The following is a 917425-nucleotide window of genomic DNA, read 5'->3' on the forward strand; positions in this document are numbered from 1 at the left end:
CGCGTACTGGCCGCCCGGCAGGTCAGTCAGGATCACGCCGACGCTGTTCTCCGGCAGGGTGAAATCCGCCGGCACCTCAACGACCGTATCGGCGCGCAGCTTCTCCGGGGCGACCTGCTGCGGATTATCGTAATAAACCGCCAGCCAGGCCTGCGGCTGGATATGAAAGTTATCCACCCACAGAGAGAGCTGCTCAAACCCCTGGGGCACCGTTTTCTCCCACGGGCCGACCAGATGAAAACCGGCGATTTTACGCGTTAAGACATGCTCGATGGTGTAATCCATGTTCACTCCTCGCTGTTCAAAATAGCGAGTATAGTGTGCGGCGCTCATCCGGGCGTCTGTGAGCGCCCTCGCGTTCGCAAAAAACGGTTACAGCGTCAGGTGCAGCCAGTCGCCAAAGCGCGAGAAGACGCCGCCCTTTTTCACGTTCTCAAGCGTCACCAGCGGCATACGCGCAATAATCGTATCGCCGTTATAGAGCTCTATCTCACCCACTCTTTCATTCGCGTCCAGCGGCGCGTCGAGGCGCTCGCGATCGAGCAGATATTTCGCCTTCACATTCGCGAGCTGCGTCTTCGGCAGCGTCAGCCAGAAATCGCGATCGGTGCCGACCGCCACCTGTTCGTTTTTACCGTACCAGACGCGCTCGGTGCCCACTTTCTTGCCCTTTTGCAGGATCTCCACGGTATCGAAAGTCTGCTGGCCCCAGTGCAGCAGTTTACGCGCCTGGTCTTCGCGCCCTTTCGGGCTGTCGGCGCCCATAATCACCGCGATCAGGCGGCGCTTGCCGTCGACGCTGGAGGCGATCAGGTTAAAACCCGCGCCTGAGGTGTGCCCGGTTTTCAGCCCGTCGACATTGAGCGTCTTATCCCACAGCAGGCCGTTGCGGTTCTGCTGGGTGATGCCGTTCCAGGTGAGGCTCTTTTCGCTGTACATATGATAAAACGCGGGCTCGCCGTGAATGATGGCGCGCGACAGTACCGCCAGATCGTAAGCGGAGCTGTGCTGCCCCGGCGCGTCCAGACCATGCACCGTTTCAAAATGGGTGTCTTTCAGGCCGAGCTTTTGGACGTAATCATTCATCATCGCGACGAACTGCGGCTGGCCGCCCGCCACGTAATCGGCCAGCGCCACGCAGGCGTCATTGCCGGAATCGACAATCAGGCCGCGGCTGAGGTCGCGCACCGTGACGCGATCGCCCGCCTTCAGAAACATCAGCGACGAGCCCTCAAACACCGGGTTATCTTTCGCCCAGGCGTCTTTCCCGACGGTCACCACGTCATCCGGCGTGATGCGATGGCTGTCGATGGCGCGGTCCACCACATAGCCGGTCATTAATTTGGTGAGACTTGCCGGGTTACGCTGTTGATGCTCGTTATTCGCCGCCAGTATTTGTCCGGTCGTGTAATCCATCAACACATAGCTGCCCGCCATAATGGCTGGCGGCTGCGGCATGGAAAGCGCGGCGGCGTGCGCCTGCGCGGTAATACCGGCCAGCATGATGCAGGAAACGGCAATCATTGGTCTAAATTTCAACAGCATATCCTCTGTAACTTCGCGATGGGGCGCCTTTTTTACGGCAGTTTGTATTTCCTTGCTCCGATAAATTGCAAGGAAATATGAATAAGATGTGCCTTAACATAAATTTCCGCCGTGTCGTTTACCTGCCGATAACAGGCTGCGGAAAATCTGATAATAAACATTTCACGTACTCTTCCGATTGTTATAAAGGCCGACTCTTTTTAGCCTGGTGACTTTTAAAAGGCTGAGGAGAAGGGTATGGCGCAGGGTAAAAGCTGGTCGCCGGAGCTGGAGGGGTTACGCGGTCTCGCGTCGCTGTGGGTGCTGCTGGGGCATATTTGTCTGCTGGTGCAGTGCCGCATTCCCCTGTTATACGATCCGGGAATGGGCGTCGATCTGTTTATTTTGCTGTCGGGTTTTCTGATGGCGAAGAATTATATGGAGCGTCGGGACATTGAGCCGTGGACCAGTGGCCATACTATGCGTAATTTCTGGCTACGCCGCTTTTTCCGGATCGCGCCGCTCTATTACTTCCTGCTGCTGTTAGCGCTTATTTTCGGCGCGGCGTTCGGCGAATGGCGCGATATCATCGCTCAGGCCTGGCCATCGACGCTAACCGAAAGCCAGCGCTATGCCGATACCTCCGCGGGGAATATTCTCGCGCATATTTCGTTTGTCTTCGGCGCTATCCCTTATTATTCGTTCCGCACGGTATTGCCGGACTGGAGTATCGGGCTGGAAATGCAGTTCTACGTGCTGTTCCCGTTCATTATGCTGCTGGTGATGCGCTGGGGCTTTTTCGCCGCCGCCTTCGCGGTAATGGTGGCCTGCTTCGCGGCGCGCTGGGCGTTGCCGGGCTATTTCGAGGCGTTCCCGATGCCCTCGATGATCCTGATTAAGCTGCCGCTGTTTGTCGCGGGCATGTTGATAGCCGCCGCCGTGCGCGAGAGCCGCCGCCTGTTGCTGCTGCTGGCGTTCCTGGCCCCGGTGCTGGCCTGGCAGATGCATATCGCGGTGACGCCGGTTCGTCTTATCGCCCAGTGCGTGATGATTGCCGGCCTCGGCGCGCTGCTGTGGCAGGCGCGGGCGGGCTCGCTGCTGCATCAGGCGATGCGTCTGCCGCGCTGGCTGCTGACGCGCCGTATCAGCCAGTTTCTGGGCGATGTCTCCTATTCGGTCTATCTGCTGCACCTGATGATTGTTATTCCGGTTATCGGGCTGCTGGTGGAGCACAGCGCGTTTGAACAGCACGCCTCGCCGGTGCGCCTGCTCATCGCCGCCGCCATCAGCCTGCCGGTGACGTACGCGCTGGCGACGGTGCTCTTCCACCGCGTGGAGAAACCGGGCATTGCGCTTGGCAAACGGCTGATTACCCGCAAACCGGTGCAGCCGGAGCAGGTCATGCCTTAAGACCGCTGCCACTTCTTCCTGAGAGGGCTATGGTTTACCATAGCCCTGTTTTTTTACTTACTCTGGATGGTGACCTGGTGTCTGATTCTGCCGCGCAACCGACTTTTCTGTTCCACGATTACGAAACCTTCGGCAAAAGCCCCTCGCTGGACCGCCCGGCGCAGTTCGCCGCCCTGCGCACCGATGAGAATTTCACGGTTATCGGCGAGCCGGACGTCTTTTACTGCAAGCCCGCCGACGATTATCTCCCTCAACCAGAAGCGGTGCTGATAACCGGCATTACGCCGCAGGTGGCCCGCGCGCGCGGCGAAAACGAAGCCGAATTCGCAAGACGCATCCACGCGCTGTTCACCGTGCCGAAAACCTGCGTGGTCGGCTATAACAACGTGCGCTTCGATGACGAAGTGACGCGCAATATTTTCTATCGCAACTTCTACGATCCCTACGCCTGGAGCTGGCAGAACGATAACTCGCGCTGGGATCTGCTGGATGTGATGCGCGCCTGTTACGCGCTGCGCCCGGAAGGCATCGTCTGGCCGGAGAACAGCGACGGGCTGCCAAGCTTTCGTCTTGAGCATTTAACCGTCGCCAACGGGATTGAACACGCCAACGCGCACGACGCGATGGCGGATGTGTATGCGACCATCGCCATGGCGCAGCTGGTGAAAACCCGCCAGCCGCGGATGTTCGACTATCTCTACACCTACCGCAGTAAGCAAAAGCTGGCGACTCTGGTGGATATCGTCCAGATGAAACCGCTGGTGCACGTTTCCGGCATGTTCGGCGCGTGGCGCGGCAATACCAGCTGGATAGCGCCCGTCGCCTGGCACCCGGAAAACCGTAACGCGGTGATTGTGGTGGATCTGGCGGGCGATATCAGCCCGCTGCTGGAGCTGAACGCCGACGACCTGCGCGAGCGGCTCTATACGCCGAAAGCCGCGCTCGGCGACGCGAGCGCGGTGCCGGTGAAGCTGGTGCATCTCAATAAATGTCCGGTACTGGCGCAGGCTAATACGCTGCGCCCGGAGGACGCCGAGCGTCTCGGCATCGACCGCCAGCACTGTCTGAATAATCTCAAGGTGCTTCGCGATTCGCCGCAGGTGCGCGAAAAACTGGTGACGCTGTTTGCCGAAGCCCCGTCGTTCCCGCCTACCGATAACGTGGATGCGCAGCTCTACGACGGTTTTTTCAGCGACGCCGATCGCGCCGCGATGCGTATCGTGCTGGAGACGCCGCCGCAGAACCTGCCGGCGCTCGATATTACGTTCGTGGATAAGCGTATTGAAAAGCTGCTGTTTAACTACCGGGCGCGCAATTTCCCCGGCACGCTCAGCGAGCAGGAACAGGAGCGCTGGCTTGCGCATCGCCGCGACGTCTTTACGCCGGAATTCCTCCAGGCTTACGCCCAGGAATTAGAGATGCTTTATAACCAGTACGAGAGCGACAAAGAGAAAACGGCGCTGCTGAAAGCGTTGTATCAGTACGCGCAGGAGATGGTCGGGTAAGCGCGGGCGATACCGGTGTGATGGGATATGGCGGGTGCGCTGCGCTTACCCGCCCTACCTACGGGAAATGGTGTTGGTTTTAACAATGGCGGGTGCGCTGCGCTTACCCGCCCTACATATTGCCAACCGAAACGCTCAATCGTAGGGCGGGTAAGCCACGCGCACCCGCCGTCCCATCGACATCCCAATCCATTGCCCCGACCCATCGACATCCCAACACGCCGCCCCAAAACCATCGCCAACAAAAAAGGCTCCCTCAGGAGCCTTTTTGCTGTGCGTATCGCGGTAATTACGCGATATCTTCACGGTACTGCGGTACCGGGTTACGGAAGCTGCGGGTTACGCACGCCAGGTAAACCACACCGATACCGGCCCAGATCAGGCCCAGCACCATGGAGCTTTCTTCCAGGTTCAGCCACAGGGCGCCTACGGTCAGCGCGCCGCATACCGGCAGCAGCAGGTAGGTGAAGTGGTCTTTCAGCGTCTTGTTGCGGCCTTCGCGGATCCAGAACTGCGAAATCACAGACAGGTTCACGAAGGTAAACGCCACCAGCGCACCAAAGTTAATCAGCGCGGTCGCCATCACCAGGTCGAAGTTAATCGCCATCAGCGCGATCGCGCCCACCAGCACCACGTTCAGCGCCGGGGTGCGCCATTTCGGATGCACGTAACCGAAGAAGCGGTTCGGGAACACGCCGTCACGGCCCATCACGTACATCAGACGCGCAACGCCTGCGTGCGCCGCCATACCGGACGCCAGTACGGTCACGGTGGAGAAAATCAGCGCGCCGACCTGGAAGGCTTTGCCTGCCACGTAGAGCATGATTTCCGGCTGGGACGCATCCGGATCTTTAAAGCGCGAGATATCCGGGAAGTAGAGCTGGATAAAATAGGTCGCGAAAATAAAGATCAGGCCGCCGATCAGCGCGGTCAGGAAGATAGCGCGCGGAATAACACGTTCAGCGTCTTTAGTCTCTTCCGACAGGTTGCTGATGCCGTCAAAGCCGGTGAACGAGAAGCACAGAATGGTCGCCCCGGTGATCATCGGGATGACGTGCGCATTCTCAGACCAGAACGGCCGTGAGCTGGTCAGCGTGCCCGCGCCTTCGCCGTGCGCCACGCCATAAATCACCATGCCCAGAATCACGGCGATCAGCACCACCTGCAGCACCACGATAATGGTGTTGAAGTTCGCCACGCCTTTCAGGGTACGCATGTTGAAAACGGTCATGAACGCGACCAGCAGCACCACGAAAATCCACGACGGAATTTCCGGCACCAGCGCTTCAAAGTAAATTTTCGCGAGCAGGATGTTGATCATCGGCGCGAAGAGGTAATCGAGCAGCGACGACCAGCCCACCATGAAGCCCACGGTCGGGTTAATCGCTTTCTGCGCGTAGGTGTACGCCGAGCCCGCAGACGGGAAGCGTTTGACCAGTTTGCCGTAGCTCAGCGCGGTAAAGAGGATCGCGACCAGCGCGAAGGCGTAGGCAGTCGGCACGTGACCGTCCGTCAGGCCAGATACAATACCGAACGTATCGAACAGCGTCATAGGTTGCATATAGGCGAGGCCCATCATAACAACCGGAATCAACGTAAGCGTTTTACGTAATTCCACGCGAGAGGTTTTTGGAGTTGCATTAAGCGACATAATTATTCTCCTTTACGGTGAACATCGCCGCATAAGCGAAAAATTGCCCCATTTTCTGTATTCCTCAGCGACAACAACTGTCGGATTTTAAGTAAGTATCTATCCGGTACGAAGCCCGGCCTCTTGAATTTAATTACGATGCTCTTGACTGCAAAAAAATAACCGACGCGTTGACGTCGGTTAATATCTTATTTTGCAGGGCGCGTATTTTGCACCACTTTGAGGCAGGATGACAAGACGTTGAGACCTTCTGTCACAATTTCTTTCTCTGCGGTGAGCGGAATAAGAAAACGGATGACGTTCGCACGCACGCCGCAGGTCAGTAAAATCAGCCCCTGACGCCCTGCCTCCTGCACCAGTTGCTGGGTCAATTCTTTATCCGGGCGATGGCTGTCGCGCTCATGCACCAGCTCCATCGCCACCATCGCGCCGACGCCGCGCACATCGCCGATAAAGTCATACTCCTGCGCCAGTTCGCGCAGGCGGCTCATCAGCAGTTCGCCCTGGGCGACGGCGCGCTCGTTCAGGCGCTCCTCTTCGATGAGGTCGGTCACCGCCAGCGCCGCCGCGATGCTCACCGGCGAGCCGGCGTAAGTGCCGCCCAGGCCGCCAGGCAGGGCTTTGTCGAACAGCGCCTTTTTACCCACCAGCGCCGAGAGCGGGAAGCCGCCGGCCAGGCTTTTGGCCATGGTAATGAGATCCGGTTCGACGCCTGAATGCTCAATGGCGAAAGTTTTGCCGGTGCGGCAGAAGCCGCTCTGGATCTCATCGACAATCAGCACGATGCCGTGTTTATCGCACAGGGCGCGCAGCTGCTGCATAAACTCGGCAGACGCGGCGTAAAACCCGCCTTCGCCCTGTACCGGCTCGATAATAATCGCCGCCACTTCATCCGGCGCCACGTCCGCGGCGAAAATCCCCGCCAGCGACGCCAGCGCCTGGGTGTCGCTTACGCCCAGATACGCCGCCGGGTATGGCGCGTGATAAATCCCCGCCGGGAAGGGACCATAGCCTTTTTTATAGGGCTGCACTTTGCCGGTAAGCGCCATGCCAAGGAGCGTGCGCCCATGAAACGCGCCGCGAAACGCAATCACCGCCGAGCGCCCCGTGGCGATACGCGCCACTTTAATGGCGTTTTCTACGGCCTCGGCGCCGGTTGAGAGAAACAGCGTCTGGCAGGGTTCGCTGATGGGAGCCAGCCGGTTCAGGCGTTCCGCGAGCTCAATGTAATTGCCGTAAGGCGTGACCTGAAAACAGGGGTGCGTAAAATTATCGAGCTGCGCCTTCACCGCCGCGATAACCGCCGGGTGATTGTGTCCGGTATTCAGCACCGCAATGCCGGAGGCGAAATCGATATAGCGCCGCCCCTCCACATCCCAGATTTCCGCGTTCTTAGCCCGCGCCACAAATACCGGCAACGCGTTACCCACGCCCTGCGGCACCGCCTGCTCGCGTCTCTCCTGCCACTGCTGATTGCTTTGCATCATTGACTCCTGTGCGCAAAAAGCCTCCGCCCAAACAGACGGAGGCAACATTATTCTCATTGGTATATCGGGGGGCGTTAACGTTCGGAAAGAAGCGGTACGGCAGTTTTACATCGCGAAAAAGGGTGGCGAAACCGCTCAAATAGCGCCCGTGATCAAAACATAGCTCAAGGCGAAAGTTCCGCCAGAGCGGGCGCGTGGAAAGTTGACCCGCTGCGAATGCTCAACTACAGGATCTGTATCCCAGCGAAACAGGCGAGCCAGCATGACCGTAAACACACCGCCGCTCATCGGCGTATTGATGTGTCAGAGTAATCAGGACGAGCAGTTAATCTTAACGGTGGAAAATCTTTATCTGGCGCCGCTTTATCACTCCGGCGCGGTGGCCATTCCCCTGCCCCACCATCTGGCGGACGATCCGCTCTACCTGGCGGCAGCGCTGAAATCGCTGAGCGGGATTTTTCTCCCCGGCAGCCCGTGCAACATTGAGCCGCACCACTACGGCGAAGAGGCGCAGGAGGCCAGTAACGATCCGGGGCGCGACAAACTGGCGCTGATGCTGGTGCGCCACGCGCTCAATACCGGCCTGCCGCTGCTTGGTTCATGCCGCGGCGTGCATGAGATGGCCGTCGCCACCGGCGGCAAGCTCTGGCGCCAACTGCATAACGTCGAAGGGCTGCGCGAGCATGAGGTCAACCCGAACGGCAGCCCGGAGGCGAAATTCGCGCCGGTGCACGGGCTTGAGATTACGCCCGGCGGCTGGCTCGACAGCTGGGTCGCGCCCGGTGAAACCGTGCGGGTGAATACGCTGCATCAGCAGGGGATCCGCGAGGTGGGGCCCGGCGTGTTTATCGAAGCCCGCGCTGACGACGGGCTGATTGAGGCTATCAGTATCCCGGAGCACCCGTTCGCCTTCGGCGTACAGTGGCACCCGGAATGGGGCGCGCTGCACGACGAGCCGCTCTCAAAACAGATTTTCGACGCCTTTGTGGCCGCCTGCCGCGTCTGGCAGGCTGACCATCAGGCGCTTACTCCATTGGCATAACCAGCGGGTTCGGGTAGAGATACTCAAACCCCAGTTCATGGCAAATCCGGTTGCCGTCAATCAGCTTGCCTTTGGTGCCTGCCGGGCTATCGCTAAAGCGCGGCGGCGCAAGGCCAAGCTGGCGCGCCATTACCGGGTAAAACTCCGCACGCGTCGGGTGCTGCGGGGCGCAGAGGTTATAAATATGCCCGCCTTTCGGCGACTGCAACAGGAGGGTAATGGCGCCGATCACATCTTCAAGATGCACAAGATTGACGCCATGTCCGCCGTTCGGGCCCGTTTTGCCTGCAAAGAAACGCCCCGGATGACGCCCTGGCCCCACCAGCCCCGCGAGGCGCAGAATATCAACGGACGTACCTGGCAAATTGTGCAGCCACTGTTCAAGCTCTCTTAACACGCGCCCGCTTTCAGTCACCGGATTCGCCGGCGTCGTTTCTTTGCAAATCCCTTCAACCTCACCATACACCGACGTGGAGCTGGTAAAGATAATCCGCGGGATCTGATGCGCCAGCGCGCTGTCCACCACCTGCTGCACCGCCTGCAAATAATAGTCGCCGTTGCCGCCGGTACGCCGCGCGGGCAGCGTCACCACCAGCGCGTCGGCGTTAAACAGCGCCTCCAGATCGTCGCTGTCGCACACCATTTCCGGCAACAGCTCCAGCTGATAGCTTTCGATACCGCACATGCGCGCGGCTTCCACGCCGTCGGCCGTGGTTTTGCTGCCGGCGACCTGCCAGCCCCGGGCGTTAAGCGCGAGCGCCAGCGGCATGCCCAACCACCCTAATCCGACAATCGCGACCTTTTTCATTGCTTTCTCCTGCTCCGTCTTTGCGCCTGCGTCTTTTCAGGCTACGCCAGCCGCCGCGGGCTGACAATTGGTGTAGTGAATATGAAAGGTTTTAATGATGAAAAAAAGCCCTTGCCTTCTCTGCCCGGTATGGTTTACGGTTAAGACAGATTTGAATAAGCATTCAACAAGAGAATTTTATGACACGCGTTCAGTTTAACAACCACCACCATCACCATCATCCTGACTAGTCTTTCAGGCGATGTGTGCTGGAAGACGATCGGATCTTCCAGTGGTGCATGAACGCTAAGAGAGCCCCCGGAAGATCATCTTCCGGGGGCTTTTTTATTGGGCGTTGGCAGACGAATTTAACGAGATCAACAAGGATAAGGCGAGATGACAGACAACAACCGTTTACGCATAGCTATTCAGAAATCCGGCCGTTTAAGCGATGATTCGCGCGAACTGCTGGCCCGCTGCGGCATAAAAATTAATCTGCACACCCAGCGTCTGATCGCGCTGGCGGAGAATATGCCGATCGACATCCTGCGCGTGCGCGATGACGATATTCCGGGCCTGGTGATGGATGGCGTGGTCGATCTCGGCATTATCGGCGAAAACGTGCTGGAAGAAGAGTTGCTGACCCGCCGCGCCCAGGGCGACGACCCGCGCTACTACACGCTGCGTCGCCTCGATTTCGGCGGCTGCCGCCTCTCGCTCGCCACACCCGTTGACGACGCCTGGGAAGGCCCGGAAAGCCTGAATAACAAACGTATCGCCACCTCCTACCCGCACCTGCTCAAACGTTATCTCGATCAAAAAGGCGTGCAGTTTAAATCCTGCCTGCTGAACGGCTCGGTGGAAGTCGCGCCACGCGCCGGACTGGCCGACGCCATCTGCGATTTAGTTTCCACCGGCGCGACGCTTGAGGCCAACGGCCTGCGCGAAGTGGAAGTGATTTACCGCTCGAAAGCCTGCCTTATCCAGCGCGACGGCGAAATGCCTGCCGTGAAGCAGCAGCTTATCGACAAACTGCTGACCCGCATCCAGGGCGTTATCCAGGCGCGCGAATCGAAATACATCATGCTGCACGCGCCGACCGAGCGCCTCGATGAAGTGATTGCCCTGCTGCCGGGCGCCGAGCGTCCGACCATTCTGCCGCTGGCAGGCGATCAGCAACGCGTGGCGATGCACATGGTGAGCAGCGAAACCCTGTTCTGGGAAACCATGGAAAAACTGAAAGCGCTGGGCGCCAGCTCCATTCTGGTGCTGCCGATTGAGAAGATGATGGAGTGACCGCCATGACCTTTACGACGATCGTTGACTGGAATGCCTGTAGCGCGCAGCAGCAGCGTGAACTGCTGATGCGCCCGGCTATCTCAGCCTCAGAGAGCATTACCCGCACCGTGGCGGAGATCCTTGATAACGTCAAAGCCCGCGGCGACGCGGCGCTGCGTGAATACAGCGCGAAGTTTGATAAAACCGACGTGGCGGCGCTGAGCGTCGCCCCGGAAGAAATTGACGCCGCCGCCGCGCGCCTTGACGACAAGGTGAAACAGGCGATGGCGGTCGCGGTCGCGAATATCGAGAAATTCCACCGCGCGCAACAGCTCGCGCCTGTGGATATCGAAACGCTGCCCGGCGTGCGCTGCCAGCAGGTGACGCGCCCGGTGGCGTCGGTCGGGCTGTATATTCCGGGCGGCTCCGCGCCGCTCTTCTCGACGGTGCTGATGCTGGCGACGCCCGCGCGCATCGCAGGCTGCAAACGCGTGGTGCTCTGCTCTCCGCCGCCCATCGCCGATGAAATTCTCTATGCCGCGAAGCTCTGCGGCGTACAGGAAGTCTTTCAGGCGGGCGGCGCGCAGGCGATTGCCGCGCTCGCCTTCGGTACGGAAAGCGTGCCGAAAGTGGATAAAATTTTCGGGCCGGGTAACGCCTTTGTGACCGAAGCCAAACGCCAGGTCAGCCAGCGTCTCGACGGCGCGGCGATCGATATGCCTGCCGGGCCGTCTGAAGTGCTGGTGATTGCCGACAGCGGCGCGACGCCGGATTTCGTCGCCTCCGATTTACTCTCCCAGGCCGAGCACGGCCCGGACTCGCAGGTCATTCTGCTCACGCCGGACGCCGCCATGGCGCAGGCCGTGGCCGACGCCACCGCCCGCCAGCTTGAGGCGCTGCCGCGCGCGGAAACCGCCCGCCAGGCGCTCTCGGCAAGCCGCATCATCGTGGCGCGCGATCTCGCGCAGTGCGTGGCGATTTCCAACCAGTACGGCCCGGAGCACTTAATCATCCAGACCCGCAACGCGCGCGATCTGGTCGATGACATCACCAGCGCAGGCTCAGTCTTTTTAGGCGACTGGTCACCGGAATCGGCCGGCGATTACGCCTCCGGCACCAACCATGTGCTGCCGACGTACGGCTACACCGCCACCAGCTCCAGCCTCGGCCTGGCGGATTTCCAGAAGCGCATGACGGTGCAGGAGTTAACGCCCGCGGGCTTTTCCGCGCTCGCTGAAACCATCGAAACCCTGGCGGTGGCCGAACAGCTTACCGCCCACAAAAACGCCGTGACGCTGCGTGTGGCAGCCCTGAAGGAGCAAGCATGAGCATTGAAGAACTCGCGCGCGAGAACGTGCGCACTCTGACGCCCTATCAGTCTGCGCGCCGTCTCGGCGGCAACGGCGATGTGTGGCTGAACGCCAATGAATACCCGCAAGCCGTGGAGTTTCAGTTGACCGCGCAGACGCTCAACCGCTACCCGGAGTGCCAGCCGAAACTCGTCATTGAGCGTTACGCGCAGTACGCGGGCGTGAAACCTGAGCAGGTGCTGGTCAGCCGCGGCGCGGATGAAGGTATTGAGCTGCTGATCCGCGCCTTCTGCGAGCCGGGCCGCGACGCGGTGCTCTACTGCCCGCCGACCTATGGCATGTACAGCGTCAGCGCCGAAACCATTGGCGTGGAGTGCCGCACCGTACAGGCAACGGACGGCTGGCAGCTCGATCTGCCGGCGATTGCCGGACAGCTTGACGGCGTTAAAGTCATTTTCGTTTGCAGCCCCAATAACCCGACCGGCCAGCTGATTAACCCGCAGGATCTGCGCACGCTGCTGGAGATGGCGCGCGGCAAAGCCATCGTGGTGGCGGATGAAGCCTATATTGAGTTCTGCCCGCAGGCGACGCTCGCCGGCTGGCTTGGCGAATACCCGCATCTCGTCGTGCTGCGCACGCTCTCTAAAGCTTTCGCGCTCGCCGGGCTGCGCTGCGGCTTTACGCTCGCGAATGAAGAGGTCATTAACCTGCTGCTGAAGGTCATTGCGCCCTACCCGCTTTCGACGCCGGTCGCGGATATCGCCGCCCAGGCGTTAAACCCGCAAGGCATCGCCGCGATGCGCGAGCGCGTGGCGCAGGTGCTGGCTAACCGCGATGTCCTGATAGCGGGCCTGCGCGAGACGCCGTGCGTCGAGGCGATTTTCGACAGCGAAACCAACTATGTGCTGGCGCGCATCACGGCCTCCAGCGCGGTATTTAAATCGCTGTGGGATCAGGGCATTATCTTAAGAGACCAGAACAGACAACCGACACTCAGCGGCTGCCTGCGCATTACCGTCGGCACCCGCGAAGAGTGCCAGCGCGTGATTGACGCCCTGCGTGACCAACCCGGCCTTGCGGCCACGGAGCGAGTATGAGCCAGAAGTATCTCTTTATTGACCGCGACGGCACCCTGATTGCCGAGCCGCCGGAAGATTTCCAGGTCGATCGTTTTGACAAGCTGGCCTTTGAGCCGGATGCGATCCCGGTACTGCTGCAACTGCAAAAAGCGGGCTTTAAGCTGGTGATGATCACTAATCAGGACGGCCTTGGCACCGCCAGCCTGCCGCAGGCGGATTTCGACGGCCCGCATAACCTGATGATGCAGATTTTTACCTCTCAGGGCGTGCTGTTTGAAGATGTGCTGATCTGCCCGCACTTCCCGACGGACAACTGCGACTGCCGCAAGCCTAAAACAAAGCTGGTCGGGCGTTATCTCGAACCGGGCGTGATGGACGCGGCGAACAGCTATGTGATTGGCGATCGCGCGACCGACGTGGAGCTTGCGGAAAACATGGGCATTACGGGCCTGCGCTACAACCGCGCCGACCTGAACTGGGCCGCCATTGCCGAGCACCTGACAAAGCGCGATCGCTACGCGCACGTTGAGCGCAGCACCCGCGAAACCCAGATTGACGTCAAAGTGTGGCTGGACCGCGAAGGCGGCAGCAAAATCAACACCGGCGTGGGTTTCTTCGACCACATGCTGGACCAGATCGCCACCCACGGCGGCTTTCGCATGGAAATCGGCGTCAAAGGCGATCTCTATATCGACGATCACCACACCGTGGAAGATACCGGTCTGGCGCTGGGCGAAGCCCTGAAGCTGGCGCTCGGCGACAAGCGCGGCATTAACCGCTTCGGCTTTGTGCTGCCGATGGATGAGTGTCTCGCGCGCTGCGCGCTCGATATCTCCGGGCGTCCGCACCTCGAATATAAAGCCGAGTTTAATTACCAGCGCGTGGGCGATCTCAGCACCGAAATGGTGGAACACTTCTTCCGCTCGCTCTCTTACACCATGGGCGTCACGCTGCACCTGAAAACCAAAGGCAAAAACGATCATCACCGCGTCGAAAGCCTGTTTAAAGCGTTTGGCCGCACGCTGCGCCAGGCGATCCGCGTCGAAGGCGAAACCCTGCCCTCTTCAAAAGGAGTGCTGTGATGAACGTGGTGATTCTGGATACCGGCTGCGCCAACCTGCACTCGGTACAGTCGGCGGTGCGCCGCCACGGCTATGAGCCGGTCGTGAGCCGCGACCCGGATGTGGTGCTGCGCGCCGATAAACTCTTTCTGCCCGGCGTCGGCACCGCTGAGGCGGCGATGCAGCAGATCATCGAGCGCGATCTGATCGATTTAATCAAAGCCTGTACCCAGCCGGTGCTGGGGATCTGTCTCGGAATGCAGCTGCTCGGCAGCCGCAGCGAAGAGAGCAACGGGGTCGATCTGCTGGGCATCATTGATGAGCCGGTACCGAAGATGACCGACCACGGCCTGCCGCTGCCGCATATGGGCTGGAACCGCGTGTATGCCAAAGCGGGCGACCGGCTGTTTCGCGGTATCGAAGATGGCGCCTGGTTTTACTTCGTGCACAGCTACGCGATGCCGGTAAACGCCAGTACGATCGCACAGTGCACCTATGGCGAGGCGTTTACCGCCGCGGTGCAGAAAGATAACTTCTGGGGGGTGCAGTTCCACCCGGAACGCTCAGGAGCCGCGGGCGCGCAGCTGCTGAAAAACTTCCTGGAGATGTAAATGATTATTCCGGCTCTGGATTTAATTGACGGCACGGTGGTGCGCCTGCATCAGGGCGATTATGGCCAGCAGCGCGATTATGGCCGCGATCCGCTGCCGCGCCTGCAGGATTACGAAGCGCAGGGCGCGCAGCTGCTGCATCTGGTGGATTTAACCGGCGCGAAAGATCCGGCGCAGCGCCAGATCGCGCTGATTAAAAAGCTGGTGGCGGGTGTGAACGTGCCGGTGCAGGTTGGCGGCGGCGTGCGTAGCGAAGATGACGTGGCGGCGTTGCTGGATGCAGGCGTGGCGCGCGTGGTGGTCGGCTCGACGGCGGTAAAAGCGCCGCAGGACGTGCAGCGCTGGTTTAAGCGCTTCGGCGCCGACGCGCTGGTGCTGGCGCTCGACGTGCGTATCGACGACGCGGGCAATAAGCAGGTCGCCGTGAGCGGCTGGCAGGAGAACTCCGGCGTGACGCTGGAAACGCTGGTGGAGAGCTATCTCGCCGCAGGGCTCAAACATGTGCTGTGCACGGATATCTCCCGCGACGGGACGCTGTCCGGCTCGAACGTGGCGCTGTATGACGAAGTCTGCGCGCGCTATCCGCAGGTGGCGTTTCAGTCCTCCGGCGGCATCGGCGATCTTGCGGATATTCGCGCGCTGCGCGGTAGCGGTGTCGGCGGCGTGATCGTCGGCCGCGCGCTGCTGGAAGGCAAATTTAACGTAACGGAGGCGATCCAATGCTGGCAAAACGGATAATCCCCTGCCTTGACGTACGCGACGGGCAAGTCGTCAAAGGCGTGCAGTTTCGCAACCATGAAATCATCGGCGATATCGTGCCGCTCGCGAAACGCTACGCCGAAGAAGGCGCCGATGAGCTGGTATTTTATGATATCACCGCTTCAAGCGATGGCCGCGTGGTGGATAAAAGCTGGGTGACTCGCGTGGCGGAAGTCATCGATATCCCCTTCTGCGTGGCGGGCGGGATCAAAACGCTGGAAGACGCGGCGCAAATTCTCTCCTTCGGCGCGGACAAAATCTCCGTCAACTCCCCCGCCCTGGCGGACCAGACGCTGATCACCCGGCTTGCGGATCGCTTCGGCGTACAGTGCATCGTCGTGGGCATCGATACCTGGTTTGATGAGCAGACCGGTAAATATCATGTTAACCAGTATACCGGCGATGAAAGCCGCACCCGCGTGACTCAGTGGGAAACGCTGGAGTGGGTGCGCGAAGTGCAGCAGCGCGGCGCGGGAGAGATCGTGCTGAATATGATGAACCAGGACGGCGTGCGTAACGGCTATGATCTGGTGCAGCTGAAAAAAGTGCGCGAGGCGTGCCGCGTGCCGCTTATCGCCTCCGGCGGCGCCGGAACGATGGAGCACTTTCTGGACGCGTTTCGCGAGGCGAACGTCGACGGCGCGCTGGCGGCGTCAGTGTTTCACAAACAGATCATTAATATTGGCGAGCTGAAAGCGTTTCTGGCTCAGCAAGGCGTGGAGATACGGGTGTGTTAACAGAACAACAGCGGGCCCAACTGGACTGGGCAAAAACCGACGGGCTGCTGCCGGTCGTGGTGCAGCATGCGGTTTCCGGCGAGGTGCTGATGCTGGGGTATATGAATCAGGACGCGCTGCGCGAAACCGAGCAGAGCGGCAAAGTGACGTTTTTCTCGCGCACCAAAGGACGCCTGTGGACCAAAGGCGAGACGTCGGGTCACTTTCTGAATGTGGTGAGCATTACGCCGGACTGCGATAACGACACGCTGCTGGTGCTGGCTAACCCGATTGGCCCAACGTGCCATCTCGGCACCTCCAGCTGCTTTGGCGAGGCGCATCACCAGTGGCACTTCCTTTATCAGCTTGAAGAGCTGCTGGCGTCACGTAAAACCGCGTCGCCGGAAAGCTCTTATACGGCGAAGCTTTACGCCAGCGGCACCAAGCGTATTGCGCAAAAAGTGGGTGAAGAAGGCGTGGAGACGGCGCTGGCCGCGACGGTACACGACCGCGACGAGCTGGTGAACGAAGCTTCCGACCTGATGTATCACCTGCTGGTCCTGCTTCAGGATCAGGAGCTCGATCTCAGCGCGGTGATTGAAAACCTGCGCGCAAGACACAAATAGCCCTTCGGGAAACCCCCATAAAAAAAGGCCGCGCGATGCGGCCTTTTTGCTGACTGGCAGATTAACGCAGCTGGCGGGCACTGTGTTCGCGGATCGCGTTACGAACAAGCACAATCCCCGAGCCAATTAACCCGCCCAACAGTACGGCGAGGACCAGCACCAGCGCGCGCTTCGGGCTATCGCGACGCAGCGGTTCGGTCGGCTTCATCACGTAGCGATACGCATGCAGCGAAGATTCGTCGATTTTAAGCTTCGAGATATCCAGCAGATTCTGCTTGGTCTGGTAATACGCATCCGTAAAGACCAGCGGGCGCGTCGCTTCGTTTTTGATCATCGACGAGAGCGCCTCGCTGCCTAACAGGAACAGCGTATCTTGTGTGACCTCCTGCGCCTGCGGCATCTGCGGCGAGGTGACATTTGATTCCTGGGCGAATTTCAGCGCTTCAGCGATTTGTTTAATGCGCAGATCTTTCTGCTCCTGCGCCACTTTCTCCTGCGTGGAGAGCGACTCCTGCAGCTCTTTCGCACGGGCCGCCACGTTATCGGTGATGTCTTTGTTCAGCTCTTTGGCAATTTGCTCATCAACCAGCTGAATGTATTCCGCCAGCTTTTTCTGCGCCGCCTGCGCGGTTGCCCCCTGATAAGTGACTTTCAGCGGCAGCGGCTGGCCTTTTACCGCCGTATCGATAGTCAGCTGTTCAGGCTCCTGCTGGTTTTGCAGCGTTTCCGACAGGGCGGAAAACGCAGAGCTGAAGCGCCCTACCACGCGCTGCTGCACGTCGGTGACGTTCGGCGCGTTAGTGCCATACAGGATATTCATGGCGTTGTTGTAACCGGCAATCTGGCCGGCGTCCGGCATCGTCACGATAGCGGTCGACGTCCATTTTTCTTTCGCGACGAAAAGATAAAGCACGGCCAGAACAATCATCACGATAATCGTCGCGATGATGGTGACTTTTCCCCTCCAGAGTTGCATCAGAAGGTCGATCAGATCGATTTGTTCCGGGTTCCCATTGCTGTGCTGTAAAACGTCACCCTGAAATTCTTTGCTCATAGAGTCCTTGTTTGTCATCTAATTATTATGAGAAAGCCACACCAGCCATGAGTGTAGATGCAAGCCATAATGATTGCATAGCGAAGCGCAAAAGAGAGCTGGGAAAAGACTGAAAAACAATGCGCTTACTGGCTACAGTTAAGGCGGCGGATAGCGCCTGGTGCTGACATCAGACGTAAAAAAAGCCCGGCGAAAACACCGGGCTTATCTTACAAATCAGTAAACGATTATTCCATCCACTCGGTGTGGAATACGCCTTCTTTATCGGTGCGCTTATAGGTGTGCGCGCCGAAGTAATCGCGCTGCGCCTGAATCAGGTTTGCCGGCAGCACCGCAGAGCGGTAGCTGTCGTAGTACGCGATGGCAGCGGAGAAGGTCGGGGTCGGAATACCGTTCTGAACGGCGTAGGCCACCACATCGCGCAGCGCCTGCTGGTAATCATCAGCCGCTTTCTTGAAGTACGGCGCCAGCAGCAGGTTCGCGATGGACGGGTTCTCAGCGTACGCGTCCGTGATTTTCTGCAGGAACTGAGCGCGGATAATGCAGCCCGCACGGAAAATCTTCGCGATTTCGCCGTAGTTCAGATCCCAGTTGTGCTCTTCAGACGCGGCACGCAGCTGAGAGAAGCCCTGCGCGTAGGAAACGATTTTACCGAGGTACAGCGCGCGGCGGACTTTCTCGATGAACTCGCCTTTATCGCCTGCGAACGGTTTCGCCTGCGGGCCGCTCAGCACTTTGGAGGCTGCGACACGCTGCTCTTTCAGGGAGGAGATGTAACGCGCGAAGACCGATTCAGTGATAAGAGACAGCGGTTCGCCGAGATCCAGCGAGCTCTGGCTGGTCCATTTACCGGTGCCTTTGTTCGCCGCTTCGTCGAGAATCACGTCAACCAGGTATTTACCGTCTTCGTCTTTTTTGGTGAAGATGTCTTTAGTGATATCGATAAGGTAGCTGCTGAGCTCGCCTTCGTTCCACTCGGCGAAGGTTTTCGCCAACTCTTCGTTAGACAGGTTCAGACCATGTTTCAGCAGTGAGTACGCTTCAGCAATCAGCTGCATATCGCCGTATTCAATGCCGTTATGCACCATCTTCACATAGTGACCCGCGCCATCCGGACCGATATAGGTTACACACGGCTCGCCTTCCGCTACGGCCGCGATCTCTTTAAGGATCGGCGCAACCAGCTCATACGCTTCTTTCTGACCGCCAGGCATGATGGACGGGCCTTTCAGGGCGCCCTCTTCGCCACCGGAGACGCCAGTGCCGATAAAGTTGAAGCCTTCAGCCGACAGTTCGCGGTTACGACGGATAGTGTCCTGGAAGAACGTGTTGCCGCCATCGATGATGATGTCGCCTTTTTCCAGATACGGCTTGAGGGAATCGATGGCCGCATCAGTACCCGCGCCTGCTTTCACCATCAGCAGGATACGGCGCGGGGTTTCCAGCGACTCGACAAATTCCTGAACGGTATAATAAGGAACCAGTTTTTTGCCTGGATTTTCGGCAATCACTTCTTCGGTTTTGTCACGGGAGCGGTTGAATACGGAGACGGTATAACCACGGCTTTCAATGTTGAGCGCCAGGTTGCGCCCCATGACTGCCATACCGACGACGCCGATCTGTTGCTTGGACATTACATACTCCTGTCAGGTGTGGTCACCGCGACTTGTGCGCGGCTTGAAAATGTATTGAAAATGTTAACTCATGATGCACACATGTAGATAGCGGAAGATGCGTTTCAGCTCTCACCAGTGCGGGAAGGCTTTCGCGTAAGCGGGATCGAATGGACCTTCTTTAACCTCCATCATTATGGCCTTCTCACTGACGCACTCGACACTGTGTATGTCGCCTGGAGAAAGTTCAACGATGCTCACCCCAGTACCTTCACCTGCAAGAAATCGAGTGAGTATTTCCCCTTCACTATTGAAAAGAGTTACTTGTATCTGGCCCTGTAAGATCGTGAACATTTCCCATTGCTGAGGAAGCTCATGGTAGTGAGGTTCGACATAACTTCCTCTGACCATCGCTATCAGCAAGCGCTGTACTTTGTCCTGATGGGAATGATGGAGCAACAAATGCGATCGCAAACGTTCAGAACTTTTTGCTTGTTCAAAAAGCACATCTAATTGCGAAGTTTCAATCAGGCGCATTGCGAAGCCTCCAGACGCATAACAATAGCCTGAGCAGCAGAATGCACTGAAAACTGTTCTTTTAACAAGGTATGCGCTCCTGCTCCCATTTGCTGGCGTAATGTGGCATCCATGAGTAACAACTTAGCGGAGTGATAAAGTTTGTCATCTTCACCATTCACATGGATAAAACCAGCGTTGTTATCATTGACAGTATCAAGCAAATCATTGCCAACATTAACACTACCTAATATCGGGAGTGACTCAACCATATATCCCAAGAGTTTCCCTGGAAAATTATGCGCTGAGTGTCTTGCTGAAAGAGAAAACAGACCGATATCCATTTCCGACAAAATAAATTTAAAAGCGTCTTGTTTAACGGAAGGCAAATAAGTGAAATTTTTTAAATTCCACTTTTTTGCTAAATTATTAATCAACTCGACTTCATCGCCCTGCCCGATAAAAAGAAAATGAGCTTGCGGATGAATACTCATCTTACGTGCAAGCCGCAAAAGATTAGACATATCTTGTGCATGCCCAATATTTCCACCATAAAAAAAGATAACTTTATCTTCAAGTCCTAGTCTTTGGCGGAGAGAAACATAATTTTCCGGTAATGTTACAGGTTCAAGTGAAGCCCAGTTCCTTAATACTTCACACGGATAGCCTTTATTGAGATTGCGGAAAAGCTCAAGATTCTTTTCAGACATGAGCCCTATTCGATCTGCATGTGCATAAGTTTTCTTTTCGAATAAACGAAAATATTGCGCTATCACAGAGTCGTTTTTTATCATGCCCGCATCGATGACCCATTGAGGGAACAAATCACGTAAGATGAGATAAGCCGGACACTGACAGTGAGCCTTGATTTTTTTTACAAGCCCCCCCCAAAAAATAGAGGGGGAGTAATAAACAATCCCATCAAAAGTATCGTGTTGCACACGATTTTTAATTGAACGCCATGCTCGCCATGAGAGCAACGTTTCATTGATTGCGCGCAGAATTTTATTCACATCTTTAAGAGCGCCACTTTTAAAACGCCACGTTGTCACACCATCTACGTTATCTACTGAAAGCGCTTTATTGATAGTTGTATCTGGTGTAATTACGGTTACGTCATGTCCGTTTCTTAAAAACTCCTGTGCTAGCTCATGAAACATTTTAGCGCCAACGCGTGTACTATTGGGCAAATAATCGTCTATGATTAACGCAAGCTTCATTAATATTCTTTCCAGACCACTCTTTTAACGTAATCAGTATAGGACTGAATAATCCTGACAACTTTGTCGGATACATTTGGCATAGAATAATCACTTACCTGTCTTAATAAGCGTTCTTCACCGCGTGGCTGGGCAGATAAGATTTCCAGAGCCTGTAATACACGATTGCATTCAAGTCCAACCATCATCACCGAGGCTTCTTCGAAGCCTTCCGGGCGTTCGTGAGCTTCGCGAATATTTAATGCTGGAAAATTCATAATAGACGACTCTTCCGTAATCGTTCCGCTATCAGACAGGACAGCTCTGGAATTTTTTTGCAAATGATTATAGTCGTGAAAACCCAGAGGTTTTAGCAATTGAATATTGGGGTGGAATTCAATACCTTGCTCGTTAATGCGTTTACGAGTCCGTGGGTGGGTCGATACAATGACGGGCAAATCATATTTTTCAGCGATGGTATTAAGAATGGTGGCTAATTTAACCAACTGCTTAGGTGAGTCGACATTTTCTTCGCGATGTGCACTGATAACAAAAAATTCTCCCACACGTAAGTTCAGGCGAGACAGCACATCAGAGTTGTCGATTTGTGGCATATAGTAGGAAAGTACTTCAAACATGGGGCTGCCGGTTTTAATGATTCTGTCCGGAGGCAGACCTTCAGCAAGGAGGTACTCACGCGCAATATCACTATAGGTCATATTAATATCGGCAGTGTGATCGACAATACGACGGTTAGTTTCTTCAGGAACGCGCTGATCGAAACAACGATTACCCGCTTCCATATGAAAAATTGGGATCTTACGGCGCTTAGCGGGAATGGCAGAAATACAGGAATTAGTATCACCCAAAACAAGCATTGCTTCAGGCATTTCTTTTTCAAGTACTTCGTCAACCTTTATGATGACTTGTCCAATTGTTTCCGCCGCATTTTTACCAGCAGCATTTAAAAAATAATCTGGCTTACGTACACCTAAATCGTTGAAGAAAACTTCATTTAATTCATAATCATAATTCTGGCCAGTATGAACAATGATATGTTCACAATATTGATCCAGCTTTGCTAAAACGCGTGATAACCGAATGATTTCTGGTCGGGTACCAACAACTGACATTACTTTCATTTTAATCATTATAAAGCTCTCGCTATCGTATCGGGCTGTTCACGGTTAAATATTTCATTAGCCCAAAGCATCACAATAAGCTCATCAGAGCCAATATTCGTTATATCGTGCGTCCATCCGGGTACTGTTTCGACAATCCTGTACTCCTCAGACGATACGTAGAGTTCATGACGCTCGCCCGTAATAACGTGTTGAAACTTGAATAGCGCGCTACCACGAATGACAAGGAACTTTTCATTTTTAGAATGATGATAGTGTCCACCGCGGGTGATACCTGGATGTGCCGTGAAAAAAGAGAATTGGCCTGTGGAAGGCGTCTTTAGCATTTCGCAGAAAACACCACGCGTATCTTCATACGATGGGATCGTATAAGAAAAATGCTCAACCGGTAAATAACTGAGCCATGTTGAATAGAGTGCGCGGACAAAGCCTGTCCCGACTTCCTCAGTTATGAGAGTATTTCGACTTTCCTTGAACCGATAAAGTAAATCAGCGACATCACCAACCGTTGTTGAATACACTGGTTTCACTTCCTGATAGCCACTCTCGATATCATCGGTAAGAAGCTTAATGGCATCAGTGCATACATCATCTATATAAACGAGATTAACAACGGCTGCAGGATTATTAATTTTAATATCAATATCGTGAGCCAGATTATAGCAAAAGGTTGCTACAAAAGAATTGTAGTTAGGTTTACACCATTTACCAAAAACATTTGGATAGCGATAAATAAAATAACTAGCTCCGCTGACCGCGGCATATCTAATAATATGTTTTTCCGCAGCCGCTTTGCTTTCTCCATATGGATTGTCCAGCTCGGCCTGTATGGATGAACTCACCATTACAGGGATGCTTCGCTCGTTAGCCAGCAAGATATCAACTATTTGACCAGTTAAATTACTATTCCCTTCAGCAAACTCGTCAACGCATTGAGGTCTGTTTATACCTGCCAGATGATAGACAAAATCAACTTCTTTGAGACCGTTTTCGAGTTCTTGATAAGAGCTATTACGATCAATCTTGATAAGGTCAATGTAACCTGATTCTTGCAAGCGTAAACACAAGTTACGGCCAATGAAACCATCAGCTCCAGTTACAAGTATTTTCATTTTATGAGTCCAATTCGTATTGCTCGCCAGCGCGTAAAGCTCGAATGAATGAAAGTTTAAGCAGCAGCTTTTTCATACCTTCAACATCAAGGCGAGTAGTATTGTGAGAATTGTAATCTTCAACCTCAGATATGCGTCGATCGCCCTGTTCAACATATTTACCATAGTTAAGGTCACGTAAATCAGGTGGCACGCGATAGTAATCTCCCATATCAACCGCAGCGATCATCTCTTCACGGCTCAACAAAGCTTCGTATAGTTTTTCACCGTGTCGAGTGCCGATAATATTAATGGGGTGATGCTCTTTATTGAGAAGCTCTTTTAAGGCGATAGCTAAGGTTTCAATGGTTGCTGCGGGAGCTTTCTGGACGAATATGTCACCGTTATTACCGTGTTCAAACGCATAGAGCACAAGATCCACAGCGTCTTCAAGTGTCATCATGAAGCGTGTCATATTGGGATCGGTAATAGTTAGGGGCTGGTCAGCTTTGATCAGGTCGACGAACAGAGGAATAACAGAACCGCGCGAAGCCATTACGTTGCCATAACGAGTACCACAAATGACAGTCTTGTTCGTATCCACATTACGTGATTTCGCAACCATCACTTTTTCCATCATAGCCTTGGAGATACCCATAGCATTGATTGGATAAACAGCTTTATCTGTACTTAGACATACCACACGTTTAACTTCGTTAGCAATTGCCGCCTCGAGGACATTTTCGGTACCAAGAACGTTCGTTTTAACCGCTTCCATGGGGTGAAATTCGCAGGAAGGCACTTGCTTGAGCGCAGCCGCATGATAAATAAAATCTACACCTCGTGTCGCGTTTAGGATGCTTCCATAGTCACGCACGTCACCAATATAAAATTTAAGCTTATTGTTATTATATTTTTTTCGCATGTCATCTTGTTTTTTCTCGTCGCGAGAAAAAATGCGTATTTCTTTTATATCGGTGTTCAGGAAACGATTTAACACTGCGTTTCCGAAAGAACCGGTACCACCAGTTATTAAAAGGACTTTATTTTTGAACATGCTGCCTCTCATTATTAACAAGATACTCTTTGATTAATGCCACTATTTTATTTACACGGTGTTCTTGCGAACCATATTTTCTAACAATCTGGACTGCTTTATGATATCTTTCTCCAAGATTCATATCATGAATAGCGTTATATAATGCCTCGACGTAGGAATTAATATCATTGGCACTATAATAATAAGCATAATTACCGCATATAGACTTCGCAAAATCAAAGTCTGGGACGACCAGCGGCCTTAGCATTGACATTGCTTCGATATAGCTTGTCGAAAAGACTTCAAGCGCACTAGGCTGAAGAACCACATCATATTTTGAATATATACTTAATGCTTGAGAATGCGAATAAGCACCGATGTTATCTATAAGATCTTCAACGCCGTGGTTTTTGGCAATTTCTACAATATTATGGTAGTCTGTATCAGAACCCACTGTAAATGTTATTTTGAATTTTCCTGAATACCGTTTTCTTAATAGAGCGGCTGCAACAGGTACCCTTTCCAGATCTTTATGCTTATAATATGCGGTAGGCACTAATATTTTGCAAACAGGTTCACTGCTTAAATTCTCAACGTAATCAGTTGCAATATTTCTTTGGTTCAGAAAATTCAAGAAATCCTCTGATACGGAATTATAAACTATATGGATCTCTGATTTTTTTCCTACTATATTCTGCAGTTGAACTTTTGATGATTCTGTTTGAACAATCCATACATTAGCTTTCTTAATATTAATCCTTTGATAAGCGGTTTTCAACTTTCTTTTTATCTGCTCTTTTTTATTTCCGCATAAGTTATAAGCATATTGTGATGCACCTAAAATATATGGATTACTACAACCCATAATATGTGGGACGCTAAATTTTATATATGCTGGCCCAGCAGATGTATATACTAGTTTAGGACTAACCGAATCAACTATTTTCTTTATTTTATTTCTTGCAAGTAATGAAGATGCGGGGGAGTCATAAGCAATAAAGAAAGACCCCTGGGGAAGAATTTCTTTTATTTGCTCATATACCTGTGGGCTCAGTAAAAAAAACCATTTTAATCCGTAACCTTTATTTTTTAATACTTGAGATATGAAATTTACGCTATTCTGGATCCCACCGCCAATTACATTTGTGGAACAGTTAAAAACTACATCTGATTTGTTCATTATTTAATTCGCTTGATAAACTCTTTAAATTTTCTCAAATTAGCTCGTGTAGAATAATTTTTTTCAAAAATATTCTTTAACATTGGAGTATATTGATCCTTTTTTTCCACGGCTAATTCGATTAAATTATTAATATCATCCTCTTTTGGCTGATAGCTTATACCTGTAAATTGTAACTCTGAACCAATGTCACCGACAGGATTAGTAATTACTGGCACGCCAAAAGAGATAGCTTCAACATATTTTGAGGGGAAGCCAGCAATAGCATATCTCTTGTTTTCTCGGAAAAAAACACAATAATCTGTTTTTTTGTACAACGAAAAGATCTCAGTCATTTTTAGACGCCCAAGGAAAATACAGATTTTGTCCAGTGCGTATTGGTTCTGATAGTATGCAGGATAGAGTTCTAAAAAACTTTCTTTAGTAATTCCAGCTATATAGAATTTTACAATATTCATTGCTTTTTCGCTTTTGAGCAATTCTTCTATGAAAAAGTCAAGCCTATCTTTTTTTCCGGGAACACCTGCATATAGTAAAACCAAACTTTCAGACGATTGTTCCTTAATATAAGTTTCTTGAAAATCATTACCCAGAGGAGGGACTTTGATAATATTTTTTCCCTTATGACTATAGAACTTCTCTAAGAACGAGGATATAGCTATGACATTTTTAAACATAGGGTAAGCTAAATGCATGCGACACCAATTTTCTAATGAAGCCACACCATACTTCCCACCGATTAAATGTTCGCTCTCATACCATTCAGTTGAATCAAGGATAACTTTCTTATTAAAGATCTTAGATAAAATTAAAACAGTTATAGAAAAAAGAAATGGAGTATTATAAATGAATATATGACTATATTTTTCTTTATTTGCGATCATCCATGGTATAATCTGCATGCCCATAAATAGAAAATTGATTAATTTTCCTATTTTAGATTTCTTTTTCTTGTCAAGAATAGAGAAAGATCGATAACTAGTTTTATCATTTATTTTTATTTCAGCTTCGCTTCCTTGTTCCCATCCGCCTATTAAGATGCTTTCACATTCGTCTATATGATTTAACATATCAACAATTTTATGGACTCGCTTTCCAGCAGCATCTATATCGGGAAACCTGAACATACCGGTATAAAAGACTTTGAACCCATCCATTTAATTGAGCACCTTACCTTGTTTTTTAAAATTAGCGTACATACTTAGACCCAGAATCTGCAATACAGGGAAGAATAATATAAAGTATCTCAAGTTTATTGTAGGATTAAAAAGCCAAATGCCAAAGAAAGCATTGATCATGGCTAATAGATATTTTTCTTTTTGATTCATATAAAATTCGTAATTAAGTATAGAATTTAATATAAAGGGGCTTAAAAATATTAGAAAAGTAACCTGTGGTATATTTTTAAAGCGACCAACATCAATTCCATCACCGTCGATAAAATCGAATGAGATGATTGCATCATGAATATATTGAACTGCTCTGACCGGGTTTAAAAGCAAAGAACCTACATAAACGCTTCTATTTAAACTATACACTAAATAGCTCATACCATCTGATAGCGTAGATTCATCAAAAAATTCAGTCTGATATTTAGCCAGCACTCCATTAGCTAAAGAAAGAAAAACATATGCCACGATAAACCTTACAATATGTTTTTTATTACCAAGAATGAAAAATAAGTAAAGCATAAGTAATGCAGGTAACTGGAAACGAATTAATGCAGATATTAGCATTAATACTAAAAATGACTTCCAGTGCTGCTCTAGTGAAAACTTTATCGCTAGTAAAATTATCAATATTGTGAAAGAGTCTTTATTGATCAGTTGCGCAAAATATACCAAAGGCGTCATTAAAAAAAATGTAAATGCAAATGTTATATCTAAATTTAGCTTATAAATTATTGACGCGTATGTTTTTAAAGAGAATAACAAAACTACTAAATTAACGATCAGCGAAAGACTTTCATACGATATATTTATATCAAGAGAATCTAAAATGTGATGAAAAAAGAAATATAACAATGAAATACCAAAGTTATTATTTAAACCTGAAAGGGTTATCCAATCTCCTGAAGACTCTATATCTTCAATATAACTCAAATAAACATAGTGATCGTGTATATTTACCGGATTAAGCCATCCTTTAATTGGTTCATATGTAAAGCCTTTATCATAGACAAAAAACAAGAAATATATGAAGCAACCCAAACAAAAAAATAAAAAAATATAATATAAGAAAATGGCTGTGAACTTAGAATTCTGATGATATCTTTCCATATTCTTAATTGACCCACCAATAAGTTGATATAATAACTGCAAAGCAGAAAGCAATATAAAAATGACAATAATGCATATCAAAACCCATTGGGTTAAGTCGTTCTGAAACAAACCATGTGGTATAAGTAAGTAGCATATTTGAGAGAAATATTGCTAAAGCCACACCGGTTAATCCCCATATTGAACCGCAAAATATAATTAGTAAAAACAAAACAAACGTATTAGAAATATATACATATGAGATATATTTAGTTTTCTCGCTTAATTTTATACCAGCATCAACCATTTCTTTTATGACTAACAGTGACATAGCAATAATCATTATATATGTTGCATGTTCTGATTCTGAATAAGACTCAGGTATAAAGAAATGAAAAATGAACCAGGTCATAAAAAAAAGTATTGCAACGATAAATGGCAATGAAATTATTACTAATCTAAATACTTTCCTTGTACTTTCTATGGCGCTTTTATTATTTTCATTATAAAGTAACGGATACCACACCATACAAAACGCGCTCACCCCAACCATCATTAGGGCCGAGATTTTATTCGCAAGAGCGAATAATCCAATAGTAGATTGCGTAAATATCGCATATAAAATAAACCGGTTGCCATACTGTGCTATAACACTAGCGATCCTGCCCGGCAACTGCGGAAGCGAGAATGCCATAATTTTTTTAAAATCATCATGCGATTTTTTAACCAAAAATTCTTTTTTGAGTATAGCTAAGGATATTATTACAGATACTACATAAGAAATTAGCAAAGCGCAGAAATAACCTTTTATGCCACTTTTTAGCCCAATAACAGCATAGCATGCCAACCCGGCGAATGTGCTTGTTTGCAATATATTAATAAAAATTACATATTTTATTGTTCGAGCATATCGTATAGTTAAACTATTAACTATATACAAATTTGCAAATAACACACTAAAACCAGACAAAGTCAATTCGATGTATGCTGTAGATCCTAGCGATAACAATGGAATCATCAGAGGCATTGAAATTAAATATATAACTAAAGCCCCTACCGAAAATCGTAATACGCTAAAAAACACAGTTTTAGGAATGCTTTTACTTTGATAATAATATCTTTGTAAGGCAGTGTCTAATTGACACATGCCGAACACCATAAAAATGTTATATAGTGAAAGGATAAGTTCCAGTCGTCCCATCTCTTGTGGGACGAGATAGTGGGTAAAAATGGGCGTTAATAAGAAAGGTAATAATCTGGAGATGCCTGAAACAAAAATAAAAACTATAATTTCACGTATAAACTTAGCAATCATTTTTTTCTAAGGTTGTTATTTGTAATTGATCAAAAAGCATGCTACCGCCCCTGGCTCGACAGCTACCAGACAACTGATGTTAACAGCTTATACTTTTTGGCATCTGAGTATTAATCAGATTTTTTAACATTAAGTTATATAAAACTAAACACAAAAAAAACAAAACGGCAGCGAGTCCGTCGAGTATAAATGCTTATCAACCCGAATGCTCAACTGCCGTTTTATCAAAGGCTATCCTGCCTGTATAGCGTTCTGCGCAACGCGGCTGGCTTACGCCAGCAGCTTCTTGATGCTTTCGCGGAACTTCTGCCCTTCTTTCAGATTACGCAGGCCGTAGTTGACGAACGCCTTCATGTAACCCATTTTTTTGCCGCAATCATAGCTTTCGCCGGTCATCAGCATCGCTTCAACAGGCTGATTCTCGTTAAGGCGCGCGATGGCGTCAGTCAGCTGAATACGTCCCCAGGCGCCCGGCTCGGTTTTCGCGAGCTCTTCCCAGACATCCGCGGACAGCACATAACGCCCGACCGCCATCAGATCGGAATTCAGCGTCTGCGGCTGATCCGGTTTCTCAATGAAGTCGACGATGCGGCTGATTTTACCTTCGGTATCCAACGGATCCTGAGTGGTGATCACGGAGTATTCAGAGAGATCGCCTGCCATACGTTTCGCCAGTACCTGGCTGCGGCCATTTTCCTGGAAGCGGGCAATCATAGCGGCCAGGTTATAACGCAGCGGGTCAGCAGAGGCGGCGTCAATAATAACATCCGGCAGTACGACCACAAACGGGTTATCGCCAATAATCGGGCGGGCACACAGGATCGAGTGACCAAGGCCCAGCGGCTGCGCCTGGCGCACGTTCATGATGGTCACGCCCGGCGGGCAGATGGACTGCACTTCCGCAAGCAACTGGCGCTTCACACGCTGTTCGAGCAGCGCTTCGAGTTCGTAAGAGGTGTCGAAGTGGTTCTCAACCGCGTTCTTGGAGGAGTGGGTAACCAGCACAATTTCCTTGATTCCCGCCGCTACGATTTCGTCGACAATATACTGAATCATTGGCTTATCGACGATAGGTAGCATTTCCTTCGGAATAGCCTTAGTGGCTGGCAGCATATGCATGCCGAGCCCGGCTACCGGGATGACTGCTTTTAAATTAATCATTTTCTCTCCCACCTCAAAAGGTTGATGAATTATAGTCGTTTACCGGACATAAGCCAGTATGAATTTCTCCATGGCGTAAGCGCCATAGCCCTGCGACTCTCAGGGAAAGTGGTTATACCTTCTATGAATTCATACCGTTAATCGCCAGGATAATTCGTAAAGTCCGGGCAATCATTTTGTGATCCGCGTCGGCAGCGCAAAATTCAGCATTTCCGTGTTCACGTGCTGATGATCCACCCGGTCAATGTCGACTGAACTCTGCCCTTTCTCGTTCACCGCCTGGATGTTCGCGAGCGACAGCAGCGTATCGTCTTTGGCCATAAAGCGGCCGCGCACATCTTTGCGCAGATCAAAGCGCATCTTCAGCGCCGGGCCGACGGACGACTCCTGCATCACTTTCACGTTACGCACAAACAGGTGCTGCGGCTTGTTGTTCAGCTCAAGCGTGGCGCGCTTCATATCTAAGTTGGTGATAGAGACGAACGAGGTGGCGTTACCGGAGGAGATCTGGATCCCGCGCAGCTTATAAGGCAGGGTGCGGTTATCCATGAAGATGTTGTTCAGCTTGAAGTTCTGCGGAATCGACAGGTAATTGCCTTTGATAACGCCGTAGCCGATCAGCATTCCGGCGCTGTTCACCATATTGATGTTATCGATGAGAAAGTTATCGCAGCCGTAAATCGCGACCGTCGCGTTATCGATGCCCGCGGTCTTACTGAAGTCTGGCGTGATGTTTTTCGCTTTCACATTACGGATGACGAAATGTTTGCCGTTCTCCACATGCACCAGCTGGCGGCAGTTGCTGCCAGTGATGTTCGCCACCACGAAGTTCTTCACCGCCTGGCTTTCCGGGTAGGCGTTATCGTAGGTGCTGCCCGCAAGACCGATGCCGATACCCCAGTTGATTTTGCCGTTGGTGCAGTTGATCTGGTCAAGGACATGGTCGGAGATGAGAAGCTCTGAATCATTAATCGCCACGTTCCATTCAATGGCGTCGCCCTGGAGCCGTTCAAAGCGTCCGTTAGTGATCCGCACATTGCGCAGTTCGTTATGAAAGCCCTGGCGCAGAATGCCGTAATTGGCGTCGTGGATGTAGATATCGTCGATCACGAGATCCTGCATCTTCTGCGGCTTTTTGCCGCCGATGTAAATCTGCATCACCGGGCCGAAGCCGCTCATCTCGATGCCTTTAATCGCCACCTGCGAGCCGCGCACGTCGAGGATGATGTTATGCAGGCGCCCTTTTTTCTCGCCCAGGATCTGGCAGCCGTCCTGGAGAATAAAGCGCCCTTTGCCGTTGCCCTTAAGCGCGCCGAGCACCCGCAGGGTTTTCCCGGCCGGCATAAACACCGGGCTGTTAATGTTGTCGCAGGTGAGGCTTTCGGGCACTTCCACTGTCTGCGCTTCATTAAAAGCCAGCTTAAACGCCTGCGGCCAGTTGTCCTTGTAGAAGTCAGCGACATTCACGGTCTTGCCGCCGGTAACGGCACGGGCGGCGCGGCTGTGCAGCAGCGGCATCAGCGCCGCAGCGGCGCCGGCCTGCACGAAAGTCCGGCGGGAAAGACGCCCGGACGACATGATTTTACGCATAAAACCTCGGGTTACAGGGTTTGCAGCAGGCCCGCGAGTTCACGGTAGATGCGCTGCTGGTTAAACTCGGTTTCCACTTTTTCACGGGCGCGGGTCAGCATCGGGCGCAGCGTCTGCTCGTCGATTTGCGCAAAGGCCTGAAGCTTGTCCGCCAGCGCGTGCGCGTCGTTTTCCGGCACCAGCCAGCCCGATTTTTCGGCATCGATAAGCTCCGGAATGCCGCTGTGCAGCGTGGAGATAACCGGAATGCCCACGGCCATCGCCTCCATCAGCGCGACCGGGATGCCTTCCATATCGCCATCCACGCCGGTGACGGAAGGCAGCAGGAACAGATCGGCTTCGTCGAGCATCGCTTTCACTTCATGGCTGGGCTTAAAGCCCGGCATAAAGACGCAGTCCTCAAGACCATATTGCTCAATCAGCGTATGCAGACGGCGCTCCCACGGCCCGGTGCCCAGGATGTTGTAACGAAAGTCCACGCCGCGGCCCTTCAGCAGACGGCAGGCCTCGATCGCCACATGCAGCCCTTTTTTCTCGGTCAGACGCGCCACGGAGATAATCTCCAGCGGCGTGCCCGGCTGCTTGAGCGGGCGCAGCGAGAATTTCTCCATGTCCACGCCCATGCGCGAGACGGCGATTTTCTCCTGCGGGCAGCCCATCGCCTTCAGGCGTGCGGCCCACAGTTCGCTAATCGGCAGCATCAAATCGCCGCGGCGAAACAGCTGCTGATACTCCGGCGTGTAGCGCGTCAGCACTTCACGGTGCGACACATCGATGCCGTGGAACACGGTGGCGATTTTGCCGTCCAGCACGCCCAGTTCGCGAAGCTTGGCGGCGGTCACGCCCGCCGGGCCAAAATGCGCGATAAACACATCGGCCTTCAGCGTGCCAGGCACGCGTCCGCAAATGGCAGAGAGGATCAGGTTGCGCGCCTCGTCGCCGTAGCGCGCCATGTTGAGCGCCCGCCAGGTGCGGGCGTTAAACAGCCCGCGGGCGGTATGGCTGGCGCGATATTTAAGTTTCGCGGCTTTGCCTTCCGGTTCTTCCAGCAGAAAACGGGTTTTCTGCGCCAGGTTGTACTCGGTGTACGCGGCATGGGTGTTTTTCAGATCGCCCTTCTGCAGCGAGACGATCTCCACCTCATACCCCATGTTGATAAAGCCGACTATCTGGTTCAGGACGAACGTTTCGGAAGCGACCGGGAATTTCAGCAGAAAGAAGCTGACTTTCATCGGGCTCCTCCCGCGCGCATCAGCACGGATTTCACCATCTGATGGCCTTTTTCGCGCTCGGCGGCGACCGCCGTAGCGAGGCGTTCGTTAATCGCCGGCAGCTGACCGAGCGTGTCGCCCACCATCGACTGCAACGAGCCGTCCAGCAGGTGGCGGATCTCAATCGCCATCTCCGGCATGCCGAGCTGCTGCATGATGCCCGCGGATTTGTGTTCGTAGTTAATGGCAATCGCCGGCGTCCCGAAGTTCATTGAGATAATCGCCGAGTGCAGACGGGTGCCGACGGTCAGTTCGCACGCGCCGAGGATTTTGCCCATTTCGAGATCGTTCAGTTCATCCATCACCACATGGAAGCGCGACGGATCTTTCACCAGCTTGCTGAGATTCAGCGCCACCATGCGGTCATCTTTGTTGTAGCTGTCGATGCCGGTGCAGGTGGAGAGCGCCAGCACCTGATAGCCTTCGTCGATAATGCGGTTCACCACATTCGCGAAAGCCTGCTCGTAGGCCTGCTGGGTAGTGCCGAGACGTTTGTCGAACGGCGCCAGCTCGCGCAGCGTAATCGCCACGGTCTTATCGCGCGCCGCCACATCCAGCCAGTGCTGCACGGCGTAGCTTGCGACGAAATCGTCATTGTGATGCTCAACCAGCCAGGCGGTATCGACGCCCAGCTCCACTTTCGAAGTGTCAATCTGGCCTTTTTTCATGAGATCCAGGCTCACGGTTTCGCGCAGGATCAGCGCGTCGCAGTGGCCGAACACATAGTTGGCGAGCTGGTTAAACTGCGGCTCCTGGAACGGCCCGACGCTGTGGCCCACCATAAACAGCGGCTTTTTCGCCATAAAGGCGCAGAGCGCGTGTTCGAACTGCGGGGTGCCGTAGAGATCGACGAAGAACGAGCCGCCAACCTGGATAATCGCGTCGTAACCGCTAAGCAGGCCGACGAAATCGGTAAAGCCCTGCGGCAGGGAGATATTGCGCAGCTTGCCGTTGCCGGTCACTTTGGCGAGCAGCACCTGGTGCTGGTAGCGGCGGCGCAGCACTTTCTTGACGCGACCCATCACGCCCGCCGCGTTGTTAAACTGCTTCATCTGTTTGTAGAGCGGGTCAGGCATGACCTCTCTGTCCAGCAGCCAGGCGGAGCTCACCGGGTAGCGGCTCATCACGTCCACTTCCGCTGAAGGATCCTGAAGCGCTATCGCATCGATAAGACCGCGCAGGATGGCGCTGTCGCCACGGTTTCCGCAGGTGTGGTTGCCAAGAATGAGTAACTTCATGTTGACCTCTGAAATATGCGCTCGCCCTGTTCGCCGCACGCTGTCAGCGGGGCTCGCGCATCAATAATTTTTAACGGGATCAGCCTGCACGGAGCAGCATTTTCATTTTATCGTTGCGGCAAAACTGGCGTTTCAGCTCCACCACCAGCGCATTGCGCGACAGTACAATCGTCACGCCAAAGGCCAGTACGCCTGCGGCAATCTGCACCGCCAGCAGCGGCGCGAGCGCCAGATGCCCCTTGAGCGCCACGCCGAGCGCGTAGCTGACCACAAGCGTAGGCAGCGAGAGCCAGAATGGCAGCAGAATGCTCTGGATATACTCGCGGTAGCTGGAGCCCAGCACCGGTTTAATCATGATGAAATAGCTCAGCACGGTGTTGATTATCTGCACCAGCAGGAAGCCGAGCGTCACGCCGAGCGCGCCGCCAAGATGCCCGCCCGCGACAATCGCCGGAATAAACAGGAAGGTTTTAAACACGTTGAATTTAAAGCTGATATCCACGCGCGCTTTCGCCATCAGCAGCGAGCCGATCGGGTTGCCAATGGAGCGCAGGAGACCGACAACGCACAGCAGTTGCAGAATCGGCACAATGCTCACCCACTTCTCGCCAAACACCAGCGGCACGAAGTTATTCGAGACCACCATCAAGCCGAGCAGCGCCGGGAAGTTAATGATCCCAACAACGGACAGCAGCTTGTAGAAATTCACGCGCAGCTTGTCGATGTCATCCTGAATTTTGGCGAACGCCGGAAACAGCACGCGGGTGATAATCGGGTTGAGCTTCATTGGCGGCACTACCGCCACGTTGTACGCGAGGTTATACCCGCCCGCGACCGCCGCGCCGAGAATGCGCGCCAGCACCAGCGTCGAGAGGTTGGTATTGACGTAGTTCACCAGGCTGTCGGCCGTCAGCCACGCGCCAAACTTCAGGTTCGAGGAGACCGACGAGAGCGAGAAATGCAGGCCCGGACGGTAAATCTTACGCCCGAAGAACCCGAACAGCGCGGTGCGCACCGCCGTGTTGACCAGATAACCGAGGATCGCGGTCATCGCCACCGGCCAGTACTGGGCGGACACCACCGTAAAGGTGAAGCCCGCCAGCACCGAGAAGGTTTCGATGGCGCCAATCTTGTTAAACTCCAGCTCTTTTTGCATCAGCGCGCGAAACTGCTGGCCGTGCGGAATAACGACGAAGGCGAACGCCAGGGTTCTGATAAGCGGCGCCAGATCGGGGTTGTGCAGCACGCCCGCGATAAGATCGCTTAACAGAAACACCACGACGCAGACCACAATCCCCAGGCCCACGTTCAGCCAGTAGAGCGTGGTGAGCTCCAGGTTGCTGATGGTTTTGCGCTGGATAATCGAGTTCGCAATCCCGAAATCGGAAAGCGTATCGGCCAGCGCAATAATCACCAGGCTAATGGTCAGCAGACCAAACTGATGGCCATCCATCAGCCGCGCCAGGATGGTCATCTGCACCAGCCCCAGGCTGATGATAATCACCGTCGAAATGGCGGACCACTTGGCGCCGCTAATGGTTTTGTCGCGAAGGCTCATGACCCACTACCCTTAATAAGCCGCTTTGTTAACAAAGCCTTTGAACACGGTCAGGAAGACGATTTTGATATCGAGCCACACGCTCCATTCGCGGATGTACTCCAGATCGAACTCGATGCGTTTTTCCATCTTCTCCAGGGTATCGGTCTCGCCGCGCCAGCCGTTGATCTGCGCCCAGCCGGTAATGCCCGGTTTGACTTTATGGCGCAGCATGTAGCCCTGAATCAGCGCGCGATACTGCTCGTTATGCGCCACCGCGTGCGGACGCGGGCCGACAATCGACATCTCGCCGGTCAGCACGTTGATAAACTGCGGCAGTTCATCAAGCGAGGTGCGGCGCAGGAAGTTGCCCACTTTGGTGACGCGCGGGTCGTTCTGGGTCGCCTGCTTCACCACTTTGTCGTTTTCCATCACGCGCATGGAGCGGAACTTCCACACCATAATCGGCTTGCCGTCCATGCCGTAGCGGGTCTGGCGGAAGATAATCGGGCCTGGCGAGCTGAGCTTCACGGCAACCGCGATACAGCACAGCACCGGCGAAATCAGCAGCAGGATCATGGACGCCAGCACGATATCTTCCAGGCGTTTCAGCACGCGGTTGATGCCGGAGAGCGGCGTATCGTACAGCGGCACCACCGGCACGCCATTCACGTCGTCGAGACGCGAGTGCAGAATGTTGAACGTAAACACATCCGGGATCAGCATCACCGAGCAGGTGGTATCGGAAAGCTCGCGTACGAGTTTCTTCATCTGCGCCTCTTCGCTCATGGACATCGCGATATAGACGTTATGGATTTTGCCCGCGCGGGCGTCTTCCACCAGCTGCTCAAGGTTGCCCGCCCAGCCGGTCGGCACGCCGCCCGGTTCCGGATCGTGGTAAATGCCGACAACCTCAAACCCCAGCCAGGGTTCGTTACGAAAGCTCTCGGCAAGCTGCTGGCCTACCGGCTGCGCGCCCGCAATCGCCACGCGGCGGGTGTTATAACCGCGATTACGCAGCCAGCCTGCGCCGAAGCGAATCGCCGAACGGCACATCACCATGCCAGCGCCGGTCAGCAGATACCAGGCGAAGAACACGCGCACCGGGCTGTCGAAATCGGGGTTAAAGGCCATCAGACCGGCGCTGAACACCAGGCTCATGGTCCAGTTCTGCAACAGCAGCAGCAGTTCGGTAGAGATTTTGACGCCGCGCCAGGAGCGGTAAAAATCGGTGATCCCGCCAATCATCTGGAACACAACGAGGGTGGTCAGGGCCATCAGCAGATGCATGTAGAAAAACGGCAGCTCATTGATCCTGCACACCACCCACAGTCCGACGAACATAATGGTTATGTCGGAGAATCGTTGCACCAGAGAGATTAACGATGCATTCGTTTTGGCTCGTTCGCGCTTTTTTAGATTTGTCATCGTCGTACCTTCAGGCGCCGTAAGGCGCAGTTAAGCGGCTGCCCTGCCCGGCAGGCCGAAGCCTGCGGGGCGTAAGCGTCGCGGTGTGCGGCGACGCCGGGCGGCCGCGCCGTTTTACTGATTCAGCAACGCAAGGATTTCCTGGGTTTTCGCCTGCATCAGTTCCGTATCCGCGCGCGATTCCACATTCAGGCGCACGACCGGCTCGGTGTTGGACGAGCGCAGGTTAAAGCGCCACTCGCCGAAATCCATGCTGATACCGTCGGTGCGGTCGATCCCTTTCGCCTGCGGCGCGAAGTGATCTTCCACACGTTTAATGGCGACAGCCGGCTGCGCCAGTTTGCTGTTGATTTCGCCGCTCGCCGGGAACGCCGCCATACGGTCGCGCACCAGCTCGCCCAGGGACTGGCCTTTCAGGCACAGCAGCTCGGCCACCAGCAGCCACGGGATCATGCCGCTGTCGCAGTAGGCGAAATCGCGGAAGTAGTGATGCGCGCTCATTTCGCCGCCGTAGATGGCGTCTTCCTGGCGCATACGCTCTTTGATAAACGCATGACCGGTTTTCGACATGACCGGCGTGCCGCCCGCGCCCTGCACCACGTCAACGGTGTTCCAGGACAGACGCGGATCGTGAATGATCTTCGCGCCGGGGTGTTTTTCGAGGAACGCTTCGGCCAGCAGACCGACAATGTAGTAGCCCTCGATAAACTGCCCGGTTTCGTCGAACAGGAAGCAGCGGTCGAAATCGCCGTCAAAGGCGATGCCCATATCCGCGCCATGTTCGATAACCGCGTTGCGGGTGTCGTCGCGGCACTCCGGCAGCAGCGGGTTAGGAATACCGTTCGGGAAGTTGCCGTCCGGGGTGTTGTGAACCTTAATGAACTGCACCGGCACGTTCAGCGCCTTAAAGCGCGCTTCGATGGCGTCCACCACCGGGCCGGCTGCGCCGTTGCCGGAGTTAATCACAAGCTTCAGCGGCGTGAGGTTTTTCACGTCGATGTAACCGAGCAGGTGATCGATATAGGCGTCGCGCAGGTCGATTTTTTTGTAGCTGCCGCGGGCGGCTTCATTCACCGGCGGGAAGTCGTTCGCTTCGGCAAGACGCTGCACGTCGCGCAGGCCGGTATCGCCGCTAATCGGGCGCGCGCCTTCGCGAACCAGCTTCATGCCGTTGTAGTCCATCGGGTTGTGGCTCGCGGTCACTTCAATGCCGCCGTCCACGCCCAGATGGAACGTCGCGAAGTAAATTTCTTCGGTGCCGGACAGGCCGATATCCAGCACGTCGACGCCCGCGTCCTGCAACCCTTTCGCCAGCGCCAGCTTCAGCGCTTCGCTGGTCAGACGCACATCGCCGCCGAGCACAATGGTTTTCGGTTTCAGGAACTCGCCATAGGCGCGGCCGATACGCCACGCGATATCTTCATTTAACTCTTCGCCCAGACGCCCACGAATGTCGTAGGCTTTGAAACAGGTTAACTTTTCCATTTTTTATCTCTTGGGTTCTCTTTTTTGTCGGAAAAATGCGCAGGATGCCTGCGCCTCACACCCGGCCGTAACGGTCGGCGAAGCGGATCACATCGTCTTCTTCCAGATAGGTGCCGGAGCGCACTTCAATCAGGTCGAGCGGGATCTTGCCGGGGTTTTCCAGGCAGTGCGTCGCGCCCAGCGGGATGTAGACCGATTCGTTCTCACCCACCAGTTTCACCTCGTCGTTAATGGTCACCTTCGCGGTGCCCGCCACCACAATCCAGTGCTCGGCGCGGTGGTGATGCATCTGCAACGACAGCCCTTCGCCCGGCTTCACGGTGATGCGTTTCACCTGGTAGCGTTCGCCCTGATCGATGGAGTCATATTTGCCCCACGGACGGTACACTTCGCGGTGAATGTGGTGTTCGTGACGGCCGTCGGCTTTGATTTTCTCGACCACTTTTTTCACGTCCTGGACGTGGTTACGGTCGGCGATCAGCACGGCGTCTTTGGTCTGCACCACCACGAGATCTTTCACGCCAACGGTGGTCACAAGACCAGACTCGGCATAGACGTAGCTGTTTTCGGTGTTGTGCGAAATCACGTCGCCGTGATGCACGTTGCCTTCCGGCGAATGGTTAGAGATTTCCCAGAGCGACGACCACGAGCCGACATCGCTCCAGCCCGCGTCCATCGGCACCACCACCGCGTCGGCGGTTTTTTCCATCACCGCGTAGTCGATGGACTCTTCCGGGCAGGCCAGGAACGCTTCTTCATCGACGCGGATAAAATCGAGATCCGGGTCAACGGTGCTCATGGCTTTTTCGCAGGCGTCCAGGATATCCGGGCGGTATTTCGCGAGCTCTTCCAGGTAACGACCAGCGCGGAACAGGAACATGCCGCTGTTCCAGTAATATTCGCCGCTGTTGACGTAGGACTGCGCGGTCTCCTGATTCGGTTTTTCGACGAACTGGGCGACGCTGAAGGCGACGGCGTCCACCGCCACGTCCGGGTTGGAGACTTCGCCGCGGCGGATGTAGCCGTAGCCGGTTTCCGGCAGGTTCGGTACGATGCCGAAGGTGACCAGCTTGCCGCTCTCGGCGAACGGCATCGCGGCGCGCACGGCATTGCGAAACGCGTCTTCGTCCTGAATCACATGGTCAGCCGCCAGCACCAGCATTAGCGGATCGGTCTCCGGGCTGTTGCGTTTCGCCGCCAGCGCCGCCAGCGCGATAGCCGGCGCGGTGTTGCGACCGGCAGGCTCCAGGATGATGTTTTCGGTCAGCTTGTTGAGCTGGCGCAGCTGCTCGGCGACGATAAAGCGATGCTGTTCGTTACAGATAACCACCGGGCTTTCGCACTGCACGCCGTTTAAGCGGCAGACGGTGGTCTGAAGCATTGTCAGATCCCCTTTCAGGCAGAGGAACTGTTTTGGGTAAAGCACGCGGGAAAGCGGCCACAGACGGCTGCCGGAGCCGCCTGCCATAATTACCGGAAAGAGTTTTGACTGACTCATGGCTTAACCCCGAATATCAGCGATAAATTGGCTTAACACGTTCTCTTTTTCGAGCGTGCGTTCGGCATATTCACGTGCCACCGTGTTGTCTTTGGGAAGCGCCAGTGCGCTGACGATCCCTTCTGCCAGCGCGTCAACCGACTCTGGCTCTACGCAGACGGCGATGCCCGGCTCTTCAATACAGAGCTGTCCAAGCTCGGTGTCGGCCTCGGCGGTGATCACCGCGTTGCCGCCCACCGCCAGAATATTGGTGAGCTTCGACGGCAGGACCGCGTCGGCCGCGCCGCGCTTCTGGATCACCAGATGGCAATCCGCCATCTTCAGCAGCGCCGGGAGCGCTTCATAAGGTTGCAGCGGGAAGAACTTCACGTTCGCAAGCCCCCGCTCTGCGACCATCTTCTCAAGGCGCGCTTTACCGCCGCCCTGGCCGACAATCGCGAAAATCCACGGCTGGTCGGTAAACCTAGCCGCCACGTCAATGGCGCTCTCCAGCCCCTGTTTCTCCCCGATGTTGCCGGAGTAGAGGATGATTTTTTTATCCGCAGGCAGGCCAAGCTGGCTGCGCAGCGCCTCAACCTCTTCGGCTTTCACCTCCCGAAACCGCGCCACTTCGGACCAGTTCGGGAAAAAGATCACGCGCTCAGGGGGAACCCCTTTTTCTTTGGCTTTGTTCATCATCGAGCGCGAAATGGTCGAGACGTTATCGACGTTATGCAGACCGCTGCGTTCAAAGCGGCTGGCGAGACGGGCGATTTTGCCCCCCTTGCCGCGGCCCGCCATGCCAAGGCCGAGCATGGCGTCCACTTCGTAATCCTGAATGTGCAACACGGTTTTGGCGCCGGAGAGCTTCGCCAGCAGGCGCATGCCCGGCGTGCAGAACAGCGTTGGCACGACACCGATGATGCGATCCGGCTTCCAGCGACGCTGGGCCAGCAGCGGAAAGAACGAACTCGCCGCAAAGCTGCCGAGATGGATCAGGCGTTTTAACGTAGAAGGCTGTTTCGGGACATAAAGCGGGCAGCGCCACACCGTGGCGGCGCCCTGCTCTTTGCGCCAGCGCCAGGAGGAGTAGTTCTCCCCCACTTTCCAGGCCGGGTAGTAAGGCGGTGCGGTAATGACCCGCACCTCATGGCCCTGACGGGCCATCCATTCCACCATCTCGCCGGTGTACTTACCGATACCGGTCAGCTCCGGCGAGTAGTTGATGCCGTAAACCAGGATTTTCATAAGCCCGGCACTCCGGCAAAACGTTCAGCCATGAAATAGGCGCGGCTGTTGTCGTGCACATCTTCACTCGCCACAATCGAGGCGGGCGACTGCCAGCGGTAAGCTTCGTGCTGCTCTTTGGGCAGGTTGAGCTCATCCGCGTTTACGCGCAGTCGAAAACCCAGCACGATGTAATGCGTGGTGAAGTCGGTCCCGGAGAAGTTGTCGTCATAGAAGTGCTGCCAGACGCCGTAAAACTCTCCCTCCGGCATCGAAAAGCGTTTGCCAAGCTCCGCCTGCGTCAGGCGTTCAAACGCCTGCGCCAGCGGCTCATCTTTCTGAACCCGACCGCCTGGCACGAACCAGAAGCCCTGCGCCGGACGGTTGGTGCGATGACCGAGCAGGAACTCCCCCTGCTCGTTCTCGACAATCAGATCGATGGAGATAAGCGGCGTGGAGCGCACCACGGTGGCAAAATCTTCCTGACTTAAAAACATCCTTACCCCCGGAAACGATGCTGGTTTTCAAGGAACCACTGGTAAGTGCTGGCAAGGCCCGCCTCCAGTGAAATCTCGTGATACCAGCCCAGTGAGTGCAGACGGGTGACGTCGAGCAGCTTGCGCGGCGTACCGTCCGGTTTAGAGGCGTCAAACACCACGCGGCCTTTGTAGCCCACCACTTTGGCGATGGTCTGCGCCAGCTCGCGGATAGTGCAATCCACCCCGGTGCCCACGTTGATGTGCGACAGCATCGGCTCGGTGTTCTCCTGCCACACCTCGCGATCCAGCTCCATCACATGAATGCTGGCGGCGGCCATGTCATCCACATGCAGGAATTCACGCATCGGCGTGCCGCTGCCCCACACCACCACGTCCGCGGCGTTTTCCTGAGTCGCTTCGTGGAAGCGGCGCAGCAATGCCGGGATAACGTGCGAGTTGCTCGGGTGGAAGTTATCGTGCGGCCCGTACAGGTTGGTCGGCATCACCGAGCGGTAATCGCGGTTATGCTGGCGGTTGTAGGACTCGCACAGCTTGATGCCCGCGATTTTGGCGATGGCGTACGGCTCGTTGGTGGGCTCCAGCGTGCCCTGCAACAGTTCGCTTTCCGCAATCGGCTGATTCGCCAGTTTCGGATAGATGCACGACGATCCGAGGAACAACAGCTTGTTCACGTTGTGCAGATGCGCCGCGTGAATGATGTTGCTCTCAATCATCATATTTTCGTAGATGAAGTCCGCCGGGTAGGTGTTGTTGGCGACAATGCCGCCCACCTTCGCCGCCGCCAGGTAAACCTGATCCAGCGCGGCGTCCGCAAAGAACGCGTTCACCGCCGCGCTTTCCAGCAGGTTCAGCTCGTCGCGTCCTTTGAGCACCAGCTCGACATCGTCGCGCTGCTCAAGCTGGCGAACGATGGCCGACCCCACCATCCCGCGATGGCCGGCCACAAAAATACGTTGCTTTTTCATGCTCAGGACTCCAGCGCGATGGCAACCTCGTAGCCGTGAGATTTCAGCAGCGAGTGTTTCTTCGCGGCTTCGAGATCTTTCGCGACCATTTCAGAGACCATTTCCTGCAGGGTGATTTCCGGTTTCCAGCCCAGTTTTTCGTGCGCTTTGGTCGGGTCGCCCAGCAGGGTTTCCACTTCAGCAGGACGGAAGTAACGCGGATCAACCTGAACGATCACGTCGCCCGGTTTCACGCCCGGTGCGTCATGGCCGGTTACGGAAACCACGATGCCTTTCTCTTCCACGCCTTTGCCTTCAAAGCGCAGTTTGATACCCAGCTGTGCGGCCGCCATTTCGACGAACTGACGTACGGAGTACTGCACGCCGGTCGCGATAACGAAATCTTCCGGCTGTTCCTGCTGCAGCATCATCCACTGCATTTTCACGTAGTCTTTGGCATGGCCCCAGTCACGCAGGGAGTCCATGTTGCCCAGATGCAGGCAGGATTCCAGACCCTGTGCGATGTTGGCGATAGCGCGGGTGATTTTGCGGGTGACGAAGGTTTCGCCGCGGCGCGGGGATTCGTGGTTGAACAGAATGCCGTTGCACGCGTACATGCCGTAGGATTCACGGTAGTTTACGGTGATCCAGTAAGCGTAAAGTTTCGCGACCGCATACGGAGAGCGCGGGTAGAACGGGGTGGTTTCTTTCTGCGGGATTTCCTGCACCAGGCCATACAGCTCAGAGGTGGACGCCTGATAGAAACGGGTTTTCTTCTCCAGACCCAGGAAGCGGATCGCTTCCAGCAGGCGCAGGGTGCCCATGGCGTCTACGTCTGCGGTATATTCCGGGGATTCGAAGGAGACCGCTACGTGGCTCATCGCGCCCAGGTTGTACACTTCGTCCGGCTGCACTTCCTGCAGGATACGGGTCAGGTTGGAGGTATCGGTCAGGTCGCCATAGTGCAGGTGGAATTTCGGGTTGCTGCTGTGCGGATCCTGGTAGATATGGTCAACACGCTCGGTATTGAAGGAAGACGCGCGGCGTTTGATGCCGTGGACTTCATAACCTTTCTCAAGCAGAAACTCAGCCAGATAGGAGCCATCTTGTCCGGTTACGCCGGTAATGAGAGCAACTTTACTCATAATTTGTTTTTCCTCTGTTTAAATCGGACTTTGCCTGGCTCACCAGGCCGTTTGTTAATTCAGGGATCAGTGTCCTGCTCCCCTTTCCCAAACCCTCTCGGCTTGAGAGGGGAAATCGGTGTGGCGTGAAGCGTTACTCCCCTTCCACCCGGTCGCGAACGATCTGCGCCGGATTGCCACGACAAATCTTGTTCGGCGGCAGCGTCTTAAACACGCTGCTGCGCGCGCCGACCACCGTGCCTGCGCCGATGGTGACGCCCGGCGCGACAAACACATCCGTCGCAAGCCAGGCTTTCTCGCCAATCACAATCGGCTCGGCGGTAATATCAAAATGCGGGCTCATGTAGTCGTGGCTGCCGGTGCACAGGTAGCATTTCTGCGACACCACGGCGTTGGCGCCGATGGTGATATCCCCGAGCGTGTACAGCACCGCGTCATCCCCGACCCAGGCGTAATCGCCGATGGTTAATTTCCACGGGTAGGTAATTTGCACCGAAGGGCGAATCACCACGCCTTTGCCAATTCGCGCGCCAAATAACCGTAATAAAAAGGCGCGCCAGCGATATAATATTTGCGGAGACCAGGCAAACAGCGTCGCCTGAACCGCCCACCACAGTTGAACCTTAATAGGGTGCCCGCCCCGGAAGCCTTTCGGCACCGAGAATCCGCTTAAATCTTGCATATGCTTTCCTTATGGCCAGGCTTTATGCTTTGTTATACAGCGCCTTAGCTTTTCCGGTCGTACGCATGCGTAATAAATAAGAAAGTTCTGTTAATATTCCAGGAACCCGTAATATGTTGCGCTGAACTTTTTTAGCGTCCTGACATAATTCCAGATTATTCGAGGTTGACACGCCGCCCATTGAGAATTCTGACACCAGCCCTTTCAGCTTTTTAAAGCCGTAGCCGGATTTATACATTTTGGCGGTTAACGCGTAATCGGATGAGACTTTATATTGCAGATCGTAGGGGTACTTTTTAAGCCCGGAAACCGGGAAGAAAATGGCCTGATGGCTGGCCGGCAGGCTATGGTAAATATACCAGCCGCTTTTCGCGCTGCGGCGAATTTTATTGCCGTCGCCGAAATCGAGCAGCGCGTCGCCAATATACATCGCATTGTCATTTGCCGGCGCGGCGGCCAGCTGACGTGCGACATCAGCGACGGACGGGTGAAATACGTCGCCGGAATTCAGAAAAATCGCAAAGCGACCGTTGGCCATTTCAATGCCTTTATTCATCGCATCGTAAATGCCGTTGTCTTTTTCGCTGACGAAACGCAGGTTGTACTGACCGTTGAGATCTTCCAGGAACTGCGCGGTGCCGTCGTTAGAGCCGCCGTCCACCACAATCCATTCGAACTCGATCTCAGGGGCCTGCGCCAGGTGGGCCAGGGACTGCCAGGTCTTCACCACCCCTTCGTAATTGCGCCAGGCGACAGTAATTACACTTAAAAGCATCCGGGCCTACCTCATCAGGAATCAGTAATGTTTAACGCTTTACGCAGAATAAACGGACAAACAATTAAGAACGCATATTCCGGGCTAAAAATCGAACCGGTAAAAAACAGGGATACAGGTGTAAATAACCACAGCTGTACACGAAAATTCTGATTATTACCAAATGCGTTAATCATCATTTTCCCGACCCTGAACATATACCAGCCGGTGAGTAACACTGCGAACCATGAAAAATAAATGATTAGCAGGTAGAGCCCATTGTCTATTGTTTTTCCGACGTCCGCACCGTTAAAAATTCCGAATGATGCGACATATTCGTAAAGCGAACCAAAACGCACTACACCATCGATATTCGTCAGCGAATATCCCACCATCACCAGCGGGCCGATGATGCGATAATAGGATGACGAACCCTCTGTGCCTAAATCACCGATACGCTCTGCGATATACGGGAAGGCGAACACCACGCCCACGATAAAGACAGCCAGGGAAACAATTGCCAGCGGCAACTTTTTACGAATCGCGTTTTTATTAAGATACTGAAACGCCCACTCAAGCAAATAAAACAGGATAAATGTCATCACGCCCGAAAACGAACCGGATAAGACTATCCCTAAAAGAATCATACCATCGGTTTTTGGGGTTTTGATACCAAACTGTTTGATGCTGAGCCAAATTGAGATTAATGCCAGAGCGAAGAACGCCGGCTCGAAATACATCGCAGTGGTGCGCCTGCCGCCAAACTTAATGAAATTGAGCACATAGCTGTTACTGTAGATGAGGAACTTCGAGATAGTCTCCATCAGACTGCTGCCGCCAGAGAGAATAATCTGCATCATCTCCAGGGCCGCCAGCGTGACGATAAAGCCCACCACCAGGTAGAACAGCCGCAGAATTTTGCGGTAGTTACGCGGCGAGATGGTCTTGAAACGTATGCTCCACGTCATCCCGATGATGATAACCGTATACAGAAACAGCATCGTCGAGGTGACATATTTACTGGCGTCGAGCGATTTACCAAACAGATAGTTGAAGAGCGTCAGACCGGCGCCGATCCCCAGCGCGATCATCAGCTTCTTCAGGTTAATTTTATCGACGAACAGCAGCAGCAGCACCGGCAGGAAGGTCACAATCGTAATCGGGAAACTCTCGCCGAGCTGCGCCAGCTTAACGTTCACCACCAGATAGATGAACGGCAGCAGCAGATAGCTACAGATTCTGATAGAACGAGACATACTCCTCCAGCATCTGTTGGCCGCTGTACGCTTCCCGGCTGCGCGCCCGGAAGGCCTCAAGCGTGGTGTTGAAAACCGCTTCGGCGATCTGCGCCTTACCGCGCTGCGCCAGCAGCAACGCTTCACTCTCATCGACCGTTTTACCGCCCGATTTATTGAGCACTTCCTGCGCCGCCTCGCTGTGCGTGGCGATGACCGGCACGCCGATGGAGAGCGCTTCGCACAGAATCAGCGGGTAGTTATCGACGCGCGAGGTAAAGAGCAGCGCGTCCATCTGATTCAGCTCGTTCATCAGCTTACGTTTGTCGGTCAGAAAGCCGTGGTTGACCACGTTCGCGCCTTCAAACGGCGAAAACTTGCCGAAGGTGTGCACTTCCACTTTATCGCCGAGCGCCACCAGATCGCGCACCAGACGCTGATTGGTTTTGCCGTCGTAACGCAGATCGTGCGCCACCACCGCGATTTTCGGCGCGCCGGAGCCCGGCGGCATCAGCGGCAGTTCGGCGAGAATGGCTTCCGTCGCCACGTCGATGCCGTTGTTGATAATCTTGCAGCGCCCTGCCCCGTAGAGGCTGTTAAAGGCGTCGGCTACGTGCTGGCTTGGCGAAATAAAGTGGCAGCCGAGCGCCAGCATGTCGCGAAAGCGCTGGCGTTTGTTGTCGACCAGGCTGTGCGCGCGGTCGACTTTGACCGGCGGATAGTTATCCAGCGTCGGGCACTTCTGGCAGCCGGTTTTCCAGCCTTCGCAGCCGTCAAGAAAGGCGCAGCGACCGGTGACGCTCCAGTGATCGTGCAGCGTCCAGACGAAAGTGACGTCGCGCTTGTGCGCTTTCAGCTTCTGGCAGAACGCCACCACTTTATCGAGATTCAGCCAGTAGCTGTGCAGTACGTGAAAATGCAGCACCACCGGCCCGTCGGTGCGGGTCACGCGGCGGTAGAGGCTGTCGAGCGAGCCGAAGAGATCCTGGTTGACGAAACGGAACAGCGCGATATTGGCGATCGAGGTCAGTCGCGGCGTATGTTTTTCCACTTCCGGGAAATTGTCGTGACTGACGCTTTTTTTGCCGCCCTTGCCGTAGCCGTAAATAAAACGGGAGCGCATCCCTTTTTGCAGGGCGCGCTGGTGAAGATCCAGCGCCACGCCTGCCGCGCCGCCTTCTGCGAGGCGGACATTAAATTGTAATATGTTCATTTAATTACCTTCACCCGCGCTTTTTCGCCGACCACCAGCGCATTGTCCGGAATGCTGTCCAGCACCACGCTGCCTGCGCCTACCGTGACGTTATTGCCGATAGTGATATCCCCAATCATCACCACGTTCGCGCCGAGCTCCACGCCGTTGCCGATAACCGGACAGGCGAGATTGTCCGCGCCGCGGTTGCCGATGGTGACGCCGTGGCGAATGGTGAAATCATCGCCGGCCACCACGTTTTTATTAATAACGACGGCGTAGCCGTGGTGAATGGTGAAACGGCGGCCAATGGTGGCGGCGGCCTGAATTTCATACCCGAACACACATTCGGTAAAAAAGCGGTAGAGCAGCAGCACCGGCGCCGCCCACAGGTTGTTAAGCACGTTTTTTTTGCGCCACACCGAGCAGAAGTGCGCGATGCGATAGGCGACCACCATGCAGCAGGGGCGCAGGTTCCATGAATTCGCGCGCAGATCCTCAAGCAGCATTATTTCCCCCGCAGGCTGTCAGCCAGACGTTTGGTATTACGCACCGACAAAAGCGTCAGCAGCGTGCGCCAGTTCATGCGCTTATTACGGATCTGATAGAGCGTAAACAGCTGATACTTTTTGCTGGCGCGGTCGAATTTATCTTTGTGTTTACGGTAGAAGTGGAAATAACCGGCAAACTTTTTCGCCGATTTGGTTATCTGCATTTCGCCGTGGTTGATATGCAGAATTTGCGTCGCGTCTTCCACTTTCCACGGCTCGCCGTAGGTCACGACCATACGCAGGAACATGTCGTAGTCCTGCGCGGCGGCAAGTTCGTTATCAAACAGCGACTCTTTGAAGCGCCACGCCCAGGTGAACACCTGGTTGCCGACGATGTTGCGCTTAAAGAACAGCTTCAGCGACCACGGCGATTTCGGGTAGAGCGGCAGGCTGGTCGGCTGCGAGTAGACCTGGCCTTCGCACAGATAGTCGTTAGCGTAGAGAAACGCGTGCTGATTGAGCTTCTCTTTATGCGCCAGGAAGACCGACAGACGGTTCGGCATCCACTCGTCATCGTCGTCGATGCCGGTGATGAAATCGCCCTTCGCCTGCAGAATGGCCTGGTTGCGCACCGCGCACGCGCCGGAGTTAAAGTCGTTGCGCGTGTAGCTGACGCGCGGATCGTTAAGCGCCAGAACGAAGTTTTGCAGCTGCTCCCAGTTGCTGGAGCAGTCGTCGACAATGATAAGTTCCCAGTTGTCGTAGTCCTGGCGCAGCACGGAATTGATCGCCCGGATAGCCAGTTGCTGGCGGTTCCACGTCGGCATGTAAACAGACACTAAGGGGCGCGCGGTGCTGGTCATTGTGGTTTCTCCGAATGCTTAATGGATGTTATGCACGTTGCCGCAAGGGCGTAGCCGCGTAAGGCTGCGCCGTGTTCGTTGCCCTCACCCCCGCCCTCCTCCTCTGCCAAGAGGAAGAAAATAAGCCTGCCGTTGGGGGTTGCTTACCCTCCCGCAGGAAGCGGGAGGGCGGGGTGAGGAGAGACGCCGCTACTTGTGGTCCGATTTGTACTCGTACTCGTAGTAGCCGTAGTCCTGGTAGCCGGAAGCGCGACGGAAGATGGAGTTGAGGATAACGCCCTTCACCTGGATACCGTTCTGCTCGAAGCGGCTCAGACTGGTCTGCACTTCTTTGAGCGTGTTGACCGCATAGCGCGCGACCATCAGCGTGGTGCCGGCGTGGCGGCCGACGACGGCGGCATCGGTGACGGCCAGAATCGGCGGCGTATCGATAAGCACCATGTCGTAGTTCGCGCTCGCCCATTTCACCAGCTCCGAGAAGCGCTCGCTCATCAGCAGCTCTGACGGGTTCGGCGGCACCTGGCCGCGCGGCACGAGGTCGAAGCCCGGCACAGAGGTTTTCTGCGCGCAGCGGCTGATATCGCCCTGGCCTGCCAGCACATCGGAGAGCCCGTTAACGTTGGTGGTGCCGAGCAGCTCGTGGGTATAGCCCTTACGCATATCGCAGTCGATCAGCAGCACGCGTTTGTGGGTCTGACTGATGACCGCCGCCAGGTTGGCGCAGACAAACGTTTTACCGATAGACGGGCTCACACCGGTCAGCATCAGGACGTTGTTCGGCGCCTGCATCATGGCGAAGTGCAGACTGGTGCGCAGGCTGCGGATCGCCTCGATGGCGAGATCCGTCGGGTTGCCCACCGCCAGCAGCTGGCTCTGTTTAAAGCGTTTCACCCCTTTGACGGTCTTCACGCTGTCGCGCGATTTCTGCCACTCAGAGAGCGGGATGCTGGCGTAGACGTTGATACCCGCCTCTTCCAGCGCCAGCGGACTTTCGATACCGCGGTTAAACAGCGAACGCAGCAGCACAATCACGATAGAGAGCAGCAGGCCGAGAATAATGCTGCCGAGTACGATCAGCGCTTTTTTCGGCTTCACGACGCCCGGTTGCGTAATCGCCGGGTCGACGATGCGCACATCGCCCACCGTGCTCGCTTCGGTGATTTTCAGCTCCTGCTGTTTGTTCAGCAGTTGCATGTATACCTGCTGGCCCGATTCCACATCACGGGTCAGACGCACGATCTCCTGCTGGGTTTTCGGCATCGCGGTGACGCGGTTATTGAGCTTCGCCTTTTCATCTTCCAGCGCCTGGCGTTTTTCAAGCAGCGTGCGGTACGCCGGGTGCGCTTTGGTGTAGAGCTTGGAGATTTCCGCCTCTTTGAACGTCAGCTCATTAAGCTGAGCGTCAATGTTTACCATAGAGTCCAGCACCGCTTTGGCCTCCAGCGGCAGGTCGACAGAATCCTGCTGCTGGCGATACGCGTTGAGTTTGTTCTCAGCGACATCCAGATTCGCGCGTACTTCCGGAAGCTGTTTGGCGAGGAACGCCAGGCTTTTGGCCGCTTCTTCCGATTTACGCTCGATGTTCTGCTCAAGGTAGTTGCGGGTGATGCTGTTGAGAATATCGCGGATCTGATCGCGATCTTCGCCCATGTACGTGAGGCTCAGCACGCCGGTGTCTTTCCCCGTTTCGGTGACCGTCAGGTTATTTTGCAACTGATTGATCATGCCGAGCGTGGAGTATTTGGTGACGGTAAACTCGCTGCCTTCCTGCGCGTGAATTTCATTAACCATCATCTTCACGCCGCCTTTGCTCAGCGGTTGCCCCACTTCGCCGCGGGCGCTAAAACCGCCGCTGCTGGTGAGCTGATACTGTTTCGGGCCCAGCACCGTGACCGTAAACTCCTCTTCCGCCATGCCTTTCGGCAGGTCGAAGGTAGTGACTTTAATGGTCTCGTCGGCACGGCCCATCAGGCGCTCCCAGCCTGAACCAAACAGCGGGAACGTCTTTTTCTGCACGGCGATGTCGAGATCAAGATCGTCGACGGTTTTGCCAAGCACCAGACGGGACTGGATCAGCTGAATTTCCGCGTCCGACGCGGGCGGCTTGTTTTGCAGCGCCGTGCTGATGTCCTGCACCAGGGAGTTGCCCTGATTCTGCTCGATCTGCACCAGCGCGTCGGCGCTGTAGATGGGAGTGGCGAACATGACATAAATCAGCGCGCCCAGCGCGAACAGCGCCGTAATGCCAAGCACCCACCAGCGCGCTTCCACTACGGTGCCGACCAGGCGTCCGATATCTATCTCGTCGCCGCCCTCCACCGGGGCGGCAGAATGTCTCACTTTTTCAGTCATCGTTATCCCTGCTGCGTTTTCAGTGCCTGCGCCCACTGGCGGGCAGAGTGATCCAGAAGTCCATAAACCGCTTCAAAAGCGTCCCGGCTCTTGCGATACGGGTCGGGAATATCGCGCTGGTCGTCCCAGTGACCAAACAGCATCACTTTGCCGCGCATCTCCGGCGCCATATCGCAAATCGAGGCGACATGGCGCTTTTCCATGGCGAGGATTAAGTCATAGTCGCGGCACATGGCGCTGGTTATCTGGCGGGCCTCATGGCCCTCCAGAGAGAGGTCGTGTGCGGCCGCCACGCTCACGGCGCTGGCGTCCGCGCCCTTCCCGACCAGCGCGCCAAGCCCTGCGGACGCGACCGTCACATCCGGCAGGTATCGCTTAAGCAGCCGCTCCGCCGTGGGGGAACGGCAGATGTTCCCCACGCAAACCACAAGAATTTTGTTAAACATAGGCATTACCAGTTGTGTACGTCGCTTGCCGTATCCGTCATATAACGGACGCCACTGATGGTCGGCAGCAACTGGTTGATAAGACGGTTCCAGCGCGCCACCGGTGCGGTGGTGACATAGACCACGTCATACGGTTGCAGACGGAATTCCGTCGCCATAATGAGCGACGTCGCATCAGACATATCAAGCTGGTAAATGTTGGCGATCTTGCCGCCGCGCTGGTTGTCGCCGCGCAGAGGACGAATAACGAAGATGCCGCTCGCGTTGGAGGTCGTCAGATCGATGCCTTCGGCCTGGCCGAGCGCTTCGGTCAGCGTCATGCCGCTGAAGTCCATTTTGAGCGTGCTCTGTTTCTTCACTTCGCCCATCACGAAGACTTTCAGATCGTCATTACGTGGAACGAATAAGATGTCGCCCGGATAGAGCAGATGGTTCTGGCTCAAATCGCCATTTTGCATCAGCGCCTGTAGGGAGATGCGGCGCTCCTGGCCGTTATGGGTCAGTACGACGTTGCGCCAGTCGGCGGCGTCCGTCAGGCCGCCCGCGGCGTTGATGGCGTCCAGCACCGTCAGCGGCACGTTGGTGATGGCCTGCTGGCCGGATTTCGCCACCTGGCCTGAGATATAGGCTTTCTGCGAGCGGAATGCGGCGATATTAACGTCCACCTGCGGGTCAGCGATGTACTGCGCTAAACGGCCGGTAATATCACTGCGGATTTCGCCGAGCGTTTTGCCTGCGACATGGACCTTACCGATGTAGGGATAGAACATGCTGCCGTCCGGCTGCACCCAGTTGCCGGTGTCGCTGGAGCTGCGGTACTGGCCCGCAGGCGTGGTGAGTTCCGGGTGATCCCAGACGGTGACGTTCAGTACGTCGCCCGGCCCTACGCGATACTGGTAGTTGGCAATCTCCTGGTCGAGAGACATATTCGGCTGAGCCACATTCGGGCGAGGACGTAATTGTTCTACCAGTCGCGGCGTCAGCGGATATACGTTCACCATCCGGTCAAGATCAAAGTCTGCATCCTGTTGCTTGATCACATCCTTTCCCATCGTAGACATATTGCTGCCGGGAAAAACAGTGCAACCGCTCATCAAGGTTACAGACACCAATAAAGGCATCAATTTCAGTCTGGATTTCATCATTGAATTTTTATCACTTTGGCAGAGTAATTATTCTGACCCTTTAAATAAGCCACCGTACCGCTTGTTCCTGCATCAAGAATGCGGCGTCAGGCGCCAGAATATAACTGGAATCATTCCTAAAAGTCGCTTATTTACCCATATACTATTGACAGAATAATTGAGGCTAATTGACAGACTTCAGGCACGCTACCGCCCTTGGCTTTCAGTTACCAATCTACTGCAAAAACAGACGGTTATATTGACACACCCCTGTGAAGCCTCTTCCAATTGGATTTATCTTATTGCAAGAGACGGTTCATTACGCTGGCGCACTGCTCATCCAGAACGCACAAAGAAAAATCCTTGTGTGCCGGTGGGAATAAGAAATGCTGAGTGGATTGTTGCAGCTAAACTTTTGGCAGGCAAGTTAACGCACCGTTGCAAGGCTGTTTTTAAGAATAATATGAACAGCCCATTTTATTGCTTTTAGGATTTTCTTCATGTTGACAGGCAGGAGTGAATAAACTACGCGGACACTTTATTTAAGATATATCCGGGTAATATTATTATTTCATTCTTTTTCATTATGACCAGAATATGGCATCTGGCTATTTATTAGCATTAATTTGCCACTTTTGGTTAATTTCCAGCCACAGCTCATCGTTAAGATAATTCTGCCTCGCGTTGCAATTTAAGCGCGGTTTATCCAGGATCATCAGACTACTATTTATCTTAAAAGGTAACTGACCTCATATGGAATGGATTGCCGACCCCTCTATCTGGGCAGGTCTGGCCACGCTTATCGTGCTGGAGCTGGTGCTCGGAATCGACAACCTGGTGTTTATCGCCATCCTGGCTGAAAAACTCCCTCCCGCCCAGCGCGACCGCGCGCGCGTCACCGGCCTGATACTGGCGATGATCATGCGCCTCGGCCTGCTGGCGTCCGTCTCGTGGCTGGTGACCCTCACCACGCCGCTGTTAACCATTAAAAGCTTCAGCTTCAGCGCCCGCGATTTAATCATGCTGCTGGGCGGCCTGTTCCTGCTGTTTAAAGCCACGGTGGAGCTTAACGAGCGACTCGAAGGCAAAGACACGGAAAACCCGACGCAGCGGCGCGGCGCCCGTTTCTGGGCGGTAGTGGCGCAGATTGTCATCCTCGATGCGGTGTTTTCGCTCGATTCGGTGATCACCGCGGTGGGCATGGTGGATCACCTGGCGGTCATGATGGCCGCGGTGATTATCGCCGTCTCTCTGATGCTGCTGGCGAGCAAGGCGCTGACGCGCTTTGTGAATAATCACCCGACAATCGTCATTCTCTGCCTCAGCTTCCTGCTGATGATTGGCTTTAGCCTGATTGCCGACGGCTTCGGCTTCCATATTCCGAAAGGCTATCTCTACGCGGCGATTGGCTTTTCCATTATTATCGAGGCGCTCAACCAGCTCGCGATTTTCAACCGCCGCCGTTTTCTCTCCACCGCCAACCAGACGCTGCGCCAGCGCACCACCGAGGCCGTAATGCGGCTTATCAGCGGCAAGAAAGAAGACGCCGATCTCGACCCGCAGACGGCGTCGCTTATTGCCGATTACAACAACCATCCGCTGTTTAACCGTCAGGAGCAGCTGATGATTGAACGCGTGCTGAACCTTAACCAGCGTACCGTCAGCAGCATCATGACCTCCCGTCACGACGTCGAGCATATCGACATCAACGCCCCCGAGGCGCAGGTGCGCGCGCTGCTGGAGCGCAATCAGCACACCCGCGTGGTGATCCGCAGCGACGAGGAAGAGGACGATCTGCTCGGCGTGGTGCACATTATCGATCTGCTGCAACAGTCGCTGCGCGGCGAACCGCTCGACCTGCGCGCGCTGGTGCGCCAGCCGCTGGTGTTCCCGGAAGGGCTGCCGCTGCTGAAAGCGCTGGAGCAGTTCCGCAACGCCCGCACCCACTTCGCGTTTGTGGTCGATGAATTCGGTTCGGTGGAGGGCGTGGTGACGCTGAGCGACGTGATGGAAACCATCGCCGGTAATCTGCCGAACGAAGTGGAAGAGATTGACGCGCGCCACGATATCCAGAAAAACGCCGACGGCAGCTGGACCGCCAACGGCCATATGCCGCTGGAAGATTTGGTGCAATATGTGCCGCTGCCGCTCGATGACAAACGCGAATATCACACGCTCGCCGGGCTGATGATGGAGTATCTGCAACACATTCCGGGCGTGGGCGAAACGCTCCAGGTGGGGCATTACCAGCTTAAAACGCTGGAGGTGGAACACCATCGCATCCAGAAGGTGCAGATAACCTCCCAGGCCGTGACTCAGGAAACGCCGACCGACGCGGCGTAGCGACATAAAAAAAGCGGCCGCCAGGGCCGCTTTTTTGTGCGCGATCGCTTAAAGCTTATCGAGCAGTTTTTTTACGTCCTTCGCGTCACTGCTGTCTTTGTGGCGCTCGCTCCAGTCGCTCAGCCGGCGCTTCGCTTCATCCTGTAAATGCTTACGCAGCAGCTGATCGACCTGCAGATTGTAGTTAAGCGCGTTCCACGGGCCATAAACCCGCAGCGGCACCGGCGTTGCCTGCAGCCACTGCACCAGTTTGTCGTCGCCTTTCCAGCCGTTGGTGACCTGCACCTTAAAGCGGGTATCACACTGTTCGCGCACCAGATCGAGCGTCCCTTCGCCGCGTAAGACCAGCAGTGAAGACTGCCCCTGCATCTCGTCAAGCGCCAGCTCGCCGTGATCCAGCGTCGCGTGCGTGGTGAAACTGTCGAGCGTGGTGGCGTTGTCGAAATCTTCACGCGCGCTCACGCCGCCGCCGCTGCGCTCCACGGCCTGCTGGATCAGCTGCTGGAAGTTCAGCCCTTCCATACGGCTGCCTTTAAGGGCGAGCGCCGCTTCGCCCTCCCAGTTTTCACGGAACGCCCGGGCGTCGATGCGATCGCCCTGGAACGTACCGTTAACGCTCATTTTACCGGTCAGCGCGATAGGGTAATTAAAGGCGCGCAGGATGTCGCCCACTTCAATCTCTTTCGCGTTAACCGTAAAGCGTGCTTCCGGCACATCATCGCGCGCATCAAGCGTTCCCGGCAGCGACAGCTCCCCCGCGCCGAGTTTGCCGTTAAGCGCGGTCAGCGTCAGCAGCCCCGCCTGATTGCGCATCTGCGCGTTGACGTCGCTGAAGGTCAACCCGCGCCAGCGCACGCTGTCGGCCTGAATACGGGCGCTGGCGTTAAAACCGCGTAGCCCCATGTAGGGCGCCTCGTCAACTTCAGCGGCGATCACCGGGCGCGGCAGCGCGCTCTGCTGGCCCTGCTGGGCGACGGCGGTGGTGGTCGCCGGATCCGGCGCGAGCAGTTTTTCGAGATCCAGCGCGCTGAAATGCAGATCGAGATCCCAGGCGGGTCTGTCGCCGAGCGTCACGCTTCCCTGCCCGGCAAGCTGGCTGTCGTTGGCTTTAAGGTTGAGCGCGCTGAACGCCAGCCGCTTGTCGCCCTCAAACCAGCGGGCCTGGAACGTGCCCTCGCCTGTGATGCCGTCGCGGGGAAGATCGGCGCCGTGCAGTTGCCAGGAGAGCTGCGACACCGTGGCGCTCAGGGTTTGCGGATAGTCGGCGGCGTTCAGCGCGGCGGTGAGCGAGAGGGTGAGATCGCGCTGATCGCGGCTCACTTTGCCGCTCAGCTCAAGCTGCGCGTCGTGGCGCTCGTTCTGCTCCATTTGCAGATTGATGTTGCGAACGGTGACCTGTTCATCATCTTTATGCTGGAACACCAGCACGCTGTCGGCCACTTTAAGACGGGCGATATCAAACGACCAGCCGCGCGAATCTTCCACCGGCGGCGCGCTGTTTTTCGGCCCGACCGGCGCGCCCGGTTCGTGGCGCGCTTCGCTCTGCGGCGTAAGCTGCACCACCGCGCCTTTCAGCATCACCTGACGCACAGAGAGCTGGTGCGAGAGCAGCGGAAACAGCGCCACGTCGAGACGCATGTTATCGGCGCTCACCAGCGGCTGGCTGGCGCCGGGCGCGGTGAGGCTCATCCGGCCCGAGAGAATGCTGAGCTGCGGCCAGACGTGCCAGCGCAGCGGGCCATCCAGCTTCAGCTGATACCCGCTGCGCCGCTCGACCTGGCTTATCATGTAACTGCGAAAATCGTTGGGATTTACCAGCATCACCAGCGCGGAGAGACCGGCGAAAAACACCACCAGTAAGATCATCAGCGTGGTCAGAACTCGTCTCATGGCATCCTCTGCAGACCGGCCCGCAGGCGCTTAGTCTTTGTCTATACGGCTGGCGACAGCGCCCTGCTGATCGCGGTATTTCGCATCCTGACGGCGGTTGTATGGTCGCTCCGCCGGGCCGGAAAGCGGCTCGAAGCTCAGCGCGCCAATCAACATGCCAGGGCGCAACGCCAGGGGCAACTTACCTGAATTATAGAACTCCAGCACAATACAGCCCTGCCAGCCCGGATCGATACGGTGCGCGGTGACGTGCACCATCAGCCCGAGCCGCGCCAGCGACGAACGGCCGTCGAGCCAGCCCACCAGATCCGCCGGCAGCGTGACGGACTCATAGGTCACCGCCAGCGCCAGCTCGCCAGGATGGAGATAAAACGCTTCGCCGTCGTTCAGCACGATTTCATCGCTCATGACGCGATCGAGCGCCGCGCTCACTTCATCTTTCGGGCCGCTTAAATCGATAAACGCGGCGGTATGGCCGCGGAAGGTGCGGAATTTATTGCCAAGACGCACATCCACCGTGGCGCCGTTAATGCGCTCCACCGGCGGACGCGGGGTAATCGCCAGTCGGCCTTCATCCAGCCAGGCTTCAATATCTCGGTCACAAAGACGCATTACACTCTCCTGATGTGTTCAGGCTTCCGGCAAACGCCGAAAGCCTGAGGGTAACTTCCGGAACGGTACACGCAAAACGCAGCTTATTCAAAGAACTGGCTGATTTTCGCCTTGAGAATATCGATAGCGATGCGGTTCTTGCCTCCGCGCGGCACGATGATGTCGGCGTACTGCTTGGAAGGATCGATAAATTGCAGGAACATCGGGCGCACCGTTTTCTGGTACTGCGTCATCACAGAATCCATAGAGCGGCCGCGCTCGTTGACGTCACGCTTAATGCGGCGCATCAGGCAGATATCCAGCGGGGTATCGACGAAAATTGAGAAATTCATCTCTTCGCGCAAACGCGCGTCGGTGAGCAGCAGGATCCCTTCCAGAATAATCACCTTTTTCGGTTCGATATGTACCGTCTGCGCGGTACGGGTATGCTCCACGTAGCTGTAAACCGGCAGCTCGATGGGTTTACCTGCTTTCAGCATTTGCAGGTGTTGAAACAGCAGGTTGTGATCCATCGCGTTCGGATGGTCATAGTTGGTTTTAACCCGCTCCTCCATGGACAGATGACTTTGATCCTTGTAATAGCTGTCTTCCGGAATAACACCAATGTGTTCATCACCGACCTGCTCACGCAGCTCCCGATAGAGGGTACTTGCGATAAGGCTTTTACCTGAAGCCGATGCGCCGGCGATGCCGATGATGACGCATTGATGGGACTTGTCAGTCATAAATTAGCGACCTGGTTTACATAATAAAGAGAAAAGGAAGGGTGACGCCGTCGCGCCAGACGCGGCAATTATAGGGATTTCACGAAATTGATACCAGTCGATGCTGCAATCGTGAGAATAAGTGCGCAAATTCTGTCGCGCATGGCAGCCGAAAAGCGGTGTTTTTCGCCGTGGAAACAGGCAGTAAGCGAGGCCCAGGCGCTCCGGCGCGCTTTTTATTATTCACCGCAGTTAATTTATGAGCAGACGCCATAGGAATTGTAAATTGTTTGTACTAGCATAACCGAAACATTTTTCCTGATGCGTCCGGGTATTGCACCTGACGGCAATGCCTATGCGGATTATGTGGTAATGATTAAAAAAAAGAACAAGCAGGAGCTGGCGGCCACGCCGCATCCTCTGCTGCGCTTAGTAAGCCTTGGCTTACTGACCTACATTTTTACGCTCTTTTCGCTTGAGCTGACGCTATTCGACACGCTGCTGGCCCCGCTGTGGTTCCCGACCTCCATTATGATGGTGGCGTTCTTTCGCCACGCCCTGCGCCTGTGGGTGCCGATTGCGCTGGTCTGCGGCGCGGGCACGGTGCTCGCTACCCTGACGCTGTTCCCGCCCGCGCATCTTGAGCTCTCTTATACCGCGATAAACATTATCGAAGCGCTGGTAGGCGCCATACTGCTGCGCAAACTGCTGCCCTGGTACAACCCGCTTAAAAACCTCAATAACTGGATGCGGCTGGCGTTCGCCAGCGCCGTGGTGCCGCCGCTGGTGGGCGGTTTTTTACTGGTGGCCATCAGCGATGGTCACGTCACGCTGCGCCTGGCGCTGGTGTGGATCTTATCGGAAACCATCGGCGCGCTGGCGCTGGTGCCGCTCGGGCTGCTGTTTAAAGCGCGCTACCTGCTGCGTCACCGCAGCCCGCGCCTGCTGGCCGAAAGCCTGGCGACGCTCTGCGTCACGCTGCTGTGCAGCTGGCTGGCGCTGCATTATATGCCGTGGCCGTTCACGTTCGTGATTGTGCTGCTGATGTGGAGCGCCATCCGCCTGCCGCGGCTGGAGGCGTTCACGGTCTTTCTCGCCACCGTCATGATGGTCTCTTTCGTTATCGCCACTAACCCGACGCTGCTCGATTTGCCGCACGAAGGCGTGGTGGTCAATGCGCCCTGGCTGCCCTTTTTGATGATTCTGCTGCCCGCTAACGTCATGACGATGGTGATGTACGCCTCCAGGGAAGAGCGCAAGCTCATCACCGAGAGCGAAACGCGTTTTCGCAACGCGATGGAATATTCCGCCATCGGCATGGCGCTGGTTTCGACAGAAGGCGGCTTTTTGCAGGTTAACAAAGCGCTCTGTACGTTTCTCGGGTATACGCCCGAGCAGCTCGCGAATATGAGCTTCCAGCAATTGACCTACCCGGAAGATCTGCATGCCGATATGGCGCAGGTCGAGAAGCTGTTGAACGGCGAGATGAATAACTACTCGATGGAGAAGCGCTACTACACCCGCGCGGGCGACGTGGTATGGGCGCTGCTGGCGGTTTCTATCGTGCGCCAGCGCGACGGCTCGCCGCTCTATTTTATCGCCCAGGTGGAAGATATTACCGAACTCAAGCGCACCGAGTGGGTGAACAAACGCCTGATGGAGCGTATTACGCTCGCCAACGAAGCGGGCGGCATCGGCATCTGGGAGTGGGAGCTCGGCACCGACGTGCTCGCCTGGGATCAGCGCATGTTTGAGCTTTATGAAGTGCCGCCGCACACGCGCCCGACCTACCAGCTCTGGAAATCGCGGCTGCTGAAAGAAGATGTCGCCCAGGCGGAAGCCACCATCCAGGAGGCGCTGCGCGCGCGCGTGCCGTTTAAGATGGAGTATCGCATTCAGGTGAAAAACGGCGTGCGCCACATCCGCGCGCTGGCCAACCGCGTGCTGAATAAACAGGGCGAAGTGGAGCGACTGCTCGGCGTGAATATGGACATGACCGAGGTGAAACAGCTCAACGAGGCGCTGTTCCAGGAGAAAGAGCGGCTGCATATCACGCTCGATTCCATCGGCGAGGCGGTGATCTGTACCGATATCGATATGAACGTCACCTTTATGAACCCGGTCGCCGAGAAGATGAGCGGCTGGCGCCAGGAAGAGGCGATCGGCCAGCCGGTACTGGGCATTTTACGTATCACGTTCGGCGATAACGGCCCTTTGCTCGACAATATTCACAGCGGCGAAGCCACACACCCCGGCACCGGAATTGAACAGGACGTGGTGCTGCACTGCCGCAACGGCGGCAATTACGACATTCATTACACCATTACGCCGCTCAGTACGCTGGAAGGGGAAAATATCGGCTCCGTGCTGGTTATCCATGACGTTACCGAATCACGTAAAATGCTGCGCCAGCTGAGCTACAGCGCCTCGCATGACGCGCTTACCCATCTCGCCAACCGCGTGAGCTTCGAAACGCACCTTAAGCGTCTGCTGCAAAGCGTCAGCGAAACCCATCAGCGTCACGCGCTGGTCTATATCGATCTCGACCGTTTTAAAGCGGTAAACGATACCGCCGGGCATGCGGCGGGCGACGCGCTGCTGCGCGAACTCGCCTCGCTGATGCTCGGTATGCTGCGCACCACCGACGTGCTGGCGCGTCTCGGCGGCGATGAGTTCGGCCTGCTGCTGCCGGATTGCAGCCTGGAGAACGCCCGCACCATCTGCGAGCGCATCGTGGCGGCCATCAACGAATATCCGTTTGTCTGGGAGAGCCGCCTGCACCGCATCGGCGCCAGCGCGGGGATTACGATAATCGAAGCGTCCAATAACCAGGCGCAGGAAGTGATGTCGCAGGCGGATATCGCCTGTTACACCTCGAAGAACGCCGGACGCGGCGTGGTGACGGTCTACGAGCCGCACCAGCAGCAGCTCCATCACGGCCGCGGCACGCTGACCGCCCAGGAGCAGCAGCGCATGATAAGCGAACACCATCATGTTCTGATGGTGCGTCCGGTCGCCTCGCCGCGCGTGCCGGAAAGCGCCAGCTTCTGGCTGCTGTCGCTGCGTCTGTGGACCAGCGAAGGCGAGATGATAGAAGAGCACAGCTTCCGCGCGGGGCTTAACGATCCTGAGCTGATGCAGGCGCTGGACACCCGCATGCTGACCGATTTCTTCCGGGATCACGCCGCGAATGTAGCGCGCAAAGGCGTCGGCGTGGCGTTAACCCTCTCCGGCGCGACACTGTTAAACGCGCAGCGCCTCGACGCGCTGCTGGCGCAGCTCGCCGAAAGCCCGCTGCCGCCGCGCCTGCTGCATCTGATGATTAACAGCGAGGTGCTGATGCAGGATGCCGCGACGGCGCGCCGCCATCTGGCGCGCCTGCGTGAAGCGGGCTGCCGGGTCGTGCTGAGCCATATCGGCCGCGAGCTGGAAGTGTTTGAGCACATCTCTGCCGCCTGCGCCGATTACATTATGGTGGCAAGCGATCTGGTGACCGACGCCCATGCGAGCCTGATGGACGAAATGCTGCTGACGATTGTGATGGGCAACGCGCGCCGCCTCGGCCTGCAAACCATCGCCGGCCCTGCCGACCAGCAGTCGTTGCTGGAAACGCTCGCCAGCGTCGGCATCGATCTGATTTACGGCGAAACCGTATCCCAGACCCAGGCGCTCACCGCCCGCCTGGCCACCAGCTACTTCGCTATTCACTAAGCGGCGTCTGCCAGTCCTGGGCATACCAGACGTGCAGGAGCGCGTAGGTGCGCCACGGCTGCCAGCGCGCGGCATAGCGGCGGATTTGCGCGGGCGTCATCGGCGCGAAACGCTGCTTAATCAGATAGTCGTCAGGCAGAAAGATATCCGGCGCCTGCCAGCCGCGCATCGCGAAATAGTTCGCCGTCCAGGGGCCGATGCCAGGCAGTTGCGTCAGCGCTTTCACGCCCGCCGCCACATCCTCCGGGCAGGTGAGCGGAAAGCGCCCGGCCAGATGTTCACGGGCGAGCTGAATAAGCGCCCCGGCGCGCATCAGCGGCATCCCGAGCGCTTTCAGCGTCGCAGGATCGGCGCGCGCCATCTCCTCAGGCGTCGGGAAGCGCCAGCCCGTTCCATCCTCAAGCGGCGCGCCCACCGCCTGCACCACTTTGCCGGTCAGCTTCGCCGCCATCGCCACGCTCACCAGCTGCCCGAGAATCGCGCGCACGCCCTGCTCAAATACGTCTACCGAACCCGGCAGCCGCAATCCTGGTCTGTCGGCGGCAAGCGGCCCGAGCGTCTCCAGCATCGGCGTCGGGTCGAAATCCAGATCGAACAGCCGCGCCACGCGCGCCTGCACCGCTTCCGCCACTGGCAGCAGGCCATCGCTCATCTCAAGCGTCACCGTTGCGCGCTCCGGGTGCGGCGTAACGCAAAACCAGCCCTGATGCTCGCCTATAGCCAGCGTGCGCCGGTAGCGGCTTTCGCTCACCTCTTCAATGCCCGTTACGGCGCGGTCGCTGAGAAAACGTAACATCCACGGCCAGTCGTAAGGCGGCTGATAGCGAAGCGTAAACATGGCGTCTCCTTTGTTGATGATTTCTAAAGCTTAATCGCTACGCCCTTTTTTTGCCTTGCGCGGTTATTCCATTTGCCGCCGACGCGACATTTCGCTAAAGTCGCCCCCCTTCTTCACGGCATGGGGAATATGTGAATGTTTATCGGTTTTGACTACGGCACCGCTAACTGCTCTGTGGCAGTCATGCGCGACGGCGCGCCGCAGATGCTGCCGCTTGAGCAGGGCTCGACGCTGCTGCCGTCTATGATTGGCGCGCCGGTGCGCGAGGCGATAAGCGAATGGCTGTATCGCCATCAGAATGTCGAGGCGAGCGGCGCGGAAACGCAGGCGCTGTTGCGCCGGGCGGTGAGCTATAACCGCGAAGAGAGTATCGACGTCACGCCCGGCAGCGTACAGTTCGGGCTCAGCGCGCTGCGCCAGTATATGGACGACCCGGAAGAGGTCTGGTTCGTGAAGTCGCCGAAGTCGTTTCTCGGCGCCAGCGGGCTGAAGCCGCAGCAGGTCGCGCTGTTTGAAGATCTGGTCTGCGCGATGATGGTGCATATTCGTCAGACGGCGCAGCAGCAGGTCAACGCGGAGATAGACCAGGCGGTCATTGGCCGTCCGATCAACTTCCAGGGGCTCGGCGGCGATGAGGCCAACCGTCAGGCGCAGGGGATCCTCGAGCGCGCGGCGCACCGCGCCGGTTTTCGCGACGTGGTGTTCCAGTATGAGCCAGTCGCGGCCGGTCTCGACTTTGAAGCGACGCTTCGCGAAGAACAGCGCGTGCTGGTGGTGGATATCGGCGGCGGCACCACCGACTGTTCGCTGCTGCTGATGGGCCCGCAGTGGCGCGCCCGTCGCGACCGCGATCAAAGCCTTCTCGGCCACAGCGGCTGTCGTGTGGGCGGTAACGATCTGGATATCGCGCTGGCGTTTAAACAGCTGATGCCCCTGCTCGGCATGGGCGGCGAAACCGAAAAAGGCACCGCGCTGCCGGTGCTGCCGTGGTGGAACGCCTGCGCGATTAACGACGTGCCGGCGCAGAGCGATTTCTACAGCGCCGCCTGCGGACGCCTGCTGGCGGATTTAGCGCGCGACGCCCGCGAGCCGCAAAAAGTAGCGCTGCTGCAAAAAGTGTGGCGGCAGCGCCTGAGCTACCGTCTGGTGCGCGCGGCGGAAGAGAGCAAAATCGCGCTTTCGCAGGCGCCGCTCTGCCAGACCGCGCTGCCGTTTATCGAGGCGCAACTGAGCCAGACGATCACGCAGCAGGCGCTCGCGCTGGCGCTTAACCCGCCGCTACAGCGTATTCTTGAGCAGGTGACGCTGGCGCTTGAGGCAAGCAACGAACGCCCCGATGTCATTTACCTCACCGGCGGCAGCGCGCGTTCACCGCTCATCCGCGAGGCGCTGCAAACGCAACTGCCGGGCATTCCGGTGCAGGGCGGCGACGATTTCGGCTCCGTCACCGCCGGTCTTGCACGCTGGGCGCAGGTGGTGTTTCAGTAACCGGCGCAGTCAGACCGGGATCACTTTGCTGCCTTCGGGCAGCTCTATCAGCAAAGAGAGCTTGCCGCCCAGCGCTTCGACATAGCGCTTGAGCGTCAGCAGTTTGATCTCCTTGCCGCGCTGCTCAATGGCGGCGATAGCGGGCTGTGTTACGCCCATTATCTCCGCCAGCTGCTGCTGCGAAAACGCCCGCGCTTCGCGAATGCGCGGCAGGCCGTGTTCCAGCGCGATTTCGTCAGCCATGCGTAATACTTCGGCGTACTCTTCTGCGGAATAGCCTGCCAGCACGTCATCCAGTGTTTTCATCTCTCACTCCTTAACGCCAGCAGGTGCCTGTAAAAACGCGCTTCCGCCAGCCTGATATAAATCGAATAAAAACGTTTATTCCCGGTTTTATCGCCGCCGCACAGTAAAATTGCGCGGCGACAGGGATCAAAGGCGAACAAGATGCGCCACGGCTTTCCCTGACACTGGGCGCGCAGCTCCTTGAGTTGACCATAGCGCGACGTTTTTAACGTATCGACCAGCGGGCGCCCAAGTGCAGGCCCGAGCTGACTTAAATGCATCAGATACGCTGAAAGCCGTTTTTGCACCGCACGGTCTTGCTTCTCATACCATGTGGCGAATTCCGGACACATGATCACCGTCCATGTCATACCCATCCCTCATAAACTATAGTTTATATCCACCGATAAAACCATACTTTAAAAGCGGTTTTATGAGCCCGCCAGAGAGGGATACAAGCGCTGCGAGGCGTCTCGTAAAACATGCGCGATTCAGACACTTCTAAACGGTGTTTCATATTTCCTCCATCTTTCCGCGGTGAAGGCTTACTAAACTTGTATCATTACGCCTAATCGTTTCAGGAAAAGAAGACGTACTGCTTATGAAAAGCACGGTTAAAAAGCGCGGGTGGGTCATCGCCGGTATTGTTGTCGTGGTGGTTGCCGCTCTCCTCTACTGGCGTAACGCCGCAACGAATGCTCCTTCTGGCAAAGCGCAGCACGCAGGCGGCCGCGCCGCGATGCGCATGGGCGGCGCCCCTGCCCCGGTGCAGGCCGCCACGGCGCGCAGCGAGGCGGTGCCGCGCTATCTCACAGGACTTGGGACTATCACCGCCGCGAATACCGTGACGGTGCGCAGCCGCGTGGACGGTCAGCTGATGGCGATTCACTTTAAAGAAGGCCAGCAGGTGAAAGCGGGCGATCTGCTGGCGGAAATCGATCCGAGCCAGTTCAAAGTCGCACTCGCGCAGGCGCAAGGGCAGCTTGCCAAAGATCGCGCCACGCTCGCCAACGCCCGGCGCGATCTGGCGCGCTATCAGCAGCTCGGCAAAACGAACCTGGTTTCACGCCAGGAGCTTGACGCCCAGCAGGCGCTGGTCAGTGAAAGCGAAGGCACGCTGAAAGCCGACGAAGCCGCCGTCGCCAGCGCGCAGTTGCAGCTCGACTGGAGCCGCATCACCGCGCCGATTGACGGGCGCGTCGGCTTAAAACAGGTGGATATCGGCAACCAGATTTCGAGCGGCGACACCACCGGCATTGTGGTGCTGACCCAGACGCACCCTATCGATCTTCTCTTTACCCTGCCGGAGAGCGATATCGCCGCGGTAATGCAGGCGCAAAAGGCGGGGAAAACCCTGACGGTGGAAGCCTGGGATCGCACCAACAGTACGAAGCTCAGCACCGGTGAACTTCTAAGCCTTGATAACCAGATAGACGCCACGACAGGCACCATCAAGCTCAAGGCGCGCTTCGCCAATGAGGATGACGCGCTGTTCCCGAACCAGTTCGTTAACGCCCGCATGCTCATCGATACCCAGCAGAACGCGGTCGTTATCCCGACCGCCGCGTTGCAGATGGGCAACGAGGGCCACTTTGTGTGGGTGCTGAACGACGACAATAAAGTGAGCAAACACACCGTCACGACTGGTATTCAGAACAGCGAAACCGTGGTGATCACCGCGGGTCTTTCCGCAGGCGATCGCGTGGTGACGGACGGCATCGACCGCCTGACCGAAGGCGCGAAGGTGGATGTAGTGGAAGCGCAAACGGCCACGGATAACGCGAAGCCTGAACGCGGCGAGCGCAGCCCGACCGACAGCGCCCGCGCGACCAAAGGAGCGCGTTCCTGATGCAGGTGTTACCTCCGAGCGCCACCGGCGGGCCGTCCCGCCTGTTTATTCTGCGCCCCGTCGCCACCACGTTGCTGATGGTGGCTATCCTGCTTGCAGGCATCATCGGCTATCGGTTTCTGCCGGTTTCCGCCCTGCCGGAAGTAGACTACCCGACGATTCAGGTGGTGACGCTCTACCCTGGCGCCAGCCCGGATGTGGTGACGTCTGCTATCACCGCGCCGCTTGAGCGCCAGTTCGGCCAGATGTCGGGCTTAAAGCAGATGGCCTCGCAAAGCGCGGGCGGCGCGTCGGTGGTGACGTTACAGTTCCAGCTCACGCTGCCGCTGGATGTCGCCGAGCAGGAGGTGCAGGCCGCCATTAACGCCGCCACCAACCTGCTGCCGGACGATCTCCCTAACCCGCCGGTCTACAGCAAAGTGAACCCGGCGGACCCGCCAATCATGACGCTTGCGGTCACGTCATCGGCGCTGCCGATGACCCAGGTGGAAGATATGGTGGAAACCCGCGTCGCGCAGCGTATCTCGCAGGTGACCGGCGTGGGCCTCGTGACGCTCTCCGGCGGCCAGCGTCCGGCGGTGCGGGTGAAACTGAATGCGCAGGCGCTGGCGTCGCTGGGCATTGACAGCGAAACCGTGCGTACCGCCATCACCAGCGCGAACGTCAACTCGGCTAAGGGCAGTTTCGACGGGCCGGAGCGCGCGGTGACGCTCTCCGCCAACGATCAGATGAAATCCGCCGACGAGTACCGCAACCTGGTCATCGCCTATAAAAACGGCGCGCCGGTGCGGCTTGGCGACGTGGCGACGGTCGAACAAGGCGCGGAGAACGCCTGGCTTGGCGCGTGGGCCAATAAACAGCCCGCGATTGTGATGAACGTCCAGCGCCAGCCGGGCGCCAACATCATCACCACCGCCGAAACCATTCAGAAACTGCTGCCGCAGCTCACGGAAAGCCTGCCGAAATCGGTGCAGGTGAAAGTGCTGACCGACCGCACCACCAATATCAGCGCCTCGGTCAACGACACGCAGTTTGAACTGATGCTGGCGATAGCGCTGGTGGTGATGATTATCTACCTGTTCCTGCGCAATATTCCGGCGACCATTATCCCGGCGGTGGCGGTGCCGCTGTCGCTGGTGGGCACCTTCGCGCTTATGGTGTTTCTCGATTTCTCCATCAATAACCTGACGCTGATGGCGCTGACCATCGCCACCGGGTTTGTGGTGGATGACGCCATCGTGGTGATTGAAAACATCTCGCGCTATATCGAAAAAGGCGAAAAGCCGCTGGCCGCCGCGCTCAAGGGCGCAGGCGAAATCGGCTTTACCATTATCTCGCTGACGTTCTCGCTGATAGCCGTACTGATCCCGCTGCTGTTTATGGGCGATATCGTGGGCCGTCTGTTCCGCGAATTCGCGGTGACGCTGGCGGTAGCGATTTTGATCTCCGCTGTCGTCTCGCTGACGCTGACGCCGATGATGTGCGCGCGCATGTTAAGCCATGAATCGCTGCGCAAGCAGAACCGCTTCTCGCGCGCCTCGGAGCGCGTCATTAACCGTGTCATTGCCCGCTACGGCCAGTTGCTTAAGCGCGTGCTGAACCACCCGTGGCTGACGCTCGGCGTCGCGCTTGGTACGCTGGCGCTGACGGTGCTGCTGTGGATTGTCATCCCTAAAGGCTTTTTCCCGGTGCAGGACAACGGCATCATCCAGGGCACGTTACAGGCGCCGCAGTCGGTGTCGTTCGCCAGCATGGCCGAGCGCCAGCGCGCGGTGGCGGATATTATCCTGAAAGATCCGGCCGTGGAGAGCCTCACCTCGTTTGTCGGCGTCGACGGCACTAACCCGTCGCTGAACAGCGCGCGGCTGCAAATCAACTTAAAGCCGCTCGATGACCGTGACGACCGCGTGCAGACGGTGATTGCGCGCCTCCAGCAGGCCGCGAGCCGCGTGCCGGGCGCCACGCTCTACCTGCAACCGATACAGGATCTCACCATCGACACCCAGGTGAGCCGCACGCAGTACCAGTTCACGCTCCAGGCCAATTCGCTGGAGGCGCTCAGCACCTGGGTGCCGAAGCTGGTGGCGCGCCTGCAAACGCTGCCGCAGCTGGCGGATGTCAGCAGCGACTGGCAGGACAAGGGCCTCGTCGCTTATGTGAATGTGGATCGCGCCAGCGCCAGCCGTCTTGGCATCAGCATGAGCGATGTCGATAACGCGCTCTATAACGCCTTCGGCCAGCGGCTTATCTCCACCATTTACACCCAGGCCAACCAGTACCGCGTGGTGCTGGAGCATAACACCGCCGCCACGCCGGGCCTGGCGGCGCTTGACGGCATCCGACTGACCAGCACTGACGGCGGCGCGGTGCCGCTCAGCGCCATTGCGAAAGTTGAGCAGCGCTTCGGACCGCTCACGATTAACCATCTCGATCAGTTCCCGTCGACGACCATCTCGTTTAACGTGCCGGACGACTATTCGCTTGGCGACGCGGTAGAGGCCATCACCCAGGCGGAGGCCGATCTGGCGTTCCCGGCCGAGATAACCACCCAGTTCCAGGGCAGCACCCTCGCCTTCCAGGCGGCGCTCGGCAGCACGCTCTGGCTGATTCTGGCGTCGGTGGTGGCGATGTATATCGTGCTCGGCGTGCTGTATGAGAGCTTCATCCACCCGATTACTATTCTCTCGACGCTGCCCACCGCGGGCGTCGGCGCGCTGCTGGCGCTGCTTATCGCCGGTGCCGAGCTGGACGTTATCGCCATCATCGGCATTATTCTGCTGATAGGCATCGTCAAGAAAAACGCCATCATGATGATCGACTTCGCGCTGGCCGCCGAGCGCGAACAGGGCATGACGCCGCGCGAGGCTATTTACCAGGCGTGTCTGCTGCGTTTCCGGCCCATACTGATGACCACGCTCGCCGCGCTCCTCGGCGCGCTGCCGCTGATGCTCAGCACCGGCGTCGGCGCGGAGCTGCGCCGTCCGCTCGGCATCGGCATGGTCGGCGGCCTGCTGGTAAGCCAGGTGCTGACGCTCTTTACCACGCCGGTGATTTATCTGCTGTTCGACCGCCTCGGCCACGCCGTGCGCCGCCGCCTGCCCGTGCGTGAAGAGGAGGCGTAAGTGAAGTTTTACGCGCTCTTTATCTACCGTCCGGTGGCGACGATCCTGCTCTCCATCGCCGTGACGCTCTGCGGCGTGCTGGGCTTCCGGCTGCTGCCGGTGGCCCCGCTGCCGCAGGTCGATTTCCCGGTCATTATGGTCAGCGCATCGCTGCCGGGCGCGTCGCCGGAGACAATGGCCTCGTCGGTCGCGACACCGCTTGAACGCTCGCTCGGGCGCATTGCTGGCGTCAACGAAATGACCTCCACCAGCTCGCTTGGCAGCACGCGCATTATTCTGGAGTTTAATTTCGATCGCGATATCAACGGCGCGGCGCGCGACGTGCAGGCGGCGATCAACGCCGCGCAAAGCCTGTTGCCGAGCGGAATGCCTTCGCGCCCGACGTACCGCAAAGCGAACCCGTCTGACGCGCCGATCATGATCCTCACGCTCACCTCGGACACCTTCTCCCAGGGCGAGCTTTATGATTACGCCTCGACGCAGCTCGCCCAGACCATCGCCCAGATTGACGGCGTGGGGGATGTCGACGTGGGCGGCAGCTCGCTGCCCGCCGTCAGGGTGGCGCTCAATCCGCAGGCGCTCTTTAACCAGGGCGTCTCGCTGGATACGGTGCGCAGCGCCATCAGCAACGCCAACGTGCGCCGTCCGCAGGGCGCGATAGAAGACGACGAGCGCCGCTGGCAGTTGCAGACCAATGATGAACTCAAAACCGCCGCGGAATATGAGCCGCTGATCGTTCACTACAATAACGGCGCGGCGGTGCATCTGCGCGACGTGGCGACGGTGACCGATTCGGTGCAGGACGTGCGCAACGCGGGCATGACCAACGCCAGACCGGCCATTTTGCTGATGATCCGCAAACTCCCGGAAGCCAATATCATCGAGACGGTAGACCGCATCCGCGCCGCGCTGCCGGAGCTGCGCGACACCATCCCCGCCGCCATCGATATGCAAATCGCGCAGGATCGCTCGCCGACCATTCGCGCGTCGCTGGCCGAAGTGGAACAGTCGCTGGCGATTTCGGTCGGCCTGGTGATTCTGGTGGTGTTCCTGTTTCTGCGCTCCGGGCGCGCGACGCTGATTCCTGCCGTCGCGGTGCCGGTATCGCTTATCGGCACCTTCGCCGCCATGTATCTGTGCGGTTTCAGCCTCAATAACCTCTCGTTGATGGCGCTGACTATCGCCACCGGTTTTGTGGTGGATGACGCCATCGTGGTGCTGGAAAATATCTCGCGCCACCTTGAAGCGGGCGTCAAACCGCTCCAGGCGGCGCTTCAGGGCGTGCGTGAGGTGGGCTTTACGGTGCTCTCCATGAGCCTGTCGCTGGTGGCGGTCTTTCTGCCGCTGCTGCTGATGGGCGGGCTGCCGGGGCGGCTGTTCCGGGAGTTTGCCGTCACGCTCTCGGTCGCCATCGGGATTTCGCTGGTGGTGTCGCTGACGCTCACCCCGATGATGTGCGGCTGGCTGCTGAAGGCCAAACCGCGTGAAGAGACCCGCAGTCGCGTCGGCGTCAATCGCCTGTTGCTTGCGCTGCAGGGCGGATACGCCCGCTCGCTCGGCTGGGTGCTGAACCACGCCCGGCTGGTCGGGCTGGTGCTGCTCGCCACCATCGCGCTGAATATCTGGCTCTATGTTTCCATTCCCAAAACCTTTTTCCCGGAGCAGGACACCGGGCGGCTGATGGGCGGCATTCAGGCCGACCAGAGTATCTCGTTCCAGGCGATGCGCGGCAAATTACAGGATTTCATGAAAATCATCCGCGAAGATCCGGCGGTGGATAACGTCACCGGCTTTACCGGCGGCTCGCGGGTGAACAGCGGCATGATGTTTATCTCGCTCAAACCGCTCGGCGAGCGTACCGAAAGCGCCCAGCAGGTGATTGACCGGCTGCGTAAAAAGCTCGCGCGCGAGCCGGGCGCGAGCCTCTTTTTAATGGCGGTGCAGGATATCCGCGTCGGCGGGCGGCAGTCGAACGCCAGTTATCAGTACACGCTGCTGTCAGACGATCTGGCGGCGCTGCGCGAATGGGAGCCGAAAATCCGCCAGGCGCTCGCTAAACTGCCGCAGCTTGCGGATGTGAACTCCGATCAGCAGGACAACGGCGCGGAGATGAGCCTGGTGTATGACCGCGAATCGATGGCGCGGCTTGGCATCAGCGTGCAGGACGCCAACAGCCTGCTGAATAACGCCTTCGGCCAGCGCCAGATTTCGACCATCTATCAGCCGCTTAACCAGTACAAAGTGGTGATGGAAGTTGACCCGCGTTACACCCAGGATATCAGCGCGCTCGATCAGATGTTCGTGATGAACAGCGAAGGCAAGCCGATCCCGCTCTCGTGGTTTGCGAAATGGCTGCCCGCCAACGCGCCGCTGTCGGTTAACCATCAGGGGCTGTCGGCGGCGTCGACCATCGCGTTTAACCTGCCGACCGGCGTGTCGCTCTCGGAAGCCAGCGACGCCATCACCCGCACCATGACCTCGCTTGGCGTGCCGTCGTCGGTGCGCGGCAGCTTCGCCGGTACGGCGCAGGTTTTCCAGGAGACGATGAATTCGCAGGTGATCTTAATCCTCGCGGCCATCGCTACGGTCTATATCGTGCTCGGGATGCTGTATGAGAGTTATGTGCATCCGCTTACTATTCTCTCCACGCTGCCGTCGGCGGGCGTCGGCGCGCTGCTGGCGCTGGAGGCGTTCGATGCCCCGTTTAGCCTTATCGCGCTTATCGGTATTATGCTATTGATTGGTATCGTGAAGAAGAACGCGATAATGATGGTGGACTTCGCGCTGGAAGCCCAGCGCAACGGCCAGCTCAGCGCCCGCGACGCCATTTTCCAGGCCTGCCTGCTGCGTTTTCGCCCGATCATGATGACGACGCTGGCGGCGCTGTTCGGCGCGCTGCCGCTGATGATTGCAAGCGGCGACGGCGCGGAGCTGCGCCAGCCGCTCGGCATTACGATTGTCGGCGGGCTGGTGATGAGCCAGTTGCTGACGCTCTATACCACGCCGGTGGTCTATCTCTTCTTCGACCGACTGCGCCTGCGTTTTTCGCGCCGGGCGAAACCTGAGGACACCCTGACCGCGAGCGAATAATTTATGACCGACCTGCCCCAGAACGTACGCTGGCAATTGTGGATCGTCGCATTCGGCTTTTTTATGCAGGCGCTGGATACCACTATCGTCAATACCGCCCTCCCCTCGATGGCCTCGAGCCTCGGGGAGAGCCCGCTGCGGATGCACATGGTCATCGTCTCGTATGTGCTGACGGTGGCGGTGATGCTGCCCGCGAGCGGCTGGCTGGCGGACCGCGTCGGGGTGCGCAATATCTTCTTCACCGCCATTGTGCTGTTCACGCTCGGCTCGCTGTTTTGCGCGCAGTCGTCGACGCTCAATGAGCTGGTGGCGGCGCGCGTGTTGCAGGGCATCGGCGGCGCGATGATGGTGCCGGTCGGCAGGCTGACGGTGATGAAAATCGTCCCGCGCGATCAGTACATGGCGGCGATGACGTTTGTGACGCTCCCCGGCCAGGTGGGGCCGCTGCTCGGCCCGGCGCTCGGCGGGCTGCTGGTGGAGTACGCCTCCTGGCACTGGATCTTTTTCATCAACCTGCCGGTAGGCATTGCCGGTGCCGCCGCGACGCTCTGGCTGATGCCGAACTACACCATGCAGACGCGGCGTTTCGATTTCTCGGGCTTTCTGCTGCTCGCCTTCGGCATGGCGGCGCTGACGATTGCGCTCGACGGCTACCGCAGCACTGGTCTTTCCCCTGCCGGGCTTGGCGCGCTGGTGGCGGGCGGCAGCGCGGCCACGCTGTTCTACCTCTTGCACGCGCGCGGCAACGAGCGGGCGCTGTTCAGCCTGCGGCTTTTCCATACCCGCACCTTTTCATTGGGGCTGTTCGGCAGCTTATGCGGGCGCATCGGCAGCGGGATGCTGCCGTTTATGACGCCGGTCTTTTTACAGATTGGCCTCGGCTTCTCCCCTTTTCACGCCGGGCTGATGATGATGCCGATGGTGCTTGGCAGCATGGGGATCAAACGCATTGTGGTACAGGTGGTGAACCGCTTTGGCTACCGCCGTGTGCTGGTGGCCTCTACGCTTTCGCTCGCGCTTGTGACCCTGCTGTTTATGGGCGTGGCGCTGGCGGGCTGGTACTGGCTGCTGCCGGTGGTCATGCTCTTTCAGGGGATGGTGAACTCGGTGCGTTTCTCGACGATGAACACGCTGACGCTGCGCGATCTGCCCGATGAGATGGCGAGTAGCGGCAACAGCCTGCTGTCGATGGTGATGCAGCTCTCCATGAGCCTTGGGGTCAGCATCGCGGGCCTGCTGCTTGGCGCGTTTGGCCATAATCAGCTCGCCGCCGACAGCGGCGACGCCCACGGCATCTTTTTCTGGACCTATTTGTGCATGGCGCTAATCATCGCCCTGCCAGCGCTGGTCTTCGCCCGCGTCCCTGACGATATCAGTAAAAACGCCGTCATCGCGCGGCGCAAAAGGAGTGCTTCATGAGGTTCTGGCGGCCCGGCATTACGGGCAAGCTGTTTTTAGCCATTTTCGCCACCTGTATTCTGCTGTTAATAACGATGCACTGGGCGGTGCGCTTTAGCTTTGAGCGCGGTTTTATCGACTATATCAAGCATGGCAACGAACAGCGGCTGGCGCTGTTAAGCGACGCGCTGAGCGATCAGTACCAGCAGCACGGCGACTGGGGGTTCCTGCGCCATAACGATCGCGTGGTGTTCCAGATTTTGCGCTCGTTCGAGCGGGAGAACGCCCACGACGGCCCGCCGCCGCCCGACAGAGGGCCGCCGCCCCACATGCCGCCGCACGGCTGGCGCACGCAGTTCTGGGTGGTGGACGCCGAACAGAATGTGCTGGTCGGCCCGCGATCGCCGGTGCCGCAGGATGGGGCGCGGCGCGCGATCATCGCCGACGGCAAACGCGTCGGCTGGGTGATCGCCTCGCCGGTGGAGCGGCTGACGCGCAGCACCGACATTAACTTTGATAAACAGCAGCGGCGCACCAGCTGGCTTATCGTCGCGCTCTCGACGCTACTGGCGGCAGCGGCCACGTTGCTGCTCGCGCGCGGGCTGCTTGCCCCGGTAAAACGGCTGGTGGAAGGCACTCATCGTCTGGCGGCGGGCGATTTTACTACCCGCGTCGTCGCCACCGGGCAGGATGAGCTGGGCCGACTGGCGCAGGATTTCAACCAGCTCGCCAGCACGCTTGAGAAAAACCAGCAGATGCGCCAGGCGTTTATGGCGGATATATCCCATGAGTTGCGCACGCCGCTGGCGGTGCTGCGCGGCGAGCTGGAGGCGATTCAGGACGGCGTGCGCCAGTTTACGCCGGAATCGGTCGCCTCGTTGCAGGCGGAAGTGGGCACGCTGACCAAACTGGTGGACGACCTGCACCAGCTGTCGCTCTCTGACGAAGGCGCGCTCGCCTACCAGAAAAAACCGCTGGAGATCGTGGCGTTGATTGAAGTGGCCGCGGGCGCGTTCCGCGAGCGCTTTGCCGCGCGCGGGCTGACGCTGAATCTGTCGATGCCGGAAAACGTGACGCTCTTCGGCGACCGCGACCGTCTGATGCAGCTTTTTAATAATCTGCTGGAAAACAGCCTGCGCTACACCGACGCGGGCGGCGGGCTGCTGATTCAGGGCGAGCGTCAGGCGCAGCGTTTCGTGCTGCGGTTTAGCGACAGCGCGCCGGGCGTAAGCGATGAACAGCTCGCGAAACTGTTTGAGCGCTTCTACCGCGCGGAAGGCTCTCGCAACCGCGCCAGCGGCGGCTCGGGCCTCGGCCTTGCCATCTGCGCCAATATCGTGGCGGCGCATGGCGGGACGATTAATGCCGATCATTCACCCTCAGGCGGTGTTAGCATTACCGTATCCTTACCGCTTGATGCCGTACTTCCGGGAGACGTATGACAGAGTTACCGATTAACGACAAAACCCCGCGCATTCTGGTTGTCGAGGATGAACCTAAACTCGGCGCGCTGCTGGTGGATTACCTGCGGGCGGCCAGTTACGCGCCCACGCTGATTAACCACGGCGATCAGGTGCTGCCCTATGTGCGCCAGACGCCGCCGGATTTGATTCTGCTGGATCTGATGCTGCCCGGCACCGACGGGCTGACGCTGTGCCGGGAAATCCGCCGCTTCTCGGAAGTGCCGATTGTAATGGTGACCGCCAGAATCGAAGAGATCGACCGCCTGCTGGGTCTTGAGATCGGCGCCGATGATTATATCTGCAAGCCATTTAGCCCGCGCGAGGTGGTGGCGCGCGTGAAAACCATTTTGCGCCGCTGCAAACCGCAGCGCGATCTGCAGGCGCAGGATGCCCAAAGCCCGCTGGTTATCGACGAAGGACGTTTCCAGGCGAGCTGGCGGCAGAAACCGCTCGACCTGACGCCAGCCGAATTTCGGCTGCTGAAGACGTTGTCCGGCGAGCCGGGCAAGGTGTTTTCGCGCGAGCAGTTGCTGAATCATCTGTATGACGACTACCGCGTGGTAACCGATCGCACGATCGACAGCCATATTAAAAACCTGCGCCGCAAGCTGGAAGCGCTGGACGACGAGCAGCCGTTTATCCGCGCCGTGTACGGCGTGGGCTACCGCTGGGAGGCGGACGCCGGCCGGGTGGTGTAGAGATTACCGCTGGCAGGTGCGCTGCGCATGACCGGTTTTTCGTAGGGCGGGTAAGCGTAGCGCACCCGCCGTCACGCCTTACGTGTCCGGGTTTTCGCAGAGTGGGTAAGCGCAGCGCACCCGCCTCACGTCCATAAGCCCCCATAACGGTTTGCACGCTCGGGCGGCGGGCGCTACAATTCCCGCCCTTAACGTGGGGGTAAACGCGCTCCCGACCGCTTCACCGCTGAAGCGGGTCTGACCTGTCATCAGAACGAGTTCATCATGTTTAAACCAGAATTACTGTCGCCTGCGGGAACGCTGAAAAATATGCGTTACGCCTTCGCCTATGGCGCCGACGCCGTTTACGCCGGCCAGCCGCGCTACTCGCTACGCGTGCGCAACAACGAATTCAACCACGAGAATTTGCAGCTCGGCATTAATGAAGCCCATGCGCTGGGCAAAAAATTCTACGTCGTGGTTAACATCGCGCCGCACAACGCCAAGCTGAAAACCTTCATTCGCGATCTCAAACCTGTTGTGGATATGGGGCCGGATGCGCTGATTATGTCCGATCCGGGGCTTATCATGCTGGTGCGCGAGCACTTCCCGCAGATGGATATCCACCTTTCGGTGCAGGCCAACGCGGTGAACTGGGCGACGGTAAAATTCTGGCAGCAGATGGGGCTGACGCGCGTCATTCTCTCCCGCGAACTGTCGCTGGAAGAGATTGCGGAAATCCGCGAGCAGGTGCCGGAAATGGAGCTTGAGATCTTCGTTCACGGCGCGCTCTGCATGGCCTACTCCGGCCGCTGCCTGCTTTCCGGCTACATCAATAAACGCGATCCGAACCAGGGCACCTGCACCAACGCCTGCCGCTGGGAATATAACGTTCAGGAAGGCAAAGAGGACAGCATCGGCAATATCGTGCATATCCACGAGCCGATCCCGGTGCAGAATGTCGAGCCGACGCTCGGCATCGGCGCGCCGACCGACAAAGTCTTTATGATTGAAGAGGCGCAGCGCCCCGGCGAATACATGACCGCGTTTGAAGATGAACACGGCACCTACATCATGAACTCCAAAGATCTGCGCGCCATTCAGCACGTCGAGCGCCTCACGAAGATGGGCGTTCATTCGCTGAAAATCGAAGGCCGCACCAAATCGTTTTACTATTGCGCCCGTACCGCCCAGGTCTATCGCCGCGCGATTGACGACGCCGCCGCCGGCAAGCCGTTCGACCCGAGCCTGCTGGAGACGCTCGAAGGGCTGGCGCACCGCGGTTATACCGAAGGTTTTCTGCGCCGTCACACCCACGATGACTATCAGAACTATGACTATGGCTACTCGGTATCGGACCGCCAGCAGTTTGTCGGCGAGTTTACCGGCGAGCGCCACGGCGCGCTGGCCGCGGTGGCGGTGAAAAACAAATTTTCCATCGGCGACAGCCTGGAGCTGATGACCCCGCAGGGCAACGTCAGCTTTACGCTTGAGCATATGGAAAACGCGAAAGGTGAGAAAATGGACGTGGCGCCGGGAGACGGATATACCATCTGGATGCCGGTTCCTGAGGATTTAGCACTGGAATATGCGCTGTTAATGCGTAATTTCTCTGGCCAGACCACCAGAAATCCACACGGTAAATAATTTATAAGGGTTATTCTTAACGCGCGAATGTTTCTTCGAATGGGATCACAAACCGTTATCTTTAAAGCGGTTATTATCCCCGGCGCTGAAAAACATAATCCATAAATGCCCGTTGTACCAGGAACCACCTCCTTCAGCCTGCGTAATCTCCCTTACGCAGGCTTATTTTTTTGTCCTTTCAGCCAGTTCTTAAGCGACTCGCCAGACTCTGCGATAAACTCTGTGAATCGGTATTCACTGGAGTGCATTCATGTCCCTTTCCCCTGCTTCGTTTCTGATTTTAAATGGTAAAAGCGCTGACAATGAGATTCTGCGCGGCAGCGTCAAGCTGCTGCGCGATCAGGGCCACCCGATAGAGGTGCGTGTGACCTGGGAAAAGGGCGATGCGGCGCGCTATGTCAGTGAGGCGGCGGATCGGGGCGCGGAAACGGTGATCGCCGCAGGCGGCGACGGCACCATTAATGAAGTGGCGGCGGCGCTGGCGGGTGTCACGCAGGAAAAACGTCCGGCGCTCGGCCTGCTGCCGCTCGGCACCGCGAACGATTTCGCGACCAGCGCGGCCGTGCCGGACGATATTGAACTGGCGCTGAAACTGGCCATTGAAGGCCGCGCCGTGCCGATTGATATCGCGCACGTCAATGATAAAACCTGGTTTATCAATATGGCGACCGGCGGTTTCGGTACGCGTATCACCACCGAAACGCCGGAACGATTAAAAGCGGCGCTCGGCGGCGTCTCCTATCTGATCCACGGTCTGATGCGGATGGACGCCCTGAAAGCGGATCGCTGCGAAATTCGCGGCGAGAATTTTCACTGGCAGGGCGACGCGCTGGTAATCGGCATCGGCAACGGGCGTCAGGCGGGCGGCGGTCAGGAGCTGTGCCCGGCGGCGCTGATTAACGACGGGCTGCTGCATTTGCGGATTTTTACCGGCGAAGAGTTATTACCTGCGCTGTTTACCACGCTGACGCAGCCGGAAGAGAGCCCGAATATTATCGATGGCGCGTCGGCCTGGTTTGAGATAACCGCGCCGCATGAGATTACCTTTAACCTCGACGGCGAGCCGCTGAGCGGACAGCATTTCCGTATCGTGGTTGAGCCCGGCGCGCTGCATTGCCGCCTGCCGCCGGATTGTCCGCTGCTTAAATAAATGGATGTATGGCATCGCGGTTTGCGAGACGGCGGGTGCGCTGCGCTTACCCGCCCTACCAGAGATGCAAAGATATGAAACGTTCCAGGGTGGGTAAGCGCAGCGCATCCACCGTTGCATAACCCCGTGCCTGCGAACCGTAGGGTGGGTAAGCGCAGCGCACCCACCGTTTACCCCGCCTACAAAAAACGCGCCCGCAGGCGCGTTTTTAATGCGTAACCACAACCGCCGTCAGGCAATTGTCACGCGCTTGTCCAGGTATACGTCCTGCACCGCGTTAATCAGCTTCACGCCGTCGGCCATGGTTTTCTTAAACGCCTTGCGTCCCAGAATCAGCCCCATACCGCCTGCGCGCTTGTTAATCACCGCCGTGCGCACCGCATCGGTGAGATCCGCCTCGCCGCCGGACGCGCCGCCGGAGTTAATCAGCCCCGCGCGGCCCATATAGCAGTTGGCGAGCTGATAGCGCACCAGATCGATCGGGTTATCGCTCGTCAGCGTGCTGTACACGCGCTCGTCGGTATAGCCGAATTTCAGCGCGGTATAGCCGCCGTTATTCTCGGCCATCTTCTGCTTCACGATATCCGCGCCAATGGTGGCGGCCAGATGGTTAGCCTGGCCGGTCAAATCGGCGCTGGAGTGGTAATCCACGCCATCTTTTTTGAAATTACTGTTACGCAGATACGCCCACAGCACCGTCACCATGCCAAGCTCGTGCGCGCGCTCAAACGCGGCGGAGATCTCCTCAATCTGGCGGCGCGACTCTTCAGAGCCGAAATAGATAGTCGCCCCAACCGCCACCGCGCCCATATTGAACGCCTGCTCGACGCTCGCATACAGCGTCTGGTCATATTGCGTGGGGTAGCTGAGCGTTTCGTTGTGGTTGAGTTTCACCAGGAACGGAATGCGGTGCGCGTAGCGGCGCGAAACCGACGCCAGCACGCCATAGGTCGAGGCCACGCAGTTACAGCCCGCCTCAATCGCCAGCTCGACGATATTTTTCGGGTCGAAATACATTGGATTGGCGGCGAAGGACGCGCCCGCCGAATGCTCGACGCCCTGGTCTACCGGCAGAATAGACAGGTAGCCGGTGCCGGCGAGGCGTCCGGTGTTGTAGAGGGTCTGCATATTTCGCAGCACCGCGGGCGGACGGTTGTTATCAATCATCACGCGATCGACATAATCCGGCCCTGGCAGATAGAGCTGGTCGGAGGAAATGGTCGTACAGCGGTGCTGTAACAGGCTATCGGCATCGTTGCCGAGCAACTGCGCAATATCAGTCATCATACGCTCCCGTTATGGTCGGCAGGCGGAGGCCTGCCGGACGATAAAATTCCTTACCCATGCCTTAGCCGGGCCCTCTTAGCCTGGACTTGATTAGCACAGATTGCCAGACCTGAGCGCATTTTCAGCTTATTCTGCTGGCACGGTTCACCACCATGCATGAAAATGATGGACTGGCCCGATCCCCTCACCCACTTCCAGACTGTCCGCCTGTTGCAGCGCTTTGGTCAGCCACGCTTTCGCCGCCGTCACCGTCTCAACCCAGTCAGCATACTGCGGACGCAGCGCCGCAAGCGCGCTGGAGAGGGTGCAGCCGGTGCCGTGGGTATTTTTCGTCGCCACACGCGGCGCGGTAAAGCGCGTCGACCCGGCGCGGGTAAAGAGCCAGTCCGGGCTTTCGGCGTCGTCCAGATGCCCGCCTTTCATCAGCACCGCGCCGCAGCCGAGCGCCAGCAGCGCCTCGCCCTGCTGGCGCATCTCCGCTTCGCTGCGGGCGTGCGTGGTTTCCAGCAGCGCCGCCGCCTCCGGCAAATTCGGCGTAATGATCGCCACCTGCGGCAATAACCGTTCGCGCAGCGTGCGCACGGCCGACGGACTCAGCAGCGGATCGCCGCTTTTCGCGAGCATGACCGTATCCAGCACGATATTGCGCACCCGGTAACGCAAGAGCCGCTCCGCTACGGCCTCAACGATATCCGTTTCCGCCAGCATGCCGATTTTCGTCGTGTCGATACGCACATCGCTTAAGACCGAATCAAGCTGGGCGGCGACGAACGACGGCTCGATGCGGTAGACCGACTGCACGCCGCGGGTGTTCTGCGCCACCAGCGCCGTGATCACTGACGTGCCGTAGGCGCCGAGCGCCGAGAAGGTTTTGAGATCGGCCTGAATGCCCGCGCCGCCGCTCGGATCGGTGCCGGCGATGGTGAGCGCGTTAATGCGTTTCATGAACACCTCCGAAGGCCTGCGCATGCAGATTATCCAGCAATGCGCTGGCGAAACTGCCGGGGCCACGGGAGACGGCCAGCGCCTGTTCGCCCGCCCGCTTCATGAGCCAGCAGGCCGTCGCGACATTTTCCAGCCGATCGCCCGGCAACGCGCAGCAGGCGGCGACAACCGCCGAGAGCGCGCAGCCGGTGCCCACCACACGGGTGAGCATCGCGGTGCCGCCCTCAACCGCGACCGTGCGTTCGCCATCGGTGATGTAATCAACCTCGCCGGTGACCGCGACGACTGCGCCGCTACGACGCGCCAGTAAGCAGGCCGCCTTGCGCGCCTGATGCGCGCTTTCAGTGGCGTCAACGCCGCGCCCGCCGCCGCTCTCGCCTGCCAGCGCGCGAATTTCCGAGGCGTTGCCGCGGATGGCGGCGGGACGACGCGCCAGGATCTCCCGCGCAAATTCCGTGCGCAGCGTGAGCGCGCCGACGGCGACCGGGTCGAGCGTCCACGGCTTGCCCGCCGCGCTGGCGCTGTCGATGGCTGCCCGCATCGCCTGCTGCTGCGGGCGCGTCAGCGTACCGAGGTTTATGAGTAAGGCATCGGCGATGGCCGCGAACTGCGCGGCCTCTTCGGCATCCACCACCATCGCGGGCGAGGCGCCAAGCGCGAGCAGGACATTGGCAGTGAAATTTTGCACCACATCGTTGGTGATGCAGTGCACCAGCGGGGCATGACGACGAAGTTGGGTGACAACAGGCGCGGCGTGCGAGCCGCAAAGCAGGTCAGAAGACATGGTTTTCTCCCGCCAGGCGCGAAGACGGGATACCGGACAGGCATCTGACTTCCCTACGCTGGCATTATCCAGATCAGGTAATACGGGTATTTCTCAGCCTTCAACGAAGAAGGGCACCCCGAGTCATTTACTACAAAATCAAAAACTTGCGATTAACTTTACGTTAATCTCTGTGGTGGATCATGCCAGCGGGAAGCCAAAGACTCAACCCTAAAAAATAGGCTGATTCTCAGCTTGAGGATCATATAAAAGCTTTAAGTATGATAAATACAGACTGCCCGGCTTTATTTGCTGGTGATTTCATTGTCCCTGATGAATTGATGCGGTGCTGGAGCGTAAGTGACGTAGTAAGAGGCATTACCATGGGTTTCAGGATTATCAAAGAAATAAGCATCAGAGAATCATAAAAAATTACTCCTGCCCTTACGGCTTAGACGCCTGTCAGTTGGTAGTGCCCTGACTAACAATAACCCCTTGAACCTTATCGTCTTTCAGATAGTACATAATGCTGTTACTCTGAGTGTATTTATCTGATTTCTTGATATCCTTGTAATACATAACGATATCTTTCTTAAGTTTATTATTAAAATAATTCGCTACTTCTTCTTTCGTCGTCAACACCGGCGCCTTAACAGATACTTTTAATACGCCCTTGTAGAGGGGACAAGGCGATCCATCTTTCGCTATAGCGACTGCGGTTAAATTCCCCGCCCCCATCTCATTATCTGAAATAAACCAATAATTGATATCTCCTGATTTAAGGCAAATCCAGGAAGCCAGATTATCTTTATTTACCTTCACACCGGCATTCTTAGCGATAGATTCAAGCGTGTTAATCTCAAACTTATACTCGGTGGCTCCTGCGACAATGACAGGCACCAGATCTTTATCTGTCTCATGATTATCTGAATAGACTTCAGTAATATCATCGTAATACCTTGCCCCAAACCCCGTCATTTGGGTTGCCCCGCACGTACCCGCAATCAGACACAATAATATAAAATTATATTTCATCTCAGTCTTCCACTACCAGGATCTTGTCGCTGCTATCATTAATAGCCATACGTCCTTGCAGGTTTAAAATAATACAACCATCAGATGCCTGTGTTGGGTGCGCTCCGCTGTTACCATGTATCATAAAACCATCACGCCCGCACATCTGGTTTTCAATATAAGGTGTAAGCCGCATTGTATATGCTCTTGTCCGTGGATGATTGAATGCGGGGCCTATAGTGTAAGTGCCTCTCGGCAATGGTCCCCTGTTACTGATACATTCGTTTGCAGAATCATTCCAGTATTCCGGCCTGCCTGAGTACTCAGCATCGAATTGATAAGTACCGTCCAGGTAGAGCTTATGCACGCTGACTTTATATACCCAGGGCATTATGCGGCCTCCTTGCTGTTCCATTAATCTGAATAAAGAATATTTCCATCGAGGTAGTGCCACGTAATCTTTTCGTAGGCTAAGTAGAACGCTTCAAGGTGGTTGAGTTTCTCGTAACGTGAACCCTTTATATCCATCATAAGGGGTTCAACTTCGTTTACCCTTACGTTCTCCATTGTCACCCTAAAGTACTCTTCTTCTTGCCCATTGTGATTGATTCGATAGAACTTTAAGACAGCTTCTTTGAACTTCCTGCCCGATGATACGCCCTGATACAGATAAGGTGATGAGCTATCCAGCTCTTTAATTAAGAAATAATCACCATGCAGACGTTTACTGACAACCTTACCTGTACGATCATCTACAGGTAGCTCTACTGTGTGCATAAATTCCTGGATTTCTATAGCGCCTTCGCGACCTTTTACATCCACGGAACCCTTAACAAGACTGCCACTGTCATCCTTTAGCCATAAATAAACCGGAGTTGCCATCTTTTTTCCTTGTCAAAATCAATCCATAAAGAAAGAGTTAACTGTTTGCAGCACCACAGCTTGAAAAAAATAATTTCCATGAATTCTGCAAACTATCTAAGTTCGAGTTTATGCTCAACTTTTTCATTATCCATTTCCATTGTGTAACCTCTCTTGTTTTTTTGTGTATGTATGCTTCACAACATGGTTAATTACATGTTTGATAGATAGCATATAATTCGCCAGGTGATATCTATTTATATTCACAAAAAAAATGAGTCATCATAAATTTATAAGATGCTTCAGTGCCATTTAAAAAAGCTTCCAATAATGCCCTCACACCACCAGGCGTCAAACGCATTAATCTTCAATCCAGCGCCCCGCCTTTGCTGAGGCAATCAACATTTGCACCGTCAGCGGCGAAGGTTGATGTTTATCGCTTTTTAAATAACCCGGAAGAATCGCATTAGGCAGAAAAAATATCCCTTCTTGCGGAAAATATTTACGGAAGTCAAAAGAGGAATAATTCACATTGAACACGGTAAAGTATTCCTCGAAGAAGGCTTGCGCATCCTCTGGCAGGACGCAATATTGACCGGTGCTTAACGAATCTTCATCCGCCATATCCCAGAAATGCTTTTTTATTAACGCCCGAACGCCGTCTTCTGTACTCATCATAAATAGTCCGATGGATGACAATCTCATTATCCCTGCAATCATGACATAAGTATAACCCACCACTTCTGGCGACCCATAAGCACGCCCCACCAAATCAGCCCTGCACCGATTGCTATCCGCTTCATTTTTTTATACATAATTAGCCTTGCCCGGCCGGGAATGGCGCAGGAAGATAGCGCCCTGACGGTAACAAAATCAACGGGGCGCAGCGCCCTGACATGTGGAGAAGGTATGTTGAAAACCAGAATGATCGTAGCGGGAGTGCTGTTGATGTCGGTGGCCTCTGCATTCGCCGCGGATGTCGTAAAACCCAAATCCATCGATAGCTATGAAGTGAAAGAGTTTCACTCCGATTCCAAAAAATACACCATCGGCGACATCGTGCCAGACCTCTACCGCACCGAGCAGTACAACATCAAACAGTGGCAGATCCGTAACCTGCCTGCCCCGGAAGCGGGCACGCACTGGACTTACATGGGCGGCTACTACGTGCTTATCACCGATGCCGATGGCAAAGTCGTGCGCGCCATGAACGGCGACATTTTCTACCACCGTTAATTCTTCTGCGCCTGAAACGCCGCCCGGCGATCAGGCGCGTCTTTCCTGTCGTTATCTCAAAACGCTTTTTTGCTCACACCCCTTAATACGCGTAGTGGTGCAAAAAGGCACCGCCCGCTACACTCGCCATACCCATCAACCTGATGAATATAAAAGGAGGACTCTTATGCTGTGCTGTGAATTGTTTGACTATTCACATCATTTTGGCGATCGCCAGAGCTCAGGCATTACCGGTATCGTGCTGCGATAACTGGCCCCTGAGCGAAGATCCCATCACATAACCCTTCTCCAGGGCTTACCAGATTATCGTCAGCGATGTTTGACGAGGCATAGCTATGCCTGAAAATTCTGAGTAAGCGATGAGCACATTACTGACGGCGCACTCTCTGCGCATTGATTCCCCGTTTGGCCCGGTGCTGAACGCCCTTTCCTTTACCCTGAAAAAAGGCGACCGCATTGGCCTCATCGGTCATAACGGCTGCGGCAAAAGCACGCTTCTGAAAGCGCTGGACGGCACGCTTGCGCCTGCCGAAGGCGTTGTGACGCGCGCGGCGCGCTGTCTGCTGGCGCGCGTGGAGCAGCATCTGCCGGACGAACTGCATCAGCAGACGCTACTGGAAGCGCTGCTGGCCCGGCTGCCTGAGGCCGAGCGTGAAAGCAGCGTCTGGCGGGCGCAGGCGTTGCTGGCGAATATGGGCTTTGCCGAGGCGGCCTGGTCGCTCACGGCCGGCTCGCTCAGCGGCGGCCAGCACACCCGCCTGCTGCTGGCGCGGGCGTTGATCGTCTCGCCCGATCTGTTGTTGCTTGATGAGCCAGGCAACCATCTCGATCTTCCCACCCTACTGTGGCTGGAGCGGTTTCTGGCCCGCTGGAACGGCAGCTTTATTCTGGTCTCCCACGACAGCGCGCTGCTGGACAGCGTAACCAACCGTACCTGGATCCTGCGCGACGGTCAGCTTCAGTCGTTCGATCTCCCCTGTACGCAGGCGCGCGCGGCGCTGGCGGCGCGTGATGAGAGCGATGCCCTGCGCCATAAAGCGGAGCAAAAAGAGATAGATCGCGTGACGGCGAGCGCGAAACGGCTCGCGACGTGGGGACAGGTCTATGACAACGAAGATCTCGCGCGCAAAGCCAAACAGATGGAAAAACAGGTGGCGCGGCTTAAAGAGGAGCAAACCGAACTGGCGCAGGGCAGCCGCTGGCGGCTGACGCTCTCCGGCGACGCGCTGGCGGCGGATCGCCTGCTTGAGCTGGAGAACCTGGCCGTCAGCGCGGCGCCTGATGCGCCGACGCTGTTTACTCTGCCCCTGGCGCGGCTCAAAAGCGGGGATCGCGTGGCGCTGCTCGGCCACAACGGCTGCGGCAAATCGTCGCTGCTGCGCCTGCTGTGGCGGCAGTGGCAGGCGGCGGAAACGGTTCCCGGCGTCACCTTTCATCCGCGCGTGTCGCTCGGGTATTACGATCAGTCGCTGCATCAGTTACCGGATAACGCCACGCTGCTGGAGGCGCTGGAGCCGTTCGCCCCTGAGTTGCAACAGCGTAAGCTCGCGCTTATCAGCGCCGGTTTTCCGTGGGCGCGGCACGGGCAGCGGGTCGACACGCTCAGCGGCGGCGAGCGCTCGCGCCTGCTGTTTGTCGGCCTGTCGCTTGCGCGCTATTCGCTGCTGATGCTGGATGAGCCGACCAACCATCTCGATATGGAAGGCAAAGAGGCGCTGGCGCAAACCCTGCAAACGTTTGAATGCGGGCTGTTGCTGGTGACGCACGACAGAACGCTGATGGAGGCGAGCTGTAACCGCTTCTGGCTCGTGGAGGATGGCGGTTTGAGCGAATGGCACAACATGGACGCGCTGATGACGCGCCTGCGCGCAGCGCCGATGCAGGAGGCGATGGATGTGGCCGATGCAGTCACCGGGCCGTCTGAGACGAACAGCGACGCGCATCTGCTGGAGCGGCTGATTGAGCTGGAGGCGCGGCTGAATGCCGACCTCGAACGCAAACCGCGCCACCAGAAGCCCGCGCTGCAGGCCGAGTGGCGTAAGGAGATAGCGCACCTCAGCGCCGCGCTGGGGCTGGAGTAAACCAAAAAGCCGCCCTCACAGGCGGCTTTTTTAATACAGCGACGACGAATATCAGGCCGAGAGGCGGAACTTCTGCACGGTGCTTTGCAGCTCTTCGGTCTGACGCTCCAGCGCGGCGGCGGCGGCGGACACCTGCTCTACCAGCGAGGCGTTCTGCTGGGTAACGGTATCCATCTGAGTGATGGCGACGCCCACCTGCGAGATGCCCTTGCTCTGCTCTTCTGACGCCGAGGCGATCTGCTTGATGATGGTGCTGACGTTGGAGACGCCGCGGTAGATTTCCGCCATCGAATCGCCCGCCGCGTTGACCAGCTCCGAACCTTTCTCGATACGCTCGACCGATTCGGTGATGAGCGTTTCGATTTCACGGGCAGCTTCGGCGCTGCGGCTCGCGAGGTTGCGCACCTCGCCCGCGACCACGGCAAAACCGCGGCCCTGTTCGCCTGCGCGCGCCGCTTCTACGGCGGCGTTGAGCGCCAGGATATTGGTCTGGAACGCAATGCTGTTAATCACGCTGGTAATATCGGCGATTTTCTTCGAACTGCCGGAAATCCCCTGCATGGTTTCGATAACATTCTGCGCCAGCTGGCCGCCTTTACCGGCGTTTTCCGAGGCGGCATGCGCCAGTTCGCTCGCCTGACGGGCGTTTTCGGCGTTAAGACGCACGGTAGAGGTTAACTCCTCCATACTGGCAGCGGTCTGCTCCAGCGCGGCGGCCTGCTCTTCGGTACGTGACGAAAGGTCGTTATTGCCCGCGGAAATTTCCGATGCGCCGCGCCAGATATTTTCGCTGCCGTGGCGAATCGCGCTCACGGCCTCGCGCAGCTGATCCTGCATCGCGGTCAGCAGCGGCACCAGTTTACCAACGCAGTTACGGCCAAACGGCTCCACCGGCTGGCTGAGATCGCCGCTGGCGATAAGCGTAAAGTGGTTGCGGATTTTCTCCAGCGGTTTCACCAGCAGCGCCACCAGATAGCGGTCGGTCAGCAGCAGCAGGAGCAGCCCAATGATCACCGCGATAATAATCACCGTTTTGGTGGTGATGGTCATGCTGTCGACACGTTCGCGGGTGGCGTCAAGCTTGGCGCCCGCCGCCGCGTTGAATTTCTCGGCGCTGGCACCAAAGGCGCGGCTGAAAACCGGCGTCACTTTGCCGGCATGCGCACGGTACGCGTCCGGCGCGCCTTCACGCGCCAGTTTCATCTGCGGGATCACGCCTTCATTCAACAGCTTCTGCCAGTCGGCGATCACCTTTTGCGACACCGCCGGATCGAGCGGGCCAGGGGAGAGCTGTTTAAACGCGTCGAGCTGGCGCGACATGTTGTCGAGCGCCTGCTGCACAGATTCGAGCGATTTGGCGTCCGGCGTGCCGTTTTCCATGGCGCGGGTAAGACGGGTGACGAAGCGGAAATACTGGTCGTTGCCTTTGCTGAGCACGGTCATCTGCGACACCAGCTGGCGGTCCACGCGGTTGCCGTCGGCCATCGCCGAAAGCGAATAGACGCTGTAGACGCCCACGGCCGCCCATAACACGCAGAGTATGCCGAGCACCGTCAGCATCACTGCGCGGATGGAAAAGTCTTTAAGCAGGCCCATCAAGAAGTCCTCATTTTTGCCTGATACGGATATATCCTCCCGTTATCGGCAAACGAGGAAAAAGATGTACGGGGCGGTAACATTTATTTTACCGCCGCGATAATTGCGGATTATCCGCGCAGCCCGAGCGCCTCTTTCAGGGTTTTAAGATAGCGACGGCTGACCGGCACCGTCTGACCGTGGCGCAGCAGCAGCTCCGCCTGGCCGTTCTCCTCCAGCCGGATCTCTTTCAGATGCGCCATGTTGACCAGATACTGCCGGTGGCAGCGCATCAGCGGCGTGCGGCTCTCCAGCGTGCGCAGGGTCAGCTCGGTGAAGCCCTCCTGCCCCTGGCCGCTCGTGACATAGACGCCGCTCATGCGGCTGGCGACAAACGCCACGTCTTCCATTTGCAGCAGGTAAATACGGCTGTGGCCGGTGCAGGGAATAAATTTCAGCGCCTCCTGGCGCTCGGTGAGCGGCGACATATCCTGCTCGCGCCGCTCGTTGCGCATCCGCGTCAGCGTCTTTTGCAGGCGCTCGGTCTCAATAGGTTTGAGCAGATAATCAAACGCGTGCTCTTCAAACGCCTGCACGGCGTATTCGTCAAACGCGGTCAGAAAGACAATCCACGGGCGGGTGTCGGGATCGAGCATGCCGACCATTTCAAGGCCGGAGATGCGCGGCATCTGGATATCGAGAAAGACCACGTCCGGGCGCAGGCGGTGTACCGCGCCGATAGCCTCCACGGCGTTGGCGCATTCGCCCACCACCTCGATATCCGCTTCCTCTTTCAGCAGCAGACGCAGATTCTCCCGCGCCAGCGGCTCGTCATCGACAATCAGCACGCTAATCATGTCGTTCCCTCCAGCGGTAAACGTAAGGTAATCCGGGTAAAGCGGTCCTGCTCGCAGGCGACCGAAATGCCGCACTCGTCGCCGAAGCGCGCGCGCAGTCGTTTATCCACCAGGCTCATGCCAAGGCCGTTGCTTGCGGCGTTGGGCTGATAGAGCCCGGCGTTATCTTCAATTTCCAGCACCAGATGCTCGTCGTCGCGGCTGGCGCGCAGGGCGATTTCGCCGGGGCCTAAGAGCTGCGAGGTGCCGTGCTTGATAGCGTTCTCGACAATCGGCTGCAACGTAAACGCGGGCAGCCGGATATGGCGCAGCTCATCGGGCAGGTTCATGCTCACCTGCAAATGGGACTGAAACCGCGCCTGTTCAATTTGCAGGTACGCGTTCACATGGTCGATTTCATCGGCGAGCGACACCACATCTGTCGGACGCTTGAGATTTTTGCGAAAAAAAGTCGAGAGATACTGCACCAGCTGGCAGGCCTGATCGCTGTCGCGGCGGATCACCGCCATCAGCGTGTTCAGCGCGTTAAACAGAAAATGCGGGTTCACCTGAGCGTGCAGCAGCTTGATCTCCGACTGCGTGAGCAACTGCTTCTGGCGCTCATACTGGCCCGCCAGGATCTGCGCGGAAAGCAGCTGCGCGATCCCTTCTCCCAGCGTGCGGTTAATCGAGCTGAACAGACGATGCTTCGGCTCATACAGCTTGATGGTGCCGACCACTTTGCGGTTCTCGCCGCGCAGCGGAATAACGAGCGTCGAGCCGAGCTTACAGTTCGGGTGCAGCGAACAGCGGTACGGCACTTCGTTACCGTCGGCGTAGACCACTTCGCCGGACTCAATCGCCCGCAGCGTCCAGGGCGACGAAATGGGGCTGCCGGGCAGATGGTGATCCATACCGATGCCGGTAAACGCCAGCAGCTGTTCGCGATCGGTGATGGCGACCGCGCCTATCTCCAGCTCCTGGCGAATCACCTGCGCCACCTTCATGCTGTTTTCGACGTTAAACCCCTGGCGCAGAATGCCTTCTGTCGCGGAGGCGACCTTCAGCGCGGTGGCGGAAAACGCCGTGGTGTATTTCTCAAACATGGCGCGCTTGTCGAGCAGAATACGCATGAACATCGCGGCCCCGATGGTATTGGTAACGACCATGGGCGCGGCGATGTTTTGCACCAGATGCAGCGCGTCGTCAAACGGGCGGGCGATCAGCAGAATAATGCCCATCTGGACCATCTCCGCCACCAGCGTAATCGCGCCCGCGGTAAAAGGGTTGAAGATTTTATCGGTGCGCCCGCGGCGAATCAGCCAGCTGTGGACAATCCCGCCGAGCAACCCTTCGACAATCGTTGACACCATGCAGCTTAGCGCGGTCATGCCGCCGAGCGAATAGCGATGCAGGCCTCCGGTAAGCCCCACCAGCCCGCCCACCAGCGGCCCGCCGAGCAGCCCGCCCATGACGGCGCCGATGGCGCGGGTATTGGCGATGGAATCCTGAATATGCAGCCCGAAATACGTGCCCATAATGCAAAAACAGGAGAACGTCAGGTAGCACAACAGCTTATGCGGCAGGCGAATCGACACCTGAATCAGCGGGATAAACAACCGCGTTTTGCTCATCAGCCAGGCGATCACCAGAAACACGCACATCTGCTGGAGCAGTAATAACACCAGATTGAACTCGTACACGCCCACGCTCCGCGCTGATAATTAAGAGCGCGTAAAATACGCTGCTGTGCCATAACTTTCTATGAAGAAGACCAAAAAAACGGTGTGTAAGGATGGTTTATGAAGAAGAACGCAGTGGAGATTAGACCCTGGGAAGAGAGCGATCGCCCGTTTTTACGCACGATCTACTTACATGCGCGGCGCGAAGGCTGGCCGTGGCTTGACGGCAGCGAATGGCGGCTGGAGGATTTCGACGCCGACACGCTTGGCGAAACGATTCTGGTGGCGCAGGCGGACGGCCACCGGCTGGGGTTCGCATCCATAGCGCAGAGCGATAACTTTTTGCATCACCTTTTTGTGTCGCCCGACGCCCAGGGGCGCGGCGTCGGCGCGGCGCTGCTGGAGGCGGTACAGGCGAAGTTTACCAGCACCGGCGCGCTGAAATGCATGCAGAAAAACGAGCGCGCGCTGCGCTTTTACGCCCGTCACGGCTGGGTGCAGGAGGCGAGCGGCGAAGCGCCGGAAGGGCCTTATTATCTCCTGCATTTTCGCCAGGCCTGAGCCATAAAAAACGCCTCCCGAAGGAGGCGTCTGTCATGGCGCGAAACGCACCCGGCATTATACCGCGCGAAACGCGATATCGCCCGGGATCACTTCGCCTTCCCAGTAGAGCTGCGCCGCCACACGGCCCGCCAGCTGGCGGTAAATGGTGGTGAACTCGCTCTCCGGGCGTGAGACCACGGTCGGCTGGCCGCGGTCGAGATCTTCACGCAGCGTGATATGCAGCGGCATCTGGCCCAGCAACTGGGTGCGGTAGGTTTCCGCCAGCTTCTGCGCGCCGCCGGTGCCGAAAATCGGCTCGTGGTGACCGCAGTTGCTGCAAATGTGCATACTCATGTTCTCAACGATGCCGAGCACCGGCACTTCCACTTTCTCGAACATCACGATGCCTTTTTTGGCGTCGATAAGCGCGATGTCCTGCGGCGTGGTGACCACCACCGCGCCGGTCACCGGGATGTTCTGGGCGAGCGTCAGCTGAATGTCGCCGGTGCCCGGCGGCATATCCAGCACCAGATAGTCGAGATCCGGCCACATGGTCTCCTGCAGCAGTTGCAGCAGCGCTTTGCTCGCCATCGGGCCGCGCCACACCATGGCGTTATCGTCGGTCACCAGGTAACCGATGGAGTTGGTGGCAAGGCCGTGAGACATAATCGGCGCCATGTGCGTGCCGTCCGGCGAGGTCGGGCGTTCGCCTTCCGCGCCCAGCATCGTCGGCACCGACGGGCCGTAGATATCGGCGTCGAGAATGCCCACTTTCGCGCCTTCCGCCGCAAGCGCCAGCGCCAGGTTGACGGCGGTAGAGGATTTCCCTACCCCGCCTTTGCCGGAACTTATCGCGATGATGTTTTTCACACCGTTCACGCCCGGCTGGTTTTTCACGCGTTTTAAGGTGGCGATGCTGTGCGACAGCTTCCAGTCGATCGCGCTGGCGCCGGTTAAACGCAGCAGCTCGGCGCTCACCTGCTCTTTGAGCTCCTCGAAACCGCTGCGCCAGGCGAACGGCATCAGCAGTTCGACATGGATGGTGTCATCAAGCCAGGCGACGTGATGCAGTGCTTTCAGCGCCGTGAGGTTGTGCTTCAGGGTGGGGTGCTGGAAATTGGCTAACGTCCCGGCGACCAGCGCACGCAGCGCCTCGGGGGATTTGGCCTGGGATTGCGAATTCATCCCGACTCCTTTGTTGTTCTGATGTTAATAAATTGCAGTCATAGAATCATAACAGAGTCGCGGGGAGTAAGACGATATTAAACGCCCAGCGGGGTTAGCCTGATGTGCGCTAAAGCAGGCATACAGGCGTCTGGCTTCAGGGGGCGATAAATACTGACGCGAATTTTGCGTCTCACCGCAAGGCTGGAGCGGCATATCAGTGATATAAGCCCAACGCTGTCGCTTCAACCTGAAGCAGCGTGACGCCTGCGATAGTGGTCGAGGCGCGTATGTAACGAATACCCTTGAGCCAACCCTTACAGGGCCATTACTGATAACAGGTGCCTTTTGCTAAAAGGCACCTGTTTTTTCAGGTTAATTTGTCGCGTCAACCTTTTGCGAGCGACTCTTCAGTTTTTGCGCGTAAAGCGCCTTATCAGCTTTGTATAAAGCCGTGTGCAGATCGTCAGTAAATTCAGCCACGCCAAAAGAGATCGATAGCGGCAGAGTAAGATCGCCACAAACTAAAGGGTTAACTTTAAGTTTTGAACATATCCTTTCCGCCATTTTCCGCGCATGTATTTTCTCATTGGTGCACAGCACAATAAATTCATCGCCGCCGTAGCGAACGACCACATCCTCATTTCTGACGTTATCTGAAATTATACTGGCGATATGGGTTAAAGCCGCATCGCCAACCAGATGTCCGTGAGTGTCATTGATCACCTTGAATTCATCACAATCAAAAATAACGAGGCTATTATAATCCTTGCCAGACAGATGAGAGATAATCTGGCGGTTATAGACCTGCGTCAGTGAATCAATAACAGCATGTTTCTGCGTCTTCAGGAAAAGATTGATTGCTTTTATAGCCGCGGTAACAATAACGATAAAAGCGATCAAAACCGCCAGAAAGATTTTTATATTTTCTTTAATAAAAGCGTAGAGGTCTACCTTTGCTTCCAGAATGAAAATTTCCGCCAGCGGCTGGCTAAGAATCTTGAAGGATAATGCATGCGTATCACAATGTTGTGTGGCGCACAGGCTGCCAGGCCTATCGTATGAGATATTATTAGCAGTAACGCTAACCCATTTCGGGGCTGGACTTCGGCTAAATACATGCTGCTGCAGTTCATCTTCACTAATATCCGTGTACATGACGCCAATGACTTCTCGGGTATAGGAGTTAGTGACCGGCGTTGCAATAGTCATCACCAGATTTTTACTGACCGAGTCACGATAAATCTCGTTAAATTCAAGGTGATTATCCCAAAAATCTAAAATGTCTCTTTTCCTTTTCTCATACGAAAGGAATCTTGCAAAATTACCAGTAAGACTGATAACCTGACTATACATTCCAGGTTGGAATTTTTTATATTTTTTACCATTGAAAAAATAAACAAAGCCATATTCCGGCGACGAATAATATCTGTTTTGCAGCGTTTTTTTAGACAGATAATTTTCAACGAAAATCACAGCGTTTATTTTACTACAAGATTGCGTATCAAAGTTACGGTTAGTATAAAGCGCACCTAAAAGCTCTTTCGATTCACATTTCGTATTCATATGCGACATCGTTGATGTTGAAATCATCGACGCAATGCTGTCATTGACTGCCTGCTCACGTAATAAAATTTCCGTGACGGATTCAATGGCATTGTTACATACTTCGCGCATATGGTTGAACGTAAGCACCACAAGAATCATTAATGAAATACAGGCAAAAACGAGAGTGCCGATAATATATCGTCTATTTTTTCTTTTATTAACAAGCATTGAAATTTTCATACAACCAATTTTTATTTAGCGATTTCGTAGCACTCTTGAGCATTTTCTTCGAAAACACTAAAGGTACGCGAGCATATTTTCCCATTTGCGCATTCTGTCCGTATAATTGATAAGACTTTATCAAGAGGAAGCGCTTCCCGATAAGTTCTTTTCTGGCATAGCGCCTGAAATATATCTGCTATCGCCATGATCCTGCTCGGCAATGAGAGTTGCTCCCCTGTCTTTTTCATGGGGTACCCTGAGCCGTCAATACGCTCATGATGTTCAGCCGCCCAGTCAACCACACTTTCATCAATGATGATACTGCGAAGGATGCCACGGGTGTCCGTAACGTGACGCTGAATAGTTCGGTATTCGCCTGGCGTGAGTTTCCCTCGTTTATTCAATATGCCATCGGCAGTATTGATTTTACCGAGATCGTGCAGTAAGCCAGCAAGATATAGTCGATTGCAGGTTCTTTCATCAAGGTACATCTTCTTACCAATAAAACTTGCTAACTCGCCTACTTTGAGTGAGTGATGATAGGTAAGAGGATTTTTCATATCCACAATGGTGGATAGCAGACGCGCTAAACTTAGCGTATGTTCATCATTCATTACCGGCAATGATTTATCAAAATTAATTGTTCTGTTCATGCCTTCGATATAATCAGCACGCAGATAAAACCAAAAATCATCCAGTTCAGTTAATTTCCTTAGTTCATCCATTAAGCCCGGATAGAATTTTTCTGAGCGCGTGGTTATTGCGAATTCATCAAATGATGAACTTGCCTGCAATGCAGAGCCTCGCTCGCTTTCTAATCTTTCATACAAGCGAGCTTTATGCAAAAACAGGTCAAAATCATTACTTATCTTCAAAACAGAAGAAATTAAAACATCCTCCTGCGAAATATCTAACGCTGTCAAATTTTCATAATCATAAAACCGATAACGCGTCGGGGTCAAAAAACTCTCGAAAACCGAGCAATCGCTCAGCTCCACGCGTTGCGCAATATTGAGCGGCGTACTTTTCTCTTCGCCGTGAGCTTTTTCATTGTCCTTTGCAGGTGTGGTGTAACCTTGTAACAAACCACAGATTAGAGCCCGCAGACAGAAAGCATTGCTTTGCATCATCATTAGTGACAGACGATAAGCAATATATGACGCGTAGACTCCATTAAAAATTAAATTATTTCTAAACCTCTCCTTAGTTCTACATAGAAATATCAATGTATTACCAATGTTAAAAACCATTCTCTCTCCTCAATATGGGCCAATCATAAATGATACCTCCTGTTCAAATTCCAAAAACCGAACCAAATCAAAGAAATTCCGAATGTATAAAAAGATAAACGTTATCAATGATGCATAATTATTTAGATATATGAGTGACGTGTAATACAGCTGTGTAAAAATAAACTTGATATTAGTCTGGTGTTGACAGTTTTATAAATAAATGTGGCACAAGACCATCGTACTCTATTTAACATTATAAATAATTTCTGGTGCTTATTATTTCATTTTTTCTTCGTCGTGAAAATAGGCCAGCACGTTTTCTGTTCGGCCATACGAATATTCGCACGGTAATAAACAGCGCCAGGCGGGGCAGCGCATTTTCCGCTCGCGCTGAGCGACGCCCATTCATTCAACGGCCTGAAGATCGTCTCCGGCGCGCTGAAGACGCCCATCGCCCGCTGCAAGCCCTGAATTCATAACCGTACCCGGCCTCGTCGTATGCCGCTATTTCGTCTGCTTTTTTGCGCGCTTTTACCGACGCGCGGTACTCAACGCGGGTGGATTCGGGTACTATGACTGCCCCATTTGCCACAGAAGACGTAATACTCACTATGACTCAAGTCGCGAAGAAAATTCTGGTAACGTGCGCGCTGCCGTACGCCAACGGCTCCATCCACCTCGGCCATATGCTGGAGCACATCCAGGCTGATGTCTGGGTCCGTTACCAGCGAATGCGCGGCCACGAGGTTAATTTCATCTGCGCCGACGACGCCCACGGCACGCCCATCATGCTCAAGGCCCAGCAGCTTGGCATTACGCCGGAGCAGATGATTGCCGAGATGAGCAAAGAGCATCAGACCGATTTTGCGGGCTTTAACATCAGCTATGACAACTATCACTCTACGCACAGCGACGAAAACCGCGTGCTGTCGGAGCTGATTTATACCCGCCTTAAAGAAAACGGCTTCATTAAAAACCGTACCATTTCGCAGCTCTACGACCCGGAAAAAGGCATGTTCCTGCCGGACCGTTTCGTGAAAGGCACCTGCCCGAAATGTAAATCTGCGGATCAGTACGGCGATAACTGCGAAGTCTGCGGCGCGACCTACAGCCCGACGGAGCTTATCGAGCCGAAATCGGTGGTCTCCGGCGCGACGCCGGTGATGCGTGATTCTGAACACTTCTTCTTCGATCTGCCGTCGTTCAGCGAAATGCTGCAGGCGTGGACCCGCTCCGGCGCGCTCCAGGAGCAGGTGGCGAACAAAATGCAGGAGTGGTTTGAATCCGGCCTGCAGCAGTGGGATATCTCCCGCGACGCGCCTTACTTCGGCTTTGAAATCCCGAACGCGCCGGGCAAATATTTTTACGTCTGGCTGGACGCGCCTATCGGCTACATGGGTTCGTTCAAAAACCTGTGCGACAAGCGCGGCGATACCGTGAGCTTTGACGAATACTGGAAAAAGGATTCTGACGCCGAGCTGTATCACTTCATCGGTAAAGATATCGTCTACTTCCACAGCCTGTTCTGGCCAGCGATGCTCGAAGGCAGCGGTTTCCGCAAACCGACCAACCTGTTTGTCCACGGCTATGTGACGGTCAACGGCGCGAAGATGTCCAAATCGCGCGGCACGTTCATCAAGGCCAGCACCTGGCTGAACCATTTTGACGCCGACAGCCTGCGCTACTACTACGCGGCGAAGCTCTCCTCCCGCATCGACGATATCGACCTGAACCTGGAAGATTTCGTGCAGCGCGTGAACGCGGATATCGTCAACAAAGTGGTCAACCTGGCGTCGCGCAACGCGGGCTTTATCGCCAAACGTTTTGACGGCGAATTAGCCGCTGAACTGGCTGACCCGGCGCTCTACAAGACTTTCACCGACGCGGCTGCCGCGATCGGCGAGGCGTGGGAGAGCCGTGAATTCGGTAAAGCTATCCGCGAAATCATGGCGCTTTCCGATCTGGCGAACCGCTACGTTGACGAGCAGGCGCCGTGGGTGGTTGCCAAACAGGAAGGCCGCGACGCCGATCTGCAGGCGATTTGCTCTATGGGCATCAACCTCTTCCGCGTGTTGATGACGTACCTGAAGCCGGTACTGCCGGAGCTGTGCGCTCGCGCCGAAGCGTTCCTGAATGTTGAGCTGACCTGGGATGGCGTTAACGCCCCGCTGCTCGGCCATAAAGTGAACAGCTTTAAAGCGCTCTATAACCGTATTGAGATGAAACAGGTGGAGGCGTTAGTGGAAGCGTCCAAAGAAGAAGTGAAAGCGGCGGCGGCGCCTGCGACCGGCGAACTGGCGGACAACCCGATTCAGGAAACCATTACGTTTGACGATTTCGCGAAAATCGACCTGCGCGTGGCGCTGATTGAAAACGCGGAATTCGTTGAGGGCTCCGACAAACTGCTGCGCCTGACGCTGGATCTGGACGGCGAAAAACGCAACGTCTTCTCCGGCATCCGCTCCGCTTATCCGGACCCGCAGGCGCTGATTGGCCGCCTGACCGTGATGGTGGCGAACCTCGCGCCGCGCAAAATGCGTTTCGGTATCTCAGAAGGCATGGTGATGGCCGCAGGCCCTGGCGGGAAAGATATCTTCCTGTTAAGCCCGGACAGCGGCGCGAAGCCGGGCCAGCAGGTGAAATAACCTGACGCCCAACGCGCCAGACGCGCCATAAACCGAAGGGGAGATGCTTATCTCCCCTTTTTTCGTCCTGCGCCGTGGTTTTCGCCTTTTGCCGCCAGGATACAGGATACAAACTCTTTTTCCCGGTTCGTGCATCACCTACTACATTTAACGGGTACCATTCCCCGAAGAGAACCAGTATGGCGTTATATACGATTGGCGAAGTGGCCGATCTCTGCGAAGTCAACCCCGTGACGCTGCGCGCCTGGCAGCGCCGTTACGGACTGCTTAAACCCGTGCGCACCGACGGCGGCCACCGCCTGTTCAGCGAGGCGGATATCGACCGCATCCGCGAAATCAAACACTGGATTGAGCAAGGCGTTCAGGTCAGTAAAGTCAAAACGCTGCTAAGCCAGGACAGCGCCGATGAACCTGAAGGCTGGCGCGAGCGTCAGGAGACGCTGCTCGCCAAACTGCGCGGCGGCAATCCAGGCCAGGTGCGGCACTGGGTGAGCGAGCTCGGTCGCGACTATCCGGCAGAGATGCTGGTGCGCCATCTCTACACCCCGCTGCGCCGCCGGATGCAGCTTCAGCACGCCACGCTGCATGCGCTCTTAAGCCTGCTGGACGGGATTTTGATTAACTACATCGCGCTTTGTCTGCAATCCGCATGGAAAAAGCCGGGCAACGACGCGCTGGTGGTCGGCTGGAATCATCAGGATGCCACGCAGGTCTGGCTCGCGGCCTGGGTGGCGGTGCAAAAAGGCTGGCGGGTGGATGTGCTGGCGCAACCGCTGGCGCAGCTGCGCCCGGAGCTGTTTCCTGGCAAAACGCTGCTGGTGTGGTGCGGCGAACCGCCCGCCACGCGCCAGCTTGAGCAGATCGCCGCCTGGCACCAGCAGGGCCACGCCATCTTTTCGCTCCATGAGCCTGAAACCATTTAAAGGTTCATTAACAGGCGCGTTTCACCGTATAATTACGCGGTTAATATAAGGAGTGACGCATGAAATTAGTCAGAATCGGGCTTATTACCGGCATGGTCCTGATGGCCATCGGCGGTATCGGCGGCGTTATGCTGGCCGGCTACACCGTTATCCTGCATTCCGGTTCATAATCCGCGCCAGGCGCTCAAAGATGCGGTCCACCAGGATCGCCGCCAGCGCCACCAGCACCGCACCCTGAATCACATACGCCGTGTTAAACCCACTCAGGCCGATGATAATCGGGGTGCCGAGCGTGCTGGCTCCCACGGTGGAGGCGATAGTGGCGGTGCCAATATTAATTATCACCGACGTGCGGATCCCGGCGAGCATCACCCCAAACGCCAGCGGCAATTCCACTTTGCGTAAGATTTGAGCGCGGCTCATGCCGACGCCCCGCGCCACCTCTTTTACGTCCTCCGGCACCGCGCTTAAGCCCGCGAGCGTGCCCTGCAACACCGGCAGCAGGCCGTAAAGAATAAGCGCGACAATCGCGGGCTCGCGCCCGAAGCCCATTACCGGCACCGCAATCGCCAGCACCGCTACCGGCGGAAAGGTCTGTCCGGCGGCGGCGAGCGTTTCGGCAAGCGAGCGAAACTCTCGCCCCCACGGGCGCGTCACCGCAATCCCCACCGCGACGCCGCAGGCGACCGACACCGCGCCTGCCGCCGCCACTAGCCCGAGATGCGAGAGCGTGAGCGCGACAAAGCTCTCCTGGAGATAGACCGGGCGCGCCAGCCCCGGAAACAGCCAGTGGAACAGCCCTTCGCTGTGCGGCATCGCCAGCAGCAGTGCGACAAACAGCAGCGCCAGCCAGAGCAGCGGATCGCGCAGTCTACTCACCCCGCGCCTCCCGCTGATTCACCAGATGGCGAAAGCGCAGCACGCCGCGGTGCGCGCCGTTTGCATCCACCACCGACAGCGCCTCGCACTGGCGCTCGACAAACACCGACATCGCCTCGCGCAGCGTTAAGGTGTCCGCCACCGGCGCGCCGTCGGCCATGCCCGGCTCGATAAAGTCCGCCACCTGTTTGAGCGACAACAGCCGCACGCCAAGCTCGCTGCGCCCGAAAAAGTCACGCACGAAATCATTGCGCGGCGCGGTGAGCAGCGTCAGCGGCGCGCCCTGCTGCACCACTTCGCCGTTATCCATCAGCACCAGATGCTCAGCCAGCCCCAGCGCCTCGTCGATGTCATGCGTCACCAGCACAATCGTGCGTCCGAGCAACTGATGTATGCGGCGCATCTCCTGTTGCAGCGCGCTGCGCGTGACCGGGTCGAGCGCGCCGAACGGCTCGTCCATCAACAACACTTCCGGGTCGGCCGCCAGCGCGCGCGCCACGCCGACGCGCTGCTGCTGCCCCCCGGAGAGCTGATGCGGGTAGCGGTCGCGAAATGCGTCAGGCGCGAGCCCAAGCAGCGCGAGCAGTTCATCCACCCGCGCCTGAATGCGCGCCTTCGGCCACTTCAGCAGCTGCGGCACCGTGGCGACGTTCTGCGCCACCGTCCAGTGCGGAAACAGCCCGACCGACTGAATCGCATACCCCATACGCCTGCGCAGCGCTTCGGGCGAAAACTGGCGGATCTCCTCGCCCGCGAAGCGAATTTCGCCCGCGTCGTGCTCCACCAGACGGTTAATCATCTTGAGCGTAGTGGACTTGCCGGAGCCGGACGTGCCAATCAGCACCGAGAATGCGCCTTCGGCGAATCTCAGATTTAACGCTTTCACCGCCGCGCCGCCGTTGTAAAACTTACTGACCTGCTGAAATTCAATCATCTCGTTTCGTCTCCAGCGCGCCGATGGCGAGCGTAAACAGCGCGTCCAGCACCACCGCCAGCGCCACAACCGGGATAACCCCAAGCAGCACCAGATCGAGCGCGCTGCTGAGTAACCCCTGAAACACCAGCGCCCCGAAGCCGCCTGCGCCAATCAGCGCGGCCACCACCGCCATACCGACCGTCTGCACCGCCACCACCCGCAGGCTGCGCAGCCAGACGGGCAGCGCCAGCGGCACATCGACATGCCAGAAGCGCTGCCAGGCGGACATGCCCATCCCGCGGGCGCTCTCCCGCACCGCGTCGGGCACCTGTCCGAGCCCCGCCACCACGCCGCGCACCAGCGGCAGCAGCGCATAGAGCGTGAGCGCGATCAGCGCGGGCGCAAGCCCGGTGCCGGAGACGCCCAGCGCGCCGAGCGCCGGGAACGTCTGCGCCAGCCCGGCGAGCGGGGCCATCAGCAGACCGAACAGCGCCACCGAGGGCACCGTCTGAATAATATTGAGCGCGGCGAACAAGCCCGGCTGCCAGCGCGGCCGTCGGTGACACAAAATGCCAAGCGGCAGACCGATAACTATCGCGGGCGCGAGCGTGCCGAAAAGCAGCGTCAGGTGGCGCGCGGTGGCGTCATCAAACACCGTCTGGCGGTTGGCGTATTCTTTAAGCAGCGACAGCGCATCGAAGTGACCGCTCAGCAGAAGCCAGAGCGGCGCTATCCAGATCTGCGCCTGCAACAGCCAGCGCCAGAGCGGCTGGCGCGTCAGCCTGCCGATGGCGTCGCTGGCGGCAAGCAAGGAGACCGCGAGCATCAGCCACAGCCCGCTGCCAGGCGAGGTGCGCGCCAGACGACTGCCGGTTTCGGCCAGCCGCGCCGCCTCTGCGCCGGTCACCACCAGCAGCGTGATAAAAAGCGCCTGCGCGGCAACCAGAACCAGCAGCGCGCCCGGTTTTCCGGGGACAAAAGCGAGCAGACAGAGCAAGGCCGGCAGCGCCCATAACGCGGGCGCGACGCCAGGGAAGAGCCCGGCAAGATCGAGCGGCGCGCCGGACACCAGCCGGTTCGGCGCGTAATTTAAAAAGGGCAACAGGGCGGCGGCGGCCAGCAGGACCGCCAGCAGCGCCAGCACCCGGTTATGACATGTAATCGACAAAACGTGTCCCGAGGCAAACGCCGGAGGCGCTATTTCACCAGTCCTTTCTCTTTAAGCCACTGCGACGCCACTTTACCGGCATCCAGCCCTTCTACCGCGATCTGCGCGTTCAGCTCCTGAAGCGTTTTCTCATCAAGCGCCTTAAAGACCGGCTCAAACCACTGTGGCATGTCCGGGTACGCTTTCAGCACCGCTTCGCGCACGACCGGCGCGGGCGCGTAAACCGGCTGCACGCCTTTCGGATCGGTGAGCGTTTGCAGGCCGAGCGCCGCCACCGGGCCATCAGTGCCATAGGCCATCGCGGCGTTAACGCCGGATGTCTGCTGGGCCGCCGCTTTGATAGTCACCGCGGTGTCGCCGCCCGCGAGCGACAGCATCTGGTCCTGGTTAAGTTTAAACTGATAGGCTTTTTCAAAGGCCGGCAGCGCGTCCGGGCGCTCGATAAACTCCGCCGACGCGGCGAGTTTGAACGTCCCGCCCTCTTTCAGATAGCGGCTGAGGTCGGCAAGCGAGGTCAGCTTGTTCTTCTGCGCCAGATCCTGACGTACCGCGATAGTCCAGGTATTGTTCGCCGCCGCTGGCGTCAGCCAGACCAGCTTGTTCTGTTCGGCGTCGAGCTTTTTGACTTTCTCATAGCCCTGCTGCGCGTTTTTCCACGCCGGATCGTTCTCCTGCTTAAAGAAAAACGCCCCGTTGCCGGTGTATTCCGGGTAGATATCCAGCTCACCGGAGGTGATCGCCCCGCGCACGACCGGCGTGGTGCCCAGCTGGATTTTGTTGACCGTTTTCACGCCGTGGCTTTCCAGCACCTGCAAAATCACGTTGCCGAGCAGCGCGCCTTCGGTGTCGATTTTCGAGCCCACTTTCACCGGCTCGGCCGCCTGCGCGCCTGCCGCCAGCAGTACCAGGCCTGCCGCGCTCCAGAGTTTTAGCCTCATGATTTTCCTCTTTTATCCGCTTCGCTAAGGGCTTAAGAGAAAAGCGTAGTTGATAAATCTCAGGGGGAAAGGGAAAAGACGGGAAATGGCATTTTTTAACGGGCGATGGCCATAAAAAAGGGCCGGTTTCCCGGCCCTCTGGTAATCAACAACCGCTTACAGCAGTTCGAATTCGCCCTGCTTCACGCGGGCGGAATCCAGCCCGATGAAGACGTTGAATTTGCCAGGCTCCGCGTCATATTTCATGCGCTGGTTCCAGAATTTCAGCGCGTCGATATCGATCGGGAAGCTGACGGTCTGGCTTTCGCCCGGCTTCAGCGTGATTTTCTCAAAGCCGCGCAGCTGTTTCACCGGACGGCTCATGGAGGCCGTGACGTCCTGGAGATACATCTGCACTGCGGTAGCACCTTCGCGCTTGCCGGTGTTGGTCACCGTCACGCTGGCGGTCACTTTGCCGTCGCGCTTCATGGTCGGCGCGGAGAGCTTCACGTCGGAAACGCTGAACGTGGTATAGCTCAGGCCGTAGCCGAACGGATAGAGCGGGCCGTTGGCTTCGTCAAAGTAGCGCGAGGTGTATTTGTTCGGTTTTTCCGGATTGTACGGACGGCCCGTGTTGAGGTGGCTGTAGTACACCGGGATCTGCCCCACCGAGCGCGGGAAAGAGATAGGCAGCTTGCCTGACGGGTTGTAGTCGCCAAACAGCACGTCGGCGATGGCGTTACCGCCTTCGGTTCCGGCAAACCAGGTTTCCAGAATCGCGTCGGCCTGCTGGTCTTCTTTCACCAGCGCCAGCGGACGGCCGTTCATCAGCACCAGCACCAGCGGTTTGCCGGTCGCTTTCAAGGCGCTGATAAGGTCGCGCTGGCTCTGCGGAATGGTGAGATCGGTGCGGCTGGACGCCTCATGCGCCATGCCCTGCGCCTCGCCCACGACCGCCACCACCACGTCAGACTGTTTCGCGACGTTTACCGCCTCGTCGATCATCTCCTTCGGCGTGCGTTTATCCACCACCACCGCCGGCTCGTAGAGATTCAGGAAGTCAACGATGCCCTTATCGTCGGTGACGTTAGCGCCCTTGGCGTAGAGGATTTTGGCCTTATCGCCCGCCACGTTTTTCATGCCCTGGAGCAGCGTCACTGACTGATCGGCCACGCCTGCGGCAGACCAGCTGCCCATCATGTCGCGCTTGCTGTCAGCGAGCGGCCCCACCACCGCGATGGTGCCGGATTTTTTCAGCGGCAGCGTTTCCAGGCGGTTTTTCAGCAGCACCAGGCTTTCGCGCGCCACGTTACGCGCGTCGTCGCGGTGCAGGCGGCTTTCGGCGTTGGTGTCTTTCGGGTCAGAGTCTTTCGGCCCCAGATGGCTGTACGGATCGTTAAACAGCCCCATGTCATATTTGACGTTCAGCACATGACGGGTGGCGTCGTCGAGCTCTTCCATGGAGACTTTGCCGCTCTTGATAAGATCCGGCAGGTATTTGCTGTAGTACTCATCCGCCATACTCATATCGACGCCGGATTTGATCGCCACGCGCACCGCGTCTTCCGGGTCGGACGCCGTACCGTGTTTAATCAGCTCTTTAATCGCGCCGTGGTCAGAAATGGTGATGCCTTTAAAGCCCCAGTCGCCGCGCAGCAGATCTTTCAGCAGCCAGCCGTCGGACGCCGCCGGCGTGCCGTTCAGGGAGTTGAGCGCAATCATCACGCCGCCGCTGCCCGCGTCGAGCGCCTCTTTGTAGGGCGGCATATAGTCGTTGAACAGGCGCTGGGAGCTCATATCGACGGTGTTGTACTCTTTGCCGCCCTCCACCGCGCCGTAAGCGGCGAAGTGTTTCACGCTGGTCATCACCGAGTAGCGATCCGCCGGGCTTTTGCCCTGCATCGACTCGACCATCGTTTTGCCCATCATGCTGGTGAGATAAGTATCTTCGCCGAACCCTTCCGAGCCGCGGCCCCAGCGTGGGTCGCGCGTGACGTCGACCATCGGCGCCCAGGTCATGTTCAGGCCGTCGTCGGCCGCTTCATACGCCGACACGCGGCCCACGGTTTTTACCGCGTCGAGGTTAAATGAGGAGGCAAGCCCGAGGCTGTTCGGAAAAATGGTGCGCTGGCCATGCAGCACGTCGTAGGCGAAAAACAGCGGAATTTTCAGGCGGCTTAACTGCATCACCTGATCCTGCATCGCGCGGATATCCGGGCGGGTCACGGTGTTGAAAATCGCGCCGACCTGACCTTCTTTGATCATGTCCCGAATCGCTTCTTTCGGATTATCCGGCCCGACGCTTATCAGACGCAGCTGGCCGATTTTCTCATCGACCGTCATTTTTTTGAGTAAATCGGTGACAAACGCATCCCGCGCTTCGGGCGTCAGCGGATGCTCGCCGAAAGGTTCAGACGCCAGGGCCGGTTGCAGCGCAAGGCTCACGGCCATACCCACAGAACAAAGCCATTTCATAGGATTAACTCTCTTTTAGACGCAGCCGCAACGTTGCCGCCACAAAGAATAAGGTGTGCAGTGTGCCATAAGCCTTAGCAGGGAAGAAGCCAAACGCAAGTTTATACGCTGATTTTTCAACCTTTTCGGACTTGTTGAGAAATTCGCGGCTATGCTTAGAGACGTGCGTTTTCTCTGCCACAAGGAGTGGAACATGACCCTGACACCAACCTCCGGTAACCATGAGGTTATCGCGGAGCTGACCCGCATTACCGGCGCCAGCCATCTTCTCACCGACCCGGCCAAAACCGCCCGTTACCGCAAAGGCTTTCGCTCAGGCCAGGGCGAGGCGCTGGCCGTCGTTTTTCCCGGTACGCTGCTGGAATTATGGCGCGTTCTGGAAGTTTGTGTCGCCGCCGACAAAATCATTCTGATGCAGGCGGCCAACACCGGCCTGACGGAAGGCTCGACGCCGAACGGCAACGACTACGATCGCGACATTATTATTATCAGCACGCTGCGCCTCGATAAGCTGCATCTGCTGGATAACGGCGAGCAGATCCTCGCTTACCCCGGCACCACGCTCTGGCAGCTGGAGCGCGCGCTGAAGCCGCTTGGGCGCGAGCCGCACTCGGTGATTGGCTCCTCCTGCATCGGCGCGTCGGTGATGGGCGGCATCTGTAATAACTCCGGCGGCGCGCTGGTGCACCGCGGCCCCGCCTATACCGAAATGGCGCTGTTCGCGCAGATAGACGACACCGGGCGGCTGCGTCTGGTAAACCATCTGGGCATCGATCTCGGCCAGACGCCGGAGCAGATCCTGGGCCGCCTTGACGATGACCGCATTGATCCGACCGCCGTGCGCCACGACGAACGCCAGGCCTCCGACCGTCATTATATTGAGCGCGTGCGCGATATCGAGGCCGACAGCCCGGCGCGCTACAACGCCAACCCGGAGCGGCTCTTTGAAGCCTCCGGCTGCGCCGGTAAGCTCGCCGTGTTCGCGGTGCGTCTTGATACTTTCGAAGCCGAAAAACGCCAGGAGGTGTTTTATATCGGCACCAATCAGCCGGACGTGCTGACCCACATTCGCCGCCATATTCTCGCCAGTTTCCAGAGCCTGCCGGTCGCGGGTGAATATATGCACCGCGATATCTACGACATCGCCGAGCGCTACGGAAAAGACACATTCCTGATGATCAACAAGCTCGGCACCGACAAAATGCCGTTCTTCTTTACCACCAAAGGCCGCACCGACGCCTGGCTTGAGAAAGTGCCGTTCATCAAACCGCACTTTACCGACCGCGTGATGCAAAAACTGAGCGGATTATTCCCCGGTCACCTGCCGCCGCGCATGAAAAGCTGGCGCGATAAATATGAGCATCATCTGCTGCTGAAAATGGCGGGCGACGGCATTGAAGAAGCGCGCAGCTGGCTGACGAGCTTCTTTAAAGAGGCCGAAGGGGATTTCTTCGCCTGTACGGCAGAAGAAGGCAGCAAAGCGTTTCTGCACCGCTTTGCGGCGGCGGGCGCGGCGGTGCGTTATCACGCGGTGCACGCCGACGAGGTGGAAGATATTCTGGCGCTGGATATCGCGCTGCGGCGCAACGACACCGAGTGGTTCGAGCATCTGCCGCCGGAAATTGACAGCAAGCTGGTGCACAAGCTCTATTACGGCCACTTCTTCTGCCATGTGTTCCATCAGGATTACATCGTCAAAAAAGGCGTGGATGTGCACGCGCTGAAAGAAGAGATGCTGGCGCTGCTGCGCGAGCGCGGCGCGCAATACCCGGCGGAGCATAACGTCGGCCACCTTTACGAAGCGCCGGAGAGCTTAAAACAGTTTTATAAGGCCAATGACCCGACGAACAGCATGAACCCCGGCATCGGCAAGACCTCAAAGCAGAAATACTGGGGTGAGCCGGACGGGATCGCACAAACGCCAGGGGAGCAGACCGCCCGCTGATTCTGGCAGGCTGTTTTCTTTTTAAGCGCAGGCATAATATATCCTCCATGCCGCCGGAGCCCTCCGGCGGCATGTCTTTTGAGGATACAGGTATGGCTGTTGTGGAAAATCTCACGGCGTCAAAAGCCGCGATTCGTGACGTTACGCCGGGGGATATCGACGCCATTCGCGCCATTTATGGCTGGCATGTCGAACATGGCCGCGCCTCCTTTGAAGAAACGCCCCCCACGCTTGACGAGATGACCGCGCGCGTCAACGCCGTCACGCAGCAGGGCTTGCCCTGGCTTGTGGCAGAGATGGACGGCATTGTGGTCGGCTACAGCTACGCCTCGCCCTGGCGTGCGCGCCCTGCGTATCGCTATACCCTCGAAGAATCGATTTATATCGACGCCAGCATGGTCGGGCGCGGCATCGGCAGCCGTCTGTTACACGCTCTTATTGAGCGCTGCGAGCAAGGCCCGTGGCGTCAGCTGATGGCGGTGATCGGCGATGGCGAGAATAATCGCGGCTCGACGCGTCTGCACCGGCTGCTGGGGTTTGAAGTGGTGGGGAGTTTGCGCAGCGTCGGGTTTAAATTCGGCGGCTGGCGCGACACGCTGATTATGCAGCGTCCGCTCAACCAGGGAGACTGGACGCTGCCGGAATAGCTTATTCGACGCTGTTGTTCGCCATCTGCGCCGCTTTCTGGCGTTTATAGCTCAGCGCCGCTTCAGGCACCGGTTGCGCCTTGCCGGTTTCAAGCCAGGTGCGCAGGCGGCTGGCGTCGGCAAAGTGGGTGTATTTGCCGAAGGCGTCCATCACCACCAGCGTGACCGGACGGTTTTTAATCAGCGTGCGCATCATCAGGCAGTGCCCCGCCGCGTTGGTAAAGCCGGTTTTGGTGAGCTGAATATTCCAGTTATCGCGGTAAACCAGATGGTTGGTGTTACGGAACGGCAGCGTATACGCCGGGTTCGAAAACGTCGCCATCTCTTCGCGCGTGGTGCTGAGCTGCCCAATCAGCGGATACTGTTTGGTCGCGATTAACAGCTTCGTAAGATCGCGCGCGGTCGAGACGTTGTGGATGGAGAGCCCCGTCGGCTCCACAAAGTGCGTGTTGCGCATGCCGAGCGCTTTCGCTTTGGCGTTCATGGCGCGGATAAACGCGTCGTAACCCCCTGGATAGTGGTGCGCAAGGCTTGCGGCCGCGCGGTTTTCCGAGGACATCAGCGCCAGCAGCAGCATATTTTTACGGCTGATCTGGCTGTTTAAGCGTACCCGCGAATAGATCCCTTTCATTTCCGGCGTGTGGCTGATATCCACCGTCAGCATCTCATCCAGCGGCAGGCTGGCGTCGAGCACCACCATCGCGGTCATCACTTTGGTAATCGACGCTATCGGGCGCACCAGATCCGGGTGGCTTGAGAACAGCACTTCATTGGTGCGCAGATCGACGATCATGGCGCTGCCGGAAGCAATTTGCGGCTCGGCGGCGGACACGGACGACGCGGCGGCTTTCGCGGCGGCCAGCGCCGGAGCGGAAAGCGGCGCGGCCAGCAGCAGCGCGAGACTTAACAGGGAGAGACGAATTTTTGTCGACATGGCGAAAGTTCGGAAAATAATTCACGCGCGTAATTAAACGCACCGCCACCAACGGAAAAAGCTATTGATGGCTGGCGCGGGCATCATACTCCGGCCTTCGCATTTCCCGCTACAGAAGATTCAGCGCCAGGCGCGGCGCCGCTGGTTTTTACGCCAGCGGCTCACGTCAGAAGAGACGATAACCGTAGCCCCACAGCAGCACGGTCAGCGCCAGCAGCACCTCCAGCAGCAGCACGCCGATGGCGAGCGTCGAGCCGGAAAAGCGCAGCCCCTCTTCCTGGTTAATATTGAGAAACGCCGGAATGCCGATATAGAGCAGGTAGCCGGTATAGAGCAGCGCCAGCGTGCCCGCCAGCGCGCAGAGCCACACCAGCGGATAGAGCGCCACCACGCCGCTTAAAAAGAGCGGCGTCGCCACATAACCCGCGAACACCATACAACCGGCAAGCGACGGACGGTGCGGATAGTCGCGCGCCATCCACCAGATGACCCGCCCCATCACCGCCACGCCTGCCAGCATCAGCGCGTAGAACAGCACGGCCAGATAGAAACCGGTAAAGAGCGACAGCTTCACGACGTTGCCGTCGCCGAAATCCCAGCCAATCTGGGTGGTGCCGATAAACGCGCACAGCACGGGAATGGCCGCCATGATGAGTACGTGGTGGGTATAGTGATGCGACACGGTTTCGTTTTCGCGGCGAATCACCTGCATTTCACGAAAAGGATGGGCCAGAAGCCCCCAGACATGGTTCATAACGCCCCCTGACACAAACCGCCCGGAACGGGTGCTTTAAGTATAATTCAGCCTGCGTGATTAAAAAGTAAACAGCACAAAAACACGCGGACCGATGCGCGCGCAGGGTGTCGCGGGCGCGTTATACTTTCGGTTTCGCGCGTGGCGCGAAGAAAGCCTGACAAACGGGAGTAAGTGGAATTCATGGATATCAATAACCTGATTGAGCAGTACGGTTATGTGACGTTGTTACTGGGCAGTCTTGCCGAAGGGGAAACCGTCACGCTGCTGGGCGGCGTGGCGGCGCATGAAGGGCTGCTGCGCTTTCCGCTGGTGGTGCTGGTGGTGGCGCTCGGCGGCATGATTGGCGACCAGGCGCTTTATCTGGTGGGCCGCCGGTTCGGCACCCGGGCGCTGGCGCGCTTTTCCGGCAAGCAAAAGCAAATCGCCCGCGCCCAGACGCTTATCCGGCGCCATCCGGCGTGGTTTGTCATCGGCACTCGCTTTATGTACGGTTTTCGTATTATCGGCCCGCTGCTCATCGGCGCGAGCCGCGTCCCGCCGAAGCTCTTTGTGCCGCTGAACATCCTCGGAGCGTTGGTCTGGGCGACGCTCTTTACCACGCTCGGTTACGTGGGCGGCCAGGTGATAGAACCGTGGCTGCATCGCCTCGATCATCATCTCAAACAGCTGGTGTGGGTGGCGCTGGCGGTGGGCATTGTGCTGCTGCTGCGCTGGTTGTGGCGCAAGCGCAGCAGCAGAGAGGATTAAGCCTTCGGCTTAAACTGCGGGTTGGCGAGCGTAAAGCCGCCGTCGATGATAAACGACTGGCCGGTGGTGTAGGTGGCGCCCTCCGAGCAGAGCCACGCGACAATGCTGGCAATCTCATCGGTTTCGCCGGGGCGCGCCATCGGGATATTCGGCATTGAGCCGGGTTTCGCGTCGCCCTCTTCCATGTCGTTCATCGGCGTGGCGATAGCGCCAGGCGCGACGGCGTTCACCAGAATATTATGCTCTACGAGTTCCAGCGCCATCGATTTGGTCAGGCCGCCGAGCGCATGTTTGGCGGCGGTGTAGGCGCTCGCTTCCGGCAGCGGCGTATGTTCATGCACCGAGGTGATATTTACAATACGTCCGCCCTGCCCCTGTTTCACCATCGCTTTGGCGGCGATTTGCGAGCACAGGAACGCGCCGTCCACATCCACCGTCTGGATGCTGCGCCACTCATCGAACGTCATCTCCAGAAACGGCTTTTTGATCATCGCGCCTGCGTTATTCACCAGCGCGTCGATACGGCCGAAGCGATCGATAAGCGCCTGGATGGCGTTCGCGCCTTCCGGCAGATGGCTGAGGTTGAGCTGGATAAGCTCGGCGCGCCGCCCCAGGCTTTCGACTTCCTGCGCGGTCTCTTTCGCGCCTTTATCATCGCTGTGCCAGGTAATGCCGATATCAAACCCCTGCTTTGCGAGAAAAACCGCACACTTCTTGCCGATGCCTGAATCTGACGCGGTGACGATCGCCACTTTGGTTGCAGAACTCATGGTGCCTCCGGGAGTTGCGTTAAAGCGTTAAGTATAGCGAGGCCTGAAAATTCAGCGCCCGGCGGGCGAAAACGCGTCCCTCACTTTTTTCTGCCGCCTTTGCAGGAGCTTCTATACTGATAATTACCTTCATGGATCAACGAGATCCCGCAAAGACAATAAGGAGTCAGTGATGAAAATCATTCTGTGGGCGGTACTGATTATTTTTCTGATTGGGCTGTTGGTGGTAACGGGCGTATTTAAAATGATCTTCTGATGTGCCGGGCGCCGCCTGTCCGCGGCGCCCTTTACGTTACTTCGCGCCGTGGCTGCTGTAGTTGACCGGCACCCAGCGATACCCGTCTCCCTGCGCTTTTATCTTCCCGATCCCCGGAAACGCGATATGCGCCGACGCCACCCAGGCGTTGCTCTGCGCCGCCATTTTCAGCGTGTTCTCCCGCATGGCTACCGCCTGGTCCTGATTGACGTCAAAATGAATCGCCACCTTCGGCTGCGGCATCTGCACCGCTTTCACATGGATGATATCGCCCCACAGCAACAGCGTTTCGCCGCCGCGGGTCACTTTGTAGATAACGCTGCCGGGCGTGTGGCCGGGCGCGGGCAGCGCTTCAATGCCAGGCATTATTTGCGCGGGCGCGCGGAATGCTTTCATCTTTCCGGCGCTGATGACCGGGCGCAGCGACCGTTCCGATTCCGCAAACGTGTGGCGCTGGCTGGCTTCCACTTCCTTTTCCCGCGCCGGGTTCAGCCAGAGATCCAGATCGCGCTGATCCACCCGCACGGTGGCGTTCGGGAAGACCGGTTTACCGTCGCGCTGTACGCCGCCGGAGTGATCGGCGTGAACGTGCGTGAGCAATACCGTGTCGATTTGCGACGGATCGATACCGGCGGCGCGCAGGTTTTCCGGCAGATGACCGCCGTTATTGCCCAGCAGCGCGCCCGCGCCGCTGTCCACCAGGATGAGTTTATCGCCGGTGTTAATGACATAGGCGTTAATGGAGGTTTCGACCTGCGGCGTCAGCGCGTCATCGGCGAGGCGCGCGTTGAGCGTGTCAGGCGCGATGCGGGTCAGGAGTTTGTCGGCGGGAATGGTCACGGTGCCGTCAGAAACCGCCGTTATCTGCCAGTCGCCGAGCATCATGCGGTAATAACCCGGCGCCTGGGCGCTGTTGACGGCCATCGGGGCCGCGCCGAGCGGCGCGGCCAGCGCGACAGTGAAAAGCGTCAGTAAAGTCGCAGCAGTTTTCATGGTATTTCTCCAGGTGATTTATCTTGCTGAAGTATCCACGCCGCACTAGTATCACTCCAATTGATTGGAGCCATAATGACTATCAAAGAAAACGATTTCCGCAAAATCGACCTCAATCTCCTCATCGCTTTCGCCGTGCTGTTTCGTGAGCAGAGCGTGTCGCTCGCGGCCGATAAACTGCATCTCGGGCAGCCGGCGGTCAGCGGCGCGCTCGCGCGCCTGCGCGATATGTTCGACGATCCGCTGTTTATCCGCAGCGGCCACCGGATGCAGCCGACCGCGCGCGCCGTCGCCCTGCATGGCGAGCTGATGCCGCTGCTGGAGCAGCTTCAGTCGGCGCTGTTCCAGCAGGCCGAATTTCATCCGCAGCAGGCGAGCGCCACCATTACGCTTGGCATGACCGACTGGGTGGAGATGTGGCTGATGCCGCAGCTGATCCCGGCGCTGCGCGAGGCCGCGCCCGGCGTGCGGCTCAACGTGGTGGCGAGCTCGCCGTTTAGCGATCCGCGCCGTCTGGAGGAAGGCGAGCTGGATATGGCGATAAGCGTGGCGCAGGCTGGGCCGCGCTGGCAGGAGCGCGAGGTGTTAGTGAGCATGCCGTTTGTGACGCTCTGGCATCCGTCGCAGCTCAGCCTCGCCGCCCCGCTGACGCTTGACGATTACGTGCGCGAACCGCACCTGATGGTGACGTATCGCGAAGCGACCAGCAGCCTTATCGATACGCTGCTGGCGCGCCAGGGAGCGCGCCGCAGCATTTGTTACACCACGCCGCACTTCGCGGGCCTGCCTGGCCTTCTGATGCAGATGCCCGCGCTCGCGACCGTGCCCGCGGGGCTCTGTGATATGTGGCAGACGGTCTGGGGGCTTTCGGCAAGCCCGGTGCCGCTCGACGTGCCGCCGTTTGAGGTGGCGCTGCTCTGGCATCAGCGCCATAACAGCGATCCGGCGTTGATGTGGTTACGCGGGTTTATTCAACGGCTGGTGGCGAACGGCGAATAACGTCAGTGGCGGTTGATGGCTTCAGCGATGGCCGCCGAGGTGGTTAACGCGCGGATTTCGCTGAAAAGTTCGGACGCCTCGGCGTACTCTTTGCGCAGATAGCCGAGCCACTGCTTAATGCGCGCCACATGGTACATACCCGTATCGCCCTGTTTCTCCAGCCGGGTGTACTGTTGTAACAGTTGCACCACGTCGGGCCAGGGCATACGCGGCTCGTTATATTTAATCACGCGGCTTAAATTCGGCACGTTAAGCGCGCCGCGGCCAATCATGACGGCGTCGCAGCCCGTCTCTGCCATGCAGGCCTGCGCGCTCGCGTAATCCCAGATTTCGCCGTTGGCGATAACCGGGATCGTCAACCGCTCGCGGATTTCGCCAATCGCCGCCCAGTTAATGCGCTCCGCTTTATAGCCATCTTCTTTGGTGCGCCCGTGCACCACCAGCTCCGTCGCGCCCGCCTGCTGGACGGCATCGGCGATTTCAAAACGGCGCGCGCCGCTGTCCCAGCCGAGACGGATTTTCACCGTGACCGGCAGGTGCGCAGGTACGGCCTCGCGCATCGCTTTCGCGCCGCGATAGATAAGATCCGGGTCTTTCAGCAGCGTGGCGCCGCCGCCGCTGCCGTTCACAAGCTTTGACGGGCAGCCGCAGTTAAGATCAACGCCCCAGGAGCCAAGCTCCACCGCGCGGGCGGCGTTTTCGGCAAGCCACTGCGGATGCTGGCCGAGCAGTTGCACACGCACCCGCGTGCCGGACGGCGTGCGGCTCTCGTTGCGGAGTTCCGGGCAGAGTTTATAAAACGATTTCACCGGCAGGAGGCTGTCCACCACGCGCAGAAACTCGGTGATGCAGAGATCGTAATCGTTGACGCTGGTGAGCAGTTCACGCACCAGAGAATCAAGCACGCCTTCCATCGGCGCCAGTAAAACACGCATAACGCTACCCGCTAAAAAAAGAGGCGCTATGGTAGCGCCTCGCCGCCCGGAAAGGAATGCGCGAGCGTGGGCTCAGAGCGTAAAACCGAAACGCTGGCCGTCCGGCAGCTCGACATCCAGCCGCACCGTGCCGCCGAGGGCGTCGACATAGCGTTTGAGCGTGGAGATTTTCATGTCGTTGCCGCGCTGTTCGATAGCCGCGACCGACGGCTGCGCAATGCCCATCTGGCGCGCCATCTCGGTTTGCGACACGCTGAGGGCCTCGCGCAGCGCACAGAGGTGGGTTTCCAGCAGCAGCTGCGCCGTTTTCTCTTCAATGCGCGCGCGGGCCTCCGGGGTCTGGGCCGCCAGCACTTCATCAAACGTCTTCATCTATACCTCCCGGTGGTTCAGATAGTGGCTAAACAGTTTGTCAGCGACGCGCAGCATGACCCGGTAAAACCGCTTTTCATCGCCCTTTTTCTCCGCTGCGCACAGCACAATGGCGTAACGGCGCGGATCAAAAGCGTAAAAGGCGCGCAGGGGCCGCCCGGCGTGCTGAACCCGTAATTCCTTCATGCCCGCGTGGCGCGAGCCTTTAAGCGTATCGGCATAGGGACGCCCCAGGTGCGGGCCTTTGATTTTCAGAAGCCCCAGCGCCGCCAGCACATCCTCCTGCAACGGCTGCGGCTGCCTCGCGAGCCAGCACTCAAACTCATGAGTGAGATAAATAGTCCACATGGCGCTCCTCCCTGTTCGTTAGCGACTACCGTGAACGGCGCGGAGCGTTTTATAGATTGTAATCTATAGCTTCAAGGGAATCATTAGCGGTTTGCTTAACGCCGCGCAAAAAAGTTATGCGGCCCGGAAAGGTTTACTGCGAACCTGAGCGGCGGCTCGAAAGTTTAGGTATGCTGGGATGGCTCCTGTGATCGGTAGCACAGTTTTCATTTTAATTGTATGATGAATGCGTTCGGTTTAAAGGTGACCTCCCTATGAGCACAATGCTGACTTCTCTCTGGCAACTGGTACGCGCGTTTATTTTGATTTACGCCTGCCTCTACGCAGGCATCGCGATTGCCGCGCTGCTGCCGATTACCATCCCCGGCAGCATCATCGGCATGCTGATTCTTTTTGTCCTGCTGGCGTTTCAGATCCTGCCCGCGAAGTGGGTACAGCCCGCGTGTAATCTGCTGATCCGCTATATGGCGCTGCTGTTTGTGCCGGTGGGTATTGGCGTGATGCAATATTTCGACGTGTTGCAGGCGCAGTTCGGGCCGGTGGTGGTCTCCTGTTTTATCAGTACGCTGGTGGTGTTTATGGTGGTGAGCTGGAGCGCGCACCTGGCGCATGGCGAGCGCAAAGTGGTGGGCCAGGAAAGGAGCCGTGAGAAATGATCCAGAATATCTGGTGGTCGCTGCCGCTGACGCTGCTGGTCTTTTTCGCCGCCCGTAAACTCGCGGCGCGGCTCAAAAGCCCGTTGCTCAATCCGCTGCTGGTCTGCATGGTGGTGCTGATCCCGTTTCTGATGCTGACCCACATTCCTTATGAGCGCTATTTTCAGGGCAGCCGCATTCTCAATGATTTACTGCAACCCGCCGTGGTGGCGCTGGCGTTCCCGCTGTATGAACAATTGCACCAGATCCGCGCCCGCTGGAAGTCGATTATCACGATTTGCTTTGCAGGCAGCGTGGTGGCGATGGTCACCGGCACCTCTGTTGCGCTGCTGATGGGCGCCAGTCCGGAAATCGCGGCGTCCGTCCTGCCGAAATCCGTCACCACGCCGATCGCGATGGCCGTGGGCGGAAGCCTCGGCGGCATTCCCGCCATCAGCGCCGTCTGCGTCATTTTCGTGGGTATACTCGGCGCCGTGTTCGGCCATGCTCTGCTGAATGTCATGAGGATAAAAACCAAATCCGCACGCGGCCTGGCGATGGGCACCGCCTCGCACGCCCTGGGTACGGCGCGCTGCGCGGAGCTGGATTACCAGGAGGGCGCGTTCAGTTCACTGGCGCTGGTGATCTGCGGCATTATCACGTCGCTGCTGGCGCCCTTTTTGTTCTCGATTATTCTGGCGATATGGCGCTAAAACTTGCGATACGTCGCGCATTTTCATTTTAAATTTCATTTGTTGCATAGCCAGTGAGAGTTAAATCACATATAAAGCCTCAGGAGCGCCGTAAACTATTTTTCCTGTTATCTCTTTTGAGGCTTTGCCATGCACCCACGTTTTGAAACTGCCTTCGCACAGCTGCCGGCGGCACTGCAAGCCGCTCTGGCTCCTCTGATTGCCGATATTCATTTTCCGGCGATGCTGAACGCTGAACAGGTCGCTGACATTCGCCGCCAGAGCGGGCTGGATGACGACGCGCTGGCCTTTGCGCTGCTGCCGTTAGCCGCCGCCTGCGCGCAGACCGGGATTTCGCACTTTAACGTGGGCGCCATCGCCCGCGGCCTGAGCGGCAACCTCTATTTCGGCGCCAATATGGAGTTTCGCGGCGCGGCGATGCAGCAGACGATTCACGCCGAGCAGAGCGCCATCACCCACGCCTGGATGCGCGGCGAAACCGGCCTTGCGGCGATTACGGTTAACTACACGCCGTGCGGCCACTGCCGTCAGTTTATGAACGAGCTGAACAGCGGGCTAACCCTTCGCATCAACCTGCCGGGGCGCGCGCCTTCACAGCTTGGCGATTACCTGCCGGACGCCTTCGGCCCGCGCGATCTTGATATTAAGACGCTGATTTTCGATACGGAAAATCATGGCTATGCGCTTAAGGGCGACGCGCTGACGCAGGCCGCGATCGCGGCGGCCAACCGCAGCCATGCGCCTTACAGCCAGTCGCCGTCCGGGCTTGCCATTGAAACCCACGACGGCACGGTCTTTACCGGCAGCTATGCCGAGAACGCGGCGTTCAACCCTTCCCTGCCGCCGTTACAGGCCGCGCTGAACCTGCTGAGCCTGAACGGCTACGTGTGGGCGGATATCCATCGCGTCGCGCTTGCCGAACTGAACGATGCGACCATCGTTCAGCGCGACGCCACCGCCGCGACGCTGAACGCGCTGGGCTTTACCGGCCTTGAGCGGGTTACACTCGCCTGAACCACCACAGCGGGCGCTCTGCCCGCTGTGACGAAAAATGCTCCAACCAGACGTTCGATTCTTGCTCTTGCCCGGCGGGTAAAGTAGCCTTGACTCTCTTTCCTTTTTGCTTCGAGCTGCCTGAATGTTAAAGCGTTTGTTATACAGCCTGCTGGCCCTGATTGGCGTACTGCTGTTAACGGCGCTGCTGCTCGACCGCTGGATCAGCTGGAAAACCGCGCCTTACGTCTATGATGAGCTGCAGGATTTGCCGTGGCGTCAGGTGGGCGTAGTGCTCGGCACCGCCAAATATTATCGCACCGGCGTGGTTAATCAGTATTACCGCTACCGCATTCAGGGCGCGCTGAACGCCTATAACAGCGGCAAGGTGAATTACCTGCTGTTGAGCGGCGATAATGCCCAGCAGAGCTATAACGAGCCGATGACGATGCGCAAGGATTTAATAGCCGCAGGCGTCGATCCGGCGGATATCGTGCTGGATTACGCGGGCTTCCGCACGCTCGATTCTATCGTCCGCACCCGTCGGGTGTTTGATACCAACGATTTCATCATTATTACCCAGCGTTTCCATTGCGAGCGCGCGCTGTTTATCGCGCTGCATATGGGTATTCAGGCGCAGTGTTACGCCGTGCCGTCGCCGAAAAATATGCTGTCGGTGCGCGTGCGTGAGTTCGGCGCGCGGTTAGGGGCGCTGGCGGATCTGTATATTTTTAAACGTGAACCGCGTTTTCTCGGCCCGCTGGTGCCGATCCCCGCCCTTAGCGAAGTGCCTGACGATGCGCAGGGTTACCCTGCCGTGACGCCCGAGCAGATGCTGGAATTGCAGAAGAAGAAATAAGCGTCGCGGTAGCAGGTGTGGTGGGTGCGCTGGCGCTTACCCACCCTGTAAATTCCTTTTCATTTTTATACGCGGTGGGTGCGCTGCGCTTACCCACCCTACAAATACCTTTTTCTTCACCGTAGGGCGGGTAAGCGAAGCGCACCCGCCATCCAGTTTTTAATATATCAGGTCGGTGAGTTCGTTACGTTCGCCACAATGTCATCCTGATATGTGCGCTTCCCTCACGCGAACGTGCAAAAGGGGGCTCAACGCCCACTCTGAGTGTAGGGCGGGTAAGCGAAGCGCACCCGCCATTCGCCCTTTCCCCGCCCTATAAAAAAAGCCCCCGCAGGCGGAGGCTTTTCTTGCGTAACCGCGCTTATTTCTTACGCGCGTATTTCAGAGAATCCAGGGCGACCGCGAAGATAATAATCGCGCCCTTGATAATGTACTGCCAGTACGGGTTGATGCCGATATAGGTCAGGCCGTAGTTGATGACGGTAAAGATAATCACACCGGTCACCACGCCAAGCACCGTACCCACGCCGCCGCTAAAGGAAACGCCGCCTACCACGCACGCCGCGATGGCGTCGAGCTCATACATAAAGCCCAGGTTGTTGGTGGCAGAGCCGATACGGCCCGCTTCCAGCATCCCGCCGAAGGCGTAGAACACACCGGAGAGCGCATAAATCATCAGCAGGTTCAGCGCCACGTTCACGCCGGAGACTTTCGCCGCTTCCGGGTTGCCTCCGATGGCGAAAATGTTTTTACCGAAGCGGGTTTTGTTCCACAGGATCCAGACGAACGCCACGGCGATTAGCGCGTAGAACGTAATGTAGGAGAGCCTGAAACTGCCGAGCGCCACAAAGCCCTGCGTAAAGGTCGAGAAGCCGGAATCGAAGCCTGAAATCGGCGACGCGCCCACGAAGTCGTAATACAGGGAGTTAATACCGTAAACGATGATCATGGTGCCAAGCGTGGTAATAAATGGCGTCACGTTGAGGTACGCGATGATAACGCCGTTCACCAGGCCAATGACGGCGCCGATAGCGCAGACAATCAGGATCACCAGCGGAATCGGCATGGTCGCCATTTCCGGGAACACCTTGTTGGCGTTTTCCATCGATTGCAGCAGCGTCGCCGCCACCACCGCCGCAAGCCCCACCTGGCGCCCTGCGGAAAGGTCAGTCCCCTGGGTGACGATCAGCCCCGCCACGCCGAGCGCGATAATAATACGCACTGATGACTGGGTCAGAATATTACTTAAGTTCAGGAGGCTTAAAAACGTCGGATCCTGGAAAATAATAATGGCCAGCAACACTAAAAGGACGACGTAAATACCGCCCTCTTTCAGATAAGTGAGAAAACTCTTCTTATTTAACGCACTCATGAGGAGCCCCTGATATTAAAGGTGCAAAGACGCAAGACGCAGAATTTCATTTTGCGTCGTCGTTTTGGTGTCAACAATTCCGGAGACGAGGCCATTGCTCATTACCAGAATACGGTCAGTTATCCCTAACAGCTCAGGCATTTCTGAGGAGATAATAATGATCCCCTTGCCCTTTTTCGCCAGTTCAGCAATAAGCTGGTAGATTTCGAATTTCGCGCCTACGTCGATCCCGCGCGTCGGCTCATCGAGCATTAAAATCTCCGGCTGGGTAAGCAGCCAGCGCCCGATAATGACCTTTTGCTGGTTACCGCCGGAAAGCGAACCAATTTGCGTGCGATGACCCGGCGTTTTAACACGCATTGAGTCAATCACCCACTGGGTATCGCTTTTCATGCGGGAATTATCCAGCAAGCCGATTTTGCTTTTGTAGTTGCGAATATTGGAAATCAGGGAGTTGAAACCGATATCCAGATAAGCGTAGATCCCCGTTGAGCGGCGCTCCTCGGTCACCAGCGCAAAGCCGTTATTAATGGCTTCATTCGCGCTATGGTTATTGATCTTTTTGCCGTGCAGACTAATGGTACCGCCGGATTTCTCGCGAATACCAAATAAGGTTTCCACAATATCGGTGCGTTTCGCGCCGACCAGGCCCGCAATCCCAAGAATTTCGCCTTTATGAAGATCAAAGGAGATATCACGAATCGACGGCTGGCGCAGCGAGGTCAGGTTGCGCACTTCAAGGATCACTTCGCCGGGTTTGTTTTCACGATCCGGGAAGCGCTGGTTAAGCGAACGCCCCACCATCATGGCGATGATCTTATCCATGTCCAGACCGTCGAGCGGCTGGGTGGCGATCCACTGGCCGTCGCGCAGGATAGTGATTTCATCGCACAGCTGGAAGATCTCTTCCATTTTGTGGGAAATATAGACGATACCGCAGCCGCGATCTTTCAGCTTACGGATAATCTTAAAGAGATGGTTAACTTCTTTCTCAGTCAGAGAAGACGTCGGTTCATCCATGATGACGATTTTCGCGTCATAGGAGAACGCTTTGGCGATTTCAATCATCTGCATCTGCGATACGGAAAGCGTACCCACGCGAGCTTTAGGGTCGATATCAATATCGAGCTCGTCGAAAATCGCTTTGGTATCAAGATACATTTTTTCCTGGTCTACAAACATGCCTTTGGTCGGATAACGACCGAGCCACATGTTGTCCATGACGGAGCGTTGTAATACCAGGTTTAATTCCTGATGCACCATTGATATGCCATTCTCAAGCGCCTCTTTGGCAGAATGGAAATCGATTTCTTTCCCCTGGAAAAGAATACTGCCGGAATCTTTTTGATAGATCCCGAAAAGACATTTTAATAACGTTGATTTGCCCGCGCCATTCTCACCCATCAGAGCATGAATAGAATGAGGACGAACTTTTAAATTAACGTTATCGAGTGCCTTAACGCCCGGGAAACTCTTGTTGATATTCGTCATTTCCAACAAGTATTCGCCTGACGACTGCGTATTATTGCTGACCATATTTATACCTGGCTGCGAGAGTGTTGTCTGAGCATGGCACGCTAAAGGGGGCGCAAAATGCGCCCCGTAAATACATTGCAATTATTTTTTGCTGGTGATTTCCGCCAGGTTGTCTTTATCAACGCCGACGTAAGGAATACGCACCACTTTGTTTTCAATTTTCCAGTTAGTGCCGTCCGCCGCGCCTTTGCCTGCCGCCAGGTTTTTGGCAAGGTCAAAGGTCGCTTTCGCCTGGTTGTTGGCATCGTTCAGCACGGTACCAGCCAGCGCGCCGGATTTCACCAGCGCCAGCGCTTCCGGCAGCGCATCCACGCCGAAGACCGGCACGGAGGATTTGTTGTGCGCTTTCAGCGCTTCTACCGCGCCCATCGCCATGGCGTCGTTGTTGGCGATAACCACTTCGATTTTGTTAGCGTTCGGGCCGGAGAGCCAGGCGTCCATTTTATCTTTCGCCTGAGCGGTGTCCCACATGGCGGTATCCAGCTGCAGCTGCTGGGTTTTGATGCCCTTGTCGTTCAGCTCTTTGATAACGTAAGTGGTGCGCGCTTCAGCATCCGGGTGGCCCGGTTCGCCTTTCAGCAGCACATACTGGATCTGACCGTCTTTGTTCAGGTCCCAGCCCGCGTTGGCTTTCCAGTGCTTGGCAATCAGATCGCCCTGGATAATGCCGGATTCTTTAGAGTCGGTGCCTACGTAATACGCTTTGTCATAGCTGTCCAGCGCCTTGCGGGACGGCTCTTTGTTGAAGAACACGATAGGGATGTTCTGGCCGCGCGCTTTTTCGATAACGGTGCCTGCGGCAGCCGGGTCCACCAGGTTAATCGCCAGAGACTTGACGCCTTTCGCCAGCAGCACGTCAATCTGATCGTTCTGCTTGGACTGGTCGTTCTGGGAGTCGTTCATCAGCAGCTGAACGTCAGACGACGCAGAAGCCTCTTTTTCAATCGCCTTGCGCACGACGGACATAAAGTTGTCGTCATATTTATAAATAGTTACGCCAATACGGTCGGCTGCCTGAGCCGCAGTGCCGAAAAGCATGCAGGACATAACGGCAGAGAGGGTCAACACCTTCTTATTCATGGTATCTCCGGTTTTTATGCAGGGTAGCAATCGTGAAAAACGGGCGGCAGGACGGTAAGGAAAAAAACCTTACTGAATGCCGAAGTTCACTAATAAAAAACACTTCCTTGCTCGGTAATGCTTCCAGTAACGCTTTTTTATCGTTCAGGGGCGGCAGATAACGTCAGTGTTAAATCGCCGTTACATAAAGTTTCAGGCCCATGAGACGCCGTCATCATAGTCAGCGCAATGTTAATATACTGTGAATTTACTCACAGATTGAAAGCGGTTACATCACCCTCGTTTATAAACTAGTGATCGGGGCCACACTTTGCCGCGCCGCCACGGAATGGCGACGCACCAGCGTCGGCATAAAACAGTGCGTGGCTGTCGGATCCAGCTCCCCTGCGGCGCCCTGTAGCGCCAGCTCAGTGGCAAGACGTGCCATAGAGACCACCGGATAACGCACGGTCGTCAGTTGCGGGTCGGTGTAACGGGCAATTGGAATATCATCGAAACCAATAACTGAGAGGTGCTGCGGCACCAGAATGCCGTTATCTTTCAGCGCCGTCAGGGCGCCTGCCGCCATGCTGTCGTTATACGCAAATACGGCGGTCAGATGCAGGTTGCGGCCCAGCAGCTCTACCATGGCCGCCTCCCCGCCCTGCATGTCCGGGCTGCCGGTGCCGACCCAGCTTTCCGACGGCTGAATGCCCTCATCGGCCAGCGCCCGCTGCCACCCTTCGCGGCGTTTGTCGTTATCATCAATCTGGTGACTGGAGGCGAGATAGCCAATGCGCTGATGGCCGCTGCTTTGCAGCATTCGCGTCGCCATCATCGCGCCGGTGACGTTATCAAGACCGACGCAGCGATGCGCGTAACCCGGCACGATGCGGTTAATCAGCACCATTCCCGGCACCTGTTCGAGAAAGGTCGACAGCTCGTCGTCGCTGAGCGATTTGGCATGCACGATAAGCGCGCTGCAACGCTGGCGGATCAGCACTTCGATGGCGTGACGCTCTTTTTCCGCCTCATGATAGCTGTTGCCGATAAGCACATATTTGCCGTGCTGCTGCGCCACGACATCCACAGCCTTTACCAGCGCGCCAAAGAACGGATCGGATACGTCCATCACCACGACGCCTATCGTATCGCTGACCTGGGTGGCCAGCGCCTGGGCGTTCGCGTTTGGGCGATAGCCAAGCTGCGTGACCGCCTGCATGACGGTTTCGCGCGTTTCCGGGCTGACCAGCGCGCTGTTATTGAGAACGCGGGAGACCGTCGCGACAGAAACGCCTGCCAGACGGGCAACGTCACGAATGGTGATCATGGCGACCACCCTGAAGAGCTGAAATGCGTCTCACAGAAACCCCCTGTGTTAAGTCAGGTGGCTATTCTGGCAGTGCGCCTGAATGAGCTGCGTGAAGCGCATCACAGCGCTGGAAACGGTTACATACGATTTGTTAACGAATGTGATCCAGATCGTTATCTGGATGATACGGATTGCGGTGCGCCCGCGGCGAGGCGCGTCAGACGGCGCCATAACCACTCCAGCGGCCCCTGGCGGAAATAACGCAGCCACAGCACCGAGAAGGCGAGGTTTACAGCCCAGACCGCCGGGACAAACGCCAGCAACGACAGCCGGTCGAATTTCATAAACAGGCCGAAGCGGTTAAACAGCGTAGTGCAGATAAGGCTTTGCAGCAGATAGTTAGTGAGCGCCATGCGTCCGACGCAGGCTACGGCGGTCATTAGTTTCAGGCCAGCCAGCTGTGGCCAGTAGCCGAAAACCAGCGCCGTATAGCCGAGCGCCTGCAGCGGCGCGCCAAGCTCGCGCGGCGCCTGAAGAAGAAACGCGCACCAGCGGTAGTCCCAGCCAAGCCGCCACTGAACGACTATCGCCGGCAGATTAATCAACACGCCCAGCGCCACCAGCCCGAAACCGGCGCGCCGGTAATGGCGCAGGCTGAATTCGCCGCGCAGCCAGCCGCTGCGCATCAGCGCGGCGCCGGTCAGCATCATGCCCGCGAGCTGCCAGCCATACTGCGCGCCGAGCGCCAGCAGCATGGAGGAGAGCAGATCGAGTCGGCTGCGCACGGCCTCCATGCCCCCTTCCAGACGCCAGAATTTCTCGTAAAAGAGATCGGCCGCCTGCGGCGTCCAGGAGCGGCTCATCTGCTCGCCGGATATCATGCCGAGCAGCAGCAGCACCGCAATCCCGATGAGATAAAGCACCACGCCGGTTTTAAACAGCGATTTAACGCTCCGGGCGTCGCGCACCATGCGCCAGCAGACCAGCCCTACCAGCCCGTAAGCCAGCAGGATATCGCCATCCCAGATGAAAATAGCATGCAGGAAACCGAGCAGGGCAAGGAGCGTCAGGCGCGCCTGGATCCAGCGTTTGCCGCGCGGCAACAGCATTTGCAGACCGGCGCCGAAGAGCAGCGCGAACAGCGTAAGGAATTTGACCTGGGCGAAGAGATCGAGCAGCGCCCATGTCCAGGCGTCCCGGGAGGTGATATCGCCATACCAGGCGGGGTTCAGATAGGCCGCCTTCGGGAGCCCAAAGGCGGTAATATTAAGCAGAAGGATGCCGAGGATCGCCAGACCGCGTACCGCGTCGAGAGTGATGTTCCTCGTCATCCTGGGTTTAGCCGTTGTGGTGACGCACGGCGCGCAGAAACTCCTGGCGCGTGTTCTGGCTGGACTTAAACAGCCCGCCGAGCGACGTCGTGGTGGTCGCGCTGGTGGCGTCGCGAATGCCGCGCGCTTTCACGCAGTAGTGCACCGCGTCTATCGATACCGCCACGTTGTTGGTGCCAAGCAGCGTTTGCAGCGCCACCAGCACCTGCTGCGTCAGTCGCTCCTGCACCTGCGGGCGCTGGGCGAAGAACTGCACGATGCGGTTGATTTTCGAAAGGCCAATCACCGCGTCTTTCGGGATATACGCGACGGTCGCTTTACCGTCGATGGTCACAAAGTGATGTTCGCAGGTGCTGGTCAGGGTGATATCGCGCACCGTAACCATTTCATCCACCTTCATTTTGTTCTCAATGACGGTGATCTTCGGGAAATTGGCGTAATCGAGGCCGGAGAAAATCTCATCCACATACATCTTGGCGATGCGGTGCGGGGTTTCCATCAGGCTGTCATCGCTCAGATCCAGATTAAGCAGCTGCATGATTTCGGTCATATGACCGGCGATAAGGCGCTTGCGGGTTTCGTTATCCAGCTCGTTGACCGGCGGACGCAACGGCGTCTCCAGACCGCGCGCGACCAGCGCTTCATGAACCAGGGCCGCTTCTTTACTGAGTGATGGCATCGTTATTTTCTCCTGCAGGTGTAACCAGACTCTGCCCGGCCGGGGCTGAGCGTGGGCTCATTGTGCGTGAGCTAACGCACATAATCCAGTGGCTGGGGTGAAATTGTTGAAATCGTCGCGGCCTTTCAGGCGCGCCGGAAGACCAGCGCGCCGCCGATGAAGAGCGCCACGCCCGCCAGCCACAACGCCGGCTCGAGCTGGCCGGTGAAGTGGCTGGAAAGCGCCGATGTCACCGGCCCCACGAGCTGCCCTACCGCATAACCGGTAGTCAGCAGGCCCGCGAGATAGCGGGTGTGCTGCGGCGCCAGCTCGCGTCCGCACTGCAAGGAGAGCTGCACCGCGCACAGAAACCCGCCGCCCACGAGAAGTGAACCGATCACCAGCCCGGAGAGCCCTGGCAGCAGCGCCGCCGCCAGTACGCCGAGCCCCTGGAGCCAGAGGACAATCGCAAGCCGCTGCGAGGCCGTGCCGCGCGTGCGCCAGAGAATACTGAGCGCAATCCCCACAACCGACGCCGCGCCGAAAACGGGCCAGACAAACTGCGCGAACAGGCTGCCGGGAAAGCGCGCCGCCGCCATCTGCGATAAAAAGGTGGCGGGCAGGATATAGCCATAGCCCGCCAGGCTGTAGCTCCAGACCAGCCTTTTCAGCGCGGGCGTGAGTTCCAGCGGCGCGGGCGGCGTATCCGCCCGGTGCAGCTCGCCTTTGCGGGGTAAATAACGGGCGATAAGCGCAATCAGCGCGAACGCCAGCGTGCCGTAAATCACCCAGCCCTGCGCCGCGCTGAGCGCCGCGCCGTGGATCCAGACCGCCAGCAGGCCGCTGAGAGTGATACCAACGCCGGGCCCGGCGAAAACCGCCGCGCTTAAGCCGGGCCTGCCGTGGTGGGCCAGCTGTTCGTTAGTCCAGCCCGCCGCCATCACCAGCGCCCAGCCGCTCATGCAGCCAATCACGAAGCGCACCACCCCATGCGACCACGGGCCGTCCGCCAGCGCGGAAATCAGCGTCAGCAGCACCGCGCCCCAGACGCCCATATGCAGCCGGTATTCGACATGGCGGCGAGCGCGCATGGCGTCCCAGGCGCCGAGCAGATAGCCAAGATAGTTGGCGGCGGCCACCAGACCCGCGCTGGTCAGCGTCAGCTCGCCCTCGCCCACCATAAGCGGCACCTGGGGCGTAAATGCGAACCGCCCGATCCCCATCGCCACCACCAGCGCCAGAAAGCCGGTTAATGCAATACGCAGCGCCACGCCGCCTCCATTTGTTAAAATAAAGTTATCAATATGATGCGCTATGATTCCGGGCCGGTGAAGTGAAACTTGCTCACCTGACGGTTAGACTGCACTATCCGGGTTTGAAAAAAAGGAGCCACTATGGAACTGCTCGAAGAACACCGCTGTTTTGGCGGTTTACAACAGCGCTGGCGTCACGACTCCCGCGTGCTTAACTGCCCGATGACGTTCAGCATCTATCTCCCGCCCGACGCGCAGACCCCGCCGCCGGTGGTGTGGTGGCTGTCCGGGCTGACCTGTAGCGATGAGAATTTCACCACCAAAGCGGGCGCGCAGCGGGTCGCCGCTGAGCTGGGACTGGCGCTGGTGATGCCGGATACCAGCCCGCGCGGCGACGCGGTGGCGGATGACGCCGGTTACGATCTCGGCAAAGGCGCGGGCTTCTACCTGAACGCCACCGAAGCGCCGTGGGCCGCGCATTACCGGATGTTTGATTATCTGAGCAATGAGCTGCCGCAGGTGCTGGCGGAAAACTTTACGCTGGCGCCGAAGGCGGCGATTAGCGGGCATTCGATGGGCGGCCACGGGGCGCTTGTCATGGCGCTGAAAAATCCGGGGCGTTTTTGCTCGGTGTCGGCGTTCGCGCCGATTGTGAACCCGGCCGGGGTGCCGTGGGGTAAAAAAGCGTTCGCGGCGTATCTTGGGGATGACGAGAGTCAGTGGCGCGAGTGGGACAGCTGCGCGCTGATGGAGCAGGCGTCCGCGGAAAACGCGATCCCGACGCTTATCGATCAGGGCGACAATGATCCGTTTTTCGGCGAGCAGCTACAGCCGGAGCGGCTTGACGAAGCGGCGCGCGAGGCGGGCTGGCCGTTAACGTTGCGTATGCAGCCGGGTTACGACCACAGCTATTATTTTATCGCCACGTTTATTGAAGAGCATTTGCGTTTTCACGCGCAGCATTTGCGTTAACAGGGCGTGACGGGTGTGATTGGAAGGTCGTAATACGGTACGCGGTGGGTGCGCTACGCTTATCCACCCTACGATAAAGGTGCGACAGGTGTGTAGGGCGGGTAAGCGCAGCGCACCCGCCGTCCCGCTGAAACACCCCATAAAAAAGGGCGCTTTACGCGCCCTTCTCTTTATTTCTTCAGATGCTCGGGGAATTCCATATCGCGGTAACGCACGAAACGGGAACCCTTCGTCAGCTTATAGCCGAACCAGATAATCAGGAACAGCGGAATGCCGATATAGGTCGCCGCGACGGCGGCCCAGTCGATGGTGTCCGCAAGGAACGCCTGATAGTTCTGGCCAAGCGTAATGATCAGGCACAGCACGAAGGCGAAAATCGGGCCCAGCGGGAAGAAACCGGAACGATACGGCAGATCGTTGATATCGTTGCCCTGCAGCACATAGCCGCGACGGAAACGGTAATGACTGATGGCGATGCCAAGCCAGGCGATAAAGCCCGTCATCCCGGAGGTGTTCAGCAGCCACAGATAGACCGTCTGGTTGCCGAACATCGACGTCAGGAAGCACAGACCGGCGATAATAGTGGTCGCGTACAGCGCGTTGCGCGGCACGCCGCCTTTCGACAGCTTCGAGAAAATGCGCGGCGCTTTGCCGTCGCAGGCAAGCGTATAGAGCATACGGGTGGAGGCATACATCCCGGAGTTACCCGCGGACAGCACCGCCGTCAGGATCACCGCGTTCATGATTGCCGCCGCCCCCAGCAGACCGGCGTGCTCGAACACCAGCGTGAACGGACTGACGCTGATATCTTTCACATCGTTGCGCAAAAGGCTAGGGTCGGTGTAAGGAATAATCAGGCTGATAATCAGGATCGCGAACACATAGAACAGCAGGATACGCCAGAACACCTGACGCACCGCGCGCGGAATGTTTTTCTCCGGCTCTTCGGATTCACCCGCCGCGATGCCGATAAGCTCGGTGCCCTGGAAGGAGAAGCCGACGATCATCGCCACGCCTATCATCGCCGAGAAACCGCCCGCGAACGGCGCATCGCCAATTTTCCAGTTGCTCCAGCCCGCCGGTTCTGAGCCTTTGAAAATACCCACGATCATCGCGATCCCCACCAGGATAAAGATAATCACGGTGGCGACTTTGATTAACGAGAACCAGTACTCCGCTTCGCCGAAGCCTTTCACGGAGATGACGTTCAGCAGGAACATGATGCCGAGGAACAGCGCGCTCCAGATCCAGCCGGGCGTATCCGGGAACCAGTAGCTCATCACCAGCTGTGAGGCCACCAGGTCAACCGCGATGGTTACCGCCCAGTTGTACCAGTAGTTCCAGCCGAGCGCGAAGCCGAAGCCTTCTTCGACATATTTCTGGCCGTAGGTGGAAAACGAACCCGATACCGGCATATAGGCTGCCAGCTCGCCAAGGCTCGTCATCAGGAAATAGACCATCAGACCGATGAGAATATAGGAAAACAGCGCGCCGCCAGGGCCCGCCTGAGAAATGGTCGCACCTGAAGCGACAAAAAGCCCTGTGCCGATGGAGCCGCCAATGGCGATCATGGTCAGGTGGCGCGCCTTCAGTTCGCGTCGCAGCCCAGGCGCTTGTGTGGTTTTAGATTCGGAAACCATATAAAAATAATGCCCATCCATCAAAAGAGGCGCGATTGTAGCAGAGTTGCCGCTAAGCGCCTGGTGGAAATACGCGGTTATAAGAGAGCTTCATGATCGCTCGAGGATTATAAGTAAAGCAGCGAATCGGGGCGTTGAGAGGAAAAAAACTGATGATGAGCGCGCCGTGTGACGCGCTCCGCGAAATCAAAGTTCGCAATAGCGCAAAAAACGCGCCAGCGCGCTGGAGAGGTGTTTCTGGCGGTGGTGAATGCGATAAAGCCGGCGGACCAGCGGCGGCAGCGGCAGTTTCACCTCCACCAGCGAGCCGGTTTCCAGCTGTTCAGCGATGACCCGACGCGACAGGCAGCTGACGCCAAGCCCGTGGCGCACCGCGTGTTTAATGGCTTCCGAGTTGCCAAGCTCCATGCTGAGACGAAACTCCGGCAAATGCGACAGCAGCAGATAATCGACGATTTCACGCGTGCCGGAGCCTTTTTCGCGCAAGATCCACGGCATCGCGGCAAGGCGCTCCAGCGTCACCTCGCCCTCAAGCAGCGGGCTCGCAGGCGAGGCGAACACCACCAGTTCATCCTCAAGCCACGGCTGCGCCACAATTTCCGCCATGTGGCACGGCCCTTCGATAAGGCCGATATCCACGCGGAAATCGCAGACCGCCTGCACCGCGTCGAGGCTGTTGCCAACGCTCATCTCCAGGGGAAGATCCGGGAAGTCGCGACGGTAGCGGGCGATTATCTCCGGCAGGATATAGTTGCCGATCGTGCTGCTGGCGTAAACGCGGATAGCGCCGTTGTCGTTGCGAAAGAGCCGTTCGATTTCGCCCGCCTGCTCCAGCAGCGCCACGGTGCGCGGATATAACAGCCGCCCGTGTTCATTGACGACCAGACGCTTGCCGACGCGGTCGAACAGCTGCACGCCGAGCTGGCCTTCCAGATCGGTGAGCGCCGCGCTGACGGCGGACTGGGAGAGGGACAACATCTGAGAAGCCTGGGTCGTCGAGCCGCTTTTCAGCACTTCGGCGAACACTTCCAGCTGGCGTAAGGTGATGTGCATGATGACCTCGTGCGAACGCAACGGTGCTTACCACTTATTGAGATTAATTATAAATATATAATCAATTTTAATTTTATACCAGAACGGCATAAGCTTATTCCATAACAGGAGGACGCTATGACCACACTGACTTTATCTCACCGACATCATGGGCTTATGCACTTTTTGCCTGGCCTGGCGCTGACCGGGCTGCTGACCGCGGCCGCCCTCTGGACAGGCGCTATCCCCGCCGTCGGTAACGCGGGCTTCAGCGCGCTGACGGTCGCCATTCTTGGCGGGATGATTATCGGCAATACGCTGTACCCGAAAATACACGCCCACTGCGACGGCGGCGTGCTGTTCGCTAAACAACATCTGCTGCGCCTGGGCATTATTCTGTACGGGTTTCGCCTAACCTTCTGGCAGATAGCCGATGTGGGCGCCAGCGGCATTCTGGTGGACATCCTCACGCTCGCCAGCACGTTTATCCTCGCCTGCTGGCTCGGGCAGAAAGTCTTTAAGCTTGACCGTGAAACCAGCTGGCTGATTGGCGCGGGCAGCAGCATCTGCGGCGCCGCGGCGGTGCTGGCGACCGAACCGGTGGTGAAAGCGCAGGCGAGCAAAGTCACCGTGGCGGTGGCGACGGTGGTGATTTTCGGTACGCTGGCGATTTTTGTGTACCCGCTGCTGTGGCCGTGGCTTGCGCCGTGGTTTAGCGAACAGACCTTCGGCGTCTATATCGGCTCAACGGTGCATGAAGTGGCGCAGGTCGTCGCGGCAGGCCATGCGGTCAGCCCGGAGACGGAAAACGCGGCGGTGATCGCCAAAATGCTGCGCGTCATGATGCTGGCCCCGTTCCTTCTTCTGCTGGCGGGCCGGGTAAAACAGCTCGCGCCGCGCGACGGCGAGAAAGCGGGCAAGATTACCATTCCGTGGTTCGCCCTGCTGTTTATCGTGGTGGCGGCGTTTAACTCGCTCCATCTGCTGCCGCCAGCCGTGGTGCAGACGCTGGTGACGCTCGACACCATTCTGCTGGCGATGGCGATGGCGGCGCTCGGCCTTACGACCCACGTCAGCGCGCTGAAAAACGCAGGCGTCCGTCCGCTGCTGATGGCGCTGGCGCTCTTCGCCTGGCTGATTGTGGGCGGCGGCGCGATTAATCTCGCGGTCACGCATCTGCTGGCATAAACCGGCGCGCCTTTCCCTGCTCTGTCCGCTATGATAAAACGTTCCCCCTTTTGCGGGTATGACAGGAGAAAACGATGAAGTTTACAGGCGCGCACGTCAGCGCATCGGGCGGGGTGGCGAACGCTCCGGCCCGCGCGGCGGAAATTGGCGCGACAGCCTTTGCGCTGTTTACCAAAAACCAGCGCCAGTGGCGCGCGGCGGCGCTGACGCCTGCCGTCATCGACGAGTTCAAAGCCGCCTGCCGCCAGCATGGCTACGGCCCCGGTCAGATCCTGCCGCACGACAGCTTTCTGATTAACTTAGGACACCCGGAGCCGGAAGCGCTGGAGAAATCCCGCGCGGCGTTTATCGATGAGCTGGAGCGCTGCGCGCAGCTCGGCCTGACGCTGCTGAACTTTCACCCCGGCAGCCACCTTCAGCAGTTAAGCGAAGAGGCGTGTCTGTCGCGCATCGCCGAGTCGGTGAATATCGCGCTTGATAAAACCGCAGGCGTCACGGCGGTGATTGAAAACACCGCAGGCCAGGGCAGCAATCTCGGTTTTCGCTTTGAGCATCTGGCGGCGATTATCGACCAGGTGGAAGATAAATCCCGCGTCGGCGTCTGCATTGATACCTGCCACGCCTTCGCAGCGGGTTACGATCTGCGTACCGAAGAAGATTGCGAGAAAACCTTCGCCGAGTTTGACCGCATCGTCGGCTTTCAGTACCTGCGCGGTATGCACCTGAACGACGCCAAAAGCGCCTTCGCAAGCCGGGTCGACCGGCACCACAGCTTAGGCGAAGGCAATATCGGCTTTACGCCGTTTCGCTGGATCATGCAGCAGCCGCATTTCGACAACATTCCGCTGATTCTGGAAACCATTAACCCGGATATCTGGAAGGAAGAGATCGCCTGGCTGAACGCCCAGCAGATCGGCGGCGCGCAGGCGTAATTACGCCTCCTCCTCACGGCGCGGCGCGTCAGACTGCGCCGCAAGCCAGTTCAGCGAAGCCAACCCGGCGCGGGCGCTCTCTTCGGCGCCCGCCTGCTGCCAGGCATCGCTGAACACCTCCAGCGACCACGGTCCCTGATATCCGCTTTTCATTAATGCGCGCGCGAAATCCACCACGGGCAGGCTGCCTTCGCCCGGATAAGCGCGAAAATGGCGGCTCCAGGCCTCCAGCGGTAGATCCTTATGCGGCGCATCGGCGAACTGCGTAAAGAAGATTTTCTCCGGCGGGATGGTGTCAGGCGCCAGCGTATCCCCGCGCGCCAGCACATGAAAGCTGTCCAGCACCAGCCCGAGCGCCGGATGATCCACGGTTTTCACCCGCTCCCAGGCCTGCGTATAGCGGTTCACATGGCGGCCCCAGGCGAGCGCTTCATACCCCACCCGGGCGTCAAACCCGGCCGCGATCTCCGCGAGGCGCGCTAAATCCTCCGTCTGCCGCGCCGGATCGGCGCTGCTGTTCGCCTCCAGATTGCTGCAGGCCAGCAGACAGCGACAGCCTATCTCACGCATCGTCTCAAACGTGCGATACGCGCGCTCGCGCGTTTGCGGCCACTGCGCCGGCGGTACGCCGTCGGCATTACGCAGCGGCTGATAAAGGAAAATGGTTAAGCCCAGCTCCCGGCACAGCGCGGCCAGCCGCGCCGGGCTTTCGCCCCATTCCATGAAATCGGGTTCAAATATTTCGACGCCGTCGAAACCGGCCTGCGCGATGGCGCGCAGCTTTTCCGGCAGGGTTCCGGCGACACACAGCGTGGCGATTGAGCGCAGCACAGCGTCCTCCTTTAAGCGATACAAAGACTTAAGTGTTGACGCAAACGGCGCAGAGGGCAAAAAAGGGGTGTAACGGAGAGTGACAGAAGGGATAAAAAAACTCCCTGCCGGAGCAGGGAGTTATCAGCATCAGGCCGCTTTCGCCGCCAGTTCGCTTTCAGGACGCTTCAGGAAGGCGTAAACCAGACCCGCCAGCAGCGAACCTGCCACGATGGCGAGCAGGTAGCCCAGCACCGGGCTGATAGCGCCTGGGATGAGCAGGACGAACAGACCGCCGTGCGGCGCCATCAGTTTCGCGCCAATCGCCATGGAGATAGCGCCGGTCAGCGCGCCGCCCGCGATACAGCACGGGATCACACGCATCGGGTCACGCGCCGCGAACGGGATAGCGCCTTCGGAGATAAAGCACAGGCCCAGCACCAGCGCCGCTTTGCCCCCTTCCTGCTGGCCTTTGTCGAATTTACGACGCGCCACCAGGGTGGCGATCCCCATCGCCAGCGGCGGAACCATACCGGCCGCCATAATCGCCGCCATCGGCGCGTACACCTGAGAACTCAGCAGCCCCACGCCAAAGGCATACGCCGCCTTGTTCACCGGGCCGCCCATATCGGTACACATCATCGCGCCGAGGATAGCGCCCAGCAGGACGGCGTTCGCCGTACCCATGCTCTGCAGCCACGCGGTCAGGCCCGCCAGGATTTTGGCCACCGGCGTACCGATCACGTAAATCATCGCCAGACCGACAATCAGGCTGGAGAACAGCGGAATGATAAGGATGGGCTTCAGCGCTTCCATGCTCTGCGGCAGCTTCACTTTACCGCTGATGGCTTTCGCCACGTAACCCGCCAGGAAACCGGCGATGATGCCGCCGATAAAGCCGGAACCGGTGCTGACCGCCAGCATACCGCCGATGAGGCCCGGCGTGAGGCCCGGACGGTCGGCGATGGAGAACGCGATATAACCGGCCAGTACCGGCACCATCAGGGCGAACGCAGAGCCGCCGCCGATTTTCATCAGCGCCGCCGCCAGCGTTCCTTCCTGTTTAAAGGCTTCGATACCGAACACAAACGAGAGCGCGATGAGCAGACCGCCCGCCACCACCATCGGCAGCATATAGGAGACGCCCGTCAGCAGATGACGGTACGGACCCGCGCCGCCCTGCTCTTTTTTATCGGTCGCCGCGGCCCCTGCGCCTGCGGGCTGATACGGTTTCGCTTCCGCCACCGCTTTGTCGAACTCCTGCGCGGTTTTCTTCAGCGCGAGGCCGGTCGAGGTGCGATACATCGGTTTACCGGCGAATTTCGCCAGATCCACTTCGATATCCGCCGCCACGATGACCAGATCCGCCTGCGCCACTTCTTCCGGCGTAATCGCGTTACCCGCGCCAACAGAGCCGCGCGTTTCCACTTTCACCCACCAGCCGCGTTTTTTGGCTTCGGTTTCAATCGCTTCCGCCGCCATAAAGGTGTGCGCCACGCCGGTCGGGCAGGCCGTGACCGCCACGATGCGTTTCGGACCGCTGGCGTTTGCGCTTGCCGCAGGCGCGGCGGCGGCAGGCGCGCTGTAGGCCGCCGCGTGGGATTTCGCTTCGCTTAAAAACAGCTCCGGGTGCGCCACGGCGCGATTAATGTCGCCGAGGTAAACCTTTTTGCCGTTCAGGGATGCGTCCGCCGGTACGGCACTGCCGATAACAATCGCCAGCTCCGCATCGTTCGGGTTATCGGTTAATTCCAGCTGTGCTTTTTGCGCGGCGGCGCCAAGCAGCGTTTTCGCCATATAAGCGCGGGCCTGTCCACACCCGGGCTCGATAATCAGCAGCGTTTTCATTATGCCTCTCCTGCTGTTAGTGGAAGGGTTTTAAGTCGACACGCGCCATCATTGCGGCCAACTGTGTCCTGTCGGTGATGCCGACGTTGCTCTGGCTGACCGCCAGCGCCGCCACCGCCGTTGCAAGACGTAGGGTATGTTCACTGGATTCACGCATCAGCAGCCCGTAAATCAGGCCGCCAACCATAGAATCCCCTGCCCCGACCGTACTGACGACGTCGCAGGACGGCGGTTTGGCGATCCATTCACCCGACGCGTTCACCCACAGCGCCCCTTCCGCGCCCAGGGAGATCACCACATGGGCGATACCCTGTTCGCGAAGCGCGTGAGCCGCCTCGATAACATCTTTCAGTTCCGGCAGTTTGCGGCCGGCCCAGATCTCCAGCTCGCGGCGGTTCGGTTTCACCAGCCACGGCGCGGCTTTCAGCCCCGCCACCAGCGCCTCGCGGCTGCTGTCGAAGATAATGCACGGACACTGGCTGCGCAGGCGGGTCATCCAGTCGGTGAACGCTTCCGGAGAAACGCCCGACGGCAGGCTGCCGCTGACGCAGACCATATCGAACTGGCCAAGCCAGGTTAAGGAGTCATTAACGAAACGCTCCCAGTCGGCAGGCGTCACTTCAAAACCGGAGAAGTTAAGGTCGGTCACTTCACCGTCTTTTTCCGTCAGTTTGACGTTAATGCGGGTACGGCCCTGCACCACCTGGAAGCGATTGGCGATGCCGAGTTCGCTAAACAGCTGCTGAAAGCCGTCCTGGTTGTCTTTACCGAGAAAACCGCCCACGGTGACGTCGATACCTAAATCTTTGAGCACTTTGGCGACGTTAATGCCTTTACCCGCAGCGTGCAGGCCGGTGGTCCGCACGAGGTTAACTTCGCCGCGCTCAATCTCTGCGCAGTAACCTACCAGGTCATATGCCGGGTTGAGAGTAATAGTGGCGACACGTCTGCTCATGCTGCGCCCTCCCCAAGACCCGCGCTGATGGCTTCGCCGATGGCGTCCAGCGCCGCCTGCGCATCGTCGCCCTGCGCGGTAAAGCGCAGGCGATGGCCTTTCTTAACGCCCAGCGCCACGACTTTCATCAGGCTGCGGCCGTTCGCCGGTTTACCGGTGCCGTCGAGGTTGGTGACGGTGACATCGCTGCTGAACTGTTTGATGGTGTTCACCAGCACGGTGCCCGGACGCGCGTGCAGACCGTGCTCGTTACGCACGGTGAATTCCGCGCTCAGCACATCTTCGCCCGGCGCGTCGTCGCTGGTCAGCAGCGTCAGCAGCGTGGCGGCGTCGGCGTTCAGCAGGCGGTCAGCTTTGTTCGCGATCAGCAGTTCGCTGACGCGGCCCAGCACCTGTAGCGGCTGATCGTCAGCGACTGCGACGGTCAGCAGCAGGCCGACGTTCTCGCCATCGTGCGTGAACGACTGCGCCGGACGGCTTACCGCGACCGCGCTTGCCAGGTTGCCCTGCGCGCTGTCAGCAAGCCAGACGCCCTGGCCGAGGTTCAGCGGTTTAGCGTTAATGACGTGGCTCACGAACTCCGCATCCACCGCGCCCGCTTCGCTGAGACAACCGGCGTTCAGCGCCTGCAAGGTCACGAGGCTCGTGGCCGCAACGTCTAGCGTGAGGGTGTCGTTATCCAGTTTCATGCCCGCGCTTTGCTTCTCGCCCATCAGCAGAGCGCGCAGCTCTTCGGCGGTGGTCGCGGTTTTCAGCTGTTCAGCAATCGCGTCGTCGCTCAGCACATGGGTGAGCTGACGCAGCAGGCCTAAGTGTTCATCGGAGCTGGCGGCGATACCAATGGCGACATAGGCGACCTGATCGTCGCCCCAGGCGACGCCCTGCGGGAACTGAAACACCTGCACGCCAGTCTTCAGCACCTGGTCGCGCGTGTCAGTAGTGCCGTGGGGAATAGCGATGCCGTTGCCTAAAAAGGTGGAGGTTTGCTTTTCGCGGGCCAGCATGCCGTCAACATAACCGGCGCTGACGTTGCCCGCTTTCACCAGCGCGTCAGCTACCTGACGAATCGCTGCTTCTTTATCACCGGCGTGGGCGCCGGGATGGATATCCTGAACAGATAACTGGAACATGGTCTCCTCGCTTGCCGAACCCGAATCGTTTCAGCCGTTGTGAGAAAAAGAGCGCTGTCCCGCCAAATGAGCAAAAACGAGACAACGCTGAAACGTTTCAAGAAAGTCTGCATTTTCCGAGCGCTGCGCGCAAGAAAAGCCGTTATTGACGTGTTGAATATTAGAGATCCCGCACATTTCACCCCTTAGTCAAACGCAACGGGTACCAGGCTCAGCGGTTTTAATGGGGTGTTCAGCTCGCTTCAGCAAAGCGGCAGGGTCATTCTGAAATGCTATTTTGATTTTTTGTGGCGTCGCGGTGCCGGTTCACTGTTCAAATAATGACAAGGGGCGTAAACTCCGCCCCTTCTTTATCGACACTGCTCAGCTTATGCAAAACGACTCCCTCGCGGCACCGCGCCGACCGCTCGATTTCACGTCAGCCTCGTTTCTGATCGTTGCTTTTCTCACCGGTATCGCGGGCGCGCTGCAAACCCCGACGCTAAGCCTGTTCCTGACGGAAGAGGTCCACGCTCGTCCGGCGATGGTCGGGTTCTTTTTTACCGGCAGCGCGATTATCGGCATTTTCGTCAGCCAGTTTCTGGCCGGGCGTTCAGATCGCAAAGGCGATCGCAAAGCTCTGATTTTCGCCTGCTGCCTGCTGGGCGCGCTGGCGTGCCTGTTGTTTGCCTGGAATCGCAACTATTTCATTTTGCTGTTTGTCGGTGTGTTTCTGAGCAGTTTTGGCTCGACCGCCAACCCGCAGATGTTCGCGCTGGCGCGCGAGCATGCCGATCGCACCGGGCGCGAGGCGGTGATGTTCAGCTCGGTGCTACGCGCGCAGGTGTCGCTCGCCTGGGTGGTCGGGCCGCCGCTGGCGTACGCGCTGGCGATGGGGTTCGGCTTTCAGGCGATGTATATCAGCGCCGCAGCGGCGTTTGTGCTCTGCGCGCTGATGGTCTGGTGCTTTTTACCGTCGATGCGTAAAGAGCCGCTCGCCACCGCAGCGCCGCTGGAAGCCCCGCGCCGCAACCGCCGCGACGCGCTGCTGCTGTTTTCGGTATGCACGCTGATGTGGGGCACCAACAGCCTCTACATTATTAATATGCCGCTGTATCTGATTAACGAACTGCGCCTGCCGGAAAAGCTGGCGGGCGTGATGATGGGCGCGGCGGCCGGGCTTGAGATCCCGGTGATGCTGATTGCAGGCTTCTACGCCCGTAAATTCGGCAAACGCTTTCTGATGCGGGTGGCGGTGGCGGCAGGCGTGCTGTTTTATCTCGGGATGCTGACGCTGCACAGCCCGGCGCTGCTGCTGGCTTTACAACTGCTGAACGCCGTTTATATCGGTATTCTGGCCGGTATCGGCATGCTCTATTTTCAGGATCTGATGCCAGGCCAGGCGGGTGCTGCGACCACGCTGTACACCAACACCACGCGCGTGGGCTGGATCATCGCCGGATCGCTTGCGGGCGTGATTGCGGAAATCCTCAATTACCACGCGGTGTTTTACGTGGCGCTGGCGATGACCGCAGGCGCGGTCTGGTGTTTGTGGCGCATTAAGGACGTTTAAGGCGCGGTCAGCGCCTCCAGTTCAATAAGAAAGGTCATCGCGTCGTGGCGGCTTTTGCCGCACATCTCTTTCGAAGGCTGCAGGCCGCCGCAGACTTTCGGGCGCAGCGGCGAGCCGAACAGCTTACAGCGCAGGCGTTCGTCAAGCTGGACGCAGGGCGTATTGGCCGGTTTGCCGTCGGGCATGCCCGGGATCGGGCTTGAGATCGACGGTGCGGTGCAGCAGGCGCCGCAGTCGGGGCGACATTCCATACATTCTCCGTGACGACGCTCAGGCGTCGGTCAGTTTTTTTTCAGGCAGCAGCCGGTAGTCTGCCGCCTCGCCCTTATTTTCCAGCCCGATGACCAGGTAACCGTTGCGGACAAGCAGCATCAGCATGGCGCGAAACTGATTACGCGTTTTCACGTAAAGCCGCTGGTAGCCATTTTTCTGCGCCCAGCATTCCTGTGTTTCCAGCAGTCGCTGCGCCACGCCGTCGCGTCGGTACGCTGGCCGATAGTCTGCGCATCATGTAGCCCGGCGAACTCCGGGATCAGACGATAAACGGCAACCGTTTCTTCAGGCAGGACGTGACGGATGGAAATCGGCATGGCGGCTCCTCGCGTGAAAGCCGGGCATTGTAGCCTTTTGCCTCGCCAGGTACAGCCCTGCGGCTTAAAAAACCGCCGCGTGCCGCTTTTTCGGCATGCCTCGCAATGTGCGTAATTCCGCTTGCCTGGCGCGTGTCTCGCGAGTAACTTGTCGCGATATTTTGCATATTCCAGCTTAACAGGACACGTCGATGCCAAGAGCGAATGAAATTAAAAAAGGTATGGTGCTGAATTACAACGGCAAACTGCTGATTGTGAAAGATATCGATATTCAGTCGCCGAGCGCGCGCGGCGCGGCCACGCTGTACAAAATGCGTTTTTCCGATGTCCGCACCGGGCAGAAAGTGGAAGAGCGTTTTAAAGGCGACGATATCCTGGACACCATTACGCTGACCCGTCGCTTTGTCGATTTCTCCTATGTCGACGGCAACGAGTATGTCTTTATGGATAAAGAAGACTATACGCCATATACCTTTACCAAAGATCAGATTGAAGAAGAGCTGCTGTTTATGCCGGAAGGCGGCATGCCGGATATGCAGGTGCTGACCTGGGACGGCCAGCTGCTGGCGCTCGAACTGCCGCAGACGGTGGATCTGGAAATTGTGGAAACCGCGCCGGGCATCAAAGGCGCCTCCGCCAGTGCCCGCTCTAAACCGGCCACGCTCTCTTCCGGCGTTGTGATTCAGGTGCCGGAGTACCTGAGCGCCGGTGAGAAAATCCGCGTACATATCGCAGAACGCCGCTATATGGGCCGCGCCGAGTAGTTAGCATCCTGTAAAAATAAAAAGCCCCGCCAGTGCGGGGCTTTTTATGGCGGTGCTGACGGCTTACAGCAAATCCGGGAACAGCACTTTTTTCAGCGCCAGCTCCACGCCGCGCACTTCCGCCAGCCCTTTCAGGCGGCCAATCGCCGAATAGCCGGGGTTGGTTTTCTTGCGCAGATCGTCAAGCATCTGGTGGCCATGATCCGGGCGGAACGGGATCGGGCGCAGATCGCCTGCTTTTTTACGGCGCTGCTCTTCGGTCAGGATCGCTTTCACCACCGCCACCATATCGACGTCGCCATACAGATGCGCCGCCTCGTGGAAGGTTTTCGGGTTCGCCTCTCGGCAGGTGGAGCGCAGATGCGTGAAGTGAATGCGATCGGCAAAGGTTTCGACCATCCGCACCAGGTCGTTATCCGCACGCACGCCGTATGAGCCGGTACACATGGTGAAACCGTTATAGATGCTGTCGACAGTCTCTTTCAGCCACTGCATATCTTCAATGGTGGAAACAATGCGCGGCAGGCCGAGGATCGGGCGCGGCGGATCGTCCGGGTGGACCGCCAGGCGCACGCCCGCTTCTTCCGCCACCGGGACAATCGCTTTCAGGAAATACGCCATGTTGTCGCGCAGCGCGGCTTTATCGATATGGTCGTACTCGCTCAGGCGCGCGCGGAACTGATCCAGCGTATAGCCCTCTTCCGCGCCCGGCAGACCGGCGATGATATTGCGCGTCAGCGTCTCAATTTGCGCCTCGCTCATCGCGCTGAAATAGTCCTGCGCCTGGCGCTGCTCATCGTCGGTGTAATCATGACGCGCGCCGTCGCGTTTTAAGATATGCAGTTCAAATGCCGCGAAGGCGATGTGATCGAAACGCAGCGCTTTTGAGCCGTCCGGCAGCGTGTATTCCAGATCGGTGCGCGTCCAGTCAAGAATGGGCATGAAGTTATAGCAGACGGTGTCGATGCCGCAGGCCGCCAGATTGCGGATGCTCTGCTGATAGCTTGCGATGTAGCGATCGTATTGCCCGGTATGGGTTTTAATATCTTCATGCACCGGAATACTTTCGACCACCGACCAGGTCAGGCCTTTTTGCGCCAGCTCCGCCTGACGTTTTTTGATCTCCTCCACCGGCCAGACCTCGCCGTTAGGAATGTGATGCAGCGCGGTGACGATGCCGGTCGCCCCGGCCTGTCTGATGTCATCCAGCGATACCGGATCGTTCGGCCCATACCAACGCCAGGTTTGTTCCATCGCCCTCTCCTTAAAAAGTTGTTATACCAATACTGCTAACCTCTATGATGACTACCATACATGTTTAACCAGAACCGTCAAACCGCACGCGAGCCGCTATTGATCCAGCTCACATTCCCCGGATATTTACGGCACACCAATTCAATTTGCTGTCATATAACTTTACACTGGTTTTGTTAAATAATGGTTATCAGGATATGTGAGAAATGAATAATATCGCTTCCGCCACGCTGCCCGCGTCGGTTCAACGCCCGACTTACGACCGCCGCGCCCTGCAAACCCGCATCGTGCATTTCGGCTTCGGCGCGTTTCACCGCGCGCATCAGGCGCTGCTGACCGACAGGGTGCTAAACCTGAACGGCGGCGACTGGGGCATCTGCGAGATAAGTCTTTTCAGCGGCGATGAACTGATGAGCGCGCTACGCGCCCAGGATCATCTCTATACGGTGCTGGAAAAAGGCGCTGACGGTAATCAGGCTATTATTATTGGCGCTGTAAATGAATGCCTCAACGCGAAGCTCGACGGGATGGACGCGATTATCGAGAAATTCTGCGAGCCGCAGGTCGCTATCGTCTCATTAACCATTACGGAAAAAGGCTACTGCATCGATCCCGCGACCGGCCATCTCGATACCCAAAACAGCCGTATCGCGCACGATCTTGAAAACCCGCACCAGCCGCACTCCGCGCCCGGCCTGCTCGTCGAAGCGCTGCACCGCCGCCGCGAACGCGGGCACGCGCCGTTTACCGTGCTTTCCTGCGATAACATTCCTGATAACGGCCATGTGGTGCGCGAAGCGGTGCTCGGCATGGCGCACAAGCGCGATCCGTCGCTGGCGCAATGGATTGCTGAAAACGTCACCTTCCCCGGTACGATGGTTGACCGTATCGTGCCGGCGGCGACACCGGAATCCTTACAGGAGATAGCCGATACGCTAGGCGTCGCTGACCCGTGCGCCATCAGCTGCGAGCCTTTTATTCAGTGGGTGATAGAGGATAACTTCGTCGCGGGCCGTCCCGCCTGGGAAGACGCGGGCGTGCAGATGGTGGATGACGTGCTGCCGTGGGAGCAGATGAAGTTAAGAATGCTGAACGGCAGCCACTCTTTTCTCGCGTATCTCGGTTATCTGGCGGGCTATGCGCATATTAGCGACTGTATGAACGACGCGCATTTTCGCGACGCGGCGCGCCAGCTGATGCTGCGCGAACAGGCGCCGACGCTACGGATCACCGGTGTCGATCTCACCGGCTATGCCGACAGCCTGATCGCCCGCTTCGCCAATCCGGCGCTCAAACACCGCACCTGGCAGATTGCCATGGACGGCAGTCAGAAACTGCCGCAGCGAATGCTGGATTCGGTACGCTGGCATTTGCAGCACGGCGGCGAGTGGTCGCTGCTGGCGCTGGGCGTGGCGGGCTGGATGCGCTACGTCAGCGGCGTGGATGATAACGGAGCGTCCATCGACGTACGCGATCCGCTCGCTGAAAAAATTGCGGCGCTGGCGCGCTCAGGCAGCGAAGAAGAGCGCGTCGGCGCGCTGCTGACGCTCAAGGAGGTGTTCGGCGAGGATCTGCCGCAGCATCCGCTGTTTATCCATACGCTGAACGCCGCCTGGCAGTCGCTGTGCCGCCTGGGCGCGAAAGAGGCGGTCGCACGGCTCGCGCGTCGCTGATTTTTAACCCTGAATGCTTTTAACGCGGATGCGGCCCCTGCCCGTCCGCGTTGCCTCTTCTCATGCCTGCTATTTTTATCCAGAATGACGCCTGATGATTTATTCCCGTCAGATATTTATCAGGAGCGCATGTGACCCGTACCAATCTCATTACCGGCTTTCTTGGCAGCGGCAAAACCACCACGATCCGTCATCTGCTGGCGCATAAAGATCCGGCGGAAAAATGGGCCGTCCTGGTCAATGAATTTGGCGAGGTGGGCATCGACGGCGCGCTGATGGCCGACAGCGGCGCGCTGTTAAAAGAGATCCCCGGCGGCTGCATGTGCTGCGTCAACGGCCTGCCGATGCAGGTCGGGCTCAATACCCTGCTGCGTCAGGGCAAACCCGATCGCCTGCTGATTGAGCCGACCGGGCTTGGGCACCCGAAGCAGATTCTGGATATGCTGACCTCAGAGGTTTACGAGCCTTACATTGACCTGCGCGCCACCCTGTGCCTGCTCGACCCGCGCCAGTTGCGAGATGAAAAATATGTCGCCAATGAGAATTTCCGCGACCAGCTGGCTGCGGCGGATATCATTATCGCCAATAAACAGGATCGCAGCGACGAAGCCAGTCTCGCGGCGCTGAACGCCTGGCGCGACGAACACGCCGCCGACCGTGAGCTGGTGTTCGCGACCCAGGGTGAAATCGACCCGGCGTTGCTTGATAAGCCGCGCCTGAACCTGCGTGAACTGCCCGCCAGCGCGCATCATAGCCATTCACACGCCGCGCGCAGCGGCCTTGCGGCGCTGAGCCTGCCGGGCAATCAGCGCTGGCGTCGTAGTCTGAACAGCGGACAGGGGCATCACGCCTGCGGCTGGATTTTTGATGCCGATACCGTGTTCGATACCATCGGCATACTGGAATGGGCGCGGCTGGCGCCTGCTGAGCGCGTAAAAGGCGTACTGCGTATTCCCGAAGGGCTGGTGCGTATTAATCGCCAGGGACAGGATTTTCATATTGAAACCCAGAGCGCCCCGCCGCCGGACAGCCGGATTGAGCTGATTACCGCCGCGGAAACCGACTGGAACGCCCTTCAGTCCGCCTTGTTGAAGCTTCGTTTAGACACGTCGCTTTAACGTTACCCTTTTGTGAAAATTCAGACTGCCATGACCAATACCCGTTTCCCCGCGATCCTGCTGCTTAACCTCGCAGGCGCCGTCCTTTTTCTTTCCTGGTATCCGCCGGCGCAGACCGGTTTCTGGTTTACCCTCGATGCCGGGATTTTCCACTTTTTTAATCACCTGGCCGCCGCCAGCCATGGTTTTTTATGGTTCCTTGCGATCACGAATAATCGCGCCTTTGACGGCTGCTCGCTGCTGGCGATGGGTCTGCTGCTGCTCTGGTACTGGCGTCAGGCCACGGCGTCGGGCCGCCGTCACATCATTATTATGGGTGTCGTCATGTTGCTTTCTGCGGTCGTTCTCAATCAACTGGGGCACCTGCTGCCGGTATCGCGCCCGAGCCCAACCCTGACGTTTGAAGACAGCCTGCGCGTGGGTAAAATCACAGGGATTTCCACCAAAGACGCCTCGACCGACAGTTTTCCCGGCGACCACGGCATGATGCTGCTTATATTTGCGGGATTTATGTGGCGCTATTTCGGCGGTAAAGCTTTCGCGCTGGGCCTGCTGATATTCTGTGTTTTCGCGCTACCGCGTATGATGATTGGCGCGCACTGGTTTACGGATATCGCCGTTGGCTCTTTGTCAATCATTTTTATTGGTCTTCCGTGGATTTTATTGACGCCGCTTAGCGATAAAATAATTACCTGGCTTAATAATCATCTGCCCGGTCAAAAAACAACAAATTAATAACAATTAATTAATAAATTAAAACTATTACCAACAGGGATCGTTAAGGGTCCCTGTTTATTTTATAGACACAACCTTCGCGACGCTTTTCTCAGGACTTTCATATATTCGTCATAAAAATGAATAAGTTGTCTATTTTTGCGACAAATCGTGAGTCCTTATCCTTTCTCTGCAAATGCTATACCGGGCATTACAATTTCTTATAAAAAAATAACTAAAACCACTCGCCATATGGGGTTTGTTAGGGTAATCTCGGGAGCGTTTTGCGGTTTAAGGGCATTTATTGGTAATGCAAATAAAAAGTGTGGACTGACACACAATTTAGCTCACCAGGAATTGTCTTACCCCCCAGAGCTCATTAGTCTCGGCACGTTTAGCATTTTTTATAACGATTTTTATCGTTAAGGACTTCAAGGGAAAACAAACATAATGGTCAAATCTCAACCAATCCTGAGATATATCATGCGGGCTATCCCCGCAGTCGCTGTGGCAGTTTTGCTTTCAGCATGTAGCTCTACCAATACCGCAAAAAACATGCATTCTGAGACGCATGCAGTAGGTGAAAACGACGGGCTGTTACTGCAAGCCTCTCAGGATGAATTTGAACAGATGGTTCGTACGCTGGATGTAAAATCCCGCATTATGGATCAATACGCTGACTGGAAAGGCGTGCGCTATCGCCTCGGCGGCAGCACCAAAACGGGCATCGATTGTTCGGGTTTTGTGCAGCGCACCTTCCGTGAACAGTTTGGTTTAGAACTGCCGCGCTCCACGTATGAGCAGCAGGAAATGGGCAAACCGGTCGATCGTACCCGGTTGCGCTCCGGCGATCTGGTGCTGTTCCGCGCCGGCTCTACCGGCCGTCATGTAGGCATTTACATCGGCAACAATCAGTTTGTACATGCGTCAACACGCAGCGGCGTGATGATTTCCAACATGGACGAACCGTACTGGAAGAAGCGCTATAACGAAGCGCGCCGCGTACTGAGCCGCAGTTAATTCCGGCATGACGATTTCCCTTGATCGTCCTCGCTGAACGATAAAAAACGCTGCTGATGCAGCGTTTTTTTCGTCTGTGCGCCCGCCTCGCCCTTTCCCCTCACCTGGCGCGGGATTTCTGTTAAGCTGGGTTCACACTCGTTGCTCGCACAGGAACTAAAAAGGATGTTATCCAGTCCGCCTTTTGCATCAACGCTGTCCACGCCCCGTAAAATTATTCTGGTCGGCCTTGCGACAGGCCTGGCCTTAACGTTGATTATCACGCTTGCCGCCCGCGGCTGGCTGCATCAGCAGCGGGAAAACCAGTACGACATGCTGGCGCGGGATATTCATCATTATCTGAACACCTATTTTGCGCAGCTGAAAGCGTCCGCCGACGCGCTGCAGCCGCTGACGCTTGCCGAGTGCGGCACCGTGTCGTCTGAACTCACCTCGCGCGCGGCATTTAACCTTAACGTGCGCGCCTTTTTGCTGATAAGAGACGGCGCGGCCTACTGCTCTTCGGCGACCGGCAAACTTCATCTGCCCCTTCGCGATCTCGCGCCGGATATCGATACCCGCAAAACGGTGGATATCAGCATTATCTCCGGCACGCCGATGATGCCGGATAAACCGTCCATGGTGATGTGGTTCGGCAATCCGCTCATGGAAGGCCGCGGGATCGTCACCACGCTTAACGTTAATCTCACGCCCTATCTGGTCTATACCGCGCGCCAGAACGATCTCAACGGCCTCGCGCTGGTAGCGAAAGATCGGGCGCTGACGACGTTTTCCGGCAGGGTGATGACGCCCGATGAGCTGCCCGCCAGACCGCTGCGTAGCGAGAGCGTGCATGGCTATCCGCTGAAGCTCTATCTGTATGGCGATACAATGCCCGCCGAAGACCGCCATCTGGCGCTCCTGCTGGGCTTATTAATTGGCGTGCTCGGCGGCGTGCTGACGGTCATTTTACTGGCGCTACGCGCGCGATCCGGGCGCGAGATTGTCAGCGCCATCAAGCGTAACCAGTTTTTTGTGGTCTACCAGCCGGTGGTGGACGCCGCCACGCGTCAGACCTGCGGCGTGGAAGCGCTGATGCGCTGGGAGCATCCGACTGCCGGCCTGATCCCGCCTGATGCTTTTATCAGCTTCGCCGAGGCGCAGGGGCTTATCGTCCCTTTAACCCGCCACTTATTTAAACTGATCGCGCAGGATGTGCCGCGCCTGCAGCAGTCGCTGCCGCCCGGCGCCAAGCTCGGCATTAATATTGCGCCCGGTCATCTTCATTCCGAACAATTCAAAGCGGATATCCAGAAACTGCACGCCTCGCTGCCGCCGGATTACTTTCATCTGGTGTTTGAGATAACCGAGCGCGATATGATTCGCGAAGAAGAAGCGCTGGATCTTTTTCAGTGGCTTCATCAACAGGGCCATGAGATCGCGGTGGATGACTTTGGCACCGGCCACAGCGCGCTTATCTACCTTGAGCGCTTCACGCTGGATTATCTGAAAATCGATCGCGGTTTTGTGAATGCGATCGGCACCGAAACGATCACCTCGCCGGTGCTGGATGCCGTAATTAGCCTTGCGAAACGCCTGAGTATGGCGACGGTGGCCGAGGGTGTGGAGACCCAGGAGCAGGCGAAGTGGCTGACCGCGCGCGGCGTGAACTTTTTACAGGGTTACTATTTCAGCCGTCCGGTGCGTGCCGCTGATTTGCCGGCCAGCATGAAAGAAGCCGACGCATAACGCGGGGCTATTTCACAATCGCGCGCGGCTCCCTTATTATGCTGCCATGCGGTTACCGCGCCCGTTCTGGCCCCGGAGAAGGACACATCACCTCAATGATTGCACGCGCGTTCGTTTTGCTCTTTCTGGTGTTCAGCGCTGTTTGCCAGGCGCAGACCATCCATGAAAGTTACTCCCTGGCGGTGCTCGGGGAGCCAAAATATGTCGTCAACTTCACCCACTTCGATTACGTCAATCCGGCCGCCCCGAAAGGCGGCAACATCACGCTTGCCGCCATCGGCACATTTGATAACTTCAACCGCTACGCGCTGCGCGGCAACCCTGGCGTGCGCACCGAAGCGCTTTACGACGCGCTCTTTACCAGTTCCGACGACGAGCCGGGCAGTTACTATCCGCTGATTGCCGAGATGATCCGCTACCCGGACGACTTTTCGTGGGCGGAGGTGACGATAAACCCGCAGGCGCGCAACCACGACGGCTCCCCTATTACCGCGAAAGATGTGGCGTTCACCTTTCATAAATTTATGACCGAAGGCGTGCCGCAGTTCCGGCTCTACTACAAAGGCACGACTATCAAGGCCATCGCGCCGCTGACCGTGCGCATTGAACTCGGACAGCCCGGCAAAGAAAATATGCTGGGCCTGCTGACGCTGCCGGTGATGCCGGAGAAATTCTGGCGCGACCATAAGCTTAGCGATCCGCTCGCCACGCCGCCGCTGGCGAACGGCCCTTACCGCGCCACCCAGTGGCGTCTGGGGCAGTACATTGTCTATTCCCGCGTGAAGGATTACTGGGCCGCCAACCTGCCCGTAAACCGCGGCCGCTGGAATTTCGACACCATTCGCTACGACTACTATCTGGATGACAACGTCGCTTTCGAGGCGTTTAAAGCGGGCGCGTATGACTTCCGCCCGGAAACCAGCCCGAAAAACTGGGCGACGCGCTATACCGGCAGTAATTTTGACCGCGGCTATATCGTCAAAGACGAGTTTGAGAAAACCACCGCCCAGGACGCGCGCTGGCTGGCGTTTAATATTCAGCGGCCTTTCTTCGCCGACCGGCGCGTGCGCGAGGCGATTTCGCTCGCCTTTGATTTCGAATGGATGAATAAGGTGTTGTTCTATAAAGCCTGGCGACGCCCGAACAGCTATTTCCTGAATACCGACTACGCGGCGCGCCACTATCCTGACGCCGACGAGCTCACGTTGCTCGCGCCGCTCAAAAAAGAGGTGCCGCCGGACGTCTTTACCCGCATCTACGAGCCGCCGGTGTCGCGCGGCGACGGCTTTGACAGAGAGAATCTCATCAAAGCGCTGGCGCTGCTGAAAGAAGCGGGTTGGGAGCTTAAAAATAACAAGCTGGTGAACCGCGAAACCGGCAAGCCGTTTACGTTTGAACTGCTGCTGGGTTCAGAAGGCAATAACCAGTGGGTGTTACCCTTCCAGCACAGCCTGGCGCGGCTGGGCATCACGATGAACATCCGCCAGGTGGATAACTCACAGCTCACCAACCGGCTGCGCAAACGCGATTTCGATATGATGCCGACGCTCTATCGCGCCGCGCCCTGGCCCGATACCGGCTTGCAGATAAGCTGGGCCTCAGACTATATCGATTCTTCATGGAATACCCCCGGCGTGCAGAACCCGGCGGTGGATAAACTGATAGCGCAGATCATCGCAAACCAGGGCAATCAGCAGAAGCTGCTGCCGCTCGGCCGTGCGCTTGACCGCGTGCTGACCTGGAACTACTACATGATCCCGATGTGGTACGCCGCGGCGGATCGCGTGGCGATGTGGAACAAATTCTCGCGCCCCGCCACCAGCCCTCTCTACACGATTGGCTTTGATACGTGGTGGTATGACGTCAATAAAGCCGCCACGCTGCCAGAAGCGCGGCGCTGAGGAAAATTATGGGCGCTTACCTGCTTCGCCGCTTACTGCTGCTGATCCCGACACTCTGGGCCATCATCACGCTTAACTTTTTCATCGTCCAGATAGCGCCCGGCGGCCCGGTGGATCAGGCCCTCGCCGCTATCCAGTTTGGCAGCGCCAGCGGCATCCCCGGCGTTCAGAACGGCGGGATGCAGAGCAGCCGCCCGCAAAACGGCGTGCTGAACGTTAACGAGAGCCACTACCGCGGCGCTCGCGGGCTCGACCCGGAAGTGGTCGCCGAAATCACCCACCGTTACGGGTTCGACAAACCGCTGCATGAGCGATACCTGAAAATGCTGTGGGATTACGCGCGTTTCGATTTTGGCAACAGCCTGTTTCGCAGCGCGTCGGTCATCGATTTGATTAAAAACAGCCTGCCGGTCTCGGTCACGCTTGGCCTGTGGAGCACGCTGATAATCTATCTGGTGTCGATTCCGCTCGGTATCCGCAAGGCGGTTAACAGCGGCAGCCGCTTCGACGTCTGGAGCAGCGTGGCGATTATCACGGGTTACGCCGTTCCCGCGTTTTTGTTCGCCATTTTATTAATTGTCGTTTTCGCCGGCGGCACCTGGTTCGATCTCTTCCCGCTGCGCGGGCTGGTCTCGGCCAACTTCGACACGCTGCCCTGGTATCAGAAAATCACCGATTATCTCTGGCACATTACGCTGCCGGTGCTGGCGACGGTGATTGGCGGCTTCGCGACGCTCACTATTCTTACCCGCAACGCGTTTCTCGATGAGATCCGCAAGCAGTATGTGGTGACGGCCCGCGCCAAAGGCCTGGGCGAGCAGCAGATCCTCTGGCGTCATGTGTTTCGCAACGCCATGCTGCTGGTGATCGCGGGCTTCCCGGCGACGTTTATCAGCATGTTTTTCACCGGTTCGGTGCTGATTGAGGTGATTTTCTCGCTTCAGGGCCTCGGGCTGCTGGGCTATGAAGCCACCGTGTCGCGCGATTATCCGGTGATGTTTGGCACGCTCTATATTTTCACCCTGGTCGGCCTGCTGCTGAATATCCTGAGCGATATCACTTACACGCTTGTCGACCCACGCATTGATTTCGAGAGGCGCGGATGAGAAGACTCAATCCGGTCAACGAGGCGCGCTGGGCGCGATTTCGCCATAACCGGCGCGGCTACTGGTCGCTATGGATTTTCGCGGTCATTTTTGCGTTAAGCCTCTGCGCCGAACTTATCGCCAACGATAAACCCCTGGCGGTGCATTACCAGGATCGCTGGTATTTCCCGCTTATCCATAACTACAGCGAAAGCGATTTTGGCGGCCCGCTCGCCACGCCTGCCGATTATCAGGACCCGTGGCTGCAACACCGGCTTAAGAAAAACGGCTGGGTGCTGTGGGCGCCGGTGCGTTTTAGCGGCACCGCGATTAATTTCGCGTCTGATCACCCCTTCCCTGCCCCGCCGTCGGCGCAAAACTGGCTTGGCACCGATGCCAACGGCGGCGATGTGCTGGCGCGCATTCTGTATGGCACGCGTATTTCACTGCTGTTCGGTCTGATGCTGACGCTCTGCGCCAGCGCCATCGGCATTACCGTTGGCGCAATTCAGGGCTACTACGGCGGCAAAATCGATCTGTTCGGCCAGCGCTTTATCGAGATCTGGTCCGGCATGCCGACGCTGTTTCTGATCATTATCCTCTCAAGCGTGGTGCAGCCGGGCTTCTGGTGGCTGCTTTTGATAACCGTGCTGTTCGGCTGGATGACGCTGGTGGGCGTGGTGCGCGCCGAGTTTCTGCGTACCCGCAATTTTGACTATATCCGCGCCGCCCAGGCGCTTGGCGTCAGCGACCGCGCGATTATCTGGCGTCATATGCTGCCGAACGCGATGGTGGCGACGCTCACATTTCTGCCGTTTATTCTCTGCGGTTCGATTACCGTGCTGACGGAGCTTGATTTCCTGGGCTTCGGGCTGCCGCTCGGCTCGCCGTCGCTTGGCGAACTGCTTTTGCAGGGCAAGAATAACCTCGAAGCGCCCTGGCTTGGCCTCACCGCCTTTTTCTCGCTGGCGATTTTACTGTCGTTACTCATTTTTATCGGCGAAGCGGTTCGCGACGCCTTCGATCCCGGTAAGGCGGTCTGATATGGCGCACCCTCTGCTTTCCATCGACAATCTTTCCATCGCGTTTCGCCAGCAGGGCGTTGAGCGCCAGGTGGTGGATTCGCTGTCGCTGGCTATTGAGCCGGGCGAAACCCTGGCGCTGGTGGGCGAATCGGGCTCCGGCAAAAGCGTCACGGCGCTTTCCGTACTGCGCCTGCTGCCATCGCCGCCGGTGGTCTATCCGCAGGGCGACATCCGCTTTCAGGGCCAGTCGCTGCTGAACGCCAGCGAGCGCGAACTGCGCGCGGTGCGCGGCAACCAGATAGCCATGATTTTCCAGGAGCCGATGGTCTCCTTAAACCCGCTGCATAGCGTAGAAAAACAGCTCTATGAAGTGCTCTCGCTGCACCGCGGCATGCGCCGCGAGCCCGCGCGCGCTGAGATCATTACCTGCCTTGAGCGCGTCGGCATCCGCAACGCCTCTCAGCGGCTGAACGATTTTCCGCACCAGCTTTCGGGCGGCGAGCGTCAGCGCGTAATGATCGCCATGGCGCTGCTGACCCGCCCGGCCCTGCTCATCGCCGATGAACCGACCACCGCGCTGGACGTCACGGTGCAGGCGCAGATCCTGCAACTGCTGGCGGAGCTTAAGCGCGAACTCAATATGGGGCTGCTGTTCATCACCCATAACCTGAATATCGTCAAACGGCTGGCGGATAACGTGGCGGTGATGCAGAACGGACGCTGCGTGGAGCAAAACCGCGCCGCGGCGCTGTTCGCAGCGCCCGCGCATGACTATACCCGTCGCCTGATTAACGCCGAGCCGGACGGCTCTCCGGTGCCTCTTCCTGAGCCCGCCGTGCCTTTACTGACTGTGCGAGGATTGAGCGTGGCGTTTGAAAAGCGTCGCGGGCTGTTCAGGCGCATCGCGGGCTTTCATCATGCGCTTAACAACTTAAGCTTTACGCTGCATACAGGGGAAAGCCTGGGACTGGTGGGCGAATCGGGATCGGGCAAGAGTACGTCAGGGCTCGCGCTGCTGCGCCTTATCGCCTCACAAGGCGAGATTGTCTTCGACGGGCATCCGCTGCATCAGCTTAACCGCCGCGCGCTGCTGCCGCTGCGCCGCCGCATTCAGGTGGTGTTCCAGGATCCGAACTCATCGCTCAACCCGCGTCTTGATGTGCAAAGCATTATCGCCGAAGGGCTGCGCGTGCATCAGCCGGCCCTCACCCCGGCCCAGCGTGAAGCGCAGGTGATTGACGTGATGCGTGAAGTGGGTCTCGATCCCGAAACGCGCCATCGCTACCCGAGCGAATTTTCCGGCGGCCAGCGCCAGCGCATCGCCATCGCGCGGGCGCTGATCCTCAAACCAGAGCTGCTGATCCTGGATGAACCGACGTCGTCGCTCGATCGCACCGTGCAGGCGCAGATCCTGGCGCTGCTGAAAAAGCTACAGCGCGAGCATCAGCTCGCTTACCTGTTTATCAGTCACGATCTCCAGGTGGTGCGTTCGCTGTGTCATCAGGTAGTGGTGTTACGTCAGGGCGAGGTGATTGAGCAGGGCGACTGTCAGACTATTTTCGCCGCCCCGCGTGAGGCTTATACACGCGAGCTGTTAACGCTGCGCTGACGCTCAGAAAGGATTCTGACCGGAAAACGGCTCGGCAATGGCCACGCCGAAATTCTTGAGGCGGCAGGTGGCCGCGAATTCATCCTGATGGTTTACGAACAGACACGGCTCGCCTTCGCACTCCAGCACAGAACAATCGACCGAAATATCGCTCAGCGCCTGGCTGAGTTTATGCATCACCGGCCAGGCTTTTTCGCCATCCGGGCTTAACAGGCGCAGGCCGACCAGACAGTTGTCGCAGTCCGGGCCCTGATGCGGAATCGGTTCAACTTTTGAACCGGCGAAACCCGCCCGCCACCGATAGCTCTGCGGCAAGCGATGTACGATAGAGAGTTGTAGCGTATTCAAGATAGCGTCCCCGGAAACATAAATTTTACAAGTCATTCACATAAAGATTAACACATGTTGACAAAAAGTGATCGCGTCAACAAAGAAAACGGTTTCATTGCAAGCGTTCGCAGGTTATTTCATCACCAGCGAGGCGGTTATTTTGTGCGGTGGCTCGCATTTTGGCGCTATATGTACCCCGTTACGCGCCACGACACAACCTTTTTTAATACAAGGCTGTGACTTTTTACACGATATATTTTTACATTCAGGAAACGAAAATGGCTTACAGAAGGGCGTCAGAGGGGATCATTAAGAGAGGTAGAGGCGGGAGAAAAACTCCCGCGAGAGATCAGGCAGCGCGTCGGCGAGGACGGCTTGCGTAGAGGTAGAAAAGAATCGAGCAGGTGGCGCAGAAGAAGATAGAGAGCAGCATCGGCCAGGCGGAATTGAACGTCGCCGTGGAAAGCAGCGCGCCCATAATCGCCCCAATCCCGAAGCGGAACGTGCCCGCCAGCGACGACGCCGTGCCCGCCATATGCGGGAATTCATCCAGGATCACCGCCATCGCGTTGGACGCCACCAGCGACACGCAGCCGACAAACGCCGCCACGCCCAGCACCAGCGACCAGAAACCGACATCGAACTGCGCGCTAATCACCAGCCACACCGCCATCGCGAACTGAATAAACAGCCCGGCGCGGAACATTTTCAGCGCGCCCACGCGGCGCACAAAGCGGCTGTTGATGATGGTCATGACGAACAGAAACACGATATTCAGCGCGAAGTAATAACCAAAATGCTGCGGCGAAACGTGGTTCAGTTCGATATAGACAAACGGCCCGGCGCTTAAAAACGAGAACATACCCGCAAAGCTGAAGCCGCTCGCCAGCATATAGCTCAGGACGCGCTTATGGCGAAACAGCGTAGCGAAGTTGCCAAGCGTGGTGCGGAAGTGAAACTTCTGGCGGCGCTCCACCGGCAGCGTTTCGCGGATAAGAAAGAAAATCATGGCGCAGGCCAGCAGCGCCAGCACCGCGAGGATCCAGAAAATAACGTGCCAGTTAAACCAGACCAGCACCGCCCCGCCCGCCATCGGCGCCAGCAGCGGCGCGATGGTGGTCACCAGCATCACGAACGACATCATGCGCGAGAACTCTTCCTTCGGGTAGATATCGCGCATCAGGGCGTTGATCACCACGCTTGCCGCCGCGGCGGAGAGCCCGTGCAGGAAACGCATATAGATGAGCTGATCGATAGTCTGCGCCAGCGCACACGCGATGGCAGCCGCCGCGAAGATCAGCGTGCCACCGAGGATCACCGGCTTGCGTCCCAGGCTGTCGGCCATCGGGCCATAAAAAAGCTGGCCGATGGCGAAGCCCAGAATATAGGTGCTGAGCGTCATCTGGGCGCTGCCCGCCTCGACGCCAAACTCGCTGGCGATAACCGGCAGCGCCGGGAGATACATATCGATAGAGAGCGGCATCAGCATGGCCAGCAGGCCAAGAATAAACACAATACCCAGCGACGAATTCTGCCTGGTGGTCACAGTCGACTCCTGAAATTAGCGTGACGGCATGCCAACGCTGGCAATTTCGTCTTCGGTTAACGGGCGGTATTCGCCAGGCGCAAGCTCAGGATCGAGTTCAATCGCCCCAATGCGCTCGCGATGCAGACCGACAACATGGTTACCCACCGCCGCAAACATACGCTTCACCTGATGATAGCGGCCTTCGCTGATGGTAAGACGCACTTCGGTCGGCGTGATCACTTCAAGCTGCGCCGGTTTGGTGAGATCTTTTTCGTTATTCAGCTGCACGCCTTTGGCGAACAGCGCCGCGGTATCATCCGCCACCGGCGATTCCAGCGTCACCAGATAGGTTTTCTCGCAGTGGTGGCGCGGCGAGGTGATGCGGTGCGACCACTGGCCGTCGTCAGTCATCAGCACAAGACCGGTGGTGTCGATATCCAGCCGTCCGGCGGCGTGCAGCTTATGCGCGACCGGCTCGTCCAGGAAATAGAGCACCGTCGGATGATCCGGATCGTCGGTGGAGCAGACGTAGCCCTGCGGTTTATTCAGCATAAAATAGCGCGGGCCATTCTGCTGGGTCAGCGGATTGCCGTCATACTCAATTCCGTGGTCCGGCAGCAGTTTAAAAGCGGTGTCTTTTACAATGTCGCCATTCACCGTGACCCGGCTGGCGCGAATTTCGCGGCCAGCAATAGCGCGGCTGACGCCAAGCTGCTGGGCGATAAATTTATCAAGTCGCATTACGTTTATAAGCCTGTTGTTGATGCAGTTCCGACGCGGGGGCGGGCAAAGCGCCCGTCAATGTTCTTGAAGCGGAATCAGAGCCGTCAGTATAACGGGCAATGGCCCGCTCACAAGATGAAAATGATTCGTGGCATAATATTAGCGTGATCCCTATTTCTGCAGGCCCCATGTCTTTTACTTTACGTCCCTACCAGCGCGAAGCGGTGGATGCCACCCTGAATCATTTTCGCCGCCACGACGCGCCAGCGGCGATCGTTCTGCCGACCGGCGCAGGCAAAAGCCTGGTGATCGCCGAACTGGCGCGGCTCGCGCGCGGCCGCGTGCTGGTGCTCGCCCATGTGAAAGAGCTGGTGGCGCAAAACCATGCGAAATATCTGGCGCTCGGGCTTGAGGCGGATATTTACGCGGCCGGTCTCGCGCGCAAAGAGAGCCACGGCAAGGTCGTGTTCGGCAGCGTGCAGTCGGTGGCGCGCAACCTCGACCATTTTCAGGGAGAATTCTCGCTGGTGATTGTCGATGAGTGCCATCGCATCAGCGATGACGACGACAGCCAGTATCAGCAAATTCTCACGCACCTGCGTAAGCAGAACCCGCGCCTGCGGCTGCTGGGGCTGACCGCCACGCCGTTTCGCCTCGGCAAAGGCTGGATTTACCAGTTCCATTATCACGGTATGGTGCGCGGCGATGAAAAAGCGCTGTTTCGCGATTGCATCTATGAACTGCCGCTGCGCTATATGATTAAGCACGGCTACCTGACGCCGCCGGAGCGCCTTGATATGCCCGTGGTGCAATATGATTTCAGCCGCCTGCAGGCCCAGAGCAACGGGCTCTTCAGCGAGGCCGATCTCAACCGCGAGCTGAAACAGCAGCAGCGCATCACGCCGCATATCGTGAGCCAGATTGTCGAATTCGCCGCCGACCGCCGCGGCGCGATGATTTTCGCCGCGACCGTTGAGCACGCGCGCGAAATCACCGGCCTGCTGCCGGCGGGCGAAGCGGCGTTGATTACCGGCGAAACGCCGGGTCGCGAGCGCGACGCGATTATCGAGGCGTTCAAAGCCCAGCAACTGCGTTTTCTCGTCAACGTGGCGGTACTCACCACCGGCTTTGACGCGCCGCATGTCGATCTCATCGCTATTCTGCGCCCGACCGAATCGGTCAGCCTCTATCAGCAGATTGTCGGACGCGGGCTGCGATTGTCGCCGGGCAAAAAAGATTGCCTGATCCTCGATTACGCGGGCAACCCGCACGATCTCTACGCGCCGGAAGTGGGCGCGCCGAAGGGCAAAAGCGACAACGTACCGGTGCAGGTCTTCTGCCCCGCCTGCGGTTTCGCCAACACCTTCTGGGGCAAAACCACGGCGGACGGCACGCTGATTGAGCATTTCGGCCGCCGCTGCCAGGGCTGGTTTGAAGATGACGAGGGCCACCGGGAGCAGTGCGACTACCGCTTCCGCTTTAAAAACTGCCCGCACTGCAACGCGGAAAACGATATCGCCGCGCGGCGCTGTCGCGAATGCAACGAGGTGCTGGTAGACCCGGACGATATGCTGAAAGCGGCGCTGAAGCTAAAAGACGCGCTGGTGCTGCGCTGCGGCGGGATGCAACTTCAGCCGGGCGCCGACGAGAAAGGCGAATGGCTGAAAGTGACCTATTACGATGAGGACGGTGCGGACGTCAGCGAACGTTTTCGCCTGCAGACGCCCGCGCAGCGCACCGCCTTCGAACAGCTTTTTATTCGCCCGCACACCCGCACGCCGGGCGTGCCGCTGCGCTGGATAACCGTCAACGATATCGTCGCCCAGCAGGCGCTGCTGCGTCACCCCGATTTCGTGGTGGCAAGGCTCAAAGGCCAGTACTGGCAGGTGCGTGAAAAGGTGTTCGATTATAACGGCCGGTTCCGCCGCGCCAATGAATTACGCGGTTAGCGGCGGTTTTCATTGCCCCTGCGCGCTCGAATAGCTATAATGCCGCCCGCTTTTGCATCCGCAAAGCCAGTCATTTGCCTGTTGCTGGGTCGCCTGTAACAGGTTTCTTTATTAAGAGAGATGTCAATGTTTACTATCAACGCTGAAGTACGTAAAGAGCAGGGTAAGGGTGCGAGCCGCCGCCTGCGTCACGCCAACAAGTTCCCGGCTATCGTTTACGGTGGCACCGAGGCTCCGGTTGCAATCGAACTGGACCACGACAAAGTGATGAACATGCAGGCTAAACCGGAGTTCTACAGCGAAGTGCTGACTCTGGCTATCGATGGCAAAGAAGTTAAAGTAAAAGTTCAGGCTGTACAGCGTCACCCGTACAAACCGAAACTGCACCACATCGACTTCGTTCGCGCGTAAGTGCAATGAAGAAAAAACGCCGCGCTATGCGGCGTTTTTTTTGCCTGTAATTCAGGCGCAAAAATTAAGGGCGGAGATTCCGCCCTTTTTCATTTCATGTTTATTTGCCTGACGTGCGGCGCTGTAGCTGATCGCGCAGGTTCGGCGGCGTGCCTTTGATGGTCAGCGTGTCGGTCGCCGGGTCCCAGAAAATACGCTCGCCAAGCAGCATGGCGTCGAAGTTAATCGTCAGCCCGCCGCCGCTGCCGGCGTATTTGGTCAGCTGGCGCAGCGTGCTGCGGTCCGCCGGGAACGTCTCTTCCAGCTCGTAGCCCTGCTCCGCCGTAAACTCCTGGAAGCTTTTCTCGCCAAAATTCGGCAGCTCTCTGGAAAGCTCAGACAGCGCAATCTCTTCGCCCGCCTGCAACTGCTCGTTGCAGTAGCTGTAGACCTGCGCACGCACGTTCTGGCGCTCGGCTTTATCGAGCTGCGCCTCGGCGGTGAAATCATCCAGCGCCTGCAACAGCCCGCGGTTCTGCGCTTTGGTATCGAGCCCGACGCTCGCGCCCAGGAAATCCATAAAGAAATCGGCGACCTTGCGCCCTACCCGGCCTTTCAGGAAGGTTAAGTAGCGGGTCGATTCCGGGTTGGTTTCCCATTCGGTCAGATCGATGCGCGCGACGATATCGGCGTGGTTGATATCCAGATAGTGCGTGGTGCTGATGTCCAGCTGTTCGTTAACGCGCATGCTGCTTAAGTTGTTCAGCACCGCCACCAGCAGGTATTCGACCGCCAGGTAACGATAGTGACAAAACAGCACGATACCGCCATCGGCAAACGGGTATTTCGCAAGCTCGTCACGCAGACGGCCGGTGGCCGCCCGGCTGAACGCCAGGAAATCCTCATCGCCGCGACGACACTGGCGCAGCGCCTCGGCAAGCTCGCTCTCTTCGTTAAAAAGGCCGTAGGCTTTGCTTTTCGCGCTGTAGACGCGATGTAGCTCGGCCATCATTTCCGTGACCGTATTGCCTGGTTCAAGCAGCGAGTCGCGCAGGATAAGCTCCAGATTCTGCTCATCGCGCTTAATTAACTGATGTAAGGCAATCTGGTCGATATCCAGACTCATGATAAACTCTCCTGTTGGGCAGGGGCGTATTCAACCACTGCCCGCCGTCCTGCGCAACCGCTGATAAAAAAGCGGAAATAAAGCCACTGCTACGGTAAGATATTGGACTTTCCTGAACAAACTGATGTTGATTTATGCCACAACTATCCCGCTATAGTGATGAACGCGTTGAAGAATTACTGACTGAACTGGCGAGCGTGCTGTCAAAGCACAAAGCGCCGACCGACCTTTCCCTGATGGTGCTTGGGAATATGGTCACCAATGTTATCAATAACAGCGTGGCCCCCGCGCAGCGCAAGACGCTGGCGCGCTCCTTCGCGGAGGCGTTGCAGTCCTCCATTCGCGACGATAACGCGCACTAAGGAAGAACGTTAAAAAGCTATGGTGACTAACCGTCAGCGCTACCGCGAAAAAGTCTCCCAGATGATCAGCTGGGGGCACTGGTTCGCCCTGTTCAATATTCTGCTCTCCATTGTCCTCGGTAGCCGCTATCTGTTTATCGCCGACTGGCCCACGACCCTGACGGGCCGGATTTACTCCTACGTGAGTCTGGTGGGCCACTTTAGCTTTCTGGTTTTTGCCGCGTATCTGTTAATCCTTTTCCCGCTCACGTTTATCGTGATGTCGCAGCGGCTGATGCGGTTCCTGTCGGCGATCCTCGCGACCGTCGGCATGACGCTGCTGCTGGTCGACAGCGAAGTCTTTACCCGCTTCCACCTGCACATCAACCCTGTGGTCTGGCAGGTGGTGATTAACCCCGATCAAAGCGAGATGGCCCGCGACTGGCAGCTGATGTTTATCGCGGTGCCGGTGATTTTGCTTATCGAGATGCTGTTCGCCACCTGGAGCTGGCAGAAGCTGCGCAGCCTGACGCGCCGCCGTCGGTACGCGCGCCCCGTGGCGGCGCTCTTTTTCGCCTCGTTCGTGACCACGCATGTGATGTACATCTGGGCCGACGCCAATTTCTACCGCCCGGTCACGATGCAGCGCGCGAACCTGCCGCTCTCCTACCCGATGACGGCGCGCCGTTTTCTGGAAAAACATGGTCTGCTGGACGCGCAGGAGTATCAGCGTCGACTGGTGGAACAAGGCGATCCGGAAGCGGTGAGCGTGCAGTATCCGCTGAGCGATCTGCGGTACGGCGATATGGGCTCCGGCCATAACGTGCTGTTTATTACGGTCGACGGCCTGAACTATTCGCGCTTTGAAAAACAGATGCCGTCGCTGGCGCAGTTTGCGCACGACAACATTAACTTTACCCAGCATTTCAGTTCCGGGAACCTGTCGGACAACGGCATCTTCGGCCTGTTCTACGGCATTTCGCCGGGCTATATGGATGGCGTGCTGGCCGCGCGCATTCCGGCGGCGCTGATCACCGCGCTCAATCAGCAGGGCTATCAGCTGGGCCTGTTCGCGTCCGACGGTTTCAGCAGTTCGCTGTACCGCCAGGCGCTGCTGTCGGATTTCTCGCTTCCTACGGCGCAGCCGCAGAGCGACGATCAAACCGCCTCGCAGTGGATTAGCTGGCTGAATAAATACGCCTCGGAAGATAACCGCTGGTTCTCATGGGTCTCGTTCAACGGCACCAGTATTGATGAAGATACCCGGCAGGCGGCCTTCACGCGCCGCTACGCCCGCGCGGCGGGGAATGTGGATACGCAGATTGACCGCGTGCTCGCGGCGCTGAAAGCGAGCGGCAAGCTGGAAAATACCGTTGTGATTATTACGGCGGGCCGCGGCGTGCCGCTCGGCAAACAGCAGGAGAGCTTCGGCTGGGATCGCTCGCGCATTCAGGTGCCGCTGGTTATTCACTGGCCGGGCACGCCTGCGCAGCGCGTGACGAAACTGACCGATCACCAGGACGTGATGACGACGCTGATGCAGCGCCTGTTACATGTGCGCACGCCAGCCTATGAATATTCGCAGGGCGAAGATCTCTTCTCCCCTTCCCGCCGCAACAACTGGGTGGTGAGCGCGGATAACAACACGCTGGCGGTGACGACACCGCAGATGACGCTGGTGCTGGATAACAACGGCAACTACCGGATGTACGACCTGCGCGGCGAGCGGATGAACGACGATAAACCGCAGCTCAGCCTGCTGTTGCAGGTGCTGACGGATGAAAAACGGTTCATTGCTAACTGATTGATTATTTATAAATCACTCAGCCTGCGGCGGCTTGCAATCAGCATAAAAACGGGTAGTATAAGCCTCCACGTCGGCACGTAGCGCAGCCTGGTAGCGCACTGTCATGGGGTGTCAGGGGTCGGAGGTTCAAATCCTCTCGTGCCGACCAAAAAATCCCAAGAAAACCAACCCGTTGCGGTTGGTTTTTTTATGCCTGCGATTTGGCGATGGTGAAATAATGATGCATCTCTGTCATTTCCCCCTGTAAAACGCCGCACGATTGACCCGCCGCGTAACAAAACGCTGTACGCATCCCCTTCTGAAAAGATTCAGGAGAAACGCTGTCTGATTGTTTTAAAAATGCATCCCATGCGTTTATGGTAAGGATCCATTTTCAGATAAGAAAAGGTGACGCATGCCTGGCGAACAACAGAATAAAGACTGGGTCAAATTCGCACAAACGCCGGGAAAAATAGAGCGCATCGAGGCCTATTTCAGTGGGCATGGTTATGAACCACATCGGCATGATATCTGGGCCATCGGCAGGACGTTATCCGGTGTGCAACGCTTTCATTACCGGGGTAGTAAACAACATAGCTTACCGGGCGGGACCATGGTCTTGCATCCGGACGAAGTTCATGATGGCGAAGCGGGGACGACAGACGGATTTCAGTACCGGATGTTGTATATCGATCCTGCCTTAATACAGAAAATCCTGGGCGGTAAACCCTTGCCCTTTATTCCTGGAGGGATCTCATCCGATCCCCGGCTTTATGCGGCGACGGAGCCGCTGCTGAAAGCGCCGGAAGCTTCTATTGACGCGCTGGAAGAAGAAGATGCGCTCTATGATCTGGCTCAGACGCTCGCGACCATTGGGGGGCGACGTTTTCGCCGATGCCTGGTGGATTATCGCTCTGCCGAGCGCGCGCGCGAATATATACAAGCCGAATTTAGTCAGAACATTACTCTGGATACCTTATCCGCGATAAGCGGCAGAGATCGCTGGAGCCTGAGCCGGGATTTTTGTGCGCTCTACGGAACGAGCCCTTATCGATATGTGACGATGCGCCGGCTTGAATATTGCCGACGTCAGATTCAGGCAGGCCTGACGCTGGCTGAGGCCGCTGCTGAAGCCGGTTTTGCAGATCAAAGCCACATGACTCGCCAGTTCATTAAAACGTTTGGCATCTCGCCGGGACGCTGGCAGAAATTTATACACAACAGTCATACCTGAGCTGCACGATCGTTCAAGACCAGCACCGCGGGCTTGTTTTATCCTGGATGCTTCTCAACCATAGGGAGCGTCACCATGTATTTTCCTGTTAATCTGGAACAGAAATTTTCCCTCTTCGATGCGCGCTGGCAGCCGAAAGTTATCGCCCAAATGAATGACTATCAATTCAAGATAGTTAAAATTGAAGGGGATTTTATATGGCACTCGCATCCTGAAACCGACGAAGCATTCCTTGTTGTTGAGGGCGTGTTACGCATTGATTTTCGTGACGGACATGTGCTCGTTGGCGCGGGTGAGATGTACGTTGTGCCAAAAGGCGTTGAGCATAAAACTTCTGCGCAGACGACGGTGAAAATGATGATGATAGAACCCTGTGGCGTCCTGAACACCGGGCACGAAGGTGGAGACCGCACCGCCGAGAGCGATGTCTGGATCTAACACAGGAGGATTTTAAACCCGCCAGACGGAAGACCCCGGTATTACGCGCTCGCGGCGCTTCTCGCCTGCCGCCACAGGCAGGGTAACGTCCCTGTCATCTTTACCTGTGATAACGCCACGCATCGCGGCGTTATTCACTATCCTGAATGCCGTACCCCACATCCCGGCCCTGTACGCATTAATTGAGCCGATTATTTCCCTGAATGCTTCGACATCTCCTCCGCGGACTTCAGGTGCTCCTCCACGACCGGCGTGTGCGCATCGGCCAGCGCTTTCACATCAGGATCTTTGATATTTTTGGCGTCACTTTGCAGCTTCGATAGCACCATTTTGTGGTCTTTGGTGCCGGCGTTTTCCATATACATTTTGTCAAAGGCGTCGCCGCTCTCTTTTTCGAGCTTAGCGGCCATGGCCTTATGTTTGGCGTCCGGCTCCGTCGGCAGAGTCACGCCCTTCTGCTGGGCGACCGTCTGAACTTTGGTCAGGGCAGCGCTATGGTCGTCGACCATCTTCTGCGCAAAAGCTTTGACGTCGCTGTTCTGCGCTTTCTCCAGCGCAATCTTCGCGGCGGCGACTTCATTAATATTGGCCTGCGCCATGTCCTTTAACGCTTTTTCGTCGCCGGCGCTGAGTTTGGCATCCGATGAGGTCTGGCTTGCGGCGCCAGTCTGCGCGGTACTCGCTGGCGTCTGGGCTTGCACGCTGAGAGTGCTGAACATCGCTGCGACTGCTGATACCACCAGCAATCCTTTCACGGTTTTGCTCTTCTGCATTTTGTTCTCCTGAAGGCCATGAGTAAGGCTGATGCAAGGTGATTAACCATGCTCAGCCTCAGAGGTAAATGACAATTGCACAGGTCAGTATAGGACAACAATCTGAGATAGCCGTTTGCGTCAGTGTTTTCACGGCCAGACGAAGCGAATAGCAGCAGAGAAACGGAAATAGTCCGTGGAAGCGATGTAAACCGTGATGGCATTTTCTGGCGTGACGCGTTAAAGGGACATTCTCTTTACGGTAAAGGGCAAAAACCTTTTATTCTGACATGACGCATCCATTCTTTTTAACGTGTGGCGAGGGAGGTCTCGTCTGGCTGAAACTGAGAAATTAACGCGCTTTACCCGGCCCTATATCACCCTATTCTCTGCCGGAATACTGTATTGCTCATTTTACAATCCGCCTTGTTTACTTTTCAGTAATTAATAATTTCATGTGGGTATCACTATTACTGCGCGTGCGAAGATTGATTTCTCAGGCGGCTTATTATCATGCCCGCGCTTTTACGCTTTTTTTGATAAAATATATCCTTTTTTATGTGACTTGCGTCACAAATCTGAAGATAGCAATAACCGCACAATTAGCGCGTCTAAAACAAGGAATTTACCATGTTTAATCTTCAGAGAATTGAACCCGCCTTTACGGATGATAGTTATGGTTTTACTCAGAGCCTGCTCGCCTGGCTTAATGGCGACAGCGATAATTCCCCCGCGCTTAACACGCTCCACGAAATAGTCCGGCGCGCCTGGCATGAGAACTCGGCGGTCGATGAGAAAATAGCTCAGCACGCGTTATTTATTATTTACCAGAGCGTACTGGCCCATCCTTTATCAGCGCCCGCCGCACGACAATACGATCCTGCCGCCCTGGAAATAAAAAATATTATCGAACAGCAGTGGATGGCGCATGAATTCGCCGGGCTGGCGATTCCTGATGAAGTGAATACCTCAAAGCATTACGGCGATTATTTAAAAACGGTCTGGCACGCGCATAAGGCGTCGCATCACCCTCTTTTTGAGTTTCTTGAAAAAGATGCCTCCACCCGACAGCTCTATTATTTTTTTAAAAGCGACAGCGCCCTTAATTTAATTTTCTTTGATCTGGTCGCTTACACCCTGATTGGCTCACAGCCGGAAACGCGCGGCACCATCAGCGAAAACCTGTGGGATGAGATAGGCCACGGCGATAACGTCTTCACGCACGTCAATCTCTATAAAGACGTTCTGGCGCGCCAGGACATCACCCTGCCCGCCAATCACTACATCGATATGTACGGCACGGAAGCGCTGGCCGGTCATAACGCGTTTATGCTGGGCTCGGTTAACCGCAAACACTACTACAAATTGCTCGGCGTAATGGCGATGACAGAAGTGTTAGACCCGCCACAATATACAAAACTGGTTAACGGCTGTCTGCGGCTGGGGCTTATCAGTCGCGATGTGAAGTACTATACCGAGCACATCACTATCGACATCAAACACGGCGATGACTGGCTTTATAACGTGATTGATGTCATCGCCGAACGCGACCCGGCGACCCGCAAAGAATTTTATCTGGGCAGTTTATTACGGCTGCGCACCGCCGGGCGTTACTACGATCAACTGATGCAAAAATTGCTCGCGCTGTGATGACGATATGAGCCCGGAGAAACACTCCGGGTTTATTCTGTATGCTGAACGAGAGGTAATCTGTGGCCTATTTACTGCTCGCTCTCGCCGCGATTTTCTGGGGCGGAAATTATGTGGTGGGACATATCCTGGTCCAGTATGTGGACCCGTACGGGTTAAGCCTTATTCGCTGGGGATTTACCACCGCGCTGATGCTGGCGCTTTACTGGCGTCAGTGCTCTGTTGATTTCGCCGTGCTGAGAAAACATCTCGGCATTAATACTCTGCTCTCATTTCTGGGCCAGGTCAGTTTCCCGCTGAGCTTATATATCGGGCTGCAGTACACCACGTCCCTGAACGCCGCGATTTATATCTCCAGTACGCCGTGTCTGGTTCTGCTGATTAACCATTTTGTGTTTCACGAGCGCATTTCGGCCCGCAATATTATCGGCGTGATCGCCAGTACGGGCGGGGTACTATATCTCGCATTTTCCAGCGCTGGCGGCAGCGGCAATATAAAAACCTTCGGCTTGGGCGATGTATTGACCATTATCTCCGCGCTGAGCTGGGCCTTTTACTGCGCGTTTTTACGCCTTAAAGATAAGACGGTGAAAAACACCTCTTTTGTCGCGTTTAGCTCGCTCATCGGTACGATAATTCTGGTGCCGATGTTTATGCTGCATGCGGCGCTGGCGCCGGATTACCGGGGCGTGATTTACACGCTTTCGCCCGCCGTTATCGCAGGCATTCTCTACCTGATTATTTTTCCGTCCTGGTTGTCCTATGTTTTCTGGAATAAAGGCGTTTCGCTGATAGGCACGACCCGCAGTGAAATTTACACCCATCTTATTCCTGTCTCAGGCGGTATCATGGGCATTGTGTTTTTAGGCAACGAACTCAGAAGCTATCACATCATCACGATGGTGCTGATTGTCTTTGGCATCATCTGTTGTTCCTACAGAAATGAGCCCAAAGCCAGCCCTGGCGTGATGGAGCGCTAATCAACAGCGGCGGCGAGGCCGAATCCGCGCCGTTGGGCGCTATACTTAACGTAACTTCCCCATCTGCCGCGAGGGCGACATGCAACGAGAAAATGTCATCTCCCGCAGCCTGGCGTCAGTCGGCTACGACTGGGACAGCCGGGTGCTGGAGATAGCCTTTCATAACGGCGCGGTCTATCACTATCTGAACGTGCCGGAGCAGGTGTATCTCGCGCTGGGCAACGCCCTCTCAAAAGGGCGTTATTTTCGTAAATCCATCAAAGACCGCTTTCCTTACCAGCGCGTGGAATAATCCTCAGGCGTTCGACGCGTTCAGGGCTTTGAGCAGGCCAAACGCCTGCTTCATCTGATCCTCACTCACCACAAAGCCGCGCAACACGCCCTGTCCGTCCATGCCCCGCGCGATAATGCCGCCAGGGCTGATGCTCATCTCCCACATCAGCGCCCGGTTGCCGGTATCGCCCGCCAGATGCAGCGGCATCAGCGGCGTTTTCACTTTAACGAGTATCGCAGGCAGCGTCAGGTTTTGCGCGTTACCGGTGAGGTTTCTGGCGAGCGTCATGGCGCACAGCTGCGCCGGTTGCAGGAACGGCAGCAGTTGCCCGCGGATCTCCGCGCAGTCGCCGAGCGCGTAAATATCCGGGTGGCTGGTGGCAAGCCGGTCATCCACGACAATTCCCCGGCGCGTCACCAGCCCGGCGCGCCGAGCGAGCGTTAAATCGGGCCGCAGGCCAATGGCGCAGACCACCGCGTCTACGCTTTGCTGATGCCCGTCGGTGAGCGTCGCCACCAGCGAATCGTGATGGCGCGCGAGCGACGACAGGCCGGTGCTGAGCCGCAGCGTTACGCCGTGTTGCATCAGCACCGTTTGCAGGCGCGCGCTGATTTCCGGTATCAGTATTGATGAGAGCAGGCTCGTGCTGGTATCCGCCAGCGTCACCTGTTTCCCGGCGCGGTTAAGATCCATCGCAAGCTCGGCGCCAATCAGCCCGCCGCCCAGCACCAGCACGCGTCTGGCGTCGCGCAGCGCCGCCTCGCAGCGGCGATACTCCTGCTGGCTGTTGAGCGTAAACATCAGCTCGCTGCCGCTCACCGGCGGCACCATCGCCTGCGCGCCGGTGGCCAGCACCAGTTGCTGCCAGGGAAAGGTGCCGGCGCTGGTTTCCACAGTGCGCGCGGCGGTGTCGATAGCCGTCACCTGCGTCAACGGATGCAACGCAATGTCGTTCTGTTCCGCCCACTCGCCTGCGCGCTGGCGGGTGAGATCGTCCGCGCGCTGCCCGTTAGTAAACACATGGCTGAGGTCGGGTTTGTTATAGTCATCGCCGCTGTCCGCCGTGATAAGCCGGATCGGACGCGTCCTGTCCTGCTGGCGCAGGTGGCGCACCAGCTGGCGGGCGGCAAAGCCCGCGCCGATAATAATCAGTTCCTCGCGCATGGTTCAGCCCTCGTAAACGTCAAAGACCGATTTGCCGATGCCGCATTCCGGGCAGAGGAACGTCTCCGGCACCTCGTCCCACGGCGTGCCGGGCGCGACGTCCTGATTCGGCTCGCCCTTCGCCGGATCGTAAACCCACTGGCAGACGGTACAGATCATGCACTGCCCCACCGGTTCGTCCGGCTCCTGAATGCCCACGCCGGACGCTTCCGCCACCGCTGGCGCGGTCACAGGCAGCGGCGATAAGGCCCAGGCGCGCGCGATTTCGCGGCCATGCTCGCGGCAGATCTCCAGCGCGTCGAGATCCGGGCGCCACTTGGCCTTCAGGCTGAGCGACATCTCAAACCCGGCGTCCTGCAGGCGGGTGGAAAGCCGGTCGACCGCGCCGCCGCTCCAGCCGTGCGAGCCAAACGCGCTGGCGCGCTTGTTGCGAAAACGCAGACCGGTCATCTCTTCTACCAGCCCGGCGATTTTCGGCATCATCACGTTGTTCATGGTGGAGGTGCCGACCAGCACGCCTTTAGAGCGGAAAACATGCGTGAGGATTTCGTTTTTATCGCTGCGGGCGACGTTGAAAATTTTGACGGCCACGCGCGGGTCCACCTCGTTGATGCCCTGAGCAATCGCATCCGCCATCAGGCGGGTATTACCGGACATGGTGTCGTAGAAAATCGTAATGCGATCTTCCTGGTAATCCGCCGCCCATTTCAGGTACAGCTCCACTATCTGCGTCGGATTCTCACGCCAGACCACGCCGTGAGAGGTGGCAATCATCGCCACCGGCAGGTTGAAGCCGAGGATTTCGGTGATTTTCGGCGTCACCAGGCGGCTGAAGGGCGTGAGGATGTTGGCGTAGTAGCGCTGGCACTGCTCAAACAGCTCAGCCTGATCCACTTCATCGTTGAACAGATGTTCATCGCAGTAGTGCTGGCCGAAGGCGTCGTTGCTGAACAGCACCGCGTCGCCGGTCAGGTATGTCATCATGCTGTCGGGCCAGTGAAGCATCGGCGTTTCAACAAAGATAAGCTTTTTGCCGTTGCCGATGTCCAGGGTGTCGCCGGTTTTCACCACGTTGAAGTTCCACTCCGGGTGGTGGTGATGGCCGTTAATGGAATCGATGCCGTTGGCGGTGCAGTAAATGGGCGTATCCGGAATGCAGTTCATCAGCTCGGTGAGCGCGCCGGCGTGATCTTCCTCGGCGTGGTTGATAATGATGTAGTCGATATCCGCCAGATCGATTTCGCTGCGCAGGTTGTTGACGAAATCCCGGCTGAATTTATGGTCAACGGTATCGATCAGAACGTTTTTCTCTTCGCGAATGAGGTAGCTGTTGTAGCTGCTGCCTTTTAAGGTTTTGTACTCGGTGCCATGAAAATCGCGCACTTCCCAGTCGCGCTGGCCAACCCAAAAAATGTTGTTTTTGACATGAATGTTCATTGCAAGGTTCCTCTGAAATAATCCGGTATGCATCGGGTATTGCAGAGACCGTGCCAGTTTTTAATTATCTGATTTAATAGAATTTATAAATGCATGATTGTCAAAATGACCATCACAGAGTATGGTGTTTTTGACACTCTATTGTGGAATTGACACGATGCCGCTCTCTGCCCAGTCTCTCGCCGCGCTGGCGGTCGATATGCAAAACGGCCTGCCGGGGCGCGACCGTTTTAACCGCATGATCGCCAGCATTCACCGCCTGCTTCACTGCGACGCCACCGCGCTTTTGCGCTATGAAGACCGCCAGTTCCGCCCGCTGGCGACGGCGGGCCTCGCCCCGGATGTGATGGGCCGCCGCTTCAGCCTGGCGGCGCATCCGCGCCTCGAAGCTATCGCGCGGGCAGGCGACGTGGTGCGCTTTCCCGCCGACAGCTTTCTGCCTGACCCTTACGACGGGCTGATCCCGGAGCGCCAGGAGCTGCATGTGCACGCCTGCGTCGGAATGCCGCTGTTCTCCGGGCAGACGCTTATCGGCGCGCTGACGCTGGACGGCATGAGCGCCACGCAGTTTGATGCTTACAGCGACGACGAACTGCGCGGCGTGGCGAGCCTTGCGGGCAGCGCGCTGCACAACGCGCTGCTGGTGGAACAGCTTGAGAAAACCGCCGCCCCCTTCAGCCGTGCGCTGGAGAGCGTTCAGCCGGATGAGCGGCTGGAGATGATTGGCGAGTCGGCCCCGATGCAGCAGCTGAAAAAAGAGATATCGCTGGTGGCGCCGTCGGATCTCAACGTGCTGGTGCTTGGCGAAACCGGCGTCGGTAAAGAACTGGTGGCGCGGGAGTTACACGCGCAATCCGCCAGAGCCGCGAATCCGCTGGTTTACGTCAACTGCGCCGCGCTGCCGGAAAGCGTGGCGGAGAGCGAGCTATTCGGGCATATCAAAGGCGCGTTCACCGGCGCAATCCACGACAGGCGCGGCAAATTTGAACTGGCCGATAACGGCACGCTGTTTCTCGATGAGGTGGGCGAGCTGCCGCTGACGCTACAGGCGAAGCTACTGCGGGCGTTGCAATATGGCGATGTGCAGCGCGTCGGCGAAGATAAACTGCTGCGGGTGGACGTGCGCATTGTCGCCGCCACCAACCGCGACCTGCGGGACGCCGTGGCGCAGGGCGGCTTTCGCGCCGATCTCTACCATCGCCTGAGCGTCTTTCCGCTCCACGTACCGGCGCTTCGCGAGCGCGGTGACGATATCCTGCTGCTGGCGGGCTATTTCTGCGAGAAATGCCGGGTGAAGTTCGGCCTGAACCGCGTGGCACTGAGCCCGCAGGCAAGCGAGTGGCTGATGGCGCAGCGCTGGCCTGGCAATATTCGCGAGCTTGAACACGCCCTCTACCGCGCGATTATCGTGGCGCAGGCCGGAAGCCGCGGGCCGGAACTGTTGCTGCTGGCGCACCACTTCGCTCCGGGCGCAAGCGTCGTCGCGCCGCGCGAAACCCCAGCCGCCGCCGCGCCGCCGGTCGAAAACCTGCAGCGCGCCACGCGCCAGTTTCAGCGCGATTACATTCAGCGCGCGTTGCAGATTGCCGGTAATAACTGGGCGGCCTGCGCCCGGCTGCTGGAGATGGACCCCGGCAATCTGCACCGGCTCGCGCGCAGGCTCGGCCTGAAGTAACCGCATCCGTTTAGCAAGGCTGGCGTTTTGTCGCCTTGCTCTGTACCATCGCCCGTCCCTGCCGCCCGCAAAGGGCGGCGCTCATCATAAAAACACCTGCAAATACTCATGTCTGATACTCAAACTGCGGCTCGGGCGGTGCCTGAGCTTTCTGTAGCGCATGTGCTGCGCACGCCGCGCCTGCTGATGCGCGAAACGCTGGCGGGCATTCTGACCGCGCTGGCGCTGATCCCGGAAGTGATCTCGTTTTCCGTCATTGCGGGCGTCGACCCGAAAGTCAGCCTGGTGGCGTCTATTGTGCTGTGCTTCAGCATGTCTCTGCTCGGCGGACGTCCGGCCATGGTGACGGCGGCGGCAGGCTCGGTGGCGCTGGTCATCGGCCCGATGGTGCATCAGCACGGCGTCGGCTACATTCTGCCTGCCCTGGTGCTGGGCGGCATCATCCAGATCCTCTTCGGGCTGGGTGGGCTGGCGCGCATGATGCGCTACATCCCGCGCTCGGTGATGACTGGCTTTGTGAACGCGCTCGGCATCCTGATTTTCATGGCCCAGGTGCCGCACGTCTGGGGGCAGAGCCAGATGGTCTGGCTGCTGTTCGCCGCCACGCTCGCCATCGTGCTGCTGCTGCCGCGCGTCACCAAAAGCGTGCCGTCGCCGCTGGTGGCGATTGTCGCGGTGACCGTCATCGCCTGGGCGTGCGGCCTGACGCCGCCGACCGTTGGCGATGAAGGCCCGATGACGCCGGGCCTGCCGGGCTTCACGCAACTGCTGGTGCCGCTTAACCTGGAGACGCTGCATATCATCTGGCCCTGCGCGTTGAGCATCGCGTTTGTCGGGCTGATGGAATCGCTTTTAACGGCGCGTCTGGTGGATGACATCACCGATACGCCGTCCAGCAAGCGCCGCGAATGCTGGGGGCTGGGCGTGGCCAATATCCTGAGCGGGTTTTACGGCGGCATCGGCGGCTGCGCGATGATCGGCCAGACGGTGGTGAATGTGGAGCTGGGCCGCGCCCGCTCGCGCTTTTCCACCATCGCCGCGGCGCTGGTGCTGCTGCTGATGGTGACCGGGCTGAGCGCCGTGATGGCGCAGATCCCGATGGTCGTGCTGGCGGGCATCATGATGGTGGTCGCCGCGAAAACGCTGAACTGGCACAGCATCGCGCCAGCCACGCTCAAGCGCATGCCGGTCTCTGAAACGCTGGTGATGGTCGTCACCGTCATCGCCACCGTCTGGACCGGCAACCTCGCCATTGGCGTGGCGGGCGGCGTGCTGTTTGCGATGATGCTCTTCGCGCGTCGCGTCGCCCACGTCGTGCGCGCCGAGCGCGAGGTTATCGATAACGGAGCCGCGGTGCGCTACCGGGTGCGCGGCCCGCTGTTTTTCGCAAGCAGCAACGATCTCTACGAGCATTTCCGCTACGCGGAAGATCCGGCGCGGGTGATTATCGATTTAACCCACGCGCAGATCTGGGACGCCTCGACCGTCGCGGCGCTGGACGCCATCGAAACGCACTATCAGCGCTATAACGCGACAGTGGAAATTGAAGGGCTGGATATGCGCAGCCACGAATTCCACCAGCGGCTGAGCGGCAAGCTGTAAAAAACCACCGCAAGCGCGGTGGTTTCAGGCTCTGCAAGGCGGAAGATAACTTTCGCCTTTTTTATGCGCGCGGCTTAACTGCCGGTGCGCGCCAGCACGTCGCGGCTCGCGAGCTGGCGCTCTTCGCCGGTGAGCTCGGACAGCACGCCCTGGCGCATCTCCAGCAGCCGGTCGGCATGGATGAAGTAGTGATCGTCGTGACTGATGGCGAACACGGTTTTGCCCATCGCTTTCATCAGCGGCAGCAGCACCTGATAAAACTCGCGGCGGAAATGCGGATCCTGATCGGCGGCCCATTCATCGAGCAGAATGATATCGCGCCCTTCCGCCAGCGCCAGCAGCAGCGCCACGCGCTTTTTCTGCCCTTTCGAGAGTTTCAGGTTGAGGATTTTGCCGTTCTCAAGCGTCAGCTTATTGACCATTTTCAGGCGTTCCAGCCAGCTTTCCACCAGCGTCGGGTCCGCCTCTTCGCCGCCGGGGCCGAGCAGTTTGTCAAACAGCCAGACATCGGTGAACACCGCCGAGAAGTGCTGGCGGTACGCGGCCATGTCGTTTGCGGCGAGCGGTTTACCGTCTATCAGGATTTCGCCGGATGCAGGCTCATACAGGCCAGTTAAGAGCATGGCGAGCGTGGATTTGCCGCTGCCGTTGCCGCCAATCAGGAACAGCAGTTCGCCGCGGTGAATGGTGAGATTAATCGGCCCGACGCTGAAACTGCCGTCGTGGTAGGTAAAGGTGACGTCACGTAATTCCAGCCGCTGCCAGCCGTTATTGCGCGCCGGGCGTTCAAACGCGGCCTCGTAAGGCGCCAGCTGAAACTGTTTGAGCTTATTAAACGCCACCTGGGCGGAGAGCAGGGTCGGCAGCGCGCCCATCGCCGAAAGCAGCGGCGTGCGCAAAAAGAGCAGCGCCAGCGAATAGGTGGCCGCGACGGTGGTATCCGCCCAGCCAAGCCCGTTCGCCATCCAGAACACCAGGCCAATCACGCCAAGCATCATGATATTCGACCAGTTAACGGCGCTCAGGTGGAAGGTGTCGGCGCGGATAATATGATCGCGATAACGCTGCGCGTCCGGCGTGTAGATTTTGTCGAAGAGATACTCCGCGCGCTCGCGGTTGAGCGCCAGCTCTTTGCGCCCTTCCAGCACGGTCTGGAAATCCTCATACAGGCTATCTTCCACTTCGCGAAGCGTGGCGAGATGTTTATAAACGCGCTGCACCAGCAGGTAGCCGGTCCAGAGCGTCACCGCTATCCACAGCGCGGTCACCAGCAGCATTTTGCCGGACAGCCAGCCGAGGTACGCGGCGCTGCCGAGCGTCAGAATAACGCCCTGCACCAGCTCCGGCAGGCGCACAAACGCGACGGTGATATTGCGCACGTCGCTCGACAGCCCCGCCAGCAGCGTGGCGCTGCCGAGCTTTTCAATCTGCCCGACCGGCGTATCCATAATGCGTTTGATAAATTCACCGCGCAGACGGTAGACGAAGTGGTGGCCAAGCATGGTCAGCGCCAGCTGGGAGCCGAGCGTCACCGCCATCAGAAGCACCAGCAGGCCGAGAAATTCCGGCAACACCGAGGCATTGAGATCGACGGTGGCAATCAGGCGCTGATTGATAAAGGCGATAAGCCCGATACCGAGCGCCGCGCTGGCGAGGCTCAGCGCGAGCACCAGGGAAAACGGCCAGCGATACTGGCGCCAGACGAGGCGCAAAAGTTCCATAAATAAACATGACTCAGGCAGTGGAAACAGCGAGCAGTTTAAACGGCCCTGCGGTCACATCAAGAATAATTCTTATTTTTATCCGCGCGCCTGGCGGAAGGTGAGATTGTAGCGATATTCCCCGGTGGCCGAATGCTGACCGGCCTTAAGCGGCTGTATGCCATGATAAAAAAGCCGCGACGGCCCGCCCCATACCACCACATCGCCATGCTCAAGCAACAGACGCTTCAGCGGATCGTTACGTTTCAGGCCGCCGAACTGGAACACGGCGGGCAGCCCAAGCGAAACGGAGACAATCGGCGCGCGCAGATCCGGCTCGTCTTTATCCTGATGCAGCGACAGCTTAGCGCCCGGTGCGTAGCGGTTGATAAGACAGGCGTCCGGCGTGAAATCGGGGTAGCCTGCCGCACGCGCGGCCGCGTCGCACAGCGCGCGAAAGGCGTCCGGCATCGCGGGCCACGGCGCGCCGGTTTGCGGGTCGACCTGCGCGTAAAGATAGCCTTTCTGGTTGGTGCTCCAGCCCACCTCGCCGCAGTTGGTCATCGCGACCGACATGGTATAGCCGCCGGGCGTCACCATATGGCGAAACGGCGAGCGGGCCGCGACGGCCTCAATGCCCGCCATCAGCGCGGGTGCAGAGGCGAGCGCGAAACGGCGCAGCACCACCGCGCCGTCGGCGAGCGGTTCCTGCCAGGGTTCAGCATCGGCAAAGAGATCGAGCATTATTTCTCCTGTTCACGTTCACGGGCAAGGAGCCGCGCCTTGCGCTCAGCGCCCCAGCGGTAGCCGGAGAGCGCCCCGTCGCGGCGCACCACCCGGTGACACGGCACCACGATAGCGAGCTTGTTGGCCGCGCAGGCGCTGGCGACGGCGCGCACCGCCTGCGGATTGCCGGTGCGCTCGGCGAGCGTCTGGTAGCTGATGGTGCTGCCGGGCGGCACCGTCTGTAGCGCCTGCCAGACGCGCAGCTGAAACGCGGTGCCGCGTAAATCGAGCGGCAGCGCCAGTTCGCCCTGCGGCGCATCAAGCCACGCGGTGACCTGCGCCACCTGCGCGCTGAATGCCGCATCCGGCGCGAGACGCTCCGCGTGCGGGAAAATCGACGCAAGCTCGGCTTCCAGCGCCGCGGCGTCATCCGCCAGCAGTACGGCGCACAGGCCGCGCTCGCTTGCCGCCACCAGACACAACCCGGTCTCGCAGGGCGCGATGGCGTAGCGAATCGCTATCTTTTCGCCGCCGCGCTGGTACTGCCGCGGCCGCATGCCGAGCGCGCGGTCGGCGTCGCGATAGAGCGCGCTGTTGGAGGAAAACCCGGCCTCCCAGAGCGAATCGGTTACGCTCATGCCATTGCGCAGCGCCGCCTGGAGTTTTTGCGCGCGGAGCGCATTTTGCCAGGCTTTCGGCGTCAGACCGGTCATCGCTTTAAACTCGCGATGAAAATGGTACGGGCTCATGGCGGCGCTTTCAGCAAGCGCTGCAAGCGTCAGCGGCGTGTCGCTCTGTTCCATTAGCCGACACGCTGCCGCGATGCGCTGCGCTTTTTGCGCCTGCGGCGTGAGGCATGCCGGCTGGCAGCGTTTACAGGGGCGAAAGCCCGCCGCGCTGGCCGCCGCCGCGTCCGGGTAAAAGCGGACGTTTTCGCGAAGCGGCCTGCGCGCCCGGCACGACGGGCGACAGAAAATGCCGGTCGTCACCACCGCAAAGACAAAGGCGTTATCGGCACGCGCGTCGCGGTTTTCCACCGCCTGCCAGCGGGCGCGCTCGCTGGTAAAATCTGCTACGTTCATGGCGCTCTCCTTCTTACAGGTTAGCGTGAGTTTGCCCGACAGGCCGTCTGCGAAAACGCCTCTTCTTGCTTTTTAATTTTCGGTTTTCTCAATAAAGCTTTTGAACTGCGGCGACATCCAGGTCGCGAAGCCGTCGCCCTCACGGGTGATGAAATAGACCGCGAGCTTCTCGCGCAGCGCCACGGCTTGCGCTTTTTCCGGGCCAAGCACCATCAGGCCCGTGTCCCAGGCGTCCGCTTCCAGCGCGGTTGGCGAAATGACCGTTACCGAGACCAGCTTATGCGTGATGGGCCGTCCGGTCGCGGGATCGATCACATGCGAAAGACGTTTGCCGTCAAGCTCATAATAGTTGCGGTAGCTGCCGGAGGTGCTGATGCCGTGGCCGTTAATATCCACCACCGCCTGGACGGCGTTTTCCTGGTCGGTCGGCTTCTGGATAGCCACGCGCCACGGCTGGCCGCCGGGGTTCATACCGCGGCTTGCGAGCGCGCCGCCCACCGACACCAGATAGCGGCTGATGCCCTCTTCTTCCATCAGGCGCGCCAGATGATCGGCGGCGTAACCTTCGCCGACGGTGGAGAGATCGACATACAGGTCGGGCAGATCTTTTTGCAGCCACTGCTGCCCGGAACCGTTGATGACTTTCAGGTGCGACAGGCCGGTACGCGCGCGGGCCGCGTCAATCTGCGCCTGATCCGGCGTTTTCACCGGCTGTTTATCCGGCCCGAAGCCCCACAGGTTAACCAGCGGCCCGATGGTGATATCCATCGCGTTATCGGTTTTCGCGCCGACGCGCAGCGATTCGGTGACGATATCCGCCATCGCCTCGTCCACCGGCCAGGGCGCCGTGGTGCGAGCGTGGTTAAAGCGCATCAGCGCGGAGTCGTCTTTCCAGGTGGAAAGGAGCCGGTCGTCGGCGTCGAGGCGCGCCTGGATTTTTTCACGCAGTTCGCTTGCGCGCGCCGCATCAACGTCCGCCAGACTGACGCGCCACGACGTCCCCATCGTTTTGCCTTCCAGCACCAGCGCCTGCGGAGCGGATGTCGGGGCGTTATCGCAGCCTGCGGCCATTAAAGCGGCGGCCAGCAGCATGGTTCGTAAACCGGGTAATTTCACGCGTTTCTCCTCTGTAGCGGCGGCCCAAGGTTACCTTATTTTCTTCAGACATAAAAAAAGGAGCCCGCAGGCTCCTTTTGCACATCAGGTCGGGGATTAGAACTGGTAAACCAGGCCTACCGCTACGACGTCATCAGTGCCGATACCAGCCTGACGGGTGAAGTTGTTGTCATCCAGCAGGTTGATTTTGTAATCCACGAAGGTGGACATGTTTTTGTTGAAGTAGTAGGTCGCGCCAACATCAACATATTTCAGCAGATCCTGGTCGCCGTAAGAAACACCGGTGGTTTTGTTGGCGATGTCTTTACCGCGGGACTGCAGGTAAGCCACGGACGGACGCAGGCCGAAGTCGAACTGGTACTGCGCAACCACTTCGAAGTTCTGCGCTTTGTCAGCGAAGCCGTAGATGGCGCTGCGGTCATCTGCGCTGCCGTTAGAGGTACCGAAACGGGTCGCGTTGTAAGTCTGGGAGTACTGCGCCGCCAGGTAGATGTTGTTCGCGTCGTATTTCAGGCCGCCGGAGTAAACTTCTGCGTGGTCGCCTTCGCCGTACAGCGCAGCGCTGGTGCCGTTCTGGTCAGCGGTACGTTTGGAGGTCGCCATCGCGCCGCCTACGCTGAAGCCTTCGCCCAGGTCGTAGGTCAGAGACATGCCGTAGCCGTCGCCGTTCTGTTTCAGCAGGCTGCGACCGCCGGTAGCGTCGTTTTCACCAGAAACGCTGCCATTTTTACCCTGGTACTGCAGGGCAAAATTCAGGCCGTCAACCAGACCGAAGAAGTCGGTGTTACGGTAGGTCGCGATGCCGTTGCCGCGAGATTGCAGGAAGTTGTCCGCGCCGTAGGTGTCGCCGCCGAATTCCGGCAGAACGTCGGTCCAGGAGGTCACGTCGTAGATAACGCCGTAGTTACGACCGTAATCGAAAGAACCTGCGTCACCGAATTTCAGACCAGCGAACGCCACACGGGTCCAGGACTGGTTATCACTTTCAGAAGTGTTGCCCTGGATCTGATATTCCCACTGGCCGTAACCGGTGATCTGATCGTTAACCTGCGTTTCGCCTTTGAAGCCGATACGCATGTAGGTCTGGTCGCCGTCAGCGCTGTTGTCGTCAGAGAAGTAGTGTTCAGCGTCAACTTTACCGAACAGATCTAATTTGTTGCCGTCTTTATTATAAATTTCTGCTGCATTGACGCTGCCTGCAACCAGCAGAGCCGGGACCAGCAGGGAGAGAACTTTAACTTTCATTATATTAACCCTCTGTTATATGCCTTTATATACTTATTATTGCCACTGCTCACTAATTCACGGAACTAGTGGGCGAATCCATTGTCCGAAACCGGGGCCGAATAATCCAACAGGAATATGATACGAAAACTTTTTAGGTGTTTCATAATGCCTACAAAATGTAACAATATATTAATAAAAGGGAACTTTTTTCCGCACTAATCGCTAAATATATTCGCACTAATTATCAAGAAATCCATTTTAATCAAAATAAATCAATTACTTAATCATTAGGAGTATTTACCGCACTGAATGACAAAACCAAATAAGAAGAGTCCACTAGAATTAATCCCGCTATCATCATTAACTTTATTTATTACCGTCATTCAGATCTGAATGTTCGTTTTACCCCTATTACCGCCGGATGCTCGCATCCGGCATTTTTTTGCCCCGATTTTCAGGTTCAACTATTTCTGCGTAAATCATCGTAAAGTTAACGACTATTAATTAATCATATTGTCGTTATTTTGTTCGCCTGCGAATAAAATAAGCGATAATAGCTACCGGCCCCGCTACCCGCGCCCCGCCCGCATGGCTTGCGAGGCCGCAGTTTCAGACCGTTCTCACCATCTGGTAAATCATACGTTTCGCTTTATACTTCATTGTTTGCGATACTGTTAAAGAAGACAGGTGTCGCCCCCGACAAACCCTGTGCTACGGGCGTCGCGCTCTGGTTCCATCGCGACGTTGCAGGGCAAGAACGCAAAAAAATGGATAGCTGCCGCCGGCGCAGCACGGTTCTTTATTCTTTACACGGCGCAGGCCGGTGGATTACGCACAATAATGAGTCAGCCAGACGCAATGATCCCCAATAAATTTTCCCTTATGCCGGGCAGTATTACCCGTTTCTTCCTGTTATTGATTGTGGTGCTGCTGGTGACAATGGGCGTGATGGTCCAGAGCGCCGTCAACGCCTGGCTGAAAGATAAGAGCTACCAGATAGTCGATATCTCCCACGCGCTGCATAAACGGGTAGATACCTACCGTTACGCCACCTGGCAGATCTACGACAATATCGGCGCCAGCGCGGCGGGCCAGAACGGCGAAGGCTTACAGGAAACGCGCCTGCGTCAGGATGTCTATTATCTTGAAAAACCGCACCGCAAAACCGAAGCGCTGATTTTCGGCTCGCACGACAGCTCGACGCTGGATATGACGCAGCGGATTTCGAGCTATCTCGATACGCTGTGGGGCGCGGAAGGCGCGCCCTGGTCAATGTATTATCTGAATGGCCAGGATAACAGCATGATCCTGGTCTCCACGCTGCCGCTAAAAGATCTCTCCGCCGGCTTTAAAGAGAACTCGATAAACGCGATTGCCGATTCGCGCCGCGCCGAGATGCTCCAGCAGGCCAACGCGCTGGACGAGCGCGAAAGTTTCTCCCCGTTGCGTAAACTCCCCTGGCAGAACGGTCACTATTTCACGCTGCGCACCACTTTTAACCAGCCGGGCCATCTGGCGACCGTGGTCGCGTTCGATGTGCCGATTAACGATCTGATCCCGCCGGGCATGCCGCTGGAGAGCTTCCGCCTGGAGCCTGACAGTAGCCCGAACGCCTCGGCCGCCCAGGATAAAGAGGATCCGGACAGCGTCACCATTAATTTCAACAGCAATCGCATCGAGATCTCCTCGGCGCTGACCAGCACGCAGCTGCGCATCATCTGGGAAGTGCCGTTCGGCGCGCTGCTGATGGAAACGTTGCAAAATATCCTGCTGCCGCTGCTGCTGAATATCGGCCTGCTGGCGCTGGCGCTGTTTGGCTATACCACGTTCCGCCACCAGCCGAGCCGTCCGGTGGAGACCGTGACCAGCAGCGCGAATAATGCCGAGTTGCAGATGCTGCGCGCGCTGAATGAAGAGATTTTAAGCGTGCTGCCGCTGGGGCTGCTGGTTCACGATCAGGAGTCCAGCCGCACCATCATGAGTAATAAAATCGCCGACCACCTGCTGCCGCACCTGAACCTGCAAAACATCACGTCGATGGCGGATCAGCATCAGGGCATTATCCAGGCGACGGTCAATAACGAGCTCTATGAGATCCGGCTGTTCCGCAGCCAGGTGGTGCCGCGCACCCAGATTTTCATTATTCGCGATCAGGATCGTGAAATCCTGGTGAATAAAAAGCTCAAGCAGGCGCAGCGTCTGTATGAGAAAAACCAGCAGGGCCGCTCCGCGTTTATGCAGAATATCGGCGCGGCGCTCAAAGAGCCGACCCAGCAGCTTGCTCAGCAGGCGGCCCGGATCGACGCGCCGGAAAGCCAGGTGCTGGCCGAACAAGCCGAGCGTATTGCGCGTCTGGTCGATGAAATTCAGCTGGTGAATCAGCTGGAGGCGGATTTCTGGCGCCCGACGCCGACCGACTTCACCATTCAGGAGCTGATTGACGAAGTGGTGCCGGAAGTGCTGCCGGTTATCAAGCGTAAAGGCTTGCAGCTGCTCATCAACAACCAGCTTGCCGCTAACGAAGAGCGCCACGGCGATCGCGAAGCGCTGCGCAAAGTATTGCTGATGCTGCTGCACTACTCCGTCACCACCACGCAGATTGGCAAAATCACGCTGGAGATTATGGCGGAAGAAGGCGCGCGCGAGCGCCTGCTGTTCCGCGTGCTGGATACCGGCGAAGGCATCAGCAACAGCGAAATCGACAACCTGCACTTCCCGTTCCTGAACGACACCTCTACCGATCAGTTCGGCAAAGCCAACGGTCTCACTTTCTATCTCTGCAACCAGCTGGCGCGCCGTCTCGGCGGGCATCTGAATATTAAAGCCCGCAAAGAGCTGGGCACGCGCTATTCACTGCACGTAACGATGCCGGTGGAGCCGATGGAGACCGAAGAGAGCGATGAGCGTCTGCTGGACGACGTTATCGCGATGATCGATATTACGTCGAACGAAGTGCGTAATGTGGTGGTGCGCCAGCTTGAACAGTGGGGTGCGTCCTGCATTACGCCGGACGAAAGATTATCAAGTCAAGAGTACGATATATTTTTAACAGATAATCCGTCTAATCTTACTGCCAACGGCCTGCTTTTAAGCGATGATGAGGCCGGCGTACGACGCATCGGACCGGGACAGCTGCGCGTCAACTTTAATATTAGTCACGCCATGCAGGAAGCAGTGCTACAACTAATTGAAGAGCAACTGGCGCAGGAAGATATTCCTGAATCTCCAATGGGCGGCGATGAAAATGCGCAGCTTCATGCCAGCGGCTATTATGCGCTGTTCGTCGATACGGTACCGGATGATGTTCAGAGATTGTATACTGAATCGTCCGCCGGTGATTTTGCTGCGCTGGCGCAGACAGCGCACCGCCTGAAGGGCGTGTTCGCTATGCTGAATCTGGTTCCCGGCAAACAGTTATGTGAAACACTGGAGCATCTTATTCGCGAGAAGGATGCCACAGCCATAGAAAAATATATCAGCGACATTGACGTTTACGTCAAGAGCCTGCTGTAGCAAGGTAGCCTAATACATGAACAATATGAACGTAATTATTGCCGATGACCATCCGATTGTTCTGTTCGGCATTCGCAAATCTCTTGAACAAATCGAGTGGGTGAATGTTGTCGGTGAGTTCGAAGATTCCACAGCATTAATTAACAATTTGCCGAAGTTAGACGCGCACGTCCTTATCACCGACCTCTCCATGCCGGGCGATAAATACGGCGACGGCATTACGCTTATCAAATACATTAAGCGTCATTTCCCGACCTTATCTATTATCGTGCTGACGATGAACAACAACCCGGCCATTCTGAGCGCCGTGTTGGATCTCGATATCGAAGGGATTGTTCTCAAGCAAGGCGCGCCGACCGACCTGCCGAAAGCGCTGGCGGCGCTGCAGAAAGGTAAGAAATTTACCCCGGAAAGCGTCTCTCGTCTGCTTGAGAAGATCAGCGCAGGCGGCTATGGCGATAAACGCCTGTCGCCGAAAGAGAGCGAAGTGCTGCGTCTGTTCGCAGAAGGTTTCCTGGTGACCGAAATCGCCAAGAAACTGAACCGCAGTATCAAAACTATCAGTAGCCAGAAGAAATCGGCGATGATGAAGCTTGGCGTGGATAACGATATCGCGCTGCTGAACTACCTCTCTTCCGTCAGCCTGACGCCGGCGGATAAAGAGTAATCCCTGCTGTCCCTGCCCGCCGGGCAGGGACGCACCGTCCTGTCCCGCCCCGCTTTTCCCGCACGTTATTCGCACTCCATGCATTAATATCGCTGATGATTGCCCGCTGAGCGCGGTTTGTTTTTACAGGTATACGGCTACTGCACCGCGCACCGCCCCTGCATGACGGCGCGCGTTACGATTAACCGCGCGCCTTGCGGACACGATCGGCGTACACCGCCAGCGTCTGCTTCAGCACATCCAGCGTCACGGGTTTAGAAAGACAGCTGTCCATCCCGGATTCCAGGCAGCGCTGTTTCTCTTCCGCCAGCGCGTTGGCGGTCACGCCCACCACCGGCAGCGTCAGGCCCAGCTCGCGAATACGCTGCGTCAGACGGTAACCGTCCATATTCGGCATGTTGACGTCGCTTAAAACAATATCGATATGGTTTTTGCTAAGGACGTTGAGCGCGTCCACGCCATCATTGGCGGTACGGCACTGATAGCCCAGCGAACCAAGCTGATCGGCAAGCAGGCGGCGGTTAATCGGATGGTCATCGACCACCAGAATCATCATATCTTCGTTCTGCTCGGCGCTGGCGGAAGCGGCAGGCAGCACAGGCTGGCTGCCCGGCACGTCGACATTGATGCTGTAAATACGGCCCAGCAGGGTCAGAAGCTCGTGCGGCGCCGCGACGCTGTGCATCCAGACGCCAGGACTGCGCTCTACCGGCATCCCGATATGACGGCGGCAGAAGAAAATCACTCCCCTGCCCGGCCACGCGACGCAGTTTTCATCGTCGGTGATCAGAATATCGTCTTTATCCGGCGTCTCGCCGTGGTAATTCTGTACGCGAATATTGTTACGCGAGAGCAAACCCTGCAGATATTCGCACAGCGAGGCGTTGCGTACCGCCAGCCAGCAGCGTTTATGAGCGAGTCCGTCGACGTTTGCCTTCGGCGGCAGTTGCGCCTGCCAGAGCGGAATACGGATCGTAAACTGGCTGCCCATACCCGGCTCGGTATCGACTGAAATATCGCCGTCCATCATGTTGATGAGTTTTTCGCAAATCGCGAGCCCGAGCCCGGTGCCCTGGAAGTTGCGCTGCACGCCGGTACCGACCTGGAAGAAGGGATCGAACAGCCGCACCACTTCTTTCGCCGGGATCCCGACGCCGGTATCGCGTACGCGGAAACAGAGATAATCCCCCTGGGTGCCGACATGCAGAATAATGCAGCCGATATCGGTGAATTTAATGGCGTTGCTCAGCAGGTTGGAGATCACCTGTTGCAGGCGCATCGGATCGCCCAGGAGCGTCATCGGCACGTCAGGCTCGATAAAGCAGTACAGCCCGAGCTGTTTGCGCACCACCAGCGGCTGATAGTTGGCGGTGATATGGCTCATTACTTCGCGCGGCGAAAACTCGCGCGGCTCGATCTTCAACTGCTCGGATTCAATTTTCGAGAAGTCGAGAATATCGCTGATGATTTTCAGCAGCAGGCTGGAGGAGTTGTGCATCGCCGTCACCAGGCGATCGACGCCTTTCGGCAGCTCCTGCGTCTGCAGCAGATCCAGGTTACCGATAATGCCGTACAGCGGCGTGCGCAGCTCATGGCTGACGGTCGCAAGGAACATCGATTTCGACTGGCTCGCCTGTTCGGCCGCCTGCGCCATCTCCTGCAGCGACTCTTCCATTTTGACGCGCGCCGAGACATCCACCAGCACGCAGATCGCCACGTTTTCATTGCGATAGCGCGAATGCACGAAGCTGATTTGCAGGTTGGTATTGTTGCTGGTGAGCACATCGACGAAATTCACCTGCTGGCCGCAGATAATTTGCGTCAGCCGCTGGCGGTCTTCATGCGTCAACATGTTCAGATAGTTATGCGCCAGCTCGTTGGAGATAATATTGGTCCCGTCCTGGGTGCGCAGAATACAGATCCCGACCGGCGCCGAGGCGACGATTTTACGGTTAAACTGCTCATGCTCTTCCAGACGCTGGGCGTCGTTTTCCGCCGGAATAAAGATGCGCCGCTCATACATGCGCGCCAGCGTAAACAGCACAATCCCCACCAGCACATTGAGCAGCACGGCGTTGAGGATAAGCATCCGGATGCGCTCCAGCACCAGATCGACCGGGACCGAATAGACAATGCTTAGTGACGACGGCGGCAGACTCTTTTTCAGGATCAGCTGCTTAAAGCCGGACGTATAGCCGAACCATGCCCGCTCCTGCTCCCACTCGCCGTTCGGCTCAAGGCGCGTTTCAGTACCTGTCAGCGAAAACAGCGGGCGGTCGTTTTCATCGAGGATCGTCACGCCCATCGGCATACTGCCTGGCGTAAAGAAGTTTTCAATGCGGATGGTTTGCTCAATGCCCAGCAGCCCCTGGAGGCGGTTCGCCAGGTAGACCGGCGTCAGAGAATAGAAATAGCCGACGCCCGGACGCGGGCCCTGCGATACCCAGAACAGGCTGTTGCCGCGCTCATCCTGCGGCGCGTTGCGGTATTTGACGATGCGCTCATGCAGCGCCTGCAGGGTCTTGTCACGCTCAAGCGGGATCTCCCGCAGCCCGAAATCCGCCATGCAGAGGTTATCGGAACCTATCAGAAACACACGGTTTAAATCGTAGGCGGCGGAGAAGTTGTCGTGCCAGTAGCGCAAAAACCAGGAGAGCGACTGCAACGATCCGCGCCAGCTGGTGCCGAGCGTATTACAGTCGGAATCGGAAAACAGCGGCACAAACGACGGCGTGGTCAGCGAATCTTGTTGTCCGCGGCCGTTTTTCAGCAGCGCGTCGATATTCTCCAGCCGGTTTTCCGCGACATATTTCAGCTCTTTCATCACGTCAGAGGTGCGCTGAATATAGCGCTGCGCCTGATCGTAGCTCAGGTTAAATTCCTGACGAATTTCCGACTCTTTCACATGCAGCGCGCTTACGATGTAAAACACCGAAAACAGGGCGATAAGCAGCCAGAGCAGCAGCGCCAGCGCCCGGAAAAGATAGCGAGACACTTTAAGCGTCGAGCGGAAAGAGACGAAGTATTTCAAAGGGGCACCAGCTAGCCGTGAGGTAAGAAAAAGGAATGCCGTTAAGGTAGCCGCAAAACCCTTGTGCCGCAACGGCAACGCGATTATCCGGCGATATTCAGAGCAGCCTGGCGCACCGGGCGCCAAAAAAAGAAAGGGCCGGTTAAACCGGCCCTTTCGTATGGCAAAACGCGAAGTGGGTAAGCCGCGCGACGATTACTCGTCCGCGTCGTCCGCCGCCTCGTCGTCGGCGTCGGTTTCCGGCGCGATTTCATCGTCGCCTTCCGCCACGCTGCCGTCGATGGAGTCGAGCTCTTCGTCATCCACCGGCTCGGCGACGCGCTGCAGACCCACCACGTTTTCATCTTCCGCGGTGCGGATGAGAATAACGCCCTGGGTATTACGGCCCACCACGCTGATTTCCGACACGCGCGTACGCACAAGCGTACCGGCGTCGGTGATCATCATGATCTGGTCTGCGTCATCGACCTGCACCGCGCCGACCACCGGCCCGTTGCGATCGGTCACCTTGATGGAGATAACCCCTTTCGTCGCGCGCGACTTGGTCGGGTACTCTTCCACCGCGGTACGCTTGCCGTAACCGTTCTGGGTGGCGGTCAGGATAGCGCCTTCGCCGCGCGGCACGATAAGCGACACAACGCTGTCGCCCTCGCCGAGGCGAATACCGCGCACGCCCGTGGCGGTACGGCCCATCGGACGCACCGCGTCTTCTTTAAAGCGCACCACTTTGCCCTGCGCGGAGAACAGCATGACTTCGTCTTTCCCTGCGGTCAGGTCGACGCCGATCAGCTCATCGCCTTCGTTCAGGTTCACCGCGATAATACCGGCGGTACGCGGACGGCTGAACTCGGTCAGCGCCGTTTTCTTCACGGTGCCGCTCGCGGTCGCCATAAAGACGTTAACGCCTTCTTCATACTCGCGTACCGGCAGAATCGCGGTGATACGCTCGTTCGCTTCCAGCGGCAGCAGGTTGACGATAGGACGTCCGCGGGCGCCGCGGCTCGCTTCCGGCAACTGGTAGACTTTCATCCAGTAGAGACGACCACGGCTGGAGAAGCAGAGGATCGTATCGTGGGTGTTGGCCACCAGCAGGCGGTCGATAAAGTCTTCTTCTTTGATACGCGCGGCGGATTTGCCTTTACCGCCGCGGCGCTGCGCTTCGTAATCCGTCAGCGGCTGATATTTCACATAGCCCTGGTGAGACAGGGTGACCACCACATCTTCCTGGTTGATCAGATCTTCGATGTTGATATCAGCGGTGTTGGCGGTGATTTCAGTGCGGCGCTCGTCGCCGAACTGATCGCGGATAAGCTCCAGCTCTTCGCGGATCACTTCCATCAGGCGGTCGGCGCTGCCGAGGATATGCAGCAGCTCTGCGATTTGCTCCAGCAGCTCTTTGTACTCGTCGAGCAGTTTTTCATGCTCAAGGCCGGTGAGCTTTTGCAGACGCAGATCGAGGATCGCCTGCGCTTGTTGCTCGGTCAGCCAGTATTTGCCATCGCGAATACCGAACTCCGGCTCCAGCCACTCCGGACGCGCGGCGTCGTCGCCGGCGCGCTCCAGCATCGCGGAAACGGTGCCAAGCTCCCACGCCTGGGCGATAAGGCCCGCTTTCGCTTCGGACGGGTTCGGCGCGCGGCGAATCAGCTCGATAATCGGATCGATGTTGGCCAGCGCAATCGCCAGACCTTCTAAGATATGCGCGCGCTCGCGGGCTTTGCGCAGTTCAAAGATGGTACGGCGGGTCACCACTTCACGACGGTGGCGCACAAACGCCGCCAGAATCTCTTTCAGCGTCATGATCTTCGGCTGGCCGTGGTGCAGCGCGACCATGTTGATACCGAAAGACACCTGCAGCTGCGTCTGGGAATAGAGGTTATTGAGCACCACTTCGCCCACGGCGTCGCGTTTGATCTCAATAACAATGCGCATACCGTCTTTATCAGACTCGTCACGCAGCGCGCTGATGCCTTCGACGCGTTTGTCTTTTACCAGCTCGGCGATTTTCTCGATCAGGCGCGCTTTGTTCACCTGATAAGGAATTTCGTGCACGATAATGGTTTCGCGGCCGTTTTTCGGATCCACTTCTACTTCCGCGCGCGCGCGAATGTAGATTTTGCCGCGCCCGGTGCGATACGCCTCTTCAATGCCGCGACGGCCATTGATGATGGCGGCAGTCGGGAAATCCGGGCCGGGGATGTGCTCCATCAGCCCTTCAATGCTGATATCTTCATCATCAATATAGGCGAGGCAGCCGTTGATCACTTCCGTCAGGTTATGCGGCGGAATGTTGGTCGCCATCCCGACCGCGATACCGGAAGCCCCGTTTACCAGCAGGTTGGGGATTTTGGTCGGCATGACGTCCGGGATTTTTTCCGTGCCGTCATAGTTATCGACAAAATCAACGGTTTCTTTGTCGAGGTCGGCCATCAGTTCATGGGCGATCTTCGCCAGACGGATTTCCGTATAACGCATCGCCGCGGCGGAGTCGCCGTCGATAGAACCGAAGTTGCCCTGACCATCCACCAGCGTATAGCGCAGCGAGAACGGCTGAGCCATACGTACAATGGTATCGTAGACGGCGGAGTCACCGTGGGGATGGTATTTACCGATTACGTCACCAACGACACGGGCGGATTTTTTGTAGGCTTTATTCCAGTCATTGCCCAACACGTTCATGGCGTAAAGTACGCGACGGTGTACCGGCTTGAGGCCATCTCGGACATCCGGAAGCGCGCGGCCGACAATAACCGACATCGCGTAATCCAGATAGGAGTTCTTTAACTCTTCCTCAATGTTGACCGGTGTAATTTCTCTGGCAAGGTCGCTCATCTGACCGTTATCCCTCTACTGTGTCCCGGATTCAAAGGTCGCAAATTATAACACAGCCGCGGCCTGTTCGGTAAACCGAATAGCCCCGTCAGGCCGCTTTATTCCCCACTAACGCCTGTTATACTCGACGCTCTTGCGAAGAAAGGAGTAGAGGCGTCCATGAATGCTGAAAAACCGCCCGTTGCGCACAACGTAGACTTAGAAGAAATCGCCAAATTTGAAGCTGTCGCTTCGCGCTGGTGGGACACTGAAGGGGAATTTAAACCGCTGCATCGCATTAACCCGCTGCGTCTGGGCTATATCGCCGAGCGCGCCGGCGGTCTGTTCGGGAAAAAGGTGCTGGATGTCGGCTGCGGCGGCGGCATTCTCTCAGAGAGCATGGCCCGCGAAGGCGCGAACGTCACGGGGCTCGATATGGGCGCCGAGCCGCTGGCGGTGGCGCGTCTGCACGCGCTGGAAAGCGGCGTCGAGCTTAACTATGTTCAGCAGACGGTCGAAGAACACGCCGCGCAGAATGCCGGCGCCTATGATGTGGTGACCTGCATGGAGATGCTCGAACACGTACCGGACCCGCGCTCGGTAGTACAGGCCTGCGCACAACTCGTGAAGCCGGGCGGCCACGTCTTTTTCTCCACGCTAAACCGCAACGCCAAATCCTGGCTGATGGCGGTGGTGGGCGCGGAATATGTGCTGCGCATGGTGCCGAAAGGCACGCACGACGCCAAAAAGTTCATCCGCCCTTCCGAACTGCTGGGCTGGGTGGACGAAACGCCGCTGGAAGAACGTCATATCATCGGTCTGCATTACAACCCGCTGACCAACCGCTTTAAACTCGCGCCGGGTGTCGATGTTAACTATATGTTGCATACACAGGCTAAAAAACCGGCCTGATAGAAGCTTTTCGTATTAAAAATTGCGCAACGTTCTGTTGCGCGATTTCTTTCCTGACCAGGAAATCAGCGTTCGATCAAAAATTCATTTTTTTTCCTGCCGCCTTGACAAGGCCTCAAGCCCTTATGACATGAGGACTTACTTAATTTCGAGATTTTGCAACCGCAAATTAACACCGAAATCAAGGCTTGTTCTCAAAAGAATCCGGACTAGAATACTCACCATATAGCGTTTCACTAATCTCAAACCCCCTATATATAGTATTTATCCACAGAGTTAGTCACCTGTGGATAAGCGGGGGATATTTCTATTTTCACGGATTTCACGGACAGGTATTACCCATGAATCAGAGTCTGCTGGTAACAAAACGAGATGGCAGCCAGGAACGCATTAACCTGGATAAAATTCATCGTGTTCTGGACTGGGCTGCGGAAGGTCTCCATAACGTCTCCATCTCCCAGGTAGAGCTGCGTTCTCACATTCAGTTCTACGACGGCATCAAAACCTCCGATATTCATGAGACCATCATCAAAGCGGCGGCGGATCTGATCTCCCGCGACGCGCCGGACTACCAGTACCTGGCCGCGCGCCTGGCGATTTTCCACCTGCGCAAAAAAGCCTACGGTCAGTTCGAGCCGCCGAAACTGTACGACCACGTCGTGAAGATGGTGGAGCTGGGCAAATATGACCACCACCTGCTGCAGGATTACAGCGAAGAAGAGTTTGCGCAGATGGACGGTTTTATCGACCACTGGCGCGATATGAACTTCTCCTACGCCGCCGTGAAGCAGCTCGAAGGGAAATACCTGGTCCAGAACCGCGTTACCGGCGAGATCTACGAAAGCGCGCAGTTCCTCTACATCCTGGTCGCGGCGTGCCTGTTCTCCAACTACCCGCGCGAAACCCGTCTGGATTACGTGAAGCGTTTCTACGATGCGGTTTCCACCTTTAAAATTTCGCTGCCGACGCCGATTATGTCCGGCGTGCGCACCCCGACCCGTCAGTTCAGCTCCTGCGTACTGATCGAGTGCGGCGACAGCCTGGATTCCATCAACGCCACCTCCAGCGCCATCGTGAAATATGTTTCCCAGCGCGCCGGTATCGGCATCAACGCGGGCCGCATCCGCGCGCTTGGCAGCCCGATCCGCGGCGGCGAAGCGTTCCACACCGGCTGCATTCCGTTCTACAAGCATTTCCAGACCGCGGTGAAATCCTGCTCTCAGGGCGGCGTTCGCGGCGGCGCGGCCACCCTCTTCTACCCGATGTGGCATCTGGAAGTGGAAAGCCTGCTGGTGCTGAAAAACAACCGCGGCACCGAAGCGAACCGCGTGCGTCACATGGACTACGGCGTACAGATCAACAAGCTCATGTACCAGCGCCTGCTGAAAGGCGAAGACATCACGCTGTTCAGCCCGTCCGACGTACCGGGCCTGTATGACGCGTTCTTCGCCGACCAGGACGAGTTCGAGCGTCTCTACACCAAATATGAGCAGGACGAGAACATCCGCAAACAGCGCATTAAAGCGTCTGAGCTATTCTCCCTGATGATGCAGGAACGCGCCTCTACCGGCCGTATCTACATCCAGAACGTGGATCACTGCAACACCCACAGCCCGTTCGATCCGGTTGTCGCGCCGGTGCGCCAGTCTAACCTGTGCCTGGAAATCGCGCTGCCGACCAAACCGCTGGACGATGTGAATGACGACAACGGCGAAATCGCGCTCTGCACCCTGTCTGCTTTCAACCTGGGCGCTATCGACAGCCTGGATGAGCTGGAAGAGCTCTCCACCCTCGCCGTTCGCGCGCTGGACGCCCTGCTGGACTACCAGGATTATCCGATCCCGGCGGCGAAGCGTGGCGCGATGGGTCGTCGTACCCTCGGTATCGGCGTGATTAACTTCGCCTACTATCTCGCGAAGCACGGCGTGCGCTACTCCGACGGCAGCGCCAACAACCTGACGCACAAAACGTTCGAAGCGATTCAGTACTACCTGCTGAAAGCCTCTAACGAGCTGGCGAAAGAACAAGGCGCGTGCCCGTGGTTCAATGAAACCACCTACAGCAAAGGCATTCTGCCGATCGACACCTACAAGAAAGACCTGGATGCGATCGCCAGCGAGCCGCTGCATTACGACTGGGAAAGCCTGCGCGAATCCATCAAGACGCACGGCCTGCGTAACTCCACGCTGTCCGCGCTGATGCCGTCCGAGACCTCTTCGCAGATCTCCAACGCCACCAACGGCATTGAGCCGCCGCGCGGCCACATCAGCATCAAAGCGTCGAAAGACGGTATTCTGCGTCAGGTCGTGCCGGACTACGAGCAGCTGAAAGATAAATACGAGCTGCTGTGGGAAATGCCGGGCAACGACGGCTATCTGCAGCTGGTGGGCATCATGCAGAAATTTATCGACCAGTCGATTTCTGCCAACACCAACTACGATCCGACGCGCTTTACGTCAGGCAAAGTGCCGATGCAGCAGCTCCTGAAAGATCTGCTCACCGCCTATAAGCTCGGTGTGAAGACGCTGTACTATCAGAACACCCGCGACGGCGCGGAAGATGCCCAGGACGACCTGGCGCCATCCATTCAGGATGACGGCTGCGAAAGCGGCGCATGTAAAATCTAAAACGCAGGGCGGGGAAACCCGCCCTCTTGTTGTTAAGGCCGTAGGGTGGGTAAGCGAAGCGCACCCACCATTTACAGCCGAACCGTTAACAGCCGAACCGTTGGCCGTAGGGTGGGTAAGCGAAGCGCACCCACCATCAACAGCCGATATTGTTTGCAGACAGGATTTACGTCATGGCCTACACCACATTTTCACAGACGAAAAACGACCAGCTCCTTGAACCCATGTTTTTTGGCCAACCGGTCAACGTGGCGCGTTACGATCAGCAAAAATATGAAATTTTCGAAAAGCTTATCGAAAAGCAGCTGTCATTCTTCTGGCGCCCTGAAGAAGTGGACGTTTCCCGCGACCGCATCGATTTCCAGGCGCTGCCGGATCATGAAAAACACATTTTCATCAGCAACCTGAAATACCAGACGCTGCTTGACTCCATCCAGGGCCGCAGCCCGAACGTGGCGCTGCTGCCGCTGATCTCCATCCCGGAGCTGGAAACCTGGGTCGAAACCTGGGCGTTTTCCGAGACGATCCACTCGCGCTCTTACACCCACATCATCCGCAATATCGTCAACGATCCGGCGGTGGTGTTTGACGACATCGTCACCAACGAGCAGATCTTAAAGCGCGCCGAAGGCATCTCGCACTACTACGACGACCTGATCGAGATGACCAGCTACTGGCATCTGCTGGGCGAAGGCACGCACAGCGTCAACGGCAAAACCGTGACCGTGAACCTGCACGAGCTTAAGAAAAAGCTCTACCTGTGCCTGATGAGCGTCAACGCGCTGGAAGCGATTCGCTTCTACGTCAGCTTCGCCTGCTCCTTCGCGTTCGCTGAGCGCGAACTGATGGAAGGCAACGCGAAAATCATCCGCCTTATCGCGCGTGACGAAGCGCTGCACCTGACCGGCACCCAGCACATGCTGAACCTGATGCGCAGCGGCGAAGACGATCCGGAAATGGCCTTGATTGCCGAAGAATGCAAACAGGAGTGCTACGACCTGTTCGTGCTGGCGGCGCAGCAGGAGAAAGAGTGGGCGGAATACCTGTTCCAGGGCGGCTCCATGATCGGCCTGAACAAAGATATTCTGTGCCAGTACGTTGAGTACATCACCAACATCCGTATGCAGGCTGTCGGTCTGGATCTGCCGTTCAAAACCCGCTCCAACCCGATTCCGTGGATCAACACCTGGCTGGTGTCCGATAACGTGCAGGTGGCGCCGCAGGAAGTGGAAGTGAGCTCTTATCTGGTCGGCCAGATCGATTCTGAAATCGACCATGACGATCTGAGCAGCTTCCAGCTCTGATATGGGTCGTATTACGCTTCGCGTGACGGGCACCGAGCTGTCGTGCCCGGACGAGCACCCTTCCCTGCTGGTGGCGCTGGAGTCACACGCGGTGACGGTGGAGTACCAGTGCCGTGAAGGCTATTGCGGCTCGTGCCGCTGCAAACTGGTCGCAGGCCAGGTGCAGTGGCTGACGAAACCGCTGGCGTTTATTCAGGAGGGCGAGATTTTGCCCTGCTGCTGTAAACCGCAGGGCGATATCGAAATAGAGATGTAACAACGCCGTATTGTCGGGTGGCGCGACGCATACCCGGCCTGGCAAACCACAGTACCAGGCCGGATCAGGCGAAACCGCCACCCGGCAAGATCAGCGTTTATCTTTCAAAAAACTCACCGCTTTATCCGGGAAATCGGTAAACAATCCATCCACTTCCGCCTTGTTATACAGCACGTCATAAAGCTGGTTCACATCCGTAGCGTATACCGGCAGCTGGTCGGCGCGCACCGTATACGGGTGCACCTGCAAATGGCTGGCGTGCGCCTCTTTCGCCATATCGGTCAGCGTCACATGGTCTTTGGTCGAGCCTTCCGCCACCAGCATATGGTAATCCGGCCCGATGCCATCGGCGTACTGCGCAATCTGCTTCATGGCGCCCGGTTTAAACATCCAGTCATAGCGATAGTTTACCCATTTGCCATCGGCCTGCTTCTCCTGGGTTTCGTTCCAGTCGGTGTAAGCGATAAGCTGCACCAGCTTCAGATCCATCCCCATTTTCGGCTCCAGCTCATTTTTAATGCGCTTAAGCTCGTTGGCGTCGAAACATTGCAGATAGACCTTATCCTGCTTCGTGGCGTAACCATATTTTTTCAGGGTTTCCAGCGTCTTCGCGGCGATATCCTTGCCTTCCTGATGATGGAACCACGGCGCTTTGATCTCCGGGTAAATACCGATGTTTTTACCGGTTGAGTGGTTCAGCCCCTGCACAAACTCAATTTCTTCTTCAAAGGTATGCACCCGGAAATCGGATTTACCCATCGGGAAGCGACCAGGGAAGGTCTACACCTTTTTGCCGTTTTCCAGCTCAAAGCCTTCGCTGAATTTCAGCGATTTGATCTCCGCGAGCGTGAAATCGATCGCGTAGTATCGGCCATCTTTGCGCGCGCGGTCGGGGAAGCGCTCCGCCACGTCGGTGACGCGATCCAGATAGTGATCATGCAGCACCACCAGCTGGTCATCTTTGGTCATCACCAGATCCTGCTCAAGGTAATCCGCGCCCTGCGCATAGGCCATCGCTTTGGCGGGCAGCGTGTGCTCCGGCAGATAGCCGCTGGCGCCGCGATGGGCGATCACCAGTTTATCCGCCGCCAGCGCGCTTGCCGACATCACGCCAATCGCCAGCGCCGCCAGCGTCATTTTCAGTGTCATGGGTGCTCCTTATCCGCGTTTCGCCTGCGTTGCGTGGTGATGTCTGTGCTCACCGACCATCACGATAATCAGCAGCAATACCGCCAGAATGCTGCCGCCAATCATCACCATAAAGCCGCCATCCCAGCCGAAGAAATCGACGGTGTAGCCCACGATAGCGCTCGCCGCCACCGAGCCGCCGAGGTAGCCGAACAGGCCGGTAAAGCCCGCCGCGGTGCCCGCCGCCTTTTTCGGCGCCAGCTCCAGCGCATGCAGACCAATCAGCATCACCGGGCCGTAAATCAGGAAACCGATGACAATCATGCACGCCATATCAACGTGTGGGTTGCCCGGCGGGTTGAGCCAGTAGACGATGGTGGCGATGGTCACCAGCGTCATAAAGAATACGCCGGTCGCGCCGCGGTTGCCGCGGAAAACCTTGTCCGACATCCAGCCGCAAATCAGCGTGCCGGGGATGCCTGCATATTCATAGAAGAAATATGCCCAGGAAGATTTATCCAGCGCAAAATGCTTCACCTCTTTTAAGTAGGTCGGCGACCAGTCGAGGATGCCGTAGCGCAGCAGGTACACGAAGACGTTCGCGATGGCGATGTACCACAACAGTTTATTCGGCAGCACGTACTGCATGAAAATCTGCTTCGCGGTCAGCTCTTCTTCATGCTTCTCGTTATAGTCGTCCGGGTAGTCATTTTTGTACGCTTCGATGGGCGGCAGACCGCAGGACTGCGGCGTATCGCGCATCAGGGCGAAGGCGATAATCGCCACCAGAATTGCCGCAAAGGCAGGCATATAGAGCGCGGCGTGCCAGTCGTTAAACCACGCCATGCCGAGCAGAAACAGCAGCGGTGGAATACCGCCGCCCACGTTATGGGCGCAGTTCCACACGGAGACAATCCTGCCGCGCTCTTTCTGCGACCACCAGTGCACCATCGTGCGCCCGCACGGCGGCCACCCCATGCCCTGGAACCATCCGCACAGGAACAGCAGCACAAACATCACCATAATGCTCGACGTCGCCCAGGGAACGAAGCCCATAAACAGCATCACCGCCGCCGCGAGGATCAGGCCTGCGGGCAGAAAGACGCGCGGATTCGACCGGTCAGAGACCGAACCCATAATGAACTTCGAGAATCCATAAGCGATGGATATGCCCGAAAGCGCAAAACCGAGATCGCCGCGTGAAAAGCCCTGCTCCACCAGATATGGCATCGCCAGGGCAAAGTTTTTACGCACCAGATAGTAAGCGGCATAGCCGAAGAAAATCCCCATAAAAATCTGCCAGCGCAGGCGACGATAGAGCGGATCTATCTCGCCGTCAGGCAGCCTTGCGCGATGCGGGGCGGGTTTAAAAATACTTAGCATCTCTGTCTCCTGCTGATGAGGTTTATATCTATTCGTTTTACTTATCTTTCCTTTGCGAGCGTGATAGTAGGCAAAATGGATTATTTATGCTGTGAAACATCGCACAAAATGTTACAGAATTATGACAATCGAAAACAAATGCGCATCGCATCACGATTAATTTTCGTTATGCGCGCGTTTATTTTCGATTAAGCCCAAAAAAGACAAGGGATGACGCAGAATGGAGATATCGTGAGCCAAAAGGAAAAGAAGGGCGTTACAGATAAATACGGACAGGGGCGAAAGCAGGAAACCGGCATGTGCGGAAAATCACGAGCGCCCGGCGATGTACGGGCGCTCGGTTGAGCCGTCAGACCGAATGCGTGTCGACCACCTGCACCCAGCCCTGGCTTGCCGTCACGTCCTGGCCGTTCAGCCAGCGGCGCACCAGCGTAAGGGCCATCATGGCACAAATCTCCTGACGAATACGCAGCGCGTAACGGCTGGCGTTAAAGCGCAGGCGCACGGCGTGTGTGGCCTGCGGCGTGGTCAGCGCGATGTTAATCTCGTCGTCTTCAAAGCTCGCAATGCTCAGCGCCAGATCGGCGAGATGGCGGGTACGGCGCTCCACGTTCCAGTGGGCGGTCTGCGCCAGCGTCTCCACCTGGGCGGGCAGCACTTCGCTTGCCAGCAGCGGCGCGTCGGCGCCCGACAGTTGCAGCGCCAGCAGGCCCGCGGTGAACTGCTCGCTTAACGTAATGCTGAGCTGCTGCTCGCGCAGGCAGCGGGCAATCTGGACAGGCAGCGTTTCGGTGCCTTCAAAAATCAGGCTGTCGCCCGCCACCGCACGCACTTGCGGCCAGAGGGCCTCCATCTCCGCGCGGCGCGACGCAGGCCCGGTGAGTTTGAGTTCGATAATCGGCGTGGAGGAGCGATAACCCATCACTACGTCCGGCGGTAGCGTCAGGGGATCGAGCGCGGCGGCGAGATCGCTTTCGGAGCGCCCGAACGTGGTCAGACGCAGGCAGAGCGGTGGCAGAGGGAACGTAAAGCGCTCGCGCAGGCGCGGCAGGATCTCATGCTCCACCATCCGTTTGAATTCAGACGGCACGCCCGGCGTGAAGAAAATCAGACAGCGGTTGAGCTTAATCGCGAACCCGCAGGCGGTGCCGACCGGGTTGTCGATCATTTCGCTGCCCGCCGGCAGCAGCGCCTGTTTGCGGTTGCTTGCGGCCATCACGCGCCCGCGTTCCGAGAAAAAGCGCTCCATCTGCGCGAGCCAGCCTTCGTGCAGCGTAAGCTCAACACCCGCCGCGCGGGCCGCCGCCTCGGCGCTGAGATCGTCACTGGTCGGCCCGAGGCCGCCGTTGACGATTAAGATATCGGCGTGCTGGCTGCGCTCGGTCAGCGCGGACACCAGCGATTCGAGACTATCGCCCACGGTGTTGCGGCGGGTCAGCGGCAACCCCTGATTAAAAAACAGATCGGCAAGCCAGGCGGCGTTGGTATCGACAATCTGACCGTGGAGCACCTCATCGCCGGTCGAGAGCATTTCTGTCTGTAGCATTATTTTCTCCGCAGGAAGGGAAGGCTTTACTATAGCGCGCAGAGAAAAGAAGAAGGAGAAAAACAGGCGCGGCGGAACACCGCGCCCGGAAAATCAGAACCCTGCGCTGACGCCCAGGTACGGGCCATCGGCCACTTTGCTGTCGCGATCGCCATCTTTACCGGTCATATTGATATAACGGTAACCGGCTTCCACGCTGAGCGGGCGGAACAGGGAGAAACGCGCGCCCGCGCTGGCTTCCTGGTAGTCGTTCACGCCGCTGGAGAGCGAATCCGGCGAATAGTAGTAATCGCCAAACAGCGAGAAGCGCTGCCCGATATCCCAGCGCACGCCGCCGCCGACGGCCGCCGCGTAGCCTTCATCCCCTTCGTTCGGGTTCAGGTAAATGGCCTTCACGCCCGGCGTGACCATAAACGGCCCCAGCGGCATATTGAAGCCCAGTCCCGCGCCCACGATATCGCCATGATCGTCATTGTGCGCCCAGTTGCCGGTCAGCTGCAGACCGCTGCTTTCCGTGCCGAAACCGACGCCCATATTGGTGTAATGCTCGCCCACAGAACCGTTGACGCTGACAGCGCCCGCCTGAGTGGCAGCCAGCAGCAGGCCGGCCAGTGCTAAACGAAGTGTGTTTTTCATTCCATGTATCTCAAAAAAAGAAAAAGAGTCCTGCAAACGCAACGCGGCATTGTACCTGTATCGGGGCGGCGATCAATGCGAGGCGGTCACCGCCTCCCTTCGGCGCGTGAAAAAGGAGAAAACACCTATGCGGATCAGCATTAAATGGCGCTCTGGCCGCGCGCGGACGGATGCAGCGGCAGACGCACGCGCACCAGCAGTCCGCTGAGCTGCTCGCCTTTTAACAGTTCTGCCCGGGTGCGGTGCCAGCGGGCGATATCGTTAACCAGCGCCAGCCCCAGCCCGGCGCCGGGGTGCGCGCTGGCGTTATCGAGACGGCGAAACGGCGTCAGCGCCTGGTCGCGCTGGGCGGCGTCAATCCCAGGGCCGCTGTCTTCCACCTCAAGACGCGCTTCGCCCGCCTCAACGCAGACGCGTACCGTCACCACGCCGCCTGCGGGCGTATATTTCAGCGCGTTATCCAGCAAGTTGGCGCACAGCTCGGCCAGTAGTAACGGCTCGGCGGCGACCCACACCGGCCCCTCTTCACCTTCGTAACCGAGATCGACCGGTTTGCTGCGCGCCTGCGGCAGGCGGGAGAAGCAGCTTTCCCGCGCCGCCGCCACCAGATCCACCACATCAAGCGTGCGCGTATCGCCCGGCTCCGCGCGCCGCAGCGTCGCGAGCTGCAACAACCGCTCGGTCAGATCGATAGTCTGATCGAGCGTCGCGCTCATCGCCTGGAGGCTTTCGCGCCATTGCGCCGGATCGGCGCTGGCCAACGCGACGGCCGCCTGAGTTTTCAGCACGGTGAGCGGCGTTTTTAACTGATGCGAGGCGTCGGCGCTAAAGCGCTCCTGGCGGGCAATCAGCGCGCGCAGACGGCTGATATAGCGGTTGAACGCGATGATCAGCAGCCGCGTTTCCGACCACGGCAGCAGATCGGGCAGCGGCGTCAGCTCGCCGGGCGAGCGTCTGACCATCAGGCGCGACAGCTTACGCATCGGCTTGAGTACGCGACGCAGTAACAGTCCGGCGAGCACCAGCGTTAACAGCACCAGTCCGCCCTGCGAAAGCGCAGACGAGATAAGCAACTGTCGGGCCAGCAGATGACGCGACTGCAACGTCTCGGCGACGTAAATCTCCGCCATGCCGTTAATGCCATCTTCATTGACCGGCTGTAGCAGCCGCGCCACCCGCAACCGCTGGCCCTGATAGGTCGCGTGATAAAACCACGCCAGCGCCGGGTAAAGGTCGGTACGCGCCACCCCGCGCGGCATCGACGGCAGATCGTCATAGCCGGAGATCACCCGCCCGTGCGTATCCTGTACTTTGTAGTAGAGCCGGTCATTCATGTTGCGCTCGACGCTGTCCAGCACCACCCAAGGCACGTCCGCCTGCAATTCACCGTGCTGGACGTTCAGGCGCTCGGCAAGAATGCGCGCCGAGGCCAGCAGCGTGCGATCGTAGGCCTGGGTCGCGGCATTCAGCGCGCTGACATAGCTGTTTAAGGCCGAAAACGCCCACAGCAGCAGGAGCGGCAGGCCGAGAAACAGCAGCAGTTTTCCGAGCAGGGATTCAGGGCGCCACCAGCTCATCGCTGCACTCCAGCACATAACCCAGGCCGCGCAGCGTGGTGATTTGAACATTGCTCGCCAGCAGCTTTTTGCGCAGCCGGTGAATATAGATCTCGATGCTTTCCGGGCTGACGTCGTCGCTTAAGCTGAACACCTGTTCGAAAAGTTGCTGGCGCGTGACCGGACGGCGGCGGCGATACATCAGCACCGTTAAAAGCGCATGTTCGCGCGGCGTGAGCGCCAGCGGCCTGCCCTGTAGCTCGAAATAACCTTCGTCGTGAAAAGTCAGCTCGCCGAGACGCTGCGCCTCCTGCACCTGCCCTTCGCTGCGGCGCACCAGCGCGCGCAGCCGCGCCTCCAGCTCGCTCAGCTCAAACGGCTTCGGCAGATAATCATCGGCGCCCTCGTTAAGCCCTTTCACCCGGTCGGCCACCGCGCCGTGGGCGGTGAGCAGCAGTACCGGCACCGCCTGTCCGCGACGGCGCAGACGGCTCAGCACCTCCAGCCCGCTCATGCGCGGCATTTCAATATCCAGCACCGCCACGGCGTAGCGCTCGTTTTGCAGCAGGTGATCCGCCGCCAGCCCGTCGCTCACGCAGTCCACCGCAAAGCCGGTGTTCGCCAGCGCTTTCTCCAGCCAGTGAGCCAGCTCACGGTTATCTTCGGCCAATAAGAGACGCATATCACATCCAGTAAAGTTTCTGTCGCGATGAAAGGAAACTGAAAGGCTTTAGTTTTAACAATCATGCAACCGATACGCTACAAAGCAGTTCACATAATCAGAAACATCACGGCAGTCATGCATGAGGATGAAAATGAAAACATCGCTTCTCTCTACCCTGTTAGCAACGTCACTGGCTTTCTCTTTTACCGCAGCGCAGGCGGCTGAGGCGCCGTCGCGCCCCGAGTGCATCGCGCCTGCCAAGCCCGGCGGCGGCTTCGATTTAACCTGCAAACTGATTCAGGTGAGCCTTCAGGAAACCGGCGCGCTGGAAAAACCGATGCGCGTGACGTACATGCCAGGCGGCGTCGGCGCGGTGGCCTATAACGCGATTGTGGCCCAGCGCCCCGGCGAGCCGGGCACCGTGGTGGCGTTTTCCGGCGGCTCGCTGCTCAATCTCTCGCAGGGCAAATTTGGCCGCTATAACGTCGACGACGTGCGCTGGCTCGCGAGCGTCGGCACCGATTACGGCATGATCGCGGTGCGCGCCGATTCGCCGTGGAAAACGCTCGGCGATCTGATGAAAGCGCTGGAGAAAGATCCCAACAGCGTGGTGTTTGGCGCGGGCGCGTCGATTGGCAGCCAGGACTGGATGAAGACCGCGCTGCTGGCCCAGAAAGCGGGCGTCGATCCGCACAAGATGCGCTACGTAGCCTTTGAAGGCGGAGGCGAGCCGGTCACCGCGCTGATGGGCAACCATGTGCAGGCGGTATCCGGCGATCTCAGCGAGATGGTGCCCTACCTCACCGGCAATAAACTGCGGGTGCTGGCGGTCTTCGCGAGCGAACGCCTGCCCGGCCAGCTCGCCCAGGTGCCCACCGCCAAAGAGCAGGGCTATGACCTGGTGTGGCCTATCATTCGCGGCTTCTACGTCGGCCCTAAAGTCAGCGACGCCGATTACCAGTGGTGGGTACAGGCTTTCGAAAAACTCCAGAAAACCGACGAGTTTAAAAAACAGCGCGATCTGCGCGGCCTGTTTGAGTTCAACCTGACCGGCAAGGCGCTGGATGAGTATGTGAAAAATCAGGTCAACGACTACCGCGAAAAAGCCAAAGCCTTTGGGCTGGCGAAATAGCGCAGGAGGATGTGATGAGCGATCGCATTTTTGCGGGGATCTGGATCCTGCTCTGTATCGGCGGGCTGTTTGTCGCCTGGCAGATCCACAGCGAGTACGCCTACGAGCCGGTCGGGCCGCGTCCGTTCCCGATGGGCATTATCGCCCTGATGCTGCTGTGCGCGGTGCTGTTACTGCTGCGCCGCCCGGATGTCGTGGACTGGCCGCACAACGCCGTGCTGCAACGGCTGGTGGTGATGGTGATTGTGTTGCTGCTCTACGCCTGGGGCTTTGAATGGCTGGGCTTTCCGCTCGCCACCGCGCTGCTGACGGCGGTGATCGGCATGCTTTTCGGCGCGCAGCTGACGGCGGCGCTGGTGTCCGGCGTGGTGATGGGCGGCGTGCTCTGGTACGCCTTTGACCGCTTGCTTGACGTGACGCTGCCTCTCGGGGCCTGGCTTAATTAACGGGAGCTTTATATGGATACCTGGCTTTATCTCTCGCAGGGCTTCGCCGTCGCGCTGACGCCCACCAATCTGCTGATTGCGCTTATTGGCTGTTTCGTCGGCACCATCGTCGGGCTGCTGCCGGGCCTCGGGCCGATTAACGGCGTCGCCATTCTGCTGCCGCTGGCGTTCGCGATACATCTGCCGGCGGAATCGGCGCTGATCCTGCTCGCCACGGTCTATATCGGTTGTGAATATGGCGGGCGCATTTCATCGATACTGCTTAACGTGCCGGGCGACGCGGCGGCGATCATGACGGCGCTGGACGGCTACCCGATGGCGCAGCAGGGGCGCGGCGGCGTGGCGCTCTCTATCTCCGCCGTCAGCTCGTTCGTCGGCTCGTTTATCGCCATCGTCGGCATTATTCTTTTCGCGCCGGTGCTGGCGGAGTGGTCGCTGGCCTTCGGCCCGGCGGAATATTTCGCGCTGATGGTCTTTGCTATCGCCTGTCTCGGCAGCATGATGGCGCAAAACCCGCTGAAGTCGTTCCTGGCCGCGCTGATTGGCCTCGGGCTTGCGACGGTGGGCGTGGATGCCAACACCGGCGTGTATCGCTTTACGTTTGACAGCGTGCATCTCTCGGATGGCGTGCAGTTTATCGTGGTGGTGATTGGCCTGTTCTCGGTCTCTGAAATCCTGCTGATGCTGGAGAGCACCAGCAGCGGCCAGACGCTGGTGCGAAAAACCGGACGCATGCTGTTTAACGCCAAAGAAGCGGCCGCCTGTACGGGCGCGACGCTGCGCTCATCTATCATCGGCTTTTTTGTCGGCATCCTGCCGGGCGCGGGGGCGACCATCGCCAGCGCCATTACCTACATGACAGAGAAGAAGCTCGGCGATAAAGACGGCTCGTTCGGCAAAGGCGATATTCGCGGCGTGGCGGCCCCCGAGGCGGCGAACAACGCCTCGGCCTGCGGCTCGTTTATTCCGATGCTGACCTTAGGCGTGCCCGGCTCCGGCACCACGGCGGTAATGATGGGCGCGCTGACGCTCTATAACATCACGCCGGGGCCGGCGATGTTTACCGAGCAGCCGGATATCGTCTGGGGACTTATCGCGGCGCTGCTTATCGCCAACGTGATGCTGCTTATCATGAACATTCCGCTGATCGGCCTCTTCACCCGGATGCTGACCATTCCGCTGTGGTTCCTGGTGCCAGCGATTGCTGCTGTCTCGGCGGTGGGCGTCTACGCGGTGCACAGCACGACATTCGATCTGCTGCTGATGGTGGGCCTCGGCGTGCTGGGCTATATCCTGCGTAAAATGCACTTTCCGATGTCGCCGCTGATTCTGGGCTTTGTGCTGGGCGAGATGCTGGAGCAGAACCTGCGCCGCGCGCTCTCTATCAGCAACGGCGAGCTCGGTATCCTCTGGCAGAGCGGCGTCACCAAAACTCTGCTGATCATGGCCACGCTGGTGATTGTCGTCCCGCCGCTGCTGAAGCGGCTACGTAAGCGTCAACAAAAGCGTAAAGCGGCCGTTGATGTCGGCTAACCTCCACGGCCCTTCACGCGAAGGGCCGCGTTATGCTTGCGGGCGGAGCGTGTGTGTCGCCCATTGCGTAACGTCACGGCGGGAAATTTTAATCCCGCCGTTTTTAAGCGTTTCCGGCAGCCGCAGCCAGGCGACCGGCTGCTCAAATCTCGCCAGCTTGTCGCCTGCCCAGAGACGCAACGCCTGCGGCTCGAATGACGCCTCACACTCCACTACCGCCACCGGTCGCGCGCCGAACTCGTCATCCTCCAGCGGTACGATAAACGCCTGACGCACCTGCGGATGCTCGCTCAGCACGCGCTCGATCGCCTCCGGCTGAACGCCTTCCCCACCGCAGAAAAAGAGATTATCCAGCCGTCCGGGCACCCGTAATTTGCCGTCGCGCCACGCGCCGCGATCGCGGGTGGCGAACCAGCCCTGCGCATTGGTGAGCGGCACCAGCCCGCCGTCGCGCCAGTAGCCGGCGGCCATGCTGCTGCCGCGCAGCCAGATCTCATCGCCCGCGAGCATCACTTCGCGCCCTGGCAGCGCTACGCCCACGTCGGCCTCGCCGTCGGCGCGCTTCGCGCATACCGTGGAGGCAAACTCCGTCAGTCCGTAGCCGCACCAGCAGGCGATATCACGCCGCGCCGCCGCTTGCGTCAGCGCAACCGGGATCGCAGCGCCGCCGAGCAACACAGCTTTGAGGCTCAGGCGACGCTCCGGCATCGCTAACAGCCGCCAGAGCTGGGTCGGCACCAGCGAGGCGTGCGTACAGCCTTCCAGCGCCTCGTAAAGCGGCAGAGAGTCACGCACCGCCAGCTGCGCGCCTGCCCGCAGCCAGCGCCAGAAAATCCCCTGCCCGGAGACGTGAAACAGCGGCAGCGAGAGCAGCCAGCAGTCGGCGTCATGAAACGGGATCAGGCTCAGTACGCCCTTCGCACTCTCCAGATGCGCGCGCGCCGTGTGAACAGCGGCTTTCGGCAGACCGCTGGAGCCGGACGTCAGCGTCATGGATACAAGACGATCCGCCTGCCACACCGCAACAGGCGCCGCCGCAGCCTCACGCCAGTCGAGCAACGTAAGGCCCGGCAGCGCGGGCGCATCGCCGGTTTGAACGGCATAACGCAACGTGAGCGACGGCAGCAGCGCGTTGATTAACGGCGCCGGAAGTTGCGGATTAAGCGGCAAAATACGCGCGCCGCACTGCAACAGCGCAAGCCAGGCGAGCAGCGTTCGCTCGCTGTTTTTCGCGCACAGCGCCACACCGTCGCCCTCGCTTACGCCCTGCTGATGAAAACCGGCGGCAAGGGCATCAATACGTTTGCAGAGCGCGCGCCAGGTGATATCGCCACTGGCGGCGCGCAGCGCGATAGCGTCCGGCCGCACATTCGCCCAGTGGCGCCATGGCCAGTCAAAGAAGCTCACAACAGCGGCTCCAGCGCATCCACAGGCCAGCACGGCAACGGGCTGTCAGGCCACGGGCGCACCAGCTGAGCCTGCATCAGCGCGAGCGTATCCAGCCCCGGCGTGACGCCCGGCGTCAGCCAGGCGGCAAGCCGCGCGAGCTGGGTCAGGCCGAGGCTTGACTCAATGGAAGAACTGATAACCGCCGTCAGGCCCAGCGCGTGAGCCTGCGCCACCTGTTGCTGTACCTTTTGCAGGCTGCCGGTGAGCGTCGGTTTGATAATCACCGCCCGCAGTCCAGGCTCGGCGGCAAACGCAAAGTCCGCCTCGCGCAGGCTCTCATCCCAGGCGATGGCAATGCCGGTTTCGGTGGCGAACGCGCGGGAATCGTCAGGGGTTTTGCACGGCTCCTCAATAAACTCAATGCGCGAGCGGTACGCCGGGTTAACGTATTTCGCGAACTGCTGCGCTTTCACTGGCGTCCAGGCGCGGTTCGCGTCAAGCCGCAGGCGCAGCGCAGGCAGCGCCTCCAGCAGCAGGTTGACGACCATGCCGTCGCGCACCGCCTCATACAGCCCCACTTTGACCTTGGCGACGCGATCGCCGCTCTGCCCGGCAAGGCGCGCGAAGAGTTCATCCGGATCCCCCGTACACAGCGGCGCGACGTGGTAATTCGCGGCCTCGGGCAGCGTGCCGTGAAGCTCCGCCTGCGCCATGCTTAAACCAAACGCGACGCTCGCTGCTTCCGGCAGCGGCTGTGTATCTCCGCGCTGCCAGGCATTGAGCCAGTCGCGCGCGGCGGCAAGCGCAGTGTCCAGCGTCTCGTCGCTAAACCCAGGCAGCGACGCAACTTCGCCCCATCCTTCGCGCCCGTTGTCAGAAAGGCGCACCAGCAGGCCGTCGCGGGTTTTCAGGCGCCGCTCCCGCAGCACCACGCCGGCGTCCATCGGCACCTGATAACGATAAAGCTGAGCCGCGCGCATTATGGGTTACGCTTGAATTTGCTGAAATCCGGCTGGCGCTTCTGGTTGAACGCGTTGCGCCCTTCCTGACCCTCTTCGGTCATATAAAAAAGCATGGTGGCGTTGCCCGCCAGCTCCTGAAGCCCCGCCTGGCCGTCGCAATCGGCATTCAGCGCCGCCTTCAGGCAGCGCAGCGCCATCGGGCTGTTTTGCAGCATCTCGCGACACCAGCGCACCGTCTCTTTCTCCAGCTCCGCCAGCGGAACAACGGTATTCACCAGGCCCATATCCAGCGCCTGCTGCGCGTCGTACTGACGACACAGGAACCAGATTTCACGCGCCTTTTTCTGGCCGACGATGCGCGCCATGTAAGAGGCCCCCCAGCCGCCGTCAAACGAACCGACTTTCGGGCCGGTCTGGCCAAACACCGCGTTTTCCGCCGCAATGGTCAGATCGCACATCATATGCAGCACATGGCCGCCGCCAATCGCATAACCCGCCACCATCGCCACCACCGGTTTCGGGCAGGTGCGGATCTGCCGCTGGAAATCGAGCACGTTGAGATGATGCACGCCGGAGTCGTCCTGATAGCCGCCGTAGTCGCCGCGCACTTTCTGGTCGCCGCCCGCGCAGAAGGCTTTTTCCCCTTCGCCGGTGAGGATAATGACGCCGATGTTGTCGTCATAGCGCGCATCCGCCAGCGCCTGGATCATCTCTTTAACGGTGAGCGGGCGAAACGCGTTGCGCACCTGCGGACGGTTGATGGTGATTTTAGCAATGCCGTCAGTGGATTTCTGATAGCGGATATCGGTGTAGCCTTCCGAACAGTCGAGCCATTCGGCAGGCGCATAGAGCATCGCTTCATCAGGGTAGATCATGGGAATTCTCCGTTAGGGGCGCAAAATCGCGTTAAGACAGCGGGCCACCGCAGCCGGATTTTCCCGGTGCGCGTTATGGCCCGCGCCAGTAATGACATGCAAAGGCACATTGAGCGTGGCGGCGAGCGCGCGAAACTTCGCATCGCGCTCGCCGCACAAGTAATGAAACGGTACAGAGAGACGCGAAAGCGCCTCATACAGCGGCGGCTGGCGGCCGAGCGACGTGGCTTCCAGCATCGCGGCCAGGGCTGCGGGTTGATTGCGGGCGCGCAGCGTGATTAATTCCCGGCGCTGTGCATCTGTCAGCGTGGCGAAAACGGGCTGGCGATACCAGGCGTCGAGCACCGTTTCAATTGGTTCATCATGAAACCGCTGCGCCCAGCGCTTGTCTGCGGCGAGACGCGCGTCGCGCTCATCGGCATTCAGAAGCCCCGGATGGCCGCCCTCCACCACCAGCCCGCGCAGGCCGGGCGTATCGCCCTGCGTGGCGTGAAACATCGCTATCCGCCCGCCGAGCGAGTAGCCCACCAGCCAGTAGTTAAGTATGTTGTAACTATTTAACGTTGCGATGAGCCGTTCGTTAACGTGCGCAAAATCCACGGCGCAGAGATGCGCCGAGCCGCCGTGGCCCGGCAGATCGATAAACAGATGGTCATGCTCTGCGCAGGCCGCGGCGATCGCCTGCCACTCGCGGTGGTCGCCGAGAAAACCGTGCAGCCAGACGACAGCGCCGCGCGCGGCAGTTCGGGCGGGCTGAAAATGCGCGGCCAGCGGCATCAGGCGCACACCGCTTTCAGTAAACGCGAGAATACCTGCGCGCCGGCGGTTTCCGGGACGCGCAGCTCAATGACGGTCGCGACCGGCGAACGCCACGCGCGCGTCATCGTCTCCTGAAGCGCTGCCAGGCTCTCCGGCGCGTCGTAATTCAGCGAGAACATCGCCGCCGCAGGCGCAAAGCTGACGTTTTGCGGCATACAGTAAAATTTTTCGCGCTCGCGGGCGGGCGTCGGGAGCATGGAGAAAATCTGCCCGCCGTTGTTATTCACGACGATCAGCACGAAAGGCGCAGGCGCGTCGCGCAGGAGCGCCAGCGCGTTAAGATCGTAAAGCGTGGAGAGATCGCCCAGCACCGCCAGCGTGGGCTTCCCGGTGGCGCGCTGGACGCCCGCCGCGGTAGAGACCAGCCCGTCGATGCCGCTCGCGCCGCGGTTGCCGTAGACCGGATAACCGGCGGGCAACTGCGCCAGCGCGTCCACCAGCCGCACCGTCAGGCTGTTGCCGAGAAAAAGCTGGCCGTCTGGCGGCAGCAGTTCGGGCAGCCGGTGCGCCACCTGCGCCTCGCCCCACTCGGTGAGTTCGCGCATCACGATACGCTGCGTCTGCGCCGCCAGTCCTTCGAGCGGCTCGGCCCACGGCATCGCCGGGCGTGCCGGGTGCTGTTCAAGCCAGGCGGAGATATTCGCCACGATCCGACGCCCGCGGTGGTGCGCCGGATCGAGCCGCCCTGGCAGCGGGTCTACCATCCAGTACTCCTGCGGGCGACATTCACTTTGCCACTGCAACACGCGTTTGCCGGTCAGGCTGCCGCCAAACTGCACGACAATCTGCGCCTGTTCCAGCAGCGCGGCGGCATGCGGGTACGCGAGCCACAGATCGGCGCACGGCAGCGGCTGGCCGGTTTGCGAGAGCACATCGCCGATTAGCGGCCAGCCAAGACGCGCCGCCCACTGCGCGACGGCCCGGCCCTCCTGCGCCGTCAGCCTGCCTGCCAGCACCACGCCGCGCTGTTCGCGCCAGAAAGGCCAGTCGGCCTGCGCGCTGACGGCCTGCGGATCCTCATAGCGCAGCCAGGGCGTTTTCGTCTGCCACCACTCGCCCGGCACCTGCTGCCACGCGAGGCCCGTATCGTCCAGCTCGCCATAGAGCGGTTCGGCGAACGGCGCGTTGATATGCAGCGCGCCCGCTTTCAGCGCCCCCATCTTTTCATCGATGGCGCTGATAAGCCAGGCGGCGGGAATGGACGGCGTGGGGCGTGGTAAATCGAGCGTGGCGGCGGGGTGTGAGCCAAAAATCGCGTGCTGGCGAATCGCCTGGTTCGCGCCGCAATCAATCAGCTCCGGCGGGCGGTCGGCGGTAATCGCCACCAGTTTTTCGCCCGTCAGCCCGGCTTCTATCACCGCGGGATAAAGGTTCGCCACTGCCGTACCGGATGTCACAATCACCGCCACCGGCTCGCCGCTCGCTTTGGCGAGCCCGAGCGCCAGATGGCCAAGACCGCGCTCGTCAAAATGGGTATGCAGCGTGAACGCCGGATGTTGCGCGGCGGCGAGCGTCAGCGGCGTGGACCGCGAACCCGGCGCGATGCAGAGATGGCGCACGCCGTGGCGGCTCAGCGCTTCGAGAATGACGTCAGCCCAGCGGCGGTTGAAGGTGCTTGTCGACATAAGCTTGTCCGGTATCAATTTAGCCGGTTTATTATAAAGCCTCGTCGAAATCGAATTTTGATATGGGTCGGGTTGTGGCGCGGCTCAGTCCGCCAGAAGCGTAAGCAGGGCCGCCGCTTTGTTCTCGATTTCCTGCCATTCCAGCGCGGCCTGCGAGCCAGCCACCAGCCCAGCGCCCGCATACACGCGGATCGTCTCATCCTTCAGCCGCGCCGAGCGCAGGCTCACGCAAAACTCTGACTGCTCCAGCGACAGATACCCGGCGGAGCCCGCGTACCACTCGCGATCGAACGGCTCGTGGTCAGCGATAAAACGACGCGCCGCCTCGCGCGGCAGGCCCGCCACCGCGGCGGTGGGCTGTAACTGATGCAGGCACGCGGCGTCATCGGGCGCGAAAAGCCGCGCCGCGATCGCGCATTTCAGATGCTGTACACGCCGCAGCCGCACCACTTCCGGTAGCCGCGCCGTAATGCTGTGTGCAATCGCCTGTAGCCGCTCTCGAATGTCTTCCACCACCAGCGCGTTTTCACGGCAGTTTTTATCATCATTGAGCAGCCAGACAGCGCGCGCCTGCGCCTGGTCGTCGTCAGGAAGGTTCTCTACCGTGCCCGCCAGCGCCTCGGTATCGAGCGCCAGCCCGCTGCGCCGCCATAACCGCTCCGGCGTCGAGCCAAGAAACGCCTCGCGCGCGCTGAACGCCAGATAAAAATGGTAGCAGCGGCGATTGGCCTCCCGGCTGGCGGCCATCAGGGCGGTGGCGTCCGGCGGCGAGAGAAAACGCAAATCGGTGGCGCGCGCCAGCACCACTTTAGCGAAATCGCCGCGATCGATGGCGTCTGTCGCCGCCCCGACCAGCTGCGCCCACTGCTGCGCCTGAGGAACATCGCAACGGCTGACGCGCCGCGGCGGGCGTTGCATCAGCGTTTGCCGCGGCGGTTGCAGATTGTGGATAAGCGGCTTTAACGCCTGCGCCGCCTTTTGCTGCGAGCAGGCGCTGTAAATATTCACTATCAGCCAGGCGCGATCGCCCTCCCGGCGAAGCTCCAGGCGCGGGATGAAGAAAAGCCCGTTTTGCGGATCAAACGCGTTCAGCCCCCAGGCGCGCAGTCCTGGCGTATCCGCATGCTGGCGCAAAAACGCCTGCGCCTCGTTAAGACTTGAGAATGTGCACGCCGCGCCAAGCGTGGCGGCCTCTTCATGGCCCTCGCGCGAGCGCCAGTAAAACTGGGGATATCCCGGCTGTGCGCCAAGCCAGGCGAGAAAATCACAGGATTCAGGGGAGAATTCAAAGGCGCAGCGGCAGAGGCCAGGGGCATCCGGCACGTCGGCAAGCGTCTTTTCAGCCAGCGCCTGCGCGGCGGCGAGGGTCTTCACAGGTTTCCTTCCCTTTGCTTAAAACCATGCATTCTACAGGGTCTTAAGAGCAAAAAAAATGGCGCACCCGAAATGGATGCGCCGGTGCGCGATGTGCGGAATTAACGGCGGGCTAACAGCAGGCCCAGCACCAGACCTGCGGCGGCGCCGATACCGACGCCCTGCCACGGTTTTTCATGCACGTAGTCATCGGCACGATAGACCGCCTGTTTGGCGCGGAAGTAGTAGTTGTCAGACGCCGTGCTGACGCGGTTTTTCACGTCATGCAGCGCCTGCTCAGCGCGGGCTTTCAGCTCGACATATTTTTGATCCGCCGGGTCGCCGGAAGAACGCAGGATCTCTTCCAGGGTGTCGCTCAGCAGGGTCAGGTCATCGTCTACACGTGTTTCATAAGGTTGTGAAGATAAAGGCATAACTGGTCTCCGTGTTAACAAGTTACCGGTTTGCTAACTATAGACACTCTCACGCTTTTTTGCCTGGACGCGGTTCGCGCCGCATCCCGATGTGCGGGATGCCGTCTTCGTCGTAGATATCGGTGGCGGGAACAAAGCCAAACTGCGCATAAAATGCCTGGAGATGCGCCTGCGCGCTCAGGTATAACGGGCTCTGCGGCCAGTTGCGCTCGCAGCTTTCCACCGCGCGCGTCATCAGCTCCACGCCCAGCTTTTCCCCCCGCGCGGCGCCTGAAACAATGACCCGACCTATCGCCACCGGCGCGTGCGGATCGTCACTTTTCAGAATCCTCGCATAAGCAATCAGCTGATTATCGCGCCACGCGAGCAGATGCCGGTTCTCGCCCACCAGATCTTCACCGTCCACATCGAGATAAGGACACGTTTGTTCAACCACAAACACTTCACAGCGCAGCTTCAGCAGCGCGTATAACGTCGGGACATCCAGCTCGGCGTGATGCTTATCCTGCCAGTCAATCATATTGGTCTCCAGAGTGTGCGGCGATCCTCGTTATACTAAAAGCTTTCACACAAACGTGCAGAGTAAATTCCTCATGGAACTGACATTTTTAGGCACCAGCGCCGGGCTGCCGTCCACCACCCGCAACGTGACGGCCATTGTCCTGAACCCGCAGAATAATCGCCCGGGTCTGTGGCTTTTTGACTGCGGCGAAGGCACCCAGCACCAGATGCTGCGCGCCACGGCTAACCCCGGCAAAATAGAGAAAATCTTTATCACGCACCTGCACGGCGATCATATCTTCGGGCTGCCGGGCCTGCTGTGCAGCCGCTCCATGGCGGGCTGCGAGACGCCGCTTGAGATTTACGGCCCAAAGGGCATCGCCGAATTTGTCGAAACCACGCTGCGCCTGAGCGGCTCCTGGACCAGTTACCCGCTGAACGTGCATGAGATTACCGAAGGGCAGCTGTTTGACGACGGCGAGCTTACCGTGACCGCGTTCCCGCTGACGCACCCGGTGGAGTGCTATGGCTACCGGATTGAGGAGCATGACAAGCCCGGCGCGCTGGACGCGGCGCGTCTTAAGGCGGCAGGCGTCGCGCCAGGGCCGCTGTTTCAGCAGCTCAAGCGCGGCGAGACGGTAACGCTCCCTGACGGGCGCACGCTGCGCGGCACCGATTACCTGAGCGCGCCCCGCCCCGGCAAAAAGATAGCGATTTTCGGCGATACCGGCCCGACGTCGCAGGCGGTTAATCTCGCCCGCGATGTCGATGTGATGATCCATGAAACCACGCTTGAAGCGGCGATGGCGGAGAAAGCTAACGGACGCGGACACTCGACCACGCAGCAGGCGGCAGCGGTGGCCAGAGACGCGGGCGCGAAGCGTCTGCTGATGACGCATTTCAGTTCGCGTTACGACGCGTCAGACTGTCAGCGGCTCCTTGCGGAGTGCCAGGCCGTGTTCCCGGCAAGCGAGCTGGCGGAAGACTTCCTGACCATCACGGTATAGCGCCCATAAAAAAACCGCCGGTAAACGGCGGTTTTTATCTTAAGCCAATGGCTTACATCAGCGGTTTCGCCAGCTGTACCAGCGAAATCAGCGGCTGCGGCCAGACGCCCAGCACCAGCACCAGCAGCGCGGAGATCAGCACCACGACGCCGCCCGCGCTGTACGCCCAGTTAGACGGCGCATCGCGGTTGAGCTGCTGCGGCGCGTTCAGGTACAGACTCACCGCCACGCGCAGGTAGTAGTAGAGACCAATCGCAGAGCCCACCACTACGGCGCCGGTCAGCCACCACAGGTTGGACTGTACACCGACGGCCAGCACGTAGAATTTACCGATAAAGCCCAGCGTCATCGGAATACCCGCCAGCGACAGCATCATCACGGTCATCACGGCCGACAGGATCGGACGGTGCCAGAACAGGCCGCGGTAGGAGTAGAGCGAATCCGCGTCCGGGCCGCGATACGGGCTGGACATCAGGCTCACCACGCCGAACGCGCCGAGGCTGCTGAAGAGATAACCCGCCAGGTAAACGCCCACGGTTTCCATCGACATATCGCCGCTTTTCAGCGCAATCAACGCGACCAGCAGGTAGCCCAGATGCGAGATAGAAGAGTAACCGAGCAGACGCTTAATGTTCGTCTGGGTCAGCGCCATCAGGTTACCGAAGATGATGGAGGCGAAGGCGAGAACGCCTAACACCACGCGCACCGCCTCGCTGTCACCTACCGGCGCATAGAGGAACAGGCGCATCACCACGCCGAAGATAGCGATTTTGCTCGCGGTCGCCAGGAAGGTGGAAACCGGCGCAGGCGCGCCCTGGTAGACATCCGGCGTCCAGAGATGGAACGGCACCAGAGAGAGCTTAAAGCCGAGACCGACGATCATCAGGCCCAGACCCGCCAGCAGCAGCGGCTCGCTCAGCATGTTGTCCGCGAGGCTCTTACCGAGCGTCACAAACGACAGGCTGCCGGACTGGGCGTACACCAGCGCCATACCAAACAGCAGGAAAGACGACGCCGCGGCAGACAGAATGGTGTATTTGATAGCCGCTTCCAGCGAGCGTTTCTGACGGAATGCGTAACCGACCAGGCCAAACAGCGGCAGAGAGATAAGCTCGATACCCAGGAACAGCGCCGCCAGATGATTGGCGTTCGCCAGCAGAATACCGCCCAGCGCGGCAATCAGCACCAGCAGGTAGAACTCTTCCTTGTTATCGTTGTAGCCCTGCAGCCACGGATAGGCGAAGGTGCAGGTGGCGAGGCTCGCCAGCAGCACCAGGCCGGTATACAGCATGGCGTAACCGTCCACGCGCATCAGCGGCGTGACGTCCATCGCGCCCGCCTGACCCACGAACCACAGCGACAGCAGCGCGGCGTTCAGGCCGACAACAGACAGCGTGGCATTCAGGAAGTGATTACGTCGCCACGCAATGGAGAGCATCACAACTACCACCGTCAATCCGACGATCAGCAGCGGTAGCAGCGCGATCAATTGTTGAGTAGTTATTGTCATGGCGAATTACGGCCTTGTAGTTGAAACAGAATCGGTAAACCACTGCTGAATATTGCTCATCGCCGAATGGGATGTATCCAGAATTGGCTGGGGATAGAAGCCCAGCAGCACCAGAAGCACCACCAGCAGCAGGATCATAAACAGCTCGCGCGGCGACAGACCGCGAATCTCCTGACTCGCCGCTTCGCTCTTCGGCTGACCAAAGTACGCGCGATGCAGCATCGCCAGCGAGTAAACGGACGCGAACACCAGACCGAAGGTCGAGATGACGGTAATCACCGGCACCACCTGGAAGCTGCCGAACAGGATCATGAATTCGCCAACGAAGTTACCGGTGCCCGGCATACCGAGCGTCGCCACGGCAAAGAACATCGACAGCGCCGGCAGCCATCTGATTTTGCTCCACAGACCGCCCATCTGGCGCATATCGCGGGTATGCAGACGCTCATAGAGCTGGCCGCAGAGAATAAACAGACCCGCCGCGGAAAGACCGTGAGCGATCATCTGGATCACCGCGCCCTGGTAAGCAAGCTGGCTGCCGGTATAGATGGCGATCAGCACAAAGCCCATGTGGGAAACGGAGGTGTACGCGATAAGACGTTTGATGTCGTACTGGGTAAAGGCCATCCACGCGCCGTAGAAGATGCCGATCACGCCAAGCCACATGGCGATCGGGGCGAACTCTGCGGAAGCGTTCGGGAACAGCGGCAGCGAGAAGCGCAGCAGACCGTAGGCCGCGGTTTTAAGAAGAATACCCGCAAGGTCAACGGAGCCCGCGGTCGGCGCCTGAGAGTGCGCGTCCGGCAGCCAGCCATGCAGCGGCACCACCGGCATTTTCACCGCAAACGCGATGAAGAAGCCCAGCATCAGCAGATATTCGACGCCGTGGGACATCGGCGTTTTCAGCAGGCGTTCATAGTTGAACGTCCACTCGCCCGTGGCGTTGTAGTGCACAAATACCAGCGCCAGGATGGCAATCAACATCACCAGACCGCTCGCCTGGGTATAGATGAAGAATTTGGTCGCCGCGGTGATACGCGTTTTACCGTCCGATGCCTTATGACCCCACAGGGCAATCAGGAAGTACATCGGCACCAGCATCATTTCCCAGAAGAAGAAGAACAGGAACATGTCGATGGCGAGGAACACGCCGATCACGCCGCCCAGGATCCACATCAGGTTGAGATGGAAGAAGCCCTGATATTTTTCAATTTCATTCCAGGAGCAGAGCACCGCCAGCACGCCGAGCAGGCCCGTCAGCACCACCATCAGCAGCGACAGACCGTCGATGGCTAAATGGATGGTTATCCCAAAACGCGGGATCCAGTCGAGAATGAACTGGTCCTGCCACTTCGGAAACTCACCGGATTGCGTCAGGGAGTAGCCGCCCTGCAACCAGAGTTGCAGGCCGAGCGCCAGCGTCAGCCCCATCGTAATCAGCGCAATCCAGCGCGGCACCTTGACGCCGAAGCGTTCGGTCTGCCAGCACAGGAAGCCGCCGATAAAGGGAATCAGTATTAGCCAGGGTAGTAACATGGCGATTTTTGTTCCTTGTTTAAGTCCAGCTCAGGCTATCTTACTCGCCACCGTGAACCCCGCTGCGTGCAGAGGTGTCCACGGTGGCTTCGCTGATAACGCCTGTCCTTTCGGACTTGATTTTCAACGAATTCTTTTAAAATTCACTTATGAATCAACGCAACACCATCAGCAACACCAGTACGACTACCGCACCGACGCTCATGGACGCCACATACCAGCGCAGGTAACCGTTCTCGCTCAGCAGCAGACCGCGGCCTGCGTAGCGGGACAGGATGGCCGGAATGTTCATCAGCGCATTCAGCGGATCGCGTTGCAGCAGCCAGGCGATGCCCAGGAAAGGCTTAACGAACACTTTGTCATACAGCCAGTCGAAGCCCCAGGCGTGATACCACCAGGTGCCGAAGAAACGACCCGGCGCGCTTTTGGCGACGGCGGTGACCAGCGTACGCTTGCCAAGCCACAGCCAGGCGGCGATCAGGATACCGACAATCGCCACCACGCCCGAGGTGATTTCCAGCGCCATTTTGCCGTCGTGACCGAAGTGGTTTTCCGGCAATACGCCCGCCAGCGGCGGCGTAATCAGCGCGCCGACAAAGGTGGAAAGCACCAGCAGCACGATAAGCGGCAGATGATGGGTGATCCCCTTCCCTGCGTGTGCGTGAATTTTTTCTTCGCCGTGGAACACGATGAAAATCATGCGGAAGGTATAGATGGACGTCAGGAACGCGCCAACCAGACCCGCCAGCATTAAGTAGTTATGGCCGTTGGCAGCAGCGCCCCACAGAATTTCATCTTTACTGTAGAAGCCTGCGGTCACGACCGGCAGTGCCGCAAGCGCCGCGCCGCCCACCAGGAAGCAGGCGTAAACCAGCGGAATGGATTTACGCAGGCCGCCCATTTTGAAGATGTTCTGCTCGTGGTGGCACGCCAGAATGACGGAGCCGGACGAGAGGAACAGCAGCGCTTTAAAGAACGCGTGCGTCATCAGGTGGAAAATCGCCGCATCCCACGCCTGAACGCCAAGCGCCAGGAACATGTAGCCAATCTGGCTCATGGTGGAATACGCGAGAACACGTTTGATGTCGGTCTGCACCAGCGCGGCGAAGCCCGCCAGCACCAGCGTAATGGCGCCAACGATACCGACCAGATGCAACACGTCCGGCGTCAGCAGGAACAGGCCGTGGGTACGGGCGATCAGATAAACGCCCGCGGTCACCATGGTCGCCGCGTGGATCAGCGCGGAAACCGGCGTCGGGCCTGCCATCGCGTCCGCAAGCCAGGTCTGGAGCGGAAGCTGCGCGGATTTACCCACCGCGCCGCCAAGCAGCATCAGCGTCGCCCAGCGCAGCATTTCATTGCCGTTAGCGAAGTGCTGCGGCGCCAGTTCAACCATTTCGCGGAAGTTCAGCGTGCCCAGTTCGTTGTAGAGAATGAACAGCGCGAACGCGAGGAAGACGTCACCCACACGGGTCACGACAAACGCTTTCATCGCGGCGGCCCCGTTCTTCGGATCGGTGTAGTAGAAACCGATCAGCAGATAGGAGCACAGGCCCACGCCTTCCCAGCCGAGGTACATCAGCAGCAGGTTATCGGAGAGCACCAGCACGACCATGCTCGCGATAAACAGGTTGGTGTAGGCGAAAAAGCGGGAATAGCCTTCTTCGCCGCGCATATACCAGGACGCGAACATGTGGATCAGGAAGCCTACGCCGGTGACCACGGAGAGCATGGTCAGCGAAAGGCCGTCGAGCACCAGGTTAACACCGATGTTGAAATCGCCGACCGACATCCAGGTCCACAGCGGCAGCGAGAACGCTTGCTTACCGTTATTAAAGAAATCAATGCCAGCGTAAGCGGTGACCAGCGCCGCCAGTCCCACAGAGCCGACCCCAACCGTCGCGGAGAGGTTTTCCGACCAGCGACCGCGGGAGAAGGCGAGCAGAATATAGCCAATCAATGGCAAAATAATGGTTAATGCGAGCAGGTTCATCCACGCATCTCACTTACTGAATCGATATTCAGGTTCTGGCGACGACGATGGAGTTGCAGCAGCAGCGCAAGGCCGATACTGGCTTCCGCCGCGGCTAAGCTAATCGCCAGGATATACATTATCTGACCGTCGGTCTGACCCCAGTAGCTGCCCGCGACCACGAAGGCCAGCGCGGCGGCGTTAATCATGATTTCCAGCCCAATCAGCATAAACAGCAGATTGCGGCGGATAACCAGACCGGTCAGACCCAGGACGAACAGAATAGCCGCCAGGATCAGTCCATGTTGTAACGGGATCATGCGCGCTCCTCCGTTTTTCTTTTCGACGCGTCCGACGGAGCCCCGCCGCGCACGCTTACCACATCGCCCGCTTTCTCTTCACGGCCAAGATGGAAGGCCACGACAAGGCCCGCCAGCAGCAGCATGGACGCGAGTTCAACCGCCAGAACATACGTTTTGAACAGGTCGGTACCGACGGCTTTCGCGCTAATCGGGTTGCCTTCGATGCCCTGATCGTTAACGCCCAGAATGGCGTAAACGATCACCACCAGCAGAACCGCCGAGAGAATGCCAGGGCCAATCCAGATCTGCGGTTTGAGCCATTCGCGCTCCTGACGCACCACGGAATCGCCGAGGTTCAGCATCATGACCACGAACACGAAGAGCACCATGATGGCGCCTGCGTAGACAATGATCTCCAGCGCACCGGCGAAATAAGCACCCAGTGAGAAAAAGACGCCTGCGATCGCCAGCAGCGAGATAATCAGGTACAGCAGCGCGTGTACCGGATTGCTGTGGGTGATCACCCGGGCGGTGGTCAGGACCGCCACAAGGGCGCAGATATAAAAAGCGAATTCCATTCCTGACTCCTTAAGGTAACAGGCCTTTGACGTCGATAGGTTTGGCTTCGTTTTCCGCGTCGCCTTTATCTTTGCCGTCGATTGCCATACCCGCCATCCGGTAGAAGTTATATTCCGGGTATTTGCCCGGACCGGAGATCAGCAGGTCCTCTTTTTCATACACCAGATCCTGGCGCTTAAACTCGCCCAGCTCGAAATCCGGCGTCAGCTGGATAGCGGTAGTCGGACAGGCCTCTTCGCACATGCCGCAGAAAATGCAGCGTGAGAAGTTGATGCGGAAAAACTCCGGGTACCAGCGACCGTCTACGGTCTCCGCTTTTTGCAGAGAGATACAGCCCACCGGGCAGGCGACCGCACAGAGGTTACAGGCCACACAGCGCTCCTGACCGTCCGGATCGCGCGTCAGCACGATACGGCCGCGGTAGCGCGGCGGCAGATAAACCGGCTCTTCCGGATACATGCGCGTTTCGCGTTTGGAAAACGCGTGCAGGCCAATCATCCAGATACTGCGTAGTTGGGTGCCGAAACCAACCACTATGTCTTTCAATGTCATGGTTTTCTCACCCCTTATGCCGCTGTCTGCCAGAGAATGACAGCCGCGGTTACCAGCAGATTGATAAGCGTCAGCGGCAGGCAAACTTTCCAGCCGAAGGACATTACCTGGTCATAACGTGGACGCGGTAATGCGGCGCGAATCAAAATAAACATCATCATGAAGAACGCGGTTTTCAGCGCGAACCAGATGAAAGGCGGTAACCAGGGGCCCTGCCAGCCGCCGAAGAACAGCGTCACGATCAGCGCAGAAACGGTCACAATCCCGATATATTCGCCCACGAAGAACAGACCGAACTTCATGCCGGAATATTCGATGTGGTAACCGTCAGCCAGTTCCTGCTCCGCTTCCGGCTGGTCGAACGGGTGACGGTGACACACCGCAACGCCCGCGATAGCGAAAGTGATGAAACCAAAGAACTGCGGGACAACGTTCCAGAGATGCGCCTGGTTGTTGACGATGTCGGTCATGTTGAACGACCCGGCCTGCGCGACAACGCCCATCAGCGAGAGCCCGAGAAACACTTCGTAGCTCAGCGTCTGCGCGGAGGCGCGCATGGCGCCCAGCAGCGAGTATTTGTTGTTGCTCGACCAGCCGGCGAACAGCACCGCGTAAACGCCAAGGCCCGCCATCATCAGGAAGAAGAGGATCCCGATATTGAGATCCGCCACGACCCAGGTCGGGCTGACAGGCACAATCGCGAACGCCAGCAGCAGCGAGGTGAACGCGATCATTGGCGCCAGCGTAAAGATAACGCGGTCGGAGAAGCGCGGGATCCAGTCCTCTTTAAAGAACATTTTGATCATATCCGCGACCAGCTGGAGCGAACCGCCCCAGCCAACGCGGTTCGGCCCGTAACGGTTCTGGAAGAGGCCGAGCAGACGGCGCTCCCCAAAACTCATGAACGCGCCGCAGCTCACGACCACCAGCAGAATGACCACCGCTTTCAGGATGCTGAGCAGGATCTCGATAACATCCGGTGTCAACCAACTCATTGCGCAGCCTCCTGCAGATTTTCAAGACGAGCGCCAGCCATGACAGGCGCAATGCCCGGCATCCCCATCGGCAGACCGACCTGCCCTTCCGACAGCCCTTCAGAGAGCTGCAGCGGCAGCGTGATGGTCTGGCCTTCATAGTTGAAGGAGACTTTCGCGCCCGCGTTGACGCCAAGCTTCGCGGCATCGGCCGGATTCAGGCGGATGTACGGCTGCGGCATGCGGCTCTGGAAGACCGGCGAGCGCTGCGACAGCTCGTCGCTGCCGAACAGATGATAGTAAGGCGCGATACGCCACTGGCCTTCCTGCGGCGCGAAACGCTGCGGTACGGTCGTGAAGTAGTCGATAGCGCCCTCGCCCGCCTCGATGAGGCGCACGCCCGGATCGCCGTGACGCAGGTGACCGCCCACTTCGTCCTGGAATTTGTTCCAGGCCTGCGGGGAGTTCCAGCCCGGCGCCCAGGCGAACGGCACCTGAGAACGTGGCGCGTCCGGATGGTTGTTCCCTTCCATTGAGAAGGAGAACATGGTGTCTTTATCCTGCGGCTGGCGCGGCTCGTGAACGCTGATGTTGGCGCGCATCGCGGTGCGGCCGCTGTAACGATGCGGTTCGCGCGCCAGTTTCTGGCCGCGGATGCGGAAGGTCGCGTCCGGCGCGGCGTTTTTAATGCCCGCCAGATGCGGCAGTTTCGCGATGCAGGCGTCGATCACATGGTCGAGCTGCGTCCAGTCCGGATGGCGGTTTTCCAGCGTGCTGTGCAGCGAATGCAGCCAGCGCCAGCTTTCCAGCATGGTCACGGTGTTGTCGTAGTACGACGGGTCATAGACCTGGAAGAAGCGCTGCGCGCGGCCTTCGTTGTTAATGACCGTGCCGTCGCTTTCAGCGAAGCTCGCGGTGGAGAGCACGAGATGCGCGTGATCCATGATCGCGGTGCGCTGATGGTCAATCACCATGACCAGCGGCGCTTTCGCAAGTGCCGCGTCTACACGCGCCGCCGAGGCGTGACGATGCAGATCGTTTTCCAACACAATGACGGCGTCAGCGCTGCCGGTTTCCAGCTCGTTCAGCGCGTCGTCAAGCGAACCGCCGCCAATCATGCCGAGACCGACGCTGTTAACCGCGCGGGCGATCATCGTAATACCGACATCCGCGCCGCGGCCTTTCAGGGCTTTCGCCACGTTCGCGGCCGCCTGGATCACGTCGACGCTGCCGGCGTTGGTGCCGGAGATAATCAGCGGCTTCTTCGCCCCTGCCAGCGCCTGCACAATCACGTCGACTTTGTTTTGCAGGTCGCGATCCAGCCCGTCAACCGCAGGCGATGCGGCGTCCAGCGCGTTGGCGATGGCAAAACCGAGACGCGCCTGATCTTCCACCGGCGCGCGGTAGGTCCACGCGGCGATATCGTCCAGACGGGTGCTGTCGACGTTGGTCACGAACAGCGGATGTTTGGCGCGCTGGCCGATGTTCAGGATGGCCGCGATCTGCCAGTCAGCCACTTTCTGGGCCGCCGCCATTTCACGCGCTTTGCCTTTCACCGCCTGACGTACCGCCAGCGCCACGCGCGCGCCGGTCTGGGTGATGTCTTCGCCCAGCACCAGCACGGCATCGTAAGATTCAATCTCACGCAGCGCCGGTGTGCGGATGCCGCTGTCGCGCAGCACTTTCAGCATCAGTTGCAGACGTTCCTGCTCGCCCGCCGCGATGCCGGTATAAAAGTTTTCCGCCCCGACCAGTTCGCGCAGCGCGAAGTTGCTTTCAACGCTCGCGCGCGGAGAGCCGATACCGATGACTTTCTTCGACTGGCGCAGAATATCCGCCGCGCCCTGCATCGCCTGCTCGGCGTTGAGGGTGATCAGATCATCGCCACGGCGCTGAACCGGACGACGCGGACGGTCTTTCAGGTTGACGTAGCCGTAGCCAAAACGGCCGCGGTCGCACAGGAAGTAGTGGTTAACGGTACCGTTATAGCGGTTTTCGATACGGCGCAGCTCGCCATAACGTTCGCCAGGGCTGGTGTTACAGCCCAGCGAGCACTGCTGGCAGATGCTCGGCGCAAACTGCATATCCCATTTACGGTTGTAACGCTCGGAGTGCGTTTTATCCGTGAAAACGCCGGTCGGGCAGATTTCGACCAAGTTACCGGAGAATTCGCTCTCAAGCGTACCGTCTTCCGGGCGACCGAAATAGACGTTGTCATGCGCGCCGTACACACCGAGATCGGTGCCGTCAGCGTAATCTTTGTAGTAACGCACGCAGCGATAGCAGGCGATGCAGCGGTTCATCTCATGATTGATGAACGGCCCCAGATCCTGATTGCGGTGAGTACGTTTGGTGAAGCGGTAGCGACGGAAGCTATGGCCGGTCATCACGGTCATATCCTGCAGGTGGCAGTTGCCGCCCTCTTCACAGACCGGGCAGTCGTGTGGGTGGTTGGTCATCAGCCACTCCACGACGCTTTCGCGGAACTGTTTCGCTTCGTTGTCGTCAATAGAAATAAAGGTGCCATCGGATGCCGGCGTCATGCAGGACATCACCAGGCGACCACGGGTATCTTCCGCGTTCTGATATTGCTTCACCGCGCACTGGCGGCAGGCACCAACGCTACCCAGCGCCGGATGCCAGCAAAAATAAGGAATATCGAGGCCGAGCGACAGACACGCCTGCAGCAGGTTGTCCGCGCCGTCTACCTCATATTCTTTGCCGTCTACATGAATCGTAGCCATAGTCAGCATGCTTCCAGTTGGCCTGGCGCGAGCCAGGCGTTAATCAAAATGCTTTTACCAGCGCGTCTTGAGCAGGTTCGGCTGAATACCATTAATGGCACGGGTGTTGCCGGGGCTCTGCTTAATGCCCGCTTCGAATTCGTCACGGAAATATTTAATGGCGCTCTGAAGTGGCTCTACGGCACCTGGCGCATGGGCGCAGAACGTTTTACCCGGGCCCAGGAAGCGGCAGAGCTGCTCCAGGGTTTCGATATCCCCCGGCTGCCCTTCGCCGCGCTCCAGCGCGCGCAGGATTTTAACGCTCCACGGCAGGCCGTCACGGCACGGCGTACACCAGCCGCAGGACTCGCGCGCGAAGAACTCTTCCAGGTTACGTACCAGCGACACCATATTGATTTCGTGGTCGACGGCCATCGCCAGCGCAGTGCCGAGACGGCTGCCCGCTTTACCAATGCTGGCGAACTCCATCGGCAGATCGAGGTGCGCGTCGGTCAGGAAGTCTGTCCCCGCGCCGCCCGGCTGCCAGGCTTTAAATTTCAGGCCGTCACGCATGCCGCCCGCGTACTCTTCGAGGATTTCACGCGCGGTGGTGCCGAACGGCAGCTCCCAGACGCCCGGGTTTTTCACGCGCCCGGAGAAGCCCATCAGCTTGGTGCCTTTGTCTTCGCTGGCAGACAGGCCCTGATACCACTCCACGCCGTTGGCGAGAATGGCCGGCACGTTGCACAGGGTTTCTACGTTGTTAACGCAGGTCGGTTTACCCCACACACCGCTGGACGCCGGAAATGGCGGCTTGGAACGCGGGTTGGCGCGGCGGCCTTCCAGCGAGTTGATTAGCGCCGTCTCTTCGCCGCAGATATAGCGGCCCGCCCCGGTGTGCACGAAGAGTTCAAAATCGAACCCTGAACCGAGAATGTTTTTGCCAAGCAGCCCGGCTTCGGTCGCTTCCGCGATAGCGCGGCGCAGACGTTCGGCGGCTTCGATGTACTCGCCGCGCAGGAAGATGTAACCGCGGTACGCTTTCAGCGCGAACGCGGAGATCAGCATGCCTTCCACCAGCAGGTGCGGCAGCTGTTCCATCAGCATGCGGTCTTTATAGGTGCCCGGCTCCATTTCATCGGCGTTACACAGCAGGTAACGGATGTTCATGGATTCGTCTTTCGGCATCAGGCTCCATTTCAGACCAGTGGAGAAGCCCGCGCCGCCGCGCCCTTTCAGGCCAGCGTCTTTCACGGCATTGACGATTTCATCCGGCGCCATGCCGGTTAGCGCCTTGCGGGCGCCTTCGTAGCCGTTTTTGCTGCGGTATTCTTCAAGCCAGACCGGCTGCTTGTCGTCGCGCATACGCCAGGTCAGCGGATGCGTTTCGGCAGTACGAATAATCTGTTTCATTTGTACTGCTCCAGAAGTTCAGGGATCCCTTCCGGCGTCAGATAACTGTGAGTGTCCTCATCAATCATCATGGTCGGCCCTTTGTCGCAGTTGCCAAGGCAGCAGGTCGGCAGCAGGGTGAAACGTCCGTCAAACGTGGTCTGGCCCGGTTTGATGCTCAGATGTTTTTCAATCGCGGACTGAATTCCCTGATAGCCGGTGATGTGGCACACCACGCTGTCGCAGTAGCGAATAACGTGACGGCCTACCGGCTGGCGGAAGATCTGGCTGTAGAAGGTCGCGACCCCTTCGACGTCGCTCGCCGGAATGCCGAGGACGTCCGCTATCGCATAGATAGCGCCGTCCGGCACCCAGCCACGCTGCTTCTGAACGATTTTCAGCGCTTCAATGGACGCCGCACGCGGGTCTTCGTAGTGGTGCTTCTCGTGCTCAATCGCCTCACGCTCTGCCGCACTCAGCTCAAAAGCCTCGTTCTGTGGTTGTTGATTCTCGTGCATAGTTAGCGATCCACATCAGACATTACAAAATCGATACTACCCAGATAGACAATCAGGTCGGACACCAGGCTGCCGCGGATCACCGAAGGGATCTGCTGCAGATGCGGGAAGCTCGGCGTACGGACGCGGGTACGGTAGCTCATGGTGCTGCCGTCGCTGGTCAGGTAGTAACTGTTAATCCCCTTGGTTGCCTCAATCATCTGGAAGGATTCGTTGGCCGGCATGACCGGGCCCCAGGAAACCTGCAGGAAGTGGGTAATCAGGGTTTCGATATGTTGCAGCGTGCGCTCTTTCGGCGGCGGCGTGGTCAGCGGGTGATCCGCTTTGAACGGGCCTTCCGGCATGTTCTTCAGGCACTGCTCAAGGATACGCAGCGACTGGCGCACTTCTTCGACTTTCAGCATCACGCGGGTGTAGCAATCGCTGATGCCGCCGCCGACCGGCACTTCGAACTCAAAGTTCTGGTAGCCAGAGTACGGGCGCGCTTTACGCACGTCGAAATCGATACCGGTGGCGCGAAGGCCAGCGCCGGTGGTGCCCCATGCCAGCGCTTCTTTGGCGTCATACGCCGCCACGCCCTGAGAACGGCCTTTCAGGATGGTGTTTTTCAGCGCCGCTTTGACGTAGGAGTCGAGGCGCTTCGGCATCCACTCCAGGAACTCTTTCAGCAGGCGATCCCAGCCGCGCGGCAGATCGTGCGCGACGCCGCCGATACGGAACCAGGCCGGGTGCATACGGAAACCGGTAATCGCTTCGACCAGATCGTAGATTTTCTGACGATCGGTAAAGGCGAAGAAGACCGGCGTCATCGCGCCGACGTCCTGGATAAACGTCGAGATGTACAGCAGGTGGCTGTTGATGCGGAACAGCTCAGAGAGCATCACGCGGATCACTTCCACGCGCTCCGGCACCTCAATCCCCGCCAGTTTTTCCACGGCCAGCACGTACGGCATTTCGTTTACGCAGCCGCCGAGATATTCGACGCGGTCGGTGTAAGGAATGTAGCTGTGCCAGGACTGACGCTCGCCCATTTTCTCCGCGCCGCGGTGGTGGTAGCCGATATCCGGTACGCAGTCGACGATCTCTTCGCCGTCCAGCTGCAAGATGATACGGAACGCACCGTGCGCCGACGGGTGGTTCGGGCCGAGGTTCAGGAACATGAAATCTTCAGTGTCGTTGCCGCGCTTCATGCCCCACTCTTCGGGCTTGAAGGTCAGCGCTTCCATTTCCAGCTCTTCTTTTTGCTTAGTGAGCGTGAAGGGATCGAATTCCGTCGCGCGCGCCGGGTAGTCTTTACGCAGCGGGTGCCCTTCCCAGGTCGGCGGCATCATGATGCGGCGCAGGTTCGGGTGACCGGTGAACGTAATACCGAACATCTCCCAGGTTTCACGCTCATACCAGTTGGCGTTCGGGAAAAGACGGGTAAAGGTCGGCACGTTGAGATCGTTTTCAGAGAGCGCCACTTTCAGCATGATGTCGCGGTTGCGATCGATGGAAAGCAGGTGGTAGAAAACGGAAAAATCCGCAGCCGGTAAACCGTTGCGGTGGGTGCGAAGGCGCTCGTCCATGCCATGCAGGTCATACAGCATGACGTAGGGTTTAGGCAGCTTTCGTAAAAATTCGCCAACTTCCAGTAATTGTTCACGCTTGACCCAGACAACCGGAACCCCGGTGCGGGTGGCCTGAACAGTAAAGGCATCCGGCCCAAAACGGTTACGCAGTTCGCCAATAACCGGGTCGTCGAGGTGATCCCTGGTCTGCCACACAGGCAAAACGGCGTCTTGCGCAGTTAAATCGGTCATATTGTTCACCATTGCCAATGGTCTGTGATGACTGTCGGGCGGCGGCTTCTCGCTGTCGTTTATTGGTATACGTGAGAAGCGACCTCCCGCAGGCGCAAATTAAATTTCGTCCGGCGTACGCAGGTTGGTGACTGCGATACGTTCGCCGCGTTTACGCTCACGCTCTGACTGCATGTTGGCGCGATAAACGCCCTGATCGCCAACCACCCACGAAAGCGGACGGCGCTCTTTGCCAATCGACTCCTGCAGCAGCATCAGCGCCTGCATATACGCTTCCGGGCGCGGCGGACAGCCTGGGATGTACACATCCACGGGCAGGAATTTGTCCACGCCCTGCACGACGGAATAAATATCGTACATGCCGCCGGAGTTCGCACAGGCGCCCATGGAAATAACCCATTTCGGCTCCAGCATCTGGTCATACAGACGCTGAATCACCGGGGCCATTTTGGTAAACGGCGTACCGGCGACCACCATGAAATCCGCCTGACGCGGGGAAGCACGCAGGACTTCCGCGCCGAAACGCGCGACGTCATGGACCGCGGTGAACGAGGTCACCATCTCCACGTAGCAGCAGGAAAGGCCGAAGTTGTAAGGCCACAGGGAGTTTTTACGCCCCCAGTTCACCATGTCATGCAGGGCATGCTCGAGCTTGCCCATGTAGACGCTGCGGTGTACATGCTGTTCCAGAGGATCAGTCACAATCTCCTGTTTTTGCAGGGGGTAACGGTCATTCTCACCGTCGGGATCTATGCGGGTGAGCGTATAGTCCATCTTATTGCCTCGCTGTTACTGCGTATGACGATTAGTGAGACTGCCAGCTTCTTCGGTGTTCAAACGTTCGCGACGTGAGCGCGAAGGCGTCCACTCCAGCGCGCCGATGCGCACCAGATAAACCAGACCAGCCAGTAGCACTAAAATGAAAATTGCGGCCTCGATAAAGCCGAGCCAGCCGACTTCACGAACTGATGTTGACCAGGCGAAGAGATAGAGCGCTTCCACGTCGAAGATGACGAAAAACATCGCTACCAGGTAGAACTTCGCGGAAAGTCGTAAGCGGGCGGTGCCGACCGAGTCGATCCCCGATTCGAACGGGGTGTTTTTGTACCTGGCGCGGGCGCGTCCGCCAAGGAACCAGGCGCCGACCAGCATCAGACAACACAGGCCAATGGCAACAATAAGAAAGATACCGAACGCCCAGTGATGAGCGATAACTTCAGTGGATGTTGACATACTCATTGCTTACTCATCAAAAGTGGCGCTAAAGCCTCTGCTCTTGCTGGCAGATGAACGCCACATCGATTCAAGGGGAGGAACAATCAACCGTACAATAACTGCCGGAATTATTACTTAGGCAGCAAATTGATGGGGTTTTTTACTCCTTTCTATAACCTTTTGTCAACTTTAACAAAAGAAACCTAACATTAGTTTACATCTCCCCAAGACCCTTAACATTTGATGCTTTAAGCGTCCTGTGAGCCGCGTGCGAGACTACGGAGCCCGGCGGGTGAATCGTGTCCGTTAAAAGTGAGGAGACATAAACACCCCTTATTTTGGCAGGAATTTCTGACTATTCCTCCCCCTCCTCGGGAGTATTTTCTTGATCTGAGACACGCTTTTGTTAATTGACCGGCAAAAACGGCAACAAAATCGCTCACTTTTTAACAACAAAAGTAAAATTTTCTGCTGACATACGTCGCGTAAAAGCGGCATATCTGAAGGGATAATCGGATGAAACGCTATTTTGATTAGGGATAATTACAACCACTTAGCCATAAAAAGTGTATAAAAAAAGCCTCTGATGGTCCAATGACCCGCAGAGGCTTCATTAACAACGCTTTAACAAAAACGAAAAATTATTCCAGATCGCCCTGCACCAGCAGCGTATCGTCACCACCTTCAAGCGCAGCGCTGTAACGCCACGGCTGATAATGGCTTTCCATCGCCTGGAAGATGATTTCCGCCATTTCGTTTTTGCTGTTGGTGTTGCGACACAGCATATACTGCGTCTCCGGCAGCACAGGCAGACCGTCTGACGTGCCCAGCACGCGCAGTTCAGGACTCATCATCTCCACCGGGCGCGCGGTAATGCCAAGGCCCGCTTTCACGGCGGCGCGCACCGCAGGCAGCGTGGAAGCGACGTAAGAGATACGCCACGGCACGTTCGCCGCGTTAAGCTGCTCAATGATGACGTCGCGGTGCGGGCTCGGCTCATCAAGCATCACCAGCGGCACCGCTTCATTTTTATGCAGCGTATAATCCGCCGCGCAATACCAGAGCGTCGGCGACGTACGCAGCACCAGCGAATCCAGATTCTCCGGCTGATGCGTGGTGACGACCAGGTCTATCTCCTGCTGGTTGAGCATTTCGATAATGTACGGGTTACGCTGAACGCGTACATCAATCGCCAGTTTCGGATAGACTGAACTAATGCGGTTGAGAAGGTACGGCAGGATGGTATCCGCCGATTCGTCAGAAGCGCCAATGGTCAGAATGCCCTGCAAATTGCTATACATTAGCGAAGTGCATGCTTCATCGTTGAAGCGCAAAATTTTTCGTGCGTAACCCAGCAACTGGATGCCGTGTTCGGTTAAGAGTTTATTACGCCCGTGGCGGGCAAAAAGCTCTTTACCGACCAGTTGCTCCAGGCGCTGCATCTGCTGGCTGACGGCCGACTGCGTACGGCATACCGCTGCCGCCGCAGCGGCAAACGTATTCAGATCGGCGACTGCGACAAACGTTCTCAGCAGATCGAGGTCGAGGTTTAAGATCGGACGATTTGCGTTAATCATATTGTTATCACTTTCAGGTAACCGCACGCAGCGGGCACCGTCTGTTGCTATGTGTAAAGGAAAGAAAGCAATTCCTTTTGAAGCATGCTTCCGGGCTAACACAACCCGCGTCGGAAGACCGCCATGCGCTTTTCTAATTCAAACCCCTGGTTATTAAAACAGTAAAAGGGTGCTTTTTTCTGCTATCGCTGTGCCCTTACGTCAAATATTTTGCACATCGAACCCGTGATTTGAATTAAAAATCTGGCTACGTTGGCTAAGGCGAAAAGCAACAACTTTGCGACCTTAACATACTCTGACAAAAGAAAAAGAAGAGTATATAACTATGCCTGACTCGTGTCCTGAATGACTATAGAAACAACCAGTTGCCTGAAAGGGTGCTTCCGGCCTGGCTGTGCTGGCGAAACGTCTCGCGCCAGGGGCTTCATAATATCGCAAATTTGTTCTTTTTTTAAGACTCCATGCGATTTTACTTATACGGACCAGCAAATTTCTAAATTTTCGTAACTCTATTACAGACATCCCCCATACCAATAATTAATATTATTTAATAATTCATTATTTCCCGGCTGTTTCATATAACAAGATCGTTACAAAGCGCGTTATACCACGGCCTTTTCGCCTCAATAAGTGTGCAGGTAAATCCCCGCTATTTTCTGTAGGTAAATTTCATATCGCGTGAATTAATTAACGCGCTAATGTTGTATGTTTCTGCGTATGGTGGCATCGACCATAGTTAAAACTTATACCAGCACAAAAAACACAACTCACTTCACTTTACAATATTTTATAAAAACTAAGGTAATTTATAAGGAACATAACACTAGCCTGAAAGAGGTTCGCTGGCGTAACGTCTCTACCGGCGAGGCTTTAAAACCCTGGACGGGAGGAGTAAATTGTCGGTCATCGGCTTCCATGGCAGGAAGCGCAAAACAAGTAAGGTTCTGACGTTATGTCGCCCATCGAAAAATCCAGTAAGCTCGACAATGTCTGCTATGACATCCGCGGCCCGGTGCTTAAAGAGGCCAAACGCCTCGAAGAGGAAGGTCAAAAAGTTCTTAAGCTGAATATCGGCAACCCGGCGCCTTTCGGCTTTGACGCCCCCGACGAAATTCTTGTGGATGTCATCCGCAATCTTCCAACCGCGCAGGGCTACTGCGACTCCAAAGGGCTCTATTCCGCCCGTAAAGCTATCATGCAGCACTACCAGGCGCGCGACATGCGCGATGTGACGGTAGAAGATATTTATATCGGCAACGGCGTGTCAGAACTTATCGTTCAGGCGATGCAGGCGTTGCTGAATACCGGCGACGAGATGCTGGTGCCCGCGCCCGATTACCCGCTGTGGACGGCGGCGGTGTCGCTCTCCGGGGGCAAAGCGGTGCACTATCTTTGCGATGAATCTTCAGACTGGTTCCCGGATCTCGACGACATTCGCGCCAAAATCACGCCGCGCACCCGCGGAATTGTCATTATTAACCCGAACAACCCGACCGGCGCGGTCTATTCGAAAGCACTGCTGCTGGACATCGTTGAGATTGCCCGCCAGCACAATCTCATTATTTTCGCCGACGAAATTTACGACAAGATCCTCTACGACGACGCCCAGCACCACTCGATCGCCGCGCTGGCGCCGGATCTGCTCACCGTCACTTTTAACGGCCTCTCCAAAACCTACCGCGTGGCGGGTTTCCGCCAGGGCTGGATGGTGCTGAACGGGCCGAAAAAACACGCCAAAGGGTATATCGAAGGGCTGGAAATGCTCGCTTCAATGCGCCTGTGCGCGAATGTTCCCGCGCAGCACGCCATTCAGACGGCGCTTGGCGGTTACCAGAGCATCAGCGAATTTATCGTGCCCGGCGGGCGGCTCTATGAGCAGCGCAACCGCGCCTGGGAGCTAATCAATGAGATCCCGGGCGTCAGCTGCGTAAAACCGCGCGGCGCGCTCTATATGTTCCCGAAGATCGACGCGAAGCGTTTTACTATTCACGACGATCAGAAAATGGTGCTTGATTTCCTGCTTCAGGAAAAAGTGCTGCTGGTTCAGGGCACCGCATTCAACTGGCCGTGGCCGGACCATGTACGTATCGTGACGCTGCCGCGCATCGACGAGCTCGATCTTGCCATCACTAAGCTGGGCCGCTTCCTTTCCGGCTACCATCAGTAACCGATTCGGGGGGAGATTTGCATCTTCCCCCCGCTCCCCTCACAATGGTTTTTTGTCGCAGTCACAGACAAGGGATCTTTATGAGTCAGAGTCATTTTTTCGCCTACCTTTCCCGCCTCAAGTTAATCAACCGCTGGCCGCTGATGCGCAATGTGCGCACTGAAAATGTCTCTGAACACAGTCTGCAGGTGGCGATGGTCGCTCATGCGCTCGCGGTCATTAAAAACCGCAAGTTTCAGGGCAACGTCAATCCCGAGCGTATCGCGCTGCTGGCGATGTACCACGACGCCAGCGAAGTGCTGACGGGCGATCTGCCTACCCCGGTGAAATATTTCAACTCCCAGATAGCCCACGAATATAAGGCCATCGAGAAAATCGCCCAGCAGAAGCTGATTGCGATGGTGCCGGAAGAGTTGCAGGACATTTTCGCCCCGCTGCTTGATGAACATCACTACACGGAAGATGAAAAATCGCTGGTGAAACAGGCGGACGCGCTGTGCGCTTACCTGAAATGTCTGGAAGAGCTTTCGGCGGGCAATAATGAATTCCTGCTCGCCAAAAGCCGTCTGGAAAAAACGCTGGCGCAGCGGCACAGCGCCGAAATGGACTATTTTATGCAGGTCTTTGTGCCGAGCTTCCATCTTTCCTTAGATGAAATCAGCCAGGACTCCCCGCTCTGAGCGGCTCAGAACGGGAACAGCACAGGGATTAACAGTACACAGACCGCCATCACGATAAGCGTGAACGGCACGCCGGTTTTCACGAAATCGCTGAAGCGGTAATTCCCTGGCCCCAGCACCAGCGTATTGACCGGCGACGACACCGGCGTCATAAAGGCCGCTGACGCCGCCATCGCCACGCCCATCGCGAACGGATACGGCGACACGCCCATGGTTTTCGCCGCCGCCAGCGCGATCGGCGCCATCAACACGGCCGTCGCGGTATTGGAGATAAACAGCCCAATAACGGCACACATGATAAACAGGCAGCCGAGCATCATATGTGGGCCATAGCCGCCGCCGATGCGCATCAGGCCGTCGACGATAAGCGAAACCCCGCCGGTTTTTTGCAGCGCCTGCGCGAATGGCATCATCCCGACAATAAGAATAATGCTTGGCCAGTGAATAGCTTTCCAGGCGCTTTCCGGGTTGATACAGCGAAATTTGCCCATCAGCAGGCACGCTATAATCGCAGCGACGGGATTCGGAATTTCATCCGTCAGCATCATCGCCACCATCAGCGCCAGGCAGAAGATAGCGTGCGGCGCCTGGCTGTGGGCGGGCGAAGCGTCGCTCTCCTCCACCGGCAGGTTCAGCACCACCACATCGCGGCTTTTCTGTCCGAGCTGGCTGATGAGCTTCCAGGTACCGACCACTAAAAGTAAATCGCCAAGCTCCAGCGGCTCATCCACGATAGCGCCCGGTAACGCTTTACCCTGGCGTTTAATGCCGACGACATTCAGCCCGTAGCGGCTACGGAAATTTAGCTCACGGACCGTTTTGCCGGCCATCGTGCCTTCCGGCGTCAGCGAGAGCTCGGCCATACCGACATCCAGCGCCTGATCGGAAAAATAGTCGCCGCGCAGAATCATCGGCTCCAGCTGCTGCTCGCTGCAAAACTGGCGCAAATCGATATCAGACGCGGAAATATCTATCAGCAATACGTCCCGCGCCCGAAACTCCGTCACGCCGTTAACATCCACAATGACACGGCGAAAACGGCGCCAGCGTTCGACGCCGATGACGTTCGCGCCGTAGCGCTCGCGCAGTTTAAGATCGTCAAGGCGATGACCGATAAGCGGCGAACCGGGACGAATCGCCAGGCGGCGCGCCCGGCCGGTGAGATGATAATCGCGGATAAAATCGCGAAAGGTGCGACGGCTCCACGCCTGCGGCTTCTCGCGGCTGTCACCGGAGCCGAGCATAAAGCGCATCACCAGCATATAAAGAATGCCCAGCACGAGAATGGCGAGCCCCACGGGCGTCACGCTGAAAAACCCAAAGCCCGGATGCCCTTCGCGCAGCAGTTCGCTGTTAACGACCAGATTTGGCGGCGTCGCCACCAGGGTCATCATGCCGCTGATAAGCCCGGCGAAGCTTAACGGCATCATCAGCCGCGACGGCGCGATTTTCATCCGCGCGCAAACGCTTATCACCACCGGAATAAATATCGCCACCACGCCGGTGGAGCTCATAAACGCCCCCAGCCCGGCGACGGTCAGCATCAGGAGCACTAACATACGGGTTTCGCTGCTGCCCGCCATCTGCACCAACCAGGCGCCCATTTTGGTCGCGACGCCGGTGCGCACCAGCCCGTCGCCAATCACAAACAGCGCGGCGATAAGAATGACGTTGGGATCGCTGAAACCTGCAAACGCTTCATTAACGGTTAGCGTACCGCTAAGGATGAACGCCACAATCACCAGCAGCGCGACGGCATCCATACGGATTTTCCCGGTGGCGAAGAGTAAGACCGCCACGCCGAGCAGAGCCAGCACCCAGATTAATTCACCATTCACAACGTATCCTTTTGTTGTCATCACGGCCTGAGGAAACGAAAACGGCGGGAAGCGACCCGCCGTAAAAGAGAGGTGGCGCGAGAGCGCCTGAGGTCGGCGGGCCGTTACGGCCGCTTTTTAACGCTTACCCAGCCGTCCGCCCCTTTTTCCAGAACCAGCTCGTCAAGGGTTTTAATCACCAGCGCCGCCTCGTCAAGACGCGGCGTATCGGCTGGCGGATTGGCGGCAATCACCGGGCAACCCGCCGCAAGACCGGAGAGAATACCCGCCGGCGCGTCTTCCACGACGGCGCACTCGTGAGGCGCCAGACCCAGCAGCTCAGCGCCGAGCAGATAGGCATCCGGCTCAGGTTTGCCGCGCTTCACGCGCTCAGCGGTAACGAACACTTCGGGCTCCGGCAACCCCGTCGCGCCGCGACGCGCCGAGGCGACCGGCATGGAGCCTGAGGTCACAATGGCCCAGGGAATGCGGGCATCGTTCAGATAGTTCAGCAGCGCCAGCGCTCCCGGCAGCGCGACGATGCCCTCGGTATCGCTCGCTTCTATTTGTTCCAGACGATGAAACTCCGCCATGATCTCGTCTTCGCTGTGTCCCGCCATAAAGTGGCGCAGCGACGTGATCGCCTGCTTACCGTGAATAAAGCCCAGCACCTCGTCATGCGCGATGCCAAAGCGATCCGCCCAGTGACACCAGGCACGTTCAACAGCAGGCAGAGAATCCACCAGCGTACCGTCAAGATCGAACAAAAACCCTTTACATTCCACAGCCTTCTCCCGTCAGGCGTTAATAATTTGCATAATTTCGTTGGCGCACAAATGATACTGACGCGGGCACGCCTGCCACACTTTCAGCATCCGTTGATATTTCTCCCACATCGGGGTTTGCGCGTTAAAGCCGTGCGTGCCGGCGTCGAAATGGGTATAGCGCCCTTCGGTATTGACCAGAAACCGCACGTAACCCAGAAAGCGCGCTTCGGTGGCCGCGTCGAAGCCTAAAAAGGTAACGCGACGCTCATCGATGGTATGGCCGTCTTTCATATTGGCTCTGGAGACCTGGAGGGCGTGATACATCTCCATGACGTCGATGACAGTGCGGCAGGTTTCTTCGCTGAGCTCGCCGAAATCGCGGTCGAGTTCGCGCATCTGTAACCCGTAGCCGCGCTCGATAATAGTTTGCAGGCGGCGATAGCGCTCGCCATTTTCCGGATCGAGCAGGGTCATCATTTTGTACTGGTTGGAGAGAATAAGACGCTGGGCATGGGTCATTTCCATGGTGTGCTCCTGTTACAGGCGAAGCCCGATCAAAGTGGGATACTGCCCTTACTTTGCCTTTTTTTGCCCAAACGTCTTTTGATCAATTACAAGTCATCAAGAAAAGTTTTATCAAGTTGCTTAAACGCACGTTTCAGGGTGTCGGCCAGCGCCTGATAATCAGGCTTGCCTTCCACCGGCGCGAGCGCCTGCCCCGCCTCCTGCAATTTGGTGCGGACTTCATAAAACCAGCTCAGCGTGCCGGGGGGCAGAGGCGTGACGGAGCGCTTGCCGAGCCACCACAGGCCCTGCATCGGCATACTCAGCGCGAACAGCGCCGTGGCGACGGCGGGCCCAAGCTGGCCGCCGAGCGCAATCTGCCAGCAGAGCGTAAACACGGCGACGGGCGGCATGATGCGGATCGCGAAGCGCGTGGCGCGAATCACGCGGTTTTCGACAAAGACCGGCGCCAGACGTTTATCAATCGGCCAGGTCTTTGAGTAGTGTTGCCCACGACGAAACAGGCTAAAAAAGCTCACGGGGCGATTTTCAGGTGTCGACATGGCCTTACCTCAACTTCATTAATAAAAAATAAAATTTTTCTGCAAGATAACAACTCTCTATGACAACGTTCAAAATATTTTGTCAATGCAAGTCGCAATCAGTTATCCTGTGCGCGCCTGCGATGGCGTAGAAGGCAAAGCCCGCGCTGTCAAATCTTTAAGGCCGTCTTTCGCGCCGGAAATTTGCGCAAAATGGCGTAAACTCTGTTTATTTCTTCGTCACAGCAGAATCTCTCTTCGCTATGACGTTAATCATAAATGTCGGCGTCATCTTACGCTACGCTGAGAGACTCACTGACGTTTTTTTAGCCACGTATCATTAATAGGTACTTCCATGTCGAGTAAGTTAGTACTGGTTCTCAACTGCGGTAGCTCCTCACTGAAATTTGCCATCATCGATGCACTGAACGGTGAAGAGTACCTGTCCGGTCTGGCCGAATGTTTCCATCTTCCTGAAGCGCGTATCAAATGGAAAATGGATGGCGGCAAACAAGAAGCGGCGCTTGGCGCCGGTGCGGCTCACAGCGAAGCGCTGAACTTCATCGTTAATACTATTCTGGCACAAAAACCAGAGCTGTCTGCACAGCTGACTGCGATTGGTCATCGTATCGTGCACGGTGGCGAAAAGTATACCAGTTCCGTGGTCATTGATGAGACTGTTATTCAGGGCATCAAAGATTCCGCCTCCTTCGCGCCGCTGCACAACCCGGCTCACCTGATCGGTATCGCCGAAGCGCTGAAATCCTTCCCGCACCTGGCGGATAAAAACGTGGCCGTCTTCGACACCGCGTTCCATCAGACCATGCCGGAAGAGTCTTACCTCTATGCCCTGCCGTACAAACTGTACAAAGAACACGGCATCCGTCGCTACGGCGCGCACGGCACCAGCCACTTCTATGTGACGCAGGAAGCCGCGAAAATGCTGAACAAGCCGGTGGAAGAAGTGAACATCATCACTTGCCACCTGGGCAACGGCGGTTCTGTTTCCGCTATCCGTAACGGCAAATGCGTTGACACCTCCATGGGTCTGACCCCGCTGGAAGGTCTGGTCATGGGCACCCGCTCCGGCGACATCGACCCGGCTATCGTCTTCCATCTGCACGACGCGCTGGGCATGAGCGTTGATGACATCAACAAACTGCTGACCAAAGAGTCCGGCCTGCTGGGCCTGACCGAAGTGACCAGCGACTGCCGCTATGTTGAAGACAACTACGCGACCAAAGAAGACGCGAAGCGCGCGATGGACGTTTACTGCCACCGTCTGGCGAAATACATCGGCTCCTACACCGCGCTGATGGAAGGTCGTCTGGACGCGGTCGTCTTCACCGGCGGCATCGGCGAGAACGCGGCGATGGTTCGCGAACTCTCCCTCGGCAAGCTGGGCGTGCTGGGCTTCGAGGTTGACCACGAGCGCAACCTGGCCGCGCGTTTCGGCAAATCCGGCTTCATCAACAAAGAAGGCACCACCCTCGCGATGGTCATTCCGACCAACGAAGAACTGGTTATCGCGCAGGACGCCTGCCGCCTGACCGCCTGATCCCTCACCGCCAGCCTCGCTGGCGGTGTTGTTTTATGTGGTGCCAGCCGCGGGCTGGCTGCAACAAAAAGAGGATAAACCGTGTCCCGTATCATTATGCTTATTCCTACCGGAACCAGCGTCGGCCTGACCAGCGTCAGCCTCGGCGTGATCCGCGCTATGGAACGTAAAGGCGTTCGTCTGAGCGTCTTCAAACCTATCGCCCAGCCACGTACTGGCGGCGATACGCCGGACCAGACCACGACCATCGTGCGCGCTAACACCAATCTGCCGGCTGCTGAACCGCTGCGCATGAGCCACGTCGAGTCGCTGCTCTCCAGCAACCAGAAAGACGTGCTGATGGAAGAGATCATTGCTCGCTTCCATGAAAACACCAAAGATGCGGAAGTGGTGCTGGTGGAAGGCCTGGTGCCGACCCGCAAGCATCAGTTCGCCCAGTCGCTGAACTATGAAATCGCGAAGACCCTGAACGCGGAAATCGTGTTTGTGATGTCTCAGGGCACCGATACCCCGGAACAGCTGAAAGAGCGTATCGAGCTGACCCGCAGCAGCTTCGGCGGCAGCAAAAACGCCAACATCACCGGCGTTATCGTCAACAAACTGAACGCGCCAGTGGATGAGCAGGGCCGCACGCGCCCGGATCTCTCCGAGATTTTCGATGACTCCACCAAAGCGAAAATCATCAACATCGACGCGCAGCACCTGCAGGCCATCAGCCCGCTGCCGGTTCTGGGCGCGGTGCCGTGGAGCTTTGATCTGATAGCCACCCGCGCTATCGATATGGCCCGTCACCTGAACGCGACCATCGTTAACGAAGGCGATATCAAAACCCGCCGCGTGAAATCGGTGACCTTCTGCGCGCGCAGCATTCCGCATATGCTGGAACACTTCCGTCCGGGCTCCCTGCTGGTCACCTCCGCGGATCGTCCGGATGTGTTAGTGGCCGCCTGCCTTGCCGCGATGAACGGCGTGGAAATCGGCGCCATCCTGCTGACCGGCGGTTATGAAATGGACGAGCGCATCAGCAAGCTGTGCGAACGCGCTTTCGCCACCGGCCTGCCGGTATTTATGGTGAACACCAATACCTGGCAGACCTCGCTCAGCCTGCAGAGCTTCAACCTTGAAGTGCCGGCTGACGACCACGAGCGTATTGAAAAAGTGCAGGAATATGTGGCAAGCCACGTCAGCGCCGAGTGGATCGACTCCCTGACCGCCACGTCCGAGCGCAGCCGTCGTCTCTCTCCGCCGGCGTTCCGCTACCAGTTGACCGAGCTTGCGCGTAAAGCGGGCAAACGCGTCGTGCTGCCGGAAGGCGACGAGCCGCGTACCGTGAAAGCGGCGGCCATCTGCGCCGAACGCGGCATCGCGACCTGCGTGCTGCTGGGTAACCCGGATGAAATCGCGCGCGTTGCTGCCGCACAGGGCGTAGAACTGGGCACCGGCATCGAAATCGTCGATCCGGAAGTGGTGCGTGAAAGCTACGTGGCGCGTCTGGTTGAGCTGCGTAAGAGCAAAGGGATGACCGAAGCGGTCGCCCGCGAGCAGCTGGAAGATAACGTGGTGCTCGGCACGCTGATGCTGGAGCAGGACGAAGTCGACGGTCTGGTCTCCGGCGCGGTACACACCACCGCGAACACCATCCGTCCGCCGCTGCAGCTCATCAAAACGGCGCCGGGCAGCTCGCTGGTGTCTTCTGTGTTCTTCATGCTGCTGCCGGAACAGGTTTACGTTTACGGCGACTGCGCGATCAACCCGGATCCGACCGCAGAGCAGCTGGCAGAAATCGCGATTCAGTCCGCCGATTCCGCTGCCGCTTTCGGCATCGAACCGCGCGTGGCGATGCTCTCCTACTCTACCGGCACCTCCGGTGCGGGCAGCGATGTAGAAAAAGTGCGTGAAGCGACCAGACTGGCGCAGGAAAAACGCCCGGATCTGGTTATCGACGGCCCGCTGCAGTATGACGCCGCGGTTATGGCTGACGTAGCGAAATCCAAAGCGCCGAACTCACCGGTTGCCGGCCGCGCTACTGTGTTCATCTTCCCGGATCTGAACACCGGTAACACCACGTACAAAGCGGTACAGCGCTCTGCCGACCTGATCTCCATCGGGCCGATGCTGCAGGGTATGCGCAAGCCGGTTAACGACCTCTCCCGCGGCGCGCTGGTTGACGATATCGTCTATACCATCGCGCTGACGGCGATTCAGGCGTCACAGCAGTAATCACTGCCAGCAAGAAAGCAAAAGGCCGCGCGATGCGGCCTTTTTTATACCCTGACAGTATCGCGCTTATGCACGCTCCAGCGAAAACCAGCGCCGCCATATAAAGCGAATCACGTAATACTCCACCGCGCCGAGCAGTAAAAACCAGATGCAGAAAATAATGGTATAGAGCTGGTTAAGATCGACCAGATGGAACATTGTCATCAGGTGTTGCGCCAGCGTCAGCGTAAGTCTCGGCGCCGGCAGCAGCAGGCAGGAGAGAAACGCCAGCAGCAGAATGCCGCCAGCGGTGATCAGCGTTTCAAGAGGATGCTTCATGAGAGGCTTTCGGTTGGTTCAAAAGCGCATTGTCAGGCAATATGACGCGCTATGCAAACCGCGCGCCTTCAGTGGTTCGTCGGGGCGTCACCCTGTTTGCGCCAGGTGCCCGGCGACATCTGAAATTTACGCGTGAACAGCCTGGTGAAAGTTTGCTGAGAGTCGAACCCATATTTCATTGAGATATCCAGCACGCGGTCGTTGGTGGCCCGCAGATCCTGCGCCGCCAGCCGCAGCTTTTTCTCACGGATATAGCGCCCGATGCTCTCCCCTTTGTGGTGATGGAAAAGCCGCTGCAGGTGCCACTTCGAATAGCCCGCGTGGCGCGCAATATCATCAATGCGCAACGGCTTGTGAAGGTTGTCGTCAATCCAGTCGGTCAGCGTTTCAATAACCTGAGCGGGAAGTTCCATAGAATCCCTCCAGTAGTGGTAATCGCAGTGATATATCAGGCGTTCGCCTGCCCTGAATTCCGGCTCGCATGAGCGACCCGCTCATTTCCAGGCGCAGAAGGCCCACACGCGGCGCAGTGAAAATACCGTCCGGTGAATCTTGATAATGAGTGAGTAAACACTCATTATAGGAATGTCGGCCGATTCGTCAACTCTGTTTTTTCCTGTGATCGCAAGCCTTGCAGCGGATCGGCGAGTCGTGATTCAATCTGCCCTTTTTACAGGAGAGCAATGTCCGTGGCGCGTCCCCGCAGTGAAGATAAAAGAATGGCGATTCTCGAAGCCGCCACCGAAGCGATAGCCGAGGCGGGACTTGGCGCACCGACGGCGCTTATCGCGCGTAAAGCGGGTGTGGCTGAAGGCACCGTGTTTCGCTATTTCGCCTCCAAGGACGACCTGTATAACGCGCTGTATGTTCATCTGAAGCAGGATTTCTGCCGTTCGATGATAGGCAAGCTCGACAGTAACAACGACCATAAAGAAAATATTCGTTACGTCTGGAACAGCTTTATCGACTGGGGACTGACCAAACCGGAAGCCAATCTGGCCGCGCGTAAGCTCGAAGTCAGCAGCCGTATTACCGATGAGAGCGAAAAGCTTGTGACCGATATCTATCCGGAGCTCCATGAGCTTTGCGAGAAATGCATTTTGCCGTTGTTCCGCTCCAGTGAATTTCGCGCGTTTGGCGATGATATATTCTTTGCGCTGGCGCAGACGACCATGGATTTCGCGACGCGCGAGCCGGCGCGCTCTGACGAGTTTAAAGCCGTGGGATTTGATACGTTGTGGCGGGCGTTGTGCGAAAGCTAATCCGCATGGCGTTGACGCCGTAGAAGCCGCCCCGCGCGTCGTCCTGGCGACCGCGGGGCCGCGACGCTTAACTGAGCGAGGGGTTTTTCTCTTCCTGCTCTTTCTCTTTACTGTGACCGCTGCTCTCCTGGCCCGCGTTACGGCTCAGCCAGAGCGAAAGCGCTTTTAGCGTATCCGGCGTAAATTCATCGCAGCGCGCCGTTATCTCTTCCGGCTCCATCCAGCATACTTCGCTGATTTCGCTCTCCTGAAGCGCGAACGGGCCGTGGGAGACGCAGCTGAACAGCCCGCCCCAGACGCGGCAATGCTCATCTTCAAAGTAGAACTGTCCATGCTCGGCAAAAGGAACGCCCGCGATGCCCAGCTCCTCTTCCGCCTCGCGACGGGCGCTCTCAAGCAGCGCTTCGCCCGCCTGCACCACGCCGCCGGCGGTGGCGTCGAGCATGCCAGGCATAAAGTCTTTGATATCGGTGCGGCGCTGCACCAGGATTTTGCCCATGCCATCATGCACCACGATATAGGTCGCGCGGTGACGCAAACGTTCTGCGCGCATCTGCGCCCGGCTGGACTGCGCTATCACCTCATTGTCTTCACTGACAATGTCCACCCATTCCATGTCTGCCAAATGATTCTGCTCCACCATCAGGAAACCTTCTTTAATAAGCGCTCTTACGGCGCGTTCTGGTTGTTCGGTAAATTAAGGGGAAATCGCGATCTGTGCAATAACCTGCGAGGTTTCCAGGGTGATGACGCTCAGCGTATCGTCATTCAGGAAGCCGTAGCTTGCCGGGTACCCGCCTTTCGGCATACTGACGGAGCCTGGATTAAAGTGGATCTGCTCGCCGTGGCGCGCGGCCACCGGAAGATGCGTGTGGCCGTAAACCAGCACATCGCCTGCGGCCAGCGGCGGCAGGTTATCGGGGCTGTAGAGATGACCGTGCGTCAAAAAGAGCCGCTGTTTTGCCAGCAGCACCTGCTGCCAGGGTGCGGTGATGGGGAATTCCAGCAGCATCTGGTCGACTTCGCTGTCACAGTTGCCGCGCACCGCGATAATGCGGTCCGCCACGGTGTTAAGCCGTTTCGCCACCTCGCCCGGGGCATAGCCCTCAGGAAGCGGGTTACGCGGCCCGTGATTTAAAAAATCCCCCAGCAATACCAGCCAGCGGGCGTCGCTGTCGGCAAAGCGCGCCAGCAGAAGCTCCGCGGCAGGCAGCGAGCCGTGAATATCCGAAGCAAACATCAGCTTCATTACTCACCTTCCGAATGAAAATTGTGGTGCACGCATGATAACGGATCGCGTCTGGCTTATCAGCCCAAACGCCTGGCAGAAAGTGCGATATAACGCTGGACCGACGCGCGCTGCCACTGGAACGCGGCGTAGTCGGCAAGCGCTTCCGGCACCGGATCGCCGTGCATGACCAGACGGTTAATCATTAGCGCCAGATCGCTATCCGCGAGCGACCATTCACCAAACAGATTTTGTTGCCCGTGGGGCAGTAACGCCTGCGCGCACGCGATAAGCTTATCCGCCGCCGCCTGGCCATCGGCGCTCAACGGCGCGTAGCGTGCCGCGCCGAAGATAACGTCTGTCGGGCGCTCTTCCCGCAACGCGCCCAGATCGCTGCGCAGCCACGCCTGCACCTGACGGGCGCGGGCGCGTTTTTCGATATCGTGCGGATAGAGACGCTCCCACACCGGCGGCGCGAAGCGTTCTTCGAGATATTCCGTAATGGCGGAGGATTCGCTCAGCGCGAAATCGTCGATTACCAGCAGCGGCACCCGGCGCGTTAAGGCAAAGCCCTCCCAGTCGGCCTGTAAGTGTTCGTTGCGCGATAAATCGCGGGTTTGCAACTGAAACTGCAACCCTTTTTCCTGAAGCGCCACCCACACGGACATCACGTAAGGGCTAAAGAAACTGGCATCGGACCAAAGCGTAATGGCGGGCTGCGACATAGCTATTCTCATCTCTGATGGCGGATAGCTAAAACTATACCGTAAACCGTTTTCTGTCATACCGCCGAATATGAGGGCCGCCGCATTATTCAGCAAACCGCCTATACTTTGAGCACGCTGAATCCCCCCTGTAAAGGACGCTGTCATGCTGGATCTCTACTACGCCCCGACGCCGAACGGCCATAAAGTCACGCTGTTTCTTGAAGAGGCCGGGCTGGAGTACCGCCTCCACCGCGTTGACATCAGCAAGGGCGAGCAGTTTAAGCCGGAATTTCTCGCCATTGCGCCGAACAATAAAATCCCCGCCATTATCGACCACGCGCCGTCCGACGGCGGCCCGCCGCTGAGTGTGTTTGAGTCGGGCGCGATCTTGCTCTATCTCGCCGAGAAAAGCGGCAAGCTGCTGAGCGGCGAACTGCGGGAGCGTCAGGTGACCTTGCAGTGGCTGTTCTGGCAGGTCGCCGGTTTCGGGCCGATGCTCGGCCAGAATCACCACTTCAACCATTTCGCGCCGCAGGCGGTGCCCTACGCCATTGAACGTTACCAGGTGGAGACGCAGCGGCTGTACGGCGTGCTGAATAAGCGTCTGGAGAAATGCCCGTGGCTTGGCGGCGAGCGTTACAGCATCGCCGATATCGCCACCTATCCCTGGGTGGTGTCGCACGAGCGCCAGCGAATCGACCTCGATAACTTTCCGGCGGTCAGCAACTGGTTTGAGCGCATTAAACATCGCCCGGCGACCGAACGCGCGTATCAGCTCGCTGGCACTTAAACGCGCAGACGCGCCGTTAACCGCTTCTCTTTACAGGAAAAGTCTCGCCCGGTGTGCGCAATATCTCAGGCAATCGCCGCCGGGTCGCCTATGCTGAAGGTGATATGATTCATCATCACGCACGGGCGGCGCAACACGCGCGCAGGAGGCACTTATGGAGATTCTGGTTACTGGCGGTACTGGTCTGATTGGCCGCACGCTGACATCGCGCCTGGCGGCGTTAGGGCATCACGTCACGGTCGTCACCCGCAATCCTGAGCGCGCCCGCGCGCGGCTCGACGCCGCTATTACGCTGGTGCCGGGGCTCGATCATTTCAGCAATCTCGACGCGTTCGACGCGGTGATTAACCTCGCGGGCGAACCTATCGCCGATAAACGCTGGACCGCCGCCCAGAAAGAGCGCCTGTGCCAGAGCCGCTGGCAGATAACCCAGCAGCTGATGGCGCTGATGGCCGCCGGCAGCGAACCGCCCTCGGCTTTTCTCTCCGGCTCAGCGGTCGGTTATTACGGCGATCTCGGCGAAGTGGTGGTGACCGAAGACGAACCGCCGCACAGCGAATTTACCCACAAGCTCTGCGCCCGCTGGGAGCAGATAGCCGAAGGCGCGCAAAGCGATAAGACCCGCGTCTGCCTGCTGCGCACCGGCGCGGTGCTGGCGCCGGACGGCGGCATGATGAGTAAACTGTTGCCGCTGTTTCGTCTGGGCCTTGGCGGGCCGATAGGCAGCGGCCGCCAGTATCTCTCGTGGATCCATATCGACGATATGGTGAACGCGATTATCTGGCTGCTGGATAACGATCTGCGTGGGCCGTTTAATATGGTGGCCCCTTACCCGGTGCGCAACGAGCGCTTCGCCCACGCGCTAGGCCATGCGCTGCGCCGCCCCGCGTTTATACGCGCCCCGGCGACCGCCGTACGCCTGCTGATGGGCGAATCCGCCGTTCTCGTTCTGGGCGGCCAGCGCGCGCTGCCAAAACGCCTTGAGGAATCGGGCTTCGGCTTCCGCTGGTTCGAGTTAGAAGAGGCGCTGAGGGATATCGCCACACGAGCCCGCTGACCTGTTAATGTCTTCACGTCGCGGGCAGCGACATTGCCCGCGTGACGCTATTTCTCCTTCTTTGGCCTGCCGCTGGCTTTCCCTCGACTGTATAAGTTATAATCAATATCACGAATATCATTTATATCACGAAGGGGGCGCTATGACTTCTCGTCCACGCCACGCAAAGCTTAAAGAGTATCCGCTGGAGGTCAGCGTCGAGTTTGTCGATGTCGGGCATCTTGTGACATCCCTTCAGGAGACGCCCGCGCCCTGGGGGCGCATTCAGCTTTCGGATATCCCGGGTGAAGACGCCGGGCGCTACCTGATGCTGAAAATGCCGGACGATGTTGATGAAGAGACGCTGGATAACGATTTGCGGCTCGCAATTGTGAGCGCCGTAACGGCTGTGTCGCAGATGAAGCGCGCCGGGCATCATAGCGAGCCCGCGCACGCCACACCGTTGCAGGCCCGGAACCGCGAGCGGCTCGACGCGCTGCGCCAGGCCGTGCTTGATGAAGGCCAGTGGCTGTCCGCCGGCGAAGTGAGCCTTGCCGCCGGTGCCGCGCTGAAAAACCCGAGCGCCACCGCGAACCGCTGGAAGCAGGCGGGCAAAGTGTTTGCCCTGCCGGTCAATGGCAAAGATCGCTACCCCGCCTGGGCGTTTGACGAAGGCGGCCAGCCGCTGCCGTCGCTCAAATCGATTCTTGCGCTGTTTCGTGAGAAAACGCCCTGGTCTGTCGCGCTCTGGTTTCATTCGCCTAACGCCTGGCTTGGCGGCGAAAAACCCAAAGACCGTCTGAAAGCCGATCCGCAGGCGGTACTGGCCGCCGCGCAGGCGGAGGCCGAGGGGCCGTTGCATGGTTAAACTCAGGGAAGAGCGCCTGCCTGCGCCGCCTGCGGATATGCAGGTGCCGCGCGTCACGGTATGGTCCGCAGGGAAGCGGATAGTTCGCGTTCACAGCCGCCAGTTCGCGGGCGACGCCTTCAACCCCGGCTACGGTAACGCGCGTTTCAGCCCGCTGCAGCGCGCCGATGGCCGTCTTATTCCCACGCTTTATGGCGGTATCGACGCCGAAGTGGCGATTATGGAGTCGCTGTTTCACGATGTCCCGCAGGATGCCTCAGGCGCCAGCTTCGATCTGCGCAAGGCTCGCGAACTCTGTATCAGCACGTTAACGCCGGACGTGGGGCTTGAGCTCGCTAACCTGACGCCGGTGCTGCTGCGCCGCTGGGGCGTCACGCAGGCGGCGCTGACCGGAAGCTCCCCGCGGCTCTACCCGCAAACGCGCCTGTGGGCGGCCGCCATTCACGCCGCGAATCCGCGCCTTCACGGTATTAGCTGGGCGTCGCGCCAGCATGGCGGGAAAGCGCTGATGCTGTTCGGCGATCGTATCAACCGGCTGACGCTGCATGAGAGCCTGCCGCTGGCGCAGGGGGCGCTGACCGACATTTACCGGCTGGCCGATGAGATGGGGTTAATACTGATAGACGATTAAGCGTGACCAGCGTCCCTGCCGGTCTGTTGTGTTTTACTTCAAAGAGCCTTTCAAAAACTGCTGCAGACGCGGGCTTTGCGGGTTGTTAAAGAGCGCGTCCGGCGGCCCTTCTTCTTCGATTTTGCCCTGATGCAGGAAAATCACATGCGAGGAAACGTGGCGGGCAAACTCCATTTCATGCGTGACCACGACCATCGTTTTGCCCTCTTCGGCGAGCTTCTGCATGATGCGCAGAACTTCGCCCACCAGTTCAGGGTCCAGCGCGGAGGTCGGTTCGTCGAACAGCAAGACATCCGGCTCCATCGCCAGCGCGCGGGCAATCGACACGCGCTGCTGCTGACCGCCGGAGAGATGCACCGGGTATTTGCCCTGCGCGCGCTCATCAATGCCCACTTTGGCGAGGTATTTCACCGCCCGCTCGCGCGCATCCTGTTTGCTTAAGCCCAGCACCTGAACCGGCGCTTCCATGACGTTCTCCAGCACCGTCATGTGGCTCCACAGGTTAAAGTGCTGAAACACCATCGTCAGGCGCGTGCGCAGAAGGCGCAGCTGGTTTTTGTCCGCCACCTTAAGCTGGCCGTCTTTATCGCGCACCAGCGTGATGTTCTGGTTATTCACCACGATAGTGCCTTCGCTGGGCTTTTCCAGAAAGTTAATGCAGCGCAGGAAGGTGCTCTTGCCGGAGCCGGAAGAGCCGATAATGCTGATGACATCACCGGCGTTCGCCTTCAGCGATACCCCTTTGAGCACTTCATGTTCGCCGTAGCGCTTGTGCAGATCGGTAACGTTTAATTTATTTTCAGACATGCGTAGCCACTCAGTGCGTTGAAGCCGGTTTCAGGTGCCGCAGCCAGCGCTTTTCCGCCTTGCGGAACAGGCTTATCAGCACATAAGAGATTATCAGGTACAGCACCGCCGCGATGCCAAACGCCGTAAACGGCTGGTAGGTGGCGGCGTTAATATCGCGGGCGATCTTCAGCAGATCCGGGACGGTCGCAGTAAACGCCAGCGCCGTGGAGTGCAGCATCAGGATCACCTCATTGCTGTAGGCGGGCAGCGCGATGCGCAGCGCCGACGGCAGAATAATGCAGCGGTACATTTTAAAGCGTGAGAAGCCATAAGCGCGCGCCGCCTCGATTTCGCCATGCGGCACGGCGCGAATGGCGCCCGCGAAGATCTCGGTGGTGTACGCGCAGGTGTTGAGCGTCAGCGCCAGCACGGTACAGTTGAGGCCGCTGCGGAAAAACTCATTGAGTAACTGGGTGCCTTTCACCACTTCCAGCGTGTACATGCCGGAGTAGAAGACCAGCAGTTGCACATAGAGCGGCGTGCCGCGAAAAATATAAGTAAACAGCCAGATGGGGAACCAGACCAGCTTATTTTCCGAAACACGCCCAATGGCGAGAAAGAGCGCCAGCACGCCGCCCATCACCACCGAGGCGATAAGCAGCCAGAGCGTAATGGCCACCCCCGTAAAGCGGTAGCCGTCGGTCCACAGCAGGGATTTCCAGTACTCCTGAATAATCTCGATCACAGGTCAGCCCTCTTCACGCCCACGGTATAGCGGCGCTCAAGCAGCAGCAGAACGCCGTTGGAGAGCGTGGTAAACACCAGATAAATCAGCCCGCAGACAATCGCGAAGTAAAACGGCTGCCAGGTGCTTTTGCCGGCAAGCTGCGTCGCCTTCACGACATCCTCCAGCCCCAGCAGCGACACCAGCGCGGTAGCTTTTAAAATCACCTGCCAGTTATTGCCGATGCCCGGCAACGCGTAGCGCATCATCGAGGGAAACAGAATCCGGCGGAAGGTTTGGGAGCCGGTAAAACCAAACGCGGTCGCCGCTTCGATATGGCCTTTCGGCACGGCGAGGTAGGCGCCGCGGAAGGTTTCGGTGAAATAGGCGCCGTAGATAAACCCCAGCGTAATAATGCCCGCGATCATCGGGTCGATATCAAACTGGCTGAATCCCAGCGCGTCGGTAAGGCTGTTGAGCGCAATCTGCAACCCGTAAAAAATCAGCAGCATCAGGACGAGATCGGGCACGCCGCGAATCAGCGTCGTATACGCTTCAAAAATCAGCGCCAGCGGGCGGTTGCGTGAGAGCTTCGCCCCCGCGCCGACCAGACCAATCGCCACCGAGAGGACAACGGCGCTGAGCGCCAGCTCCAGGGTGACGAGCGCGCCCTGGAGTATTACCTGTGAAAACCCATACAGCATGGTGACTTATCCTGTACTCAGCGTGCGCACGGCCCATCGGCGCCCCGCGGGGCGCCGTGCAAACGCGTGCGGATTAATCGCCGTAGACGTTGAATTCAAAATACTTTTTGGCGAGCTTCTCGTAGGTGCCGTCGGCGCGCATGTCGGCAAACGCCTTGTTCAGCGCCTCGCGCAGTTCGTTATCCTCTTTACGAATGCCCATGCCGGTGCCGACGCCAAAGAGTTTTTCATCTTTGATAGACGGGCCGCCGAACTGATAGCCCTTGCCCACCGGCTGCTTCAGAAAGCCTTCGCTGGCGGCCACTTCATCCTGAAACGCGGCGTCGATACGGCCCGCGGTCAGGTCGGAATAGATATTGTCCTGCCCCTGGTAAGAGACGATTTCCACGCCTTTCGGCGCCCAGTGCACGTTGCCGTAGGTTTCCTGGGTGGTGCCCTGCAATACGCCCACGCGTTTGCCCTTCAGCGATTCCAGCGTCGGCTGGATGGGCGATCCTTTCGCTACCACCAGGCGCGAATCCGCCGCATAGAGTTTGTCGGTAAAGGCAATCTCCTGCTGGCGCTTTTCGGTGATCGACAGCGACGACATAATCGCGTCGATTTTCTTCGCTTTCAGGGAGGGGATCAGCGCGTCGAGCGGCTGTTCAATGAACGAACATTGCGTCTGGATGCGTTTGCACAGCTCTTTGGCCAGATCGATGTCGAAACCGATCAGTTCGCCCTGCGCGTTTTTCGATTCAAACGGCGCATAGGTGGGGTCGGTGCCGATACGTAAGTGCTGCGGAATTGCTGCGAAAGCCCCAGAAATGCTGGACAGCGCCAGCCCCAGAGAAAGTGCTAACAGCCTTTTTTTCATAACTATCCTCATCAGACGCGCATATTTAAATGTCAGGCGGAAAAACTGCACTTATCGTGCCATCACTGCCGCCTCGTAATCAAAACTTTATGCGTCCTGAGATAGATTTATTTTCATTCTTCGTGCGTAGAAATGCGCTTACGCCCTTTTCTGGTGCATAAGACGCACCAGATTGCGTCACGCCAGCCAGTCACGCACTATTATGGTGACCGGCTGGCGAACGCGTTACAGACGGTCAGTCGCCGTAGACGTTAAAGTCGAAATATTTCTTCGCCATTTTGTCGTATGTGCCGTCTTTGCGGATCTCGCCGAGCGCTTTGTCGAACGCGGCTTTCAGCTCCGCGTCATCTTTGCGCAGACCAACGCCTGTACCGTCGCCGAAGTAGTTTTTGTCTTTCACCGACGGGCCGGCAAAGGCGTAATCTTTGCCGGCAGGCTGTTTGAGGAAGCCTTCGCTGGCGGCCACTTCATCCTGCAGCGCCGCGTCCAGACGACCCGCAGAGAGATCGGAGTAGATCAAATCCTGGTTCTGGTACGCCACCACGTCGACGCCCTTCCCGCGCCATTTTTCATTGGCGTAGGCTTCCTGCGTGGAGCCCTGGAGCACGCCCACATGTTTGCCTTTCAGCGATTCAATGGTCGGCTGAATGGTCGCGCCTTTGGCGGCGATCAGGCGGGAGTCTGCGGCGTAAAGCTTGTCAGAGAAGGCAATCTCTTTCTGACGCTTTTCGGTAATAGAGAGCGAAGAGATAATCGCGTCGATTTTTTTCGCTTTCAGCGACGGGATCAGCGAATCGAAATCGCTGCCGACCCAGGTACATTTCACCTGCATGCGTTTACACATCTCGTTGCCGAGATCGATATCAAATCCGACAAAATCGCCTTTGGCGTCTTTTGAGGAGAACGGCGCGTAGGTGGCATCCGTACCGATGCGCACCGTCTGGGGGAGCGCGGCGAAAACGCTGGCGCTGGTGGAAAGGCCAAGCAGTAAGGAGAACGCGAGCACCTTCTTCTTCATACATTACCCTCAAGTTTTCTGTTTTATTATCTGTTGCGTTGTGTGTTGCAACCGGACGTTGCACTTCCCATGCCAGCTTTACGTACCCGAATACGCCGCCATGATTTGTTAAAAAATGGTTGCAATGAAGTTGTGTGAATGAAAGATAGCACTCCGCGCAGCAGACGCTGAGCGTGAAATCGCGAAAGGCGGGATTAAATGTCGAGGATATGATCGCGCTTGCAGAATTGCCCCACAATGAGGCATCGCGCTGCGCTTTGCCTCATGGCGGCGCGCGTTACGCGCCTGGCCAGCGGGTGAAGAGATCGGCGGGAAGCGTGATATCAAGCTGATCGAGCGCGCGGTTTACCGTCTGGTTAATCACGTCATCCAGCGTCTGCGGGCGATGATAAAACGCGGGCATCGGCGGCATGATAATCGCCCCGAGCTCGGCGGCCTGCGTCATCAGACGTAAATGGCCGAGATGCAGCGGCGTTTCGCGCACGCACAGTACCAGCCTGCGACGCTCTTTTAACACCACATCCGCCGCGCGGGTCAACAACCCGTCGGTATAGCTGTTCACGATGCCGGAGAGCGTTTTAATCGAACACGGCAGGATAATCATCCCGTCGGTTTTAAACGAGCCGGAAGAAACGCTGGCGGCGATATCGCGCGCGTCGTGGTTCACATCGGCCAGCGCCTGAACATCGCGCACGCTCATATCGGTTTCCAGCGAAAGCGTCTGGCGCGCCGCCTGGCTCATGATGAGATGCGCTTCCACATCCGGCACCGCCTGTAGCGTCTGCAACAGGCGAATGCCGTAAATCGCGCCGCTGGCGCCAGAGATGCCGACAATGATTTTTTTCATGGAGTTATCTGGAAAAGGAGCACTGAGCGAGACTTTGCCGCAAGACGCGGCGAGATGCAAACGGGGATTGCGCCCCTCGCGTTGCGCAAGGGGCGACGGCACGGGGAAAGATTAACCTTCGTTGTGCATCTCTAAGTTTTCGACTTCGTTCTGGCGCATGACCGCTTTGGCGTCGTCGTTACGCAGGGATTCGAGATATTCCAGGTACTGGTGATCGACATCTTTGGTAACGTACACGCCGTTAAAGACCGAGCATTCGAACTGCTGAATATCCGGGTTCTCGGCGCGCACGGCTTCGATGAGATCGTCGAGATCCTGGAAAATCAGGCCGTCAGCGCCGATGATTTGGCGGATTTCGTCCACTTCACGGCCGTGGGCGATAAGCTCGTTGGCGCTCGGCATGTCGATACCGTAGACGTTCGGGAAGCGAATTTCCGGCGCGGCGGAGGCCAGATAGACCTTCTTCGCGCCCGCCTCGCGGGCCATCTCGATAATCTGCTCGGACGTGGTGCCGCGCACGATGGAGTCATCAACCAGCAGTACGTTTTTATCGCGGAACTCGGCGCGGTTGGCGTTCAGTTTGCGGCGCACCGACTTACGGCGCAGGTGCTGGCCCGGCATGATAAAGGTACGGCCGACGTAGCGGTTTTTCACAAAGCCCTGACGGTAGGGTTTGTTAAGAATGCGCGCGATTTCAAGGGCGATATCGCAGGAAGTTTCCGGAATAGGGATCACCACGTCGATATCCAGGTCTTCCCATTCGCGGGCGATTTTCTCGCCGAGCTTTTTACCCATCTCAACGCGGGCGCTGTAGACGGAAATCTTGTCGATAAAGGAGTCCGGGCGCGCGAAGTAAACATACTCAAACAGGCACGGGTTGCTAACCGGATTGTCGGCGCACTGGCGCGTAAAGAGCTGGCCTTTCTCGCTGATGTACACCGCTTCGCCAGGGGCGACATCGCGCAGGAATTCAAAGCCCAGCGTATCGAGCGCCACGCTCTCGGACGCCACCATGTACTCGGCGCGGCCGTTACCGGCGTCGCGTTTGCCAAGCACCAGCGGGCGGATGCCGTTAGGATCGCGGAACGCCACCATGCCGTGGCCGATAATCATCGCCACGCACGCGTAAGCGCCGCGGATCAGGCGGTTCATCGCCGCGATGGCCGCGAAAATGTTGTCCGCTTCCAGCGGGTAGTGACGGAAGTTATCCAGCTCGCTGGCGAAAATGTTGAGCAGGATTTCAGAATCTGAGGTGGTGTTGATATGACGGCGCTTCTCTTCAAAGAGCATTTTGCGCAGTTCATGGGCGTTCGTCAGGTTGCCGTTATGGGCAAGCGTAATACCGTAAGGCGAGTTCACATAGAACGGCTGGGCTTCGGAGGCGCTGGAGCTGCCTGCCGTCGGGTAGCGCACATGGCCGATACCCATGTTGCCCTGCAGACGCTGCATGTGGCGGGCTTCGAATACATCATTCACCAGGCCGTTCGCTTTACGCAGACGGAAGCAATTATTCGCATCGATGGTGATGATGCCTGCGGCATCCTGCCCGCGGTGCTGAAGCACCGTTAACGCGTCATAAATCGACTGGTTGACCGGCATAACACCGGCGATCCCGACAATACCGCACATGTTGTCTTTTCCTCAATTCAAAGACCGCCCCCGGCACGATTACCGGGGCAGGAAACTTGACGAGCTTTGCAGATAGTCAAAGAACCATCTGATGATGAAACTGAACTGCGGGATGAGCTGCGACTTTTGCCAGTCCTCGCTTTTGGACAGGCCCGTGAAGGTATCAAGAAAGAACAGAATGGCGGCGACAATCAGCACGCCTCGCAAGGCGCCGAAACAGATCCCCAACACCCTGTCTGTACCCGACAGGCCGGTTTTCTCCACCAGCGCGCCAATCACATAGTTGACTATCGCACCGACGATAAGCGTCGCGATAAACAGCACCGCGATAGCAATCCCATTACGTACCAGTTCGTCTTCAAAGCCGGTGAACCAGACTGCCAGGTAAGTGTAGTAATGACTGGCGACAAAGAAAGCGCAGCCCCAGGTGACCAGCGACAGCGCCTCTCTCACGAACCCGCGGATGAGGCTGACCAGGCACGAGAAACCCACTACTGCAATGATGGCGTAATCTATCCAGACCATGAATGTGTCCCACGATAAAACGCCCTGACATCCGGTTCGGGGCGCATTCTAACAGAAAAAGAAAACGTTTGCGTAGGGATTTCCTTTCCACGCGTTAATAAAAAATGGCGTTGAAAAAATCTTCAACGCCATCCGTCCGTTACGCCCGCGGGCAGAAAAAGAGAGCCTGCAGCGGGCCGTCTGTGGCGCGATGCGGTTTCTCGGCGCGCCTGAGCATCAGGCGCCGGACCGCTTAATTCACGCTGTAATTCATTATCACGCCGTTCAGCCCCGACAGGCTGTTCAGCTCGCCAAGCGACGATTTTAACTTATCCTTCGACGCTTCCGGCCCTACCAGAATGCGGGTGATTTTTCCCTGCACCGGCGTGGACGGCGACGTATACGCCCGGTAACCCGCCGAGCGCAGTTTGCCGACGATTTCGTTGACTTTATCGGCGTTTTTCAGCGCGCCGAGCTGCACGACATACGCCTTGCCTGCCGGCGGCGTTTGCGGTTTCTCCGGCGGCGCGGTTTTCGAAGGCGCAGGCGCTTCGGCCTCGCTCACCATCGCGAGCTGCTCATCGGTTTTATCGCGCTGCGGTTTGCTCTGGGGCTTATCGGCAGTCCGTGTTTTCGCAGGCTCTGTCGCTTTCGGCTTCGCAGGCGTCACGGGCACTTCATCAAGATCCGCGCCGGTATCGGCAGGCAGCCGCGTGGTATCGATGGAAGAGGCCGCCGCGTTACCGGCCCTCACCTCTTCCGCGGCGCCTTCCGGCGGCTGAGACGGCAGCGCCTGCGTCGCGGCAGGCAGCATATCCGGCTCGTCGCGATCGCCAGGCTTCGGCACCAGCGGGATCGCCGCGAACTCATCCTGATAATGTTTTTTCTGGCCGTCCAGCAGCCCTGGCAGCACGATAACCCCCAGCGCCACCAGCACGATTGTGCCGACTAATCGGTTCTGAAACTTACTCGCCACCTCGTCTCCCCGCGTCCATCTCTTCCATTACCTGTGCGACGGTATGAAACGACCCGCATACCAGCACCGTATCGGCGGGCTGCGCGTCGGCCAGCGCCGCGCGCCAGGCCTGCGCCACGCTATCAAAGACAGCGCTGGCCTGCAGATGTTCCGCAAGCTCTTCGGCGCGGGCGCCGCGCGGCCCGTCCAGAGGGGCACAATACCAGCTATCCACGACCCTCTCCAGACAGGCGAGCGTTCCGGCGATATCTTTATCATGCAGCATGCCGATAACCGCCAGCACCCGCCCGGCGGATGGCGACTGCGCGAGCCGCTGCGCCAGATAGCCCGCCGCGTGCGGATTATGGGCCACATCCAGAATGATGCGCGGGGCCTCGCTCACAATCTGGAAACGCCCCGGCAGCGTGGCGCGCGCGATGCCGTCGCGGCAAGCCTGCTCGCTGACCGCAAGGCCGCTTGCGCGAAGCGCGGCGAGCGCCGTCGCCGCGTTAGGCTGCGGCACCTGCGGCAGCGGAAGATGAGTTAGCTCGCCATTGTCGTCGCTGAAGCGCCAGCCGTCGCGTTCCGTCTCATAGCGCCAGGCGTCGTTCACACACAGCAGCCGCGCGCCCTTCTCCTGCGCCACCTGCGCGATGGTGTGCGGCATATCCGTCTCGCCCACCACCGCCGGTTTGCCCGCACGGAAAATACCGGCTTTCTCCCGCCCAATGCTTTCGCGATCCGGCCCCAGCCAGTCGGTGTGATCGAGCGCGATGCTGGTGATGACCGCCACATCGCAATCCACCAGGTTGGTGGCGTCCAGCCGCCCGCCGAGCCCCACTTCGAGGATAACGACATCCAGCTGCGCCTGCTTAAAGAGCCACAGCGCGGACAGCGTGCCGTATTCAAAGTATGTGAGAGAGGTTTCACCACGCGCGGCTTCTATCTCCGCAAACGCGGCGGTGTGCTGGCTTTCGGCAAGCTCCTCACCCTGCACGCGCACGCGCTCGGTGTAGCGCACCAGGTGCGGCGAACTGTAGACGCCGACGCGATAGCCCGCCGCCATCAGCACCGCTTCGAGCGTGCGGCAGGTGGTGCCTTTGCCGTTAGTGCCCGCGACGGTGAAAACGAACGGCGCGGGTTTTACCACATCAAGCAATGCCGCCACGCGTGAGACGCGCTCAAGGCCCATGTCGATGGTCTTACCGTGCAGGTTTTCCAGATAAGAAAGCCACGTGGCCAGAGGCGACGTGGCTTGGGGAAGGTGTTGCTTTTCCATGATGCCCGTATCCTGGTTACGGTTCATAAACAAGAAGGGCAGCGCCTTATGGCCCTGCCCTTCATGACTATCAGGCCTCTTGATCCTGCTCCGGCACCGGCGGCACCACCACCGCTTCACGCGGCGCGTCCGGGCTTGGCGCCGGGAGGTTCATCAGCTTCGCCAGAATGCTGGCAAGCTTGAGGCGCAGCTCCGGGCGACGCACGATCATATCGATAGCGCCTTTTTCGATGAGGAACTCACTGCGCTGGAAGCCAGCCGGGAGTTTTTCACGTACGGTCTGCTCGATAACGCGCGGGCCGGCGAAGCCGATCAGCGCTTTCGGCTCGGCGATGTTGAGATCGCCAAGCATCGCGAAGCTCGCGGAAACGCCGCCCATGGTCGGGTCGGTCAGCACGGAGATGTACGGCAGACCACGCTCCTGCATTTTCGCAAGCGCCGCGGAGGTTTTCGCCATCTGCATCAGCGACATCAGCGCTTCCTGCATACGCGCGCCGCCGGAGGCGGAGAAGCAGATAAGCGGGCAGTTGTCTTCCAGCGCCTGCTCAACCGCACGCACGAAACGCGCGCCCACCACGGAACCCATGGAGCCGCCCATAAAGGCGAACTCAAACGCCGCCGCGACGACCGGCATACCGTGCAGGGTGCCTTTCATCACCACCAGCGCGTCTTTCTCGCCGGTTTCTTTCTGGGCGGTAGCCAGACGATCCTTGTATTTTTTGGAATCACGGAACTTCAGCACATCTTTCGGCTCAAGCTCACTGCCCAGTTCCACCAGCGACCCTTCGTCTAACAGGCTGTGCAGACGGTCGCGCGCCGCCATGCGCATGTGGTGATCGCATTTCGGGCAAACCTCAAGGTTACGCTCCAGTTCGGCGCGGTAGAGTACCTGGCCGCAGCTGTCGCACTTGGTCCACACCCCTTCCGGGATGTTTGCCCTGCGAGTGGGAGTAATATTGCTTTTATTGAGAATTCGTTCAATCCAGCTCATTGATAACCTTTCTGCCTGAACCTGGTCGATGCCAGTTTTTCTGTGGGGGCGCATAATGCCATTATTGCCTTCCACAGACCATAAATGGTGCTCATTAAACCATAACGGCCCGCGACTTTGGATAAAAAAGTGGTCGAACCGCCAGAGGGCTTATTTTGTCTGGCGCGCCGCGGCGCGTTTGTGACGCACCACTTCATACACGCCCGGCAATACCGAGAAGACAATAATGGCGACGATCAGCAACTTCAGATTGTCCTGAATAAACGGCATCGCGCCGAAGAAGTAGCCTGCGTAAGTAAACAGCAGAACCCACAACAGCGCGCCCACGACGTTAAACAGGGCAAAATGACGATAGGACATATGCCCCATCCCGGCGACGAACGGCGCGAAGGTGCGCACGATCGGCACGAAACGGGCAAGGATAATCGTTTTGCCGCCGTGACGCTCATAAAACGCGTGCGTTTTATCAAGATAGCTCTGCCGGAAGATTTTTGAATCCGGGTTGCTGAACAGCCGCGCGCCAAAGAGTCGGCCTATAGTGTAGTTCACCGCGTCGCCGAGGATCGCGGCGATGACCATTAAAAGCGCCATCAGGTGAACGTTGAGATCGTTGGACGGCAGCGATGAGATAGCGCCCGCCACAAACAGCAGCGAATCGCCAGGCAGAAACGGCGTCACGACCAGGCCCGTTTCGCAGAACAGGATCAGGAACAGGATGGCGTATACCCAAATCCCATACTGCGCCACCAGCTCCGCCAGATGCACGTCGATATGTAAAATAAAATCAATCAGAAAGCGAATAATGTCCATACTGGTTCTTCTTCCCCGACTGCCTTCAGTCAGCTAAAAAAAGTGGGCCCATCGGCGGCTTTGGAAGCTCGAACTGCGCCGGATAATCCACCGACACCAGATACAGCCCTTCCGCTTTCGCCGTCGCTGCCGCGAGCGTTCTGTCCTTAGCCGCCAGCAGTTCTGCCATCCAGCTCTCCGGCTGGTTACCGCAGCCTATCTCCATCAGGCTGCCAACGATATTGCGCACCATATGATGCACAAAGGCGTTTGCCTTGATATCCACCACAATGTACGCCCCGAAGCGCTCAACGTTGATATGCATCAGGTTGCGCCAGGGCGTGCGGGACTGGCACTGTACCGCGCGAAACGAGGTAAAATCGTTCTCGCCGATAAGGCACTGCGCCGCCCGGTGCATACGCTGTGCGTCCAGCGGCAGGTGGTAATGCGTCACCCCCTGCGAGAGCACCGCCGGCCGCAAACGGTGATTATAGATAACGTAGCGGTAACGGCGGGCCGTGGCGCTGAACCGGGCGTGGAACTCCGCGGGCACATCTTTCACCCAGCGCACCGCGATGTCACCAGGTAAATTCGCATTTACGCCCAGCGTCCAGGCGGCGTCCTTGCGGACAGCGGTCGTTTCGAAGTGCACCACCTGGCCGGTGGCGTGCACGCCCGCGTCGGTACGGCCCGCGCAGAAGACGTTAACCGGCTCGTTCGCCACCTGCGAGAGCGCCTTCTCAAGCTTCTCCTGGACGCTGCGCACTTCCTGCTGGCGCTGCCAGCCGTAATATTTACTGCCGTCGTACTCAATGCCGAGCGCGATTTTCCTCACCGGCTTTTCCAGACTTTCCGACATCAGTACACATACTCCTGCAGCAGTTTCTCCGCCGTTTTCACCGCCATCAGCGCGCCGCCGAAGCGCACGTTATCGGCGACCGACCAGAACTGGATCTGCTCCGGCATGCCGTAGTCGTTACGCACGCAGCCGATAGAAAGATGCACGCTGCCTGAGGCGTCGCCCACCTGCGTCGGATAGTCGTTCTCTTCAGAGAGCGCAATATCCTGATCGCGCTCCAGCGCGTCGCGGGCCTCTTCCGCCGCGAGCGGGCGCAGCGCTTCGAAATTCACCATCTGGGCATGGCCGTAAAACACCGGCGCCTGCACGCTGGTGACGGAAATCATCAAGCCCTCGTCCTGCAACACCTTGCGGACTTCATCCACCAGACGACGATCCTGGCGCACGCTGCCTTCGCGATCCGGCAGCAGCGGCAGCATGTTGAACGCCAGCTGGCGGCCAAAGTGATCGTCTTCATCGACCGGCATCCCGTTCAGCAGACGCGCGCTCTGGCCCGCCAGCGCGTCCACCGCCGTTTTGCCCTGCGCGGAAACGGACAACAGGTTCGTCACCTGAATGCGCGACAGCCCGCCCGCTTCCATCAGCGGACGCAGCGCCGTCAGAAGCTGGCTGGTCAGGCTGTCGGCCACCGCCACTACGTTGCGGTTGCGGTAATCCGCCAGCACATACGGGTTCACATCCGGCACCACCAGCGGCACGTCCGGCTCCAGCGCGAACAGGCCGCTGGAATCAATAACCAGACAACCGGCGTTGGTGGCGTCATCCACGTAGCGCGCGCTGGCTTCCCGGCCTGCGACGAAAAAGGCGAGCTGCGCCTGGGTCCAGTCGAACGCGTCGGCGTCCTGCACCTGCACGCTTTTACCGTTGAAACGCAGCGTTTCGCCCGCGCTTTCGTTGCGCGCCAGCGCATAGATTTCACCCACCGGGAACTGACGCTCGGCGAGTTGCTCAAGCAGGGCCTCTCCCACGGCGCCCGTCGCGCCCAGTATGGCGATATTCCAGCCTTCAGACATGGTGGTTTTACTCCAGAAAATAAAAATGCCTTCCCCGCCCGTTGTGCGGGGAATAAGAGAATCAGCGATTAACGGATCGGATGATGGGTCGCGTTAAAACCCAGCTTTTGCAGCAGCGCGGCGGCGGCCTCGTCATCGCACTGTACATATAGCGACGACCATTCGCGGCGCTCCTGGTAATTTTTGCGAAGCTTATCAAATTCGCCCGGAATGCCCGCCACGCGGCGAAGCGGCGCGTCGTCGCGGCGCACATCATACACCAGATGCACCAGCCGTTTCAGCGTCGCCTGATCGAGCGGCCCCTGAAGCGTAATGCGGCCAAACTCCGGCGGCGGCAACAGCGTGGCCAGCGCCACCTGCTGCGGCGCGCCGAGGAACTGACTGTATGCCTCAAACACCTGCGTGGTGCCGCGCGCTTTGCCTTCAAGCGTATAGCCCGCGATGTGCGCGGTGCCGATATCAACGCGTTTTAAAAGCTCGACGTTCAGCGCAGGCTCCGGCTCCCAGACGTCCAGCACGACGCTGAGCGGCTGCCCCGCCTCAAGGCGCGCCAGCAGCGCGGCGTTATCGACCACCGGACCGCGGCAGGCGTTAATCAGAATAGCCCCGGGCTTCAGGCGCGCGATCAGCGCCTCGTCGGCCAGATGCAGCGTTTTGTACGGCCCGTCTTTAAAGAGCGGCGTGTGGAACGTGAGAATGTCTGCCTCGCGCACCAGTTCGTCAAGCGGGCGGAAATCGCCGCTGTCGCCGCGCGGCGGATCGCACAGCAGCGTACGTATGCCTAATGCTTCCAGGCGCGCCTGTAAACGAGAGCCGACGTTGCCCACCCCGACGATCCCGACGGTGCGGTCAGTCAGTGCAAAACCGTCGCGCTCGGCAAGCATCAGCAGCGCGGAAAAGACATATTCCACCACCGCAATCGCGTTGCAGCCGGGCGCGGCGGAAAACGCGACGCCCGCCTCGCGTAAATAGTCTTCATCAACGTGGTCGGTGCCCGCCGTGGCGGTGCCGACAAACCGGATGTTTTTGCCGTCCAGCAAATCGCGATTCACCTGGGTGACCGAGCGCACCATCAGGGCGTCGGCGTCGTTCAGTTCCGCCTGCGGGATCGGGCGGCCCGGCACGGCCTGCACCTCGCCAAGACGGCTGAACAGCTCGCGTGCGTAAGGCATATTTTCATCAACGAGGATTTTCACGTTTCTCTACCTGTTTATGTGCGGGAGATAGCCGTTAAGTGTGCCATAATCTCGCCGCCAGGCATACTTAACAGCGTGGTTAGTTTCGCGGCACCGTCCGGTCAGGTTAAGGATTATTGATGATGCAACCCATTCATGGCGCCACGCCCCGCCCGGCGGGGGAGCCTCCCACATCGCCCCACTCCGCAGGCGAGCAGCCGCTTTCCACCCAGCAGCGCACGGTGCTTGAGCGGCTTATCACCAGGCTTGTGGCGCTGACCCAGCAGCAAAGCGCCGAAGTCTGGGCCGGCATGAAGCACGATCTGGGCGTAAAGAGCGATGCGCCGCTACTCTCGCGCCACTTCCCCGCGGCCGAACAGAATCTTAACCAGCGGCTCGGCCAGGCGCAGCAGACGCATACTCAGCGTCAGGTATTGTCGCAGCTGACGGAGCTTCTGAACGTCGGCAACAATCGCCAGGCGGTGAGCGATTATATTCGCCAGCAGTTCGGTCATACCGCGCTGAACCAGCTTTCCGGCGAGCAGCTGAAAAGCGTGCTGACGCTGCTGCAAAACGCGCAGCTGAATATCCCCCAGCCGCAGCAGCGCCCGGCGACCGACCGCCCGATGCAGCCTGCGGAGCACAATACGCTCAACCAGCAGGTGACGAAGCTTGCGGCGGCCACCGGCGAATCGCCGAAGCTTATCTGGCAGTCGATGCTGGAGCTTTCTGGTGTGAAAAGCGGCGAGCTGATCCCGGCGAAGCATTTCGCGGCGCTCTCCACCTGGCTTGTCGCGCGCCAGACGCTTGCCGACCAGCCCGCGCCGACGTTGCACAGCATTCAGGCCGCGCTGCGCCAGCCGCTGGAATCGCGCGAATGGCAGGAGATCAGCGACTACGCGCAGCAGCGCTTCCAGGCGACGCCGCAAACGGTGCTGACCACCGCGCAGGTGCAGGATATTCTCAATCAGGTATTTATTCGTCGCTCGGAAGGGTCGCCGGAAACGCTTGAAGTGCGCCATATTCAGCCTATCTACAGCCCGCTTATCGCGTTTTTCACCCAGCCGGTGAAGCAGATTTCCGCCAAACCTGGCCTTGCGATGTTCCTGCTGGTGCTGGTTATCCTTCTGCTCTGGCTGGTTATCTGACAGACAGCAAAAAGGCGTCTTGCGACGCCTTTTCTTTATACTGCAATCCCCGTATCAGAAACTTAACGACACGCCGGCCATCACGCTGCGGTTGCTGTTGCGCCCGTCGCTGGTCTCCTGCTCGCCCGTCAGATTCAGGTTCAGCGCCGGATTGACCTGCCAGCCCAGCGATACCGCGCTGGTCAGCGTTTTCTCGGGCGCCGTCACGCCGTGGAGCGGCACCGGCTGATCCACGCCGGTAAAGCTCGCCTGGTAGTGGCCTTCATCCTGACTTAACGCGCGTTGCAGGTGGGTCTGGAAGCTCAGATCCAGCCGCCCGTGCGTTTGCAGATCGAACGCATAAGCCGCGCGCAGCCCCGCGCCCGCCTGCCAGCGCGTGGTGGTCTGGCTGTCGGCGCGCAGGCCGAAACCCGATGCGCTTTTCTCGCTAAAGGCGTCCTGCTTCAGCGTGATGTACTGCGTATCGATAAACGGCGTCACTTCCAGACCGTCCACGTTAAAGCGATAGCCAGTCTCGCTGCCAAGCGACATCCAGCTGCCGCTCTGGCGGCTGCTGACGCGCTCGGAGCTGCTGCCGAGCCACAGCATACGTTTCTGCTGGCCGTCGTAATAACCGGACGCCAGGCGACCCGTCAGGTAGTAACCGCCGTAGATTTTGCCGCCGTAAAGCGCGGCTTCGCTGAGGCTGCCGGTATTGCGTTCGCCGCCGCTGCTCAGCGCGCTGAACGTGTCGGTGCGCGAGAGCGAGGTGCCGATAAACGTGTGCTCATCGATAAACCGGTCCTGGCCGGTCACCCACCCTTTCATGGAGTAACTTACCGGCGAAAACCCGTTGCGCCCAAGGCTGCCGTTCCAGGAGAGCGTATCGCTCCAGCTGCGGCTTTGCGGCGCGTCCAGCAGGGCGGTGATGTGATTCGCGCTGCTGCGCTGATTCACGTTGATAGCCTGCCAGGTGAGCGCCGCCGTCGCCGCCGGAAGCTGGCCGGAGAGGCTCTCCAGCGCCGCGCGGGCGGACTGATTGTTCGGGATGCGCTGTAATTCGCCAGCCGCCGAAGCAAACGAGCTGGCGCGTACCGTCACGCCGCTCGCCACCTGCTTATCGAGCTGTCTGAACGCCTGCTCAAGACGCGCGGCGCCGGAGAGCGTGGCCGCTGACGCGCTGGCGACCCTGGTTTGCGTAACCTGTAAACGTTTGATGTTAAGCCACGCCTGCTTCGTGCTGTAACCGAGCGACCCGGTCAGGAACACGCCCGCCGATTGTGTAAAGCGGCTAAACCGGCCTGACAGCGCGCCAGCGTTGACGAGAGGCTGACGCGCCTGGGTCACGTAGCCTGCCGGCACGCCCAGCAGATGCAGATTCCCCGCAAGCGTCGCGCGCCCCGCCACATCCAGCGTCGAGCCGAGCATAAACGCCAGGCTGCCGGTGGTACGCTGCGTGTAGTTGCGCATAAACCGCGTTTTACCGTCGCGCAGCAATACATAACCGCTGTTATCGACATTGCCTCTGACGGTGCGCACATCCAGCGTGCCCGCGCGGCCAATCGTCACCGCGGAGGCCAGGCTTTTCGCCGACGACAGCGTGCCGCCCAACACCTGCGTTGCGCCGGTGTAGCTGGCGTCCTGCGTCAACACCAGCTTGCCGGTGCCGCTTTTGATTAATCCGCCGCTGCCGCTGATGGCGTTGCTCCAGGTGGAGGTGTAGCTGTTAAACGCCACGCTCACGGTACCCCAGTTAAATTTGGCCGGGCCGTTGATCGCTTTCGCCGCATTCAGCAGGCCATAACCGAACACCGCGTCAACGCCGGGCGCGCCGATGTCGGTCGCGGTGCCGAGCACGGTCTGGCGAACCAGATCGTTGGTGAAATAGGGGTACTTCTGCCAGACCATCGCCGCCACGCCGGAGACCTGGGGGGCGGCGAATGACGTGCCGCTCACCAGGCGCAGCACCGGTTTGCCGGTGCTGTCGGTCGACTGTACGTAAACGCTGCCAGGCGCCGCCAGACAGCTGTTTTTCATGACGCCGCAACGGTTGGCGTAGCTTGCGATATAGCCCGGATTAAAGGTGTCGACCGCCGTGGCGACCAGCCAGCCTTTATCCAGCCCTGAAGCGGGCGCCAGTGACGGCAGTTTCGCGACCCCTATCGGGTTCGCCGCGCCGTCGTTGCCGCTCGCAAACACAATGATCCCGTTGTACGACGAGACAAACGGCTTCCAGGCGCTCACGAAATAGTTGGTCGTGGCGGTACTGGCCGGGTTCCAGTCGGGGATACCCCAGGAGTTGTTAATGATCTTCGCGCCCGCGCGCGCCAGATCGTAGTTGATCTGCCCGAAGTTCAGGCTCTGGCGGGTATTGGCGACATCAGGAATGATACGCGCGCTGATAAGCGTCGCGCCCGTCGCGGTGCCGCCGGTAAACAGAGCGGTCTTACGGCCCGCAAGCGTCTGGGCGACCATCGTACCGTGGCCGCGGACGTCGCCGACGCTCAGGTTGTTAGTTTTCGGATCGACATAGTTCAGGGTGCCCTTCACCACGCCCTGCAGGGCCGGATGCGTGGTCAGAATACCGGTATCCGCCACGCCGACTTTAACGCCCGCGCCGTTGATACCCGCCGCGCGCGCGGTGGACGCGCTGGTGATAAACAGCGGTCGGTTAAAGTTAGTTCGCGTGACGACATCCGCCGCTGTCACAGAAGGCACATATGTGAAGACGTCATCGGCATCCTTCTTTACGCTGGCGGAGGCTGCCCCTGAACATGACAGGATAAGGAGTGAAATCACTCTCCCTTTGGTTAATAAAGTCCCTTTACCCAGAGATACGTCTGTGGGCATGGTTGGTTTCCCCGGCTGGCAAGGCCTCGTAAGAGGCAAACAACTTTTCCCTGAATTCCGCAAAACTGATTTCGGATTTCTTTTATGCTGTATCCTTCACTCTTATCTTTTTGAAAAGTCTAAGAATGGCATGATGTAATATGTGTTTCTGATATAAGGCGCCGTCGTTGCGAATCAAACGGCCGCCTGGATATATAGAGATATATCGACAAAAATCGCCGAGACTTTAAGGGAAAGCATTCCAGAGACAGTTTTGTTTAAATAAATTATATTTTTCAAACTGTTAATTAATCGCGAAATACAATTTATCTTACTTAAGTGAAATTAAACTTTCTTCGGATAATAGTAAGTGCGGGTAAAATAAAGGCTTTTTCACCCTCATCCTCATCAGCAATAGCTGATGTTAAAAACTATTAAAACAAGAGGTTATTCTTAACATAAATTTTATGTATGACGCCGCGGCGGCAAGGAGATTATCCGGAAGGTTTCAGATAAGGAAACGCGGGGAAGTAAAACGCGGAGAATAAACATAAAAAAAGGAGCCTTTCGGCTCCATTTCTTTTAAAGAGACATTACGCCTGGTATTTACGCATTACCAGCGTGGCGTTGGTGCCGCCAAAACCAAAGCTGTTGGACATAACCGTGGTCAGCTCACGCTCAACCGGCGCGGTGATGATATTCATGCCGTTCGCCTGCTCGTCCAGCTCGTCAATGTTGATGCTCGGCGCGATAAAGCCGTGCTCCAGCATCAGCAGCGAGTAGATCGCTTCCTGAACGCCTGCGGCGCCCAGCGAGTGGCCGGTCATCGCTTTGGTCGCGGAAATAGCCGGCGTGTTGTCGCCGAACACTTCGCGGATAGCGCCCAGCTCTTTCACGTCGCCAACCGGCGTAGACGTGCCGTGGGAGTTCAGATAGTCAATCGGCGTATCCACGCCATGCATCGCCATCTTCATGCAGCGCACCGCGCCTTCGCCAGACGGCGCGACCATGTCGGCGCCATCGGACGTTGCGCCGTAGCCGACGATTTCTGCGTAGATGTGCGCGCCGCGCGCCAGCGCGTGCTCCAGCTCTTCGACCACGACCATACCGCCGCCGCCTGCGATAACGAAGCCGTCACGGCTCGCGTCATAGGTACGGGACGCTTTTTCCGGGGTCTCGTTGTATTTTGTGGAGAGCGCGCCCATCGCGTCGAACTCACACGCCATTTCCCAGCCCAGCTCTTCACCGCCGCCAGCGAACACGATGTCCTGTTTGCCAAGCTGGATCTGCTCAACCGCGTTGCCGATGCAGTGCGCGGAAGTCGCGCAAGCGGAGCTGATAGAGTAGTTAACGCCGTGGATTTTGAATGGGGTCGCGAGGCAGGCGGAAACCGCAGAGGCCATCGCTTTGGTGACCACGTAAGGGCCGACCGCTTTCAGGCCGCGCGGGCTGCGCATCGCGTCAGCGCCGAACACCTGAGCTTTGGACGAACCGCCGGAGCCGGCGACGATACCGACGCGCGGGTTATTCTGATACACCTCGTCGGGCAGACCAGCGTCTTTGATAGCTTCCTGCATGGAGAGGTAAGCATAAATAGAAGCGTCGTTCATGAAGCGCACCACTTTACGGTCAATCAGACCGGTGGTGTCCAGCTTCACGTTGCCCCAGACGTGGCTACGCATACCTGCGTCGAGAAATTCTTGAGAGAAAGTGATCCCCGAGCGTCCTTCACGCAGGGATGCCAGGACTTCCTGCTGGTTATTACCGATGCTGGAAACGATGCCCAGGCCAGTAATTACTGCACGTTTCATTCAATACCTCTTCGAGTACGCTAAGTAAGTGTCGTGTCGCAAGATAGCGTACAGTTGTACGCCGAACAAGTCCGATCAGCCATATTGGCAAGAAATTTGCGATGTCCGACCGGGCTCGCTAAGATCGTGCGACTGCCTGTCATTCGAGCAATTTACGTGAAACCTATCGCCATACAGCCCGCCAGCCTGACGTTTAATAATGAGGGTACACCTGTTTCCCGAGATTTTGATGACGTTTATTTTTCCAATGACGACGGTCTGGAAGAGACCCGCTACGTCTTTCTGAACGGCAATCAGCTCCCTGAACGCTTTATGACACACCCGCGTGACAGCTTTATTGTCGCCGAAAGCGGGTTTGGCACCGGGCTGAATTTTCTGACGCTCTGGCAGGCGTTCGCGGCGTTTCGCGACGCGCACCCGAACGCCGCGCTGCAACGCCTGCATTTTATCAGTTTTGAAAAATTCCCCCTGACGCCAGCCGATCTTGCCAGCGCGCACGCCCATTGGCCGGAGCTCGCGCCCTGGGCGCAACAGCTCCAGGCGCAGTGGCCGATGGCGCTGCCGGGCTGTCAGCGAGTGCTGCTGGATGACGGACGCGTCACGCTCGATCTCTGGCTGGGCGATATCAATGAACTGGTCGACACGCTGGATGACACGCACAACCGCCAGGTGGACGCCTGGTTTCTGGATGGTTTCGCGCCGTCGAAAAACCCGGAGATGTGGACGCCCGGCCTGTTCGCCGCGATGGCGCGCCTCGCCCGCCCCGGCGGTACGCTCGCGACATTCACCTCAGCAGGCTTTGTGCGCCGCGGGCTGATTGACGCTGGTTTTAACGTGGCGAAGCGCAAGGGGTTCGGGCGCAAGCGCGAAATGCTGACGGGCGCGCTGAGCCTTGACGCGCCGCCGCCCGCCCGCGTCCCCTGGTATGCGCGTCGTCCGGCGAGCGGTGATAAAGACGTGGCGATTATCGGCGGCGGTATCGCCAGCGCCCTGCTCGCGCTCGCCTTACAGAGGCGTGGCTGGCAGGCGACGCTCTACTGCGAAGATGACGCCCCGGCGCAGGGGGCCTCGGGCAACCGCCAGGGCGCGCTCTATCCTTTATTAAGCCACCATGACGCCGCGCTGGCCGCCTTCTTCCCGGCGGCGTTTACCTTTGCCCGCCGGCTCTATGACGCGCTGCCGGTCAGTTTCGATAAAGACTGGTGCGGCGTGACGCAGCTTGGCTGGGATGAAAAAAGCCGGACCAAAATCAGCCAGATGCTGGAGCCCGGCCTGCCGGACGCGCTGGCGCGCGGCGTTGACGCGCGAGAAGTGCGCGAACGCTGCGGCGTGGAGACCGGCTGCGGCGGCATTGAATATCCGCAGGGCGGCTGGCTCTGCCCGGCGCAACTGACCGCGGGGGTGCTGGAACTTGCGCAGGCGCACGGCCTGCGGATCCATTACGGGCACAGGGTCAGCGCGCTGCACCCGGAAAACGGGGGCTGGCGGCTCGATTTCGCCAGCGGCGCGCAGGCGCGTCACGCCGCCGTGGCGCTGGCGAACGGCCATCAGCTCAGCGGCTTTGCGCAAACCGAAACGCTGCCGGTCTACCCGGTCGGCGGCCAGGTGAGCCATATTCCCACCACGCCGGGCCTCGGCGCGCTGCGCCAGGTGCTCTGTTATGACGGCTACCTGACGCCGCAAAACCCGGCGAACGGCATGCACTGCATCGGCGCCAGCTATCATCGCGGTGTCAGCGAGATGCGCTATCAGGAAGAAGACCAGCAGCACAACCGCCAGCGGCTGATTGACTGTCTGCCTGCGGCCACCTGGGCGCAGGAGGTGGACGTGAGCGCGGGCGACGCGCGGTGCGGCGTGCGCTGCGCCACGCGCGATCATCTGCCGATGGTTGGCAATGCGCCGGATCACGCCGCGACGCTTCGTGATTACGCCACGCTCTCTCATTACGCCGGTACGCCGGAAACGGTCGCGCCCGCGCCGGTGCTGGAGAATCTCTTTGTGCTGGGGGCGCTCGGCTCGCGCGGATTATGCAGCGCGCCGCTGGCCGCGGAGATTTTAGCCTCGCAGATGAACGGCGAGCCGCTGCCGCTTGATGGCGCGACGCTCGCGGCGCTGAACCCAAACCGCCTGTGGGTACGTAAGCTGCTGAAAGGCCGCGCGGCGGGTTAATCCTGTTGCGGCGCGCCCTGACGCGCCGCAATGGCTGATACACTCTTCTGATATTTCTGAAAAATCATTTCACTAAAGCTTGATCCAGGTTAATAAAGCCCTCTGTGGAAACGCCGGGCCGTGCCGTTAATAGTGTTTACCGTTCCGGTAATGACCATGGCCCGCTAACAATGAATAATCTTAAATTTTCTCAAAAGATAATAATGAGCCTTTCCATTATTCTGGCGTTAATGCTCGTAATGGGAGCTTTATCACTTTATTTTCTCAGCAATAATAATAAGAGCGCCTCGTTTATTCTGACCGAGCGCTTTCCAGCCGTCCGGTATACGCTTGAAATGCGTGGCGTTTTATCGGAGCTGCGGCTCCAGCAGGTGCAGATGATCGCCTCCTCTACGGCCGCGGAGCGGGAAAAACATCAAAAAGAGCTTCAGCAGGCGATTAATAATTTCCTTGATGCGCAAAATCATTATGTCCATTTATATCAGGGCGAGGCGCTGCCGCCGCTCGCCATTAAAATCGTCGATAATTTTAACGCGTTTTCGCAATCCAATAATCAGGTGCTGGCGGCATTAGCGCGGGAAGATATTACGCTTGCCAGTAAAATCAGCGGCGATAACTCGCGCCAGTACCGCACACAACTGATGGCGGACCTGGCGGTGCTTGAGAAAAACGAAATCGCCGCGGCGGACGCCGAGGCGAAAAGCGCGGCGCAGGGGTATTCCTCCGCGACCTGGATACAAATTATCCTCGGCATGGTGGCGCTTGCGGCAAGCGGCGTCATTGCGGCCGTGCTTACCCGCAACCTGATGCGCCAGCTCGGCGGCGAGCCCGCCAAAGCGCAGGCGATCGCGTATACCATTTCACAGGGCGATTTAAGCCACCCGGTCACCTGGCGCGGCGACAATAACCTGCTGAGCTCGCTCGGCACCATGCAAAACGAACTGCGCAAGCTTATCGCCGCCATTCGCCAGTCGGCGGAAATGGTGCTCAGCCATGCGGGAGAAATCGCCTCCGGCAACCGCGAGCTCTCCGCCCGCACCGAGCAGCAATCCGCCGCGCTTATCGAAACCGCAGCCAGCATGGAGCAGATCACCTCCACCGTAAAAAATAACGCTGAGCATACGCATCAGGCGCGGCTGATGGCGGGTAATGCCGCTTCCAGCGCTCAACAAGGCGGCGTGGTGATGAGTCAGGTTTCCGGCACCATGCAGGCGATTTCCGCGAGCGCAGACAAAATGACGGAGATAATCGCCCTGATTGAGGGGATCGCGTTTCAGACTAACATCCTCGCGCTTAACGCCGCCGTAGAGGCGGCGCGCGCCGGGGAGCATGGCAAAGGGTTCGCGGTGGTCGCCGGCGAAGTGCGTAACCTCGCCCACCGCAGCTCTGAGGCGGCGAAAGATATCCGCCAGCTGATTGTCGGCACTACCGATAAAGTAGGCGAAGGGGCGACGCTGGTAAGAACGGCGGAAAACGCCATGAACGATATTATCGCCAACGCAACGCGCGTCCACGACCTGCTGAACGAAGTCAACATGGCGACGCAGGAGCAGCAGCGCGGTATCGAGCAGATAAACCTGGCGATTGCGGAGCTGGATAAAGTGACGCAGAGCAACGCTTCTATGGTGGAAGAACTGGCGGGATCGGCGGATGTGATGTCGGATCAGGTGACCCGGCTGAACGCGGGAACGCGGGTCTTTCGGCTGGAAGCGCCGGCGCCATAAAATAAACCCCTGCGTGCCCGGCGGCGCGCAGGGGTTCAGACTCAGTTGAGCTTCGCCTGCTGGAACAGGTTATCCCACATGCCCAGCACCAGCGACTGATCGCGCGGCGAGAGTTCGCCCGCGTGGATCGCGGTTTCGAGACTGTTGGTCACTTGGGTATAGACCGCCTGCGCGGAGTGATCGTCCCCCTGCTCCAGCGCCGCGACGGCGAGCGTCAGGTGCCCGCGCAGATAGCCGCTGGCGAACAGTTCGTCATCGCTCGCGTGCTCCACCATCTCATCAATCAGCGCCAGAATACGTGCTTCAAATTCGGCAATCATTCGTTTTCCTCGGTTAATAACATGGCGATTAGCACAAGTCTTCCGGCCATGGGAACTGTTGCGCCGCCAGCGGCGGCGTCTGGTAAAAATCCTGTAAGGCCGCGATAAAGCGCGCCGGACGTTCGGGAATGCCGTCGGTCAGATACTGCATCACCTGGCCGTGTACCCGGCGCTGAAACGCGATACGGTCCGGGTCGAAATCGCCGTTAAGGTTGTCGCAGCTGACGTTAAACGGAAAGCCCGCCGCCACGCAGAACAGCCACTCCAGCGCCTGCGGTTTCACTTCCACGTCTTCAAACTGGCTCTGCGTCTGCGCATCGCGCCCGTCCGGGCAGTACCAGTAGCCAAAATCCACCAGCTCGCGTCGCGCTTTCCCCGCGATGCACCAGTGCGAAATCTCATGCAGGGCGCTGGCGTAAAACCCGTGCGCGAAGACCACGCGGTGATAAGGCGCATCGGCATCTGCCGGAAGATAGATCGGTTCGTCGTCGCCTTTAATCAGACGGGTATTAAAATCGCCGGCAAAACAGCCGTCGAAAATAGCAATTAAATCCTGATAGTGGTGTTCACGCATTACGCCATCCCCAGCCAGTGGAGGATCTCCTGTCCGTGGCTGTCATATAACAATTTGGCGCTCATCACCGCCGACACAATAACGATCATCGGGCGGATCAGGCGCTGTCCTTTACTTAATACCAGACGCGAGCCTAAGCGCGCGCCGAGAAACTGTCCGGCGAGCATGACAAAGCCGGTGCCCCAGATAACTTTGCCGCCGATGATAAACAGCAGCAGGCCGCCGACGTTGGAGGTGGCGTTGAGCACCTTGGCGTGGGCGGTGGATTTGGCGAGCCCAAAACCGGCGAGCGTCACAAACGCCAGCGCGTAAAACGAACCTGCGCCGGGGCCGAAAAAGCCGTCGTAAAAGCCGACGCAGCCGCCCGCCACCAGCGCGAACGGCAGGCCATACAGCCTGCGCTGGCGATCGTCTTCGCCAAGGCGCGGCATCAGCAGAAAATAGAGGCCGATAGCGATCACCAGTACCGGCAGGATCTGGCGCAGAATATCGGACTGCACATGCTGCACCAGCAGCGCGCCGCTGGTCGAGCCGATAAACGTCATCAGGATATTGAGCTTCTGGTCACGCAGGCTGACCACGCCGCGGCGGATAAAATAGAGCGACGAGGAGATCGAGCCGCCGCACGCCTGCAGTTTATTGGTCGCCAGCGCCTGGGCAGGCGACATGCCCGCCGCCAGCAGCGCAGGCACGGTCAGAAGCCCGCCCCCGCCCGCCAGGGCATCGATAAAGCCCGCGAGCATCGCGACAAAAAAGAGCGCGGTCAGCAACAGCGGCGAAACCATAAACCAGTCCATCACGGCCATCCTTAGTCGGTGTTAAAGAACGTGTTTGTCGAGCAGTGCCTGACACGACGGCGGCAACGGCGGCGGCGTGGTTTTCTCAGGTTTGCTGCTGCCAGGCGCGGCAGGCTTGAACCAGCTTTGGAGCTCTTCGCCGCAGCCATCCCCCGGCGGCGGCGGATCCTGCTCGACGCACTCCAGGCTGTCCGGCGGGCAACGCAGACGCACATGCATATGGGCGCGATGCTGGAACCACGGGCGCACTTTGCGCAGCCAGTCGCGATCCGGCCCGGCATCCAGGCAGAGCTGCTGTTTGATGGCCGGATTTACGAAAATACGCGTCACTTCATCATCAAGCGCCGCAAGCTTAATCAGCCCGCCGATTTCCGGTTTCCAGAGCGACTGCACCACGGATTTCCCGTCGCCCGATACCAAATCCAGCGCCTGAGGGCGACGCAGCTGCGCCGCGCTCCAGCGCGTTTTCGGCAGTTGCAGGAAAATATCGACATCGAGGCCCGTCTGGTGGCTGGCGTGGCCGCCGTTAAAGCGCCCGCCCGCGGGCATGCCCATATCGCCCACCAGCACGGTGCCGAGCTGCAACTCGCTCACCTGGTTGCTCAGGCGCTCGATAAAGCGCACCAGCTCCGGGTGGCCAAAATAGCGGCGCTGATCGGTTCGCATGATCTGATAGTGATCTGACGCGATCGGCAGCGGCTGCGCGCCGACGATACAGCCATTGGAAAAGGTGCCGATCGACTGGGCGGCGCCCGGGATCGGCTGGGTGATTTTCTGCCACGGCGTGGCGGCGCTTGCCGCGCTGCAGGCAAGCAGCGCCAGCAAGGCAAAGCAGACTTTTTTCATGACGTTACCAGCGAGGAAGCGTGGTGGTGACATCCGCGTTCTGGGCGCGGTGACGCAGCAGGTGATCCATCAGCACGATAGCCATCATCGCCTCGGCGATCGGCACGGCGCGAATACCCACGCACGGATCGTGACGCCCGCGGGTGATCATCTCCACTTCCTCGCCGAAGCGGTTAACGGTGCGGCCCGGCACGGTAATGCTGGAGGTGGGCTTCAGCGCGATATTCGCGACGATCTGCTGGCCGCTGCTGATGCCGCCGAGAATGCCGCCCGCGTGGTTGCTCTGAAACCCCTCTTTGGTGATTTCGTCGCGGTTTTCGCTGCCTTTCAGCGCCACGACGCCAAAGCCTTCGCCAATCTCCACGCCTTTAACGGCGTTAATGCTCATCAGCGCGTGGGCGATGTCGGCATCGAGACGGTCGAATACCGGCTCGCCGAGGCCCGGCGGCACGTTATCCGCCACCACCGTCACTTTCGCGCCGATGGAGTCGCCCTCTTTTTTCAGCGCGCGCATCAGTTCGTCCAGCGCTTCCAGCTTATCCGCATCCGGGGAGAAGAACGGGTTCTGCTCCACCTGCGCCCAGTCTTTGATCTCCAGCGGAATATCGCCCATCTGGGTCAGACAGGCGCGGATGACGATGCCGAATTTCTGCGCCAGATACTTTTTGGCGATGGCGCCTGCCGCCACGCGCATGGCGGTTTCACGCGCGGAAGAGCGCCCGCCGCCGCGATAGTCGCGCAGGCCATATTTCTGTTCGTAGGTGTAATCGGCGTGTCCTGGACGGAACACATCTTTGATCGCGCTGTAATCCTGGGAGCGCTGATCGGTATTTTCAATCAGCAGGCCGATGCTGGTGCCGGTGGTCACGCCCTCAAACACGCCGGAGAGAATTTTCACCTGATCCGGCTCGCGGCGCTGGGTGGTGTAACGGGAGGTGCCTGGGCGGCGGCGGTCGAGATCGTGTTGCAGGTCGGCTTCGCTCAGCGCAATGCCCGGCGGCACGCCGTCAATGATGCAGCCGAGCGCCAGACCATGCGACTCGCCGAAAGTGGTTACGCGAAAGAGTTGTCCAAGAGTGTTGCCTGCCATCACGGCTCCGTTGTCGTGTCGTTGTGGTGTTTTTATGATTCAGCGGGCCTGCGCCCGCCTGTTGTTAATCTTTGTAGATGCTGAAGTGTTCGCGGGCGCTGATGAGTTGCGCTTTGGTCAGCATAAAGACGCCGTCGCCGCCGTTGTCGAACTCAAGCCAGGTAAACGGCACGTCCGGGTACTGCTCCATCAGATGTACCATGCTGTTACCGACTTCACAAATCAGAATGCCGTTGTCGGTCAGGTAGTCCGGCGAGCAGGCGAGAATGCGGCGCGCGAGCTTCAGCCCGTCGCTGCCCGCCGCCAGGCCGAGTTCCGGCTCGTGGCGGTATTCGTTCGGCAGATCGGACATATCTTCTTCATCCACATACGGCGGATTGGTAACGATAATGTCGTACTGCACTTTTGGCAGATCGCGGAACAAATCAGAGCGGATCGGCGTAACGTGATGAATAAGTCCGTGCTCTTCAATATTGTGCTCGGTCACGGCCAGCGCGTCGGCAGAGATATCCACCGCGTCGACTTCCGCATTCGGGAAGGCGTACGCGCAGGCGATAGCGATACAGCCGCTGCCGGTACACATATCGAGAATGTGCTGCGGTTCGTGGTCGATAAGCCCGGCGAAGCGGTTATTGATTAGCTCGCCAATCGGCGAACGCGGCACCAGCACGCGCTCGTCGACATAAAACTCGTGGCCGCAGAACCAGGCTTTGTTGGTGAGATACGCCACCGGAATGCGCTCGTTAACGCGGCGGATCACCCGCTCGACGATACGGTGGCGCTCGCTGGAGGTCAGGCGCGCGGTGCGCATATCTTCCGGAATATCGAGCGGCAGGTAGAGCGACGGCAGCACCAATTGCACAGCCTCATCCCAGGGGTTGTCCGTGCCGTGACCATACCAGATGCCGGCGGCGCTGAAACGGCTCACCGACCAACGCAACATATCCTGAATGGTATGCAGTTCACTGACTGCCTCATCGACGAAAATTTTATCCACACTGCCCTCCGCATGACGCTCCGCGTTAAATTCGGCGGCTAGTTTGCCATGAAGGCGGCGATAAATCAGCAACCGGCGCGTCATCCTCGAAAAATGGCTTTTGTTTGGCGACGCGCCAAACTCGGGTAAACTGCCTGCGCAAAGAGGAAGAAGAGAACAAGATGAAAAAGAAGCCATCGCTGAGTGAGGAAGAAAAGTCGCTGTTTCGCGCGCTGATGAGCGGAACGCGCGAGCTGAAACAGGACACCATCGTGCATCCGCCCGCGCGTAAAAAGCTGCGTGAAGTGCCGCCAAAACGCCTGTTGCAGGAGCAGGTGGACGCGAGCCACTATTTTTCCGATGAATTCCAGCCGCTTCTGAACAGCGACGGGCCGATGCGCTATGTGCGCCCCGGCGTGGATCACTTCGAGCTGAAAAAACTGCGCCGCGGCGACTATTCGCCCGAGCTGTTTCTCGATCTCCACGGCCTGACCCAGATGCAAGCCAAGCAGGAGCTGGGCGCGCTTATCGCCGCCTGCCGCCGCGAACATGTATTCTGCGCCTGCGTGATGCATGGCCACGGTAAACATATTCTCAAACAGCAGACGCCGCTGTGGCTGGCCCAGCATCCGCATGTGATGGCGTTTCATCAGGCGCCGAAAGAGTATGGCGGCGACGCCGCGCTGCTGGTGTTAATTGAAGTGGAAGAGTGGCAGCCGCCGCAGTTGCCTTAAGCGCCGCCTGTATTGCAGAAACAGAAAGAGCCGCATCAGCGGCTCTTTTTCTTTTGATGGTTCAGGCTTACGTTAAATCGCTTTCGCCATTTTGAGATTGCAGGGGCTCATCTGCCAGTTAAAGACGCCCTTGTCGTTATCGCCCTCGACCGTCACGCAGGCGATAGCGGACGTGGAGAACATCGGCGGCGTTTCGCCAGGGCAGAGCTCCGCCACCAGATAACCGACCAGCGGCAGGTGGGAGATAACCATGACCGCGCTGACGCCGTCACGGGCCAGAACGTGGAGGTAATCGCTCACCAGACCCACATCGCCGCACGGCGTGAGCTCCGGCAGAACTTCGGTTTTGACAGGCAGGCTCATGGCCTCTTTCACGACGTCCAGTGTCTGTTCGGCTCGCAGGAAAGGGCTCACCAGAACACGTTCGATATCCACCTTTTGACCTTTTAACCAGGTCGCCATTTGACGGGATTCATCACAACCGCATGCGGTCAGAGGACGAACCGAATCACTGGCGGCATCGAGTGCTGCGTCGCCGTGACGCATGATAAAAACTTGCATATTGCACCGCTTTTGTTGACCAGAAGCGCCAGCGAAGCCTTGAAAAAAGCAGCGCGCTTTTTAAGGGTATCGTCTGGCGGTCGGGCATTGTGCCTGATCCGTACTTCGAATGAAACGCTGTTTTTTACCTTATTGACGTAAGTATAGTCAATCACTGTTTACAAATTAGCCAGCGCTGCGTTTTCGAAGCCAGGAACTACGCTATATCAGACCGTCGTTTCAGCCTGCGGGTTCCCCGCGTGCCAAAATGTTTGCCCGGTCTGCGCCATGCGCAACAGCCTGTCGCACGGGGTAAAACGGTCTCCGTAACGGGTGGAAAGACGCGTGAGCGTCGCCACCACGGCCGCCGCGCCGAGCGTATCCATATACCGGAACGGGCCGCCAAGAAACGGCGGAAAACCGATGCCAAACACCGCGCCGATATCGCCGTCGCGCGCAGATCGCACCACACCTTCATCCAGACACCGCGCCGCCTCGTTAAGCATCATCATGACGCAGCGCTCGGCAATCTCCTCGCCGCTCAGCTTCCCGCCCGGTTTAACGCCAATAAGCCCGTAAACCGCAGGGTCAACCTGCTTTTTGCTTTTACGCCCTTTCGCCGGATAAAGATAGAAACCGCGGCCATTTTTTCTGCCTTTGCGATCGTCATTCAAAATTGCTGCAACGGCGTCTCCCGGCGCGCTGAATCGCGGCCCGTAAGCGCGCTCCAGCACCGGCATAATTTTGGTGCCGACATCAATCCCGACCTCATCCAGCAGCTGGATCGGGCCGACCGGAAAGCCCCTTTTGACCAGCGCCTCGTCGATTTTCTCAATGCTCTCCCCTTCCATCAGGCAGCGCATCGCCTCATTAATGTAAGGAGCCAGAATGCGGTTCACGTAGAACCCGGCGCAGTCGGCCACCACAATCGGCGTTTTGCCCTGCTTTTTGGCAAGCTGCACAGTAGTGGCAATGGTTTCCGCGCTGGTGCCCGCGTGCGGGATAACTTCCACCAGCGGCATTTTATCCACCGGGCTGAAGTAGTGCAGGCCGATGACCTGCTCCGGGCGCGCGGCGCCGGCGGCGATATCGCCGATAGGCAGCGACGAGGTATTAGAGGCGAAAATCGTGTGCGGCGCGGTATGCGCTTCGATTTCCGCCACCATGTTTTGCTTAAGCGTTAACTCTTCGAAAACCGCTTCCACCACGATATCGCGCTGGTGAAACCCTCGGTAATCGGTGCTGGCGGAGATCAGCGCCATTTGCGCGTCGCGCTCGCTGGCGCGCAGATGACGGCGGCGCACTTTTTTCTCAAGCAGATCCCAGCTGTATTTCAGCGCGTGGTTAATGCCCTTTTCGTTGATGTCTTTAATGCGTACCGGTAGCCGGGCTTTGGTGGCGGTGACATAGGCGATCCCGCCGCCCATCAACCCGCCGCCCAGCACGCCGACAGAATGCAGCGCGCGCGGGGCGGCCTCGCTGCCGGTCTCTTTTTTAAGCTCGGTGGTGGCGAAGAACAGCCCTCGCAGCGCGGCGGATTCCGGCGTCATCGCCAGCTCGCCAAAGGCGCGGGCCTCGGCCTGATAACCGCTGGCGCTGCCCTGCTCAAGGCCGGTGCGCACCACGTCAATAATGCGCTGCGACGCCGGATAGTTACCGTGGGTTTTTTGGTGCGTTTTCTGCGTGACCATGCGAAACAGCAGCGCACGACCAAGCGGGCCGGCGAGCAGACGCTCGCGCACCGGCAGGCGGCGCGGCGCGGGACGGCTTTTTTTCGCCAGTTCGGCAGCGGCTTCCAGCAGAATAGACTGCGGCACCACATCATCCACCAGCCCGGCTTTCAGCGCCTGACGCGGCCGCAGTTGTTTGCCCGCCAGTATCATCTCAAGCGCGGTGCTGACGCCAACGAGGCGCGGCAGCCGCTGCGTGCCGCCGGAGCCCGGCAGCAGCCCCAGCTGCACTTCCGGCAACCCGAGCTGCGTTTTCGCATCGTCGGTACAGATGCGGCTGTGGCAGGCGAGCGCCAGCTCCAGCCCGCCGCCGAGGCATGCGCCGTGAATAGCCGCGACCACATGCACCGGCAGCGCGTGGATCTCCGCCATGATCTGCTGGCCCTGGCTTGCCAGCGCTTCGGCCTCCTGCGCGCTCTGGCAGTGCGCGATCATGTTGATATCCGCGCCGGCGATAAAGTTATCCGGCTTGGCGGAGATAAACACCACGCCCGCGAGATCGCGGTTGTCGCGAAGCGTTTTCACGATGGCGCGCACGTCGCGGGCAAATTCCGCTTTCAGCGTGTTCATTTTCTCGCCCGGCACGTCGATGGTCACCACCGCCACGTTGTCCGGGCGCATCTGTAAAACAAATGCGGATGTCGATTCCATTATTCGGCCTCCAGTACCATTGCCGCGCCGAGCCCGCCCGCCGCGCAGGCGGTGACCAGCCCGAAACCGCCGCCGCGGCGGCGTAGTTCATTGAGCGTCTGGGTGATCATTCGCGCGCCGGTGGCGGCAAACGGGTGCCCGTAGGCGATAGATCCGCCGAGCACGTTAAATTTACTTTCATCTACTTCGCCGGTGGCCTGGCTGCGGCCCAGCACCTCGCGGGCGAAACGCTCGCTCGCCATCAGCTTCAGGTTGGTGAGCGTTTGCGAGGCGAAAGCCTCATGCATATCAATAAGCGTGAGATCGGCCATCGTCAGTCCGGCGCGCTCCAGCGCCAGCGGCGTCGACCAGGCCGGGCCCAGCAGCATGTCCTGCCAGACATCCACCGCGGTAAAAGCGTAGCTGCGCAGATAGCCGAGCGGCGTCAGGCCGAGTTCGCGGACGCGGGATTCCGTCATCAGAATCACCGCCGCCGCGCCGTCGGTGAGCGGCGTGCTGTTGGCGGCAGTCACGGTGCCGTGTTTACGGTCGAACGCCGGGCGCAGTTTCGCGTAATCGGCCAGCGACGAGGTTTTGCGGATATTGTTATCTTCGCTGAGCGGCTCGCGGTACGGCGGCGTGTAAGCGGTCATCACTTCATCGCGCAATTTGCCCTCCGCCCACGCCTGCGCCGCCAGCTGGTGCGAGCGATGCGCCAGCGCGTCCTGCTGTTCGCGGGTGATGCCGTGCGTTTTCGCCATCTGCTCGGCGGTGTCGCCCATGCGAAGCCCGGTGGAATATTCCGCCACGGCGGGCGGCACCGGCAGCAGGTCACGCAGACGCAGGCGCGAGAAGAGCTTCAGGCGCTGCCCGGCGGTGCGGGCTTTATTCGCGTCCACCAGCGTGCGCGCCAGTTTTTTACTGACGCCGATAGGCAGCACGGAGGAAGAATCGGCCCCGCCGGCGATCCCGGCGCGGATAGTGCCCGCCATCAGGCTTTCGGCGACGTTCGCCACCGCCTGAAAACTGGTGGCGCAGGCGCGGCTGACGCTGTAGGCGTCGGTATGGACGCTCATGCCGGTGCCGAGCACGATTTCGCGCGCGATGTTGGGCGCTTCCGGCATTTGCACCACCTGGCCGAAGACGAGCTGTTCAATAACTTCAGGCGGGATTTCGCTGCGGGCCAGCAGTTCGCCGACCACCATTTTACCGAGATCGACCGCCGGAACGCCGTGGTACGCCGTCGCCTGACGGGCGAAAGGCGTGCGTAACCCACTGACAATGGCAATGCGATCCCCCTGACGGGTGACCAGCGGTAGTGCCTGACTCATAACGTTCCCCTGTGAAAAGGCTAAAGATGTATTAAGTGGTCTGACCTGATAACAGTTTTAACCAGAATTTTACATTCAGCCAATCACATAAAGGAAAAATTGCGAGGCAAAACACGAATTACGTAACAAGAAATGCGCCCCGGCGAGGCCGGGGCGTAAGCGGCAGGATTAACGCAGGCCTAACTGGAAAATGACAGTTTCCGCCTGGCAGGCGAAAACAAAATCGATATCCAGACGCACGCCATCGGCTTCTTCGGTAAAGCGCGGGGTGATCTGGCACGGCTCGGATTCGACTTCACGCGCTTTGGCGGTGAGCGCCGCGAGCGTGGCGTCGGCGTCGGCGCGGTTTTCAAACACGCGACTGTAAGAGGCGACGCAGTCGGTGTTATCAATAATGGTGCCTACATCAATACAGCAGCAAACCGGGGTTTCATCAGCACTGCATTTGGTCATGGTGATTTCCTCTGTATTTCCTGAAAAGAGATAAGGCTATTTTACGCCCCGCGCTGCAACCGCTCTACCTGTTCTTCCCGTTTACGCTTATAAGTGACCGAAATCACACTTAAAAATGATCTAACGCAATAATCACCAGATTGATGAATTGGCGCACCCCGAAAATTTGCTAAACGGATCGCGTTTCTTAGATCACAATTGAAAAAACTTATAAACATACTTGCAACATCTCTGCTGGTCGAACCTATACTCTCGCCACTGGTCTGATTTCCATGCCGTACCTCAGACCCTACACTCCGCGCTCCTGTTACGTCACGTAACATTATTTGAATAAAAATAAATGGATGAGGTTATGGTCATGCGCCAGAAAACCCTGTTTACCAAATCTGCTTTAGCAGTCGCAGTGGCAATCGTGTCTTCTCAGGCCTGGTCCGCAGGTTTCCAGTTAAACGAATTCTCTGCCTCCGGTCTGGGCCGTGCCTATTCCGGTGAAGGCGCTATGGCGGATGACGCAGGCAACGTCAGCCGTAACCCGGCGCTGATTACCATGTTCGATCGCCCGACATTCTCCGGCGGCGCGATTTTCGTCGACCCGGATGTGAATGTGTCTGGTCAATCCCGTACGGGCCGCAGCCTGGACGCCGATAACATCGCGCCGACCGCCTGGGTGCCAAACCTGCACTTTGTCGCGCCGATTAACGAGCAGTTTGGCTGGGGGGCGTCCGTCACCTCCAACTATGGCCTTGCGACTGAATATAACAACGACTATGCGGCAGGTTCCGTAGGCGGCAAAACCGACCTCGAAACGCTCAACCTGAACCTCAGCGGCGCCTATCGCCTCGATAACCACTGGAGCTTCGGTGTGGGCTTCGACGCCGTGTATGCGCGCGCGAAAATCGAGCGTTACGCGGGCGATCTTACACAAAGCCTCGGCCCAAGCTTACCGGGCCTTGTGCAAGCAGGTCTGATTGATCCCCAGACGGCACAGTCACTGGCTGGCGTTACCAGCGATACCCAGATTGCGCATCTTAAAGGCGACGAGTGGGGCTTTGGCTGGAACGCCGGTATTCTTTATGAGCTGGATAAGAACAACCGCTACGCACTGACTTACCGGTCAGAAGTGAAAATCGACTTTGACGGCGACTATAAGAGCAGCCTGCCGGCAGGTCTGAATCCTGTTAACGCCGCACTGGGTCTTGGTCTTCCTTACGGCACAGGCGGCAGCACCACCGGCGGCTCGCTGACCCTGAACCTGCCTGAAATGTGGGAAGTCTCTGGTTATAACCGTATCGCGCCGCAGTGGGCGATTCACTATAGCCTGACCTACACCAGCTGGAGCCAGTTCCAGGAGCTGAAAGCGACCAACAACAACGGCGATACGCTGTTTAAGAAAGAAGAAAAATACCGGGACGCATACCGCATCGCCCTTGGCACCACCTATTATATGGACGACAACTGGACCTTCCGTACCGGTATCGCCTTTGATGACAGCCCGGTGCCAGAGCAGCAGCGCTCCATCTCGATTCCTGACCAGGATCGTCTCTGGCTGAGCGCCGGTACAACTTACGCCTTCAATGAAGACGCCTCTGTGGATGCCGGTGTGTCTTATATGCACGGCCAGCATGTTGAATTCACCGAAGGCTCGTACACCTTCAAATCTGAAGGTAAAGCCTGGCTGTATGGCATGAACTTTAACTACCGTTTCTGATAGAAATATCACGACAAAGGCGAGCTGCGGCTCGCCTTTTTTATTGCGCCTTATCGTTCAGAAATAAAAAAGCGAGCCCCGGCCCGCTTTTTTTATTTACCTTAAGAATGGTCGCATCCGGCGTTTTATTCCGAATCGATATCCTTAAGATCCCCTTCGATCGCCTGCGCGTTCGGGTTTTCATTCGGCTTGAGCTTACCGCCATTGGCGATAAAGTCGTGACGCTGGAAGTAGGCCTCACGCACCAGAATGTAAGGATCGGAAGACTGGCGCAGCAGGCCGTCGGAATCCAGCAGTTGCGCGCGGGTCTCCACGCCTTCCACCGCCCATTTACCGAGCGACAGCGGCCAGGTCAGCCAGGAGAGCACCGGATAAGTGGTATCCGCCATATCGCCGACATCTTCACGCAGCGTAAAGCTGCCGTAGAACGGCAACTGCACATACGGCCCGTAACCGACGCCATAGGTGCCAAGCGTGCTGCCGAAACGGTGCGGTTCTTCGCGCTGCAGTTTCGGGTTCGCCATACCGGCCACGTCGATAAAACCGCCCATCCCCAGCAGGGTATTCAGGAAGAAACGGGTGAAGTGCACCATCCCCTGGTAGGGGTCGCCCTGCAGGAATTTATTAAGCATCGAAGCGGGTTCTTCCAGGTTGCTGGTGAAGTTGCCCAGCCCGTTGCGCGCCGGTTGCGGCACGTAGTCGCGCCAGGCGACAGCCACCGGGCGCAGCACATAAGGGTCCACCACGTCATAGTTAAAGGCAAACATGGTGCGGTTGAACCCTTCGAAGGGGTCGGAACGCCCTTGCTGCGGCTCTGACGAACTGGCGCAGCCCACTAAAAGCGTGGCCGCCAGCGCAAGCCCGGTAAGGCGAAAGTTCATAGCAGTCTCCCTGTAAATAGTAACTAACCCGCTCCTGATGGCGAAGGCGCGACCAGGACTTCCACCGGCGAAGCCGGATTGAGCGTGGTGAAACGGCGCTCGCCTGTCCAGTCTCCCGGCTGCACGGCCGCGTTGCCGTCCCGGGAAATATGCACCTTCACGATGCCCTGCGTGACGTGTTCAAGCCCCCGGTCCGGGAGCATCGCGTCGGCGTCATTAAGCGTAATTGTCAGCGGAAAATGGCCCAGCGGCAATTTTTTCACCAACACCGGTACGTTTGATGCGCCATCCGTCACGCTGATAAAGAGTATCCCTTTATCCGGCAAGGCTTTTTTCGAAACGGGTGAGAGCGTGATTTTAACAGCCAGTCTCGCGTTGTCCATGCCGCTGTCCACCCGCGCCTGCGCAATGCCGCGCATTACCGCCGCACGGCGCGCATCGTCCGGCGGCAGGCGCGCCACCATCGCCTGCCAGATGGCAATCGCCTCTGTATAGCGCTGCTGGCGAAACGCGCTGAAGGCGAGCAGCCCCTGCGCGCGCAGATTATCAGGTGCCTGCGCCGCGACCTCTTTTAGCATTTGCTCGCCGAGGCGGTTATCGTCCGGCTGCGTTGAGCGCGCCAGCACTTCAGCATAGTCGAGCCGCGCTTCGGTGCTTTGCGAATTGAGCTGCCAGGCGCGTTTAAACGCCTCTGTGGCGGTATCGGCGTTATTGAGCACCATACCGATGCGCCCGAGCATCGCCCAGCCTGCGCCGTTATGCGGGTCGTCCTGCAAACGCGTGCGCAGCCCAAGCCCGAGGCGCGTCAGCTCCTCCACCGTGAGCGGCGCCGCGTGCGGGTCCATCACGCGCGCCACAAGCGCCGGCGTCTCGCGCGCCGCCGCCTGCCAGTCATTCACCTGTTTAAGGCTATGCGTCGCCATGAACAGCCCGCCGCTCACCGCCACAACCAGCAGCACGCCTGCCAGCAACGCACCATTACCCGTATGACTCGTTTTCTGCGCGCGCGGCCCGGGAATATCCGCCAGCAGGCTGTGCTGCAACTCCACCTCTAGCGCCTGACGAGCCTCGGGCGGCTCCTCGTCAAGCTCCCGCAGGCGCGAATAATAGAGCGTGCGGTTCAGCGCATCGCGGCTGATCGCGCGCTTGTCGCGCCACGGCCAGAAGACCAGCGCCGCAACGCCCGCCAGCAGGACGACGATAACCATGATTAACGCGCTCACGGGCGTTTTCCTTCTTCATTCAGCAGCGCGCGCAGCCGCTCCTGTTCGTCTTCATCAAGCGCGAGAGGCTCGCGGCGCGCGCGCGCCACCAGTACGGCAACGCCGCCTGCCGCAAAGAGCGCGGGCAGCAGCCAGAGCAGGATCGTGCCGGGCGTGACGGGCGGATCGTAGGTCACGAAATTCCCGTAGCGCGCCACCATATACGCCACAATCTGCTCGCGGCTCTGCCCCTGCTGCATCAGCTCATAGACCTTCTGGCGCATATCGGCCGCGATCATCGAACCGGAATCGGCGATGCTGTTGTTCTGGCACTTCGGGCAGCGCAGCGCGCTGGTCAGCTCGCGGAACTGCCGCTCCTGCGCCTCGTTCTGAAAAGGGTACGCGTCGATGGCGGCAGAAACATGACATGCCAGCAGCAGGCCAGCCAGCAGAGCTAACAGACGTTTCACGGCTCGACCTCCTGATTCAGCGCATCCCATAGTGGTTTGACGTCCTGACGCCAGACCTGGTCATTCAGCTCGCCCGCGTGGCGATAGCGAATCACGCCGCGCCCGTCGATAACAAACGTCTCCGGCGCGCCATACACGCCCAGATCCAGCCCCAGCATTCCGCTGCCGTCAAACAGGCTGAGCGCGTAAGGGTTGCCGAGCGTATTGAGCCACGCCACGGCTTTAGCGCGATCGTCTTTATAGTTAAGCCCGACGATCCGCACGCCGTTCGCGGCCAGCCCGTCGAGAAACTGATGCTCGGCGCGGCACGTCGGGCACCAGGTCGCCCAGACGTTAAGCAGCAGCGGTTTTCCGTTCAGAAGGGCGGCGCGATCGTAGGTCACGTTCGGGTCATCAAGCGCGGCGAGCCGGAACGCGGGCAGCGGTTTGCCCACCAGCGTGGATTCCAGCTGAGACGGATCATCGCCCGCCGCGTTACGCGTGAGTTGCCAGAACAGCACGGCGGCGAGCAGCAGAAACAGCGCCAGCGGGATCAGTAAAATGCGGCGTCTCATGCGGCCTCCTGGATTTTTTTCAGCCGGTAACGCGGATCAAGCAGACAAAGCAGCCCGCCGAGCGCCATCAGCAGCCCGCCATACCAGATCCAGCGGACAAACGGTTTGTAGTAAAGCCGCACCGCCCAGCTGCCGTCGTCGAGCTCTTCACCGAGCGCCGCGTAGAGATCGCGCGTCAGCCCGCCGTCGATGGCGGCTTCGGTCATCACCACGCGGTTGCTGTTATAGGCGCGCTTTTCGGCGCGCAGCGTAGCCTCGGGTTTACCGTCGCGCAGCACATCGATAATCCCGACCGCGCCGCGCCAGTTCGGCCCCTGCGCGCCGCGCACCTCGCGAAACACAAAGCGGTAATGATGAATAGCGACGCTGTCGCCCGCCGTCATGCGCACGTCGCGCTCCACGCTGTAGTTCTGGCTGAACGCGATGCCTATAACCGTTACCGCAAGCCCCACATGCCCGAGCGTCATTCCCCACTGGCTGCGGCTTAATTTCACTAACCCGCGCCACCGGCTGTGGCGGTGCGTGGCGCGCTCGAGCAGCTCCATCAGCGTCAGCGCCAGCACCCAGACCGCCATCATCAGCCCGGCGACCGTCATCGCGTTGATGCTGTCCTGCAAAAGCCAGGGCAATAGCAGTGAGGCCGCGAGCGTAACGACCAGCGCCGCCAGCAGGCGACGGCGCAGCTTTTGCGGCTCATCGCGCCGCCAGCGCACCAGCGGCCCGACGCCGAGCAGCAGCGCGAACGGCACCATCAGCGCGCTGAACAGCACATTAAAAAACGGCGCGCCGACGGAAATCGACCCAAGCCCCAGCGCCTTATGCACCAGCGGCAACAGCGTGCCGAGCAGCACCACCAGCATGGCGGTGATGAGCAGAATATTGTTGCCGAGCAGAAAACTTTCGCGCGACCAGAGCGCATTCCCCACCCGCGCCCTGACGCTGCCGCCCTTCACGGCATAGAGCAGCAGCGAGCCGCCGATAACAATCACCAGCAGCGCCAGAATAAACATGCCGCGCGCCGGATCGGAGGCGAACGCGTGCACGGAGACCAGCACGCCGGAGCGCACCAGGAATGTGCCGAGCAGGCAGAGCGAAAAGGCGGTGATGGCGAGCAGTACCGTCCAGGCGCGGAAGCTGCCGCGCTTTTCCGTGACCGCCAGCGAGTGCATCAGCGCGGTGCCCGCGAGCCACGGCATCAGCGAGGCGTTTTCGACCGGGTCCCAGAACCACCAGCCGCCCCAGCCGAGTTCGTAATAGGCCCAGGCGGAGCCAAGCACAATGCCGATGGTCAGAAACACCCACGCCGCCTGCGTCCAGGGGCGCGACCAGCGCGCCCAGGCGGTGTCGAGCCGCCCGGTTAAGAGCGACGCCACGGCAAAGGCGAACGCGACCGAAAACCCGACATAGCCCATATACAGCAGCGGCGGATGAAAAATCAGCCCGATATCCTGCAACAGCGGGTTGAGATCGCGCCCTTCAATCGGGTATTCCGGCAGCGTGCGCGTAAAAGGGTTTGAGGTCAGCAGAATAAAGAGCAGGAAGCAGAAATTGATCCCGCCCATCACCGACAGCACGCGGGCGATCGCCTCCTGCGGCATGGCGCGGCTGAACATCGCGACCGCCAGCGTCCACGCGCCCATCAGCAGCACCCACAGCAATAGTGAGCCTTCGTGCGCGCCCCAGGTCGCGGCCACGCGATACCAGACCGGCAGCTCGGTATTGGAGTTGCTCGCCACATAGAGCACCGTGAAATCATTCACCACAAAGGCATGCACGAGGATAAGAAACGCGCCCAGCAGGCAGGCGAAAAGCGCGCAGGCGAGCGGGTGCGCCAGCGCCATCAGCCGCGGCGCCTGACGCATCGCGCCCCACTGCGGCCAGAGCGTGAGCAGCAGCGCGAGGCCTGCGGCGAGGCACAGCAAGAAGTTTCCGATTTCCGGCATCACGGGCGGATATCCTTATACGCCGCTGCCGGGCGCGAGTGGTTGGCGTCCATCGCCGCTTTCACCTCCGGCGGCGTGTAATTTTCGTCATGCTTCGCCAGCACTTCTCGGGCGTGAATACGATGATCGTCGCCCAGCACGCCCTGCGCCACTACGCCCTGGCCCTCACGAAAGAGATCGGGCAGGATGCCGTCGTAATCGACATCCACCGCGCCGCGCGCGTCATAGAGCCGGAAGCTCACCTTCAGGCTCTGGCTGTCGCGCTTCACGCTCCCTCGCATCACCATGCCGCCGACGCGCAGCCGCTGGCCCGGTTCTGGTTTCTCCTGCGCAGCGCCTTTGCCGTAGAGAATGTCGCCCGGCGTATAGAAGAGATCGATATTGGCGCGCAGCGCGTAGAGCACCAGCGCAAGCGTCAGCCCGAGACTCGCCAGCACCACGAGCGCGACCCACAGGCGCGTTTTACGACGCGGGTTCATCGCGACACCTCCGCGCCCTGGCGTCGGCGCTCGCGCGCCTGACGTTTCGCGATATCCCGGCGCAGCGCGCGGCGCGCCAGGCGCGTATGCGCTATCAGCAGCGCCAGCGGAATAACGGTCATCGCCACCGCCAGCCAGACGTAAAAGGCGTAGCCGCCCATCAGGAAAAACGTAGTCAGCGCGGCGGTCATGATTTTTTCTCCAGCACTGCCGCCACCCACGGGCGCTGGCGCTCCTGAAGCAACAGCAGATTGCCGAGGCGCATCAGCGTGAGCGTGACAAACAGGCACAGAAAACCGGCGAGATTCCAGCGCAGCGGCGCGCGCATGCTCGGGTCGATGCTCTGTTGCATATTGGTGGAGCCCTGATGCAGCGTGTTCCACCACTCCACCGAGTAGTGAATAATGGGCAGGTTCACCACGCCCACCAGCACCAGTACGCCCGCGGCGCGGCCCGCGAGGCGGCGGTCGTCAAAGGCGTGCCAGAGCGCGATGACGCCCGCGTATAAAAACAGCAGCACCAGTTCGGAAGTGAGCCGCGCATCCCAGATCCACCAGGTGCCCCACATCGGTTTACCCCAGGCGGAGCCGGTCGCAAGCGCGATAAAGGTATAGACCGCGCCCACCGGCGCCATCGCCATCACGGCGAGATCGGCCGCCCGGTTCTGCCACACCAGCCCGATAAACGCCGCGACCGCCATTGAGGCGTAAATGCCCATCGATCCCATCGCCGCCGGAACGTGCAGATACATGATGCGGTAGCTGTCGCCCTGCTGGTAGTCGGGCGGCGCGAAAACAAAACCCCAGACGCAGCCAATCGCGAGCATCACGACGCACGGCCACGCGAACCACGGCGTCAGCCGTCGACAGAGCCCGTAAAGCCGTTCAGGCCGCGCCCAGGGGTGTAAGAATTTCCACATGTTGTTGCTCACATAAACGTTATCGCCCGCACGCGCAGGCCTACTGAATACTGATACGCAGCGCCGCTGCGGTGGCGAACGGCAAAAGCGTGACGCTTGCTGTCAAAAACGCGCCGGAGATCGCGAAAAAGCCGCCGACCGGAAGCTGCATTACGGCAGCGTCCACCGCGGCGGTGGAGAAAATGAGCAGCGGGATCGCCAGCGGCAGAATAATCAGGCTCAGCAGGATGCCGCCGCGCCGCAGCCCGGCCGTCAGCGCCGCGCCCAGCGCGCCGAGAAAGCTCAGCGTCGGCGTACCGAGCAACAGCGTCAACAGCAGCGTCAGCGCCGCATGGCCGTTCAGTCCCATCAGCAGCGCCGCCAGCGGCGAGAGCACGACCAGCGGCAGTCCGGTCGCCACCCAGTGAGCGGTCACTTTCGCGATAACCACCACAGGCAGCGGCGTTGGCAGCAGCATCAGTTGTTCGAGCGCGCCGTCGCGCGCGTCGTCGCGAAACAGCCGGTCCATCGCCAGCAGCGAGGCGAGCAGCGCCGCGACCCACACCACGCCTGGCGCTATGCGTGCCAGCAGTTGCGGCTCCGGGCCTGCGCCGAGCGCGAACAATACAATTACCACCAGAAAGAACCACAGCGGGTTGAGGAGTTCAGCCTGGTGACGCGCGGCGAGACGCAGTTCGCGGCGAATAATGCGGCCCATCATGCGGCGGGCTCCGGCGTCAGGGTTAATGTACGATGCGCACCAGTAAGCGCCAGCGGCTGGTGAGTGGTGACTATTACCGCCCCGCCGCGTGCCGCGTGCGCCTCCAGACGCGCCGTCAGCGTCGCCACGCCTGCGGCATCAAGCGCCGTCAGCGGTTCATCCAGTACCCACAGCGACGCGTCGCTGAGACACAGACGCGCCAGCGCCACGCGGCGCTGCTGGCCTGCTGAGAGCTGCTCAACCGGCAGATCCTCATACCCGCCAAGCCCGATGGCGGCGAGCGCCTGCCAGCGCGCCTCGCGCCGGGTCTGCGAGTGATAAAACGCGAGATTTTCATCGGCGGTGAGCGCCGCTTTGATGCCCGGCAGATGGCCGAGCCACAGCAATTCCTGATGAAAGGCTGAACGCGTGCGCGCCAGCGGTTCGCCGCGCCAGTACACCTCGCCCTCTTCCGGGCGCGCCAGCCCCACCAGCAGGCGCAGCAGCGAGGTTTTCCCGGCCCCGTTCGCGCCGGTCAGGTGCACAATCTCGCCCGGCGACACGCGAAACGAGAGCGCGCGAAACAGCAACCGCTCGTCGCGCAGGCAGGCAAGATTCCGGGCTTCTAACATGGGGCGGCTCCTTTCAGGCGAGTCGGGAATAGTACCACAGGGCAATGACGCGGCCACCTCACGCGCCGCGCAGGCGGCGAAACCCTGCGCGATAGCGCGCAAAATCGCCACCGCGCAGGCCGAATTGTCTGTTTTTCCTGATAACGTCCGCCGACGCGCTACGCTTAACGAAGCCCCCTAACCTGACAGGAGCCCCATATGGACAAAATCGGCGAGGAAAAAATCGACGACGCGGATGAGCTGGAAGTCGAGAGTGAAGAAAAAAAGAGCGGCGAAGAGATAGAAGTGGATGAAGAGGCCCTGCCGTCGCGCGCGATGGCGATCCACGAGCATATTCGCCAGGACGGCGAGAAAGAGATGGAGCGCGACGCGATGGCGCTGTTCTGGTCGGCCATCGCCGCCGGGCTGTCGATGGGCGCGTCGCTGCTCGCCAAAGGCATTTTCCACGTCCACCTGGAAGGCATTCCCGGCGGATTTTTGCTGGAAAGCCTCGGCTACACCTTTGGTTTTATCATCGTCATCATGGCGCGCCAGCAGCTCTTTACCGAAAACACCGTCACGGCGGTGCTGCCGGTGATGCAGAACCCGACCGGCACCAATATGCTGCTGTTGCTGCGGCTCTGGGGCGTTGTGCTGCTCGGGAATATCGTCGGCACCGGCCTTGCGGCGCTGGCGTTTGAATTTATGCCGATTTTTGATGAGGCGACGCGCGACGCGTTTGTGACTATCGGCATGGAAGTGATGCACAACTCGCCGGGCGAGATGTTCGCGAACGCGATTATCTCCGGCTGGATCATCGCGACGATGGTGTGGATGTTCCCGTCTGCGGGTGCGGCGAAGATTGTGGTGATCATCCTGATGACCTGGCTTATCGCGCTTGGCAACACAACGCATATCGTGGTCGGCACCGTCGAGATCCTCTATCTCGTCTTTAACGGCACCATTCACTGGAGCGAATTCTTCTGGCCGTTCGCCCTGCCGACGCTTGCGGGCAACATCATCGGCGGTACGTTTATCTTCGCGCTGTTAAGCCATGCGCAGATCCGTAACGACATGAGCAATAAGAAGAAATCGGAAGAGAAAGCGCGCCTGAAAAAGGAAAAGGCCGCGCGTGAAAACGAAACCGGGCGCGGCTCACAAAAAGGCTGACGATGGCGATTGTTTAACCGAACAGGCGGCTAAGCCCTTAACGGCGGTGTAAAAATCGGTATACTGACGCCGCCTCGTCCCCTTAGTTAAATGGATATAACGAGCCCCTCCTAAGGGCTAGTTGCAGGTTCGATTCCTGCAGGGGACGCCATTTTTTGCCCGTGCAACGGCCGCTTCAGGTTGCGCACCGTCGTTCTGCACTGAATCAATACTGACAGGCACCCGCGAGACCAATACCACTGGTCACCCCGTAATTAATATATTTTTACCTGCAAACCGTGACATCTGACTTTTCCCTGTAATTAAACGACGATGCGTAGAGTCTGATTCTGGTGCTGGACCGGTGAGTAAAATTTTTCTCCCCGGTGTTTTTAGAAAAACAGATACTGAAATCCGGCCATTATTTTTGTGGCTGCGGTGCGGCACCTTGCAGCTGAATAGTGGTGAGACTGATCCGGACGTCCCTAAACTTCCCATAATATAAACAGGTGCGGCCAAAGGCATTTTTATGTAAAAGCGAAGCTGATATCATTTAAGTATCATTAGACCTGATGTCCAATTACGATGATAAATAAAATCCTGGTAAGTGCCTGTCTGATGGGATTCAAAGTGCGCTACGACGGGAGCGAAAAAGCACAGATGATCAATCAGCTGCGGCGCTGGCAGGAAGAGCAGCGTCTTGTGATCCACTGTCCTGAACTGGCCGCGGGTTTACCCACCCCACGCCCTCCGGCTGAGATTGTTTCTGGTGATAATAAAACTCAGGACAGAATAATTGAAATTACAGGAAAAGACGTAACAGAGCACTATCAGCTTGGCGCCTGGCTGGCGCTACGCACGGCGCAGGATGCGGGCTGTACCGCTGCGCTGTTAACGGACGGCAGCCCGACATGCGGTAGCCAGTTTATCTATGACGGTTCATTTAGTGGCCGGCGTAAGTCAGGTATGGGCGTCGCAGCATCGCTACTCTCTGCACATGGTATAGCCGTTTTTTCTGAGCATAACCTCGCCGATTTAATTGCATGGATTGATGCGAAAGAACGCTGAATATATTCTCTTCGAGATACTAAAAGGAATCAGGGCTTATCTGTTACTTTCGTCAGCCTTTATGCGCTGGAGGCTATCGCTTTCTCCTTTGCCTGTTCAGATTTGAGAGTATCCCTCTTTGCCAGAACCCCTTTAAATTTTTCAACATACAGAGCCGATAAGGCGTTATCGTCAACCGCCAAAGGATTCGCAATCGGGCAAGATTACCCGCTGTAAATTGCGATCAGGGAAAAATTATCCTGTGCAATCTGCGAATTTTAAACGATAAATACGATTTCGGATGCTGTCACTCCGCCGCGAGAATACCGGCCTGGCTAACGCATCATTCAAAACGCGACAAAAAAGTGTGCTTACCGGTGTCGCCTCGGGTACTATTATCTTATAGAAGCCACGACCTGTATAAAAACGATGTGCACTTATTCTTTTTATTTTTATCGTTACACACATTTAGCAGTGCATACTTCCTGCAGGTTAACCAAAAATGAAACGCCTCTGGAATTAAAAAACAAACTGATTGATGGTTTGATCCTTTATCTTAAACAAGGTTACATAGACCCATGGCATATCAATTGTGATTGTGAAGATGAAGGTTCAGAAGAGGCCGATCGTTATCTGAGTAAGCTTGACATGATCGATAAAGAAACATCAATGTATTTCAGAAAGAAAATAGTGGAGTCGACGTTTATACAGAATGGACTTTTTAAATCCTTTTGTCTCGATAGCCTCCTTCTGTCAGACACACACAGTTCCTGCGCAATTAACTATTTATGTGAAAACCATTCAACGTTATCTTTACATCCCTTAAAAGCTGCAATGTTTTATTTAGTTTGCGCTAAAAATGATCCGTCGAATGATAACGATATCCCAGACGAACTCATCTCAGGACTGAAAAATCGTTATAAAAAAATTACAGAAGAACACGAAGCACCGCGTTACCAGGGGTTGTCAGACCATGAGATATTTTCAGATTCTGAATTACTTGATCTTAATGCCGAATATGAAGCTTTCTGTAACGCCTGGACATAGTAGTCATTTTCAAGAGAAAATTTTAATATTATTAAGATACGTCACCAGAATATGAAATTAAAAAGTATCGAGTAAAAATAAAGTAAATAAAACTCTGATCACGCACGCCTGGAGCGGGCCGTATACTACGCACCTTTCAATGTTCCCTTTTAGATTACACACAAACTCAACAAAACTATAACACAATATCAAATAGTTCTGTTTAATTCACAAAAAACAATCATCTCTGCACAGCTCGTAATATCTGCTTCCTGATTAAGAATAACGCCCGGTTCCGTTATTAATTTCAAACGCTATGATGTTCCGCCGTTAAATAAACAGTTATCGGTAATAATATAAATAAGGAACATTGATATGTTGAGAAAATGTGCGGCTGAATTTTTCGGCACATTCTGGCTGGTATTTGGTGGTTGCGGGAGCGCGGTGCTTGCTGCGGCGTATCCTGAACTGGGCATTGGTTTTACAGGGGTTGCGCTGGCGTTTGGTCTGACCGTCCTGACCATGGCGTATGCCGTAGGGCATATTTCCGGCGGTCATTTTAACCCGGCCGTCACGCTGGGTTTATGGGCGGGTGGGCGTATTACCTTTCAGAACGTGATCCCCTACATTATTTCCCAGGTCATCGGCGGTATTGCCGCCGCAGGCGTACTGTATGCGATTGCCAGCGGTAAGCCGGGCTTTGACGCCGTCGCGAGCGGCTTTGCCGCCAACGGCTATGGCGAACACTCGCCGGATGGTTATAGCCTTTCGGCGGCCATCCTGACTGAACTGGTGCTGACGGCGTTCTTCCTGCTGATTATCCATGGCGCAACGGATAAAAACGCGCCGGCGAAATTTGCGCCGCTGGCGATTGGTCTCGCCCTGACGCTGATTCATCTAATCAGCATTCCTGTTACCAACACGTCGGTGAACCCAGCGAGAAGCACCGCTGTCGCTATTTTCCAGGGCGGCTGGGCTTTACGGCAACTGTGGGTTTTCTGGGTAGTCCCGATGGTGGGCGGCGTAGTGGGCGGTCTGATTTATCGCTTCCTGTTGCAGAGCAAAGACTAAATACAGTCATTTGCTGCGGGCAAATCGGTATTATTGAGCGCCTGGTATAAACGCTATACGTCTTTATTTAAAAGCCCCGAAAGGGGCTTTTTATTGCTCGGTAATGGCTGCCCTGGCGAACTTATGGCATCAAAAAGTTCACTTCAATAATGCGTTCTCGTTCATTGCCAGCATTATCCACACTGTAATACGCAACATACTTATTGCCGCTTTCGAAATGATAACCCAGCGTCGGCAGACACTGCCCCAGTTGCGGATATACCCTCTCTTCACGCACGCTTTTTCGAAAACTGTCAACCGCGCCGCTGTGATTTGCGATTTCAACGAATGAGAGACGATCGCCAGCCTTAACCGCATAAGTGATGCAGGGCGTATTGCCGTTCATTTCTACATGACCCGGCTGGATATCCGGTAAACGATCGCCCGGCCCTGCGCAGCCTGCCAGCAGTACTAATGAAAACTTCAGGAGGTGTTCTTTCATCTGTCAGCCTCGTCCGGTGGCAATTCCTGCTAAAGACGGAGAATATCGCTCAACAGATAATCGCAGCAACATCATTAAACACCACGAATAAACCTTTTACCTCGCCATAAAAAAACCCACCGCAATAACGGTGGGTTTTCGGACATGCCGAAAAAAGGTAGATGATAAGGATTAACTAAATACCATACCGCCGTCGATCAGCAGTGACTGACCGGTCATGTAGTCGGAATCCGGGCCTGCCAGGAACGAGACGCAGGCGGCGACATCTTCCGGCTCGGAGAGGCGGCCAAGCGTGATGCGTTTGGCGAATTCTTCAGTGCCGTAGCCGAGCGGTTTGCCGGCGGCTTCGGAGATCTGACGGTCGATTTCCGCCCACATCGGGGTTTTCACAATGCCCGGGCAGAAGCCGTTGACGGTGATGCCGAGCGGCGCTAAATCGCGCGCGGCGGTCTGGGTCAGGCCGCGCACCGCGAATTTACTGGAGCTGTAAACCGCCAGCTCCGGGTTGCCGACGTGGCCCGCCTGCGAACAGGCGTTGATAATTTTCCCGCCGTGGCCTTCGGCTTTGAACGCTTCAATCGCCGCCTGCATGCCCCAGATAACGCCTTTGACGTTGATGTTGTAGACCCTGTCGATCACCTCTTCGGTGATGGTCTCAATCGGCGTTGACGGCGCGATGCCGGCGTTGTTGACGATAACGTCGAAGCCGCCGAGCGCTTTACGGGTCTGTTCTACTGCGGCGAACACCTGGTCGCGTTTCGACACATCCACGGTCACCGCCACCGCGCTGCCGCCCTGCTCGTTGATTTCCTGCGCCACGGCATTGGCCGTTTCGGCGTTGTAATCGGCAATCGCGACCGCAAAACCGTCTTTGACCAGTCGGAGGGCGATGGCTTTACCAATCCCCTGCCCTGCGCCGGTCACCAGTGCTACTTTTTTCATAATCCGTTCCTTTTGGTAAGTCAGAGAATCTGGCTGAGATGGAGCTGGCCCATCAGCAGCGGGTTATCGCTGTAGTCCACCGGAATGGCGACCACCGCCGGCCCGTCGACATCCATCGCGGCGCGCAGCGTCGGCTCCAGCGCTTCCGCGCTTTCCACCGCGAACCCGGCAGCGCCGAACGCTTCGGCGTAAACTTTGAAATCCACCGGCCCGAAGCTCACGCCCGAGAGCCGCTGATATTTTTTCTCTTCCTGTATCGCCACCATATTGTAGGCGTTATCCACCCAGATGATGTGTAACACATTGGCTTTCAGGCGCACCGCGGTTTCCAGCTCCATGCTCGATTGCAGGAAACCGCCATCGCCGGAAACAGACACCACTTTACGCGACGGCTCCACCAGCCATGCGCCGATGGCCCACGGCAGCGCCACGCCCATGGTCTGCTGACCGTTGGAAATCATTACCTGACGGGCGCGGAAGCTATAGAGGTAGCGCGCGATCCAGATGTGGAAACTGCCCATATCCACGGTGAGCGTCACATCGTTATTGATGATGTCCTGCATGGCGCGCACGATGCGCAGCGGATGCAGGGCGAACTGGTTTAACTGCGCGCCCCGGCGCGCCAGCAGCTCGCGCTGGTTCTGACGGTCGACAAGAATTTCAGACGCGCGATCGCTTAACACCAGCGGCTGTTCAACACGCCCGGCCAGTTTCTCCAGCGTGCCCGCGATGTCCCCCACCAGCTCGATTTCCGGCGCGTAGTGGCTCTCTTCATAGGCTGGCAACACGTCGATATGCACCAGCGTCGCGTTGCCGCGGTTCCACATGGCTGGCTCATATTCCACCGGACTGTAGCCGATGCAGATGATGAGATCCGCCAGATGCAGCAAGCGGTCGCCCGCCTGGTTGTTGAAAAGCCCGACGCGGCCCGCAAAGCGCGTGAAGTGCTCCTGATTCACCGCGCCCGCCGCCTGATAAGTGCTGGTGACCGGAATATGGCTTTTCTCCAGCAGGCGATGCAGCGCGCGGCTGTTCTCCGGCTGGCTCGCCATCAGGCCCAGCAGGATGACCGGGTTTTTGGCGTTGCGAATCAGCCCGGCGACGTGGTCGATACACGCATCCGGCGCAGGCCCCAGCTTCGGCGCGTTGCCCGCCGGCAGAATGTTGCCCTGCGCCGGTTGATCGACAATATCCTGCGGCAGGCTGACAAAGGCGCTGCCCGGTCTGCCGTGCTCCGCCACGCGAAAGGCGTTGGAAACCACTTCGGCGATAGCGTCCGAGGACGAGACTTCAACAGAATATTTGGTGACCGGGCTGAACATCGCCACGGTATCCATGCTCTGGTGCACCTGGCGCGCTTTATCCGCGCGTTTCACCGCCCCGCCGAGCGCGACCACCGGGTCGCCTTCGCTGTTGGCGGTCGCCATGCCGGTAATGAGGTTGCTGCACCCCGGCCCGGAGGTGACCAGCGCCACCCCGGCTTTGCCGGTGATACGCCCGACGGCGGCGGCCATAAACGCCGCATTCGCCTCGTGACGCACCGGGATAATCTGGATAGTGGAATCCAGCAGGGAGTCGAAGACCTTATCGATCTTCGCGCCGGGAATGCCGAAGACCTGTTTTACGCCCTGGGCTTCAAGCTGGCCGACGACCATGTCGGCGCCATGCGCCCACTGGCGCATCCGGTTTTCGTTATCCATCATATTTCCCCTTTCTGACTGTTAGTTTTCAACCGAGCGGATGGCCGCATCGAGATTGTCGGGATGCAGGTTGGCGTTGAGGAACGCCGGGTCCGACGGCAGATCGATCATCAGCTTGTGGATCTCTCCGAAGGTGAGAACGCCGTTTTCCAGCTGGTAGTCGAGCAGATGCCCGCCGCCCTGACGATCGTCGGTGATGAAATGTTCGTGGTAGCCCGCGACGTTAATGCCCTGCATATGCTGCGGCGTGCGGAACCCGACTAACACGCCGTCGCGGCCGTCGAAGCGGAACACCGGCTGGTCGTCCAGCACGTCGGTCATCGCGCGGTACGGCGGCGTCTGGCGCGGCACCGTGCGGGTGTGGGCATGGCGGAAGTGGCCGTCGATGCGCAGCGCGCAGAAGATGTTGTCGGACGGCACCTGGCGGTCGATCACGTCATGGATCTGCTGGCGGCTCATCGGCCGGTCGAAGCGCTGACGGTAGTGCGGTTTAAACCAGGTCATTACCGCGAACGGCGTTTTCTGATCGGGCTGCGCTTCACGGGCGCTGCCGTCGGCGCGCAGCTGGTGAACTTCATGGCTGAAGGCGATGAGTTCGCCGTCGAGTTCGTTAAAGGTGCCGAGGCCAAAATCGCCTTTGGTCAGGAGATCCGCGATGGTGGTATTACCTTCATAAACGCCACTGAGCAGGGCGCTCATCATGGATGTTTGATATATCACACATTCTGTATCTTTATCCCGTAGCGCCCGCACGGTTTCCAGCAAGCTTTGCTCGCAAGAACAATCGGTTGCATGGCTCATTGCACTGATCCTCACTCATATTCCGTAAGAAAGATTAATCAAATGTTGACGCGATTCAGCGCAGGGTTCCAATATAGAAAGCATCCCGGTTTGAGTCGTATTTGATATGGAACTTCGATATTTGCGTTATTTCGTGGCGGTAGCCCAGACGCGGCACTTCACCCGTGCCGCTGAATTACTGGGTATTTCTCAGCCGCCGCTCAGTCAACAGATCCAGCGTCTTGAGCGCGAGGTAGGCACGCCGCTCCTGCGTCGTCTCACGCGCGGCGTGGAGCTTACCGAGGCCGGCGAGGCCTTTTATCAGGACGCCTGCCAGATACTGGCGCTCAGCGACGCGGCGCTGGAGAAAACGCGTGGCATCGCCCGTGGCGTTAACGGCACGCTCTCGATAGGCATCAGCAGCTCCAACGCGTTTCACCCGCATATTTTTTCCCTGCTGCATGAATTTCAGCGCCGCTACCCGGCCATTACGCTGCTGCAGCAGGAGGCGAACATGGCGTCGCTGATGCACGATCTGGAAGAGGGTTTGCTGGACGCCGCGTTTGTCCGCCTGCCGTGCGAGAGCAGCAAAGCGTTTAACCTGCGCCTGATTGACGTGGAGCCGATGGTGGCGGCGCTGCACCGCAGCCATCCATTGAGCGAGCGTGATGAAGTGGCGCTGAGCGAACTGGTCGGTACGCCGCTGATCCTCTTCCCGCATGAAGTGGCGCCGGGGCTGTATGAACTGGTGTTTAACGCCTGTCTGCGCGCGGGGCTGGCGCCTGCCGACAGCCAGCAGGCTTCGCAGCTTTCCTCCTCGCTCAGCATGGTGGCGGCGGGGTTTGGCTTCGCGCTGGTGCCGGTCTCGATGCAGTGCATCGGGCACCCGGAGGTGACGTTTCACCGGTTAAGCGATCAAACGCTGAAAACCGATATCGCGCTGGCCTGGCGTAAGTTTGAGCGCTCGCCGTCGGTACGCCGGCTGGTGGAAATGTTTTAAGCGCCAGAATCGCCTGAATTCTCGCGAAAAAGAGGAAGACGGCGCGCGCGGTGTTTATAGTTACCCGATAAGCGTACCGCCAGGGATGAAAAAATGATTGTTAACAGTATGGTGTACCGGCGCGACAAAAAGCCGGAAGTCATTAACCTCGAAGATATCAGCGAGGCGATTGAAGATCCTGACGCCTTTATCTGGCTGGGGCTCTGGCAGCCCGACGCGCCGTTTATGCACATCATCCAGCAGGAGTTCGGCCTGCACGAGCTCGCGATTGAAGATGCCCTTACCGCCCATCAGCGCCCGAAAATCGAACAGTATGGCGAATCGCTGTTTATGGTGGTGAAAACCGCGTGGATGAACCGTCAGGAACAGATCGAGTTTGGCGAAACGCACCTGTTTATCGGCAAAAACTTTCTGATAACGGTGCGTCACGGCGCGTCGGAAAGCTATGCGCCCATTCGCGCCCGCGCCGAGGAAAAGCCCGACATGCTGGCGATTGGGCCGGGCTACGCGCTCTACTGCCTGCTCGATTTTATCGTCGATAACTATCTCGAAATCACCTCGTCGCTCACCAGCCGCATCGGCGAGATGGAAGACACGATGTTCCGTACCGAGTTTGATAAGCAGGCGGTGCAGCAGGTCTATACGCTGCGTCGTCAGTTGCTGGCGATTCGTAACGCCGCGCTGCCGGTCGACGAGATCTGCAATCAGCTGATTCGCCTGCATGAAGATATCGTGCCGAAGACGCTGCGCCCTTACCTGCGCGACGTCCAGGATCACGCGCATCATGTGGTCATGGATGCGGAAGATATGCGCGAGATGCTGACCAGCGCCATGCATGTGAACCTGGCGCTGGTTACCGTTCAGCAAAACGAGGTGGTGAAAAAGCTCGCGGGCTGGGGGGCGATCCTGGTGGTGCCGACCGTTATCTTCAGTATGTACGGCATGAACTTTGAAAATATGCCGGAGATACGCTCGGCGTTCGGGTATCCGGTGACCATCGGCGGCACCATCGCCGTCTGCTATCTGCTCTACTGGAAGCTCAAGCGCTCGGGCTGGCTGTAAGATCCACCCGGTCGCCCCGCGTGGTCGGCTGGGAGATAACCAGGAATTCCACCGCCCCGGCCCCGTCGTTGCGCGCCTGATGCGGCGCCTGCGGCGGAATTTCTATCGCTTCGCCAGGCGCAAGCGTGACGCGCTCGCCGTTGAGCTCCATCGTCAGTTCCCCACTCAGCACAAAAAAGCACTGGCGCGACTGCTCATGGTAGTGGCGCTGTTCGGCGCGTCCGGCGGGCATCCGCTCATGGATAACGCTGAGACCCAGGCTTTTCACCAGATGCCAGCCGTCGCAGTCGCCGCCCCACAAATAATGTTCCGCATTCGCTCTGCTGATTTTCATACGCGCTCCTGTTTTTATACCCTTCCAGAGTGGCCGTTAGCGAAGCCGCTGACAAGCACCAGGAATCGGGAATTACGCACCGTAATTAATTTCTTTTTAATTGTTTTTTAAGGAAAAAGCAGGATGAAAAAATTTCTTTCAACGAGCCCGCGCGTCGCTTGTCACCTCTGAAATAAAGGATTACATTAGCGCTCGCTGACGTCATTTGACGCGCATGATTTTAGAGAGCGGCAGCCGGTTTGAGGAATAGTCCCAAAGTGATTCGGCTGTGGCGTCAACTTTGTATACTGTGACCTTGCGTATTGATTCAGGCGTGTTTTCAGGCATGCGGAGCGATGTAACGTGAAATACTTCTTTATGGGCGTCTCGGTGATTTTACTGTTGTGGGCCGGCACGTTTGCCCTGATGATTTAGTAAAACACCTGAGTAAAAAAAAACAGGAGCCACCGGCTCCTGTTTTTTTATTCGGCGTCCTGCGCCGCGGCGCTCTTCGCGCCCGCGGGCAACAGCCCGTCGGCCCGGAACATCGCTTTAATGCCGCGCACCGCCTGGCGGATGCGATCGCGGTTTTCAATCAGCGCGAAACGCACATGGGTGTCGCCGTAGTCGCCAAAACCAATCCCCGGCGAGACGCAGACTTTCGCGTCCTGCAGCAGCTTTTTGGCAAACTCCAGCGAGCCCATCGCCGCGTAAGGCTCAGGGATCTTCGCCCAGACATACATCGACGCTTTCGGGCATTCGACCATCCAGCCCGCCTCGTGCAGCCCTTTCACCAGCACGTCGCGGCGGCGTTTATACTGCTCCGCGATATCGCGCACGCACTGCTGATCCCCTTCCAGCGCGGCGATGGCGGCCACCTGGAGCGGCGTAAAGGTGCCGTAGTCGTGATAGCTTTTGATACGCGCCAGCGCGCTGACCAGCTCCTGGTTGCCCACCATAAAGCCGATGCGCCAGCCCGCCATGTTGTAGCTTTTAGAGAGCGTGAAGAACTCTACGGCGACATCGCGCGCGCCTGGCACCTGCATGATGGACGGGGCTTTCCAGCCGTCATAGACGATATCGGCGTAAGCCAGATCGTGCACCACCAGCACGTCATAGCGCTTCGCCAGCGCCACGACTTTCTCGAAAAACTCCAGCTCCACGCACTGCGCCGTCGGGTTCGACGGGAAGCCTAAAATCATCATTTTCGGCTTCGGGTAGCTTTCGCGGATCGCCCGCTCCAGCTCGTTGAAGAAATCCAAGCCCTCCACCAGCGGCACCGAACGCACCTGCGCGCCGGCGATCACCGCGCCGTAGATGTGGATCGGGTAGCTCGGGTTCGGCACCAGCACCGTATCGCCATGATCGAGCGTGGCGAGCATCAGGTGCGCCAGCCCCTCTTTCGATCCGATGGTGACGATAGCTTCGGTTTCCGGGTCAATCTCCACCTCGTAGCGCTCCTGATACCAGCGCGAAATGGCGCGGCGCAGACGCGGAATACCGCGCGACGTGGAGTAGCCATGCGTATCCGGGCGCTGGGCCACGGTGCAGAGTTTTTCGACGATATGCGGCGGCGTGGGGCCGTCCGGATTGCCCATGCTGAAATCGATAATATCTTCGCCGCGCCGACGCGCAGCCATTTTCAGCTCAGCAGTGATGTTAAAAACGTAAGGGGGAAGGCGTTCGATACGCGAAAAACGGCGTTTGGGACTGAAATCAGCCATAGGTTCCTCGATGTGACGTAAGCGCCCGGACCGTCCGAGCGACGCTGCCGCTGATGCGGCCCTAAGAACATAGCCTGGAAAATTTTCCGCTGTCGAGAGGCCAGAGCAAAAAAATTTACGGAACAAAAAACAGGAACTTTCATTTGAAAGTTAACCCTGTTTTATTTGATGACTCATGGCTATATTAACTTCGACGCAACAAAACAATAACCCCTGTTCACGATTGCCGGAGTACATGTCATGACCCTGCACATTCCCGATCTTCCCGCCGCTATCCGCGAGATAAAACAGCAGCTGCGCCAGGCGCTGCCGAACTATCAGGCCGTGTTTGCCGAGCTGGAAGCCGACATCGCGCGCCAGATAGAAACCATCAAAAGCGAAACCGCACGCGGCGAAAGCCCGGTGCCGCAGATCCAGGCCGACGACATTATTAACGGCCGCATCAGCGACGCGCAGAAAGCCCGCATCCGCGAGCGCGGCTGCTGCGTGATTAAAGGCGTCTTCCCGGAAAACCAGGCGCGCGCCTGGAACCAGGAAATTGGCGATTATCTTGAGCGCAACGATTTCGTCGAAAAGCTCAAGAACGCGGCGGAAGATAACTATTTCGGCACGCTTGCCGACAGTAAGCCGCAGATTTACGGCATTTACTGGTCGAAGCCGCAGGTGGAGGCGCGCCAGCACGAGCGTATGAAAGCCGCGCAGGTGTTTCTGAATAATCTCTGGCAGACGGAGAGCCACGGCAAACAGCATTTCGATCCGAATCGCGTGGTGACGTACGCCGACCGCACCCGACGCCGCCCGCCGCGCTCGTCGTCGCTTGGCCTGTCGCCGCACGTCGATGGCGGCTCGGTAGAGCGCTGGCTTGATGAGAACTTCCGTCACGTTTACCGTCACGTCTTCAGCGGCGAGTGGCGGCGCTACAACCCGTTTGAAGCGGAAGGACGCGTCGAGGCGCGGGAGATCCCCTCGCCTGCCGTCTGCTCCATGTTCCGTACCTTCCAGGGCTGGACGGCGCTCTCCGAGCAGCGCAGGCACGGCGGTACGCTGACGCTGCTGCCGGTGGCCAACGCGATGGCGTATATCCTGCTGCGCGCGTTGCAGGACGACGTGCCGGAGGATTCGCTGTGCGACGCGAAGCCTGGCCGCGCGTTATCCATTAACGAACGCTGGCATCCCCTTTTACTGACCGGGATTTCCTCAATTCCCGATATGGAACCGGGCGATACCGTGTTCTGGCACTGCGACGTTATTCACGCGGTGGAAAACGAGCATCAGGGCGAGTTTGACAGCAACGTGATGTATATCGCCGCCGCGCCGTGGTGTGAGAAGAACGACGCCTATCTGAAGCGCCAGTGGCCGGCGTTTGTGGAAGGCCGCTCGCCGCCGGACTTCGCGCCGGACGATTTTGAGGTCGATTTCAGCGGGCGCGCCGCCGAGGCGGATCTCACCCCTGCCGGACGCGAACAGCTCAGAGGCGCGTAACCGGCAAAACCTGGCGGCTGGTCAAGGGCCGTCAGGTTTTCTATCATGTGCGCTTTCCTGCCAGACTTCGGGTTTTCCGTGCACGAGATTTTCGACATGCTGCTGGCGGTCTTTGACCGCGCGGCGCTAATGCTGATTTGCCTCTTTTTCCTGATTCGCATCCGCCTGTTCCGCGAGCTGCTGCATAAGAGCGCCCACACGCCGAAAGAGCTGCTGGCGGTCACCGCTATCTTTTCGATGTTCGCGCTGTTCAGCACCTGGTCCGGCGTGCCGGTGGAAGGCTCGCTGGTGAACGTGCGCATTATCGCCGTGATGTCCGGCGGTATTCTCTTTGGCCCGTGGGTCGGCATCATTACCGGCGTTATCGCCGGGCTGCACCGTTACCTGATTGATATTGGCGGCATCACCGCCATTCCCTGTTTTATCACCAGCATCGTCGCAGGCGGGCTCTCTGGCCTTATCAGCCGCCGGGTGCCGAAAGCGCAGCACTGGCGGGCGGGTATTCTCGGCGGCATGCTGTGCGAAACGCTGACCATGATCCTGGTGGTGGTCTGGGCGCCGACCACGGCGCTCGGGCTGGATATCGTGTCGAAAATCGGCGTGCCGATGATTTTAGGCAGCGTCTCTATCGGTTTTATCGTGCTGCTGGTGCGAAGCGTCGAGGGCGAAAAAGAGGCCAGCGCCGCGCGCCAGGCCAAACTGGCCCTGGATATCGCCAACAAAACGCTGCCGCTGTTCCGCCATGTGAATACCGAATCCCTGCGCCAGGTGTGCGACATTATCCGCCGCGATATCGACGCCGACGCGGTCGCCATCACCAATACCGAAAAGGTGCAGGCCTATGTGGGCGTGGGCGAGCATAACTACCAGGATAACAGCGACGCGCTGAGCCCCACCACGCAGCAGGCGATCCGCTACGGCAAAATCATCATCAAGAATAACGACGAAGCCCACCGCACGCCGGAGATTCACTCCATGCTGGTGATCCCGCTGTGGGAGAAAGGCATCGTCACCGGAACGCTGAAAATCTACTATTGCCATGCGCATCAGATCACCTCCTCGTTGCAGGAGATGGCCGTTGGTCTGTCGCAGATTATCTCCACGCAGCTTGAGGTGTCGCGCGCCGAGCAGCTGCGCGAGATGGCGAATAAAGCGGAGCTGCGCGCGTTGCAGAGCAAAATCAACCCGCACTTCCTCTTTAACGCGCTGAACGCCATTTCTTCGTCCATACGCCTCAACCCGGACACCGCGCGCCAGCTGATTTTCAATCTCTCGCGATATCTGCGCTACAACATCGAGCTGAAAGACGACGAGCAGATCGACATTAAAAAAGAGCTGTACCAGATCAAGGATTACATCGCGATCGAACAGGCGCGCTTCGGCGACAAGCTGACCGTGATTTACGATATCGACGACGAGGTGAACTGCCGCGTCGCCAGTCTCCTTATCCAGCCGCTGGTGGAGAATGCGATTGTGCATGGCATTCAGCCGTGCCGCGGCAAAGGCGTGGTGACGCTTAGCATCGCGCAGAGCGGCAGCCGGGTGCGGATCGCGGTGCGCGATACCGGCCACGGCATTGATCCTCAGGTTATCGAACAGCTGGATACGGACGAGATGCCGGTGAATAAAATCGGGCTGGTTAACGTGCACCATCGCGTGAAGCTGTTGTATGGCGAAGGGCTGCACATTCGCCGCCTGGAGCCGGGCACCGAGATTGCGTTTTACGTGCCGGATCAACCGCCGCGTCCTGACGCCGCGATGCTGTTGTAGAGAGAGAATACGATGAAAGTGATTATCGTCGAGGATGAAGTCCTCGCGCAGCAGGAGCTGAACTGGCTGATTAAAACGCATAGCCAAATGGAGGTGGTCGCCACGTTCGAAGACGGGCTGGATGTACTGAAATATCTCCAGCAGCACGACGTGGACGCCATTTTTCTCGATATCAATATTCCGTCGCTGGATGGGGTGCTGCTGGCGCAGAACATCAGTAAATTCGCCCGCAAGCCGTTTATCGTGTTTATCACCGCCTGGAAAGAGCATGCGGTGGAGGCGTTCGAACTGGAAGCGTTCGACTATATTCTGAAACCGTATCAGGAGTCGCGCATTATCGGGATGCTGCAAAAGCTGGAAGCCGCCTTTGCGCAGCAGAGCGCGCCGCACGCCGCCGCACCCGCCGGGCGCGAGAACGCGACCATTAACCTTATTAAGGACGAGCGGATTATCGTTACCGATATCAACGACATTTACTACGCCGAAGCGCACGAGAAGATGACGTTCGTCTATACGCGCAAAGAGGCGTATGTGATGCCGATGAATATCACCGAGTTTTGCAGCCGCCTGCCGGAGGCGCATTTTTTCCGCTGCCACCGCTCCTACTGCGTGAATCTCAATAAGATCCGCGAGATCGAGCCCTGGTTTAACAACACCTACATTTTGCGCCTGCGCGATCTCGATTTTCAGGTGCCGGTGAGCCGCGGCCGGGTTAAAGAATTCCGCCAGCTGATGCGGTTGTGAGGAATAACAAAAAGGCGCCGCGCGGCGCCTTTTTTGTCAGAGGATCTGCCCCAGCGTCTGGCGCAGATGCGCGCCCGCGCCCAGCAGCCCCGGCTGGTCGTGAACAATCAGATAGACCGGAATATCCTGTACGTAAGCTTTAAAGCGGCCTTTATCTTCAAACCCGCCGCGGAAACCGCTGGAGGTGAAGAAGTCCAGGAAGCGCGGCACGATACCGCCTGCGATATAGACGCCGCCAAAGGTGCCGAGCGTCAGCGCCAGGTTGCCGCCGAAACGGCCCATGATGACGCAGAAGAGCGACAGCGCGCGACGGCAGTCGGTGCAGCTGTCATCCAGCGCGCGTTCGGTAATGTCTTTCGGACGCAGGTTATCCGGCAGACGGCCATCGGCTTTGACAATCGCGCGGTAGAGGTTCACCAGGCCCGGCCCTGACAGTACGCGCTCGGCGGAGACGTGGCCGACTTCGGCGCGCAGCTGTTCAAGAATAATCGCCTCTTCTTCGCTGTTCGGCGCGAAATCGACGTGACCGCCCTCGCCCGGCAGGCTCACCCAGCGCTTATCGACATGCACGAGGTGCGCGACTCCAAGCCCGGTGCCCGCGCCATAAACGGCGATCGGTTTATTGGGCTGCGGCTCGCCGCCGCCAAACTGGATCAGATGGTCGGTTTTGAGCATCGGGATCGCCATGGAAACGGCGGTGAAATCGTTAATAATTTCCAGATGATCGAAGCCGAGATTCTTTTTCATTTCGGCGACAGAAAACGCCCAGACGTGGTTGGTCATCGCCACCCAGTCGCCGGTAATCGGACACGCAATGGCGATACAGCCATCCGTTACCGTGGCGTTGTGCTCCTCCAGATACACCCGCACCACCGCTTCCAGGCTCGGATAATCAAGGCCGGAATAGGTTTTCGCCTTGAGTATCTCGCCGCTGTCTACGTCGCACAGCGCTAAGCGTGCGTTGGTGCCGCCTACGTCTCCCACCAAAGCATATTTGGTCATTCTGTTGCTGCTCCGCTAAATACAAAATAATCTTGGCACACTCTAAATTCCCGGCGCCTGAACAACAATGACCATAGCATAAGTGCCCCGTGTTTAGAGACTTACATCACAGATTACCTTGAACGTTTCAGCATCTTCTGTATCGAAAGGCGCTTATTCGTCCTGCGCGCCGTTGCGGGCCTCCAGCGCCCGGCTGACGGCATCGAGCAGCGGCGGCACATCGTCGCGCGGCAGCATCACCTCAATTAACGACAACCGCTCGGGCCGCGAGAGGCGCTCCAGCACCTCTTTTAGCTGCGCCGCGTCGCTGACCCGCCAGCTTTGCGCCTGGCTGTCGGCGTGCAGCGCGTGCGGCAGTTTCGTCCACTGCCACGGGGCGATATCGTTATAACGCTGCGTCGCGCCGTGGATGGCGCGCTCCACCGTGTAGCCGTCGTTATTGAGCACGATAACCACCGGCGCCTGGCCGTCGCGCAGCATGGAACCCATTTCCTGAATGGAGAGCTGCGCCGCGCCATCGCCGGTGATCAGCACCACGCGGCGGTTCGGGCAGGCGGTTTGCGCGCCGAACGCGGCGGGCAAGGCGTAGCCTATCGAACCCCAGAGCGGCTGCACCAGGAAATCACAGCCAGCGGGCAGACGCAGCGCGGCGGCGCCAAACGCGGCGGTGCCCTGATCGACGGCGATGATGTCGCCCGGCTGTAAAAACGCCTCGATCAGCGGCCAGAAGTTTTGTTGATTAAGCGCGCCCGCGGCGGCGGGTTTGGTTGCAGGCGGCGTGATGTCTGGCGGCGCGAGCCGCGCGCTGTGGCGTCTGGCGATGTCATGCAAAATCGCCACCGCCTGATCCATCGCGATGCCGCTGAACCAGCGGTCGCCCACGCGGGTGGCCCAGGGCTGGACGTCGATAGTCTGGTCGCGCGTCAGGCGCTGGGTAAACCCGGCGGTGATGGTATCGGCGAACTGCACGCCGACGCAGATGACCAGATCCGCCTCTTCTATCGCCCGGCAGACCGCCGGATCGCTCGCCGCGCCGCTGTAGGTGCCAGTAAAGCCGGGCTTTGTTTCATCCAGCACGCCTTTGCCCATCAGCAGCGAACTGTGGGGCATCGGCGTGTCGTCCATCCACTGATGCAGCGCGTTTTGCACGCCGAAGCGCTGCGCCAGGAAATCCGCCAGCAGCGCCACGCGCCCGCCTTTGGCGAAGCGCGCCTGCGCCGCCTCGCGAAACGCGGCCAGCTGTGCGTCGTCGCCCTGTGGCCGCGATACGGTGATAGCGTTTACAGGCGAAACCGCCGGCGCGCTTGCCACATCGGTCGGCAGCACCAGATATCCGGGGCGGCGGGTACGCAGCATTTCCGCTATCACCCTGTCGATTTCGCTACAGGCGTTCGCGGGCGTAAGCCAGCCCTGGGCGGCGGTAACTTCGCGGGCGATGCGCATAAAGTGGTGAAAATCGCCGTCGCCCAGCGTGTGGTGCAGCACTTCGCCTTTGCGCTGCGCCGACTGACACGGCGCGCCGACGATATGCAGCACCGGCACCGCCTCAGCGTAACTACCGGCGATGGCGTTGAGCGCGCTGAGCTCGCCGACGCCGTAGGTCGTCAGCAGCGCGCCGATGCCGTTGCAGCGGGCGTACCCGTCGGCGGCGTAAGCGCCGTTGAGCTCATTCGCGCAACCGACCCAGGTGATGCGCGGGTGGGCGATAACGTTATCGAGGAACAGCAGATTGTAATCTCCAGGCACGCCAAACAGGTGCTTAACGCCACATCCCGCCAGACGGTCCAGCAGATAATCGGCAATACAATAGTAAGCTGGCATATTCGCCATCCTTTTTCAGGGGCCTGTAGTGAGTATTGGTGAAGTGTGATCCCTGTCCAGAATGCGGCAGCAAAAAGCGGTGGCAAGCAAGATTTACGCACGCCGGGCGTGTAGGCTGTCAGCTTTCGTACCCGGTGTAACCGTATACACTTGCGGTATCGCTTTGCGTCTTAACGCGATACTCCAACAGTGCAGCAACCACGTACAGAGGTGAATAAGCATGGTTTATCAGGCAGATCCTGCGCGCTACGCCACGATGGAATACCGCCGCTGCGGACACAGCGGCCTGAAGCTTCCGGCCATTTCGCTCGGCCTGTGGCATAACTTCGGCGACGCTACGCTGGTGGAGACCAGCCGCCAGCTGCTGCGCCGGTCGTTTGATCTCGGTATTACTCATTTTGATCTCGCCAATAATTACGGACCGCCGCCGGGCTCCGCCGAAAGCCATTTTGGCCGCATCCTGAAAGAGGATTTTCTCCCGTACCGCGACGAGCTGGTTATATCCACCAAAGCGGGCTACACCATGTGGGATGGGCCTTACGGCGACTGGGGGTCGCGCAAATATCTGATTTCGAGCCTCGACCAGAGCCTGAAGCGCATGGGCCTTGAGTATGTCGATATCTTCTATCACCACCGCCCGGACCCGGAGACGCCGCTCGAAGAGACCATGCGCGCGCTGGACCATATCGTGCGTCAGGGTAAAGCGCTGTATGTCGGCATCTCTAACTACCCGGCGGATAGGGCGCGCGAGGCTATCGATCTGCTGGCGCAGCTTGGCACGCCGTGTGTTATCCACCAGCCCAAATATTCGATGTTTGAGCGCTGGGTAGAGGATGGCCTGTTGGATCTCTTGCAGGAAAAAGGCGTCGGCAGTATTGCGTTCTCGCCGCTGGCGGGCGGACAGCTGACGGACCGCTACCTGAACGGCATTCCGGCGGATTCGCGCGCCGCCAGCGGCAGCCGCTTCCTGAACCCGGATCAGATAACGCCTGAGAAGCTGGAGAAAGTGCGCCAGTTGAACGACCTCGCGGTACAGCGCGGGCAGAAGCTGTCGCAGATGGCGCTCGCCTGGGTGCTGCGCGATGAGAAAGTGACGTCAGTGTTGATTGGCGCCAGTAAAATCAGCCAGATAGACGATGCGGTGGGAATGCTCGCCAACCGGAACTTCTCCGCCGAAGAGCGTCAGGCGATCGAGGCGATACTCACCTAGTGCATGAGGTGACGCTGCTTTAGCAAAAAGTGCGGTCATACCTGTTTTCAGAGTCGGAGCGATGCTGCAGGGATTTACAGGTCCGTAATATTACTGCAACAGGCCACTACGGCCCCGATCGTGAAGGAGATAAGTATGTTCAGGTCACTGATTCTTGCAGCAGCGTTACTGGCGGGCACCGCGCCGCTTATCGCCAGCGCTGGTGAAATCACCCTGTTGCCATCCATCAAATTACAAATTGGCGATCGCGACAATTACGGTAACTACTGGGACGGAGGCCGCTGGCGCGACCGCGACTACTGGCGCAACCATTACGAGTGGCGCGGCGACCGCTGGTGGCGTCATGACAATGGCCTGCACCGCGGCTGGGATAAACGCCGCGGCTGGGATGACCGCCGGGCGTATGAGCGCGGTTATCGCGAAGGCTGGAACGATCGCGACGACCGTCGCGGCTGGGGTAAACATGGCCGCGGCCACGGTCATCACCACTGATTTCACAACGGTAGTGACGAAAAAGGCAGGCTCAGCGCCTGCCTTTTTTACGTCGTTATAACCCGAGCGCCGTGCCCACCAGCAGCCAGATATTCAGCGCCACCACCAGTACGACAATCGCCCAGCCGGTACGTTTTACCCACGGCGTGTTCACCAGTTCGCCCATCAACGTTTTGTTGCTGGTAAAGAAGAGCAGCGGCACCAGCGCCAGCGCGATACCAAAGCTCAGCAGCACCTGGCTCATCACCAGAATACGCGTCGGATCGAGGCCCATCAGGATAACGATAAACGATGGCGCCATGGTGACCGCGCGACGCACCCAGAGCGGAATGCTGAAGCGCACAAACCCCTGCATCACCACCTGCCCCGCCAGCGTGCCCACCACCGTGGAAGAGAGCCCCGCCGCCACCAGGCTTAAACCAAAAATGGTCGCCGCCGCGTGGCTCAGCAGGGGTTCGAGCGTCAGATACGCCTGATCAAGCTCCGCCACTTTGGTGTGTCCGCTGAAGTGGAACGCCGCCGCGGCGGTCGCCATCATCGCCAGATTCACAAAACCGGCGATGGTCATGGCGATCGCCACGTCCCATTTGGTCGCCGAGTAGCGTTCTTTGCGAGAACCGTCATGCAGGTTTTGCGTGAGCGACGAATGCAGATAGATAACATGCGGCATGATGGTCGCCCCCAGCACGCCCGCCGCCAGGAACACCGCTTCGGATGTCGGCAGGCTTGGGATCAGCATCCCTTTGCCGAGTTCCGCCAGTTTCGGCTGCGAGAAGAAAAGCTCGACGATATACGCCGCCGCCACAAACAGCAGCAGCCCGCCGATCACTTTCTCCAGCGGCTTTTGCCCGCGCTTTTGCAGCATCAGGATCAGAAACGTGGCGATGCCCGTCAGCACCGCGCCCTGCAGGAGCGATACGCCGAGGAGCAGCTTAAAGCCTATCGCCGCGCCGATAAATTCCGCGAGGTCGGTCGCCATCGCGATGATCTCCGCCTGCACCCAGTAGAACCAGACGACCGGGCGGGGATAGTGATCGCGGATCTGCTCGGCGAGATTTTTGCCGGTGGCGATGCCAAGCTTGGCGGAGAGCACCTGAATCAGCATCGCCATCAGGTTCGCCCAGACCACCACCCACAGCAGCTGGTAGCCGAAGCTCGCGCCCGCCTGAATGTTGGTCGCAAAGTTGCCCGGATCGATATAGCCAATGGCAGCGATGAAAGCCGGCCCCATCAGCGCCAGCCTTAACTTCCGCGCTGTACGGCCACGATTTTGCTCAACGCGACTGTGGTTCATTCTCTGCCTCTGAAATATAGCCTTTGCTATGTTTCATGCTACCAAAATGAGAATGATTATCAAGTTCATTAAACCGGACAATCTCTGATGGCTCTGATAGCTGAAATCAATGAAAGGTAGGTTAAGATCGAGGAATACGCGGAAAATACTATGCCGTGCGCCCACGTATGTTAAAAGTGTAGCAGCAAAAGATAACCTTTCACTGCTTTACGCAACATAACATTTTTGTATGTTTGATCACTCTTTTAGCGTTTGGTCACATGACGTAACTATACTGTGTTGCAGATCTCGTTTTCTAAATGGTTGTTGCATAGAATGTGCACGGAAATTAAACCTGCCTCATATTTGGAGCAAATATGTCCCGCGTTCTGCATTTCGTTTTGGCGCTCGCCGTTGTAGCGCTGCTTGCTTTGCTGGTCAGTCACGACCGCAAAAAAATTCGTCTGCCTTATATTGGCCTGCTGCTGGTGATTGAAGTGCTGCTGGCCTGGTTCTTCCTTAATTCAAATATTGGCCTGGGCTTTGTGAAAGGCTTCGCCGATATGTTTGAAAAACTGCTCGGCTTTGCTAATGAAGGGACAAACTTCGTCTTTGGCAAAATGAATGATGAAGGTCTGGCTTTCTTCTTCCTGAAAGTGCTCTGCCCTATCGTCTTTATCTCTGCGTTAATCGGTATCTTGCAGCACATTCGCGTTCTGCCGATTGTTATCCGGGCTATCGGTACGGTTCTCTCCAAAGTGAACGGTATGGGTAAACTGGAATCCTTCAACGCGGTAAGCTCGCTGATTCTGGGACAATCAGAAAACTTTATCGCCTATAAGGATATTCTCGGCAAAATGTCGCGCAACCGTATGTACACCATGGCCGCGACCGCGATGTCCACCGTGTCTATGTCGATCGTCGGCGCGTACATGACCATGCTGAAACCGCAGTACGTGGTGGCGGCGCTGATCCTGAACATGTTCAGCACCTTTATCGTCCTCTCCATCATCAACCCGTACCGCGTTGAGAATGAAGAAGATTTGCAGATGTCTAACCTGCATGAAGGGCAGAGCTTCTTCGAAATGCTGGGCGAGTACATTCTGGCAGGTTTCAAAGTGGCGATTATCGTGGCCGCGATGCTGATTGGCTTTATCGCGCTGATCTCCGGCCTCAACGCGCTGTTTGCCGCCGTACTGGGCATCTCCTTCCAGGGCATTCTGGGCTATATCTTCTACCCGGTTGCCTGGGTGATGGGCGTACCGGCCAGCGAAGCCCTGCAGGTGGGCAGTATTATGGCGACCAAACTGGTGTCTAACGAATTCGTCGCGATGATGGATCTGCAGAAACTGGCGGGCACTATCTCTCCGCGCGCGGAAGGCATTCTGTCCGTGTTCCTGGTTTCCTTCGCCAACTTCTCTTCTATCGGCATCATCGCGGGCGCTATCAAAGGCCTGAATGAAGAGCAAGGCAACGTGGTCTCCCGCTTCGGCCTGAAGCTGGTGTACGGCTCTACGCTGGTGAGCGTGCTCTCCGCGTCTATCGCCGCGCTCGTGCTGTAAGCTAACGCGACGCGTTAAAAACCGGGGCCTGGCTCCGGTTTTTTTATGCCCGGCGCTCAAGCGGCTCTGGCTGCCCCGGCAGGTAGCCCTGAATGTACTCCACGCCGAGCGCGAACAGCAGGTCGCGCTGCGCCGGAGTTTCAACAAACTCCGCCACTACGGTAAGCCCCCGCGCCTTCGCCAGATCGCAAATCGATTTCACGACCAGCGCGTCAAAGGTATTGCTCACCACGTTCCGCACAAAACAGCCGTCGATTTTAATGATATCGGCCTGTAAATTTTTAAGCCGCTCGAAGTTGGCGTAGCCGGTGCCGAAATCATCAATCGCGATGCAAAATCCGCGTTCCTGCAAGAGCGCAATATTGTGCATGGTGTTTTCCGAGCCGGAGAGCGCCTGCTCTTCCGTCACCTCCAGAATCACGGCGCTGACCGGCACCTGGTAGCGCTCAAACAGTGCGATAGCCTGCTGGGCGATGCCCTGCTGTTGCAGCGTTAAGGGCATCAGGTTAACGGAAAAGCGCGCCCCCGGGCGCGTTTGCGGGTGGCTGTGCAGATACTTCAGGAGTTTCTCAAGCACCTGCATATCGAAACGCGCGCTGAGGTTAAAACGGGCGATCAGCGGGATAAACTTCGCGGGCAGAATAAGCTCGCCGCCGTATTCAAGCCGCGCCAGGATTTCGGCATACCCCTCTCCCTGCGCGTTGCGTATCGGCTGCGCGAAGAGCGTGATGCCATCCTCTGAGAGCGCGCGTTTTACCTTTTGCAGCATCAGCACCGGCTCACTGGTTTGCCCGGAAATGCCCTGACTGCGGCTCTCCAGCGCCACCACCGGCTCGCCGGGCTGTGCAAGCTCTGCCAGATAACTCAGTTGTCCGATAGTGCGGTAGAGCTCTTCCGGCGCCTGCGCCTGCTGTACCGGCGCCCAGGCGGCGCCGTAGTCGAGCTCAAGCTGCGCGCCGTTCCACTGGATACGTTTACTGCTCAGCAGATCCACCATGTGCCGCAAGCGGTCGTGCGGCTCAGGGCCTGCCAGCCAGATAAGCAGATCGCTTTCCGGCAGCTGGAAGATTTTCTCCCCCGCGTTAAGCCAGGGTTGCAGCAGCGCCGTCACCTCTTTTTTACACTGGATACGCATCATCAGGCCGTAATGACGGCTGAGAAACTCAAGGTTGGTCACGCGCAGACAGCAGAGCGCGCCGCCTGAAGCATTTTGCAGGTGCAGCTCCAGCGCGCGCAGGTTCGGCAGGCGGGTGAGCGGATCGGTCAGTGCGAGCATACGGTACTGCCGTTTCATCCATTCATTCTTGTTAAAAATGACCGTCATGAAACGCATTGAAACCGTAAATGCGATAAAGCCAGACAGCATAAACGCCAGTAAAAAGCCGTGCTTTTCGGACGGCAAAAAGCTGTGGTTGCTGCCCAGCAATAATAATAAAGAGACTCCCCAGAGCAGCGTAATCAGCACGGGACCGATGAGAAAAATCCCGGCGGTAAATAAAACGAAAATCACCGGCAGCGTATAAATCGAAATTAAAAAAACTTTAAACGGCAGCAGAAAGAGCGTCAGCACAATGAACACCGCGGCAAACCAGCCGGCGGCCAGCAATTTTTTTTCCGGCGCCAGCAGCGGAATAATGCAGCGGCGCCAGAACGCGCGGGCAAAAACCGGGCTCAGCGCCATACGGATCGGGTAATAAAAAATATCGACGAAAATAACCGACGCCGCCATTAACCCCTGCACGGTGACAATACTGTAAAACGAGGTGCTCTCGCCAAAATAAGACGCAATAATCTCAGGATAATCAAGCAAGTAACCTGAAACCATCATTAAGAGTTTAATCAGGCAGGGCGCCAGCAATCCGGTCAGAAAGAGGCGCAACCCCGTTCCGTGACGGGCTATCGCAAAGCGCCAGCGCGGGCCTTTCAGAGCGCGGCACAGCCCGCAAACCAGAATGTTCGGCACTATCAGACTGGCGATAAACGCCAGCAGTTGTTGGCTATTTAACGGAAAAAAGCAGCCATAGAAAAATAAAAAGGAGAGCGTCAGCGGGGCTAAAGCATAACGTCCGAAAAGATAAATCATCGCCAGCATCAGGCTGAGCGGTAAAAAGGTTAAATATATTTCGGCACCATCGACAATAGCCTGTGGGGATAACAGACGTGCCAGCGGCAACAACATGACGCACAGCAATAACGCGATGCCTGACTTACGCAAACCGGAGCGATAATTCATAGGGAGCTTCTTACAGGCATGGCGGCGTTTCTACAGACTTTAATGATAAAAACCTTTCGCCAGGCTGGCAAGAAAATGGGGAATGTTCAGGAGCGGCGGCGGATGATGAGTAGAAAATCATCCAGCCTTAAAAGCAAAAACCCCCGCCATAAGGCGAGGGTTTCAATTTTGGTGGAGCTAAGCGGGATCGAACCGCTGACCTCTTGCATGCCATGCAAGCGCTCTCCCAGCTGAGCTATAGCCCCACGAGATGTTGATGTTACTGACCAAACCTGATGGGATAAAGGTTTGGTGGAGCTAAGCGGGATCGAACCGCTGACCTCTTGCATGCCATGCAAGCGCTCTCCCAGCTGAGCTATAGCCCCGTCGGAACACCTTGTCGCGTTGACGGGCGGGATAATAAGAATTCCACCGGACAGTGTCAACGCCAAATTCATCTTTGCCTTTCAAGTGCCGAAAAAGCCAGCAAAAAGGTTCCCAAAAACCGCATCTCCCGATACGCTAGTTATTCGCGTCACAGTTTCCTGTACTGTGTTCTTGTACGATTAACCACTAACAGGTTACATGTTGAAAAGGATGAGTCATGGTCAAGGATCGAATGACCCCGGACGAGCTGGCGCATTACACCGGTTACAGCCGCCAGACGATCAATAAATGGGTGCGCAAAGAGGGCTGGCACACGTCGCCGAAGCCCGGCGTGCAGGGCGGCAAAGCGCGCGTCATTCATGTAGATGAACAGGTGCTGGCGTTTATCCGCAGCGCCCGCCGCGTCTCTGACAACGTGGCCCCCTACACGGCCTCTGTCGACGCGCCCCTGGAAAATCTGCTGCTTAACTCCCTGAAAGAGATGAGCCAGTCAGAGCAAAAACAGCTGACCTCGTTACTGCTGCGTGAAGGCATTGCCGGCCTGTTGCAGCGTCTGGATATTCGCCACACGGATTAAGCCATGAACCGATTTACACGCTGGATGACGGCGAAAGAACTGGGCGAGCTGACGGGTTACACGGCGCAGACCATCAGCGGCTGGGCGCGGAAGTATGGCTGGAAGCGCATTTCTCTGAAAGGGCGTAAAGGCGGCGCGCAGTTAATTCTTATCACGCAGCAGGTGTATGACTATTTTCTGTCCACCGATAAGCTGCGCTACTCCGCCCACCTCTATAGCCGCGTCGAAGAGAACGATGCGCCCTACGTGACCTGGGATAACGAAATGATGGCGCAGTTTATTCGCACGCTGGAGATGCTGACGCCTGATGAGCAGGCGCGCCTGAGCGAGCTGATTAATGAAGAAGGGACTGACGGTCTGGTGAAAAGGCTGGGCCTTAGCGACGAAAAATAAAAGCCGGCTTGCGCCGGCTTTTTTTATTACTGCTGGTTTTCGCGTTCCGCGATAAAGGCCAGCGCTTTGTTGATACGCTCTACGCTTCGGGATTTGCCAATCGCGTGAACGGTGACGTCCAGGCCCGGCGACTGCCCTGCCCCGGTCACCGCGACGCGCAGCGGCATGCCTACTTTGCCCATGCCCACTTCCAGCTCATCGGCGGTCGCCTGAATGGCGTGATGCACGTTTTCAGCGGTCCAGTCGGTCAGCGCCGCGAGTTTATCGCGCACCACTTCCAGCGGCTGACGCGCCACCGGACGCAGGTGTTTTTTCGCCGCGTCGGCGTCAAACTCGCTGAAATCTTCATAGAAGTAGCGGCAGGTCTGCGCCATCTCCTTGAGAGTTTTGCAGCGCTCGCCCAGCAGTTTGACCAGCTCCGCCAGCTGCGGGCCGTTGCGGGTATCGATGTTTTCCTGCTCGATATGCCACTGCAGATGCGTCGCCACATACTCCGGCGCCAGCGTGTTGATGTAGTGGTGGTTCAGCCACAGCAGTTTATCGGTGTTGAACGCGCTCGCCGATTTGCTCACTGCGTCAAGCGCGAAGAATTTGATCATCTCTTCACGGGAGAAAATTTCCTGATCGCCGTGGGACCAGCCCAGACGCACCAGATAGTTCAGCAGCGCTTCCGGCAGATAACCGTCGTCGCGATACTGCATCACGCTGACCGCGCCGTGACGTTTGGAGAGCTTTTTACCGTCATCGCCATTGATCATAGAGACATGCGCATACAGCGGCACCGGCGCGCCCAGCGCTTTCAGGATGTTGATCTGGCGCGGCGTGTTGTTGATATGGTCTTCGCCGCGGATCACATGCGTGATCTCCATATCCCAGTCGTCCACCACCACACAGAAGTTGTAGGTCGGGGAACCGTCAGTACGACGAATGATCAGATCGTCGAGTTCAAGGTTGCTGAACTCAATCGGGCCGCGGATCTGATCGTCAAAGACGACGGAACCATCCTGCGGGTTCGCAAAACGCACGACGCAAGGCTCATCGTCAGCGTGATGCTCATGGCTGTGGCGGCAGCGGCCGTCATAACGCGGCTTCTCGCCCTTCGCCATCTGCTCTTCGCGCAGCGCTTCCAGACGCTCTTTCGAGCAATAGCATTTATATGCCGTACCCGCCGCCAGCATTTCATCAATGACCGCGTTGTAGCGATCGAAACGTTTGGTCTGGAAATACGGTCCTTCATCCCACTCCAGGCTCAGCCAGTTCATCCCATCCATAATGGCTTCGATGGCTTCCGGCGTGGAGCGCTCAAGATCGGTGTCTTCAATACGCAGCACAAATTCGCCGCCCTGATTGCGGGCGAAAAGCCAGGAATAAAGAGCGGTACGGGCGCCACCGACGTGCAGATAGCCGGTCGGGCTTGGCGCGAAGCGGGTTTTGATTTTCATTGATTGGCCTTAGTGTTAAACAATGCCATTAAGCGGCACATGCCAGGGAGTGACAAAGTGGGCAATATTCTACCACCGTGCGCTGATTCCTCAATCTTGATACCTTCCGCCCCCTCTTTTCAGTCGTTATCTGTTGAGAAATCATACCTTAACGCCCAGAAAACCAGCGCACTGTCTAATTTTACGACGAACAAACAAAAACTTTGGAAAAGGCGTTGACTCATTTTCAACTCTCCCTATAATGCGACTCCACACAGCGGGGGTGATTAGCTCAGCTGGGAGAGCACCTCCCTTACAAGGAGGGGGTCGGCGGTTCGATCCCGTCATCACCCACCACTTTAACGTGGTTCCCGCAGTGTAGATAAGAAATGAGAAGTGGGTGATTAGCTCAGCTGGGAGAGCACCTCCCTTACAAGGAGGGGGTCGGCGGTTCGATCCCGTCATCACCCACCACTTTCTCGCCAGCGAATTTCTTATCATTAGTAACAGAAGTACCGAAGTGGGTGATTAGCTCAGCTGGGAGAGCACCTCCCTTACAAGGAGGGGGTCGGCGGTTCGATCCCGTCATCACCCACCACTTCGGGTCGTTAGCTCAGTTGGTAGAGCAGTTGACTTTTAATCAATTGGTCGCAGGTTCGAATCCTGCACGACCCACCAATGTAAAAAGGCGCCCTAAAGGCGCCTTTTTGCTATGCGCGCTATCCTCATTCTCACGCCTTTTATCGTATTCACCCGCTCTGCTTCATTTTTATCCGCGATTTCGCCATTAAGCACTCAGCTTTCCGGCTCCGGTGCCGATACCTTCTCCAGGCTTATAAAAAAGGAGAACATGATGTCGACCACCATTACTGCTTCAACCCCGTCAGTACAGACAAGCAGCAGCAGCGCGTCCAGCGGCAACGATATTGCGTCGCAGATAGCCCGCCTGACCCAGCAGATCACCAAGCTTACGACCAAGCTAAAAGATCTCGCCACCAGCGAAGGCAGCGCGGAAGAGAAGCAGAAACAGCAGCAGCTTATCCAGAACCAGCTCAAAATGCTGCAGGCGCAGCTGGCTCAGTTGCAGCATGAGCAGGCTGAACAGGCGCAGAAAAAACAGGAAAGTAAACAAATGGAAGCCGTGAAGCAGGCATCAGGCGACCATCAGATTGACGTCTACGTATAAGAAAAACGTTCTCACCGGCCGGTAACAGGGCTACGGTGAAATGGCAGGAAAGATCACGGCGCGAAGATTCGCGCCGTTTTTTCAGGGTTTTTTCAGCGGCTGAACCAGATGGCCCAGCCCTTCTGATTTAATGAGCAGCGTCACCGCCATCAGCTCGCCAAGTTTTCCGGCGGGAAACTCGTCCTTGCGGGCAAACCACAGCAGATACTCTTCCGGCAGGTCGATAAGCCGGCGGCCTTTGTATTTACCAAACGGCATTTCCGTATTGGCGATGGCGATGAGTTGCTCTTTTTCCATATTACTCACCCAGCAGGCGCAGCATTTCCGCCTCGTCGATCACCTCAATGCCCAGCTCCTGCGCTTTCGCAAGCTTGGAGCCGGCCGCTTCACCGGCGATAAGCAGATCGGTTTTCTTCGACACGCTGCCGCTGACCTTCGCCCCCAGCGCCGCGAGGCGCGCTTTAGCGTCGTCGCGCGACATCTGGCTTAACGAGCCGGTCAGCACCACGGTTTTCCCGGCGAACGGGCTGTCTATCTCTTCGGCTTTCACCACCTGCGGCGCAGGCCAGTGAATGCCTACTTCTTCGGTGAGATCGCGAATGACGGCGCGGTTGCTCTCTTCTTCAAAGAAGTTGAACACATGCGTCGCGACCACGATGCCGACATCCGGCACTTTTTGCAGGTCGTCGATCGAGGCGTTAATCAGCGCCTCCAGCGTGCCGAAATGCGCCGCGAGCCCGGCGGCGGTCGCTTCGCCCACTTCCCTGATGCCAAGGGCATACAGGAAACGCGCGAACGTGGTCTCTTTGGCTTTCTCCAGCGCAGCGACCAGATTTTGCGCCGATTTCGGCCCCATGCGGTCGAGCCCGGTCAGTTTGCCCGCGGTCAGACGGAACAGATCGGCAGGCGTATGGACATATTCTTTCTCAACCAGCTGATCGATGATTTTATCGCCCATGCCGTCCACATCCATCGCGCGGCGCGAGACGAAATGCTTAAGCGCCTCTTTACGCTGCGCGCCGCAGATAAGCCCGCCGGTGCAGCGCGTCACCGCCTCGCCCTCTACGCGCTCGACGTCCGAGCCGCAGACCGGACACTGCGCCGGAAACACGACCGGCCGCGTCTCTTGCGGGCGCTCAGAGAGCACCACGTTGACCACCTGCGGAATAACATCCCCCGCGCGGCGAATCACCACTTTATCGCCGATACGCAACCCAAGGCGGGCTATCTCATCGGCGTTATGCAGCGTCGCGTTGCTCACCAGCACCCCCGCCACCTGTACCGGCTCAAGACGCGCCACCGGCGTGATAGCCCCGGTACGTCCGACCTGGAACTCCACGTCGCGCACGGTCGTCAGTTGCTCCTGGGCCGGGAATTTAAACGCCACGGCCCAGCGCGGCGCCCGCGCCACGAAGCCCAGCTGTTCCTGAAGCTCAAGCGAATCGACTTTAATTACCACGCCGTCGATGTCAAACCCGAGCGTCGGCCTGTCGGCCTCGACCTGGTGGTAAAACGCCAGCACTTCTTCCGGCGTTTTCACGAGGCGAATGCGATCGCTCACCGGCAGGCCCCAGGCTTTAAACTGTTGCAGACGATCCATATGGCTGCGCGGCAGCTCGCCGCCTTCCAGCAGCCCGACGCCGTAACAGAAGAAGGTCAGCGGGCGTTTGGCCGTGACGCGCGGATCGAGCTGACGCAGCGATCCTGCTGCCGCGTTACGCGGGTTAGCGAAAACTTTACCGCCGGTACGCCGGGCTTCTTCATTAATTTTTTCAAAGCCCGCCTGCGGCAGGAACACTTCGCCGCGCACTTCGAGGCGCGCCGGAATGTTATCGCCATGCAGCTTCAGAGGAATGGCGCGAATGGTGCGCACGTTAAGCGTGATGTCTTCGCCGGTGGTGCCGTCGCCACGGGTGGCGGCGCGTACCAGCAGCCCATTTTCATAGAGCAGGCTGACCGCGAGGCCATCGAGTTTCAGCTCGCAGCAGTACACCAGCGCATCGGTGCTTTTCAGACGGTCCTGCACGCGCTTGTTGAACGCCAGGAAACTCGCCTCGTCAAACACGTTATCCAGCGAAAGCATCGGCACTTCATGCCGCACCTGGCTGAACTCGGTCAGCGGCGCGGCGCCAACGCGCTGGGTGGGCGAATCGGGCGTGACCAGCTCCGGATGCGCCTCTTCCAGCGCGCGCAGTTCGCGCATCAGACGATCATATTCGGCGTCCGGCACTTCCGGCGCGTCCATAACATGGTAGAGAAATTCATGATGGCGAAGCGTGGTTCGCAGTTGAGTCAGTTTTTCTTCGATTGATTCCATAACGCACCATCAATGATAAAAAACCCCCGACAGGCGGGGGTTATGGGAGAAAGCTTAACGGTGGGCGGTCAGCCGTTCGCCTCTTTCACATCGCGAATTCTGTCCTGATATTCACGCAGCTTCTGCGGCGTCATCATACGGCGCTGATCGTCCAGCACCACGCCGCCGACTTCATCGGCGATATGCTGCGCCGACTGCAGCATCAGTTTGAAGTTTTGCAGTTCATCGCCAAACCCAGGCACCTGCATAAAGATGGTGATGCCCGGCGTGGTGAAATCGGTCATGGTTTCCGGATCAAACGAGCCCGGTTTAACCATGTTGGCCAGGCTGAACAGCACCGGGCCGCTGCCGTCCGGGCTCAGATGGCGATGGAAAATATTCATGTCGCCAAATTTAAAACCGGCCTGCTGAATGCTGTTGAACAGCACATCGCCATTAAGCTGGCTGCCCGCGTGGGCCGCGACGTTCATAATGATCACGGTTTCTTTCGGCTGCGGTTTTTCCGGGGCGCTCACGGGCGCGGGTTCGGAAACCGGCTCTGGCTGCGGCGCAGGCTCAGCGACCGGCTGCGGCGCGGGTTGACGCATGGCGGGCTGTTGCGGCGCATGCTGCGACTGTTGCGGTGCATGCTGCGGCGCGGTCTGGCGAACCGGCTGCGGCTGTTGCGGCTGATGCAGTGGCGCTTCAGGCGCTTCTCTGTACGCAGCCTCTGGCTCCGGCTCGATCGGCTCGCGAACAGGCTGACGCGGCTGAGAAGGCGCGTAAGGCGGCTGATAGTTATGCTGAGGCTGGCGAGCAGGCGCGCTTTCCGGCGCCGGCGCGCTGCGGCGCACGCGAACTTCGCCAACGCCGTCGTCATCCGGCTCATCGACGTCGTCTTCGTCTTCATCCTCATCGCGCTTCGATTTCATGCGCTTCATCGGACGATCGCGGAACATAGAAGAACGCTCCTTACGGCTGGTCCACAGACCGTGCACCAGTAAGGCGATTATGGCGATCGCGCCAACAATGATTAATATCAGACGCAAATCCTGCATCATTATATTCTCTGTTGTTCTAACACCTTGCCATGACGGCAAACATTTACTCACTAAGAGTATTTGCCCATTACGGCAAGTGCAAGTGCGCGCTCGGTTTTCCGGACAGAAAGATGAAAGAAATCGTGCTTTTTGCTGTTTTTTCGACCATTTCTCGGGTGGCGCAAATTTCCCTCTCGGTTAAGATAACCGGGCCCCGGTTCGGGGAGGCTAATAAGGAGCTTTGCGGAACTATGGTTTCAAACACAGGCGCGGGTTCGCGCAGCGGTCTGTACTACCTTTCGGAGGGATTCAGGCTGATAAGCCAGCCGGGTATCCGGCGCTTCGTGATCCTTCCCCTGCTGGTCAATTTCCTGCTGATGGGCGGCGCGTTCTGGTGGCTGTTTACCCGCCTCGATAACTGGATACCGCAATTAATGTCCCATGTGCCAGACTGGCTGCAATGGCTTAACTATTTGCTCTGGCCACTCGCGGTTATCTCCATCGTTCTCGTTTTCGGCTATTTCTTTTCAACGGTGGCCAACTGGATAGCCGCCCCGTTCAACGGCCTGCTGGCGGAACAGCTGGAGGCCCGCCTCACCGGCGCCACGCCGCCGGATACCGGTATTTTCGGCATCATGAAAGATTTGCCGCGCATCATGAAGCGCGAATGGCAAAAGCTCGCCTGGTATCTGCCCCGCGCGCTGGTACTGCTGCTGCTCTACTTTATTCCCGGAATCGGCCAGACCCTCGCGCCGGTGCTGTGGTTCCTTTTTAGCGCCTGGATGCTCTCAATCCAGTATTGCGACTACCCGTTCGATAACCATAAAGTGCCGTTTAAAACCATGCGCGCGGCGCTGCGCGAGCGTAAAGGCTTAAATATGCAGTTCGGCGCGCTGGTGAGCCTCTTTACGCTGGTGCCGGTGCTGAATCTCGCGATCATGCCCGTGGCGGTCTGCGGCGCAACGGCGATGTGGGTGGATTGCTATCGCGGCAAACACGCCAGCTGGCGCTAGTCCGGCTGGCATATAACCGGGCTTATTCCATACTATTAAGCATTATTTCGCATGGGCATAACGATATACGAAATCCTTACTTCCTCAGGCGCGTTGAGCGGGTATGCTGGTGCGGTTCCCAAATTTCATACAGTTAAGGACGGGCTATGAGCAAGATTTTTGAAGACAACTCGTTGACTATTGGCCATACGCCGCTGGTTCGACTGAACCGCATCGGTAACGGACGCATTCTCGCGAAGGTGGAGTCACGTAACCCAAGCTTCAGCGTTAAGTGCCGTATCGGTGCCAATATGATTTGGGATGCGGAAAAGCGCGGCGTGCTAAAGCCGGGCGTTGAGCTGGTCGAGCCGACCAGCGGCAATACCGGTATTGCGCTGGCGTATGTCGCCGCCGCCCGTGGTTATAAGCTGACGCTGACCATGCCGGAAACCATGAGCGTTGAGCGCCGTAAATTGCTGAAAGCGCTGGGCGCGAATCTGGTGCTGACCGAAGGCGCTAAAGGCATGAAAGGCGCCATCCAGAAAGCCGAAGAAATTGTCGCGAGCGATCCGTCGAAATATCTGCTGTTGCAGCAGTTCAGCAACCCGGCTAACCCGGAAATTCATGAAAAAACCACCGGCCCGGAAATCTGGGAAGATACCGACGGCCAGGTTGATGTGTTTATCGCAGGCGTCGGTACTGGCGGCACGCTGACCGGCGTGAGCCGCTATATCAAGAACACCAAAGGGAAAACCGAACTGATTACCGTCGCGGTTGAGCCGACGGATTCGCCGGTGATCGCCCAGGCTATCGCAGGTCAGGAGCTGAAACCAGGCCCGCATAAAATTCAGGGTATTGGCGCAGGCTTCATTCCAGGCAACCTGGATCTGAAACTGATTGATAAGGTTATTGGCATCACCAACGAAGAGGCTATCTCGACCGCGCGCCGCCTGATGGAAGAAGAAGGCATTCTGGCGGGGATCTCTTCCGGCGCCGCCGTTGCCGCCGCGCTCAAACTTCAGGAAGATGAGACCTTTACCAATAAGAACATTGTGGTTATCCTGCCGTCTTCGGGTGAGCGCTATTTAAGCACCGCGCTGTTTGCCGATCTCTTCACTGAGAAAGAATTGCAACAGTGATGCCAGATTGTTAAATATGCGCAAAAAAGCACCCAAAGGGGTGCTTTTTTGTGGCATGCATCAAACTTTTGCCTTGTATGGCATTGCTTGGATCGACCGGGTCTGGTATTTAACCAGCAATTATTTCGATGCGTGAAATTAATCCCGAGGCGAATTGATGTGTGCTGAATCGATTTAACGATTTGGTCATGCTACTTCGTTCGCGTCATAATGATTAATGACGAGCGAAACGCGAGCCGCATGGAACAAGATGCCATGCGCTTTTCGTGATTCTGGCATCCGTGCTGCGTTCCGTTACGCCGGCGCTAACTATACAGGCTAAAGTCCCGCCGCCAGGCTAGACTTTAGTTCCACAACACTAAACCTATAAGTTGGGGAAATACAATGTTCCAGCAAGAAGTGACTATTACCGCTCCGAACGGTCTGCATACCCGCCCTGCTGCTCAGTTTGTAAAAGAAGCCAAAGGCTTCACCTCCGAGATCACTGTGACTTCCAACGGCAAAAGTGCCAGCGCAAAAAGCCTGTTTAAACTGCAGACTCTGGGCCTGACTCAGGGTACCGTTGTGACCATCTCCGCGGAAGGCGAAGATGAGCAGAAAGCAGTAGAGCATCTGGTAAAACTGATGGCTGAACTCGAGTAAGTTCCGGGTTCTTATTAAAATCAGTCACAAGTAAGGTAGGGTTATGATTTCAGGCATTTTAGCGTCTCCGGGTATCGCTTTCGGCAAAGCACTGCTGCTGAAAGAGGATGAAATTGTCATCGACCGGAAAAAAATTTCTGCCGATAAGGTTGATCAGGAAGTTGAACGTTTCCTGAGTGGTCGCGCCAAAGCCTCCGCTCAGCTGGAAGCTATCAAGATCAAGGCCGGCGAAACTTTCGGTGAAGAAAAGGAAGCTATCTTCGAAGGCCACATCATGTTGCTGGAAGATGAAGAGCTGGAGCAGGAAATCATAGCCCTGATTAAAGATAAGCACATCACTGCCGACGCGGCAGCGCATGAGGTTATCGAAGGTCAGGCGACCGCCCTGGAAGAGCTGGACGATGAATACCTGAAAGAACGCGCCGCTGACGTGCGCGACATCGGTAAACGTCTGCTGCGCAACATTCTGGGCCTGGCCATTATCGATTTAAGCTCCATTCAGGATGAAGTTATTCTGGTGGCAGCCGATTTGACCCCGTCGGAAACCGCACAGCTGAACCTGAAAAAGGTGCTGGGCTTTATTACCGATCTGGGCGGCCGTACCTCCCACACCTCTATCATGGCGCGCTCCCTTGAGCTGCCAGCGATTGTGGGCACCGGCAGCGTCACCACTCAGGTGAAAAACGACGACTACCTGATCCTCGATGCGGTTAACAATAAAGTCTACGTTAACCCGACGAACGAAGAGATCGAATCGCTGCGCGCGATTCAGACCCAGGTCGCCGAAGAAAAAGCAGAGCTTGCGAAGCTCAAAGATCTGCCGGCCATCACCCTTGACGGCCACCAGGTTGAAGTCTGCGCGAACATCGGTACCGTGCGCGATGTGGCAGGTGCCGAGCGTAACGGCGCTGAAGGCGTAGGCCTCTACCGTACCGAATTCCTGTTCATGGATCGCGACTCCCTGCCGACGGAAGAAGAGCAGTTCCAGGCGTATAAAGCTGTCGCTGAAGCGTGCGGCTCGCAGGCGGTTATCGTGCGTACCATGGACATCGGCGGCGACAAAGAGCTGCCGTACATGAACTTCCCGAAAGAAGAAAACCCGTTCCTTGGCTGGCGTGCAATCCGTATCGCCATGGATCGTAAAGAGATCCTGCGCGATCAGCTGCGTGCTATCCTGCGCGCCTCCGCGTTCGGCAAACTGCGCATTATGTTCCCGATGATTATTTCGGTTGAAGAAGTGCGCGCGCTGAAAAAAGAGATCGACGTTTTCAAACAAGAATTGCGTGACGAAGGCAAAGCTTTCGACGAAACGATTGAAATCGGCGTTATGGTGGAAACTCCGGCGGCCGCGACTATCGCGCGCCACCTCGCCAAAGAAGTGGATTTCTTCAGTATTGGTACCAACGATCTGACGCAGTACACCCTGGCGGTTGACCGCGGTAATGATATGATATCGCATCTTTACCAGCCGATGTCGCCGTCTGTCCTGAACCTCATCAAGCAAGTTATTGATGCATCTCATGCTGAAGGTAAGTGGACCGGCATGTGTGGTGAGCTTGCTGGCGACGAACGTGCTACACTTCTGTTGCTGGGGATGGGTCTGGATGAATTCAGTATGAGTGCCATTTCTATCCCGCGCATTAAGAAGATTATCCGTAACACGAACTTCGAAGATGCGAAGGTTTTAGCAGAGCAGGCTCTTGCTCAACCGACAACGGACGAGTTAATGACGCTGGTTAACAAGTTCATTGAAGAAAAAACAATCTGCTAATCCACGAGATGCGGCCCAAATTACTGCTTAGGAGAGAAGGCTAATGGGGTTATTTAGTAAACTGTTCGGTGATAAAGGCAATAGCGACACCGGAACCATTGAGATCGTTGCTCCACTGTCCGGTGAAATCGTTAACATCGAAGATGTGCCGGATGTAGTGTTCGCAGAGAAAATCGTTGGTGATGGCATCGCTATCAAACCGACCGGTAACAAAATGGTTGCGCCGGTTGATGGCACCATCGGTAAGATTTTCGAAACTAACCACGCTTTCTCTATCGAGTCGGACAGCGGCATCGAACTGTTCGTTCACTTCGGTATTGATACCGTTGAGCTGAAAGGCGAAGGCTTTAAGCGCATCGCTGAAGAAGGCCAGCGCGTGAAGAAAGGCGATCCGGTTATCGAATTCGATCTGCCGCTGCTGGAAGAGAAAGCAAAATCCACGCTGACGCCGGTGGTTATTTCCAATATGGACGAAATCAAAGAGCTGACCAAGCTTTCTGGTAGCGTGACCGTCGGTGAAACGCCGGTAATCCGTATCAAGAAATAAGACCGACTCGTGTACAAAAATGGCGCCGCAAGGCGCCATTTTTTTTATCCCCAACACGGGCCACGAACGCCGGACCATGCGCCGCCGGCGTTTCCTCTGCCTGTTCCTGACCGCACGGCTGCTAACGGGCTGGATGCGTTACACCACAAGACGCGGCGGCTGAAATCCCGCGAGAAATCTGAACCGGCGGGCGCACGCCCGCCGTTATCGCGTTAGATGCCCGCGCCCTGGCTGTAGCTGTTCTCTTCGCTAAAGATGCCTGTAGAGAGATAACGGTCGCCCCTGTCGCAGATAATCGCCACCACGACAGCGCCCGGATTCGCGCGCGCCACGCGCAGCGCGCCGCATACCGCGCCGCCGGAACTGACGCCGCAGAAAATACCTTCTTTGCGCGCCAGGTCACGCATCGTGTTTTCCGCATCACGGTGATGAATATCCAGCACCTCGTCCACCAGCGACGCGTCAAAAATTCCCGGCAGATATTCTGCAGGCCAGCGGCGGATGCCCGGAATACTGCTGCCCTCTTCCGGCTGTAGCCCGACCACGGTCACCGGTTTTGTCTGCTCGCGCAAAAAGCGGCTGACGCCGGTGATCGTGCCGGTCGTGCCCATGCTGGAGACGAAATGGGTAAGCCGCCCGTCAGTCTGGCGCCAGATCTCAGGGCCGGTGGTCGTGTAGTGCGCCCAGGGATTATCCGGGTTGTTGAACTGATCGAGAATAATGCCTTCGCCACGCTTCGCCATCTCTGCGGCGAGATCGCGAGCGCCTTCCATGCCCTGCTCGCGGCTCACCAGCACCAGCTTCGCGCCATACGCCTGCATCGCCGCCTTGCGCTCCATGCTCATGTTATCGGGCATCAGCAGCGTCATGCGATACCCTTTAACGGCGGCGATCATCGCCAGCGCAATGCCGGTATTGCCGCTGGTGGCTTCAATCAGCGTGTCGCCAGGTTTGATGTCGCCACGCGCCTCGGCGCGGGCAATCATCGCCAGCGCCGCCCTGTCCTTGACGGAGCCCGCCGGGTTATTGCCTTCGAGTTTGACCCAGATTTCGCTGCCGTTGTCCGGCGCCAGGCGCTGGAGCTTTACCAGCGGTGTGTTGCCGATGGTGTGTTCGAGTGTATTCACGATGTTTACTCAATAAAAAAGCCGGGTATCGCTTCGCTTACCCGGCCTAAAAAATGCGGTGATAACTGTCGGCACGGCAAGCGTAGCGCCACCGGGCGATAAACCTGCGCAATAAGCTATCAGGCAGACTTCGCCAGAGCAATATTCTCGCGCGTCTCGATACGCTCATTACCGTGGTAAATGCGTGCATGCTGCAGGCCGACAAACAGCCTTTCCCCGCGCTGCGGTACGTAATCCTCACGCAGCACCACGCTGAGCGGTTCGTCATACCAGCCCTGCGGCTGCACCACCAGTTGCATATAGTGGCCTTTCGGGCTCACTTCCAGCACATGCACCGGCAGCGGCGAATCAAGACTCGTGCGGCGGCTCACGTCCACTTCCCAGGGGCGTAAGAAAAGATCCACCGGCCCCTGATAGGCAGGCGTAAAGCCAAGCGGCCAGCGATGCGCGCCGACGTGGAACTGTCCGCCGCGCACGGTGCCTTTGAGGCGATTCACTTCGCCTAAAAACTCCAGCACGAAGCGGGTCGCCGGCTCACGCCACACCTGCTCCGGCGCGTCGGCCTGTTCGATATCGCCCTGGCTCATCACCACCACGCGGTCGGCCACTTCCATCGCCTCTTCCTGGTCGTGGGTCACGAAGACGCTGGTGAATTTCAGCTCTTCATGCAGTTGACGCAGCCAGCGTCTGAGCTCTTTACGCACCTGGGCGTCGAGCGCGCCGAAGGGTTCATCCAGCAGCAGAATTTGCGGTTCAACCGCGAGCGCACGCGCCAGCGCCACGCGCTGTTTCTGGCCGCCTGAAAGCTGCGCCGGGTAGCGGTCAGCCAGATGCGCCAGTTGTACCATCTCTAAAAGTTGCGTCACCTTTTGTTTAATTGCGGCCGCGTTCGGACGCTCGCGACGCGGCAGAACGGTCAGGCCGAACGCGATGTTGTCGAACACTGTCATATGGCGGAACAGCGCGTAGTGCTGGAACACAAAGCCCACTTTACGCTCGCGCGCGTGCAGACGGCTGACGTCCGTACCGTGAAAGCGGATCTGCCCGCTGGTCTGGTGTTCAAGCCCGGCGATAATGCGCAGCAGCGTGGTTTTCCCGGAGCCGGACGGCCCCAACAGCGCCACCATCTGGCCGGAAGGGATATCCAGAGAGATATCATTCAGCACCTGGGTGCGACCAAAAGATTTCTTAATATTGGCAATCTCAATGCTCATGATTTCCCTCCTGTTGCACGCGTTTTTCCTGGTTATGCAGGCGCCATTGCAACGCACTCTTTAAAAACAGGGTCAGAATCGCCATCAGCGTCAGCAGCGCGGCGGCGGTAAATGCGCCGACGGTGTTGTAGTCCTGCTCCAGCAGCTCAATCTGTAACGGCAGCGAGAGCGTCTCGCCGCGGATAGAGCCGGAGACCACCGACACCGCGCCGAATTCGCCGATGGCGCGGGCGTTGGTCAGCACCACGCCGTAGAGCAGCGCCCAGCGAATATTCGGCAGCGTCACGCGGCGGAACATCTGCCAGCCCGAAGCGCCAAGCAAAATCGCCGCCTCATCCTCATGGCTGCCCTGGCTTAACATCACCGGCACCAGTTCGCGCACGACGAACGGACAGGTCACAAATATCGTTACCAGCGCCATGCCGGGCCAGGCGAACATAATCTGCATATCATGCGCGTCCAGCCAGCCGCCAAGCGGGCCGTTGGAGCCGTAAAACAGCAGATAGACCAGCCCCGCCACCACGGGCGAGACGGCAAAAGGAATGTCCAGCAGCGTCAGCAGCAACTGACGGCCAGGGAAGTTAAAGCGCGTCACCAGCCAGGCCAGCAGCGTGCCGAACACCAGATTCACCGGCACGGTAATCAGCGCGATCAGCACCGTCAACCAGATGGCGTGCAGCATATCCGGGTTAGCGATATTCTCCAGCACCGGCATCAGGCCGTCGGAAAAGGCTTTGGCGAAGATGTAAATCATCGGCACCACGAGAATAAATGCCGACAGCAGCATCCCGATGCCGATAAGCAGCCATTTACCCCAGTTTATGCGCGCCTCTGCGCGCGCCTGCGTCATCATCGTCATCAGTGTCCCACCACCCTGCGTCCAAACCGGCTTTGCAGCGTGTTAATCGCAAACAAGAGCAGCAGCGACGCGGCCAGGATAACCGAGGCGATAGCGCTCGCGGCCGGGTAGTCGAACTCCTGCAAACGTACAAAAATCATCAGCGAGGTCACTTCGGTTTTCCAGGCGATATTGCCCGCGATAAAAATCACCGCGCCAAACTCACCAAGGCTGCGGGTAAACGAGAGCGCCACGCCCGCCAGCAGCGCGGGTGAAAGCTCCGGCAGCACCACTTTGCGAAAGCTTTGCAGACGCGTGGCGCCTAACGTTTCCGCCGCCTCTTCGTACTCCGGGCCCAGCTCTTCGAGCACCGGCTGAACGGTACGCACCACAAAAGGAATGCTGGTAAACGCCATCGCCACCGCGATGCCAATCCAGGTATAGGTCACTTTGATATCAAACTTCGCCAGCCACTCGCCGTAGAAGCCGTTCACTGAGAACAGCGAGGCGAGCGTCAGGCCAGCCACGGCGGTCGGCAGCGCGAATGGCAGATCCATCAGCGCGTCGAGCAGCGTGCGGCCCGGAAAACGGTAGCGGGTTAAAATCCAGGCCATCAGCAGGCCGAACGCGCCGTTAAAAATTGAGGCCACGGCCGCCGAGAGCAGCGTGACTTTATATGCCGCCACGACCTGCGGGCTGGAAATCACCTCCCAGTACTGCGCCCAGCTCATCTGGGACACCTGCATCACCAGCGCGCTCAGCGGCAGCAGCAGGACAAGACAGACAAACAACAAACTGGTGCCAAGGCTTAAGGTAAACCCCGGCAGCACGCGTTTAGACACAGCAAACATCACTTACGCCCCGCCGCCACCAGCTTGTCAAACTCACCGCCGCTGGAGAAATGGGTTTTCATCACGTCCGGCCATTTGCCGAAAGCGTCTTCCACGCGGAACAGCTCGGTTTGCGGGAATTTGTCTTTCAGCGATGCCATCACCTGCGGGTTATTCACGCGGTAGTAATAGCTGGTGATAATCTGCTGAGCCTGTGGGCTGTAGAGCCAGTTGAGGTAGGCTTTGGCCGCTTTTTCCGTGCCGTTGGCCTTCACGTTTTTATCCACCCACGCCACCGGGAATTCCGCCAGGATATTCACCTTCGGCACGACCACTTCGTAGCCGTCTTTGGCGTACTGGTTACGGATGTTATTCACTTCCGATTCAAAACTAATCAGCACGTCGCCGAGCCCGCGATCCACAAACGTGGTGGTCGCCCCGCGACCGCCGGTGTCGAACACCTCAACGTTTTTCAGGAACTGGGTCATAAACTGCTGGGTTTTGGCTTTATCGCCGCCGTCGGCTTTATCCGCCGCGCCCCAGGCCGCCAGGTAGGTATAGCGCGCGTTGCCGGAGGTTTTCGGGTTCGGGAAAATCAGCTTCACGTCCGGGCGCACCAGATCGCTCCAGTCGTGAATGTTTTTCGGGTTCCCTTTACGGACCAGGAACGCCATGGTGGAGTAGAACGGCGAGCTATTGTTCGGCAGACGCGCCTGCCAGTCGGCCGGGATCAGATTGCCTTTGTCATGCAGGATCTGAACGTCGGTCACCTGGTTATAAGTTACAACGTCTGCTTTTAAGCCCTGTAAAATCGCGAGCGCCTGCTTTGAGGAGCCTGCGTGAGACTGTTTGATCGTCAGCTTATCGCCGTTGTTATCCTTCGCCCACTGCTGTTCGAATGGCGGGTTCAGGGCAGCGAACAGCTCGCGCGAAACATCATAAGAGCTGTTAAGCAGTTCAGTCGCCTGCGCGGAACCTGCCATCAGCAGAGAAATCGCCAGCGCGCCCCATGCTTTTTTCACTGATTTCACGGCCATTTTGCACCTTATAAATGTGATAACGATCGAGCCATCAGTGTATTTATACGGGTGGGAAAGCTATACCGCTTTTATATACCGTTTAGTGATTTGCAAGCGCAAAAGGATATAAGACGAAAGGTGTGGCGGCGCGGCCCGCAAGGCCGCGCGTGAAGGGGATCAGAGGCTCAGCAGACGGGTCAGCGACGGGGCGAAATAGTAGCCGCCGGTCACCGGACGGGTGAAGCGCAGCATAGCGTCGCGCTTGCCGTCGGTGTCGCCAAACATGCTCAGCAGTTGCTGCTCAATGTTATAAAGACGCGCGCAGTAGGCGCAGAAGTAGAGGCCATGCGCGCCGCTGACGGTGCCGTAAGGCAGGCTCTGGCGCACAATCTTCAGGCCTTTGCCGTCCTCTTTCAGATCAACGCGAGAAAGATGTGACGTAACAGGACGCGCGTCGCCGTCAATCTCTTCGTTAGCGGCTTTGGTGCGCCCAATCATCATCTCCTGATCCGGCACGCTCATACGGTTGAGCTGTTTTAAGTTATGCTCCCAGCGCTGGACGAATACGTAGCTGCCGCCCGCGTCGATGCCATCCTGAATCACCGCCACCTCGCGACGCGTCTCTTCGCCCGCCGGGTTTTCAGTGCCGTCGACAAAGCCGCTCAGATCGCGATCTTCCACCCAGCGAAAACCGTGGGTTTCTTCTTCGATGTTCAGCGCGTCGCCGAACGCTTCCAGCGCCGCCTGGGCGACCGAGAAATTGACATCGTGGCGCAGCGAGAGAATGTGGATCAACACGTCGTGCTGGGTCGCGGGCGCAAGCCCTTTACCGAGCGGCGCAAAGTCTTTCAGCTCCGCCGCGCTGTCATCTTTCGTCAGCGCCCGCCAAAGGGTGTGGCCGAACGCCACGACGACGCCGAGATTCGCCTCGGGAAACTGCGCCTGAAAGGTCGCTACTTTATCGGCGAAAATTTTGCTCGCCGCGCGCAGCGACTCGCGCTGGCTTTCATCAACGCTCGCCTCAAGCCAGATAGCCGCGCGACAATGCTCCGGCAAAATGCCGCTTTGAACCACAGACATCACTCCTCCTGATAAACCGCTGCCACCGGGGTGGCAAAACCGGGCATATTGTACCCGATTTCACGGCTCAGGCGTTGCGTTTACGCAAGACTCAGCGGCGCCAGATAATCTTTTTCAGCGTCCAGCCTTTGAGAGCGTCATCCGGCGGCACCAGCTCCTGCGGGCCGCGCCAGTCGCCGCTGAACACATAGCTGACGTGCTCGCTGCCGGGCGCCTTACATTCCACGCCCGCGTCATCCGGCGCGCTGGCTTTCTGACAGGCGCCCTGGGCTTTTTTATAGAGATCGCCAAACGGGGTGCCGATCTCTACGCCGTTGTCGGTGGGTATCGCTTTATCCAGCACGTCGATGCGGCTCACCGTGCCGTTTTCGCCGTCAATGACCAGCGCCAGCTGGTTCTCTTTCATCGCTTCGAAATAGCGCACAATGGTGCCGCCGCTGGCGCGCATCCCGCTGCGCAGGCGATAGTCGTCGCCCAGGGCCTCGCTTATCGCCGCTTCCTGGAGCGGCGTATCGGCAGTGATATCGCCGACGCCCTTTTCCGTCACTTCCAGCGACGATCCCCACCCGTCAAACCAGTGCCACGGCGCCGCCTTTGACCAGTTAACGTCAGAGAGCGTCGAGCACCCGCCCAGTAGCAGCGACGTTCCACACAGCAGCAGAGGCAATTTCTTCATCACGGTTCCTTATTCAGTCGACAATGTCTCGTTGGAGCGCAAAGACGGCAAAAAGTGCCGTTCAGGGCTGCGGCGTTTCAAAACAGGCGCGCAGGCGACGATGCGAGGCCAGCAGCCACAGCGCCCAGGCGTCCAGCGCCAGCAGGGCCAGGGCGATGCCGCCCGGCGTATCGCGCCAGAGCAGCAGCGCCTGCGATAGCAGCATCACGGCCTGCGTCAGCATCAACACGTAACGCGCGTTGCGCCACAGGCGCGGATAGTCATGCCGCCGCCCGCTTAATAAAAACGTCAGCATCGCGGGCATGCCTGCCGCAAGGCCCAGCCAGAAGCTCTGACGGTCGGGGTAAAAAAGACCCAGCAATGCCTCGCCCTGCCCGCGCGACGCGCCCGCCAGCACAAACAGCGCCCAGGTGCGCGCCTGCAATAACAGCACCGCCCAGAACAGCACCGGGAGCTTCAGCCAGCCGCGGTTATCATAATCGGAAGGTAAAAACATGTATAAGTCCTGGACTATGCCCGCATCGGGTCCAGAATTATGTATCGTCTTATCCGACGAAGAAAGGTCTTCGTCGTACGTAACCCAAGGAGATGGAAATGAAAAAACAGCTTATTGCTCTGTGTATCGCCGCTTCAGCACTGTCCGCAACGCCTGTTATGGCGCAGAAAGGCGGTTTCTCAGGCCCGGATAGCAGCGCCAGCGCGACAGCCACCAGTAAAGGCGGTTTCCAGGGGCCGGACGCCGCAAGCACAACCGTCAGCGAAGCGAAGAACCTGCGCGACGACGCGTGGGTGGTGCTGGAAGGCAACATCGTGCGCAAGATGGGCAAAGAGCTTTATGAGTTCCGCGACGCCAGCGGCACCGTCAACGTAGACATCGACGACCACGTCTGGAACGGCGTGACCATCACGCCGAAAGACAAAGTGCGCATCGAAGGTGAAGTGGATAAAGACTGGAATTCCGTCGAAATCGACGTGAAGAAAATCAACAAAGGCTAAACGCCTGGCTCACCCGGCTACGGCCGGGTGAGCGGTTATCAGTACTCCTGATCCTCGATAAGCCGTTTGCCAAGGCTAATTACATCCTGATGTTCATAGCCCAGCCGCTCGTACATGCCGAGCACGACGTCGTTTTCTTCGCGGATCTGGATATTGATTTTCGGGCAGCCGCGCGCGATGAGCTTTTTCTCCAGCCGGTTTAAGAGCGCGTTCGCAATGCCGCGCCCGCGAAACTCCGGGTGAACGCCCAGGTAATACGCTGAACCGCGATGGCCGTCATAGCCGCCCATGATGGAGCCGACGATTTCGCCGCTCACTTCCGCCACCAGGAAAAGATCGGGGTCATGGTTAAGTTTACGTTCGATATCCATTTCAGGATCGTTCCACGAACGCAGCAGATCGCAGCGCTCCCACAGGGTGATGACTTCTTCAAAGTCGGCCTGGCGAAAAACGCGTATCTCCATGGTATTCCCCGTCTTTTATGGCGTAAAAACCCCGATTATGGCGCTACCGACGCCAATAGCCAATATCTCCGGCAAAAGTTCGTTGAAAATGGCATACTGATGAATCATCACGCCCTGAAATGAATAGTAAAACTTTTGTTGCAACAGGGTGTCGTTCCACCCCGTTACGCCAGGTTATAACACTCCAGGACAGTAAAATCAGAAGTCAGGACGCATGAGCACTTTCAAACCCTTAAAAAAACTCACCTCGCGACGTCAGCTGCTGCGTACCGGCCTTGCCGCGCTGGCGCTGACCGGTCTTAATCAGGCGCTGGCGAAAGAAGAGAGCCCGGCGCTCAGCACGCGTAACAGCCACAGCAAACCAAAGGCGAAAAAAGCGGGCGCGCGCCGCCTGGTGATGCTAGATCCGGGCCACGGCGGCATCGATACCGGCGCTATCGGCCATAACGGCTCGAAAGAAAAACACGTCGTGCTCGCCATCGCGAAAAACGTGCGCGCCATTCTGCGCGCCCACGGCATCGACGCCAAACTGACGCGCAGCAACGACACCTTCATCCCGCTCTACGATCGCGTTGAAATCGCGCACAAGCACGGCGCGGATCTGTTTATGTCGATTCACGCCGACGGCTTTACCAGCCCCAGCGCCGCGGGCGCGTCGGTCTTCGCGCTCTCCAACCGCGGCGCCAGTAGCGCCATGGCGAAATATCTCTCCGAGCGCGAGAACGCCGCCGACGATGTGGCGGGCAGCAAGGTCAAAAATAAAGATCACTATCTGCAACAGGTGCTGTTCGATCTGGTGCAGACCGACACCATTAAAAATAGCCTGACGCTCGGCTCGCATATCCTGCGCCAGATTAAACCGGTTCACCGTCTGCACAGCCGTAACACGGAACAGGCGGCGTTCGTGGTGTTGAAATCGCCGTCGATCCCGTCCGTGCTGGTGGAAACCTCGTTTATCACCAACCCGCAGGAAGAAAAGCTGCTGGGCACGGCCGCTTTCCGCCAGAAGATAGCGACCGCCATCGCCAACGGGGTCATCAGCTATTTCAACTGGTTTGATAACCACAAAGCCCACTCGAAACGAGGCTAACGATGGCACCCGATATTCAGCGCGTAAAAGCTTTCCTGCTCGATTTACAGGACCGTATCTGCCAGCAACTGGCGGCGGTCGATGGCGACCATTTCGTCGAAGACGCCTGGCAGCGCGAAGGCGGCGGCGGCGGACGCAGCCGCGTGCTGCGCGACGGCGTGGTGTTTGAGCAGGCGGGCGTGAACTTCTCCCATGTGCATGGCGACGCCATGCCCGCGTCCGCCACGGCGCACCGCCCGGAGCTGGCAGGCCGCAGCTTTGAGGCGATGGGCGTGTCGCTGGTCGTGCATCCGCGCAACCCGTATGTGCCGACCAGCCACGCCAACGTGCGCTTTTTCATTGCCGAAAAACCGGGCGCCGATCCGGTCTGGTGGTTTGGCGGCGGCTTTGATTTAACGCCGTTTTACGGCTTTGAAGAGGACGCCGTGCACTGGCACCGCACCGCGCGGGATCTCTGCGCGCCTTTCGGCGATGACGTCTACCCGCGTTATAAAAAGTGGTGCGACGACTACTTCTATCTGAAGCATCGCCAGGAAGCGCGCGGCATCGGCGGGCTGTTCTTTGACGATCTGAACACGCCCGATTTCAACACCTGCTTTGCGTTTATGCAGGCGGTGGGCGACGGCTATCTCGAGGCTTATCTGCCCATCGTGGAGCGCCGTAAAGCGCTGCCCTGGGGCGAGCGCGAGCGCGAATTCCAGCTTTATCGTCGCGGCCGCTATGTAGAGTTCAACCTGGTGTGGGACCGCGGCACGCTGTTTGGCCTGCAAACCGGCGGGCGCACCGAGTCGATACTGATGTCGATGCCGCCGCTGGTGCGCTGGGAATATGGCTATCAGCCGGAAGAAAACAGCCCGGAAGCAGCGCTGTACCGCGATTTCCTGCCGGTGCGCGACTGGGTGAAATAACGCGGCGTCCGCCTCGCGCGGACGCCTTTTTTACCCGGCGAAACGCCCGTTCGCCACATCCTCCGGCGTCACCACGCCGCTGTCCAGCACCCAGCCGCTAATCAGCGCGGCGGGGGTCACGTCAAACGCCGGGTTATAGACGCGCGCGTCTTCCGGCGCCCACTGTACCGCGCCGAAGCTGCCCGCCACGCCGGTCACTTCCGCCGCTGCGCGCTGCTCAATCGGGATCGCCGCGCCGTTCGGGCACGCCGGATCGAGCGTGGTCTGCGGGGCCGCCACGTAAAACGGCACGTTGTGAAATTTCGCCAGTACGGCAAGCGAATAGGTGCCGATTTTATTCGCCACGTCGCCATTGGCCGCGATGCGATCCGCGCCCACCCAGACGGCGTCCACCTGCCCCTGCGCCATCAGGCTCGCCGCCATCGAATCGGTGATCAGCTGATACGGCACGCCAAGCTCGCCAAGCTCCCAGGCGGTTAAACGCCCGCCCTGCAACAGCGGCCGGGTTTCATCGACCCAGACGTTCGCCACTTTGCCCGCTTCATGCGCGCGCGCAATCACGCCCAGCGCCGTGCCGACGCCCGCCGTCGCCAGCCCGCCGGTATTGCAGTGGGTAAGCAGGCGGCTGCCCGGCGTCACGAGTTCACTCCCGGCGCGCGCGATGCGCTCGCACAGCTCGCGATCTTCCTGCACCAGGCGTAAGGCTTCCGCGCTCAGCGCCGCCACGAAATCCGGCTGCGTGAGCGCCTGTTTCATGCGGTCGAGATTGTTCATCAGGTTCACCGCCGTCGGGCGTGCCGCACGCAGTACTTCCAGCGCCTGGCCAAGCGCGTCGCGCGTCATGCCATGTTCGGCCAGCAATGCCAGCAACAGGCTTGCCGAAAGCCCAATCAACGGCGCGCCGCGCACCCGCAGCGCGTGAATGTGCCCCACCAGCGCCTCTGTATTATCGGCGGGCAGCCAGTTTTTCTGCTGCGGTAGCGCCTGCTGGTCGAGGATCCAGAGCTTGTTATCCACCACCCGCAGGCTGGTCGTCTGAAGTGTCTGCATGCGTTAAATCCTTGTTGCGTTAATGTGTTCCATTGTGTCAGGATGAAGTCCAGATGTATAGACGTCTGTACGGCTTTATAACCAGATTGAATGAGGATATCAGCAATGTCGCAATACCGAACCTTTACGGCCAGCGATGCGGTGGCTTATGCGCAACAATTTGGCGGACTCAGCGCGCCGGAAGAACTGGTGAGCGCGCAGGAGGTCGGCGACGGCAATCTCAATCTGGTCTTTAAAATCTTCGATAAACAGGGTATTAGCCGCGTTATCGTCAAACAGGCGCTGCCCTATGTGCGCTGCGTGGGGGAATCCTGGCCGCTGACGCTCGATCGCGCGCGTCTCGAAGCCCAGACGCTGGTGGCGCACTATCAGCACTGCCCGGCGCACACGGTTAAAATTCATCATTACGATCCAACGCTTGCCGTTATGGTGATGGAAGATCTCTCCGATCACCGCATCTGGCGCGGCGAACTCATCAAAGGCGCGCACTACCCGCAGGCGGCCCGGCAGCTTGGCGAATATCTGGCGCAGACGCTGTTTCATACCAGCGATTTTTATCTGCACCCCCATGCGAAAAAAGCCGAAGTGGCGCGCTTTATCAACCCGGAGATGTGTGAGATCACCGAAGACCTGTTCTTTAACGATCCGTATCAGGTTCATGAGCGCAATAACTACCCGGCTGAACTTGAAGCCGCGGTCGCCACGCTGCGCGACGATGCCGCGCTGAAGTGCGCCGTGGCTGCGCTCAAGCACCGCTTTTTCTCCCATGCCGAAGCGCTGCTGCACGGCGATATTCACAGCGGCTCGATTTTTGTCGCCGACGGCAGCCTGAAGGCGATCGACGCCGAGTTCGGGTATTTCGGCCCGGTGGGCTTTGACGTTGGGACGGCCATCGGCAACCTGCTGCTGAACTACTGCGGCGCGCCGGGCCAGCTCGGCATCCGCGAAGCCGCCGACGCGCGCGAGCAGCGCCTTATCGATATCGCCACGCTGTGGCACACCTTCGCCGAGCGTTTCCAGACGCTGGCGCGTGAGAAAACCCGCGACGCGGCGCTGGCCCAGCCGGGTTACGCCAGCGAGTTTTTGAAGAAGGTGTGGGCGGACGCCGTTGGTTTTGCCGGTACGGAGCTTATCCGCCGAAGCGTCGGGCTGTCGCATGTGGCGGATATCGATACCATTCGGGATGAAGAGATGAAGCTGTCGTGCCTGCGCCACGCCATCGGGCTTGGCAAGGCCCTGATCCTTCTTGCCCCGCGTATCGAGAGCGCCGACGAGTTTATCGCCCGCGTGCGGCAGTACGGTTAACCGGCCCCGGTGGGTGCGCTACGCTTACCCACCCTACAGGGAAGAAGGCCAACGTCGGGTTTGTAGGGCGGGTAAGCAAAGCGCACCCGCCATCATTCTGTCCGCACCCGCCGTCGCTTTACCCCTGATACTCAATCACCGACAACCCGCCGTTATAATCCGTGCTGTAAATAATCCCCTGCGCATCCACAAACACATCGCATGACTGGATCACCGGCGGGCGTCCGGGCCGCGTGTCCATCATCTTCTCTGGCGCGGCGGGCACCAGCGCGCCGGTCTCCACAGGGCGGTACGGGTTCGAGATATCGTAAGCGCGCACGCCCGCGTTCTGCCAGGTCGCGAAAATCAGCGTCGAACTCACAAAACTGCCGGGGCGGTTCTCGTGCAGATTATGCGGCCCGAAGTGCGCCCCTTTCGCCACGTAGTCGGTTTCATCCGGTTGCGGGAAGGTAGAAATACTCACCGGGTTCGACGGCTCGCGGATATCAAACAGCCAGATATGTTTTTCGCCATCCTGCTGGTTATCCAGCACCGCTTCGTCAAGCACCACCAGCAGGGAGCGTTCCGGCAGCGGCAGCGCGGTATGCGTGCCGCCGCCAAACGGCGGGCTCCAGTTACGGTGCGCAATAAGTGTCGGCTGGCTGCGATCTTTCACATCCAGAATCGTCAGCCCGCCGTCGCGCCAGCTCCCGTAGGCGGTATCGCCCGCGATAATCGCATGGTGCAGCGCGTAGCGTTTGCCGTCGGGCCAGCCGGGCGTCTCTCCCGCCGCCTGATGCATCCCCGGCAGCCACCAGCGCCCCGCCACTTCCGGTTTGCGCGGGTCGGCAAGATCGATGGTGAGGAAAATGTAATCGGTAAAGCCGTCAATAAGCGCTGAGACATACGCCCAGCGCCAGCCCACATACCAGATACGGTGAATGCCGATGCCGTCGAGCGGCAGAAAGCCGATTTCGCGCGGTTTATCGGGTGTGGCGATATCAAACACGCGAAGCCCCGCGCTCCAGCCTTTGTCCCTGACATCGCGCACCGTCTCGCCGACCGAACGGGTGTAATAGACTTTTTCGTCGGCGAAACGCGCGTCGGCGAAGAGATCGCGGGCGTTGATCACCAGCAGCAGGTCATCGTGCGTCTGGAGATGCACGTTCCAGGTGCCGGGCGGCGCGGGCACATAGCCCGCCGCTTTCGGGTTTTTCGGGTCGCGCACGTCAACGATGGAAAAACCCTGCGACACCATATGGCCGATATACGCGAAGCCCCTGTGCACCATCACCTGCACGCCGTCCGGGCGGCCGCCCTGGTCGGAGTGGCCAATCAGCCGCATATTGCGGCTGTAGTCCGGGCGCGGTAATGCGGTCGCCATTATTTATGCTTCGCTTCAAGCGTCGCAAACCACGGCGCGATGAAATCTTCCGTCTGGCCCCAGCCCGGAATGATTTTACCGAGCGCCGCCACGTTCACCGGCCCGCTCTGGCTTGCCAGCAACGCCTGCGGGATGGCCGCGGCTTTAAAATCATAGGTGGCAGGCGTCGGCTCGCCGGCGATTTTATTGGCGATAAGCCGCACGTTGGTCGCGCCAATCAGCTTCGGATCGACCGCCACGCTCACTTTCCACGGGCTGCCCGCTTCGCGCATCAGCTGCAAATCCTGGTTGGAGATATCGATGCTGTAGAGCTTGATCTCGGTGCGCCCGTTCTCTTTCAGCGCCTTATAAGCGCCCTGGCTGAAAGCGTCCCAGGTGCCCCAGATGGCGTCAATCTGGCCTTTCGGGTATTTCGCCAGCACCGCGCCCACTTTGTTGGCGGTATCGCCCTGCACGTCCGAGGAGACCGCGCCTATCGATTCCAGCTCTTTAATGCCGGGGTTTTGCTTCAGGATCTCCTGGTACGCTGCCTGGCGACGCTCCATCGGCGGGAAGCCCGCCACCCACAGCTTAATGATGTTCGCCTTGCCGTTGAAATCTTTCACCAGCTGGCCTGCGGAGAGCTGCGTGAGCGACGCGTCATCCTGCTGGGTGACGGTGACGCCCGGGATCTCACCTTTCACGGCGGTATCAAACACCGAGACTTTAATGCCCGCGTCCACAATGCGCTTCACCAGTTCGGTGGAGTACGGATCGCGCCCCTGCGAGAGAATAATGCCGTCATATTTCTGGCTGATGGCCTGATTGACGAAATCCTGGAATTTCGCGTCGTCGCCGTTGCTTAAAAAGGTGCTGACCTTAAAGCCGAGCTTTTTGCCTTCCTGAATCGCGCCCGCCACAAACTGCGTGGTGTTGTCGTCCGACCCTAAGTTGCGGATAACGGCAATGCGCACCGGCCCGTAGTGACTGGCGATGGCGTCCGGCACCGGCGCGGGCGTGGCGGCGAAACCGGGGAGCGATGAGAGCAGGCCCAGCGCCAGTAAAGAGAGCGTCAGTTTTTTCATTCTGTTTATTTCCCTGTCTGTGATTAACGTCGCTGGATGTAAGTGATGGCAAGCGCCCCAGCGAGCACCAGCCCTTTGATAATGTCCATCGCGTAATACGGCACCGAGAGCATCACCAGGCCATTGGAGAGCACGCCCAGGATCACCGCGCCCACTAACGTGCCGAGCGCGTTCGGCTTGCCGGAGCCCGCCAGCGAAAAGCCAATCCACGCCGCCGCGACGGCGTCCATCAGATAACCGCTGCCCGCGTTCACCTGCGAGGAGCCAATGCGCGAAGCGAGCAGAATGCCGCCAAGGCCCGCCAGCAGCGAGGCGATGACATACGCCGCCACCTTATAGCGCGTGATGCGAATGCCGGAGAGGCGCGCCGCCTCCGGGTTGCCGCCGATGGCGTACATGCGCCGCCCGTGGGTGGTCAGCGACAGCCCAAGCTGCGCCACGACCGTTACCACCAGCATCACAATCACAATCACCGGCACCTGGCCGAGCAGGCTGAACGCGTCGGGGATCACGCCCTCCGCCATGTCGCCGCTCGGCAGAACCATGTTCTGGGTGATGGAACCGCCGTAGCTGTAGGTCATCGCGACGCCCTGAATCACAAACAGGCTGGCAAGCGTGGCGAGCATGTCGGGGATTTTCAGCACCACAATCAGAAACGCGTTAAACAGCCCGACCAGCGTGCAGAGCGCAAGCGTGATGACAATCGCCTCCGTTGTGCCGAAGCCGTACCAGACGAACAGCGAGATCACCAGCGCATTGGCCAGCGACGCCGTCGAGCCCACCGAGAGATCGAACCCGCCGATGGTCAGCGAGATGGAGACGCCGATGGCGATCACCGTCACGATGGCGATGGAGCGCAGAATGTTGACGATGTTGAACGGATCGAGAAAGTTGTCCGAGGCGATGCCGAACAGCGCGACCAGCGCCACGACCGTCAGCAACATCCCCCACTTATAGAAAAACTCAAACAGCTGGTGGCGCGCCGACGGCGTGCTCTTCAGGGTTGCGGCCTTGCTCACGCGGGGGTTCCTCCGGTGGAATAGAGTAATAAGGTTTCTTCGCTGGCGTCGCGGCCATCCAGCTCCGCCACGATGCGCCCGTCCCACAGCACGCAGATGCGGTCGCACAGGCCCACCAGTTCGGCGAACTCGCCGGAGGCGTAAATAATGCCCTTGCCCTGACGGGCGAGCCCGTCAATCAGGTTGAAGAGATCGGTTTTGGCTTTCACGTCCACGCCCTTCGTCGGCTCGTCGAAAATCAGCACGTCGCTATTGCCGCGCAGCCATTTGCCGATAGCCACTTTCTGCTGGTTGCCGCCGGAAAGCCTGCGAAGCCGCTGCTCCGGCCCACTCGCGCGAATACCGAGACGCGAAATCACCTCCTGCGCCCAGCGCCAGGCGTCGCGGCGACCAAACAGCCCCCAGCGGGTAAAGCTGCCGTCGGCGCTGGCGGCGAGATTCATCGCGATCGGCTCGTCGATAAAAATGCCCTCTTTGCGCCGCTCTTCCGGCACCAGCGCCAGCCCGCGCGCCACCGAATCGGCCGGATCGGTGGGCCGCCACGGACGCCCCGCAAGCTCGCCCTGGCGCAGCGTGCTTTTGCTCGCGCCAAAGAGCGCCTTGCACAGCTCCGTTTTGCCGGCACCGGCCAGCCCGGCGATGCCCAGGATCTCCCCTTTGCGCAGGCGCAGCGAAATATCCTGGAGCAGCGTGTCGTCATGCAGCCCGTCCACCGCCAGCAATACGGCATCGCCAGGCGTGGGGCGGCGCGGCGGGTAGAGCGTGTCGAGCGCATGTCCCAGCATTTTCTCGACGATCTGCGGGCCGGAGAGCGACGCCATCGGCCCGCTCTCAATCAGCCTGCCGTCGCGCAGCACCGTCAGGGTGTCGCAGATGGCTTTCAGCTCATGAATGCGGTGCGAGATAAACACCACGCCCATGCCCTGCGCCTGGAGGCGTCTGACCACCGCGAACAGGCGCTCGCTTTCGTGCTGATCGAGCGGCGCGGTCGGTTCATCGAGGATCAGGTAACGGCAGTGATGCGAAAGCGCGCGCGCCAGCAGCACATGCTGTTTTTCGGCAAGCGAGCAACTGTCGATACGACGATTAACGTCCATTTCTACATCAAGCTGCGCCAGCGCCGCACGGGCGCGGCGGCGGGTTTCCCCCCAGCGGTAGCGCAGCCCGCCTTCGCGCAGGCTGTCGAGCATAATGTTTTCCGCGACGCTCAGCCCCGGCACCAGCGCGGCGTCCACTTCCTGCTGCACCAGATGAATGCCGAGCGCTTTGGCGTCGCGCGGCGAGCGGATGTGTACGGGTTCGCCATCCAGCAGGATCTGGCCCTGATAGTGATCCCAGGCGCCGGAGAGCACCGCCATCAGCGTCGATTTTCCGGCGCCGTTCGCCCCGGTGAGCGCGTGTACGGACCCCGCGCGCAGGGTGAAATCCACCTGCGTCAGCGCCGGAAAGCCGCTAAAGGCCAGGAATATCGCGCGCATCTCAAGGCGCTGGTTCAGGGACATAGCGGGCCGTCTCCACATGAATGATTAATCAGTTAAGCCAATCATTCACGCGGATATATCCGCTTGCAATGAATGAATCAGCATAAGATAAAGCAAAAAATTATTAGCCGTCCAGATGTCTGGACGTAATATTAGAATTTTTCAGGTTGCCGCTGCGTTTCGCCGCCAACGTGAAAAAATTGCATGCGCGCGGGCGAGAATAATCAGACGTCCGGACGGCTTTCTGTGGCAGGATGGAAAAAAAGACAAGGACAACTCTCATGAGCGATACCGATATCCGCGTGGTTCCCGGCCCGGCAAACTATTACTCCCACCCAGGCGCGCTGGCGCGCCTGGGCGATTTTTACACCCCGGCGCAACTCGCGCGCGCGGTCTGGGTCTATGGCGAGCGGGCGATGGCCGCCGCGCGCCCTTTTCTCACAGACGCCATTGACGCGCCCGGCGCCACGCGGATTTTGTTTCGCGGGCACTGCAGCGAAAGCGATGTGAACGCGCTTGCGGCCCAGGCGGGCGATGACCGCGCGGTCGTGATTGGCGTGGGCGGCGGCGCGCTGCTGGATACCGCCAAAGCGCTGGCGCGACGCCTTGGCCTGCCGGTGGTCGCCATTCCGACCATCGCCGCCACCTGCGCCGCCTGGACGCCCCTCTCCGTCTGGTATAACGACGCCGGTCAGGCGCTACATTTTGAGATTTTCGACGACGCCAACCATCTGGTGCTGGTGGAGCCGGAGATTATCCTGCGCGCGCCGGCGGAATACCTGCTCGCGGGCATCGGCGACACGCTCGCCAAATGGTATGAAGCCGTGGTGCTGGCGCCTGCGCCCGCCACCCTGCCGCTCACTGTGCGGCTCGGCCTTAACGCGGCGCTCGCCATTCGTGACGTGCTGCTGGAGCAGAGCGAGGAGGCGCTCGCCAGTCAGCATCGCGGCGCGCTGACGCAGGATTTCCGCGATGTGGTGGACGCCATCATCGCGGGCGGCGGCATGGTCGGCGGGCTTGGCGAGCGCTATACGCGCGTGGCGGCGGCCCATGCGGTACACAACGGCCTGACCGTACTGCCGCAGACGGAAAAATATCTGCACGGCACCAAAGTGGCGTATGGCATTCTGGTGCAGAGCGCCCTGCTCGGTCAGGACGAGGTGCTGGCGCAGCTTATTGACGCCTGGCGGCGCTTCAGGCTGCCCACCACGCTTGCAGAGCTGGATGTCGATATTCATAACGCGGCGGAGCTGGACCGCGTTATCGCCCACACGCTGCGCCCGGTGGAATCGATCCACGCCCTGCCGGTGGCGCTATCGCCCGCAGCCCTGCGCGCGGCCTTTGAAAAAGTGGAGCACTTCGCCCGCTAACTAAATCGCACAGGGTGCGATGCCACTTTTTGCGAAATCCCTGTAGGCTTAAACCTCTCTCACGCGGCGATAACCCTTCTTTCACGCCGCGTTTTTATACGTTCGGGATGGTTTATGGCTTCTGTACACTCTGACGGCGGCGCGTCGCTGCTGGCGCACCGTTCGTTTGTCGCCTTCTGGCTGGCGCGAACCTGCTCCGGCTTTGGTTTCCAAATGTTATCTATCGTGGTGGGCTGGCAGATTTACGCCCTCACCCACAGCGCCTTTTATCTCGGCCTGATAGGCCTGGTGCAGTTTCTTCCGTCCGTGACGCTGGCGCTCTGGGCGGGGCACATTGCCGATCAGCGCGATCGCCGCCGGGTGGTGCTTATCGGCCAGCTGGTGGAGTGGCTCGCCATCGCCGCGCTGGCCGCCGCCACCGTGGCGCATCTCGCAGACGTGAAGATTATCCTCGGGCTGATTTTTATTATTTCCGTCGCCAAAGTGATGGAAGCGCCGTCGTTGCAGTCGATGCTGCCGGCGCTGGTGCCGCCCGCCCTGCTGGCGCGCGCCACGGCGGCGAGCGCGGTATCCAGCCAGGCGGCGATGATTATGGGCCCGGCGCTGGGCGGGCTGCTGTATGTCTTCGGCGCGCAGGTGGTGTATGCGCTGACCGCCGTGCTGTATCTCATTTCTGTCGCGATGGTGAGCCGCCTGCGCTATGAACAGGCTCCGCCTGCGCGCCAGCCTGCGAGTCTCGCCACGCTCTTTGCGGGCGTGAAGTTTATCCGCGAGCGCCCGGACGTGCTGGGCGTGATTTCGCTCGATCTCTTTGCGGTGCTGCTGGGCGGCGCTACCGCGCTGCTGCCGATTTACGCCCACGATATTCTGCACACCGGCCCGTGGGGGCTGGGGCTGCTGCGCGCCGCGCCTGCCGTCGGCGCGCTGCTGGTGGGCTTCTGGCTAAGCCGCCGGTCGCTTGAGAAGCATGTCGGGATGATCATGTTTTTGTCGGTGGCGGGCTTTGGCGTGGCGACGCTGGTGTTTGCGCTCTCCAGCAACCTGTGGCTGTCGCTTATCGCGCTCTTCGCGACAGGCGGGTTTGATATGGTGAGCATGGTTATCCGCGGCGCGCTGGTGCAGCTCGATACCCCCAACGAAATGCTCGGGCGCGTGAACGCCGTTAACTCGATATTTATTAACACCTCGAACCAGCTTGGCGAATTTGAATCCGGCATGCTGGCGGCGCTGCTGGGCACCGTTCCCGCTGCGGCCATCGGCGGTATCGGCACGCTGGTGGTGGTCGGGCTCTGGATGCGCCTGTTCCCGTCGCTGCGTAAACGCCAGCGCCTCGAAGAGACAACCGCCTGATGCCACAACGCAACGCCTTCTCCGGAAGGCGTTTTTGCGAGACGTCACGAAGAACCTTTCCCTGCCGCTTTCCTCCTCTCCTTACCCGGTTTAACGTTCCCGCATAAGAAAATGCTTTTCAGATAAAAGCTTATATTCTTATATTTTACTTATAACCTGAAAACAGATAGAGTGAGGGAACGCCATGGAGATCAGATGGACGAAGCGGGCATACAAGCAACTCGGTGCCCTACCGGAAAGCGACAGGCTCACTATCTATAAGAAGGTTGCCGCGCTCGCCATTGAAGACGCCAGGCTGGACATCATAAAACTGGCGGGGCTGAAACCCCGTTACCGGCTGCGCGTGGGAAGTTATCGGGTTATTTACGAGCGTGTGGCGGGCGTTCCGGTCATCTGCCTTATTCTGGAAGTTAAACGCAGAACCACGACCACTTATCTTAATTAACGGGGGGTTAGATATGCTCAATGCACAAATTATTCATGATAAACAGGGCAAACCCGAGTATGCGGTCATCCCTTATGAACTCTATCTGTCTGTGCTGGCGCAGCTGGAAGATGATGAGGCGCTGGGGTCATTGCCTTATGAGCCGGACAGCGACGATGACGTAACGCTGCCGCATGAAGTGGTGGGGATTTCCGTCGAGCAGAACGTGAGTTTACAGGCAGCCTGGCGCATCTGGCGCGGTCTCTCTCAACAGGAAGTGGCGGAAAAACTCGGTATCAGCCAGTCTGCCGTTTCACAGCTGGAATCGCCGGACTCGCGTCCGCAAAAACGCACCCGCGAAAAACTGGCGGCGCTCTATGGCTGCCAGCCGGAACAGCTGGTGCAGTACCGCTGACAGGCGCTTAACAGCACTTCGCGCCGCCTTTTGCGCCGTAGCGGGCGTCCTGGCGTTCGCGGAAGAACTCTTCATAAGTCATCGGCGTCTGGTCAGGGTGGTTCACGCGCATGTGCTCGACGTAGTTGTCGTAGTCGGGCACGCCGATCATCATTTTCGCGGCCTGACCGAGATATTTGCCAGCTTTGGCGAGGGTATCGAACATTTATTCATCCTTATCCGTTGGCCCCTCTCCCGGCGGAAGAGGAAGCCGATGTGATTGATTGTGGCCTGGTGCTGGACGGCGGGTGCGCTTCGCTTACCCACCTTTCCGTCATTCACCAGACCTGACAACCTCAATCAATGCGCGCTTTTCGCCTGCGCCACTACCTGCTCCGCACTGGCGGGCATCGGCTCATACGGCGTCTCGTTGGCGGTCGGCTTATCCTGCTTCAGCGCCGCCAGCGCGGTTTTAACAGAGAACAGCGCCAGCACCACGACCACCACCATAAAGAAAATGGTCAGACCCGCGTCGAGACGGTTATTAAACACCAGCTGGCTCAGTTGCGCCTCGGTGTACTGCGGCGGAATAGTGCCGCTGTCCAGAATCGCCTGGAACTTATTGGCGATGGCGAGGAAGCCCACTTTATTATCCGGGCTAAACGCCTTCTGCCAGCCGGCTGTCAGCGTACAGACCAGCAGCCACGCGGTCGGCACCAGCGCCACCCACGCGTAACGCTGGCGCTTCATCTTAAACAACACCACCGCGCAGAGCATCAGCGCCATGCCCGCCAGCATCTGGTTGGCGATGCCAAACAGCGGCCAGAGGGTGTTAATACCGCCGAGCGGGTCCACGACGCCCTGATGCAGGAAATAACCCCACGCCAGCACGCACAGCGCCGTCGCGAGCAGGTTGGCGGGCAGTGAATCCGTGCGTTTGAGGCCGGGCGAAATCACGCCCAGCAGATCCTGCAGCATAAAGCGCGCGGCGCGGGTGCCCGCATCCACCGCCGTCAGGATAAACAGCGCCTCAAACAGAATGGCGAAGTGATACCAGAACGAGACATCCATCAGGCCGCCGAGCGCCCCGTGGAGAATATACGCCATGCCGACCGCAAGCGTCGGCGCGCCGCCCGCACGCGAGATAATCGTCTGCTCGCCGACTTCATTCGCAATCTGGTTAAGCGTATCCGGCGTTATCTGGAAGCCCCAGCCGCTGACCACCTGGGCGGCCGACGCGACCACATCCGCCGTGCCTGCGGGCGCCAGCACCGCCATCGGGCTGTTCATCGCAAAATAAACGCCGGGGTCAATAACGCAGGCCGACACCAGCGCCATGATGGCGACAAACGACTCCATCAGCATGCCGCCGTAGCCGATAAAGCAGGCCTGGTTTTCATTGGCGAGCATTTTCGGCGTGGTGCCGGAGGCGATAAGCGCATGGAACCCCGACACCGCGCCGCAGGCGATGGTGATAAACAGGAACGGGAAGAGGTTACCGGTCCAGACCGGGCCGGTGCCGTCGATAAATTTGGTCATCGCGGGCATCGTCAGCGTCGGGCGCATGATCAGAATGCCGATGGCGAGACCGACAATAGTGCCGATTTTCAGGAAGGTGGAGAGATAATCGCGCGGTGCCAGCAGCAGCCAGACCGGCAGAACCGCCGCGACAAAACCGTAGCCCACCAGCATCCAGGTTAACTGTACGCCGGTGAAATCAAACCACGGCGCCCAGGTCGGGCTTTCCGCCACCCAGCCGCCGGAAACTATTGCAAACACCAGCATCACCAGGCCGATGACTGAAACTTCGCCAATGCGCCCTGGCCGCAGATAACGAATATAGATGCCCATAAAGAGCGCGAGCGGAATGGTAAAGGCGACGGTATAAGTGCCCCACGGGCTGTGGGTCAGCGCTTTCACCACAATCATCGCCAGCACCGCCAGGATGATAATCATAATCATAAAACAGGCGACGAGCGCGATGACGCCCGCCGTGTTGCCCATCTCTTCTTTCACCAGTTCGCCGAGCGAGCGCCCGTCGCGGCGGGTGGAGACAAACAGCACCATGAAATCCTGCACCGCGCCTGCCAGCACGACGCCCGCAAGGATCCAGATCATGCCCGGCAGATACCCCATCTGCGCCGCCAGCACCGGCCCGACCAGCGGCCCGGCTCCGGCAATCGCCGCAAAATGGTGACCGAACAGCACTTTTTTATCGGTAGGCACGTAGTCGAGCCCGTCATTATGGCGCACCGCGGGCGTCATGCGCGTCGGGTCGACGGCCAGCACCTTTTTCGCGATGTACAGACCATAAAAGCGGTAAGCGATGAGATAGATACAGACGGCCGCGACCACGATCCAGAGCGCGTTGATCTGCTCGCCGCGGTTAAGGGCGATATAGCCCAGCGCAAATGCGCCCACGACGGAGAGCGCCGCCCAGATAAGGTATTTCCCTGAGTTCGTCATAATAATTATCCATTCAGTGAAACAGTGAGTGAAACAGAGGTGTTACATTTTGTTTCTATATCACCAAAATGAATTTAACAACTTAGCCACCCGAGAAACGCGGGATGGCGTCAGGGATTTACGTGAGTCTGCTAGCGAGATCACGGGATGATGGCGGGGCTGCGGGGTGTCGGTGGTTTAACGGGGTGAGCTTTGAAGGTTGTGTACATGGCGGGTGCGCTTCGCTTACCCGCCCTACATCCTTCAGGTGTCGGATTTTCCGTAGGGTGGGTAAGCGCAGCGCACCCACCATTGCAAAAAAGCGTCGCCCTATGGCGTTGAGGGGCGAATATGTACGCCCGGTGAACGGTTCCGTTCGCCAGCACGATGCCTTTCTTTGCGACCTATCCTCACGCGAACGTGTTAAGGGGGCTCGCCGCCGCCTCCTTAACAATACCGGCTCGCGGCCAAAGGGCAGCCGCAATAAAAACACCTCACATCATCGTTCGGCTTCAGGGGAGTTGTTTCCGTAGGGCGGGTAAGCGCAGCGCACCCGCCGTGTTAAAAACCCCTACCCCAGGATCGCCGTACTTAACCGGCTGGTGCAGCAGCGCCGCCCCTGTTCGTCATAAATCACGATCTCCCAGCACTGGCTTTGGCGCCCCAGATGCAACGGCTGACAGACGCCGCGCACCTGGCCCTGCGACACCGCGCGGTGGTGAGACGCGCTGATTTCGGTGCCCACCACGCACTGCCCGTCGCGGGTAGTCAGGTATCCAGCCATTGAGCCGAGCGTTTCGGCAAGCGCCGCGGAGGCGCCGCCGTGCAGGAGACCAAACGGCTGATGGGTGCGGCTATCGACCGGCATGGTCGCCTCCAGCAGATCGTCGCCCAGACGGGTATAAACAATCCCGAGATGTTCCACCAGCGTGCCGACGCTGGTCGCGTTCAGCGCCTCAAGCGTCATGTGTCGTTTCCAGATCATCTATGCTCCAAGCGTAGAGCCGCCGTCGATAACAATGTCCTGTAGCGTAATGTGGCTTGCGAGATCCGAAGCGAGAAACAGGATGGTGTTCGCCACGTCCTGCGGCTGCGCAATTTTGCCGAGCGGAATGCCGAGCTTGAACTGTTCCGCGAAACCGCGAATGCGCTGCTGTTCAGCATCGTCGCTTTTCCAGAGCGTGCGCTGCATATCGGTGTCGGTCGAGCCCGGCGACACCAGGTTTGCGCGCACGCCATAAGGTGCCAGCTCCAGCCCCACGGTCAGCGCCAGGCTTTTGAGCGCCGCTTTCGACGCGCCATACGCCGACATCCCGATGCGCGGCGTATGGGCGGCGTCGGAAGCAACCGTCACGATTGCCCCGCCCTTCTGCGCGCGAAACTGCGCCATCGTCTGCTGAAAGAAGTTAAACGCGCCGCCCACGTTTACCGCGAACGTCTGCTGCCAGTCGTCTGCGGTGAGTTCATCCGTCGCACCCATGCGCAAAATGCCCGCCGCGTTCACCAGCACGTCGAGACGGGCGTCATTGCCGGGCAACCGCTGGCAAACAGCCGCCACCGCCGCGGCGTCCGCCACATCAAGCGTTTCACACGCGAACGGATAATCGGCCAGTGGAAACGCGAGATCGAAACCGGTCACCTTCGCGCCCGCCGCGGCAAACGCCAGCGCGGTGGTATAGCCGATGCCCTTGCCCGCGCCCGTCACCCAGACGTTTTTCCCCCGGAAATCGAGCGTCATGCCTGCGGCTCCCGGCTCAGCAGCGCCCACCAGGCATCGATGGTCGGGTTTTTCGCGAGCATCACGAAGTCGATGTCGCCATGCGCTTTGCGCCAGCGCGCCGCCAGCGCCATCATGCGCACCGAGTCGAGACCGTAGTCGATCAGGTTTTCGTCATCTTCCGGCTCGTCGGACTCATCCAGCAGCGGCAGCACCAGCGCGCGCAGCGCCGCTTTGCTGCCCGGCGCGTCCGGCTCACTGGCAGGCAGCAGATCGGCGGTCATCACCACGCGCCCGGCGCGGCCCGCGACATAATTCAATGCCATCAGATGTTCATCACGGCTGAAATCCGCCAGCGCGTCGGCCACCATAAACGGTTGGATATCGCGCATAAACGCGTCGGTGGCGGTGATCATGCAGCCGATGTGGGCGTAAACGCCGCAAATAATCAGCTGATCGCGGCCCGTCTCTTTCAGCGCGTGCTCAAGCGGCGAACGGTGAAACGCGCTGTAGCGCCATTTCACCAGCACGGTGTCGTCGGCATCCGGCGCCAGCGCCGCGACCACCTTTTGTTTATCAGGATGGTTATTCAGCCCCGGCCCCCACATGTCGTTCAGCAGCGCGCGATCGGCGTCGCTCTGATTATTGGGCTGCGCGGTGTAATAAACCGGAATACCCTGCGCCTTACAGTACGCTCGCAGCGCGGCGATATTCGCCACCACCTGCTCGATCATCGGGCTGTTTTCGCCCCAGAAATTAAGGAAATACTCCTGCATGTCATGAATGAGCAGCGCCGCGCGCGACGGCTCCAGCGCCCAGCTCACTTTATTTTGCGGGAGATCCGCCGCCGTGGGCAGCGTATAGGCGTTCAGTTTTGGGATAGCCATTTTCTTTCCTTACTCAGAGACGGGCTGACGCGCGGCCAGCCACAGACGCAGTTGTTTTTTATCCACTTTGCCGACCGGCGTGAGCGGCAGCGCATCGACGCGCTCCACGCGATCCGGCAGTTTGAAATCGGCGACGCCCAGCTCGCGTAAAAAGCGGCGGATCTCCACCGCCTTGATCGGGCGGGTGGTGACGATATACGCGCAGCTTTTTTCGCCGAGCAGGCTGTCTTCCATCGAAACCAGGCCCGCGTGGACGATAGCCTCGTGGCCGAGCAGCAGGTTCTCGATCTCTTCCGCGGCGATCTTCTCGCCCCCGCGGTTGATCTGATCTTTCTCGCGCCCCTGAACGGTGATGTAGCCCTGCTCATCGATGGCTACCAGATCGCCGGAGCAGTAAAACCCGTTCTCATCAAAGGCGCTGGCGTTGTGTTCAGGACTGTTGTAGTAACCGCGGAAGGTGTACGGGCCGCGCGTCATCAGCCGTCCTGTTTCACCGCGCGGCAGCGGGTTGCCGTTTTCATCCGCCACCCAGACCTCATCGTCCGGGCTCATCGGGCGGCCCTGGGTGGTGAAGATGCGCTCGTCCGGGTCGTCCAGGCGGGTGTAGTTGACCAGCCCTTCGGCCATGCCGAACACCTGCTGAAGCTGACAGCCGATCTCCGCAGGAATGCGCGCGGCGAGCGTGTCGGAAAGCCGCGCGCCGCCGACCTGCAACAGTTTCAGCGATGCCAGCTGGCGGTTGTCGCCCCACTCCTGAATGGCCTGCAGCCAGAGGCTGACGGCGGGCGGCACCAGCGCGGTGACGTTAATCTGGTGCGCCTCAATCAGCGGAAAGCAGAGCGTCGCGCTCGGGTCGCGCGCCAGCACCACACAGCCTTCGGCGAAGAAGACGCCGAGCGCGCCGGGGGAGCTTAACGGGTAGTTGTGCGCCGCGGGCAGCGCGCAGAGGTAGCGCGTTTCGCGGGTGAATGCGCAAATCTCCACGCTGCGGCGAATGCTGTAGTAGTAGTCGTTGTGCGTGCGCGGGATGAGCTTCGGCGTGCCGGTACTGCCGCCGGAAAGCTGGAAAAACGCCACTTCATCGGCGGCGGACGGCGTGAGGATAACATCCGCTTCAGGCTCTGAAATCAGCGCGTCCAGCCCGTCGCCGCGCAGAAGCGTCATACGCAGCGACGGATGCTGCGCTTTCAGCGCCGTGATATACGCGTCGTCGCTAAAGAGCGCGTGCTCGCGGTCGGCGATCAGCAGCGCCGGGACAATCTGGCGCGCGTATGCGTCAAGCTCGGTGCGCTGATGGCTGAACAGCGCGTTAACCGGCACCACGCCAATTTTCAACAGCGCGAAGAACACGATGTAAAACTCCGCCACGTTGCCAAGCTGCACCAGCGCGGTGTCGCCGCGCTGAAGCCCGCGACGCGCCAGCGCGCCCGCAAGACGTGTAGCTGCCGCATCCAGCTCGCGGTAGCTGTAGCGGCGCTCGCCGTCGATAAGCGCCGTCGCGGCACTCTGCGCGTGGCGGCTCAGAATATCGGTGAGCGGCAGGTCAAGCCAGTAGCCGCGGGCGCGGTAGCGCGCGGCGAGATCGTCCGGCCAGCGGGTGTAAGGGATCGTCATGCGTAAAACCTCAGTGAAGACCTAAAACGTGGAGCATGGTGGAGAGCTTGACGCCGGTTTCGCGCCACTCCGAGGCCGGATCGGACGCCGGAACAATCCCCGCGCCCGCAAACAGCCGCACCTGATTTTCCCGCAGACGCGCGCAGCGGATAGTCACCGCCCACTCGCCGTTGCCGTCGGCATCGCACCAGCCGACAATTCCGCCGAACAGCTCGCGATCGAACGGTTCCAGCTCGGCGATATACGCTTTCGCCGCTTCATGCGGGTAACCGCTCAGCGCGGGCGTCGGGTGCAGCAGGCAGGCGAGCGACAGCGCGTTGTCATCCGCAAAGCGCGTTTCGCCCTCGACGGGCGTCGCGAGATGCCAGAGCGTCGGCGTGGTAATCAGCTCCGGCGCGCCCGGCATCGCGAGGCGCTGGCTGCGCGGCGCGAGTACGTCGCGCATCGCCTGCGTCACCAGCTCATGTTCATGGCGATCTTTGGCCGAGCAGAGCAGCGCCTGGCCTGCGCTTTTATCCTGCGCCGCGTCGGCATGGCGGCGCGCGGAGCCCGCCAGCGGCAGCGAGCTGAACGTATCGCCGTCTTTGCGCAGCAGCAGTTCCGGGCTCGCGCCGAGCAGCGCGCCGCCGTCCGGCAGCGGCACATGGAAGTTAAAACTCGCGGGGTTTTGCGCCACCAGACGCGCCAGCAGCGCCAGGCTGTCCGGGGCCTGCCCGGTGGTGATATCGATAAGGCGGGAGAGGACGATTTTACTGACCGCAGGCGTCGCGGTCAGCGCGGCGGCGCGCGCCACCATCGCCCTGAACGTCGCCTCGTCCGGGAGCGCTTCACGGCGGATAACGCGCGGCGCGGCGCTGTTGTCGATAAGCGAATAACCGCCGCGCGCGGTATCGCTGTAGCTTTCAGGAATAAACAGCGCGGACGGTTTGCGGGTATCGAACGGAATAGCGCCGACGACGATGGGGCGCGCGATGCCCTGCCTGCGGGCGCGGTCGAACGCGTCGCGTAGCGCGGTCTGAAACACGCCGTGGCGCTCTGCGCCGTCGGCGGCAGGCGTCTCCAGCCGCGTAAAACAGCCGCGGGTGGTGAAACTGCGATAAGGCGACATGAAGAAAAAGCTGTCAGATGAAAGGGATGCGGCAGCGTCGCAGCGTTCCCCGGCCAGTGACGTATCCATGCGCTCCTCCTGTACCAAAAAGTGAACTGATAATTGTTATCATTTGTATTTGGAGGCGTAACCTAAGGCGAAATGACGGGGTTGTCAACCACAGGGGAGAAGTGGAGGCGAAAGCGCCGCTTGCATCCTGTCGGCAAATGATGAAAATGAGAAGCATTATTAACTCATCGTACAGGAATTGTAGCCGTGACGTTCACTTCCGCCCTGCGCGCCGTACTCGCCGCCAGCCTGCTGGTTTTAGGAATATCCTCAGTCTCACAGGCGGCGTCGTGGCCGCGTCAGGTTACCGACAGCCGCGGCGTACATACGCTTGAAAAAGCGCCGCAGCGCATTGTCTCTACCAGCGTCACGCTGACCGGTTCGTTGCTGGCGATTGACGCGCCGGTGGTGGCGAGCGGCGCGACGTCGCCAGGCAACCGCGTCGCCGACGACCAGGGGTTTCTGCGCCAGTGGGGTGATATCGCCAAAGCGCGTCATGTTGAGCGGCTGTATATCGGCGAGCCAAACGCCGAAGCCGTGGCCGCGCAGATGCCGGATCTGATTCTGGTGAGCGCCACCGGCGGCGATTCGGCGCAGGCGCTGTACGAACAGTTTTCCGCTATCGCGCCGACATTAATCATCAATTACGACGACAAAAGCTGGCAGGCGCTGTTAACGCAGCTCGGCGAGATAACAGGTCATGAGAAGCAGGCCGCCGCGCGCATCGCGCAGTTTGACCAGCAGCTCGCGCAGGCGAAAGCGCAGATGACGCTGCCGCCGCAGCCCGTGAGCGCGCTGGTTTATAACCCCGCCGCGCACGGCGCGAATCTCTGGACCGCCGAATCGGCGCAGGGGAAACTGCTCGGCCAGCTCGGCTTTACGCTCGCGCCGCCCCCTGCCGCGCACGGCCTCACCAGCATGGGCAAACGCCACGATATTATTCAGCTCGGCGGTGAAAATCTGGCGGCGGGGCTGAACGGCGAGACGCTGTTTTTGTTCGCCGCCGATGATAAAGACGCCGCGGCGCTGCTGCGCGATCCGCTGCTGGCCCACCTTCCGGCGGTGAAAAATAAACGGGTTTACGCGCTCGGCACCGAAACCTTCCGGCTCGATTACTACAGCGCCAGCCTGTTGCTGAAACGGCTTGAAGCATTGTTCAAACAGTAAAAGACGGGGCCGGATGGCCCCTTTTTTAATGCGGCGCGGGTTCCGGCGGCGGCTGGCGCAACCGGCGCAGTTCCGCCAAAAGCAGCGCCAGCGCAAGGGTAACGATCGCAAGCCCAATCCCGCCCACGCTCGCGGCGCTCACCGGCGACAGCCAGGCGCCCATACCGCCGAGCGCCGCCGCGCCGATGGCGTCGCCCGTGACGTTTTGCGCGGTCCACAGGCCGTTAATGCGCCCGAGCATGTGATCCGGCGTCCGGGTCTGGATAAGCTGGTACTGGATAAGCGAGCTCACGCCGCTCAGGTAGCCGAACAGCGTCAGGCAGATAAACGCCAGCGGCCAGAACGGCATCAGGCTGAATGCGCCGACGGCCAACAGCGCCAGCACCGAGGAAATCAGCAGCGTGCGGCCAGGGCGCGGGGCGTGCGCGAGCCCGCCGCTGGTGAGCGCCCCCAGCGCCGCGCCGAGCGGCACCGCGGCGTACAGTACGCCGATTTCGCCGCTCGCCATCTGCCAGTGGTTCGCAAGCGCGGGATAAAGCACACGCACCGCGCTCGCCATCGTCAGCAGCGCGCCGACCAGCGCCACGCCGCCCACGACCGGGCTTGCCGCAAGAAAGCGCAGCCCGTCGGCCAGCGCGCGCAGCGGATGCTGGCGTTGCATCTGCGGCGCGGGGAGCGCCGGGAGGGTGAGCAGCGGCAGGAGCGTGAGAAAAGTTCCGAGCGCCGCCAGCGCGTAGTTCCAGGCCACGCCGCCCCAGGCCAGCAGCACGCCGCCGAGTAGCGGCGAAATTACCGAGCCCAGACGCACCGTCAGCATGGTAATCGCCCCCGCCTGCATCAGGTTTTCACGCCCGACGATGGCGGGCGTCGCCGCCAGCAGCGCCGTCACGCCGATCGCCCCGAAAAACCCGTCCCATAACCCGAGCAGATAAATCGCAGTGACCGACGACGCGGGCAGCACGGCGTTGATCCACAGCCCGATAAACCCGAGGCCGCAAGTGGAACGCGCCAGCAGAATAAGCGTTTTGCGCTCATAGCGGTCGGCCAGCACGCCGCCGGTCATCAGCCCGATAAACATCGCCGCCCCGGTGAGCGTGACCGCCAGCCCCACCTGGAAGGGCGAGCCGGTGAGCGTCTGGATCTGTACCGGCACCGCCACGCCGAGCAGTCCAAGGCCGAGAATGGAGATAAAGCGCGCCAGAAAGACGGCGCGATAAGCGGGATGGGTTTTCAGTAACGAGAGGTTCAGTAACAGCGAATGTCGGTTCATTACAGGGCCTTAACGCGAATTTTCCTTGCCGGATAACGGGACGGCCATGCTAACATAGCCAGATAAGAGTGATAATAACTATCATTATCGATTCCAGGATGTGCGTTATGTCGGCCTCGCGCCTTTCCTCCAGGATGGTTGTCCTGGGGTGTCTCTTGTTACTGCTGCTGTTGATGGTCGCCCTCAGCCTGCTGGCGGGCGCCAAATCCCTGCCCTTCTCTCTCGTGATGGACGCGCTCACCGGCACCTGCCGCGAGGCGGACTGCACCATCGTGCTGGATGCGCGTCTGCCGCGCACCCTTGCGGGTATTGTCGCGGGACTGTCGCTCGGGCTTGCCGGCGCGCTGATGCAAACGCTGACCCGCAACCCGCTCGCCGACCCCGGCCTGTTAGGCGTCAATTCCGGCGCCAGTTTCGCCATTGTGCTGGGCGCGGCGCTGTGGGGCGTGAGCGATCCGCTGCATATTCTCGCGCTGGCGCTGTGCGGTGCGCTGGCCGCCACACTCGTGGTGGCGTTTACCGGCAGCGCGGGCGGCGGGCAGCTTAGCCCGGTGCGCCTGACGCTCGCGGGCGTGGCGCTGGCCGCGGTGCTGGAAGGGCTTTCCGGCGGCATCGCGCTGTTAAACCCGGTGGTGTATGACCAGCTGCGCTTCTGGCAGGCGGGCTCGCTTGATATCCGCACCCTGACGACGCTTAAAGCCATTGTGCCGGTCGTGCTCACGGGCGCGGTTATCGCGCTGCTGCTGGGGCGCGCCCTGAACAGCCTGAGCATGGGCAGCGACACGGCGACGGCGCTCGGCAGCCGCGTGGCGCGCACGCAGGTGTTCGGGCTTATCGCCATTACGCTCCTGTGCGCCAGCGCCACCGCCGTGGTCGGCCCCATCGCCTTTATCGGCCTGATGATGCCGCACTTGGCGCGCTGGCTGGTGGGCGCGGATCACCGCTGGTCGCTGCCGGTGACGCTGCTCGCCACGCCGTCGCTGCTGCTGCTCGCGGATATCATTGGCAGGCTGGTAGTGCCGGGCGAACTGCGGGTATCGGTGGTCAGCGCGTTTATCGGCGCGCCCGCGCTGATTTATCTGGTGCGCCAGCGGCGCGGCGGAGCGTCGCTATGAGATCCGTTCCCCCTCGTTTAGGGCTCTTTTGCCTGCTGATGTTGAGCCTGTGCATCGGTCTCGGCCTCTGGGCGCTGACGCAGGGCGCGGTAACGCTTGAAGCCCGTAAGGTGCTGGAGGCGCTGACCGGCCACGCGCCGCGCAATGTTGCGCTTATCGTCACCGAATGGCGGCTGCCGCGCGTGGCGATGGCGCTGCTGCTGGGTGCCGCGCTCGGCGTGAGCGGCGCGATTTTCCAGTCGCTGATGCGCAACCCTTTAGGCAGCCCGGATGTGATGGGCTTTAACACCGGCGCCTGGAGCGGCGTGCTGGTGGCGATGGTGCTGGCGGGCCAGCACCAGTCCGCTATCGCGTTCACCGCCATCGCGGGCGGCACGCTGACGGCGTTTATCGTCTGGCTCCTCGCCTGGCGCAACGGCATCGACACTTTCCGGCTGATTATTATCGGCATTGGCGTGCGCGCGATGCTGGTGGCGTTCAATACGTGGCTGCTGTTGCAGGCGTCGCTTGAGACGGCGCTGTCGGCGGGCCTGTGGAACGCCGGTTCGCTGAACGGCATCACCTGGGGCAAAACGCTGCCCGCCGCCCCGCTGCTTGCGCTGGCGCTGCTGGCGAGCGCGCTGCTGGTGCGCCGGATGCGGCTTCTGGAGATGGGCGACGACAGCGCCTGCGCGCTGGGTGTGGCGGTGGAACGCTCTCGCCTGCTGCTGATGCTGACCGGCGTGGTGCTGACCGCAGGCGCGACGGCGATGGCCGGGCCGATTTCGTTTGTCGCGCTGGTGGCGCCGCATATCGCGCGTCGCTTAAGCGGCACCGCGCGCTTCGGGCTGACCCAGGCGGCGCTGTGCGGCGCGCTACTGCTGCTGGCCGCCGATCTGTGCGCGCAGTATCTGTTTACGCCTTATCAGCTGCCGGTGGGCACCGTCACCGTCTGCCTCGGCGGCATTTATCTCATCGCCTTGTTGATACAGGAGTCACGCAAGAGATGACTACGACCTCACGCTTGACCGGCGAAGCGCTGACGCTGGGCTACGGCGATTTTCGCGTCGCCGACGGGCTGAACGTGGCGATCCCGGATGGCAAATTCACCGCGATTATCGGTCCGAACGGCTGCGGCAAATCGACGCTGCTGCGCACGCTGAGCCGTCTGATGAAACCGCTCGGCGGGCAGGTGCGGCTCGATGGCGAGGCTATTCAGCGCTTCGCCACTAAAGAGGTGGCGCGGCGTATTGGCCTGCTCGCGCAGAACGCCAGCGCGCCGGGGGATATCACCGTTGCGGAGCTGGTGGCGCGCGGGCGTTATCCGCATCAGCCGCTGTTTACCCGCTGGCGCGACGAGGACGAGCGCGCGGTGCAAAAGGCGATGGCGGCGACCGGCGTGACCGCGCTTGCCGACCAGAGCGTCGATACGCTCTCCGGCGGCCAGCGCCAGCGCGCCTGGATTGCGATGGTGCTGGCGCAGGAGACCTCGATTTTGCTGCTCGATGAGCCGACCACCTGGCTTGATATCAGCCATCAGATCGATCTGCTGGAGCTGCTGAGCGCGCTTAATCGCGAGCAGGGGTATACGCTTGCCGCGGTGTTGCACGATTTGAACCAGGCGTGCCGCTACGCGAACCATCTGATCGCGTTGCGGGACGGGAAGATTATCGCCGAGGGCGCGCCTTCTGAGATTGTGGACGCGGCGCTTATCGAGGCGATTTACGGATTGCGGTGCATGATTATTGAGGATCCGGTGGCGGGTACGCCGCTGGTGGTGCCGCTCGGGCGGCGGTAGTGGGCAATGAGGCGTCAGGGTAAATGGTGGGTGCGCTTCGCTTACCCACCCTACGAAATCAACCTTTCCTGTAGGACGGGTAAGCCTGCGCACCCGCCGTTAACGTCAGGTGGGTGCGCTGCGCTTACCCCCCTACAAAATCAACCTTTCCTGTAAGGCGGGTAAGCCTGCGCAACCGCCATTAACGTCAGGTGGGTGCGCCGCTTACCCCCCTACAAAATCAACCTTTCCTGTAGGACGGGTAAGCCTGCGCACCCGCCGTTAACGTCAGGTGGGTGCGCTTCGCTTACCCACCCTACGAAATCAACCTTCCTGTAGGGCGGGTAAGCCTGCGCACCCGCCGTTAACGCCTTACAGCGGGTTGGTTTGCGCTTCGACTACCGCCAGCGCCACCATATTCACGATACGGCGAACCGAGGCGATTGGCGTCAACACATGCACCGGTTTCGCGACGCCCATCAGCACCGGCCCTACGGTCACGCCCTCGGAGCTCGACACGCGCAGCAGGTTATAACTGATACGCGCCGCTTCCACGTTCGGCATAATCAGGATGTTGGCCGAGCCTTTCAGCGGGCTGTCCGGCATACGATCGTTGCGGATGCTCTCCACCAGCGCCGCGTCGCCGTGCATCTCGCCGTCGATCATCAGATCCGGGGCGCGCTCACGCACCAGCTGTAGCGTCTCGCGCATTTTGCTGGCGGCGGGCGAATCGGAAGATCCGAAGTTGGAATGCGACAACAGCGCCACTTTCGGCTCGATCCCGAAACGACGCACCGTTTCCGCCGCCATGACCGTAATCTCCGCCAGCTGTTCCGGCGTCGGATCGTCGTTCACGTACGTGTCGGCGATAAAGGTGTTGCCGCTCGGCAGCAGGAGCGCGTTCATCGCGCCTGCGGCCTTCACGCCGTCGCGATAGCCGAAAATCTGCTGAACCACGCTGAAATGTTCGTGGTAATCGCCGATCGTACCGCAAATCATGGCGTCGGCTTCGCCGCGATGCACCATGATGGCGCCAATCACCGTACTGTTGCCGATAACGGCGCGCTGGGCCTGCTCCTGGGTGATGCCACGGCGCTTCATGATGCTGTAGTACTCGTTCCAGTACTCCTTAAAGCGCGGGTCCGACTCGTTATTCACGATCTCGAAATCTTTGCCCGCCTCGATTTGCAGGCCGAGTTTTTTCAGGCGCATCTCAATAACGCCAGGACGGCCCACCAGCACCGGCTTCGCCAGGCCAAGCGTAATCAGCTCCTGGGTGGCGTGCAGCACGCGCGGCTCTTCGCCTTCGGTCAGCACCACGCGCTTCGGATCTTTGCGCGCCTGGTTGAAGACCGGCTTCATAAACAGGTTGGTTTTGTAGACAAACTCGGTGAGCTTGTCTTTATAGGCGTCGAAATCCTCAATCGGGCGGGTCGCGACGCCGGAATCCATCGCCGCTTTCGCCACCGCAGGGGCGATAGTCACGATAAGGCGCGGGTCGAACGGTTTCGGAATGATGTAATCCGGCCCGAACGATAACTCCTGATCTTCATAGGCCGAAGCCACCACGTCGCTCTGCTCGGCATGCGCCAGTTCGGCGATGGCGTGCACCGCCGCGAGCTTCATCTCTTCGTTGATGGCGGTCGCGCCTACGTCCAGCGCGCCGCGGAAGATGAACGGGAAGCAGAGCACGTTGTTCACCTGGTTCGGGAAATCCGAACGACCGGTGCAGATGATCGCATCCGGGCGCACTTCTTTGGCGAGCGGCGGCATGATTTCCGGCTCAGGGTTGGCGAGCGCGAGGATGAGCGGCGAATCCGCCATCTTTTTCACCATCTCCTGGGTCATGACTTTCGGGCCGGAGCAGCCAAGGAAGATATCCGCGCCTTCGATCACGTCGCCGAGCGTGCGCTTGCCGTTATCGTCAATCGCGTAGGCGGCTTTGGTTTCCGCCATGTTCTCTTCGCGACCTTTGTAGATGACGCCTTTGGAGTCGCACACCACGATGTTGTGCTTCTGCATGCCAAGCGCCACCAGCAGGTTCATACAGGCGATGGCGGACGCGCCCGCGCCGGAGACCACGAGGCGCGCGTCAGAGATATTTTTTTGCACCACGCGCAGGCCGTTTAACACCGCGGCGGTACAGATAATGGCGGTGCCGTGCTGATCGTCATGGAACACCGGAATGTTCATGCGCTCGCGCAGTTTCTTTTCGATATAAAAACACTCCGGCGCTTTGATATCTTCCAGGTTGATCCCGCCGAAGGTCGGCTCCAGCGCCGCCACCACATCAACCACTTTATCGGGATCGTGCTCGTCGATTTCGATATCAAACACATCAATACCGGCGAATTTCTTAAACAGGACGCCCTTGCCTTCCATCACCGGTTTACCGGCCAGCGCGCCGATATTGCCAAGCCCCAGCACCGCGGTGCCGTTGGAGATAACCGCCACGAGGTTGCCGCGCGCGGTGTATTTATAGGCGGCCAGCGGGTCGGCGGCGATTTCCAGACAGGGCGCCGCCACGCCTGGCGAATACGCCAGCGCCAGATCGCGCTGGGTCGCCAGCGGTTTGGTCGGAGAAACCTGAATTTTGCCTGGGACCGGGAATTCGTGAAAATCGAGGGCGCTCTGTTTTAGTTGTTCATCCATTTTGCTGATCCTTTTTCTCTTGCAGGGTATGAAGCGGCGTGTCGCACGCTCGTTTAACCAGGCCGTCAGTATCGCCCGTTAGCGGCGGCTAAACTTTGAAGACCGCCAAACTCTGAGTCATGCAACCCTTTGATGTTATCAATTTATAGCAGCGATGTTGCCGGTTCGGGAAAGCATTGCTATGCGCGTCTGCTATGCTTTTTTGTTATGTCCCTGATGAGATCCCGGCGGGCGACACTGACAGCGCCCCATAAAATCTTTGCTTTTCAAGGAGTAGCAAAATGAACCAACTCGATGGCATTAAACAATTCACAACGGTAGTCGCCGACAGCGGCGATATTGAATCGATTCGTAACTATCAGCCTCAGGACGCCACCACCAACCCTTCCCTGCTGCTGAAGGCCGCCAGCCTTGAGCATTACCAGCATCTGTTCACCGATGCGCTGGAATACGGCAAAAAACGCGGCAGCACGCAAAAAGAGCAGGTGGCGGAAGCCAGCGACAAACTGGCGGTCAACGTGGGTGCGGAAATTCTGAAAAGCATTCCGGGACGCGTCTCGACGGAAGTGGACGCCCGCCTGTCGTTCGACAAAGAAAAAAGCATCGCCAAAGCGCGTCGCCTGGTCGAACTCTATCAGGATCAGGGCATCGATAAATCGCGCATTCTGATTAAGCTCGCGTCCACCTGGGAAGGCATTCGCGCCGCGGAAGAGCTGGAAAAAGAAGGCATTCACTGCAACCTGACGCTGCTGTTCTCCTTCGCCCAGGCGCGCGCCTGCGCCGAAGCGGGGGTGTATCTGATCTCTCCGTTCGTGGGCCGTATCTATGACTGGTACAACACCCGCAAACCGATGGACCCGTATGTGGTCGATGAAGATCCCGGCGTGAAGTCGGTGCGTAACATCTACGACTATTACAAGCAGCATAACTACCAGACCATCGTCATGGGCGCGAGCTTCCGCCGTACCGAGCAGATCCTGGCGCTGGCGGGCTGCGACCGTCTGACCATCTCCCCTAACCTGCTCAAAGAGTTGCAGGAGAGCGATGCGCCGGTGGCGCGTAAGCTGATCCCGGCATCCCAGGGCTTTAACCGTCCGCAGCCGATGACCGAAGCCGAATTCCGCTGGGAGCATAACCAGGACGCGATGGCGGTTGAAAAACTGGCCGAAGGCATTCGCCAGTTCGCGGTCGACCAGCGCTCGCTGGAAGATCTGCTCGCCGCCAAACTTTAACTTTTGCCATGGAGAGAAACATGTCTCATCAGCTTTTAGCCAACGCCATTCGCGCGCTGAGTATGGATGCGGTACAGAAAGCCAAATCCGGCCACCCCGGCGCCCCGATGGGGATGGCGGATATCGCCGAAGTGCTGTGGAACGGCTTCCTCAAGCACAACCCGACTAATCCGACGTGGTACGACCGCGACCGCTTTATTCTTTCCAACGGTCACGCGTCGATGCTGCTCTACAGCCTGCTCCACCTCACAGGCTACGACCTGCCGATGGAAGAGCTGAAAAACTTCCGCCAGCTGCACTCCAAAACGCCGGGCCACCCGGAAATCGGCTATACGCCGGGCGTGGAAACCACCACCGGGCCGCTCGGCCAGGGGCTCGCGAACGCCGTGGGTCTGGCGATTGCCGAGAAAACGCTCGCGGCGCAGTTTAACCGCCCGGGCCATGAGATCGTCGATCACAATACCTATGTGTTTATGGGCGATGGCTGCCTGATGGAAGGTATCTCTCATGAGGTCTGTTCGCTCGCAGGCACGCTGGGCCTCGGCAAGCTCATTGGCTTCTACGATCACAACGGCATTTCCATTGATGGCGAGACCGAGGGCTGGTTTACCGACGACACCGCCAAACGTTTTGAAGCCTACCACTGGCACGTAGTGCATGAGATTGACGGCCACGATCCCGAGGCTATCAAACGCGCTATTGAAGAAGCGAAACAGGTTACCGATAAACCGTCGCTGATTATTTGTCGTACCGTGATTGGCTTCGGCTCGCCGAACAAAGCGGGCAAAGAGGAGTCCCACGGCGCGGCGCTTGGCGAAGAAGAAGTGGCGCTGACCCGCAAACAGCTCGGCTGGAACTATCCGCCGTTTGAAATTCCGGATGAAGTCTACAAAGGCTGGGATGCGAAAGAAAAAGGCCGCCAGGTTGAAGCGAGCTGGAACGAGAAATTCGCCGCTTATCAGGAAGCCTACCCGGAGCTGGCGGCCGAGTTTAACCGCCGTATGGGCGGCGAAATGCCGGAAAACTGGCAGCAGGTGACGCAGGAGTACATCGAAAAACTCCAGGCGGAACCGGCGAAAATCGCCTCCCGTAAGGCGTCTCAGAACGCGCTGAACGTTTATGGCCCGGTACTGCCGGAGTTGCTCGGCGGCTCGGCGGATCTGGCGCCCAGCAACCTGACTATCTGGTCGGGCTCGACATCGCTGAAAGAAGATCCGGCGGGCAACTATATTCATTACGGCGTACGTGAATTCGGCATGACGGCGATCGCCAACGGCATCGCCCACCACGGCGGCTTTGTGCCCTACACCGCTACCTTCCTGATGTTCGTCGAATACGCGCGCAACGCGGCGCGTATGGCGGCGCTGATGAAGGCGCGGCAGATTATGGTTTATACCCATGACTCTATCGGTCTTGGCGAAGACGGCCCGACGCACCAGGCGGTGGAGCAGCTCGCAAGCCTGCGCCTGACGCCGAATTTCAGCACCTGGCGCCCGTGTGACCAGGTGGAAACCGCGGTGGCGTGGAAAGCCGCTATCGAGCGCCATAACGGCCCGACGGCGCTGATCCTCTCCCGCCAGAACCTGGCGCAGATCGAGCGCTCGCCGCAGCAGTTGAAAGATGTGGCGCGCGGCGGTTATATCCTGAAAGACGCGGGCGGCAAACCGGATCTGATCCTGATTGCCACCGGTTCGGAAGTGGAAATCGCCGTTCAGGCGGCCGAACGACTGCGCGGCGACGGCGTGGCGGTGCGTGTGGTGTCGCTGCCGTCGACCGATGTGTTTGACGCGCAGGATGAAGCCTACCGCGAATCGGTGCTGCCGTCCGACGTCAGCGCGCGCGTCGCGGTGGAAGCGGGTATCGCCGACTACTGGTACAAATATGTCGGCCTGAAAGGCGCTATCGTCGGCATGACCGGCTATGGCGAATCCGCGCCTGCGGAGAAACTCTTCCCGTACTTCGGCTTTACCGTCGAGAACGTGGTGGAAAAAGCCCGCAAAGTGCTCGGCAAATAAGCCTTTGCACCTGCAAAAAAGCCAGCCCCGATGGGCTGGCTTTTTTATTTCCTGCGCTGTTTTACTTCAGGACCTTCAGCGTCTCGGCGTTTTTGTTTATCACAATATCTTCCGTTTTCTCATCCCACTGCGCCTGCGCGACAATCACCTGTCCCGGATGCTGCGAGTCGCGCGCCACCAGCGACGTGCCGTCCACATCCTCCTGCACGTTGAGGTTCATGGAAAACGAAGGAATAGCTTTTACCCACTGCTGTTGCTGCACGTCATACAGATATGTCGCCCGCCAGGCGCTGCTCCACCAGTCAGGATAAATCAGCGCGCGGTCGCGTCCGCTGTCGTCAAGGTTTGAGAGCGTCTCCACGCCGCCGCCGATGCAGGAGGCGATGGACGCCGGTTTAACGGCCGGATAGCTGTTCCAGAGCTGACACTCGCAGTCGCCGCTCTCATCGCAGACGCCGTTGGTTTTCGGATCGTGCGCCGTCAGCCAGGCGTAGCTTTTGGCCGTGCCGTTAAAGCGCCCGCCCGCCAGCCGGGTATCGCGGGTTTTCTGGCGGTTCGCCTCGGTTATCCAGTCGGTTTCTTCGCTGACGCGCCAGCCTGCGGCCTGTTTCGTTAAGGTGAGCTGCGCCGGGTAGTTGCGCGGCGTTTGCGGCTCCAGCCCCGCCTGCTTCACAAAGGTGGCCTGCACCGCAAGCGGCTGCCCGTCCTGCTCGGTGAGCGTGATATTGCTGACGATAGTCTGGGCGTAATGCGGATGTTTTTGCACGAAGGCGGCGTTTTCCTGGATAACCGCATCGCGCGTAAGCGCCTTGCCGTACCAGCTTATCCGATCGCCATAGAGCGCCTCGCCGGCCTGGGCCGTGGGGTGATTTTTAAAGTCGTTCCAGCGTGCGACCAGCGCGTTCGCGTCGCGTTCGTCCTGCGGCGTCATCGCGGCGCTGGCGCTAAGCGTCAGTCCTGCCAGCGCCAGCCCGAAAACCGCGCGCAGCCCCTGTGTGAAAGCCATACATTCCCTGCCATTGTTATTGGTTATGTTAAGCCACAGGAATATACGCAAAAACACGCGCCGCCAGAAGCGGGATTATTTGGTCACCCAGAGCGTCGGCCAGGCGTCGGGGCCATGCCAGCCGTCGCAGCTCGGCTCTTCGGCGTAGCGCACCAGACGAAACCGCTGGCCGTCGAAGCGCCAGCGCGTCGCGACGCCGCAGTCGCCAAGGCCGCGGCCTTTGGAGAGCGTGGTCAGCTCTTTGGTTTTTTCATCGAAGCTCGCGTTCATCAGCTCAAGCTCCTGCTCTTTATCAGCAGGCACAAAAGGCAGGCGCAGGCGCACCATCCGCGAGGCAAACGGCTTCTGCCGCGACACCAGCCAGGCGAGATCCACCGTATTGTAGGCGCCCGCTTCGCAGCTGATTATCATCAGCGCCGTGTCGTCGGTGAGCGCGGAAATACGTACTTCACGGCGCATCGGATCGAGCGAGCACTGGCTGTTAGTCATCCGCCAGGTGCCGTAATCGAGCAGTTCGTTGAGTTCGTCGTGAGAGAGCGGCGTCGGCGTCGGGTTGGAGATTTTCACGCCTTTCAACGCGGGCGCAGGCGGCACGCTGAGCGGCGGGTTGTCGCCCTTTTTAATCCAGGCGGTTTCGCTGCCGACGCGCTTTTGCTGGGCGTCGATAAACAGCAGCGCGGCCTTCAGCCCGTCGAGCGACAAACGCCCCGGCCCGTCTTTGAGCGTAATGACCGACGACTCTTTAATTTGATCGAGAAAATCGATAATGGTGGCGGGATCGTCCGTCAGCAGACGGCGCGGCGCGTCGCGCCATTTGCTGCCCGCCGGCACCAGCGTTTTGCCATCCAGCAGCAGGCGCGGCGCGAGCGGCGGCGCTTTGCTGACGGCGGCCTCCGGCTTGCCCGTCTCGATGCGCAGCGACGCGTCGGTTTTCGCCCCGGCGCTGCGCGACAGGGTTATCACGAGATCCTGATGGCCACCGACGTTACGGGCGGTGCAGAAATTCTGGTTATTGCAGGTCACCTGCCAGTCACTGAAGATCTTCTGCGCGGGCGCGGCGTACAGCGGCGAGGCGAGCAGCAGAGAACAGCTAAGCAGTGACAGCAGACGAAAAAGCATGGACGGCGCGTATCCCGGGCGTTAACAACGGTAAGAAGAAACGCGCCTATCTTCGTTGCCCTGCACGGGCGGCTCAATCGGATTTATCGGATAGCATTATCCGTAATACCGTCTCTCATTGTGAGGGAAATCAGTCCATTATTCCACGCAACTGGAGATGCTGAAGCAGCAATACCGTTTTCGCATCGCGAATCACGCCCTGTCTGACCTTCTCCAGCGCTTCGTCAAACGACATTTCCAGCACGTCGATCTCTTCATCTTCCACGCCGCCGCCGGCGTTCGCGCGCGAGGCGTCATCATATTCAGCGATAAACAGATGAATCAGCTCAGTGACGCCGCCAGGCGAGGTATAGAGCTCAAACACCTTTTCCGCCGCGTTCACGCGATAGCCGGTTTCCTCAATGGCTTCTTTGCGAATGCAGACTTCCGGCTCGTCATCGTCCAGAAGACCCGCGCAGGCCTCAATCAGCATGCCGTCCGGGTTACCGTTTACCCAGGTCGCGACGCGGAACTGGCGGATCAGCACCACGCTTTTCTTTTCGCGGTTATACAACAGCACGGCGGCGCCGTTGCCGCGATCGTAGACTTCGCGCTTGTGGCGAACTACTTCGCCATTTTTTCGCGTCAGATCGTAGGTAATATTGCGCAGAACAAAGTAGTTTTCCGACAGGATTTTATCTTTTATCAGTTCGACATTTAACGACATAGCGACTCCATAAACGCCTGGTGTGGGGTGAATAGTACGACCCGAAACGTCATTTGTCGCCCCCGGCGCGTCACCGGAATAAAGGCGCTTTCTCCGGTATTCCGCCCATTGAGCGCGGCTTCTGGCGGTTAAGCTTACGCACAGGCTATGGTTTATCCAGCCGCAAAGCAGAAAACAACCCAAGATCGGAGTAAGCATGTCGCAGACTATCCCCTGGCACGTCCTGATTGTTGACGATCACCCGCTGATGCGCCGCGGCCTGCGCCAGTTGCTTGAAACCGACGCGCGGTTTCAGGTGACGGGCGAAGCCAGCAGCGGCGCAGAGGCGATAGCGCAGGCGCGGGAACTGGCCCCGGACGTCATTTTGCTGGATCTGAATATGCGGGGCTTAAGCGGGCTGGATACGCTCAATATGCTGCGCCGCGACGGCGTGAGCGCGCGGATTATCGTGCTGACCGTCTCTGACGCGCGCAGCGACGTTTACGCCATGATAGATGCGGGCGCCGACGGTTATCTGCTGAAAGACAGCGAACCGGAAGCGCTGCTGGAGGCCATCCGCGAGGGCGCGGCGGGCGCTGGCGTATTCAGCGAGCAGGTGCAGGCGTATCTGCTCGCGCGCGAGCCTGAAGAGAAGCGTAACGCGCCGTTTGCGTTGCTGACCGGGCGGGAGCTTGACGTGTTGCAGGAGGTGGCGCGCGGGCTGTCGAATAAACAGATTGCCTCCACGCTGCACATTTCTGAAGAGACGGTAAAAGTGCATATTCGCAATTTACTGCGCAAACTTAACGTGCGCTCGCGCGTCGCGGCCACCGTGCTCTTCCTGGAATCCCGCAGCGCATAAGGCCCTCAGCCTGCGTCGCGCGAGATAATTTACATTATCTCCTTATTTTCTCCACGTTTGCTCTGCCCCCTGAGGCTACAGTAATTGCGGCTACCAATAATAACGACGCTAAGCATTTAAGAGGTCCCGACTCGCATGGCGAATTTTTTTATCGATCGCCCGATTTTTGCCTGGGTGCTGGCAATTCTGATCTGCCTGACCGGCACGCTGGCGATATTTTCACTTCCTGTTGAGCAATATCCCGAACTGGCGCCGCCTAACGTGCGTATCGCGGCGAACTACCCTGGCGCTTCCGCCCAGACGCTGGAAAACACCGTCACCCAGGTCATCGAACAGAATATGACCGGCCTCGATAACCTGATGTATATGTCCTCGCAAAGCAGCGCCACCGGCCAGGCGACCGTGACGCTGAATTTCAAAGCGGGCACCGACCCGGATGAAGCGGTCCAGCAGGTGCAAAATCAGCTGCAATCCGCGCTGCGAAAGCTCCCCCAGGCCGTACAGACGCAGGGCGTGACGGTGCGTAAAACCGGCGATACCAATATCCTGACCATCGCGTTTGTCTCCACCGACGGCAGCATGGATAAACAGGATATCGCCGACTATGTGGCGAGTAATATTCAGGAGCCGCTGAGCCGCATCAACGGCGTCGGGGATATCGACGCCTACGGCTCGCAGTACGCCATGCGCATCTGGCTTGACCCGGACAAACTCACCAGCTTTCAGCTCACCACGGCGGATGTGGTGGCGGCGATTAAATCGCAGAACAGCCAGATAGCGGTCGGCCAGCTCGGCGGCACGCCGTCTGTCGATAATCAGGCGCTGAACGCCACTATTAATGCCCAGTCGCTGTTGCAGACGCCGGAACAGTTTCGCGCCATTACGCTTCGCGTGAATCAGGACGGGTCGACCGTCACGCTCGGCGATGTGGCGACGGTCGAAATGGGGGCCGAGAAATATGATTATCTGAGCCGCTATAACGGCAAAGCGGCCTCGGGCCTTGGCGTGAAGCTCGCCTCCGGCGCTAACGAGATGGCAACGGCCCAGCTGGTGCTGAACCGGCTCGACGAACTGTCGCACTATTTCCCGCACGGGCTGGAATATAAAGTCGCGTATGAGACCACCTCGTTCGTGAAAGCCTCGATTACCGACGTGGTTAAAACGCTGCTTGAAGCGATCGCGCTGGTGTTCCTGGTGATGTACCTCTTTTTGCAGAATTTCCGCGCCACGCTGATCCCGACTATCGCCGTGCCCGTGGTGCTGCTCGGCACTTTCGCGGTGCTCTACAGCTTCGGCTACAGCATTAACACCCTGACGATGTTCGCGATGGTGCTGGCGATAGGCCTGCTGGTGGATGACGCCATCGTAGTTGTGGAAAACGTCGAGCGCATCATGAGCGAAGAGGGGCTGTCGCCGCGCGCCGCCACGCGTAAATCGATGGGCCAGATCCAGGGCGCGCTGGTGGGCATCGCGATGGTGCTCTCGGCGGTGTTTATCCCGATGGCGTTTTTCGGCGGCACCACCGGCGCGATTTACCGCCAGTTCTCCATCACGATTGTCTCGTCGATGGTGCTGTCGGTGCTGGTCGCCATGATCCTCACCCCTGCCCTGTGCGCCACGCTGCTTAAGCCGCTGAAAAAAGGCGAACACCACGGCTCGCGCGGCTTTTTCGGCTGGTTTAACCGCACCTTTGAGCGCAGCGCGCTGCGTTATGAATCCGCCGTCGGAAAAATTTTGCAGCGCAGCGTGCGCTGGATTTTGCTCTACGCCCTGCTGCTGGGCGGCATGGTGTTTCTCTTTTTGCGCCTGCCCACGTCGTTTCTGCCGCAGGAGGATCGCGGCATGTTTGTGACGTCGGTCCAGTTGCCTTCCGGCTCCACCCAGCAGCAGACGCTGAAAGTGGTGCAGCAGGTGGAGCGCTATTTCTTTGAGAAAGAAAAAGCCAATGTGGCCTCGGTGTTCGCCACCGTCGGCTCCGGCCCCGGCGGCAACGGCCAGAACGTGGCGCGTATGTTTGTACGCCTGAATCCGTGGGAAGATCGCGACCCGGATACCGGCAGCGCGGACGCGATCATTGAGCGCGCCACCGCCGCCTTCCGCCACATTAAAGAAGCGCGCGTGTTCGCCAGCAGCCCGCCCGCCATCAGCGGTCTTGGCAGCTCCGCCGGGTTTGATATGGAGCTTCAGGACCACGCCGGGCTTGGCCATGACGCGCTGATGCAGGCGCGCGATCGCCTGCTCGATATGGCGAGCCAGGAGCCGACGCTGACCCGCGTGCGCCACAACGGTCTGGATGACAGCCCGCAGTTGCAGATCGACATCGACCAGCGTAAAGCCCAGGCGCTCGGCGTTTCCATCGACGATATTAACGACACGCTGCAAACCGCGTGGGGCTCAAGCTATGTGAATGACTTTATGGATCGCGGGCGCGTGAAAAAGGTCTATGTGCAGTCCGCCGCGAAATACCGGATGCTGCCGGAAGATATTACGCGCTGGTATGTGCGCAATCAGGCGGGCGCGATGGTCCCGTTCTCGGCCTTTGCGACGTCGCGCTGGGAAACCGGTTCGCCGCGTCTGGAGCGTTACAACGGCTATTCGGCGCTGGAGATTGTCGGCGAGGCGGCGCCGGGCGTAAGTACTGGCACCGCGATGGACGTGATGGAAAAACTGGTGCGCCAGCTGCCGACCGGGTTTGGCCTGGAGTGGACGGCGATGTCGTATCAGGAGCGGCTCTCCGGCTCGCAGGCGCCCGCCCTTTACGCGCTGTCGCTGCTGGTGGTGTTCCTGTGCCTGGCCGCGCTGTATGAGAGCTGGACGGTGCCGTTCTCGGTGATGCTGGTGGTGCCGCTCGGCGTGATTGGCGCGCTGCTCGCGACCTGGCTGCGCGGGCTTGAGAACGACGTCTATTTCCAGGTGGGGCTGCTGACGGTCATCGGGCTGTCCGCCAAGAACGCGATACTGATTGTCGAGTTCGCCAATGAGATGAACAGCAAAGGCCATGAGCTTATCGCCGCGACGCTCGACGCCTGCCGCCAGCGCCTGCGGCCGATTTTAATGACGTCGCTGGCGTTTATCTTCGGCGTGCTGCCGATGGCGACCAGCAGCGGCGCGGGCTCCGCCAGCCAACACGCGGTGGGCACCGGTGTGATGGGCGGAATGATCTCCGCGACCCTGCTGGCTATCTTCTTTGTGCCGCTGTTCTTTGTACTGATTCGCCGGCGTTTTCCGCTGAAGCCTGCGCCTGAAGAATAACCCGGAAAAGAAAAAGGCGGCCTGTTCAGGTCGCCTTTTTTAGCGTTTTACGCTATCGCTGCTGTGTGTCTATTAAAGCGATGTGCTCTTGCTTATTGCTGGATTTATTTACGAAGCATAGCTTCGATAAAGTCTTTCCAGTTCCCCAGTTCATGTTCAATCATAATAACCTCTCTCTTATTATTGTTTGCATGATACAAAAATAACGGCGTGGCGTGAAGACAATTTAACCAATCGAATTGATAAGCCTCCTTCATGTATTTACTTATCGGCTCTGAATTCAATATGCCGAGGATAAGATGTCTATAATGTGACGGCTGGCAATATTCGAGAATTTTTTACCAACAAAGAGGTAAACTGGCATGCGCATTATCACACATCAACACCTGGAAAACCCCGACTGGCAAGCGCTGGCGACGCTGATAGAACGCGCCGGGCTCGGCGCGCGCGACCCGCGGGAAGTCGAGCGCTGCTATCGCAACAGCACCTTCTGCTGGTATGGCCTGCATGACGGAAAAGTGGTGGCGACGGCGCATGCCATTAGCGATCTCACATGGTCGAGCTATGTCGCGGACATTGTTGTCGATCCCGATTATCAGGGCCGGGGTTTCGGGAATCAATTAATGGACGAGATCCTCGAAACGCTTTTACCTTTTGGTAAAGTTTTTATCTATGCGGTTTTGGATAAAGTCGCTTTTTATAAAAAATATCAGTTCCGCGAATTAACCAGCGGCATGGTGTGCGCCAGCGATGAGAAATTATTCAAAATGCACGAACAGGGATATATACGCTAACCATAATTGTGAATGATGCGTTATATTAGCAGGCTATTGTTTACGCTATTATCTGTTCGGATAATTTGTTTAAGTAAACGGCTTTTGGACAAAAGGATTCAATTATGGTCGTGATGTACGGCATCAAGAACTGCGACACCATCAAAAAAGCCCGCCGCTGGCTGGAAAATAATCACGTAGATTATCAATTTCACGACTACCGCACCGACGGCCTTGATGCACAAATGATGCATAAATTCATCGCTGAGCTGGGCTGGGAGGCGCTGCTGAATACCCGCGGCACCACCTGGCGTAAGCTTGATGAGGCGCAACGCGCGGCGATTACCGACGCCGACAGCGCGGCCGCGCTGATGCTGGAAATGCCGGCAATCATTAAACGACCATTGCTCTGCGCGCCGGGTAAGCCTATGCTGCTTGGTTTTAGCGAATCCACTTACCAGCACTATTTTAACGAGGTCTAGTGTTATGTCTTGCCCGGTTATTGAGCTGACGCAGCAGCTTATTCGTCGCCCTTCTCTGAGCCCCGATGACGCGGGCTGCCAGGCGCTGCTGATCGAGCGGCTGCGTGCCGTAGGGTTTACGGTAGAGCCAATGAATTTTGGCGACACGCAGAACTTCTGGGCATGGCGCGGCACCGGCGAAACGCTGGCCTTCGCAGGGCATACCGATGTGGTGCCCGCGGGCGATGTCGAGCGCTGGATCAATCCGCCGTTTGAGCCCACTATCCGCGACGGGATGCTGTTTGGCCGCGGCGCGGCGGACATGAAAGGTTCGCTGGCGGCGATGGTCGTGGCGGCGGAGCGCTTTGTCGCGCAGCATCCGCACCATCGCGGGCGCCTGGCGTTTCTTATCACCTCCGATGAGGAAGCGAGCGCCACCAACGGCACCGTTAAAGTGGTGGAAGCGCTGATGGCGCGCGGCGAACGTCTCAATTACTGCCTGGTGGGCGAACCGTCCAGCAGCGAAGTGGTCGGCGATGTGGTAAAGAACGGCCGTCGCGGCTCGCTCACCTGCAACCTGACCATTCACGGCGTACAGGGCCACGTCGCGTATCCGCATCTGGCGGATAACCCGGTGCATCGCGCCGCGCCGATGCTCAATGAGCTGGTCGGTATCGAGTGGGATCGCGGCAATGAATTTTTCCCGCCCACCAGCATGCAGATCGCCAATATTCAGGCGGGCACCGGCAGCAACAACGTCATTCCGGGCGATCTCCATGTGCAGTTTAATTTCCGCTTCAGCACGCAGCTGACCGACGAGATGATTAAACAGCGCGTCGTGGCGCTGTTGGAGCAGCACCAGCTGCGCTATACGCTGGACTGGTGGCTCTCCGGCCAGCCGTTCTTAACCGCGCGCGGTAAACTGGTCGATGCGGTGGTGAACGCCGTTCACCACTATAATGAAATTAAACCGCAGCTGCTGACGACCGGCGGCACGTCCGACGGGCGCTTTATCGCCCGCATGGGCGCGCAGGTGGTTGAGCTTGGGCCGGTCAACGCGACGATTCATAAAATAAATGAATGCGTGAAAGCGTCCGACCTGCAGCTGCTGGCCCGTATGTATCAACGCATTATGGAGCAGCTCGTCGCCTGACGCGCGCTCACAAGACGAGGATAACGTCATGGAATGGCTTGGAAAATATTGGTGGGTGCTGGTGCTGGTGTTTCTGCTCGGCGTCCTGCTGAACGTGATTAAAGATTTGAAACGGGTGGATCATAAGAAGTTTATGGATAACCGCCCGGAACTTCCGCCCCACCGCGATTTTAACGACAAGTGGGATGACGAAGACGACTGGCCGAAGAAAAAGTAAGCGCCTGCTTATCCTCTCCGGCTTCTCCGTCAGGCAGCTTGCCTGACGGAGCGCCCCGCGTTACATCATCTGAATCACATCGTCATCGCCAGGCTTACCGCCGCTTAACGCCTCATCAAAATAGTGTTTCGGCACGGTATAGCGCAGATGATCGAGCGCCAGCTGCATGCTGCGGTTATCGATCGCATGCCCCAGATCTTCAACGATATCGAGCGTGACGTCGCCGCCGGCGCGCAGCAGCGCATCCGCCGCCGCCTGAGCGTAGCGGGAATCGATCACCTCATCCTCTTCGCCGTGGATCAGATGCACCGTGGTGGCGGTCGACGCCGCCGTCGGCAGTTCAGCAAAGCGTCCGTTAAACGCAATGACGCGTGAGGCGAGGCCAGGCGCGGCTTTTACGCCTTCCAGCACCATGATAGCGCCCTGCGAAAACCCGATCAGCGCCGTGGCGGCCGGGCTGACGCCGCTTTCACGCTGCCAGTGACGCACGGTGTCGATAAACGTCGGCATAATTTCATCCACCCGCTGCTGGCGGTTGGATTCGGTGACGCCCTGCACGGAAAACCACTCTCTGCCGGGTGCCGGGCCGCTCGGCGCGGGCCCGCCGACGCTGACCACCAGCGCATCCGGGAACAGCGGCGCGAAATAGCTGCCTATCTCGCCCATGGCCACCGGGTTATCCCCGACGCCGTGGAACAGCAGCAGTAGTTGTCTGGCGGGCAGTTCAGGGCTCTGAACCACAAAATGATCATGTCTCATGGCACTCTCCTTCATGGGTTACAGCCAGTTTACGCCGGCCTGAACGGATGACCATCGCAATTCATTGATGGACTTAGTGGAAAAATTGCCATTGCATAAGTTGCGCGTTTAATGCCGCGGCGCGCGGCGCATCAAGCGAATCCAGCGCCAGCGCGGTTTCCTGACGCAGCGCGGCGAGCAGCGCCTTACGCCCGGAAAGCCCGAGCTTACGGCAGAGCGCGTCCACGGGGGTTTGCCGCAGAAGCCGCCCGCGCAGCGCCTGCAACTCCTGCGGGCTCGCCTCAAGCAGCCGGTAGAGCGGGCCGAAAGAGGTTTCCAGCGGGCGATGCGCGAACGCGAATCCCGCGAGCGCTAACCAGTCGTCATCATTAAGGGTAGCCTGGAGCGCGGGCGTCAGCGGCAGCGTTTCATCCACCCAACGCTGGATCAGGGCCGCATCGCGCGCCAGCCGCTGGTGTTCGTCACGCACGAGCCGCGCGCCCGCCGCGCTCAGCGCCATGAGCGCCATCGCGTTATAACAGCCGCTGCTGGCCTCGCGATGGCTGCCAAAACGCACCAGCGTAAAACCGCAGCGCTGCCAGAAGCGCCACAGCGCAGGCGTATAGCCGAAGCTTACGGAAAGGTAATCACAGCCGTCAGGCGCCTGCGCGCGCGCCTGCTCAATCAACTGACGGCCAATGCCTTCGCGCTGGCGGCCAGGATGCACCGCCACGCGGCTAACGCGAAGCCCCCTGAGCGTGGCGGCGAGCGGATCGCCGCCGTGCGCCGCCAGCGACTGCGCCACCAGATTGCCGCGCGGACGGCGATAACCGGCCCACACCGCCTGGCTCAGCGCCGCGTCAAGGCCGCCTTCCGCCACTAACCAGAGCGCGCCGACGGTCTCGCCGCCCGCTTCGGCGGCGATGAACGACTGATTCGGGGCGTCCATCATGCGGCGCAAATCGAGCGGCGAGGTGCGATAGTGCGCGCCTGCCAGCAGCCGGTAGAGCGCGGCCGCGCGGTCGGGCCGGGTTTGCCAGTCGTCCTGATGAACAGGATAAAAGCGAACGTCGCCTGCGGGCGTCTGCGCGAAATCGTCATCCTCAAACAGCAGCGCCTGACTGACCAGCCGCTCCAGCGGGTCGCCCTGCGCCCATCGCACCGGCGTATTAAGGGTGCGGTAGCGCAGGCCGTCGATGCCCGCGCAAAATTTCAGCAAAAAACCGCGTCCGGTGCCTTCATAGCCCTGCACGGTGCTGGTCAGAAGCGCGGCGGGAAACGCCCGCACAAGTTTTTGCAGCATCGGGCCCGGCAGCGCCGCGGCTTCATCAATGACCAGCCAGTCGCAGGGCGCTAGCGTGCCGCCTTCAAGCCCGGCCAGCAGCGCGTCCGGCGCCATAAATACGAATTTCTCGCCCGCATGCGCGGCGATAACGTCCGCCGAGGCGCGCGCAGGCGCGGTCACCAGCGCCCTGCCCGGCAGCGCGCGAATAAACATACCGGCGAGCGCTGATTTTCCGCGCCCGCGCGCGGCGGTAATAACCGTCACGCCATCGGGGGTGGTTAAGAGTTCATCCAGCAGCAGGGCCTGCTCCCGCTGCGGCTCACCGCAGGCCGGGCGCCAGCGCGGGCGCGGCGCAGACGGGCTTAACGGTAACGGCTGCTCCTGACGCCAGCAGATAACGTCAGGATCATGCGCCAGAAGATGCTGAAGATGACGGATAAAGCGCGGGGTGGCGATGGGCTCCCGGCTGTCGCTCCAGCGACAGGCGTCATTATCGACGCGTGCGGGCCACGCCTGCCAGGGCGGCGTTAACAGCACCAGCCAGCTGCCTGCTTTGAGCGTGCCGGCGAGCGCGGCAAACGCCGCGGCGTCAAAACCGCTGCGGGCGTCAAAGACCCCATGCAGGTATTCGCGCCCGAGCAGCGTATTGATAGCGCCCGGCGCCCCGTTCAGCGCCATCTCCGGCGCGCTGCCCACCCACAGCCAGTCGCCGGGCAGGCTGTTCGCCAGCTGTCGCGCCTGCTGCGAGCTCCACGTTTCATCGCCGCTTAACACTAACAGGCGGCGAATGCCCGCCGCCGCCATCTGCGCCGTCAGCGTGGCGAGACTGTCATTCACGTCAGCCTGCCTGCGTTACAGCGCATTGCCAAAGGTGTTGCACTGCGCCGGATCGCCGCTGTCAAAACCGCGTTTAAACCAGCTGTAGCGCTGATCGGACGTGCCGTGGGTAAAGCTGTCGGGCACCACGCGTCCCTGGCTCTGCTGCTGAAGACGGTCGTCGCCGATCGCCTGGGCGGCGTTCAGCGCCTCCTGCAAATCGCCGGTTTCCAGCACGCCCTCTTTCTGCATCGCATTGCCCCAGACGCCCGCAAAACAGTCCGCCTGTAACTCAAGGCGCACCGAGAGGCGGTTCACTTCGGTCTGTGAGGCGTTTTGCTGGAGCTGGCGGACTTTCGGTTCAATGCCGAGCAGCTTCTGCACATGGTGGCCGACTTCGTGCGCGATGACGTAGCCCTGCGCGAAATCGCCGCCCGCGCCGAGCTTCTCTTTCATTTCGTCATAGAAGGAGAGATCGATATACACGGTGCTGTCCGCCGGGCAGTAGAACGGGCCCATCACCGACTGGCCGGTGCCGCAGCCGGTACGGGTCGCGCCACGATACATCACCAGTTTCGGCTCCTGATAGGTGCGGCCCATCTTCTGAAACTGCTGGCCCCAGGTCTCTTCCGTCGTGCCGAGAATAACCGAGGTGAACTTCGCCGCTTCGTCGTCGTTCGGGCTGATAGAGCGCGACGCCTGCTGGCTGACCGGCGCGCCGCCCGTCAGCAGCCCGCTGAGATCGACGCCGTAATAGCTGGCGACCACCACAACCACCAGCAGTACCAGCCCGCCCTTCCCGGCAGGCAGGCGGAAGCCACGCCCGCCCATCATCGGCGAACTGCTGTTTCGTCTGTCTTCCACATTGTCGCTTTCGCGACGTCCTTGCCAACGCATACTCTGACCTCTTCACTCTCAATTATTATGATAATGATCGTAGGTGGTTCAGGCGCGCTTTACCATAAGAAAACGGGGGAAGGCGCAGGGCATGGGGCCATACCCTGCGAAAAAGCGAAGGGAGAAGCGGTTAGTCGAGATTGACGCCAAGGCGGCGCGCGACTTCTTCGTAAGCTTCGATAAGGCCGCCCAGGCTCTGGCGGAAGCGGTCTTTATCCATTTTGTCCATAGTTTGTTTATCCCACAGACGCGCGCCGTCCGGCGAGAACTCATCGCCCAGCGTCACTTCGCCGTTGAACAGACCAAACTCCAGTTTGAAGTCAACGAGGATCAGGCCTGCGTCGTCAAAGAGCTTTTTCAGCACGTCGTTGGCTTTGTAGGTCAGTTCTTTCATGCGCGCGAGATTTTCCTGGCTCACCCAGCCGAACGTTTCACAGTAGGATTCGTTAACCATCGGATCGTGCATCGCATCGTTTTTCAGGAACAGATCGAACAGCGGCGGGTTGAGTTCGATGCCCTCTTCAATGCCGAGACGCTTCACCAGCGAGCCCGCCGCGCGGTTGCGAATAACGCACTCCACCGGCACCATATCGAGCTTTTTCACCAGCGCTTCGGTATCGGAAAGCAGCCGTTCCATTTGCGTCGGGATGCCCGCTTCGGCCAGTTTGCTCATGATGAAATAGTTAAACTTGTTGTTCACCATTCCCTTACGGTCAAACTGCTCAATGCGGGCGCCGTCGCCTGCTGACGTATCATTGCGGAACTCGAGCACCAACAGATCCGGGTTTTCCGTGCTGTATACGGTTTTCGCTTTGCCACGATACAACTCAGCTTGCTTTTGCATCTTTATTACTCCAGGTATGGTGACCGCTCGCGCGGCCTGAGGATTTATCACAAAATTTGCCGGTTTCCGGCGACGCACACGTTTGCGTCCACCACAGAAAAAAGGGCCGGAGTGATCCGGCCCTGCGTATTACTTGCTGAATGCAGCCTGGAAGGCGGCGACCAGCGCGTCGTTTTGCGACTGGGTCAGCGTATGGCCTTTCGGGTCGATGAACTGCAGGCTGGTGCGGTTATCGAGATCGCCGACCTGAAGTTTGTAATCGCCGTTAGAGAGGCCCGGATCGCGCGCGCCCAGCGCCTGCCAGTCGCTGTCGGACAGCGCTTTGTAGGTCACGGCGACGCTGCCCGTGGAACGGGTGGAGTCGGTCACTTTCATGCCCACTTTCGCGAGCGTATCCGGCAGGCGGTTCCACACGGCGTTAAACGGCGCGCGCACCACCAGCACCGGCAGGCCGACATCGTCGGAACCGCTGGTCACGTCGATTTGCGACGCGGTGCGGTTATCGGCGGCGTTCTGGCGCGCGGTATCGTTTTTATCAAGCCCGGACGCGATAGCGTTCAGCATTTCAGCGCTGTAACGCTGCAATGAGGCGGTATCCGCCACCGGTTTGCCATCCTGCTCAAGATTGACGAGCTTCACCACCAGCGCCTGCTGATAGCCCTGCGGCTTCACGCTGACCTGGTAACGGCCGCGATACTGCTGGTCTTCATCGGCGCGGTTCCACTGAACCCAGTCAGTGTTGAGCGTCTGGGAGGCGTCGTCGCGTTTCTCAATGGTGTAATTGAGCGATTGCACCACGCTGACCACCTGCGGCCAGAGTGAGCCATTGCGGCCGCTTTCCAGCAGCAGCGTCGCGGTGTCGCCAGTGAACTGGGTACGCGCGCCGCTGACCAGCGCCAGCGGCTGTGTTGGCGGGCGGATATCAAGCTGTTTGCCAACCGGGCCGTTGCTACGGGTGGCCGGGATGTTATAGTCGCCGTTCTGCACCGGCAGGATCATACCGGCAGGCGCGTGCAGTTCTGCCAGCGGAGCCGCGTCCAGATAGGACTCGTCGCCGCTCACCTGGCGCTTGTAGCGCGAATCGGAACTACAGGCGGCGAGCAGCATCACCAGCGATACGGTTGCTACTTTCGCCACACGCGACTTCTGTACTGAGTAAGCCATCAAATCTCCCTAAACTTTACAGCAGGCCGGCATGCTTAAGCGCGGAGCCAACAATGTCGCGACCGGCATCGGTAATCGGCGTCATCGGCAGGCGCAGCGTATCGGTCGCCACAAGTCCCAACTCCTTACAGGCCCATTTCACCGGGACAGGATTGGGTTCGACAAATAATTTATGGTGCAAAGGCATCAGGCGACGATTGATGATGCGCGCATCGTCAAACTTCCCTTCCGCCGCGAGCCGGCACATATCGGCCATATCGCGCGCCGCGACGTTAGTGGTAACGGAAATCACCCCGTGGCCGCCAAGCTGCATGAAGTCCATCGCCGTAGCGTCATCGCCGCTTAACAGCGCGAAATCATCACTGACCAGCTCTTTGATCAGGTGAACGCGGCTTAAGTTCCCGGTCGCTTCTTTGATACCGACAATATTTTTAATTTTCGACAGACGCCCCACGGTCTCCGGCAGCATATCGCAACCGGTACGGGACGGGACATTATAGAGGATCTGCGGCAGGTCGGTATGCTCCGCGATAGCTTTAAAATGCTGGAACAAGCCTTCCTGGGTCGGACGGTTGTAATACGGCGTAACGGTCAGGCAGCCTGCGATGCCGCTGTCGTTGAAACGCTGGGTCAGGCTGATGGCCTCGGAAGTGGCGTTCGCGCCCGTGCCTGCGATAACCGGGATGCGGCCGTCGGCAAGCTCCAGCGTCATCATCACCACCTCAGCATGCTCGTCATGGCTGAGCGTAGCGGATTCCCCGGTCGTCCCCACCGATACAATCGCCGACGTTCCGTTAGCGACATGGTAATCAATCAGTTTTTTCAGGCTCGCCCGGCAGACATTACCTTTTTCATCCATCGGCGTAATAAGCGCGACAATACTTCCCGTGAACATTGGCCATCCTCTGTGCAAACTGGAGCCTCAATGGTACGTTTGGTGCCGTAATAAAAGCAAGCGGCCAGGGGGCGCTATGCGGTTGTATGGCGGATTTTTTTATGGTTTCCTAAGGATTAATTCATCGTTTCAACAGGAAGCACAGGTTTGACATCCTCATCCCCCCATTATCTGGTGATTACCGCGCTGGGAGCCGACCGCTCGGGTATCGTTAACACTATCACCCGCCATGTCAGCAGTTGCGGCTGCAATATCGAAGATAGCCGTCTGGCGATGCTGGGAGAGGAGTTCACGTTCATCATGCTGCTGTCCGGCAGCTGGAACGCCATTACGCTGATTGAATCGACGCTGCCGCTCAAGGGCGCCGAGCTGGATCTGCTGATTGTGATGAAACGCACCACCGCCCGTCCGCGCCAGGCGATGCCGGCGTCCGTCTGGGTGCAGGTAGAGGTGGAAGACTCGCCGCATCTGATTGAGCGCTTCACCGAACTGTTCCACTCTCACGACATGAATATCGCTGAACTTATCTCGCGCACGCAGCCTGCGCAGGAAAATAAGTCCGCACAGCTCTATATTCAGATAACGGCGCACAGTCCGGCTTCACAGGATGCGACGATTATCGAACGGCCTTTCCGTCAGCTCTGTACAGAGCTGGGCGCGCAAGGCACTATTAGCGTGGTTAATTATCCACAGCAAGATGAACAGGATGGAGTGTAGTGATGAATCCACTGAAAGCCGGTGATATCGCACCGAAATTTAGCTTGCCCGATCAGGACGGTGAACAAGTAAATTTGACCGACTTCCAGGGACAGCGTGTTCTGGTTTATTTCTATCCCAAAGCCATGACGCCGGGCTGCACCGTCCAGGCATGCGGGCTGCGCGATAATATGGATGACCTGAAAAAAGCGGGTGTGGAAGTGCTGGGCATCAGCACCGATAAACCTGAAAAGCTCTCGCGTTTCGCTGAAAAAGAGCTGCTTAATTTCACGCTGCTCTCGGATGAAGATCATCAGGTGAGCGACCAGTTTGGCGTCTGGGGCGAAAAATCCTTTATGGGGAAAACCTACGACGGCATTCACCGCATCAGCTTTCTGATCGATGCCGACGGAAAAATCGAGCATGTGTTCAACGATTTCAAAACCAGCAATCACCACGATGTGGTCATGGCCTGGCTGAAAGAGCACGCCTGAATAAACGTTGCCGGGAGGCGCCGCGCCTGCCCGGCCATTATGTCGTTATTCCTGCGTCGTCGGCGTGGTTTCCGGCCAGGCGTGAACCACCGCTTTAATCAGCGTCGCCAGCGGAATGGCGAAGAAAATACCCCAGAAGCCCCACAGCCCGCCGAAAATCACCACCGAGAGAATAATCACCAGCGGATGCAGATTCACGGCTTCGGAGAACAGCACCGGCACCAGCACGTTGCCGTCGAGCCCCTGAATGATCAGATAGACCGCAAAGCAGCTCCAGAATTCCGTGCCCATGCCGAACTGAAACAGCGCCACGCACACGACCGGGATCGTCACCATAAACGCGCCGATATACGGGATAAGCACGGAAATGCCCACCAGCACCGCCAGTAACAGCGAATAATTCAGCCCGAAAATCAGAAAGCCTATCCAGGTGGCGACGCCGACCACAATCATCTCCAGCACTTTGCCGCGGATGTAATTGGTGATCTGCTGGTTCATCTCCACCCACACCTGGCCTGCCAGGCCGCGGTTGCGCGGCAGCACGCGCCGCACCGTGTTGAGCAGCTGTTCTTTATCTTTCACCAGGAAGAACACCATCAGCGGCACCAGGATCAGGTAGATGGCGAGCGTCAGTAGCCCTACCAGCGAAGCGAGCGAATATTTCACGACGGAATCGCCAAGCGTGATGATGCGGGTGCGCATGTTTTCGGCGATCGCGTCGATAATGCCCGCGTCCATCAGCGCCGGAAAGCGCTTCGGCAGCGTCGCCGCGAAGCCAGAGAGCTTATTGAGCATGCCGGGAATATCGCGGATCAGGTTAATTCCCTGCTGCCAGGCCACCGGCACCACCACGAAGGCCATCACCAGCACAATGCCGATAAAGAGCACCAGCACCAGCGTCGCGGCAAGGCCGCGCGAACAGCCGATGCGCTGCAGCCGCGACGTCGGCCATTCCAGCAGATAAGCGAGGACGATAGCGACCAGCAACGGCGCCAGCAAACCATGCAGGAAGAAGAGGATACAAAAACCGGCGACCAGAATCGCCAGCAGCGCTATCGCTTCCGGGTCGCTGAAGCGACGACGATACCACTGCATTAACATTTCAAGCATAAAAGACCTTCCCTGACGGGTGACGCCACAGGCGCGAGGGCGAATTGTATCGAAATGTCACAAAAAAGACCGTGATTTTTGTGCCCCCAGGCAGACAACCCGCCGTCGGATGAATATGATTTCCCGACGCATTTGTAAAACGGACTTCCCAGCCGGGCGCGCGTACTGAACAAAGCGATGCCGGGCGGGTCAAAAGAGACTCTATACAGACGGGAAAGAGGCTATGTTCAGGCAGTTGAAAACGACACTGGTTGCAACGCTTATCGGCAGTATGCTGGCAGGCCCGCTTGCGCCCGCCTTTGCAGCGGACCCGGCCGACGGTTTGCCGGATATGGGCACCTCGGCGGGCAGCACGCTCTCTATCGGTCAGGAGCTTCAGATGGGCGATTACTACGTCCGTCAGCTGCGCGGCAGCGCGCCCCTGATCAACGACCCGCTGCTGGTGCAGTATATCAACGGGCTGGGTATGCGTCTGGTCTCGCACGCCGATTCGGTAAAAACCCCTTTCCACTTCTATCTCATTAATAACGACGAAATTAACGCCTTCGCCTTTTTCGGCGGCAACGTGGTGCTGCACTCGGCGCTGTTCCGCTATGCCGATAACGAAAGCCAGCTCGCCTCGGTGATGGCGCACGAAATCTCTCACGTCACCCAGCGCCATCTGGCGCGCGCGATGGAAGATCAAAAGCGCAGCGCCCCGCTCACCTGGGTCGGCGCGCTCGGCTCCATACTGCTCGCGATGGCGAGCCCGCAGGCGGGTATGGCGGCGCTGACCGGCACGCTCGCCGGTACGCAGCAGGGTGTTATCACGTTTACCCAGCAGAACGAGCAGGAAGCGGACCGCATCGGCATTCAGGTGCTGCAACGCTCCGGTTTCGATCCGCAGGCGATGCCCACCTTCCTTGAGAAACTCCTCGACCAGGCGCGCTACTCCACGCGCCCGCCGGAAATTCTGCTGACTCACCCGCTGCCGGAAAGCCGTCTGGCGGACGCCCGCAACCGCGCGAACCAGATGCGCCCGGTGGTATCGCAATCTTCCGAGGCGTTTTACATGGCGAAAGTGCGCGCGCTTGGCATGTATAACTCCGGGCGCAACCAGCTCACCAGCGATATTCTGGATGCGCTCGCCAAAGGCAACCTGCGCGAACAGCACGCCGCGCAGTATGGCCGCGCCCTGGAGGCGATGCAGGATAAACGCTTCGCCGAGGCGCGCCAGCAGCTGGAGCCGCTGTTGCGCGCGCAGCCAGGCAACGCCTGGTATCTCGACCTCGCCACCGATATTTCGCTTGGCGAGCACAAAGCGCAGGAGGCGATTGACCGCCTGAAAAGCGCGCCGGATCTGAAAACCAACCCGGTGTTGCAGTTGAACCTCGCTAACGCGTATCTGGAGGGCAGCCAGCCGGCGCAGGCGGTGACTATTCTTAACCGCTACACCTTTACCTGGCCTGACGACACCAATGGCTGGGATCTGCTGGCCCAGGCGCAGGCGGCGCTGGGCAATCGCGATCAGGAGCTGGCCGCGCGCGCCGAAGTGATGGCGCTTTTGGGTAAACTCGATCAGGCGATTTCGCTGCTCAGCAGCGCCAGTTCGCAGGTGAAGCTCGGCAGTCTGCAACAGGCGCGTTACGACGCCCGTATCGACCAGATCCGCCAGCTGCAACAGCGCTTCCGCCCTTACGAAAAAATGTAACAGGAGAGACCATGTCCCGGGACGTGACGATTTACCATAACCCGCGCTGCTCGAAGAGCCGCGAAACCCTGAGCCTGCTGACAGAACGCGGCATTGAACCCGATGTCGTACTGTATCTGGAGACGCCGCCGGATGCGGCGACAATAAAAACGCTGCTGAAGCAGCTCGGGTTCAGCCAGGCGCGCGAGCTGATGCGCACCAAAGAAGATCTCTATAAAACGCTGAATCTGGCTGACCCGTCGCTCAGTGAAGAGGCATTGATTCAGGCGATGGTGGATAACCCGAAACTGATCGAGCGTCCGATTGTGGTGAGCCACGGCAAAGCCCGGCTGGGGCGCCCGCCGGAACAGGTGCTGGATATCCTCTAAAAAAACGCCGCGGGAATGACTTCTCGCGGCGTTCTTGTTTTCTGCGACGGCTTTTACAGCCCGAGCGTGTCTTTCACAAACGGGATCGTCAGCTTACGCTGCGCGCTGATTGAGGCGCGATCGAGCTGATCGAGCGTCAGAAACAGCGTGCGCATTTCGCGATCGAGGCGTTTTAACAGAAAACGGCCCACATCCTCCGGCAGCTCGAACCCGCGCATCCGCGCGCGCAACTGCAGCGCCTGGAGCTTATCGTCATCGGAAAGCGGCTGGAGCCGGTAGATTTGTCCCCAGTCGAGACGCGAGGCGAGATCGGGCAGCTTCAGGTTGAGCTGGCGGGGCGGCCGGTCGCCGGTGATAAGCAGCCGGGTATTGCCCGATTCGAGGATGCGATTGTAGAGATTGAAGATAGCCATTTCCCAGAGCTCGTCGCCTGCGATGCACTCGATATTATCGATGCAGACCAGCGAGAGTTGCTCCATGCCTTCCAGCACTTCAGGGACAAACCAGGTGCGTTTATCCAGCGGCACATAGCCGACCGCGTCTCCGCGTTGCGAAAGCTCGGCGCAGGCGGCATGCAGCAGATGGCTGCGCCCGCCCCCCTCCCGGGACCAGAAATAGATGTAGCCGCTGCGGTCGTGACGCAGCATCGTCTGGAGTGCGGCTAATAAAGAGGGGTTGTCGCCCGGCCAGAAGCTGGCAAACGTTTCGTCATCGGGCAGCCAGAGCGGCAAGGAGAGCTGTGCCGGTGTGTTCAGAAGGACCTCTTCAAGGACATACGAAAAAACGCATTGAGTCTATCACACAATCGCTTCGCTGTTGAACCGGGCGGGCAGCGCCGCCCGGCAGGAGGATCAGTGCGGCGATTTTTCGCGCTCGTCAGCGTCAAGCACCGTCTCTTCAGGGCGCAATACGTTGATAATTTTGAAAATCAGGCTCAGCGCCACGCCGACGATCGTCGCCAGCGCCATGCCTTTGAGCTCGGCCGCGCCAATATGCACTTTCGCGCCGCTGACACCGATGATCAGGATGACTGACGTCAGGATCAAGTTCTGCGCCTTGCTGTAGTCCACTTTGGATTCAATCAGCACGCGAATACCGGAAGCGCCGATCACGCCGTAGAGCAGCAGCGAAACGCCGCCCATCACCGGCACCGGGATTATCTGGATCGCCGCCGCCAGTTTGCCGACGCAGGAGAGCAAAATCGCGATGATCGCAGCGCCGCCGATAACCCAGGTGCTGTAGACGCGGGTGATCGCCATGACGCCGATATTCTCGCCATACGTCGTGTTCGGCGTGGAGCCGAAGAAGCCCGAGATGATCGTCGAGAAGCCGTTAGCGAACATTGAGCGATGCAGACCCGGATCGCGGATCAGATCTTTTTTGACGATATTCGCCGTCACCACCAGGTGCCCGACATGCTCGGCTATGACCACCAGCGCCGCAGGCAGAATGGTGAAGATGGCAAACCACTCAAAGCGCGGCGTGTAGAACGTCGGCAGCGCGAACCAGTGGGCATTGGCAATCGGCGTGGTATCCACAACGCCCATCGCGAAAGAGAGCGCATAGCCCGCCAGCACGCCGATGAGAATCGGGATGATGGCAAGGAAGCCGCGGAACAGCACCGAGCCAAATACCGTGACCGCCAGCGTCACCAGCGAAATAGTAATGGTGGTCGAATCCGCCGTCTGGCCTTCCGCAGGCAGCAGGCCCGCCATATTGGCGGCGACGCCCGCAAGCTCAAGGCCGATAACGGCGACAATCGCGCCCATCGCGGCAGGCGGGAACATCACGTCGAGCCAGCCGGTGCCCGCTTTTTTCACAATCAGCGCCACGATGCAGAACAGCGCGCCGCAGACGATAAACCCGCCAAGCGCCATCTCGTAGCCGAGCGGCAACAGCAGCAGCACCGGGGAGATAAAGGCAAAGCTTGAGCCCAGATACGCCGGGATTTTGCCTTTACAGATAAAGAGATACAGCAGCGTTCCGATACCGTTAAACAGCAGCACGGTAGCCGGGTTGATATGAAACAGGATGGGCACCAGCACGGTTGCGCCAAACATGGCGAACAGGTGCTGCAAACTAAGCGGGATAGTCTGTAAGAGCGGCGGACGTTCACTTACCCCGATAGCACGGCGCGTCATAGCGTTTTCCTCAAGAGTGTTGATGTGTGATGTTTTAAGTGTGGGACCAAAAAAAAGCCGACTAATAAGTCGGCTTAATGTTTATTTCGTACCAAATATTTTATCGCCCGCATCGCCGAGGCCCGGGATGATGTACCCGTGCTCGTTAAGCCCCTTATCGATAGACGCGGTGTAGAGTTCGATATCCGGGTGCGCTTTCTCCAGCGCCTTGATGCCTTCCGGCGCGGCGACCAGAACCAGCACTTTGATGCTGGTGCAGCCCGCTTTTTTCAGCAGGTCGATGGTGGCGATCATGGAGCCGCCTGTCGCCAGCATCGGGTCGACAACCAGCGCCATGCGCTCGTCGATATTAGAAACCAGCTTCTGGAAATACGGCACCGGCTCCAGGGTTTCTTCATCGCGATAAACGCCGACCACGCTGATGCGCGCGCTCGGGACGTTCTCCAGCACCCCTTCCATCATGCCGAGACCGGCGCGCAGAATAGGCACAACGGTAATTTTCTTGCCTTTGATCTGCTCGATTTCCACCGGGCCGTTCCAGCCTTCGATGGTCACTTTTTCGGTCAGCAGATCCGCCGTGGCTTCATAGGTCAGCAGGCTGCCCACTTCAGAGGCGAGTTCACGAAAACGCTTGGTGCTGATGTCATGCTCGCGCATCAGGCCCAGCTTGTGTTTAACCAGCGGGTGCTTCACTTCAACGATCTTCATTCTCTTTCTCCCCAGCAAGATGGCAACCACAAAAAAAATCGCCGGATTATACCGCTTTTTGCAGGCTGCGCCATACGTAATGGGCTTGATCGGGATCAACCGAACAGAAGTCAGTCATCTTATAAGTGTGTTTTATTCCGCGCAACAAGGGCTCGCAAACGTTTGCCTGGACTGTTAGAATTGCCGCGATTTCTCTACTACCACCAACCGCAACCGCGTGGGGACTTTAGCAGTGACCGACAAAACCTCTCTCAGCTATAAAGATGCCGGTGTTGATATTGATGCTGGTAACGCTCTGGTCGACCGTATCAAAGGCGTCGTGAAAAAAACCCGTCGTCCGGAAGTCATGGGCGGCCTGGGCGGCTTCGGCGCCCTCTGCGCGCTGCCGCAGAAATACCGCGAGCCGGTACTGGTCTCCGGGACGGACGGCGTCGGCACCAAGCTGCGTCTGGCGATGGATCTGAAGCGTCACGACACGATCGGCATCGATCTGGTGGCGATGTGCGTTAACGATCTGGTGGTACAGGGCGCCGAGCCGCTGTTCTTCCTCGATTACTACGCGACCGGCAAGCTGGATGTGGATACCGCGGCGAGCGTGATTAACGGCATCGCCGAAGGCTGCCTGCAATCCGGCTGCGCGCTGGTTGGCGGCGAAACGGCGGAAATGCCGGGCATGTATCACGGCGACGACTATGACGTGGCCGGTTTCTGCGTCGGCGTGGTGGAAAAATCAGAGATTATCGACGGCTCGAAAGTCGCCGACGGCGACGTGCTGGTGGCGCTGGCCTCCAGCGGCCCGCACTCCAACGGCTACTCGCTGGTGCGTAAAATTCTTGAAGTGAGCGGCGCGGACCCGCAAGCCACCGAGCTTGACGGCAAACCGCTCGCCGATCACCTGCTGGCGCCGACCCGCATCTATGTGAAGCCGGTTCTGGAGCTGATTGAGAAGCTGGAGGTTCACGCCATCGCCCACCTGACCGGCGGCGGCTTCTGGGAAAACATTCCGCGCGTGCTGCCGGACAACACCCAGGCGGTGATTGATGAAGCCTCCTGGCAGTGGCCGGCGGTCTTCAACTGGCTGCAACAGGCGGGCAACGTCAGCCGTCATGAGATGTACCGCACCTTTAACTGCGGCGTTGGCATGGTCATCGCCCTGCCAGCCGCAGAAGCGGATAACGCGGTAGCCCTGCTCAACAGCCTCGGCGAAACCGCGTGGAAAATCGGCGCGATTAAAGCCTCCGATGCCCAGGAACGCGTGGTTATTGCGTAATGAAGCGCATCGTAGTGCTGATTTCCGGCAGCGGCAGTAATTTACAGGCCATCATCGACGCCTGCGCGCAGAAGAAAATCAACGGCGTGATTAGCGCCGTTTTCAGCAACAAGGCCGACGCGTTCGGCCTTGAGCGCGCCCGTGAAGCCGATATTCCCGCCCATGCGTTAAGCGCAGCCGATTTTGCCAGCCGCGAGGCGTTTGACCGCGAGCTGATGCAGGAGATAGACGCCTACGCGCCGGATCTGGTGGTGCTGGCGGGTTACATGCGCATTCTGAGTCCGGCCTTTGTGGCGCGCTATGAAGGACGACTGCTGAATATTCACCCTTCCCTGCTGCCGAAATACCCAGGGCTGCATACGCATCGTCAGGCGCTCGCCAATGGCGATGACGAGCACGGCACGTCGGTGCATTTTGTCACGGACGAGCTGGACGGCGGCCCGGTGATTTTACAGGCCCGCGTTCCGGTCTTCCCCGGCGACAGCGAAGAAGACGTCACCGCGCGCGTTCAGGCGCAAGAGCATGCCATCTACCCGCTGGTGGTGAGCTGGTTTATCGATGGCCGCCTCGCGATGCGCGAGGGCCGCGCCTGGCTGGACGGGCATCCGCTCCCGCCGCAGGGTTACGCTTCTGACGAGTGATTAAAGGGCCGAAAGGCCCTTTATTTTTTCTCTCCCCTGCCGTTAATTCCATCATCGGCACGGAAAACTTGCTCGGCAACATCACGGTTTCACAGGCTTTTTTGCCGCTTTCTCGAAAGCCTGCGGATAACTGTCATACTTTTCTGGCACAGTTGGACAGAGCATGACAAAGCTCGCCATAATAACCCCGAGACGGATTTGCCACGTCCCGAGTTAATCAACCGGAGTGTGAGTAGTAATGGGTCAGGAAAAGCTTTATATCGAAAAAGAACTGAGCTGGTTATCGTTCAACGAACGCGTATTGCAGGAGGCGGCGGATAAAACCAACCCGCTTATCGAGCGCATGCGCTTTCTGGGCATCTACTCCAATAACCTTGATGAATTTTATAAGGTCCGGTTTGCCGAGCTTAAGCGGCGCATTATCATCAGCGAAGAGCAGGGTTCTAACTCCCATTCGCGCCACCTGCTGGGCAAGATCCAGTCGCGGGTGCTCAAGGCGGATCAGGAGTTCGACGGCCTGTATAACGATCTGCTGCTGGAGATGGCGCGTAACCAGATCTTCCTGATTAACGAACGCCAGCTTTCTGAAAATCAACAGGTGTGGCTGCGCCACTACTTCAAACACTATCTGCGCCAGCACGTCACCCCGACGCTGATTAATCGCGACACCGATCTGGTGCAGTTCCTGAAAGACGATTACACCTATCTGGCGGTCGAAATCATTCGCGGCGAATCCATTCGCTACGCGTTGCTGGAGATCCCGGCCGATAAAGTGCCGCGCTTCGTGAATCTCCCGCCGGAAACCCCGCGCCGCCGCAAGCCCATGATCCTGCTGGATAACATTCTGCGCTTCTGCCTGGATGACATTTTCAAAGGCTTTTTCGATTACGACGCGCTGAACGCCTATTCCATGAAGATGACGCGCGACGCGGAATACGATCTGGTGCATGAGATGGAATCGAGCCTGCTGGAGCTGATGTCCTCAAGCCTCAAGCAGCGCCTCACCGCCGAACCGGTGCGTTTCGTCTACCAGCGCGATATGCCGGACGCGATGGTCCAGATGCTGCGCGAAAAGCTCTCTATCTCGCGCTATGACTCCATCGTGCCGGGCGGCCGTTACCATAACTTTAAAGATTTCATTAGCTTCCCGAATGTCGGCAAAGCGAATCTGATCAACAAGCCGCTGCCGCGCCTGCGCCACATCTGGTTCGATCAATTCCGCAACGGCTTTGACGCCATTCGCGAGCGCGACGTGCTGCTCTACTACCCGTATCACACATTCGAGCATGTGCTGGAGCTGCTGCGCCAGGCGTCGTTCGACCCAAGCGTGCTGGCGATTAAAATCAACATCTATCGCGTGGCGAAAGACTCGCGCATTATCGACTCGATGATCCACGCCGCGCATAACGGCAAAAAAGTGACCGTCGTGGTGGAGTTGCAGGCGCGCTTTGATGAAGAGGCGAATATTCACTGGGCGAAACGGCTCACCGAAGCGGGCGTGCATGTGATCTTCTCGGCGCCGGGCCTTAAGATCCACGCCAAGCTGTTTCTTATCTCGCGTAAAGAGGGTGACGACGTGGTGCGCTACGCGCATATCGGCACCGGCAACTTTAACGAGAAAACCGCGCGCCTTTATACCGACTACTCGCTGCTGACCGCCGACGCGCGCATCACCAATGAAGTGCGCCGGGTATTTAACTTTATCGAGAACCCCTACCGGCCGGTGAGCTTCGACTACCTGCTGGTGTCGCCGCAAAACTCACGCCGTCTGATGTACGAGATGATCGATCAGGAGATCGCCAACGCGCAGCAGGGCCTGCCGGCGGGGATCACCCTTAAGCTGAATAACCTCGTCGATAAAGGCCTGGTGGACCGGCTCTATGCGGCTTCCGGCTCCGGCGTGCAGGTTAACCTGCTGATCCGCGGCATGTGTTCGCTTATTCCTCAGCTTGAAGGCCTGAGCGATAATATTCAGGTCATCAGCATCGTGGACCGCTATCTTGAACATGACCGGGTCTATATTTTCGAAAATGGCGGCGATAAACGCGTTTATCTGTCGTCTGCCGACTGGATGACGCGTAATATCGACTACCGCATTGAGGTGGCCGCGCCGCTGCTGGACCCGCGCCTGAAACAGCGCATTCTGGATATTATTGATATCCTGTTCAGTGATACGGTGAAAGCCCGTTATGTGGATAAAGAACTGAGTAATCGCTATGTGCCGCGTGGCAATCGCCGCAAAGTTCGCGCACAATTGGCGATTTACGATTACATAAAATCTCTGGAACAGCCTGAATAATCTATGCCGATAACTTCTGATGCTCCACGACCGGAGGAATTTGCTGCGGTCGATCTCGGCTCTAACAGCTTCCATATGGTGATTGCCCGTGTGGTGGATGGCGCCATGCAAATCATTGGTCGTCTGAAACAGCGCGTACATCTGGCCGATGGGCTGGATGAAAATAATATGCTGACCGAAGAGGCGATGGAGCGCGGCCTCGCCTGCCTCTCGCTGTTCGCCGAGCGCCTGCAGGGCTTTTCCGCGGCTAACGTCTGCATCGTGGGCACCCACACGCTGCGCCAGGCGTCGAACGCCACGGATTTTCTGCGTCGCGCGGAAAAGGTCATCCCCTACCCGATTGAAATTATCTCCGGCAATGAAGAAGCGCGTCTGATTTTTATGGGCGTGGAACATACGCAGCCGGAGCGCGGACGCAAGCTGGTTATTGATATCGGCGGCGGCTCGACGGAGCTGGTCATCGGCGAAGATTTCGAACCGCAACTGGTGGAAAGCCGCCGTATGGGCTGCGTCAGCTTCGGGCAGCATTTCTTCCCGAACGGCGAAATCACGCCGGATAATTTCCGCCGCGCGCGGCTCGCCGCCGTGCAAAAGCTTGAAAGCCTCGCCTGGCAGTATCGTCTTAAAGGCTGGACCGTGGCGCTTGGCGCTTCCGGCACCATCAAAGCCGCGCATGAAGTGCTGGTGGAGATGGGCGAAAAAGACGGATTTATCACGCCGGATCGCCTCGATATGCTGCGCGATGAGGTGCTGAAATTCGGCCACTTCTCCGCACTCACCCTGCCGGGTCTGTCGGAAGAGCGTAAAGCCGTGTTCGTGCCGGGACTCGCTATCCTGTGCGGCGTGTTCGACGCGCTGGCCATTCGCGAGCTGCGCCTGTCAGACGGCGCGCTGCGCGAAGGCGTGCTCTATGAGATGGAAGGCCGTTTCCGCCATCAGGATATCCGCATTCGCACCGCCCAGAGCCTCGCCAACCAGTACCATATCGACAGGGAACAGGCGCACCGGGTGCTGGATACCACCATGCTGATGTATGAGCAGTGGGAACAGCAGAACGCGAAGCTTGCGAACCCGTCGCTGGCGGCGCTGCTGAAGTGGGCGGCGATGCTGCATGAGGTCGGGCTTGGCATTAACCACAGCGGGCTGCACCGCCATTCGGCCTACATTCTTCAGAACAGCGATCTGCCGGGCTTTAATCAGGAACAGCAGATGATGATGGCGACTCTCGTGCGCTATCACCGCAAGGCGATTAAGCTCGATGAGCTGCCGCGCTTTACGCTGTATAAGAAAAAGCAGTTCCTGCCGCTGATCCAGCTGCTGCGCCTCGGCGTGCTGCTGAATAATCAGCGCCAGGCGACCACGACGCCGCCGACGCTGGTGCTGAACACCGATGAGAATCACTGGACGCTGCGTTTCCCGCACGACTGGTTCAGCCAGAACGCGCTGGTGCTGCTGGATCTCGAACGCGAACAGCAGTACTGGGAAGGCGTCACCGGCTGGAAGCTGAATATTGAAGAAGAAGCGAGCCCGGAAGTGGCCGCCTGAAACGCGAAACGGTGAGCCTGGCTCACCGTTTTTTTTACTCCCGCGTCGCCGTTTCCGGTTTTGCCGCGATAAGCGACTCCAGCGGCTGCGGTTTGCCAATCACATATCCTTGCAGATAATCGATCCCCAGCGAACAGGCCACGTTTTTTATCTCTTCGCTTTCGACATACTCCGCCACCACCTGCATGTTCTTCATCCGCGCCAGATGACACATCGATTCGACAATCTGGTAATCCAGGCTGCTGGTCACTATATTGCGAATAAAGCTGCCGTCGATTTTTAAAATATCGGCGTTAATGCTTTTCAGCCGCGCGTAGCTGGCGTAGCCGGTGCCGAAATCGTCAATCGCAATGCGACACCCCATCGCGCGCAGCCGCGAGAGCGTCACCTGCGTCTGTTCCACATTGGTGAACGACTGGCTTTCGGTGATTTCGAAAATCAGCTGCCAGGGCTCGACGTGATAACGCGCCAGCAGCCGCTGGACCTCGCCCGGAAACGGCACGCGGCAGACGGTGGCGGGCGTGAGGTTAATGGAGAAACGGCTGGCGGGCAGCTGTTCGCGCCACTCGTCCATAAATTTCAGCGTGCTTTCCAGCACCATCAGGTCGATACGCGACGAGAGGCCGAACTCATGCGCCACCGGCAGGAAAATCTCCGGCGCGATAAGCTCACCGTCATCGCCGCGCATACGCAGCAGGATCTCGTAATAACTGTCGCCGCGCATCCCTTCGATCCGCTGCGCCATCAACCGGAAGTGATGGTTATCCAGCGCCTGCTGCAAGCGGTTAAGCATATCCACTTTCAGCTTCACGGCTTTCTGCACATGGTTTGCGCCGCGACACTGGAGACTTTCAGGCTGATTAGTGGCAAGCGACAGATCCGCCATTGTGCTCATTTCGCCAAGCAGCAGATGCAGATGCGTGACCGGCGAGCGCACAAAGCTGTAGCTGATGCCGACCTGCGGCTGCAACGGCATGCCGTCCCATATAAAGCGGAACTGCCGCACGCGTTTATCCAGCGCGTCGATACGCTCAAGGTACGACTCGGTATGAATGCGCAGCACCAGGTCGTGCCCGGAGAGCTGATACGCCAGCTCATCCGGCAGCAGGCTCTGGCGCAGCCACGCCGCCATCTGCTGCTTGTAGAGAATACGCAGCATGACGCCATAGTTACGTCCGAGCAGCTCAAGCTCGGGAATACGCATAAAGCACAGCACCGACCAGGGCGCTTTGCCGAGATCCCGGTTCAGCGCCCGCAGATTCGGCATGTGGCTTAGCGGGTCGATCAGCGCCAGACGACGGCCGCGCAGATGCATCGCGCGCTGGCGGGTGGCGGTCAGCGCCATAAAGACGATCACCAGTGAAAACACGCCGTAGCTGGAGGTATTTATCACCATCTGGGTTTCGTAGCCGGGCACCGACGGGAAATAGAGATAATAGTAGTGGCACAGCAGCGCCAGCACCGGCGTCCAGGCCGTGGTGATAAAGAAATAGCCGAAACGCATCGCGCCCCACAGCATTACGGGCAGCAGCAGCGAGAGCGTATAGGTGGTGCTGAACAGCGAGCTGTTATCGCTCGTCGGCTGCACCAGGCAGCCGAGCAGGAACAGAATAATGCCAAGCCAGATAACCACTTCCGCTTTGCTGACTTTCTTATCGCGCTGCGCCCGCGCCTGGGACAGAAAGCTTTTCAGGTAGCGGGGATGGCGCAGTACGCGAATGAGCAGATAGAAAAATGGCATGCCCGTAAGGCAACCGACCAGCACGGCCTGATAGCTGATGAGCGTCAGCACCGTAAAAGGGTTGTCGCCCGTCAGCGAAGTCGGCCGCTCATACAGCCCGAGAAACGCGGCTATCTGGTAAAAGAGCATAAACACCGACGCGTTGAAAAACACCAGCCAGAACATACGCTGCGAACCGCTGCGTGCGTGCCACCAGGAAACGGCATGCTGACCCGGCGCGAAAATGCGGTAGCCCGCCCAGCTCAGCATGGTCGGCACGAAAAAATTCAGCAGCGTGACAGAGAGATCTAACAGCCCGACGTTGCGGTGATAATAGACCACGACGCCAAGGGCGATGCCGGGCAGCGCGCGGCGGCCATAAATCATAATCAGCGCGCTAAGCAGCGACAGCGGCAGGTAATAAAGCACCACCAGACCGCCTTCGATATGCACGTAGGTGTTTCCGGCGCGTGCGAGCGGTAATAACAGCAGCGGCAATACCAGCGGCAGGGCCCACCATTTGTCTTTATTTTTCTTCAGTATTTCAACCGATAACATAGATGCTCGATACCAGAACCCCGTTCCCGGGAAAGAATTTCAGGCAGGCATCCGACCTGGCTGTTGATAAGCGCGACAGACCGGAGCCGGACGCGGTGCGGTTAGCCAATCTTAGCCACAGGAAACCGCTTTCCATTGATATACATCAACTTATACAGCCGCACCAGACAGGAACCGGCATTTGCAGAAAAAGACCTTTATCGCTTTATTCATCAACTGCTTAAATCCATTAATAAAAAACAGATTCGGCGGATCCGTACGGAATTTTACATGATGAATAATTGACCTCTTCGTCTCGCTGTGCCTTAATATTTACGTCGCCCGCAGTTGACGGGTAAACCTGAAGGGTAAAGGCGTGTCACAGGCCACCAGCATACGAAGACGGGACAGATTTAACGGTCGAATGACCCGTATTGTACTGCTTATCAGTTTTCTTTTCTTCTTTGGTCGCTTTATCTACTCCGCCGTCGGCGCGTGGTATCACCACCAGGATAAAGTCCAGGCCCAGCAAATCAGCATGCCTCTCGACGCCTCCTCGCAGCCACAGCAGCCGCGCTAGTGTCTTAAGCTCCCCTTGCGACGCCAGAAAACGCCCGCAATCGATGATGAGCGGGCGTTTTCAGATACGCGCAAACAGTACGGGCGTAATGAGCTCTGGTGAACTGATTAGTAGCGACTGGTAATAACCCCGGCAATAGCGTTCAATAGCACTTTCAGCGCAGGGCCGAAGACGTATGGTATTGCAATTGTGACAGCCAGCCGATATTCATCACAATAGTCGTTAATGCCGGGATTATCTCCCGATAAGAATGTCCGAGTATCTGCTGCGATGCATGGCGAGAAAGATAATGCAAATATATTCGTGGGCATTCAGGAGAGACGCTCGTGGAAATTTAAATCTCCCCCCATAAACTCCATATCCGCCGCAACTGAATAGCGTCTATCCGGGCTTTAGGCAAAGGCGAAGTATTATTAAGCGATTATCAACCAGCCACTAATCCGCCATTAAGCATTTCCTGCAAGGGAAATTTTTAATAACGCGAAAACATTATATCAGATGAAAGTTAATCTGCCTTTCTATGCACAAGAGTCGGCATCTTGCAATGTATTTCTCCCCTCCTGATCTACGTAGATTGCAGTTTATAAGACATACCATGTAGTCTTATCTGCTACTGCGCAATCCTTCGCGCACCTTCATGCCATGACGCACCGTGTCATTAATCCCATGGCTGACTTTTAACTTGTCATAATATTTTTCATGAGGAAGAGAATGGCTGAAATTGCGATTGAGGTGACTGATGTGCAGGTTTTGGAACAATTAGAATCACTTAGCAAAGATGCTGATGGTTTTTCTTCAGAGCACCAGGGAATTGATGGCGTTCAACTTTTTACGGCGGTGATGACGCTCGGACCATTGGTGATCAATGGTGTCGTCAAAATTGTCCTGGCGCAGATTGCCGCAAAGAAACATGTACGCGTCATTGTGGATGGTACTGAGATCCGCGGGGTGAGCGAAAAAACGCTTATGGATATCCTCAACAGCAAAGTTGACAACCAGCCCCGCAAATAGCCGATGAATAAAATGCCGCCGATTGACCGGCTCATCTCAGCGACGCGTCTTAACGTCACAGCAAGGGTCACCCCAAAATTATATGAAACGACGATACTGCGCCTGAAGTTTATAGCGGAGCAGCTGGGGTTGCCTCTCGATGTCAAGGTCGTGTATTCATCGTCACGCAGGGTTGAACACGTTACCGTATCCGGCATGGTCTGGTTGATTTACGATCAGTACCTGGGGCAAACGATGAATATGCTGAACAGGCTTTTCATTGAGGCGGAGGATGCCCGCCCATCGCTTGTCTATTTGCACAAAGTACTGGCGGAGCGGCTTGTTGAAGTTGGACAGTTTGCTAATGCGTTACATTGTGCTTCGGCATATCACTCCTCGCGTGAAGTATTACGTTCCCGATCTTCAGACTACGCCTGGCGTAATGTGTTAACAAAAACCCATGAGCGATTTTTGCTTTATCACGAGTTCGGACATCGTATTTTTTCAAATCCCGCGCTCATGCCGGTTAAACGCGAGCATGTGCAATTCCTTATTCAGCATCAGGCTCAGGTAACGCGAAGACCGCTTAAGGCGATCCTTCGGGCGATGCGCAAAGCGCCTTCTGCCGCGCGGCATCACCAGAATCTCAAAGCTGCTATTCGCGATCTCAGGCTTGAATATGAATCTGAGGAAGGGCGGCATTTCAGACAAGCACAACTGTCCTCATTAGCTCAGTCACAAACTGAAGAAGAAGTGTTTTGTGACGTTTTCGCCTCAGATTTTGTACTGATAGAAGCTCTCAATGACGGTGATGATCTCATAGAAGTACTACGCGCGCTTTATGTTGGGTTCTATCACTTACAAGCGCTCGAGTATTTACGCCGATTTCCATCTCTTACGAGTGATTCGACGGACTGGCTGACTGACAATATGCCGCACATCCAATTGCGTAGTCACTGCCTGCGGGCTCACCTGATATTCCTCTACCAGACTGAGTTACGTGTCAAACAGCAGCTTGATGATAACCTCGTTGCCGACAAGGTTCGTGCTTTTGAAATTCAACTCATGGAAGATCAGAAACGTCACTACGATGTGATATATGACAGCGCAATACGTCTGTGCTATAGCTTACGACTTAATGACAAGCTCCCGGAACTGGGCAGGGAGACAATGGCGACGCTACAGGCCGGGTTGCAAGATTCACAATCAGCGTCCACACAATTACCCACGGATGATGAATTAAGGAAAATCATTCTGATTTTGACGGGTTGGCTTCCATAATGGCCATTCTTCGGATGTGAAGGTTCATCTTCGGGATATAAGCGGCGTTAGAATTAATAGATCTTATCTTCAGTACTCGCTGCAGAATGCTAAATCAGTGTGATGTATCGCGTGTCCCGTTTAATCAATCCCCTGTTCAGTATGTGTCATGCGTCAATCGTTCTACTGTAACCCTCTGCGTAAAAAACGATGATTTAATCGAATAAACGCCGCTCAGGTTATTTTATACGCTTAATACATTGCCGCAGAGTAATACCATTAATGGCTACCGGGGAGTGCTATGAAATATTCTATCGGGATTGGATGGTGCCATTGAGCGTGTCCCTAGCGTTAGTCTACTTCTGACAACAATAAAGAGCGAACGTCCGGACGTTGATTCTCGCATCTGAAAATGTGCCGTCCGATCCATGCGCCACTGTTGCCTTGTGCGCTATCACTTTGGGTTTTGGACGTAGCCACCGTCATGGTCTACAACTTACCGGGAGTTGTTTATTCGTTAATCAAACTCGACGTCCCGTTTCTTCACTATGAGGAACTGTCATTTCACCCGCTCCATCAGGAGCTTTGTCGATCCTCCAGGTTCATAAGCCCGACATACAGACGCGTTACGATTAAGGCTGTTTTACAGGACGATCCGCAGGCTCTGAGCCGCGCGGTTGCCGCTAGGCTTGATACACTCGACATTGCTGTAACGACTATTCTTAATGACGGATTTCTGGAGTTACCTGAAGGGGACGCGCCTGTTGTGCTTCCTGATGCGGCATTTCAACGACACGTTGGCCCATACTTACGCAAGGAATTAAACGATGCCCCATTCTGTCGAGTCCTTCCCTGTTCACGTTCCGCAGGCACAGCTTGATGACCTGGCTGAACGTCTGGCGCAAACCCGGTGGCCTGATCCGCAAACCGTATCCGACCATAGCCAGGGGCCACAGCTCAATCAGCTTCGCGCTCTGGTTGACCACTGGCAAAACGGGTATGACTGGCGCATCACTGAAACCCAACTGAATGAGTGGAACAGCAGCCGAACCGAAATCGACGGCCTCGGCATACACTTTCTGCATATTCGCTCCCCGCACCCCGATGCCCTTCCCTTGCTGATGACGCATGGATGGCCAGGCTCCATTCTTGAATTCAGGGCCATGACAGGACCCCTTACCAACCCGACAGCCTATGGAGGACAAGCCTGCGATGCGTTTCATTTGGTTATCCCTTCGCTTCCGGGTTTTGGTTTTAGTGATAAACCCTCTTCACCCGGATGGGGCGTAGCTAAAACAGCCCGAGCCTGGGCACAACTCATGGAACATTTGGGATACGGTCAGCGTTGGGCCGCCCAGGGGGGTGACTGGGGCGCAGCCGTCACCACTGCACTTGGGCATATGCGTCCGCCGGGTCTTATTGGTATTCATCTGAATATGGTGATGTACCAGCCAACCGAGGATGAAATCGCGCAGGCCACACCTGAGGAGCAGCGCATGCTGGCTGATGCTCAACGCTACGAGCGCGAGCTTTCGGGCTATATGAAGGTGCAAAGTACGCGTCCCCAGTCAATAGGCTTTGCTCTGTCAGACTCTCCCGTTGGACTGGCCGCATGGATATACGCCCTCTTTCAGGACGCGTCCGACAGCGCAGGAGAACCTGAGCGGGTCATCGACATCAATGCCCTGATTGATGACATCATGCTCTATTGGTTGCCGAATGCCGGACCAAGCTCCGTTCGTTTCTATTGGGAAGGAAGAAACGAAATGCAAACGCAAAGCCCTGCCCCGGTCATGTCTGTTCCAGCGGGCGTAAGCATGTTTCCCGGCGAGTTACTACGCCTCTCCCGGCGCTGGGCACAGGCGCGTTTCGCCGATCTGCGATTTTTCGCAGAAGCTGAACGCGGCGGCCACTTCGCCGCGATGGAAAACCCGACCACTCTCGCCGGGCATATACGTGAGACATTCCGGTTACTGCGTTGACAAGCTCTTAAATGGTCTGCAATCGCGCGATTGAACCATTAAGCCGTTACGATGCCATTCCCTGGCCGATCGTCATGCCGGGGCAACACCTTCTTTTCATGATGGCGGAGTCACTGACAAACCGAGCACGATATTAACATCTCTTCTGGTGGCATCAGCGCACGCGAAAAAAAGCCCGCATTATGCGGGCTTTAAATATGGATACAATATGATCTCAGATGAGGCTTATTCCCACTCAATCGTCGCTGGCGGTTTACCGCTGATATCATAAACCACACGGGAAATGCCGTTGATTTCATTGATAATGCGGTTGGAAACACGGCCCAGGAAATCGTACGGCAGGTGCGCCCAGTGAGCGGTCATAAAATCGATGGTTTCCACCGCGCGCAGTGAGACGACCCAGTCATACTTACGGCCATCGCCCATCACGCCAACGGAGCGCACCGGCAGGAATACCGTGAACGCCTGGCTCACTTTGTCGTACAGATCCGCACGACGCAGCTCTTCGATAAAGATAGCGTCGGCGCGGCGCAGCAGATCGCAGTACTCTTTTTTCACTTCGCCCAGTACGCGAACACCCAGACCTGGCCCCGGGAACGGGTGGCGATAGAGCATGTCATACGGCAGGCCCAGCTCCAGACCAATCTTGCGCACTTCGTCTTTAAACAGCTCTTTGAGCGGCTCGACGAGGCCCATTTTCATCTCTTTCGGCAGGCCGCCCACGTTGTGGTGAGATTTGATAACGTGCGCTTTGCCGGTGGCAGACGCCGCGGATTCAATCACATCCGGGTAGATGGTGCCCTGCGCCAGCCATTTCACATCTTCCAGCTTCAGCGCTTCTTCATCGAACACTTCCACGAATACGCGGCCGATGGTTTTACGTTTGGCTTCCGGCTCATCAATACCCGCCAGCGCGTCAAGGAAGCGCGCTTCCGCCGGAACGTGAACGATGTTAAGGCCAAAGTGGTCGCCGAACATATCCATCACCTGCTCGGCTTCGTTCAGGCGCAGCAGGCCGTTATCGACAAACACGCAGGTCAGGCGGTCGCCAATCGCGCGGTGCAGCAGCATTGCGGTGACGGAGGAGTCCACGCCGCCGGAGAGGCCCAGAATCACGCGATCGTTGCCCACCTGCTGACGAATACGTTCAACCGCGTCGTCGATGATTTTCGCCGGCGTCCACAGCGCTTCGCACTCGCAGATGTCGCGCACGAAGCGCTCCAGCATACGCAGGCCCTGGCGGGTGTGGGTCACTTCCGGGTGGAACTGCACGCCGTAGAAGCGTTTTTCTTCGTTCGCCATAATCGCGAACGGACAGGTTTCGGTGCTGGCGACGGTCACGAAATCAGACGGAATGGCCGTCACTTTATCGCCGTGGCTCATCCAGACATCCAGCAGCGGGTTGCCGTCGGCGCTCAGCGCATCTTCAATACCGCGCACCAGCGCGCTGTCGGTTTTGACTTCTACCTGCGCATAACCGAACTCACGCTCGTTAGAACCTTCCACATGGCCGCCCAGCTGCATCGCCATGGTCTGCATGCCGTAGCAGACGCCCAGTACCGGCACACCGGCGTTAAAGACATATTCCGGCGCGCGCGGGCTGTTCTCTTCCGTGGTGCTCTCCGGACCGCCGGACAGGATAATCCCGTTCGGATTAAAGCCGCGGATTTGCTCTTCCGTCACGTCCCAGGCCCACAGCTCGCAGTAAACGCCCAGCTCGCGCACGCGGCGGGCCACCAGTTGGGTGTACTGAGAACCGAAGTCGAGGATAAGGATACGATGCTTATGAATGTTGTCCGTCATTGACGCGTTTTCCAGAAAGTAGCTGATACAAAGTAAACGCCCGGCGCGAACGCCGGGCGAAGAAAATTAAGAACCCATACGGTAGTTCGGAGACTCTTTGGTGATGGTCACATCGTGAACGTGGCTTTCCTGAATGCCCGCGCCGCTGATGCGCACGAATTCCGCTTTGGTACGCAGCTCGTCGATCGTGGCGCAGCCGGTCAGGCCCATGCAGGAGCGCAGGCCGCCCATCTGCTGGTGGATAATTTCTTTCAGACGGCCTTTGTACGCGACGCGGCCTTCGATGCCTTCCGGCACCAGCTTGTCAGCGGCGTTATCGGTCTGGAAGTAGCGGTCGGAAGAGCCTTTGGACATCGCGCCGAGCGAGCCCATGCCGCGATAGGATTTATACGCGCGGCCCTGGTAGAGTTCGATTTCGCCAGGGGATTCATCCGTGCCGGCCAGCATGGAGCCGACCATCACGACGCTTGCGCCAGCGGCGATCGCTTTGGCGATATCACCGGAGAAACGAATGCCGCCATCGGCGATAACCGGAATGCCGGTGCCTTCCAGCGCTTCTACGGCGTCCGCTACCGCGGTGATCTGCGGTACGCCCACGCCGGTCACGATACGGGTGGTGCAGATGGAGCCAGGGCCGATGCCCACTTTCACCGCGCTGACGCCCGCGTCCGCCAGGGCTTTCGCGCCTGCGGCCGTCGCCACGTTACCGCCGATGATTTGCAGATCCGGGTATTTGGCGCGGGTTTCGCGAATGCGTTGCAGCACGCCTTCGGAGTGGCCGTGGGAGGAGTCAATCAGCAGCACGTCAACGCCTGCGGCAACCAGCGCGTCAACACGCTCTTCGTTACCGGCGCCCGCGCCCACCGCCGCGCCCACGCGCAGACGGCCCTGCTCGTCTTTACAGGCGTTCGGTTTACGTTCGGCTTTCTGGAAATCTTTCACGGTGATCATACCGCGCAGGTGGAAGCTCTCATCCACGACCAGCGCTTTCTCAACGCGTTTTTCGTGCATTTTCGCCAGCACGACGTCGCGGGATTCGCCTTCGCGAACGGTCACCAGACGCGCTTTCGGCGTCATGTAAACGCTGACCGGCTGGTTCAGGTCGGTCACGAAACGCACGTCGCGGCCGGTAATGATACCAACCAGTTCGTTCTCTTCGGTCACAACCGGATAGCCTGCGAAACCGTTGCGCTCGGTCAGTTCTTTCACTTCACGCAGGGTCGTGGTCGGCAGTACGGTCTGCGGGTCGGTCACGACGCCGGATTCATGTTTTTTCACGCGACGGACTTCTTCCGCCTGACGCTCGATAGACATGTTTTTGTGGATAAAGCCGATGCCGCCTTCCTGCGCCAGGGCAATCGCCAGACGCGCTTCCGTGACGGTGTCCATCGCCGCTGAAAGCATCGGGATGTTCAGGCGGATGGTTTTGGTCAGCTGCGTGCTGAGATCCGCGGTATTCGGCAGAACGGTAGAGTGGGCGGGAACGAGGAGAACGTCGTCAAACGTCAGTGCTTCTTTAGCGATACGTAGCATGGGCAATATCTCAACCTGGGGTGAATGAGAACAGATAAAATATTGCCGCGGCATTATACAGAGCGTAACCGATTGCTTCTACATTTTTTTGCGAAAAAAGGTTGCGATAGTCAGCGCGCAGGTTACTATCGATTGAATAACCCGCTGATTTAAAATTTGATCCAGCTCACATGCCGCTTACTCAGACACCCTCAATTTTTACCGTCAGCCGCCTTAACCAGAGCGTGCGTCTGCTGCTTGAACAGGAGATGGGCCAGGTCTGGATCAGCGGCGAAATCTCTAACTTCACCCAGCCCGCGTCCGGTCACTGGTACTTTACGCTGAAAGACGACACCGCCCAGGTGCGCTGTGCGATGTTCCGCAACAGCAACCGCCGCGTGACGTTCCGGCCGCAGCACGGCCAGCAGGTGCTGGTGCGCGCCAATATCACGCTCTACGAGCCGCGCGGCGACTATCAAATCATTGTCGAAAGCATGCAGCCCGCCGGTGAAGGCCTGCTGCAACAGCGCTATGAACAGCTCAAGCAGCAGCTCGCCGCCGAAGGGCTGTTCGATCCGGCGCTGAAAAAACCGCTGCCCTCCCCGGCGCGCCAGGTGGGCGTGATTACGTCGAAAACCGGCGCGGCGCTGCATGATGTGCTGAATGTGTTACGCCGCCGCGATCCGTCGCTGCCGGTGGTTATCTACCCCACCGCGGTACAGGGCGACGACGCGCCCGCGCAGATTGTGCGCGCCATTGAGCTTGCCAACCTGCGCGACGAATGCGACGTGTTAATCGTCGGACGCGGCGGCGGCTCGCTGGAAGATTTGTGGAGCTTTAACGACGAGCGCGTCGCGCGGGCGATTTTCGCGAGCCGCATTCCGGTCGTCAGCGCCGTCGGCCATGAAACCGACGTCACCATCGCCGATTTCGTCGCGGATCTGCGCGCGCCGACGCCGTCGGCCGCCGCCGAAATCGTCAGCCGCAATCAGCTGGAGCTGCTGCGCCAGGTGCAGGGATTGCAGCAGCGTCTGGAAATGGCGATGGACTACTCGCTGGCCAACCGCCAGCAGCGTTTTACGCGCCTGCACCACCGTCTTGAACAGCAGCACCCGCAGCTGCGCCTCGCCCGCCAGCAAACGCTGCTGATGCGCCTGCGCCAGCGTATGGACAACGCGCTGGACAGCCGGATGCGCCAGGCGGCGCAACGCCAGACCCGGCTGACGCAACGCCTGAACCAGCAGCAGCCGCTGCCGCGTCTGCATCGCGCCTCGGCACGCGTTCAGCAACTGGAGTATCGCCTCGGGCAGATTGTCGCGGCCCGCCTGAGCCACACGCGTGAGCGCTTCGGCAACGCCATCACACATCTGGAAGCCGTCAGCCCGCTCGCGACGCTGGCGCGCGGCTACAGCGTCACCACGGCGCAGGATGGCAATGTACTTAAAGCCACGAAGCAGGTACAGCCCGGCGATACCCTGACCACACGGCTTGCCGACGGCTGGGTGGAAAGCGAAGTGCGCCAGATTACGCCCGCCAAAAAAACGCGCAAAAAGAAAACCGGATAAACCTCAGGAGGCACCGGGCTGGTCGCGAACTATACTGCAAGTGTTGGTTTTTTCAACGGCACTTGCCGTGTAAGGAGACCCTAATGAACCAGTCACGTTATCCAACCGTTATTCCCCCGTACATTCTGCGCCGCATTATCGATCATGGCTCAGAGCCTCAGCAGCAGAAAGCCCGCCAGACCCTCACTCATGTTCAGACCCTGATGGCGCATCAGCACAAAGAGACCGCTGCCGCGCATGTTTCCGCGAAGGGTGAGCTTGAACGCGATATCTATGACGCGCAGAACCGCGAAGCGCTGCCAGGCGAGCTTGTGCGCCGCGAAGGCGCGCCATCAAACGGCGACGTCGCCGTGGACGAAGCCTATGATTATCTCGGCGTCACGCACGAGTTTTTCTGGAAAGCGTATAAGCGCGATTCGCTGGACAACAAAGGGCTGGTGCTGAGCGGCACTGTCCATTACGGGCGCGAATACCAGAACGCCTTCTGGAACGGCCAGCAGATGGTCTTTGGCGACGGCGATGGCGAAATCTTCAATCGCTTTACTATCGCCATCGACGTGGTGGGCCATGAGCTCAGCCACGGCGTGACGGAAACCGAAGCCGGTCTTATCTATTTCGAACAGGCGGGCGCGCTCAACGAATCGCTTTCTGACGTCTTCGGCTCGCTGGTGAAACAGTATCAGCGCCAGCAGACGGCAGATCAGGCGGACTGGATCATCGGCGAAGGGCTGCTGGCGGAAGGTATCAACGGCAAAGGGCTGCGCTCGATGTCAGAGCCTGGCACCGCGTATGACGACCCGCTGCTCGGCAAAGATCCGCAGCCCGGCCACATGAAAGACTATGTGAAAACCCGCGAAGATAACGGCGGCGTGCATATTAACTCCGGCATTCCGAACCGCGCGTTTTATCTCGCGGCGACAGCCATCGGCGGTTACGCCTGGGAAAAAGCCGGTTATGCGTGGTATGACACGGTTTGTGACCGCTCACTCTCGCAGAATGCGGATTTCGCAAGCTTCGCGAAGCTGACTATCGAGCATGGCCGTAAACGCTCCGGCGACAGCGTCGCGCAGGCGATTGAACAAGCGTGGAAAACCACAGGAGTGTTGTAATGGATTTGCCAGATCTGACGGATGACGCCGTCGTGGAGCTGGCGCGTGAAGGCGGCGTGGCGTATATGCCACGCCTGGCCGGACAGCGGCGCATCGCCGTCGCTGAGTTAAACGCACAGCAGCGTCAGCGGCTTATCGATATTTTACATCAGGCGCTGCCGGAGGCATCCCCGCCAGGCCAGCCAGATTCGCCAGGGCGCGGCGATCAGCGCTATTTTCGCATCCAGATCCTCTGGACGCAGCATAATCAGGCGGGCTACGCCGACATCGTTCTGCTGGTGCCGGAAAACGCCGCGCCGGAAGGGCTGCGCGAGCTCTGGAAGCGCGGCGAAGACTGCATCTGCGACTAGTGCGCCTGTAGCGTAAATTCCACGCGTTTACTGGAAATCAGCCCGTGGCCGTTACGGCAGAAATAGTCCACCGCCCCGCATGCCTTAAGCACCTCCAGCGGCTGGTGGCACTCCGGGCAGCGCGCCTCGACCTGATAATCCTGGTGACATACAGCGCAGTGCGCGCCACGCTCGCTTTGTTCAAGCTCGTGCTGACAGTTCGGACAACGTAATTCCACGCGGTACCTCCTTAAAAACACAGCGGGAGTCATCATAACTCCCGCTCCGGTTATTTACTTTTCTTGATGTGCTTAATCAGGCGTTTACGCTTACGCAGCTGATTTGGCGTCAGCGTGTTGCGCTTGTTGGCGAACGGGTTGGCGCCTTCCTTGAACTGAATGCGAATCGGCGTGCCCATTACATCCAGCGATTTACGGAAGTAGTTCATCAGATAACGCTTGTAGGAATCCGGCAGGTCTTTCACCTGGCTGCCGTGGATAACCACAATCGGCGGGTTATAACCGCCCGCATGCGCATATTTCAGCTTCACGCGGCGGCCGCGCACCATCGGCGGCTGATGGTCTTCTTCCGCCATTTTCATGATGCGGGTCAGCAGCGCCGTGCTGACGCGGCGCGTGGAGCTGTCGTAGGCTTCGCGTACCGATTCAAACAGGTTGCCTACGCCGCTGCCGTGCAGCGCGGAGATAAAGTGTACGCGCGCGAAATCGATGAAGCCGAGACGGTAATCCAGCGTCTCTTTCACTTCTTCTTTCACTTCCTGGCTCAGGCCGTCCCACTTGTTGACGACGATAACCAGCGAACGGCCGCTGTTGAGAATAAAGCCCAGCAGCGAGAGATCCTGATCGGAAATGCCTTCACGCGCATCAATGACCAGCAGCACCACGTTAGCGTCTTCAATCGCCTGCAGCGTTTTGATGACCGAGAACTTCTCCACCACATCGGTGATTTTGCCGCGTTTACGCACGCCCGCGGTATCGATGAGAACGAATTCGCGCCCGTCTCGCTCCATCGGAATGTAGATGCTGTCGCGCGTAGTGCCCGGCATGTCAAAGACCACGACGCGGTCTTCGCCAAGAATACGGTTGGTGAGCGTTGACTTACCAACGTTCGGGCGGCCGACGATAGCCAGTTTAATCGGCAGATCCTGCGGGTTGAAGTCGTCCTCTTCTTCTTCGACGACTTCACCGTTCTGCTCGGCTTCAAACTGCGCCCAGTATTCGGCTTCTTCATCCACTTCTTCCGGCGGATCGACATCGTCCATCCACGGCACCAGCACATGCTCCAGCAGTGACGTCACGCCGCGGCCGTGAGAAGCCGCAATCGGGTGGATTTCGCCAAGACCAAGCGAATAGAAATCCGAGACCGCCTGATCCGGATCGAGGCCGTCGGTTTTGTTGGCGACCAGGAACGTCGGTTTCTGGCGGCTGCGCAGATGTTTGGCGATTGCCTCATCCGCCGGCATCAGGCCCGCGCGGGCATCCACCATGAAAAGCACCACGTCGGCTTCTTCAATCGCCAGCAGCGACTGTTCCGCCATGCGGGTTTCAACGCCCTCTTCCGCACCGTCGATACCGCCGGTATCGATACAGATAAATTCACGTCCTTCCACTTCGGCACGACCATATTTGCGGTCACGCGTCAGCCCCGGGAAATCCGCTACCAGCGCATCCCGGGTGCGGGTTAAACGGTTGAACAACGTGGATTTTCCGACGTTAGGGCGCCCGACCAGCGCGACCACAGGTATCATTCTTAAAGCCTCATTACTGATAAATCATTGTTAAACCCGCAGAAAATCCACGGGCTTCAGAAAACAGGAAACGGCCCCTGCGATAATCAGGAGCCGTTTTAGCGGTGCTACGCCTGTCTGTTAACGCGTAATCGCGTAGAGCGTGCCGTCTTTGGCCTGGATAAGGATCTTGTTATCCGCCACGACCGGCTCGGTCTGGAAGCCGGAGCTGTCCACTTTTTGCTGAGCCACGAAGCGGCCGTTATCGGTGTCCATCCAGTGCAGGTAACCTTCGCTGTCGCCCACCACCAGCGATCCATTATAGAGCACCGGCGCGGTCAGGTTACGGTGCAGCAGCTGCGTCTGTGTCCAGAGCGTTACGCCGCCTTCCACGTTCAGCGCCAGCACATTATCGTTCTGGTCCACCAGGTAGATACGCCCGCCGTCAACGATGAAATCATTCACCGAGCCCAGCTCGCGTTTCCACATAATCTGACCGGAGCGCAGATCCAGCGCGGTCAGGTTGCCGTTATACGCCAGCGCGTAAACCACGCCGTTGACGACAACCGGCGTTGTATCGACGTCGCTCAGACGATCGATTTCGGTGGCGCCTGTCGCCTGCGAAATGCGCTGCTGCCAGATCATCTGGCCACGCTGCATCAGCACCGCGCTGACGCGGCCGTTATCGCCGCCGACGATGGCTGCGCCAAAGGCCGACGCCGGTGCGGATTCACCGCGCAGCGAGAGCGACGGCATATCCAGGTTAACGGTCCACTTAATCGCGCCATCGCTTTCGTTCAGCGCCTGCAGCATACCATTGCTGGTATGCACCAGTACCAGGCCGTCGCTGACCACCGGACGGGAAAGCGCTTCGCCCGCCACTTTGGTCTGCCAGGCGATAGAGCCGTCAGAGGTATTCAGCGCGTAAACCTGCGCCTTTTCGCTGCCCACGTAAACGTGCGCGCCGACGGCGGTCAGGCCGCCTGAGAGCAGCGCCGGACGATTACGGGAGAAGAAGCCGGTTTTCTCAGAGAGATCGATGCTCCATATTTCTTTACCGTCCTGCGAATTCACGGCTTTCACCGTACCGCGACGATCGGCCGCGTAGACGTTGCCGTCAAGGAACGCCGGGTGCAGGTTAGAGTAAAAATCGCCAATCCCGCTACCCACTGAGGTGTCCCAGGCGACTTCCGGCGCGAACTGGTTTTCGACGGTCGGCAGCGGCGACATTTTCACCACGTCTTCTTCACCGCTAAACAGTGAGCAACCGCTTAACAGCGTGACGGAAAGCATCGCTGGCAGAACTAATTTACGCAATTGCATCGGGTCCCTCTCAGATGGACAAGTTATTAATTTTCATCTGCATCATATCGCCAAGCGCCGGAGAATTTTTATCATCCGCCCCTTTGCTCCAGGCATCGCGCGCGCCCTGCTTATCGCCTTTGCTCAGCAGCGCATCGCCGCGCAGATCGGCCACCATCGCCGTCCAGTTTTCGCCTTTGACGCTTTCCAGAGTTTTCAGCGCGGCATCGGCCTGCTTCTGCTGGATCTGAATGCGCGCCAGGCGCAGATTAATCAGCGAGCGCAGATTCTCATCCTTCGTGTTTTCAAGGCCCTTTTGTAACTGCTGCGCCGCGTTAGCGAGATCGTTTTTATCCACATAACGCTGCGCGAGTTCCAGCGCGGCCAGCGCGCCGTAGCTGTTTTGATTCTGGGCGACGAACTGCTGCGCCGCGCTCAGGGTTTTCGGATCGTCTGCGCGCGCATCGGTCATTACATTCTGATAATGCAGCGAAGCTTCACGGGCGGAATCGACCTGCGAACCGTTCCAGAAACGCCAGCCGACCAGCGCGCCAATCCCTAATACCACACCCACCGCCAGCGCTTTGCCATTTTCAGCAAAGAAACGCTTTACCGCGTCGAGCTGCTCGTTTTCGTTCTCGTAAATTTCCACGCAGTCCTTCTCCTTAACGATATGTCGCCGGGAAATCAGCCCAGCAGCGTCTGCAGATGCGCGGCCAGCTCGCTTTGCGCAAGCGCCTGCTGCTCACCTGAGCGCAAATCTTTCACCACAACCTGACGGTTGGCGACTTCGTCCTCGCCCAGCACCAGCGCGATGCGTGCGCCCCATTTGTCTGCGCGGGCGAACTGCTTCTTGAAGTTGCCGCCGCCATAGTTGGTCATCAGCTTGCAGCCCGGCAGCGCGTCGCGAACCCGCTCGGCCAGTTGCATCGCCGCCGACTGCGCGCCGTTGCCGGACGCAATCAGGTATATATCGACAACAGGATCCGCCGTAAATTCCGGATTAACCGCCTGAACGAGTAAAACGAGGCGCTCAAGGCCCATCGCGAAGCCCACCGCCGGGGCCGCGCGGCCGCCTAACTGCTCAACCAGACCATCGTAACGGCCGCCCGCGCACACGGTGCCCTGCGAGCCGAGGCTCGTGGTGACCCACTCAAAGACGGTGCGGTTGTAGTAGTCGAGACCGCGCACCAGGCGCTGGTTGACGGTATACGCGATACCGGCGTCGTCAAGGAACGCGCACAGACCGGCGAAATGTTCGCGGGACTCTTCATCCAGATAATCGCCGAGCATCGGCGCGTCGTTTAACAGCGCCTGCACATCCGGGTTTTTGGAATCGAGCACGCGCAGCGGGTTCGAATACATGCGGCGTTTGCAGTCTTCATCAAGCTTATCGACGTGCTGCTCAAGGAACGCGACCAGCGCATCGCGGTAGTTAGCGCGCGCTTCCAGCGAGCCGATAGAGTTCAGCTCAAGAGAAACGTGTTCAGCGATGCCCAGCGCACGCCACCAGCGGGCCGTCAGCATAATGAGTTCGGCGTCGATATCCGGGCCCTGCAGGCCAAACACTTCGACACCCAGCTGATGGAACTGACGATAGCGGCCTTTCTGCGGACGTTCGTGACGGAACATCGGGCCGATGTACCACAAGCGCTGTTCCTGATTGTACAGCAGACCATGTTCGATGCCGGCGCGCACGCAGCCCGCGGTGCCTTCAGGACGCAGGGTCAGGCTGTCGCCGTTGCGGTCCTCAAAGGTATACATCTCTTTTTCAACCACGTCGGTTACTTCACCGATAGCGCGTTTGAACAACGGGGTCTGCTCTACAATCGGCAAACGGATTTCGCTGTAACCGTAGCTGCCGAGCACCTGCTTGAGTGTGCCTTCAATGCGCTGCCAGATGGCGGTATCGCCCGGCAGGTAATCGTTCATGCCGCGGATGGCTTGAATGTTTTTTGCCACGTTTATTCTCTTTTTCTATACAAAAAATGAACCCGAAACAGACCGCTCCGGTGTGGCTGGGGCGGTTCGCGGGTTCAATCATACACGGGAAGCACGCCGCTTCCCACGTTTGCGTTATTTTTCCAGCTGCTGCACGCTGATACGACGGCTTTCGTCGAGCATTGACGCTTTGGCGCGAATGCGCGCTTCCAGTTGCGTAATCATGTCGTCGTTATCGAGACGGTCTTTGCGCACGCCTTCTTCATAGAAGCCGCTTTTCTTGTTGCCGCCGGTGACGCCGAGCGTCGAGACCAGCGCTTCGCCCGGACCATTCACCACGCAGCCGATAATCGAAACATCCATCGGCGTGATGATATCTTCCAGGCGCTGCTCCAGCGCGTTCACGGTGCCGATAACATCGAATTCCTGACGCGAACAGGTCGGGCAGGCGATAAAGTTAATGCCGCGCGAGCGAATACGCAGAGATTTCAGGATATCGAAACCGACTTTGATCTCTTCCACCGGATCGGCCGCGAGCGAAATACGCAGCGTGTCGCCGATCCCCTCGGAGAGCAGCAGCCCCAGCCCGATCGCGGATTTCACCGCGCCGGCGCGGGCGCCGCCCGCTTCGGTGATCCCCAGATGCAGCGGCTGGTCGATCTGCTTCGCCAGCAGGCGATAAGACTCGACCGCCAGGAAAACGTCAGACGCTTTCACGCTCACTTTAAACTGATCGAAGTTCAGCCTGTCGAGATGATCGACATGGCGCATGGCGGATTCCAGCAGCGCCTGCGGCGTCGGCTCGCCATATTTTTCCTGAAGATCTTTCTCAAGCGATCCGGCGTTCACGCCGATGCGGATCGGAATATTTTTATCGCGCGCGCAATCGACGACTGAGCGGATACGCTCTTCGTTGCCGATATTGCCGGGGTTGATGCGCAGGCAGTCGACGCCGTACTCCGCCACTTTGAGCGCAATGCGGTAGTCGAAGTGAATATCCGCGACCAGCGGCACACTGACCTGCTGCTTGATGAGACGAAACGCCTCGGCGGCATCCATCGTCGGCACCGAGACGCGAACGATATCCGCGCCCACGCGCTCCAGCGCTTTGATTTGGTTTACCGTCGCCTCGACGTCCGTCGTGCGGGTATTGGTCATCGACTGCACGGCGATGGGCGCGCCATCGCCGATGGGGACGTTACCGACGTATATCCGTTTCGATTTTCTACGCTGAATGGGCGCTTCATTATGCATGACAAATCTCCCTCATTGCCCGTCTGTTACTGCGTTACTGATTGTTCGGCATTGAGGGTCAGACGCGCAACCTGGTTAGTTCTGATAAAACGGCTCAAATCCACCGGTTTGCCCTGGTACTGAATCTGCACTGCCGACGGCGCGCCGATTTTAAGGCGGTACGGCGCCTCACCGGACAGGTTCAGATTAGTATCTTTACGTTGCAGACCGCTGAACAATTTCTTACCGGTCGCGTCGGTGACTTCAAGCCAGCAATCGGCGGTGAAATTCATCACCAGCGCGTTAGCGTCCGCCGCAGGCGCCGTAGAGGCCTGGCCTACCGGCAACTGGCTTTGCGCCGGCTGCGTCGTATTTTGCTGCGCCGCGGTGTCGGTGTTCGCCTGGCTCGGCGGCACCACCACTGGCTGCTGGCTCGCCGTATTTGGCGACGGCATCGGCGTCGGCTGCGGGTTGTTAGACGCGGTGTTCTGCGTATCGCCAGACGGCAGATCGGCAGGCGGCGTCGCCTGCTCCTGCGACGCGTCAGCGGTGGTATCGGTATTCAGAGGAACGGATTGCGGGCTGTTGGCCGCGTTCTGGCTCAGCTCGGCGCTGGACTGATCTGCCATCGTGCTGATCTCTTCCTGCTGCGCTTTGTGGTTTTGCCACCACCAGGCGCCCGTCAGGCCGACCACCACAAAAAGCACAAGCCAGGTAAAACTCATCAGCCAGCCGTCGCGTTTTTTACGGCTTTTGCCGAGCGCGTAAGTTTGCATCGGCGCGACCTGAGCGGTTCTCACCGGCGCCTGTTTAGCGAGCATCGGAAGCAGTTCGTCTTCCGGGACATGCACCAGACGCGCATAAGAACGGATATACCCGCGCAGGAACGTGGAAGCCAGATCGGCAGGCGCGTTGTCTTCTTCGATGTCGCGAACCGTCGACACCTTCAGGCATAAACGTTCCGCCACAACCTGTTGGCTGAGTCCCAGTTGTTCACGGGCCAGGCGCAGACGTTCACCCGTGGTATGTGATGCATTTTCTTCGTGAGTGGCTTCAGTATTCATTAGCTACAACTGCTGGTACTGTTTTCATTAGGAACTGGCACCGGCAGGAATAAGACAACGTTTCGCTGTCCTGTCTGCCCATACCGCGAAATCATTCTCATCGGATACACGCACCGTGCGTCATCCGTTACCCGTTTCCCTATTTTAACGCCGCAAACAGCATAAAGCCGCAGACGATAATCAGAAACGTTAGTTAACCATAGCCAGCTTTTTATCCGGTGTCTGTTAAGTGACGCCAGATAAGCCAGAAAGCCCCAGCTAACATGTTGTTGCGACGCTACATACTGCCTCAAAGCACAGAGAAACGCACCGTAATTATTTACCGTGCGCGCTTCTTTACGCAGCAATCGCTGCGCCCGCGCTGAAAGTGGTCACGCGATAGCCTGCTCGCGTGACCTCACCGGCTTTTCGCTGCCTGTCAGACGGCTTTAACGGCGATCGGCTCACCCTGCATACGCTTGCGCATGGTGCGCTTGGTACGGTCGATAACGTCGCCCGCCAGCTGTCCGCAAGCCGCGTCGATATCGTCACCGCGCGTTTTACGCACGATCGTAGTGAAACCGTAGCTCATCAGCACCTTGGAGAAGCGATCGATACGGCTGTTGGAGCTGCGGCCATACGGCGCGCCCGGGAAGGGGTTCCACGGAATCAGGTTGATCTTGCACGGCGTATCTTTCAGAAGCTCCGCCAGCTGATGCGCATGTTCAGTGCCGTCGTTCACATGATCCAGCATGACGTATTCGATAGTCACGCGGCCCTGGTTGGCGTTGGATTTGTCGAGATAACGACGCACGGCCGACAGGAACGTTTCGATATTGTACTTTTTGTTGATCGGTACAATTTCATCGCGAATTTCATCGTTCGGCGCATGCAGAGAGATAGCCAGCGCGACGTCAATCATATCGCCAAGCTTATCCAGCGCCGGCACAACGCCGGAGGTAGAGAGCGTGACGCGGCGTTTGGAGAGCCCAAAGCCGAAATCGTCGAGCATGATTTCCATCGCCGGGACGACGTTGGTCAGGTTCAGCAGAGGCTCGCCCATACCCATCATCACCACGTTGGTGATAGGACGCTGACCGGTCACTTTCGCCGCGCCGATGATTTTCGCCGCGCGCCACACCTGGCCGATAATCTCCGACACGCGCAGGTTGCGGTTAAAGCCCTGCTGCGCCGTCGAACAGAATTTGCACTCCAGCGCGCAGCCCACCTGGGAGGAAACGCACAGCGTGGCGCGGTCATCCTCAGGAATATAGACCGTCTCGACGCGCTGATCGCCGACCGCGATCGCCCACTTAATGGTGCCGTCGGAAGAGCGCTGCTCTTCGACCACTTCCGGCGCCCGGATTTCCGCCACTTCCTTGAGCTTGCCGCGCAGCACTTTGTTGATGTCGGTCATCTCATCGAAATCATCACAGCAGTAGTGATACATCCATTTCATCACCTGATCGGCGCGAAACGGCTTTTCACCCAGCGTTTTGAAGAACTCGCGCATCGCCTGGCGGTTCAGATCGAGGAGGTTAATTTTTTCAGATTTAATAGCAGGCGCCGCTGAGGCATCCTCAGGCGTGACAATGTGTTCAGACATATTCGATCCTGGCCTCGTTGTTACACGTTACGGCCTCTGGAGGGTTGATAAAAAAGAAACGCCCCGGTCAGAGCAGGCTCATCCGGGGCGCAGCATTGTACAAATTCTATGGCAGTGACGCCACGGCTTAAAGCGACATCATGAAAATAAAATGTAAATGTCGCTTTGCCGTTTCGCTGATTAGCGAGTGCGCGGGCAGATTTCGCCTTCGCCGAAGAAGTACGCGATTTCGCGGTTAGCGGATTCAACGGAATCGGAACCGTGGGTGCCGTTTTCGGTGAAGCTGTCTGCGTAGTCAGCGCGCAGGGTGCCTGCCAGCGCGTTCGCCGGGTTGGTGGCGCCCAGCAGATCGCGGTGACGCTGTACCGCGTTTTCGCTTTCCAGTACGGAAACCACGATCGGACCAGAGGTCATGAATTCCACCAGACCGTCAAAGAACGGTTTGCCTTCGTGCTCAGCGTAGAAACCGCGCGCCTGCTCAACGGACAGGTGCAGCATTTTAGCGCCGATGATTTTAAAGCCAGCGGATTCAAAACGCGCGAAAATGCTGCCGATAACGTTTTTAGCGACTGCGTTCGGCTTGATGATGGAAAAAGTACGCTCAATTGCCATGATAACCTCTGTAAGTTGTTCTGTTTGCCCGACAGGCAAGTTTAGAATTGGCGGCGATTATAATGAGCATCGAAAGCCTTGCCTACCGTCAGGGGTAACATTTTTTTAAAATAATATTAGCTTTGGCAACAGTTCATGCCGTAAGCGCGCTTTTACCCGTCATTGCTTATTCCACCCGGAACCGCGCGGCGGCAATCTGCCCCGCTTCATCCATCAGCAAGACCTGATAATCGCCGCTTTTATCAAAGGTCAGCGTCACGCTGTCGCCTTCTTTATCGAGCGGTTCGCCGTTTAAAAACCACCAGTGACGCCCGCCGCCGCCCTGACTGCGCAGCGGCAGCGACAGCGCAGCCTGCCCCGGCAGGCGTTTCAGCACAGCCCCTTCGCTTACGCCGGTGAGCAGCAGCGGTACCAGATCCTGCTGATGCACCGGCGGACATTGCGGCGAGACCGGCGGCAGACGTGCCGCTCGCCGCTCGCCGGGCGGTAGCCAGGGTTCAAGCGGCAGCGGCCAGAGCAGCAGACGGCTTTCAGAAACATGCGGACAATCCGCCGCCACCCGCTCGCCCTTCGCGTTAAGCCACAGCGGGAACTGAATGCCCCGGCTCCCCTCCTGCCCTTCGGCAAGCAGCGTCGGCGGTTCGCTGTTATCAAGAAGCCACGTCGACAACCGGCGGCGGCAGTTGCTGTCACCCGCCGGTAAGCGCTGCCCGCCCGGCCAGCAGATGGTGCAAGCCGACACCGAGGCCGGGCGCGGATCCACCGGCTGTCTCGCCTGCTGCACCGCCGAGGCGGCCCCCGCCTGCAACAGGTTATTAACCTGGTTCAGCACCGGCACGGCGCTTGCGAAACCAAACTGTCCGGCGACCGGCGTCGCATCCGGGCGGCCGGTCCAGACGCCAATCAGATAACGCGACGTCACGCCGACGGCCCAGGCATCGCGATAACCGTAGCTGGTGCCGGTTTTCCAGGCGAGCGGCACCACCTGCGGCAGCGAGCCGTCCGGCAGCGGCTGCGCCTCGTTCGCAAGGATGCGGCGGATAATCCATGCCGCGCCCGGCGACATCAGCGGACGTTCCACCAGTGGATCGCCCTTCACCACGCGCAGACGCGCCGCCTGGCCGTGACGGGCGAAGGCGCTATAGGCCGCCACAATCTCATCAAGCCTTGCGCCCGCGCCGCCCAGGATCACCGCAAGGCTTGGCTGCGCTGTCGGCGGAAAACGCAGCGCCAGCCCGACATTACGCAGCTTCGCCGTAAAGCGCTTCGGCCCGTAGGCTTCCAGCACCTGAACGGCGGGCAGATTCAGCGACCGCACCAGCGCCTCGCTCATGCTCACCGGCCCGTTAAAACCGCTGTCGAAATTGCCTGGCCGGTAGTCGCCGAAGCGACGCGGCACATCCTGTAACAGCGAGGCCGGATGAATAAGCCCCTCATCCAGCGCCAGTCCGTAAACAAAAGGCTTGAGCACCGAACCAGGTGAACGAATCGCCGTCACCATATCGACATGACCAAAACGGGCGTCGTCCTTGATATCCGCCGAACCGACCCAGCCGCGCACTTCCATGGTGGTGTGATCGACCACCAGGATAGCCAGCGACGTCCGCGCCGGGAGGCGGCCTTTCCAGTTCAGCGCCAGATCTTCAAGCTGGCGTTGTAAAGCAGCGTCAAGCGTAGTGGTGATTTTGGTGTCGCGACGCTGCGTCACCAGCCGCCTTGAGAGCAGCGGCGCGAGCTGCGGCATCTGGCGAGGAGCCAGCCATACAGGCTCTTCCAGCGACTCGCGCACCTGTTTTTCACTCCAGACGCCCTGCGTCGCCATGCGGCGCAGCACTTTGTCGCGCGCCGCCTGCGCGCGATCCGGCCAGCGGTCAGGCCTAAGCCTGCTTGGAGCCTGCGGGAGTACCGCCAGCAGCGCGGCGTCGGAATAGCTCAGTCTTGATGGCGGCTTGCCGAGATATACCCAGCTGGCGGCCCCGATTCCCTGTAGCGTGCCGCCGAACGGCGCGCGATTCAGATAGAGCGTGAGGATCTCGGCTTTGGAGAGATGCCATTCGAGCTGCATCGCCCGCCATACCTGGCGCAGCTTGCCGCCGAACGTGCGCGGGTGAGGATCCAGCAGTCGCGCCACCTGCATGGTGAGCGTACTGCCGCCGGAGACAACCGAGCCGGAGCGCAGATCCTGCCAGGCCGCGCGCGCGATCGCGAGCGGGTTAATACCGGGGTGACGCCAGAACCAGCGATCTTCGTAATTCAGCAATGCCTCAAGATAGCGCGGCGAGACATCGTTAATGGTGACCGGGTAGCGCCAGATGCCGTTTTTGTCCGCAAAACGCCACAGCGGCGTGCCGTCCTGGGCCACCACCACGCGCGCGGGCTGCACTTCATACAACGGCAGCGGCCAGCACTTATCGGCAAGCCACAGCGCAGCGCACAATAAAAGCGGCGCCGCCGCCAGAATTATCCAGCGGCGGCGCCTTTTACACAGGCTTTTAATCACAGCTCACCTGTCAGGGGTTGATGGTCAGCGCAGGAATCGTCGCACCGGTCGAACGCCATTGCGGCACATACATCGACTCGACCTGCGGCGCCGGCACTTTATAGGTGCCCGGCGTCACGGCGCGCGCCATATAGACCAGCGTGGCGTTAACGCCTTCGTTTACCGGCAGCGCCGCGACGAAGCGGTCGTCACGGAACTCCATATGCTGAATATCCATCTGCTGCATCCGGTTGATGAGATCGCTCGCCTCACCCGCGCTGCTCAGGCTGGCGCTGGCGTTCGCCAGGTTCTGGTTTTCAAGCTCCAGCCCGGCCGGGAGGAGATCGACCACCAGCGCGTCAGGCACCGTTTTGCTGGCTGAAACGTCAAGCCACACCAGCACCAGTTCGCCGCTCTTGAGATTTGAGAGCGAAATCGACTCGCCTTTGCTGTTGAGGTAGTGACGCTCAATATGCAACACGTTGCTCGATGGCTGCGGCGCGACGTCCGGGTAGCCCTGGCTGTCAAGACGCAGCCAGAGCGGGGTCTGGGCCGTGTTAGTGACCTGCAACGCGCCAAGCTGATCGGCGTTGAGCGCCACGCTCTGCGCTTTGTCGCCGCTCATGAACTGTCCTGCCAGCGTGGTTTGCGCCTGCCAGTTCCCCGGCTGGTTTACCAGATTGCGGCCCGCCAGGAACAGCGCGTTGCTTTCCTGCGTCGAGAGCCAACGCTTGCCATACGCTTCATCGGAGAGCGCGTTAAGCAGAGAGCTCTGTGTGTCAGCCTGCAGGTTATATTCCTGCAAAAGACTCAGCTTGAGCGCATCGTCACGCAGATCGCTGCCGTAGTCGCCTATCCAGACATCGTTACGCGGCCGCTCGGTTTTGAGCCCCAGATCCAGCGCGGCTTTACTGCGCGGCGCATCGCCCATCAGTTTCAGCGCCACGCCAAGCTGCACCAGCGGCAGACCGCCGCCCGCTTGCGCGCGATGCTCCCAGAGGTCACGCAGCGCGCCGAGCGGCGCTTTCTGCTGACGAGCCAGCACCAGTCCGGCATAGGACTGCACCGCGAAGCGCGAGGCCGCGTTGTTTTCGCTGTAACGCAGCGCGATGGTGGCCGGATCCTGGAGATAACGCAGCAGGCGCACGTTGGCGTTATTCAGCGCCTCGGCCGGCACGCTGTAGCCCTGCTCGCCGGCGCGCACCAGGAAATCGGTCACATAGGCCGTCGCCCAGTACTCTTCCGGGCTTTCTTTATCCCACAGCCCGAAACCGCCCTCTTCGCGCTGCATCTCCAGCAGACGCGCAATGCCGATATCCACCGCCGCGCGGCGCTGTTCATCGGTGTCGCCTTTAATGCCAAGCGCTTTGAGCTGCGCGGCATTGGTGTAGAGCGACGGGAACAGACCGCTGGTAGTCTGCTCAAGGCAGCCGTAAGGGTAGGCGCGCAGCTCTTCAATGTAGCGGGCGATGTTAAGCGGCGGACGGCCACTTAACAGCAACCGGCCTTCCAGCGTGGAGGCGTTAAGCCCCTGCAGATGCGACGCCGGTACGGTCCAGATCTCGCCTGCGCGCAGCATCGCGCCGCTGTTGATAGTCTGCGCCGGATACGCCGGACGCACGCCGATTTTCCACTCGCGGTTGATGGGCGCGAAACGCTCGCCCGGCAGCGAAAGGCCCGTGATCTGGGCCTGCACCGCGCCGTCGCCAAACCCGTTGCTGGCGGCGACCGGCACAAACAGCGTCGTACGCCCGCCCGCTTTCAGGTTCACCTGCTGGGTAGACTGCCCGTCCAGGCGCACCAGGCCGCTGGCGCTAAAGGTGACGTTAAGCTGCTGCGGCTGTTCGGTCAGGTTCGTGACATCCAGCGCCAGGCGCGAGGTATCGCCGCCCGCGAGGAAACGCGGCGTGCTCATCTCGGCAATCACGGGCGCCGCCACAATCACTTTGCTTTCGCCGCTGCCGAAGCGGTCGTCGCTCCAGGCCTGCGCCATCACGCGCAGTTCGCCGTTAAAGTCGCCGACAGGCAGCGTAATTGTGCCTTCGCCCTGGTCGTTTAACTGCACCGGCACCGCCTGTTCGGCGATGATAGTGACGTGGTTGACCGGCGGTTTGCCGCCGCGGTTCAGCTCGTCGCCGTCGCCACCAAAGCGCAGCGCCGCCAGACGGCCCTGGCCTTCGATCACCTGGCCGTAGATATCGTAGATATCGGCGCCATAGCGTTTCTTGCCAAAGAAGCCGCGCCACGGATCCGGCGTGACGTAGTCGGTGATGTTAAGCACGCCGCTGTCCACGGCCGACACCAGAACGTTGATCTGCTTCGGCAGCTCGCCGTTTTTCACGCTGGCTTTCACTTTTACCGACAGCGTGCTGTCCGGGCGCATTTTCGCTGGCGTTTCCAGCGCCAGGTTCAGGCGACGGTTTTCATCGCCCATCGGCAGATGCAGCAGGCCGACCGCGCGTTTTTGCGTCGCGGAGCGGGATTTATCGCCAGGGCGCACTACCAGCGTGCTGAGATAGAGATCGTGGCGTTTCCAGGCTTTATCGACCGGGATCTCCAGATCGAGCCCCTTCTCCGGCACGTCGATTTCCTGCCACCACAGCGGGCCTTCAGAGGATTCCACCATCGCGTAGCCTTTGCCTGCGGCTGGCGCGGCGATATGCAGCTTGATGGTGTCGCCTGGCTGATAGAACGGTTTGTCGATTTTCAGCGTGACGCGATCCGGGCGCGGCGCGCTGGTGCCCTCGCTGTTGTCCTGCCAGCTGTAACCCGCCCAGAAGCGCACGCTGCTGACGAGTTCATCAGGCGAGACCACTTCCAGACGGTAAGAACCCCACTCCACCGGGAAGCTCACCTTGCCGGTTTCGCCTGCCGCCAGATCGATAGTCTGCTCGGCTTCCACCAGATCTTTCTGATCGAATTGCGACAGCCAGCCTTCAGAATCTGACCAGTTCCAGTAGTAGTCGCGGCGCTCGCGCACCAGACGCACTTTCAGGCCCTTCACGGCGACTTTTTCGCCCTGCGCGTTGGCATAGACGATATCGAAACCGGCATTGCCGTTTTCATCGACCATCGGCTGACTGACGGTGTCGTCGGTGCGGTAGTCGTAGACCGCTTTCTCACCAAACTGCGGGCGGATGCCTGGCAGCGCATCGGCAGGCCAGATGGCCTGTTCGACGCGACGGGTGACCGGGCGGCCGCCCGATTCCAGCAGGCTCGCCTGCAAAATCAGGCGCAGCGGCGAGCGCGCATCCTGCCACTGGCTTTCGGTAGCGACCTGCGCGACACCCGCGTCGTCAAGATTGAGCTGCACTTCATCCAGGCTGCGGGAGAGGTTTTCTTCCGCGATATTGCCGAACTGGAAGCCCGGCAGTTGCGCCACCGCGTCACGCAGCGGACGCAGATAAAGCTGGCCCTGCAGACTGTTACCCGCCGCAGGCGCGCCGTAGAGGTAGTGGCCTTCAATACCGAAATTGACGGTATCAGAAGGCGCCAGCGGCGTTTTCTGCACGTTGAGGTTGAGCGCCATCCGCTCCGGCATAAAGTCTTCCACATGGAAGAGCCAGTTGCGGTTCTGGTTGTCGCCGGTATTGGCGCGGATCACCCACTGGCCGGTCGCCGCCTGCGCATCCAGCGTCCAGGTCAGTTGATAAAGCCCGTTATTCGGCTCCACCACCTGCGTGCGCGCCACCTGGCCGTCCGGGCGCACCACTTCGAATTTCACCGGCTGCGCCGTCAGCGGTTTGCCGTCGCTGTCGCGCAGCAGACCGTTGACGATGACCGTCTCACCCGGGCGGTAAAGATCGCGCGGGCCAAACATAAAGAACTGTTTGCTGTAGCCGCGATCGCCGTCGATATCAAACTCGGCCAGATCCAGCGCCGGGAGGTTGAGATCGAGCATCGTGGTCTGCTCGCCCATACGGGCCAGCACCAGCGCCGCCTCTTTCGGGTTATCCAGACGCACATGACCGGTGTTGTCGCTGGTCGCTTCCGCCAGCGTCTGCCCTTTGTCATTCAGAAGACGCACTTCGACGCCGCTTTGCGCCGCGCCGTTCTCCAGGCTCTGGGTGAAGATATCCATGCGGTCGTGGTAGCGGTGCAGCGAGAGGCCCACATCGCTCAGCGTAAAGAGCGTCGCGGCGTTGCTGTAGTTGTAATGCCCCGCCTGGTTCATTACCGCCAGATAGACGCCCGGCTGTTGCAGCGGCTTGATGTCGCTTAACGGCAGCAGCAGTTTTTCGCGCGTGTTGCGGGCCGGATTGAGATCAAAACGCCCGGTGTAGACCAGATCCGCCATTTTCAGCAGCTGGTCTGATTCCCAGTTGCTGAGTGAATTCCGGTACTCCCACTGGCTGACCATCGCCGCCAGCGATTCCGGTTTCACGCGGTAGAAGTTAACGTCGACGCTTGAGATATTGAGCGCCATCACCGGCAGCCCCTGCACGACTTTGGTCGGCAGCAGCGAGCCGCGGCTCGCGAAGCCGACGCTCGGCGCGATATCGCGCGTGGTCAGGGCTTTCTCATACGCCATGCCAAAGGTGGCTTTATTGAGCGCCAGCAGTTCGCGATCGACGCTCAGCACCAGTTCGCGGTTCGGCTCAAGGTGGCGCAGGCGCAGCTCTTTTAAGTTCGGCGCAAGCTCCCACGCGCCGTCCACCTTGCCCTCTTTCTTATCGACAAGATGCACCACGCGGCCGAAATCCTGGTTGGGATCAAGCGGCACCGAGAAGGTGAGCACCAGCGTACTGGCGCCATCAAGCTGAACCTCTGAGGCGTCCAGTAATTTGAGCGGTTTGCCGGCGCTCTGCTGCGCCAGTTTTTGCAGGTCCGCCGCCTGGGGCTTTGCCTGCGGCGCCGGGGCGCTGCTTTGAGACGCAGGCGCGGCGGAGCCGGCGGAAGCACTCTCCTTGTCGTCGCACCCGCCGAGAGTGAAAGACGCCAGTAATGCTGTCGCGATGACAGCCAGACGCAGTTGTTTCATAGTTTTCCCTGGCCGTAGTGGCCGTCGGTTTCCGGTAACGGCGGCTATTATGCTTAAAAGCTGTGACAAAAAAAAACCACCAAAAATAAATAGCGGAGGATGCTTTGCAAATTCTCTGCAACGGCCTGCAAAACCCTGGTTTTCTCCCCTCCTCCCCCGGATGTTACCGCGATCACAGTGCGTAACGTTACATGTTACTTTTTGAGTTATTTGTTTTTAAAACAATCAGATAACTGGATTCTTCCGGCGGCGGGTTGCTACCTTTGAGCGGTGCCTCCGCACATCAGGTGGTTTAGCCAGACGATAAAAAAGAGAGAGCTAAATGAGATACGCCGTAAACGCCCTACAAAACTTTGGCAAGTCCCTTTACGGACCGGTATTAATCCTGCCGATTGTCGGCCTTTTTATCGCCTTCGGCAACGTACTGGGGAACGGCAGCCTTGCGGGTTATCTGCCGTTTCTCGGCCATCCGGCGCTGCAGCACACTGGCCAGCTTATCGCCAAATCGGCGGTCTCGGTGCTGGCGAACCTGGCGCTGGTCTTCGCCGTCGGCATTCCCATTGGTCTTGCGGCGCGCGACAAAGGCTACGCGGCGCTGACGGGGCTGGTGACGTTTATTGTTTTTATTAACGCCATGAATGTGACTCTACAGTTGCAGGGCGAACTGGCGCCGGCCGATCAGATGCGCGCGGCCGGGCAAAGCATGGTGCTTGGCGTGCAGGTGCTGGAGATGGGCGTGTTCGCGGGCATTCTGACCGGCGCGCTCTCCGGCTGGCTCTATAACCGCTACTCCGGCGTGCAGTTCTCAGGCGCGATGGCGATTTACTCCGGCCACTGCTTTGTCGCCATCATTATGCTGCCCGTCTCGATGGTATTAGGCGTAGTGATGAGTGAGATCTGGCCCTTCGCCCAGCACGGCATCAGCGCGATGGCGCTGGCGATTAAAGGCGCAGGCCCGTTTGGCGTGGCGGTGTACGGCTTCCTGGAGCGCATTCTGGTGCCGACAGGTCTTCATCATCTGGTCTATACGCCGTTTCTCTATACCGAACTCGGCGGCACTCAGGACGTCTGCGGTACGGTCTACCAGGGCGCGCGCAACATCTACTTTGCCGAGATGGCCTGCCCTTCCGTCACGCAGTTAAGCCCAACCGTGGTCTGGGACGCGCGCGGCATCAGCAAAATGTTCGGCCTGCCCGCGGCGGCGCTGGCGATGTATATGACGGCCAAACCAGAGCGCAGGGCCGCCGCCAAAGCGATTCTGATCCCGGCGGCGCTGACGTCGCTTTTGGTAGGCGTTACCGAACCTATCGAATTTTCATTCCTGTTTATCGCCCCGCTGCTGTTTGTGGTGCACGCGGTGCTGACCGGCATCGGCATGATGCTGTTCTATCTGCTGGACGTTCACGCCATCGGCGCTAACGGCATTATCGATTTCATTCTCTACAACCTGCCGCTCGGCACGACGAAATCGAACTGGCCGATGTATCTGCTGGTGGGGCTGATTATGGCGGTGCTCTACTTCACCGTGTTCCGCTTCCTGATCCTGCGCTTCAACATGAAAACGCCGGGCCGCGAGGATGACGACCAGGAGACGCGCCTCTACAGCAAACAGGAATACCAGGCGAAAGGCGCAAACGACGGTCTGGGCGAGGCGATTATCGAAGGGCTGGGCGGCCGGGCCAATATCGAAGTGGTGGATAACTGTTACACCCGTCTGCGCGTCACGGTGCGCGACGTGGCCACCATCGATGAGCCGCGCCTGAAATCAACCGGCGCGAAAGCGGTGATTAAACAAGGTAATAACGTTCAGGTGGTCTACGGACTGCATGTGAAAAAAATGCGTGAAGCAGTCGAAATGTTTCTCTGACAGGAGCCGATGATGTTGAAACCTCCCTTTATTCTTGCTATCGCCGGCGGCGGCAGCACCTATACGCCGGGTATTGTGAAAAGCCTGATGGTGCGCTTAAGCGATTTTCCGCTCGCCGAAATTCGTCTCTATGACATCGACAGCGCGCGTCAGGAGACGATCGCGCCGGTGGTGGAGAAAGTGATCCGCGATCACAGCCAGACCATTAAATTCACGACCACCAGCGACCCGGAAGTGGCGTTCAGCGGCGCGCATTTTGTCTTCGCCCAGATGCGCGTCGGCCAGTACAAAATGCGCGAGCAGGATGAAAAAATCCCGCTGCGTCACGGCGTGGTGGGCCAGGAAACCTGCGGACCTGGCGGTCTCGCTTACGGGCTGCGCACCATTCTGCCGATGGTAGAACTTATCGACATGGTGGAACGCTACGCCGACAGCAAGGCCTGGATTGTGAACTACTCCAACCCGGCGGCGATTGTGGCGGAAGGCGTGCGACGCCTGCGCCCCACCGCCCGCGTGCTGAATATCTGCGACATGCCGGTGGCGGCGATGCGCAACATGGGCGCGATTCTCGGCGTCGACCGGCATAAGCTTGAGGTGGATTACTTCGGCCTGAACCACTTCGGCTGGTTCACCCGCGTGCTGGTGGATGGCGAAGATCAACTCCCCGCGCTGCGCCGTCATATCGCGAAATTCGGCCTGCTGACCGAAGACGCGGCCCAGACCGATCCGCAGCACTCCGATCCGTCATGGGTGAAAACCTGGCGCAACATTAAGCCGATTATGGATCACTTCCCGGATTATCTGCCGAACCCGTACTTACAGTATTACCTGATGCCAAACGACATCGTTGAGCACCAGAACCCGGATTACACCCGCGCCAATGAAGTGATGGACGGGCGCGAGAAAAAACTGTTCGCGGCAGCGGAAGAGTACAAGCGTACCAGCATTCTGCCGGATGCGTTCCACGTAGGCGTTCACGGCGCGTTTATTGTCGATGTCGCCTGCTCGCTGGCGTTCGATTTACGCCAGCGGCATCTGGTGATTGTCGAAAACAAAGGCGCTATCGCCAACCTGCCTTACGACGCGATGGTGGAAGTGCCGGCGTATATCACCGCCGCCGGGCCGGAGCCGGTGCGCATGGGCGCGGTGCCGCTGTTCCACCAGACGCTGCTGATGCAGCAGCTCGCCTCCGAGCAACTGCTGGTAGAAGCCACACTGGAAGGCAGTTACGAAAAAGCGCTGCAGGCGTTTACACTTAACCGTACTGTCCCCACGATGCAGCACGCCAAAGCGATCCTTGATGACATGATTGAGGCGAACCGCGATTACTGGCCGGCGCTGCAAAAAGCCTGGGTCAACGGAGAAGCGGCGTCATAACCGGAGCCTGCTCGCGACATCAATAATGATGGCTTGTGGCGAGGTGAAAAAGCGCTGACAATCCGTTTCTCAGCGATGACACGGAGAACGCCATGTCCACATCCTTTTTTGTCGCGAGCCGCTGGCTTGCAGAGCATATCGACGACCCGGAAATTCAGATCCTCGACGCCCGTATGGCCCCTGCGGGCCAGGAGCACCTGCGCAATATGGCGCAAGAGTATCGCGCGGGCCATCTTCCCGGCGCGCGCTTTTTCGATATCGAAGCGCTGTCCGATCATTCAACGCCCCTGCCCCATATGATGCCGCGCCCGGAAGCGTTCGCGGTCGCGATGCGCGAACTGGGCGTCAGCCACGACAAACATTTGATTGTCTATGATGAAGGCAACCTCTTCTCGGCGCCGCGCGCCTGGTGGATGCTGCGCGCTTTCGGCGTACAAAATGTGTCGATTCTGGCGGGCGGCCTTGCCGAATGGCAGCGCGACGGTTTGCCGCTGGAAGAAGGTATGGTCGACGCGCCGGAAGGCGACTTTGAAGCCAAATTTGACGACGGGCTGGTCAAACGCCTGACCGATGTCTTACTGGCGAGCCATGAGAAAACCGCACAGCTTGTTGACGCCCGTCCGGCGGCGCGCTTTAACGCCGAAGCCGACGAGCCGCGACCGGGCCTGCGGCGCGGCCATATTCCCGGCGCGCTGAACGTGCCGTGGACCGATCTGGTGGTCAAAGGCCAGCTGAAAACCACCGACGAACTGCGCGAAATATTCGCAGCCCAGGGCGTGGATCTGCATCGCCCGATTATCGCCAGCTGCGGCTCCGGCGTGACGGCGGCGGTCGTGATGCTCGCCCTCGCCACCCTTGAGGCCAGCGACGTGAAGCTCTATGACGGCTCCTGGAGTGAATGGGGCGCGCGCGACGATCTGCCCATCGAACCAGCGTCATAATGGATAACCGCCTGACGCCGCTGCTGATGCGCGGCGAGTCGCTGACCCGCGCCGAGTATCGCGTACTTTCCCACCTGACCGCGCATCCGCTGCGGGTGGGGAATATCACGGTGCGGGAGCTGGCGCAGGAGACGTTTGTCTCCACCGCCACCATCATGCGGCTGTGCCATAAGCTTGGCTTCAGCGGTTACAGCGAGCTGATCTGGCACTGTAAGCAACTGCTCACTGACACGCCCCATCTCGCCATCAAACCCGACGCCGCGCCCGACGCCCTGCCCGCCCTGTTTAACCGCTTTGTCGACAATTATCAGCAGACCTTTCGCTGGGTGACGCCCGAAAAGATCGCCGCTTTCAGCGAACTATTGCGGGAAAAGGAGCGGTTTTTTCTCTACGGCGCGGGGTTTTCGTATCTCTTCGCGGAATATCTGACCAAAAAGTTGCAGGTGCTCGGCAAGACGGCGTTTATCTCCGGCCCCGGCGACAGCCGTAATATTTTTCTCAGCAATGCGGCGCGCTATGAAGTGTTTATTGCGGTATCGCGCAGCGGCGAAACAGAGCAGGTGCTCGACAAAGCGCGCATCGCCCGCAATGTCGGTATGGAGGTGGTGGCGTTTACCCGCGCGTCGCCAAATCCGCTGGCGGCGCTGTCCGGGCTGCATTTTCCACTCTATGACGAGGCTATCCATTTCGCCGCCGAAGCGGCGGGGATCACCTCGTTTGAATCCAATCTGGTGATGCTTATCGACCTGCTGCTGTTACAGGCGCAGGCGTAACGGCGCGGCCCGCAGGCCGCGCCGCTTCTCTTACGAGAAACGCGACAGCGCGTCGCGCGCGTGGATAGCATTAAGGTTACGCACCAGCAGCTCCACCAGCATGTCGGCGGAGTACGCCTTACGGCTCTCCCCTTCGCGAAGCCCGCCGATAAACACAAACGCCAGCTTACGCTTGCCGCGCTTCACGCGGGTGTAATTTTTCCAGCGGCCGCCGACGGCGCGCGGCGGTTCAAACCCTTCGCGGTAAATCAGCGTCACGGTGGTGGTGTCGTTGGCGGTCTGCACCGAGAAATCTTCAATGGCGCTGAGCGGAATACCCGCCGCGAACTGACGGCAGTGCAGCGAATCGGGCGTCATCGTCAGGAACGGGATCTCACGCTTCTGCCACTGCTGCCAGAGCACGTAACAGGTCAGTAAGCCCAGCAACCCCGTGCCAATCGCGATAGCGACGATTTTGCCGTCGGCAATGCCCTGAATATTAAACGGATCCACGATTTTCAGCATGGCGACCGTCGCGATAAACAGCACCACCGCCAGAATTCCGCCGACGAAAAAGACTTTTTTGCCGGAGTAGAGCGTGACGGCCTCGCCGGACTGCTGCACCACCTCTTCCAGCTCGCGGCGGAACTCTTCGCGATGCTCGGCGGCTTTCCCGGCGAGCTCGCCGGTCATTTTGCCGGACAGCGCCTCAGGCTGCGCGAACCACAGACGCAGGTTTTCCCACGGATCCTGCGGCACCGCGCGGGTCGCGTGGTGAATCAGCGTGTCGTCGATGGCGCAGCCGAGCGCTTCGATACGCGCGCGTGACGGCGGATGGCTGTCGGTCGGGTGCGCGGCTTTGTGCTCCAGATAAGCCTGGATATCGCCAAAGCCCTCTTCGCGCAGGCGGGTCACCAGCGCGGCCACCAGATCCTCAAAGCCCGGTTTGCCGTTAAAGAAATCCTCGAGCGTATTGTTCAGCGGCTCGCTGACGGCGGAAATACGCAGCAGCGATGACGCCAGCGCCTGCGGGGAGCTGGCGCGCGCGCCCATCTCATCGGCGGCGTGCTCGCGGATGCGGCTCCAGTGACTCACCGTTTCATGCAGTTGCTCGATAAAATAGACGCCCATATAGAGCGACGGGTAAAGCACCACATGATCGATAAACGGCGCGCTCTGCTGGTTTTGCGCCATGGTATTGATGCTGTTGGTAATGCCCGCGTACAGCGGCGCGAAGCGCAGGCTGTATTGCGTATCCTGGCCTGCGAAGTGGCCCAGTTCGTGGCCGATGACCGCGCAGGTTTCGTCTTTATCGAGCAGCGCCGCCCAGGTGAGCGGGAAATAGAGCGTCTGGCCGGTCAGCAGCGGGCCGTCTTCCAGCTGCACGCTGTTGGCGGTGACATAAAAGCCTTCCAGCATCCCGACCACGATGTTATCCGGCATCATCGCCCCGGTTTTCTGCGACAGCGCTTCCACCATGCTCCAGAGCGCGGGCGCCTGTTCGCGGGTCAGATTATAGCCCACCACCTCATTCGGCTCCGGCTGGAACAGCGCGAAGCAGCGGCGGATGCTGCCGAGGCTTTTATAAAGCACCCAGAGAATACCGAACAGGATCACCAGCGCGAACAGCATCACTTTGATGCCGCCGGCGTTCATTTTGTAATGCGTGGCGAACCAGAGCGTCTCATAGCCGACGACCGCGAACAGCGCCAGGCCGCAGCAAACGATTTGCGACACCATCAGCCACGGCAGTAGTTTGCGGCATTTATCAAATGCATGTACCAGCGCATCCTGCGACTGCTTCGCGATGGTCACGCTGCGCCGACACAGCGCGATCGCCCCGGCGTTCAGCACCATGCACAGCAGCGCCAGCCCGACGGCGAAAGACGCCAGCCCGCTCTGGGTGCGCGCCAGCATGATCTGGCCCGCGTATTCGTTCTGAACGCTCCGTTCGCTCTCAATGACTTCTGTGGCGGGAACGCGGTAGTTTTTCCCGTCGCTGGTGAATTCAATGATCGCTTTCGGATCCTGCTTCAGCGCGTCGCTCGCCGTCTGAATCAGGCTGTTTGAGCTGTCGACGCTCTCCAGAATGTCGCTGACGCGCCAGTGCTGCCAGACGGCATAGCAGGCCACCAGCAGCGGCACCAGAAAAAGATAAGCGAGATGCTTCCTGTTCATTGTTACGTCGTTTCCTTGTTAATCCATCCAGAATTGAGGTGTGGCCTCAGGTGAACGGGGCCTTTGTGGCCCCTGATTTTTATTGAAAGTCTTTGATCTCATGCTCGGCGACAGAAGCGCTGAGATAGGTATCCAGCAGTTCAGCGAGTTGCTCTTGCGAAACAGGCGCGCCGCTGGCGTCTCTGAGCTTGCCGTAAGCCGTCACGTAAAAGAAAGGTTCGGTCGAGGAGCAGTGCGTATAGGTAAGCCAGCGATTATCAGTACGCTTCGGCGGCTCATAGCCTTCTTTATAGGTAAAACCAATCCGCAAGCCGCGGCGGGTTTTAAAAAACGCATAGCCCGTGAGCGCCGCCAGCGGCACCGGAGCGCCCAGCATATGAAAGCTGACGCTGCCGTGGCGCAGAACCATGACGGGCTGCTTGCCTCGCTTCCAGACCTTTATAACGCGACGCAGGCCAAGCCCGGCGATGACAGCACACGCCAGCAACAGTCCCATCAGGGTATAACTCTTGTCATTGGGGGGGAATGTCAGGTCGGGATTAAACAGTCCGCTCAGCGTGGCATAGAGGAAGTACAAAAAGACCAGCAGTCCCCCGATAGCAATTTTAGGGCGTGCGTAGATAACGGTCTCTTTGGCGGCACGGTTTAAAACGGTTTCCAGAGACTGTTTATAGTTATCGCGGTATTGCGTGATTTCGCCGGTCAGTTCAGCGCTAAGGGTGCGGCAAAGCGCCTGAAAATCGTTAACCAGCAGAAATAAATGCGCGAAGGAATCGCCTGTCACCGGACGCGCGGCAATCACGGCCGCCTCATCGGTTGTGCAGCCTAACGCCTCAATACGCGCCCGACAGCTGGGGTGCGTGTCGTAGGGATGCGCCGTTTCGTTCTCCAGAAATGCCCGCGGATCGGGCAAGGGCAACGTCTGAAGATGGGCGAGCAAAGCGGCGACAACGTCATCAGGCGTAACACGCGCGTGATAAACCTCATTCAGATATTCATCTACCGGATTGCTGAGTGCAGCGATACGCAGCAGCGACGAGGAGAGCGCCAGCGGCGTGCTTGCCTTCGCGCCCATTTCATCGGCCCCATGCTCGCGGCGCTGGCGCCAGTACATGACCGTATCGTGGAACTGTCCGAGCACATAGTAGCAACTGCTCATCGCCGTATTAAAATCGACGTTCATGTATCCGGGCGCGTTTTTTCTTAAGCCGAACACAGCGTCAATACTGCTGCTAAATCGCGCGTAAAGCGGCGCAAAGCGAAGGCTATATTCCGTATCTTTCCCCGCAAAATGCCCAAGCTCATGCCCTAACACGGCGTCAATTTCCGCTTCATTCAGTAACGATGCCCACGGGAGTGAAAAGTAAAGCGTCTGTCCCGTCAGTATTTCGCCAGTATTCAGCCGGACAGGGTTGGCCGTTACATAAAAATTCTCTGTTAACCCTGCCACGATATTATCCGGCGTAATGGTTTCAAGCCTGAGAGCGAGCCTTTCCACCCTGGCCCATAATGCTGGCGCATCGTCGCGGCTGAGATTACGCCCCATCACCGGCTTAGGCTCAGGCTGAAAAAGCGAGAAGCTATTTGACAGCATTTTCACCAGCCGCCAGATAATAAAAATAATGTATCCGATCCCCAGCAGGAAGAAGTAACCGCCCGCCAGAATATCGCTGCCATCCTTCGCGGTGCTCATCAAGCCGGTTAATTCATAAAAAATCAGACAGCTTATTGAAAGCGTAAGAAAAAGCACCTGCGCCGCCAGCATAAATGGCAGCCAGGTCCGGCAAAAATCAAAGGCCTGGACAAGATCGTGCTGGGAACGTCTTCCTTTTTTCGCTCCCAGATAGCCCAGCGCTATCAGGGCGCTATTGGTCAGTAAATAAAGCAAGGATAGACCGAGCCCCGCATAAGCCAGATAAAGCATCGGTCTGGCAACAGAGAGCGCGTTTTTGTTTTGCGACAGAAAAATCGAGGCATCTGTCTGCGCATTGCCTGCATCTATCAGTTCGGCTTTATCCGCGCCTTCGCGTTGGTACTCTATTTCTGTCGGCCCGGTAAAGTTATGGTTTACGAGCTTTTCCGCTTTAACGAGAATCTCTTGTTCGTATTCTGCCCGGTCCAGAAGTGTGGCGACACGGTGATATTGCAAAACGGCAAACAGTAAAATAGCGAGGGGCAATAAAAAGAGATAAGCGAAACTCTTTTTGGTCATGATGGCGATCCCGGCATTAATCCATTAATTGAGAGAATAGTCCCCTGCCTGTGATCAACACAGTTGACGAGATTGCATTCGCAGGGAAGATACGAACGGGAAAGCTTAACAAAGCGAGCCCGCAGGCGGGCCTACCAGAATTTGGCTTGCTACTGAAAACAATGTGTTAACGGGAAAGAAAAACGCGGCATTGGGCGCCGCGTGAAGAGAGGTTCAGATAATGCGGTTTTGTTTGAAATCGCGCAGAAAGCTGCCCCAGCGGCGCTCGTAGAACGGCGTCAGGTGCGCCATCATAAAGTGGCTGATGCCCTTCTCGCCTTCCACCACCTGGCAGATATCCACCGGCTCGTCGCCCGGCAGGGTATCGGTCGCCACACTGCCGGCGGCGTTAATCACCGGCTCAATGTCGCCATCCGCCTCGATGCCGATAAGATAGTTAGCGGGCTCGTCGGCGTGTTCTTTTAACAGGCACAGATACGCGCGTTTTACCGTTTTCATCTCTTTGAACAGCACGGTCAATGATTCGATCATTTGCGCAGGCGGTTCGGCCACTTCGGAAAGCAGCAGCGACGCGCCGCCTTCCAGCACTTCCTGCTGGCTGAGCGCCGAGCCTTCCGGGCTTATCAGGTGGCGAATCTCACTGGGCGTAAACTCTTTACCGGTTGGCAGTTTGGCGTTGAGGAACAGCGTTTCGCCAAGCGTCATTTCAAAGAGCGTGCGCACCGGCATCGCCACAAACGCCTGTTCGCCTTCCACCGCCTTTTCAAGGGCCGCCGGAGAGCTGAAGAAAGGGATCACCGAGGTGCCGTCGTCTTTTTCCCAGTGCTGGAGATCCACGGCGCTTTCAGCGACGACCGCTTCGCCATCCGCCGCTTCGCCTGGCACCCACACGGTGGATTCCAGCAGCGTGCGGAAAAACGCCGGACGGAACGCAGGCTCCGCCGCGGCCTTTTCCAGCAGGATTTCGAGTTCGTTTTTTTCTGCGTTGTTTTCGTTTTTCGTTTCGGACATAGGTTTTAATTTGTCATTGATGAGCGAGAGGAAAGCCTCTCGCCCCGGCCCTCTCCTGCCGGAGAGGGGGAAGCGTTAATGGTGATGTAAGGCGGATAAAGCAGCGCAATCATCGCTTCACATTATTATCGCGTTGGTGGATGCGCTTCGCTTACCCACCCTACAGGCATAAGATGTTGTTTGCAGGGCGGGTACCCGCCACGCCCGCCCTTACTCGCCGGTCAGCAGATTCGCCAGCGTGCGCACGCCGATGCCGGTCGCGCCCGCCGCCCACTGCTCCACCGCCGCTTTACGGTAAGTGGCGGAACAGTCGATATGCAGCCAGCCCTGCTGGTAGTTTTCGACAAAGTGCGACAGGAAACCCGCCGCGGTGCTGGCGCCCGCCGGATACGCGCCGCCCGCCGTGTTGTTGAGCTCGGCGAAGTTCGACGGCAGCTGGTTGCGGTGAAACTCCGCCAGCGGCAGACGCCAGAAGGCTTCGTTTTCCGCCTGCGCGCTTTGCAGCAGACGGTTCGCCAGCGCGTCGTCAAAGCTGAACAGCGCATGGTAATCGTTGCCGAGCGCCGTTTTGGCAGCGCCGGTCAGCGTCGCGGCGTCGATAATCAGCTCCGGCTTCTGGGCGCTGGCGTCGATCAGCCCGTCCGCCAGCACCAGACGTCCTTCCGCGTCGGTGTTCATCACCTCCACGGTTTTGCCGTTGCGGTAGCGAATAATATCGCCCAGACGGAAGGCGTTGCCGCTAATCATGTTATCCGCGCAGCAGAGGATCAGCTTAACGCGCTTGTTCAGGCCGCGCGTAATCGCGAACGCCAGCGAGCCGGTTACCAGCGCCGCGCCGCCCATGTCGGATTTCATCGAATCCATAAACGCGGTCTGCTTAATGCTGTAACCGCCGGAGTCAAACGTAATACCTTTGCCGACGAGGCAGGCGTAAACCGGCGCGTTCGCATCGCCCGTCGGGTTGAAATCGAGCGCCAGCAGGACCGGCGGGCGTTCAGAGCCGCGGCCTACGGTATGCAGCCCCAGGTAGTTCTGTTCGCGCAGATCTTCGCCTTTGGTGATGCGGTAGCTCACGCGCTCGCCGCCGACATCCGCCAGCAGATCCACGGCGCGCTGCGCCAGATGCTCCGGACCCATCTCTTCCGCCGGGGCGTTAATGACATCGCGCACCCAGTCGATGACTTTCAGGCGGCTGTTCAGCTCTTTCTGCTGCGCGTCGTCAAGCGGCGCCCAGGCGACGGTGCGTTTGCCTTTCGGGCCGCGATAGCCCATCCAGAACGCCCAGCTTTTTTCAACATCCCAGCCATCGCCGGCAAGCTCAACGTGTTTGAGCCCCTGGCCGTCGATTTTGCGTCCGGCGCGCTGGATGAGATGCAAATCGTCTTTGCCCGTCAGGTGCAGCGCGATACCGTCCTGCGTAAAACTGTACAGTGCTTTTTCACCCCAGCGAGCGTCGGCAGGCTCACGGGAAAGGGTAATCTTCATGGCTTCGGTCATTTTATTTTCCTTATCTCGCCTGATGCGCAACGAAAACGGGCCGCCTTCTGGCAGCCCGTTGCGTTATTCTGCTTCGTCTAACCAGACCAGCAGTATAGCCTCTAAAACCTTTTCGTTAGAGGCCTGTGGATCGTCATCGAAATCCTCGAGGTCGCAGATCCACTGGTGCATATCGGTAAAGCGCACGGTTTTCGGGTCCACGTCCGGGCGGCTGTCATACAGCGCCTCGCCGATTTCGCGGCTGTCGGTCCATTTCAGTCCCATATTAATGCTCCCTGGCGTGGTTGATGGTGTAACGCGGCATTTCCACCACCAGATCTTCGTCCGTGACGCGCGCCTGGCAGCTCAGACGGCTTTCCGGCTCCAGCCCCCAGGCTTTGTCCAGCATGTCGTCTTCATCTTCGGTGCTTTCCGGCAGCGAATCGAAACCTTCACGCACGATGCAGTGGCAGGTGGTGCAGGCGCACGATTTCTCACAGGCGTGTTCAATTTCAATGCCGTTGCGCAGCGCAACGTCAAGAATGGTTTCACCGCTTTGCGCTTCCAGTACTGCGCCATCAGGGCAAAGATCCTGATGAGGCAAAAAAACAATCTTAGGCATTATTAAACCTCGTCGACGGAGTGACCTTTCAGCGCCTGACGGATGGATTCATCCATGCGGCGAGCGGCAAACTCCTGGGTCTGTTTATCTGTATTTTTTATCGCGTCTTCAATGGCGCTGACGTCGTCGCCTTCCGCGGCGGCGCGCAGTTGCGCCATCGCGTCATCAATGGCGGCGCGCTCGGTCGCGCTAAGCAGCGCGCCGTCGCTTTTCAGGGCGCCGTCGAGGCTTTCCAGCACCCGCGCGGCTTCCACCTTTTGTTCGGCGAGCATGCGTGCCTGCACGTCCTGCTCGGCAAAGCTCATGGAGTCCTGAATCATGCTGGCGATTTCGCCGTCGGTCAGCCCGTAAGACGGTTTCACCTGAATGGACGCCTCCACGCCGGTGGATTTCTCCATCGCGGTGACGCTCAGCAGGCCGTCGGCATCCACCTGGAAGGTGACGCGGATATGCGCGCCGCCCGCCGGCATCGCCGGAATGCCGCGCAGCGTAAAGCGCGCGAGCGATCGGCAATCCTGCACCAGTTCACGCTCGCCCTGCATAACGTGAATCGCCATTGCGGTCTGGCCATCTTTAAAGGTGGTGAACTCCTGCGCGCGCGCCACTGGGATCGTGGTATTGCGCGGGATGACTTTCTCCACCAGGCCGCCCATGGTTTCAAGACCGAGCGACAGCGGGATAACATCCAGCAGCAGCATTTCGCTGTCCGGCTTGTTGCCCACCAGAATATCGGCTTGGATAGCGGCGCCGATGGCGACCACGCGATCCGGGTCTATGGAGGTGAGCGGCGTGCGGCCAAAAAATTCGCCGACGCGCTCGCGCACCAGCGGCACGCGGGTCGAACCGCCCACCATGACCACTTCCAGCACCTCGCCCGCTTCCACGCCCGCGTCTTTCAGCGCGCGACGGCATGAGAGCAGCGTGCGCTTGACCAGCGGCGCGATGAGTTCACTGAATTGCTCGCGGGTGATGCTGCCCTGCCAGCCCGCCACGTTAACCTGCGCGACATCGGCGTCGCTGAGTTCGATTTTCGCCTGGGTGGCGGCGTCAAGCAGCTGGCGCTGAAGACGGTTGTCGCTGCGATCGGCGATGCCTGCCTGCTCGCGAATGTAATCCGCCAGCAGATGGTCGAAATCGTCGCCGCCGAGCGCGGAGTCGCCGCCCGTCGCCAGCACTTCAAACACGCCGCGGCTTAAGCGCAGCACGGAGATATCAAACGTGCCGCCGCCTAAATCGTAGACGGCGATAACGCCTTCCTGACCGGAATCGAGGCCGTAGGCGATCGCCGCCGCGGTCGGCTCATTCAGCAGGCGCAGCACATGCAGCCCGGCAAGACGCGCGGCGTCTTTGGTGCCCTGGCGCTGCGCATCGTCAAAGTAGGCCGGAACGGTGATGACCACGCCGTCGAGATCGCCCGCCAGCGCTTCGCGCGCGCGTTCGGCCAGGGTTTTAAGAATATCGGCGGAGACGCGTACCGGGTTCAGCAGCCCTGCCGGGGTGTCGATCATCGGCAGGCCGTTTTCGCTCGCGCGTAGCTGATACGGCAGATGCGGGTAGCGCGCCTGAATATCGGCGAGGGAGCGGCCCATCAGGCGCTTCACGGAGCTGATGGTGTTTACCGGATCGTCCGCCGCCTGGGCGCGGGCGTCATACCCGACGTTGTAGCCCTGTGACTGGTAGTGCACCACGGACGGCAGCAGATGGCGCCCCTGATGGTCCGCCAGCGTTTCCGGCTGGCCGCTGCGCACGGTCGCGACCAGCGAATGCGTGGTGCCAAGATCGATGCCCGCCGCCAGCTTGCGCTGGTGCGGCGCGCTACTCATGCCGGGCTCACTGATTTGTAATAAGGCCATGTTGAGCTTCCAGAATTAAAAATCGAGCCACTTTTCTTCGAGTTGTTCTGACTGGCTTAACAGCTTATCGAGAAAACGCAGCTTGCGTACCGTATCGGCCGCCTGCGCCCACGCGCCGTCATCCAGCTCCGCGACCATGTGCTGATGGCGTTCCTGATACATTGCTTTGACGTTACGGACGAAGGCTTCGAGGCGGTCGGCGTCTTTGGCCTGCTCAATCTCATCCAGCGCTTCGCGAAGCTCCAGTTGCTCCATCAGAAACGCGGTGTCGCGCACGGTGTGCTGTTCATTCGCCAGATCAAAGCCGTGCAGAGAGAGCAGATATTCCGCGCGCGTCAGCGGATGGCGCAGCGTTTGCCATGCCTGATTGATAGTGGCGGATTGCGAGAGCGCCGCCAGTTGTTCGGCCTGGGAGCGGCTGGCGTATTTATCGGGGTGATACTGACGTTGCAGATCCTGGTAACGAGCCGCCAGTTGGGCACTGTCCAGCGCATAACGGGCCTGCAGCCCAAAGAGGGTGAAGTAATCCATAACAGTCTCGGGGTCAGTCAACGTGATAAAACAAATACCCCGCCTGCGGCCGGCGCAGACGGGGAGAGGCGGGAAAGATTATCAGACGTTAAAGCTTTCGCCGCAGCCGCACTCATCTTTAACGTTCGGGTTGGTGAATTTAAACCCTTCATTCAGGCCTTCTTTCACGAAGTCCAGCTGAGTGCCATTAAGGAATTGCAGGCTTTTACCATCGACCACCACCTTCACGCCCTTGTCTTCGAACACCGTATCTTCTGGCTGCGGCGCGTCAACAAATTCCAGCACATAGGCCATGCCGGAACAGCCGGACGTACGCACGCCAAGACGCAGGCCAAAACCTTTACCGCGGTTGGCCAGGAAAGCGTTGACGCGCGCGGCGGCGGTGTCGCTAAGGGTAATCGACATACTACAACCTCAACTCATCAATGATTATTTTGCTTCACGTTTGCTTTTATAGTCCGCAATAGCGGCTTTGATAGCGTCTTCCGCCAGGATAGAGCAGTGAATTTTTACCGGCGGCAGTTCGAGTTCGTCTGCGATATCGGTATTTTTAATTGCCTGCGCTTCGTCCAGGGATTTGCCTTTGACCCACTCGGTGACCAGCGAGCTGGACGCGATAGCGGAGCCGCAACCGTAGGTTTTGAAACGTGCGTCTTCAATGATACCTTCATTGTTGACTTTAATCTGCAACTTCATCACGTCGCCGCACGCCGGCGCGCCGACCATGCCGCTGCCGACGTTGTCGTCGTTGTTGTCAAAAGAGCCGACGTTGCGCGGGTTTTCGTAATGATCGATGACTTTTTCGCTGTATGCCATGTGTTATTTCTCCTGAATCCGATACCGATTAATGATGAGCCCATTCGATGGTGGTTAAATCCACGCCCTGCTTAAACATCTCCCACAGCGGAGAGAGGTCGCGCAGGCGGCCGATGGATTTGCGTACCAGTTCGATGGTGTAGTCGATCTCTTCTTCAGTCGTGAAACGGCCCAGAGAGAAACGGATAGAGCTGTGCGCCAGCTCGTCATTCATACCCAGCGCGCGCAGCACGTAAGACGGCTCGAGGCTCGCGGAGGTACAGGCGGAACCAGAGGATACCGCAAGGTCTTTCAGCGCCATGATCAGCGACTCGCCTTCCACGTAGTTAAAGCTCACGTTCAGGATGGTCGGAACGCCCTGCTCCAGGTCGCCGTTCAGGTAAACTTCTTCGATGTCTTTAATGCCGTTCCACAGACGGTTACGCAGACCGCGCAGACGTTCCATTTCGCTCGCCATCTCTTCTTTCGCGATACGATAGGCTTCGCCCATGCCGACTATCTGGTGAACCGGCAGCGTACCGGAACGCATGCCGCGCTCGTGACCACCGCCGTGCATCTGCGCTTCGATACGGATACGCGGTTTACGACGCACGTAGAGCGCGCCGATGCCTTTCGGGCCATAGATTTTGTGGCCGGTGAAGGACATCAGGTCCACTTTCAGCTGGGTCAGGTCGATAGGCAGTTTGCCCACGCTCTGGGTGGCGTCAACGTGATAGATGATGCCGCGCGCGCGGCACATTTCGCCGATGGTCGCGATATCCTGCACCACGCCGATTTCGTTGTTAACGTGCATGATGGAAACCAGGATGGTGTCGTCACGCATCGCGGCTTCGAGTTCTTTAAGATCGATAATCCCGTTGCTCTGCGGGGCGAGGTAAGTCACCTCAAAGCCTTCGCGCTCCAGCTGACGGCAGGTGTCCAGCACCGCTTTATGCTCGGTTTTGCTGGTGATGATGTGCTTGCCTTTTTTCTGGTAGAAATTGGCCGCACCTTTGATAGCGAGGTTATCGGATTCGGTCGCGCCAGAGGTAAAGACGATTTCGCGCGGGTCGGCGCCAATCAGATCGGCCACCTGGTTACGGGCGATATCCACTGCCTCTTCCGCCTGCCAGCCGAAACGGTGGGAGCGGGAGGCCGGGTTACCGAAGGTTCCGTCCATCGTTAAAAACTGCATCATTTTCTCGGCGACGCGCGGGTCCACCGGCGTGGTCGCGGAGTAATCGAGGTAAATCGGTAATTTCATTGCTCTTAAGCTCCGTACATCTCAAAGCGGTGAATCAGGCAGCCGGCTGGATGTACGCCGCAGTCTACAGGATGCCGGAGCACCCTGGCCTGATTCGGGAAAAGCGTATTATTTTTTTAAGCGCGCAGTTTGACGTCGATAGCGTCCTGAGCGCGGGTCGGGCGATGGGCTTCATTATGCTGACGGTCAGAGACATCCAGCACTTCCTGGTTGTTCACCAGTTCACCTAAGGTAATGTTGTTCAGAAAACCGGTCAGGCGGTCGCTCAGATCGCGCCACAGCGCGTGGGTCAGGCATTTATCGCCGCCCTGGCAGCCGCCTTTGCCCTGACAACGGGTCGCATCGACAGACTCATCAACGGCGCTGATGACTTCACCGACCGCAATCTGGCCCGCGTCTTTACCCAGCAGATAGCCGCCGCCCGGACCACGTACGCTGGACACCAGGCCATTTTTACGCAGGCGAGAGAACAGCTGCTCCAGATAAGAAAGGGAGATACCCTGACGTTCAGAAATATCTGCCAACGGTACCGGACCGGATTCGGAGTTGAGCGCAACGTCCAGCATTGCGGTCACGGCATAGCGCCCTTTAGATGTCAGTCTCATGTCTTACTTAACCTCAAGCTCGCCCCTCGACGCGGGGGTTTTTATGAAAATGGGGGTATTGCATAGCAGGCGCAAGTCTGACATTCCCGAGTAAAATGGTCAACTATTTACCCGAGTATTTTACTCAAGTATTACGGCTTCTCATTACGGCTGCTTTCTATCGACGCCAGCATGCCGCGCAGGATGTTAAGCTCCTGACTTTCCGGGCGCGCGCGGGTAAAAAGACGGCGTAATTTGTTCATCACCTGGCCCGGATGATTCGGGCGAATGAAGCCGGTCGAGAGCAAAACTTGCTCAAGATGACCGTAAAAACGCTCCAGATCGTCCACCAGCGGATAGGGGGTTTCTTCTTCGGCATGGGCAGGCGTCTGGGCGTCCTGCGTAGCGAGCCACGCCATGCGAACTTCATAGGCGATGACCTGTACCGCCATCGCGAGGTTCAGCGAGCTGTACTCCGGGTTGGCTGCGATAGCGACGTGATAATGGCACTTTTGCAGTTCGTCGTTGGTCAGCCCCACGCGCTCGCGGCCAAACACAATCGCCACCGGCGCGTGCGCCGCTTCAGAGACGCTTTTCAGACCGCATTCGCGCGGGTCGAGCATCGGCCAGGGCAGCGTGCGCGAACGCGCGCTGGTGCCCACCACCAGGCTGCACCCCGCCAGCGCTTCATCCAGCGTATCGACGATGCTGGCGTTGCCGATCACATCGCTGGCGCCTGCGGCGAGCGCGATAGCCTGGGAGTCCGGTTTCACCAACGGATTCACCAGCCACAGGTTGGTGAGGCCCATGGTTTTCATGGCGCGGGCAACAGAACCCATGTTGCCGGTGTGTGAGGTTTCAACCAGCACGATACGAATGTTTTGCAGCATAGCGACTCAGTATCCGAAAAGAATATCAGCGCATCTTATCATAAACCTGAGACATATTCCGAACCCTCTGCTATAATCCGCGCCGTTTTCCCGTTCTTTAACATCCAGTGAGAGAAACCTGATGCATCCGATGCTCAACATCGCCGTGCGTGCTGCGCGCAAGGCCGGAAATTTTATCGCCAAAAACTACGAAACCCCGGACGCCGTAGAGACCAGCCAGAAAGGCAGCAACGACTTTGTGACGAACGTGGATAAAGGCGCAGAGCGCATTATTATCGACACCATTCGCCAGTCTTACCCGCAACACACCATCATCACCGAAGAAAGCGGTGAACACGCAGGCACCGAGCAGGATATTCAATGGGTTATCGATCCGCTGGATGGCACCACCAACTTCGTTAAACGTCTCCCGCATTTCGCCGTTTCTATCGCTGTACGCATTAAAGGCCGCGCGGAAGTCGCCGTGGTTTACGATCCGATGCGTAACGAACTCTTCACCGCCGTTCGCGGCCAGGGCGCGCAGCTTAACGGCTACCGTCTGCGCGGCAGCACCGCTCGCGATCTGGACGGCACCATTCTGGCGACCGGCTTCCCGTTCAAAGCCAAACAGCACGCCACGCCGTACATGAATATCGTGACCAAACTGTTTACCCAGTGCGCCGATTTCCGCCGTACCGGTTCCGCCGCGCTGGATCTGTCCTATGTGGCAGCAGGCCGCGTGGATGGTTACTTTGAAATCGGCCTGAAGCCGTGGGATTTCGCCGCAGGCGAGCTGCTGGTGCGTGAAGCCGGCGGTCTGGTATGCGATTTCATGGGTGGTCATAACTACCTGACGACGGGCAACATCGTGGCCGGCAACCCGCGCGTCGTGAAAGCGATGCTTGGCAATATGCGCGATGAGCTGAGCGAAGCGCTGAAGCGTTAATCGCTTCCAGGCAAGAAAAAGGCAGGTACGCGAGAGCGGCCTGCCTTTTTTGTTGGTTTTTCTATGGCGCGTGGGGGTTTGTGAGCTGGTGGGTGCGCTGCGCTTACCCACCCTACATGCACCGATCCCAATTGGCCTGGTGGGTGCGCTGCGCTTACCCACCCTACATAACCCCCGCCATCTCGTAGGGCGGGTAAGCGAATGCGCACCCGCCGCGCCGCGTTTAAAACGGCCGTAACCCCTGCGCGACGGGCGCTGCGCCGGACCACATCACCAGCGCGGCGACGACCAACACCGCGCCGCCTGCAAGCGCCAGCGTCGCTCCGCCCGTCCGCCGCCACAGCGGCGGGGTTTTCTGCCCGCCGAGCCGCGCCGCCAGATGCCGGAAGCTGTGCACAAACAGCGCGATGGCTGAGATGGTCAGCGATGTCCCGACCGCCATCGCCAGCGCTGACGCCACTCCCCAGCCAAACACCCCAATCACTTTACTGAACAACAGCACCATCAGCGCGCCGGAACATGGCCGCATCCCCATGGAGAGCACCACCATCAGCCTGGCGCGCCAGTCCTCGCCGCGCTCAAGCTGCGCCTGCGAGGGCACATGCTGATGCCCGCAGCCGCAGGCGTCGCTGTGGGTATGGTGTGGCGTAAACGCGGTGAAGACCGGGCGTCGCGCCAGCCCGCGCAGCGTTTTCACGGCGCGCCAGCAGAGCAGCAGCCCCAGCGCGCCCACCAGCAGATAGCTGCCCTTTTCCAGCCAGTAGCCGCTCAGGTGCAATTGCCGCGCAGGCAGCGCCAGTACCGTCAGCACCAGCGTCACCAGCGCAATCGCCACCAGCCCCTGCAGCAATGACGACGCGAACGTCAGTTTCAGGCTGGTTTTCAGGCGCGACGGATGGGTGGCAAGCCAGGTCGCGATAACCACTTTGCCGTGGCCCGGCCCCAGCGCGTGCAGCACGCCATAAATAAAGCTGAACAGCAACAGAGAGCCTCCCGCCCGCGCGGGGTTTTCCGCCACCTGCTGAAGCAGCGCGCTCATCTCACGGTTAATGTCGCGCTGCCAGACGGTGCTTTTCATCAGTACCTGCGGCCACGCAAGCCACAGCCAGACGCCTGCGCCCAGCGCCAGCACAACAAACAGCGCCAGGGGCCAGAAGTGCAGCCAGCGGCGCGGCGCGAACGGAGTTGAAATTACTGACATTGCAACGTCACCTCCTGAGCGAATTGTTTGCCTAAATCCATATCTTCCGGCGGCGCATCGGATTTATCGAGCGACAGCGCGAAATCCTGCACGGCCGCATCCGGCCGCGGCGTTTTCACCGCCACCTTGCAGCGCTCGCGCAGTTCATCACTGAGCGTAACATCGCCCGGCGCGTCATAACTCATCGACACATAATAGGTGGGATCGAACGTGGCGAACGTATAGCGCGCGCCCGAGGCTTTTTGCGGATGCGCGAGCGGCAGCGTAAAGGTCAGCACCGCCTGATGCCCTTCGCGCGCCAGCCCATACGCCAGCGGCGTGGCGGCGAATTTCACCTTCTGCCCGTTATGCCAGAACTCAGTGAAATAGTGTTGCCCGATAACATTGGCCATCACTTCCGCCGCCAGCTTTTTCCACACCGGCGAGCCGGGCGCGGCGTCGCCTGCGTCATACAACAGATCCGCTGAAGTGATTTCATCCATTTTCCAGCGCATTTTAAGCGCAGTTATCTGCCCCGCTTCGCTGACGATGTCGGTTTTCAACGAGATAAAGCTGTGCGGATGCGCCAGCGCCTGCCGCGCCGGAACCAGCGAAACTAAAGCCGCAGCGACTATTAACCGGTAAAGACGAGCGCTCATTATTTTCCTCTGGCGAAAAATTCTGTGAGCCAGCCAGAATTCCGCGATCAAACTGGGCACCCTGAACGGCATTCAATAATCCTTTAGCTATTCTTAGCAATACTCTCACTCACTGGACAAAACGGATGATGACTCTGCTCTGCCCTCCACCATCTGTGCTTTCCAGTCCGCAGCGCCGCTGCCAGGTACTGTTAATGCTCTATCTGCCGGGGCAAACCATCACGCCGGAAATGCTAGGCCGGCTGAATGGCGTCGACGGCGCCATCGCCCGTCAGGATATTGCAGAAACCGGCGACGAAATTAAGCGGTATCACCGTTTGAGTATTATTACCCAGCAGGATGGCAGCTACCGGATTGAAGGCACGGCGTTAGACAGACGTCTCTGCCTGCTGCACTGGCTGCGCCGGGCGCTGCGCCTGTGCCCGCAGTTTATCCAGCAGCATTTCACACCCGCGCTGAAAAGCGAACTGCGCCAGCACGGCATCGCGACGGCGCTGTATGACGATACGAATTTACACGCGCTGGTCAACCTCTGCGCGCGCCGTCTGAACCGTCAGTTCGAAGCGCGCGACGTGCAGTTCCTGCGTCTCTACCTGCAATACTGCCTGGTGCAGCACCATTACGGTCAAACGCCGGAGTTTACCGAACCGCAACAGCTCTGGATGCGCGCCCGCGCCGAGTTTCTCGCCGCGCAGGAGATAGTCCGCCACTGGCAGCGGCGCGTCGCCCAGTCGCCGCATGTGAACGAACACTGCTTCCTGGCGCTGCTCTTTATGATGCTGCGCACGCCCGATCCGCTGCGCGACGCGCACCCGGAAGATCACCGGCTGCGCCAGGCGGTGCTCGCGCTGATTGCCCGCTTTCGCGAACTCTCCGGCATGGCGTTCAGCGATGAACAGGGGCTGGCGGATCAGCTCTATATCCATCTCTGCCAGGCGCTCGACCGCAGCCTGTTCGGCATCGGCATCGATAATGCGCTGCCGGAAGAAATTAACCGCCTTTATCCACGGCTGATGCGCACCACCCGCAAAGCGTTTGACCGCTTTGAAGAGGAGTACCGGGTGACGTTTTCTGATGAAGAAGTAGGGCTGGTGGCGGTGATATTCGGCGCGTGGTTAATGCAGGAGGCCGATCTGCATGAAAAACAGGTGCTGCTGCTGACGGGGAATGACGCGCAGCTCGAGGCGGAAATTGAGCAGCAGCTACGGGAACTCACCCTGCTGCCGCTGAACATCAAGCACCTGACGCTGCACACCTTTCAGCAGGAAGGCGCGCCGAAAGAGGTGGCGCTGATTGTGACGCCCTACACCACCTCGCTGCCGCTCTTCTCGCCGCCGCTCATTCACGCGACGCTGCCGCTCGGTGAACACCAGCAGCAGCGGATACGCGAAATTCTGGAAGCTTAAGCGCGCGCCGCCACGCGGGGGCGCAGAAAAAGCGCGGGCAGCGCGACCAGCGTCATCACCCAGAACACGCCACCGGCGAGGTGCTGGTACAGAAAGCCTGCAAAGACGGTCATCACCGCAATCCCGCCTCCCATCGCGACGGCGGAGTAGACCGACTGTAGCCGGATGACTTCCGAGCCTTCGCGGGCGGCGATATAGCGCATCGCCGCCAGATGGCAGATGGAGAAGCTCCCGCAGTGCAGGATCTGCGCCACGATGAGCCACGGCAGCGCGGTCGTCCAGCCCATCAGCCCCCAGCGGATGATCCCCAGCACGCCGGAGAGCAGCAGCAGATCGCGCGCGCCAAACCGGCTGAACAGCCGTTTACTGAGCGCGAAGATGATAATTTCCGCCACCACGCCGAGCGACCACAGATACCCCACGACCGAGGCGGAATAGCCCTTGCTCTGCCAGTAAATGGCGCTGAAGCCGTAATAGGCGGCATGCGCGCCCTGCAGCAGGCTCACGCAGGCGAGAAAACGCCAGTTTTCAATCATTAACTTGCGCCATACCGGCCAGCCCGCCGCCTCGTTATGACGCGCTTCGCCCTGCGGCATCACGGAGGGTTTCAGCAGCATCCCGATAAGCATTGAGGCCACGCCGAGCGACAGCAGCGCCAGAATGGCGCGGTAGTCATAAACACTCACCAGTTTGCCGGTGAGCGCCGAGCCAATCACAAACGCCAGCGATCCCCACAGCCGCACGCGCCCGTAATCCATTGCAATCTGACGCTGCCAGGTGGCGGCGAGCGCGTCGGTGAGCGGCACCAGCGGCGAGAAAAAGAGGTTAAAGCCCACCAGCACGACAAACAGCCAGGCGGTCTGATGCCCGAACCAGAAGCCGAGCGCGAAAACGAGCGTCAGCAGCGCGAGCAGACGCAACGCAAACACTAAACGGGAAGGATCTTTGACGCGGGGCGCCAGCAGGAGGCTGCCCAGAAAGCGCGCGATCAGGCCGGAGCCGAGCAGCAGGCCGATGGTTTCCGGCGCGACGCCGACGCCTGCGAGCCAGACGCTCCAGAACGGCAGGAAAATACCGTAGCTGAAAAAATAGGTGAAATAGCTGAGCGCCAGCCAGCGCGTGGATTGCAACACCATGAGTCCCTCCCCTTTAGGAGGCGTTAGTCTGGCGGGAAAGCGCAGGGGTTGCAAGCGGTGCATAACACGTTCATAACAATTCGCTTTTACTGCGTAATGGGGCCGCCGCAGCGGCCTGTCCTGTTACACGCCCGCCCCGGCAAAAACCGTTTTAGCGGTAAACATCGCATTCAGCGCCGCCGGAAAACCGGCATAGAGCGACATCTGAATAATCACTTCAATAATCTCTTCGCGGGTGCAGCCGACATTCAGCGCCGCGTGCAGATGCACGGCCAGCTGCGGCTGCGCGTGGCCAAGCGCGGTGAGCGCCGCGACGGTCGCGAGCTCCCGGCTTTTCAGCGACAGCCCTGGCCTGCTGTAGACATCGCCGAAGCCGAATTCAATAACGTAGCGCCCCAGATCCGGCGCGATATCGGCCAGCGCTTTAATCACATTTTCCCCTGCCGCGCCGTCGATTTCGGACAGTCGCGCAAGGCCTGCTTCATAACGTGATGAGGTCATACCGTTCTCCTTTTGTGTGGTTGAGATAACGGTAAGACTTCGAGTTAACTCCAGGTCAAGCGCTGTTTTTTAACAGTGTCTCGCCGTAGTACGCCATTTTGTCTTTAAGGCGCGCCAGATGGTCAGCCTGCGCCGCCAGCCGCGCTTCGAGCCGCTGCGCGTGCTGCGCCAGCAGTTCACGACGCGCGCCGACGGTCGCCTCTCCCTGCGCGCGCAGCCTGGCGTAGCGCTGGATCTCCTCCAGCGGCATATCGGTCGCTTTCAGACGCTTAATAAACGCCGCCCAGTCGAGATCCGAGCGATAATAGTCGCGATGCCCGCTGGCGTTGCGCGCCGGCACCAGCAGCCCCAGCTTTTCGTAATAGCGCAGCGTATAAACGCCAAGGCCGGTCAGCGTGGCGAACTCCTGAATACGCATGGCGATCTCCTGTATGCCGTCGCCCCATAAAAAAAGGCCGCGCGAGGCGGCCTTCATTGGTGTGTGAACGCTTACGCGTAAACCGGGAAGCGTGCGCAGATATCCAGCACTTTACCTTTGACGCGCTCGATAACCGCTTCGTCATTGATGTTGTCCAGGATGTCGCACATCCAGCCTGCCAGCTCTTTCACTTCCGCTTCTTTAAAGCCGCGGCGCGTCACAGACGGAGAACCGATACGGATACCGGAGGTCACGAACGGGCTCTTCGGATCGTTAGGCACGCTGTTTTTGTTCACGGTGATGTTGGCGCGGCCAAGTGCGGCGTCAGCATCTTTACCGGTCAGGTTTTTATCCACCAGATCCAGCAGGAACAGGTGGTTTTCCGTACCGCCGGAAACAACTTTGTAGCCGCGCGCCAGGAACACTTCCACCATCGCTTTGGCGTTTTTGGCCACCTGCTGCTGGTAGGTTTTGAACTCCGGCTCCATCGCTTCTTTCAGCGCGACCGCTTTCGCCGCGATAACGTGCATCAGCGGGCCGCCCTGCGCGCTCGGGAACACGGCAGAGTTCAGTTTTTTGTACAGCTCTTCGCTGCCGCCTTTGGCGAGGATCAGACCGCCGCGCGGGCCAGCCAGCGTTTTATGGGTGGTCGTAGTCACGACGTGCGCGTGCGGAACCGGGTTCGGGTAGACGCCAGCGGCAATCAGGCCCGCCACATGCGCCATGTCGACGAACAGGTATGCGCCGATGCTGTCAGCGATTTCACGCATTTTTGCCCAGTCAACGATGCCGGAGTAAGCGGAGAAACCCCCGATGATCATTTTCGGTTTATGGGTCTGCGCCTGCTTCGCCATGTCTTCGTAATCGATTTTGCCTGACTCATCGATACCGTAAGGGATGATGTTGTAGAGCTTACCGGAGAAGTTGACCGGGGAGCCGTGGGTCAGGTGGCCGCCCTGCGCCAGGTTCATACCCAGCACGGTGTCGCCCGGTTGCAGCAGCGCGGTGTAGACCGCGAAGTTGGCCTGGGAGCCGGAGTGCGGCTGCACGTTGGCGTAGTCAGCGCCGAAGAGCTCTTTCGCGCGGTCGATCGCCAGCTGCTCAACGATATCCACATATTCGCAGCCGCCGTAGTAACGCTTGCCCGGGTAACCTTCGGCATATTTGTTGGTCAGCTGAGAGCCTTGCGCCTGCATGACGCGCGGGCTGGTGTAGTTTTCGGAGGCGATCAGTTCGATGTGCTCTTCCTGACGTACTTTTTCCTGCTCCATAGCCTGCCACAGTTCGGCATCATAATCGGCAATGTTCATTTCACGCTTTAACATCCGCATCTCCTGACTCAGCTGACAATAAAATGTACTGCAATTAGGGGCCCTTTTGGGCGACGGCCAACAGTGTAAACCGATTGGCAGCGTGAAGATAGGGCTTGACAGAGGTTTTTACGCAAACGTTTGGCATGGCGTGGCGCAAGGGTTTGAACGATTAAGCAAACGCGCGCTTTACGCGACTTATTTTCATTTTCAACCTGTCTTTTTTTCATTCGCTCCGGGCGCGATCGCAGGGGGTGATAAAACCATTTACAACGTGCAGGTATTTTTTATAAGATGCATTTAAAATACACTTTATAAAAAAACGGAAGTAAGCAACCATGCTGGATAGTCAAACCATCGCCGTCGTGAAATCTACCATCCCGCTGCTGGCGCAGACCGGCCCGAAACTCACCGCGCACTTTTATGATCGGATGTTTACGCACAATCCGGAGCTCAAAGAGATTTTCAACATGAGCAACCAGCGCAACGGCGATCAGCGAGAAGCGCTGTTCAACGCCATTTGCGCCTACGCCGCCAACATTGAAAACCTCGCGGCCCTGCTGCCGGCGGTGGAGAAAATCGCCCAGAAGCACACCAGCTTTAATATCAAACCGGCGCAGTACAACATCGTGGGCGAGCATCTGCTGGCGACGCTCGACGAGATGTTCAGCCCAGGCCAGGAAGTGCTGGATGCCTGGGGTAAAGCCTACGGCGTGTTAGCGTGCGTGTTTATCAATCGCGAAGCCGAGATTTACCAGAGCAACGCGCAGAAAACCGGCGGCTGGGAAGGCACGCGCGAATTTCGCATCGCGAGCAAAACGCCGCAGAGCGCGATTGTTACAAGCTTTGAGCTGGAGCCGGTGGACGGCGGCCCGGTCGCTGATTACCTGCCCGGCCAGTACACCGCCGTCTGGATCAAGCCGCAGGGGTTCGCGCATCAGGAGATTCGCCAGTATTCGCTCACCCGCAAGCCGAACGGCAAAAGCTATCGCATCGCGGTGAAACGCGAAGGCGAAGGCCTGGTATCGAACTGGCTGCATCAACATGCGCAGCCGGGCGATGTGATTCATCTGGCCGCACCTGCGGGCGATTTCTTTATGGATGTTGAACCGCAGACGCCGGTGACGCTTATCTCGGCGGGTGTGGGCCAGACGCCGATGCTGGCGATGCTCGATACGCTGGCAAGCGCGCGGCACCCGGCGCAGGTGAACTGGTATCACGCGGCGGAAAGCGGCGACGTGCACGCGTTTACCGATGAAGTGGCGCAGCTCGGCGCGAAACTGCCCCGCTTTACCAGCCATGTCTGGTATCGCGTGCCGACCGACGCCGATCGCAGCGCGGGGCGTTATAACAGCGAAGGGTTGATGGCGCTTCGCGATCGCGAAATGCATGTGACCACGCCCGGTATGCAGTTTTATCTCTGCGGCCCGGTGAAATTTATGCAGTTCGCCGCGGCGCAGTTAGTGAGCCTGGGCGTGAATAAAGAGAACATCCATTACGAGTGTTTCGGCCCGCATAAGGTGTTGTAAGGGGTCGGCGTTTTGTGGGCGGTTCGGCGGGTGCGCTACGCTTACCCGCCCTACGATAGAGATTTGCGGTTTTATGTAGGGTGGGTAAGCGAAGCGCACCCACCATTTACTTGCGCGCCCCATGAACGCCGGACATAAAAAAAGCAGGTCCACTGACCTGCTTTTTTTGTGCGTCGCGCGCTTAAATCGCGGCGTCGTCTTCCTCGCCGGTACGGATACGCACCACGCGCGCCACGTCGAAAACAAAAATCTTGCCGTCGCCGATTTTACCGGTCTGGGCGGTACGGATAATCGTATCCACACAGGTATCGACGATATCGTCGGTCACCACGATCTCGATTTTCACCTTCGGCAGGAAATCCACCATATACTCTGCGCCGCGATAGAGCTCGGTATGCCCTTTCTGGCGACCAAACCCTTTCACCTCGGTCACCGTCATCCCGGTGATCCCGACTTCCGCCAGCGCTTCACGTACGTCATCGAGTTTGAAGGGTTTAATAATCGCATCAATCTTTTTCATGGTGGATCCTTAATTCCTGCCAGCGCCTGCACGGCGATTCAGTTCGCGTAATCGGTTGCTCAAATTACCATATCTTGCAGCGATTTGGGCACCAAAAACTACTCTTTAAAATCATTCGCCTCAAGCTCATGGCGGGCCAGTAATTTATAGAATTCCGTGCGGTTGCGCCCCGCCATCCGCGCGGCGTGCGTCACGTTGCCTTTGGTGATTTGCAGCAGCTTGCGCAGGTAGTTGAGCTCAAACTGATTGCGCGCCTCGACAAACGTCGGCAGCACCGTGTTTTCGCCCTCCAGCGCCTGCTCCACCAGCGCTTCGCTAATGACGGGCGCGGAGGTCAGCGCCACGCACTGCTCAATCACGTTCACCAGCTGGCGCACGTTGCCCGGCCAGCTCGCCGCCATCAGACGCTTCATCGCATCGGTAGAAAAGCTGCGTACGAACGGCTTATGCCGGTCCGCCGCCTGACGCAGCAGATGGTTCGCGAGCAGCGGAATATCTTCGGCGCGCTCCTGCAATGCCGGGATCTTTAAGTTCACCACATTCAGGCGATAAAAGAGATCTTCGCGGAACTCGCCGCGCGCCATCGCCTTCGGCAGATCGCGGTGGGTGGCGGAGATAATCCGCACGTTGATATCGATATCGCGGTTGCTGCCGAGCGGGCGCACTTTACGCTCCTGCAATACGCGCAGCAGTTTTACCTGCAACGGCACCGGCATATCGCCGATTTCATCGAGAAACAGCGTGCCGCCTTCCGCCGCCTGAAAGAGCCCTTCACGGCTGCTGACCGCGCCGGTAAACGCGCCGCGCGCGTGGCCGAACAGCTCGGACTCCAGCAGTTGCTCCGGCAGCGCGCCGCAGTTAATCGCGATAAACGCGTTTTTGGCGCGCGGGCTGGCGTTATGAATAGCCTGCGCCAGAATTTCTTTCCCGGTGCCGCTCTGGCCGTTAATCAGCACGCTGACGTCCGACTGCGCCACCATATGCGCCTGCTCCAGCAGCCGCAGCATCACGGGGCTGCGGGTGACAATCGTCTCGCGCCACTGCTCGTCGCCCGCAGGCGCGGCATGGGCCAGCGCGTCGTCGATGGCTTTATACAGCGCGTCTTTATCCACCGGTTTGGTGAGAAAACTGAACACGCCCTGCTGGGTCGCCGCCACCGCATCGGGGATCGAACCATGCGCGGTCAGAATGATCACCGGCATGCCCGGCTGGAGCTTCTGGATCTCGGCGAAAAGCTGCATGCCGTCCATTTCATCCATCCGCAAATCGCTAATCACCAGATCGATTTTCTCGCGCCCTAAAACGCGCAGCCCTTCATGACCGCTTTCGGCGGTCTCGACCGTAAACCCTTCGCTGGTCAGGCGCAGGCCCAGCAGTTTCAGCAGGCCCGGATCGTCATCCACCAGCAACAGGCGCGCATGTTTGTGCTGCGTCATGGTTTGGTCTCCTCCTGCGCGGGCGTGCTGTCCTTATCGGCCGGCGCGGCGCTGTCTTTCTCCGCGTCCTCCGGGCTGTGGCTGGTGTCCTGAATATAGCCGCCCGCGCTTTTACGCGTGGAGAGCTGCCGTTCGATATCGGTCAGGTTTTCCAGTTTACGGGTGGTGAGCTCAAGCTGGCTGCGCAAATGGCGCTGCTGCTCGCGCAGGGCGTCCAGTTCGCTGTCGGTGCTTTCCTGAAGCTTGCTGTAGCGGCCGCGCTCCTCCGAGAGCGCCAGCTGCGCCGCCTGGCCGTCGCGCCAGGCCTCATACAGCGGGCGCACATGGGCGGGGATCTCGCCGGAGGCGGCGCTGAGCGTGGTGAGATAGCCGCGGCGCTCAACAGGGGTGATACGGGCGTTGGCCAGTAAAATGCCGCGCCGGAAGGCGTGCTGCCAGGTGTCGTCCGGGAAACGACGCGCCTGCGCGCGCGCCTCGGCGGGCGCCATGCGTTCCGCGCAGTCCATGCCGCGCAGCCAGAAGAGCGGGTTATTCTCGACGTTTGCGCCGGAGAGCTGCCAGATGCCTGAGCAGTCGGTAAAGAGGAAATCCGCCAGTTGCTGTTCCGGCAGCTTTGGGTCATGCGTTTGTTTGATATGGCTGGAAACCGGGCTCTGTACGCAGCCCGCCAGGAGGCATGGCAACAGGACGGCGCACGCCTTCCTGCGAAGAGAGAAAAATGTTGTGCCGCGCGAGCGCAGGCTGCGCCATGCGCTTACCAGACGTGAATTCATTTTTTTAATTGTTCCGGGTCAAAGAGCGGTAATTCGATACGAAAACAGACGTCAGCGGTGTCATCCTCCACCAGACGCAGTTCGCCGTGCATACGTCGGATGCAATCCTGTGCGATGCTCAGGCCCAGGCCGCTGCCTTTCACCGCCCCTTTACGTTGATGGCTTCCCTGATAAAAGGGCTCGAAAATCATTTGCCGTTCCGCCTCAGGAATGGGCGTCCCGGTATTCGCCACCTCAATACATACCGTATTGTTAAGACGGCGGCTACGCAGATAAATGGTACCGGATTCGCGTCCGTAGTGCACCGCATTGGAGTAGAGATTATCCAGCACGCTTAGCAACAGCATCGGCTCCGCCAGGCAAGGCGCGTCAGCCAGCGACACGTCGGTATGCATCATTTTAGCGCGCGCCGGCAAACTGTGGGAGGTGATAACCATCTCCACCAGCGGCGCCAGCTCCACTTTCTCAAGCTCCACCGCGCCGCCCGCCAGTTTGCGGTTGTAATCAAGCAGTTGCTCTATCAGCGTTTGCAGGTTGCGGCTGCTGGTATCGAGAATTTCCACCACCTCGCGCTGCTCCGCGGTCAGCGGCCCGACGACCTGATCGGCGAGCAGCTCAGTGCCCTCGCGCATACTGGCGAGCGGCGTTTTTAATTCATGGGAGATATGACGCAGAAACTGATGACGCTGGGATTCGAGCCAGGCGAGACGCTCGCTTAACCAGACAATGCGCTGTCCCACCGAGCGCAGCTCCCGCGGGCCTTTAAACATCATGGTGGTGCCGAGCGATTTCCCCTCGCCCAGCCGGTTGATCATCCGCTCGATGCCTTTAACCGGGCCGATAATCATCCGCGTGAAGAGCAGCACCAGCGCGAGGCTTGCGAGAAACAGCGCCAGCGCCTGCCAGCCAAAGAGCCGTCCACGCGCGGCGATTTCCTGCTGGAGCTGCTGGCCGCGGGCGTAAATCACCGCGCGGGTGGCCTGCACCAGACGGGTGTTCGTATCGGCGAACGCTTCCAGACGCGCGGCGGCGTCCGGCTTCGGGCCGCTGTTATGACACTCCAGCGGTGCCAGATCCACCAGACTCTGGCGCAGAGCTTTGTAGAGTTTCGCGTCAGGCAGCACACTCGCCTGCGCCTCCAGCATTCGCGAGTAGCGCTGGCGCTGGCTTTCATAGACTTTCGCCAGCGTCACGTCGTCCAGCACGCAATACTGGCGGTAGCTGCGTTCCATTTCGAGCGCGATATTGGTCATCGCCTCGCTGCGCCGGGCATCCATCTGGGTCAGCGTGTTGGTCTGCGCCGCCTGGGCGCTTAACGTGTTGAGGCTCTGCCAGGCCTGCCAGGCGAGAAACAGCAGCGGCACCATCACCAGTAAGAAAGCCATCATGACCAGTTGACGAAGCGAGCGTGGAAAAGCAGGCCAGCGTTTCACGGCGTTATTCCGAAGTGGTTGCAAAAAGTCGATGCTAACCGACAGTCGCGCTGGTGCAAAGCCAAACGCAAAAAACAACAAAGGCAGGGGATTAACCCTGCCTTTGTGATGGAATCAGGCGGTGCCTTACTCAACGTGTCGCCCGGGGTTCTGAAATAGCAGCGCTATGATCAGCAGTTGGACGGCAGGCACCTTAGAGTGCGTCATTCGAAGTTTATGTAGCGCTCGCAATGGGGCTGACATAAGAAGGTGAATGAGCCACTGACTGTTATTATGCAGCAACCGTGCCAGGTTTACTACATAATTAATAAGTTTCTGTTATATAAGACATTTAATTATATGAGCCGCTTCAAAGTTTCGCGCTATTTTTAACCAGAGTGTCGCTAAACCCCAACACTTCCCTTGATGATTTTTGTGATATATAAAAATCAATAACTTAAATGTCGCAAATCAGCGACACTGCAATCCCGCCGCTGTCGCAATTTACCGACACATGCCGAAACCGCACACGACAGAAAAAGATACGTAAAGAAAAAGGCCTCTTGCGAGGCCTTTATCAGGATTAAAACGAACTGCATTAACCGAGCTGCTTGCGCGCGTTGCGGAAGATGCGCATCCACGGGCTGTCCTCGCCCCAGTTCGCCGGATGCCAGGAGTTCGCGACCGTGCGGAACACGCGCTCCGGGTGCGGCATCATGATAGTGACGCGCCCGCTTTCGCTGGTGACGGCAGTGATCCCGTTCGGAGACCCGTTCGGGTTCGCCGGGTAGGTTTCCGTCACCGCGCCGAAGTTATCGATATAGCGCAGCGCCACCAGGCCTTTGCTTTCAAGCGCCGCCAGATGCGCGTCGTCGCGCACTTCCACGCGGCCTTCGCCGTGGGAAACCGCGATCGGCATATGGGAGCCGGTCATGCCGTCCAGCAGCAGCGACGGGCTGGCGGTCACTTCCACCAGGCTAAAGCGCGCTTCAAAGCGGTCGGACTGGTTACGCACAAAGCGCGGCCACAGTTCGCTGCCGGGGATCAGTTCGCGCAGGTTGGACATCATCTGGCAGCCGTTACAGACCCCGAGCGCCAGCGTCTGCGGGCGGTGGAAGAACTCGGTGAACTCGTCACGCACGCGGTCGTTGAACAGAATGGACTTCGCCCAGCCTTCGCCCGCGCCCAGCACGTCGCCGTAAGAGAAGCCGCCGCAGGCGACGAGCGTGTGGAAATCGCCGAGACCGCGACGACCGGCGAGCAGATCGCTCATATGCACGTCGATGGCGTCAAAGCCCGCGCGGTGGAACGCGGACGCCATCTCGACATGAGAGTTCACGCCCTGCTCGCGCAGTACCGCGACTTTCGGGCGCGCGCCGGTGGCGATAAACGGCGCGGCGATATCTTCTTTGATATCGAACGTCAGTTTCACGTTGAGGCCCGGATCGCTGTCGTTGGCTTTCGCCTGGTGTTCCTGATCCGCGCACTCCGGGTTGTCACGCAGGCGCTGCATCTGCCAGGTGGTTTCCGCCCACCACATGCGAAGCTGGGTGCGGCTTTCGCTGTACACTACGTGGTCGCCCGCCGTCAGCGTAAAGCGATCGCCCGCGACCGCCTTGCCGAGGTAGTGCGTGCACTCGCCAAGACCGTGATCTTTCAGCACGCGCTCTACCTGTTCGCGCTCGGCGGCGGCAATCTGAATCACCGCGCCCAGCTCTTCGTTAAACAGCGCCGCCAGCGCGTCGTCGCCGAGAGCAGCGATATCCGCTTCAATGCCGCAGTGACCGGCAAACGCCATCTCCGCCAGCGTCACCAGCAGGCCGCCGTCGGAGCGGTCGTGGTAGGCCAGCAGTTTACGCTGCGCCACCAGCGCCTGGATGGCGTCATAGAAGCATTTCAGTTGCCCGGCGTCGCGCACGTCGGCAGGTTTGTCGCCAAGCTGGCGATAGACCTGCGCCAGCGCCGTCGCGCCCAGCGCGTTATGACCGTTGCCGAGATCGATAAACAGCAGCGCGTTATCTTCGGTGGTGAGTTCCGGCGTAACGGTGCGGCGCACATCTTCCACACGGGCGAAGGCGGAGATCACCAGCGACAGCGGCGAGGTCATCTCGCGTTGTTCGCCATCCTGCTGCCAGCGGGTTTTCATCGACATCGAATCTTTACCGACCGGAATGGTCAGGCCGAGCTGCGGGCAGAGCTCCTCACCCACCGCTTTGACGGCGGCATAGAGACCGGCGTCTTCGCCAGGGTGCCCCGCCGCCGCCATCCAGTTGGCGGAGAGTTTCAGGCGTTTGATGTCGCCGATTTGGGTCGCCGCAATGTTAGTGAGCGCTTCACCCACCGCCAGACGGGCGGAGGCGGCGAAGTCCAGCAGCGCCACCGGCGCGCGTTCGCCCATCGCCATCGCTTCGCCGTAGTAGCTGTCGAGGCTTGCGGTCGTGACCGCGCAGTTCGCCACCGGCACCTGCCACGGGCCGACCATCTGATCGCGCGCCACCATGCCGGTCACGGTGCGATCGCCAATGGTCACCAGGAAGGTTTTCTCCGCCACCGTCGGCAGATGCAGCACGCGCTTCACCGCGTCGGCAAGCGTGATGCCTGTACGATCGAACGGCCGGCCTTCGGCCTGTAAACGCGTGACGTCGCGGGTCATTTTCGGGGTTTTGCCGAGCAGAACGTCAAGCGGCATATCCACCGGCTGGTTGTCGAAGTGACTGTCGTTAAGCGTCAGGTGCTGCGCTTCGGTCGCCTCGCCAATGACGGCGTACGGCGCGCGCTCGCGGCGGCACAGCTCGTCAAAGAGCGCCAGCTGTTCGGGCGCCACGGCCAGCACGTAACGCTCCTGGGATTCGTTACACCAGACTTCCAGCGGGCTCATGCCCGGCTCGTCGCTTAAAATATCGCGCAGTTCAAAACGCCCGCCGCGCCCGCCGTCGCTCACCAGCTCCGGCATAGCGTTGGACAGGCCGCCCGCGCCGACGTCATGGATAAACACGATTGGATTGGCCTCGCCAAGCTGCCAGCAGCGGTCGATTACTTCCTGGCAACGGCGCTCCATCTCCGGGTTATCGCGCTGTACCGAGGCGAAATCGAGATCGGCGTCGGACTGGCCGGACGCCATCGAGGACGCCGCGCCGCCGCCGAGGCCGATATTCATCGCCGGGCCGCCGAGCACAATCAGCTTCGCGCCAGGCGGAATGTCGCCTTTCTGCACATGGTCGGCGCGGATGTTGCCGATGCCGCCTGCCAGCATAATGGGCTTGTGGTAGCCGCGCAGCTCTTCGCCGTTGTGGCTGGCCACTTTCTCTTCATAGGTACGGAAATAGCCGTTCAGCGCAGGGCGACCGAATTCGTTGTTGAACGCCGCGCCGCCGAGCGGGCCGTCGGTCATGATGTCGAGCGCGGTGACGATACGATCCGGCTTGCCGAAATCTTCTTCCCACGGCTGCTCAAAGCCCGGAATGCGCAGGTTCGAAACGGAAAAGCCCACCAGCCCCGCTTTCGGCTTCGCGCCGCGGCCCGTCGCGCCTTCATCGCGAATTTCGCCGCCGGAGCCTGTCGCGGCGCCCGGCCACGGTGAAATGGCGGTCGGGTGGTTGTGCGTTTCCACTTTCATCAGAATGTGCGCTGGTTCCTGATGGAACGCGTAGCGGCCCGCTTCATGATCGGCGTAGAAACGGCCCACGGAAGAACCTTCCATGACCGCCGCGTTGTCTTTATACGCGGAGAGCACGAAATTCGGGGTCTTCTCGAAGGTGTTTTTGATCATCTTAAACAGCGACTTCGGCTGTTTTTCGCCGTCGATAATCCAGTCGGCGTTGAAAATTTTGTGGCGGCAGTGCTCAGAGTTGGCCTGCGCGAACATGTAGAGTTCGATGTCGTTCGGGTTGCGCCCCAGGCGGGTGAACGCGTCATGCAGATAGTCGATTTCATCATCGGCCAGCGCCAGTCCCAGACGCACGTTGGCGTCCACCAGCGCCTGGCGGCCCTGCCCCAGCAGATCCACGCTCTGTACCGGCGCGGGCTCGTGGTGCGCGAAAAGCTGCGCGGCGTCTTCCAGCGCGCCGAAAACGCTCTCCATCATGCGGTCATGCAGCTCAGCCGCAATATGGCGCCAGGCGTCGTCGCCCGCGGTCGGATCAACGTCGAGGTAATACGCCACGCCGCGCTCCAGGCGTTTTACCTGGGCGAGCCCGCAGTTATGGGCGATATCTGTCGCTTTGGAGGACCAGGGAGAGATGGTGCCGGGACGCGGCGTTACCAGCAGCAGTCGGCCCGACGGCGCGTGGCCCGCAAGGCTCGGTCCATATTGCAGCAGGCGCTCAAGGCGCGCGTGCTCTTCGGCATTCAGCGGTGCGGCGAGGTCAGCGAAATGGACATACTCGGCATAAATGGTCTTCACCGGGAGGTGAGCGTCTTTGAAACGAGCCAGCAGTTTATTAATACGAAATGCCGACAGAGCGGGCGAACCACGCAGAATTTCCATCATCTAATCTCTCGTCTTCGAAGCGCCGGAGGGCACCTCAGTGGGCGCAAGGGGGAAAACGGGCGTCATTATAGTGAATCCGGCGCGCTGACGAAACCGTTTGCGTAGAAATAAAATCCCGCCGTCGCGTTAACGTTTGGTGTGGCCGATTCCTCTAATTAGTTGCCAAGTGGCGCTTTGTTACGCAAAATGCCGCTCCATGCCATTCAAACGAAACGGTTTACTAACGATTGTTCGCTGAGCCCCGGGGCAACGCAGAGAATTAACTAATTGAAAAAATTAAAGCTTAATTATCTGCTCATCGGCGTCGTTACCCTGCTGCTGGCAGTGGCCTTATGGCCGGCCATTCCCTGGTCCGGCAAAGCCGATAACCGTATCGCCGCGATTCAGGCGCGGGGGGTTTTGCGCGTCAGTACCATCGCCACGCCGCTGACCATGTACCGCGCCGGTGAAACTATCTCCGGGCTCGATTACGAGCTAAGCCAGGCGTTTGCCGACTATCTGGGCGTAAAGCTGGAAGTCACCGTGCGCCAGAACATCAATCAGCTCTTTGACGATCTCGACAATAACGAGGCCGATCTGCTCGCCGCAGGCCTGGTCTATAACGAAGCGCGCAGCCAGCACTACCAGGCGGGCCCGATTTACTACTCGGTCTCGCAGCAGATGGTTTACCGCGTCGGCAGCCTGCGTCCGCGCAGCCTCGCCAGTATCAAAGAGGGGCAACTGACCATTGCGCCCGGCCATGTGGCGCAAAGCGAGCTGGAACAGCTCAAAGCGACCAAATACCCGGACTTAAGCTGGCGCGTCGACCCGAAACTCAGCAGTAATGAGCTGATGTTACAGGTGGCGCAGGGCACGCTGGATTACACCATCGCCGATTCGGTCGCCATCGGCTTGCTCCAGCGCGTCCATCCGCAGCTCGCGGTCGCGCTCGACCTCAGCGACGAACAGCCGGTGACGTGGTTCAGCCGCCGCAGCAGCGATAATTCGCTCTCCGCCGCCCTGCTCGATTTCTTTAATCAGATCAATGAAGACGGCACGCTGGCGCGTCTGGAGGAGAAGTATCTCGGCCACGGCAACGATTTCGATTACGTGGATACCCGCAGTTTCCTGCGCGCCGTGGACAGCGTGCTGCCGGAGCTGCAGCCGCTCTTTGAGAAATACGCGACCGATATCGACTGGCGGCTGCTGGCGGCCATCTCGTATCAGGAATCCCACTGGGACAGCCAGGCCACCTCCCCTACCGGCGTGCGCGGTCTGATGATGCTGACCCGCAATACGGCGCAAAGCCTGGGCCTGACCGACCGTCTCGATGCCGAACAGAGCATCAGCGGCGGCGCGCGCTATCTGAAAGATATGATGAGCAAAGTGCCGGAAGGCGTGCCGGAGGAGGAGCGGATCTGGTTCGCGCTGGCGGCCTATAACATGGGCTACGCGCATATGCTGGACGCCCGCGCGCTGACGGCGAAGCAAAAAGGCAACCCGGATAGCTGGTCGGACGTAAAACAGCGGCTGCCGCTGTTAAGCCAGCGGCCCTATTACAGCAAGCTCACCTACGGCTACGCGCGCGGGCACGAGGCTTACGCCTATGTGGAAAATATCCGTAAATACCAGATAAGCCTGGTCGGCTATCTGCTGGAGAAGGAAAAGCAGGCCGCCGCGGCGGCGCAGCCTAAGCTTGTGCAGAGTTACCCTGCGAATATTACGCCGCAGGGTCTGTTCCCGTCGCCGTTTTCGCCGCTTCCTTTAGGGCCTTTTTCTCAAGCCGGCGCTGTCGGAAAAACGCACTCAACATTGCCGAACACTCTGTCGCCAGTATCCCCTCGATAACCTGCACCTGATGGTTCATGCCGGGGTGTCCGGTGATGTCCATCAGCGAGCCGATCGCGCCGGTTTTGGCGTCGCGCGCCCCGAACACCAGCGTGCCGATACGCCCGTGCACCATCGCCCCTGCGCACATGACGCACGGCTCAAGCGTGACATACAGCGTGGTATCCAGCAGACGGTAGTTTTGCAGCACCAGCCCGCCCTGACGCAGGGCCATGATCTCCGCGTGCGCGGTCGGATCGTGGCGGCCAATCGGGCGGTTCCAGCCTTCGCCGATAACCTGATTGTTGTGTACCAGCACCGCGCCTACCGGCACTTCACCCTCGTCCCAGGCGCGCTGCGCCAGCGTCAGCGCATGGCGCATCCAGTATTCATGGGTGAGTTCAGTCTGTGACACAAGCTTCTCCGGGAGTATAAGGCGGGCGGCATTATACACACCGTTTATGGGTTGCGAAACGCGCCTTATTCGAGCTGCTGGAGCTGCCCCTGCGGGGTGACGCGCCAGCGGTGCTGGCAGAAGTAAAGCAGCGGGTTATCTTGCTTGCTGTCGCTGTAGCCGCTGTAGAGACGCAGCGGCGTGCCAATCTGGCGCTCCAGCTGCGCCACTTTTTCATGGCCGAGGCAGCGCAGCGTCAATACCCAACCGCCAAAACGGCGCTCCATCTGACTGGCGATAACATTCACGCGCGGCAGCCACGGGGTATCGTAATAGACCTGCTCCACCAGCGTCTGCGGCGAGCCGGTGATGAGCCAGACGTCGGCGTCGGTGCTGGTGAGGTAGCCGGTCAGGCGCTCATGCACCACCGGAAAGGTGACGACATGGGTGCGAAACCACCCGGCGAAGGATTTTTCCAGCGTTTTCAGACGCGCCTCGCTGTGGCCGAAGGTACAGCCCCAGAGCAGCAAACTCATCGGCCAGCGGGCGGCGCGCCCCTTGATTAACAGCCCGCCCAGGATAACGGGCAGCAGAGGAATAACCAGCAGCAGGTTGAGCGGCTGACGCCGCAGCAGATAGCGCATAAAGGTGCCGAACATATCCTGTTGATGCAATGTGCCATCCAGATCGAAAAACACTACCCGACGCTCGTTATTGGCCAAACCTTACTCCTCTGGATCGTTGAAGCCCAGGAACCACGTAAACAGAAAACCGGCGATCACCGCTACCAGATAGCCTAACAGATAGAGCATCACTTTTCCGGTCACGATGGTGAGCGCCAGCGGTAGCCCGGAAATGCCGAAAGTGATGACCGTCGCCACTTTAAAATAGCTGATAATCGCGCCGCCTGCCGCCCCGCCAAGGCACGCGCCGATAAACGGCTTGCCCAGCGGCAGCGTCACGCCGAAAATGAGCGGCTCGCCGATGCCGAGCAAACCGACCGGCAGCGCCCCTTTGATCACTTTTTTCAGCCGGGCGTTGCGGGTTTTCAGCAGCACCGCCAGCGACGCGCCAATCTGCCCGACGCCCGCCATCGCCAGAATCGGGAATAGCGCGTTATAGCCGTGCGCCTGAACCAGCTCGACGTGAATGGGCACCAGCCCCTGATGCAGGCCGGTGAGCACCAGCGGTAAAAACGTGCCCGCCAGCACCGCGCCCACCAGCAGCCCGCCTTTATCAATAGCGAGCGACGCGCCGTGCGCGATGGTTTCTGAAATCCAGCCGCCGAGCGGTTGCAGCGCCACAATGGCGATCGCGCCGGTAATGAGCGTCGTCAGCAAGGGGTTAAGGATAAGCTCCACCGACACCGGCAGCAGATTACGCAGCTTTTTCTCAAGCCAGCACATCAGCATCACCACCAGCAGCACGGCGATAACACCGCCGCGCCCCGGCTGTAAGGGCTCGCCGAAGAGCGTAATCTGCGCCAGCTGCGGGCTGGAGAGAATGCCCGCCATGACGCCGCCCATCGCCACCGAGCCGCCGAACACCCGCGCGGCATTAACGCCGACCAGGATATTCATGATAGCGAACACGGCGCTGCCGAAAATGCCGAGCAACCCCAGCAGGTTCGGATAGCTGGTGGCGAAGCCGCCGACGATATCCGGGCGTTTGAGGATATTGATAATCCCGGTAATCAGCCCGGAGGCGATAAACGCCGGGATCAGCGGAATAAACACGTTCGCGAGCTGGCGCAGCGCATCGCTCATCGGCGCTTTATAGCGCGCTTTCGCCTGGGCTTTCGTGCGTGCGGCGTCGTCAATCGCCGGTTCGGTGGACGTCGCGCCCTGCATCTGCGCGCGCATCGCGTCGACGATTTGCGCGGCGCGTCCGGGGCCCGCAATCAGCTGATGCTGCTCGCCCTGCTTCACATAGCCGCTGATGCCGGGCAGCGCCTTCAGCGCCGGGAGATCCATCAGGCTCTCGTCGCGCAACTCAAGGCGCACACGCGTCATGCAGTTTTCCAGCCGTAAAATATTGCCCTCGCCGCCCACGCCTTTGAGGATGTGCGTGGCGAGCGTCGCTGATTTTTCCATACGTTACGTCCCCTTACGGCTGCAACGCCGCTCTTAAAAAGCCGTTATGCGCCGCGAGACGCGCGTGGGCGGCCTGCGCGTCCAGCCCGGTCAGCACCATTAAAATGGCGGGTTTCACTTCATAATCGGTTTGCGCGAGCACCGCTTCGGCCTCGTCGCGCGTGACGCCGGTCGCTTCCATTACCATCCGGCAGGCGCGATCCACCAGTTTGACGTTGGTCGCTTTCATATCCACCATCAGGTTCTGGTAGACCTTGCCGCACTTCACCATCGCGCCGGTGGAGATCATGTTGAGTATGAGTTTCTGCGCGGTACCGGATTTGAGACGCGTGGAGCCGGTGAGCGCCTCCGGGCCCACCACAGGCGAAATGGCGATTTCCGCCGTTTCGGCAATCGGGGAACCAGGGTTACAGGAGATGGCCGCCGTCGCGCAGCCCAGCGCGCGGGCGTATTTCAGGCCGCCGATGACATACGGCGTGCGCCCCGATGCCGCCAGCCCTACCACCATATCGCGCGCGGTAAGCCCGATGGCTTTAAGATCGTCCTCGCCGAGCTGCGCGTTATCTTCCGCGCCTTCGACGGCTTTCAGCAGCGCGCCGGGGCCGCCTGCGATAAGCCCGACCACCACGCCATGCGGCACGCCGAACGTTGGCGGGCACTCCGAAGCGTCCAGCACGCCGAGGCGCCCGCTGGTGCCAGCGCCCATGTAGATGAGCCGGCCGCCGCTGTTTAGCGCCGCCGCCGCCGCATCCACCGCCTTCGCCACCTCCGGCAGCGTTTCACTGACGGCGTGCGCCACACGCTTGTCTTCTTCGTTAAAACGCATCAGCATCTCAAGCGTCGGGAGCGCGTCGAGATCCAGCGTGGCGGGGTTTCGGGTTTCTGAGACCAGCGAGCCAAGATTCATATTGCACCTCTGAATTTTTAATTCATAATGATGACGCTATAATGGAATATAAAATTCAAAGTGGCGAGTCAATTTCCCGGCAATGAAAAGCCGATCACACTTAATCCAGCCGGAGGCGTTGATGAATACCCTGATCCTTATCCGCCAGCGATACCCGACGCTGGCGCAAAGCGACCGAAAACTTGCCGACTTTTTGCTTCAGTTTCCCGACTACGCCCGTCATCTCAGCTCGCAGCAGCTGGCAGCGGAAGCGGGCGTCAGCCAGTCGAGCGTGGTGAAGTTTTCGCAGAAGCTGGGCTATAAGGGGTTTCCGGCCCTGAAACTCGCCATCAGCGAAGCGCTCGCCAGCCAGAGCAACATTCACTCGGTAGCAGTGCATAACGAGATCCTGGGCGACGATCCGCTGCGTCTGGTGGGCGAAAAGCTGATTAAAGAGAATGTCGCGGCGATGCACGCGTCGCTCGATATCAACCCGGAAGAGAAACTGCTGGCGAGCGTCGGGCTGCTGCGCAACGCGCGGCGCATTGTGCTGACCGGCATTGGCGCGTCCGGGCTGGTGGCCAAAAACTTCTCCTGGAAGCTCATGAAAATTGGCCTCAACGCCGTCGCCGAACAGGATATGCACGCGCTGCTGGCGACCGTACAGGCGATGGAGCCGGAAGATTTGCTGGTGGCGCTTTCTTACTCCGGCGAGCGGCGCGAGATTAACCTGGCCGCCGACGAAGCGCTGCGCGTGGGCGCGCGCATTCTCGCCATCACCGGTTTTACGCCGAACGCGCTGCAACAGCGCGCGACGCAGTGCCTCTATACCATCGCCGAAGAGCAGGCGACGCGCAGCGCGGCTATCTCCTCCACCTCCGCCCAGATGATGCTCGCGGATCTGCTGTTTATGGCGCTGGTGCAGCAGGATCTGGAGAAAGCCCCGGAGCGTATTCGGCACAGCGAGGCGCTGGTAAAAAAACTGGTCTGAGTAACAAATGGGCGTATAATGCCCGCCCTGTTTGTGTTGTTTCTGAGATTTTCCTGATGGCGTTGCTAATCACTAAAAAATGTATCAACTGTGACATGTGCGAGCCGGAGTGCCCGAACGAGGCTATCTCAATGGGAGACAACATCTACCAGATTGACACCAGCCGTTGCACGGAGTGCGTGGGCCATTACGAGACCCCCACCTGTCAGAAAGTGTGCCCGATCCCCAACACGATTATTAAGGATCCGGCGCATGCAGAGAATGAAGAGCAGCTGTGGGATAAGTTCGTGCTGCTCCATCATGCCGATAAGATTTAGCTTTCGATAATCACCGTCGCGCAGGCGTAGTGCCGCTCGTCGGCAAGCGTGACGTGTACGGACGTCACGCCCATACGCGCCGCCAGCCGTTCAGCCTCATCCCACAGCCGCAGCTTTGGTTTGCCCAGTTCATCGTTAAACACTTCAAATTGATTAAACGCCAGCCCGTTACGAATGCCGGTGCCAAAGGCTTTGGCCGCCGCCTCTTTCACCGCGAAGCGCTTCGCCAGAAAGCGCACCGGCTGCTGGTGCGCCTGATACTGCGCCCATTCGTTCGCGCTCAGCACCCGCTTCGCCAGCCGGTCGCCTGAGCGGGAGATGACCGCCTCGATGCGGTCAATCTCCACGATATCGGTACCCAGCCCCAGAATCGCCATTAGCGACGCGCTTCCAGCATCAGACGTTTCATCTCAGACACCGCCTCTTTCAGACCGCTCATCACGGCGCGTCCGATAATCGCGTGGCCGATATTCAGCTCATGCATTTCCGGCAGCGCGGCAATCGCCTGGACGTTGTGATACGTCAGCCCGTGTCCGGCATTGACTTTGAGGCCTTTGCTCGCGGCGTAGGTAGCGGCTTTCGCGATACGCTCAAGTTCGCGCGCGCGGGTGGCGTCGTCTTCGGCGTCCGCATAGCAGCCGGTGTGGATTTCAATATACGGGGCGCCGACGGCCACCGCGGCGTCAATCTGCGCGTTATCGGCGTCGATAAACAGCGACACCAGAATGCCCGCCGCCGCCAGACGCTGGCAGGCGTCGCGCATTTTATCGAGCTGACCCGCGACATCCAGCCCGCCTTCGGTGGTCACTTCCTGACGCTTTTCCGGCACCAGGCAGCAGAAATGCGGTTTTGTCTCGCAGGCGATGGTCAGCATCTCTTCGGTGACGGCCATCTCAAGATTCATACGGGTATGGAGTGTCTGGCGCAGAATACGCACATCGCGATCGGTGATATGACGGCGATCTTCGCGCAGGTGAACGGTGATGCCGTCCGCGCCTGCCTGTTCGGCGATGAACGCCGCCTGTACCGGGTCCGGATAAGCCGTGCCGCGGGCGTTACGCAGCGTGGCGATGTGGTCGATGTTGACCCCTAACAACAATTCAGCCATGACAATCCTCGTAAATCGACAAAAAGTGCAGGCAGTTTACACCTGGTCGGGAAAGGCTGGCTATGGTTGCGCGGTCAGGCGGTTTCGCCTTCCGGCGGAAGCGGACGTTTTTTCGGCACGAACTGGCGAAACAGCTCGCGGCTCTTCAGCGGTTTGCCGCCGAGATACGGTTTGAGCGCCATACGCGTGAAACGCTTGGCGGCGCGCAGGGTGTCAACATCGGGGAATTCGCGGGTGGCGAGCGCTTTGAGCTGGCGGCCGGTAAAGGAGGTGTTGTCGATAACCAGGCTCGCGATAAAACCCTTCTCTTCGCGGTAGCGATAAGTCATGGCGTCATCGACTTCATCGCCGGTGCCTGCGCAGTGCAGAAAATCGACGCCATAACCCAGATGCCCCAGCAGCGCGAGCTCAAAGCGGCGCAGCGCAGGCTCCGGCGAGCCACTCGCGCCCGCCAGCGCCTGAATGCAGTGCAGGTAATCAAAGAAGAGTTCGGAAAAGCGGGTTTCCGGCTCCAGCACGCGCGCGACCAGTTCGTTAACGTACAGGCCGCTGTACAGCGTAATGCCGGAAAGCGGAAGCGCGAGCGAAACGGCTTCAGCGCTGGTGAGGTTTTTGACGTCGCCGCGCCCGCTCCAGCGCACCAGCAGCGGGGTAAATGGCTGAAGCGCGCCTTTGAGGTTAGAACGTTTGCGGCGCGCGCCTTTGGCGACGACGCGCACGCGCCCGGATTCTTCGCTGAACAGATCGATAATCAGGCTGGTTTCGCTCCACGGACGCGCGTGGAGCACAAAGGCACGCTGCCAGCCTTCCATCAGGCGGCCTTAAAGATCGTCAACGTAACCGAGACTGCGCAGGGCGCGCTCATCGTCGGCCCAGCCTGATTTCACTTTAACCCACAGCTCAAGGTGCACCGGCGCTTCGAACATGTCCTGCATGTCTTTACGCGCTTCGATGCCGATGGTTTTGATTTTGGCGCCTTTATTGCCAATCACCATTTTCTTCTGCCCTTCGCGCTCAACGAGGATCAGCCCGTTGATGTCGTAACCGCCGCGCTCGTTCGTCACGAAACGCTCGATTTCGACCGTCACCGAATACGGCAGCTCGGCGCCCAGGAAACGCATCAGTTTTTCACGGATGATTTCAGAGGCCATAAAGCGCTGCGAGCGGTCGGTGATGTAATCTTCCGGGAAGTGATGAATCGCCTCTGGCAGGTGCTTACGCACGATCGCCGCGATGGTATCCACATTCATGCCGGTTTCCGCGGAGATCGGCACGATATCGAGGAAATTCATCTGGCTGCCCAGGAACTGCAGATGCGGCAGCAGCTCCGCTTTGTCCTGCACGTTGTCGACTTTGTTGATAGCCAGAATGACCGGCGCTTTACCGTCGCGCAGTTTGTTCAGAACCATTTCGTCGTCCGGCGTCCAGCGGGTGCCTTCGACCACAAAAATCACCAGCTCGACATCGCCGATAGAGCTGCTGGCCGCTTTGTTCATCAGACGGTTAATGGCGCGTTTCTCTTCCATATGCAGGCCGGGGGTATCGACGTAGATCGCCTGATACTCGCCCTCGGTATGAATGCCCACGATACGGTGGCGCGTGGTTTGCGCCTTACGGGAAGTAATAGAAATTTTCTGCCCGAGCAGTTTATTCAGCAGCGTTGATTTCCCGACGTTCGGGCGGCCAACGATGGCGATAAATCCGCAGTGTGTTTTGGTTTCGCTCATTCCAGCTCCAGTTTTTTCAGCGCCTGCTCAGCGGCTGCCTGCTCCGCTTTACGGCGGCTGGAACCCGTGCCGACCACCGGTTCGCTCAGGCCACTTACCTGGCAGTGGATAGTAAATTCCTGATCGTGAGCTTCCCCACGCACCTGCACCACCAGGTAAGACGGCAGCGGCAGATGGCGCCCCTGCAGATATTCCTGCAGACGCGTTTTCGGATCTTTTTGTTTATCGCCCGGACTAATTTCATCCAGACGGGTTTGATACCAGGTGAGAATTAAGCGCTCAACGGTCTGGATATCGCTGTCGAGGAACACGCCGCCAATTAAGGCTTCAACGGTATCGGCAAGAATCGATTCGCGACGAAAACCGCCGCTTTTCAGCTCGCCAGGCCCCAGACGCAGGCACTCGCCCAGCTCAAATTCACGCGCGATTTCGGCGAGCGTATTGCCGCGCACAAGCGTGGCGCGCATACGGCTCATGTCGCCTTCGTCGACACGCGGAAAACGGTGATACAGCGCGTTCGCAATCACGAAACTTAAAATGGAGTCACCCAGAAACTCCAGACGCTCATTATGTTTACTGCTGGCACTGCGATGCGTTAATGCCTGCTGCAACAGATCCTGATGATGAAAAGTGTAGCCCAGCTTTCGCTGAAGCCGATTAATTACGATGGGGTTCATGCGATACCAATTAATGAATGCGTCAAAAATTCAGCACACGGAACAGGGCTGATGGGGTTCAAAGCTGTTTCGTGTGCCGTGGCTCCCTTGCGGGAGCCAGCCGGAAATCGTCGGGGGAATATTCTATACACAACGACAGGGGATGTCGTTAGTTCCAACAGATTTAATTCGTTAATGAATGCCGCCGATTCGATTCAGGCGCACGCCTGTCGGCCATTCGCCTTCCTGCTTCTCGAAACTCATCCAGATAGCGGTCGCTTTGCCCACCAGATTCGCCTCCGGAACAAAGCCCCAGTAACGGCTATCGGCGCTGTTATCGCGGTTATCGCCCATCATGAAGTAGTGGCCCGGCGGAACAATCCAGGTGCCGTTCTGCTGGCCCTGCTGACGGTAGTAAATACCGACCTGATCCTGCGCGATAGGCACCGTGAGAATGCGGTGCGTGACGTCGCCTAAGGTTTCCTTACGCTCGGTCAGACGAATACCGCCGTCTTTGCTTTCGTTCTTCGGCACCTGGAAGAAACCGCTGCTTGCTTCACCGCCGCTCTGGCGGCCAAAGGTCTGCACGAAATCGCTCGGTTCGACGTTCGAATAGGTGATTGGCAGCGCGTTCGCGCACGCCTGGCCTGAGCTGCAGTTCGGCTGGACGGTCACTTCTTTCGCCACCGGATCGTAGCTGACTTTATCGCCCGGCAGACCCACCACGCGCTTGATGTAGTCAAGACGCGGATCGCCCGGATATTTAAACACGGCGATGTCGCCGCGTTTCGGATGGCCGGTTTCAATAAGCGTCTTCTGGTAAATCGGATCTTTAATGCCGTAAGCGAATTTCTCCACGAGGATGAAATCGCCGATAAGCAGCGTCGGCATCATTGAGCCAGACGGGATCTGGAACGGTTCATAAATAAATGAACGTACCACCAGAACGACGGCCAGAACCGGGAATACCGACGCGCCGGTTTCCAGCCAGCCCGGTTTCGGGCCCGCTTTCTTCGACACGCCCGCGTCCTGCGCATCCGCGGCGGCAAGCGCCGCGCGCTCGCGGCGTTTCGGCGCGAAGATAAATTTATCCATGCACCACAAGATGCCCGTCACCAGCGTTGCGATGACCAGGATCAGGGCAAACATATTCGCCATGCCAACTCCTTAGGTTATTTACCGTCTTTCCCAACGTGCAGAATGGCGAGGAACGCTTCCTGCGGCAGCTCGACGTTACCGACCTGCTTCATGCGTTTTTTACCCTCTTTCTGTTTCTGCAACAGCTTTTTCTTACGGCTCACGTCGCCGCCGTAGCATTTTGCCAGCACGTTTTTACGCAGCTGTTTCACTGTGGAACGGGCAATAATGTGGTTGCCGATAGCCGCCTGAATGGCGATATCGAACTGCTGGCGAGGGATCAGATCTTTCATCTTCTCCACCAGCTCGCGACCGCGGTACGGCGCGTTGTCGTTGTGGGTGATCAGCGCCAGCGCATCGACGCGCTCGCCGTTGATAAGCACGTCGACGCGCACCATGTTCGAGGCCTGGAAGCGCTTGAAGTTGTAATCCAGCGACGCGTAACCGCGCGAGGTCGACTTCAGGCGATCGAAGAAGTCGAGCACCACTTCCGCCATCGGAATTTCGTAGGTCAGCGCAACCTGATTGCCGTGGTACACCATGTTGGTCTGCACGCCGCGTTTTTCGACGCACAGCGTGATGACGTTGCCCAGGTATTCCTGCGGCAGCAGCATGTGACACTCGGCGATAGGCTCGCGCAGCTCCTGAATGTTGTTCAGCGGCGGCAGCTTGGACGGGCTGTCGACATAGACCACATCGTCGTTGGTCATCTGCACTTCATACACAACGGTCGGCGCCGTGGTGATGAGGTCGAGATCGTATTCGCGCTCCAGACGCTCCTGGATGATTTCCATGTGCAGCAGGCCGAGGAAGCCGCAGCGGAAACCGAAGCCCAGCGCCGTTGAGCTTTCCGGCTCGTAGAACAGCGAGGCGTCGTTCAGGCTCAGCTTGCCGAGCGCGTCGCGGAAGGACTCGTAATCGTCAGAGCTGACCGGGAAGAGGCCGGCGTAAACCTGCGGCTTCACTTTCTTAAAGCCTGGCAGGGCTTTTTCCGCCGGGTTGCGGGCAAGCGTCAGGGTATCGCCTACCGGCGCGCCGAGAATGTCTTTAATCGCGCACACCAGCCAGCCCACTTCGCCGCATTTCAGCTCGGTACGGTCAATCTGTTTCGGCGTGAAAATCCCGAGACGGTCGGCGTTGTACGTCTGGCCGGTGCTCATGACTTTGACTTTGTCGCCCTTGCGCAGGGTGCCGTTTTTCACGCGGATAAGCGACACCACGCCCAGGTAGTTATCGAACCAGGAGTCGATGATCAGCGCCTGCAACGGGGCATCCGGATCGCCTTCCGGCGCAGGGATGTCGCGCACCAGACGCTCCAGCACGTCCTGCACGCCAACGCCGGTTTTCGCCGAGCAGCGCACCGCGTCGGTGGCGTCGATGCCGACGATATCTTCGATTTCTTCCGCCACGCGCTCAGGATCGGCGGCAGGCAGGTCGATTTTGTTCAGTACCGGCACCACTTCGAGATCCATTTCGATCGCGGTATAGCAGTTCGCGAGGGTCTGCGCTTCCACGCCCTGGCCTGCGTCCACGACCAGCAGCGCGCCTTCGCACGCCGCGAGAGAGCGGGAAACCTCATAAGAGAAGTCCACATGGCCGGGGGTGTCGATAAAGTTAAGCTGGTAGGTTTCGCCGTCGGAGGCTTTGTAGTCCAGCGTCACGCTCTGGGCTTTAATGGTAATGCCGCGCTCGCGCTCCAGATCCATGGAATCCAGCACCTGCGCTTCCATTTCGCGATCGGAAAGGCCGCCGCAAATTTGAATAATACGGTCAGACAGCGTCGATTTACCGTGGTCGATGTGAGCGATGATCGAAAAGTTGCGTATGTTCTTCATATAGCGAGATTTTTATGCCTTATAAATCCTGAGAGGCTCGGCGCAACGCGCGGTACTGAGCGTGATGTCTCTGGCTGTCTTATGCCTGAAACGCTGCATTCTACACTACAACCAGAAAGCGGGGAAACTGCGTCTGAGCTAAGCATAGACGGCGAATGAAAATCTCAGGAAAAGGACGCGTAAAACTACGCAGCCGGCGGTTACCGGCTGTCTGAGGGGGAAGAGGTTTCGACGCGCAGCGCGTCCGGCGGCAGGCCGACGCTGAGAATAACCGGCTGCCAGCTGTCACGAGACGCGAACCTCGGCGATAAACCGCGCGCCAGCAGAAAACCGCCCACGCCGCCCAGCGCAGCGCCGCACATCGCGGCGAGATCGGAGCCAAACAGCGCCTGGAACACCCCGGCCATGATCAACAGGCCAACCAGCGGCGATAGGTACACCAGCATCGCGGAGCCAAGCAGGCTGCCCTCGGCGATGCCCAGCTCAACTTTTTGCCCCGCAATCAGCGGCTGTTCGCTCGGCACGTTAATATAGTGCGTATTCTGCGGCCCCAGCTTGTTCAGCACGCGCGTGCCGCAACCGGCGCGGGACGCGCAATTGCTGCAGGAGGCCTTAACGTCGCAACTCAGTACGGCTTCGCCGTTTTGCCACGATACGACCGTGGCCCACTCTTTAATCATTGGGATGCCCTGAATTTAATGCTGCTCGCGATGCGCTTCGCCGTCGGCGGCGGCAACTCCCCCACCACCGTGATTTCGGCATTATTGCGCACTTCGGTACTGACGGTGCGTCTGCCGGTGCGCAGCATCTGTTCGGTGCTGTTGGCGCTGGCGCGGCTCACGTTAATAGAGAAGCTAAAGAGCCCGTCAGAGTAGAGTCGTGACTCTACCGGCGAATCGATGCCTGGCAACGGCCGGCGACTGCTGGAGATCTCGGTAAAGCCCTGCGGCAGCCAGGAGGCTGACCAGTCAAACTTCACGTCATCGCCTGCCGGTACGGAGAGCAGCGGCGGCAGCGAAGCTTTCGCCAGGTTCTGCATCATTGTGCCGGGCTTATCGTTCACGGTAAAGGAGACCACGCGGAACTGCTCCAGCGTTTCGCCGTCGCGATCCAGCAGATCGACGCGCATCGGCAGACGGGTGTCGCTGTCGAGCCAGGCGATGTAGCCATAGCGGGTGCCGTCACGCGCGACAACGCGGATCACTTCGCAAAGCCGGTCGGCAATGCGGGTGCGCCCGACGGAGATAAAGTCGTAGTACGGCGCGAGGCGGCGGAAATCGGTGTAAACCAGCGACGGCAGCGAATCGACGATGAAATCGCCATTCAGGGTAAACGGCTCAAGCCCTGGCTCGAAGTAGCTGATTTCCGAACCACGCTGCACGACTTCGCGACGCGGGCCGTCCAGCTGCAATAACTGTGCGAGGGGCTTATTGTCGAGCCTGGCGTGGCGATAACGTAAGGATTCCACACCCTGCTTGTTGATGCTGACAAATGAGAGCTCGTAATTGAGTGACTGGCTCGCCAGGTTCATCTGCTGCAACAACGCCTCGGACGATGCATCCGCCGAGGCGTTGAAGGAAACGAACAGGCTGCCCGTCAAGAGAGAGACGGCGCACCAAAGTTGCTTCATTACTGCGATTGAGTTCCTAAAGTCTGGTTACCAGGCACTTGTAAGGCGGCCTGCTGCGTCTGCGACTGCTCCAGCTGGAGCTGTTCAGCATGCAGACGGCGTTGCAGTTCGTAATCCTGCAACATCGCGTTGATGCGACGACGCTGTTCCTGAACCTGCGGCTGACCGCCTGCGGCGTTATTGTCCGCCGTCGGCACGCCGAGGCTGACCGGGCTGGCTTTGCCCATCATCGGCAGCGTGTTGAAAACCGGCGCTTCCGGCTGTGCGGTAGCATCAGGCTGACCGTTATAGTGCTGAACGCCGACAATCACCGCCAGCGACACGCACGCGGCCATACCGACCTGGGTGAGCTGGCTCGCCCAGGGACGCACTTTATGCCAGAACGGCATTTTGCTCCACTGATGCGGCGCGGGTTGTGATTCAGGGATGAGCGGCGCTGCATGGCGGGCGGGCTTGTTTTCGATAGCCGCCATCACGCGTGCGGAGATATCGAAATGAAGCGTTTCGCCGGTATCGCCGCGCAGGGTATCACGAATGAGGTGATAGCTTTCCCAGGTTTGCTGGAGCGCTTTGTCGTTTTCGACCGCGCTCAGCAATTCGCTGTCCAGTGCTTCCCCATCCATTAAAGCGGAAAGTTTTTCTTTCTGCATGCTTAATACCTTTTCCAGTATCCCGCTATCGTCAACGCCTGATAAGCGGTTGAACTTTATTATCAATGGCTTCCCGCGCACGGAAAATGCGGGAGCGTACCGTACCGACCGGGCAATCCATAATGGCCGCTATCTCTTCATAGCTAAGGCCATCCAGCTCCCGCAACGTAATTGCCATGCGTAAATCTTCCGGGAGTGACTCTATGGTACGGAATACGATCTGTCTCAGTTCCTCAGACAACATTAAGTTCTCTGGGTTCGAAATTTCTTTCAACGCGCCGCCGCTTTCGAAGTTTTCCGCCTCGTTGGCGTCCACATCACTGGACGGCGGGCGACGGCCCTGAGCGACTAAGTAATTTTTTGCCGTATTAACGGCGATACGGTAGAGCCAGGTATAAAATGCGCTGTCGCCGCGAAAAGAATCAAACGCGCGCCAGGCTTTAACAAAAGATTCCTGAACAACATCAGAGACGTCGCCTGAGGGGACATAGCGGGATACCAGATTCGCCACTTTATGCTGGTAGCGAATGACCAGTAAGTTAAAGGCCTTCTGATCTCCCTTCTGGACCCGTTCGACAAGGACCTGATCCGTTAACTGCTCGCTCATCCGAGGTAATGTCTCCCCAAACCTTAATTTCCACGCGTAATCGAAATGCCACCCGAACTCTGCATTGTGAGCAAGCAGAAGCTTAGAGCGCCGGTTGCCCGGAAAGTTCCGTTACGCCTTTGTTTTTGTGCGGCAATGGCGAACGCCGGTTCTACTCATTATATGTTCACAATCTGAATGACGGCCTGTAAGGACGTATTTTGTTGCACAGGCCGCTTGCAGGGTAACGCAACACCACCATTTTTTCACCTTTAAATCTCCGGGATGCGCGGCGTTACGCAGCGTTTTCAGCACGCCTGGCGGCGCTAAGGCAGAATGTCGCTCGCGTGTTTAGTGATTACAACGAAGATTAAAAAAAGCGTGTTTGATTTCGCATTCTGGTGCTATGCTGGCCAAACCTTGTTTAGTAAATTAAACACGACGATGAATATAACCCCTGAACTTCACTGTGATGTGCTGATTGTTGGCAGCGGCGCCGCCGGCCTTTCCCTGGCGCTGCGCCTGGCGGAACATAGCCAGGTGATGGTTTTGAGCAAAGGCCCGTTGAGCGAAGGCTCCACCTTTTACGCCCAGGGCGGAATAGCCGCGGTTTTCGATGAAACCGACAGTATCGCCTCGCATGTGGAGGACACGCTGATTGCGGGCGCGGGTCTGTGCGATCGCGACGCCGTCGAGTTTGTCGCCAGCAATGCCCGCCACTGCGTGCAGTGGCTTATCGATCAGGGCGTGCTGTTTGATACTGAAGTGCAGTCGAACGGCGAGGAGAGTTATCACCTCACCCGCGAAGGCGGCCACAGCCATCGTCGTATCCTGCATGCGGCGGATGCCACCGGTAAAGCCGTCGCCACGACGCTGATGGATAAAGCGCTCAGCCACCCGAATATCCGCATCCTTGAGCGCCATAACGCCGTGGATTTGATTATCTCCGACAAAATCGGCCTGCCGGGCACGCGGCGCGTGGTGGGCGCCTGGATCTGGAACCGTAATAAAGAAGAAGTGGAAACCTGTCGCGCGAAAGCCGTGGTGCTGGCCACCGGCGGCGCGTCAAAAGTCTATCAGTACACCACCAACCCCGATATCGCCTCGGGCGACGGCATTGCGATGGCCTGGCGCGCCGGTTGCCGCGTCGCGAATCTCGAATTCAATCAGTTTCACCCGACCGCCCTCTTTCATCCGCAGGCGCGCAATTTCCTGCTGACCGAAGCGCTGCGCGGCGAAGGCGCTTATCTTAAACGCCCTGATGGCACCCGCTTTATGCCGGAGTTTGACGAGCGCGCCGAACTGGCGCCGCGCGATATCGTGGCGCGCGCCATCGACCATGAAATGAAACGTCTCGGCGCCGACTGTATGTATCTCGACATCAGCCACAAGCCGGAGGCGTTTGTCCGCCAGCACTTCCCGACGATTTATGAAAAGCTGCTGGGGCTTGGCATCGATCTCACCCGCGACCCGGTGCCGGTGGTGCCCGCGGCGCACTACACCTGCGGCGGCGTGATGGTCGATGAGCACGGCCGCACCGACGTCGACGGGCTTTACGCCATCGGCGAGGTGACCTACACCGGGTTGCACGGCGCGAACCGTATGGCCTCGAACTCGCTGCTGGAGTGTCTGGTTTACGGCTGGTCGGCGGCGGAAGATATCCGGCTGCGCCTGCCCTACGCCCGCGACGTTAAAAGGCTGCCCGCCTGGGACGAAAGCCGCGTGGAGCACCCGGACGAACTGGTGGTATTGCAGCATAACTGGCATGAACTGCGGCTGTTTATGTGGGATTACGTGGGTATCGTGCGCACCACCAAACGGCTGGAGCGCGCGCTGCGGCGCATCACGATGCTACAGCAGGAGATAGAAGAGTATTACGCCAACTTCCGCGTCTCCAATAATCTCCTGGAGCTGCGCAATCTGGTGCAGGTGGCGGAGCTTATCGTGCGCTGCGCCATGATGCGCAAAGAGAGCCGCGGGCTGCACTACACGCTGGACTACCCGTATATGCTGCCGGAGTCCGGGCCATCGGTGCTCGCTCCGCTGGTTCACATAAACAGATAAAAAGCTTCCGTGAGCGCGCAATAGGCTGGTGAATAGTGCTGATCCGCCCCGCGGATCAGCAAATCGTCGCAGAAGCATTCGCCTGGAGACGGGGAAAACGCCAGCAGCACCCGGTGCGGCAGTTTTCCTTCGTTTTCGGCCACATCGGTGCGCAGCCGCAAATGCCATCCCTGCTCGCTGGCCAGACGGCTAAACGCTTCGCCGCTGTTTTCCGGCAACACCACGCAGAAAAACCCTTCTTCAGTAATTAACTGCGCCGCGCAGGCGAGCAGCGCGCCGTGATCGAGCGTTGTGGTGTAGCGCGCCTGCTCACGGGCGGGCGTGGCGCAGGCGACGCCTTTGTCATAATAAGGTGGATTGCTGACGATAAGCTCGTAGCGTTGCGTCTGCTGCTGCGTCCAGGTCTGAATATCAGCGCCGTGAACCTGAATACGCGCCGCCCACGGCGAGGCGTCAACGTTTTCGCGCGCCTGCTCCGCCGCCTGTAAATCGAGCTCGACGGCGTCCAGCGTCACGGTAGTATCCGTACGCTGCGCCAGCATCAGCGTCAGCAAACCGCTGCCTGCTCCGATATCCAGCACGCGCTGCGCTTTGGCGACCGGTGCCCAGGCTCCCAGCAGAATGCCGTCGGTACCGACTTTCATCGCACAGCGGTCGTGCGCGACGAAAAATTGTTTGAAGGTGAAACCATTGCGGCGTAACGGGGTTTTTGGCTGCGACATCTTTAAGACCTGGTAACAAAACCGCTGTAGCATAGGCGAAAGCGCCGCCGGGGAAAAGGAGAAGCCGGGAAAGGGATGAACATTGGGCGCTGAACGTCTATAATCTGCGCCCCACACTGAGGTAGAAAATGACTGTAACCACTTTTTCCGAACTTGAACTTGATGACAGCCTGCTGGACGCGCTCCAGGAAAAAGGCTTCACCCGCCCGACCGCTATCCAGGCGGCCGCCATTCCGCCTGCGCTCGACGGGCGTGATGTGCTCGGTTCTGCGCCGACAGGCACCGGTAAAACGGCAGCTTATTTGTTGCCGGCGTTGCAGCATCTGCTCGACTTCCCTCGCAAAAAATCGGGGCCGCCGCGCATTCTGATCCTGACCCCGACCCGCGAGCTGGCGATGCAGGTCGCAGAGCATGCGCGCGAACTGGCAAAGCATACGCATCTGGATATCGCCACCATCACCGGCGGTGTGGCTTATATGAACCACGCGGAAGTCTTCAGCGAAAACCAGGACATCGTGGTCGCCACGACCGGTCGCCTGCTGCAATACATTAAAGAAGAAAACTTCGACTGCCGCGCGGTGGAAACGCTGATCCTTGATGAAGCCGACCGCATGCTGGATATGGGCTTCGCGCAGGATATCGAGACTATCGCGGGTGAAACCCGCTGGCGTAAACAGACCCTGCTGTTCTCCGCCACGCTTGAAGGCGACGCGATTAAAGATTTCGCCGAACGCCTGCTGGAAGAGCCGGTGGAAGTCTCCGCCACGCCATCCACCCGCGAGCGCAAAAAAATCCATCAGTGGTATTACCGCGCCGATAACATCGAACACAAAACCGCGCTGCTGGTGCATCTGCTGAAGCAGCCGGAAGCCACCCGCTCCATCGTGTTTGTGCGTAAACGCGAGCGTGTGCATGAGCTGGCGAACCAGCTTCGCGAAGCGGGCATCAATAACTGCTATCTCGAAGGCGAAATGGTGCAGGTGAAGCGTAACGAGGCGATTAAACGTCTGACCGACGGTCGCGTGAATGTGCTTATCGCCACCGATGTGGCCGCACGCGGTATTGATATTCCTGACGTCAGCCACGTTATTAACTTCGATATGCCGCGCACCGCCGATACCTATCTGCACCGCATCGGCCGCACCGGCCGCGCGGGACGTAAAGGCACCGCGATTTCACTGGTCGAAGCGCACGACCATCTGCTGCTGGGCAAAGTGGGCCGTTATCTTAACGAGCCGCTGAAAGCCCGCGTGATTGACGAACTGCGCCCGACCACGCGCGCGCCGAGTGAAAAACTCACCGGCAAGCCGTCCAAAAAAGCGCTCGCCAAACGCGAAGAGAAGAAAAAAGAGAAAGAAAAAGAGAAGCCGCGCGTGAAAAAACGTCACCGCGACACCAAAAACATCGGCAAACGCCGCAAGCCGAGCAGCAACGCGGCGCCGTCATCCGACAACGCCGAGTGATAAAAAAACCGCCAGCAGAGATGCTGGCGGTTTTTGTTTTGTCCGACGGCGCGCCGCCGGTGAACGAACGCCTGAACTTACAGGCTTTCGGTAAAAGTACGGGCAATCACGTCGCGCTGCTGTTCCGGAGTCAGCGAGTTAAAACGCACGGCGTAGCCGGAAACGCGAATGGTCAGCTGCGGATATTTTTCCGGGTGCTTAACGGCATCTTCCAGCGTTTCGCGACGCAGCACGTTCACGTTCAGGTGCTGACCGCCTTCCACACGCACTTCCGGTTTGATTTCCATCGGAATTTCACGGTATTCGAACTGGCCGAGCTGGCTTACCGGCACGATGTCATCTTCATTGAAACCGGCTTTGGCGCAGACGCAGCGCGCTTCGCCTTTTTCGTTATCGAGCAGCCAGAATGAATTCAGCAAATTGTCGTTTGCGGCTTTAGTAATCTGGATACCTGTGATCATAAGTTGCCTCCCTGTGGCCTTGTTTGATGCGTTCAGCCAGCGGGCTCTCAAACAGGCGGCTGGCTAATTGGTAAAACCATTGTTGTCTTATTGTTTTATATACCACCAAAGGGCGTTCATTCTTTGATTTAAATCAAAATAAACCCCTCATCATGTATGGGTATAGCACAAAGGAATTGTTTTACATCAACTTAGGCACGGCAAAACTTCTTAAAAATTTTGTAAACCTGCGTCTGAAGCGCCCCGGTTTTGTTCTTCGGAAATAAGGCGTTAAGCTTAGGAAACAGAAAATCGCAGGAGAGCGAGATGACCGATAAACTGACCTGGCACGACGTGCTGGCTGATGAAAAAGAAAAGCCTTACTTCAAAAAGATCCTGACCACCGTCGCCGCCGAGCGTGAGGCAGGCGTCACCATCTATCCGCCGCAGAAAGATGTTTTTAACGCCTTCCGCTTTACCGAGCTTGGCGATGTGAAAGTAGTGATCCTGGGCCAGGATCCTTATCACGGGCCAGGACAAGCGCATGGCCTCGCCTTTTCGGTGCGTCCGGGCGTCGCGCCGCCGCCGTCGCTGGTGAATATGTATAAAGAGCTGGAGCAGTCGGTGCCGGGTTTCACCCGCCCTTCTCACGGTTATTTAGAAAGCTGGGCGCGTCAGGGCGTCATGCTGCTTAATACTGTGCTGACGGTACAGGCAGGCAAAGCGCATTCGCACGCGAACCTGGGCTGGGAGACGTTTACCGATAAAGTGATCTCGCTGATTAACGAGCATCGCGAAGGCGTGGTGTTCCTGCTGTGGGGCTCACACGCGCAGAAAAAAGGCGCGATTATCGACCGCAACCGTCACCATGTATTGCAGGCGCCGCACCCGTCGCCGCTCTCCGCGCATCGCGGTTTCTTTGGCTGCGGCCATTTCGTCAAAACGAACCAGTATCTGGAAAGCCGCGGCGAAGCGCCCATCGACTGGATGCCGGTTCTGCCGGAAAACGCCCAATAAAAAACCTCCCGCAGGAGGTTAACGTTTATCACGCCAGCCTCACGCTGGCGTTTTTTTACGCTTTATTCTGACGCCACCACTCGGCGAGCAGAACGCCGGTCGCCACAGAAACGTTCAGGCTTTCCACATTGCCGGTGCCGTCGATAGACAAGCTTAAATCGGCGTTCGCCAGCGTCGCTTCCGAGATACCTTCGCTTTCCTGGCCCAGCACCAGCACCATTTTCTTCGGCAGCGTCGCCTTAAAAAGCGGCGTGCCTTTATGGCTGGAAGTGGTCACGATGGCGTAACCGGCGGCGCGGAACTGCGCCAGCGCGTCGCTAAAGCTATCGCCGGTAATCGGCTCGACATGCTCGGCGCCGCCTTCTGCGGTACGCACCGCCGCGCCGGACTCCAGCAGCGAGGCGTCCTGCACAACCACGCCTTTCACGCCGAAGTGCGCACAACTGCGCACGATAGCGCCGAGGTTATGCGGATTGCCCACATCTTCCAGCGCCAGCACGCAATCTTCATCGCCCGCTTTGCTCAGCCACTGGTCAACGCTCGCGCCGCTGCGTTTTTTAATCAGGAAGCAGACGCCGCCGTGATGCTCGGTGCCGGAAGCTTTGGTCAGCTCCGCGTCGTCCACAACGTGGTACGCTTTGCGGTTTGCCGCCATCCAGCGCAGCGCTTCTTTAAAGCGCGGGGTTACGCTCTGGATAAACCAGGCGCGAACGATAGATTCCGGACGGCTCTGGAACAGCGCCTGACAGGCGTTCTCGCCATAGACGCGGGTTTCTTCGGCACGCTGGCGACGCAGCACTTCCGGATCGATAAAACTTTTACCGCTGATGCCGCCGTGATCCGGCTTCTCGGGGGCTTCCGCACCCGGCGCGCGGGAGACGGTGCGCCACGGGGACGCCTCACGGTCGCCGTCACGTTCACGGCCACGGTCGCGACTGCGTTCGCGGTCAGACGGTCTGTCATTGCGCGCAGCACGACGACCGCCTTCCGGTTTACCGTTGCCTGCGGGACGACCGCCGCCTTTTCCGGTACGTGGGTTTGAGCTGCGTTTGTCCGTATTTTCATCACTGCGGACATACATCACTTTGACCTTGCCGCTCTTGCCTTTAAATTCGTCGTTCATGTCTTTCTCCACCTGCGCTGCGCGAAGCGCGCAGATTACCCGATGTGTCCACGCTTAGCCATTCTTTCGCGCAAAAGCTAATAACTATTGTACTCATTGGATAAAACGGTTTGAGCCTCGAAACATTCTTGCAGATACTGGATAACATTATCGAAACATAGCCGACGTTTTCGCGTCGGTTTCTGTCACCTGCAACCCAGAGGTTAGCTATGAATACCGTTTGTGCCGCTTGCCAGACTGTCAATCGCGTGGATGAAGAGCGTATTGAAGACGGCGCGAAGTGCGGCCGCTGTGGCCACGCGCTGTTTGACGGCGATGTGATTAACGCCACCAGCGAAACGCTGGATCAGCTGCTTAAAGATGACCTGCCGGTAGTGATTGATTTCTGGGCGCCGTGGTGCGGCCCGTGCCGTAGCTTTGCGCCGATCTTCGAAGATGTCGCCGAAGAGCGCAGCGGCAAAATACGCTTTGTAAAAGTGAATACCGAAGCCGAACCGGAGCTGAGCGCGCGCTTTCGCATCCGCAGCATTCCGACCATCATGATGTTCAGAAACGGGCAACTGGTGGATATGCTCAATGGCGCCGTACCGAAAGCGCCGTTCGACGCCTGGCTCAACGAAGCGACGAACGAAGCTGTATAACGTCTGCTGCGGGGCGCACCTTGTGCCCCGCGATTCCCTCTGCGACAATGGCGTTTTTGCCGGCTTCCCATGACTGAAAACGCTGTCCTTCGCCTGCGCGCCGAGCGCCTGGCGCGCGCCACCCGCCCTTTTCTCGCCCGCGGCAACCGCATTAAGCGCTGCCAGCGTTGCCTGCTGCCGTTACGCCATTGCTTATGCGACACGCTGCAACCGCAGCCGGCCCGCAGCCGTTTCTGTCTGGTGATGTTCGACACCGAGCCGATGAAGCCCAGCAATACCGGCAGGCTTATCGCCGATATTCTGCCTGATACTGAGGCGTTTCAGTGGTCGCGCACCGAGCCGCCCGCCGCCCTTCTTGAACTCGTGGCAAACCCTGACTATCAGCCAATGGTGGTGTTCCCGGCCACCTACGCCGATGCCGGACGCGAAGTGCTGACCGCCCCGCCGCGTACCGGCAAGCCGCCGCTTTTTATTATGCTCGACGGCACCTGGACTGAAGCGCGCAAAATGTTTCGCAAAAGCCCTTATCTTGACGCGCTGCCGGTTATCTCGGTGGATTTAACGCGGGTATCGGCGTATCAGCTGCGCGAAGCGCACGCCGACGGCCAGTATTGCACGGCGGAAGTAGCGATAGCGCTGCTGGATGGCGCGGGCGATACCGCCGCGGCGCAGGGCTTAAGCGATCACTTCGCGCTGTTTAAGGCGCGTTATCTCGCCGGTAAACCTCATCATCAGGGCAGCGTCACAGCAGCGCAGGCAGAAAGCGTTTAAAATCATCAGGTCACTTCGACGCCGGAGAAAATGATGAGCCAACGTGGCCTGGAAGCGCTGTTACGTCCCAAATCCATCGCCGTCATCGGCGCCTCGATGAAACCCGAGAGGGCCGGTTTTCTGATGATGCGTAATTTGCTGGCGGGCGGTTTCAGCGGGCCGGTTCTGCCGGTGACGCCCGCCTGGAAAGCGGTGTGCGGCGTGCTGGCCTGGCCGGATGTCGCAAGCCTGCCGTTTACGCCCGATCTCGCGGTGCTGTGCACCCATGCGAAGCGCAACCTGGCGCTGCTGGAGGCGCTCGGCGAGAAAGGCTGTAAAACCTGCCTGGTGCTTTCATCGCCCCCCGAACAACACGCTGAGCTGCTGGCCTGCGCGGCGCGCTTCCAGATGCGACTGCTCGGCCCGAACAGTCTGGGGCTGCTGGCGCCGTGGCAGGGCCTGAACGCCAGCTTCTCGCCGGTGCCGATCCGCAAAGGCAAGCTCGCGTTTATTTCGCAGTCCGCCGCCGTCTCTAACACCATTCTCGACTGGGCGCAGCAACGCCAGCTCGGCTTCTCCTGGTTTATCGCCTTAGGCGACAGCCTGGATATCGATGTCGACGAACTGCTCGATTATCTGGCGCGCGACAGTAAAACCAGCGCCATTTTGCTTTATCTTGAACACCTGAGCGACGCCCGACGCTTTGTCTCCGCCGCCCGTAGCGCCTCGCGCAATAAACCCATTCTGGTGATTAAAAGCGGGCGCAGCCCCAGCGCGCGCCGCCTGCTGAATACGCATGCGGGGCTGGACGCCGCCTGGGATGCGGCGATCCAGCGCGCCGGCCTGCTGCGCGTGCAGGATACCCATGAGCTGTTCTCGGCGGTGGAAACCTTAAGCCATATGCGCCCGCTGCGCGGCGAGCGGCTGATGATTGTCAGCAACGGCGCCGCGCCTGCCGCGCTGGCGCTTGACGAACTCTGGCGGCGACAGGGAAAACTCGCCACGCTGGATGACGCGATGCTAACCCGGCTGCAACAGCAGTTGCCGGAAGGCATCCACGCGGACAACCCGCTCGATTTGCGTGACGACGCGACCCCCGCGCGGTATTTAAAAGCGATCGAAGCGCTGCTGGACAGCCACGATTTCGACGCGCTGATGGTTATTCACTCCCCGAGCGCCGCCGCGCCCGGCAGCGAGAGCGCCCGCGCGCTAATCGATCTCTTTAACCGCCACCCGCGCGGCAAGTACGTAACACTAATTACCAACTGGGGCGGCGAGTTCTCTTCTCAGGAGGCGCGTCATCTGTTCAGCGAAGCGGGCATTCCCACCTATCGCACCCCGGAAGGCGCGGTCACCGCATTTATGCATATGGTGGAGTATCGCCGTAACCAGAAACAGCTGCGCGAAACCCCGGCGCTGCCCGCCACGCTCCCGGCGGATACCGCCCAGGCGCACCAGCTGTTGCAGCAGGCGTGCGCCGAGGGCGTGACGCAGCTCGATACCCATGAAGTGCGCCCGATACTGGAAGCCTATGGCCTGCACACGCTGCCAACATGGATAGCGGGAGACAGCGCCGAGGCGGTGCATATCGCCGGCCAGATTGGCTACCCGGTGGCGCTGAAGCTGCGCTCGCCGGATATTCCGCATAAATCTGAAGTTCAGGGGGTGATGCTTTATCTGCGCACCGCCCACGAAGTACAGCGCGCCGCGGACGCGATGCTCGACAGGGTGAAAATGACCTGGCCGCAGGCGCGCATTCACGGCCTGCTGGTGCAGAGCATGGCGAACCGCGCCGGCGCGCAGGAGCTGCGGGTGGTGGTTGAGCACGACCCGGTCTTCGGGCCGCTGATTATGCTGGGCGAAGGCGGCGTCGAGTGGCGTCCTGAGGCGCAGGCCGCGGTGGCGCTGCCGCCGCTGAACATGAATCTGGCGCGCTATCTGGTCATTCAGGCCATCAAGAGCGGCAAAATTCGCGGGCGCAGCGCGCTACGTCCACTGGATATTGCGGGCTTAAGCGAGCTGCTGGTGCAGGTCTCCAACCTCGTGGTGGATTGCCCGGAAATTTCGCGTCTGGATATTCATCCGCTGCTCGCTTCGGGCAGCGACTTTACGGCGCTGGACGTTACGATGCAGCTTGAACCCTTTAGCGGCGACGCGGACGCGCGGCTGGCGGTTCGCCCCTATCCGCACCGTTTAGAAGAGTGGGTAACGCTTAAAAACGGCGAGCGCTGCCTGTTCCGCCCTATCCTTCCCGAAGATGAACCACAGCTGCAACGCTTTATCTCTCAGGTGACGAAAGAAGATCTTTATTACCGTTACTTTAGCGAGATCAATGAATTTACCCATGATGATTTAGCCAATATGACCCAGATCGACTACGATCGAGAAATGGCTTTTGTGGCGGTACGTCAGCAGACAGGCGGCGAGGAGATCATTGGCGTGACCCGCGCGATCTCCGATCCGGACAATATCGACGCCGAGTTCGCGGTTCTGGTCAGATCCGATCTTAAAGGGCTGGGCCTCGGGCGCAGGCTGCTGGAGAAGTTGATCGCCTACACGCGCGATCACGGCCTGTCGCGGCTGAATGGTATTACGATGCCCCATAACCAGGGGATGGTGGCGCTGGCCCGCAAGCTTGGATTTAGCGTCGATATTCAGCTGGATGAAGGCATCGTCGCCCTGAGCCTGGCGCTGACAAAACCCGCCGATTCGTGAGTAAGGTACTGGAAATGTTGACCACATTTTTGGACAGTAATGGTATTATCGTCCGCTTCAGTCGTCTGCATTGCACAGAAGACCATCCACTTCAGAGAAGATATGCACTGTGATGTTGTCAAAATTTAAACGCAACAAACATCAACAACACCTTGCCCAACTACCGAAGCTTTCTCAGTCAGTTGATGATGTCGCGTTCTGTTTCGCTCCCGCCGATTTCCGCAAACAGCTCCTGGAAAAGATAGCGACGGCGACCACGCGTATTTGCATCATCGCGCTCTATCTTGAGCAGGACGATGGCGGCAAAGGCGTGTTGTCGGCGCTTTATGAAGCTAAACGCCAGCGCCCTGAGCTTGAGGTCAGCGTCCTGGTGGACTGGCATCGTGCGCAGCGCGGACGCATCGGCGCCGAAGCCTCGAACACCAACGCCGACTGGTATTGCCGCATGGCGCAGGAGAACCCGGGCGTCAGCGTGCCGGTGTACGGCGTGCCGGTAAATACCCGTGAAGCGCTGGGCGTGCTGCATTTTAAAGGCTTTATTATTGATGATTGCGTGCTTTACAGCGGCGCCAGCCTGAACGACGTCTATCTGCACCAGCACGATAAATATCGCTATGACCGCTACCACTGCATTCGCAACGCGAAGCTTGCCGATGTGATGTATGACTGGGTACGCACGCAGTTAATGAACGGCCACGCGGTGAATCGTCTCGACGATCCGAATCGTCCAAAAAGCCCGGAAATCAAAAACGACATCCGCCAGTTCCGCCATCTGCTGCGCGATGCCGCGTATCATTTTCAGGGCGATGCCGATAACGATCAGCTGGCCGTCACGCCGCTGGTCGGGCTGGGTAAATCGAGCCCGCTGAATAAAGCGATTTTCCACCTGATGCCCTGCGCCGAAGAGAAGCTGGTCATCTGCACGCCGTACTTTAACCTGCCCGCGGTGCTGGTGCGCAATATCATTGCGCTTCTGCGCGACGGCAAAAAAGTGGAAATTATTGTCGGCGATAAGACCGCGAACGACTTTTATATTCCGGAAGATCAGCCGTTTAAGATTATCGGCGCGCTGCCTTATCTCTATGAGATCAACCTGCGTCGTTTCTTAAGCCGCCTGCAGTATTACGTCAACACCGATCAACTGGTGGTACGTCTGTGGAAAGATGGCGATAACAGTTATCACCTGAAAGGCATGTGGGTGGACAATGAATGGATGCTGCTGACCGGCAACAACCTTAACCCGCGCGCCTGGCGTCTCGATCTGGAAAACGCGATCCTTATCCACGATCCCAAACAGCAACTGGCGTCTGTTCGCCAGCGTGAGCTCGCGGAGATCCGCACCCATACCACGGTGGTGAAACACTATCGCGATCTGCAAAGCATCGCGGATTACCCGGTAAAAGTGCGCAAGCTTATCCGCCGCCTGCGTCGCATCCGTATCGACCGGCTGATCAGCCGTATTCTCTGACGCTTATCGCTTAACGAAGCCCTGCCACGCAGGGCTTTTTTATGGAGAACGCTATGCGCGCCCTGCTCTTTCCTCTTATCGTCACGCTGACCGGCTGTAGTCATATGGCGCAGGACAGCTGGGCAGGCCAGGATAAAGCCCAGCACTTTTTAGGCTCGGCGCTGCTCTCCGCTGCCGGCAACGAATATGCGCAGCGCCAGGGGCACTCTCCCGATCGGTCCGCCGCGTTCGGGCTGATGTTTTCGGTATCCCTTGGCGCGACGAAAGAACTCTGGGACAGCCGCCCGACGGGGAGCGGCTGGAGCTGGAAAGATCTGGCGTGGGACGTGGCGGGCGCCAGCGCCGGTTACGCTATCTGGCAGATGGCCGGGCATTAAAGGCGCATGCCTTTTCCTTTGCGGTGGAGCTTGAGCGAGACCAGAAACGCGACGGCGCCCATCGCCGAAACGTACCAGAAGAACGCCGTTTCTGAGCCCAGCGATTTGAGCGACAGCGCCACATACTCCGCCGAGCCGCCAAAGAGCGCGTTGGCGACCGCGTAAGAGAGCCCGACGCCCAGCGCGCGCACCTGCGCCGGAAACATCTCCGCCTTCACGATGCCGCTTATCGAGGTATAGAAGCTGACAATCAGCAGCGCCAGCATCACCAGCCCAAACGCCGCGAGCGGCGAACTGACACTTTGCAGCGCCATGAGGATCGGCACGGTACAGAGCGTGGCGAGCGCGCTGAAGCAGAGCATTGAATTGCGACGGCCGATTTTGTCAGACAGCGCACCGAAAAACGGCTGCAGCAGCATGAAGACAAAAAGCGCGGCGGTCATCACCATACTCGCCGTGTTCGCATGCATTCCCGCCGTATTGACGAGATATTTCTGCATATAGGTCGTAAACGTGTAAAAGCTCAGCGAACCGGCGGCGGTAAACCCGAGCACCATGACGAATGCCCGACGGTTGCGCCAGAGCCCCTTCAGCGATCCCGCTTCTTTCAGCGCGCGTGTTTCCTGCTGCGAGGTTTCATCCAGCGAGCGGCGCAGCCACAGCGCCACCACCGCCAGCACCGCGCCCAGCGCGAAGGGAATACGCCAGCCCCAGGCGCGCAGAGCGTCGTCTGACAAAATCTGTTGCAGCACCACGACGACCAGCAGCGCCATTAACTGCCCGCCGATAAGCGTGACGTACTGGAATGACGCATAAAAGCCTTTGCGCCCTTCGATAGCCACTTCGCTCATGTAAGTGGCGCTGGTGCCATATTCTCCCCCGACCGACAGCCCCTGGAACAGGCGCGCCACAAGTAACAGCAGCGGAGCCCAGGTGCCAATCACCGCATAACCCGGCAGGCAGGCAATGACCAGCGAGCCGAAACACATCATACAAACGGAAATGAGCATCGAGGTTTTACGCCCGTGTTTATCGGCGATGTAACCAAAGAGCCAGCCGCCGATGGGGCGCATCAGAAACCCCGCGGCGAAGATGCCTGCCGTTTGCAGAAGCTGCGTTGTGCTGTTATCGGAGGGGAAAAAGATATGCGCGAAATAAAGAGAGCAAAAAGAGTAGACGTAGAAATCGAACCACTCCACCAGGTTGCCTGACGAGGCGCCCACAATGGCCCAGACGCGACGGCGGGTATCGCTGGAAGTCAGTGACGGTTTGTCTGTCCGGGCCGTAACTTCAGTCATCTCTCTCTCCTTTTCGCCCCCGCGACGCGGTAAACGAGGGGCTATACGCAGGCTATAAAATATGATGTTAATCATATGTTAACAAATTTCCGTGAGGGAGCGGGAATTTTACGCGGCGTTAGCCCCACTTTTCCTGATGGGCTTTTTTACGCCGCAGATAGTCTTCATCCGCCCGGATACGATCCCACCACCCTTTAAACACCGTCGCCGCCGCCGCTTTGGTGGGGTCATTGCCGCGGGGATTGAGGTTACGGTCGGCGTCATACTTTTTGCCGCCTTTATAGTTGGCGTAGCGACGCGCGCGGGTGTATCCCATCTGAATAAACTTGCGCGCCATATCCATGCCAACAAAATCGTCCTTTTCACGATACTCTTCGAACAACTCATAAATCTTTTCTGCCGAGGCTCTGGCGCTCTCTTCATCTTTATAGCGCCAGTACGGGAGGATTTCGCTTTTGTAAGGCTCAACCAGCAACACGCCCTGCTCGCCCCGCCCCACCTGATACCGTTCCGGGTGCGCGCGAAAGTCGATGCTATCGAAGTCCTGCTGATAATCAAAAGGTTTAGCGGCCACGGGCATGCCTCCTGTAATGCGGTTCGTATAACCATAGCAGGCTTCAGAGAACTCCCGCTTTTCGCTTACCGGCATTAAGTGGACTACCCTTCAACAGGTTAGCTTTTCGAGCGCAGCTCAGGATCTATGCGCACACTCACCTGACGCGAGGCACGATAATGACCAAAAAAACGAGCGATTTTTTTGTAGAACGGCTGAAAGCGTGGGGCGTAACCCGCATTTACGGCTACCCCGGCGACGGCATTAACGGCGTACTGGGCGCGTTGCAGCGCGCCGACAAAGCCGGCGACGGCATTGAGTTTATTCAGGTGCGCCATGAAGAGATGGCGGCGTTTATGGCCTGCGCCCATGCGAAATTTACGGGCGAGCCGGGCGTCTGCCTCTCTACCGGCGGGCCGGGCGCCACGCATCTGTTGACCGGCCTGTATGACGCGCAGATGGACCATATGCCGGTTATCGCCATCGCAGGCCAGGCGGAAACGACCGCCCGCGGCGCGACCTATCAGCAGGAACTGAATCTCGATCGCGTATTCAGCGATGTGGCGAGTTTTGTTCAGGAGGCGGCAACGCCCGCGCAGTTGCGTCATCTGGTGGATCGCGGCGTGAGGATCGCGAAAGCGAATAATGGCGTGACGGTGCTGATCCTGCCCAAAGATCTCCAGGATGAACCCTGGCAGGAGCCGCAGCACGCCCACGGCTTTACGCATTCCGGGCCGGGCTATCAGCGCCCGCATGTGATCCCTCATCAGTACGATCTTCAGCGCGCCGCGGATATTCTCAACGACGGCAAAAAAGTCGCGATCCTGATAGGCGCTGGCGCGCGCGAAGCCGCGGTGGAAGTGGTACAGGCGGCGAACCTGCTCGGCGCGGGCGTGGCGAAAGCGCTGCTCGGCAAAGACGTGCTACCGGATGACGCGCCGTTTGTGACGGGCTGTATCGGCCTGCTGGGCACCGAGCCGTCATGGGATCTGATGCAGGGCTGCGATACGCTGCTGATGATTGGCACCGGCTTCCCGTGGACGGAATTCCTGCCGAAAGAAGGCCAGGCGCGGGCGGTGCAGATAGATCTGGACGCCTCAATGCTCGGTCTGCGTTATCCGACAGAAGTGAATCTGCATGGTGATGCCGTGAGCACATTACAGGCGCTGCTTCCGCTGCTGAAGCGTAAAGAAGATCGTAGCTGGCAGGAGAAAATCGCGGTTTCCGTCAAAGCGTGGTGGGAGAAAATCGAAGAACGCGCGATGGCGAAAGCGACGCCCGTAAACCCGCAGCGCGTGGTGTGGGAGATGTCGCCATTACTGCCGGATAACGCAATCGTGACGTCTGACTCCGGCTCGTGCGCTAACTGGTTTGCGCGGGATTACCGGGTCAAACAGGGCCAGCGGGCGTCGCTCTCGGGCGGTCTTGCCTGTATGGGCGCCGCCGTACCTTATGCGATTGCCGCGAAATTTGCCTTCCCGGAAAAACCGGTGGTGGCGCTGGTCGGTGACGGAGCGATGCAGATGAATAATCTCGCGGAACTGATTACTATCCAGAAATACTGGCAGCGCTGGTCCGATCCGCGGTTGATCGTCTGCGTATTCAATAACCAGGATCTGAATCAGGTGACGTGGGAACAGCGCATCATGGAAGGCAACCCGCGGTTTGCCGCCACGCAGGATGTGCCGGACGTGCCTTATGCGCAGTTTGCGGAATCGATCGGCCTGAAAGGAATTTACGTCGACTCGCCGGAAGCCCTTCAGGCCGCCTGGCAACAGGCGCTGGCGGCGGATCGTCCTGTCGTGCTCGAGGTGAAAACCGATCCGGAAGTGGCGCCGCTGCCGCCGCATATCAGTTTCGCCCAGGCAAAAGGATTTATGTCCTCTATGGCGAAAGGCGATAAATCGGCCGGTAAAGTCATTGCGGATACCGCCCATCAGGTAATGAATACTGTCCTGCCGGGTAAAAAATCGTAACGCGTCGGCTCCTCAGGCAGACTGAGGAGCCCCTTTTCGGCTATTTACGCAGTAACTTTTGCAGCCGCTGCTGCTGCCATTGTTCGATCCACCCGCGCAGTAAAAACAACCGCAACCCTTTTACTATCAGTAACCCGCTCCAGATAAGCATTACCCATAATGACCAGTGACTTTCCGGCTCAGTAAAGCGGTTGAGCAGGTAAAGTCCGGTGCTAACCACAAGCGCGGTAGTCAAGCTGCGATAAAAGTGGCGCTCTGCATCCAGACGCCTGCGGGCGGTCAATACTGCGTCATCCAGCGGACCTGCAGCCTGAAGCGGCGTGCCCGTCAATTCTTCAACACGCGTTTCAAAAACAGCGGCCAGCGCGCTTAACGTTTCGAGTGAGGGCGGCTCGCCTTTTTCTATACGTTGAATAGTGCGAACGCTGACGGAGGAGAGTTCTGCCAGTTGTTCCTGAGACCATGCACGAGCGAGTCGAAGCGCGCGAATGCGGTTTTCAGTTTGCATAGCTGTGACCTTCTTTATGAGAAATGTGGCAGGTAGTATTGCGCTCTGCTGGTAAAACCACCACGACACTGACCTGACAGCGACCCGACAGTATGGCGACAGGCTGCTGGCACGGCTTTAGTGACTCTACAGAGAAGAATATGTCCTGCCTCCAGGTGGTAGCAAGATGCAGATTATCAGAGGTGGAGTTTAGAGTGTTGCCGGCCGGATGAGGGTTGCGATTTGCTCAGCAGCAGGGAGACCTGTATCAGAAGGCTTTTATCAGGCAGCGCCAGAAAATAAACATAATGGGAAGTGGTGGATTTGATGGCGGGTATTGGTATTCTGCGCGGCCTTCTCGTCGGGGTATTACTGTGCAGCGCACATTCGAGCCTGATCGAGTTATTCTTGTCAGAAGGGCATTTAACAGCAGAGCACAGATACACAAAAAGCCCCCCGCTTACGTATGAGGCTTTTTTACCCGCCCAAAAGCAAAAACCCCTCAGCGGCGCTGAGGGGTTCTTTATTTGATGCCTGGCAGTTCCCTACTCTCGCATGGGGAGGCCCCACACTACCATCGGCGCTACGGCGTTTCACTTCTGAGTTCGGCATGGGGTCAGGTGGGACCACCGCGCTACAGCCGCCAGGCAAATTCTGTCCGTCCACCGCTTTCGCCATGAACGTTTATCCGTCACAAGCTGAATGTCTCTCTCAACACGCCAGACTTCTTTGGCGTTGTAAGGTTAAGCCTCACGGTTCATTAGTACCGGTTAGCTCAACGCATCGCTGCGCTTACACACCCGGCCTATCAACGTCGTCGTCTTCAACGTTCCTTCAGGAGACTTATAGTCTCAGGGAGAACTCATCTCGGGGCAAGTTTCGTGCTTAGATGCTTTCAGCACTTATCTCTTCCGCATTTAGCTACCGGGCAGTGCCATTGGCATGACAACCCGAACACCAGTGATGCGTCCACTCCGGTCCTCTCGTACTGGGAGCAGCCCCCCTCAATTCTCCAGCGCCCACGGCAGATAGGGACCGAACTGTCTCACGACGTTCTAAACCCAGCTCGCGTACCACTTTAAATGGCGAACAGCCATACCCTTGGGACCTACTTCAGCCCCAGGATGTGATGAGCCGACATCGAGGTGCCAAACACCGCCGTCGATATGAACTCTTGGGCGGTATCAGCCTGTTATCCCCGGAGTACCTTTTATCCGTTGAGCGATGGCCCTTCCATACAGAACCACCGGATCACTATGACCTGCTTTCGCACCTGCTCGAGCCGTCACTCTCGCAGTCAAGCCAGCTTATGCCATTGCACTAACCTCCTGATGTCCGACCAGGATTAGCTGACCTTCGTGCTCCTCCGTTACACTTTGGGAGGAGACCGCCCCAGTCAAACTACCCACCAGACACTGTCCCCACGCCGGATCACGGCGCCAGGTTAGAACATCAAACATTAAAGGGTGGTATTTCAAGGTTGGCTCCACGCAGACTGGCGTCCACGCTTCAAAGCCTCCCACCTATCCTACACATCAAGGCTCAATGTTCAGTGTCAAGCTGTAGTAAAGGTTCACGGGGTCTTTCCGTCTTGCCGCGGGTACACTGCATCTTCACAGCGAGTTCAATTTCACTGAGTCTCGGGTGGAGACAGCCTGGCCATCATTACGCCATTCGTGCAGGTCGGAACTTACCCGACAAGGAATTTCGCTACCTTAGGACCGTTATAGTTACGGCCGCCGTTTACCGGGGCTTCGATCAGGAGCTTCTCTTGCGATAACCCCATCAATTAACCTTCCGGCACCGGGCAGGCGTCACACCGTATACGTCCACTTTCGTGTTTGCACAGTGCTGTGTTTTTAATAAACAGTTGCAGCCAGCTGGTATCTTCGACTGACTTCAGCTCCACCCGCAGGGGCTTCACCTACATGTCAGCGTGCCTTCTCCCGAAGTTACGGCACCATTTTGCCTAGTTCCTTCACCCGAGTTCTCTCAAGCGCCTTGGTATTCTCTACCTGACCACCTGTGTCGGTTTGGGGTACGATTTGATGTTACCTGATGCTTAGAGGCTTTTCCTGGAAGCAGGGCATTTGTCACTTCAGCACCGTGGTGCCTCGTCATCACGCCTCAGCCTTAACTTTCCGGATTTGCCTGGAAAGTCAGCCTACACGCTTAAACCGGGACAACCGTCGCCCGGCCGACATAGCCTTCTCCGTCCCCCCTTCGCAGTAACACCAAGTACAGGAATATTAACCTGTTTCCCATCGACTACGCCTTTCGGCCTCGCCTTAGGGGTCGACTCACCCTGCCCCGATTAACGTTGGACAGGAACCCTTGGTCTTCCGGCGAGCGGGCTTTTCACCCGCTTTATCGTTACTTATGTCAGCATTCGCACTTCTGATACCTCCAGCATGCCTCACAGCACACCTTCACAGGCTTACAGAACGCTCCCCTACCCAACAACACATAGTGTCGCTGCCGCAGCTTCGGTGCATGGTTTAGCCCCGTTACATCTTCCGCGCAGGCCGACTCGACCAGTGAGCTATTACGCTTTCTTTAAATGATGGCTGCTTCTAAGCCAACATCCTGGCTGTCTGGGCCTTCCCACATCGTTTCCCACTTAACCATGACTTTGGGACCTTAGCTGGCGGTCTGGGTTGTTTCCCTCTTCACGACGGACGTTAGCACCCGCCGTGTGTCTCCCGTGATAACATTCTCCGGTATTCGCAGTTTGCATCGGGTTGGTAAGCCGGGATGGCCCCCTAGCCGAAACAGTGCTCTACCCCCGGAGATGAGTTCACGAGGCGCTACCTAAATAGCTTTCGGGGAGAACCAGCTATCTCCCGGTTTGATTGGCCTTTCACCCCCAGCCACAGGTCATCCGCTAATTTTTCAACATTAGTCGGTTCGGTCCTCCAGTTAGTGTTACCCAACCTTCAACCTGCCCATGGCTAGATCACCGGGTTTCGGGTCTATACCCTGCAACTTAACGCCCAATTAAGACTCGGTTTCCCTTCGGCTCCCCTATGCGGTTAACCTTGCTACAGAATATAAGTCGCTGACCCATTATACAAAAGGTACGCAGTCACCCTCTTACGAAGGCTCCCACTGCTTGTACGTACACGGTTTCAGGTTCTGTTTCACTCCCCTCGCCGGGGTTCTTTTCGCCTTTCCCTCACGGTACTGGTTCACTATCGGTCAGTCAGGAGTATTTAGCCTTGGAGGATGGTCCCCCCATCTTCAGACAGGATATCACGTGTCCCGCCCTACTCATCGAGCTCACAACCTGTGTGCCTTCGTGTACGGGGCTGTCACCCTGTATCGCCGGCCTTTCCAGACCGTTCCACTGACACACACGCTGATTCAGGCTCTGGGCTGTTCCCCGTTCGCTCGCCGCTACTGGGGGAATCTCGGTTGATTTCTTTTCCTCGGGGTACTTAGATGTTTCAGTTCCCCCGGTTCGCCTCGTTTGACTATGTATTCATCAAACGATGATGCACCGAAGTGCACCGGGTTTCCCCATTCGGACATCGCCGGTTATAACGGTTCATATCACCTTACCGGCGCTTTTCGCAGATTAGCACGTCCTTCATCGCCTCTGACTGCCAGGGCATCCACCGTGTACGCTTGTTCGCTTAACCTCACAACCCGAAGAAGTCTTCGCGCTGCGAGTTTGAGAGACTCTGACACACCGCGCATTCCTTATTACGGAAGAATGCAACAGCGTGTCTGTTTCAATTTTCAGCTTGTTCCGGATTGTTAAAGAGCAAATATCTCAAACGTGACTTTACAGTCAGTTTTGAGATATTAATCGGTAACGCCTTTCACTCATTACCAGCAGGTGGCGTCCCTTAGGGGATTCGAACCCCTGTTACCGCCGTGAAAGGGCGGTGTCCTGGGCCTCTAGACGAAAGGGACTTCGCTTTCGCAGACAACCCTGCTTCTTTACTTTCTATCAGACAATCTGTGTGAGCACTACGAGGTTGTATCTTTCAGGTAAGGAGGTGATCCAACCGCAGGTTCCCCTACGGTTACCTTGTTACGACTTCACCCCAGTCATGAATCACAAAGTGGTAAGCGCCCTCCCGAAGGTTAAGCTACCTACTTCTTTTGCAACCCACTCCCATGGTGTGACGGGCGGTGTGTACAAGGCCCGGGAACGTATTCACCGTGGCATTCTGATCCACGATTACTAGCGATTCCGACTTCATGGAGTCGAGTTGCAGACTCCAATCCGGACTACGACGCACTTTATGAGGTCCGCTTGCTCTCGCGAGTTCGCTTCTCTTTGTATGCGCCATTGTAGCACGTGTGTAGCCCTGGTCGTAAGGGCCATGATGACTTGACGTCATCCCCACCTTCCTCCGGTTTATCACCGGCAGTCTCCTTTGAGTTCCCACCATCACGTGCTGGCAACAAAGGATAAGGGTTGCGCTCGTTGCGGGACTTAACCCAACATTTCACAACACGAGCTGACGACAGCCATGCAGCACCTGTCTCAGAGTTCCCGAAGGCACTCCCGCATCTCTGCAGGATTCTCTGGATGTCAAGACCAGGTAAGGTTCTTCGCGTTGCATCGAATTAAACCACATGCTCCACCGCTTGTGCGGGCCCCCGTCAATTCATTTGAGTTTTAACCTTGCGGCCGTACTCCCCAGGCGGTCGACTTAACGCGTTAGCTCCGGAAGCCACGCCTCAAGGGCACAACCTCCAAGTCGACATCGTTTACGGCGTGGACTACCAGGGTATCTAATCCTGTTTGCTCCCCACGCTTTCGCACCTGAGCGTCAGTCTTCGTCCAGGGGGCCGCCTTCGCCACCGGTATTCCTCCAGATCTCTACGCATTTCACCGCTACACCTGGAATTCTACCCCCCTCTACGAGACTCAAGCCTGCCAGTTTCAAATGCAGTTCCCAGGTTGAGCCCGGGGATTTCACATCTGACTTAACAGACCGCCTGCGTGCGCTTTACGCCCAGTAATTCCGATTAACGCTTGCACCCTCCGTATTACCGCGGCTGCTGGCACGGAGTTAGCCGGTGCTTCTTCTGCGAGTAACGTCAATGACTGCGGTTATTAACCACAATCCCTTCCTCCTCGCTGAAAGTACTTTACAACCCGAAGGCCTTCTTCATACACGCGGCATGGCTGCATCAGGCTTGCGCCCATTGTGCAATATTCCCCACTGCTGCCTCCCGTAGGAGTCTGGACCGTGTCTCAGTTCCAGTGTGGCTGGTCATCCTCTCAGACCAGCTAGGGATCGTCGCCTAGGTGAGCCGTTACCCCACCTACTAGCTAATCCCATCTGGGCACATCTGATGGCATGAGGCCCGAAGGTCCCCCACTTTGGTCCGAAGACGTTATGCGGTATTAGCTACCGTTTCCAGTAGTTATCCCCCTCCATCAGGCAGTTTCCCAGACATTACTCACCCGTCCGCCACTCGTCAGCAGAGCAGCAAGCTGCTCCCTGTTACCGTTCGACTTGCATGTGTTAGGCCTGCCGCCAGCGTTCAATCTGAGCCATGATCAAACTCTTCAATTAAAAGTCTGATGCTCAAAGAATTAAACTGTTAGTTCGTAATGAATTAACTGTTGTTCACTTGAGACTTGATATTCGTTTATCGTCCGTAGACGTTAAGATATCAGTGCCCCGAGTGCCCACACAGATTGTCTGATAAATTGTTAAAGAGCGGTGCGACGCGGCGTTCAGCCTGCTGTCGCGAGGTGGCGTATATTACGCTTTCCTCTTTCAGAGTCAAGCGTTTATTTTCGCTTTCGTCTGCCTGACGGGCCGGCTCGTTCGCCGTTGTGCCGTGTCAGTGGAGGCGCATTATAGGGAGTTCTTTGCGCCTGACAACCCCTAATTTCAAAAAACTTTCTGACCGTTCACTTTCCAGGCAATACGCCTGAAGAACAGCCATCATTGCCTGGTTTATAAACAAAAACGAGCCCCGAAGGGCCCGTTTTTCATTTTTTGCGAGTTACTGCACAGCGACGATACGATCGTCACGCACGATAAGCTCAATAGTTTTTCCGGGCACCAGCTCTCCGGAGAGGATTTGCTGCGCCAGCGGGTTTTCAATCTGCTGCTGAATGGCGCGTTTCAGCGGACGCGCGCCGTAAACCGGGTCGTAGCCGTTCTCGCCAAGCAACTGCAGAGCGTCGTCTGAGATATGCACCGCATAACCGCGGTCTTCCAGACGCTGGTAGAGCCGCTGCAACTGGATCTGCGCAATAGAAGCAATGTGTTGCTGCCCTAACGGATGGAACACCACTACTTCATCAATACGGTTGATGAATTCAGGACGGAAGCTCTGCCCGACCACGCCCATCACCAGTTCTTTCATGCTCGCGTAGTCCAGCGCGCCAAAACGTTCCTGAATCAGATCGGAACCGAGGTTAGACGTCATGATGACCACAGTATTGCGGAAATCGACCGTTCTGCCTTGTCCATCAGTCAGTCGTCCATCGTCCAGCACCTGCAACAGGATGTTGAAGACATCCGGATGCGCTTTTTCCACTTCATCCAGCAGGATGACGGAATAAGGGCGACGGCGAACCGCTTCAGTCAGGTAACCGCCCTCTTCATAACCGACATATCCCGGAGGGGCGCCCACCAGACGCGACACCGAGTGTTTTTCCATAAACTCGGACATATCGATACGCACCATCGCATCGTCGCTGTCGAACATAAAGTTAGCCAGCGCTTTGCAGAGCTCGGTTTTACCTACGCCAGTCGGCCCGAGGAACAGGAACGACCCAATCGGTCGGTTCGGGTCGGAAAGCCCTGCGCGGCTGCGGCGAATCGCATTCGACACCGCTTCGACCGCCTCATCCTGGCCAATGACACGCTGATGCAGATCCTGCTCCATACGCAGAAGCTTATCGCGCTCGCTCTCCAGCATGCGGGAGACCGGAATACCGGTCCAGCGCGCCAGCACCTCGGCGATTTCCGCGTCGGTCACTTTATTACGCAGCAATCGCATCGTTTTGCCTTCCGACTGCGTGGCGGCGGCGAGCTGTTTCTCAAGCTCAGGGATTTTGCCGTACTGCAGTTCAGACATCCGCGCCAGGTCACCCACGCGGCGCGCCTGTTCGATGGCGATTTTCGCCTGCTCAAGCTCTGCTTTAATAGTCTGCGTACCGGAGAGTGACGCTTTTTCCGCTTTCCACTCTTCTTCCAGCTCAGAATACTGGCGCTCTTTGTCCGACAGCTCATCGTTGAGCATATCGAGGCGTTTTTTACTGGCTTCGTCAGACTCTTTTTTCAGCGCCTGCTGTTCCAGCTTGAGCTGAATAATGCGTCGGTCGAGGCGGTCGAGCTCTTCCGGCTTCGAGTCAATCTGCATACGAATGCTGGACGCGGCTTCATCGATAAGGTCGATGGCTTTATCCGGCAGTTGCCGGTCGGCAATATAACGGTGCGACAGCGTCGCCGCCGCGACAATCGCCGGGTCGGTTATCTGCACATGGTGGTGCAGCTCATAGCGCTCTTTCAGGCCGCGCAGAATCGCGATGGTATCTTCCACCGACGGCTGGGCTACGAATACTTTCTGGAAACGGCGCTCCAGCGCGGCGTCTTTTTCAATATACTGGCGATATTCATCAAGCGTCGTGGCGCCCACGCAGTGCAGTTCGCCGCGCGCCAGCGCCGGTTTAAGCATGTTGCCCGCATCCATCGCGCCATCGGCTTTACCCGCGCCGACCATGGTATGCAGCTCATCGATAAACAGGATGACGTTGCCTTCCTGTTTTGAGAGATCATTCAGCACGCCTTTCAGACGTTCTTCGAATTCGCCGCGGTATTTCGCGCCGGCCACCAGCGCGCCCATATCCAGCGCCAGCACCCGGCGCCCTTTCAGGCCTTCCGGCACTTCGCCGTTAACGATACGCTGCGCCAGCCCTTCGACTATCGCGGTTTTACCGACGCCAGGCTCACCAATCAGTACCGGGTTGTTTTTGGTACGACGTTGCAGCACCTGAATCGTACGACGGATTTCTTCATCACGGCCAATGACCGGATCGAGCTTGCCCTGTTCGGCACGCTCGGTTAGATCGACGGTATATTTTTTCAGTGCCTGCCGCTGATCTTCGGCCCCCTGATCGTTCACGGTTTCGCCTCCGCGCATATTTTCAATCGCTTGTGTGACATTCGCGGTCGTAGCGCCCGCGGCTTTGAGTAAATCCGCAAGCGTGCCGCGCGACTCCAGCGCCGCCAGCACAAACAGCTCTGAAGAAATAAAATTGTCGCCCCGTTTCTGCGCCAGCTTGTCGCAGAGATTCAGCGCGCGCACCAGATCCTGAGACGGCTGAACGTCGCCGCCGGTGCCTTCCACCTGCGGCAGGCGGCTCAGCGCCTGATCGAGATCGGTGCGTAACTTCCCGGCATTAACGCCTGCGGATGTCAGTAACGGGCGAACGGAACCGCCTTCCTGATTTAGCAGGGCGCTCATGAGGTGAAGGGGTTCGATAAACTGGTTGTCGTGACCCAGTGCGAGAGACTGGGCATCGGCGAGAGCAAGCTGGAATTTATTGGTAAGACGATCCAGACGCATAACTCCTCCCATAACAGGTCAAAATTGCTACTGGAGATTAAATGAGGTCATCCCTCAATTATTCAAGGTTAATGGCCTGAAATATGTGGAGCGTCAGTTATCCGTACCGGATCGTCTTGATTCAATAGGTTATATCAGCCAAATGAAACTTGCCAGACGACCTGTCGTTCTGTCGCGGCGATACGAGAAAAAATCGTGGCTTTCGCTGTAGGTGCAGCGCTCACCGCCATAAACAGTGGTTACGCCCATCTTCGCGAGACGCTGGCGCGCCAGAAGATAGATATCGGCGAAATATTTCTCGCGGTGCGGGCGAAAAGCGGCCGCAGCGGCCGGGTCTTTAGCGATAAACGCCTCGCGCACTTCCGGACCGACTTCAAAAGCCTGCGGGCCAATCGCCGGGCCAAGCCAGGCCTGGATGGTGGCGGGCGGCGCGCGAAAACAGGCGACGGTCTCTTCGAGCACGCCTTCGCACAGCCCGCGCCAGCCTGCGTGCGCCGCCGCCACTTCCGTGCCGGACGCCTCGCAAAGCAGCACCGGCAGGCAGTCGGCGGTCATCACCGCGCAGACCGTTCCCCGCTCACGGGTATAAGAGGCATCCGCGCGCTTAGACGCATAGGGCCCGCCATCGAGATGAAGGACATCTTTGCCGTGAACCTGCTCAAGCCAGACGGGCGCGGAAGGAAACGTCGCCGCCTGATAAAAGCGCCGACGGTTCTCTTCGACATGTTCCGGATTATCCCCGCAGTGCGCGCCCAGATTTAACGCGTCATAAGGCGGCAGGCTGACGCCGCCGTGGCGGGTTGAGCTACAGGCCGCGACGCCCGAAGGCAGCGGCCACTGCGGAGTAATCAGTTTCATAACCAGTCCACGTCGTCTTTATGGGCTTCAAAATCAGCGCGCAGCGCGTCGATAAGATCGACCATATCCTGCGGAATAGGCGCATGCCACTCCATCAGAATGCCGCTAACAGGATGGTAGAGGCGCAGCATCGTCGCATGCAGCGCCTGGCGATCGAACTTACGCAGCGCCTGAATGAATGCTTCACTCGCGCCTTTCGGCGGGCGCGGACGGCCGCCATACAGTTGATCGCCCACCAGCGGATGGGTGATGTGCGCCATGTGTACGCGGATCTGGTGCGTACGGCCGGTTTCCAGACGCAAACGCAGGCGGGTGTGAATCCGAAAATGCTCCATGATGCGGTAGTGCGTCACCGCCGGTTTACCCATCGGATGCACCGACATATGGGTGCGTTTGGTCGGATGGCGGCTGATAGGCTCGCTGACCGTACCGCCCGCCGTCATATGACCGATCGCCACCGCCTCATACTCGCGGGTAATTTCGCGCAGCTGCAGCGCTTCGACCAGGCGCGTCTGCGCCGGGACAGTTTTCGCCACAACCATCAGGCCGGTCGTGTCTTTATCCAGACGATGCACAATGCCCGCACGCGGAACATCGACGATAGGCGGGTAATAGTGCAGCAGCGCGTTCAGTACGGTGCCGTCCGGGTTGCCGGCGCCCGGATGAACCACCAGATCGCGCGGCTTGTTGATAACCAGAATATCGTCATCTTCATAGACGATATCGAGCGGGATATCCTGCGGCTCGAAGCGCGCTTCTTCTTCGATTTCAGCATTGATGGCGACACGTTCCCCACCCAACACTTTCTCTTTCGGCGTATCGCACATCTGGCCGTTTACCAGCACGCGCTGGTCGAGGATCCATTCTTTTATGCGTGAACGTGAATAATCCGGGAACAATTCGGCCAAAGCCTGATCTAAGCGTTGACCGAGCTGTGACTCGGACACCGTTGCGGTGAGTTGTACTCGTTGTGCCATATACAGCTTCTTCGTTAACGTTGGGTTTTACGGCTTTGCCGTTTAATATAGTGTGCTATTGTAGCTGGTCTTAATCGGGAGCTGGAACAGTGAAACTCCCGCATAACATCTGAGGAAAGTCAAAACGTCATGACGCGCATGAAATATCTGGTGGCAGCCGCCACGTTGAGCCTGGCTTTGGCGGGCTGCTCCGGTTCTAAGGAAGAGGTGCCCGATAATCCGCCTTCAGAGATCTACGCGACTGCGCAGCAAAAGCTGCAGGACGGTAACTGGAAAGCGGCAATAACGCAACTGGAAGCGTTAGATAACCGTTATCCGTTTGGCCCTTATTCTCAGCAGGTACAGCTGGATCTGATCTACGCCTATTATAAAAATGCCGATCTGCCGCTGGCCCAGGCCGCTATTGACCGCTTTATTCGCCTTAACCCGACTCACCCGAACATCGACTACGTGATCTACATGCGCGGCCTGACCAATATGGCGCTGGATGACAGCGCGCTCCAGGGCTTCTTCGGCGTCGATCGCAGCGACCGCGATCCGCAGCATGCGCGCGACGCGTTCCGCGACTTCTCGAAACTGGTTCGCGGCTATCCGCAGAGCCAGTATGCCACCGACGCCACTAAGCGTCTGGTCTATCTGAAAGATCGTCTGTCGAAATATGAGCTTTCCGTTGCGCAATACTACACCAAACGCGGCGCGTGGGTGGCGGTAGTGAACCGTGTTGACGGTATGCTGCGTGATTATCCGGATACCCAGGCGACCCACGAAGGGCTGGGCCTGATGGAAAACGCCTATCGCGAGCTGCAGCTCAATGCGCAGGCGGATAAAGTGGCGAAAATTATCGCCGCGAACAACACCGGCTCCTGAGCTTCGCTTTAGCGTAAAAAGCCAGCCCACCGGGCTGGCTTTTTTATGGGCGTTACTCTCCCGTCCAGCCCGAACCGTCAATGAAGATCACGCGGTCATCAAGCCACTCGCGCACAATGTTATCGGCGGCCTTACGAGCGTTTTCGGCCGTCCAGCCACGATCGTTCTGAAGCCATTCCGCGGTCGCCTTACGCGCGGGCTCAATCGCCGCCAGCGCTTTTTCACGCTGCGCTTTCGGCCAGGCGGCTTCATCCTTCCACTCGCGGATCTCGTTTTCAGAATCACGCGGCTTTTTACCCTGCTCCGCAGGCTTGAGGTAATCCTCAGGTTTAACGGTCACATGCAGTTCAAAGATCCGCCAGTCCGCATAGCTTGAAAACTGAATGGTCCCGGCGCCGTCGCTGGCTTTACTCAGCGCATCGCTGAACGCATCGTTGAGCGCCTTCCAGGCGGGCGTACTGAAAATCGCGGCCTGCGGCGCGCAAATCGGCGCGGAACCGTCGCGCGATGAGCCATACAGCGCCCCGAACGCCTCATAGGCGGCCTGGCCCTGCGCCGGGAAAATAAAGCAATGTACGTACGGACGATCGTCATCGTTTTCGTAGTCGAGCCTTTCGATATGCATACGCAACAGCGTCAGCACCGCCCGGTCTTTACTCTCCTTCGGGTCGCTGTCGATATCTTTCATTATCGACCAGGCGAAATCATCATCTTTAAGCCCGTCCAGCGCCATCTGGTGACGCTTATTGGCCTCCTGCGCCGTCACGCCGCTGGCGGGCACGAAACGGTTGAGATAGACCAGCCATGCGGAGGCCAGCGGTGTCTGATACTGGCGTAGCTTATCGGCCGCCGTGGCGGGGGCTGTCGGGATAAGGCTCACCGCGGCATCAAAGTCGTGGGTGGCGCGGTGCGCGATACGCTCAAGCTGTTCAGCGCGGGGTTTCATGGAGGCCGTCAGGCACGCGTTAAGCTCGCTCGCGTTACCCGCGCAGGCGTTGCGCGTTTTAAGCCACGCGCGCTGCTCCGTGCGTAACGCCGCGGCATCCTGCGCAGTCATGCTTCCCGTTGCGCGCAGATAACTGTCATTAATTTTGCTGTCCAGCTCACCGAGCGGCTGTTGCTGGCAGATGGCGTATTCCACGGGCGTGCCCGCTTTATCGCAGTCAAATGATGCGGCGACGGCAGGCATGGCGCTACAGGCAAACGTCACACAGAACGTAAGACGGCGAAGCGCCGCCAGCCGGGAAGTGGCTTTCATAACAATCCTTTTGAGGTAAGACCTGCACATTCAGGCAGGCGGTAATAACGCATTATTGCCGAAGCCGCCGTTTTCGAGGAGCTCTTAAAAAAGGTACAGCCGTGAAGTGACGGAAAAATGTTCGCAAGTGCAGGATTGATGAAGCTTTAAACAGGAAGGACGATGAGGTTAACTCATCAACTATGACCGCTTTTCACGAGGCCGACAAGGGAAATCCGCCCTCTTCCTGTCCTGACTCACAAAAACACTTTATTGACAAAAAGTGACAAAATTAAGTGATCTGAATCACGCAAATTGACGCAGGGGCGGTTATGCTGAAGTTACCAAGACGGGAAAGACAAGAGGTAACATTTATGACAATGAACATTACCAGCAAACAGATGGAAATCACCCCCGCTATCCGCCAGCACGTCGCCGACCGTCTCGCCAAACTTGAAAAATGGCAAACTCATCTGATTAATCCGCATATCATTTTATCTAAAGAACCCCAGGGGTTCGTCGCTGACGCCACCATCAACACGCCTAACGGTCATCTGGTCGCCAGCGCCAAACATGAAGATATGTACACGGCCATAAACGAACTCATTAACAAGCTGGAAAGGCAACTGAACAAGGTGCAGCATAAAGGCGAAGCCCGCCGCACCACCGGCTCTGTTAAAGACGCTAACCTCGCCGAAATCGAGGAAGAAGAAGAGTAAAACCATCAGCGTCATCTTTTATCACGCGCCTTCGGGCGCGTTTTTTATTGACAGAACAAAAAGGGTGCGGGTACTTTACCGGTATGCTTATTAAGGAATCTCTCATGAAGCAACACGCGTTTTTCTTCGCTTTCTTTTTTACCTTCCCCTGAACGGGAGGCGTGTCGTCGTACAGAAAGCAAGCGAAGACGAACTAACAGGCCTCCCACTCCGGGGGGCCTTTTTTATGGCTATACACAAGGTGGCGTTATGACTGCGGAAAACCCGTTGCTGGCCCTGCGCGATAAGATCAGCGCGCTGGATGAACAATTACTCGCCCTGCTGGCGCAACGCCGGGCGCTGGCGGTTGAAGTGGGAAAAGCGAAACTCGCCACTCACCGGCCGGTCAGGGATATCGATCGCGAGCGGGATTTACTGGAACGGCTTATTAGCCTTGGCAAAACCCACCATCTCGACGCGCACTACATCACTCGGCTTTTTCAGTTGATCATCGAAGACTCCGTTCTTACCCAGCAGGCGCTTCTCCAGCAGCATCTTAACCAGACCAATCCGCACTCCGCCCGTATCGCGTTTCTCGGCCCGAAAGGCTCTTATTCGCATCTGGCCGCCCGCCAGTACGCCGCCCGCCATTTCGATCAGTTCATTGAAAGCGGCTGCGCGAAATTCCACGACATTTTCAACCAGGTCGAGACCGGCCAGGCCGATTACGCCGTGGTGCCGATCGAGAATACCAGCTCCGGCGCGATTAACGATGTCTACGATCTGCTGCAACACACCAGCCTGTCGATTGTCGGCGAACTGACGCTGCCTATCGATCACTGCGTGCTGGTCTCCACCTCCACCACGCTTGAGAAAATCGAAACCGTCTACAGCCATCCGCAGCCGTTTCAGCAGTGCAGCCAGTTCCTCAAGCGCTACCCGAACTGGAAAATCGAATATTGCGAAAGCACCGCCGCCGCGATGGAGAAAGTCGCGCACGCCAGCTCTCCTTATGTCGCCGCGCTCGGCAGCGAAGCAGGCGGCGCGCTGTACGGTTTGCAGGTACTGGAGCGCAACCTCGCCAACCAGACGCAGAACATCACCCGCTTTGTGGTGCTGGCCCGTAAGGCTATCAACGTGTCCGATCAGGTGCCGGCGAAAACCACGCTGTTAATCGCCACCGGCCAGCAGGCTGGCGCGCTGGTCGAAGCGTTACTGGTTCTGCGTAATCACAATCTGATCATGACGAAGCTCGAATCGCGCCCGATTAACGGCAACCCGTGGGAAGAGATGTTCTATCTGGATATCCAGGCGAACCTCCACGACGCCGCGATGCAGCAGGCGCTGAAAGAGCTGGCGGAGATCACCCGGTCGATGAAAGTGCTGGGCTGTTACCCGAGCGAAAATGTGGTGCCGGTCGACCCGGCGTAACCAGAAGCGGCCGGGAACCCGGCCGCTTTTTTCATCCTTTGAAGCGCGGCTTCGGCAGACCCGCGACGCTGACCTCAAGCGTAAAGAGCGCGCCGGAGAGCGGGAATTTTTCCAGCTCCTCCAGATCCATGTTTTCCCGCGTAGTGGTGATATAAAGCGTTTTCATCGCCGGGCCGCCAAAACAGACCATCGTCGGGCAGCGCACCGGCAGGCGGTGTTCTTCAAGCTGCTCGCCGTCTGGCGAAAACCGCGCGATGCGGTGGCCGTCATACATCGCCGTCCAGTAGCAGCCTTCCACATCCAGCGCCGCGCCATCAGGAATGCCTTCGCCGTCGCCAAAGGTTTTGAAAATTTCGCGTTTGCCCGGCTCGCCGAGCTCATCAAGCGGCGTGCGGTAAATGACGCCTTTCGGCGTATCCGAAGTGTACATCCAGCGTTTATCCGGACTGAAGGCAAGCCCATTGGCGCCGTGAATATCGCTCTGGATAACATGCGCGCTCAGGTCATTGTCCACCCGCACCAGCAGCGCGCCTTTGTAATCGCCTGGCGCCCAGAAGGTGCCCGCGTAAAAGCGCCCGTCATGGTCGGTGCCGCCGTCGTTAAAGCGCGCCAGCGCCGGGTTATTGGGGTTATCGCAAATCTTCTGCCCCAGAATGCCGCGCTCGTCGGCAAGCCAGATGCCGCTGCGCAGCGCGACGATAAAACCGCCCTTCTCACGCAGCGCGAAACAGCCCACCTCTTCCGGGAACTGCCAGACCCGGTGTTCGCCGCTTTGCGGCTGATAGCGATGGATCTCCTGCTCCAGGATATCGGCCCAGTAGAGCGCCTGCTCCTGCGCGTCCCAGGTCGGGCATTCCGGCAGATGGCCGGTGTAATCAAACAACAGCTGCGGTTGCGCCATTTCGTTCATCCTTTTTCGCCATAAAAAAAGCCAGCGGAACTGGCCTGCTGGCTTTTGAGTATAAGCGGATTTTGCGTTACTGGCGGCTGTCATTCGCCTGGCGCAGCAGCGCGCGGCTCTCCTGCTGGAAGCGCTTCGCATAATCACCGAACCAGTGTTCAACTTTCCGGAAACTGTCGATAAACGCGCGCTTATCGCCCTGTTCCAGCAGGCCAATCGCCTCGCCAAAACGCTGATAGTAACGCTTAATCAGCGCCAGATTGCCCGGCGACGACATAATAATGTCGGCGTACAGCTGCGGATCCTGCGCAAACAGGCGGCCCACCATCGCCAGTTCCAGCCGGTAAATCGGCGAGGAGAGCGCCAGCAACTGCTCCAGTTGTACGTTTTCTTCCGCCAGATGCAGGCCGTAGGCAAACGTCGCGAAATGGCGCAGCGCCTGTATAAACGCCATGTTTTGATCGTGTTCGACCGCGCTGATGCGGTGCAGCCGCGCGCCCCACACCTGAATTTGCTCAAGGAACCACTGGTACGCCTCCGGCATGCGGCCGTCGCAGTAAACCACCACCTGTTTGGCGAGGCTGCCGCTGTCCGGCCCGAACATTGGGTGCAGGCCCAGCACAGGGCCGGTATGCGCTTCCAGCATCGCCTGGAGCGGCACGTTTTTCACCGAGGTTAAATCGACCAGTACGCAATCGTCAGGCAGCGCGGGCAGCTTGCGGATAATCGCCTCAGTGAGATGCACCGGCACGCTGACAATCACCATTCCGGCGTCGGCGCACAGCGTCTGCGCTTGCGGCCAGTCCTGCTGCTCCAGAATGCGCACCTGGTAGCCGGAAAGCGCGAGCATTTTTTCAAACAGCTGGCCCATCTGGCCGCCGCCGCCGACAATCACCACCGGGCGCAGCGCCGGGTTAAGCGTTTTAAACCCTTTATCGTTCTCGCTGGAGTAGGATTCGCGCATCACGCGCCGCAATACATCTTCAATAAGATCCGGCGGCACGCCGAGCGTTTCGGCCTCCTGACGGCGCGACGCCAGCATTGAGGCCTCGCGCTCCGGCACATAAATTGGCAGGCCGTAACGGCTTTTTACTTCGCCGACTTCCGCCACCAGCTCCAGACGGCGCGCCAGTAGTCCCAGCAGCGCCTTATCCACTTCATCGATTTGATCGCGCAGCGCGGTCAGTTCAGCCACCATCATTAAACCCCTTACGCCAGGCGCGCCGCCAGCGCCCCTTGCAGACTCTGATGAAGCTCGCGCAGCAGCGCCTCGGTGGTTTCCCAACTGATGCAGGCGTCGGTAACTGAAACGCCGTATTTCATGGCGCTGCGCGGCTGTTCGGAAGACTGATTGCCTTCGTGAAGGTGGCTTTCAATCATCAGACCAATAATAGAACGGTTGCCGTCTTTAATCTGCGCCACCGCGGATTCCGCGACGCCCGGCTGGCGGCGGTAATCTTTATTCGAGTTGCCGTGGCTACAGTCGATCATCAGCGCCGGACGCAGGCCCGCCTGCTCCATCTCTTTTTCGCACTGCGCGACATCCGCCGGACTGTAGTTCGGCGCTTTGCCGCCGCGCAGGATCACATGACCATCGGGGTTGCCCTGGGTTTGCAGCAGGCACACCTGGCCTGCCTGGTTGATGCCGACAAAACGGTGCGGCATCGCGGCGGCGCGCATCGCGTTAATGGCGGTCGCGAGACTCCCGTCTGTGCCGTTTTTAAAGCCGACCGGCATTGAGAGGCCGGACGCCATTTCGCGGTGCGTCTGCGATTCCGTGGTACGCGCGCCAATCGCGGACCAGCTAAAGAGATCGCCTAAGTATTGCGGGCTGTTCGGATCGAGCGCTTCGGTCGCGAGCGGCAAGCCAAGGCTGACCAGATCCACCAGCAGGCGGCGCGCGATTTTCAGCCCCGCTTCCACATCAAACGAGCCATCCATATGCGGATCGTTAATCAGCCCTTTCCAGCCGACCGTGGTGCGGGGCTTTTCAAAATAGACGCGCATGACAAGGTAAAGACTATCGCTGACCTGTTCGGACAGGGTCTTAAATCGACGAGCATATTCCATCGCGGCTTCAGGATCGTGGATCGAGCAAGGTCCACACACCACCAGCAGACGCGGATCGCGACCGGCGATAATATCGGAAATGGTCTGGCGAGAGCGCGCGATCTGCGCCTCCTGTTCAACGGTCAGCGGGAACTGGGCTTTGAGTTGATCGGGAGTGATTAATACCTGTTCATCGGCGATGTGAACATTATTCAGCGCGTCTTTTTGCATGATGGCGATCCTGTAAGTTTGCTCGTTGCGATAGTTTTCCTCTGCGAGGAGGATTTAACAATATCACAGACGGTAAAGATTTCAATCCATAATACGTACCGATAAGTTTACAAAAAGAAAATAAATGGCTTTTACAGGGCCTTTATCTGGAACTATAAATTTACAGAAAAGAAAAGGCGGGTTTCCCCGCCCTGTTATTACTGCCCTTTTTCAACGACCGGTTCGCGACGCCCCTGCCGCCAGCGCCAGTAGTCCGTCAACAATATTATAACGAGGCTGACGCCCATGACCGGCAACGCCAGCCCCAGCAGTACGGCTGCCGCGATCGTCACCACGCGCCAGATAACCGCCAGATTCAGCCAGCCCTGGCTTAGCGTCGCCGCAGGGCTGACCAGCGGCCCCTGCGGACGACGCAGCCACCAGAGCCGGTAGCCAAGCACAATTGCCACGCACAGCGCGATGCCAAAGGCGATAAGCAGCAGCTGGTTCGGCAGGCCGAACAGGATGCCCATATGAAAATCGACGCCCCAGCGCGTGAGCTTCGCCATCAGCGGGTAATCCGCGAAGCGTGTGATATCGATCGCCTGGAGCGTGGCGCCGTCCACTGCCACGGCATCCACCTGCGTGGGCCAGGCGCGATCGATTTCCGTCACCGTCCAGGCGCGCCCCGCCTCACGCGGCGGACGAATCTCCAGCCTGCGGGCGTCGATCCCGGAGGTTCTCGCCGCCTGCAACACCTGGTCATACTGGCGCGCGTCGATATGCAGCGCTGGCATGTTCATCGCGCCGTGATGCATATGGTGCTCCGCATGCGGATCGTGTTCCTGCGCCCCGCCATGCAGCTGCGTGTTGACCTGCGGCGTCAGCCAGCCAAACGCGGCGCGCATCTTATCGACGTTCGCGCCCGCCCATTGCGACCAGGTAAGTCCGGTCGCAGAGAAAAGCAGCATACCGGCGAGCAGCGCCCAGCCGAGACCCGTATGCAGGCGGCGTGTATTCTGAAACGCGTTTTTCATGCGCCGTTTCGGGCGGGTGAAGCACCAGAGCGCGATGCCGCCAAGCGCCGCCACCCACATCCATGAGGCCGCCAGTTCGCTGTAGACGCGCCCGATATCGCCAAGCAGCAGCGAGCGGTGCGCGTAATCTATCCACTGGCGCAGGGGCAGGATGCCGCTGGTGCCATAGACGGTCATGTCGCCTTTTACCGCAAGCGTCACCGGATCGATAAATATCGCGCGCGACTCCGACTCGCCAAGCGACGGGTCAGCAAACATCACCCGCGTCGTCTCGCCAGGCGTTAACGCCGGACGCACCGCAGAGAGGCGCAACTTACCGCCGGTCTGTTGCTCCGCGGCCGTGATTTGCTGCGCCAGCGGCTGACGCTCGCCCGACGTAGCGCCGGACAGCGCCTCGCGATAGATCCAGGTTTCGAGCTGCGGGGTCGCGACATAGAGCGTGCCCGTCAGCGCGGCGATGAAGATAAACGGCCCGATAAACAGACCAATATAGAAATGAAGGCGTCGCAGCAGGTTTACCCATGCCGCGCGCGGCGTGCAGGAAGTCATACTTTTCCTTTTTTAAAAGCAGGTGTTATCGCTGCGCCAGGGCGCAGGGGTTTTTAGCAGGAAAAAGCAGACAGGCGCGGCGGCGCGCGGGTATCGGGCCAGAGACGCGGGTAAAAGCGCCAGTGCCTGGCCACCGGGCGAGGAACCGGCAACCGGACGCGTTGCAGAATAAAGGAGACGAGCAGTGTAAGCGCCAGCAGCAGGCCGGGAACATGCGCCAGCAAAACGCAGTAGCCGCACGCTTCGGCATGATCGACCGGCATGGATACCGGTTCAGGGGCAGCCCTCTCGTGGTGCATCTCCTGATGCATATCGGCCATATCGCCTATATCGGCCATCGGCATCGCATGATGCATGCCGGGCATCGCGCTCATCGGGTCTTTTTGCAGACTGACGGAGATCAGCGGCGCCACCACAATCAGCAGGATCGCGAACAGCGCAAGCATGGCTGCGCGATAACGAAACACGGACTGATAAAAGATGTTGCTGCCCACTGCACCTCCAGAAAGGGAGGCTTATTGTAAATGATTTGGATGCTGAAGGTTAACGCAAAGGAAGGAATTCAGGCGCTCTTTACACATTGTGCCGCCACATTACCGTCAAAAAAAGGGCCAGCCCGCAGGCCAGCCCTTTTTATATCGGATGTCGCTTAAGCGAATCTTAGTTAAGACGCTCTTTGATACGAGCAGACTTACCAGTACGCTCACGCAGGTAGTACAGTTTAGCTTTACGTACAGCACCACGACGTTTAACAGCAATGCTGTCAACTACCGGAGAGTGAGTCTGGAAGACACGCTCAACGCCTTCGCCGTTGGAGATTTTGCGAACAGTGAATGCAGAGTGCAGACCGCGGTTACGAATAGCGATAACCACGCCCTCGAATGCCTGCAGACGTTTTTTGGAACCTTCAACAACCCATACTTTCACTTCCACGGTATCACCCGGACGGAAGGAAGGTACGTCCTGCTTCATCTGCTCTTGTTCAATTTGCTTAATAATGTTGCTCATAATTTAATCTCTTATCCTGGGTAAACTGATGTTTCGGGTAGCGGCTTACGCGTCGCCAGTCCCATCATGTCTATGTTGCTGTTGCGCGTGCTCAGTTTTGAACTCCGCCAGCAACTTTGCTTGCTCTTCAGTCAGAGCCAGGTTTTCCAGAAGTTCAGGTCTTCTAAGCCAGGTACGGCCCAGCGACTGCTTCAGGCGCCAGCGTCTGATTTGGGCATGGTTCCCCGACAGTAAAACTGGCGGTACTTCCATCCCTTCTAACACTTCAGGCCGGGTATAGTGCGGGCAATCCAGCAACCCGTCGGCAAAGGAGTCTTCCGTCGCCGACGCTTCGTGACCGAGTACGCCCGGAATAAACCTGGCGACCGAATCAATCAGCGTCATGGCGGGTAGCTCGCCGCCGCTGAGAACGTAATCGCCGATTGACCATTCTTCGTCAATTTCGGTCTGAATTACGCGCTCATCTATCCCTTCGTAGCGGCCACAAACCAGAATTAACTTCTCGTTCGTCGCCAGCTCACTGACGCCCGCTTGATCAAGCTTGCGTCCCTGAGGTGAAAGGTAAATCACCTTTGCGCCCTCGCCTGCCGCGGCTTTCGCTGCGTGAATGGCGTCCCGCAAGGGTTGCACCATCATTAGCATCCCCGGTCCGCCGCCGTAGGGCCTGTCGTCCACGGTACGGTGCCGGTCGTGCGTGAAGTCGCGAGGACTCCAGCTGTCGATGCTCAGCAGGCCATTTTTTACTGCCCGGCCAGTTACCCCGTAATCGGTAATCGCGCGGAACATCTCAGGAAACAGGCTGATTATGCCAATCCACATAGCGCCGTTTATTACCGTTTGTCCGGAGGTTTAAAAACCAGGATCCCAATCTACTTCAATGGTTTGAGTAGCGAGATCGACTTTCTTGATAACCTGCCCATCGAGGAACGGAAGTAACCGCTCCTTGATACCGAACGCATCTTTCAGGTTTGCCTTCACGACGAGCACGTCGTTCGACCCGGTTTCCATCATGTCGATGACTTTACCGAGGGTGTACCCTTCAGTCGTGACTACCTGGCAACCGATAAGGTCTTTCCAGTAGTAGTCGCCTTCTTCGAGGTCCGGCAACTGCGAGGAATCCACGACAATTTCGCAATTGGTCAGCAGATTCGCGGCATCACGATCGTCAACGCCTTTCAGCTTGATGATGATGTCCTGATTGTGGTGCTTCCAGCTTTCCAGCTGTACTTGCTGCCACTGACCCGCCTGCTGGATAAACCAGGGCTGATAGTCAAAAATGCTTTCGGCGTCTTCGGTGGAGGAAAACACTCTGAGCCAACCACGAATGCCGTAACAAGAACCCATCTTCCCGAGAACAATCGGGTTAACAGGGGCTTTAGCGGCGTCTTGCTTGCTCATCATGACCACCGTGACAGATTAAGCTGCTTTTTTTGCTGCTTTGATCAGCGCGGAAACGCGATCGGAAACGGTAGCGCCCTGGCCAACCCAGTGCTCGATACGATCCAGATCCAGGCGGGTGCCTTCTTCTTTCTCGTTCGCGATCGGGTTGAAGAAACCAACGCGCTCAATGAAGCGACCGTTGCGTGCATTACGGCTATCAGTAACGACAACCTGGTAGAACGGACGCTTTTTAGCGCCGTGACGTGCTAAACGAATAGTTACCATAACATCCTCTTGTGTGAATAAAACACCGGGCCCCATCGAGGAACGGAGCCCGGCGTCATATTAAAAGCCCGAAAATTTTACTGATTTCTGAGGAAAAAGCAATCTGCAGTTGTAAGCCCGCTGTAAAAGGCCGTCGGCGGTGCAGTCAGTTCGGTGCCGGCGTGCGCGCAGCCACCGGAGCGTACACGCAGTACGTGAGGATGGCGAGCACACCCCGGTGCCGAAATGGCAAACAAGCCAGGCCGATTAGCGGCCAGGGAATCCCGGCGGCATCATCCCTTTCATATTCCGCATCATCTTCGCCATCCCGCCCTTCTTCATCTTCTTCATCATGCGCTGCATGTCGTCGAACTGTTTCAGAAGGCGGTTAACGTCCTGCACCTGCATCCCGCAGCCTGTCGCGATGCGGCGCTTGCGGGAGCCTTTGATGATTTCCGGCTTCGCGCGCTCTTTCAGCGTCATCGAATTAATGATGGCTTCCATACGCACCAGGATTTTGTCGTCCATCTGCGATTTCACGTTGTCCGGCAGTTGGCCCATGCCCGGCAGCTTGCCCATCAGGCTCGCCATGCCGCCCATGTTTTTCATCTGCTTGAGCTGCTCAAGGAAATCGTTTAAGTCGAAACCGTCGCCTTTTTTCAGTTTGGTGGCGAGCTTTTCCGCCTGGGCGCGATCGACTTTGCTTTCGATATCTTCGATAAGCGACAGCACGTCGCCCATGCCGAGAATACGCGATGCGATACGGTCCGGGTGGAACGGCTCCAGCGCTTCGGTTTTTTCGCCGACGCCAAGGAATTTAATCGGTTTGCCGGTAATGTGACGAATCGAGAGCGCCGCACCGCCGCGGGCGTCGCCGTCCACTTTGGTCAGCACCACGCCGGTCAACGGCAGCGCTTCGTTAAAGGCTTTCGCGGTATTGGCGGCGTCCTGGCCGGTCATCGCGTCGACCACAAACAGCGTTTCCACTGGTTTGATAGAGGCGTGAACCTGCTTGATTTCGTCCATCATCGCTTCGTCGACGTGCAGACGACCGGCGGTATCCACCAGCAGCACGTCGTAGAATTTCAGCTTCGCTTCTTTCAGCGCCGCGTTAACGATGTCGACCGGCTTTTGCGCCACATCGGACGGGAAGAAATCCACGCCCACCTGCTGCGCCAGCGTTTCGAGCTGTTTGATCGCCGCCGGGCGGTAAACGTCCGCGGAAACCACCAGCACCTTTTTCTTGTGCTTTTCGCGCAGGAATTTACCGAGCTTACCGACGCTGGTCGTTTTACCGGCGCCCTGCAGGCCCGCCATCAGCACCACGGCGGGCGGCTGCGCGGCCAGGTTCAGGCTTTGGTTCTCTTCGCCCATCGCCGCCACCAGTTCGTTACGAACAATCTTCACGAACTCCTGGCCTGGCGTCAGGCTTTTATTAACTTCATGCCCTACCGCTTTCTCTTTTACGCGGTTGATGAAGTCACGCACCACCGGCAGCGCGACGTCCGCTTCCAGCAGCGCCATGCGCACTTCGCGCAGCGTCTCTTTAATGTTGTCTTCAGTCAGGCGCCCACGGCCGCTGATATTGCGTAGCGTGCGCGACAAACGGTCAGTTAAATTATCAAACATGATCTCTTGCCCAAGGGTAACTTTAGGCCGCCGCAGCGACACCGAGTAAGAATGTGGCGCAGTATAACATGAAGCCGCCCTGGTTGTGATGCAACGGTTGGAGCAGGCGGCGCGTAACGCTATACTGCTTCTCTTTCTCTTCTGGCTAATCCGACATCCTATATGCCTGTTTTTTCACTGCTGGCGCTTGTCGCCTACTCGGTAAGCCTGGCGCTTATCATTCCCGGCCTGCTTCGCAAGAACAGCGCGTGGCGTCGCCTTGCGATACTTTCGGCGGTGATAGCGCTCGTCTGTCATGCCGTGGCGCTGGAAGGTCGACTGTTCCCGGACGGCAGCAGCGGCCAGAATCTCAGTTTGCTCAACGTCGGTTCGCTGGTCAGCCTGATGATCTGCACCGTAATGACAATCGTGGCCTCGAAAAACCGCGGCTGGCTGCTGTTGCCGATTGTCTATGCGTTCGCCCTGATCAATCTGGCGTTCGCGACCTTCGTGCCGAATGAATATATTACGCATCTGGAAACCACGCCCGGCATGATGGTGCACATCGGCCTGTCGCTCTTCTCCTACGCGACGCTGATTATCGCCGCGCTCTACGCGCTGCAACTCGCCTGGATAGACTATCTGCTGAAGAACAAAAAGCTGGTGTTCAGCGCCGATATGCCGCCGCTGATGGGCATCGAGCGCAAGATGTTCCATATCACCCAGGTCGGCGTCGTGCTGCTGACGCTGACGCTCTGCACCGGCCTGTTCTATCTTCACAATATGTTCAGCATGGAGAATATCGACAAAGCGGTACTGTCCATCGTCGCATGGTTTGTCTATATCATCCTGCTCTGGGGACACTATCATGAAGGCTGGCGCGGCCGCCGCGTGGTGTGGTTTAACGTCGCAGGCGCCGCTTTGCTGACGCTGGCCTACTTCGGCAGCCGGGTTATCCAGCAGTTCGCGGGCTAAACTTCTAAGGACATTCGTTTGGAACATATCTCAACCACCACACTCATCGTAACGCTTATCGTGATGGTGGTGGTCTCCGCCTACTTCTCCGGCTCCGAAACGGGGATGATGACCCTCAACCGTTATCGCCTGCGGCACCTGTCGAAGCAGGGCAACCGCGCGGCGAAACGGGTGGAACGTTTGCTGCGCAAGCCTGACCGGCTGATAAGCCTGGTGTTAATCGGCAACAACCTGGTCAATATCCTTGCCTCGTCGCTCGCCACTATCGTCGGCATGCGCCTGTATGGCGACGCGGGCGTGGCGATCGCCACCGGCGTACTGACCTTCGTGGTGCTGGTTTTCGCCGAAGTCCTGCCGAAAACCGTCGCGGCGCTCTACCCCGAAAAAGTCGCGTTCCCGAGCAGTTTTTTACTCGGCCCGCTGCAAATCATCATGATGCCGCTGGTCTGGCTGCTGAACATGATCACGCGCGTGCTGATGCGCATGGTCGGTATTAAAGCGGATAACGTAGTGAGCGCCGCGCTCAGCAAAGATGAGCTGCGCACTATCGTGCATGAGTCGCGCTCGCAGATTTCGCGCCGCAATCAGGACATGCTGCTCTCCGTACTGGATCTGGAGAAAGTGAGCGTCAGCGACATCATGGTGCCGCGTAACGATATCGTCGGCATTGATATCAACGATGACTGGAAATCCATTGTTCGCCAGCTCACCCACTCGCCGCACGGGCGCATCGTGCTCTACCGCGAATCCCTCGACGACGCCATCGGCATGCTGCGCATCCGCGAAGCCTGGCGGCAGATGAACGAGAAAAAAGAGTTCACCAAAGAGGTGATGCTGCGCGCCGCCGATGAGATCTACTACGTGCCGGAAGGCACGCCGCTCAGCGTCCAGCTGGTGAAATTCCAGCGCAATAAAAAGAAAGTGGGCCTGGTGGTCAATGAATATGGCGATATTCAGGGGCTGGTGACGGTAGAAGATATTCTTGAGGAGATTGTCGGGGACTTCACCACGTCGATGTCGCCGACGCTTGCCGAAGAGGTGACGCCGCAAAACGACGGCTCGGTCATCATCGAAGGCAGCGCCAACGTGCGCGAGCTCAACAAAGCGTTCAACTGGCGCTTACCTGAAGAGGAGGCCCGCACCGTCAACGGCATGATCCTCGAAGCCCTGGAGGAGATTCCCTCCGCCGGCATTCGCCTGCGTCTGCACCAGTACGATATCGATATTCTGGATGTGCAGGAAAATATGATTAAACAGGTGCGGATTACGCCGGTAAAACCGCTGCGCGAAAGCGTGGAAGGCAACTAACCGTATCCCATTAAAAAAGGCCAGTCGATGACTGGCCTTTTTCATTACTACGTCCATTACGACGCGGCTTACGCCTTCGCTTTCGCGACGGTCACCATCGCGGCGCGAATGGTGCGGCCGTTCAGGGTATAGCCTTTCTGCATCACCGCCAGTACGTGGTTCGGCGCAACGTCTTCCGATTCCACCATGGCGATAGCCTGATGCACGTTCGGATCCAGCGGCACGTTGGTGTCGGCAATCACTTCCACGCCGAACTTGCGCACCACGTCCAGCATCGATTTCAGGGTCAGTTCGATCCCTTCCACCATCGCAGCCATATCCTGATTTTCTTTGTTCGCCACTTCGAGCGCGCGATCGAGGCTGTCGATAACCGGCAGCAGCTCGTTGATGAATTTCTCGAGCGCGAATTTATGCGCCTTCTCGATATCCTGCTCGGTACGGCGACGCAGGTTTTCCATCTCCGCTTTCATGCGCAACACCGTGTCGCGCTCGCGGTTCTGGGCCTGCGTTAACTCCGACTGCAACCGGGCAATCTCTTCATCGCGCGGATCCACCTGCTCAGCAGATTCGGCAGATTCTACAGCCTCAACCTCTTCATGCTGCTCCGTGACGATCTCTTCCGGGGCTTGCCCGTCAGGCGTTTTCTGTTCTTTACTACTCATGAAATTCTCCGCGTTTATGCATTCGTATCGCTAACCTGGATTATTATGGGGATCAGTTTGCGGGTTTCAAGGGAAGCAGACAGATTGTCCCCCTTTCCACGCCTATAAGGACGACCAGGAAAATGAATAACCATTTCAACTGCATCGGTATTGTCGGACATCCACGCCACCCTACCGCGCTGACGACGCATGAAATGCTCTGGCGCTGGCTTTTGGATCGCGGCTACGACGTCATTATCGAGCAGCAGATAGCCGAGGAGCTAAAACTGAGCGACGCCCGCACCGGGACGCTGGCGGAGATCGGCCAGCAGGCGGATCTGGCGGTCGTGGTCGGCGGGGACGGCAACATGCTCGGCGCCGCGCGTGTTCTGGCGCGCTACGACATCAGCGTCATCGGCATCAACCGCGGCAACCTCGGCTTCCTCACCGATCTCGACCCGGACAACGCCCAGCAGCAGCTGGCGGACGTGCTTGAAGGCCACTACATCCGCGAGCAGCGCTTTTTGCTGGAGGCGCAGGTCTGCCAGAAAAACTGCCAGAAGCGTATCAGCACCGCGATCAACGAAGTGGTCCTGCACCCAGGCAAAGTGGCGCACATGATTGAATTTGAAGTCTATATAGACGAGAAATTCGCGTTCTCCCAGCGCTCGGACGGCCTGATTATCTCCACGCCCACCGGCTCCACCGCCTATTCGCTCTCCGCCGGCGGACCGATCCTGACGCCGTCGCTCGACGCCATCACGCTGGTGCCCATGTTCCCGCATACGCTCTCGGCGCGCCCGCTGGTGATTAACAGCAGCAGCACCATCCGCCTGCGCTTTTCCAACATGCGCAGCGATCTGGAAATCAGCTGCGACAGCCAGATAGCGCTGCCTATCCAGGAAGGCGAAGATGTGTTTATCCGCCGCTGCGACTATCCGCTGAACCTCATCCACCCTAAGGACTACAGCTATTTCAATACGTTAAGCTCGAAGCTCGGCTGGTCAAAAAAATTATTCTGAAACCCGCATCAGCCACTTTACTGTATATAAAACCAGTTTATACTGTATGCAATTACAGCTCTGTGAGTTTATACAGGAAGGCGGCTATGCTGGCACAATTAACCATCAGTAATTTCGCTATTGTTCGTGAACTGGAAATCGACTTTAACGCCGGGATGACCGCCATCACCGGCGAAACCGGCGCCGGTAAATCCATCGCGATCGATGCGCTGGGTTTGTGCCTGGGCGGCCGTGCGGAAGGCGACATGGTGCGCGCCGGCGCCAGCCGCGCGGATCTCTGCGCCCGCTTCGCGCTGAAAGATACGCCCGCCGCGCTGCGCTGGCTGGAAGAAAACCAGCTCGAAGACGGCAGCGAGTGCCTGCTACGCCGCGTTATCAGCAGCGATGGCCGCTCGCGCGGCTTTATCAACGGCACCGCCGTACCGCTCTCGCAATTGCGCGAGCTCGGCCAGTTACTGATTCAAATTCACGGTCAGCACGCCCACCAGCTCCTGCTCAAGCCTGAGCATCAGAAACGCCTGCTGGATGGCTATGCGGGTGAAGGCGAGCTGATGGCGCAGATGGCGCAAAGCTACCGTCAGTGGCATCAAAGCTGTCGCGATCTCGCCCTGCATCAGCAGCAGAGCCAGGAGCGCGCCGCGCGCGCCGAACTGCTGCACTATCAGTTAAAAGAGCTTAACGAATTCAACCCGCACGCGGGCGAGTTCGAGCAAATCGATGAAGAGTACAAACGCTTAGCCAACAGCGGGCAGCTGCTTTCTACCAGCCAGCAGGCGTTAAACCTGCTGGCCGACGCGGAAGATGCCAACCTGCAAAGCCAGCTCTACAGCGCACGCAATCTGGTGACCGATCTCGTCGGCATGGATGACAAACTCTCCGGCGTACTGAATATGCTTGAAGAGGCCGCCATCCAGCTGAGCGAAGCCAGCGACGAACTGCGTCACTACTGCGAACGCCTGGATCTCGATCCGAACCGTCTGTATGAGCTGGAGCAGCGCATCTCCCGTCAAATTTCGCTTGCGCGCAAGCACCATATCGCCCCGGAAGAGCTGCCCGCGTTCCACCAGAAGCTGCTTGAAGAGCAGCAGCTTCTGGACGACCAGGCCGATTGCCTGGAAACGTTGACCCTGGCGGTCAACAAACATCACCAGCAGGCGCTGGCGGTGGCTCACGCGCTGCATGAAAGCCGCGTGGGCTATGCCCGCGAGCTGACACAGCTGATTACCGACAGTATGCATTCGCTGTCGATGCCGCACGGCCAGTTCACCATCGACGTGCTGTTTGAAGAGCACCACCTGACGGCGGAAGGCGCGGACCGCATCGATTTCCGCGTCTCTACCAACCCCGGCCAGCCGCTGCAGCCGCTCGCCAAAGTCGCCTCCGGCGGCGAACTCTCCCGTATCGCGCTGGCGATTCAGGTGATCACCGCCCGGAAGATGGAAACCCCGGCGCTGATTTTTGATGAAGTGGATGTGGGTATCAGCGGCCCGACCGCCGCCGTGGTGGGTAAACTGCTGCGTCAGCTTGGCGAATCCACCCAGGTAATGTGCGTCACCCACCTGCCGCAGGTCGCGGGCTGCGGCCATCATCACTTCTTTGTCAGCAAAGAGACCGATGGCGCGATGACCGAAACCCATATGCAGCCGCTGGATAAAAAGGCGCGCCTGCAGGAGCTCGCCCGTCTGCTGGGCGGCAGCGAAGTCACACGCAATACCCTGGCGAACGCTAAAGAGCTGCTGGCGGCGTGATTTTCTCTCCGGCGGGGCTCTGCGCCCCGCGCTTTCGCTCAGAAAAGCAGCAACAGAAGCGCGACGCGTGCTTTAATCGCTTTTTGCGCTAACTTTTTTCCTCCGCTACGGTCATAGTGAAGCGCCTTAAGGTTTTAAACTGACTGAAGGTTTATTATCATCGGCTAATTATGTATGAGCCGCGTGTTGCTCGGGCCCGAAAAGGAATCTAATCACTATGCGCTGTAAAACGCTGACTGCTGCCGCAGCGGTCCTTCTGATGTTGACCGCAGGCTGTTCTACTCTGGAGCGAGTGGTTTACCGCCCCGACATTAACCAGGGTAACTACCTGACGCCTACCGACATTGCTAAAATCCGTATCGGCATGACGCAACAGCAGGTTGCTTACGCGCTGGGCACGCCGATGATGACGGACCCGTTCGGCAGCAATACGTGGTTCTACGTTTTCCGCCAGCAGCCGGGCCATGAAGATGTCACCCAGCAGACGCTGACCCTGACGTTCAACAGCAACGGCGTGCTGACCAATATGGATAACAAGCCGAAGCTCGACGCGCAGCGTTAATCGCGCGTGATGCTCAAACGAAAAAAGGTGCCTGTGGCACCTTTTTTATTGGGCGTTTTATGGCGTGCGCCTGATGCCCGCCAAAAGTAACGCATACCGCGGCTTACTTTTTCGCCGCGCGTTCGGCGCGCTGGCGGCGCAGCTCTTTCGGGTCGGCAATCAGGGGCCGGTAAATTTCCACCCGGTCGCCGTCGCTTAACGTATCGGCAAGCTTAACCGGGCGGCTGTAGATCCCGACCTTATTCTTTTTCAGATCGATATCCCTGCGCAGCTCCAGCAGGCCGGAGGCGATAATTGCCTCTTCCACCGACGCGCCTTCGGGCAATTTTACCTTACGCAGGTACTGTTTTTCGGGCAGGGCATACGCCACTTCCACCTGAATCTCACCCGGCACTGTAAACCTCTTTGGCGCGCTGCGAGAACGCCTGCACCATGCTTGAGGCGAGTTCTTTAAAGACCCGGCCAAACGCGAGCTCAATGAGCTTGTTGGTAAATTCGAAATCAAGATTGAATTCAATCTGGCAGGCGTCTTCGGTCAGCGGCGTAAATTTCCAGCCGCCCATCAGTTTCCTGAAGGGGCCATCGACCAGATGCATCAAAATGCTCTGATTGCTGATCAGCGTATTGCGGGTGGTGAACGTCTTGCTGATGCCGGCTTTCGACACTTCGACGGCGGCAGTCATCTGGCCCGGGGACGACTCCAGCACGCGGCTACTCACGCAGCCGGGCAGAAACTCCGGGTAGGATTTCACATCGTTCACTAACTTATACATCTGCTCAGCGCTGTAAGGCACCAGGGCAGTACGACTAATCTGGGGCATAGTATTTCCTGTGAGTCATACGACTTAGAAATAATAACATTTATCATCCATTAAACAAAAACTCGCCGCCAGACATGCTAAGATAACCCTTTTCCACCCCGGGAAAGGGGTGCGTTTTACGACCGGATTACCTATACTGAGCGGCACTATGACCAAGAAAAAAGCACACAAACCTGGCTCAGCCACGATTGCGCTCAACAAGCGCGCCCGCCATGAATACTTCATCGAAGAAGAGTTTGAAGCAGGTCTGGCCCTTCAGGGCTGGGAAGTCAAATCCCTGCGCGCCGGTAAAGCCAATATCGGCGACAGCTACGTTATCCTGAAAGACGGCGAAGCGTATCTGTTCGGTGCCAACTTCCAGCCGCTGAACGTGGCGTCCACCCATGTGGTCTGCGACCCGACCCGCACCCGTAAGCTGCTGCTTAACCAGCGCGAGCTGGATAGTCTGTATGGACGTATGAACCGCGAAGGGTATACCGTGGTGGCGCTGTCGCTGTACTGGAAGAACGCGTGGTGCAAAGTCAAAATCGGCGTGGCGAAAGGTAAGAAGCAGCACGATAAGCGCTCCGACCTGAAAGAGCGCGAATGGCAGCTTGATAAAGCACGCATTATGAAAAACGCGGGGCGTTAAGCCTGGCGATAAAAAAACCGGCGGCTGCCGGTTTTTTTATGGGCGCGGTGGGTGCGCTGCGCTTACCCACCCTGGATGACTATATCGCCACTTGTTATCTCTGGTGGGTGCGCTGCGCTTACCCACCCTACAAACTTATGCATATACCTGCGTAGGGCGGGTAAGCGCAGCGCACCCGCCATCTCAATAGCGCACCCGCCGCCTCAATATCAAGCCACCAACCTACCGCTCCCTTAACGCCTCTTTCACCTTGTTGAGCGGCTTAATCAAATAATCGAGCACCGTTTTCTGTCCGGTTTTAATCTCCACGTTGGCGACCATCCCCGGCAGGATCGGGAAGCGCTTGCCGTTGCGGTTCTTCAGCTCCGCGCTTTGCGTGCGCACATAGACGCGGTAATAAAACTGATCGCGTTTCACTTCATCCTGGAGCGTATCGGGCGAGACCATCTCCACCTCGCCTTTCAGATCGCCATAGATCGACGAATCGTACGCCGTAATCTTCACCGTCGCCGGTAAACCCGGCCGGATATAGGCGATATCGCGCGGATTAATGCGCGTCTCCACCAGTAGCTGATCTTCCAGCGGGACGATCTCCATCAGCTTGCCGCCGGGCTGCAGCACGCCGCCCACCGTCGTCACCTGAATATCTTTCACCACTCCGCGCACCGGCGAAAACAGCGTGGCGCGATCGAGCTGATCCGCCTTACCCGCCATCGCCTGCAACTGCGCGTCAAGATCGGCGTTATTCTTCACCTGCTCCTCACGCGCGCGCACCGCAAACTGGTTACGCGCATCGTCCATTTTGCCTTTCAGCTCCGCGGCCTGACGTTGCAGACGAATGACTTCCACTTCGCTGGCAGCCCCTTTCGCCACCAGCGGCTGGGTCATGCGCAGCTCCGCCATCACCAGATTGTAGGTTTTTTGCAGGTTCTCCAGCGTCTCGTTAAGGTTGCGGCGACGCGATTCATAGAGCTGACGCTCGCGAGCCACCAGCGCCGGTTCGCGCAGCGACTCCTCGCTAAACTGAAGCGGTTCGCCGGTCAGCTCCGAGCGCAGCCGTTCGCTGGAGGCGCGCAGCGCCCTCGCCCTCGCCGCCGCCTCGCCGTAGTTCGACTGAAACCGCGTCGGATCGAGCCGCGCCAGCATCTGCCCGCGCTCCACCACATCGCCTTCATGCACCATCAGCGCGTTAACGATCCCCCCGTCCAGACTCTCAATCACCTGCGCGCGGCTCGACGGCGTTATTTTGCCGGTGCCGACCGTCACCTCATCGAGCGTCGCGAACCATGCCCAGACGAAAAACAGCACCAGCGCCGCCAGCGTCAGCCAGATAACCGACGAATAAAACCGCCCCTGACGCGCCAGCTCTTCCTGCATCGTTAATTGGCTCATCAATGCTCCTTACGCCACCGAGGCGACATTGCTGTTGCGCTGCGCCTTCTGCAAAATGGCGTCGCGCGGGCCGTCCGCCACCACTTTGCCGTTTTCCATCACCACCACCCGGTCGACCAGCGACAGCAGCGCCGGGCGGTGCGTCACCAGCACCAGCGTGCGACCGGTCAGCCACTGGTGAAGCTGGCGGATAACATAGCTTTCCAGCTGTTCGTCCATTGAGGCGGTCGGCTCATCCAGCAGCACAATCTGCGGATTACGCACCAGCAGGCGGCTCAGCAGCACCATCTGGCGCTGCCCGCCGGAAAGCCCGCGTCCGCCTTCGTTAATCAGCCGGTCGAGGCTCGCGGCGTCATGCTGCACCATCGAGAGCGCGCCGCTGATGCGTAGCGCCTGCAACAGCTCGGCATCCGTGGCGTTGGGGTGCCCGAGCATCAGGTTCTGGCGCAGGGTGCCGAAAAAGAGCCGCGACTCCTGCGACAAAAAACCGACCTGGCGGCGCACGTCCATCGGATCGATATGCGCCAGATCCACGCCGTCGATAATCACTTTGCCTTTGCTCGCCTGCGCCTGGCCGGAGAGCAGCTTCAGCAGCGTGGATTTCCCGGCGCCCACTTTGCCGAGGATCGCCACGCGCTCGCCGGGTTTGATCTCAAGCGACGGCACCAGCAGCGCCTGATCGCCTTTTTCTTTGTCATAGCTGTACTGCACATCCTGAAACTGATAGTGGCCCGCCAGTACCGGGCAGTGCGCCATCTTGCTGCCCGCCTCTTTATCGAGCGGCTTTTTCAGCAGCTCATTGAGCCCGCTCATGGCGGTTTTGGCGTGCTGCCAGCGGGAAAAGACCATCGTCAGTTGCATTAACGGCGCCAGCGTGCGTGAGGAAAGCAGGCTGCACGCCACCAGCGTCCCGGTGGTGATTTGTCCGTCGAGCACCAGATAACTGCCGAACACCAGCATGCCGGCGTAGGTGATTTGCTGCACCGTCGAGGCCCAGCCGCTTAAGCGCGCTCCCCAGACGCGCTGCTTCATGCCGATGCTCGCGCCGACGCTGTGCGTGTGTTCCCACTGGCGCTGAAAATAGGGCTCGGCCTGGAGCGCCTTGATATCCTCCACGCCTTCGATCGACTCCACCAGCACGGCGTTGCGGATAGCGCTCTCGCGCATCCCCTCTTTGGCGAGCTTCGCCATCGGCCACTGGATCAAAAGCCCCGGGATCACAATCAGCGGGATCGCGATAAGCGGGATCGCCACCAGTTGCCCGCCCACCAGCGCCATGATCCCGAGAAACAACAGCACAAACGGAATATCCATCGCCGCGCCGACGGTCGTGGAGGTCAACAGCTCGCGCACCTGATCGATTTCGCGCAGCTGCGAGATAAACGATCCGGTGGATTTCGGCCGTTCGTCGTTTTTAATCGCCATCGCGCGGGCATAAAACAGTGACGACACATTGAGATCGATATGCTTGCCCATAATGTCGGAGACATGCGTGCGGGCAAGGCGAATGAAAAACTCAAACAGCGCCGCCAGCAGCACGCCGAAAAAGAGCACCCACAGCGTCGGGAACGACTCCGCCGGGATCACGCGGTCATAGACCTGCATTGAGAACAGAATACCCGCCAGCGCCAGCACGTTGCCGAGCACCGACGCCAGCGAAATCTCCGCAAGCTTACGTCCGGTGTGCCGGAAGTGGCGCCAGAACCAGTGCTGCTCGTACGGCCGGGTGAAATCATCGATGCGCGCGTCGCGCCCGCGGGCGGCGATGCCGAGCAACGCCACCTCCGGTTTGACGCGCTTCAGTAACTCATCCAGCGGCTCTTCGCGCACCAGGTCACCGCCTTCGCTCAGCCAGTAAGTCACCACGCCGTCGGCGTCGATGGCTTCCAGCAGCATCAGACCGCCCTCTTCCAGCTGCACGATGACCGGCAGCGTCTGGCTGTTCCAGCGCATGTTGTCAATCGGCGTCAGGCGCACCTGTAAGCCCATCAGCGCCGCGAGCCGGTCAAGTCGCGGCGCGAGCGGCAGATTTTCAAACCAGCGCATCTGCTGGCGCACCGCCGGCGCGTCGGCGGGCAGTCCGAAACGCCCTGCCGCGCGCGTCATGGCGCGGATCCAGCTTTCGGTATCGGGGATCTGAGACATTGCTACTCCTTAAAATGCCGCGCTTACAGCGACGGCAGCGTATCGCCGGTCATCCGGGCGCGTTCAATGCCAAGCATATCGAGCAGGTTATCCACCGCGGCGGCGTAGCGCACCGCGGCGTCCCACGCGTCATAGCGGGCGGTAATGGCCAGCGTGTCGGCCTGAAAAACGTCCTGTTCGATGCTCAGAAGATCGTTAAGGCTGCGCTTGCTGAGACGGTATTCATCGCGGTACACCTCCCGGGCGTGCCCGGCGCTGGCGATCTGCTGTTCGCCCGCCTGCTGGCGCTGCTGCGCCCCGGTCAAATCGGCCCAGGCGGTGGCGGCTTTCTGGTTGATATCAAGCTTGCTCGCCTCGACATCCGCGCGCGCGCTGGCGCGATCGCCCTCTGCCGCCTCCACGCGGGCGCTCACCGCGCCGCCCTGATAGACCGGCGCGTCCACCACCAGCTGTACCTGGTCATCCCAGTAGTTGGCATTGTCGTTCTGATAGCGCGTGCGCCCGGCCTGCACCGAGACCGTCGGCCAGTGCTGGGCCTGCGCCTGGCGGATGCGCTGTTCGGCGGCGAGCTGTCTGGCCTGGGCGGCGCGCACCGCGTTGGTCTGTTCATAACGCAGTGATTTGAGCGTAATCGGCTGGCGCAGCAAATCCTCCGGCAGATCCGGCAGCGTGTCGGCCACCACGCCAGTGAGCACGCTTAACGCCGCCTGGGCCGAGCGCGTCTGGGCGCGATATTGCTCAAGTGTTGCGTTCATCCCGGCGATGCGGCTTTGCGCCTGTAACACATCCGACTGCGTGCTGAGCCCGGCCTCTGAGCGTAAATCCGCCATATTCTGTACCGAGCGCAGCGATTCCAGATTGCGCTCAGCGGCCGCGGCGAGGCTCTGGTAGCGACGCACCTGTAAATACGCCTGAAGCGTCTGCATCCCGACCTGGTTCAGGGTGTCGTAAAGCTGAAAACGGTAGGCTTCGGAGAGATTTTCCTGCTCGTCGATGCTACCGCCGGTTTTGCCGAAATCGTAAATCAGCTGCTTAAGGTTCACGCCGCCTGCGGCGTTGCTGTTGAGGGAGCCGGAGGAATCGGTGCGGTGGTTACGCCCGACGTTGCCCTGTAAGGAGACTTGCGGAAACCAGGCGCTCTGCGCCTCTTCCAGGTTGGCCTTGCCGACGCGGATTTGCGCTGCGGCCTGCGAGATTTTAGGGTTGCGCGCAAAGGCGCGAAGTATGGCTTCTTTTATGGTGAGCTGCGCCTGCAGCTGTTCGGCCGGGGCGTTCTGCCAGGCAAACTCCTCCTGTGAAACGGCGGGAAAACTGATTAAAACGGTTGTCAGCAGCAATGCCAGCCGCCGGTAGCGCATTATTTTATTGTGCATCCTGTTTCCACCTTAAAAGCGCCGCCTGCGCGGCTGGTGATATTGTTAAAATGACGCAGGCGCCTCATCCCTGAGGCGCTGTCGTGTTAAACCATATTGACGTGCAATCCGTGCTGGATCAGGACATCCCCCAGGGTGTTGGTTTGCGAACTGTTATGCCAGACGTCGAACTGCACGCCGTCCACTTCCCGCTGTCCGCTCACTTCCCAGATATCGCTGCCGCCTTTCACCAGATTGACCTGATCCCCGTTGACGCCTTTGACGAGCAGATCGTCTTCCGGTTTGTCGGTTAAGGTCAGCGCCTGGTGCAGATCCAGCGTCAGGCTGTTGGTGCCGGACTTACCGAGATCGAAGATCTCGATGTGCTGGATCTGGCCGCTCAGCGCGGTCAGGTCGAGTTTGATATTGACGCCATCGATAACCAGCGTGTCGGTACCCGCGCCGCCGTCGAGCGACGCGAAACCGAGCGTGGCGAGATGAATCGTGTCGCTGCCGCTGCCGCCCTGCAACGACTCGCCGCTCAAGCTGGTGCCGTCGGCGAGATCGATGCTGACGCCGCCGATGGTGTAACCGCCTGCGACGCTGGCGCTGTCATCCGTCGTGGTGGCGCTGTCATGGCTGGTCTGTTCCGTGGTGGCCGCCACCGCGGCGATTTTCGCAGTCGTCGCCGTCTGCTGGCTGTCGGTCTGCGTGGCGGTCTGGCTGTTCTCATCGGAAAGCGCGAGCAGCGACGCCTCGTGCTCGACGCTCATGGCCGCGAACGTCGGGTTCGGGTTCGTGGTGGAGAGGATCTGCCCACCGAGGCTGACGTTCAGGTAGCCGGTGTTGCCCGCCACATCCGTGGCGTAAATATTCAGCACGCTGGAGAGCGACAGCAGTTGCAGAATATTCAGCCCCAGACCGAGCGTGGCGGACCAGTTACCGTTGCTGTCAGTCAGCGCCGTGGTATTAACCGTCCCGTTCAGCAGCGACAGATGCACCACCGAGCCCGGCGCCAGGTTGGTGGAGCCGCCGCGCAGCGTCAGTCCGGTTGAGAGCAGCGTAAGCGGGTTAAGGCTTGCGAGCGGCGTAAACGACAGCGTCGGCGTGGTGAGTTTTACCGTCACGTCGCTGCTGGTGCTGTTAACGTTGCCCACTTTATCCGTCACCGACACGCCCACTTTCAGCGCGCCGCTGGTCAGCCCCTGCAAAATGGTGCTGGTGACCGGCAGCGTCCAGGTGCCGTCGCTGCCGACCGTCGCGTTATAGGTATTGGCGCCGAGCGTCACTTTCACCGTCGCGCCGTCCGCCGCGCCGCTGATTTTCCCGCTGATGGTCTGGCCGCTGCCCGCTTCGCTGACGTTCAGATAGCCGTCGTTGCCAAACAGCGAGGTCAGCGACACGGCCGGCAGCGAGTGGGTAATCACATTCAGCACGCCGCTGGTGCTGGTGCTGTTGCCCGCCGGGTTGGTGACGCTGGCGTTCACCGTCAGCGTGCCGTCAAGCAGCCCGCTGAGATCGGTTTTCGGCACCGACAGCTGCCAGGTGCCGTCGTTACCGACGGTCGTGACGTAGTTTTTACCGCCGAGCGACACCGTGACCTGCGAGCCCACGGCGTTGGTGCTGGTGCCGGTAATGGTCTGGGCGCTCAGGATATCGGTGGCGTTAAGGCCGTTATCACCAAACAGCGAGGTAATGGCGAGCGTCGGCAGCGCGCCGATGTTCACCGTCAGCCCGCCGCTGGCGGTGGTGGTGTTGCCTGCCGCATCGCGCGCCGTCACGGTAACGTTCAGCGGGCCGTCAGCCAGCCCCTGGAGGGAAGTGGTCGGCACAGAGACTTGCCAGGTGCCGTCGGCGCGCACCGTGGTGTTAAACGTCAGCGCGCCCAGTTTGACCGTCAGCGCGCTGCCCGCCGCCAGGTTGGTGGCGGTGCCGCTGATAAGCTGCGGGCTCAGCAGGTCGCTCAGGCTCAGGTTGCTGTCGCCAAAAATCGGATTGACCGCCACCTGCGGGAGGGCCTGGACAATCGCGCTAACCACCTGCGAGCCGGTCGCCACGTTGCCCACCGGGTCGGTGACGCTGGCGCTGACCGTCAGCGTGCCGTCCTGGACACCCTTCAGCGTCGCGGCCGGTACGCTCACCGACCAGGCGCCGTTGTTGATCGCCGCCGTGAAGGTAGTGCCGCCAACGTTAAGCGTGACCGTACCGCTCGCGAGATTGCTGGTGCCGCTAATGACCTGCCCGGCGTTCGCTTCCGCCGCGTTCAGCCAGCCGTCGCCGCCGAAGAGCGTATTGATAGCGACCGTCGGCAGCGTGGTAATGCCCACCACCACCGGCGCGCCGTTTACCGTCGTGGTATTGCCGTCCGGCGTCGTGATAGTCACGCGCGGCGTCAGAGAGCCTTCCGCCAGCGAGGCGAGATCGGTCGGGTTAAGCTGAATGCTGAAGCGTCCGCCGGTGCCTACCGTGCCGGTAAAGGTTCGCGAACCGAGCGCCACGCTGACGCTGGAGCCCGCCGTCGCGTTGGTGACCACGCCAGAAATCGTCTGGCTGACCAGCGCGTCGGTGGCGTTCAGCAGCCCGTCGCCGAAGACCGAGAGCGACGTGAGCGCAGGCGCCACCAGATCCAGCGTCAGCGATCCGGTCGCGGAGGCGGTGTTGCCGTTGGCGTCAGAGGCGGTCACGGTCACCGTCTGGTTCCCGGTGGCTAATCCTGTCAGCGCGCTCTGCACGGCTTCCGGCAGATTCACGCTCCAGACGCCGTTCGGGCCGACCGTCGCCGTAAAGGCCGGCGTACCGCCAATCTGAATGGTGATGGTCTGCCCGGCGAGACCAGTCGTGGTGCCGCTCAGCGTTCCCTGCAACAGCTCCGGGATACTCAGCGTGCCGTCGCCAAACAGCGAGCCGATGTTAATCGTCGGCAGGTTATTAATGGCGACGTTAAAGGTCGCGCCGGTCGTGTTGACGTTGCCCGCGTTATCGGTGACCACCACCTGGAGCGCGGCTTGGCCATCCGGCAGCGCGCCGAGCAGCGTGGACGGCAGCGTCGCCGTCCAGCGTCCGGCGTCGTCTACTACCGCCGTCAGGCGCTGACCCGCGAAGTTAACAATGATGGACGAGACATTTTCGGCATTGCTGACGACGCCGCTGATGGTCTGGTTAACGGTGCTTTCGGCGAAGTTAATCAGGTTATCGGTGCCGACCAGCACCTGGCTTACCACCGGTACGTCGGTCAGCGCCAGGTTGATGTCGATGATTTCGTTACGCACGTTGCCGAAGGCGTCGGTGACGTTCAGCTGCACCTGCAGGGTGTTATCGACAATGCCCTGCCAGAGGCTCGGCGGGAAGTCGACCGAGATGCGCCCGTCGCCGCCCACCAGCGCGTTAAGCGGAATGTTCACATCGGTGCCGACCAGCGTCGCCGTCACCGTCGCGCCGCGGTAGTCGCCGCTCAGCTGCCCGGTCAGCGTCTGGGTCACCAGCGATTCCGCCACGTTCAGGATGCCGTCGCCGCCGAACAGATCGTCCACCAGCACGCCAAACCCTTTATTCAACGCCACATTCAGCGCCACGTTATTGGTGGAGGTGTTGCCCTGCGCGTCGGTGGAGGAGATGTTGATCACCTGCGCGCCGTCGGTCAGCGTAGTGAGATCGACCTGCGGGAAGGTGTAGTTCCAGTTGCCGTCCTGATCCACGGTGGCGGTTTCGGTCAACGGCCCGAGACGCAGCGTGACCGTCTGGCCCGGCTCGCCGGTGCCCTGCAGCACCAGCCCGCCCGCCGCGTTCACGGTGTTGAGCACCGCAGGCACGCCCGCGGCGTCCACCGTCAGCAGCGGCCCGTCGGCATTGAGGGTGACGGTACGGGTATCGGTATCGGTGTTGCCCGCCGCGTCGGTAAGGGTCGCGGTGACGGCGTAGGTACCGTCAGGCAAGCCGGAGACCGCGCTTTGCGGCACGGTGACGCTCCACGCGCCATCCGAGCCGACCACGGCGTAATAGGTTTCACCGTTAAAAGTGACGGTGACCTGGCGGCCCGCCTCGGAGGTGCTGGCGGTGCCATTCAGCACCAGCGGCTGCGTGGCCTCGGTGGCGTCTATCACGTTATCGCCCGCGATAGCGCCGACGGTCACCTCCGGCGGCACCGTATCGAGCGCGACCGTCACGTTGGTGGTGGCGGGCGTGCCGCCATCGGTCGTCGCGACGATGGTGTAGTTGCCCTGATCCGGGAACTGCGTGGCGGGCACATCCAGCGACCAACTGCCGTCCGGCTGGACGGTCGCTGTGCCGACGGTCGCGCCGTTAACCTGCACGGTGACCTGCGTGACGTCGCCGAGCGTGGTGCCGGAAATCGTCACCGCATCGCCCAGCTCGCCCGCGTTAATGATGTTATCGCCCGCGACCGGGTTAATGGCGACGGCGACCGCCGGCGGCGTGGTGTCGATATCCACGTTTACCGCAGGCGCTGTCGCCACGTTGCCCGCTTTATCGGTGACCGTCGCGGTGATCTGCTCGGGGCCGTTAGCCAGCGTCGCCAGCTGCGCCGGAGAAAGCTGAAGCGACCAGGTATTGCCGTTCTGCACCGTGGTGGTAAAGATTTGTCCGGCCAGGGTGACTGTAATGGTCTGCCCCGGTTCGACGTTAGTGACCGTCCCGGTAATCTTCTGGGTCTGCTGGCTCTCCGCCCCGCTCAGGCCATCGCCGCCAAACGGCGCGTCGATGGTGAGCGTCGGCGCGGCAAGCGACACATAGAGCGGCGCGCTGGTGACGGCGGTGTTGCCCGCCCCATCCACCAGGCTCACATTCACCGATTGCAGGCCGTTGGGTACGCCCGCCCAGTCATCCGCCGTGAGATTCAGCGTCCAGGTGTTGCCGGTGACGGTTACGCTTTCAGGCCCGAAGGTTTTGTTGCCGATGGTGACGGTGATCCGGCTGCCCGCCGGGAGATCGCTGGTCAGCGTGCCGCTAATGGCGCTGGCGGCCCCCGCCTCGGCGATATTCACGTAACCATCGCCAAACAGCGGCTGCGTGAGCGCCACCTGCGGCGGCGTCAGCGCGGCCTGGAATGTCACGTCAATATCGTTGCTATTACCGAAGTTATCCTGCGCCACAATGGTCAACGTGTGTTCGCCAGGCGTCAGGCCGGAGAGCGCGCCCGCCGGAAGCTCCAGCGTCCAGTTGCCTGCGTTGTCGACATCCGCCACATAGGTGGTGCCGTTAACGTCGATAGTAACGGTCACATACTGGTTATTGCCCGTAATACCCGTGGTGCCGGCAAGCGTCAGCGGCCCGTTGGCTTCGCTGATGTTCAGAATGTCGTTGTCGCCAAACAGCGTGGTGGCCGCAGGCGCCGGCAGTTGCGTCTGTACCTGGAACGAGCCCGGTTCGCTGTCGACGTTGTCGAAGGCGTCGCTGACGTTCACCAGGAAGTTTTGCGTACTGCCCGGCGTCAGGCCCGTAAACGCCGTCGACGGCAGGGTCACCGACCAGTCGCCGTTCTCCAGCACCGTACCGGTGTAGGTGGTGCCGTTCAGCACAATCTCTACCGTCTGGCCCGCCCCGCTGACGCCGGTGCTGCCGGTGATCGTCTGGGCCGCGCCCGCTTCGGCGTTATTGAGCGCGCCGTCGATAAACGGCGTGTTGATGGTGGCGTCCGGCACGGCGTTAATACGCGCTTCAAAGCTGGTGGTGCCGGTGTTGGTGTTGCCCGCCGTATCGGTGACGACCACGGTGACAGGGATTGTGCCATCCGGCAGCGCCTGGAGCTGCGCAGGGGTAAGCGGCAGCGACCAGTTGCCGTCGGCATCGACGGTGGCCTGCACCATCGCCCCGTTATTAAGGCTCACCATCACCGTAGCGATGCGGCCGGCAGGCAGGTCCGTCGTCCCGCTGAGCGTACCGCCCGCGGCGGCTTCAGCGACATTGAGCACGCCATCGGTAAACGGTACCGTCACCACCGGCACCGGGAGCGGGTCGGCATAGACGGTAAAGGCGGTATCCGGGCTGGTCACGCTGTTGCCCGCGCGGTCGGACACGGTAACGGAGAGGGTGTGATCGCCTTCCGCCAGCGCGCTTAGCTGCGCAGGCGTCAGCGCCACCGTCCAGTTGCCGTTGTTATCGACGGTGCCGGTAATCGGCCGGCCCCCGTCGATGCTTATCTCTACCGTCTGACCCGCGCCGGTCAGCCCGGTATTGCCGGTGAGCTGCTGGCCGAGCGCGGCTTCATTCTGGTTGATGCTGCTGTCGCCGAAGAGCGGGTCCGGTACGGCCGCCGTCGGCAGGGTACGCAGCACGTCCACCTCCACGCCCGCCGTCGCCGGGTTGCCGTATTGATCCTGCGCGGTGACGGTCAGCGCGTACTGGCCGTTTTGCAGCGCTTCCAGCGCGTCCGCGCCGACGTTGATCTGCCATGCGCCGTCTGCGCCGATGGCGCCGTTCAGCCTGACATCGCCAATGGTGACCACAATCGGCGTACCTTCCGCCAGGCCGGTCGAGGTGCCGCTGATGACGCCGCCGTTCTGGATTTCAGCCAGGTTAATCAGCCCGTCGCTGAAGACGGCGCCGATCGCGAGCGTCGGCACGGTGTCATTACCGACCGTGACCGGCAGCGGCAGCGTGCTGGTGTTGCCATTCGGCGTAGTGACGGTAAGCGTCAGTTCCTGCGGGCCGTTATCCAGCGCCTGCAACTGCGCCGCCGGAATGGTGATGCTCCAGCTGCCGTCATTGCCCGCCACGGTGGTCAGGGTCTGGGTGCCAACCACCAGTTCAACGGTGGCGCCCGCCGTCGTGGTGCCGCCGAGCGTCTGCTCGGTCAGCGATTCGCTGACGTTCAGAATGCCGTCGTCCAGGAAGCTGCCGGGGTTGAGGCCGTTCGCGGGCGCGGCGGTATCGACCGTCACGGAGCTGCTGTCGGTCGCCGTGTTCTGCGCCGCGTCGCGGGCGGTGGCCGTAACCGTATAGGCGTCATCAGGCAGAGCGGAGAGCGCCGAGGCCGGTACCGTCACGCTCCACTGGCCGTTAGCCCCGGTCGTGCCGGTATAAGTGACGTTATTAAACACCACGCTGACGATCGTGCCCGGCGCGAGATTCAGCGAGGTGCCGGTGATGGTCAGATCCTGGCCGCTCTCCTGGCTGTTAATGATGTCATCGCCCGCAATGGCGTTTAACGTCAGTTGCGGCTGCGAGCCCGGCTGGGCCGTAAAGGTGACCGGATACTGGACAAACGCCTGGTTGCCCGAGGCGTCGGTCACCGTGACGCCGATAATCTGCTGCCCGTCGGCGACCTGCGCCAGCGCCGTAGTCGGTACGGTGACCGTCCAGGTGCCTTCCGGCTGGACATCGCCCGTGTAGGTCTGCCCGTTCAGGGTGACGGTCACGGTCTGGCCCGGCTCCACGCGCGTGGTGGTGCCGGTGATTTGCAGCGGCGACTGCGCCTCCGCGGCGTTGATAAAGTTATCGGTCGCCACGGTATTGACCGCCACCAGCGGCGCGTTCGCCGGCGAGGCATCCAGCGTCAGCGAGACTCTTTCGCTCGTGGTATTGCCCGCCGCATCGCTGACGGTGGCGATGACACTGACCGGGCCATCCGGCAGCGTGGCGAGCGCGCCCGCAGGCAGCGTCACGCTCCAGGTGCCGTCGCTCTGCACCAGCGCGCTGTAGCTCTGCCCGCCTATCTGTACCAGTACCGTTTGCGGATTCTGCGGATCGAATGGCGTCGCGCTGCCGCTGATGGTGAGCGGCTGCGCCGCTTCCGTGGCGTTGACGATCCTGTCGGCGGTAATGTCATTGACGGTCAGTACCGGCGCGGTGAGATCGACCGTTACCGTGCTTTGCGAGGTGTTCTGGTTGCCCGCGGCGTCGGTCGCGGTGACGACCAGCGGCGTACTGCCCTCCGTCAGCCCTTGCAGCGCCGCAGGCGGCAGCGTGACGGACCAGTTGCCGCCGCTGTCCACGACCGCGTTATAGGTCTCGCCGCCAAACTGGACGGTGACGGTTTGCCCCGCGCCGCTCACGCCGGTTGAGCCGCTCAGCGCGCCGCCTGCGCTCACTTCAGCGGCGCTGATGATGCCGTCGGTAAACGGCGTGTTCAGCGTCACTTCCGGCAGAACGGTGGTGATAATGGTAAAGCTCTGGCTACCGGAGATAACGGCGCCGTTTTCATCGGCGCCCGATACGGTCAGCGTCGCTTTGCCGTCGCTGATAGCCAGCGCGTCGGCGCGCGGTACGGTGACGCTCCAGCTGCCGTCGGCGCCGGTGGTGGCGGTGTACTGTTTGCCGTTAAGCGTAATGGTGAGCGTGGTTTGCGGCGCGAAATTCACGCTGCTGCCGCTCAGCACCAGACCGCCCGCGACGTCGTCAAGCGAGACGCGGTTATCGCCGGTTACCGGCGCGACCGTCAGCGCGCTGATATCAGTGTCGACGCTAAAGCCGCGATCGAGACTGACGCTGTTGCCCGCCGCATCGCTCACCGCCGCCGTCACGGTGTAAGTGCCGTTGGCGAGGCCCGTTAAGGCGTCGGCTGGCAGATTTACCTCCCAGCGGCCAGCGGAATCCACTACCCCGGTGAAGGTGTCATCGCCAAGCGTAATGGTCACGGTCTGGCCGGCGGTGACGTTGGTGGCGGTACCGCTGAGCGTCACGCCGCTGGCGCGTTCGCCGGCGTCAATCACGCCGTCGCCGCCCACCGGATCGATGGTCAGCAGCGGCGCGCGGGCCGGATCGACAGCGACGGTAATCGGGCGCGTGGCGGTTGAGGTGTTGCCCGCCGCATCGGTCGCCGTCACGCTAAACTGCGCCTGGCCGTTCGGCAGCGCCTGGAGATCCGCCGCCGGGATATTCACCGACCATTCGCCGTTCGCGCCGGTCACCGTGGTGTTATAGGTTTTGCCGTTCAGGGTGACAACAATAGCGTCGCCCTGCGCCGCGCCCGCGGCGACGCCGGAGAACGGCTGCGCCTGGCTTGCTTCGGTGATATTGATAGCGTCATCCTGCGTGAACGGGTTAAGCGTCAGCGTCGGCGCCTGGACATCGACAGTAAAATCGGTGGTGGTGGTCTGGCTGTTGCCCGCCGCGTCGCGCACGACGATTTGCAGCGGCACCGGGGAGTCATTGCCGGTCAGCGAATCCAGCGCGCCGGACGGCAGCGTGACCGACCAGTTGCCGTTCACGTCCACGGTGCCCTGATACGCCTGACCGTTGAGGGTAACCGTCACCGCCTGGCCCGCGCCCGTCACGCCGGTAGACCCCGTCAGCACCTGATCCACACCCGCTTCGGCCTGGCTTAAGGTGCCGTCGGTAAACAGCGGGTCGATGCTGGTATCCGGCAGGTTGTTGATGATGACAGTAAGCGTATGGCTGTCGCTGACGCCGCCCTGCTGCGCGGTAGCGGTCACTTCATAAGCGCCATCCGCCAGCCCCTGCAAAGCCGCCGCCGGTACGGTGGTCTGCCAGTTTCCGTTGGCGTCGACCGTCGCGGTGTAGGTGGTGCCGTTGAGCGTGACGGTGATGTCGGTATTGGCCGGGAGCCCGGCGCTGGTGCCGCGAATAGTTAACGGCGAATCCGCTTCGGTGCGGTTAATAAAATCATCGTCGGCAATAATACTGATGGCGACGCCGGAGGCCGCGGTATCGACCGTGATCGGCGCCGGTATCGTCGTCGTCTGGTTCCAGGTATCGGTGACGCTCACCTGAATGACGTTATCGCCATTCGCCAGGCCCTGAAGCACAACCGCAGGCACATCCACGCGCCAGTTGCCCGCCGCGTCCACCGTCGCCGTGGTGCTCCACGCGCCGATAGCCACCGTCACCACGCTGCCCGGCTCCGCGTTGGTCACGCTGCCCTGCAACGGTTGCGCGGTTTTGATCTCCGCCGCATCCAGCGCGTTATCGCCGGTGAACGGCGCGACGGTGACCGACGGCTGCGCGGTTTTCACATTCAGCGTATCCGTCACCTGCACCGAGTTGCCCGCCGCGTCGGTGGTGGTGACCACAATCGGGTTGGCGCCCGGCGCAAGATTACCGAGGTCGGCGGCCGGCAGCGTGATTTGCCAGTTGCCGTCGCTGCCGGTGGTGGTGGTGTATGTCTGGCCGTTGAGCGTAACGGTGACCGTTTGCCCCGCTTCGGAGGTGTTGCCGGAGAGCACCTGATCGGTGGTCAGCTCCTGGGCGTTGAGTTTGCCGTCATCGGTGATGGCATAGAGCGACAGCGTCGGCGGCGTGGTATCGACCGTCACGCTCGCATTGCTGCTGGCGCTGTTGCCCGCGCCATCCGTGACCGTGACGACGATGGGTGTCTGCCCCGGCGGCAACGTTTGCAGCTGCGAAGCCGGAATAGTCACGCTCCAGCCGCCGTCGGCGCCTGCCGTGGTGGTGAAGGTCTGGCTGCCGAGCTGCACGGTGACCGTCTGGCCGCTGCCGCTTACGCCCGTGTTTCCGGAAAGCGTCTGGTTCTGCTGGAGATCCGCCGCGCTCAGCGCGCCGTCGCCGAACGGCGTGACGATGGTGGGCTCAGGCAGATCGTTAATCGCGACGTTAATCACGCGGTCCGCCGTGGCGGTGGTCTGCCCGGACGTGACGGTCGCCGTCACGGTACGCGGGCCATCCGGCAGCGTCGCCAGATCCGCGGCCGGGATCACCACGCTCCAGTTGCCGGCGCTGTCCAGCACGGCGGTGTAGGTTTTATCGTTAAAAGCCACCGTTACCTGCGCGCCCGGCCCGGTAACCGTCGTGAAGCCGCGAATTTCCAGCGGCTGGGTGGCTTCCGCCGCGTTGAGATAATCATCGGTCGAGAGAATGGCGATAGCGACAGACGGGACGGTGCGATCCACCGGGATAGCATCGGTGACGGTGATCGGCGCGCCGTTGCCGTTGGGCACGCTGACGGTAAGCGTCGCGCTGCCATTGGCCAGCGCCTGGAGATCGCCGCTCGGGATAGTCACCTGCCAGGTGCCATCGCCGCCGACGGTGGCGAAATAGTTCTGGCCATTGAGCGTCACCGTGACGACCGTGCCCGCCGCGATATTTTGCGTGGAGCCGCTCAGTACCTGATCGTTCGCCAGCTCCGCGCCGTTCAGCGCGTTATCCGCCGTGAGCGGATCCACCGTCAGTACCGGCTGGTCAAAGTTGACGGTGAAGCGCGTCTCGCTGGTGGTGGTGTTGCCCGCGAGATCGGTGATGCTCACGCTGAGCACATACTGCTGGCCATCCTGTAACGCCAGAAGATCCGTGGACGGAATGGCGGCCTGCCAGCTGCCGTCCGCGCCGACCGTGGCGGTGTACGTTTTCCCGTTCAGCGTGACGGTGACCGTCTGCCCCTCTTCCGCGATGCCGGTCGAGCCGCGCAGGATCTGGGTAGTCCCGGCCTGTTCGCCGCTCAGTACGTCGCCCGTAAACGGGACCAGTTGTAAAGCGGGAGCGACGGTATCGACGTTGATATCCGCCGTCTGGTTTACCGTGTTGCCATTGACGTCAACCAGCGTCACGGTGATGGTATTGAGCCCCTGCGGCAGGGCCTGCAGCGCGCTCGCGGGCAGCGTCACGCTCCAGCTGCCGTCGGCGCCGATAACGCCAGTGAAGGTGTTGCCGTTCAGCGTGACGGTAATGGTGAGGCCCGCGTTGGCGGCGTCCACCACGCCGGTCAGTACCTGGTTTTGCAACACTTCGCTGCTGTTTAACAGGTTGTCATCGGTGAGCGGATCGAGCGCGATTTCCGCCGGGTCCGGGGTTTCTCCGCCGCCGTTATCACCGCCGCCGTTGTCGCCCCCGCCATTGTCCCCACCGCCGTTATCGCCGCCGCCGCCGTTATTGTTATCGTCATTGCTGCCGTTGTCGCTGCTGTTGCTGGCGGCAATCGCCACGCCGGAGATGGCGCCGATTGCCGCGATGCCGCCCAGCGCCTGTAGCGTCGTCAGTCCTTCTGCGCCGACAAGCGCGCCGAGCGACGCGTCAGTCAGCGTGGGGGTAATCGCCTCGGCGACCGCCGGGCCGGGTTCTGAAGCGAACGGGAACAGCGCGTGATGTACGCCGTTGTCATCTTCGAAAATAAGTTCGCTGTGCTGGCCTTCCGCATCGAGATGGAAAAAGTTCTGGTAGCGTACCGTTGTCCCGTCTTTCATATGGACAATCAGGTCATTCCCATGCCGTTCGTAAAAATTAACCGTTTCAGGAGAAGCATTTATTCGCACAATGCTGGTCTGGGATAAATTGACCACCCGGTCTGCATTTTGTGAATAATGGGTAATCACATTTCCCGTATCCTGATTAAGAATATCGACGGTTGGCGAAAGATTATTTTGAACGGCCATTCTTCATTTCCTCTGACTGGGGAAGCACACAGCCCTGCATAAGCATCCAATAATGGACACTTATGGGTTACCCCTTACCAGACAGGGCGGCAGCGGGGAGGCGTATTTTCTCGAAACGAGTTGAAATACTTGTAAAAAAGCTAAAAAACAGCAACTTAACGTAAAGCGAAGCGGTTTATATGTACAAAACCTTAACAAAATGTATAAGCAACGCGCTGCGGTTTGGCAAAGAAATGATAAAAAAAAGAGGACTTGCATAATTAAAATTGTGGTCTACCCCGATTAATTTATTGCTAAATCAATGAAATTACAAAAACGCCACGAGCGTTATTAATGACAACCGCAATCATCAAAAATGAATTAATAAACGCATTCTTAAAGAATCGTAAAAATATATCCTATTTTTAATTACGCTTTATTTACCTGCGAAACCGAGGGATATTTGGCGTCGTAATATTCTGTGGAAATGGTATTTTGTGAAGCTCATCTCGTTTTTATGCAACTTCAGCGTCACCCAACCAAAAGCGCAAAAAAGCAGCAACCCGCAGACGAAACGATATGGACTGGTCACGCACGGGTAAACTCTGCTATACTTAGCGTCACACTCTTGGGGCTGATTCTGGATTCGACGGGATTCGCGAAACCCAAGGTGCATGCCGAGGGGCGGTTGGCCTCGTAAAAAGCCGCAAAAAAATAGTCGCAAACGACGAAAACTACGCTTTAGCAGCTTAATAACCTGCTTAGAGCCCTCTCTCCCTAGCCTCCGCTCTTAGGACGGGGATCAAGAGAGGTCAAACCCAAAAGAGATCGCGTGGATACCCTGCCTGGGGTTGAAGCGTTAAAACTAATCAGGCTAGTCTGGTAGTGGCGTGTCCGTCCGCAGCTGCCAGGCGAATGTAAAGACCGGACTAAGCATGTAGTACCGAGGATGTAGGAATTTCGGACGCGGGTTCAACTCCCGCCAGCTCCACCACTTTTTAGTTGTTTGAAGTACAATGAAGTCTACTAAGCCCGCACAGCACAAGCTCTGCGGGCTTTTTCATGTCTATTGTCGTCCAGTGAGAATTGCTGAGAACTATCACTTATGGCACCCTGAATGGGACCCACAACGAAGGGTCCAAAAACCGAGGGTCCCAAAATGGCAAAAATCGCTAAGAAGCTCACTGACACTGAAATCAAAAGCACCAAGCCAGCCGACAAAGAAATCAACTTGTTTGACGGTGATGGTTTGATCCTACGAATCGCCCCCCTCTCGAAAAGAGGGAAGAAGAATTGGTATTTCAGGTATGCAGTGCCGGTGACCAAAAAGCGAACTAAGGTGAGCTTAGGAACATATCCTCACCTTACACTGGCAAGAGCCAGAGCCTTACGAGATGAATACCTTTCCTTGCTTGCCAATGGCATTGATCCTGACCTGCTCCCCGTTGATTAACACACCGCGATGTTAGTAATGTCTTCATAAGCCACATGAGGACATCCCCATGAAGAAGCGTTTTTCCGACGAACAGATCATCAGTATTCTCCGCGAGGCCGAAGCCGGGGTTTCAGCCCGGGAACTCTGCCGTAAGCATGCTATTTCAGACGCTACCTTTTACACCTGGCGCAAGAAGTTTGGTGGCATGGAAGTTCCCGAAGTGAAGCGGCTCAAGTCGCTTGAAGAGGAGAACGCCCGCCTCAAGAAGCTGCTCGCTGAAGCCATGCTGGATAAGGAGGCGCTTCAGGTAGCTCTTGGCCGAAAGTTCTGACGACAGACCAGAAGCGGGAAGCCGTGGAAGTCATGTGTGAGGCCGCAAGTCTGTCGCAACGTCGTGCCTGCAGGCTGGCAGGTTTGTCCCTGTCGACCTGCCGTTACCCGGCTCAGCGTCCGGCTGCTGACGCGCAGCTGTCTCTACGCATCACAGAGCTGGCACTTGAGCGCCGCCGCTTTGGTTACCGGCGCATCTGGCAGCTACTGCGTCGGGAGGGCCTTCACGTCAACCACAAGCGGGTATACCGCATCTATCATCTCAACGGCCTGAGTGTAAAACGCAGGCGACGCCGCAAGGGACTGGCGACTGAGCGGCTTCCGCTTCTTCGCCCGGATGCGCCGAACCTGACATGGTCGATGGATTTTGTCATGGATGCACTTGCCAGCGGCCGCAGGATGAAGTGCCTGACCTGCGTGGATGATTTCACGAAGGAGTGTCTGACGATCACCACGGCATTCGGGATTACAGGCGTTCAGGTGACACGTATTCTGGACAGCATTGCGCTGTTTCGTGGCTATCCTGCAACGATAAGAACCGATCAGGGCCCGGAGTTCACCTGCCGCGCGCTCGATCAATGGGCCTTTGAACATGGTGTTGAGTTGCGCTTAATCCAGCCGGGCAAGCCAACGCAAAACGGATTTATTGAGAGTTTCAATGGCCGCTTTCGGGATGAATGCCTGAATGAGCACTGGTTCAGCGATATTCTACATGCCCGGGAAATAATTAATGACTGGCGGCAGGATTATAACGAGTGTCGACCACATTCATCGCTGAATTACCTCACGCCGGCTGAATTTGCAGCGGGCTGGCGAAACGGGAAATTTGAAGAAAAACCAACTGACATTACTAACTGAAGGTTGTATCTAATCCTGGGGGCAGGTCACCTTAACCACGCACCCTTTAAATGACGTCAGCCTTTTCCAGGGGCCGCCGGAAAAACACGGTGAACTGATGCCTGATAATGACAACCGCATAGTCTGGACGCTGAAAGACTATCAGGATTACGGAAAGAAAATGGGTTTACCGCTCTGGCTGGTGTGCCGTTATCAAAACACCCATAAAACCGTTGAATTTAAGGTGTCGGATAGCGCGAATGAATGTAAAGCCGGCCTGGCGGAGAATAGCACCCGGTTTTACGCGTTTTGTGAATAACCCTTTCCTGACCCGAACGGCGATGAATATAAACGTTCCCAGCGAACCCCATAAAAAAAGCGAGAGGGAATAACCCCGTCTCGCCTTTCAATAAACGCTTCGCTTTTCAGTACAGACGAAAAATTACTTCGCCAGCTCCTGCAACGTGCGCAGCTGCGCGACCGCCTCCTGCATCGCGTCCATCCCTTTGGCGACCACCTTCAGGCGCCCCAGGCTCTGGGCGACGTTTTCGCGCTCTTCGCTGGTCTGCTCGCTCATCGAGGCGATACGGTCCGCGGCTTCGATACTGCGGTCGGCCATAGTCTGGGTGGCGCTGACCGTTTCCGTGGTGACCTGACGAATACGCGCGATGGTCTCAACAGACTCGTTGATGCTGTGCGCGGTCGCCTCCGCCTGCTCGCGTGACAGATGCGCCAGACGGCGCACTTCGCCCGCTACCACGGCGAAACCGCGCCCGGATTCGCCCGCACGCGCCGCTTCCACCGCGGCATTAAGCGCCAGCAGGTTGGTCTGATCGGCGATAGAGCGGATCCCGCTGGTGATTTTGGTGATCCCGGCCGAGATGGTTTCCAGATCGTTCAACCCCTGCTCCAGCCTGTCCTGCGCTTCGCGGGTGTCGCGCGCGGCACTGCTCATGGAGCGAATATTGCCCTGCGCGATATCCAGCGTCTCGGTCTGCTGCGACGTCGCATGCTCCAGCAGCGGCAGCGTGGAGAGCAGCGGCGACAGCTCCTGCTGATAACTGATGACCTGCTCAATCACCTGCGACTGCATACGGTGCATCGCCTCCCAGCGGCGCAGCGTGCGCTGCGCGTAGTGTGCCGCGTAGGCCGCATACTCCACCGGGAACTGGCTCATCGCGTGGTTGGGCTTATCGAAGAACACCAGCGCGGAGAGCGTCTGGTTGATAGGCACCCCAAGAATTTCGCCAAAGCTTGAGAAGCCCGCCGCCGGGATCTTGCGGAAGAAATCGGCGCGCGGCAGCGTCGCCAGGTTGTTCATGCGGCGCAGTACGCAGTCGTTAAGCAGCATCCCGGACGGTTTACCGTAGCGACGCGTGAACGCCTGCCAGTCGTGCTCCGTGTGCGCGACAAAATCGGTCGCTTTCATCAGGTACAGCCTGTCGCCAAACTCCAGATCGCAGAAGAAGCGGATCTGTGAGGACTCAATCTGCGCCACGGAGCGAATAAAGAAATCATCGCCCACTTTGACCGCGAAGGTGTAACCCTCCAGCGCCTGCGCCAGCTGATCGGGTTTGCAGTTAAGCTGGCTTGCCAGATACGAGGTTATGGGCTGCTGATGATCTTTCGCGTCGAACAGCGACGTGACGGTGCGCGCGACCGGATCGGCCTGCGCCACCAGCCAGCTTTTGTCAGTCGGCTGGAAGTTCTGGCTTTTAAACGGCGCGAAGGATTTGCCCGGCGCCATTTCACACAGAATGACAATCGCGCGGCCGTCCATCATGCGGCCGTTGACGCTCATCCAGGTGCCGCTGAAATCAAGCTTGCCGCCCGCCGCCCCGCCGACAGCGAGACACGGGAAACGCCCGGATTTATACCAGGCCTGCATCAGGAAACCTTCGGAGGCGGCGAGCCCGTCGCAGTAGATCATCGCAAACGTGCGATCGGCGCTGAGCGGCATCTGCACGTCGAGCGCGCTAAGATCGCGCGAAATCGCCTGCACGCGCTGCGCGGCGCCCGGAATGCGGGTGTGCAGATCGACAGAATGCACTTCGTGGCGACCAATCAGCCCTTTGGGCAGCAGCAGCCAGCTCCCCTCGTCGCTTTCCAGCTCGCAATAGACTGTCGCTTTATCCTGCTGGCACAGCGTGCCGGTGGAAGAGAGCACCAGTACGGTGCGTTCCGGCGTGGCGAAGCGCTGCCAGACCTGACTGACAGCATGAAAATTCGCGTTGGGCGGTACAAATACCATCAAGATGCCCGGCTTATCCGGCACGCCCGCGTCTCGTAACGATGTGGGTAATTTCTGACAGCGATACACACCGCTACGGGGGCTTTGCGCCGAAAATGTCCGTCCTGGACCCGTTATTAATGTTGACAGGATCCCCATGGTGGCCTCTTTTTATCTCTATTTTTCAAATTATTCAGAGAAAAACGCCTCTCTGCCCCTCTGTTATCGGCAAAAGTTTCGATTAAAACAGTTTAATTACTAAAATATTGTTAAGCGTGAGTAAAACCGCACACTTTGTACGCAATTAAAATGCAACATAACGGTTAAAGCGTGAACAGATTCGCAAGGGCGGAAAGAGAGAGGCGAAACAGAGAAGACAAGGCAGAAAAAATGCATAAAAAACCCGCCGTAGCGGGTCAGTAAAAACGTGAGGGTTAGTTTTTGGTTTGCACCCAGAAGGCGTGGATCAGGCCCGGGAAATAACCGAGCAGCGTCAGGATGATGTTGAGGATAAACGCCCCGCCCAAACCTTTCCCGATCAGTACGCCAAGCGGCGGAAGAAGGATAGTAAAAACGACTCTCCAGAATCCCATAGTTACTCCTGTATTGTTTTTGCAGGTTTTGTAAGTGACTTATTTTTATTAAGTTTAGTCGCTGAACCGCAAAGCGCCACCTTACATACAGGACTTTACCTGGCCTAACGCGGCTATACAGACCGCGATCGCTCCCCCTTTTCCCGCAAAGCGCGGGCTTGCGGTTGTCGCTGAGCGCGATGGTGGGCTACTGTTACAGAAACCCGATGAATAAACAGGAGGTCATCATGTTTGCAGCAGGCGATATCGTGCAACCGCGTCTGGGCGGCCCGAAGCTTAAAGTCATTGAAGTGCATGGCGATCAGATTGTCGCGGTGCGCCCGGATGATGAACAGGGCGAAAAAGTCACGCTGAAAGCCGCCGATGTGGCGCTGTATAAAGAAGACGGCGATTTCGGGGTGTGTTGATTCAAAGGTCGTGCTCGTGGTGGGTGCGCTTCGCTTACCCACCCTACGATTTAGCGCTGGCGGATAAGCGAAGGCATCCGCCTTACATTTTATTAGCCGTACTTTCCCTGAATGCCTGCTCGCTGAGCCGGTGATAAAACCCCAGTACAGCGTTGAGCCACTGCTGAACCTCTTCCTCGCTCCATGCCGCGACCGGGCGCGCCTGCGGGGCGCTGAAAGGCGCGCGAAGCATATGCAGCTCACGCTGTAATGCGTTAGACAACGCGGCGGAAGGGATGACGATAAGCGATTCAAACCAGAAGCGCCGCACCTTTTTTCTCAAATCACCTTCCCGTGCGAGCGCCATGACGCCCCGTTCAACCTGATATAAAACATCGTTGATTGCGTCCATGATGATGACTGGTACCCGTTTAAAAAACCGGCGGGCATTATCCGGCTGCGCTGGCGCGGGTGGGCTGAAGAATGGTTAAAGCCGTTTTACGGCGGGCTAATCATATTCATCGCACCGATAAATAACGCCGGGCATACCTGAACGGCGTCCCTCAGACGCCTGTTAAAAATAGCATAAACGACTGCTTTTCCGGTTAATTCGCTATCTGAAACTCCAAAGACAGCTGTAAAACCACCCGGCGAAACATTCTCTGCCGCGTGCGGCGCGACACCATTGCCACCTAAGCAATAACCCATTGAAATAAAATGCGAAAATATCAGTCGCCGTTAAAAAATAGCGAAGCGCCGCACGTTTCTGAATTTACAGAGGATTTTATGGACAAAGCGGCGATAAATAAAAATTTATCGCTAATTGAAAGCAATAAGACAGCCATATACTCTATCATCAACGCGAAATGCCAGGCATATCGCCAGTACACCCCTTACCTTTCCCGATTTCCCTGTTGATGAGCCAGGAGCTTAACCCGATGTTTTCGCCGCATTCTCGCCTGCGTCACGCCGTAGCGGACACCTTTGCCATGGTAGTGTATTGCTCCGTCGTGGGGATGATGATTGAAATATTCGTCTCAGGAATGAGCTTCGAACAATCGCTCTCGTCACGCCTGGTGGCGATCCCGGTCAATATGGTGATCGCCTGGCCTTACGGGCTCTACCGCGACGCGGTAATGCGCTTCGCCGCGCGCATCGGTAAAGGCCGCCTGATTAAAAACGTCGCGGATGTGCTCGCCTATATCACCTTTCAGTCGCCGGTGTACGCCGCCATTCTGCTGTTCGTCGGCGCGGATATCCCGCAGATTATCGCCGCGGTGAGCTCCAATATTGTGGTATCGATGATGATGGGGGCGGCCTACGGGTATTTCCTCGATTATTGCCGCCGTCTGTTCCGGGTAAGCCCCGCCGCGCCGGTCAGCGCGCAGGCCTGAGAAGGGACGGGTTACTGCGGTTCGCCAAATAATCCGTTCAGATAACGCTCCAGCGCCATGCGGGAGCTGAATCCCAGCGGGATGCCGTAATGCTCCTGCGCGTCGCCGCCAAGCCACAGCGGAAACTGCTGGTAGTGATCGCAGGTTTTCATATCTGAAGCCGGATCCGCCAGCGACTGGCTGCGCTCCCTGAGCGTCGGGTGAATAACCAGCGCCGTGCGCCCCATCCGCGCTTCACGATTCACATAGACATAATTCTCGCCGCGACGATAACCATAAGTTTTTGGCGTCACCACATCCATGGTAAACCCGGCTTTCTCCAGTACGCGCGCCACCTCATCGGGTCGTAAATACATAAATTTTCCTCATCTGCTTCAGACTGCGGGGAAACCTTACATTAGGAGGAATAGCAGGGCTTTCGGAAAAGTCCAGAAAGGGCGCCTGACGTCCCCGCGCGCCGAAGCGGCTCACATTTTGTTCTATACTGTTATTAAGTAAACACAAAAGGGAGAGCGCTATGTTTAACCGAAATACCCGTAGTGACGTGAACGCTGGTGTGGATGACATCAATCAGGACATCAGCCGCCTTGCCGATACGCTGGAAGGCGTACTGAAATCCTGGGGCAGCGACGCCAAAGGCGAAGCCGATGTGGCGCGCCGTAAAGCAGAATCCCTGCTGCGCGAGACCCGCGCGCGTATGCACGGCAGAAGCCAGGTCTCTCAGGCGGCCCGCGACGCGGTAAGTTGCGCGAGTACTTTTGTACGTGAACGTCCGCTGAGCAGCCTGGGTATCGGCGCAGCCGTCGGGATCTTCCTCGGCGCATTGCTGATCACCCGCCGCTAATCGCTGAAGCACGGTTCAATGCCTCTTCCCCGGCGCTGCCGGGGAACGGCTTTTCTGTCAGTCTCTTTTCTTACCCTTTCTGCTTGCAAAAATCTTTTTTACCGCTGCCGCGCGGCCTGCCTGCGTCTGCTCGCTCCTGGCGCTACTGTTGCCAGAAACCCTATATATTGCGTAGTTGAAAGTTACCATAACTACATCTAGTATCTTTCTTATCAAACAACCCCAATTCACACTGCTTTGCGGTGGTGATTTTAATCTATTGATGAGAATACGAATCATGCGCATAACTATTTACACAAGAAATGATTGCGTCCAGTGTCACGCCACCAAACGCGCGCTGGAGAGCCGCGGGATCGCGTTTGACACCATCAATCTCGACGAACAGCCGGAAGCCATCGATACGCTGCGCGCCCAGGGTTTTCGCCAGTTGCCGGTGGTGATGACCGATGCCCTGAGCTGGAGCGGTTTTCGCCCGGACATGATTAACCGTCTGCGCGCGGACTCCCTTGCGGCGAACGCATGAGCGCCCTGATTTACTTCTCCAGCCGCTCGGAAAATACCCACCGGTTTATCGCGCGGCTGGGGCTGCCGGCGGCGCGAATTCCGCTGGAAGACCGCGAGCGGCTGCGGGCGGACGAGCCTTACATTCTGGTGGTGCCCACCTACGGCGGCGGCGGAACCGCAGGCGCCGTACCGCGCCAGGTCATCCAGTTTCTTAACGATGAACACAATCGCGCGCTGCTGCGCGGGGTGATCGCCGCAGGCAACCGTAATTTCGGCGAAGGGTTTTGCCGCGCGGGCGACGTCATCGCCCGCAAATGCCAAGTGCCGTTTCTCTATCGCTTCGAACTGATGGGCACCGGGCAAGACATCGATAACGTACGTAAGGGAGTGAGCGAATTTTGGCAACGACAACATTAACCGGCGACGCCGTGCGGCAAACGCCGCCGGACTATCACGCGCTGAACGCGATGCTCAACCTCTACGACGCCGACGGCCGCATCCAGTTTGAGAAAGACCGCGAGGCGGTGGCGGCGTTTATGGCCGCCCATGTGGAGCCGCGCTCGGTGACCTTCCCCGACACTCACGCGCGTCTCGCGTATCTCGTGGGCGAAGGCTATTACGATGAGAATGTGCTCAAACGCTATGACGCTGACTTTGCCGCCGGGCTGTTTGACGAGGCGCACCGCTACGGCTTTACGTTTAAAACTTTTCTCGGCGCGTGGAAGTTTTACACCAGCTACACGCTGAAAACCTTCGACGGCAAGCGCTATCTGGAGCACTTCCCGGATCGCGCCTGCATGGTGGCGCTGACGCTCGCCTGCGGCGACGAAACGCTGGCGCGTCAGATCCTTGATGAGATCTTAAGCGGCCGCTTTCAGCCCGCCACGCCCACCTTCCTGAACTGCGGGAAAAAGCAGCGCGGCGAACTGGTCTCCTGCTTCCTGCTGCGCATTGAAGATAATATGGAGTCCATTGGCCGCGCGGTAAACGCCGCGCTCCAACTCTCCAAACGCGGCGGCGGCGTGGCGTTTTCGCTCTCAAATCTCCGGGAAGCGGGCGCGCCGATTAAGCGCATCGAAAACCAGTCTTCCGGCGTGATCCCGGTGATGAAAATGCTGGAAGACGCCTTTTCGTACGCCAACCAGCTCGGCGCGCGCCAGGGCGCGGGCGCGGTATATCTGAACGCGCACCACCCCGATATCCTGCGTTTTCTGGATACCAAACGCGAAAACGCCGATGAGAAAATTCGTATCAAAACGCTCTCGCTCGGCGTGGTGATCCCCGATATCACGTTTGAACTGGCGAAAGCCAACGCGCAGATGGCGCTCTTTTCGCCCTACGATGTGGAGCGTATCTACGGCAAGCCGTTCGGCGATATCAGCGTCAGCGAGATGTATTCACAGCTGGTGGAAGATGAGCGTATCCGCAAACGCTACATCAGCGCGCGCGAACTGTTCCAGCGCCTGGCGGAGATACAGTTCGAATCCGGCTATCCGTACATCATGTTTGAAGATACGGTAAATCGCGCGAACCCGATTGCCGGGCGCATCAACATGAGCAACCTGTGCTCGGAGATTTTGCAGGTTAACAGCGCTTCCACGTTTGACGAAAACCTCAATTACGCGACCACAGGGCATGATATTTCCTGCAATCTCGGCTCGCTGAATATCGCGCATACCATGGATTCGCCCGATTTCGGCCGGACGGTGGAGGTGGCGGTACGCGCCCTGACGGCAGTCTCTGACATGAGCCATATCCGCAGCGTGCCGTCCATCGAAGCGGGCAACGCCGCCTCGCACGCCATCGGGCTTGGGCAGATGAATCTGCATGGCTACCTTGCGCGCGAAGGCATCGCTTATGGTTCGCCGGAAGGGCTCGATTTCACTAATCTCTATTTTTATACCGTTACCTGGCATGCGCTGAACACATCCATGAAACTGGCGCGCGAGCGCGGCGAACGATTTGAAGGGTTCGAAGCGTCCCGCTACGCGAGCGGCGAGTACTTTGAAAAATACCTCACGCAGACATGGACGCCGCGCACCGGGCGGGTCGCTGAACTGTTTGCGCGCGTAGGCATTACGCTGCCGATGCCTGAGATGTGGCGCCAGCTTCGCGACGACGTCATGCGCCACGGGCTCTATAACCGCAACCTCCAGGCGGTGCCGCCGACCGGCTCTATCTCGTACATCAACCATGCGACGTCAAGCATTCATCCGATCGTCTCGAAAATCGAAATCCGCAAGGAAGGCAAAATCGGCCGCGTCTACTACCCCGCGCCGTTTATGACCAACGAGAATCTGTCGCTCTACCAGGATGCCTATGAAATCGGCCCCGAGAAGATCATCGATACCTATGCCGAGGCGACGCGCCATGTGGATCAGGGGCTGTCGCTGACGCTCTTTTTCCCGGATACCGCCACCACGCGCGATATCAACAAAGCGCAGATCTACGCCTGGAAGAAAGGCATCAAGACGCTCTATTACATTCGACTGCGCCAGCTGGCGCTGGAAGGCACCGAAATTGAGGGCTGCGTCTCCTGCGCCCTGTGAGGAAACACCATGATCCGTTTAAGCCGTATTAGCGCCATTAACTGGAACAAGCTTCAGGACGAGAAAGATTTGGAGGTGTGGAACCGGCTCACCAGCAACTTCTGGCTGCCGGAAAAAGTGCCGCTCTCGAACGACATCCCGGCCTGGCAGACCTTAACGCCCGGCGAGCAGCAACTGACCATCCGGGTTTTTACCGGGCTGACGCTGCTCGACACCATTCAGAATGCGGTGGGCGCGCCCGCCCTGATGGCCGACGCGCTGACGCCGCACGAAGAAGCGGTGCTCTCGAACGTCAGCTTTATGGAGGCGGTACACGCGCGCTCGTACAGCTCAATTTTCTCCACGCTCTGCCAGACGCCGGACGTGGACGCCGCTTACGCCTGGAGCGAAGAGAACGCGCCGCTGCAACGCAAAGCGCAGATTATTCTTGCGCACTACCGCGATGACGATCCGCTGAAGAAGAAAATCGCGAGCGTGTTTCTGGAGTCCTTCCTGTTCTACTCCGGCTTTTATCTGCCGATGTACTGGTCGAGCCGCGGCAAGCTCACCAATACCGCCGATCTGATTCGGCTCATCATCCGCGACGAGGCGGTGCATGGTTATTACATAGGCTACAAATATCAGCAGGCGCTGGCGCAGGTGGACGACACGCGGCGCGAATCGCTCAAAACTTTCGCGCTGGATCTGATGATGGAGCTTTACGATAACGAGCTTGCGTACACCGAGGCGCTGTATCGCGACGTCGGCTGGGTGGACGATGTGGGCGCGTTCCTGTGCTACAACGCCAACAAGGCGCTGATGAATCTCGGTTACGAGGCGCTGTTCCCGCCGGAAATGGCGCAGGTGAACCCGTCGATTCTCGCCGCCCTCTCCCCTGGCGCCGATGAAAATCACGACTTTTTCTCCGGCTCCGGCTCATCGTATGTGATGGGCAAAGCGGTGGAAACCGAAGACGCCGACTGGGATTTCTGATTCGCTTGCAGGCGCAAATAATCGCTAAAAAATCCGCAGAATTATTTGCTGCAAAATTGTAAAATCCGCGAAAATATCTCTGCGGCCCGCCGGGCTGCTATTTCCACTCTCTGACGGGTGAATCACGCCGATTCACCCGTCATTTCACCCTGCAAAAGCAAAAATATTACTCTTCATTCATTGCCGCTCAGCCCAGTAATAGCGGGAAATAATCGCCATTCGGCGAAGCAATTCACGCCAGATTGCGGAAATTGAGGGTTGTCTCAGAATCTCAGTATGCTAGGGTATGCCCCGGTAACTATTTCCTGCAGGAATCATCTTAACGGCAAAATATAACAGGACACACGCTATTGCATGGCAATTAAATTAGAAATTAAGAATTTATATAAAATATTTGGAGAGCACCCGCAGCGGGCCTTTAAATATATTGAACAAGGGCTTTCAAAAGCCGAAATACTGGAAAAGACCGGGCTGTCTGTCGGCGTAAAAGACGCCACTCTGGCCATTGAAGAAGGCGAGATATTTGTGATCATGGGGTTATCCGGATCGGGTAAATCCACTATGGTTCGCCTTCTCAATCGCCTGATTGAACCCACCCGCGGCCAGGTGCTGATTGACGGCGAGGATATCGCCAGAATATCTGACGCCGCGCTGCGCGAGGTGCGCAAGAAAAAGATAGCGATGGTATTCCAGTCATTCGCGCTGATGCCGCATATGACCGTATTAAATAATACCGCCTTCGGCATGGAATTAGCTGGCGTGCCGCTAAAAGTTCGTCACGAAAAAGCGCTCGATGCCCTGCGTCAGGTCGGGCTTGAGAATTATGCCCATGCGTATCCCGACGAACTTTCAGGCGGGATGCGCCAGCGCGTCGGGCTTGCGCGCGCGCTGGCGATTAATCCCGATATTCTGTTAATGGATGAAGCCTTCTCGGCGCTCGATCCGTTAATTCGCAGCGAAATGCAGGATGAATTAATTAAGCTTCAGTCGCGCCACCAGCGCACCATCGTGTTTATTTCCCACGATCTGGATGAAGCCATGCGAATTGGCGATCGCATCGCGATTATGCAAAACGGCGAAGTGGTGCAGGTCGGCACGCCGGATGAAATTCTCAATAATCCGGCGAACGATTATGTGCGCACGTTTTTCCGCGGTGTGGATATCAGCCAGGTCTTTAGCGCGAAAGATATCGCGCGCCGCAGCCCCGCTGGTCTGTTGCGTAAAACGCCAGGCTTCGGCCCGCGCTCGGCCATCAAGCTGTTGCAGGATGAAGATCGCGAATTTGGTTATGTCGTCGAGCGCGGCAACCGCTTTGTCGGCACCGTGTCGGTGGATTCCCTGAAAGCGGCGCTGGCGGCAGGCCAGGGGCTGGACAGCGCGTTACTGGAGACGCCCGCGGCGGTGAGCGCCGACACGCCGCTAAGCGAACTGCTCTCGCCGGTTGGGCTTGCGCCGTGCGCCGTCCCGGTCGTCGGCGACGAGCAACAGTATGTGGGCGTTATCTCAAAAGGGGTATTGCTGAAAGCTTTAGATCGCGAGGGGGCTATCCATGACTGATCAGACGCAAAATCCGTGGGAAACCGGCAGCGCTGACGCCGCCGCGAACAGCGCCAGCAGCGCAGACGCCTGGGGTAGCCCGACGCCTGCGCCCGAGAGCGGCTCAACCGACTGGCTGAACAGCGCGCCCGCGCCTGCGCCCGAGCATTTCAATATCATGGACCCGTTTCATAACACGCTGATCCCGCTCGACCGCTGGGTGACGGAAGGCATCGACTGGGTGGTGACGCACTTCCGCCTGCTGTTCCAGGGCATTCGCGTGCCGGTGGATTACATCCTGAACGCTTTCCAGCAGCTGCTGCTGGGGATGCCCGCGCCGGTGGCGATTATCCTGTTCGCGCTGATCGCCTGGCAGATTTCCGGCGCGGGTATGGGAGTTGCGACGCTGGTATCGCTGATCCTCATCGGCGCTATCGGCGCCTGGTCGCAGGCGATGGTGACGCTGGCGCTGGTGCTGACCGCCCTGCTGTTCTGCGTACTGATAGGCCTGCCGCTTGGGATCTGGCTGGCGAGAAGCCCGCGCGCGGCGAAAATTATTCGCCCGCTGCTGGATGCGATGCAGACGACGCCCGCGTTTGTTTATCTGGTGCCGATCGTCATGCTGTTTGGCATCGGCAACGTGCCGGGCGTGGTGGTGACGATTATCTTCGCCCTGCCGCCGGTGGTGCGCCTGACGATCCTCGGGATCAACCAGGTGCCGGAAGATCTTATCGAAGCGGCGCGCTCGTTTGGCTCCAGCCCGCGCCAGATGCTGTTTAAAGTACAGTTGCCGCTGGCCATGCCCACCATTATGGCGGGGATTAACCAGACGCTGATGCTGGCTCTCTCTATGGTCGTGATCGCCTCGATGATCGCCGTCGGCGGGCTCGGTCAGATGGTACTGCGCGGCATTGGCCGCCTCGACATGGGGCTTGCCACGGTCGGCGGCGTGGGGATTGTTATCCTCGCCATTATTCTCGACCGCCTGACGCAGGCCGTGGGCCGCGACGCCCGCAGCCGCGGCAACCGTCGCTGGTACGCGAGCGGCCCGCTTGGTCTTCTCACCCGTCCATTCATCAAATAAAGCGCCGGCGGCTCAGGCCGCCCGCTTTCCCTCATCTGAATAAAAGGAATAACGATGCGACATTCTGTTCTTTTCGCCACAGCCTTTGCCACACTCGTTACCACCAGCGCCTTTGCCGCCGACCTGCCGGGCAAAGGCATTACCGTCCAGCCAGTGCAGAGCACGATCTCCGAAGAGAGTTTTCAGACGCTATTAGTAAGCCGCGCGCTGGAAAAGCTCGGCTATACCGTGAATAAAACCAGCGAAGTGGATTACAACGTCGGCTACACCTCGATTGCCTCCGGTGACGCCACCTTTACCGCCGTAAACTGGCAGCCGCTGCATGACGATATGTACGCGGCCGCGGGCGGCGACAAGAAGTTTTACCGTGAAGGCACCTATGTGACCGGCGCGGCGCAGGGCTATCTGATTGACCGTAAAACCGCCGAAAAATATCACATCACCAATATCGCGCAGCTGAAAGATCCGCAGCTCGCGAAGCTGTTTGACAGCAACGGCGACGGCAAAGCGGACATGATGGGCTGTACGCCTGGCTGGGGCTGCGAGGCGGTGATTAACCATCAGAACACCGCGTATGGCCTGCAAAACACCGTGACCGTGAACCACGGCAACTACGCGGCGATGATGGCGGACACCATTGCGCGTTATAAAGAAGGCAAACCGGTGCTCTATTACACCTGGACGCCGTACTGGGTGAGCGACGTGCTGAAGCCGGGTAAAGATGTGGTGTGGCTGCAGGTGCCGTTCTCGTCCCTGCCGGGCGAGCAGAAGGATATCGATACCAAACTTTCAAACGGCAATAACTTCGGCTTCCCGGTGAATACGATGCACATTGTGGCGAATAAAGCCTGGGCGGAGAAGAACCCGGCGGCGGCGAAGCTGTTTTCAGTGATGAAATTGCCGATTACCGATATCAACGCCCAGAACGCGATGATGCACAGCGGCAGAGCGAGCGAGGCGGATATCGAGGGCCATGTGGATGGTTGGATCAAAGCCCACCAGCCGCAGTTCGACGGCTGGATCAAGGAAGCGCTGGCCGCGCAGAAGTAAGCGTTTTTCGATTCGAGACCACACCCGCCGCCCGGCGGGTGTTTTTTTGTCACGACGTTTTTGGTGTCACGGCGGGTGCGCTGCGCTTACCCGCCCTACAAATGGAATCGCTTCTTTCAGGTAGGGTGGGTAAGCGCAGCGCACCCACCGCCCCAAAACGCACAATCCGACACTTAACAAATCCTCAACAATCTGGCGCTACGATGCGGTTCCGTTATCATAATGGCTTTCAGTAAGCGTTCTCCTGCCCTCTCAACCACATAACAGAAACACTATGACTAAACAGACTCAAGGACTTAGCACGTCGCTGACGGTACTGATGTCCGTCGCCACGGGCCTTGTGGTCGCGAGCAACTACTACGCCCAGCCGCTGCTCGACACCATCGCCCACGCCTTCGCCATTACCGCCAACCAGGCGGGCTTTATCGTCACCGCCGCCCAGCTCGGCTACGCCTTCGGGCTGCTTTTTCTGGTGCCGCTTGGCGATATGTTTGAACGCCGCAGCATGATTGTGGTGATGACGCTGCTGGCCGCCGCCGGGATGCTTATCACCGCAAGCAGCCATACGCTCACGATGATGATTCTGGGCACCGCGCTGACCGGTCTGTTCTCCGTGGTGGCGCAGGTACTCGTGCCGCTCGCCGCCACGCTCGCCGCGCCGGAAAAACGCGGCAAAGTCGTGGGCACTATCATGAGCGGCCTGCTGCTCGGCATTCTTCTGGCGCGAACCGTTTCCGGCGCGCTGGCGAGCCTCGGCGGCTGGCGCACCGTCTACTGGGTCGCGACGGTGCTGATGGTCATCATGGCGCTGGCGCTCTGGCGCGGCCTGCCCGCCGTGAAACAGACCAGCACGCTCAACTACCCGCAACTGCTCGGCTCCATCTTCAGCCTGTTTACCCGCGATAAACTACTGCGCACCCGCGCGCTGCTGGGCTGTCTGACCTTCGCCAACTTCAGCATTCTCTGGACATCAATGGCGTTTTTACTGGCGGGCGCGCCGTTTCATTTTTCAGACGGCGTGATTGGGCTGTTTGGCCTCGCGGGCGCGGCAGGCGCGCTCGGCGCGCGTCCGGCGGGCGGTTTCGTCGATAAAGGCAAAGCGCACCTTACCACCACCTGGGGGCTGGTTCTGCTGCTGCTGTCATGGATTGCCGTGGCGCTCGGCCAGTTCTCGGTTATCGCGCTGATTATCGGCATCCTGGTGCTCGATCTCACGGTACAGGGCGTGCATATCACCAACCAGAGCGTTATCTACCGTATCCACCCGGACGCGCGTAACCGCCTCACGGCGGGTTATATGACCAGCTATTTTATCGGCGGCGCGGCCGGATCGCTTATCTCCGCCTCCGCCTGGCAACACGCGGGCTGGAACGGCGTCTGCGCCGCGGGCGCGATTATCGCCCTACTAAATCTGGTAGTGTGGTGGCGCGGCTATCACCGCCACAGCGGGACAGAGTGAGGCCTGCGTCGCACCTTTGCCGTCCTGAATGCCAGCGAAGGGTGTTAAGGGCGGTAACACTCTGTTAAGGTTATGCTGAGTTATTTATTCGAGTGATTTTAACTTCGGCAATATATCAAAAACGTATATGGATATACCCACATCTTTACGCCCCTCCCTGCCTCTTCGCACATTCTCGTCGGCAGGGAGCATAAGCGAAACTTTGCCATCATTTATCAGCGGCTTGTCCGTGGCGTTTATCCCGCGTTTCTGCACTGTACCGCCTGGTTTGACATCATACGAAGCGACTTCTTACATTTCTGTTACTTATATGAACGGCCGCCGGCCCGCACCGTTTTTCGCCGATACGCGTAAGGCGCAGGCGCCGTCGCTTTCATATTCTGCCCGTCTGGCAAGGCGCGGGCGCTCCGGGTTATGGAATAGCCCGGAAGCTCATGACGGTAACGTAGCCATTAGTGATTCATCTGAATAATAGATTTACATGATTTGTTACCGTCGTTATTATATCGGCTGCAATTAATGAGGTTATACCCAAATGGATAGTTCGTTTACGCCCATTGAACAGATGCTTAAATTTCGCGCCAGTCGCTACGAGGATTTTCCGTATCAGGAAATTCTCCTGACTCGCCTGTGCATGCACATGCAGGGCAAGCTGCTGGAAAACCGCAATAAGATGCTGAAGGCTCAGGGGATTAACGAGACATTGTTTATGGCGTTGCTGACCCTGGAATCCCAGGAGAATCACAGCATTCAGCCGAGCGAGCTGAGCTGCGCACTGGGATCGTCGCGCACGAACGCCACCCGCATTGCCGATGAGCTGGAAAAGCGCGGCTGGATCGAGCGTCGCGAAAGCGATAACGATCGCCGCTGCCTGCATCTTCAGTTGACTGAAAAAGGTCAGGAGTTTTTACGTCAGGTGCTACCGCCGCAGCATCACTGCCTGCATCTGCTGTGGTCTTCATTAAGCGGCCAGGAGAAAGAACAGCTTGAGCAGATTACCCGCAAACTGCTCGACCGCCTCGACCAGATGGAAGAGGACAATACGCTGCTTGAGGCCGTTCGCTAAAGCGCCGATAAGCGCTCGTTTCGCAAACGTGCCGTTGCAAGGAAACCGCTACACTGACAGGCCAGCATCTGAATGCTGGCCTTTTTGACAACAGAGGTCGGCTATCGCCGACGACAACAATAAGAACGTGGAGATAAACATGAGCGCAAATGCGGAGAACACCACCCCGCAGCAACCGGTCAATAATAAGAAGGGCAAACGCAAAGGCGCCCTGCTGTTATTAACCTTGCTCTTTGTTGTTATTGCCGTGGCGTATGGCGTTTACTGGTTTTTAGTGGCGCGTCATTTTCAGGAGACCGATGACGCCTATGTGGCGGGGAATCAGGTACAAATCATGGCGCAGGTCTCCGGCAGCGTCACCAAAGTCTGGGTAGAGAACACCGACTTTGTGAAAAAAGGCGACGTGCTGGTGACGCTCGATCCGACCGACGCCCAGCAGGCGTTCGAGAAAGCGAAGACCGAGCTGGCTTCCAGCGTGCGTCAGACCCGCCAGCTGATGATTAACAGCAAGCAGTACGCGGCGAATATCGACGTCCAGAAAACCGCGCTGGCGCAGGCCCAGAGCGACTTAAACCGTCGCGTGCCGCTCGGCAGCGCGAATTTAATCGGCCGCGAAGAGCTCCAGCACGCCCGCGATGCGGTCGCGAGCGCCCAGGCGCAGCTTGACGTCGCTATTCAGCAGTACAACGCCAACCAGGCGATGATCCTCGGCTCGAAGCTTGAAGATCAGCCGGCGGTACAACAGGCCGCCACCGACGTGCGCAACGCCTGGCTTGCGCTGCAACGTACCAAAATCGTCAGCCCAATGACCGGCTTTGTGTCACGCCGTTCCGTTCAGGTGGGCGCGCAGATTAGCCCGACGACCCCGCTGATGGCTATCGTTCCGTCGAGCGGCCTGTGGGTGGACGCGAACTTTAAAGAGACTCAGCTCGCGCATATGCGCATCGGCCAGCCCGCTACCGTGGTGAGCGATATTTACGGCGATGACGTGGAGTACACCGGCAAAGTGGTCGGCCTCGATATGGGCACCGGCAGCGCCTTCTCCCTGCTGCCAGCACAGAACGCCACCGGCAACTGGATCAAAGTGGTGCAGCGTCTGCCGGTACGTATTGAGCTTGACGCGAAACAGCTGGAGCAGCATCCGCTGCGCATCGGCCTTTCCACGCTGGTGAAAGTCGATACCACCAACCGCGACGGCGGCGTCCTCGCGACCCAGACCCGTTCTCAGCCCGCGTATGAAAGTAACGCGCGCGAAATCGGTCTGGAGCCGGTGAACAAGCTGATTAACGATATCGTGCAAGCGAACGCGGGTTAACCGGCGGAGGTTGTATGCAGCAACGTAAACCGCTTGAAGGGGCGCAGCTGGTCGTTATGACCATCGCCCTTTCCCTTGCCACCTTCATGCAGGTGCTGGACTCCACCATCGCCAACGTGGCGATCCCGACTATCGCCGGTAACCTGGGCGCCTCGTTAAGCCAGGGCACCTGGGTTATCACCTCTTTCGGGGTGGCGAACGCTATCTCGATACCCCTGACCGGCTGGCTTGCGAAGCGCGTCGGTGAAGTGAAGCTCTTCGTCTGGTCCACCATCGCGTTCGCGATCGCCTCCTGGGCGTGCGGCGTCTCCAGTAGCCTGAACATGCTGATTTTCTTCCGCGTGATTCAGGGGATTGTGGCCGGGCCGCTGATCCCGCTCTCCCAGAGTCTGCTGCTGAGCAACTACCCGCCTGCCAAACGCTCTGTCGCGCTGGCGCTGTGGTCGATGACGGTGATCGTCGCGCCTATCTGCGGCCCGATCCTCGGCGGCTGGATCAGCGATAACTATCACTGGGGCTGGATCTTCTTTATCAACGTGCCGATCGGCATCGCCGTGGTATTGATGACGCTGCAATCGCTGCGCGGGCGGGAAACCCGCACCGAGCAGCGGCGCATTGACGCCGTGGGGCTGGGGCTGCTGGTGATAGGGATTGGTTGCCTGCAGGTGATGCTCGATCAGGGTAAAGAGCTCGACTGGTTTAACTCGACCGAAATCGTGGTGCTGACGGTGGTGGCGGTGGTGGCGCTGAGTTTCCTGATTGTCTGGGAGCTCACCGACGAACATCCGATTGTCGACCTCTCGCTGTTTAAGTCGCGCAACTTCACCATCGGCTGCCTGAGTATCAGCCTTGCCTATATGCTCTACTTCGGCTCGATTGTGTTACTGCCGCAGCTGTTGCAGGAGGTCTACGGCTATACCGCGACCTGGGCGGGACTGGCGTCTGCGCCGGTCGGGATAATCCCGGTCATTCTCTCGCCGATTATCGGACGCTTCGCGCACCGGCTGGATATGCGCCGCCTGGTGACGTTCAGCTTTATTATGTACGCGGTGTGCTTCTACTGGCGCGCGTATACCTTCGAGCCGGGGATGGATTTCGGGGCGTCGGCGTGGCCGCAGTTTATTCAGGGCTTCGCGGTGGCGTGTTTCTTTATGCCGCTCACCACCATCACGCTCTCCGGCCTGCCGCCGGAACGGCTGGCGGCGGCGTCGAGCCTGTCGAACTTCTTAAGGACGCTCGCGGGCTCCATCGGCACCTCGATAACCACGACGCTTTGGACCAACCGGGAATCGATGCACCACGCGCAGCTGAGCGAATCGGTCACGCCGTTTAACCCTAACGCGCAGGAGATGTATAACCAGCTCCAGGGCATGGGGATGACGCAGCAGCAGGCGTCCGGCTATATCGCACAGCAGATAACCAACCAGGGGCTGATTATCTCCGCTAACGAGATTTTCTGGGCGTCCGCGGGCGTGTTCCTGGTGCTGCTGGGGCTAATCTGGTTCGCGAGACCGCCTTTCGGGGCGGGCGGCGGCGGCGGCGGCGCGCACTGACGTTACTCGCAAAAAAGGCCCGCTCTGGCGGGCCTTTTTTATTCACGGCGTTTATTCCTTCACCGGTGGAGCGCCCTGCGCGCGCAGCTGCGCTTTAAGGCGCTCCAGCGGCAGAGGCCGGCACATCAGGTAGCCCTGGGTTTCATCGCACTGATACATTTTAAGCTGCGCCAGCTGCTCCGGCGTCTCCACCCCTTCCGCGGTAATGCTCAGTGAAAACGCTTTGCCGAGCCCGATAATATTTTCCACGATGCTGTTGGCGTTATCCGAATGCGGCATGCCTGCCACAAAGGATTTATCAAGCTTAATGCCGTCGAACGGGAACGTGCGCAGGTAGCTCAACGACGAATATCCCGTGCCGAAATCATCGATAAGCAGCCGCACGCCAAGCGCCTTCAGGCCGTTCATCAGCTCCAGGCTCTGCTCGGGGTTTGAGAGCGTGGCGTTCTCGGTGACCTCAAGCTCCAGGCGCTCCGGCGCGAGTCCGGTCACGTTCAGCGCCTCCTGCACCCGCTCCACCAGCCCTGGCGTGCGAAACTCCATCGCCGAAATATTGACGGAGATCGCAAGGCCCGGCATGTCGCGCTGCGCATCGCGGCAGGCCGCGTTCAGCACCCAGTCGCTGATGGCGATAATCAGCCCGGTCTCTTCCGCGAGCGGAATGAACTGATCCGGCATCAGCAGCCCGAGCGTCGGGTGATGCCAGCGCAGCAGCGCCTCTACCGCCACCACATTCTCCGCGTTTACGTCGTAGCGCGGCTGATAGACCAGCTGGAATTGCCGCTCGCGGATAGCCTCGCGCAGGCTGTTTTCCATTTCGCGGCGCTGGACAATTTGCTCGGCCATATGGGTGTCATAAAATACCCAGCCGTTGCGCCCGCTGCTTTTCGCTTTATAGAGCGCGATATCGGAAAAACGCAGCAGATCGGTCGCATTGACCGCATCCTGCGGCGCGAGCGCGATCCCCATGCTGGCGCCGATGAGAATCTCATGATCCTGCACGCTGAACGGACGGTTGATCTCGCTGAGAATGCGCTCGCAAAGTTGCTCCAGCGCTTCTTTGCGTTCGATGTCCGGGATAATCAGGATAAATTCGTCGCCGCCCTGGCGCGCCACCAGATCGAAATCGCGCAGGCAGGCGCGCAGACGCGCCGATACCTGATGCAACAGCTCGTCGCCAACGCCGTGGCCGAAGAGATCGTTGACCGGCTTAAACTTATCGAGATCGAGGCTAATCATCGCCAGCGGATGCTCGCGCGTCGGGCGCGACTGGAGTTTGCCTTCCAGAAACTCCTTCATGCGTACCCGGTTGGGCAGGCCGGTGAGTTCGTCATGCAGCGAGAGATACTGCACGCGCGCCTGGGCTTCGACTTCGAGCGTGACGTCGGTCGCGGTGCCGCGAAAGCTCAGCCCGCCTTCCGGCGTAGCGATAGGCTTCGCCACCAGATTGCAGTAGCGCTGGTGCCCCTGCGCCGACAGATAGCGGCAGTGGGTCATGGCGCGGTGCCCGCCGTGGCCTGGCTGGTGGAACCACGCTTCCAGCGTCGCCCTGTCTTCCTGGATAAATTCCGTTACGCGCCGTCCCAGCCAGTCGGCGATGCGATAGCCGGTAATGACCGGGAAGCGCTCGGAAAGCCAGGTAAAGCGCAGCTCGTCGTCGGTTTCCCAGATCCAGTCGGTGGTGGCTTCCGCGACATCGCGGAAACGCCGCTCGCTGGCCGCCAGCGCCAGCCGGTTCTGCTCCAGCAAAAAGGCGTTTTCATCATTGAGCCGCGCTTTATTCAGCGCGTTGCGCATGGCGATGCCCGCGACCAGCCCTGTAAAGCACATCAGGAAAATCAGCAGCGGCAGGATAACGACGATGAGATCGTGGCCGGGATCGTCGCTGCGCCAGACCATCGTGACATGACCGTTGCCGAGCGGCAGACCCAGAGAGACCTGGCGATAGTCGGGCGACGCCTCGCCGGGCTTACGTACATGCAGATCTTCAATGCCGTACTCGCGTCCCATCTGCGCGAGCTCCGCCGGGGTCAGCACATCGATAAATATCATCAGCGACGGCGCGCCGGGCCCGGCCTGGACATTTTTATCACCGCCGCTGCGTATCCAGGCGGCCCCTACCAGCGCGGGCTGGCCGTGGTATTCCATCGGCGTGACGATGGAGGCGCCATCGGAAGCGTCAAGCGCGGTGCGCAGACTGCTCATCATCGGCGCGCCGATCCAGTGTTCCACTTTCTGATTTCTGAACTTGCCGTTGACGACGCTGTAGCGGGTGATATCGCCGCCGTCCGTTACAAAGACGCCGTCATAGCCGAACATGTCATAAAGCGATGACCCCAGATTTCCGCGATCCCACGCCCAGGAGACATCAAGCGTCTGATGCAGCTTAAGGTAGGCTTCGCCCCAGTCAGAATAATCGTTAAGCGTGGTTTTCAGGGTATCCTGACGATTTTGCAGGGCTTTTAAAAACAGGTGGCGGCTGCGCGCGTCGGTGCGTTCGTTAATATCATTCGCGATGTGCAAAATGGAAAGCATTGCTATCAGGAAAAACAGCCCTAACAGCGACCCCATAAAAAGTAACGTCCGCCGGATAAAACGCGTGGTATTCCCCGTCTCGTTACCGGGTGCTTCAGAAACGCCGCGTCTGAAAAAACTTCTCATTGCTCAATCCCGATCTGCTACTGCCTTGATAATCATTATGACGCCCGTGAAAAGATCTGCGCGCCGTGGCGACAGGACGGATTCCTCACGGTTTTACCGGTCCTGGCGCCGGTAAAACTGACGATATGCAGAGATCGGACGCGGCCCGCCACGCATCGGTACATTCGTTCAGGGTATTAATTGTTAAAAACGATATTTTTATTCAGGGGTTATATTTCGTCCGTGACAAAATTTGTTTTAAGTCCCGCCGAAATTCCCATTGAAGCGTAAATATAACCGTCGCGGCAATCATATAATAAAAAAGGAGCCATTAAGGCTCCCTTTTCATTATTTATTTTTTATTCCTACAGGTGCAGTTCCTGTAATTTTTCTTTCGGCAGCGCCAGCTCATCGTTGCTGTTAACGCCCACGCCGCGCTCGATAATGTGGCGGGCGATCTCCTGCGCTTCTTCCAGCGAGTGCATCTCGTAGGTGCCGCACTGGTAAACGTTCAGCTCAGGGATCTGATTCTGCTCTTTCACTTTGAGTACGTCCTGCATCGCCGCTTTCCAGGCGTCAGCCACGCGCTGCTCGTCAGGCTGGCCGATGAGGCTCATGTAGAAACCAGTACGGCAGCCCATCGGGGAGATATCGATAATCTCCACGCCGTTGCCGTTCAGGTGATCGCGCATGAAACCGGCGAACAGGTGCTCCAGCGTGTGGATACCTTTTTCCGGCATCACTTCTTTGTTTGGCGCGCAAAAACGCAGGTCAAACACGGTGATAGTGTCGCCGTGCGGCGTGTTCATGGTCTTCGCCACACGTACCGCAGGCGCTTCCATACGGGTATGGTCGACAGTGAAGCTATCAAGCAATGGCATCTGATCACCTCCGATGAGTGAATTTTTAAAATTAAACTGAACTAATGTTCGCGGGCCGGGTCTGAATCTATGAAAGACGCGCATTTGTTATCATCATCACTGAGTTCAGAGATGACAATTTGGCCACAGCGATGTGGCCTTTTTCTTTTGTCTCACGCCTGCTTCGTCAGCCATTCATCAAACGGCTCGGTATCCGCGGCTTCAATCTCACGCTGACGCGCCAGCGACGCCGCCTGCTCCTGACGGAAATCCTCTTCATTCAGGGCCTGTAACGGCTCTTCACGCAGCATGTTGCGGTAGTTATCCGCCAGCATCCGTCCGGTGCCGCCAATCCCATTTTCAATCATCGAGCGCAGAATACGCGCCGAGTAAGTGAGCTCCGGATCGTCAAAGCAGGCCACCAGTCGGTCGCAGACCTGCTGGTACTCCTGCCCGCCGTGAATGCCGTCGAGCGTTTGCGCCACGCGACGTAAATCGCGGAACAGATCTTTGCCCACTTTCTCCAGCGGGAATTGCGCCGTTTCGCAGCCGATGCCGAGGGTCAGCCCCGGCTTGCGGCCTTCCAGAATCACACGGTTCCAGTTGGCGCGGGTACACAGCAGCTCATCGCTGCTCATCTCCGGCGCATCCGCCAGCGCGCACCAGACCATAAAGAGATCGAGGAAACGCACCTGGTTTTCATCGACGCCAATCGGCGAGAACGGGTTGATGTCGAGCGAGCGCACTTCGATGTATTCGATACCGCCGCGCAGCAGCGCATCAGACGGCGATTCGCCATCGCGCGTCACGCGCTTCGGACGAATTGGCGCATAGAGCTCGTTTTCAATCTGCAAAATGTTGGTGTTGATTTGCAGATAGTCGCCGTCTTTCTTCAGCCCCAGCTTCGCGTACTCTTCCGACGGGGTTTTGATGGCGCGCTTCAATCCTGCCACATAACTGTGCAGATCGTTAAACGTAATCCCGAGATTGCTTTGCGATTTATTGGTATAGCCCAGATCGCTTAAGCGCAGCGAGGTGGCGTAAGGCAGGTAATACATACCGCAGTCGGTTTTCTCGAACGGCAGTTTGGTCGGCTTGCCCTGCAGGAAAGAGGAGCAAATCGCCGGCGAGGCGCCAAACAGATACGGGATCACCCAGCCAAAACGGTAGTAGTTGCGGATGAGTCGGAAATACCCCGCCGAAATCGCCTCTTTGCCGCTCTCAGCGTCTTCCACCTGACACTTCGCCTGCCAGAACGCCAGCGGCAGGGAGAAGTTGTAGTGCACGCCGGAAATCGTCTGCATCAGCGCGCCGTAGCGGTTTTTCAGGCCCGAGCGATAGAGCGTTTTAAAACGGCCGATATTCGAGGTGCCGTATTGCGCGAGCTCAATGTCCTGCCCTTCTTTGATATAGCAGGGCATGCTGAGCGGCCACATACGCTCGTCGCCGAGCGCTCTGGCGGTGTGGCGATGAATATCGCGCATTACCGTCAGCATGTGGTCGATATCGCCATCTACCGGCGTGATAAATTCCAGAAGGGCTTCGGCAAAATCCGTTGTGATCCACTTATGGGTTAACGCGGAGCCCAGGCTTTCCGGATGCCCCGTGGTCGCCAGCTCGCCTTCGGGCGTGACGCGCAGCGTTTCGCGCTCAAGCCCACGGCGAATGCCTTTCAATGCCTCAGGATGCTCGGTTAACCAGGCCAGCGCCTGTGATACGTCCGGGATCAAATTGACCTCCCGCCTGTCGTGTCGAAAATATTTTTATTAAGCATAATTGTAATGGTAAAGGTTGACGATGAAAGGTCGCTCAAACAATCCAATTAGTGCCACCACGTCATACCCTGTAAAGTCGCTGCCGCGATAATCATGTAGCGCAGCGCCTTGCCAAGGCACAGAAAAAAAATTACCGGCCCCCAGGGAAGGCGCAGCCACCCTGCCAGCAGGCATAATAAATCACCGACCAGAGGCAGCCAGCTTAACAGCAGCGCCGACGCCCCAAACCGTTGCAGCCAGCCCTGCGCGCGTTCCTGCCAGCGCGACGACTCGCGCAGCGGAAACAGCCGCCCAAGAATAACGTTAGTTAACCCCCCAAGGCTATTACCTATTGTTGCGGTTAATACCAAAAGCCAGGGGGCGGTTTTCACGCTCACCAACAGCGCGACCAGTACCGCTTCGGAACTGCCCGGCAGCAGCGTGGCGCTCAGAAAACTGCTGGTGAAGAGCGAGAGGAGCGACAGCGCGTCGCTCACAGCAAACGTACGTCCACGGCATCCATTCCCGCCAGACGCGCCGCTTCGAGACCGAAATCCGCGTCTTCAAACACGACGCATTTTTCAGGCGCGACGCCCATGAGCGTGGCGCAGCGCAGGAAAGTATCAGGTGCGGGTTTGTGATGCTGTACATGATCGGCGGCAACCACCGCGGTGAAATAATGACGCAGACCAAGATGCGCCAGCAGCGCTTCCGCCATCGCGCTTTCGCTGCCGGTGCCGACCGCCATAGGACGGCGGCCGTGCCAGGCCTTAACCACGTCAATGAGCGGCAACGGGCGCACCGTATCCAGGAGCATCGCCTGCACCGCCGCGGTTTTTTCACGCGCCAGCGCATGAGGACAGAGATCGGCCTGATTCAGTTCAATGACAGCCTGAGCGATGCGCCAGGTAGGCGAACCGTTCAGCGCGACCATCGCCTGCTCGTCAAACTGCATGCCGTAGCGGCCAAGGACGTCGCGCCAGGCTTTCCGGTGCGTCGGCTCGGTATCGAGGATGGTGCCATCCATGTCAAAAATCAGCCCGTCGTAACGCTCGTACATCATGTCCTCATTACCTGACCGCCAGGAATGTTACTTTAGCTTAAACCGTTAATTTTGTCGCTGTTAAGGCTTAGGGGCGGTGGCGAGAGAGTAATGGACGTCGCGTCAAAAGGGGCGATGTTGAAATGTGTGAGACAGGAAAAATATTTAAAAGAGAGGATATGGTGCATCCGGGAGGATTATTCGGCTTCGCCTCACCCTGACGGGCCGCTGCGAGAGCAGCGTTATCCTCCCTGGAGTTCGCGACAATCAATCGCTCACCAGGTCACGTCATCATCGCTGATACCGTGGAGAATAATGGTGCATCCGGGAGGATTCGAACCTCCGACCGCTCGGTTCGTAGCCGAGTACTCTATCCAGCTGAGCTACGGATGCATCGGGGATATTGCTTTACTGCGGTTCACGTCATCATAAAGATACCGTGAAAATAATGGTGCATCCGGGAGGATTCGAACCTCCGACCGCTCGGTTCGTAGCCGAGTACTCTATCCAGCTGAGCTACGGATGCATCGGGGATACTGCTTTACTGCGGTTCACGTCATCATTGCTGATCCCGTGGAGAAATATGGTGCATCCGGGAGGATTATTCGGCTTCGCCTCACCCTGACGGGCCGCTGCTGAAGCAGCGTTATCCTCCCTGGAATTCGCGATAATCATCGCTCACCAGGCTACGTTATCATCGCTGATACCGTAGAGAAATATGGTGCATCCGGGAGGATTCGAACCTCCGACCGCTCGGTTCGTAGCCGAGTACTCTATCCAGCTGAGCTACGGATGCATCGGGGATACTGCTGTACTGCTGATATTAGTATCGCTACGAAAGCCATACTAAGTAAGAGATGGTGCATCCGGGAGGATTCGAACCTCCGACCGCTCGGTTCGTAGCCGAGTACTCTATCCAGCTGAGCTACGGATGCAAAATGGCGGTGAGGCGGGGATTCGAACCCCGGATGCAGCTTTTGACCGCATACTCCCTTAGCAGGGGAGCGCCTTCAGCCTCTCGGCCACCTCACCACACGCCTCTTACGAGTGCTTCGAAGAGCTTGTTTCGTCTCATCGTCGCTGCGTGGCGCACATATTACTTTCTGGGACTTATAAGTCAAACAATTTTTCCCGACTCTGTATCGTTTGCACAATTACCGCCCAATCCGCCTGCTTTGCCAACAAAAAGGCTGTTTTATCAACGCAAATGCGCTGCGACAGGAGCATATCAAGCCAGGAAAAGAGAAACGGAAAAGCGCGTCGGAAGACGAAGAAATCAGAAGAAACGAGGAAGGAAAAGAAAAAGGGGATGCGCCTCGCCGGTGTGAGCGAGACGCGACAACTCAGTAACTGGACTGTTGCGATTTTTCAGCCTGGATACGCTGGTAGATCTCTTCACGGTGTACAGATACCTCTTTGGGGGCGTTCACGCCAATACGTACCTGGTTGCCTTTTACCCCAAGAACTGTCACGGTCACCTCATCCCCAATCATGAGGGTTTCACCAACTCGACGAGTCAGAATCAGCATTCTTTGCTCCTTGAAAGATTAAAAGAGTCGGGTCTCTCTGTATCCCGGCATTATCCATCATATAACGCCAAAAAGTAAGCGATGACAAACACCTGAGGTGTAAGCAGTCACGGCATTACATTCTGTTAAACCTAAGTTTAGCCGATCCAGAAAAAATCAACCCGACTTTATCGTTATAGTTCGGGCACAGATAAAGACGCCATAACAACAAGGAGTTATGGCGTCTTTACTGCCGTTTTGGTTTTACAGCTTCGCGGTTACCCAGCTTTCAACGCTGCCAAGCGCTGCAGGCAGCGCCGCGGCATCAGTGCCGCCGGCTTGCGCCATATCCGGGCGGCCGCCGCCTTTACCGCCGACCTGCTGAGCAATCATGCCCACCAGTTCGCCAGCTTTGACGCGATCCGTCACATCTTTCGATACGCCCGCGATCAGGGAAACTTTCCCCTCCGCCACGGTCGCCAGCACAATTACCGATGAGCCGAGCTGATTTTTCAGATCGTCAACCATCGTGCGCAGCATTTTCGGCTCAACGCCTGCGAGTTCGCTGACCAGCAGTTTCACGCCGTTGATGTCGACGGCTTTGCTGCTGAGGTTCGCGCTCTCCTGCGCCGCCTGCTGTTCTTTGAGCTGCTGCAGCTCTTTTTCCAGCTGACGGGTGCGCTCAACCATCGCGCGAACTTTGTCGTTCAGCGTCTGGCTGTCGCTCTTCAGCAGGTGAGACAGCTCGTTCAGACGGTCGTTCTGGGCATGAACCAGAGACAGCGCGCCTTCGCCGGTTACCGCTTCGATACGGCGCACGCCTGCGGCGGTGCCCGATTCAGAAACGATGCGGAACAGGCCGATATCGCCGGTGCGCGATGCGTGGATACCGCCGCACAGCTCGGTGGAGAAATCGCCCATGCTCAGTACGCGCACGCGGTCTTCATATTTCTCGCCGAACAGCGCCATCGCGCCTTTGGCTTTCGCCGCTTCCAGATCCATGACGTTGGTTTCAATCGGCAGGTTGCGACGGATCTGCGCGTTCACCAGATCTTCCACCTTGCGGATCTCTTCCGGCTTCATCGCTTCGAAATGGGAGAAGTCGAAACGCAGGCCTTTGTCGTTGACCAGAGAACCTTTCTGCGCGACATGGGTGCCAAGCACCTGGCGCAGCGCGGCATGCATCAGGTGCGTCGCCGAGTGGTTGAGACGGATACGGTCGCGGCGCGCATGGTCCACTTCCGCTTTAACGCCCTCGCCCACTTTCAGAACGCCGCTGGCCAGCTCGCCAATATGGCCAATCGCCTGACCATATTTCTGGGTATCGTTAACGGTGAACGTAAAGCCATTGCCTTTCAGCTCGCCTTTATCGCCAACCTGACCACCGGACTCCGCATAGAATGGCGTCTCATCCAGCACCACAACGGCCTGCTGGCCCGCAGTGACTTGCTCAACGGATTTGCCATCGACAAACAGCGCGGTGACTTTCGCAGTCAGCTCGGTCTGATCGTAACCTTTAAATTCTGACGCGCCGTCAACGCGGATCATCGCGTTGTAGTCCGCGCCGAAACCGCTGGATTCGCGCGCGCGGCGGCGCTGCTCTTCCATAGCGGCTTCAAAGCCCGCTTCGTCAACTTTAATGTTGCGCTCGCGGCAGACGTCCGCGGTCAGATCGACCGGGAAGCCGTAGGTATCATACAGACGGAAAGCCGTTTCGCCGTCGAGCGTATCGCCCGTAAGCTTCGCGAGCTCTTCATCCAGCAGCGCCAGACCACGCTCCAGCGTGCGGGCAAACTGCTCTTCTTCGGTTTTCAGAACCTGTTCAACCTGCGCCTGCTGGCGTTTCAGCTCATCGCCCGCCGCGCCCATCACTTCCACCAGCGGCCCAACCAGCTTGTAGAAGAAGGTGTCTTTCGCGCCCAGCATATTGCCGTGACGAATCGCGCGGCGAATGATGCGGCGCAGCACATAGCCGCGGTTTTCGTTAGACGGAATGACGCCATCGGCAATCAGGAAGGCGCAGGAGCGGATATGGTCAGCGATAACGCGCAGCGATTTGTTGCTCAGATCGGTCGCGCCGGTGACGTTCGCCACCGCCTTGATAAGCTTCTGGAACAGATCGATTTCGTAGTTAGAGTTAACGTGTTGCAGCACCGCGGCGATACGCTCAAGGCCCATGCCGGTATCCACGGACGGCTTCGGCAGCGGTTCCATGGTGCCGTCAGCCTGACGGTTAAACTGCATAAACACGATATTCCAGATCTCGATATAGCGATCGCCATCTTCTTCCGCGCTGCCCGGAGGGCCGCCCCAGATGTGGTCGCCATGATCGTAGAAAATCTCGGTGCACGGGCCGCACGGGCCGGTATCGCCCATCTGCCAGAAGTTGTCGGACGCGTAAGGCGCGCCTTTGTTATCGCCGATGCGGATAATACGTTCGCGCGGGATCCCGACTTCTTTTTCCCAGATTTCGTAAGCTTCGTCATCGGTTTCGTAGACGGTTACCCACAGGCGATCTTTCGGCAGGTTAAACCACTGCGCGCCGGTCAGCAGCTCCCAGGCGTACTGGATAGCGTCATGTTTGAAGTAGTCACCGAAGCTGAAGTTGCCCAGCATTTCGAAGAAGGTGTGGTGGCGGGCGGTGTAACCGACGTTTTCCAGGTCGTTGTGCTTACCACCGGCGCGCACGCAGCGCTGCGCGGTCGTCGCGCGGGAATAATTACGCTTGTCGAGACCAAGGAACACATCCTTGAACTGGTTCATCCCGGCGTTGGTAAACAGCAAAGTCGGGTCATTATTCGGGACCAGAGAGCTACTGGCGACTACCTGGTGTCCCTTGCTATGGAAAAAGTCGAGAAACGCCTGACGGATCTCAGCGGTGCTCTTGCTCATAATTATCCTGAAATCAAGCTAACGAAATGTGTCACCCGAGTGGCGCAGCACGCTGCCGCCAGTCAGGCTAAACGGAAAAAAGTGGGAATAAGATAAGTTTTCTTTACAGGGAAGTAAAACCCCGCATGGGGTCATCACTCAAAATTTCGGTAGATCGCCTGGATATCTTCCATGTAATAGCCGCGATACAGCAAAAAGCGCTGGACTTTCGCTTTTTCGGGGAAGGTGCGCGGCAGCGGCGCGCCGAATTTGCGCTCGGCCTGATCGCGGGCCTGCGCTTCCCAGTCGACCTCACAGGCGGCGAAGGCGCTGTCGCACGCGGTACGGGAGATGCCTTTCTGTTGCAGCTCCTGACGAATACGCTGCGGTCCGTAGCCTTTACGACCGCGGCTGGCGATATAACGCTCGGCAAAATGATCGTCGTCGAGATAACGCTGCTCATGGCACCAGGCGATCACTTTCTCGATATCTTCCGGCGTGGCCTGCGCCTGCTCATCGTCATTTTTACCAGGCAGCACGGCGCCCAGCTTGCGTCTGAGCTCTTGCTCGCTGTGATCGCGCATTGCGAGTATCCGCATGGCGCGGTCGAGAAGTCGGGAGTAAGCGGAACGGCGGGGAGTGGCGTCAGTCATAGGCGTGAAAACAGTGGCGAAGTTGTGGAGACAGAAAAAAGTAAGGGCTGCATCAGCAGCCCTTGAGATTAAAACTCTTCGTTGGTTTCTTCAACGCCGCCGTCGTTATCATCGACGGTGAAGTCAGGCGTAGCGTCCTGGTTGTTGAGCAGCATTTCGCGCAGCTTCTTCTCAATTTCGTCAGCCATTGGCTTGTTCTCTTTGAGGAAGTTGGTCGCGTTCGCTTTACCCTGACCGATCTTCTCGCCGTTGTAGCTGTACCAGGCGCCTGCTTTCTCAATCAGCTTGTGCTTCACGCCAAGGTCAACCAGCTCGCCGTAGAAGTTGATGCCTTCACCGTAGAGGATCTGGAATTCAGCCTGTTTGAACGGCGCAGCGACTTTGTTTTTCACCACTTTCACGCGGGTTTCGCTACCTACCACTTCCTCGCCCTCTTTCACCGCGCCGATACGGCGGATGTCGAGACGGACAGAAGCGTAGAATTTCAGCGCGTTACCGCCGGTCGTGGTTTCCGGGTTACCAAACATCACGCCAATCTTCATACGGATCTGGTTGATGAAGATAAGCAGGGTGTTAGAGTTTTTCAGGTTACCGGCCAGCTTACGCATCGCCTGGCTCATCATACGTGCCGCGAGGCCCATGTGAGAGTCGCCGATTTCGCCTTCGATTTCCGCTTTCGGCGTCAGGGCCGCAACGGAGTCGACAACCAGCACGTCAACCGCGCCGGAGCGCGCCAGCGCGTCACAGATTTCCAGCGCCTGCTCGCCGGTGTCCGGCTGAGAGCAGAGCAGGTTATCGATATCTACGCCGAGCTTACGGGCATAGACGGGATCGAGCGCGTGCTCTGCGTCGATAAACGCACAGGTTTTACCGGCGCGCTGTGCCGCGGCGATAACCTGCAGCGTCAGCGTGGTTTTACCTGAAGATTCCGGGCCGTAAATTTCCACGATACGCCCCATCGGCAGACCGCCCGCTCCCAGCGCGATATCCAGGGAGAGAGAGCCGGTGGAGATCGTTTCCACATCCATGGTGCGATCTTCACCCAAACGCATGATGGAGCCTTTGCCGAATTGCTTCTCAATCTGGCCGAGTGCTGCCGCCAACGCCTTCTGCTTGTTTTCGTCGATAGCCATTTTTACTCCTGTCATGCAGGGTGAGCCCAATTGCGCCACGCTGCGAATTTGTTTCGTTGGTGCAATTATACTGTATGAGCATACAGTATCAAGTGTTTTGTATAAAATGTTGCCACAAGGTTTGCAGCGCAAACGCGGTCGCCTGACGGCGTACGGAATCCCGATTGCCATCAAAGCGTTGCACGCGAGCTTCGACCCTTCCCTGGTTGTCGGCAAAGCCAAACCAGACGGTGCCGACGGGCTTATCAGAGGTGCCGCCATCAGGCCCGGCGATACCGCTGACTGAGACGGCGTAAGAGGCCGCCGCCGCATTCAGCGCGCCCAGCGCCATTTGCCTGACGACCGGCTCGCTGACCGCGCCATGCGCCGCGAGCGTGGCGCCATCCACGCCGATAAGTTGTTCTTTGGCCTCATTACTGTAGGTCACGAAGCCGCGTTCAAACCAGGCGGAACTGCCGGCGATATCGGTAATGACTTTCGCCACCCAGCCGCCGGTGCAGGATTCCGCTGTCGTCACGGTCGCGCCCTGCGCCTTCAGCGCAGCGCCAAGCTGCTGACTTAACTGCATTAATTCGTTATCTGTCATGACGGCTCCGATTGTAAACGTAACCCCAGGCATCCCACAGCGATTTTTCAGCGTTGCAGGCAGTTACATCGGGTTTTACGAGGCGAATTCAAGGTTTGAGGTCAGTTTATTTCCCCGCCCGCACAGGCGGGGAAACGTCTTACTGCACCCGGGCGAGCGCCACCGCCTGGCCGAGCTGCCAGACCGCCATCGCGTAGTGCGTACTATGGTTATAGCGCGTAATGGCGTAGAAGTTAGGCAGACCGTACCAGTACTGGTAGCCGCTGCCGATGTCGAGGCGCAGGAGGCTCGCTTCGGTGTGATCGCCAAGCGGCTGCTGCGGCGTTAAGCCTGCCGCCGCCAGCTGGCCGACGCTGTATTTGGTTTTAAAACCGTTCTCAAGCTGCGGCGCCTGGCCGTTGGCGGGCACCGCCACTAGATCGCCCTTCACCCAGCCGTGTTGCTGGAAGTAGTGCGCGACGCTGCCGATAGCGTCTTCCGGATCCCACAAGTTGATGTGCCCGTCGCCGTTAAAGTCGACCGCGTACTCTTTATAGGAGGACGGCATAAACTGGCCGTAACCCATCGCGCCTGCGAATGATCCCTTCAGCGCCAGCGGATCGTCGCCTTCATCGCGCGACATCAGCAGGAACGTTTCGAGCTCGGCGGCAAAATAGTCGGCGCGGCGCGGGTAGTTAAAGGCGAGCGTCGACAGCGCGTCGATAATACGGGTTTTGCCCATCACGCGGCCCCAGCGGGTCTCCACGCCGATAATCCCGACCACGATTTCCGGCGGTACGCCGTAAACCTGCCAGGCGCGGTTAAGCGCGTCCTGATACTGGTTCCAGAACGCCACGCCGTTTTGCACGTTGTCCGGCGTGATGAATTTATTGCGATAGCGCAGCCAGGCGCCGTTCGGCCCCGGGGCAGGCTGGGTGGTCGGCGCCTGGCGGTCCATCAGACGCAGCACGTAATCGAGCCTTTTGGTCTGTGAGAACACTTCCTGGAGCTGCTGACGGTTAAACCCGTGCTTGCTGACCATCATATTGATGAAATTTTCCGCCGCCGGATTGCCGGTGAAATCCCCGGTGGGCAGCAACATATCGTGCTGCGGCTGGAGCAGGAAGCCGCCCTGGCTTGCGCCTGCGGTCTGAGTGGTTGCGGATTGAGACTTCGGCTTGCTGCTGCAGGCGGCAAGCGCCATCATCAGCGGCAACAGGGCGACATAGCGACGCTTTAACATGAGATATCCATATGGCTGTTCAGAACGAATGGCAGTAATGGTAGATCATCCTGGGCCAGGCGAGGAAGCGCGGCGCGAGGCGCAGGCGGGAAATTTTACCGCCTGCGCGCGCTGTCAGAGGACTTTACTGAGAAAAGCCGCGGTGCGCGGGTTCTGCGGGGCGGTAAAAAGCTGCGCGGGCGGGCCTTCTTCCTGAATCACGCCGCTATCGATGAAAATCACCCGGTCGGCGACTTCACGCGCAAATCCCATCTCGTGGGTGACGATAACCATCGTCATGCCCTCTTCGGCAAGATTTTTCATCACCGCCAGCACTTCGCCCACCAGCTCCGGGTCCAGCGCGGAGGTCGGTTCGTCAAAGAGCATGACCGACGGGTTCATCGCCAGCGCGCGGGCAATCGCCACGCGCTGCTGCTGGCCGCCGGAGAGGCTCGCGGGCCAGGCGTCGCGCTTATCGCTCAGGCCCACTTTAGCCAGCAGCCCTTCGGCGAGCGTCACCGCCTGCGCGCGTTTCATACCCTTCAGGCTCATCGGGGCCATAATGAGATTTTCCAGCACCGTCATGTGCGGAAACAGATTAAAGCGCTGGAATACCATTCCGACGCCCGCGCGCAGCAGGTTTACATCGGCGTTGCGGTCATGCACGGCAAAACCGTTAACCAGGATTTCGCCCTCTTCTGCCGTTTCCAGCGTGTTAAGGCAGCGCAAAAAGGTGCTTTTGCCGGAGCCGGAAGGACCAATGACGCAGACCACCTCTTCCGGTTTGATGTCGCAGTTTATGCCGCGCAGAACGTGGCTTGCGCCGAAATGCTTATGCAGATTTTTAACGTGAATCACTTTTGCCAAACCTCTTTTCCAGCCGCGCCACCAGCTGCGATAGCAGGAAGGTAATCACCCAGTAGACCAGCGAAATGGTCAGGTAGGGCTCCCAGTATGTGGCGTAGGCGCCGGAGACGGTACGCGCCGCATAGGCGAGATCCGCAAGACCGATGGCAGACGCGAGCGATGAGTCTTTCACAATGGCGATCGCATTGTTGCCAAGCGGCGGCAGGATGCGGCGAAACGCCTGCGGCAGAATGACTTTGCGCATGGTTTTCCACCACGGCATGCCGAGCGCGCGCGACGCCTCCATCTGCCCGCGGTCGATAGACTGAATGCCCGCGCGGAAGATTTCAGACACGTACGCGCCCGCGTTAAGCGTAATCGCCACGATACAGGAGAGAAACGCGCCGTAATCGGAGCGCAGCATACGGGCGAATTCGCTGCTCATCAGCCCGCTCTCCACCAGCCAGCCGTCGCGCGGGTTAATAAAGAGCGGCACCAGCGCGAAGTGCACCACCATGATCTGTACAAACAGCGGCGTGCCGCGAAACGCGCTGACATAAAAGCGCACCGGGAACTGCACCAGGTAGCGCAGCACATATTTCCACGGCCCGTGCTCCGCGTGCGCCATGCGCCCCAGCCCGAGCGTCAAGCCCCACAGCGTGCCGAGTATCACGCAGATGATGGTGCATTTGATGGTCATCCAGGCGCCCTGCATAAACAGCGGGCCATACTCCTGGATTATCTCCCAATGAAATCCTGACATGTCCATTTCCGAAAAAGAGGCGGCTGCCGCAGAGACGGTCAGCCGCTAAATAACAGGAAGCGAAAGCGCGCGATTACTGCGCAGGCAGCGTCGGCACGTTATCGTCAAACCAGGCTTTGTAGATTTTCGCGTACGTGCCGTCAGCGACGATCTTCGCCAGGCCCGCGTTGATTTTATTGCGCAGTTCGTCGTTGCCTTTCGCCACCGCGATCCCGAAATACTGACGTTCAAACTTCGCGTCCGGCACCAGTTTGAACTGTTTCTCCGGATGCTGTTTGATGTAGTACTTCACCACGCCCACATCGCCCACGGCGGCGCTGACGCCATCTTCAAACAGCTCCTGAAGCATCAGCGGCGTGTTGTCGAAGCGCTTAATCGCCGTGTTGTTTTTGCCAAGCGCGTCGGAAACCACGATATCCCCGGTGCTGGAGTTCACCACGCCCACTTTTTCATTTTTCAGCGCGGCCAGTGAATCCACTTTTGAATCTGCCGGAACGACGATGGATTGTTCTGCCGGGAAATAAGGCGCAGAGAAATCGACCATCTGCTTACGCTTATCGGTGATGGTGATGCCGGAGATAAGAATGTCGCGATCGCCTGAACCGAGCGTCGCGAAGATCCCTTCCCACGGCGTGTTCACCAGCTTCACGTTGAAGTTTTCCGCTTTGGCGATGGCTTTAATAATGTCGATATCGAAACCTTCCAGCTGTTTCTGGCTGTTTTCGAATTCAAACGGACGATAGGTGCCGCCTGCGCCGACGACATAGGTTTCCTGCGCCGCAAACGCGCTGCCCGCGAGGGCTGCCATTAACAAACCGGCCTTGAGTAAAGATTTTACCATGATCGCAACCCTCATTTTTATGCACTCAATATGAATAAAAATACATACATTAGTCAGGTCGCGCAACCAGAATATATTCTCCGTTGACTTACCCACCCCGCCAGTTCTGGTAGTCAAGCGCAGCGGCTTAAATGCCGATAACGCTCAGTGGTTTTCAAATCAAGGGGCTGAAATGAAACGACATCCTGTCCAGTCGAGAACGTTTAAAAGCGCAGGTTACGATCCGACCTGCTCGATTATGGAAATTGAGTACGCCAACGGGCGCGTGGAGCAGTTTCTCGGCGTACCGGCGAAAACCTGGCAAACCTTTCTGATGAGTAACGAGAAAGAGAGCTGGTTTAGCAACAATATCAAAAGCAGCTTTTTCAAAGTTTCCGTGAGTTGAGGCGATAAAAGAAGGCATAAAAAAAGCGTGGCGAGCCACGCTTTTTTATTGGGCTAATCACAGGCGGGGATCAGAAGGTTTCCCAGTTATCGCCCCCCGCAGGCGCTGCCAGCGCGGGTTTTACCGGCTCGATGCGCGCAAGCGGCGCGGCGCCGGTGCGTGCTGGCGTACTGACGACGCCGCGAGAGACCTTAAAGGCCGCCACCGCCTGGCGCAGTTGCTCCGCCTGATCTTCCAGCGCCGCCGCCGCCGCGGCGGACTCCTGTACCAGCGCGGCGTTCTGCTGCGTAACGCTGTCCATCTGCGACACCGCAAGGCTCACCTGCTCAATGCCGCGGCTCTGCTCATCAGACGCCGAGGCGATTTCACCCATGATATCGGTCACGCGGGTCACCGCCTGCACAATCTCTTTCATGGTGTCGCCCGCTTCCTGCACCTGGCCGGAGCCGGTATCGACGCGGTTTACTGAATTTTCGATAAGCGCTTTGATCTCTTTCGCCGCGTTGGCGCTGCGGCTGGCGAGCGTGCGCACTTCCCCCGCCACCACCGCGAAGCCGCGGCCCTGTTCGCCCGCGCGCGCCGCTTCTACGGCGGCGTTGAGCGCGAGAATGTTGGTCTGGAAGGCGATGCTGTCGATGACGCTGGTGATGTGTGCAATCTGCTGCGAGCTTTCGGCGATGGATTTCATGGTCTGCACCACGTTATCCACCACGCGCCCGCCTTTGTCCGCGGTCTCCGAGGCGTTTTTCGCCAGCTGCGACGCCTGACGCGCGTTATCGCTGTTCTGTTTCACGGTCGCGGTTAGCTGCTCCATGCTGGCGGCGGTCTCTTCCAGCGACGCGGCCTGCTGCTCGGTACGCGCGGAGAGATCGTTGCTGCCTGCGGAGATTTCGCCCGCGCCGGTGTAGATGGATTCCGTGCTGTCGCGTACCGCCGTGACGGTGCCCGCCAGCGCCTGCTGCATCCCCTGAAGCGACGCGGCAAGCTGGCCCATTTCGTTACGTCCTCCCACCGCAATCTGGCGCGTTAAATCGCCGCCGGCAATCGCGCGGATATGCTCCATCGCGTCGCGCAGCGGCCCCAGCAGCAGATGACGTAAGCCCTGCCAGATGGTGGCGATCGCCAGCACCACAATGACCGCGATAACGCCGAGCGTCCAGAGCATACCGGTAAAGCTCTGCTGGTTCTCCTGGGCGGCGGCCTGCAGCAGCGTGGTGTTCTGCGCGCGCCAGGTGGTGTAAACCTCTTCCATCTCATCCTGCGCTTTCTGGGCGTCGAGATTGCCGTAAGCCTCATAATTATTCGCGCCGAGATAGCCGATGGACGCCTGAAGCGTGTCATGCAGCGCCTGGTATTTTTCGGCTATTTTGCTTGCCGTCGCTTCATCCTGTCCGTTCAGGCGCGGCGAGCCTTTGTAGAGCGCAAAATGCTTTTCCGCTTTGCCAAGCGAGGTGGAGGCGGTCGCCAGCAGTTTGTTGATCGCCGCAAGCGACGCCGGATCGCGCTGGTTTTTCAGGAAGCGGATCGCCACGCGGTTCACCGTCACGCGGGTTTTTACCAGCGTCTGAAAACTGTCGCCAAGCTGCTCCTGCTGGAAATTAAGTAAATTCGCATTCTGGAAATTATTTCTGTCATTATTGACTGCCGTATAAAAAAGGCTGCCGGTGACCATTTGCAACACCGTAAAGGTCAACAGGATAATAATAATCCCGCTAACCACTTTTATATTTTTAATCATTGTTAATCATCCCCTGAACCAGGCGTTATTGTGTAGCTGTTATCGGAACGGCGTGCGCAAACTTTATCCACCCCGCTGAAATATGCGAGCGGCGCCATGATTTAAAACAAAAAGATAAACACTCTGATTTTTTAGCCGATAGTAAAAGTATCCCTTTCACCCCGCGACGTATTCCAGAGCGTCACCTTCCGGGTTTTAAGGAGGCACCATGAAAGAGCTAAACAGCTTTGGGCAGTATGTCGGCCAGCCCGTGGCGGAGTGGACACCGCGCGAACTGCCGCAGAAGAAAATGTTCGCCGGGCATTTTTGCCATCTTGAGCCCGTGAGCGTGCGCCACGCGCTGGCGCTGCATCACGCCTGGCACAGCATTGACGACACGCGCGACTGGACTTATCTGACCGATGAACGCCCGCCGACGCTGACCGCCAGTGAATATTATCTGCGCCGTCTGGAAGCCGCGACCGACGCCTGGTATTTCACGGTACTGGAAAATATCAGCGGGCAACCTACCGGCACGCTGTGCCTGATGAATGTCGATAAAACGCACGGCGTGATTGAAATCGGCAATGTGAACTGGTCGCCCTCCATGAAAAGAACCCATTACGGTACGGAGGCTATCTATTTATTACTGGCGTATGTTTTCGAAGAATTAAAATACCGGCGCTGCGAATGGAAAACCGATGAGCTGAATACCCCCGCCATTCAGGCCGCCCAGCGTCTCGGCTTTATTTATGAAGGGACATTCCGGGAATGTCAGGTCCGAAAAGGGCGCAACAGTAATGTGAACTGGTATTCGATTGTCGAAGCCGAATGGCCGCATCACGCCAAAGCGCTGCGCGCCTGGCTGCGCCTGGAGAACTTCAACGACCGCGGGCGCCAGATTAAACACCTTGAGGATTTTAAAGGTCGATAAGCGCGCTGCGTGAAACGCTATAACACGGGCGGCGCTTTTTTATTTAGCCATTGCGCCGCCATTAAGTAAGCGCTTATTCGCAGGCAGCGATAAGCTTGCTGTTTTTATCGTAAGTAACGGAGCATTTTTTAGCGGTTGCCGGAACAATCAACTTAACGGTCTGCTTCGTATTCTTATACAGGCATAAAAAATAGAGCGAGGTTTTACTCTTTCTGGCCTCGTCCTGATACTCAGGCAAAGTCCAGACGGTATCGCGATCATTATCCGGCATCAGATCAACTAACGCTTCCGGCGGCCCGACAAACAAACTGGCATCGTCTAAAACATGTGTTTTATCCTGCGCCGTTGGGTACTGCGGGCATAGCGTGACGGTGGCCTGCGCGCCCGTCACGGATAAAAATAACCCGGCGCTGAGCAAAAGCGTTTTACTCCACAACATAGTAATTATCTCCATTGTTTTCCGCGCGGGGCGCTTTATGAAAACGGATAATGCGTTTGCTCACAGCGTGCGGCGTCGCTACGCGCTGGCCGTTGGGCAACGTGCGATGCGTCATCCACTGATCCAGAACCTGGATCCCCGACGCATCCTGCCCAAGATAAATCGCGGCATGAGAACTTCCATCAGTATGGTTGCCATAACGACCATTCGCATCGAACGTGGCTATCGCCGTACCGGGTGCAATCGTCATATTGCCTTTTACTAACGCTCCGCGTTTCCATGCGACAGTACGCGGCATATTCGCCGCTTTTTGCGTGTACGCCACACACTGACCATTACCCACAGACTGACCGACATACGCTGACGGCGTGTTTGCGATATATGCCATTATATTGATATCCCTATGGTTAAGTGGCGCCATTCTGCCTCTAATGTAAAGATATGCAAATGGAGGAAAGCGAGGCGATTTGCAATTAAGATAATTCCTGGCGAAGCGGGAATTTTTAACCAGTGATCAGCCGGTTATATCGATTCTGGCGGGTCATAATGCATCTTTTCTGAATGCTTATGGCCCCCATTTTCGGCGGGGTGGCGGCGCCAGCAGCACTGGCCCCTATGCTCAGATGCAGCCTTATGGGCGATGAATGCCCGCCGCGTTAATTTCTCACACTCGCTTTTACCCCTCAGCCTCCTCATTTCTTTCGCTTTAAACCACACTGGCTTTGCCTTTTGTTTGCCTGCCAAAAAGACTCCGTTATCATGCTCCCTGGATATTCAGGAAAAGCTTTGCGGCTGCGCGGTCTGTAGCCCTGTTTTCAAGACCAGAGCCTTGCAACGTCCCCTTTAGCCTGTATTCAGATACAGGATTTCATGAGCTGAAATGAGCCACAGTGAAATTCAATAATCAAAAATAACATCACTAACTCATTAATATTTAAGTAAATGGACATCAAAAAACGATGAGTACAAGCGAAACCTTCGACGCCCACACGCCCATGATGCAGCAGTATCTGAAGCTCAAGGCGCAGCACCCTGACATTCTGCTGTTTTATCGCATGGGCGATTTTTACGAACTCTTTTATGACGATGCGAAACGCGCGTCGCAGCTGCTGGATATTTCTCTGACCAAACGCGGCGCCTCGGCAGGCGAGCCGATCCCGATGGCGGGCGTGCCGCACCACGCCGTGGAAAACTATCTGGCGAAGCTGGTTAACCTTGGCGAATCGGTGGCGATTTGCGAGCAGATTGGCGACCCGGCCACGTCAAAAGGCCCGGTGGAGCGCAAAGTGGTGCGCATCGTCACGCCCGGCACCATCAGCGATGAAGCGCTGTTGCAGGAGCGTCAGGACAACCTGCTGGCCGCCATCTGGCAGGACAGCAAAGGCTTTGGCTACGCGACGCTGGATATCAGCTCCGGTCGTTTTCGCTTAACCGAGCCGCAGGACCGGGAAACCATGGCGGCGGAATTGCAGCGCACCAACCCGGCGGAACTGCTGTATGCGGAAGATTTCGCCGAGATGTCGCTGATTGAAGGCCGCCGCGGCCTGCGCCGTCGCCCGCTCTGGGAGTTTGAACTCGATACCGCCCGCCAGCAGCTGAACCTGCAATTCGGCACGCGCGATCTGGTGGGCTTTGGCGTGGAGAACGCGCCGCGCGGGCTGTGCGCCGCCGGGTGTCTGTTGCAGTACGTGAAAGACACGCAGCGCACCAGCCTGCCGCATATCCGCTCGATCACCATGGAGCGCCAGCAGGACGGTATCATTATGGACGCCGCCACGCGCCGCAATCTTGAGATCACCCAGAATCTGGCGGGCGGCGTGGAAAACACGCTGGCGTCGGTGCTCGACTGCACCGTTACGCCGATGGGCAGCCGCATGTTAAAACGCTGGCTGCATATGCCGGTGCGCGATACGAACGTGTTGCGCCACCGCCAGCAGGCCATCGCGGCGCTGATGGAATACAGCGCCGACATCCAGCCCGTGCTGCGCCAGGTCGGCGATCTGGAACGTATTCTGGCGCGCCTGGCGCTGCGTACCGCCCGGCCGCGCGATCTGGCGCGCATGCGTCACGCCTTCCAGCAGTTGCCGACGCTCAATACGCTGCTTGCCGATATTGACGCTGAGTATGTGCAGACGCTGCGCGAGCAGATGGGCGAATTTACTGAACTGAGAGATTTGCTGGAGCGCGCCATTATTGAAGCGCCGCCGGTGCTGGTGCGCGACGGCGGCGTGATTGCGCCAGGCTACCATGAAGAGCTCGACGAATGGCGTGCGCTGGCCGACGGCGCGACGGATTACCTCGACCGCCTGGAGATCCGCGAGCGCGAGAAGCTCGGCATCGACACGCTCAAGGTGGGCTTCAACGCGGTGCACGGCTACTTTATTCAGGTGAGCCGCGGCCAGAGCCATATGGTGCCGATTCATTATGTGCGCCGCCAGACGCTGAAAAACGCCGAGCGCTACATTATTCCTGAGCTCAAAGAGTATGAAGACAAAGTTCTGACCTCCAAAGGCAAAGCGCTGGCGCTGGAAAAACAGCTCTATGACGAGCTGTTCGATCTGCTGCTGCCGCACCTGGCGGAACTGCAAAAGAGCGCCGCCGCGCTTGCCGAGCTGGACGTACTGACGAACCTTGCCGAGCGCGCCGACACGCTGAACTACCACTGCCCGACGCTGACCGATAAACCGGGCGTTCGCCTGGTGGAAGGCCGTCACCCGGTGGTGGAGCGCGTGCTGAATGAGCCGTTTATCGCCAACCCGCTGTCACTCAGCCCCCAGCGCAGGATGTTGATCATAACTGGCCCGAACATGGGCGGTAAGAGTACTTATATGCGCCAGACGGCGCTGATTGTGCTGATGGCGTATATCGGCAGCTTCGTGCCCGCCGAGCAGGCGGAAATCGGCCCGATCGATCGCATCTTTACCCGCGTGGGCGCCGCCGACGATCTGGCTTCCGGGCGCTCGACCTTTATGGTTGAGATGACCGAAACCGCCAATATTCTGCATAACGCCACCGAGCATAGCCTGGTGCTGATGGATGAGATTGGCCGCGGAACGTCAACCTATGACGGGCTGTCACTCGCGTGGGCGTGCGCGGAGAGCCTCGCGAACCGTATTAAAGCGCTGACGCTGTTCGCCACGCACTACTTCGAGCTGACCCAGTTGCCGGAGAAGATGGAAGGCGTCGCCAACGTGCATCTGGATGCGATTGAGCATGGCGATACGATAGCGTTTATGCACAGCGTTCAGGACGGTGCCGCCAGCAAGAGTTACGGTCTGGCGGTCGCGGCGCTGGCGGGCGTGCCGAAAGAGGTGATTAAGCGCGCGCGCCAGAAGCTGCGCGAGCTGGAGAGCCTTTCCGGTAACGCGGCGGCAACGCAGGTGGACGGCACGCAGATGTCGCTGCTCGCTGCCGCCGAAGAGACCAGCCCGGCGGTAGAGGCGCTGGAGAATCTCGACCCGGATTCGCTGTCGCCGCGTCAGGCGCTGGAGTGGATCTACCGGCTTAAGAGCCTGGTGTAAGCGGCTGTGGTGGGTGGGTAGTTTGAGGTGGCGGGTGCGCTACGCTTACCCGCCCTACATAATTTCAGCGCCTTGTGTTTGGTAGGGTGGGTAAGCGAAGCGCACCCACCGTTCTACGTTTCGCCCCCACCGTTTAAACCTTCGCCCGGAGGGTTAGCGTTTATTCTCCGCCAGCAGCGGCGGCACCGTTGGGACTTCCGGCGCGTTATCGATATCGGCCTGCGTCATCCGGAACGCCTCGGGGTAATGCTCGCGGCTGGTACGGCGCAGCGGCTCGGTGTCGCGCCAGGTGTACAGACAATGCTGGCACTGATACACCGTCCAGACGCCTTTCACCGGCGACGTCGCCATAATTTCGATGGTTTCATCGGCACAACGTGGACAAATCATCTCGTCTCCTTATTTTTTACGGTTAGCCAGCATGGCGGTCAGCTTCTCGACCCACTGCGGGGTTTCCGGCAGGTCTTTCACCGGCTGGCTGTAATGCCCGCGGTTATCCGGCGCGACCGGCGTCGTGGCGTCGATAATCAGCTTGTCGGTAATCCCCGCCGGGCTTGAGCCAGGGTCAAGCTCCAGCACCGACATATTCGGCAGCTGCACCAGATCGCCCGCCGGGTTCACTTTTGACGACAGCGCCCACATCACCTGCGGCAGATCGAACGGATCGACATCCTCATCCACCATAATCACCATCTTCACGTAGCCAAGCCCGTGCGGCGTGGTCATCGCGCGCAGGCCCACCGCGCGGGCGAAACCGCCGTAGCGTTTTTTGGTGGAGATAATCGCGAGCAGCCCGTGGGTGTACATCGCGTTCACCGCCTGCACTTCCGGGAACTCCGCTTTAAGCTGCTGGTAAAGCGGCACGCAGGTCGCCGGGCCAATCAGGTAGTCGATTTCGGTCCACGGCATACCGAGATAGAGCGATTCGAAAATCGGTTTGGTGCGATAAGAGACTTTATCGATACGCACCACGGTCATATTGCGCCCGCCGGAGTAGTGCCCGGTAAACTCGCCGAACGGCCCTTCTATCTCACGCTTGCGCCCTTCAATCACTCCTTCGAGGATCACTTCCGAGCCCCACGGCACATCGAAACCGGTCAGCGGCGCGGTGGCGATCGGGTACGGGCTTTCGCGCAGCGCGCCCGCCATTTCATACTCCGACTGATCGTATTTCAGCGGCGTGGCGCCCATCAGCGTGATGATCGGATCGTTGCCAAGCGTAATGGCGACCGGCAAATCCTCGCCGCGCTCCTCGGCCTTATGCAGATGCAGCGCGATATCATGCATCGGCACCGGTTGCAGCCCGAGCTTGCGCTTGCCTTTCACTTCCATCCGGTAGATGCCGACGTTCTGCTTGCCGAAGTGATCGGGATCGAGCGGATCGCGCGAGACCACGCACGCTTTATCAAGGTAAAACCCGCCGTCGCCGTCGTTTAAGCGAAACAGCGGCAGAATATCGAACAGATTGATGTCGTCGCCGTCGACGCTGTTTTCCGCCCACGGCGGATTATCGCGGCGCTCGGGCGCGACCGGGAAGGTATCCCAGCGGCGAATAAATTCTTCAATCTGCTGCTTTACCGGCGTGGCGGGCGGCAGGCCGAGCGAGATCGCGTGGTTCGGCCAGGAGCCGATGGTGTTCATCGCCACCCGCGCGTCGGTAAAGCCGCGGATATTGTCAAACCAGAGCGCGGGCGCGCCTTCGCCGATGCGTCCGGTCGCGTTGGCGGCCGCCGCGATATCCGGCTCCGCCAGCACCTCTTCGCTGATCTTCAGCAGTTGTCCCTGTTCTTCAAGCGCCTGCAAAAAGCTGCGCAGATCGTCAAACGCCATGCGTGTTTCCTCCTCGTGATGAATGGGTGTCGGCTGTTTTCGCAGGATTCAGCCCCTGCCAGCGGCGGGCGTTGCGGGCGTCGAGCCCGAACTGATCGAGCACGCGCGCGACGATATGGTTGATGATGTCGTCGATCGTCGCGGGATGGTTATACCAGGCGGGCATGGGCGGCACGATGGCCACGCCCATCTTCGAGAGCGCCAGCAGGTTTTCCAGATGAATGGTGCTGAGCGGCGTTTCGCGCGGCACCAGCACCAGTTTGCGGTTCTCTTTCAGCACCACATCAGCGGCGCGGCCCACCAGCCCGTCGGCATAGCCCGCGCGAATGCCCGCCAGGGTTTTCATGCTGCACGGAATAATCACCATGCCATCGGTGCGAAACGATCCTGAAGAGATGGTCGCGGCCTGATCCGCCGGACTGTGCACCACGTCCGCCAGCCCCGCGACATCCTGCCAGGAGAACGGCGTTTCCAGTTCAATCGTGGTTTTCGCCCACTTCGACATCACCAGATGGGTTTCCACCTCAGGCATCGCTTTCAGCGCCTGCAACAGCGCGACCCCAAGCGGCGCGCCGGTTGCGCCAGTCATTCCGACAATTATCCTCATGCGTTACCTCAATTATTGTTCGTGTACGAACATATAAATTAAAAGTACGCCCGACAGGAGAGACTGGCAAGATCGTTCGTGTACAGTCACACTTTTTGCTAAAAAGCGCCGCGTTAGCTTTCAGCGCCGGAGCGGTTATTATGGTGAGGAGATCCTGATTCCGGAGACCGTATGGCCGTTAACCAACAAGCCTTTCATCTGTTACGCCAGCTTTTTCAGCAACATACGGCGCAGTGGCAGCTGGCGCTGCCTGAGCTGACCAAGCCGCAATACGCGGTGCTGCGATCGATAGCCGAAAACCCCGGCATTGAGCAGGTGGCGCTGACCGAAGCCGCCGTCAGCACCAAAGCGACGCTTGCTGAAATGCTGAGCCGGATGGAGAGCCGCGGGCTGGTGCGCCGTGAAAGCGCGCCGGAGGATAAGCGCCGCCGGTTTATTTACCTCACGCCGGAAGGCGAGGCGCTGTTGCATGCCAGCATTCCGAAGGGCGACGCCGTGGACGAGGCGTTTTTAGGCAAGCTGAACGCCGAAGAGCGCGCGCTGTTCGCCACGCTCATCACGCGGATGATCGACAAAGCGTAACGCTATTTGCCAGCCGCCGCCTGCGCTTCGCGGGCGCGCAGAAAATCGATAAACCCCCGCACCTTGCCGGAAACGTGGCGCGCGTCGGGGTAGACCGCATAGACGCCCTGCGCCGGAAAGCGATACGCAGGCAGTAGCCGCACCAGGCTTTCCTCTTCCAGCGCGGTTTTAACCAGCCACGCGGGCAGCAGCGCCACGCCGCAGCCTTCCAGCGCGAACGTCATCAGCGCGCCTGCGCCGTCGGCCGCTATGACGGGCGGGCGCGTTATCTCAAACCACAGCGTCTCGTTGTGCGGGCCGGTAAGCTCCCAGCGCAGCGGCGACGCCAGCCGGGTATGCACCAGCCAGTCCGCCTGGCTGAGCGCCTCCGGCGTTGAGATCGGGTGGCGTTCAAGCCACGCGGGCGACGCGACGGGGAAAATATCGAAACGGGAAATCAGCGCCGCGCGATAGGCGGAATCCTGCAACGTGCCGAGCCGGATTGCGACATCCACGCGCTCTGAGATTAAATCGGCGTGCTGCGATGACGAGAAATGGCGGATGCGCAGCGCCGGATGCGCGCGGCTGAAGGCAGCGAGCGCCGGGCCGACCACGTGGGTTGCATATTCCGGCGTGGTGGTCACGCGCAGCTCGCCGCTAAACCCGTCATGGCTTGCCTGCACATCCTCCAGCAGCGCACCGGCATCTTTTAGCAGTAACAGGCTGCGCTGGTATAAACGCTCGCCCGCGTCGGTCAGCGTCAGGCGGCGCGTCGAGCGCAGCAGCAGCGTCACGCCCAGTTCGCTTTCAAGCTGGCGGATATTAAAGCTGACTACGGCTTTAGTCTGCCCGAGCGCCGCGGCGGCGCCAGTAAAGCTTTTCGCGTCCACGACAGCGACAAACATAGCCAGCCGCGATAAATTCAGCATCTTCGTTGCGCCGATTGTCAAAAAGGGTTTGACAGTATATCAACCCAAACGCCGTTTTTCCTTTCATCGCGAGCGGTTAGAGTGCCCCTCTTCCACTGAGGGCGTGTCATGACCTACCGTAACAAAGTAACCCTGATTTACCTGCTGGGCTTTTTTCTCGATCTCATCAATATGTTTATCGCGGCGGTGGCCTTCCCGGCTATCGGCGAGGCGCTGCACGCGTCGGTGACGCAGCTTTCCTGGATAAGCAACGGCTACATTGCCGGGCTGACGGTAGTGATCCCGCTCAGCGCCTGGCTTACGCAGCGCCTCGGCGCGCGGCGTCTGTTTTTACTGTCGCTGGCGCTGTTCACCGTGGCGACGGCGGCCTGCGGCCTGGCGACGTCGCTGGAGTCGCTCATCTTCTGGCGCGTTATCCAGGGCGCGGGCGGCGGCGTGCTGATCCCGGTCGGACAGGCGCTGGCCTGGCAGCTGTTTGCCAGCCATGAGCGTGCCGGGCTCTCTTCCGCCGTGATGCTGACGGGCCTGCTGGCACCCGCGCTTTCGCCGGTCGCAGGCGGGCTTATCGTCCAGACGGCGGGCTGGCAGTGGGTCTTTCTGGCGAGCCTGCCGCTCTCGCTGCTGGCGCTGGTCATGGCGTTCTGCTGGCTCAAACCCGATGCGCCAGCGCGCGATAAACGCCCGCTCGATACGATAAGCGTTATTACCGGCGCAGGTGGCCTGCTGCTGGTGTTGTTCGGGCTGAACGGGCTTAGCGAAAAAACCGCGCCGTGGCTGGCGGCGGCAGGTCTGGCGTCGGGCATTGCGCTTATCGCGCTGATGCTGCGACGCTGTCGCCGTCACCCCGTACCGCTGCTGAGGGTGCATCTGCTGGGCGAGCCGCTGATGCGCTTTTCGATGCTGGTTTATCAGTGCGTGCCCGGCATGTTTATTGGCGTTAACGTGGTCGGCATGTTCTGGCTACAGACCGTGGCGGGGCTTTCGCCCGCCGCCAGCGGCGCGCTGATGGTGCCGTGGTCGGCGGCGTCGTTTATGGCGATTTCCGCCACCGCCCGTTTATTTAACCGCCTCGGCCCGCGGCCGTTAATTTCCCTCGGCTGCCTGTTGCAGGCGGGCGGGATTGTGCTGCTGACGCAAACCGATGCGCAGAGCCCGTGGGCGCTGCTGGTGACGGCGTTCTTTCTGATGGGCGCAGGCGGCAGCCTGTGTAGCAGTACGGCGCAGAGCAGCGCGTTTTTGCATACCGCTAACGCCGATATGCCGGACGCCAGCGCGCTGTGGAATATCAACCGCCAGCTCAGCTTCTGCTTTGGCGTCACGCTGGTGAGCCTTGCGCTGAATGCGCTGCTGATGTGGCTTTCGCCGCTCGCCGCCTGGCAGACGACCTTTACCCTTGCGGCGGCGCTGACGCTGGTGCCGCTGATTTTCGCGTGGCGTCTGCCCCGTCAGGCTGTCACGCTGTCATTTGTCGAAGAGAAGGAGAAGTGATGAATCGCTGGTTTAAAGAAGTTCTCGACGCCCATGTGGCGATTGAACGCTGGCTCGGCCGGGGCGAGGGCGATGTCCAGGCATTGCTGGGCCGCTTTAGCCCCGATTATTCGATGATTCCGCTGAACGGCGCGCCGCTGGATATGCACATGCTTAACGCGTTCTTTACCGGCGCGGGCGGCAGTAAACCCGGTCTGGAGATTCAGGTGGATGCGCTTTCGGTTATCGTCGAGTGGCCCGATGGCGCCGTGGTGGGGTATCGCGAAACGCAACGGATAGCGCAGGAGAGCACGGTTCGCTGGTCGACCGTTGTGTTTGAACTCCATAAAGGGGAACCGCGCTGGCGTCACCTGCATGAAACGCGGCAGGCGTAAGGCGCAAAAGAAAAAGGCCAGTCGGATGACTGGCCCTTTTGACAGGAATGGTGATTATTCGCGGAACAGCGCTTCGATGTTCAGCCCCTGGCCCTGCAAAATTTCACGCAGACGGCGCAGGCCTTCAACCTGGATCTGGCGAACGCGTTCACGAGTCAGGCCGATTTCACGACCGACATCTTCAAGCGTTGCCGCTTCGTAACCGAGCAGACCGAAACGACGGGCCAGAACTTCACGCTGTTTGGCGTTCAGTTCGAACAGCCATTTGACGATGCTCTGTTTCATATCATCGTCTTGCGTGGTGTCTTCCGGGCCGTTGTCTTTCTCATCGGCCAGGATATCCAGCAGCGCTTTCTCTGAATCGCCACCCAGCGGGGTGTCAACAGAGGTAATACGCTCGTTCAGGCGCAGCATACGGCTAACGTCATCAACCGGTTTATCCAGCTGTTCAGCAATCTCTTCCGCACTCGGTTCGTGGTCCAGTTTATGGGACAGTTCACGAGCGGTACGCAGATAGACGTTAAGCTCTTTTACGATGTGAATCGGCAGGCGAATCGTACGGGTTTGGTTCATGATTGCCCGTTCGATGGTCTGACGAATCCACCAGGTTGCGTAAGTAGAGAAACGGAACCCGCGTTCCGGGTCAAATTTCTCAACAGCGCGGATTAGCCCCAGGTTGCCCTCTTCAATCAGATCCAGCAGCGCCAGACCACGATTGCTGTAACGACGGGCAATCTTCACCACCAGACGCAGGTTACTTTCGATCATGCGACGGCGGGAGGCGACATCACCACGCAGAGCGCGGCGTGCGAAGTAAACTTCTTCTTCAGCGGTTAACAGAGGCGAATAACCAATCTCACCCAGATACAGCTGAGTTGCATCTAATACACGCTGTGTTGAACCCTGCGACAGCAGCTCTTCTTCAGCCAGGTCGTTATCACTGGGTTCCTCTTCTACCAAGGCTTTTTCGTCAAAAGCCTCTACTCCGTTCTCATCAAATTCCGCGTCTTCATTTAAGTCATGAACTTTCAGCGTATTCTGATTCATAAGGTGGCTCCTACCCGTGATCCCTGAGCAAAGCGCCTGAAGAAGCGCACTCTGCCAATTTATCGCTGCGGCAAATAGCGCAGCGGGTTTACGGATTTCCCCTTGTAACGAATTTCAAAATGCAAGCGTGTTGAACTGGTTCCGGAGCTACCCATGGTAGCGATTTTTTGCCCCGCCTTAACTTCTTGTTGTTCCCGGACCAGCATTGTGTCGTTATGGGCGTAGGCACTCAGGTAATCATCGTTGTGTTTGATGATAATAAGATTACCGTAACCGCGGAGCGCATTACCGGCGTACACAACACGACCATCTGCGGTCGCGATGATTGCCTGTCCTTTGCTGCCTGCGATATCGATCCCTTTGTTCCCCCCTTCAGCGGCGGAGAAGTTCTCGATAACGTTGCCTTCAGTCGGCCAGCGCCAGGTAGCGACAGGTGCGCTATTGGTCGTGCTGCTTACGGTCGGTTCTTGCGTGCTAACAACAGGCGCTGTGGAAGGAGCTACGACTGCCCCAGAGCTCACATTCCCAGGCAACATTTTGTTAGCACTCTGTTCACCTGAATCCTCAGAGTAAATAATTGTCGGTTTCGACGCAACCACTGTGCTGGTATTTTGCGCAGGTTTTGAGACTATTCCTTGTGCGCTGGCGTCAGCCTGAGTAATGGCGTTCCCACCGGTAATAGGCGTTCCTGACGCGTTGCCGACCTGCAGCGTCTGGCCGACATTCAGGCCGTACGGGGCTTCGATGTGGTTACGCTGGGCGAGATCGCGGAAATCGTTCCCGGTGATCCAGGCGATATAGAACAGCGTATCGCCGCGTTTCACGGTATAGGTGCTGCCGCCGGTATAGCTACCTTTCGGAATATTCCCATACTTGCGATTGTAAACAATGCGCCCGTTTTGGGTCTGAACCGGCTGTTCGGGGATGGCCTGCGCCTGTCGCGGCTGGCTAATCTGCGGCTGAACCGGCGCCGGCTGGATCTGCGGCTGGCTGGCCTGCGTTGAGATATTCGATGGCGGCATGATCATCCCGCCGCCTGCGCCGGAACTGGCCCCTGCGCTGCTGCTGTTCGCGCTGCCGCCAACGGAACTGACGGGCGCCGGTGCGGAGGAGTTATTTGAATTACATGCCGCCAGACAAAGCGAAATCAGTGACAGCGCCGCGACACGGCGTGCTGTGAAGGTTGGGCTTCCCGCGCTCATTTATCCCCCTGGAATGGTTTACTTCTCTATAAATACGATGACAACCGCTCTGTTCGGCGCCTGGCCGACGCGATTTTTGCCCACCATACGCCAAAAACGCGCTAAAAACTCAGGAAAAATTCCTGGTTTACGCCAGCTCCCCTTTCACCAGAGGAACAAAACGTACGGCTTCTACGGTGTCGATAATAAATTCGCTCCCCCGCCGACGAACGCGCTTTAACACCTGCTGTTCGTCGCCCACGGGAAGAACCAGAATGCCGCCCTCGTCCAGCTGCGACAGTAACGCTGTCGGGATTTCAGGCGGAGCGGCAGTCACAATGATAGCGTCAAATGGCGCGCGCGCCTGCCACCCCTGCCAGCCATCGCCGTGACGGGTGGAGATATTGTGCAGATCGAGCTGCTTTAAACGCCGTCTGGCGTGCCATTGCAGGCTTTTAATGCGCTCGACGGAACAGACGTGATGCACCAGATGGGCCAGAATCGCCGTCTGGTAGCCGGAGCCGGTGCCGATTTCCAGCACCCGTGAGGCGGGCGTGAGCGTCAGAAGCTCGGTCATCCGCGCCACCATATAAGGCTGAGAAATGGTTTGCCCTGAACCAATAGGCAGCGCCACGTTCTCCCAGGCTTTGTGCTCAAACGCTTCATCGACAAACTTTTCACGCGGCACGCGCGAAATGGCCTCAAGCACGCGTTCATCTTTGATGCCCTGAGCACGCAGTTGATTCAGAAGGGTCTGAACACGATTGTTTACCATTGCCCGTTCACTCCGGCGCTGGATAACCAGCGGGTCACCACATCCTGCGCGCTGTGCGCGGTTAAATCGACATGCAGCGGCGTGACGGAGACGTAGCCCTCGTCCACCGCGGCGAAATCGGTATCCGGGCCGGCGTCGAGCTTATCGCCCGGCGGGCCTATCCAGTAGAGCGTATTGCCGCGCGGATCGTCCTGCGGAATGACTTTATCCGCCGGATGACGGCTGCCGCAGCGGGTGACGCGAATGCCTTTGATCTCCTCAAGCGGCAGATCGGGCACGTTGATGTTGAGGATGCGTCCGGTGCGCAGCGGCTCGCGGGCGAGCGCGCGTAACAGCGTACAGGTCACGGCAGCGGCGGTCTCGTAATGCTCGTGGCCGTTGAGCGACACCGCGAGCGCCGGCAGGCCCAGATGACGGCCTTCCATCGCCGCGGCCACGGTGCCGGAGTAAATCACGTCATCGCCCAGATTCGGCCCGGCGTTAATGCCGGAGACCACCACATCAGGGCGCGGACGCATCAGCGCGTTAACGCCGAGGAAGACGCAGTCGGTGGGGGTACCCATCTGCACCGCGATATCGCCGTTGGGGTAAGTGAACGTGCGAAGCGAAGATTCCAGCGTCAGGGAGTTAGACGCGCCGCTACGGTTGCGGTCGGGAGCCACCACCTGAACCTCGGCGAATTCACGCAGCGCCTTCGCCAGCGCCTGAATGCCCGGCGCGTGGATCCCATCATCATTACTCAGCAATATCCGCATAACGCGCGTAATCCTTTCCTGGTGTTAAACATGCAAGCGTGATTCCTTAAATCTCATTCTGCTTTTTCTGTTTTGCCTGCGCTGAAGCTGATTCAGGCAGAAGGCCGGATAGCCGCTCGCTGGCATTCTAACGCGCGATGCCGCTGTCCGGTAGGGTCGATTTTCGCAATATCATGTTGTTACATGAGCAGGAGGGATAACGTCCCGCGATTCGCGTCATCAGTTATTAGTTCATTTTTGCGAGGAAAGCCAAACTGGCTCTGCTCAGGGAAGAAAGTGTGGTGCCTGGCCGCGTGTTTATCCGATCTTTCGTTTACGGCGTTATCAGCGCCATACGAGGGTTTCTATACTTTTCCCGGATAAATTACAGGGAAGGATGACAATATGAGGGGTAACGACGACGTGCTGGCTTTCTTTCGCAAGGCATTGCCCACGCTTGCCGATCTCAGGCTTAACAGCATCCCTCTCGAACTGGATGATGCGTTGCAGGAATATGCGGAATCTGACGATCTGCTGGCAGCCATTAACCAGTACGATCAACATTTTCATGTCGATATGTCAGCAATGAACTGGGATCGCTACTTTCCGTGGAAAAAACCGTGGTTCTTTCGGAAATGGTTCACCCGTAAACCTGTTGTGCAGACGGCGAAACCGTTGACCGTACGCATGTTTGCGCAATCCGCGAAAGCCGGGCGCTGGCTGTTTGACTGAGCGTAGCGACAAAAAAACCGCCCTGGGGCGGTTTTTTAATGCGTCGCGAAGAAGAAAGCGGAATGGAATGTTATTCGCTGATATCCGCGACATCCTCTGACGTATTGAACAGTTCTCGCATAACGCTGGTGGCGAAGCTGCCGGCGGGCAGCCAGAAGCTCACCTCAAGCGTCGCGTCGTCCTGCCACTGCCAGCGTAGCTCGCGCGGGAACAGTAACATGGCGCGTCGGGCGGCCTCGACCTTTTCACGGGTCAGCAGCGTGAGCAGCTCGGTTTCATCTGCAAGCGTCGTCTGCTCAAACGCCAGCGCCGCGCGCTGCGTGCCCCAGTCGCCGGTGCCGGGCAGCGCGGCGGTGATCAGCAGCTCGCCGCTGTCCACACGGGCCTGTAAATCAGCAAGTTCCTCAGAGGCCGCGACAAACCAGCTGCCGCGCCCGGCGAGTTGCAGCGCGTCGCCGTCCATCACCTGGTTAACATCGCAACGTTGCAGACGTTCGCTGACCAGCGTGTTAAACATCAGGCTGCGCGCGGCGGAGAGCGCGAAGCCGCGCTTATTGCGCTCGCGCGGCGGCTGCCCCGTCTGCGCCCAGCGTTTCGCCTGGTAGGTATTGCTGCCGCCCCGCCCGAAACGCTGCGGGCCGAAATAGTTCGGCACGCCCTGTTCGCGAATCAGGCCCAGACGCTGTTCGATCTCATCGCGATGCGTGATATCGCGCAGCACCAGCGAGAAGCGGTTGCCTTTCAGCGCGCCCAGGCGCAGCTTGCGACGATGGCGGGCGAACTCCAGCACTTCGCAGCCTTCCAGCATAAACGCGCGCATCGCGGGCATCTCTTTGCCAGGCAGGCGCGCGCACAGCCACTGCTCCGTGACGGCGTATTTATCTTTCTGCCCCGCGAAGCTGACCTCACGCGCCGCGATGCCGAGAAACTTCGCCAGCGCGTCCGCCACAGCGCGGGTGTTGCAGCCGGTTTTACGGATGCGCACCAGCAGGTGTTCGCCGTCGCCGTCCGGCGCGAAGCCTAAATCCTCGACCACCTGAAAATCGCCCGGGCTGGCCTTGAGACGCCCCTGCCCCTGCGGCTGACCGTGAAGCCAGCGCAGCGTGTTGAAGTCACTCATGCGCCAGCCTTCATCAGCAGCGCCACGGCTTCGCAGGCGATGCCTTCGCCGCGGCCGGTAAAGCCGAGTTTTTCCGTGGTGGTCGCTTTCACATTCACCTGCTCCATATGGCAGCCCAGATCCTCGGCGATAAACACGCGCATCTGCGGGATGTGCGGGGCCATTTTCGGCGCCTGGGCGATGATGGTGACATCGACGTTGCCAAGCGTGTAGCCCTTCGCCTGGATACGGCGCCAGGCTTCGCGCAGCAGCTCGCGGCTGTCAGCGCCTTTAAAGGCCGGATCGGTGTCCGGGAACAGTTTGCCGATATCGCCCAGCGCCGCCGCGCCAAGCAGCGCGTCGGTTAGCGCATGCAGCGCCACGTCGCCGTCGGAGTGCGCCAGCAGCCCTTGCTCATAAGGAATACGGACGCCGCCAAGAATAATCGGGCCTGTGCCACCAAAGGCGTGTACGTCAAAACCATGTCCGATACGCATTATGCCGTCTCCATAGGGGTTAACCGGGTCAGATAAAACGCCGCCAGGGCCAGGTCCTCAGGGCGGGTTACTTTAATATTGTCCGCGCGACCGGCGACCAGCGCCGGGTGGAAACCGCAGTGCTCCAGCGCCGAGGCTTCGTCGGTAATAGTCGCGCCTTCAGCGAGCGCGCGCGTCAGGCAGTCGCGCAGCAGTTCCAGCGGGAACAGCTGCGGGGTGAGCGCGTGCCAGAGATTTTCGCGATCGACGGTATGCGCGATGGCGGGTTTGCCCGGCTCCGCGCGCTTCATGGTGTCGCAGGCGGGCGACGCGAGAATGCCGCCGACCTGACTGGTTTCCGTCAGGGCCAGCAGGCGTTCGAGATCCTGGGCGGCAAGGCACGGGCGCGCGGCGTCATGCACCAGCGCCCAGCGCGCGTCGCCAGCGGCCTGGAGCCCGGCCAGCACGGAGTCGGCCCGCTGCGCGCCGCCGCGCACCACCTGGATATCCGGATGCGCCGCGAGCGGCAGCCGGGCGAAGGCGGTGTCGGCGGGGCTTATTGCGATGATCACCCGGCTGATGCGCGGATGCTGCAACAGCGGGGCGACCGCGTGTTCGAGAATCGTCTGGTTCCCGATGGTGAGGTATTGTTTGGGACATTCCGTCTGCATACGGCTGCCGATTCCGGCCGCCGGCACCACGGCAATCACGTCCGCAAAGGAAGGCGCCATGTGTAAAACCCGCTTCTGGTTATCGATTATTTTGCGCAGGCCCGCCGGCGCGTTTCGTGGCGTCCGGCACCAGGCGATAGAAGGTTTCGCCCGGTTTGGTCATGCTTAATTCGTTGCGCGCGCGCTCTTCGATAGCTTCCTGACCGCCGTTGAGATCGTCAATCTCGGCGAAAAGCTGATCGTTACGCGCTTTGAGTTTGGCGTTCGTGGCCTGCTGTACCGCCACGTCGTCAGCTACGCGGGAATAGTCGTGGATGCCGTTTTTTCCAAACCACAGCGAATACTGTAGCCAGACCAGCAAAGCCAGCAATAGCAGCGTTAGTTTACCCATTCTGCCCCCTGAAAAACGGCTTCATCATCCCATAACTTCCCGCCGGACTCTACCCGGCTTGCTACGACGTGCAGGTTAAGAAATTAAACAGCGGCAGAATGTACCACAGAAAGCGCGCCGATGCGTATGCGCCTGTTGAGAGAGTATGAAAATCGCGAAAGGTTAGCTCACCAGCCAGAGAAAGAGCAGCCCGAACATCAGCCCGACGCTTATCAGCGTGGCAAGCGTGCTGTAAACCAGACGACGCGCCAGCAGTGAAAAGACCGCCACGCCGACCACCACGGCCACCGGCATCAGCGCCAGAAAAAACGGCCAGGTGTAGAGCATAAAAAAGAGCGTATTGGAGCCGTAGAGCAGAAACGGCGCGCCAAGCGCCAGCAGCCACGAAATAAAGCCCACCACGGCGCCAGGCCAGGCCCAGGTGGGTTCTTCGACGGCAGGCGCGTTATCCGCCTGGGTAACAATCATATTCGTGGTATTCCGCATCGCTTATCCTGTGACATGACGGGCCGGGAAAGCGTCTCCCGGCGCGGTCTCAGGATTTGATGATATCTTCGCGACGCAGCAGGTCTAATAATTGCGCCATCAAATTTGTTACCAATTGTTGGCCGTCGAGATGAATTTCCGGGCTCTCGGGTGCCTCATACACGGCATCAATGCCGGTAAAGTTACGCAGTTCGCCGGCGCGGGCTTTTTTATACAGCCCCTTCGGATCGCGCGCTTCGCACACCGAAAGCGGCGTGTCCACAAACACCTCGATAAAGCGCCCTTCCCCCAGCTGATCGCGCACCATCTGACGTTCGGCGCGGTGCGGCGAGATAAACGCGGTCAGTACCACCAGGCCCGCGTCCACCATCAGTTTCGCCACTTCGCCGACGCGGCGAATGTTCTCTTTACGATCGTCGTCGCTAAAGCCCAGATCGCTGCACAGGCCGTGGCGCACGTTGTCGCCATCCAGCAGATAGGTGCTGACGCCAAGCTGATGCAGCGCCTCTTCCAGCGCGCCTGCGACGGTGGATTTGCCGGAGCCCGAAAGCCCCGTAAACCACAGCACCGCGCCGCGGTGGCCGTGGAGCTGCTCGCGCTGCGCCGCGGTCACCGGGTGGGCGTGCCAGACGACGTTTTCGTCATGCTGCGCCATTATTTGCCTCCCAGCAGATCGCGCGCGCCCCAGTGCGGGAAGTGGCGGCGAATCAGCTGATTCAGCTCAAGCTCAAACGCGCTGAATGCGGAAGGCTCCTGATACACATTCTGTTGCGGCTCGCGCACCATACCCGCGCCGACCGTTACGTTAGAGAGACGATCGATAAAGATAAGCCCGCCGGTTACCGGGTTCTCCTGGTATTTATCGAGGTTCAGCGGCTCGTCGAACGTCAGATCCACAAGGCCGATGCCGTTGAGCGGCAGGTTTTCCACCACGCGCTGGGTCAGGTTATTGATATCGACCTGATACTGAACGTTATCCACGCGCGCGCGGGTTTTCTTCCCGGCGATTTTGATGTCGTAGCTCTGGCCCGGCACCAGCGGCTGCTCGGCCATCCAGACCACGTCCACCGCGGCGCTTTGTACCGCCGCCAGCGTCTGGGAGGCGTCCACCAGCAGGTCGCCGCGGCTGATGTCGATTTCATCTTTCAGCACCAGCGTGACGGCTTCGCCCGCGCCCGCTTCCTCTAAGTCGCCATCGAAGGTGACGATACGCGCCACGCTCGACTCCACGCCGGACGGCAGCGCCTTCACGCGCTGGCCCACTTTCACCACGCCGCCCGCGACGGTGCCCGCGTAACCGCGGAAATCGAGATTCGGACGATTAACATACTGTACCGGGAAACGCAGCGGCTGTTCGTCGACCACGCGCTGGATCTCAATATTTTCCAGCACTTCCAGCAGCGTCGGGCCGGTATACCACGGCATGTTCTGGCTCTGCACCGCCACATTGTCGCCTTCCAGCGCCGACAGTGGCACAAAGCGAATATCCAGGTTGCCCGGCAGCTGGCCCGCGAACGTCAGATAATCCTGGCGAATGCGCTCAAACGTCTCTTCGCTGAAATCCACCAGATCCATTTTGTTCACCGCCACCACCAGATGCTTGATGCCCAGCAGCGTGGAAATAAAGCTGTGGCGGCGGGTCTGATCCAGCACGCCTTTACGGGCGTCCATCAGCAGAATAGCGAGATCGCAGGTAGAAGCGCCGGTCGCCATGTTGCGGGTGTACTGCTCATGCCCGGGGGTGTCGGCGATGATAAATTTGCGTTTTTCGGTGGAGAAATAGCGGTACGCCACGTCAATCGTGATGCCCTGCTCGCGCTCGGCCTGAAGGCCGTCCACCAGCAGCGCGAGATCCAGCTTCTCGCCCTGGGTGCCATGACGTTTGCTGTCATTGTGCAGGGAAGATAGCTGATCTTCATAAATCTGGCGGGTATCGTGGAGCAGGCGGCCAATCAGGGTGCTTTTCCCATCATCCACGCTGCCGCAGGTCAGAAAGCGCAGCAGGCTTTTGTGCTGCTGGGCGTGCAGATAGGCTTCCACGCCGCCTTCGTTGGCGATCTGTTGTGCGATAGTGGTGTTCATGGCGGCTCCTTAGAAATAACCCTGACGTTTTTTAAGCTCCATTGAGCCTGCCTGGTCGCGGTCGATAACGCGCCCCTGGCGCTCGCTGGTGGTGGAAACCAGCATCTCTTCGATGATCTCCGGCAGCGTCTGCGCGTTCGATTCCACCGCGCCGGTCAGCGGCCAGCAGCCCAGGGTACGGAAGCGCACCATGCGCGGTTTGATCTCTTCGCCCGGCTGCAAATCGATGCGATCGTCGTCGATCATCATCAGCATGCCGTCGCGCTCCAGCACCGGACGCTCGGCGGCCAGATACAGCGGAACGATTTCGATATTTTCCAGGTAGATGTATTGCCAGATATCCAGCTCCGTCCAGTTTGAGAGCGGGAAGACGCGAATGCTTTCGCCTTTGTTGATCTGGCCGTTGTAGTTGTGCCACAGCTCCGGGCGCTGGTTTTTCGGGTCCCAGCGGTGGAAGCGGTCGCGGAAGGAGTAGATACGCTCTTTCGCGCGCGATTTCTCTTCATCGCGGCGCGCGCCGCCGAAGGCCGCGTCGAAACCGTATTTGTTCAGCGCCTGCTTCAGCCCTTCGGTTTTCATGATGTCGGTGTGCTTGGCGCTGCCGTGGACGAACGGGTTAATGCCCATCGCCACGCCTTCCGGGTTTTTGTGCACCAGCAGCTCGCAGCCGTAGGCTTTGGCGGTGCGGTCGCGAAATTCGTACATTTCACGAAACTTCCAGCCGGTATCCACATGCAGCAGCGGGAACGGCAGCGTGCCGGGGTAAAACGCCTTGCGCGCCAGATGCAGCATGACGCTGGAGTCTTTGCCGATGGAGTACATCATCACCGGGTTGGCGAATTCCGCAGCCACTTCACGAATGATATGGATGCTTTCCGCCTCCAGTTGCCGCAGGTGAGTGAGTCGTTTTTGATCCATAACCTTTCCTTAAGCCAGATTCACCACGGAAGAACGAATCGCTTCCGCGTCGGTTGAATGTTGAAACCAGGCGAGCTGCTGGTGGAGCTGCACCACTTCGCCCACAACGAGCAGCGCGGGCATGGGCGCGTCTTTCGCAAGAATGTTGAGTGTGTCGAGCGTGCCGGTCAGAACGCGCTGGTCGTCGCGCGTGCCGCGGCTGATGACCGCGACCGGCGTTTTGGCCTCGCGGCCGTGCGCGATAAGCTGCTGGCTTATCTCCGCCGCTTTCATGGTGCCCATATAGATGGCGAGCGTCTGACGGCTTTTGGCGAGCAGCGCCCAGTCGAACGGCTCGCTGTCCGGTTTATAGTGGCCGGTGACAAATACCGCGCTCTGGGCGTAATCACGGTGGGTCAGCGGAATACCGGCGTAGGCCGTGGCGCCGCTGGCCGCCGTGACGCCCGGCACCACCTGAAACGGCACGCCTGCGGCTTTCGCCGCTTCCAGCTCTTCACCGCCGCGCCCGAAAATAAACGGATCGCCGCCTTTCAGGCGCACCACCGTTTTGCCCTCGCGGGCGAAATCGATCAGCATCTGGTTGGTTTCATGCTGTGGGACGGCATGCGCGCCCGCGCGTTTGCCCACACAGATGCGGTCGGCGTCGCGACGCACCAGATCCAGCACGCCGTCGCTCACCAGATGGTCGTAAAGCACGACATCCGCCTGCTGCATCACCTGCAAACCGCGCAGCGTCAACAGCCCGGCGTCGCCCGGGCCCGCGCCCACCAGAATGATTTCCCCCTGCGGGCCTTGCGGCGCGTCGAGTTCGGCTTCCAGCACCGCTTCGGCGGCGCGGGTGTCGCCTGCGGCCATCAGGCTCGCAAAGCGGCCGCGAAAGGCTTTTTCCCAGAAGCGACGGCGTCCGTCGGTCGTGGGAATACGCGCTTTAATGCGATCGCGAAAGCCGCCCGCCACCTCGGCCATTCGTCCGAGGCTTGCCGGCAGCAAGGATTCGATTTTCTCGCGCAGCAGTCGCGCCAGCACCGGCGCGTTGCCGCTGGAGGAGATAGCGACGATAAGCGGCGAGCGGTCGACAATCGACGGAAAAATAAACGAGCACAGCGGCTGATCGTCCACCACGTTAACCAGGCGCTGACGAGCGTTAGCCTCGTCAAAGACCCGGCGGTTGAGCGCCGCGTCGCTGGTCGCCGCGATAACCAGAAATACCGCGTCGAGCTGCGCAGGCTCAAATGTCTGCGCCTGCCAGCGCAGCGCGCCTTCCTGCTCCAGCGCCGCGAGCTCCGGGTGCAGCTTTTTCGCCACGACAGAGACGCAGGCGCCCGCGCGACGCAGCAGCGCGATTTTACGCAGCGCCACTTCGCCGCCGCCGACGACCAGCACCGGGCGTTGTTTCAGTTGAGCAAATAACGGGAGATATTCCACGGCGATACAACTCGCTAACAACAGGGGACCAGAGGGGACTATAGGGGGAGGCCGATCGCAGATGAAATTACGAATTGGCATTTATAGTTCCACAAAGGAATAAGGGCGCAGAAATGCAAATACCAAAAAGTGCTTAAGCCGTGAAATTTCGGGCGTTTAACGGTAAATCAAATTGTGTAACCGCCGTCACAGTTTCATACTAAGCGCCACAATCTGGTCGCGCTTTTTTGAGTAAGGACGTTCTATGTTTTCCGCAGTGCGCCGCTGCACCCTGAGCCTGGCGCTGAGCGTATGCTTCACCCTGCCCGCTTTCTCGCAAACGCGTCATCCCGGCGATATCGCCAGCGAGCAAACCCGTCACATCGCTACCTTGTTTCCTGGCCGCATGACCGGCACGCCTTCAGAGATGCTCGCCGCGGACTATCTGCGCCAGCAGTTTGTGCGCCTCGGGTATCAGAGCGATATCCGCGCGTTTCACAGCCGCTATATCTATACCGCGGGGAATCATCGCACTAACTGGCAGAACGTGACCGGCAGCACAGTGATTGCCGCGCACGAGGGCGCATCGCCGCAGCAGATTATTGTGATGGCGCATCTGGATACGTATGCGCCGCAGAGCGACGCGGATGTCGATAACAATCTCGGCGGGCTGACGCTACAGGGCGTGGATGATAACGCGGCGGGCGTCGGCGTGATGCTGGAGCTGGCCGAGCGCCTGAAAGATGTGCCGACGCGCTACGGCGTGCGCTTTATCGCCACCAGCGGCGAGGAGGAAGGCGGCATGGGCGCGGAGAATCTGCTTAAACGCATGAGCGCGATAGAGAAAAAACAGACGCTGCTGGTGATTAATCTCAGCCATCTGGTGGCGGGCGACAAACTCGCGTTTACCAGCGGTAAACGCACGCCTGCCGCGGTGCGCCAGCTCACGCGCGACAGCGCGCTGAAGCTCGCGCGCCGCTTTGGCATTCCGGTGGCGGCCAGCAGCGCGTTGCCTGCCGATAACGACGCCGCCGCGTTTGATAACGCGGGCATTCCGGTGCTGTCGGTTTCCGCCGTCAATGACGCTGCCCGCCATCGCGGCCGCCACGCGCTCGCGCCGGTGGCGCACAACGCGCGCGCGGATAACCTGCAATATCTGGATCAGGCGCTGCCAGGGCGTATCGATAAGCGCTGCCACGACGTGATGCGCGTACTGCTGCCGCTGGTGAAAACGCTGGCGAAAGCGGAGCAGTAAAAAAGCGCGCCTCAGGGCGCGCTTTTTATTAGCCTTCGTGCAGGCCGCACTCGCGTTTAAGGCCGAAGAAGCGGGTCTCTTCTTCCGCCATGCCGGGCTCCCATTTGCGGGTGGTATGGGTATCGCCCACCGACAGATAGCCTTCGTCCCACAGCGGGTGGTATTTCAGCCCGTGCTTCTGGAGGTACTGATAGACCGTGCGGTTGTCCCAGTCGATGATCGGCAGAATTTTAAATACGCCGCGCTGCACGCCCAGCACCGGCAGATTCGCGCGGCTGCCGGACTGATCGCGGCGCAGGCCCGCAAACCAGGTCTGCGCGTTAAGTTCTTTCAGCGCGCGGTTCATCGGCTCGACCTTGTTGATGTCGTTGTATTTCTCAATCCCTTCAACGCCCTGCTCCCACAGCTTGCCGTAGCGCGCCTCCTGCCAGGCCGGGCTTTGCTCGGCGCGGTAGATTTTCAGGTTCAGGTTGAGCTTTTCGGTCAGCTCGTCGATAAAGCGGTAGGTTTCCGGAAAGAGATAGCCGGTATCGGTGAGGATCACCGGAATATCCGGGCGCTGCTGCGTGACCAGATGCAGGCAGACCGCCGCCTGGATGCCGAAGCTTGAGGAGAGTACAAATTCGCCCGGCAGGTTTTCCAGCGCCCAGCTGACGCGCGCCTCGGCGCTTAACGCCTCAAGCTGCGCGTTGGTGTCGGCCAGCGCCCCGGCGCGGGCCTCTTTTTCCAGTGCGTTCAGCGCATGTAGATCGAGTACGGACATGTGAACCTCGCTTGCATGAATGTGATACCGGTGCGGCGGTGACGCGCCAGGCGCGTGCTGGCGGGTGCGCTACGCTTACCCGCCCTAGGGAAAGGCGAACCTATGCGCATCCACCGTTACCGCCCGCCGCGCTAACCGCTTATTCCCAGAAATCCCGCGCCGGATCGAGCACCGGACGGATAATCCCGGCGCGCACCGTGAAATCGCCAAACCCTTCGCCCGGCTCGCGCTCCTGCGCCCAGCGGCCGACCAGCTCGTCGATATTATCGAGGATCTCCGATTCGGTAATGTTTTCACGATACATCCGCGGAATACGCGTACCGATGCGGTTGCCGCCCAGATGCAGGTTGTAACGCCCCGGCGCTTTCCCCACAAGACCCAGCTCCGCCAGCATCGCGCGGCCGCAGCCGTTCGGGCAGCCGGTCACGCGCAGCACAATGTGCTCGTCCGCCAGGCCATGCTTCGCCATGATCCCGTCGACTTTATCGATAAACTGCGGCAGGAAGCGCTCCGCCTCGGCCATCGCCAGCGGACAGGTCGGGAAGGAGACGCACGCCATTGAGTTTTCACGCTGCGGCGTCACGCCCGCCATGAGGCCGTGGGCGCGGGCGAGCTGTTCTATCTTCGCTTTGTCGCCTTCCGGCACGCCCGCCACGATCAGGTTCTGGTTGGCGGTCAGGCGGAAATCGCCTTTATGGATCCTGGCGATTTCCTTCAGGCCGGTTTTCAGCGGCTTGTCCGGGAAATCGAGAATACGGCCGTTTTCGATAAACAGCGTCAGGTGCCATTTATCATCAATGCCTTTCACCCAGCCGATGCGATCGCCGCGGCCGGTAAACTCATACGGACGCACCGGCTCAAACGTCACGCCTGCGCGACGCTCCACTTCCGCTTTAAAGACGTCAGGCCCGACGCGCTCCAGCGTATATTTGGTTTTGGCGTTTTTACGATCGGTACGGTTGCCCCAGTCGCGCTGGGTCGTCACCACCGCTTCGGCCACTGCCAGCGTATGCTCCAGCGGAATGTAGCCAAACTCGGTCGCGGTGCGCGCGTAGGTTTTCTTGTTGCCGTGCTCAATAGAGAGCCCGCCGCCCACCAGCAGGTTAAAGCCGACCAGCTTGCCGTTTTCCGCAATCGCGACGAAGTTCATGTCGTTCGCGTGCAGATCGACATCGTTCTGCGGCGGCACCACGACGGTGGTTTTGAACTTACGCGGCAGATAGGTCGCGCCGAGGATCGGTTCTTCGTCGGTGGTGGCCACTTTCTCCTGATCGAGCCAGATCTCCGCATAGGCGCGGGTGCGCGGCAGCAGATGCTCAGAGAGCTTCTTCGCCCACTCGTAAGCTTCGGCATGCAGTTGCGACTCGACCGGGTTTGACGTGCAGAGCACGTTACGGTTCATGTCGTTGGCGGTCGCCAGCGCGTCAAGCCCGATGGAATGCAGCATCTGGTGCGCCGGCTTGACGTTTTTCTTCAGCAGACCGTGATACTGGAACGTCTGGCGGTTGGTCAGACGAATGCTGCCGTAAATCGTGTTTTCTTCGGCGAACTTGTCGATAGCCAGCCACTGCTGCGGCGTCATGATGCCGCCCGGCAGACGGCAGCGCAGCATCATGGCGTGACGCGGCTCCAGCTTCTGGGCCGCGCGCTCGGCGCGAATATCGCGGTCATCCTGCTGATACATGCCGTGAAAGCGGATCAGCAGAAAGTTGTCGCCATTAAACCCGCCGGTCAGCCCGTCATGTAAATCTTCGGCAATGGTGCCGCGCAGGAAGTTACTTTCACGCTTCATGCGTTCCGCATCGGAAAGTTTTCCTTCGACCACCAAAGGTCCTGGGTATTTTTCGCTCATCAGTAGACGTCTCGCTGGTAACGGCGCTCAACGCGCAGCTCACTTAAATATTCATCCGCCGCTTCGGCATCCATCCCGCCGTAAGCCGCAATCACTTCCAGTAACGCCTGCTCGACATCTTTCGCCATGCGATTGGCGTCGCCGCAGACATAAAGGTGCGCGCCTTCCTGGATCCAGCGCCACAGCTCCGCGCCCTGCTCGCGGATTTTGTCTTGTACGTAAATTTTATGGTCCTGATCGCGCGACCAGGCAAGGTCGATGCGGGTTAACAGCCCCTCTTTGACATAGCGCTGCCATTCGACCTGGTAGAGGAAATCTTCCGTAAAGTGCGGGTTGCCGAAGAAGAGCCAGTTTTTACCGGTCGCGCCATCGGCTTCGCGCTGCTGCATAAAGGCGCGGAACGGCGCGATGCCGGTGCCAGGCCCAATCATAATGACGGGCGTTTCGGGCGTTGCCGGCAGGCGGAAGTTGTCGTTGTGCTCGATGAACACGCGCACTTCGCCATCTTCTTCCAGACGATCGGCAAGATAGCTCGACGCCCCGCCCGCGCGCGGACGGCCTTCGATGTCGAAACGCACCACGCCAACGGTAATGTGCACTTCGTTTTCGACTTCCGCCTGCGACGAAGCGATGGAATAGAGGCGTGGCGTAAGGGGGCGCAGCAAGCCGAGCAGTTGTTCGGCGTCAAGCTGGGCCGGCGCGAAGCGCACCATATCGACGATGGGCGTCCTGGCGGCATAATCTTGCAGCTTCGCTTTATCGCCCACCAGCGGCAGCAGCGCTTCGCTGCGGGTCAGCGTCGCGTAATTTTCAACGATAGCGGCGGTGTTCACCGTCAGCTCAAAATGCCACTGCAGCGCTTCGCTGAGCGGCAGCGTTTTCTCGCCCACCGTCACCGGCTCGTCGCCTTTCAGCCACAGCAGCTCAAGAAGTTCCTGCACCAGCGCCGGATCGTTCTGGTACCAGACGCCGAGCGCGTCGCCCGGCTGATAGCGCAGGCCTGCGTCGCCCAGATCGATTTCGATATGGCGCACGTCTTTTTGCGAATGACGCCCGGTGATTTTCTGGTTCACCGAGAGCGTCGCGGTAAGCGGCGATTCTTTGGTATAAGGGGTCGAGTCAACCAGATTGACCGCGCCGCTGGCGGTGAACGCCGCCTGGGACGGCGCTTCTTTCGGCACGCGCGCTTTCAGTACGTCAACGACGCGCTGGCGCCACGCCTGAGCGGCCGCCTGGTATTCGACATCGGCATCCACGCGATCCAGCAGGCGCTCGGCGCCCAGTTCCGCAAGGCGGGTATCGAAATCTTTACCGGCCTGGCAGAAGCGCTCATAGGAGGTATCGCCAAGACCAAAGACGGCGAACGCTGTACCGTCAAGCTTCGGCGCTTTTTTCGACAGCAGGAATTTGTGCAGCGCGACGGCTTCTTCCGGCGGATCGCCTTCGCCCTGGGTTGAGGCCACGACGATAAGCAGTTTTTCCTGGGCAATTTGTTTGAATTTATAGTCGCCCGCGTTAACCAGATTCACATTGAGCTGCGCCGCCAGCAGATCGTCGCGCAGCGCTTCCGCCACGCGGCGCGCGTTGCCTGTCTGGGAAGCGGAAATCAGCGTAATGACCGACGCAGGCGCCGCGGGCGTTTGCACCACCGCCGCACCTGGCTGTTGGTTTACCATTCCCCAGAAATAGCCCGAAAGCCAGGCGAGCTGCGTGGGGGTGAAATCATGAGTCGCCGTCTGAAGGCGAGCCAGCTGCTCCGGGCTGAGCGGGAGCAAAGCGTTCGGTGAGGCCTGAGTCGTCATGCGTCGTTATGTTCCAGTAGCAAAGCTGTTTTTTATCGCAAAAACAGAAGAGAAAGTAAGGGTAACGGCGGCAAGAATAACAATTAAAGAAGGGATGGAAATAATAAATAACCAAATGGACTAACCAGTTTTATCTATAAGTATAAGCGTAAAAACGGGTTAATTATCTCATTGAAAATAATGGTCATTTTTTCACGTCGCGAGGTGTTTTGCGCGCTTATCGTTTATGAGGGTTTTAGTTAATGCTAAAAACGGTCAATTCCGGTACTATGCGGCGGTTTTTTAGCAAGACTGAGACTGCGTTATGCCTACCACCCTGTTTAAAGATTTTATCTTCGAAGCCGCTCACCGACTCCCTCATGTCCCCGAAGGCCACAAGTGCGGTCGTCTGCACGGACACTCTTTTATGGTGCGCCTGGAGGTAACGGGCGAGGTGGACCCTCATACCGGCTGGATTATCGATTTCGCCGAGCTGAAAGCGGCGTTTAAGCCGATCTACGATAGCCTGGATCACTATTATCTGAACGATATTCCGGGCCTTGAAAACCCGACCAGCGAAGTGCTGGCGCGCTGGATTTGGGATCAGATGAAACCCCGCCTGCCGCTGCTGAGCGCGGTGATGATTAAAGAGACCTGCACCGCGGGTTGCGTATATCGCGGCGAATAAGCTTCTGGCGGTGTGATACACAAAAAAGAGGGGCTTAACGCCCCTCTTTTTTATGCGATATTCAGATACTTGTGCGTCTGCATCGACAGCCGCCAGTTGCGGGCGATACAGGTTTCAATGCACAAACGGGTCGCATCTTCTTTCTGGCTAATCGGCTGAAGCGCAATTACCCGCTGTCTTTCGTCATGCAGACGCGCCAGCAGTTCATCCAGCGCCTCGATATCACGCATACGCCCCACCGGGTGCTTGATTTCATCGGCACGCATCAGCGCCTGATCCAGCACCTCGTAACCGCCGCGCATATTCACCTTCGGCGAGACGGTCACCCAGGTCCCCGTGGTGCAGCGCACCTCATGGGTGCCGCTGGTTTCAATCTGGCAGCTATAACCGTGCGCTTCCAGAAGCTCCGTTAAGGGCAGCAGATCGTGGATGCACGGCTCGCCGCCGGTGATCACCACATGACGCGCGGTATAGGCCTGGCGCTCAATCGCCGCCAGCAGCTCTTCCGGACTTGCCGCCCCCCATTTATCGCTCTCTTTGGTTTTCGCGATAATGCTGAAAAGCGACACTTCCCGATCGGCGAGCGTCTCCCAGGTGTGTTTGGTATCGCACCAGGCACAACCTACGGGGCATCCCTGCAGACGAATAAAAATGGCGGGCACGCCGGTAAAATAACCCTCGCCCTGCAGGGTCTGAAACATCTCATTAATCGGGTACTGCATGATTCACTCAGTTGATGACTAAAACGGTAATTATTACAGATAACCGCCAGGCTGGCATGTGCCATTTGCGCCTTACCGGCAGCCGTCGCCAGGTCTGATGCGTATTTGCCCCTCAATTCCAGGGCATTGGCAGGCCCACAAGGCGGCGGTTACTATGGCGCGGCACGGCCAGCCGGAAACAAGGACAAGGCAAAAGTTATGGTACGCACATTAGCGTCATTCATTCTGACGGTAGCGCTGACGTTAGTGAGCGTGAGCGCGCTGGCGCAGCCCCTCGAGGTGCCGCCGATGCGTGGCGTTATCAACGATCCCGCCGATCTGCTGAGCGGCCAGGAATACGTGGCCTTGCTTGACGATGTGTCGGCTATCAATACCCGCACCCATGCGCAAACGGCGATTCTGGTGTTACCGGAATTAAAAGGCGACAACCTGGAGCGTTTTGCGACGCGCACCTTTAATACCTGGCGGCTCGGCAATGCGCAGCGCAACGATGGCGTGCTGATCCTGGTCGCCTGGCACGATCGTCTGGTGCGCATCGAAACGGGGCGCGGGCTGCAAAAGACGGTTCCGGATGAACTGGCGAGCAGGGTTATTAAAGAGTATATGCTGCCCTGGTTCAGGGCGGGCGATCTCACCGAAGGCCTGCGTCAGGGGCTTACCGGTATCGACGCGCTGCTCAGCCATCAGCCGCTGCCGCCTGCGGCTTCGCCCTCGTGGGTACAGGCCTGGCTGAAACCGTTGCTGCTGAATTTCTCTTACTGGCTGGCGCTGCCTGTTCTCGCCATCGTATTGTTTGCCTTAATCATGCTGCGCAAAAAGAAAACGCTGATGACGCTTTTTTTCGGCACCTCCTGCCTGCTGACGCCCGCGCTTGCCATCACCAGTAACTTTTTCCCGTGGGTGGAGCCGTTTCTCTGGCTGAGCTTTTCCGTGCCCTTTTTGCTGATGATCCTGGCGCTGGTCGTGGTGTTTGCCTTCCCGAATTATCGGCTCAGCGCGGCGGGTAACGGCTCATCATCCGGCGACGCCTCCGCCGCCTGGCTTTCGACCAGCCACCTTCACTCGTCCTCAGGCGGCGACAGCGCCAGCCATCACAGCAGCCACCACAGCGTCAGCTCAGGCGATGGCGGCTCAAGTGACGGCGGCGGCTCGTCAGACAACTGGTGAGCGCAGCGCGTCGGCAAAGCGACGGGTAATCTGCTGCGGGCGTGTAATAGCCCCGCCCACCACCACCGCATGCGCGCCGAGCGCCAGGCAGCGCGCCGCGCCCTCAGGCGTGTCTACATTCCCTTCGGCGATAACCGGGACCGTCACCGCCGCCAGCACGGCTTTTAACAGCGCGAAATCGTTCTCCGGCAGGCGATGCCCCCGGGTGTTCGCCGTATAGCCGTAAAGGGTGGTGCCCACGCAGTCGAAACCGAGCGCTTCGGCCGTCACGGCTTCTTCAACGCTTGAGGCATCCGCCATGAGCAGTACATCAGGCCAGGTACGGCGGATCTCCCCGACGAACTGTTCGAGCGTTTCGCCGCCAGGGCGCGGGCGCGCGGTGGCATCCAGCGCGATCATCTCAGGCGCCGCTTCCATCAGCTCGCTGACCTCGCGCAGCGTCGCGGTGATAAACACGTCGCTTGCGGGGTAATCCCGTTTGATGATGCCGATGACCGGCAGCGCCACCTGTTCTTTAATCGCCAGAATATCCGCCACGCTATTGGCGCGGATCCCCGCCGCCCCGCCCTGCGCGGCGGCCAGCGCCATTCGCCCCATAATAAACGGGCTGTGCAGCGGCTCGTTTTCCAGCGCCTGGCAGGAGACCACCAGCTTTCCTTTGATGTGCTCTAACATCGTTGACCTCAGCTTAATAACTCTTCGATTTCGTTTTTAATAATCGTGACGTGCGGGCCGTAGATAACCTGTACGCCGTTGCCGCGCAGGATCACGCCGCGCGCGCCGGTCGCTTTCAGCGCGGCCTCATCGACCTGGGTTCCGTCGTTCACGGTGACGCGCAGCCGCGTGGCGCAGCAGTCGACCTCCTGAAGGTTATCCCGCCCGCCGAGCCCGGCCACCACGGCCTGCGCCCGCTCGCTGTCCTTCATCGCCACGCTTTCCTGGGTCTCTTTTTCCCGGCCTGGTGTGGCGAAATCAAAACGCGTGATCAGGAAACGGAAGGTGAAGTAATAGAGGAAAAACCACGGCACGCCGACCAGCGGCACCATCAGCCAGTGCGTTTTCGCCTCGCCCTGCAAAACCCCAAAGAGAATGAAATCGATAAAACCGCCCGAGAACGTCTGGCCGATAGTGATGTGCAGGATATGCGCCAGCATAAAAGCCAGCCCGTCGAAGAAGGCGTGGATGACATAGAGCACGGGCGCGACAAACAGGAAGGAGAACTCAATTGGCTCGGTGATGCCGGTCAGGAATGAGGTCAGCGCCGCAGAGAGCAGCAGCCCGGCGACGCGCTTTTTATTCTCCGGCTTCGCCGTGTGGTACATCGCAAGGCATGCGCCGATCAGGCCAAACATCATGGTGATGAAACGCCCCGACATAAACCGCGACGTGCCGATATAAAACTGCTGCGTCGTCGGGTCAGCGAGCTGCGCGAAGAAGATGCGCTGCGTGCCTTCCACCAGCTGGCCATTGACGATTTCGCTGCCGCCGAGCGCCGTCGTCCAGAAAGGCAGATAGAAGATGTGATGCAGGCCGAACGGGCCAAGCATACGCAGGATAAAACCATACAGCAGCGTGCCGACATAACCGGTCGCCTCAACCAGCCCGCCAAGCCCGAAAATCATTTTCTGAAAATGCGGCCAGACGACGGTCATCGCCGCGCCGACCACAATCGCCGCCAGCGCGCTGATAATAGGTACAAACCGCGATCCGCCAAAAAAACCCAGAAACTGCGGCAGCGCGATTTTATTAAACCGCTGATGCAGCGCGCAGGTCACAAGGCCAATCACCACGCCGCCGAAAACGCCGGTTTCCAGCGTCTGGATCCCGAGCACCATTCCCTGCCCGACCGCGCCCGGATTGCTCTGCGCGAGCTGCCCGGTCAAAGTCAGCAGTGCATTAATGGTGGCGTTCATCACCAGAAACGCCAGTAACGCGGCGAGACCGGCCGTGCCTTTATCGGTACGCGCGAGTCCCACCGCCACGCCGACGGCAAACAGCACCGACAGGTTCGCGAAGACGATCGCCCCGGCGCTGCTCATGATCGTGAAAATCGCCTGCAGCCAGCCGACGTCGAGAAACGGATACGCCGTCAGCGTATTGGGATTGGAGAGCGCGCCGCCGACGCCGAGCAAGAGACCCGCCGCCGGTAACACGGCAATCGGCAACATAAACGACTTGCCAAACCGCTGCGCCTTTTCAAACCAGCGCCCTGAAGATGTTCCGCTGAAGAGTGCCATGATGAAATCCCCGGTGTTGTAATGATGAAAATATTTATCACAATAAAAATATATTATGAAAATTATCACCAATAATAGCGAAGCCGATCATACTTTTTTAAAATGGCTGGCATTGGTAGCGGGCTTTCCCGCACACTCATCGGCAGTCGTCGGTGCTTCAGGATCCTGTTATGTCTGACCATGAAAATTTACTGCTCAAGCTGCGCCAGGCGCTGTCTGGGTTTAGCCCCACGCAGCGCAAACTGGGGGACTATGTCCTGAGCGACCCGGCGCGCGTGCTTTATCTCACCATCACCGAGCTCGCCCGCGAGAGTGACACCAGTGAAGCCAGCGTGACGAGGCTGTGCCGCGCGCTCGGGTGCAAAGGCTATACCGAATTTAAAATGGCGCTGGCGCTGGATGTTCAGCGCGGGCAGGCGCCGCGCGCGCAGAGCGGCGATGCGCTGGACGCGCTGGTGGAAGAGTCGGTGCAGGCGCTGCGCGATACCGCGCAATTGCTGGATCGCGCCATGCTGGAGCGGGCCGCGCGGGCGCTGCATCAGGCGGGTTCGGTGCAGATTTACGGCGTCGCGGCGAGCGCGATTATCGGTGAGTATTTGCATTACAAGCTGCTGCGGCTCGGTAAACCGGCGCAACTGTTCAGCGATATGCATCGCGCCTCGATGAACGCGACGACGCTGGGTGAAACGGATCTGGTGGTCGCCATTTCCAGCTCCGGCTCAACCCGCGATCTGCTGCATGCCGTGAAACTCGCGCGAAAAGCCGGGGCGCCTGTTCTCACGCTGAGCAACACGCCGCGCAGTCCGCTGGCATCAATAAGCGATATGCTGCTTGTGGCCGCCAAACCGGAAGGGCCGCTTAACGCCGGCGCGCTGAACGCCAAAGTGGGCGCGATGCTGCTGGTGGAATTATTAACAGCGTCGCTTATCGCGTCTGACAGCCGTTACAGTGAAACCAGCCAGCAGACGGCCAGCGCCACGCTGCCGTTATTGCTGTAATAAAACGGCGTTGCAGGATGCGAATAACCTGCAACGCCTTTTTTAAATCATCAATAATGTAACCAGACGTAATTTTCGTGGGATTATTCATTTTTTCTTAATCGTAAATCTCGCTAATAAAAAGACATAAATTCAATAAGATAAATATTTTTATTATAGCGAGAGGATTTTTCCCCTCGTTTCGCTGTCATACTAAAATCCCTCTTACGACTTTCCTTAAAATAACCTTAATTTTCAGTTTTTTACGCCTCGCTTCTATTTATGCGCCGTTTACTTTTCTGCTCCTACAATCCGCCCAATCAACCCTGGTGGAATAACAGAAATGACAACTTTATTAATAACGGGCGTAACGGGTTTTCTGGGCGGTGCGGTATTAGAGAAGATGCTTCAGCGCGCTGAAAAGGTCGATTTAGTATTGCTCGTTCGTGCCGAAAACAGCGAAGCCGGACTGACGCGCGTGCTCAGCAATATGCGCAAGTTTAACCTCAGCGAGACACAGCTGGCGGCGCTGAATGCCGCGCACATTTTGTGCGGGGATTTAGGCGAACCGGAGAGTTTTCTGCACGATCCGCGCCTCGAGAGCGTCACGCACGTCATCAACTGCGCGGCCGTGGCGTCGTTTGGCAATAACCCACTTATCTGGAAGGTGAATGTCGAAGGAACGCTGGCGTTCGCCCGCCGTATGGCTGGCGTCGCGGGGTTGCAGCGCTTTCTGCACGTCGGTACGGCGATGTCGTGCACGCCAGAACCCCATTCGCTGGTGCCTGAAAGCGCCGAATTCCGCGAAAACGCCGAACATCTCGTCGCCTATACGCATTCGAAATCGGCCATTGAACAGCTGATGCGTCAGCACTGTCCGCATCTGCCGCTGGTGATCGCCCGCCCTTCTATCGTGGTCGGGCATACTCATCACGGCTGCCAGCCCTCCACCAGTATTTTCTGGGTCTTCAGCATGGGGCTGATGCTTCAGAAATTTATGTGCTCGCTGGAAGATCGCGTGGATGTGATCCCGGTAGATTATTGCGCCGAGGCGTTACTGCTGCTTCTGCAAAAAGAGATGGCGCACGGTGAAGTCGTGCATATTTCTGCCGGCGAAGAAAATAGCGTGCGTTTTGCGGATATTGATATCGCGATGGCGAAGGCCCAGGAAAAAGCGCCGATTGCGGATCATTATGCGCAGGTGAGCTATGAAACCTTAGTGAAAATGCGCCGTGAACTGAAAGATATTTTCGGGCCGTGTAATGAGCGGCTGATGCTGAAAGCGATGCGTTTATATGGCGCATTCGCCACGCTGAATGTGCGTTTCAGTAACGATAAGCTGCTGAAACTCGGTATGCCGAAGCCGCCGCGGTTTACCGACTATATCGCCCGCTGCGTGCAAACCACCCACGGTTTAACCATTCCGCAGCAGATGGAAGTCGATTTTAAATAAAAAAATGCCAGTCAATCGACTGGCATTCTTCTGAGTAAAAGGTCGGGCGATTATGCCTGGCCTTTGATCTCTTTACGGCCATTGAACGGCGCTTTTTCACCCAGCGCTTCTTCGATACGAATCAGCTGGTTGTATTTAGCAACGCGGTCAGAACGGCTCATGGAACCGGTTTTGATCTGGCCAGCCGCAGTACCTACCGCCAGGTCAGCGATGGTCGCGTCTTCGGTTTCGCCAGAACGGTGAGAGATGACAGCGGTGTAGCCAGCGTCTTTCGCCATTTTGATCGCAGCCAGAGTTTCGGTCAGAGAACCGATCTGGTTGAATTTGATCAGGATGGAGTTAGCGATGCCTTTCTCGATGCCTTCTTTCAGGATTTTGGTGTTGGTGACGAACAGGTCGTCGCCCACCAGCTGGATTTTGTCGCCCAGAACTTTAGTCTGGTATGCAAAACCGTCCCAGTCAGACTCGTCCAGACCATCTTCGATAGAAACGATCGGGTACTGTTTGGTCAGGTCTTCCAAGAAGTGAGTGAACTCTTCAGAGGTGAACGCTTTGTTGCCTTCGCCCGCCAGAACGTATTTACCGTCTTTGTAGAATTCAGACGCTGCGCAGTCCATCGCCAGAGTGATGTCTTTGCCCAGTTCGTAGCCTGCTGCTTTTACCGCTTCAGCGATAACAGCCAGAGCTTCGGCGTTGGAGCCCAGGTTCGGCGCGTAGCCGCCTTCGTCGCCCACCGCGGTGTTCATGCCTTTGGCTTTCAGCACTTTCGCCAGGTGATGGAACACTTCAGAACCCATGCGGATAGCTTCTTTAACGCTGGAAGCGCCAACCGGCTGGATCATGAATTCCTGGATATCAACGTTGTTGTCAGCGTGCTCGCCACCGTTGATGATGTTCATCATCGGAACCGGCATAGAGAATTTGCCCGGGGTGCCGTTCAGTTCAGCGATGTGCTCGTACAGCGGCATGCCTTTGGAAGCAGCAGCAGCTTTAGCAGCAGCCAGAGAAACGGCCAGAATGGCGTTTGCACCGAAGTTAGATTTGTTTTCAGTACCGTCCAGATCGATCATGATCTTGTCGATACCAGCCTGATCTTTAGCATCTTTGCCAACGATAGCCTGAGCGATCGGGCCGTTAACCGCGCCAACCGCTTTGGTTACGCCTTTGCCCAGGAAACGGGATTTGTCGCCATCGCGCAGTTCCAGCGCTTCGCGGGAACCAGTGGAAGCACCTGACGGGGCAGCAGCCATACCTACGAAACCGCCTTCCAGGTGAACTTCGGCTTCAACAGTCGGGTTACCACGGGAGTCGATGATTTCACGACCGATGACTTTAACGATTTTGGACATTAGATTTTCCTCAGTACAAGTTAAACTAAAACTCCAGACAAACAACGCGCGAAAAGGTCGCGCGTTGCCGTTCTAACTCTGCTTACTTCGCCTGGCGTTTCTGGTACTCGCTGGCGGCTTTTACGAAGCCTGCAAACAGCGGATGCCCGTCGCGCGGTGTGGAAGTAAATTCCGGGTGGAACTGACAAGCGACAAACCACGGATGATTTGGCACTTCGATGATCTCGACCAACTGATCATCGCCGGAACGGCCCGCAACGCGCAGGCCAGCGGCTTCAATCTGCTTCAACAACATGTTGTTGACTTCATAACGGTGACGGTGACGTTCCGTAATCACAGGCTCGCCGTACAGCTTGCGTACCAGGCTGTCGTCTGACAACTGGCACTGCTGCGCGCCCAGACGCATCGTCCCGCCGAGATCGCTCTTCTCAGTACGCGTCTCAACATTACCGTTCTCATCACGCCATTCGGTGATGAGCGCCACGACCGGGAACTTACAGTCTGGCACAAATTCAGTGGAGTTGGCGTTCTCCATGCCCGCAACGTGGCGTGCATATTCAATCATCGCAACCTGCATACCGAGGCAGATGCCGAGGTAAGGAATGTTGTTTTCACGGGCGTAGCGCGCGGTGGCGATTTTGCCTTCCACGCCGCGATAGCCAAAGCCGCCAGGGATCAGGATCGCATCCAGACCTTTGAGCAGTTCTTCGCCGCGGGTTTCTACGTCCTGCGAATCGATAAGCTTGATGTTGACGGTCACGCGGTTCTTCAGGCCGCCATGTTTCAGCGCCTCGATAACCGATTTATAGGCGTCCGGCAGTTCAATGTACTTGCCGACCATACCGATAGTGACTTCGCCCGCCGGATTCGCTTCTTCGTAAATAACCTGTTCCCATTCAGACAGGTTAGCTTCCGGACAGTTCAGGCTGAATCGTTTACAAATATAATCGTCCAGCCCCTGCGATTTCAACAGGCCCGGAATTTTATAGATGGAATCGACATCTTTCAGAGAAATAACCGCTTTTTCCGGTACGTTACAGAACAAAGCGATTTTGGCGCGTTCGTTGGCAGGAACGGCGCGATCGGAGCGGCAGATCAGCACATCCGGCTGAATACCGATAGAAAGCAGCTCTTTAACGGAGTGCTGGGTCGGTTTGGTTTTCACTTCACCGGCCGCCGCCATATACGGCACCAGCGTCAGGTGCATGAACATGGTGTGTTCGCGACCCACTTCAACCGCCATCTGACGAATGGCTTCGAGGAACGGCAGGGATTCGATATCGCCCACGGTGCCGCCGATTTCGACCAGCACGACGTCATGGCCTTCGCCGCCCGCCAGAATGCGTTCTTTGATAGCGTTGGTGATGTGCGGAATAACCTGAACGGTCGCGCCCAGGTAGTCGCCACGGCGCTCTTTGCGCAGAACTTCAGAATAGATACGGCCTGTGGTGAAGTTGTTGCGGCGCGTCATGCGGGTGCGGATAAAACGCTCGTAGTGCCCCAGGTCCAGATCGGTTTCAGCGCCGTCTTCAGTAACGAACACTTCCCCGTGCTGGATTGGGCTCATGGTGCCTGGATCGACGTTGATATACGGATCCAGTTTCATGATAGTCACGTTGAGGCCACGGGCTTCAAGAATGGCTGCGAGGGAGGCTGCGGCAATGCCTTTACCCAGAGAGGAAACGACCCCGCCGGTCACAAAAATATAGTTCGTTGTCATGCTGAACCTGAGAAGTTAGGTTTAAAGACGATGGAATAACCAGGACGGGAAAGTAGTATACCCGAACAGGACGGGGGTCACAAACTTTCATTCTTCGCGTTCACCGGCTGGCCTCGCCAGACCCAAGCCGGTAGAAAATAGCCCTTTTCTCAGAAATGTTTTTGACGCAAATCAAGCGCTTGTTGGAAATAAGTGCCCACAACGCGCGCTTGACGCGGAAAACCGTTAACTATCAACTTCCTGGCGTTTAACGGTTTGCCATGCCGCTTCCATTTGATCGAGGCTCGCCTGCTCCATTTCCAGGCCCTGCGCGCGAATAATCCCCTCGACCTGGCGGAACCGACGCTCAAACTTGCGGTTGGCTTTTTGCAGCGCGGTCTCGGCTTTCGCTCCCAGATGGCGGGACAGATTGACGGTCGCGAACAGTAAATCGCCAATCTCTTCTTCCAGTTTCGCCTCGTCAATGACCGCCTGTTGCGCCTCGTGCATCACTTCGTCTATCTCTTCGTGCACTTTGTCGACCACCGGCCCAAGCGACGTCCAGTCAAAGCCGACCGCCGAACAGCGCTTCTGGATTTTCTGCGCGCGCATCAGCGCCGGCAGGCTTTCCGGAATATCGTCCAGCGCGGAGTGCTGCGCTTTTTCCGCGCGCTCGGCGCTTTTGGTTTTCTCCCAATTGGCCAGCACCTCGGCGCTGTCGCCGAAATCCGCGTCGCCAAAGATATGCGGGTGACGGCGCTCAAGCTTATCGCTGATGGCCGTGCAGATATCGTCGAAATTAAAACGCCCCTCTTCCTGCGCCATCTGGGCGTAAAACACCACCTGAAACAGCAGGTCGCCCAGCTCGCCGCGCAGATCGTCGAAATCCTCACGCGCAATCGCGTCGAGCACTTCATACGTTTCTTCAAGCGTATACGGGGCGATGGTCGCGAAGGTTTGTTCTTTATCCCACGGGCAGCCGGTTTGCGGGTCGCGAAGACGCTTCATAATGCCGAGCAGGCGGTCGATTTGAGTCATGGAAAGTCCTTATAAAAACAGACGTGGCGAGAACCGCCACGCGCCTCACGCTGGAGGAGAAAATAAAGGCGGCGCGGCGTTACCGCACGGCGCCGCCGCGCGCGTCAGCCGCCGTGCAGGCGGCGCGCATCGATGACATCAGGCACCTGATTGAGTTTGCCGAGCACGCGGCCAAGCACCTGAAGGTTATAGATTTCGATTTCCATATCGATGGTCGCCAGTTGCTGACGGGTATCGCTGCGGCTGGTCACGCTGAGCACGTTGACCTTTTCGTTAGCGAGGATCGTGGTGATATCGCGCAGCAGACCGCTGCGGTCATTCGCGGTCACGCGCACGATCAGTGAATAGCCCGCCGAGTAGCTTTCGCCCCACACCGCATCGACGATGCGTTCCGGCGCGTGCGACTGCAGCTCCGCCAGCTGATCGCAGTCGGCGCGATGGATAGAGATGCCGCGTCCCTGGGTGATAAAGCCGACAATGTCGTCGCCAGGGATTGGCTGGCAGCAGCGGGCGATATGGTGCATCAGATTGCCGACGCCTTCGACCACCACGCGGCCATTATCACGGGTGCTGCGCCCCTGCGGCGTATAGGTTTTTTGCTGCAGCTGGCGCAGCGCCGCGGCGTCCTGCTCTTCAGCGCTGGGCTTGTTGAACTGCGCCTGGAGGAAATTCACCATCTGATTAAGGCGAATATCGCCGCCGCCAATCGCCGCCAGCAGCTCGTCGACTTCATTAAAGTTGTAGCGCGGCAGCAGGTGTTTCTCGGCCTCTTTCAGGCTGATGCCGAGATGCGCCAGCTCGTCGTCCAGGATCTGGCGACCGGCGATAATGTTTTTATCGCGATCCTGTTTGCGGAACCAGGCGTGAATTTTGGCTCGCGCGCGGCTGGTGGCCACGTAGCCGAGGTTCGGATTCAGCCAGTCGCGGCTCGGATTCGGCTGCTTCTGGGTGATAATTTCAATCTGATCGCCCATTTGCAGTTGATAAGTAAACGGCACGATCCTGCCGCCGATCTTCGCGCCGATGCAGCGATGGCCGACATCGCTGTGGATGTGGTAGGCGAAATCGAGCGGCGTGGAGCCTGCGGGCAGATCGACGACATCGCCTTTCGGGGTGAACACGTAGACGCGGTCGTCAAAGACCTGACTGCGCAGTTCGTCGAGCATCTCGCCGGAATCCGCCATCTCTTCCTGCCAGGCGATGAGTTTACGTAGCCAGGCGATACGGTCTTCATGACCGTTGCGCACGCCGCTTGCCGCGCCCTCTTTGTACTTCCAGTGCGCCGCTACGCCAAGCTCAGACTCTTCATGCATCTGTTTAGTGCGGATCTGGATTTCAACGGTTTTGCCGCCGGGGCCCAGCACCACGGTATGAATAGACTGGTAGCCGTTGGGTTTCGGGTTGGCGACATAATCATCAAACTCATCCGGCAGATGGCGATAGTGCGTATGCACGATCCCAAGCGCGGCGTAGCAGTCCTGGAGGCGCTCCGCGACAATGCGCACGGCCCGCACGTCGAACAGCTCGTCAAACGCCAGATGCTTTTTCTGCATCTTGCGCCAGATGCTGTAGATATGTTTCGGACGGCCGTAAACCTCCGCCTTAACGCCCTCTTCTTTCATGGCGGTGCGCAGATGCGTTACAAACTCGTCGATATAGTGCTCGCGATCGATGCGCCGCTCATGCAGCAGCTTCGCGATGCGTTTGTATTCGTCCGGATGCAGATAGCGGAAGCAGAAATCTTCCAGCTCCCATTTGAGCTGGCCGATGCCAAGACGGTTCGCCAGCGGCGCGTAGATGTTGGTGCACTCTTTCGCCGCCAGTACGCGTTCATCTTCCGGCGCGTCTTTCACTTCGCGCAGGTGCGCGATGCGCTCCGCGAGTTTAATCACCACGCAGCGGAAGTCATCGACCATCGCCAGCAGCATGCGGCGCACGTTATCGACCTGTTCGGAGGAGACGGAATCGTGATGCGTGGCTTTGAGCTGGCGGATAGCGGCCATATCGCGCACGCCGTGAATTAACCCGACGACGGATTTGCCGGCGCTCTCTTTTAACACCTCTTCGCTCACGACGCCGCTGTCCACCAGCGGGAAGAGCAGCGCGGCGCGCAGCGTATCGATATCCATACTCAGCATGGTGAGGATTTCGACCATCTCCACGCCGCGCCAGAGCAGAAGCTCAGCCTGCGGATGGCCCTGCGTCTGCTGTTCGCAATAGCGCCAGGTTTCGGTTAAGCGTTCACACGACGGCTGACTGGCGATACCAAGGCTCGCCACCCATTTTTCATGGTCAAATTCGCCAGCTTTATTAAGATGTGCACTTCTTACCGCAACCATCGTCCTCTCCTTTCGGGACAGCCTGCCCGCACCGCGCGGCGGCCTGACTACTTAATCTCTTTCAAACAGCGCCATCGACTCCAGATGGCCGGTATGCGGGAACATATCCAGCATCGCCAGCCGCCCGGTGCGATAGCCCGCCGCGAGCAGCGCCTCACTGTCACGCATCAGCGTGGAAGGGTTACAGGAGACATAGACCACCCGACGCGGTTTTAATTTCACAATATGTTGCATCACGCCCGCCGCGCCCGCACGCGCCGGATCGAGCAGCACTTTATCAAACCCCTGCTGCGCCCACGGCTGCCGGGTAACGTCTTCTTCCAGGTTATGCAGAAAGAAGGTGACATTTTTCAAGGCGTTAAGACTGGCATTATAGCCGCCTTTCTCAACCAGCGCCGCAACCCCTTCGACGCCCACCACGCTTTCCGCGCGCCGGGCCAGCGGCAACGTAAAGTTGCCCATGCCGCAGAACAGATCCAGCACGCGCTCGCCAGGCTGAATATCCAGCCATTCCAGCGCGCGGGCCACCATCTGCTGGTTTACGGCATCGTTGACCTGAATAAAATCGCGCGGGCTGAAGGTGAGCCTTAAGCCGTCGGATTCATACCAGGGCATCTCGCCGTTAAGGTCCTCAAGGGTATCGCTCTGCGGCGCAAGGTACAGCGCCACGCCTTCGGAATGCGAAAAGCGTTCCAGTTTTTCGCGATCGGCGGGACTGAGCGGCTTGAGATGGCGCAACACCATCAGCGGACCGCTGGTGACGTCCACCAGTTCAACATGACCAAGATGACGAACGCCATCAAGGCTGTTTAAGCAGTCGCGAAGTGTGGGCAGCAACGCTTCAAGACGGGGCACAAGCACAGGGCAGCGATGCACATCCACCAGATCGTTCGACCCCGCCTTGCGAAACCCCATCTGTAAGCCTGGTTTGCGCGGCGGGAAATTCAGGCTCAGGCGCGCCCGGCGGCGATAGCCCCACGCCGGCCCGCTGATGACGTCATCCACCTCGCGCTTCATCATCCGCCCCAGCGCCTGCGCTTTGCTGCGCTGTTGTAGCTCCACGCTGGCATGCTGTTGCTGGCAGCCGCCGCATACGCCAAAATGCGGGCACAGCGGCGTTACGCGCTCCGGGCTTTCCGAAAGACGCTTTTTGACGTCGCCTCGCGCGAACTGTTTTTTCTCTTCGCTGAGCACGACTTCCGCGCGCTCGCCTGGCAGTAAACCGGGGATGAACAGCGCCTTGCCGTGGTGGCGCGCCACGCCCTGCCCGAAGGCATCAAGGCCGTCGGCCGTCACGGTTATGATTTCACGCGTCGTCACGCGTCGCTTTGCAGAGTAGAATTGCGCCATCGCCAGGAAATTTCTCACATAAACTGAATGTCGCTGATTGTCCCATAACGGAACCCCATGACCAACTACAGCCTGCGCGCGCGGATGATGATTCTTATCCTGGCGCCCACATTTATCATCGGCCTGCTGCTCAGCGTTTTCTTCGTTGTGCACCGCTATCACGATTTGCAGCGCCAGCTGGAGGACGCCGGCGCCAGTATTATCGAGCCGCTGGCGGTCGCCAGCGAATATGGCATGAGCCTGCAAAATAAGGAGTCGGTGCGCCAGTTGGTCAGCGTACTGCATCGTCGGCATTCGGAAATTGTACGCGCCATTTCCGTTTACGATCGCGACAATAAACTGTTTGTCACCTCTAATTATCAGCTTGACCCGTCCGAACTGCAGCTCCCGGACGGCGCGGCCATGCCGACCAGCCTTAGCGTGACGCGCCGCGACGATATGCTGATTTTGCGCACGCCCGTGGTGTCCGAGCGCTACTCTCCTGATGAGTCTGAAGTCTCTGACGCTAAGCTCAGCGCCAATCCGCTGGGCTACGTGGCGCTGGAGCTCGATCTGAAATCGGTACGGCTTCAGCAATATCAGGAGATCGCGATTTCGCTGCTGATGATGCTGATTTGTATGGCCTGCGCGGTGCTGTTCGCCTGGCGCCTGATGCGTGACGTCACCGCCCCTATCCGCAATATGGTCAACACCGTCGACCGCATCCGCCGCGGCCAGCTCGACAGCCGCGTGGAAGGCTTTATGCTGGGCGAGCTGGATATGCTGAAAAACGGCATCAACTCAATGGCGATGTCGCTTGCCGCCTACCATGAAGAGATGCAGCACAATATCGACCAGGCGACGTCCGATCTGCGTGAAACGCTCGAACAGATGGAGATCCAGAACGTCGAGCTGGATCTGGCGAAAAAACGCGCCCAGGAAGCGGCGCGCATTAAGTCTGAGTTCCTCGCTAATATGTCCCATGAGCTGCGCACGCCGCTGAACGGCGTGATTGGCTTTACCCGCCTGACGCTGAAAACCGATCTGACGCCGACCCAGCGCGATCACCTCAATACCATCGAGCGTTCGGCGAATAACCTGCTCAGCATCATTAACGACGTGCTGGATTTCTCGAAGCTTGAGGCCGGGAAACTGCTGCTGGAGAGCATTCCGTTCCCTCTGCGCAATACGCTGGATGAAGTGGTGACGCTGCTGGCGCATTCCGCGCACGATAAAGGGCTGGAGCTGACCATCAGCGTGCGGCACGACGTGCCGGATAATGTGATTGGCGACCCGCTGCGTCTTCAGCAGGTGATTACGAATCTGGTGGGCAACGCCATTAAATTCACCGACCACGGCAATATCGACATCGTGGTGGAGAAGCGCGCCATCAGTAACAACAAGGTACAGATTGAAGTGCAAATCCGCGATACCGGCATCGGCATCCCGGAGCGCGATCAGTCGCGCCTGTTCCAGGCGTTTCGCCAGGCCGACGCCAGCATTTCACGCCGTCACGGCGGCACCGGCCTTGGGCTGGTGATCACCCAGAAGCTGGTGAACGAAATGGGCGGCGATATTTCGTTCCACAGCCAGCCGCATCGCGGTTCGACATTCTGGTTCCATATCAGCCTCGACCTGAACCCGAACGCGCTGGCGGATCGTCACGCCACCGATATGCTGGCTGGGATGCGTCTGGCGTATGTCGAGAAAAACGACGCGGCGGCGAAAAGCACGCGGGATCTGCTCGCCAATACGCCGCTTACGGTTGTCTATAGCCCGGATCTGGCAACGCTACCGCAGGCGCATTACGACATTCTGCTGTACGCCGCGCCCGTCACAGACCGTGAGCCGCTGTCGATGCGCCACGATCAGCTGGCCCGCGCGGCGACGCTCACCGATTGCCTGATCCTCGCCCTGCCGTGCCACGCGCAGATCAACGCCGAGATGCTGAAAAAAGAAGGAGCCAGCGCCTGTCTCCTGAAACCGGTGACGGCCACGCGTTTAATGCCGCTGCTGCTGGAGCACTGCCGTCTTATTCATGCCCGCGAACTGCCTGACGGCGATCAGAGCAGAATGCCGATGACGGTGATGGCCGTGGATGACAACCCGGCCAACCTGAAGCTTATCGGCGCGCTGCTGGAGGATATGGTGCAGCATGTGGTGCTGTGCGAGAGCGGGCATCAGGCGGTGGAGCGCGCCATGCTTCAGCCGTTCGACATCATTCTGATGGATATCCAGATGCCGGACATGGATGGCATTCACGCCTGCGAACTTATCCGCAAACTGCCGCAGCAGCAGCACACGCCGATTATCGCCGTGACGGCGCATGCCATGTCGGGGCAGAAAGAGAAGCTGCTCAGCGCCGGCATGAACGATTATCTGGCGAAGCCTATTGAAGAAGAGAAACTGCGGGCGCTGCTGCTGCGCTACCAGCCCGGCTACGCCGTCCCGGTTGTCGCAAGCGTACCTGCGATAGCGCCACCCGACGTCAACCCGGACGCCACGCTCGACTGGAGCCTGGCGCTGCGCCAGGCCGCCAATAAGCCCGATCTGGCGCGCGATATGCTGCAAATGCTGCTGGCGTTTTTACCGGAAGTCCGCAACCGCGTGGAAGAACAACTGGTGGGTGAAAACCCGGAAGGGCTGACCGACATGATCCACAAACTACACGGCAGTTGCGGCTACAGCGGCGTGCCACGCCTGAAAAACCTCTGCCAGCTGATTGAACAGCAGTTGCGCAGCGGCGTTCCCGCCAGTGAACTGGAGCCGGAGCTGCTGGAATTACTGGATGAGATGGATAACGTGGCGCGCGAAGCGCATCGTATCTCCGGGATGTAAACCGCGTCGGCGCGCGTGACGCCGACGGTGCGGTTTACTTAAGCAGCGCGCTCCACTGCTCGACCCAGGGGCTGGAGAGCGTTTCCGGCTCCGGGTATTCCGCGGCGTCAATGTATAGCACCTCGCCGACGCGCTGTGCCGCATGTTCCTGCAATAGCGCGTCAAATTTCTTGCCGCCGCCGCAAAAGTGGCTGTAGCTGCTGTCCCCCAGCGCAATCAGGCCGTAACGTCGCGTCGGCTGATGACCGTGCTGGTCTTTGATAGCCTGATAGAGCGGCACGATGCTGTCAGGCAGCTCGCCCTGGCCGGTCGTGGAGGTGACGATAAGCGCGTACCCATCGCCATAACGCTCCCAGTCGGTCAGATCGGCATCTTCATACACCGTCGCGTCATGCCCCTGTTTTTTCAGGATCGCCTGCGCCTCTTCGGCCACCAGCAGTGAATTCCCGTACATGGTGCCGACAAAAATCCCTACGCTCGCCATCGCTTAATCTCCTTGTGGATTCAGACTGCCTTCATCCTGAGGGTTCGCTACGGGAAACTCAACCCCATCGGCAGCGGGGAGATGCGCCTGCCAGCCAAAATGGGCCAGCGCCTGACGCCAGACATCATCGAGACCCGCGCGAATGGCGAGCGGCGCGCCGGTAAAGGGGTGCGTCAGCGTCAGCTCGCTGGCGTGCAGCATCAAGCGGTTACAGCCAAAGTGCTCGGCCGCCGCGCGGTTCTGGCGCAGATCGCCATGCTTCGAGTCACCGATAATCGGATGGCGCAGGTGCGCCATGTGACGACGCAGCTGATGTTTGCGCCCGGTCTGCGGCAGCATCTCCACCAGGCTATAGCGCACCGACTCGTAACGCCCGACCGCCACCGGCTGGGTGGTCGTCGCAAGGCCCCGATAGTGCGTGACGGCAGGCTGCGGTTCTTTATCCTGGCGGGAAAATTTATCGGCGATTTTATCAAGCTCTTCCACCAGCGGATAATCCAGCACGGCGCTGTCGGTGAGCCAGCCGCGCACTATCGCATGGTAACGCTTCTGAATTTGATGCTGTTCGAACTGCTGCGCTAAAAGCCTTCCCGCCTCGCTGGAAAGGCCCATCAACAACACGCCGGACGTTGGCCTGTCGAGACGGTGAGCGGTAAAAACGTGCTGGCCTATCTGATCGCGAACCGTCTGCATGACGACGACTTTTTCGTCGCGATCGAGCCAGCTGCGGTGCACCAGCCAGCCGGACGGCTTATTGACCGCCACCAGCCACTCATCCTGATAAAGGATTTCGAGGCTCACGCGTCGTCACCGGCGAACAGCGCGTCCAGCTCAACCAGCGTCACCAGCACGGCGTCGCGCGCCGGATGACCGGCTTCAAGCGCAACCTCATAGTAAGGCGCTACGGCAAACGCCTGCGGCAGCGGCGCACCGGCGTCCAGTAGCGCGTGCAGACGCGGGATCAGCACCCATTGCAGCCATTCGTAAGGCTCAAGCGTGTCCATGCAAAAAGGCTGCGTGCTTTCAAACGCGGAGGAGTGCGGCGCGGCGCTTTGCCACTGCTGATGATGGCGCAACGCCTGCTCGACGCGTTGCAGCTGCTGACGAACCCGTTGATGGCGTTCCATAACAACCTCTGTGAATCAAAAAACCGGGCGCGCAGCATAGCATTTCCCGGCGACAGAAAAAAAAGCATAAAAAAAGGGAGCACTGTGATAACACAGTGCTCCCGGTTCGTTTCGCAGCAGTCCGGCTACTTTTCGGTGCTCCCTGCTCGTCCGTGACAACTTTTCCTGCGACCTTGCGGTCTTACGTCCGTTTACGCGTCCTGCCCACATCGTCCTGATGTCACTGGTGCATCATCCAGATGCGTGTCCCTGGTCTTCCTGACCCACCGGTAATCCTGACCGGCTCACATTCTCCTTCCTGGAGGTGTCCCTCAGCGCTCCTGCGCCGTCCTTTCGCTTCATCCTGAAGCCTTCCCTGAATCGCCCTCCGGCGTGTCCTTTTGAAGCGTCATCATCCTGATGTTCGCTTCTGCGCCACTCCGTGTCGGCAGGGATAGAATCTCGCATAACGCCTGCACTTACAAGGCAGCTTACAGGTTCAATTTAAGATAAGTTTCATTCGTAAGCGCAGCGCAATCACAAAGGCCTTTGAAATATAAGCGTATTCATTTCTGACTAAGGTAAGAAAACCCTTACTTTGACGGCGATCTCTCACAGGGTTTGTGAGAGATCTCTTACACGGGGGCAGGCAAAAAAGGATTACACAAGGGGATCAAGCTGGTTCAGAAACGCGCTGAGCGATGGCGCCAGCACGCGTCGCTGGCGGGTGCCGAGCGTCTCGCGCACGATTTCGCCGGTCAGATTACACAGCGAAACCACATCCAGCTCACTATCAAGCGTAGCAATAAAAATCGTCGGCGACAGCTTCAGGCGTTTTTGCGTCACCAGGTGGCCAATCAGGTTTTCCTGAACACGGCGGAAATCGTCCCGGCTCCAGGCCTGTAACAGCGTTAACGTCAGTTCATCATGCCGCGCGGCCATATCGCCGGCATACTGGCTCGCGTAAAACGCATGGGCGTCCGGCTGAATCACAATATCGAGCGCCTTCTCAACCGCGCCGAGAGACTCTTCGGGAGTAAACGGCTGAGGTTGCCACTCTACCGCGTCCGGGTGGGTGGAGACAATGCACGGGGAGGAAATACCGATATATTCTTCACTGACGGGCAGGCTGCCCCGCTGTTGCCGCCACGCTTCGCAGTAGCGCGCGCTGAATGCCGCCAGCGCCTGTTGGACTTCGTTTTGCACCAGATTCTCTCTTCAGGTCAGGTAAGATACACTGAACCCTGTATTGTACCTGTATTATCACGGTGACACATGACTTCTTATGAAAATCATCAGGCGCTTCACGGCCTGACGCTCGGCAAATCCACTGATTACCGCGACGTTTACGACGCCTCGCTGCTCCAGCCTGTCCCGCGCAGTTTAAACCGCGATCCGCTGGGCCTGCGCGTCGATGATCTGCCCTTTCACGGCGCGGATATCTGGACGATGTACGAGCTCTCCTGGCTTAACCGTAACGGCCTGCCGCAGGTGGCGATAGGCCAGGTGGAGATTAACGCGACCAGCGTCAACCTGGTGGAATCGAAAAGCTTTAAGCTCTATCTCAACAGCTTTAACCAGACGCGTTTTGACAGTCTGGACGCGGTACGCGAGACGCTGGAGCGCGATTTACTCGCCTGCGCGCAGGGCGACGTCTCCGTGACGCTACGTCGGCTTGAGGAGGTGGAAGGCGAGCCGGTCGCGCGTCTTGACGGCGACTGCATCGATAATCAGGATATCGTCATCACCGATTATGAATTCGACGCCGCGCTGCTTTCCGGCGCCGCGGGCGAAGAGCGCGTGGAAGAGACGCTGGTGAGCCATCTGCTGAAATCCAACTGCCTTATCACGCACCAGCCGGACTGGGGCTCTGTACAGATACGCTATCGCGGGCCGAAAATCTGTCGCGAAAAGCTGCTGCGCTATCTGGTCTCGTTCCGCCATCACAACGAATTTCACGAGCAGTGCGTCGAGCGCATCTTTAACGACATCACGCGTTTCTGCCAGCCGGAACAGCTCAGCGTGTATGCGCGCTACACCCGTCGCGGCGGGCTGGATATCAACCCGTGGCGCAGCAATGGCGACTTTACGCCAGCCACCGGGCGTCTTGCGCGTCAGTAATTGCTAAACATCCCGCAAATCCGTCACAAGGGCGGTGCGGGGTGGGTTGTTAAATGTCACATGGCGGGGCTATTGTAATCAGAGGGAGCGGCGTTTATCGCCCCGTAAGGAGCTTACTTGATTACACATATTAGCCCGCTGGGCTCGATGGATCTGCTGTCGCAGCTGGAAGTGGACATGCTTAAGCGCACCGCCAGCAGCGACCTGTATCAACTCTTTCGCAACTGTTCGCTTGCGGTTCTCAATTCCGGCAGTCAGACCGATAACAGCAAAACGCTGCTGTCGCGCTTTGAAAATTTCGATATTAACGTGCTGCGCCGCGAGCGCGGCGTAAAGCTTGAGCTGATTAATCCACCGGAAGAGGCGTTCGTCGACGGGCAGATCATTCGCTCGTTGCAGGCCAACCTCTTCGCGGTGCTGCGCGACATTCTGTTCGTCAACGGGCAAATCCATAACGCCGGACGTTTTCAGCACCTGAATCTGACTGACTCCATTCATATCACCAACCTGGTGTTTTCTATCCTGCGCAACGCGAAAGCGCTGCATGTGGGCGAGGCGCCGAATATGGTGGTCTGCTGGGGCGGCCACTCGATTAACGAAACCGAATATCTCTACGCCCGACGCGTCGGCACCCAGCTGGGGCTGCGCGAATTAAATATCTGCACCGGCTGCGGACCAGGCGCGATGGAAGCGCCGATGAAAGGCGCGGCGGTCGGCCACGCCCAGCAGCGCTATAAAGAGGGGCGTTTTATCGGTATGACGGAGCCGTCCATCATCGCCGCCGAGCCGCCAAACCCGCTGGTGAACGAGCTGGTCATCATGCCGGATATCGAAAAACGCCTCGAAGCGTTTGTGCGTATCGCCCACGGGATCATTATCTTCCCGGGCGGCGTCGGTACGGCGGAGGAGCTGCTGTATCTGCTCGGCATTCTGATGAACCCGCATAACGCGGAACAGGTGCTGCCGCTTATCCTGACGGGCCCGAAAGAGAGCGCTGATTACTTTCGCGTGCTGGACGACTTTATCGTTAATACGCTCGGCGAGAAGGCCCGCCGCCATTATCGCGTAATTATCGACGACCCGGCGGAAGTGGCGCGCGAGATGAAAAAAGCGATGCCGCTGGTGAAAGAGTGCCGCCGTGAAACGGGCGATGCGTACAGCTTTAACTGGGCGATTCGCATTTCGCCGGATCTCCAGGTGCCGTTCGAACCGACCCACGAAAATATGGCTAACCTGAAGCTCTACCCCGATCAGCCGACGGAAATTCTGGCGGCCGACCTGCGCCGCGCCTTCTCCGGCATCGTCGCGGGTAACGTCAAAGAGGTGGGCATCCGCGCGATTGAACAGTACGGACGCTATAAAATTCATGGCGATACGCAAATAATGAAGCGCATGGACGATCTCCTGCAAGGGTTCGTCGCCCAGCACCGTATGAAACTCCCTGGCTCCGCGTACATTCCCTGCTACGAAATCTGCACCTGAAATCAGGCGGCCGGCAGGCCGCCTTTTTTACACTCTTTGACTTAACCAAAACGTTTGCGCGTTAAAAAACACCGCGCATAATCCCGGAAATTTCTGTGAAAGAACCCGGGTGTGCTGTTTTCCGCGATTTTTACAGAAAAATAATAACCATTTTATTCCGCTCTATTTACCTCATCTGCCGTCAGTGTCAGGCTTTGCGCCCATTAATACCGGGGCGGCGTCCAAAGCCAGTGTTATGATCTAAAAAACGCCTAATAAAAAAGTGTATTATTGCAATTGGGATCGGGATCACTGATAGATTCAGTACGTGAATGTATCTTTCGCACCGCAAGAGATTTGGGGAAAAATTATAAAATAATCCCGCTCTACAGGATTTCGTTTTACCTTTCGTCGCAAATTTATTGAATGTCACTTTAAAGTTCGTTTTTGCTTCCTCCAGGAGATACACAGATGGAAACGACTCAAACCGGCACCATTGCTACCACCGCGAAAAGCGGCGCGTGGCGAAAAACCGATACTATGTGGATGCTTGGCCTGTACGGCACCGCGATTGGCGCAGGGGTACTTTTCCTGCCGATCAACGCCGGCGTCGGCGGCCTGATCCCGCTCATTATCATGGCCATCCTCGCTTTCCCGATGACCTTCTTCGCCCACCGCGCGCTGACCCGCTTCGTGCTCTCAGGTAAAAACCCGGGCGAAGACATCACCGAGGTCGTTGAAGAACATTTCGGCGTTGGCGCAGGTAAAGTCATCACCCTGCTCTACTTCTTCGCGATTTACCCTATCCTGCTGATGTACAGCGTGGCGATCACCAACACGGTCGACAGCTTTATCACGCACCAGCTGGGGCTGGCGTCCCCGCCGCGCGCGATCCTGTCGCTGATTCTTATCATCGGCATGATGACCATCGTGCGCTTCGGCGAGCAGATGATTGTTAAAGCAATGAGCGTGCTGGTTTTCCCGTTTGTCGCCGTACTGATGCTGATGGCCTGCTTCCTCATCCCGAACTGGAGCGGTGCCGCGCTGGAAACGCTGTCGTTCAGCCACGCCTCTACCGGTAATGGCCTGATGATGACCCTGTGGCTGGCGATCCCGGTGATGGTGTTCTCCTTCAACCATTCGCCGATCATCTCCGCCTTCGCCGTGGCGAAACGCGAAGAGTACGGCGCGGAAGCGGAGAAAAAATGCTCCCGCATTCTGGCGTACGCGCACATCATGATGGTCGTTACCGTGATGTTCTTCGTGTTCAGCTGCGTACTGAGCCTCTCCCCGGAAAACCTGGCGGAAGCGAAAGCGCAGAACATCACCATCCTGTCTTACCTGGCTAACCACTTCAACGTGCCGGTTATCGCCTGGGTAGGTCCGATTATCGCCATCATCGCCATCACCAAATCGTTCCTCGGCCACTACCTGGGCGCCCGTGAAGGCTTCAACGGCATGGTGATTAAATCGCTGCGCAGCCGTGGCAAAACCATCGAAGTGAACAAACTGAACCGCATTACCGCGCTGTTCATGCTGATCACCACCTGGATCGTAGCGACCCTGAACCCGAGCATCCTCGGCATGATCGAAACGCTGGGCGGCCCGATTATCGCGATGATCCTGTTCCTGATGCCGATGTACGCCATTGCGAGAGTCCCGGCGATGCGTAAATACAGCGGCCACATCAGCAACGTTTTTGTGACCATTATGGGTCTTATCGCTATCTCCGCGATTTTCTACTCACTCTTCAGCTAATCCTTTGTCCGCGCCGCCGCCCGGCGGCGCGAGCCCTTCCCCGTTATTTATTCGATGGTACACATCATGATCAGCGTTTTTGATATTTTCAAAATCGGTATTGGTCCATCCAGTTCCCATACCGTAGGGCCGATGAAAGCGGGCAAACAGTTTACCGACGACCTTATCGCGCAGAACCTGCTGCATAAGACGACGAAAGTCGTGGTGGACGTGTACGGCTCCCTGTCGCTGACCGGCAAAGGCCACCATACCGACATCGCCATTATTATGGGCCTCGCGGGCAACCTGCCTGACACCGTAGATATCGACGCCATTCCCGGTTTCATTCAGGACGTGAATACTCACAGCCGTCTGATGCTGGCGAACGGCGCGCACGAAGTGGCGTTCCCGGTGGATCAGTGCATGAATTTTCATGCCGATAACCTGGCGCTGCACGAGAACGGCATGCGTATTACCGCGCTTGCGGGCGACGATGTTGTCTACAGCCAGACGTATTACTCTATCGGCGGCGGTTTTATCGTCGATGAAGCGCACTTCGGCCAGACGCAAGCGTCCGCAGCTGAAGTGCCATACCCGTATAAAACCGCAGCGGACCTGCAGCGCCACTGCCGTGAAACCGGTCTGTCGCTCTCCGGCCTGATGATGAAAAACGAGCTGGCGCTGCGCAGCAAAGAAGAGCTCGAAGCGCACTTCTCGCAGGTGTGGGACGTCATGCGCGCGGGCATTGAGCGCGGCATCACCACCGAAGGCGTTCTGCCCGGCAAGCTGCGGGTTCCGCGTCGCGCCGCCGCGCTGCGTCGAATGCTTGTCAGCCACGACAAGAACGACGCCGACCCGATGAACGTCGTGGACTGGATCAACATGTTCGCGCTGGCGGTTAACGAAGAGAACGCCGCAGGCGGCCGCGTCGTCACCGCGCCGACCAACGGTGCCTGCGGTATCGTTCCGGCGGTACTGGCTTACTACGACAAGTTTATCCGCGAAGTAAACGCTAACTCACTGGCGCGCTACCTGCTGGTGGCGAGCGCAGTAGGCTCGCTCTATAAGATGAACGCCTCTATCTCCGGCGCCGAAGTCGGCTGTCAGGGCGAGGTGGGCGTCGCCTGTTCCATGGCGGCGGCAGGCCTGACGGAACTGCTCGGCGGCAGCCCGGCGCAGGTCTGCATCGCGGCGGAAATCGCGATGGAGCACAACCTGGGGTTGACCTGCGATCCGGTGGCAGGCCAGGTACAGGTGCCGTGCATCGAGCGTAACGCCATCGCCTCAGTGAAGGCCGTTAACGCGGCGCGCATGGCGCTGCGTCGCACCAGCGAGCCGCGCGTCTGCCTTGATAAAGTCATCGAAACCATGTTTGAAACCGGCAAAGACATGAACGCCCGCTACCGTGAAACGTCACGCGGCGGGCTGGCGGTCAAAGTCGTCGCCTGCGATTAATCCCACCTCTCACCGCCCTGTCCGCAGGGCGGTTTTTTGCGCGTTATCTTCCTGAATCCGCACCGCTTTATGGTGGGCGCTCGTCGAAAATGTTACGGTAACGGCCTGTTATTTTCGTAAGGGATGCCGCCATGCCCGTTCATTTGCTGATTGTCGATGCGCTTAACCTGATCCGCCGGATACATGCGGTGCAGGGCACGCCATGCGTGGATACCTGCCTGCACGCGCTGGAGCAACTGATTGGCAACAGCCAGCCGACGCACGCCGTCGCGGTGTTTGACGATGAAGCCCGCGCGCAGGGCTGGCGTCATCAGCTTCTTCCCGATTACAAAGCCGGACGCCCCCCGATGCCGGACGATCTGCACCTGGAGATGCCTGCGCTTCGCGAGGCGTTTACCCGCCGCGGCGTTCCCTGCTGGCATGTCGAAGGCAACGAGGCCGACGATCTCGCCGCCACGCTCGCGGTGAAAGTCGCGGCCGCGGGTCATGAAGCGACGATTGTGTCGACAGATAAAGGCTACTGTCAGCTCTTACGTCCGGAAATCCGCATCCGCGACTATTTCCAGAAACGCTGGCTGGACGCGCCGTTTATTGAGAGTGAATTTGGCGTGGCGCCAGGCCGGCTGGCGGATTTCTGGGGGCTTGCGGGCATTAGCAGTTCGAAGATACCGGGCGTTGCAGGTATTGGCCCGAAAAGCGCCACGCAGTTGATTAACGATTTCGGCACGCTGGAGGCGCTCTATGAGCGGCTCGACGACGTGCCGGAGAAGTGGCGTAAAAAGCTCGAAGCGCACCGCGAGAGCGCCTTTATTTGCCGTGAGGTGGCGACGCTGAAAACGGATTTACAGCTCGACGGGAATTTGCAGCAACTGCGGCTGAAGGGCTGATTTCAGGGCGCTATGCGCCCCATACAAAAGGCGGGTGCGCTCACGCTTACCCGCCCTACATTAATTATTCAACCGTATATCCCGTAAGGCGGGTAAGCGCAGCGCACCCGCCATACCATAATTATTCAACCGCATATCCGTAGGGCGGGTAAGCGTGAGCGCACCCGCCGTTTATTTATGCGCCACTAAGACGCTTATCGCTCATCGCGACGCCCGCCGACGGCGGCCCACCAGCGGCGAACGTGAACGGTTACTTCCTCACGGTCGTGATAAAGCTGACGCGCCTGGATCTGCGCGTTAATACCGTGTTCGTCCAGTTGCGCCTGAATCGAAGCGATATTCTGCGACACCTCTTCATAGCGCTTTTTCATCGGCAGCTTGAGATTGAAAATGGTTTCGCGGCACCAGCCGTTGACCAGCCACTGCGCCATCAGCGCCGCGACTTTGGCCGGTTTTTCCACCATGTCGCATACCATCCAGGTGATATTGGTGCGGGTCGGGCGATATTTAAACCCATCCTCACGCAGCCACGTCACCTGCCCGGTATCCATCAGGCTCTGGGCCATCGGGCCATTATCCACGGACGAGACCCACATGTTGCGTTTCACTAGCTGATACGTCCAGCCGCCAGGGCAGGCGCCCAGATCCACCGCGTACATGCCGTTTGCCAGACGCTCATCCCACTCATCCGCCGGGATAAACACATGGAACGCCTCTTCCAGCTTCAGCGTCGAACGGCTTGGCGCGTCCGCCGGGAATTTGAGGCGCGGGATGCCCATATAAAACGGCGAGTTGTTATTGGTATAGGAATAGCCGGTGTAGCAGCAGCCTGGCGCGATGAAAAAGACGTGCACTACCGGACGTTTCGGCGTTTCGAAATTCGCCAGAATCTTCGCGTCGCGAAGCGCGGCGCGCAGCGGCACGGTGAATTTGCGGCAGAACTTCATCAGCTCTTTGCTTTCGTTGGTGTCCGCCACCTCGACGCGCAGCTCGCCGCCCTTCTCTACCACGCCCTGCAACATCCCGACGACCGGCGTCACGCGATCTTCCGGCGGCAGATCCTGCAACAGCTCGCCTGCCACAAACATCTGGCGGGCGAAAATCAGGGAGCTGAACGGCAGCTCACGGGCAAGCTTATCGGCCTCTTCCGGCTGATAACATTCGAAAATCACATATCCGCTGTTTTCTTTGACGCGGGCGAAACCAAAAACGCCCTGCTGCGCGGCTTTGTCGGTTATCTCTGCCGCGCACTCTTTCTCAAAACCCTGACGGCAGTACAAAATGACCTTATTCATGAACCGAACCTTTACGCTTCAGACGCACCGCGCCAATTAACATTAATATCCAACCGGCCAGAAAACTTACGCCGCCAACCGGCGTAACGAAGGCCCATAAATGCAGATGAGAAAGCGCCAGACAATAGAGGCTGCCGCTGAAAAGCACCGTCCCGAGCGCCAGAAAAACGCTGCTCCAGTAAAACCAGATGCTGATGCGACGCTGCATCGCCACCGCCAGCCCTAAAATCGCCAGCGTATGAAACGCCTGATATTCAAGGCCGGTCTGGATCCAGCCCATCTCCGCAACGCCAAGCGTTTTACGTAAGACGTGCGCGCCGAAAGCGCCCAGCGCCACAAAAACAAAGCCACTGATTGAGGCAAAAATCAGCATAAAACGGCTGGTCATGATGTAACCCTACAGTAAGGCGCGATAACGTCGCGCGAATCATCGTTATTGTTCATAGCGAAAACGGAATTTTTCTTGCTCGCTCGCCGCTTTCGCCAGTATCCATTGTCGAAAGGCCGCTATTTTACCCAGTTCTGCCTGGCTGTCATGACAAACCAGGTAAAAAGCGTTTTTACTCACCAGCACATCGTTGAACGGGCAGACCAGGCGGCCCGCTTCGATCTCCGACTGCGCCATGACATTATTGGCCAGCGCCACGCCCTGACCGTGGATAGCGGCCTGCAGCACCATGGCGCTGTGGCTGAAAATCGGTCCTTGCTGGACATTAATATGGTTGAGACCGAGCTGGCGCGTATAAGTTTGCCAGTCGCGGCGCGAGGCGTCATGCAGAAGCGTATGGCGGGCTAAATCCTCCGGCGCCTTTAACGGCTTTTCGCCAGTGAGCAGCAGCGGCGAACAGACCGGCAGCAGATACTCCGCATAAAGCTTTTCCACCCGCAGCCCCGGCCAGTTGCCGCGGCCGTAAAAAATCGCCACGTCCACGTCGTCGGCAAGCTTATCTTCCTGCCGGTCCACCGCCTGGATACGCACGTCGATGCCCGGCCAGCTGCTGTTAAAACTGGAGAGTCGGGGGACCAGCCAGTGAATAGCGAAACTCGGCAGCAGGCTAACCGTCAACGCGCCTTTCGCGCTGCGCGCCTGGAGTTTGCGCGTCGCTTCCGTCAGCTGTGAGAAAATCTCTTTAATATCCTGGAAATAGCTCTGTCCCTCTTCCGTTAACAGAAGAGAACGGTTGCGTCGGCGGAATAACTTCAGCCCGAGGAAATCTTCTAACGATTTTATCTGGTGGCTGACGGCAGCCTGGGTGACAAAGAGCTCTTCGGCAGCTTTTGTGAAGCTTAAATGGCGCGCGGCGGCATCAAAAACACGTAATGCGTTTAACGGCGGTAATCGCTTGGACATGATGTTTGGCTTATGTGTAAATGCGTATTAACAAACGAGAAACAAGTCGTCACCCATTAGTTTTTTTTATCTGAGCCATTATAATTTGTCCGTTGAGGTTACACCAGCAAATACCTATAGTGGCGGCACTTCCTGAGCCGGAACGAAAAGTCTTTAGGAATGAGAGTTCTGGAGGGCTTTTGGCTTACGGTTGTGATGTTGTGTTGTTGTGTTTGCATTTGGTCTGCGATTCAGACCATCGTAGCTAAGCTACTCTTTCACTTCCTGTACATTTACCCTGTCTGTCCATAGTGATTAATGTAGCACCGCACTTTGCGGTGCTTTTTTTTGCCTGCGCGAGTCGATTATTTCTCCAGCGCAACCATCTCTTTCACGTCGGTACGGTTGATCTGCTGCTGATTACCGTTGGCGTCTTTATATTTAATCATACCGGTATCGTCATCGGTTTTCGGTTTCCCGTCGGTCACGATAGAACGGCCGTCATTGGTATGCATTACATAGTTAGGACCGGAACAAGCGCTCAGAGCAAAAGTCATCATGCATGCTGATACTACAGCGGCAAGTTTATTCATGGTTCTTCTCCTTTAGAGTTTAATGCTATGTAAACTTCGTCTGCTAACAGGCTGAAATATTCACCTAACACTATTCAGCATAACCTGCTTTCTGCCGTTTGCCAGAATAAACAGACTTATCCGATGGTTATCAATAACCTTGTTTAAGGACACCAAATGGGCCACGATCGAAGGACTGGAAAGAGGAGTATCATGAAAGTATTCAGTCCCGCCCAATTTCGCGCGCAGTTTCCTGCGCTTCGTGATGCAGGCGTCTATCTCGACAGCGCCGCCACGGCGCTAAAACCGCAGCCGGTCATTGACGCCAGCCAGCAGTTCTATTCACTGAGCGCCGGGAATGTGCATCGCAGCCAGTTCGCCGAAGCGCAGCGCCTTACCGAACGATACGAGGCCGCCCGTGGCAGCGTCGCACGGTTAATCAACGCGCCCGACAGCCGCGATATCGTCTGGACGCGCGGCACCACCGAATCCATCAATCTCATCGCCCAGTGCTATGCGCGTCCGCGCCTGAAGCCGGGCGATGAGATTATCGTCAGCGAAGCCGAGCATCACGCCAATCTGGTGCCGTGGCTGATGGTGGCGGAGCAGACCGGCGCGAAAATCGTGAAACTGCCGCTTGGCGCCGATCGCCTGCCGGATGTCGCATTGCTCCCCACGCTTATCAATGAGCGCACATTCCTGCTGGCGCTGGGCCAGATGTCCAACGTCACCGGCGGCTGCCCCGATCTCGCCGAAGCGATTGCGAAAGTTCATGCCGCCGGCGCGGTGGTGGTGGTGGATGGCGCGCAGGGCGTGGTTCACTGCCCGCCGGACGTCCAGCAACTGGATATCGATTTTTACGCTTTCTCCGGCCACAAGCTTTATGGCCCGACCGGCATCGGCGCGCTGTATGGCAAAACCGACCTGCTGGCGCAGATGTCGCCGTGGCTGGGCGGCGGTAAAATGGTGACTGAAGTCTCCTTCGAGGGCTTTAAAACGCAGCCGGTGCCGTACCGCTTTGAAGCGGGCACGCCCAATGTCGCGGGCGTGATCGGCCTTAGCGCCGCGCTCGCCTGGCTTGAGGATATCGATCTGGCGAAAGCCGAAAGCTACAGCCGCGGACTCGCAACGCTTGCCGAGGCGGAACTCGCGAAACGCCCTGGCTTTCGCTCGTTTCGCTGTCAGGATTCCAGCCTGCTGGCGTTTGATTTCGCAGGCGTGCACCACAGCGATCTGGTAACGCTGCTGGCGGAGTCCGGCATCGCGCTGCGCGCCGGCCAGCACTGCGCCCAGCCGCTGCTGGCGGCGCTTGGCGTCAGCGGCACGCTGCGCGCCTCTTTCGCGCCCTATAATACGCAAGGCGACGTCGAGGCGCTGATCGCCGCCATCGACCGCGCGCTGGACATACTGGTGGATTAAATGACGACTGCTTACCTGGCCGGGCATCCGTTCGGCGCTTCGATTACCCCTGACACGCTGCGTGAGACGTTTGGCCCGCTCACCCAGTGGGAAGATAAATATCGCCAGTTGATTCTGCTCGGCAAACAACTTCCGGCGCTGCCGGAGGAATTAAAGCAAGAAGCGCAGGAGATACCCGGCTGTGAAAACCGGGTCTGGCTCGGCTATGTAAAGCGCCCCGACGGCGGGCTGCACTTCTATGGCGATAGCGAGGGGCGCATCGTGCGCGGGTTGCTGGCGGTGTTGCTCACCACCGTGGAAGGCAAAACGCCGCAGGAGCTTCAGGAACACTCTCCGCTGGCGTTATTTGACGAGTTAGGGCTGCGCGCCCAGCTTAGCGCATCGCGCAGCCACGGCCTGGCGGCGCTGGCGCAGGCGATACAGGACGCCGCCCGCAAGGCCTGATTACACAGCGCCGCGCGCCGCTTTCGCCATCATCTTCTTCAGCGCGTGCGACACCGCCACAAAACCAAACGTGGCGGTCACCATCGTGGCCGCGCCAAAGCCAGAAGCGCAGTCCATGCGCTTCGGCCCTTCCGCCGTGCTTTTCATGGCGCATACCGAGCCGTCAGCCTGGGGATATACCAGCGCCTCGGTGGAGAAAACGCAGTCCACGCCAAGCTTCCCTTTGCTGTTTTTCACCACGCCGAAGTCGCTTTTCAGCCGCTCGCGCAGTTTCGCGGCCAGCGGGTCCTGAATCGTTTTGGCGAGATCGACCACCTGGATCTGCGTCGGATCGGTCTGCCCGCCCGCGCCGCCGGTGGTCACCAGCGGAATTTTGTTGCGGCGGCAGTACGCAATCAGCGCTGCCTTTGGCCGCACGCTGTCGATAGCGTCGATGACATAGCTAAACCCGGCGTTCATATATTGCGCCACATTATCAACGGTGACGAAATCATCCACCACGATGATGCTGCACTCCGGGTTGATCTGCCGAATACGCTCGGCCATGACCTCGGATTTCGCCTGCCCGACCGTGTCGCGCAGCGCATGGATCTGACGATTGGTATTGGTGACGCAGACGTCATCCATATCAATAAGCGTAATCGCGCCGATACCGGTGCGCGCCAGCGCTTCCGCGGCCCATGAACCGACGCCGCCGATGCCCACCACGCAGACATGCGCGTCGGCAAAAAGCTGCAACGCCGCTTCGCCATATAAACGGGCCGTGCCGCCAAAGCGGCTGCGCCAGGCGTCTGTGATAACTACAGCCATAAAACCTCAGATATAAAAAGGGTGAGAGTTTTCCCTCACCCTTGCTCAGTAATCCGCAGGCCCGGCTGGCGTTACGCCGCCGGACGACAGGATGCTCAGAATAGCATAATCAGCCGCTGAACACGTTGCCGGCGCCCGGCGCGGTTTTCAGCACCCAGACGCGGCCGTAGTGATTATACCAGCCTGCGCGGTGACCGGCGTCCGGGCCGATGCCCTGATAAATATCGAAATGCTGGCCTTTAATCGCGCCGCCGACATCCAGCGCCACCATCAGCCTGAGCTCATATTGTCCGTTGAACTTGCCGTTATTGTCCAGCAGCGGCACTTCCGCCAGCAGCGTGGTGCCGGCCGGAATAATCGAGCGGTCAGACGCCACCGACGCGCGGCCAATCAGCGGCACGCCGCTTGCGCCTTTCACCGGCGCGTAATTCTGCGGCTTAAAGAAGACAAAGGACGGGTTCTCTTCCAGCAGCGCGCGCACTTCCTGCTCGCTGTGGGTTTCGCCCCAGTGGCGAATCGCCTGCATCGACATATCTTCACGCTTCACCTCGCCGCGATCGATAAGCACCTTGCCGATGCTGCGATACGGATGGCCGTTTTTCCCGGCATAGGCGAAGAAGTTCAGCGGGCGACCGTCGCCGAAATCGATATAGCCGCTGCCCTGCACATCCATAATGAAGTTATCCATCAGCGAGTTGCTGTATGCCAGCACGTAGTTATCGCTGAGCGCGCCGGAATAAATCTCGGCGCGCGACGGCAGGCGTCCGCGTTTTGGCGGCATACGGTAAATCGGGTACTGGAATTCGCCCTGACGGGTATAGCGCGCCTGCACCACCGGCGTGTAGTAGCCGGTAAACTGGACGTTGCCGTAATTATCCGCCCCTTCCATCTGCCAGGCATCGATGCCAAACTGGCGCAGCGAGCGGGTATCGCCACCGGCGCGCAGCCACTCCTGCACGGCGTTATAGACGCTGCTTTGAGAGCCAAAAAGACGCGGCGAGGCGCTGCGAATGGCCGCGACCTGCTCGGAGAAATCTCCGGCGTTAATGGGGGCGCCAACGGCGTCCGGCTGGTTTACCAGCGAAAACGGCTGCGTAAATTTGCCGTCTTTATATTGCTGACCGCGATCGGTCGGTTTGGAGGAACAGGCGGAAAGCAGCGCGATCATCGCCCCTGCCGCCAGATATTTTGCCCAACGTCCTTTCATGACTCTCTCCGCTATTGCGCTGTCCGCAGGCGAAGATAGCAAACCGGCGCTCGCAAGGAAACGCATAAGCCCTTTCAGACAGGCAACGGGATTAAAGAATCATCAAGGCGGATGATATTTCAGCAAGCTGACGCCGATTCAGCTTATTGTTTTAAAAAAAGGTTGCATCGAAAGCTCAGCGGAGTATAGTGCGCATCCACGGACGCGGGGTGGAGCAGCCTGGTAGCTCGTCGGGCTCATAACCCGAAGGTCGTCGGTTCAAATCCGGCCCCCGCAACCAATTAACGCGCACGGCGCGACAATGTGAAGAAGTAAGACGGACGCGGGGTGGAGCAGCCTGGTAGCTCGTCGGGCTCATAACCCGAAGGTCGTCGGTTCAAATCCGGCCCCCGCAACCAATAAAATGAACACCCTGACGGGTGTTTTTTTATGTCCGCAATTCAGCTATTCCCCTGTATCACTCTGTCCCGGTAAGGCAAAAAGGCGCGTTATCCGCGCCTTGCCAGCGTCCCGCCATCGGCGAAATACGCTTTGATCCCTGCCAGAATCGACTCCGCCACTTCCTGCTGAAAGGCCGCGGTGCGAAGTTTACGCTCTTCATCTTCGTTACTGATAAACGCGGTTTCAACCAGAATCGACGGAATATCCGGCGCTTTCAGTACCGCGAAGCCCGCCTGATCCACTTTATTCTTATGCAGTTTGTTCACCTGCCCGAGGCGTCCTAACACTTCTTTGCCGAATTTCAGGCTGTCGGAAATCGTCAGCGACTGCACCATGTCAAACATGGTGTGATCAAGATAAACGTCCCCGCTTTTACTCACGCCCCCCACCAGGTCAGCGGCGTTCTGGGTTTGCGCCAGGTATTTCGCGGCCGTACTGGTCGCGCCTTTGGTCGAGAGCGCAAAAACGGACGAACCGCGCGCGGCGCGGCTGGTAAAGGCATCCGCGTGAATTGACACAAACAGGTCGGCGCGCTGCTTCTGAGCCTTCGCTACACGCACTTTCAGCGGAATAAAAATATCTTCATTGCGCGTCATGAGCGCCTTCATATTGGCTTCGCGTTCAATCAGCGCGCGCAGGCGGCGGGCGATTTGCAGCACCACGTCTTTCTCACGCGTCTTATGTTTGCCAATCGCGCCGGGGTCTTCGCCGCCGTGACCGGGGTCAATCATAATGACAATCGGACGATCGCGCCCCGCTTTGCCCGGCTGCGGCCCGCTGGTCGCGGGCGGTACCTGTTTATCCAGCTCGCCCTTGTTGTAATCCTCAAGCAGCGCCAGCAGCGGATCCTGCTCGTTAGTGCCGTTGGCCGGGTAGAGATCGATAACCAGACGTTCGCGGAACTCAGCGACCGGCGCCAGCGCAAACAGATGCGGCGTAACGTTTTTCTTCAGCTCAAACACCATGCGCACGGTTTTCGGGTCAAACTGACCGACGCGGGCGGATTTAATGAAAGGATCGTCGACGCGGATCTGGTTGCCCACGCCTTTCAGTACCGCGTTCAGATTGACGCCTTCGAGATCCACCACGATGCGTTCCGGGTTACTCAGCGCAAACTGGCGATACTTCAGTACACGGTTAGATTCCAGCGTCACGCGGGTATAGGCGGAAGCCGGCCAGACGCGCACCGCGATAACCTGGCCCGACGCAGCCAGGCCCGCCTGGCTGACGCTCAATAACCACATCGCCCCCGCGCCCTGTAACAGCTGGCGACGACTAAAAAGATGACTGGAACCTGACATGCCACTCCCGAGCATTAATGCGAATAACTCAACTTACGACCAAAATGGCCAAAAACTTTAGCGAATGGTATCGGAACTGTCATCTATAAAAGGGTAAACAAATGCCTTTGAACGTAGGCGTTCGCGGTAATGACGCGTCGCCGCCATAAAATTGCCACTTGCGTATGGGATAATAAAAGAATAAAAATACACAAATTACGAATAACCATTCACTGAGAGGTTTTGCCGTGGTGAAGGAGCGTCGAACTGAACTGGTCCAGGGATTCCGCCATTCTGTTCCCTATATTAATGCCCATCGGGGCAAAACGTTTGTCATCATGCTTGGCGGCGAGGCTATTGAGCATGAAAACTTTTCCAGTATCGTCAACGATATAGGTCTTCTTCATAGCCTCGGCATCCGCCTGGTGGTGGTCTATGGCGCGCGTCCGCAAATCGACGCCAACCTTGCCGAACATCACCACGAGCCGGTTTATCACAAGCACACCCGCGTCACCGACGCCAAAACGCTGGAGCTGGTAAAGCAGGCCGCCGGGTTGCTGCAGCTCGATATCACCGCTCGTCTGTCGATGAGCCTCGGCAACACGCCGCTGCAGGGCGCGCATATTAATGTGGTGAGCGGCAACTTTATCATCGCGCAGCCGCTCGGCGTGGATGACGGCGTCGATTACTGCCACAGCGGGCGCATTCGCCGCATCGATGAAGACGCTATTCACCGCCAGCTCGACAGCGGCGCTATCGTGCTGCTCGGGCCGGTGGCGGTATCGGTGACGGGCGAGAGCTTTAACCTGACCTCAGAAGAAGTCGCCACCCAGCTTGCCATCAAACTCAAGGCCGAGAAGATGATCGGGTTCTGCTCGTCGCAGGGTGTAATGAGCGATGACGGCGATATTATTTCCGAGCTGTTCCCGAACGAGGCGCAGGCGCGTCTTGATACGCTGGAAGCCGCCGGCGATTACCACTCCGGCACCGTGCGTTTTCTGCGCGGCGCGGTAAAAGCCTGCCGCAGCGGCGTGCGTCGCTGCCACCTTATCAGCTATCAGGAAGATGGCGCGCTGCTGCAGGAGCTGTTCTCCCGCGACGGTATCGGCACGCAGATTGTGATGGAGAGCGCCGAGCAGATCCGCCGCGCCACCATTAATGACATCGGCGGCATTCTGGAGCTTATCCGGCCGCTCGAGCAGCAGGGTATTCTGGTGCGCCGCTCGCGCGAACAGCTGGAGATGGAGATCGATAAATTCACGATTATCCAGCGCGATAACCTGACTATCGCCTGCGCCGCGCTCTATCCGTTCCCGGAAGAGAAAATTGGCGAGATGGCGTGCGTGGCAGTGCATCCGGATTACCGCAGTTCAGCGCGCGGCGAAGTGCTGTTGCAGCGCATCGCCACCCAGGCCAAACAGATGGGCTTATCCAAACTGTTTGTGCTTACTACACGCAGCATTCACTGGTTCCAGGAGCGCGGATTCGCGCCGGTGGATATCGACCTGCTGCCCGAAAGCAAAAAACAGATGTACAACTACCAGCGCCGCTCGAAGGTGCTGATGGCGGATTTAACCTGACAGCCCTGCTGCGGCCTGGCCATCGCCGGGCCGCGTTTACTGTTCAAAGCAGGCCATCAGGCCGCTGCGCCGTTCCGTTCTGGTCGCGATAGCCATCTCCAGCACCCGCTCATTCGCATACAGCGACAACCGCCGCCGCGCGCGCGTAATCGCCGTATAGACCAGCTCCCGCGTGACCACCGGCGCGAACTGCCCCGGCAAGAGCAGCGCCGCATGATCGAACTCAGAACCCTGTGATTTATGTACCGTCATCGCCCACGCGGTGTCATTATCCGGCAAACGGCTTGGCACGACGGGTTTTAACTTACCGCCAGGCATCGGGAACCAGACGCGCAGGCCGTTGCCGCGATCCAGGGCCACGCCAATATCGCCATTAAACAGCCCCAGCGCGCTGTCGTTGCGAGAAATCATCACCGGCCGCCCTTCATACCAGCGCGACAGCGGCGTGCGACGAATCAGACGCCGCTGCGCCAGCGCATGTTCCACACGTTCGTTAAGCCCGGCGACGCCGAACGGCCCTTCACGCAGCGCGCAGAGCATCTGGAATTCGCTAAAGGCCGCAAGAATGGCCTCCGGCTCGGCACGCTCGCGGACCAGTGTTAAGAACCGCTCGTAGCCTGCCAGCGTCTCGTCAATCATCTGCGCGTAATCGTCGTTACCCGCTAGTGTCTTGCAGGCGATATCGTCAAATCCCCGGCTAAACGTCGCGCTGGCGGCGCGATGATCGCTGCGGTTCACGGCAAACGCGAGCTGGCCGATGCCGGAATCGCTGCCAAAACGATAGCTTTTCTGCAGCAGGCACAGGCAGTCGCGCAGCGCCCCCGCGGGATGCGGCTCGCCGCCGCTAATGTGACACCCCGTAATGCGGCCAAGCTCGGCGGCGCGCTCTGCGGTGAAACCGTGGTTTACGTAGTGGCAGATATCGCCGAGCACCGCGCCCGCTTCCACGGAGGCGAGCTGATCGCGATCGCCTAAAAAGATCACCCGCGCGTGGTCCGGCAGCGCCGCGATAAGCCGCGCCATCATCGGAAGGTCTATCATCGAAGCCTCATCCACCACCAGAACATCCAGATGCAGCGGATTACCTTCGTGGTAGCGCAGCCGCTGGCTGCCTGGCTGCGCGCCCAGCAGGCGGTGCAGCGTACTGGCCTCTTCCGGCAGCGCGTTTTTCTGCGCGTCGCTCAGCGGTAAACGGCGCAGCGCGGCGCCAAGCGATTCCGTCAGACGCGCCGCCGCTTTACCGGTAGGCGCGGCAAGGCGGATACGCGGCGGTTTTTCCTCCGCAAGCTGAACCATAGCCGCCAGCAGTTTCGCCACCGTGGTGGTTTTCCCGGTTCCCGGCCCGCCGGAAATTACCGCGATGCGTCGGGTGAGCGCGACTGCCGCCGCCACTTTCTGCCAGTCTGTTTCATCGCCTGGCGGCCCAAAAAGCGCCTCCAGCACTGCGCTCAGGCGCGCTTCCTCCAGCTCGATACGATGATTACGCTCGCGAAAAAACGCCGCGACCGCCATCTCATGACGCCACATGCGGTTCAGATACAGGCGCTCGCCGATAAGCTTCAGCGGCGTCGGCGCATCGTCCTCGCTCACCGCGGGCGATGCTAATAACAGCGAGCGCCAGTCGTCCGGATTGCCCGCCGCCTCAAACAGCCTCTGCGCCATTTCATCGTGACGCCCGGCGAAGCAGTGCGCCGCACACAGCCGTGAAAGGGGCAAACAAACGTGCCCTTCTCCGGCGTCGCGGCTGACCAGCGCGGCGGCGAACATTACCGCGGGTTCTTCATCGCTTGCCACCATCATGGCGAACTGGGCGTCCAGCGGGCGCAGGAGCTTTTGCACAACGGCCTGCTGGATGAGTTGATGCATTTTCATGACGCTTTCTCCTCCGCGCCGGCAAACAGCGCGTCCATCGCGGTGACCAGCGCCTGCGCAGGACGCGTGGTAAAGATGCTCTGACGGGCGTCCTCTTTCGTTACGCCGCGCAAAAACAGGTAAATCACGCCGCCGAAGTGGCGCTCATAATCATAATCCGGCAGGCGATGACGCAAATAGCGGTGCAGCGCCAGCGTGTATAGCTGATATTGCAGATCGTAACGGTGCGTCTGCATCGCCTGCGACATCGCCTCAAAGGTATAAGCCTGCGGGCTGTCGCCCAGCCAGTTGGACTTGTAATCCAGCAGGTAGTAACGCCCCTGCCAGCGGAAAACCAGATCGATAAAGCCTTTCAGCATGCCGCGCACCTGGCGGAAATCGAGCGGCGGGCACTGCGCGGAAAGCGGGTCATGCTCGCGAATCAGCGCGTCAAGCGCCTCAGGGCGCAGCGCGGCGTCAATCGGCACATAAAACTCCAGCTCCACCTGTTTATCTTTCGCGCCAAGCTGATTCAGCGACACGCCGGTCTCGTTCAGCGGCGCGCTCAGCACGTCATCAATCCAGCGGCTCAGCACCGGTTGCCAGGCTTCATCAAAGCCGCCCAGCTGTAACTGCTGCGCCATCCACTCCGGCGACACCGGCTGGGTGAAGTCGAGCTCTTCAAACAGGCTGTGCAGAAAAGTGCCAGGCGACGCGCCGCGCGGAAACGTATGCGGCGACATTACCGGTTCATCAGGCACGTCCCGCGCGCCCGCGCCGTCCAGATCCAGCTTCGGCAGCAGATCCAGCGCGCGCGCTGCGCCATGCTGCTGCAAGCCGGAATAGCTGGTAACGCGCCATTCATCGATGATACGGCGTTGCAGCTCGCGCGCGGCAAGCGTCGGCGGCGCCGACTCCGGCGGCATCCAGGGCGTGTTGTCCGGCTCGCCCGGGATCTCCAGCGCCAGGTTTTCATCGCACAGCGCCTCAATACAGCGACGCAGGCCGTTCGCATCCAGCGCTTCGCCTTGTTGAATCAGCCTGCCGAGCGCGCTGCGGTGAAGATCGGTTTCCCCTTCTTTCGCGCCGCGGCGGCGAAACAGCGGCGCTACGCCCAGGCTGCAATGCCAGATGGAGCGCGTCAACGCCACATACAACAGACGTAAATCCTCAGCCAGCCGCTCCATCTCCGCCAGCTCCAGGCTCTCTTCGGCGTTGCTCAGATCGAGCATCGGCGCGAACGTCTCGCGATCGTGGTAAAAGGCCTGTTTTTGCTCGCGGAAATCGGCAATAAAGGGCAGCCAGACCAGCGGATATTCAAGCCCTTTCGACTTATGAATAGTAACGACCTGAACCAGATGCTTATCGCTTTCCAGACGCAGCTGCTGGCTGGAGGCGCTGGCGTCCGGCTCGGCGATATGCTGCGCTAACCAGCGCACCAGCGCATATTCGCTGTCGGCCTGCGCGGAAGCCTCCTGGAGCAATTCGCTCAGGTGGAGAATATCCGTCAGTCTGCGCTCGCCTCCCGGTGTGGCGAGCAGATTTTCCGCCACCTGCCGGTGCGTCATGAGCGCGCGCAGCATCGGCATCACGCCGCGACGCAGCCAGATCTGTCGGTAGCCGTCAAACTCCTCTACCAGCGCATCCCAGGCGTTTTCATTTTCATTAAGCGCCTCAATGGCAGGCGCATCCAGCCCGAGCATACTTGCCGCCAGCGCGCTGCGAAGTTTCGTCTCGACCTCTGGTGCCAGCACAGCCTGTAGCAGCCAGAGCATCTCCAGCGCCTCCTGGGTTGCGAAGACGCTGTCGCGGTTAGAAAGATAAACGGAAGGAATGTTAAGCGCATTCAGCGCCTCGCGTACCAGATTCGCTTCGATGCGGTTACGCACCAGCACCGTGATATCTGACGCCTGAACCGGTCTCGCTTGCTCTTTGCGCCACAACAGCGCCTCACCCTTCATGCCCGCGCTTAACCAGTCGCGGATCTGCTGCGCACAGACGCGCGCCATCGTTTGTTGGTAATCACTTACTCCTGCGCCGTCGCCTTCCATGAGCCAAAGTTTCATGGCGGGCTGGGTTTTCCCGGCGAAGGTAAAACGCAGCGACTGGTTGCGCGCGGCAGGCTTCACTGCCAGGAAAGGGATATCGCGAAACATAAACGCATTATCCATCTGGCTGAACACTTTATTGACGCTCTCAACCATCCCTGGCGCCGAACGCCAGTTGGTATCAAGCGTATAGTGAGCGTTTACTTCGCCGCGAGCGCGCATGTAAGTAAAGATATCCGCGCCGCGAAACGCATAAATCGCCTGCTTCGGATCGCCGATAAGCAGCAACGTGGTCTCTTGCTGGCCCAGCCAGATACGACGGAAAATGCGGTACTGCTGCGGGTCGGTATCCTGGAATTCATCGATCATCGCCGCCGGATAACGCGCTCGAATCGCCGCCGCCAGCGCCTCGCCGCCCGGCTGATTCAGCGCCTCGTCGAGGCGGCTCAGCATATCGTCAAAACCCAGTTCGCCGCGGCGGCGCTTCTCCTGCGCGACGGTATAGCGGATTTCCGCCATTGCTCTGGCAATAAGCAGATCGCGGATGGTGAAAGGCTCGGCCAGCAGCGCATCGATTGCTTCAAATACCGCGTGGCGCGGCGCGTCGCCTTTTTTAGTCTTCTCAAGCAGCGTGCTTTGGGCAAATTTTTCCAGCGCGCCCGGTAGTTGCCAGGACGTGGTTTCTTCCTGCGCCCAGGCGGCCACCTGATCAAGCCAGGCGGGCAGATAACGGCTGCTATAGCTGCGCTTATCGACGCCCGAATTCTGAATCAGCGCCGCCAGTTCAGCGGCGTTGTCACGCCACAGCGTTTTGACCTCATCAATACGCGCAATCGCGTTTTCATAGCGCGACTCAATCGTTTCGTCATCCGGCGGCGGGGTTTTTATCTTCGGCGCTTCGCCATGCAGAAAACTGTTTACATCGCGCAGCAGTGATTCCGGCCCGTCCCACTGTTCACAGACCACGCGCGCCAGCGGTTTGGCGAGCGGATAACAGTGGCGACGCCAGAAATCGGCGCAGGCCTGATAGCGCAGCAACGATTCGTCTTCAATCAACTGCTGCTCGAAGGGCATCCCCGACTCAAAGGCGTTCAGGCTCAGCATCCGCTGGCAAAAACCGTGAATGGTAAAGATGGCCGCCTCGTCTATCTGGCGCTCCGCCAACAGCAGCGTGCGGGCCGCCAGCGGTTTATCCGGAATTTCATCCAGCAGCCGCTGGTAGAGCGGATCGTCGGTGCGCTCGCGCAGGCAGGCCACACGTAGTTCGTGAATATTGCTGCGGATACGCCCGCGCAGCTCTTCCGTCGCGGCCTCGGTAAAGGTTACGACTAACAGCTCTTCAACGGTTAACGGGCGCGGGTGAGCCGCCTCGCCGCCCAGCCCTAACAGCAGACGCAGATACAGCGCTGCGATGGTATAGGTTTTCCCGGTGCCGGCAGAGGCTTCTATCAACCGCTCGCCCGTTAAGGGCAAGCGGAGGGGATCTAGGGGCGCTGCGGGCTCATCGGTCATTGCGTGTCACTCAGAAGCGGTAAAGATTGTTGCAAGTCGCTGACGCTTTGATACACCGGCCATCCTTCAGGCACCGCATAACGCGCCTGCGGGCTCTGGCTGCCGGATACCTGCGAGAGGATCGTCATGCCCTGCCGGGCAAGCACCGCCTGATGGAAAAAGTCGGCCAGTTTCTGCGGCGTCAGCTGTCTGATTTCGGCCACAACTTTATCACGAGAATCGAAATTTAAATTATCCCGATCGAAGTCTTTACTCACCTGCGAGGCTTCTTCGCCCAGCGTCTGTGGGGCCTGTTGCATATCGTTAATGATGCTTTGCTGAATATGCGCAAAATCCTGCGCGTTCAGCGTGCGAAGCCGCGACTCCACTTGCGGGAAGAAAGCCTGATAGCGTTTCCAGAGATAATCGGGCTGCTTTTCGCTGCTCTGCAACAGGAACCCGATCCCCCACTGACGCCCTACCGGCATTGGAAAGGCAAAGACCGCGTAGCCTAACTGCTCCTGCGTGCGCAGCTGGTTATAGAACCAGGGCGAAATAATCTGCCCAAGCATGGCGCTACAGGCGGAGCTGGTCGCCTCGGTATACCCGACAGGCACAAACAGCGCGGCCAGCGCGGAATCCGTACTGCTGCCTGCCTTGTTAAAAATGGCCTGCTGCGTTTTCTCAACGCTGACATCCCGGGTGCGCGTCCAGCTTTTCCCTTTAAGCCCCAACTGGCGTACGGCATCCTGGGTGAAGTTTTTCACCTGCTCAGGGGCCAGGTTGCCGACCACGAGAAACTCCGCGCGGGCATGGGTTTTCAGGCTTTCGCGGTAAGCGAGAATGTCATTAAGCGTTATCTCCGGCAACAAGGCGCGGCGCGCTTCACGCTGGAAATATGGCACCTGAGAGACCATCTGTACCGGCATGATGGCCTGATCGTAGGCTTTGCCTTGCTCCGCCGACGCCAGCATCTGCTTATACCAGGATTTCGCCTGCGCCAGCTGATCCTCGGTGGGCTCATAGCTGAAATAGCCGTCCAGCAGGGTCAGGAACAGCTTACGTAAATGCTGGGTGTAGCCGTTCGCGCTAATCATCAGCCCGCTGTTGGCGCTGCTGGAGAAACTAATGCCGCCCACGGAAGCCTGGTTGCTCAGTTGATCAAGGGCAATCCCGGCCAGGTAATCATTCAGCGCGAACAACACCTGATTTTTCGCGCTGTTCATCGCCTGCTCATTACGCAGCACCAGCGTGATATCCGCTCTCGGCTCGCTGGCGAAATAGCGGCTTGGCATATAGAGCACGCGCAGTTCCGGCTCCTGAATCAGCAGTTTAGGATGCGCATATGGCTTTTGGGGTTTAATCAGGCTGAAATCGCCCGGAATATACGGGTTTGGCTCGGGCAGCGTGAGCGCGATTTGCCGCCCAAGGGTCTGCCACTGTTTTAGCGTTGCCGCCGGGATTTTCTCAACCTGATAAGGCGCGCCGACAAAATAGGCCGTTTTATTGTGCGGCTCGTCAGGGCTGATATACCAGATACGCGCGTTTTCCGGCGTCATCATGGCAAGGCGCGCGTTCACTGCCCCGGGATCAAAACGGTCGGCAATATTCACGACATCAAGCGTATGCGCCACGGGCACGCGCAGCATGCTGTCGGCCAGCCACTCGACATAGTTCATATCCCGGGTGATGGAGGGATAACGGAAATCGAGATCCAGCACATGAGACAGCTCGGTGAAATAGCGTTTATCAATGCCTTTATCGCGCAGCGTCTGAAGATAGCGGAAAATAGCTGCCACAACGCGGTCGCGCTGTGCGAGCCCTTTATCCGTCAGCGAGACGGAAATGACCATCACACCGCTGTTTCCGGCGACAACCGGATCGGAGTCCGCTCTGACGCTTTCGGCAAGCCCCTCTTTTTGCAGCCAGTCAGATAACGTGCCGGGGCTGCGGCTGCCTATCATATAGCCGATGAGCTCATCGGTTTTGCTACGGAATTTGTCGCTGTTGTTATCGATGCGAAACTCCACGCGCAGCGCCTTAAGCGGCTGTACGGGAACATAATGAATAAAAATTCCCTGCTGCGCCGGGGTAACGACAGGTGTTGTGATCTCTGGCGCCGTCAGGTTTTTATTCGGCACCCGTCCCCAGGTGTCGGCGGCCATGCGGGCCAGCTCCGGTAATGGGCGATTGCTGTAAACCACGGCTTTCATAATATTGGCGGAGTAATATTTATCCCGGAACCCCACCAGCGCCTGATGCAATGGACTGCCCGGTTTGTCACGCAGCGTCTCCAGGTTGCCGCCGGAGAAACGCGCGCCTGGATGTGCCGGATTCAGCGTTTCGGCACTGATCTGCGCCATACGCATCCCGTCGCGCGCACGCGCCATGGTCAATTCCGCATTTACCGCGTTACGTTCACGATCGGCGAAGGTTTTATCGAGTTTTGGCGCGGCAATCGCGTCCGCAAGCCTGTCCATCGCGCCGGCAAGCGCGTCATTTTCGGCTTCCAGATACCAGGCGGTGCGGTAAGGCGCCGTGCTGGCGTTATGGCTGCCGCCGTGGAGCTTGAGGTATTCCGCAAGGCTGTCGGGCTCAGGGTATTTTTGCGAGCCCATGAGCGTCATATGCTCAAGATAGTGCGCGAGCCCGAGATGATCGTCAGGATCTTCCAGCGACCCCACCGGCAGCACCAGCGCAGAGAGTGATTTTACGGCCTGCGGATCGGAGACCAGTAACACCACCATCCCGTTGTCGAGGCGGATAGCCTGGTATTCCCGGTTATCACGATCGCTTTTGCGGATCGTTTCTTTCAGCGGTTGCCAGCCAGTATCGGCCTGAGACAAGGGGGCCCAGAAGGCCATGCAGATCAACAGCGCTTTGTACCAGTTACGACATCCAGGCATTAATAAACCTCTCATTTACAGCTTCTGCTATTCATCATTAACAAGCGGCACATGCCGCAACGCCCTTCTTTCGGGGCGCCTTGAAATGTCATCTGCGCTTAATCTTTCAGGGCTGATGATGGCGGAACAGCGGCAACAGGTAACGCTGCGCCTCGCGGATGATGGCCTCGTAATATTCGGGTTCCAGGTTGCGCCACAGCCGCTGATACCAGATATCCATGCCTTCTCCTTCCACCATCTGGTTGCCCGTCCAGGCCTGAATCAGCTTATTACGCGCTTTCTGCTGGATTTCTTCATCCCACAGGATGACGTCGTTCTTCGCGTCATAACACGCTTTTAACCACTCGCCGCCACTCTGAGGCAATAAGATCAGAGGCTCGCGCATTCCCTGCTGAAAGCCTTCGGTAAGCTCGCGCAAATAGTGTTCTGCCTGCTCACGCGGTACAGGCGGAAAGCGCCAGCAGCTGTCTTTTCGACCATAAAGCCGGCTGGTTCCTTCACCGCCGCAGGCACAGTAGACCAGATGCTCAAGCCAAAGTTGCATTCCATGTTCAACACGCAGTATGGAAGGCCGCCAGCGTAACAGGCCGTCCTGCTGCACATGTTGTAGCCAGCCGGTCATTTCAACATTGCCAAGCTCAAGTGCAATCTCCTGGCTTTCGCCTCCATCGCGCTCGGCAAGCACTCGCTCGGCCAGAACCTGCATTTCCTGTAGCTGACTTTCCCAGAACAGCTCCCCGAACGCGCCATAGGGCAGCTCACCCGCCGCGCGATAACGCCGGTAGAGGGCTTCAGGATCTTGTTGCTCCACCAGCGTATTCAGTAGCTGCTGGTTCATGTGGTAGCGGCCAAGGCTGTCCAGCGTAAAAGGCTCGGCGTCCGGCAGTTCGCTCTCTTCCGTGCGGAAGTTAACCTTCAGCCGTAGCTGGAAAAAGGCACGCACCGGATGGCGCCAGAAACGCTGGAACTGCTCAAACGGCAGCTCCTCAAGCATGACTGGGGCAAGCGGTTTGATAAATTCCGGATGCGCTTCGCCCTGCTCGCTGGCCGCAGGCAGCCACTCGCGGGCGTAGCTCTGAATCTCTCTGGCTGGCTGAAAGTTTTCCGCATCGAAAGGCGTACGTGGATAAAGCCGCATCAGATGGGCTTTCACCCTTTGCGCGCTCTCATCGCAGTTAAGCGCTTCATCACCTGGCAGGTAATGGCTCTGAGCGAGATAATCCATCAGCTCCTGCACCAGCACTGAAGGATACCTTTCGCTGTTATCCTGTACTGAGCGACCAATGTAGCTGATATAAAGTTGTTGCTGGGCGGAAATCAGGGCCTCAAGGAAGAGATAGCGATCGTCGTCGCGACGGCTGCGATCCCCGCGCTGCGGCTTCTGGCTCATTAGATCGAACCCTAATGGCGCAAGCGTTCGCGGATAAACGCCGTCGTTCATGCCGAGCAAGCATACAGCCTTAAAAGGAATAGAGCGCATCGGCATTAGCGTACAGAAGTTCACCGGCCCGGCGAGGAAACGCTGGCTGATGCGCTCCTGATCGAGCATTTTCGCCAGTTCATCACGCAACAGATTGAGCGGTACTTCATCTTCATAGTGCGCGCCAATGCCCTGCTCGATAATGGCCTGCCACTGCTGTTCAATCAACGCCAGCGCAGCTTCGGTTTCAGCATCCGGCGCGAAGAAGCTATCGAGCATTTCCCGACAGACCGGCAGCCACTCCGCCAGCGGCCTCGATTGCGAAAGCCCTTTGCGCCACAGGTTAAGCTGCATTAAGAGTTCGGCAAGGTGGCCGACCAGCTCGGCAATCAGTCCGCTGGATTCATCATATGGCAGTACCGACTGCCATTCGCCAAGATGGCTTTCCATGGCGTAGCCCAGCAGCATACGGGTGAGACCGAACTGCCAGGTATGCTGCCCGGTCGCTGGCAGGGCCAGCTCACGCACGTTGTCATCATCAATGCCCCAGCGCACGCCGGACTCATTAACCCATTGTCGCAGGAAGCGCAGCCCTTCTTCGCTGATGTTGAAGCAAGCGGAAAGCGACGGAACTTCCAGCAGCGCCAGAACATCTTCAGAGACAAAACGACTGTCCGGCAGCGAGAGTAATGTAATGAAGGCCTGAAGCGCAGGGTGCGCCTGGCGGGCGCGCCGGTCCGAGATGGCGAACGGCAGGTAACGCTCCTGACTCGCGCTGCCAAATACGGCCTGAATAAACGGGCTGTAACTGTCGATATCAGACACCATCACGATGATATCGCGCGGCGTCAGCTCTGGATCCGCCTCCAGCATTTGCAGGAGCTGGTCATGAAGGATTTCGACTTCGCGTTGGGGGCTATGGCAGACATGCACGCTGATGCTGCGATCGTCAGGATCCAGCTCGCGCTTCCCGTCGCTGCGCTCAAACTCCTCAAGCGTCACGCCCGCCTGCGCCTGGTTACGCAGCTCCAGCAGATCGAACTGCAGGCTGTGCAACAGGTTATCGGGTTCGAGATCGACAAACACATCCATCTCTTCAAAGCGCTCAAGGCCTGAAAGCAGATACGTGTAGTCGCGGCCTAATTTGCCCCAGGAAGCAAGCAGCGGGTTTCCCACTTCCTGCTCGCCTTCCTCGTTGAACAGGGCGGGTGCCGTTTCGCTGTCTTTAAAAAGCGGTGCCGTTCCCTCTTTCGCATGCAGTTTACGCTTGCGGCTCAACAGCCGCGCCAGGAAGGCCGGGTCTTGTATATCGCCCCAGTAATACCGGCACGGGTTAGTAAAAAGAAGATGCACGTCAATGTGTTTACCCAGCGCCTGTAAGGCCTGTAAATAGACGGGCGGCAGCGCCGAGATGCCGCAAATGAACACGCGCGCGGGCAGCCCTTCCGGGCAGCTTTCCGCCATCTCAAGCGTACGTATAAAACGCTGATAAAGGTTGGCGCGGTGCCACTGCGGCTGCCCCAGTTCGGCGGTGTGTTCCACCAGCGCACGCCAGAGCGGCGCCTGCCAGCGCTGCGGATCGCCAAGACCATCGACAACATCTCCCGCCTCCCAGCGAGTTAACCACTCGGGGCGATACACCAGATACTGATCGTAGAGATCCGCCACGCGCGAGGCGAGCTGGAAGAGCTTTCGCTTGTCCTCGTCATCATGCAGATAGTGGCGCAGCATGTCGAAGTCAGGCGAAGCGAGCAGACCAGGCAGAAGCTTCATGAGTTTCCAGCTCATGTTCTGTTTGGTGAAGGCGCTCTCCTGCGGAATATCGCGCAGCACGCGCACGAACATGTCCCAGATGAAGCTTGCCGGAAGCGGAAATTCAATATTCGCGGCGATGCCGAATTTCTGTGCCAGGCTCATCTGCAACCACTGCGCCATACCGGTGCTCTGCACCAGGACGATTTCAGGCTCGAAAGGATCGGGAAGCGGCTGTTGTTCAACAATGAACTCCATAATCGCCTCCAGCACATCAAGCCGGTTGGAGTGATAAACCCGTAACATAGTGACTCCTGACTACTGCTCTTCTGAGGGGCAATGTAAACGTCTTAACTGCCCTTGCCTGCCCCCGGGGCTCGACACAATAACCGAAATGCTGACACATCCCGCACTGGAAGTCTCCACCCGCGTCGCTTTCCAGCCTTCAGGCAAAGACGGCGGACTGATTTCTGCCTGCTGGCTCGCAAAACGCCAGAGTTGCCGATAGTGCCACTGATTAAGAAACCCTTGCGCCAGTACCTGGTAATATCCCGTTAGCGCCCCGATGACAATGATGAATAAAACCAGGGAAACCAGCACTTCAGGCAGGCTAAACCCAGCCTGACGCTGGCGAGTCAGGGAAGCTGGCATTGCTTCGCCTCCGCGAGTGGGCAAAAATCGCTCCAGCCATGCGGCATAAAACGCAGCCGCTCACCGTCAGGCTGCGCCCAGCGCCAGAGCGTGAGTGGCACGGCATTCTCTTCCATGCCCTCCGCCGCGACCAGAACATACGTTTGCATCTGCCTGACGCAGGCGCGACCTTTCACCTCAGACACCCGCTGACATTGCCACTGCGGCGTAAATGCCCAGTCCCGGCTTTGCGCCAATGCCAGTGCTGAAAGCGCCGCGTTAAACGTTTTAATCGCCGCGCTCTCGTTTGCCGCCCGGCCAAAGCGGCTGTCCAGTTGCTGCTGCAATCCACCCAGCATGAGGCTACCCAGCAGCAGCAAAGCCAGAACCATAGCGATGGTGGACATGCCGTTCTCCCTCGCGTTCATAAGTTAAACCCACTGACGCTATGCTCAACGGCTACCGGATCGCCGTGGTAGCGGAGCATGGTTGCGCGTAACGCCACGGTAAATAACGGAGGGAAGCCGTGCCGCCGTTTTTCCTGAATCTGAAACCTGTCGATGCGCACCATGGCGGGATTCGTCATCTTTTCCCACCCTTTACCCTCGCAGGACGTGGCGCCGCGCTGCGTCTCAAGGCTACCGTCGCGCAAGCGATACCCGGTCTGTTCCGCCTCCGCTGAGGGCGCGCCTTCAAAGCGTCCATTGCTGTTAGCGTCCCACTGCACCAGCAAACAGCTCCCCTCGCTATTGAGTTGCAGCGCGTGGCCCTGGCAACCCCCGTAGCAATACCCGGCCCGCTGTATCTGCTTGCCTACCGTAAATGCCAGTTGCCACAGCTCTTCCTGGAGCAATGTTTGTTGCGCCAGGCGCAGTACGCCGAGCTGCAACGCCGGGAGCAATCTGGCCGCACCGGTTAACAACATGCTGCTTATCCCAAGCGCAATCAGCACTTCAAGCAGAGAGAACCCTTTCTCTTTTACACGCATGATGTCCCTTCCCCCGGCTCGCATAACCGGATCCGTCCCCAGACCGAAATAATGATCCGCCACTCGCCCGCCTGGCTTTTCAAAATGATATGCCCGGGCCAGGCCGTATTACGTAAGCCAAAAAAGGCCAGCCCCGGCGTCATCTCGCCAATCTCCACCTCTGACCACGGCGGTGAAAACTGATTCTTCGCGCCTTTACGGCACACCTGCTCATCACTCGTCTGTGTTGCCAGACACCAACCCTCAGGGCCACGCTGTAACTTGAGCCGGTGATCGACATTACGCCAGTTAGCATCCTCTCTGAGCTGCTCAAGAAAATCCCGCGTTTGCTGCGCGGTCTGCCATAAACGTTGCTGGTTCTGCCAGCGCTGCCAGCCATACACGCCCGCCGCGCTCATGCTGATAACAATGACCAGCGTCACCATCACTTCAATCAGGCTATAGCCCTGCTGTTTTCTGTTCATGGCGCAAGTGTGCCACTGCCGGCAAACATGACCAGCGCCAATCGGCGAAACCGGAAGACATCTCGAAAGAAATCAACATATTTACATGCGCTTGCAGGAAGCCTGGAAGACGTGCCGAAGAATGAATAACGAGGATAAAAAAACCGACGCAGGGCAGCGTCGGTTATGGCAGGGTAAGCGTTAAATCGCGACGGGCGCTTTGATAGCCGGATGAGGATCGTAGCCTTCGATTTCGAAATCTTCGAACCGGTAATCAAAGAGCGAATCCGGCTTACGCTTGATAACCAGTTTTGGCAACGGACGCGGCTCGCGGGTGAGCTGTAAACGCGCCTGTTCCAGATGATTGCTGTAGAGATGCGTATCGCCGCCGGTCCAGACGAAATCGCCCGGTTCAAGGTCACACTGCTGCGCCATCATATGCACCAGAAGCGCGTAGCTGGCGATGTTAAACGGCAGGCCGAGGAACACATCGCAGGAGCGCTGGTAGAGCTGGCAAGAGAGCTTGCCGTTCGCTACGTAGAACTGGAAAAACGCGTGGCAAGGCGCCAGCGCCATTTTATCCAGCTCGCCTACGTTCCAGGCAGAAACAATGATACGGCGCGAATCCGGGTCGTTTTTCAGCTGGTTGATGACGGTTTCCAGCTGGTCGATATGACGGCCATCGGGCGTCGCCCAGGAGCGCCACTGTTTACCGTAAACCGGGCCCAGATCGCCGTTTTCATCTGCCCATTCGTCCCAGATGGTGACGTTGTTTTCATGTAAATAGGCGACATTGGTATCGCCTTTCAGAAACCAGAGCAGCTCATGGATGATGGAGCGTAAATGACAACGTTTAGTGGTAACCAGCGGGAAGCCGTCCTGCAAGTTAAAACGCATCTGGTGGCCAAAAATCGAGAGCGTCCCGGTGCCGGTACGGTCATCTTTTTGTGCTCCCTCATGGAGCACTTTGTTCATCAGTTCAAGGTACTGTTTCATGGCGTCTCACGAAAGTTGCTGCTGTGGGCGGCGGCGATAAGCCCAGACCATCATGGCTGCGCCTGCGACGATCATCGGGATGGAGAGGATCTGCCCCATGCTGATGTACTGCACCCACTCGCCGGTAAACTGCGCGTCCGGCTGACGGAAAAATTCAACAATGATACGGAATGCGCCGTAACCAATCAGGAACAGGCCGGAAACCGCACCCATCGGACGCGGTTTGCGGATAAACAGGTTCAGAATGATAAACAGCACGATGCCTTCCAGGAACAGCTCATAGAGCTGCGACGGATGGCGTGGCAGCACGCCGTAGGTATTAAAGAGCGACTGCCATTCCGGATGCGAAGAGAGCAGGCTGATATCTTCGCTGCGCGAGCCCGGGAAAAGCATGGCATACGGGAAGCCCGGGTCGACACGGCCCCACAGCTCGCCATTAATAAAGTTACCCAGACGGCCAGCGCCAAGCCCGAAGGGGATAAGCGGCGCAATAAAATCGGAGACCTGGAAGAAGTTACGTTTGGTGCGCTTCGCAAACCAGATCATGACGCAGATAACGCCGATGAGCCCGCCGTGGAAAGACATCCCGCCATCCCAGACGCGGAACAGATAGAGCGGATTTTCAAGAAACAGCGGCAGGTTGTAAAACAGGACATAACCGATGCGGCCGCCAAGGAAAACGCCGAGGAAGCCCGCATACAGCAGGTTTTCAACTTCATTTTTGGTCCAACCGCTGCCGGGGCGATTAGCGCGACGAACGGCAAGCCACATGGCGAATACAAAGCCCACGAGGTACATCAGCCCGTACCAGTGAAGCGAAACCGGCCCAAGGGAGAAAATTACCGGATCAAAATCGGGAAAATGCAGATAGCCACTATTCATCTGTCACCAAAACCTGTTGTTATCCCGCTGAAAGTGGACAGCGGGTGAGATGCTGCGCCCTTTTCCGGGCGCTCCTAAGGCAGCGGATCATAGCATAAAGCCCAGCGTGGGCGAGGACACGAAGTTGTAAAAGATATGTAAGAGCACGCCCTGCTATCGCTGCGCTACAGGCCGCCGCGAATCAGGCCGCCCATGCCGCGACGCTCCATAAACGCCGCCACCTGATGACGTACTTCGGTCGCCGATTGCGATTCCAGGCTGCGCCCGCTAAGCGTTTCAGCTTCTTCCAGCGTGATATGCCGCAGCAGATACTTCACGCGCGCGACCGAGCGGCCATTCATGGAGAGATGGTGATAGCCCATACCGACCAGGAGCGCGACGCACATCGGGTCGCCGGCCATTTCGCCGCACAGGCACAGATCAATGCCGAGGCGCTGCGCCTCAAGGGCGATCATTTTAAGCGCACGAAGCATCGCGGGATGCAGACTGTCATAGAGGCTGGCGACGCGCGTGTTATTGCGGTCTACCGCCAGCAGGTATTGGGTAAGGTCATTGGTGCCGACGGAAATAAAATCAACGCGGCTTGCCAGGTGAGGCAGCATGAAGAGCATCGATGGCACTTCCACCATCACGCCCAGCCGGGGTTTAGGGATTTCATAGCCGAGCATCTCTTCCATTTCGCGGCCAGCGCGATCGATAAGCCGACGCGCTTCGTCCACTTCGTCGATGCTCGTGATCATCGGCAACAGAATGCTGAGATTGCCGGTCGCGGCGTTGGCGCGCAGCATGGCGCGCACCTGGATCAAAAAGATCTCCGGCTGATCGAGCGTGATGCGGATACCGCGCCAGCCGAGGCACGGGTTCTCCTCGCTGATGGGCATGTAGGGCAGCTGTTTATCCGCGCCGACATCAAGTGTGCGCAGCGTCACTGGCTTGTCATTAAACATCTGCAACATGCCCTGGTACTGCGCCACCTGCTCTTCTTCTGACGGGAAACCGCTTTGCAGCATAAACGGGATTTCGGTGCGGTAAAGGCCAATCCCGTCGATACGGCTGCCCAGTTTCTCTTCATGCTCCGGGCTCAGGCCCGCATTCAGCATGACCTGCACCCGCTCGCCGCTTTTCAGACAGGCGGGCTGTTCGACATAATCTTCGGCGAGCCGGCTAAGTTCATTTTCTTCGCTAATCAGCCGCTGGTATTCATGAAGCAGCACCGGGCCTGGGTCGACCAGCAGTTCGCCGCGATAACCATCCACCACCAGCATACGGTGATGCAGCACAGAAGGCTGGATATCCGCGCCCATCACGGTCGGAATACCCATCGCGCGCACCATGATAGCGGCATGGGAGTTAGCGGCGCCGTCGCGCACGACAACGCCCACCAGTCGGTCCTGCGGCAGCTCGGCGAGCGTCGCGGCGGAAAGCTCATCCGCCACCAGCACAAAACGCTCCGGCCAGGTATTTGGGCTCTGGATGTTATCGTCGAGATGGAACAGCAGGCGCTGTCCGAGCGTACGCAGATCGCCGGCCCGCTCTTTCATATAGCCATCGGTCAGCGCGGCGAACTGCTCGGCGAATTTCTCGATAACTTTTTTGACCGCCCACTCGGCGACCGAACCTTTATCCACCTCGTCGTAGAGCTCACGACGCAGCCGCGCGTCGGACAACAGGTGCGAGTAGAGATCGAAAATCGCCGCCGTCTCCTTCTGCGCGCCTGCGGCAAAGCGTTTGCTGTAGCGGCGGAATTCGCCGGCGGCTTCTTCGAGCGCGGTGGTCAGGCGTTCGCGCTCAAGCCCGGTATCCAGCGTCGAGGCTTCGTACACCTGCTCCATCAGCGGCAGCGTGGCGTCCATCCAGCCCTGCGCAATCGCCACGCCTGGCGAGGCCGGCAGCGCGCGGATACGCGTCTGGCGGTACTGGCCAAACAGCGCGGTAAGCTGAGATTGCGACAGGATCGCCGCCATCTGGGTGGCGAGCGTCACCAGGAAGGATTCTTCGCTCTCGTCGTACTGGCGCAGCTCGCGCTGCTGAACGACTAAAACGCCAAGCAGCTGGCGGCGCTGAATAATCGGCACGCCGAGAAAGGCGCGAAAACGCTCTTCGCGTACGGCGGGAATGTATTTAAAGCTGGGGTGTTTTTGCGCGTCGGCGAGGTTAATGGGTTCGGCGAGACGCCCGACAAGCCCGACGATGCCTTCGTCAAAGGCCAGCGTGACGGTACGCCCGCGCGGCTTTTTCAGCCCCCTGGTTGCCATAAGGTAATAGCATCGCCGGTCGTGGTCGGCGAGATAAACCGAACAAACTTCGGTATCCATCGCAAGACAGATATCCGTCACGAGAATATCCAGCGCCTCGTTGAGGCGCGGGGCGCTGGCCACTTTCTCGACTATTTCTCGCAACCGGGTGAGCATAATTTGCGTGGCTTAACCTCTTTTACGTCGCCAGGCAGGCGAAGGATTACGCTGCGGTGGCGCGCTCTCCTGCAACGGCATTACAACGCTTGCGAACTCTTTCATCACCCGACGATACACATCGCGCTTAAAAGAGACCACCTGGCGCACCGGATACCAGAAGCTTACCCACCGCCAGCCGTCAAATTCAGGCGTACTGCTGGTTTGCATGTTGATATCGGCGTCGTTGCTCATTAACTGCAGAAGAAACCACTTTTGTTTCTGGCCGATACATACCGGCTTTGTGTCCCAACGCACCAAACGTTTTGGTAATTTGTAACGTAACCAGTTTCGGGTTGTGGCAAGGATGCGCACATCTTTTCGTTGTAAACCGACCTCTTCGAAAAGCTCGCGGTACATCGCCTGCTCCGCCGACTCGCCGGGATTAATACCGCCTTGCGGAAATTGCCAGGAGTGCTGACCAAAACGTCTGGCCCACATTACCTGCCCCTGACGATTACAGATCACGATACCAACATTCGGGCGGTAGCCATCATCATCGATCACCGGACTACCTCAAAATAAACCTGGATAGTAACGATTGTTTCATACTCCTCATTGACGGTAAACCACTCTGTTAGCCGCTGTGAACAGGAATAACATTTGAATAACTCACAAAAATATGCGGGGTTATAAACAGGGAATGCGGTTGAAGGCTGCTTTTATTCACTTTTTCTGTGGATATCTTTGTGAAGAAGTGTCTTATTTCCCAGGGAAAACCCAAAACAACTTATAGGTAAGGATAATTCTTATAGATAAAATTTCATTGCTATTCAAACGATTAAAATTAAAAAAGCATGATATTCACCGCGTAGCGTGACGATCATCACACTCACGATCCTTATTCTGACGAAAGATCGACCAGCGTCGTTTTTATCCACAGATTATGCCAATAACTTAGTCACAAATTGCTGAAAAAGACGGTTTTCCCCGTCCGTCAAGGCTGTAAATCGAAACAGTAGTGGGGTATTTACACAGTTATCCCATTTTTCTGTGGATAAAGTGGTGTAAGATCCTGTTTATTGTCGGTGACCAGAATTGAACAACCTCAATCCGCGACGCCCGGGAAATCTTTTTTCCGTCTAAAAAGCATTTTAAATCATAGCATTGCCCCTGTTGCTCACAAGCAGGTAAACTCTTCCCACAAGCAGGTTTTTTGCTGTTCATTTTTTAATCAGAAGGTAATGGTTATGACGTCCCTCGCTCCTCTTACTCAACCGCCCGTCGATGAAGCGCAGCTGCTGCATCAGGCGCAGCAGTTGGCGGGGCTGACGCTTGGCGAGCTGGCGACGCTGGCCGGGCTCGACACCCCCGCCGATTTGCGTCGCGATAAGGGCTGGACAGGCGTGTTGCTGGAGCGCTGGCTTGGCGCGAGCGCAGGCAGTAAACCGGAACAGGATTTCGCCGCGCTTGGCGTGGAGCTGAAAACGATCCCAATAGACAGCCAGGGCCGCCCGCTTGAAACGACGTTTGTGTGCGTCGCCCCGCTGACGGGCAATACCGGCGTGACGTGGGAAACCAGCCATGTGCGTCACAAGCTCAAACGCGTATTGTGGGTGCCGGTGGAAGGCGAGCGCGACATCCCGCTGGCCGCGCGACGCGTCGGCGCGCCGCTGCTCTGGAGCCCGTCGCCGCAGGAAGACGATCGGCTGCGCCGTGACTGGGAAGAGTTAATGGACTTGATTGTGTTGGGTCAGGTGGAACGCATCACCGCGCGTCACGGAGAAGTGTTGCAGCTGCGTCCAAAAGCCGCCAACAGCAAAGCGCTGACGCCCGCGTTCGGCGCGCACGGCGAGCCGATACTGACGTTACCGCGCGGCTTTTACCTGAAGAAAAACTTCACCGCCGCGCTGCTGGCGCGCCATTTTTTGTTATGAACACCTTAAATTTTTGTCAACAGCCATGCGCAGACGCATATAATTAGCGTTTTGTTACTTTAAGCAGGACTTTTTGAATGTTGTTTGCATGGATAACGGATCCCAACGCCTGGCTGGCGCTCGGTACGCTGACGCTGCTGGAGATTGTGCTTGGGATCGACAATATCATTTTTCTCTCTCTGGTCGTGGCGAAACTGCCGAAGTCTCAGCAGGCGCCGGCGCGTAAGCTGGGTCTCGGCGCGGCGATGATTATGCGCCTCGCGTTGCTGGCGTCGATCGCCTGGGTCGTAAAGCTCACCAACCCGCTGTTTACGGTGTTCGATCAGGCCATCTCGATGCGGGATCTGATCCTGCTGCTGGGCGGCCTTTTCCTTATCTGGAAAGCCAGTAAAGAGATCCACGAAACGATCGAAGGCGAGGAAGAAGGCCTGAAAACCAACGTGCACTCCTTCTTTGGCGCCATCTTCCAGATCATGCTGCTGGATATTATCTTCAGTCTGGATTCGGTCATTACCGCGGTGGGCCTCTCCGATCATCTGTTTATTATGATGGCGGCGGTGGTGATTGCGGTAGGCGTGATGATGTTCGCCGCGCGCCCTATCGGCGAATTTGTCGAGCGCCATCCGTCCGTGAAAATGCTGGCGCTCTCTTTCCTGATTCTCGTGGGTTTCACCCTGATGCTGGAGAGCTTCGATATTCATGTGCCGAAAGGCTACATTTACTTCGCGATGTTTTTCTCCATCGCCGTGGAAAGCCTCAATCTGCTGCGCAACAAGAAAAAACCGCTGTAAGACGAACGCTCCTTCGGGAGCGTTTTTGTTTATTCCTCAGTGCTTTTAAGAATTTGCTGCTTTTTCGCGCCGCCTCGCTGCTTTTTACTAGACTCTACGTGGACCCCTTCCTGATGAGGCGAAAAACAATGAATAAATGGGCTGTAGCAATTTCTGCCGTCGGATTGGCCTTCGCGGTTTCAGGCTGTAGCAGTGATTACGTCATGGCGACCAAAGATGGCCGGATGATCCTGACTGAAGGCAAACCGCAGGTCGATGACGAAACCGGTCTGGTCAGCTATCGCGACCCGCAGGGTAACGAGATGCAGATTAACCGCGATCAGGTTTCGCAAATCATTGAGCGTTAAATAAAAGGTCAGCGTCACGCTGACCTTTTGGTTTTTTCTCCCTCCCCTCTTTTCCTTTTGTCTCCCCTCTGCCATGTTTATATTCCTTTGTCAGGAATGGCCTGACGCGGACTGAACAACAGAAGGTAGGCCGGCTATGCATTATCACCGTATTCCTCATAGCTCACTTGAAGTCAGCACGCTGGGGCTGGGAACCATGACCTTTGGTGAACAAAACAGCGAGGCCGACGCCCACGAACAGCTCGATTACGCGGTAAGCCAGGGCATAAACCTGATTGATGTCGCCGAAATGTATCCCGTCCCGCCGCGCCCCGAAACGCAGGGTCTGACGGAAACCTATGTCGGCAACTGGCTGAAAAAACGCGCGAACCGCGAGAAGCTGGTGATCGCCTCCAAGGTCAGCGGCCCGAGCCGCAACAGCGACAGCGGCATCCGCCCTAACCAGGCGCTGGATCGTAAAAATATCCGCGACGCGCTCGACGCCAGCCTGAAACGTTTACAGACCGATTATCTCGATCTCTACCAGGTGCACTGGCCGCAGCGCCCGACCAACTGCTTCGGCAAGCTGGGCTACACCTGGACCGACAGCGCGCCGGTCGTCACGCTGCTGGAAACCCTGGAGGCGCTCGCGGAATTCCAGCGCGCGGGGAAAATCCGCTATATCGGCGTGTCGAATGAAACCGCCTTTGGCGTGATGCGCTACCTGCATCTGGCGGATAAACACGATCTGCCGCGCATCGTCACCATTCAGAACCCGTACAGCCTGCTGAACCGCAGTTTCGAAGTGGGGCTGGCGGAAGTGAGCCAGTTCGAGGGCGTCGAGCTGCTGGCCTACTCCGCGCTGGCGTTCGGCACGCTGACCGGCAAATACCTGAACGGCGCGAAACCCGCTGGCGCGCGCAATACGCTCTTCAGCCGCTTTACGCGCTACAGCAGTGAGCAGTCGCAAAAAGCGGTGGCGGCGTATGTTGAGGTGGCGAAGCGCCACGGCCTGGATCCGGCGCAGATGGCGCTGGCGTTCGTGCGCCAGCAGCCGTTTGTGGCGAGCACGCTGCTGGGTGCCACAACGATGGAACAGCTAAAAACTAACGTCGAAAGCCTGCATCTGACGCTCAGTGAAGACGTGCTGGCGGAACTCGAAGCGGTACATCAGGTTTATACCTACCCGGCGCCGTAAGCGCCGCGCCATCCGCTGATGCTGATACAAAAAGACCCGCCGGAGCGGGTCTTTTTTTACTGCTTACGTCGCCAAAGCCAGAGCCCGGCGATGGCCAGCGCGAAAATCGCGCCGAAACCGACGCCAATCCCCACCACCGGCAGCGAGAGTTTCACCGCCAGCGAATAGAGCCCCAGCATCAGCAGCATCGCGGTATTCTCGCCGAGGTTTTGCACCGCAATCGCGTTGCCCGCGCCGACGGAGCGCTTGCCGCGCTCCTGCAACAGCGCGTTGAGCGGCACCACGAAGAACCCGCCGAAAAAGCCTATCAGCAGCAGCAACAGATAAGCCGGCAGCGCCGCCTGCTGGAGTGAGAAGAAGATAACCGCGACGCCAATCAGAATGCCCGCAGGCATACAGCGCGACACGCGCTCCAGCGTCACCAGTTTCGCCGCAGCCCCCGCGCCCGCCACAATACCGACCGCTACCATCGCGTTCAGATAAGTCGGCGTGGCGTTATCGGTAATGCCGAGCGCCACCGGCACCCACAGCACCAGCAGAAAACGCAGCGTCACGCCCGCGCCCCAGAACATGCTGGTGCCGACCAGCGAGAAGCGGGTTTCGTCGTTCTGCCACAGCGTGCGGCAGGCCGTGAAGAAACTGCGCGTCATCGGGCCGAAGCGCCAGGACTGGCCAGGCCGCGCCGCCCCCAGTTTCGGAATCAGCAGGTTCGCGCCTACCGCCCCGGCGTAGGCCAGCGCGCAGACGCCCAGCGCCGCCCCCACATGCCAGTCCGCCAGCATACCGCCTGCCATAGAGCCAATCAGGATCGCCGCGATCGTCGACGACTCCATCAGCCCGTTCGCTTTCACCAGACGGTCGCCGGTGGTTATCTCGCCGAGAATGCCGTACTTGGCGGGCGAATAGGCCGCCGCGCCGACGCCCACCAGCGTATACCCGACAAACGGGTTGCCGCCGAAGACGATAACCACCGCGCCGAGCAGCTTCAGGCCGTTGGCGACCATCATCACCCGCCCTTTGGAGAAGCTGTCCGCCACCTGGCCCACGAACGGCGCCAGCAGGATGTAGGCGCAGACGAAGACCATCTGCAGCACCGGCTGGCTCCATTCCGGGTAGAACTGCTGCTTCAGCAGCGCGAGGGTGGCAAACAGCAGCGCGTTATCGCCAAACGCCGACAGAAACTGCGCGACGATAACCGCCATCATTCCCCGCGAAAACAGCGAGCCGTTCGGGTTGTGCGAATCAGGCATGATGCGTCTCTTCCTCGTCGACGATTTTTTTCAGCGACACGAAATCCGGCTTGCCGCTGCCGAGCAACGGCAGTTGTTTGAGGAAGCGGATATCGCGCGGCACCGCGAGTTCCGGCACGCCTTTACTGCGAGCCTGCTGCGCCAGTTTTTCGCGGGTCAGTTCCGGGTCGGTGGTGAACAGCACCAGCGCCTCGCCTTTCGCGGCATCATGTTTAATCGCCGTGGCGTGCATTTTCTCCGGCGAGACCGCCAGCGCCAGGCCTTCCACCATCTCAAGCGACACCATTTCGCCCGCGATTTTGGCAAAGCGTTTGGCGCGCCCCTGGATCTGCACAAAGCCCTGCTCGTCGAAGGCGACGATATCGCCGGTGTCATACCAGCCCGGCTCGCTGACGCCCTGCGGGTTTTCCGCCGCAGGCGTTTCCAGCACGCCAGGGTTTTCCACGCGCAGATAGCCTTTCATGATGTTCGGGCCTTTCAGTTGCAAACGCCCGCCCTGCTCAATGCCCGGCACTTCAACGAGGCGCGCGTCCATCGCCGGCAGAATACGCCCGACGGTGCCCGGCTTCGCCGCCATCGGCACGTTAATGGACACCACAGGCGCGCATTCGGTCACGCCGTAGCCTTCCAGAATGCGCAGGCCAAATTTATCCTGCCAGATCTGTTTGGTGCTCTCTTGCAGCTTCTCGGCACCGGCTACCACATAGCGCACCAGGTGGAAATCGTACGGATGCGCGAAGCGTGCGTAGTGGCCAAGGAAAGTGGATGTACCGAAAATCACCGTACAGTTGCGGTCATACACCAGCTCCGGCACCACGCGGTAGTGCAGCGGGCTTGGGTAGAGGAAGACTTCCGCGCCGGTCAGCAGCGGCGTGAACAGCCCGACCGTCAGACCGAAAGAGTGGAACAGCGGCAGCGCCGACATAAATTTATCGTCGGCGGTGAAATCCGCGATGGTGCGGATCTGCTCCACGTTCGCGAGCAGGCTCTTGTGGCTGTGCACCACGCCTTTCGGGTTGCCTTCTGATCCTGAGGTAAAGAGGATCAGCGCCGCGTCTTCCGGCTGCTGCTCCACCTGCGCGAGGCGTGGCATTAACAGATGCGCGAAGATCCACGCTTTGTCCTTCGCCGTCACTTCGCCTTTCAGATCTTCCAGGAAGACCCAGCGCACAGACGTTATCTGCTCCGGCAGATGCCAGAGCTTGCCTTTATCCAGGAACTGGCGCGAGGTGAAAATGGTTTTGATCTGCGCCGCCGTAATGGCGCTGGTCAGCCCCTGCACGCCCGCGGTGTAGTTCATCATCGCCGGGATTCGCCCGCGCATCACCGCGCCGAAAATCACCGCGGCGCTGATGCTGGCGTTCGGCAACATCAGGCCGATGGCCTCGCGCGGCGCGCTGTATTTATCGAGAATGCGCCCCACGAACAGCGTTTTCATCATCAGGCTGCGGTAGGTGTCCGGCTTGAAGTTGATATCTTCCAGGCAGTTTTTGCTCTCGCCATAGCGCTTTTGCGCATTAATGAGCGCCTCAAACAGCGTCTCGCGCGGGCGCGCCGCCATGCGCGCTTCCATCATGACCTGATGCAGCATTTCGCCCGCCATTTTGCGGCGGTCGCGCGCTTTCGGCGCGTCAGGCATCGGGATGCTGGTCGGCGGCAGGATGTGAATGGAAATACGCGGGAAGAGACGGCGTTTTACCAGCCCTTTCAGGCGGCTGAAGAAGGTCAGCTCCGCGCCTTCGATACGCACCGGGATCACCGTGGCCTGCGATTTCGCCGCCACAAAACCCGCGCCTTCGTAGATTTTCATCAGCGATCCGCTGATAGAGATGCGCCCTTCCGGGAAAATCACCACCGGACGCCCCTCGCCCACCAGACGCACCAGCTGTTTAACCGACATCGGTTTGGTCGGGTCGAGCGGCACGAAGTCAATCAGCGGCTTCAGCGCGCGCATATACCACTGCTGGCTGATAGAGGTGTAGACCGCGAACACCGGGCGGACAGGCAGGAACAGCGCCATCAGCGCGCCATCAAGAAACGATACGTGGTTTGGCGTGATGAGCACGCGCTGCTGAGTCAGCGGCCCGGTATCTCCGTATACCTGGATGCGAAAGAGCAAACGGAACAGCCAGCGAAAAAATTTTAAAACCATATCAACGCCCTTGGTTTTCCTTTAGCGAGGGTTAAGTATAGTTATCGCAGATTACACGACTCGGCGGACAGGGGCGACAGGAGAAATTGGCAGGGCCGGCGCGATGAAGAGATGTGGTGATGGAATTAACCAGCGGGATGATGAGAGCGGGCGAAAAACAGGCAAAAAAAAACCTGCGCATCCGCGCAGGCTGGTGTAAGTGTTGTGATCAGCTAAGTCGCTGACTTCACCTATCAATACCTCTGGGATCTCAAATGTAGCAACCCGCGTGCGCTACCCGCCAGCCAGCAATCGCAACAGCCCATCGCAAAGTGTAACTAAAGGTTTTATCTGAAATTATTTGGCTTTTTCTGGTTACATCCACGGCCACTCTCTCCTTAATTCGCACCCTGGCTTTTGTGAGCAAGCGCCCGCACACCGGGCATGCGGCTTGAAGTGGCTGCGCTTTTCCGTAACACTTACCGCAGTGTAAACGCTTACCCCTGAAGGTACTGAATGCCGACTATTAAGGATGTTGCGCGGCTTGCGGGAGTCTCTGTTGCGACGGTCTCCCGCGTTATTAACGATTCCCCCAAAGCCAGCGACGCCTCCCGCCAGGCGGTGCTGAGCGCTATGGAACAGCTCAACTATCACCCTAACGCCAACGCCCGGGCGCTGGCCCAGCAGACCACGGAAACCATAGGCCTGGTGGTGGGCGACGTTTCCGACCCGTTCTTCGGGGCGATGGTCAAAGCGGTGGAACAGGTGGCCTACCACACCGGGAATTTTCTGCTCATCGGCAACGGCTACCACAGCGAGCAAAAAGAGCGTCAGGCGATTGAACAGCTGATTCGCCACCGCTGCGCGGCGCTGGTGGTGCATGCCAAAACGATTCCCGATGAAGACCTTATCCCTTTGATGAAACAGATCCCAGGCATGGTGCTGATCAACCGCATTCTGCCGGGCTTCGAAGCGCGCTGCGTGGCGCTCGACGACCGCTACGGCGCCTGGCTTGCCACCCGGCATTTGATTCAGCAGGGCCATACGCGCATCGGGTATCTCTGTTCAAACCATGCGATTTCGGACGCCGAGGATCGTTTGCAGGGTTATTACGACGCGCTGCGCGAACACGATCTGCCCTGTAACGACCGGCTGGTCGCCTGGGCTGAGCCGGATGAAAGCGGCGGGGAGCAGGCGATGACCGAGCTGCTCGGCCAGGGGAAACAGTTTACCGCCGTGGCCTGCTATAACGATTCGATGGCGGCGGGCGCGATGGGCGTGCTGAACGATAACGGCATCGCGGTGCCGCAGGAGATTTCGCTGATAGGTTTTGATGACGTGCTGGTGTCGCGCTATGTGCGCCCGCGGCTGACGACCATCCGCTATCCGATCGTCACCATGGCGACCCAGGCGGCGGAACTCGCCTTAGCGCTGGCGGATAACCTTCCGCCGCCGGAAATCACTAATATCTTTACCCCGACGCTGGTACGCCGTCACTCGGTTGTGGCGCCCGCCGAAACGGATAAATCGTAGCGATAGAGATGCACGGTCTGGTCGGGATAGTCCAGACCGTCGCCGATATACGCCCAGCCGAAACGTTCGTAGTAATCCCGGCAGGCGGAGTAGAGAAACAGCGCCGGAAAACCGTGCTGGCGCGCGTAGTCCATCACCGCGCGCTGCAACGCCCCGCCAAGCCCCTTGCCGCGCTGCGCCTCATCGATATAAAGCGCCGCCAGCCAAGGAAAGAGATCCTGACGGCTGATTAAATCGCAGCGCCACAGCCCCACGGTGCCGAGCAGCCGTTCGCCATCAATCGCCACAAAAGTGAGCGGCAGCTGGCCCGGCTGCTGGCTGTGCGTCACGATACTTGCAAAAAACGCGCGCGGCAGCGAGGTGCCGAACGCCCGCCACAGCCAGTCGGTCACCTGCTCCGCATGTTGCGGAGCCTCATACAGCGGCACGATAGTCATTGCAGTTTTCCCTGAAAAATTGGCACCGATTCAAACAGATAACCGTCGAAATCGGGCGCGTCGGCATCGGAGAGCTCCATCAGGCTGTTTTTCACATTCTCCAGATGCTGCCACATCGCCTGCCAGGCGCCCATCACATCGCGACGGCGCAGCGCCGCGAGAATGGTCTGGTAATCGCCAAGCCATTTCAGGCGATGCGCGCGGGTTTCGATATGGGCGCGCAGCTGCTGCCAGAGCGGGCTGCTGTCCATGTGGTGCCAGATGCTTTCCACCGTCGCCAGCAGCATCTGGTTTTGCGACGCGCCCGCCAGCACCAGATGAAACAGCTTGTTGTTGTCCTGCGTGGTGTCATTCATGGCGATGGCGCGCTGTTCCTGCTCCAGTATCCGCCGCAGGTTATCGATATCCGCTTTAGTGGCCATTTTCGCGGCAAACGCGGCGATATTGCTCTCCAGCAGTTGCCGCGCCTGCAGCATTTCAAACGGGCCGATATCGCTTGAGAAAAAACGCTCCTCTTCGGCTTCATGCTCCGCCGGAATGCGCATCACATAGACGCCGGAGCCCTGGCGAATATCCACGGTGCCCTGCAGTTCCAGCATCAGCAGCGCCTCGCGCACGATGGTGCGGCTGACGCCATATTTCTCGGCGATATTGCGCTCCGGCGGAAGACGGGAGCCGACCGGGTAGTGGCCCTGGATAATTTGCGCGCGCAGATCCTCACCAATCTCCTGATACTGCTTTTTCTCCGGCGGAACGACTGCCTTCTCCACGTGATCACCTGTGCTCTGAATGGACCCAATTTCGCGTGCCGCATGGCGGCTTCGCGGCGCGTTAGATTACCAGAGATAACGCCTGATCGAGAACTTTCGCGCCGTTAAGCGTGCCATAAGCGACAGAATCAATGACCGCGATCGGGATCTGGTGCTCGTCGGTGAGCTTTTTATTTTCGGCAAGCTTAAAGCGCACCTGCGGCCCCAGCAGCACCGCCTGAATATCGCCGCCGTGGAGTTCCAGTTCATCGCGCAGATTCTGCTCGGGAATGGCGTAAATTTTCAGATCAAGCCCGCGTTCGGCGGCGGTTTTTTCCATTTTCGTGACCACAAGCGACGTGGACATGCCGGCGGAACAGCACAGTACGATACGTTTCATCAGCGGTCCTTATTTCCATTCATCATCAATTGTGAGTGTCAGGGTGCGCGACTGGCGCAGTCGCCTGTACCAGTGCAGCGATTTTTTCGGCCGCCGCGCGCGCTGGTTTGCTAAGTCAATTTCGACCAGGCCATAGCGGTTTTTAAAAGCGTTCATCGGCGAGACGTTGTCAGTAAACGCCCACAGCATATAGCCCTGGCAATTGGCCCCCGCTTCGCGCGCCAGCAGCGTCTGGTACAGGTGCTCGCCGATAAACCCGATGCGGTAGTCATCTTCAATCACGCCGTCGGCGTTGCGAAACTGCGCTTCGTTTTCAACGCCCATTCCGCTCTCCGCCACAAACCACGGGATGTTGCCGTAATCGTTTTTAAGCCGCATCGCCATGTCGTAAATGATGCGCGGGTAGATCTCCCAGCCGCGCGATTTATTCATTCGCCGCCCCGGTAGTTCAAACGGCTCGTAGTAATACGCCGGATGGAACGGCGTCTCCGGGTGCCAGGCGCGCGACGGCGCTTTGACGCGATGTGGGTAGTAAAGATTAATGCCAAGTTCATCCACGGTATTGTCGCGAATAATCGCAAGCTCCTCTTCGCTGAACTCCCACGCGACGCCATGCTTCTCCAGCAGTTCCATAAGTTCAGGTGGGTAGACGCCCTTGACTAACGGGTCGAGAAACACACGGTTATAGAAGAGATCGTAGCGTTCGGCGGCGCTCACATCGTGCGGCGCCCGCGAGCGCGGATAGGTCACTTCCGGGTTCAGGATCACCCCCACGCTGCCCGCGTAGCCCTTCTCGCGAAACAATCGCACCACTTTCGCGGTGGCGAGCGTTTTATGGTGGTTCCACTGCATCCAGGTGGCGGTGTTCTGCTCATACGGCCAGCGCAGCGCGTCGAGATAGACGCGCGTCTGCACCACAATCGGTTCGTTGAAGGTAAACCAGCGCGACACTTTGTGGTGGTAGCGCTCAAAGACTTTTTCGGCGTAGCGCACAAACAGCTCGACCACCTTTTTGGACGACCAGCCGCCGTAAGTTTCAAAGAGATAGCCTGGCAACTCATAGTGCTCAAGGCAGATCATCGGTTCGACGCCCGCCGCCCTGATCGCGTCCAGGAAGCGGTCGTAATACGCCGCGTACTCTTCATCGACAACGCCGTTTTCATAATCGGTGAAAAAGCGCGACCAGTTGATCGACGTGCGGTAGTGCGTTAGTCCCGCCTGTTTCATCAGCGCCACATCTTCTTCGTAGCGGTTAATCAGATCCGTCGCGCCCGCAGGGCCGTAGCCGTCGTGCCAGACGTGGCGGTCGTTCTGATACCAGAGATCGAGCCACGAATCCTGGCCCGGTTTTTTGCCGCTCCATCCTTCGGTCTGCCAGGCGGACGACGCCGCGCCGAGAATGAAATCCTGCGGGATGGCGAGAGTTTTTTCGCTCATGCGGTCCTCATACGTTTTTCGCGGTTTCAACGCGGGTGGCTTCTGCCTGCGCCTGCTCCGCGCGGCGCGACGCAATCTTCACAAACGGCAGATAGATAAGAATGGACACCAGAATGCAGACCAGCTGCGTGACGACCGCGCCCATGGAGCCTGCGGTGGAGAGCCAGGCGTTAATCAGCGGCGGCGTGGTCCAGGGCACCATCACCACGGCTTTCCCGGCAAAGCCCATAACGGTCGCGAAATAGCCTATCGTGCCGGTCACCAGCGGCGTGATGATAAAGGGCACCGCGAGGATCGGATTGAGCATAATTGGCATCCCGAAAATCACCGGTTCATTAATATTGAAAATGCCGGGGCCGAACGAGAGCTTGGCTATCTCTTTCATCTCTTTGCGTTTGGTGGCGATCATCACCGCGATCAGCAGGCCGATGGTCAGCCCGGAGCCGCCGATGCTCATATAGACATCCCAGAACGGCATCGTGATGATGTTCGGCACCTCTTTGCCCTGCTCGAACGCGCTCATGTTGACGGTAATGGCGCCGAGCAGCAGCGGCTCGCGGATGGGCTTAATCATCTGGTTGCCATGAATGCCGATCACCCAGAAGAGCTGGGCGACGAACATCAGCAGCAGAATACCTGGCAGGCTTTGCACCACGCGCTCCAGCGGCTGCTGCACCACCTGATAGACCGCGTCGTAGAGGTACATCCCGGTCACCTGATGGAACACAAAACCGAATGTAGCGATAGCGGTAGTGGTAATGATCGCCGGGATCAGCGCCGAAAACGACGCCGAGACGTTCGGCGGCACCGTATCGGGCATTTTGATTTTCAGCCCGTCGCGGTGCTCAAGCCAGGTGTAGATCTCAACGGAGAGAATGGCGATAAACATCCCGAGGAACAGGCTGCGGGTGTCGGAGAACTGGCGCAGCAGCACATCTTTCACCACATGCATTTCGCCATCCACCAGCATTTCGACCGTGGTCGGCGTCACGCAGATAAAGCAGATCACCGCCAGCAGGCCGGGAAAGAGCGTCTTGATGCCGTTGATACGTCCAAGCTCAATGCCGATTAAAAAGACGGCGCCGATGTTTAAGAAGTTCAGCGTCGCGTAGTTAATGGCGCTGGTGATGGGCTTGAGCGCCGCCAGGAATGACAGCGCCTGAAAACTCGCCAGCCCGTTTTTCGGGTCCAGCACCATATTGGAGATCAGCACCGAAAAGGCGCCGACGATGATCACCGGCATCAGCGTAATAAACGACGCTTTAATCGCCATGATATAGCGGTAACTATTGAATTTAGTCGCGAAACTGCCCAGAGAGTCGATCAACTTTTCCTGGAACGCCATAGGGTGTGCCCTCTTTGAATGTGGCTTTTTTAATGGAAAGGTTACCGCTGAACACCTTTTTTGGTATGCCAAAAAATAGGATCGCCCGGCAGAATTATCTGTGACATTTCTCCCATAAACGGCCATTGGTATTCCAAATAATCAAAACCACGCAATTTGGCATACCAGAATCAGCCGTAGCCTGAATGGTCGGCAGACGCGCAGGAGCGGCCCCGTTGCCGCCCGGCTTGTGTGTTAAACTCCATCGCATCACGACGACAACGGGAGCGAAGGGAATGGTGACAATGCGGGATGTTTCAGTTCGGGCAGGCGTTTCCAAAGCGACCGTTTCACGCGTGCTGAACAACACGGGCCAGGTGAAAGAGAGCACCCGCGCGCAGGTGTTCCGGGCGATGGAAGAACTGGGATACCGCCCTAACCTGCTGGCCCGTTCGCTGGCGCACCGCACCAGTAACAGCATTGGCCTGGTGGTATCGAGCTTTAACGGCTTCTACTTCGGGCGTCTGTTGCAGCAGGCGTCGCGCCAGACCGAGGCGCACGGCAAACAGCTTATCGTCACCGACGGTCACGACACGCCCGCGCGCGAGCTGGAAGCCGTGCAGATGCTGGCGGACCGGCAGTGCGACGCTATCGTCCTGTACACCCGCCATATGAGCGAAACCGCGATTATGGAGCTGATTGATAACACCGCCGTGCCGCTGGTGATCATCAACCGCGACGTCAGCCAGGCGCGCGAGCGCTGCGTCTTTTTCGAACAGCAGAACGCGGCCTTTCAGGCGGTGGAATATCTGATTGAACAGGGGCACAGGGAGATCGCCTGCATCACGGTGTCGCTCGCCACGCCCACCGGCCAGGCGCGGCTGCTGGGCTATCGCCGCGCGCTGGAAAAACACGGCATCGCAGGGAACGAGGCGCTGATTAAAAACGGCGATTCGAGCATGAGCGGCGGCCACGCGCGCTGTCAGGAGCTGCTGGAGCGCGGCGTGCGCTTCAGCGCGCTGTTCGCCTGCAACGACGATATGGCGCTCGGCGCGTCGAAAGCGCTCTACCAGGCGGGCCTGCGTATCCCTGAAGATGTGTCGCTGTTCGGCTTCGACGACGCGCCGAGCGCCGCCTGGCTGGAGCCCGGGCTCTCGACGGTCTGTCTGCCGATTGAAGATATGATAACCACCGCGATTGAGAGCGCGGTGCGGCTGGCGCGCGACGAACCGCTTGCCGCGATCCCGCCGTTTACCGGCACCCTGGTGCTGCGGGATTCCGTAGCGCCCGGCCCTTACGCCGTCGCGCCGTTAAAAACGCTCAAGCGCCAGTAATTCGTCGATCGTCTGACGGCGGCGAATGGTGCGCGCCTCGCCGTTTTCCAGCAGCACTTCCGGCAGGAGCGGACGGCTGTTGTAGTTTGATGACATCGACGCGCCATACGCGCCGGTATCGTGCAGCACCAGATAATCGCCCGGACGCACCGCCGGCAGCGCGCGGGTTTCCACTTTGCCGCCCTCTTGTTGCGTAAATACATCCCCCGACTCGCACAGCGGCCCGGCGACCACCGTATCCAGCAGCGGCGCATCGCGCAGATCGCGCCCATCCGCCGCCAGCGCGGAGATATGGTGATAGCTGCCGTACATCGACGGGCGCATCAGATCGTTGAAGCCCGCGTCGATCAGCACGAAATGGCGCGATCCCATCTCTTTCACGCTGCGCACCTGCGCCACCAGCACGCCCGCTTCCGCCACCAGAAAACGCCCCGGCTCGATCTCAAGTTTGATCGGGTGACCAAAGTGCTCAGCGATCTGCTCGCGGGCGCGATTCCACAGGCCGAAATAGTGGCCGGTATCGATAGTTTCGTCGCCCTCGCGGTAAGGGATGGAGAGCCCGCCGCCGGCGGAGATCGCCTCCAGATCCTGGCCGAACTCGATCACCTGGCTTACCATCGCGCCGCATACGCGCTCCAGATGCCCGTAATCGACGCCGGAGCCGATATGCATGTGCATGCCGACCAGCTTCAGCTGATAGCGCTGCATCACCGCCAGCGCCGCCGGAAGATCGCTGTACCAGATGCCGTGTTTGCTGTTCTCGCCGCCGGTATTGGTTTTCTGGCTGTGGCCGTGGCCAAAGCCCGGATTGATGCGCAGCCAGACGCGATGCCCGGGCGACACCGCGCCGAGCTGCTCCAGCATATCCACCGAGCCTGCGTTGACCGGCACGCTCAGTTCATGCACGCGGGCGATAGTGGCCTCATCAAGCACATCCGCCGTAAATACGATGTCATCCGGGTTCTGGCGCGGATCGTAGCCCGCGGCGATAGCGCGTTCGATCTCGCCGAGCGACACGGAATCCACTTTAACGCCCGCCTCGCGCATCAGCCGCAAAATATGAATATTCGAGCAGGCTTTCTGGGCGAAACGAATAACGTCGAACTGGCGCAGGCGGTCGATTTGCGCGCGGATGATCTGCGCGTCATAAACCCAGACCGGGCCGCCGTACTGCGCGGGCAGCGGCAGCAGCGTGTCGGCGTTAAGGGCGCTGTCGGTGTGATAAAGCGAACGTGGCATGGCGAGACTCCTTTAAGCTAATGCCTTCATTACGCCACAGACGTTAGCGAAGAAAAAATATCGTTTTCTCGGGAGTCTATGCAAAAATGATATGGCTTTTACGTTCCCAGGTTTACCCGTAGGGCGGGTAAGCAGAGCGCACCCGCCACTTGCCGCGCGCTTTACCCGTAGGGCGGGTAAGCAAAGCGCACCCGCCAGCGGTTTGCCTGGCGCGCACAACTTCAATCAACGAGGAAACCTTAATGCCTGGCGTCACGCTCCGCCATATCGAAATTTTTCACGCGGTCATGACCGCAGGCAATCTCACGGAGGCGGCGGCGCTCCTGCGCACCTCGCAGCCCACCGTCAGCCGCGAACTGGCGCGCTTTGAAAAACTCATTGGCCTGTCGCTGTTTACCCGCAGCCGCGGACGCCTGCATCCCACCGTTCAGGGGCTGCGCCTGTTTGAAGAAGTCCAGCGCTCCTGGTACGGGCTTGACCGCATCATCAGCGCCGCCGAGAGCCTGCGCCAGTTCCGCCAGGGCGAGCTTTCCATCGCCTGCCTGCCGGTTTTCTCGCAGTCGCTGTTGCCGCTGCTGCTCAAACCCTTTCTGGATAACTACCCGGAAGTGAGCCTGAACATCGTGCCGCAGGAGTCGCCGCTGCTTGAAGAGTGGCTCTCCGCCCAGCGCCACGATTTAGGCATTACGGAAAATACCGCCACGCCCGCCGGCACCGAACGTCTGACGCTGCTGACGTTAAATGAAGTGTGCGTGCTGCCCGCTGGCCATCTGCTGGCCGATAAACCGCAACTGACGCCGCACGATTTCGCAGGGGAAAACTACATCAGCCTGTCGCGCACCGACAGCTACCGGCAGCTCCTCGATTCGCTCTTTCAGGAGCATAACGTGCAGCGGCGCATGGTGCTGGAAACGCACAGCGCCGCGTCGGTCTGCGCTATGGTGCGCGCGGGCGTCGGGGTATCGATAGTGAACCCGCTCACCGCGCTGGATTACGCGGCGACGGGCATTGTGGTGCGCCGCTTTAGCGTGGCGGTGCCGTTCACGGTGAGTCTGATCCGCCCCTTACATCGCCCCGCGTCGGCGCTGGTTGAGGCGTTCAGCCGGCATCTGCAACAGCAAATGACCGGGCTTAGCGACACGCTGGAGGCGATGCTGGCAAGCCCTGGTCGCCCAGCATAAAGTTCACCGCCTCGGCGGCGTGCAGCGCGGCGGTATCGAACACCGGCACCGGGCAATCCTGCGCGCCCAGCAACAGGCCGATTTCGGTACAACCGAAAATCACGCCCTGCGCGCCCTGCGCCGCCAGCAGCGCAATCTGCTGCTGGTAGTAGCGTTTTGACTCCTCGGTGATTTTTCCAAGGCAGAGCTCATCAAAAATAATCTGATTAATGCGCAAACGTGCAGGCGCATCCGGGATAAGCGACGTGACGCCAAACCCCTCTGCCAGCCGCACGCGGTAGAAATCCTGCTCCATGGTGTAACGGGTGCCGAGCAGCGCGACCTGGCGCAGCCCGGCCTGCGCAATCGCGCGGCCCGTGGCGTCGGCGATATGCAAAAACGGCAGCGCGCAGCGCGCTTCAATCTGGTGCGCCACTTTATGCATCGTGTTGGTACAGAGCAAAATGGCCTGCGCGCCGGCGCGTTCAAGGCCGAGCGCCGCCTGCGCCAGCATCTCGCCCGCTTTATCCCATTCGCCGCTCGCCTGGCAGGCTTCGATGTCATGAAAATCGACGCTGTGCAGCAGTAACTGTGCGGAGTGCAGCCCGCCGAGCCGGTCGCGCACCCCTTCATTAATTAACCGGTAGTAAGGAATGGTGGATTCCCAGCTCATGCCGCCGAGCAAGCCGACTGTTTTCATCATGGTCTCCTTTTGCGCTTTCCCGGTTATAACATGCCCGTCGGGCGGAACAAATGTGATCCGCCCGCCATTTCCCGGCGCGGCGCGTTCTCTTCTTTTCCTGGCCAGGATAGATTAAATGAAACAACGTTTCACAATTCAGAGGTTCGGCATGTTTATCTATCACAACGAGACGACGCTCGAGGATTTAGGCAATGGCGTCACGCGCCGCATTCTGGCCCACGGCGGCAAAATGATGGCGGTGGAAGTCAACTTTGACGCCGGTGCGGTCGGCCCGATGCACTGCCACCCGCATGAACAACTCACTTATGTGCTCTCCGGCGAATTCGAGTTCACCATCGGCGAAGAAACCCGCCGCGTGAGCGCGGGCGACACGCTCTATAAACAGCCGAATATCATGCACGGCTGCGTCTGTATTGCCCCCGGCACGCTGCTCGACACCTTTACGCCGGTGCGTGAAGATTTCCTCAAATAAACCGCGCCCATAAAAAAGCCGCCCGATGAGGCGGCTTTTTTACACGCGGAACGTATCACGGCAGCAGCGTATCAGCGCCAGCCGGGTGTTGCGCCATGACCTGACGCTGCGCGATAACATTACGCACCAGCACCAGTGCGCAGGCGGTAATAAAGCCCACCATCGCCGCCAGGATAAGCACCAGCGATTTACCCGGTCCGTCGCTTTTCACCGGCAGCGAAGGCACCATCTGGTAATGGAACGGCTGGAAGTCTACGTCGGCCAGATTGAGCTTTTTCAGCTCCGCCAGACGATATTCGCGGCTCTGAATAGCGGCGTTCAGCACCGTGACATCGGTAATAGAACGCTCAATGGCGAGTTTCTGGGCGAGCCCGTCGGCGCCAAGCGCGATGGAGTAATCCGGATCGTCTTTTACGGCCTGCCCGTTGCTGTAAACCGGTTTTTTAATGCCTGCGGCGTTCGCGACCTGCAACGAATAGTTCAGACGCTGAATCGCAATTTTATGCTCGTTAGCCAGCGTGTTGCGTTCAATCACCAGGCGGCTCTCTTCCGATTTGGCTTTCAGTTCAACGATCGCGCGCAGATTCTCAAGCACTTCCCGCTGTACCGCCAGCGCCGCATAGTTGATGTATTCCTTCAGCACGCGCTGCGCGTCATGCGCTTTTGGCGCGGTAAAGCTCAGCGTCCAGGAGCTGTAAGGCGAAGCCGTTGGCGCTTTCGGATTATCGTTGGAGGTCATTTTAATGCGCTGTGCCACCAGCGTAACGGCGCGCTGTAGGCTTTCGGTATCATCCTGCGCTTCTTTCACCTGCTGCTGCACCCACGGCGAGGTGCGCAGGAATTTCTCCTGGAGGGCGCGCGAATCGAATTTTTTCAGGAACATATTTTCAAGCGACGCGGCGTCAATCGCGGCATCGACATCCAGCACCTGCAGATCCACCAGCACGCGCTGCAACTCAATCAGCTGCCGCGTTTCCGGGATGGAAACCACCGCCTCGCTGGTCCATTTCTGCGGCAGCAAAAACGCCAGCGCCAAGCCCATTACGATAAACAGCGCCGTGATCGAGACGATCACTTTACGGGCTTTGAACAGCACGTCGACAAGCGCGAACAGATCTAACTCGGCGCGCGGGTGATCCAGGAGCGGGTAATCCGGCGCGGAGGCCAGCGAACTATTTTTAATATCTATCGATGACATAGTGGGTGCGTTACGTTTAATTGAACTGCTGATGGAGTCAAAATTATTTTCATGAAAACAATAAGCGTGCGAATTGTTTCATTAAATAAATACATAAATGTCATAAAGTAAACGGGCGCACATACCTATGCCTTTGACAAAATTGGAAAAGTTGTGCACAACAGAGAAACATATCCTTGTTCTGAGGAGAGATACTACGTCCGCAATCATTATTATTACGAATAATCCGAATTCAGGGCAAACACTAATTTAGCGACCTACCAGAAGTTGTATTACCTCCCTCTTCCTGAAAATGGCGCTGCTTCAAAAAACCGGAACAGCGTTTCGACCACGATCACATTTCCACCATTTATCGAATGACGGCAAAATAAATAGCAATAAAATAAATTAAAACGCTGTTTTAGAAACAAGAAACGCCGGTTCAATAAATTATAAAAGTCGCGATCTTCATCACGTTACGGTCGCCTGTTTTCTTGACAAGACATTATTGACATAGCGGTGGCGAGGCCGCCCGGCCACACCTTTCCGGGCCAGGCCCGCTCGCTGTCGCGCTTTGCTGCACACGACATCCGATCCGATTAATAAACCCTTGAATGCCAGGTAGGTATGTATGAATGAAAACAAGCTCCTGGGTCTGGCCTGGATATCACCCTACATCATCGGGTTGATAGTCTTTACGGCCTTCCCTTTTGTTTCCTCTTTCGCGCTCAGCTTTACCGAGTACGATTTGATGAATCCGCCGGTGTTTAACGGAATCGAAAACTACCGTTACATGCTGATGGATGACGATCTGTTCTGGAAATCGATGGGCGTCACGTTCGCCTACGTTTTCCTCACCATCCCGTTAAAGCTCGCCTTCGCGCTCGGCATCGCGTTTGTCCTCAATTTTAAACTGCGCGGCATCGGCTTCTTCCGCACCGCCTATTACATTCCGTCGATCCTCGGCAGCTCTGTGGCTATCGCCGTCCTGTGGCGCGCGTTATTCGCCATCGACGGCCTGCTGAATAGCTTTATCGGCGTATTTGGACTCGACCCGGTGAACTGGCTCGGCGAGCCGTCGCTGGCGCTGATGTCCGTTACGCTGCTGCGCGTCTGGCAGTTTGGCTCCGCGATGGTGATTTTCCTGGCCGCGCTGCAAAACGTGCCGCAGTCGCAGTATGAAGCGGCGATGATCGACGGCGCCTCGAAGTGGCAGATGTTTATAAAGGTGACGGTGCCGCTGATTACGCCGGTGATCTTCTTTAACTTCATTATGCAGACCACCCAGGCGTTCCAGGAATTTACCGGCCCGTACGTGATTACCGGCGGCGGCCCGACCTACTACACCTATCTCTTCTCGCTCTATATCTACGACACCGCTTTTAAATATTTCGATATGGGCTACGGCGCGGCGCTCGCGTGGGTGCTGTTCCTGGTGGTGGCGCTCTTCGCCTCCATCGCCTTTAAGTCCTCGAAATACTGGGTCTTCTACTCCGCCGATAAGGGAGGCAAAAATGGCTGATATTCAACAGGGACAACTGGCTCCCCGCCCCGCCATGAGCGCGGGCGACCGTGAAGTGGCGCGCACGCTGCGGCGCGAAAAAGTCAGCCGCGCCATCCGTTACGTGATTTTGCTGTTCGTCGGCCTGCTGATGCTCTACCCGCTGGCGTGGATGTTCTCGGCGTCGTTTAAGCCCAACCACGAGATTTTCACCACGCTAGGCCTGTGGCCGACACATGCGACCTGGGACGGCTTTATCAACGGCTGGAAAACCGGCACCGAATATAATTTCGGCCACTACATGATGAATACCTTCAAGTATGTGATCCCGAAAGTGGTGCTGACGGTTATCTCCTCCACCATTGTGGCGTACGGTTTCGCGCGCTTTGAGATCCCGTGGAAGAAATTCTGGTTCGCCACGCTTATCGCCACCATGCTGCTGCCGAGCACCGTGCTCTTGATCCCGCAGTATCTGATGTTCCGCGAAATGGGGATGCTCAACAGTTATCTGCCGCTCTGGCTGCCGATGGCCTTCGCCACCCAGGGATTCTTCGTCTTTATGCTGATCCAGTTCCTGCGCGGCGTGCCGCGCGATATGGAAGAAGCGGCGCAAATCGACGGCTGCAACTCCTTCCAGGTGCTGTGGTATGTGGTGGTGCCGATCCTCAAGCCCGCCATGATTTCGGTCGCGCTGTTCCAGTTTATGTGGTCGATGAACGACTTTATCGGGCCGCTGATTTACGTCTACAGCGTCGATAAATACCCGATCGCCCTGGCGCTCAAAATGTCCATCGACGTGACCGAAGGCGCGCCGTGGAACGAAATCCTGGCAATGGCGAGCATCTCCATTTTGCCGTCCATCATCGTCTTTTTCCTGGCCCAGCGTTACTTCGTACAGGGCGTGGCCAGCAGCGGAATCAAAGGTTAACAGGGGAATATCATGGCTGAAGTTATTTTCAATAAGTTAGAAAAAGTCTATTCCAACGGCTTTAAAGCGGTTCATGGTATCGACCTGAAAATCGCCGACGGTGAATTTATGGTGATTGTCGGGCCGTCGGGCTGCGCCAAATCGACCACGCTGCGTATGCTCGCGGGCCTGGAAACGATCAGCGGCGGCGAAGTGCGCATCGGCGAGAAGCTGGTGAACAACCTGGCGCCGAAAGAGCGCGGCATCGCGATGGTGTTCCAGAACTACGCGCTCTATCCGCATATGACGGTGCGCGAGAACCTGGCCTTCGGCCTGAAGCTCAGCAAACTGCCGAAAGATCAGATTAACCGTCAGGTAGATGAAGCCGCGAAAATCCTTGAGCTGGAAGAGCTGCTCGACCGTCTGCCGCGCCAGCTCTCCGGCGGCCAGGCGCAGCGCGTGGCGGTGGGCCGCGCGATTGTGAAAAAGCCGGATGTGTTTCTCTTCGACGAGCCGCTTTCTAACCTCGACGCTAAACTGCGCGCCTCGATGCGTATCCGTATTTCCGATTTGCATAAGCAGCTGAAAAAGAGCGGCAAACCGGCCACCACGGTCTACGTGACGCACGATCAGACCGAAGCGATGACCATGGGCGACCGCATCTGCGTGATGAAGCTTGGCCACATTATGCAGGTGGATACGCCGGACAACCTCTATCACTACCCGAAAAACATGTTCGTGGCGGGCTTTATCGGCGCGCCGGAGATGAACATCAAGCCCGGCAAACTGGTGGAAGAAGCAGGTCAACTGCTGATCTGCATCGGTGATAATCGCCTGGCGCTGACGCCGCGTCAGCAGGAGAAAGTGGCCGCGTACGCCGGGCAGCAGGTTTTCTTCGGCATTCGCCCGGAATATATCTCAATCTCCGATACGCCCTACGCCGAACCCTGCGGCGCCGGTGAGCTGGTGCGCGTGGAGAATATGGGTCACGAATTTTTCGTCTACCTGAAGGTGGCGGATTTCGAAATGACCTGCCGCATCCCTTCCGATGAAGCTAAGCCAATGATTGATAAGGGCCTTCACCGCAAGGTGTATTTTAAGTTCGACATGAATAAGTGTCATCTTTTTGACGCCAAAACAGAACAGAACCTCTCTCTCTGACAGGAGTCTTATAATGAAAAAAGCCCTCGTTAGCACAGCATTAGCTTCTACCCTTGCCCTTTGCGCGTTTCCATCCCACTCGGCGGAAAACGTCGAGCTGCGAATGTCCTGGTGGGGCGGCAACGGCCGTCACCAGGTCACGCTGAAAGCGCTGGAGGAGTTTCACAAACAGCACCCGGAAATTAGCGTTAAGCCGGAATACACCGGCTGGGACGGCCATCTGTCGCGTCTTACCACGCAAATCGCCGGCGGCACCGAGCCGGACGTGATGCAGACCAACTGGAACTGGCTGCCGATCTTCTCGAAAAACGGCGACGGGTTTTACGACTTAAATCAGGTGAAAGAGATTATCGACCTGAGCCAGTTCGACCCGAAAGAGCTGAAGTCCACTACCGTCAACGGCAAGCTGAACGGCATTCCGATCTCCGTCACCGCGCGCGTGTTTTACTACAACAACGAAACCTGGAAAAAAGCGGGCGTCGAATACCCGAAAACCTGGGACGCGCTGATGGCCGCGGGCAAAACGTTCGAGTCGAAACTCGGCAAGCAGTACTACCCGGTCGTGCTGGAGCATCAGGATGTGCTGGCCCTGCTCAACTCGTACATGGTGCAGAAATACAATATTTCGGCGGTGGATGAGAAAACCAAAAAATTCGCTTACAGCAAAGAGCAGTGGGTCGAGTTCTTCGGCATGTATAAGAAGCTTATCGACAGCCACGTCATGCCGGACACCAAATATTATGCCTCGTTCGGCAAGAGCAACATGTATGAGATGAAGCCGTGGATCCAGGGCGAGTGGGCCGGCACTTATATGTGGAACTCCACCATCACCAAATACTCCGACAACTTAAAGCCGCCTGCGAAGCTGGAGCTTGGCGCCTACCCGATGCTGTCGGGCGCGAAAGACGCGGGCCTGTTCTTTAAACCGGCGCAGATGCTCTCTATCGGTAAATCGACCAAACACCCGAAAGAGGCCGCGCAGCTGATTAACTTCCTGCTGAACAGCAAAGAGGGTGTGGCGGCGCTGGGTCTTGAGCGCGGCGTGCCGCTGAGTAAAGCCGCGGTGGCGCAGCTTACCGAAGCGGGCGTGATTAAAGATCAAGATCCGTCGGTGTCCGGCCTGAAGCTGGCGCAGTCGCTGCCGACCACGCTTGCTATCTCGCCATATTTCGACGATCCGCAGATCGTGTCGCAGTTTGGCACCGCGCTGCAGTATATCGATTACGGTCAGAAATCCGTTGAAGAAGCCGCCGCGGAATTCCAGCGCCAGGCGGAGCGCATTCTGAAACGCGCGATGCGTTAAGGGCGGTTTTTCTCCTCTTGCCCCGTCCCTGCGGGCGGGGTTGGTAAACATGGTAAACGGCGGGTGCGCTGCGCTTACCCGCCCTACGCGCCACGAGCGAAAAGGGTCGCGCGTTTTTGTAGGATGGGTAAGCAAAGCGCACCCATCGTAGTCAGCACCACCTCCCCGCAGGGTGGGTAAGCAAAGCGCACCCACCGTATTCAGCATCACCTCCCCCACAGAGTGGGTAAGCACCCACCGTAGTCGGCGCCACCTCCCCCGTAGGGTGGGTAAGCAAAGCGCACCCACCGCGCCCCTCCAATAAAAAAGCCTCCACGCGGGAGGCTTTTTTACCTGCGCATTACGCTTACCGCGCCAGCCAGCCGCCGTCGACCGCCACGGTATAACCGTTAATGTAATCCGATGCGCTGGACGCCAGGAACACCACCGGCCCCATCAGGTCGCTCGGCAGGCCCCAACGGCCCGCCGGGATGCGGTCCAGGATCTCGGCGCTGCGCTGCTCGTCGGCACGCAGCTGCTGGGTGTTATTGGTGGCCATATACCCCGGCGCGATGGCGTTCACGTTGATGTTGTGCTTCGCCCATTCGTTCGCCATCAGACGGGTAATGCCCATCACGCCGCTCTTTGAGGCGGTGTAAGACGGCACGCGGATCCCGCCCTGGAAGGAGAGCATGGACGCGATATTAATAATTTTTCCGCCGTTGCCCTGGGCGATGAACTGCTTCGCCACGGTCTGAGACATAAAAAAGACGCTCTTGATGTTCAGGTTCATCACGTCGTCCCAGTCCTGCTCGCTGAAGTTAATCGCGTCTTCACGGCGGATCAGGCCGGCGTTGTTTACCAGCACGTCGACATGCCCGAATTCCGCGACAGCGCGTTCAATAAGCTCGGGAATGGCGTCAATCTTACGTAAGTCGGCCGTCAGGCTCAGAAAACGACGGCCCAGCGCGGTTACGCGCTCAATGGTTTCCGTTGGCTCGACAATATTAATGCCCACGATATCGCAGCCCGCTTCCGCGAGACCCAGCGCCATACCCTGACCAAGACCGGTATCGCAGCCGGTTACGATCGCGACTTTACCCTGAAGGGAGAATGCATCCAGAATCATGTGTGTTTCCTTGTAATCAAGCCTGCCTGCGACAGGCGTCACCGTGATAAGGCTGTCCGCCGCTTACGTCCTCTCTTAACCACCTGATTTTGATGTCATAAAACGCCCAGCACCGGAGCCCGGCGCGGGTCGCTTTACGCCATCTCACGATGACCACGCGTTAAAAAGAGAGACGTGGAGAGATAAATCAAACAGCAAAACAGCGTTTCGTTTTTCAAGATTGAATCCATCTTAAACGTAGCGAAACACCTTTTCAATTCTAAATAAAACATTGTTTCATTTTTATAGGTGAGACTTGCCAGAATTGATGTTCCGGTCACGTTTAGCTGATTACAGGGATACGCATCGCTTTTACTACCATTTAATAAAATATTAAAAATCAGAAAGATAAATAAAAAAACCTGACGTGGGCTACCTCATTATCGCCCTATATTAACGACACCCGCGGTGGGGCTTTCGCGATGCATTTGTCCAGAAATGGTCTTTTTTTGAAAAGGTTGAGCAGAAATGCGCCCACAGTCACACACATTGAAACGCTGTTTTGATAATTTGTATCTCAGTTTTCGAATTTAATCAGCGAACGCCAGCCGGCAACGTAAGGAGCGCTCTATGGCCAAAGGCATGCGGGTAAAACTTCAGTATCAGGTGAGCATCGATCCAGATACCGGGGCGGAAGTCACCCGTTTAACCCCCCCGGAGGTGACCTGTCACCGTAACTACTTCTACCAGAAGTGCTTTTTTAACGATGGCAGCCATCTGCTGTTTGCCGGGGAATTCGACGGGCACTGGAACTATTACCTGCTGAACCTTGAACAGGCCGAGGCGGTACAGCTTACCGAAGGCGCGGGTGACAACACCTTTGGCGGTTTCCTTTCGCCGGACGACAAGTATCTTTATTACGTAAAAAACGATCGCGTGCTGCGTGAAGTCAACCTCATCACGCTTGCCGAGCGCGACGTTTACCGCGTGCCGGAAGCGTGGGTCGGTTACGGCACCTGGGTCGCGAACAGCGACTGCACCAAACTGGTCGGGATCGAAATCGCCAAAAGCGATTATGTGCCGCTAAGCGACTGGAAAATCTTCCATGATTTCTTCCATAAAGGGCCGCACTGCCGTCTGCTGCGCGTTGATTTACAAACCGGCGCCAGCGAAACGATTCATGAAGAGAAGATCTGGCTGGGGCACCCGATTTATCGTCCGTTCGACGATAATACCGTCGCGTTCTGTCATGAAGGCCCTCACGATCTGGTCGATGCCCGTATGTGGATGGTAAATGAAGACGGCAGTAACGTGCGCAAGGTGAAAGAACACGCCGAGGGTGAAAGCTGTACGCACGAATTCTGGGTGCCGGACGGCTCCGCGCTGGTCTATGTCTCTTATTTCAAAGGCAAACAGGGCCGCACCATTTATCGCTACCTCCCGGACAGCGGCGTGAATGAAGAAGTGATGCCCATTCCGGCCTGCTCGCACCTGATGAGCAATTTCGACGGTACGCTGCTGGTAGGCGACGGTTCCGGCACGCCAGTGGACGTGAAAGACACCGGCGGCTATACCATCGATAACGACCCTTACCTGTATGTGTTTGATGTCGCACAAAAATCTTATTACCGCGTGGCGCGCCACGATACTTCCTGGGAGACCTTTGCCGGCAGCCGTCAGGTCACGCATCCGCATCCTTCTTTTAGCCCGGACGGCAACGCCATTCTCTTCAGCACCGATAAAGACGGCAAACCGGCCGTTTATCTTGCAAAACTGCCCGAACAACGTGAAATGCTGAGAGTGTCATAATAATAAGAGTCCTGTTTCCATTACTGAGCTTTGCCCTCCTCTCCTGGAGGGCTTTTTTATTTCCAAGCCCTATTTTTCGTAAAGACTATTTGATGGTTAAGAATGAGCGCAGGAAAAAAACGGCGCTAATTTGCTCAGGCATAAAAAAACCGCCCCTGCATGGGCGGTGTGCTTATTCTCAGGAGCACGCTATCAGAAAACAGCAAAACAGGAATTCTGCCCCCGCTATCATGAGGGGCAGAATGAGGGTGAAGTTTTATCAGAAGCTGTATGCCACACCGACACGTAAACGCGTCTGGCGTTCGTCGGTTTCTTTCACGCCGATATTTCCCACTTCGAAATAGGGCGACCAGTTTTTATCAATTTTATAAGCCACTTTTGCGTTATATTCGTTGGAATAGTTTTTACCATTATTACGCGTAAAGCCTTCTTCGCTCTGCGCATAGACGTAATTCAGCTCGGTACGCCAGTCGCCCAGCGCAAAGCCCACCCAGGCGTCGCCGCGGTTAACTTTATCATCGTCATCTTTGCCTTCCGGCACGCGGGTATATTCATAGCGATAGCGGGCCGCGACATAGAAACCATTCTCAAAGCTGTACTGCACATGGATGTTGGGCTTATAAATGGTCTTACTGTCAACGCTTTCGATGGTAAACGCCGGAGTAATAGCGATAGCGTCGGTCGCTTTCCAGCGCCAGCTAATCTGATCCTCATGACCATTCCCCACCACTTCATTAAACGGACGCGACTGATCGTCACCGCCGGTTTTCCATTTCGCCTCAACGGAAAAACCAAAACCATTATCAAAACGGTGTGAAACAGCAACGCGATCGGCGTTAGTGCCGCTATCAATATACTCGTGACGTAAATCTACGGTAACCGCTTGTGCCCCGAATGAGGCCCCACAGAAGACAGCCAATGCCAGTGCTTTCTTAAACATAGAATACCCCTAATAAAATGGCGTTTCGTTTTTATGAAACTGCATTTTATTTTTTAGGTGGCGTTATTTTAGTGATCCGGATCGTAATGCTTTGTTTCAAAAATATCGAAAACAAAGCGCGTGATTCAGCTCAATAAAAAATCATTCGAACACCTGAAAAGCATGTTTTGAATCACACTTTAATTTTTGCAGAGACGCAGTAACGCATTTATTTTTGGCGGCACGTTAAGAATTTACGCAAATAAAAATAATCAATCAGGCAACAGATAAGAAAAATATAATCACTTATGCGGCATTATTAGCAGCAAAACGAAATACGCTTTGCTGGCTTACCCGGCAAAGCGTTCAGAAAGGAGAAAGGAGAAAGGAGAAAGGAAGAAAAAATACAACCCTAATCGCGTTCAATCGCCAGCGCCACGCCCTGCCCGCCGCCGATGCAAAGCGTGGCAAGCCCTTTACGGGCATCGCGTTTCACCATCTCATGCACCAGCGAGACCAGGATGCGGCAGCCGGACGCGCCGATAGGATGCCCCAGCGCAATCGCGCCGCCGTTGACGTTGACTTTACGCTCGTCCCATTCCAGCAGTTTGCCGACCGACAGCGTCTGCGCCGCGAACGCCTCGTTGGCTTCGATAAGATCGACATCATTAAGCTGCCAGCCCGCGCGCTCCAGACAGCGGCGCGTGGCGTACACCGGCGCGATGCCCATCAGCGCCGGATCGACCCCGACGCTTGCGAAGGCGCGAATACGCGCCAGGACCGGCAGCCCCATCTCCTGCGCCTTACTGGCGCTCATCATCAGCACCGCCGCCGCGCCGTCATTGATTGACGAGGCGTTCCCCGCCGTGACGCTCCCGAGCCTGTCAAAGGCGGGCGACAGCCGCGCCAGCCCTTCCGCGCTGGTGTCGGCGCGCGGCTGTTCGTCAGTATCCACCACCAGCGGCGCGCCAAGCCGCTGCTCGACCACCACCGGCACGATCTCGTCACGAAACCGCCCGCTGTCAATGGCCGCGCGCGCTTTCTGCTGTGACGCGAGCGCATACGCGTCCTGATGTTCGCGACTGATGTTATATTCGCGCGCCAGGTTTTCCGCCGTAACGCCCATATGGTAATCGTTAAAGGCATCCCACAGCCCGTCATGCACCAGGCTGTCGATAATATGGCTATCAGCAGGCGCACTGGTGCGCCCTTCGGTCAGTACATGCGGCGCGCGGCTCATGTTCTCCTGACCGCCGGCGATCACGACATCCGCTTCGCCGCACTGAATGGCCTGCGTCGCCAGATGAAGCGCTTTCAGACCAGATCCGCACACGTCGTTAATGGTAATCGCCGACACGGACCACGGCAGGCCGCTGTTGAGCGCGGTCTGGCGCGCCGGGTTCTGGCCCGCGCCCGCCGTCAGCACCTGGCCCAGGATCACTTCATCGACATCCTGCGGATTAAGCCCGGTGCGCGCCAGCAGCGCTTCAATGACCACCGCGCCGAGCTCCACCGCCGAGCGACGCGCAAGCTGGCCCTGAAAACAGCCAATGGGCGTGCGTGCGGCACCCACAATTACCACATCTTTCATTGTTATCTCCGGGAAGTGAACCGGGTCATAGTAGCCGCTTGTTATAAAATCATTTCGTGATTGTTTAAAAATTGGTGAGGGGTATCACAAGGAATCTGCGCCGCACGTCATCGGGCGTCGGCACAGGTCTGAAAGGTGATCGCACGGGCTAATAACGTTCTGGCAGTTTATTTATCGCTTTAAGACGCCCGCGGGAAATATCGACATAGTCGCCTTTTCTCAAATCGCTAAAGACTTTGAGAATATAACTCTGGGATAGATTGGTTTTACCGCGAATAAAATCGCAGGCGTTAATCTCGTCCCGCTCCTGTTCGTTTTTCGCCGCCAGCTCAATTAAGCAGTTGCGGATGAGCGTATAAGACTGTCGCCCGAGGAAGTGATAACTTTTCCAGTAAAGCACGTCGTAGTACCAGGAGACGACCTGCAGCAGTTCACGCCAGAGCTGACGCGTTTCGATAAGGGCCTCGAACTCCTCACGCGGCACCACCCGCGCCTCGCACGCCGATTCGGCTTTAATCGTAAAATGGCGAGTAAACTGATTATTGTACGTGATGCCAAGCAGCTGAGGCCGCGTCGACTCAATCATCGTCAGGCTGTCCATGACGCGGTGCATCGACACGGCGCCTTGCTCTATCACAATAATATAATCAGGCTGCACGGGAATATGCGCGCCGCTGGCGAAATGGCGCAGCTCGCCGCTATTTTTCAGGGCATTAATAAGAGAGGTGATGGCCTCTTCGGGCCGTTCGGGGAACGGATAAGTTTCCATGCTGATAACACGCGCCAGAGATATCGTAACGATCAGCATAGTAAAAACCAGATAGCGCGCCGCCCCATTTTTTCATAATGAGACGGCGCGTTAATAAAACCACTACAGAAAGACCTTATTTGCGCCGGATGACACTTAACGGCGCTGACGTTAACGCCCGGTCAGCGTTTACTTAATGCCAGTTTTGCGGCGAAAAGCAGGAACACGCTGCCCGTCACGCGATCCATCCACTTCACCACGCCCGGTTTTTTCAACACGCCTGACGCGTAACGGGTGGCGACAATCAGCGTCAGCGACCAGAGGGTGCCGATGAACGCATGGATGGCGACCAGCAGGAACGTCCAGACCATCGGCGAATGCCCCGCCGGGATAAACTGCGGCAGGAAGGAGACATAAAACACGCCCATTTTCGGGTTCAGCACATTGCCCAGCATACCGCGCAAAAAGCTGTTGCCGGCGCGCGTTTCATTCCCCTGGCGAGTATCAAACGTGGTGCGCGGACGCAGCAGAAGCTGAATGCCGAGCCAGCAGAGATAGCCGGCGCCGCACCACTTCAGAATGGAGTACGCCATTTCAGACACCGCGAACAGCGCCTCCAGCCCGAACGCCACCAGCGCGCCCCAGACAAAACAGCCGGCATCAATGCCGAGCGCCGCCTGAAAGGCTTTTTTTCCGCCCTCCGCCGCCGCGGTCCGCAAAATCAGCGCCGTATCCAGCCCCGGCGTCAGGGTTAATAGCGTCGCCGCAAGGGTATACGCAAGCAGTGCATCAGTAACCGACATGTTTGTCCTCCGAAAAGAAAAATCTTATAGAAGAAAAACAGGACCGGCAATCGGAGGTTAGTTACGCAGGGGGATGATAAATTTATCAAATTAATCTGGACTCAAAATTCAACCCAGTGGGAAATCGAAGGCGAGTTGCCGGACGCTGTTATGCCGTGAAATAAAAAATGTAAATAGCGCAGGGCGGCCTGCGCTATTCCGGTATGACATCAGAAAACTACCGTTACGGTGCGATAATTATTACAGAGGCAATATCTTACGCTGGTAACAGATCAATATTGCCTCTTGCTTTACTACCGGGAATTATCCGTTTTTGCAGCGTCCTGCGAACCTGGGTTGCACTGCTCTTTGGTTCCCGGAAGAAAAAATTTACCGTTCTTATCCGGGTCCGTTCCTCCCGGACAGCTCTCGCGTCCCGACGCATTACTGGAACTGCCACCATCAGAACCATTTCCGCCATCGGTCCCCTTTCCAGCACTGGCGGAAGCCACAAGCAACGCGAAAAAGCAGACCCAAAGAGTTTACTCATGCGTGTCGCTCCCTGACTGAATAGCTCACGCTTGTATTAATTTATCTATATTTACTCTAACCATGACAGCAGATAAGACAAACGGTTCCGCGCCCTGAGGTTGGAGGGATATGGGGAAAATCCTGGTGAATTAAAGATGGCATGCGCACCACCAACTGAAAAGCCAGAGAACCTCCGGCTTTTAAGCTAGCCACAATTGAACGGTGCAGTCCGTCAGCTTTAAAATTTTTGCAGATCAATTCTCATCACCAGTATAACGTGGTGTCAGCAAAGTTTAATAATAAGTAAATGTCACAGGCAAACTGGCAGTGTAGTCACCTGCCGGTATAGTTCCCGAATGGGGGGAGACACTGGCCAATAAAGTTCCATCAAACTGATTTGGGCTTACAAGAAAAGGGGCTTTACTCAGTTCAACCGGTTTTCCGAACTCAACAACACCGCCGCCTTTCTTCCATGACAAGGTAATATCCACCATATTATTTGATGTTTTGATCTTTGAATTACTGCCTCCATTCAACGTGACTTCAAACCTGGTGATATTAGAGGTGCCACAATCAATCACAATGGGAACTTCAACGTTATTATTATCGCTCAATAAGGCACCTGATGTTGAGATCAATGGAAGTTGCACGGTCTGAGGCAGTCCAAGACCATGGTTAACCTTGCACTGTGGGTTGGTAACCGTCATTGTAATGGGGAGAGTTGCCGTTGCCTTTTGTGCAGCATGATTATTAAATGCCGTTAATGAGCCTAACATCCCTATCAGTAACGGAAAAAAAAGATATGTCCTGTCAATCATAGGTCACCTCGACAGTCAGACTGGTGGAAATGTTTCCCGCCTGAAGCGTTTCACCTGGAATTTCTTTAGGTAAAAGTTGAATTTGGCCAAGCGTTTGATTTTTGTTACTTAATGCCGTGGATGCGGGTGCAAAAGGCTTATTCAATATCAGCGGCGTAAAATCTGTGGCGGTTGAATTTTTCCATGATAATTCAAGCCCAACGCCGGATAATCCCGTTTTCATCAGGTTAGTGCTGTTCTCGGAAACGCCAGCGGCTGGCGAAAATTTTATTGAGATCCCGGTTGCAGGCCAGCTGCAAGCAATATTCAAATCAACGGTCTGTGGTGTTGTTACGCTATTTTCAAACTGGCTAACGCTGATTTGTTGAAAGTTCAGGTTTGCCGGAGAGAGTGACAATGCGCAAGTATTTACGGCTAACTCGGCGCTTATAGCCACTCTCTTCTGCACTGATTGCGACGCAGATGCGTTATGAAATGAAAAAGCTATCAAAAAAAACAGTAACCATCTGTGCATAATTAACCTGGCCTATCTGTATATTAGCGAAACATTCATGTATGTAGAAACCTTTCCGACAGGAAAGGAGGTAGAAGGCTTGACATAGATTCTGAATCTTTCTGTAGCATCAAATTTCCATCTGTTTGGATCAAATATTTTATAATTTGCATTAAGGGGAATAGCTTGTAAATTCCCAAGCATTCTATAAATCTGAAAATTCAATTTCCGCCCATCACTACCATTGGCACTAAATATACCATTTGCTGCATCAACCACATTCTCTGGTTCAAAACGGATATATAACCCATTAATCAATGCCTTATTTTTGCAGGAGTAGTAGACTGATAACTCTTTATATAAAGAGCCATCATTGATATCACTTTGCAATAATCTACCAAAATCCATATTTTCTGTTGAAAGAGTCATTGAACAAGTGGCAGTGTCTTTAAAATTAAAAGTCATAGTATTTCCCAGACCAAAAGTAACATTCACTGCCGGGTTATATGCTACTGTATTCCCTATGGTAGGTGTCTGGATTTTAACAGAATATTGGCCCAATTGAGTGCTTTGAGTCCAGTACTCGTCGTTCACGATAAGTTTGGCTTTTCCTAAAACAGTGCCAGCAGGCCATGTAATTTGTCCTTGCCATTGAGCAGCCTGGATTCTGTCGGAGGAAATCCTATCGCCGTCACAATGCATGCCCTCAAGTTTCCATTCAATTCCTGGATAGGAGGTGGTTATGGTGGTGGGGTCTTTACAAATCCCTCCGCCAGTCATTTTCATGACCATTCTCCCCATAGGGGTTGCATTCTCAACATAGTCGGGATCACAAGTCATGTTATCTTGTATGGTGAATTGCCCTATGAACAATGGATCATAATTATCTGTTGTATAACCGTAGTAGTAATAGGACTTGTCACTAGGGTCGGCATTAAAAACTATAGTTCCACTACAGTTTGCCGCCATGGCGGGTAAAGCACTGAGGGATAAAAAAACCGTAAAAAAAAGAAGGACGAATTTATACATAGCGAAAACCTTATGCGCCTTAGGATTTATTTAATTTATACTCTTTGTCGACGCCATAATCATCGAACGCCACAATACTCAGGCTGGTACCGGTGATTAGCTGACCCAGCGATACTTTATCACCCGGGGCAAAGACAGAGAGCTTATCTTTAATATCGCCACTCATTTTTACAGGCGTGCCATTTTGTTTAACACTGATTATCGCAAAATAGTAAGGCGTGTCATTCCAGAGAATAGTATTACCGTCACTGCTTATCATTTTAATATTCTGCTCGGCACCCTCCCTTTTTTCTTTCAACGCATCAGGACGATAAAACATTTTGACCTGAGTATGTAACGCAATCGAGAGCGCATTCATACCTTCTTTTGGTGCTTTGGGGATCTCCTGGATATTGATCCAGAAAAGCGATTCTTTGTCTTTTGGTAAGGCATCATTAATTTTCAGTATACGCAAGATTTGTTTGTGCTGATCGGCCACTTTGAAGAACGTCGGGCTGGGCACAAAATAGACGTTTTTGTCGTTTTGATCTTGGTTTTCAATCCATATCTGTCCGCCATACTCCTGAGTGGACTGGTTATCAACCTGTACAGAGATATTCTCTCTTATTTCATCAAATACATAACGCGTACTGTTAAGGACAAACGCTGCGTGACTTGATGCTGTAAATAAAAGCAGTGACGCAGAAATGAAAAACTTTCTCACTGTATTGTTCTTAATCACACTTAATCTCCTGTACCTTACCCATATCTTTCTGCAGCGATCGTGAATCGAATTTGCAGTCTCCCACAGAAATGATCCCTTCGTCTTTATCTTCAAGGTTCATTAACAGAATCCCGCCGTTGTTGACGTAGCCGATTTCCTGACTTTCTGCGTTTTTAGCGATACTCCCCATTGGAATAACAAAACCATTGCTGCTGATGACTTTGACGATATACGTATTAATTTTTCTGTATTTCACTTTTTTATAGATAATGGCATTCTCTGTCGGGGTTACATTGATGGCGTTTTCCGTTAATTCGACGCTCTGCGGCAAGTTGTCCGCATTGACCGTAATGGTGTTATTGTTATAAGCCGTTAACGGGATAACGGCGCGACCTTTTTTGTCGCCCGGCATCGAGCCGTTAAATTTGACGCCCGGAACATCATCCATTTGCACAACCGCAATTTCATCATTTTTCACAGGAGTAAAAAGAATGCCCGCATCTGGCAGTCCGATAATACTTCCGCCAACCTGGAAGGAAGAGCTGGAAGTGCTTCCCATTTGTGAATAGCTGGCTGACGTATGTAGCGCATCAAACAGATAAGAAGCAGAAATCGCGCTTCCTGTGGTATTACGCGACTGGCTAACGGAGGCGTTATAGCTCAAGCGTGTGTTAACACTTCCGGAAACACCGGTATTGAAATTCGTGCCGTTACGGCGATCGTAATTTATGGCTGAGTAACTATACTGCGATTTATCAAACACGCTGAAGGGTACGCTTACGGACACCCCGGCGTTATAATCGCTTTCCATTCCCTGCAATCGGGAATACCCGGCGTTCAGAGAGGCCGAGATATTATTAAAACTCTTGCTGAGGTTTATGTTTGCCCCTACCTCACTGGAGCTATCCCAGTAGTCCTCTTTCCAGGCAGACATATTTAAGAAGACGCTCCTTTCTGGCAATTGATAGGTGATAATTGATTCATACCGCTGTTTAGGTCTGTTGTTTAACAGACTGTAATAGCGATAGTTAAAATCTGAGTAATCAATGTAATTTTCTGAGTTAAAGCGATAACCAATCAACTGTAAATTCGCGTTTTCTCCTAAGGCGCGGGCATATTTCACTGACGTGCTAAAGCCGCTCATCGCTTTGCCATTGTAGTATTTTGCCTGTGCCAGGTTGCCGCTCATTGCCACGGCGCCGAACCAGCCGAAAGAGCGGATAACCCCTAAGCCAATGTTGTGATAGTTTTTATCTACCAGCGCAGAGGTATTGAGCGTAAAGGGTTCAAAACCATAGTCATAGGTCATTTGCGCGAATAAGCTATCCTCATCACGCTTGTCATTGTACTGGTTCACTTTGCTACCTACGGCAACATTGTAATTATAATTGCCGGGTTTCAATAAATTCGGCAGAACGGCGACCGGGAAACGCTGTTCTTTGACTGTGCCGTCCTCTTCATAAATCTTTAAAATAAGATCGCCTGAATAGACACCAGTCAGATCGTTGATCACAAAAGGTCCTGGCGGAACCACAAACGATTTCAGTGTATATCCGCCTTGTTCAACGGTCACACGGGCATGCGTTCTGGCAATACCGTTTATTACAGGGGCATAGGATTGTGAGTCCCAGGGATACATATCCTGATTGGATTTTAACTGTGCGCCATAAAAGGTGAAGCCATCGTTCAGGGTATTGTAGGACTGGGTTTTACCAATCAGGATATCTGACTTCATCGATTTAATGGCGTGCGTTAACAGCAGATTATTACTCTGAAATTTTTCCCCCTGGTATGCGTATCCCCTGCCAAGCAGTACCCATTCGCCAATATTGACCTGACCCTCGATATTACCGTAAGTGGTCCGGTCCTGGTTACTTGATTTTGAGGTGTTAAGGTCGTAGGCGATTTTTAAACCGGGACTGCCATAATCCCAGGGGCCACCGTCTTTTTTGGTATCGATAAAACCTGCCTGAGGCATATCGATTGACAGCTCTTGCAGGGAGGGATCAAATTTTACCCGGCTGTTCTTCTCTTTATCAATAAGATAGCAATTACGAGCGGGATCAAGATACGCTTTATAGAGTTCTTTATTTATATTAATGCCTTTTTCGCGTAACCATTCTTCTGAAAGACAAATATGCTCAGCATCGTCATTACTGATTACTAAATCTACAGAGGTTACTGTTTTTGAACCATTGAATAGCAGATCGACAACGTATTTTCCGGGTATATTTTGCCCGGTATTTTTCAACACTTCGGGAACTTCTTTACTGCCACCGCGGATAAAGCTGTAGTTAAAGTCGTCGGCAAGAATTTCATTCGACCATAAATGAAAAATGATTGCGACACATAACACTTTTATTTTCATTTTTATTCCTTGCCGACGTGTATTTTACTAACAAGGGAGCAAGCACTCCCTTTTAATCAAAAAATTAATTATTTATAGCTCACGACATAGGCTGCAGAAGCAGTAAATTGACCTGCGGTTACACCGGTAGTTGGCTTCGTAAGTACGGCAGTATAATCAAATGATGGAATTTTACCTCCTGTCTGCGTATAATCGAAGGAAGTTTGACCTTCCTTAATATAGGAAGCGTCGCCTTTCTGGGTGGCATTAGTAGTATTCACCTTCAGATAGGCATTAGTTCCACCTTTAGTGGCATTAACAATACCATTAGGATCCAGCGTTGAAGATGACCAGGAAACATTGGCAGCAGTTTTATTAACACAATCATCTTTTGAAGGCACAAGCTTAAAGGTAACAGGAGTGCCATTACCAGCTACAGTAGTTGATAATACACCTAAGTTAACATTAGCAATATCACTACCCGTAGTATCTTTCAGCGAAAAGTCACAAGTCGCTGTAGAAACACTACCCATAAAATTTACAGTGCCGCTGTTTGGCGCAGCCATCGCATTAGACGCTACACCCAGAACAGCCAGAATTGCCGAACCTAAAATCAGCTTTTTCATTTTATACTCCATAATAATAGGCTTGATATTCTTAAGTCAGCTCATAACCATCTTAATGAGCGAGACAGAATATATTATGGCGAAAATTCGCAGGCAAACCTTAAAGTCAACGATCGTCAGTTTTCTATCTTATTTTGATATTTATGACGCGATTGCTTGGCTTATTCTTGTTTTTGGTGGGTTTCTTTTTATTTTGTGAAGAAGGAATAAATTAAAGCCGTTGCCGTCATTTTATTGTCAGAATGTCTTTTAAGGATACAAAAATAGTAATAAACCATTTTTTTATTGACCAATGCCGCTGGTTGTTTGACTGTCCGTTATTTAAACTGATAGTCGCCGGGGGATAAGGTGAATAAAACATATGCAATAAAAAAGAATACAAAGGGTGAAGCGGTCGTCGTTTCAGAGATTAGTAAAGGGATAAGGAAGCGCGTTACGTCCTCCCTCTCGTTGAGTGTCCTGTTAATGATGGGGATGGGATTAGTAGGTTCTGCTTCATCGATGGCGTCAGTGACGACAAACTATACGCCTTATCAGACCTACCGTGATTTTGCGGAAAACAAAGGCGTCTTCAAACCAGGCGCTGTGAATATTCCTCTTTATGATAAACAGGGCAACGTCATTACGCATTTAAATAAAGCGCCCATGATTGACTTTAGCTCAACTGACAGAACAGGTGTTGCAACGCTGGTTGCGCCACAATATGTCGTCAGCGTAAAGCATAACGGTGGTTATAAACAGGTGAAATTTGGTTATGGCGACGACACGACTTATACGTTGGTCGACAGAAATAACCACTGGCGGGACTTTCATAGACCCCGTCTGAACAAAATAGTGACGGAGGTTACACCGCTGAATATGACCAGTGCTGGAACCGCAAGAGGCACCTATCAGGATCAGAAGCGGTTCCCTGTTTTCTATAGGGTCGGTACGGGAACTCAATATGTAAAAGAGGCGAGTGGAAAACTGGTTCATCTGGCAGGGGCATATTCCTATAAAACAGGGGGGATAGTAAACCCGCCTTTTATCTCGGACTGGAGTTTTGTCACTAACACAACAAATCAGCCGCTTTCCTCCTATGGCACTCCTGGCGACAGTGGTTCTCCGCTTTTTGCCTGGGATGCTAAGCAAAACGAATGGGTTGTAGCTGCCGTGCTCAATTCTTATGCGGGCGTTAATGGAAATACGAACTGGTTTACGATCATTCCGGTTGGGGATGTGACTAATACCATAAAGCAGAACGCTGATGCTCCGGTTCATTCACAACCAAATAAAGGCGATATTCACTGGGCTTATGATGACAAAACTGGCACTGGCACATTAACTCAGGGCGCAGACTCCTGGTCAATGCATGGCAATCAGGGAGCAACCTGGCCTGCCTCATTGAACAGCGGCAAAGATCTTACCTTCCAGGGAGGAGGAAACGTTGTATTAGAAAACGCTATTAATCAGGGCGCAGGAACGCTGACTTTTGATGACGATTATACAGTAAAACCCCTCGATTCTCAGACCTGGAAAGGTGGCGGGATCATTGTTGGCGGCGATCACACCGTCGACTGGCAGGTGAACGGTGTCAAGGGTGATAACCTGCACAAGCTCGGTACCGGGACACTGAAAGTCAATGGTACGGGTATCAACCCCGGTGGGCTGAATGTCGGTGAGGGGACGGTCATTCTGGCGCAGCGCCCGGACAGCGATGGCAATGTTCAGGCCTTTAATAATGTCAGTATTGTGAGCGGCCGCCCAACCGTTGTGTTAAGCGATGACAAACAGGTTAATCCCGACAATATCAAATGGGGTTACCGCGGCGGTAAGCTTGATATCAATGGTAACAGCCTTACCTTCCATCAGCTCAACGGCGCGGATGGAGGTGCCGTGCTGACTAACAGTGGACCGCAGGCCACGGTGAATCTGGATTTTAACAAAGCAGATGCCACAACGGCGGTTGCCAATATCTGGCACGGTCACTTCACCGGCAATGTTGATGTCAAAAATACCGTTACGCCCGGAACGCAGAACGACTTTGTCATGGACGGCGGGATGAACACGCAGGGTAGCTTCACTCAACAAGATGGTCGCCTGTTTATCCAGGGGCATCCGGTTATCCATGCCGTCAGCACTCAGGGCGTGGCGGGTAAGCTGAAGGCGCTGGGCGACAACTCTGTCCTCACTCAGCCGGTTTCCTTTACCCAGAGTGACTGGGAAACCCGCCAGTTTAGCCTGAAGCAGCTTAACCTGCGTAATGCTGACTTCAGGCTGGCGAGGAATGCCAGTCTTAATACTAATATTAATGCCGGCCATTCCACCGTAACGCTGGGCAGTGAAGATCTCTATATCGATCTCAATGACGGGAACGGTGTGAAAACCACGCCGTCATTCGGGCAGTCAAAAGCGACAAACGACGCCGATCAGAGCCGTTTCACCGGACGCGTACAGCTGAAGGACGGCTCCAGCCTGAACATTAATGAGCATTTTACCGGCGGGATTAACAGCGCAGACAGTTCGGTGACCGTGGCGTCCAGCGATACCGTTCTCAGCCAGTTCAGCCGTTTCAGCCAGTCACCGCTGTCGCTGGCGGATGGCGCGAAGCTGACGGCGACGTCGGGGCTGGTTTCTGACAGTGAAGTGACTGCCGGTGCGGGATCAACGCTCTCGCTGTTATCCGGAGCATACTCGGCTGAACGCTGGCGTCTTAACGGGCAGGGCACCACGCTGAATGTCGGCGCGGGTGGCGTGATGACAGGTAATATTCAGGCGGATGATGCGACCAGCCTGAATTTTGGAACTGCAGAGGATGCCAGTGAGGATCTGTTTACGGCTTATAGTGGCAACCTGAGTGCGCCACTGGCCAGCACGGTGATGACAAATACCCTCTGGCAGGCGAATGGGCAGTCCGTGGTGAAATCTCTCGACCTGAAAGGTTCACAGGTGCGCTTTGACAATGCTGGCGCAGCGGGTTCTCTGACGGTGGACACTCTGACGGCCAGCAACAGCCAGTTCATCATGAACACTGACGGTAAAACGGCAGATACGTTAACGGTTAAGCAGTCGCTGACCGGTAAAAACAATGCGCTGGTTGTTGTCCCGTCTGCGGCTTCAGTGCGTAAGGAAACGTCACCCGTCCCGTTAGTGACGGCACCGAAAGCGACGGCTGACGGGGTGTTCACGCTCAAACCTGTGACACAGCGCGCGGGTGTTCATACCTTCACGCCACAGATGGGTATCGTGGAGAGCGGTAACAGCAAACAATGGCGACTGGAAGGGTTTGACGTGCAGCAGGACAGCGCGGCGCTGCAGGCCAGCAAAGCCGTTATGAATACGGGATATAAAAACTTCCTGACGGAGATGAATAACCTGAACTACCGCATGGGCGACCTGCGCAATACCCACGGTGAAACCGGGGCGTGGGCGCGAGTCTTCAGCGGTACGGGTTCCGCAGAGGCGGGTTATTCCGACAGCTGGACTCACCTGCAAACAGGGGCCGACAGAAAGCACGCGTTTGACGGGGGCGACCTGTTTACCGGTGTGACGGCAACATTCACTCACAGTAACAGTCATGGCGCCGGCTGGTCCGGTCAGACGAAATCAACCGGTATCGGTCTTTATGCTTCCGCAATATTTGATTCCGGGCTGTATGTGGATGCGATCGGTAAATATGTTCGCCACGACAACCACTATTCGGCGAGTGAAACAGGAATGCCGGAGCAGGATTACCGCTCGCACTCCTGGTATCTGGGTGCAGAAACCGGCTGGCGCTTCTCGCTGCCAGGAGAGACATTTATTCAGCCGCAGACGGAACTGGTCTATGGCTTAGTGTCAGGAAACCGGTTTGACTGGCAGTCTGCAGGCTCAGAGATGCGCATGCAGCGTAAGCAGGAGAATCCATTGATAGGCCGTACGGGGGTGGAATCCGGAAAAACGTTCAGAGGTAAAGACTGGGAGCTGACGACGCTGGCTGGCGTTCATTATCAGTATGACCTGTTTAAACCGGCAGAGACGGTTGTTCATGATTTTGCCGGGGAAGCTCATATTAAGAATGGTAAAGATAGCCGGGTTAACTTCAGTTTAGGTGTTAATGCCAAAATTAAAGAAAACACTAGGATTAGTCTTAATATAGAACGTTCAGCCTTCGGTCATTACGATATTGATAAAGCAATTAACGCCAATATCCGTTATTCATTCTGATTTTAGACTTTGATTAATTAAAAGCCTGAACCAATAGTTCAGGCTTTTTTATGAATTAATTGCAAGTGATAATCAAACCTATTTACGCAACAAGTTAGTGTGCATAATTTTATCACAATGGGTTATTTTTGAGGGTGGTTTTTGTACTTTTCATACCTTATAGTCACTTTTAGTAAAGGTGTCTAATAAATTTGGTAGCTAAGAATTATTATGTCCATTGCTTTTTTGTTGGCAAGTAAAAATGCTTATTTCAATTACGGGTTATCAATGCTCGCCAACGATGATCGAGATATTAAATGCTACGAGTACAAAAGCATTTATCTTTCTTATAAGGTACTGAATAAGTATAAAAATGTTTATCTGGTATGTGACAGAGATGATTACTCCTCTTATTGCTTTTTGATGGAAAAATTCCCGATCACCTGTCTCTGCCTTGAGCAAGTCTCGTATCAGGATCAAAAGCTGCAGCTGTCCTCAAGCCGCAGACCTTTGCCTCTTTCAGTTTTCAATAACCTTACGGATGATGAGCGAAAAATAGTCTATCTGTATTTTTTAAGAGGAAGAAAATCTCAGAAATCGCGACCTTAACACAGCTAAAGGAGAAGAATATTTATTATAAAATACGATCGATCAAACTCAAACTGGGTGCAAAATCCACACGAAAGCTTCCGTTCTTGCTTAAGACCCTTTTTCTTAAACCAAATGTGTGAATGTATATTTTCGAGTTATTTCACACCGATAATATTAAAATTGTTAATTAACTCATCAAAACCTCTGTGTAACTCTCTGTATTTTATATAAATACATAATTTTAAAAAATAATTAAAAACATAAACTATTTCTAGTGTTAAAAAATTCCGAGTTTACATGGCTGATAACCCATGAAATTATATACATACAAAGCATGGGGGTGACTGTATGAATAGTCAAAGTGCTTTAAGTACCCTTAACTTTCCGTCTAAGGAAAGTTTCACACACAACAATTTGTTAGTGTTGAAAAAAATCCGTTTTTATAACTGTGCGATTATCTATCTGCGAGATGCTCAGCTGCTTATAAAAACGAAAGATGGGCAGTCCTTTAATGTACCCCCTGAATCACTTTGTTACGTCGAAAAAAACACAGTGATTGACGTTGCATTAAAAGTGTTAGGCAAAGGAGTCCCTTATGAGCTCTATCATGTTGAAAGTGATGTATTAAGTTGTGTCTGTAAGGTAATGGAGCCGCTTCTGTTGGATCCGCAAAGAGTTAACCAGATGCGGCGTAAAATATTTACTTGCCCGGTTGATGAAACAGATACGAAAATCTTCGAGCGATTAATTGGGAGCGATGTTCCACAACACCGACAAGTTTATAAAATAACCTATCTTCTTTCTAAAATGAGAGATGTAGAATCGTTAGTTTATTCCTTGTCAGTATCAACGGATACCACCTTTACTGAGCGACTGAAGTCAATCATTGAAGCTGATCTCTCTAAATCGTGGAAGCTGGCAGATCTGGCGAGCATTTTACATATGTCGGAGGTGTCGATTCGTAAAAAGCTGGAGAAAGAGAGTAATAATTTTAATACACTGGTCCTGGATATTCGCATGCATCAAGCTGCGAAACTCATCACCACGACTGAGAAGCATATTAACAGTATTGCTAATGAAGTGGGCTATACCAGTACTTCATATTTTATCCGTAACTTTAAAGAGTTCTTTGGCATAACACCGAAACAGTTTGCCCTGAAGGTAAAAAAACAGTTCTGATAAATTATATACGCTCATTTTCCTCATTCATGCGTCGATATCTTTAATATCTTTCGCATGAGAAAGTCAGCGTTATTGAAGGTACCTCTCAGCAGGGGGGACAATCAGCCCCCTTGCATTCAGGTTGACCCAGGGGGATTACTGTTAAATTCAATCGACTAATAGCATGCTATAAGCGTTGATTTATCGAGAGAAAGTTGACTTTGTTATACTTCAGGGAAGGTGAATCTGGAGCGGGCGAAGGGAATCGAACCCTCGTATAGAGCTTGGGAAGCTCTCGTTCTACCATTGAACTACGCCCGCGATGAGGTGCGTTAAGCATTATAGGCTTTCACCCATGGCTGGCAAGCCCCCGGCACGTTAACTGACGGATTTATAAGCAACCGCCCGCGTGCAGGCGGGCGGTATAACGTTAACAGGAAGGCGATTTGCCCTGCGGCGGCAGGTAGCGCAGCGGATCGATAGCGGTCGCGCGGTAGCGCAACTGGAAGTGCAGACCGACGGAATCGGAGCCGGTGCTGCCCATCGTCGCGATTTTCTGCCCTGCCTTCACCTGCTGGCCGTTGTTGACCAGCATCGTGTCGTTGTGCGCGTAGGCGGTGATGTACTCTTCATTATGTTTAATCATGATGAGATTCCCGTAACCGCGCAGCTGGTTGCCGACATAGACCACCCTGCCCGCTGCCGAGGCGTAAATCGGCTGGCCGCGGCGACCGGCGATATCAATGCCTTTATTGCCGCCATCGGCGGTTGAATATCCCATCACCACTCTGCCGCTGGTCGGCCATCGCCAGCAGCGTTGGCCTGGCGGCGGCGCGTCCACTTTCGGCAGAGAGGCGGTTTTGCGTGCGGCCGTTGTCTGGCGGGAGGCGGTTTTACGTGAAGAGGCTGAACCAGAGGAACTACTCACGCGCAGCCGCTGTCCGACCTCGATCGTATAAGGCGCAGAGATGCCGTTCAGGCGCGCCAGCTCGCTGACGCTGGTACCCGTGATGCGGGAAATGCGATAGAGGGTGTCGCCTCGTTTGACCGTATAGACAGAGCCGCTATAGCCGCCTTTTGTCGCATCCGAGACGCCCGCTTTGTTACTCGAGCAGGCAGTCAGAAACAAGCAAAACAATAAACACAGCGTTTTCAGTAATGTGCGGGCGGGCGGCCAGTCCGTGTTCAAAACGGCTCCTTAATTCAGTGACACCTTGAAATAACGGCGCTTATCTTAGCAGCTACGCCCGGATGACCCAAACCCGTAACCATAAAAGAAAAGCCGCACGTCCCGAAGGAGCGCGCGGCTTTCATGATGAAGCCAGAAGGCTTATTTCACCGGACGCATCGCCGGGAAGAGGATCACGTCGCGGATGGTGTGGCTGTTGGTAAACAGCATTACCATACGGTCGATCCCGATGCCGAGGCCCGCCGTCGGCGGCAGGCCGTGCTCCAGCGCGGTCACATAGTCTTCGTCGTAGAACATCGCTTCATCATCGCCGGCATCTTTCGCGGCAACCTGATCCTGGAAGCGCTGCGCCTGGTCTTCCGCGTCGTTCAGCTCGCTAAAGCCGTTGCCGATTTCGCGGCCGCCGATGAAGAATTCAAAGCGGTCGGTGATTTCCGGGTTTTCATCATTGCGGCGCGCCAGCGGAGACACCTCTGCCGGGTATTCAGTGATGAAGGTCGGCTGAATCAGGTGCGCTTCGGCCACTTCCTCGAAGATCTCGGTCACAACGCGGCCCAGACCCCAGCTCTTCTCGACTTTAATGCCGACGGCCTGCGCAACGCCTTTGGCCTTCTCGAAATCATCCAGATCCGCCAAATCGGTTTCCGGGCGATATTTCTTGATGGCTTCGCGCATGGTCAGTTTTTCAAACGGCTTGCCGAAATCAAACGTCTCTTCGCCGTAAGGCACCTGCGTGGTGCCGAGCACATCCTGCGCCAGGGTGCGGAACAGGGATTCGGTCAGTTCGATCAGATCTTTGTAATCCGCATACGCCATATAGAGTTCCATCATGGTGAACTCAGGGTTATGGCGTACAGAGATGCCTTCATTACGGAAGTTACGGTTGATCTCAAACACGCGCTCGAAACCGCCTACCACCAGACGCTTGAGGTACAGCTCCGGCGCGATACGCAGATACATGTCGAGATCCAGCGCGTTGTGGTGCGTCACGAACGGACGCGCGGACGCGCCGCCCGGGATCACCTGCATCATCGGGGTTTCAACTTCCATAAAACCGCGGCCGACCATGAACTGACGGATACCTGCCAGGATCTGCGAGCGCACTTTAAAGGTCTTGCGGGATTCATCGTTAGCGATGAGATCAAGGTAACGCTGGCGGTAGCGCGCTTCCTGATCCTGCAGGCCGTGGAATTTATCCGGCAGCGGGCGCAGCGCTTTGGTCAGCAGACGCAGCTCGGTGCAGTGAATGGAAAGCTCGCCGGTTTTGGTTTTAAACAGTTTACCGCGGGCACCCAGGATATCGCCGAGATCCCATTTTTTGAACTGCTCGTTGTAGACGCCTTCCGGCAGATCGTCACGCGCCACATACAGCTGAATACGGCCGCCGACATCCTGCAGCGTAACGAAAGATGCTTTACCCATAATACGACGGGTCATCATACGGCCTGCTACGCAGACCTCAATGTTCAGCGCTTCCAGCTCTTCGTTTTCTTTACCATCGAAGTCAGCGTGCAGTTGGTCTGAGGTATGGTCGCGACGAAAATCGTTCGGAAACGCGACACAGTGTTCGCGAAGCGCAGCCAGCTTCTCGCGGCGCGTTTTCAGTTCGTTATTAAGATCGACCGCCGCTTCTGCGCCTTGTGCTTGTTGTTCAGACATGTTGGTTCCTCATAACCCTGCTTTCAGACTTGCTTCGATGAATTTATCCAGATCGCCGTCCAGCACCGCCTGTGTATTGCGGGTTTCAACGCCGGTGCGCAGATCTTTGATACGGGAATCGTCCAGCACGTAGGAGCGGATCTGGCTGCCCCAGCCGATATCGGACTTGTTATCTTCCAGCGCCTGCTTCTCAGCATTTTTCTTCTGCATTTCCAGCTCGTACAGCTTCGCCTTCATCTGCTTCATGGCCTGGTCTTTGTTTTTGTGCTGAGAACGGTCGTTCTGACACTGCGTGACCGTACCGGTCGGAATGTGGGTAATACGCACCGCGGATTCCGTACGGTTAACGTGCTGACCGCCCGCGCCTGACGCGCGGTACACGTCGATACGCAGATCCGCCGGATTGATTTCGATATCGATATCGTCTTCCACTTCCGGGTAAACAAACGCGGAGCTGAAAGAGGTGTGGCGGCGGCCGCCGGAGTCGAACGGACTCTTACGCACCAGACGGTGTACGCCGGTTTCCGTGCGCAGCCAGCCGAACGCGTAATCGCCGGAGATTTTAATGGTGGCGGATTTAAGGCCTGCCACTTCGCCTTCGGACTCTTCAATAATTTCTGTTTTAAAGCCGCGCGCTTCGGCCCAGCGCAGATACATACGCAGCAGCATGCTGGCCCAGTCCTGCGCTTCGGTGCCGCCGGAGCCGGCCTGGATGTCCAGGTAGCAGTCGGCGCTGTCATATTCGCCGGAGAACATGCGGCGGAATTCGAGCTGCGCGAGTTTGGCTTCAAGCTGGTCCAGCTCGGCAACCGCTTCATTGAAGGTTTCTTCATCGTCCGCTTCGACGGCAAGCTCAAGCAGGCCCGCTACGTCATCAAGCCCCTGGGACATCTGATCCAGCGTCTCGACGATTGCTTCAAGGGAGGAACGCTCTTTCCCCAGCGCCTGCGCGCGTTCGGGCTCGTTCCAGACGTCCGGCTGTTCCAGCTCGGCGTTTACTTCTTCAAGACGCTCTTTCTTGGCATCGTAGTCAAAGATACCCCCTAAGAACGTCTGAGCGCTCCGTGAGGTCCTGAATGCGGTTCTTTACCGGGTTAATTTCAAACATGGCTGTAGAATCTTTTAGTGATGAAGATGGGCAAAATGCGGTCGTAAAACGGAAAGTTTACCGGATTTACGCCGCCTTTTATAGTTTATCCTGGCGCTAAACGGGCCAGAGATGGTCGATAATTAATTGCAGGCTGCGGTTGCCGCGAAACTCATTCACATCAAGCTTATAGGCAAGCTCCACTTCGCGCACGCCAGGGTCTGGCCAGCAGGTGGTGTCGACGTTAAACGCGATGCCGTCAAGCAGCGGCCCGCCGCCGACCGGCTCCAGCATCAGCTTGAGGTGCCGCTCGCCGACCAGACGCTGTTGCAGAATGCGAAAACGCCCGTCAAACAGCGGCTCCGGGAACATCTGCCCCCACGGACCGGCGTCGCGCAGCATCTCCGCCACTTCCAGCGTCATCTCCTGCGGCGCGAGCGCCCCATCAGACCAGATTTCGCCTTGTAGCATCGCCGGATCTAACCAGTCGTTAACCAGTCCGGCGAAACGCGCCTGAAACTCCGGGAAACGCGCCTCTTCAAGCGAAAGCCCCGCCGCCATCGCATGGCCGCCGAACTTAAGCATCATGCCGGGATAGAGCGTGTCGAGACGCTCCAGCGCGTCGCGCATATGCAGGCCCTGCACCGAACGGCCCGAACCTTTGAGTATCCCCTCGCCCGCAGGCGCGAACGCGATAACCGGGCGATGAAAGCGCTCTTTAATGCGCGAGGCGAGAATGCCGACCACGCCCTGATGCCATTCAGGATGGAAAATCGCAATGCCGCTCGGCAGCGTTTCGCCGCTGCGCTCAAGCTGCTGGCAGAGCGTTAATGCTTCCGCCTGCATCCCCTGCTCAATTTCTTTACGGGTCTGGTTCAGCACGTCCAGCTCGTTTGCCAGCATGCGCGCCTCGCCGATGTTGTCGCACAGAAGCAGCGCGACGCCCACGGACATATCATCCAGCCTGCCTGCCGCGTTAAGCCGCGGCCCCAGCGCGAAGCCGAGATCGCTTGCCGTCAGGCGGTGCGCCTCGCGATTGGCTATCTCAAGCAGCGCGCGAATGCCCGGGCGGCATTTCCCGGCACGAATGCGGCTCAGCCCCTGCCAGATAAGAATGCGGTTGTTGGCATCCAGCGGCACCACGTCCGCGACCGTGCCGAGCGACACCAGATCGAGAAACTCCGCGAGATTCGGCTCCGGAATACCCTTTTCCGTAAACCAGCCGACGCTTCGTAAATGCGCGCGCAGCGCCAGCATCAGATAAAACGCAACGCCGACCCCTGCGAGCGATTTCGACGGGAACGTACACTCCGCCAGGTTCGGGTTGATGATAGCGCCCGCGGCTGGCAGCGTATCGCCGGGCAAATGGTGATCGGTAACCAGCACCGGAATGCCCAGTTCATGCGCGCGCGCAACGCCCGCATGGGACGAGATGCCGTTATCAACGGTCAGGATCATTTGCGCGCCACGCGCGTGGGCCTGATCGACCACTTCCGGGCTGAGGCCGTAGCCATCATCAAACCGGTTAGGCACCAGATACGCCACATTGCTTCCGCCAAGCGCGCGAAGCGCCAGCACGCTCAGCGCGGTACTGGTCGCGCCGTCCGCATCGAAATCGCCGACCACGATGATACGCAGCCCTTCGCGCAGCGCGTCATGCAACATCGCCACCGCGTCTTCAATTCCGCAGAGCTGCTGCCAGGGCAGCAGGCCTTTTACGCTGCGCTCAAGCTCCTGCGCGCCGCGCACCCCGCGACTGGCATAGAGCCTGCGGAGCAGCGGCGGTAAAGTATCCGGCAGCGTAATGGAGTTATCCGGGGAGCGCCTGCGAAGTTGTGTCTGTTTGCTCACCCGTTACTGTCCGCTCGCCTGAAGCTGTTTCTGATGCTCATCCAGGAACGCTTTCATCTCTTTAGGCCCCTGATAGCCCGGCACCATCGCGCCGTTGCTCAGCACGATCGCCGGTGTGCCCTGTACGCCAAACTGCACGCCGAGCTCGTAATGTTTCGCGGTGTCGACATCACAGCTCGCCGCCGCCACTTTGCCGCCGCCCATCGCGTTATCGAAGGCTTTATTGCGGTCTTTCGCGCACCAGATCGCCTGCATATCTTTCGCCGGCTCGCTGCGCGGCCCCTGACGCGGGAAGGCCAGATAGCGCACAGTGATGCCCAGCGCGTTGTAGTCTTTCATCTCTTCATGCAGCTTATGGCAATAACCGCAGGTGATATCGGTAAAGACGGTGATGACATGTTTTTCCTGCGGCGCTTTATAGACAATCATCTCTTTTTCGAGCGCGTTGAGTTTGGTCATCAGCATCTGGTTGGTCACGTTGACCGGCTGGCCGCCGCTGACGTCATACAGCGGCCCCTGGATAATATGTTTGCCGTCTTCGGTCACATAGATAACGCCGCTTTCGGTCAGCACGGTTTTCATACCTGCCAGCGGAGAGGGCTGAATGTCGGCATTCGCCACACCGAGTTTAGTGAGCGACTGCTTGATGGCGGCGTCATCCGCCTGGGCAAATCCTGAGAAAGCCGCCAGCGTAGCGGAGAGCAGCGCAATAGTTTTTTTCATAACGTGTCCTTAAATTCTGCACTCACGCTCTGGGGTGGTGCTGTTGATGAAGTTGCCGCAACCGTTCCGTCGCCACGTGAGTGTAGATCTGCGTGGTGGAAAGATCGCTGTGGCCTAAGAGCATCTGTACCACGCGCAAATCGGCGCCATGATTTAACAGATGCGTGGCGAACGCATGGCGTAAAACGTGCGGCGAAAGCTTTTCACTATCGATGCCCGCCAGTTGAGCATAATGTTTGATACGATGCCAGAAGGTCTGACGCGTCATCTGCCGGGCGCGATTGCTCGGAAAGAGGATATCCAGCGACTGCCCGTTAAGCAGCCACGGGCGGCCGTGCACGAGGTACTGTTCAAGCCAGTAAACGCCCTCCTCGCCAAGCGGCACCAGCCGCTCTTTGTTGCCTTTACCGATAACGCGAACGACGCCCTGGCGCAGGCTCACGTCGCTCATGGTCAGCCCGACCAGTTCAGAAACGCGCAAACCGGTGGCATAGAGCACTTCCAGCATGGCTTTATCACGCAGCTCAATGGGCTCTTCGACCGTCGGCGCCTGCAGAAGCCTTTCCACCTGCGCTTCGCTTAAATCCTTCGGCAGACGCTGCGGCAGCTTTGGCGACGCCAGCAACGCGCTCGGATCGTCATCGCGGATTTTTTCACGGTAGAGATGCTGAAACAACCGACGCACGGCGCTCAACATGCGCGCCGTGCTGGTCGCTTTGTAGCCGCCTTCGACGCGCTCTGCCAGCAACGTCTGGAGGTCGCCGCTCTGTACCGTCGCAAGGGACAACCCACGATGGTGCAACCACTCCACGACCATGTTGAGATCCCGCCGGTACGCGCTCAGGCTGTTTTCGGCCAGGTTGCGCTCAAGCCAGAGCGCATCGAGAAATTGTTCGATACGGGCTAAATCCTGTTCCACTACCACCTCACTGACGCTCCCGGTCGCTGCATTATGCCTGACTGGAAGCGGGATCTGATACACTGACGCTTCCGCACAATAGGAAATGAGACGTTATCGTTATGAACATTGGTCTTTTTTATGGTTCCAGCACCTGTTACACCGAAATGGCGGCTGAAAAAATCCGCGATATTATTGGTCCCGAACTGGTCACGCTGTACAACCTTAAAGACGACTCGCCGACGCTCATGGAACAGTATGATGTGCTGATCCTCGGCATTCCTACCTGGGATTTCGGCGAACTCCAGGAGGACTGGGAAGCCATCTGGGAACAGCTGGATGCGCTCAACCTCGACGGAAAAATCGTGGCGCTGTACGGCATGGGCGACCAGTTAGGTTACGGCGAATGGTTCCTCGACGCGCTCGGCATGCTCCACGACAAACTGAGCCCTAAAGGCGTGAAGTTTGTCGGCTACTGGCCTACGGAAGGCTATGAGTTCACGAGCGCGAAACCCGTTATCGCCGATGGCGAGCTGTTCGTCGGCCTTGCGCTGGATGAAACCAATCAATATGACCTGAGCGACGCGCGTATCGAAAGCTGGTGCGAGCAAATCCTCGGCGAAATGGCGGCGCACTTCTCCTGAGTTTGCCTGCGCGACGTCAGCGGTTGTCGCCCACGGGCTGTTGCAGCAACAGCCGACGTAAATCGCGCCACTCCGCCGCCGTCATGCTGTCTGACGCCAGCCACACATGATGGCGGCGCGTCGTTTTCGGATGACGCAGCCGCAGCATCATTCCGCTGCGCAACATCCAGGGCGTGGCGCAAATATGCCAGTCGACGCCCTGCCAGCGCAGCTGGTAATCGGCCGTCAGGCTCACCTCTCCCTGAAACGCATTGATACGCCGCTGACTGCGTACGCAGTCAAACACCACCAGAGACAGCAACAGCATCCAGACCGGCAGATACCGCAACGGCCACGGGAGCAGTAAAATAATAACGGCCACGGCGCCGTGCAGCAGCAGCGATACCCACTGCGAGCGCCATGAGACGCGAAGATCAGAGTGCCACAGGACCACGAGCCTGATTCCGCTGCTGGATCAATGCCACCATTCGCGCCAGTTCCGCATCGGCAGGTTTGCCATGATTCATCAGCCAGTTGAATAAATCAGGATCGTCACACTCCAGCAGGCGGACAAAAACGCGTTTGTCTTCATCGCTCAGGGAGTCGTAGTCATACTCAAAGAAAGGCATGATGGAAATATCCAGTTCGCGCATACCTCTGCGACATGCCCAGTGAATACGGGCTTTATTATTAATATCCATGTCTCTTACCTGCTAAACCACCATTGAATGACGAGAGGTAGTGTAACCCGTTTTTCACGCATCCTTCAGCCGAATGTGCGTATTTGCGAGGCGTTTTCCCGAATATAACGTTCCCGGTGCAACCGACATTTTTTCTTTCGAGCCGCCCCGAAGAATGCGTTAACGGCACAAAAGGGGATGCTAAAAGGCTTGCAAACTCCGTCGGCTCTTTAACAATATGAAGCTATCTCTCCACTCGCGTGGACCATTATTGCGATAGCACACTGGGACTTTATTTATGGCATTCACTCCATTTCCTCCCCGTCAGCCAGCCGCCAGCGCGCGTCTGCCGCTGACGCTCATTTCTCTGGAAGACTGGGCGCTGGCAACGATAACCGGCCCGGACAGCGAAAAATATTTGCAGGGCCAGGTGACGGCGGACGTTACCGAGCTTGGCGAGCATCAGCACCTGCTGGTGGCGCACTGCGATGCCAAAGGCAAAATGTGGAGCAACCTGCGTCTGTTCCGCCATGGCGACGGTTTCGCCTGGGTTGAACGCCGTAGCGTGCGTGACACGCAACTGGCGGAAATGAAAAAATACGCGGTGTTCTCGAAAGTCGCCATCGCGCCGAACGACGACGCCGTGCTGCTGGGTGTTGCTGGTTTTCAGGCGCGCGCGGCGCTGGCGAATCACTTTGCTACGCTCCCGGATGAACAAAATCCGCATGTAGTAGACGGCGGCGCCACGCTCCTGTGGTTCGGCCTGCCGGCGGAGCGCTTTATGGTGATTACCGACGCCGACACCGCCAGCCAGCTTACGGAAAAACTGCGTGGCGAAGCGCAGCTCAGCGCCAGCGCGCAGTGGCTGGCGCTGGACATCGAAGCCGGTTTCCCGGTGATTGACGCGCCGAACAGCAACCAGTTCATCCCGCAGGCAACCAATATTCAGGCGCTGGGCGGCATCAGCTTCAAGAAAGGCTGCTACGCAGGCCAGGAGATGGTGGCGAGGGCGAAATTCCGCGGCGCTAATAAGCGCGCGCTGTGGTATCTGGCAGGGCACGGCAGCCGTGTGCCGCAGCCTGGCGAAGATATTGAAATGCAGATGGGCGAAAACTGGCGTCGTACCGGCACCGTGCTGGCAGCCGTGCAACTGGATGACGGCCGTCTGCTGGCGCAGGTGGTGATGAACAACGATCTGGAAGCCGGCACGCTCTTCCGCGTTCGTGAAGAGAGCGGCGCGCATACGTTACATATCGAGCCGCTGCCCTACTCGCTCGAAGAGGCATAACCGTCTGAGGCCTGTATAAGGGCAGTAACGCCGCCAGGGGGCATCAGCCGCCTGGCGGTGAGTTTTCGAAAAGGGAGTGAGTGGAGCGGTTAGCGCAGCGCGCAGGCCTCAGCGGATGTAGAGGTAGATGGCCAGAAAATGGCAGACGCTGCCGCCCAGCACGAAACCGTGCCAGATGGCGTGGTTATACGGAATCCGCTTGCAGACGTAAAAAATGACGCCCAGCGAATAGATGATGCCCCCGGCGGCAAGCAGCGTCACGCTGGCAGGCGCGAGCTTCATCACCATCTGATAAATCACGACCAGCGACAGCCAGCCCATTAAAAGATACGTCACCAGCGACAACGCCTTAAAGCGATGCGCGATGGTGAGCTTAAACAGGATGCCGAGCAGCGCCAGGCCCCAGATAACTACCATCAATCCATGCGCCAGCGGAGATTTAAGCCCCACCAGCAAAAATGGCGTATACGTGCCGGCAATCAATAGATAAATCGCGCAGTGGTCAAACTTTTTAAGCCAGATTTTGGCGCGCGCGTGCGGTATGGCATGGTAAAGGGTCGAGGCGAGAAACAGCAAAATCATGCTGCCGCCATAGAGGCTGTAACTGGTAATGGCGGTGGCGCTGGCATTGCTGTCCACGGCCTGGATAAGGAGCAGGACGAGCCCGACTATCCCGAACACCAGCCCGATCCCGTGACTGATGCTGTTGGCTATCTCCTCAGCCAGTGAATATCCCTGCGCAAGTAATGGCTTACGAACCATGTGGCGACTCCGGTAAAACTGAATAAAAAAAACGCAGCCCACATAGCCTAACTGAGAATGATTCCAGTGAACACCTGTTCGCTAAAATAAATCTGTGACAGTCCGTAACCGCCCTGCTTACCGCTCGCCATAAAGTCGGGCGTTATTCATCAATCTTTTTAAAAGCAATCACATAGAACTCATTAAGCCCCGGGTAAATCTCTGTAATGACGTGTTTAAGTTCAGCCAGCGTCATGTTCTCCTGACGCGCGTGTTCGTCGTTCAGCTCTGCCAGAGTGACCGGCGTCACGCTAAGCACTTCAAGCGTGCAGAAGTAGCCATTATCTTCATAACGGCCGGTGCGCAGCCGCTGGCCTGGGGTGAAGTGCGCCTCGCTGCCGTCACGGATGGTGATCGTTTTGGTTCCCGCGAGAATATCCTGCTGGAAACGGGCGTAGAATGTGATGTCGTTTTTCATTGCGTCTCTCCCAAAATTACGGCCCATCATAAGCCTGACGGCGCACAGGCGCTATCCGCCCGCATACCCACACGCATAAAGAGTGACGCGCGCTCGCGCAATTTATGGCAGCATGGGCGAACCGATGCCGCTGAAAATGCCCGCGCCGGAGCCCGAACGCATTGACCAAAGGATGTTGCGCCGTGACGATGTTTACCCATTCCGCTGTCGCCAGCCTCAATAATCTTGAGATGATGGTTTACAATTTTGTAGTCAAAAACCGCGATAAGGTGATGTACATGACCATTCGCGAACTGGCGGATGCGGCGGGCGTCTCCACCACCACCGTGCTGCGTTTTTGTCGCAAGATGAATTGCGAAGGATATTCTGAATTCCGCGTGCGCTTTAAATTATATCTGGAACAAAATGAACCGCAGCAGGCGAATTTTGGCGCCAGCGAAATAATCAGTTTTTTCCGCAGCGTAAATAATGATGAATTTGACACCCTGTTGGATCAGGCCGCAGAAATTATTTTACAATCTGAGCGTATTATTTTTGTCGGCGCCGGCACCTCTGGCGCACTCGCTAAATATGGCGCGAGGTTTTTCTCAAATGTCGGAAAATTCAGTAACCACATCGATGACCCTTATTTCCCGGTGACCAGCGACATGGCGAAAAATGCGCTGGCGATTGTACTGTCGGTGTCTGGCGAAACAGAAGAGATCCTGCGTTTTGCCAGTCAGTTCAGCCTCCATAACTGCAAAGTCCTTTCCGTCACCAGCCATGATAATTCGTCGCTGGCGAAACTTGCTGACTTTAATCTTTCCTGGCATATCCCGCAAACGCGCATCGCGGGTGTGTATGATATTACAACGCAAATTCCTGTTATTTATATTCTCGAAACACTCGGTCGTAAGCTGGCGAAAAAACTCGCATAAAAAAACATCCTGTTTTTTATTTGTAACAAGTCACGCCATGCGCTATTTGTTATAGCGTGACTTTTCACTTCCCTTTGTTAGACTCGCAACCAGCCTCAATAACTTTATCGTTATTATTCCCTTTTACTATTTCTGTTAATGAGATGACACGATGAAACAGCTTAAATTACCGAAAGACTTTTTATGGGGCGGCGCGGTCGCGGCGCATCAGGTAGAAGGCGGCTGGAACCAGGGCGGCAAAGGGCCGAGTATTTGCGACGTCCTGACCGGCGGCGCGCATGGCGTCCCGCGTGAAATTACGCAGGAAGTCGAGCCGGGCAAATATTACCCAAACCATGAAGCCATCGACTTTTACGGCCATTATAAAGAAGACATCAAGCTCTTCGCCGAAATGGGCTTTAAGTGTTTCCGCACCTCTATCGCCTGGACGCGTATTTTCCCCAACGGCGACGAGACGCAGCCTAACGAAGCGGGCCTTCAGTTCTACGACGACATGTTCGATGAGCTGCTGAAATACAATATCGAACCGGTGATTACGCTTTCTCACTTTGAAATGCCGCTGCATCTGGTGCAGCAGTATGGCGGCTGGACGAACCGCAAAGTGGTGGATTTCTTTGTTCGCTTCGCCGAAGTGGTGTTTGAGCGCTACAAGAATAAGGTCAAATACTGGATGACCTTTAATGAGATCAACAACCAGCGCAACTGGCGCGCGCCGCTGTTCGGCTACTGCTGTTCCGGGGTTGTCTACACCGAGCACGACAACCCGGAAGAGACGATGTATCAGGTGCTGCACCACCAGTTCGTGGCGAGCGCCATGGCGGTGAAAATCGGCCATCGCATCAACCCGGCGATGAAAATCGGCTGCATGCTGGCGATGGTGCCGCTCTACCCGTTCTCGTGCAAGCCCGAAGACGTGATGTATGCGCAGGAATCGATGCGCGAGCGTTATGTCTTCACCGATGTTCAGCTGCGTGGCTACTACCCGTCTTACGTGCTGAACGAGTGGGAGCGCCGTGGTTTCAGTATCAAAATGGAAGAAGGCGACGCGCAAATCCTGCGTGAAGGCTGCTGCGATTATCTGGGTTTCAGCTATTACATGACCAACGCGGTGAAAGCCGAAGGCGGCAGCGGCGATGCGCTGAGCGGTTTCCAGGGCAGCGTGCCGAACCCGCATGTGAAAGCCTCCGACTGGGGCTGGCAGATTGACCCGGTGGGCCTGCGCTACGCGCTGTGCGAGCTTTACGAGCGTTATCAGAAGCCGCTTTTCATTGTGGAGAACGGCTTCGGCGCGTATGACAACGTGGAAGCGGACGGCAGCATTAATGACGATTACCGCATCGATTACCTGCGCGCCCATATTGAGCAGATGATGAAAGCGGTGACGTATGACGGCGTGGATCTGCTGGGCTACACGCCGTGGGGCTGTATCGACTGCGTTTCTTTCACCACCGGCCAGTACAGCAAACGTTACGGCTTTATCTATGTGAACAAGCACGACGACGGCACGGGCGATATGTCACGCTCACGCAAGAAGAGTTTTGCCTGGTATAAAGCAGTAATTGCAAGTAACGGCGAGACGCTGTGATGTGATGCTACCGCGGATAGTCGCGCCGGGTTGTAGTCGTGGCGATTATCCCCGGTGGGTGCGCTGCGCTTACCTACCCTACGATTCGGCGATGCTCTGTATTGTAGGGCAGGTAAGCGCAGCGCACCCGCCTTAAACGCCCCTATTTACCGCCCGCCAGATCGAGAAAACTCCCCGTCACGTACGAGGCTTTATCACTCAAAAGCCAGGCTATCGCTTCCGCCACCTCTTCCGGCTGCCCGCCACGCTGCATCGGCAGGGCGGACTTCACGCGGTCAACGCGCCCTGGCTCGCCGCCGCTGGCGTGAATATCGGTATAGATCAGCCCCGGACGCACGCCGTTAACACGTATTCCCTGCGCGGCGACCTCCAGCGACAGCCCAATGGTGAGCGAATCCACCGCCCCTTTTGAGGCCGCGTAATCGACATATTCGCCGGGCGCGCCAAGCCGCGAGGCGGCAGACGACACATTGACAATCGCCCCGCCCTGCCCGCCGTGATGATGCGCCATGCGCTTCACGGCCTCCCGGCAGCACAGAAAGTAGCCCGTCACGTTGGTAGCCAACACTTTGTTAATGCGCTCCGCCGTCAGGTTCTCGGTCATGCACTGGGTAAACAGCACGCCCGCGTTATTCACCAGCGCGCAGAGCGGCTCGCCCCGCTCATCGACTGCCCTGAACATCGCCATGACTTGCCGCTCGTCGCTGATGTCGGCCTGAATGGCGAACGCGCGTCCGCCGCTCACCACGATGCGCTCAACAACTTCCTGCGCCGCCGCGGCGTTATGCAGATAATTGACCGCCACGGTGTAGCCCTGCGCGCCCAGCAGCAGCGCCGTCGCTTTGCCAATGCCGCGGCTCGCGCCGGTGATAAGTGCAACGGACATACTTCTCTCCTTTTTATCGTGTGGGATACAGAAAGCTTGCGGTACCTTACGCATCCGCGCGGCACAGGGATACTCTACCAATCAGGTAGTGCTGGCATAACAGCGTGCGGCACGGAATAAAAAAGGGCGCCGAAGCGCCCTCTGTGATGTGATTTTTTATGCCTGACGTTACTGGTATTCGCTCATCGGCACGCAGGAGCAGAACAGATTACGGTCGCCATAGACGTCATCAAGACGCTTCACGGTCGGCCAGTATTTATTCTCAAAGCCCGCCGGGAAGGCCGCCAGCTCGCGGCTGTAGGCGTGTTCCCACGCCTGCGCCAGTTCGCGCTGCACGTGCGGCGCGTTCACCAGCGGGTTGTCGTCCTGCGGCCATTCGCCCTGCGCCACGCGGTCGATTTCGCCACGAATAGCCAGCATCGCGTCGATAAAGCGGTCCAGTTCAACTTTGCCTTCCGATTCGGTCGGTTCAACCATCAGCGTGCCCGCCACCGGGAAGGACATGGTCGGCGCGTGGAAACCATAGTCGATAAGACGCTTGGCGATATCCAGCTCGCTGATACCGGTCATCTCTTTCAGCGGACGAATATCCAGAATGCATTCGTGCGCCACGCGGCCGTCTCGGCCGGTATAGAGCACCGGATAGGCGTCTTTCAGGCGGCTCGCGATGTAGTTCGCGTTGAGGATGGCCGTCTGGCTCGCTTTTTTCAGCCCCTGCGATCCCATCATGCGGATATACATCCAGCTTATCGGCAGAATCGACGCGCTGCCGAAAGGCGCCGCGGAAACCGCGCCCTGCGAGGTCAGCATGCCTTCAATCTGCACCACGCTGTGGCCCGGTACGAACGGCGCCAGGTGCGCTTTCACGCCAATCGGGCCCATGCCCGGACCGCCGCCGCCGTGCGGAATGCAGAACGTTTTATGCAGGTTAAGATGCGACACATCCGCGCCGATGTAGCCCGGCGAGGTGATGCCCACCTGGGCGTTCATGTTGGCGCCGTCGAGGTAAACCTGGCCGCCGTACTGATGCACGATGTCACACACTTCGCGGATGGTTTCTTCATACACTCCGTGGGTGGACGGGTAGGTGACCATGATGCAGGAGAGCTTATCGCCCGCCGTTTCGGCTTTGGCACGCAGATCGGCGAGATCGATATTGCCCTGCTTATCACAGGCGACCACCACCACCTGCATCCCCGCCATCTGCGCCGACGCCGGGTTAGTGCCGTGCGCGGAGCTCGGAATAAGGCAGATATCGCGATGGCCTTCGTTGCGACTCTCGTGATAATGGCGAATCGCCAGCAGGCCCGCGTATTCACCCTGCGCGCCGGAGTTCGGCTGCATGCACAGCGCGTCGTAGCCGGTCAGTTTCACCAGCCAGTCGGAGAGCTGGCTAATCATCTGCAGATACCCTTCCGCCTGATCCGCCGGACAGAACGGATGCAGCTCGGCGAATTCCGGCCAGGTGATCGGGATCATTTCCGCCGCCGCGTTAAGTTTCATGGTGCAGGAGCCAAGCGGGATCATCGCCTGATTCAGCGCCAGATCTTTACGCTCGAGGCTGTGCATATAGCGCATCATCTCGGTTTCGCTGTGGTAGCGATTAAAGACCGGATGCGTCAGGATCGCGTCATCGCGCAGCATCGCGGGCGGAATGGAGCGGCTGTCATGCGCCACGTCTTTATCCAGCGCGTCGATATCCACTGCCGCGTCGCCGCCCGTGACCACGCGCAGCAGCGCCTGCACATCGGCGCGGGTCGTGGTTTCATCAAGCGTAATGCCCACCGCGCCCGGAATATCGCTGCGCAGGTTGATTTCACTGGCCTGCGCGCGCGCCAGAACAGTGGCTTTATCCGCCACCTCGACGCACAGGGTGTCGAACCAGGTCGCGTGACGCAGCTTCAGTCCTTTCTGTTGCAGGCCCGCCGCCAGAATATCGGCGAAACGGTGAATGCGGCTGGCGATACGCTTCAACCCTGCCGGGCCGTGGAACACGGCGTAGAGGCTCGCGATATTGGCCAGCAGCACCTGGGAGGTACAGATGTTGGAGTTCGCTTTCTCGCGGCGAATGTGCTGCTCGCGGGTCTGCATCGCCATACGCAGCGCGGTGCGCCCGGCGGCGTCTTTCGACACGCCGATAATGCGCCCCGGCATAGAGCGTTTAAATTCATCGCTGGCGGCAAAGAACGCGGCGTGCGGGCCGCCATAGCCCATCGGGACGCCAAAACGCTGGGCGGAGCCGAAGACGATATCCGCGCCCTGTTTGCCAGGCGCGGTCAGGAGCACCAGCGCCATAAAATCGGCCGCCACGCTCACAATCACTTTGCGGGATTTCAGCTCGCTAATCAGTTCGCGATAGTCATGCACCTCACCGGTGGTGCCGACCTGCTGCAACAGCACGCCGAACAGATCCTGATGATCGAGCGCCTTTGGCGCGTCATCGACGATCACCTCAAAGCCGAACGTTTCGGCGCGGGTGCGGACCACATCCAGCGTCTGCGGATGCACATCCGCGGCCACGAAGAAACGATTGGCGTTTTTCAGTTTGCTGACGCGTTTGGCCATCGCCATGGCTTCCGCCGCCGCGGTGGCTTCATCGAGCAGCGAGGCGGAGGCGATATCGAGCCCCGTCAGATCCAGCGTCACCTGCTGGAAGTTCAAAAGCGCTTCCAGACGCCCCTGTGACACCTCCGGCTGATACGGCGTATAGGCCGTGTACCAGCCCGGATTCTCCAGCATATTGCGCAGGATCACCGGCGGCGTGTGCACCGCGGTGTAACCCATGCCGATATAGTTTTTAAAGCGCTTGTTGCGCCCGGCGATAGCTTTGAGCTCCGCCAGCGCGGCGAATTCGGTGGCGGCGTCGCCGACGTCGGGCGGCGTCGCAAGCTGGATATCCGCAGGAACGATTTGCGAAATCAGCGCATCCAGCGAGTCCGCGCCAACGGTGCGCAGCATCTCCTGCTGCTGGTCAACACCCGGTCCGATATGGCGCTCGATAAAAGCGTCGCGATTTTCCAGGTGGCTCAGGGTCTGGGTCATGGGCGATATTTCCTGAAACGTGCAGTGAGGCAAATAAATGCGATGGTCAGTCGTGCTCCCGGCGGGAGCGGCGCGGGCGTAAGCGGCGCCCGCGCGTGCCCCTGTCGTTACGCAGGGGCGAGGTCCCGTGAATTACTCGTCTTCTAACAGCGCTTCATACGCGCTGGCATCCAGCAGCGCGGCCACTTCGGCCTCATCGCTGGCTTTGATTTTGAAGATCCAGCCCTGGCCGTAAGGCTCGCTGTTAACCAGTTCCGGCGAATCGCTCAGCGCGTCGTTGACGGCCACGATCTCGCCGCTGACCGGCGCGTAGATGTCGGAGGCGGCTTTTACGGACTCCGCGACGGCGCAATCATCGCCCGCGTTAACCGTCGTGCCCACATCCGGCAGATCGACAAACACCATGTCGCCCAGCAGCTCCTGCGCGTGCTCGGTGATCCCGACGGTGTAAGTGCCGTCAGCTTCTTTACGCAGCCATTCGTGTTCTTTGCTGTATTTCAGTTCGTTTGGCACATTGCTCATTGCTTCTCTCCTGATAACAAAACTTACTGCGTGACCGGCTTACCGGCGCGCACGAAAATGGGTTTAGTAACTTTCACGGGCATTTCGCGATTGCGGATCTGCACAATGGCAGTATCGCCGATACCCGCGGGAACGCGAGCCAGCGCTATGCTGTAGCCGAGCGTCGGCGAGAAGGTGCCGCTGGTGATAATGCCTTCGCGGGCGTTGCCTTGGTCATCGGTGAAACGCACCGGCAGTTCGCCGCGCAGTACGCCTTTTTCCGTCATCACCAGGCCAACCAGCTGTTCGGTGCCGTTCTCACGCTGGGCTTCCAGCGCGTCGCGGCCGATAAACGCGCGGTCTTCCGGCTGCCAGGCGATCGTCCAGCCCATATTGGCGGCGAGCGGCGAGACGCCCTCGTCCATCTCCTGGCCGTAAAGGTTCATGCCCGCCTCAAGGCGCAGCGTATCGCGCGCGCCAAGGCCGCACGGTTTGACGCCCGCTTCCACCAGCTGGCTCCAGAATCCGGCCGCTTTTTCATTCGGCATCGCGATTTCATAGCCCGCTTCGCCGGTGTAGCCGGTGGTGGCGATAAACAGGTCATCCGCCTGCACGCCGAAGAAAGGCTTCATGCCGTCTGTGGCTTTACGCTGCGCGTCGTTAAACAGCGTGGCGGCTTTCGCCTTCGCGTTCGGCCCCTGGACGGCGATAAGGGAGAGATCGTCGCGCACGGTCACGGAAACGCCATACGGTTCGGCGTGCTCGTTGATCCAGGCGAGATCTTTTTCACGGGTGGCGGAGTTTACGACCAGGCGGAAATAGTCTTCGGTCATGAAATAGACAATCAGATCATCAATCACGCCGCCGGAGGCGTTGAGCATGCCGGTATAGAGCGCTTTGCCCGGCTGGGTGAGTTTTGCCACATCGTTCGCCAGCAGGTAGCGCAGGAATTCGCGGGTACGCGCGCCGCGCAGGTCGACAATGGTCATATGGGAGACATCAAACATCCCCGCGTCGTTACGCACCGCATGGTGTTCATCAATCTGCGAGCCGTAATGCAGCGGCATCATCCAGCCGTGGAAATCCACCATGCGCGCGCCGCAGAGGTTGTGCTGTTCATACAACGGGGTTTGTTGAGCCATCTTTTCCTCATCCTGTCAGCCGGGTTGGTGTGGGTTTCAGACGGCGCAACGCCCTGCATGAAACCCGGCGCCGGCGCCGATCCCGGCGGCGACGCAAACGTTAACTTGCGTCTGAACTTATCACCGAACGAGGGCGTAAACCATAAGGCTGGCGGGGCCATCAGATTAGCTTATGGCCTGAAATCGTTTTTCACCCTGCAGCACGAAAAACTACCTGAAAGGTTTCAGGCACGGCCAAAACGCTAACGCTTTGCCGTGTTTTCAAAATAAGCGTGCAGAAATCGCTGTTTTGAGGGGAAATTCATGAAAGTGAAAATTTCGACAGATTAAAAAAACTAATTCGAAAAAGAGGGTGAAATTAGAATATTTCAAACGGGGAGCGACTTCTCTTTCCGGGGGCCGGAAAGAGAAGTGTGACGCAGTTAACGCAACCACTCCGGCAGATCGTTAAGCCCCATCGCCTGGCGAATCAGCTGCGGTTTAACACCCGGCAGTTTATCGGCAAGCGTTAAGCCCAGATCGCGCAGCAGTTTTTTCGCAGGATTCGAGCCGGAGAAAAGCTCGCGGAAGCCCTGCATGCCCGCCAGCATCATCGCGGCGGCATGCTTGCGGCCGCGCTCGTAGCGGCGCAGATAAAGGTGCTGCCCGATATCTTTGCCCTGCTGATGCAGACGGCGCAGTTCGCTTATCAGCTCGGCGGCATCCATAAAGCCGAGGTTAACGCCCTGCCCGGCCAGCGGATGGATGGTATGCGCCGCGTCGCCGACCAGCGCCAGACGGTGCGCGGCGAACTGGCGCGCGTAACGCCCGGTGAGCGGAAAGACATGGCGCTCGCTCTCAAGCGCGCATAAGCCGAGGCGATTATCGAACGCCACGCAGAGCGCCTGATTAAACGCCGAGACCGGCGCCTGCTGCATCCGGTCGGCTTCCTGAGGGGAAAGCGACCAGACGATGGAACAGAGATGCGGGTCGCTGAGCGGCAGAAACGCCAGAATACCGTCGCCGTGGAACACCTGGCGCGCCATGCCGCCATGCGGCTCTTCGGTGCGGATCGTGGCGACCAGCGCATGATGCTGGTAATCCCAGGACGTCAGCGGAATTTCCGCTTTCGCGCGCAGCCAGGAGTTGGCACCATCAGCGCCGATAACCAGACGCGCCGTCAACATGTTGCCGTCTTCAAGCGTAAGGAAAGCTTCGTTTTCGCCCCACGCGACCTGTTGCAGCGTCGCGGGCGCCATCAGCGTCACCGATTTGCACTGCTGCGCTTTTTGCCACAGCGCGTAGTGGATCGCCTGGTTTTCAATAATGTGCCCGAGATGGCTGAAGCCAAACGACGCGTCATCAAACGCGATGCGCCCGAAACTGTCTTTCTCCCAGACTTCCATGCCGTGATAGGCGGTGGCGCGCTGGCGAAGAATGGCGTCCCAGACATCAAGCTTTTTGAGCAACGCTTCGCTGGCGGCGTTAATCGCCGACACCCGCAGCGCCGGCGGCGCGCTCGCCTCCAGCGGTTCCGGCGCGCGCTGCTCCAGCACCGCGACGCGCAGCCCGCTGCCTTCCAGCCCGCAGGCTACCGCCAGCCCGACCATGCCGCCGCCGACAATCGCTACATCTACACTTTGCACATTCGACTCCTTAGCGCGGCACCCAACCAAGGGTGCGTCTGGCCAGCGCGTCACGCGCCGGGGTAAATAGATCCATTGCCATCAGGCCAAGGTTGCGCCCGACCACCAGCGGCGACCAGCGGTTGGCGAAAAGCTGCACCAGCCCGTCGGTCACGCCGATCGTCGCGGCTTTATCCTGCTCGCGGCGCTGTTGATACGCGCCAAGCACCGGATACGCGCCGATATCTTCGCCGCGCGCGAAAGCCTGCGCCAGCGTCTCGGCGAGCGTCATCACATCGCGCAGCCCAAGGTTAAACCCCTGCCCTGCGATCGGGTGCAGCGTCTGGGCGGCGTTGCCGACCAGCGCCGTGCGGTGAGAAATCACCCGCGAGGCGAGACTTAACGCGAGCGGATAACCGCTACGCGCGCCCGCGTGCGTAATACGCCCCAGCCGCCAGCCAAAGGCGGTCTGGAGTTCGCGGCAGAAGCGATCGTCGCTCCAGCCCAGCACCTCAGCCTGTTTATCGAGAGGATGGCACCAGACGAGCGAACTGCGACCGCCCGACATCGGCAGCAGCGCCAGCGGGCCGTGTTCGGTAAAACGCTCGAACGCACGGCCCTGATGCGGCAGCGCCGTCGCGACATTCGCAATGATTGCCGCCTGATGATAAGGCTGCTGACGCCACTCGATGCCGCACTGCGCACCAATGGACGAGCGCGAACCATCGGCCGCTACCAGCAGTTGCCCTTCCAGCGTCTCGCCGTTATCAAGCTGTACGCTGACTGCCTCGTCACGGCGCGTAATGGCCGTCACGCGCGCGGGGCAGTGCAGATGCACGCCCGGCGCTTTACGCAGCAGGCTGAAAAGCCGCTGACCGGCGTCGTGCAGCTCCACGACATTCCCCAGCGCCTGCGTCTGGTAATCGCGCGCGTTCAGCGTCACAAAACCGGCGTGGCCGCGGTCGCTGACGTGAACGGTGGTGATAGGCGTCGCGCAGGGCGCGAGCGCCTGCCAGACGCCGACGCGCGCCAGCTCGCGGCAGGTGCCGTCGGCAAGCGCGATGGCGCGGGCGTCAAAGCCCGGATGCGCGGCGGACTCCGGCGCGCTGGCTTCCACCAGATGCACCGCCAGCGCGCCGTGGGTAAACCGGGAGATAGCCAGCGCAAGCGTCGCGCCAGCCATGCCGCCGCCGGCGATAATCACGCTCATGAGCGCGGCGCTGCCGCCATCAGCGCTTCGATATCGTCCGCCGATTTCACCACGCTGGCGGTCAGGTTCTCATTGCCGGTTTCGGTAATGACGATATCGTCTTCGATACGGATGCCGATACCGCGATATTCTTCAGGCACGTCGGCGTCCGGCGCGATATAAAGCCCCGGCTCCACGGTGATGACCATGCCTGGCGCCAGGATACGCGAGCGATCGGGGCCGTAGAAGCCGACATCATGCACATCCAGCCCCAGCCAGTGGCTGAGCCCGTGCATAAAGTACGGACGGTGCGCGTTTTCCGCGACCAGCTGCTCCACGTCGCCGTTGAGAATGCCCAGCCCGACGAGCCCTTTCACCATTACGCGCACCACGTCGCCGGTCACATCCTGAATTGAGGTGCCAGGACGGAAGAGACGCAGCGCGGTTTCCAGCGATTCCAGAACAATGTCATATACCGCGCGCTGCGCAGGCGTGAATTTGCCGTTCACCGGGAAGGTGCGGGTGATATCGCCCGCGTAGCCTTTGTATTCACAGCCCGCGTCGATAAGCACTAAATCGCCGTCGCGCAGCTGGCTTTCGTTTTCGGTGTAATGCAGGATGCAGCCGTTTTCGCCGCCGCCCACAATGGTGTTGTAGGAGGGAAAGCGCGCGCCGTGGCGGGTGAATTCATGCAGAATTTCGCCTTCCAGCTGGTATTCATACATGCCCGGACGGCACGTCTGCATGGCGCGAATATGGGCCAGCGCGCTGATTTCGCCGGCGCGGCGCATGACGGCCAGCTCTTCCGGCGATTTAAACAGGCGCATTTCGTGTACCCAGGGGCGCCAGTCGGTGAGCGTGGCGGGCGCGGAGAGATTCTGACGCGCGCCGCGGCGCAGTTTATCCAGCGCGGTGAACACGATGGCGTCGGCATAAGGGTATTCGCCCTGCGCGTGGTAGACCACATCCAGCCCGTTCAGCAGTTGATACAGCTGCTCGTCGATTTCGTTAAACGCCAGCGCGCGGTCGACGCCAAGCTTCGCCGGGGCCGCCTCCTGCCCGAGACGACGGCCAAACCAGATCTCCGCGGTCTTATCGCGCAGACGGTTAAAGATAACGCTGTGGCTGTGCGTTTCATCGCTTTTAATCAGCACCAGCACCGCTTCGGGTTCATTGAAGCCGGTGAAGTACCAGAAATCGCTGCTCTGGCGGTACGGGTATTCGCTGTCGGCGCTGCGCGTCGCTTCCGGCGCGGCGAAAATCAGCGCCGCGCTGGCCGGAGCCATTTTCGCCAGCAACGCCTGACGGCGTCGCAGAAACTCTTGCTGTGTCATTGCACCTCCTGAGTAAACGAATGTTAGTGAAGCGTGGGCTTTTTCACTTCCGGCGCGGTCGGTGACTGGCGCGTAAAGGTGTCGTGGCAGAGCAGCGCCGCGACGCGCACATACTCGATGATCTCCTCAAGCGACATCTCCAGCTCTTCCTGATCTTCGCCTTCGTCATAGCCGAGCTGGGCGATGTTGCGCAGGTCGTCGATGGCTTCGCCGGTTTCGCCGGTGATTTTGTCGAGCTTCGGTTGGGTGACGCCGAGGCCCAGCAGGAAGTGGTTCACCCAGCCCGCCAGCGCATCGGCGCGGTCAAAGACCGAGACATCGTCGCCGTCCGGCAGCCAGAGCTGGAACATAAAGCCGTCATCCTCCAGCGTATCGCTGGTGGCGGCGTGCAGCTGACGCAGCGCCTGAGCGAGCTGCTGGCCGAACGCCAGCCCCTCGTTGGTCAGGTCGTGCAGCAGCGGTTGCCAGCTGCTGTCATGATTGCCGCCGCACAGGATTCCACTGATAAGGCCGTGCATTTCTGCGGGGGTCAGGCCCACGCCTTGCTGATTGAGCAACTGGCCGACCTCGTCGTAACCAGGCATTTCGTTCTGTATAGACATGCGCATTCGTCGTCGTTGGGAGGAGGAGTTCGTGTTATGCTACCACTTCGTGCCCTGGTGATACCAGAAAAGGGCTTGTGTCTTCATATCAGGGTAGCTATAGTGTCGCCCCTTCGCAGCCCCGGCGCGAATGGTTGGCGAGTCAACAGCAGGAAAGTGGAATGTCTGCACAACCAGTCGATATCCAAATTTTTGGGCGTTCACTGCGGGTGAATTGCCCGCCTGAACAGCGAGATGCACTGAATCAGGCTGCGGACGAGCTGAATCAACGGTTGCAAGATCTGAAAGTTCGCACTAGAGTCACCAATACTGAGCAGTTAGTTTTCATCGCAGCATTAAACATCTGTTATGAGCTGGCTCAGGAAAAAGTGAAAACCCGTGACTACGCGGCCAACATGGAACAGCGTATCCGGATGCTCCAGCAGACCATTGAACAAGCATTACTTGAGCAAGGTCGCATAAGCGAAAGAGCGGAGCCAAAGTTTGAATAACGCTTCAGGGTTTACTATGGTAGAGTGACCGTGAAGTAAAAAATTTCTCTGAGATGTTCGCAAGCGGGCCAGTCCCCTGAGCCGATATTTCAAAAAAACAGAATGTGACGCTCCACGGTTGGTGAGCATGCTCGGTTCGTCCGAGAAGCCTGAAAACCGTGACGACGCATTCACCTTGAACCACGGGTTCAAGGGTTACAGCCTGCGGCGGCATCTCGGAGATTCCCCCTTCTTCTACTACCATGACTGAATTTCCCGTTACTTCAGACCTTCGTCAGCACATCCGTAAAGAGATCCGCTACAAGCGCCGTGCGCTGACGGCCGAGCAGCAGGCGCATTTCGCCGAACAGGCCGCTGCGCGTATGCTGGGCTTCGCCCCGGTGGTGGAAGCGAAAAGCGTGGCGGTGTTTCTCTCTTTTGATGGCGAGCTTGATACCCGTCCGCTAATTGAAGGACTATGGCGCGCCGGAAAACAGGTGTGCCTGCCCGTGCTTCACCCTTTCAGCCCCGGCAATTTGCTGTTTCTGCGCTATCTGCCGGACAGCCTGCTCGCCACGAATCGTCTGAAAATCCTTGAGCCTGCGCTGGATGTGCGCCATGTCCTGCCGTTAGACCGTCTCGACGTGCTTATCACGCCGCTGGTGGCGTTTGACAACACTGGACAGCGCCTCGGCATGGGCGGCGGTTTTTACGATCGCACGTTGCAAAACTGGCGCGCGCACGGATTCTTGCCGGTCGGCTACGCGCACGATTGTCAGCAGGTGGAAAGCCTCCCGGTGCAGGAGTGGGATATTCCCCTGCCCGCGGTGGTGACGCCGACCAAAACCTGGCGCTGGTGAAATAAAAAGCCGGGTCGCTTACGCTAACCCGGCTCAACATCTCGTTCAGCAGGCCGGGTAAAATGCCCGGCCTTATCACTTCAGTACAGCAGGCGCGCGCGGATCGTGCCCTGAATCGCCTTCATGCTTTGCAGCGCGTTGTACGCGATATCTTCCGGCGCATCCACATCAATCACCACATAGCCCATCTGCGGCGTGGTTTGCAGATACTGCGCCGCGATGTTAATGCCCTGCTCGGCAAAGATCTGGTTGATGGCGGTCAGCACGCCCGGACGGTTTTCGTGGATGTGCAGCAGGCGGCTGACGCTGCCGCCGTGCAGCGGCAGAGAGACTTCCGGGAAATTCACCGCTGAGAGCGTCGAGCCGTTATCGGAGTATTTCGCGAGCTTGCCCGCCACTTCCAGACCGATGTTTTCCTGCGCTTCCTGGGTTGAACCGCCGATGTGCGGCGTCAGGATCACATTGTCGAACTCGCACAGCGGCGAGTTAAACGGATCGCTGTTGGTCGCAGGTTCAACCGGGAAGACGTCAATCGCCGCGCCCGCCAGATGTTTGCTGGAGAGCGCCTCGCACAGCGCCGGGATATCGACCACCGTACCGCGCGCGGCGTTAATCAGCAGCGCGCCAGGCTTCATCAGCGCCAGCTCTTCCGCGCCAATCATATTTTTGGTCGACGCGTTTTCCGGCACATGCAGGCTCACCACGTCGCTCATGTTGAGCAGATCGGAGAGATGCTGGACCTGGGTTGCGTTGCCGAGCGGCAGCTTGCTTTCGATATCGTAGAAAAACACGTTCATCCCCAGCGATTCCGCGAGGATACCAAGCTGGGTGCCGATATGGCCGTAACCGATAATACCCAGTTTTTTACCACGCGCCTCAAACGACCCCGTCGCGAGTTTGTTCCAGATGCCGCGATGCGCTTTGGCGTTCGCTTCAGGAATGCCGCGCAGCAGCAGCAGCAGTTCGCCAATTACCAGCTCGGCTACCGAGCGAGTGTTGGAGAACGGCGCGTTGAAGACCGGAATGCCGCGCTTCGCCGCCGCGTCCAGATCCACCTGGTTGGTGCCGATGCAGAAGCAGCCGACCGCGACCAGTTTTTCCGCTGCGGCAAAAATCTCTTCAGTCAGATGAGTACGGGATCGCAGGCCGATAAAGTGCGCATCGCGGATGGACGCTTTCAGCTGTTCGCTGTCGAGCGCGCCCTTGTGGTATTCGATATTGGTATAACCTGCGGCACGCAGGCTATCGATGGCTTTCTGGTGAACCCCTTCCACCAGCAAGAATTTAATTTTGTCTTTCTCCAGCGATACTTTTGCCATTTCCCGACCCTGTCTTGTCTGAACTGTTATGAAGCTGAAATAAGCCAGCCTTCTGCCAACATATCAAAATTTGCGTTTCCGGCAATATGAACGTTTGCGTCGCGACATTGAAGAAACATCACGCAGAGATAAAAGGCAGAAGAAAATGTCGCATGGCAGAAATATGACGGAAGGATTAACAGGATGGATACAAAAATGTGAGAGATGTCACCAAATTTAACGCAGGGGAATTTTTTTAACCGCAGGGGCGCCGGAACGCCCCTGTCAGATCATTTTACGATGGTTTTTACGCCGTCTACAGTGCCGATGAGCGCCACGTCCGCGCCGCGGTTCGCAAACAGGCCGACGGTGACGACGCCCGGAATGCCGTTGATGGCGTTCTCCAGCGCAATCGGATCCAGAATGGTCAAACCATAAACGTCCAGAATCACGTTGCCGTTATCCGTCACCACGCCCTGACGATACTCCGGGCGTCCGCCGAGCCTGACCAACTGACGCGCGACCGCGCTGCGGGCCATCGGGATCACTTCCACCGGCAGCGGGAAAGTGCCGAGCACATCCACCTGCTTGGACGCGTCCGCGATACAGATAAACTTTTCTGCCACCGACGCGATGATTTTCTCGCGCGTCAGCGCCGCGCCGCCGCCTTTGATCATCTGCATCTGGCCGTTGATCTCATCTGCGCCATCCACATAGATGCCGAGAGAATCCACCTCGTTCAGATCGAAAACGGTAATGCCCAAGCTTTTGAGCTTCGCGGTGGAGGCGTCAGAGCTGGAAACCGCGCCTTCAATCTCGTTTTTCATGGTGCCCAGCGCGTCGATAAAATGCGCGGCGGTGGAGCCCGTGCCTACGCCGACAATCGTGCCCGGCTCGACATACTTCAGTGCGGCCCAGCCGACGGCTTTTTTAAGTTCATCCTGCGTCATGAGAGTTTTGCCTGTGGTGTAAAAACTGTGGCGCATTATAAAACAACCCGTCACGCAATGGGCGAGTCATTCTGCGGCACAGCTCCGATGTTTGCGTTTGGGTCTGTATCCGGTGCAAATTTATGTCATAGTGCGAAACATAACGAGACAGGGAGCACACCACAGAGATGAAACGCCCGGACTACCGAACACTACAGGCGCTGGATGCGGTGATAAGAGAGCGCGGGTTTGAGCGCGCCGCACAAAAGCTGTGTATTACGCAGTCCGCCGTGTCACAACGAATTAAACAGCTGGAAAACACCTTTGGCCAGCCGCTGCTGGTGCGCACCGTGCCGCCGCGCCCGACCGAGCAGGGGCAAAAACTGCTGGCCCTGCTGCGCCAGGTCGAGCTGCTGGAAGAAGAGTGGCTGGGCGATGAGCAGACCGGCTCGACGCCATTGCTGTTGTCGCTCGCGGTCAACGCCGACAGTCTCGCGACCTGGCTTTTGCCCGCGCTGGCGCCCGTGCTGGCGGATTCGCCGGTACGCCTCAATTTGCAGGTGGAAGATGAAACCCGCACTCAGGAGCGGCTGCGCCGCGGCGAAGTGGTGGGCGCGGTGAGTATTCAGCCTCAGGCGCTGCCGAGCTGTCTTGTCGATCAACTGGGCGCGCTGGACTATCTCTTCGTCGCCTCGAAACCTTTTGCCGATCGCTACTTCCCGAACGGCGTAACGCGCGCGTCGCTCCTGAAAGCGCCCGCCGTCGCGTTCGACCATCTGGATGATATGCATCAGGCGTTTTTACAGCAGAATTTCGATCTGCCGCCGGGCAGCGTGCCCTGCCACATCGTTAACTCGTCGGAAGCCTTCGTACAGCTGGCGCGCCAGGGCACGACCTGCTGTATGATCCCGCATCTGCAGATTGAAAAAGAGCTGCAAAGCGGCGAGCTTATCGACCTGACACCCGGGCTTTACCAGCGCCGGATGCTCTTCTGGCACCGCTTCGCGCCGGAGAGCCGTATGATGCGCAAGGTCACCGACGCGCTGCTGGATTACGGACGCAAAGTGCTGCGTCAGGATTAAAAAACCCGCCAGATGGCGGGTTTTTCTTACTGCTGCTGTGATGGCGCGTTGGTCGCCGCCGGCGCAGTTCCCTGGCTCGCCGTACCGCTCTGGGCCTGGGAAGGCTGGAGTTCAAACACCACATCCACCTGATCGTCGAACTGGATCGTCTGCTGATCGTAGGTGTCCTGCGCGGAAGCTGGCGCCGCCGCTTCGGCTTTCATCATGCGCATCATCGGGGTCGGCTGGTAGTTAGAAACGTGGTAGCGCACGCTGTAAACCGGGCCAAGTTTGCTGTTAAAGCCGCTCGCCAGTTGCTGCGCCTGACGCACCGCGTCGTCGATGGCCGCCTTACGCGCTTTATCTTTATATTCATCCGGGTGCGCCACGCCTAAAGAGACGGAGCGGATCTCATTCAGGCCCGCTTTGAGCGCGCCATCCAGCAGCTCGTTCAGTTTATCGAGCTTGCGCAACGTCACGTCGACGGTGCGTACCGCGCGATAGCCTTTCAGCTGGGTTTTGCCATCCTTGAGATACTCATATTCCGGCTGGGTGCGCAGGTTGGCGGCGTTAACGTCTTTTTTCTCCACGCCGTTGTTCTGCAGGTAGGTCAGGTACTGCGCCACGCGATCGTCCGCCTGTTTTTTCGCGGATGCCGCGTCTTTCGCGGAGACGTTGACCTCAATAGACAGCGTCGCGATATCCGGTACCGCATCCACGCTCGCCGTGCCGGAGGTGACAATATGCGGGCCGTTGGGCAGTTCATTCGCCTGAACGGACGTCGCGCCAAAACCAATCATTGCCGCAAGGGCCATCACTTTAAACTTCACTGTTCTTCCTCCATGCTGCGTGCAAGTAAAACCGCCCGCCAGAGAGAGTCGGGCATCTGCCTGCAAGCTTAGCGGCTCAATGCGGAATGTCCATCAGAGAAGGCTTAGAGGCCGAGCGCGGACAGATGATGTATCCCTTCGCGCGCCAGCTGGAAGGCGATAACCCACATCACCAGGCCCACCAGCAGATTAATCGTCCGCTGCGCTCTTGCGGTGCGAAGACGCGGCGCAAGCCAGGCGGCAAGCAGCGCAAGGCTGAAAAACCAGATAACCGACGCGCTGATGGTGCCAAGCGCGAAGGCGCGTTTCGGTAAAGCGTCAAGCTGTCCGCCAAGGCTGCCGAGCACCACAAAGGTGTCGAGATAAACGTGCGGATTCAGCCAGGTGACCGCGAGCATCGTGGTGATAATACGCAGCCTGCCCTGTTTGAGAATTTCCGCCGACGCCAGTTCCGGGTTGCCTGCCAGCGCGGTTTTCAGCGCCCCGAAGCCGTACCACAGCAAAAACGCCACGCCGCCCCATGTCACCAGCGCCAGCAGCCAGGGCGACTGCATCAGGACAGCGCTGCCGCCAAAAATCCCGGCGCAGATCAGGACGATATCGCTGAGCGCGCAGAGCGACGCGATCATCAGATGATACTGGCGGCGGATGCCCTGATTTAATACAAAAGCATTTTGCGGGCCGAGCGGCAAAATCATCGCCGCACCCAAGGCAAACCCCTGAAAATAAAAACTTAACACGTTGCGTTCCCAAAGCGTTGTCATCACAGGCGCTCAGTGTAAGGGCAGCTTTTCATTAGCAAAAACGAATATTTTTAATCACCAATAAGCAACGCTAATGAAGCAGGGTAAAAAAACGGTCTGCATATAGCAGACCGTCCTGAGCTTACTGACCGTCGGCCGGTTTTTCTTTCGGCGCGTCAGGCTGCGTAATAATCGCAGAGTGCGGCGCTTGCGGCTGCGCTTTCTCTTCAGCCTCGTTTTTCACCGGCTTGTAATGCACATCCATCTGCGGGTAAGGAATACCGATACCGTTGGCATCCAGCGTTTTCTTGATGCGCTCCAGCACGTCCCAGTAAACCTCCTGCAGATCGCTGCTCTTGCTCCAGACGCGAATGACAAAGTTCACGGACGACGCGCCCAGCTCGTTCATGCGCACCGTCATTTCGCGATCTTTGAGGATGCGGTCATCGGACTGAATAATCTCCGTCAGCAGCGCGCGCACTTTATCGATATCCGCGTCGTAAGAGACGCCAATGATAAATTCGTTACGACGCACCGGCTCGCGGGAGAAGTTAATGATGTTGCCTGCGATGATTTTCCCGTTCGGCACCACGACGATACGGCCATCCGGCGTGCGAAGCGTCGTGGAGAAGATCTGCACATGCAGCACGGAGCCGGCGACGCCGCCGAGATCGACATATTCACCCGCGCGGAACGGACGGAAGGTCACCAGCAACACGCCTGCCGCGAGGTTTGAAAGCGACCCTTGCAGCGCCAGACCCACAGCCAGCCCTGCGGCGCCGAGAACGGCGATAACCGACGCCGTCTGCACGCCCACGCGGCCCAGCGCGGCAATCAGCGTAAAGGCGATGATCCCGTAACGCACCAGAGCCGAGAGGAAATCCGCCACGGTAGCGTCGATATGACGGGCGATCATAACGCGGTTAAGCGTATTGGAGATGGCGCGCGCCACAATCATCCCGACGATAATAATGGCGATGGCCGCCACAATGTTAACGGCGTAGCTGATGAGCAGCGCCTGGTTGCGCACCAGCCAGCCGCCGGCGTTATTAATACTGTCTATTACGTGTAAATCATCCATTCGACATCCTTTCCCCTGGTCGGGTGATTAATAAACTGCCCGGATTACGGCAGCGCCAGTTGTTAAAGGGTAAACAAAACCCCGGCGCTCTGCCAGTCAACCACCCGCGAATCAGATTCTGGTTATGTTGATATTTCAGAAAGAAAAAAGCCCACCAGAGGTGGGCTTTTTCAGATGACGCTGTAGAAAAGATTACAGCACGTCTACCGCGTTCAGCTCTTTGAACGCCTGCTCCAGACGAGTCACCATGCTCGCCTGCGCAGCGCGCAGCCATACGCGCGGATCGTAGTATTTCTTGTTCGGCTGATCTTCGCCTTTCGGGTTGCCCAGCTGACCCTGCAGGTACGCTTCGTTTTCTTTGTAGTACTTCAGGATACCTTCCCAGGTGGCCCACTGGGTATCGGTATCGATGTTCATCTTGATTACGCCATAGCTGACGGAATCTTTGATTTCCTGCGCAGAAGAACCGGAACCGCCGTGGAACACGAAGTTCAGGCTGTTGTGCGGCAGGTTGTGTTTCTTAGAAACATATTCCTGAGAGTCGCGCAGGATGGTCGGGGTCAGTTTTACGTTACCCGGCTTGTAAACGCCGTGTACGTTACCGAAGGACGCCGCGATGGTGAAACGGTGGCTGATCGCGTTCAGTTTGGTGTACGCGTAGTCAACGTCTTCCGGCTGGGTGTAGAGTGCGGAAGCGTCCATATGGCTGTTGTCCACGCCATCTTCTTCACCGCCGGTGCAGCCCAGTTCGATTTCCAGGGTCATGCCCATTTTGGACATGCGCTCCAGATATTTGGAGCAAATTTCGATGTTCTCTTCCAGAGACTCTTCAGACAGGTCGATCATGTGAGAAGAGAACAGCGGTTTGCCGGTAGCGGCAAAGTGTTTTTCACCAGCGTCCAGCAGGCCGTCGATCCACGGCAGCAGTTTCTTCGCGCAGTGGTCGGTGTGCAGGATAACCGGCACGCCGTAGTGTTCAGCCATCTGGTGAACGTGATGCGCGCCGGAGATAGCGCCCAGAATCGCTGCCTGCTGGCCTTCGCCTTTGAAGCCTTTGCCTGCGATAAACGCGGCGCCGCCGTTGGAGAACTGAACGATAACCGGCGCTTTAACTTTCGCAGCGGTTTCCAGAACGGCGTTGATGGAATCGGTACCCACGCAGTTAACTGCCGGCAGCGCAAAGTTATTCTCTTTAGCTACCTGGAATACTTTCTGTACGTCGTCGCCAGTGATGACGCCCGGTTTTACGAAATCAAAAATTTTAGACATATTAACGTTGTCCTGTATGTGTATCTTCGACCGTTGGAAAGGGTAAGCGAGCTGTCAGGCGCGCTGAAAAACAGGCGGGATACCCCGCCTGCTTACATTATTTCTTCGCGCGCTCTTCGAGCATCGCAACTGCCGGCAGTACTTTGCCTTCCACGAATTCGAGGAATGCGCCGCCGCCAGTGGAGATGTAGGAGATCTTGTCGGCGATGCCGAACATATCGATAGCCGCCAGGGTGTCGCCGCCGCCTGCAATGGAGAACGCGTCGCTTTCTGCGATAGCGCGAGCCACGATTTCGGTGCCTTTACGGAAGTTCGGGAACTCGAACACGCCCACCGGACCGTTCCACAGGATAGTTTTCGCGTTTTTCAGGATTTCAGCCAGTTTCTCAGCGGAAACATCGCCCATATCCAGAATCTGCTCTTCATCTTTGATGTCAGTAACAGATTTCAGAGTAGCCGTCGCGGTTTCAGAGAACTCGGTCGCCACGCGAACGTCAGTCGGGACCGGGATATCACAGGTGGTCAGCAGACGTTTCGCTTCATCAACCAGATCCGCTTCGTACAGAGATTTACCGACGTTGTGGCCCTGAGCTGCCACGAAGGTGTTGGCGATGCCGCCGCCCACGATCAGCTGGTCAGCGATTTTAGACAGGGAATCCAGTACGGTCAGTTTGGTAGAAACTTTAGAGCCACCCACGATAGCGACCATCGGGCGAGCCGGTTCTTTCAGCGCTTTACCCAGCGCGTCCAGTTCTTCTGCCAGCAGCGGGCCTGCGCACGCCACGTCAGCGAATTTCGCCACACCGTGAGTGGACGCCTGCGCGCGGTGCGCGGTACCAAAGGCGTCCATTACGAACACGTCGCACAGGGACGCGTATTTTTTCGCGAGCGTCTCGTCGTCTTTCTTCTCGCCTTTGTTAAAGCGAACGTTTTCCAGCACCACCAGCTCGCCTTCAGCTACTTCGACGCCGTCGAGGTAGTCTTTCGCCAGGCGAACCGGGGAGTTGAGTTTGTCTTTCAGGTAGTTAACTACCGGCAGCAGAGAGAATTCTTCGTTGTATTCGCCTTCGGTCGGGCGGCCCAGGTGGGACGTCACCATCACTTTAGCGCCCTGTTTCAGAGCCAGTTCGATGGTCGGCAGGGAGGCGCGGATACGCGCGTCAGAGGTAACTTTGCCCTCTTTTACCGGAACGTTGAGATCGGCGCGGATCAGAACGCGTTTACCTGCCAGATCCAGATCGGTCATCTTAATTACAGACATGGTGAATCCTCTCGTTGATTCTTAAAGTTTTGCAGACCCCATACGCCGTGGCCACACGACCGCAACGGATGAAATCTTACCTGAAACCAATAGCTGCCATCGCTAACGTGGTGTCGAGCATCCGGTTAGCGAAGCCCCATTCGTTATCGCACCAGACCAGTGTTTTAATCAGGTGCGCTCCACTCACCCGTGTCTGGGTGCCGTCCACAATGGCGCTGTGCGGATCGTGGTTAAAATCTGTTGAGACCAACGGTAATTCCGTATAGTCAACTATACCATGAAATGCACCCTGTGCCGCTTTTTGCAGCAACAGGTTGACTTCATGGGCTTTTACCGGTTTTTGCACCGTCACGCTTAAATCTATGGCCGTCACGTTAATGGTAGGCACGCGCACCGCAATTGCCTCAAAGCGGTCATGAAATTTAGGAAAAATACGCGTTATACCCGCGGCAAGCCTGGTATCGACCGGAATGATGGACTGACTGGCGGCGCGGGTGCGGCGCAGGTCCGGATGATAGGCGTCGATAACCTGTTGATCGTGCATGGCGGAATGGATGGTCGTCACGGTGCCGGATTCAATCCCGAACGCGTCGTCCATCAGCTTAATAATGGGAATAATACAGTTGGTGGTGCAGGAGGCGTTGGAAACAATGCGATGCTCAGCGCGCAGTTCCTCTTCATTAACGCCGTAGACAACGGTAGCGTCGAGATCGTTGCCGCCCGGGTGTGAGAACAGCACTTTGCGCGCGCCCGCTTCAAGATGGGCGACGCCATCGGCCCGGCTGCCATAAACGCCGGTGCAGTCGAGCACCACGTCCACATTAAGCGCTTTCCAGGGCAGCGCGTTAATGTCGCGCTCATGCAGCAGACGAATAACATCGTTGCCAATCCAGAGCTGCTCGCCTTCCTGACGGACATCCCACGCGAATCGGCCGTGGCTGGTGTCATATTTCAGCAAATGCGCCATGCCCGCAGCGTCGGCCAGCTCATTAATGGCGACCACACTGATTTCCGCGCGACGGCCGGACTCATACAACGCACGAACTACGTTGCGCCCGATGCGACCGAAGCCATTAATCGCTACGCGTAAGGTCATATATCTCCTGCCAGAATCCCGGATGTGAAGAAGCTGACAGAGTAATGCAGCCACCTTCGAAGGGGAATCCTCGCCCGTCACAAACTACAACCGTTTGATGGATTGTCGAACAGTCAGTCGACTGAAACGCTTCAGCAAGAATAAGCGAAACATGGAATAAAAGGAATGATACCGCGGCGAAATGACACTAACTTCTGACCTGCGTCACATTTTTTCTGGAATAAATTCCACCGTTGCACCAGTTGCGATGAATAACAGACGGATAAAGCCTGTGAAGGGAGCAAATCTGGACGTTACGCGCCTGCCGCCGCGTCCTACAATGGTGGCGACTCCACAGTAACAAAGGGACAGTGATGGCGTATCCAGAAGAGAACGAAAACGCGGCAAACCTGACGCCCCTGCGCGCGCGATTTCGCGGCTGTCTGCTCGGCGGCGCGGTGGGCGATGCGCTCGGCGGCCCGGTGGAATTTTTAAGCCGGGCGGAAATCACCACGCGCTTCGGGGCGCCGGGCGTCACGGATTACGGGCACGCCTGGGGCGGCAGCGGAAAAATCACGGACGATACGCAAATGACGCTCTTTACCGCCGAAGGATTACTGCGGGCCTGGATGCGCGCGGCGATGCGCGGCATCGGCCCGTCATTCACGGCGGTAACCGCTCACGCATATTTGCGCTGGCTGCTGACGCAGGGCGAGCGCAATCGCCACAATCTGCTGGATAAAACGCAGTTATCCGGCTGGCTTATCGGGCATAACGCCCTCTTCCATGCCCGCGCGCCGGGCAATACGTGCCTCAGCGCACTGCGCGAGATGCGCGCCTTCGGCGAACCGGCCCGTAATAACAGCAAGGGCTGCGGCGGCGTCATGCGCGTGGCGCCGGTGGGGCTTTTTTATATGCGTTACCCGGGCGGCGATTTACTGAAAGCGGCGTTTGACACCGGTTGCCAGCTTGCCGCGCTCACGCACGGGCATCCGACTGGCTATCTCACCGGCGGGGTACTGGCGACGCTGGTTTTGCAGCTCGTTCAGGGCGAATCACTTGACGCTGCGCTGACGCATTCGCTGGATTTACTGAAAAGCGCGCCGCAGCATGAAGAAACAGGACGGGCGCTGGAGCATGCGCGCTCGCTCGCCGCGGCGCCGCTCGCCCCGCAGGAGGCTATCAAAAAACTGGGCGAAGGCTGGGTGGCCGAAGAGGCGCTCGCCATCGCGCTGTTTTGCGCGCTACGCGCCCGCGCGTTTGAAGAGGGCGTACTGATGGCGGTAAACCACGACGGCGATTCAGATTCCACCGGCGCGATAGCCGGAAACTTACTCGGCGCAATGTATGGCATCACGGCCATACCGCAAACGTGGCTGGCGCGGCTTGAGCTTAACGCGGTGATTCAGGAGATGGCGGATGACTTGCTGGACTATCGCGACTGGCCGATATCAGACTACGACAACTCACCGTTCGCTATTGCGATGCGTGAGAAATATCCGGGCGACTGAGCCCATAAAAAACGGGAGGCGCAGGCCTCCCGTTCGTTTTATAACGCCATGAGCGATTACAGCAGCGCTTTCGCCTGGCTTACCACGTTATCCACGGTAAAGCCGAACTCTTCAAACAGCTGCTCCGCCGGTGCGGATTCGCCGAAGGTGGTCATACCCACGACAGCGCCGTTCAGGCCAACGTATTTGAACCAGTAGTCGGCGATGCCGGCTTCGATAGCCACGCGCGCGCTGACCGCTTTCGGCAGTACAGCTTCGCGGTAAGCGGCATCTTGCTTGTCGAAGACGTCGGTGGACGGCATGGAAACCACACGCGCTTTCACGCCTTCGGCGGCCAGTTTATCGGCGGCGGCGACAGCCAGTTCAACTTCAGAGCCGGTGGCGATGAAGATGATCTGCGGCTGACCGTCGCAGTCTTTCAGGATGTAGGCGCCGCGGGCGATATCCGCCAGCTGCTGCTCGCTACGTTCCTGCTGCGCCAGGTTCTGACGAGAGAAGATCAGCGCCGTCGGGCCATCGTGGCGCTCAACCGCGTATTTCCACGCTACCGCAGATTCCACCTGGTCGCACGGACGCCATGTGCTCATGTTCGGGGTCACGCGCAGCGCCGCCAGCTGTTCAACCGGCTGGTGGGTCGGGCCGTCTTCGCCGAGACCGATGGAGTCGTGGGTGTAGACCATCACCTGACGCTGTTTCATCAGCGCGGCCATACGCACCGCATTACGGGCATATTCCACGAACATCAGGAAGGTCGAGGTGTACGGCAGGAAACCGCCATGCAGCGCGATACCGTTCGCGATGGCGGTCATGCCGAATTCGCGCACGCCGTAGTGAATGTAGTTGCCTGCGGCATCTTCATTAATAGCCTTTGAGCCAGACCAGATGGTCAGGTTGCTCGGCGCGAGATCCGCAGAGCCGCCCAGGAATTCCGGCAGCAGTTTGCCGAAGGCCTCAATGGCGTTCTGAGACGCTTTGCGGCTGGCGATTTTCGCCGGATTCGCCTGCAGGTTCGCGATGAACGCCTGCGCTTTCGCAGCGAAATCCGCCGGCATTTCGCCTTTCATACGGCGGGTAAATTCAGCAGCTTCCTGCGGGAATGCTTTCGCGTAGGCGGCGAATTTTTCGTTCCAGGCGCTTTCTTTCACCTGGCCCATCTCTTTGGCATCCCACTGCGCGTAGATTTCCTGCGGGATCACAAACGGCTCATATTTCCAGCCCAGCTGTTCGCGGGTGGCGGCCACTTCGGCTTCGCCCAGCGGCGCGCCGTGGGAATCATGGGTGCCTGCTTTGTTCGGCGAGCCGAAACCGATAACGGTTTTGCACATCAGCAGAGACGGTTTGTCGGTAACAGAACGCGCTTCTTCAATGGCGCGTTTGATGGCGTCGGCGTCGTGGCCGTCCACGCCGCGCACCACATGCCAGCCGTAGGCTTCAAAGCGTTTCGCGGTATCGTCGGTGAACCAGCCTTCAATGTGGCCGTCGATGGAGATGCCGTTGTCGTCGTAGAACGCCACCAGCTTGCCGAGGCCCAGCGTACCCGCCAGCGAGCAGACTTCGTGGGAGATGCCTTCCATCATGCAGCCGTCACCCAGGAAGGTGTAGGTGTAATGGTCGACAATGTCATGCCCCGGGCGGTTGAACTGCGCCGCCAGCGTGCGCTCGGCGATAGCCATACCGACCGCGTTCGCAATCCCCTGCCCCAGCGGACCGGTGGTGGTCTCCACGCCCGGCGTGTAACCGACTTCCGGGTGACCCGGCGTTTTGGAATGCAGCTGACGGAAGTTTTTCAGCTCTTCGATCGGCAGATCGTAACCGGTGAGGTGCAGCAGGCTGTAAATCAGCATAGAGCCGTGACCGTTGGACAGCACGAAGCGGTCGCGGTCGGCCCAGGACGGGTTCTGCGGGTTATGGTTCAGGAAATCACGCCACAGGACTTCGGCAATGTCAGCCATGCCCATCGGGGCACCCGGATGGCCGGATTTGGCTTTTTGTACTGCGTCCATGCTGAGCGCACGAATAGCATTGGCAAGCTCTTTACGAGAGGACATTTTGACTCCAGATCGGATAGTTGAAGGCCACGCCTTGTTAACGGCTTGACTACTACGCGTTATGGGCTACGCCCGAAAAATTGTCCCACAATGTAACCCAAGCGGCTGGGCATGTACATGGAGCATCCTTTTGTGCGCTAAGAAATCTCTGGAAGCCGCTCGCAGTTTGCGCAACCCACTCGCCGCAGGTGCGCAAACCTCTTTATACTTAGCCGCACGTCAACGAAGCCGCTTCGCGGCGACAATAATGAAAACCTCAATGGAGCGTGGAAGCATAACGATGAAAATGCGCGCGATAGTACTGAGCATGACCGCAGCAGCCCTGCTGAGCGGTTGCCAAAATATGAATTCCAACGGCCTGCTGAGTTCAGGCGCCGAGGCGTTCCAGGCCTACACCTTAAGCGACGCGCAGGTAAAAGCGCTGAGCGACGAAGCCTGTAAATCGCAGGACAGCAAAGCGAAAATCGCGCCAGCGAACAGCCAGTATACGCAGCGCCTGAACAAAATCGCCGCGGCGCTGGGCGATAACATCAACGGCCAGCCGGTGAACTACAAGGTTTACGAAGAAAAAGACGTTAACGCCTTCGCGATGGCCAACGGCTGCATCCGCGTTTACAGCGGGCTGATGGACATGATGAGCGATAACGAAGTGGAAGCGGTGATTGGCCATGAAATGGGCCACGTCGCGCTGGGCCATGTGAAACGCGGGATGCAGGTGGCGCTGGGCACCAACGCGATACGCGGCGCGGCCGCTTCCGCAGGCGGTATCGTCGGCAGCCTGTCGCAGTCCGATTTAGGCGAGCTTGGCGAAAAACTGGTGAACGCGCAGTTCTCGCAGCGTCAGGAATCCGAAGCGGATGACTACTCCTACGATCTGCTGCGTAAACGCGGTATTAACCCGTCAGGGCTTGCCACCAGCTTTGAGAAACTCGCGAAGCTGGAAAAAGGCCGTCAGAGCTCCATGTTTGACGATCATCCGGCCTCGGAAGCGCGCGCGCAGCATATTCGCGATCGTATGAAGGCAGACGGGCTGAAATAAGCAGCTTTAGTTATATAAAAGAAAACGCCGGACAGGGTTTCGCCTTGTCCGGCGTTTTTGCTAAGACTGCCAGCCCGGCTGAACGTTACGCTGCCGGGCCGGGCGTAAATTACTCGCCTTTTTTCGCCGCCTGGATGTAGAGCATTTCCAGCGCCAGCGTCGCCGCCGCCAGTGCGGTGATGTCCGACTGATCGTAAGCCGGCGCCACTTCCACGATATCCATACCGACGATGTTCAGATCCTGGATGCCACGCAGCAGTTTCAGCGCGCGATCGGAGGTCAGGCCGCCGATCACCGGCGTGCCGGTGCCCGGTGCGAACGCCGGATCCAGGCAGTCGATGTCGAACGTCAGGTATACCGGCATATCGCCGACAATCTGTTTCACCTGCGCGACTACGTCATCAACGGTGCGGTCGTTCACCTGCGGCGCATCCAGCACGGTAAAGCCGTTGTCTTTATCGAACTCGGTACGGATACCGATCTGCACAGAGCGGGTCGGATCGATCAGGCCTTCGTTCGGCGCGGTGTAGAACATGGTGCCGTGGTCAAATTCACAGCCGTTCGCGTAGGTGTCGGTATGCGCGTCGAAATGCACCAGCGCCATTTTACCGAAGTGCTTCGCGTGGGCGCGCAGCAGCGGCAGCGTCACGAAGTGGTCGCCACCGAAAGAGAGCATACGCTTACCGGCCGCCAGCAGTTTTTCCGCATGCGCCTGGAGTTTCTCGCTCATCTCGCGCGCGTCGCCGAACGCGTAGACCAGATCGCCGCAGTCCACGACGTTCAGGCGCTTACGCATGTCGAAGTTCCACGGGAAGCGGTTGCCTTCCCACGCAAGGTTGGTGGACACCTGGCGGATAGCGGCAGGCCCGAAGCGGCTGCCCGCGCGGCCGGAGGTCGCCATATCGAACGGAATGCCGGTGATCACCCACTCGGCGTCGCTGTCATACGGCATGAAATTCAACGGCAGGCGTAAAAAACCAAAGGCGTTGGAAACCAGGGAGTTGTCGTACTGATGGCCTAAGGTGTTCATGAATCTGACCTCTTTTTAAGGTTGAGACGTGGGATAAAAAAAATCCCCTCCGCGTCGTTAAACCCGACGAGGAAGGGATGGATTCGTGTACAGCGTGTTGGCGCGGATTATCGCCAGATTTTCGTTCAGGTTCAATAGCGCGCGGCTCATGCTCGTCAGTATAGAACAGGAAATTTCGCCGCGCGTTTTTCAGCCTCCTGACCGGCAGGAGGCTGAAACCTGATTACTCGTCTTCGAGATAGGTGTAGCCGTACAGGCCGCTCTCGAACTCTTCCAGGAACTGCTGTTGCAGCGCGGCATCCAGATCGGTCTGTTTGACCTGATCGCGGAAATGCGTCAGCAGCGTATCCGGGTCGAGCTGGACGTAGCGCAGCATATCCGCCACGGTGTCGCCTTCATCGGAAAGCTCCACTTCCACGCTGCCATCCGGGAATACAAACACATCCACCGCTTCGGTATCGCCGAAGAGGTTATGCATGTTGCCCAGGATCTCCTGGTACGCGCCGACCATAAAGAAGCCCAGCGGCGGCGGGTTTTCCGGATCGTATTCCGGCAGCGGCATGGTGGTCGCGATGCCGTCGCCATCGACGTAGTGATCGATAGTGCCATCGGAATCGCAGGTGATGTCGAGCAGCACGCCACGGCGCGTCGGCGCGTGGTTCAGACCTTCCAGCGGCAGCACCGGGAAGAGCTGATCGATACCCCAGGCATCCGGCATCGACTGGAACAACGAGAAGTTGACGTAAATCTTATCCGCCATGCGCTCCTGCAGTTCGTCGATAATCGGGCGATGCGCGCGGTTTTGCGGATCGAGCTGCTTCTGCACTTCCTGGCACAGGCTCAGATAGAGCTGTTCCGCCCAGGCGCGATCCTGGAGCGAATACGACCCGGAAGAGTAGCCGATATGAATATCGTGCAGATCCATCTGGCTGTCGTGCAGCCACTCGCGCAGCGAACGGCGCGTGCCTGGCTCGTGCATCTCCTGCCAGGTTTCCCACATGCTTTGCAGCGGGCGCGGCGCGTCTTCAGACGGCGCGGTAGGCTCGGTATATTCGTTACGCTCAACGCCGATGATATTGGAAACCAGTACGGTGTGATGCGCGGTTACCGCGCGGCCCGATTCGGTGATAACCGTCGGGTGCGGCAGGCCGTTCTCTTCACACGCGTCGCCGATAGCCCAGATAATGTTGTTCGCGTATTCGTTCAGGCCATAGTTGACCGAGCAGTCAGACTGCGAGCGCGTACCTTCATAGTCCACGCCCAGGCCGCCGCCCACGTCGAAGCACTGAATATTCACGCCGAGCTTATGCAGCTCCACATAGAAGCGGGCGGATTCGCGCACGCCGGTGGCGATATCGCGGATATTCGCCATCTGGGAGCCCAGGTGGAAGTGCAGCAGTTGCAGGCTGTCGAGACGATCCGCCTCGCGCAGCATCTCAACCAGTTGCAGCACCTGCGTCGCCGCCAGGCCGAATTTCGATTTCTCGCCGCCGGAAGACTGCCATTTGCCGGAGCCCTGCGAGGCGAGACGCGCACGCACGCCAAGACGCGGGATCACGTTCAGGCGCTCGGCTTCTTCCAGCACGATTTTGATTTCCGACATCTTCTCGATGACGAGATAGACCTTGTGGCCCATCTTCTCGCCGATCAGCGCCAGACGAATGTATTCGCGGTCTTTATAGCCGTTACAGACGATCACGCTGCGGGTCATGCCCGCGTGCGCCAACACCGCCATCAGCTCCGCTTTGGAGCCCGCTTCCAGACCCAGCGGCTCGCCGGAGTGGATCAGCGATTCGATAACGCGACGATGCTGGTTCACCTTAATCGGGTAGACCAGGAAGTAGTCGCCGTTATAGCCGTAAGATTCACGGGCGCGCTTAAACGCCGCGTTAATGGAACGCAGGCGATGTTGCAGGATCTGCGGGAAACAGAACAGCGCAGGCAGACGCTGGCCCTGGGCTTCACGCTCCTTTACCAGCCTCGCGAGATCGACGCGCGCTTCGGGGACGTCAGGATCCGGGCATACGCTGATATGGCCCAGTTCATTGACGTCGTAGTAGTTATTGCCCCACCAGGCAATATTGTAAGTACGCAGCATCTTGCTGGCTTCCTGGGAGCTCATTGCAACCTCCTGCATGGAACGTAGTACACCCTGTTCGCCCGCTGACGAAGGCGAAGATGAAAAGATGTCGTCAGACATAGCGAACCTCAAATTTTGTCGAAAGTGTAAAACAGTTAACTACTATCGCAGCGTTACACTGTGATAACAACCCATAAACAGCAGAGTTATCCAGCACATAGTGCTGACCACCCTGCCGCGCGACCGGTTTCTTATTCATATCATTGTAAAACACGTTACCGAACTCCGTATGACGGGTCGGCGAAACCACGAGAAAACTCCTGACGTCAGGAGAGCCCTTGTTCAGTTATCGCAAGCCGTGACCGGCCCGGGAATCCTGAGAAGCGCCGAGATGGGTAGAACATCGGCAGGTTTGCAAAAAAGAGATGCAGGTTGCGGGGGAAAAGCGCACGCCAGAACGGCATGGCAGATTAAGCGAATAACGGCGGTTCATTATCTGGTATCACCTCCACGCCAGCCCTTGTAGACCGGCGATAAGCCAAAGCTAAAAATCACTCTCAGCCCGGCTGGAAGTGGCGACACGGGGATGGTTTCCGTGCGCTTTTTTGCAGGAGCCGCGCGCGCCGTTTTATACCGGGAACAGGGGTAAAAAGCAAAACAAAAAAGCGCCGTTTGCCGTCCTTGTCAGGAATTCTTGCCAGCGCTGCGTTAAACACATTGTTCAGCGCCTCAAAAACTGCTGGAAATCGGCTTAAGATTTAACCTAGAATAGCCATCCAGATGTTAATCCATCTATACTGATTAACACTTAGCCTTCCTGTGTGTTTACCTGCATGGCCGCAGAATTTTCTTCTAAGATGGCACCAACACACGGTATGCTGAGCTAATTGATTTATCCAGGGTGATACAAAACATGGCAAAACACCTTTTTACTTCTGAATCTGTTTCAGAAGGACATCCCGATAAAATTGCGGACCAGATCTCCGATGCAGTGCTGGACGCCATTCTTGAGCAGGATCCAAAAGCACGCGTGGCCTGCGAAACTTACGTGAAAACCGGCATGGTGCTGGTCGGCGGTGAGATCACCACCAGCGCGTGGGTCGATATCGAAGAGATTACCCGCAACACCGTACGCGAAATCGGCTACGTTCATTCCGATATGGGCTTTGACGCCAACTCCTGCGCCGTACTGAGCGCTATCGGCAAACAGTCTCCGGACATCAACCAGGGCGTTGACCGCACCGATCCGCTTGAACAGGGCGCGGGCGACCAGGGTTTGATGTTCGGCTACGCCACCAACGAAACCGACGTGCTGATGCCTGCGCCGGTGACCTACGCGCACCGTCTGGTGCAGCGTCAGGCCGAAGTGCGTAAAAACGGCACGCTGCCGTGGCTGCGCCCGGATGCGAAAAGCCAGGTGACGTTCCAGTATGACGCCGGCAAAATCGTGGGTATCGATGCCGTTGTGCTGTCCACGCAGCACGCGGAAGACATCGAGCAGAGCGTTCTGCACGACGCCGTCATGGAAGAGATCATCAAGCCGGTTCTGCCTGCGGAATGGCTGAATGAATCCACCAAATATTTCATCAACCCGACGGGCCGTTTCGTTATCGGCGGGCCGATGGGCGACTGCGGTCTGACCGGTCGTAAGATCATCGTTGACACCTACGGCGGCATGGCGCGTCACGGCGGCGGCGCGTTCTCTGGTAAGGACCCGTCTAAAGTTGACCGTTCCGCAGCCTACGCGGCGCGTTACGTGGCGAAAAACATCGTGGCCGCAGGCCTGGCTGACCGCTGTGAGATCCAGGTGTCCTACGCTATCGGCGTGGCGGAGCCGACTTCTATCATGGTTGAAACGTTCGGCACCGAGAAAATTGCAACCGAGCAGCTCACCCTGCTGGTGCGTGAGTTCTTCGATCTGCGTCCGTACGGCCTGATCCAGATGCTGGATCTGCTGCACCCGATCTACAAAGAGACCGCCGCTTATGGTCACTTTGGTCGCGAACACTTCCCGTGGGAAAAAACCGACAAAGCGCAACTGCTGCGCGACGCTGCCGGTCTGAAATAATCCCCGCGCGGTATCCCCAAAGGCCAGCCTCGTGCTGGCCTTTTGCTTTTCGGGCGGTATGGCGTCCTGTCCCTTCTTGTTTACCGCCAGCGGCTATACTTTCTGCCAGCGCGACGGACAGGATTTCACTGGAAGCGATTACATGAACAAGAAAAGCGGCGTTTTTTCAGAATTGTCTTTACGCAAACGTCCCTTCTGCTGTCTGTTACATCCCGCTTCGGTTTAGTCTGAATTCCTTTCTTCCGCTTCGTTTCTGGCTACACTAATTAACTGATAAAAAAAGGGATAAGTACTTTACGCAAGTTGACACTAGTGTAACCGATTACACGCACGTGACTGATATCACATATTTTTACGTTACGCTAACTTACCCTTTACCACGATAAAACCAATAACCCAACTGGAGGGCAGTATGCCTGACAATAAAAAACAGGGGCGTTCGCACAAGGCCATGACGTTCTTCGTCTGTTTCCTTGCGGCCCTGGCAGGACTTCTTTTCGGCCTCGACATAGGCGTGATCGCGGGCGCGTTGCCCTTCATCGCCAAAGATTTCAATATCACGCCGCACCAGCAGGAGTGGGTGGTCAGCTCCATGATGTTCGGCGCCGCCGTCGGCGCGGTCGGTAGCGGCTGGCTCTCTTCGCGTCTCGGGCGTAAATACAGCCTGATGATTGGCTCCGTGCTGTTCGTTATCGGCTCCCTTTGCTCGGCGTTTGCGCCGAATGCCGAAGTGCTGATTATCTCCCGCGTGCTGCTGGGCCTTGCGGTCGGTATCGCCTCCTACACCGCGCCGCTGTACCTTTCTGAAATCGCGCCGGAGAAAATCCGCGGCAGTATGATTTCCATGTATCAGCTGATGATCACCATCGGTATTCTGGGCGCCTATCTCTCCGATACCGCGTTCAGCTACAGCGGCGCCTGGCGCTGGATGCTGGGGGTTATCACCATTCCGGCTATCCTGCTGCTGATTGGCGTCTTCTTCCTGCCGGACAGCCCGCGCTGGTTCGCCGCCAAACGCCGCTTCCACGACGCCGAGCGCGTTCTGCTGCGCCTGCGTGACTCCAGCGCCGAAGCCAAACGCGAGCTGGAAGAAATCCGTGAAAGCCTGAAGGTGAAACAGGGCGGCTGGGCGCTGTTTAAAGACAACAGCAACTTCCGCCGCGCGGTCTTCCTCGGCATTCTGTTGCAGGTGATGCAGCAGTTCACGGGGATGAACGTCATCATGTATTACGCGCCGAAAATCTTTGAACTGGCGGGTTACTCCAACACGACCGAACAGATGTGGGGCACCGTGATTGTCGGTCTGACTAACGTGCTGGCGACCTTTATCGCCATCGGTCTGGTCGACCGCTGGGGCCGTAAGCCAACGCTGATTCTGGGCTTTATCGTCATGGCGGCAGGTATGGGCATTCTCGGCACCATGCTGCACATGGGCATTGACAGCCCGGCAGGCCAGTACTTCGCCGTCGCGATGCTGCTGATGTTCATTATCGGTTTCGCCATGAGCGCCGGCCCGCTGATCTGGGTGCTGTGCTCTGAGATCCAGCCGCTGAAAGGCCGCGATTTCGGCATCACGCTCTCCACCACGACCAACTGGATTGCGAACATGATCGTCGGGGCGACCTTCCTCACCATGCTCAACACGCTGGGCAACGCGCCGACCTTCTGGGTCTACGCCGGTCTCAACCTGTTCTTCATCGTGCTGACCGTCTGGCTGGTGCCGGAAACCAAGCACGTATCGCTGGAGCATATCGAACGTAACCTGATGCAGGGCCGTAAACTGCGCGACATCGGTTCGAACGACTAAGCCTGACCTTGCCGCCCGTTCACGCGGGCGGTATGCGCAAGGGGCTCCCGCCTCTTGCGCCCATCCCCTCCTCAGTTCTATCCTCTCGCTATGAAAACCCCACGTCTCCCTATCGCCATTCAACAGGCCGTGATGCGCAGCCTGCGCGAGGCGCTCGCGCGCGCCAACCTCAGGCTTGGTCGTAACTATCCAGAACCGAAACTGGTTTATCAGCAGCGCGGCACCGCGGCAGGCACCGCCTGGCTCGAAAGTTATGAAATCCGCTTAAACCCGGTACTGCTGCTGGAAAACCAGCAGGCGTTCATTAATGAAGTGGTGCCGCACGAGCTGGCGCATCTGCTGGTGTGGAAGCATTTCGGCCGCGTGCCGCCGCACGGCAAAGAGTGGAAATGGATGATGGAAAGCGTGCTCGGCGTCCCGGCGCGCCGCACGCATCAGTTTGAACTCGATTCAGTACGCGCCAATACCTTCCCCTACCGCTGTCGCTGCCAGCAGCATCAGCTCACCGTGCGCCGTCATAACCGCGTCGTACGCGGCGAAACCCAGTACCGCTGCGTGCGCTGCGGCGACACGCTGGTTGCGGAAAGCTGACGCCTTCAGGAAATTTCTGGCAATAACCGATTGCTTCCGGCGCCCGCCTTCGTTACGTTGCGAACACCTTCGGACAAGGAGCTGGAAGATGTCTCGCAAAATTACACTGGCGGCGGCGCTGTGCGTCGCCTTCGCCGCGCCTGCCGCGCTGGCGTCCGGCATTCATAGTTTCAGCCAGGCCAAAGCCGCTGGCGTGAAAATCAACGCCGACGCGCCTGGCGATTTCTACTGCGGCTGCCCGATTACCTGGCAGGGCAAAAAAGGGATCCCCGATCTCAAAGCCTGCGGCTATCAGGTGCGGAAAAATGAAAATCGCGCGTCGCGCATCGAATGGGAACACGTAGTGCCCGCGTGGCAGTTCGGCCACCAGCGCCAGTGCTGGCAGGATGGCGGGCGGAAAAACTGCGATAAAGATCCGGTCTATCGCGAAATGGAAACCGATCTTCATAACCTGCAACCCGCCGTCGGCGAAGTGAACGGCGATCGCGGCAATTTCCTCTATAGCCAGTGGCGCGGCGGCGAAGGCCAGTACGGCCAGTGCGAAATGAAAGTCGACTTTAAAAATAAACAGGCAGAGCCGCCGGCCCGCGCCCGCGGCGCTATCGCGCGCACCTATTTCTATATGCGCGATAAATATCAGCTCAACCTGTCGCGCGCCCAGACCCAGCTTTTCGAGGCCTGGAACAAGCTCTACCCGGTGACGCCGTGGGAGTGCACCCGCGACGAACGCATCGCGAAGGTGCAGGGCAACCATAACCCCTACGTACAGCAGGCTTGCCAGGGGCAAAACCGCTAACCTACACTACCGGGCAATTGTTAACGCAGGGCTTGCCGCGCGATGCCGCAAGCCCGTTTACCGGAAAATGCCCATGCGAATTCCCCGCATCTATCACCCCGAGCCGTTGGTCGTCGGGCGTGAAATCGCTCTTGATGAAGACGCCGCGAACCACGTTGGCCGGGTGCTGCGCATGAGCGCAGGCCAGGCGCTGCAGCTGTTCGACGGCAGCAACCAGGTGTTTGCCGCTGAAATCACCCAGGCGAGTAAAAAAAGCGTGCTGGTCAACGTGGTGAGCGCCGAAGAGGCGAACCGCGAATCGCCGCTCTTTTTACATCTCGGCCAGGTGATGTCTCGCGGCGAGAAGATGGAATTCACCATCCAGAAATCGATTGAGCTTGGCGTCAGCGTGATCACCCCGCTCTTCTCCGAGCGCTGCGGCGTTAAGCTTGATGAAGAGCGTCTTAATAAGAAGCTGCAACAGTGGCAGAAAATCGCGATTGCCGCCTGCGAGCAGTGCGGACGCAACGTGGTGCCGGAAATCCGCCCGGCGATGGATCTCGAAGCCTGGTGCGCCGAGCCGGACACCGGCCTTAAGCTCAATCTGCACCCGCGCGCCGCGCACAGCATTAACACGCTGCCGCAGCCCGTTGAGCGCGTGCGTCTGCTGATTGGCCCGGAAGGCGGCCTGTCGGCCGACGAAATTGCCATGACCGCACGTTATCAATTTACTGATATCCTGTTAGGACCACGCGTTTTGCGCACAGAGACCACTGCGCTCACCGCCATCACCGCACTGCAGGTGCGCTTTGGCGATCTGGGCTAAAGGAGAAAAATAATGATCAAGCTCGGCATCGTGATGGACCCCATCGCAAACATCAACATCAAAAAAGATTCCAGCTTCGCCATGCTGCTGGAAGCGCAGCGCCGCGGCTATGAACTCCACTATATGGAGATGGCGGATCTGTATCTGGATAACGGCGAAGGCCGCGCCCGCACGCGTCTGGTGAGCGTCGAGCAGAACTACGACAAATGGTACGAGTTCGGCACCGAGCAGGATATCGCGCTGGCCGATCTCGACGTGGTGCTGATGCGTAAAGATCCGCCGTTCGACACCGAATTCATCTACGCCACTTACATCCTTGAGCGCGCCGAAGAGAAAGGCACGCTTATCGTCAACAAGCCCCAGAGCCTGCGCGACTGCAACGAGAAACTCTTCACCGCGTGGTTTGCCGATCTGACCCCGCATACGCTGGTGACGCGCAACAAAGCGCAGCTTAAAGCCTTCTGGGAAAAGCATGGCGATATCATCTTAAAACCGCTGGACGGCATGGGCGGCGCGTCGATTTTCCGCGTGAAAGAAGGCGATCCGAACCTTTCCGTGATCGCGGAAACTCTGACGGTGCTCGGCAGTCGCTACTGCATGGCGCAGAACTACCTGCCGGCGATTAAAGATGGCGACAAGCGCGTGCTGGTCGTGGACGGCGAGCCGGTGCCGTACTGCCTCGCGCGCATTCCGCAGGGCGGCGAAACCCGCGGCAACCTGGCGGCAGGCGGTCGTGGCGAACCGCGTCCGCTGACGGACAGCGACTGGGAAATCGCCCGTCGCGTCGGGCCGACGCTGAAAGCGAAAGGCCTGATTTTTGTGGGTCTCGATATCATCGGCGACAAGCTGACGGAAATTAACGTCACCAGCCCCACCTGCGTGCGTGAAATCGAAGCGCAGTACCCGGTTTCCATTACCGGCATGCTGATGGACGCCATCGAAAAACGCCTCGCTAAGTAAGCCTTTCGGGCGGGGTCGCTCCCGCCCGCTACCCCGCCGGGGGTGACAGCTCGCCACTTTCCCCGCATACTGAATCTGCCGATTTTCCAACCAGGACTACAGAACTTTTGACGATGAATTTACAGCACCATTTTCTCATTGCCATGCCGGCCCTTCAGGACCCGCTGTTCCGCCGTTCCGTGGTGTATATCTGCGAATACAACAATGAAGGCGCGATGGGCCTTATCATTAACAAGCCTCTGGAAAATCTGCAGGTGGAAGGTGTTCTTCAGAAACTGAAAATCGCGCCGGAGCCGCGCGACCCGGCGATCCGTCTCGACAGGCCTGTGTTTCTCGGCGGCCCGCTGGCCGAAGACCGCGGTTTTATCCTGCATACGCCGCCGGATGCGTTCTCCTCCAGTATCCGTATTTCCGATAACACCGTGATTACGACGTCGCGCGACGTGCTGGAAACGCTCGGCACCGCCGAACAGCCCGATGATGTGCTGGTGGCGCTCGGCTACTCTTCGTGGGAGAAAGGCCAGCTTGAAGAAGAGCTCCTGGAAAACGCCTGGCTCACGGCGCCGGCGGATCTGAATATCCTGTTCCGCACGCCTATCGCCGACCGCTGGCGCGAGGCCGCCAGGCTTATCGGCATCGACATCCACACCATGCCTGGCGAAGCGGGGCACGCGTAATGAGCGGTACCCTGCTGGCCTTCGATTTCGGCACGAAAAGTATCGGCGTGGCGATTGGGCAGCGCGTGACGGCCACGGCCCGCCCGCTTACTGCAATCAAAGCGCAAAACGGCAACCCGGACTGGACGCTCATAGAAAAGCTGCTGAAAGAGTGGCAGCCGGACGACGTCATCGTCGGCCTGCCGCTGAATATGGACGGCACCGAGCAGCCGCTGACGGCGCGCGCGCGCACCTTCGCCAACCGGTTGCATGGCCGCTTCGGCATTAAAGTAACGCTGCACGATGAACGCTTAAGCACCGTGGAAGCCCGCGCCGGGCTCTTTGAGCGCGGCGGCTTTCGCGCGCTCAACAAAGGCAGCGTAGACTCCGCCTCGGCGGTCGTCATCCTGGAAAGCTACTTCGAGCAACACGGCTGATGCATGACTCGCAGCGTCGCCTGACGCTGCGTTTATTCTTCTCTTACCCGCCCGAATTCCTTTATTTCCGCTAATGAATCCGTCACGGATCACACTTCTCTTGCGCCGCCTTTGCCCGCCTCGCCAATCGTTTCTATAAAAGAAACATCATCGGTAAACATCAGACCGGTTTCATCAGCCGCGCGGCCAGATCGTTGAGCTGTTCAAGGCGAGAGTGGATTTCAGGATTGCTGATGTTCCACATCCCGGCCAACGCCACCGCGGCGTTATGAATGCCGAGCGGTTTCGCCATCGACACTTCGCCGTCGTCGTGGCGCCAGATAACCAGACCACGTTCGCGCTGCTGCGCCACATGAGGCGCCAGCTGGGACCACTGTTCAGGGATAAAGCGCGCTTCCAGCGCCTCGTCGGTTTCCGCCGCCAGCAGCGACATGCCGATGACCGACTGCCAGGCGGGCAGCATACGGAAACCGGCCAGCGCCTGGCTCATCTGGCTGCCGGGCGTGGAGTGGTAGATGTAGATGATTTGGTCTTCCCAGAGTACGCCCAGCGCCACCACGATATCTTTCGGCGCATGTTGCTCAAGCAGCGGCAGGGCGTGGGAGAAGAGCGCGGAGCCGCGAATCGCCTGCGCCGCCAGAGCGTGAATGCCGGGGCCGGGCAGATAACGGCGCTGCTCATCCTGCATGGTGAGGCCGATGGAGGCCATTGTCATCAGCAGGCGGTTGACGCGTGTGGTGTTAATGCCCATCAGTCGGGCCAGTTCACGACAACCGATGGCCCGATCGCTGGAGACCAGGTACTGCAGGCAGCGGATCCCATCGATCAGGCTCTGGTTGGGTTGTGAAGACATAGCGAAGTCCCGTTGCATGACAATGTCATGAGTGTAATGCCAGTTAAGAAGGATACAAGTTTATGAACGTCTTTCCCCGCAGCGCTGACCGGACCTTTCCTGAAGAGCACCTTCACGCCGATCTGCTGGTGGCAGGCGGCGGGCTCGCCGGCTTGTGCGCCGCGCTGGCGGCCGCCCGCGACGGATTGCAGGTGATTCTGGTGCAGGACAGGCCGGTGCTGGGCGGCAACGCCTCCAGCGAAGTGCGGCTGTGGGCTAACGGCGCCACGTCGCACATGGGTAACAACAACCGCTGGGCGCGGGAAGGCGGCATTATGGGGGAGATTCTGGAAGAAAACCTCTGGCGCAATAAAGAGGGCAATCCGGTGATGTTCGATCTGGTGCTGCTGGATCTCGCCCGCTCGCAGCCGGGGTTGACGCTGTTGCTGAACACCGCGCTTTTTGACGTCGTCAATAACGGCCAGCGGATTACGCGCGTCCGCGGTTTTAACGCCATTAACGAAACTTTTTACACCATTACCGCCACGCAGTTTTGCGACGCCACCGGCGACGGCGTGCTGGGCTATCTTGCCGGCGCCGAGTTTCGCGTCGGCGCGGAAGAGGCGGACGAACTCGGCGAAAAAATGGCGCCGGGCGACAGCTTCGGCCACAAGCTCGGGCACTCGATTTACTTCTACACCAAACAGACCAGCGGGCCGGTGCGCTTCGTTCCGCCGTCGTTTGCGCTGAAAGAGATAACCGATATTCCGCGCTACCAGCGCCTGACCTCCACGCTTAACGGCTGCGATCTCTGGTGGCTTGAATGGGGCGGCCGTCTCGACACCGTCCATCAAAGCGAAGAGATCAAATGGGAGCTGTGGAAAATAGTCTGGGGCGTCTGGGATCACATTAAAAACTCCGGCCAGTTCCCGGATGCGGAAAACCTGACGATCGAGTGGGTCGGCACCATTCCCGGCAAGCGCGAGAGCCGCCGGTTTGTAGGCGATCACCTGCTCTGCCAGCAGGATATTATCGAGCAGCGCGACCATTACGACGCGGTGGCCTACGGCGGCTGGTCTATCGACCTGCACCCGGCGGATGGCGTCTACAGCACTCACGACGGCTGCCGCCAGTTTCACAGCAAAGGCACCTATACCATCCCCTGGCGCAGCCTCTACAGCCGCTCGCTGGATAACCTGTTCCTGACCGGGCGGCTTATCTCCGCCTCGCACGTCGCCTTCGGCAGCGCCCGCGTGATGTGCACCTGCGGGCTGCTGGGTGAAGTGGTCGGCCGGGCGGCGGCGCTCTGCCATCAGCAGGAAATCACGCCGCGCCAGCTGGCGGCGCGCGAGCGCATCGGCGAACTGCAACAGCATTTGCAGGCGACGGGCTGTTATATTCCCCGCCAGCGGCTGGACGATCCGGCGCGCGGCGCGCGGCTTCGCGTCAGTAGCGAATATCAGCTTACCGAACTCACGCCGAACGGCGAATGGGCGCCGCTGTCGGCCCGCACCGCGCTGCTGCTGCCGCTGCGGGCCGGACAGTCGCTGCCGACCCTGCACTTCATGTTGCGCGCAGAGGCTCCACAGCGTCTGCGCGTTCAGTTGCTGACCAGCCACAAACCGGGCAACTATACGCCGGAGCGCTGGCTCGACGAGTGCGAGCTGGAGGTTCACGACGCAGCGCCGTACCGGGTGGCGCTGCGCCATACCGCCGAGCAGGACAGCTATGTATTTATTGTCTTCGATCGGTGCGAGGCCATCGAGATGGCGCTCAGCGCGCAGCGCCTGCCTGGCGTCATGATGGTGTTTAACAGCCTTAACGCGCGCGTCGCCAAACGATCGCGTCAGGTCGCCGATGGCGATTACGGCGTGGACGAGTTTGACTTCTGGCTGCCGCGCCGCCGCCCGCACCAGATTATGCCCGCGCTGCGCCTCGACGCGCCGCTGCGCTGCTATCCGCCGGAAAACCTGCTTAATGGCCGCCTGCGGCCCGAACAGCAAACCAACGCCTGGGCGCCCGCCGCGGACGATCCGCAACCTGTCGTCGAATGGCGCTGGGCGCAGCCGCAGGCGTTCGACATCCTGACGCTGATTTTCGATAACGATTTCGATAACGCGATGGAAACCGTCCAGATGGGCCACGACTGCGCCGTGACGCCGCACTGCGTCACACATTACCGCCTGTGGGCCGATGAGAGGCTGCTGGCGGAAGTGACGGATAACCACCACGCCGTCTGCGAACACCGCATCAATGCGCCACACATCGCGAGCGTCATACGTCTTGAAATCCTCAGCACCGCAGGCGCCCTGCCCGCGCTTTACGCGCTCCATGTGCGTTAACACCAGCGCCCGGCGCTGGCGTCTTTTTGCAGCGCCAGCCTGCCTTCGTTCAGGCGCATCGCCACGCTTTGCGCGAAGGTCTGCATCCCCTGCTGCTGGCCGGTTTCCATCAGGCCCGGCAGCTGGTGCGTTTTCCCCTCACGGATAAGATTCGCCACGGCGGGCGTGTTGATAAGCAGCTCATGCAGCGCCGTTCTGCCACCCTGCGCATCCGCCACCAGCTTTTGCGCCAGCACCGCCTTCAGACTGCCTGCCAGTTGGCTGCGCACTTTGTTCTGTTCATCGGCGGGAAAGACATCCACCAGCCGCTCGACGGCCTGCGCCGCGCCGCGGGTGTGCAGCGTCGCCAGCACCAGATGGCCGGTCTCCGCCGCCGTGAGCGCCAGCCGGATCGTTTCGCTGTCGCGCAACTCTCCCAGCAAAATGACATCCGGGTCTTCACGCAGCGCGCCGCGCAGGCCGTCGCTGAAGCTCTGGCAGTGCGTGCCGATTTCACGCTGCTGGATAAGACAGCGCGCCGGTTGATGACAAAACTCGACCGGATCTTCGAGCGTCAGAATATGACCGTCGAGCGTCGTATTCAGGTAGCCGACCATCGCCGCAAGCGTGGTCGATTTGCCGCTGCCGGTCGCGCCCGTGACCAGCAGCAGGCCATCCGGCATCGTCAGTAACCCCGGCACCGCCGCGGGCACGCCGAGCGCGTCAAGCTTTGGACAGCCGCGCGGCAGCAGGCGCAACACCAGCGACACGCCCTGCATCTGGCGAAACGCATTGCCGCGCAGCCGCACGCCGCCTGCCAGACTGACTGCGAAATCGGTCTGCCCGCGCTCGGCAAGCTCGCGCTGATGGGCGTCGTCAAGCCAGCGCGCCAGCAGGTTTTCCGGCTTCGGGACAGGCTCCGGCAGCGGCTCCAGCCGCCCCTGTCTGCGCCAGCGCGCCGGCAGCTCGCTACACAGGTGTAGATCCGAAACGTTATGCTTTACACTAAGCGCCACTAATTCATCCATTTCCATACAGCTTCCCTGATCATGAGTGAGACAGAACGCAACTTAACGCAGGTCCGCCAAAAAATCTCAGCGGCTGCACAACGCTGCGGCCGGGCTTCAGAAGAAGTTACGCTGCTTGCAGTGAGTAAAACAAAACCTGCGAGCGCGATAGCAGAAGCGATCGCCGCCGGGCAGCGTGAATTCGGTGAAAACTATGTGCAGGAGGGCGTGGAAAAGATCCTTCACTTCCGCGACGCGGGCGTGGACGGGCTGACCTGGCACTTTATCGGCCCGTTGCAGTCCAACAAAAGCCGTCTGGTGGCGGAGCATTTCGACTGGTGCCATACGGTCGACCGACTGCGCATCGCCACTCGCCTGAATGAACAGCGCCCCGACGAAATGACGCCGCTCAACGTGCTGATTCAGGTTAATATCAGCGACGAACAGAGCAAATCCGGCATCGCCTTAAGCGAGCTGGATACGCTTGCAGAGCAGATAGCGGCGCTGCCGCGTCTGCGGCTGCGCGGGCTGATGGCCATTCCGGCGCCGGAAAAAGAGTATGCGCGCCAGTTTGCCGTCGCCTGTGAAATGGCGGCGGCCTTCACGACGCTTAAAGCGCGCTACCCGACGGTAGACACGCTTTCGCTCGGCATGAGCGATGATATGGAAGCCGCCATCGCCGCTGGCAGCACGATGGTGCGCATTGGTACCGCGATTTTCGGCGCGCGCGATTACGCCCGCGCCACTCAACAATAACTTCTGAGGAACGCCATGCTGACGTTGACTTTCCTGGTCAAAACGCTGATCGACCTGTATGTGATGGTGCTGCTGCTGCGCATCTGGATGCAGTGGTCGCGCTGCGATTTTTACAACCCGCTCGCCCAGACGGTGGTGAAATTTACCCAGCCGGTGATAGGCCCGCTGCGCCGCATTATTCCGTCGATAGGGCCTATCGACACCTCGTCGCTGCTGGTGGCGTTTATTCTCTCGACGCTGAAATTCCCGCTGCTGCTGTTGATTCAGTCGGGCGCGCTGTCGCTCGATCCGTTTAACCTGGTGGTGGGCCTGCTGTCGCTGCTGAAATCCGCAGGTCAGTTAGTCTTCTGGGTGATTATTATCCGCTCGCTGATGAGCTGGGTAAGCCAGGGCCGCAGCCCGATTGAGTTTGTGCTGATTCAGCTGACTGAACCGCTGATGGCCCCGATCCGCCGCATTCTCCCGGCCATGGGCGGCATCGATTTTTCCGCCATGGGCGTGATTATCGTGCTCTATCTGCTGAATTACCTCGCCATGGATCTCTTCCCGGGGCTGTGGTATTTGCTGTGAGCGCCGTCAGTAAAACCGTCGACGGGCTGGTGTTACGGCTCTATATCCAGCCGAAAGCCAGCCGCGACAGCATTATCGGTTTACATGGCGACGAGCTCAAAGTCGCCATTACCGCCCCGCCGGTTGACGGCCAGGCGAATGCCCACCTGGTGAAGTATCTCGCGAAACAGTTCCGCGTGGCTAAAAGCCAGGTGGTGATTGAGAAAGGCGAACTGGGCCGTCATAAGCAAGTCAAAATCATCGAACCTCAACAGATCCCAACGGAAGTTGCGGCTGTCACCGATTAATACAGGATTACGCTATGCAGAAAGTTGTCCTCGCGACCGGCAACGCCGGTAAAGTGCGCGAACTCGCCTCATTGCTGCAGGAGTTTGGGCTGGATATCGTGGCGCAGACCGAGCTTGGCGTCGACTCCGCCGAAGAAACCGGCCTGACGTTTATCGAAAACGCGATCCTGAAAGCGCGTCACGCGGCTCAGGTCACCGGTTTTGCGGCTATCGCCGACGATTCTGGTCTCGCGGTTGACGCGCTGGGCGGCGCGCCGGGAATTTACTCCGCGCGCTACGCGGGCAGCGACGCCAGCGATCAGGAGAACCTGGAAAAGCTGCTTGAGGCGTTAAAAGACGTGCCGGACGAGCAGCGTCAGGCGCAGTTTCACTGCGTGCTGGTCTATATGCGTCATGCCGACGATCCGACGCCGCTGGTCTTTCACGGCGCCTGGCCTGGCGTGATTACCCGCGCGCCCGCGGGCCAGGGCGGCTTTGGCTACGACCCGATTTTCTTTGTGCCTTCTCTTGGCAAAACCGCCGCCGAGCTGACGCGTGAAGAGAAAAGCGCGGTTTCCCACCGCGGGCAGGCGCTGAAATTATTACTGGAAGCAATGCGTAATGGCTGATTTGCCACCCTTAAGTCTGTATATCCATATCCCCTGGTGCGTGCAGAAGTGCCCTTATTGCGACTTCAACTCCCACGCGCTGAAGGGCGAAGTGCCGCATGACGATTATGTCCAGCATCTGTTAAGCGATCTGGATAACGACGCGCCCTGGGCGCAGGGCCGCGAGGTGAAGACGATTTTCATCGGCGGCGGCACGCCAAGCCTGCTGTCCGGCCCGGCGATGCAGACGTTGCTGGACGGCGTGCGGGCGCGGCTTGCGCTCGCGCCGGATGCCGAGATCACGATGGAAGCCAACCCAGGCACCGTGGAAGCTGACCGCTTTGTGGAGTATCAGCGCGCGGGCGTGAACCGTATTTCCATCGGCGTGCAGAGCTTCAGCGAACCAAAACTCGCGCGTCTCGGCCGTATTCACGGGCCCGAAGAGGCGAAGCGCGCGGCGCGCCTTGCGAGCGGCCTCGGGCTTCGCAGCTTTAACCTCGATTTGATGCATGGCCTGCCGGATCAGTCGCTGGAAGAGGCGCTAGATGATTTGCGAGAGGCGATTGCGCTGAACCCGCCGCATCTCTCCTGGTATCAGTTGACCATCGAACCGAATACGCTGTTTGGCTCGCGCCCGCCGGTGCTGCCTGACGACGACGCGCTGTGGGATATTTTCGAGCAGGGGCATCAGCTGCTGACCGCCGCCGGTTATGCGCAGTACGAGACATCGGCCTACGCGAAACCGGGCTATCAGTGCCAGCACAACCTCAATTACTGGCGTTTCGGGGATTATCTGGGTATCGGCTGCGGCGCGCACGGCAAAGTGACGCTCGCCGACGGGCGTATTTTGCGTACCGCGAAAACACGCCACCCGCGCGGCTATATGACCGGTAATTACCTGGATAAGCAGCATGAGGTCGAGACGCAGGATAAGCCGTTCGAGTTTTTCATGAACCGTTTTCGCCTGCTGGAGCCGGCGCCGCGCGCCGAGTTTGTCCGTTATACGGGGCTTAGCGAAGCCGCGATTCGCCCGCAGATTGACGAGGCGATTGCGCTAAATTATCTGGTGGAAACGCCGGAGAGCTGGCAGATAACCGAGCACGGTAAGCTGTTTCTTAATTCGCTGCTGGAGCTGTTTCTGGCGGAGTAGCGGGTCTGGCGTGGCTGCATATGGCGGGTGCGCTGCGCTTACCCGCCCTGACTCTCATATTTCGCGCCGCTAATGGCGGGTGCGCCCTACGAGCCTGGAAAGGGTGTTGTAGGGTGGATAAGCGCAGCGCATCCACCGTTTACCCCCACTGGCGTCACGCCCCCCGGACACAAAAAAGCCGCTCCACAGCGGCTTTTTTCATCTCTGTCGAATGGCTTACGGGGCCGGGTTTACGACCATCTGCCCCACTGAGCCGCGGTCGGCCATCTCCAGCGTCTGGCTCGAATAGAGGAACGGGAAATGCTCCCACGAGGGCTGGCTGAAATACACCAGCAGCTCTACCTGACCATCCACCCACACCGTATCCTTCCAGCCGCGATCTTCCGGGAAAGGCGCGGCGCCATTCACGCTGCGAATCAGAAAACTCACCCCTTCCATATGGAACGCCTGCGGCATATCGGAACGCACCGTCCAGCGCTCCCAGGCTCCCTGCTGGGTCTGTACGTCGGTACGCTTCATATCCCACAGCTGGCCGTTAATGCCCGGATCGTCGCTCAGCGTGATATCGCGGCTGCGCACCGGCGCGCCGTTGATAATCTCATCCGGCAGCAGACGCATCGGCAGCGTATCCGTCACCAGCGGCAGCAGGCCGGTGGGCCGCAGCGTCAGCACCAGCGTGGAGATAAGAATGCTGGAAGGCTCAAAAATGCCGCGAATGCGGTCCATAATCGACGCCGCCTCGCCGCAGGTGATAGACACTTCATCGCCGTTGGTCATATCGATAAGCACTTCGCGGCGCTCGCCAGGCGCCAGCGCCAGTTGCTTCACCGCTACCGGCGCGGGCAGAAACCCCTGATCGCCTGCGATCACATGCAGCGGGCGGCCATCGCTCATCTGCAACTGATAGCGACGCGCATTGGAGGCGTTCAGCAACCGCAGACGCACCCAGCCGCGGGACACCTCCACATACGGGCTTTGCGCGCCGTTCACCAGCAGCGTGTCGCCGACAAAGCCGCCGCTGCCCGGCTCGCTGTATTCCGGCGTGCCGAAATTGTCGAGGCGCTTGTCCTGAATAATGATCGGAAAATCGTCCACGCCGTAGTGGTTCGGCACCGGCAGCGCTTTGCTCACGGCGTCTTCCACCAGCCACATGCCCGCAAGCCCGTTGTAGACCTGCTGGCCGGTGCGATTAGGCGTATTGGCGTGATACCAGAGCGTCGCGGAGGCCTGCCGTACCGGCAGCACGGGCGCCCAGTCGGCGCCAGGCGACATCATGCGCGCCGCGCCGCCCATCAGCGGCCCCGGCACCTGCAGCCCGCTCACCGTCATAGCGACATTTTCCTGCAGACGATTGCTGTAGATAAGCTTGACGTCGTCGCCGCTCCAGACGCGGATAGTCGGGCCCATGTAGCGGCCGTTGAAACCCCAGACCTGCGCGCGGGTGCCCGGCACGAAAGACCAGTGGGCGCGGGAGAGCGTCAGAAACAGCGGCTGGCCGCGGCGCGACTCCAGCAGCGGCGGCACCGGCAGCGCCTGTTGCTGGCCTGCGGCATGCGCCCTCAGCGGCACCGCGCCCGCGCAGAGCGCCGCGCCCGATGCCTGAATAAACTGACGCCGACTGAGTGACATAGTTGCTCCATGAAAACGGGTAATGAATGACGGTTCTTGCCGTCAGTCTCAGATCTTGCCAGCGGCTTCGCGCTCGGCCACTTCGTTATCCAGTTGGGCGATTTTCTCTTCCATCAACTGGCGGCAGTGGGCGGCAAGTTCCCGTACCTGTTCTTTTCCCCAACCCTGGGTGTCGACAGGCGGTAACATTTCGACGATGACCAGACCGTTGTTCCAACGGTTGAGCTTGATTTTACCATGGGTATTGGAAACGCAGACCGGAATAATCGGCACGCCCGCGGCGATAGCGGCGTGAAACGCGCCGGTTTTAAACGGCATCAGACCGCGCCCGCGGCTGCGGGTGCCTTCCGGGAACATCCAGATAGAGATATCGCGCTTGCGGAACTGCTCCACCACTTCGGCGATGGTGCCGTGCGCCTTGCTGCGGTTGTTGCGGTCGATAAGCAGGTTGCCGGTCAGCCAGTAGAGCTGGCCGAAGAACGGGATCCAGACCAGGCTTTTTTTGCCGACGGTCACGGTCGGCGGCTGAACGATTTTCGACGCCGTCACCATGTCGTAGTTGTTCTGGTGGTTGCCGATGTAGATAGCGTTGCCGTAGTTTTCGGCGCCCTGCGGCTTACGCAGCTCCACCTTCAGGCCGAACACGGTGGAAAGACGGCCGAACAGATGGCCGAACGTCGCCACATGGCGCGGATTGCGCGGGCTGAAGAGACACCAGATACAGCCCAGAACTGAGACCACAACGCTATAGAGAACCACAATAATCATTCGAACGATCGATAACATAACTACCTCTGAAGCCGCAGCCGCGGACCAGTATAACGGCTTTAACGGAAAACACACCGCTCACGGTCAGGCATCCCTGGCGGCTCATGATGTTGAGCAGACTCAAACACTTATTTTTATGCGTCACGCGCAAACAAACAATGGCGTGGGCGGGAAAATTACGCAAGCGAGGCCGCCGCGCTTCCTGCAGATAATCACAGAAAGCGCGGCGGCGATGCGTTCGCCACGATACGGGGGGTTACGCCTCGCTGTCGTCGGCTTTCGGGCGCGACGGGGCGTCCACTTCGACGCTGTCGATGCGTTGCAGGCCACGCATCAGCGTACCGCGACGACCGCGTTCGCCATGCACTTTTTGCAGCTCTTCCGGGCGCAGTTTGATTTTGCGCTTGCCGACGTGCAGCGTCACGGTGCTCTGCGGCGGCAGGATGGTGAGATACGCCAGCTTATCGTCGCCCTTCGCCGCATCGGCGGAAGGAATCGAGATAATTTTGTTGCCTTTGCCTTTGGAGAGCTGCGGAAGGTCCGCCACCGGGAACATCAGCATACGCCCCGCCGCCGTAATGGCGAGCAGCATGTCGTCGTCATGCTCAATTTCCAGCGGCTTGAGCACATGCGCGTTTTCCGGCAGCGTAATCAGCGCTTTACCGGCGCGGTTACGAGCCACCAGATCGTTGAAGGTGCAGACAAAACCATAGCCCGCATCAGACGCCATCAGGAGTTTTTGCTCTTCGCCGGTCATCAGCATATGTTCCACCACCGCGCCCGGCGGCAGCGTCAGTTTGCCGGTAATCGGCTCGCCCTGGCCGCGCGCCGACGGCAGCGATACCGGATCCAGCGCATAGCTGCGGCCCGTGGAGTCGATAAACACCACCGGCTGGTTGCTCTTGCCTTTGACTGACGAGAGCCAGCTGTCGCCCGCTTTATAGCTCAGCGCTTTGGCGTCGATGTCGTGGCCTTTGGCGCTGCGCACCCAGCCCATCTGGGAAAGCACGATAGTGACCGGCTCGGACGGCAGCATGTCATGCTCGCTCATCGCTTTCGCTTCTTCGCGCTCATGCAGCGGCGAGCGACGGTCGTCGCCATACGCGTCGGCATCCGCCTGGATCTCTTTTTTCAGCAGGGTATTCATCTTGCGCTCGGAGGCGAGAATGCCCTGGATCTGATCGCGCTCTTTCTCCAGATCGCTCTGCTCGCCGCGGATCTTCATCTCTTCCAGTTTGGCGAGATGGCGTAATTTCAGTTCGAGGATCGCTTCCGCCTGCGTTTCGCTGATGCCGAAACGGCTCATCAGCACCGGTTTCGGCTCATCTTCGCTGCGGATAATCTCGATCACTTCGTCGATATTGAGAAACGCGACCAGCAAGCCTTCCAGAATATGCAGGCGACGCATCACTTTATCGAGGCGATAGTTCAGACGGCGGCGCACCGTATCGCGGCGGAACGCCAGCCATTCGGTGAGGATCTCCAGCAGGTTTTTCACCGCCGGGCGGCCGTCGAGACCAATCATGTTGAGATTGATGCGGTAGCTTTTTTCCAGATCGGTGGTGGCGAACAGGTGGTTCATCACCTGATCCATATCCACGCGGTTGGAGCGCGGCACGATAACCAGACGCGTCGGGTTTTCGTGATCCGATTCATCGCGCAAATCGTCGACCATCGGCAGCTTTTTGGCGCGCATCTGGCTTGCGATCTGCTCCAGCACGCGGGCGCCGGAAACCTGATGCGGCAGCGCGGAAATGACCACCGCGCCGTCTTCTTTCTTCCACACGGCGCGCATACGCACCGAGCCGCGGCCGCTCTGGTAGATTTTGCGGATTTCGGCGCGGGAGGTGATGATTTCCGCTTCGGTCGGGTAGTCCGGGCCCTGCACGATATCCAGCAGCTCATCGAGCGTGGTTTTCGGGCTGTCGATCAGGCTCACGGCCGCTTTGGCCACTTCGCGCAAGTTGTGCGGCGGAATATCCGTCGCCATGCCCACCGCGATGCCCGTGGTGCCGTTCAGCAAAATATTCGGCAGGCGCGCCGGCAGCATTTTCGGCTCGTTCAGCGTCCCGTCGAAGTTCGGGACATAATCCACGGTGCCCTGGCCCAGTTCGCCCAGCAGCACTTCGGCGTATTTAGACAGACGCGATTCGGTGTAACGCATCGCCGCGAAGGATTTCGGATCGTCCGGCGCGCCCCAGTTCCCCTGCCCGTCCACCAGCGGGTAACGGTACGAGAACGGCTGCGCCATCAGCACCATCGCTTCATAGCAGGCGCTGTCGCCGTGCGGGTGATATTTACCCAGCACGTCGCCCACGGTACGGGCGGATTTTTTGAATTTGGCGCTGGCATTCAACCCCAGTTCCGACATGGCGTAGACGATGCGGCGCTGAACAGGCTTAAGCCCGTCGCCGATAAACGGCAGCGCGCGGTCCATGATGACGTACATGGAGTAGTTCAGATAGGCGTTTTCCGTGAATTCATGCAGCGCGAGGCGCTCTGCACCATCGTGAGTTAAGTCACTCATTACTCGTTATTCCTCAGAAATGCTGGCCGTACACGGGGAAACGGCAATATTGCCGCCGATAGTACCCTATCTGCGTCGCCGAGTCACAGCAGGGTTGATTGTTGCTGATAGAGCAAAAGTCTTTGCGCGTTTTGCCAATATTACCGCATCGCCCGCCAGGGTAAACTTAATGACAAACGCGATAATTAGAGGACAAATAATGAGCAACATACTTATCATTAATGGCGCGAAACAGTTTGCGCATTCCAAAGGCCAGCTTAACGACACCCTGACTGAGGTCGCGGAGAGCTACCTGCGCGACGTTGGGCACGATGTTAAGGTCACCCGCGCAGACGGCGAATATGACGCCAAAGAAGAGGTGCAGAAATACCTCTGGGCCGACGTCATTATTTACCAGATGCCGGGCTGGTGGATGGGCGCGCCCTGGACCGTCAAAAAGTATATCGACGATGTCTTTACCGAAGGCCACGGCGCGCTGTACGCCAGCGATGGCCGCACCCGCTCCGACGCCTCGAAAAAGTATGGCTCCGGCGGCCTGATTCAGGGCAAAAAATATATGCTGTCGCTCACCTGGAACGCGCCGCTGGAAGCGTTCACCGAGAAAGATCAGTTCTTCCACGGCGTGGGCGTGGACGGCGTGTACCTGCCGTTCCATAAGGCGAACGAGTTCCTGGGCCTGACCGCGCTGCCGACGTATATCGCCAACGACGTGATTAAAATGCCGGACGTGGCGCGCCACATTGCAGAATATCGCGAGCATCTGGCGAAAATTTTTGCTTAACTGTCAGACGGTTTTACAAAAGGAGTTAACCATGCTGACAGTTATAGCAGAAATTCGTACCCGTCCTGGCGCGCACCACCGTCAGGCGGTGCTGGAAGAGTTCAAGAAGATCATTCCCGTTGTGCTCGCGGAAGCGGGCTGCCACGGCTATGCGCCGATGGTGGACAGCGCCACCGGCCTCGATTTTCAGACCAGCGCGCCGGATTCCATCGTGATGGTGGAGCTGTGGGCGAGCGCGGAACACTTAAAAGCGCACCTGGAAACGCCGCATATGCTGGGCTTCCGTGACGCGGTAAAAGGCGATGTGCTGGATACCACCATTCGCATTCTGGAAAGCGGCGTCTGACGCTTAAATGCGCATAAAAAAGGCGATGAATATTCATCGCCTTTTTTGTTCATCATGTAACGATTACTGAAGATCGAAGCGGTCCAGGTTCATCACTTTGGTCCAGGCCGCCACGAAATCTTTCACGAATTTCTCGCGGGCATCGTCGCTTGCATAGACTTCCGCGACAGAACGCAGAATCGCGTTAGAGCCAAACACCAGATCCGCGCGGGTCGCCGTGTATTTCACTTCCCCGCTCTCGCGGTCGCGCCCTTCAAACACTTCAGCCGTGGCGTCGGTCGCTTTCCACGCGTAACGCATATCCAGCAGATTGACGAAGAAATCGGTGCTGAGCACGCCCACGCGGTCCGTAAAGACGCCGTGCGCGCTGGCGTCGTAGTTCGCGCCGAGCGCGCGCATCCCGCCCACCAGTACGGTCAGTTCCGGCGCGGTCAGCGTCAGCTGCTGCGCTTTATCGATAAGCAGCGACTCGGTCGGGGTGCCGCTGCGCACGCCGCGATAGTTACGGAAACCGTCAGCTTTCGGTTTCAGGAACTCAAACAGCGCCACGTCGGTCTGATCCTGACGCGCATCGACGCGGCCCGGCGAGAACGGCGCGGTAATCTCAACGCCCGCGGCTTTTGCGGCCTGCTCAACGCCCACCACGCCTGCCAGCACGATGATGTCGGCGAGCGACGCTTTGTTCGCGGCGCGCTGGATAGCTTCGAGCGTCGCCAGCCCGCGGGCGGCAGAGGCGTTCACTTCCCAGTCGCGCTGCGGAGCGAGCGCCAGACGCGCGCCGTTAGCGCCGCCGCGTTTATCGCCGCCGCGGAAGGTGGAGGCCGACGCCCAGGCGACGGAGACCAGTTCGCTTACCGATAAACCGGCGCTGGCGATCTCCGCTTTCAGGCTCTCGATATCCGCCTGCGTCGGCTGATAAATCGCCGCCGGCAACGGGTCCTGCCAGATCAGATCTTCTTTCGGCACTTCCGGGCCGATATAGCGCGCTTTCGGCCCCATATCGCGGTGCGTCAGCTTGTACCAGGCGCGGGCGAAGGCTTCATTGAACGCCTGCGGATCGTTAAGGAAACGACGCGAAATTTTCTCGAATTCCGGGTCGAAACGCAGCGTGAGATCGGTCACCAGCATGGTCGGCTTACGTTTTTTCGACGGATCGAACGGGTCAGGAATGATCTCCGGCGCGTCGACCGCTTCAAACTGAATGGCTCCTGCCGGGCTGCGGGTCTGCACCCATTCATATTTGAACAGGTTCTCGAAGAAGTAGTTGCTCCACTGGGTCGGCGTCTGCGTCCAGGTCACTTCCAGGCCGGAGGTGATGGCATCCGCCCCCGCGCCGCTGCCAAAGCTGCTGTGCCAGCCGAGGCCCTGCGCTTCAATAGGCGCGGCTTCGGGATCGACGCCGACGTGGTTCGCCGCCGCAGCCCCGTGGGTTTTGCCGAGCGTATGGCCGCCTGCGATCAGCGCCACGGTCTCTTCATCGTTCATGCCCATGTTGCCGAAGGTCGCGCGAATGGCGGGCGCGGCGGAGGCCGGATCGCCGCTGTGGTTCGGTCCTTCCGGGTTAACGTAGATAAGGCCCATTTCGGTCGCGCCGAGCGGCGCCTGCGCCAGCGATTCCGGGTGGCGATGCTCAAGCCAGTTCTTCTCATCGCCCCAGTTCACGTCCATATCCGGCTCCCAGACGTCTTCACGCCCGGCGCCGAAACCAAAGGTGCGGAACCCGGAGTTTTCCAGCGCCACGTTGCCGGCAAGGATAAACAGGTCGGCCCAGGAGATTTTCTGGCCATATTTCTGTTTCACCGGCCACAGCAGGCGACGCGCTTTATCAAGGCTTACGTTATCCGGCCAGGAGTTTAACGGCGCGAAACGCTGCTGCCCGCGACCGGCGCCGCCGCGCCCGTCAGCGGAGCGGTAGGTGCCCGCGCTGTGCCACGCCATGCGGATGAAAAGGCCGGTGTAGCTGCCCCAGTCGGCAGGCCACCACGGCTGGGAATCGGTTAACAGCGCTTTCAGGTCGCCTTTCAGCGCCGCGTAATCCAGCTCGCTGAACGCCTTACGGTAGTTGAAATCTTCACCCAGCGGGTTGGTGCGGTTTGAGTGCTGGGCGAGCAGCTCCACGCGCAGCTGATTCGGCCACCAGTCGCGGCTGGCCGTGCCGCCGCCCGCGCTTTGGTTGCTGTTGCCCTGATGGAAGGGGCATTTGCCCGCAGATAACGTATTGTGTTGTTCAGATGGCGTGCTCATGTTTCGCTCCGTGTTCCGTGTTACCGCTACGATAGCCTCGCCGTTTGATAAGTCATACCTGAATTAATCTACAGATTCGATAGCCTGTGCCTTGTTTAAAAAACCCTGCGGCCAATGAAGGTTTACCGCGTCGCTCCCAGCCGTTAAGCTCCCGGACTCGTGACTTAAGAGCGTGCCCGCATGAAATTAGCCATTGATGACGACATCACGTTTCGCAAGCTTTCCATCTTCATGGCGTTTATGGAGAAGGGAAACATCGCCCGTACCGCCGAGGCGCTGGGCGTAAGCGCCGTCAGCGTGCATCGCGCGCTGCACAGTCTGGAAGAAGGGATGCGCTGTCCGCTGTTTGTCCACAAGGGCAGAAGCCTGGTGGCGCTGCCTGCCGCCGAAACATTGCTGGAGTATTGTCAGGAGGCGATCGGCCTGATGGTGCGCGGCATCGAAGAGACGCGGCGCACGGCGGGCGTGGGGCTTGGGCGGCTGCGGGTCGGCACGCTCTATTCGCTCACGCTGGAAACGGTGCCGCGCCTGCTGATGGGCATGAAGCTGCGCCGCCCGGAACTGGAACTCGATCTGACGATGGGTTCAAATCTGGTGCTGCTGAATATGCTGGAGGACAACGGGCTGGATGCGATCCTGATTTCCGTTTCGGAAGCGCAGATTGACCGCAAGCTGCTGGAAGTGACGCCGCTGTTTCACGACGATATCTACCTGGCGGCGCCGGCGTCAGAAGCGCTCGACACCCGTCGCGAGGCCGATTTGCGCGACTATAAAGACCGCAAATTCGTCTCGCTGGCGGAAGGATTCGCGACCTACGCCGGTTTTCAGGAGGCGTTCCACGTAGCGGGGTTCGAGCCGGATATCGTCACGCGGGTAAACGATATTTTCTCCATGCTGAGCCTGGTGCAGGCGGGCGTGGGCTTCTCGCTGGTGCCGGGGCGCATGAAAAAACTGTATGAAAACGACCTGCAACTGCTGAAGCTGGCGGAGCCTTACCAGATGCGCCAGCAGATAGCGCTGGTCTTCGCCCGCAGCCGCGAGCGCGACCCTAACCTGCTGGCGCTGGCGGCGGAGTGCCGCATGTACGCCTTAAGCCTGGCTAAAAGCTAATCACGCGACACGCGCGCGGCCAGATGCAGCGCCACCGCGATGCCGCTGCGCTCCAGCGAAATCGTCTCTCCTTCAAAGCCCGCCTGGCGCGTCAGGCAGGTCAGCACGCCGCCGGGCGGCATCTCAATGGCAAGCCTCGCCTCACGTTCGCGGGCGGCGATCATCGCCTCCTGCCAGCGCACCGTGCGCGCCATATTAAACGCAAGATCGTCGGCGATGCGCTCAGGCTGCCACAGCACGCGGGCGCTGCTGCCGCTGAGATAGGCGCGCTGCGGGCGTTGCAGCGTGACGCGCGCAAACGCCTGCGCCAGCTGTTGCGCGGGCGCATTCAGCAGCGCGCAGTGCGACGGCACGCTGATCGCCAGTCGGTTCACTTTCGTGGCGCCGAGCGCGAGCGCCGCCTCGCCTGCCGCCGCCATCTGTTCATCGCGCCCGGCGATCACAATCTGCGTCTCGGCGTTTAAATTGGCGATGTAAACGTCGTGCGCCGCCGCCAGTTTCTCCACCTGCTCCAGGCGCAGCCCAAGTATCGCCGTCAGCCCGTAGCCTTCAGGGTAAGCCTGCTCCATTAAATCGCCGCGCAGCGCCACCAGACGCAGGGCGTCGCGAAAATCGAGCGCCCCGGCAATCACCGCCGCCGGATACGCGCCGATGGACAACCCGCTGACCATATCCGGCATCACGCCCTGCGCCATCAGCGCGCGGGCGGAAGAGACGCCCGCAATCAGCAGCGCGAGCTGAACGGCACGGGTGTGGCGCAGCGCGTCTGGCGTATCCAGCGTCGTAAGCGCTTCGCCTAACACCTCGCGCGCCTCACGCCGCGTCTCCTCCTCCGGCAGATGCTGCAACATGCCGGGCCGCTGGGTGCCCTGTCCGGGGAAAGTGAAAAGAATTTTCATGCATCCTCCCTGCGCCAGGGATCGCGCGCGAGCCGCGCGCCCTGGTTGGTTTTTAACAGCGCGCGCCCGTCGCGCAGCCACTCGGTCAGTGAAAACGCGCCGAGCGGCGTTTCGACCTGGGTATCGGCGCGGCACGGCAGCTGTGTGACGAGGCGCTGCCAGTCAGCGAACGCGTCAGGCTCCAGGCGTTCAGGCGCGCGTATCGTGAGGTCCAGATCGCTTGCCGCGTGCAGCACCGGCATTTCTGTCGCGAGCGCAAAGCCGGTAGAGCCGGTAATGCCCCACGCCCACGGCCATTGCCGCTGGGCCAGCTGGATAGCCGCCTGCACCGGCTGCTGGGAGACAAACGGCGAGCGCAACAGCGCGCTGAGGCAGGCAAGCGATTCGGGCGTCGCCACGCGAACGATATCCTGCGCGCTCACCCAGCCTGCGGCGCGCTGCTCGCGCTTCACGCCGCGCACGCCGACGGGAATAAGCCCGCTGTCGCTCACGTCACGCCGCACCACCACCGGCAGATGGCTGCGCCACTGCTCGCTCACCCAGGGCGCGTCGATGCCCTGAAGGGCGTCGCGGCGGTTAAGCCAGAGGAGATCGTGAGGGCGCGGCGTGTAGGTCATGGGTCAGAGTCCTTGCGTCAGGGAAATAAACAGCGGCAGCGAGAGAATGCTGAGTACGGAGCTTAGCAGCAGCACCGCCTCGGCGTCCGGCGACTGTACGCCGAAACGGTTGCCGAAGACCACGCCGAAGAAACCCGCCGCCAGCGCAATCATCAGGATCGCCGTGACCGCCACCGGGCCGGTCAGACCAAGCGCCAGCACGATACCCCAGGCGATAAACGGCTGGATCAGCAGTTTGGTGATGGTCGCGGTGATAACCATGGAGTTGATTTTAAGCTTACGCGCCGAGAGGATAACGCCGGTCAGGAACAGCGCGGCGGCGGTCGCAGCAAGGCCCAGCGGTTTGATAGCGGCCAGCACCAGCTCCGGCATTTTGATGCCGATGGCAGAGAGCACCACCCCAAGCAGCGGCCCCCAGACAATCGGTTTTTTCACCGAGCGCCACATCAGCACCGGCAGCATGGCGAGCGTCGAGCCGCTGTTTTCGCCGCTGGCGCGCGCTTTTTCACGCTCCAGAATAAGCAGGCAGAACGGCGTCATCAGCACCGAACCGCAGGCGATGGAAACGGCGACGGAGAGCGAAGTCGACGGCCCTTCGCCCAGTACGCTGCCGAGAATAGGCAGGCCAAGCGCGGCGTAGTTCGGCAGCGCCACGGTGAGCGTCAGCACGGCGGCATCCTGCGGCGATTTCTTAAACGGCCCGACGGCCAGGAAATAGATGGCGGCGTAGGTGACCCACATCGCCAGCACCAGCACCACAATCAGCGGCATTTGCGCGACGATGCCCGCCCACGGCGTCTGTACGGTAGCGCTGAACAGCGCGGCCGGGAGCGCGAAATCCATCACAAAGATATTGAGTAAAGCGACGTTTTGGTTATCGACCATCTTTGTTTTGCCCGCCATAAAGCCGAGCAGCATGATCACAAAGATGGGAGCAAGCGCATGAATAATCACGTAAGTCATAAGTCACCTGTAATGAAAGTAAAATCAACACTGGTGCGATGGTGGCCCTTACACCCGAACGGGCGGTGAGCTTTATTTTTTACGGATGCGGGGCGCTATGGGCGTATCGCTACGCCCACAGGAACCGCTATCCGGCAGGTCTTTTTTGGGTATTACTTACCAGCTGGCGCGCAGGCGTTCGCGCACAAGCTGGGAGCTACGGCGGTTGTCTGCGCCGAGGCGGGTTTTCAGGCTCGGATCCTGGCGCGCATCCGCGATGGCGCGTTGCAGCGTGGCGTTGACCTGCGCCAGATCCGCGTCGGTCGGCGCATCCGGGTTGCTGATATCGAGCAGGTCGGAGAGCAGCCCAAGCGTCGCGTAGTTGGCGACGTCGTAAGCCATCGGCGGGATGGTCGCCGCCAGTTTCTCCAGCGCGTCAACGGTACGCAGCGTAATGCGCGCGGCGGACTCTTTGCCCATCGCATGCACCAGCACGCCTTTGTCGTTAAAAGCGATAAGGCGGTTCGCCTGGTAGCCGTGGGCGAGGAACGCCCCGGACATCGCCTTGCCGACAATCAGCCCGATAACCGGGTGCCCGGCGAGACGCGCTTTCGCGTAAGCGCCCGCCGCGCCCGCCAGCGCCTGATGGATACCGAACGCCTCTTCACGACGGCCATAGGCCTGGCTTGGCACATCAATCACCGCGATGATCGGGCGCTTCACGCTTTTATCGGCATCTTCCTGAAGGGTTTCGTTGACCACTTTCGCAAGCGTCCAGCCCTCCAGCAGCCCCACTTCGCCGCGGGCGGCGCGTGGGTAGTGGTTATGGGCATCCGGCACGACCGCGATAAAGCGCGCAGGCTCGCCGTTAAATGTCGCGTCGGCCACCTGTACGGACGGGCAAAGCCCTGGCAGACGCTGCGCGTCGGGCGCGAGTTTTTCAAGCCATAAGGCGCCCCGGCTTACTGTATTAGTCATTATTTTTCCTCCCGGGCAAAGAGCTGTTTGATCTGTTCGCGGTCCGCCTGTTTCGCGGTATCGAAACGGCTCAGGCGGTCGAGATACCAGGCGTAGTTATCGCTGCGGTGCTGCTGCGGTACGCCCCGGGCAATCGCCTCGTTCATGGCGGTTTTCACGGCGTCCACGCCATCGCCCACCAGCGCGTCGACAAAACCGCTTTCATAACGCACTTCGCCGCCGGTCATGCTCCAGATAAACGGACGGTCGCGGGAGTCGTACTCTTCCACGCCCGCTTCCTGTTCGATAACCTGCGGGCCGTTAAGCCCTAAACGCGCTTCGCGGGTGACGATGAGATAGCTGCATAACGCGGCGGCGATGGACATCCCGCCGAAGCAGCCGACCGTGCCGGCGATAATCCCGACCACCGGGGTGTAGCGGCGCAGGTCAACAATTGCCGCGTGAATATCGGCAATCGCCGCGAGGCCCAGATTCGCCTCCTGCAGACGCACGCCGCCGGTCTCAAGGCACAGCACCGCCTGGGTGGGAATGCCGTTGCGGTTATCTTCAGCGGCAAGCTCCAGCGCCGCGGCCATTTTCGCGCCGGAGACTTCGCCCATGCTGCCGCCCTGGAATGTGCCTTCGATGGCGATGACTACGGCGGGCTGGCCGTTGATGGTGCCTTTCGCCACAACCATGCCGTCGTCGGCCTGCGGCACGATGCCCTGTTTGCCAAGCCACGGCGACATGACCTGTTCAAACGGATCGAGCAGTTCGCGGTAGCTGCCGTCATCCAGCAGCGCCTTCGCGCGGTCCCGCGCCCGGAATTCGATAAAGCTGCGGTCGTTACGCATGGCTGACCTCCTCAAAAACCTGTTCGATGCGGATGCGCGCCACGCCGGGCGTCGCGCCGAAGTCGTGGATAATCAGCGTGCCGGACGGCAGGCCGTTTTGCATGTTGAGGCGGTCAAACAGCGCGTTCCAGCGCGCCGTGCTGTTGTCCACGGATGTGGTGATGGTGACGTTGAGCGCCTGCTGCTGGTCGGCGGTGAACAGCACTTCCATATCACCGGACCCGACCACTCCCGCCAGCGCTCTGCCGCTCAGCGTGCGGCTCGCGGGAAATGACAATGTAATCTGTTCCATAACACCCTCTTAATCAGTTATTCGGGATGACGCGCCCACGCGGTCGAGATAGAGCGTGGCGGCCAGCAAGTCGGCGGCCCCGCCCGGCGAGGCGTTAAGCGCCAGCATCTCGCTGTCGAGCTTTGCCAGTTCGCGACGCCCCTCGATGGTCGCCGTGCCGCCCGCCGCCAGCACGGCGCGCGCGCCGCGCTGCATGGTGAACTGCCCGGTCAGGCCCGCGCGGTTGAGCACGCAGGTATCGCTGAGCGAGGTCATGATCGCCATTAACGCGTCCAGCCGGGCTTCGGCCTCGTTCGCGCCGCGACGGCGGCTTTCATGAAGCTGCGGCAGCGCCAGCGCGGTGACGTGCGGAAAGCCCTGCTGCGCCTCTTCGCGCGCGCCCGGCACCTGATAGCGGCGCGTGGCGCGAAGCCCCTTGCTAAAGCCCTTGGGCGCGGCCGCGTCCGGCAGGCTCGCCAGCCGGGCGGCGGTGGAGGCGATGGCGTCGGCTGAAGCCGCTGCCCCGCACATCGCGGTGGCGCTTACCAGCAGGCCCAGCGCCCAGATAGCGCCCCGGTGCGTGTTGACGCCGCAGGTCGCCGCCATCATTCGCGCCTCGCCTTCGCGGCCCAGGCGGCCGACCGTTTCACGCAGCGCGATATCCGCCGGACGCTGCCAGCTCTGCTGGGCCAGCGCGTGAAAGGTTGGCGTCAGGCTCTGAGCCGAGCGCTCCATCAGCGCGAGCGTTAGATCGTGATGCGCGCCGCTGCCCCGACAGTCCACCAGACCCGGCTTCGGGGTGAGTCTCGCTTCATCAATCAGGCAGGCGGTGGCGATGCGCGCCAGCGTCTCTGCGGTGCCTTCGGCGTGAGTCAGTGGCTGTCGGTTCATTACCAGCTCCGGAATTTGGCAGGTGGGTTGTAGAGACCGCCTGACCATTCCACCAGGTCGGCGACGCTGCTCGCGGCAAGCAGCGAGCGTGTGGCGTCGGCGCGGCGAATGCCGATATCTTCCGGGTACACGACTTTGCCGCTCTTACGCAGTTCGGCGACGCGCGCGGCGTCAACGCCGAGCCCGATATCGGTGATGCCCGCGACCGCGGCGACCATCGCGCGACGCTCTTCCAGACTTTCGGCGCGGTAGAGGTACGCGATGCCCTCTTCCGTCAGTACGTGGGTGACGTCATCGCCGTAAATCATGACCGGCGCGAGCGGCATCCCGGAGGCTTTCGCTACATCGACCGCGTCGAGTTTTTCCACGAAGGTCGGCTTCACGCCTGCCTGGAAGGTTTCGACCATCTGCACCACCAGCTTTTTACCGCGCTGCATCGGATCTGGTTCGGTGATCATATTGAGCCAGGCCGGTGTGGCGTGACGACGGCCGTGTGGGTCATGGCCCATGTTCGGCGCGCCGCCGAAGCCGGAAAGACGGCCGCGGGTGACGGTGGAGGAGTTGGCGTAGCCGTCCACCTGTAAGGTCGAGCCGATAAACATATCCACCGCGTACTGGCCTGCCAGCTGGCAGAAGGCGCGGTTGGAGCGCATCGAACCGTCAGCGCCGGTGAAGAAGATGTCGGGGCGCGCGCGGATGTACTCTTCCATCCCCAGTTCGCCGCCGAAGCAGTGCACGCTCTCCACCCAGCCGCTTTCAATCGCCGGGATCAGCGTCGGGTGCGGGTTGAGCGTCCAGTGTTTACAGATTTTGCCTTTCAGGCCGAGCTGTTCGCCGTAAGTCGGCAGCAGCAGTTCGATAGCGGCGGTGTTAAAACCGATACCGTGGTTAAGGGACTGCACCTGGTGTTCGGCGTAGATGCCTTTAATCGCCATCATCGCCATCAGGATGTGTTCCTGCTTGATGAGGCGCGGGTCGCGGGTGAAGAGCGGCTCGATAAAGAAGGGTTTATCCGCCACCACGACATAATCGATCCACGAGCCGGGAATATCGACGCGCGGCAAGTCGCACTCGTCGTCCACCAGTTCATTCACCTGGGCGATGACGATGCCGTCATGGAACGCGGCGGCCTCTACCAGCGCTGGGGTATCTTCGGTACTCGGCCCGGTGTAGAGGTTCCCTTTGCGGTCGGCTTTATAACCGGCGATCAGCGCCACGTTCGGGGCGAGATCGACATACAGGCGGGAGTAGAGTTCGATGTAGGTATGGATAGCGCCGATTTCTAACTGACCATCTTCCAGCAGCTGCGAAATGCGCAGGCTCTGGGTGCCGGAGAACGAGAAGTCGAGCTTACGGGCGATGCCTTTTTCAAAAATATCGAGGTGTTCGCTGCGCCCGACGCTTGGCATGATCATATGCAGGTCATGCACCACCTGCGGGTTTACCTCAGCAAGGCTGCGGGAGAGAAAATCCGCCTGCTTCTGGTTGTTACCTTCAAGAACCACCCGGTCGCCGGGCGCGATGAGTTTTTCGAGCATGGATGTGAGATCTGCGGTGGGCAACACTTTGCCCTGCACGGGAACCGAGGCGAGACGCCGCTGTTTCTCCGTGCGGCGCGTGTTCCAGACACGCCCCGGCGTTTGGTAAGCCGTCATTATTAACCTCCTGATTCAGCGAATCTTTTGATTTGCTTAACGCTAAAGTCAGTGTGCGCCCAGGAGAAAAAAGCATCAATTAAGCGCGCGGGCGAATCATTACTCCAGGAGTAATGATTAACGCGGCGGAATTTGATCTCGCTCGCAAACAAAACCGCAGGTTGTGCTACGCGGCGAAAAAGAAGAGGTTATCAGGCGGAAAGAGCAGCGGCGCCGGAAGGCGCCGCTGAAAGGTGTGTCGTTACAGAACGGGCGTTATCAGACTTCGATATCCGCCATATCGCCTTTCTCCTGCAGCCAGTTACGTCTGTCTTCAGAGCGTTTTTTGGCGAGCAGCATATCCATAACGGCCAGCGTGCGCGCGTCGTCGTCATCGCTGATGGTGAGCTGCACCAGACGGCGGGTGTTCGGATCCAGCGTGGTTTCGCGCAGCTGCATCGGGTTCATTTCGCCGAGACCTTTAAAGCGCTGGACGTTCGGCTTGCCCTTTTTACGCTTGAGCTGCTCCAGCACGCCCGCTTTCTCTTCTTCGTCCAGCGCGTAGTAGACCTCTTTACCGAGATCGATACGATAAAGCGGCGGCATGGCGACGTAGACGTGACCGCCTTTCACCAGCGCGCGGAAGTGTTTCACAAACAGCGCGCACAGCAGCGTGGCGATATGCAGGCCGTCGGAGTCCGCATCCGCGAGGATACAGATCTTGCCGTAACGCAGCTGGCTGAGATCGTCGCTGTCCGGATCGATGCCGATCGCAACCGAGATGTCATGCACCTCCTGCGAAGCCAGCACTTCATCTGACGACACCTCCCAGGTATTCAGGATCTTACCCTTAAGCGGCATGATCGCCTGGTATTCGCGATCGCGCGCCTGTTTGGCGGAGCCGCCTGCGGAGTCCCCTTCCACCAGGAAGAGCTCTGTACGATTGAGATCCTGCGCGGTGCAGTCGGCGAGCTTGCCAGGCAGCGCCGGGCCGCTGGTCAGTTTTTTACGCACCACTTTTTTGGCGGCGCGCAGACGGCGCTGGGCGCTGGCGATGGCGAGCTCCGCAAGCTGTTCCGCCGCCTGAACGTTCTGGTTCAGCCACAGGCTGAAGGCGTCTTTCACCACGCCGGAGACAAACGCCGCGCACTGGCGCGACGACAGGCGCTCTTTGGTCTGGCCGGCGAATTGCGGGTCCTGCATTTTCACTGACAGGACATAGGCGCAGCGCTCCCAGATATCTTCCGCCGAGAGCTTCACGCCGCGCGGCAGGATATTACGGTATTCGCAGAACTCACGCATGGCGTCCAGCAAGCCCTGACGCAGGCCGTTGACGTGGGTGCCGCCCTGCATGGTCGGGATCAGGTTGACGTAGCTTTCGGTCAGCAGCTCGCCGCCTTCCGGCAGCCACAGCAGCGCCCAGTCCACCGCTTCCGTCTCGCCGGAAAAGTTACCGATAAACGGTTTTTCCGGCAGCGTAATCAGCCCGTTCACCGCTTCGGAGAGGTAGTCGTTAAGACCATCCTGATAGCACCAGCGCTGTTCGGTGTTATTCACCTGATCTTTAAAATTGATCTCAACGCCGGGGCAGAGCACCGCTTTCGCTTTCAGCAGATGCGTCAGGCGGGAGACGGAAAAACGCGGGCTGTCGAAGAATTTCTCATCCGGCCAGAAGTGAACGCTGGTGCCGGTCTGGCGTTTCGGACAGGTGCCGACCACGCTCAGCTCTTTGACCTTTTCGCCATTTTCAAAGGCGATGTTGTAGATCTGCCCGTCGCGTTTCACGTTCACTTCCACGCGTTTTGACAGGGCGTTAACCACAGAGATCCCAACGCCGTGCAGGCCGCCGGAGAACTGGTAGTTTTTGTTCGAGAATTTACCGCCCGCGTGCAGGCGGCAGAGGATTAGCTCCACGGCGGGAACGCCCTCTTCCGGGTGAATATCCACCGGCATGCCGCGCCCGTCGTCGATAACTTCCAGCGACTGGTCGGCGTGAAGGATCACGTCGACGCGTCTGGCGTGCCCGGCCAGCGCTTCATCGACGCTGTTATCAATAACTTCCTGGCCCAGATGGTTGGGACGGGAGGTGTCGGTATACATCCCCGGACGGCGGCGCACCGGCTCAAGCCCGGTGAGCACCTCAATGGCATCGGCATTATAGGATTGGGTCATGATTTTATCGTCAGGTCACAAAACGGGATCGTTGCCTTAGCGTTAACGCAGGCTAAGGAAATCGACAATCTGCGTGAAATAATCTTCAAAGCCTGCAAAAGCGTGGTTGCCGCCGGTTTCCACCGTCTGACGGCACGGCGCGTAGTACGCCACCGCCTGGCGGTAATCCAGCACCTCGTCGCCGGTCTGCTGCAACAGCCAGATGAGATCCGGGGCGTCGAGCGGCTCAATTTGCATCACTTTCAGATCGTAAATATGGCGAGACTCTAGCACATATTGCTGCCCGGTGTAGGGGTTCTCGTTCGCGCCGAGAAAATCGGTCAGTAGCTCAAAGGGGCGCACCGCCGGGTTCACCACCACCGCTGGCAGCATAAAACATTGCGAAAGCCAGGTCGCATAATAGCCACCAAGCGATGAGCCCACGACGCCGAGCGGTTCGCCGCCGTGCTCAAGCACTAATGATTCCAGCAGCTCCGCGGCGTCAGACGGATACGGCGGCAGTTGCGGAACGACCATATTAATTTCTGGGTGCTGCTGCGCCAGCCAGCGTTGCAGGCTGGTGGCCTTCGCCGAGCGAGGAGAACTGTTAAAGCCGTGGAGATAGAGGAGCGTAGACATCAGTATCCTTCTGATGCGGTATCAGGGCGGAACTGCGCGCCTTCGAGGCGGCACACTTCCGTGGTGAGCGAGCCGTCAGGGTGCAGATTCAGCCAGCGCCAGCCGGGCGCGACCGTATCGAGCGTAAAGCCCGCGCAGTGAGGTTTGAACTGAACGCAGGTAGACGGCGTCGCCATCAGGCGGCGACCGTTCCAGTCGAGATCCAGCTCCTGATGAATATGCCCGCAGAGCAGATGCTTCACCTGCGGATAGCGGTTCAGCACATCGTCCAGCGCCTGGGCGTTGCGCAGGCTGTGTTGATCTAGCCAGCCGCAGCCGGACGGCAGCGGGTGATGGTGCAGAAGCAGCAGCGTGTGGCGCTCCGGCGCCGCCTGAAGCATGCGCTCAAGCCACTCGAGCTGGTAGTCGCTCAGCTCGCCGTGCGGCACGCCGAAGACCTGGCTGTCGAGCAGCAGCACCTGCCAGCGATCGCCCGCGAACACGCGTTTAGCGGGCGAAATGCCGGCATCCTGCAGCGTGCTGTACATCGCGGGCTGGAAATCGTGGTTGCCCGGCAGCCAGACGCAAGGTGCGGGCAAAGAGGCGATCCCCGCCGCAAAGTGCTCATAAGCCTCGGGCGTATGATCCTGCGCCAGGTCGCCTGTCGCGACAATCAGATCGCACTCGCGCTGTTCGGCGTGAAGCTCTGACAGCACCGCCTGGTAGCTCTCCCAGGTATTGATGCCAAGCAACGTATCGTTCTTTCCGGCAAACAGGTGAGTATCTGTAATTTGTAAGATCCTGACGCTGGCCCCACCAGCAACAGGAAGGTTTAACAGGCTTTCCAAATGGTGTCCTTAGGTTTCACGACGCTAACAAACCGGAACCGCCATTGCTCCATGCGCTAAACAGTAGCGTAGCCAGTCGGCAAGAAACTGGTTAATTTGATGTTTTTCGTCGCGCTGATGCAACTTTTTATTTGGGTAATCATAACGCGCTTTGAAGCGAAAGATCTGCTGGCTTGAACACACTTCCGCGACCATGGCGTCATGGTAAAGCCTTACGCTCATTGACGGCAAACTCCAGTAGCTCACTTTCGGCGCGGTTTGCTCTATCTGCACAAGCGTGGTGTATCGGGTTGATTCGAGGATAGTTAAACGGTATTGCGCGCCCGCCACCTGATAACTAATGGTTTCGCCCGGCGCGTCGTTGCGCGGCAACAGGCGGCGCAGCTGCGCGAAGTTGGTTTCGCACAGGCGCATCATTTCTGGAAAATCAGGTGTATAACGCTTCATATTCAGGTGTTCCACTCGTTTCTCAATGCTTGATAATGTAACTGCAGCCATTGCAGTGCGATGACGGAGGCTGCGTTGTCGATTCTCCCCTCTTCTACCCACTGGTATGCCTGTTCCCGGCTTACCACATGAACCCGAATATCTTCGTTTTCATCAGCCAGACCGTGTATGCCTTGCGCGGTCGTGGCGTCCACTTCGCCAACCAGTAATGACAGGCGCTCGCTGGTGCCGCCAGGGCTTGCCAGATAGCTCATGAATTTTTTCACCCGCCCGACGGAAAGCCCCGCTTCTTCCATCGCCTCGCGGCGGGCGACCTCTTCCACCGTTTCGCCAGGCTCAATCATGCCGGCGACCAGTTCCAGCAGCCACGGGGTGTCGCTGGTGTCGAAAGCGGCGATGCGAATCTGCTCGATCAGTACCACCTCATCGCGCACAGGGTCAAAGGGTAGCAGGACTGCGGCATGCCCGCGCTCAAAAATTTCACGCCGTACTTCGCCGCTCATTTCGCCATTAAAAAGGCGGTGGCGAAAGCGGTAGAGATCGAGCGAAAAAAAGCCGCGATATAGCTTTTCCCGTGCAATAATTTCTACATCGTTTTTGGTGAAAGTAACGGGGCGTGGGGTTGATTTGCTCATGATGGTTTCCGGTTCGAGATGGTGCCGAATCTGGGCGTTTCAAGCCAGTTTACCTGCCGTTTCATTGCCCATGTGATAGATTGTGGAAATTTAGCGGCAGAAGGCACGTTACGCCAAGCCTCACGGCGGGTTGACTCTGGTAGAATCGGCGATCAATTTTTCGGCTTCTGACAGCGCTAATAAATTCTTTATGCTTCACAACAAGGAATGCAAATGAAGAAACTGCTCCCCATCCTTATCGGCCTGAGCCTGACGGGCTTCAGCGCCATGAGCCAGGCAGAAAACCTGTTGCAGGTTTACCAGCAGGCACGTTTAAGCAACCCGGACCTGCGCAGCTCCGCTGCTGACCGCGACGCCGCATTCGAAAAAATTAACGAAGCCCGCAGTCCTTTACTTCCGCAGCTCGGCCTGGGCGCAGATTACACCTATACCAACGGTTTTCGCGATAACGACGGCGTAGACAACACCGTCAAGAGCGCGTCGCTGCAATTAACGCAGACCATTTTCGATATGTCTAAATGGCGCGCCCTGACCCTGCAGGAAAAAACCGCAGGCATTCAGGATGTGACCTACCAGACCGATCAGCAGACGCTGATGCTGAACACCGCGACGGCCTATTTCCAGGTGCTGAGCGCCATTGACGCGCTCTCCTACACCGAAGCGCAGAAACAGGCGATCTACCGCCAGCTCGATCAAACCACCCAGCGTTTTAACGTGGGCCTGGTGGCGATTACCGACGTGCAGAACGCCCGCGCGCAGTACGATAACGTGCTGGCGAACGAAGTGACCGCCCGTAACAACCTCGACAACGCGCTGGAACAGCTACGTCAGGTGACCGGCAACTACTACCCGCAGCTCGCGTCGCTGAACGTCGATAATTTCAAAACCACCAAACCGGCCGCCGTTAACGCGCTGCTGAAAGAAGCGGAACAGCGCAACCTGACGCTGCTGCAGGCGCGTCTGAGCCAGGATCTGGCGCGTGAGCAGATCCGCTACGCCGAAACCGGCCATATGCCGACGCTCGGCTTAACGGCGTCCAGCAGCGTCTCGGATACCGACTACAGCGGCAGCAATACCGGCGGCGCGGCGGCAAGTAACTACGCCGACCGTAAAATCGGCCAGAACTCCGTGGGCCTGAGCTTCAATCTGCCGCTCTACAGCGGCGGCTCGGTGACGTCACAAGTTAAACAAGCGCAGTACAGTTTCGTGGGCGCCAGCGAAAAACTGGAAAGCGCGCACCGCAACGTGGTACAGACCGTGCGTTCGTCTTACAACAACGTGAACGCCTCCATCAGCAGCATCAAAGCCTATGAGCAGGCGGTCGTGTCCGCGCAGAGCTCACTCGATGCGATGGAAGCCGGTTACTCGGTCGGTACGCGTACCATCGTCGATGTGCTGGACGCCACCACCACGCTGTACAACGCCAAGCAGCAGCTCTCCAGCGCCCGTTATAACTACCTGATCAACCAGCTCAATATTAAATCTGCGCTGGGTACGCTCAACGAGCAGGATCTGGTCGCGCTGAATAACTCGCTGGGCAAACCGGTCTCTACCGCGCCTGAAAGCGTCGCCCCGGAAAACCCGGAGCAGGACGCCGCCGTGAATAACATGGCGAACGGCGGCGGCAGTGCGCCTGCCATGCAGCCTGCCGCGGCCACCCGCAGCAGCAACAGCAACAGCGGCAACCCGTTCCGTCAGTAACGTCTGTGGCGGGAGGCGCAACGGCCTCCCGCCTGAACGTAAGTCAACGTAAAGATCCCCGCCCCCTCCGGCCTCTCGCTTTAATTTCAACCACTCATCCACTATCCTGAGCACCATAACTGTGCAATACCACTGGGTCAGGATGCAGGCATGAAACGGACAAAACAGATTAACCGCGCGATGTTTCGCAAAAGCTGGAACGCGCGTCATTTAACGCCGGTGGCCTTCGCGGTCACGGCGGCGTTTATGCTCGCCGGTTGTGAAAAGAATGACGAAACCGTGCAGCTTTATCAGAATGCGGACGACTGCTCGACCGCTAACCCCGGCAAAAGCGCTGAATGCACCACCGCTTACAACAACGCCCTGAAAGAGGCGGAGCGCACCGCGCCGAAATACGCCACGCGTGAAGACTGCGTGGCGGAATTTGGCGAAGATCAGTGCAAGCAGGTCGATAACACCAATACCAGCCAGGCCACGCAGCAGACCGGCAGCATGTGGATGCCGCTGATGGCGGGTTACATGATGGGCCGCCTGATGGGCGGCGGCGGCATGGGGTTCGCCCAGCAGCCATTGTTCAGCTCGCGCAACCCGGCAAGCCCGGCTTACGGTAAATATACCGACGCCAGCGGCCGCAACTACGGCGCCGCGCAGCCGGGCCGTACCATGACCGTACCGAAATCCGCGATGGCGCCGAAACCGGCCACCACCTCGACCATCACCCGCGGCGGTTTCGGCGATTCCGTCGCGAAACAGGCCACGATGCAGCGCAGCGCGGCGGGCTCTTCCTCTCGTTCAATGGGCGGCTGACACATGGAAAGAATCGCTATCAGCGAGCGCCCGGACTGGCGCGAAAAGGCAACGGAATATGGCTTTAACTTTCACACCATGTACGGCGAGCCCTACTGGTGCGAAGACGCTTACTACCGGCTGACGCTGGCGCAGGTGGAGAAGCTCGAAGAGGTGACCGCCGAGCTGCACCAGATGTGCTTACAGGTCGTGGAGAAAGTGGTCGCAAGCGACGCGCTGATGACCAAATTCCGCATTCCAAAACACACCTGGGAGTTTGTGCGTCAGTCCTGGCGCAGCGGCCAGCCGTCGCTCTATTCGCGTCTCGATCTCGCCTGGGACGGACGCGGCGAGCCGAAGCTTCTCGAAAATAACGCCGATACGCCGACCTCTTTGTATGAAGCGGCGTTCTTTCAGTGGATCTGGCTCGAAGATCAGCTGCGCGCCGGGAATCTCCCGCAGGGCAGCGATCAGTTCAACAGCCTCCAGGAGAAGATCATCGAGCGTTTCGGCGAGCTGAAAGCGCAGTACGGCTTTAACCGCCTGCATCTCGCCTGCTGTCGCGATACGGTGGAAGATCGCGGCACGGTGCAGTATTTACAGGATTGCGCCAGCGAAGCCGGGATCGAGAACGATTTTCTGTTTATTGAAGATATCGGCCTTGGCGAGAAGGGACAGTTTACCGATCTTCAGGATCAGGTCATCAGCAACCTGTTTAAGCTCTATCCGTGGGAGTATATGCTGCGCGAGACGTTCTCCACCAAGCTTGAGGACGCGGGCGTGCGCTGGCTGGAGCCGGCGTGGAAGAGCATTATCTCCAACAAGGCGCTGCTGCCGCTGCTCTGGGAGCTCTACCCGAATCACCCTAACCTGCTGCCCGCGTACTTCAGCGAAGATAACCCGCCGCCGATGGAGAAATATGTGGTTAAGCCTCTGTTCTCCCGTGAAGGCGCTAACGTCTCGATTATCGAGAACGGCCAGACCATTGAGCAGGTGGAGGGTCCGTATGGCGAAGAAGGCACTATCGTGCAGCAGTTCCATCCGCTGCCGAGATTCGGTGACAGCTACACGCTTATCGGCAGCTGGCTTATCAACGATCAGCCCGCCGGGATCGGTATCCGTGAAGATAAAGCGCTGATAACTCAGGATCTGTCTCGCTTCTATCCGCACCTGTTTGTGGAATAACCGCGATGGCGCCCCAGGGCGCCATTCTTAACCCACCTGTACCGACAACATACTCAACGAGGCCATTTCCAACCCGTCGACCGGTATCGTCACCGGCTCGTCGCCGTTCCACGCGCCAAGTACATACAGCAGCGGCAGGAAATGCTCCGCCGTCGGGTTCGACAGGCTGCCGCCGGGGTGATCCAGATAGTTGACCAGCGGGTGATCCGCCGCCTCGCCGCGCCACGTCAGATTCTCTTTCACAAAGTTATTGAACGACTCTGCCCACGGATACGGCTCACCTTCGCCATGCCAGCGCGCGGTACGCAGGTTATGGACGACATTGCCGCTCGCCACCAGCATGACGCCCTCGTCGCGAAGCGCCGCAAGGCGGCGGCCCATCTCATAATGCCAGACCGGGGGTTTGGTGCTGTCTATACTCAGCTGCACCAGCGGAATATCCGCCTGCGGATACATTTTTATCAGTACGCCCCAGGCGCCGTGGTCAAAACCCCAGGCCTCTTTATCGAGCGTAACCGGCTGCGGCGCGAGGAGATCCGCCACGCGCTGCGCCAGCGCCGGAGAGCCGGGCGCCGGATAATGGGTATCGTACAGCGCCTGCGGGAAACCCCCGAAATCGTGAATGGTTTGCGGCTGCTCCATCGCGGTCACGCCGGTGCCGCGCGTAAACCAGTGGGCCGAGACCATTACAATGGCTTTCGGACGCGGCAACGTTTCGCCAAGCGCGCGCCAGGCGCGGGTATAACGGTTATCTTCCAGCACGTTCATCGGGCTGCCGTGGCCCAGAAAGAGTGCAGGCATACGAGAGGAAGCAGTCATTTTTGTATCCTGAAACGGTAATATCAATGGAGCTACCTTACGCTTATCGCATACAGAAAGAACGGAGATAACCGTGATGAAGACCGTCAGAAAATTTGAATGTAAGTAATCTGTAAAAGCCACGGACGGGCCTCGACTTTTCCGTTTCGCCCGATAAATTAATGATAATCATTATCAAAAAGGAGTGTTCGATGTCAGTGCCTCTGATCCTGACCTTACTGGCGGGCGGCGCCACGTTTATCGGCGCGCTGCTCGGCGTGCTCGGCCAGAAGCCCTCCAACCGGCTGCTGGCTTTCTCGCTGGGCTTTGCCGCAGGCATTATGCTGCTGATTTCTCTGATGGAAATGCTGCCCGCCGCGCTTGGCGAGGAAGGCATGTCGCCGGTGCTGGGCTACGGCATGTTTATTGTCGGCCTGCTCGGCTATTTCGCGCTCGATCGCCTGTTGCCGCACGCGCACCCGCAGGATCTTATCGATCCGCCGCCGGCCCACGCGTCGCGCAATCTGCGCCGTACCGCGCTTTTGCTGACGCTCGGCATCAGTCTGCATAACTTCCCGGAGGGTATCGCCACCTACGTGACGGCCAGCACCAATCTGGAGCTGGGCTTTGGGATTGCGCTCGCGGTCGCCTTACACAACATTCCTGAAGGACTGGCGGTGGCAGGCCCGGTTTACGCGGCCACCGGCTCGCGCCGTAAAGCGGTTATCTGGGCGGGGCTCTCCGGGATGGCCGAAATTCTGGGCGGCGTGCTGGCCTGGCTGATCCTCGGTACGATGGTGTCGCCGGTGGTCATGGCGGCGATTATGGCGGCGGTCGCCGGGATCATGGTGGCGCTGTCGGTGGATGAGCTGATGCCGCTTGCCAAAGAGATCGATCCGCATAACAACCCAAGCTACGGCGTGCTGTGCGGCATGTCGGTGATGGGATTAAGCCTGACGCTGCTGCAAACCAGCGGCCTTAGCGGCTAATAAAAAAGCCCGGTCAGACCGGGCTTTCAGAAGCATTCAGGCCCGGCGATCGCCGGGCTTTTTGTCAGCTCGCTTTGCGCTCCTGCGCCTGGCGGTAGCTCACTAAATCTTCAATAGTCACGACCGGCATATTGTGTTCGCGGGCAAACGCGATGCACTCCGGCGCGCGCGCCATGGTGCCGTCGTCATTGGTCAGTTCACACAGCACGCCTGCCGGTTTAAAGCCCGCCAGCGAGACTAAATCGATGGTCGCTTCGGTATGGCCGCCGCGGGTCAGTACGCCGCCCGGCTGCGCGCGCAGCGGGAATACGTGGCCAGGACGGTGCAGATCGGACGGTTTCGCGTCGTCGGCAATCGCCGCGCGAATGGTCGTGATGCGGTCGGCGGCGGAAACGCCGGTGGTCACGCCGTGCGCCGCTTCGATGGTCACGGTGAAGCCGGTGCCGAACGCGCTGGTGTTGTTTTCCACCATCATCGGCAGGTCGAGCTGTTTACGGCGTTCTTCGGTCAGGCACAGGCAGACGATGCCGCTGCCGTGACGGATGGTTAACGCCATCTGTTCAACGGTCATGGTTTCGGCGGCGAAAATCATGTCGCCTTCGTTTTCACGGTTCTCGTCATCGAGCACCATCACGCCGCGCCCTTCGCGCAGTGCGGCGATCGCGTTTTCCACGCGTTCAAAAGCGGTGCCAAAAGCAGAAAGAAGCGTCTGATTCATGGTAAAGAAACCTCATTAATTATATGGATTACCAGAATCAGGGCGGTCTTAGGAGTGCCGGCAAGCGGCAAGCAAAATAACGTGAGTGGGCGCAAGCCCAGGCAGATCGTTACTCTCTCCCATCCGGACTTTAACCGTCGGCCCCGGAATTACACCGGATCTGCTGACCTTCAGAAACAGCCTGAAGCGCTCGCGGGCTTTCAGTTTATCTTGCGCCTTCGCTTTCGCGCAGATGCAGGAGAAGCCTGATTTACCGCCGGTGGGGAATTTCACCCCGCCCTGAGAATAAGCGGGATAACTATAACGCCATTGATAATCGTCGGCAATGCATGAGATTCAAACATTTCCGGTTTATACCCTTCCGATCAGCGATTACAATTACTCTTCAGACCATACCAGATCAGGGAAACCGCTATGATTGACCCGAAGAAAATTGAACAGATCGCCCGTCAGGTCCATGAATCGATGCCAAAAGGGATCCGTGAGATCGGGGAAGATGTTGAGAAGAAAATCCGCCAGGTACTGCAGGCCCAGCTGTCTCGCCTGGATCTGGTGAGTCGTGAGGAGTTTGACGTGCAGACGCAGGTACTGCTGCGCACGCGCGAGAAACTGACGGCGCTGGAACAGCGTCTGACCGCGCTGGAATCGCGCGGCGCGACTGCCTCCGCACCGGCTGACGCCTCAGCGACCACGGCCGCAGGCAGCGCCAGCGCGCCCGTGACTGCCGTAACGCCGCCGCCTGCCATCCCGCCGGTCGATAGCCTCGACAAACAGGACTGACAGAAACGACAACGCCCCCTGCCAGGCAAGGGGCGTTCGCGCAGCGCGCGTCAGCTGTTCTTCTGGATCTTCTTGATGATATTGGTGGTCGAGCAGCCATCTTCGAAGTTCAGCACCATGACGTCCCCGCCATTGGCCCACACCTCTTTGCTGCCCGCGATATCTTCAGGCTTATAGTCGCCGCCTTTAACCAGCAGATCCGGCAGGATTTCGCTAATCAGCCGCTGCGGCGTGTCTTCTTCAAACGGCACCACCCAGTCCACCGCTTCCAGCGCGGCCAGCACGATCATGCGCTGCTCCTGCGGGTTTACCGGGCGCGTATCGCCTTTCAGGCGACGGGTGGAGGCGTCGCTGTTGACCGCCACAATCAGGCGATCGCCAAGCTTGCGCGCATTCGCCAGATACGAGACGTGGCCTGCGTGAAGGATGTCGAACACGCCGTTGGTCATCACCACTTTCTCGCCGCGCTTGCGCGCCGCCAGCACGGCTTCTTTCAGCGCCGCCTCGCTCATCACGCCAAAACCGGTTTCCGCGCGCCCGCGCACCGCGTTTTCCAGCTCGACCGGCGACACGGTTGACGTACCGAGCTTGCCGACCACCACCCCTGCCGCCGCGTTGGCGAAGAAGCAGGCTTCTTCCAGCGAATTGCCGGACGCCAGCGTCGCCGCCAGCACGCCAATCACGGTATCGCCCGCGCCGGTTACGTCATAGACTTCCTGCGCCTGCGTCGGCAGGTGGAACGGCGCTTTGCCCGGTTGCAGCAGCGTCATGCCCTGCTCTGAACGGGTCACCAGCAGCGCGCTGAGATCGAAATCGGCGATGATTTTCATGCCGCGCTCGACAATGTCCTGTTCGGTTTTGCACTTGCCCGCCACGGCTTCGAATTCAGACAGGTTTGGCGTCAGCAATGTCGCGCCGCGATAACGTTCGAAATCGGTGCCTTTCGGATCGATAAGCACCGGAACGCCAGCGTTACGCGCCAGCTGGATCATCTGCTGTACGCTCGCGAGCGCGCCTTTGGCGTAGTCAGAAAGCACCAGCGCGCCGATCTGCCCGAGCGCCTGGTTAATGCGCTCGTGCAGCGGCTCGGGATCCACGCCGTCGAAGCCCTCTTCGAAATCCAGGCGGATCAGCTGCTGGTTGCGCGACAGCACACGCAGCTTGGTGATGGTCGGGTGCGTCGGCACTGACACGAAGTCACACTTCACGTTCACCTGTGCCAGCGACTGGCTGAGCGCGCGCGCCGCGTCATCAATGCCCGTCAGGCCGACCAGCCGCGAAGTGGCGCCGAGAGACGCGATGTTCATCGCCACGTTCGCCGCGCCGCCCGGCCGCTCTTCGATGGTTTCCACTTTGACGACCGGCACCGGCGCTTCCGGCGAAATGCGGCTCGTCGGGCCATACCAGTAGCGGTCCAGCATCACATCACCTACTACCATGACGCCTGCGCGTTCAAAATCGGGCAGCGTTACTTTCATTCCTGACTCTCCTGAGAGACACCAAAATTTGCGCGCGATGATAGCACAGTTACGCGCAATCGCACGGTTACGCCGGGGCCAGCCAGCGCCGCCAGCTCTCGCGCACCTGTTCGCGCTCGGGCCCGAACGCCGTCTGCGCCACATGCCCTGGCTGTTCCTGCAAGGCCAGATGGTGCAGTTCGTCACGCAGCGTGACATAGGCGTGCGTGAGCGCTTTCGCCTCGTCCTCACGCATAATGTCATTCTGCGCCAGCAGCTCCAGAATGCGCACGTTATCGGACCAGCGCGTCAGCTTCGGCTGTTCCGGGGCGTAGCGCAGCACCAGATACTGCGTAATAAATTCGATATCCGTAATGCCGCCTTCATCGGCTTTGATATCAAACCGATCGCGGTGTTTATTGCCCAGGTGCGCGCGCATTTTTTCGCGCATCTCGCGCACGTCGGTTTGCAGCTTGTCGCCATCGCGCGGGGTGGCGAGCACCTCGCGGCGAATAGCGTCGAACTGCGCCTGCAGCGGCCTGTCGCCGTACACGACGCGGGCGCGCACCAGCGCCTGATGCTCCCATGTCCAGGCTTCGTTTTTCTGGTAATCGGCGAAGGCTTCGGCGGTGGTCACCAGCATGCCTGCCGCGCCGGACGGGCGCAGACGGGCGTCCACTTCATAGAGAATGCCGGACGACGTGCGGGTACTGAAGAGATGCATAATGCGCTGCGCCAGGCGCAGATAGAACTGGCGGCCGTCGATTTCGCGCTCGCCGTCGGTCATGACATCCGCCGGGCAGTCGTGCAGGAAGACTAAATCGAGATCGGAGCTGTAGCCGAGCTCCCAGCCGCCGAGTTTGCCATAGCCCACCACCGCGAAACCGCGCCCGTCGCGATCGCGCAGATGCGTCGGCTGGCCGTAGCGCGCCACCATATGCCCCCATGCCTGCTGCACCACCGCGTCAATAATCGCCTCGGCAAGCCAGGTTAAGTGATCGCTCACTTTCATCACCGGCAGCGTACCGGCGATATCCGCCGCGGCCACGCGCAGCAGTTGCGCCTGTTTAAACTGGCGCAGCGCCTCAAGCTGCTGCTCTTCGTCGTCATCCGGCACGCGCAGCAGATACTGGCGCAGTTCGTCGCGATAGGCGTCCATCGCCGTCGGCTGATAGAGCGTATTCGGGTCAAGCAGTTCATCAAGCAGCAGCGGATAGCGCGCCAGCTGACTGGCCACCATCGGCGAGGCGGCGCACAGACGGATTAAGTGCTTCAGCGCGCCGGGATATTCGCTTAACAGTTCAAGATAAGTGGTGCGGGTGACAATGCCGGTGAGCAGCGGCGTGACGCGGGAGAGCGCCAGCGCCGCGTCGTCAGGGCTTGCGCAGACGGCGCTCAGCAGAGGCGGCATCAGGTTATCGAGCACCTGACGCCCGCGCGGGCCAATGGTGCGCTTTTCGGTCTCCTTGCGAAAATCCGCGAGCGTCGCGAGGAACCGCATCCGGCTTTCCGCGCCCAGCCCGCTCAGCACCGGCGTGTCGTCGTCGGCATCGAGCGCGTCATGCCATAACTCACGCCAGCCTTCGTTCAGCGCCTCTTCGCCCGTTCCCGGCTCTTCATCGCCGATAAGCTCATTAAACACGCGCCGCACGCCCGCCATATGGCGCTCCAGCCGCGCGCTGAGCGCCTCCCAGCTCTCTTCATCCATCGCCCAGGCCAGTCGCGCGCGGTTAAGCGCGTCGCCCGGCAGCGTCTGGGTCTGCTCATCGTTAATGCTTTGCAGCAGGTTCTCGAGACGCCGCAGGAAGAGATAGGCGTCCCGCAGACAGGCGGCGTCGTCCGGCGAGAGCAGATGCAGTTGCTCAATCGCCTCAAGCGTCGGCAGCAGCGAGCGTTGCTGTAAGGACGGCTCGCGCCCGCCGCGGATCAGCTGGAACACCTGAACGATAAACTCGGTTTCGCGAATGCCGCCCGCGCCGAGCTTGATGTTATCGGTCAGCCCCCGGCGGCGCACTTCGCGGGCAATCATGCCTTTCATGTTGCGCAGCGACTGGATCACGCTGAAATCGATATAGCGGCGGAAGATAAACGGCCGCAGCATGGCGCGCAGCTCCTGGCTCCAGGCGTCGTCGTTATCGCCCATGATGCGCGCTTTGACCATCGCGTAGCGCTCCCAGTCGCGCCCCTGCTCCTGGTAGTAATCCTCAAGCGCCGCGAAGCTCAGCACCAGCGGGCCGCTGTCGCCGAACGGGCGCAGGCGCATATCCACGCGGTAGACAAAACCGTCCTGCGTGGGCTGGTCGAGCGCTTTGATGAGCCGCTGGCCGAGGCGCGTGAAAAACTGCGCGTTATCCAGCTCGCGGCGTCCGCCCTGCGTGGAACCGCCTTCCGGCCAGGCGAAGATAAGATCGATATCCGAAGAAAAGTTGAGTTCGCCGCCGCCGAGTTTTCCCATGCCGAGGATCATCAGCGGCTGCGGGACGCCCTGCGCGTTGCACGGCGTGCCCCATTCGCGACAGCAGGCGGCGTAGAGCCAGTCGCGCGCGGCGACGATAAGGGTTTCCGCAAGCTGGCTAAGCTGCGTGAGCGTCTCCTGCGTGGTGGCCTGCTTAAGCGTCTGCGACCAGGCGATACGCGTCATCATCCGACGGCGGAACTGGCGCAGCGCGCGCATCAGCGCCGCCTCGTCGTTCACCTCCGCGAGCGCGGTCTGAAGCCAGGCGGGGTAATGACGCCACTCGTCAGGCGCGGGCGGCGCGGCTTCCAGCTCGCGCAGCCATTGCGGGTGCGCGCTGAGCGCCTCGCGGACAAAATCGCTGAAGGTGAGCACCGCGCGCGCGTCATCGCTGAGCGCGGCGGCATCAAACGGCAGCCGCTCCACCACGGCTTGCCACTGCTGTTGCAAAGGGAGGGAGAGCGGCGTCATGCGGGTTTCCTGTGGTTATTTACACTTTCCCGCTGTGTCGCCAGAACGGCGCCTGCGAGATAGCCTCATTGCGGAAATGCTCAATTTCAATACGCTGGCCGGTTTCGATAGCGTGACGCAGCCCCTGCCAGTTATCGAGCCAGAACAGCGCGACGGTGTCGTCATAGACGCCCGCCAGCAGACGCAGCGCGTCAAGCTCGCGCGCAAGGCGCGGCAGCTGATCAACGTAGCGGTCGCCGAGCGGCTGACCAAACGCGGCTTTCAGCTCGGCGGCGTGACGCGAGAGGTTGATGTCGGCGAAGCGCTTCCAGGAATCCGCCATCTTCTGACGCCCCTTTTCATCAAGGAAAGGCTGCCAGCTACGGAAAATCAGCCATTCGGTGAGCGCCAGGCGCGCAGAGGCCTGAATGGCGCTAAAGGCAACCGTCTGGGCCGACGCGTCGGTCGCGAGCGTCGCCTCGCACTGGGTGAGCAGATCGCGTAAGCGAGTACTCGCTTTTCGGGGAACGATGCCGCCGAACAGCGCCAGCGTATGGCGCACCAGCGCAATGGCCTCTCGCACCTGCTGCTTCGCTTTATCGTTACCGCGCAGCCACAGCTCTTCGTGGTACAGCCAGTGATCGAGCGCCCACTCCAGCGACGCTTCAAGCCCCTGTTCAACCGTCGTTTTCGCAGGCACTTTGAGAAGCGTGAGCGGGCGCAGCGGGCGTTCAGGATTCCCCTGCGCCAGATGATAGCCGCGCGCCGCTTTGCTGAGGCTGCCCTGGCGAAGGCCCGGTTTCGCCACCAGCTGACGGGCGAACTTCAGCACATCGGCCGCCTCGCCCTGGAGCAGTTCCAGCTCCAGCTCGCAGATCGGTTCCGCCAGCTCGCCCGCTTTCACTTCGCCACGATCAAGCGCCAGTTCAATGCGGCTTTCACCGTAAGTAACCACCCACTTTTCACGCGCGAAATCGGTGCTGAAGAGCGGCTTCACCGCCGCCTGCAACGTCTCGGGCGACAGCCCTTCCGGCCAGACGTCCGCCGGGAAGCGGGCGAGCGCAAGCTCCGGGGATTCCAGCGCGACATTATATTCCGGGCGCTGATGCAGCCCGCCGGTCGTGCGGCCAGCCACTTTCATGGTCATTTCATAACGGCCATTATCGCCGCGGATACGCAGCCCCATATCGTGACGGCGCAACTGGTTGTCGGCGGTTTCGTAGTAGATGTTGACCAACTGGCGGGGGGCGCTGTGTTCAGCCTCAAGGGCGTTCAGCGCGGCGCGCAGCGCGTCAATCTGTTCCGGGTCGACGATAAATTTGAGTTCGATTTCCTGAGCCATGTCTCTGCTTTACTCGTTGGGTCACACTGAAGAAAACTCCAGCGAACTTAATAGCCTGGTATCTGTCAGTAGATAGTATTTTGCGAAAAATTGCCATGTTTGAGGCTTTTTGACGCCATCAAAATACGAAATTTGCCGCGGTGGCGGGCGACAGGCTGACCAGGAAGATTCCCATTCAGGTTTACGCTTTGCATCGTCAGACTGATGCCACTACTATCGTTCCACTTTCAACGACAATAACGACCAACTGATGCACAAATTACGTCTGATTTGCCTTTCCCTGCTTGCGCTTAGCGTCACTTTCCAGGCCGTTGCCGAAGAAAAACGCTATGTCTCGGATGAACTCAACACCTGGGTGCGTAGCGGCCCCGGTGACAATTACCGCCTGGTCGGCACGGTCAATGCCGGCGAAGAAGTCGCACTGCTCGAAAGTAACGGCAAATATGGACAGATTCGTGATGCCAGTGGTCGCACGTCGTGGATCCCGCTGGAACAGCTGAAAAGCGAGCCCAGCCTGCGCACCCGCGTGCCGGAGCTGGAAAATCAGGTCAAAACCCTGACCGATAAGCTGACGAATATCGACACCACCTGGAACCAGCGCACGGCGGAGATGCAAAAGAAAGTCGCCGCCAGCGACGGCATCATCAACGGCCTGAAAGATGAAAATCAGAAGCTCAGAAACGAGCTTATCGTGGCACAGAAGAAAGTGAACGCCGCCAATATTCAGATCGACGATAAACAGCGCACCATCATCATGCAGTGGTTTATGTATGGCGGCGGCGTGCTGGGCGTCGGTCTGCTGCTCGGTTTACTGCTCCCGCACATGATCCCAAGCCGCAAGCGTAAAGACCGCTGGATGAACTAATCCTCTCAGGGCAGTGCCCGCTGCCCTTTTCACTCACCATCTCCTCTACACTTAACGTATTATCTGTCGGCTGAATCGATGTCGGAGTGGAATGCGTGAAGAGTTATCTGGTTGGTGGTGCGGTGCGTGATGCCCTGTTAGGGTTGCCGGTAAAGGACAGAGACTGGGTGGTCGTGGGCGCCACGCCCGCCCGTATGCTGGCGCTTGGGTATCAGCAGGTCGGCAAAGATTTTCCGGTGTTCCTGCACCCGCAAACCCACGAAGAGTACGCGCTGGCGCGCACCGAGCGGAAATCCGGCCAGGGATATACCGGCTTTACCTGCTATGCCGCGCCGGACGTGACGCTGGAGCAGGATTTACAGCGCCGCGATCTCACCATTAACGCCATCGCTCAGGACGACTGCGGCGAATTTATCGATCCTTACCACGGCCGCGACGATTTAAAAGCGCGCCTGCTGCGCCACGTCTCGCCCGCGTTTAACGAAGATCCGCTGCGCGTGCTGCGCGTGGCCCGCTTCGCCGCGCGTTACGCGCATCTCGGGTTTCGCATCGCGCCGGAGACGCTTTCGCTGATGCGCGAGATGGCGGAGAACGGCGAACTGGAGCATCTGACGGCGGAGCGCGTCTGGAAAGAGACCGAAAGCGCGCTCACCACCCGCAACCCGCAAATCTACTTCCTGATGCTGCGCGAGTGCGGCGCGCTGAAAGCGCTGTTCCCGGAAGTCGATAAACTGTTCGGCGTTCCGGCGCCCGCCAAGTGGCACCCGGAAATCGACACCGGTATCCATACGCTGATGACGCTCGCCATGGCCGCGATGCTAAGCCCGGCGGTAGACGTGCGCTTTGCCGCGCTGTGTCACGATCTCGGCAAAGGGCTGACGCCGCCGCATCTCTGGCCGCGCCATCACGGCCACGGCCCGGCGGGCGTGCGGCTGGTGGCGCAGGTTTGCGAGCGGCTGCGCGTGCCGAATGATATTCGCGATCTCGCGAAGCTGGTGGCCGAGTTCCATGACCTGATCCACACCTTCCCGATACTCAAGCCGCGCACCATTGTGGGCCTGTTTGATTCGATAGACGCCTGGCGCAAGCCGCAGCGCGTTGAGCAGATTGCCATTACCAGCGAGGCCGACGTGCGCGGGCGCACCGGCTTTGAAGCGAAAGATTATCCGCAGGCGCGGCTATTGCGCGAAGCGTGGGAGGTGGCGCGAGCGGTGTCGCCAAAAGAGGTGGTGGAAGCGGGCTTCACCGGCCCGGCGATCCGGGAAGAGCTGACAAAACGGCGTATTCGCGCGGTGGCGGCCTGGAAGGAAGAACGCTGCCCCCAGCCAGCGGCTGAGGGCTAAGACGTTTACATGAAGACCGCGAAAACGGCGGCGGCAACGATGAAACGGTAAATAGCGAAAGGAATAAAAGAGATACGTTTGATGATGTGCAGGAAGGTTTTGATCGCCACCAGCGCCACGACGAAGGCAGTGACAAAACCGACCGCGAACATCGGCAGATCCGCCATCGTCAGAAAACCCATGCTCTTATAGAGATCGAGCGCCGTGGCGCCCATCATCATCGGCACGGCGAGCAGGAACGAGAACTCAGAGGCCGCGTAACGGCTCACGCCCACCAGCATACCGCCGGAAATCGTGGCCCCGGAACGCGAGAAACCCGGCCACAGCGCGAGACACTGAAAACAGCCGATAAAAAACGCCTGGCGGTAGGTCATATCGTCAAGCCCTGGCGCCTTCGGCTCTTTCGGTTTCAGCACTTCAGCGATAATCAGCAGCACGCCGCCGACCACCAGCGCATACATCACGTTAATCGGGTTAAACAGCGATTTGATGAAATCGTGGAACACCAGGCCGAGCACCACCGCCGGCACCATACCGAGCAGAATGTGGATAAGTGAAAGGCGGCTTTTGCCGAGCCCCTCATGCGGCGGGTGCCCGAAGTGGATGCCGATGAGTCCGAACAGGCGACGCCAGAACATCACGACGACCGCCAGAATGGAGCCTAACTGGATAACCACTTCGAATGTCTTCGCGGTATCGCCTTCAAACCCCAGCAGGTGGCCCACGATAATCATATGGCCGGTGCTGGAGACCGGCAGGAATTCGGTGAGTCCTTCTACAATGCCCAGGATCGCCGCCACCAGCAGCGAGTGCATATCAGTCATTCAGTAAACCCTCGTACCCCAAAAATAAGCGCTAAAAAACGCGGCCGTCAGCGCAACGGCCGCGCAAGTTCCTGCATTATGACCGGTATACCCGGGTTTGGTTTAATCATTATGAATTTAAATGTTTTAATTCGGATTATTGCTACGCTCAATCATAACGCCGACATTCGCGGCCTGCGCCACCGCGCCTGGCTTGCTTAATTTGATGCGTACCCAGGGAGCGTTGAAGCGCGTCAGAATGATCTCAGCCACCTCTTCCGCCACCCGCTCCACCAGCGCGAAACGGCCGTTGCCGACATGCTCCAGCACCGCCTGGGTGACGTCGGCGTAGCTCAGACAGTCGCGCACGTCGTCGCTCGCCGCCGCCGCCCGGTTATCCCAGCCGATTTCGATATCGAACACGAGTTTCTGCTCGATGGTCTGTTCCCAGTCGTAAACGCCAATAGTGGTGATTACCGAAAGTTGCTCTATAAATACTATGTCCATCACGGCCCTGCCTGTTTTTAGCCCAGCCGGATACCACTTCCGGCAAAATATGCGTATTATCCACAGATGCAGAGAATACAACGACATTTTCACAACGGAACAGCGTTATGAGTGCAATCGCGCCTGGAATGATCCTCCTCGCGTACCTTTGCGGCTCGATCTCCAGCGCCATTCTGGTCTGCCGCATCGCAGGTCTCCCCGACCCTCGTGACAGCGGTTCCGGCAACCCCGGAGCGACCAACGTCCTGCGAATTGGCGGCAAGGGAGCAGCCCTGGCGGTACTGATATTCGACGTGCTGAAAGGCATGCTGCCGGTCTGGGGCGCGTATGCGCTGGGCGTGACGCCATTCTGGCTGGGGCTTATCGCCATCGCCGCCTGTCTGGGCCATATCTGGCCGGTCTTTTTCCATTTTCGCGGCGGTAAAGGCGTGGCGACGGCGTTTGGCGCGATTGCGCCTATCGGCTGGGATCTTACCGGCGTGATGGCGGGAACCTGGTTTCTGACGGTGTTACTGAGCGGCTATTCATCGCTGGGCGCGATCGTCAGCGCGCTGGTGGCGCCGTTTTATGTCTGGTGGTTTAAACCGCAATTCACGTTCCCGGTGGCGATGCTCTCCTGTCTTATCCTGCTGCGTCATCACGATAATATTCAGCGCCTGTGGCGCGGCCAGGAAAGCAAAATCTGGAGCCGGTTTCGCAAAAAGCGGCCACAAAAAAAGGAGTGATGATTCACTCCTTTTCTTTATGGCTTTTCTGACGCGTTACGCGGCGGGCAGCTCCGACAGCGGCCAGCGCGGACGCACGGTCACGCCAAGCCCCGCTTCGCCTTTCGCTTTCAGACGCACCATGCCCGCATAAGCGATCATCGCGCCGTTATCGGTGCAGAATTCCGGGCGCGCATAGAACACTTCGCCGCCGCGTTTTTGCATCATTTCCGCGAGACGCGCGCGCAGCGTGCGGTTTGCGCTCACGCCCCCCGCCATCACCAGGCGCTTAAAGCCGGTCTGATCCAGCGCACGGCGGCATTTGATCATCAGGGTGTCCACCACCGCATCTTCAAACGCGCGCGCAATGTCGGCGCGGGTCTGATCGTCGGTGCCGTTATCGCGAATGGTATTCGCCGCGAAGGTTTTCAGCCCGGAGAAGCTGAAATCCAGCCCCGGACGGTCGGTCATCGGACGCGGGAAGGTAAAGCGCCCGGCCGTGCCCTGCGCCGCCATTTTCGACAGCATCGGGCCGCCCGGGTAATCAAGCCCCAGCAGCTTGGCGGTTTTGTCGAACGCCTCGCCCGCGGCGTCGTCGATAGACTCGCCCAGCAGTTCATACTGGCCGATACCGGTGACGCTAATGAGCTGCGTATGGCCGCCCGAGACCAGCAGCGCCACGAAAGGAAACGCGGGCGGATTGTCTTCTAACATCGGCGCCAGCAGATGGCCTTCCATGTGGTGCACCGGCACCGCAGGCACATCCCAGGCGAACGCCAGCGCGCGGCCGACCGTCGCGCCGACTAACAGCGCGCCCACAAGGCCAGGCCCTGCGGTATACGCCACCGCGTCGATATCCTTCGCCGTCAGGCCCGCTTCTTTTATCGCGGCCTGGATCAGGGGCACGGTTTTACGCACGTGATCGCGCGAGGCCAGTTCAGGCACGACGCCGCCGTAATCGGCATGCAGTTTTACCTGACTATACAATTGGTTGGCTAATAACCCGTTTTCATCGTCATAAATCGCGATGCCGGTTTCATCACAGGATGTCTCAATTCCCAGTACACGCATGGTTTTTCTTACCTCTCTCGCCTGCCGCGCAGTGTAGGGCCAACGGTGGCCGATGTAAAACTTTGCTCAACCCAGGCGGCCAGATAGTGTATAATACGTGCCCCTGGAATAGACCGCACAAAAACCGCGTTTCTGGTCCTGGCGGTGCTTTACAAAGCAGCAGCAGTTGCAGTAAAATTCCGCACCATTTTGAAATAAGCTGGCTATCTGATGCCAGCAGAACCGAATTAATCAAAGGTGAGAGGCACATGCCGGTAATTAAAGTACGTGAAAACGAGCCGTTCGACGTAGCACTGCGTCGCTTCAAACGTTCCTGCGAGAAAGCGGGTGTTCTGGCGGAAGTTCGTCGTCGTGAATTCTATGAAAAACCGACTACCGAACGTAAACGCGCCAAAGCTTCCGCAGTGAAACGTCACGCGAAGAAACTGGCTCGCGAAAACGCACGCCGTACTCGTCTGTACTAATTCCTCAGGGGATATCCTCCCCTGAAACAGACAGAGTAGTAGTTGTAGAGGCCGTGCTTCCGAAAGGAATGCGCGGCTTATTCTCGTTTATGGGCTGATAAAAACGGGGCTTATGGCTGGACGAATCCCACGTGTCTTTATCAATGATCTGCTGGCTCGCACCGATATCGTCGACCTGATAGACGCACGGGTAAAGCTCAAGAAGCAGGGCAAGAACTACCACGCGTGTTGTCCCTTCCATAATGAAAAAACCCCCTCTTTCACCGTAAACGGCGAAAAACAGTTTTATCACTGCTTCGGTTGCGGCGCGCACGGCAACGCTATCGACTTCCTGATGAATTACGACAAGCTCGAATTCGTCGAGACCGTCGAAGAGCTGGCGGCGATGCATAATCTGGAAGTGCCGTTCGAAGCGGGTAGCGGACCGACGCAAATAGAGCGTCATCAGCGGCAAACGCTCTATGAACTGCTGGACGGGCTGAACGGTTTTTATCGTCAGGCGTTACAGGCGCAGAGCGGCGAGCCAGCGCGGCACTATCTCGCAAAGCGCGGGCTGAGCGACTCGGTCATTGAACGTTTCGCGATTGGCTACGCGCCGCCGGGCTGGGACAACGCGCTCAAGCGTTTTGGCAACAACAGCGAAAACCGCAAGTCGCTTATCGACGCCGGCATGCTGGTGACCAACGATAACGGCCGCAGTTACGACCGCTTTCGCGAGCGGGTGATGTTCCCCATCCGCGACAAGCGCGGGCGAGTGATAGGCTTTGGCGGCCGCGTGTTAGGCGATGCGCTGCCAAAATACTTAAACTCCCCGGAAACCGATATTTTCCATAAGGGCCGCCAGCTGTATGGCCTTTATGAAGTGCAGCAAAGCGATCCGAATCCGCAGCGCCTTCTGGTAGTGGAAGGCTATATGGACGTCGTGGCGCTGGCGCAGTACGACATCAACTATGCGGTCGCCTCGCTCGGCACCGCGACCACGGCAGAGCATATCCAGATGCTCTTTCGTGCCACGAACACCGTGATTTGCTGTTACGACGGCGACAGAGCAGGCAGAAGCGCCGCGTGGCGCGCGCTGGAAACCGCGCTGCCTTACATGACGGACGGACGTCAGCTACGCTTTATGTTTCTGCCCGATGGCGAAGACCCGGATACGCTGGTTCGCAAGGAAGGCAAAGCGGCGTTCGAGGCGCGTATGGAGCAGGCTCAGCCGCTCTCGACGTTCCTGTTCAACAGCCTGCTGCCGCAGGTGGATTTGAGCACGCCGGACGGGCGCGCGCAGCTCAGCACGCTGGCGCTGCCGTTAATCAGCCAGGTGCCGGGCGAGACGCTGCGCATCTATCTGCGCCAGGAGTTAGGCAACAAGCTCGGAATTCTGGATGACAGCCAGCTTGAGCGGTTGATGACCCGGCAGGCAGATAATTCGCAAACGCGGCCCGCGCCGACGCTAAAGCGCACAACCATGCGTATACTGATAGGATTATTAGTCCAGAATCCTGAGCTGGCGCCCCTGGTGCCCTCGCTGGCGGCGTTAGATAAAACAAAGCTGCCAGGACTGGAGCTCTTTTCGGAGCTGGTCAATACTTGTCTTTCGCAGCCTGGTCTGACCACCGGGCAGTTGCTCGAACATTATCGCGGAACAAAAGAAGCCGCTACCCTTGAAAAACTCTCAACGTGGGACGATATAGCAGATAAGGATATCGCAGAGAAAACGTTCACCGACGCGCTGGACCATATGTTTGATTCCGTGCTGGAGTTGAGACTAACAGAACTAATCGCCCGCTCGCGCACCCAAGGACTTAGCGCGGCGGAGCGCGAAGAAGTGCGCATCATTACCGAGGCGCGCGCAAAGAAATAAATTCCGCGGCTTAATTGCCGATTGATGATCGGGTGCACCCGAGAGCCGCACTGCCGGGCAGCGGCAATAAGAAAACAGCCCGCACCGCCCTGTGGTTTTATATCGCTGTCGAAGCGTTCAGGCACTCAAGAGACGCCGTCGCTTGCAACATGTTGTGATATGAAATCCGGGGCATACGTTATTGTTGGCGGCAACGCCTACCGACACCAACCTCATGAAATAAGTGTGGATACCGTCTTATGGAGCAAAACCCGCAGTCACAGCTTAAGCTTCTTGTCACCCGTGGTAAGGAGCAGGGCTATCTGACCTATGCCGAGGTCAATGACCATCTGCCGGAAGATATCGTCGACTCCGATCAGATCGAAGACATCATCCAAATGATTAACGACATGGGCATCCAGGTGATGGAAGAAGCGCCGGACGCCGACGATCTGTTGCTTGCTGAAAACTCAAACAGCACCGACGAAGACGCGGAAGAAGCTGCGGCCCAGGTGCTCTCAAGCGTTGAATCTGAAATCGGGCGCACCACTGACCCGGTTCGTATGTACATGCGTGAAATGGGTACCGTTGAACTGTTGACCCGCGAAGGCGAAATTGACATCGCTAAACGCATCGAAGACGGTATCAACCAGGTTCAGTGCTCCGTCGCCGAATACCCGGAAGCGATCACCTATCTGCTGGAGCAGTACGATCGCGTTGAAGCGGGCGAAGCGCGTCTTTCCGATCTGATCACCGGCTTTGTCGATCCGAACGCCGAAGAAGATCTGGCGCCTACCGCGACGCATGTCGGCTCAGAACTCTCTCAGGAAGAGATGGATGATGACGAAGATGAAGACGAAGAGTCTGACGACGACAGCAGCGATGACGACAACAGCATCGACCCGGAACTGGCCCGTGAGAAATTCGGCGAGCTGCGTACCCAGTACGAAGTGACCCGCGACACCATCAAAGCCAAAGGCCGCAGCAACGCGGCGTCTCAGGAAGAGATCCTGAAGCTTTCCGAGGTGTTCAAACAGTTCCGCCTGGTGCCGAAGCAGTTCGACTATCTGGTGAACAGCATGCGCATCATGATGGATCGCGTGCGTACCCAGGAACGTATCATCATGAAGATGTGCGTTGAACAGTGCAAAATGCCGAAGAAGAATTTCATCACCCTCTTCACCGGCAACGAAACCAGCGAAACCTGGTTTAACGCGGCTATCGCCATGAACAAACCGTGGTCTGAAAAGCTCCACGACGTGGCGGAAGATGTTCACCGCAGCCTGCAAAAACTGCAGCAGATCGAAGAAGAAACCGGCCTGACCATTGAGCAGGTTAAAGATATCAACCGTCGCATGTCTATCGGCGAAGCGAAAGCGCGCCGTGCGAAGAAAGAGATGGTGGAAGCAAACTTACGTCTGGTTATTTCTATCGCCAAGAAATACACCAACCGCGGTCTGCAGTTCCTCGATCTGATTCAGGAAGGCAACATCGGTCTGATGAAAGCGGTAGATAAATTCGAATACCGCCGCGGCTACAAGTTCTCCACCTATGCGACCTGGTGGATCCGTCAGGCGATTACCCGCTCTATCGCGGATCAGGCGCGCACCATCCGTATTCCGGTGCACATGATTGAGACCATCAACAAGCTCAATCGTATCTCCCGCCAAATGCTGCAGGAGATGGGCCGCGAGCCGACGCCGGAAGAGCTGGCCGAACGCATGCTGATGCCGGAAGACAAAATTCGCAAAGTGCTGAAAATCGCCAAAGAGCCTATCTCCATGGAAACGCCAATCGGCGACGATGAAGATTCGCATCTGGGGGATTTCATCGAGGATACCACCCTCGAGCTGCCGCTGGACTCCGCGACCACCGAAAGCCTGCGTGCGGCGACGCACGACGTGCTGGCCGGTCTCACCGCGCGTGAAGCGAAAGTGCTGCGTATGCGTTTCGGTATCGACATGAACACCGACCATACGCTGGAAGAAGTGGGTAAACAGTTCGACGTGACCCGCGAACGTATCCGTCAGATCGAAGCGAAGGCGCTGCGTAAGCTGCGCCATCCGAGCCGCTCTGAAGTGCTGCGCAGCTTCCTGGACGATTAATCGTCTCTGGTAACGCATTTAAAAAGCCCTCTTCGGAGGGCTTTTTTATTGGCGGCAGGGATAACCGCAGCGGCCATTCTACGGTGCTTCTCAACAAGTTGTCCTGAAACGATAAATCACCGTGATGTGCGTGGATTAATCAGCAAAAACAATTTGTCATAATTATGGATTCTGAGTAATTTGCTGGGAGATTTTGCGTATAAAAATGAACCATCGCGTTGATAACACTGCAAGGACCCGGGATGAACAAGTCGCTGTTATTTATGACATGCGTTTTACTGGCCGGATGCGCCAGCCAGCCGCCAAAAAGCCAGGTAACGCCGCTCGCGCCAGCGCCCGCTCCGGTCGCCGCCTCGCAGCCTGCGCAACAGGCACCTGAGAACCAACCTTTCGCCGCTACCTCTGAAAGCACCAACAGCATGGCGACCTGCCGTAAAGAGCTCGACGCGCTCAAACACTACGGCCCGAAAACCTACAGCCGCTACGCCGCTGAAATGGACGCGTTGTCCGCGAAAACGGGTAAATATCTGGCGCTGAAAGACGGGATGACACCAGAGCTGAACGACATCGTTATTACGATGTATCAGTCGCAAATCAAAACGCTCTGCTTCCGCATCCAGTCGTCGCTCGGTAAGCTGATTATTGAACAGGCCGGCGGCTAAGCCACCTGCCCTCTTGATACGATAACGGCGCGGCGAAAGTTGCGCCGTTATGCTATCTGCCGCGCGCCACCAGCGCGTCGTCGAGTTCCCGGTAGGCTTCCACCAGCTTATCAAGCGAGGCGCGATTCAGGCCGCTCGGGTTGGGCAGCACCCAAATCTCCGTCTTGCCGATTTTCAGCTTCTGTTTACCCCACTTCACGCCGCGCTGGCTGAACGCCTGCTCATACGCTTTTTTGCCCAGTACCGCGAGCGCATCCGGCTGGAAATCTTCGATTTTTTTAATCAGATTACGCCCGCCTTCATGCAGCTCTTTTACGTCCACTTCGTTAGCCTGCACCGTCGGGCGCTCCACCAGCTTCGTGATGCCACAGCGCGTATCCAGCAGATGGCGCTCTTCCTCAGGCTTCAGCTGGCGCTCCGTGAACCCCGCCAGATGGATAACTTTCCAGAAGCGATTGCCAGGATGCGCAAAGTGAAACCCCGTATGCGCCGACGACTTCCCCGGATTGATCCCGCAAAAGACCACCCGCAGACCCGGCTCAAGAATATCGTTAATCACGTACTCTCCTGTTAACTCTCGGATCTGTAAAGTATAAAGCCTTACGCCGCGCTTGCTTACAAATTCAGCAGCCGCGACGCCGAGACTGGATTGGCGCCGCCAGTTACTTTATAATCCAGCGCCACGGCCCCTTAGCTCAGTGGTTAGAGCAGGCGACTCATAATCGCTTGGTCGTTGGTTCAAACCCAACAGGGGCCACCAAATTTTAGCTTTAAAATCAAATAATTAAGCCACTCGAAAGAGTGGCTTTTTTGTTGGCTACTTGATGAGTGTCGCAAAAGTGTCGCATGAGAATTTTGACGCAACCCTGCCTGGAGGAGGGTATTCACTTAGGAAAATGGTGGCGGGCCTGAGACGCGTTCACTGTATTGACATATTTAGCGATAGATTTACGCTCGTGCTCATTGCCTGATTTTGCAAATGCCTGTATGAAGAGCATCATCCTTTCCGACTCAACTTTTAAGTGCTGATGCCCCAGCTCCAGATTAAATACTGAAATTTTTGCGGCTGGACTTTGGGTTTTTGAGGCATTTAACTCATAGCGCGATTTTCTCAGCGCCTTACAGAGCACGTCAAAATGCTGGTTTAGTGTAACCAGACTCTTGCAAGAAAGAATAATATCATCCATATAGACAGATACCGTGACGCATCCAGATCGATGGAACGAATCGATAACATTTCCCGCATAAGAATTTTGCAAACAGAGTGTCGCCAGAACAGGTGATTGCGGATATCCATACGGAACAGCAAATTTATGCCCAACAGCATTAGGAAGTCTAACTGTTGAAAGTTTTGCTATAAGTCTAGCTTTGTCATACGGTATGATTTTTTTTAGTTCACGCGTAACTCGGCTTTGCGATGTTGACTCAAAAAAACCTTTAATATCAATCAAGCAGAAGTAATTATTTCTTTTGTGTAACCTAGCAGCAGCAACATGCCCTCCATTTCTTAAATGATAATAATACAATGGAAACCGCCAATTTTTCCGTATATACCGGTGCAGAGCGGAACCATATTTAATCATTTCTTCAGAAGGTATATGAACCCACTTGTTTTCTTTAAGAAGGAATTTGTGCTTCCACTTTTCCATCAGGAAATTCATCCCAACTTAAGCAGCAATAGTTAAGGACTATGTGAAGGTAGCCGTTTGCTTTCTCAACGAAAGCGATTAACTCGTTGAGAAGCTCAAGGGTGAATTTAACACCCATGGCGAACTTCACTAAGCCAAACAGATATTTCTTCATGTTTGTTACCTCTGTACTATCCTGACGCATCTTAGCGCAAGCGCATAGTCCAAACTAAAATCCCAGGGAGTCCCAGGGAGTCCCAGGAGTCCCAGGAGTCCCAGGAGTCCCGGAGTCCCGGAGTCCCATATGTCGTATACGACGAGTGTACAGAGGGCCGGAGAAAACGGCTAACGTCAGGAAATGTAAGAATACACTGAACTTAAAAACGTTTGCATCATATTTTCAGTTACCCCAATCGTCTCACATTATATTATTCTTTATAAAATAATGAGTTAAGTTATTCTGGCACACAAAAATCAGTAGTAACAATCAGCCCTCCGCCTAATAAAAAAACAAATAATTTATTGAAATTCAATAGGCTAAAGAAAATCTGATTTTCTTATAAGATTCTTACAACTGAAAAACAGTGAAATTTCTTTCAATGTTTACAGTTTCGTTTTTCTGGCAGAGTCCCAGCGCTGGCGCGGCCTGGCGATATCATTTGTAAAAAAACAAAACTGAAAAATTTTTGCGATCCAAAACTTGCAGGCGGGTGCGGTGTAGTGCCGTTTTTGTCTGCGAACGTTTTATTTTGTGGGTCTGCGGCTGCGCCAGCGCAACGAGGCGGGCGGGATCTGTTTCAGGGGTGGCGGTGGGTGGTTTGCGCGCTGCGGGCGCTGTGGTGCGTTCTGGGTGGGTTAATGACAGGCATAAAAAAGCCCGCGCACTGGCGGGCTGATTTTCGGATCAGGCAATGATGTTTTCATACCGGCTGCGGGTCTGTGTCGCCTGCGCCGCCGTCTGGCTGAACGCGGCGGCAGTGGTAGGCCCGCCGGTGCCGGGGTGTGAATGGCTGGCGCACTGGCTGGCCAGCTGTGCCAGCAGGTCTATGGTTTCCAGCATCATTTGCAGCGTGTTAACGCTTTCGCTGCCGATGTGTACCGTTGGCCCCATAATTTGCTGACCGCCCGCCGCGACGCTTTTACGCAGCTGCGCGATTTTCTCAGTCAGCCCGCCATCGGTCTGCGTCTCGATACCGCCCTTCGCGTGCGTTTTCTGCTGACCGTCAATTTCAGCTTCGGCATCACCTTCCACGCGGGCCAGAAACTTGCCGCTGGCCGCGATGGCGTAATCGCCGGTGGCCACATGCTGAACGGCACCGGCCAGCAGGCTGACCGCTCCCAGTACCGTGGTTTTATCCGTGGCTTTTACCGTGGTTTCACGGCTGACCAGCTCGCGGCGCTCCCGGTCAGCGGTCACTTCGCGGCTCATGGATGTTTCGCTGATGGTCTGGTCAGTCTTGCGCACCCAGTCACCGGCCTGCGTGACGCGTTGTGACACTTCCTCGCGTTGTTGTTGCAGCTGCTCACCCGGCTTCACGTCCGGCAGGCTTGTGCCATCCGGTACGGTCTGGCGCACAAACGGCTTATCCGCACGCCCGCCGGTAAAGCCCACTTCGACCAGCGTGCCTTCCGGCGGAAACTGGAACATCCCCGAATCATTACCGGCCATCGGCACCGGCAGCGGCACGGCGGAATACACCGGCGTGTTACCGTCCGGCTTACCGTCTGCGTCAAGCAGCTGCACGTCAACGGCGTAGCGCGGGCGGAACGGATCGGAAAAATTCCCGCTGCTCACCGGCTCGCTGTGCGCGACCACCCGCGCGAATTTCGGCAGATGCAGCCCGGACGCCAGCTCTGGATAATGCGCCTCTATCTGGCGCTGTACCGGGGTTTTCTGTAGGGGCCTGCCGGTTGCCTTATCGCGCGGCGTCCATGTGATGGTCATGTTGTCACCGGACAGGTTTACTTTCGTCACCCGCTGGCCGTTCACCTCCACACCGGGGCGCAGGGTCTGCACCAGGGGAATGGTCATGGTGTTGCCACCGGCAGCGCCCTGGTTAAAGTCGGCCGGAATCTCCACGGGCCGACCGGCAAACAGCGCTTTTTCCGCGCCGCCCAGGTAAAGAGATCCATCCGGCAACTGATACCAGACGTAATCATTCACACCGAACGCGCGACCCAGATTATCCAGCAGCTGGAAACCGCTGCCGGAATGGGTGAAGTGTGGGATCGGCCTGTCGCTGTAGGCCGCATCCGGCACCGTTACCGTGATGCCACTGTGCTCTGTCAGCCAGCTGGCGATTTCTTTCAGCGTGGGATGCTGGAACGAACAGGGCCAGCTGCGCTCGAACACGCCGACCAGCTCACGCACAAAGAGACGCTGGAAACCTTTTTCGGCGGGCTGTGAACGCTCGACGTAGCCGGTAAACCAGCGCAGCAATAAATCGCTGTACCCCACATCAAGCCGCACCAGTTTTCCGGTGTAGTCCGTGTCGGTTTCCACTGTGATAAATCCCCGCCCGCAGCTGTTCAGCTCAAGCGCCATATTCACATCAACCAGATGCACCTCATCCGTGGACAGGTACAGACGTTTAACCGGCTTCATGCTTACCCCAGCGCATCGTTAACAGGTTTAAGTACCTTGCGTTCAAACCATGACAGCGTTTCCGCATCCTCACCGGCACTGGTCTGGCTGGCTGCGCCGCCACCGGCACCGGCTTTTTGCGTTTTGCTGGTCGTTCTAGACGTCGCCCGCGCTTCGCGTTTTTCCTGCACGCTCAGATGTTCGGCCAGCGTGAACGTGACCAGCCAGCTCATGCGGCCATCCTGCGGCGGTGCGTCCACCGTGCCGGTAAACGTGGCTTCACGCAGGTTAACGGCGCGCGCCACCTCGTTGGCCACGCGGTAAACCTGCCGTTTGCCGCCTGCATCCGTGGCGTTCGCCAGGGCGAAAATGCGTGACAGCGTGCTGATTTGCTTAAACGGCACTTCACCCACCACGCGCAGTTCTTTGCCTTTGGCTCCCTGCTCGGCTTTTGTAGTGGCGCTGGTCTGCCCGCTCTGGTCTTTATCCTGGAATTGCTGGCTTATCGTCACGCGCATGTTTTTCAGCGGTATGGCTTCGCCATTAAGCGCCAGCATGATTGTCGAGGTCATGGATCATTCCCTTAATTCCGTCGAGATTATCACCGGCCAGCATGATGGCCGCGCTGTGTACGGCAGACGGCTGCGGGATGCCCTGCATCAGCGCCCGCGTCAGTGTGGCCGCGTCGCCCTTCGCCGTGAAAACCCAGGCGCGGGCGCTTTTGCCGGTTAACTGTGAAAGTCCGTCTGCCAGCTGAGAAAGCAGCCCGGCACGCTCGGCGGCGAACCCGGCAAGCGCAGTTTTCATTCCGGCCATATCAATACCGGCACTCGCCTGCGCCTGGGCGCTGGCCACGGCTCTGGCGTTCATTACCGCCCGGCTTGTTGGCACAGAAAGCGGCAGCGCAGCGGGAAGGCCGCCGCCACTGCGCGCCGGCAGCTGCATCCGTACCGTGGCAAGCTCCGCCGCCGAACGCGCCAGGCGGCTCACCTGCGTAAACGCAGGCGCCGGAAAAACGGCGGTCAGCGCATCGAGACGCTTTATAAAATCGTCCTGCGTCTGGCCGGTAATCCCCTTTGTCATCCAGCGTGACGGCATCGGTGATAATCTGCTTACCACTTTCAAAGCCTTTCATGAGCTTGTGCCAGCCGATGTTCACATCCTCGCCGTTCGGGTTTTGCTCCGGATCGGTTGTCTTTTCCACGCGATTACCGTTAAAACCGATGCGCAGCATATCCAGTGCAAACGCCTGGTTAGAGAAGGTCTGAACGAGGTTGAAAAACTCGTTTTCCTCTTTACCTGCATTTGCCCAGACGGACAGCAAATCCCACTTAAGCGCGGCGCAGGAATCGGTTTCGACCAGCTTATAATCGTTACCGTCCACACCGACGCTACGCATGAAGCGGCCGCCTTCCTTGCGCCCGGTATGCAGCGCCGAGGAACCCACGCTGACCACCTGGCCGGACAGCTGATCGACATCCGCACAGGTAATCATGTTGAGAAATTCCACCGCTTCCAGCAGCGCCAGGCGCAGCGCGGTTTCTTTCGGGTCAGTCAGCGAGAAATAACGGTCGGTCTGCTGGACGTTATAGCCCTGGCAGAGTGCCGCCGAATATGCGCCAATGAGATCACGCGCACGTTGATTAAGTTGCATAATATTCCCTCGCGTTAACGCGATATAAATTAATTCCCGGTTACAGGAACGAAGAAGAAATTAAAGGACGTTAAAACGTGGCTTCTTATCCTGCTGGCCAAAATTACGCTTCGGCAGCTTCGTGACTTTTTCATCCAGCTTGCCAAAATTCGCCAGAATGGTGCCAAGGCTATCGCGAAGGCGCGCGAAATCTTCGGTATCCATGACTTCGGCAACCTTATCCATATCACCGGACAATTCGCGCAACTGGTTTTCGACCGCACTCACACGGCCTTCCAGTTCATTGACTGCATTAGCCAGCACATTAAGCTGATCGTCGCCTGAAGGCGTTTCCGTTTCGTCGCCCTCAGCAAAGTTTTTCGTTTTCGGTTTAAGACCAAAATAAGACTGCCAGTTATTTTTCATTTCTTTTTCCTGAATAAATTTACCGTCGCAGGTAATTACACATCCGTAATAACCCGCTTTATTGGCCTTGCGCCTGTTAAAGCGCAGCCGGGTTGTTCCCACGCTGGCCGGTCTGTCAGTCACCGCCAGCCCTTCCAGATAGGTACGGCCTGTATTGCGAAAATTGCCGTCTGGCGTCAGTTCCACAGAGAAATAGATAAGCTGGTCATAGCGGTTCGCTTCGAGCAGGTAAGCATTGGGGCGTATCTGGGCATAAAGGCGGTATAATCCGTCCTCCCCTTCCTCCCCCATGACATCCAGCACCTCACCAAAGTTTCCGCAATTCTTTTCGTGCTCGGGCCAGATTAATGCCCCGTACCACTGCCGGTTATAAGTTTCAGCAGCATCAACCAGCCACTGTCTTTTTAATTCCCGGCCATCAACCGTATCTCCTTCCGTTGCGATGCAAAGCCAGTCAGTGCGTAAATGCGATTGCGACATATCCCCCCTGATTGCTGCCATCATGTTGCGGAATGAATTATTACGAAATAAACCCGACGTCGCACGCCGCTTTATTCTTATCAGTTCGGATATAACGCCTTTCCCGAATAAGTACGAACTGACACCACCGTCTTATAAAAAAGTCGCAGGCATAATAAAGGCTATGGCTAAATACTCAGACGAATTAAAAGGCGTTGTACGCTCGCTTTATCTGCGCCGTTATACGCCGAAAGAAATTGCATCAGAATTAAATCTGCCGAATGCGCGGATCGTTTACTACTGGGCGGAAAAATACAGCTGGGCGGATTTACTCAGTTTTGAAAGTACAGAGGAGGCGATAGAGCGCCGCTATCAGCTGCTTGCCGGGCGGGATAACAAAACCGACCTGGATTTAAAAGAGATGGACATGCTGATCGCGCACGCCACAAAACTGCGGGCGCAAAGCAACAAGCATAAAGAGAAGCTGGCAACCGGCCATCCGCCGCACCACCACGCAGGCCGGTGGCGCAATGACCTTTGTCGCAGACCGTACCACGGACACCGGACACGCCGAGGCGTTCTGGGCCATCGCGCACGCCCTGCATAACGAACCCCTTAACTATGAAAACCGACCCAAATCGCGTTGGAGGCTCAGACAATCCGCATGAGTAAGAAGAAATTCCGCGCCGCAAAGCGCCAGGACAGCAGCAAACCGGCGCGCAGCATGAGCATTCTGCGCTTCGGCAAACCCGAACCGGTACTGACCACCGGCACCGATTACCGCGATGTGTGGTATGACAACGACGCCGAACACTACACGCTGCCGATTGACCGGCTGGCGCTGGCGCAGCTTATTAACCTGAACGGCCAGCACGGCGGCATCATTCATGCCCGTAAAAACATGGTTCTGGCGGATTATCAGGGCGGCGGTCTGTCACGTGACGAAATGGAGGCAGGTGCCTTTGATTTTCTGACGTTCGGCGACGTGGCCATTCTGAAGGTACGCAACGGCTGGGGCGACGTGATCGGCCTGGTACCGCTGCCGGGGCTCTACACCCGCCGCCGCAAAACGGGTGAATTTGTCGTTCTGCAGGATGGCGAGCCGATTGTTTACCCGCAGGACGACATCATTTTCATCAAGATGTATGACCCGCAGCAGCACATCTATGGCCTGCCGGATTACATCGGCGGTATTCACTCCGCCCTGCTGAACAGTGAGGCGGTAATTTTTCGCCGCCGCTATTACCACAACGGCGCGCACACCGGCGGCATTCTCTACACGCGCGATCCCAGCCTGACCGATGAGATGGAAGAAGAAATCGAACGCCAGTTGCGTGACAGCAAAGGCATCGGCAACTTTTCCACCATTCTGGTGAACATTCCGGGCGGCGATAAAGAAGGCGTGCAGTTTATTCAGATGGGGGATATTTCCGCAAAGGACGAGTTTGCCAGCGTGAAAAACATCAGTGCGCAGGACGTGCTGAACGCCCACCGGTTCCCGGCAGGGCTCGCCGGTATCATCCCGGAAAATGCGGCCGGGCTGGGTGACGTTGAGAAAGCAGAGAGGACGTATAAAAAGAACGAGGTGGCCCCTATTCAGCGCCGCTTTATGCAGGCGGTAAACGCCGATCCGGAGGTGCCCGAACGCCTTCACCTTAATTTCGATTTAAGCTACCTGGAAGCGGGCCGGGAAGGTGCATCCTGATGCGAAAAAGGTTAAAATCCAGGCATGTTTTGGCAGCTGGAGCATGGAATATGCGCGTTTTAAAAATCGAATGTCCGGAGTGCGGCTCTAAGGCTGTTATTCGTAAAACCAACCGGAAGCACCGGCAGATATCAGATATTTACTGCGCCTGTGCTGATGTGGAGTGTGGCCATACTTTCGTAATGAATCTGACATTCTCACACACCCTCAGCCCAAGCGCGAAAACCGGCGACGTGATGGTGCAAAAAATCTTAAGCGCCCTGTCGCCGGATCAAAAACAAATGGCGCTGGATTTACTGAAAGCCACATCAACCGCGTAAAACGCCCCATCATGGGGCAATTCTTTTCACATCTAATGATATTCCTGTTTGCAAAACCGTGATCTCAAAAGTGTTTTGGATATAAAATCGGTGCGATATACTTTTCTCATTTTATAATACTTCAAGATCTTTTAGGAGGCTTCTAAAGATGTCCGTTTCAAAATTAGTAGAGAAATTATGGGAAACAGTAGGTGCAAAAAGCATAAGCGCTTTATGTAAGCCCGGGCAAATCCGCCGAGAAGGCCTAGCCAATATTGAAATCGAAAGAAAAAAAATGCTCATTTTGGCTCAAACAGAAAAAGAAATAGAAGATATTAAAAGTGGTAAGGCCATAGTTTCCCTAAATGATTTCAATAACCCCAAGATTATTTCATTGGAAGGAGAACAACAATATGACAAATCCGGTTCAATGGAGCCTTATATTAACATGGATAGTTTAACTAAAACAATTAGAGCTAATTTTCTTGCCAACGAACTTCAGAAAGAAATGAACATTGCAAACTCATTAATCATCGCTGAAGAAATACTTTCCACAGACCAAACCGAACCGACAACAGAACAAATAGAAGATGATTGGTTATATCGATGGAGAGATAGTGCAAGCACTAGTAGTTCAGAAAAACTGCAAGAACTTTGGGGCCGAATACTTGCTGGAGAAATGAAAAGCCCGGGTTCTTATTCACTAAGAACTATAGATTTCATAAAAAACCTCACTCAAAAAGAAGCAACTCAGATTCAAAAGCTTTTTTCCTTTGTTTTCTTTGGAAATATCATAAAAAACAAAGAGATAGGAGAGGATTTTAATAATGAATATTTAAAAGAGCAGTTAAGATTTGGTTTCTTATCTGAAATGCAAGCGCTGGGAGTCATTTCTGGTGTAGAATCATTTGGTTTGACTTCAACTTTCAAATCCCTTAAGGAAGAGGAATTCTACCACTTTTATATTTACAATGATAAAGTGATGCAAATTACGCATAATGACCCCAAAAAAGAGTTAATACTTGGAGTAATAATTCTTACGCCTTTAGGTCATGAGTTAAGAAGTTTGTGCCCCGTAACTATTGACAGTACATATCTTAATTATGTGATAGAACTTATTAAGTCCTTAGGGTTTAAAATCACCATTGGCGATTATATAGAGGATACAGATGGACGATGTTATTCTAGGAACAATGTAGAAGTTTAATTATAAAAAATTAGCGTTGTCAATATAATATCTAATGCTTTTGGGTTGAGGGGATTATGATCCCCTCCGATGTACATTTGAAGAAAAACCAGTTCTTTCTTTTAAAATCCTCGCATCTTGGATATCCTGCGCATTTTTTCTGACCTCCTCCATTAATTCCTCGGTAAGCTCGCCAATCCACGTCAAAGCTACCGTTTTCTCTTTCGACGTCACATCATCAAAATGGGAAAATTTTGTCAGCAACTCAATACGTTCCAGCTTGGCTGATGCCTCCAACAAATCCATGTAACCCCCATAAAAACACCAAAATACTGTATATATAAACAGTATAGATTAAAACACAAATAGCGAAATGAAAACAAGCGTTTAAGATGTTGCCTAAGCTATTTTCAATCCTTACAGGTTACGCCCACCCTGGCCATAGCTCTTGTATTGGCTCGCTTCGTTGTTCGTACAACCTGCCATTTTTGAAGAACAACGCCGACTGACCATACATCAGTCCACCGCCGCGCATTAAGATAGCGATTTCATTAACGCTTCCATCAAAACCTCGTTGGTTAAGTAAAAATTTCAATTGCCTCTGTATTCCCCTCTTCGTACAGTTATTGACAGAACTCCAAGGGGCGGCTGCGCCGCCAGAAAAACCAGCCTCCGCTGACGCTTCGGCCAACTTCGGCACAATCGCCCACTTCACCAGGCGCGTGGCGACTTCCGACCCCTGAACATGCGGGGAATAGATACCCTGAACGCGCTGCACATCCTCGCCGTATTCGTTGCCCTGTTCGGTGATTTCATATGCGAGACGCACAATAAGATCGCGGCGCGCCACCAGTGGCCCGCCCTGTAATTCCGTATACGATGCCCAGTCGCTGGCGATATCCGCCGCAGCTAAAACAGCATCCATACGCGGATCGGCCAGCTGCTGACCACGCAAACGACGCAGCTCCCGCCAGACCGTCAGCGCCGTGAAAACCGTTTCGGGCTGGTCTTCAAATTCCAGCTCCGCCAGGGTGGCGGCAGAAATCAGGTTTTCCGGGCTTGCTTTAAAGCGGTTAAGGGGATTGGATTTGGCGGTGCGGCAGAATTCGAGGTATTCGGTGCCGAGGCTTGCCGGATCGTCAGTCACGGCCAGGCCAACCAGATAGCATTTGCCGCTGTTGGCAAAGTTCGGCTGGATTTCCATCGAGGTGTAAACCTTCTGGCCCTTTCCGACCATGTCGACCAGGTTGTCGAGCGGGGCGATTTTCGCAAACAGTGCCCATTTGCCGTTAAGCGCGGAGTCGTCATCAATCTTTTCGGCTTTCAGCTCGACCACATCGCCATAGCGGTTAAAGACGCCTTCGGGCAGGATGCCGCGCAGGTGCTCCAGGTTGATGCGACAGCCATAAACGCGTGGGTCAAAGCTCGCGGCCATTTCCTGAATATCGCCGGCGCTGATAACGCGACCGTCACAGGTGTCGCCCTCGACGCCGATACGAAAGAATTTTGAGACTTTTTTTGCCATTGTCAGGAGTCCTGATAGTGGGGTTACGGGTTCGGGGTTAGTTTCCCGGCGCCGCGTTTCCTTCGCTATCAATCCCGGATGGATAAGCCGCCACACAACAGCACCTTAGCGAATCGCCGGGCGCGCTTAAGTAGCCTTGCCGTGTACCACTTACGGCGAGGCTTTCATGACCATCACCACCGACACCACGCTTTTAAACGACCCACGACGACAGGCAGCGCTGCTGTACTGGCAGGGCTTTTCCGTGCCGCAAATCGCGGAGATGCTGAAAATCAAACGCCCCACCGTGCAGAGCTGGAAGCAGCGCGACGGATGGGATGAGACGGCGCCCATTCAGCGCGTCGAAAACACGCTTGAGGCGCGGCTGATTCAGCTTTATGCAAAGCCCGAGCTGACCTCGCACGACTTTAAGGTCGCGGATTTTCTCTCGCGTCAGATGGAGCGCCTCGCCAGGGTGAACCGCTACGGCCAGACCGGCAACGAGGCGGATTTAAATCCCAACGTGGCGAACCGCAACAAGGGCGACCGCCGCAAACCGAAAAAAAATTTCTTCAGCGAGGAGGCCATCGACAAACTCAGGGAGATTTTTTTTGAGGAGTCTTTCGACTATCAGCTGCGCTGGCACAAGGCCGGGTTAGAGCACCGCATTCGTGACATTCTTAAATCGCGCCAGATTGGCGCCACGTTCTACTTTTCCCGCGAGGCGCTGCTGCGCGCGCTGGAAACCGGCCATAACCAGATTTTTTTATCGGCCTCTAAAACGCAGGCGTATGTGTTCCGCGAATACATCATCCAGTTTGCGCGCCGGGTGGATGTGGAGCTGTCAGGCGATCCGATTGCCATCGGCAACAACGGCGCGAAGCTGATTTTTCTCGGCACCAACTCCAACACCGCGCAGAGCCATAACGGCGACCTGTATGTCGATGAGATTTTCTGGATACCCAATTTCCAGCGGCTGCGTAAGGTCGCCTCAGGCATGGCGTCACAGAAGCACCTGCGCTCGACCTATTTCTCGACGCCCTCCACCCTTGGGCATGGCGCGTTTCCTTTCTGGTCCGGCGAGCTGTTCAACAAGGGCCGCACCTCAGCAGCCGAGCGCGTGGATATCGATATCAGCCACGCGGCGCTCGCCGGCGGCATGCTGTGCGGGGATGGTCAGTGGCGCCAGATTGTCACCATCGAGGACGCGCTCGCCGGCGGCTGCGACCTGTTCGACCTGGACGCGCTGAAGCGGGAAAACAGCGCCGAGGATTTCCGCAATCTCTTCATGTGCGAGTTCGTCGACGACAAAGCCTCAGTGTTTCCGTTCGAGGAGCTGCAACGCTGCATGGTCGACAGCCTGGAGGAGTGGGAAGACTTCTCGCCCTACGCGGCGCGTCCGTTCGGCTCGCGTCCAGTGTGGATTGGCTACGACCCGTCGCATACCGGCGACTCCGCCGGCTGCGTGGTGCTGGCGCCGCCGGTTGTCTCGGGCGGCAAGTTCCGCATTCTGGAGCGCCACCAGTGGAAAGGTATGGACTTCGCCACCCAGGCGCAGGCCATCCGCGAGCTCACTGAAAAATATCAGGTCGAGTACATCGGTATCGATGCAACCGGCATCGGCCAGGGCGTGTTTCAGCTTGTGCGCGCCTTCTGGCCTGCCGCACGCGAAATCCGCTACAGCCCGGAAGTCAAAACCGCGATGGTGCTGAAGGCAAAAGACACCATCAGCCGCGGCTGTCTGGAGTACGACGCCGGCGCCACGGATATCACGCAGTCCTTTATGGCTATCCGCAAGACCATGACCAGCAGCGGGCGCAGCGCCACCTACGAGGCGAGCCGCAGCGAGGAAGCGAGTCATGCGGATGTTGCGTGGGCCACCATGCACGCCCTGTTAAACGAGCCGCTGACCGCCGGGAGCGGCCAGGCATCATCCTCAATTCTGGAGTTTTACTGATGAGTAAACGTAAAAACCGCAAGCACGATAACCGCGCGGCCACGACCACCGCCGGCGCGCAAAAGATGGAGGCCTTCACGTTTGGCGAGCCGACGCCGGTACTCGACCGCCGCGATATTCTCGATTATGTCGAGTGCATCAGTAACGGCAAATGGTACGAGCCGCCGGTCAGCTTCGCGGGCCTGGCAAAAAGCCTGCGCGCCGCCGTGCATCACAGCTCGCCGATTTACGTGAAGCGGAATATTCTGGCAAGCACGTTTATTCCGCACCCGCTGTTGTCACAGCAGGATTTCAGCCGCTTCGTGCTGGATTTTCTGGTGTTCGGAAACGCCTTTCTGGAAGCACGTAAAAGCGTGACCGGCAAAGTTATCAGGCTGGATGCCTCACCGGCCAAATATACCCGGCGCGGCGTGGAGGAGGATGTTTACTGGTGGGTGCCGGGCTTTTCGCAGCCGCAGCAGTTTGAACCGGGCTCGGTGTTTCACCTACTGGAGCCGGATATCAACCAGGAGCTTTACGGGATGCCGGAATATCTCAGCGCGCTTAACTCGGCCTGGCTGAATGAATCCGCGACGCTGTTTCGCCGCAAGTATTACCAGAACGGCGCGCACGCGGGGTACATCATGTACGTGACCGACGCGGCGCAGAGCAGCACCGACGTTGAGGCGATGCGCGATGCGATGCGCAGCTCGAAGGGGATCGGCAATTTTAAGAACCTGTTTTTCTATGCACCGAACGGCAAACCTGACGGGATTAAAATCGTGCCGTTAAGCGAGGTCGCCACTAAAGACGACTTTTTTAATATTAAAAAGGTGAGCGCGTCCGACATGCTCGATGCGCATCGTATCCCGTTTCAGCTCATGGGCGGCAAGCCGGAAAACGTCGGCAGCCTGGGCGATATCGAGAAGGTGGCAAAGGTCTTTGTGCGCAACGAGCTTATTCCGTTGCAGGACCGGATCAGGGAAGTCAACCTTTGGATAGGGAAGGAAATTATTTCTTTCAAAAACTATTCTTTGGAATAGCTAATAAATTGTTTTGAGAATGAGTTAAAAAGGTAACAATCGCTATGCTCATTCTCAAACTTTTCCATGATATGTTCCGAGATTGCCTTACACTGTTCCTCAAGAGAAACCATCTCACTTGCACGTATTAATTTTTCAATTTTGATTTCGTAATTTAACAACGCTAGCCAATTATCATGGTGTGTAAATTTGCCTGTAGCCGTAAAGGCAAGACAAACACTAAATGATGAGAAAATCAAAGGTAGCACTACAAATACATTTAGTTTTTTATCAAAATCAAGTTCCCCAATAAAATCAGGCGCAGTTAGATGCAAAAATCTATCATCTGCTGGAGCATGATTAATTAAAGAATACATTCTTTCTATCTGCTCACCTTTGTCAAGAAGCTCGTTTATACTTATCTTGCAAATTTTGTTTGCTCTGAAATAGGACGCAATTTGCATCATCCGCGAGGCCGACAGCTCTGTTTTAACCATTTCATTAATTAGCTCATGATTTGTAATGGAGTTGCTATTAACGTCAAATACTTGTTTCTTGCCCTCGCTTGTTTTAAGTGTGACTTTTACTTTATTAAAAGGAGAGTGAAACATTCTCATCAATAAAAGGACGTCTCTTAAATCAGCTATATCAATAGGTTTATCATAAGAGATAAAATCCATGTTTAATGTTGGCTTTCTTATATAAACCTTTGCGTCAAAAAAATCAGTATTGACTCTAAAAAAAGCTAGTTCGTCTGCCGCATTTAGTACGATAGGCGAGAAATAAAATTTACAGTCAAAACAAACCTCATCTATCTCACTTTCAAAATTAATAGTTCCAGAAAATAATTCTTTAACTTCATCAAACTCTATTATAGCCTCATTGCTTGTGAGCTCATCATTTTTCATTGCCAGGCTAAATCGTTGCTCCCAAGCTTCAATATCTTTTATCTTAACTTTAGTAGGGTAACCTAATGACGCTTGCATTAAATTGTTATAGTCTTCCTTTGTGGCAATTTTAAAGTTTATCTTATAACGCTCTGCTTCATATCCCAGTGAGCTTAATAGCTCTAGTTTATTTTTACAATAGCTGGCGATTCCGGAGGGGATATATTTTTCAATGGCACTTCTTATTGCATATTTATCCGCCAGAAGAATCTCATCTTCTTCACTATAACTTACTCTATAGCTAATTTTGTGCAGCGACTTTCTAGCGCCAACGTCATTTTCACGTATTTTTTTTAATACGTCGTACATCATCTTATCATCGACATGAACAAGAAAAGCTGACACCAAATTTATTCCGCCACTGTATTTGGCAAAAAAGAAAAAACAAGGCAAGGATGAATCACAAAACCTTTTCATATTGGAGAGTTTGACTTGGACACTATTGCTCTCACCATCCGTCGCTTTTACTTGTATAAAGCACTGTATAGGTTGCGTATCTAACGTGTTTAATTGAGTGATATTATTTTCTAACGGAAATTCAACAATGGCGTCCCATCCAGCAGCATCTTCCTGCAAAGAACTATTAACAATCAATTCAGCCAAATTGCATAACTTGTCAAAGTCGGCCTTGCCTATATTACCTACTTTTCTGGCGCTCATAAGAATCCCCATTCATTTACACGAATAGAAATCATATCTTAATCTATTTTGAAGATGAAGGTGGAAGAGGGTAAGTGATCCAATTCATAGTCTAATGATTGAGTAGTTTTTTGCGTTCCATCACATACTCCCAAGAACCACCGTACACTCCTTCACGACCCGCCTCCTTGACTGCTCCGCCACAACGAGGCACTGATGTTAGTTATCTCAAATCATGCACACCTGCCGCGCGCAATGCTATCCCCGCCTCGCCTGCCCGCTTCATGGGTCGGTTTTAATGCAGGTGCATCAGCAGCCACGAGCCGCGCCAGCACTGGCGCGGCGGCACATAAGAGTTTTACAGCGACGCATGCAAACAAATGCATCTGATGTATGCATCTATCTAATTAGTGCTCACGCCCATTAAATGTGAGTTTACTTATCCTTAATGCGTACTAAAAAGCGGTAAAATTTACTCACTGCATACACGCTGAGAACCCCGATAAGTATTGACAACACACCAATGAAAATTATCGCCGTCAGGAAAGGGCTTAATAATCCCCCCAAACTTGTAAGGTCTCCAAGACTTGCAAGCGTATCATTTGGAACCTTCCTTAAGATAATCTCCGGAATTATTAGAAGCGCAATAATCGCAGCTATAACGTAAATGAGTATTTTACGACTTTTTTTCATCTTCATCCTTGCTCCTGCGAGCGACCATGATCAATCATTAACCATAAATGTTACAACAAGGCACATGGAAATGGCAGAAAACTATCTCAAATTGAAAGCGCAGTCAGATCAAAGACTGGCAATTGCTCTAACCAAAGCTGTGAAGGAGGTGTATGCCACCCACATGCAAACCGTCGAAGACGTTAAGCTTGGCAGCCAGCGTATTATTAACTATGGCTCATGTGTGATGCCTGACAAATACTACAGGAGCACATGCCATGAGCAATGGGGTGAAGATAAACGTTTGTATTTGTCTGTGCTGGAAATTTATAAAAGAAACGACGTTGTTTTAGACATGGTCCAACTTTATTTCCAGAAAGCCTTTAAGCGTCTCGGAGACGAAAAAAGTAACACCCTTGTATCTTACATAAAGCAAAAAATCGGTGAGAAAGCATATGAATCAGCTGAACGTTCGAGCAAAATGGCTCTTTCATTGACAATTGCCAAATTAATTGTAAGCAGTGGCAAGTTTCAGGAGTCATACATTCAAAAAGTTAATGAAATGTCCAGCTGGCTTATTAAAGTAGTGACCATTTATTCTAAGGCTGAGGTGGCAGCACTGGCTGCGAACAAACTTAAATTTCAGGATGCAGCATATTACCAGATACTCTTTCGTGAAAAGATAGAAATGCTATATTTCCTTATCGAACCACAAATGTCAAAGATAATATATCAAGTTGAATCGGGAGGGAATAACGAAGAAGTTATTGGTGATGCTTTATATGAAATGCTAAAAAGATGAAGAAATTATTAACCTTTTTGTGGGCGGCGCATTCTCACTTGGTCCCAATTGCAATTATACTTGCAGGGGCCTTTTTGTTTATTTATTTCATTGAGGAGTATTCAGGAGTACTTACTTTCTTATGGTTCATTATCGTTACATTTATCTACATCAAATACAACCGCTGGTATTGATGGTGAACTGATTCGCGCCTCGCCTGACCGCTTCATGGGTCGGTTTTAATGCAGGTGCATTACCCCGAAGATTCACCCCAGGGCTGGGGTGATAGAATTATCAGAACATATGAAGATAAATGCAAATTCATGTACTAAGGAGATGCAACTAGTTAATATTAAATCCAATTCTACCATTGACTATGACGCTATTGCTAAAAACTAAATTGCCAACCCTTAACCGATCAGCGTTACCAAACAATCGAACGCCCCGAATTAGCATGTCGAACCGTTTGATTATCAATTTCTTAGGTGGTTCCACTAACAGCACTAAACGCGGCCCTCGGTTTTTTTCAATAACACTTATCTCAGGGCCAATAACAGTGATATCCCAACTTCCAGTACCGCATACCCATTCATTCCTAATTATTTCTAATGAAAGTTTCCCTTTGCTATCATAAAATCTCCCAGAAATAAGTATCGCATCGTCTTCTTTTTCTACTTGCAATAACGGCTCACCTTCGAACATAACTGGTATTTGACAGTTGATAAAAGTCTGCCCTGCAAATTGGATCAAGGGCTCATCATCAGAAAAGTCTAGCTTATCAGTGATTTTTCCAATTTTCAGTGCCGCAGGCTCAAGCATGGCCTTCTTAATCTTCTCTTTCGAATAGATGCGCCGGGTAACTTTTGCGTGACACGTTGGGCAAAGGAGAGTAATCGCATCTGGCGAGTGCTCTTTCGCTAGTGCAAAAGTGGGCTCTACATGTTCATACTCAACGATTGGAGATGCACAAACAACACAGCCAAAACCACATTTTTGCCTAACTTGCCTTTTTACCTCCGCGGGGATGGTTCTCGACAAACCATATTTATTGAACTCTCCCATACTGCAACCTCCAGTTTTATTATGTTTATATATCATCCCGTTAAAATCATTCTACTCAAAGGAAGTACAGGCAGAATGTGACGAATATCATTTTAGGAGGTTAAAAATTTTTTAATAAAACAACTTTAAAAGTGAGGGAAGTACATATCCCTAGCTTTATTGCCTAATTTTTATTGCACTTTGAACTGAAACCTTCATTAAAGTGCCCGAATTGTGGTCCTTTTCAAGTCTGGTCATTTAACCTTCCCTAGTTAGGTGTTACCGGTCTGGGTATTTCAAACATAAACACACCGTCAGAAGTTCGCCCCAGCCAGTACCCACCGCCGCACTCTTTGGGGCGCTGGAAAAAGGCCTGACCGCCGGGAACATAGCGCGGGAGGGCTTCGCCCCGGTAAACGACCTGATAGTCATTATCTTTTTTACCCATTGCCTAACGCCTCGCTTTGCTCGTTGTTCAACGCCGAAGCCGGCAGGAAATTTCCTTGCCGGCTTCGGCGCTCACTCAGTGCATCCAGCTGTCGTATGACCAAACTATGCCAGAATGCCCATCACGCGCTTTTATCTTTGACCGGACTAAACTCGCTTATGCGAATATCGTCGCGGTGCAGCTTCGCGCGAATGCGCGCCCACAGCCCGGTTAAATAGCGCTGTGTATCCGCCGGGCTTGCGCCGTTCCATCTGCTGTTACGGTAACCGGCCTTTGTGGTGGCGTGGAATTTAGACGGGGCGGTCAACGTGTAAAACTCGCCAACATAGCCGAGCTCGTTACAGATATTTTCGAAGCCGCGGATGCGGGTCATTAACTCGCAACGGCGGATCGCCGGGTTGGCGACGCTACCGTCGTATTTATCGAGCAGGCTGATACGCTCACCCGTTACTTCATCTTCCAGCTCCATTCCCTTGAGAAATTCGCGGGTGCGGCGTTTCTGTTCGCGCCAGTCACTCACACAGCTTTTGCTGGCATACGCGCTGTGCTTTTTGCTGACGTTCCCGAGCGCGATGTGCAGATGCTCGCGCCATTCAGCGGCGACTCGGCGCAGGCGGCCTTTCCACCATTTTTCTTCCGTCATGCGCAACACCGCCGGGCCGACATCTTTAGCAGTTACGTATTTGGTAGTAATCCTTTCCCACCGAGGCGGTTCGCTTCTGAAATGGCGGGTAATACGGGCGGCGCACATGTAAGAAGCGTGCAACGCTTTTAACTCGCTGCCGTCCTGCACTTCAACCGTTCCCAGCTCGGCGATGATGAAGTTAGCGATATCACCGGCAAGCAGTTCAATGTCTGCTTTCGACATATCCGGCAGACGGTTATAGCGGGCGGTCATGTTCACAAGCCGGGTTGTCAGGTAACGGGCTGACACATCATCATCCCGGCCATCAAAAACAGGCAGGGCCACATCTGGCGAAATGGCCTCGATACGATATTTCGCTGCAACCACTTCAAGGCGCGGTAATGCCCTCCGGGTGAAATTCACCAGAAAGGCATTAGCTCGCTGAACATCGTGCTCGCGCTCCAGCTCGTCGGCGCGCCGGCGCACGCCGTAACGCACCAGGTCAGGCTGTTTTTCCAGCTCGTTACGCGCATGCAGCAGCGCCGCAACCCATCCACGAGAGTCGAGTCTTCAGTGAGATCAGTTAGTACCCAAATTTCCCGAGGTGTTAACTGATGAGGTTGCTCGGGATTGAGTTTGTTATAGAGCGTGTGCGGCTTAATTCCGGCCTTAACCGCTAATTCCCGGACATTATGGGATGCTGCAAATTTGCTACATGCATCATCAAAATGTGTATGTGAGGAAACGCGAAAATCTAACATGCTGAAAATCCTTTTTTATCCCAGAATGGATAACGTTACGCTTGAATTGAGATTTCCGTCCCTTCAGCCGCTTCAGCAGTAAGGGCAAGCATGTTGATTTCAATAAGGCTAGAGACTCCCGCTTTCTTTCTGATTTTAAGACGATTTTCTCGAATCATTTGGCGGACGTAGCTGGGCTTATAACCAGTCAAACTGCAAAACTTCTCTAGCGTAACAAAAGGGGCAGCCACTACGAGGTTGATACTTGGGCGCATTGAAACTTGTCGGCTCATGATGCACTATCTCTCGATTTAGGTTCCGTATATTCACTATTTGACACCATCAAATAGCATTCAACATCCAACACAACGAGATACTAGGATCACAAAACAAGAATGTCAACGCATAATAACATCTCGAAAACCACTACATCGACGGCCATTAGAGCTGTAATAGAGCAAAACAAAGGCGGGAAACTCATTATCGATCGGATAATGGAGGCTTACGGCTTCACGACAAAATTAGCACTGTGCAAACACTTAGGAGTATCGCAAAGCACCTTAGCTAACAGGTACTTACGAGATACAATCTCATCTGATTGGGTAATAATTTGTCATGTTGAAACGGGCGCAAATTTGGATTGGTTACTATCTGGCGCAGGGGCACCGTTCAAGCAAAGTACAGAATCAACAGTATCCCAAATGAGATACCACACACTCGAAAATGGGAAACTTATCCCATTGCAAGATTTTGCTATCAGTAAAAGCTCAATATCAGCAAACCCTGCTTCATGTTTTGCGATTCAGTACGAACAGACCACCTTCATCGTTGATGAATCTTTCAACGACTTGAACGATGGGTTGTGGGTTATTGAGATTGATGGCTTCGTAAGCCTTCGAGAACTTTCAAGGCTTCCGGGCGGCCGAGTAAGAGTGGAAAACGGAAAGGCTTCTTTCGAATGCCTGGCGGCAGAAATCAAAACTCTCGGCAGGGTTGTTAGCAAATTAGTAAACCTGTAAGGGCTTTCGATGGCAGTAAGCAAACTTTCTAATGGCAAATGGCAAGCACAGCTTTTTCCTAACGGTCGAGACGGCAAACGGATTCGCCGGCAATTCGCTACTAAAGGTGAGGCTCTAGCATTTGAACGGCACATCCAGGAGCAAGCTCAAGATAAACCATGGCTGGGCGAAAAGACGGATAAGCGTCTACTAAAGGATCTGGTTGAGTCTTGGTATAACGTCCACGGTGTCACTTTAGCTGATGGTTTAAAACGCAAAGGGGCTATGGAGTTTGCTTGCGAAGCAATGGGTAATCCATACGCTTCGGAATTTACCGCTAAGTTATTTGCTGCATATCGTCAACAGCGTCTTAGTGGGAAAATTTTGCGTACAGGCCGCGTTAAGGCCGTTAAACCTCGCACCATGAATTTAGAGCTGGCGTATTTCCGAGCGCTGTTTAATGAGCTAAAACGCCTCGGCGAATGGGTTGCGCCACATCTGACCTGCCCCCAGGATTAGATACAACCTTCAGTTAGTAATGTCAGTTGGTTTTTCTTCAAATTTCCCGTTTCGCCAGCCCGCTGCAAATTCAGCCGGCGTGAGGTAATTCAGCGATGAATGTGGTCGACACTCGTTATAATCCTGCCGCCAGTCATTAATTATTTCCCGGGCATGTAGAATATCGCTGAACCAGTGCTCATTCAGGCATTCATCCCGAAAGCGGCCATTGAAACTCTCAATAAATCCGTTTTGCGTTGGCTTGCCCGGCTGGATTAAGCGCAACTCAACACCATGTTCAAAGGCCCATTGATCGAGCGCGCGGCAGGTGAACTCCGGGCCCTGATCGGTTCTTATCGTTGCAGGATAGCCACGAAACAGCGCAATGCTGTCCAGAATACGTGTCACCTGAACGCCTGTAATCCCGAATGCCGTGGTGATCGTCAGACACTCCTTCGTGAAATCATCCACGCAGGTCAGGCACTTCATCCTGCGGCCGCTGGCAAGTGCATCCATGACAAAATCCATCGACCATGTCAGGTTCGGCGCATCCGGGCGAAGAAGCGGAAGCCGCTCAGTCGCCAGTCCCTTGCGGCGTCGCCTGCGTTTTACACTCAGGCCGTTGAGATGATAGATGCGGTATACCCGCTTGTGGTTGACGTGAAGGCCCTCCCGACGCAGTAGCTGCCAGATGCGCCGGTAACCAAAGCGGCGGCGCTCAAGTGCCAGCTCTGTGATGCGTAGAGACAGCTGCGCGTCAGCAGCCGGACGCTGAGCCGGGTAACGGCAGGTCGACAGGGACAAACCTGCCAGCCTGCAGGCACGACGTTGCGACAGACTTGCGGCCTCACACATGACTTCCACGGCTTCCCGCTTCTGGTCTGTCGTCAGAACTTTCGGCCAAGAGCTACCTGAAGCGCCTCCTTATCCAGCATGGCTTCAGCGAGCAGCTTCTTGAGGCGGGCGTTCTCCTCTTCAAGCGACTTGAGCCGCTTCACTTCGGGAACTTCCATGCCACCAAACTTCTTGCGCCAGGTGTAAAAGGTAGCGTCTGAAATAGCATGCTTACGGCAGAGTTCCCGGGCTGAAACCCCGGCTTCGGCCTCGCGGAGAATACTGATGATCTGTTCGTCGGAAAAACGCTTCTTCATGGGGATGTCCTCATGTGGCTTATGAAGACATTACTAACATCGCGGTGTGTTAATCAACGGGGAGCAGGTCAGGGCCACCAAATTTTAGCAGTAAAATCATAAAATTAAGCCACCTCGCAAGGGTGGCTTTTTCTTTTACAACGCAGTATGTCTCTTTGCGGCCCCTCAGTTCAGACAGGAAAGGTTGTATGGCCTGTCGATGCACATGAAACAATATACCAGAAAGGGTCTGCTATTCTTTTCTCCGGGCGCTACCGTGTCTTGTCAGAAAAGTACATACTGCTTTGCCTTCAAGTGTAATCTCTCTCTGCCAGGTGCTACAATCTTTCTCATAATCTGAGTTTTTTCTTATAAAAATAAAATACCGATACTGGGAAAGTAATGAGCAATTTAAAAAATAGAAACTTAACCTTATTAAAAGATGCTTTAAAAAAAGAAGTCATGATGAGTGACAAAGCCTTTACGTGGACTCGTGTTATACATAAAGCCATCAAATGCCCAAAGCGACGCTACTATTTCTGGTGGCGCCTGGCATCTTACTGGCATCAAAACAATACGTATGGCATGAAGAAAATGGCATCGCGTATAAACAGAAAATTAATCTCCAGATACGGTACTGAAATCGATCTGGACGCTAAAATAGGGCCGGGCCTCGTTATCACTCATCATCACGGAATAGTTATCAATGGGGCTGCCATTATTGGAAAGGCTTTTCGGATCAGACAAAATACAACGATTGGGATAACTGGCAGCAATACCAGTAATACGCCGGTCTCTATTGTGATTGGCGATAACGTCAGCATTGGCGCCAGTTCATGCATTATTGCCGATCAAATAAGCATCGGGAACAATGTTGTTATCGGAGCTATGTCTTTTATCAATAAAGACATCCCTGATAACTGTACGGTCGTCACCGAAAAGACAACTATAATCAAACAGTGGTGAACCTGGTTCAGCCAGCGGATGCTTTACGCGCTGGCTTCTATTAAAATGAGTCATTAAGAGCATTTACTGTAAATCCGCGGAGGCAATCGTATTGATAAAATAAGCCATCCGCGCCTCGTCAACTAACCTCTACAGAGCGCTTTTACATCAGCCAGGCACGGACGCAGAAAAAACCATAACAATCAGCGCCTGCTATTTCTTGCTCAGTTTAGCGCTGAACAATCTCATTAGATTTTCGGGTATAAACCTGGCAATTATCAGGGATATCTTTATTAATAAAGCTCATCGCGCCGACCGTCACATTATCGCCAATCGTTAGCGCGTCACCGATGACACAGCTGTTCGATCCCAGATAAAAATTATCTCCTATGATAATTTTCCCTGCCCCCCCTTTACCACTATTACCGATAACGCAGTTCTGGGTCAGTTTCATATTTTTTCCGGCCACAACCCGTTTGGAGACAACAACCCCAACATGGTGAGCGATAGTCAACCCTTCTCCGATAGTGGCGCCCAGCATAATATCGCAGGCAAACCTACCCTTTATCCGGGAATGAATACGGTACGCCAGACGTCGGCTGCCGTTCTCGTACAGATAACTCGCCAGTCGCCACCAGAAAACATACTTAAGGCCCGGTTTATTACGTAACCGCGACATAAGCCGCAGATATGAAAACTTTTTGTTGAGGCCAATAATCTCGACATGCCAGAAACGCTTTAATTGTGAAAATTTCATTTAGTTTTAATACGCAAACAGAAGAAGCAGAGCACGTCTGGCAATTGTACACGGCTATTGGCAACGGGTCTGCACAACCTTGCATATCTCCTGGCGAAGGGCGTGGTATAACGAGTTTCTGACAGGCATGGCTTCAACGCTTCATCCGCCAGGCTGCAAAAAATAATATATGTTGTGATGAGTTAAATCTCAAACCCCTGGCGCGATTAAGGCGCGTTGATCCTGTTAACGCTGTCACTCTCGTTCCGCCTTTATTATTCATTGCCACGCATGTTCCATCAGAACCCTGTGAGCCACTCCTCCCCTTTCCAACCCAACCGGCCAATCTCCACTACACTTTTCCCAACTCCCCCATGCCGAGGATTTCCCATGCTGCGTTCGTTACTGCTCATCTGCACTCTGCTGCCTTTTTTCGCCTGCGCGCATAACCTGGCGCAAGGAGAACGGGTGGCGCCGGTCGGCGTGAATGAGCGCGGCGAACTGACGCTTAGTCAGGGCGAGATCGATTATCGCGACTGGAACAGCGCGCGGCTCAGCGGCAAAGTGGGCCTGGTGCTGCATGTGGCAGGCAGACTCTCGGCGAAGGATCTGAATAAAGGCATCAGCGACGCCATCGCGGCGGCCCGTCTGCCGGCGGAAAAATTTCAGGCCACCACGATAATCAACACTGACGACGCCATTCCGGGTAGCGCCATCTTTGTGCGCCGCAGTCTGGAAAGCACCAAAAAAGAGTATCCCTCATCGGTATTCGTGCTCGACGGCACAGGCGCGGTGCAGCGCGCCTGGCGGCTTCAGCCGGGCGGTTCCGCCGTGGTGGTTCTGGATAAAGACGGTCGCGTCCGCTTCGCCAAAGATGGCGCGCTTACGGCGGATGAGGTGAGTCAGGTCATGATGCTGCTACGCTCGCTGCTCACATAAACCTGTACAACGCGCCACAGAAATGTAAAGTTTTGTGCCACGTTGAGGTTAGCCGAAGAAATTTTTCGGGATTACGCTACGCTTTTTAAGAACGTATCCGGAAAGATGACCGTGAAGATAATCAGTTGTTCAGACACCAAAAATCCCACATTTCGCCTGATGCGACGAATGTTGCGCGCCTGATAGCGGCACGCGACGCGCAGTTGCGCTTTCATTTTCTCCCATTCCACAGCGATAACGGACACCATCAGAGGCCTTAACATGAACGCTAACGCCGTGAAATCTTCAGGGCAGGAAATCGAATTGCAGGCGCTGCGCGACGCGCTGCAAACCCGCCTTGATGAGCTTCTGCCGCCGGGCCAGGAGCGCGATCTGGTCTGCGCCGCGATGCGCGAAGGCGCGCTGACGCCCGGTAAGCGGGTGCGCCCGCTGCTGCTGATCCTCGCCGCACGCGATCTCGGCTGCGACGCCAGCCAGCCTGCGCTGATGGATCTCGCCTGCGCCGTGGAGATGGTGCACGCCGCCTCGCTGATGCTCGACGATATTCCGTGCATGGATAACGCCCTGCTGCGCCGCGGTAAACCCACCATCCACCGCCAGTATGGCGAAAGCGTGGCGATCCTCGCGGCGGTCGCGTTACTCAGCCGGGCATTCGGCGTAGTGGCCCAGGCCAGTCCGTTATCCGACAGCTGCAAAACCCAGGCGGTCAGCGAGCTTTCCAGCGCCGTCGGGTTGCAGGGGCTGGTGCAGGGGCAGTTTCGCGATCTCAGCGAAGGCAACCAGGCCCGTAGCGCCGAGGCGATACTCGCCACCAACGATCTCAAAACCAGCGTGCTGTTCGACGCCACGCTGCAAATCGCCGCTATCGCCGCAGGCGCTTCCGCGTCGGTGCGCCACAAGCTGCGCGAGTTTTCACGCCATCTCGGTCAGGCGTTCCAGCTGCTTGACGATCTGGCGGACGGTCTGAGCAATACCGGTAAAGACATCAATAAAGACGCCGGGAAATCGACCCTGGTGGCGATGCTTGGCCCGGAGGCGGTACATCAGCGCCTGCGCGATCACCTGCTGCGCGCCGATGAGCATCTCGCGGGCGCCTGCTCGCGCGGCGCGTCCACCCGCCGTTTTATGTACGCCTGGTTTGATAAACAGCTGGCTATGTTTGGCTGAACGCGCGCCGTGCCGCCGACAGTGACTGTTACTGGAGTATGAATGAAGGACAAGGAACTGAGCCAACGCAAGAACGATCATCTGGATATCGTGCTGCACCCGGAGCGGGCGAAACAGACCATTCGCACCGGCTTTGAACAGTGGCGCTTCGGGCACTGCGCCCTGCCTGAGCTCTCGCTCGACGACATCGATCTCAGCACCCGCCTGTTTGGCCGCGCGATGAAAGCGCCGCTCCTGATAAGCTCCATGACCGGCGGCGCGCGGCGCGCGAGCGATATTAACCGTCACCTCGCCGAAGCCGCGCAGACGCTGGGGCTGGCGATGGGCGTCGGCTCGCAGCGCGTGGCGCTGGAGAGCGAAGACAACTGGGGGCTGACGGGAGAGCTGCGCCAGTATGCGCCGGATATCCCGCTGCTGGCGAATCTCGGGGCCGCGCAGATAGGCAGCCTCCAGGGGCTCGATTACGCCCGGCGCGCCGTCAATATGGTGGAGGCGGACGCGCTCATTATTCATCTCAATCCGTTGCAGGAAGCGCTCCAGACCGGCGGCGATCGCGACTGGCGCGGCGTGCTGGCGGCGATTGAACGCGTCGTGAACGCCCTGCCCGTGCCGGTCTTGGTGAAGGAAGTCGGCGCCGGGATCTCGGTGCCGGTGGCGCGCCAGCTTAAAGAGGCAGGCGTCGCGATGCTGGATGTCGCAGGCGCGGGCGGCACCAGCTGGGCCGCCGTGGAAGGCGAACGCGCCGCCAGCGCGCATGCGCGTAACGTGGCGATGGCCTTCGCCGACTGGGGCATTCCCACCGCCCAGGCGCTGCGCCAGATACATCAGGCGTTTCCGTCAATGCCGCTTATCGCCTCTGGCGGCATTCGCGACGGCATCGACGTCGCCAAAGCCCTGGCGATGGGCGCAACTCTCGTCGGCCAGGCCGCGGCGGTGCTCGGCAGCGCCACCACCTCCACCAGCGCCGTACTGGATCATTTTGCGGTGGTGATTGAGCAGTTGCGGGTCTCCTGTTTCTGTACCGGCAGCGCCAGCCTCAGCGCGCTGCGGGAAGCGCCGCTGGTGCGCGTCGGGGATGAGGAATGAGCCACTACGCCGTCATCACGCCGCCGCTTTACAGTCACGTTCATGCCATGCAGTCGCTCGCGCAGGCGCTTATCGCGCGCGGGCACCGCATCACCTTTATCCAGCAGGCCGAGGCCCGCACGTTGCTTGACGATCCGCGCATCGGCTTTTACCCGGTGGGCGAAGCGAGCCATCCCCCCGGCAGCCTCGCCCGCACCTTACGCCTGACCGCCCATCCCGGCGGCCCGGCCATCTTAAGCCTGATTAACGATCTGGCGCGCACCACCGACATGCTGTGCCGGGAACTCCCCGACGCGCTGACGCGTCTTGGCGTGGACGGCCTGATTGTCGATCAGATGGAAGCGGCGGGCGGGATCGTCGCCGACGCGCTGGGGCTGCCGTTTGTCTCGGTCGCCTGCGCCCTGCCGGTCAATCGCGAGGCAGGGCTTCCGCTGCCGGTCATGCCGTTTCGTTATGCGCAAACGCCGCGCGCCCGCAAAATTTACCAGACCAGCCAGCAGGTGCACGACTGGCTGATGGGGCGCCAGGGTAAGGTGATAGCCCATCACGCGCAGCGATTCGGGCTGTCGCCCCGCCGCGGCCTGCATGATTGTCTCTCGCCGCTGGCGCAAATCAGCCAGACGCTCAGCGCGCTCGATTTTCCGCGCCACGCGCCGCCGGCCTGTTTTCATGCGGTCGGCCCGCTGCGTCCGCCGCAGCCGCCGGTGGCGGAACCGGCGCAGGACGCGTCGCGCCCGCGCGTGTTCGCCTCGCTCGGTACGTTACAGGGGCATCGCTACGGGCTGTTTCGCACCATCGCCCGCGCCTGTCGCGACGCCGATGTCGAGCTGCTGGTGGCGCACTGCGGCGGTCTGAATGACGCGCAGGAGAAAGCGCTGAAGGCCAGCGGCGCCGCACAGGTGACCGGGTTTACCGACCAGCCGCTGGCGCTCAGCCAGTCGCAGGCGGTGATCACCCACGGCGGGCTTAACACGGTGATGGACGCCATCGCCAGCGCCACGCCGCTGTTAGTGGTGCCGCTGGCGTTCGATCAGCCCGGCGTGGCGGCGCGGGTAGAGCACTGCGGCATCGGACAGCGCGTCTCGCGCTTCGCCGGACGTCACACCTTTGCCCGCAAGCTTAAAACGCTGCTTAGCGATACCGAGGCACGCACGCGTCTTGCCGCGATGCAGCGCGCGCTGGCGCAGGCGGGCGGCGCCGCGCGCGCGGCGCAGATCGCTGAACAGGCGCTGGACGAGCGCCGTCCTGTTTTCGCGCAGGCGCCCTTATGAGCACGAAATGGGATCTGATTCTGGCTGGCGGCGGCCTGGCGAACGGGCTTATCGCCCTGCGCCTGCGCGCCCTGCAACCGGCGCTCAACGTGCTGCTGCTGGAGGCGGACGACGCGCCCGGCGGCAATCACACCTGGTCATTTCACGGCCCGGATCTCACGGCCGAACAGCACGCCTGGCTCACGCCGCTGGTGGCGCACCGCTGGGAGGGCTACGAGGTGCGCTTCCCGGCGCTGACGCGCGCGCTGGACGGCGGCTACTACAGCGTTACGTCTGAGCGTTTCGCTGACGTTTTACAGACGACGCTGGGCGAGCGCCTCTGGCGCAACGCGCCGGTCGCGAGCCTGACACCGCAGATCGTGACGCTCACCGACGGGCGCACGCTGCGCGCCCGCGCGGTCATCGACGGCCGCGGCTGGCAGGCCAGCCCGCATCTCACCGCAGGCCAGCAGGCGTTTCTCGGCCAGCAGTGGCGGCTCGCCGCGCCCCACGGCCTGACGCGCCCTGTGCTGATGGACGCCACGGTGGCGCAGCAGGGCGGCTACCGGTTTGTCTACACGCTGCCGCTCACGCCCGACACGTTGCTGATAGAAGATACGCACTACATCGACAGCGCCACGCTCGATCCCGACCGCGCGCGGGAGAATATCGCCGGTTACGCGCGAGCGCAGGGCTGGCAGCTTGAGAGGCTTGAGCGCGAAGAGCGCGGCAACCTGCCGATTACGCTTACCGGCGCGCCGCAGGCATTCTGGCGCGAAGCGCAGGGCGTGCCGCGTGCGGGCCTGCGCGCCGGGCTGTTTCACGCGACGACCGGCTATTCGCTGCCGCACGCGGCAACGCTTGCCGATCTTATCGCCGCGCAGCCGCCAGTGTCTTCAGCGGCGCTGTATGCGCTGACGGCAGACTACGCGCAGCGCCAGTGGCGGCGTCAGCGCTTTTTCCGGCTGCTGAACCGGATGCTGTTTCTGGCCGGACAACCGGACCGACGCTGGCAGGTGATGCAGCGCTTTTATGGACTGAATGCGGGGCTTATCGCCCGGTTTTACGCCGGACGACTGACCCCAATGGATATGGCGCGACTGCTGACAGGCAAACCCCCGGTCCCGGTGGGCGAAGCCATGCAGGCCGTGCTAAAGCAAACTCCCCGGCTGCGAGCTTTTCATCATGACTAAAACTGTTGTTATCGGGTCCGGCTTTGGCGGCCTGGCACTGGCTATCCGCTTACAGGCGGCGGGCGTTCCCACCTTACTGCTTGAGCAGCGCGATAAACCCGGCGGGCGGGCGTATGTTTATGAAGATAAAGGGTTTACTTTTGACGCCGGCCCGACGGTGATCACCGATCCCTCGGCTATCGAAGAGCTGTTTACGCTTGCCGGTAAAAACATCGCCGATTATGTCGATCTTTTGCCCGTCACGCCGTTCTACCGTCTGTGCTGGGAGAATGGCCAGGTCTTTAACTACGACAACAATCAGGCGAGTCTTGAGGCGCAGATCGCCCGTTTTAATCCGCGCGACGTCGAGGGCTATCGCCAGTTCCTAGCGTATTCGCAGGCGGTGTTTAAAGAAGGCTATCTGAAGCTTGGCGCGGTGCCGTTTCTCTCGTTTCGCGATATGTTGCGCGCGGGGCCGCAGCTGGCGCGCCTCCAGGCCTGGCGCAGCGTCTACGGCATGGTATCGAAGTTTATCCAGGACGATCATCTGCGCCAGGCGTTCTCTTTCCACTCGCTGCTGGTGGGCGGCAACCCGTTCGCGACGTCCTCTATCTATACGCTTATCCACGCGCTGGAGCGCCAGTGGGGTGTCTGGTTCGCCCGCGGCGGCACCGGCGCGCTGGTGCAGGGACTGGTGAAGCTGTTCACCGATCTGGGCGGCGAAATCGAACTTAACGCCAAAGTCACGCGCCTCGATACCCAGGGCGACAAAATCAGCGGCGTGACGCTCGCCGACGGGCGACGCATTCCCGTGCGCGCCGTGGCGTCGAACGCCGATGTGGTGCACACCTACAACAACTTGCTGGGCCATCATCCGCGCGGCATCTCGCAGGCGGCCTCGCTGCGCCGCAAGCGGATGAGCAACTCGCTGTTTGTGCTCTATTTCGGACTTAACCATCACCACAGCCAGCTCGCGCATCACACGGTCTGCTTCGGGCCTCGCTATAAAGGGCTGATTGAAGATATTTTTAAACGCGACTCGCTCGCGGACGACTTCTCGCTCTATCTGCACGCGCCGTGCGTCACCGATCCGTCGCTGGCGCCGCCGGGCTGCGGCAGCTATTACGTGCTCGCCCCCGTGCCGCACCTCGGCACCGCGAATCTGAACTGGGATGTCGAAGGCCCGCGCCTGCGCGACCGGATTTTTGCGTATCTGGAGCAGCACTATATGCCGGGCCTGCGCGATCAGCTGGTGACGCACCGTATGTTCACGCCGTTCGATTTCCGCGACCAGCTCGGCGCGTATCATGGCTCGGCGTTTTCGGTGGAGCCTATCCTCACCCAGAGCGCCTGGTTCCGCCCGCACAACCGCGACAGCCGCATCGACAACCTCTATTTAGTCGGCGCGGGCACGCACCCCGGCGCGGGTATTCCGGGGGTTATCGGCTCGGCGAAAGCCACCGCCGGGCTGATGCTGGAGGGACATGCATGAGTGATAAACCGCTGCTGACGCATGCGACCGAAACCATCGAGGCGGGCTCGAAAAGCTTTGCCACCGCCTCGAAGCTGTTTGATGCGCAAACCCGCCGCAGCGCGCTGATGCTCTATGCCTGGTGCCGCCACTGCGATGACGTCACCGACGGTCAGACGCTCGGTTTTAAGGCGGCGGACGCGCCCACCGACACCCCAGAGGCGCGCATCGCTCTGCTGCGCGCGCTGACGCTTGAGGCTTACGCGGGCAAACCGATGCGCGAGCCGAACTTCGCGGCGTTTCAGGAGGTCGCGCTGGAACATCAGATCCCGCCCGCGCTGGCGCTCGATCATCTGGAAGGCTTCGCGATGGACGTGCGCGACGAGCGCTATCGCACCTTTGATGACACGTTGCGCTACTGCTATCACGTCGCGGGCGTGGTGGGGCTGATGATGGCGCGCGTGATGGGCGTGCGCGATGAGGCCGTGCTGGATCGCGCCTGCGATCTGGGGCTGGCGTTCCAGCTCACGAATATCGCGCGGGATATTGTGGAAGACGCCGCTATCGGGCGCTGTTATCTGCCCGAGGCGTGGCTTCAGGAGGAAGGCCTGCGCGCTGACACGTTAACAGATCGCGCGCACCGCCCGGCGCTGGCGCGTCTCGCCGCACGTCTGGTGGATGAAGCGGAGCCGTATTACACCTCGGCGCACGCCGGGCTTGCCGGACTGCCGCTACGCAGCGCCTGGGCTATCGCCACCGCGCATGGGGTCTACCGGGAAATTGGCGTGAAGGTGAAGGGCGCGGGCGTTAACGCGTGGGACACGCGTCAGGGCACCAGCAAGGCCGGGAAACTGGCCCTGCTGGCGAAAGGCGCGCTTATGGCGGTGAGTTCTCGCGGCGCGTCGTCGTCGCCTCGCCCTTCGGCGCTCTGGCAGCGTCCGCGCGCGCAGGACGACCGTTACGCTCGCGCAACACCGCCTGCAGCTTAGCCACCGGCGGCGCGTAGAGAAAACCAAAGGAGACGCAGCCTTCGCGCCCGCGCACCGCGTGATGCAGCCGGTGCGCCAGATAGAGCCGCTTCAGATAGCCGCGCCGGGGCACATAGCGGAACGGCCAGCGCTGGTGAACCAGCCCGTCATGCACAATAAAATAAAGCGCGCCGTAGAGCGTCATCCCGGCGCCAATCCACTGTAGCGGCCAGCGCCCGCCCGCGCCGAGCGCGATCAGCAAAATCGCCACGCCGGCAAACACCACCGCATAAAGATCGTTAACCTCAAACCACCCTTTGCGCGGCGAATGGTGCGAAAGATGCCAGCCCCACCCCCAGCCGTGCATCACATATTTGTGCGTCAGCGCCGCCACGACTTCCATCGCCGCGACCGTCAGCAACACGATCGCCACGTTATACAGCACAATCATAATCTCTCCTGGGCCCGGTTGAAGGGAACGTCCTGTTGCCGGGAAACGTAAGCGCCATTCGCGCCGCAACCCAGAGAGTATAGCAACCCAGGCGGCGATGTCGGGGTTTCGCCGCCCCTGGCCCGGAGAATAAAAAAACCCCGGCAAGCCGGGGTTAATGTGTGCCTGGGCTAACGCTTAAAAGTGTTCCCAGTCGCCCTGAACGCCTGCCACGGCGAGCGCTTTGGGTGCCGGCGTCGACACGACAGGAGCGGCGGCGGGCGCAGAACGGCGCGGCGCGCTGGTGCCGACGTTAAACACGGCGACCATCTGCTCCAGCTCGCGCGCCTGCTCTTCGAGCGACGAGGCGGCAGCGGACGACTCCTCCACCAGCGCGGCGTTCTGCTGGGTGGTGGTGTCCATTTCCGACATCGCCTGACCAATCTGGGCGATGCCGCGGCTCTGTTCGGTACAGGCGCGGGCGATCTCATCCATGATTTCACGCACTTTCGCGACGGAGCCGACGATATCTTCCATCGCCTCGCCCGCGCTCGCCACCAGCTGCGCGCCATTTTCAACGCGCTGGTTGGCCTCGGTGATGAGCGCGCCTATCTCTTTGGCGGCCGTGGCGCTGCGGCTGGCCAGCGTGCGGACTTCACCCGCCACCACGGCGAACCCGCGGCCCTGCTCACCGGCGCGCGCGGCCTCCACGGCGGCGTTCAGCGCCAGGATATTGGTCTGGAAGGCGATGCCGTTAATGACGCTGATGATGTCGGCGATTTTCCCGGAGCTTGCCTGGATATTACGCATCGTCTCGACCACTTCGCTCACCACTTTCCCGCCGCGATCGGCGTTGGTGGAAGCCTGCGCCGCCAGCTGGCTCGCCTGCTGGGCGTTACCGGCGGTCTCTTTCACGGTCGAGGTCAGCTCTTCCATGCTCGCGGCGGTCTGTACCACGGCGGCGGACTGCTCTTCGGTGCGCGACGAGAGATCGATATTCCCCGCGGCGATTTCCGACGACGCGCGCGAAACGTTATCCACGCCGTGACGCACGCGGGTAATGATGCTCTTCAGGCTGTCGTTCATGGTGCCGACCGCCTGCATCAGCAGACCCGGTTCGTCGCGGCGCAGCGAAGAGACGGTGACGGTCAGATCGCCCTGCGCGATGCGGTTCGCCACATCTAACGTTTCACGCAGCGGTCGGGTGATATTGCGGGTAATAAACGCGGCGACGATCAGACCGAACAGGACGCCTGCCAGCGTACCGCCAAGCATCAGCGTTTCGACATGGTTGATGGATTTCGCCATGCGCATTTTACGAAACTCATGGAAGTCGCTTACGGTTTCGTTCAGCTGGCCCGCGGCGGCGCTGAGCGTGGTTGACTGCGCCGCCTGCTCGCCGGAGGCAGAGACAAACAGCGCGGCGCTACTGTGCAGCATACGGGTCTGATCGGCAAGCGCGGAGAGCCACGGGAGCGGCGTATCGCGGGTGCTTGCGCCAAGCTGCGCGGCGGTCGCGTCAATACCCGTCAGAAGTTCGTTGAGTCTGTTCAGCGTCTCGCGGTCGCCGCGGTTGACCAGGGCGTCGACGGCGCTCTGCACCTGCTGCGCTTTCGCGGTAAGACGGGCGGCCAGCATCGCCGCCTGCGGGCTGGCGTCCGCCTGCTCGCTGTACATCGATGCCTGATCGATAAACTGCGACGGCCACTGTTCATGCAGATCGGCCGCGAGCGTATTGCGCTGGCGCAGCGTCTGAATATATTTGTCGCGCACTTTCAGATAGTTTTGCAGGTTCGTCTGCATAGCGGCAAACCGGGTGCGGCCTTCAATATCCATATTAAAGAGCGACAGCGAAGCGAGCTGAGACTCGACCTGACGCAGCGCATTCGCATTCAGCTCGGCATATTTTTCGTCGCCGGTGAGCTGGAACAGCGTGCGGTTAATACGCGCTTCGTTGAGGGCGGTCACGATACTGACGGTCAGCGTTTCCTTACGGGCGTTCTCATCCACCTGGCGGAAGCCATAAATCCCGGCGCCAGCAATCAGTAGCATAATGCACAGCACAATAATAAAACCCGACGTCAGTTTTTTGCCGACGCTCAGATTATTCACTTTCTCGCCAAACGACGTCACTAAAGCCATTGCATTCACCATCACATTAAAATGATAAAAATTGTTTAACTGTTTATCGTCAGTGAAAGATTGTTCCTTTAATGAACGCGGCGGCTCAAGAGCGTCAAAAAAATTCAATAAGATTGATGACAATAAAATATATCGGACAAGAAACCTTCAGAATATATGTTAAAAAAATAAGTTAAGTCAGGTAATAAAGTGAAAAAGTAATCACTTAAGCGCAATTTACTGCGGCTTAACCAGGCGATACTGGCTTTATCTTTAACGTAAATATTTGTGGCAGATTAAGAGTGATTTTTGAGCCTATTTTTAATTACATGATTAATAAACCATTTTATTTTCAAAAAAATTTTAAATTCTCCTGTCTTTCATTAAGCAGTGCTTAATACGTATTTAGCAGCAGTTAATAATCACGTTGTTTTGTAATGGTGCGCACAAAATAAACGGGTAGTTCACCAGAATTGAAAGTGATACGGGTATCACAGAAGAATAATGATCAACGTCAAAATATATCATGTATGATTAATCAATCAGAGAATATATTAACCACCGGCAACTATTTCATTATTCAGCCTGGTCTTACGGCAGGCAGAGGTATTATTCGCCACAAAAGCCGCCGCCCTCTGGCAGCGTGTCCGTTTGCTGGTTAATACCGCCGGTTTATCAACCGCCGCCTGTTATCTGCGCTACCTCCTCTCCCGCGCGCCTCGCGCCCGTGACTGTCGTCACAAAACCCCCACCGCTCGGGGCCTCTGCGAACCGCTCGCTACGCTATATGACCGTTCGCCCCGCTATGTAACCGCTCGTTGAAGCCCTTTCCAGGCCGCATGCGCGTTTTGTCATCATTAAGAGCGTTTTAGATCTTTTGGTTATCCGCCGTCTGTGCCGTCAGGGAAGTACGTCACAGCCGGTTTTATCTCTGTCTGACAAGCAGGTCTCTTATGGACAAAAAAACAGTAATGAAACATCTGCCCTGGGCGCTTCTTGGCGTTCTCGGGGCCTTTTGCCTTGCCGTGGTGGCGCTACGCCGCGGCGAGAGCGTCAGCGCCTTGTGGATTGTGGTGGCCTCGGTCTCCGTCTACCTGGTGGCTTACCGCTACTACAGCTTATATATCGCCAGCCGCGTGATGAAACTCGACCCTACGCGCGCGACCCCGGCGGTGATTAATAACGACGGGCTGAACTATGTGCCCACCAACCGCTACGTGCTGTTCGGCCACCATTTCGCCGCGATCGCAGGCGCGGGCCCGCTGGTCGGCCCGGTGCTGGCCGCGCAGATGGGCTATCTGCCCGGCACGCTGTGGCTGCTCGCGGGCGTGGTGCTGGCGGGCGCGGTGCAGGATTTTATGGTGCTGTTTATCTCCTCGCGCCGTAACGGCGCCTCGCTTGGCGAGATGATCAAAGAGGAGATGGGCCCGGTGCCGGGCACCATCGCGCTGTTCGGCTGCTTCTTGATCATGATTATCATCCTGGCGGTGCTGGCGCTGATTGTCGTCAAAGCGCTGGCGGAGAGCCCGTGGGGCGTCTTTACCGTCTGCTCGACGGTGCCGATCGCGCTGTTTATGGGCATCTACATGCGCTTTCTGCGCCCGGGCCGGGTCGGTGAAGTCTCAGTCATTGGCGTGGTGCTGCTGGTGGCGTCTATCTGGTTTGGCGGCGTGATCGCAGCCGACCCGTACTGGGGCCCGGCGCTGACCTTTAAAGACACCACCATCACCTACGCGCTGGTGGGCTACGCGTTTGTCTCCGCCCTGCTGCCGGTGTGGCTTATCCTGGCGCCGCGCGACTACCTGGCGACGTTCCTGAAAATCGGCGTCATTGTCGGTCTGGCGGTGGGCATTCTGATCCTCAACCCGGAACTGAAAATGCCTGCCGTGACGCAGTACATCGACGGCACCGGGCCGCTGTGGAAAGGCGCGCTGTTCCCGTTCCTGTTTATTACGATCGCCTGCGGCGCGGTTTCCGGCTTCCATGCGCTGATCGCCTCAGGCACCACGCCGAAACTGCTGGCGAACGAAACCGACGCGCGCTTTATCGGCTATGGCGCGATGCTGATGGAATCCTTCGTCGCCGTGATGGCGCTGGTGGCGGCCTCTATCATCGAGCCGGGTCTCTATTTCGCGATGAACACCCCGCCCGCGGGGCTTGGCATTACGATGCCGAACCTGCATGAGCTGGGCACCGACAACGCGCCGCTTATCCTGGCGCAACTGAAAGATGTCTCCGCCCATGCGGCGGCGACCGTGAGCGCCTGGGGCTTTGTGATTACGCCTGAGCAGATCATGCAGACCGCCAAAGATATCGGTGAACCGTCTGTACTGAACCGCGCGGGCGGCGCGCCGACGCTGGCGGTCGGTATCGCCCACGTATTCCACAAGATCATCCCGGCCGCGGATATGGGCTTCTGGTATCACTTCGGCATTCTGTTCGAGGCGCTGTTTATCCTGACCGCCCTGGACGCCGGCACCCGTTCTGGCCGCTTTATGTTCCAGGATCTGGTGGGCAACTTTGTGCCGTTCCTGAAGAAAACCGATTCGCTGGTAGCGGGTATCGTCGGCACCGCGGGCTGCGTCGGCCTGTGGGGGTATCTGCTCTATCAGGGCGTGGTGGACCCGCTCGGCGGCGTGAAGAGCCTGTGGCCGCTGTTCGGCATCTCTAACCAGATGCTGGCCGCCGTGGCGCTGGTGCTGGCGACCGTGGTGCTGGTGAAGATGAAGCGCACCCGTTATGTGTGGGTGACCGTGGTGCCTGCGGTGTGGCTGCTTATTTGCACCACCTGGGCGCTCGGGATGAAGCTCTTTAGCGATAACCCGCAGATGGAAGGCTTCTTCTATATGGCGAACGAGTACAAAACGCGTATCGCCGCAGGCGGCGCGGAGCTGACCGAGCAGCAGGTAGCCAACATGCACCATATCGTTATCAATAACTACACCAACGCGGGCCTGAGCATTCTGTTCCTGGTGGTAGTGTACAGCATCATTTTCTACGGTATTCGCACCGCGATGAAGGCGCGTCGTTCCGCACAGCCCTGCGCGAAAGAAACGCCGTATGTGCCGGTGCCGGAAGGCGGCGTGAAAACCTCGTCACACCATTGAGATGACGGCGGTAAACGGCGGGTGCGCGATGCTTACCCGCCCTACAAACGAGTAGGATAAATGTAGTTATGTAGGGTGGGTAAGCGAAGCGCACCCACCGTCGCACATACAGGTTTCATCCGTAGGGTGGGTAAGCGGAGCGCACCCACCTTACATCGATACAATCGCAAGCCCCGGCCCGCACCGCCGGGCTTTTTCTGTCTGGGGGACATAATGTTTGGTAACTTAGGGCAAGCGAAAAAATACTTGGGTCAGGCGGCGAAAATGCTGATTGGGATCCCGGACTATGACAACTACGTTGAGCATATGAAGATCAATCATCCCGATAAACCGTACATGACCTATGACGAATTCTTCCGCGAGCGCCAGGAAGCGCGCTATGGCGGAAGCGGCGAAGGCGGCATGCGCTGCTGCTGACAATTACCGGAGGTAAAAATGCAACCCGTTGCGGTCACGCTGTTAACCGGCTTTCTCGGCGCCGGAAAAACCACGCTGCTGCGTCATATCCTTGAGGCCGATCACGGCTACAAAATCGCGGTAATTGAAAACGAATTCGGCGAAACGCCCATCGACAGCGACATTCTCGGCAGCCGCGCCACGCAGATGAAAACGCTCAGCAACGGCTGCATCTGCTGCACCCGTTCGCAGGAGCTGGAATCCGCGCTGCTCGATTTACTGGAGCTGCTGGATAGCGGCGCCAGCACGTTTGATCGGGTGATTATCGAATGCACCGGCATGGCGGACCCCGGCCCGATCGTCCAGACGTTTTTCTCCCACGAGACCCTGTGCGAGCGCTACCTGCTGGATGGCGTGATTACGCTGGTGGACGCCGTGCATGCCGGGCAGCAGATGGACCGCTACGCGCTGGCGCAGTCGCAAATCGGCTACGCGGATCGCATTCTGCTGACCAAAACCGATGTGGCGGGCGAAGACGAAGCGCTGCTGGCTCGCCTGCGCCGCATTAACGCCCGCGCGCCGGTGCATAAGGTGGTGCATGGCGAGGTGGATCTGAGCCTGATTTTCGACACCCAGGGTTTTATGCTCGAAGAGCGCATCGTACAGCCCGCGCCGCGCTTTCACTTCGCGGCTCCCGCGCAGACCGATATCACCTCTGTTGTGGTGAATTTTGATTATCCGGTGGCGCTGGATGCGATTTCCCGCGTGATGGAAGGGCTGCTGTTAGAGTTCGCCGATAACCTGATGCGCTACAAGGGGATGCTGTTTATTCAGGACGAGCCGCGCCGTTTGTTGTTCCAGGGCGTTCAGCGGCTTTACAGCGCCGACTGGGACCGCGAATGGGCGAGCGACGAAACGCCGCAAAGCACGCTGGTGTTTATCGGCGCGCATCTGCCGGAAGACGAGATCCGCGCCGCTTTTGCGTCGCTTGCGCCGACGGGTTGAGCCAGCGTTCCCCGCGCTCAGGGAGCGGGGTTACAGGTTTATTCGCCCTGTAGCTCATGGCGCGCCGCCTGCGCCAGAAAGTGGCTGCGGTCGCGGTATCGGCCGTCGCTCGCTTTAACCCGGTTGTCGATGCGCTGGATAAGCGTATCAGGCAGCGTGATATTAATGCGCTGCTGGCGCCCCTCCAGCCCGCTCAGATCAACCTCAATCACGAACCAGCTGTCATACGCGCGATAATCAGGGTGCGCGGCGTAGGTAAGATGACCGGCATCCCTGAGCGCCTCCGCGCGATACTTACCGCTACGGATCATCTCTTCAAGCACCAGCAAAATCGCCTCACGAGCGGCAGGCGCAATACCCGCTTTGTCGTCGGCGGCGGAATAACAGCCAAATTCCTCATTACATAACGCAGGCACCACGATGCCCCACGCCACATCAACGCTCGCGGGCGTTTCAACGCCTACAGAAAAAAACATGTTTGCCTCCCGCAAGTTACGGTTTAAGACCAGCCATTTTCAGGATGGCGTTTAGCGTTCCCGGCGGCAGATCCTTTTTCGGGTGCGGGACGGGAAACGTTTTGCCGGTGCGCGGCGACCACCAGATTTGGTGACTGCCGCCGTTATGTCTCACGCACTCGCATCCTGCGATTTGCAGCCGTCTGATTAGCTCGCTGGATCTCATCCGCCCTCCAGGCCTTTACAATATACACATGCATACACACGAAAACAAATGGCTGCACAAGCCGATGACAAACACAAAGGTCACTATGCGCGTTTATGAAAGGTCGTAAAGGAGGAAAGCGTGGCGCTGCGAGGCGTCTTCAGAAACGCCGCATCGCCCAGGCGAAGCAAGAAAGAGTGATGGTATACGAAGCGCCGGATTACCACGGATCGCCGGGTTCATCCCCCAGCCAGAAATCATCGTCAGGCAGGTCGTCCGGCCAATACATATCATCATTACGGTAGAGCGCGAGTTGCGCGGGGGAAAAGCGCGGGCTTGCAGGAGGCATAATATCGTCGGTCACATGTAATGGCGGCTCGCCGGGCAGCGGCCCTGTGGGCGGCATTTCGTCTTCACAAGACTCCGGCGCGGGGTTAACGCCCAACGTCGCGCAGCGGTCCGCGGAGGCGTTAACGGGCACGCTCTCCGCCTGGTAATTTTGCGTCCAGAGTACAGCCACGTTCAGCGTGATGATGCCGAGCAAAAAGAGAGAAATAAGGCTCCCTGCTGAAATATCCCGTTTCATCCGCATCCTCGTCCAGGTCTTGTGAAGTCACCCGTAGAGCGTAGTGCGAAAAAGTAAGACAAAGAGGAAGCGATTGTGATTCTGTGTAACGGGATGTATCTGGCGGAGTGACACGAAGCAGAAAAAACGGGAGCCAGCGCTCCCGTTACGGTTATTTTAAGCTGCCGACCAGCGCCTGGCGCTGCTCTTCAAGCTGAATGGTGCGGGTGCAGACCTCGCGGCCGAACTGCTGGAAATCCGCTTCCTGGTTTTTCCATTCGTTCTGGATGGCCGTTTGCAGGCCGCCCAGGCTCCCGAGCACGCCTTCCAGCGGGTTGCCGCCGCCTTTCAGCACCGCTTTGGCGCCCATTTCGTTAATGCTGTCCTGCAGAATGCCGCCCATCGCCTGATTCACCAGCTGCTGGCCGTCGGCGCGCACCTGATCGATGGCTTTATAGTGGAACGTCAGCCCGTCGTCGCGATGCTCGATGATTCGGTTCATCTGCGTTTTCAGCTGCGCGTCGAGTTTCGTGAGACGCCCGCGCATGCTGCTGTTTTCACCCACCTCTTTGGCGATGATTTTATCCAGCGCGACGCGGCCTTTCTCCACGCGAGACAGCGCGCCCTGATCGACCCACGGCAGCGTGGCGCGCAGCGCTTTCTGGTAGTCGAGCGCCTGCTGGCGCTGGGCGGCGGAAAGCGTCATCGGCTTGCCGTTAAACTGCACCGCGCCGTCAGGGCCAATCACCAGATCGCCGTTTTCACCCACCACCTGTACATGCTGGGGCTTGAGCACCACGTCGTCGCGCGGCGTGACGCTGCATTTGTATTCCGCCTGGGCCTGCATCGCCGTCACCAGCAACACGCCCAGCAGCGCTTTACGCATCATACTCGCTCCTGAAACGCTAACGGGCCGGCAGAACCGACCCGTTGTTTAACTTAATCCCACCAGATGTCGACCAGTTCGCTGACCTGGACATCAGACATGCCGCGCGCTTCCAGCCATTTGCGCACAACGTCGCGATCTTCATCGGTGCATTTGCCGATCTGCTGGCGGAACACCAGCCCTTCCCAGGCCTGGTTGCCGCTGCCGCCGAAGGCGAGACCGTTTGGCTCGATAGCCTCGCTGATAAGCTCGTCCACCGTGGTGTTGATCTGCTCATCCGTGGCGCCCTGCGGGAAACGCCAGGTTACCGTAAAGCCCAGTTCCTGAAATTCGTCGATGTGCATCTTTTTACGCAGACGACGGCTACGGTTCTTCGCCATTATTTTACTCTCCCGAACATTAAGTCCCATACGCCGTGGCCAAGACGATGGCCACGCTGTTCAAATTTGGTCACCGGGCGCGAGGCCGGGCGCGGTACATAATCCTGCGTCGGGGACAGGTTCTCATATCCTTCCACCGAAGACATTACTTCGAGCATATGTTCGGCATAAGGTTCCCAGTCGGTCGCCATATGGAAGACGCCGCCTGGCTGTAATTTGCTCAGCACCAGCTGCGCGAACGGCGCCTGCACGATGCGGCGCTTGTTATGGCGCGCTTTGTGCCACGGGTCCGGGAAGAAGAGCTGCACCATATGCAGCGAGCCGTCCGGGATCATTTTCTCCAGCACTTCCACCGCGTCATGACACATCACGCGCAGGTTTTCGACGCCCTCTTCATGGGCGGCGCTCAGGCACGCGCCCACGCCCGGCGAGTGCACTTCAATACCTAAAAAATTCTGCTGCGGATTGGTTTTCGCCATCTCCACCAGCGACGAGCCCATGCCGAAGCCAATTTCCAGCGTCACCGGCGCGTCGCGGCCAAACAGCGCGACGAGATCGAGCGGCTCTGCGCGGTATTCAACGCCCATCACCGGCCAGTAGTGGTCCAGCGCGTGCTGCTGCCCTTTGGTCAGGCGCCCCTGGCGGCGGACGAAGCTGCGAATACGGCGCAGCGGGCGACCGTTTTCATCAAATTCCGGTGAAATGACGTCGTTATTCATGGCGATTAGTCTGTGTGAGTAGTGGTTCGGGAAACGGGCATTATCCAAAGATAGTTGCCCGATGCAAGCACAGGAAAGTTCCTGTTTACAGCCCACAGGGCCTGTGCTGGAATCACAGCCCCTGATTTCTTCAAGCCGGAAGCCACGCGTTCATGATGCAGGCACAGCAGTTCTCCCGCCAGGTGCTCGACTGGTACGACAAATATGGTCGCAAAACCCTTCCCTGGCAGCAGGAAAAAACCCCTTACAAAGTATGGCTCTCGGAAGTCATGCTGCAACAAACGCAGGTAACGACCGTTATCCCCTATTTTGAGCGGTTTATGGCGCGCTTTCCTGACGTAACGGCGCTGGCGAACGCGCCGCTCGACGATGTGCTGCATCTGTGGACCGGTCTTGGCTACTACGCCCGCGCCCGCAATTTACATAAGGCGGCGCAGCAGGTGGCGACGCTGCACGGCGGAAAATTCCCCGAAACGTTCGAGGAAGTGGCCGCGCTGCCGGGCGTCGGGCGCTCTACCGCAGGCGCGGTGCTGTCGCTATCGCTTGGCAAACATTTCCCGATCCTCGACGGCAACGTGAAACGCGTGCTGGCGCGCTGCTACGCCGTCGAAGGGTGGCCGGGGAAAAAAGAGGTGGAAAACCGCCTGTGGCAGATAAGCGAAACGGTGACGCCCGCCGACGGCGTGGCGCGCTTTAACCAGGCGATGATGGATCTCGGCGCGATGGTCTGCACCCGCTCGAAACCCAAATGCGAGATCTGCCCGCTCAATAATGGCTGCGAGGCGTTCGCCCACCAGAGCTATGCGAAGTACCCCGGCAAGAAGCCCAAACAGACGCTGCCGGAGAAAACCGGCTATTTTCTGCTGCTTCAGCATGAAGGTTCGCTCTTTTTGCAGCAGCGCCCGCCGGTGGGTTTATGGGGCGGGTTGTACTGTTTCCCGCAGTTTGAGAGCGAAGCCGCGCTGCGCGAGTGGCTTTCGTCACGCGGGATTAACGATGACGGCCTGACGCAGCTGACCGCCTTTCGCCACACCTTCAGCCATTTCCATCTGGATATCGTGCCGATGTGGCTTGGCGTGCAGCAGACCGCCGCCTGCATGGATGAAGCGTCGGGTCTCTGGTATAACTTAGCGCAGCCGCCAGCGGTGGGCCTCGCCGCCCCCGTAGAGCGCCTGTTACAGCAAGTGCGCGCAGAGCCGGTGGCGTCCCGCCCCGTTCGCGCCATTCATGAGGATTGACGATGAGCAGAACCATTTTTTGTACTTTTCTTCAGCGCGACGCCGAAGGCCAGGATTTCCAGCTCTATCCGGGCGAACTGGGTAAGCGTATCTATAACGAAATCTCGAAAGAAGCCTGGGCGCAATGGCAGAAGACGCAGACCATGCTTATCAACGAGAAAAAACTCAATATGATGAACCCGGAGCATCGCAAGCTGCTGGAGCAGGAGATGGTGAATTTCCTGTTTGAAGGCAAAAATGTGCATATCGAAGGCTACACGCCGCCGGAACAACAGTAAGGGCCTCTGGCCCTTTCACTTAACCCAACAGCACACCCGGAATGATGAAAAAAATATTTGCGCTCGCTTTGATTGCGCCGTTGCTCATCTCCTGCTCCAGCAAAAAAAACGCCGAAAACGCCTATAACGAGGCCTGGATTAAGGACACCAACGGGTTTGACATTCTGATGGGCCAGTTTGCCCATAACATTGAAAACATCTGGGGATTTAACGAAGTTTTAATCGCGGGTCCGAAGGACTACGTGAAATATACCGATCAGTACCAGACGCGCAGCCACATTAACTTCGACGACGGTACGATTACGGTTGAGACAATAGCCGGTACCGAGCCTGCGGCGCGTCTGCGCCAGGCAATTATCACCACGCTGCTGATGGGCGACGATCCGGGCTCTATCGATCTCTACTCCGACGTTAACGACATTCAGATCTCCCGCCAGCCGTTCCTTTATGGCCAGGTGGTGGACAACACCGGGCAGCCGATCCGCTGGGAAGGCCGCGCGTCGAAATTCGCCGACTACCTGCTGCAAACGCGCCTGAAGAGCCGCAGCAACGGCCTGCGGATTATCTACAGCGTGACCATTAACCTGGTGCCGAACCACCTCGATAAGCGTGCCCATAAATACATTGGCATGGTGCGTCAGGCGTCGCGCAAATATGGCGTGGATGAATCGCTGATCCTCGCGATTATGCAGACCGAATCGTCGTTTAACCCCTATGCGGTCAGCCATGCCGACGCGCTCGGGCTGATGCAGGTGGTGCAGCACAGCGCCGGTAAGGACGTTTTCCGCTCTCAGGGCAAATGGGGCACGCCGAGCCGCAGCTATCTGTTCGATCCCCAAAGCAACATTGATACCGGCACCGCGTACCTGGCGATGCTCGACAATGTGTATCTGGGCGGTATTACCAACCCGACCTCGCGTCGTTACGCCGTGATCACCGCCTATAACGGCGGCGCGGGCAGCGTGTTGCGGGTGTTCTCGAACGATAAAGACCAGGCGGTGAATATCATCAACCAGCTGTCGCCGGGCGATGTGTACGAGACGCTGACCAGCCGCCATCCGTCGGCCGAATCGCGGCGTTATCTTTACAAGGTCAATACCGCGCAGAAGATGTATCGCCGTAAATAAGCGTGAGAGGTGGGTGCGTAGCGCTGGTTTGGCGGGTGCGCTGCGCTTACCCACCCTACAAAAGGCGGATAATCTGTTACCTGCGCTTACCCGCCTTTTTTACGCCGAATCACAAAGCCAGCGCCGCCAGCACCCAGCTCACCGCCAGCAAATCCGCGCTGCCGCCGGGGCTTAAGTTGCGCGCGATAAGCGCCCTGTCCATCTCCCGCAGCGCCTCGTCGTCCCAGCCGCGCGCCAGCAGGCCGCTCGCGTACCCCTGCACATAACGCAGCCCCGCCAGCCCGCCGCGTGACGCCAGATTGGTGTCCGGATTGACCGCCATCAGCCGCAGCAGCGCCTGCTGCAACCCTTTTTCGCCCTGCGCATGCTGCCAGAATGGCAAAACGTGGCGGCGCACCGTCGCAAAGCCGCTCTCCACCTCGCCGCGCGCGCCGGTCAGACCAAACTGGCGATACAATCGCTCCCCCGCCGTCGCCGCCCGCCGCCCGTGCGCCAGCTCGCGCGCCGCCATGCCGCGGGTCATCGCGCTCACCGTCATGCAGAGCGTGGTTGGCGTCAGCGGCTCCCCCAGCGCCGCCAGCCTCCCCGCGGCGGCGCACAGCAGGCCGAGCGAGAAAATACCGCCTTTATGCGTATTCACGCCGCCGGTGGCGCTGAACATCGCCTGCTCACACGCGAGCCCCGCCGGGCGCAACCGCCGCAGCATTTCGCTTTCGGCAAGCCCGGCGTCCTGCGCGCCCTGCTGATAAAACCCCCGCAGCCACGGCGCAATCGCTCTGATGCTGGCGACAAACAGCGCGTGATCCATATCCCGGTGCGCGCCGCTGTTGGCGCGGTCCACCAGCCCCGGCTTTGGCGTCAGGTTCAGTTCGGCGTACAGCGCCGCCACCGCGAGTGACGGCACATCGGGCTGGCGCGCAGAGCGCCGGTCAGTCGCGGGCAAACCAGTCATCGATCATCTTCTCCACGCGCCCGACCACCTCTTCCAGCGGATGACGGCGTGCACGCGCGCAGGCGTGCGCCGGTTCATCGCACAACAGGCAGCGCCGCCCCGGACGGTCGAGCGACGCGCGCCCCACCTGGCCCGCCTGCGGGCAGTGAATATCGAAATCCCACAGCCTGCCGAGCGGGTGCGTCTGCTCAAGCGCCACGCACAGCGCTTTGATTTCGCTCGCCGGGTGCGCCACGCTCCAGAGCGCCGTCGGGCCGGTATGCGCGTGAAAGATCTCGCGCGCAAGCCACGGCCAGCGGTGCTGCCACAGCAGCTGATCGCAGGCCTGCACCGCCACCGCGAACGCGTTGCGGTAACGCACGCTGTCTTTCACAGGGCCGGGCGTCACCAGCGAGAGCGAAATCACCGGCTGGCCGTAGCGGGCAAGCCACGCCTGCTGGCGACGGGCGCGCGCGTCTTTCGCCGCCAGTAGTTCATCAAGCGTGACGCCCGGATGCACGGGCGTATCGAGTTCCATACGTTACTCCTTAACCTGACGCACCACGTCGATGACGCTGCCGTCGCGATAGCGCACCACGCCGACGATGCGGTCGGTGAATTCAATGGGTTTCGGCTCGCCGGCGATCGCCACGGCGCGTTCGCGCAGCGCGTGAATATCGACGACATTCAGCCCCGCCGCGACCAGCCGCTCGCGCACCTCGGGCCGCGCCGGGTTGACCGCAATGCCGTGGTCGGTAACGAGCACGTCGATGCTCTCGCCCGGCGTCAGGCGGGTGGTGACGCGTTTAACGACCGTCGGAATACGGCTGCGCAACAGCGGCGCCACCACGATGGTGAGATTCGCCGCCGCGGCCACATCGCAATGCCCGCCGGACGCGCCGCGCATCACGCCATCGGAGCCGGTTATCACGTTGACGTTAAAGCCGACGTCGATTTCCAGCGCGCTCAGGATCACCACGTCGAGCTTGTCGCAGCAGGCCGCTTTGCTGGCGGGGCTCGCGTAAACATTGGTGGAGATTTCGATGTGCTTCGGGTTGCGGGCGAGCGACGCCGCCGCCTGGCTGTCAAAGCACTGGGTGTCGAGCAGGACGTCTATCAGCCCCTTTTCATGCAGATCCACCAGGCTGCCGGTAATGCCGCCGAGCGCGAAGCGCGCCTTCACGCCGCGGCGCGCCATTTTCTCGCCGAGAAACCGCGTACAGGCGGTGGACGCCGCGCCGGAGCCGGTCTGCATCGAGAAGCCGTCTTTGAAATAGCCGGCGTGTTCAATCACGTCAGCGGCGTAGCGGGCGATCATCAGCTCACGCGGATTGCTGGTGACGCGCGCCGCGCCGACGCTGATTTTCGCCGGATCGCCCACGCTTTCTACCGGCACCACGAAATCCACCCGATCCTGCGACAGGCTCGCGGGCATATTCGGGTACGGCACAAGCGTTTCGGTCAGCAGCACCACGTTGCGGGCGAACTGCGCATCCACCATCGCGTAGCCGAGCGAGCCGCAGCAGGATTTACCGTGGCTGCCGTTGGCGTTGCCGAATTCATCGCTGCACGGCACGCCGAGAAACGCCACGTCAATCTTCAGCTCGCCATCCTGCAACAGTTTGACGCGCCCGCCGTGGGAGTGGATCTGCACCGGCTCCGCCATCAGCCCATGCGACACCGCCTCAGCGAGTTTGCCGCGCATGCCGGAAGTGTAAATCCGCGTGATAACGCCGTTTTGGATAGGCTCAATCAGCGGATCGTTGCAGGTCATCAGCGAGCTCGACGCCAGCGTCAGGTTTTTAAAGCCCATCTGCGCGAGCGTCGCCACCACCTGGTTGATCACCCGGTCGCCTTCACGAAACGCGTGATGGAAGGAAATCGTCATGCCGTCGCGCAGGCCGCTTTTGCGCACCGCCTCTTCCAGCGACGCGCAGAGTTTGCGGTTATGTTTCTGCTCGTTATCCGCAAGCCACGGCGTGGCGGTGTGGGCGGTGTCGAAGGGGGTGAGATCGCGCAGGTGCGGAAACTGCACATGCAAAAGTTCTGTCTGGTTCATGGTTCTCTCCTTAACGGCGCACGCCGGAGGCGGCGGCGCGTTCCAGCACCACCTGCGCATGGTTGATAATCGGCGCGTCAATCATCTTGCCGTTGAGCGACACCACGCCCAGCCCGTTGCGCTCGCCCTCTTCGGCGGCGGCAATCACGCGGCGGGCGTAATCCACTTCGTCTTGCGTCGGCGCGTAGGCGTTGTGCAGCAGGTCTATCTGGCGCGGGTTGATTAGCGACTTGCCGTTAAAGCCCATCTTGCGAATCAGGTCGACCTCTTTTAAAAAGCCCGCTTCGTCATTGACGTCAGACCATACCACGTCGAACGCGTCGATCCCGGCGGCGCGCGCCGCGTGCAGCACCGCGCAGCGGGCGTAGAAGAGTTCGGTGCCGTCACCGCGCTCGGTCTGCATATCCATCACGTAATCGAACGCCGCGAGCGCAATGCCGATAAGCCGGGGCGAACTGCGGGCGATCGCCACGGCGTTAATGACGCCCACCGCCGATTCAATCGCCGCCATGATGCGCGTTGAGCCAGGCTCGCGGCCGCACTCGCGCTCAATGCGCGCCAGATGGCCTTCCAGCTCATCAATATCTTCCGGCGAGTCGGTTTTCGGCAGGCGGATCACGTCGACGCCTGCGCGCACCGCCGCTTCGAGATCGGGCAGCCCGAACGGCGTGCTGAGCGGGTTGATGCGCACCACGGTTTCGATATCCCGGTACATCGGGTGTTGCAGGGCGTGGAAGACCAGCAGGCGCGCGGTGTCTTTCTCGCGTAGCGCCACGGCGTCTTCGAGATCGAACATGATGGCGTCAGGCCGGTAGATAAACGCGGTGGAGAGCATGGCGGCGTTCGCGCCGGGCAAAAACAGCATACTGCGGCGAAGTTTGCTCATCTGAGCGCCTCCCAGCGCAGCGGTTGCGCCTCGCAGGCGCGCAGTACGGCGCTTTGGAGCCGGGCGCGGATAACGCAATCCAGCGCGCCTTTATCTTCGATAATCACCAGCCCTTCGTACACCTCCATCGCCGCGAGCGTCTCTTTCACCACGCGGCGGATCTGGTCGCCGAACTGCTTTATCACATCGCTGTAGATTTCTATCTCCAGCTCGCCCGCCGCCGGGGCGATTTTCACCATCAGGTCGCTGGACTCGGCGGTCCCCGCCAGCGCCTCCTTGACTATCTTCATTACGGTTGTCCTGTCAGATAATAATTCAGGCCACTTCCGCGCGATAACGTTGCGTGAGAAGGGCGTAAGTGCTCGCCGGCACTCGTTCGCGAATCGAAGAAAAATGCTGTGCCCGCAGCAGGCGGCGCACTTCGGATGCGGAAATCGCCTCGCCCGCGGCGTGGCTAAGACGTGGAATTTCGATAACGCTGACCGGCGGCGCGCTCACCGGCGCGCGCTCAAGCCACGCGTGCATCGCCTGGTTATAGGCGCGCGTCACCGGGCAGAACGGCTCGCTGCCGACGAAGCGCTGGTTAATGCCGAGCGCTGGCGCGATATAGCGGCGGAAAATCTGCAAATCCAGCCCGCTCCAGGCCTGCTCCACCAGCCCGCGCTCCTTGAGGAAATAGCCCGGAAAGGTGGCGCGCGAAATGAGATACGCCGAGCCTTCATGCACCGTGACGTTCGGCAGATGCGCGACGCCTGCCCGCACCATCGCGAGCCGTTCGCGGTAAGGGAAAAACGACGCCTCTTCACGCACTACGAAGAGGTGCAGCCAGTCGCTCGCGCTCGCCGCCTGTTCGGCCAGGAATCGGTGGCCGAGCGTAAACGGATTGGCGTTCATCACCACCGCGCCGATACGCGCGCCGGGCTGTTTCAGCCTGCCAAGCTGCTGGCAGTAACGGCGGATGCCGGAGGGCGTGTTTTCAAGAAGCGCCGCGATGTCGTCGCACTGCGCGAGCGGCCAGAAGCCGCAGCGGCGAAAACGCTCCAGGTTATACGGACGCGTGCAGAGGAACAGATGAAAGTGGCCGAGGCTCATCGCCAGGTTTTCCACCTCCACCAGCAGACGCGCGCTGAGGTTTTCGCCCCGCCAGCGCTCATCCACCGCCACGCCTTTAATCACGTTGCCCGCAAGCCCGGCGCAGCCTGCGATCTCGCCCTGCGCGACGGCGATGACGACATGCGTGACGTCTTCATCCATGCCTAACTGATGGCTGGCGAGAAACGCCGCGACGCGCGCTTTCTCCTGCGGCTGGCGGGCGAGCGCCACGGTGATGAGTTCCAGATTGCTCATACGTCCGTCCGGTCTCTTTAGTGGGCGGGCGCCGGTTGCGCGACGGGCGCTTCGGCGATCACATTGCACAGATGGCCGATCCGCTCGATCTCCACCTCGATTTTGTCCCCCGGCTTCATAAACAGCGGCGGCGTGCGTTTTTTGCCGACGCCGCCCGGCGATCCGGTAATGATCACATCGCCCGCGCTTAAGCGGGTGAAGGTGCTGATGTATTCGATAAGCTCCGCCACGCCGTGGATCATGCTGCGGGTGTTGTCATCCTGCACCATGCGGCCGTTAAGCCAGGTGCGGATGGCGAGCTGGTGCGGATCGGGGATCTCATCGGCGGTGGTCATCCACGGGCCGAACGCGCCGGTCTGCCGCCAGTTTTTGCCTGCCGTAAACCAGGTGTGCTGCCAGTCGCGCGCCGAGCCGTCCATGTAGCAGCTGTAGCCCGCCACGTGCGAGAGCGCCGCCTCGCGGGCGATGTTCTCGCCGCCGCGCCCGATAATCACCGCAAGCTCCCCTTCGTAATCAAACTCGCTGGAGTGGCGCGGTTTGAGCACCGGCGCGTTATGGCCGGTCTGCGAATCCGGGAAGCGGACAAACAGCGTCGGCGCCGGGTTGTGCTGGTCGAACTCTTTGCGTTTCTCGGCGTAGTTCATGCCCACGCAGAGGATCTTCTCCGGCTGCTCGATAACCGGCAAAAACGTCACGTCGCAGAGTGCGAAATCAGCGGGCGCCTGCGCATGACAGCGCGCCTGTTCCAGCGCGTCCCGCGCCAGCAGCGTTTTGAGATCCGCGTAGTGCGCCCCGAGACGGGCGCCCAGATCCACCACGCCGTTATCCGTGACAATGCCGTAACTACGGCGGCCCTGATGGAGATAACTCGCAAGTTTCATAACAACGTATCCTGACGATTAAACAAGGAAATTGCCCAGCACCAGCAGCGCGAGCGAGACGTTAATCGCGCCGCCGATGCGGGTGGCGATCTGAGCGAAAGGCATTAAGGTCATGCGGTTGCCCGCGGTGAGGATGGCGACGTCGCCGGTGCCGCCCTGCCCGCTCTGGCAGCAGGAGACGATGGCCACATCAATCGGGTGCATACCGATTTTCTTGCCGACGAAAAAGCCCGTCGCCACCAGCGCCGACACGGTGCTGACGATCACCAGCAGGTTGTTGAGCGTAAAGGCGTGCATCAGCTCTTCCCACGGGGTGATTGCCACGCCGACGGCGAAGAGGATCGGGTAGGTCACGGAGGTCTGGAAGAATTTGTAGACCACCTGCGAGCCTTCCAGAAGGCGCGGAGAAACGCCGTGCGCCAGCTTGATAAAGACCGCGATAAACAGCATGCCAACGGGTGCGGGCAGGCCAATCAGCTTATGGCCGAGCATACCGAGCATATAGAGCAGCACCGCCAGCAGCGCGCCGGAGGCAATAGTGGTGACGTCAGCCTTGCCGCTGAACGCGGTGGTCAGCGTCTGGGCTTGCGGTTTGTCGCCGCGATCCGGCATCAGTTCGCCTTCGCCGGTCAGGTGCGGATAGCGTTTGCCAAGCTGGTTAAGGCAACCGGCGATGATAATCGCGGTGAGGCTGCCGAGCATCACGATAGGCAGCACGCGGCCCAGCGCCACGCCCTGATCCATATGCAGCAGCGTCGCGTAGCCGATGGAGAGCGGGATCGCCCCTTCACCCACGCCGCCCGCCATGATAGGCAGGATCAGGAAGAAGAAGATCTGGAACGGCTCCATGCCCAGCGCGATGCCGACGCCCATCCCCACCAGCATGCCGACGACTTCGCCGCACAGCATCGGGAAGAAAATACGCAGAAAGCCCTGGATCAGCGTGGTGCGGTTCATGCTCATGATGCTGCCGACGATAATGCAGCAGATGTAGAGATAGAGAATGTTGGTGGATTTATAGAATTTGGTGGTGGATTCCACGACTACATCCGGCAGCCAGCCGTAATAGACCAGCGCGGAAGGAATGAAGGTGGCGCAAATCGCCGCCGCGCCCATTTTGCCGACCACCGGCAGGCGCTTGCCGAACTCGCCGCAGGCGAAGCCGAAGAACGCGAGGGTGGCGACCATCACCACGATATCGCTCGGCAGCTTGCCGCCGAGACAGTCAATGGCGATAAGCGCGCCGGAAAGGAGAAACAGCGGCAATGGAATAATCCCGATTTTCCAGGTATCCATGATATGCCACCACTTTTCTTTCAGGGATATTTGCTTCGCAGCGGACGGGGTGTGGGGTACAACGTAAGAGTCATCGGTTGTGCTCATTTTTATTAAGCTCCGTAGTTATATTTCCCGGTAAGCGTAAAAGAGGTTACCCTTACAATTTGTGAGGAAGGCCGAATCAGCGCCGGTAATTTAATGGCACCTATGGTGTTTATGGTTTTAATTAGCGCGATGTGATCTACGCGTAATTTACAGGCGTGGTTTTTATGGCGTTTATTCCAGGCGGCCTTTTTTCGGCCTAAAAACGTAACGCGGGTAAACAGTTACCGCCGCGCGGCTTGCCTGTGGAGGGGATCACAAGTTTCAGGCGCCGTTCCGGTAAGCGCCTGAAAAAATGGTACAGTTCTCTATTGTTTACATTCCGGCGCGCCAATAAATGATGAAGTTTTCCTTTCGCATAAAGTTATTTATTCACCTCATCATATTCTTCTCCGTATTGTTTACGGCGCTCGGCGTTTATTATTATCTCGACGTCAGCCGCCAGCTTTATCAGGAGATGAGCAGTCGCGCGAGAATACAGGCGGAAGAGATTTCTCTCATTCCATCATTACGTGAAGCCGTCAGGCAACGTAATATCCCGGCGATTAATACCTTTATGACGGGCATGGCGCGCCACAGCGACGCCAGCTTTATGGTTATTGGCGATGAGAAAGGTCTGCACCTGTTTCATTCCGTCTTTCACGATCGCACCGGCACCCCGCTTATCGGCGGCGATAATCAGGAGGTTCTGGAAGGCAAAACCATTACCAGCATTCGCCGGGGCGGGCTTGGGGTGTCGCTGCGCAGCAAAGCGCCGATTTTTGACGACCAGGGCCGCGTCATCGGCATTGTCTCGGTCGGCTATCTGACCAGCTATCTCGATACCATTACGCTTGGCAAAGTGGTGAATATCCTGATTGGCGCGCTGCTACTGCTGCTGGCGCTGTTTATCTTTTCGTGGTTTTTCACCCGCAGCATTAAAAAACAGATGTTTTTTCTGGAGCCGCGGGAAATCGGGCTACTGGTGCGCCAGCAAAAGGCGCTGATGGAATCCATCTACGAAGGCGTTATCGCCATCGACGAGCATTCGCGCATCGCGGTGATTAACCGCGCCGCCAAGCGGCTGCTGGGGCTGAACGTGTCGTCGCGTTCGCTGCGCGGGCAGCCGCTGGAGGCGGTACTGAACCCGGTCTCTTTTTTCTCGCCGCAGGTGATGCTCGAAAACGACACGCATGATGAGATTTGCGTGTTTAACCATCTGACGGTGATCGCAAGCCGGGTGCGCATTCTGCTGGAAGGCGAGCTGCAGGGCTGGGTGATTACGTTTCGCGACCGCAAGGATATCGACAGCCTGAGCGTACAGCTAAGCCAGGTGAAGCGCTACGCGGATAACCTGCGCATCCTGCGCCACGAGCAGTTAAACCGGATGTCGACGCTCGCCGGGCTGCTGCATCTGGGCCATTACGACCAGGCGCTGAGCTATATTCAGGCTCAGACCGAGCACACCCAGGAGCTGCTCGATTTTATCTCCCGGCGGTTTCACTCCCCCACGCTATGCGGGCTGCTTATCGGCAAATGCGCCAGAGCGCGCGAGAAAGGCGTGACGCTGACGTTCGATCCGGCCTGCGAAATGGCGCGCGCGTTCCGCGGGCTTGGCGAGGCGGAGCTGATTTCGGTTATCGGCAATCTGCTGGATAACGCCATCGAAGCCACCCAGCGCGCCGAAGGGCCGCACGATCCGGTCGAGGTGTTGATCCGCCTGAATGAGCGGGAGTTGATCATCGAAGTGGCGGATCGCGGTGTGGGGATCGCGCCCGCGCTTCGCGACAGGATCTTCGAGCCGGGTTTTACCACCAAACGCCGCGGCGATCACGGTATCGGCCTGCATCTTATCGCCAGCTATGTGAAGCTCGCGGGCGGCACGCTGGAAGTGTCCGCCAATACGCCGCGCGGCACGATTTTTTCACTTTTTATTCCTGACGCGCCTGACGTTCGTCCGGCCCAACCGCAGGGAGAACCTGACTATGCCACCTGAGATGACCGACGTACTGATTGTGGAAGATGAAAACCAGCTGGCCGCGCTGCATGCCGAAATGGTGAAGCAGCACCCGTATTTGCGGCTGGTGGGCATGGCGGCGACGCTCGCCGACGCCGAGCGGCAGATCCGCGAGAAGCGCCCGCATCTGGTGCTGCTGGATAATTATCTGCCGGATGGCAAAGGCATTACGCTGACGGAGAGCCTGACGCTCAAGAACAGCGCCTGTTCGGTGATTTTTATTACCGCCGCGAGCGATATGGACACCTGTAGCCAGGCGATCCGCAACGGCGCGTTCGATTATCTGCTAAAGCCGGTGTCGTGGAAGCGCCTGAACCATTCGCTGGAGCGCTTTGTGCAGTTTCGCGAGCAGCAGCGGGTGTGGAAGATTGTCGATCAGCAGAACGTGGATTCGCTGTATCAGTTGCAGGCGCGTAGCTTCCGGCCGGACTCCGGCGCGAAGGGGATTGAGGAGAATACGCTGACGCTGGTGCAGCGGCTGTTTGTGGAGAGCCGCGAGCAGATTTTTTCAGTCGATGACGTGGTGAGCGCGACGGGGTTGAGTAAAACCACCACGCGGCGGTATCTGGAGCATTGCGTGGAGAGCGGATTTCTGACGGTGGAGATGCTGTACGGGAAGATTGGCCACCCGCGGCGGTTGTACCGTCGGGCGGATGAAAGCGCATGATTTTTTGGTTTTGATAGTGGGGTGGTTTTATGGCGGATATGGTTTTATGGCGGGTGCGCGAGGCTTACCCGCCCTACGCAAAACGATGCTCTGGCTGTACGGCGGGTGCGCTGCGCTTACCCGCCCTACGGAAAGCGATGTTGTAAATGTAGGGCGGGTAAGCGCAGCGCACCCGCCAGCGGTCACATCAATCACCCGCCAGCGTCACATCCCACACCCGCCCGATAACGCCTTATTCGCGCAACATATACCCGTACAACCGCTTAATGCCGTCCGGATCGGTCTGGCTGTAAACGCCCTGCAACTCCGGCGAAAAGCCCGGCAACAGGTTCACGCCCTCTTCCAGCGCCAGGAAATAACGCAGCGCCGCGCCGCCCCACACCTCGCCCGGCACCACGCACAACACGCCCGGCGGATACGGCAGCGCGCCTTCCGCCGCCACGCGCCCTTCGGCCTCGCTCAGGCGCACCAGCTCCACGTTGCCGCGAATATACTCCACATTCGCCTGCTGCGGGTTCATCACCACCCGCGGCAGCTCGGCTTTGCGGAACATCGCCCGCTGCAACGCCTTCACGTCAAAACTCACGTACAGGTTATGCATCTCCTGACAGAGCTGGCGCAGCGTGTAGCCTTTGTAACGCACCGGATATTTCTGGCAAATCGTCGGCAATACGTCGGCAAGCGGCGTGTCGTCTTCAATATGCTGCTCGAAGCGCGCCAGCATCGCGACCAGGTGCGCCATCTTCTGCGCGCTCTCGGCGGGGGTGAGTAAAAACAGAATCGAGTTAAGATCCGCTTTTTCCGGCACTATGCCGTTTTCTCGCAGGTAATTGGCGAGGATCGCCGCCGGGACGCCGAAATCGCTGTACTCGCCGGTTTCGGCATCGATACCCGGCGTGGTCAGCAGCAGCTTGCACGGATCGACAAAATATTGCTCGCGCGCGTAACCCGCGAAACCGTGCCACGCCGCGCCCGGCTCAAAGCTGAAAAAGCGTCGCTCGCGGGCAATCGCGTCGGTCGGGTGATCCTGCCACGGCCGCCCCGCCACCGTATCCGGGATAAACGGCTTGATCATGTGGCAGTTGGCGATAATCGCCTTGCGCGCTTCGATTCCAAGTTCCACGCACTCGGCCCACAGCCGCTTGCCGCTCTCCCCTTCGTGGATTTTGGCGTTCACATCCAGCGCCGCGAACAGCGGATAAAACGGGCTGGTGGAGGCGTGCAGCATAAAGGCGTTATTGAGCCGCTTGTGCGGGCAAAAGCGCGCCTGGCCGCGGATATGGTTATCTTTTTTGTGGATCTGCGAGGTCTGCGAGAACCCGGCCTGCTGTTTGTGTACCGACTGCGTGACGAAAATCCCAGGATCGTTTTCATTGAGATCCAGCAGCAACGGCGAGCAGTCGGCCATCATCGGGATGAACTGTTCGTAGCCGACCCACGCGGAATCAAACAGGATGTAATCACACAGGTGGCCGATTTTATCCACCACCTGACGGGCGTTATAGACGGTGCCGTCGTAAGTGCCGAGCTGGATCACCGCCAGGCGGAACGGACGCGCCTCCTGCGCGCGCGACGGCGCCACTTCGGCAATCAGCTCACGCAGATACGCCTCGTCGAAGCAGCGCTCGTCGATCCCGCCGATAAACCCGAACGGGTTACGCGCCGCTTCGAGATAGACCGGCGTCGCGCCCGCCTGGATCAGCGCCCCGTGGTGATTCGATTTATGGTTGTTACGATCGAACAGCACCAGATCGCCCTGCGTCAGCAGCGCGTTGGTCACGACTTTATTGGCTGCCGACGTGCCGTTGAGCACGAAATAGGTTTTATCGGCGTGAAAGACCTTCGCGGCAAATTTCTGCGCGTGTTTGGCGGAGCCTTCGTGGATCAGCAAATCGCCCAGTTTGACGTCGGCGTTGCACATATCGGCGCGAAACACGTTTTCACCGAAGAAATCATAAAACTGCCTGCCCGCCGGATGCTTTTTAAAGAACTCGCCGTGCTGGTGGCCAGGGCATGCGAACGTGCTGTTTTGCATCTCCACATACTGTGTGAGCGTGTCGAAAAACGGCGGCAGCAGGTTCTCTTCATACGCGAGCGCCGCGCTTTCTAGCGCCAGAAACTCCTGCGACGTTCCCGTGAGCGTGCCGCTGACCGGCGCGTCGCAGCTTTCGCCGTTCTGAAGAAAAACAAAAACCGGCAGGTTAAACCCGGTGCGCTTAAGCAGCGCGAGAATGCCGCTGCGCGTATCGGCCACAGAAAGCACCACGGCGGCCACGTCGGTAAAGTCGGTGCCATCAAGCCCCACTACATCGCGGGAGGTCGAAAGCAGAGGAGCCACGGCGTGGCTGGCGGCAATTTTTAACGATTTCATAAGCACAAAAACCCTGAGTGTCGGTGTAAGCGCCTTCGGGCACGGCAACGGGACGGTATCCCGGCGAAACGATGTGGTCTGACTGATTACCAGCTCCGACCGCGAGACATCAGTAAAAGCAGAGCGCGCCTGGTTTTACTGTTGTCCGGCAGTGAGCGTACGGCGGCCTCACCGCATGGTGGGCATGGAGAAGTATGGCGGACAGACATGACGGGCGCGCGGCATTGTGCAATGTCGCGAAGAAATGACGGCTGGCAGCGAACGCGCGGTCATAACACACCCTGTCTGATGGAGAAAAGTCGCGCAATCATGTCACCTTACGCCGCGTGGGGCAAGACAGCGCGCGGAGAAAATCGAGTTTTTAAGCATGATTTTAATCTGACCATTTTTTATCATTTTGATTATTATGGAGTAAAATAAATGGTTAAAATAAGTAAGCATAAGATACGCATAAAAATGCCTTTATCAGGCGCGCTTTTCTCCGCCTGCCTTCGGGATTATGCTGAACCCCATCGCGACCCAGACTAAAGCAGGAGCACCATGTGGTAACCGGACCTTTTATCAATGCGGCGGCGGTGCTGCTGGGCGGATTGCTTGGCGCGGCGTTAAGCCAGCGGCTTCCCGAGCGGTTACGCAGTTCGATGCCCTCGATTTTCGGCCTGGCGTCGCTCGGTATTGGCATTTTACTGGTGGTGAAGTGCGTGAACCTGCCGGTGATGGTGCTCTCGATGTTGCTCGGCGCGCTGATTGGCGAGCTGTGCTATATCGAAAAAGGAATCATCAATCTGGTGCATGGCCTGAACGGCGCGGCGCGTCGGTTGCGGCCCGGTAAAAACGCGCGGCCCGCGCAGGATAATTTCGTGCAGAGTTTTGTGGCGATCATCGTGCTGTTTTGCGCGAGCGGAACCGGCATTTTTGGCGCGATGCGCGAAGGCATGACCGGCGACAACAGCCTGCTTATCGCCAAGGCGTTTCTCGATTTCTTCACCGCCACGATTTTCGCCACAACGCTTGGGGCCGCCGTCGCGGCCATCTCCATCCCGATGCTGCTTATCCAGTTAACGCTCGCCGCCGGCGCGGTGTTTATCCTGCCGCTGACGACGCCCGCGATGATGGGCGATTTTACCGCGACGGGCGGTTTGCTGCTGCTGGCGACGGGCCTGCGCATCTGCGGCATCAAGATGTTCGCGGTGGTTAACCTGCTGCCCGCGCTGCTGATTTCAATGCCGCTTTCCGCGCTCTGGACGCGTTTCTTCGCGTAACGCAGTGAAATGACTATTTCGCAAACAAAGTGGCGCAGGAATGGGCGGATAGCGCAGAATTCGCGGAATTTCGTTGACGTCGAAAGGTGAATCGGGTTTAATGCGCCCCGTTGCCCGGATAGCTCAGTCGGTAGAGCAGGGGATTGAAAATCCCCGTGTCCTTGGTTCGATTCCGAGTCCGGGCACCACTTATTTAAAGAAACCAGCCTACGGGCTGGTTTTTTGCTTTTGGGAGAGCCGGACTCTTCATCGAACTGCGTTCGATTCACTCGTCGCATCCCTGCGACTCGCCCTGCGGGCAGCGCGATGCGCTGTGCAAAAACGCTCCCGGCGTTTTTGTCCGGTCCGGGCACCACTTATTTAGAGAACCCGCCCACAAGGCGGGTTTTTGCTTCTGGAGAGCCGGACTCCCCATCGAACTGCGTATGAGGTTTAGAGCTTCGGCAAATGGCTCACAGAGCGGTAAACGGCGGAAGGTCTACATCAAAGCGGGCAAGCCACCGGGCGGTGGAATTTCTGTCAAAACGGATTTCGCCGGCAATCGAGCCATAACCCAGGCTACCAATTTCCGGTGCGCGAATGGGTTTAAGCACCTTATTCACTTTCACGTACAGTTCAGGGTATGGGTTATCCTTAATCCAGCCTAACTCCGGCCATTCTCCGGCGCGGATAATAACGCCATTATCATAGTTTATTATTTCAATTGACGGATTACTGAGAGCACTACGTAAATATTGAATGCCACCCAATTTATTTAGCCATTCATTGCTAAAAAAGGTATACCAGTTAACGGCGCGTAGGCCCGTCCTCATTTTTTTATCCGTATTAGAATTAATAACATCAACACCCTTAAACTCATTGCAAATTTCATATTCGAGATGCTGATATCGCTCCTTTTCGTAGCACTGTTGAATTCCTAAACCCATTAACCCATGGAGTGGCTGTAAAATATTGCAAAATTGAGAAAGAAGAGCTTTTAAAAAATCTTTACGATTAAGTTCCTCAACAGGAATATAAAAACCAAAATAACTTACGTTTTTATGAATTGATTCATACCATCCGGCCATAGATCCAACTGAAACTGAATAATAACTAGCATAACGAAAACCCGCATCAGAATACCAGTCAAAAAAGAAACTCTCACCGAAGCTATCAGATATATATTTTTTTAATATTTTTGTTAATTTTACATTGTAATCCAGAGGCTTGTTGGGATCATCAATATAACCCCACCTCAACTTCCCACCGAATTCATTGTGGTAAAGCTGCCAGGCTTCAGCTATTCTGGCCCGGTTTTCTTTGGTATATCCTTTATCCAGGTAAAACCATGCCACTAATCCCACCTGTAAGGCGTTATGGTGTTCCGGGTCATCCTCCGCACCGTAAGTGAAATCGTATTCGGCATGCTTAAATTTCTCAAAAAAATCCATTTTATCTTTTCCTTAACAGGGCCAGCTCTCTGACAAAAGGCACTTTTTTATTATTCCGGCATGATGAAAACGCTGCCTTTATCATCACGCTTCAGCAAGTGCCAGAGGGCACGGTGTTTATTGCCGTGTTTATCTTCAAAATAAGGCATCTTCTGCCCTTCCCGCGTTTGAATATAGTCGGTGGTGCCGTTGACAATCGTGGCCCACTGGCCCGCGTAAGGCGCAATATCGTCTGTCCAGCAGCTTATCCGCACCAGATCTTTTGCCGCTGTCATGGTGGCAAGCGGCGGAAGGTCCACATCAAAGCGGGAAAGCCACCGGGCAGTTGAGTTTCTGTCAAAACGGATTTCACCGGCAATCGAGCCATACCCCAGACTGTCAATTTCTGGTGCCCGGATGGGTTTTAATATCTTATTTACTCTGACATAAAGCTCAGGGTAAGGATTAACCTTGACCCAGCCCAGCTCAGGCCAATCTCCGGCACGAATAATCACGCCATCACTATAGGGCGTAATTTTAATCGCTGTCTTACTGGATGCTCCTTTCAAATAAAAGAGTCCGCCTAATTTTTCAAGCCATTGATTATTGAAAAACGTTAGCCAATTGATTGTTCGAATACCATTTCGTAACTTATCATCAGTTAACCCCCCGGTATATCCACCCCCAAAAAATCCCGACCAACTTCATATTCTAAATGTTGATATCGCTCTTCTTCATAACATTGTTGAATACCTAATCCCATTACTCCATGGATAGGCCGTAAAATATTGCAAAAACAAGTGAGTAATTCTTCTAATCTGTCTTTTTTCATTAACTCCACTATAGGCAACGAAAACCCAAAGCAACTTACAGGCTTATGAATAACCTCAAACCAACCTGCCATCGACTCAAAACAAACAGAATAATCACTTGAATAGCGAAACCCTTTATTAGAGCACCATTTAAAAAATAAGCTCTCACCAAAACTATCTACAATAATTTCTTTTAAATTCTTATTTAATATTTCCTTGTAGGTCATGTCATTATTTGGATCATCAATATACCCCCACTTCAATTTCGCACCGAATTCATTATGATAAAGTTGCCAGGCTTCAGCAATTCTGGCCCGGTTTTCTTTGGTATATCCTTTATCCAGGTAAAACCATGCCACTACCCCCACCTGTAAGGCGTTATGGTGTTCCGGATCATCCTCCGCACCGTAAGTAAAATCGTATTCGGCCTGCTTAAATTTCTCAAAAAAATCCATTTATCCGCTCCTTAATCGGGCCAGTAAACAAAATCCTGAGCTTGCTTCAGGGTAAATGTATTTGATGGCTGCTCTTCAGGTTCAGCCGCCGTCGCCATGCCGAGGCCGCCTGCCGGCAGCAAAAAGGTGGTTGCCGTTCTGGCATAGCGCACCGCAGTCCCGGCAATCATGCCCGTCAGGCTTTCTCCCGTCGCTACCGCGACGGCTCCCACGCCTGCCGTGGCGGGTATAACAACCATTTGCCCCCCCAGCAATGCCCCGAGAAACCCGGCGGCTCGCTCCCGCTCCTGCGCCTGCCGGGCGATGTCCCCGGCATCTTGCTGTGGTTTTAAGGTATTGACCTCCATGCCCGCAGGGGGCACCCAGTAGTCGCCCGCCAGCTGATAGAAATGGTGTTGTACCTGGCGAAACTCCTGCTCCATTTCTCCTTCCAGCAGGTGATACGCTGGCACATCCGGATGAAGGCAGATCTGTTCGGTTTCTCCCAGCGCATCCGCTACCGGTTTATAGACCGGCTCCTGAACGGCATCCCGTATCCACTCGCGTTTGCGTTTGTCGTCTATCTGACAGACATGAGTTTCCAATAAGCGAAATTTTTCCCTGTTACCTGCAATGTACCGATAGCTCACTTCTTGTTCTGGCAATAACCTGTCTCCCGGAAACTTAATCTCAATCACCGTATGAATATTTCCCTGGCTAAAGGCAGCGTTACCCGTCAGGGTGACGTCGCTGATTCGGATAACATCCGGTATCCGAAAGCTCCCCTTGCGTTTGAGCACAATATCCAGCGCATCATCCAGCATGATGTCACCGGCCTCCGGCGCAGGCAGTGTTTCCAGTTCATCCCGCGTCAGCAATTCGATAACGCGCTCCACTTCCCCCTCGGCCATTTCCCGCAGTCGCATTTCATAACCTTGTTTTATCAGGCGATACTGCGCGAGCGGGAAGCTGCTCGGCCAGTTAGGGTGCCGCCTGCTCATTAGCGGCGAGGGCGGATTGCGCGTCATGTCGTAGCCCACTTCGCCAATGTAGGGAAAATGGTAATTAAAGTTCCTGTCATCCTGCCGAATAAGCCGGGTCACCTTTCGCTGATACATCATCTTCCCGTCGGAGCGCTTCACGGGATATTTCAGCGCGTAGTTCACCTTCTCGCACAGGTACCATAAATCCAGCGGATTGGTGACTCTGGCCACCGTACCTTCAGGCGCTTTTACTGTTGTTGCCGTTCTTTGCGGCTCGCCCGGCACGCCGGCGGCTCTCTTCCCTGCTGCCATCAGTTTTCCTCCTTGTCGTAATCTGAAAAATCGAGCGACAGCGAGGTGCGGCTATCCCAGTAGCTGGCGCTGAAACATTCCCGGCGGAAATGCTCCGGGTGCGGTGTCAGGGCGATTTCCTCACTCTGTTTGCTCCAGGCGCGCAACGTCTCACCGTTAGCATCGGTTTCGCCGCGCAGCGTGCCGCCCGAAAACGTAAGCGTATAGGGGAAACCAGCCAGCGGCTTATTCGTCGCCTGGTCGCGCACAATAAAGAATTCGCTGTACCCGTCCGCTATGGGCATAACGGGCATCTCCTGCGCCATCGCAGCCGCCGCCCCTACATACGTTCGCGGCACCCTGCGCAGATACACTCCGGTCGTGCCATATTCGATTTTCCCTTGTTCTATTTTCAGGTAGCTGCCACCGCCGATAAGCGTGATGCGCTTCTTGCCGGCAAAGGAAATATCGCGAGTGGAGGTTATTGTTAGCTTCTTCTGTGCCGCCAGACTCATCCTGCCGTTCTGCGCCTGCATCCCGACTGGCCCCTCGCCGGATTTCAGGCTCAGCGGGCCGATGTGGGCAAACAGGCCGAGTTTGTCACCCGCCAGCGCCGTCATATTCCCCATCACGCCGACACTGATATCGCCCCCGGCATTGATGGCCACGTTTTTCGCGGCGGCAAGCTGCATATGCTCACCGCTGGTGAACGCCACGCCTTGCGGGCCATAGGCATGAATCATCTGGTTGAGCGGCCTGAGGCGCTCGTTAAACATGGCGGTCTGGCTGGCGATATCCGCCTGTAATGCCTGCGCCTGCTCTGCGACGCGGCTAAGCTCTTCAATCTGTTGCAGACAAAGCGCGATCTCTTTCAGGGCCGTTTCCATGTCCAGCACTTCGCCTGCGGCTCTGACCTGCCCTTCAGCGGTGATGAACAGCCCTTTCGCCACGCGAATGACGCCATACTCATCGGTACGCAGCTCAAAGCCCGCGCCCCGCGGCTTTCCCTGCGCGTCAGCGACCTGCCCCTCATTAAGCTGTGACGCGCCATAAGGCGTGGTCAGCGCGATATGCTCTTCGCCGCGCCGGTCTTCCATGCGTAACTCGTTGTCGCCCGCGGTACGCAGAATGTTCTGGCTACGGTTGTCGCGATTCACCACATCAGCATGTTCAGAATCATGCAGCGCATAGGCGATGTAGGGCTGATTGATATCGCCATGACGCCAGGCGATCGCGACCTCCGTACCGTCGATAAGCGGCATATGCCAGCCTGCGTCCTCGGCGGTATAAGGCTTCGCCATTCTCAACCACACGTAGCCAAAACCCCGCTCGCTGTCGCTACGGTCAACATCAAGCCTGACCCGGTAGCGGCCGTACTCATCAAGATGGGCGTAGATATCGTGTTTCTCGCGGCTTTCCACACGGGCGGGTAGCGTTCCGTGAATTTCAGGGCGCGGCGGGCAATCCGGGCGAAAGCAGTAGCGCTCGGTGTACGGCTGCCCCCAGACCGAAACATGCAGGCGGGAGTCACGCGCGCCCCGGTACGTCAGCAGGGTCATTAACACGCCATTTTTCAGCGCGGTGATGACATTACCCTGGGGTTCCAGCACCTGGCCGGGCGCCAGATGGGTCGCGTTGCTGAAAAGATGCAGGCGGACTGATTTGTTCAGTTCACGCTCATGGTCAATGCGCGCATAAAAAGCGCCGCTCTCCGTCGCGGGTTCAGGATCGCGCTCGTCCCCCTCTTCCTGATAGAGGTCGCCATAGCGGTAATGCTCGCCTGTCGTCACCGCCTCACTGCGCACAGCAACCTGCGCCTGCATGGGCGATGTGGCGCTACGGTAGTTATAACGGTTCACATGAGCCAGTCCTGGTACGACGGTGTGCCAGGTACGCACGCCCCAGACGCTTTCCTTTGCCGACAACCCGGACGGCTCCCGGTAGGGCAACCGGATATCGAATTCATACTGAAGTTGCGTGTCGCCAAAAACCACCACATCAAGTTCTGTCGCGTCGTTCATCGCAAAGCGAAACCAGATGCCCACTTCGGCCAGGATCCGCTGGATAAATTCAAGATCGGTTTCCCGCCACTGGGTGATGATGTCGCGGTACGGGTATTCGCGGGAAAGCCGAAACTCGAAATCCGGCCCTTCCAGGCCATGCGCCCGCAGCACCTGTTCTACGACTTCAGGCACCGACTGGTTCTGGAATATGGCGCAGCGACGGGTAAGGGAGAGCAAAGCGAGGCGAGATTCCAGCGTGACCGCGTAATGAGACTGGTCAGCGTTTGTTGACAGCCACGCAAAGCGGGTAATGACACCGTAAATAGTTTTCCGCCCATTCATATCAAAACGGGCATATTTCATCAGGATATCCTCGCGCTGAAGGGTGTACGGCGTGGTAAATTCAATTCGCCACGAAAAAGGTTTACTTAGCGCCTCCCGCCCTCGGAATATCAGCACATCGGGTTTTACAGGGCAGCCGTTAATATCCAGGTAATAACGCGACAAAGAAATATCGCCAGTGATTGCTGCATGCTCCATTCGCTTACGCCTCCCTGTAATAATCACGCTTACGGCATTAAAAAACATCAACGACGCTGTAATTATCTTCTTTAAATGAATTAATAAAAACAAGCCATCAGACGCTAAGACGCGTTATCGCAACGGCCATTTTCAGAAAAGGACACAGATATAAAACGATACAATGCAAATTATATTATGGTTGTGATTTAATAAAAATGATTCAGATTGCAATTACCTGCCACCAATGAAAAGTAAGATTCATTTATATTTATAAATTCGGCTTATTGTTTACCTCCTCCTGAAAATGACGCTTTCCCGGCCCGGAGATAGCGACGGCGTCAGGCATTAGCCTCCATACCGTCCTCTGTTTTACGCTAATCGTAATGGTAAATTAAACGGCCGAAATACCGCTCTCTTACCCCCTTTACCGCTCATCCTCACCTGCAAACCGGCACGGACGAAAGCAACCCCGGCCATAACGCCGCCCAGTCGGAGCCATGATCCATGCCCGGCACCACTTCAACCTGCGCGCAGCGCTCGCCGACCGCGTTTTGAAAACGCCTGGCGACGGCGGGCGGCACGGTAGCGTCATCGGCCCCGCTGAAATGTATTTGCGGCAGGTTCACAAGCTTCATTGCCACCTCTGCCGCGCTTTGCGCATCGGGCATTTCAGAGACGCGGTGCAGCGCATTGACGTAAGCGACATCCAGGTTCCCCGCCACTGTGCGCAGCGAAACCACGTCCGAACGCCGCGCCGCCAGCAACGCGGCAATGTTTCCGCCGCCGGAATACCCCACCAGCTCTATGCGAGCCTGCGGGTAGCGTTGCATAACCTGGCTTAATACCTTATCCATCGCCTGAACCACGTTTGATGAGAAGCGTTTATCTGTCCAGAGATGGACATTACAGGCGGACGGTAACGGCGGTCCGATAAACTGGCATGGCCGCGCCAGGTACAACACGTTACCGGAAGGATCGGCCGTCGCGAGCTTCAGGCCAAGAGGGTTATGCGGCGTCGGGTCGTCGGAGGGGCGCGTGCGGCTTACCCAGGCGAAGCCATCCCCCTCGATGTAGACCCGCAGGCGCGTGACGGGCGGCGTAATTCGCTGCCAGGTGAGCAGCGATATCCCGTTTGCAGATATCTCTTCACGAATGAAACCATGCGTTTTTGCGAGCTCGCTCGCACTTTCACGATAATCCCGGCTGGCGCATCCGGCGAACAATAAAGCCATAGCAATCAATAATACACGCGTAGAAAGCAGGTCTTTCTTAGCCATTTTCATGGTCCACCCGGATTTTTATTTAACCAAAATTCTAAAGTTTCACATTGGGCGCGCCGAAAATAGTTAAGCCTCGCTTATCGTTTTCTTTGCCAGCAAAGGTGTAGAGCGCAACGGAATGTAAGCAGACGAATCGGAACGTAACATATAACGGCTCTCATCCTTAACCTTAAGCGCGGAATCGCACGGTACATCATGAAAAAATCACGTTTTAGCCAGCAAGGCACCTTGCTGGTCGCGTTAACCTCTGCCCAGGGACTGCTGGCGCCTTATGCCTTTGCGGTATCGAGCGACTATGTCATTTCCAGCCCACAAATTAACGTTCAGATCCCGGCTGAATATAAGACGGTGCATGTCACTAACGAAGGGAGTGCGACGGGTGACGGAGCCGCAGGTCTTGATGTCAGCCAGGACGCCAGCCTGAATTCTCTGGTTAACGATGGCACGATTTCCGCAGTAAATGGTGAGTTGGGCAATATCTCCCTTCACGCTCTGCAAAACCAGGGAACGATCGATACCCTTAACAATACTGGCAGCATCAAAGTCGCGGGCGAAAGCGGTAATTACTCAAGCAGCGCCATTAACCTCACCAGCACCAGTAAAGTCGGTACGCTGACCAACAGCGGCACCATTGCCGGGCCTGAATCAACTTCGTATTACAGCAATACTAATTACTCCCAGTTTGGCGGCGGCATCGTCAACAGCGGCGTCATAAATACATTCAATAACGTCTCCTCAGGCGTGATTACCGGGCAGACTGGCATTAATAATAACGGCACTATCGATCTTCTGGAAAATGCGGGTGTTATTAATTCCACCCTCAGCAACACCAATGCTTACTATTATAACAGCGGCGCAATCTATAACTCCGGCACCATTAATACGCTGCACAACAGTGGCACCATCGCAAGCACTAACAATAATACTTCTCATTATAATGATTCTGCTATTTTTAATAACAGCACGGGTGTCATTAAATCATTAACTAACGACGGTAAAATTTCCAGCGCCTACTTCGGCGTGTATAACGTCGGTCAGATTGATAAACTTGTTAATAACGGTGATATCACTGGCTCCGTGGTGGGTATTTTTAACCGTAACTATGCCGAGAATGTTATCTCTGCCGGCACTATTATTAACAACGGCACCATCAGCGGCACTTATGGTATTTATACATCAAATTATAATACTCAAGCGGAAGCCGCCACGCTGATTAACACCGGCACCATTACCGGCAACAGCTACGGCATTTATATCGATGGCAGTAACGGCGCTAAAAATGCCATTACCAATAGCGGCGCCATTACCAGCAATAACAATGCTATTTATATCAGGGGCGCCAGCGATTCCACGCTGACGGTCACTAACAGCGGCGTCATCGAAGGCAATATTACGTCGGTTAACGGCGCAGCGCTGGAATTTATCGGCGGCACGGATAAGCAGGGCGTTCTCACGGGTGCCCGAATCGAGAGCGATGACGAGACAGTGTCCGGAACTAACGGTATCGGTACGATTGCCAGCAACGGCGACGTTATCTTCCGCTCCGGCTCAATGCTGCTGAATGACAACATTAATATTGCCACTCTGACGATGCAAAGCCTCTCAAGCGATGACAGCAATACCGGCGCCGTCGGCACCGTTCTTAACGATGCCGCTCAGCTTCAGGTTAATGCCCCGATCGCTATCACCGGCAATTATCACCAGAACGCTGGCGCGGCGCTTATCCTCGGCGCGAGCGACACGGCGTCAGCCAGCGGCGATATCGCGCAGGACGCCGGTTATGGCCGCCTGAATGTGACGGGCTCCGCCACTGTTGACCAGGGCTCCACCGTATCGCTTACCCGTACCGGCAACACCTATAAATTTGCACCCGGCCAGCGCTATGTGGTGATTAACGCCAACACCACCGGCACGAACTATAACGCTGACAAACTGGCGTATAAGGCAGTGGGTTATGATGGCCTGGTCACAGGCTCAACCTATGTTGACGAGACAAACAGCGCGCTGGTCGTTCAGCTTGAAAAAGCGCCGACGCCGCCTGTGGTCACGCCGCCGGTTGACGGCACCCCGCCTGTCGTCGGAAAACCGCCAGTGGTCACGCCGCCGGTTGTCGGCAAGCCGCCGGTCGTGGTCACTCCGCCTGCTCCGCCAGCGGCCAAACCAGGCCCGACAACGCCGAACGCGACGTCGTCGCTGAACGGTCTGGCCCATTACTCCGGGATTTCGCCGCAGCTGCTGGAGCTGTACAACGCCTCGCTGGCGATTGAAGGCACGAAAGAAGCCAACCGCGTGGGCGAGCGTCTGTCCACCAGCCAGAATATCAGCGTCAGCACGGCGAGCGGCGTGGCGACGTCCACCGCGATGGGTGTCGTCGGCAACCATCTGGAGACTATCCGCACGCCGCAGACGGCGGGCCTGAGCGGCGTCTCCACCGGTGACGGCTACAGCGACTGGATCGTCTGGGCTCAACCGTACGGCGGTTATGCCCGTCAGGACAGCACCAGCGAAGTGAGCGGATACCGCGCGACATTCGGCGGCCTGCTGTTTGGCGCGGATCGTACCGTCGCCGAAGACTGGCGCGTGGGTGCGGCGCTGAACTACAGCAACACCTCCGTACACGGTAAAGACAACCTGAGCGGCAACAACTCGACGGCGAATAACTATGGCGTGATTGGTTATGCCGGCTACTCAGGCGACCCGTGGTTTATGAACCTCTCTGCCGCGCTGACCCGCCAGAACTACGACACCGTTCGTCGCGCCGATTTCACCGGCTTCTCCGGCACGGCAAACGGCAAGTTCAACGGTCAGTCCGTGACGCTGCAAAGCGAATTCGGCTACCCGTTCACGCTGCCGGCTGAGGTTGTCCTCACCCCGATGGCGGGCCTGACTTATGGTTATCAGCATGTGGATGGCTATAAAGAGAGCGGCGGCAACGGCATGGCGCTGGACGTAGGTTCGTCGCACACGCAGTCGGTCACAAGCGATCTTGGCGCGCGCATCGAGAAAGGCTTCGATACGGGCTTTGGCCGCCTGACGCCGTTCGCGCAGGTCTCCTGGATCCACCAGTACGACAACCGCCGCACGAGCAATACCGCGACTTACGCCGCAGATACTATTGGCGAGACGCAGTTCACCACCAAAGGCGCGGCGCCGGTTAAGGATATGGCGGGAGTGTCGGTCGGCAGCACGCTGTTTAACGCAAACGATCTGAGCGTTGACGCCCGCTACGATCTCCAGGCAGGCGAGCGTTACCAGACGCATACCTTCAGCCTGCGCCTGAACAAATCGTTCTGAGTGCTCATGATGTAAAACCCACGGGGCCGGTAAGCGGCCCCGTTTTTTTCAGGCTTACCTCGCGCGCCTTCCCCCTGCACTCTCCTTTCTTGCCGAACGCGACGGGTCAGTTTAATCATGGACCTACGCGGGAGGGCGTCTACCCTTAATAAAACCGATGACCGTTGCGTGGCGGGCTGCACGACGCTTTAGCAACGTTATTTTTGATGTGTTACCACTCAACCGTATTTTACCGTTGTGAAGGATCGCTGATGCTCCTCTCCCGCCCGTTTTATCTCTCTGTCGGCACTGTTCTTCTGGCGCTGCTGCTGGTCATTACCGCGCTCACCACCGGACGTCGGCTCACCTGGCTTATGGAAGTGCTGCCGGTATTTATCGTGGTGCCGGTGCTGTGGGCCACCGCGAAGCGCTATCCGCTGACGCCGCTGCTCTATGCGTTGATTTTCATCGGCTGCGTGTCGCTTATCGTCGGCGGCATGTATTCCTACGCGCGGGTGCCCGTCGGATTTATGGTGCAGGAGTGGCTCGGGATGGCGCGCAACCCGTACGACCGGTTCGGCCATGTGTTGCAGGGGCTGGTGATATCGCTCTCGGCGCGGGAAGTGCTGGCGCGCGGCGGCTACCGGCTCGGCGCGAAAATGCTCGCGTTTCTGGTCTGCTGCGTGACGCTTGCCATCAGCGCCTTTTACGAGCTGATCGAGTGGTGGGTGGCGCTGGCGCTCGGTAAAGACGCCGATGATTTTCTCGGCACGCAAGGCGACGAGTGGGACACCCAGGCGGATATGCTCTGCGCGCTCCTCGGCGCGTTTATCTCAGTGTTTGCGCTGGCGCGCTGCCATACCCGCCAGCTTAAACGGGTGATGCGCTCACAAAAAAGCCGCCCGCAGGCGGCCTGATGCGTTTAGCGCTTGCGCATCTCCGGCAGGAAGAGATCGCCGCGCAGCACGCCGCTGCCCAGCACATCCTGCGTCTTCTCGTTCAGCCAGCCCACAATGCGCGCGGCCATGACGTCCATCGAATATTCGATAGCCGGGATAGTCGGGACGCCGGGCATTTGCAGCGTGCCCGCGAGGCTGAAGACCATAATGTCGTCCGGCACCGATTTATTAAACGCCTGAAGCTGCAGAATAACCCGCTGCGCCTCCTGATCGTCCGCCACCAGCAGCGCGTTGAAGTTAAGCGTGGTGGCGTTATTCAGCAGTTCCTGCAACGCCACCGAGGAGGACGTCGCATCCATAAACACCAGATTGCGGTTAAACGGCAGGAAGTTGCGCTCCAGCGCCAGCTTATAGCCGAGCAGCACCTGATCGGCGAAGCCGTTGCCCTGCGGATAAATCAGCGCTATCTGGCGGCGGTTCTGCCGAATCAGATAGTTACAGGCGGTTTCCACCGCGAACGCGTGGTCGTAATGCAGACTGGGGGCGTTTTCGCTCTCCATGCAGTCCACAAGGATCACATTTTCCTGGGTGATGTTTAACGGAAACCGCGCGCCGATAATCAGCACGTCGTCGCACAGGCCGCTGGTGAGTTCGTCCAGCGCGTTCATCACTTCATGCTTGCTGTTGGCGAAGCGCAGCAGCAGGTGTTTCTGGTGCTGGCTGAGCTGTTTTTCCAGCGCGTAGAGGTAGCCCGTGGTCTGGTTGATATTCTCCTGGGCGCAGATAACGCCGATACAGCCGGTGCTCTGGCTTAACAGCGACTGCGCGATGACGTTGGGCCGGTAGTTGAGCTCATCCACGGCTTTCAGCACGGCCTGACGGCTGGCTTCTTTGACGCCGCGCGATCCGCTCAACACCCGTGACACCGTGGCTTTAGACACCCCGGCCAGACGCGATACATCGTTGATTGTTGACATCTTTTTCCCCTGGCAGAAACCTGGCTTTCTGCGTCAAATCTTCATCAAAAATCGTTCAGATGATAACCGGTTGAAGTATATCCGTTTCCCGAAATCATGGAAACCGATTTTCCGTTTCGTGTCCGCGCTACGTCTTTCGCCTGAAAAGCTGTGATGCAAATCCAATTAATTCGTCCGATAAGACGGAGATCATGACGGGTTTCACACTTCTCTTTTTTATAAATGGAAATCGGTTTCCATATCCTATCCAATCATCTCCGCAATAAGTTTTTACATTTAAGGACGAGGTCATGTACAAGATTATGCTGTGTTGCTCTGCGGGGATGTCCACCAGTCTGCTGGTGAGAAAGATGGTTGACGCGGCAGGAGAACGGGATCTTCCCGTCCAGATAGAAGCCTGGGGCGTTGCCGAATTTGATACGCAGTTTCCAAAGTATCAGGTGGTGCTGCTCGGGCCGCAGGTGAAATATATGTTACCGACGCTGTCGCAAAAGGCTGCCGCTCACGGTATTCCTGTTCAGGCCATCGACATGATGGATTACGGAATGCAGCGTGGCGACAAAGTGCTGGATTACGCGCTCTCGCTTATTGAAGCCGCGCATTAGAAACAGGATCTCGCCCATGAGTTCTTTATATCAGTCGATGGTTGCCGTTATTGAACAGACGATTACGCCGCTCGCCGGGAAACTCGGCCAGCAGAAATATGTTATCGCCATTCGTGACGGCTTCACCGCGGCGCTGCCGTTCATGATTATCGGCTCGTTTATGCTGGTGTTTATCTTCCCGCCGTTCTCTGCCGATACCACGGTCGGCTTTGCCCGCGCATGGCTCGATTTCTCGCAGACGTACCGCGAACAGCTAATGCTGCCGTTTAATCTCAGCATGGGCGTGATGACCTTTTTTATCTCCGTTGGCGTCGGCGCGAGCCTGGGGCGTCAGTTTCAGCTCGATCCCGTCATGGCGGGCCTGCTGGCCTTTATGGCGTTTCTGCTGGTAGCAGCCCCCTACGCCGACGGCAAAATCTCCACGCAGTATCTCTCAGGCCAGGGCATTTTCACGGCGCTGATTACGGCGATTTACTCCACCCGCGTTTACGCGTGGCTTAAGGAGCACAAGGTGACCATCCGCCTGCCGAAAGAGGTGCCGACCGGCGTGGCGCGCTCGTTTGAAATTCTCATTCCGGTTATCGCGGTGATGGGAACGCTGCACCCGCTGAACCTGTTTATCGAAGCGCAAACCGGCATGATTATGCCGCAGGCGATCATGCATCTGCTGGAGCCGCTGGTTTCCGCGTCGGACTCCCTGCCCGCCGTACTGCTCTCCGTGCTGCTGTGCCAGATCTTCTGGTTCGCGGGCATCCACGGCTCGCTTATCGTCACGGGCATCATGAACCCGTTCTGGATGGCGAATCTCTCCGCCAACCAGGCGGCGCTGGCCGCGGGCGCCGCGCTGCCGCACACCTATCTGCAAGGCTTCTGGGATCACTACCTGCTGATCGGCGGCGTCGGCAGCACCCTGCCGCTGGCGTTTTTGCTGCTGAAAAGCCGGGCGACGCACCTGCGCACCATCGGCAAAATGGGCATCGTGCCGAGCTTTTTTAATATTAACGAACCGATTCTGTTCGGCGCGCCCATCATTATGAACCCGATCCTGTTTATCCCGTTCGTCTGCGTGCCGCTGGTCAACGCCGTACTCGCCTGGACCGCCACCCGCCTTGGGCTGATTGAGCAGGTCGTCTCGCTCACGCCCTGGACGACGCCCGCCCCCATCGGCGCGTCCTGGGCCGCCAACTGGGCGCTGGCCCCGGTAGTGATGTGCCTTATCTGTATGGTCATGTCGGCGCTGATTTACCTGCCGTTCCTGCGCGCCTATGAACGCTCGCTAATGAAGACCGAAGAGCTGAAAGCGCGTAACGCCGCTCCGCAGGCGCAAACCGTGACCGGATAATTCCCACCGTGCCAGGGACGGCGCGGCTCAAATAACGACACCGGAAATAATAAGCAGTAAACGCGTGGCGGTATTTCGCCCTGCGGGGAGCGTTACGCCTTTTTATTCCCTTTCAACAATGAAGAGTAATAAAGAATGATTGCACTGGAAGAAGCGGTAATGGAAATCATCGTCAATGCGGGGCAGTCGCGCAGCCTCTGCTTTGAGGCGCTACACGCCGCGCGGGCGGGCAATTTCAGCGAGGCGCAACACCTGCTGCGCGAAGCCGACGGCTACGCCCGGCAGGCGCATAAGATGCAGACGAAGCTCATTGAGCAGGACGCGGGCGAAGGCCGCCAGCCGATGACCTTAATTATGGCGCACGCGCAGGATCATTTAATGAATTCTTTGCTTGCGCGCGAATTTTCTGAAGAGCTGATGCATTTATATCAGCGTCAGTAAATAAATTATTTTATTCGCGGCAGAAGAAACTCTGCGGGCGATAAATAAACCGCTGTACCCGAAATGACGTAAATACGCTTTCCCGATGATAGCGCATTAATTCTGGCCCGCCAGAAGGGAGAGCTGTTGTCTTAATAATAGTGACGATAAAGAGATAATTATGACTACGTTAAAAAAACTTCCATTAGCCCTGGCGGTTATCGCCGCCCTTTGCCCTGTGTCTGTGCTCGCTCAGGAATATACCCAGGAACAGATTGACGCCATGGTGGCGAAAGCGGTGGATAAAGCGCTGGCCGAGCGCCAGGCGAAAATCGACGCCGCCATGAACAAGAAAGCGGATGTGGTCACCGAGCCGCAAAGCCCCGCCCAGACGCCGGATCTGGCGATTCCGTTCGGCGTGAAGTTTACCGGCTACGCCCGCTATGGCGCGCATTACCAGAGCGGCGACCAGAAATTTGTGGCGGTCGACGGCTCCTATAACGGCGCCTCCGCCATTGGCCGTCTCGGCAACGAAGGCAACGGCGGCGAATTCCAGCTCTCCAAAGCCTTTAAAGGCGGCAACGGCGCCATCTGGGATGTCAACGTGATGTTTGACCACTGGGGCGACGAAGTGAACCTGAAAAAAGCCTACGCAGGCGTGACCAACCTGCTGGAATCGAACCCGAACGCCTATTTCTGGGCCGGCCGCGATTTCCACCAGCGTCCGCAACAGGGCATTAACGACTACTTCTGGATGAACCACGACGGCCAGGGCGCCGGGGTGAAAAACTTCGATCTGGGCGGCGTGCAGTTCGATGTGGCGGTGGTGGCCGCCGTGGAATCCTGTAGCCCGGAAGTGATGGAAGACGAGGCGAACCCGTCGCGCATCACCTGTACCGGCGGCTCCGGCACCGGCGACAAAGGCAACTACGCGGCGACGTCTAAAATTCACGGCATGAAAATAGGCCCGCTCGATCTGGAACTGTACGCCAACTATGGCTTCGACTCTAAAGCGGTCGATCGCGACGAGCGCCTGAAAGCCTGGCAGGGCGGCGTGGTGCTGAGCCATACCAACGACAGCGGCGTGAATAAGCTTATCGCCCGCTACTCCGACAATTCGGACAACAGCGTGTACAACAAAACCGACGATCTGACCACGGTGTACGCGAGCTTCGAAGGGCTGCACAGATTCACACAGCAGGCGCAGCTGGAGTACCTGCTGGCGTTCCACGATTACGACAACGATCGCGATAACCGCCGCAACTACAACGCCATCGTGCGCCCGATGTATTTCTGGAACGACGTGCACTCCACCTGGCTGGAAGCGGGCTGGCAGCGCGTCGACTATCAGGACGGCGGCGATAACAGCGGCTGGAAAGTGACGCTCTCGCAGAACATGTCTATCGCGATGGGTCCGGAATTCCGCCCGATGCTGCGCTTCTACGTCACCGGCGGCGAAGTGGATAACAAACGCACCGCCCGCATCAACAATACCGACGACACCACGCTCGATTCACTGAATATCGGCGCGATGTGGGAAGCCTGGTGGTAATAACTCCCTGCCGCGCGGCGCACGTCGCGCGGTCTCCCTCCCTTTTTTCATGGGCTGACGTCAGCCGCAAACACTGCAACAATGAACCGGTATACGTCATCTCTCTTGCGAGCCACGTTGCCGGTCGCAGGGTGACATGAGAAAGCGTCATGCCTGTCTGTGACCTGACTCTGCAACGCCCGAGAATGCGGCGCATCATCGCGCGCGATTTGCTGGCAGAAACAGGCCGTATTCCGATGGGATATTTGACAGAAAGTGTGTGTCTTGTACTGACCTAACCCCTGTCATCGCTCGCCGTCCGGCCCATCCCGGCGCATTACGCTTTTCCTTTCTTACTCTGCAGGATGCCTTGTCATGAATAAGCTCTCCAGTACACCGCGTGACCCCCTTAATTTTCAACCGTTGACGTTGGAAGCGTCCCGCATTAAAGCGCATCGCTGGTGGTTGAAAGTATCCGCTGTCAGGCCGGGCGACATTTTGCTGGTGCAGAACGCCGGGTTACAGAGCGCAGGGATCCGCTTTGCCGATGGGAGTTTGTTTTCACACGCGGCGCTCTGGATGCATAGCGGGGAGCAGTTTCAGCCGGTACGCCTGGCGGAGGCTGATGGGCACGGCATAGGATTTACCGACTTTCCTGTCATCACCATTGATAATGAGGGAGTAAAGAGTGATGTCTGGCTTATGCCAGGCAATCCACGTTATTGCAAACTGCTGCGTCATAGAGATATCGAGTCGGTTCCCGAAAGCATCGCGAAACAGGCTGCAGAAGAGATGCGAAACGACTGGTTCTATAGCGATTACGCTTATCTGCATCGCCTGGCTGACGCCAGCCGTCACCCACCCGCAGTGCGCCGCCTCTACAGCGTCTTGCTTCAGGGCATTGATAGGGTCGCCAGTAAAAAACATGGTCGCAAAACGCTCTTTTGCTCCGAGCTGGTCGCAGTGTACTACGAAAAAATCGGGCTGACGTTATTTGATCCGCCTAAAGATCCGGCGCTAGTCTCGCCTGCGTCACTGGCCCAGCATGCCGTCGGTCTGTATGAAGTTCAGGGGGCGTTTGTGAATACCGACGCTTTAGCGGATACGGCCATCGCAAGTGGGCTGCATCTCGACGATCCGCGCGCGCAAGGCTGGCTACCGCTGCATGTCAACCAGGCGCGTAAGGGCTATCAGTTGGACAAGCTGGACCGCACGTTGAAGGAATCGATCGCCACCCTGCGTAAACACAACCTGGAAAACTATAGGGCGGCGCATGAAGATTGCTTAAACAGGCTGGCGAAGCTAGAACAGCTTGCGTTAATCGTTGATAAACCGCAGGCGATGAAAAAAATTACGACTTACCGTAAGTCTGAGCAGGGTCTTTATAATCTGCTGGTTAACCTCGAATCATCCTTGCCGGTGACCGATGCGGCAGGACATACGCTGACGCTTAGCGGCGAGCAAGAGTTTCATCTGTCGCTGAGAGTGCTATCGTTACTCGGTCAGCTGCGTTTTTCCGTCTGGAAACTTAACCTCACGTTATTAAGACACGTGCTGCGTGGCTCAAAACGAGCCCGTAAACCCTTAAATACACAGCGTCCCCTTAAACTCGCTCGGCTTTACCAGATTTACCGTCAGTTGCGCGAGTACCATACCCGGAGTAGTAACACGCTTGAAGCAGAGATTAAAAAAAGTGCTGAAGCGCTGAGTGCGAACGATGTTAAGCATATGACTCAGTGGCTGCAGGCTTACCCGTAAACCTATATGCGCGGCGGTTTAGTCCCGCCGCGCTCACGGTTTTAGTGAGTTTGTGGCTGCGTCTGCGGGGTGCCCTCCTGCGGTTTTTCTTCTTCCGGCGCGTCAGGCTGGATAATCACACGGCTTGGCAGCGCCAGCCGCACGCCCAGCTCCTGAAGCCCTTCCATGATGCGCAGGTTAATCTCCTGCTGCAGATCCATATACTGGTTGTAATCCGCCGTATTAATGATGTGCACCACTTCGTAGGTCAGACGATCCTGATCGAAAGTGGCGAAGTGCGCGCGGTCGAAGCGGGTATCGCCGCTCTGCTCGATAATGGATTTGACCATCGGGCCTATCTGGCGCAGCTTCTCAGGCGGCGTGGAGAGCGAGACGCCAAAGGTGAACACGATACGGCGCGTCTGCATACGCTTATAGTTGTGGATCGTCTGCTGAAGCAGAATGGCGTTCGCGCAGACGATCTGCTCGCCGCTTAAGCTGCGGATGCGCGTGGTTTTTAGCCCGATATGTTCGATGGTGCCGGACACATCGTTAAAGACAATAAAATCGCCGATTTCAAACGGCTTGTCGAAGCCGATAGAAAGCGAGGCGAAGACGTCGCTCAGTACCGTCTGCACCGCCAGCGCGATGGCGATACCGCCGACGCCGAGGCTCGCCACCAGCGCGGTGATATTGACCCCCGCATTGGCGAGGATCGACAGCAGCATCACCGCCCAGATCAGCGCGCGGATCATCAGCCCCAGAATAATCGTCGTCACCGGGTTGCGGTGCGTGCCGGGGCGCATTAGCGAGTGGCGCAGCCACGACTGTACCGCCTGATCGAACCAGAGCGCGATTTGCAATGCCAGCACCAGAAACCAGGCGTGGGAAATCGTGCTGTGCATCCGGTCAGGCAGGCTGACAAATTGCAGACTGAAAAGAAAGGCGGCAAAGAGAATCAAAATGCGCCGCGTCTTTCTTAATACGTCAAGAAAGACCTTATACGCGGTGCCGTTATTGTGTTCCTCCGCCCAGCGCGCGATGCGCTTGTGCAGTACGGCGAGAATTTTACTGACGACCCAGTAAGTGACGAGGGTTATCGCCAGCACCAGCAAGACATTTCCCCAGAATGTTAATGATGTCATCAGGCGCAAAAAATTGGTGTGCAGAATGTAATCCATTCTTCCTCCCTGGTCGGTAGCCCTAAAGTGAAATCTGAGTATAGACCATCGCTAAGAGGGCTTTTTTCAGAGGGTTAGGGTGTCGGCGCGTATAAAAAAAGCCCCTTCATCAGAAGGGGCTTAATGACGGAATTAACCGATTCGGGCTGTACGCCATAACGGGTTAGTATCCTTTTGAGCGGGAGATTTTATCCAGATAACCCATCACGAACGCCGACAAAACAAACGTCAGGTGGATAATCACATACCACATCAGCTTATTATCCGGCACGTTCTTCGCATCCATAAAGACGCGCAGCAGGTGAATGGAAGAGATAGCGACAATCGACGCCGCCACTTTATTCTTCAGCGAGCTGGCATCCATTTTCCCGAGCCAGCTCAGTTTTTCCTTACCTTCATGAATATCGAGCTGGGAGACGAAGTTTTCATAACCGGAAAACATCACCATCACCAGTAGTCCGCCCACCAGCGTCATGTCCACCAGCGACAACAGCAGCAGGATCAGATCCGCCTCGGCGATCGTCAGAATGTTCGGCAGAACGTGGATAATTTCCTGAAAGAATTTAACGGTCAGCGCCAGCAGCGCGAGAGAAAGCCCGAAATAAACCGGGGCCAGCAGCCAGCGCGAGGCGTACATTGCGTTTTCGATAAAGCGTTCCATAGCGTCCTGAAAAATAGCCAGAATGGCTTTCAGTATAACGCACAGAGGTGACGGTCTGACAACAGACCGGGGGATCAAACCTGGGTGATATCAACCTGCGGGCGCTGGTACTCCGGCCAGACGATCGCCACCAGTTGCGGATACGCCTCCTGGCTGAATTCATGGAAGCAGTGGCGCAGGTTGAGCACTTCGATATCGGAAAAGGTGACTAACTCACCGTTCAGACAGCGTTTTTTTAAATTATCGTAATATTTATACACCGCGGAATTAAGATTACTGCAACGGCGCTGCGCCTCAAATAAACCTGGAGTGGCGTTCAGTTGTTCAAATGTCATTTTTTTAATGGTGGCGTTCGTAAAATCGATATATTCGTGATTAACGCGCCAGTACCACAACGGAGTAATTGCGTTAAGTAACGCGGAAAAATGGTCTTCACCCTCTTCTTTGTTACGCGGCGGCATGGGGTCTACGCCAGAACCGTTGTCTGGTTTATTGGCACCATTTTCTTTCATAAAAAAAAGCACGCCGCTTAAAAGCAGCAGCAAGGTAATGACAGAATAAAAAATACTGTTCATGCGCAGGCTCCGTTTTTTTTGATTTTAATTTTACGGCATGTTATTGTCAACGAAAACCATCCGGCGTATTTCTTTATCCTTCTGATATAAAAGGAAATAAAATCAATGTTGCCCGACAATCTTGTGCCGGCGCGTTATCGTATTCCTACACCCGACAACCACCCCTCCGGCGAACAAAATAGCGAAAATTTAACTCAGGGAAAGCCAAAGCTCGAAGAATATGAAACCGACATATTGAGCGGCAAATCTCTGGCGGGCCAGAGCGGCAACGTACTGCTGGAAGAGCGCGACCGCCATATTAAAGCACGCCTGCTCAGTGTGGTTAAAATCGAAGCGTACACTAAAGTCCTGAATAAATTGGTCGAAGATAATGCTATTAGCGCTGAAGAATTGGCTGAACTGATCGCCACCAAAACCGCGCAGATAAATGAAGCGGGTAATAAAATTTGGCTTAATCTCATTACCCAGGAAAAAGACGCCCCCGTTTTTTATAAGTTCGAGGATTAACTGGCGTGACGGAAATAACCTCCAGCCACCAATATTTCACTTTAGATAAGCAAGAAGAACAGAAATTTATCTTAAGTCAGAATTTGCAGGCGCTGATTAATGAAAAAAATGAAGCCATCGCCGGTTATACCCGGGCCGTGCTGACGATACCGGCCGCCCTGGTACAGCTGAAATGGCAGAATCGCCGCGAAATCTATCCGTTGCTGGTGAAAGAAGAGGTGTATGGCGCCGTACTGGAAGAGATAATGAATCGTCACCCGCAGCTGCGCGCGCAAGTGATGGCCGCGATTGAAGAGCATTATCAGCAGATTAAAGCGCAGGAAGCGGAAACGCTAATGCTAAGCCGCAAGCTCGCTGATGGTAACTACCAGACCTCATCCGTCACGCCGCTTCCTGAACCGCCCGCCGCCTCAACCGACAAGTAGCGCGCCTGCGCCCTGTCCGCCGTTTTCCTCCTGCGTTATCACCTCCGTCACCTGCTCCAGCGTTCCGATTCGCACCTCACCGGTACGATTACGCTTGCTACGGTCTATCAACAACAGCGATTGCGCCGCCCGGCGCAGCAGCAGCGTTTTGTATTCTGCGTTCCACGAGCGCGCGTCCCAGATGCCGCCCGCTTCATCAATGCCCTGGCATGAGAAAAGAAACAGATCGATATCGATATGCTTCAGTAACGCGGGCAGCGACGGGTTTTCATAACAGGCCGCCTGGCGATGCAGAATGCCGCCGGTGCTGATAAGCGTTATCTGCTCGCGTCTGGCGACCTCCTGCCCTATCCGCACGCTGTTGGTGAAAATCGTGAGGGGCACGTCCGGCAACTGGCGCGCCAGATACCAGCACGTCGTGCTGGCGTCGAGCGCCACCACCATTCCGGCATCGAGCCAGTGCAGCGCGTTGCGCGCGATATCCATTTTATGCGCATGGTGGCTTTTCACGCGCGCCTCGAAGGGATCGTCATGGCTCGGCGCATCGCGGCGTAATACCCTCGCCCGCCCGTGGCTGCGCAGAATCTTTCCGGCGCGCTGTAGCTCGCTCAGATCGCGCCGGATGGTCTCCTGACTCACCGCCAGGCGGCTTGCCAGCGCCTGGGTGGTCAGCGCCTCGTGCGTCCATAAGAGCCTGATAATTTTCTGCTGGCGCTCGTTTTTCATCCTGCTGCTCCGTCGGTAAATCGCCTGGGTTGCACGCTGTTCATTATTGCAGCAGGCGCGTGGAAAGGAGAACCGGGCCGCGCCGGAAATACAGAAAATCCTGATAATTTCCGCCAGTGCAGCATGAGGCACTACCCTTAGAGGACGCTTTGATAACGAGGAGGAACTTATGGCGAACGACCAGAACAAGATCCAGGACCCGACAACCCAGTACTTCACCGGGGAATATCCACAGCAGAAACAGCCTGCGCCGGGCATTCAGGCCAAAATGGAGCCGGTGCCGGACTGCGGCGAGAAAAGCTACAAGGGGAGTGGTCGCCTTCAGGATCGTAAGGCACTGGTGACAGGGGGCGATTCCGGTATCGGTCGCGCTGCCGCCATTGCTTACGCGCGAGAAGGCGCGGACGTGGTGCTGAACTACCTCCCGGAGGAGCAGCAGGACGCCGAAGAAGTGAAGGCGTTGATTGAAGAGGCGGGTCGCAAAGCGGTGCTGATCCCAGGCGATCTGACCGACGAGAAATTCGCCCGCGATCTGGTGCATCGCGCCATTCAGGAACTGGGCGGGCTGGATATCCTGGCGCTGGTGGCCGGTAAACAGACGGCGGTTGAGGATATCGCGAATCTGACCAGCGAGCAGTTCCAGAAAACCTATGCGACTAACGTATTCGCGCTGTTCTGGATAACCCAGGAAGCGCTGCCGCACCTGAAACCGGGCGCGAGCATTATCACGACGTCGTCTATTCAGGCGTATCAGCCAAGCCCGCATCTGCTGGATTACGCGTCCACCAAGGCCGCTATCCTCAACTACAGCCGCGGGCTTGCCAAACAGGTGGCGGAAAAAGGCATTCGCGTGAATATCGTGGCCCCTGGCCCTATCTGGACGCCGCTGCAGATCTGCGGGGGTCAGCCGCAGGAGAAAATCCCGCAGTTCGGCCAGCAGACGCCGCTTAAACGCGCCGGTCAGCCGGCGGAGCTGGCGCCGATTTACGTCTATCTGGCAAGCCAGGAATCAAGCTACGTCACCGCGGAAGTTCACGGTGTCACCGGCGGCGAACACCTGAGTTAATCGCCAGACGCTGGGCAATAAAAAAGCGCGGCTTATGCCGCGCTTTTCTTTGGCTGAAAGCGTAAGCGTTACTTCGCTTTTGTCACTTCCTGGCCGACCAGCCCGATTTTCAGATAGCCCGCCTGGTGCAGCGTATCCATCACGTTCATCATGGTTTCGTAGTCGACGGTTTTATCCGCGCGGAAGAAAATCGTGGTGTCTTTCTTGCCGCCGGTCTGGGCGTCGAGCGCGCTAATCATCGAATCACGCGTCACCGGATCGTTGCCGATAAACATCGTTTTATCGGCCTTCACCGACAGATAGACCGGTTTCTCCGGGCGCGGCTGCGGCTGGCTGGACGCCGCCGGCAGGTTCACCTTCACATCGACCGTCGCGAGCGGCGCCGCCACCATAAAGATAATCAGCAGCACCAGCATCACGTCAATAAACGGCGTGACGTTAATTTCGTGCATTTCGCCGTTATCATCGAGATTTTCGTTAAAACGCATCGCCATAGGATTAACCTAAACGCAGTTTTTGAGCGGTACGCACCGGCTGCGCCTGGGCGCTCGCCTCGAGATCCAGATCGCGGCTTTGCAGCAGCAGCACCTGAGCGGCCACATCGCCAAGTGTCGCTTTATAGCTGCCGATGGTGCGCGCGAAAATGTTATAGATAACCACCGCCGGGATAGCGGCGACAAGACCAATGGCCGTCGCGAGCAGCGCTTCGGCGATACCCGGCGCCACGACCGCGAGGTTAGTGGTCTGCGACTGGGCGATGCCGATAAAGCTGTTCATGATGCCCCACACGGTGCCGAACAGTCCGACAAACGGCGAAATCGCGCCGATGGTCGCGAGATAACCGTTGCCGCGCCCCATGTGACGCCCTGCCGCCGCCACGCGACGCTCAAGACGAAAACCGGTGCGCTCTTTAATGCCTTCGTTATCTTCGCTGCCTGCCGAAAGCTCGCGCTCATTCTGCGCTTCTTCGATAAGCCGCGCGCTCAGGCTTTTCGGGCCGAAACGTTCGGCCATTTCACGCGCGTCGTCCAGCGTGCGGGCGCCCGCCAGCTCCTGCTGTTCGCGCTTAAGACGGCGTTTGTGGCCGGACAGCTCAACGCTTTTGCTAAAGAAAATCGCCCAGGTCACGACGGAAGCCAGAATGAGGCCAATCATGACGATTTTCACCACGATGTCGGCATGCTGATACATGCCCCAGACGGAAAGATCCGTCTGCATCAAATTATTTCCCACTGTGCATCTCCAGGACGAAAGTCACAAAACTGCTCATAATGATATCAAAATGACATCGAATTGATAGTAGTTCTCATTAGTATTTGCATGGTGCGCCAGCGCAACTTTTTTTTCTTTGCGCTCAGACAGGAAAGGCGTTCAGATGACGTTTTTTCATCTTTCGCATCAGAACGAAATCAGCGCGAGGCGGCGACGATTTTCCGTGGTAACGTAGGTTTAGACATCCAGACGTTCAGACAGGGGAAATCCATGACCGACAAACACATTGAGACGGCGCTGATCCAGGCCGGACGCGCCAAACGTTACACGCAGGGATCGGTGAACAGCGTGATTCAGCGTGCGTCATCGCTGGTGTTTGACAGCGTGGAAGCGAAAAAACAGGCCACCGCCGGGCGCGCGCAGGGCGAACTGTTTTACGGCCGGCGCGGCACGCTGACCCATTTTTCACTTCAGGAGGCGATGTGCGAGCTGGAAGGCGGCGCGGGTTGCGCGCTGTTCCCGTGCGGCGCGGCGGCGGTCGCCAACACGATTCTGGCGTTTGTCGAACAGGGCGATCATGTGCTGGTAACCAACAGCGCGTATGAGCCGACTCAGGATTTCTGCACCAAAATTCTCACTAAGCTTGGCGTCACGACCACCTGGTTCGATCCGCTGGCGGGCGACGGCATTACACGGCACCTTCAGCCCAACACCAAAGTGGTGTTTCTGGAATCGCCCGGCTCCATCACGATGGAAGTGCATGACGTGCCCGCGATTGTCGCGGCGGTGCGTCGCGTCGCCCCTGACGCCGTCATTATGATGGACAACACCTGGGCGGCGGGCATTCTGTTTAAGGCGCTCGATTTCGGCGTCGATATCTCCATTCAGGCAGGCACCAAATATCTGGTCGGGCATTCGGACGCGATGATAGGCACCGCGGTTGCCAACGCCCGCTGCTGGGATACGCTTCGCGAGAATGCTTATCTGATGGGCCAGATGGCGGACGCCGACTCCGCGTATGTCACCAGCCGCGGCCTGCGCACGCTGGCGGTGCGCCTGCGCCAGCACGAAGAGAGCGGCCTGCATGTAGCGCAGTGGCTGGCGGCGCATCCGCAGGTGGCGCGCGTCAATCATCCGGCGCTGCCTGGCAGCAAAGGCCATGAATTCTGGAAACGCGATTTTAGCGGGGCCAGCGGTCTCTTCTCTTTTATTCTCGATAAACGGCTTAACGACGCAGAGCTGGCGCGTTATCTCGATAATTTCGCGCATTTCAGCATGGCCTATTCCTGGGGCGGCTATGAATCGCTGATCCTCGCCAACCAGCCGGAAGAGCTCGCGGCGATCCGTCCGGCGGGGGGCGTCGACTTCACCGGCACGCTGGTGCGCCTGCATATCGGGCTCGAAAACGTGGAAGATTTAATCGCCGATCTGGACGCGGCCTTCCGTCGCATCGCCTGAAGTGAAAAAAAACCGCGTTATCCCAGGAAAAGAGAAGGTTTGTTGAAGCTGTAGTGCAGATGCGGCGGTACATTTAAGGGTACAATAGGGGCAATTCCGCTGTTCCACAGGATCTCCCATGGCTGTTATCCAGGATATTATCGCTGCGCTCTGGCATCACGATTTTGCCGCGCTGGCGGACCCGCATGTCGTTGGCGTTGTCTGGTGCGTGATGTTTGCCACGCTGTTTTTAGAAAACGGTCTGCTGCCGGCGTCGTTTCTGCCGGGCGACAGCCTGCTGCTGCTGGCGGGCGCGATGGTGGCCCAGGGCGTGATGGATTTTGTGCCGACGCTTGTGATCCTCACCTCGGCGGCGAGCCTCGGCTGCTGGCTGAGCTACGTACAAGGGAGATGGCTCGGCAACACCCGCGTCGTGCGCGGCTGGCTCGCGCAGCTACCGGCGAAATACCATCACCGCGCCACCTGCATGTTCGATCGCCACGGCCTGCTGGCGCTGCTGAGCGGCCGTTTCCTGGCGTTTGTGCGCACGCTGCTGCCGACGATGGCGGGCATCTCCGGGCTCTCTAACCGCCGTTTCCAGATCTTCAACTGGCTGAGCGCCGTGATTTGGGTCGGCGTGGTGACTGGCTTTGGCTATGCGCTCAGCATGATCCCGTTTGTGAAACGTCATGAAGATCAGGTGATGACCTTCCTGATGATCCTGCCCATCGCGCTGCTGGTCATCGGCCTGCTTGGCGCGCTGTTGGTGGTATTAAAGAAAAAAGCGCAGTAAGTCTTTCCGGGCGGAGCGCAGGCTCCGCTCACGACAGCGCGCGCAGGCGCGCGGCATCCTCTCCCGGCGTCACCCCGAAATAGCGTTTAAATTCACGGCTGAACTGCGACGCGCTCTCATACCCCACCTGCATCGCCGCCGCGCTGGCCTTCATGCCGTTATGCGCCATCAGCAGCCGCGCCTTCTGCAACCGCCAGGTTTTCAGGTATTGCAGCGGCGACGTGCTGGTTACCGCTTTGAAATTATGATGAAACGCCGAGACGCTCATGTTGGCTTCCGCCGCCAGTTGCTCGACCGTCAGGCTTTCGGCGTAGCGGGTTTCGATGCGCCTTATCGCGCGGCTTATCAGGCTGAAATGCGTCTGGCGGCTCACCAGCGCCATCAGCGCCCCGCCGCCCGGCCCTTTCAGCACGTGGTAGAGAATTTCGCGCACGATCTGTTTGCCAAGAATGCGCGCATCCAGCGGCGCTTCCAGCACCTCTATCAACCGTTCGACGGCGCAGAGGATCTCATCGGTCAGCACGCCGGAATTAATCCCGCACGAGCAGGTCGCAGGCCGGAAATGGTCATCCTCGCCAATCTCCATCACCAGCGCCTGAAGCTGGAGCACATCGATATTAATGCGGATGCCCGCGAGCGGCTCTTGCGCTGTGGCGAAGGTTTCGCACTCAAACGGCAGCGGCACCGTCAGCAGCAGATATTCACGCGGATCGTAACGGAACACCTTATCGTTGAGATAACCCGTTTTATGGCCGGAAAAGAGAAATATGATGCCGGGCTGATAAATCACCGGCGTGCGCGCGCCGGGCGTCGTACCGTAGAGCAGGCGCACCTCCGGCGGCAAAAAACTCTGCGTTTTTTCTTTCTCTTTTAAGCGTTTAATCTCGCCGGTGATATACCGACACACTGCATCGCGATTCATTAACAGCGGCTCCCGATCGCCCTTTCATCCGGCGTCCAGTGTGCGAAAAAAATCCGGTTTCCTCCAGAGGCAAAGAGAAATGGGCAAGAGAAAGGCAGGAATGAGCATTGAGGCTGCGCGCCCCCGCGCCGAGAATAGTCGTCAACCCTGCACGCCTGATGCGTGACGTTTATTCCATAAGGAGTTTTCGATGAACAACTTTAACCTCCATAACCCGACCCATATCGCCTTTGGTAAAGGTGCCATCAGCGAACTGCGCGCGCTCATTCCGGCCGACAGCCGCGTGCTGGTGACTTACGGCGGCGGCAGCGTCAAAAAAACCGGCGTGCTCGATCAGGTCTACAGCGCGCTGAACGGCCTTAACGTGCTGGAGTTCGGCGGCATCGAACCTAACCCGTCTTATGAGACGCTGATGAACGCCGTTGATCTGGTGCGTAAAGAAAAAGTGACGTTTTTACTGGCTGTCGGCGGCGGTTCTGTCCTGGATGGCACGAAATTTATCGCAGCCGCCGCGCACTATCCGTCCTCGCGCGATCCGTGGCATATCCTCGAAACCCGCGGTAGCGAAATCGCCAGCGCCATCCCGATGGGCTCCGTCCTGACGCTGCCTGCGACCGGCTCGGAATCCAACAAAGGCGCGGTGGTTTCGCGTCGCGCCACGGGTGACAAACAGGCGTTCCACTCCGCGCATGTTCAGCCGCGTTTCGCCATTCTCGACCCGGTTTACACCTACACGCTGCCGCCGCGCCAGGTGGCGAACGGCGTGGTGGACGCTTTTGTTCACACCGTCGAGCAGTACGTCACCTATCCGGTGAACGCTAAAATTCAGGACCGCTTCGCGGAAGGCATTCTGCTGACGCTTATCGAAGAGGGCCCGAAAGCGCTGAAAGAGCCGGAAAACTACGACGTGCGTGCCAACCTGATGTGGGCCGCGACCCAGGCGCTGAACGGGCTTATCGGCGCGGGCGTGCCGCAGGACTGGGCGACGCATATGCTCGGCCATGAACTGACCGCGATGCACGGGCTGGATCACGCCCAGACGCTGGCGGTGGTGCTGCCGGCGCTCTGGAACGAGAAGCGCAATGAGAAGCGCGCCAAACTGCTGCAATACGCCGAGCGCGTCTGGAATATCACCGAAGGCAGCGACGATGAGCGCATCGACGCCGCGATTGCCGCCACCCGCCGCTTCTTCGAAACCATGGGCGCCCCGACCCGCCTGAGCGATTACGGCCTGGACGGCAGTTCTATCCCGGCGCTGCTGGCGAAGCTTGAAGAGCACGGCCTTACCGCGCTTGGCGAGCACAACGATATTACGCTCGACGTGAGCCGCCGCATTTACGAAGCCGCACGCTAAGCTTTTTGCCGGCGAGCTTTCGTTTTTGGCTATTTCGACCAGACTTAACTCACTGACTTGCGCCGGGGCAGCTTGCCCCGGTGTGTTAGCTCAAAAGGAGGAAATATGGCAAATCCAGGCGTAATTAAGCTGCATGACGGCAACCTGATGCCCCAGCTCGGCCTCGGCGTATGGCAGGCGACTAACGATGACGTCGTCACCGCGATTCATAAGGCGCTGGAGGTGGGCTACCGCTCTATCGATACCGCAGCGGCCTATAAGAACGAACAAGGCGTGGGCGACGCGCTGAAAAGCGCAGGCGTTGCGCGCGATGAGTTATTCATTACCACCAAACTCTGGAACGACGATCAGAAGCGTCCGCGCGAGGCGCTGGAAGAGAGCCTCGAAAAGCTGCAACTCGACTATGTGGATCTCTATCTGATGCACTGGCCGGTACCGGCTATCGACCGCTATGTCGATGCCTGGAAAGGCATGATCGAGCTGCAGCAGGAAGGGCTCATCAAGAGCATCGGCGTCTGTAACTTTAACGTTGAGCACCTGCAACGCATCATTGATGAAACGGGCGTGACGCCGGTTATCAACCAGATTGAGCTGCACCCGCTGCTGCAACAGCGTCAGTTGCACGCCTGGAACGCCACGCACAAGATCCAGACGGAATCCTGGAGCCCGCTGGCGCAGGGCGGCGAAGGCGTGTTTGACCAGAAAATTATTCGCGAACTGGCGGATAAATATGGCAAAACCCCGGCGCAGATTGTGATTCGCTGGCATCTTGACTGCGGTCTGGTCGTTATCCCGAAATCCGTGACGCCGGCGCGTATCGCGGAAAACTTTAACGTCTGGGATTTCCGTCTGGATAAAGACGAGCTCAGCGAAATCGCGAAACTCGACCAGGGCAAACGCCTCGGCCCGGATCCAGAACAGTTCGGCGGTTAATCGCGCCTGTTGGCGGCAAAAAGAAAAAACAGCATACTACGCAAGCCTGTTTACGGACGTTTGAGGACCTGTTCCGATGAAGCACCGCTTAGCGTTAGTTATGCTGTTTTTTTCCGCCAGCACGCTGGCGCAGGGGGAAGCACAGACCCCCACGCAATTTCTGAAATCGCTCTACCAGAGTTACGCCAAAGGCAACGAACCGGTGGATTTTGCAAGCACCGGCGAGCAGCAGATCCTCTCCGATCGCCTGCTGAATCTGGTGGAAGAAGATACCCGCCTCTCCGGCGGTGAAGTCGGCTTTCTCGATTACGATCCCATCTGCTATTGCCAGGACTGGGACGATCTGGCCGTGGATAAGATAAATGTCACTAACAGCGACGCCACGCACGCCAAAGCCACGATCACCTTCCGTCCGTTCCGCAGTTCGCCGGATGCCACCACCCAGAGCTTCGCGCTGATTAACGAGAAGGGCCGCTGGCGCATCGACGACATCATGAACGGCAACGGCAGCCTCTATAAATCGTTGCAGGAGAGCGGCCAACAGCTGCGCGCCGATAAAACAAACAACGATACCGTCTCTCCCTGAGCCCGACGCAATAAAAAACGGCTTGCCGCTGGCAAGCCGTTTTTGTGTCTGCGGCAGCGTTACTTCGCCGGGCCGCCCGCCAGTTTATCCAGCATCATCACGCTGGACGTTTCGATATACTTCGGCAGTTCGGAGAAGAGGTGAATGATGTGCGCCGACTGTAAATGCTTTTGCAGCAGTTCGCGGCTTTCCCACTCTTCGGTCCAGACGAAACGGCGTGGATTTTCCGTGTCGCGGTTGAGCTGATACACGATACAGCCCTCTTCGGCATGCGTTTTTTCGATGACGCCGCGAAACAGCTGCTCAAGCGTCTCTTCCTTGCCAGGTTTACTGACGAAAATAGCTACTACCGGAACGGTCATGTTGTACTCCTGCACTCATGTTTACCAGGAAAAGCGGCGCGCCTTCTGCCCGTCGCGTTTATTTCGCCTGGGCGCTTAACAGCGCCACTCCCGTTTGTGTCGACACGCGCTCGATATACGCGCTCACCTGCGGGCCGAACGCCGCGCCTTTGACAATCGTGAGCGAGCGCAGCAGCGGGAAGAGAATAAAATCGGTGGTGTCGATAGCGCGACGGTCAGCCACCAGCGGCTCAAGCGCCTGAAGCTGCGCGTTGACCTGCGCCAGCAGCGCAGGGGTCTGCGCGCGCAGCGCGGCTAAATCGCCAAACGCTTTCTCTTCACGCGCGGTATAGGCGCGACGCGCCTCCGGGGTCGCCAGCTCGGCGAAATCGCCCTCGGTAAAGCGCGGGATCGCCAGGTTAAACAGCGGGGTCGACACCGACTCGCACCACTGTTTAATCGTCTCATCCACCGGCGCGTCGGTCACGCACGGCTGTCCAAGCCCATCTACGTAGCGCACAATGTCCATGCTCTCCGGCATATACGTGCCGTCGTCTTTTTCCAGAATCGGCACCACTTTGCGCCCGACCATGCGGGTCGGGGTGTCGGCATCGCCTTCCATAATGACGCACACCTCAACCGGCAGCTTTTTCAGGCCGACAATCATCAGGGCGCGAACGCAGAACGGGCAGTGCTCGTAGATATGCAGCTTCATGCAATTCTCCATGAGGGGCGCGGCGACCATCTGTTATCGCTCGCAAAAAAGACTACTGATGAGTAACCTTACTCGATAGTAACATAACGCGTTTGCGTGACAAGCGCGACGAAAACGCCCGATGCGATACCTTTGCCGTCTGGCTTGCAGTAAGCTTACGCCGTTCATGTGACCCAGGGAGAGAGGATTTGCAGACTGACGCTGACCACCCGGAAAGCCATAAACCGAAACGGGGCGCCGCCACCCGCCGTCGGCTGTTGAAACACGCCTGCGCCGAATTCGCGCGGCTTGGCTATCACAGCACCAAAGTCAGCAATATCGTGAAGGCGAGCGGCCTGAGCCAGCCGACGTTTTATCTCTATTTCGCCAGCAAAGAAGCCGCTTATGAAGAGCTGGTGAGCGAGTTTCGCCTGCGCCTGGAGCGGCTCACCGAAACGCTGCTGATCCGCGACCGCGTCGAAGGCGAGGCGCTGGTGAAAAGCGTGCAGCAGAGTTTCCTTAAGCTGCTGAATTTCCTAGCCGAAGACCAGGCGCTGACCGAAATCGGCTTCTTTCAGCCGCCCGGCTGCACGCAAACTAAGGCCACGCTGGTGAATGCCATCGCCAGCAATATCGTCAAAGAGCAGACCCTCGGCCTGTTTCGCAACGATATCGACGCGCTGCATATGGCCCGCTGCTGCGTGGGCATGATAGACCAGATGGCGCGCGTCCCGGCGGATGAGGCCGCTCCGGAGGCGCTGGCGCTCGGCTGCGCGCAGCTCCTGTGTGAAGGGATCTGGGTGCGCAGCCAGCATCACGACGCCTGAGCCTTTCCCGTCTTCTGCGCCCGGTGACCCACGGCGGGCGCACAAATCCGCAGCACAATGATTGATAAGCCAAAAGTCATCGGCGAAGATAGCTTCCGGCGCTTCGCTTCGCGATGCCCGACGCGGCCATTGACCGTTTGCGTGCGGCGAAGCCTCCCTGAACCAGATTATGCCCATTGCGCCAGAAACCAGCCGCATTACCTTTACGCATTATCGCTTTTACAGACCGCCAGCCAGAGGAATGGACGATGCAACACCGTCTCACCATTAAAGACATCGCGCGCTTAAGCGGCGTGGGGAAATCCACCGTGTCGCGCGTGCTGAATAACGAGAGCGGCGTCAGCGAACGCACCCGTGAAAAGGTTGAGGCGGTAATGCGCCAGCATGGCTTCTCCCCTTCCCGCTCGGCGCGCGCGATGCGCGGCCAGAGCGATAAAGTCGTCGCGATTATCGTCACCCGTCTGGATTCGCTGTCGGAAAACCTGGCGGTGCAGACCATCCTGCCCGCGCTGTATGAACAGGGTTACGATCCGATCATGCTGGAGAGCCGTTTCTCGCCGGCGCTGGTGCAGGAGCATTTGGGCGTGCTGAGCCGCCGCCATATCGACGGCGTGATTTTGTTTGGCTTTAGCGGCATCAGCGACGTGCTGACGACCGCCTGGGAGAAATCGCTGGTGCTGCTGGCGCGCGACGCGCCGGGTTTTGCATCGGTCTGCTACGAAGATGACGGGGCGATACGGCTGTTAATGCAGCGCCTGTATGACCACGGTCACCGCCATATCAGCTTCCTCGGCGTGCCGCACAGCGATATCACGACCGGCAAGCGACGCCACGAGGCGTATCTCAGTTTCTGCAAACAGCATGGGCTGACGCCGCGCGACACGCTGCCGGGGCTTGCGATGAAGCAGGGTTATGAACACGCCGCCGACGTGCTGAGTGAAGAAACCACCGCGCTGGTCTGCGCGACCGATACCCTTGCCATCGGCGCCAGTAAATATCTCCAGCAGCGCGGCGGCGCGCCGGTACAGCTTGCGAGCGTCGGCAACACGCCGCTGCTCAAATTCCTGCACCCGGAGGCGATCGCGGTCGATCCCGGTTATGGCGAAGCCGGACGCGCGGCGGCGAAACAGCTTATCGATCAGATAACCGGCCGCGCCGATCCGCGCCAGATAGTGATCCCCGCCCGTCTCGACTAAGCCCCTGACCACACGTTTATTGTGATCGCGCTCTGTTTTCGGGAACGTTCCCGTTCACGCCATCCCGGTTAAAAGTTACTCTGCGCCACAGGCCATCCGAGCCTCGTACCTACCTCTGCGACAGGGCTTCATCATGAGCAAAGTAAACCAACAGGATATCGATAAGCTGATAACCCTCGTGGGCGGCCGCGAGAATATCGCAACCGTTAGCCACTGCATTACCCGCCTGCGTTTTGTGCTGAATCAGCCCTCTAAAGCCGATCCGAAAGCAATAGAAGAGCTGCCGATGGTCAAAGGCTGTTTTACCAACGCCGGACAGTTTCAGGTGGTGATCGGCACCAATGTCGGCGATTACTACCAGGCGCTGATCGCCACCAGCGGCCACAGCGCCGCCAGTAAAGATCAGGCCAAACTGGCCGCGCGCCAGAACATGAAATGGCACGAGCGGCTTATCTCCCATTTCGCTGAAATTTTCTTCCCGCTGCTGCCCGCGCTCATCAGCGGCGGTCTGGTGCTCGGCTTTCGCAACGTGATTGGCGATGTGCCGATGCACGACGGCAAAACGCTGGCGCAGATGTTCCCGGCGCTCAAAACCATCTACGACTTTTTATGGCTTATCGGCGAGGCTATCTTCTTCTATCTGCCGGTCGGGATCTGCTGGTCGGCGGTGCGCAAAATGGGCGGCACGCCGATCCTCGGGGTCGTGCTTGGCGTGACGCTGGTTTCGCCGCAGCTGATGAACGCCTACCTGCTCGGCCAGCAAACGCCGGAAGTGTGGGATTTCGGGCTCTTTACCATCGCCAAAGTGGGCTATCAGGCGCAGGTGATCCCGGCGCTGCTGGCGGGCCTGGCGCTCGGCATGATTGAAATTCGCTTAAAACGCCTGGTGCCGGATTACCTCTATCTGGTGGTGGTGCCGGTCTGTTCGCTGCTGCTCGCGGTATTCCTGGCGCACGCGTTTATCGGCCCGTTCGGCCGTCTTATCGGCGACGGCGTGGCGTTCGGCGTGCGTCATCTGATGACCGGCAGCTTCGCGCCCATCGGCGCCGCGCTGTTTGGCTTCCTCTACGCGCCGCTGGTCATCACCGGCGTCCATCAGACCACGCTCGCCGTGGATATGCAGATGATCCAGAGCATGGGCGGCACGCCGGTATGGCCGCTGATTGCGCTGTCGAATATCGCCCAGGGCTCGGCGGTGGTGGGCATTATCATGACCAGCCGCAAACACAACGAGCGCGAGATCTCCGTGCCAGCGGCTATCTCGGCGTATCTCGGCGTGACCGAACCCGCCATGTACGGCATCAACATGAAATATCGCTTCCCGATGCTGTGCGGCATGGTGGGCTCCAGCATCGCCGGGCTGCTGTGCGGGCTGAGCGGCGTGGTGGCGAACGGCATCGGCGTCGGCGGTCTGCCGGCCATTCTCTCCATCCAGCCGGATTACTGGCAGGTGTACGGCATGGCGATGCTGGTGGCGATCATTATTCCTTTCATCCTGACGGTCTTTGTCTATAAGCGAAAATCCCGCCAGGGAACGCTCCTGGTCGTCTAACTTTTATGGTGGTGCGGGGAGCGTTTCGGCGCTCCCCTTTAGCAACAGCGGGAACGCGTTATGAATAACACTCTGCCGTGGTGGCAAAACGGGGTAATTTACCAGATTTACCCGAAGAGTTTCCAGGATACGTCCGGCAACGGCACAGGCGATCTGGCGGGCGTCACCCGACGTCTCGATTATCTGCAAAAACTGGGCGTGGACGCCATCTGGCTGACGCCCTTCTATCTCTCGCCGCAGGTCGATAACGGTTATGACGTGGCGAACTATACCGCCATCGATCCGGCCTGTGGCACGCTGGAGGAGTTCGACACGCTGGTGGCCGACGCCCATGCCCGCGGCATCCGGGTGATTCTCGACATGGTGTTTAACCACACTTCGACGCAGCACGCCTGGTTTCATGACGCGCTGACCCGCGAGAGCGCGCACCGCGAATTTTACATCTGGCGCGACGGCACGCCGGAGGAAGCCCCCAATAACTGGCGTTCAAAATTCGGCGGCAGCGCCTGGCGCTGGCACGCCGAGAGCGGCCAGTATTATCTGCATCTCTTTGCGCCCGAGCAGGCGGATCTCAACTGGGAAAATCCACAGGTGCGCGACGAGGTGAAAAAAGTCTGCGAATTCTGGGCCGATCGCGGCGTGGACGGCCTGCGTCTCGACGTGATCAATCTGATTTCAAAAGATCAGGATTTCCCGTCGGACGATCGCGGCGACGGGCGGCGTTTTTACACCGACGGGCCGCGCATTCACGACTATTTGCAGGAGCTGAGCCGCGACGTGTTTCAGCCGCGCGGGCTGATGACGGTGGGCGAAATGTCCTCCACGACGCTTGAGAACTGCCAGCGCTACGCCGCGCTGGAGGGCCACGAGCTCTCGATGACCTTTAACTTCCATCACCTGAAAGTGGATTACCCGGACGGGCAGAAGTGGACGCTCGCCGCGCCCGATTTCGTGGCGCTGAAAGCGATTTTCAACCACTGGCAGCAGGGCATGCATGGTGTGGCCTGGAACGCGCTGTTCTGGTGTAACCACGATCAGCCGCGCATCGTCTCGCGCTTCGGCGATGAGGGCGCGCTGCGCGTACCGGCGGCGAAAATGCTCGCGATGGTGCTGCACGGCATGCAGGGCACGCCTTATATCTACCAGGGCGAAGAGCTGGGCATGACCAACCCGCACTTCACGCGCATCATCGATTACCGGGACGTGGAGAGCCACAATATGTTTGCCGAGCGGCGCGCGCAGGGGCAAAGCCCGGAGACGCTGCTTGCGATCCTCGCCAGCAAATCGCGCGATAACAGCCGCACGCCGATGCAGTGGGATGACAGCGACAACGGAGGTTTTACCACCGGCACGCCGTGGATAGGGCTTTGCGATAATTACCGCGAGATCAACGCCGCGCGCGCGCTCGACGATCCAGACTCCGTGTTTTACGCCTATCAGAAACTCATCAGGCTGCGTAAGGCGCACCCGATTTTCACCTGGGGCGACTATCACGACCTGCTGGCGGAGCACCCTTACCTGTGGTGCTATCGCCGTGAATGGCAAGGGCAGACGCTGGTGGTGATGGCGAATCTGTCGCGCGAAGCGCACTGGTGTACGCCGGGCGACCTCGGCGGCGCGTGGCAGGTGTTGATGAGCAACTACCCTGACGCCGCATCCCGCCCCGGCGAAATCAACCTGCGCCCGTTCGAAGCCGTGATATGGCTGCAAGGGGAAGCGTAGCCCGACCGGGTTAACGCACCAGCGCGTTAACCCGGCTCAGCCACTGCGCGACGCCGGCGTCGAGACCGGCGTCGCTCAGCACGTGCGTGCCCTGAATAAGCGCTGGCGGCTGCCAGATCATGCCGGTCATATTGGCCATCGCGTGAAACGGCAGCCAGAATTCTTCTATCGGGTAGCGGTTATAGCCTTCCGGCGAATAGGCCTCTGCGCTGCCGCCGGTCGAGACCATCAGCATAAACGGTTTGCCGTGCAGGCGGTCGCCGCCGGTGCCATAGGCAAAACCGTGTTCCAGTACGTGATCCTGCCACTCTTTTAAAATCGCGGGCGAGCTGTACCACCAGAATGGAAACAGCATCACCACCGCGTCATGCGCCAGCAGCAGCGCCTGTTCTCGCTTCACGTCTATTTTAAAATCGGGGTATTCACGCATCAGCTCATGCACCGTCACCTGCGGCAATGCTTTCAGCGCCTCGATAGCAGCGCGGTTGACGCGGGAATCGTCCGGGTAACGGTGCCCGGCCAGAACCAGAACTTTTTTCATTTTTACTCTCCTCAACGATGTGGTTGAGGTAATGTTGGCATGACGCAGAGTTAACCTGTAGTGCGGTTCCGTGCATATCTGTTTCAACCAAAGGTATCAACCATGACGCTTACCTCCGACGTACATCGCCTGCTGCCTGCGTTTCTGGCCGCCGCGCAGAGCCAGAGCTTTTCCGCTGCCGCCCGCCTGCTGGGCGTGACGCCTGCCGCCATCAGCAAAAGCGTCCGCCAGCTGGAGGCGCGCCTGGGGCGCGTGCTGTTTCAGCGCAACACGCATTTTGTAGTGCTGACGGAAGAAGGCGCGGCCCTGCGCGAACAGGTGGCGCCGCTGTGGCATGCGCTCAACCAGGCGCTGGAAAAGCCCGCCGACGAGCCGCAGGGGCTGGTGCGCGTGAGCGTGATTCCTGGTTTCGGGCGCTACCTCCTGATGCCGGCGCTGCCCACTTTCCAGCAGCGTTACCCGCAGGTGCGGCTGGATCTGGCGATGGATCCGCGTCGCGTTAACCTGATTGGCGAGCGGATCGATGTGGCGATTGGCCAGCGGACGGTGCAGGACAGCCGGATAATCACCCGTGAAATCCGCCCGATGCGCATGATGCTTGCCGCCTCGCCGGCCTACCTGGCGCAGTCTGGCACGCCGCAACAGCCGCAGGATCTGTTGCATCACCGTTGCCTGGTGCACCGTAATCCCGGCAACGGCAAACTGCAAAGCTGGCTTGCCGATGAACTGGCGATGGAAGAGCAGCACGCTTTTCTTATCAGCACGTTTCCGGATGTGCTGGTGGACGCCGCGCTGGCGGAGATGGGCATTGTCTCGCTCGCCGACTGGTATCTGGCGCCGCTTATCGCCGCGGGCCGTCTGGTGCCGTTGATGGAAGCGCACTGGCCCGCGCCGCAGCCGCTGTGGGTGAAGTATCCGCACCATCGTCTGGCCCCGCGCGTGCGGGCATTCGTCGATTTTTTAATCGAAAAATTCACAGTGTAAATATTTCGCCTTCAATGCAGGCCGTAAGCGCGCTCGCCGCTTTGCCTTGTCCTGCGTCAATAAAAACGCAAACTTGTTTGATGCAAATCACTATATATAGACATTAAAATCCACCGCGGCCCAATATCTTGTATTTTCAGGCTAAACTTTCAGCAATCCGGCGTGGGTGAAAATCCCGCCCTGCTGTGGATAAAACGGGCCAGTTCCGGCGTTACCGGGGGTTTATTCAGTCAATATTCCCCAGGCCGCACGACGGAATTTCTGTGGATAACCTGTGCTTAATATGGAGTGATCATGACACCGCATGTAGTGAAACGAGACGGGTGTAAAGTACCTTTCAATTCAGCGCGCATTCGCGAAGCGATTCTTCGTGCGGCGCAGGCAGCGGGAGTCGATGACGCAGACTATTGCGCCACCGTCGCGGAAATCGTCAGCAGCCAGATGCAGCATCGTCGTGAGGTCGACATTCACGAGATCCAGACGGCGGTAGAAAACCAGCTGATGGCAGGCAATTACAAGCAGCTGGCGCGCGCCTATATTGAGTACCGCCACGACCGCGATATCGCCCGCGAAAAACAGGGCCGCCTGAATAAAGAGATCCGCGGGCTGGTTGAACAGACCAACCCGGCGCTCCTGAACGAAAACGCCAATAAAGACAGCAAAGTGATCCCGACCCAGCGCGACCTGCTGGCGGGCATCGTCGCCAAGCACTACGCGCGCCAGTATCTGCTGCCCCGCGACGTGGTGCTCGCCCACGAACGCGGCGAAATTCACTATCACGATCTCGACTACTCGCCCTTCTTCCCGATGTTCAACTGCATGCTGATCGACTTAAAAGGTATGCTGACGCAGGGGTTTAAAATGGGCAACGCCGAGATAGAACCGCCGAAGTCTATTTCTACCGCCACCGCCGTAACGGCGCAGATCATCGCCCAGGTGGCGAGCCACATCTACGGCGGCACCACCATCAACCGCATCGACGAAGTGCTGGCCCCGTTTGTGACGGCAAGCTTTGAGAAGCATCGCCGCACGGCGATTGAGTGGGAGATCCCGGACGTGGAAGGCTACGCCCGCGCCCGTACCGAGAAAGAGTGCTACGACGCGTTCCAGTCGCTGGAATATGAAGTCAACACGCTGCACACCGCCAACGGCCAGACGCCGTTCGTCACCTTTGGCTTTGGCCTCGGCACCAGCTGGGAATCGCGCCTGATCCAGAGCTCAATTCTGCGTAACCGCATCGCGGGCCTCGGTAAAAATCACAAGACGGCGGTGTTCCCGAAACTGGTGTTCGCGATTCGCGACGGCCTGAACCATAAAGCCGGCGACCCGAACTACGACATCAAGCAACTGGCGCTGGAGTGCGCGAGCAAGCGCATGTACCCGGATATCCTCAACTACGATCAGGTCGTGAAAGTGACCGGCTCGTTTAAAACGCCGATGGGCTGCCGCAGTTTCCTTGGCGTTTATGAAAAGAACGGCGAGCAGATCCACGACGGGCGCAATAACCTCGGCGTGATTAGCCTGAACCTGCCGCGCATCGCGCTTGAAGCGAAAGGCGATGAAACCGCATTCTGGGCGCTGCTCGATGAGCGGCTGAAGCTCGCCCGCAAAGCGCTGATGACGCGTATCGCGCGTCTTGAAGGCGTAAAAGCGCGCGTGGCGCCGATCCTTTATATGGAAGGCGCGTGCGGCGTGCGCCTTAAACCGGATGACGATATCGCGGAGATTTTCAAAAACGGCCGCGCGTCGATTTCGCTCGGGTATATTGGCATTCATGAAACCATTAACGCGCTGTCCGGCAACCAGCATGTCTATGACAGCGAGGCGCTGCGGGCCAAAGGCATCGCGATTGTCGAGCGTCTGCGTCAGGCGGTGGATCGGTGGAAAGAGGAGACCGGTTACGGCTTTAGCCTCTACAGCACGCCGAGCGAGAATCTGTGCGATCGTTTCTGCCGCCTCGATACCGCCGAGTTTGGCGTGGTGCCGGGCGTGACCGACAAAGGGTATTACACCAACAGCTTCCACCTGGACGTGGAGAAGAAGGTGAACCCGTACGATAAAATCGATTTCGAAGCGCCCTATCCGCCGCTCGCGAATGGCGGCTTTATCTGTTACGGCGAATACCCGAATCTTCAGCATAACCTGAAGGCGCTGGAGGACGTGTGGGATTACAGCTATCGCCATGTGCCTTATTACGGCACCAATACGCCGATTGATGAGTGTTACGAGTGCGGATTCACCGGCGAATTCGAGTGCACCAGCAAAGGCTTCACCTGCCCGAAATGCGGCAATCATGACGCGTCGCGCGTCTCCGTCACCCGCCGCGTTTGCGGTTATCTCGGCAGCCCCGACGCCCGCCCGTTTAACGCCGGTAAACAGGAAGAGGTGAAGCGCCGTGTGAAACATCTCGGCAACGGGCAGTTGGGTTAACGCCGTTCTGGCGTGTGGCACGGCGGGTGCGCGTTGCTTACCCGCCCTACGCGTTTGGTGTTGTAGGGTGGGTAAGCGAAGCCGTACCCACCACCCGGCAAACCTGTGTAGGGTGGGTAAGCGAAGCGCACCCACCGCCCGGCAAATCATCCCAGGGTGGGTAAGCGAAGCCGCACCCACCGCCCGGCAAATCATCCCAGGGTGGGTAAGCGAAGCGCACCCACCGTTCGCCCGCCAGGGACGAGGAAACCATGAATTACCATCAATACTACCCCGTTGACGTCGTCAACGGCCCCGGCACCCGCTGCACATTGTTTGTGGCGGGCTGCGTTCACGAATGCCCCGGCTGCTACAACAAAAGCACCTGGCGGCTCAACTCCGGCGCGCCGTTCACCGCCGACATGGAAAACCGCCTCATCGCCGATCTCAACGACACCCGCGTCAAACGCCAGGGGCTGTCGCTGTCGGGCGGCGATCCGCTGCACCCGCAAAACGTACCGGCAATCCTGCGCCTGGTTCAACGCGTGCGGGCAGAGTGCCCCGGTAAAGATATCTGGGTCTGGACGGGTTATAAAATCGATGAACTGAGCGATGCCCAGCGCGAGGTGGTAAACCTCATCAACGTGCTGGTGGACGGCAAGTTTGTGCAGGATCTGAAAGACCCGGCGCTTATCTGGCGCGGCAGCAGCAATCAGGTGATCCACTGGCTGCGCTGAGCGCCGCGCCCACGCTATCCGAAGCACGCTTCAATAGTGCGCTGACCGCCGCTAAAACCGGCTCAGGCAGGTCATCGCCACCGCCTGAAACTGGGCGAAATCACGACACGTTTGCAGCTGTTGCGCCGCCCGCTCGCGCAAAAACGTGACGAACAGATCGTAAATCGTCATCGCTTCTTCATATTCGCGTTTGCTGATGGCGAGCAGGAAAATCACATGCGCGGTCTCCTC

813 protein-coding genes, 19 tRNA genes, 3 rRNA genes, 2 other RNA genes, 10 pseudogenes, 2 riboswitches and 2 other annotated features (2 of these 851 only partly in view) are annotated in these 917425 nt (G+C 58.0%); of the genes and pseudogenes, 324 read left to right on the plus strand and 523 right to left on the minus strand.

The window, feature by feature from the left end:
* Together sbmC and dacD are read right to left on the minus strand one after the other, a co-directional pair.
* Nucleotides 1–285: the 5' portion of a DNA gyrase inhibitor SbmC gene (gene sbmC, locus AFK65_RS12700; protein WP_007699371.1), read on the minus strand. The gene continues 189 nt to the left of window position 1, outside the view; 285 of the gene's 474 nt are visible here — the first part of the coding sequence; it begins with the start codon at nt 283–285; its stop codon lies off the left edge, out of view.
* Between the two features lie 87 nt (nt 286–372).
* Nucleotides 373–1545 carry a serine-type D-Ala-D-Ala carboxypeptidase DacD gene (dacD, locus tag AFK65_RS12705; RefSeq protein WP_144421405.1) on the minus strand — a complete coding sequence of 391 codons (1173 nt, stop codon included), beginning with the start codon at nt 1543–1545 and terminating at the stop codon, nt 373–375.
* A gap of 237 nt (nt 1546–1782) precedes the next feature.
* On the opposite strand from dacD, the gene AFK65_RS12710 reads away from it, so the two are divergent.
* A complete protein-coding gene (locus AFK65_RS12710; RefSeq protein WP_007699373.1) occupies nt 1783–2934 on the plus strand; it encodes an acyltransferase family protein in 1152 nt (383 codons plus the stop codon).
* 77 nt (nt 2935–3011) lie between these two features.
* The gene (sbcB, locus tag AFK65_RS12715) at nt 3012–4439 is read left to right on the plus strand and encodes an exodeoxyribonuclease I (protein WP_038857153.1); all 1428 of its coding nucleotides are present in this window, start codon (nt 3012–3014) and stop codon (nt 4437–4439) included.
* Between the two features lie 289 nt (nt 4440–4728).
* On the opposite strand, the gene AFK65_RS12720 is transcribed toward sbcB, so the two are convergent.
* The 3 genes from AFK65_RS12720 to gabT all read right to left on the minus strand — a co-directional run bounded on the left by AFK65_RS12720 (nt 4729) and on the right by gabT (nt 7574).
* Nucleotides 4729–6090: an APC family permease gene (locus AFK65_RS12720; RefSeq protein ID WP_007794764.1), complete on the minus strand. Its 1362-nt coding sequence runs from the start codon at nt 6088–6090 to the stop codon at nt 4729–4731.
* Nucleotides 6080–6142, minus strand: a complete 63-nt coding sequence (gene yoeI, locus AFK65_RS22440; protein WP_097566144.1) for a membrane protein YoeI — start codon at nt 6140–6142, stop codon at nt 6080–6082. The genes AFK65_RS12720 and yoeI overlap by 11 nt, the downstream gene beginning before the upstream one ends.
* A 136-nt stretch (nt 6143–6278) precedes the next feature.
* Nucleotides 6279–7574 (minus strand): 4-aminobutyrate--2-oxoglutarate transaminase, encoded by a 1296-nt coding sequence (gabT, locus tag AFK65_RS12725; protein ID WP_007699375.1) that lies wholly within the window; start codon nt 7572–7574, stop codon nt 6279–6281.
* Nucleotides 7575–7839: 265 nt separating this feature from the next.
* On the opposite strand from gabT, the gene AFK65_RS12730 reads away from it, so the two are divergent.
* The gene (locus tag AFK65_RS12730) at nt 7840–8619 is read left to right on the plus strand and encodes a gamma-glutamyl-gamma-aminobutyrate hydrolase family protein (protein WP_007699376.1); all 780 of its coding nucleotides are present in this window, start codon (nt 7840–7842) and stop codon (nt 8617–8619) included.
* Here the strand turns inward: AFK65_RS12730 and AFK65_RS12735 are convergent.
* Nucleotides 8603–9427, minus strand: a complete 825-nt coding sequence (locus AFK65_RS12735) for an SDR family oxidoreductase (protein ID WP_007699379.1) — start codon at nt 9425–9427, stop codon at nt 8603–8605. The two genes, AFK65_RS12730 and AFK65_RS12735, sit on opposite strands and share 17 nt — an antisense overlap.
* Before the next feature lie 179 nt (nt 9428–9606).
* On the opposite strand from AFK65_RS12735, the gene hisL reads away from it, so the two are divergent.
* From hisL to hisIE, 9 genes are all read left to right on the plus strand, one after another.
* Nucleotides 9607–9657, plus strand: coding sequence for a his operon leader peptide (gene hisL / locus AFK65_RS21860; RefSeq protein WP_071601073.1), 51 nt, complete (start codon nt 9607–9609; stop codon nt 9655–9657).
* Nucleotides 9633–9755, plus strand: a sequence feature (His leader region). Its footprint overlaps the gene before it by 25 nt.
* Nucleotides 9756–9802: 47 nt before the next feature.
* Nucleotides 9803–10702, plus strand: coding sequence for an ATP phosphoribosyltransferase (gene hisG, locus AFK65_RS12740; protein WP_038856803.1), 900 nt, complete (start codon nt 9803–9805; stop codon nt 10700–10702).
* Nucleotides 10703–10707: 5 nt separating this feature from the next.
* The gene (gene hisD, locus AFK65_RS12745) at nt 10708–12012 is read left to right on the plus strand and encodes a histidinol dehydrogenase (protein ID WP_007699385.1); all 1305 of its coding nucleotides are present in this window, start codon (nt 10708–10710) and stop codon (nt 12010–12012) included.
* Nucleotides 12009–13091: a histidinol-phosphate transaminase gene (gene hisC / locus AFK65_RS12750; protein ID WP_007699388.1), complete on the plus strand. Its 1083-nt coding sequence runs from the start codon at nt 12009–12011 to the stop codon at nt 13089–13091. Before hisD ends, hisC begins: the two co-directional genes overlap by 4 nt.
* On the plus strand, nt 13088–14155 hold the full coding sequence (gene hisB, locus AFK65_RS12755) for a bifunctional histidinol-phosphatase/imidazoleglycerol-phosphate dehydratase HisB (protein WP_007699390.1): 1068 nt from the start codon (nt 13088–13090) through the stop codon (nt 14153–14155). Before hisC ends, hisB begins: the two co-directional genes overlap by 4 nt.
* Complete coding sequence (hisH, locus tag AFK65_RS12760; protein ID WP_007699393.1) at nt 14155–14745, plus strand: imidazole glycerol phosphate synthase subunit HisH; 591 nt, start codon at nt 14155–14157, stop codon at nt 14743–14745. Before hisB ends, hisH begins: the two co-directional genes overlap by 1 nt.
* Entirely contained in the window at nt 14746–15483 is a 738-nt protein-coding gene (gene hisA, locus AFK65_RS12765; protein WP_038856802.1) for a 1-(5-phosphoribosyl)-5-[(5-phosphoribosylamino)methylideneamino]imidazole-4-carboxamide isomerase, read from the plus strand. It abuts the gene before it with no gap.
* Nucleotides 15465–16241: an imidazole glycerol phosphate synthase subunit HisF gene (gene hisF / locus AFK65_RS12770; protein ID WP_038856801.1), complete on the plus strand. Its 777-nt coding sequence runs from the start codon at nt 15465–15467 to the stop codon at nt 16239–16241. Before hisA ends, hisF begins: the two co-directional genes overlap by 19 nt.
* A complete protein-coding gene (gene hisIE, locus AFK65_RS12775) occupies nt 16235–16846 on the plus strand; it encodes a bifunctional phosphoribosyl-AMP cyclohydrolase/phosphoribosyl-ATP diphosphatase HisIE (RefSeq protein ID WP_007699398.1) in 612 nt (203 codons plus the stop codon). Before hisF ends, hisIE begins: the two co-directional genes overlap by 7 nt.
* Nucleotides 16847–16907: 61 nt before the next feature.
* Here hisIE and wzzB read toward each other — a convergent pair whose 3' ends face one another.
* From wzzB to AFK65_RS12925, 32 genes are all read right to left on the minus strand, one after another.
* A complete protein-coding gene (gene wzzB / locus AFK65_RS12780) occupies nt 16908–17900 on the minus strand; it encodes an LPS O-antigen chain length determinant protein WzzB (RefSeq protein ID WP_007699401.1) in 993 nt (330 codons plus the stop codon).
* Between the two features lie 227 nt (nt 17901–18127).
* Nucleotides 18128–19534, minus strand: coding sequence for an NADP-dependent phosphogluconate dehydrogenase (gene gndA / locus AFK65_RS12785; RefSeq protein WP_007699405.1), 1407 nt, complete (start codon nt 19532–19534; stop codon nt 18128–18130).
* 111 nt (nt 19535–19645) lie between these two features.
* Nucleotides 19646–20050, minus strand: coding sequence for a WbuC family cupin fold metalloprotein (locus tag AFK65_RS12790; protein WP_032804741.1), 405 nt, complete (start codon nt 20048–20050; stop codon nt 19646–19648).
* On the minus strand, nt 20041–21249 hold the full coding sequence (locus AFK65_RS12795) for a glycosyltransferase family 4 protein (RefSeq protein ID WP_007699407.1): 1209 nt from the start codon (nt 21247–21249) through the stop codon (nt 20041–20043). The genes AFK65_RS12790 and AFK65_RS12795 overlap by 10 nt, the downstream gene beginning before the upstream one ends.
* On the minus strand, nt 21249–22379 hold the full coding sequence (wecB, locus tag AFK65_RS12800; RefSeq protein ID WP_007699412.1) for a non-hydrolyzing UDP-N-acetylglucosamine 2-epimerase: 1131 nt from the start codon (nt 22377–22379) through the stop codon (nt 21249–21251). The genes AFK65_RS12795 and wecB overlap by 1 nt, the downstream gene beginning before the upstream one ends.
* Entirely contained in the window at nt 22379–23482 is a 1104-nt protein-coding gene (wbjC, locus tag AFK65_RS12805) for a UDP-2-acetamido-2,6-beta-L-arabino-hexul-4-ose reductase (RefSeq protein WP_007699415.1), read from the minus strand. Before wbjC ends, wecB begins: the two co-directional genes overlap by 1 nt.
* A gap of 1 nt (nt 23483) precedes the next feature.
* Complete coding sequence (gene fnlA / locus AFK65_RS12810) at nt 23484–24518, minus strand: UDP-N-acetylglucosamine 4,6-dehydratase/5-epimerase (protein WP_007699418.1); 1035 nt, start codon at nt 24516–24518, stop codon at nt 23484–23486.
* A complete protein-coding gene (locus tag AFK65_RS21140) occupies nt 24505–25680 on the minus strand; it encodes a glycosyltransferase (protein ID WP_007699421.1) in 1176 nt (391 codons plus the stop codon). The genes fnlA and AFK65_RS21140 overlap by 14 nt, the downstream gene beginning before the upstream one ends.
* Nucleotides 25680–26837: a glycosyltransferase gene (locus AFK65_RS12815; RefSeq protein ID WP_038856798.1), complete on the minus strand. Its 1158-nt coding sequence runs from the start codon at nt 26835–26837 to the stop codon at nt 25680–25682. Before AFK65_RS12815 ends, AFK65_RS21140 begins: the two co-directional genes overlap by 1 nt.
* Nucleotides 26838–27959, minus strand: a complete 1122-nt coding sequence (locus tag AFK65_RS12820) for a hypothetical protein (protein ID WP_007699426.1) — start codon at nt 27957–27959, stop codon at nt 26838–26840. It lies immediately after the preceding gene.
* A 4-nt stretch (nt 27960–27963) separates the two neighbouring features.
* Nucleotides 27964–29253: a lipopolysaccharide biosynthesis protein gene (locus AFK65_RS21145; protein ID WP_007699428.1), complete on the minus strand. Its 1290-nt coding sequence runs from the start codon at nt 29251–29253 to the stop codon at nt 27964–27966.
* A gap of 270 nt (nt 29254–29523) precedes the next feature.
* Entirely contained in the window at nt 29524–30414 is an 891-nt protein-coding gene (gene galF, locus AFK65_RS12825; protein WP_007699430.1) for a UTP--glucose-1-phosphate uridylyltransferase GalF, read from the minus strand.
* 171 nt (nt 30415–30585) lie between these two features.
* Nucleotides 30586–32004 carry a colanic acid biosynthesis protein WcaM gene (gene wcaM / locus AFK65_RS12830; RefSeq protein ID WP_038856793.1) on the minus strand — a complete coding sequence of 473 codons (1419 nt, stop codon included), beginning with the start codon at nt 32002–32004 and terminating at the stop codon, nt 30586–30588.
* Between the two features lie 11 nt (nt 32005–32015).
* Nucleotides 32016–33236 (minus strand): colanic acid biosynthesis glycosyltransferase WcaL, encoded by a 1221-nt coding sequence (gene wcaL, locus AFK65_RS12835; protein ID WP_038856791.1) that lies wholly within the window; start codon nt 33234–33236, stop codon nt 32016–32018.
* Entirely contained in the window at nt 33233–34513 is a 1281-nt protein-coding gene (wcaK, locus tag AFK65_RS12840) for a colanic acid biosynthesis pyruvyl transferase WcaK (RefSeq protein ID WP_007699435.1), read from the minus strand. Before wcaK ends, wcaL begins: the two co-directional genes overlap by 4 nt.
* Nucleotides 34514–34592: 79 nt before the next feature.
* A complete protein-coding gene (locus AFK65_RS12845; RefSeq protein ID WP_038856790.1) occupies nt 34593–36071 on the minus strand; it encodes an MOP flippase family protein in 1479 nt (492 codons plus the stop codon).
* Between the two features lie 12 nt (nt 36072–36083).
* Nucleotides 36084–37478, minus strand: a complete 1395-nt coding sequence (gene wcaJ / locus AFK65_RS12850; protein ID WP_038856789.1) for an undecaprenyl-phosphate glucose phosphotransferase — start codon at nt 37476–37478, stop codon at nt 36084–36086.
* A gap of 114 nt (nt 37479–37592) precedes the next feature.
* Nucleotides 37593–38963 carry a colanic acid biosynthesis phosphomannomutase CpsG gene (cpsG, locus tag AFK65_RS12855; RefSeq protein ID WP_038856788.1) on the minus strand — a complete coding sequence of 457 codons (1371 nt, stop codon included), beginning with the start codon at nt 38961–38963 and terminating at the stop codon, nt 37593–37595.
* A 55-nt stretch (nt 38964–39018) separates the two neighbouring features.
* Nucleotides 39019–40461 carry a mannose-1-phosphate guanyltransferase gene (gene cpsB, locus AFK65_RS12860; protein WP_032804752.1) on the minus strand — a complete coding sequence of 481 codons (1443 nt, stop codon included), beginning with the start codon at nt 40459–40461 and terminating at the stop codon, nt 39019–39021.
* Between the two features lie 3 nt (nt 40462–40464).
* Nucleotides 40465–41688 carry a colanic acid biosynthesis fucosyltransferase WcaI gene (gene wcaI, locus AFK65_RS12865; protein ID WP_038856786.1) on the minus strand — a complete coding sequence of 408 codons (1224 nt, stop codon included), beginning with the start codon at nt 41686–41688 and terminating at the stop codon, nt 40465–40467.
* Nucleotides 41685–42164, minus strand: coding sequence for a GDP-mannose mannosyl hydrolase (locus AFK65_RS12870; RefSeq protein ID WP_007699452.1), 480 nt, complete (start codon nt 42162–42164; stop codon nt 41685–41687). The genes wcaI and AFK65_RS12870 overlap by 4 nt, the downstream gene beginning before the upstream one ends.
* Before the next feature lie 2 nt (nt 42165–42166).
* Nucleotides 42167–43132 carry a GDP-L-fucose synthase gene (gene fcl, locus AFK65_RS12875; RefSeq protein ID WP_007699453.1) on the minus strand — a complete coding sequence of 322 codons (966 nt, stop codon included), beginning with the start codon at nt 43130–43132 and terminating at the stop codon, nt 42167–42169.
* Nucleotides 43133–43134: 2 nt separating this feature from the next.
* Entirely contained in the window at nt 43135–44256 is a 1122-nt protein-coding gene (gene gmd / locus AFK65_RS12880; protein WP_004386768.1) for a GDP-mannose 4,6-dehydratase, read from the minus strand.
* A gap of 133 nt (nt 44257–44389) precedes the next feature.
* The gene (wcaF, locus tag AFK65_RS12885) at nt 44390–44938 is read right to left on the minus strand and encodes a colanic acid biosynthesis acetyltransferase WcaF (RefSeq protein ID WP_007699455.1); all 549 of its coding nucleotides are present in this window, start codon (nt 44936–44938) and stop codon (nt 44390–44392) included.
* A gap of 22 nt (nt 44939–44960) precedes the next feature.
* Nucleotides 44961–45713 (minus strand): colanic acid biosynthesis glycosyltransferase WcaE, encoded by a 753-nt coding sequence (gene wcaE / locus AFK65_RS12890; RefSeq protein WP_007699457.1) that lies wholly within the window; start codon nt 45711–45713, stop codon nt 44961–44963.
* A 14-nt stretch (nt 45714–45727) separates the two neighbouring features.
* Nucleotides 45728–46948 carry a colanic acid polymerase WcaD gene (wcaD, locus tag AFK65_RS12895; RefSeq protein WP_007699464.1) on the minus strand — a complete coding sequence of 407 codons (1221 nt, stop codon included), beginning with the start codon at nt 46946–46948 and terminating at the stop codon, nt 45728–45730.
* Nucleotides 46923–48140: a colanic acid biosynthesis glycosyltransferase WcaC gene (wcaC, locus tag AFK65_RS12900; protein ID WP_038856785.1), complete on the minus strand. Its 1218-nt coding sequence runs from the start codon at nt 48138–48140 to the stop codon at nt 46923–46925. Before wcaC ends, wcaD begins: the two co-directional genes overlap by 26 nt.
* Nucleotides 48137–48625, minus strand: a complete 489-nt coding sequence (gene wcaB, locus AFK65_RS12905; RefSeq protein ID WP_085959952.1) for a colanic acid biosynthesis acetyltransferase WcaB — start codon at nt 48623–48625, stop codon at nt 48137–48139. The genes wcaC and wcaB overlap by 4 nt, the downstream gene beginning before the upstream one ends.
* A 2-nt stretch (nt 48626–48627) precedes the next feature.
* Nucleotides 48628–49473: a colanic acid biosynthesis glycosyltransferase WcaA gene (gene wcaA / locus AFK65_RS12910; RefSeq protein ID WP_007699479.1), complete on the minus strand. Its 846-nt coding sequence runs from the start codon at nt 49471–49473 to the stop codon at nt 48628–48630.
* A 189-nt stretch (nt 49474–49662) separates the two neighbouring features.
* The gene (wzc, locus tag AFK65_RS12915; protein ID WP_007699482.1) at nt 49663–51825 is read right to left on the minus strand and encodes a tyrosine-protein kinase Wzc; all 2163 of its coding nucleotides are present in this window, start codon (nt 51823–51825) and stop codon (nt 49663–49665) included.
* A gap of 2 nt (nt 51826–51827) precedes the next feature.
* Nucleotides 51828–52271: a low molecular weight protein-tyrosine-phosphatase Wzb gene (wzb, locus tag AFK65_RS12920; RefSeq protein WP_038856783.1), complete on the minus strand. Its 444-nt coding sequence runs from the start codon at nt 52269–52271 to the stop codon at nt 51828–51830.
* Nucleotides 52272–52276: 5 nt separating this feature from the next.
* Nucleotides 52277–53416, minus strand: a complete 1140-nt coding sequence (locus tag AFK65_RS12925) for a polysaccharide export protein (protein ID WP_038856781.1) — start codon at nt 53414–53416, stop codon at nt 52277–52279.
* Nucleotides 53417–54148: 732 nt separating this feature from the next.
* Here AFK65_RS12925 and AFK65_RS12930 point away from each other — a divergent pair.
* Nucleotides 54149–55738, plus strand: a complete 1590-nt coding sequence (locus AFK65_RS12930; RefSeq protein WP_007699491.1) for a TerC family protein — start codon at nt 54149–54151, stop codon at nt 55736–55738.
* Between the two features lie 48 nt (nt 55739–55786).
* On the opposite strand, the gene asmA is transcribed toward AFK65_RS12930, so the two are convergent.
* The 3 genes from asmA to udk form a co-directional block, all read right to left on the minus strand.
* Nucleotides 55787–57628 carry an outer membrane assembly protein AsmA gene (asmA, locus tag AFK65_RS12935; protein ID WP_038856779.1) on the minus strand — a complete coding sequence of 614 codons (1842 nt, stop codon included), beginning with the start codon at nt 57626–57628 and terminating at the stop codon, nt 55787–55789.
* A 30-nt stretch (nt 57629–57658) separates the two neighbouring features.
* Complete coding sequence (gene dcd / locus AFK65_RS12940; protein ID WP_007699522.1) at nt 57659–58240, minus strand: dCTP deaminase; 582 nt, start codon at nt 58238–58240, stop codon at nt 57659–57661.
* An 83-nt stretch (nt 58241–58323) separates the two neighbouring features.
* Entirely contained in the window at nt 58324–58965 is a 642-nt protein-coding gene (gene udk / locus AFK65_RS12945) for a uridine kinase (protein ID WP_004386755.1), read from the minus strand.
* 300 nt (nt 58966–59265) lie between these two features.
* Between udk and AFK65_RS12950 the strand changes: the two genes are divergently transcribed.
* Complete coding sequence (locus AFK65_RS12950) at nt 59266–62655, plus strand: diguanylate cyclase (RefSeq protein ID WP_081639379.1); 3390 nt, start codon at nt 59266–59268, stop codon at nt 62653–62655.
* On the opposite strand, the gene alkA is transcribed toward AFK65_RS12950, so the two are convergent.
* Nucleotides 62645–63493, minus strand: a complete 849-nt coding sequence (gene alkA / locus AFK65_RS12955) for a DNA-3-methyladenine glycosylase 2 (RefSeq protein ID WP_038856776.1) — start codon at nt 63491–63493, stop codon at nt 62645–62647. The two genes, AFK65_RS12950 and alkA, sit on opposite strands and share 11 nt — an antisense overlap.
* Before the next feature lie 135 nt (nt 63494–63628).
* Between alkA and yegD the strand changes: the two genes are divergently transcribed.
* The gene (gene yegD / locus AFK65_RS12960) at nt 63629–64981 is read left to right on the plus strand and encodes a molecular chaperone (protein WP_007699533.1); all 1353 of its coding nucleotides are present in this window, start codon (nt 63629–63631) and stop codon (nt 64979–64981) included.
* A 9-nt stretch (nt 64982–64990) separates the two neighbouring features.
* Here the strand turns inward: yegD and AFK65_RS12965 are convergent, their stop codons facing one another.
* Both AFK65_RS12965 and AFK65_RS12970 read right to left on the minus strand, forming a co-directional pair.
* Nucleotides 64991–65287, minus strand: coding sequence for a helix-turn-helix domain-containing protein (locus tag AFK65_RS12965; protein WP_007699536.1), 297 nt, complete (start codon nt 65285–65287; stop codon nt 64991–64993).
* Nucleotides 65284–65637 (minus strand): type II toxin-antitoxin system RelE/ParE family toxin, encoded by a 354-nt coding sequence (locus tag AFK65_RS12970; RefSeq protein ID WP_007699539.1) that lies wholly within the window; start codon nt 65635–65637, stop codon nt 65284–65286. The genes AFK65_RS12965 and AFK65_RS12970 overlap by 4 nt, the downstream gene beginning before the upstream one ends.
* 230 nt (nt 65638–65867) lie before the next feature.
* Here AFK65_RS12970 and AFK65_RS12975 point away from each other — a divergent pair, with 230 nt between their 5' ends.
* The 8 genes from AFK65_RS12975 (at nt 65868) to yegS (ending at nt 79662) form a co-directional block, all read left to right on the plus strand.
* A complete protein-coding gene (locus tag AFK65_RS12975; RefSeq protein ID WP_038856775.1) occupies nt 65868–67115 on the plus strand; it encodes an MdtA/MuxA family multidrug efflux RND transporter periplasmic adaptor subunit in 1248 nt (415 codons plus the stop codon).
* Complete coding sequence (locus tag AFK65_RS12980) at nt 67115–70237, plus strand: MdtB/MuxB family multidrug efflux RND transporter permease subunit (protein ID WP_038856774.1); 3123 nt, start codon at nt 67115–67117, stop codon at nt 70235–70237. The genes AFK65_RS12975 and AFK65_RS12980 overlap by 1 nt, the downstream gene beginning before the upstream one ends.
* Nucleotides 70238–73327 (plus strand): multidrug efflux RND transporter permease subunit MdtC, encoded by a 3090-nt coding sequence (mdtC, locus tag AFK65_RS12985; RefSeq protein WP_038856773.1) that lies wholly within the window; start codon nt 70238–70240, stop codon nt 73325–73327. It begins immediately after the preceding gene.
* Nucleotides 73328–73330: 3 nt separating this feature from the next.
* The gene (gene mdtD / locus AFK65_RS12990) at nt 73331–74746 is read left to right on the plus strand and encodes an MFS transporter (protein ID WP_007699555.1); all 1416 of its coding nucleotides are present in this window, start codon (nt 73331–73333) and stop codon (nt 74744–74746) included.
* On the plus strand, nt 74743–76167 hold the full coding sequence (gene baeS / locus AFK65_RS12995; RefSeq protein WP_038856772.1) for an envelope stress sensor histidine kinase BaeS: 1425 nt from the start codon (nt 74743–74745) through the stop codon (nt 76165–76167). The genes mdtD and baeS overlap by 4 nt, the downstream gene beginning before the upstream one ends.
* Nucleotides 76164–76886 (plus strand): envelope stress response regulator BaeR, encoded by a 723-nt coding sequence (gene baeR / locus AFK65_RS13000; RefSeq protein ID WP_007776419.1) that lies wholly within the window; start codon nt 76164–76166, stop codon nt 76884–76886. Before baeS ends, baeR begins: the two co-directional genes overlap by 4 nt.
* 264 nt (nt 76887–77150) lie before the next feature.
* Nucleotides 77151–78512, plus strand: a complete 1362-nt coding sequence (gene trhP, locus AFK65_RS13005; RefSeq protein ID WP_038856770.1) for a prephenate-dependent tRNA uridine(34) hydroxylase TrhP — start codon at nt 77151–77153, stop codon at nt 78510–78512.
* 250 nt (nt 78513–78762) lie between these two features.
* Entirely contained in the window at nt 78763–79662 is a 900-nt protein-coding gene (yegS, locus tag AFK65_RS13010) for a lipid kinase YegS (protein WP_038856768.1), read from the plus strand.
* Nucleotides 79663–79893: 231 nt separating this feature from the next.
* Here the strand turns inward: yegS and fbaB are convergent, their stop codons facing one another.
* From fbaB to AFK65_RS13045, 7 genes are all read right to left on the minus strand, one after another.
* On the minus strand, nt 79894–80946 hold the full coding sequence (gene fbaB, locus AFK65_RS13015) for a class I fructose-bisphosphate aldolase (RefSeq protein WP_032804758.1): 1053 nt from the start codon (nt 80944–80946) through the stop codon (nt 79894–79896).
* Nucleotides 80947–81093: 147 nt separating this feature from the next.
* On the minus strand, nt 81094–81894 hold the full coding sequence (thiD, locus tag AFK65_RS13020) for a bifunctional hydroxymethylpyrimidine kinase/phosphomethylpyrimidine kinase (protein ID WP_038856767.1): 801 nt from the start codon (nt 81892–81894) through the stop codon (nt 81094–81096).
* Entirely contained in the window at nt 81881–82678 is a 798-nt protein-coding gene (gene thiM, locus AFK65_RS13025; RefSeq protein WP_007699577.1) for a hydroxyethylthiazole kinase, read from the minus strand. Before thiM ends, thiD begins: the two co-directional genes overlap by 14 nt.
* Before the next feature lie 33 nt (nt 82679–82711).
* A riboswitch (TPP riboswitch) is annotated at nt 82712–82809 on the minus strand.
* A 310-nt stretch (nt 82810–83119) separates the two neighbouring features.
* Nucleotides 83120–83692: a hypothetical protein gene (locus AFK65_RS13030; protein ID WP_032804759.1), complete on the minus strand. Its 573-nt coding sequence runs from the start codon at nt 83690–83692 to the stop codon at nt 83120–83122.
* Nucleotide 83693: 1 nt separating this feature from the next.
* Nucleotides 83694–84062 (minus strand): tlde1 domain-containing protein, encoded by a 369-nt coding sequence (locus AFK65_RS13035; RefSeq protein ID WP_032804762.1) that lies wholly within the window; start codon nt 84060–84062, stop codon nt 83694–83696.
* 23 nt (nt 84063–84085) lie between these two features.
* A complete protein-coding gene (locus AFK65_RS13040) occupies nt 84086–84553 on the minus strand; it encodes an Hcp family type VI secretion system effector (RefSeq protein ID WP_032804764.1) in 468 nt (155 codons plus the stop codon).
* A gap of 339 nt (nt 84554–84892) precedes the next feature.
* Nucleotides 84893–85210, minus strand: a complete 318-nt coding sequence (locus tag AFK65_RS13045) for a DUF1493 family protein (protein WP_032804766.1) — start codon at nt 85208–85210, stop codon at nt 84893–84895.
* Between the two features lie 231 nt (nt 85211–85441).
* Between AFK65_RS13045 and AFK65_RS13050 the strand changes: the two genes are divergently transcribed.
* Together AFK65_RS13050 and AFK65_RS13055 are read left to right on the plus strand one after the other, a co-directional pair.
* A complete protein-coding gene (locus AFK65_RS13050; protein ID WP_032804767.1) occupies nt 85442–85768 on the plus strand; it encodes an RcnB family protein in 327 nt (108 codons plus the stop codon).
* Between the two features lie 359 nt (nt 85769–86127).
* A complete protein-coding gene (locus AFK65_RS13055; RefSeq protein WP_038856765.1) occupies nt 86128–87849 on the plus strand; it encodes an ABC-F family ATP-binding cassette domain-containing protein in 1722 nt (573 codons plus the stop codon).
* Nucleotides 87850–87900: 51 nt separating this feature from the next.
* Here the strand turns inward: AFK65_RS13055 and AFK65_RS13060 are convergent, their stop codons facing one another.
* The 3 genes from AFK65_RS13060 to AFK65_RS13070 all read right to left on the minus strand — a co-directional run bounded on the left by AFK65_RS13060 (nt 87901) and on the right by AFK65_RS13070 (nt 91963).
* Nucleotides 87901–89445, minus strand: coding sequence for a methyl-accepting chemotaxis protein (locus tag AFK65_RS13060; protein ID WP_007699587.1), 1545 nt, complete (start codon nt 89443–89445; stop codon nt 87901–87903).
* A gap of 110 nt (nt 89446–89555) precedes the next feature.
* Nucleotides 89556–90281, minus strand: coding sequence for a two-component system response regulator BtsR (btsR, locus tag AFK65_RS13065; RefSeq protein WP_007699590.1), 726 nt, complete (start codon nt 90279–90281; stop codon nt 89556–89558).
* A complete protein-coding gene (locus tag AFK65_RS13070; protein ID WP_007699593.1) occupies nt 90278–91963 on the minus strand; it encodes a sensor histidine kinase in 1686 nt (561 codons plus the stop codon). Before AFK65_RS13070 ends, btsR begins: the two co-directional genes overlap by 4 nt.
* Nucleotides 91964–92062: 99 nt before the next feature.
* Between AFK65_RS13070 and AFK65_RS13075 the strand changes: the two genes are divergently transcribed.
* Nucleotides 92063–92503 (plus strand): GNAT family N-acetyltransferase, encoded by a 441-nt coding sequence (locus AFK65_RS13075; RefSeq protein ID WP_007699596.1) that lies wholly within the window; start codon nt 92063–92065, stop codon nt 92501–92503.
* Between the two features lie 57 nt (nt 92504–92560).
* Here AFK65_RS13075 and apbC read toward each other — a convergent pair whose 3' ends face one another.
* The 3 genes from apbC to AFK65_RS13090 form a co-directional block, all read right to left on the minus strand.
* Nucleotides 92561–93670 (minus strand): iron-sulfur cluster carrier protein ApbC, encoded by a 1110-nt coding sequence (gene apbC / locus AFK65_RS13080; RefSeq protein WP_038856763.1) that lies wholly within the window; start codon nt 93668–93670, stop codon nt 92561–92563.
* Between the two features lie 354 nt (nt 93671–94024).
* A complete protein-coding gene (locus tag AFK65_RS13085) occupies nt 94025–95425 on the minus strand; it encodes a sensor domain-containing diguanylate cyclase (RefSeq protein ID WP_007699599.1) in 1401 nt (466 codons plus the stop codon).
* Between the two features lie 23 nt (nt 95426–95448).
* Nucleotides 95449–96669 carry an HD-GYP domain-containing protein gene (locus tag AFK65_RS13090; protein ID WP_007699602.1) on the minus strand — a complete coding sequence of 407 codons (1221 nt, stop codon included), beginning with the start codon at nt 96667–96669 and terminating at the stop codon, nt 95449–95451.
* Nucleotides 96670–97262: 593 nt separating this feature from the next.
* Between AFK65_RS13090 and metG the strand changes: the two genes are divergently transcribed.
* The 3 genes from metG (at nt 97263) to AFK65_RS21570 (ending at nt 100389) form a co-directional block, all read left to right on the plus strand.
* The gene (gene metG / locus AFK65_RS13095; RefSeq protein ID WP_038856759.1) at nt 97263–99296 is read left to right on the plus strand and encodes a methionine--tRNA ligase; all 2034 of its coding nucleotides are present in this window, start codon (nt 97263–97265) and stop codon (nt 99294–99296) included.
* A 179-nt stretch (nt 99297–99475) separates the two neighbouring features.
* Nucleotides 99476–100219, plus strand: a complete 744-nt coding sequence (locus tag AFK65_RS13100; RefSeq protein WP_038856756.1) for a MerR family transcriptional regulator — start codon at nt 99476–99478, stop codon at nt 100217–100219.
* A gap of 59 nt (nt 100220–100278) precedes the next feature.
* Nucleotides 100279–100389, plus strand: coding sequence for a protein YohO (locus AFK65_RS21570; protein WP_015741830.1), 111 nt, complete (start codon nt 100279–100281; stop codon nt 100387–100389).
* Here AFK65_RS21570 and AFK65_RS13105 read toward each other — a convergent pair.
* The 5 genes from AFK65_RS13105 to bglX form a co-directional block, all read right to left on the minus strand.
* Nucleotides 100367–101098, minus strand: coding sequence for an ABC transporter permease (locus AFK65_RS13105; RefSeq protein ID WP_007699625.1), 732 nt, complete (start codon nt 101096–101098; stop codon nt 100367–100369). The two genes, AFK65_RS21570 and AFK65_RS13105, sit on opposite strands and share 23 nt — an antisense overlap.
* Nucleotides 101091–102032, minus strand: a complete 942-nt coding sequence (locus AFK65_RS13110; RefSeq protein ID WP_038856755.1) for an ABC transporter ATP-binding protein — start codon at nt 102030–102032, stop codon at nt 101091–101093. Before AFK65_RS13110 ends, AFK65_RS13105 begins: the two co-directional genes overlap by 8 nt.
* Entirely contained in the window at nt 102025–103182 is a 1158-nt protein-coding gene (locus tag AFK65_RS13115; protein ID WP_038856753.1) for an ABC transporter permease, read from the minus strand. The genes AFK65_RS13110 and AFK65_RS13115 overlap by 8 nt, the downstream gene beginning before the upstream one ends.
* 29 nt (nt 103183–103211) lie before the next feature.
* Nucleotides 103212–104123, minus strand: coding sequence for a glycine betaine ABC transporter substrate-binding protein OsmF (gene osmF, locus AFK65_RS13120; RefSeq protein ID WP_172461555.1), 912 nt, complete (start codon nt 104121–104123; stop codon nt 103212–103214).
* A 153-nt stretch (nt 104124–104276) separates the two neighbouring features.
* Nucleotides 104277–106574, minus strand: a complete 2298-nt coding sequence (gene bglX / locus AFK65_RS13125) for a beta-glucosidase BglX (RefSeq protein WP_007699634.1) — start codon at nt 106572–106574, stop codon at nt 104277–104279.
* 193 nt (nt 106575–106767) lie between these two features.
* Here bglX and dld point away from each other — a divergent pair, with 193 nt between their 5' ends.
* Nucleotides 106768–108519 (plus strand): D-lactate dehydrogenase, encoded by a 1752-nt coding sequence (gene dld, locus AFK65_RS13130; RefSeq protein ID WP_038856750.1) that lies wholly within the window; start codon nt 106768–106770, stop codon nt 108517–108519.
* Between the two features lie 92 nt (nt 108520–108611).
* Nucleotides 108612–109166, plus strand: coding sequence for a GNAT family N-acetyltransferase (locus tag AFK65_RS13135; protein WP_032805531.1), 555 nt, complete (start codon nt 108612–108614; stop codon nt 109164–109166).
* A gap of 1 nt (nt 109167) precedes the next feature.
* On the opposite strand, the gene pbpG is transcribed toward AFK65_RS13135, so the two are convergent.
* A complete protein-coding gene (pbpG, locus tag AFK65_RS13140; RefSeq protein ID WP_007699640.1) occupies nt 109168–110100 on the minus strand; it encodes a D-alanyl-D-alanine endopeptidase in 933 nt (310 codons plus the stop codon).
* A 166-nt stretch (nt 110101–110266) separates the two neighbouring features.
* Nucleotides 110267–110854 (minus strand): Yip1 family protein, encoded by a 588-nt coding sequence (locus AFK65_RS13145; RefSeq protein WP_007699643.1) that lies wholly within the window; start codon nt 110852–110854, stop codon nt 110267–110269.
* A gap of 183 nt (nt 110855–111037) precedes the next feature.
* Here AFK65_RS13145 and AFK65_RS13150 point away from each other — a divergent pair, with 183 nt between their 5' ends.
* Nucleotides 111038–111604 (plus strand): DedA family protein, encoded by a 567-nt coding sequence (locus AFK65_RS13150; RefSeq protein WP_007699646.1) that lies wholly within the window; start codon nt 111038–111040, stop codon nt 111602–111604.
* Here AFK65_RS13150 and AFK65_RS13155 read toward each other — a convergent pair.
* Complete coding sequence (locus AFK65_RS13155; protein WP_007699648.1) at nt 111601–112374, minus strand: SDR family oxidoreductase; 774 nt, start codon at nt 112372–112374, stop codon at nt 111601–111603. The genes AFK65_RS13150 and AFK65_RS13155 overlap by 4 nt on opposite strands.
* Nucleotides 112375–112546: 172 nt before the next feature.
* On the opposite strand from AFK65_RS13155, the gene yohP reads away from it, so the two are divergent.
* The gene (gene yohP, locus AFK65_RS21160; protein ID WP_000691708.1) at nt 112547–112630 is read left to right on the plus strand and encodes a small membrane protein YohP; all 84 of its coding nucleotides are present in this window, start codon (nt 112547–112549) and stop codon (nt 112628–112630) included.
* 36 nt (nt 112631–112666) lie between these two features.
* On the opposite strand, the gene AFK65_RS13160 is transcribed toward yohP, so the two are convergent.
* Nucleotides 112667–113623, minus strand: a complete 957-nt coding sequence (locus AFK65_RS13160; protein ID WP_038856749.1) for an MBL fold metallo-hydrolase — start codon at nt 113621–113623, stop codon at nt 112667–112669.
* 75 nt (nt 113624–113698) lie between these two features.
* Between AFK65_RS13160 and AFK65_RS13165 the strand changes: the two genes are divergently transcribed.
* Complete coding sequence (locus AFK65_RS13165) at nt 113699–114622, plus strand: LysR family transcriptional regulator (protein ID WP_038856748.1); 924 nt, start codon at nt 113699–113701, stop codon at nt 114620–114622.
* A 2-nt stretch (nt 114623–114624) separates the two neighbouring features.
* Here AFK65_RS13165 and dusC read toward each other — a convergent pair whose 3' ends face one another.
* From dusC to AFK65_RS13180, 3 genes are all read right to left on the minus strand, one after another.
* Nucleotides 114625–115557, minus strand: a complete 933-nt coding sequence (gene dusC, locus AFK65_RS13170; RefSeq protein ID WP_038856747.1) for a tRNA dihydrouridine(16) synthase DusC — start codon at nt 115555–115557, stop codon at nt 114625–114627.
* A 72-nt stretch (nt 115558–115629) separates the two neighbouring features.
* A complete protein-coding gene (locus tag AFK65_RS13175; RefSeq protein ID WP_007699657.1) occupies nt 115630–115929 on the minus strand; it encodes a helix-turn-helix domain-containing protein in 300 nt (99 codons plus the stop codon).
* Entirely contained in the window at nt 115930–116277 is a 348-nt protein-coding gene (locus AFK65_RS13180; RefSeq protein ID WP_007699659.1) for a type II toxin-antitoxin system RelE/ParE family toxin, read from the minus strand.
* Nucleotides 116278–116531: 254 nt separating this feature from the next.
* Here AFK65_RS13180 and AFK65_RS13185 point away from each other — a divergent pair, with 254 nt between their 5' ends.
* The 4 genes from AFK65_RS13185 (at nt 116532) to sanA (ending at nt 119477) form a co-directional block, all read left to right on the plus strand.
* Nucleotides 116532–116933: a CidA/LrgA family protein gene (locus AFK65_RS13185; protein WP_007699662.1), complete on the plus strand. Its 402-nt coding sequence runs from the start codon at nt 116532–116534 to the stop codon at nt 116931–116933.
* Nucleotides 116930–117625 carry a CidB/LrgB family autolysis modulator gene (locus AFK65_RS13190; RefSeq protein ID WP_007699666.1) on the plus strand — a complete coding sequence of 232 codons (696 nt, stop codon included), beginning with the start codon at nt 116930–116932 and terminating at the stop codon, nt 117623–117625. The genes AFK65_RS13185 and AFK65_RS13190 overlap by 4 nt, the downstream gene beginning before the upstream one ends.
* Nucleotides 117626–117754: 129 nt before the next feature.
* Nucleotides 117755–118639, plus strand: a complete 885-nt coding sequence (gene cdd / locus AFK65_RS13195) for a cytidine deaminase (protein WP_038856746.1) — start codon at nt 117755–117757, stop codon at nt 118637–118639.
* A gap of 124 nt (nt 118640–118763) precedes the next feature.
* Nucleotides 118764–119477: an outer membrane permeability protein SanA gene (gene sanA / locus AFK65_RS13200; RefSeq protein WP_007699681.1), complete on the plus strand. Its 714-nt coding sequence runs from the start codon at nt 118764–118766 to the stop codon at nt 119475–119477.
* 361 nt (nt 119478–119838) lie between these two features.
* On the opposite strand, the gene mglC is transcribed toward sanA, so the two are convergent.
* The 7 genes from mglC to AFK65_RS13235 form a co-directional block, all read right to left on the minus strand.
* The gene (gene mglC / locus AFK65_RS13205; protein WP_007699685.1) at nt 119839–120849 is read right to left on the minus strand and encodes a galactose/methyl galactoside ABC transporter permease MglC; all 1011 of its coding nucleotides are present in this window, start codon (nt 120847–120849) and stop codon (nt 119839–119841) included.
* Nucleotides 120850–120864: 15 nt separating this feature from the next.
* Complete coding sequence (gene mglA / locus AFK65_RS13210) at nt 120865–122385, minus strand: galactose/methyl galactoside ABC transporter ATP-binding protein MglA (protein ID WP_007699690.1); 1521 nt, start codon at nt 122383–122385, stop codon at nt 120865–120867.
* A gap of 81 nt (nt 122386–122466) precedes the next feature.
* Nucleotides 122467–123465, minus strand: a complete 999-nt coding sequence (gene mglB, locus AFK65_RS13215; protein ID WP_007699692.1) for a galactose/glucose ABC transporter substrate-binding protein MglB — start codon at nt 123463–123465, stop codon at nt 122467–122469.
* Between the two features lie 283 nt (nt 123466–123748).
* A complete protein-coding gene (galS, locus tag AFK65_RS13220; RefSeq protein WP_038856743.1) occupies nt 123749–124774 on the minus strand; it encodes an HTH-type transcriptional regulator GalS in 1026 nt (341 codons plus the stop codon).
* Nucleotides 124775–124929: 155 nt separating this feature from the next.
* A complete protein-coding gene (yeiB, locus tag AFK65_RS13225) occupies nt 124930–126087 on the minus strand; it encodes a DUF418 domain-containing protein YeiB (protein WP_038856741.1) in 1158 nt (385 codons plus the stop codon).
* Nucleotides 126088–126094: 7 nt separating this feature from the next.
* Nucleotides 126095–126766 carry a GTP cyclohydrolase I FolE gene (gene folE, locus AFK65_RS13230; RefSeq protein ID WP_004387461.1) on the minus strand — a complete coding sequence of 224 codons (672 nt, stop codon included), beginning with the start codon at nt 126764–126766 and terminating at the stop codon, nt 126095–126097.
* Nucleotides 126767–126891: 125 nt separating this feature from the next.
* The gene (locus AFK65_RS13235) at nt 126892–128016 is read right to left on the minus strand and encodes a YbfB/YjiJ family MFS transporter (RefSeq protein ID WP_038856739.1); all 1125 of its coding nucleotides are present in this window, start codon (nt 128014–128016) and stop codon (nt 126892–126894) included.
* A gap of 123 nt (nt 128017–128139) precedes the next feature.
* Here AFK65_RS13235 and fghA point away from each other — a divergent pair, with 123 nt between their 5' ends.
* Nucleotides 128140–128970, plus strand: a complete 831-nt coding sequence (fghA, locus tag AFK65_RS13240; protein ID WP_007699706.1) for an S-formylglutathione hydrolase — start codon at nt 128140–128142, stop codon at nt 128968–128970.
* A gap of 170 nt (nt 128971–129140) precedes the next feature.
* Here the strand turns inward: fghA and AFK65_RS13245 are convergent, their stop codons facing one another.
* Complete coding sequence (locus AFK65_RS13245) at nt 129141–130610, minus strand: amino acid permease (protein ID WP_032805537.1); 1470 nt, start codon at nt 130608–130610, stop codon at nt 129141–129143.
* Between the two features lie 186 nt (nt 130611–130796).
* A complete protein-coding gene (yieE, locus tag AFK65_RS13250; RefSeq protein WP_038856738.1) occupies nt 130797–131663 on the minus strand; it encodes a DNA-binding transcriptional regulator YeiE in 867 nt (288 codons plus the stop codon).
* Nucleotides 131664–131780: 117 nt separating this feature from the next.
* Between yieE and AFK65_RS13255 the strand changes: the two genes are divergently transcribed.
* Both AFK65_RS13255 and nfo read left to right on the plus strand, forming a co-directional pair.
* A complete protein-coding gene (locus AFK65_RS13255) occupies nt 131781–132830 on the plus strand; it encodes a YeiH family putative sulfate export transporter (RefSeq protein WP_038856736.1) in 1050 nt (349 codons plus the stop codon).
* A 74-nt stretch (nt 132831–132904) separates the two neighbouring features.
* Entirely contained in the window at nt 132905–133762 is an 858-nt protein-coding gene (gene nfo / locus AFK65_RS13260; RefSeq protein ID WP_038856734.1) for a deoxyribonuclease IV, read from the plus strand.
* Here nfo and AFK65_RS13265 read toward each other — a convergent pair whose 3' ends face one another.
* The 4 genes from AFK65_RS13265 to fruB all read right to left on the minus strand — a co-directional run bounded on the left by AFK65_RS13265 (nt 133763) and on the right by fruB (nt 138505).
* On the minus strand, nt 133763–134593 hold the full coding sequence (locus AFK65_RS13265) for a sugar phosphate isomerase/epimerase family protein (RefSeq protein WP_038856732.1): 831 nt from the start codon (nt 134591–134593) through the stop codon (nt 133763–133765).
* A 129-nt stretch (nt 134594–134722) separates the two neighbouring features.
* Complete coding sequence (fruA, locus tag AFK65_RS13270) at nt 134723–136420, minus strand: PTS fructose transporter subunit IIBC (RefSeq protein ID WP_007699731.1); 1698 nt, start codon at nt 136418–136420, stop codon at nt 134723–134725.
* A gap of 16 nt (nt 136421–136436) precedes the next feature.
* Nucleotides 136437–137375 (minus strand): 1-phosphofructokinase, encoded by a 939-nt coding sequence (gene fruK / locus AFK65_RS13275; protein WP_004387452.1) that lies wholly within the window; start codon nt 137373–137375, stop codon nt 136437–136439.
* Complete coding sequence (gene fruB, locus AFK65_RS13280; RefSeq protein WP_038856731.1) at nt 137372–138505, minus strand: fused PTS fructose transporter subunit IIA/HPr protein; 1134 nt, start codon at nt 138503–138505, stop codon at nt 137372–137374. Before fruB ends, fruK begins: the two co-directional genes overlap by 4 nt.
* A 370-nt stretch (nt 138506–138875) precedes the next feature.
* On the opposite strand from fruB, the gene setB reads away from it, so the two are divergent.
* A complete protein-coding gene (gene setB / locus AFK65_RS13285; RefSeq protein WP_038856730.1) occupies nt 138876–140057 on the plus strand; it encodes a sugar efflux transporter SetB in 1182 nt (393 codons plus the stop codon).
* Here setB and AFK65_RS13290 read toward each other — a convergent pair.
* Genes AFK65_RS13290 through AFK65_RS22450 form a run of 3 tightly spaced genes read right to left on the minus strand, consistent with a single transcriptional unit; the run spans nt 140054 to nt 140647 of the window.
* On the minus strand, nt 140054–140308 hold the full coding sequence (locus AFK65_RS13290) for a YkgJ family cysteine cluster protein (protein ID WP_007699733.1): 255 nt from the start codon (nt 140306–140308) through the stop codon (nt 140054–140056). The two genes, setB and AFK65_RS13290, sit on opposite strands and share 4 nt — an antisense overlap.
* A 19-nt stretch (nt 140309–140327) precedes the next feature.
* Nucleotides 140328–140528, minus strand: coding sequence for a hypothetical protein (locus AFK65_RS22445; RefSeq protein WP_369834999.1), 201 nt, complete (start codon nt 140526–140528; stop codon nt 140328–140330).
* The gene (locus AFK65_RS22450) at nt 140459–140647 is read right to left on the minus strand and encodes a hypothetical protein (protein WP_007699739.1); all 189 of its coding nucleotides are present in this window, start codon (nt 140645–140647) and stop codon (nt 140459–140461) included. The genes AFK65_RS22445 and AFK65_RS22450 overlap by 70 nt, the downstream gene beginning before the upstream one ends.
* Before the next feature lie 191 nt (nt 140648–140838).
* Between AFK65_RS22450 and yeiP the strand changes: the two genes are divergently transcribed.
* The gene (gene yeiP / locus AFK65_RS13300; RefSeq protein WP_007675861.1) at nt 140839–141411 is read left to right on the plus strand and encodes an elongation factor P-like protein YeiP; all 573 of its coding nucleotides are present in this window, start codon (nt 140839–140841) and stop codon (nt 141409–141411) included.
* Nucleotides 141412–141474: 63 nt separating this feature from the next.
* On the opposite strand, the gene uxuA is transcribed toward yeiP, so the two are convergent.
* Nucleotides 141475–142665 carry a mannonate dehydratase gene (uxuA, locus tag AFK65_RS13305; protein ID WP_007699741.1) on the minus strand — a complete coding sequence of 397 codons (1191 nt, stop codon included), beginning with the start codon at nt 142663–142665 and terminating at the stop codon, nt 141475–141477.
* A gap of 206 nt (nt 142666–142871) precedes the next feature.
* On the opposite strand from uxuA, the gene AFK65_RS13310 reads away from it, so the two are divergent.
* The 9 genes from AFK65_RS13310 (at nt 142872) to yejF (ending at nt 154538) form a co-directional block, all read left to right on the plus strand.
* The gene (locus tag AFK65_RS13310) at nt 142872–144338 is read left to right on the plus strand and encodes a mannitol dehydrogenase family protein (RefSeq protein ID WP_007699743.1); all 1467 of its coding nucleotides are present in this window, start codon (nt 142872–142874) and stop codon (nt 144336–144338) included.
* Between the two features lie 131 nt (nt 144339–144469).
* Nucleotides 144470–145456: a CobW family GTP-binding protein gene (locus AFK65_RS13315; protein WP_007699745.1), complete on the plus strand. Its 987-nt coding sequence runs from the start codon at nt 144470–144472 to the stop codon at nt 145454–145456.
* Between the two features lie 30 nt (nt 145457–145486).
* Nucleotides 145487–146191 carry a phosphatase PAP2 family protein gene (locus tag AFK65_RS13320; RefSeq protein WP_007699748.1) on the plus strand — a complete coding sequence of 235 codons (705 nt, stop codon included), beginning with the start codon at nt 145487–145489 and terminating at the stop codon, nt 146189–146191.
* 429 nt (nt 146192–146620) lie between these two features.
* The gene (gene mepS, locus AFK65_RS13325) at nt 146621–147190 is read left to right on the plus strand and encodes a bifunctional murein DD-endopeptidase/murein LD-carboxypeptidase (protein WP_004387441.1); all 570 of its coding nucleotides are present in this window, start codon (nt 146621–146623) and stop codon (nt 147188–147190) included.
* A gap of 165 nt (nt 147191–147355) precedes the next feature.
* Nucleotides 147356–148918, plus strand: coding sequence for a cyclic di-GMP phosphodiesterase (locus AFK65_RS13330; RefSeq protein WP_007699753.1), 1563 nt, complete (start codon nt 147356–147358; stop codon nt 148916–148918).
* A gap of 95 nt (nt 148919–149013) precedes the next feature.
* Nucleotides 149014–150819, plus strand: coding sequence for an extracellular solute-binding protein (locus AFK65_RS13335; protein WP_007699755.1), 1806 nt, complete (start codon nt 149014–149016; stop codon nt 150817–150819).
* Nucleotides 150820–150827: 8 nt separating this feature from the next.
* Nucleotides 150828–151925: a microcin C ABC transporter permease YejB gene (locus AFK65_RS13340; protein ID WP_007699756.1), complete on the plus strand. Its 1098-nt coding sequence runs from the start codon at nt 150828–150830 to the stop codon at nt 151923–151925.
* Nucleotides 151922–152947 carry a microcin C ABC transporter permease gene (locus tag AFK65_RS13345; protein WP_007699758.1) on the plus strand — a complete coding sequence of 342 codons (1026 nt, stop codon included), beginning with the start codon at nt 151922–151924 and terminating at the stop codon, nt 152945–152947. The genes AFK65_RS13340 and AFK65_RS13345 overlap by 4 nt, the downstream gene beginning before the upstream one ends.
* 1 nt (nt 152948) lies before the next feature.
* Nucleotides 152949–154538 carry a microcin C ABC transporter ATP-binding protein YejF gene (gene yejF / locus AFK65_RS13350; RefSeq protein ID WP_038856726.1) on the plus strand — a complete coding sequence of 530 codons (1590 nt, stop codon included), beginning with the start codon at nt 152949–152951 and terminating at the stop codon, nt 154536–154538.
* Nucleotides 154539–154541: 3 nt separating this feature from the next.
* Here yejF and AFK65_RS13355 read toward each other — a convergent pair whose 3' ends face one another.
* The 3 genes from AFK65_RS13355 to rsuA all read right to left on the minus strand — a co-directional run bounded on the left by AFK65_RS13355 (nt 154542) and on the right by rsuA (nt 157137).
* On the minus strand, nt 154542–154886 hold the full coding sequence (locus AFK65_RS13355) for a YejG family protein (protein ID WP_007699763.1): 345 nt from the start codon (nt 154884–154886) through the stop codon (nt 154542–154544).
* Nucleotides 154887–155217: 331 nt separating this feature from the next.
* A complete protein-coding gene (locus AFK65_RS13360; RefSeq protein ID WP_038856725.1) occupies nt 155218–156414 on the minus strand; it encodes a Bcr/CflA family multidrug efflux MFS transporter in 1197 nt (398 codons plus the stop codon).
* 15 nt (nt 156415–156429) lie between these two features.
* Entirely contained in the window at nt 156430–157137 is a 708-nt protein-coding gene (gene rsuA, locus AFK65_RS13365) for a 16S rRNA pseudouridine(516) synthase RsuA (RefSeq protein WP_038856723.1), read from the minus strand.
* Nucleotides 157138–157307: 170 nt separating this feature from the next.
* Between rsuA and AFK65_RS13370 the strand changes: the two genes are divergently transcribed.
* A complete protein-coding gene (locus AFK65_RS13370) occupies nt 157308–159068 on the plus strand; it encodes a DEAD/DEAH box helicase (RefSeq protein WP_038857151.1) in 1761 nt (586 codons plus the stop codon).
* Nucleotides 159069–159194: 126 nt separating this feature from the next.
* Entirely contained in the window at nt 159195–159479 is a 285-nt protein-coding gene (gene rplY / locus AFK65_RS13375; protein WP_004387433.1) for a 50S ribosomal protein L25, read from the plus strand.
* Between the two features lie 100 nt (nt 159480–159579).
* Here the strand turns inward: rplY and yejK are convergent, their stop codons facing one another.
* A complete protein-coding gene (yejK, locus tag AFK65_RS13380; protein ID WP_007699792.1) occupies nt 159580–160584 on the minus strand; it encodes a nucleoid-associated protein YejK in 1005 nt (334 codons plus the stop codon).
* A 134-nt stretch (nt 160585–160718) separates the two neighbouring features.
* On the opposite strand from yejK, the gene AFK65_RS13385 reads away from it, so the two are divergent.
* The 5 genes from AFK65_RS13385 (at nt 160719) to AFK65_RS13405 (ending at nt 164383) form a co-directional block, all read left to right on the plus strand.
* Nucleotides 160719–160946: a YejL family protein gene (locus AFK65_RS13385; RefSeq protein ID WP_004387431.1), complete on the plus strand. Its 228-nt coding sequence runs from the start codon at nt 160719–160721 to the stop codon at nt 160944–160946.
* Nucleotides 160947–160965: 19 nt separating this feature from the next.
* On the plus strand, nt 160966–162729 hold the full coding sequence (yejM, locus tag AFK65_RS13390; protein WP_038856722.1) for an LPS biosynthesis-modulating metalloenzyme YejM: 1764 nt from the start codon (nt 160966–160968) through the stop codon (nt 162727–162729).
* Nucleotides 162730–162803: 74 nt separating this feature from the next.
* Nucleotides 162804–162880 (plus strand) — tRNA-Pro (locus tag AFK65_RS13395).
* A gap of 246 nt (nt 162881–163126) precedes the next feature.
* A complete protein-coding gene (locus AFK65_RS13400; RefSeq protein ID WP_007699798.1) occupies nt 163127–163945 on the plus strand; it encodes an AraC family transcriptional regulator in 819 nt (272 codons plus the stop codon).
* Between the two features lie 75 nt (nt 163946–164020).
* Nucleotides 164021–164383, plus strand: coding sequence for a cupin domain-containing protein (locus AFK65_RS13405; protein WP_007699801.1), 363 nt, complete (start codon nt 164021–164023; stop codon nt 164381–164383).
* 191 nt (nt 164384–164574) lie between these two features.
* On the opposite strand, the gene AFK65_RS13410 is transcribed toward AFK65_RS13405, so the two are convergent.
* Nucleotides 164575–165156: a DUF4142 domain-containing protein gene (locus AFK65_RS13410; protein ID WP_007699808.1), complete on the minus strand. Its 582-nt coding sequence runs from the start codon at nt 165154–165156 to the stop codon at nt 164575–164577.
* A gap of 609 nt (nt 165157–165765) precedes the next feature.
* Here AFK65_RS13410 and AFK65_RS13415 point away from each other — a divergent pair.
* From AFK65_RS13415 to AFK65_RS13425, 3 genes are all read left to right on the plus strand, one after another.
* Nucleotides 165766–166785, plus strand: coding sequence for an iron-containing redox enzyme family protein (locus tag AFK65_RS13415; RefSeq protein WP_007699810.1), 1020 nt, complete (start codon nt 165766–165768; stop codon nt 166783–166785).
* Between the two features lie 62 nt (nt 166786–166847).
* Nucleotides 166848–167765, plus strand: a complete 918-nt coding sequence (locus tag AFK65_RS13420) for a DMT family transporter (RefSeq protein WP_007699813.1) — start codon at nt 166848–166850, stop codon at nt 167763–167765.
* Nucleotides 167766–167844: 79 nt separating this feature from the next.
* On the plus strand, nt 167845–168057 hold the full coding sequence (locus AFK65_RS13425; RefSeq protein ID WP_007699816.1) for a KTSC domain-containing protein: 213 nt from the start codon (nt 167845–167847) through the stop codon (nt 168055–168057).
* A gap of 3 nt (nt 168058–168060) precedes the next feature.
* Here AFK65_RS13425 and norW read toward each other — a convergent pair whose 3' ends face one another.
* Together norW and norV are read right to left on the minus strand one after the other, a co-directional pair.
* A complete protein-coding gene (gene norW / locus AFK65_RS13430; protein WP_038856718.1) occupies nt 168061–169203 on the minus strand; it encodes an NADH:flavorubredoxin reductase NorW in 1143 nt (380 codons plus the stop codon).
* A 3-nt stretch (nt 169204–169206) separates the two neighbouring features.
* Nucleotides 169207–170640, minus strand: coding sequence for an anaerobic nitric oxide reductase flavorubredoxin (gene norV / locus AFK65_RS13435; protein WP_007699822.1), 1434 nt, complete (start codon nt 170638–170640; stop codon nt 169207–169209).
* 157 nt (nt 170641–170797) lie between these two features.
* Between norV and norR the strand changes: the two genes are divergently transcribed.
* Both norR and AFK65_RS13445 read left to right on the plus strand, forming a co-directional pair.
* Nucleotides 170798–172315 carry a nitric oxide reductase transcriptional regulator NorR gene (gene norR / locus AFK65_RS13440; RefSeq protein WP_038856716.1) on the plus strand — a complete coding sequence of 506 codons (1518 nt, stop codon included), beginning with the start codon at nt 170798–170800 and terminating at the stop codon, nt 172313–172315.
* A gap of 108 nt (nt 172316–172423) precedes the next feature.
* Nucleotides 172424–173917 (plus strand): SulP family inorganic anion transporter, encoded by a 1494-nt coding sequence (locus AFK65_RS13445; protein WP_038856714.1) that lies wholly within the window; start codon nt 172424–172426, stop codon nt 173915–173917.
* 74 nt (nt 173918–173991) lie between these two features.
* Here the strand turns inward: AFK65_RS13445 and AFK65_RS13450 are convergent, their stop codons facing one another.
* The 5 genes from AFK65_RS13450 to AFK65_RS13470 all read right to left on the minus strand — a co-directional run bounded on the left by AFK65_RS13450 (nt 173992) and on the right by AFK65_RS13470 (nt 179786).
* Nucleotides 173992–175638: a multidrug ABC transporter permease/ATP-binding protein gene (locus AFK65_RS13450; protein WP_038856713.1), complete on the minus strand. Its 1647-nt coding sequence runs from the start codon at nt 175636–175638 to the stop codon at nt 173992–173994.
* Between the two features lie 78 nt (nt 175639–175716).
* Nucleotides 175717–176361: a DNA oxidative demethylase AlkB gene (gene alkB / locus AFK65_RS13455; RefSeq protein WP_038856711.1), complete on the minus strand. Its 645-nt coding sequence runs from the start codon at nt 176359–176361 to the stop codon at nt 175717–175719.
* Nucleotides 176361–177425, minus strand: a complete 1065-nt coding sequence (gene ada / locus AFK65_RS13460; RefSeq protein ID WP_038856710.1) for a bifunctional DNA-binding transcriptional regulator/O6-methylguanine-DNA methyltransferase Ada — start codon at nt 177423–177425, stop codon at nt 176361–176363. Before ada ends, alkB begins: the two co-directional genes overlap by 1 nt.
* Before the next feature lie 72 nt (nt 177426–177497).
* The gene (apbE, locus tag AFK65_RS13465) at nt 177498–178517 is read right to left on the minus strand and encodes an FAD:protein FMN transferase ApbE (RefSeq protein WP_038856708.1); all 1020 of its coding nucleotides are present in this window, start codon (nt 178515–178517) and stop codon (nt 177498–177500) included.
* A gap of 120 nt (nt 178518–178637) precedes the next feature.
* The gene (locus AFK65_RS13470) at nt 178638–179786 is read right to left on the minus strand and encodes a porin OmpC (protein WP_007699884.1); all 1149 of its coding nucleotides are present in this window, start codon (nt 179784–179786) and stop codon (nt 178638–178640) included.
* Nucleotides 179787–180626: 840 nt separating this feature from the next.
* Between AFK65_RS13470 and rcsD the strand changes: the two genes are divergently transcribed.
* Both rcsD and rcsB read left to right on the plus strand, forming a co-directional pair.
* Nucleotides 180627–183281, plus strand: coding sequence for a phosphotransferase RcsD (gene rcsD / locus AFK65_RS13475; RefSeq protein WP_032804780.1), 2655 nt, complete (start codon nt 180627–180629; stop codon nt 183279–183281).
* Between the two features lie 16 nt (nt 183282–183297).
* Nucleotides 183298–183948 (plus strand): response regulator transcription factor RcsB, encoded by a 651-nt coding sequence (gene rcsB, locus AFK65_RS13480; protein WP_007676706.1) that lies wholly within the window; start codon nt 183298–183300, stop codon nt 183946–183948.
* A 181-nt stretch (nt 183949–184129) separates the two neighbouring features.
* Here the strand turns inward: rcsB and rcsC are convergent, their stop codons facing one another.
* Nucleotides 184130–186979, minus strand: coding sequence for a two-component system sensor histidine kinase RcsC (rcsC, locus tag AFK65_RS13485; protein ID WP_038856706.1), 2850 nt, complete (start codon nt 186977–186979; stop codon nt 184130–184132).
* Between the two features lie 195 nt (nt 186980–187174).
* Entirely contained in the window at nt 187175–189811 is a 2637-nt protein-coding gene (gyrA, locus tag AFK65_RS13490; protein WP_038856705.1) for a DNA topoisomerase (ATP-hydrolyzing) subunit A, read from the minus strand.
* A 159-nt stretch (nt 189812–189970) separates the two neighbouring features.
* Here gyrA and ubiG point away from each other — a divergent pair, with 159 nt between their 5' ends.
* The 4 genes from ubiG (at nt 189971) to yfaE (ending at nt 194889) form a co-directional block, all read left to right on the plus strand.
* Nucleotides 189971–190702, plus strand: coding sequence for a bifunctional 2-polyprenyl-6-hydroxyphenol methylase/3-demethylubiquinol 3-O-methyltransferase UbiG (ubiG, locus tag AFK65_RS13495; RefSeq protein WP_007699897.1), 732 nt, complete (start codon nt 189971–189973; stop codon nt 190700–190702).
* A 341-nt stretch (nt 190703–191043) separates the two neighbouring features.
* A complete protein-coding gene (gene nrdA / locus AFK65_RS13500; protein ID WP_007699898.1) occupies nt 191044–193329 on the plus strand; it encodes a class 1a ribonucleoside-diphosphate reductase subunit alpha in 2286 nt (761 codons plus the stop codon).
* A 173-nt stretch (nt 193330–193502) separates the two neighbouring features.
* A complete protein-coding gene (gene nrdB, locus AFK65_RS13505) occupies nt 193503–194633 on the plus strand; it encodes a class Ia ribonucleoside-diphosphate reductase subunit beta (RefSeq protein ID WP_007699899.1) in 1131 nt (376 codons plus the stop codon).
* Nucleotide 194634: 1 nt separating this feature from the next.
* Nucleotides 194635–194889 carry a class I ribonucleotide reductase maintenance protein YfaE gene (gene yfaE, locus AFK65_RS13510; RefSeq protein ID WP_007699900.1) on the plus strand — a complete coding sequence of 85 codons (255 nt, stop codon included), beginning with the start codon at nt 194635–194637 and terminating at the stop codon, nt 194887–194889.
* A 90-nt stretch (nt 194890–194979) separates the two neighbouring features.
* Here yfaE and glpQ read toward each other — a convergent pair.
* The 6 genes and pseudogenes from glpQ to tctD form a co-directional block, all read right to left on the minus strand.
* Nucleotides 194980–196038, minus strand: a pseudogene (gene glpQ, locus AFK65_RS13515) (glycerophosphodiester phosphodiesterase).
* A gap of 9 nt (nt 196039–196047) precedes the next feature.
* Nucleotides 196048–197400 carry a glycerol-3-phosphate transporter gene (glpT, locus tag AFK65_RS13520; protein ID WP_007699903.1) on the minus strand — a complete coding sequence of 451 codons (1353 nt, stop codon included), beginning with the start codon at nt 197398–197400 and terminating at the stop codon, nt 196048–196050.
* A 349-nt stretch (nt 197401–197749) separates the two neighbouring features.
* Nucleotides 197750–198946: a nicotinamide mononucleotide deamidase-related protein YfaY gene (locus AFK65_RS13525; protein ID WP_007699905.1), complete on the minus strand. Its 1197-nt coding sequence runs from the start codon at nt 198944–198946 to the stop codon at nt 197750–197752.
* Between the two features lie 93 nt (nt 198947–199039).
* On the minus strand, nt 199040–199582 hold the full coding sequence (locus tag AFK65_RS13530; protein ID WP_032804782.1) for a YfaZ family outer membrane protein: 543 nt from the start codon (nt 199580–199582) through the stop codon (nt 199040–199042).
* Between the two features lie 140 nt (nt 199583–199722).
* Nucleotides 199723–201159, minus strand: a complete 1437-nt coding sequence (locus AFK65_RS13535; RefSeq protein WP_053531646.1) for a sensor histidine kinase — start codon at nt 201157–201159, stop codon at nt 199723–199725.
* Nucleotides 201140–201820: a transcriptional regulator TctD gene (gene tctD, locus AFK65_RS13540; RefSeq protein WP_007699909.1), complete on the minus strand. Its 681-nt coding sequence runs from the start codon at nt 201818–201820 to the stop codon at nt 201140–201142. The genes AFK65_RS13535 and tctD overlap by 20 nt, the downstream gene beginning before the upstream one ends.
* Before the next feature lie 133 nt (nt 201821–201953).
* Between tctD and AFK65_RS13545 the strand changes: the two genes are divergently transcribed.
* Genes AFK65_RS13545 through AFK65_RS13555 form a run of 3 tightly spaced genes read left to right on the plus strand, consistent with a single transcriptional unit; the run spans nt 201954 to nt 204913 of the window.
* Nucleotides 201954–202934 (plus strand): Bug family tripartite tricarboxylate transporter substrate binding protein, encoded by a 981-nt coding sequence (locus tag AFK65_RS13545; RefSeq protein ID WP_032805547.1) that lies wholly within the window; start codon nt 201954–201956, stop codon nt 202932–202934.
* A gap of 14 nt (nt 202935–202948) precedes the next feature.
* Nucleotides 202949–203380, plus strand: coding sequence for a tripartite tricarboxylate transporter TctB family protein (locus tag AFK65_RS13550; RefSeq protein ID WP_007699919.1), 432 nt, complete (start codon nt 202949–202951; stop codon nt 203378–203380).
* A 12-nt stretch (nt 203381–203392) separates the two neighbouring features.
* Nucleotides 203393–204913 (plus strand): tripartite tricarboxylate transporter permease, encoded by a 1521-nt coding sequence (locus AFK65_RS13555; protein ID WP_007699921.1) that lies wholly within the window; start codon nt 203393–203395, stop codon nt 204911–204913.
* Nucleotides 204914–204943: 30 nt separating this feature from the next.
* Here AFK65_RS13555 and menE read toward each other — a convergent pair whose 3' ends face one another.
* The 8 genes from menE to AFK65_RS13595 all read right to left on the minus strand — a co-directional run bounded on the left by menE (nt 204944) and on the right by AFK65_RS13595 (nt 212890).
* On the minus strand, nt 204944–206320 hold the full coding sequence (gene menE / locus AFK65_RS13560; RefSeq protein ID WP_038856676.1) for an o-succinylbenzoate--CoA ligase: 1377 nt from the start codon (nt 206318–206320) through the stop codon (nt 204944–204946).
* Nucleotides 206317–207282, minus strand: coding sequence for an o-succinylbenzoate synthase (menC, locus tag AFK65_RS13565; RefSeq protein ID WP_038856673.1), 966 nt, complete (start codon nt 207280–207282; stop codon nt 206317–206319). Before menC ends, menE begins: the two co-directional genes overlap by 4 nt.
* Nucleotides 207282–208139, minus strand: a complete 858-nt coding sequence (menB, locus tag AFK65_RS13570; RefSeq protein ID WP_007699940.1) for a 1,4-dihydroxy-2-naphthoyl-CoA synthase — start codon at nt 208137–208139, stop codon at nt 207282–207284. The genes menC and menB overlap by 1 nt, the downstream gene beginning before the upstream one ends.
* Nucleotides 208140–208151: 12 nt before the next feature.
* The gene (gene menH, locus AFK65_RS13575) at nt 208152–208916 is read right to left on the minus strand and encodes a 2-succinyl-6-hydroxy-2,4-cyclohexadiene-1-carboxylate synthase (protein WP_038856671.1); all 765 of its coding nucleotides are present in this window, start codon (nt 208914–208916) and stop codon (nt 208152–208154) included.
* Nucleotides 208916–210583: a 2-succinyl-5-enolpyruvyl-6-hydroxy-3-cyclohexene-1-carboxylic-acid synthase gene (gene menD, locus AFK65_RS13580; RefSeq protein ID WP_038856668.1), complete on the minus strand. Its 1668-nt coding sequence runs from the start codon at nt 210581–210583 to the stop codon at nt 208916–208918. The genes menH and menD overlap by 1 nt, the downstream gene beginning before the upstream one ends.
* Before the next feature lie 84 nt (nt 210584–210667).
* Complete coding sequence (menF, locus tag AFK65_RS13585) at nt 210668–211957, minus strand: isochorismate synthase MenF (protein WP_038856666.1); 1290 nt, start codon at nt 211955–211957, stop codon at nt 210668–210670.
* 101 nt (nt 211958–212058) lie between these two features.
* Nucleotides 212059–212370, minus strand: coding sequence for a stress response protein ElaB (gene elaB / locus AFK65_RS13590; RefSeq protein ID WP_004388266.1), 312 nt, complete (start codon nt 212368–212370; stop codon nt 212059–212061).
* Between the two features lie 49 nt (nt 212371–212419).
* The gene (locus tag AFK65_RS13595; protein WP_007699955.1) at nt 212420–212890 is read right to left on the minus strand and encodes a GNAT family N-acetyltransferase; all 471 of its coding nucleotides are present in this window, start codon (nt 212888–212890) and stop codon (nt 212420–212422) included.
* A 73-nt stretch (nt 212891–212963) separates the two neighbouring features.
* On the opposite strand from AFK65_RS13595, the gene rnz reads away from it, so the two are divergent.
* The gene (rnz, locus tag AFK65_RS13600; RefSeq protein ID WP_007699957.1) at nt 212964–213878 is read left to right on the plus strand and encodes a ribonuclease Z; all 915 of its coding nucleotides are present in this window, start codon (nt 212964–212966) and stop codon (nt 213876–213878) included.
* A gap of 52 nt (nt 213879–213930) precedes the next feature.
* Here the strand turns inward: rnz and nuoN are convergent, their stop codons facing one another.
* The 14 genes from nuoN to lrhA all read right to left on the minus strand — a co-directional run bounded on the left by nuoN (nt 213931) and on the right by lrhA (nt 230530).
* The gene (nuoN, locus tag AFK65_RS13605; protein WP_007699959.1) at nt 213931–215388 is read right to left on the minus strand and encodes an NADH-quinone oxidoreductase subunit NuoN; all 1458 of its coding nucleotides are present in this window, start codon (nt 215386–215388) and stop codon (nt 213931–213933) included.
* 6 nt (nt 215389–215394) lie between these two features.
* Nucleotides 215395–216924: an NADH-quinone oxidoreductase subunit M gene (gene nuoM / locus AFK65_RS13610; protein ID WP_007699961.1), complete on the minus strand. Its 1530-nt coding sequence runs from the start codon at nt 216922–216924 to the stop codon at nt 215395–215397.
* A gap of 154 nt (nt 216925–217078) precedes the next feature.
* Complete coding sequence (gene nuoL / locus AFK65_RS13615) at nt 217079–218917, minus strand: NADH-quinone oxidoreductase subunit L (protein ID WP_007699963.1); 1839 nt, start codon at nt 218915–218917, stop codon at nt 217079–217081.
* On the minus strand, nt 218914–219216 hold the full coding sequence (gene nuoK / locus AFK65_RS13620) for an NADH-quinone oxidoreductase subunit NuoK (protein ID WP_004388260.1): 303 nt from the start codon (nt 219214–219216) through the stop codon (nt 218914–218916). The genes nuoL and nuoK overlap by 4 nt, the downstream gene beginning before the upstream one ends.
* Nucleotides 219213–219776: an NADH-quinone oxidoreductase subunit J gene (nuoJ, locus tag AFK65_RS13625; RefSeq protein WP_007699965.1), complete on the minus strand. Its 564-nt coding sequence runs from the start codon at nt 219774–219776 to the stop codon at nt 219213–219215. Before nuoJ ends, nuoK begins: the two co-directional genes overlap by 4 nt.
* A 10-nt stretch (nt 219777–219786) precedes the next feature.
* Nucleotides 219787–220329, minus strand: a complete 543-nt coding sequence (gene nuoI / locus AFK65_RS13630) for an NADH-quinone oxidoreductase subunit NuoI (protein ID WP_004388259.1) — start codon at nt 220327–220329, stop codon at nt 219787–219789.
* A 14-nt stretch (nt 220330–220343) separates the two neighbouring features.
* Nucleotides 220344–221324, minus strand: coding sequence for an NADH-quinone oxidoreductase subunit NuoH (gene nuoH / locus AFK65_RS13635; protein ID WP_007699968.1), 981 nt, complete (start codon nt 221322–221324; stop codon nt 220344–220346).
* A complete protein-coding gene (gene nuoG, locus AFK65_RS13640) occupies nt 221321–224047 on the minus strand; it encodes an NADH-quinone oxidoreductase subunit NuoG (protein ID WP_038856694.1) in 2727 nt (908 codons plus the stop codon). Before nuoG ends, nuoH begins: the two co-directional genes overlap by 4 nt.
* A gap of 54 nt (nt 224048–224101) precedes the next feature.
* Nucleotides 224102–225439 (minus strand): NADH-quinone oxidoreductase subunit NuoF, encoded by a 1338-nt coding sequence (nuoF, locus tag AFK65_RS13645; protein WP_007699974.1) that lies wholly within the window; start codon nt 225437–225439, stop codon nt 224102–224104.
* Nucleotides 225436–225936 carry an NADH-quinone oxidoreductase subunit NuoE gene (nuoE, locus tag AFK65_RS13650; protein ID WP_007699978.1) on the minus strand — a complete coding sequence of 167 codons (501 nt, stop codon included), beginning with the start codon at nt 225934–225936 and terminating at the stop codon, nt 225436–225438. Before nuoE ends, nuoF begins: the two co-directional genes overlap by 4 nt.
* 2 nt (nt 225937–225938) lie before the next feature.
* Nucleotides 225939–227750, minus strand: coding sequence for an NADH-quinone oxidoreductase subunit C/D (gene nuoC / locus AFK65_RS13655; RefSeq protein ID WP_104673974.1), 1812 nt, complete (start codon nt 227748–227750; stop codon nt 225939–225941).
* A gap of 87 nt (nt 227751–227837) precedes the next feature.
* A complete protein-coding gene (locus AFK65_RS13660; RefSeq protein ID WP_004388648.1) occupies nt 227838–228512 on the minus strand; it encodes a NuoB/complex I 20 kDa subunit family protein in 675 nt (224 codons plus the stop codon).
* Nucleotides 228513–228527: 15 nt separating this feature from the next.
* The gene (gene nuoA, locus AFK65_RS13665; protein ID WP_007776781.1) at nt 228528–228977 is read right to left on the minus strand and encodes an NADH-quinone oxidoreductase subunit NuoA; all 450 of its coding nucleotides are present in this window, start codon (nt 228975–228977) and stop codon (nt 228528–228530) included.
* Between the two features lie 617 nt (nt 228978–229594).
* A complete protein-coding gene (gene lrhA / locus AFK65_RS13670) occupies nt 229595–230530 on the minus strand; it encodes a transcriptional regulator LrhA (protein ID WP_032804783.1) in 936 nt (311 codons plus the stop codon).
* 952 nt (nt 230531–231482) lie between these two features.
* On the opposite strand from lrhA, the gene alaA reads away from it, so the two are divergent.
* Both alaA and yfbR read left to right on the plus strand, forming a co-directional pair.
* A complete protein-coding gene (gene alaA / locus AFK65_RS13675) occupies nt 231483–232697 on the plus strand; it encodes an alanine transaminase AlaA (protein WP_007699989.1) in 1215 nt (404 codons plus the stop codon).
* Between the two features lie 80 nt (nt 232698–232777).
* Nucleotides 232778–233377, plus strand: coding sequence for a 5'-deoxynucleotidase (gene yfbR / locus AFK65_RS13680; protein WP_007699992.1), 600 nt, complete (start codon nt 232778–232780; stop codon nt 233375–233377).
* 5 nt (nt 233378–233382) lie between these two features.
* Here the strand turns inward: yfbR and AFK65_RS13685 are convergent, their stop codons facing one another.
* From AFK65_RS13685 to yfbV, 4 genes are all read right to left on the minus strand, one after another.
* Nucleotides 233383–235215 carry an SLC13 family permease gene (locus tag AFK65_RS13685; protein WP_038856658.1) on the minus strand — a complete coding sequence of 611 codons (1833 nt, stop codon included), beginning with the start codon at nt 235213–235215 and terminating at the stop codon, nt 233383–233385.
* A 104-nt stretch (nt 235216–235319) separates the two neighbouring features.
* Complete coding sequence (locus tag AFK65_RS13690) at nt 235320–235979, minus strand: sugar phosphatase (RefSeq protein ID WP_038856656.1); 660 nt, start codon at nt 235977–235979, stop codon at nt 235320–235322.
* A 12-nt stretch (nt 235980–235991) separates the two neighbouring features.
* The gene (locus AFK65_RS13695; RefSeq protein WP_007700002.1) at nt 235992–236486 is read right to left on the minus strand and encodes a YfbU family protein; all 495 of its coding nucleotides are present in this window, start codon (nt 236484–236486) and stop codon (nt 235992–235994) included.
* An 86-nt stretch (nt 236487–236572) separates the two neighbouring features.
* Nucleotides 236573–237028, minus strand: a complete 456-nt coding sequence (yfbV, locus tag AFK65_RS13700; RefSeq protein WP_032804785.1) for a terminus macrodomain insulation protein YfbV — start codon at nt 237026–237028, stop codon at nt 236573–236575.
* Nucleotides 237029–237362: 334 nt separating this feature from the next.
* Here yfbV and ackA point away from each other — a divergent pair, with 334 nt between their 5' ends.
* Entirely contained in the window at nt 237363–238565 is a 1203-nt protein-coding gene (gene ackA / locus AFK65_RS13705) for an acetate kinase (protein WP_032804786.1), read from the plus strand.
* Nucleotides 238566–238646: 81 nt separating this feature from the next.
* Entirely contained in the window at nt 238647–240785 is a 2139-nt protein-coding gene (gene pta / locus AFK65_RS13710; RefSeq protein ID WP_038856654.1) for a phosphate acetyltransferase, read from the plus strand.
* Between the two features lie 66 nt (nt 240786–240851).
* Here the strand turns inward: pta and AFK65_RS13715 are convergent, their stop codons facing one another.
* Complete coding sequence (locus AFK65_RS13715) at nt 240852–241103, minus strand: DUF1158 domain-containing protein (RefSeq protein ID WP_007700015.1); 252 nt, start codon at nt 241101–241103, stop codon at nt 240852–240854.
* Between the two features lie 68 nt (nt 241104–241171).
* Entirely contained in the window at nt 241172–241516 is a 345-nt protein-coding gene (locus AFK65_RS13720) for a RamA family antibiotic efflux transcriptional regulator (protein ID WP_007700018.1), read from the minus strand.
* 270 nt (nt 241517–241786) lie between these two features.
* Here AFK65_RS13720 and AFK65_RS13725 point away from each other — a divergent pair, with 270 nt between their 5' ends.
* Nucleotides 241787–242365 carry a TetR/AcrR family transcriptional regulator gene (locus tag AFK65_RS13725; protein WP_007700020.1) on the plus strand — a complete coding sequence of 193 codons (579 nt, stop codon included), beginning with the start codon at nt 241787–241789 and terminating at the stop codon, nt 242363–242365.
* A gap of 67 nt (nt 242366–242432) precedes the next feature.
* Here AFK65_RS13725 and yfcD read toward each other — a convergent pair whose 3' ends face one another.
* From yfcD to yfcF, 3 genes are read right to left on the minus strand one after another with little or no spacing between them, the layout of a single operon-like run.
* Nucleotides 242433–243008 (minus strand): NUDIX hydrolase YfcD, encoded by a 576-nt coding sequence (gene yfcD / locus AFK65_RS13730; RefSeq protein ID WP_038856653.1) that lies wholly within the window; start codon nt 243006–243008, stop codon nt 242433–242435.
* A 54-nt stretch (nt 243009–243062) separates the two neighbouring features.
* On the minus strand, nt 243063–243614 hold the full coding sequence (gene yfcE / locus AFK65_RS13735) for a phosphodiesterase (protein WP_007700028.1): 552 nt from the start codon (nt 243612–243614) through the stop codon (nt 243063–243065).
* 59 nt (nt 243615–243673) lie between these two features.
* Nucleotides 243674–244318, minus strand: coding sequence for a glutathione transferase (gene yfcF, locus AFK65_RS13740; protein ID WP_038856651.1), 645 nt, complete (start codon nt 244316–244318; stop codon nt 243674–243676).
* Nucleotides 244319–244463: 145 nt separating this feature from the next.
* Between yfcF and yfcG the strand changes: the two genes are divergently transcribed.
* The 4 genes from yfcG to AFK65_RS13760 all read left to right on the plus strand — a co-directional run bounded on the left by yfcG (nt 244464) and on the right by AFK65_RS13760 (nt 247625).
* Entirely contained in the window at nt 244464–245090 is a 627-nt protein-coding gene (gene yfcG, locus AFK65_RS13745) for a GSH-dependent disulfide bond oxidoreductase (RefSeq protein WP_007700033.1), read from the plus strand.
* A 154-nt stretch (nt 245091–245244) separates the two neighbouring features.
* Complete coding sequence (locus AFK65_RS13750) at nt 245245–246147, plus strand: TIGR01777 family oxidoreductase (RefSeq protein WP_038856649.1); 903 nt, start codon at nt 245245–245247, stop codon at nt 246145–246147.
* Nucleotides 246148–246289: 142 nt separating this feature from the next.
* Nucleotides 246290–246994 carry a hypothetical protein gene (locus tag AFK65_RS13755; RefSeq protein ID WP_007700036.1) on the plus strand — a complete coding sequence of 235 codons (705 nt, stop codon included), beginning with the start codon at nt 246290–246292 and terminating at the stop codon, nt 246992–246994.
* Nucleotides 246987–247625 carry an RES family NAD+ phosphorylase gene (locus tag AFK65_RS13760; protein ID WP_007700039.1) on the plus strand — a complete coding sequence of 213 codons (639 nt, stop codon included), beginning with the start codon at nt 246987–246989 and terminating at the stop codon, nt 247623–247625. The genes AFK65_RS13755 and AFK65_RS13760 overlap by 8 nt, the downstream gene beginning before the upstream one ends.
* A 33-nt stretch (nt 247626–247658) precedes the next feature.
* Here the strand turns inward: AFK65_RS13760 and hisP are convergent, their stop codons facing one another.
* From hisP to pdxB, 15 genes are all read right to left on the minus strand, one after another.
* The gene (gene hisP, locus AFK65_RS13765) at nt 247659–248432 is read right to left on the minus strand and encodes a histidine ABC transporter ATP-binding protein HisP (RefSeq protein WP_004386652.1); all 774 of its coding nucleotides are present in this window, start codon (nt 248430–248432) and stop codon (nt 247659–247661) included.
* Between the two features lie 10 nt (nt 248433–248442).
* Nucleotides 248443–249159, minus strand: a complete 717-nt coding sequence (locus AFK65_RS13770) for an ABC transporter permease (RefSeq protein ID WP_007700042.1) — start codon at nt 249157–249159, stop codon at nt 248443–248445.
* Nucleotides 249156–249842, minus strand: coding sequence for a histidine ABC transporter permease HisQ (locus tag AFK65_RS13775; RefSeq protein ID WP_007700044.1), 687 nt, complete (start codon nt 249840–249842; stop codon nt 249156–249158). The genes AFK65_RS13770 and AFK65_RS13775 overlap by 4 nt, the downstream gene beginning before the upstream one ends.
* 73 nt (nt 249843–249915) lie before the next feature.
* Nucleotides 249916–250698, minus strand: coding sequence for a histidine ABC transporter substrate-binding protein HisJ (gene hisJ / locus AFK65_RS13780; protein ID WP_038856647.1), 783 nt, complete (start codon nt 250696–250698; stop codon nt 249916–249918).
* A 235-nt stretch (nt 250699–250933) separates the two neighbouring features.
* Entirely contained in the window at nt 250934–251716 is a 783-nt protein-coding gene (gene argT, locus AFK65_RS13785) for a lysine/arginine/ornithine ABC transporter substrate-binding protein ArgT (protein WP_038856646.1), read from the minus strand.
* Between the two features lie 277 nt (nt 251717–251993).
* Nucleotides 251994–252563 carry a UbiX family flavin prenyltransferase gene (locus AFK65_RS13790; protein ID WP_007700050.1) on the minus strand — a complete coding sequence of 190 codons (570 nt, stop codon included), beginning with the start codon at nt 252561–252563 and terminating at the stop codon, nt 251994–251996.
* Nucleotides 252564–252674: 111 nt separating this feature from the next.
* Nucleotides 252675–254192: an amidophosphoribosyltransferase gene (gene purF / locus AFK65_RS13795; RefSeq protein WP_004386646.1), complete on the minus strand. Its 1518-nt coding sequence runs from the start codon at nt 254190–254192 to the stop codon at nt 252675–252677.
* A gap of 39 nt (nt 254193–254231) precedes the next feature.
* Entirely contained in the window at nt 254232–254717 is a 486-nt protein-coding gene (gene cvpA / locus AFK65_RS13800) for a colicin V production protein (RefSeq protein ID WP_004386645.1), read from the minus strand.
* A gap of 232 nt (nt 254718–254949) precedes the next feature.
* Nucleotides 254950–255672: a cell division protein DedD gene (gene dedD / locus AFK65_RS13805; protein ID WP_038856645.1), complete on the minus strand. Its 723-nt coding sequence runs from the start codon at nt 255670–255672 to the stop codon at nt 254950–254952.
* The gene (gene folC, locus AFK65_RS13810) at nt 255662–256930 is read right to left on the minus strand and encodes a bifunctional tetrahydrofolate synthase/dihydrofolate synthase (RefSeq protein WP_038856692.1); all 1269 of its coding nucleotides are present in this window, start codon (nt 256928–256930) and stop codon (nt 255662–255664) included. The genes dedD and folC overlap by 11 nt, the downstream gene beginning before the upstream one ends.
* Nucleotides 256931–257000: 70 nt before the next feature.
* Nucleotides 257001–257921, minus strand: a complete 921-nt coding sequence (accD, locus tag AFK65_RS13815) for an acetyl-CoA carboxylase, carboxyltransferase subunit beta (RefSeq protein WP_032804787.1) — start codon at nt 257919–257921, stop codon at nt 257001–257003.
* A 150-nt stretch (nt 257922–258071) separates the two neighbouring features.
* A complete protein-coding gene (locus tag AFK65_RS13820) occupies nt 258072–258731 on the minus strand; it encodes a DedA family protein (protein WP_015741953.1) in 660 nt (219 codons plus the stop codon).
* Nucleotides 258732–258756: 25 nt separating this feature from the next.
* Nucleotides 258757–259569, minus strand: a complete 813-nt coding sequence (gene truA / locus AFK65_RS13825) for a tRNA pseudouridine(38-40) synthase TruA (RefSeq protein ID WP_007700062.1) — start codon at nt 259567–259569, stop codon at nt 258757–258759.
* Nucleotides 259569–260582: an aspartate-semialdehyde dehydrogenase gene (locus AFK65_RS13830; RefSeq protein WP_038856643.1), complete on the minus strand. Its 1014-nt coding sequence runs from the start codon at nt 260580–260582 to the stop codon at nt 259569–259571. Before AFK65_RS13830 ends, truA begins: the two co-directional genes overlap by 1 nt.
* Nucleotides 260583–260650: 68 nt before the next feature.
* Nucleotides 260651–261778, minus strand: coding sequence for a 4-phosphoerythronate dehydrogenase PdxB (gene pdxB / locus AFK65_RS13835; RefSeq protein ID WP_038856642.1), 1128 nt, complete (start codon nt 261776–261778; stop codon nt 260651–260653).
* A gap of 119 nt (nt 261779–261897) precedes the next feature.
* Between pdxB and flk the strand changes: the two genes are divergently transcribed.
* Nucleotides 261898–262905, plus strand: a complete 1008-nt coding sequence (gene flk, locus AFK65_RS13840; protein WP_172461547.1) for a flagella biosynthesis regulator Flk — start codon at nt 261898–261900, stop codon at nt 262903–262905.
* A 54-nt stretch (nt 262906–262959) separates the two neighbouring features.
* On the opposite strand, the gene AFK65_RS13845 is transcribed toward flk, so the two are convergent.
* Both AFK65_RS13845 and fabB read right to left on the minus strand, forming a co-directional pair.
* Nucleotides 262960–265602: an autotransporter serine protease gene (locus AFK65_RS13845; RefSeq protein ID WP_236612718.1), complete on the minus strand. Its 2643-nt coding sequence runs from the start codon at nt 265600–265602 to the stop codon at nt 262960–262962.
* Nucleotides 265603–266306: 704 nt separating this feature from the next.
* Nucleotides 266307–267524 (minus strand): beta-ketoacyl-ACP synthase I, encoded by a 1218-nt coding sequence (fabB, locus tag AFK65_RS13850; RefSeq protein ID WP_038856638.1) that lies wholly within the window; start codon nt 267522–267524, stop codon nt 266307–266309.
* 156 nt (nt 267525–267680) lie between these two features.
* Here fabB and mnmC point away from each other — a divergent pair, with 156 nt between their 5' ends.
* Both mnmC and AFK65_RS13860 read left to right on the plus strand, forming a co-directional pair.
* The gene (mnmC, locus tag AFK65_RS13855) at nt 267681–269693 is read left to right on the plus strand and encodes a bifunctional tRNA (5-methylaminomethyl-2-thiouridine)(34)-methyltransferase MnmD/FAD-dependent 5-carboxymethylaminomethyl-2-thiouridine(34) oxidoreductase MnmC (RefSeq protein ID WP_038856636.1); all 2013 of its coding nucleotides are present in this window, start codon (nt 267681–267683) and stop codon (nt 269691–269693) included.
* A 230-nt stretch (nt 269694–269923) separates the two neighbouring features.
* The gene (locus AFK65_RS13860; protein ID WP_236692225.1) at nt 269924–271417 is read left to right on the plus strand and encodes a methyl-accepting chemotaxis protein; all 1494 of its coding nucleotides are present in this window, start codon (nt 269924–269926) and stop codon (nt 271415–271417) included.
* Between the two features lie 41 nt (nt 271418–271458).
* On the opposite strand, the gene AFK65_RS13865 is transcribed toward AFK65_RS13860, so the two are convergent.
* From AFK65_RS13865 to prmB, 6 genes are all read right to left on the minus strand, one after another.
* Entirely contained in the window at nt 271459–271737 is a 279-nt protein-coding gene (locus AFK65_RS13865; RefSeq protein ID WP_007700093.1) for a YfcL family protein, read from the minus strand.
* Between the two features lie 28 nt (nt 271738–271765).
* Nucleotides 271766–272311, minus strand: a complete 546-nt coding sequence (locus AFK65_RS13870) for an elongation factor P hydroxylase (protein ID WP_007700096.1) — start codon at nt 272309–272311, stop codon at nt 271766–271768.
* A complete protein-coding gene (locus AFK65_RS13875; RefSeq protein ID WP_038856632.1) occupies nt 272311–273108 on the minus strand; it encodes a sulfite exporter TauE/SafE family protein in 798 nt (265 codons plus the stop codon). The genes AFK65_RS13870 and AFK65_RS13875 overlap by 1 nt, the downstream gene beginning before the upstream one ends.
* Nucleotides 273109–273129: 21 nt before the next feature.
* Nucleotides 273130–273954 carry a penicillin-insensitive murein endopeptidase gene (mepA, locus tag AFK65_RS13880; protein ID WP_007700102.1) on the minus strand — a complete coding sequence of 275 codons (825 nt, stop codon included), beginning with the start codon at nt 273952–273954 and terminating at the stop codon, nt 273130–273132.
* A 4-nt stretch (nt 273955–273958) separates the two neighbouring features.
* On the minus strand, nt 273959–275044 hold the full coding sequence (gene aroC / locus AFK65_RS13885; protein ID WP_007700103.1) for a chorismate synthase: 1086 nt from the start codon (nt 275042–275044) through the stop codon (nt 273959–273961).
* 64 nt (nt 275045–275108) lie between these two features.
* Complete coding sequence (gene prmB, locus AFK65_RS13890) at nt 275109–276041, minus strand: 50S ribosomal protein L3 N(5)-glutamine methyltransferase (RefSeq protein ID WP_032805560.1); 933 nt, start codon at nt 276039–276041, stop codon at nt 275109–275111.
* Between the two features lie 161 nt (nt 276042–276202).
* On the opposite strand from prmB, the gene smrB reads away from it, so the two are divergent.
* The gene (gene smrB, locus AFK65_RS13895) at nt 276203–276754 is read left to right on the plus strand and encodes an endonuclease SmrB (protein ID WP_004387043.1); all 552 of its coding nucleotides are present in this window, start codon (nt 276203–276205) and stop codon (nt 276752–276754) included.
* A gap of 72 nt (nt 276755–276826) precedes the next feature.
* On the opposite strand, the gene sixA is transcribed toward smrB, so the two are convergent.
* The 4 genes from sixA to AFK65_RS13915 form a co-directional block, all read right to left on the minus strand.
* Nucleotides 276827–277315, minus strand: coding sequence for a phosphohistidine phosphatase SixA (sixA, locus tag AFK65_RS13900; protein WP_014728374.1), 489 nt, complete (start codon nt 277313–277315; stop codon nt 276827–276829).
* 206 nt (nt 277316–277521) lie between these two features.
* Complete coding sequence (gene fadJ / locus AFK65_RS13905; RefSeq protein WP_038856630.1) at nt 277522–279675, minus strand: fatty acid oxidation complex subunit alpha FadJ; 2154 nt, start codon at nt 279673–279675, stop codon at nt 277522–277524.
* Complete coding sequence (gene fadI / locus AFK65_RS13910) at nt 279675–280985, minus strand: acetyl-CoA C-acyltransferase FadI (protein ID WP_038856627.1); 1311 nt, start codon at nt 280983–280985, stop codon at nt 279675–279677. The genes fadJ and fadI overlap by 1 nt, the downstream gene beginning before the upstream one ends.
* A 168-nt stretch (nt 280986–281153) precedes the next feature.
* On the minus strand, nt 281154–281438 hold the full coding sequence (locus AFK65_RS13915) for a YfcZ/YiiS family protein (protein ID WP_007700119.1): 285 nt from the start codon (nt 281436–281438) through the stop codon (nt 281154–281156).
* A 358-nt stretch (nt 281439–281796) separates the two neighbouring features.
* On the opposite strand from AFK65_RS13915, the gene fadL reads away from it, so the two are divergent.
* Entirely contained in the window at nt 281797–283146 is a 1350-nt protein-coding gene (gene fadL, locus AFK65_RS13920; RefSeq protein WP_032805565.1) for a long-chain fatty acid transporter FadL, read from the plus strand.
* 125 nt (nt 283147–283271) lie between these two features.
* Here fadL and mlaA read toward each other — a convergent pair whose 3' ends face one another.
* From mlaA to ccmA, 10 genes are read right to left on the minus strand one after another with little or no spacing between them, the layout of a single operon-like run.
* Nucleotides 283272–284027 carry a phospholipid-binding lipoprotein MlaA gene (gene mlaA, locus AFK65_RS13925; protein WP_007700126.1) on the minus strand — a complete coding sequence of 252 codons (756 nt, stop codon included), beginning with the start codon at nt 284025–284027 and terminating at the stop codon, nt 283272–283274.
* A 23-nt stretch (nt 284028–284050) separates the two neighbouring features.
* Nucleotides 284051–285235: a c-type cytochrome biogenesis protein CcmI gene (gene ccmI, locus AFK65_RS13930; RefSeq protein WP_369835006.1), complete on the minus strand. Its 1185-nt coding sequence runs from the start codon at nt 285233–285235 to the stop codon at nt 284051–284053.
* 11 nt (nt 285236–285246) lie between these two features.
* Nucleotides 285247–285699, minus strand: a complete 453-nt coding sequence (locus tag AFK65_RS13935; protein ID WP_038856625.1) for a cytochrome c-type biogenesis protein — start codon at nt 285697–285699, stop codon at nt 285247–285249.
* Nucleotides 285696–286253 (minus strand): DsbE family thiol:disulfide interchange protein, encoded by a 558-nt coding sequence (locus AFK65_RS13940; protein ID WP_007700142.1) that lies wholly within the window; start codon nt 286251–286253, stop codon nt 285696–285698. The genes AFK65_RS13935 and AFK65_RS13940 overlap by 4 nt, the downstream gene beginning before the upstream one ends.
* Nucleotides 286250–288199, minus strand: coding sequence for a heme lyase CcmF/NrfE family subunit (locus AFK65_RS13945; protein ID WP_038856624.1), 1950 nt, complete (start codon nt 288197–288199; stop codon nt 286250–286252). The genes AFK65_RS13940 and AFK65_RS13945 overlap by 4 nt, the downstream gene beginning before the upstream one ends.
* Nucleotides 288196–288675 (minus strand): cytochrome c maturation protein CcmE, encoded by a 480-nt coding sequence (ccmE, locus tag AFK65_RS13950; RefSeq protein ID WP_038856623.1) that lies wholly within the window; start codon nt 288673–288675, stop codon nt 288196–288198. The genes AFK65_RS13945 and ccmE overlap by 4 nt, the downstream gene beginning before the upstream one ends.
* Nucleotides 288672–288866, minus strand: a complete 195-nt coding sequence (gene ccmD, locus AFK65_RS13955; RefSeq protein ID WP_023898331.1) for a heme exporter protein CcmD — start codon at nt 288864–288866, stop codon at nt 288672–288674. The genes ccmE and ccmD overlap by 4 nt, the downstream gene beginning before the upstream one ends.
* Nucleotides 288863–289594, minus strand: a complete 732-nt coding sequence (locus AFK65_RS13960; protein ID WP_007700151.1) for a heme ABC transporter permease — start codon at nt 289592–289594, stop codon at nt 288863–288865. Before AFK65_RS13960 ends, ccmD begins: the two co-directional genes overlap by 4 nt.
* A gap of 40 nt (nt 289595–289634) precedes the next feature.
* A complete protein-coding gene (gene ccmB / locus AFK65_RS13965) occupies nt 289635–290294 on the minus strand; it encodes a heme exporter protein CcmB (RefSeq protein WP_038856621.1) in 660 nt (219 codons plus the stop codon).
* Complete coding sequence (gene ccmA / locus AFK65_RS13970; protein WP_038856620.1) at nt 290291–290905, minus strand: cytochrome c biogenesis heme-transporting ATPase CcmA; 615 nt, start codon at nt 290903–290905, stop codon at nt 290291–290293. Before ccmA ends, ccmB begins: the two co-directional genes overlap by 4 nt.
* 198 nt (nt 290906–291103) lie before the next feature.
* Between ccmA and AFK65_RS13980 the strand changes: the two genes are divergently transcribed.
* The 5 genes from AFK65_RS13980 (at nt 291104) to aqpZ (ending at nt 295177) form a co-directional block, all read left to right on the plus strand.
* Nucleotides 291104–292054: a formate/nitrite transporter family protein gene (locus AFK65_RS13980; RefSeq protein WP_038856618.1), complete on the plus strand. Its 951-nt coding sequence runs from the start codon at nt 291104–291106 to the stop codon at nt 292052–292054.
* A gap of 76 nt (nt 292055–292130) precedes the next feature.
* Nucleotides 292131–292205 (plus strand) — tRNA-Arg (locus tag AFK65_RS13985).
* A gap of 413 nt (nt 292206–292618) precedes the next feature.
* Entirely contained in the window at nt 292619–293101 is a 483-nt protein-coding gene (locus tag AFK65_RS13990; RefSeq protein ID WP_007700162.1) for a DUF523 domain-containing protein, read from the plus strand.
* Nucleotides 293102–293509: 408 nt separating this feature from the next.
* Nucleotides 293510–294127 (plus strand): hypothetical protein, encoded by a 618-nt coding sequence (locus AFK65_RS21865; RefSeq protein WP_115185103.1) that lies wholly within the window; start codon nt 293510–293512, stop codon nt 294125–294127.
* A 354-nt stretch (nt 294128–294481) separates the two neighbouring features.
* A complete protein-coding gene (aqpZ, locus tag AFK65_RS13995; RefSeq protein ID WP_007700167.1) occupies nt 294482–295177 on the plus strand; it encodes an aquaporin Z in 696 nt (231 codons plus the stop codon).
* A gap of 121 nt (nt 295178–295298) precedes the next feature.
* Here aqpZ and AFK65_RS14000 read toward each other — a convergent pair whose 3' ends face one another.
* The 4 genes from AFK65_RS14000 to budA form a co-directional block, all read right to left on the minus strand.
* The gene (locus tag AFK65_RS14000; RefSeq protein WP_007700171.1) at nt 295299–295658 is read right to left on the minus strand and encodes a putative T6SS immunity periplasmic lipoprotein; all 360 of its coding nucleotides are present in this window, start codon (nt 295656–295658) and stop codon (nt 295299–295301) included.
* 171 nt (nt 295659–295829) lie between these two features.
* Nucleotides 295830–296600, minus strand: coding sequence for a (S)-acetoin forming diacetyl reductase (locus AFK65_RS14005; protein ID WP_007700187.1), 771 nt, complete (start codon nt 296598–296600; stop codon nt 295830–295832).
* A 20-nt stretch (nt 296601–296620) separates the two neighbouring features.
* Nucleotides 296621–298300, minus strand: a complete 1680-nt coding sequence (alsS, locus tag AFK65_RS14010) for an acetolactate synthase AlsS (protein ID WP_032805572.1) — start codon at nt 298298–298300, stop codon at nt 296621–296623.
* 21 nt (nt 298301–298321) lie between these two features.
* Nucleotides 298322–299101: an acetolactate decarboxylase gene (gene budA, locus AFK65_RS14015; RefSeq protein ID WP_032804794.1), complete on the minus strand. Its 780-nt coding sequence runs from the start codon at nt 299099–299101 to the stop codon at nt 298322–298324.
* 106 nt (nt 299102–299207) lie between these two features.
* On the opposite strand from budA, the gene AFK65_RS14020 reads away from it, so the two are divergent.
* Both AFK65_RS14020 and AFK65_RS14025 read left to right on the plus strand, forming a co-directional pair.
* Complete coding sequence (locus tag AFK65_RS14020; protein ID WP_032804796.1) at nt 299208–300080, plus strand: LysR family transcriptional regulator; 873 nt, start codon at nt 299208–299210, stop codon at nt 300078–300080.
* 93 nt (nt 300081–300173) lie between these two features.
* Entirely contained in the window at nt 300174–301142 is a 969-nt protein-coding gene (locus AFK65_RS14025; protein WP_007700198.1) for a magnesium and cobalt transport protein CorA, read from the plus strand.
* Here AFK65_RS14025 and AFK65_RS14030 read toward each other — a convergent pair.
* Nucleotides 301120–301476, minus strand: a complete 357-nt coding sequence (locus tag AFK65_RS14030) for a cupin domain-containing protein (protein ID WP_007700200.1) — start codon at nt 301474–301476, stop codon at nt 301120–301122. The two genes, AFK65_RS14025 and AFK65_RS14030, sit on opposite strands and share 23 nt — an antisense overlap.
* Before the next feature lie 357 nt (nt 301477–301833).
* Between AFK65_RS14030 and ypdK the strand changes: the two genes are divergently transcribed.
* On the plus strand, nt 301834–301890 hold the full coding sequence (gene ypdK / locus AFK65_RS22455; protein ID WP_097566156.1) for a membrane protein YpdK: 57 nt from the start codon (nt 301834–301836) through the stop codon (nt 301888–301890).
* A 47-nt stretch (nt 301891–301937) separates the two neighbouring features.
* On the opposite strand, the gene alaC is transcribed toward ypdK, so the two are convergent.
* Nucleotides 301938–303179, minus strand: a complete 1242-nt coding sequence (gene alaC / locus AFK65_RS14035; protein ID WP_038856617.1) for an alanine transaminase — start codon at nt 303177–303179, stop codon at nt 301938–301940.
* Nucleotides 303180–303419: 240 nt separating this feature from the next.
* Here alaC and AFK65_RS14040 point away from each other — a divergent pair, with 240 nt between their 5' ends.
* From AFK65_RS14040 to AFK65_RS14050, 3 genes are all read left to right on the plus strand, one after another.
* Nucleotides 303420–304661, plus strand: coding sequence for a DUF1479 domain-containing protein (locus tag AFK65_RS14040; RefSeq protein WP_038856614.1), 1242 nt, complete (start codon nt 303420–303422; stop codon nt 304659–304661).
* A 78-nt stretch (nt 304662–304739) separates the two neighbouring features.
* Nucleotides 304740–306431, plus strand: coding sequence for a sensor histidine kinase (locus AFK65_RS14045; RefSeq protein ID WP_085959953.1), 1692 nt, complete (start codon nt 304740–304742; stop codon nt 306429–306431).
* A 12-nt stretch (nt 306432–306443) separates the two neighbouring features.
* Entirely contained in the window at nt 306444–307175 is a 732-nt protein-coding gene (locus AFK65_RS14050) for a LytR/AlgR family response regulator transcription factor (RefSeq protein WP_007700211.1), read from the plus strand.
* Nucleotides 307176–307211: 36 nt separating this feature from the next.
* On the opposite strand, the gene glk is transcribed toward AFK65_RS14050, so the two are convergent.
* Nucleotides 307212–308177 carry a glucokinase gene (glk, locus tag AFK65_RS14055; RefSeq protein ID WP_007893455.1) on the minus strand — a complete coding sequence of 322 codons (966 nt, stop codon included), beginning with the start codon at nt 308175–308177 and terminating at the stop codon, nt 307212–307214.
* Nucleotides 308178–308330: 153 nt separating this feature from the next.
* Complete coding sequence (locus AFK65_RS14060; protein WP_007700214.1) at nt 308331–309998, minus strand: alpha-keto acid decarboxylase family protein; 1668 nt, start codon at nt 309996–309998, stop codon at nt 308331–308333.
* A gap of 220 nt (nt 309999–310218) precedes the next feature.
* On the opposite strand from AFK65_RS14060, the gene mgrA reads away from it, so the two are divergent.
* Nucleotides 310219–311208: an L-glyceraldehyde 3-phosphate reductase gene (gene mgrA, locus AFK65_RS14065; RefSeq protein ID WP_007700218.1), complete on the plus strand. Its 990-nt coding sequence runs from the start codon at nt 310219–310221 to the stop codon at nt 311206–311208.
* A gap of 135 nt (nt 311209–311343) precedes the next feature.
* A complete protein-coding gene (locus AFK65_RS14070; RefSeq protein ID WP_038856612.1) occupies nt 311344–311700 on the plus strand; it encodes a DUF2502 domain-containing protein in 357 nt (118 codons plus the stop codon).
* 55 nt (nt 311701–311755) lie between these two features.
* Here the strand turns inward: AFK65_RS14070 and AFK65_RS14075 are convergent, their stop codons facing one another.
* On the minus strand, nt 311756–312994 hold the full coding sequence (locus AFK65_RS14075) for an Nramp family divalent metal transporter (RefSeq protein WP_071602496.1): 1239 nt from the start codon (nt 312992–312994) through the stop codon (nt 311756–311758).
* Nucleotides 312995–313350: 356 nt separating this feature from the next.
* On the opposite strand from AFK65_RS14075, the gene AFK65_RS14080 reads away from it, so the two are divergent.
* Nucleotides 313351–314535, plus strand: coding sequence for a NupC/NupG family nucleoside CNT transporter (locus AFK65_RS14080; protein ID WP_007700237.1), 1185 nt, complete (start codon nt 313351–313353; stop codon nt 314533–314535).
* Nucleotides 314536–314578: 43 nt separating this feature from the next.
* Here AFK65_RS14080 and AFK65_RS14085 read toward each other — a convergent pair whose 3' ends face one another.
* The 3 genes from AFK65_RS14085 to AFK65_RS14095 all read right to left on the minus strand — a co-directional run bounded on the left by AFK65_RS14085 (nt 314579) and on the right by AFK65_RS14095 (nt 317133).
* Complete coding sequence (locus tag AFK65_RS14085) at nt 314579–316768, minus strand: EAL domain-containing protein (protein ID WP_038856609.1); 2190 nt, start codon at nt 316766–316768, stop codon at nt 314579–314581.
* A 169-nt stretch (nt 316769–316937) separates the two neighbouring features.
* Nucleotides 316938–317013, minus strand: a tRNA-Ala gene (locus AFK65_RS14090).
* Between the two features lie 44 nt (nt 317014–317057).
* Nucleotides 317058–317133 (minus strand) — tRNA-Ala (locus AFK65_RS14095).
* Nucleotides 317134–317351: 218 nt separating this feature from the next.
* Here AFK65_RS14095 and AFK65_RS14100 point away from each other — a divergent pair.
* Nucleotides 317352–317711 carry a YfeC-like transcriptional regulator gene (locus AFK65_RS14100; protein ID WP_032804800.1) on the plus strand — a complete coding sequence of 120 codons (360 nt, stop codon included), beginning with the start codon at nt 317352–317354 and terminating at the stop codon, nt 317709–317711.
* A gap of 3 nt (nt 317712–317714) precedes the next feature.
* A complete protein-coding gene (locus tag AFK65_RS14105; protein WP_038856608.1) occupies nt 317715–318104 on the plus strand; it encodes a YfeC-like transcriptional regulator in 390 nt (129 codons plus the stop codon).
* A 26-nt stretch (nt 318105–318130) separates the two neighbouring features.
* Here AFK65_RS14105 and gltX read toward each other — a convergent pair whose 3' ends face one another.
* Nucleotides 318131–319546 (minus strand): glutamate--tRNA ligase, encoded by a 1416-nt coding sequence (gene gltX, locus AFK65_RS14110; protein ID WP_007700256.1) that lies wholly within the window; start codon nt 319544–319546, stop codon nt 318131–318133.
* 260 nt (nt 319547–319806) lie between these two features.
* On the opposite strand from gltX, the gene AFK65_RS14115 reads away from it, so the two are divergent.
* The 5 genes from AFK65_RS14115 (at nt 319807) to AFK65_RS14135 (ending at nt 320711) form a co-directional block, all read left to right on the plus strand.
* Nucleotides 319807–319882, plus strand: a tRNA-Val gene (locus AFK65_RS14115).
* Between the two features lie 41 nt (nt 319883–319923).
* A tRNA-Val gene (locus AFK65_RS14120) sits at nt 319924–319999 on the plus strand.
* Nucleotides 320000–320047: 48 nt separating this feature from the next.
* Nucleotides 320048–320123, plus strand: a tRNA-Val gene (locus tag AFK65_RS14125).
* A gap of 4 nt (nt 320124–320127) precedes the next feature.
* Nucleotides 320128–320203, plus strand: a tRNA-Lys gene (locus AFK65_RS14130).
* Nucleotides 320204–320378: 175 nt separating this feature from the next.
* Nucleotides 320379–320711: a FlxA-like family protein gene (locus tag AFK65_RS14135; protein WP_032804801.1), complete on the plus strand. Its 333-nt coding sequence runs from the start codon at nt 320379–320381 to the stop codon at nt 320709–320711.
* Nucleotides 320712–320792: 81 nt separating this feature from the next.
* Here the strand turns inward: AFK65_RS14135 and AFK65_RS14140 are convergent, their stop codons facing one another.
* The 3 genes from AFK65_RS14140 to zipA form a co-directional block, all read right to left on the minus strand.
* Nucleotides 320793–321008, minus strand: coding sequence for a DUF3820 family protein (locus AFK65_RS14140; protein ID WP_007700262.1), 216 nt, complete (start codon nt 321006–321008; stop codon nt 320793–320795).
* Nucleotide 321009: 1 nt separating this feature from the next.
* Nucleotides 321010–323028: an NAD-dependent DNA ligase LigA gene (gene ligA, locus AFK65_RS14145; RefSeq protein WP_038856607.1), complete on the minus strand. Its 2019-nt coding sequence runs from the start codon at nt 323026–323028 to the stop codon at nt 321010–321012.
* Between the two features lie 68 nt (nt 323029–323096).
* The gene (zipA, locus tag AFK65_RS14150; RefSeq protein ID WP_038856605.1) at nt 323097–324068 is read right to left on the minus strand and encodes a cell division protein ZipA; all 972 of its coding nucleotides are present in this window, start codon (nt 324066–324068) and stop codon (nt 323097–323099) included.
* Between the two features lie 230 nt (nt 324069–324298).
* Between zipA and cysZ the strand changes: the two genes are divergently transcribed.
* The 5 genes from cysZ to crr all read left to right on the plus strand — a co-directional run bounded on the left by cysZ (nt 324299) and on the right by crr (nt 329138).
* Complete coding sequence (gene cysZ, locus AFK65_RS14155; RefSeq protein WP_007700272.1) at nt 324299–325060, plus strand: sulfate transporter CysZ; 762 nt, start codon at nt 324299–324301, stop codon at nt 325058–325060.
* 146 nt (nt 325061–325206) lie between these two features.
* The gene (gene cysK / locus AFK65_RS14160) at nt 325207–326178 is read left to right on the plus strand and encodes a cysteine synthase A (protein ID WP_004385844.1); all 972 of its coding nucleotides are present in this window, start codon (nt 325207–325209) and stop codon (nt 326176–326178) included.
* A gap of 384 nt (nt 326179–326562) precedes the next feature.
* Nucleotides 326563–326820, plus strand: coding sequence for a phosphocarrier protein Hpr (ptsH, locus tag AFK65_RS14165; protein WP_000487600.1), 258 nt, complete (start codon nt 326563–326565; stop codon nt 326818–326820).
* Nucleotides 326821–326863: 43 nt separating this feature from the next.
* Nucleotides 326864–328591, plus strand: a complete 1728-nt coding sequence (gene ptsI, locus AFK65_RS14170; RefSeq protein WP_007700281.1) for a phosphoenolpyruvate-protein phosphotransferase PtsI — start codon at nt 326864–326866, stop codon at nt 328589–328591.
* A 43-nt stretch (nt 328592–328634) separates the two neighbouring features.
* Nucleotides 328635–329138, plus strand: coding sequence for a PTS glucose transporter subunit IIA (crr, locus tag AFK65_RS14175; RefSeq protein ID WP_004385842.1), 504 nt, complete (start codon nt 328635–328637; stop codon nt 329136–329138).
* Nucleotides 329139–329350: 212 nt separating this feature from the next.
* Here crr and cysM read toward each other — a convergent pair whose 3' ends face one another.
* The 8 genes from cysM to AFK65_RS14215 all read right to left on the minus strand — a co-directional run bounded on the left by cysM (nt 329351) and on the right by AFK65_RS14215 (nt 336418).
* On the minus strand, nt 329351–330265 hold the full coding sequence (gene cysM / locus AFK65_RS14180; RefSeq protein ID WP_038856603.1) for a cysteine synthase CysM: 915 nt from the start codon (nt 330263–330265) through the stop codon (nt 329351–329353).
* Between the two features lie 119 nt (nt 330266–330384).
* The gene (cysA, locus tag AFK65_RS14185; protein ID WP_038856602.1) at nt 330385–331479 is read right to left on the minus strand and encodes a sulfate/thiosulfate ABC transporter ATP-binding protein CysA; all 1095 of its coding nucleotides are present in this window, start codon (nt 331477–331479) and stop codon (nt 330385–330387) included.
* Entirely contained in the window at nt 331469–332338 is an 870-nt protein-coding gene (cysW, locus tag AFK65_RS14190; RefSeq protein ID WP_007700295.1) for a sulfate/thiosulfate ABC transporter permease CysW, read from the minus strand. The genes cysA and cysW overlap by 11 nt, the downstream gene beginning before the upstream one ends.
* The gene (gene cysT, locus AFK65_RS14195; protein ID WP_007700297.1) at nt 332338–333168 is read right to left on the minus strand and encodes a sulfate/thiosulfate ABC transporter permease CysT; all 831 of its coding nucleotides are present in this window, start codon (nt 333166–333168) and stop codon (nt 332338–332340) included. Before cysT ends, cysW begins: the two co-directional genes overlap by 1 nt.
* On the minus strand, nt 333168–334184 hold the full coding sequence (locus AFK65_RS14200) for a sulfate ABC transporter substrate-binding protein (RefSeq protein WP_007700300.1): 1017 nt from the start codon (nt 334182–334184) through the stop codon (nt 333168–333170). Before AFK65_RS14200 ends, cysT begins: the two co-directional genes overlap by 1 nt.
* Before the next feature lie 159 nt (nt 334185–334343).
* The gene (locus tag AFK65_RS14205) at nt 334344–335246 is read right to left on the minus strand and encodes a Dyp-type peroxidase (protein WP_007700303.1); all 903 of its coding nucleotides are present in this window, start codon (nt 335244–335246) and stop codon (nt 334344–334346) included.
* A 91-nt stretch (nt 335247–335337) separates the two neighbouring features.
* Nucleotides 335338–335922: an RpoE-regulated lipoprotein gene (locus AFK65_RS14210; protein ID WP_007700306.1), complete on the minus strand. Its 585-nt coding sequence runs from the start codon at nt 335920–335922 to the stop codon at nt 335338–335340.
* 61 nt (nt 335923–335983) lie between these two features.
* Nucleotides 335984–336418, minus strand: a complete 435-nt coding sequence (locus AFK65_RS14215) for a DUF2919 domain-containing protein (RefSeq protein WP_007700309.1) — start codon at nt 336416–336418, stop codon at nt 335984–335986.
* Between the two features lie 98 nt (nt 336419–336516).
* Between AFK65_RS14215 and AFK65_RS14220 the strand changes: the two genes are divergently transcribed.
* On the plus strand, nt 336517–336918 hold the full coding sequence (locus tag AFK65_RS14220) for a YgiW/YdeI family stress tolerance OB fold protein (RefSeq protein ID WP_007700312.1): 402 nt from the start codon (nt 336517–336519) through the stop codon (nt 336916–336918).
* 38 nt (nt 336919–336956) lie between these two features.
* On the opposite strand, the gene AFK65_RS14225 is transcribed toward AFK65_RS14220, so the two are convergent.
* The gene (locus AFK65_RS14225) at nt 336957–337382 is read right to left on the minus strand and encodes a GNAT family acetyltransferase (protein WP_004388568.1); all 426 of its coding nucleotides are present in this window, start codon (nt 337380–337382) and stop codon (nt 336957–336959) included.
* A gap of 214 nt (nt 337383–337596) precedes the next feature.
* Here AFK65_RS14225 and amiA point away from each other — a divergent pair, with 214 nt between their 5' ends.
* Nucleotides 337597–338472, plus strand: coding sequence for an N-acetylmuramoyl-L-alanine amidase AmiA (amiA, locus tag AFK65_RS14230; RefSeq protein WP_004388567.1), 876 nt, complete (start codon nt 337597–337599; stop codon nt 338470–338472).
* Nucleotides 338473–338474: 2 nt separating this feature from the next.
* The gene (gene hemF, locus AFK65_RS14235) at nt 338475–339380 is read left to right on the plus strand and encodes an oxygen-dependent coproporphyrinogen oxidase (RefSeq protein WP_038856599.1); all 906 of its coding nucleotides are present in this window, start codon (nt 338475–338477) and stop codon (nt 339378–339380) included.
* Nucleotides 339381–339410: 30 nt separating this feature from the next.
* Here the strand turns inward: hemF and mtnA are convergent, their stop codons facing one another.
* Nucleotides 339411–340430: an S-methyl-5-thioribose-1-phosphate isomerase gene (gene mtnA, locus AFK65_RS14240; RefSeq protein WP_038856597.1), complete on the minus strand. Its 1020-nt coding sequence runs from the start codon at nt 340428–340430 to the stop codon at nt 339411–339413.
* Between the two features lie 105 nt (nt 340431–340535).
* Here mtnA and mtnK point away from each other — a divergent pair, with 105 nt between their 5' ends.
* Nucleotides 340536–341735 (plus strand): S-methyl-5-thioribose kinase, encoded by a 1200-nt coding sequence (mtnK, locus tag AFK65_RS14245; RefSeq protein WP_007700327.1) that lies wholly within the window; start codon nt 340536–340538, stop codon nt 341733–341735.
* A gap of 118 nt (nt 341736–341853) precedes the next feature.
* On the opposite strand, the gene AFK65_RS14250 is transcribed toward mtnK, so the two are convergent.
* The 4 genes from AFK65_RS14250 to AFK65_RS14265 are packed head-to-tail and all read right to left on the minus strand — an operon-like array spanning nt 341854 to nt 346683.
* Entirely contained in the window at nt 341854–343098 is a 1245-nt protein-coding gene (locus AFK65_RS14250) for an LVIVD repeat-containing protein (RefSeq protein ID WP_038856595.1), read from the minus strand.
* A complete protein-coding gene (locus AFK65_RS14255; RefSeq protein ID WP_007700554.1) occupies nt 343098–344162 on the minus strand; it encodes a sugar ABC transporter substrate-binding protein in 1065 nt (354 codons plus the stop codon). The genes AFK65_RS14250 and AFK65_RS14255 overlap by 1 nt, the downstream gene beginning before the upstream one ends.
* A gap of 23 nt (nt 344163–344185) precedes the next feature.
* Entirely contained in the window at nt 344186–345181 is a 996-nt protein-coding gene (locus AFK65_RS14260) for an ABC transporter permease (RefSeq protein WP_038856593.1), read from the minus strand.
* On the minus strand, nt 345178–346683 hold the full coding sequence (locus AFK65_RS14265; RefSeq protein ID WP_038856591.1) for a sugar ABC transporter ATP-binding protein: 1506 nt from the start codon (nt 346681–346683) through the stop codon (nt 345178–345180). The genes AFK65_RS14260 and AFK65_RS14265 overlap by 4 nt, the downstream gene beginning before the upstream one ends.
* A 260-nt stretch (nt 346684–346943) precedes the next feature.
* Between AFK65_RS14265 and AFK65_RS14270 the strand changes: the two genes are divergently transcribed.
* The 4 genes from AFK65_RS14270 (at nt 346944) to AFK65_RS14285 (ending at nt 350221) form a co-directional block, all read left to right on the plus strand.
* Complete coding sequence (locus AFK65_RS14270; RefSeq protein ID WP_038856588.1) at nt 346944–348032, plus strand: oxidoreductase; 1089 nt, start codon at nt 346944–346946, stop codon at nt 348030–348032.
* A gap of 114 nt (nt 348033–348146) precedes the next feature.
* Nucleotides 348147–349382 (plus strand): MFS transporter, encoded by a 1236-nt coding sequence (locus AFK65_RS14275; protein ID WP_038856586.1) that lies wholly within the window; start codon nt 348147–348149, stop codon nt 349380–349382.
* 184 nt (nt 349383–349566) lie between these two features.
* The gene (locus AFK65_RS14280; RefSeq protein WP_007700348.1) at nt 349567–349827 is read left to right on the plus strand and encodes a type II toxin-antitoxin system RelE family toxin; all 261 of its coding nucleotides are present in this window, start codon (nt 349567–349569) and stop codon (nt 349825–349827) included.
* Between the two features lie 13 nt (nt 349828–349840).
* Nucleotides 349841–350221 carry a helix-turn-helix domain-containing protein gene (locus AFK65_RS14285; RefSeq protein WP_007700349.1) on the plus strand — a complete coding sequence of 127 codons (381 nt, stop codon included), beginning with the start codon at nt 349841–349843 and terminating at the stop codon, nt 350219–350221.
* 7 nt (nt 350222–350228) lie between these two features.
* Here the strand turns inward: AFK65_RS14285 and AFK65_RS14290 are convergent, their stop codons facing one another.
* From AFK65_RS14290 to entC, 7 genes are all read right to left on the minus strand, one after another.
* Entirely contained in the window at nt 350229–350426 is a 198-nt protein-coding gene (locus AFK65_RS14290; protein WP_007700351.1) for a YbdD/YjiX family protein, read from the minus strand.
* Between the two features lie 134 nt (nt 350427–350560).
* Nucleotides 350561–352666 (minus strand): pyruvate/proton symporter CstA, encoded by a 2106-nt coding sequence (gene cstA, locus AFK65_RS14295; RefSeq protein ID WP_038856582.1) that lies wholly within the window; start codon nt 352664–352666, stop codon nt 350561–350563.
* Between the two features lie 550 nt (nt 352667–353216).
* Nucleotides 353217–353630, minus strand: a complete 414-nt coding sequence (gene entH / locus AFK65_RS14300) for a proofreading thioesterase EntH (RefSeq protein ID WP_038856579.1) — start codon at nt 353628–353630, stop codon at nt 353217–353219.
* Nucleotides 353631–354383, minus strand: a complete 753-nt coding sequence (entA, locus tag AFK65_RS14305; protein ID WP_038856577.1) for a 2,3-dihydro-2,3-dihydroxybenzoate dehydrogenase EntA — start codon at nt 354381–354383, stop codon at nt 353631–353633.
* Nucleotides 354380–355249 carry an isochorismatase gene (locus AFK65_RS14310; RefSeq protein WP_038856574.1) on the minus strand — a complete coding sequence of 290 codons (870 nt, stop codon included), beginning with the start codon at nt 355247–355249 and terminating at the stop codon, nt 354380–354382. The genes entA and AFK65_RS14310 overlap by 4 nt, the downstream gene beginning before the upstream one ends.
* A 9-nt stretch (nt 355250–355258) precedes the next feature.
* Nucleotides 355259–356863 (minus strand): (2,3-dihydroxybenzoyl)adenylate synthase, encoded by a 1605-nt coding sequence (locus tag AFK65_RS14315; protein WP_007700394.1) that lies wholly within the window; start codon nt 356861–356863, stop codon nt 355259–355261.
* 10 nt (nt 356864–356873) lie between these two features.
* Nucleotides 356874–358040: an isochorismate synthase EntC gene (gene entC, locus AFK65_RS14320; RefSeq protein WP_038856571.1), complete on the minus strand. Its 1167-nt coding sequence runs from the start codon at nt 358038–358040 to the stop codon at nt 356874–356876.
* Nucleotides 358041–358226: 186 nt separating this feature from the next.
* On the opposite strand from entC, the gene fepB reads away from it, so the two are divergent.
* Nucleotides 358227–359186, plus strand: coding sequence for a Fe2+-enterobactin ABC transporter substrate-binding protein (gene fepB / locus AFK65_RS14325; RefSeq protein ID WP_038856569.1), 960 nt, complete (start codon nt 358227–358229; stop codon nt 359184–359186).
* Between the two features lie 25 nt (nt 359187–359211).
* Here fepB and entS read toward each other — a convergent pair whose 3' ends face one another.
* A complete protein-coding gene (gene entS, locus AFK65_RS14330) occupies nt 359212–360456 on the minus strand; it encodes an enterobactin transporter EntS (RefSeq protein ID WP_038856567.1) in 1245 nt (414 codons plus the stop codon).
* 134 nt (nt 360457–360590) lie between these two features.
* Between entS and fepD the strand changes: the two genes are divergently transcribed.
* From fepD to fepC, 3 genes are read left to right on the plus strand one after another with little or no spacing between them, the layout of a single operon-like run.
* On the plus strand, nt 360591–361571 hold the full coding sequence (gene fepD, locus AFK65_RS14335) for a Fe(3+)-siderophore ABC transporter permease (protein WP_407638604.1): 981 nt from the start codon (nt 360591–360593) through the stop codon (nt 361569–361571).
* A complete protein-coding gene (gene fepG, locus AFK65_RS14340; RefSeq protein ID WP_038856564.1) occupies nt 361568–362560 on the plus strand; it encodes an iron-enterobactin ABC transporter permease in 993 nt (330 codons plus the stop codon). The genes fepD and fepG overlap by 4 nt, the downstream gene beginning before the upstream one ends.
* A complete protein-coding gene (gene fepC, locus AFK65_RS14345) occupies nt 362557–363348 on the plus strand; it encodes an iron-enterobactin ABC transporter ATP-binding protein (protein ID WP_007700416.1) in 792 nt (263 codons plus the stop codon). The genes fepG and fepC overlap by 4 nt, the downstream gene beginning before the upstream one ends.
* A 351-nt stretch (nt 363349–363699) precedes the next feature.
* Here fepC and maeB read toward each other — a convergent pair whose 3' ends face one another.
* The gene (gene maeB / locus AFK65_RS14350; RefSeq protein WP_007700428.1) at nt 363700–365979 is read right to left on the minus strand and encodes an NADP-dependent oxaloacetate-decarboxylating malate dehydrogenase; all 2280 of its coding nucleotides are present in this window, start codon (nt 365977–365979) and stop codon (nt 363700–363702) included.
* 281 nt (nt 365980–366260) lie between these two features.
* On the opposite strand from maeB, the gene tal reads away from it, so the two are divergent.
* Both tal and tkt (AFK65_RS14360) read left to right on the plus strand, forming a co-directional pair.
* Nucleotides 366261–367211 (plus strand): transaldolase, encoded by a 951-nt coding sequence (gene tal / locus AFK65_RS14355; RefSeq protein ID WP_038856563.1) that lies wholly within the window; start codon nt 366261–366263, stop codon nt 367209–367211.
* A 20-nt stretch (nt 367212–367231) separates the two neighbouring features.
* A complete protein-coding gene (tkt, locus tag AFK65_RS14360; RefSeq protein ID WP_038856561.1) occupies nt 367232–369226 on the plus strand; it encodes a transketolase in 1995 nt (664 codons plus the stop codon).
* 61 nt (nt 369227–369287) lie between these two features.
* Here tkt (AFK65_RS14360) and AFK65_RS14365 read toward each other — a convergent pair whose 3' ends face one another.
* The 3 genes from AFK65_RS14365 to nudK form a co-directional block, all read right to left on the minus strand.
* A complete protein-coding gene (locus AFK65_RS14365) occupies nt 369288–370232 on the minus strand; it encodes a hypothetical protein (protein ID WP_007700442.1) in 945 nt (314 codons plus the stop codon).
* 75 nt (nt 370233–370307) lie between these two features.
* Nucleotides 370308–371351 carry a DUF1176 domain-containing protein gene (locus AFK65_RS14370; RefSeq protein ID WP_038856560.1) on the minus strand — a complete coding sequence of 348 codons (1044 nt, stop codon included), beginning with the start codon at nt 371349–371351 and terminating at the stop codon, nt 370308–370310.
* 130 nt (nt 371352–371481) lie between these two features.
* The gene (gene nudK / locus AFK65_RS14375) at nt 371482–372057 is read right to left on the minus strand and encodes a GDP-mannose pyrophosphatase NudK (protein ID WP_038856559.1); all 576 of its coding nucleotides are present in this window, start codon (nt 372055–372057) and stop codon (nt 371482–371484) included.
* Nucleotides 372058–372253: 196 nt separating this feature from the next.
* On the opposite strand from nudK, the gene narP reads away from it, so the two are divergent.
* Nucleotides 372254–372898 carry a nitrate/nitrite response regulator protein NarP gene (gene narP / locus AFK65_RS14380; protein WP_038856556.1) on the plus strand — a complete coding sequence of 215 codons (645 nt, stop codon included), beginning with the start codon at nt 372254–372256 and terminating at the stop codon, nt 372896–372898.
* A gap of 135 nt (nt 372899–373033) precedes the next feature.
* Nucleotides 373034–376150 carry a multidrug efflux RND transporter permease AcrD gene (acrD, locus tag AFK65_RS14385; RefSeq protein WP_038856554.1) on the plus strand — a complete coding sequence of 1039 codons (3117 nt, stop codon included), beginning with the start codon at nt 373034–373036 and terminating at the stop codon, nt 376148–376150.
* 104 nt (nt 376151–376254) lie between these two features.
* On the opposite strand, the gene ypfM is transcribed toward acrD, so the two are convergent.
* Nucleotides 376255–376314: a protein YpfM gene (ypfM, locus tag AFK65_RS21880; RefSeq protein ID WP_100207200.1), complete on the minus strand. Its 60-nt coding sequence runs from the start codon at nt 376312–376314 to the stop codon at nt 376255–376257.
* A gap of 198 nt (nt 376315–376512) precedes the next feature.
* Between ypfM and AFK65_RS14390 the strand changes: the two genes are divergently transcribed.
* The 4 genes from AFK65_RS14390 to AFK65_RS14405 all read left to right on the plus strand — a co-directional run bounded on the left by AFK65_RS14390 (nt 376513) and on the right by AFK65_RS14405 (nt 378754).
* Nucleotides 376513–376944 carry a GNAT family N-acetyltransferase gene (locus AFK65_RS14390; RefSeq protein ID WP_007700454.1) on the plus strand — a complete coding sequence of 144 codons (432 nt, stop codon included), beginning with the start codon at nt 376513–376515 and terminating at the stop codon, nt 376942–376944.
* Between the two features lie 104 nt (nt 376945–377048).
* On the plus strand, nt 377049–377405 hold the full coding sequence (locus AFK65_RS14395) for an ArsC family reductase (protein ID WP_004386537.1): 357 nt from the start codon (nt 377049–377051) through the stop codon (nt 377403–377405).
* A 4-nt stretch (nt 377406–377409) separates the two neighbouring features.
* The gene (dapE, locus tag AFK65_RS14400; RefSeq protein WP_038856553.1) at nt 377410–378537 is read left to right on the plus strand and encodes a succinyl-diaminopimelate desuccinylase; all 1128 of its coding nucleotides are present in this window, start codon (nt 377410–377412) and stop codon (nt 378535–378537) included.
* A gap of 28 nt (nt 378538–378565) precedes the next feature.
* Nucleotides 378566–378754, plus strand: coding sequence for a YpfN family protein (locus tag AFK65_RS14405; protein WP_007700459.1), 189 nt, complete (start codon nt 378566–378568; stop codon nt 378752–378754).
* Nucleotides 378755–378814: 60 nt separating this feature from the next.
* Here the strand turns inward: AFK65_RS14405 and ypfH are convergent, their stop codons facing one another.
* The 6 genes from ypfH to dapA all read right to left on the minus strand — a co-directional run bounded on the left by ypfH (nt 378815) and on the right by dapA (nt 385393).
* Nucleotides 378815–379513, minus strand: a complete 699-nt coding sequence (ypfH, locus tag AFK65_RS14410) for an esterase (protein ID WP_038856552.1) — start codon at nt 379511–379513, stop codon at nt 378815–378817.
* 73 nt (nt 379514–379586) lie between these two features.
* Nucleotides 379587–381581, minus strand: coding sequence for a tRNA(Met) cytidine acetyltransferase TmcA (locus tag AFK65_RS14415; protein ID WP_050569302.1), 1995 nt, complete (start codon nt 381579–381581; stop codon nt 379587–379589).
* 48 nt (nt 381582–381629) lie between these two features.
* Nucleotides 381630–382490 (minus strand): KPN_02809 family neutral zinc metallopeptidase, encoded by an 861-nt coding sequence (gene ypfJ / locus AFK65_RS14420; protein WP_071602495.1) that lies wholly within the window; start codon nt 382488–382490, stop codon nt 381630–381632.
* 130 nt (nt 382491–382620) lie between these two features.
* A complete protein-coding gene (purC, locus tag AFK65_RS14425; protein ID WP_007700471.1) occupies nt 382621–383334 on the minus strand; it encodes a phosphoribosylaminoimidazolesuccinocarboxamide synthase in 714 nt (237 codons plus the stop codon).
* Between the two features lie 129 nt (nt 383335–383463).
* Complete coding sequence (gene bamC / locus AFK65_RS14430) at nt 383464–384498, minus strand: outer membrane protein assembly factor BamC (protein ID WP_038856548.1); 1035 nt, start codon at nt 384496–384498, stop codon at nt 383464–383466.
* 16 nt (nt 384499–384514) lie between these two features.
* Nucleotides 384515–385393 carry a 4-hydroxy-tetrahydrodipicolinate synthase gene (gene dapA, locus AFK65_RS14435; protein WP_038856545.1) on the minus strand — a complete coding sequence of 293 codons (879 nt, stop codon included), beginning with the start codon at nt 385391–385393 and terminating at the stop codon, nt 384515–384517.
* A 147-nt stretch (nt 385394–385540) separates the two neighbouring features.
* On the opposite strand from dapA, the gene AFK65_RS14440 reads away from it, so the two are divergent.
* Both AFK65_RS14440 and bcp read left to right on the plus strand, forming a co-directional pair.
* Nucleotides 385541–386110, plus strand: coding sequence for a glycine cleavage system transcriptional repressor (locus AFK65_RS14440; RefSeq protein ID WP_038856542.1), 570 nt, complete (start codon nt 385541–385543; stop codon nt 386108–386110).
* A gap of 2 nt (nt 386111–386112) precedes the next feature.
* A complete protein-coding gene (gene bcp, locus AFK65_RS14445) occupies nt 386113–386583 on the plus strand; it encodes a thioredoxin-dependent thiol peroxidase (protein ID WP_032804818.1) in 471 nt (156 codons plus the stop codon).
* A 45-nt stretch (nt 386584–386628) separates the two neighbouring features.
* Here the strand turns inward: bcp and AFK65_RS14450 are convergent, their stop codons facing one another.
* Nucleotides 386629–387693 carry an AI-2E family transporter gene (locus AFK65_RS14450; RefSeq protein WP_007700482.1) on the minus strand — a complete coding sequence of 355 codons (1065 nt, stop codon included), beginning with the start codon at nt 387691–387693 and terminating at the stop codon, nt 386629–386631.
* Nucleotides 387694–387916: 223 nt separating this feature from the next.
* Between AFK65_RS14450 and bepA the strand changes: the two genes are divergently transcribed.
* On the plus strand, nt 387917–389383 hold the full coding sequence (gene bepA / locus AFK65_RS14455) for a beta-barrel assembly-enhancing protease (protein ID WP_038856541.1): 1467 nt from the start codon (nt 387917–387919) through the stop codon (nt 389381–389383).
* A gap of 11 nt (nt 389384–389394) precedes the next feature.
* The gene (gene arsC, locus AFK65_RS14460) at nt 389395–389751 is read left to right on the plus strand and encodes an arsenate reductase (glutaredoxin) (protein WP_007700499.1); all 357 of its coding nucleotides are present in this window, start codon (nt 389395–389397) and stop codon (nt 389749–389751) included.
* Nucleotides 389752–389804: 53 nt separating this feature from the next.
* Here arsC and AFK65_RS14465 read toward each other — a convergent pair whose 3' ends face one another.
* The 3 genes from AFK65_RS14465 to upp all read right to left on the minus strand — a co-directional run bounded on the left by AFK65_RS14465 (nt 389805) and on the right by upp (nt 392600).
* Complete coding sequence (locus AFK65_RS14465; RefSeq protein ID WP_015742072.1) at nt 389805–390506, minus strand: DnaA inactivator Hda; 702 nt, start codon at nt 390504–390506, stop codon at nt 389805–389807.
* 96 nt (nt 390507–390602) lie between these two features.
* The gene (gene uraA / locus AFK65_RS14470; RefSeq protein WP_038856537.1) at nt 390603–391892 is read right to left on the minus strand and encodes a uracil permease; all 1290 of its coding nucleotides are present in this window, start codon (nt 391890–391892) and stop codon (nt 390603–390605) included.
* Between the two features lie 81 nt (nt 391893–391973).
* Nucleotides 391974–392600 (minus strand): uracil phosphoribosyltransferase, encoded by a 627-nt coding sequence (upp, locus tag AFK65_RS14475; RefSeq protein WP_007763150.1) that lies wholly within the window; start codon nt 392598–392600, stop codon nt 391974–391976.
* Nucleotides 392601–392832: 232 nt separating this feature from the next.
* Between upp and purM the strand changes: the two genes are divergently transcribed.
* The 4 genes from purM (at nt 392833) to ppx (ending at nt 398355) form a co-directional block, all read left to right on the plus strand.
* The gene (gene purM, locus AFK65_RS14480) at nt 392833–393870 is read left to right on the plus strand and encodes a phosphoribosylformylglycinamidine cyclo-ligase (protein ID WP_038856536.1); all 1038 of its coding nucleotides are present in this window, start codon (nt 392833–392835) and stop codon (nt 393868–393870) included.
* A complete protein-coding gene (purN, locus tag AFK65_RS14485; RefSeq protein ID WP_038856534.1) occupies nt 393870–394511 on the plus strand; it encodes a phosphoribosylglycinamide formyltransferase in 642 nt (213 codons plus the stop codon). Before purM ends, purN begins: the two co-directional genes overlap by 1 nt.
* 238 nt (nt 394512–394749) lie before the next feature.
* A complete protein-coding gene (gene ppk1, locus AFK65_RS14490; protein WP_038856533.1) occupies nt 394750–396810 on the plus strand; it encodes a polyphosphate kinase 1 in 2061 nt (686 codons plus the stop codon).
* 3 nt (nt 396811–396813) lie between these two features.
* The gene (gene ppx, locus AFK65_RS14495; RefSeq protein WP_038856530.1) at nt 396814–398355 is read left to right on the plus strand and encodes an exopolyphosphatase; all 1542 of its coding nucleotides are present in this window, start codon (nt 396814–396816) and stop codon (nt 398353–398355) included.
* A gap of 34 nt (nt 398356–398389) precedes the next feature.
* On the opposite strand, the gene AFK65_RS14500 is transcribed toward ppx, so the two are convergent.
* Nucleotides 398390–400633 (minus strand): sensor domain-containing phosphodiesterase, encoded by a 2244-nt coding sequence (locus tag AFK65_RS14500; RefSeq protein WP_007700524.1) that lies wholly within the window; start codon nt 400631–400633, stop codon nt 398390–398392.
* A gap of 355 nt (nt 400634–400988) precedes the next feature.
* Between AFK65_RS14500 and AFK65_RS21195 the strand changes: the two genes are divergently transcribed.
* The 4 genes from AFK65_RS21195 (at nt 400989) to AFK65_RS14515 (ending at nt 405424) form a co-directional block, all read left to right on the plus strand.
* Entirely contained in the window at nt 400989–401192 is a 204-nt protein-coding gene (locus AFK65_RS21195) for a YfgG family protein (RefSeq protein WP_071602493.1), read from the plus strand.
* Between the two features lie 711 nt (nt 401193–401903).
* On the plus strand, nt 401904–402203 hold the full coding sequence (locus tag AFK65_RS14505) for a hypothetical protein (protein ID WP_007700532.1): 300 nt from the start codon (nt 401904–401906) through the stop codon (nt 402201–402203).
* Between the two features lie 12 nt (nt 402204–402215).
* Nucleotides 402216–403463, plus strand: a complete 1248-nt coding sequence (locus tag AFK65_RS14510) for a hypothetical protein (protein ID WP_038856529.1) — start codon at nt 402216–402218, stop codon at nt 403461–403463.
* Nucleotides 403464–404269: 806 nt separating this feature from the next.
* Nucleotides 404270–405424, plus strand: coding sequence for an epoxide hydrolase family protein (locus AFK65_RS14515; protein WP_007700540.1), 1155 nt, complete (start codon nt 404270–404272; stop codon nt 405422–405424).
* A 225-nt stretch (nt 405425–405649) separates the two neighbouring features.
* Here the strand turns inward: AFK65_RS14515 and guaA are convergent, their stop codons facing one another.
* Entirely contained in the window at nt 405650–407227 is a 1578-nt protein-coding gene (gene guaA / locus AFK65_RS14520) for a glutamine-hydrolyzing GMP synthase (RefSeq protein ID WP_007700544.1), read from the minus strand.
* A gap of 66 nt (nt 407228–407293) precedes the next feature.
* The gene (gene guaB / locus AFK65_RS14525; protein WP_004386985.1) at nt 407294–408760 is read right to left on the minus strand and encodes an IMP dehydrogenase; all 1467 of its coding nucleotides are present in this window, start codon (nt 408758–408760) and stop codon (nt 407294–407296) included.
* A 170-nt stretch (nt 408761–408930) separates the two neighbouring features.
* Between guaB and xseA the strand changes: the two genes are divergently transcribed.
* The 3 genes from xseA (at nt 408931) to AFK65_RS14540 (ending at nt 411763) form a co-directional block, all read left to right on the plus strand.
* Nucleotides 408931–410304, plus strand: coding sequence for an exodeoxyribonuclease VII large subunit (gene xseA, locus AFK65_RS14530; protein WP_007700547.1), 1374 nt, complete (start codon nt 408931–408933; stop codon nt 410302–410304).
* Nucleotides 410305–410387: 83 nt separating this feature from the next.
* The gene (locus AFK65_RS14535) at nt 410388–411413 is read left to right on the plus strand and encodes a M4 family metallopeptidase (protein ID WP_038856528.1); all 1026 of its coding nucleotides are present in this window, start codon (nt 410388–410390) and stop codon (nt 411411–411413) included.
* Nucleotides 411413–411763 carry a protealysin inhibitor emfourin gene (locus AFK65_RS14540; RefSeq protein ID WP_038856527.1) on the plus strand — a complete coding sequence of 117 codons (351 nt, stop codon included), beginning with the start codon at nt 411413–411415 and terminating at the stop codon, nt 411761–411763. The genes AFK65_RS14535 and AFK65_RS14540 overlap by 1 nt, the downstream gene beginning before the upstream one ends.
* Here AFK65_RS14540 and AFK65_RS14545 read toward each other — a convergent pair.
* From AFK65_RS14545 to AFK65_RS14595, 11 genes are all read right to left on the minus strand, one after another.
* The gene (locus AFK65_RS14545; protein WP_007700549.1) at nt 411760–411981 is read right to left on the minus strand and encodes a zinc ribbon domain-containing protein; all 222 of its coding nucleotides are present in this window, start codon (nt 411979–411981) and stop codon (nt 411760–411762) included. The genes AFK65_RS14540 and AFK65_RS14545 overlap by 4 nt on opposite strands.
* 50 nt (nt 411982–412031) lie before the next feature.
* Nucleotides 412032–413510: a ribosome biogenesis GTPase Der gene (der, locus tag AFK65_RS14550; protein WP_038856526.1), complete on the minus strand. Its 1479-nt coding sequence runs from the start codon at nt 413508–413510 to the stop codon at nt 412032–412034.
* Between the two features lie 120 nt (nt 413511–413630).
* Nucleotides 413631–414812 carry an outer membrane protein assembly factor BamB gene (gene bamB, locus AFK65_RS14555; RefSeq protein ID WP_007700563.1) on the minus strand — a complete coding sequence of 394 codons (1182 nt, stop codon included), beginning with the start codon at nt 414810–414812 and terminating at the stop codon, nt 413631–413633.
* 10 nt (nt 414813–414822) lie between these two features.
* Nucleotides 414823–415443 (minus strand): YfgM family protein, encoded by a 621-nt coding sequence (locus AFK65_RS14560; protein WP_007700565.1) that lies wholly within the window; start codon nt 415441–415443, stop codon nt 414823–414825.
* A 35-nt stretch (nt 415444–415478) separates the two neighbouring features.
* Nucleotides 415479–416753: a histidine--tRNA ligase gene (hisS, locus tag AFK65_RS14565; RefSeq protein WP_038856525.1), complete on the minus strand. Its 1275-nt coding sequence runs from the start codon at nt 416751–416753 to the stop codon at nt 415479–415481.
* A gap of 114 nt (nt 416754–416867) precedes the next feature.
* A complete protein-coding gene (gene ispG / locus AFK65_RS14570) occupies nt 416868–417986 on the minus strand; it encodes a flavodoxin-dependent (E)-4-hydroxy-3-methylbut-2-enyl-diphosphate synthase (protein WP_038856524.1) in 1119 nt (372 codons plus the stop codon).
* A 26-nt stretch (nt 417987–418012) separates the two neighbouring features.
* Entirely contained in the window at nt 418013–419029 is a 1017-nt protein-coding gene (gene rodZ / locus AFK65_RS14575) for a cytoskeleton protein RodZ (protein ID WP_038856523.1), read from the minus strand.
* 418 nt (nt 419030–419447) lie between these two features.
* Nucleotides 419448–420614: a bifunctional tRNA (adenosine(37)-C2)-methyltransferase TrmG/ribosomal RNA large subunit methyltransferase RlmN gene (locus AFK65_RS14580; protein WP_007700574.1), complete on the minus strand. Its 1167-nt coding sequence runs from the start codon at nt 420612–420614 to the stop codon at nt 419448–419450.
* A 180-nt stretch (nt 420615–420794) separates the two neighbouring features.
* Nucleotides 420795–421226, minus strand: coding sequence for a nucleoside-diphosphate kinase (gene ndk, locus AFK65_RS14585; protein ID WP_007700580.1), 432 nt, complete (start codon nt 421224–421226; stop codon nt 420795–420797).
* 166 nt (nt 421227–421392) lie between these two features.
* Nucleotides 421393–423726 carry a peptidoglycan glycosyltransferase PbpC gene (gene pbpC / locus AFK65_RS14590; protein ID WP_115185107.1) on the minus strand — a complete coding sequence of 778 codons (2334 nt, stop codon included), beginning with the start codon at nt 423724–423726 and terminating at the stop codon, nt 421393–421395.
* 10 nt (nt 423727–423736) lie between these two features.
* Nucleotides 423737–428686: an alpha-2-macroglobulin family protein gene (locus AFK65_RS14595; RefSeq protein ID WP_038856522.1), complete on the minus strand. Its 4950-nt coding sequence runs from the start codon at nt 428684–428686 to the stop codon at nt 423737–423739.
* 322 nt (nt 428687–429008) lie between these two features.
* Here AFK65_RS14595 and AFK65_RS14600 point away from each other — a divergent pair, with 322 nt between their 5' ends.
* The 4 genes from AFK65_RS14600 to AFK65_RS14615 all read left to right on the plus strand — a co-directional run bounded on the left by AFK65_RS14600 (nt 429009) and on the right by AFK65_RS14615 (nt 433644).
* Nucleotides 429009–430553, plus strand: coding sequence for a PTS transporter subunit EIIC (locus AFK65_RS14600; protein ID WP_007700589.1), 1545 nt, complete (start codon nt 429009–429011; stop codon nt 430551–430553).
* A gap of 12 nt (nt 430554–430565) precedes the next feature.
* Nucleotides 430566–431930 (plus strand): 6-phospho-alpha-glucosidase, encoded by a 1365-nt coding sequence (locus tag AFK65_RS14605; RefSeq protein ID WP_007700592.1) that lies wholly within the window; start codon nt 430566–430568, stop codon nt 431928–431930.
* Nucleotides 431931–432022: 92 nt separating this feature from the next.
* Nucleotides 432023–432871, plus strand: a complete 849-nt coding sequence (gene sseA, locus AFK65_RS14610; RefSeq protein ID WP_007700593.1) for a 3-mercaptopyruvate sulfurtransferase — start codon at nt 432023–432025, stop codon at nt 432869–432871.
* Entirely contained in the window at nt 432871–433644 is a 774-nt protein-coding gene (locus AFK65_RS14615) for a MurR/RpiR family transcriptional regulator (RefSeq protein ID WP_007700594.1), read from the plus strand. Before sseA ends, AFK65_RS14615 begins: the two co-directional genes overlap by 1 nt.
* A gap of 30 nt (nt 433645–433674) precedes the next feature.
* Here AFK65_RS14615 and AFK65_RS14620 read toward each other — a convergent pair whose 3' ends face one another.
* The 13 genes from AFK65_RS14620 to trmJ form a co-directional block, all read right to left on the minus strand.
* Entirely contained in the window at nt 433675–435801 is a 2127-nt protein-coding gene (locus AFK65_RS14620; protein WP_038856520.1) for a M48 family metallopeptidase, read from the minus strand.
* Between the two features lie 79 nt (nt 435802–435880).
* The gene (locus AFK65_RS14625; protein WP_007700599.1) at nt 435881–438013 is read right to left on the minus strand and encodes a M48 family metallopeptidase; all 2133 of its coding nucleotides are present in this window, start codon (nt 438011–438013) and stop codon (nt 435881–435883) included.
* 213 nt (nt 438014–438226) lie between these two features.
* Nucleotides 438227–439024, minus strand: a complete 798-nt coding sequence (gene sseB / locus AFK65_RS14630) for an enhanced serine sensitivity protein SseB (RefSeq protein WP_007700600.1) — start codon at nt 439022–439024, stop codon at nt 438227–438229.
* Nucleotides 439025–439234: 210 nt separating this feature from the next.
* Nucleotides 439235–440521, minus strand: a complete 1287-nt coding sequence (pepB, locus tag AFK65_RS14635) for an aminopeptidase PepB (protein ID WP_038856517.1) — start codon at nt 440519–440521, stop codon at nt 439235–439237.
* 63 nt (nt 440522–440584) lie between these two features.
* Entirely contained in the window at nt 440585–440785 is a 201-nt protein-coding gene (gene iscX, locus AFK65_RS14640; RefSeq protein ID WP_007664159.1) for a Fe-S cluster assembly protein IscX, read from the minus strand.
* A 1-nt stretch (nt 440786) separates the two neighbouring features.
* The gene (gene fdx, locus AFK65_RS14645; RefSeq protein WP_004385928.1) at nt 440787–441122 is read right to left on the minus strand and encodes an ISC system 2Fe-2S type ferredoxin; all 336 of its coding nucleotides are present in this window, start codon (nt 441120–441122) and stop codon (nt 440787–440789) included.
* A gap of 2 nt (nt 441123–441124) precedes the next feature.
* On the minus strand, nt 441125–442975 hold the full coding sequence (gene hscA / locus AFK65_RS14650) for a Fe-S protein assembly chaperone HscA (protein ID WP_038856516.1): 1851 nt from the start codon (nt 442973–442975) through the stop codon (nt 441125–441127).
* A gap of 15 nt (nt 442976–442990) precedes the next feature.
* Nucleotides 442991–443506 carry a co-chaperone HscB gene (gene hscB, locus AFK65_RS14655; protein WP_007700609.1) on the minus strand — a complete coding sequence of 172 codons (516 nt, stop codon included), beginning with the start codon at nt 443504–443506 and terminating at the stop codon, nt 442991–442993.
* 81 nt (nt 443507–443587) lie between these two features.
* On the minus strand, nt 443588–443911 hold the full coding sequence (iscA, locus tag AFK65_RS14660) for an iron-sulfur cluster assembly protein IscA (protein ID WP_004385926.1): 324 nt from the start codon (nt 443909–443911) through the stop codon (nt 443588–443590).
* A gap of 24 nt (nt 443912–443935) precedes the next feature.
* Complete coding sequence (iscU, locus tag AFK65_RS14665) at nt 443936–444322, minus strand: Fe-S cluster assembly scaffold IscU (protein ID WP_004385925.1); 387 nt, start codon at nt 444320–444322, stop codon at nt 443936–443938.
* A 28-nt stretch (nt 444323–444350) separates the two neighbouring features.
* On the minus strand, nt 444351–445565 hold the full coding sequence (gene iscS, locus AFK65_RS14670) for a cysteine desulfurase (RefSeq protein ID WP_007777299.1): 1215 nt from the start codon (nt 445563–445565) through the stop codon (nt 444351–444353).
* Between the two features lie 116 nt (nt 445566–445681).
* Nucleotides 445682–446170 carry a Fe-S cluster assembly transcriptional regulator IscR gene (gene iscR / locus AFK65_RS14675; RefSeq protein ID WP_007700622.1) on the minus strand — a complete coding sequence of 163 codons (489 nt, stop codon included), beginning with the start codon at nt 446168–446170 and terminating at the stop codon, nt 445682–445684.
* 131 nt (nt 446171–446301) lie between these two features.
* Nucleotides 446302–447039 carry a tRNA (cytosine(32)/uridine(32)-2'-O)-methyltransferase TrmJ gene (trmJ, locus tag AFK65_RS14680; protein WP_007700625.1) on the minus strand — a complete coding sequence of 246 codons (738 nt, stop codon included), beginning with the start codon at nt 447037–447039 and terminating at the stop codon, nt 446302–446304.
* A 121-nt stretch (nt 447040–447160) separates the two neighbouring features.
* Here trmJ and suhB point away from each other — a divergent pair, with 121 nt between their 5' ends.
* Nucleotides 447161–447964: an inositol-1-monophosphatase gene (suhB, locus tag AFK65_RS14685; protein WP_007700627.1), complete on the plus strand. Its 804-nt coding sequence runs from the start codon at nt 447161–447163 to the stop codon at nt 447962–447964.
* A gap of 223 nt (nt 447965–448187) precedes the next feature.
* Here the strand turns inward: suhB and AFK65_RS14690 are convergent, their stop codons facing one another.
* Entirely contained in the window at nt 448188–449165 is a 978-nt protein-coding gene (locus tag AFK65_RS14690; protein ID WP_038856513.1) for a nickel/cobalt transporter, read from the minus strand.
* Complete coding sequence (locus AFK65_RS14695; RefSeq protein ID WP_007700629.1) at nt 449156–449803, minus strand: DUF1007 family protein; 648 nt, start codon at nt 449801–449803, stop codon at nt 449156–449158. Before AFK65_RS14695 ends, AFK65_RS14690 begins: the two co-directional genes overlap by 10 nt.
* A gap of 125 nt (nt 449804–449928) precedes the next feature.
* On the opposite strand from AFK65_RS14695, the gene csiE reads away from it, so the two are divergent.
* The gene (gene csiE, locus AFK65_RS14700; RefSeq protein WP_038856512.1) at nt 449929–451209 is read left to right on the plus strand and encodes a stationary phase inducible protein CsiE; all 1281 of its coding nucleotides are present in this window, start codon (nt 449929–449931) and stop codon (nt 451207–451209) included.
* Here the strand turns inward: csiE and AFK65_RS14705 are convergent.
* From AFK65_RS14705 to glyA, 4 genes are all read right to left on the minus strand, one after another.
* Nucleotides 451206–452345 carry a 3-phenylpropionate MFS transporter gene (locus AFK65_RS14705; protein WP_007700633.1) on the minus strand — a complete coding sequence of 380 codons (1140 nt, stop codon included), beginning with the start codon at nt 452343–452345 and terminating at the stop codon, nt 451206–451208. The genes csiE and AFK65_RS14705 overlap by 4 nt on opposite strands.
* A gap of 123 nt (nt 452346–452468) precedes the next feature.
* Entirely contained in the window at nt 452469–452846 is a 378-nt protein-coding gene (locus AFK65_RS14710) for a carboxymuconolactone decarboxylase family protein (protein ID WP_007700634.1), read from the minus strand.
* A gap of 55 nt (nt 452847–452901) precedes the next feature.
* Nucleotides 452902–453264, minus strand: coding sequence for a MerR family transcriptional regulator (locus AFK65_RS14715; RefSeq protein ID WP_007700637.1), 363 nt, complete (start codon nt 453262–453264; stop codon nt 452902–452904).
* Nucleotides 453265–453335: 71 nt separating this feature from the next.
* On the minus strand, nt 453336–454589 hold the full coding sequence (gene glyA, locus AFK65_RS14720) for a serine hydroxymethyltransferase (protein WP_007700639.1): 1254 nt from the start codon (nt 454587–454589) through the stop codon (nt 453336–453338).
* Nucleotides 454590–454912: 323 nt separating this feature from the next.
* Here glyA and hmpA point away from each other — a divergent pair, with 323 nt between their 5' ends.
* On the plus strand, nt 454913–456103 hold the full coding sequence (hmpA, locus tag AFK65_RS14725) for an NO-inducible flavohemoprotein (protein ID WP_007700648.1): 1191 nt from the start codon (nt 454913–454915) through the stop codon (nt 456101–456103).
* 181 nt (nt 456104–456284) lie between these two features.
* Here hmpA and glnB read toward each other — a convergent pair whose 3' ends face one another.
* From glnB to purL, 5 genes are all read right to left on the minus strand, one after another.
* A complete protein-coding gene (glnB, locus tag AFK65_RS14730) occupies nt 456285–456623 on the minus strand; it encodes a nitrogen regulatory protein P-II (RefSeq protein ID WP_002438074.1) in 339 nt (112 codons plus the stop codon).
* A gap of 98 nt (nt 456624–456721) precedes the next feature.
* A complete protein-coding gene (glrR, locus tag AFK65_RS14735) occupies nt 456722–458059 on the minus strand; it encodes a two-component system response regulator GlrR (RefSeq protein ID WP_007700649.1) in 1338 nt (445 codons plus the stop codon).
* Nucleotides 458056–458832: a two-component system QseEF-associated lipoprotein QseG gene (gene qseG / locus AFK65_RS14740; RefSeq protein ID WP_007700650.1), complete on the minus strand. Its 777-nt coding sequence runs from the start codon at nt 458830–458832 to the stop codon at nt 458056–458058. The genes glrR and qseG overlap by 4 nt, the downstream gene beginning before the upstream one ends.
* Nucleotides 458829–460265 (minus strand): sensor histidine kinase, encoded by a 1437-nt coding sequence (locus AFK65_RS14745; protein WP_007700651.1) that lies wholly within the window; start codon nt 460263–460265, stop codon nt 458829–458831. Before AFK65_RS14745 ends, qseG begins: the two co-directional genes overlap by 4 nt.
* Nucleotides 460266–460842: 577 nt before the next feature.
* Nucleotides 460843–464733 (minus strand): phosphoribosylformylglycinamidine synthase, encoded by a 3891-nt coding sequence (gene purL / locus AFK65_RS14750; RefSeq protein WP_038856509.1) that lies wholly within the window; start codon nt 464731–464733, stop codon nt 460843–460845.
* Nucleotides 464734–465000: 267 nt separating this feature from the next.
* On the opposite strand from purL, the gene mltF reads away from it, so the two are divergent.
* The gene (gene mltF / locus AFK65_RS14755) at nt 465001–466560 is read left to right on the plus strand and encodes a membrane-bound lytic murein transglycosylase MltF (RefSeq protein ID WP_038856507.1); all 1560 of its coding nucleotides are present in this window, start codon (nt 465001–465003) and stop codon (nt 466558–466560) included.
* On the opposite strand, the pseudogene tadA reads toward mltF, so the two are convergent.
* The 4 genes and pseudogenes from tadA to murQ form a co-directional block, all read right to left on the minus strand.
* Nucleotides 466523–466921, minus strand: a pseudogene (gene tadA / locus AFK65_RS21205) (tRNA adenosine(34) deaminase TadA); the annotation flags it as partial. The gene mltF and the pseudogene tadA overlap by 38 nt on opposite strands.
* Nucleotides 466922–467019: 98 nt before the next feature.
* Nucleotides 467020–467655 (minus strand): phosphatidylglycerophosphatase C, encoded by a 636-nt coding sequence (yfhb, locus tag AFK65_RS14765; protein ID WP_007700658.1) that lies wholly within the window; start codon nt 467653–467655, stop codon nt 467020–467022.
* 3 nt (nt 467656–467658) lie between these two features.
* Nucleotides 467659–469026, minus strand: coding sequence for a PTS transporter subunit EIIC (locus AFK65_RS14770; protein WP_038856506.1), 1368 nt, complete (start codon nt 469024–469026; stop codon nt 467659–467661).
* 13 nt (nt 469027–469039) lie between these two features.
* On the minus strand, nt 469040–469933 hold the full coding sequence (gene murQ / locus AFK65_RS14775) for an N-acetylmuramic acid 6-phosphate etherase (RefSeq protein WP_007700663.1): 894 nt from the start codon (nt 469931–469933) through the stop codon (nt 469040–469042).
* Nucleotides 469934–470054: 121 nt separating this feature from the next.
* Here murQ and AFK65_RS14780 point away from each other — a divergent pair, with 121 nt between their 5' ends.
* Together AFK65_RS14780 and AFK65_RS14785 are read left to right on the plus strand one after the other, a co-directional pair.
* Entirely contained in the window at nt 470055–470903 is an 849-nt protein-coding gene (locus tag AFK65_RS14780; protein ID WP_004387386.1) for a MurR/RpiR family transcriptional regulator, read from the plus strand.
* A gap of 56 nt (nt 470904–470959) precedes the next feature.
* Nucleotides 470960–471220 (plus strand): YfhL family 4Fe-4S dicluster ferredoxin, encoded by a 261-nt coding sequence (locus tag AFK65_RS14785; protein WP_004387385.1) that lies wholly within the window; start codon nt 470960–470962, stop codon nt 471218–471220.
* Here the strand turns inward: AFK65_RS14785 and acpS are convergent.
* The 11 genes from acpS to rpoE all read right to left on the minus strand — a co-directional run bounded on the left by acpS (nt 471217) and on the right by rpoE (nt 480570).
* Nucleotides 471217–471597 (minus strand): holo-ACP synthase, encoded by a 381-nt coding sequence (gene acpS / locus AFK65_RS14790; protein WP_004387384.1) that lies wholly within the window; start codon nt 471595–471597, stop codon nt 471217–471219. The genes AFK65_RS14785 and acpS overlap by 4 nt on opposite strands.
* On the minus strand, nt 471597–472328 hold the full coding sequence (pdxJ, locus tag AFK65_RS14795) for a pyridoxine 5'-phosphate synthase (protein ID WP_007700675.1): 732 nt from the start codon (nt 472326–472328) through the stop codon (nt 471597–471599). The genes acpS and pdxJ overlap by 1 nt, the downstream gene beginning before the upstream one ends.
* A gap of 74 nt (nt 472329–472402) precedes the next feature.
* On the minus strand, nt 472403–473140 hold the full coding sequence (gene recO, locus AFK65_RS14800) for a DNA repair protein RecO (protein WP_004387382.1): 738 nt from the start codon (nt 473138–473140) through the stop codon (nt 472403–472405).
* Between the two features lie 9 nt (nt 473141–473149).
* Nucleotides 473150–474055 carry a GTPase Era gene (era, locus tag AFK65_RS14805; protein WP_007700678.1) on the minus strand — a complete coding sequence of 302 codons (906 nt, stop codon included), beginning with the start codon at nt 474053–474055 and terminating at the stop codon, nt 473150–473152.
* Complete coding sequence (rnc, locus tag AFK65_RS14810) at nt 474052–474732, minus strand: ribonuclease III (RefSeq protein ID WP_004387379.1); 681 nt, start codon at nt 474730–474732, stop codon at nt 474052–474054. Before rnc ends, era begins: the two co-directional genes overlap by 4 nt.
* Nucleotides 474733–474903: 171 nt before the next feature.
* Nucleotides 474904–475869 carry a signal peptidase I gene (gene lepB, locus AFK65_RS14815; RefSeq protein WP_038856505.1) on the minus strand — a complete coding sequence of 322 codons (966 nt, stop codon included), beginning with the start codon at nt 475867–475869 and terminating at the stop codon, nt 474904–474906.
* A 14-nt stretch (nt 475870–475883) separates the two neighbouring features.
* Nucleotides 475884–477683, minus strand: a complete 1800-nt coding sequence (lepA, locus tag AFK65_RS14820) for a translation elongation factor 4 (protein WP_007700686.1) — start codon at nt 477681–477683, stop codon at nt 475884–475886.
* Between the two features lie 200 nt (nt 477684–477883).
* Nucleotides 477884–478363 (minus strand): SoxR-reducing system protein RseC, encoded by a 480-nt coding sequence (gene rseC, locus AFK65_RS14825; RefSeq protein WP_038856504.1) that lies wholly within the window; start codon nt 478361–478363, stop codon nt 477884–477886.
* Nucleotides 478360–479313, minus strand: coding sequence for a sigma-E factor regulatory protein RseB (rseB, locus tag AFK65_RS14830; protein WP_032804823.1), 954 nt, complete (start codon nt 479311–479313; stop codon nt 478360–478362). Before rseB ends, rseC begins: the two co-directional genes overlap by 4 nt.
* On the minus strand, nt 479313–479963 hold the full coding sequence (gene rseA, locus AFK65_RS14835) for an anti-sigma-E factor RseA (RefSeq protein ID WP_007700695.1): 651 nt from the start codon (nt 479961–479963) through the stop codon (nt 479313–479315). Before rseA ends, rseB begins: the two co-directional genes overlap by 1 nt.
* A 31-nt stretch (nt 479964–479994) precedes the next feature.
* The gene (rpoE, locus tag AFK65_RS14840; protein ID WP_004387373.1) at nt 479995–480570 is read right to left on the minus strand and encodes an RNA polymerase sigma factor RpoE; all 576 of its coding nucleotides are present in this window, start codon (nt 480568–480570) and stop codon (nt 479995–479997) included.
* A gap of 423 nt (nt 480571–480993) precedes the next feature.
* On the opposite strand from rpoE, the gene nadB reads away from it, so the two are divergent.
* Nucleotides 480994–482613, plus strand: coding sequence for an L-aspartate oxidase (gene nadB / locus AFK65_RS14845; protein WP_038856679.1), 1620 nt, complete (start codon nt 480994–480996; stop codon nt 482611–482613).
* Here the strand turns inward: nadB and trmN are convergent.
* Nucleotides 482598–483335 carry a tRNA(1)(Val) (adenine(37)-N(6))-methyltransferase TrmN gene (gene trmN, locus AFK65_RS14850; RefSeq protein WP_007700703.1) on the minus strand — a complete coding sequence of 246 codons (738 nt, stop codon included), beginning with the start codon at nt 483333–483335 and terminating at the stop codon, nt 482598–482600. The genes nadB and trmN overlap by 16 nt on opposite strands.
* 128 nt (nt 483336–483463) lie before the next feature.
* Between trmN and srmB the strand changes: the two genes are divergently transcribed.
* Nucleotides 483464–484798 carry an ATP-dependent RNA helicase SrmB gene (gene srmB / locus AFK65_RS14855; RefSeq protein WP_038856502.1) on the plus strand — a complete coding sequence of 445 codons (1335 nt, stop codon included), beginning with the start codon at nt 483464–483466 and terminating at the stop codon, nt 484796–484798.
* Nucleotides 484799–484875: 77 nt separating this feature from the next.
* Here srmB and grcA read toward each other — a convergent pair whose 3' ends face one another.
* A complete protein-coding gene (gene grcA / locus AFK65_RS14860; RefSeq protein ID WP_007700708.1) occupies nt 484876–485259 on the minus strand; it encodes an autonomous glycyl radical cofactor GrcA in 384 nt (127 codons plus the stop codon).
* A gap of 306 nt (nt 485260–485565) precedes the next feature.
* Here grcA and ung point away from each other — a divergent pair, with 306 nt between their 5' ends.
* The gene (gene ung / locus AFK65_RS14865; RefSeq protein ID WP_004387368.1) at nt 485566–486255 is read left to right on the plus strand and encodes a uracil-DNA glycosylase; all 690 of its coding nucleotides are present in this window, start codon (nt 485566–485568) and stop codon (nt 486253–486255) included.
* Nucleotides 486256–486310: 55 nt separating this feature from the next.
* On the opposite strand, the gene AFK65_RS14870 is transcribed toward ung, so the two are convergent.
* Nucleotides 486311–487378: a tRNA/rRNA methyltransferase gene (locus tag AFK65_RS14870; protein ID WP_007700711.1), complete on the minus strand. Its 1068-nt coding sequence runs from the start codon at nt 487376–487378 to the stop codon at nt 486311–486313.
* 209 nt (nt 487379–487587) lie between these two features.
* Here AFK65_RS14870 and trxC point away from each other — a divergent pair, with 209 nt between their 5' ends.
* From trxC to AFK65_RS14895, 5 genes are all read left to right on the plus strand, one after another.
* On the plus strand, nt 487588–488019 hold the full coding sequence (gene trxC / locus AFK65_RS14875; RefSeq protein WP_007700714.1) for a thioredoxin TrxC: 432 nt from the start codon (nt 487588–487590) through the stop codon (nt 488017–488019).
* 69 nt (nt 488020–488088) lie between these two features.
* Nucleotides 488089–488790, plus strand: a complete 702-nt coding sequence (locus AFK65_RS14880) for a tRNA-uridine aminocarboxypropyltransferase (protein WP_038856500.1) — start codon at nt 488089–488091, stop codon at nt 488788–488790.
* A gap of 33 nt (nt 488791–488823) precedes the next feature.
* Nucleotides 488824–491484 (plus strand): bifunctional acetate--CoA ligase family protein/GNAT family N-acetyltransferase, encoded by a 2661-nt coding sequence (locus tag AFK65_RS14885; protein WP_038856499.1) that lies wholly within the window; start codon nt 488824–488826, stop codon nt 491482–491484.
* Between the two features lie 112 nt (nt 491485–491596).
* Nucleotides 491597–492952, plus strand: coding sequence for a CDP-diacylglycerol--serine O-phosphatidyltransferase (gene pssA / locus AFK65_RS14890; RefSeq protein WP_032804656.1), 1356 nt, complete (start codon nt 491597–491599; stop codon nt 492950–492952).
* 53 nt (nt 492953–493005) lie between these two features.
* Entirely contained in the window at nt 493006–493329 is a 324-nt protein-coding gene (locus AFK65_RS14895; RefSeq protein ID WP_007698295.1) for a YfiM family lipoprotein, read from the plus strand.
* On the opposite strand, the gene AFK65_RS14900 is transcribed toward AFK65_RS14895, so the two are convergent.
* Together AFK65_RS14900 and AFK65_RS14905 are read right to left on the minus strand one after the other, a co-directional pair.
* Complete coding sequence (locus AFK65_RS14900; RefSeq protein ID WP_007698294.1) at nt 493326–494627, minus strand: MFS transporter; 1302 nt, start codon at nt 494625–494627, stop codon at nt 493326–493328. The genes AFK65_RS14895 and AFK65_RS14900 overlap by 4 nt on opposite strands.
* A gap of 118 nt (nt 494628–494745) precedes the next feature.
* Complete coding sequence (locus AFK65_RS14905) at nt 494746–495201, minus strand: DUF4385 domain-containing protein (protein ID WP_007698292.1); 456 nt, start codon at nt 495199–495201, stop codon at nt 494746–494748.
* 158 nt (nt 495202–495359) lie between these two features.
* Here AFK65_RS14905 and AFK65_RS14910 point away from each other — a divergent pair, with 158 nt between their 5' ends.
* Complete coding sequence (locus tag AFK65_RS14910) at nt 495360–497156, plus strand: thiamine pyrophosphate-requiring protein (RefSeq protein ID WP_007698290.1); 1797 nt, start codon at nt 495360–495362, stop codon at nt 497154–497156.
* A gap of 40 nt (nt 497157–497196) precedes the next feature.
* On the opposite strand, the gene AFK65_RS14915 is transcribed toward AFK65_RS14910, so the two are convergent.
* The 8 genes from AFK65_RS14915 to rluD form a co-directional block, all read right to left on the minus strand.
* Nucleotides 497197–497664: a helix-turn-helix domain-containing protein gene (locus AFK65_RS14915; protein ID WP_007698287.1), complete on the minus strand. Its 468-nt coding sequence runs from the start codon at nt 497662–497664 to the stop codon at nt 497197–497199.
* 511 nt (nt 497665–498175) lie between these two features.
* Nucleotides 498176–498291 (minus strand): 5S ribosomal RNA (rrf, locus tag AFK65_RS14925).
* Nucleotides 498292–498382: 91 nt separating this feature from the next.
* Nucleotides 498383–501284 (minus strand): 23S ribosomal RNA (locus AFK65_RS14930).
* A gap of 201 nt (nt 501285–501485) precedes the next feature.
* Nucleotides 501486–501561, minus strand: a tRNA-Glu gene (locus AFK65_RS14935).
* A 79-nt stretch (nt 501562–501640) separates the two neighbouring features.
* A 16S ribosomal RNA gene (locus AFK65_RS14940) occupies nt 501641–503183 on the minus strand.
* Together the 16S, 23S and 5S rRNA genes with 1 tRNA gene alongside form the textbook arrangement of a ribosomal RNA operon.
* Nucleotides 503184–503622: 439 nt before the next feature.
* Nucleotides 503623–506196, minus strand: coding sequence for an ATP-dependent chaperone ClpB (gene clpB / locus AFK65_RS14945; RefSeq protein ID WP_007700913.1), 2574 nt, complete (start codon nt 506194–506196; stop codon nt 503623–503625).
* 129 nt (nt 506197–506325) lie between these two features.
* Complete coding sequence (gene yfiH, locus AFK65_RS14950; protein ID WP_038856490.1) at nt 506326–507054, minus strand: purine nucleoside phosphorylase YfiH; 729 nt, start codon at nt 507052–507054, stop codon at nt 506326–506328.
* Entirely contained in the window at nt 507051–508031 is a 981-nt protein-coding gene (rluD, locus tag AFK65_RS14955) for a 23S rRNA pseudouridine(1911/1915/1917) synthase RluD (protein WP_038856489.1), read from the minus strand. Before rluD ends, yfiH begins: the two co-directional genes overlap by 4 nt.
* Nucleotides 508032–508160: 129 nt before the next feature.
* Here rluD and bamD point away from each other — a divergent pair, with 129 nt between their 5' ends.
* Nucleotides 508161–508898, plus strand: a complete 738-nt coding sequence (gene bamD / locus AFK65_RS14960) for an outer membrane protein assembly factor BamD (RefSeq protein WP_007700925.1) — start codon at nt 508161–508163, stop codon at nt 508896–508898.
* 52 nt (nt 508899–508950) lie between these two features.
* On the opposite strand, the gene AFK65_RS14965 is transcribed toward bamD, so the two are convergent.
* The gene (locus tag AFK65_RS14965; RefSeq protein ID WP_007700928.1) at nt 508951–510156 is read right to left on the minus strand and encodes a lysozyme inhibitor LprI family protein; all 1206 of its coding nucleotides are present in this window, start codon (nt 510154–510156) and stop codon (nt 508951–508953) included.
* Between the two features lie 353 nt (nt 510157–510509).
* Between AFK65_RS14965 and raiA the strand changes: the two genes are divergently transcribed.
* The 3 genes from raiA to pheA all read left to right on the plus strand — a co-directional run bounded on the left by raiA (nt 510510) and on the right by pheA (nt 512264).
* Nucleotides 510510–510854: a ribosome-associated translation inhibitor RaiA gene (gene raiA / locus AFK65_RS14970; protein WP_007700931.1), complete on the plus strand. Its 345-nt coding sequence runs from the start codon at nt 510510–510512 to the stop codon at nt 510852–510854.
* Between the two features lie 103 nt (nt 510855–510957).
* Nucleotides 510958–511082: a sequence feature (Phe leader region), on the plus strand.
* Nucleotides 510959–511006: a pheA operon leader peptide PheL gene (pheL, locus tag AFK65_RS22150; protein WP_192961017.1), complete on the plus strand. Its 48-nt coding sequence runs from the start codon at nt 510959–510961 to the stop codon at nt 511004–511006. Its footprint overlaps the feature before it by 48 nt.
* A gap of 21 nt (nt 511083–511103) precedes the next feature.
* Nucleotides 511104–512264, plus strand: a complete 1161-nt coding sequence (gene pheA, locus AFK65_RS14975) for a bifunctional chorismate mutase/prephenate dehydratase (RefSeq protein ID WP_007700932.1) — start codon at nt 511104–511106, stop codon at nt 512262–512264.
* 31 nt (nt 512265–512295) lie between these two features.
* Here the strand turns inward: pheA and AFK65_RS14980 are convergent, their stop codons facing one another.
* The 10 genes from AFK65_RS14980 to ffh form a co-directional block, all read right to left on the minus strand.
* Nucleotides 512296–513165 (minus strand): SMP-30/gluconolactonase/LRE family protein, encoded by an 870-nt coding sequence (locus AFK65_RS14980; RefSeq protein ID WP_420888526.1) that lies wholly within the window; start codon nt 513163–513165, stop codon nt 512296–512298.
* 76 nt (nt 513166–513241) lie between these two features.
* Nucleotides 513242–514363, minus strand: a complete 1122-nt coding sequence (tyrA, locus tag AFK65_RS14985) for a bifunctional chorismate mutase/prephenate dehydrogenase (RefSeq protein ID WP_032805622.1) — start codon at nt 514361–514363, stop codon at nt 513242–513244.
* 11 nt (nt 514364–514374) lie between these two features.
* The gene (gene aroF, locus AFK65_RS14990) at nt 514375–515445 is read right to left on the minus strand and encodes a 3-deoxy-7-phosphoheptulonate synthase AroF (RefSeq protein ID WP_007700941.1); all 1071 of its coding nucleotides are present in this window, start codon (nt 515443–515445) and stop codon (nt 514375–514377) included.
* A gap of 197 nt (nt 515446–515642) precedes the next feature.
* The gene (locus tag AFK65_RS14995; protein ID WP_038856488.1) at nt 515643–517010 is read right to left on the minus strand and encodes a PepSY-associated TM helix domain-containing protein; all 1368 of its coding nucleotides are present in this window, start codon (nt 517008–517010) and stop codon (nt 515643–515645) included.
* Nucleotides 517011–517063: 53 nt separating this feature from the next.
* Entirely contained in the window at nt 517064–517504 is a 441-nt protein-coding gene (locus AFK65_RS15000) for a DUF2946 domain-containing protein (RefSeq protein ID WP_007700946.1), read from the minus strand.
* A 166-nt stretch (nt 517505–517670) separates the two neighbouring features.
* Complete coding sequence (rplS, locus tag AFK65_RS15005) at nt 517671–518018, minus strand: 50S ribosomal protein L19 (RefSeq protein WP_006178051.1); 348 nt, start codon at nt 518016–518018, stop codon at nt 517671–517673.
* Nucleotides 518019–518063: 45 nt separating this feature from the next.
* The gene (gene trmD, locus AFK65_RS15010) at nt 518064–518837 is read right to left on the minus strand and encodes a tRNA (guanosine(37)-N1)-methyltransferase TrmD (RefSeq protein ID WP_007700948.1); all 774 of its coding nucleotides are present in this window, start codon (nt 518835–518837) and stop codon (nt 518064–518066) included.
* A 30-nt stretch (nt 518838–518867) separates the two neighbouring features.
* Nucleotides 518868–519416 carry a ribosome maturation factor RimM gene (gene rimM / locus AFK65_RS15015; RefSeq protein WP_032805623.1) on the minus strand — a complete coding sequence of 183 codons (549 nt, stop codon included), beginning with the start codon at nt 519414–519416 and terminating at the stop codon, nt 518868–518870.
* A gap of 18 nt (nt 519417–519434) precedes the next feature.
* Complete coding sequence (rpsP, locus tag AFK65_RS15020; protein ID WP_004385557.1) at nt 519435–519683, minus strand: 30S ribosomal protein S16; 249 nt, start codon at nt 519681–519683, stop codon at nt 519435–519437.
* A 246-nt stretch (nt 519684–519929) separates the two neighbouring features.
* A complete protein-coding gene (ffh, locus tag AFK65_RS15025; protein WP_007700961.1) occupies nt 519930–521291 on the minus strand; it encodes a signal recognition particle protein in 1362 nt (453 codons plus the stop codon).
* A 162-nt stretch (nt 521292–521453) separates the two neighbouring features.
* On the opposite strand from ffh, the gene AFK65_RS15030 reads away from it, so the two are divergent.
* Entirely contained in the window at nt 521454–522245 is a 792-nt protein-coding gene (locus tag AFK65_RS15030; protein ID WP_007700963.1) for a cytochrome C assembly family protein, read from the plus strand.
* A gap of 18 nt (nt 522246–522263) precedes the next feature.
* Complete coding sequence (locus tag AFK65_RS15035) at nt 522264–523553, plus strand: HlyC/CorC family transporter (protein WP_014728249.1); 1290 nt, start codon at nt 522264–522266, stop codon at nt 523551–523553.
* Between the two features lie 68 nt (nt 523554–523621).
* Here AFK65_RS15035 and grpE read toward each other — a convergent pair whose 3' ends face one another.
* Entirely contained in the window at nt 523622–524215 is a 594-nt protein-coding gene (gene grpE, locus AFK65_RS15040; RefSeq protein WP_004387959.1) for a nucleotide exchange factor GrpE, read from the minus strand.
* 122 nt (nt 524216–524337) lie between these two features.
* Here grpE and nadK point away from each other — a divergent pair, with 122 nt between their 5' ends.
* The 3 genes from nadK to bamE all read left to right on the plus strand — a co-directional run bounded on the left by nadK (nt 524338) and on the right by bamE (nt 527526).
* Nucleotides 524338–525216 (plus strand): NAD(+) kinase, encoded by an 879-nt coding sequence (gene nadK, locus AFK65_RS15045; protein ID WP_007700972.1) that lies wholly within the window; start codon nt 524338–524340, stop codon nt 525214–525216.
* 86 nt (nt 525217–525302) lie between these two features.
* On the plus strand, nt 525303–526964 hold the full coding sequence (recN, locus tag AFK65_RS15050; protein WP_038856486.1) for a DNA repair protein RecN: 1662 nt from the start codon (nt 525303–525305) through the stop codon (nt 526962–526964).
* 217 nt (nt 526965–527181) lie between these two features.
* Nucleotides 527182–527526: an outer membrane protein assembly factor BamE gene (bamE, locus tag AFK65_RS15055; RefSeq protein WP_007700977.1), complete on the plus strand. Its 345-nt coding sequence runs from the start codon at nt 527182–527184 to the stop codon at nt 527524–527526.
* A gap of 103 nt (nt 527527–527629) precedes the next feature.
* On the opposite strand, the gene AFK65_RS15060 is transcribed toward bamE, so the two are convergent.
* Complete coding sequence (locus tag AFK65_RS15060; RefSeq protein WP_007700980.1) at nt 527630–527920, minus strand: RnfH family protein; 291 nt, start codon at nt 527918–527920, stop codon at nt 527630–527632.
* Complete coding sequence (locus AFK65_RS15065; protein ID WP_007700983.1) at nt 527910–528347, minus strand: type II toxin-antitoxin system RatA family toxin; 438 nt, start codon at nt 528345–528347, stop codon at nt 527910–527912. Before AFK65_RS15065 ends, AFK65_RS15060 begins: the two co-directional genes overlap by 11 nt.
* 148 nt (nt 528348–528495) lie before the next feature.
* Here AFK65_RS15065 and smpB point away from each other — a divergent pair, with 148 nt between their 5' ends.
* Complete coding sequence (smpB, locus tag AFK65_RS15070) at nt 528496–528978, plus strand: SsrA-binding protein SmpB (protein WP_007700985.1); 483 nt, start codon at nt 528496–528498, stop codon at nt 528976–528978.
* 222 nt (nt 528979–529200) lie between these two features.
* On the opposite strand, the gene AFK65_RS15075 is transcribed toward smpB, so the two are convergent.
* The 4 genes from AFK65_RS15075 to AFK65_RS15090 form a co-directional block, all read right to left on the minus strand.
* On the minus strand, nt 529201–530370 hold the full coding sequence (locus AFK65_RS15075) for an HlyD family efflux transporter periplasmic adaptor subunit (protein ID WP_007700987.1): 1170 nt from the start codon (nt 530368–530370) through the stop codon (nt 529201–529203).
* Nucleotides 530371–530379: 9 nt separating this feature from the next.
* Nucleotides 530380–532515 (minus strand): type I secretion system permease/ATPase, encoded by a 2136-nt coding sequence (locus AFK65_RS15080; protein WP_038856484.1) that lies wholly within the window; start codon nt 532513–532515, stop codon nt 530380–530382.
* 23 nt (nt 532516–532538) lie between these two features.
* Nucleotides 532539–533888: a TolC family outer membrane protein gene (locus tag AFK65_RS15085; RefSeq protein ID WP_050569299.1), complete on the minus strand. Its 1350-nt coding sequence runs from the start codon at nt 533886–533888 to the stop codon at nt 532539–532541.
* 86 nt (nt 533889–533974) lie between these two features.
* Complete coding sequence (locus AFK65_RS15090) at nt 533975–546166, minus strand: Ig-like domain-containing protein (protein ID WP_038856482.1); 12192 nt, start codon at nt 546164–546166, stop codon at nt 533975–533977.
* A 609-nt stretch (nt 546167–546775) separates the two neighbouring features.
* Between AFK65_RS15090 and ssrA the strand changes: the two genes are divergently transcribed.
* The 4 genes and pseudogenes from ssrA to AFK65_RS15110 all read left to right on the plus strand — a co-directional run.
* Nucleotides 546776–547139, plus strand: a transfer-messenger RNA (tmRNA) gene (gene ssrA, locus AFK65_RS21230).
* A gap of 165 nt (nt 547140–547304) precedes the next feature.
* Nucleotides 547305–547577: pseudogene (locus tag AFK65_RS15095) on the plus strand (integrase arm-type DNA-binding domain-containing protein); the annotation flags it as partial.
* 70 nt (nt 547578–547647) lie between these two features.
* Nucleotides 547648–548768 (plus strand): IS3 family transposase gene (locus AFK65_RS15105; protein WP_115185090.1). Its coding sequence is split into 2 segments (ribosomal slippage): nt 547648–547906 and nt 547906–548768, totalling 1122 coding nucleotides; the frame shifts between segments, so codons are not numbered across the junction.
* A gap of 76 nt (nt 548769–548844) precedes the next feature.
* A pseudogene (locus AFK65_RS15110) lies at nt 548845–549066 on the plus strand (STY0301 family protein); the annotation flags it as partial.
* Between the two features lie 123 nt (nt 549067–549189).
* Here the strand turns inward: AFK65_RS15110 and AFK65_RS15115 are convergent.
* Together AFK65_RS15115 and AFK65_RS21235 are read right to left on the minus strand one after the other, a co-directional pair.
* Nucleotides 549190–551067, minus strand: coding sequence for a methyl-accepting chemotaxis protein (locus AFK65_RS15115; protein WP_038856465.1), 1878 nt, complete (start codon nt 551065–551067; stop codon nt 549190–549192).
* A 344-nt stretch (nt 551068–551411) separates the two neighbouring features.
* Nucleotides 551412–551570 (minus strand): YqaE/Pmp3 family membrane protein, encoded by a 159-nt coding sequence (locus tag AFK65_RS21235; protein ID WP_007701099.1) that lies wholly within the window; start codon nt 551568–551570, stop codon nt 551412–551414.
* 227 nt (nt 551571–551797) lie between these two features.
* Here AFK65_RS21235 and AFK65_RS15120 point away from each other — a divergent pair, with 227 nt between their 5' ends.
* A complete protein-coding gene (locus AFK65_RS15120) occupies nt 551798–551977 on the plus strand; it encodes a hypothetical protein (protein WP_004386460.1) in 180 nt (59 codons plus the stop codon).
* 82 nt (nt 551978–552059) lie between these two features.
* Here the strand turns inward: AFK65_RS15120 and AFK65_RS15125 are convergent, their stop codons facing one another.
* Nucleotides 552060–552368: a hypothetical protein gene (locus tag AFK65_RS15125; RefSeq protein ID WP_007701102.1), complete on the minus strand. Its 309-nt coding sequence runs from the start codon at nt 552366–552368 to the stop codon at nt 552060–552062.
* Between the two features lie 526 nt (nt 552369–552894).
* Between AFK65_RS15125 and AFK65_RS15130 the strand changes: the two genes are divergently transcribed.
* The gene (locus tag AFK65_RS15130; RefSeq protein ID WP_007701106.1) at nt 552895–553350 is read left to right on the plus strand and encodes an L-alanine exporter AlaE; all 456 of its coding nucleotides are present in this window, start codon (nt 552895–552897) and stop codon (nt 553348–553350) included.
* 11 nt (nt 553351–553361) lie between these two features.
* Here AFK65_RS15130 and AFK65_RS15135 read toward each other — a convergent pair whose 3' ends face one another.
* On the minus strand, nt 553362–553706 hold the full coding sequence (locus AFK65_RS15135) for a DUF2002 family protein (RefSeq protein WP_007701107.1): 345 nt from the start codon (nt 553704–553706) through the stop codon (nt 553362–553364).
* Nucleotides 553707–553867: 161 nt separating this feature from the next.
* Here AFK65_RS15135 and AFK65_RS15140 point away from each other — a divergent pair, with 161 nt between their 5' ends.
* From AFK65_RS15140 to emrB, 12 genes are all read left to right on the plus strand, one after another.
* The gene (locus AFK65_RS15140) at nt 553868–554194 is read left to right on the plus strand and encodes a DUF883 domain-containing protein (protein ID WP_007701110.1); all 327 of its coding nucleotides are present in this window, start codon (nt 553868–553870) and stop codon (nt 554192–554194) included.
* A gap of 277 nt (nt 554195–554471) precedes the next feature.
* Complete coding sequence (gene nrdH, locus AFK65_RS15145; protein WP_007701113.1) at nt 554472–554717, plus strand: glutaredoxin-like protein NrdH; 246 nt, start codon at nt 554472–554474, stop codon at nt 554715–554717.
* Nucleotides 554714–555115: a class Ib ribonucleoside-diphosphate reductase assembly flavoprotein NrdI gene (nrdI, locus tag AFK65_RS15150; RefSeq protein ID WP_038856462.1), complete on the plus strand. Its 402-nt coding sequence runs from the start codon at nt 554714–554716 to the stop codon at nt 555113–555115. Before nrdH ends, nrdI begins: the two co-directional genes overlap by 4 nt.
* Nucleotides 555116–555165: 50 nt before the next feature.
* A complete protein-coding gene (nrdE, locus tag AFK65_RS15155) occupies nt 555166–557247 on the plus strand; it encodes a class 1b ribonucleoside-diphosphate reductase subunit alpha (RefSeq protein ID WP_407638606.1) in 2082 nt (693 codons plus the stop codon).
* Nucleotides 557248–557259: 12 nt separating this feature from the next.
* Entirely contained in the window at nt 557260–558219 is a 960-nt protein-coding gene (gene nrdF / locus AFK65_RS15160; protein ID WP_085959955.1) for a class 1b ribonucleoside-diphosphate reductase subunit beta, read from the plus strand.
* 354 nt (nt 558220–558573) lie between these two features.
* Nucleotides 558574–559776 carry a glycine betaine/L-proline ABC transporter ATP-binding protein ProV gene (gene proV / locus AFK65_RS15165; RefSeq protein WP_007701119.1) on the plus strand — a complete coding sequence of 401 codons (1203 nt, stop codon included), beginning with the start codon at nt 558574–558576 and terminating at the stop codon, nt 559774–559776.
* The gene (gene proW / locus AFK65_RS15170) at nt 559769–560839 is read left to right on the plus strand and encodes a glycine betaine/L-proline ABC transporter permease ProW (protein ID WP_032804881.1); all 1071 of its coding nucleotides are present in this window, start codon (nt 559769–559771) and stop codon (nt 560837–560839) included. Before proV ends, proW begins: the two co-directional genes overlap by 8 nt.
* Before the next feature lie 54 nt (nt 560840–560893).
* Complete coding sequence (proX, locus tag AFK65_RS15175; protein ID WP_007701129.1) at nt 560894–561889, plus strand: glycine betaine/L-proline ABC transporter substrate-binding protein ProX; 996 nt, start codon at nt 560894–560896, stop codon at nt 561887–561889.
* Between the two features lie 274 nt (nt 561890–562163).
* On the plus strand, nt 562164–563348 hold the full coding sequence (locus tag AFK65_RS15180) for an MFS transporter (protein ID WP_032804883.1): 1185 nt from the start codon (nt 562164–562166) through the stop codon (nt 563346–563348).
* A 535-nt stretch (nt 563349–563883) separates the two neighbouring features.
* Entirely contained in the window at nt 563884–564414 is a 531-nt protein-coding gene (gene mprA / locus AFK65_RS15185) for a transcriptional repressor MprA (RefSeq protein WP_007701134.1), read from the plus strand.
* Nucleotides 564415–564553: 139 nt separating this feature from the next.
* The gene (emrA, locus tag AFK65_RS15190; RefSeq protein ID WP_007701135.1) at nt 564554–565729 is read left to right on the plus strand and encodes a multidrug efflux MFS transporter periplasmic adaptor subunit EmrA; all 1176 of its coding nucleotides are present in this window, start codon (nt 564554–564556) and stop codon (nt 565727–565729) included.
* A 14-nt stretch (nt 565730–565743) separates the two neighbouring features.
* Nucleotides 565744–567282, plus strand: a complete 1539-nt coding sequence (emrB, locus tag AFK65_RS15195) for a multidrug efflux MFS transporter permease subunit EmrB (RefSeq protein WP_038856457.1) — start codon at nt 565744–565746, stop codon at nt 567280–567282.
* Between the two features lie 51 nt (nt 567283–567333).
* Here emrB and AFK65_RS15200 read toward each other — a convergent pair whose 3' ends face one another.
* From AFK65_RS15200 to AFK65_RS15290, 19 genes are all read right to left on the minus strand, one after another.
* Entirely contained in the window at nt 567334–569853 is a 2520-nt protein-coding gene (locus tag AFK65_RS15200; protein ID WP_038856455.1) for a bifunctional diguanylate cyclase/phosphodiesterase, read from the minus strand.
* Between the two features lie 434 nt (nt 569854–570287).
* A complete protein-coding gene (gene luxS / locus AFK65_RS15205) occupies nt 570288–570803 on the minus strand; it encodes an S-ribosylhomocysteine lyase (protein ID WP_007701138.1) in 516 nt (171 codons plus the stop codon).
* 152 nt (nt 570804–570955) lie between these two features.
* On the minus strand, nt 570956–572512 hold the full coding sequence (gene gshA / locus AFK65_RS15210; protein WP_007701139.1) for a glutamate--cysteine ligase: 1557 nt from the start codon (nt 572510–572512) through the stop codon (nt 570956–570958).
* Between the two features lie 92 nt (nt 572513–572604).
* Complete coding sequence (locus tag AFK65_RS15215) at nt 572605–573033, minus strand: YqaA family protein (protein ID WP_007701145.1); 429 nt, start codon at nt 573031–573033, stop codon at nt 572605–572607.
* A complete protein-coding gene (gene yqaB / locus AFK65_RS15220) occupies nt 573030–573596 on the minus strand; it encodes a fructose-1-phosphate/6-phosphogluconate phosphatase (protein WP_004386439.1) in 567 nt (188 codons plus the stop codon). The genes AFK65_RS15215 and yqaB overlap by 4 nt, the downstream gene beginning before the upstream one ends.
* 298 nt (nt 573597–573894) lie before the next feature.
* Nucleotides 573895–573971, minus strand: a tRNA-Arg gene (locus tag AFK65_RS15225).
* Nucleotides 573972–574027: 56 nt separating this feature from the next.
* Nucleotides 574028–574104: transfer RNA gene (locus AFK65_RS15230), tRNA-Arg, on the minus strand.
* 193 nt (nt 574105–574297) lie between these two features.
* Nucleotides 574298–574374, minus strand: a tRNA-Arg gene (locus AFK65_RS15235).
* Nucleotides 574375–574436: 62 nt separating this feature from the next.
* A tRNA-Arg gene (locus tag AFK65_RS15240) sits at nt 574437–574513 on the minus strand.
* Between the two features lie 4 nt (nt 574514–574517).
* Nucleotides 574518–574610 (minus strand) — tRNA-Ser (locus tag AFK65_RS15245).
* A 311-nt stretch (nt 574611–574921) separates the two neighbouring features.
* Nucleotides 574922–575107 carry a carbon storage regulator CsrA gene (csrA, locus tag AFK65_RS15250; RefSeq protein ID WP_000906486.1) on the minus strand — a complete coding sequence of 62 codons (186 nt, stop codon included), beginning with the start codon at nt 575105–575107 and terminating at the stop codon, nt 574922–574924.
* Between the two features lie 243 nt (nt 575108–575350).
* Nucleotides 575351–577978 (minus strand): alanine--tRNA ligase, encoded by a 2628-nt coding sequence (gene alaS / locus AFK65_RS15255; protein WP_032804888.1) that lies wholly within the window; start codon nt 577976–577978, stop codon nt 575351–575353.
* 134 nt (nt 577979–578112) lie between these two features.
* Nucleotides 578113–578610 (minus strand): recombination regulator RecX, encoded by a 498-nt coding sequence (gene recX, locus AFK65_RS15260; RefSeq protein ID WP_032804890.1) that lies wholly within the window; start codon nt 578608–578610, stop codon nt 578113–578115.
* A gap of 68 nt (nt 578611–578678) precedes the next feature.
* Nucleotides 578679–579743: a recombinase RecA gene (recA, locus tag AFK65_RS15265; RefSeq protein ID WP_007701154.1), complete on the minus strand. Its 1065-nt coding sequence runs from the start codon at nt 579741–579743 to the stop codon at nt 578679–578681.
* Nucleotides 579744–579831: 88 nt separating this feature from the next.
* On the minus strand, nt 579832–580329 hold the full coding sequence (gene pncC, locus AFK65_RS15270; protein ID WP_038856448.1) for a nicotinamide-nucleotide amidase: 498 nt from the start codon (nt 580327–580329) through the stop codon (nt 579832–579834).
* A 139-nt stretch (nt 580330–580468) separates the two neighbouring features.
* Entirely contained in the window at nt 580469–581551 is a 1083-nt protein-coding gene (gene mltB / locus AFK65_RS15275; protein ID WP_038856446.1) for a lytic murein transglycosylase B, read from the minus strand.
* Between the two features lie 114 nt (nt 581552–581665).
* The gene (locus AFK65_RS15280; RefSeq protein WP_038856445.1) at nt 581666–582388 is read right to left on the minus strand and encodes an amino acid ABC transporter ATP-binding protein; all 723 of its coding nucleotides are present in this window, start codon (nt 582386–582388) and stop codon (nt 581666–581668) included.
* Nucleotides 582375–583139 (minus strand): amino acid ABC transporter permease, encoded by a 765-nt coding sequence (locus AFK65_RS15285; protein WP_004387893.1) that lies wholly within the window; start codon nt 583137–583139, stop codon nt 582375–582377. The genes AFK65_RS15280 and AFK65_RS15285 overlap by 14 nt, the downstream gene beginning before the upstream one ends.
* A gap of 73 nt (nt 583140–583212) precedes the next feature.
* Nucleotides 583213–583980, minus strand: a complete 768-nt coding sequence (locus AFK65_RS15290) for a basic amino acid ABC transporter substrate-binding protein (protein ID WP_032804891.1) — start codon at nt 583978–583980, stop codon at nt 583213–583215.
* A 172-nt stretch (nt 583981–584152) separates the two neighbouring features.
* On the opposite strand from AFK65_RS15290, the gene AFK65_RS15295 reads away from it, so the two are divergent.
* A complete protein-coding gene (locus tag AFK65_RS15295; RefSeq protein WP_007701184.1) occupies nt 584153–584365 on the plus strand; it encodes a KTSC domain-containing protein in 213 nt (70 codons plus the stop codon).
* Nucleotides 584366–584435: 70 nt separating this feature from the next.
* Here AFK65_RS15295 and tcp read toward each other — a convergent pair whose 3' ends face one another.
* Nucleotides 584436–586103 (minus strand): methyl-accepting chemotaxis citrate transducer, encoded by a 1668-nt coding sequence (tcp, locus tag AFK65_RS15300; protein ID WP_038856444.1) that lies wholly within the window; start codon nt 586101–586103, stop codon nt 584436–584438.
* Between the two features lie 208 nt (nt 586104–586311).
* Here tcp and AFK65_RS15305 point away from each other — a divergent pair, with 208 nt between their 5' ends.
* Complete coding sequence (locus AFK65_RS15305; protein WP_007701186.1) at nt 586312–587016, plus strand: GNAT family N-acetyltransferase; 705 nt, start codon at nt 586312–586314, stop codon at nt 587014–587016.
* Nucleotides 587017–587089: 73 nt separating this feature from the next.
* Here AFK65_RS15305 and AFK65_RS15310 read toward each other — a convergent pair whose 3' ends face one another.
* Both AFK65_RS15310 and AFK65_RS15315 read right to left on the minus strand, forming a co-directional pair.
* Nucleotides 587090–587455, minus strand: coding sequence for an STY0301 family protein (locus AFK65_RS15310; protein ID WP_007701188.1), 366 nt, complete (start codon nt 587453–587455; stop codon nt 587090–587092).
* Nucleotides 587442–587843 carry a BPSL0067 family protein gene (locus tag AFK65_RS15315; RefSeq protein WP_007701191.1) on the minus strand — a complete coding sequence of 134 codons (402 nt, stop codon included), beginning with the start codon at nt 587841–587843 and terminating at the stop codon, nt 587442–587444. The genes AFK65_RS15310 and AFK65_RS15315 overlap by 14 nt, the downstream gene beginning before the upstream one ends.
* A 571-nt stretch (nt 587844–588414) precedes the next feature.
* Here AFK65_RS15315 and mutS point away from each other — a divergent pair.
* Nucleotides 588415–590976: a DNA mismatch repair protein MutS gene (gene mutS / locus AFK65_RS15320; protein WP_007701195.1), complete on the plus strand. Its 2562-nt coding sequence runs from the start codon at nt 588415–588417 to the stop codon at nt 590974–590976.
* A 153-nt stretch (nt 590977–591129) separates the two neighbouring features.
* Here the strand turns inward: mutS and AFK65_RS15325 are convergent, their stop codons facing one another.
* From AFK65_RS15325 to AFK65_RS15335, 3 genes are read right to left on the minus strand one after another with little or no spacing between them, the layout of a single operon-like run.
* Nucleotides 591130–591366, minus strand: coding sequence for a non-oxidative hydroxyarylic acid decarboxylases subunit D (locus AFK65_RS15325; protein ID WP_038856442.1), 237 nt, complete (start codon nt 591364–591366; stop codon nt 591130–591132).
* 9 nt (nt 591367–591375) lie between these two features.
* Nucleotides 591376–592806 carry a non-oxidative hydroxyarylic acid decarboxylases subunit C gene (locus AFK65_RS15330; protein WP_038856441.1) on the minus strand — a complete coding sequence of 477 codons (1431 nt, stop codon included), beginning with the start codon at nt 592804–592806 and terminating at the stop codon, nt 591376–591378.
* Nucleotides 592796–593413: a non-oxidative hydroxyarylic acid decarboxylases subunit B gene (locus tag AFK65_RS15335; RefSeq protein WP_071602491.1), complete on the minus strand. Its 618-nt coding sequence runs from the start codon at nt 593411–593413 to the stop codon at nt 592796–592798. Before AFK65_RS15335 ends, AFK65_RS15330 begins: the two co-directional genes overlap by 11 nt.
* 171 nt (nt 593414–593584) lie before the next feature.
* Between AFK65_RS15335 and AFK65_RS15340 the strand changes: the two genes are divergently transcribed.
* The gene (locus AFK65_RS15340) at nt 593585–593995 is read left to right on the plus strand and encodes a MarR family winged helix-turn-helix transcriptional regulator (RefSeq protein ID WP_007701203.1); all 411 of its coding nucleotides are present in this window, start codon (nt 593585–593587) and stop codon (nt 593993–593995) included.
* A gap of 2 nt (nt 593996–593997) precedes the next feature.
* Here the strand turns inward: AFK65_RS15340 and AFK65_RS15345 are convergent, their stop codons facing one another.
* Nucleotides 593998–594903: a LysR family transcriptional regulator gene (locus AFK65_RS15345; protein ID WP_038856439.1), complete on the minus strand. Its 906-nt coding sequence runs from the start codon at nt 594901–594903 to the stop codon at nt 593998–594000.
* A 108-nt stretch (nt 594904–595011) separates the two neighbouring features.
* Here AFK65_RS15345 and AFK65_RS15350 point away from each other — a divergent pair, with 108 nt between their 5' ends.
* Complete coding sequence (locus tag AFK65_RS15350; protein WP_038856438.1) at nt 595012–596391, plus strand: MFS transporter; 1380 nt, start codon at nt 595012–595014, stop codon at nt 596389–596391.
* Nucleotides 596391–596765, plus strand: a complete 375-nt coding sequence (locus AFK65_RS15355) for a hypothetical protein (protein ID WP_007701216.1) — start codon at nt 596391–596393, stop codon at nt 596763–596765. The genes AFK65_RS15350 and AFK65_RS15355 overlap by 1 nt, the downstream gene beginning before the upstream one ends.
* Nucleotides 596766–596819: 54 nt before the next feature.
* Here AFK65_RS15355 and rpoS read toward each other — a convergent pair whose 3' ends face one another.
* The 4 genes from rpoS to surE form a co-directional block, all read right to left on the minus strand.
* Nucleotides 596820–597812, minus strand: coding sequence for an RNA polymerase sigma factor RpoS (rpoS, locus tag AFK65_RS15360; RefSeq protein WP_007663544.1), 993 nt, complete (start codon nt 597810–597812; stop codon nt 596820–596822).
* 59 nt (nt 597813–597871) lie between these two features.
* Nucleotides 597872–599014: a murein hydrolase activator NlpD gene (gene nlpD, locus AFK65_RS15365; protein ID WP_007701219.1), complete on the minus strand. Its 1143-nt coding sequence runs from the start codon at nt 599012–599014 to the stop codon at nt 597872–597874.
* 127 nt (nt 599015–599141) lie between these two features.
* Entirely contained in the window at nt 599142–599768 is a 627-nt protein-coding gene (locus AFK65_RS15370) for a protein-L-isoaspartate(D-aspartate) O-methyltransferase (RefSeq protein ID WP_012123933.1), read from the minus strand.
* Nucleotides 599762–600523 (minus strand): 5'/3'-nucleotidase SurE, encoded by a 762-nt coding sequence (surE, locus tag AFK65_RS15375; RefSeq protein ID WP_007701229.1) that lies wholly within the window; start codon nt 600521–600523, stop codon nt 599762–599764. Before surE ends, AFK65_RS15370 begins: the two co-directional genes overlap by 7 nt.
* Nucleotides 600524–600907: 384 nt before the next feature.
* Here surE and AFK65_RS15380 point away from each other — a divergent pair, with 384 nt between their 5' ends.
* Nucleotides 600908–601234, plus strand: coding sequence for a DUF1493 family protein (locus tag AFK65_RS15380; protein WP_007701231.1), 327 nt, complete (start codon nt 600908–600910; stop codon nt 601232–601234).
* A gap of 70 nt (nt 601235–601304) precedes the next feature.
* Here AFK65_RS15380 and truD read toward each other — a convergent pair whose 3' ends face one another.
* The 9 genes from truD to cysG all read right to left on the minus strand — a co-directional run bounded on the left by truD (nt 601305) and on the right by cysG (nt 608782).
* Nucleotides 601305–602354 carry a tRNA pseudouridine(13) synthase TruD gene (gene truD / locus AFK65_RS15385; protein WP_038856435.1) on the minus strand — a complete coding sequence of 350 codons (1050 nt, stop codon included), beginning with the start codon at nt 602352–602354 and terminating at the stop codon, nt 601305–601307.
* Nucleotides 602351–602830 (minus strand): 2-C-methyl-D-erythritol 2,4-cyclodiphosphate synthase, encoded by a 480-nt coding sequence (gene ispF, locus AFK65_RS15390; RefSeq protein ID WP_007701242.1) that lies wholly within the window; start codon nt 602828–602830, stop codon nt 602351–602353. The genes truD and ispF overlap by 4 nt, the downstream gene beginning before the upstream one ends.
* Nucleotides 602830–603540, minus strand: coding sequence for a 2-C-methyl-D-erythritol 4-phosphate cytidylyltransferase (ispD, locus tag AFK65_RS15395; protein ID WP_038856433.1), 711 nt, complete (start codon nt 603538–603540; stop codon nt 602830–602832). The genes ispF and ispD overlap by 1 nt, the downstream gene beginning before the upstream one ends.
* A gap of 19 nt (nt 603541–603559) precedes the next feature.
* The gene (gene ftsB, locus AFK65_RS15400; protein ID WP_004387922.1) at nt 603560–603871 is read right to left on the minus strand and encodes a cell division protein FtsB; all 312 of its coding nucleotides are present in this window, start codon (nt 603869–603871) and stop codon (nt 603560–603562) included.
* A 162-nt stretch (nt 603872–604033) separates the two neighbouring features.
* Nucleotides 604034–604357: a DUF3561 family protein gene (locus AFK65_RS15405; RefSeq protein WP_032804896.1), complete on the minus strand. Its 324-nt coding sequence runs from the start codon at nt 604355–604357 to the stop codon at nt 604034–604036.
* Between the two features lie 49 nt (nt 604358–604406).
* Entirely contained in the window at nt 604407–605012 is a 606-nt protein-coding gene (gene cysC / locus AFK65_RS15410) for an adenylyl-sulfate kinase (protein WP_038856432.1), read from the minus strand.
* On the minus strand, nt 605012–606439 hold the full coding sequence (gene cysN / locus AFK65_RS15415; RefSeq protein WP_007701265.1) for a sulfate adenylyltransferase subunit CysN: 1428 nt from the start codon (nt 606437–606439) through the stop codon (nt 605012–605014). The genes cysC and cysN overlap by 1 nt, the downstream gene beginning before the upstream one ends.
* 9 nt (nt 606440–606448) lie before the next feature.
* Nucleotides 606449–607357 (minus strand): sulfate adenylyltransferase subunit CysD, encoded by a 909-nt coding sequence (gene cysD, locus AFK65_RS15420; RefSeq protein WP_004387918.1) that lies wholly within the window; start codon nt 607355–607357, stop codon nt 606449–606451.
* 9 nt (nt 607358–607366) lie between these two features.
* Nucleotides 607367–608782, minus strand: a complete 1416-nt coding sequence (cysG, locus tag AFK65_RS15425) for a siroheme synthase CysG (protein ID WP_038856430.1) — start codon at nt 608780–608782, stop codon at nt 607367–607369.
* A 244-nt stretch (nt 608783–609026) separates the two neighbouring features.
* On the opposite strand from cysG, the gene AFK65_RS15430 reads away from it, so the two are divergent.
* Nucleotides 609027–610016 (plus strand): aminopeptidase, encoded by a 990-nt coding sequence (locus tag AFK65_RS15430; protein ID WP_038856428.1) that lies wholly within the window; start codon nt 609027–609029, stop codon nt 610014–610016.
* A gap of 28 nt (nt 610017–610044) precedes the next feature.
* On the opposite strand, the gene cysH is transcribed toward AFK65_RS15430, so the two are convergent.
* The 3 genes from cysH to cysJ form a co-directional block, all read right to left on the minus strand.
* Nucleotides 610045–610779, minus strand: a complete 735-nt coding sequence (gene cysH, locus AFK65_RS15435) for a phosphoadenosine phosphosulfate reductase (RefSeq protein WP_007701297.1) — start codon at nt 610777–610779, stop codon at nt 610045–610047.
* Nucleotides 610780–610918: 139 nt separating this feature from the next.
* Nucleotides 610919–612631 (minus strand): assimilatory sulfite reductase (NADPH) hemoprotein subunit, encoded by a 1713-nt coding sequence (gene cysI, locus AFK65_RS15440; protein ID WP_032804900.1) that lies wholly within the window; start codon nt 612629–612631, stop codon nt 610919–610921.
* Nucleotides 612631–614433 (minus strand): NADPH-dependent assimilatory sulfite reductase flavoprotein subunit, encoded by a 1803-nt coding sequence (gene cysJ / locus AFK65_RS15445; RefSeq protein WP_038856426.1) that lies wholly within the window; start codon nt 614431–614433, stop codon nt 612631–612633. Before cysJ ends, cysI begins: the two co-directional genes overlap by 1 nt.
* Here cysJ and AFK65_RS22335 point away from each other — a divergent pair.
* Together AFK65_RS22335 and queD are read left to right on the plus strand one after the other, a co-directional pair.
* Complete coding sequence (locus tag AFK65_RS22335) at nt 614432–614557, plus strand: hypothetical protein (RefSeq protein ID WP_007701306.1); 126 nt, start codon at nt 614432–614434, stop codon at nt 614555–614557. The genes cysJ and AFK65_RS22335 overlap by 2 nt on opposite strands.
* Before the next feature lie 180 nt (nt 614558–614737).
* A complete protein-coding gene (queD, locus tag AFK65_RS15450; protein ID WP_032804901.1) occupies nt 614738–615100 on the plus strand; it encodes a 6-carboxytetrahydropterin synthase QueD in 363 nt (120 codons plus the stop codon).
* 50 nt (nt 615101–615150) lie between these two features.
* Here the strand turns inward: queD and queE are convergent, their stop codons facing one another.
* Nucleotides 615151–615822, minus strand: a complete 672-nt coding sequence (gene queE, locus AFK65_RS15455) for a 7-carboxy-7-deazaguanine synthase QueE (protein WP_038856424.1) — start codon at nt 615820–615822, stop codon at nt 615151–615153.
* Between the two features lie 198 nt (nt 615823–616020).
* Here queE and AFK65_RS15460 point away from each other — a divergent pair, with 198 nt between their 5' ends.
* Nucleotides 616021–616989, plus strand: coding sequence for a TPM domain-containing protein (locus AFK65_RS15460; RefSeq protein WP_007701313.1), 969 nt, complete (start codon nt 616021–616023; stop codon nt 616987–616989).
* On the opposite strand, the gene AFK65_RS15465 is transcribed toward AFK65_RS15460, so the two are convergent.
* Both AFK65_RS15465 and AFK65_RS15470 read right to left on the minus strand, forming a co-directional pair.
* A complete protein-coding gene (locus tag AFK65_RS15465; RefSeq protein ID WP_007701315.1) occupies nt 616975–617664 on the minus strand; it encodes an N-acetylmannosamine-6-phosphate 2-epimerase in 690 nt (229 codons plus the stop codon). The two genes, AFK65_RS15460 and AFK65_RS15465, sit on opposite strands and share 15 nt — an antisense overlap.
* An 8-nt stretch (nt 617665–617672) precedes the next feature.
* Nucleotides 617673–619229: a PTS transporter subunit EIIC gene (locus AFK65_RS15470; RefSeq protein WP_167343475.1), complete on the minus strand. Its 1557-nt coding sequence runs from the start codon at nt 619227–619229 to the stop codon at nt 617673–617675.
* Nucleotides 619230–619396: 167 nt separating this feature from the next.
* Between AFK65_RS15470 and AFK65_RS15475 the strand changes: the two genes are divergently transcribed.
* Together AFK65_RS15475 and AFK65_RS15480 are read left to right on the plus strand one after the other, a co-directional pair.
* Nucleotides 619397–620224: a MurR/RpiR family transcriptional regulator gene (locus tag AFK65_RS15475; protein ID WP_007701320.1), complete on the plus strand. Its 828-nt coding sequence runs from the start codon at nt 619397–619399 to the stop codon at nt 620222–620224.
* Nucleotides 620225–620546: 322 nt separating this feature from the next.
* On the plus strand, nt 620547–621656 hold the full coding sequence (locus tag AFK65_RS15480) for an SDR family oxidoreductase (protein ID WP_038856421.1): 1110 nt from the start codon (nt 620547–620549) through the stop codon (nt 621654–621656).
* A 50-nt stretch (nt 621657–621706) separates the two neighbouring features.
* On the opposite strand, the gene eno is transcribed toward AFK65_RS15480, so the two are convergent.
* The 5 genes from eno to rlmD all read right to left on the minus strand — a co-directional run bounded on the left by eno (nt 621707) and on the right by rlmD (nt 629431).
* Nucleotides 621707–623005: a phosphopyruvate hydratase gene (gene eno / locus AFK65_RS15485; RefSeq protein WP_007701325.1), complete on the minus strand. Its 1299-nt coding sequence runs from the start codon at nt 623003–623005 to the stop codon at nt 621707–621709.
* An 82-nt stretch (nt 623006–623087) separates the two neighbouring features.
* Nucleotides 623088–624725 carry a glutamine hydrolyzing CTP synthase gene (pyrG, locus tag AFK65_RS15490; RefSeq protein WP_007701328.1) on the minus strand — a complete coding sequence of 546 codons (1638 nt, stop codon included), beginning with the start codon at nt 624723–624725 and terminating at the stop codon, nt 623088–623090.
* Between the two features lie 225 nt (nt 624726–624950).
* Nucleotides 624951–625742 carry a nucleoside triphosphate pyrophosphohydrolase gene (gene mazG / locus AFK65_RS15495; RefSeq protein WP_007701331.1) on the minus strand — a complete coding sequence of 264 codons (792 nt, stop codon included), beginning with the start codon at nt 625740–625742 and terminating at the stop codon, nt 624951–624953.
* Nucleotides 625743–625846: 104 nt separating this feature from the next.
* Nucleotides 625847–628081, minus strand: a complete 2235-nt coding sequence (gene relA, locus AFK65_RS15500) for a GTP diphosphokinase (protein ID WP_038856419.1) — start codon at nt 628079–628081, stop codon at nt 625847–625849.
* A gap of 51 nt (nt 628082–628132) precedes the next feature.
* Complete coding sequence (rlmD, locus tag AFK65_RS15505) at nt 628133–629431, minus strand: 23S rRNA (uracil(1939)-C(5))-methyltransferase RlmD (protein ID WP_038856418.1); 1299 nt, start codon at nt 629429–629431, stop codon at nt 628133–628135.
* 57 nt (nt 629432–629488) lie between these two features.
* On the opposite strand from rlmD, the gene barA reads away from it, so the two are divergent.
* Nucleotides 629489–632248, plus strand: coding sequence for a two-component sensor histidine kinase BarA (barA, locus tag AFK65_RS15510; protein WP_038856417.1), 2760 nt, complete (start codon nt 629489–629491; stop codon nt 632246–632248).
* Nucleotides 632249–632282: 34 nt separating this feature from the next.
* Here barA and AFK65_RS15515 read toward each other — a convergent pair whose 3' ends face one another.
* From AFK65_RS15515 to syd, 4 genes are all read right to left on the minus strand, one after another.
* Complete coding sequence (locus tag AFK65_RS15515; protein ID WP_007701374.1) at nt 632283–632732, minus strand: flavodoxin; 450 nt, start codon at nt 632730–632732, stop codon at nt 632283–632285.
* Between the two features lie 3 nt (nt 632733–632735).
* Nucleotides 632736–633533 (minus strand): tRNA pseudouridine(65) synthase TruC, encoded by a 798-nt coding sequence (truC, locus tag AFK65_RS15520; protein ID WP_007701378.1) that lies wholly within the window; start codon nt 633531–633533, stop codon nt 632736–632738.
* Entirely contained in the window at nt 633530–633859 is a 330-nt protein-coding gene (locus AFK65_RS15525) for a YqcC family protein (RefSeq protein WP_007701381.1), read from the minus strand. Before AFK65_RS15525 ends, truC begins: the two co-directional genes overlap by 4 nt.
* Before the next feature lie 639 nt (nt 633860–634498).
* Entirely contained in the window at nt 634499–635044 is a 546-nt protein-coding gene (syd, locus tag AFK65_RS15530) for a SecY-interacting protein (protein WP_038856414.1), read from the minus strand.
* Between the two features lie 69 nt (nt 635045–635113).
* On the opposite strand from syd, the gene queF reads away from it, so the two are divergent.
* The 5 genes from queF (at nt 635114) to xni (ending at nt 641499) form a co-directional block, all read left to right on the plus strand.
* Nucleotides 635114–635959: an NADPH-dependent 7-cyano-7-deazaguanine reductase QueF gene (queF, locus tag AFK65_RS15535; RefSeq protein WP_038856412.1), complete on the plus strand. Its 846-nt coding sequence runs from the start codon at nt 635114–635116 to the stop codon at nt 635957–635959.
* 117 nt (nt 635960–636076) lie between these two features.
* Nucleotides 636077–637441: a nucleotide 5'-monophosphate nucleosidase PpnN gene (gene ppnN / locus AFK65_RS15540; RefSeq protein WP_038856410.1), complete on the plus strand. Its 1365-nt coding sequence runs from the start codon at nt 636077–636079 to the stop codon at nt 637439–637441.
* A gap of 450 nt (nt 637442–637891) precedes the next feature.
* A complete protein-coding gene (locus tag AFK65_RS15545; protein ID WP_007701389.1) occupies nt 637892–639178 on the plus strand; it encodes an HAAAP family serine/threonine permease in 1287 nt (428 codons plus the stop codon).
* 66 nt (nt 639179–639244) lie between these two features.
* The gene (locus tag AFK65_RS15550; protein WP_007701390.1) at nt 639245–640612 is read left to right on the plus strand and encodes an L-serine ammonia-lyase; all 1368 of its coding nucleotides are present in this window, start codon (nt 639245–639247) and stop codon (nt 640610–640612) included.
* 131 nt (nt 640613–640743) lie between these two features.
* A complete protein-coding gene (gene xni, locus AFK65_RS15555) occupies nt 640744–641499 on the plus strand; it encodes a flap endonuclease Xni (protein WP_007701391.1) in 756 nt (251 codons plus the stop codon).
* A 194-nt stretch (nt 641500–641693) separates the two neighbouring features.
* Here xni and rlmM read toward each other — a convergent pair whose 3' ends face one another.
* The 4 genes from rlmM to AFK65_RS15575 all read right to left on the minus strand — a co-directional run bounded on the left by rlmM (nt 641694) and on the right by AFK65_RS15575 (nt 644717).
* On the minus strand, nt 641694–642794 hold the full coding sequence (gene rlmM / locus AFK65_RS15560; RefSeq protein ID WP_038856407.1) for a 23S rRNA (cytidine(2498)-2'-O)-methyltransferase RlmM: 1101 nt from the start codon (nt 642792–642794) through the stop codon (nt 641694–641696).
* Entirely contained in the window at nt 642787–643182 is a 396-nt protein-coding gene (locus tag AFK65_RS15565; RefSeq protein WP_007701398.1) for a DUF423 domain-containing protein, read from the minus strand. The genes rlmM and AFK65_RS15565 overlap by 8 nt, the downstream gene beginning before the upstream one ends.
* 45 nt (nt 643183–643227) lie before the next feature.
* Nucleotides 643228–644145, minus strand: coding sequence for a glycine cleavage system transcriptional regulator GcvA (gene gcvA / locus AFK65_RS15570; protein WP_007701402.1), 918 nt, complete (start codon nt 644143–644145; stop codon nt 643228–643230).
* Between the two features lie 344 nt (nt 644146–644489).
* Entirely contained in the window at nt 644490–644717 is a 228-nt protein-coding gene (locus tag AFK65_RS15575; RefSeq protein WP_004385389.1) for a YgdI/YgdR family lipoprotein, read from the minus strand.
* 192 nt (nt 644718–644909) lie between these two features.
* Here AFK65_RS15575 and csdA point away from each other — a divergent pair, with 192 nt between their 5' ends.
* Together csdA and csdE are read left to right on the plus strand one after the other, a co-directional pair.
* Nucleotides 644910–646115 carry a cysteine desulfurase CsdA gene (gene csdA / locus AFK65_RS15580; protein WP_038856405.1) on the plus strand — a complete coding sequence of 402 codons (1206 nt, stop codon included), beginning with the start codon at nt 644910–644912 and terminating at the stop codon, nt 646113–646115.
* Nucleotides 646116–646559, plus strand: coding sequence for a cysteine desulfurase sulfur acceptor subunit CsdE (gene csdE, locus AFK65_RS15585; protein ID WP_007701411.1), 444 nt, complete (start codon nt 646116–646118; stop codon nt 646557–646559).
* Here csdE and tcdA read toward each other — a convergent pair whose 3' ends face one another.
* Together tcdA and mltA are read right to left on the minus strand one after the other, a co-directional pair.
* On the minus strand, nt 646560–647369 hold the full coding sequence (gene tcdA / locus AFK65_RS15590) for a tRNA cyclic N6-threonylcarbamoyladenosine(37) synthase TcdA (RefSeq protein ID WP_007701414.1): 810 nt from the start codon (nt 647367–647369) through the stop codon (nt 646560–646562). It abuts the gene before it with no gap.
* A 109-nt stretch (nt 647370–647478) separates the two neighbouring features.
* On the minus strand, nt 647479–648576 hold the full coding sequence (mltA, locus tag AFK65_RS15595) for a murein transglycosylase A (protein WP_038856401.1): 1098 nt from the start codon (nt 648574–648576) through the stop codon (nt 647479–647481).
* 203 nt (nt 648577–648779) lie between these two features.
* Between mltA and AFK65_RS15600 the strand changes: the two genes are divergently transcribed.
* Together AFK65_RS15600 and AFK65_RS15605 are read left to right on the plus strand one after the other, a co-directional pair.
* A tRNA-Met gene (locus AFK65_RS15600) sits at nt 648780–648856 on the plus strand.
* A 41-nt stretch (nt 648857–648897) separates the two neighbouring features.
* Nucleotides 648898–648974, plus strand: a tRNA-Met gene (locus tag AFK65_RS15605).
* Between the two features lie 90 nt (nt 648975–649064).
* Here AFK65_RS15605 and amiC read toward each other — a convergent pair.
* Nucleotides 649065–650318: an N-acetylmuramoyl-L-alanine amidase AmiC gene (gene amiC / locus AFK65_RS15610; protein WP_038856399.1), complete on the minus strand. Its 1254-nt coding sequence runs from the start codon at nt 650316–650318 to the stop codon at nt 649065–649067.
* A gap of 227 nt (nt 650319–650545) precedes the next feature.
* On the opposite strand from amiC, the gene argA reads away from it, so the two are divergent.
* A complete protein-coding gene (gene argA, locus AFK65_RS15615) occupies nt 650546–651877 on the plus strand; it encodes an amino-acid N-acetyltransferase (protein ID WP_007701355.1) in 1332 nt (443 codons plus the stop codon).
* A gap of 36 nt (nt 651878–651913) precedes the next feature.
* On the opposite strand, the gene recD is transcribed toward argA, so the two are convergent.
* From recD to rppH, 12 genes are all read right to left on the minus strand, one after another.
* Entirely contained in the window at nt 651914–653749 is a 1836-nt protein-coding gene (gene recD, locus AFK65_RS15620; RefSeq protein ID WP_038856397.1) for an exodeoxyribonuclease V subunit alpha, read from the minus strand.
* The gene (gene recB / locus AFK65_RS15625) at nt 653746–657288 is read right to left on the minus strand and encodes an exodeoxyribonuclease V subunit beta (RefSeq protein WP_038856395.1); all 3543 of its coding nucleotides are present in this window, start codon (nt 657286–657288) and stop codon (nt 653746–653748) included. The genes recD and recB overlap by 4 nt, the downstream gene beginning before the upstream one ends.
* Entirely contained in the window at nt 657285–660173 is a 2889-nt protein-coding gene (gene ptrA, locus AFK65_RS15630; protein ID WP_038856393.1) for a pitrilysin, read from the minus strand. Before ptrA ends, recB begins: the two co-directional genes overlap by 4 nt.
* A 106-nt stretch (nt 660174–660279) precedes the next feature.
* The gene (recC, locus tag AFK65_RS15635) at nt 660280–663651 is read right to left on the minus strand and encodes an exodeoxyribonuclease V subunit gamma (protein WP_007700901.1); all 3372 of its coding nucleotides are present in this window, start codon (nt 663649–663651) and stop codon (nt 660280–660282) included.
* Between the two features lie 12 nt (nt 663652–663663).
* Entirely contained in the window at nt 663664–663996 is a 333-nt protein-coding gene (locus tag AFK65_RS21245; protein WP_032804837.1) for a prepilin-type N-terminal cleavage/methylation domain-containing protein, read from the minus strand.
* On the minus strand, nt 663981–664382 hold the full coding sequence (locus AFK65_RS15640) for a DUF2509 family protein (RefSeq protein ID WP_007700898.1): 402 nt from the start codon (nt 664380–664382) through the stop codon (nt 663981–663983). The genes AFK65_RS21245 and AFK65_RS15640 overlap by 16 nt, the downstream gene beginning before the upstream one ends.
* A 17-nt stretch (nt 664383–664399) precedes the next feature.
* The gene (locus AFK65_RS15645; RefSeq protein WP_007700896.1) at nt 664400–664963 is read right to left on the minus strand and encodes a prepilin peptidase-dependent protein; all 564 of its coding nucleotides are present in this window, start codon (nt 664961–664963) and stop codon (nt 664400–664402) included.
* Complete coding sequence (locus AFK65_RS15650; RefSeq protein ID WP_007700888.1) at nt 664954–665427, minus strand: prepilin peptidase-dependent protein; 474 nt, start codon at nt 665425–665427, stop codon at nt 664954–664956. Before AFK65_RS15650 ends, AFK65_RS15645 begins: the two co-directional genes overlap by 10 nt.
* A gap of 180 nt (nt 665428–665607) precedes the next feature.
* On the minus strand, nt 665608–666402 hold the full coding sequence (gene thyA, locus AFK65_RS15655; protein ID WP_007700884.1) for a thymidylate synthase: 795 nt from the start codon (nt 666400–666402) through the stop codon (nt 665608–665610).
* 6 nt (nt 666403–666408) lie between these two features.
* Complete coding sequence (lgt, locus tag AFK65_RS15660; protein WP_007700882.1) at nt 666409–667284, minus strand: prolipoprotein diacylglyceryl transferase; 876 nt, start codon at nt 667282–667284, stop codon at nt 666409–666411.
* A 164-nt stretch (nt 667285–667448) separates the two neighbouring features.
* Nucleotides 667449–669695 carry a phosphoenolpyruvate--protein phosphotransferase gene (gene ptsP, locus AFK65_RS15665; RefSeq protein ID WP_007700879.1) on the minus strand — a complete coding sequence of 749 codons (2247 nt, stop codon included), beginning with the start codon at nt 669693–669695 and terminating at the stop codon, nt 667449–667451.
* A 12-nt stretch (nt 669696–669707) separates the two neighbouring features.
* On the minus strand, nt 669708–670241 hold the full coding sequence (gene rppH / locus AFK65_RS15670) for an RNA pyrophosphohydrolase (protein WP_004385951.1): 534 nt from the start codon (nt 670239–670241) through the stop codon (nt 669708–669710).
* 683 nt (nt 670242–670924) lie between these two features.
* Between rppH and mutH the strand changes: the two genes are divergently transcribed.
* The 4 genes from mutH (at nt 670925) to AFK65_RS15690 (ending at nt 673926) form a co-directional block, all read left to right on the plus strand.
* Nucleotides 670925–671611 carry a DNA mismatch repair endonuclease MutH gene (gene mutH, locus AFK65_RS15675; protein ID WP_038856392.1) on the plus strand — a complete coding sequence of 229 codons (687 nt, stop codon included), beginning with the start codon at nt 670925–670927 and terminating at the stop codon, nt 671609–671611.
* Between the two features lie 77 nt (nt 671612–671688).
* Entirely contained in the window at nt 671689–672402 is a 714-nt protein-coding gene (locus AFK65_RS15680; protein WP_007700875.1) for a TerC family protein, read from the plus strand.
* Nucleotides 672403–672530: 128 nt separating this feature from the next.
* Entirely contained in the window at nt 672531–672749 is a 219-nt protein-coding gene (locus AFK65_RS15685; protein ID WP_004385948.1) for a YgdI/YgdR family lipoprotein, read from the plus strand.
* Between the two features lie 136 nt (nt 672750–672885).
* Nucleotides 672886–673926, plus strand: coding sequence for an NADP(H)-dependent aldo-keto reductase (locus AFK65_RS15690; RefSeq protein ID WP_007700873.1), 1041 nt, complete (start codon nt 672886–672888; stop codon nt 673924–673926).
* 56 nt (nt 673927–673982) lie between these two features.
* Here AFK65_RS15690 and lplT read toward each other — a convergent pair whose 3' ends face one another.
* Together lplT and aas are read right to left on the minus strand one after the other, a co-directional pair.
* Entirely contained in the window at nt 673983–675176 is a 1194-nt protein-coding gene (gene lplT / locus AFK65_RS15695) for a lysophospholipid transporter LplT (protein WP_007700870.1), read from the minus strand.
* Nucleotides 675169–677328, minus strand: a complete 2160-nt coding sequence (aas, locus tag AFK65_RS15700; RefSeq protein WP_007700867.1) for a bifunctional acyl-ACP--phospholipid O-acyltransferase/long-chain-fatty-acid--ACP ligase — start codon at nt 677326–677328, stop codon at nt 675169–675171. Before aas ends, lplT begins: the two co-directional genes overlap by 8 nt.
* A 495-nt stretch (nt 677329–677823) precedes the next feature.
* Here aas and galR point away from each other — a divergent pair, with 495 nt between their 5' ends.
* Nucleotides 677824–678840, plus strand: a complete 1017-nt coding sequence (gene galR, locus AFK65_RS15705) for an HTH-type transcriptional regulator GalR (RefSeq protein WP_007700864.1) — start codon at nt 677824–677826, stop codon at nt 678838–678840.
* Here galR and AFK65_RS15710 read toward each other — a convergent pair.
* The 5 genes from AFK65_RS15710 to AFK65_RS15730 all read right to left on the minus strand — a co-directional run bounded on the left by AFK65_RS15710 (nt 678801) and on the right by AFK65_RS15730 (nt 683208).
* The gene (locus AFK65_RS15710) at nt 678801–679277 is read right to left on the minus strand and encodes a GNAT family N-acetyltransferase (RefSeq protein ID WP_007700861.1); all 477 of its coding nucleotides are present in this window, start codon (nt 679275–679277) and stop codon (nt 678801–678803) included. The two genes, galR and AFK65_RS15710, sit on opposite strands and share 40 nt — an antisense overlap.
* Nucleotides 679274–680047, minus strand: coding sequence for an FCD domain-containing protein (locus AFK65_RS15715; protein ID WP_004385941.1), 774 nt, complete (start codon nt 680045–680047; stop codon nt 679274–679276). Before AFK65_RS15715 ends, AFK65_RS15710 begins: the two co-directional genes overlap by 4 nt.
* A 61-nt stretch (nt 680048–680108) precedes the next feature.
* On the minus strand, nt 680109–680426 hold the full coding sequence (locus AFK65_RS15720; protein ID WP_007700855.1) for a PTS sugar transporter subunit IIB: 318 nt from the start codon (nt 680424–680426) through the stop codon (nt 680109–680111).
* A gap of 9 nt (nt 680427–680435) precedes the next feature.
* Nucleotides 680436–681863: a glycoside hydrolase family 1 protein gene (locus tag AFK65_RS15725; protein ID WP_007700851.1), complete on the minus strand. Its 1428-nt coding sequence runs from the start codon at nt 681861–681863 to the stop codon at nt 680436–680438.
* Nucleotides 681864–681870: 7 nt separating this feature from the next.
* The gene (locus AFK65_RS15730) at nt 681871–683208 is read right to left on the minus strand and encodes a PTS sugar transporter subunit IIC (protein WP_007700846.1); all 1338 of its coding nucleotides are present in this window, start codon (nt 683206–683208) and stop codon (nt 681871–681873) included.
* A 275-nt stretch (nt 683209–683483) separates the two neighbouring features.
* Between AFK65_RS15730 and AFK65_RS15735 the strand changes: the two genes are divergently transcribed.
* On the plus strand, nt 683484–684521 hold the full coding sequence (locus AFK65_RS15735; RefSeq protein ID WP_038856389.1) for a LacI family DNA-binding transcriptional regulator: 1038 nt from the start codon (nt 683484–683486) through the stop codon (nt 684519–684521).
* Here the strand turns inward: AFK65_RS15735 and lysA are convergent.
* Nucleotides 684498–685760, minus strand: a complete 1263-nt coding sequence (gene lysA / locus AFK65_RS15740; protein ID WP_007700832.1) for a diaminopimelate decarboxylase — start codon at nt 685758–685760, stop codon at nt 684498–684500. The genes AFK65_RS15735 and lysA overlap by 24 nt on opposite strands.
* Nucleotides 685761–686002: 242 nt before the next feature.
* On the opposite strand from lysA, the gene AFK65_RS15745 reads away from it, so the two are divergent.
* Entirely contained in the window at nt 686003–686941 is a 939-nt protein-coding gene (locus tag AFK65_RS15745; protein ID WP_038856387.1) for a LysR family transcriptional regulator, read from the plus strand.
* Here the strand turns inward: AFK65_RS15745 and AFK65_RS15750 are convergent.
* Nucleotides 686892–687620, minus strand: a complete 729-nt coding sequence (locus AFK65_RS15750; RefSeq protein WP_038856386.1) for an aspartate/glutamate racemase — start codon at nt 687618–687620, stop codon at nt 686892–686894. The two genes, AFK65_RS15745 and AFK65_RS15750, sit on opposite strands and share 50 nt — an antisense overlap.
* A gap of 151 nt (nt 687621–687771) precedes the next feature.
* Between AFK65_RS15750 and AFK65_RS15755 the strand changes: the two genes are divergently transcribed.
* Nucleotides 687772–688095, plus strand: a complete 324-nt coding sequence (locus AFK65_RS15755) for a cupin domain-containing protein (protein ID WP_032805616.1) — start codon at nt 687772–687774, stop codon at nt 688093–688095.
* Between the two features lie 55 nt (nt 688096–688150).
* On the opposite strand, the gene wzz(fepE) is transcribed toward AFK65_RS15755, so the two are convergent.
* On the minus strand, nt 688151–689293 hold the full coding sequence (wzz(fepE), locus tag AFK65_RS15760; protein ID WP_007700820.1) for an LPS O-antigen length regulator Wzz(fepE): 1143 nt from the start codon (nt 689291–689293) through the stop codon (nt 688151–688153).
* A 610-nt stretch (nt 689294–689903) separates the two neighbouring features.
* On the opposite strand from wzz(fepE), the gene AFK65_RS15765 reads away from it, so the two are divergent.
* From AFK65_RS15765 to AFK65_RS15780, 4 genes are read left to right on the plus strand one after another with little or no spacing between them, the layout of a single operon-like run.
* The gene (locus AFK65_RS15765) at nt 689904–690794 is read left to right on the plus strand and encodes a carbohydrate ABC transporter permease (protein WP_007700813.1); all 891 of its coding nucleotides are present in this window, start codon (nt 689904–689906) and stop codon (nt 690792–690794) included.
* Nucleotides 690787–691701, plus strand: coding sequence for a carbohydrate ABC transporter permease (locus AFK65_RS15770; RefSeq protein WP_007700810.1), 915 nt, complete (start codon nt 690787–690789; stop codon nt 691699–691701). Before AFK65_RS15765 ends, AFK65_RS15770 begins: the two co-directional genes overlap by 8 nt.
* A gap of 12 nt (nt 691702–691713) precedes the next feature.
* A complete protein-coding gene (locus tag AFK65_RS15775; protein ID WP_007700807.1) occupies nt 691714–692841 on the plus strand; it encodes an ABC transporter ATP-binding protein in 1128 nt (375 codons plus the stop codon).
* Nucleotides 692842–692854: 13 nt separating this feature from the next.
* A complete protein-coding gene (locus AFK65_RS15780) occupies nt 692855–694144 on the plus strand; it encodes an ABC transporter substrate-binding protein (protein WP_032804832.1) in 1290 nt (429 codons plus the stop codon).
* 346 nt (nt 694145–694490) lie between these two features.
* On the opposite strand, the gene kduD is transcribed toward AFK65_RS15780, so the two are convergent.
* Nucleotides 694491–695252 carry a 2-dehydro-3-deoxy-D-gluconate 5-dehydrogenase KduD gene (gene kduD, locus AFK65_RS15785; protein WP_007700802.1) on the minus strand — a complete coding sequence of 254 codons (762 nt, stop codon included), beginning with the start codon at nt 695250–695252 and terminating at the stop codon, nt 694491–694493.
* A gap of 609 nt (nt 695253–695861) precedes the next feature.
* Here kduD and AFK65_RS15790 point away from each other — a divergent pair.
* A complete protein-coding gene (locus AFK65_RS15790; protein WP_038856382.1) occupies nt 695862–697040 on the plus strand; it encodes an oligogalacturonate lyase family protein in 1179 nt (392 codons plus the stop codon).
* Between the two features lie 259 nt (nt 697041–697299).
* Here AFK65_RS15790 and AFK65_RS15795 read toward each other — a convergent pair whose 3' ends face one another.
* The 10 genes from AFK65_RS15795 to AFK65_RS21265 all read right to left on the minus strand — a co-directional run bounded on the left by AFK65_RS15795 (nt 697300) and on the right by AFK65_RS21265 (nt 707627).
* A complete protein-coding gene (locus tag AFK65_RS15795) occupies nt 697300–697980 on the minus strand; it encodes an oligogalacturonate-specific porin KdgM family protein (RefSeq protein WP_007700794.1) in 681 nt (226 codons plus the stop codon).
* Nucleotides 697981–698371: 391 nt separating this feature from the next.
* The gene (locus AFK65_RS15800) at nt 698372–699550 is read right to left on the minus strand and encodes an acetyl-CoA C-acetyltransferase (protein WP_038856381.1); all 1179 of its coding nucleotides are present in this window, start codon (nt 699548–699550) and stop codon (nt 698372–698374) included.
* 148 nt (nt 699551–699698) lie between these two features.
* Complete coding sequence (locus AFK65_RS15805) at nt 699699–700358, minus strand: helix-turn-helix domain-containing protein (protein ID WP_007700784.1); 660 nt, start codon at nt 700356–700358, stop codon at nt 699699–699701.
* Nucleotides 700359–700480: 122 nt separating this feature from the next.
* Nucleotides 700481–701101, minus strand: a complete 621-nt coding sequence (locus AFK65_RS15810) for a LysE family translocator (RefSeq protein ID WP_007700779.1) — start codon at nt 701099–701101, stop codon at nt 700481–700483.
* Between the two features lie 803 nt (nt 701102–701904).
* Nucleotides 701905–702429 carry a fimbrial protein gene (locus AFK65_RS21255; RefSeq protein ID WP_071602489.1) on the minus strand — a complete coding sequence of 175 codons (525 nt, stop codon included), beginning with the start codon at nt 702427–702429 and terminating at the stop codon, nt 701905–701907.
* The gene (locus AFK65_RS21260) at nt 702422–702943 is read right to left on the minus strand and encodes a fimbrial protein (protein WP_071602488.1); all 522 of its coding nucleotides are present in this window, start codon (nt 702941–702943) and stop codon (nt 702422–702424) included. Before AFK65_RS21260 ends, AFK65_RS21255 begins: the two co-directional genes overlap by 8 nt.
* A 12-nt stretch (nt 702944–702955) precedes the next feature.
* Nucleotides 702956–703951 carry a fimbrial protein gene (locus tag AFK65_RS15815; protein ID WP_053531649.1) on the minus strand — a complete coding sequence of 332 codons (996 nt, stop codon included), beginning with the start codon at nt 703949–703951 and terminating at the stop codon, nt 702956–702958.
* Nucleotides 703952–703970: 19 nt separating this feature from the next.
* Complete coding sequence (locus AFK65_RS15820) at nt 703971–704672, minus strand: fimbrial chaperone (RefSeq protein WP_007700774.1); 702 nt, start codon at nt 704670–704672, stop codon at nt 703971–703973.
* Nucleotides 704665–707022, minus strand: a complete 2358-nt coding sequence (gene pefC, locus AFK65_RS15825) for a PefC/AfrB family outer membrane usher protein (RefSeq protein ID WP_038856377.1) — start codon at nt 707020–707022, stop codon at nt 704665–704667. Before pefC ends, AFK65_RS15820 begins: the two co-directional genes overlap by 8 nt.
* A gap of 68 nt (nt 707023–707090) precedes the next feature.
* Nucleotides 707091–707627 carry a fimbrial protein gene (locus tag AFK65_RS21265; RefSeq protein ID WP_071602487.1) on the minus strand — a complete coding sequence of 179 codons (537 nt, stop codon included), beginning with the start codon at nt 707625–707627 and terminating at the stop codon, nt 707091–707093.
* A 348-nt stretch (nt 707628–707975) separates the two neighbouring features.
* On the opposite strand from AFK65_RS21265, the gene AFK65_RS15835 reads away from it, so the two are divergent.
* On the plus strand, nt 707976–711812 hold the full coding sequence (locus tag AFK65_RS15835; protein WP_032804828.1) for a S6 family peptidase: 3837 nt from the start codon (nt 707976–707978) through the stop codon (nt 711810–711812).
* Between the two features lie 918 nt (nt 711813–712730).
* Nucleotides 712731–713561, plus strand: a complete 831-nt coding sequence (locus AFK65_RS15845) for an AraC family transcriptional regulator (protein WP_032804826.1) — start codon at nt 712731–712733, stop codon at nt 713559–713561.
* A gap of 229 nt (nt 713562–713790) precedes the next feature.
* On the opposite strand, the gene AFK65_RS15850 is transcribed toward AFK65_RS15845, so the two are convergent.
* From AFK65_RS15850 to xerD, 7 genes are all read right to left on the minus strand, one after another.
* Nucleotides 713791–713864: transfer RNA gene (locus AFK65_RS15850), tRNA-Gly, on the minus strand.
* A 109-nt stretch (nt 713865–713973) separates the two neighbouring features.
* Complete coding sequence (actS, locus tag AFK65_RS15855) at nt 713974–714732, minus strand: amidase activator ActS (RefSeq protein ID WP_007700763.1); 759 nt, start codon at nt 714730–714732, stop codon at nt 713974–713976.
* Between the two features lie 141 nt (nt 714733–714873).
* Nucleotides 714874–716391: a lysine--tRNA ligase gene (gene lysS / locus AFK65_RS15860; RefSeq protein ID WP_007700762.1), complete on the minus strand. Its 1518-nt coding sequence runs from the start codon at nt 716389–716391 to the stop codon at nt 714874–714876.
* Nucleotides 716392–716400: 9 nt separating this feature from the next.
* A protein-coding gene (gene prfB / locus AFK65_RS15865; RefSeq protein ID WP_097564053.1) for a peptide chain release factor 2 occupies nt 716401–717499 on the minus strand; the annotation gives its coding sequence in 2 pieces (ribosomal slippage) (nt 716401–717423 and nt 717425–717499; 1098 coding nt in all).
* Between the two features lie 96 nt (nt 717500–717595).
* Complete coding sequence (gene recJ, locus AFK65_RS15870; RefSeq protein ID WP_007700758.1) at nt 717596–719329, minus strand: single-stranded-DNA-specific exonuclease RecJ; 1734 nt, start codon at nt 719327–719329, stop codon at nt 717596–717598.
* Nucleotides 719330–719332: 3 nt separating this feature from the next.
* The gene (dsbC, locus tag AFK65_RS15875) at nt 719333–720052 is read right to left on the minus strand and encodes a bifunctional protein-disulfide isomerase/oxidoreductase DsbC (RefSeq protein WP_007700755.1); all 720 of its coding nucleotides are present in this window, start codon (nt 720050–720052) and stop codon (nt 719333–719335) included.
* A 22-nt stretch (nt 720053–720074) separates the two neighbouring features.
* Nucleotides 720075–720971 (minus strand): site-specific tyrosine recombinase XerD, encoded by an 897-nt coding sequence (gene xerD, locus AFK65_RS15880; protein WP_007700754.1) that lies wholly within the window; start codon nt 720969–720971, stop codon nt 720075–720077.
* A gap of 101 nt (nt 720972–721072) precedes the next feature.
* On the opposite strand from xerD, the gene fldB reads away from it, so the two are divergent.
* Complete coding sequence (gene fldB / locus AFK65_RS15885; protein ID WP_007700753.1) at nt 721073–721594, plus strand: flavodoxin FldB; 522 nt, start codon at nt 721073–721075, stop codon at nt 721592–721594.
* Nucleotides 721595–721610: 16 nt separating this feature from the next.
* Here fldB and AFK65_RS15890 read toward each other — a convergent pair whose 3' ends face one another.
* Together AFK65_RS15890 and sdhE are read right to left on the minus strand one after the other, a co-directional pair.
* A complete protein-coding gene (locus AFK65_RS15890; protein ID WP_038856373.1) occupies nt 721611–722027 on the minus strand; it encodes a protein YgfX in 417 nt (138 codons plus the stop codon).
* A complete protein-coding gene (gene sdhE / locus AFK65_RS15895) occupies nt 722008–722274 on the minus strand; it encodes an FAD assembly factor SdhE (protein WP_007700751.1) in 267 nt (88 codons plus the stop codon). Before sdhE ends, AFK65_RS15890 begins: the two co-directional genes overlap by 20 nt.
* 277 nt (nt 722275–722551) lie before the next feature.
* Here sdhE and ygfZ point away from each other — a divergent pair, with 277 nt between their 5' ends.
* The gene (gene ygfZ, locus AFK65_RS15900; protein WP_007700748.1) at nt 722552–723541 is read left to right on the plus strand and encodes a tRNA-modifying protein YgfZ; all 990 of its coding nucleotides are present in this window, start codon (nt 722552–722554) and stop codon (nt 723539–723541) included.
* 108 nt (nt 723542–723649) lie between these two features.
* Here ygfZ and trhA read toward each other — a convergent pair whose 3' ends face one another.
* Together trhA and yqfB are read right to left on the minus strand one after the other, a co-directional pair.
* Nucleotides 723650–724303 (minus strand): PAQR family membrane homeostasis protein TrhA, encoded by a 654-nt coding sequence (trhA, locus tag AFK65_RS15905; protein ID WP_007700745.1) that lies wholly within the window; start codon nt 724301–724303, stop codon nt 723650–723652.
* Between the two features lie 142 nt (nt 724304–724445).
* Nucleotides 724446–724760, minus strand: a complete 315-nt coding sequence (gene yqfB / locus AFK65_RS15910) for a N(4)-acetylcytidine aminohydrolase (protein ID WP_032804825.1) — start codon at nt 724758–724760, stop codon at nt 724446–724448.
* 188 nt (nt 724761–724948) lie between these two features.
* Here yqfB and AFK65_RS15915 point away from each other — a divergent pair, with 188 nt between their 5' ends.
* On the plus strand, nt 724949–725677 hold the full coding sequence (locus AFK65_RS15915; RefSeq protein ID WP_032805608.1) for a MurR/RpiR family transcriptional regulator: 729 nt from the start codon (nt 724949–724951) through the stop codon (nt 725675–725677).
* 151 nt (nt 725678–725828) lie between these two features.
* On the plus strand, nt 725829–727262 hold the full coding sequence (locus tag AFK65_RS15920) for a 6-phospho-beta-glucosidase (RefSeq protein WP_007700737.1): 1434 nt from the start codon (nt 725829–725831) through the stop codon (nt 727260–727262).
* Nucleotides 727263–727404: 142 nt separating this feature from the next.
* Here AFK65_RS15920 and AFK65_RS15925 read toward each other — a convergent pair whose 3' ends face one another.
* From AFK65_RS15925 to AFK65_RS15960, 8 genes are all read right to left on the minus strand, one after another.
* Nucleotides 727405–728148, minus strand: coding sequence for an SDR family oxidoreductase (locus AFK65_RS15925; RefSeq protein ID WP_007700735.1), 744 nt, complete (start codon nt 728146–728148; stop codon nt 727405–727407).
* Nucleotides 728149–728316: 168 nt separating this feature from the next.
* A complete protein-coding gene (gcvP, locus tag AFK65_RS15930) occupies nt 728317–731190 on the minus strand; it encodes an aminomethyl-transferring glycine dehydrogenase (RefSeq protein ID WP_038856372.1) in 2874 nt (957 codons plus the stop codon).
* Between the two features lie 132 nt (nt 731191–731322).
* Nucleotides 731323–731712, minus strand: coding sequence for a glycine cleavage system protein GcvH (gcvH, locus tag AFK65_RS15935; RefSeq protein ID WP_004385667.1), 390 nt, complete (start codon nt 731710–731712; stop codon nt 731323–731325).
* Nucleotides 731713–731735: 23 nt separating this feature from the next.
* Nucleotides 731736–732833 (minus strand): glycine cleavage system aminomethyltransferase GcvT, encoded by a 1098-nt coding sequence (gene gcvT / locus AFK65_RS15940; protein ID WP_007700729.1) that lies wholly within the window; start codon nt 732831–732833, stop codon nt 731736–731738.
* A gap of 422 nt (nt 732834–733255) precedes the next feature.
* Nucleotides 733256–734458, minus strand: coding sequence for an FAD-dependent 2-octaprenylphenol hydroxylase (gene ubiI, locus AFK65_RS15945; RefSeq protein ID WP_038856370.1), 1203 nt, complete (start codon nt 734456–734458; stop codon nt 733256–733258).
* Nucleotides 734459–734468: 10 nt separating this feature from the next.
* On the minus strand, nt 734469–735647 hold the full coding sequence (ubiH, locus tag AFK65_RS15950) for a 2-octaprenyl-6-methoxyphenyl hydroxylase (protein ID WP_038856367.1): 1179 nt from the start codon (nt 735645–735647) through the stop codon (nt 734469–734471).
* Nucleotides 735644–736960, minus strand: a complete 1317-nt coding sequence (gene pepP / locus AFK65_RS15955) for a Xaa-Pro aminopeptidase (protein WP_038856365.1) — start codon at nt 736958–736960, stop codon at nt 735644–735646. Before pepP ends, ubiH begins: the two co-directional genes overlap by 4 nt.
* 23 nt (nt 736961–736983) lie before the next feature.
* The gene (locus AFK65_RS15960; protein WP_007701424.1) at nt 736984–737562 is read right to left on the minus strand and encodes a YecA/YgfB family protein; all 579 of its coding nucleotides are present in this window, start codon (nt 737560–737562) and stop codon (nt 736984–736986) included.
* A 161-nt stretch (nt 737563–737723) separates the two neighbouring features.
* Between AFK65_RS15960 and zapA the strand changes: the two genes are divergently transcribed.
* From zapA to AFK65_RS15970, 3 genes are all read left to right on the plus strand, one after another.
* Nucleotides 737724–738053 (plus strand): cell division protein ZapA, encoded by a 330-nt coding sequence (gene zapA, locus AFK65_RS15965; protein ID WP_004385658.1) that lies wholly within the window; start codon nt 737724–737726, stop codon nt 738051–738053.
* A gap of 42 nt (nt 738054–738095) precedes the next feature.
* Nucleotides 738096–738279, plus strand: a non-coding RNA gene (gene ssrS / locus AFK65_RS21275) — 6S RNA.
* 16 nt (nt 738280–738295) lie between these two features.
* Nucleotides 738296–738892, plus strand: a complete 597-nt coding sequence (locus AFK65_RS15970) for a 5-formyltetrahydrofolate cyclo-ligase (protein ID WP_007701429.1) — start codon at nt 738296–738298, stop codon at nt 738890–738892.
* Nucleotides 738893–738972: 80 nt separating this feature from the next.
* Here the strand turns inward: AFK65_RS15970 and serA are convergent, their stop codons facing one another.
* Both serA and rpiA read right to left on the minus strand, forming a co-directional pair.
* Nucleotides 738973–740211, minus strand: a complete 1239-nt coding sequence (serA, locus tag AFK65_RS15975; RefSeq protein ID WP_007701432.1) for a phosphoglycerate dehydrogenase — start codon at nt 740209–740211, stop codon at nt 738973–738975.
* A gap of 269 nt (nt 740212–740480) precedes the next feature.
* Entirely contained in the window at nt 740481–741140 is a 660-nt protein-coding gene (gene rpiA / locus AFK65_RS15980; RefSeq protein WP_007701435.1) for a ribose-5-phosphate isomerase RpiA, read from the minus strand.
* 167 nt (nt 741141–741307) lie between these two features.
* Here rpiA and argP point away from each other — a divergent pair, with 167 nt between their 5' ends.
* Nucleotides 741308–742201: a DNA-binding transcriptional regulator ArgP gene (gene argP / locus AFK65_RS15985; RefSeq protein ID WP_007701437.1), complete on the plus strand. Its 894-nt coding sequence runs from the start codon at nt 741308–741310 to the stop codon at nt 742199–742201.
* A 26-nt stretch (nt 742202–742227) separates the two neighbouring features.
* Here the strand turns inward: argP and AFK65_RS15990 are convergent, their stop codons facing one another.
* The 6 genes from AFK65_RS15990 to epd all read right to left on the minus strand — a co-directional run bounded on the left by AFK65_RS15990 (nt 742228) and on the right by epd (nt 748460).
* Nucleotides 742228–743010, minus strand: a complete 783-nt coding sequence (locus AFK65_RS15990) for an oxidative stress defense protein (RefSeq protein WP_007701440.1) — start codon at nt 743008–743010, stop codon at nt 742228–742230.
* 104 nt (nt 743011–743114) lie between these two features.
* On the minus strand, nt 743115–743750 hold the full coding sequence (gene argO, locus AFK65_RS15995) for an arginine exporter ArgO (RefSeq protein ID WP_032805659.1): 636 nt from the start codon (nt 743748–743750) through the stop codon (nt 743115–743117).
* 145 nt (nt 743751–743895) lie between these two features.
* Nucleotides 743896–744834, minus strand: a complete 939-nt coding sequence (locus AFK65_RS16000; protein WP_038856362.1) for a small-conductance mechanosensitive channel MscS — start codon at nt 744832–744834, stop codon at nt 743896–743898.
* 192 nt (nt 744835–745026) lie between these two features.
* Entirely contained in the window at nt 745027–746103 is a 1077-nt protein-coding gene (gene fbaA / locus AFK65_RS16005; protein WP_007701485.1) for a class II fructose-bisphosphate aldolase, read from the minus strand.
* Between the two features lie 97 nt (nt 746104–746200).
* Nucleotides 746201–747364: a phosphoglycerate kinase gene (pgk, locus tag AFK65_RS16010; protein ID WP_038856361.1), complete on the minus strand. Its 1164-nt coding sequence runs from the start codon at nt 747362–747364 to the stop codon at nt 746201–746203.
* A 76-nt stretch (nt 747365–747440) separates the two neighbouring features.
* Entirely contained in the window at nt 747441–748460 is a 1020-nt protein-coding gene (gene epd / locus AFK65_RS16015; protein WP_007701500.1) for an erythrose-4-phosphate dehydrogenase, read from the minus strand.
* Between the two features lie 353 nt (nt 748461–748813).
* On the opposite strand from epd, the gene AFK65_RS16020 reads away from it, so the two are divergent.
* Nucleotides 748814–749950 (plus strand): ADP-ribosylglycohydrolase family protein, encoded by a 1137-nt coding sequence (locus AFK65_RS16020; protein ID WP_038856360.1) that lies wholly within the window; start codon nt 748814–748816, stop codon nt 749948–749950.
* Nucleotides 749951–750006: 56 nt separating this feature from the next.
* Here the strand turns inward: AFK65_RS16020 and tkt (AFK65_RS16025) are convergent, their stop codons facing one another.
* Complete coding sequence (gene tkt, locus AFK65_RS16025) at nt 750007–751998, minus strand: transketolase (RefSeq protein WP_038856357.1); 1992 nt, start codon at nt 751996–751998, stop codon at nt 750007–750009.
* A gap of 280 nt (nt 751999–752278) precedes the next feature.
* Between tkt (AFK65_RS16025) and loiP the strand changes: the two genes are divergently transcribed.
* Nucleotides 752279–753037 carry a metalloprotease LoiP gene (gene loiP / locus AFK65_RS16030; RefSeq protein WP_032804911.1) on the plus strand — a complete coding sequence of 253 codons (759 nt, stop codon included), beginning with the start codon at nt 752279–752281 and terminating at the stop codon, nt 753035–753037.
* Nucleotides 753038–753146: 109 nt separating this feature from the next.
* On the opposite strand, the gene speB is transcribed toward loiP, so the two are convergent.
* The 4 genes from speB to AFK65_RS22490 form a co-directional block, all read right to left on the minus strand.
* A complete protein-coding gene (gene speB, locus AFK65_RS16035; RefSeq protein WP_007796132.1) occupies nt 753147–754067 on the minus strand; it encodes an agmatinase in 921 nt (306 codons plus the stop codon).
* Between the two features lie 223 nt (nt 754068–754290).
* A complete protein-coding gene (gene speA, locus AFK65_RS16040) occupies nt 754291–756267 on the minus strand; it encodes a biosynthetic arginine decarboxylase (protein WP_032804912.1) in 1977 nt (658 codons plus the stop codon).
* Nucleotides 756260–756406 carry an acid stress response protein YqgB gene (yqgB, locus tag AFK65_RS21285; RefSeq protein ID WP_004385639.1) on the minus strand — a complete coding sequence of 49 codons (147 nt, stop codon included), beginning with the start codon at nt 756404–756406 and terminating at the stop codon, nt 756260–756262. The genes speA and yqgB overlap by 8 nt, the downstream gene beginning before the upstream one ends.
* Before the next feature lie 87 nt (nt 756407–756493).
* Entirely contained in the window at nt 756494–756640 is a 147-nt protein-coding gene (locus tag AFK65_RS22490; protein ID WP_419715444.1) for a hypothetical protein, read from the minus strand.
* Nucleotides 756641–757060: 420 nt separating this feature from the next.
* Between AFK65_RS22490 and metK the strand changes: the two genes are divergently transcribed.
* The 8 genes from metK (at nt 757061) to ruvX (ending at nt 764267) form a co-directional block, all read left to right on the plus strand.
* A complete protein-coding gene (gene metK, locus AFK65_RS16045; RefSeq protein WP_007701516.1) occupies nt 757061–758215 on the plus strand; it encodes a methionine adenosyltransferase in 1155 nt (384 codons plus the stop codon).
* A gap of 412 nt (nt 758216–758627) precedes the next feature.
* Nucleotides 758628–760022, plus strand: a complete 1395-nt coding sequence (locus AFK65_RS16050; protein ID WP_007701521.1) for a sugar porter family MFS transporter — start codon at nt 758628–758630, stop codon at nt 760020–760022.
* Nucleotides 760023–760112: 90 nt separating this feature from the next.
* On the plus strand, nt 760113–760613 hold the full coding sequence (locus AFK65_RS16055; protein ID WP_032804913.1) for a SprT family zinc-dependent metalloprotease: 501 nt from the start codon (nt 760113–760115) through the stop codon (nt 760611–760613).
* An 88-nt stretch (nt 760614–760701) separates the two neighbouring features.
* Nucleotides 760702–761409: a deoxyribonuclease I gene (gene endA, locus AFK65_RS16060; RefSeq protein ID WP_007849015.1), complete on the plus strand. Its 708-nt coding sequence runs from the start codon at nt 760702–760704 to the stop codon at nt 761407–761409.
* A gap of 73 nt (nt 761410–761482) precedes the next feature.
* Nucleotides 761483–762214 (plus strand): 16S rRNA (uracil(1498)-N(3))-methyltransferase, encoded by a 732-nt coding sequence (gene rsmE / locus AFK65_RS16065; RefSeq protein WP_007701531.1) that lies wholly within the window; start codon nt 761483–761485, stop codon nt 762212–762214.
* Between the two features lie 12 nt (nt 762215–762226).
* Nucleotides 762227–763174 (plus strand): glutathione synthase, encoded by a 948-nt coding sequence (gene gshB / locus AFK65_RS16070; RefSeq protein ID WP_004385632.1) that lies wholly within the window; start codon nt 762227–762229, stop codon nt 763172–763174.
* A gap of 113 nt (nt 763175–763287) precedes the next feature.
* Nucleotides 763288–763851 (plus strand): YqgE/AlgH family protein, encoded by a 564-nt coding sequence (locus AFK65_RS16075; RefSeq protein ID WP_038856354.1) that lies wholly within the window; start codon nt 763288–763290, stop codon nt 763849–763851.
* On the plus strand, nt 763851–764267 hold the full coding sequence (gene ruvX / locus AFK65_RS16080) for a Holliday junction resolvase RuvX (RefSeq protein ID WP_007870755.1): 417 nt from the start codon (nt 763851–763853) through the stop codon (nt 764265–764267). The genes AFK65_RS16075 and ruvX overlap by 1 nt, the downstream gene beginning before the upstream one ends.
* A 160-nt stretch (nt 764268–764427) precedes the next feature.
* On the opposite strand, the gene AFK65_RS16085 is transcribed toward ruvX, so the two are convergent.
* Entirely contained in the window at nt 764428–765120 is a 693-nt protein-coding gene (locus AFK65_RS16085) for an IclR family transcriptional regulator domain-containing protein (protein ID WP_038856353.1), read from the minus strand.
* Nucleotides 765121–765182: 62 nt separating this feature from the next.
* Between AFK65_RS16085 and AFK65_RS16090 the strand changes: the two genes are divergently transcribed.
* The gene (locus AFK65_RS16090; protein WP_038856352.1) at nt 765183–767441 is read left to right on the plus strand and encodes an FAD-dependent oxidoreductase; all 2259 of its coding nucleotides are present in this window, start codon (nt 765183–765185) and stop codon (nt 767439–767441) included.
* On the opposite strand, the gene AFK65_RS16095 is transcribed toward AFK65_RS16090, so the two are convergent.
* The gene (locus AFK65_RS16095; protein ID WP_007701546.1) at nt 767438–768454 is read right to left on the minus strand and encodes a type IV pilus twitching motility protein PilT; all 1017 of its coding nucleotides are present in this window, start codon (nt 768452–768454) and stop codon (nt 767438–767440) included. The two genes, AFK65_RS16090 and AFK65_RS16095, sit on opposite strands and share 4 nt — an antisense overlap.
* A gap of 15 nt (nt 768455–768469) precedes the next feature.
* On the opposite strand from AFK65_RS16095, the gene AFK65_RS16100 reads away from it, so the two are divergent.
* From AFK65_RS16100 to hemW, 5 genes are read left to right on the plus strand one after another with little or no spacing between them, the layout of a single operon-like run.
* Nucleotides 768470–769183: a YggS family pyridoxal phosphate-dependent enzyme gene (locus AFK65_RS16100; protein ID WP_038856350.1), complete on the plus strand. Its 714-nt coding sequence runs from the start codon at nt 768470–768472 to the stop codon at nt 769181–769183.
* Between the two features lie 15 nt (nt 769184–769198).
* On the plus strand, nt 769199–769753 hold the full coding sequence (locus AFK65_RS16105) for a YggT family protein (RefSeq protein ID WP_004385625.1): 555 nt from the start codon (nt 769199–769201) through the stop codon (nt 769751–769753).
* On the plus strand, nt 769750–770040 hold the full coding sequence (gene yggU / locus AFK65_RS16110) for a DUF167 family protein YggU (RefSeq protein WP_004385624.1): 291 nt from the start codon (nt 769750–769752) through the stop codon (nt 770038–770040). Before AFK65_RS16105 ends, yggU begins: the two co-directional genes overlap by 4 nt.
* A 14-nt stretch (nt 770041–770054) precedes the next feature.
* Nucleotides 770055–770648, plus strand: a complete 594-nt coding sequence (locus AFK65_RS16115; RefSeq protein ID WP_007701554.1) for an XTP/dITP diphosphatase — start codon at nt 770055–770057, stop codon at nt 770646–770648.
* On the plus strand, nt 770641–771777 hold the full coding sequence (gene hemW / locus AFK65_RS16120; protein WP_007701557.1) for a radical SAM family heme chaperone HemW: 1137 nt from the start codon (nt 770641–770643) through the stop codon (nt 771775–771777). Before AFK65_RS16115 ends, hemW begins: the two co-directional genes overlap by 8 nt.
* Before the next feature lie 216 nt (nt 771778–771993).
* On the opposite strand, the gene ftsP is transcribed toward hemW, so the two are convergent.
* From ftsP to parC, 3 genes are all read right to left on the minus strand, one after another.
* The gene (ftsP, locus tag AFK65_RS16125; RefSeq protein ID WP_007701559.1) at nt 771994–773406 is read right to left on the minus strand and encodes a cell division protein FtsP; all 1413 of its coding nucleotides are present in this window, start codon (nt 773404–773406) and stop codon (nt 771994–771996) included.
* Between the two features lie 48 nt (nt 773407–773454).
* Entirely contained in the window at nt 773455–774192 is a 738-nt protein-coding gene (locus AFK65_RS16130; protein ID WP_007701561.1) for a 1-acylglycerol-3-phosphate O-acyltransferase, read from the minus strand.
* 238 nt (nt 774193–774430) lie between these two features.
* Nucleotides 774431–776701: a DNA topoisomerase IV subunit A gene (parC, locus tag AFK65_RS16135; RefSeq protein ID WP_038856348.1), complete on the minus strand. Its 2271-nt coding sequence runs from the start codon at nt 776699–776701 to the stop codon at nt 774431–774433.
* A 199-nt stretch (nt 776702–776900) separates the two neighbouring features.
* Between parC and AFK65_RS16140 the strand changes: the two genes are divergently transcribed.
* Both AFK65_RS16140 and AFK65_RS16145 read left to right on the plus strand, forming a co-directional pair.
* The gene (locus tag AFK65_RS16140; RefSeq protein ID WP_038856346.1) at nt 776901–777482 is read left to right on the plus strand and encodes an NAD(P)H-dependent oxidoreductase; all 582 of its coding nucleotides are present in this window, start codon (nt 776901–776903) and stop codon (nt 777480–777482) included.
* A 31-nt stretch (nt 777483–777513) separates the two neighbouring features.
* Nucleotides 777514–777828, plus strand: a complete 315-nt coding sequence (locus tag AFK65_RS16145; protein WP_007701570.1) for a putative quinol monooxygenase — start codon at nt 777514–777516, stop codon at nt 777826–777828.
* Between the two features lie 63 nt (nt 777829–777891).
* On the opposite strand, the gene katG is transcribed toward AFK65_RS16145, so the two are convergent.
* Nucleotides 777892–780072 (minus strand): catalase/peroxidase HPI, encoded by a 2181-nt coding sequence (gene katG / locus AFK65_RS16150; protein ID WP_038856345.1) that lies wholly within the window; start codon nt 780070–780072, stop codon nt 777892–777894.
* Between the two features lie 180 nt (nt 780073–780252).
* Here katG and AFK65_RS16155 point away from each other — a divergent pair, with 180 nt between their 5' ends.
* Entirely contained in the window at nt 780253–781182 is a 930-nt protein-coding gene (locus AFK65_RS16155; protein ID WP_007701573.1) for a LysR family transcriptional regulator, read from the plus strand.
* Here the strand turns inward: AFK65_RS16155 and mdcH are convergent.
* The 13 genes from mdcH to nudF form a co-directional block, all read right to left on the minus strand.
* Entirely contained in the window at nt 781179–782081 is a 903-nt protein-coding gene (gene mdcH, locus AFK65_RS16160; RefSeq protein WP_007701574.1) for a malonate decarboxylase subunit epsilon, read from the minus strand. The two genes, AFK65_RS16155 and mdcH, sit on opposite strands and share 4 nt — an antisense overlap.
* A complete protein-coding gene (locus AFK65_RS16165; protein ID WP_038856343.1) occupies nt 782078–782698 on the minus strand; it encodes a malonate decarboxylase holo-ACP synthase in 621 nt (206 codons plus the stop codon). Before AFK65_RS16165 ends, mdcH begins: the two co-directional genes overlap by 4 nt.
* A 3-nt stretch (nt 782699–782701) precedes the next feature.
* Nucleotides 782702–783661, minus strand: coding sequence for an AEC family transporter (locus AFK65_RS16170; protein WP_007701575.1), 960 nt, complete (start codon nt 783659–783661; stop codon nt 782702–782704).
* Nucleotides 783662–783817: 156 nt separating this feature from the next.
* Nucleotides 783818–784618, minus strand: a complete 801-nt coding sequence (mdcE, locus tag AFK65_RS16175) for a biotin-independent malonate decarboxylase subunit gamma (RefSeq protein ID WP_007701578.1) — start codon at nt 784616–784618, stop codon at nt 783818–783820.
* Nucleotides 784618–785451, minus strand: a complete 834-nt coding sequence (locus AFK65_RS16180) for a biotin-independent malonate decarboxylase subunit beta (protein WP_007701582.1) — start codon at nt 785449–785451, stop codon at nt 784618–784620. Before AFK65_RS16180 ends, mdcE begins: the two co-directional genes overlap by 1 nt.
* Entirely contained in the window at nt 785444–785743 is a 300-nt protein-coding gene (gene mdcC / locus AFK65_RS16185) for a malonate decarboxylase acyl carrier protein (protein ID WP_007701585.1), read from the minus strand. Before mdcC ends, AFK65_RS16180 begins: the two co-directional genes overlap by 8 nt.
* 9 nt (nt 785744–785752) lie before the next feature.
* On the minus strand, nt 785753–786613 hold the full coding sequence (locus AFK65_RS16190) for a triphosphoribosyl-dephospho-CoA synthase (protein WP_038856341.1): 861 nt from the start codon (nt 786611–786613) through the stop codon (nt 785753–785755).
* Nucleotides 786613–788268: a malonate decarboxylase subunit alpha gene (mdcA, locus tag AFK65_RS16195; RefSeq protein WP_032973959.1), complete on the minus strand. Its 1656-nt coding sequence runs from the start codon at nt 788266–788268 to the stop codon at nt 786613–786615. The genes AFK65_RS16190 and mdcA overlap by 1 nt, the downstream gene beginning before the upstream one ends.
* A gap of 258 nt (nt 788269–788526) precedes the next feature.
* Nucleotides 788527–790419, minus strand: a complete 1893-nt coding sequence (gene parE, locus AFK65_RS16200; RefSeq protein WP_004385615.1) for a DNA topoisomerase IV subunit B — start codon at nt 790417–790419, stop codon at nt 788527–788529.
* 42 nt (nt 790420–790461) lie between these two features.
* Nucleotides 790462–791037, minus strand: a complete 576-nt coding sequence (gene yqiA / locus AFK65_RS16205) for an esterase YqiA (protein WP_007701618.1) — start codon at nt 791035–791037, stop codon at nt 790462–790464.
* Nucleotides 791037–791864, minus strand: coding sequence for a 3',5'-cyclic-AMP phosphodiesterase (gene cpdA, locus AFK65_RS16210; RefSeq protein WP_007701621.1), 828 nt, complete (start codon nt 791862–791864; stop codon nt 791037–791039). The genes yqiA and cpdA overlap by 1 nt, the downstream gene beginning before the upstream one ends.
* Nucleotides 791865–791888: 24 nt before the next feature.
* The gene (locus AFK65_RS16215; RefSeq protein ID WP_007764016.1) at nt 791889–792311 is read right to left on the minus strand and encodes a DUF1249 family protein; all 423 of its coding nucleotides are present in this window, start codon (nt 792309–792311) and stop codon (nt 791889–791891) included.
* Nucleotides 792312–792313: 2 nt separating this feature from the next.
* Entirely contained in the window at nt 792314–792946 is a 633-nt protein-coding gene (gene nudF, locus AFK65_RS16220) for an ADP-ribose diphosphatase (protein WP_007701624.1), read from the minus strand.
* 213 nt (nt 792947–793159) lie between these two features.
* Here nudF and tolC point away from each other — a divergent pair, with 213 nt between their 5' ends.
* The 3 genes from tolC to AFK65_RS16235 all read left to right on the plus strand — a co-directional run bounded on the left by tolC (nt 793160) and on the right by AFK65_RS16235 (nt 796618).
* Nucleotides 793160–794647 (plus strand): outer membrane channel protein TolC, encoded by a 1488-nt coding sequence (tolC, locus tag AFK65_RS16225; RefSeq protein ID WP_007701627.1) that lies wholly within the window; start codon nt 793160–793162, stop codon nt 794645–794647.
* Between the two features lie 150 nt (nt 794648–794797).
* The gene (locus AFK65_RS16230) at nt 794798–795454 is read left to right on the plus strand and encodes a DUF1190 family protein (protein WP_038856338.1); all 657 of its coding nucleotides are present in this window, start codon (nt 794798–794800) and stop codon (nt 795452–795454) included.
* 3 nt (nt 795455–795457) lie between these two features.
* A complete protein-coding gene (locus AFK65_RS16235) occupies nt 795458–796618 on the plus strand; it encodes a glutathionylspermidine synthase family protein (protein WP_007701632.1) in 1161 nt (386 codons plus the stop codon).
* A 27-nt stretch (nt 796619–796645) separates the two neighbouring features.
* Here the strand turns inward: AFK65_RS16235 and ygiD are convergent, their stop codons facing one another.
* The gene (ygiD, locus tag AFK65_RS16240) at nt 796646–797437 is read right to left on the minus strand and encodes a 4,5-DOPA-extradiol-dioxygenase (RefSeq protein ID WP_007701635.1); all 792 of its coding nucleotides are present in this window, start codon (nt 797435–797437) and stop codon (nt 796646–796648) included.
* Nucleotides 797438–797628: 191 nt separating this feature from the next.
* Here ygiD and zupT point away from each other — a divergent pair, with 191 nt between their 5' ends.
* Nucleotides 797629–798405 (plus strand): zinc transporter ZupT, encoded by a 777-nt coding sequence (zupT, locus tag AFK65_RS16245; RefSeq protein WP_007701639.1) that lies wholly within the window; start codon nt 797629–797631, stop codon nt 798403–798405.
* Between the two features lie 64 nt (nt 798406–798469).
* Here zupT and ribB read toward each other — a convergent pair whose 3' ends face one another.
* A complete protein-coding gene (gene ribB / locus AFK65_RS16250; RefSeq protein ID WP_012123813.1) occupies nt 798470–799123 on the minus strand; it encodes a 3,4-dihydroxy-2-butanone-4-phosphate synthase in 654 nt (217 codons plus the stop codon).
* A 107-nt stretch (nt 799124–799230) separates the two neighbouring features.
* Nucleotides 799231–799414, minus strand: a riboswitch (FMN riboswitch).
* A 123-nt stretch (nt 799415–799537) separates the two neighbouring features.
* Between ribB and ubiK the strand changes: the two genes are divergently transcribed.
* The gene (ubiK, locus tag AFK65_RS16255; RefSeq protein ID WP_007701645.1) at nt 799538–799903 is read left to right on the plus strand and encodes a ubiquinone biosynthesis accessory factor UbiK; all 366 of its coding nucleotides are present in this window, start codon (nt 799538–799540) and stop codon (nt 799901–799903) included.
* Between the two features lie 50 nt (nt 799904–799953).
* Here ubiK and hldE read toward each other — a convergent pair whose 3' ends face one another.
* The 3 genes from hldE to AFK65_RS16270 form a co-directional block, all read right to left on the minus strand.
* Nucleotides 799954–801381, minus strand: coding sequence for a bifunctional D-glycero-beta-D-manno-heptose-7-phosphate kinase/D-glycero-beta-D-manno-heptose 1-phosphate adenylyltransferase HldE (hldE, locus tag AFK65_RS16260; RefSeq protein WP_038856334.1), 1428 nt, complete (start codon nt 801379–801381; stop codon nt 799954–799956).
* Between the two features lie 67 nt (nt 801382–801448).
* Nucleotides 801449–804286 (minus strand): bifunctional [glutamate--ammonia ligase]-adenylyl-L-tyrosine phosphorylase/[glutamate--ammonia-ligase] adenylyltransferase, encoded by a 2838-nt coding sequence (gene glnE, locus AFK65_RS16265; protein ID WP_038856332.1) that lies wholly within the window; start codon nt 804284–804286, stop codon nt 801449–801451.
* Between the two features lie 19 nt (nt 804287–804305).
* Entirely contained in the window at nt 804306–805607 is a 1302-nt protein-coding gene (locus AFK65_RS16270) for a CYTH domain-containing protein (protein ID WP_038856331.1), read from the minus strand.
* Between the two features lie 250 nt (nt 805608–805857).
* Between AFK65_RS16270 and AFK65_RS16275 the strand changes: the two genes are divergently transcribed.
* Together AFK65_RS16275 and AFK65_RS16280 are read left to right on the plus strand one after the other, a co-directional pair.
* Nucleotides 805858–806472 carry a TIGR04211 family SH3 domain-containing protein gene (locus AFK65_RS16275; RefSeq protein WP_007707318.1) on the plus strand — a complete coding sequence of 205 codons (615 nt, stop codon included), beginning with the start codon at nt 805858–805860 and terminating at the stop codon, nt 806470–806472.
* 95 nt (nt 806473–806567) lie between these two features.
* Nucleotides 806568–807815 carry a multifunctional CCA addition/repair protein gene (locus AFK65_RS16280; protein WP_007707317.1) on the plus strand — a complete coding sequence of 416 codons (1248 nt, stop codon included), beginning with the start codon at nt 806568–806570 and terminating at the stop codon, nt 807813–807815.
* A 5-nt stretch (nt 807816–807820) separates the two neighbouring features.
* On the opposite strand, the gene bacA is transcribed toward AFK65_RS16280, so the two are convergent.
* The gene (gene bacA / locus AFK65_RS16285) at nt 807821–808639 is read right to left on the minus strand and encodes an undecaprenyl-diphosphate phosphatase (protein WP_007707316.1); all 819 of its coding nucleotides are present in this window, start codon (nt 808637–808639) and stop codon (nt 807821–807823) included.
* Nucleotides 808640–808765: 126 nt separating this feature from the next.
* Nucleotides 808766–809125, minus strand: coding sequence for a bifunctional dihydroneopterin aldolase/7,8-dihydroneopterin epimerase (gene folB, locus AFK65_RS16290; RefSeq protein ID WP_007707315.1), 360 nt, complete (start codon nt 809123–809125; stop codon nt 808766–808768).
* Nucleotides 809126–809232: 107 nt separating this feature from the next.
* Between folB and plsY the strand changes: the two genes are divergently transcribed.
* Entirely contained in the window at nt 809233–809850 is a 618-nt protein-coding gene (plsY, locus tag AFK65_RS16295) for a glycerol-3-phosphate 1-O-acyltransferase PlsY (RefSeq protein ID WP_007707314.1), read from the plus strand.
* A gap of 36 nt (nt 809851–809886) precedes the next feature.
* Here the strand turns inward: plsY and tsaD are convergent, their stop codons facing one another.
* Nucleotides 809887–810900, minus strand: coding sequence for a tRNA (adenosine(37)-N6)-threonylcarbamoyltransferase complex transferase subunit TsaD (tsaD, locus tag AFK65_RS16300; RefSeq protein WP_007707308.1), 1014 nt, complete (start codon nt 810898–810900; stop codon nt 809887–809889).
* A gap of 248 nt (nt 810901–811148) precedes the next feature.
* Here tsaD and rpsU point away from each other — a divergent pair, with 248 nt between their 5' ends.
* From rpsU to AFK65_RS16320, 4 genes are all read left to right on the plus strand, one after another.
* Nucleotides 811149–811364, plus strand: coding sequence for a 30S ribosomal protein S21 (gene rpsU / locus AFK65_RS16305; RefSeq protein WP_001144069.1), 216 nt, complete (start codon nt 811149–811151; stop codon nt 811362–811364).
* A gap of 112 nt (nt 811365–811476) precedes the next feature.
* Nucleotides 811477–813222 carry a DNA primase gene (gene dnaG, locus AFK65_RS16310; protein WP_007707301.1) on the plus strand — a complete coding sequence of 582 codons (1746 nt, stop codon included), beginning with the start codon at nt 811477–811479 and terminating at the stop codon, nt 813220–813222.
* A 239-nt stretch (nt 813223–813461) separates the two neighbouring features.
* Nucleotides 813462–815306, plus strand: a complete 1845-nt coding sequence (rpoD, locus tag AFK65_RS16315; RefSeq protein ID WP_007707299.1) for an RNA polymerase sigma factor RpoD — start codon at nt 813462–813464, stop codon at nt 815304–815306.
* A 242-nt stretch (nt 815307–815548) separates the two neighbouring features.
* Nucleotides 815549–815968, plus strand: coding sequence for a hypothetical protein (locus tag AFK65_RS16320; RefSeq protein ID WP_007707297.1), 420 nt, complete (start codon nt 815549–815551; stop codon nt 815966–815968).
* Between the two features lie 52 nt (nt 815969–816020).
* Here the strand turns inward: AFK65_RS16320 and mug are convergent, their stop codons facing one another.
* Nucleotides 816021–816527, minus strand: a complete 507-nt coding sequence (gene mug / locus AFK65_RS16325; protein ID WP_007707296.1) for a G/U mismatch-specific DNA glycosylase — start codon at nt 816525–816527, stop codon at nt 816021–816023.
* Nucleotides 816528–816652: 125 nt separating this feature from the next.
* On the opposite strand from mug, the gene AFK65_RS16330 reads away from it, so the two are divergent.
* Nucleotides 816653–816728 (plus strand) — tRNA-Ile (locus tag AFK65_RS16330).
* A gap of 124 nt (nt 816729–816852) precedes the next feature.
* Here the strand turns inward: AFK65_RS16330 and AFK65_RS21295 are convergent.
* From AFK65_RS21295 to AFK65_RS16360, 7 genes are all read right to left on the minus strand, one after another.
* Nucleotides 816853–817617 carry a reverse transcriptase domain-containing protein gene (locus AFK65_RS21295; protein WP_115185109.1) on the minus strand — a complete coding sequence of 255 codons (765 nt, stop codon included), beginning with the start codon at nt 817615–817617 and terminating at the stop codon, nt 816853–816855.
* A complete protein-coding gene (locus AFK65_RS22045) occupies nt 817586–817771 on the minus strand; it encodes a hypothetical protein (RefSeq protein WP_007707265.1) in 186 nt (61 codons plus the stop codon). Before AFK65_RS22045 ends, AFK65_RS21295 begins: the two co-directional genes overlap by 32 nt.
* A 729-nt stretch (nt 817772–818500) precedes the next feature.
* On the minus strand, nt 818501–820201 hold the full coding sequence (locus tag AFK65_RS16340) for a protein phage (RefSeq protein ID WP_038856324.1): 1701 nt from the start codon (nt 820199–820201) through the stop codon (nt 818501–818503).
* Nucleotides 820202–820203: 2 nt separating this feature from the next.
* Complete coding sequence (locus AFK65_RS16345; protein WP_038856323.1) at nt 820204–820752, minus strand: baseplate complex protein; 549 nt, start codon at nt 820750–820752, stop codon at nt 820204–820206.
* Entirely contained in the window at nt 820724–820996 is a 273-nt protein-coding gene (locus AFK65_RS22280; RefSeq protein WP_236612714.1) for a hypothetical protein, read from the minus strand. The genes AFK65_RS16345 and AFK65_RS22280 overlap by 29 nt, the downstream gene beginning before the upstream one ends.
* A gap of 1 nt (nt 820997) precedes the next feature.
* Nucleotides 820998–821834: a P2 family phage major capsid protein gene (locus tag AFK65_RS16355; RefSeq protein WP_007701034.1), complete on the minus strand. Its 837-nt coding sequence runs from the start codon at nt 821832–821834 to the stop codon at nt 820998–821000.
* A 60-nt stretch (nt 821835–821894) separates the two neighbouring features.
* The gene (locus AFK65_RS16360) at nt 821895–822719 is read right to left on the minus strand and encodes a GPO family capsid scaffolding protein (protein ID WP_007701037.1); all 825 of its coding nucleotides are present in this window, start codon (nt 822717–822719) and stop codon (nt 821895–821897) included.
* A 163-nt stretch (nt 822720–822882) separates the two neighbouring features.
* Here AFK65_RS16360 and AFK65_RS16365 point away from each other — a divergent pair.
* From AFK65_RS16365 to AFK65_RS16380, 4 genes and pseudogenes are all read left to right on the plus strand, one after another.
* Nucleotides 822883–823197, plus strand: a pseudogene (locus AFK65_RS16365) (terminase gpP N-terminus-related DNA-binding protein); the annotation flags it as partial.
* A 165-nt stretch (nt 823198–823362) separates the two neighbouring features.
* Nucleotides 823363–824403 carry a phage portal protein gene (locus AFK65_RS16370; protein WP_007701044.1) on the plus strand — a complete coding sequence of 347 codons (1041 nt, stop codon included), beginning with the start codon at nt 823363–823365 and terminating at the stop codon, nt 824401–824403.
* Nucleotides 824404–824453: 50 nt separating this feature from the next.
* Nucleotides 824454–824723, plus strand: a complete 270-nt coding sequence (locus AFK65_RS16375; protein WP_172461556.1) for an ogr/Delta-like zinc finger family protein — start codon at nt 824454–824456, stop codon at nt 824721–824723.
* 148 nt (nt 824724–824871) lie between these two features.
* Entirely contained in the window at nt 824872–825909 is a 1038-nt protein-coding gene (locus AFK65_RS16380) for a DUF2806 domain-containing protein (RefSeq protein WP_007701049.1), read from the plus strand.
* 54 nt (nt 825910–825963) lie between these two features.
* On the opposite strand, the gene AFK65_RS16385 is transcribed toward AFK65_RS16380, so the two are convergent.
* From AFK65_RS16385 to AFK65_RS22155, 3 genes and pseudogenes are all read right to left on the minus strand, one after another.
* Nucleotides 825964–826194, minus strand: coding sequence for a hypothetical protein (locus AFK65_RS16385; RefSeq protein ID WP_032804861.1), 231 nt, complete (start codon nt 826192–826194; stop codon nt 825964–825966).
* Between the two features lie 118 nt (nt 826195–826312).
* Nucleotides 826313–826870, minus strand: a pseudogene (locus AFK65_RS22460) (replication endonuclease); the annotation flags it as partial.
* A pseudogene (locus AFK65_RS22155) lies at nt 826865–827413 on the minus strand (GPO family capsid scaffolding protein); the annotation flags it as partial. The pseudogenes AFK65_RS22155 and AFK65_RS22460, both read right to left, overlap by 6 nt.
* A gap of 166 nt (nt 827414–827579) precedes the next feature.
* Here AFK65_RS22155 and AFK65_RS16395 point away from each other — a divergent pair.
* Together AFK65_RS16395 and AFK65_RS16400 are read left to right on the plus strand one after the other, a co-directional pair.
* Nucleotides 827580–829349, plus strand: a complete 1770-nt coding sequence (locus tag AFK65_RS16395) for a terminase ATPase subunit family protein (protein WP_007701053.1) — start codon at nt 827580–827582, stop codon at nt 829347–829349.
* Nucleotides 829349–830371 (plus strand): phage portal protein, encoded by a 1023-nt coding sequence (locus AFK65_RS16400; RefSeq protein WP_007701055.1) that lies wholly within the window; start codon nt 829349–829351, stop codon nt 830369–830371. Before AFK65_RS16395 ends, AFK65_RS16400 begins: the two co-directional genes overlap by 1 nt.
* Here AFK65_RS16400 and AFK65_RS16405 read toward each other — a convergent pair.
* Together AFK65_RS16405 and AFK65_RS22050 are read right to left on the minus strand one after the other, a co-directional pair.
* Nucleotides 830356–831957: a hypothetical protein gene (locus AFK65_RS16405; RefSeq protein WP_007701057.1), complete on the minus strand. Its 1602-nt coding sequence runs from the start codon at nt 831955–831957 to the stop codon at nt 830356–830358. The two genes, AFK65_RS16400 and AFK65_RS16405, sit on opposite strands and share 16 nt — an antisense overlap.
* A 414-nt stretch (nt 831958–832371) precedes the next feature.
* Nucleotides 832372–832635, minus strand: a complete 264-nt coding sequence (locus AFK65_RS22050; protein WP_162139045.1) for a hypothetical protein — start codon at nt 832633–832635, stop codon at nt 832372–832374.
* 64 nt (nt 832636–832699) lie between these two features.
* Between AFK65_RS22050 and AFK65_RS16410 the strand changes: the two genes are divergently transcribed.
* On the plus strand, nt 832700–833410 hold the full coding sequence (locus tag AFK65_RS16410; RefSeq protein ID WP_032804865.1) for a hypothetical protein: 711 nt from the start codon (nt 832700–832702) through the stop codon (nt 833408–833410).
* A 321-nt stretch (nt 833411–833731) separates the two neighbouring features.
* On the opposite strand, the gene AFK65_RS16415 is transcribed toward AFK65_RS16410, so the two are convergent.
* From AFK65_RS16415 to AFK65_RS16425, 4 genes and pseudogenes are all read right to left on the minus strand, one after another.
* Nucleotides 833732–834451, minus strand: coding sequence for an HNH endonuclease (locus AFK65_RS16415; RefSeq protein ID WP_032804864.1), 720 nt, complete (start codon nt 834449–834451; stop codon nt 833732–833734).
* A gap of 584 nt (nt 834452–835035) precedes the next feature.
* Nucleotides 835036–836040, minus strand: a pseudogene (locus tag AFK65_RS16420) (replication endonuclease); the annotation flags it as partial.
* Nucleotides 836041–836051: 11 nt separating this feature from the next.
* Nucleotides 836052–836264, minus strand: a pseudogene (locus tag AFK65_RS21310) (phage regulatory CII family protein); the annotation flags it as partial.
* A gap of 35 nt (nt 836265–836299) precedes the next feature.
* Entirely contained in the window at nt 836300–836536 is a 237-nt protein-coding gene (locus tag AFK65_RS16425; protein WP_032804867.1) for a hypothetical protein, read from the minus strand.
* A gap of 102 nt (nt 836537–836638) precedes the next feature.
* Here AFK65_RS16425 and AFK65_RS21315 point away from each other — a divergent pair, with 102 nt between their 5' ends.
* The gene (locus tag AFK65_RS21315; RefSeq protein WP_081589454.1) at nt 836639–837262 is read left to right on the plus strand and encodes a phage repressor protein CI; all 624 of its coding nucleotides are present in this window, start codon (nt 836639–836641) and stop codon (nt 837260–837262) included.
* Nucleotides 837263–837271: 9 nt separating this feature from the next.
* Nucleotides 837272–837739 (plus strand): annotated as a pseudogene (locus tag AFK65_RS16435) (phage integrase); the annotation flags it as partial.
* A 30-nt stretch (nt 837740–837769) separates the two neighbouring features.
* Here AFK65_RS16435 and AFK65_RS16440 read toward each other — a convergent pair.
* A protein-coding gene (locus AFK65_RS16440) for an IS3 family transposase (RefSeq protein ID WP_115185090.1) occupies nt 837770–838890 on the minus strand; the annotation gives its coding sequence in 2 pieces (ribosomal slippage) (nt 837770–838632 and nt 838632–838890; 1122 coding nt in all).
* Nucleotides 838891–839271: 381 nt separating this feature from the next.
* On the opposite strand from AFK65_RS16440, the gene AFK65_RS16450 reads away from it, so the two are divergent.
* Complete coding sequence (locus AFK65_RS16450; RefSeq protein ID WP_032804870.1) at nt 839272–839835, plus strand: serine acetyltransferase; 564 nt, start codon at nt 839272–839274, stop codon at nt 839833–839835.
* 208 nt (nt 839836–840043) lie between these two features.
* Here AFK65_RS16450 and AFK65_RS21915 read toward each other — a convergent pair whose 3' ends face one another.
* Nucleotides 840044–840571, minus strand: a complete 528-nt coding sequence (locus AFK65_RS21915; protein ID WP_032804871.1) for a serine O-acetyltransferase — start codon at nt 840569–840571, stop codon at nt 840044–840046.
* Between the two features lie 369 nt (nt 840572–840940).
* Between AFK65_RS21915 and AFK65_RS16460 the strand changes: the two genes are divergently transcribed.
* Nucleotides 840941–841489 carry a YtfJ family protein gene (locus AFK65_RS16460; RefSeq protein WP_038856295.1) on the plus strand — a complete coding sequence of 183 codons (549 nt, stop codon included), beginning with the start codon at nt 840941–840943 and terminating at the stop codon, nt 841487–841489.
* A 71-nt stretch (nt 841490–841560) separates the two neighbouring features.
* Here the strand turns inward: AFK65_RS16460 and AFK65_RS22055 are convergent, their stop codons facing one another.
* The gene (locus tag AFK65_RS22055) at nt 841561–841704 is read right to left on the minus strand and encodes a hypothetical protein (protein ID WP_162139044.1); all 144 of its coding nucleotides are present in this window, start codon (nt 841702–841704) and stop codon (nt 841561–841563) included.
* Between the two features lie 46 nt (nt 841705–841750).
* Here AFK65_RS22055 and AFK65_RS16465 point away from each other — a divergent pair, with 46 nt between their 5' ends.
* From AFK65_RS16465 to crtB, 6 genes are read left to right on the plus strand one after another with little or no spacing between them, the layout of a single operon-like run.
* Nucleotides 841751–842656, plus strand: a complete 906-nt coding sequence (locus tag AFK65_RS16465; RefSeq protein ID WP_007701089.1) for a polyprenyl synthetase family protein — start codon at nt 841751–841753, stop codon at nt 842654–842656.
* Nucleotides 842657–842698: 42 nt separating this feature from the next.
* The gene (gene fni / locus AFK65_RS16470) at nt 842699–843742 is read left to right on the plus strand and encodes a type 2 isopentenyl-diphosphate Delta-isomerase (RefSeq protein WP_038856291.1); all 1044 of its coding nucleotides are present in this window, start codon (nt 842699–842701) and stop codon (nt 843740–843742) included.
* Entirely contained in the window at nt 843739–845013 is a 1275-nt protein-coding gene (locus tag AFK65_RS16475) for a glycosyltransferase (RefSeq protein ID WP_038856289.1), read from the plus strand. The genes fni and AFK65_RS16475 overlap by 4 nt, the downstream gene beginning before the upstream one ends.
* Nucleotides 845010–846185: a lycopene beta-cyclase CrtY gene (gene crtY / locus AFK65_RS16480; protein WP_038856286.1), complete on the plus strand. Its 1176-nt coding sequence runs from the start codon at nt 845010–845012 to the stop codon at nt 846183–846185. Before AFK65_RS16475 ends, crtY begins: the two co-directional genes overlap by 4 nt.
* Nucleotides 846178–847656 carry a phytoene desaturase gene (locus tag AFK65_RS16485; protein WP_038856284.1) on the plus strand — a complete coding sequence of 493 codons (1479 nt, stop codon included), beginning with the start codon at nt 846178–846180 and terminating at the stop codon, nt 847654–847656. The genes crtY and AFK65_RS16485 overlap by 8 nt, the downstream gene beginning before the upstream one ends.
* On the plus strand, nt 847653–848624 hold the full coding sequence (gene crtB, locus AFK65_RS16490) for a 15-cis-phytoene synthase CrtB (protein ID WP_007701662.1): 972 nt from the start codon (nt 847653–847655) through the stop codon (nt 848622–848624). Before AFK65_RS16485 ends, crtB begins: the two co-directional genes overlap by 4 nt.
* Here crtB and AFK65_RS21320 read toward each other — a convergent pair.
* Both AFK65_RS21320 and AFK65_RS16495 read right to left on the minus strand, forming a co-directional pair.
* Nucleotides 848512–849054, minus strand: a complete 543-nt coding sequence (locus AFK65_RS21320) for a sterol desaturase family protein (protein ID WP_038856283.1) — start codon at nt 849052–849054, stop codon at nt 848512–848514. The two genes, crtB and AFK65_RS21320, sit on opposite strands and share 113 nt — an antisense overlap.
* 177 nt (nt 849055–849231) lie before the next feature.
* Complete coding sequence (locus AFK65_RS16495) at nt 849232–851175, minus strand: methyl-accepting chemotaxis protein (protein ID WP_038856302.1); 1944 nt, start codon at nt 851173–851175, stop codon at nt 849232–849234.
* A 932-nt stretch (nt 851176–852107) separates the two neighbouring features.
* Here AFK65_RS16495 and AFK65_RS16500 point away from each other — a divergent pair.
* From AFK65_RS16500 to yjiA, 3 genes are all read left to right on the plus strand, one after another.
* A complete protein-coding gene (locus AFK65_RS16500; protein ID WP_038856282.1) occupies nt 852108–854261 on the plus strand; it encodes a carbon starvation CstA family protein in 2154 nt (717 codons plus the stop codon).
* A gap of 213 nt (nt 854262–854474) precedes the next feature.
* On the plus strand, nt 854475–854678 hold the full coding sequence (locus AFK65_RS16505; RefSeq protein WP_032804917.1) for a YbdD/YjiX family protein: 204 nt from the start codon (nt 854475–854477) through the stop codon (nt 854676–854678).
* An 18-nt stretch (nt 854679–854696) separates the two neighbouring features.
* Entirely contained in the window at nt 854697–855662 is a 966-nt protein-coding gene (gene yjiA, locus AFK65_RS16510; RefSeq protein ID WP_007701678.1) for a GTPase, read from the plus strand.
* A gap of 38 nt (nt 855663–855700) precedes the next feature.
* Here the strand turns inward: yjiA and AFK65_RS16515 are convergent, their stop codons facing one another.
* From AFK65_RS16515 to trmB, 6 genes are all read right to left on the minus strand, one after another.
* Complete coding sequence (locus AFK65_RS16515) at nt 855701–856138, minus strand: type II toxin-antitoxin system HicB family antitoxin (RefSeq protein WP_007701681.1); 438 nt, start codon at nt 856136–856138, stop codon at nt 855701–855703.
* A gap of 16 nt (nt 856139–856154) precedes the next feature.
* Complete coding sequence (locus AFK65_RS16520) at nt 856155–856343, minus strand: type II toxin-antitoxin system HicA family toxin (protein WP_032804918.1); 189 nt, start codon at nt 856341–856343, stop codon at nt 856155–856157.
* Nucleotides 856344–856542: 199 nt separating this feature from the next.
* Nucleotides 856543–856908: a hypothetical protein gene (locus AFK65_RS16525; protein ID WP_007701689.1), complete on the minus strand. Its 366-nt coding sequence runs from the start codon at nt 856906–856908 to the stop codon at nt 856543–856545.
* 151 nt (nt 856909–857059) lie between these two features.
* Nucleotides 857060–857776, minus strand: a complete 717-nt coding sequence (locus tag AFK65_RS16530; protein ID WP_038856280.1) for a YggN family protein — start codon at nt 857774–857776, stop codon at nt 857060–857062.
* A gap of 50 nt (nt 857777–857826) precedes the next feature.
* Nucleotides 857827–858153 (minus strand): YggL family protein, encoded by a 327-nt coding sequence (locus AFK65_RS16535; RefSeq protein WP_007701693.1) that lies wholly within the window; start codon nt 858151–858153, stop codon nt 857827–857829.
* Nucleotides 858153–858872 carry a tRNA (guanosine(46)-N7)-methyltransferase TrmB gene (gene trmB, locus AFK65_RS16540; RefSeq protein WP_007701696.1) on the minus strand — a complete coding sequence of 240 codons (720 nt, stop codon included), beginning with the start codon at nt 858870–858872 and terminating at the stop codon, nt 858153–858155. The genes AFK65_RS16535 and trmB overlap by 1 nt, the downstream gene beginning before the upstream one ends.
* A 152-nt stretch (nt 858873–859024) precedes the next feature.
* Between trmB and mutY the strand changes: the two genes are divergently transcribed.
* The 3 genes from mutY to mltC are packed head-to-tail and all read left to right on the plus strand — an operon-like array spanning nt 859025 to nt 861515.
* Nucleotides 859025–860110: an A/G-specific adenine glycosylase gene (mutY, locus tag AFK65_RS16545; protein WP_007701698.1), complete on the plus strand. Its 1086-nt coding sequence runs from the start codon at nt 859025–859027 to the stop codon at nt 860108–860110.
* Nucleotides 860111–860112: 2 nt separating this feature from the next.
* The gene (locus AFK65_RS16550) at nt 860113–860388 is read left to right on the plus strand and encodes an oxidative damage protection protein (protein WP_007674938.1); all 276 of its coding nucleotides are present in this window, start codon (nt 860113–860115) and stop codon (nt 860386–860388) included.
* 44 nt (nt 860389–860432) lie between these two features.
* On the plus strand, nt 860433–861515 hold the full coding sequence (mltC, locus tag AFK65_RS16555) for a membrane-bound lytic murein transglycosylase MltC (protein WP_032804920.1): 1083 nt from the start codon (nt 860433–860435) through the stop codon (nt 861513–861515).
* A 109-nt stretch (nt 861516–861624) separates the two neighbouring features.
* Here mltC and citG read toward each other — a convergent pair whose 3' ends face one another.
* Genes citG through AFK65_RS16595 form a run of 8 tightly spaced genes read right to left on the minus strand, consistent with a single transcriptional unit; the run spans nt 861625 to nt 869002 of the window.
* Nucleotides 861625–862467 (minus strand): triphosphoribosyl-dephospho-CoA synthase CitG, encoded by an 843-nt coding sequence (gene citG / locus AFK65_RS16560; protein ID WP_038856278.1) that lies wholly within the window; start codon nt 862465–862467, stop codon nt 861625–861627.
* Nucleotides 862445–862984, minus strand: coding sequence for a citrate lyase holo-[acyl-carrier protein] synthase (gene citX / locus AFK65_RS16565; protein WP_038856276.1), 540 nt, complete (start codon nt 862982–862984; stop codon nt 862445–862447). The genes citG and citX overlap by 23 nt, the downstream gene beginning before the upstream one ends.
* A gap of 3 nt (nt 862985–862987) precedes the next feature.
* Entirely contained in the window at nt 862988–864505 is a 1518-nt protein-coding gene (citF, locus tag AFK65_RS16570) for a citrate lyase subunit alpha (RefSeq protein WP_038856271.1), read from the minus strand.
* 10 nt (nt 864506–864515) lie between these two features.
* Nucleotides 864516–865391 carry a citrate (pro-3S)-lyase subunit beta gene (citE, locus tag AFK65_RS16575; RefSeq protein ID WP_038856270.1) on the minus strand — a complete coding sequence of 292 codons (876 nt, stop codon included), beginning with the start codon at nt 865389–865391 and terminating at the stop codon, nt 864516–864518.
* On the minus strand, nt 865388–865681 hold the full coding sequence (gene citD, locus AFK65_RS16580) for a citrate lyase acyl carrier protein (RefSeq protein ID WP_007701722.1): 294 nt from the start codon (nt 865679–865681) through the stop codon (nt 865388–865390). The genes citE and citD overlap by 4 nt, the downstream gene beginning before the upstream one ends.
* Before the next feature lie 25 nt (nt 865682–865706).
* Nucleotides 865707–866738 carry a [citrate (pro-3S)-lyase] ligase gene (gene citC, locus AFK65_RS16585; protein WP_007701725.1) on the minus strand — a complete coding sequence of 344 codons (1032 nt, stop codon included), beginning with the start codon at nt 866736–866738 and terminating at the stop codon, nt 865707–865709.
* Between the two features lie 17 nt (nt 866739–866755).
* Complete coding sequence (locus AFK65_RS16590) at nt 866756–867619, minus strand: fumarylacetoacetate hydrolase family protein (protein ID WP_007701728.1); 864 nt, start codon at nt 867617–867619, stop codon at nt 866756–866758.
* 18 nt (nt 867620–867637) lie between these two features.
* A complete protein-coding gene (locus tag AFK65_RS16595; RefSeq protein ID WP_038856269.1) occupies nt 867638–869002 on the minus strand; it encodes a 2-hydroxycarboxylate transporter family protein in 1365 nt (454 codons plus the stop codon).
* Between the two features lie 337 nt (nt 869003–869339).
* Here AFK65_RS16595 and AFK65_RS16600 point away from each other — a divergent pair, with 337 nt between their 5' ends.
* Nucleotides 869340–870974 (plus strand): ATP-binding protein, encoded by a 1635-nt coding sequence (locus tag AFK65_RS16600; RefSeq protein ID WP_038856300.1) that lies wholly within the window; start codon nt 869340–869342, stop codon nt 870972–870974.
* On the plus strand, nt 870964–871662 hold the full coding sequence (locus tag AFK65_RS16605; RefSeq protein ID WP_007701734.1) for a response regulator: 699 nt from the start codon (nt 870964–870966) through the stop codon (nt 871660–871662). Before AFK65_RS16600 ends, AFK65_RS16605 begins: the two co-directional genes overlap by 11 nt.
* A 232-nt stretch (nt 871663–871894) precedes the next feature.
* Here the strand turns inward: AFK65_RS16605 and AFK65_RS16610 are convergent, their stop codons facing one another.
* Nucleotides 871895–874033 carry an ornithine decarboxylase gene (locus AFK65_RS16610; RefSeq protein ID WP_007701740.1) on the minus strand — a complete coding sequence of 713 codons (2139 nt, stop codon included), beginning with the start codon at nt 874031–874033 and terminating at the stop codon, nt 871895–871897.
* 542 nt (nt 874034–874575) lie between these two features.
* On the opposite strand from AFK65_RS16610, the gene AFK65_RS16615 reads away from it, so the two are divergent.
* Both AFK65_RS16615 and AFK65_RS16620 read left to right on the plus strand, forming a co-directional pair.
* Nucleotides 874576–875295: a DUF554 domain-containing protein gene (locus AFK65_RS16615; RefSeq protein ID WP_038856267.1), complete on the plus strand. Its 720-nt coding sequence runs from the start codon at nt 874576–874578 to the stop codon at nt 875293–875295.
* 112 nt (nt 875296–875407) lie between these two features.
* A tRNA-Phe gene (locus AFK65_RS16620) sits at nt 875408–875483 on the plus strand.
* 264 nt (nt 875484–875747) lie between these two features.
* Here the strand turns inward: AFK65_RS16620 and AFK65_RS16625 are convergent.
* The 6 genes from AFK65_RS16625 to AFK65_RS16645 form a co-directional block, all read right to left on the minus strand.
* A complete protein-coding gene (locus AFK65_RS16625) occupies nt 875748–876725 on the minus strand; it encodes a type VI immunity family protein (protein WP_038856266.1) in 978 nt (325 codons plus the stop codon).
* Nucleotides 876726–876775: 50 nt separating this feature from the next.
* Nucleotides 876776–877342: a type VI immunity family protein gene (locus tag AFK65_RS22285; RefSeq protein WP_226993511.1), complete on the minus strand. Its 567-nt coding sequence runs from the start codon at nt 877340–877342 to the stop codon at nt 876776–876778.
* 23 nt (nt 877343–877365) lie between these two features.
* Nucleotides 877366–877971 carry a type VI immunity family protein gene (locus tag AFK65_RS22340; RefSeq protein ID WP_256596303.1) on the minus strand — a complete coding sequence of 202 codons (606 nt, stop codon included), beginning with the start codon at nt 877969–877971 and terminating at the stop codon, nt 877366–877368.
* 11 nt (nt 877972–877982) lie between these two features.
* Nucleotides 877983–879245, minus strand: coding sequence for a VRR-NUC domain-containing protein (locus AFK65_RS16635; RefSeq protein ID WP_007701766.1), 1263 nt, complete (start codon nt 879243–879245; stop codon nt 877983–877985).
* Nucleotides 879245–881767: a type VI secretion system Vgr family protein gene (locus tag AFK65_RS16640; RefSeq protein ID WP_032804929.1), complete on the minus strand. Its 2523-nt coding sequence runs from the start codon at nt 881765–881767 to the stop codon at nt 879245–879247. The genes AFK65_RS16635 and AFK65_RS16640 overlap by 1 nt, the downstream gene beginning before the upstream one ends.
* Nucleotides 881768–882186: 419 nt before the next feature.
* On the minus strand, nt 882187–883032 hold the full coding sequence (locus tag AFK65_RS16645) for an alpha/beta hydrolase family protein (RefSeq protein ID WP_007701769.1): 846 nt from the start codon (nt 883030–883032) through the stop codon (nt 882187–882189).
* A gap of 192 nt (nt 883033–883224) precedes the next feature.
* Between AFK65_RS16645 and AFK65_RS16650 the strand changes: the two genes are divergently transcribed.
* Entirely contained in the window at nt 883225–886323 is a 3099-nt protein-coding gene (locus AFK65_RS16650) for an autotransporter family protein (protein ID WP_007701773.1), read from the plus strand.
* Between the two features lie 251 nt (nt 886324–886574).
* Nucleotides 886575–887219: a DUF2238 domain-containing protein gene (locus AFK65_RS16655; RefSeq protein WP_007701776.1), complete on the plus strand. Its 645-nt coding sequence runs from the start codon at nt 886575–886577 to the stop codon at nt 887217–887219.
* Between the two features lie 5 nt (nt 887220–887224).
* On the opposite strand, the gene AFK65_RS16660 is transcribed toward AFK65_RS16655, so the two are convergent.
* Nucleotides 887225–888178: a LacI family DNA-binding transcriptional regulator gene (locus AFK65_RS16660; RefSeq protein ID WP_007701778.1), complete on the minus strand. Its 954-nt coding sequence runs from the start codon at nt 888176–888178 to the stop codon at nt 887225–887227.
* A 290-nt stretch (nt 888179–888468) separates the two neighbouring features.
* Here AFK65_RS16660 and AFK65_RS16665 point away from each other — a divergent pair, with 290 nt between their 5' ends.
* From AFK65_RS16665 to AFK65_RS16685, 5 genes are all read left to right on the plus strand, one after another.
* On the plus strand, nt 888469–888783 hold the full coding sequence (locus tag AFK65_RS16665) for a PTS sugar transporter subunit IIB (RefSeq protein ID WP_004384873.1): 315 nt from the start codon (nt 888469–888471) through the stop codon (nt 888781–888783).
* A 16-nt stretch (nt 888784–888799) separates the two neighbouring features.
* Nucleotides 888800–890125, plus strand: a complete 1326-nt coding sequence (locus AFK65_RS16670) for a PTS sugar transporter subunit IIC (protein ID WP_038856263.1) — start codon at nt 888800–888802, stop codon at nt 890123–890125.
* Nucleotides 890126–890260: 135 nt separating this feature from the next.
* Nucleotides 890261–890566, plus strand: coding sequence for a PTS lactose/cellobiose transporter subunit IIA (locus tag AFK65_RS16675; protein ID WP_007701793.1), 306 nt, complete (start codon nt 890261–890263; stop codon nt 890564–890566).
* Between the two features lie 160 nt (nt 890567–890726).
* Entirely contained in the window at nt 890727–892097 is a 1371-nt protein-coding gene (locus tag AFK65_RS16680; protein WP_007701797.1) for a carbohydrate porin, read from the plus strand.
* A 354-nt stretch (nt 892098–892451) separates the two neighbouring features.
* Nucleotides 892452–893834: a C40 family peptidase gene (locus AFK65_RS16685; RefSeq protein ID WP_007701800.1), complete on the plus strand. Its 1383-nt coding sequence runs from the start codon at nt 892452–892454 to the stop codon at nt 893832–893834.
* Nucleotides 893835–893875: 41 nt separating this feature from the next.
* Here AFK65_RS16685 and AFK65_RS16690 read toward each other — a convergent pair whose 3' ends face one another.
* The 3 genes from AFK65_RS16690 to AFK65_RS16700 form a co-directional block, all read right to left on the minus strand.
* A complete protein-coding gene (locus AFK65_RS16690) occupies nt 893876–894994 on the minus strand; it encodes a mechanosensitive ion channel family protein (protein ID WP_038856262.1) in 1119 nt (372 codons plus the stop codon).
* Nucleotides 894995–895157: 163 nt separating this feature from the next.
* Nucleotides 895158–895655, minus strand: coding sequence for a TIGR00645 family protein (locus AFK65_RS16695; RefSeq protein ID WP_004384868.1), 498 nt, complete (start codon nt 895653–895655; stop codon nt 895158–895160).
* 74 nt (nt 895656–895729) lie between these two features.
* Complete coding sequence (locus AFK65_RS16700) at nt 895730–896230, minus strand: ESA_00282 family adhesion-associated protein (protein WP_007701805.1); 501 nt, start codon at nt 896228–896230, stop codon at nt 895730–895732.
* Between the two features lie 105 nt (nt 896231–896335).
* Between AFK65_RS16700 and AFK65_RS16705 the strand changes: the two genes are divergently transcribed.
* Nucleotides 896336–896737 carry a hypothetical protein gene (locus AFK65_RS16705; RefSeq protein ID WP_004384867.1) on the plus strand — a complete coding sequence of 134 codons (402 nt, stop codon included), beginning with the start codon at nt 896336–896338 and terminating at the stop codon, nt 896735–896737.
* Nucleotides 896738–896742: 5 nt separating this feature from the next.
* Complete coding sequence (locus tag AFK65_RS16710) at nt 896743–897162, plus strand: hypothetical protein (RefSeq protein WP_007701807.1); 420 nt, start codon at nt 896743–896745, stop codon at nt 897160–897162.
* Here the strand turns inward: AFK65_RS16710 and fucR are convergent.
* The gene (gene fucR / locus AFK65_RS16715; protein ID WP_038856260.1) at nt 897148–897888 is read right to left on the minus strand and encodes an L-fucose operon activator; all 741 of its coding nucleotides are present in this window, start codon (nt 897886–897888) and stop codon (nt 897148–897150) included. The genes AFK65_RS16710 and fucR overlap by 15 nt on opposite strands.
* A gap of 169 nt (nt 897889–898057) precedes the next feature.
* On the opposite strand from fucR, the gene AFK65_RS16720 reads away from it, so the two are divergent.
* On the plus strand, nt 898058–898954 hold the full coding sequence (locus AFK65_RS16720; protein ID WP_007701811.1) for an SDR family oxidoreductase: 897 nt from the start codon (nt 898058–898060) through the stop codon (nt 898952–898954).
* A 68-nt stretch (nt 898955–899022) separates the two neighbouring features.
* On the opposite strand, the gene exbD is transcribed toward AFK65_RS16720, so the two are convergent.
* Together exbD and exbB are read right to left on the minus strand one after the other, a co-directional pair.
* Nucleotides 899023–899448, minus strand: a complete 426-nt coding sequence (exbD, locus tag AFK65_RS16725) for a TonB system transport protein ExbD (RefSeq protein WP_007701813.1) — start codon at nt 899446–899448, stop codon at nt 899023–899025.
* A 4-nt stretch (nt 899449–899452) separates the two neighbouring features.
* A complete protein-coding gene (gene exbB, locus AFK65_RS16730; RefSeq protein WP_007774518.1) occupies nt 899453–900187 on the minus strand; it encodes a tol-pal system-associated acyl-CoA thioesterase in 735 nt (244 codons plus the stop codon).
* Nucleotides 900188–900436: 249 nt separating this feature from the next.
* On the opposite strand from exbB, the gene metC reads away from it, so the two are divergent.
* Both metC and yghB read left to right on the plus strand, forming a co-directional pair.
* Nucleotides 900437–901624, plus strand: coding sequence for a cystathionine beta-lyase (metC, locus tag AFK65_RS16735; protein WP_032804931.1), 1188 nt, complete (start codon nt 900437–900439; stop codon nt 901622–901624).
* A 118-nt stretch (nt 901625–901742) separates the two neighbouring features.
* On the plus strand, nt 901743–902396 hold the full coding sequence (gene yghB, locus AFK65_RS16740; protein WP_007701835.1) for a DedA family general envelope maintenance protein YghB: 654 nt from the start codon (nt 901743–901745) through the stop codon (nt 902394–902396).
* A 28-nt stretch (nt 902397–902424) separates the two neighbouring features.
* Here yghB and AFK65_RS16745 read toward each other — a convergent pair whose 3' ends face one another.
* Nucleotides 902425–903318, minus strand: coding sequence for an AraC family transcriptional regulator (locus tag AFK65_RS16745; RefSeq protein WP_038856258.1), 894 nt, complete (start codon nt 903316–903318; stop codon nt 902425–902427).
* A 190-nt stretch (nt 903319–903508) separates the two neighbouring features.
* Between AFK65_RS16745 and yqhD the strand changes: the two genes are divergently transcribed.
* The 3 genes from yqhD to AFK65_RS16760 all read left to right on the plus strand — a co-directional run bounded on the left by yqhD (nt 903509) and on the right by AFK65_RS16760 (nt 906191).
* Nucleotides 903509–904672 carry an alcohol dehydrogenase gene (gene yqhD / locus AFK65_RS16750; RefSeq protein WP_007701837.1) on the plus strand — a complete coding sequence of 388 codons (1164 nt, stop codon included), beginning with the start codon at nt 903509–903511 and terminating at the stop codon, nt 904670–904672.
* Between the two features lie 105 nt (nt 904673–904777).
* Nucleotides 904778–905605: a 2,5-didehydrogluconate reductase DkgA gene (dkgA, locus tag AFK65_RS16755; protein ID WP_007701839.1), complete on the plus strand. Its 828-nt coding sequence runs from the start codon at nt 904778–904780 to the stop codon at nt 905603–905605.
* Between the two features lie 76 nt (nt 905606–905681).
* Nucleotides 905682–906191 carry a DUF3828 domain-containing protein gene (locus AFK65_RS16760; RefSeq protein ID WP_007701843.1) on the plus strand — a complete coding sequence of 170 codons (510 nt, stop codon included), beginning with the start codon at nt 905682–905684 and terminating at the stop codon, nt 906189–906191.
* Between the two features lie 59 nt (nt 906192–906250).
* Here AFK65_RS16760 and AFK65_RS16765 read toward each other — a convergent pair whose 3' ends face one another.
* On the minus strand, nt 906251–906553 hold the full coding sequence (locus AFK65_RS16765) for a putative quinol monooxygenase (protein WP_004386042.1): 303 nt from the start codon (nt 906551–906553) through the stop codon (nt 906251–906253).
* A 58-nt stretch (nt 906554–906611) separates the two neighbouring features.
* Nucleotides 906612–907247 carry a glutaredoxin 2 gene (gene grxB, locus AFK65_RS16770; RefSeq protein ID WP_007701845.1) on the minus strand — a complete coding sequence of 212 codons (636 nt, stop codon included), beginning with the start codon at nt 907245–907247 and terminating at the stop codon, nt 906612–906614.
* Nucleotides 907248–907435: 188 nt separating this feature from the next.
* Between grxB and AFK65_RS16775 the strand changes: the two genes are divergently transcribed.
* From AFK65_RS16775 to treC, 4 genes are all read left to right on the plus strand, one after another.
* Nucleotides 907436–908053: a TetR/AcrR family transcriptional regulator gene (locus AFK65_RS16775; protein WP_032804932.1), complete on the plus strand. Its 618-nt coding sequence runs from the start codon at nt 907436–907438 to the stop codon at nt 908051–908053.
* 248 nt (nt 908054–908301) lie between these two features.
* A complete protein-coding gene (treR, locus tag AFK65_RS16780; protein ID WP_007701851.1) occupies nt 908302–909249 on the plus strand; it encodes a trehalose operon repressor TreR in 948 nt (315 codons plus the stop codon).
* Nucleotides 909250–909382: 133 nt separating this feature from the next.
* The gene (gene treB / locus AFK65_RS16785) at nt 909383–910801 is read left to right on the plus strand and encodes a PTS trehalose transporter subunit IIBC (RefSeq protein ID WP_007701854.1); all 1419 of its coding nucleotides are present in this window, start codon (nt 909383–909385) and stop codon (nt 910799–910801) included.
* Between the two features lie 60 nt (nt 910802–910861).
* Entirely contained in the window at nt 910862–912523 is a 1662-nt protein-coding gene (gene treC, locus AFK65_RS16790) for an alpha,alpha-phosphotrehalase (RefSeq protein ID WP_038856257.1), read from the plus strand.
* 10 nt (nt 912524–912533) lie between these two features.
* On the opposite strand, the gene AFK65_RS16795 is transcribed toward treC, so the two are convergent.
* Nucleotides 912534–913064, minus strand: coding sequence for an NAD(P)H-dependent oxidoreductase (locus tag AFK65_RS16795; RefSeq protein ID WP_038856254.1), 531 nt, complete (start codon nt 913062–913064; stop codon nt 912534–912536).
* A gap of 102 nt (nt 913065–913166) precedes the next feature.
* Between AFK65_RS16795 and AFK65_RS16800 the strand changes: the two genes are divergently transcribed.
* The 3 genes from AFK65_RS16800 (at nt 913167) to nrdG (ending at nt 917194) form a co-directional block, all read left to right on the plus strand.
* Nucleotides 913167–914048 carry a LysR family transcriptional regulator gene (locus tag AFK65_RS16800; RefSeq protein ID WP_007701860.1) on the plus strand — a complete coding sequence of 294 codons (882 nt, stop codon included), beginning with the start codon at nt 913167–913169 and terminating at the stop codon, nt 914046–914048.
* Nucleotides 914049–914342: 294 nt separating this feature from the next.
* On the plus strand, nt 914343–916478 hold the full coding sequence (nrdD, locus tag AFK65_RS16805) for an anaerobic ribonucleoside-triphosphate reductase (protein WP_007701863.1): 2136 nt from the start codon (nt 914343–914345) through the stop codon (nt 916476–916478).
* A 251-nt stretch (nt 916479–916729) separates the two neighbouring features.
* Complete coding sequence (gene nrdG, locus AFK65_RS16810; protein WP_038856252.1) at nt 916730–917194, plus strand: anaerobic ribonucleoside-triphosphate reductase-activating protein; 465 nt, start codon at nt 916730–916732, stop codon at nt 917192–917194.
* A 51-nt stretch (nt 917195–917245) separates the two neighbouring features.
* Here nrdG and AFK65_RS16815 read toward each other — a convergent pair whose 3' ends face one another.
* Nucleotides 917246–917425, minus strand: the 3' portion of a protein-coding gene (locus AFK65_RS16815) for a BglG family transcription antiterminator (RefSeq protein WP_032804934.1). It continues 1731 nt past the right edge of the window; 180 of the gene's 1911 nt are visible here — the last part of the coding sequence; the start codon falls outside the window, past its right edge; it ends in the stop codon at nt 917246–917248.

The organism is Cronobacter universalis NCTC 9529 (assembly GCF_001277175.1).
GTDB lineage: Bacteria > Pseudomonadota > Gammaproteobacteria > Enterobacterales > Enterobacteriaceae > Cronobacter > Cronobacter universalis.

Excerpts from the sequence above, each read along its gene's own strand:
- dacD (WP_144421405.1), bottom strand. The coding sequence starts at position 1,545 with ATGCTGTTGAAATTTAGACCAATGATTGCCGTTTCCTGCATCATGCTG.
- AFK65_RS12710 (WP_007699373.1), top strand. The coding sequence starts at position 1,783 with ATGGCGCAGGGTAAAAGCTGGTCGCCGGAGCTGGAGGGGTTACGCGGT.
- AFK65_RS12720 (WP_007794764.1), bottom strand. The coding sequence starts at position 6,090 with ATGTCGCTTAATGCAACTCCAAAAACCTCTCGCGTGGAATTACGTAAA.
- gabT (WP_007699375.1), bottom strand. The coding sequence starts at position 7,574 with ATGCAAAGCAATCAGCAGTGGCAGGAGAGACGCGAGCAGGCGGTGCCG.
- AFK65_RS12730 (WP_007699376.1), top strand. The coding sequence starts at position 7,840 with ATGACCGTAAACACACCGCCGCTCATCGGCGTATTGATGTGTCAGAGT.
- AFK65_RS12735 (WP_007699379.1), bottom strand. The coding sequence starts at position 9,427 with ATGAAAAAGGTCGCGATTGTCGGATTAGGGTGGTTGGGCATGCCGCTG.
- hisG (WP_038856803.1), top strand. The coding sequence starts at position 9,803 with ATGACAGACAACAACCGTTTACGCATAGCTATTCAGAAATCCGGCCGT.
- hisD (WP_007699385.1), top strand. The coding sequence starts at position 10,708 with ATGACCTTTACGACGATCGTTGACTGGAATGCCTGTAGCGCGCAGCAG.
- hisC (WP_007699388.1), top strand. The coding sequence starts at position 12,009 with ATGAGCATTGAAGAACTCGCGCGCGAGAACGTGCGCACTCTGACGCCC.
- hisB (WP_007699390.1), top strand. The coding sequence starts at position 13,088 with ATGAGCCAGAAGTATCTCTTTATTGACCGCGACGGCACCCTGATTGCC.
- hisH (WP_007699393.1), top strand. The coding sequence starts at position 14,155 with ATGAACGTGGTGATTCTGGATACCGGCTGCGCCAACCTGCACTCGGTA.
- hisA (WP_038856802.1), top strand. The coding sequence starts at position 14,746 with ATGATTATTCCGGCTCTGGATTTAATTGACGGCACGGTGGTGCGCCTG.
- hisF (WP_038856801.1), top strand. The coding sequence starts at position 15,465 with ATGCTGGCAAAACGGATAATCCCCTGCCTTGACGTACGCGACGGGCAA.
- wzzB (WP_007699401.1), bottom strand. The coding sequence starts at position 17,900 with ATGAGCAAAGAATTTCAGGGTGACGTTTTACAGCACAGCAATGGGAAC.
- gndA (WP_007699405.1), bottom strand. The coding sequence starts at position 19,534 with ATGTCCAAGCAACAGATCGGCGTCGTCGGTATGGCAGTCATGGGGCGC.
- AFK65_RS12790 (WP_032804741.1), bottom strand. The coding sequence starts at position 20,050 with ATGCGCCTGATTGAAACTTCGCAATTAGATGTGCTTTTTGAACAAGCA.
- AFK65_RS12795 (WP_007699407.1), bottom strand. The coding sequence starts at position 21,249 with ATGAAGCTTGCGTTAATCATAGACGATTATTTGCCCAATAGTACACGC.
- wecB (WP_007699412.1), bottom strand. The coding sequence starts at position 22,379 with ATGATTAAAATGAAAGTAATGTCAGTTGTTGGTACCCGACCAGAAATC.
- wbjC (WP_007699415.1), bottom strand. The coding sequence starts at position 23,482 with ATGAAAATACTTGTAACTGGAGCTGATGGTTTCATTGGCCGTAACTTG.
- fnlA (WP_007699418.1), bottom strand. The coding sequence starts at position 24,518 with ATGTTCAAAAATAAAGTCCTTTTAATAACTGGTGGTACCGGTTCTTTC.
- AFK65_RS21140 (WP_007699421.1), bottom strand. The coding sequence starts at position 25,680 with ATGAACAAATCAGATGTAGTTTTTAACTGTTCCACAAATGTAATTGGC.
- AFK65_RS12815 (WP_038856798.1), bottom strand. The coding sequence starts at position 26,837 with ATGGATGGGTTCAAAGTCTTTTATACCGGTATGTTCAGGTTTCCCGAT.
- AFK65_RS12820 (WP_007699426.1), bottom strand. The coding sequence starts at position 27,959 with ATGGAAAGATATCATCAGAATTCTAAGTTCACAGCCATTTTCTTATAT.
- AFK65_RS21145 (WP_007699428.1), bottom strand. The coding sequence starts at position 29,253 with ATGATTGCTAAGTTTATACGTGAAATTATAGTTTTTATTTTTGTTTCA.
- galF (WP_007699430.1), bottom strand. The coding sequence starts at position 30,414 with ATGATTAATTTAAAAGCAGTCATCCCGGTAGCCGGGCTCGGCATGCAT.
- wcaM (WP_038856793.1), bottom strand. The coding sequence starts at position 32,004 with ATGCGTAAAATCATGTCGTCCGGGCGTCTTTCCCGCCGGACTTTCGTG.
- wcaL (WP_038856791.1), bottom strand. The coding sequence starts at position 33,236 with ATGAAAGTCAGCTTCTTTCTGCTGAAATTCCCGGTCGCTTCCGAAACG.
- wcaK (WP_007699435.1), bottom strand. The coding sequence starts at position 34,513 with ATGAAGTTACTCATTCTTGGCAACCACACCTGCGGAAACCGTGGCGAC.
- AFK65_RS12845 (WP_038856790.1), bottom strand. The coding sequence starts at position 36,071 with ATGAGCCTTCGCGACAAAACCATTAGCGGCGCCAAGTGGTCCGCCATT.
- wcaJ (WP_038856789.1), bottom strand. The coding sequence starts at position 37,478 with ATGACAAATCTAAAAAAGCGCGAACGAGCCAAAACGAATGCATCGTTA.
- cpsG (WP_038856788.1), bottom strand. The coding sequence starts at position 38,963 with ATGGAAAAGTTAACCTGTTTCAAAGCCTACGACATTCGTGGGCGTCTG.
- cpsB (WP_032804752.1), bottom strand. The coding sequence starts at position 40,461 with ATGAGTCAGTCAAAACTCTTTCCGGTAATTATGGCAGGCGGCTCCGGC.
- wcaI (WP_038856786.1), bottom strand. The coding sequence starts at position 41,688 with ATGAAAATCCTGGTTTACGGCATCAACTACTCGCCGGAGCTGACCGGT.
- AFK65_RS12870 (WP_007699452.1), bottom strand. The coding sequence starts at position 42,164 with ATGTTTTTAAGTCAGGAAGATTTTGCCACCGTGGTGCGCTCCACGCCG.
- fcl (WP_007699453.1), bottom strand. The coding sequence starts at position 43,132 with ATGAAAAAGCAACGTATTTTTGTGGCCGGCCATCGCGGGATGGTGGGG.
- gmd (WP_004386768.1), bottom strand. The coding sequence starts at position 44,256 with ATGAGTAAAGTTGCTCTCATTACCGGCGTAACCGGACAAGATGGCTCC.
- wcaF (WP_007699455.1), bottom strand. The coding sequence starts at position 44,938 with ATGCAAGATTTAAGCGGATTCTCGGTGCCGAAAGGCTTCCGGGGCGGG.
- wcaE (WP_007699457.1), bottom strand. The coding sequence starts at position 45,713 with ATGCTTTTAAGTGTAATTACTGTCGCCTGGCGCAATTACGAAGGGGTG.
- wcaD (WP_007699464.1), bottom strand. The coding sequence starts at position 46,948 with ATGTCTCGTTCTATCAGAATCTGTAGCTATCTGCTGCTGCCGTTCATC.
- wcaC (WP_038856785.1), bottom strand. The coding sequence starts at position 48,140 with ATGAACATATTACAATTTAATGTCCGCCTCGCAGAAGGCGGCGCGGCA.
- wcaA (WP_007699479.1), bottom strand. The coding sequence starts at position 49,473 with ATGACCAGCACCGCGCGCCCCTTAGTGTCTGTTTACATGCCGACGTGG.
- wzc (WP_007699482.1), bottom strand. The coding sequence starts at position 51,825 with ATGACTGAAAAAGTGAGACATTCTGCCGCCCCGGTGGAGGGCGGCGAC.
- wzb (WP_038856783.1), bottom strand. The coding sequence starts at position 52,271 with ATGTTTAACAAAATTCTTGTGGTTTGCGTGGGGAACATCTGCCGTTCC.
- AFK65_RS12925 (WP_038856781.1), bottom strand. The coding sequence starts at position 53,416 with ATGATGAAATCCAGACTGAAATTGATGCCTTTATTGGTGTCTGTAACC.
- AFK65_RS12930 (WP_007699491.1), top strand. The coding sequence starts at position 54,149 with ATGGAATGGATTGCCGACCCCTCTATCTGGGCAGGTCTGGCCACGCTT.
- asmA (WP_038856779.1), bottom strand. The coding sequence starts at position 57,628 with ATGAGACGAGTTCTGACCACGCTGATGATCTTACTGGTGGTGTTTTTC.
- dcd (WP_007699522.1), bottom strand. The coding sequence starts at position 58,240 with ATGCGTCTTTGTGACCGAGATATTGAAGCCTGGCTGGATGAAGGCCGA.
- udk (WP_004386755.1), bottom strand. The coding sequence starts at position 58,965 with ATGACTGACAAGTCCCATCAATGCGTCATCATCGGCATCGCCGGCGCA.
- AFK65_RS12950 (WP_081639379.1), top strand. The coding sequence starts at position 59,266 with ATGCGTCCGGGTATTGCACCTGACGGCAATGCCTATGCGGATTATGTG.
- alkA (WP_038856776.1), bottom strand. The coding sequence starts at position 63,493 with ATGTTTACGCTTCGCTATCAGCCGCCTTACGACTGGCCGTGGATGTTA.
- yegD (WP_007699533.1), top strand. The coding sequence starts at position 63,629 with ATGTTTATCGGTTTTGACTACGGCACCGCTAACTGCTCTGTGGCAGTC.
- AFK65_RS12965 (WP_007699536.1), bottom strand. The coding sequence starts at position 65,287 with ATGAAAACACTGGATGACGTGCTGGCAGGCTATTCCGCAGAAGAGTAC.
- AFK65_RS12970 (WP_007699539.1), bottom strand. The coding sequence starts at position 65,637 with ATGACATGGACGGTGATCATGTGTCCGGAATTCGCCACATGGTATGAG.
- AFK65_RS12975 (WP_038856775.1), top strand. The coding sequence starts at position 65,868 with ATGAAAAGCACGGTTAAAAAGCGCGGGTGGGTCATCGCCGGTATTGTT.
- AFK65_RS12980 (WP_038856774.1), top strand. The coding sequence starts at position 67,115 with ATGCAGGTGTTACCTCCGAGCGCCACCGGCGGGCCGTCCCGCCTGTTT.
- mdtD (WP_007699555.1), top strand. The coding sequence starts at position 73,331 with ATGACCGACCTGCCCCAGAACGTACGCTGGCAATTGTGGATCGTCGCA.
- baeS (WP_038856772.1), top strand. The coding sequence starts at position 74,743 with ATGAGGTTCTGGCGGCCCGGCATTACGGGCAAGCTGTTTTTAGCCATT.
- baeR (WP_007776419.1), top strand. The coding sequence starts at position 76,164 with ATGACAGAGTTACCGATTAACGACAAAACCCCGCGCATTCTGGTTGTC.
- trhP (WP_038856770.1), top strand. The coding sequence starts at position 77,151 with ATGTTTAAACCAGAATTACTGTCGCCTGCGGGAACGCTGAAAAATATG.
- yegS (WP_038856768.1), top strand. The coding sequence starts at position 78,763 with ATGTCCCTTTCCCCTGCTTCGTTTCTGATTTTAAATGGTAAAAGCGCT.
- fbaB (WP_032804758.1), bottom strand. The coding sequence starts at position 80,946 with ATGACTGATATTGCGCAGTTGCTCGGCAACGATGCCGATAGCCTGTTA.
- thiD (WP_038856767.1), bottom strand. The coding sequence starts at position 81,894 with ATGAAACGCATTAACGCGCTCACCATCGCCGGCACCGATCCGAGCGGC.
- thiM (WP_007699577.1), bottom strand. The coding sequence starts at position 82,678 with ATGTCTTCTGACCTGCTTTGCGGCTCGCACGCCGCGCCTGTTGTCACC.
- AFK65_RS13030 (WP_032804759.1), bottom strand. The coding sequence starts at position 83,692 with ATGAAATATAATTTTATATTATTGTGTCTGATTGCGGGTACGTGCGGG.
- AFK65_RS13035 (WP_032804762.1), bottom strand. The coding sequence starts at position 84,062 with ATGCCCTGGGTATATAAAGTCAGCGTGCATAAGCTCTACCTGGACGGT.
- AFK65_RS13040 (WP_032804764.1), bottom strand. The coding sequence starts at position 84,553 with ATGGCAACTCCGGTTTATTTATGGCTAAAGGATGACAGTGGCAGTCTT.
- AFK65_RS13045 (WP_032804766.1), bottom strand. The coding sequence starts at position 85,210 with ATGATGAGTACAGAAGACGGCGTTCGGGCGTTAATAAAAAAGCATTTC.
- AFK65_RS13050 (WP_032804767.1), top strand. The coding sequence starts at position 85,442 with ATGTTGAAAACCAGAATGATCGTAGCGGGAGTGCTGTTGATGTCGGTG.
- AFK65_RS13055 (WP_038856765.1), top strand. The coding sequence starts at position 86,128 with ATGAGCACATTACTGACGGCGCACTCTCTGCGCATTGATTCCCCGTTT.
- AFK65_RS13060 (WP_007699587.1), bottom strand. The coding sequence starts at position 89,445 with ATGGGCCTGCTTAAAGACTTTTCCATCCGCGCAGTGATGCTGACGGTG.
- btsR (WP_007699590.1), bottom strand. The coding sequence starts at position 90,281 with ATGATTAGCGTGCTGATTGTCGATGACGAGCCGCTGGCGCGGGAGAAT.
- AFK65_RS13075 (WP_007699596.1), top strand. The coding sequence starts at position 92,063 with ATGAAGAAGAACGCAGTGGAGATTAGACCCTGGGAAGAGAGCGATCGC.
- apbC (WP_038856763.1), bottom strand. The coding sequence starts at position 93,670 with ATGAATTCGCAATCCCAGGCCAAATCCCCCGAGGCGCTGCGTGCGCTG.
- AFK65_RS13085 (WP_007699599.1), bottom strand. The coding sequence starts at position 95,425 with ATGCTTGTTAATAAAAGAAAAAATAGACGATATATTATCGGCACTCTC.
- AFK65_RS13090 (WP_007699602.1), bottom strand. The coding sequence starts at position 96,669 with ATGGTTTTTAACATTGGTAATACATTGATATTTCTATGTAGAACTAAG.
- metG (WP_038856759.1), top strand. The coding sequence starts at position 97,263 with ATGACTCAAGTCGCGAAGAAAATTCTGGTAACGTGCGCGCTGCCGTAC.
- AFK65_RS13100 (WP_038856756.1), top strand. The coding sequence starts at position 99,476 with ATGGCGTTATATACGATTGGCGAAGTGGCCGATCTCTGCGAAGTCAAC.
- AFK65_RS21570 (WP_015741830.1), top strand. The coding sequence starts at position 100,279 with ATGAAATTAGTCAGAATCGGGCTTATTACCGGCATGGTCCTGATGGCC.
- AFK65_RS13110 (WP_038856755.1), bottom strand. The coding sequence starts at position 102,032 with ATGATTGAATTTCAGCAGGTCAGTAAGTTTTACAACGGCGGCGCGGCG.
- bglX (WP_007699634.1), bottom strand. The coding sequence starts at position 106,574 with ATGAAATGGCTTTGTTCTGTGGGTATGGCCGTGAGCCTTGCGCTGCAA.
- dld (WP_038856750.1), top strand. The coding sequence starts at position 106,768 with ATGACCCTGACACCAACCTCCGGTAACCATGAGGTTATCGCGGAGCTG.
- AFK65_RS13135 (WP_032805531.1), top strand. The coding sequence starts at position 108,612 with ATGGCTGTTGTGGAAAATCTCACGGCGTCAAAAGCCGCGATTCGTGAC.
- pbpG (WP_007699640.1), bottom strand. The coding sequence starts at position 110,100 with ATGTCGACAAAAATTCGTCTCTCCCTGTTAAGTCTCGCGCTGCTGCTG.
- AFK65_RS13145 (WP_007699643.1), bottom strand. The coding sequence starts at position 110,854 with ATGAACCATGTCTGGGGGCTTCTGGCCCATCCTTTTCGTGAAATGCAG.
- AFK65_RS13150 (WP_007699646.1), top strand. The coding sequence starts at position 111,038 with ATGGATATCAATAACCTGATTGAGCAGTACGGTTATGTGACGTTGTTA.
- AFK65_RS13155 (WP_007699648.1), bottom strand. The coding sequence starts at position 112,374 with ATGAGTTCTGCAACCAAAGTGGCGATCGTCACCGCGTCAGATTCAGGC.
- yohP (WP_000691708.1), top strand. The coding sequence starts at position 112,547 with ATGAAAATCATTCTGTGGGCGGTACTGATTATTTTTCTGATTGGGCTG.
- AFK65_RS13160 (WP_038856749.1), bottom strand. The coding sequence starts at position 113,623 with ATGAAAACTGCTGCGACTTTACTGACGCTTTTCACTGTCGCGCTGGCC.
- AFK65_RS13165 (WP_038856748.1), top strand. The coding sequence starts at position 113,699 with ATGACTATCAAAGAAAACGATTTCCGCAAAATCGACCTCAATCTCCTC.
- dusC (WP_038856747.1), bottom strand. The coding sequence starts at position 115,557 with ATGCGTGTTTTACTGGCGCCGATGGAAGGCGTGCTTGATTCTCTGGTG.
- AFK65_RS13175 (WP_007699657.1), bottom strand. The coding sequence starts at position 115,929 with ATGAAGACGTTTGATGAAGTGCTGGCGGCCCAGACCCCGGAGGCCCGC.
- AFK65_RS13180 (WP_007699659.1), bottom strand. The coding sequence starts at position 116,277 with ATGTGGACTATTTATCTCACTCATGAGTTTGAGTGCTGGCTCGCGAGG.
- AFK65_RS13185 (WP_007699662.1), top strand. The coding sequence starts at position 116,532 with ATGAGCACAATGCTGACTTCTCTCTGGCAACTGGTACGCGCGTTTATT.
- AFK65_RS13190 (WP_007699666.1), top strand. The coding sequence starts at position 116,930 with ATGATCCAGAATATCTGGTGGTCGCTGCCGCTGACGCTGCTGGTCTTT.
- cdd (WP_038856746.1), top strand. The coding sequence starts at position 117,755 with ATGCACCCACGTTTTGAAACTGCCTTCGCACAGCTGCCGGCGGCACTG.
- sanA (WP_007699681.1), top strand. The coding sequence starts at position 118,764 with ATGTTAAAGCGTTTGTTATACAGCCTGCTGGCCCTGATTGGCGTACTG.
- mglC (WP_007699685.1), bottom strand. The coding sequence starts at position 120,849 with ATGAGTGCGTTAAATAAGAAGAGTTTTCTCACTTATCTGAAAGAGGGC.
- mglA (WP_007699690.1), bottom strand. The coding sequence starts at position 122,385 with ATGGTCAGCAATAATACGCAGTCGTCAGGCGAATACTTGTTGGAAATG.
- mglB (WP_007699692.1), bottom strand. The coding sequence starts at position 123,465 with ATGAATAAGAAGGTGTTGACCCTCTCTGCCGTTATGTCCTGCATGCTT.
- galS (WP_038856743.1), bottom strand. The coding sequence starts at position 124,774 with ATGATCACCATTCGTGACGTTGCCCGTCTGGCAGGCGTTTCTGTCGCG.
- yeiB (WP_038856741.1), bottom strand. The coding sequence starts at position 126,087 with ATGACGAGGAACATCACTCTCGACGCGGTACGCGGTCTGGCGATCCTC.
- folE (WP_004387461.1), bottom strand. The coding sequence starts at position 126,766 with ATGCCATCACTCAGTAAAGAAGCGGCCCTGGTTCATGAAGCGCTGGTC.
- fghA (WP_007699706.1), top strand. The coding sequence starts at position 128,140 with ATGGAACTGCTCGAAGAACACCGCTGTTTTGGCGGTTTACAACAGCGC.
- AFK65_RS13245 (WP_032805537.1), bottom strand. The coding sequence starts at position 130,610 with ATGGTTTCCGAATCTAAAACCACACAAGCGCCTGGGCTGCGACGCGAA.
- yieE (WP_038856738.1), bottom strand. The coding sequence starts at position 131,663 with ATGCACATCACCTTACGCCAGCTGGAAGTGTTCGCCGAAGTGCTGAAA.
- AFK65_RS13255 (WP_038856736.1), top strand. The coding sequence starts at position 131,781 with ATGACCACACTGACTTTATCTCACCGACATCATGGGCTTATGCACTTT.
- nfo (WP_038856734.1), top strand. The coding sequence starts at position 132,905 with ATGAAGTTTACAGGCGCGCACGTCAGCGCATCGGGCGGGGTGGCGAAC.
- fruA (WP_007699731.1), bottom strand. The coding sequence starts at position 136,420 with ATGAAAACGCTGCTGATTATCGAGCCCGGGTGTGGACAGGCCCGCGCT.
- fruK (WP_004387452.1), bottom strand. The coding sequence starts at position 137,375 with ATGAGCAGACGTGTCGCCACTATTACTCTCAACCCGGCATATGACCTG.
- fruB (WP_038856731.1), bottom strand. The coding sequence starts at position 138,505 with ATGTTCCAGTTATCTGTTCAGGATATCCATCCCGGCGCCCACGCCGGT.
- setB (WP_038856730.1), top strand. The coding sequence starts at position 138,876 with ATGCAAAACGACTCCCTCGCGGCACCGCGCCGACCGCTCGATTTCACG.
- AFK65_RS13290 (WP_007699733.1), bottom strand. The coding sequence starts at position 140,308 with ATGGAATGTCGCCCCGACTGCGGCGCCTGCTGCACCGCACCGTCGATC.
- AFK65_RS22450 (WP_007699739.1), bottom strand. The coding sequence starts at position 140,647 with ATGCCGATTTCCATCCGTCACGTCCTGCCTGAAGAAACGGTTGCCGTT.
- yeiP (WP_007675861.1), top strand. The coding sequence starts at position 140,839 with ATGCCAAGAGCGAATGAAATTAAAAAAGGTATGGTGCTGAATTACAAC.
- uxuA (WP_007699741.1), bottom strand. The coding sequence starts at position 142,665 with ATGGAACAAACCTGGCGTTGGTATGGGCCGAACGATCCGGTATCGCTG.
- AFK65_RS13310 (WP_007699743.1), top strand. The coding sequence starts at position 142,872 with ATGAATAATATCGCTTCCGCCACGCTGCCCGCGTCGGTTCAACGCCCG.
- AFK65_RS13320 (WP_007699748.1), top strand. The coding sequence starts at position 145,487 with ATGACCAATACCCGTTTCCCCGCGATCCTGCTGCTTAACCTCGCAGGC.
- mepS (WP_004387441.1), top strand. The coding sequence starts at position 146,621 with ATGGTCAAATCTCAACCAATCCTGAGATATATCATGCGGGCTATCCCC.
- AFK65_RS13330 (WP_007699753.1), top strand. The coding sequence starts at position 147,356 with ATGTTATCCAGTCCGCCTTTTGCATCAACGCTGTCCACGCCCCGTAAA.
- AFK65_RS13335 (WP_007699755.1), top strand. The coding sequence starts at position 149,014 with ATGATTGCACGCGCGTTCGTTTTGCTCTTTCTGGTGTTCAGCGCTGTT.
- AFK65_RS13340 (WP_007699756.1), top strand. The coding sequence starts at position 150,828 with ATGGGCGCTTACCTGCTTCGCCGCTTACTGCTGCTGATCCCGACACTC.
- AFK65_RS13345 (WP_007699758.1), top strand. The coding sequence starts at position 151,922 with ATGAGAAGACTCAATCCGGTCAACGAGGCGCGCTGGGCGCGATTTCGC.
- yejF (WP_038856726.1), top strand. The coding sequence starts at position 152,949 with ATGGCGCACCCTCTGCTTTCCATCGACAATCTTTCCATCGCGTTTCGC.
- rsuA (WP_038856723.1), bottom strand. The coding sequence starts at position 157,137 with ATGCGACTTGATAAATTTATCGCCCAGCAGCTTGGCGTCAGCCGCGCT.
- AFK65_RS13370 (WP_038857151.1), top strand. The coding sequence starts at position 157,308 with ATGTCTTTTACTTTACGTCCCTACCAGCGCGAAGCGGTGGATGCCACC.
- rplY (WP_004387433.1), top strand. The coding sequence starts at position 159,195 with ATGTTTACTATCAACGCTGAAGTACGTAAAGAGCAGGGTAAGGGTGCG.
- yejK (WP_007699792.1), bottom strand. The coding sequence starts at position 160,584 with ATGAGTCTGGATATCGACCAGATTGCCTTACATCAGTTAATTAAGCGC.
- AFK65_RS13385 (WP_004387431.1), top strand. The coding sequence starts at position 160,719 with ATGCCACAACTATCCCGCTATAGTGATGAACGCGTTGAAGAATTACTG.
- yejM (WP_038856722.1), top strand. The coding sequence starts at position 160,966 with ATGGTGACTAACCGTCAGCGCTACCGCGAAAAAGTCTCCCAGATGATC.
- AFK65_RS13400 (WP_007699798.1), top strand. The coding sequence starts at position 163,127 with ATGCCTGGCGAACAACAGAATAAAGACTGGGTCAAATTCGCACAAACG.
- AFK65_RS13405 (WP_007699801.1), top strand. The coding sequence starts at position 164,021 with ATGTATTTTCCTGTTAATCTGGAACAGAAATTTTCCCTCTTCGATGCG.
- AFK65_RS13410 (WP_007699808.1), bottom strand. The coding sequence starts at position 165,156 with ATGCAGAAGAGCAAAACCGTGAAAGGATTGCTGGTGGTATCAGCAGTC.
- AFK65_RS13415 (WP_007699810.1), top strand. The coding sequence starts at position 165,766 with ATGTTTAATCTTCAGAGAATTGAACCCGCCTTTACGGATGATAGTTAT.
- AFK65_RS13425 (WP_007699816.1), top strand. The coding sequence starts at position 167,845 with ATGCAACGAGAAAATGTCATCTCCCGCAGCCTGGCGTCAGTCGGCTAC.
- norW (WP_038856718.1), bottom strand. The coding sequence starts at position 169,203 with ATGCGCGAGGAACTGATTATTATCGGCGCGGGCTTTGCCGCCCGCCAG.
- norV (WP_007699822.1), bottom strand. The coding sequence starts at position 170,640 with ATGAACATTCATGTCAAAAACAACATTTTTTGGGTTGGCCAGCGCGAC.
- norR (WP_038856716.1), top strand. The coding sequence starts at position 170,798 with ATGCCGCTCTCTGCCCAGTCTCTCGCCGCGCTGGCGGTCGATATGCAA.
- AFK65_RS13445 (WP_038856714.1), top strand. The coding sequence starts at position 172,424 with ATGTCTGATACTCAAACTGCGGCTCGGGCGGTGCCTGAGCTTTCTGTA.
- AFK65_RS13450 (WP_038856713.1), bottom strand. The coding sequence starts at position 175,638 with ATGGAACTTTTGCGCCTCGTCTGGCGCCAGTATCGCTGGCCGTTTTCC.
- alkB (WP_038856711.1), bottom strand. The coding sequence starts at position 176,361 with ATGCTCGATCTCTTTGCCGATGCTGAACCCTGGCAGGAACCGCTCGCC.
- ada (WP_038856710.1), bottom strand. The coding sequence starts at position 177,425 with ATGAACGTAGCAGATTTTACCAGCGAGCGCGCCCGCTGGCAGGCGGTG.
- apbE (WP_038856708.1), bottom strand. The coding sequence starts at position 178,517 with ATGCTGCTGGCCGCCGCTTTAATGGCCGCAGGCTGCGATAACGCCCCG.
- AFK65_RS13470 (WP_007699884.1), bottom strand. The coding sequence starts at position 179,786 with ATGAAAGTTAAAGTTCTCTCCCTGCTGGTCCCGGCTCTGCTGGTTGCA.
- rcsD (WP_032804780.1), top strand. The coding sequence starts at position 180,627 with ATGATCCCCAATAAATTTTCCCTTATGCCGGGCAGTATTACCCGTTTC.
- rcsB (WP_007676706.1), top strand. The coding sequence starts at position 183,298 with ATGAACAATATGAACGTAATTATTGCCGATGACCATCCGATTGTTCTG.
- gyrA (WP_038856705.1), bottom strand. The coding sequence starts at position 189,811 with ATGAGCGACCTTGCCAGAGAAATTACACCGGTCAACATTGAGGAAGAG.
- ubiG (WP_007699897.1), top strand. The coding sequence starts at position 189,971 with ATGAATGCTGAAAAACCGCCCGTTGCGCACAACGTAGACTTAGAAGAA.
- nrdA (WP_007699898.1), top strand. The coding sequence starts at position 191,044 with ATGAATCAGAGTCTGCTGGTAACAAAACGAGATGGCAGCCAGGAACGC.
- nrdB (WP_007699899.1), top strand. The coding sequence starts at position 193,503 with ATGGCCTACACCACATTTTCACAGACGAAAAACGACCAGCTCCTTGAA.
- yfaE (WP_007699900.1), top strand. The coding sequence starts at position 194,635 with ATGGGTCGTATTACGCTTCGCGTGACGGGCACCGAGCTGTCGTGCCCG.
- glpT (WP_007699903.1), bottom strand. The coding sequence starts at position 197,400 with ATGCTAAGTATTTTTAAACCCGCCCCGCATCGCGCAAGGCTGCCTGAC.
- AFK65_RS13525 (WP_007699905.1), bottom strand. The coding sequence starts at position 198,946 with ATGCTACAGACAGAAATGCTCTCGACCGGCGATGAGGTGCTCCACGGT.
- AFK65_RS13530 (WP_032804782.1), bottom strand. The coding sequence starts at position 199,582 with ATGAAAAACACACTTCGTTTAGCACTGGCCGGCCTGCTGCTGGCTGCC.
- AFK65_RS13535 (WP_053531646.1), bottom strand. The coding sequence starts at position 201,159 with ATGAGCTGGTGGCGCCCTGAATCCCTGCTCGGAAAACTGCTGCTGTTT.
- tctD (WP_007699909.1), bottom strand. The coding sequence starts at position 201,820 with ATGCGTCTCTTATTGGCCGAAGATAACCGTGAGCTGGCTCACTGGCTG.
- AFK65_RS13545 (WP_032805547.1), top strand. The coding sequence starts at position 201,954 with ATGAAAACATCGCTTCTCTCTACCCTGTTAGCAACGTCACTGGCTTTC.
- AFK65_RS13550 (WP_007699919.1), top strand. The coding sequence starts at position 202,949 with ATGAGCGATCGCATTTTTGCGGGGATCTGGATCCTGCTCTGTATCGGC.
- AFK65_RS13555 (WP_007699921.1), top strand. The coding sequence starts at position 203,393 with ATGGATACCTGGCTTTATCTCTCGCAGGGCTTCGCCGTCGCGCTGACG.
- menC (WP_038856673.1), bottom strand. The coding sequence starts at position 207,282 with ATGCGCGCGGCTCAGCTTTATCGTTATCAGGTGCCGATGGACGCCGGC.
- menB (WP_007699940.1), bottom strand. The coding sequence starts at position 208,139 with ATGATCTACCCTGATGAAGCGATGCTCTATGCGCCTGCCGAATGGCTC.
- menH (WP_038856671.1), bottom strand. The coding sequence starts at position 208,916 with ATGCCGCTGGCCGCGCATTTTCAGCCCGCCCGAACTGCCGCGCGCGGC.
- menD (WP_038856668.1), bottom strand. The coding sequence starts at position 210,583 with ATGTCGACAAGCACCTTCAACCGCCGCTGGGCTGACGTCATTCTCGAA.
- elaB (WP_004388266.1), bottom strand. The coding sequence starts at position 212,370 with ATGCCTTTATCTTCACAACCTTATGAAACACGTGTAGACGATGACCTG.
- AFK65_RS13595 (WP_007699955.1), bottom strand. The coding sequence starts at position 212,890 with ATGATTGACTGGCAGGATAAGCATCACGCCGAGCTGGATGTCCCGACG.
- rnz (WP_007699957.1), top strand. The coding sequence starts at position 212,964 with ATGGAACTGACATTTTTAGGCACCAGCGCCGGGCTGCCGTCCACCACC.
- nuoN (WP_007699959.1), bottom strand. The coding sequence starts at position 215,388 with ATGACAATAACTACTCAACAATTGATCGCGCTGCTACCGCTGCTGATC.
- nuoM (WP_007699961.1), bottom strand. The coding sequence starts at position 216,924 with ATGTTACTACCCTGGCTAATACTGATTCCCTTTATCGGCGGCTTCCTG.
- nuoL (WP_007699963.1), bottom strand. The coding sequence starts at position 218,917 with ATGAACCTGCTCGCATTAACCATTATTTTGCCATTGATTGGCTATATT.
- nuoK (WP_004388260.1), bottom strand. The coding sequence starts at position 219,216 with ATGATCCCGTTACAACATGGACTGATCCTGGCGGCTATTCTGTTCGTC.
- nuoJ (WP_007699965.1), bottom strand. The coding sequence starts at position 219,776 with ATGGAATTCGCTTTTTATATCTGCGCCCTTGTGGCGGTCCTGACCACC.
- nuoI (WP_004388259.1), bottom strand. The coding sequence starts at position 220,329 with ATGACATTGAAAGACATAGTGGTTGGTTTCGGCACCCAACTACGCAGT.
- nuoH (WP_007699968.1), bottom strand. The coding sequence starts at position 221,324 with ATGAGTTGGTTGACACCGGATGTTATCGAGATCCTGCTCAGCATCCTG.
- nuoG (WP_038856694.1), bottom strand. The coding sequence starts at position 224,047 with ATGGCTACGATTCATGTAGACGGCAAAGAATATGAGGTAGACGGCGCG.
- nuoF (WP_007699974.1), bottom strand. The coding sequence starts at position 225,439 with ATGAAACAGATTATTCGTACTGCCGAAACGCATCCGCTGACCTGGCGT.
- nuoE (WP_007699978.1), bottom strand. The coding sequence starts at position 225,936 with ATGCACGAGAATCAACAACCACAGAACGAGGCTTTTGAGCTGAGTGCG.
- nuoC (WP_104673974.1), bottom strand. The coding sequence starts at position 227,750 with ATGGTGAACAATATGACCGATTTAACTGCGCAAGACGCCGTTTTGCCT.
- AFK65_RS13660 (WP_004388648.1), bottom strand. The coding sequence starts at position 228,512 with ATGGACTATACGCTCACCCGCATAGATCCCGACGGTGAGAATGACCGT.
- nuoA (WP_007776781.1), bottom strand. The coding sequence starts at position 228,977 with ATGAGTATGTCAACATCCACTGAAGTTATCGCTCATCACTGGGCGTTC.
- lrhA (WP_032804783.1), bottom strand. The coding sequence starts at position 230,530 with ATGATTAACGCAAATCGTCCGATCTTAAACCTCGACCTCGATCTGCTG.
- alaA (WP_007699989.1), top strand. The coding sequence starts at position 231,483 with ATGTCGCCCATCGAAAAATCCAGTAAGCTCGACAATGTCTGCTATGAC.
- yfbR (WP_007699992.1), top strand. The coding sequence starts at position 232,778 with ATGAGTCAGAGTCATTTTTTCGCCTACCTTTCCCGCCTCAAGTTAATC.
- AFK65_RS13695 (WP_007700002.1), bottom strand. The coding sequence starts at position 236,486 with ATGGAAATGACCCATGCCCAGCGTCTTATTCTCTCCAACCAGTACAAA.
- yfbV (WP_032804785.1), bottom strand. The coding sequence starts at position 237,028 with ATGTCGACACCTGAAAATCGCCCCGTGAGCTTTTTTAGCCTGTTTCGT.
- ackA (WP_032804786.1), top strand. The coding sequence starts at position 237,363 with ATGTCGAGTAAGTTAGTACTGGTTCTCAACTGCGGTAGCTCCTCACTG.
- AFK65_RS13715 (WP_007700015.1), bottom strand. The coding sequence starts at position 241,103 with ATGAAGCATCCTCTTGAAACGCTGATCACCGCTGGCGGCATTCTGCTG.
- AFK65_RS13720 (WP_007700018.1), bottom strand. The coding sequence starts at position 241,516 with ATGGAACTTCCCGCTCAGGTTATTGAAACGCTGACCGACTGGATTGAC.
- AFK65_RS13725 (WP_007700020.1), top strand. The coding sequence starts at position 241,787 with ATGTCCGTGGCGCGTCCCCGCAGTGAAGATAAAAGAATGGCGATTCTC.
- yfcD (WP_038856653.1), bottom strand. The coding sequence starts at position 243,008 with ATGGTGGAGCAGAATCATTTGGCAGACATGGAATGGGTGGACATTGTC.
- yfcE (WP_007700028.1), bottom strand. The coding sequence starts at position 243,614 with ATGAAGCTGATGTTTGCTTCGGATATTCACGGCTCGCTGCCTGCCGCG.
- yfcF (WP_038856651.1), bottom strand. The coding sequence starts at position 244,318 with ATGTCGCAGCCCGCCATTACGCTTTGGTCCGATGCCAGTTTCTTTAGC.
- yfcG (WP_007700033.1), top strand. The coding sequence starts at position 244,464 with ATGCTGGATCTCTACTACGCCCCGACGCCGAACGGCCATAAAGTCACG.
- AFK65_RS13750 (WP_038856649.1), top strand. The coding sequence starts at position 245,245 with ATGGAGATTCTGGTTACTGGCGGTACTGGTCTGATTGGCCGCACGCTG.
- AFK65_RS13755 (WP_007700036.1), top strand. The coding sequence starts at position 246,290 with ATGACTTCTCGTCCACGCCACGCAAAGCTTAAAGAGTATCCGCTGGAG.
- AFK65_RS13760 (WP_007700039.1), top strand. The coding sequence starts at position 246,987 with ATGGTTAAACTCAGGGAAGAGCGCCTGCCTGCGCCGCCTGCGGATATG.
- hisP (WP_004386652.1), bottom strand. The coding sequence starts at position 248,432 with ATGTCTGAAAATAAATTAAACGTTACCGATCTGCACAAGCGCTACGGC.
- AFK65_RS13775 (WP_007700044.1), bottom strand. The coding sequence starts at position 249,842 with ATGCTGTATGGGTTTTCACAGGTAATACTCCAGGGCGCGCTCGTCACC.
- hisJ (WP_038856647.1), bottom strand. The coding sequence starts at position 250,698 with ATGAAAAAAAGGCTGTTAGCACTTTCTCTGGGGCTGGCGCTGTCCAGC.
- argT (WP_038856646.1), bottom strand. The coding sequence starts at position 251,716 with ATGAAGAAGAAGGTGCTCGCGTTCTCCTTACTGCTTGGCCTTTCCACC.
- AFK65_RS13790 (WP_007700050.1), bottom strand. The coding sequence starts at position 252,563 with ATGAAAAAAATCATTGTCGGCATCTCTGGCGCCAGCGGCGCGATTTAC.
- purF (WP_004386646.1), bottom strand. The coding sequence starts at position 254,192 with ATGTGCGGTATTGTCGGGATCGCCGGTGTTATGCCGGTCAACCAGTCG.
- cvpA (WP_004386645.1), bottom strand. The coding sequence starts at position 254,717 with ATGGTCTGGATAGATTACGCCATCATTGCAGTAGTGGGTTTCTCGTGC.
- folC (WP_038856692.1), bottom strand. The coding sequence starts at position 256,930 with ATGGAAAAGCAACACCTTCCCCAAGCCACGTCGCCTCTGGCCACGTGG.
- accD (WP_032804787.1), bottom strand. The coding sequence starts at position 257,921 with ATGAGCTGGATTGAACGAATTCTCAATAAAAGCAATATTACTCCCACT.
- AFK65_RS13820 (WP_015741953.1), bottom strand. The coding sequence starts at position 258,731 with ATGGACATTATTCGCTTTCTGATTGATTTTATTTTACATATCGACGTG.
- truA (WP_007700062.1), bottom strand. The coding sequence starts at position 259,569 with ATGTCGGAAAGTCTGGAAAAGCCGGTGAGGAAAATCGCGCTCGGCATT.
- AFK65_RS13830 (WP_038856643.1), bottom strand. The coding sequence starts at position 260,582 with ATGTCTGAAGGCTGGAATATCGCCATACTGGGCGCGACGGGCGCCGTG.
- flk (WP_172461547.1), top strand. The coding sequence starts at position 261,898 with ATGATGCAACCCATTCATGGCGCCACGCCCCGCCCGGCGGGGGAGCCT.
- fabB (WP_038856638.1), bottom strand. The coding sequence starts at position 267,524 with ATGAAACGTGCAGTAATTACTGGCCTGGGCATCGTTTCCAGCATCGGT.
- AFK65_RS13860 (WP_236692225.1), top strand. The coding sequence starts at position 269,924 with ATGCTCGTAATGGGAGCTTTATCACTTTATTTTCTCAGCAATAATAAT.
- AFK65_RS13865 (WP_007700093.1), bottom strand. The coding sequence starts at position 271,737 with ATGATTGCCGAATTTGAAGCACGTATTCTGGCGCTGATTGATGAGATG.
- AFK65_RS13870 (WP_007700096.1), bottom strand. The coding sequence starts at position 272,311 with ATGCGTGAACACCACTATCAGGATTTAATTGCTATTTTCGACGGCTGT.
- AFK65_RS13875 (WP_038856632.1), bottom strand. The coding sequence starts at position 273,108 with ATGGACTGGTTTATGGTTTCGCCGCTGTTGCTGACCGCGCTCTTTTTT.
- mepA (WP_007700102.1), bottom strand. The coding sequence starts at position 273,954 with ATGAAAAAAGTCTGCTTTGCCTTGCTGGCGCTGCTTGCCTGCAGCGCG.
- aroC (WP_007700103.1), bottom strand. The coding sequence starts at position 275,044 with ATGGCAGGCAACACTCTTGGACAACTCTTTCGCGTAACCACTTTCGGC.
- smrB (WP_004387043.1), top strand. The coding sequence starts at position 276,203 with ATGAAAAAGAAGCCATCGCTGAGTGAGGAAGAAAAGTCGCTGTTTCGC.
- sixA (WP_014728374.1), bottom strand. The coding sequence starts at position 277,315 with ATGCAAGTTTTTATCATGCGTCACGGCGACGCAGCACTCGATGCCGCC.
- fadJ (WP_038856630.1), bottom strand. The coding sequence starts at position 279,675 with ATGGAATCGACATCCGCATTTGTTTTACAGATGCGCCCGGACAACGTG.
- fadI (WP_038856627.1), bottom strand. The coding sequence starts at position 280,985 with ATGAGTCAGGCACTACCGCTGGTCACCCGTCAGGGGGATCGCATTGCC.
- AFK65_RS13915 (WP_007700119.1), bottom strand. The coding sequence starts at position 281,438 with ATGACCAAATGCAGTGCTGATGAAACCCCGGTTTGCTGCTGTATTGAT.
- fadL (WP_032805565.1), top strand. The coding sequence starts at position 281,797 with ATGCGCCAGAAAACCCTGTTTACCAAATCTGCTTTAGCAGTCGCAGTG.
- mlaA (WP_007700126.1), bottom strand. The coding sequence starts at position 284,027 with ATGAACTTTCGCCTTACCGGGCTTGCGCTGGCGGCCACGCTTTTAGTG.
- ccmI (WP_369835006.1), bottom strand. The coding sequence starts at position 285,235 with ATGGTTATCGTCGTCCTGCTGGCGGGCGTTGCGGCGCTGGTCTTCTGG.
- AFK65_RS13940 (WP_007700142.1), bottom strand. The coding sequence starts at position 286,253 with ATGAGACGCCGCATTTTACTGATCCCGCTGGCGCTGTTTCTGCTGCTC.
- ccmE (WP_038856623.1), bottom strand. The coding sequence starts at position 288,675 with ATGAACCCGCGTCGTAAAACGCGCCTGTGGGTCGCGCTCGTGGTGCTG.
- ccmD (WP_023898331.1), bottom strand. The coding sequence starts at position 288,866 with ATGACCGCCGCGCTGACTACGTTTTTCCTGATGGGCGGCTACGCCTTT.
- AFK65_RS13960 (WP_007700151.1), bottom strand. The coding sequence starts at position 289,594 with ATGTGGAAATTCTTACACCCCTGGGCGCGGCCTGAACGGCTTTACGGG.
- ccmB (WP_038856621.1), bottom strand. The coding sequence starts at position 290,294 with ATGATGGGCCGCATTATTCGCCGCGAACTGCGTCTCGCCGCGCGTCAC.
- ccmA (WP_038856620.1), bottom strand. The coding sequence starts at position 290,905 with ATGTTAGAAGCCCGGAATCTTGCCTGCCTGCGCGACGAGCGGTTGCTG.
- AFK65_RS13980 (WP_038856618.1), top strand. The coding sequence starts at position 291,104 with ATGGACAAAATCGGCGAGGAAAAAATCGACGACGCGGATGAGCTGGAA.
- AFK65_RS13990 (WP_007700162.1), top strand. The coding sequence starts at position 292,619 with ATGATAAATAAAATCCTGGTAAGTGCCTGTCTGATGGGATTCAAAGTG.
- AFK65_RS21865 (WP_115185103.1), top strand. The coding sequence starts at position 293,510 with ATGTGCACTTATTCTTTTTATTTTTATCGTTACACACATTTAGCAGTG.
- aqpZ (WP_007700167.1), top strand. The coding sequence starts at position 294,482 with ATGTTGAGAAAATGTGCGGCTGAATTTTTCGGCACATTCTGGCTGGTA.
- AFK65_RS14000 (WP_007700171.1), bottom strand. The coding sequence starts at position 295,658 with ATGAAAGAACACCTCCTGAAGTTTTCATTAGTACTGCTGGCAGGCTGC.
- AFK65_RS14005 (WP_007700187.1), bottom strand. The coding sequence starts at position 296,600 with ATGAAAAAAGTAGCACTGGTGACCGGCGCAGGGCAGGGGATTGGTAAA.
- alsS (WP_032805572.1), bottom strand. The coding sequence starts at position 298,300 with ATGGATAACGAAAACCGGATGCGCCAGTGGGCGCATGGCGCCGACATG.
- budA (WP_032804794.1), bottom strand. The coding sequence starts at position 299,101 with ATGAGCCATGCAACCGATTGTTCTTGCGAGCAAAGCTTGCTGGAAACC.
- AFK65_RS14020 (WP_032804796.1), top strand. The coding sequence starts at position 299,208 with ATGGAACTTCGATATTTGCGTTATTTCGTGGCGGTAGCCCAGACGCGG.
- AFK65_RS14025 (WP_007700198.1), top strand. The coding sequence starts at position 300,174 with ATGATTGTTAACAGTATGGTGTACCGGCGCGACAAAAAGCCGGAAGTC.
- AFK65_RS14030 (WP_007700200.1), bottom strand. The coding sequence starts at position 301,476 with ATGAAAATCAGCAGAGCGAATGCGGAACATTATTTGTGGGGCGGCGAC.
- alaC (WP_038856617.1), bottom strand. The coding sequence starts at position 303,179 with ATGGCTGATTTCAGTCCCAAACGCCGTTTTTCGCGTATCGAACGCCTT.
- AFK65_RS14040 (WP_038856614.1), top strand. The coding sequence starts at position 303,420 with ATGACCCTGCACATTCCCGATCTTCCCGCCGCTATCCGCGAGATAAAA.
- AFK65_RS14050 (WP_007700211.1), top strand. The coding sequence starts at position 306,444 with ATGAAAGTGATTATCGTCGAGGATGAAGTCCTCGCGCAGCAGGAGCTG.
- glk (WP_007893455.1), bottom strand. The coding sequence starts at position 308,177 with ATGACCAAATATGCTTTGGTGGGAGACGTAGGCGGCACCAACGCACGC.
- AFK65_RS14060 (WP_007700214.1), bottom strand. The coding sequence starts at position 309,998 with ATGCCAGCTTACTATTGTATTGCCGATTATCTGCTGGACCGTCTGGCG.
- mgrA (WP_007700218.1), top strand. The coding sequence starts at position 310,219 with ATGGTTTATCAGGCAGATCCTGCGCGCTACGCCACGATGGAATACCGC.
- AFK65_RS14070 (WP_038856612.1), top strand. The coding sequence starts at position 311,344 with ATGTTCAGGTCACTGATTCTTGCAGCAGCGTTACTGGCGGGCACCGCG.
- AFK65_RS14075 (WP_071602496.1), bottom strand. The coding sequence starts at position 312,994 with ATGAACCACAGTCGCGTTGAGCAAAATCGTGGCCGTACAGCGCGGAAG.
- AFK65_RS14080 (WP_007700237.1), top strand. The coding sequence starts at position 313,351 with ATGTCCCGCGTTCTGCATTTCGTTTTGGCGCTCGCCGTTGTAGCGCTG.
- AFK65_RS14085 (WP_038856609.1), bottom strand. The coding sequence starts at position 316,768 with ATGAATTATCGCTCCGGTTTGCGTAAGTCAGGCATCGCGTTATTGCTG.
- AFK65_RS14100 (WP_032804800.1), top strand. The coding sequence starts at position 317,352 with ATGGTCAAGGATCGAATGACCCCGGACGAGCTGGCGCATTACACCGGT.
- AFK65_RS14105 (WP_038856608.1), top strand. The coding sequence starts at position 317,715 with ATGAACCGATTTACACGCTGGATGACGGCGAAAGAACTGGGCGAGCTG.
- gltX (WP_007700256.1), bottom strand. The coding sequence starts at position 319,546 with ATGAAAATCAAAACCCGCTTCGCGCCAAGCCCGACCGGCTATCTGCAC.
- AFK65_RS14135 (WP_032804801.1), top strand. The coding sequence starts at position 320,379 with ATGTCGACCACCATTACTGCTTCAACCCCGTCAGTACAGACAAGCAGC.
- AFK65_RS14140 (WP_007700262.1), bottom strand. The coding sequence starts at position 321,008 with ATGGAAAAAGAGCAACTCATCGCCATCGCCAATACGGAAATGCCGTTT.
- ligA (WP_038856607.1), bottom strand. The coding sequence starts at position 323,028 with ATGGAATCAATCGAAGAAAAACTGACTCAACTGCGAACCACGCTTCGC.
- zipA (WP_038856605.1), bottom strand. The coding sequence starts at position 324,068 with ATGATGCAGGATTTGCGTCTGATATTAATCATTGTTGGCGCGATCGCC.
- cysZ (WP_007700272.1), top strand. The coding sequence starts at position 324,299 with ATGGTTTCAAACACAGGCGCGGGTTCGCGCAGCGGTCTGTACTACCTT.
- cysK (WP_004385844.1), top strand. The coding sequence starts at position 325,207 with ATGAGCAAGATTTTTGAAGACAACTCGTTGACTATTGGCCATACGCCG.
- ptsH (WP_000487600.1), top strand. The coding sequence starts at position 326,563 with ATGTTCCAGCAAGAAGTGACTATTACCGCTCCGAACGGTCTGCATACC.
- ptsI (WP_007700281.1), top strand. The coding sequence starts at position 326,864 with ATGATTTCAGGCATTTTAGCGTCTCCGGGTATCGCTTTCGGCAAAGCA.
- crr (WP_004385842.1), top strand. The coding sequence starts at position 328,635 with ATGGGGTTATTTAGTAAACTGTTCGGTGATAAAGGCAATAGCGACACC.
- cysA (WP_038856602.1), bottom strand. The coding sequence starts at position 331,479 with ATGAGCATTGAGATTGCCAATATTAAGAAATCTTTTGGTCGCACCCAG.
- cysW (WP_007700295.1), bottom strand. The coding sequence starts at position 332,338 with ATGACGATGATGACGCAGGCGCGCGCAGAGGCGCGCATAAACTGGGGT.
- cysT (WP_007700297.1), bottom strand. The coding sequence starts at position 333,168 with ATGTTTGCTGTGTCTAAACGCGTGCTGCCGGGGTTTACCTTAAGCCTT.
- AFK65_RS14200 (WP_007700300.1), bottom strand. The coding sequence starts at position 334,184 with ATGGCCGTGAAATCAGTGAAAAAAGCATGGGGCGCGCTGGCGATTTCT.
- AFK65_RS14205 (WP_007700303.1), bottom strand. The coding sequence starts at position 335,246 with ATGTCTGTGGTTCAAAGCGGCATTTTGCCGGAGCATTGTCGCGCGGCT.
- AFK65_RS14210 (WP_007700306.1), bottom strand. The coding sequence starts at position 335,922 with ATGAAGAAATTGCCTCTGCTGCTGTGTGGAACGTCGCTGCTACTGGGC.
- AFK65_RS14215 (WP_007700309.1), bottom strand. The coding sequence starts at position 336,418 with ATGTTTTTACCTTCCGATTATGATAACCGCGGCTGGCTGAAGCTCCCG.
- AFK65_RS14220 (WP_007700312.1), top strand. The coding sequence starts at position 336,517 with ATGAAAAAACAGCTTATTGCTCTGTGTATCGCCGCTTCAGCACTGTCC.
- AFK65_RS14225 (WP_004388568.1), bottom strand. The coding sequence starts at position 337,382 with ATGGAGATACGCGTTTTTCGCCAGGCCGACTTTGAAGAAGTCATCACC.
- amiA (WP_004388567.1), top strand. The coding sequence starts at position 337,597 with ATGAGCACTTTCAAACCCTTAAAAAAACTCACCTCGCGACGTCAGCTG.
- hemF (WP_038856599.1), top strand. The coding sequence starts at position 338,475 with ATGGCACCCGATATTCAGCGCGTAAAAGCTTTCCTGCTCGATTTACAG.
- mtnA (WP_038856597.1), bottom strand. The coding sequence starts at position 340,430 with ATGCAGACACTTCAGACGACCAGCCTGCGGGTGGTGGATAACAAGCTC.
- mtnK (WP_007700327.1), top strand. The coding sequence starts at position 340,536 with ATGTCGCAATACCGAACCTTTACGGCCAGCGATGCGGTGGCTTATGCG.
- AFK65_RS14250 (WP_038856595.1), bottom strand. The coding sequence starts at position 343,098 with ATGGCGACCGCATTACCGCGCCCGGACTACAGCCGCAATATGCGGCTG.
- AFK65_RS14255 (WP_007700554.1), bottom strand. The coding sequence starts at position 344,162 with ATGAAAAAACTGACGCTCTCTTTACTGGCGCTGGGCCTGCTCTCATCG.
- AFK65_RS14265 (WP_038856591.1), bottom strand. The coding sequence starts at position 346,683 with ATGTCCCTGAACCAGCGCCTTGAGATGCGCGCGATATTCCTGGCCTTT.
- AFK65_RS14270 (WP_038856588.1), top strand. The coding sequence starts at position 346,944 with ATGAGCGATACCGATATCCGCGTGGTTCCCGGCCCGGCAAACTATTAC.
- AFK65_RS14275 (WP_038856586.1), top strand. The coding sequence starts at position 348,147 with ATGGCTTCTGTACACTCTGACGGCGGCGCGTCGCTGCTGGCGCACCGT.
- AFK65_RS14280 (WP_007700348.1), top strand. The coding sequence starts at position 349,567 with ATGGAGATCAGATGGACGAAGCGGGCATACAAGCAACTCGGTGCCCTA.
- AFK65_RS14285 (WP_007700349.1), top strand. The coding sequence starts at position 349,841 with ATGCTCAATGCACAAATTATTCATGATAAACAGGGCAAACCCGAGTAT.
- AFK65_RS14290 (WP_007700351.1), bottom strand. The coding sequence starts at position 350,426 with ATGTTCGATACCCTCGCCAAAGCTGGCAAATATCTCGGTCAGGCCGCG.
- cstA (WP_038856582.1), bottom strand. The coding sequence starts at position 352,666 with ATGACGAACTCAGGGAAATACCTTATCTGGGCGGCGCTCTCCGTCGTG.
- entH (WP_038856579.1), bottom strand. The coding sequence starts at position 353,630 with ATGATCTGGAAACGACACATGACGCTTGAGGCGCTGAACGCGACCAGC.
- entA (WP_038856577.1), bottom strand. The coding sequence starts at position 354,383 with ATGACGCTCGATTTCCGGGGGAAAAACGTCTGGGTGACGGGCGCGGGC.
- AFK65_RS14310 (WP_038856574.1), bottom strand. The coding sequence starts at position 355,249 with ATGGCTATCCCAAAACTGAACGCCTATACGCTGCCCACGGCGGCGGAT.
- AFK65_RS14315 (WP_007700394.1), bottom strand. The coding sequence starts at position 356,863 with ATGACGATCCCTTACACCCGCTGGCCGGACGATCTCGCCGCGCGCTAC.
- entC (WP_038856571.1), bottom strand. The coding sequence starts at position 358,040 with ATGGATACGTCACTGGCCGGGGAACGCTGCGACGCTGCCGCATCCCTT.
- entS (WP_038856567.1), bottom strand. The coding sequence starts at position 360,456 with ATGAACCGACATTCGCTGTTACTGAACCTCTCGTTACTGAAAACCCAT.
- fepD (WP_407638604.1), top strand. The coding sequence starts at position 360,591 with ATGGTTGTCCTGGGGTGTCTCTTGTTACTGCTGCTGTTGATGGTCGCC.
- fepG (WP_038856564.1), top strand. The coding sequence starts at position 361,568 with ATGAGATCCGTTCCCCCTCGTTTAGGGCTCTTTTGCCTGCTGATGTTG.
- fepC (WP_007700416.1), top strand. The coding sequence starts at position 362,557 with ATGACTACGACCTCACGCTTGACCGGCGAAGCGCTGACGCTGGGCTAC.
- maeB (WP_007700428.1), bottom strand. The coding sequence starts at position 365,979 with ATGGATGAACAACTAAAACAGAGCGCCCTCGATTTTCACGAATTCCCG.
- tal (WP_038856563.1), top strand. The coding sequence starts at position 366,261 with ATGAACCAACTCGATGGCATTAAACAATTCACAACGGTAGTCGCCGAC.
- tkt (WP_038856561.1), top strand. The coding sequence starts at position 367,232 with ATGTCTCATCAGCTTTTAGCCAACGCCATTCGCGCGCTGAGTATGGAT.
- AFK65_RS14365 (WP_007700442.1), bottom strand. The coding sequence starts at position 370,232 with ATGGCTTTCACACAGGGGCTGCGCGCGGTTTTCGGGCTGGCGCTGGCA.
- AFK65_RS14370 (WP_038856560.1), bottom strand. The coding sequence starts at position 371,351 with ATGCTTTTTCGTCTGCTGTCACTGCTTAGCTGTTCTCTGCTGCTCGCC.
- nudK (WP_038856559.1), bottom strand. The coding sequence starts at position 372,057 with ATGTCGTTAAATGTCGAACTGATAAAAGATAAAATCCTGTCGGAAAAC.
- narP (WP_038856556.1), top strand. The coding sequence starts at position 372,254 with ATGTCGCAGACTATCCCCTGGCACGTCCTGATTGTTGACGATCACCCG.
- acrD (WP_038856554.1), top strand. The coding sequence starts at position 373,034 with ATGGCGAATTTTTTTATCGATCGCCCGATTTTTGCCTGGGTGCTGGCA.
- AFK65_RS14390 (WP_007700454.1), top strand. The coding sequence starts at position 376,513 with ATGCGCATTATCACACATCAACACCTGGAAAACCCCGACTGGCAAGCG.
- AFK65_RS14395 (WP_004386537.1), top strand. The coding sequence starts at position 377,049 with ATGGTCGTGATGTACGGCATCAAGAACTGCGACACCATCAAAAAAGCC.
- dapE (WP_038856553.1), top strand. The coding sequence starts at position 377,410 with ATGTCTTGCCCGGTTATTGAGCTGACGCAGCAGCTTATTCGTCGCCCT.
- AFK65_RS14405 (WP_007700459.1), top strand. The coding sequence starts at position 378,566 with ATGGAATGGCTTGGAAAATATTGGTGGGTGCTGGTGCTGGTGTTTCTG.
- ypfH (WP_038856552.1), bottom strand. The coding sequence starts at position 379,513 with ATGAGACATGATCATTTTGTGGTTCAGAGCCCTGAACTGCCCGCCAGA.
- AFK65_RS14415 (WP_050569302.1), bottom strand. The coding sequence starts at position 381,581 with ATGGCGGCGGCGGGCATTCGCCGCCTGTTAGTGTTAAGCGGCGATGAA.
- ypfJ (WP_071602495.1), bottom strand. The coding sequence starts at position 382,490 with ATGCGTTGGCAAGGACGTCGCGAAAGCGACAATGTGGAAGACAGACGA.
- purC (WP_007700471.1), bottom strand. The coding sequence starts at position 383,334 with ATGCAAAAGCAAGCTGAGTTGTATCGTGGCAAAGCGAAAACCGTATAC.
- bamC (WP_038856548.1), bottom strand. The coding sequence starts at position 384,498 with ATGGCTTACTCAGTACAGAAGTCGCGTGTGGCGAAAGTAGCAACCGTA.
- dapA (WP_038856545.1), bottom strand. The coding sequence starts at position 385,393 with ATGTTCACGGGAAGTATTGTCGCGCTTATTACGCCGATGGATGAAAAA.
- bcp (WP_032804818.1), top strand. The coding sequence starts at position 386,113 with ATGAATCCACTGAAAGCCGGTGATATCGCACCGAAATTTAGCTTGCCC.
- AFK65_RS14450 (WP_007700482.1), bottom strand. The coding sequence starts at position 387,693 with ATGCTTGAAATGTTAATGCAGTGGTATCGTCGTCGCTTCAGCGACCCG.
- bepA (WP_038856541.1), top strand. The coding sequence starts at position 387,917 with ATGTTCAGGCAGTTGAAAACGACACTGGTTGCAACGCTTATCGGCAGT.
- arsC (WP_007700499.1), top strand. The coding sequence starts at position 389,395 with ATGTCCCGGGACGTGACGATTTACCATAACCCGCGCTGCTCGAAGAGC.
- uraA (WP_038856537.1), bottom strand. The coding sequence starts at position 391,892 with ATGACGCGCCGTGCTATCGGGGTAAGTGAACGTCCGCCGCTCTTACAG.
- upp (WP_007763150.1), bottom strand. The coding sequence starts at position 392,600 with ATGAAGATCGTTGAAGTGAAGCACCCGCTGGTTAAACACAAGCTGGGC.
- purN (WP_038856534.1), top strand. The coding sequence starts at position 393,870 with ATGAAGCGCATCGTAGTGCTGATTTCCGGCAGCGGCAGTAATTTACAG.
- ppk1 (WP_038856533.1), top strand. The coding sequence starts at position 394,750 with ATGGGTCAGGAAAAGCTTTATATCGAAAAAGAACTGAGCTGGTTATCG.
- ppx (WP_038856530.1), top strand. The coding sequence starts at position 396,814 with ATGCCGATAACTTCTGATGCTCCACGACCGGAGGAATTTGCTGCGGTC.
- AFK65_RS14500 (WP_007700524.1), bottom strand. The coding sequence starts at position 400,633 with ATGTTATCGGTTGAAATACTGAAGAAAAATAAAGACAAATGGTGGGCC.
- AFK65_RS14505 (WP_007700532.1), top strand. The coding sequence starts at position 401,904 with ATGGCTGAAATTGCGATTGAGGTGACTGATGTGCAGGTTTTGGAACAA.
- AFK65_RS14510 (WP_038856529.1), top strand. The coding sequence starts at position 402,216 with ATGCCGCCGATTGACCGGCTCATCTCAGCGACGCGTCTTAACGTCACA.
- AFK65_RS14515 (WP_007700540.1), top strand. The coding sequence starts at position 404,270 with ATGCCCCATTCTGTCGAGTCCTTCCCTGTTCACGTTCCGCAGGCACAG.
- guaA (WP_007700544.1), bottom strand. The coding sequence starts at position 407,227 with ATGACGGACAACATTCATAAGCATCGTATCCTTATCCTCGACTTCGGT.
- guaB (WP_004386985.1), bottom strand. The coding sequence starts at position 408,760 with ATGCTACGTATCGCTAAAGAAGCACTGACGTTTGACGACGTTCTCCTC.
- xseA (WP_007700547.1), top strand. The coding sequence starts at position 408,931 with ATGCCGCTTACTCAGACACCCTCAATTTTTACCGTCAGCCGCCTTAAC.
- AFK65_RS14535 (WP_038856528.1), top strand. The coding sequence starts at position 410,388 with ATGAACCAGTCACGTTATCCAACCGTTATTCCCCCGTACATTCTGCGC.
- AFK65_RS14540 (WP_038856527.1), top strand. The coding sequence starts at position 411,413 with ATGGATTTGCCAGATCTGACGGATGACGCCGTCGTGGAGCTGGCGCGT.
- der (WP_038856526.1), bottom strand. The coding sequence starts at position 413,510 with ATGATACCTGTGGTCGCGCTGGTCGGGCGCCCTAACGTCGGAAAATCC.
- bamB (WP_007700563.1), bottom strand. The coding sequence starts at position 414,812 with ATGCAATTGCGTAAATTAGTTCTGCCAGCGATGCTTTCCGTCACGCTG.
- ispG (WP_038856524.1), bottom strand. The coding sequence starts at position 417,986 with ATGCATAATGAAGCGCCCATTCAGCGTAGAAAATCGAAACGGATATAC.
- rodZ (WP_038856523.1), bottom strand. The coding sequence starts at position 419,029 with ATGAATACTGAAGCCACTCACGAAGAAAATGCATCACATACCACGGGT.
- AFK65_RS14580 (WP_007700574.1), bottom strand. The coding sequence starts at position 420,614 with ATGTCTGAACACATTGTCACGCCTGAGGATGCCTCAGCGGCGCCTGCT.
- ndk (WP_007700580.1), bottom strand. The coding sequence starts at position 421,226 with ATGGCAATTGAGCGTACTTTTTCCATCATCAAGCCGAACGCAGTCGCT.
- AFK65_RS14595 (WP_038856522.1), bottom strand. The coding sequence starts at position 428,686 with ATGAAACAACTGCGTCTGGCTGTCATCGCGACAGCATTACTGGCGTCT.
- AFK65_RS14600 (WP_007700589.1), top strand. The coding sequence starts at position 429,009 with ATGAGATACGCCGTAAACGCCCTACAAAACTTTGGCAAGTCCCTTTAC.
- AFK65_RS14605 (WP_007700592.1), top strand. The coding sequence starts at position 430,566 with ATGTTGAAACCTCCCTTTATTCTTGCTATCGCCGGCGGCGGCAGCACC.
- sseA (WP_007700593.1), top strand. The coding sequence starts at position 432,023 with ATGTCCACATCCTTTTTTGTCGCGAGCCGCTGGCTTGCAGAGCATATC.
- AFK65_RS14615 (WP_007700594.1), top strand. The coding sequence starts at position 432,871 with ATGGATAACCGCCTGACGCCGCTGCTGATGCGCGGCGAGTCGCTGACC.
- AFK65_RS14620 (WP_038856520.1), bottom strand. The coding sequence starts at position 435,801 with ATGAACAGGAAGCATCTCGCTTATCTTTTTCTGGTGCCGCTGCTGGTG.
- AFK65_RS14625 (WP_007700599.1), bottom strand. The coding sequence starts at position 438,013 with ATGACCAAAAAGAGTTTCGCTTATCTCTTTTTATTGCCCCTCGCTATT.
- sseB (WP_007700600.1), bottom strand. The coding sequence starts at position 439,024 with ATGTCCGAAACGAAAAACGAAAACAACGCAGAAAAAAACGAACTCGAA.
- pepB (WP_038856517.1), bottom strand. The coding sequence starts at position 440,521 with ATGACCGAAGCCATGAAGATTACCCTTTCCCGTGAGCCTGCCGACGCT.
- iscX (WP_007664159.1), bottom strand. The coding sequence starts at position 440,785 with ATGGGACTGAAATGGACCGACAGCCGCGAAATCGGCGAGGCGCTGTAT.
- fdx (WP_004385928.1), bottom strand. The coding sequence starts at position 441,122 with ATGCCTAAGATTGTTTTTTTGCCTCATCAGGATCTTTGCCCTGATGGC.
- hscA (WP_038856516.1), bottom strand. The coding sequence starts at position 442,975 with ATGGCCTTATTACAAATCAGTGAGCCCGGCATGAGTAGCGCGCCGCAC.
- hscB (WP_007700609.1), bottom strand. The coding sequence starts at position 443,506 with ATGGATTACTTCACCCTCTTTGGGCTGCAGGCCCGTTATGCGCTGGAC.
- iscA (WP_004385926.1), bottom strand. The coding sequence starts at position 443,911 with ATGTCGATTACCCTTAGCGACACCGCCGCCGCGCGCGTCAACGCTTTC.
- iscU (WP_004385925.1), bottom strand. The coding sequence starts at position 444,322 with ATGGCATACAGCGAAAAAGTCATCGATCATTACGAAAACCCGCGCAAC.
- iscS (WP_007777299.1), bottom strand. The coding sequence starts at position 445,565 with ATGAAATTACCGATTTACCTCGATTACTCCGCGACCACGCCGGTGGAC.
- iscR (WP_007700622.1), bottom strand. The coding sequence starts at position 446,170 with ATGAGACTGACATCTAAAGGGCGCTATGCCGTGACCGCAATGCTGGAC.
- trmJ (WP_007700625.1), bottom strand. The coding sequence starts at position 447,039 with ATGCTGCAAAACATTCGTATCGTGCTGGTTGAAACCTCACACACCGGC.
- suhB (WP_007700627.1), top strand. The coding sequence starts at position 447,161 with ATGCATCCGATGCTCAACATCGCCGTGCGTGCTGCGCGCAAGGCCGGA.
- AFK65_RS14690 (WP_038856513.1), bottom strand. The coding sequence starts at position 449,165 with ATGTCAGTAATTTCAACTCCGTTCGCGCCGCGCCGCTGGCTGCACTTC.
- AFK65_RS14695 (WP_007700629.1), bottom strand. The coding sequence starts at position 449,803 with ATGAGCGCTCGTCTTTACCGGTTAATAGTCGCTGCGGCTTTAGTTTCG.
- csiE (WP_038856512.1), top strand. The coding sequence starts at position 449,929 with ATGATGACTCTGCTCTGCCCTCCACCATCTGTGCTTTCCAGTCCGCAG.
- AFK65_RS14705 (WP_007700633.1), bottom strand. The coding sequence starts at position 452,345 with ATGGTGTTGCAATCCACGCGCTGGCTGGCGCTCAGCTATTTCACCTAT.
- AFK65_RS14710 (WP_007700634.1), bottom strand. The coding sequence starts at position 452,846 with ATGACCTCATCACGTTATGAAGCAGGCCTTGCGCGACTGTCCGAAATC.
- AFK65_RS14715 (WP_007700637.1), bottom strand. The coding sequence starts at position 453,264 with ATGCGTATTCAGGAGTTCGCCACGCTGACCGGCCTTGGCGTTTATACG.
- glyA (WP_007700639.1), bottom strand. The coding sequence starts at position 454,589 with ATGTTAAAGCGTGAAATGAACATTGCCGATTATGATGCCGAACTGTGG.
- hmpA (WP_007700648.1), top strand. The coding sequence starts at position 454,913 with ATGCTGGATAGTCAAACCATCGCCGTCGTGAAATCTACCATCCCGCTG.
- glnB (WP_002438074.1), bottom strand. The coding sequence starts at position 456,623 with ATGAAAAAGATTGATGCGATTATTAAACCCTTCAAACTCGATGACGTA.
- glrR (WP_007700649.1), bottom strand. The coding sequence starts at position 458,059 with ATGACGCAGCACAAACATGCGCGCCTGTTGCTGGTGGATGACGATCCG.
- qseG (WP_007700650.1), bottom strand. The coding sequence starts at position 458,832 with ATGAATTCACGTCTGGTAAGCGCATGGCGCAGCCTGCGCTCGCGCGGC.
- purL (WP_038856509.1), bottom strand. The coding sequence starts at position 464,733 with ATGATGGAAATTCTGCGTGGTTCGCCCGCTCTGTCGGCATTTCGTATT.
- AFK65_RS14770 (WP_038856506.1), bottom strand. The coding sequence starts at position 469,026 with ATGGAAAAATCAGCGACGCTCGCCACGCACATCCTCAAAGGCGTGGGC.
- murQ (WP_007700663.1), bottom strand. The coding sequence starts at position 469,933 with ATGAATCTTGGCTCGCTGGTCTCAGAAACCCGAAACCCCGCCACGCTG.
- AFK65_RS14780 (WP_004387386.1), top strand. The coding sequence starts at position 470,055 with ATGAATACCCTGATCCTTATCCGCCAGCGATACCCGACGCTGGCGCAA.
- AFK65_RS14785 (WP_004387385.1), top strand. The coding sequence starts at position 470,960 with ATGGCGTTGCTAATCACTAAAAAATGTATCAACTGTGACATGTGCGAG.
- acpS (WP_004387384.1), bottom strand. The coding sequence starts at position 471,597 with ATGGCGATTCTGGGGCTGGGTACCGATATCGTGGAGATTGACCGCATC.
- pdxJ (WP_007700675.1), bottom strand. The coding sequence starts at position 472,328 with ATGGCTGAATTGTTGTTAGGGGTCAACATCGACCACATCGCCACGCTG.
- recO (WP_004387382.1), bottom strand. The coding sequence starts at position 473,140 with ATGGAAGGCTGGCAGCGTGCCTTTGTGCTCCACGCGCGTCCGTGGAGC.
- era (WP_007700678.1), bottom strand. The coding sequence starts at position 474,055 with ATGAGCGAAACCAAAACACACTGCGGATTTATCGCCATCGTTGGCCGC.
- rnc (WP_004387379.1), bottom strand. The coding sequence starts at position 474,732 with ATGAACCCCATCGTAATTAATCGGCTTCAGCGAAAGCTGGGCTACACT.
- lepB (WP_038856505.1), bottom strand. The coding sequence starts at position 475,869 with ATGGCGAATATGTTTGCCCTGATCCTGGTCATCGCAACGCTGGTGACG.
- lepA (WP_007700686.1), bottom strand. The coding sequence starts at position 477,683 with ATGAAGAACATACGCAACTTTTCGATCATCGCTCACATCGACCACGGT.
- rseC (WP_038856504.1), bottom strand. The coding sequence starts at position 478,363 with ATGATTAAAGAGTGGGCCACGGTCGTATCGTGGCAAAACGGCGAAGCC.
- rseB (WP_032804823.1), bottom strand. The coding sequence starts at position 479,313 with ATGAAGCAACTTTGGTGCGCCGTCTCTCTCTTGACGGGCAGCCTGTTC.
- rseA (WP_007700695.1), bottom strand. The coding sequence starts at position 479,963 with ATGCAGAAAGAAAAACTTTCCGCTTTAATGGATGGGGAAGCACTGGAC.
- rpoE (WP_004387373.1), bottom strand. The coding sequence starts at position 480,570 with ATGAGCGAGCAGTTAACGGATCAGGTCCTTGTCGAACGGGTCCAGAAG.
- nadB (WP_038856679.1), top strand. The coding sequence starts at position 480,994 with ATGAATATAACCCCTGAACTTCACTGTGATGTGCTGATTGTTGGCAGC.
- trmN (WP_007700703.1), bottom strand. The coding sequence starts at position 483,335 with ATGTCGCAGCCAAAAACCCCGTTACGCCGCAATGGTTTCACCTTCAAA.
- srmB (WP_038856502.1), top strand. The coding sequence starts at position 483,464 with ATGACTGTAACCACTTTTTCCGAACTTGAACTTGATGACAGCCTGCTG.
- grcA (WP_007700708.1), bottom strand. The coding sequence starts at position 485,259 with ATGATCACAGGTATCCAGATTACTAAAGCCGCAAACGACAATTTGCTG.
- ung (WP_004387368.1), top strand. The coding sequence starts at position 485,566 with ATGACCGATAAACTGACCTGGCACGACGTGCTGGCTGATGAAAAAGAA.
- AFK65_RS14870 (WP_007700711.1), bottom strand. The coding sequence starts at position 487,378 with ATGAACGACGAATTTAAAGGCAAGAGCGGCAAGGTCAAAGTGATGTAT.
- trxC (WP_007700714.1), top strand. The coding sequence starts at position 487,588 with ATGAATACCGTTTGTGCCGCTTGCCAGACTGTCAATCGCGTGGATGAA.
- AFK65_RS14880 (WP_038856500.1), top strand. The coding sequence starts at position 488,089 with ATGACTGAAAACGCTGTCCTTCGCCTGCGCGCCGAGCGCCTGGCGCGC.
- AFK65_RS14885 (WP_038856499.1), top strand. The coding sequence starts at position 488,824 with ATGAGCCAACGTGGCCTGGAAGCGCTGTTACGTCCCAAATCCATCGCC.
- pssA (WP_032804656.1), top strand. The coding sequence starts at position 491,597 with ATGTTGTCAAAATTTAAACGCAACAAACATCAACAACACCTTGCCCAA.
- AFK65_RS14895 (WP_007698295.1), top strand. The coding sequence starts at position 493,006 with ATGCGCGCCCTGCTCTTTCCTCTTATCGTCACGCTGACCGGCTGTAGT.
- AFK65_RS14900 (WP_007698294.1), bottom strand. The coding sequence starts at position 494,627 with ATGACTGAAGTTACGGCCCGGACAGACAAACCGTCACTGACTTCCAGC.
- AFK65_RS14910 (WP_007698290.1), top strand. The coding sequence starts at position 495,360 with ATGACCAAAAAAACGAGCGATTTTTTTGTAGAACGGCTGAAAGCGTGG.
- AFK65_RS14915 (WP_007698287.1), bottom strand. The coding sequence starts at position 497,664 with ATGCAAACTGAAAACCGCATTCGCGCGCTTCGACTCGCTCGTGCATGG.
- clpB (WP_007700913.1), bottom strand. The coding sequence starts at position 506,196 with ATGCGTCTGGATCGTCTTACCAATAAATTCCAGCTTGCTCTCGCCGAT.
- yfiH (WP_038856490.1), bottom strand. The coding sequence starts at position 507,054 with ATGAAACTGATTACTCCGCAGTGGCCGCTGCCTTCGGGCGTCGCGGCC.
- rluD (WP_038856489.1), bottom strand. The coding sequence starts at position 508,031 with ATGGCACAACGAGTACAACTCACCGCAACGGTGTCCGAGTCACAGCTC.
- bamD (WP_007700925.1), top strand. The coding sequence starts at position 508,161 with ATGACGCGCATGAAATATCTGGTGGCAGCCGCCACGTTGAGCCTGGCT.
- AFK65_RS14965 (WP_007700928.1), bottom strand. The coding sequence starts at position 510,156 with ATGAAAGCCACTTCCCGGCTGGCGGCGCTTCGCCGTCTTACGTTCTGT.
- raiA (WP_007700931.1), top strand. The coding sequence starts at position 510,510 with ATGACAATGAACATTACCAGCAAACAGATGGAAATCACCCCCGCTATC.
- pheA (WP_007700932.1), top strand. The coding sequence starts at position 511,104 with ATGACTGCGGAAAACCCGTTGCTGGCCCTGCGCGATAAGATCAGCGCG.
- AFK65_RS14980 (WP_420888526.1), bottom strand. The coding sequence starts at position 513,165 with ATGGCGCAACCGCAGCTGTTGTTTGATTACACCGGCCATCTGCCGGAA.
- tyrA (WP_032805622.1), bottom strand. The coding sequence starts at position 514,363 with ATGGTGGCTGAACTGACCGCGCTGCGCGATCAAATCGATGAAGTGGAT.
- aroF (WP_007700941.1), bottom strand. The coding sequence starts at position 515,445 with ATGCAAAAAGACGCGCTGAATAATGTTCACATCGCCGATGAACAGGTA.
- AFK65_RS14995 (WP_038856488.1), bottom strand. The coding sequence starts at position 517,010 with ATGACTTCCTGCACGCCGCGCGCGGCATGGGTAAACCTGCTGCGACGC.
- rplS (WP_006178051.1), bottom strand. The coding sequence starts at position 518,018 with ATGAGCAACATTATTAAGCAAATTGAACAAGAGCAGATGAAGCAGGAC.
- trmD (WP_007700948.1), bottom strand. The coding sequence starts at position 518,837 with ATGTGGATTGGCATAATCAGCCTGTTTCCTGAGATGTTCCGCGCGATT.
- rimM (WP_032805623.1), bottom strand. The coding sequence starts at position 519,416 with ATGAGCAAGCAAGACGCCGCTAAAGCCCCTGTTAACCCGATTGTTCTC.
- rpsP (WP_004385557.1), bottom strand. The coding sequence starts at position 519,683 with ATGGTAACTATTCGTTTAGCACGTCACGGCGCTAAAAAGCGTCCGTTC.
- ffh (WP_007700961.1), bottom strand. The coding sequence starts at position 521,291 with ATGTTTGATAATTTAACTGACCGTTTGTCGCGCACGCTACGCAATATC.
- AFK65_RS15030 (WP_007700963.1), top strand. The coding sequence starts at position 521,454 with ATGCCTGTTTTTTCACTGCTGGCGCTTGTCGCCTACTCGGTAAGCCTG.
- grpE (WP_004387959.1), bottom strand. The coding sequence starts at position 524,215 with ATGAGTAGTAAAGAACAGAAAACGCCTGACGGGCAAGCCCCGGAAGAG.
- nadK (WP_007700972.1), top strand. The coding sequence starts at position 524,338 with ATGAATAACCATTTCAACTGCATCGGTATTGTCGGACATCCACGCCAC.
- recN (WP_038856486.1), top strand. The coding sequence starts at position 525,303 with ATGCTGGCACAATTAACCATCAGTAATTTCGCTATTGTTCGTGAACTG.
- bamE (WP_007700977.1), top strand. The coding sequence starts at position 527,182 with ATGCGCTGTAAAACGCTGACTGCTGCCGCAGCGGTCCTTCTGATGTTG.
- AFK65_RS15065 (WP_007700983.1), bottom strand. The coding sequence starts at position 528,347 with ATGCCCCAGATTAGTCGTACTGCCCTGGTGCCTTACAGCGCTGAGCAG.
- smpB (WP_007700985.1), top strand. The coding sequence starts at position 528,496 with ATGACCAAGAAAAAAGCACACAAACCTGGCTCAGCCACGATTGCGCTC.
- AFK65_RS15075 (WP_007700987.1), bottom strand. The coding sequence starts at position 530,370 with ATGAGCCAATTAACGATGCAGGAAGAGCTGGCGCGTCAGGGGCGGTTT.
- AFK65_RS15080 (WP_038856484.1), bottom strand. The coding sequence starts at position 532,515 with ATGTCTCAGATCCCCGATACCGAAAGCTGGATCCGCGCCATGACGCGC.
- AFK65_RS15085 (WP_050569299.1), bottom strand. The coding sequence starts at position 533,888 with ATGCACAATAAAATAATGCGCTACCGGCGGCTGGCATTGCTGCTGACA.
- AFK65_RS15090 (WP_038856482.1), bottom strand. The coding sequence starts at position 546,166 with ATGGCCGTTCAAAATAATCTTTCGCCAACCGTCGATATTCTTAATCAG.
- AFK65_RS21235 (WP_007701099.1), bottom strand. The coding sequence starts at position 551,570 with ATGGGATTCTGGAGAGTCGTTTTTACTATCCTTCTTCCGCCGCTTGGC.
- AFK65_RS15120 (WP_004386460.1), top strand. The coding sequence starts at position 551,798 with ATGTTTGCAGCAGGCGATATCGTGCAACCGCGTCTGGGCGGCCCGAAG.
- AFK65_RS15125 (WP_007701102.1), bottom strand. The coding sequence starts at position 552,368 with ATGGACGCAATCAACGATGTTTTATATCAGGTTGAACGGGGCGTCATG.
- AFK65_RS15130 (WP_007701106.1), top strand. The coding sequence starts at position 552,895 with ATGTTTTCGCCGCATTCTCGCCTGCGTCACGCCGTAGCGGACACCTTT.
- AFK65_RS15135 (WP_007701107.1), bottom strand. The coding sequence starts at position 553,706 with ATGTATTTACGACCCGATGAGGTGGCGCGCGTACTGGAGAAAGCCGGG.
- AFK65_RS15140 (WP_007701110.1), top strand. The coding sequence starts at position 553,868 with ATGTTTAACCGAAATACCCGTAGTGACGTGAACGCTGGTGTGGATGAC.
- nrdH (WP_007701113.1), top strand. The coding sequence starts at position 554,472 with ATGCGCATAACTATTTACACAAGAAATGATTGCGTCCAGTGTCACGCC.
- nrdI (WP_038856462.1), top strand. The coding sequence starts at position 554,714 with ATGAGCGCCCTGATTTACTTCTCCAGCCGCTCGGAAAATACCCACCGG.
- nrdE (WP_407638606.1), top strand. The coding sequence starts at position 555,166 with ATGCTCAACCTCTACGACGCCGACGGCCGCATCCAGTTTGAGAAAGAC.
- proV (WP_007701119.1), top strand. The coding sequence starts at position 558,574 with ATGGCAATTAAATTAGAAATTAAGAATTTATATAAAATATTTGGAGAG.
- proW (WP_032804881.1), top strand. The coding sequence starts at position 559,769 with ATGACTGATCAGACGCAAAATCCGTGGGAAACCGGCAGCGCTGACGCC.
- proX (WP_007701129.1), top strand. The coding sequence starts at position 560,894 with ATGCGACATTCTGTTCTTTTCGCCACAGCCTTTGCCACACTCGTTACC.
- AFK65_RS15180 (WP_032804883.1), top strand. The coding sequence starts at position 562,164 with ATGACTAAACAGACTCAAGGACTTAGCACGTCGCTGACGGTACTGATG.
- mprA (WP_007701134.1), top strand. The coding sequence starts at position 563,884 with ATGGATAGTTCGTTTACGCCCATTGAACAGATGCTTAAATTTCGCGCC.
- emrA (WP_007701135.1), top strand. The coding sequence starts at position 564,554 with ATGAGCGCAAATGCGGAGAACACCACCCCGCAGCAACCGGTCAATAAT.
- emrB (WP_038856457.1), top strand. The coding sequence starts at position 565,744 with ATGCAGCAACGTAAACCGCTTGAAGGGGCGCAGCTGGTCGTTATGACC.
- AFK65_RS15200 (WP_038856455.1), bottom strand. The coding sequence starts at position 569,853 with ATGGGGTCGCTGTTAGGGCTGTTTTTCCTGATAGCAATGCTTTCCATT.
- luxS (WP_007701138.1), bottom strand. The coding sequence starts at position 570,803 with ATGCCATTGCTTGATAGCTTCACTGTCGACCATACCCGTATGGAAGCG.
- yqaB (WP_004386439.1), bottom strand. The coding sequence starts at position 573,596 with ATGTACGAGCGTTACGACGGGCTGATTTTTGACATGGATGGCACCATC.
- csrA (WP_000906486.1), bottom strand. The coding sequence starts at position 575,107 with ATGCTGATTCTGACTCGTCGAGTTGGTGAAACCCTCATGATTGGGGAT.
- alaS (WP_032804888.1), bottom strand. The coding sequence starts at position 577,978 with ATGAGCAAGAGCACCGCTGAGATCCGTCAGGCGTTTCTCGACTTTTTC.
- recX (WP_032804890.1), bottom strand. The coding sequence starts at position 578,610 with ATGACTGACGCCACTCCCCGCCGTTCCGCTTACTCCCGACTTCTCGAC.
- recA (WP_007701154.1), bottom strand. The coding sequence starts at position 579,743 with ATGGCTATCGACGAAAACAAGCAGAAGGCGTTGGCGGCAGCACTCGGC.
- pncC (WP_038856448.1), bottom strand. The coding sequence starts at position 580,329 with ATGACAGATAACGAATTAATGCAGTTAAGTCAGCAGCTTGGCGCTGCG.
- mltB (WP_038856446.1), bottom strand. The coding sequence starts at position 581,551 with ATGTTAAAGCGTCGCTATGTCGCCCTGTTGCCGCTGATGATGGCGCTT.
- AFK65_RS15285 (WP_004387893.1), bottom strand. The coding sequence starts at position 583,139 with ATGTCAGGATTTCATTGGGAGATAATCCAGGAGTATGGCCCGCTGTTT.
- AFK65_RS15290 (WP_032804891.1), bottom strand. The coding sequence starts at position 583,980 with ATGGTAAAATCTTTACTCAAGGCCGGTTTGTTAATGGCAGCCCTCGCG.
- AFK65_RS15295 (WP_007701184.1), top strand. The coding sequence starts at position 584,153 with ATGAAACGACATCCTGTCCAGTCGAGAACGTTTAAAAGCGCAGGTTAC.
- tcp (WP_038856444.1), bottom strand. The coding sequence starts at position 586,103 with ATGATTAAAAATATAAAAGTGGTTAGCGGGATTATTATTATCCTGTTG.
- AFK65_RS15305 (WP_007701186.1), top strand. The coding sequence starts at position 586,312 with ATGAAAGAGCTAAACAGCTTTGGGCAGTATGTCGGCCAGCCCGTGGCG.
- AFK65_RS15310 (WP_007701188.1), bottom strand. The coding sequence starts at position 587,455 with ATGTTGTGGAGTAAAACGCTTTTGCTCAGCGCCGGGTTATTTTTATCC.
- AFK65_RS15315 (WP_007701191.1), bottom strand. The coding sequence starts at position 587,843 with ATGGCATATATCGCAAACACGCCGTCAGCGTATGTCGGTCAGTCTGTG.
- mutS (WP_007701195.1), top strand. The coding sequence starts at position 588,415 with ATGAGTACAAGCGAAACCTTCGACGCCCACACGCCCATGATGCAGCAG.
- AFK65_RS15325 (WP_038856442.1), bottom strand. The coding sequence starts at position 591,366 with ATGATTTGTCCACGTTGTGCCGATGAAACCATCGAAATTATGGCGACG.
- AFK65_RS15330 (WP_038856441.1), bottom strand. The coding sequence starts at position 592,806 with ATGGCGTTTGACGATCTGCGCAGCTTTTTGCAGGCGCTTGAAGAACAG.
- AFK65_RS15335 (WP_071602491.1), bottom strand. The coding sequence starts at position 593,413 with ATGAGGATAATTGTCGGAATGACTGGCGCAACCGGCGCGCCGCTTGGG.
- AFK65_RS15340 (WP_007701203.1), top strand. The coding sequence starts at position 593,585 with ATGGCCGTTAACCAACAAGCCTTTCATCTGTTACGCCAGCTTTTTCAG.
- AFK65_RS15345 (WP_038856439.1), bottom strand. The coding sequence starts at position 594,903 with ATGCTGAATTTATCGCGGCTGGCTATGTTTGTCGCTGTCGTGGACGCG.
- AFK65_RS15350 (WP_038856438.1), top strand. The coding sequence starts at position 595,012 with ATGACCTACCGTAACAAAGTAACCCTGATTTACCTGCTGGGCTTTTTT.
- AFK65_RS15355 (WP_007701216.1), top strand. The coding sequence starts at position 596,391 with ATGAATCGCTGGTTTAAAGAAGTTCTCGACGCCCATGTGGCGATTGAA.
- rpoS (WP_007663544.1), bottom strand. The coding sequence starts at position 597,812 with ATGAATCAGAATACGCTGAAAGTTCATGACTTAAATGAAGACGCGGAA.
- nlpD (WP_007701219.1), bottom strand. The coding sequence starts at position 599,014 with ATGAGCGCGGGAAGCCCAACCTTCACAGCACGCCGTGTCGCGGCGCTG.
- AFK65_RS15370 (WP_012123933.1), bottom strand. The coding sequence starts at position 599,768 with ATGGTAAACAATCGTGTTCAGACCCTTCTGAATCAACTGCGTGCTCAG.
- surE (WP_007701229.1), bottom strand. The coding sequence starts at position 600,523 with ATGCGGATATTGCTGAGTAATGATGATGGGATCCACGCGCCGGGCATT.
- AFK65_RS15380 (WP_007701231.1), top strand. The coding sequence starts at position 600,908 with ATGAGGGGTAACGACGACGTGCTGGCTTTCTTTCGCAAGGCATTGCCC.
- truD (WP_038856435.1), bottom strand. The coding sequence starts at position 602,354 with ATGAGTGACTTCAACACGCTGCGCTGGCTTCACGGTCAGCCGCAGGGG.
- ispF (WP_007701242.1), bottom strand. The coding sequence starts at position 602,830 with ATGCGTATCGGACATGGTTTTGACGTACACGCCTTTGGTGGCACAGGC.
- ispD (WP_038856433.1), bottom strand. The coding sequence starts at position 603,540 with ATGGCGCCTTCCTTTGCGGACGTGATTGCCGTGGTGCCGGCGGCCGGA.
- ftsB (WP_004387922.1), bottom strand. The coding sequence starts at position 603,871 with ATGGGTAAACTAACGCTGCTATTGCTGGCTTTGCTGGTCTGGCTACAG.
- AFK65_RS15405 (WP_032804896.1), bottom strand. The coding sequence starts at position 604,357 with ATGCGGAATACCACGAATATGATTGTTACCCAGGCGGATAACGCGCCT.
- cysC (WP_038856432.1), bottom strand. The coding sequence starts at position 605,012 with ATGGCGCAGCATGACGAAAACGTCGTCTGGCACGCCCACCCGGTGACC.
- cysN (WP_007701265.1), bottom strand. The coding sequence starts at position 606,439 with ATGAACACCACTATCGCACAACAGATCGCCAACGAAGGCGGCGTGGAA.
- cysD (WP_004387918.1), bottom strand. The coding sequence starts at position 607,357 with ATGGATCAAAAACGACTCACTCACCTGCGGCAACTGGAGGCGGAAAGC.
- AFK65_RS15430 (WP_038856428.1), top strand. The coding sequence starts at position 609,027 with ATGTTTTCCGCAGTGCGCCGCTGCACCCTGAGCCTGGCGCTGAGCGTA.
- cysH (WP_007701297.1), bottom strand. The coding sequence starts at position 610,779 with ATGTCCGTACTCGATCTACATGCGCTGAACGCACTGGAAAAAGAGGCC.
- cysI (WP_032804900.1), bottom strand. The coding sequence starts at position 612,631 with ATGAGCGAAAAATACCCAGGACCTTTGGTGGTCGAAGGAAAACTTTCC.
- AFK65_RS22335 (WP_007701306.1), top strand. The coding sequence starts at position 614,432 with ATGCGTCGTTATGTTCCAGTAGCAAAGCTGTTTTTTATCGCAAAAACA.
- cysJ (WP_038856426.1), bottom strand. The coding sequence starts at position 614,433 with ATGACGACTCAGGCCTCACCGAACGCTTTGCTCCCGCTCAGCCCGGAG.
- queD (WP_032804901.1), top strand. The coding sequence starts at position 614,738 with ATGCCTACCACCCTGTTTAAAGATTTTATCTTCGAAGCCGCTCACCGA.
- queE (WP_038856424.1), bottom strand. The coding sequence starts at position 615,822 with ATGCAGTACCCGATTAATGAGATGTTTCAGACCCTGCAGGGCGAGGGT.
- AFK65_RS15460 (WP_007701313.1), top strand. The coding sequence starts at position 616,021 with ATGGTACGCACATTAGCGTCATTCATTCTGACGGTAGCGCTGACGTTA.
- AFK65_RS15465 (WP_007701315.1), bottom strand. The coding sequence starts at position 617,664 with ATGTTAGAGCACATCAAAGGAAAGCTGGTGGTCTCCTGCCAGGCGCTG.
- AFK65_RS15475 (WP_007701320.1), top strand. The coding sequence starts at position 619,397 with ATGTCTGACCATGAAAATTTACTGCTCAAGCTGCGCCAGGCGCTGTCT.
- AFK65_RS15480 (WP_038856421.1), top strand. The coding sequence starts at position 620,547 with ATGACAACTTTATTAATAACGGGCGTAACGGGTTTTCTGGGCGGTGCG.
- eno (WP_007701325.1), bottom strand. The coding sequence starts at position 623,005 with ATGTCCAAAATCGTTAAAGTCATCGGTCGTGAAATCATCGACTCCCGT.
- pyrG (WP_007701328.1), bottom strand. The coding sequence starts at position 624,725 with ATGACAACGAACTATATTTTTGTGACCGGCGGGGTCGTTTCCTCTCTG.
- mazG (WP_007701331.1), bottom strand. The coding sequence starts at position 625,742 with ATGACTCAAATCGACCGCCTGCTCGGCATTATGAAGCGTCTTCGCGAC.
- relA (WP_038856419.1), bottom strand. The coding sequence starts at position 628,081 with ATGGTTGCGGTAAGAAGTGCACATCTTAATAAAGCTGGCGAATTTGAC.
- rlmD (WP_038856418.1), bottom strand. The coding sequence starts at position 629,431 with ATGGCGCAATTCTACTCTGCAAAGCGACGCGTGACGACGCGTGAAATC.
- barA (WP_038856417.1), top strand. The coding sequence starts at position 629,489 with ATGACCAACTACAGCCTGCGCGCGCGGATGATGATTCTTATCCTGGCG.
- AFK65_RS15515 (WP_007701374.1), bottom strand. The coding sequence starts at position 632,732 with ATGGCGAGCGTAGGGATTTTTGTCGGCACCATGTACGGGAATTCACTG.
- AFK65_RS15525 (WP_007701381.1), bottom strand. The coding sequence starts at position 633,859 with ATGGAACGCCATCAACGGGTTCGTCAGCAGCTGCAACGCGTCGAGCAG.
- queF (WP_038856412.1), top strand. The coding sequence starts at position 635,114 with ATGACTTCTTATGAAAATCATCAGGCGCTTCACGGCCTGACGCTCGGC.
- AFK65_RS15545 (WP_007701389.1), top strand. The coding sequence starts at position 637,892 with ATGGAAACGACTCAAACCGGCACCATTGCTACCACCGCGAAAAGCGGC.
- AFK65_RS15550 (WP_007701390.1), top strand. The coding sequence starts at position 639,245 with ATGATCAGCGTTTTTGATATTTTCAAAATCGGTATTGGTCCATCCAGT.
- xni (WP_007701391.1), top strand. The coding sequence starts at position 640,744 with ATGCCCGTTCATTTGCTGATTGTCGATGCGCTTAACCTGATCCGCCGG.
- rlmM (WP_038856407.1), bottom strand. The coding sequence starts at position 642,794 with ATGAATAAGGTCATTTTGTACTGCCGTCAGGGTTTTGAGAAAGAGTGC.
- AFK65_RS15565 (WP_007701398.1), bottom strand. The coding sequence starts at position 643,182 with ATGACCAGCCGTTTTATGCTGATTTTTGCCTCAATCAGTGGCTTTGTT.
- gcvA (WP_007701402.1), bottom strand. The coding sequence starts at position 644,145 with ATGTCCAAGCGATTACCGCCGTTAAACGCATTACGTGTTTTTGATGCC.
- AFK65_RS15575 (WP_004385389.1), bottom strand. The coding sequence starts at position 644,717 with ATGAATAAACTTGCCGCTGTAGTATCAGCATGCATGATGACTTTTGCT.
- csdA (WP_038856405.1), top strand. The coding sequence starts at position 644,910 with ATGAAAGTATTCAGTCCCGCCCAATTTCGCGCGCAGTTTCCTGCGCTT.
- csdE (WP_007701411.1), top strand. The coding sequence starts at position 646,116 with ATGACGACTGCTTACCTGGCCGGGCATCCGTTCGGCGCTTCGATTACC.
- tcdA (WP_007701414.1), bottom strand. The coding sequence starts at position 647,369 with ATGGCTGTAGTTATCACAGACGCCTGGCGCAGCCGCTTTGGCGGCACG.
- mltA (WP_038856401.1), bottom strand. The coding sequence starts at position 648,576 with ATGAAAGGACGTTGGGCAAAATATCTGGCGGCAGGGGCGATGATCGCG.
- amiC (WP_038856399.1), bottom strand. The coding sequence starts at position 650,318 with ATGTCAGGTTCCAGTCATCTTTTTAGTCGTCGCCAGCTGTTACAGGGC.
- recD (WP_038856397.1), bottom strand. The coding sequence starts at position 653,749 with ATGAAAATGCATCAACTCATCCAGCAGGCCGTTGTGCAAAAGCTCCTG.
- recB (WP_038856395.1), bottom strand. The coding sequence starts at position 657,288 with ATGACCGATGAGCCCGCAGCGCCCCTAGATCCCCTCCGCTTGCCCTTA.
- ptrA (WP_038856393.1), bottom strand. The coding sequence starts at position 660,173 with ATGCCTGGATGTCGTAACTGGTACAAAGCGCTGTTGATCTGCATGGCC.
- recC (WP_007700901.1), bottom strand. The coding sequence starts at position 663,651 with ATGTTACGGGTTTATCACTCCAACCGGCTTGATGTGCTGGAGGCGATT.
- AFK65_RS21245 (WP_032804837.1), bottom strand. The coding sequence starts at position 663,996 with ATGCCAGCTTCCCTGACTCGCCAGCGTCAGGCTGGGTTTAGCCTGCCT.
- AFK65_RS15640 (WP_007700898.1), bottom strand. The coding sequence starts at position 664,382 with ATGTCCACCATCGCTATGGTTCTGGCTTTGCTGCTGCTGGGTAGCCTC.
- AFK65_RS15645 (WP_007700896.1), bottom strand. The coding sequence starts at position 664,963 with ATGCGTGTAAAAGAGAAAGGGTTCTCTCTGCTTGAAGTGCTGATTGCG.
- AFK65_RS15650 (WP_007700888.1), bottom strand. The coding sequence starts at position 665,427 with ATGAACAGAAAACAGCAGGGCTATAGCCTGATTGAAGTGATGGTGACG.
- thyA (WP_007700884.1), bottom strand. The coding sequence starts at position 666,402 with ATGAAACAGTACCTTGAACTGATGAACAAAGTGCTCCATGAGGGAGCA.
- lgt (WP_007700882.1), bottom strand. The coding sequence starts at position 667,284 with ATGAATAGTGGCTATCTGCATTTTCCCGATTTTGATCCGGTAATTTTC.
- ptsP (WP_007700879.1), bottom strand. The coding sequence starts at position 669,695 with ATGCTCACCCGGTTGCGAGAAATAGTCGAGAAAGTGGCCAGCGCCCCG.
- mutH (WP_038856392.1), top strand. The coding sequence starts at position 670,925 with ATGACGTCCCTCGCTCCTCTTACTCAACCGCCCGTCGATGAAGCGCAG.
- AFK65_RS15680 (WP_007700875.1), top strand. The coding sequence starts at position 671,689 with ATGTTGTTTGCATGGATAACGGATCCCAACGCCTGGCTGGCGCTCGGT.
- AFK65_RS15685 (WP_004385948.1), top strand. The coding sequence starts at position 672,531 with ATGAATAAATGGGCTGTAGCAATTTCTGCCGTCGGATTGGCCTTCGCG.
- AFK65_RS15690 (WP_007700873.1), top strand. The coding sequence starts at position 672,886 with ATGCATTATCACCGTATTCCTCATAGCTCACTTGAAGTCAGCACGCTG.
- lplT (WP_007700870.1), bottom strand. The coding sequence starts at position 675,176 with ATGCCTGATTCGCACAACCCGAACGGCTCGCTGTTTTCGCGGGGAATG.
- aas (WP_007700867.1), bottom strand. The coding sequence starts at position 677,328 with ATGGTTTTAAAATTTTTTCGCTGGCTGTTCCGTTTGCTCTTTCGCATC.
- galR (WP_007700864.1), top strand. The coding sequence starts at position 677,824 with ATGCCGACTATTAAGGATGTTGCGCGGCTTGCGGGAGTCTCTGTTGCG.
- AFK65_RS15710 (WP_007700861.1), bottom strand. The coding sequence starts at position 679,277 with ATGACTATCGTGCCGCTGTATGAGGCTCCGCAACATGCGGAGCAGGTG.
- AFK65_RS15720 (WP_007700855.1), bottom strand. The coding sequence starts at position 680,426 with ATGAAACGTATCGTACTGTGCTGTTCCGCCGGCATGTCCACGTCGCTT.
- AFK65_RS15725 (WP_007700851.1), bottom strand. The coding sequence starts at position 681,863 with ATGAGCGAAAAAACTCTCGCCATCCCGCAGGATTTCATTCTCGGCGCG.
- AFK65_RS15730 (WP_007700846.1), bottom strand. The coding sequence starts at position 683,208 with ATGGCGTTCCAGGAAAAGTTGATCGACTCTCTGGGCAGTTTCGCGACT.
- AFK65_RS15735 (WP_038856389.1), top strand. The coding sequence starts at position 683,484 with ATGGTGACAATGCGGGATGTTTCAGTTCGGGCAGGCGTTTCCAAAGCG.
- lysA (WP_007700832.1), bottom strand. The coding sequence starts at position 685,760 with ATGCCACGTTCGCTTTATCACACCGACAGCGCCCTTAACGCCGACACG.
- AFK65_RS15745 (WP_038856387.1), top strand. The coding sequence starts at position 686,003 with ATGCCTGGCGTCACGCTCCGCCATATCGAAATTTTTCACGCGGTCATG.
- AFK65_RS15750 (WP_038856386.1), bottom strand. The coding sequence starts at position 687,620 with ATGAAAACAGTCGGCTTGCTCGGCGGCATGAGCTGGGAATCCACCATT.
- AFK65_RS15755 (WP_032805616.1), top strand. The coding sequence starts at position 687,772 with ATGTTTATCTATCACAACGAGACGACGCTCGAGGATTTAGGCAATGGC.
- AFK65_RS15765 (WP_007700813.1), top strand. The coding sequence starts at position 689,904 with ATGAATGAAAACAAGCTCCTGGGTCTGGCCTGGATATCACCCTACATC.
- AFK65_RS15770 (WP_007700810.1), top strand. The coding sequence starts at position 690,787 with ATGGCTGATATTCAACAGGGACAACTGGCTCCCCGCCCCGCCATGAGC.
- AFK65_RS15775 (WP_007700807.1), top strand. The coding sequence starts at position 691,714 with ATGGCTGAAGTTATTTTCAATAAGTTAGAAAAAGTCTATTCCAACGGC.
- AFK65_RS15780 (WP_032804832.1), top strand. The coding sequence starts at position 692,855 with ATGAAAAAAGCCCTCGTTAGCACAGCATTAGCTTCTACCCTTGCCCTT.
- kduD (WP_007700802.1), bottom strand. The coding sequence starts at position 695,252 with ATGATTCTGGATGCATTCTCCCTTCAGGGTAAAGTCGCGATCGTAACC.
- AFK65_RS15790 (WP_038856382.1), top strand. The coding sequence starts at position 695,862 with ATGGCCAAAGGCATGCGGGTAAAACTTCAGTATCAGGTGAGCATCGAT.
- AFK65_RS15795 (WP_007700794.1), bottom strand. The coding sequence starts at position 697,980 with ATGTTTAAGAAAGCACTGGCATTGGCTGTCTTCTGTGGGGCCTCATTC.
- AFK65_RS15800 (WP_038856381.1), bottom strand. The coding sequence starts at position 699,550 with ATGAAAGATGTGGTAATTGTGGGTGCCGCACGCACGCCCATTGGCTGT.
- AFK65_RS15805 (WP_007700784.1), bottom strand. The coding sequence starts at position 700,358 with ATGCTGATCGTTACGATATCTCTGGCGCGTGTTATCAGCATGGAAACT.
- AFK65_RS15810 (WP_007700779.1), bottom strand. The coding sequence starts at position 701,101 with ATGTCGGTTACTGATGCACTGCTTGCGTATACCCTTGCGGCGACGCTA.
- AFK65_RS21255 (WP_071602489.1), bottom strand. The coding sequence starts at position 702,429 with ATGATTGACAGGACATATCTTTTTTTTCCGTTACTGATAGGGATGTTA.
- AFK65_RS21260 (WP_071602488.1), bottom strand. The coding sequence starts at position 702,943 with ATGCACAGATGGTTACTGTTTTTTTTGATAGCTTTTTCATTTCATAAC.
- AFK65_RS15815 (WP_053531649.1), bottom strand. The coding sequence starts at position 703,951 with ATGTATAAATTCGTCCTTCTTTTTTTTACGGTTTTTTTATCCCTCAGT.
- pefC (WP_038856377.1), bottom strand. The coding sequence starts at position 707,022 with ATGAAAATAAAAGTGTTATGTGTCGCAATCATTTTTCATTTATGGTCG.
- AFK65_RS21265 (WP_071602487.1), bottom strand. The coding sequence starts at position 707,627 with ATGAAAAAGCTGATTTTAGGTTCGGCAATTCTGGCTGTTCTGGGTGTA.
- AFK65_RS15845 (WP_032804826.1), top strand. The coding sequence starts at position 712,731 with ATGAATAGTCAAAGTGCTTTAAGTACCCTTAACTTTCCGTCTAAGGAA.
- lysS (WP_007700762.1), bottom strand. The coding sequence starts at position 716,391 with ATGTCTGAACAACAAGCACAAGGCGCAGAAGCGGCGGTCGATCTTAAT.
- dsbC (WP_007700755.1), bottom strand. The coding sequence starts at position 720,052 with ATGAAAAAAACTATTGCGCTGCTCTCCGCTACGCTGGCGGCTTTCTCA.
- fldB (WP_007700753.1), top strand. The coding sequence starts at position 721,073 with ATGAACATTGGTCTTTTTTATGGTTCCAGCACCTGTTACACCGAAATG.
- sdhE (WP_007700751.1), bottom strand. The coding sequence starts at position 722,274 with ATGGATATTAATAATAAAGCCCGTATTCACTGGGCATGTCGCAGAGGT.
- ygfZ (WP_007700748.1), top strand. The coding sequence starts at position 722,552 with ATGGCATTCACTCCATTTCCTCCCCGTCAGCCAGCCGCCAGCGCGCGT.
- trhA (WP_007700745.1), bottom strand. The coding sequence starts at position 724,303 with ATGGTTCGTAAGCCATTACTTGCGCAGGGATATTCACTGGCTGAGGAG.
- yqfB (WP_032804825.1), bottom strand. The coding sequence starts at position 724,760 with ATGAAAAACGACATCACATTCTACGCCCGTTTCCAGCAGGATATTCTC.
- AFK65_RS15915 (WP_032805608.1), top strand. The coding sequence starts at position 724,949 with ATGTTTACCCATTCCGCTGTCGCCAGCCTCAATAATCTTGAGATGATG.
- AFK65_RS15920 (WP_007700737.1), top strand. The coding sequence starts at position 725,829 with ATGAAACAGCTTAAATTACCGAAAGACTTTTTATGGGGCGGCGCGGTC.
- AFK65_RS15925 (WP_007700735.1), bottom strand. The coding sequence starts at position 728,148 with ATGTCCGTTGCACTTATCACCGGCGCGAGCCGCGGCATTGGCAAAGCG.
- gcvP (WP_038856372.1), bottom strand. The coding sequence starts at position 731,190 with ATGACCCAGACCCTGAGCCACCTGGAAAATCGCGACGCTTTTATCGAG.
- gcvH (WP_004385667.1), bottom strand. The coding sequence starts at position 731,712 with ATGAGCAATGTGCCAAACGAACTGAAATACAGCAAAGAACACGAATGG.
- gcvT (WP_007700729.1), bottom strand. The coding sequence starts at position 732,833 with ATGGCTCAACAAACCCCGTTGTATGAACAGCACAACCTCTGCGGCGCG.
- ubiH (WP_038856367.1), bottom strand. The coding sequence starts at position 735,647 with ATGAGCGTGATTATCGCCGGCGGCGGCATGGCTGGCGCGACGCTTGCG.
- pepP (WP_038856365.1), bottom strand. The coding sequence starts at position 736,960 with ATGACACAGCAAGAGTTTCTGCGACGCCGTCAGGCGTTGCTGGCGAAA.
- AFK65_RS15960 (WP_007701424.1), bottom strand. The coding sequence starts at position 737,562 with ATGTCTATACAGAACGAAATGCCTGGTTACGACGAGGTCGGCCAGTTG.
- zapA (WP_004385658.1), top strand. The coding sequence starts at position 737,724 with ATGTCTGCACAACCAGTCGATATCCAAATTTTTGGGCGTTCACTGCGG.
- AFK65_RS15970 (WP_007701429.1), top strand. The coding sequence starts at position 738,296 with ATGACTGAATTTCCCGTTACTTCAGACCTTCGTCAGCACATCCGTAAA.
- serA (WP_007701432.1), bottom strand. The coding sequence starts at position 740,211 with ATGGCAAAAGTATCGCTGGAGAAAGACAAAATTAAATTCTTGCTGGTG.
- rpiA (WP_007701435.1), bottom strand. The coding sequence starts at position 741,140 with ATGACGCAGGATGAACTTAAAAAAGCCGTCGGCTGGGCCGCACTGAAG.
- argP (WP_007701437.1), top strand. The coding sequence starts at position 741,308 with ATGAAACGCCCGGACTACCGAACACTACAGGCGCTGGATGCGGTGATA.
- AFK65_RS16000 (WP_038856362.1), bottom strand. The coding sequence starts at position 744,834 with ATGGATGATTTACACGTAATAGACAGTATTAATAACGCCGGCGGCTGG.
- fbaA (WP_007701485.1), bottom strand. The coding sequence starts at position 746,103 with ATGTCTAAAATTTTTGATTTCGTAAAACCGGGCGTCATCACTGGCGAC.
- pgk (WP_038856361.1), bottom strand. The coding sequence starts at position 747,364 with ATGTCTGTAATTAAGATGACCGATCTGGATCTGGCAGGTAAACGCGTT.
- epd (WP_007701500.1), bottom strand. The coding sequence starts at position 748,460 with ATGACCTTACGCGTAGCGATTAATGGCTTCGGTCGCATCGGGCGCAAC.
- AFK65_RS16020 (WP_038856360.1), top strand. The coding sequence starts at position 748,814 with ATGGCGTATCCAGAAGAGAACGAAAACGCGGCAAACCTGACGCCCCTG.
- tkt (WP_038856357.1), bottom strand. The coding sequence starts at position 751,998 with ATGTCCTCTCGTAAAGAGCTTGCCAATGCTATTCGTGCGCTCAGCATG.
- loiP (WP_032804911.1), top strand. The coding sequence starts at position 752,279 with ATGAAAATGCGCGCGATAGTACTGAGCATGACCGCAGCAGCCCTGCTG.
- speB (WP_007796132.1), bottom strand. The coding sequence starts at position 754,067 with ATGAACACCTTAGGCCATCAGTACGACAACTCCCTGGTTTCCAACGCC.
- speA (WP_032804912.1), bottom strand. The coding sequence starts at position 756,267 with ATGTCTGACGACATCTTTTCATCTTCGCCTTCGTCAGCGGGCGAACAG.
- yqgB (WP_004385639.1), bottom strand. The coding sequence starts at position 756,406 with ATGAATAAGAAACCGGTCGCGCGGCAGGGTGGTCAGCACTATGTGCTG.
- AFK65_RS22490 (WP_419715444.1), bottom strand. The coding sequence starts at position 756,640 with ATGAACCGCCGTTATTCGCTTAATCTGCCATGCCGTTCTGGCGTGCGC.
- metK (WP_007701516.1), top strand. The coding sequence starts at position 757,061 with ATGGCAAAACACCTTTTTACTTCTGAATCTGTTTCAGAAGGACATCCC.
- AFK65_RS16050 (WP_007701521.1), top strand. The coding sequence starts at position 758,628 with ATGCCTGACAATAAAAAACAGGGGCGTTCGCACAAGGCCATGACGTTC.
- AFK65_RS16055 (WP_032804913.1), top strand. The coding sequence starts at position 760,113 with ATGAAAACCCCACGTCTCCCTATCGCCATTCAACAGGCCGTGATGCGC.
- endA (WP_007849015.1), top strand. The coding sequence starts at position 760,702 with ATGTCTCGCAAAATTACACTGGCGGCGGCGCTGTGCGTCGCCTTCGCC.
- rsmE (WP_007701531.1), top strand. The coding sequence starts at position 761,483 with ATGCGAATTCCCCGCATCTATCACCCCGAGCCGTTGGTCGTCGGGCGT.
- gshB (WP_004385632.1), top strand. The coding sequence starts at position 762,227 with ATGATCAAGCTCGGCATCGTGATGGACCCCATCGCAAACATCAACATC.
- AFK65_RS16075 (WP_038856354.1), top strand. The coding sequence starts at position 763,288 with ATGAATTTACAGCACCATTTTCTCATTGCCATGCCGGCCCTTCAGGAC.
- ruvX (WP_007870755.1), top strand. The coding sequence starts at position 763,851 with ATGAGCGGTACCCTGCTGGCCTTCGATTTCGGCACGAAAAGTATCGGC.
- AFK65_RS16085 (WP_038856353.1), bottom strand. The coding sequence starts at position 765,120 with ATGTCTTCACAACCCAACCAGAGCCTGATCGATGGGATCCGCTGCCTG.
- AFK65_RS16090 (WP_038856352.1), top strand. The coding sequence starts at position 765,183 with ATGAACGTCTTTCCCCGCAGCGCTGACCGGACCTTTCCTGAAGAGCAC.
- AFK65_RS16095 (WP_007701546.1), bottom strand. The coding sequence starts at position 768,454 with ATGGAAATGGATGAATTAGTGGCGCTTAGTGTAAAGCATAACGTTTCG.
- AFK65_RS16100 (WP_038856350.1), top strand. The coding sequence starts at position 768,470 with ATGAGTGAGACAGAACGCAACTTAACGCAGGTCCGCCAAAAAATCTCA.
- AFK65_RS16105 (WP_004385625.1), top strand. The coding sequence starts at position 769,199 with ATGCTGACGTTGACTTTCCTGGTCAAAACGCTGATCGACCTGTATGTG.
- AFK65_RS16115 (WP_007701554.1), top strand. The coding sequence starts at position 770,055 with ATGCAGAAAGTTGTCCTCGCGACCGGCAACGCCGGTAAAGTGCGCGAA.
- hemW (WP_007701557.1), top strand. The coding sequence starts at position 770,641 with ATGGCTGATTTGCCACCCTTAAGTCTGTATATCCATATCCCCTGGTGC.
- ftsP (WP_007701559.1), bottom strand. The coding sequence starts at position 773,406 with ATGTCACTCAGTCGGCGTCAGTTTATTCAGGCATCGGGCGCGGCGCTC.
- AFK65_RS16130 (WP_007701561.1), bottom strand. The coding sequence starts at position 774,192 with ATGTTATCGATCGTTCGAATGATTATTGTGGTTCTCTATAGCGTTGTG.
- parC (WP_038856348.1), bottom strand. The coding sequence starts at position 776,701 with ATGAGTGACTTAACTCACGATGGTGCAGAGCGCCTCGCGCTGCATGAA.
- AFK65_RS16140 (WP_038856346.1), top strand. The coding sequence starts at position 776,901 with ATGAGCAACATACTTATCATTAATGGCGCGAAACAGTTTGCGCATTCC.
- AFK65_RS16145 (WP_007701570.1), top strand. The coding sequence starts at position 777,514 with ATGCTGACAGTTATAGCAGAAATTCGTACCCGTCCTGGCGCGCACCAC.
- katG (WP_038856345.1), bottom strand. The coding sequence starts at position 780,072 with ATGAGCACGCCATCTGAACAACACAATACGTTATCTGCGGGCAAATGC.
- AFK65_RS16155 (WP_007701573.1), top strand. The coding sequence starts at position 780,253 with ATGAAATTAGCCATTGATGACGACATCACGTTTCGCAAGCTTTCCATC.
- mdcH (WP_007701574.1), bottom strand. The coding sequence starts at position 782,081 with ATGAAAATTCTTTTCACTTTCCCCGGACAGGGCACCCAGCGGCCCGGC.
- AFK65_RS16165 (WP_038856343.1), bottom strand. The coding sequence starts at position 782,698 with ATGACCTACACGCCGCGCCCTCACGATCTCCTCTGGCTTAACCGCCGC.
- AFK65_RS16170 (WP_007701575.1), bottom strand. The coding sequence starts at position 783,661 with ATGACTTACGTGATTATTCATGCGCTTGCTCCCATCTTTGTGATCATG.
- mdcE (WP_007701578.1), bottom strand. The coding sequence starts at position 784,618 with ATGACTAATACAGTAAGCCGGGGCGCCTTATGGCTTGAAAAACTCGCG.
- AFK65_RS16180 (WP_007701582.1), bottom strand. The coding sequence starts at position 785,451 with ATGCGTAACGACCGCAGCTTTATCGAATTCCGGGCGCGGGACCGCGCG.
- mdcC (WP_007701585.1), bottom strand. The coding sequence starts at position 785,743 with ATGGAACAGATTACATTGTCATTTCCCGCGAGCCGCACGCTGAGCGGC.
- AFK65_RS16190 (WP_038856341.1), bottom strand. The coding sequence starts at position 786,613 with ATGAACCGACAGCCACTGACTCACGCCGAAGGCACCGCAGAGACGCTG.
- mdcA (WP_032973959.1), bottom strand. The coding sequence starts at position 788,268 with ATGACGGCTTACCAAACGCCGGGGCGTGTCTGGAACACGCGCCGCACG.
- parE (WP_004385615.1), bottom strand. The coding sequence starts at position 790,419 with ATGACCCAATCCTATAATGCCGATGCCATTGAGGTGCTCACCGGGCTT.
- yqiA (WP_007701618.1), bottom strand. The coding sequence starts at position 791,037 with ATGTCTACGCTCCTCTATCTCCACGGCTTTAACAGTTCTCCTCGCTCG.
- AFK65_RS16215 (WP_007764016.1), bottom strand. The coding sequence starts at position 792,311 with ATGAAGCGTTATACACCTGATTTTCCAGAAATGATGCGCCTGTGCGAA.
- nudF (WP_007701624.1), bottom strand. The coding sequence starts at position 792,946 with ATGAGCAAATCAACCCCACGCCCCGTTACTTTCACCAAAAACGATGTA.
- tolC (WP_007701627.1), top strand. The coding sequence starts at position 793,160 with ATGAAGAAACTGCTCCCCATCCTTATCGGCCTGAGCCTGACGGGCTTC.
- AFK65_RS16230 (WP_038856338.1), top strand. The coding sequence starts at position 794,798 with ATGAAACGGACAAAACAGATTAACCGCGCGATGTTTCGCAAAAGCTGG.
- AFK65_RS16235 (WP_007701632.1), top strand. The coding sequence starts at position 795,458 with ATGGAAAGAATCGCTATCAGCGAGCGCCCGGACTGGCGCGAAAAGGCA.
- ygiD (WP_007701635.1), bottom strand. The coding sequence starts at position 797,437 with ATGACTGCTTCCTCTCGTATGCCTGCACTCTTTCTGGGCCACGGCAGC.
- zupT (WP_007701639.1), top strand. The coding sequence starts at position 797,629 with ATGTCAGTGCCTCTGATCCTGACCTTACTGGCGGGCGGCGCCACGTTT.
- ribB (WP_012123813.1), bottom strand. The coding sequence starts at position 799,123 with ATGAATCAGACGCTTCTTTCTGCTTTTGGCACCGCTTTTGAACGCGTG.
- ubiK (WP_007701645.1), top strand. The coding sequence starts at position 799,538 with ATGATTGACCCGAAGAAAATTGAACAGATCGCCCGTCAGGTCCATGAA.
- hldE (WP_038856334.1), bottom strand. The coding sequence starts at position 801,381 with ATGAAAGTAACGCTGCCCGATTTTGAACGCGCAGGCGTCATGGTAGTA.
- glnE (WP_038856332.1), bottom strand. The coding sequence starts at position 804,286 with ATGACGCCGCTCTCCCTCCCTTTGCAACAGCAGTGGCAAGCCGTGGTG.
- AFK65_RS16270 (WP_038856331.1), bottom strand. The coding sequence starts at position 805,607 with ATGGCTCAGGAAATCGAACTCAAATTTATCGTCGACCCGGAACAGATT.
- AFK65_RS16275 (WP_007707318.1), top strand. The coding sequence starts at position 805,858 with ATGCACAAATTACGTCTGATTTGCCTTTCCCTGCTTGCGCTTAGCGTC.
- bacA (WP_007707316.1), bottom strand. The coding sequence starts at position 808,639 with ATGACTGATATGCACTCGCTGCTGGTGGCGGCGATCCTGGGCATTGTA.
- folB (WP_007707315.1), bottom strand. The coding sequence starts at position 809,125 with ATGGACATAGTATTTATAGAGCAACTTTCGGTAATCACCACTATTGGC.
- plsY (WP_007707314.1), top strand. The coding sequence starts at position 809,233 with ATGAGTGCAATCGCGCCTGGAATGATCCTCCTCGCGTACCTTTGCGGC.
- tsaD (WP_007707308.1), bottom strand. The coding sequence starts at position 810,900 with ATGCGTGTACTGGGAATTGAGACATCCTGTGATGAAACCGGCATCGCG.
- rpsU (WP_001144069.1), top strand. The coding sequence starts at position 811,149 with ATGCCGGTAATTAAAGTACGTGAAAACGAGCCGTTCGACGTAGCACTG.
- dnaG (WP_007707301.1), top strand. The coding sequence starts at position 811,477 with ATGGCTGGACGAATCCCACGTGTCTTTATCAATGATCTGCTGGCTCGC.
- rpoD (WP_007707299.1), top strand. The coding sequence starts at position 813,462 with ATGGAGCAAAACCCGCAGTCACAGCTTAAGCTTCTTGTCACCCGTGGT.
- AFK65_RS16320 (WP_007707297.1), top strand. The coding sequence starts at position 815,549 with ATGAACAAGTCGCTGTTATTTATGACATGCGTTTTACTGGCCGGATGC.
- AFK65_RS21295 (WP_115185109.1), bottom strand. The coding sequence starts at position 817,617 with ATGGAAAAGTGGAAGCACAAATTCCTTCTTAAAGAAAACAAGTGGGTT.
- AFK65_RS22045 (WP_007707265.1), bottom strand. The coding sequence starts at position 817,771 with ATGAAGAAATATCTGTTTGGCTTAGTGAAGTTCGCCATGGGTGTTAAA.
- AFK65_RS16340 (WP_038856324.1), bottom strand. The coding sequence starts at position 820,201 with ATGAAGCCGGTTAAACGTCTGTACCTGTCCACGGATGAGGTGCATCTG.
- AFK65_RS16345 (WP_038856323.1), bottom strand. The coding sequence starts at position 820,752 with ATGACCTCGACAATCATGCTGGCGCTTAATGGCGAAGCCATACCGCTG.
- AFK65_RS22280 (WP_236612714.1), bottom strand. The coding sequence starts at position 820,996 with ATGGCCGGAATGAAAACTGCGCTTGCCGGGTTCGCCGCCGAGCGTGCC.
- AFK65_RS16355 (WP_007701034.1), bottom strand. The coding sequence starts at position 821,834 with ATGCAACTTAATCAACGTGCGCGTGATCTCATTGGCGCATATTCGGCG.
- AFK65_RS16360 (WP_007701037.1), bottom strand. The coding sequence starts at position 822,719 with ATGTCGCAATCGCATTTACGCACTGACTGGCTTTGCATCGCAACGGAA.
- AFK65_RS16370 (WP_007701044.1), top strand. The coding sequence starts at position 823,363 with ATGAGTAAGAAGAAATTCCGCGCCGCAAAGCGCCAGGACAGCAGCAAA.
- AFK65_RS16375 (WP_172461556.1), top strand. The coding sequence starts at position 824,454 with ATGCGCGTTTTAAAAATCGAATGTCCGGAGTGCGGCTCTAAGGCTGTT.
- AFK65_RS16380 (WP_007701049.1), top strand. The coding sequence starts at position 824,872 with ATGTCCGTTTCAAAATTAGTAGAGAAATTATGGGAAACAGTAGGTGCA.
- AFK65_RS16385 (WP_032804861.1), bottom strand. The coding sequence starts at position 826,194 with ATGGATTTGTTGGAGGCATCAGCCAAGCTGGAACGTATTGAGTTGCTG.
- AFK65_RS16395 (WP_007701053.1), top strand. The coding sequence starts at position 827,580 with ATGACCATCACCACCGACACCACGCTTTTAAACGACCCACGACGACAG.
- AFK65_RS16400 (WP_007701055.1), top strand. The coding sequence starts at position 829,349 with ATGAGTAAACGTAAAAACCGCAAGCACGATAACCGCGCGGCCACGACC.
- AFK65_RS16405 (WP_007701057.1), bottom strand. The coding sequence starts at position 831,957 with ATGAGCGCCAGAAAAGTAGGTAATATAGGCAAGGCCGACTTTGACAAG.
- AFK65_RS22050 (WP_162139045.1), bottom strand. The coding sequence starts at position 832,635 with ATGAAGATGAAAAAAAGTCGTAAAATACTCATTTACGTTATAGCTGCG.
- AFK65_RS16410 (WP_032804865.1), top strand. The coding sequence starts at position 832,700 with ATGGCAGAAAACTATCTCAAATTGAAAGCGCAGTCAGATCAAAGACTG.
- AFK65_RS16415 (WP_032804864.1), bottom strand. The coding sequence starts at position 834,451 with ATGGGAGAGTTCAATAAATATGGTTTGTCGAGAACCATCCCCGCGGAG.
- AFK65_RS16425 (WP_032804867.1), bottom strand. The coding sequence starts at position 836,536 with ATGAGCCGACAAGTTTCAATGCGCCCAAGTATCAACCTCGTAGTGGCT.
- AFK65_RS21315 (WP_081589454.1), top strand. The coding sequence starts at position 836,639 with ATGTCAACGCATAATAACATCTCGAAAACCACTACATCGACGGCCATT.
- AFK65_RS16450 (WP_032804870.1), top strand. The coding sequence starts at position 839,272 with ATGAGCAATTTAAAAAATAGAAACTTAACCTTATTAAAAGATGCTTTA.
- AFK65_RS21915 (WP_032804871.1), bottom strand. The coding sequence starts at position 840,571 with ATGAAATTTTCACAATTAAAGCGTTTCTGGCATGTCGAGATTATTGGC.
- AFK65_RS16460 (WP_038856295.1), top strand. The coding sequence starts at position 840,941 with ATGCTGCGTTCGTTACTGCTCATCTGCACTCTGCTGCCTTTTTTCGCC.
- AFK65_RS22055 (WP_162139044.1), bottom strand. The coding sequence starts at position 841,704 with ATGAAAGCGCAACTGCGCGTCGCGTGCCGCTATCAGGCGCGCAACATT.
- AFK65_RS16465 (WP_007701089.1), top strand. The coding sequence starts at position 841,751 with ATGAACGCTAACGCCGTGAAATCTTCAGGGCAGGAAATCGAATTGCAG.
- fni (WP_038856291.1), top strand. The coding sequence starts at position 842,699 with ATGAAGGACAAGGAACTGAGCCAACGCAAGAACGATCATCTGGATATC.
- AFK65_RS16475 (WP_038856289.1), top strand. The coding sequence starts at position 843,739 with ATGAGCCACTACGCCGTCATCACGCCGCCGCTTTACAGTCACGTTCAT.
- crtY (WP_038856286.1), top strand. The coding sequence starts at position 845,010 with ATGAGCACGAAATGGGATCTGATTCTGGCTGGCGGCGGCCTGGCGAAC.
- AFK65_RS16485 (WP_038856284.1), top strand. The coding sequence starts at position 846,178 with ATGACTAAAACTGTTGTTATCGGGTCCGGCTTTGGCGGCCTGGCACTG.
- crtB (WP_007701662.1), top strand. The coding sequence starts at position 847,653 with ATGAGTGATAAACCGCTGCTGACGCATGCGACCGAAACCATCGAGGCG.
- AFK65_RS21320 (WP_038856283.1), bottom strand. The coding sequence starts at position 849,054 with ATGATTGTGCTGTATAACGTGGCGATCGTGTTGCTGACGGTCGCGGCG.
- AFK65_RS16495 (WP_038856302.1), bottom strand. The coding sequence starts at position 851,175 with ATGGCTTTAGTGACGTCGTTTGGCGAGAAAGTGAATAATCTGAGCGTC.
- AFK65_RS16500 (WP_038856282.1), top strand. The coding sequence starts at position 852,108 with ATGGACAAAAAAACAGTAATGAAACATCTGCCCTGGGCGCTTCTTGGC.
- AFK65_RS16505 (WP_032804917.1), top strand. The coding sequence starts at position 854,475 with ATGTTTGGTAACTTAGGGCAAGCGAAAAAATACTTGGGTCAGGCGGCG.
- yjiA (WP_007701678.1), top strand. The coding sequence starts at position 854,697 with ATGCAACCCGTTGCGGTCACGCTGTTAACCGGCTTTCTCGGCGCCGGA.
- AFK65_RS16515 (WP_007701681.1), bottom strand. The coding sequence starts at position 856,138 with ATGTTTTTTTCTGTAGGCGTTGAAACGCCCGCGAGCGTTGATGTGGCG.
- AFK65_RS16520 (WP_032804918.1), bottom strand. The coding sequence starts at position 856,343 with ATGAGATCCAGCGAGCTAATCAGACGGCTGCAAATCGCAGGATGCGAG.
- AFK65_RS16525 (WP_007701689.1), bottom strand. The coding sequence starts at position 856,908 with ATGAAACGGGATATTTCAGCAGGGAGCCTTATTTCTCTCTTTTTGCTC.
- AFK65_RS16530 (WP_038856280.1), bottom strand. The coding sequence starts at position 857,776 with ATGATGCGTAAAGCGCTGCTGGGCGTGTTGCTGGTGACGGCGATGCAG.
- AFK65_RS16535 (WP_007701693.1), bottom strand. The coding sequence starts at position 858,153 with ATGGCGAAGAACCGTAGCCGTCGTCTGCGTAAAAAGATGCACATCGAC.
- trmB (WP_007701696.1), bottom strand. The coding sequence starts at position 858,872 with ATGAATAACGACGTCATTTCACCGGAATTTGATGAAAACGGTCGCCCG.
- mutY (WP_007701698.1), top strand. The coding sequence starts at position 859,025 with ATGATGCAGGCACAGCAGTTCTCCCGCCAGGTGCTCGACTGGTACGAC.
- AFK65_RS16550 (WP_007674938.1), top strand. The coding sequence starts at position 860,113 with ATGAGCAGAACCATTTTTTGTACTTTTCTTCAGCGCGACGCCGAAGGC.
- mltC (WP_032804920.1), top strand. The coding sequence starts at position 860,433 with ATGAAAAAAATATTTGCGCTCGCTTTGATTGCGCCGTTGCTCATCTCC.
- citG (WP_038856278.1), bottom strand. The coding sequence starts at position 862,467 with ATGACTGGTTTGCCCGCGACTGACCGGCGCTCTGCGCGCCAGCCCGAT.
- citX (WP_038856276.1), bottom strand. The coding sequence starts at position 862,984 with ATGGAACTCGATACGCCCGTGCATCCGGGCGTCACGCTTGATGAACTA.
- citF (WP_038856271.1), bottom strand. The coding sequence starts at position 864,505 with ATGAACCAGACAGAACTTTTGCATGTGCAGTTTCCGCACCTGCGCGAT.
- citE (WP_038856270.1), bottom strand. The coding sequence starts at position 865,391 with ATGAGCAAACTTCGCCGCAGTATGCTGTTTTTGCCCGGCGCGAACGCC.
- citD (WP_007701722.1), bottom strand. The coding sequence starts at position 865,681 with ATGAAGATAGTCAAGGAGGCGCTGGCGGGGACCGCCGAGTCCAGCGAC.
- citC (WP_007701725.1), bottom strand. The coding sequence starts at position 866,738 with ATGAGCAATCTGGAACTCATCACCGTGGCGCTCGCCCGCCAGCCGCAG.
- AFK65_RS16590 (WP_007701728.1), bottom strand. The coding sequence starts at position 867,619 with ATGAAACTTGCGAGTTATCTCCATCAGGGCCGCCGTAGTTACGGCATT.
- AFK65_RS16595 (WP_038856269.1), bottom strand. The coding sequence starts at position 869,002 with ATGAGCACAACCGATGACTCTTACGTTGTACCCCACACCCCGTCCGCT.
- AFK65_RS16600 (WP_038856300.1), top strand. The coding sequence starts at position 869,340 with ATGAAGTTTTCCTTTCGCATAAAGTTATTTATTCACCTCATCATATTC.
- AFK65_RS16605 (WP_007701734.1), top strand. The coding sequence starts at position 870,964 with ATGCCACCTGAGATGACCGACGTACTGATTGTGGAAGATGAAAACCAG.
- AFK65_RS16610 (WP_007701740.1), bottom strand. The coding sequence starts at position 874,033 with ATGAAATCGTTAAAAATTGCCGCCAGCCACGCCGTGGCTCCTCTGCTT.
- AFK65_RS16625 (WP_038856266.1), bottom strand. The coding sequence starts at position 876,725 with ATGGATTTTTTTGAGAAATTTAAGCATGCCGAATACGATTTCACTTAC.
- AFK65_RS22340 (WP_256596303.1), bottom strand. The coding sequence starts at position 877,971 with ATGGATTTTTTTGAGAAATTTAAGCAGGCCGAATACGATTTTACTTAC.
- AFK65_RS16635 (WP_007701766.1), bottom strand. The coding sequence starts at position 879,245 with ATGGCAGCAGGGAAGAGAGCCGCCGGCGTGCCGGGCGAGCCGCAAAGA.
- AFK65_RS16640 (WP_032804929.1), bottom strand. The coding sequence starts at position 881,767 with ATGGAGCATGCAGCAATCACTGGCGATATTTCTTTGTCGCGTTATTAC.
- AFK65_RS16645 (WP_007701769.1), bottom strand. The coding sequence starts at position 883,032 with ATGAAAATGGCTAAGAAAGACCTGCTTTCTACGCGTGTATTATTGATT.
- AFK65_RS16650 (WP_007701773.1), top strand. The coding sequence starts at position 883,225 with ATGAAAAAATCACGTTTTAGCCAGCAAGGCACCTTGCTGGTCGCGTTA.
- AFK65_RS16655 (WP_007701776.1), top strand. The coding sequence starts at position 886,575 with ATGCTCCTCTCCCGCCCGTTTTATCTCTCTGTCGGCACTGTTCTTCTG.
- AFK65_RS16660 (WP_007701778.1), bottom strand. The coding sequence starts at position 888,178 with ATGTCAACAATCAACGATGTATCGCGTCTGGCCGGGGTGTCTAAAGCC.
- AFK65_RS16665 (WP_004384873.1), top strand. The coding sequence starts at position 888,469 with ATGTACAAGATTATGCTGTGTTGCTCTGCGGGGATGTCCACCAGTCTG.
- AFK65_RS16670 (WP_038856263.1), top strand. The coding sequence starts at position 888,800 with ATGAGTTCTTTATATCAGTCGATGGTTGCCGTTATTGAACAGACGATT.
- AFK65_RS16675 (WP_007701793.1), top strand. The coding sequence starts at position 890,261 with ATGATTGCACTGGAAGAAGCGGTAATGGAAATCATCGTCAATGCGGGG.
- AFK65_RS16680 (WP_007701797.1), top strand. The coding sequence starts at position 890,727 with ATGACTACGTTAAAAAAACTTCCATTAGCCCTGGCGGTTATCGCCGCC.
- AFK65_RS16685 (WP_007701800.1), top strand. The coding sequence starts at position 892,452 with ATGAATAAGCTCTCCAGTACACCGCGTGACCCCCTTAATTTTCAACCG.
- AFK65_RS16690 (WP_038856262.1), bottom strand. The coding sequence starts at position 894,994 with ATGGATTACATTCTGCACACCAATTTTTTGCGCCTGATGACATCATTA.
- AFK65_RS16695 (WP_004384868.1), bottom strand. The coding sequence starts at position 895,655 with ATGGAACGCTTTATCGAAAACGCAATGTACGCCTCGCGCTGGCTGCTG.
- AFK65_RS16700 (WP_007701805.1), bottom strand. The coding sequence starts at position 896,230 with ATGAACAGTATTTTTTATTCTGTCATTACCTTGCTGCTGCTTTTAAGC.
- AFK65_RS16705 (WP_004384867.1), top strand. The coding sequence starts at position 896,336 with ATGTTGCCCGACAATCTTGTGCCGGCGCGTTATCGTATTCCTACACCC.
- fucR (WP_038856260.1), bottom strand. The coding sequence starts at position 897,888 with ATGAAAAACGAGCGCCAGCAGAAAATTATCAGGCTCTTATGGACGCAC.
- AFK65_RS16720 (WP_007701811.1), top strand. The coding sequence starts at position 898,058 with ATGGCGAACGACCAGAACAAGATCCAGGACCCGACAACCCAGTACTTC.
- exbD (WP_007701813.1), bottom strand. The coding sequence starts at position 899,448 with ATGGCGATGCGTTTTAACGAAAATCTCGATGATAACGGCGAAATGCAC.
- metC (WP_032804931.1), top strand. The coding sequence starts at position 900,437 with ATGACCGACAAACACATTGAGACGGCGCTGATCCAGGCCGGACGCGCC.
- yghB (WP_007701835.1), top strand. The coding sequence starts at position 901,743 with ATGGCTGTTATCCAGGATATTATCGCTGCGCTCTGGCATCACGATTTT.
- AFK65_RS16745 (WP_038856258.1), bottom strand. The coding sequence starts at position 903,318 with ATGAATCGCGATGCAGTGTGTCGGTATATCACCGGCGAGATTAAACGC.
- yqhD (WP_007701837.1), top strand. The coding sequence starts at position 903,509 with ATGAACAACTTTAACCTCCATAACCCGACCCATATCGCCTTTGGTAAA.
- dkgA (WP_007701839.1), top strand. The coding sequence starts at position 904,778 with ATGGCAAATCCAGGCGTAATTAAGCTGCATGACGGCAACCTGATGCCC.
- AFK65_RS16760 (WP_007701843.1), top strand. The coding sequence starts at position 905,682 with ATGAAGCACCGCTTAGCGTTAGTTATGCTGTTTTTTTCCGCCAGCACG.
- AFK65_RS16765 (WP_004386042.1), bottom strand. The coding sequence starts at position 906,553 with ATGACCGTTCCGGTAGTAGCTATTTTCGTCAGTAAACCTGGCAAGGAA.
- grxB (WP_007701845.1), bottom strand. The coding sequence starts at position 907,247 with ATGAAGCTGCATATCTACGAGCACTGCCCGTTCTGCGTTCGCGCCCTG.
- treR (WP_007701851.1), top strand. The coding sequence starts at position 908,302 with ATGCAACACCGTCTCACCATTAAAGACATCGCGCGCTTAAGCGGCGTG.
- treB (WP_007701854.1), top strand. The coding sequence starts at position 909,383 with ATGAGCAAAGTAAACCAACAGGATATCGATAAGCTGATAACCCTCGTG.
- treC (WP_038856257.1), top strand. The coding sequence starts at position 910,862 with ATGAATAACACTCTGCCGTGGTGGCAAAACGGGGTAATTTACCAGATT.
- AFK65_RS16795 (WP_038856254.1), bottom strand. The coding sequence starts at position 913,064 with ATGAAAAAAGTTCTGGTTCTGGCCGGGCACCGTTACCCGGACGATTCC.
- AFK65_RS16800 (WP_007701860.1), top strand. The coding sequence starts at position 913,167 with ATGACGCTTACCTCCGACGTACATCGCCTGCTGCCTGCGTTTCTGGCC.
- nrdD (WP_007701863.1), top strand. The coding sequence starts at position 914,343 with ATGACACCGCATGTAGTGAAACGAGACGGGTGTAAAGTACCTTTCAAT.
- nrdG (WP_038856252.1), top strand. The coding sequence starts at position 916,730 with ATGAATTACCATCAATACTACCCCGTTGACGTCGTCAACGGCCCCGGC.